We start from the raw sequence: 894990 nt of genomic DNA, 5'->3' as shown, positions 1-894990 counted from the left end.
CATCGCCGCGGTGCTTGCCGAGCTGCGCCCGGACGTTGCCTTCAACGCGCTGCACGGGCCGTTCGGCGAGGACGGCTGCATCCAGGGCGTGCTGGAGATCCTCGGCATTCCCTACACCCATTCGGGCGTCGCGGCCTCTGCTCTTGCCATGGACAAGCAGAAGGCCAAGGCGGTGATGAAGGCGGTCGGCATTCCGGTCGCAGAGCACAAGGTCGTCCACAGGATGGCGGCGGCTCGCGAACATGTGATGAGCCCGCCCTACGTCGCCAAACCGGTGCGAGAGGGCTCGTCCTACGGGGTCCTGATCGTCAAGGAAAACGCTCCGCATCCGCCGCAGGAACTGTTCCGCGACGACTGGCCCTATGGCGACATGGTGATGATCGAGCGGTACGTGCCGGGGCGCGAGCTGACCTGCGCGGTCATGGGAAATGTGGCGCTGGGGGTCACCGAAGTGATGCCGCTGGGACACGGTTTCTACGATTTTGACGCGAAATATGCGCCCGGCGGATCACAACACATCCTGCCGGCCGAAATTTCACCATTTGTTTACCAAGAAGTACAGAAACTTAGCCTACGGGCGCATCAGGCACTCGGTTGCAAGGGCGTGACGCGGGCTGACTTCCGCTTCGACGAACAGCCCGGCGGCGGCGGCGAACTGATCTGTCTTGAAGTGAACACTCAGCCCGGAATGACGGAAACCTCGCTCGTGCCCGAGATCGCGGCACATGCGGGACACTCTTACGAAGAGCTGACCAGCTGGTTGGTGGAGGACGCAAGTTGCGGACGATGAAGGCAAAACGGGGTGAGGACATGGTCCTGCCGATCGAAGCGGCGCTGGCGCCGCGCGGTCGCGGCGTGCCCCGTTTGCACCGCCGCCCCCTGTGGCGCGCGGCCGGCATCCTGCAGGATCTTCCGGAGTGGACGGGCACGGCCGGCGCGCTGGTGTTCCTGTCCGCCACCATTTTCTATGCCTTGGCGGTGGGCGGATATGCCCGCACGGTGAGCGAATCACTTACCTCGGCGGCCGGATTCGAGATCGAGGCCGTTAAGCTGTCCGGCCAGCGCGAGACGACCGAGTTCGAGATCCTGGAAGCGCTGGAGATCGAGCAGGGCACCTCGCTCGCCCTGTTCGACGCCTCGGCGGCGCGCGAGCGGCTGGCCCGCATCCCGTGGATCGAGACCGTGTCGGTGCAGAAGCTGTATCCGGGCACGCTGCAGGTGCGCATCGACGAGCGCGAGGCCTTCGCGCTCTGGCAGCGCGGCAACAGCCTGTCCGTGATCGATGCCAAGGGGCAGGTGATCAGCGACGATGTCGACGGGCGCTACGCCAACCTGTTGATGCTGGTCGGTCACGGCGCGCAGTATCGCGGCGCCGAGATCCTGACGGCGCTGGAGAAGGTGCCGGAGCTGCGGGCGCGGGTGCGCGCTGCGCGCCTCGTCTCCGACCGACGCTGGGACCTGCTGCTGGAAAACGGTCTGACCGTGCGCCTGCCGGAAACGGATGTGGGCCGCGCGCTCTCCGATCTGGTCCGCATGGACGCAGACAACGGCCTGCTGACCCGCGACATCACCGTCGTCGACATCCGCCTGCCCGACCGGGTGGTCGTGCGGATGAGCGACGAGGCGATCGAGCGCCGCAACGCCGAAACCAAGTCGCGGGGCGCCAAGCGCTCGGGAGGCAATGCATGAGCCGCCGGTCCGCCCCGATCTATCTGCCGCGCATGCGGCCGCTGCCCGGTCGCCGGGCCGTCGTCGTCTCGGTGCTCGACATCGGCTCGACCAAGGTCTGCTGCCTGATCGCCAAGCTGAGCCCGCGCAACGACGATTGCGTGCTGCCCGGCCGCACCCACTCCATCGAGGTGCTGGGCTACGGCTACCAGCGCTCGCGCGGCCTCAAGTCCGGCGTCGTCGTCGACATGGACGCGGCCGAGCAGGCGATCCGCCTGGCGGTGGACGCGGCCGAGCGCATGGCCGGGCTGACGGTGGAATCGCTGATCACCAACGTGACCTGCGGCCGGCTGAACTCCGAGATCATCACGGCCAGCGTCGGACTTGCGTCCGATTCCGTCTCCGAGTCCGACATCCAGCGCGTGCTGTCCGCCGGCAGCGCCCACACGGTCGCCGACGGGCGCGCGGTCATGCACGCGCTGCCCATCGCCTACACGCTGGACGGCAATCGCGGCATGCGTGACCCGCGCGGCATGATCGGCCGCCGTCTGGGCGTCGACATGCAGGTGGTGACGGCCGAGGTGGCGCCGGTGCGCAATCTCGAGCTCTGCATCAATCGCGGTCACCTGACCGTCGAGACCATGGTCGCAACGCCCTATGCCAGCGGCCTGTCCACCCTGGTGGAGGACGAGGCGGAGCTGGGCGTCGCCTGCGTCGACATGGGCGGCGGCACCACGACGCTGTCGGTCTTCGTCGAGGGCCAGATGGTGCATACGGATGCCATTGCCGTCGGCGGCCATCACGTGACGATGGATATCGCCAGGGCGCTGTCGACGCGCCTGGCCGATGCCGAGCGGATCAAGACGCTGCAGGGCTCGGCCCTGCCGAGCCAGGCGGACGACCGGGACCTGATCTCCATTCCCCCGGTCGATGCCGACAGCGACCTGCCGCACCAGATCCCGCGCTCGATGCTGACGCGCGTGATCGTGCCGCGGGTCGAGGAAATCATGGAACTGGTGCGCGACAGGCTCACCGCCTCCGGCTTTGCCGGGCGGGTGGGCAAGCGCATCGTGCTCACCGGCGGAGCCAGCCAGCTCACCGGCTTGAGCGAGGTGGCGCGCCGGGTTCTCGGCCGCCAGGTCCGGCTCGGACGCCCGCTGGGCGTCGCCGGCCTGCCGGAAGCCGCCAAGGGACCGGCCTTCGCCGCCGCCGTCGGATTGCTGATCTATCCGCAGGTGGCGCAGGTCGAGCAGTTCGAGCCGCGCGGCGCGAACGCAAGATGGACATTCGGATCGAGTGCGCTGGCCAGGGTCGGCAACTGGATCCGGGATAGTTTCTGAGGCGGGAAACTGCCTCGGGAAGCGTCGGGTCGCACAACCCCCGGCGCATGACGAGGGAACTGAGGGTTTGAGTGAGAGCGCCGGCAACGGTCTCTCGAGGGTCGCGAGGAAGCCATGACCATCAACTTGAAAATGCCTGATCTTCAGGAACTGAAGCCCAGAATCACGGTGTTCGGCGTCGGTGGCGCCGGTGGTAATGCCGTGAACAACATGATCCAGGCCGGCCTCCAGGGTTGCGACTTCGTCGTGGCCAATACGGATGCCCAGGCGCTGGCCAGCAATCACGCCGAGCGCGTCGTCCAGATGGGCGTTGCCGTGACCGAGGGTCTTGGCGCCGGTTCGCAGCCCGACGTGGGCGCGGCGGCGGCCGAGGAAGTGATCGACGAGATCAACGACCACCTGTCCGGTTCGCACATGGTGTTCATCACCGCCGGCATGGGCGGCGGCACCGGCACGGGCGCTGCCCCGGTGATCGCGCGTGCGGCGCGCGAGATGGGTATACTGACCGTCGGTGTGGTCACCAAGCCGTTCCAGTTCGAGGGCGTGCGCCGCATGCGCATCGCCGAAGCTGGGATCACCGAGTTGCAGAAGGCGGTCGATACACTGATCGTCATCCCCAACCAGAACCTGTTCCGTATCGCCAATGCACAGACCACCTTCGCCGACGCCTTCGCGATGGCCGACCAGGTGCTCTACTCCGGCGTGGCCTGCATCACCGACCTGATGGTCAAGGAAGGCCTCATCAACCTCGACTTCGCCGATGTGCGCTCGATCATGCGCGGCATGGGCAAGGCGATGATGGGCACGGGCGAGGCGTCCGGCGAGAAGCGCGCGATGCAGGCGGCCGAGGCGGCGATCGCCAACCCGCTGCTCGACGAGACCTCGATGAAGGGCGCTCGCGGCCTGCTGATCTCGATCACCGGCGGCAACGACCTGACCCTGTTCGAGCTGGACGAGGCGGCCACCCGCATTCGCGAGGAGGTCGATGCCGACGCCAACATTATACTCGGCGCTACCTTCGACGAGAGCCTGGACGGCATCATCCGCGTGTCGGTCGTGGCGACCGGCATCGACAAGGAGCTGCGCGAGGAGGCCTCTCCGGCCGAGACCCGCATGGCCGAGCTGACCGAGCGTCTCAAGACGATCTCCGAGCCGGCGCCGGTGGCGCGTCCGCGTCCCGCCGCTGCCGCTCCGGTTTCGCGTCCGGCCGCTCCGGTGCGCCAGGCCACCGTCGAGAAGATCGAGCAGGAGCTCGAGATTCCCGAGCCGGTGCAGGCTTCTACCGATCCGGAGGTCGAGATCGCCCCTTTTTCTCCGGCGCCGGGCATGATCGGTGACAATAGCCCGCTGGCCGACCTGGACGAGGCGGACCTCGCCGAGCCGGTCGCCGACGCGCCGGTCGTAGAGCCGTATATCCCGCCGGTCGCCGAGACCGTCTCGCAGCCCGCGCGCATGCCCTCGATCGAGGACTTCCCGCCGGTGGCACAGCGCGAGATGCGGGCCCATGTCCACGCCCGTGCGGCGGAAGAGGAGCATCACCACGGCGAGGACCGCCGTCCGATGAGCCTGCTGCGTCGCCTGGCCAACGGTCTGAGCCGCCGCGAGGAAGAAGACGACATGCCGGCGATGCCGGCCGCGGAAATGGCTCCGGCCCCGCGTCCGCAGCAGCCCGCGCCGCGTCCGGCGCCCGCCGCCCAGCCGCGCGCTGCCGCCCCGCAGCAGCGTCCGGTGCAGCAGCAGGCCCAGCCGGCCATGCGTCCGGCTCCCGCCCCGGCCCGTCCGGCGGCACAGGGGGCTGCCGGCCAGCTCGACCTGACCGGTCGCCAGGCCCCGCAGGCCCGCAACCTGTCCGAGGAAGACCAGCTGGAAATCCCGGCCTTCCTGCGCCGTCAGGCGAACTGACGACAGGGTCCTCCGCGACACTCCCTCAACGGGCGATCCGGCTCCTCACCGGATCGCCCGCCCTCGAGGGAGCGGGCGGATTTTTCCATATTTTTCAAAGCTCTCATTTTCAGCCAAGCGTTACATATCGTAACAAAGCTTTATTTCTGATCCCTCCCTCCGAGCCTGTATGTTCACCCTGCGATTCAACGGGAGCGCGACTCGCGCGCATCTGCCCGTCAGCCTCAAGGCCTTTCGGTCTCGCCATCGCATCCGCTTTTCAGGGTCTCGCAGACAGGACGATCTGGTGATGAAACTCTCTTCCGACCGGCAGACGACTTTGGCCGGCGCCGTCTCCCTGCAGGGGATCGGCGTGCATTCCGGCAACCGGGCGGACGTGACGCTGCAGCCGGCCGATCCCGGCACGGGCATCGTCTTCACCAACCGCAATCCGCAGACCGGCTCCGAAGTCGAGTTTCCCGCGCATTGGCGCGCCGTCTCCGCCACCGCCCTTTGCACCGTCCTCGGCGATCCGAAGGCCGGCGGCGTCTCCACCGTCGAGCACCTGATGGCCGCGCTGCGGGGCCTCGGCGTCGACAATGCCATCGTCGAGATGGACGGCCCGGAAATGCCGATCATGGACGGCAGCTCGGACGCCTTCGTCGCCGCCATCGACTCCGTCGGCCTGCGCCGCCAGCAGGCCGTGCGCCGCTACATCCGCGTCAAGAAGGCCGTCCGCGTCGACCAGGGAAGCGCCTGGTGCGAGCTGCGCCCGCATGACGGCTGCCGCTTCGACGTGACCATCGACTTCGAGGCCGAGGCGATCGGCCGCCAGTCGATGGTGCTGGACCTGTCGCCGGAGACCTTCCGCAGCGAACTGTCGCGTGCGCGCACCTTCGGCTCCGTGCAGGACGTCAAGAAGCTGTGGTCGATGGGCTTTGCCCTCGGCTCGTCGCTGGAGAATTCCGTCGCGATCTCCGACGGCAAGGTGATGAACCCGGAAGGCACCCGCTGGCGCGACGAGTTCGTGCGTCACAAGATGCTGGATGCCGTGGGCGATCTGGCGCTGGCCGGCCTGCCGTTCCTGGGCCTCTACCGCTCCTACAAGGGCGGTCACCGCATGAACCACGCGATCCTGGTCGAGCTGTTCGAGAACGCCGGCAAGGATGCCTTCGAGATCGTCGAGGGCGCGTTCGAGCGTACCGCTCCGGCCTTGATGGACATGCCGATGCTGGCCGTGGCGCAGGGCGCATCCTGATCAGGGCGTGCCGCCGGTCGGGCCGGGGATGGCGGAAAACCGCCTCGTCGAAAACGACAGGCCACAAAAAAGCGACAAATGTCCCTCACATGGCGTGACGTGGCCGGGTGTTTTCCGTTAGAACACGCGCTGATCGGGATGATGGACGCCCTTGCGGTGCCGCTTCCGGTCGCTCCGGATTGTCCGGACGGAGCCGCACCGGCGCCGAGTTCGAGGAGTGAGTTGACGTGATGGTGGCAGTGTCCAGTTCCAAGGCGAGGGAAACCGTCACCGGCGGTCTGCGCAAGGCCCGGATCGCATCGGTCGCCCTGCTGGCGATTGCGCTTGCGGCCTGTTCCTCGACGAAGGACGACGAGGACTTCGCCACCAACGACACGCCGGCGGAAGTGCTGTTCAACGAAGGCCTGTCGCTGCGCAACGAGGGACGCCTGTCCGACGCCCGGCTGAAGTTCCAGGAAGTCGACAAGCTCCATCCGTATTCCGAGTATTCGCGCAAGTCGCTGATCAACCTTGCCTATCTGAACTACTCACTGGGCAAGTTCCCGGAGGCGATCACCGCCGCCAAGCGTTTCACGACGCTGTATCCGGGCAGCGAGGACAGCGCCTACGCGCTCTACATCATCGGCCAGTCCTACCATAAGCAGATCCCGGACGTGACGCGCGACCAGGAGATGACCCAGCGGGCGCTCGCCGCCTATGGCGAACTGCTCCAGCGCTTCCCCGATTCCGAATATGCGACCGACGCTGCGGCCAAGGTTCGCGCGGCGCAGGACCAGCTGGCCGGCAAGGAAATGGAAGTGGGCCGCTACTACCTGAAGCGGAACCACCAGATCGCGGCGATCAACCGCTTCAAGGTCGTCGTCACCAACTACCAGACCACCCGCCACATCGAGGAAGCGCTGTTCCGCCTGACCGAGAGCTATTACGCGCTCGGCGTGGTGAACGAGGCCCAGACGGCTGCCGCCGTGCTCGGCCACAACTTCCCGGACAGCCAGTGGTACAAGGATGCCTTCAGCCTGCTGAAGACCGGCGGTTACAGCCCGAGCGAGGATTCGGGCAGCTGGATCAGCCGCGCTTTCAACAGCGTTTCGCTTTAGCATCCTTACAGGCGGCAGCACGCCTGCCGCCTTGCCTGAGGCCGCCAGGGACATGGTCTCTTGCCGGCTTGCCCGTGACCGGCGCCAGTTTGGCGTTGCGGCGACCGGGTGCCACCAGCTACACCTGATGCGGTTTCCCGTGCGCTTCGTCGCACATGTCCAGCCCCGGCCCGGTCACCCGCTCGCATGCTCGCTGCGCTTGCCATTCGAGATATCGTCCTGATCGACCGGCTCGATCTCTCCTTCGGCGCCGGCATGTCCGTGCTGACCGGCGAGACGGGCGCGGGCAAATCCATCCTGCTCGATGCCTTGAGCCTTGCCCTTGGCGGGCGCGGCGATGCCGGGCTCGTGCGCCACGGTCAGGCGCAGGGGCAGGTGACGGCCGCCTTCGACGTGCCGATGGCCCATCCGGTCCGCGCCCTGCTGCGCGAGAACGACCTGGAGGCCGACGGCGACGTGATCCTGCGCCGCGTGCAGGCCGAGGACGGCCGCAGCCGCGCCTTCATCAACGATGCGCCGGTGAGCGTTTCCCTGCTGCGGCAGGCGGGCGGTCTGCTCGTCGAGATCCACGGACAGAACGAGGCGCGGGCCTATACCGATCCGGCCGAACACCGGCGGCTGCTCGATTCCTTCGGCGGCTGCGAGGCCGATTGCGCGGCGGTTGCCAGCGCCCATGCGGCGATGCGCAAGGCGGTGCGCGCGCTCGCCGAACAGGAAGAGCGGATCGAAGCGGCACGGCGCGAGGCCGATTACCTGCGCGCCTCCGCCGAGGAACTGGCGCAGCTTGCGCCCGTCGTCGGCGAGGAAACCGAGCTCGCCGATCGGCGCCAGTCGATGATGCAGGTGGAGAAGATCGCCGGGGATCTCGGCGAATCCTTCGACCTGCTCAACGGCACGGCATCCCCCATTACCGAGATCGCCTCGCTGTGGCGGCGGCTGGAGCGCAAGGCCGAACAGGCGCCCGGCCTGTTGTCCGGGCCCGTCGGCTTCCTCGCCGAGGCGCTGGACCGGCTGGAGGACGCACGCGCGGGCCTGGAAGCTGCGGTGCGCGAGACGGAGTTCGATCCGCGCGCACTGGAGGCGACCGAGGAGCGGCTGTTCGCCTTGCGCGGGGCAGCGCGCAAGTTCCAGGTACAGGTCGACGACCTGCCGGCCCTGCGCGAACGGTTCGAGGCCGATCTTGCCGCGCTGGACGCCGGCGAGGAGGCGCTTGCCGGCCTGGCGTCGGCGGCCGAGGCGGCACGCAGCGCCTATGACGCCAAGGCGGCCGCCCTGAGCAAGCGCCGGCAGGCGGCGGCCAAGGCGCTGGAAGAGGCGGTTTCCCGCGAGCTGCCGGACCTGAAGCTGGAGCGGGCGCGCTTCATCGTGAACCTGGAGAGCGACCCGCAGGCGCGGTCCCGCGAGGGCATCGACACGGTCGAATTCTGGGTGCAGACCAATCCGGGCACCAAGCCGGGTCCGATGATGAAGGTCGCTTCGGGCGGCGAGCTCTCGCGTTTCCTGCTGGCGCTGAAAGTGTCGCTGGCCGACAAGGGCTCGGCGCCGACGCTGGTCTTCGACGAGATCGACACGGGCGTCGGCGGTGCGGTGGCCGAGGCCATCGGCAGCCGGCTGGCGCGGCTTGCCGGCAAGGTGCAGGTGCTGACGGTTACTCACGCACCGCAGGTGGCGGCAAAGGCGGGCGGGCATTTCCTGATCATGAAGGAAGATGCCGGTGCGGATCGCGTCGCGACGCGGGTGAAGCGGATCGACGTCGACCACCGGCGCGAGGAGATCGCGCGGATGCTGGCCGGCGCCACGATCACCGACGAGGCCCGCGCGGCGGCCGACCGGCTGCTCTCCGACGCCCCGCGCGCGTGAGCAGCTGAACCAGGGCTGGAAAAGCGTCTCGCCGCCCTTTGCCTTGCCCGTCCGCAGCGCCATACTCCCTCGCCAGACGGGAGGCGAATGCCGTTCTCGCTCCGCGATATCCGATGCCAGAAGATGCGATCCCATGTCCGACACTGACCTTTCGTCCCGCGCCGTCGAAGACCTGACCCTGGAAGAGGCCGCGCTGGAACTGGAGCGGCTGGCCGAGGAGATCGCAGGCCACGACCGGCGCTATCACGGCGAGGACGCGCCGGTCATCTCCGATGCGGACTATGATGCGCTGAAGCGGCGCAACGATGCGATCGAGGCGCGGTTTCCCGATCTCGTGCGCTCCGACAGCCCGTCGTTGCGCGTCGGCAGTGCGCCGGCGGACGGCTTCGGCAAGGTCACCCATGCGATCCCGATGCTGTCGCTGGACAATGCGTTCGCCGACGAGGACGTGCGCGACTTCTTCGGCCGCATTCGCCGCTTCCTGAAGCTCGATCCGCTGATGGGAGCGATTGCGGTGACGGCGGAGCCGAAGATCGACGGGCTGTCGCTGTCGCTGCGCTACGAGAAGCGCCGGCTGGTGACGGCCGCGACGCGCGGCGACGGCACGGTCGGCGAGAACGTGACGCAGAACGCGCTGACCATCGAGGACATTCCCCAGCGCCTGCCGGACGGCGCGCCCGACATCGTCGAGGTGCGCGGCGAGGTCTACATGCGCCACGAGGACTTCCGTGCGCTAAACGCGCGGATGGAAACGCAGGGCGGCAAGGTCTTCGCCAATCCGCGCAACGCGGCGGCAGGCTCCCTGCGCCAGCTCAACCCGGAAGTGACGAAGTCGCGGCCGCTGCGCTTCTTCGCCTATGCCTGGGGCGAGATGAGCGAGGTGCCGCGCACCACCCAGTACGAGATGGTGCAGCTGCTCGGTGAGTGGGGCTTTTCGATCAACGCCCGCATGGTCCGCTGCGAGACCGTGGAAGAAATCCTCGCCGCCTATCACGGCATCGAGGAGGAGCGGGCGCTGCTCGGCTACGACATCGACGGCATGGTCTACAAGGTCGACCGCCTCGACCTGCAGTCCCGTCTCGGCTTCGTCTCGCGCGCGCCCCGCTGGGCCATCGCCCATAAGTTCCCGGCCGAGAAGGCCTTCACCGTGCTGCGCGACATCGAGATCCAGGTCGGGCGTACCGGCGCGCTGACCCCGGTCGCCAAGCTGGAGCCGGTGACGGTGGGCGGCGTCGTCGTGTCCAACGCGACGCTGCACAACGAGGACTACATCAAGGGCATCGGCCAGAACGGCGAGCCGATCCGCGGCGGCAAGGATATCCGGGTCGGCGACACGGTGCAGATCCAGCGTGCCGGCGATGTGATTCCGCAGATCGTCGATGTGGATCTCGACAAGCGCCCGAAGGATGCGAAGCCCTTTGCCTTCCCGACCACGTGCCCTGCCTGCGGCAGCCATGCGGTGCGCGACGTCAACGCATCGAGCGGACGCATCGACGCCGTGCGCCGCTGCACCGGCGGGCTGATCTGCCCAGCGCAGGCCAAGGAAAAGCTGAAGCATTTCGTCTCCCGCCATGCGCTCGACATCGAGGGGCTGGGCGACAAGCAGGTGGAATTCTTCTTCGACCTGCCGATGGAGGAGGGCGGCATCCGCCAGCCGGTCGATATCTTTACCCTGGCGGAGCGGGATGCGGCCTCGCCGCTGATCAAGCTGAGGAACCGCGACGGCTGGGGCGAGACCAGCGCGGCGAACCTCTTCGCCGCCATCGATGCGCGGCGCGAGATGCCGCTCAACCGGGTGATCTTCGCGCTCGGCATCCGCCATGTCGGCGAGGGCAACGCCAAGCTGCTCGCCCGCCACTATATCGACTGGGAGACCTTCCGCGCGGCGATGCAGGCGGCGGCCGATCCCCAGTCCGATGCCTTTGCCGAACTGATGGATATCGACGGCATCGGCGAGACGGTTGCCCGGGCGGTGGTCGAGTTCTTCGCCGAGGATCACAACCGCGACGCGCTGGATGCGCTGCTGGCGCAGATCCGGCCGCAGGCGATGGAGCGGGTGGAGGCGAGCGCAAGCCCCGTCGCCGGCAAGACGCTGGTCTTCACCGGCACGCTGGAGAAGATGAGCCGCGACGAGGCCAAGGCGCGAGCCGAGGCGATGGGGGCGAAAGTCTCAGGCTCGGTGTCGAAGAAGACGGACCTGGTGATCGCCGGTCCCGGGGCGGGGGCGAAGCTGAAGAAGGCGGAGGAACTGGGCATCGACGTCATCGACGAGGATGCCTGGATCGAGATGGCGGGCGGTTGAGCCTGTGCAAATCATCTTAAGTAGTGCACCTATGGGGTGCAGTACGTAACATTGAATTTGTTGAGCTTTTTTGATTTTCGTCGCAATGCTTCCGGTCTTGTAAGGGGAATTTCAACCGCAGGTATCGACCCTCTCTCATGTGAGCCGTTTCATTGGCGTCTGGAGAGAAGCTTATGTTTTCTGGATTTGTGAACCGTTCCATCGGTTTGCGACTTGTTCTGTTGGGTGCGATCCCGCTTTGCGGTTTGCTTGTCGTGAGCGCCATGGAGCTGGCGGTTCGGTTCGAGCAAGTCCAGGAAGGGCGCTTCGTCGGCGAGGTGCTGGATATCGCTCCGGTGATTTCCGAGGCTGTGCACCAGCTGCAGAAGGAGCGCGGCATGTCCTCCGGCTTCGTCGGGTCGAAAGGCGTGTCGTTCGCCGACGCGATCGGCGGCCAGCGGCGGGCAACCGACGAGGCGATTGCACGCTATTTTGCGCGTGTCGGCGAGACGACGGGACGGCTGGAGACGGACAGGTTCACCGCTCCGCGAGATGCGGCCGCGGCCGCGCTCCGCGACCTTTCGCGGATGCGTGCGGATATCGACGCGCTGCGACTGGGGAGTGCGGAGGTCGGCGCCTATTACACACCGGTCATCGGCGAGCTGCTCGACATGATCGGCGGCATGACGACGCTGATCAGCACCGGCGACACCCTGCGCCCGGTCCAAGCCTATACTGCGCTGCTGCAAGCCAAGGAGCGGGCAGGGCTGGAGCGGGCCACCGGCGCCGTCGGCTTCGGTTCGGGCAGCTTCGGCGAGGCCGTCTACCGCAATTTCATCCGCCTCGGCGCCATGCAGGAAGCCTCGCTCGAGACGTTCCGCCGCTATGCCTCGCCGCAGATGATTGCCGCCTATGACGCAGTCCTGTCGGAGGCTGCTGCGAAGGAGATCGACGCCCTGAGGCAGGTCGCCGTGTCGGCGCCGTTCGGCGGGGATGTGACAGCCGTCAGCGGTCCGCAATGGTTTGCGGTCAGCACGGCGCGCATCGACCAGCTGAAGCAGGTCGAAGACGAGATCTCCCGCCAGATCCTGGCCGTTGCCACGGAGGTGGCGGCGAAAAACCAGCGTGCCTTCTTCTGGGAACTCGGCTTGATGGTCGCGCTGATCATCGTGATGGCCGTAATCTTCGTCGGCGTCTACCGCTCCATCGCGCCGCCGCTGGCGCAGCTGGTCGGCGTCATGCGCAGGCTCGCGGCCAACGACACCAGCGTCGAGGTGACCAGCGTCGGCCGCGGCGACGAGATCGGCGCCATGGCCGGAGCGGTGGAGATCTTCCGCGAGAACGCCATCGAGCGCATCGAGCTCGAGCGGAACCTGCAGCAGGAGCGCCTGCGCGAGCGCGACCGGCAGTCGGCCATCGAGACGATGATCGCCGGCTTCCGCGGCAGCGTCTCCTCGACCCTGTCGACGGCAGGCGCCAAGGCCGGCGACATGCGCTCCTCGGCCGAGACGCTGGAGGAAGGTGCGAGCAGCGCCGCGACCGATGCATCCGCTGCAAGCCACGCCACGCAGACGGCGTCCGGCAATATCCAGGTGGTCGCCGCGGCGGCGGAAGAGCTGTCCGCCTCGATCAGCGAAATTGCCGATCAGACGGCCAAGGCGAGCGGCCTGATGGCCTCGGCCGCCGAGCGCGCCCAGCTGACCAATGCCGACGTTGCCTCCCTGTCGCAGGCGGCCGAGCAGATCGGCTCGGTGGTCAACCTGATCCGGGACATCGCCGAGCAAACCAATCTGCTGGCGCTGAATGCCACGATCGAGGCCGCGCGCGCCGGCGAGGCGGGCAAGGGCTTCGCCGTCGTCGCCAGCGAAGTGAAGAGCCTTGCCGGCCAGACCGCCAAGGCGACGGAGGATATCGCCGCCCAGGTGACGGGCATTCAGGCCTCGACCCGGGGCGCGGTGGGTTCCATCGGCGAGATCGCCAGCGTCATGACCAATATCCGCGAGCTGACCACCACCATCGCCGGTGCGGTGGAGCAACAGCGCGCGGCGACGCAGGAGATCGCCAACTCCGTCATCGCCGCCTCGGACGGCACCGACACGGTGGCGGACAACGTCACCTCGGTGACTTCCGCGATCGAGCGTACCGCCCATTTCGCCGGAAATGTCAGCGCGGTTTCGTCGAGCCTTGCGGATGTGACCCAGCAACTCGCCGGCGAGGTGGAGACGTTCCTGTCGGATATCTCGGTCGATCTCGCCGCACGGCGTGCGCAGGTACAGGCGCAAATGCGCGAGGCGGTCATCGTCACCGCCATGGGGCGCCGCTACCGGGCGCGGGTCGAGGGAGCGGACCTGCATGAAGCCGCCGTTTCCGCATCGGCCCGGCTGGAGCTCGGGCAGGCGGTCAAGCTGCAGCTTGCCGACGGGCAGGTGCTTGCGGCAGCCGTCTCTGCTGCCGGCAGCGGGCGCTACACCCTTCGCTTCGAGCAGGCGGCGCCGGCACTGGTGTCGCTCGTCGCGGCTTGAGCGTTTCACGAATAACAAAGGCGTCAAAAGCCAAGAGGGAGGGGCGCGAGCGATTGCGCCCCTCCATTTGACGGGACAAGCTGCTATATATGGTCCAAAGAGAGAACAGAATCGCAAGGGCGATATCCCGCGTGGTTCCAGATCCGTGACCCAGACCCGTCGAGACACTCTCCCGCATGGCCAATCATCCTGCCGATACCCGACAGTTCCACCAGGACCCGGAAAGGGGGCGGGCGGAGCATGAGGCGCGGGGCAGCGACCTGGAGCGGGCGAGCGGCGGTAGCGGCATTGCCGCGCGTGCCCGCGCGGCGCTGGGGCCGCGTCCGCCCGAACCCGGCTCTTATCTCGATGGCCTCAACCCGGAGCAGCGCGAGGCGGTCGAGACGCTGGACGGTCCGGTCCTGGTGCTGGCGGGTGCCGGCACCGGCAAGACCCGCGTCCTGACGACGCGCATCGGCCATATCCTGGCAACGCGCCGGGCCTTCCCGAGCCAGATCCTTGCGGTGACCTTCACCAACAAGGCCGCCCGCGAGATGAAGGAGCGGATCGAGCGGCTGATCGGCGAGAGCGCGGAAGGCATGCCGTGGCTCGGCACGTTCCACTCGATCTGCGTCAAGATCCTGCGCCGGCATGCCGAACTGATCGGCCTTCAGTCCGGCTTCTCGATCCTCGACACCGACGACCAGATCCGCCTTATCAAGCAGATCATCCAGGCCGAGGGGCTGGACGACAAGCGCTGGACGGCGCGCGCCTTCGCCAGCCAGCTGGATGGCTGGAAGAACCGCGGCCTGACGCCCGACCAGGTGCCGGAGGGCGAGGCGCGCTCCTTCGGCAACGGCAAGGGCCGTGCGCTCTACGAGCAGTACCAGGAGCGGTTGTCGATCCTCAATGCCGCCGATTTCGGCGACCTGCTGCTGCATGTGATCACGCTGTTCCGCAACAATCCGGACGTGCTGGCCGAGTACCAGAACCGCTTCCGCTTCATGCTGGTGGACGAGTATCAGGACACCAACATCGCGCAGTATCTGTTCCTGCGGCTGCTGGCGCAGGGCAACCGCAACATTTGCTGCGTCGGCGACGACGACCAGTCGATCTACGGCTGGCGCGGGGCCGAGGTCGACAACATTCTGCGCTTCGACCACGACTTTCCCGGCGCCAAGGTGATCCGGCTGGAGCGCAACTACCGCTCCACCAGCCATATCCTCGCCGCCGCCTCGCATCTGATCGCCCATAACGAGGGGCGCCTGGGCAAGACGCTGTTCACTGACGTCGTGGACCCGGAAGGCGAGGAAGTGCGCGTCAGCGTCGCCGCCGCCTGGGACTCCGAGGAAGAGGCCCGCGCCATCGGCGACGAGATCGAGGCGCTGCAGTCCAAGGGGCACAGCCTCGACAGCATGGCGATCCTGGTGCGCGCGTCCTTTCAGATGCGCGAGTTCGAGGACCGGTTCGTCACGCTCGGCGTCAACTACCGGGTGGTCGGCGGCCCGCGCTTCTACGAGCGCATGGAGATCCGCGATGCGATGGCCTATTTCCGCTGCGTGGTGCAGCCGGCCGACGACCTCGCCTTCGAGCGTATCGTCAACACGCCCAAGCGCGGCCTTGGCGAGGCCAGCCTGAAGCTGGTGCATGCCTATGCGCGGGCGAACCGCATCCCGCTGATGCAGGCGGCCTCCGACCTGTGCCAGACCGAGGAATTGAAGCCCAAGGCGCGCACGACGCTGCGCATGCTGCTGGCCGATTTCGACCGCTGGCGCGACCTGGTGCCGACCATGTCGCACACCGAACTGGCCGAGATCATCCTCGACGAGAGCGGCTATACGGAGATGTGGCGCAACGACCGCTCGGCGGAGGCGCCGGGTCGGCTCGACAACCTCAAGGAACTCGTCCGCTCGATGGACGAGTTCGAATCGCTCGCCGGCTTTCTGGAGCACGTCGCGCTGGTCATGGACCGGGACGCGGACGGCAACAACGAGGCGGTGTCGATCATGACGCTGCATTCGGCCAAGGGGCTGGAGTTCGACACGGTGTTCCTGCCCGGCTGGGAGGAAGGCCTCTTCCCGCATCAGCGCGCGCTCGACGAGAGCGGACGTGCGGGGCTGGAGGAAGAGCGGCGGCTTGCCTATGTCGGCATCACCCGGGCGCGGCGGCGGGCGAAGATCTGGTTCGCCTCCAACCGGCGCATCCACGGCATGTGGCAGAGCTCGATCCCCTCGCGCTTCCTCGACGAGTTGCCGGCCGACCATGTCGACGTGGTCGAGCAGTCCAGCAATTACGGCGGCTATGGCGGCGGGGGCTACGGCGCCAGCCGCTTCGACACGCGCGATCCCTTCAAGGCGAACTACTCGACCCCGGGCTGGCAGCGGGCGCAGCGCGCGCAGACGCAGGGCGGTGCTGGCGGCGGCGGGTTCGCCGGCCGGATGGGATCGGGCGGCGGCAGGCAGTCGGGTGGGCCGCGGATGATCGAGGGCGAACTGGTCGCCAAGTCGGTCTCCGACACGCCGTCGGCCTTCGACATGGGCGAGCGGGTGTTCCATCTGAAGTTCGGCTATGGCGAGATCGTCGGCATCGAAGGCAACAAGCTGACGGTGCAATTCGACAAGGCGGGGCGCAAGAAGGTGCTCGACAGCTTCGTCGAGCGGCACTGAACGGCGCGCGTTTCCCCATCCAGCGCGAATGCGATTGATGCCCCCTGCGTTCGGGCGCTATAGGGCGGGCGCTGTTTCCTGTCTCCGGAGAGATCATGTCCACCATTCGCGTCCGCATCACCGCCCCCGAAATCGAGGCGAAGCGCATCTACGAGCTTCTGGCGCGCGACTTCGAGGATGACGGCAATCCGGTGACCGTCTTCGAGGCGTCGGCGGACGGGCGTGAGTGGACCGCCGAGATCCTGCTGTTCGACATGGACGAGGCGGAGGCCGCCGAGCTGGTCAAGGATCGGCTGGGTGCGGATGCCTTTGCCGCGCCGGTGGAAGCGGTGGAGCTGGAAGACATCAACTGGGTGGAGAAGAGCCTGGAAGGCCTGTCGCCGGTGCAGGCGGGGCGTTTCTTCATCCATGGCTCGCATGACAGGGCAAAGCGCCCGCTCGCCGGCATTTCCATCGAGATCGAGGCGGCGCTCGCCTTCGGTACCGGTCATCACGGAACGACCGCGGGCTGCCTGATCGAGATCGACCGGCTGCTGACCCGTCGGTCCTACGAGCGGATGCTGGATCTGGGCACCGGTACCGGCGTCCTCGCCATCGCCATGGCGCGGCTGTCCCGCCAGCTGGTGCTGGCAACGGATATCGATCCGGTGGCGACCCTGACGGCGCGTGACAACGCGATCCACAACCTCGCGGGCAACCTGGTGCGCACGGCGACGGCAGCCGGCGTCGACAGCCGCATCTTTGCGGAAGCCGGCCCCTTCGATCTGGTGGTGGCGAATATCCTCGCCCGGCCGTTGATGCGCATGGCCGCCGGTCTGTCGGCGCGCATGACCAGCTCGGCGACTCTCGTCCTGTCGGGTCTGCGCGTGGAGGATGGCCCGCGTATCCTGTTCGCCTACGGCGCGCAGGGGTTCCACCTGGTGCGCCGGCAGAACCGCGACGGCTGGCTGACGCTGACGCTGGTGCGCGGTCGCCACGAGGGCTGAAGCCGCCGAAGAAGCCTGCCCAAAAAGGAACGGGCCCGGCGGAGGAACCGCCGAGCCCGTTTCTGTACAGTCAGTGACCGGCGTATCAGAACGCGGAGGTCAGCGAGCTGTTGCGCTCCAGATCGGCACGGTCGTAGCCGTAGGAGGCGAGCGTGGCGTCGTCGAGCGACAGAAGGTAGCCGTTCACATAGCGGCGAGCCTGACGCTCACGAGCGGTGATCATCGAGTCGAGCGCCTTGCGGAACACGCTCTTGGAAGAGCTGCGCGATACGCCCGAGATGGCGGTGGTGGTCGTGGTGGCAATGGCCATGGTCTTAATCTCCGGTTCGAGGTCTCTAGTTAGAGCTTCCTCCCTCAAACTCTCGAGACAGATTATGGGGAGTGCCGGGCTATGCGAAAAGAGCCATAAGTGCATGGCAGTGCTGCGATTGCTGCATGTGCGAATTCATAATTTTGCAACGCAACAAAGCAGATGCTGAAATCCCCGGCAAAAGCTTGCCTTGCGCATGTGCAAAAGCCGCCCGGGGGCGCATTCAACGCCCTTTCGCGCCGCCGGCTTTGGCGCTAGCGTCAGGGCATGTTCCAGTCTTTCGACAATGTCATCGACCCGTCCGTCGGTTCCGCGCGTTGCGCGGCGCTGCGGCGCGAGCTGGCCCGCAGGGGCCTCGACGGTTTCCTCATTCCGCGTGCCGACGCGCATCAGGGCGAATATGTGCCGCCCAGCGATGCGCGGCTGTCCTGGCTGACGGGATTTGCCGGATCGGCCGGGATGGCGGTCGTGCTGGCCGAAGAGGCGGCGATCTTCGTCGACGGGCGCTACACGATCCAGGTGCGCGAGCAGGTGGACACAGCCGTATTCCGGCCGATGCACCTGATCGAGACGCCGCCGTCCGAGTGGCTGGCGGGCAAGCTGCAGCCGGGCCAGAAGCTCGGCTACGACCCGATGCTGCATACGGTGAACGGGGCCAAGCGACTTGCCGAAGCCTGCGCCAGGGCAGGTGCGGAGCTGGTCGCGGTGGACGGCAATCCGCTCGATGCGGTGTGGGAGGATCGGCCTGAGCCGCCGCTCGGCCAGGTGCGCGTGCACGGGCAGGAGTTCGCCGGCGAGGCGGCGGAAGACAAGATCGCGCGCATGGCCGCAGACGTGCGCCGCGCCGGGGGCGATGCCTTCGTGCTGACGCAGCCCGATTCCATCGCCTGGCTGTTCAACATTCGCGGCAGCGACGTGTCGCACACGCCTCTGCCGCTGTCCTTCGCCGTTCTGCCGCGCGAGGGACGCCCGCAGATCTTCATCGACGGACGCAAGCTCACCAACGCCTCGCGCGACCATCTGGAGGCGCTGGCCGACATCGCCGAGCCGGACGGGCTGACGGGTGCGCTCAGTGCTCTCGGATCGTCTGGCGCCACCGTACTGGTCGATCCCGACTGGGCGGGCGATGCGCTGGCGAGCGCCGTCCTGTCCTCCGGCGGCAAGGTGAAGCATGGCGCGGATCCAGTGACCAAGGCCAAGGCGGTGAAGAACCCGGCGGAGATCGCCGGTGCGCGGGCCGCGCACCTGCGCGACGGTGCGGCCTTTGCCCGCTTCCTGTGCTGGCTGGATGGCGCGGCGGCTGCCGGAGGGCTCGATGAGATCGCCGTTGCCGAGCGGCTGGAGGCATTTCGCGCCGAGACCGGCAAGCTGAAAGAGATTTCCTTCGACAGCATCTCGGCGGCCGGTCCCAATGCCGCGATCTGCCATTACAGGGTCGACCGGGGCAGCAACCTGCCGATCCCGGCGAACAGCCTGTTCCTCATCGATTCCGGCGCCCAGTACGAGGACGGCACGACGGACATCACCCGCACCGTTGCCGTCGGCGAGGTGCCGCAGGACCAGAAGCGCCATTTCACGCTGGTGCTGAAAGGGCATATCGCCATTGCCACGGCGCGGTTCCCGGTGGGCACCAGCGGCGCGCAGATCGATGCGCTGGCCCGTATCGCCCTGTGGAAGGCCGGTCTCGACTTCGACCATGGCACGGGCCACGGCGTCGGTTCGTACCTGTCGGTGCACGAGGGACCGCAGCGCATTGCCAAGACAGGCCATGCGCCGCTGGAGCCGGGCATGATCGTTTCCAACGAGCCGGGCTATTATCGCGACGGCAGCCACGGGATCCGGATCGAGAACCTGGAGCTGGTGACGCCGCCGGCCGCCATCGAGGGCGGCGAGCGGGCGATGCTCGGCTTCGAGCCGCTGACGCTGGCCCCGATCGACCGGCGGGCCGTAGTGGCGCAGATGCTCAGCGCCGAGGAGCGGGCCTGGTTCGACGCCTATCACGCCCGCGTCCTGCGCGAGCTGGGACCGCTGGTCGACGAGACGACGCGGGCCTGGCTCGAGGCGGCGACGGCGCCGCTGTAAGGGGCGCTATAACGGGTAGGGGAGCGCCGCTAGCGGTGCTCCTCGACCTGGTTGTTGATCAGCTCGGCATTGAAGAACCGCAGCGCCCGCACATGGGTGGCGTGGCCGATGACCTTCGTGGGATTGGCCGCATCCACCACCGGCAGGCGGTTGGTGCCGCTCTCGTCGAAGACCTTCAGCGCGGCTTCGAGCGTGTCGTCCAGCTTCAGGCTGGCGCCGTCGGCCTCCGGATCGTGGGTTTGCGGTTCCGCGTCGTCCGGCAGCCGCTCGACGAAATCCGAGACATGGACGATGCGCACCAGCCATTTGTGCGCGCCCTCCTGCAGCATCACGCCGCGCATTTCCAGCTGCCAGTGGAAGTAGGAGCGTCCGTGCACCGCCTGTGTCAGGCCGGTGGCGATGGACACGGCGATCAGCAGCGCGATGGACAGCGCGTAGCCGCCGGTCAGCTCAAACACGATCATCGTGGTGGAGAACGGTGCACCGAGAACGGCCGCCGCCACCGCGCCCATGCCGAGGATCGCGTAGAGACCGTGCGAGGAGGCGAGTTCGGGGAAGGCGGCTGCTGCGATCAGGCCGAAGGCGCCGCCGGTCATCGCGCCCAGATAGAGGGCCGGCGAGAAGATGCCGCCGCCGAAGCGCGAGGCGAGGGTGATCGAGGTCGCAGCCGTCTTGGCGACCAGCAGCGCCAGCATGGTGAGGAGCGGCAGCTCCTGGCGCAGGGCAAGGTCGGTCGCCTCGTAGCCGACGCCGAGGACGCCGGGGAAGACGATGCCGATGGCCCCGACCGCCAGCCCGCCGATCACCGGGCGCAGCCAGAGCGGCATGGAGATGTTGCGGGCGACCCAGTCGGTGCCGATCAGCGCGAACTGGAAGATCACGGCCACGGCGGCACAGGTGAGGCCGAGCAGGGCGAAGGCCGGCATCTCGAGCATCGAGGTAATCTGATACTCGGGGATCGAGAAGGCGGCGATGTCGCCGAACCACAGGCGCGACATCAGCGTGCCGAGCACCGAGGCGATGACGATGGGCACGAAGGCGGTCATCGCGTAGTGGCCGAGAATGACCTCGTGGGCGAAGAGAACGCCGGCGATCGGCGCGTTGAACGAGGCGGACACCGCACTGGCGACGCCGCAGGCCAGCAGGATGCGCCGGGCGGCATCGGGCAGGCGGAACGTCTGGCAGAGCGCGGTGCCGATGGTCGCGCCCAGATGCACGACGGGTCCCTCGCGGCCCGCGCTGGCGCCGCAGCCGAGCGAGGCGGAGGTGAGGAAGGCGGAGGAAATACCGGACCAGAAGGGCAGGCCGCGGCCGCCCTGGACACGGGCCTCGATCACGTCCGGCACGCCGCCGGTGCGCTGCTTGGGCTGGATCGTCTGCAGGAAGATGCCGATGCACAGCCCCCCGAGCGTCGGTGCCAGCAGGATAACCCACCAGGGAACGGTCGCAGCGGCGGTGATAACCGTTTCCGCCGAGGTGCCGAGCCACAGCCACTGAAAGGCGCCGATGGCCATGCGGAACAGGATGGCGGCAATCGCGGTCAGGACGCCGATGACGATGGCGAGCACCCAGACCAGCGGCAGCCGTGTGGAACGGAACAGCCGGATGTTCGGCTTGATCCAGCCCGCCGTCAGCACGGGCAGGCGTTTCAATTGCGTCAGCAGACCGGTCATCGCTCGTCCAGCCGTCCGCCTGGCTCGCTGAGCCTCAAGCGTCTTTCGTCAGCGTCTTTCAAGGGAAATACGTCGCCCGGACCGCTCGGGCCGGCCGAGCACCGCATGGCTCTCCCTCATCTCCTCCAGCCGCTCCAGCACGTCCTGCGGCCATGGCACCACCTTGCGGGCGGCAAGGTCGACATGCAGGGAAACCTGCTCGGACGTGGCCGAGAGGAAACCGTCGTCCGCGTGGTGGAGCTCCTGGTAGAGATGCGCCCGTTTCGCGTCGAAATCAACGAGTTGCACGGTGGCGCGCACGCGATCTCCCCCGTTGAGTTCCCGCAGGTAGCAAAGGTGCGTCTCGGCGGTGAAGAAGGAGGCACCGCGCTCGCGGGCATAGTCGGGGCCAAGGCCCAGATGGATGAAGGCCTCGTCCAGCGCGGTGTCGAAGAGGACATTGTAATAGGCCATGTTGAGATGGCCGTTATAGTCCAGCCACTCGCTCCTGACCTCCTGGATCGATCCGGTGAAAGGGGCCGGCTGGCGGCTCGGCTGTGACATGGCGCTCCTTCCGTCCTCTCGGCTGGCCGGCCTGTTCCGGCTGCGGGTGAAACGGGCGGAAGTCTTTGGCCGGGATTGCCGTTTTTGCTAGTTTGCGCCAAACCTAGTGTGGTGAATTTGAAATGCGCCCTGTTCCCGGCAGCGACCGTAGAAGCGTATTTCAAATTCGAAAACCACACCAGAAACACAAACTTGCTAGTCTCGATTTCGAATCTGAAGTTCGTTGAGAGCGTGCTGCGACCTGTGACGAACCTCAGATCCGGGAGACTAGTCCGAGACCGGCAGAGAACGCAAATTCGCGCAAGGCGCCAGAAGGCGCCGAAGACGGCGGCCATCGATTGAGCGGGAGAGAAGAACAATGAGCCTTGCAAGCCTTCAGGCTGCCGTACAGCGCAACGAGGAAGGGATCGACCTTGCGCTGAAGATCCTGGCGCAGCGGTTCGGCGAGCGCTTTTCCACCTCGGCTGCGGTGCGCGAGCAGCACGGCCACACGACGACCTGGCTGCCGAATCAGGCGCCGGACGGCGTCGTTTTCGCCCGGTCGACGGAAGAGGTTGCCGATGTCGTGCAGGTCTGTGCCCAGCACAAGGTGCCGATCATTCCCTTCGGCACCGGCTCTTCGCTGGAGGGCCATGTCAACGCGCCGGCCGGTGGTATCTCCGTCGACGTGTCGCAGATGAACCGTGTATTGCAGGTCAACGCGGAGGATCTCGACTGCGTGGTCGAGGCCGGCGTGACGCGCACCCAGCTCAACGAGTATCTGCGCGACACGGGCCTGTTTTTCCCCATCGATCCGGGCGCGGATGCGAGCCTGGGCGGCATGGCGGCGACGCGCGCGTCCGGCACCAATGCGGTGCGCTACGGCACGATGAAGGACGTCGTGCTGGCGCTGACCGTGGTGACGGCGGACGGGCGCATCGTGCGCACCGGCGGGCGTGCCAAGAAGACGGCGGCCGGCTACGATCTCACCCGGCTGATGGTCGGTTCGGAAGGCACGCTCGGCATCATCACCGAGGTGACGCTGCGCCTCTACGGCATTCCCGAAGCGGTTTCGGGCGGCGTCTGCCCGTTCCCGGATCTGGAATCCGCCTGCAACGCGGTGATCACCACGATCCAGTCCGGCCTGCCGGTGGCGCGTATCGAGCTGCTCGACGCCAACCAAATCCGCGCGTGCAACGCCTATTCCAAGCTGGAGCTGCAGGAGACGCCGACCCTGTTCCTGGAGTTCCACGGGACGCAGGCGGGTGTGCGCGAGCAGAGCGAGATCTTCGGCGAGATCGCCCGCGACAGCGGCGGCGGCGAGTTCGTCTGGGCCACCAAGGCGGAAGATCGCACCCGGCTGTGGAAGGCGCGGCACGATGCCTATTGGGCCGCGCTCGGCCTGCGGCCCGGCTGCAAGGGCGTGTCGACCGATGTCTGCGTGCCGATCTCGCGGCTGGCGGAGTGCATCGACGAGACCTACAAGGATGTGGAGGCCAACGGCCTGCTCGCCCCGCTCGTCGGCCATGTCGGCGACGGCAATTTCCACGTCCTCGTGCTGGTAGATGTCGACAATCCGCAGGAGATCGCCAAGACTGAGGCCTTCATCGAACGGCTCAACTGGCGCGCCATCGAGATGGGCGGCACCTGCACCGGTGAGCACGGCGTCGGCCAGGGCAAAATGAAGTATCTTGCCCGCGAGCACGGCGCCGGCCTCGACATGATGGCAGCGATCAAGAAGGCTCTCGATCCGGACAACATCCTCAATCCGGGCAAGATCGTCCGGTTGGATTGAGAGCTGCAAGACTGCGCGCAAACGGGAGACCAGGGCGCTGAATTCGATCTACATCACGATCGGCGTAACCGTGATCGCGGTGCTGCTGGCAGCGCTCGTCGGGCCGTTCCTCATCGACTGGACGGCCTATCGCACCACGTTCGAGCGCTATGGCGAGCAGTTGCTGGGCCACCGGGTGGCGGTGATGGGCGAGGCGGAGATGCGCCTGCTGCCGACGCCGACCCTGACCTTTTCCGATGTGCGTGTCGGCGAGCCCGAGGACCCGCTGCTGGCGGTGCAGCGCTTCGAGATGCGCATCGAGCTGCCGCCGCTGCTCAAGGGCGAAGTGCGGATCATCGACCTGACGATGGATCGGCCGAACTTGCGCCTGTCCGTCGACGAGGAAGGGCGGCTCGACTGGTTCACCGCCCGGGCGCGCAACGGGCTGATCTCCGAGGTCGACCCGGACCTCGTCATGCTGGAGCAGGCGACGATCCGCGACGGCGAGCTGACGGTGATCGACGCGCGCAACGGCCGGAGCCACAAGATCGAGGACATCGATCTGCTGGTCACCGCCCGTTCGATGCTGGGGCCGTTCAAGCTCGACGGCATGGCGAGCTTCCAGGGTCAGCGGGCGACGGTGGTGCTGGCGACGGGCCGGCGCGATCCGGCCGGCGGCCTGCGCCTGCGCGCCGGGGTGACGCCGGTGTCCGTGCCGGTGGATCTGGTGATGGACGGACAGTTGAGCCTGTCCGACAGCCGTCCGGGCTATGAGGGGAGCTACACGCTCGCCTCCGTGACGCCGGAAGAGGAGGCGCGGCACGCCTGGCGCAGCGAGGGCAGTTTTGCACTCGACGTCGCGCAGCTCGACTTGAGCGGGGCCAGCTTCCGCTACGGTCCGGAGGACCGGCCGGTGACGCTGGAAGGTAGCGCGGACGTGACGCTGGCGGAGCCCTACCGCTTCGACGTCAAGGCGGCCGCGCGGCAGATCGATATCGACCGCATGGCGGGGCGCGGACCGGCCGAGCCGCAGGCGGCTGCCGAGACCGGCCTGGAACTGCTGGGGGCCTTGCGCGGGCTGCCGCATCCGCCCATCGACGGCAGCGTCGAGCTCACTATCCCCGCGCTCGTGTCCGGGGGCGGGTTGACGCAGGACGTGCTGCTGAAGGCCGACCGGCTGGCCAGCGGATGGCGGATATCCGAATTGTCCGGCCGGATGCCCGGGCGGGGAGAGTTCCTTGTTCGCGGCGACCTCGGCCTGCAGCCGGAGCCGACATTCCGCGGCAGCTTCGCGGCCTCGGTCGCCCAGCCGGTCGCTTTCGCCGACTGGTGGCGCAAGGACGGAGCCCGCGGCATTGCGGCAACGCCCTTCGCGGTGGAAAGCCGGATCGACGCGGCCGAGGGTCACGTGTCGCTTACCGACTTCGCGTTCGAGATTGGCGAGGATCGCGGCGAGGGGGCGATCTCGTGGACGGCGAAGGACGGGGAACGCCCGGTCTTCGAGGCCGACCTCGACGCCAAGCGCATCGACGGCAACCAGGTGGGACAGCTGGCCCGGCTGTTCCTGGGCAACGAGGCGGGACTTGCCGCCGGCATCGCCGGAACCGGGACGGAGTTGGCGCTGAACCTTTTCGCCGAGCAGGTGACCTTCGGCACGCTGTCGGCCTCCTCCACGCGGCTGCGCGCGTCGTACCGGGACGATACGCTGGTGATCGACGAGGCGCAGGTGGCCGATCTCTCCGGTGCGCGTCTCAGCGCCAAGGGGCGGGTCGAGAAGCTGTCGACGACGCCGTCCGGCGCGCTGGAGGTCGATGTCGACGCCGAGCGGCTCGACGGCGTGGCGGCGCTGGCGATGGCGCTGTCGCCGGAAAACCGCCTGGTGCGCGAGTTCGCGAGCCGGCCGGGCACCTTTGCCCCTGCCAAGCTGACACTGACGTTTCAGGGTGAGGCGAGCGGGGGCAACGACAGCGCGGCGACCGAGGCGAGCCTTGTCGCCCGCGGCACGGCCGGCGGCACCAATGTGGATATCAACCTCGGCCTCGACGGGCGGCTCGACCGCTGGCGGGCGGCGAGCGTCGACTTCGAGGCGAGCTTCAGCGCCCAGGAGGCAGCCGATCTGGTGACCCAGCTTGGCGTGACGATGCTGCCGGTCGGCAGCCTCGGCGAGGCGCGGGTGGAAATCGGCGCGGCGGGCACTCCGGAAGAGGGGCTCGAAGGACACGCCCGGCTCTATCTCGGCCAGTCGTCCCTGACGGGCGTCGGCCGGCTGACCCTGCCGGAAAGCGGCAACAGCAGTTACGCCGCCGATCTGGCCGCGCGTGCGCCCGATCTGCTGCCGTTGGCGCTGCTGACCGGCCGCCTGCCGTCGCTCGATGCGTCCGCGGGCGCCGTCGACCTGGCGGCGACGCTGGAGGGCGAGGGCGACCGCTTCACGCTCAGCCGCCTGTCCGGCACGTTTGCCGGGCTGCAGCTCGATGCGGACCTGCGCGTCGACCTGCGCCGGGCCATGGCGAGCCTCGATCCGCAGGTCAGAGGCACCATCTCCCTGTCGGAGCTCGATATTTCGGAGCTGAGCGACCTGCTGCTCGGCGCCGACCAGCTGTCCGCCTCGACCAGTGGCACCTGGTCCGAGGCGGCATTCGGCCCGCCGGTCGTCTCCGGTGTCGACCTGTCGCTGGATGTCAGTGCGCAGCGCATGGTTCTGGCGCCGCTGCCGCCGGCCGGCAACGTTACAGCGCGCGTCTCGCTGAAGGACGACACGCTGTCGCTGGATGTCAGCGAGGCCGGCTTTGCCGGCGGCAAGCTGACCGGGGCCTATACGCTGAAGCGGTCGGCCGGGCAGGCCGGCATGACCGCCTCGCTGCGGGCCGACGGAGCGCGGCTGGAAGAGCTCGTCTGGCGGCGGTCGGGCCGCCCGGTCGCCACCGGCGCGGCCAGCATCAACCTCGATGTCGAAGGCAGCGGCCGCTCGCTCTCCGGGATCATCTCCGGCCTTGCCGGCGGTGGGACGGTGCGCGTCGAAAACGGCGAGATCCGCGGTCTCAACCCCGACGCTTTCGCGCTGGTGATCCGCGCCGTCGATGCGGGGCTGGACCTCAACGACGAGGCGATCCGCAATGCCTTTTCCAGCCATCTGGATGCGGGCGTGCTGCCCTTTGCCGAGCTGGAGGCCAGCGCCTCGATTGCCGGCGGTGTGATGCGGATCAGCAATGCACGGGTCGACAATCGCGACGCGTCGATCTTCGGCAATGCGCAGGCGGACCTCAAGGCATTGACGTTGCAGAGCGATTTTTCGCTGCGGGTGGATCCGGGCGAGGAGGCGGTGACCGGAGCGGAGGCGCAGGTGGGCCTCGTCTTCGCCGGTCCGCTGGCCGAGCCGCAGCGGACCATCGACATCGCGCCCTTCACTGCCTTCCTGACCCTGCGCGCCTTCGAGCAGGAGGTGCAGCGGGTGGAGGACCTGCAAGCGGAAATCACCGAGCGCGACCGGTTGATGCGCGAAATGCGCCGCTCGCGCGAGGAGCAGCGTCGGCGCGAGCGGGACCAGCAGCAACTGGATGAAGATGCCGCGCGGAAGCTGGAAGACGAGCGCGCCGCCGCGGAGGCCCGCCGGGCGGAAGAAGCCCGCAAGGCCGACGAAGCTCGCAAGGCGGAAGAGGCCCGCAAGGCAGAAGAAGCCAGGAAGGCCGAGGAGGCGCGGCGTGCCGCCGAACGCCGGCGGGCGGAACAGCAGCGCGCCGAACAGCGCCGCCGTCAGCAGCAGGCAACGCCTGCGCCGCAGCCCGCTTCCCAGACACCGGCGGCAAGCTTCGGCGAGCGGATCCGGCGGGCGCTGGACGATCCGGCGACCACGGGCTCGTCGAATGGCGAGACCGGCGCAGGCCGGCCGATGCAGCTGCTGCCGCCGCTCGATCCGCCGGTCTTCGTCGGCCCGACGCCGGACCGTTGACCGTACTCAGCTATTTGAAATAAAAGCCTGAATCAGGCGGTGCGGGGCTTTTCCCGGCAATGGGCGAGGGCGGCAACGCGCAGGGCGGAGGACAGCGATGAGGGCAGATCGCCGCTGCCGTCGGCTTCCATCTCGCGGGCATCGTCGATGCGGGCAACGAGGGCCGGCAGGCTGACGTTTTCGGCCTCGGCCATTTCCTCCAGGACGTCCCAGAACTCCGGCTCCAGCGCCAGGCTGGTGCGGTGGCCGTGCAGGGTGAGGGAGCGCTTGGCCAGCATGGGGGATCAGTCGTCCTCGCCCGTGCTTCCGGCGGGGTTGGCGGAGGTGTCGCGCCGGTGTCCCTCGATGTGGACAAGTGCCTTTTCTGCCTCGGCGCGGTCGCGGGATTTCTCGGCCTTGCTGCGCCCGAAAAGGCTGCGATTCTGCGCTGCCTTCTCGTCTTTCTCGCGCCGCGCGCGCGCCTTGCGCGCCTGCCTCAGATTGACGATATCCCCGCTCATCATCCGTCCCCTTGCGGCCGATGCTGCTTGCGCGGTGCGGCCGTTTCTCAGGTCTTCTTGCGGAATGCGTCGAGCGAAACGACGTCGGCGCCGCCCGGCTCGCCGGGCTTGTCCTCGCCGGACTCGGGCTTTTCCGTTTGATCAGAATTTTGCGAATTTTTGTGCTGAACTTGCGAAATCTTGTCCGATTTTGCGTCGCTCGTCGTTTTGTCGACCGCCGCCAGGGCCGCCTCGGCGCGCTCCTGTTCGCGCGCTGCCTCGACCAGTTCCTCCGGAAGCTCCTCGGCGGTCTTGCCGGGCTCGAACTCCAGGGCGAACTGGACGGAGGGGTCGAAGAACCCCTTGATCGACGAGAACGGCACGAACAGCTTTTCGGGGATGCCGCCGAAGGACAGGCCGACCTCGAAGGCGTGCTCGCCGATGGTCAGGTCCCAGAACTGGTGCTGCAGGACGATCGTCATTTCCTTCGGATACCGCTCATGCAGGCGCGAGGAGATGCGCACGCCCGGCGCATTGGTATCGAAGGCGATATAGAAATGATGCTCGCCGGGCAGGCCGACGCGGGCGACCTCGGAGAGGATCTTGCGGACGGCACCGCGCAGGGCGTCCTGAATGACGATATCGTAGCGGATCAGGTCTTCGGCCATCGCACTTACTGAACGTGAGAATCGGGTCGCGCCCAACATGGCGTGCGACGGGGAGAATGAAAAGCGCCGATCGGCGCTCGCCACCGGCCTTTTGCCGCTTGCCCCGCTTTTTTTCGCGAGAACCGCCCGCTGGACGTCGCTTGCGCCGGCCTCGAGGCCCATGCCGCCTGTCCGTCGAACGGATCCGGGCGGGCCGAAGCTGGCGGAAATCGAGTGGAGGCTTCTGTTGCCAGGTGCCTCCGGACCCCGCCTGACGGGGCTAACCGCCAGGGCTTAAAGGACTACCGGCACCGCATTACGCGGCGACAGCGTTGTCCATAGCATAGTTGTCATTTGCAACTATTGAGACGGCCCGATAACGGCGGAACCATGCCGAGCAAAAGAACGACCTTTACACCCTCGTCGATCCTATTTCGCCCCCGCCGAAACCCGCCGACAGACCGTGTCGCGCGGCGGGCTTGGGTGGAGGCGCCGGGTACCGCCCCCGGGTCCGATAGGCTTATTTCGAAGTCCGTTTATCGCCATAGCCGGCTTGCACCGGCACACAGAATATAGGGGCAGGGAGGGCGGCTGAAAAGAGGCCTGCGCCAACTCGTTCGTGCCCTTGGAAAACCCTGTGGGAGGCAGGGGCTGCACGCGCCATCGCAGGCTTGTGAGACGACGTCATTGGCGGGAGAGCGGGTGCCTGCGCTAGAACCGGGTGAGGCGCCGGGACGGTGCGGAGCGGAGGACAGGCGGATGACACGGAAGCGGTCGGGCGGAGTTTCGCGCAGGCGCGTGGTGCTGGCGGCGGCTGCGGTGCTGCTTGCGGCAGGCACGGCCAGCGCCGGCTGGTTCGGGCTCGGCGGCAGCAGCGACACGGGGCAGGTGTTCACCGGCATCGTCGAGGGCGTCGCTGTCGGCGGCTACGATCCGGTCGCCTATTTCACGCAAGGGCGCCCGGTCGAGGGATCGGCGCAGATCACGGCCGAGTATCGCGGCGCCACATGGCGCTTTGCCAGCGAGGCGAACCGGGAGACGTTCGTGGCCGAGCCGGAGAAATACGCCCCCGCCTATGGCGGCTACTGCTCCTGGGCGGTGGCGCAGGGCAAGCTCGCCAAAGGCGATCCGAAGAACTGGGACATCGTCGACGGCCGGCTCTATCTCAACTACAGCGACGACATCCAGTCGCGCTGGCGCAAGGACATTCCCGGCTTCATCGGCAAGGCGCAGGCCAACTGGCCGGGGCTGGCGGCCGGAAACTAGCGGTTCGCGTCGGCCCGCCGGTGGATTGCAGGGACGGGGGCGCACCTTCGCTTGCCCTCGGCGCCGCGGCCGGGCAACCATGACGGTGCAGAGAATCGGACTGACAATCGGTAGGCGGACGGCAGCGTGCGGCAATATCACGAGCTGATGCAGCGCATCCTCGACGAGGGCGTGAAGAAGACCGACCGGACGGGCACGGGAACCATTTCCGTATTCGGCCACCAGATGCGCTTCGACCTTGCCGACGGCTTCCCGATGGTGACGACCAAGAAGCTGCACCTGAAGTCGATCATCCACGAGCTGCTGTGGTTCCTGGCCGGCGACACCAACATCCGCTACCTGAAGGAAAACGGGGTGCGGATCTGGGACGAGTGGGCCGACGAGAACGGCGATCTCGGCCCGGTCTACGGCTACCAATGGCGCTCGTGGCCGGCGCCGGACGGCGGGTCCATCGACCAGATCGCCAAGCTGCTGGAGCAGATCCGCAAGACGCCGGACAGCCGCCGGCTGATCGTCTCGGCGTGGAACCCGGCGCTTGTCGACGAGATGGCGCTGCCGCCGTGCCACGCCTTCTTCCAGTTCTATGTCGCCGACGGCCGGTTGTCCTGCCAGCTCTACCAGCGCTCGGCCGACGTGTTCCTCGGCGTGCCGTTCAACATCGCGTCCTACGCGCTGCTGACGATGATGGTGGCGAAGGTGACGGGATACGAACCGGGCGAGTTCATCCACACGTTCGGCGATGCGCATCTCTACCTGAACCACTTGGATCAGGCGCGCGAGCAGCTGTCGCGGGAACCGCGCGCGCTGCCGCAGATGAAGATCAACGAGGCGGTGACAGATCTCTTCGCCTTCCGCTTCGAGGATTTCGAGCTCACCGGCTACGATCCGCATCCGCATATCAAGGCGGCGGTCGCGGTCTGAGCGCAAAGCGCTGGCGGGCGGGCCGCGAGGCGGCCCGCACCATTTTCCAGGGTCAGGACTTCAGCCGGTAGCCGGTGCGGAAGATCCACCAGATCACCGCAAGGCAGAGCCCCAAGAACAGCAGCGTCATGGCGAGGCTGACGCCGACGTCGACGTCCGCCTGTCCGTAGAAGCTCCAGCGGAAGCCGCTGATCAGGTAGACTACCGGGTTGAACAGCGTCACCTTCTGCCAGAAGGGCGGCAGCATCGAGATCGAGTAGAAGCTGCCGCCGAGAAAGGCGAGCGGCGTGATGATCAGCATCGGCACGAATTGCAGCTTCTCGAAATTGTCGGCCCAGATGCCGATGATGAAGCCGAACAGGGCGAAGGTGACCGCCGTCAGCATCAGGAACAGCAGCATCCAGCCCGGATGCTGGATCTCGAGCGGCACGAAGAGCGCGGCCGTCGCGAGAATGATCAATCCGACGATGATCGCTTTCGTCGCCGCTGCCCCGACATAGGCGATGACGATCTCCAGATAGGACACGGGGGCGGAGAGCACCTCGTAGATCGTGCCGGTGAAGCGCGGGAAGTAGATGCCGAACGAGGCGTTCGACACGCTCTGGGTCAGCAGCGAAAGCATGATCAGGCCCGGCACGATGAAGGCGCCGTAGCTGATGCCGTCCACTTCCGAGATGCGCGAACCGATGGCCGCGCCGAAGACCACGAAGTAGAGCGAGGTGGAGATGACGGGGGAGACGATGCTCTGGAACAGGGTGCGGCCCGTGCGGGCCATCTCGAACCTGTAGATCGCCTTGATGGCATGGATGTTCATGACGGCGTCCTGACGAGGTTGACGAAGATCTCTTCCAGCGAACTCTGCCGGGTCTGCAGGTCGCGGAAGCGGATGCCGGCGGCGTTGAGGTCCTGCAGCAGGGCGGTGATGCCGGTGCGCTCGCCCTGGGTGTCGTAGGTGTAGACCAGCTCGCTGCCGTCGCTGGAAAGCTCCAGATTGTGGGCCGAAAGGCCGGCCGGAACAGCGGATAGCGGATCGGCCAGGTGCAGGGTGAGCTGCTTGCGCCCGAGCTTGCGCATCAGCTCCGCCTTGTCCTCGACCAGGATGATCTCGCCCTTGTTGATGACGCCGACCCGGTCGGCCATCTCCTCGGCTTCCTCGATGTAGTGGGTGGTGAGGATGATGGTGACGCCCGTGTCGCGCAACTCGCGGATCACCCGCCACATGTCGCGGCGCAGCTCCACGTCGACGCCGGCGGTCGGCTCGTCGAGGAACAGGACGCGCGGCTCGTGAGCGAGCGCCTTGGCGATGAGCACGCGGCGCTTCATGCCGCCGGACAGGGTGACGAGCTTGTTGTCCTTCTTGTCCCATAACGAGAGGTCGCGCAGGACCTTCTCGACGATGGCCGGGGCCTTGGGCTTGCCGAACAGGCCGCGGCTGAAGGAAACCGTCGCCCAGACCGTCTCGAAAGCGTCGGTGGTGAGCTCCTGCGGCACGAGGCCGATCAGGGAGCGGGCAGCGCGGTAGTCGCGGACGATGTCGTTGCCGTCGACCGTGACGCTGCCCGAGGAGGCGTTGACGATGCCGCAGACGATGCTGATGAGCGTCGTCTTGCCGGCGCCGTTGGGGCCGAGAAGGGCGAAGACCTCGCCTTTCTCGATGTCGAGGGACACGGATTTCAGCGCCTGAAAGCCGGTGTCATAGGTCTTCGACAGACCGGAAATGGAAAGGATGGGTGCCATGAAGGGGGCCGGATGAAAGAGGGAAACGAAGGAACGCGCATGCGAATGCGGGTTCGAAGGCGCGGCGCGGATGATGCCGCCCCGAACCGGGGTTGGTGGAGCATATAGGAACGAAGGTCCGCTTCAACCAACCCGTGCGAGGTGAAAAACGTTGCGGCAACGTCAAGCGGGGCTGACGGCCCCGATCGCCTCGCGGACCTTTTCCTGAAGCTGGCGCTGACGGTACCACGTGCCGAGGACGTTGTGCACGGTGCCGGGACAGGGGACGCGCGTGACGTCGAGATGCCGGGCGATGAGGTCGACCTGCTGCGTGTCGAGGTCGTACTCGTTGTCGTAGTAGATCACCAGCTTCTCGGGCTGCGGCCGAACCGGGATGCGATGGCGGGGGAAGGGACCCATCCGTATGGCGTCGTCCTCGCAGCGTGTCTCGAACGGCACCAGGCGGCGCTCCAGCGCGTATTGCGGACTGAAGGCCAGCGCGGCATCGAGACCGAGCAGATCGGCATAGTTGACCAGGCCGAAGGCGCCCATTGAGGCGGCGAAACCGATCGTGTGCTCGCCCCGGCTCCGCTCCCGAATGAACGCAAGCGCCTCCTCGATGCCCTCGGATTGGTACCAGTCGTTGCTCGCCGGCACGAGGTTGAGCGTGCGGTAGCCGAGCGGGGCGAGGATGTGATGGGCGAAGGGGCGGCGCGGGCCGTCTTCCGGCATCCGGTTGGCGAGCGTCACCATGACGACATCCTCGCGCGCCTCGGCGGGGACATGCTCGGTAACGGTATAGGCAGGCGAGGAAAAGATTTGTTTCATCAAAGGGTTGCGGGCTATTTCGATGGCGCGAGGCGGAGGCGGAAATACATCGTCCATGATCGCGGCCCGGGGGGTAGTCCGTCAACCTTGCGAGAAGATACAGGTCTTCTGCAACCGGCGGTCCGGTTCCGTGCGGCGCGTCGATGTCAGGAAAGGCAAGGAAGTGGTGGGTGCACGGGGATTCGAACCCAGGACCGGCTGATTAAGAGTCAGCTGCTCTACCAACTGAGCTATACACCCACTAGCCTTTTCGGCTGTTCGGGTCTGCCCGGCTTGCGAATTGGTCGCCCAACAGCTTGCTGCAACAGGATCCCGAAGCGGAAAGCGTCGAACGCCGACCGCTGTGAGACGGGTGTATACAGAGACCGACTGGCGGATGCAAGGGTCTTTTCGCCTGCCGGCAAAAAGCCGGCTCCGTGCAAGGATTTGTGCCGAAAACCGGGCGCTCTTGCCTGGGGATATCTTTTGCCGGGCGGGGCGGGCACGCGGTCCAGCGCCGCGAAGGATAACCTCTGCGGGGCAGCTCTCTTGCAACATTCGGCAAGTCCGCGGGGCGCTTTGCGAAATTTCCGGATAATGCGCTTGACCGGCGCAGGCGGCGCGTCTAGTTTGCGCGGCGTCGGATCGGGTAAGTCGCAACATGACCCTGTCATATGCTTCTGGCGACCGACAGCTTGCCGACGGCACCCCGCGAGGGGCCGGGAGCAGGCTCATTGGCAACACCGCCGAACAGGACGGATTTGACGTGACGAAGAGCATCGGGCTCATTCTTGTATGCGGGGCGCGCGCGGCCGGGACGAGGTAACACTCGGTTTCCCAGACAGCTCAGCGCGCGCGAGGCCTCCACCGGAGGCCTTTTTTATTGGCCGCATGCCAGAGGGCGCCCGGACCTGACTTGCGCGGGACGACGTGGCGGAAGACGAAACGGACGGTTCGCGGCGAGGACGCCGCGACGATCGAGGACAGGAACGATGAAGCGCGAGATGACCGGCGCCGAAATGGTGCTGCAGGCACTCAAGGACCAGGGGGTCAAGCATGTGTTCGGATATCCGGGCGGTGCCGTGCTTCCGATTTACGACGAGATCATCCAGCAGGACGAGGTCGAGCACGTCCTCGTGCGCCACGAACAGGGCGCTGGCCATGCGGCCGAGGGCTATGCCCGCTCGACCGGTAAGCCGGGCGTCGTGCTGGTCACCTCCGGTCCGGGCGCGACCAACATGGTCACCGCGCTGACCGACGCGCTGCTCGATTCCATCCCGCTCGTCTGCATCACCGGCCAGGTGCCGACGCACCTGATCGGCAGCGACGCCTTCCAGGAGTGCGACACGGTCGGCATCACCCGTCCCTGCACCAAGCACAACTGGCTGGTGAAGCGGATCGAGGACCTGCCGCGCATCCTGCACGAGGCCTTTTATGTCGCGACCTCCGGCCGTCCGGGCCCGGTCGTCGTCGACGTGCCGAAGGACATCCAGTTCGCGACCGGCATCTACGAGCCGCCGACCAACATCGCCCACAAGTCCTACCGGCCGAAGGTCAAGGGCGACATCGAGCCGATCCGCCATGCGGTCGAGCTGCTGTCGCGGGCGCGCAAGCCGATCTTCTATACCGGCGGCGGCGTCATCAATTCCGGCCCGGCCGCGACCCAGCTGCTGCGCGAGCTGGTGCAGCTGACCGGTGCGCCGATCACCTCGACGCTGATGGGCCTCGGCGCCTATCCGGCCTCCGGCGACAACTGGCTGGGCATGCTCGGCATGCACGGCACGTACGAAGCCAACATGGCGATGCACGATTGCGACGTGATGATCTGCATCGGCGCGCGCTTCGACGACCGCATCACCGGCCGGATCGACGCGTTTTCGCCGAACTCGTTCAAGGTGCATATCGACATCGACCCGTCCTCCATCAACAAGACGGTGAAGGTCGACATCCCGATCATCGGCGACGTCGCCCATGTGCTGGAGGACATGGTGCGCCTGTGGCGGACCGGCGGGCACAAGCTCGACGCGCCGGCGCTGAAGTCGTGGTGGGAGAAGATCGACCGCTGGCGCGGGCGCAACTCGCTCGCCTACCGCCCGTCGGAAGACATCATCATGCCGCAATACGCCATCCAGCGGCTGTACGAGGCCACCAAGGACCGCAAGACCTTCGTTTCCACGGAAGTCGGCCAGCACCAGATGTGGGCGGCGCAGTTCTTCGGCTTCGACGCACCCAACCGCTGGCTGACCTCGGGCGGCCTCGGCACGATGGGCTACGGTCTGCCGGCGGCGATCGGCGCACAGGTGGCGCACCCGGACGCGCTGTGCATCGACATCGCGGGCGATGCCTCGATCCTGATGAACATCCAGGAGATGTCGACGGCCGTGCAGTTCGGGCTGCCGGTCAAGGTCTTCATCCTCAACAACCAGTACATGGGCATGGTGCGCCAGTGGCAGCAACTGCTGCACGGCAACCGGCTGTCGCATTCCTACATGGACAGCCTGCCGGACTTCGTGAAGCTGGCGGAGGCCTTCGGCGGTCACGGCATCGTCTGCGACAAGCCGGCGGATCTCGATGACGCGATTCAGGAGATGATCGACACGCCGAAGCCGGTGATCTTCGACTGCCGCGTGGCGAACCTTGCCAACTGCTTCCCGATGATCCCCTCGGGCAAGGCGCATAACGAGATGCTGCTGCCGGACGAGGCCAACGACGAGGCGGTGGCCAATGCCATCGACGCGGCCGGCAAGGCGCTGGTCTGAGATCGCGGAGACGAACGAGATGAACGCACAGAACCTCAATGCGCCCTCCGCCTACTTCATGGCCGAGGTGGTCGAGCAGGTCGAGAGCCACACGCTCTCGGTGCTGGTCGACAACGAGCCGGGCGTGCTTGCCCGCGTCATTGGCCTGTTCTCGGGCCGGGGCTACAATATCGACAGCCTGACCGTCTCGGAGACCGAGCACGAGAAGCACCTGTCCCGGATCACCATCGTGACCACCGGCACGCCGATGGTCATCGAGCAGATCCATCACCAGCTCGAGCGGCTGGTGCCGGTGCACCGGGTGACCAACCTGACGGTCGACGCACGGCGGCGCAATTTCGAGAAGCCGCTGGAGCGGGAGCTGGCCCTGATCAAGGTGGCCGGCATCGGCGAGAAGCGGCTGGAAGCCCTGCGGCTGGCGGATGCGTTCCGCGCGACGGTGATAGATGCGACGGCGGAGCATTTCGTCTTCGAGATCACCGGGCGCACGAACAAGGTGGAGCAGTTCATCGCCATCCTGAAGCCGCTCGGCCTGGTGGAGGTGTCGCGCTCCGGCGTTGCGGCCTTGCAGCGCGGCCCCGAGGGCATCTGACATTTCACACAGGGCGGGGGCGACCCCGCCCTGTGTGGTCTCTTGCGCAGGCCTGCAGCACGAGACCTATGAAAGTCCGCGCAAGTATCTTGCAAGGACGCGGGCGATCGGGTACCACCTTGGTGCATTAACGCCTTTTTCGGGAAATCTTGCGCAAGCTTGGCGCGTTTCCCATGCCACCGGCCCGCAACGGACGGGCGAGACGCAAGGACTGGACGAACCGCATGATCGCCGCTGGCACATATGCCGCTTTTGCGATCGACGCGCGCACGACGCGCGGCGGAGCCCTGCGTCGCGGCGGCCTCCTTCTCCTTATCTGCCCCTGAGCACCGGCTGCCTCCCAGCGGAACGGAGGCGGGCGCTCAGGGGACGAAACCTTCACCGACCGATTGCATTTCGGCCCGCGCCCCATAGACACGCGAGCGGCGCAGGGCCAGACCCGAAGGGAAACGGATAATGTCTGCCCAGGACCAGATCTTCATTTTCGACACCACCTTGCGCGACGGCGAGCAGTCGCCCGGCGCCTCCATGACCCTGGAAGAGAAGCTGCAGGTGGCCGAGATTCTCGACGACATGGGCGTCGACATCATCGAGGCCGGCTTTCCGATCGCCTCCAACGGCGATTTCGAGGCGGTCTCCGAGATCGCCAAGCGCACCAAGCGTTCGGTGATCGCGGGCCTCGCCCGTGCCATCCATGCCGACATCGACCGGGCCGGCGAGGCGGTACGCCATGCCGAGCGCGGCCGCATCCACACCTTCGTCTCCACCTCGCCGATCCATCTGGAGCACCAGATGAAGAAGACCGAGGCGCAGGTGCTCGACATCATCACCGACACGGTCGGCCGGGCGCGCAACCTGATCGACGACGTGGAGTGGTCGGCGATGGACGCCACCCGCACGCCTATCGAGTATCTGTGCCGCTGCGTCGAGGCGGCGATCCGCGCCGGCGCCACCACGATCAACCTGCCGGACACAGTCGGCTATGCGACGCCGGACGAATACAAGTCGATGTTCGAGCAGATCCGCGCCCGGGTGCCGGACGCGGACAAGGCGATCTTCTCCGTGCATTGCCACAATGACCTGGGCCTCGCCGTCGCCAACTCGCTGGCCGGCGTCGCCGGCGGCGCGCGGCAGATCGAGTGCACGATCAACGGCCTCGGCGAGCGTGCCGGCAATGCGGCGCTGGAAGAGATCGTCATGGCGATCCGCACCCGCTCCGACGTGCTGCCCTACAGCTGCTCGGTCGAGCCGCGCTATCTGACCCGCGCCTCCAAGCTGGTCTCGGCGGTGTCCGGCTTCCCGGTCCAGTTCAACAAGGCCATCGTCGGCAAGAACGCCTTCGCGCATGAAAGCGGCATCCACCAGGACGGCATGCTGAAGAATGCCGAGACCTACGAGATCATGCGTCCCGAGGATGTGGGCGTGAAGGCCACCTCGCTGGTGATGGGCAAGCATTCGGGCCGCCATGCCTTCCGCCAGAAGCTGGAAGAGCTGGGCTACGAGATCGGCGACAATGCGTTCGAGGACGCCTTCCGCCGGTTCAAGGACCTCGCCGACCGCAAGAAGCACGTCTATGACGAGGACATCGAGGCCCTGGTCGAGAACGAGATCGCGACCCAGGGCGAGCAGATCAAGGTGATCGCGCTCACCGTCATCGCCGGCACCGGTTCGGCCGGCAAGGCGATCCTGACGCTCGACGTCGACGGTCGCCACGAGACCCGCGAGTGCACCGGCGACGGCCCGATCGACGCGACGTTCAACGCCATCAAGACCATCGTGCCGCACGATGCGCGCCTGTCGCTCTACCAGGTGCACGCGGTAACGGAAGGAACCGACGCGCAGGCGGAAGTGTCCGTCCGGCTCGAGTCGAACGGCCGCATGGCGACCGGCAAGGGCGCGGATACCGACACGCTGGTGGCCTCGGCCCGCGCCTATATCTCGGCGCTCAACCGGCTGATCGCCCGTCAGAGCAAGCCGGACCACCAGGAACTCAAGGCCGTCTGAGCCGCTGTCCGGCCTGACGGATCGACATGAGAAAAAGCCCCCGGCGGAGCGATCCGCCGGGGGCTTTCACGTCTGCGGCGGGCTGGCCGCTGATCCGACTGCGCCGCGCGTCAGGCGCTGGCGCGAGCGTAGCGGGCAAGGGCCGGCGAGAGCACCTGCAGGCAGTCGAAGGCGTTGCCGTCGATCACCGTGCGCTGGCGCTGCGAGAAGCCGATGCCTTCCACCATGCGGCGGGCTGGATCGTTGCCGGCGGCGACGAAGGCGATGAGATGGGTAAAGTAAGTGTTCTCGAAGAACCAGGTCACCAGCGCGCCGGCCAGCTCGGAGGCGTAGCCCTTGCCCCACAGATGCGGCTTCAGGCAGATGCTGAGGGCTACTTCCGAGGTTTCCGGATAGACGGAAAAGCCGGCACGACCGGCAAAGCCGCCGTCATGCAGCGTCGCTTTCCACTGGCTGAAGCCGCGGTGGTCCTGGCCCTCGATATAGTCGAGCAGGCGCTGCTCGGCGTCCTCGCGCGTGCGGATCGCCTCATGGGAGGCGAGGAAGCGGTTGACGCCCTCGTCGCAATGCAGGGCATAGAGATCGCCCGCATCAGCGTCGCTGAAGGTCGACAGACGCAGGCGCGGCGTCTTCAAAATCGCATTGTCCGCCATGGTCTCTCTCCTCGCGGGTCCGGCGCCGATGGGGGCGGCGCGGTGTCCGTAAAAGACGGTCTGGCGGGATCGGGACCTTGCGGCCCGTCCTCCGGAAGAATGGCTGTCGCGCGATCTTCGCCGCGTCGAGCCGGGGGCACATGATGGGATGTACCGGACAGTGCCTGAAGGGATTCGCGCCGGAGCGCCACAGGCCTGACTTCGTTTACGAGAAGTTTATGCGCAAATGATGGCGATTCAATCAAGAGATGTAGTTTACGCGCCTCCGCGCAAAACGCGTTGCCAGGCGGCGGTGTCGGCCGGGTCGAGGCGGGGCCAGTCGCCGAGCTGGCCGCGGAAGAACGTCTCCTGTCGCTTGGCGTAGCGGCGGGTTTCGGTCGTCGCCTTCTCGACGGCATGGTCCAGCCCGTCGAGATCGGCGGGAAGGGGGCCGAGCTCGCGCACGCCGATGGCCTTCATCGCCGGCAGGTCAGGATCCAGATTGCGGGCGAGCAGGCGGCGGGCTTCCTCCACCGCGCCGGCCTCCACCATCATGCGGAAGCGGCGGGCGATGCGCTCGTGCAGCCAGGGCCGCGGCGGGGCGAGCACCAGGCGCGCTGCCTCCGGCCCGACGAGAACCGGTCCCTGCTGCTGCTGCCAGTAGGAGAGGGAGCGGCCCGTTGCCTCCATCACCTCCAGCGCGCGCAGGATGCGCTGGGTGTCGCCGGGCTCGAGCCGTGCCGCCATCGGCGGATCGACTTCCGCCAGCCTGCGGTGAAGCGCAACGGAAGGGGTCTCCGCCGCCTCGGCACGCAGACGGGTGCGGATCTCCTCCGGGATCTCCGGGACAGCGGACAGTCCGCCGGACAGGGCGCGGAAATACAGGCCAGTGCCGCCGACGATGACGAGCGGCCGGCCGGCATCGCGCGCCTCGTCCAGGACCTTGCCGATATCCGACAGCCAGCGGGCGACGGACCAGGGTTCGGCCGCATCGACATGGCCGTAGAGGTGGTGCGGCGCCCGGGCGAGATCGTCCGGCGAGGGCCGGGCGGTCAGCACGTCGAGATCGGCATAGACCTGCATGCTGTCCGCATTGGCGATCCAGGCGCCATCGCGCTCCGCCAGCTCCAGGGCCAGCGCCGACTTGCCGCTCGCCGTGGGTCCGGCTATCAACGTGACCGGTTTCGCCACTTCTTCCTCATTCCCTTGCAAGGCGCTTCACGATGTCGCTTGTCGCAACCCTCGTCGCCAATCCCTCGCGCCCGGTCCTCGACGAGACTCTCGTCGCGCGGGCGCTCCATGTGTTGCCGGCAGGGTCCGCAGCCGACTGGCTGGCCGCCGGCATCGCCTGCGACCTCGCCTTCAGCGGAACGCCGGCCGAGGCGGCCGAGTTCGACGCGCGCCTGCGCGAGGTGGTCGCCGACGCCCCCGTCGACGTCCTTGTGCAGAAGCACGAGGGCAGACGCAAGCGCCTGCTGATCGCCGACATGGATTCCACCATGATCGGGCAGGAATGCATCGACGAACTCGCCGCCGCCGTCGGCAAGAAGGACGTGATCGCCGCGATCACCGAGCGGGCGATGCGCGGCGAGCTGGAGTTCGAGCCGGCCCTGCGCGAGCGCGCGGCGATGCTGGCCGGGCTGGAGGCCGGCGTCATCGGCGAGGTGCTGACCAAGCAGATCACCCTGACGCCGGGCGCGCGCGAACTGGTCGGCACGATGCGGGCGCATGGCGCCTATTGCGCGCTGGTCTCGGGCGGCTTCACGGCTTTCACCTCCGAAATCGCCGCGCAGCTCGGCTTCCACGAGAACAAGGCGAACACGCTGGGCATCGCCGACGGGCGGCTGACCGGCAAGGTCGACGAGCCGATCCTGGGGCGCGAGGCCAAGCGCCAGCGGCTGGAAGAGCTGATGGCGGAGAAGGGGCTCGACGCTTCCTCGGCGATTGCCGTCGGCGACGGCGCCAACGATCTGGCGATGATCGAGCGGGCGGGGCTCGGCGTTGCCTATCATGCAAAGCCGGCGGTGGCGGCGGCGGCCGATGCACGGGTCGATCATGGCGACCTGACCGCGCTGCTCTATTTCCAGGGCTACCGGGCGAGCGAGTTCGCCGCCGGCTGAACCGGCCCTTCCGAAAGGACACAAAAAGGCCGCGGGCGAACCCGCGGCCTTTCTTTTTTGGTTCGGGCAGGGCCCTTCTTTTATTTGAGAACGGCCCTTGCGCTCGTCTTACGGCTCGATGGTGAGCGGGATGAAGCGGACTTCTCCCTGAGCGTTCGAGATCAGGAACAGCGCCAGGCGGCGGCTTTCGCCTTTCAGCGTCTCGATGCGGGCGGTGATGTCGGCAGGCGAGGAGACAGCCTCCTGTGCCACCTCGACGATCACGTCGCCGGCCGCGATGCGCTTCTCGGCGGCACCCGAGCCGTCCTCGACGGCGGTGACCACCACGCCCTTGACGTCGGCGGCGATGGAGTACTGCGTGCGCAGCTCCTCGGTCAGCGCCGACAGGGTCATGCCGAGCACGGTCGGGGTCTCGTTGGCCGGAGCCTCGTCTGAGGGCGCAGTGCTGTCGGCGGCAGCGGAGGCGTCGGCCTCCTCGAGACGGCCGAGCGTAACCTGAAGCGTGACTTCCTCGCCCTTGCGCAGGACGACGACCGAGACTTCCTCGCCGACCGGCGTGTCGGCGACCATACGCGGCAGGTCGTGCATGGCCGGCACGCGGGAGCCGTTGAACTCCAGCACCACGTCGCCGGCCTCGAAGCCCGCGTCTTCCGCCGGACCACCCTCGGTGATGCCGGCGATCAGCGCGCCTTCGGCCTTGTCCATGCCGAGGCTCTCGGCGATCTCGTCGGTGACTTCCTGGATGCGCACGCCGAGCCAGCCGCGGCGGGTCTCGCCGAACTCGCGGAGCTGGGCGATGACCTTGGTCGCCGTCTCGGAGGGAATCGCGAAGCCGATGCCGATCGAGCCGCCCGAGGGCGAGATGATCGCGGTGTTGATGCCGATGACTTCGCCGTTGCGGTTGAACAGCGGACCGCCGGAATTGCCGCGATTGATGGAGGCGTCGGTCTGGATGTAGTTGTCGTAAGGACCGGAATTGATGTTCCGGTTGCGGGCCGAGACGATGCCGGTGGTGACCGTGCCGCCGAGGCCGAACGGGTTGCCGATGGCCATCACCCACTCGCCGACGCGCAGGCTCTCGGAATCGCCGAAGGAGACGGCCTTGAGCGGGGAGGCGGGCTTCACCTTGAGAACCGCGATGTCGGTCTTGCTGTCGCGGCCGATCACCTCGGCGGCGAGCTTGCTGCCGTCGTTGAAGTTGGCGGTGATCTCGTCGGCGCCCTCGATCACGTGGTTGTTCGTGATGATGATGCCTTCCTCGGCGTCGACGACGAAGCCGGAGCCGAGCGACTGCACCCGACGCGGCCGGTTGTTGTCGCGATTCTGACGGTTGAAGAACTCGTCGAAGAACTCCTGGAAGGGCGAGCCTTCCGGCACCTGCGGCAGCGGCACGGAGCGCTGCGCGGTGACGTTTTGCGCCGTGGAGATGTTCACGACCGCATCAAGCAGGGACTCTGCGAGATCGGGGATCGACTCCGGCGCCTGGGCCCGGGCCACGCTGAAATCGGCGACGGTGGCGGGCACGGCAAGGGAAAGGGCGAGGGCGGCGGCGGCGAGCCGGCGCCCGATGCGACGGGGGCCTGTCGTGCCGGACGGGCTGGCCTGACGCTGGTCGGTGTTCAACAGGGCCATAGGCCGTTGTCCTCCATCTGGGTTCGGGGTCCGTTGCCCCGCGGTATCTTGCGGCCGGACGGGGAAGCATACGCCCCGTCCGGCCCTTGCAAAACGTGAAAGCGATGCCGCGATGCCTATCCGCGGACGAGCCAGACCATGAAGACGCCGATTATGGCGGCAATCAGTCCACCGGTCCGCAGCACTCCCTCGGGGAGTTCGAGCATCTGACGGATCGCCTGTTTCATGGCTCCCGGGGCGAGCGCGTAGAGCGCCCCCTCGAGAGCCAGGACCAGTCCGAGTGCGACCCAGAGATCGCTCACTGGGCGAGCGGACCCCGGGCAACCGGTGCCTCGCCGCTGGCGGCGGGGGCCGGCTGGCGCTGGATGCCGCTCGGATCGCGGAAGTAGCGGAAGAACTGGGAGGTCGGCGACAGCACCATGGAGGTGTCGCCGGCCTTCAGGCCCTCCGCATAGGCCTGCATCGAGCGATAGAAGCTGAAGAACTCCGGATCGCGGTTGAAGGCATCGGCAAAGATCCGGTTCCGCTCCGCATCGCCGTCACCGCGGATCACCTCGGCGTCGCGATTGGCCTCGGCGACGATGACGGTGGAATCGCGGTCGGCACGCGAGCGGATGCGCTGCGCCTGCTCGGCACCCTGCGCGCGGATTTCGGTCGCCTCGCGCTGACGCTCCGTCTGCATGCGGCGGAAAACCGCGTCGGAGTTGGTCTGCGGCAGGTCGGCCCGGCGGATCTTCACATCCACCACCTCGATGCCGATGGGGGCGGCACGCAAGGCGACATCCTGGCGGATCTGGTCCATCAGGCCGGCACGGTCGTCACGCACCATCTGGACGAAGGTGGCGCGCGCGAGCACCGAACGAAGGCTCGACTGCAGGAAGGTGGACAGACGCTGGTTCGCCTCGTTGATGTTGTTCACCGTCTGGAAGAACAGCACCGGATCGGTGATGCGATAGCGGGCGAAGGCGTCGACGACGAGGCGCTTCTTGTCCGACAGGATCGGCTCGATCAGCGGCATGTTCAGGTCGAGCACGCGCTTGTCGAAATAGACCACGTTCTGGACGAAGGGCACCTTGAACTTGAGGCCCGGCTCCTGTTCCGCCCGCTTGATCTCGCCGAACTGCAGGACGAGAGCCTGCTGGGCCGGGTTGACGATATAGACGGACAGGTACAGCACGAGGGCTGCTGCTGCGACGACGATGCCGCCGATCCCGAAAAGACCGTTCTTCATCACTGGTTGCCTCCGCTGCGGGCGGCGCCCTGGTTTCGGTTGAGCTGGTCAAGCGGCAGGTAGGGCACCACGCCCGAGCCGCTGGCGCTCTCGTCGATGATGATCTTGGTGTTGCGGCCGAGAACCTGCTCGATCGTCTCCAGATAGAGGCGCTCGCGGGTCACGTCCGGAGCCTTCTGGTACTCGTCGAGGATCTTGACGAAGCGCTGTGCCTGACCGTTGGCCTCGGCGACCGTCTGGTCGCGATAGGCGTTGGCGGCCTCGAGCAGACGCGCTGCCTCGCCTCGGGCTTCCGGCACGACGCGGTTGGCATAGGCCTGCGCCTCGTTCTGGATGCGCTCCTGGTCGGCGCGGGCGGCCTGCACGTCGCGGAAGGCTTCGATGACCTGCTGCGGCGGGTCGACCTTCTGCATCTGCACTTCGGTGATCTCGACGCCGGCGCCGTAGCCGTCCAGCGCGGTCTGCATCAGCTCCTGCACAGCGACCTGGATCGGGGTACGGTTCTCACCGAGAATGGCGTCGATGTTGCTCTCGCCGACGACCTCGCGCATGGCGCTCTCGGCGACGGCCTTCACGGTGCCGTCCGGATCCTGGATGTTGAACAGGAAGTTGGACACGCCTTCCGGCGTGTTGCGGATGCGCCACTGCACCTTGAAGTCGACGTCGACGATGTTCTCGTCGCCGGTCAGCATCAGGCTTTCCTCGACCACGTCCTGGCTGTTCACGCGGGTGCCGCTGACGCTCTCGCGCAGGCCCACGGTGAGCTCGCGGATACGCAGGACTTCCGGCGTGTAGACGGTGCCGACGGGGTAGGGCCAGTTGTAGTTCAGACCCGGGGAGGTCTGTCCGGTGACCTCGCCGAAGACCAGCTCGACACCGACCTCGCCCTGCTCGACCCGGTAGAAGCCGGTCGCGAGCCAGATGCCGGCAGCAATGATCAGCGCCAGCAGGATACCCTTGAAGCCGAGATTGCCGCCACCGGGCAGCACGGTCTTCAGCGTGTTCTGGCTTCGTTTGAGCAGCTCTTCCAGATCCGGCGGGTTACCGCCCCCTCCGCCGCCACGCTGCGGGCCGCCCCCCCAAGGGCCGCCACCGCCGGAACCGCCCCAGGGGCCACCGCCCCCGCCGCCCTTCCAGCCGCCGCCACCGTTCTGGTTGCTCCAAGGCATCAAGACATCCTTCATTGAGGAAACGGCACGGCGCCGTTTCCGGTTGTTCGTCGACACGCCACGAGGGCCTTGTCGGGTTATAGGGAGATTGCCCCCGCCTTTCAACGAAAGCCGGTGCCTGCACCACCCTTTCGAAGTGGCGATGCGCCCCAGCGATGTCAATGCGCGGGCGGCGGAAAACCGCCGTTTTTCCGAGGCCGGTGACGAATTGGCGCACAGAGGGTTTACGACCGGGCGGCAATCGCCTGCGCGGCTGCCGCAAGACCGGTCTCGCGGGCCCCGTGGGCCGTGGAAAACGCGGTCTCCGAGACCGCCTCGCCGGCGATGAAAAGCCGCTCGCCGACCGGGCGGCGCAGCACGGCGCGGGCGCCCGCATGACCGGGCGTCGCACAGGAATAGGCGCCGAGCACATGCGGGTCGGAGCCCCAATGGGTCGCGGTCGCCGTGCGCACCCGCTTCGCGATGCCGCTGCCCAGCATGTCCTTCAGCGCCTCGAGCGCGAAGGCGGTCATCGCCGCCTCGCCTTCGCCCTCCAGCGCCTCCGCCGTTTCGCCGCAGAGCTGGCCGACGACCAGCGGCCAGCCGAGATGGTTGGCAACGAAGTTCACCGGCGGGCGGTCCGGCCGGTCGGGGTCGAGCGTGTCGACATAGACATTCTCGCCGAACTCGGCGAGCGGGGCGTCGAGCAGGAACGCGACCTTCTCGGCAAGGCCGGTCGGGCAGCCGGCGGCGGCCTCGCTCACGTCCGCCGGCAGGTCGGGCAGGAAGCGGATGGCACCGCTGGCGATCACGTTGGTGGAGACGGTGAGAATGACATGGCCGGCGCGCAAGGCGCCGCGGTTCGTCTCGATGCGGATCGGCGTGTCGCGCATTTCGATGCTGCGCACCTCGACGCCGAGATGCACGGGGACATGTGCCGAAGTGCGCGCGACCAGCGCGCCGTAGCCGTCGGAGACCGGCCAGTTCTCGTAGGTGTCGGAATAGGCGGCGAGATCGAGCGCCGAGATGCGCTCCGGCGGCAGGGCGGACAGCAACGTCAGCCAGTGGCGGGCAAGGCGCCACCAGGGGCCGGAGGTGTCGCAGCCGGCAATGGCCGGGCGGTCGGGCTCGCCGGGCGCCGCGGCGGCGGCCTCGAAGGCCGCCTCGACCGCGTTCCAGGCCTCGCGGGCGGTCTGCGCATCGGCCTTCGTGCTGCCGAGGAACAGGTCGGCGGATCGGCGGGTGGAGCGCACCATGTAGCGCATGCCGAGCCGGTCGGCCGCCTCGCGGAACGGGTTGCGCGAGGCGCTGTGAAGCCAGTGGCAGCCCCGGTCGAAAGGAATGCCGCCGAAGACATGACGGTCCGTCCAGGCGCGGCCGCCGACCCGCTCCTTGGCCTCCAGCACGGCAAAGCTCAGCCCGCTGGCGGCGAGGCGCTCGCCGGCGGCAAGTCCCGCCGCGCCGGCCCCGATAACGATGACGTCGTACTCACCCACAGCGCCGCTCCTCAGCCGGTCAGGCGCGCCGCATGCCAGGCGACATGGTCGGCGAGGAAGGTGGAGATGAAATAGTAGGAGTGGTCGTAGCCGCCCTGCATGCGCAGGGTCAGATCGACGCCGGACTTGCGGCAGGCGCGCTCGAAGTTCCAGGGCTTGAGCTGCTCGTCCAGGAAACCGTCGGCGGTGCCCTGGTCGATCAGGATGTCGCCGGACCAGCCGGTGTGCTCGACCAGATGGCAGGCGTCATGGGCGGCCCAGGCAGCGCGATCCGCGCCGAGATAGGCGGTGAAGGCCTTCTCGCCCCAGGGGCAGTCGAGCGGGTTTACGATCGGGGCGAAGGCCGAAACCGAGCGGAAGCGGTCGGGATGCTTCATGGCAAGGGTCAGGGCGCCGTGGCCGCCCATCGAGTGGCCGGTGACGCCGACGGCGCCTTCCCACACGGGCAGCTCGGCCGAGATGAGGTCGAAGAGCTCGCGCGCGACGTAGCTCTCCATCGCGAAGTGCGGCGCCCAGGGTGCCTCAGTCGCGTCGATGTAGAAGCCGGCGCCCTGACCCAGGTCGTAGGCGGCATCGTTGGCGACGCCCTCGCCGCGCGGGCTGGTGTCGGGGGCGATGAGAATCAGCCCGTACTCGGCGGCAAGGCGCTGGTAGCCGGCCTTGGCGGTAGCGTTCTCCCAGGTGCAGGTGAGGCCCGAAAGATAGAAGAGCGTGGGGCAGGCCTCGCCGCGCAGGGCCTCGGCCGGCAGGAAGGCGGCGAATTCCATCTCGGTGCCGGTGGCGGCGGAGGCATGGCGATAGACGCGCTGTTCGCCGCCGAAGGCGCGGGCGGAAGAGACGGTGTCGAGGGTCATGGGTGTCGGCTCTCGCGTGAGGGGGAGGGATCAGGTGTCGTGCGAGGCGGGATCGCGCAGCATGTCGACATGCGGGATCCCGTCTTCCAGATAGGTTTCGGACACGGGGCTGAAGCCGTGCCCCGCATAGAAGGCGGTGAGATGCGCTTGCGCCGACAGACCCTGCGGGTGGTTCGGCGCAATGCGCCGGGCCTCGGCAAGGGCTGCGCGCATCAGATAGTCGCCAAGGCCGGTACCGCGCCAGGCCGGTGCAACGACGATGCGGCCGATGCGCAGCGGTTCGCCCGAAGCTCGCGGCCGCAGCAGGCGCAGGCAGGCGGCAAGCTCCGCGTCGCCTTCACTGCTTTCGCTCGGCGCGCTCACCAGCAGGTGGCGGGCTTGCGGATCGCGGCCATCGATCTCCGGATAGGGGCAGGCCTGCTCGACGACGAAGATGTCGACCCGCAGGCGCAGCACATCATGAAGCTGGCGCGGGGTGAGTTCGTCCATCTCCGCCCAGAGCGCGGTGAGGGAAGCCCGGCCGGCAATCGCCGGAGGCGCGGGCATGTCGAGCGCGGGACTGCTGGTCATGGCTGCGCTCACGCGCCGGGGCCCTGTGCGCCCTTGCCGACGAGACGGCCGATCTGCTCCACCTGCGCCTCGAGCCGGTCGAGTGCCTCGCCGGTGCGCTCGTGCGTCTCGCGCAGGAGCTTCAGGCTTGAGGCGATCAGCGCCATTTCGCTGGCCAGCGGGGTTTCGGCCGGCGCGTCGCCAAGGCCGTAGAGCAGCCAGGTCGGGCTGACGCCGAGGAAGCCGGCCAGCATGGTCAGCCGGTTGGCGCGGGGCTCGGAGCGCCCGCTTTCCCAGGCGTTGACGGTGGCGGTCTTGACGCCGATGCGCCGGGCCAGCTGGGCGGAGGAGAAGTTCGCCGCCTCGCGTGCGCGGCGAATGCGCCCGCCGATGGTGTCGCCATCGCGCGGCTCGGCCCACATGCTCTCGGTCTCGCTCATCGGTCCCCCCGGGTTGTGTTGCCTTGTGCCGCGGATGCGGCCGCCCCGCAGGCGGGGCGTGGTGCGGGCCGGGAGGCAGTCCCCCGGCCCGCCTTGGTCAGAACGTTACGACGGAGCGGATCGACTTGCCTTCATGCATCAGGTCGAAGGCCTTGTTGATCTCGTCGAGCGGCATGGTGTGCGTGATCATGCTGTCGATCTCGATCTTGCCGTCCATGTACCAGTCGACGATCTTCGGCACGTCGGTCCGGCCGCGTGCGCCGCCGAAGGCCGAGCCGCGCCAGGAGCGGCCCGTGACCAGCTGGAACGGACGGGTGGAGATCTCTTGACCGGCGCCGGCGACGCCGATGATGACGGATTCGCCCCAGCCCTTGTGAGCGCATTCGAGCGCCTGGCGCATGGTGTCGGGACGGCCGATGCACTCGAAGGAATAATCCGCGCCGCCCTTGGTGAGGTCGACGAGATAGGGCACGAGATCGCCCTCGACTTCCCGCGGATTGACGAAATGGGTCATGCCATAGCGCTCGGCCATGGCCTTCTTGTCGGGGTTGATGTCGACGCCGACGATCATGTTGGCGCCGACGAGGCGGGCACCCTGGATGACGTTGAGGCCGATACCGCCGAGGCCGAAGACCACGACATTGGAGCCCGGCTCGACCTTGGCCGTGTTGATCACCGCGCCGATGCCGGTGGTGACGCCGCAGCCGATGTAGCAGATCTTGTCGAAAGGCGCGTCGGGACGGACCTTGGCGAGCGCGATCTCAGGCAGCACCGTGTAGTTGGCGAAGGTCGAGGTGCCCATGTAGTGGAAGATCTTCTCGCCGCCGATGGAGAAGCGCGAGGAACCGTCCGGCATCACGCCCGCACCCTGCGTGGAGCGGATCTTCTGGCAGAGATTGGTCTTCGGGTTGAGGCAGTATTCGCACTCGCGGCACTCGGGCGTGTAGAGCGGAATGACGTGGTCGCCCGGCTTCAGCGAGGTGACGCCCTTGCCGACCTCGACGACGACGCCCGCGCCCTCATGGCCGAGAATGGCCGGGAACAGGCCTTCGGGATCGTCGCCCGACAGGGTGAAGGCATCGGTGTGGCACACGCCGGTCGCCTTGATCTCGACCAGCACCTCGAAGGCGCGCGGGCCCTCGACCTGCACCGTTTCGATCGAGAGCGGCTGGCCGGCCTTGAAGGCGACTGCAGCACGTACGTCCATGGGAAAACCTCCGGCTAAAGGACGATTGGAGAGGGGGGAATCCGGTTTCGCCCCGCTTTGGAGAGCGATCCTAGGAAATTGGGCCGGCGGACGAAAGGCCCGAGGCGACAATCAGATGTCTCAGCGCGACGGCGCCTGTGTACATAGGTCCTGTGTACAGCGGCGATAGGTCAGGAAGGTGACGTCGGCCGTATCCTTCTCCCCGCGCGGCGGCGTCTCGCTGGCGACTTGCGTCCACAGCTGCGGGTCGATCTTCGGAAACAGCGTGTCGCCATCGGGCGTCGCATGCACGCGGGTGATCTCCAGCCGGTCGGCCATCGGCAGGGCGGCGGCGTAGATCGTGCCGCCGCCGATGACCATCACCGCATCGGTTCCCGCCTCGCCGGCAAGCGCGAAGGCCTCGTCGAGCGAGCCGGCGCGCACAGCGCCCTCATGCGTCCAGCCCGCATCGCGGGTGACGACGATGTTGCGGCGGCCGGGCAGCGGGCGGCCGATGGACTCGAAGGTCTTGCGGCCCATCACGACGGGGTGGCCGAGCGTCAGGCGCTTGAAGCGCTTCAGGTCGGTGGAGAGCTTCCAGGGCATGTCGCCATCCGAGCCGATGACGTCGTTCTCGCCGACGGCGGCGATCAGCACGATCTCGGGTCTTGCGGATGCGGTCATCTCTGGCTCCTGGCGGGTGGTCGTTGGCGCCTCTAGTAGCGCCGCCGGCCGCAAAAGAAAACGGCCCGCGGGTGCGGGCCGTCTCCGTTTCGCTCAGAACGCGCGGGAAAGCGCGTGCGGATCAGTTGCGCTCCTTGTCGACCAGGGCGCCCTTCTTGATCCACGGCATCATGCCGCGCAGCTTCTCGCCGACTTCCTCGATCTGGTGGGAATCGTTGAGGCGGCGGGTCGCCTTGAAGCGGGCCTGGCCGCCCTTGCATTCCTGCATCCACTCCGAGGTGAACTTGCCGGTCTGGATGTCGGTCAGGATGCGCTTCATCTCGGCCTTGGTCTCCGAGGTCACGACGCGCGGACCGGACATGTACTCACCCCACTCGGCGGTGTTCGAGATGGAGTAGTTCATGTTGGCGATGCCGCCCTCGTAGATGAGGTCGACGATGAGCTTCACCTCGTGGAGGCACTCGAAATAGGCCATCTCCGGAGCGTAGCCGGCCTCGACCAGCGTCTCGAAGCCGGCGCGGATCAGCTCGACCAGACCGCCGCACAGGACTGCCTGCTCGCCGAACAGGTCGGTTTCGCACTCTTCCTTGAAGGTGGTCTCGATGATGCCCGAACGGCCGCCGCCGACGCCGCAGGCATAGGCCAGGCCGAGGTCGAGGGCATTGCCCGAAGCGTCCTGGTGGACGGCGACCAGGCACGGCACGCCGCCGCCCTTCTCGAACTCGCCGCGGACGGTGTGGCCCGGGCCCTTCGGCGCGACCATGAGGACGTCGACGGTCGACTTGGCCTCGATCAGGCCGAAATGCACGTTCAGGCCGTGGGCGAAGGCGATCGCAGCGCCGTCACGGATGTTGGCGGCGATGTGGTCGCGGTAGATGTCGGCCTGCAGCTCGTCCGGGGTGGCCATCATCATCAGGTCGGCCCAGCCGGCCGCCTCGGCGACGCTCATGACCTTGAGACCGTCGGCCTCGACCTTTTTGGCGGTAGTGGAGCCGGGACGCAGGGCCACGACGATGTCCTTGACGCCGCTGTCCTTGAGGTTCAGCGCATGGGCGCGGCCCTGGCTGCCATAGCCGATGACGGCGACCTTCTTGGACTTGATGAGGTTGAGGTCGGCATCGCGATCATAATAAACGCGCATCTGGTTTCTCCCGTTTGGCGTTTGGATTGGACCGGGAAACGCTCCCGGCCGGGGTCAGCTCCGTCCCGCAGCTGCGCTGTTGCGCATGCGGGGCGGATGAAGGGTGATGAACTGGTCAACGGCGCGGCGCGCCTGACCGGCGAAATCGGCATCCTCGCCCACCGGCGGCTGGCCGAGCAGCCAGCGGCCATGAGCATCGCGGATGATGAGACCGTAAAGCGTGCGGTAGGCGTCCGTCGCATCGTCGAAGTCGACATGGCCCTGGTCGCGCCCGGCCTCCAGCAGGGTGCGCGCACGGGTGGCGATGCGCTCGCGGCCGCGCTCCAGCAGCAGGCGGCCGAGCGGGGCGCCGTGGCGACTGGCATGGGCGATGGCGATCCGGTTGAGCGCCAGCGAGGTGTCGCCGGCCAGCACCGTCAAGAGGTCCTCGGCAAAGGTCGCGAGGCGGCTGCGGAACTCGGCAAGATCGAGCGCGCCGGCGCTCTCGCTCGGCACGCGGACCTTGGCGGCCTGGTGGGCGACGATGGCGGCGAGCAACCCGTCGCGGTCGCCGAACCAGCGGTAGAGGCTTTCCTTGGAGCAATTCGCGGCCCGCGCAACGGCCGCCGTGGTCAGCGCCTTCTCGCCGCCGTCGACGACAAGCCGCAGCGCCGAGGCAAGGACCTCGTTCTGGCGCGGCGTGAAATCGCTGTCGGGGACGGGGGGCATGGCGGGCAAGGTCTGCGGATCTGAGCGAGGGGGCGGGCGCTGCCGTGAGGCAGGTTTCCGCTTGCGGTAATTTCAGTACCGTACGGTACGGTTCGGCCGGCACACTCGCGCGGATGCCGGCCCGCGTCAAGGGAAAAGGCAGGCTTTCGAACAGCGTCGGCAATGCCGCAGTGCGAAGCGCCAGCCGCGGGTCGCGGCCCGCGGCAGGGCCGTTGCAGAAAAGACACGCCGGGAGGACGATCCGTCGCAGGGGGCGCGTAGCCCTTGCCGACGCAGGGGAAACGGGCGCAGGCTGTCATTACTGACCAGGGTGTTCCGGGGTGCTTTGCGGAAAAACGGGTTCGGCGCAGCTGAGGTTTGCGCTAGGGTCCCGGCCTGCAGATTGACGGTCCCCGACATCCGGCACTGGATGACGCCCGGCGCCACGCCGGCCAGCGAGAGCGAGGACCCGCTGCATGATCTTCGGTGGAACTCCGATCTACGGGCCAAGCTCGCTTTGACTTACGCGACGATCTCCTCTTCCGTTTTCGCCCTGGCGCTTGCAGCCGTTCTGGCCTTGCCGGTGCCTGTTGCCGACGCCGCGGGCCCGCAGGCTCCGGCCCTCGGCGCCCGGAAGCTCCAACCCGCTCCGCGGATCAAGGCCCGGCTGCCGCTGGCGCGCCTGTTCACGCCGCTCCGGCTCGAAGGTTCCATCCTCAAGTGGGGCGAGCCGCGGGTGGGAACGCCCGCGCGCGTGACCTATGCCTTTGCCGAGGGGCCGGTCAGCCGCCCCGATGCGCGCAACTGCCGCGAGATGCAGGGCCTCGACCGGCTGGTGAAAGCCTCCGGCGAGACGGCGCAGGCGATCCGCGCGGAGGCGGCCGCCGCCTTCCGCATGTGGAGCGAGGTGAGCGGCCTGGTCTTCGAGGAGATCGCCGATACGGACGCCGCCAACATCCTGCTCGGCGCCCAGGCGATGCCGCGCGGCTATGCCTTCACCAATGTGGATTTCGCCCGCGAGGATGCGCCGGGCCTTATGGAGGCCGGCGGGTCCGACGGGCGCGGGCTGAACCTGCCCATCACCGCCAACGGAGAGGGCGCTCGGACCGCGCCGGTCGCCGCGCGCATTGCGCCGATCACCCGCTCGGCCATCTGCCTCAATCCGGGCCACGACTGGAAGATCGGCTTCGACGGCAACCTTGCGGCTTACGACCTGCGCTACACGTTCGCGCATGAGATCGGCCACGCCATCGGCCTCGACCATCACCTGAAGGGCCTGTCGATCATGCACTTCAAGTATAGTGAAATCTTCCAAGGTCTTCAGCCGGCGGATATTTCCGGTGTCCAGTGGCTTTACGGTCGTCCCCAGCGCTGAAACCTGCCATCCTCTTGCCGGGATCGTCGTGTAAGAGGCCGGCATTCAAAATTATTAAACGACTGTTTTTGAAAGATTTGGCGCTTTCTTGCAAAGCCCGAAAAAGATCAAGATCGATTCCTATCTCTGGTTGAGCGTCCCACCCCGCTGCCATTCCGGCGTTCAGGGCTGCGGACCCAACCAGGGAGACGATGATGATGAAGACGCTTCTTGCGACGACTGCAACGCTCGCAATCCTGTCGATGGGCCCGGTCTGGGCCCAGTCGGCGACGGAGCCGAGGGTCGACGAACCCCTCATCGAGGAAACGGCACCGGGCGCGGCCATGCCGGCCGACGAGGCGCCTGAGACCGGCTCCGCGCCGAGCGAGGCGCCGGCCGGGATGCCGCGGGCCGATGCCCCGATGGCCGGCGAGGCGACCGCCACCGCCAGCTTCATCGGCGAGCAGCAGGACGGCAACTGGCTGACCAGCAGCCTGATCGGTCTCGACGTCACCAATCCGGAAGGCGAGACGCTGGGCAAGGTGGCCGCGCTGGAGATCGCGCCCGACGGCCAGGTGGTCTCCGTGGTGATTGAGGCCGGCGGCTTCCTCGGCATGGGCGCGCGTCAGGTGGCCGTTCCCTACGAGGCCGTGCAGCATGTGACGGTGACGCCGGGCGAGCACCAGCTGATCCTGGCCGCCACGGCGGAGGATCTGGAGACGGCGCCGGACTTCGTCACGCGGGTGCAGAAGCGCCAGGAAGAGGATGCGGTGCGCGTCCAGCAGGAGATGGGAGCCGGCCAGCCGGCGGTGGTCGATCCCGCCAACCCGCCGGGCGCTGCGCAGTAAGTCTCGGCGACCTGCCGTGCGGCAACGGGCTGCGGTACGCTGCGGCCCGTTCGCCTGTTCGCCTTCCGTCCGGCCACCTGTAGTAGCGACCTAATACCCGTTGGCCTTGCGGGCTTGCTAGGGTTCGGGCGGCTCGAAAGACCGGCCGGAGCGGCGAGCGTTGCCGGCCGAACGGCAAGGGAGGACTGCAGCATGGCCGCGAAGAAGATCCTGATGATCACCGGCGATTTCACCGAGGACTACGAGACGATGGTGCCGTTCCAGACCCTGCTTGCGGTCGGGCACGAGGTGCATGCGGTGTGCCCCGGCAAGAAGGCGGGACAGACGGTCGCAACGTCCATCCACGACTTCGAGGGCGACCAGACCTACAGCGAGAAGCGCGGCCACAATTTCGCGCTCAATGCCACCTTCGCCGACATCGACCCTGCCGACTATGACGCGCTGGTGATCCCCGGCGGCCGGGCGCCGGAATATCTGCGGCTGGATGCGCAGGTGATCTCGGCGGTGCGGCACTTCTTCGAGGCGGGCAAGCCGGTCGCCGCGATCTGTCACGGGGCACAGCTGCTGGCGGCGGCCCGGGTGATCGAGGGGCGGACGGTCTCGGCCTATCCGGCCTGCCGCCCGGAGGTGGAGCTGGCCGGCGGCACCTACGCGGACATCGCCATCGACGGGGCGGTGACCGACGGCAAGCTGGTCACGGCGCCGGCATGGCCGGCCCATCCGGCGTGGCTGTCGCAGTTCATGAGCGTGCTGGCCGCCTGAGCGCCTGCGAACCGCCGACCGTCCGCGGGGCTTGCGGCCGCGCGCGGACGGTCGCAAGCTCCGCAGCACATGCCGCAGGGAGGATGCTCATGTGCAAGCTGTTCATCGAGGCCGACCCGGCCTTGTGGGAGAGCACCACCAGATCCTTGAGGATCGACAGGATGGTCACCAGCGTGCGGCTGGAGACCTTCTTCTGGACGGTGCTGGAAGAGATCGCGACCCGCGACGGGATGAACCTGGTGCAGTTGATCACCCGGCTGCATCACGAATCCATCGAGGCCGGCCACGACCTCGGCAACTTCGCCTCATTCCTGCGGGTCTGCTGCGGGCGCTACCTTGCGCTGCAGTTGAGCGGCGACATCCCGCGCGACCTGTCGACCCCGATCTCCACGCTCGACAGCCCGCGCATTCTCGACCGGGAACGGGAACGGGACCGCGAGCGGCTGCACTGAGCGTGCCGCAGCCGGCGGCGGGTTACAGGTAGAGTTCGCCCTTGGAGACGATCACCGCCTGGCCGCCGATGCGCACTGCCTTCAGCGCGCTGGCCGTCACGTCGATTTCCAGGTCGATCATCGAGGGGCGGCCCATGTCGAAGCCCTGCTCGATCCGCAGGTAGTGGGTTCCGTCCGTCAGCTTGTCGAAATGGCGAATGACGCCCGAGAAGGCGGCGGCGGCCGAGCCGGTGGCGGGGTCTTCGCCGATGCCCATATGGGGGGCGAACATGCGGGCCGCGAACGTGCTGTCCTGCGAATTGGTCTGGCGGCAATAGAGATAGGCGCCCATTTCCCCGCGGCGGCCGAAGGCTTCCTCCCAGTGGCGCTGGACCGGCGAGACGCGCGACAGCGCATCGAGGCTCGCAACCGGCACGAAGGCGAAGGGCACGCCTGCCTCGAAGGCGCAAGGGCGGTGGTTCTCGAAGCCGATCTCGTTCGGCTCCAGGCCGACGGCAGCGGCGATGATCTCGCGGTCGCCCAATGGGTCGCAGGGGCGGGGCAGGCGCGGAATGTCGAACTCGGCAAAACCGGCGGCACCGTTTTTCAGCACCACGCCGCAGCGCACGTTGCCGACCGTCTCCTCCAGCACGACCATGGCGTTGCGGTCGGCATCGGACTCCATGTCGCCGAAGCGCTCCTTGGCCAGCAGGATCGCCGTGCCGACGGTCGGGTGTCCGGCAAAGGGCAGCTCGCGCGCCGGGGTGAAGATGCGCAGCCGTGCCGAGTGGGCCGGATTTTCCGGTGGCAGGACGAAGACGGTTTCCGACAGGTTGAACTCGCGGGCGATGGCCTGCATGCGTGCGTCCGTCAGGCCTTCCGCATCCAGCACGACGGCCAGCGGATTGCCGGCAAGCGCCTGGTTGGTGAAGACGTCGAGGACGAAGAAACGTCGAGGCATCGTAAGGTTTCCCTGCTGGACGGTGGCGTCGTTTCGTCTTGCCGGACTTCGCGTTGCGCCGGATCGGCCGGCGACGGGGCAGACTGTGGCACGGTCGGGCGCCGCTTGCCAACCGGCCAGTGAAGCAGCGCTCGCTGCCAGGCTAACGCTTCGTTAACTGCTCGGGTTTCGACAAAACCGCCGCGCCCGCTTTAGCGTAAGCCCGGCATGACCAGCGAACTCACCAGTTTCCCTCACGGCGGCATTGCCGTGGTTGCCGGCGCGAGCGGGGGCATCGGCTCGGCCCTGGTGCGCCTGATCGAGGCAAGCGGACGCTTCGACGCGGTGGAAGGGCTGGCGCGCAGCCGCTCTCCCGCCTTCGATCTCGAAGACGAGGAGAGCATTGCCGCCGCGGCGGCGCGCATCGGCGCCATGGGGCCATTGCGGCTCTTCGTCGATGCCACCGGCCTTTTGAGCGACGCGCGGATGCAGCCGGAAAAGGCGCTGCGCCAGATCGACCCGGCGGCCATGGAGCGCTCCTTCCGCGTCAACGCCATCGGCCCGGCGCTGATGATCAAGCATTTCGCGCCGGTGTTTCCGCGCGAAGGCAAGAGCGTGTTCGCGACGCTGTCGGCCAAGGTCGGCAGCATCGGCGACAACCGGCTCGGCGGATGGATCAGCTACCGGGCATCGAAGGCGGCGCTCAACCAGATCGTCCGCACCGCGTCGATCGAGCTCGCCCGCCGGCAACCGGATCTGGTGCTGCTGGCACTGCATCCGGGTACGGTGGATACGGGTCTCTCGCGGCCCTTCGCCCGCACCGGCCTCACCGTTCGCACGCCCGACGCGGCCGCACACCTGCTGCTTGCGGTGATCGATGCCGCGGGACGCGAGGAGAGCGGCGCGTTCCTCTCCCATGACGGGGAAAGGCTGCCCTGGTAGGGCGAAGTCCGCATGTTGCCAGCGGGGAAGCGGCAAGTGTAGAAGGCTCGGCAGGCCGAGACCTTTGCCGACGAGCGCCCTGCCACAATGACCGACACCCGCATTTCCGCCTTCTATCACTTCGCGTCCCTGCCGGACTTCGAGGCGCTGCGCCAGCCGCTGCTGGAGACGGCCGAGGCGGCGGGCGTGCGCGGGTCGATCCTGCTGGCGAGCGAGGGCGTCAACGGCACCATCGCGGGAACCGAGGCGGGCATCGCGCAGGTGTTGGCTTGGCTGCGGTCCGATCCGCGCCTTTCGGACCTGCGCGAAAAGGCCTCCTGGGCCGAGCGCATTCCCTTCGCCCGGCTCAAGGTGCGGCTGAAGCGGGAGATCGTCAGCCTCGGCGTTGCGGGCATCGATCCGACGCGGCAGGTCGGCTCCTATGTGGCGCCGCAGGACTGGAACGCGCTGATCAGCGATCCGGACGTTCTCGTGATCGACACGCGCAACGACTACGAGGTCGCCTTCGGCACGTTCGAGGGGGCGAGTTCGCCCGATACCCGCTCGTTCCGGGCGTTCCCAGACTGGCTGCGCCAGCAGCGGGAGGAGGCGTCGGCTCCGCGCAAGGTGGCGATGTTCTGCACCGGCGGCATCCGCTGCGAAAAGGCGACGGCGCTGCTGCTCTCGGAAGGCTTCGAGGAGGTCTATCACCTCGACGGCGGCATCCTGAACTATCTGGAAAAGGTGCCGCAGGAGGAAAGCCTGTGGCGCGGCGACTGCTTCGTCTTCGACGAGCGGATCGCCGTCGACCACACGCTGCGCCCGACCTGGGGACGCAATGCGCCGGACGAGGCCTTGCCCGTGCTGCCGCGCGACATCGCGGACGCGGCTAAAGACTGAACCGCCATCCCGGCAGTCCGGTCGCGCCCGGCTTCAGGGTGAACAGGCGGCCGGAGTCCGGATATTCGGCCAGCAGCTCCGGCGCCGTATGCGGGCGCAGGCTCGTCACCACCAGCTCGTCCAGCGCAGGACCGCAGAAGCAGGGCATGGTCGGGCGCGGCACCGGCATCGGGATCGCCTCGATCAGCGCGCCGTCCGGGGCGAAGCAGTTGAGTACGCCGGCCGAAACGCCCGCCGACCAGTAGCGCCCCTGCGCATCCACTGTGCCGCCGTCGGGGCGCCCGGTTTCATTGGTCAACTGCGCGAACAGGCGCCGGCCGGAGATCGTGCCGGTCGCCGCGTCGAAATCCCAGGCCTCGATATGTCCGGGCCGGCTGTCGGCATGATAGAGCACCGTCCCGTCCGGCGACCAGGCGAGCCCGTTGGAGACGGTCACGCCCTCCACAAGGCGCGTCGTGGTGCCGTCGCGGGCGACCCGGTAGAGCGCGCCGATGGGCTGGCGGTCGGGACGGTCGTCCATGGTGCCGACATAGAAGGCGCCGTCCGGGCCGACCTTGCCGTCGTTGAGACGGGTGCGCGGATCGTTCGCCTCGATCTCGGCCAGCGGTTCGATGACCCCGTTCGACAGGGTGAAGAGCACGACCCGGTCGCGCAAGGCGACGACGAGCCGGTCCTCGTCCTGCGTCAGGCCCAGCGAGCCGACGACATTCGGCAGGGTCCAGTGCCGTTCCTTGCGGGTCTCCCAGTCGATCGCATGGATGCGCATGCCGAGGATGTCGCACCAATAGAGGCGGCCCGACCGCTCGTCCCAGGTCGGTCCTTCGGCGAGCTCGCAGCGGGTGTCGCTGAGACGGGAAATCGCGTGGGCCATGGGTTCTCCTCGGGATCCTGGAACGAGGATCCTGTTGTCGACCGACAGGCGCGCGCAATCAAGGCCTTGCCGACGGGATGGCGGGATCGGCGCAGGGTCAGGCCTGTGCCTTGTTGCCGCGCGGCATCGGGGTGCGGCGCGCCAGGACCGTCCGGAAGATGCCGGCGGCGAGGCGGGCGATGCTGTCCATGGAGTCCGGCTTGGTGAAGACCGCATCCGCCCCGGCCGCAAGGGCGCGCTCGGCGATCTCCTTGTCGTCGGCGGTCGAGAGGATGAGGATCGGCGTTCCATCGAGACAGCGGCGCGCCCGAAGCGAGGCCAGGACATCGAGCCCGGTCAGGCCCGGCATGTTCATGTCCAGCAGAATGGCATCCGGCAGCGGCGCGCCCGTCGCCAGCGCACGCTCGATCTGCGCCAGCGCGTCGGCCCCGTCGGCTGCGGCGATCAGCGACAGTTCCTCCGGGTTGGGCGAGGCGCGATGAAGCAGGTGTCCGAACATCCAAAGATCGTCGGGATCGTCGTCGACGATCATCAACGTCAAACCGGAGCCGCTTGCAGACGCCGGGAGTGCGTTCATAGCTGGACTGCCAAGGCGATAACTCGCGAGATTTTCGGAACTGTCGGTCAGTCTATCAGCAAAACCGACAGGGGGCCATAAAGTCGGCTGCCGACCTTTTGGGCAGGAGCGACAGGGGGCCTTCCGAAAATCTGCAGTTCGGGGCGGTTTCCGCTCAGCGGTCGTCGTCTTCCGGCAGCGGATAGGCGGTGCTGCGGGTGATGGTGCGGATCGCGAAGGACGAGCGCATGCGCGAGACGCCGGGCAGGCGGGCGAGATGGTCCCGGTGAATGCGTTCGAAATCCGTGGGATCGGCGGCGGTGATGCGCAGCAGGTAGTCGGCATCGCCCGCCATCAGGTGGCATTCCATGATCTCCGGCGACCGTGCGACCGCCTGCTCGAAACGCGTGAGAACGTCGTTCGACTGTGAGGTCAGCGAGATCTCGACAAAGATGTTCATGCGCCGGCCGATGCGGGCCTGATCCAGCAGGGCGACGTAGCGGTCGATGACGCCGCTTTCCTCCAGCATGCGCACCCGGCGCAGGCAGGCCGAGGCGGACAGGCCGACAGCCTCGGCAAGGTCGGCATTGGCGATGCGCCCGTCGACCTGCAGCAGGGCAAGGATGTGCCGGTCGATCCGGTCCAGTCTTGCGGTTTCATTCGAATATTGTTTCATGATTTGCCGATTTTGCGCCGTGATATTGCGCAGATTGTGAAGAGCGAGGCGACAAAGCAAGCAAATTCGACGCGGTTTGCCGTAGAGTTTCCGATCATGCCGGCCGCATGGCGGCCGAGTTCAGGAGGAGGTTCGAAATGCGCGTCGGTGTCCCGAAGGAAATCAAGAACCACGAGTATCGCGTTGGCCTGACCCCGGACAGTGTCCGGGAACTTGTGGCCAACGGCCATGACGTGCTGGTCGAGACCGGCGCCGGCCAGGGCATCGGTGCGGACGATGCCGTGTACGAGGCCGCCGGTGCCTCGATCGCCGCGACCCCGGCCGAGGTCTTCGAAGCCTCCACGATGATCGTCAAGGTCAAGGAGCCGCAGGCCTCCGAGCGGGCCATGCTGCGGCCCGACCACCTGCTCTTCACCTATCTCCACCTTGCCCCGGATGCGCCGCAGACGGCCGACCTCGTCAAATCCGGTGCGACCTGCATCGCCTACGAGACGGTCACCGATGCGCGCGGCGGGCTGCCGCTGCTCTCGCCGATGTCGCAGGTTGCCGGACGCCTGTCGGTGCAGGCGGGTGCGACCGCGCTGGAGCGTGCCCATGGCGGCGCCGGCGTCCTGCTCGGCGGCGTGCCGGGCGTTGCCCCTGCCAAGGTGGTGGTGATCGGCGGCGGCGTCGTCGGTGCCCACGCCATCACCATGGCGCTGGGCCTTGGCGCCGACGTCACGGTTCTCGACCGCTCCATCGACGTGCTGGGCGGCCTGTCGGCGCGCTTCGGCGCTGCTCTGCGCACGGTCTATTCGACCCGCTCGGCAGTGGAACAGTACGTGCTGGAGGCCGATCTGGTGATCGGCGCGGTGCTGGTTCCGGGCGCTGCGGCGCCCAAGCTGGTCACGGCCGACCATGTTCGCCGCATGCAGGCGGGCTCGGTGCTGGTGGACGTTGCCATCGACCAGGGCGGCTGTTTCGAGACCTCGCATGCGACGACCCATGCCGAGCCGACCTATGTGGTCGACGGCGTGGTGCATTATTGCGTCGCCAACATGCCGGGCGCGGTGCCGCGCACCTCGACCTATGCGCTGAACAACGCAACGCTCCCCTTCACCCTGGCGCTGGCCAACAACGGCTACCGCAAGGCGCTGGCGGACAATCCGCATCTGATGAACGGGCTGAACGTCCATGCCGGGCAGGTGACCTGCGAGGCGGTCGCGACCGCGCTCGGCTACGACTATGTCGCGCCGGCCAAGGCGCTGGGCAAGGCGACGGCCGCCGCCGCCTGATCTCGGCGCCGGGGTTTCCCGAGTTCAAACGAAAACAGCCGGCCAGGGTGACCTGGCCGGCTGTTGTGCCTGTGAAGGATGGCTTTCGCTTACCGGCAGGCGACCCGGTAGGCACGGCCGTAGCGGTCGTAGTCGACGCAGTTCTTCGGGGTGGTGGCCGCACCGACCACTGCACCGCCGGCTGCGCCGATCGCACCGCCGACGAGCGCGCCGCCGACATCGCCGGTCGTCGCAGCGCCGATGGCTGCGCCGGTGGCAGCACCGAGACCGCCGCCGACGAGAGCGCGGTCGGACTGGCTGTCGGACTGACAGGCGGCAAGAAGCAGGGCGGTCGCCGAAACGATCACGAGTTTATGCATGAAATTCGCCTCCGATTGGTTGGCCGGTCTGCACTTCTTTCGAAGTGCATGCGCCACCGCAACGGTTGGCCGGAGCGTCCGTTGCGGCGGTCAGGCATGTCCCTCTCGGGCAGGCGATTGTCGACCCTTACGGGCAGGCAACCCGATAACGGCGGCCGTAGCGGTCGCGTGCGATGCAGTTCTTCGGTGTCGTGGCCGAACCGACCATGGCACCACCCACACCGCCGATGACACCGCCAACCAGCGCGCCGCCGACATCACCCGTCGCCGCCGCACCGATCACTGCACCCGTTGCGGCGCCGAGGCCGCCGCCGACCAGCGCACGATCGCGCTGACTGTCGGACTGGCACGCCGCCAGCAGAAGCGCAGCTGCGCCCACAAGAACAATCCTGACCATCCTATAACTCCTCACGTGTCCACATGGTTCCGGCGAATGTCGCCTTCCGGTAGGCGCCGCGGAAGGGAGAAGGCGAACCGTCCCTCCGTTGCCTCCTATCTGAGCACCAAAACCTTGCGCAGTCTAGCGGCTGACTGAGCCGAAGCTGTGACGCAGATCATCGATCGGCGTTCTTGGCCAAGGGGCGGTTAACGACCCGATATCAACGGCTTCGCAGCCGGTCGAGCAGCCCGAGCGTGGAACTGTCGCGCCCCTCGGCCGGCTCGCGGCCGTCGAGCATGGGCAGCAGCTCGTTGGCCAGCACCTTGCCGAGCTCGACGCCCCACTGGTCGAAGGAATTGATGTTCCAGATCGCGCCTTCCACGAACACGCGGTGCTCGTAAAGGGCGATGAGGCGGCCGAGCGCGCGCGGCGTCAGCCGGTCGTGGACGATGGTCAGCGAGGGCCGGTTGCCGGGGAAAACCTTGTGCGGGGCGAGCCGCGCGATCTCGGCGGCCGACTTGCCTTCGCCGGCGAGCAGCGCTTTGGCCTCCTCGCGCGTGCGCCCGTTCATCAAAGCTTCCGACTGGGCGAGGCAGTTGGCGACCAGCAGCGCGTGATGATGGGCAAGCTCCGGCTCGTGCCCGTTTGCGGCGACGATGAACTCGCACGGGATCACGTCCGTGCCCTGGTGCAGCAGCTGGTAGAAGGCGTGCTGGCCGTTGGTGCCGGGCTCCCCCCAGACGAGCGGGCCGGTGGCGCAGTCGACCGGCTCGCCCGACAGCGTCACGCGCTTGCCGTTCGATTCCATGTCGAGCTGCTGGAGATATGCCGGCAGGCGCGCCAGGCGCTGGTCGTAGGGCAGGATGGCACGGGCGGGAAAGCCGCAGAAGTTGCGGTGCCAGATGCCGGCAAGCCCCAGCAGGACGGGAAGGTTCTCCGTCGCCTCGGCTTCCAGGAAATGCCGGTCGAGGGCGTGGGCGCCTTCGAGAAACTGCGCAAAGCCCTCCGGGCCGATGGCGATCATCACCGGCAGGCCGATGGCCGACCAGACCGAATAGCGCCCGCCGACCCAGTCCCAGAAGCCGAAGACGCGCGCCGGATCGATGCCGAAGGCGCCGACCTTGTCCAGCGCGGTGGAAACGGCGGCGAAATGCGCGCCGACGGCACTCTCTCCCAGCGCCTTGACGATCCACTGCCGCGCGGTGCGGGCATTGGTCATGGTCTCGATGGTGGTGAAGGTCTTGGAGGCGACGATGACCAGCGTCGCGCGCGGGTCGAGGCCTTTCAGCGTGTCGGCGATATGGGCGCCGTCGACATTGGAGACGTAATGCAGGCGCGGCCCGTCGGCGAAGGGGGAGAGGGCGGCGGTGACCATTGCGGGCCCGAGATCCGAGCCGCCGATGCCGATATTGATCACGTCCGTGAAGGGGCGCCCGGCGGCGGAGAGGATAGAGCCGTCGCGAATGCCGTTCGCGAAGGCGTCCATCTGCGCCAGCGTTTCGCGCACGCCCGGCATCACGTCGCGGCCGTCGACGAGGACGGGGGCCTCGCCCCGGTTGCGCAGGGCGACATGCAGGACCGCGCGAGCCTCGGTTTCGTTGATCGCCTCGCCGGCAAACATCGCCGCGCGGCGGTCTTCCATGCCGCGCTCGCGGGCGAAGGCGGCAAGGCCCGCGATCGTGTCGCGGTCCCAGTGCATCTTCGACAGGTCCAGCAGCATGTCCTCGAAACCGAAGGACAGCGCGTCGAAGCGGCCGGGATCTTCGGCGAAGAGGCGGCGAAGGCTGGTCGCACGGAACGCCTCCGCCTTCTGCTTCAGGTCTTGCGGGAACGCAGGGCCGTTCATGGCTGTACTCCTCGTCGTGGTAGGGGTGGTGCCGCCACGACCGGGCCGTGCGTCAGACGAACAGCACGGTACAGTACCAGCCGTAGGCGGCAAGAAGGGCCAGCCCCGCCCATTGCGGCACGCGGCGCAGGACCGTCAGCAGCACCGCGATGGCAAGGCTGACGACGACCATCACCGGGATGTCGAAGGCCGCCATCTGTGGTGCCACGGGAACCGGGGTAATGGCGGCGGTCAGGCCCAGAATACCGAGAATGTTGAAAATGTTCGACCCGACGACGTTGCCGACGGCGATTTCTGGCTGGCGCTTGAACGCGGCGACCACCGAGGTGGCGAGTTCCGGCAGGCTGGTGCCGACGGCAACGATGGTGAGGCCGATGACCGCATCCGAGATGCCCATGCCGCGGGCAAGGCTCGTCGCTCCGTCGACAAGGAAGTCCGCGCCGAAGACCAGCGCGGCAAGGCCGGCGGCAATGAAGCCGAGCATCTGCCAGAGTGCCATCGAGGACCCGCTGTCGGCATCCTCCGCGCCCTGCGCGCGGCCACGAATGGCGCCGTAGACCAGATAGGCGGCGAGCAGCGCCAGGAAGAGCAGCCCGTGCCAGCCGGCGACCCGCCCGCCCATGGCGACAAGCGCCAGCAGGCCGGCGCTGGCCAGCATCACGACCAGATCGCGGCCGATGCCTGGCAGGCGCGTGGGAAGCGGTGCGACCAGCAGGGCGAGCCCGAGGATCAGCAGGATGTTGGCGGTGTTCGAGCCGACGACATTGCCGACGGCGATGTCGGGCAGGCCGGCGAAGGCGGCGTTCAGCGAGACCAGCAGTTCCGGCATGGAGGTGCCGAAGCCGACGATGGTCAGGCCGATCAGCAGCGGGGGAACGCAGAGGCGGGCCGCCAGCGCAACCGCGCCGCGCACGAGAAGATCGCCGCCGAAGAACAGGAGAACGAGACCGAGGCCCACAAGGGCGATGTCGATGAGCATGGCAAGTCCGATCCGGGCACTCGCGAGGCGACATCGCCCGTCGAAGCCGTGGCAGGGAGCCGGTTTCAGCAACCGGGAGCGGGCAACCGGGCGTGCCGGCCGGATCGAGCGTCCGGGCGGCGTGCGGTCCTTGCGGGACCGCCGTCATCCGGTTCGGGTCGATCCTTGCGCGGATGGATCGGAAGACAGTGGAAGCAGGTCCAGCTCGCCGCGAATGGCGAGAACAGCCAGGCGCCAGGTGGCGAAGGCGGCGGCCGGCACGACCAGGGCGGACAGGACGATGGCGCTGACCGAGCCGAGCGACATGATGCCGATCAGGGCCCAGAGGAAGCCGAGGGTCATTGCCCAGATTTCGGCGGCAAAGAGCAGCGTTGCGGAGACGACGACGATGAAGAAGGTCAGGCCCGGACGGACTCTCGTCCGGGCTGCAACCGCCGGGGTGGCGGTATCCTGCGACTGTGACATGGATGGATGCCTCATGGGGTGCGGACGAGCGGGTCCGCAGCCAGAAGCAAATGGGAACGGGGAAAATCCCCTTCAAGAGCGGGGAGGAGCAGGCGGCAAGTTTATTTTGCGCCAAGGCCTGCTCCCTTCTTCGTTCGGTGCCGCGGTTCAGGCCGACAGGCGGGCGGCCTGGCGGGCACGCGCTTCGATGCCGTCCCAATCCTCGGCCGCGATCGCATCCGGCCCGGCGATCCAGGAGCCGCCGACGCACACGACATTGGGCAGACCGAGATAGGTCGGGGCGGTCTTCTCGGTGATGCCGCCGGTCGGGCAGAAGCGCGCGGCCGGCAGAGGGGAGGCAAGCGACTTCAGCAGGTTGGCGCCGCCGACAGCCTCGGCCGGGAACAGCTTCAGGCGGGAATAGCCGGCCTCCAGCAGCTTCATCACTTCCGAGGCGGTGGAGCTGCCCGGCAGCAGCGGCACGTCGTGGCCGGATGCGGCCGCCAGCAGCTTGTCGGTCGCGCCGGGCGAGACGACGAAGGTGGCGCCGGCCTCAACGGCCGCCTGGTACTGCGCGGCATCGAGCACGGTGCCGGTGCCGACGAAGGCGCCTTCCACCTCTTTTGCTACGGCGCGGATCGCCTCGAGCGCCTTCGGCGTGCGCAGGGTGATCTCGATCGCCGGCAATCCGCCGCGCACCAGCGCGCGGGCCATCGGCACCGCCTTGGCGGGGTCTTCGACGATCAGCACCGGAATGACCGGGGCCGCCTGCATGATCGTGTCGAGGCGTTTGGTGTTCTGGCTTGAGGCCATGAGGTCAGTCTCCGTGAATGGCATGCGTCAGGCGGCAAACCCGTGATTGCCGAATACGTGGGCGCCCTGGTCGGCCGGGCCGGCAAAGGCGCGGAAGGCGGCGAAGAGGTCGCGGCCGACGCCGTGCTGGTGGGCCGAAAGGTCGGCGGTCGCGGGCGTGCGCGCGGCGAACTCCGCCGCATCCACCAGCACCTCGAGCCGGCCGGCCGGCGCATCGACGCGCAGCAGATCGCCGTCGCGGATGCGGGCGATGGGGCCGCCGTCGACGGCTTCCGGCGTGACGTGGATCGCCGCCGGCACCTTGCCCGAAGCGCCCGACATGCGCCCGTCGGTGACCAGCGCGACCTTGATGCCGCGATCCTGCAGAACGCCGAGCGCCGGCGTCAGCTTGTGCAGTTCCGGCATGCCGCAGGCGCGCGGGCCCTGGAAGGGCAGGACGGCGATGAAGTCGGAGGTGAGCTCTCCCGCCTTGAAGGCGGCCTGCAACGCTTCCTGCGAGGCGAACACGCGGGCGGGGGCCTCGACCACCCGTCGCTCCGGCGCGACAGCGGAGACCTTGATCACCGCGCGGCCGAGATTGCCGTCCAGAACGGTGAGGCCGCCATTCTTCTGGAATGGGTCTGACGCCGTCGACAGGACTTTCGGATCGCCGCTTTCGCGGGTCGCCGGCACCCAGGCAACGCCGCCTTCCTCGGTCAGCCGCGCTTCGCTGGTATAGGCGTCGAGGCCGGTGCCGTTGACCGTGCGCACGTCGCGGTGCAGCAGGCCGGCCACCAGCAGCTCGCCGATCAGGTAGCCCATGCCGCCGGCCGCCTGGAAGTGGTTCACGTCCGCCATCCCGTTCGGATAGATGCGGGCGATCAGCGGGACGGCGTCGGACAGGTCCGAAATGTCGTCCCAGGTCAGGCGGATGCCGGCGGTGGCGGCGATGGCGACCAGGTGCAGGGTGTGGTTGGTAGAGCCACCGGTGGCGTGCAGGCCTACGACGCCGTTGACGATGGCGCGCTCGTCGATCATCTCGCCGACGGGCGTATAGGCATTGCCCAGCGCCGTCAGCGCCAGCGCGCGCTTGGTGGCCTCGCGGGTCAGCGCATCGCGCAGCGGCGTGTTGGGATGGACGAAGCTGGCGCCCGGCAGGTGCAGGCCCATGATCTCCATCAGCATCTGGTTGGAATTGGCGGTGCCGTAGAAGGTGCAGGTGCCCGGCGAGTGGTAGGACTTGCTCTCCGCCTCCAGCAGCTCGGCGCGGCCGATCTTGCCTTCCGCATAGAGCTGGCGGGTCTTGGCCTTCTCGTCGTTGGACATGCCGGTGGGCATCGGGCCGGCGGGCACGAACACCGCCGGCAGATGGCCGAAGGAAAGCGCCCCGATCATCAGGCCGGGAACGATCTTGTCGCAGATGCCGAGGAAGACGGCGGCGTCGAACATCTGGTGCGACAGGCCGATGGCCGTCGACATGGCGATCACGTCGCGGGAAAACAGCGACAGCTCCATGCCGGCCTGGCCTTGCGTGACGCCGTCGCACATCGCCGGAACGCCGGCCGCGACCTGGGCGACCGCACCGACCTCGCGCGCGGCATCGCGGATCAGCTCCGGGAAGCGCTCGTAGGGCTGATGCGCCGACAGCATGTCGTTATAGGCGGTGATGATGCCGAGGTTCGGCACCACGTCGCCGGCCAGCCGCGCCTTGTCGGTGACCCCGCAGGCGGCAAAGCCGTGGGCAAGGTTGCCGCAGGACAGCGTTGAGCGGCGCGGGCCGTTTTCGGCAGCGGCACGGATGCGGTCCAGATACTGGGTGCGGCTGTCACGGCTGCGCTCGACGATGCGCTCGGTCACGGCGGCGATGGTGGAATGAAGGCTCATGGCGGTTTCCGTCCTTTCGGTTGCGGTCTGTCCGGCGGGAGCGAGGCGGATGGCTCGCTTCGGACGACCGGCGATCCTGTTGGACCGGCAGGCGGATGCCTGTTCCGGCACGACGTTTAAATCGATTTAATTATCCATTCAACCGGGATACGCGCGGCATCCCGGCAAGTCCGCTGGTCTAGATCAGGTCCTCGAACCAGGTGCGGCCGTCCCGCTCGATCAGGGCGATGGCCGCCGATGGTCCCCATGTTCCGGACGTGTAGCCCTTGGGCGCTTCCTTCAAGGTCGACCAGGCCTGCAGGATCGGATCGACCCAGGCCCAGGCCGCCTCCACCTCGTCGCGGCGCATGAACAGGGTCTGGTTGCCGCGGATCACGTCCATGATCAGTCGCTCGTAGGCGTCCGGATTGCGCACGGCGAAGGCCTTGGCGAAGGACATGTCGAGCGGCACCTGCCGCAGGCGCATGCCGCCGGGGCCGGGGTCCTTGATCATCACCTGCATGCGCACGCCTTCGTCCGGCTGCAGTCGGATCACCAGTCGGTTCGGCGGGATCGCGCCGGCTTCCTCGCCGAAGATCGAGTGCGGGATCGGGCGGAACTGGACGACGATTTCCGACACGCGGGCGGCAAGGCGCTTGCCGGTGCGCAGGTAGAAGGGCACGTTCGCCCAGCGCCAGTTGGCGATCTCGGCCTTCACCGCGACGAAGGTCTCGGTCTGGGACGCGGGATCGTCGAGCTCTTCCAGATATCCCGGCACCGCGCCGCCGGCGGAGGCGCCGGCCCGGTACTGGCCGCGCACCGTGGTGCGGGCGGCGAGATCGGCATCCATCGGTCTCAGCGCCTTGAGCACCTTCAGCTTCTCGTCGCGCACCGAATCCGCGTCCATCGACTCGGGCGGCTCCATGGCGACCAGGCACAACAGCTGCAGGATGTGGTTCTGCACCATGTCGCGCATCGCCCCGGCGGTGTCGTAATAGCCGGCGCGGCCCTCGACGCCGAGCGCCTCGGCCACCGTGATCTGCACATGGTCGATATGGGCGGCGTTCCACAGCGGCTCGAACAGCGCATTGGCGAAGCGCAGGGCCATCAGGTTCTGCACCGTCTCCTTGCCGAGATAGTGGTCGATGCGGAAGATCTGGTCCTCGCGGAACACCGCGCCGATGGCGGCGTTCACCTTGCGCGCGGATTCGCCGTCCTTGCCGATGGGCTTCTCGATGACGACGCGGGCAAGCTCGGTGGTCAGGCCATGGGCGCCGATGCGCTCGCAGATCGGGCCGAAGAAGTCCGGCGACACCGCGAGGTAGAAGGCGCGCACCACGTCCTCGCGGCCCGCGAGGGCCGAGGCCAGCTCGCTCCAGCCCCGCTCTCCGGCCGCATCGACCGCGACATAGGACAGGCGGTCGATAAAGCGCGACAGCGCTTCGTCCTCGATGTCCGATACGTGCTCGCTGATCGCTTGGCGGGCGAAGTCGCGATAGTCGGCATCCGACATGTCGCGCCGCGAACAGGCGACAATCCGGGCGTCCGCCGGGATCTGCCCGTCGAGATCGCGGTGATAGAGGGCGGGCAGCAGCTTCCTGTGGGCCAGATCGCCGGTAGCTCCGAAGACGATCAGGTCGAACGGGGCGACTTCGATGACGCGCACGGCCATGGCGGTCCTTTCAATCTTGCGGTGTCGCCGTCAGGCGAGAAGTTCGGCGCGGCGGGGGAGGTCCGCTCCGCGCCGGGTGCAGGTGATGGCAGAGGCTTTGCCCGCATAATCGAGGAGATCGGCGAGCGTGTCTGCCCCGAGAGCGGAAATTGCGGTCCGTGTCCGCCCGCCGGTCTTGCCGAGCCGGGCCAGCAGCGCGGCCTGGAACGTGTCGCCGGCCCCGACCGTGTCGACGACGGCAACGGTGCGCCCGGGCACACTTGCGGTGGCCGTGGCGGTAAATGCGCTTGCGCCTTCGCGGCCGCGCGTCACCACGACGAGGGCGGGGCCTTTGGCCAGCCAGCCGCGCGCAAGGTCTGCCGGATCGGCGCCGGGAAACAGCGTTTCGGCATCCTCGGCGCTGATCTTGAGCACATCGACATGCGGGAGCAACTCGTCGAGCCGGCTGCGCCAGGCGGCAAGATCACCGACGACCGTCGGGCGGATGTTCGGATCGTAGGCGACGAGGCGTTTGCCATGCTCGCGGCGCACCAGCTGCAGCAGGGCGTCGCCGACCGGCGAAACGAGCGCGGAGAAGGAACCGAGATGGATCGTGTCGACGCTGTCGGGGAGGGCAGGGAGTTGGTCGGGCGAGACCAGCCGGTCGGCCGAGCCTTCCCCGTAGAACGAATAGGCCGGGCTTCCCGAGGCATCGAGGCCGACGACGCTGAGGGTGGTCAGCGCGTCGCTGTCGACGACGAGGCTCGTGTCGACGCCTTCCGTCTCCAGCGCGGCCTTGAGCCGGCGGCCGAAGAAATCGCGCGACAGGCCGCCGAAATAGGCGACCGGAACCTCGAGCCGGGCAAGGCCGACGGCGACGTTGAACGGCGAGCCGCCGATCCGGGCATCGAGGGTCAGCTTCCCGCCGTCGCCGTCCTCGGCAAAGAGGTCGAACAGCGCTTCGCCGCAGACGAGAATCATTGAACGGGGCTCCTTCGAGGCATCGGTATCGGCGGGTCTTGTCTCATCGTCAGGCCGCCGCAGCCTGCGGCGGTTCCATCGCGCCGGTCATGATGGCGACGGCGTCGGACATGGAAAATTCGTCCGGCCTTATGACACAGGCACGACGTCCGAGGCGATGGATATGGATGCGGTCGGCGACCTCGAACACATGCGGCATGTTGTGGGAGATCAGCACGATGGGCAGGCCGCGCGCCTTCACGTCGCGGATCAGGTCGAGGACCTTGCGGCTTTCCTTGACGCCGAGGGCGGCGGTCGGCTCGTCCATGATCACGACCTTGGAACCGAAGGCGGCAGCCCGCGCCACGGCAACGCCCTGGCGCTGGCCGCCGGACAGCGTCTCCACCGCCTGATTGATGTTCTGGATGGTCATCAGCCCGAGCTCGGAGAGCTTCTCGCGGGCGATCTTCTCCATCGCCTTGCGGTCGAGCTTGCGCAGGTACTTGCCCATCCAGCCGGGGCTGCGCAGTTCGCGGCCCATGAACAGATTGTCGGCGATGGAGAGCGCCGGCGACAGGGCAAGGTTCTGGTAGACGGTCTCGATGCCGGCCTCGCGCGCCCGCATCGGCGAGGAGAAGTTGACGGGCTTGCCCTCCAGCCGGATCTCGCCCTCATCCGGCACGACGGCGCCGGAGATCGCCTTGATGAGCGTCGACTTGCCCGCGCCGTTGTCGCCGATCACGGCGAGGATCTCGCCGGGATAGAGGTCGAAGTCGGCCCGGTCGAGGGCGACGACGCGGCCGTAGCGCTTGACGAGGCCGCGGGCGGTGAGGATCGGTTCGCGGGTCATGCTGCAACCTTTCTGATCCACTGGTCGATGGCGACGGCGCCGATGATCAGCATGCCGATGAGCAGGTAGGTCCATTGCGGATCGGTTCCGATGAGGCGCAGGCCGAGCGAGAACACGCCGACGATGAGCGCGCCGAACAGCATGCCGAGGATCGATCCGCGTCCGCCGAACAGCGAGATGCCGCCGATCACCACCGCTGTGATGGATTCGATGTTGGTGAACTGGCCGGTGGTCGGCGAGACCGAGCCGAGGCGGCCGATCATCGCCCAGCCGCCGATGGCGCAGATGAGGCCGGCCAGCGTGTAGACCGAGATGCGCATGCGCGAGACGCGCACGCCGGCAAGCTCCGCCGCGTCCGGATCGTCGCCGATGGCATAGACGTGGCGTCCCCAGGCGGTGTGGTTCAGCACGTAGTTCAGCACCAGCACCAGCAGGAACATGGCGATGACGCCATAGGTGAAGACCGCGCCGCCGATGTTGAACTTCTCTCCGAAGAACTGGAGGATCGGGGCCTGCGCCTCGATGTCCTGGCTGCGGATCGTCTCGTTGGCCGAGTAGAGGAAATTCGCCGCCAGCACGATCTGCCACATGCCGAGCGTGACGATGAAGGGCGGCAGCCGCATCCAGGCGACCAGCGCGCCGTTGATGAAGCCGCAGAAGGTGCCGCAGGCAAGGCCGCACAGCACCGCGATCTCGGGCGGCAGCCCGTAGCGGAAGGTGAACTGGCCCATCACCACCGAGGACAGGACCATGATCGCGCCGACCGACAGGTCGATGCCGGCGGTCAGGATCACCAGCGACTGGGCGCAGCCGACGATGCCGACGATGGCCACCTGCTGGAGAATGAGCGTCAGGGCGAAGGGCGAGAAGAATTTCGAGCCGAGCAGGATGCCGAACACCGCCAGCGACAGCACCAGGACGATCAGCGGCACGAATTCGGGCCGGGCGTGCAGGCGGTGCTGGATCCGGTCGATCAGCGGGCGCTCGGGGCGCTCGAAGGCGGCAACGTCCGTCGAACTGCCCGAAAGGCCCTTCTCGAAGTCGTTTCCTGCGGGTGTCTGTGCGTCGCTCATTGGGTCTCCTCCCCCGGAACGGTGCCTGGACCAAAGTGCCCGGACTTGCAGATGGCCCGCGCGGGAGGGGCGTTGCCGTCCCGCGCGGAGCCCGTGTCAGTACAGGGCGAGGGGCCTCAGCCCCAGCACTTGTCCATGCCTTCCTTGGTGTCGATGGAGGGGACGCCCTCCGCCGGCTTGTCGGTGACCAGCGCAACGCCGGTGTCGAAGAAGTTTTTGCCCGGCGTCGGCTCCGGCTTGGCGCCGGTGTCGGCGAAGGCCTTGATCGCCTCGATGCCGAGCGAGGCCATCAGCAGCGGATACTGCTGCGAGGTGGCGCCGATGACGCCCTCGGTGACGTTCTTGACGCCCGGGCAGCCGCCGTCGACGGACACGATCAGCACATCGTTCTCGCGGCCGACGGCCTTCAGGGCCTCATAGGCGCCGGCGGCGGCAGGTTCGTTGATCGTGTAGACCACGTTGACCATCGGATCCTTGGTCAGCAGGTTCTCCATGGCGGTGCGGCCGCCTTCCTCGTTGCCGGCGGTCACGTCGTTGCCGACGATACGCGGATCGTCCTCGTCGCCCCAGCGGTTCGGATCCTTCACGTCGATGCCGAAGCCGGTCAGGAAGCCCTGGTCGCGCAGCACGCCGACGGAGGGCTGGCTGACGGCAAGGTCGAGCATGGCGATCTTGGCATCGGCCGCCGCATCGCCGAGCGTGGCGCGGGCCCACTGGCCGATCAGCTCGCCGGCCTTGAAATTGTCGGTGGCGAAAGTCGCGTCGGCCGCGTCGATCGGCTCCAGCGGAGTGTCGAGCGCGATCACCAGGATGCCGGCGTCGCGGGCCTGCTTGACGCTGTCGACAATGGCCTTGGTATCGGAGGCGGTGATCAGGATGCCCTTGGCGCCGTCGGCGATGCAGGTCTCGATGGCCGCGACCTGGCTCTCGTGGTCGCCGTCGATCTTGCCGGCATATGATTTCAGCTCGATGCCGAGTTCCGCCGCCTTGGCGGTGGCGCCTTCCTTCATCTTGACGAAGAAGGGGTTGGTGTCGGTCTTGGTGACGAGGCAGGCGGAGATGTCGGCACCCAGCGCCGGAGTGGCCGCGGCCATGCCGAGCACGGTGCCAGCGAGCATCAGTTTCCTAAGCATTGTCAGTTCCTCCCAGTTGGCTTGCGATCGGATCGCAGGCCGTCCGGCTCGTCATGCCGGGCGGCCATCCTGTGCGGGCTCGACGTCCTTGCGCGCCTTGCGCGCGGCGGCATCGGCAGCACCTCGTTTGCCCTCGTTCGCGGTCGGGATCGCGGTGCGGGGCGAATAGTTGAAGAAGATCGGCAGATTGGCGGCGCCGGCGGCGCCCGCATCCTGGCCGAAGGAGCCGCGGCGGAGGCGCGGCGGCACGCGCGACTGCGGCGCGGCCAGTGCCAGCGCGCGGGTCAGCTCGTCGATCAGGCGCTGCGGCAGGCCGCCGTCGATGTCGAAGTCGATCACCACCAGCGGCACGTCGATCAGCGAGATCGCCGACCAGATCGCCGGCGTCAGCGCGGCGACGCAATCCGCCAGCCACTCCTCCACCGCCGGATGGCCGCTTTCCGCCGCGCGTTCCAGATCGTCGCGCGTCTCCGCCTCGATGCCGTGATGGGCAAGATGCCGCTTCAGCGCCGAGATCGAGGCGCGGGTCAGCAGGATGTCCATCTCGCCGCGCGGGGCGGGAGCCGAGGCGAGGCGGCTGCGCGGCACCGGGATCATGGCGACGTCGCCGGCATTGCCCTGCACGCCCTTCACGCAGTCGCCGCCATAGACCACGCCGCCGCCGATGGCCGGGCCGAGGAACAGGTAGAGAAAGTCGTCGGCATGGCGGCCGGCGCCGGAGAAGAGCTCGGCGATGGCGGCAGCGGTGCCGTCGTTTTCGGAAAAGACCGGGAAGTCGACCGCTTCTTCGAGCATCTGCTTGAAGTCGATGTCGTCCCACAGGTGGAAGTTCGCCTTGGGCAGGCCGAGCTCGTGCAGCCAGGAGCCGAGGTTGAACGGCATGGCGACGCCGACGCCGGCGATGCGTGCATGCTCCTGCGGCGAGATCAGCCGCAACAGCATGGCGATGTCGCGGGCGACGATGTCGACGACCCGCTCGGGCTCGGGCAGGAACCGGTCGTGCGACTGGCGGCCGATGATCCGGCCGGAGAAATCGGCGAGCACCGTCTCGATGGAGGTCCGGTCGATGCGCACCCCGAAGCCGTAGGCGCCCGTCGCCGACAGGCGCAGCATGGTCGCCGGCTGACCGCGCCCGCCGTCATGGCGCTTGCCCAGCGTCTCGATGAGGCCGCTGGCCGTCAGGTCCTGGATGATGCCGCCGATGGCCGCGTTGGTAAGCTGCGCCAGGCGCGCGAGATCCGCCTTGGAGGCTTCGCCGACGCGGCGCAACACCTGCAGCACGATGCGCTCGTTGTAGCGGCGCAACTGCACGGAATTCGACCCTTGTCCGACAAGCGGGCGCCTTGCCACCGGAAAATCCTCCCTCGCCGACCGCTCCCGCCTCTGTCGGGCGGTTGGATACGGTTTTATTTCTTTAAGTTGATTTATTAATTATCGGCGAGCGGCTCTTGTCAATCCGCTTTCGGTGCTGCAGCGCGGAATCCGCAACGTCCGGTGGTGATGGCGCGCCTTGCCGTGCTTGTGCCATGCTTGGGTGCGAGGCAGGATGCATGGATCGCACGCCAGGGAGCAGAACATGCCGAACACGATGGAAACACGGGCTTTTCTGGAGCGGGCGATTGCGGCCGGACGCGGCGAGATCCCCGCCGACCTGGTGCTGCGGAACGTGCGGGTGTTCTCCGTCATCGACGGCTCGCTGACCGACACGGATGTCGCCATTGTCGGCGACCGGATCGTGGGAACGCACGGACATTATCGCGGCGAACGGGAAATCGACGGCGGCGGACGCATCGTCGTTCCGGGCTTCATCGACACCCATCTGCATGTCGAATCCTCGCTGGTGACGCCGCTGGAGTTCGATCGCTGCGTGCTGCCGCACGGGGTGACGACGGCGATCTGCGACCCGCACGAGATCGCCAACGTGCTGGGTGTCCCCGGCATCCGCTACTTTCTCGATGCGTCCGAGCGCACGCTGATGGACCTGAGGGTCAACCTCTCGTCCTGCGTGCCGGCAACCGCGTTCGAGACCGCCGGCGCGCGGCTCGAGATCGAGGACATCGAGCCGCTGCGCTCGCATCCCAAGGTCATCGGCCTTGCCGAATTCATGAACTTTCCCGGCGTGCTGGCGCGCGACCCCGGTGCCATCGCCAAGCTGGCGGCGTTCCAGGACGGGCATATCGACGGGCACGCGCCGCTTCTGTCGGGGCTCGATCTCAACGGCTATCTCGCCGCGCACATCCGCACCGACCACGAGGCGACGACGGCAGAGGAGGCGCGCGAGAAGCTCGCCAAGGGCATGACCATCCTGATCCGGGAAGGCTCCGTATCGAAGGACCTGGAGGCGCTGGCCGAAGTGCTGACGCCGGACACCTCGTCCTTCGTGTGCCTGTGCACCGACGACCGCAATCCGCTGGATATCGCCGAGGAAGGGCATCTCGACAGCATGATCCGGCGGCTGATCGCCCGCGGCGCGCGGCCTTGCGACGCCTATCGCGCAGCCAGTTGGTCGGCGGCGGTCGCCTTCGGCCTGCGCGACCGGGGGCAGGTGGCGCCGGGCTGGCGCGCCGACATCGTGCTGCTCGACGATCTGGAAGAGTGCCGCGTGCACTCGGTCATTGCGGCAGGGCGCCCGGTGGACGAGGATGCTTTTGCCGCGCGTCAGCCGCTTCAGCCGGTGGGGCTCGACAGCGTGCGCCTGCAGCGCCCGGTCGCGGCAGAGGACTTCCGCATCGAGGCGACAGGCTCGAACGAGAGCGCCGTCATCGGCGTGGTTCCGGGCCGGATCATCACCGAGCACCTGTCGCGCAGCCTGCCGGAGGGGGAGGGCGGCCTGCAGGCCGATCCCGCTTCGGACGTTGCCAAGGTGGCGGTGGTCGAGCGGCACGGGCAGAACGGCAATATCGGCCGCGGGTTCGTCTCCGGCTTCGGATTGCAGGGCGGGGCGATTGCCTCCTCCGTGGGCCACGACAGCCACAATATCTGCGTGGTGGGCTGCGACGGCGCCTCGATGGCGACGGCGGTCAACCGGATCGCCGAGCTGCAGGGCGGGTTCGTGGTGGCGCGCGGCGATACGATCATGGCGGAACTGGCCCTTCCTGTCGCCGGATTGATGAGCCTTGCCTCGTTCGAGGAGGTGCGCCACGCGCTGGAGTCCCTGCGGATCGCCGCCCGGTCGCTGGGCTGCACCCTGCCCGAGCCGTTCCTGCAGGTCGCCTTCCTGCCGCTGCCGGTCATTCCGCACCTGAAGATCACGGATCGCGGGATGTTCGATGTCGACCGTTTCGCGCTGCTCGGCTGAGCTTTGCGCAGGCCGCGATGCGCATCGCGGCCGCTGCGTGGTAGACTGGCGCCGGGCCGAAGCGCCGCCGAGAAATTGCATTTTACGTTGACGTAAAGGGAAGGCTTGCCCATGTTGACGTGGCCGGCAAAATCGGCCGCGGGTCTGCAGGAGGGGCGGGCGCCGTGCAACAACAGGGCACGATCCACGTGCCGGGTCCGGGAGGAACCATCGTGAGCGAACCGCAGGTCTGGCTTGCCGCTTTTCGTCCGCAGCCGATGCACACCTATCTCGACACGGCAGCCAGGGACCATGGGCGTCGGCCGGCCATGGATTTCCTCGGCAAGGGCTGGACCTATGCGGAGATCGCGGCGCTCGCCGACCGGGCGGCCGCCGGTCTCCAGGCGATGGGCGTGGTCAAGGGCGACAAGGTGGGCCTGTGCCTGCCGAACACGCCCTACTACACGATCTTCTATTTCGCGGTGCTCAAGATCGGCGGCATCGTTGTGAACTTCAATCCGCTCTACGTAGAGCGGGAACTGTCGTTCCAGGCGCGGGACAGCGGCACCCGCATCATGGTGACGATGGATCTCAAGGTCATCTACGACAAGGTGGAGGCGGTGCGGCGCGAGGGCACGCTCGACCGCGTCATTGTCTGCGCGATGGCCGATATCCTGCCCCAGCCCAAGAAGCTGCTGTTCCAGCTGTTCAAGCGCGGCGACCGGGCGCGCGTGCCGCAGGATGCCGCGCATCCCCGCTTTTCGGAACTCATCGGCCACGGCGCCAGTCCGCGCGTCGCCGACATCCGGCCCGACACCGACATCGCCGTGCTGCAATATACCGGCGGCACGACCGGCGTCCCCAAGGGCGCGATGCTGACCCACACCAACCTTGCCGCCAATATCGAGCAGATGCGCTCGATCTTCTGCGAGGCGCAGGTCGGCGAGGAGAAGATGCTCTGCGTGCTGCCGTTCTTCCACGTCTTCGCGATGACGGTGGCGCAGAACCTCTCCGTGGTGCTGGCGGCCGAGATGGTGTTGATGCCGCGCTTCGAGCTGAAGATGCTGCTCGACACGATCCGGCGGAAGAAGATCACGCTGTTTCCCGGCGTGCCGACCATCTACACGGCGATCAACAATTCCGAGATGACCAAGGGCTACGACCTCACCACGATCCGGCTCTGCATCTCCGGCGGTGCGCCGCTTCCCGTGGAGGTGAAGACCCAGTTCGAGGGGCTGACCGGGTGCATCCTGGTCGAGGGCTACGGCTTGACCGAAGCCTCGCCCGTGGTGGCGGCGAACCCGCTCAACGAGAACCGGCGGTCCGGCTCCATCGGCCTTGCCATTCCCGGAACGACGCTTGAGTTCCGCAGTCTCGAAAATCCGTCCGAATGCGTCCCGGAGGGCGAGAAGGGCGAGCTGGTGGTGCGCGGGCCGCAGGTGATGGCCGGCTACTACAATCGCCCCGAGGACACGGCCCGGGCCATCGAGAACGGCGCCCTGCACACCGGCGATGTCGGTTACCGCGACCCGGACGGCTTCGTCTATCTGGTCGACCGCATCAAGGACCTGATCCTCTGCTCGGGCTACAATGTTTATCCGCGCATGATCGAGGAGGCGATCTACCAGCATCCGGCCGTCGAGGAGACGATCGTCATCGCCATTCCCGACAGCTATCGCGGCCAGGCGCCGAAGGCCTTCGTCAAGCTGAAGCCGGACGAGCATGTCTCCGCCGAGGAGCTACGGCTGTTCCTGAAAGGCCACTTGTCGCCAATCGAGCTGCCGCAGGAGATCGAGTTCCGCGACGCCCTGCCGAAGACGATGGTCGGCAAGCTGTCCAAGAAGGAGCTGGTGGAGGAGGAAAAGGCGAAGCGGGCCGCCGCCGCGGCAGAAGGCTGACGGCTTGCCGGTATTCGCAAGGTCTTGTGCCCCCGGCGCTTGATGCGCGCCGGCCGACTTGGCATTGTCGGTTTCGATCCTTTCAGACACGCGCAACAGGATACCCGGCAAGATGACGGCCGACCTGCCGACCTATCTCACGACCAAGGAAATGGCCGACCTGCTCCGGGTCAAGGAGCGCAAGATCTACGATCTGGCGGCGGCCGGCGAGATCCCGCACAGCCGGGCGACGGGCAAGCTGCTCTTCCCTCGCGAGGTGGTGCTCGCCTGGATCGAGAATGCCAGCGAGGCGCCGACCAGCGAGGGGACCCGGCCCGCCGTCATTCTGGGCAGCCACGATCCGCTGCTGGAATGGGCGCTGCGCGAAAGCGGCTCGGGCCTTGCCGCCTTCTTCGACGGCAGTCTCGACGGGCTCGACCGGTTCGAGCAGCTCGAGGGCGTGGCCGCCGGCCTGCACATGATCCAGGACGAGGGCTGGAACACCGAGCTCGTCTCGCGGCGGTTCCGCTTCCGCCCGGTGGTGCTGGCCGAATGGGCCTGGCGCGACCGCGGCATCATCGTCTCGCCGGGCAATCCGCTCGGCATCGGCTCCATCGCCGATCTTGCCGGCAAGCGCATGGTGTTGCGCCAGCCGCAGGCCGGTAGCCAGCACCTGATGGAGCGGCTGTTCGCGGAAGCCGGCATTCCCGTGCCGCAGGGCGCCCCCGTGGCGCGCGACGAGCGCGAGGCCGCGCTTGCCGTGCTCGACGGGCGGGCGGATGCGGCCTTCGGGCTGGCCGCCTCGGCGCGGCAGTTCAAGCTGGATTTCGTGCCCGTGTGCGAGGAGCGCTTCGACCTGCTGGTGTCCCGGCGCGACTGGTTCGAGGGCCCGTTCCAGGCGCTCATCGCCTTCACTCGCACGCCCGCCTTCGCCGACATGGCAAGGACGCTGGGCGGCTACCGGGTCGACGGCATCTGGACGCCGCGCTTCAACGGCGCGTGAGGCGTCCGACGCGCCGGCTCAGGGCGGATCGGCCCGCACGCCGGTGCGCGCCGTGACCTGCCGGCCGAGCCGGTTTTCCCGCCAGACCGTATAGAGCGCGCCGGCGACGATGAGCGCGGCGCCGGCATAGGTGACGGGCGCCGGCACTTCGCCGAACACCAGGAAGCCGATGATCGTCGCGTAGATCAGGCGGGCATAGTCGAGCGCGGCGAGCGCCGAGGCCTCGCCCGCGCGGAAGGCGCGGATGTTGCACATCTGCCCCGCCCAGGAGGCCATGCCCACCAGCAGCAGCAAGCCCAGTTCCTCCAGCGTCGGCGTCTGCCAGTTGTAGAAGGCGATGGGCAGCATGATCAGGCCGACGAAGAACGCCTGATAGGTGAGGATGGTAACCGGCCGTTCCACCTGCGACAGCTTGCGGATGATGATCATGACGATGCCGGCCGCTGCGGCGCCGAGGACCGCCATGCCGGCATAGATGCTGAAGCCGGTGTCGCCGCCCGGCTGCAGGATGATGACGACGCCTAGGAACCCGACTGCGGTCGCCGCCCAGCGGTGCGGGCCGACGACCTCGCCCAGGAACAGGATCGCGAAGATCGTCAGGAAGAAGGTCTTGGAAAAGGCGATGGCCGTCGCATCCGCCAGCGGCAGGTGGATGATCGCGGTGAAGCCGGCCAGCATCGCCACCGAGGCGCAGCCGACGCGGATGACGTGCAGGCCCGGGCGCTTGGTCTTCAGCGAGCCTGGCAGGCCGGAGATGATCACCGGCGCGACGATGATCGTCATGATGATCTGGCGGATCAGGATGATCTCGGCGACATGCAGCCGCTCGCCGAGGATCTTGATGAGCGTCACCATGGCGGTGAAGAAGATGCCGGCGACCAGCATCCACAGGATGCCTCTGATGTTTCCGGGAAGCAGCGACAGCCTGTCGCCGGTGTCGCGGTAGCGCTGGGCGAGGCTGCGCCTGTCCGCGGAATCGGGAGGGTCAGGGGGCGTCTGCTCGGGAGCTGGCGGCATCTGGTGGGATCCGTGGGCGGGAGGCGACGACGGCGGCCGCAGGAAGGCGAGGCGCCGAGCATAGTCCCATTGGCCGCAATCGCGAAAGGGCCCGGCCGGCGGTCTGCCTCCCCCCTTGGCGAAAGGGCGCTTTTGCCGCTAAGCTTTTGCCCATCCACACAGCGGCAGCTATCGTCGCGTCGCCCGACCCGCCATGATCGGCCTTGACCCTCCCGGCACTGCGCCACATGTCGCACGCAACGCTTTCCGCAATCACCGCAGCGATCTCCGGGCCGCGCCCGGCTGTTAGCAACGAGGCATTCGAATGAACGAGATGGTGCACGCCAAGTTCGGCATCGGCGCGCCGGTGCGCCGCAAGGAAGACGATGCACTGGTCACCGGTCGTGGCCATTACACCGACGACGTCCAGTCCGACGGCATGCTGCGGGCCTTTGTGGTGCGCTCCAGCGTGGCCCATGCCCGCATCACCCTCGGCGACCTGGAGCCGGCGCGCTCGGCTCCCGGCGTCGCCATGGTGATGACCGCGGCCGACATTCCCGATCTCGGCCTGATGCCGACAAAGGCGATCCTCACCCAGACCGACGGCACGCGCCACGCGGTGCCCCCGCGCCCGGTGCTGGCGACCGACACCGTGCGCCATGTCGGCGAGCCGATCGCACTCGTCGTCGCCGATACGCTGGCCAACGCCAAGTCGGCGGCGGAGCTGGTCGAGGTCGACTACGAGCCGCTCGACGCGGTGGTCGACACGGGCGATGCGTTGAAGCCCGACGCGCCGCTGGTGTGGCCGGAGACCGGCACCAATCTCGCCTTCACCTATGACGCGGGCGATGCGGCGGCGGCGAACCGGGCGTTCGAGAGCGCCCATCACGTCACCCGCATCGACATCGTCAACAACCGGCTGGTGTGCAACTACATGGAGCCGCGCGGCTGCGTCGGCGAATACGACGCGGAAACCGGCCGCTACACGCTGACCGCCGGCACCCAGGGCGGCCACAGCATGCAGGCGATCATCGCCGGCGACATTCTCGGCATTCCGCGCGACCGCCTGCGGGTGATCACACCGGATGTCGGCGGCGGCTTCGGCACCAAGAATTTCGTCTATCCGGAATATCCGGTCTGCCTGGTGGCGGCGGAGCGTCTCGGCCGTCCGGTGAAGTGGGTCTGCGAGCGCACCGAGCATTTCCTTGCCGATGCGCATGGCCGCGACAACCTGTCGATGGCGGAAGTGGCGCTCGATGCCGAAGGTCGCATCCTGGCGCTGCGCGTCGAGATCGTCGCGGCGATGGGCGCCTATCTGCACCAGTACGGCCCGATGATCCCGAATTTCGGCCTGTCGATGGCGACCGGCCTCTACCACGTGCCGGCGATGTACGGCGTGGTGAAGGGCGTCTATACCAACACGACGCCGACCGATGCCTATCGCGGCGCGGGCCGGCCCGAGGCCGCCTATCTGCTGGAGCGGCTGGTCGACCGGGCGGCGGCGGAGATGGACATGTCGCCGGCCGAGTTCCGCCGGCGCAACTTCATCCGTCCCGAGCAGCTTCCCTACACCACCCACACGGGGCGCATGTACGACACGGGCGACTTCTCCGCCCACATGGACAAGGCGATGGCGGCCATCGGCTGGGACGGGTTTGCCGAGCGGGCGGAGGCGTCCGCCGCACGCGGGCGCTATCGCGGCATCGGCATGGCGACCTATATCGAGGCCTGCGCCTTCGCCGGCTCGGAGGAGGCGACGGTGGAGCTGGGCGGCGACGGTTCGCTGACCCTGCTGATCGGCACGCAGACCAACGGCCAGGGCCACGCCACCGCCTACGGGCAGATCATCGCCGAGCAGTTCGGCGTCGATCTCGACCGCATCACCATGATCCAGGGCGACACCGACCGGGTGCGCAAGGGCGGCGGCACGGGCGGCTCGCGCTCGATCCCCATCGGCCTGCCGTCGGTGCTGGAGGCCTCGCGCAGCCTCGTCAAGAAGATCAAGGACCTTGCCGCCGACAAGCTGGAGGCGGGGCCGGAAGATCTGGAGCTCGTCGACGGCGAGGTGCGGGTGGTGGGCACCGACCGGTCGGTGACGCTGGCCGAGATCGCGGCCGCCGCACCCGAGCAGCTGTCGGCGCGCGAGGAGGTCAAGCAGGCCGAGGCGACCTATCCCAACGGCACGCATATCTGCGAGCTGGAGGTGGATCCTGAGACCGGCGACATCGAGCTGCTGGACTATGTGATCGTCGACGATTTCGGCGTCACGGTGAACCCGATCCTGCTCGCCGGCCAGGTGCATGGCGGCGTGGTGCAGGCCATCGGCCAGGCCCTGATGGAGCACACGGTCTACGACGAGGACGGGCAGCTGCTGACGGCGTCCTTCCTCGACTACCAGATGCCGCGCGCCGCCGACATTCCGGGCATCCGCTTCGAGACCAACAACATTCCCTCCACCACCAATGCGCTCGGCATCAAGGGCGCGGGCGAGGCCGGCACCATCGGTGCAGGTCCGGCGGTGATGAATGCGGTCGGCGATGCGCTGCGCCGGGGGGCGGGCGTCGCCCATATCGACATGCCGGCAACGCCGCTGCGCGTGTGGGAGGCGATCCGGGCCGCCAATAGCTGACGTTAGGTTATGTGTTTCGCGCAAGGGGGCCTTCGCATTTGCCATGGGCACCCTTGTGCGATTCATCCTATAAATAGAGGATGTTCCACTTCTCCGGGCTGTCAGACAGGCCGGTCTCACCGGCAGATCCCGATACGAAATGGCCTCCGAACGCGCCGACAAGACGACCGGGACCGCACCGGCCGCCGCCGATTTCAACGCCTATAACCCCAGGCTCGGCATTGCGCTGAAGGTGGTGTCGGCCCTCGTCTTCACCGGCATGATCGCCATGGTGAAGCTGCTCGACGGGGCCTATCCGGTCGGCGAGGTGATCTTCGCCCGCTCGTTCTTCGGCATGCTGCCGGTGCTGCTGGTGATCGCCTGGCAGGGCCAGTTGAGCGAGGCCTTTTCCACGAAGCGCCCCTGGGGCCATATCAGCCGCGCCATCGTCGGCGGGACGGCGATGTCCCTGTGGTTCGCCGCCATCGCCCGCCTGCCGCTGCCCGATGCGACGGCGATCAGCTTTTCCGCGCCGCTCGTCACGGTGGCGCTCGCCGCCATCATCCTGCGCGAAAAGGTGCGCGCCTATCGCTGGAGCGCCGTCGTCGTCGGCTTCCTCGGCATCCTCATCATCCTGTCGCCGCATCTGTCCGGCGTCGCGCCGACGGAAGAGGCCTCGCTCGGGGCCATGCTGGCCTTCGCCAGCGCGATCTTCATGGCGCTGGCGATGATCACCGTGCGGCGGCTCACCGGAACCGAGCGGACGTCCACCATCGTCGTGTGGTTTGCGGCGGTGACCTCGGTTTTCGCGCTGATGTCCGCGCCGTTCGGCTGGGTGATGCCGGACCTGAACGACGCCATCATCTTGGTCGCCATCGGCCTGTCCGGCGGCATCGGCCAGATCCTGCTGACCCAGAGCTATCGCTACGCCGACGCCTCCACCATCGCGCCGTTCGAATACACGACGATGCTGTGGACCGTGCTGGTCGGCTGGATCGTCTTTGCGGAAATCCCGACGCTGGAAGTGGTCGGCGGCGCGGCCATCGTCATCGGCGCGGGCGTCTTCGTCATCTTCCGCGAGCACCAGCTCGGCCTCGACAGGTCCCGCGAACGCAGCACGGTCACCCCGTCGAAGGCCTGAGCCGGGAAGGGCCGTTCGAGGCGCGTCAGAACGCCTTGAACGTGATCATCGTCTTGGTGTCGAGAATGCCGTCGAAGGGATGGACCTTCTCATTGACGAAATGGCCGATGTCGGTCTCGTCGTCGACATAGAACTTCACCAAGAGGTCGAAGTCGCCGGCGGTCGAATAGATCTCGGAGGCGATCTCCGCATCGGCGATGGCGTTGGCCACCTGGTAGGCCTTGCCGAGATGGCATTTGATCATCACGAAAAACGGAACCATGGACGTCTCCGGCTGGCTGGGCGGCGGGCGCCGCGACTCATCGCGACAGTGAAGCGGATGCGGAACAGCGGGGCAAGGGACAACGACGGCCGTTCACGGTGGGTCGCGCGATGTTGCGCAGGGTTGTGAAACTTTGATCTTGCGGGACTTGCGCAGTTGCCCCCCATGTCGGAGTCTGCCATGAAACACCGGTTCGCACCGCCCGTGCGAAGACGGCACGTTCAGGGGCACGGCACGTTCCGCAGACATGGTTCCAGACGCCGAATGAAACATCGCAAGACATCGTCATCCTCCTCCCGCCCGTCCGGCGTGACGCGGCGCGGTGCGCTCGGGTTGGCGGGACTGGGGCTCTCTAGCCTCGGGCTTGCCGGCGGGCTGGCGACGCCCGCGCTCGCCCAGACGACGATCGAATGGAAGATGGTGACCACCTGGCCGGCCGACCAGCCGGGACCGGGCGTGTCTGCCTCGCGGATCTGCGACGCGATCGCGCGCCTCAGCGGCGGGCGCATGCGCGTGCGCCTGTTTCCCGCCGGCGGTCTGGTGGCGGGCGGCGAGGTGTTCGACGCGGTGTCGGCCGGCACGGCGCAGATGGGCCATGCCTCTCCCGCCTTCTGGCAGGACCGGCTGCCGGCTGCCGTCTTCTTCTCCGCCGTGCCGTTCGGCCTTTTGCCTTACGAGCATGTGACCTGGCTGGAGCAGGGCGGCGGCATGGGCCTTTGGGAGCGGCTTTACGCGCCGTTCGGCATCAAGCCGCTGATGGGCGGCAACAGCGGGCCGCAGCTCGGCGGCTGGTTCATGCGCCCGGTCATGTCGCTGGAGGATCTGCGCGGTCTGCGCATCCGCATGACCGGCCTCGGCGGCGAGGTGATGCGGCGCCTGGGGGCGACGCCGGTCTCGTTGCCGCCTGCGGAAATCGTGCCGGCGCTGCAGAGCGGCCTTCTCGATGCGGCGGAATTCCTCGGGCCGGAAGCCGACCGGGCGATGGGCTTTCAGAACGTTTCGAAGCTTTGCTACACGCCGGGCTTCCACGAGCCGAACGGGGCGAGCGAGACCCTGATCAACCAGGTGGCCTATGACGGGCTGCCGGACGATCTGAAGGGGGTGATCGTCGCCGCCTGCCGCATGGAGACGCTGCATTCCATCGCCGAAAGCGCCTGGCGCAATTCCGAGGCCCTGCGGCAGCTGGTGGGCGAGGACGGGGTCGAACTGCGGCGCTTCCCGCAGCCGGTCATGCAGGCCCTGCAGACGACGTCGAAGGATGTCGTCGGCGCGCTGGCGAATACCGGCGACGTCGCCCGCGACATCCATGCCAGCTATATCCGCGCGCTGGAGCGGCTGACGCCCTGGAGCGAGGTCAGCGACCGGCAGATGCTCGACGGCCGCACGCCCTGATCTTGCGTTTGCGCGCCCGCGACGCGGGGGCTCCGGCGAAGGCCGGACTCAGCACGTCGCGGCAGGATGGGTGACCTCGGCCGGCAGGTCGCGGAAGCGTCCGTCCCGCAGCGCGGCCAGCGCGAAATCCACCATCGGTTCGAACATCAGGTCCTGATGGCCCTCCGGCAGGCAGCGGCAGGTCTGCGCCACCAGTGCCGGATGGAAGAACATCACCAGCGAGTGCTGGAACAGCAGCGCCGAGGTGTCGACGTCCTGGGGCGGGAACTCGCCCTTCTCGATGCCTTCCTGGATCAGGTGCGCGAAGCTCTCCCGCATCTCGGCCTTGTGGATCTCTATCTCGTCCCAGGCCTCGTCCATCGCCGCTTCCAGCAGGTCGTGGATCTTGCGGTTGTCCGTGTAGTGGTCGCGGACATGGTGGAAGTGCTGGCGGACCATCTTGCGCAGCTTCTCGCTGCTGTCGCCGCAGCATCCGTCGATATCCTGTTCCATGGCGGCGCGCAGGCCGCTGGTCACCAGCACGGTGACGGCCTTGGTCAGCTCGGCCTTGGAGGCGAAGAAGCGGTAGACGTTGGCGGGCGACATGCCGAGCTCGCGGGCGATGTCGGCCACGGTGGTCTTCTGGTAGCCGTAGAGATGGAACAGTTCGCTGGCCTTCTCGACGATACGCTTGCGCGTCTCGCGGGTCGCCGGACTGTTCGTCCCGTCCCGGGCGGCTGCCTCTTCCATATCCAGCAAGTCACTCATGATGCACTGATCCGGTCATTTCTGGTTCTTGAGCCTGCGGCCTGATTGCCCGCGCCCTGGAACTCGGCAGGGGGCAAATCTGCCCCCACAATGGGAGCCATGGCCGCCTGCGTCAACTCGTCCCTGCTGCGGACATCGCGCGGAAACCCCGTTTCGGGGCCCGCCTGCGAAACCGCCGCGAGGGCGTGCGGAACCGTCTGTTTCGGACTGGCCGGACAGCGTCGGCCGTCGCTTTGCCGTGCAGGTTCCGTCGCGTCCTGACGACTAATATATGTTCACTGACGTTTATTGACAATCGTCATATGTCATCCATATTGAGGGTCGCGCGGAGGTGTCCGCGTCCGTTCCATGGCCTTCCGGCATTCCTGCCGCCCGGCCGATACCGACGATACTGCGCCCGAAAGGCCTCACGTGATGAGCAGCTTCCCCGCATCTCTCGCCTCCGCATTTCCGGCGTTGCGTCTGTCGTCTGGTTCCTGGTTCGGTCTCGGCCGCCCTGCGGGGCGGGTCGGCGCGGTCCTGTTGACGGCCGTGTTGGTCGCCGCCTGCCAGCCGCAGGCCGCCGAAGAAGTGGATACCTCCGCGTCCCCCCGCGTCGTGTGGGTCGAGCCGGCGACCAAGGTCGACGGCTACGACGTCACTTTCTCCGGCACCGTGCGTGCCCGCAGCGATGCACCGTCCGCCTTCCGCGTCGGCGGCAAGATCTCCGAACGTCTCGTCGATGTCGGCGACAGGGTCTCCGCCGGGCAGCGCATCGCCAGCCTCGACGAGGAGGACCTGCGCGCCGGGCTTCGTGCCCGCGAGGCGGAAGAGCGTGCCGCACAGGCGCAGGCGCGCCGCACCGCCGAGGACCGCACGCGGATCGCCGCGCTCCAGTCCAAGGGTCATGTCTCGCAGTCGGCGCTCGACCAGGCCGTTGCCGCGGACGATGCCGCCGCTGCAGCGCTCAAGGCCGCGTCCGAGCAGCGCATTCTCGCCGAAAACCAGCTTGCCTACGCCACCTTGCGCGCGGATCGCGACGGGGTGGTGACCGCGGTGACCGCGGAGCCCGGCGAGGTCGTTGCCGCCGGACACGGCATCGTCCGCATCGCTGGAGACAGCGAGCGCGAGGTCGAGGTCGCCATTCCCGAGGCGCAGGTCGCAGGTCTCGAACAGGCCGGCGCCAGCGTGACGCTGTGGGCGAGCCCCGACCGGCGCTATCATGCGCGGCTGCGCGAACTCTCGCCGGTCGCGGATGCGGCCGCACGCACCTTCACCGCGCGCTTCGCCATCGACGATCCGACCGCCGACGCGCGGCTCGGCATGACCGCGACCGTGCATCTGCAGCAGGCCGCGCCCGAGGGCGAGGTCGCCGTGCCGCTGACCGCCGTCTGGTATTCGGGCGAAGCGGCCAATGTCTGGCGGGCGGAGCCGGGGGCGGAGCAGGTGACGGCGGTGCCGGTCACGGTCCGCCGCATCGAGGCCGAGCGCGCCGTGGTGACCGGTCTTGCGACCGGCGAGCACGTCGTCAGCCTCGGCGTGCACCGGATCGATCCGGGCCTGACGCTGAAGGCGGTGCTGCGCCAGTCGCGCGGCCCGGTGCAGGTGGGGGCGCTGCGATGAGCGGCTTCAACCTCTCCGCCTGGGCCATCCGTCACCAGACGCTGGTGCTCTTCTTCATCCTCGTCACCGCCCTTGCCGGCGTCTACGCCTATGGCAATCTCGGCCGCAACGAGGATCCGGCCTTCACGGTCAAGGTGATGGTGGTGACCGCCGTGTGGCCGGGCGCCAGCGCCGCCGAGATGCAGGAGCAGGTCGCCGACCGCGTCGAGACGCGGCTGCAGACGCTGCCCTGGCTGTCGCGGCTGGAGACCTATACCCGTCCCGGCTTCATGGCGACGCAGATCGTCCTCGACGATGCGACCCCGCCCTCCGAGGTGGCGGAGCTGTGGTATCAGGCGCGCAAGAAGGTGGGCGACATTTCCGGCGAGATGCCGCAGGGCGTTCGCGGTCCCTTCTTCAACGACGAATATGCCGACGTCTATGTGCAGGTCCATGCGCTGACCGCGCCGGGGGCGACGTGGAGCGAACTGTCGGATCTCGCCGAGATGGCGCGCCAGTCGTTCCTGGCGGTGCCGGGCGTCGAGAAGGTCCAGCTCTTCGGCGAGCAGGACCAGAAGATCCATGTCGACATCTCCTATGCGAAGCTCGCGACGCTCGGCATTCCCGCCAGCGCGATTTTCGATGCCCTTGCCGCCCAGAACGCCGTCGTGCCGTCGGGCTCGGTGGACACGCCGAGCGAGACCGTGCAGGTGCGCGTCAGCGGCAGCCTGACCGGCGTCGAGGCGGTGGCGGCGGTTCCGGTCGAGGCGGAGGGTCGGGTGTTCCGGCTCGGCGACATCGCAACGGTCAGTCGCGGCGTCGCCGATCCCCAGAGCTATGCCGCGCGCTACAACGGCGAGGACACGATCCTGCTCGGCGTTGCCATGTCGGAGGGCGGCAACGTGCTGGAGCTCGGCGAGCGCCTGCACGAGAAGGCGGCCGAGATCAAGGCGCGCCTGCCGGTCGGCGCGGAGCTGCACCAGGTCTCCAACCAGCCGGAAGTGGTGGAGGAGGCCGTCGGCGAGTTCCTGCTGAAGTTCGTCGTCGCCATCTCCATCGTGCTGCTGGTCTCCTTCCTGTCGCTGGGCTTTCGCACCGGCATCATCGTCGCGCTCTCCGTGCCGCTGACGCTCGGCGCCACCTTCGTGGTGATGATGCTGATGGGCATCGACCTGGAGCGCATCTCGCTCGGCGCGCTGATCCTGTCGCTCGGCCTCTTGGTCGACGATGCGATCATCGCCATCGAGATGATGGTGGTGAAGATCGAGCAGGGCTGGGACCGCTTCCGCGCGGCCACCTTCGCCTGGGAATCCACCGCCTTCCCGATGCTCACCGGCACGCTGGTGACGGCGGCGGGCTTCCTGCCCGTCGGCTTCGCCAAGTCGGCGGCCGGCGAATATGCGGGCGGCATCTTCTGGGTGGTGACGTCGGCGCTGCTGATCTCCTGGCTCGTCGCGGTGATCTTCACGCCCTATCTCGGGCTCAAGCTGCTGCCGCGCTCGCTGGAGCGCCATGCGGCCGAGCGCGGCGAGATAGACGAAGAGGCGATCTACCACACGCCCTCCTACAACCGCCTGCGCAAGATGGTCACTGCCGCCGTGCGCTTCCGCCTGCCGGTGGTGCTGGCGACCGTCGGCCTGCTGGTTCTGGCCGGCTACGGCATGGGCTTCGTCAAGCAGCAGTTCTTCCCCAGCTCCTCGCGGCCGGAAGTGCTGGTCGAGCTCAAGGGGCCGGAAGGCGCGTCCTTCGCGGCGACCGAGCGCGAGGCGAAGGCCATCGAGGACTGGCTCAAGACCAACGAGCATGTCGACTATTTCACCACCTATGTGGGGGCGGGCGCGCCGCGCTTCTTCCTCGCCTACAACCCGGCCCTGCCCAATCCGAGCTATGCGCTGATCCTGGTGCAGACCAAGGGCGGCCCTCATGCCGATGCGCTGGTCGGCCAGCTGCAGGCGCGCTTCGCCGAGGCGGAAGGGGCGGTGCGGGGCCGCGCCAACAAGCTCGAGCTCGGCCCGCCGGTCGGCTACCCGGTGCAGTTCCGCGTCGTCGGGCAGGACCTGGAAGAGGTGCGGGCGGCGGCGGCGAAGGTGCGCGATGCGATGCGCGCCAGCCCCGACACCCGCAACACCGAGCTGCAATGGGGTGAGAAGGTGAAGTCGGTGCGCCTCGAGGTCGACCAGGACCGGGCGCGCGCGCTGGGCCTCTCCACCACCGAGATCGGCCAGTCGCTGCAGACGCTGCTGTCCGGCTACGAGGTGACGTCGCTGCGCGAGGGCCGCCATTCGGTCGGCGTCGTCGTGCGCGCCGACGAGACGGAGCGCGCCGCGCTCGGCGATCTCGGCGACATGGTGCTGCAGGTGCGCGACGGACGGGCGATCCCGGTCTCGCAGGTGGCGCGCATCGTCTACACGGCCGAGGACCCGATCCTGTGGCGGCGCAATCGCGAGACCGTGCTGACCGTGCGGGCGGATGTCGCCCCCGGCCTGCAGGCGCCGGACGTCACCGCCTCGCTGCTGCCGAAGATGCGCGAGATCGAGGCGACGCTTCCGGCCGGCTACCGGATCGACACCGGCGGCGCGGCGGAGGAATCGGCCAAGGCCAACGTGGCGCTGGCGGCGGTGTTCCCCTTGATGTTCCTCGCCATGGCCGTGCTGATCATGCTGCAGATGCAGTCCTTCTCGAAGATGGCGCTGGTGTTCCTGACCTTCCCGCTCGGGTTGATCGGGGCGGTGGCCTCGCTGCTGATCGCCGATGCGGCCTTCGGCTTCGTCGCCATCCTCGGTGTGATCGCGCTGGGCGGCATGGTGATGCGCAACACGCTGATCCTGGCCGACCAGATCGACCACGACCTGCATGCCGGGGCGACCATGCGCCGGGCCATCGTGGAATCCACCGTCCGCCGTGCGCGGCCGGTGATCCTGACGGCGCTGGCCGCGGTTCTCGCCTTCATTCCCCTGACGATGAACATCTTCTGGGGGCCGATGGCGATCGCGATGATCGGCGGGCTCACGGTCGCGACCGTTCTGACCCTCGTCTTCCTGCCGGCGCTCTACGCCCTGTGGTTCCGCAAGCGTCTCGACAAGACCGACGCCGAGGTGATGGCCGCACGGCAGGCACGGCGCGAGGCGGCCGATCTTACGGCCGCCAACACCGATGTGGCAGAGCGTGCACCGGCCTCCGGGCCGGCTCTGCCTCAGGCGGCGGAGTGACATCCCCCCGTTTCTCCGCCGCCACTTTCGTTGCAGTTGGGCAACACGCTTTCCGAAAAGGGAAGGTGTTGCCCGGCTGCGGCAAATTGCACAAAAAATAAGCAAATGCACGTCCGCTATGCGCGGCTGTCGTGAAACTGTCACGCAGCGGCGGGTTTTGCGGGCCTTTGATCCCTTCCCCTGCGGAAGGGTGCCTTAGCGGAACCTGCAAAACCTGAATTCGCGCGCCGGTTACTCGGGCAAATCCGGCCTCTCATGGCGATTGCGGAGCAGTCGCGACTTTTTCATCCTCTGTGCAACAGGTCGGGCAATGGGGCTTTGCTTCGATCTGAAGTTCGGGGAGGAATGGTCGAGACATGGCATCCAAGAGCAAGCGCCTTCTACTGTCATTTACCGCAATATCGGTGGTGTTTTCTTCGTCCGCCGCCCTTGCCGGCGGCTTCGCCCTGCGTGAGCAGAGCGCCTACTATCAGGGCATGTCGTTTGCCGGCAACGGCACCACCGGCCCGTCGATCTCGTCGATGTTCTGGAACCCGGCGACCATCACCGGGGCCGGGGAGGGGTTCACCTTCGAGAGCCATCACACGCTGGTCGCTCCCACTGCCGAGATCACCGGCGCCTTCACCCCGTCGGCCATCGGCGGCGGCGTGCTCGGCCTGACGCCGAGCACCGCGCCGTCCGGCGACATCGGCAGCGAAGGCTATGTGCCGGCCTCCTACACGGCCTACAAGCTCACCGACCAGATCTTCCTGGGCCTGTCGATCAACGCGCCCTACGGCCTTGCGACCAAGCCGCACCAGAACTGGGCGGGCCAGTTCTATTCCAGAACGTCCAAGGTGATGTCGGTGAACGTGACGCCGACCGTCGGCTACAAGCTCAATGACATGCTGTCCTTCGCATTCGGCGTGCAGGTCCAGTATTTCAAGGTGACGCTCAAGTCGGCCCTGCCCAACGTTCCGGGCTACCCTTCCGCGATCCTTCAGGGCGACGACATCGGCTTCGGCGTCACCGCCGGCGTGACGTTCAAGCCGTTCGAGGGGACGGAACTGGGCCTTGGCTTCCGCTCGGGCGTCAGCCAGACGCTGGACGGCGACATCCAGACGCCGGCGGGCCTCACCGACATCAATGCCTCGCTGATCACGCCGGAGATGATCAACTTCTCGGCCAAGCAGCGGGTGACCGATGCGTTCCGGGTCTTCGGCACCGTGGAATGGGCGAACTGGAGCCGCCTCAAGTCGCCGCGCGTGACCTCGCAGGCGACCGGCGCCACCGTGCAGACGCTGCATTTCAACTATCGCGACAGCTGGTTCTTCGCCGTCGGCGGCGAGTACGACGTCAACGAGGACCTGACGATGCGCGCCGGCATCGGCTACGAGATCTCGCCGATCACCGACGAGATCCGCTCGACCCGCCTGCCGGACACCGACCGCCTGTGGCTGTCGGCCGGTGCCAGCTACAAGGTCACCGACGACCTGTCGTTCGACCTCGGCTACACCTACATCCACGCCACCGATGCCGACATCAACATCGGCCCGGGCCACCAGGACTACAATCCGAATGTCGGCAGCTATGTCGGCAAGGCGCAGGCGCATGTGAACATCATCTCGGCGTCCATGCGCTACCGCTGGGGCGGTCCGGCCGAGCGTCCGGAATACGACGTGGCGCGCGGCTACTGAGCCTCGCTGCTCTCAGCAGGAAAAAGCCGGCGGGAAGGCCTCCCGCCGGCTTTTGTCTTTCGGAAGAGGACGCGGTCGCTCAGAACGCCGCCGGATAGAGGCCGCCGTCGACGAGGACGTTCTGTCCTGTCACGTAGCCGGCCGCGCTCGAGCAGTAGAAGGCGCAGATCTTGCCGAACTCCTCCGCCGTGCCGAAACGGCCGGCGGGAATTTCCGCCTGCTGGGCCTTGCCGACCGCATCTACGCTCTGCCCGGTCATGCCGGCCGTGCGCTCCAGCCCGCCGCGCAGGCGGTCCGTGTCCATCTTGCCGGGCAGCAGGTTGTTGATGGTGACGTTGCGCCCCGCATAGGTCCGGCAGACGCCGGCGAGGAAGGCGGTGAGGCCGGCGCGTGCGCCGCTCGACAGGTCGAGCCCTTCCAGCGGCATGCGCACGGTGATCGAGGTGATGTTGATGATCCGGCCGAAGCCGCGCTCGGCCATGCCGTCCGCCACCCGCTGGATCATCTCGATCGGCGAGATCATGTTCTGGATCACCCCGTCGATCATCGCGTCGCGGTCGAGCTGGCGGTAGTCGCGGCGCGGCGGGCCGCCGTTGTTGTTGACCAGGATGTCGGGCTCCGGGCAGGCGGCCAGCAGCGCGTCCTGTCCCTCGCGGGTCGACACATTGGCGACGACCGTGGCGACGTTGACGCCGTAGCGGGCGCGAATCTCGCTCGCGGTCGTATCGAGGCGCAGCCGGTCCAGGCCGTTGATCACCAGGTCGCAGCCGGCTTCCGCCAGCGCTTCCGCGCATCCCCGTCCAAGGCCCCGGCTGGAGGCGCAGACGATGGCCTTCCGGCCGCTAAGTCCAAGATCCATCTCATGTCTCCCGATCTCGCCCGGCAGGGCAGGGGCGCCTTGCGGACGTCGTTGACGAAGTGATAGCGGAGCCGCATGCGCTCCGTCCAGCTGCAGACGTGCGGCGGCGTTTTCTTTCCGCCTTTCGGCCGGTCTCTTGTGTTTGTCATATTTCTGAGACCGGAATCGCGCATCTAGACGCTCAAAGACTTGTCAGGAGCGTGCCATGTCCTCCGAGCCAACCCAGAGACATTTCAGGGCGATCTTCCTGTCCGACATTCATCTTGGTACGCGTGGCTGCCAGGCGGACATGCTGCTCGATTTCCTCAAGTATCACGACGCCGAGACCATCTATCTGGTCGGCGACATCGTCGACGGGTGGCGGTTGCGCCGCATGTGGTACTGGCCGCAGTCCCACAACGACGTGGTGCAGAAGCTGATGCGCAAGGGCCGCAAGGGCGCCCGCATCGTCTATACGCCCGGCAACCACGACGAGTTCCTCCGCGATTTCCTCGGCACCCATTTCGGCGGCATCGAGGTGGTGGAAGAGACCATCCACGAGACCGCCGACGGGCGCCGCTATCTGGTCATCCACGGCGACCGCTTCGACGTGGTGGTGCGTCATGCCCGCTGGCTCGCCTTCCTCGGCGACTGGGCCTATGTGACCGCGCTCAACCTCAACACCGGTCTCAACATCATGCGCCGACGCCTCGGCCTGACCTACTGGTCGCTCTCCGCCTGGGCCAAGCTCAAGGTCAAGAACGCGGTGAACTTCATCGGCAAGTTCGAGGAGACGCTTGCGGGCGAGGCGGAACGGCAGGGCGTCGACGGGGTGATCTGCGGCCATATCCACCATGCCGCCGACCATACCGAATTCGGCACCCACTACATCAACACCGGCGACTGGGTGGAGAGCTGCACCGCCGTTGCCGAGCATCACGACGGCACGTTCGAGATCATCCGCTGGGCGGAGCGGGCCGAGCAGGTGCCGGCCCTTGCAACCGTCGAGCCGCGCCGGGCGCAGGCCGCCGCATGAAGTCGCTGCTCATCGTCACCGATGCCTGGCACCCCCAGATCAACGGTGTCGTGCGCTCCATCGAGCGCACCGTGGACGAGCTGCACCGCATGGGCGTGCCGGTCGAGGTGTTGTCGCCTGCCGACTTCTTCACCGTTCCCTGTCCGACCTACTCGGAAATCCGCCTGTCGCTGACGACGCCGTCCGCCCTGCGCCGGCGGATCCTTGCAGGCGGCTACGATCACCTGCACATCGCCACCGAGGGGCCGCTGGGCCTGATGGCCGCGCGCGTCGCCCGCCTGCTCGGCCTTGTCTACACGACGAGCTACCACACGCGGTTTCCCGAATACCTGTCGGCGCGGGTGCCGGTGCCTGTCTCCTGGTCCTATGCCTGGCTGCGCCGGTTCCACAATGCCGGCCAGGGCTGCATGGTGGCGACCTCGACGCTGGAGCAGGATCTTGCCGCGCGCGGCTTCGTCAATCTCATGCGCTGGTCGCGCGGTGTCGACCATGAGCTGTTCCGCCCGCGCGAGGGCAGCGTGCTGCCGGAAACGCTGGCCGGCCCGGTCTTCATGTATGTCGGCCGGGTTTCGGTCGAAAAGAACATCACCGCCTTTCTCGACCTCGATCTGCCCGGCACCAAGGTGGTGGTCGGCGACGGGCCGCAACTGGCGGAACTGCGCGCACGCTATCCGCAGGTCCTGTTCACCGGCTCGAAGACCGGCGAGGATCTCGCCCGGCATTATTCCTCCGCCGACATCGTGGTCTTTCCGAGCCGCACCGACACGTTCGGCAACGTCCTGCTGGAGGCGCTGGCGGCCGGCGTTCCGGTTGCCGCCTATCCGGTGATGGGCCCGCTCGACATCCTTCAGGGCACCGGGGCCGGCGTGCTCGACGAGGATCTCGGCAAGGCGGCGGTCGCGGCGCTGGACATTCCGCGCCAGCGCTGCCGCGAGCTGGCGCTGTCCTACAGCTGGGAAGCCAGCACCCGCCAGTTCCTCAACAACTGCCTTGCGGCGGCGGAGCGGGTGCAGGCGCGCGGCGCGGCCTGAGCGCTTTTCGCTGTCGGCCTGCTTCAACCGGGCCCTTCAATCAGGCATGGCGATCATGTAGGACTCGATGCTTCTGCAGGAGGCTCTCATGGACGCGATTCCCGTCACTCCCCCGGTATTCCAGGACATTCGCGACGCGCAGCGGCGCATTGCCGGAGAAGCAGCGGTGACGCCCCTGCTGCGCTCGGCGTTTCTCGACGAACTGACCGGCGGAACCGTATTGCTGAAGGCGGAGAACCTGCAGCGCACCGGCTCGTTCAAGTTCCGCGGCGCCTTCAACCGCCTGTCGCTGATCCCGGAGGGCGACCGCCATCGCGGCGTGGTCGCCTGCTCCTCCGGCAACCATGCGCAGGGCGTGGCGGAGGCCGCGCGGGTTCTCGGCATGCCGGCGACCATCGTCATGCCGCAGGACGCGCCGCAGGCGAAGCTCGACCGCACCCGCCGCTCCGGCGCGCGGGTCGTCACCTATCGCCGCGGCGTCGACGACCGCGACGTGCTCGCGCTGGAGATCGCCCGTGAGACCGGCGCGACCATGGTCCATCCCTACAATGATGCCGGCGTCATCGCCGGCCAGGGCACGATCGGCGCGGAAGTTGCCGAACAGGCGGCGGCGATGGGGCTGGTGCCGGATGCGATGCTCACCTGCGCCGGCGGCGGCGGCATGACCGGCGGCATCGCCCTTGCCCTCGAAACCCTGCTGCCCGACTGCGAGCTGCTGCCGGTGGAGCCGGAAGGCTTCGACGATCACGGCCGCTCGCTGGTCGGCGGCACGGTCGTCGCCAATCCGAGCGAGGCGGGCTCGGTCTGCGACGCGCTGCTTGCCCGTCAGCCGGGCGAGATCGGCTTCTCGATCACCAGCCGCCGGGCGCGCCGCGGCCTTGCGGTGAGCGATGCCGAGGCGCTGGCGGCGGTCGCCTTCGCCTTTCGCGAGCTGAAGCTGGTGGTGGAGCCGGGCGGGGCCGTGTGCCTTGCCGCGGTACTGTCGGGCCGGCTGCCGGTGAAGGGACGCGTGGTGGCGCTCACCCTGTCCGGCGGCAATATCGACGCCGACATGATGGCGAAGGCGCTGGCGGGCTAAGCAGCGAAAGCGGCGAGGGTCAGTTGAAGGCGCGCTTGCTGCCGGGATGGCGCATCGTCCGGTAGGTGAAGACGTCCTGCGCCACCGTCTTGTCGCCGATCCCCAGCCACTCGCAGCGCAGACGCAGGAACTGGCCGTAGGTCTTCGGGCCGATGCCGGTTTCCTTCATCAGCATCGCCACGGCGCCGCCCGCCTGCGAGGCGAAGGTGTCGCGCACCGCGGAGTCGCGCAGCGACAGGTGGCGCGACACCAGCCAGATGATGCCGTTCATGTCCTTGCGCTCGACCAGCGTCAGGAAAATGCTTTCGAAGCCCAGCTCGCCCGAGGCGATCTGGATGTGGATCTCGTGGCGCGACAGCTGCTCGCCGCCGACTTCCAGCCCCGCATCCCGCTCGTCGTCCACGGCCGTCTGCGCCAGCTTGTCGAGCGCGTCCTGGTTTTCCAGCGCGCGCTCCAGGTCCTCCGGCATCAGGGGGCAGTCCGTCTGCGAGATCATCTTCATGTCGCCGAGGAAGGCCTCGTCCTGCACGCAGCGCCGGGCGAGGGCACCGCGCAGCCGGTGGTCCGCCGCCGACAGGATCAGCACCGCGAGCAGGGCCCTGACGGCGAATTCGGCCCCCTGGTTCTGCAGCAGGGCGTTGACCACCGGAAAGGCGCCGCGTGCGATCAGTGTGTCGACGATCTCCTTGGGCACCTGAAGCCGGCGGGCGATGGCCAGGCGGTGCCGGTCGGTGCGGGTGCGCGAGACCTGCAACAGCTTCTCGTTGCTGACGACCGGCGAGTGCTCCAGCACCGGCTCGCTGATGTCGAAGGGCTCTTCGGTGAGGCGGTCGGCGAGCGGCTGGGTGATGCGCGCGGTCCGGGCGAGGCGCACGACGATGTCGAGGCGGACCGAATGGTCGAGCTGGTCGAACACGTCCAGCACGAGACCCGAGAACAGGTGGCGTTCGGCGTCGGTCGGCTCGCGCTCCAGCTTGTCGGCATACTGGGCGCTCAGCAGGCGCACGAGCTCGGATCGCGCCGAAGCCTCCTGCGTTCTCGCCAGTTCCTCCAGCCGGTCGCGGATCATGCCCCTCCATCCATTCCGACGTCTGTCTCCAAGTCGAAGCAATACCTGCAAACGCCCGTCCTGCCCAAGGGCAAAGATATCGGCAGGCTAGATAAAATTGACGAGGGCCGCTGCGGCCGGCAACCCGCGTTATCGGGTGGCAGCAAAAGGCATGCATGCGTCGGCGGGCCGGATGCCCGCTGGCGGATCAGCTGAACAGCGACTGCTTCTCGCCCGGCGACAGGCGGTCGAGCGGATCGTCGCCGTCGTTCGCCGGCTCGGCCCGCGGCTTCGGCGCGGGTTTCGTCTCGGCGCGCGGCACCACCTCGAACTCGGCTTCCCAGGCGGCGGTGTCCTCGTCGTCGACCATCACCACGTCGTCGAAGTCGTCTCCGGCCGGCAGGTCGGCCTTGTGCTCGCCGGGCTTCTCGAACACGTCCGCATCGGCGAAGTCGATGTCGTCGAACTCGAGCCCGGCCATTTCGCGGGCGCTCGCCTGCTCCAGGCCGGCATCCTCGCCGACATCGAAGATATCGGCGTCGGTGTCGGCATCCGTGTCGGCATCCGTGTAGGCCGATGCGAACAGGGCGTCGATCTCGTCGGCGGAGGCCGTCTCGCCGGAAAAGGCGCTGGCCTCGTCGTCGGCTGCATCCTGCGCGTCGACGACCGCGACATCGGCCGTGCCGACATCGAACATCTCGTCGACCGCGTCCTGCGACACGCCCTTGCCGTCGAGCTGCGGGCCGTTGAGCAGATGCGCGTCCGGCCGCTTGTCCTCGACGAAGGTGGTGTCCTCGGCGCGGTTGCCCTCCAGGCCCCAGATCGAGATCATCAGGTTGATCCGCGATTCCAGGTATTGCAGCACCTGGACGATCTTCTGGGTGCGCTGGCCGGTCAGGTCCTGGAACGAGCAGGCCATGAAGATCTCGGTCGCCCGCGCATCGATGTCGTCGCAGCTTTCCTGGTCCGCGCCGTTCTCGCGCAGCGTCCAGGCGGTTTCCTGGATGGCTTCGGCGGCGGCGAGGATTTCCTGCGTGGCGCTCTCGGTCTTGGTGACGATGGCGTCGAGCTCGTTCGAGGCCTCGATGAAGCGGTTGCCCTCTTCCTGCTCGTGCTTGATGTTGGCGATCTCGCGCTTGGTGCGTTCGATCGCCTCCTGCATGTCGGCAATGTCGAGGCGAATGCGGTCCATGCTGGGGACGGTGCGCTCGCGCACCATGACCTTTTCCAGCCGGGCGATGGCGTCCAGCACCATCTGCGTCTCCGGCTTTTGGTTCCGCCGCATGTATTCGTCGAGGAACCAGCGACCGCGATCCGTGTCCGTCAAGGCGTTCAGGAGCGCTTCGTAGTCGCTTTCCCGGATCGCGCTCGGCGTGCCCATATCAGCCATACTGTCGTTCCGCGTTCCTGATCCGTCTCGGTCCCGGGTCGTCCCGAAGCCGTCGGTCATGCTTAATCGCCAAATCCTTAAAATCGGTATAGAAGGCAGTTCCTCTCGGCTGGCGGATGTTTCCACATGCCTCTTCACGCAAGGGTTGCGGCGATTTTCGCAGCCTATTTCTTCGGCCTCGGCCTGTTCCTGCCCTTCTTTCCGCTGGTGCTGTCGAACGCGGGATTGAGCCCGGGGGAGATCGGCACGCTGCTCGCCATCCCGATGCTGGTGCGCCTTGCAGCCAACCCGCTGATCGGCGCGGCGGTCGACCGCTTCGGCACTCCCGGACGCGCCGTGGCGCTGCTCAGCATTCTCGCCGCCATTGCGTTTTCAGGCTTTTTCCTCGCCAAGAGCTTCTTCGCCAGCGCCGTGCTGCTGGTGTTTATTTCCATCGCCTGGTCGCCCCTGATGCCGCTCGGAGACGCGCTCGCCGCCCGCGTGGAGCGCGAGGGCAAGGGCGATTACGGGCGCATGCGCCTGTGGGGTTCGGTCTCCTTCATCGTGGCGAACGTGATCGGCGGCGCCCTGATCGGCGAGTGGACGACCGGGGTCGTCGTCGGCGGCATCGTCGCCGGTCTGGTTGCGGCCGGGGCGGCGGCGCTCAGCGTCAAGCTGCCCAGGATTCGGGTCGATGAAAACGAATCGGTCTCCATCACCTCTCCCGACGCCGCGCTGGCCGAGGTGATGGAGGAGGGCGCGCCGCCCCCCGTCCCGGCCCGTCGCAAGGGGCTGGCGGCCGTGCTGCGCGAGGGCGCCTTCGTGACGCCGGGCTTCCTGCTGGTGATCCTGGCGGCCGCCTGTGCCCAGGCCAGCCACGCGGCCTATTACGCCTTCAGCGCGCTGCACTGGTCGCAGACCGGCGTGTCCGGCGCCGCCGTCGGCATCTACTGGGGCCTCGGGGTGATCACCGAGATCGGCCTGTTCGCGGCCTCCGCCCGGGTGCGGGCGGTGCTGGGCGTCAACGGCCTGCTCGCCATCGGCATTGCCGGCGCCGTCCTGCGCTGGATCCTGTTCCCCTTCGTGGAAGAACCCGTCTCCATCGTCCTGGTGCAGCTGCTGCACGGCCTCAGCTTCGGCGCGACGCATCTCGGCGCCGTCGCCTTCGTCGCGCGCATGGCGCCGCCGCAATGGGCGGGCGCGGCCCAGGGCGTCAACTCGATGGTGATCGGCGCGGTGACCGCGCTCGCCTCCGCCGTCGCCGGCGTGCTCTACGCCTCCAGCCCGGTCTCGGCCTTCCTGGCGATGTCGCTGCTGTCCGGCATCGGCGGGCTGTGCCTGCTCGCCGGCCTCGTCGTCTCGAACCGGGCGAAGCGGGCCGGCTGAGGCGGCTGGAGCCTTGCTCTCAGCCCCAGAGCTCGGGGCGGGGCGGATGCATCAGGCTGCCGTCGAAGACGAGCCCCGGCTCGCGGTCCTTCGACAGCAGCAGCGGCGCGTCGAGGTCGACATAATCGGCGTCCTGCGCGATCAGCGCGCCCGGCGCCATCGCAAGCGAGGTGCCGAGCATGCAGCCGATCATCACCTTGAACCGCATCTCGCGCGCCTTGCGGGCGAGCAGCAGCGCCTCGGTCAGGCCGCCGGTCTTGTCGAGCTTGATGTTCACCGCATCGTAGAGCGGGGCAAGACGCTCCAGATCCGCCGAGGTGTGCAGGCTTTCGTCGGCACAGACCGGGATCGGGCGCGGCAGGCGGGCCAGCGCGCCGTCCGCATCGGAAGGAAGCGGCTGCTCGATCAGCTCCACTCCGGCGGCATGGCAGGCGGTCATGTTGCGCTCGAACAGCGCCTCGCTCCAGGCCTCGTTGGCATCGACGATCAGCCGGGCGTTCGGCGCGGCGGCGCGCACCGCGGCGATCCGCGCGTCGTCGCCCTCGCCGCCGAGCTTGATCTTCAGCAGCGGGCGGTCCTTCGCCTTCGCCGTGTCGGCGGCCATCTTTTCCGGCGTGCCGAGGCTGATGGTGAAGGCGGTGGTGACGGGGCCCATGTCGCTGATGCCGGCGAGCTGCGCCGCGCTGGTTCCCGCCCGCTTGGCGGCCAGGTCCCAGAACGCGCAGTCGATGGCGTTGCGTGCCGCGCCCGCCGGCATCGCCTGCTGCAGGCCGGCGTGGTCGAGCCCGCGGGCGATGTCGGGCGCCAGCCGCTCGATATCGGCCATCACACCCTCCACCGTCTCGCCGTAGCGGGCGTAAGGCACGCACTCGCCGCGGCCGCGATGCGGCCCTTCGCTCAGCGTCACCATCACCACATGGGCGTGGGTGCGGCTTCCCCGCGAGATGGTGAAGCCGCCCTCGATCGGCCAGCTGTCGGTGGCAACGCTCAGCTCGACGGTCATGGCTTGCCGAACTCGGCCGCGATCCGCTCGACGATGCCCTCGCAGCCGAAGCGGACGGGATCGGTCGCCGGCAGGCCGTATTCGGCCTCTGTGTCGGCCAGCAGCTTGCGCGCCTCCGCCTCGTCCAGCGCCACCGTGTTGATGCTGATGCCGACGCAGCGGATGTCCGGATTGGTCAGCTTGCCGAGTGCCACCGTCATGTCGATGACCTGCTGGATGGTCGGCAGCGGCGTCTTGACGCCGCGCATGTTGGTGCGGGTCGGCTCGTGGCAGACGACGAAGGCGTCCGGCTGGGAGCCGTGCAGCAGGCCGAGCGTCACGCCGGCGAAGGAGGGGTGGAACAGCGAGCCCTGGCCTTCCACCAGGTCCCAGTGGGTCTCGTCGGCGGCCGGCGAGATCCATTCTGCCGCACCGGAAATGAAGTCGGCGATCACCGCATCCAGCGCGACACCGCGGCCGGAAATGAACACGCCGGTCTGGCCGGTGGCGCGGAAGTCGGCATCGAAGCCCTTGTCCCGCATCGCCTGTTCCAGCGCCAGAGCGCAGTACTTCTTGCCGACCGAGCAGTCGGTTCCCACCGTCAGTAGCCGCTTGCCGCTGCGCTTGGTGCCCTTGCCGGTGTCGAAGCGCATGTCGGAGTGGCGTACGTCGAACAGCTTGCGGCCGTTGCGCTCGGCCGCCTCGCGGACGGCAGGAACCGCGCCGAGGCGCATGTGCAGCCCGCTCGCCACGTCCATGCCCGCGTCGAGTGCGGCCACGATGGAGGCGACCCAGTGGTCGGGCAGCACGCCGCCGGCATTCACCGCGCCGATCACCATGGTCCGCGCGCCGGCCTTGGCGGCGTCCTGCGGCGACATCTCGGGCAGTTTCGCGTCCGCCTTGCACCCGTCCAGCCGGTGCTGGCCGATGCACCAGTCGCGGCGCCAGTCGACGATGCCGAGGCCCGTCTTGGCGGCCAGCGCATCCGGCACGTCGCCGAGGAACAGCAGATAGGGGTGGGCGATTTCCATCATGGACTCCTGACGGTCGGAATTTCCGGTCTGGTCGGCCAAACGCCGGCAGGAGCACGCAAAAGCGGTGGCCGGCTGGACGCTTGCATTGGCGCCAAGGTATACGTGGAGCTTGGGAGGCTCGGCAAGGGGGCGGGGCCGCCCGACCGGCCTCCGCATGCCCCTCGCATGCAAGGGGAGGCAGGCAGCCTGGCTGCCGGACGCAGCACGAACGGGACGGGACCACGGCAGGCATGACGGTTGAGGCAGCTCAGGAGATACCGCGTATCTCGGCGCAGGAGAAGGACGGCGACCTGCTCCTCGTGCTTGCCGGGCCGTGGACGATCCAGCACAGCGAGATTCTCGAACAGGCGGTCGAAAGCCTCGGCGCGCCGTCGGCCCGGCGCATCCATGTCGATCTGTCGCAGGTCGGGCGGATGGATACCGCCGGGGCCTGGATGGTCCACCGCCTGCGCGGCGATCTGGAGTTTCACGGTGCGCGCGTCAGCCTGCACCGGGTGCGCTCGTCCTTCGATGCGCTGATTTCCGAGGTCGAGCAGCACCATCCGCCGCCGTGGAAGCCGCAGCGCAGCCGGTTTTCCCTGTTCGGGCTGTTCGAGCGGACCGGCCGCCAGGTCGTCGGCATCGGTCAGGACGTGCTGGCCGTGCTGCACATCGTCGGATCGCTGGTCGGCGTGCTGTCCAGCGTCTTCGTGCGACCGCGCTGCCTGCGGCTCGTCTCCATCGCCACCCAGTTCGACAGGGCCTGCATCGGCGCCGTGCCCATCGTCATGCTGATGAGCTTCCTGATCGGCGCGATCATCGCGCAGCAGGGCGGGTTCTATCTGCGGCAGTTCGGCGCCGATGTGTATGTGGTGGACCTGTCCGGCGTGCTGGTGCTGCGCGAGATCGGCGTCATCCTGACGGCGATCATGGTGGCGGGCCGGTCCGGCTCCGCGTTCACCGCCGAGATCGGCTCGATGAAGATGCGCGAGGAGATCGACGCGCTGCACGTCATCGGCCTGCGGGTCACGGAAGTGCTGATCCTGCCGCGGCTGTTCGCGCTGATTCTCGCCCTGCCGATCCTGACCTTCCTGTCCAACCTTGCGGCCCTGTTCGGCGCCGGGCTGATTTCCTGGCTCTATCTCGACATGGCGCCGCGGGTCTTCATCAATCTGATGCGGCAGTCGGTTACGGTCGACACGCTGATGGTGGGCATCGTCAAGGCGCCGTTCATGGCGCTGATCATCGGCCTTGTCGCCTGCGTGGAGGGCATGAAAGTCTCGGGGTCGGCCGAGTCGCTCGGCCATCACACGACCATGTCCGTGGTGAAGGCGATCTTCATGGTGATCGTCGTCGACGGCCTGTTCGCCATCTTCTTTTCATCGATCGGAATCTGAATGCCGTCCGAGACCGCCCTGTCGCCGCCGAGCGCGGACGAGACGAACGCGCCCGGCGACGAGGTGATCCTGCGCGCCCGCGGCGTGACGGTCGGCTTCGGCTCGACACTGATCCTCAAGGATCTCGATCTCGACGTGAAGGCGCGGGAGATCCTCGGCTTCGTCGGCGGGTCGGGCACCGGCAAGTCCGTCCTGATGCGCACCATTCTCGGCCTCACGCCGAAGCGGGCCGGCACCATCGAGGTCTTCGGCGTCGATCTCGACAAGGCCTCGCCGGACGAGCGCCAGGCGGTGGAGCAGCGCTGGGGCGTGCTGTTCCAGCAGGGCGCGCTGTTCTCCTCGCTCACCGTGCGGCAGAACATCCAGGTGCCGATGCGCGAGCACATGCGCATGTCGCAGCGGCTGATGGACGAGCTCGCGCTGCTCAAGCTCGAGATGGTCGGCCTGCCGCGCAATGCGGCCGAGAAGTTTCCCTCCGAGCTCTCCGGCGGCATGATCAAGCGCGCCAGCCTTGCGCGTTCGCTGGCGCTCGATCCCGACCTCGTCTTCCTCGACGAGCCGACATCCGGCCTCGATCCCATCGGCGCGGCGGCGTTCGACGATCTGGTGCGCAAGCTGCGCGATACGCTCGGCCTCACTGTGTACATGGTGACCCATGATCTCGACAGCCTGCATTCCATTTGCGACCGCGTCGCGGTATTAGGAGAAAAGAAAGTGTTGAAGGCGGGCACGGTCGCGGAACTCATGAAATTCGACAATGCCTGGGTGCAGTCCTATTTCAACGGCGAACGGGCGTTGCGGCGGGTATAGGCAGGAACAGGCGTAAGCATGGAAACCCGCGCGAATTATATTGCCATCGGTGCGTTCGTCTTCGCGACGCTCATCATCGGTTTCGTGTTCATCTACTGGCTCGGCAGCCGGGCGGAAGGCCCGCGCGCGCTGCCGGTGAAGGTCGTGTTCAACGGCGCCGTGACCGGCCTGTCCGTCGGCGGCGCGGTGAATTTCAACGGCATCAAGGTCGGCGATGTCGGCGAGCTGGGCTTCGATCCGAAGGACCCGCGCGTGGTGATCGCGACGATCCGCGTCAGCCCGACCACGCCCCTGCGCAAGGACGTGAAGGCGACGCTGGGCTTCCAGACCCTTTCGGGCATCGCCTATGTCGACCTCTCCGGCGGCACCACCAGCGCGCCGCTGCTGCTCGACCCCAATGCGGAAGAGCCGCCGGTGATCTATGCCGAGAAATCCGCCTTCGAGGACATCGTCGAGGGCGCGCGCGACATTCTCAGCCGCGCCGACACCACGCTCGCCTCCATCGAGCGCGTGGTGAACGACAACCGCGAAGAGGTGAACAAGATCATCGTCAATGCCCGCGTGTTCTCCGACGCGCTGGCCAACAATGCCGATGGCGTCGACACGTTCATGGCCAGCGTCGCCAGCACGGGCGAGGCGCTGCAGAGCCTGTCCGGCCGGCTCGAGGGGCTGGTCGACAGCGCGACCGCCGTGGTCGATGCTGTGCCGCCGAGCCGCGTGACCGAGATCGTCAACAACGCCGCCGAGGTCACCTCCAAAGCTGCCGAGGCCGCGGACGGGCTCACCGGTCTCGTTGCCAATGCGGAGAGCGCGGCGCAGGAGCTGCAGCAGTTCGCCTCCGGCCTGACCACCAGCCTTGCCAAGGTCGACGCGGTGATCGAGACCGTCCGTCCCGAGGCGATCACGCGGATCGTCGACGGCGCCTCCGCCTTCGCCTCCGTGCTGCAGGAGCGCTCCGCCGACATCGACCGGCTGGTCGTCTCCTCCACCCGCACGATGGAGAACCTGGAACAGGCCAGCACCTCGCTCGCCGAGGGCAGGGAGGACATTCGCCAGGTCCTGGCGGATGCGCGCACCATCGGCACGCAGCTCGTCGCCACCGTCGACCGGATCGACCAGGTCGTCGCCGCCGTCGATCCGGAACAGGTCAAGAGCCTGGTTGCCTCGGTCGAGCGCTTCTCCGGCGAGATCGCCGGCAAGACGAAGATCGTGACCGACGCCATCGAGAAGGCGGGCGAGGCGGTCGACAACGTCAACGAGTTCAGCCAGAGCCTGAAGGGCCGTGGGCCGCAGATCGACCAGATCGTGCGCGACGCGCAGGAACTCGCCTCCAAGCTCAATGCCACCGGCACCCGCGTCCAGAGCGTCGTCGACAAGGTCGACGCGATGGTGGAGGGCGACGGCGAGGGCCTGATCGCCGAGGCGACGCAGGCCGCCGCCTCGATCCGCAAGGTCGCCGACGTGCTGGCAGAGCGGGTCGGGCCGATCACCAACGGGCTGGAGCGCTTCACCGCGCGCGGCTCGACCGATTTCTCGAATGCCATGGCGCAGCTCAGCCGAACGCTGCTGGAGATCCAGCGCACAGTGTCCGATCTCAACCGCGATCCGCAGCGCGTGATCTTCGGCGGGCCGGACAAGCCGACCTTCGGAGGGGCACAGCGGCGATGATGCGAACAACGGGGTTGCGTATGCGTGGGACGGGTCGCCTCAAGGGAGCAGTCTCGGCCGCGGGGCTGTCGCTGGCGCTGCTGCTTGCCGGCTGCGGGTCGGCCAGCACGCCGGATGCCTATTACGGGCTGACGACGCCCGCGCTTGCGGAAAAGGCCGCGCCGGGCCGCAGCGGCAGCGTCCAGGTTCTGGTGCCGGCGCCGCGCGCGCTGCAGGCGCTGGACACCGCGTCCATCGCCGTGGTCGATGCAGGCCCCGTCTACACCTATTTCCCGAAGGCCGCCTGGACGGACACCCTGCCCAAGGTGGTGCAGGCGAAGATCGTCCAGTCGCTTGAAAACACCCGCGGACTGCGCGGCGTCGGCCTGCCGGGCGAGGGGCTCTTGATCGACTACCAGCTGCAGACGGATCTCAGGTCCTTCCAGCTGCAGATCGACGGCCAGGACCGGGCGGTGGTCGAGGTGATGGCGCGCCTCGTCAACGACCGCAACGGCCGCACCAAGGCGAGCCGCATCTTCCGGGCGGAAGCCCCGGCCCGCAGCACCAATGTGCGCGATGCGGTGGACGCGATGAACGCGGCCGCGGACAGCGTGCTGCGCGAGATCTCGACCTGGGTCCTGTCGAACGTCTGACCGGCTCAAGCCCACGCTCCGCCTGTCATCCCGGTTTCGGCGCAGCTGAAGACCGGGATCCAGTACACTCGGACGATTGAAATCGGGCCTCGGCACTGCCGCGAGCGCCCCTCGCCGAGAGGCATCCGCTTTCGCGCCACCATCCGCCCCGGCGGATACTGGATGCCTGCCTTCGCAGGCATGACAGCCGAGGGTTGGGATGAACGCCTCTCGTGTCTCACGCTTGCCGGGGCGCCAATGGTTCCCAAAGCGGCGGCGATAATACCCACACCTCTCCTTGCGTCATCCCGGGCAAGCGTGAGCTGCGACCCGGGACCGGAGAGCCGAGGGCGTATGAGGTGCGCAACGGGCAGAACCCGCAAACGCAGTGCCCCCCGGTCCCGGATCATCGGCCTCGTCCGGGAAGACGCAAGGAGAGGCAGGCCCGACAGACACCCACTCCCGTCATGCCGGACCGCGGGGCGCGCAAGCGCCATCGCGTGATCCGGCATCCAGATGTCAGTCGCGGGCGCCAGCCCACGCCTTCAATGCGTAGAAGAATAGAAAGTGCGCCTGCGGCGCGTCTGATCCGCTGGATTCCGGATCCGGCCATGCGGCTGCACCGCAGGCCCGTCCGGAATGACGGAGACCGTAACGACGGTCTCCCGCCTCCCACCCGCTGAGGGCGCCAATGGCTCCCGGCTCGGCGCTACGCTTGCCCCGGATGACCTCCGAGGGCGAGGAACGCCCGGTGTGACAGCCGAGAGGGAGAGGCGGCCGTGCATCCCCTCTGCCCCCCAAACGACAAACGCGGCCCCGAGGGACCGCGTTTGCTTTTGATGAAACCGTATCCGGGCAGGGGGGCGATGCCGCCCCGCCTAGATCAGTCGAGCCGGCCGCTGGCATGCGCCAGCATGGTGTAGACCTTGCCCGTATCGGACGTCAGATAGGTCTGGCTCATGATGTTGTCGCGGTCGTTGCGCGAGACCTGGGACAGCAGCTGCTCGAAATCGGCGAGGTAGCGGTCGACCGCCGAGCGGAACTCGCCATCGCGCGCATACTTCTGACGGATCTCGTCGAAGGTCTGCTGGCCCTGCAGGGTGTAGAGGCGGCGCGTGAACACGTGCCTCTCGCCCTGCTTGTAGCGGTCCCACAGGTCGATGAACGTCTCGTGGTCGATCGCGCGGGCAATGTCGATCGACAGCGAGTTCAGCGACTCGACCATCTGCAGCGGCGAACGGCCCTGCGGCTCGTCGCCGGCCGGCGCCTCGTCCTGCGAGGCACGGCGCAGCAGGTCGGAGACCCAGCCCTTGCCCTGGCCGCCGGCGCGCGGAGCTTCGGCCTGCGGGGCCGGCTTCGGCGCGTCGAAGTCGCTCAGGGTCTTGCGGCGCAGCTCGCCGCGGATCTCTCCGCCGCGTGCGGGAGCCGCAGGCTGCTGCTGGCGCGGAGCCGCCGGCTCGGGAGCCGGGGCCGGAGCCTGGCGGGCCGGAGCTGCCGCCGCCGCGACATTGGCGAGCGTTGCGGTCGCCGCACGCTCACCGGCGCGCGAGGTGTCCAGCACGTTCGACTGGCGGGCGACGATCTCCGACAGCTCGGTCAGCGCGCGAACCTGCTCGCTGACGATCTTGCGCAGGGCCGAGGCGGACTGCTCCGCCTCTTCCGGCAGGTCGAGAATGCCGCGCTTGAGTTCGGCGCGGGTCTTCTCCAGCTCGCGGTGCACGTCGCGGGCGACGTCGCGCATGCGGGTCGTCGCCTCGGTGAAGCGCTCGGAGGCTTCCGACAGCGTCTTCGACATTTCGGCGACGATGTCGTCCTGGGCGGCACGCACGGCCTCGCGGGCCTTCTGGCCTTCGAGACCTGCCGACAGGCGCATCGACTCGAACTGCTCGCTCACCGATGCGGTGGCTGCCTCGGCCGCGGCCGTCAGCATGCTGGTCACCTCGCGGCTCTTCTGGTCGGCGCCGGTCAGGGCCGATTCGAGCTGCTTGGAGAAGGTGCGCATCAGGCTGTCGACGGCCTCGGTCTTGGCAAGCAGCGTGTCCGCCACTTCCTCGATCGCGGTCTTGCGCTCGCCGACGCGGGCGTCGACTTCGCGGTTGGTCTCGTCGAGGTTCTTGGCAGCCTCGCTCAGCATGCGGCCATGGTCCTCCAGGCGGCTGGCCAGCGAGGAGATGTCCGTGAGGACCTCCTGCGAGACCTGCTTGAGGACCGAGGTCTGGTTTTCCAGCGAGCCGGCCGAGGCCGTGGTCTCGCTGAGCGCCCGGTCGATGGCCGTGCGGAACTCGCCGGCGCTGCGCGACAGGGAGGTCTCCACCTTACCGAGATTGTCGCCGGCATTGGCGACGACGTCGCTGAGCAGGCTGTTGGACTCGGTCAGGCGGTTCAGCAGGCTGCTGATGTCGCTCTCCAGCTGGGCCTTGGTGCTGTTGAGCACCTCCGCCGCCGAGCTGCTGCGCTCGTCCAGCGTGGCGACCAGCGCATCGCCGGCTTCCACCAGCTTGCGGGTGGCGTCCAGGCCGGTGCGGGCGAAGTTGTCGGTGACGTCGCGGCCCTTGACGGTGATCGCCTCCAGGATTGCGTCGTGGATCTCCGATACGCGCGAGGTGAGGGCGTTGGCCCGCTCCTCGATGGCGGTGACCATGGCGTTGCCGTCCGTGCCGAGCAGCTGCGACAGCGTGCCGGCGCGCTCGTCCAGCGCCTCGTTGAGGGCGTCGGCGCGGGCCACCAGGTCCTCGGCGACCGCATTGCCGCGCTCGGCCAGGAGGTCGGCCGCGGCGCGCACGGCGCCGGCCACCTGCGAGCGGACGCTGTCCGCCTCGCCGGACACGGTGTTGCGGATCTCCTCGACCGTGCGGGCCAGCACCATGCGGGCCTGCTCGCTCTCTGCCGACAGGGTGCCGGCGACATCGGCGACGGTGCGGGTCAGGTCCTCGCGGACCTTGTCGCTCTCGCTGCCGAGGGCGCCGCTCATCTCGCCGAGCGTGCCGACGAACAGGGTGCGGGCCTTCTCGCTTTCGGCCGCCAGCGAACGGGCGGCTTCGCCGACCGCCGACAGCAGCAGCTCGCGCAGGCGCTCGCTCTCGCTCGACAGGTTGCCGGTGGCGCCGGTGAGCGAGCTGACGATGGCTTCCGCCGCCTTCTCGCTCTCGCTCTGCAGGGCGCCGCGCGCCTCGCCGATCGAGCCGAGGACGATCTGGCGCAGACGTGCCCCTTCGCCTTCCAGCTTGGTGGTCGCCTCGTCCAGCGTCGTCTCGATGATCTCCTTGAGCTTGCTGCTTTCACCCGAAAGCGTGCCGCTCAGGCGATCCACCGTGCCGCCGGCTTCGATGACAACCTCGGACAGGGTCTCGCGGGCGCGCTCGGTCTCGCTGGTCAGCGTGCCGGTGATCGCGGCAAGGCGCTCGGCCAGCATCCGCTCCAGCTCGGCAGAGCGGCTGTCCAGGGTCTCGGCGACCTCGAACACCTTGGAGCCGAGCGACACGTTGATCTCCGCGATGCGGTCGGACAGCGTGTCGGTGAGCTCCTGGCTCTGGCGCGACAGCACGGCGCCGGCGTCGGTCAGGCGCTGGTCCAGCGACTTCGACATCTCGGTCTGGCCGTCGACGAAGGCGGCGGCGATCTCGCGGGTCCGGGCGATCAGCGTTTCGCTGATCTGGCGGGCACGCGCGTCCAGCGCCTGGTCGATGCGCTCGGTGCCGAGCGACATTGTGCTGGCCAGATGCTCGGCCTTGTCGGACATGGCGTTGGCCGCCTGCTCGACCTTGGAGCCGATGGAGCCCTCGAAGGTGACGAGGTGCTGCTCGATCGCCTCGCCGATCAGGCGCGAACGCTCCGACAGGCTGGTGCCGATTTCCTCGGCGCGGCTGCCCAGCGTCTCGCCGACCTGGTCGACCTTGTCGGACAGCTGCAGGGTGATCGCCTGCGAGCGGTCTTCCAGCAGGTCGGAGAGGGCGACGGTGCGCTCGTTGAGGGTCTTCTCGAACTGGCCGGTGCGGGCGTCCAGCGTGGTGGACAGGCGCTCGATGCCGCCCGACAGCGTCTCGTCGAAGCCGCTGATGCGGCTGTCGAGGGCTTCCGCCATCGACGAGGCACGCATGTCCAGCGTCGAGTTCAGGGTCTCGATGCCGCCGGTCAGGGTCTTGTCGAAGCCGCTGATGCGGGTGTCCAGCGCGTCCGCCATCGACGAGGCACGCAGGTCCAGCGTCGAGCTCAGGGTCTCGATGCCGCCGGTCAGGGTGCGGTCGAAGCCGCTGATGCGGGTGTCGAGCGCTTCGGCCATGGTCGAGGCGCGCAGGTCCAGCGTCGAGCTCAGGGTCTCGATGCCGCCGGACAGGGTCCGGTCGAAGCCGCTGATGCGGGTGTCGAGGGCTTCCGCCATGGTCGAGGCACGCAGGTCCAGCGTCGAGTTCAGCGACTCGATGCGGCCGTCGAGCGTTTCGCCCAGCTCGCTGGTGCGGCGCTCGAACGAGGACACCAGCTCGGTGCCGCGCTCGCCGATCAGGTATTCCATCTGCTCCAGATGACCGCTCAGGCCGCTCTGCAGGCTGGTGCCGCGCTCGTCCAGGGTCTGGCTGAGGCGGTCGCCGATGGAGGTCAGCTCGCCGGCGACGCGCTCGCCGCGCGATCCGATGAGATGCGCCAGCTCGGTGCCGGTCTCCGACAGGGTGCGGGCGAAGTCGCTGGTGTGCATCGACAGCGAGGTGCCGAGCGTTGCGGAGGCCTCGTCGAGCGCGGCGCGAAAGGCCCGCGTCTGCCCGTCGATGAGCTTCGCCATCTCCTGGCTGCGGGTCTCCAGGCGCTGGTCCAGGGCCTCGCCGTTGATGGAGATGGCCTCGTGGATCTTGTCGCCGACGGAGCCGAGGCGGTCGGCCAGCTCGGTGCCGCGCACGGTGATGGTCTCGGTCAGGCTGCCGGCCGTCTCGTCCAGCTTGGACGCGATCTCGCCGCCGCGCAGCGACAGGTCGACCACGATGGACTCGCCGGTGCCGCGCAGGATTTCCGCCACTTCGCTGGTGCGCGAGGACAGGGTCTCGACGATTTCGGCGCCCTTGACGGAGATCGTGTCGGTAACCTCCTGGCCGCGCAGCGAGATGCTCTCGACCACCCGGTCGCCGGTCTCGGCGAGCGAGGCGTCGAGGCCGGTGACGCGGCTGTCGAGGGTCGACAGCAGGTTCTCGGTGCGGGTGGTGATCGTGTCGATCAGCTTGCCGCTGGTCAGCGACAGGCTGGCGGTGATCTCCTCGCCGCGCTGGGTGATGGTCTCGCCGACGGTCTGGCCGGTGGAGGTGAGCGCATCGGTGATCTCGTGGCCGCGCACCGACAGGGTGTCGACGATGGACGCGCCGGTGCTCGCCAGCGTGTCGTTGATCTCCGTGCCGCGGCTCTCCAGCGTCTCGAACAGGTTGGCCGAGGTCTCCGCCAGGCGGTCGTTGATCTCGCCGCCGCGCAGCGACAGGGTCTCGACGAACTCGGTCGCGGTCGCCGCGAAGCGGTCGTTGATCTCGCTGCCGCGCGATTCCAGCGTTTCGGCGAATTCGCGGCCCGTGCGGCTCATGCTGTCGACCAGCGTCTCACCGGTGCCGGTGAGGCGGGCGACGTAGCTCTCGCCATGCGAGGCGAGGTTGTCGATCAGCTCGCCGCCGGCGGTGCTGAACGTGTCGGTGATCTCGCGCACGCGGCCGTCGACGGTCGCGTTGAACTCGCTGACGCGCGCCTCGATGGCGCCGGTCAGGCGGTCGGTGGCGGTGTCGGTGATCTCGCCGATCTTCTCGGAGGTGGCCTGCAGCTGTGCCGCCAGGCTCTCATGCGCGCCGGTGATGCTGTCGCGGACGCGGTCGGCGTTGGAAACCACCGCCTCGCGCTGGGTAACCAGCTCGTCGATCAGCGCGCGGATCTTCAGCTCATTGTCGTTATAGGAGCGCTCGAGCGAGGAGACCTCGTTGTGCACCAGCACTTCCAGCTCGCTGGCACGGGCGATGGCGCGCTCGATGCCGTCGCCCATGGCGGCGACTTCGCGGCGGATGGCCTGGCCGACGCTGAGGATCGATTCCTTGGCGACGTCCTCGGGCTCGGCGAGGCGCAGGGCGACCTCGGTCATGCCGCGGGCGACGATGCGCATTTCCTGCGCGCGGAAGATCATCAGGGCCATGGCCCAGAAGAACAGCACCGGCACCACGACGGCGACCGACAGCAGGATGAGCGAGGGCGAGGACGCGATGTCGCCGGCGCTCTGGACGCTGGACAGTTCGGTGCTGAAGATGGCGGAGGCCAGCCACCAGCCGACGGCCACCCAGACGACGCTGAGGGCGAGGGCGAACCAGAACGGGGCCGAGCTCGGCCGCCGCTGCAGGGCGTAGATGAGATTGCCGATGGTCCGGCGGTCGTCATTGGCCGCCGAGGTCGGGCGCCCGCCGCCGCGGCCGCGCTTGGACGACGCGCGCTGGCTGTCGCTGGACGCAGACGACGTCGCGGAGAGATCGCCGGTGCGCTCGCTCGTGCTGCGCTCGGAGCTTGCCGGTCCCGCGCTCGCGGTCTCGGACCCGCTGCCGCTGGCCTTGTCGCTTTCGTCCAGGTCGCCGAAATCGATCTTCAGCGCCTCCTCGACAGCCGACAGGGCAGCCTCGGCGGGATCCTTCGCCTTCGGGGGATTTGCCATATCTAACTCGCCTCGCGTCCGTACTCGTTACACATCGGGTGCCGCGGCGCAAAACACGTCGCCGCAAGACCTTGCACGGCTTCACGGATTCGGCGATGCGCCTGAATCGCTTCCGGGAGAGGAGTGCTCGTCGCGTCGCCGACCGGCCTCTGGTCGCTGGACGCGGCTCTCCCGAACTTGCCGCACACCTAAAGCTAATGACACAATCTGCCGAGGCGAACAACAATTTGCAGAGTCATGACAAGGAGATGAGGCTCATGGGCAGGGCTGCGGCAGGGCGGGGGCGCGGGTCCTCCACAGGCAGCGGCGGTGCACCCGGTGCGCCTTCGAAGGGAGCGCGCGCGCCCTCCGCCGTGCAGGCGGCATGGCTTGCCAGGGGGCTCGATCAGGCGGGCGGCAAGCTGCCGCTGTTCGATGCGGACGGACGCCGTGTCGCCGAAAAGACCATCCGCGCCTGCATTGCCGCAGGATGGGCAGAGCCTTGGTTTTCCAATCCGATCAAGCCTGACTGGCTCGTCTGCCGGCTGACGGAGGCGGGCCGCGCGGCCGCCCTGGCATCGGCGCAGGGGTGAGCGCGGCACCCCGGCGAGAGGCCGTGCGACCTTGTCCGGTCGCCGCGCATTTCGCCGGCGGGCAGGGGGCCGGCGGCATCCGTCCGGCGTCAGGTCGGGGCCGGAGTGTTTACGCGCGTTAACCAAGGATTCACTTTGTTGGCCGGGCCGGTGGAAATCGCCGGCATGCTTAACCCGGTTTTCGCGCATTTTAACGATTGTGGACGGCAGACCCATGCGCGAGCGCTTGCCAGCCTCGCCAGCGACGAGAGGTGCCGCCGTCATGCAGGCAACAGCGAGACATTCCGATGCCGGCCCCGCTCACGGAGAGCCTGCTTCCGCCCCCGACGCGCCGGTCGATCTGGCGCATCTGACGCGCCACACGCTCGGCAATCGCGACCTGGAGCGCGAGGTGCTGCGGCTCTTCGCCGTGCAGGCGCGGATGCTGGTGGCGCGCATGCAGGAGGCGGGGGACGAGGCGGTGCTGCGGCGCCTGCTGCACACGCTGCTGGGCTCGGCCAAGGGGATCGGCGCCTGGGGCGTTGCCGGGGCGGCCGAACGGCAGCAGGCGGCGCTCGACGAGGGCGCGCCGGCCGACCTTCCGGTGCTGGCGGGAACCGTCGAGGAGGCCGAGGCCTTCATCGAGGCGCTGCTGCGCGAGTGAGGGCCCGCGGCTTCGACCTGCGGCACGATGCTTGACGTTTCGGCGTGATTGGTTATGTCGAAGGCGAGTTCTTTCCGTGCCATTCCAGCGCCGAGACAAGCCGCCAATGCCCAAGATCACCTATATCGCCGCCGACGGTGCCGAAACTGTCGTGGATGCCCCCGTCGGTTCGACCGTGATGGAAAACGCCATCAAGAACATGGTGTCGGGGATCGAGGCGGAGTGCGGCGGCGCCTGCGCCTGCGCCACCTGCCACGTTTATGTCGACGAGGCCTGGACCGGCGTCACCGGCTCGCCCGAGCCGATGGAAGAGGACATGCTGGACTTCGCCTACGACGTCCAGCCGAGTTCGCGCCTGTCCTGCCAGATCAAGGTGACGGATGCGATGGACGGCCTCGTCGTCCGCATCCCCGAGCGCCAGGCCTGACGAAAGGGCCGGGTGCTTGCGCGCCCGGCCCGTTCTCCATCGCTTTTGCGCGCCTTGCGCGCCGCTCAGCCCTTCAGGGGCAGGCAGACGGCCGTCAGAAGATCCGCCTGCGGCGTTTCGCGCGGGTTGTTGAGATATTCCTCCATCGTCGGCCTGTCGTCCGGTTCCTCGCCGCTTTGCGGCAGCCAGGCCGAGAACAGCCGGTCCCAGGTCACGTGCAGGTCCGCATACGGGCCCTTGTGGATCGCGACCGCATGGCGTCCGGCCGGCATCTCCCGCAGCTCCAGGCCCGCGGGCAGCTCGCCCGTGAAACCATCCGGCAGGGTGATGGCGGCGAACGACCTCAGGTCCCGCGCGGGCACCGAGTTCGGGTCGTCGTAATACAGCCCGATCATCCGCATCGACGGGCCGAGCAGGCCTGCCCCGCCGGCAAAGGCGAAGGCCTTCTCGAAGGTGCTGCCGATCTCGATGAACGGCCCCTTGTGGGGGATGCCGGCAAGGCGCAGCGCATCCATGTCCTCGATCCGGACCTGAAGGTTTTCCATGATGATCTCGTCTCCCTGTTGCGTCTGGTAGCAGAGCACCGGGTCGCGGGGCAGGGCGCGGAAGGCCGCGGGCGGGATGCCGTAATGGGCGGCGAATGCCCGCGTGAAGGCCTCCGTGCTTGCGTAGCCGGCGCGCCGCGCGATGCGGGGCACGGGCAGCTCGCCTCCCACCAGCTCCGCCGCTGCCCGGTGCAGGCGATAGCGCCTGACCGTCTGGGCGATGGTCTCGCCCGTCTGGGTCCGGTAGATCCGGTGGAAATGGAAGGGAGAGAAGCAGGCGATCTCCGCCAGTCTCGCCACATCCAGCGGCGTATCGAGATGACGGGCGATGTGGTCGACCACGCGGGCGATGCGCTGGGCGTAGTCGAGGCCTGTCGAGGGGCGTTGCATGTCTGTCCGATCCCGTTTGGTGCAGGACGAGTGCTACAGGATGCCGCCTGACAGAAGTTGCGCATTTGCCGGCCGCCAGATCGCAGTCAGATCACCTTGGCGCAGCCGGCAGCGTCAGGCAAACCCGCTGCAGACCAAAACGGCCGGGCACCTGGCCCGGCCGCTCTGTCGTTTCTCGCCGGCACTGCAGCCGGGTGAGGCTCACTCCGCCGGGGCGGCGGCGGGCTTGCGCCAGAAGAACACCACCTCGTTGCCTTCGTCCGGCGCGTCCGGCACCAGCCGCGAAAGGACCAGGCTGACGCAGGCCATGGCCGCGCCGATCAGGAACACGGCGGCCGGCGAGACCAGCCAGATCAGGCCGAACAGCGCCGGGATGAACACCGCGGCGATGTGGTTGATGGTGAAGGCGACGCCGGCGGTCGGCGCGATGTCGGCCGGGTCGGCGATCTTCTGGAAATAGGTCTTCATCGCAATGGCGATCGCGAAGAAGGCGTGGTCGATCACGTAGAGCGCGCCGGCCAGATGCGCGTTGGTGACGAAGGCGTAGGTCGTGAACACCAGGATCAGGCCGATATACTCCACCGTCAGCGCCGTCTTCTCGCCGACCTTGCCGATCCAGGCGCCGATCTTCGGCGCCAGCAGCATGTTCACCGCGCCGTTGATCAGGAACAGCGCTGCCACCTCGTGGACGTCGTAGCCGAAGCGCTCGACCATCAGGAAGCCTGCGAAGACGGTGAAGATCTGCCGGCGGGCGCCGCCCATGAAGGTCAGCGCGTAGTAGAGCCAGTAGCGCTTGCGCAGCACCAGCTGCTTGCGCTGCGGCACGCCTTCGCGGAACTGCGGGAAGGCGAAGACCAGGAATGCCAGCACCACCAGCGTCAGCAGGCCGGCGAACAGGAACACCGTGGTGAAGCTGAGCTCGAAGGTCTTCCAGGCGACGAAGATCATGCCGTAGGCGACGAGCTGGGCAGCCGCGCCGATGGACAGGATCTTGCCCATGCCGGCCGCGGCTCGTTCCTTGGGCAGCCACTGCAGCGACAGCGACTGGTTCATCGTCTCATAGTAGTGGAAGCCGACCGACATCACGAGCGTCGTCAGGTAGAAGCCCCAGATCGTCGGGAAATAGCCGGTGACGGCGACGCCGATGCCCAGCAACCCGAGCGACAGATAGGCCAGCGTCTGCTCGCGCAGGAACAGCAGCAGGTAGATCGCGGTGAAGGCGAGCAGGCCCGGGATCTCGCGGATCGACTGCTGGATGCCGATCTCGCGCCCGGTGAAGCCGAGTTCATGAACCGCGAAATTGTTCATGAGGTTCCACCAGGCGGCGAAGGACAGCTGCATCGCCGCCGCCATGATCATCAGCAGGATCAGCGGCGACCGCCAGCCGGTGCCGGTCGGCGCGCCGCCGGCAGGCCGTGTTCCGGGGATGGCAGCGCCCGCTTCCGCGGCGGCGAAGGCCGGAACCGGGTCCGGCGTGGTGTTGGGGGCAGGCTCTCGCATCGCAGGCTTTCCGCAAATCACAGGAAGGACGCGCAGGTCCGGCCCGCCGGCAATGGCCCGGCTCGGTCCTGCAGAAAGAAGGTCGCTCGGCGACCGGTGTTGTCCTTCATTACAGCGGGAGGCGATTTGCGTGTTATCGCCATTTTGTCAATTTATGTTTGTCAATCGCCATGGCCCGCCGCGGACGATCCGCGGCGGGCGTTTCGTTGGAGCTTCAGGCCCGTGCGGGCGCGCGTCCGGTCTGCACGCCGGCCAGCACGGTCAGCGTGGCCAGGGCCAGCACCGAGCTGCTGGTCAGGAACACGCTGGTGACGCCGCTGAGGTCCAGCACCAGCCCGCCGACGGCCGCCCCGGCGGCAATCGCCAGGTTGATCGCCGCGACCAGCAGGCCGCCGGCGCTTTCCGGCTCGTCGGCGACCGCGCGCGACACCCAGGCCGACCAGGCGACCGGAACGGTGCCGAAGGCGAGGCCCCACAGGGTCACGATGGCCAGCGCGGAGGGAAAGTCGGCACCGAGATTGGTCATCAGGACGGCCAGCCCGGCGATCGCCAGCGGTGCCAGCGCCAGCGTCAGGCGCAGCGAGCGGGCCACCAGCATGCTGCCGAGGTAGTTTCCGGCGAAGTTGGCGACGCCGAAGGCCAGCAGGGTCGCCGAGATCGCGGTCACGCCGATGCCGGTCACCGTCTCCAGGAACGGCCGGATATAGGTGAACAGCGACATGTGGCCGGCAAAGACCAGCAGCACCGCCAGCATGGCGAGCGCGACGTGGCGGCGCGACATCAGCTCCACCAGGGTCGACAGCCGGGTGCGGCCGCGCGGCGGCAGGCTGGGCAGGGTCGCCACCTGCACCGCCAGCACCAGGACGGCCAGACCGGCAGCGCCGGCGAAGACGAAGCGCCAGCCCAGCAGGTCGCCGACATAGCTGCCGACCGGGGCGGCGAAGATGGTGGCGGCCGAGACGCCCGAGACCATGATCGACAGGGCCTTGGGCACGCTGGCCTCCGGCACCAGCCGCATCACGACGGCGGTGGAGAGCGACCAGAAGCCGCCGAGCGCCGCGCCCAGCAGCAGCCGGCCGGCCAGCAGCACCTCGACGCTGCCGGCAAACGCGACGATCAGGTTGGAGACGATCAGCAGCAGCGAGAAGCCGATCAGCACGTGCCGTCGGTCGATCCGGTGGGTGAAGGCGGCGACCGTCAGGCTGGCGACCACGCCCATCGCCGCCGTGGCGGTGACCGCCTGTCCGGCCAGGCCCTCGCTGATGCGCAGGTCGTCCGCCATCGGCGTCAGCAGGCTGGCGGGCAGGAATTCGGCGCCGACAAGGCTGAAGACACCGAGGCTCATGGCGAAGACGGCGGCCCAGGCGCCGGCCGTCGAAGTCGGCGGGGAGGCTGCCGGGGAGGCGGCAGCAGGAGTTCTGTCTGTCATGGGATTGGTCCACATTCGATAAGTGTTGATCCCAAGATGGATGGATTTTCCGGACGATCCATGACATGAATTCCGCCATGCTTGATCGATCGTCCGAAATTCGCCCGGTGGCGCCAGCAGACCCTGTCAGCGAGTTGCTGACCGGCATGCGCCTGCGCGGGGCCAGTTACAACAAGTTTCGGCTGTCGCCGCCGTTCGGCGTCGGCTTTCCGGGCGCGCGGGAGGCGCGGTTCCACTTCGTTGCCGGCGGCACGGCCTTCCTGAAGGCCGCGGACGGCGCGATGCTGCCGCTGTCCTGCGGCGATGCGGTGCTGCTGCCGCGCGGCGGCGAACATGCCATCGTCTCCGGGGGCGGGGCCTTGGTGCGGGCGTTCGAGACCTACGAATCGGTGCCGCTATGTCCTGACATGTGCTGCGTCGTCGAAACGCTGGAGCAGCAGTGCCGCTCCCGCGACGCGCTGATTTTCTCGGCGCGGATGGAGCTGGAGCTCGACACGCTGCATCCCCTGATCGAGCTGATGCCGGGTTTCCTGCTTGTCAGCGCGCCGGCCGGCGAGGAGCCGGAGGTGCGCCCGCTGCTCGACGCGATGGAGCGCGAGATGACGGCGAACCGCGCCGGTTCGGCAACGATCCTGGCGCGCCTGGCCGAGGCGGTGGCGGTGTCGGTGATCCGCACCTGGGTCGAGTGCGGCTGCGGCGATGCCACGGGCTGGGTCGCGGCCTTGCGCGACGAGCGTCTCGGCCGGGTGCTGGTGGCTCTGCACCAGAATCCGGCGCACGACTGGACGCTGGCGGAAATGGCGGCAGCCATGGGCAGCTCCCGCTCGGTCTTCGCCGAGCGGTTCGCCGCCGCCACCGGCACCACGCCCCTGCGCTACGTTGCCGCCTTGCGGATGCGCCTTGCGGCGCAGTGGCTGTCGCGCGACCGGATGGCGGTCGACGAGGTCGCCTATCGTCTCGGCTACCAGTCGCAGGCCGCGTTCAGCCGCGCCTACAAGCGGGTGACCGGCATGCCGCCGGGCCAGACCCGCAAAGCGCGCTGAGGCCCCGCCATGACCCTGCCGTCCGACTACCAGAATGCCGCCGCCGATTTCGACCGCCTGCTCGAGATCGCCCGCGACACTGCCGGGCTCTCGACCCGCAACCAGACCTACACGATGGTCCAGGGCGTGTTCCTGGTCTTTCGCCAGCGTCTGGAGCTTGCCGATGCGATCCGCTTCGCGCAGGTCCTGCCGGCGGTCGCGCGCGCCCTGTTCATCGCCGACTGGGATGTCGAGGCGCCGGTGCGCCCCTTCGCGGACCGCGAGACCATGACCCGCGAGGTGCAGGCCCTGCGCCGGCATCACAATTTCGCCCCCGACACCAGCATCGCCGATGTCGCGCGGGCCGTGCGCGCCTGCTGCGACGAGGCCGCGCTCGACCGGGTCCTCGCGACCTTGTCGCCGCAGGCGAGGGCGTTCTGGGCCGGGTGAGCGGCTGGGTTATGCCGGGATCCGGTCCTCGTGAGCCCAGACGCGAAACTCCTTCAGCAGGTGCGGGCCGAAGGAGTTGATCAGCGGAATGTCCGCGGCATCCCGGCCCCTTGCGACAACGACCCTGCCAATCCGCGGCGTGTTGTTGCGCGGGTCGAACGTGTGCCATTCCCCGTCCAGGAAGACCTCGATCCAGGCGCTGAAGTCCATGGGATCGACCACCGGCACGCCGATGTCGCCGAGATACCCGTTTACGTAGCGGGCGGGAATGTTCAGGCACCGGCAGAACGTCAGGGCGAGATGGGCAAAGTCGCGGCACACGCCGACGCGCTCGTTGTAGGCCTCGAAGGCCGTGCGCGTCGCCCTGGCCTGCATATAGTCGAGTGCAGGTGCTGGTGGACGAAGTCGCAGATTGCCTGCACCCGCTGCCATCCCGGCGGCAGCGACCCGAACAGGTCCCACGCCGTCTGGCTCAGATGGTCGGTTTCGCAGTAGCGACTGCCCATCAGGAAGACGAGGCAGCCGTCGGGCAGGGTCTCGACCGGCATTTCCCGCGCGCCGCGCCGGATCCAGTCCGTGCGGCCGCTGTCCGAAACCGTTGCATCGCTGCGGATGGTGAATTCTCCGGCAGGCGCCATCATCCTGCGGCAGCGATTGCCGAACAGGTCGCGATAGAGGAGGGTCGAAACGTCGGGGGAGGTGCTGAAGGTCTCCGGCATCCGGATGTCTGCCGCACGTGCGTCCTCGATCGACATCAGGCAGACCAGCGCGGTGGGTTGCTGGCATTCCAGCCTGATCTCATAGCCGCAGCGAATGAACATGTGTGGGACTGCTCCCTTCATCGAGGTTTGGCGAACGGATTTCGGCGTTTCAACGGGTCGCCGGACGACTCAGTGCCGCGGCCGGCCGGCGGTCCTGCGCCAGGCTGCCCGCAGGAAAGCCGAGAGACGGTTGTGCTGCGTCGCCTGCTGCGTCGCTTGCTGCTTCTCTCGATGCGCCCTGTGCTCTGCGTGGCGGCTGTTGAGGAGCCGCATGCCGCGCGTGGCATCCGTGCGGCTCAGACCTGTCATGCCCATGCCGTCAGAGAAGGCAGGGACGCCGGTATAGACGTGGTAGATCGTCCAGGTCCGGTCCTCTTCGATCCGCCGGCCGAAATAGTCGTCCAGCCGGACGTCCTCCCGGACGTCCCCCCGCACATCATTGGCGGCGGCGACGTCGTCGCCGAGACTGATGTCTATCGCGGCTGCGTCACGAAAGGGCTCATGCGTCACCGTGCTCATGGTTGTCGTTGTCCATCGTGTAGCGTCTTCGCGTGAAGAAGGCGAAATGGAAGGGTGTCCCGTCGGCATCGGTGATCGTGACGCCGTCGGGCCTTTGCGGCATGTCGAGGGTGTCGAGCAGGCGGGTGGCCTGCGCGACGGCATCGTCCTGATCGACGGCGTCGACCGTTTCGCAGCCGACGACGGCATGCGCCCCGTCCGCCTCGCGGACCCGAAAGAACCTGATCACGACTTTCATTCGCTTCCCCGCAGATGGGCTGTCTGATCGTCAGCTCTTGCCCTTCTGGCGCGAGGCAGCCTCCATGGCGGAGAGCTTGACCCGGTTGGCGAAGGGAACCTCGGGTTTTGCCTCCGCCTTCGCCTGCTTGGGCTTGCGGATCTCCCGGTTGCTACGCTTCTGTCCTTTGGCCATATCCAAATGTCCTTTCCATCAAGGTTGATTGTGCATTGGAGCCCGGTGCGTCGAGCGGCTCCAGTTCGTCCTGCATCGCCACCCGCTCGTGGTTCTCGTTGGCATTGCGGATGCGGTATTGGGGGGCGCCCGATTCCACGGGCATGACGCCGGTGATGCGGTAGATGTCGCCCTTGGCGGCCTGCCTGCCCCTTGTGCTCTTCAGCCGGACATCCTGGCCGATCGCCAGCAGGTGCAGCCGCGGCTCGGCGGTGGGCGCAGCGGGCCTGCGCCGGGAAACGCTTGTTGCGGTCATCTCTGATTTTCCTTTTCGGTCACGGCATCTTTCTCGGCCTGTTTGACCGGCAGCAGCGGCCGTATCGCTGTCCGCACTCGGATTGCCGGCAGGTCGATGGAGGTTCCGATCCTCGCCGAGCGATCCGGAAACCGTCCTCGGGTGCTTCTCCCTCCCGGATCGCCCGCCAGGCATCCGGGGCCCGGCTCGACGACGTCGGACACGAGACAGGATGATGTGAAACGGACGACGGATCGCGCGGTCGTGATGTCGACCTTCACAGGTCCGGATGGAGCCCCGGCGTCTTCCGGGTCGGGCCAGGCGATGCGGGAACGGTCGTCGTGATGTTTTCTGGTGGTGCCGCCGCGATCAGCCTCATGGCTATCGTTTCTTGCCGGGCTTCTTTCGAGTAGCAAAATTGATCATGATTTCGAATTGAGTTCGATCATGAAGCATTTGTACTGTAGCACGGTTTTCAGGTTTTTTATTTTATTATCTGAAATATTTTTGGCGGCTCTTTCGGGGTTTTATTTTTGCATGTCATGATCGATGGAAAGGAAAAGGGCGTGCCGCCGCATCTCGCGGGCGTGGGCGGTGGGCGTGAAAGGAGAGGCGCGGTGCATTGCCTGCATTGCGACCGGGCCTGTATGCTGGAGGCCGGTCTTCCGATATCGGTGATCCCGTGATCCATCCGCTGCGGCTCAACAAGTTTCCGGAGGAGCATCCGGACCCCATCATCTCCTTCGTGGGAACGGAGCCGCCCGGCGCCGTCACCAAGCCGCACATGCACGAGCGGGCGCAGCTGTTTCACATCCTGCGCGGGTCGGTCACCGTGGTGACGCAGGGCGGCAGCTTCGTCGTGCCGCCCGAGCGGGCGATCTTCATCCCGCCCGGCATCGTCCATCATTCCAACTATCACACGGAAACCGACGTCCGCTTCCTCTACATGCGGCCCGACGGGTTGCCGACCATGCCGGAAACGCCCTTCGTCGTGCATGTGACGCCGCTGCTGCGCGAGCTTATCCTCGCCTTCATGGGCTCGGCGCCGGACTACGATCCGGGCAGCCCGACCGGGCGGCTGGCCGCCGTCCTCGTCGACCAGATCGCCGCCTCGCGCGTCGCGCCCCTGCATCTGCCGATCCCGGAGGAGCCGCGTCTGCGCGAGGCGATCCGCCCGCTGATCGAGGACCCGGCCGCCGAGCTGTCGGCCGGCGACCTTGCGGCCCGGGCCAACCTGTCGCTGCGCTCCTTCGAGCGGCACTTCCCGGCGCAGACGGGTCTCTCCTTCCGGGCGTGGCGCCAGCAGGCCAAGCTGATGAAGGCGGTCGAGTGGCTGTCGCAGGGCCTGTCCGTCGGCGAGGTGTCCGACCGGCTCGGCTACGAGGGGCCGAGCGCCTTCGTCGCCTCGTTCAAGAAGTCCTTCGGCGTGACGCCGGGCCGTTATTTCGGCGACTGAGCGGCCGGCTTGAAGCTTGTCCCCGGGGCCTGCGGGCGAAATGCGCCGGTTTTCGCCGGTTTCTCGAAATTTGCGGCGAATTGAGACGGATTTCGATGTCGAATTCTCGAAATTCGCTGAAATTCCGTCGATTCCGCGCGAAATCGCTTTCCTGTGCTCCAGGGGACAGGCGGGGGACGGGGGCTGCTCCGGCCGGCGTGTCGTCAAGGATGGCGGCGGGGATAGTGCGGGGAGAGGGCTTCCGGCCGGGGATTACCCGTTCCGGGCGGTTTCAACGCGAAAACGGGGATAGGGCAGACGTCGCCCCCGGCGCGAAGCGGGGACAGGGCAACCGCGACTGGCGCGGTTGCCCCTCTTTCGTTCTTGCCTCGATCAGGCGGCGCGGACGGTCGCCAGGAACGTGTCGACCTCGCGCCGCAGCAGCTCGGCCTGGCCGGAGAGCTCGTTCGCCGAGGCCAGCAGCTGGCTGCTCGAGGCCCCGGTTTCCTGCGCCGAGGTGTTGACCATGACGATGGTCGAGCTCACCTCGGTCATGCCGACGGCGACCTGGGCGATGTTGCTGGCTATCTCCTGGGTGGCCGCATTCTGCTGGGTGACGGCGCCCGAGATCGCGGCCGAAACCTGGCTCATATCCCGCACGGTTCTGCCGATTTCCGTGATCGCCGAGACCGTGCTGCGGGTCGAGTTCTGGATGTCCTTGACCTGGCCGCCGATTTCCTCCGTCGCCCGGGCGGTCTGGTTGGCGAGCGACTTGACCTCCGCGGCCACCACGGCAAAGCCCTTGCCGGCCTCGCCGGCACGGGCCGCCTCGATGGTGGCGTTGAGCGCCAGCAGGTTGGTCTGCTCGGCGATGTCGGTGATCAGCGCGATGACCTCGCCGATCCGGTTGGCCGCCGTCGACAGTTCGCCGACCTTGACGTTGGTCGCATCGATGCTCTCGACCGCGGTCTGCGAGATCGACTGGGATTCCTCGACCTGCCGGCCGATCTCGAAGATCGAGCTGGTCAGTTCCTCGGCGGCGCTGGAGACCGCCTGCACGTTGCTGCTGGCTTCCTCGGCAGCCGACGCAACGACCTGCGAGCGCTGGGACGTGCCCGAGGCGCCTTCCGACAGGCTGTTGGCCGCGGCCAGCATTTCGGTCGCAGCCGATGCCACGGTCTCGACGATGCCGCCGACCGCGCTCTGGAAGTCGTCCGCCAGCTTCGCCCGCGCCGCGCGGGCTTCGGCCTCGATCCGGGCCTGGCTTTTCGCCTGCTCCGCCTCCAGCCGCTTCACCTCGAGCGCGTTGTCCTTGAACACCTGAACCGCCGCGGCCATCTCGCCGATCTCGTCCTTGCGGTGGGTGTCGGGCACGGCAACGGACAGGTCGCCCTCGGCGATCTCGCGCATCGCAACGTTCATGCGGCTGATCGGACGGGAGACCGTGCGGGCGAACAGGAAGCCGCCGACGCCCATTACCAGCACCACCGCTCCGCCGATCAGGGCGAAGCGCAGGGCCATGGCGTCGATCGGGGCCTGGACCTCGGCAAGGTCGATCTCGGACATGATCGCCCAGTTGGTGCCGTTGAAGCTCAGCGGCATGTAGGCGGCGATGACCTCGTGGCCCCGGTAGTCGGTCGACAGGGCGACGTCGCTTTCGCCGGAAAGGGCGGCGCGCACCGAGGGGGTGTCGGACTTGCGGGCGAGGATCGCGGACGGCTCGCCCTGCTTGCGGAAGCGGCTTTCCGAGCGCATCAGGAAATCCGAGCCGACGATGTAGGTCTCGCCGCTCTTGCCGAGGCCGGTCGCGTTGTTCATCACCGAATTGATGCGGTCGATCGGCATCTGGAAGACCAGCGCGCCCTTGAAGCTGCCACCGTCGGCCAGCAGCGGCGCGGCGATGAAGCCGGCCGGCGCGTCGGCCGAGGGCGCATAGGGCGCGAAGTCGACGAACTCCACCGCGCCGGCTGATGCCGCCGCGCGCAGGTTCCGGAAGACCTCGCCGAGCCCGGTTGCACGCCATTCGCCGTTCAGGACGTTGGTGCCGAAATCGGCTTCCTTGAAGACCGAGTAGACGACGTTGCCGTCGGCATCGATCAGGAACAGGTCGTAATAGCCGCGGGTCTGCTGGACCTGCCGGAACCAGGGATGCAGCGCCGCATGCGCGGCGGAATAGGCCGACCCGTCGTCGGCGGCGTCGAGCTTGTACTTCTCGCCCGCAGGATAGGCGTTGCCGTCGATATAGGCCTGGCGGAGGGCTGTGTTCTCGCCGCTTGCCGGCAGCGTTTCGCGGTAGGTGTCGCGCAGGCGGTCGATGGCCCCGCTCACCGTCGGATTGACGGAGAGGAGCAGCAGGTCCTCCTTGATGCTCCCAAGATAGCTGGACAGCTCGGACTTCCGCGAAGCGCCCGTTGCCCGCATCGATTCCAGCGAGGAGGCATAGAGCTCTGCTCGCGATGTTTCGTATCCGACAACGGCGGTGATCACCGTTGCCATCGCAACGGCAGCGGCCACCATCAAGGGAATCTTCTGGGAAATGCGGAGGGACTTCATGGGCAGCGCTGCCTACGTTGGGGAGGACCATCGTCAGATATGACGATTTTCCGTTGCGTAAGCCTTAACTGCCTCGTCAAAAGTTACGAGACTGTCGAAGTTTCGCGCCGTGCTACCGCGACAGCTCCTTCATCGCCGCCTCGAGCCCGTTCAGCGTCAGCGGATAGTGTCGGCCGTCCATCAGCTCCTTGATCATCTGGATCGAATGGGTGTAGCCCCAGTGGCGTTCGGCTACCGGGTTCAGCCAGACGCTGCGCGCGTAGTGGCTGGCCAGCCTGTCGATCCACACCGAGCCGGCCTCCTCGTTCCAGTGTTCCACCGAGCCGCCGGCATAGGCGATCTCATAGGGGCTCATCGAGGCGTCGCCGACGAAGATCAGCTTGTAGTCGGGGCCGTACTTGTGCAGCACGTCCCAGGTCGGGATGCGCTCGGAATGGCGGCGGGCGTTGTTTTTCCAGACGAATTCATACGGGCAATTGTGGAAGTAGAAATACTCCATCACCTTGAATTCGGAGCGCGCGGCGGAAAACAGCTCCTCGCAGACCCGCACGTGATCGTCCATCGAGCCGCCGATGTCGAAGAACAGCAGCACCTTCACGGCGTTGCGCCGCTCGGGGCGCATGCGGATGTCGAGCAGGCCGCGATGGGCGGTGGCGCGGATCGTGTCGTCGAGGTCGAGCTCGTCATGGGCGCCCTGGCGGGCGAAGCGGCGCAGGCGCTTGAGGGCGACCTTGATGTTGCGGGTGCCCAGCTCCACCGTGCCGTCGAGGTCGCGGAAAGCCCGCTTGTCCCAGACCTTCACGGCGCGGCGATGGCGGCTTTCGGCCTGGCCGATGCGCACGCCTTCGGGATTGTAGCCATAGGCGCCGAAGGGCGATGTGCCGGCCGTGCCGATCCACTTGCTGCCGCCCTGGTGCCGGTCTTTCTGCTCCTTCAGCCGCTCGCGCAGGGTCTCCATCAGCTTGTCGAAACCGCCGAGCGCCTCGATCTGGGCCTTCTCTTCCTCGGTGAGGTGCTTTTCGGCGAGCTTGCGCAGCCACTCCTCGGGCAGCTCGCGGGCCTGCGTGCCGTCGCCGCCGCCGAGCTCCAGGCCGTTGAAGGTCTGGCCGAACACCCGGTCGAACCGGTCGAGATTGGCCTCGTCCTTCACCAGGCAGGCGCGCGAGAGGTAATAGAAGTCCTCCACGCTCTTGTCGGCGAGGTCGGCCTTCAGCGCTTCCATCAAGGTCAGGTATTCCCGCAAGGAGACGGGCAGACCGGCGGCGCGCAGGTTGGTGAGGAAGGTCAGGAACATGGGCGAAGGTTAGGAAGAACGCGGGCGCTTGTCGAGCAGGTGTTTGCGACGGGAACGGGTCAGGAGCGCTCGTCTTGCGGGCGGCCTTCCGCCTTTTCCAGCAAGGCCTTGGCTTCGGGATCGGCCCGGAACAGCTCGCCCATCACGTCGGAGACGCCCGGCCCCCGCTTCCCGATGAAGGGCACCGGGCGGCAGACCTCGATGGCGGCAATGCCGACACGGGCGGTCAGCAGCCCGTTGACGACGCCTTCGCCGAGGCGGGCGGAGAGCCGCGCCGCGAGCCCGTGGCCGAGTAGCTGCGAGACGAGGCTGTCGCCGGCCGCCATGCCGCCGGTCATGGCGAGATGCGCGGCGACGTGGCGGGCGAGCCTGAAGAAGCCGATAAGGCCGGGCCGGCCGCCATAGAGGGTGGCGAGGCGACGCATGATCCGCAGGTTCTCGATCAGCACGACGGCAAGGTCGAGCGCGGCACGCGGCGAAACGGCGGTGACGACGGACACCCGCTTGACGCTGTCCTTGACGATGCGCACGGCGCGCGCGTCCAGCTCCTTCAGCAGGTCCCGCTCGGCCAGGACGATGAGGTCGCGGCCGTCGATGATCTCGCGCATGTGGCCGCTCAGGGCGTTGCGGCCGCGGGCGGTTTCCGGCCGTTCGCCGTAAAGGGCGACGAGTTCGCGGATACCGGCGCGCGCCTTGTCCTGGTCGTCGGTCTCGGCCGCCACGGCGAAGGTCTTGCGCAGGTCCTCGATATGGCGAAGGCGCAGGATCCCGAAGATCTCGCGGAAGATCAGCCCTAGCGCGCCGAGCGCTGCAAGGGTGGCAAGGCCGATGCCCAGCCAGCCGAGCCAGTCGTTGCGCGCGAAGAGGTCGCGGATCAGCGCGTCGATGGACAGCCCGATCGCCAGCGAGGCGAGGCCGCCGAGGCCTGCGGCGAACCAGCGGCCCCAGCGGATGCCGCGCTTGCGCTCGGGTGCGGGCAGTCCGGCGATCTCGCCCTCCCGGGTGGGGACGATCCGCGCCTCGCCTGACGGGGTCGGCTGCAGGTCTTCCTCGGCGCTCATGCGCACGCGGGCGTCGTCCAGGCGGAAGGCGGCCGGTTTGCGCTCGCGGCGCGACCTGTCGTCGCTTGAAGTCATGCCAGACGATCTCCGATCAGGAACTGCAACGCGCGGTCGAGGCGGATATGCGGCAGCGACAGCTTCACGCCTTCTGCCGTCACCTGCAGTTCGGGCGGGCGGAAGCGGACGAAACGGACGGAGGACGCAGGCGCATCGGCGGCGAACAGCACCTCAGGGTCGTCGGGCAGGTCGCCGGGGAACAGCGCGATCTCCGTGCGTCCGTCATAGGTCTCGCCGTTGACGCGCTCTCCGGTCAGCGGCGTGCCGAGGATCGCCGGCATCGTCTCGCCGTCGTGGGTGAGGCTCGCTTCGCGCGTTGCGCGGATGGCGGCGAGCGCCAGCACGTCGACCTCGGCCCCGCCGTATTCGGCGCGCTTGATCGCCCGTCCGACGAGCCGCTCGAGAATGGCTTCCAGCCGGTCGTGATCGGCGCGGTTGAGGTGATCGGCCTTGGTGGCGGCGAACAGGATGCGGTCGATGCGCCGAGCGAAGATCGAGAAGATCCGCGCGACCTTGCCCGGCCGGAAAGCCGAGAGGATTTCGGCAAGCGCAGCCTCCAGGTCGGCCAGCGCAGCCGGGCCGGCATTCAGCGCGTTGAGCGCGTCGACCAGCACGATCTGGCGGTCGAGCCGGGCGAAATGATCGCGGAAGAACGGGCGCACCACGTGCTTCTTGTAGGCCTCGTAACGGCGCTCCATCATCGCCGCTAGCGAGCCGGGCTTGAGCGTTCCGTCATGGCCCGTCAGATCGAGCGGGGCGAAGGTGAGGGCGGGCGAGCCCTCCAGGTCGCCCGGCATCAGGAAGCGGCCCGGCGGCAGCATGGAGAGCGCCCGCTCGTCCTCGCGGCAGGCGCGCAGGTAATCGGTATAGGCGGCAGCGAGCCGGCGGGCCTGCTGCTCGTCGGCTTCCGCGCCCGGATCGGTCTCGGCCAGGATCGCGAGATAGGCGGCTGCCACCTCTTCGCGTCCGGCCTCCCGGGCGCGCGTCAAGGCCTCGGCGGAGAAGGTGCGGAAGTCCTTCTCCAGCAAGGGCAGGTCGAGCAGCCATTCGCCGGGATAGTCGACGATATCGAGATGCAGCTTGCCGCGGCCGAGGGCCCGCGACAGGAAATGGGTGGATTCGAACTCGATGGTGAGCCGCAGTTCCGAGACCTGCCGGGTCGACTGCGGCCACACGCGCTCCTTCAGCAACGTGTCGACATGCGCCTCGACGTCGAAACGCGGCACGTTGTCGTCCGGCTGCGGCTCCAGATAGGCGCGGGCGATGCGCCCGCCCGCAGCCGCCTCGAACAGGGGCAGCCGGCCGCCATGGATCAGGTTGTGCACCAGCGCGGTGATGAACACCGTCTTGCCGGCGCGCGACAAGCCGGTGACGCCGAGCCGCAGCGTCGGCGTGCCGAGCGTCGATGCGGTCTCCGTGATGTTCTCGATGGAGTAGCGGACCTCGTCGGTCACGCGGGTCAGAAAGCTTCGCTGCGTCAAGATGGTTCTCCGCCGACCCATGTGGGGAAGCAGGGCGGGCGTTGCAAGCGGTCCGGCGGTTCAGCGGTCCTGCGCAGGCGTGCCGTCGTTGGCCGCCTCGGGCAGGGCCGACATGGAGGAAGTGGCCGCCAGATGCCGCGGCAGGCAATAGGCGACGACCCGCCCGGATCCTGGCGCGACCGCCGACCAGTCTGCTGCATCGAAGTCTATCACCGAGAGTGCGGCTGTCGGATACTTGGCGGCAATCGCTTCGCGCAGCGCCGGATTGCCGGTGCCGATCAGCGACAGGGCGGTGTCCTGCGTCGCCGGGTTGTGCCCGACCACCAGAAGGCTGCGCGCCGTGCCGCCATGGCTGCGGATGATGTCGAGATAGTCGAGATCGGACTCGTCGTAGAGCGCCCGCGTCAGACGGATGTCAGCCTCGCCCGAAAGGGCGGGCAGGAGTGCGGCGAGCGTCTCTCGCGTGCGCTGGGCGGTCGAGCAGAGAATGCGCGAGGGCTGCAGGCCGTGCCGGGCCATGTGGGAGCCGACCTCGGGGGCTGCCTGCCGGCCGCGTTCGTTGAGCGGGCGCTGGAAATCGGAAAGGCCGGGATGGCCCCAGTCGGATTTCGCATGTCTCAACAACAGCAGTCGCAGCATGGCAGGCGGTGCTCCCCGGCAGGTTCGATATCGGCAAGTCTAGCGGCAAGCCGCCTGTATTGCGCCGGGAAAATGCCGCTCGCACCGTTCGAGCGCGGCGCGCCTCAGCGCGAGGCCAGCAGGCCGGCGAAGGCGGTGACCAGCGGCCCGATGTCGCCGGCCTCCTCGGGCAGCGAATAGGCGATCCACAGCGTGTAGTCGGCATCGCCGTTGCGGAACCGCCAGAGCGTTTCGCAGCGCTCGCTGGTTCCGCGTTTGCCGGTCAGGAAGGAAATGCCGGACGCGGCGGCCCCGGATGTGGTGACGAGCTCGAAGCCTGCGGCCCGGAAGCGGTCGCGGAAGGCGCGCGCGGCCTGCGTCCCGGCGCCGGAGGGATGGCTGCGCAGGACAGCCGAAATGCCGTCCGCGTTCTGATAGACGCAGCCGGCCAGCCTGTCGGCCGAGCCGACGAGCACGCGCGTGCGGTTGAGCGTCGCCAGAGTGTCGGGGCACACGAGGCCGGTGAAATGCCGCATGCCGTTGACGACGTTGGTCCAGCCGGCATCGGTCCCCCGCTCCTGGGCGGCGGCGGAGGGCATCCAGCCGAAGGCGAGCGCCAGCGCGGCGAAGGCGACGGAGGCACTGCGCACCGTCTCCCCGGCCATGGCGTCAGCGTCCGTCGCGCCGGTTGAGGAAGGCGAGCTTCTCGAACAGCTGCACGTCCTGCTCGTTCTTGAGCAGGGCGCCGTGCAGCGGCGGGATCAGCTTGCGGCCGTCGCGCTCGCGCAGCGTCGCCGCATCCACGTCCTCGTTGAGCAGCAGCTTGATCCAGTCGAGCAGCTCCGAGGTCGAGGGCTTCTTCTTCAGGCCCGGCGTGTCGCGGATGTCGTAGAACATCTTGAGCGCCTCGCGCAGCAGCTCTTGCTTCAGGCCCGGGAAATGCACCTCGACGATCTCCGACATGGTCTCGGCATCGGGGAAGGTGATGTAGTGGAAGAAGCAGCGGCGCAGGAAGGCGTCGGGCAGCTCCTTCTCGTTGTTCGAGGTGATGATGACCACCGGACGCTGGCGCGCGGCGATGGTCTCGCCGGTCTCGTAGACGTGGAACTCCATCCGGTCGAGCTCGCGAAGCAGGTCGTTCGGGAACTCGATGTCGGCCTTGTCGATCTCGTCGATCAGCAGCACCGGGCGCTCATCCGCGGTGAAGGCCTCCCAGAGGCGGCCCTTGCGGATGTAGTTGGCGATGTCGTGGACGCGGTCGTCGCCGAGCTGGCTGTCGCGCAGGCGCGAGACGGCATCGTATTCGTACAGGCCCTGCTGCGCCTTGGTGGTCGACTTGATGTGCCACTCGATCAGGTTCGCCCCGAGGGCAGAGGCGATTTCCTGCGCCAGCACGGTCTTGCCCGTGCCCGGCTCGCCCTTCACCAGCAACGGTCGTTGCAGCGCGATCGCCGCATTGACCGCGATCCGCAGATCTTCGGTGGCGACATAGCCGGTCGTGCCTTCGAAGCGCATGGATTTCCTCGCCAGACTGATCTCGTTGCGCTGCACAGTATGGGGCGGTGCAAGGCTGCGCAAGACCTGCCCGGTCGGCACCGGCGCTCGGCATTTGTTGCCGGGGAGCAGGGACAAAGCTGCCGCCCTTGAGCTTCGATTCCAGAAGGCCCGCAAGCCGGAACGTTGCATTTCAAGCACTTGCGGGCGGCTTCGAAACTGGCACGGCACTTGCCAACCCACAGATCAAGATCGCGGTCCGTCTGGCGGGCCCGTCACGCCATCCGATCCGTTCTGGAGGTTCACATGGGTGTTTTTGGTGCATTGAACGCGGCCGTGTCCGGCCTTTCCGCGCAGGCCTACGCGCTGGAGAACATCTCGGGCAACATCGCCAACTCGGCAACCGTCGGCTATAAGCGGCTCGACACGTCGTTCTCCGACCTGGTGGGCGGCGGCAAGGGCGCGCAGCCCGGTCAGATCGCCGGCACGGTTTCGGCCAATTCGCGGGCGACCAACGGCATCCAGGGCGATCTGCAGCAGAGCCAGGTTGATACCTACATGGGTATCAACGGCAGCGGCTACTTCGTGGTGCAGGGCCGCGCGGGCGAGGTCGACGGGCGTTCGATCTTCACCGGCAACGACCTCTACACCCGCCGCGGCGATTTCGAGATCGACAAGGAAGGCCGCCTGGTCAACGGCGCCGGCTACTACCTGATGGGCCAGCCGATCGATCCCGTCACCAAGAACGTCTCCGGCTCGGTGCCGTCGATCATCACGATCGACAGCTCGGTGATCCCGGCGGTGCTGACGGACCGGATCAGCTATGAGGGCAACCTGCCGACGACGCCGCAGACCAGCGCCTATCTGGCCGGCGGCTCCGACATGCTGGACGCGTCCCTGACCAAGGCCTCGACCGGCGCGGCTCCCGATGCGGTTCCCGCGCCCCAGGTGGTCGGCGTCGACACCATCTCCGCCGATGACGAGGTCAACTTCCTCAACAGCTCCATCGCCGGCGAGGCGATCACGGTCTACAATTCGAGCGGCACGCCGGTGAACGTCCAGATGCGCTGGGCCAAGACCTTCGAGGACGACGGCAGCCAGGGCGACACCTGGTCGCTGTACTATCTCTCCGATTCCGACGCGACCGGCACCGATCCGAAGTGGACCAAGGTCTCCGACGCCCAGTTCGGCACCGACGGCCGCATGGCGGTCCCGGCGACGAGCAACATGACGATGACCGGCCTCAGCGTCGACGGACAGGCTGTCGGCGATGTGACGCTCGACTTCGGCACCAACGCGCTGACCCAGTTTGCCGACAGCAACGGTGCGGCTAAGATCTCCAAGCTGCGTCAGAACGGCTATCCGGCCGGCGACCTGACCGGCGTGACCGTTTCGGAGGCCGGCCGCCTGGTCGCGTCCTACTCCAACGGCCGGACCCGCGAGCTCTACGAGATCTCGCTCGTCTCCTTCTCGGGCGAAGCCTGGCTGGAGCGCGTCAACGGCGGCGCCTTCGAGGTGACCCCGGCCTCGGGCGAGCCGATCGCCGGCGCCAACGGCAGCATCGTCGGCAAGCGCCTCGAGGCGTCCAACACGGACATCGCCGACGAGTTCTCCAAGCTGATCGTGACCCAGCAGGCCTACTCGGCGAACACCCGTATCGTCAGCTCCAGCGATCAGATGCTGAAGGAAGCGATCAACATGATCCGCTGATGCGGATCAAGACCGATCGGTCGGCGCGGATCGCGCCGACCGGTTTTTCCGGACGCGAGGACTAGACGCCGGGTGAGACCATGGGACTGAGCAGCGCTCTAAACACCGCCTTGATCGGGCTTGGGTTCAACCAGCGCCAGCTCGATGTGACGGCGGGCAACATCGCCAATGCCGGCAATGTCGGCTACACGCGCAAGTCCATCAGTGCGTCCGCTGCCTATGATGGCAACGGGCGCATTACCGGTATCGATGTCGACAGCATGCGGCGTTATCTCGACGTCGCGGTGCAGGGGCAGTATCGCACCTCGCTGGCCGAGAACCAGTACGCGTCCGTCTCGCAGCAGTATCTGTCGCGGGTGGACACGATGTTCGGCACCATCGGCGATGCCGGGTCGCTGTCGAATTCCTACAATCAGTTCGTAGCCTCGATGTCGAACCTGGTTTCGGGGCCCGAAGACTATTCCAACCGGCTCGAAGTGCTGCGCATGGCGGAGCAGCTCGCCGGCAAGCTGAACGCGATGTCGAGCGACATCCAGTCGATGCGCCAGGAGGTCGAATACCAGATCTCCGACCAGGTCGACCGGGTCAACGAGTTGCTCGGCGACATCCAGAAGCTCGACCGCCAGATCGTGGCCTCGTCGCAGGACGGCACCTCTCCCGTCGGCCTGATGGACCAGCGCGACATGATGCTGGAAGAGCTGTCCGGCTATATCGACATCACCGTCAAGCCGACCGAGCAGGGCGGCGTGCGCATCCACATGGGCGGCGGCACGCTGCTCTACGATGTCGACGTGATGAAGCTGAAGTTCGACGCCCGCGGCAGCGTCAACGCCAACGCGCTCTACTCGCTCAACTCGAACGATCGGGGTGTCGGCACGCTGGTCCTGGAGAATTCGGAAGGCAGCCAGATCGACCTCCTGTCGACGCGCACGCTGCGCAGCGGCTCCATCGCCGGCCTCGTCAACATGCGCGACGAGGCCCTGGTGCACGCGCAAAGCCAGCTCGACGAGCTGGCGGCATCCGTGGCGCGGGCCTTCTCCACCCACGAGCAGCAGGGCACGCCCTACGAGACGGGCGGCGTGCAGACCGGCTACGAGGTGGACCTCGCCAACCTGCAGCCCGGCGACAATCTGAGCTTCGAATACAAGGACGTTGCGACCGGCCGCACCAAGTCGGTGACGATCTACCGAAGCGACGGCCCCGTGCCGCCGGCGCTCACCGGGACCAACGATTCCAACGATATCTTCCTGGCCGTCGATTTCTCCAGCGGCGACTACAACACCATTGCCGGCAACATCCAGACGGCGCTGGACGGAGATCCGCGCATCGGCGCCGGCGTCTTTTCGGCGTCCAACCCCGGCGGTTCGACGCTTCGCCTGGAGAGCACGGCGCCAGCCAGCCAGCGCATCGAAGGCCTCAGCGCCTTCGAGACGGCGAGCGGACCCTCGGCCTATGGCGACGCGTTCTCGCTCTTCGTGGACGATGCGGGCAAGCCGTTCACGGGCATCTCGGACGGCCGGCCCAATGTCGGCGGCTTCGCCTCGCGCATTCGCGTGTCGGCGGACCTGCTCAACGATCCCTCGCTGCTCGTCCAGTACGCCCCGGATGTCGCCAGCGGCGACACCACGCGGCCGCAGTCGATCCTCGACAAGCTGACGAGCACGTCGACGGCCTTTTCCCCCGGCACCAGGATCGGCGGCGCAAGCTCCGTCTTCAAGGGCTCGATCGCCGATTTCGTGACGGCCAGCGTGTCCCACCAGAGCGGCCGCGCCGCGCAGTCCAAGGCGGCTCTTGCCGGCCAGGAGGTGGTGACCGCCAATCTGAAAACCCGTCTCGACGACAGTTCGAAGGTCGATGTCGACCAGGAGCTGGCACAGCTCGTCACCCTGCAGAATGCCTATGCGGCGAACGCCCGGGTCATGCAGGTCGTGCGGGAACTCTATGACATCCTGATGCGGAGCTAGCGAGAGCGATGGCGATCAACCCTTACTCAAACAGCTTCAACATGCCGCGACAGGTCAGCTATCTGACCACGTTGCGCGCGCAGATGGACGACCTGCAGCGGCAGCTCGGCACCGGCCTGAAGTCGCAGACCTATGGCGGGCTCGGCTCGGAGCGGGTACTCGACCTGTCCCTGCGCCAGCAGCTCAGCTCCGTCGGCGTCTACAAGCAGACCGTGCAGATCGCCGGATTGCGGCTCGACACGCTCGACAAGACCAGCGGCCGGCTGGAGGCGATCCGCGTCGAGTCCAAGGCCTCGACGGACCGCAACAATTTCGAGCTGTTCAGCAATGGCCGGACGTCGTCGCAGACCTCGGCGGAGATCTCGCTGCGCGAATTCATGGCGCACCTGAACACCGATGTCGGCGGGCGCTACCTGTTCTCCGGCAAGACGGCGGACACGCTGCCGGTGCAGAGCCTCGACTACGCCCTTGCGGGCGACGGCAACTATGCCGGCCTCAAGACGGTGATCAGCGAGTACAACCAGGCGGATCTCGGCGCGCTCGGCAACGGGCGAACCACCACGGCGGTGGCCGGCACCACGGCGACGCTGTCCGAGGACGGCGCGCATCCGTTCGGCTTCAAGATCGACAACGTCTCCTCGGGCCTCAGCAACGTCACGGTGACCCAGACGGCAGGGCCCCCGGGGTCGCTCGACGTGGACTTTGCCGGCCAGCCCGAGCCGGGGCAGGGCATGCGCATCTTCATGAACCTGCCGGACGGTACGAGCACCGAGATCACCATCGGCGTCGAGGGCGGCCAGGACGATCCCGAGTTCACGTTCCAGCGCGGGGCAACGCCGGCCGACACGGCGGCGAACTTCAAGGCGGCCCTCGACAACGCACTGCAGACTGTGGCCAGCACGGAGCTGAAAGCCGCATCGACCATGCGGGCCTCGGAAACCTTCTTCGACACCGCTCCCAAGTCGCCGGCACCTCCTGGCTATCTGCCGCAGGCGCGGGTGGTGCCGAATGCCGGCGACTTCACCACCGCGACCTCGCTGCGCGACGGCACCGCAGACACGGTCTCCTGGTATGTCGGAGACAATTCCGATACGGATCCGCGCACCGACATGCGCGCGACCATCGACGAAAACCTCACGGTTGGTTACGGCGCACGCGCCAACGAGGAGGGATATCGCCAGGTGGTGCAGGCGCTTGCGGCCTTCGTGGCTACCGACTTCTCGGCCTCGCAGCCGGAGAACCAGCGGTTCTACCAGGCGATGGCGGACCGTTCGAACGCGGTGCTGACGCCGGATGGCGCAGAGGCGTCGGGGATCCGCCAGAACCACATGGAATTCGCGGCCGTGCAGCGAACCCTGGCCGATGCCAAGGAACGCCACCGGATCGAGGAAGGCGCCCTCAAGCTGATGGTCGAGGGGATCGAGGGCGTCAACGACGAAGAGGTCGCTGCCCAGCTTCTCACCCTGCGCACCAACCTCGAGGTCAGCTATCAGGCGACCAGCATGACGATGAAGCTGTCGCTGGCGAACTACCTCTAGGTCAGATCAGGCAGGCGCCGGGCTCGGACTGGCCCGGCAGCGTTCAGGTACTTGCATGAAGAAAAACCCGGCGAAGGTTTCGCCGGGTTTTTCTGTATCGGGAGAGCGTTTCCAGAGGGGCTGGCAGCCGTGGCAAGGGGCCATGCCGGAAACGCGAAACGCCGGCGCGAGGCCGGCGTTCGAAAGACTTGGAAGGCCGCCTTGACGGCGCGCCTTGCGTCAGGTGCCCCGCAGGCCCTGTGCGATGTTGCGGTTGATCTGGATCAGCGTGGTCAGCCGCTCGGGGCTCGGATTGGTCATCACGTCGAGCGTGTGCTTGAGGATGAACGCGCCGAGCGAGCCGAGGTTCTGCTTGATCTCCACCGGCATCGGGTTGTCGTTGCTCGTCACCGACGTCGCAAGGATCGTCCAGAGGCGACGATTGTAGGACAGGGCGTCGTCCAGCGTCACCAGACCGTCCTCGTTGCCCCAGTCGTCCTTGACGGCCTGCAGCCTAGCCGCCGCCTTGAGAAGCAGCGTGGCCTCCAGCTCGCGCGGGCTCACGGTCGATTGCGTCGTCTGCTGATATGCTGCGGTGGCCAGATTGTGCATGTGCGATCAGTTCCCGTTCGTACTCGACCAGTTCCTTTGCCCGTCGCAAGGCAGCGTAGAGAGAACCAGTTAAGATCTCATTGTTGACGGCATCGATCAGGCCAATGGTGCTCGGTGCTGCTTGAATGAAGTCGTTGATCAGATCGAAATAGACCTTCCTGTGCCGCTCGATATCCTGATTGAGATACATGAGCTGCACCGCAAGATAGATCCGTTTCGCGGGCGTATTCGCAGTCTCCGCGGTGTAGATGTCTTTCTCGCGCAGGATCGGTTCATTGCCCTCGATGAAGATATGCGTACGGTGGTCGCCGTTGGTGATCACGGTCGAGCCGACGATAAACCTTTCCTTGGGGCGTAGTTCGATCTTCAGTGCCATGGTCGAATACTCTCATAGCGCCGTGATTCAAGCAAGAATTTAAGCGCTTCCAGAATAAAAAAGGCGGCAGGAGACCCCGCCGCCTGGAAATATTTGCCTAGTATTTACCTTAGAACAGACGCAGCACCGCCTGATCGGCCTGCGAGGACAGCGACAGCGCCGTGGTGGACAGCTGCTGGCGGGTCTGCAGGGCGAGGAGGTTGGCGCCTTCCTCGTTGGTGTCGGCCAGCACCAGGTTGTCGGCGCCGGTCTGCAGCGTGTTGATCGACGACTTGGTGAAGTCCTTGCGGATCTGCACCGTCGACAGGCTGGAGCCGAACTTGGAGCCGGCCTCGCGCAGGGTGATCAGCGCCTTGGAGAGCTCGTCGAGCGCCTGGTTGGCCTCGGTATCGCTCAGGCTCGACACGTTGGTGATGCTGAGGCCCGAGGAGGTCAGGTCTTCGCCCTGAAGCTTCAGCTCCGACTTCGTCGCCGCATCGCGCTTCTCGTTGAAGGCGACGGTGAGCTTGGAAGAGGAGTTGTTGATCAGGTTGATGCCGTTGAACGAGGCGTCGGCAGCGAGCTTGTCGATCTGGCCCAGGATGTTGTTGAACTGCGACACCAGCTTCTGGCGGGTGGAAGAGTTCGCGGCCGGGTTGGCGCGTGCAGCGATGATCAGCGAGTCCATGTCGCCGGCCGAGGCACCGTTGGTGAACGAGACCGAGGTCTCGCCCGGGTCGGTGTAGTCGCCGTCGGCCGGGGTCGACAGGTCGATCGAGGTGTTGGTGCCGAAGCCGAGCGAGGCCGCCAGCGACGTCTGCTGGGTGGTGGCCGTGTTGCCGTCGCCGTCGTTGTCGTAGATGTTCAGGAAGAGATCTTCCGCGTCGGAGGCGGTGACCTTCAGCTTGCCGGCGTCGGTGACCTCGGCCGTGGCAACACCCGAGGCGTTGATGACGTCGAGCACGTCCTGAACGGTCGAGACCGGGCCGGTGCCGTCCGTCTTCTGCGTCGTGCCGATGGTGATCGAGATGCCGGCGATCGCGCCGTTGCCCGTGTTCGCGGTGGACAGCTCGATCGTGTCGCCGTTGGTGAAGCCGAGGTTGGACAGGGTCTGACGACGCGCCTGGTCCTGGATCGATTCGCCGGCGACAGGGGTCAGGCCGTTGGTCGAGATCGACGAGGAGCTCTCCACCACGGTGCCGGAGCCGGCGGAGCCGTCCTGCAGTGCCTGGCGGGCGGTCGACTGGGCGCTCTCCACCAGCTTGGTGATCGCGGTGATGCCGTTGTCGGCGGCTTCGATCGTCTTGATCGCGTTGCCGATACCATCGAGCAGGTTTGTCAGGTCCTTGGCGCGGGCCGACAGCGACTGCGAGGTGAAGAAATTGGTCGGATTGTCGAGGGCCGAGTTGACCTTCTTGCCGGTGGCGAGACGGTTCTGCGTGGAGGCCATCATGTCGGCGGTGTTCTGCAGCGTCAGCAGGTTCTGGCGCACACCGGCGGAGAGAGTGATGTCAGACATTCGGAAATCCTTTCGCACCGCCTGGCAGCCAGGCGCATCTCATCCTGAGAACGCATTAATATTTGGCGCGAAATTCCTAACGAGTGGTTAACCATGTCGCATATCGCGATGAAAATGTTAGGGATTCAAAAAGATAGTTCGAAAACGAAAAACGGCGGGCTTTCGCCCGCCGTTCTTTGATTCGCGGTGTTCCGGATCAGAACAGACGCAGCACCGCCTGATCGGCCTGCGAGGACAGCGACAGAGCCGTGGTGGACAGCTGCTGGCGGGTCTGCAGGGCGAGGAGGTTGGCGCCTTCCTCGTTGGTGTCGGCCAGCACCAGGTTGTCGGCACCGGTCTGCAGCGTGTTGACCGCAGCCTTGGTGTAGTCCTTGCGGATCTGCACCGTCGACAGGTTCGAACCGAACTTGGAGCCCGCCTCGCGCAGGGTGATCAGGGCCTCGGACAGTTCGTCGAGCGCATTGTTCGCCTCGGTGTCGTTCAGGCTCGACACGTTGGTGATGTTGAGGCCCGAGGAGGTCAGGTCTTCGCCCTGCAGCTTCAGCTCCGACTTCGTCGCCGCATCGCGCTTCTCGTTGAAGGCAACGGTCAGCTTGGAGGACGAGGAGTTGATCAGGTTGATGCCGTTGAACGAGGCGTCGGCAGCGAGCTTGTCGATCTGGCCCAGGATGTCGTTGAACTGCGACACCAGCTTCTGGCGGGTGGAGGAGTTCGAGGCCGGGTTGGCCTGGGTGGTGATCGTGAAGGTGTCGGCTGCACCGGCGGAGCCGCCGTTGGTGAAGGTGACGCCGGTCTCGCCTGCGTCGATGTAGTCACCATCGGCCGGGCTCGACAGGTCGATCGAGGTGTTGGTGCCGAAGCCGAGCGAGGCCGCCAGCGAGGTCTGCTGGGTGGTGGCCGTGTTGCCGTCGCCGTCGTTGTCGTTGATGTCGAGACGCACGGTCTCCGAGTCGGAGCCGGTGATCTTCAGCTTGCCGGCGTCGGTGACCTCGGCCGTGGCAACGCCGGAGGCGTTGATGACATCGAGCACGTCCTGGACCGTCGAGACCGGGCCGGTACCGTCCGTCTTCTGAGTCGTGCCGACGGCGATCTGGATCGAGGCGACGCCACCGGTGTCGGTGTTCGTCGTCTGCAGGGTGATCGTGTCGCCGTTGGTGAAGCCGAGGTTGGACAGGGTCTGGCGCTTGGCCTGGTCCTGGATCGATTCGCCGGAGACCGGCGACAGGCCGTTGGTCGAGATCGACGAGGAGCTCTCCACCACGGTGCCGGAGCCGGCCGAGCCGTCCTGTAGGGCCTGGCGGGCGGTCGACTGGGCACTCTCCACCAGCTTGGTGATGGCGGTGATGCCGTTGTCGGCGGCCTCGATCGTCTTGATCGCGTTGCCGATGCCGTCGAGCAGGTTGGTCAGGTCCTTGGCGCGGGCCGACAGCGACTGCGAGGTGAAGAAGTTGGTCGGGTTGTCGAGGGCCGAGTTGACCTTCTTGCCGGTGGCGAGACGGTTCTGCGTGGTGGCCATCATGTCGGCGGTGTTCTGCAGCGTCAGGAGGTTCTGACGCACACCGGCGGAGAGAGTGATATCGGACATTCGGAAATCCTTTCTGGCTGCCCAAAGCTGTGCATGGCCTCGTCCTGAGGCTCGCAGCCAGATTGGCGTCGAAAGGCTAAATTAGGGTTAACAGCTTCTTGCCTCCATTCTCAATTTGCTTGTGCTTCCAACAGGTTCGTTAACCATATCGAAACCGCCACGAAAAAGGGCGGCGAGTCGCGACCCGCCGCCCTGTTTGTCGAGTTGCCTTGCGGCTGGCGTCTTAGAGCAGACGCAGCACGGCCTGGTCGGCCTGCGAGGACAGCGACAGCGCGGTCGTGGACAGCGACTGGCGGGTCTGCAGGGCGAGGAGGTTCGCGCCTTCCTCGTTGGTGTCGGCCAGCACCAGGTTGTCGGCACCCGTCTGCAGGGTGTTGATCAGGTCCTTGGTGAAGTCCTTGCGGATCGTGACCGTGTTGAGGTTCGAACCGAAGGTCGAGGACGTCTCGCGCAGGGTCGACAGGGCGTCGCTCAGCTTGTCGAGGGTGGCGTTCGCCTCCGCATCGCTCAGGCTCGAGACGCTGCCCAGGCCCATGCCCGAGGAGGTCAGGTCCTTGCCGCTGATCGACAGCTCCGACTTGTTGGCCGCGTCACGCTTCTCGTTGAAGGCGACGGTCAGCTTCGAGGACGAAGAGTCGATCAGGTTCACACCGTTGTACGACGAGTCGGCCGCCAGCTTGTCGATCTGGCCCATGATCTCGTTGAACTGCGACACCAGCTTCTGGCGCGAGGACGAGTTCGAGGCCGGGTTCGCCGTCGTGGTGATCGAGAAGGTGTCGGCTGCACCAGCGGACGCGCCGTTGGTGAAGGTGACTTCCGTCTCGCCGGCGTCGTTGTAGTCGCCATCGGCCGGGCTCGAGAGATCGACCGAGGAGTTGCTGCCGAAGCCGAGCGAGGACGCCAGCGAGGTGGCCTGCGTGGTGGCGGTGTCGGCGTCGCCGTCGTTGTCGCCGATCTGCAGGTTCACCGTCTCGGTGTCGGAGCCGGAGATCTTCAGCTTGCCGGCGTCGGTGACCTCGGCAGTGGCAACGCCCGAAGCGTTGATGACGTCGACGGCGTCCTGCACCGTTGCAACCGCGCCCGTGCCGTCAGCCTTCTGGGTGGTGCCGACGGTGATCGCGATCTCGGAAACGGCACCGGTCGTGGTGTCGGTCGTCTGAACGGTGATCGTGTCGCCGTTGGTGAAGCCGAGGTTGGACAGGGTCTGGCGCTTGGCCTGGTCCTGGATCGTCTCGCCCGAGCTCGGCGTCAGGCCGTTGGTCGAGATCGACGAGGAGCTTTCCACCACGGTGCCGGAACCGGCGCCGCCGGCCTGCAGGGCCTGACGAGCGGTCGACTGGGCGCTCTCCACCAGCTTGGTGATGCCCTTGATACCGTTGTCGGCAGCTTCCAGGGTCTTCGTCGCGTTGGAAATGCCGTCGAGCAGGCTGGACAGCTCGTTGGCGCGCGAGTTCAGGTTCTGGGAGGTAAAGAAGTTGGTCGGGTTGTCGAGGGCCGAGTTGACCTTCTTGCCCGTGGCCAGACGGTTCTGCGTCTGGGACATCATGTCGGCAGTCTTCTGCAGCGACAGCAGGTTCTGGCGGACGCCAGCGGAGAGAGTGACGCTCATTGGGGTGTACCTTTCTGGTAACAGCTAACGCAACGCATCCTCGTTGCCTGCCCAACCTACGTCGCCGTTTCAGAATCATTCGTAAAAACAAGTGGTTAACCGGTGTTAAGGTAAACGACTGGTTACTGCCTGACGCAGGGTCTCGCATCTTGCGACAGGTCCTTAAAATTGCTCGCCGAATCACGCCGAAACGGGGATACTGATCGAGTGCTTCGAGGGCCGCCGCCGCTGAACCGGCGCCGGCCTGCCTCTCCCGCCGGTTAAGGGATTGCCGTGCGGCGAGGGACGGACAGCGAAACCCGCAAGCGCATCACGCCGCCACGGCCTGTGCAGCGTTTGCCGCGAGCCCGAAAAGATCGCGAGATGAACCTCTTTACATTCGACAGGTGCACGGTCGTCGCCGAGATCGGCATCAACCACAACGGCAGCATCGACCTGGCGCTCGAGATGGTGCGTGCGGCGCATCGTGTCGGCTGCGACGCGGTGAAGTTCCAGAAGCGCACCGTCGACGTCGTCTACACGGCCGAGGAACTGGCCAAGCCGCGCAAGTCGCCCCTCGGCGAGACCAATGGCGACCTGAAGCGCGGGCTGGAGTTCGGCCGCAAGGACTACGAGCGCATCGCGGCGCTCTGCGCCGAGCTCGGCATCACCTGGTACGCCTCGCCCTGGGACGAGGCATCGGTCGATTTCCTTGTCGCGCTGGACGTGCCCTATCTGAAGCTTGCCTCGGCCTCGGTGACCGACCGTGCGCTGCTGGTGCATGCGGCACGCACCGGCGTGCCGCTGCTGGTCTCTACGGGCATGTGCAATCTCAAGATGGTGGAAGCGGTGGTGGAAACCATCGAGGAGGCCGGCGGCGAGATCGCCTGCCTCTACCATTGTACCTCGACCTATCCGGCGCTGCCGGAGGAGATCAACCTCGCCGGCATCTCGACCCTGCGCGAGCGGTTCCCGCATCTCAAGATCGGCTATTCCGGTCATGAGGACGGCATCCTGCCGAGCATCCTGTCGATCGCGTTCGGAGCCGTCTCCGTCGAGCGGCATTTCACCCTCGACCGCACGATGTGGGGTTCCGACCAGTCGGCCTCCATCGATGTCGCGCAGGTCAAGGAAATGATCGCGGGCATCCGCCTTGCCGAGAAGGTGCGCGGCGATGGCGTCATCGACATCTATTCCCGCGAGCGTCCGGTGATGGAGAAGCTGCGCCGCAAGGACACGCTGGCCTCGCTGTGATGGCCGGATCGTGACCGCCGACCGCATGCGACCGCTCTCCGTCCTGCATCTGGCCTCGTTCGTGGGAAACCTCGGCGACAACGCCATGCATGACGGGGAGTATCGCACCAGGGCCGAGGACTTGCCCTGGGCGCTCGACCATCGCCCCTGCGAGGTGCGCGATTTCATCCACTGGCGACGCCGGGCCTTCGACGAGACATTCGTCGCGGAGGCGAACGAGGCCGACCTCGTCGTGGTCGGCGGGTTCAGCCTGTTCCAGCTCTGGCGAGAGAACACCTCCTCCGGCACCTATCTGGAGGCCGGTCCGGAGCTGTTTGCGGCGATCCGCCGGCCGGTCCTGTTCCACGGGCTGGGCGTCGATGCGACACGCGGCGTCAGCCCGGTGGCGGTGGCGCGGACCAGAGCCTTCCTCGACGAAGTGCTCGGCTTCGAGCATTGCCGCTTTTCGCTGCGCAATGACGGGTCCGCCGAGTTCATCCGCGATCATCTCGGGCCGGCTTATGCCGATGCCATGCAGGTGGTGCCGGATGGAGGTCTGTTCGCCGAGCCGGAGCCCTGGCCGCATGCCGGCCTGCCAGAGGGCAGCCGCTTCATCGCCGTGAACCCTGCCGGCGACATGCCGGACAAGCGCTATGCGAGCGCGGACGGCGAGGATCTGACGGAACGCTTCGCCGCAGCGATCGCATCGGGGATCGAGGACCTGCTGGCGGCCGACGAGACGCTCACTTGTGTGTTCGTTCCTCACATCTATAGCGACTTCGGGCCTATCGGTTCGGTTCTCGAGGCGCTCGACGACCGGCTGCGGCGCGAGCGCGTGATCGTTGCCGGACTGGCGCAAGGGGAGGGCGGCTGGTCCGCCAGCTTCGATCTCTATCGCCGGGCCTCTGCCGTCATCGCCATGCGCTATCACGCAGGGCTGGCCTCCATCGGCTTCGGCGCGCCGGTCTTCGGCATTTCCACGCATCACAAGATCGCCGGCCAGTTCGCCGCAATGGGTCTCGCCGACCGTTGCCATGCCTTCGACGGGCAAAGCGACCTGGCCGCGCTGTTTCAGGCGGTTGCGCGAGATCTGGCCCAGCCGACGGCAAGCATCGCGCGTTTGGCTGCTGCCAAGTCGCGCGAGCGGGAAGCCCTGAATAACTATCATCACGACCTTGCCGTCTGGCTGTCGTCGCGTGCGGAGGGCCTGGCGTGACCACGATCATCGACCGCTGCCTCGCGCTCTACGGATCGGACGACTATTTCGTGCCTTATCCGGCCCGTGTGGCGGGCGAAGAATACTGGGACGAAAAGCGCGATCCGGACGGGCGGCTGCGCGACATCGCCTCGGAGCGTGAGATGCGCAAGGCGGACCTGGCCTATATCGCTAGGGCCGTGAATGCGCGGGCTCCGGGCCGGGTGGTCGACATCGGCTGCGGTCTTGGCGAGTTGCTGGAGCAGATCGACCCGCGCCACGAGCGGATCGGGCTCGACCCGTCCGAGAAGGCGGTGGAGACGGCGGCTGAGCGCAGCGGCGCCGTGACGGTCCGCGGCGTGCTGGAACCCGGGCGCTTCGAGCCGGCCTCCTGCGACACCTTCGTCGCGCATCATGTGATCGAGCATGTCGACGATCCCGTGGCCCTCGTCCGGCTGGTCCATGAAGCGCTCCGTCCCGGCGGGCTTTTCGTGGTCGGAACGCCGAATTTCGCCAGTGCTGCAGCTCGCCTCTTCGGCGAGCGCTTCCGCTTGCTCCACGATCCGACGCATGTCAGCCTCTTTACCGATGACTCGCTGATGCGCCTGCTGAGGGACAGCGGCTTCCGGATCGCCTCGGTCGAGTACCCGTTCTTCGGGACGCGGTTTGCAACGCTCGAGGCCTGGGAGCGGATGCAGGCGCCGGACAGTGGCGTGTCGCCGGCTTTCTGGGGCTCCTTCGTGACGGTTTTTGCGGAAAAGAGATGATGACCTGTGATGCGATCGTGCTTGCACGCGGCGGTTCGAAGGGGATCCCGCGCAAGAACCTCGTGCCGGTATTCGGCAAGCCGCTGATCGCCTGGACCATCGAGGCGGCGCAGGCGGCCGGCTTCGTGCGCGACGTGATCGTTTCGACCGACAGCGAGGAAATCGCCGAGACTGCCCGTGCGTTCGGCGCCAGGGTGCCCGTGCTGCGGCCCGAGGAGTTTGCGACCGACACGTCGCCGGCCGAGGCCTCGCTGCATCATGCGATTGCCCATATGTGCCGGGACGAGAAGCCGCATTCGGTGCTGTTTCCGCAGGTGACCTCGCCGGTCAGGCGCAAGGACACGCTGGCCGATGCCTTCCGGCATTTCACGGACGGGGGCTACGACTCGCTGTTTTCGGCAAGGCTCATCCGCAACTACATCTGGCGCAACATGCCGGAACCGCAGCCGCTCTACGATCCGCACAACCGCTTGATGCGGCAGCAGATCCCGCCGCAAGACCGCTACTATCGCGAGACCGGCAACTTCTACCTGTTCCGCACGGAGAGCTTCGAGCAGACGGGCTGCCGCCTGACCGGGCGCATCGGGTTCTGGGAAACCAGCGACGAGGAAGTCGTCGAGATCGACGAGCCGCAGGACATTGCCGTCGCCGAGCTGATGCTGGAGCGGCTGGAGCGCAATCTCGCGGTGCACCCCATTCAGATGTGAGGGCTTGCGGCCTCGACTGCCGTCATCGGCCGGCAAGCCAGCTGCGAAGGCCTGCGACCAGCTGCGGCACCACATCGGAGGCCGGGCGCATGGGATCCAGCCGCAGATAGCGCGTCGCCGGGGCCCAGGGCGGGTTGTCCTGGCCGAGCAGGATCGTGCCGGTGACCGGGCCGAAACGCCATGTCGGCACGCCGAGCGCGCCGGACATGTCGGCGACGGAGGTGTTCGCCGAGATGACCAGATCCATGCAGGAGGTCAGAGCGGCAACGGTCTCCAGATCGTCGAAGAGATCGAGATCGTCCCAGCGATGCAGGGTGAACGCCGTTTGCTCCTGAAGGGCGGCGATCTCTGCACTGCGGTCGGTATAGTCGAGAAGGACGAAGTCGACGTCCTCGATGGCGAGCAGCGGCAGCAGGTCTTCCAATGCGAGATAGGAGCGGCCGCGCTGGCCCGCGCGGTTGCCGCTGGTCCAGGACAAGCCGACCTTCGGCCGCGATCCGCCGAGCGGTGCACGTGCCCGCAGGGCCGCGACCCGCGCTGGGTCGGCCGTCAGGGATGCTGTACTCTTCGGAAACGAGGCAATGTCCGGGCGCAGCAGGGCGGGCAGGCCGCCAAAGGCGCATTGAACGTCGAAGTCCTCGCCGCCCAACAGGGCGTTGAGACCCTCGTGACTGCGCTGGCGCACGGTCACTTGCGGAAAATTGCGCGCCAGCAGCGGGACGAGTTTGGGGTGGCACTCGACGATGAGCCGCTCCGCCTGTTCGGCCAGCTCCGCGAACATCGACGTGGACCGCAACACGTCGCCGATGCCCTGGTCGTCCCAGATCATCAGCGTCTTTCCGGCCAGAGGCTCTCCCTGCCATTTCGGGCGCGAGAAGCGGCGCTGGATCAGCCCCTTGAGATTTGCCTCGACGCGGCGCTCCGCCAGCTTCCAGCCGCGCGCTAGATCGCCATCGGCAAGACAGGCGAGGCCGAGCGTCATCGCGCTTTCGTGGCGGCCGGGTTCGATGGCAAGCGCCCGTTCCAGTTCCTCGACCGCCTCGGGGAAGCGGCCGAGGTGATAGAGCGCCTTGCCGCGCAGCAGGCGAGCGTCGCTGCCCTCGATGCGAAGGGCGAGCGCCCGGTCGGTCTCGGCCAGCGCGCCGGCATAGTCACCGACGCTCCAGAGCGCATTGGCAAGGCTCAGGCGGTAGGTCGCGTCGGTCTCAACATCGAAGGCCGCCGCGCTGCCGGTGAGCAGCTCCAGAGCTTCGCTGCCGCGGTCGAGCAGGTTCAGCGCGTCGGCAAGGCTGAGCAGTGCGATCCGGTGGCCGGGCGCCGCCGACACGGCGAACTGCAGCACCCTGACGGCTTCCTCGTGCTTGCCGGCAAGGATCAGCGTCTGGCCGAACTCGACAAGAATATCCAGATGATCGGGCAGGGCATCGGCTGCCGCGCGCAAGGCCGTGTCGTAGGCGGCCAGCGCCTCGGGCAGCCGGCCCGTCTGGCGAAGCAGCCTCGCCTTGCGATGAAGCAGCGCCGGGTCGACCGAGGCTTCCGCTGCCTGCGCGACGGCGGCGAGCTGTGCATCGGTGTCGCCGAGCGCGTCGAGCGCATCGGCGAGATTGATCCGGTAGCGGGGCTCGTCCGGCGAGAGGGAGATGGCGCGCTCGAACAGGGCGACAGCGCGCTTCGGATAGCCTTGCTCGAGAAAGCACAGGCCGAGCAGGCTCGTCGCTTCGGCGTTGCCGGGGTCCTGCTTGAGGAGCTTTTCGTAGATCGGGCGGGCGCGGGCAGGCTTTCCCTCGCGCTGCAGCAGCAGCGCCTTGCGCATCTGGTCCAGGGTCGTCTGGGGGGAGGGAGGCATGCGCGTGTCCGGCTCAAGGTGGGTGAGCGCGGACTATAGCCGATTCGAGATGTTGTGCGGGTTGCCGGCGGGGCGAGAGGGCGCCCCGCGCCGTGCTAGAGACTGCGGCTGAATGCGAGGCCGGTCATGTCTTTCTGGGTGGTCTCGGCAAACGCCCTGCGCAGCCGCAGGAGCGACTCCTCCGGGATCTGCTGCACCACTTCGCCCGTGGTCATGTCGACCGCCCTGAAGACGATGGAATCCGTGACCTTGTCGCGAAATTCCTCGCGCTTGATGTTGGCTTCCGCCTTGGCGAAGTTGTTTTCCGCTGCCGGGCGGCTCGCGGCCGTTTCGCTTGCCGGCTGAACCGACTTTTCCGGTGGCACATCGGTGCGGGCAGCCGGTGATGCGCTGGCCTCGGAGGGCTTCGGCGCTGCCGGTGTCGGCGTATAGGCCACAGTCCTGATAGGTGTCGCTTCCATTTGCTTACCCCTCCACCGGACAAACCCGTAAAGGCCGCGCGCCCGGCTTCAACGTTGGTCGTTGAGCATCTCGCCTTTCATTCGCTAACCTTTTTCAGGTCCTTCGATATGCAGGTCGTTCCATCCAATTCAGGAGGATCAACTTCCATATCATGGCAAGCATCTTATCGGAAAACTGTGAATCCCGCGTTAATGAATTCGTTAGATTTTCCGGCTGACGCGGTCTGATCCCGATTCGTTCTGTCAGGGTTAACGGCTGGGTGGACAGCCTCGGCCCGAAGCGGCAACGCCGCCCGCGCGAGAGCGCGGACGGCGTCGGGAATTCTTCGGTCTGACGCAGAGGAAGTGGCGGGGTCAGAGCGCCCGGTTCACCGCGATGCCGTCGGCAAGGGCCGGCGAGCGCGGCGCGCTGCCGCCGGGGCCATAGGTGGACGGGGCACGGGTGCTTGCCGCCCCTTGCGCCACCTTGCGCAGCAGATTGTCGGCAACCTCTCGCGCGGTCGCCAGCACCGCCAGGTTGATGCGCAGGACGGGCTGGAACTCCGCGTGGCGCCGCTTCAGCCGGTCGACGGCCTCGGGCGCCAGGTTGCCGAGCGAGGTCGTCTGGTCGCGCACGAAGGTCATGCCGCGCATGTAGATGCTCACCAGCTTCGCCTTCTCGGGCTGGAGGTCGCCGGCGGCGTCCAGCTTGCCGAGGCGGACGAGTTCCGTCTCGCGCTCGATGACGGCCAGCAGGTCACCCATCGCCGCCTCGAGGCGATTGCAGGTGGCCTCCGCCGCCTTGCGGTCGGCTATCGCACCGGAAAAGAACTCTGGGGCAATTTCTGCGAGCTGTTTGGTGTCGAGGCTCATTGTCCGGCCGTCTCCTGAAGGGAAAGAAGTTCTCGCTGGACCGCGTCGGCGATGCCGATGCCGCCGGCCTTGGCGATGGTGTTGGCGTATTGCTCGACCAGCATGCCGCTCCAGGCTTCGGAGCCGCTGTCGCTGCCCCAGGTGCCGCCTTCCTCGAGGCCCTCGAACATCGTCTGGAACATGGTGTTGAGGAACACGGCCTCGAACTGTTCCGCGTTTTCGCGGGTCATGGCGGCAGGATTTGCCGGGTTGGCGTTGGCGGCGTTGCCCTTGGCGGCGTAGCGGCCATGGGCGCTGGCGAGAACAGTGTCGATGCCGGGCATGCTCATCACATCAGCTCGATTTCTGCCTGGAGGGCTCCGGCGGCCTTGATCGCCTGCAGGATGGAGATCATGTCGCGCGGGCCGATGCCGAGGGCGTTGAGACCGTCGACCAGCTGCTGCAGCGTCACCGACTCCCGCACGACCGCCAGCTTGTTGTCGCTCGCATCGTCGACAAGGATGTCGGTGCGCGGCTCCAGCGCGGTCTGGCCGTTGGCGAAGGGCAGCGGCTGCACCACCGTCGGGCTCTCGGCGACGGTGACGGTCAGGTTGCCCTGTGCAATGGCGACGGTGGAAACCTTGACGTTCTGGCCCATGACGATGATGCCGGAATTCTCGTCGATGACGATGCGGGCGGGCAGGTCCGGCTCGATGATCAGCTGTTCGATGTCGGTGAGCAGGTCGACGATATTGCCGTTGAACTGGCGCGGCAGGTCGATGCGGACGGTCGCAGGATCCAGCGGTTCGGCTGTCGGCAGGCCGATCAGCTCGTTGACGGCCAGGGCCATGCGGCGCGCCGTGGTGAGATCCGGATTGCGCAGGGCGAGGCGCAGGCTGGTCATCGATGCCAGCTTGAAGTCGATCTCGCGCTCGACCAGCGCGCCGTTGGCGATGCGCCCGGACGTCGGGACACCGCGCACCACCGAGGCTGCATCGCCCTGGGCGGAGAAGCCGCCGATGGCAAGCGGGCCCTGTGCGATCGCGTAGACCTCGCCGTCGGCGCCGAGCAGCGGGGTGACCAGAAGCGTGCCGCCCTGCAGGCTGTTGGCATCGCCAAGGGCGCTGACGGAAACGTCGATCCGGGTGCCCTGGGTAGAAAATGCCGGGAGGTTGGCGGTGACCATGACGGCGGCCACGTTCTGGGTGTTGAGGTTGAAGCCGCGGGTGTTGACCCCGAGACGCTCCAGCATCGCTTCCAGGCTCTGGCGGGTGAAAGGTGCGTTGCGCAGGCTGTCGCCGGTCCCCTGCAGGCCGACGACGAGGCCGTAGCCGATAAGCTGGTTGTCGCGGATGCCTTCGAAGTCGGCAATGTCCTTGATCCGCGAGGCGGCGCTGGCGGGGCTCGCCAGCGTCACGACGAGCGCGAGCGTCCAGGCCAGGCAGAGAAGCTGCAGGAGGCCGGAGAGGCGTGAAAGGAGGCCGGTGAGGGTCATTCTTGCGTGTCTCGATCGCTCGGCGGATGACATGGGCTGCGTGCCCGCGTTTCCTTATGCGAGTGCCGTGCCAGAATGTCTGTCAGTGTGATAAATTTCTTATCTATCTGTTTTTAATTATAAAAATTGATTTTCCTTTCCTGTTTCGCGCCGGTTTGAGATGATCTCCGCCGGCTTGCCCGGCAGGATTTGCCGGGTCGTTAACGCTTCGTTTACCAACTCGGAAAATTGTGTAGCCTTGAGAGTTCCTCCAGCAGGACCCGGTTTTCGACCATGAGAATTTCAGGTTACGCGCCCCTGTCCGGGGTCGGCGGACGAAATCAGAAGAAGCGGACCGACGGTTCGGGCTCGAATTTCGACCTCGGCGGCACGGGGCGTTCGGAAAGTGCCTCTTCCACCGGGTCGGCGGGCGGTGTGTCCGGCCTCGACGCGCTGCTGGCGCTGCAGGAGGTCGACGACCCGTTGACCGGCCGGCGCAAGGCGAAGGCGCGGGGTCACGACCTGCTCGACACGCTCGAGGGGATGAAGGCCGATCTCCTGGCGGGTCGGATCTCGCCGGAGCGGCTCAACCGGCTTGCGATAATGCTCGAACGGCGGAGCGACAGCGGCGATCCGGCGCTGGAGAAGGTGATCGACGAGATCGAGCTTCGCGCTAAAGTGGAGCTGGCAAAGCTGGGACTGTACGGTAATTGAACGCCCGCTGATGCCGCGTGATCGGGCCGAACTTGTGCCGAAAACACGGGCAGTCCGTCTAAGTACATGAAAAACATCACAGAAATTTGGCGCACTTTTCCACGTCGGTGACGTTGTCCATCGCCCGCAGGATCGCTATATTCCGCGCGGCCTAACGGGAGCCGGAGTAGGACATGACGGTTGAGCTGGATGCCGAGTATCGTCCCAGCGAGGACGAGACTTTCATGAACGAGCGTCAGCGCGAGTATTTCCGGAACAAGCTTTTGCGGTGGAAGGAAGAGCTCCTAAAGGAAAGCCGCGAAACGCTGACAAACCTCCAGGAGGAAAGCCAGAACCACCCCGATATCGCCGACCGGGCGTCTTCCGAGACGGATCGCTCGATCGAGCTCAGGGCCCGCGACCGCCAGCGCAAGTTGATCGCAAAGATCGATGCGGCGCTGGAGCGTATCGCGGACGGATCTTACGGGTACTGCGTCGAAACGGGCGAGCCGATTTCCATCAAGCGGCTGGAAGCCCGTCCCATCGCAACCCTGTCGCTTGAAGCGCAGGAAGCCCATGAGCGCCGTGAAAAGGTTTATCGCGACGATTGATGCCAGCCCGGCCAGACCGGCTGCATTCGTCTGACCAACTTGCAAGGCCCGGCACAGTCCGGGCCTTTTCATTTTCCGCTTCAGGCTGCGGCTTTCGCACGGCGTTGCCGTCCCGATCTTCATGTCTCGTTAACACCTTGTCGTCGACCGCTTTAAGAGTTCGAAAAGCTGCGACGGATAAAGATGACGCATAGGAATTTTTGCGTCATTCAAGTGTGGCGGTTGGGGCATGATCGACGTCATCATTCTCGTGGACCAGGACAACGCCGAACCGGCGTTCGGCAGCGCCTTGGCGCTGGCCTACAAGGTCGCGCGTATTCCGCTTGCGGCGGCAAATGCATGCCGGCTTGCAGAGGCGCGCGTGGTCATCCTCCACAGCTCCCTCCGCCGGCAGAGCGAGGTCGCGCTGCTGGCGGCCGGCCTCGACGAGGATCGGCGCAAGCGGGATACGATCTATGTCGCCCCGGGCAGCGACCGGGCCGGGCTCGTCCAGGCCGAGGCACTGGGGATCGAATGCGTCATCCCGAATTTCCGCCCGCCCGCGGACATTCATTCCGCCGTGCAGTCGATCCTCAACCGCAATCTGTCGACCCATCTTGCCGGCCGTTCGCCGCGTGTCGCCAAAGCCGTCGAAAACGGCGATATCCTCTATCGCCAGCTCGGTGCGGCAATGCGTGCCGACCGGCCGCTGCCACCGGAAATCCTCGGGGCGACCGCCCGTGCGATCAGCGAGGCGACGCGACGGGAGGGGCTGGCCGGATGGCTGGATGCGGTCAAGCTGCACCACAGCGGTACCTGCCGTCACATGCTGAGCGTTGCCGGCAACGGCAGCGCGTTCGGACAGTTTCTGGGCCTGCACGACACCGATATCGCGATGATCACCGAGGCGTGCCTGCTGCACGACGTCGGCAAGCTGTTCATTCCGATCACCGTGCTGGAGAAGGATGGCCCGCTCAGTGCCGGGGAAAAACGGGTCATCAATACCCACCCGGCCCGCGGAGCCTTCGCGTTGCAGCGGGGCGGACGCAGCGCGGTCGAACTGATCCAGGCCGTGCGTGACCACCACGAGTATCTCGATGGCAGCGGCTATCCAAACGGGATCAGCGGCAGTTCCATCGGGCCGTTGACCCGCATCGTCACCCTTGCCGACATCTACAGCGCGCTGACCGAAGAGCGCTCGTACAAGGCGGCGATGCCGCCACGCCAGGCCATCGCCATCATGAGCGAAATGAAGGGCAAGCTGGACGATCGCCTGTTCGCGGCCTTCCGTTCGATGGTGCTCGAACCCGTCTTCGCGACCAATCGCGGCGGGCGCGAGGAGGCGCGGGGTGTTCGGGCGCCGTGCCTGAAGAGCGGTCGACATCCGCTCGACCGGCCCGGTCAGGAAAATGCAGCCTGAGACGACGGGAATTCTGTTGCCGGGGACGGCGCCTCCATCGATAGCCGGGCGAGAAGCAAATGCGGCGGGCACGGGTCCGCTGGGGAGCGGGGGGATCCCGTGCCCGCCTGCCGTCCGTGCTTGGGGAGCTTAGAGCGGCTTGGGGAGGGGAGGGGTTCGCGGCGCCTTCTTGGGGAGCCGGGCCGCGAACCGAAGGGCGACGTCAGAACGGCAGGACGATGTCGAGCACCTGGGCGCCATAGCGCGGCTGCTGCACGTCGGTGATTTGCCCGCGGCCGCCATAGCCGATGCGGGCCTCCGCGATCTTTTCGCTTTCGATCGTGTTGTTGGCGGCAATGTCCTCCGGGCGCACCACGCCGGCGACGATGAGTTCGCGAACCTCGAAATTGACCCGCACTTCCTGGCGTCCTTCGATCACCATGTTGCCGTTCGGCAGGGTCTGGGTGACGACGGCCGCAACGCGCGTCTGCAACTTTTCCTGTCGGTCCACCTTGCCGCTGCCCTGGAAGGTCGACGCGCCCTCGGCCGATGCCAGGTTGTCGGCGCTGGTGCCGCCCGGCAGCAGGAAGGTGTTGATCGCCGCGCCGACGGCGCCACCGGTGCCGGAGGACGACGTGCCGGTACGGCTGCGCTGGGTCTTGTTGTCGAACTCGGCCTTGTCGGAGATCGTCACCAGCACGGTGAGGATGTCGCCGACCCGGGCTGCACGCTGGTCCTTGAAGAAGGCGCGCGCGCCGGACCGCCACAGGGAGTTCGAGTTGTAGTGGTCGGACTGGGGCGTCGGCATCGGCATCTGCACCGGGCGGTAGCCGGCCGTCGTCGTCGGATCCTGGATCGCCGAGAGGGCAGGGGGCTGCCCGATCTGCGACAGCTTGTCGGCGGTGCCGCAGGCAGCGGTGGCAAGCGCCAGCGAGACGGCCAGTGCGGGCTTCATGAAGGTCATGCGAGGAGCCATCAGTTCGTCTCCTGGAGCTGTGCGAGGCGCTGCCGTGCGAAACCGACCTCGACCTGGTCGCGTGCGCGGACGATCCCCGAAACGGTACGGCGGGATTGAAGGTTGAGGACGTCGATGACGTCGCCGGCGGCGCCGTTCGACATGGCCTGGCCGACGGTGGTCAGCGTCATGCCGGCGGCCTGGTAGACGAGGGTGACCTTGGCGCCGCGGCGCACCAACACCGGCGGTTCGAAGTCGGCAGAACGCAGCGGTCGGCCGGCCTGGAGGGCCTGACGGGCCGACTGGCCGATCACCTGGGCAGGATCGGTGATCTGGCGGGCGGTCCGGCGATTGCCGGGAACGCGCTGGGGCTCGATGTCCGAGGCGGTGATGACGGTGCCGCGTTCGATCGGGCGCGCTGCCACGTAGACTTCGATCATCTCGCGGGCGACGCCGGTCAGGCGCAGCGTGGTGGTGCCCTCGACCGTGCGGATGCGCAGGGTCGTGGACAGGCGGCCCGAATAGCGATCCCAGGCGAGGTCCGCGACGCTGATCGGCTCGACCCGGCCGGCATCCGCCAGCAACGGGCCGCGGAAGCCGATCAGGGAGACGTCGAGCGTTTCGGCTTCCAGGTCCGGTTCGCGGTCCAGCAAAGCGTCGCGCACGGCCTGGGTCATTTCGTGCTCGCCGACGGTGATGGCGAGACGCTCGACCACGACCTGGCGCAGGCCGTCGGTGCCGGCTGCGGTGTAGCCGGCCTCGCGGGCGCGTTCGGCGACCATGTGAGCCGGCACGGTGCCGCGCGTGCCGGCATCGGGTGCACGGAAGAGCGGCGTTCCTGCATGGGCACCGGCATCGGGGTAGAAATCGCCGACGGTGACGATCGGGCCCGTCACGGCGACTTCCGACCGCAGCGTGCCGGCCAGCACCGGAAGGGCAGAGGCGGCGGCCAGCGCGGCGGCGAGGAGGAACTTGGCGAACATCGCGGATATCCTTCCGGTCAGCCGGCGCGTCAGCGCAGGTTCGAAGTGGTGGCGGACATTTCGTCTGCCGCCTTGATGATGCGGGAGTTCATCTCGTAGGCGCGCTGGGCGGCGATCAGATCGGAGATCTCGCTGACCGCTTCCACGTTCGCCATTTCGAGATGCTTCTGCATCAGGTCGCCGAAGGCGGCCTCGCCCGGATTGCCGACGATGGCCGCGCCGCTGGATTCCGTCTCCAGGAACAGGTTGTCGCCGATGGCTTCCAGACCCGACTTGTTGATGAAGCGGGCAATCTGGATCTGGCCGAGCACCTGTACGGCGTTGTTGGCGTCCAGAACCTGGACCTGGCCGTCGTTCGAGATGGTGATGTCGCGGGCGTCTTCGGGAATGACGATGCCCGGCAGAACGGAGTAGCCGTCGATGGTAACGAGCTGGCCGTTGGGGTCGCGCTCGAAGGAGCCGTCGCGGGTGTAGGCGGTGCTGCCGTCCGGCATCTGGATCTGGAAGAAGCCTTCGCCGCGGATCGCGACATCCAGTTCCTTGTTGGTCGGGGCCAGGTTGCCCTGGCTCATGATGCGGGCGGTCGAGGCGGTCTTGACGCCCGAGCCGATCTGCACGCCGGTCGGCACGATGGTGCCGGTGGCGGAGGAGTTCGTGCCCATGCGGCGCAGGTTCTGGTAGAGCAGGTCCTGGAAGTCGGCGCGCTGGCGCTTGTAGCCGGTGGTGCGCATGTTGGCGACGTTGTTCGAGATGACCTCGACGTTCAGCTCCTGGGCGCGCATGCCGGTCGCGGCGATATGAAGTGCCTTCATGACGGGTGTTCCTTCTTCCGCTTCGCTCAGGCCTGGACGGAGCCGAGGCGTTCGATTGCCTTGCGCAGCAATTCGTCGCCGTCAGACAGCATCTTGGACACGGTCGTGTAGTTGCGGGTGACTTCGATCATCCGGGTCATCTCGACGACGCCGGAGACGTTGGATTTCTCGATGGCGCCCTGCTGGACGCGCACGCTCTCGACAGGCAGCGGCGCCTGGCCGGAGAACAGGTTGTCTCCGACACGCTCCAGCGTCTGCGGATCGTCGAAGCGGACGACACGCAGGCGTCCCTTGACTCCGAGTTCGGTGGAGACGGTCCCGTCCTCGGCGATGGTCACGTCGCCATCGTCCGCGGTGAAGACGAGAGGTCCGCCCTCGCCCATGACGGAGCGTCCGTCGGCGGTGACCAGCTGTCCGGTCGCATCGAGGTGAAAGGCGCCGTTCCGGGTGTAGCGCTCTCCGGCAGGATCGCCGACGACGAAGAAGCCTTCCCCTTCGATGGCGACATCGAAGGTGTTCTGCGTCAGCGAGATCGCTCCGGCCTCGAAGTCCGAGGAAGCGGAGTAATCGAGGACATAGGAATACTTCTGGTCGGGGCGCTCGAAGGACGAGGCCTCGGCCACCGGCATCAGGTATTCCTCGAAGAGCAGACGCTGGGACTTGAAGCCCGTCGTGTTCATGTTGGCCAGGTTGTTGGCCACCACGCTCAACTGGTTGCGCAGGGCTGTCTGGCGCGACAGCCCGATGAGCAGTGAATTCTCCATAACGTACCGTTCCTGTGCTCCCCAGCGAACATCCACCCTCCCCAGAGCGGATGCTCGTTAACCCTGTTGCAGGGAGCGTGCCAGTTGCTGCCGCGTTGATTTGATTGATTTTTTTGTTTTGGGCGGCGTGCCGGGCGGCAGGTTTGTCCCCGTCGATGGTTACCGCCCGGCAAAAATTGCCGCATTTTGCGAGGCGTTAACGGTTCGGTAACCTCTCGTTAACCATTGTGGCTTTAGAAATTAATCATACGCGCGGGAGGGGCAGCGCAGAGAGGTTAACCCACCATGACGGCGGATGCGGATGCAGCCGAAGCCGGCGCCCCGGAAGAGGGAGCCGGCCGGTCGAAAAAGAAGCTGTTGATCTTCGGGGGCGCAGGTCTCGTCCTGCTGGCTGCCGTCGGGGGCGGTGCCTACTACTTCCTGATGGGCGGCGGCGAGTCGGTCGCGCCGGACGGAACGGCGCCCGATGCCGCAGTCGAGCAGCGTCCTGCGGTCTTCTTCGACCTGCCGGAGATGACGGTGAACCTCTCGAGCGAGGGGCGCGCGACCTATCTGCGCGTGCGCATCTCGCTGGAAGTGTCCGACCGCGAGATGGTGCAGAAGATCGAGCCTTACCTGCCGCGCATTCTCGATGCCTTCCAGGTCTATCTGCGCGAGCTTCGTCCGGCGGACCTTGAAGGGTCTTCCGGTTTGTTCCGACTCAAGGAAGAGTTGCTGCGACGCATCAACACGGCGGTTTATCCGGCCCGCGTCGAAGGCGTGCTCTTCAAGGAAATCCTGGTCCAGTAAGGTCACCAATGGCTGACGACGACGATCTCGGCAATCTCGACGAGGCATGGGGCGAAGCCCTGGCCGAGCAGATGGACGGCGACGGCGAGGACGAGGACCTGGCCGCGGCCTGGGGTGCTGCGCTCGAGGAACAGGGCGTCGCCGGCGGCGACGACATGGCCGCCCAATGGGCGGCGATGATCGACGACAGCGAGCCGGAGCTGGAAAGCGCCACGCGCGGTGCCGACCGTATTCTCAACCAGGAAGAGATCGACAACCTCCTCGGTTTCAACATCGAGGACACGATCGCCGCCGACCAGAGCGGCATCCGGGCGCTGATCAACTCGGCGATGGTCTCCTACGAGCGTCTGCCGATGCTCGAGATCGTCTTCGACCGCTTGGTCCGCCTGACCACCACGTCGCTGCGCAACTTCACCTCCGACAATGTCGAGGTGTCGCTCGACAGCATCTCTTCCGTGCGCTTCGGCGACTACCTGAACTCGATCCCGCTGCCGGCGATCCTGGGCGTGTTCAAGGCCGAGGAATGGGACGGCTTCGGCCTGTGCACGGTCGAATCGAGCCTGATCTATTCGATCATCGACGTGCTGCTCGGCGGTGGCCGCGGCATGTCCGCGGTGCGTGTCGAGGGACGTCCCTACACGACCATCGAGAGCAACCTCGTGCGGCGGATGATCGAGATCATCATGCACGACATGGAGCAGGCCTTCTCGCCGCTCTCGCCCGTCCATTTCAACCTGGAGCGCCTGGAGACCAATCCGCGCTTCGCCGCGATCTCGCGCCCGGCCAATGCGGCCATCCTCGTCGAACTGCGCATCGACATGGAGGACCGGGGCGGCAAGATCGAAATCATGATGCCCTATGCAACTCTGGAGCCGATCCGAGATCTGCTCCTGCAGATGTTCATGGGCGAGAAGTTCGGCCGCGATCCGATCTGGGAAGGCCACCTGGCCACCGAGATCTATGCGGCGGAAGTGGATGTCGATGCGGTTCTCTACGAGACGCACATTCCGCTCGGGCGGGTGCTCGATCTGAAGGTGGGCGAGACCCTGCTGTTCGACATTTCCCCGAGCGACCCGGTCGCGATCAAGTGCGGCGGCATTCCGCTGACCCAGGGGACGATGGGCAAGGACGAGGATTCCATCGCGATCCGCGTCGAGCGCGGGCTGCAGAAGCCCAAGATGACCTTGGCCGCCTTCGAGCGCGCCATGCAGAAGGAAATGGACCCAACATGAGCACGCTCCCTGTCGGACTGATGATCGAGAGCCTCGTCGCGCTGCTGCTGGTGGTGACGATCGGATATTGCATCGTGCTCAACAAGCGGCTGAAGCGTCTTCGTGCCGACGAGGAAGCGCTGCGCGCCACCATTTCCGAGCTGATCACCGCGTCGGAAATCGCCGAGCGCGCCATCCTCGGCCTCAAGGCGACTGCCGGCGAAGCCGACCGCACCCTGGGCCAGCGCCTCGTCGATGCCGAGCGCCTGTCGCAGGAACTGGCGGCCCACGTGTCGCGCGGCAACACCGTGCTCGAGCGCATCACCCAGATCACCGAGGCGGCCCGCACCGTGCAGCAGCAGGCTGCTGCTCCCGCTCCCGTCGCGGCGGCCCCGATTCCCGAGCCGGCACCGGCCCGTCCGGCGACCATGCGTGCCAGCGATATCCGCTCGGCCGCGATGGAAGCGACTGCTCGCCTCGAGCTGTTCCGCAAGCGTGCTGCGGAGCAGGCCGCGTGACAAACCTGCGCCTGATCCCCGTTCTCGTCCTGGCGGCCAGCGCGCTTCTCGCGCTGAAGCTGCTCGGGCTCGCAGTCGATGGCGGAACCTCCGTCACCGCCGGCGTGAGCGTGGCGATGGCGCAGCAGGCGGCCGATCCTGCGGCAGCTCCCGCGGATGCGGCTTCCACCGCGCAGGACCAGGCGCCGGCGACGGAGCCTGCCGCGTCCGGCGATACGGCGGCAGCCGATCCGGCAGCCGTGCCTCCGCTGCCCGCGGGGCTGGGTGGCGATGCGCCCGCCGCGCCGGGCGGTCTCGAACTCGGCGGGTCCATTGCCGAGCGCAAGGTTCTGGAATCGCTCAGCGACCGTCGGCGTGAACTCGACAATCGCGAGAAGCAGTTCGAACTGCGCCAGCAGTTGATGAAGGACACCGAGCAGCGGCTGCAGCAGAAGGTTGACGAGATCGCGGCCATCGAGGAGCGCATCCGCACGCTCAACCAGGAGCAGGAGAAGAAGCGCGAGGACGAGCTCAAGGACCTCGTGCTCATGTACGAATCGATGAAGGCCAAGGATGCCGCACGCATCTTCGACCGCCTCGATCTCGACATTCTCGTGCGCGTCGCAAAGCAGATGAAGCCGCGCAAGATGGCCGACATCATGGGGCGGATGACGCCGGAGGCGAGCGAGCGGCTGACGGTGGCGCTCGTGACCGGCCGCAAGCCGGACGTGGAGGCCGCTCCGGTCGTCGCTCCGGACCTGCCGAAGATCATGGGCAACTGATGAAGGCCCGGCCGGAAACGGCTCCGTGGTCGGAATGCCCGGGAATCCGGGGCATCCGTTAAACGCAGCGTTAAGCCGCGTCCGCTAGACTGGCTGTTCGGTCGAAAGGTTCAGGGGAGCCCTGTGAGGCAGGACGGCTCAAAAGGACGCAAGCTACGGATCGTCGTCGCGCACCTCGCGGCGGCGTTTTGTGCGTTTGTGGTCCTGCTTGCGGCAGCGCTGGCGCCCGTCTCCGGTCTGGTTTCTGCCGCCCGGGCAGAAACGCTCCAGGCGGATCTGCGCGCCTCGCAGCAGGATGGCTACGGCCGGCTGGTCCTGACGTTTCGCGACCGCACGCTCCTTCCGGAATATGATGCGCTCGCCTCCAACGGCGTGCTGCGGATCCGCTTCCGTGACGAGGTGGTGACCAATGTCGACAGCGTTCCCGTCGACATGCCGAATTTCATCTCCATCGCTCGCCGGGATCCTGACGGCTCGGCGCTGCGGTTCGCGCTGATGGGCGATTTTCGCGTCAACACGATGGAGGCGGGAGAGAAGCTGTTCATCGACCTGCTGCCGCCGAACTGGCAGGGGATGCCCCCCGGGCTGCCCGACGATGTGGTGCAGGAACTGGCACGGCGCGCCGAGGAGGCTATCCGCCGGGCGCGTGCGCTGGAGCAGGCGCGGCTGAAGGGGCAGGAAGAGCCGAAGGTCGAACTGTCCATCGGCACGCACCCGACCTTCACGCGACTTGCCTTCGAGTGGAACCTGAATTTCGATTCCGCCTTCGTTCGTGAAGGCGACATGATCAAGGTCACCTTCAACTACGACGTTCCGCTGGACCTGTCGGAGTTGCGCTCGCACCTGCCGCCTGGCGTGGTGGACGCCACGTCCTTCATCGACGAGGGACGGCTGAAGTTCCTGCTGCGGGTCCAGCCGGATGTCGATATCCGCGCGTTCCGCGAGGACAATTTCTACATTCTCGACGTGACCCCGCGCAGCATGGCGCAGGATCCCGTCAATGCGGCGATCGACGATGCGATCAAGGCGGGCGAGCATGTGCCGGGGAACGCCACCGCAGTCGTCTTCGCCGCCGGAACGGCCGAGACGCCGCAGGCCGCGGCCGATCAGGGCATGATCGACGGTCACGCCCCAGCAGGTACGCCTGAAGGCGTTGCCCCGTCGCCGAAGCCGGCCGACCCTCTTGCCTCGCTCGAAAGCGCAGCGCCGGCGCCGGCCGCCGCGCAGGAGGCGGCGCAAGAGGCAACACCGGCCTTGCCGCTTCCGCGGGCAAAGCCGGGCGCCGAGCAGGCGGATGCCGGTGTCGCGGCTGAACAGCCTGTAGCCGCCGCCGCGCCCGCTGCCCCCACGTCCGCTGCCTCCACGTCTCCGGCTCCCGCAGCCGCCGAACCGGTGCCGGGCCCCGAAGTTGCGCAGTCCGCGGCGCCGGCTGCCGAGACCGCTTCGCCGCAGCCTGCCGCCGCCGCCCCGGCGGTGGAAACCGTTGCCGCCTCCAATGTGCCGCCGCCCTCGGCGGACGACGTGCTGCCCTCGGAGATCGATCTGAGCGGTGTCGCGGGCCAGGAGATTTCCGGGTCTGCCGAAGTGGCGTCGTCTCCCGAGATGCCGCCCGCCGGCTATGACGACGAGGCGCGGCGCTTCGTGGTCGCCGAGGCCCGGCGCATCGGCGATACGGTGCGGGTCGTGTTTCCCTTCTCCGAATCTGTCGCCTCGGCGGTGTTCCGGCGCTATCGCAGCCTTTACCTCGTCTTCGATACGGCCGACCCGATCGACATTCGCGGCATGCGGTCGGTCCTTGCTGACCGGGTGGAAGCGGTGGAGGTGACCGCCAATGCCGACTGGCAGGTGATCCGCATCGACCTGATGCGCGATGCGCTGGCGTCTGTCGGCGTCGATGGCAGCGCCTGGGTGATGACCATCGGCGAGATGATCCTCGAACCCTCCCGCCCGCTCTCCCTGGAGCGGACGGTGCGGGGCGACGGCGGCACGATCATCACGATCCCCTTCCAAGCGCCGGCGGCCGTGCGCGAGGTGATTGACCCCTTCGCCGGCGATAAGGTGACGGTTGTCACCGGCCATGCGCCGGCGCGCGGCGTGCTGAAGCCCCAGAGCTTCGCCGAGTTCGACGCGCTGATGTCGGCGCATGGCGTGGCCGTGCTGAGCAAGGCGGACGATCTGGAGGTCAAACTGAACGGCGATGCCGTGATCCTGGAGCGGCCGCGCGGGCTGTCCGTCTCAAACGGCAATCTCACCAAGGGCTCGAAAGTGCTGCCGCCGGTGATCGATCCGGCGACGCCCGGACATGTCGATCTGGGCAACCTGATGAGCAGCAGCACCAAGGACTTCCTCGATAAGATCAAGAAGATGGAATACACGATCGCGAACACGCCGGAGGAAGAACGGCGTGTTCCGCGCATGGAGATGTCGCGTTTCTATCTTGCGCACGGCTTTGCTCACGAGGCGCTTGGACTGATGCAGCTGGCGGCGCGGGACGACCCCGCGCTGGTCCGCGATTCCAGCTACAACATGCTGATGGGAGCCGCGCAAACCCTGGCCGGCCGCCCCCGCGAGGCGCTGGACTATCTCGGCCGGCCGGAGTTACTCAACAACGCCGATGCCTCCGTCTGGCGCACCATCGCGGCGGCCGACCGGCGTGACTGGACCACGACGCGGGACAACCTGTCTCGCGGGCAGGCGGTGGTCGGCAACTACCCGGTGAGCGTTCAGATCGACTTTCACCTCGCCGCTGCCGAGGCGATGGTCGAGGTGAGCGACTACGGCAACGCGGCGGCCATTCTCTCGGAAATCGATCCCAGCCTCGCATCCGCGCATCAGGCGGCACGCTACGACATCATCCGCGGCCAGATCGCCGATGCGTCGGGCCGGTCTCGCGAGGCGCTGACGGCCTTCGACCTGGTGCAGCGTTCGCCGGACCGCGCGCTGGCTGCGGAAGCGGCATACCGGGCGCTGCGGGTCCGCCACCGCGACGGGGAGCTCTCCACCGCGGAGGCGATCGACCAGCTTGCGGGGCTTGCCGCCTCCTGGCGCGGCGATGAGACCGAGCTGAAAACCCTGCGTTTCCTGGCGCAGCTGGAAGTCCAGTCCGGGAACTATCGCAGCGCCTTCGAGGCGATGCAGTCGGCGCTGCAGGCGAATGCGGATGCCGAGACCACGCGACTGCTGCAGGACGAAATGGGCGCGGTGTTCGCCAATCTGTTCCTCAACGGCGAGGCGGACCGGATGGACCCGGTCAAGGCGCTGGCGCTGTTCTACGACTTCCGCGAGATGACGCCGGTGGGCCGGCGCGGCGACGAGATGGTCCGCCGTCTCGCTGGCCGGCTCATCGACATGGATCTTCTGGCCCAGGCTGCCGAGCTGCTGCGCCATCAGGTCGATCATCGCCTCAAGGGGGCCGCGCGTGCGCAGATCGCCGCCGATCTCGGCGTCGTCTACCTGATGGACCGCAAGCCGGAAGAGGCGCTGCGCGTTCTCAACCGCACCCGGCAGGCCAAGCTGCCGCGTGAGCTGGAGCGCCAGCGCAACATGGTGGAGGCGCGCGCCCTGACCGAAAGCGGCCGCCCGGATCTGGCGCTCGAGATCGTTCGCAACATGCGCGGCGAGGACGTCGACCGGTTGAAGGCGGATACGTTGTGGGCTGCTCAGAGCTGGCGCGAGGCGGGCGAGCTGCTGGAAGGGCTGGTCGGCGGCCGGTGGTCGGACCCGGTCGCGCTGGCGGACCAGGAGCGCACCGACATCCTGCGCGCGGCCATCGGCTATTCGCTGGCGAATGACGATTTCAGCCTGTCGCGCCTGAAGGCGAAGTTCATGAACAAGATGAGCGACAGCCCGGATGCCGCGGCCTTCGACATCGTCACCCGGCCTGTCGCCGATCGCGGGGTCGAGTTTATGTCCGTGCTCGACAATCTGCAGAGCGTCGACTCGCTCGATATCTTCCTTGCCGAATACCGCCGCAAGTATCTGCAGCCTTCGCCCGATACGGCGCCGGTCGCCCCGTCCGAGCTGCCGATGTCGCAAGGACCGGTCGCGGGGGATGCCCAGCAGACGGCGGCCCGCAGCGGCGACACGCCGCCCGCTCCGCAGGCGGCGGATCCGGTCGCAGCCGGGGGCGCGGGCTGAACGCGCCCAGAAACCTCTGCAGGCGGGCTTGCAACTAGGGCCGTTGCACCGGGCGCTATCCGCTCGAGAAGCTCTGGACCAGGCTTCCCGCGATCAGGTTCCATCCGTCGACCAGCACGAAAAAGATCAGCTTGAACGGCAGTGAAATCACCACTGGCGGCAGCATCATCATGCCCATCGACATCAGCACCGATGCGATGACGAGGTCGATGATCAGGAACGGCAGATAGAGCAGGAAGCCGATCTCGAAGGCGCGGCGCAGCTCGCTGATCATGAAGGCCGGCACCAGCACGCGCATGCTGATCTCTTCCGGCGTTTCCGGCGCTTCCTGTCCCGACAATTCGGTGAACAGCCCCAGATCCTTCTCGCGCACATTCGCCCGCATGAAGGCATGGAACGGGCGCGACCCGCGGTCGAATGCTTCCGTCAGTTCGATGTTGCCCTCGACCAGCGGCTGGACGCCTTCGTTGTAGGCGGCCTCGAAGGTGGGGGCCATGATGAAGAGCGTCAGGAACAGCGCGAGCGACGTCATCACCGCGTTGGGCGGCGCCGTCTGCAGGCCGATCGCCGAGCGCAGCAGCGACAGCACCACCACGATACGGGTGAAGCTCGTCACCATCACCAGGATGGAGGGCGCGAGGCTCAGAACAGTCAGCAGCGCGACGAGCTGAACCGCACGCTCGGTCAGGCCCGTGCCTTCACCGAAATCGATGGAAACGCCCTGAGCCTGCGCACCGGTGGCAAGGAAGGTCAGAAGGAGACAGCCAAGGGCCGCGACCGCCGTCTTGCGGAAGGGCAGGACGGCGTGCCGGGCCCCTGTCATGGACGCTGTTCCGTCATTTGCGCGGTCCGCCGATCTCGCTCAGCAGGCGCGCCATCTCTTCCTCGATGGCATCCATCGTTACCGGACCGTTGTCCTTCTTGGCGTCCTCGCCCTTGTCGGCGTCCGCTGCAGGCTCGTCATCCGCAGGCTTTTCCTCGGCCTTGGGCGCATCCTGCTCTGCCGGCGCGGGCGCCTCGGGCTTGGCTGGGGCTGCAGGTGCGGAAGCCGCAGGGGCCGGAGCATCCACCTTGGGCGCCTCGACCTTCGGGGCGGCCGGAGCCGGGGTCGCGGGAACGGGGGTGAAGTCCGCGCGCGGTTCGCTGCGCGCCGCCGGGGCGCTGCCGCGCGACTGGTCCAGCTCGGCGAGAAGGGCGTCTTCCAGCGAGGCCAGATCCGGCTCGATGCGGCTTGCCGCAGGAGCGGCCGGCGCAGGCGCGGCTGCCGGCATGTCGGGCTTGGCTTCCGCCTTCGGCTCGGGCTTGACCTCGGCCTTGGCGTCCGGCTTCACCTCGGGCTTGGGAGCGGAGGAAACGGCCGGTGCAGGTGCTGCAGGGGCCGGCGCGGAGGCCGCGCCCGCCGCTGCGCCTGCGGTCACGCCGGACAGATCGCCGCGCGCAGCCGGCTTGTCGCCGGCGGCAGGCTTGTCGGCCGTCTCGTTGAACTGCGGGAACGCCGTGCGGGCGTTGGCTGCCGGGCCGGAGGATGGCGGCGTCACATTCCGGCGGATCGGCGGCAACGGCTCGCGTCGCGGCTGCGCCGGGGCAGGCGGCACCGGAGCCGACGGAGCCGGGGCGGCCTGGGTGACGGCCGGCGCGACCTCGGGAGCCTTCGGCGGGGCCATCGATGCCTGGGCGGCGGGCGCTTGAGCAGCGGGTGCCTGCGGCGCTGTGGGGGCGGCCGACGAAGTGCCGAGAGGACGCAGCGGCGGACGGGGGGCGGGAGCCGCCGGAGCGTCCGGGCGAGAGGCGGGCGGCGCCATGCCGGAGGCCGCGCCTTGCGGCTCGCTGCGCGGTTCGTTTCGGGTGGGAGCGGCAGCGCGGGCAAGGCCTGCGACTGCGGCGCCGGCTGCTGCCACGGAGGCGCCGGCACGCTTCAAGGGAGAGGCGTCGCCGCCGTTGCTCTCGGCCATGCGGCGCGGGGCCGGAGCAGGGGCCTGCTGCTGGGGCTGAGGCGGACGGCGCGGGGCCGCGGGCTGCGGTGCCGGCTGCGAAACAGGCGCCGGCGTTGCCGCCGGGGCGGGCGCGATCGGGACCGGCTGCGGCTCGATCTCGGGCGGGTTGAACGAGGCGGACAGTTCGCTGCCCATGGCCGGCTGGCGCGGATAGGCCTGGGAGACCGGCACGCCGCGCACGATGTTCTGCTCGACGACGATGTCGCTCGGCCCGCCGACCAGGAGCAGATGCTCGACATTGTCGCGTCGGATCAGCACGAGCCGGCGCCGGGTGTCGAGCGAAGCGGCGTCCATCACCGCGATGCGCGGCTGGCGCGAACGGCTGCCGAGGCTGCGGCTTCCGGCGATGCGGCGCAGGATCCAGATGAAAACGGATATCAGCGCCAGGACAATCGCCACCGCGAGAAAGAAACCGATGCCGCGGGCCCAGCCCGGTTCCATCTGAAAGGTGTCAACCAGCCAACTTGTCATGCCTTTCTCGGCCTCTTCCTGTTCGAGGGTGCGCCCGCTGCCCGCCTGTCACGCGAGCCTTGCGGTCCGGTCTACCCGTCCGTCCGGCGTTGGAGTGTCCCGCGCCTTAACCCCGATCCATGGCATCGCGCAACCGGTCTTGCCCGGCGAACGCGCGCGAATCCTGCCTTACTTCATTCTGTTTAGCTGTTTTGCGCGATTCTCTCAAAGAGGGAAGGTTAACGCATCCCGGCAAAAAATGCCGATATCCGCCGCCAATATGCAAGCCGCCATCGGAACTTGCGCCGCGGATGCATGGGAAACCGGGGCATTCTCCTTTCGGAAACGTTAATCGTTAACTCCTCGTTAACCATCTACCCGGCAGGATCTGCCTAGTCGTTAACCCTCGTCGCAACGGGAAGACCGTCCCATGTCGATCTCGGACCTGCCGCTGTTCCAGGCGCTCAAGTCGAAGATGCAGTGGCATCAGAGCCGGCAGGGCGTCCTTGCCGAGAACGTCGCCAATTCCGATACGCCGGGCTTCCGCGGCAAGGATCTGGAGGACTTTTCCTTCGACAAGGCGCTGGCTGCCCGCACCGTGGGGCTCGCGACGGCACGCACCAGCAGCGCCCACATCGTCGGCTCGATGATGCGCGAGACCGGCGGCGTCGAGCGCGATGCGGCCAGCGGTTTCGAAATCACCCCGGACGGCAACACGGTGGTGCTCGAGGAACAGATGATGAAGGTGACGGCCAACCAGATGGACTACCAGACGGTTGCCTCGCTCTACCAGAAGGGGCTCGGCCTCATCCGAACCGCCCTGTCGCGCAACGGCTGAGCCGTCGCGCCGTGATCAGGCCCGTTGGGGCCGGGGAGTTTGACCGTGGATTTCGTCAAGTCGATCTTCATCGCTGCGTCGGGCCTGAAGGCCCAGAACGGCCGCATGCGGATCATCGCAGAGAATATCGCCAATGCGGACTCCACCGGGCGCACCCCGCAGGAGGATCCCTATCGGCGCAAGATCCCGACCTTCAGCGCCGAGCTCGACCGCAAGCTTCAGGCCGAGGTGGTGGAACTGGGGCCGGTCGAATACGACCGCTCGGAGTTCAAGACCCGCTATGAGCCCGGCCATCCTGCGGCCGACGAGCGCGGCTATGTGCGCACGCCGAACGTCGAGACCCTGGTCGAGATGGTCGACATGCGCGAGGCGCAGCGCTCCTACGAGGCCAACCTCAACCTGATCAGCGCGACCCGCCGGATGCTGCAGAAGACCATCGAGATCCTGCGCGCCTGACCCGCGTATCCTTTCTTTTCGGAGTAGAACGAGATGTCCACGCCGTCGATCGCCGCCAGCGCCTATCGCATGACGTCCGCGCTTGCGGGGGCGAATCAGGATACAAGTGTTAAGACTTCGTCGACGTCGACGCCGGACTTCGCCAACATGGTCAAGTCGGCCGTCGAGCAGGTGGTCGACCAGGGGCGCGGCGCCGACAAGCAGACGCTGGCGCTGACCGAAGGCAAGGCCAATGTCGTCGATGTCGTCACCGCGGTCGCCGAGACCGAGGTGGCTTTGGAAACGCTCGTTTCGGTGCGCGATCGCGTGATCTCCGCCTATCAGGAAATCATGCGCATGCCGATCTGAGCCTGAGCGGTTCCGCCGGTCGTTGCCGGCGGTGCGCCGGAGCGGAAGGAACAGCATGACCGGGCCGGAGGTCCTCGATATCGCCCGCCAGGGCATCTGGACCCTGATCATCGTGTCCGCCCCGCCGATGGTGGTCGGCCTGATGATCGGCGTGGTGATCGCCCTGTTCCAGGCGCTGACGCAGATCCAGGAGATGACCCTCGTCTTCGTTCCGAAGATCCTAGCCATCTTCGTGACGCTGCTGGTCGCCTTGCCATTCATGAGCCAGGCCCTGGAGGCCTATACGGCCCGTATCGCCGATCTCATCGTCACCGGCTCCGGATAGTCCGGCCATGAGCTTCGACATATCCCTTCTTCCCCAGGTGGCGCTGCTGTTCATGCTGCTGTTCGCCCGGCTCGGCACGATGCTGATGCTGATGCCGGCCCTGGGCGAGGGATCGATCCCGCCGAACATCCGCCTGGCGGTGGCGCTGTTGCTGACGCTTGTCTTCTATCCCGTTGCTGCGCCGCTTTATTCCGTCGATGCGACCATGCCGTTGCCGCGGATCGGCGTGCTGCTGGCATCCGAGTTCGCCATCGGCTTCTTCATCGGCCTTGGAGCGCGTCTCATCACCTATGTCCTGTCGATTGCCGGCATGATCATCGCCAACCAGTCGGGCCTCGCCTTCGCCATGGCGACGGATCCGACGATGGACGGTCAGCAGGGCGCGGTGATCGGCTCCTTCCTGAGCCTGCTCGGAATCACGCTGATCTTCGCCTTCGACCTGCATTATCTGGTGATCGCCGCGATGAACGACAGTTTCCAGCTCTTTCCTCCCGGAAACGGCATCCCCGTCGGCGACATGGCGGAGCTTGCCACGATGCTGACGGCCGAACTGTTTTCCATTGCGATCCGCATCGCCGCGCCGTTCATCGTGGTCGGCCTTGTCTTCTATTTCGGGCTCGGCCTGCTCAACAAGCTGATGCCGCAAATGCAGATCTTCTTCATCGCGATGCCGCTCAATATCGCCATCGGCGGGCTTATGCTCTTCTCCCTGCTGGTGACGATGATGATGTGGTATCTGTCGCATTTCGAGACGGCGCTCGGCCGGTTCATCGCAGGGTAGGACGATGGCCGAACAAGACGACGACGCCGAGAAAACAGAAGACCCCACGCAAAAGAAGCTGGACGATGCGCTCAAGAAGGGTGACGTCGCCAAGAGCCAGGAGGTTGCGACCTGGTTCACCATGCTCGGCACCGGGCTGGTGGTGGCGCTTCTGGCGCCCGGCGCGGCGGACAGCCTGCAGGCGGCGCTGCGCGGCTATCTTGCCCATTCGCATCAAATTCCGGTCGATGCCGGCGGTCTCGGCCAGCTGTGGCGCGACACGGGATTGCGGATCGGCGCCATTCTCGCGCTGCCGCTGCTCCTGCTGCTGGCGACCGCGATCATCGGCAACGTCATCCAGCACCAGCTGATCTGGTCGGCCGAGCGGATGAAGCCGAAACTGTCGAAGATCTCGCCGCTGGCGGGCTTCAAGCGGCTTTTTTCCTCCGAAAGCCTGGTGAACTTCGCGAAGGGTCTCATCAAGATCGTCGTCGTCAGCGGCCTGATGGTCGCGGTCCTCTGGCCCCAGCGCGACACGATCGACACCATGATCTTCCGCGAAACGGGTGTGCTTCTGAGCGAGGTGCAGACCCTGATCCTGCAGTTGATCGCGGCGATCCTCGCGGTCATGACGGTTGTTGCCGGCCTCGACTACATCTGGCAGCGCAAGAAGTGGTTCGACAAGCAGAAGATGAGCCAGCGCGAGATCAAGGAGGAGTACAAGCAGACCGAGGGCGACCCGCTGGTGAAGGGCAAGATCCGCCAGTTGCGCATGGAGCGGTCGCGCCGACGGATGATGGCGGCGGTGCCGGAGGCGACGGTTGTGGTCACCAACCCGACCCACTATGCGGTGGCGCTGAAATACGAACAGGGCATGCAGGCGCCGATCTGCGTTGCCAAGGGAACGGACGCGGTGGCGCTGAGGATCCGGGAGATCGCGCGCGACAACGAGGTGCCGGTGGTCGAGAACCCGCCGCTCGCCCGTGCGCTCTATGCCCTGATCGACATCGACCAGGAAGTGCCGGAAGAGCAGTATCGCGCGGTGGCAGAAGTGATCGGTTTCGTTTATCGAATGCGGGAACGCCGCTCCTGGCGCAGCTAGGAGTGGCGCCTGTCGCCGGACGCATGAGCGCCCGGCGGGTGCCGAAGGGGAGGCTGGCGCAATTGGCGCCACGGGGTATGTGAATGAGCAGAAGTGATCGGGGTCCGTCGTCTCCCGCGGTCGAGCGTCAGGAGCGTTCAGGCAGCATCCTGTTGCTGATCCTGCTTGCGCTCGGCCTTGTCGGCGCCGCTGCCGCCCTGTCGCTGATGGAGCGCGGGCAGGCCGAGCCTTTCGTGCTGGCGCTCCTCGGCGTCCTGGCCGTCATCGGCGTGTTCTCCCTGTTCGCCGGCGCCATCGGCCTGCTGCGCTTTTCCTCGCGTGCCCCGGCAAGCCCGGTCCCGGCCGCCTTTCTCAACACGCTGGAAGACGGCGTCCTTGTCGTCGAACGCGACGGACGCATCGTCTACGCGAACGATGCCTATGGACGGCTGATCGGCGCCGAGGGCCCGGCCGAGATGCGCGGCGTCGAGCGCGTCTTCTCCAGCGATCCGGCGGCGACCGACGCGATCTTCCATCTGACGCGGGCGGCGGAGGCCGAGCGCGCGGCAGAGGAGGAGATTCGCCTGCCGCATCCGCTGGGGCGCAACGACGGCGAGCCGTGCTGGTACCGGGTGCGCGTGCGCCCGCTGCCGCTGGTCACCGGCCAGGGCAGCGAGCGCGGCTGCACCGTGTGGCAGCTCTCCGATATCAGCGGCGACCGGACCGAGCAGGAAACCTCGTTCCAGGAGTTGCAGCGGGTCATCAATTTCCTCGATCACGCTCCCGCAGGCTTCTTCTCCTGCGATGCGGCAGGCCGCGTCGTCTATCTCAACGCGACCCTGGCCGACTGGCTCGGCTACGATCTCGTCAGCTTCGAGGCCGGCTCGCTCGGCCTCAGCGAATTCATGCGCGGCGATGGGGCGGAGCTCCTGCTGTCGGTCCAGGGCAAGGCCGGCGAGGTCAAGACCGAGACCTTCGATCTCGACCTGACCACGCGGGGCGGACGGTCGGTGCCGGTGCGCATCCTCCACCGGGTGCCTTTCGGCGCCGGCGGGCTGCCCGGCGAAAGCCGCACCCTGGTGCTCAACCGGTCGCGCGGCGAGGATGCGGCCGAGGCGCTGCGCTCGTCCGAGGTGCGTTTCGCGCGCTTCTTCAACAACACGCCGATCGCCATCGCCTCGATCGACCATGACGGCGGCATCAGCAAGACCAACGCGCCCTTCGTGCGCCTGTTCGGCACGTCCGATGCGACGCAGGGCGCACCGAAGCTGGTCGACCATGTGACTGCGCCCTCGCGCCCGGCGCTGATGGAGGCGCTGGCCGCCGCCGCCGAGGGGCGCAGCGAGATCCCGCCGGTCGATGTGCGCCTCGACGAGCGCGAGGATGGACGCTCCGCCACCGTCTACGTCTCGGCGGTGCGAGACGGCGAGGACGACTCGGACGCGGCCATCGTCTACGTGCTGGAAACGACGGCGCAGCGCGTGCTGGAGGCGCAGTTCGCGCAAGGCCAGAAGATGCAGGCGATCGGCCAGCTGGCCGGTGGCGTGGCTCACGACTTCAACAACGTGCTGACCGCCATCATCGGCTTCTCCGACCTGCTGCTGGCCAGCCACCGGCCGAGCGACCCGTCCTTCCAGGACATCATGAACATCAAGCAGAACGCCAACAGGGCAGCCGGCCTCGTGCGCCAGCTGCTCGCCTTCTCGCGGCGCCAGACGCTGCGGCCGAAGGAACTGGCGCTGAACGACGTTCTGGCGGACCTGTCGATCCTGCTGGACCGGCTGCTGGGCGAGAAGGTGGAGCTCAGCGTCGTACATGGCCGCGACCTGTGGCCGGTGATGGCCGATCTCAACCAGCTCGAGCAGGTGATCGTCAATCTTGCGGTCAACGCGCGCGATGCGATGCCCGAGGGCGGCCACCTGACCATCCGCACGCTCAACGTGCCGGAGGACCAGTCGCAGTCCTACGAGGGCACGCGCGGCATGCCGGTGGCCGAATATGTGCTTACCGAGGTCACCGACACCGGCACCGGCATGACGCCGGAGGTGATGGAGAAGATCTTCGAGCCGTTCTTCTCCACCAAGGAGGTCGGCAAGGGCACGGGCCTCGGGCTTTCGACGGTCTACGGCATCGTCAAGCAGACCGGCGGCTTCATCTTCTGCACCAGCGAGCTCGGCAAGGGCACCAGCTTCCGCATCTTCCTGCCGCGCCATGTGCGCAACGAGGCGGAGCAGGTGGAGGTGAAGCCGGTCGAGGCACCGCAGCTGACGGACCTCACCGGTTCGGCCACCATTCTGCTGGTCGAGGACGAGGAGGCGGTGCGCGCTTTTGCGGCGCGGGCTCTGACCTCGCGCGGCTATACCGTACACGAGGCCTCGAGCGGCGCCGAGGCGCTTGAGATCATGGAAGAGACCGACGGCGAGGTGGACCTGGTCGTCTCCGACGTGGTCATGCCGGAGATGGATGGACCGACCCTCTTGCGCGAATTGCGCAAGACCCAACCGGACCTGAAGATCATCTTCGTCTCGGGCTATGCGGAAGACGCCTTCGAGAAGAACCTGCCGGAGAACGAGAAGTTCTCGTTCCTGCCCAAGCCCTTCACGCTGAAGCAGCTGGCGACGATGGTGAAGGACGTTCTGGCAAGTTAGGCTTTTATGTATTCGTTCTCAATAATATCTCTCTTGTGCGCGGCGCATTAGGCGAAGCGACATGTAGGGAGTGTATTATGGACATATTATCGGGGTATGATGCAGTTTCTAAGATGAAGGCAAGCATTCTGAGTGCGGGGTGCGGCTCGCTCGAGGTCGGGTATGAGATATCGGACTTCGAACGTATTTGCCAATCCTTTCCCAAGGGAAGGCTTGGTGAGCACTTTAGCCGGAGGCTGAATACCCTTCCGCCGAATCGACTTATGTGGATTGTTGCCAAAGATCGCGCCGGGCGTCCTGTCGCAGCCGCCGCCGCGAGGTTCGATGACATAAAAGGCTGGGATCTGGAGCGTTTCATTGCCGAGTATTGGACACGTATCTATACTGATGAAAACGGGGATCCTATTGAAATTATACCGATGTCACTTGAGCACGCGCGCGGAATTTCTGGTCCCTGGGTGTACTTAGGTGAGGGGTTTGTGGCGGAGGATTTTCGCGGCAAAAAAATTTCTTCAAACCTTATTAGGATCCTGATTATTCTTGCTTTCAATGAATTTAGGCCGAATCTTCTCTATGGATGGATGCGGCCTCCTTTAATAAAAATTGGTGTAAATACCAATTGGGGATTTCATAATACTATATACCCAGGGCTTCTTTGGAAGAAGGCTCCGCATCAGCTTGATTTGCATGATCTTGCTTTTGTATCCTGTGATGCTCGGGGAGTGGGACGTCTTTCGCAGCGCTTTTCGGGGAGTTCTCTGGAATGAGTTGGGAGTAGATCAATATTATTGGAAGGCCGCCCTTCATTGTTGTTGGCAGTATAATCCTAAGGTAATTTATCTTTCCCGGGGCGAAGGATGATAGTGAATCTGTTTCTATAATCTCCGAAACAGCTATTCTATTGTGGGTGGAGGTGACATACCCGTGCCGCAGCGCTTGACGATAATCTAGCGGGAAGAGCGCTGCGGCCGACCCTGGTTCCAGTTGAGAGACAACTGACTGCGCCAACGTCTTTCTTCCTACAAAAAGTATTTCTGGGGTGCAGTCAAAATTTGAGTCTCCTCCCATGATGAGGATTTTTTCTATCAACTCGCGCGGAATTTCCGACAAACTTTGGATTTTCTTCCACATATTGCAGATTTCAATCCCATCATTATCGATGGGAAAATCTTCAATATTTTTGAATTCGACATTGGTTACTTTGGTTGCCATTATTTTTCTCTCAGTGATGCCGCCTTTTTTGCTGCATGGCCCACGTCAAGGCAGGTCTCATAAATTCAAATATCAGTTCCTTCTCATGTTTCGACAATTCATCAATGTTATCATTTCCAGTTAGTTGTATAGCGTGCAGCTTGAGTATATCCATTAGTCCCATTTTTTGAGACCATTCTATCATTTCCAGAAATCTTCTCTCTATGTCATCTACATATATTTTGAATTCTTTGTTTTTTTCCATGCTTAATAACCATTGTTTGTTGATCGAGGGGTGTGTTTAGCGTTGCCGCGATATCCTCAGTGCCGGTTGTTTTGCGGGCGGGACGGGAAGCCGTGCACCAGGCGCAGCAGGTCCGCCTGCCCGCCGGTCGCTGTCTTGGCGTAGACGCTCTTCAGCTGTGTACGGATCGTCTCTCGCGACAGGCCTGCCTCTTCGGCGATCTCCGTCACGCTCTTGCCCTCGACGATCCCCGAGACGGCCCGGCGCTCTCCCTTCGTAAGTGCGTAGGCGCCGGCGAACTGGTCGAGATCGACTGCGTTGCCCATCCCGCCCGGCGGCTGGATCAGGATCGCGACCGTCGGTCCCTCGAACAGCAGTGAGAGGCGATCCTTTTCCACGCTGATCAAGGTCAGCCGCATGCCGCCGCTGAACAGGCTTGCGGTCTTCGGACCCTCGTAGGAGCGTCTCAGCATCTGCTGCAGCACGCTCTGGGCGTCTTCCTCGCGCAGGCGCAGCTTGCCGAGCGGCGAGACCGTCATCGGGGCGCCGTTCTCGATCAACTGCTGGCCCGTGCGCGAGATCATGCGCACAACTCCGCTTTCCCCCAGTACCACCACGCCGACATCGAGCGAATCGAACAGCGAGACGCCGAGGTCGAAGCCGGACCAGCGCGACGGACTGTTGCGGTAGAAGCGGGCTGCTCGTTGCAGGTGCGGCGCGATGCGCGTCAGCTGCTCGGAAAAGCGCGCGTTCATCTCCGGATCCGGCCTGCTGGTAACCGTCGAGATGATCAGCGGGCACTCGCCGAACTTGTCGATGGTCACGCCGATGGAACGGGCGATGCGGTTGGGCGCGAGGAAGTCGTTGTAGAACTCCGTCTGGAGCATCTGCGTGTGGGATATGATTTCGTCGGAATGGATCCCGAGGCCGACCTTGCGCGCGGCGCAGTGGTCGAGCCAGGGATTGAGGTTCACGTAGTGCGCCGCATAGGCCGCAAGCTCGGGGCCCTCGAAGCGGGACGCCATGGCCAGATACTCGTCCGCCTGGCTCATGTTGTGGGAGAACATGACCGTCCTGCCGTCCGGCGCATTCGCCGAAAGCCGGTCTAGAAACGTCTGCCACGAGGTTTCGCCCAGGAGCGCGGCGTAGATCAGGTCGATGAACTCTGCATCGGCCTGCGGGTGATAGCTGCGACCCTCGTCCATCGCGTGCTCCTCGTGCCGGCCCGAAGCCGGGCCGCTTCACCCGCCAGGGTGATTGGAGAGAAGTATAGGCGGGTGCTACGAGAATCTCGACTGCAGATTTTGCAGTCGTTGCCCCCTGCAAGAACTGACGATGTTCACGAGTCTTGCAAGTATTGTCGGGAATCGGGAGTGATTGACATGAAGACGACCGGATTTGTGTTTGCAGCGGCGGTCCTTGCCGGCTGCATCTTCGCTTCGTCGGTGCATGCCGCCTGCACCGGATCCAACGGCCGGGGATGGGGGCGCGGCAACGGGGCCGGCAGCTTCCAGATGACGGCAGCCGACAAGTCGTGTCGGATCGGCTTTACCAATGTCATCAACGACCGGACGAAAACCAGCGTTCCGGCCAACAAGGTTTCGGTGACGCGTGCCCCGAAGAACGGCAAGGTCCAGGTCACCGGGAAGGGGCTCGTCTACACGCCGGCCAAGGGCTTCAAGGGGAGCGACTCGTTCTGCACGAAAAACACCACGCCCAAGGCGCCTGGTGTCGTGCTGTCGGGGTGCATCACCGTCGCCGTGCGCTGAAGCACGCATGCAACCGGGCGGCGCTTGCGTGCCGCCCGCTGGCCTACCAGCCCATCGCGGCGAAATAGCCTGCGTAAAACACCAGCCAAAATCCGGCGAGCATCCAGCGGCGCGTGCGCAGGGCAAGGTGCCCGAGCAGCCTGTTGAAGATCAGCCAGCTTGCAAGGGCAGCGAGCGCGAACCGCAGCAGCCGGGCCGGCAGGCTCACCAGCACAAGGGTCAAGAGCGGCACTCCTGCCAATGCTGCATCGACGACGAAGATCTTGTAGGGCGCGCCGCTCAGCGAGCCCATGACCATTCCCGAAAGCAGGCCCTGTTCCATCAGCCTCGCCGCGCGCGCGACCAGCTCCGGCGAAATGCCTGGCACATTCAGCAGCAGTGCCTGCGCCGCTTGCGGATCGGCGCTGGTGAAGGCATGGAGCAGCGCGCCGCCGGCCACCGCGCCGGCCACAGCCGCAAGGGCGGCGAGAAGCGCCCGCTTGAGCGAGACCTGCGCGATGAAGCTCAGCAGCACATCCGGCACGATGAAGAAGACCGTCGCCTCGGCAAGGCCCCACAGGGCGGCGCCCAGCGTGACCAGCCTGTTCCCCAAGCTATTCCCACGACGCAAAGGTCTTCTCCGTGGAGAGCGCGGCGAAGCGCGCGGTGAGCGTCTCCATGAAGGCCTCGCGGTCGCCCGGCCAGCGGATCGGCTCGCCGATGAAGATGTCGCAGAAGAACGGCACCAGCAGGAACGACCCCTTCGGCAGCGCCTTGCCGAGCCCGTGGGTGAACACCGGGACGACGGGGGCGTCCGGGTTCTTCTCGGCCAGATGGGCGATGCCCTTCTTCAGGGCGGTCATCTTTTCCGGTTCGCCGCGGCTGCCTTCGGGAAACAGGATCAGGATCTCGCCGGCGGCCAGCGCGGCGTGACACTCGGCCAGCGGATCGGCACCAGGGGCGTCGCCCTTGCGCTCGCCCGGTTTGCGGACGATGGGAATGATCCGCAGGATGTTGAGCGAGAACCACGCCATCGCCCTGTTGGCGAGGAAGTAGTCCGCCGCGGCGACCGGGCGCAGCAGGTGGAGCTTCGACAGGGGCAGCAGGCACATCAGCACCAGCGTGTCGAGATGGCTGTTGTGGTTGGCGACGATCACCGCCGGCCCGCGTTCGGGCAGCCATTCGCGCCGGCGCACGTTCAGTCCCAGCACGAACAGCACGACGATGCGCGCTGCCAGGAAGAACAGGATCTGCAGCCCCCGCGTCATGGCGTCCTCATGCGTGGAAGTAGCGCACGAAATGGAAGAACAGCGGCGCCGTGAAGGTCAGGCTGTCGATCCGGTCCATGATACCGCCATGGCCGGGGATCAGCGAGCCGGTGTCCTTGACGCCGAGATCGCGCTTCACGGCAGAAACCGTCACGTCGCCGATGAAGCCGGCCGCGGCGATCATCAGTCCGCTGGCCGCCGCCTGCTGCCAGTCGAACGGCGTGACCAGCGGGGCGACGAGGACCGCTGCCACCGTCGTCGTCAGCAGTCCGCCGAGGAAGCCTTCCCAGGTCTTCTTGGGGCTGACGACGGGGACGATGGGCTTGCTGCCGAAGAGCCGGCCCCAGGTGTACTGGGCGACATCGTTGAACTGGGTCAGGAACACCAGATAGAGCAGCAGGCCGGCACCCGCTTGCGGGTCCGCGTTGCCGACCAGCGGCAGCACCAGCAGAAAGGCCGCGTGGCTCAGCGAGAAGACGCAGAGCATCAGACCCCAGTTGAGCGTGCCGATCGCCTTCAGAAAGCCCTCCGTCTGCTGCGTCATCAGCATGGAGAACGGCAGGAACAGGAACATGTAGACCGGGATGAAGACCGCGAACATGCCGTACCAGCCGTCCGCGACCCAGTAATACTGGACCGGAATCGAGAGATAGGCCCAGAACAGCACCCGCCGGTCGGCCCGGCGGGTCGGGATCATCGACAGGTATTCCTTGAAGGCGAGGAAGCTCACCAGCGCGAACAGCACGATGGAAAGCGTCGGGCTCAGCAGGAAGGCGGCGGTGAACAGGGCGATCATGCCCCACCAGCTCACCGTGCGGCTGACCAGTTCGGAGTGGTCGCGGTCGGGCTGCAGGCGTTTCAGCGCGAAAACCACGGTGCTGGCGAGGATCAGGATCCCCCAGATGCCTGCGATGGCAATGTGCAGCGGCGTCATGTCGGCGAACAGGCTCATGGACGGCCCTCCCGGACCTCGGCCAGCGCCTTGCGGGCGCGGTTGAAGACGGTGAGGGCGGCGGGAAGCAGCGCGATGGCCAGCACCCAGTTGGCGAAGACGGGCGTGACGATGCCGAGCCCCAGCAACAGGCCGAGCGTGCCGAACAGCACCGCGCGGTCGCTCTTGCCCAAGGGGCCGTCATAGCGCCGCGAGGCGCCGATCTGGACGCCGACGACGCCCATCATCTCGCCGATCACGGCCAGCAGGCAGAGGCCGACGATGGCCATGGGCGAGAGACCGGGCACCAGCGCGAAGGGCAGGTAGAGCGCCAGGTCGCAGATGACGTCGCCGAGCTCGTTGAGCACCGCGCCGAGCGCCGACTGCTGGTCATGCTCGCGGGCCAGCATGCCGTCCATGGCGTTGAGGGCCATGCGCACGAACAGCACCAGCGGCAGCAGGGCGAGCGGCAGGCCGGCGGCCGGCCACACGGCAATCGCGAGCCCGGCGATCACCGACAGGGCAAGGGCTGCGAGCGTCACCTGATTGGCGGTGATGCCGGCGCGCGCCATGCGGCGAAGCACCGGGCGCAACAGGGTCTGGAAGCGGGATTTCAGATCGTAGACGGTGGCCATGGCGCTGCCGGTTGCGGGCGGGACAGTCGGGTCGATTCAACCCGACCGCGAGACAAGCGCGTTTTCGCCTCGCATGCAACGCCGGAGGGAAGCGAGCGGATCGCTTCCCTCGGCTTGACCGGCCTGCCGTCAGATGCAGCGGGCGCCGGATTCGGCCTTCGACTTCAGGCCGACCAGGCTGTCGCGCGGGTTGTATTGCGGCTGGGTCACGGCAAAGACCTGCTCCAGCGCCGTACCCGCATTGTTGACGACCGCGACGTCCTGCACCACCAACGTGTCGCAGCCGGTGCCCTGGAAACGGACGCGAATGCGGAACTTGCGCGGGCCGTTGTCGGAGGGACCGAACTCGCTGTCGAGAGCCGGGTTGTCGCCGGCGACCGTGCGCTCCAGAACCACCATGTTCGGCTGGTTCTGGGCGATGGGAGTGCCGCGCTCCGTCGCGTTGGCGACGATGGTCTGGCGCACCGTCTCGGTGTTGGCCCGTACGTTGATCGACTGCGCGCCGGTCGGCACGGTCAGCACCGCCTGCTGCGGTTCCACCGGGGCGGGCCCGCGCCGGCCGGACTGGCAGGCGGTCAGGGCCGTGGCGGCGACGAGGACGAGAGTCAGGCGGAGCAGCATTACGGCAATCCCCAAGAAGACTGTATGGGCCCGGACACGGGCAGGACATCCGGGCGGCATCTGGAAGGCGATGCTGCGCGGACCTTTCGCGCAAGCGCAAGCTTGCGACAACGAAGTTAACAAAGACTGCGGGCCGCGGCATCCCGGCTGACGGGCCGAGGCAGGATTCGCCTGCCCGAATTGATGCGGCGGTGGCTCAGAACGTGTCGCCGGTCTTGAAGCCGCCTCCGCCGAAGGAACCGCCGCTGCCGAACCCGCCACCGCCGAAACCGCCTCCCGAGCCTCCTCCGGATCCTCCCATGGAGCCGGGCAGGCCGATGCCGCCGGGAAAGCCGATGTCGCCGCCGTGGCGCTTGCGGCGCTTGCGCGACTTCTCCGCCTTGGCCCAGTAATCGGCGCCGGACAGCGCCCCTTTCGCCAGCTCGCCGAGCAGCACGCCGGTCAGGCTGTCATTGTCGAAGGTGGAATCCCAGGTGTCGTAGCGCTTCTGGCGGAATTGCCGCGTCACCTTAACCAGCTCGTCGCGCCGGCGGCCGAGTTCCCGCAGCGTGCGCTGGTCGGTTTCCGTCGCGCTGTTGAGGATTTCGATGCGGGCATCGAGGTCCTGCAGGCGGCGGACGATCCGCTCGTCCTCGGGCGAGGGCGTGGCAAGCGCTTCCTGCCACAAGGTGGTGAGTTCCTCGGAGCGCAGCGAACGCAGAAGTGCTTCCTCGGCGGTGCGGAACTCGGAATCCTCGCCGGAGAGGTACGGCTGCTCGCGCTTGCTCAGCTCCTCCAGCTCGGCCTCCAGCTTTTCCAGCGTCGCCGTGGTGTCCTCGATCTCGTGCTCGGCAGTCTCGATGATCGCGGCAAGATCTTCGCCGGCCACATCCGCGGCTGCCTGGCGCGACAGGACGCCCAGCTTTTCCAGCTCCGCCGCGGCTTCCGCCTCGCGGTCGGTGGCATAGGCGTCGAGCCGCTGCGGGATCTCCACCAGCATCGCGTAATTCGGGCGCGCATCGTCGTAGCGGATGAGCCGGGCGACCCAGCGGTCGAGCATGCGGATGATGCCGGTCGAGCGATAGGCGGAGGTGCCGAAGCCTCGCTTCCACAGATAGGAGAAAAGCGCGTCGTCCTCGTAGGCCTTGCTCTTGGCGGCGCGGTCGTCCTGCGCCTGGCGCGCCTTGGAGCGCGCGGCCTCTGCCGTGCGCTGCGCGGCGTCCGTGGCTTCGCGCTGGGCGGTATAGGCCGGGTCGCCGGCGAGCCTTTCGTCGACGGCCTCGAGAATGCCGTCCAGCCTGTCGCTCGCCGCATCGCGCTCGCGTGTCAGGCGTCGGCGCTGCTCGGTGAGCGCGGCAATGTCGCTCTTCAGCGCATCGTGCTGGGCGCGCAGGGCCGAGAGCGCCAGTTCGCGCTGCTCCAGCTGGCGGCGGGCCTCGGCCTCGTCCTTGTCGATGCGCTGGCCGAAGATCTTGTCGCCGCCTTCGCGCAGGCGGAAGCGGGCAAGCTCCCGGAAGGCCTCCAGTTCGGCCGCCCGCAGATCGTTGATCTCGCGCATGGCATCGTCGACACGCCGCCGCAGCAGGTCTTCTTCCTGCCGGACGTCACCGAGCGCCCTTTCGATCGAGCCGAGGGTCTGACGTCCGCTCACCATGCCCGCGTGTCCCTTGCCGTCTGGTGCGTGTCTGCCGGCTTCCCGCCGGTCCCTCCCTTACGTGTCGTGCGGCCCGAAGCCGTTCCGGCCAGAGCTACCATTGCGTGATCGCTCCCATCTCCACCCGGGCCTGCCATTCCGGCTGCAGCTTGCCGCGGGCCTTGCTGCCGAGCACCGGGTTGCTGACGATGCCGTCTTCTTCCTTGTCGCGGCGCACCGCGTCGAAGGTCGATTGCGGCACCCGCTGGCCCCAGATGGTCACCGTCTTGCGGGCGCCGTCCTCCTCGGAGGTCACTTCCTGCGGCACCACCTGTCCGTCCGGCGTCACCGCCTCGACCAGAAGGTAGTAGTTGCGCGCCGAGGTGTTGGCCTCGGGGATGCGGGTCACGCCGGTCGGCGTCCCCGGACGCGAGACGATGCGGATGTCGAAGACCTGCAGCAGGCGCGCCTCCAGCGCCTTGAGATCGGCGAGCGCCTTGCGCGCGGCTGCGGCATCGTTCGCGGCCAGCGCTGTCTGGCCGCTGGCGGCCAGCGTTGCCGCCTGCTGGCGCGCGGCGGTTTCCTCGCTCACCTCGCCGATCCGGCGCACGGTCGCGGCGATCTCCGTCGGCAGGGTCTGCGTCAGCTCGATGCGCAGCGCCTCGGCGGCCCGTTCGCGCGGGGCGGCCACCAGGAAGTGCCAGGCAAGAGCCGCGCCGACAGCCAGTACCAACAGGATCGCGATCGCCTTCGCCCAGCGCATGCGCGTGACGTAGATCAGCGCCAGCGTCCGCTGGAAGCCGGCGGCGGGCGGGCTGTAGACGAAGCGGTTCTGCTTCAGGTTCTCGACGCCCTCGCGCAGGATGCGGTCGGACACTTCGATGCCCTGGCTCGTGTAGATCTCCCGCAGGCGCTGGATCATCGCGGCGTCGCGGTCGTCGGAGCCGAGTTCCTTTAGCGCGATGCGTTCGTCATGGCGGAGCGTGTCCACCACGTCCATCGCCATCATCAGCTCATCGAGCGGTGCCCTGGTCGAGGCGGTGTCGGAGGCCATGCACTCGTTCCCCTGCGGCCCTGTACGGCAGGGCCGGCCCCGGATATCCGCGGCCGGCCGTGGTGGATGCGGTTCCCTGACGGGTGGCTCAGGCGCCGATCATGTTGCCCTGCGCGGCAAGCTTTGCAAGGCGGCGCTTGCCGTCCTCCACCGCGTCGCGGATCTCCTCGGAGTTCTTCGTCGACATGGTGCGCATCTCGTTGATGATCTCGCGCGAGTTGACCTGGAAGTTGATGACCGAATCCACCAGTTTCTTGACGGCCGCCGCCTGCACGGTCGGGCCGTAGCCGGCCTTCAGCGCGGCTTCCTGCACGGCGTCGCCGATCTCCGCCAGGGTCTCCAGCGACTTCGACACGCCGTCCTTCATGGCGTTGAGCGCCTCGGTCGACTCATGCAGGCCATGCAGGCCGGTGAAGGAGGCGTTCAGTGCGGTGAGCACGGAATCGTTGGTGGAGAAGAAGCTGACCGACTGCGCATAGACCCGCTCCTTGGCGTTGGTCGTCTGCATCAGCCGCGCCATGATCACTTCCGACGTGTTGTAGCCGATGGTCAGGTTGTCGGAGAGATCCTTGGCGATCTGGTAGCGCTTCTCCTCGTCCTGCATCGCGCGCATCTTTTCGTCGCGGGCGAATTCGAGGCGAGCCTTGGCCGCGGCGTCGCCGCCGTCATGCGCCTCGACTTCCTTGTTGGCGGCTTCCAGCGCGGCCTTGGAGGATTCCAGACGGGCCATCGCGGTGTTCAGCACCTCGAGCGCCAGAACCTCGGCCTGCTTCAGCGCGCCGCGGAAGTCGCGATAGGCCTCCAGGATGCGCTGCTCGCGCTCGATCTGGTCCTTGGTGTCGCGGGCGACGTCGAGATAGGTCTCGCGGATCTTGCCGAAGCGGTCCGAGATCGTGCCGCGGGTCATGTCGCGCCACTTGTTGGACATGTTCTCCATGAAGGAGATCTTGCCGTCGGCCAGCTGGTCGACCATGCCCTTGGCATCGTCGCGGATCGAGTTGAACGCCTCGGTGATCGCCTCGTAGCGCTCGCCGATGGACATGGCCTGGATCTCGTTGCGCACCACCTCGTTGAAGGTCTGGGCCTGGCCCAGCGTGCGGGTGATCACCGCGATCTTGTCCGGAGACAGGTCGGAGATCTTCTCCAGCAGCGCGTTGATCGGCGCCTCGGCGGTGCCGTTGGGCATCAGGCCCATGTCGCGCAGGGCGGCCACGGCCTTGTCGAGATACTGCATCGGAGAAAGTCCGGTCTGAGCTGCTGCTTCCGCCATCTTAGCCTCTGTCTTCCTGTCTCGCCCTCGTTGCCGCCTGCAGGGCGGGCCGGGCAGGGCCGTGTTGGACTCCGGCGACCGGCGCGGGCGGGAGGATCGTTCGGCGCCCCCCATTGCTGCCGGTCGCAGCGAGTTAAGCATATAAAATGCGGCAGTTACACGTCAGAGGAGAGACGGTCCGCCGCGGTCTTCTTCCGTTGCCCGGTCAGCGCAACCGCGATTGCCGCCGCCAGCCGCGCATTGTTGCGGACCAGCGCGATATTGGTGACGAGGCTGCGCCCCTTGGTCAGTTCGTAGATCATCGCCAGGATGAAGGGCGTCACCGCCTTGCCGCTGACGCTGCGCCTTGCCGCCTCCGCCAGCGCCTGCTCGATGGCGGAGGCGATCTGCGAGGGCGGGATTTGATCTGCTTCCGGCACCGGATTGGCGACAAGCACGCCACCATGGTCGCCGAAGCGGGCGCGCAGCTCCAGCAGCCCGGCGATCTCGTCCGCCGTGTCCATGCGGTAGGGGGCGGCAAGGCCGCTGTCGCGCGACCAGAACGCCGGGAAGGCGTCCTGCCCGTGGGCGATCACCGGCACGCCGCGCGTTTCCAGCACTTCCAGCGTCTTGGGCAGGTCGAGCAGCGCCTTGGCGCCGGCCGCCACCACGCAGACCGGCGTCCGTGCCAGTTCGTCGAGGTCGGCGGAGATGTCGAAGCTCGTCTCCGCGCCGCGATGCACGCCGCCGATGCCGCCGGTGGCGAAGACCGCAATGCCGGCCGCATGGGCGGCCATCATCGTCGCGGCGACGGTGGTGGAGCCGGGGCGGCCGGTCGCCAGCGCAATGGCGAGATCGGCGCGCGAGCATTTCATCACGCCTTCGGCCTGTGCCAGCCGCTCCAGCGTGCCGTCGGAAAGGCCGACATGCAGCTTGCCGTCGAGGGCGGCGATCGTTGCCGGAACAGCGCCGCCGGCGCGGATGTCCGCCTCGACCAGCCGGGCGGTCTCGACATTCTTCGGCCAGGGCATGCCATGGGTGATGATGGTCGATTCCAGCGCCACCACCGGGCGCCCCTCGGCCAGTGCCGCGGCGACCTCTTCGCCCAGCTGCAGAACCGGAGCCAGTCCGGTCATATCCTTGTCCAGCATGTCGAATTCGCTCCGTCCTGCCGTATCCTGCCGAGTGCGGACCGCCTTATAGGGCCGCCGGCCCGCTGCTGTCGAGGCGCCCGGTCACTCCGTTTGCGCATGGCCGGGTGGCGGCTGCCGCGCATCCTTCCTTCTTACTTCGTCGGCGCAATTGCCGGCCAGTCCAGCGCCTCGGCCACCGCGCCGGCGCATCCCAGCGTCAGTGCCGCTGCCCGCATGCCGGCCGCGACCGCCTGCGCAAGCGGCAAGCCGTGCTCCAGGCCCGCCAGCGTGCCGGCGATCAGCGCATCGCCCGCTCCGGTCACATCCACGATCCTCGGCGGGGGAGCAGTTGCACCGTCGCAGGTCGTCAGAGAAATCTCGTCGATGCCGGCGCGGGTCGCCAAAAGCACGGGGGCTGCACCCCGGGTCATCACAACGGCCTTTACCCCGGTCTCGACCAGCGCGTTTGCCGCCTCCGCACCGCCATCCTCCTGCTGCCCGCCGTCCGGTCTTTCGCCGCGCCCGAGCAGGGCTGCGGCCTCTGCCCGATTGCAGAACAGCAGGTCGAGCCGCGGCAGGATCGGGGCAAGCCGTGCAGCCTTGGCCCGCGAGACCGCGTCGGCCGCCAGCCTCCGCTCTCCCGCCGTCTCTGCCAATTCCACCAGCAGTGGCTTCGGCAGGTTGGCATCGAGAAACCAGCAGCCGGCCACCTCCTGCGCCTCGGTCAGCGGCAGCAGGGCGCCCGGTTCCAGCGTCTCGGTGATGCGGGCATCGACCACCGCCGCCGCCAGCGTGCCATCGGGATCGTGCAGGGCGAGATAGCGCCCGCTCGGCAGGTCGCTGCGGCGGATGGCTGCGGTGTCCACGCCTTCTGTCGTCAGCTGCACCAGCAGCCCGTCGGCCTCCGCCTCGCGCCCCAGCCGGCCGGCCAGCGCGATGCGGCAGTCGAGCCGCGCCAACGCACGCGCCACATTGGTCGCGACGCCGCCGGGCCGTACGGCAAGTGCTGCCGGCGTCGAGGTTTCGCGCAGGATCCGGCGGTCCGCATGGGCGATCGTGTCGAGATGGATGGCGCCGAAGGCGGCAATCGGCATGCGGGCGGGTCTCCGGCCTTTGTCCTTGCAACCACTTATACCGGCTCGCGCAATGCGAGGGGAGGGGCTTTGCCGGCGTGCCGCCACAGGCGACCGAGCATGTGTCTCCGGCGTGCGTTGATTTTTCCGACCAGCAAGGGTAGCCGGATAGCCCTCCGGCGCATTTCGAGCGCATGCCCCGTAGCCATGGCGGACCGATCCCTTGCAGCACCCGCGACTTGTCTTCATGCGCCATGGCGAAACCGAGTGGAACCTGGCCGGTCGTGCCCAGGGGCACCTGAACTCTCCGCTGACGCAGACGGGGCGGCGACAGGCGCAGCGGCTCGGCGAGATCCTGGCGCGGGAGCTGGGTTCGCCAGACGGCTTCGACCAGATGGCAAGCCCCATCGGCCGGGTGCAGGAGACGGTCGCCAACATCCGGCAGCATTTCGACCTCCGGCCGATCGCAACCGACCTGCTCAAGGAAATCGACCTGGGGGAGCTCAGCGGCCTCACCAAGCCCGAGATGATCGAGCGGTTTCCCGCGCATATGGCCGGCAAGCCGGACCACGACTGGTATTTCGGCGCGCCGGGCGGGGAGACCCTCGCCGACCTTCGCGAGCGGGCGAGCCGCTGGCTCGGCACGCTCTCGCGCCCGACCATCGCGGTGGCGCACGGCCAGATCGGCAAGGTCATCCGCGGCATCTGCCTCGGGCTCGACGATGCGCAGATCCTGCGTCTGAAAGAGCCGCAAGGTGTCGTGCACGTCATCGAGGACGGCGCGGAAGAGATCTGGACATAAACCGCCGCGTTGCTCCGCGGCCGGCTCCTCCCATTCTGCTGCTCCCTCTCGCCTCTCGCGTCGCGCTCGCGACCGATTCTCGCGCGTTCGACGCGGCCGGGGAAGAAGTTCCGTTCATGAACAATGGTGGAACATGGTCCGGATAGTCAAGCGTAATCAGTGGCTTGACGCTTCTTGCGCAATGAGAACAAAAATGGTACAAAAGCGCAGTTTGAATCGCCGGGCGCGGCGTGAAATAAGGATGGCAGCCTCATGGCACAGAATTCACTCCGCTTGGTCGAAGGCATTCAGATGGACAAGAACAAGGCGCTCGACGCCGCCCTTTCACAGATCGAACGCGCCTTCGGCAAGGGCTCCATCATGAAGATGGGCCAAGGCCAGGTGGTCGAGGTCCAGACCGTGTCGACCGGTTCGCTCGGTCTCGACATCGCGCTCGGTATCGGCGGCCTGCCGCGCGGTCGTATCGTCGAGATCTACGGACCGGAATCGTCGGGCAAGACGACACTCGCCCTGCACACGGTCGCCGAGGCCCAGAAGAAGGGCGGTATCTGCGCCTTCATCGATGCGGAGCACGCGCTCGACCCGATCTATGCCCGCAAGCTCGGCGTCAATATCGACGACCTGCTGATCTCCCAGCCCGATGCCGGCGAGCAGGCGCTGGAAATCGCCGACACGCTGGTGCGCTCCGGCGCCATCGACGTGCTGGTGGTCGACTCGGTCGCCGCGCTGACGCCGAAGGCCGAACTTGACGGCGAGATGGGCGACAGCCTGCCGGGCATGCAGGCGCGCTTGATGAGCCAGGCGCTGCGCAAGCTGACGGCCTCGATCTCGCGCTCCAAGTGCATGGTCATCTTCATCAACCAGATCCGCATGAAGATCGGCGTGATGTTCGGGTCGCCCGAGACGACGACCGGCGGCAACGCGCTGAAGTTCTACGCCTCCGTGCGCCTCGATATTCGCCGCATCGGTTCGATCAAGGATCGCGACGAGGTGGTCGGCAACCAGACCCGCGTCAAGGTGGTGAAGAACAAGCTCGCGCCTCCCTTCCGTCAGGTCGAGTTCGACATCATCTACGGCGAGGGCGTGTCGAAGATGGGCGAGCTCATCGACCTCGGCGTCAAGGGCGGCATCGTCGAGAAGTCTGGCGCCTGGTTCTCCTACAACAGCCAGCGCCTCGGTCAGGGTCGCGAGAACGCAAAGCAGTTCCTGCGCGACAACCCGGAGGCGGCCGACGAGATCGAACTGGCGATCCGCCAGAATGCCGGCCTGATCGCGGAGCGGATCACCGATCCCTTCTCGGAAACCGAGGACGACGGCTCCGCCGACGATTGAGACCAGCCGCAGCCGCCCTTCGGGGCGGCTGTTTGCTTTTGGGGACGGCATCCTTTCCAATTCTGCATCGAGGCCAGCCCTTGCGGCATGCGGGCGGGAGAGGCGCCGCGTCGTTTCGTGCCGCTTCTGCCCGTCCGACGGGCGCGCGAGCCGCCTGCCGGAGCGTTGAAACCACGCTGCAAAGCAATTGAGATCGGCCGTCTTCCAATCTGCCTGCGTATGCAGGGAGAAGACGCGGCTTCGGGCAAGGCGCGTGCTGGACTTGCTGCCGCCACAAAGCTAAAAGCGGGCACAAGAACGAAGACAGGCGCGCTCCCCCTTCCGGACCATTCGAAGACCGCGGGACAGGCGGGCAGGCGCGGCGCAACGGATGGGATCCTGATGAGCGGCGTAAACGAAATCCGGTCTGCCTTTCTCGAGTATTTCGGGCGCAACGGTCACGAGATCGTCGCATCGGGCCCGCTCGTGCCGCGCAACGATCCGACCCTGATGTTCACCAATGCCGGCATGGTGCCGTTCAAGAACGTGTTCACCGGCTTGGAGAAGCGCGACTACCAGCGCGCGACGACCGCACAGAAATGCGTGCGCGCCGGCGGCAAGCACAACGACCTCGACAATGTCGGCTACACCGCCCGCCACCACACCTTCTTCGAGATGCTGGGAAATTTCTCCTTCGGCGATTATTTCAAGGACCGGGCCATCGAGCTTGCCTGGAACCTGATCACCAAGGAATTCGCGCTGCCGAAGGACCGGCTGCTGGTGACGGTCTATGCCGAGGACGACGAGGCCTTCTCCTTGTGGAAGAAGATCGCCGGCCTGTCCGAGGACAAGATCATCCGCATCCCGACCTCGGACAATTTCTGGGCGATGGGCGACACCGGCCCCTGCGGCCCGTGCTCGGAGATCTTCTACGATCACGGCGACCACATCTGGGGCGGCCCTCCGGGCTCGCCGGAAGAGGACGGCGACCGGTTCATCGAGATCTGGAACCTCGTCTTCATGCAGTACGAACAGCTGCCGGGCGAGCGCATCAACCTGCCGCGGCCGTCCATCGATACCGGCATGGGCCTGGAGCGTGTCGCCGCCGTGCTGCAGGGCGTGCATGACAACTACGACATCGACCTGTTCCGCGCGCTGATCTCGGCGTCCGAAAATGCGGTCGGCGTCGAGGCGGAGGGCGCGCAGCGCGCCAGCCACCGGGTGATCGCCGATCACCTGCGTTCCGCCAGCTTCCTGATCGCCGACGGCGTTCTGCCCTCGAACGAGGGCCGCGGCTACGTCTTGCGCCGGATCATGCGCCGCGCCATGCGCCATGCGCATCTGCTGGGTGCCGAGGAGCCGCTGATGTGGCGTCTGGTGCCGACGCTTGTACGCGAGATGGGTCGGGCCTATCCGGAGCTGACCCGCGCCGAGGCCCTGATCACCGAGACGCTGAAGCTTGAGGAGCGGCGCTTCCGCAAGACGCTGGCGCGCGGCCTCACGCTCCTCGACGATGCCAGCGCCGGCCTTGGCGAGGGTGCCGAGTTCGACGGCGAGACGGCGTTCAAGCTTTACGACACCTACGGCTTCCCGCTTGACCTGACGCAGGACGCGCTCCGCGCGCGCGGCGTCAGCGTCGATCTCGAGGCTTTCAATACCGCGATGGAGCGCCAGCGTGCCGAGGCGCGCGCTGCCTGGTCCGGTTCGGGCGAAGCGGCCACCGACACCGTGTGGTTCACGCTGAAGGAGCGTTGCGGCGCGACCGATTTCCTCGGCTACGACACCGAGACGGCCGAGGGCGTCGTCACCGCGCTGGTGCGCGACGGCGGCGAGGCGATGGAGCTGAAGGAAGGCGAGACCGGCTTCGTCGTGCTCAACCAGACGCCGTTCTACGGCGAGTCGGGCGGCCAGGTCGGCGATACCGGCCGCATGCGCGGCGAGGGCGGCGTCGAGCTGGAAGTCACCGACACCCAGAAGAAGGCCGACGGCCTCTTCGTCCACGAGGTGCGGGTGCTGTCCGGCAAGGTGACCATCGGTCTGCCGCTGGAGCTCCTGGTCGATGCCACGCGCCGCGGTTCGATCCGCGCCAACCACTCCGCGACCCACCTGGTGCACGAGGCGCTGCGCGAGGTGCTCGGCACCCACGTTGCGCAGAAGGGCTCGCTGGTGAGCCCGGAGCGGCTGCGCTTCGACTTCTCCCATCCCAAGCCGATGTCGGGCGAGGAACTGGCCGAGGTCGAGGAGATCGCCAACCAGATCGTGCTGCAGAACGCTCCCGTCGAGACTCGTCTGATGGGCGTCGACGAGGCGATCGAGGAGGGCGCGATGGCACTCTTCGGCGAGAAATACGGCGACGAGGTTCGTGTGGTCTCGATGGGCCGGGCGCTGCGCGGCGCCAAGGCCGGCAAGACCTACTCCGCGGAACTGTGCGGCGGCACCCATGTGTCGCGCACCGGCGATATCGGCCTCGTCACGCTGGTGACGGAGGGCGCCGTTGCTTCCGGCGTGCGCCGGATCGAAGCGCTGACCGGCGCGGCTGCCCGCCGGCATCTGGCCGGGCAGGACGCGCGGGTGCGCGAGATCGCCTCGGTGCTGAAGTCGGGCCAGGCGGATGTCACCGAGCGTGTTGCCGCGCTGGTGGAGGAAAAGCGCCGGCTGGAGCGCGAGCTTGCCGACACGCGCAAGAAGCTCGCCATGGGCGGCGGCGGTGCGGGCGATGCGGACAAGGGCCTGCGCGAGATCGGCGGCATCAAGCTGATGGCGCGCATCGTCGAGGGGCTGAACCCCAAGGACCTCAAGGGTCTTGCCGACGAGGCCAAGGGCCAGATCGGCTCGGGCATCGTCGTGCTGGTCAACGCATCGGAAGACAACAAGGCAGCGATCGTCGTCGGTGTCACCGGCGACCTGACCGACCGGTTCAACGCGGTCGAGCTGGTGAAGGTCGGCTCCGAGGTTCTCGGCGGACGCGGCGGCGGCGGGCGTCCGGACATGGCGCAGGCCGGCGGCTCCGACGCCTCGCAGGCGGAAGCGGCTGTCGCCGCCATCGCCAAGGCGCTGGAGACTGCAGCGCCGGCCCAGGCCTGATGTGATGGCGACGGGTCGCGACCCTCTTTCCGGAGAGGCTGGCGACCCGCCGCGCGCAGAGCTGATGCGGCCGCATTCCGGTGCGGATGCTTCTCTGCCGGCCGGGGGGCTGAAGCGGTTCCGCTGGCGGCTCTATCGCTGGCTGGAGCTCGGCTCCGCCGGTGACCGCCAAGGGCGCTGGTTCGACCGGCTGCTGATCCTGCTGGTGCTGGCGGCGGTTGCGCTGGTGGCGCTGGAAACTGTTCCGTCCCTTGCGGCGGAGTGGGGCGACGGTTTCGCGATTGCCGAGCTGGTGATCGGTGCGACTTTCCTTGCCGAATATCTCGCCCGCCTGTGGGTGGCGGACCTGCATCCGCCCTACCGCAACCACACGCCGGCCATGGCGCGGCTGCGCTATGCGCTGCAGCCGGCGGCCATCGTCGACATGCTGGCGGTTCTGCCCTTCGTGATGGGGCTCCTGCTGGTTCCGGCCGACTTCAAGGTCATGGTGATCCTGCGGCTTGCCCGCTTCTTCAAGCTGGCGCGCTACTCGCCGGCGCTGCGGTCGCTCGCCAATGCGCTGCTGTCGGAGCGCCATGCCATCGGCGCCAGCCTGATCATCATCTTCGGCGTGGTGATGCTGGCGGCCACCGCCATGTACATGGTGGAGCGGCAGGTGCAGCCGCAGGCCTTCGGCACGATCCCCGATGCGGTCTGGTGGGCGATGACCACGGTGACGACGGTCGGCTACGGCGACGTTGTGCCGGTGACGCCGGCCGGCAAGATGCTGGGCGGGCTGGTCATGCTGCTCGGCTACGGCTTGCTGGCGCTGCCGGTCGGCATTGTCGCGACCGCCTTCGCGCGGGAGATCCACTCGCGCGACTTCGCGGTGACCTGGGGCATGGTCGCCCGGGTGCCGCTGTTCCAGGACTTGCGGGCGGCCGACATTGCCGAGATCGCCCGTCTTCTGCGCGGCCAATCGGTCACCGCCGGCCAGGTGATCAGCCGGCGCGGCGAACCGGCGACCAGCATGTTCTTCATCGCCTCGGGCCTCATCGAGATGACGATGGGCCAGACCCGGGCGCATCTGGAAGAGGGCGGCTTCTTCGGAGAGATGGCGGTGCTCGGGGATCGGCAGCGGTCGGCCACCGTGCGGGCGATGAGCGATGCCCAGCTGATGGTGCTGGAAGCGCAGGACCTGCACGCCTTGATGACGCGGAAGCCGGATCTCGCCCGCCGTATCCTCGACGAGGTCCGCAGGCGCCGGGACCTGCCCCGCGGCGACATCGTGGAAGAGGAGATCGCCGAGGCGGCCGAGGTGCATCCGGCAGGCGAGGCCGCGGACGACCTCGACGAGGCACGCGCGGGCGAGGGCGAGGGGGCGGCCGCCGCCGAGCCGGATACGCAGACGCTGCCCGACCTTTTCGCCGGTCTCCCCGAGGCGCCGGACCGGCAGGAGGGCGGCGATGCGCCCGCGGACGAGGGCCGGCCGGGCGATGGCGCACCGGGCAGCAGATCCGACAGGACGTGATCGGCGCGGGAGGGGCGGCGTCAGCCGAGCGGCAGCGGCCGGGTTCGCCGGGCGACACCGCTTTGCGGGTCCCGCCTGCGGCCGAGCGCTGCGGCAAGCAGGCGCTTTGCCCGGCGCGCGGCTTGCGCCATGGCCGGCCGGTCGCGCAGCCACAGGCGCAGGGCGATGCGGGCGCGGCAGAGCGCGAGATAGCCGGAGCCGCGCAGGGTCGCGGGGATACCGAGCGCCTTGATCACCCGATGGCGGCCGCCGAAGCGGTCCTTGTACCCATAGCTGCCGGCACCGAAGTCGTAGAGTGCGAAGCCGTTGCGCCGGCCCCATTCGATTTCCAGGATCGTGGCGATGAGCCCGGGCGAGTGCTTGCGATAGGGACCTTCGTCCAGCGAGCACAGGATGCCGGTGACGACGCCCTGGTGGCAGAGGCAATAGCTGGTCGCCAGCCAGGTGTCGCCGACCCTCAGGCCCAGCAGCAGGATTCGCCCGTCCTTGCATCCGTCCATCGCCAGACGGCGGTAATGGGCGAAAACGGCCGGGTCCTGGAAGAGGTCGGGGATGCCCTGTACCGACATGCGCTGCTGGCGCTGGCGTGCCATGACGTTAAGGATCTGGTCGATCTCGCAAGGCTTCCTGGCTTCGACAATCTCGAAACCGGGCAGCTTCCGCAGCTTTGCCAGCTGCTTTGCCATCTTCGGATAGACGGAATGGTTCCGCCGCGCGCGCTCCAGGCTGTCCGGGTCGAGGTCGATGCGCGAGGCGCCTTCGCCGGTGTCGATCAGCCGGTCCTCCGTCCACAGCGGGTTGGGTACGCCGCGATATTCGCGGATCACCTTGCACAGCAGCAGGGCGTCGTGCGGCGGCAGCGCGGCGTCGAAGGCCTGGCGGATGGCGAGGAAGCGCTGCGGATCGGCGCAGGCCTTCGCGTCGACCAGCGGAAAGTGATAGTCGACCATGCCGTAGTCGAGGAAACCGAGGCGCCGCACGCCCAATCGCGTTTCGGCGATCAGCGGCACGATCATCAAGGGCGCGCCGCTCTGTGCGTCGTCGATCGCGATGTAAAACGGCGTGCCGTGACGCTCCGGCGCCAGCCCGTCTTCCATCGAGCGTGCGAAATCGAGGCTGAGAAAGGCCGTCGCGCAGCCGCTTTCCTCCAGCCGCGTCCATCGTTCGACGAGACCGGGGTCGTGGATGCTGTCGAAGCGACGGGCCACCGGCCGGCCGGCATGCGCCATCGGGTCAGGCTCCCTTGGCGGACTGCAACAGGCGCCTGGCAAGGCCGGACTTGCGGCAGGCATAGGCGAAAGCCGCCTTGCCCCAGAAGCCGGCGCCGCCGATGGCGCGTGAGCGCGGCGTCACGCCGAGCCCGTGGCGCAGCACGCCATTGGCATAGTTGACCGCGAAGTGCCGGCGGGTTTTCGGCGTGTGGTACTCCACCGTCGCCGAAACGTTCAGGCTGTCGGCATTGACCACCCGGTGCGGCCAGTTGAGCGGCCAGAACAGGGCTGTGCCCGGGGTCAGGTCGATGACCGTCGCCGCAGCGTCGTAGCTGGGATCGTAGCTGATTTCCTCGGCGGTGACGGCGGTCACCACACGTTCCAGCTCTTCGGGTTTGAGATAGGGCTCGTGGCCCGGATAGAGCCAGATGCGCTTCTCGCCGCGGATGTGGATGAGACCCTGACCGGGCACGTCCGCGTGGTAGTAGACGCGGGCGCGGGGCGAGGAGATCAGGATGCCGATCTGGCGGCTGTAGCTGGCCGGGCCGGGGACCGCATCGTCGATCTGGTCCATGATGTCGTCGATCAGCTTCTGGTAGCGGGCGTCGCGCCCGCCGACATGGCCGATATTGACCCAGAGCGCGCCGCTGCGCACCGCGTTGAACAGGCCTTGCGGGTCATCGGGAGAGATGTCGCTCGCCCGCCAGCGACTCTTGTCCTCGACGCTGGTGTCCATCGTGGCGATCTCGCGCACGGCGTCCGGATTGTTGGCGACGAGCTCGGTCAGCGCCTCGTCCGAAAACAGCGGGTTGTCGGGCAGGTCGTGCGTGACGCGGACGATCTCCCTGTCCCAGATCTCAGCGATGTTTTCCGGCAATCCGAGTTTCGTCATTGCTCCCTCTCCAGCTCCGACTTTCGTACAAGATGCGTCACAGAGGTGAAGATGGGTTCAACCGGGCCGGTTTTCGCTCCGCAATCTGGTCAATTTGTCGTGTTGGTAAACGCGCGCTTGCCGCTTACGGCAACAACCCTTGCGGGATCTGGCGATAGAGCGGATTGCCGTCCCAGAAGGCGTCGGTCGGGCCGACGGCATAGTCGACGATGTTCCACCGGCCGTTTGCCTGCACCAGCAGGGCATAGGTGCGCAGCCCGTCCATGTATTCGGCATCTTCGCCGTAGATCGTGCGGGCGGGATCTATCTGCCCGCCGCCGGGGCGCTGCGGATCGAGGATCGCGAAGGCCCAATCGCCGGCAACCCGCAGGCGTACCACCACGAATTCCACCGGGGCGCCGACGCGCACCTCCACCAGGGGGCGGATCGCATCCATCAGCGCGGCGCGCTCGGGCGTGCCACGTGCCGGCTCGCGGGCGCCTTGAGCTGCGGCGGGAAGGACAAGCGCGAGAAGGGTGAGGACCGCTGCGGCGAGGCGGGCAAGGGCAGGAAGGCGGAACGGCATCGACGGGGCTCCGAAAGGAAAGGGTATCCCCATGTTAGCGGCTTGCAGGGGCCGCGTCGCGGCCCGCGTTCGGCGTGGCGGACCCGAAATGCAAAAAGGCGCCCGCGAGGGGCGCCTTTCGCAACGTTGTCGAAGATCGCCGTCAGGCAGCTCTTCATGGAGCTCTTCAGGCGGCCATCGCCTTCTTCAGGTTCTCGTCGATCTTGTCGAGGAAACCGTTGGTGGTCAGCCACTTCTGGTCCGGGCCGACGAGCAGCGCCAGGTCCTTGGTCATGTGACCGGACTCGACGGTGTCGATGCAGACCTTCTCGAGCGTCGCGGCGAAGTTCGCCAGCTCCTTGTTGTCGTCCAGCTTGGCCCGGTGGGCGAGGCCGCGGGTCCAGGCGAAGATCGAGGCGATCGGGTTGGTCGAGGTCTCCTCGCCGCGCTGGTGCTGGCGGTAGTGGCGGGTCACGGTGCCGTGGGCGGCTTCCGCCTCCACCGTCTGCCCGTCCGGGGTCATCAGCACGGAGGTCATCAGGCCGAGCGAGCCGAAGCCCTGCGCGACGATGTCCGACTGCACGTCGCCGTCGTAGTTCTTGCAGGCCCAGACATAGCCGCCGGACCACTTCAGCGCGGCCGCGACCATGTCGTCGATCAGGCGGTGCTCGTACCAGATCTTCTTGGCCTCGAACGCCGACTTAAACTCGGCGTCGTAGATCTCCTGGAAGAGGTCCTTGAAGCGCCCGTCATAGGCCTTGAGGATGGTGTTCTTGGTCGACAGGTAGCACGGCACGCCGCGCTGCAGGGCGTAGTTCATCGAGGCGCGGGCGAAGTCGCGGATCGAATCGTCGAGGTTGTACATCGCCATGGCGACGCCCGACGAAGGCGCGTCGAACACTTCGTGCTCGATGGTGGTGCCGTCCTCGCCGACGAACTTGACCGTCAGCTTGCCCTTGCCGGGGAACTTGAAGTCGGTGGCGCGGTACTGGTCGCCGAAGGCGTGACGGCCGACGATGATCGGCTGGGTCCAGCCCGGCACCAGGCGCGGGACGTTCTCCATGATGATCGGCTCGCGGAAGATCACGCCGCCGAGGATGTTGCGGATCGTGCCGTTCGGCGAGCGCCACATCTTCTTGAGGCCGAACTCCTCGACGCGGGCCTCGTCCGGGGTGATCGTCGCGCACTTCACGCCGACGCCGTACTTCTTGATGGCGTTGGCCGCATCGACGGTGATCTGGTCGTCCGTCTCGTCGCGCTTCTCGATCGAGAGGTCGTAGTACTTCAGGTCGATGTCGAGATAGGGATGGATCAGCTTGTCCTTGATGAACTGCCAGATGATCCTGGTCATCTCGTCGCCGTCGAGTTCGACGACCGGATTGACAACCTTAATCTTCGCCATGTGCAGATGACCTCGCGTCTTGGGTGGCTTGCGCGTGTGATGCGCCGATACGTCCGGCCCTGCCGGGCGCCTGCCGTTGCCGGTTGGCGCCGCCGGACGCAGAGGCCGCGCGGCCCCTATAGCAAAGGGCCGGCCAAACGGAAAGCCAGCCATTCGTCAATCATGCGTCCGGGGCCGGAAACCATAACGGCGGATGCAACTCGCGACCGCTTGCGAGAAGTGCCTATTCGTCGCATACCTCCTTGTCAAAGATTCGGAGGGTGACGGTGCAGGTGGACCGGATGCAGGGACCGAGGCGAGGCTGGTATGCTGCCGGCCGAAAGGGCCTGTGCCGTGTCGTCGCGGCGCTCGCGCTCCTCGTCGGCCTTGCCCTTTTGCCGGGCGGTGGCGCGCGGGCCGACGACAGGACCGTGCTGGTGGTCAGCGGCGCGATCGAGGGCGAGGCCCCGGTCAGCTTCACCCGGGCCGATCTCGTGGCGCTCGGCATGACGTCGATCACCACCGAGACGCCATGGATGGCGGACGAGGTCCTGTTCGAGGGGCCGCTGCTGCGCGACCTGCTGGAGCGGGTGGGCGCCAAGGGCGACCGGATCGAGGCGGTGGCTCTCAACAACTACCGGGTCGAGATTCCGATTTCCGATGCGGCCGGCTACGACGTGATTCTGGCCATGCGCGTCGGGGGCAAGGACATGAGCATTCGCGACCGCGGGCCGCTCTGGCTGATCTATCCCTGGTCGGGCCATAAGGAGTTGCGCCAGGAACTCTACTATTCCCGCGCGATCTGGCAGATCCGCGAAATCATAGTAGTGGATTCACGATCTCGATAGTTCTGGTTGAAATCGGCCTTTCCTCGCTTCTTTCCCGGCTGTAAGCTTCGCGACCGGGCCTGCGTTGCGCGCGGGCGGACGGAGACGGGAGCGAAACGGCGGCCATGGACCTCAGCACAAGATGGGTGCGGACGCTTTACGTGTTCCTGATGATCGGCGTCGCCATCATCAGCGCGTCGCTCTTCTTCGTCGTGTCCACTCTCAACCGCCAGAACAGCGAAGACCGCTCCGAATACCGCCAGAGCCTCATCTGGTACACGGCCCAGCTCGGGGTCGAGTATCAGGACCTGATGCATGCGCTCAACACGATGATCGTCCATGACGGGCGTCCGCAGGACAGCCAGGACGTGACGGCGCGCTTCGATATCCTGTGGAGCCGCGCCATGCGGCTGGACGAGGGCGAGGCGGGCCACGAACTGGTGCGGGTCAACGGCTCCGTGCCGCTGATGGGCGAACTGGAGGCGGTGCTGCGGGCGGCCGATCCCCTGATGCCGGCCATCGCCGGCGGCGATGTCCTGGCCGCGCGCAAGCTGCGCAGCGACTTCGTCGGCCTGCAGGCGACCATCGATTCCTTCCGCTCGGCGGTCTACCGGCTGCAGCTCGATGCGGCCTCGCGCCAGCGCGCGGCGCTGCAGCGCACGGTGAACCTGGTGCTGGCGCTGATCGTCGGCCTTCTGGTGGCGGGCGTTTCCATGGGCCTGTTGCTGCTGCGCGACCGCAGCCGGCTGATGCGCCTCCAGGCCCAGCTGGAGCGGCGGGTGGCGGAGCGCACCAGCGAGCTGGCAAAGGCCAACGCCGACCTGCTGGCGGCCAACGAGCGGCTGACCCAGTTCAACAATCTCGCCTCGCACGATCTCAAGGAGCCGGTGCGCAAGATCACCGTGTTCAGCGACCTGTTGCTGGAGGGCGTCGCCAACAAGGACCGCGAGACCATCGACTACGCGGCCAATGTGATGAAGGCCTCTGCCGGGCGGGCGAAGACGCTGATCTCCAACCTGCTGAACTATTCGGCCGCGTCCGACCGGGAGCTTTCGCGCGAGGCGGTGCCGCTGGCGCATCTGGTCGAGCGCGTGCGCGACAGCCTGTCGGAGCTGATCCGCGAGAATGGTGCCGAGGTGGTGCTGCGCGATGCCGACGCGGTTCTCTCCGGCGATGCGGTATTCCTGGAGCAGCTGTTCCAGAACCTGATCGGCAACGCCATCAAGTTCCGCCATCCCGACCGTGCGCCGGTCGTGGAGGTCACGGCCGAGCGGCTCGGCAACGGCGCGACCGCCGGCGTCGTCATCCGCGACAACGGCATCGGCTTCGACATGCAGCACAAGGCGCAGGTGTTCGAGCCCTTCCGCCGCCTGCATTCGCGCGACCGCTATGCCGGCACCGGCATGGGCCTTGCCATCTGTCAGGCGATTGCCCGCCGACACGGCTGGGACATCGATGCGGTGAGCGAGCCGGGCCGCGGCTCGGAGTTCCGCATCGACTTCATGCCCGGCGTGGCGCGCCTGCCGAACATGGTCGAGGCCGCCGAATAACCGCTATTGGCGGCTTGTCGGCGACCCCGGGAAATCTCATCCTGTCTCGTCAGTCTCGTTCTGTCCTCTCCCGTCTCAGGACGAGAGGCGCTTGCCGATGGTGCGTGCGGCGAGCGCAATCGCGATGAAGCTCCAGCCGTTGATCAGCACCGAGACGCCGGCGAGCAGGCCGAGCACCCATACGGCGGAGGAGGGGAATTCGAACCAGATGCACAGGCCGGCGAGCGCCGAGACGATGCCGGCGAACAGCACCCAGCCCCAGCCGTCATGCGGGCGGATCTTCATCGCCAGCAGGATCTGGGCGATGCCCTGCGCCAGCAGAATCGCGGCGACGACCAGCGTCAGCGCCGCCGCGCCCACCACCGGATTGAAATAGACGGCGATGCCGCCGGCCAGCGCGATGGCGCCGGTCGCGATGTTCCAGACGAAGCCGCCCCAGCCTGGAACGGAGAAGGCGTGCCAGATCTGCACCGCGCCGCCGATGGCGAAGACGATGGCGATGACCAGCGTCACGGCGATGGAACTGGCGAGCGGCAGCGCGATCATCAGCATGCCGCCGATGACCAGGACGATCCCGAGGGCGAGGAACCAGCCCCACTTCTGGCGGACGGCTTCGGTGACGGGGAGGGAGGGAACGTCGGTCATCGCGGGATCCTGTCGTCGGATGGCGTGGGAAGGGGCAAGGCGCGGGCCCTGCCGTCGGCGGAGCGCGGGAAATCCGGTTCGGGCGGGCGGGTGCCTGTCCGGTCGGCCCGGAGGGGATTTCAACTCCCGATATGTGAAGCTATCGCAACCGGCAGGGGGCTTCGACGGAATTTTTGCGCCTTCCGGTGCGCCCGGCCCGGCTGGCGCTGGAAAAGCCGGCCGATCTGGGATATCTCGCGCGCCATGACACGCAACGCCACCATCGACCCGGCGGCCAGGGTCCGCGACCTGCCCCCGCCCTGTATCATCCTGTGCGAGCCGCAACTCGGCGAGAACATCGGCACGGCGGCCCGCGCCATGGCCAATTTCGGCCTGCGCGACCTGCGCCTGGTCAATCCGCGCGACGGGTGGCCGAGCGAGAAGGCACGGGCGGCGGCGAGCCGCGCCGACCATGTGATCGAGGCTGTGCAGGTGTTCGACAGCGTCGAGGCGGCGATTGCCGATCTCGGCTTCGTCTTCGCCACCACCGCGCGCTCGCGCGAGATCGCCAAGCCCGTGCGCGGGCCCGACGAGGCGGCGGTGACGACGACCCGGCTCGGCGCCAGCGGCACCCGCACCGGCTATCTCTTCGGCCGCGAGCGCTGGGGCCTCAACAACGACGAGGTGGCGCTCGCCGACGAGATCGTCACCCTGCCGGTCGACCCGGACTTCGCCTCGCTCAACATCGCGCAGGCCGTGCTGGTCTGCGCCTACGAGTGGCGGCTGAAGGCGAATGACGGGGCGCTGCCCTTCCGGCTCGACGAGGAGCAGAACCCGCCGGCCAGCAAGGAAGACCTCGTGCGCCTGTTCGAGCACCTGGAAGGGGCGCTCGATGCGGTGAACTTCTTCCGTCCGGTGGAGAAGCGCCCGTCGACGGTCCGCAACCTGCGCAACATCCTTCAAAAAGCCTCACTCACCGATCAGGAAGTGAAGACCCTGCGCGGGGTGGTGGCGGCGCTCGAAGGCCGCTCGACCCGCCCGCGGGGCTGACTGGGCTGACGGAGCGGGCAAACTGGCCCGTCCGTCTCCCGATCCGGGGGAAGGCATGGCGGAACCGGCTCCGGTCCTCGTTTTCGACAGCGGCATCGGCGGCATCACGGTCGCCCGCGAGATCCGGCGGCTGATGCCGGGCCTGCCGCTGGTCTATGCGGCGGACGATGCCGGCTTTCCCTATGGCGCCTGGCAGGCGGAGGCGCTCACCCGCCACTGCACCGACGTGGTGGTGCGGCTTGCCGGCGAGCTGCGCCCCTCCGCCGTGGTCATCGCCTGCAACACCGCTTCGACGCTGGTCCTGCCGCCCCTGCGGGCTGCTCTCGACATTCCGGTTGTCGGCACCGTGCCGGCGATCAAGCCGGCGGCCGAGCGCACGCGCTCGGGTCTCGTCAGCGTGCTTGCAACGCCCGGCACCGTCACGCGCGACTACACGTTCGACTTGATCCGCCGATTCGCGCCGGAGGTCGCCATCACGCTGGTCGGCGCACGGCAGCTTGCCGGCCTTGCCGAGGAGGCCTTGCTGCACGGGCATCTCGATCCGGCGGTGCTGGCGGCCGAGATCGCCCCCTGTTTCGTGGAAAAGAACGGCCGGCGCACCGATGTCGTGGTGCTCGCCTGCACGCATTTCCCGCTGCTGGCACCGCGCATGGCGCAGATCGCGCCGTGGCCGGTGGACTGGCTCGATCCGGCGCCGGCCATCGCCCGGCGGCTGCGCGACGTGCTCCTCGCCAGCGGCACGGCGACCGGCGAGGGGAGTGCGGCCGCGCCGGCACGGGCGCTCGCCACCACGGGCCGCGACCTGTCCGCGGTGCTGGAGCTGCTTTCGGCGGAAACGCTGGCGATTTCCGGCGCAGAGGCGGCATCAAGCGTTTGACTCGATGCCGGCTTTGGAGTAGGCATCCTCTCGCTTTGCGGGCCCTGTCGGCCCGCTTTGCATTTCACGCTACCGTGGAACCTCGCGCCGGCGCTGTTGGCCGGGGGTCCTGTCGCCTGATCCTCCAGTTGTGGAGGATGAGGAGAGGAGGTCGCGTTTCCTTGCAAGACTGCAAACACAACGAGGGAACCGCGCATGTCGAAGCGCCATGGTGTAAAGTACAAGATTGACCGCCGGATGGGCGAGAACATCTGGGGTCGTCCGAAGTCTCCGGCCAACCGCCGCGAGTACGGCCCGGGCCAGCACGGCCAGCGCCGCAAGGGCAAGCTCTCCGACTTCGGCGTGCAGCTGCGCGCCAAGCAGAAGCTCAAGGGCTACTACGGCAACATCTCCGAGAAGCAGTTCCACAAGATCTACGTGGAAGCCTCGCGGATGAAGGGCGACACCTCGGAGAACCTGATCGGCCTGCTCGAGCGCCGTCTCGACGCGGTGATCTACCGCGCGAAGTTCGTCCCGACCGTCTTCGCCGCCCGCCAGTTCATCAACCACGGTCACGTCAAGGTCAACGGCCGCCGCGTCAACATCGCGAGCTACCGTTGCAACCCGGGCGACCTGATCGAGGTTCGCGAGAAGTCGCGTCAGCTCGTCACCGTGCTCGAGTCGGTCCAGCTGGCCGAGCGCGATGTGCCGGACTACGTCACCGCCGACCACAGCAAGATGACCGCGACCTTCTCGCGCGTCCCGACGCTGAGCGACGTGCCGTACCCGGTTCAGATGGAGCCGAACCTCATCGTCGAGTTCTACTCGCGTTGATTTTTTGACAAGGACCGCCAGGCCTTTCAGGGGCGCGCCGCCGGCGCGCCCCTTTTTCGTTGCCGCGCCGCGGCGTGTCCCGTCCGTCCTCTGCCCGCCCGGCCGCTTTCGGCTTTTCATATTCGCCCACTCGAATATGATGGCGGGAAAATGGGAGGACGCGCCGTGAGCTTTTCAAGACGTGCATTTCTGGGCGGCGGACTGGCCGCGCCCGCAACGCTTCGCACCGGACTGACGCTGACCGGCGCCGGGCTGGCCGTTCCAATGGCCGCCACACGCGCCCGGGCGGAGCCGAAGTCGCATTCCTTCCGGCTCGGCGACAGCGAGATCATCGTACTCAGCGACGGCGGGCTGTCGCTGCCGGCCTCCACGCTCGCCTCCAACGTCCCGGAGGCCGAGCGCGCCGCCTTCCTGCAGGCGAATGGCGATGATCCGAACACAAGGGCCAGCGCGCTCAACATCACGCTGATCCGCAAGGGCGATGCCCTGGTGTTGGTCGATACGGGTGCGGGCATGAACTTCTTCGAGACTGCGGGCCAGCTCGCGGACAGTTTCGATGAGGCGGGCATCGACCGCGAGGCGGTGACGCATGTGGTGCTGACCCATGCCCATCCCGATCACGTCTGGGGCATCATCGACGATTTCGACGAGACCGAGCGCTTCCCCAATGCCGCCTATCTGATCGGCGCGGCGGAATGGGACTTCTGGATGGATCCGGACTTCATTTCCGGCAATCCGGAGGTGCTGCACTCGTTCGCGCTCGGCGCGCAGCGCAATCTCGGCGCGGTGGCGGAGAAGACCGAGCGCGTCGGTGCGGACCATGCGGTCGTGCCGGGCGTGACGATGATCGCGACGCCGGGCCACACGCCCGGCCACATGTCCGTGCTGGTGGAGGACGGCGGCCAGCAGCTGCTGGTGCTGGGCGATGCCCTGACGCATCCGGCGGTGTCCTTCGCGCGGCCCGACTGGCAGCCGAGCACCGACCAGCAGCCGGAGATCGCGGTTGCGACGCGCAAGCAGCTGCTCGGCCGTGCCGCGACCGACGAGCTGTTGCTCATCGGCTATCACCTGCCGTGGCCGGGCGTCGGCCGGGCAGAGGCCAAGGACGGCGCCTGGCGCTACGTTCCAGCCTCCTGAGGCGGACGGCCGGAGCGGTGCACTGCTTCGGCCTGTGATCTTTCTGCCGCGGGCAGAAATAAAACCGGGCGATTGCTGCTGAAAACGGCGGCAATCGCACCGGCTCTCGCGCTTGTTGGTTTTTCCGATGCCCAGTGGGTGCTAAGGGCCGTGAACCGCCAGCGCGAATGTTCCTGGAACGCCCATGAAGATCAGCACCATCACCAATCTGGCCTATGCGGTGACGCTCCTGCTCACCGCCCTGTCCGGCATCGCCTTCATCGCCTCCGACCGCATGGCCGCGGCCGAGCGGCGCTCGGTAGAGGTGCATCTGGCGCTGACCGATCTCGGCGAGCAGCTGGAGATCGATGCCGAGCTGCGCACCGACGAGGCGCGGCTCTATGTGATGCGGGGCGATCCGGCGCATCTTGCGGTCTTCGAGCGGGTGAACGAGGAGGAGCACCGGCTGGAGGATCTGGCGCGCCGGGCGGGAGATCTCGGTGCGAGTGGCGAGGAGCTGGAGCTGCTGAAGCGGATCACCGGTACCATCGACCGGCTGGAAGGCGTCGAGACCGGCGCCGTCGAGGCTTACCGGGCAGGCAATGCGGAGACGGCCCGCGAGGTGCTGTTCGGCGACGAACATTACAGCCAGCATGTGCGGCTTGTCGGCGATGTCGAGCGGTTCCGCGCCATGGTCGACCGGCGGACCGGCCTGGAGCTGCAAAAGGCGCAGATCTGGGCCGACTGGCTGGGCCTGATCGCCCGCGTTCTCCTCGCGTCGACGGCCGTGGTGTTCCTCGCCGTGCTCTATTTCGTGCTGCGCCGCCGCGTCTCGGTGCCGCTCACCCAGATGACCGGCATCGTCAAGCGGCTGGCGACCCAGGATTTCGCCGTCGAGGTGCCGCATGACGGGCGCAGCGACGAGATCGGCGAGTTGACCTCGGCGATCCGCATCTTCCGGGAAAACGGACTGGAGCGCGAGCGGCTGGATGCCGAGCGCCGCCGCGACCTGAAGATGAAAGACCTGATCCTGCAGATGATGCACCGGATGCAGGCCTGCCAGAGGGTGCCGGAGATCGCCGAAGTGGTCGGGCGCTTCCTGCCGCAGATCTTTCCCGAACTCGGCGGCGCGCTGTTCGTGCGCAACGAGGCGAATACGCTGGTGACCCGCGTCGGCGCCTGGAAGCTGCCGGAGGACATGGTCGCGAGCTTCGACCCGGAAGAGTGCTGGGGCCTCAGGCGCGGCCAGCCGCACCACAGCACCAGCAAGCGGGACGACGTCGACTGTCAGCATCTGGCGGAAGCCTCGGACTCGGTTCTGTGCATTCCGCTCAGCGCCCATGGCGACACGCTCGGCCTGCTGTCCTTCGCGGACGTGTCGGGCAACCCCGCCTCGATCCGCGAGTACAAGGCCTATCTCGGCATGATCGGCGAGAATGTCGCGCTGGCGGTTGCCAACCTGCAGCTGCGTGAGCGGCTGACGCGGCTCGCCGTGCGCGATCCGCTGACCGGCCTGCTCAATCGCCGGTCCCTCGACGAGGCGCTGGCGACCTGGGCAGGCGACGACGCTGAGGGGGAGCCCGAGCCGGAGCTGACCTGCTTCGTCATCGACATCGACCACTTCAAGCGGTTCAACGACGAGTTCGGCCACGATGCGGGCGACACGGTGCTGCAGACCGTCGCCGGCATTCTCAGCGAGATCGTCGGCGAGCGCGGCGTCTGCTACCGCTTCGGCGGCGAGGAATTCGCGGTGCTGCTGCCGCAGGTCTCCCTGCAGGAGGGCCACCGCATCGCCGAACTCATCCGCACGCGCACGGCAACGTTGACGCTGTCCCATGCCGGGCGGATCCTCGGCACGGTCACCGTCTCCATCGGCATCGCCGACAATCGCGAGGGCCGGACCGTCCGGACCGTGCGCGGCCGGGCCGACGCTGCGCTGTTTGAGGCCAAGGCCTCGGGCCGCAACCGGACCGTCAGCGATGGCGAGATGCCGCGGCCGCACGGCGAGGCGTAAGGTCGAGCGGAAGGCGATACGCGGCTTTCCGCTTGGCGCGGAGGGCGCAAGGCGCTATTCCAGCGGGATCATCGACACCTTTGTGACAGCCAGCCGGGGCGCTCGCGAGCCATGAACGACCTTGCCGACATCGTGGAGAGCGACGTTCCCGCGCTCTATCGCAATGCGCCGTCCTCGGTCGGCTTCAAGAAGCTGCGCAAGCGGCTGCTGCGCGAGACGCGCGAGACCATCGCTCGCCACGCCATGGTGGAAGCGAGCGGCGAGCGGCCGCGCTGGCTCGTCTGCCTGTCGGGCGGCAAGGACAGCTATACGCTGCTGGCCGTCCTGCTGGAGCTGCAATGGCGCGGGCTGCTGCCGGTGGATCTGCTCGCCTGCAATCTCGACCAGGGGCAGCCGGGCTTCCCCTCGCACATCCTGCCCCGGTTCCTGAGCGACAACGGCATCCCGCACCGGATCGTGCGGCAGGACACCTATTCCATCGTCACCTCGAAGATCCCGGAAGGGCGCACCTATTGTTCGCTCTGCTCGCGGCTGCGCCGGGGCCTGCTCTACCGCACGGCGCGGGAGGAGGGGTGCCAGGCGGTGGTGCTGGGCCACCACCGCGAGGATGCGCTGGAAACCCTGTTCATGAACCTCTTCCATGGCGGGCGGCTGTCGTCCATGCCGGCGAAGCTGGTCAACGACGAGGGCGATCTGATGGTCCTGCGGCCGCTGATCGCCTGCGCCGAGGACGACATCGCGCGCTTTGCCCGGGCGATGGAGTTCCCGATCATCCCGTGCGACCTGTGCGGCAGCCAGGACGGGCTGCAGCGTGCCGAGGTCAAGCGCATGCTTCAGGGCTGGGAGCAGGAGAGCCCCGGCCGCCTTGCCACCATGGCCAAGGCGCTGACGCAGGTTCGTCCCTCGCATCTGCATGACATCCAGCTGTTTGATTTTGCCGGTATACGTCCGGGCGCCGCCGATGCGGCAGCGCCGGGCGGCGAGGCGGAGGAGCCCTGCGCTGCCGGCCTTGCCATGACGCGGACGCTGTTCGCCGCCGAATAACCGACCCTTCCAGACCGCTGCCTGCGCCGGGAGGACCGCCTCCCGGCCGCGGCATTCCTTTGCGTCCGCCGCGACGCCACACGACACGACCCGGAACCGACCATGACCAGCCTTCGCCCCTGCGGCATCGACTTCGGCACCTCCAACTCCACCGCCTCGCTGCTCCAGGGGGACGGCACGGCGCGGCTGCTGCCGCTGGAGGGGGACAGCGTCGTGCTGCCGAGCACGATCTTCTTCTCCTTCGAGGATGCGCATGTGCGCTTCGGGCGCGATGCGGTCGCCACCTATGTGGAAGGCATCGAGGGACGCCTGATGCGGGCGCTGAAGAGCGTTCTGGGCTCCAGCACCATGTCCGAGAAGACGACGATCCGGGCGCAGCGCTGGACCTTCGGCGAGATCATCGGCCTCTTTCTGTCGCAGGTGAAGCACCGGGCCGAGCAGGCCGCCGGCCATGCCTTCGAGGAGGTGGTGCTCGGCCGTCCCGTGCGCTTCGTCGACGAGAACGACGAGGCCGACAAGCGGGCCGAGGCGGAGCTCGAGGCCATCGCCCGCAAGGCCGGCTTTTCCTCCGTGGCCTTCCAGTTCGAGCCGATCGCCGCGGCGCTCGACTACGAGCGCGCAGTCACGCGCGAGGAACTGGCGGTGATCGTCGACCTTGGCGGCGGCACGTCGGATTTCGCGGTGGTGCGCGTGTCGCCGGAGCGGCGGACGAAGACCGACCGGCGCGAGGACATTCTCGCCAGCACCGGCATTCACATCGGCGGTACGGATTTCGACCGGCTGCTCAGCCTGTCCCGGGTGATGCCGGAACTCGGCTACCGTAGCCCCTCGCGCGACCCGCGCCGCGACCTGCCGAACTGGGCCTATTTCGAGCTCGCGACCTGGCACCGGATCAACTTCCTCTACGCCCCGCAGATCGACACGCGGCTGAAGGACCTGCGGCAGGACGCGGCCCGGCCGGAGCTGGTCGACCGGCTGATGTCGGTGGTGTCGGAGCGGCAGGGCCATGCGCTGGCCGGGGCGGTGGAGGCGGCGAAGATCGCGCTGTCGCACGAGGAGCTCTACCGCCTTGCGTTTCCGCTGCGCGGCGGTGCGCTTGAGGTCGACGTGTCGCGGGACGATCTGATCGAGGCGATCGGCCAGGCGGTCGCAGGCGTCGAAGGGGCGCTGTCGGGCTGCTTGGCACAGGCGGGCGTCGCGGCCGAGGACATCTCGTCGGTGTTCCTTACCGGCGGCTCGGCATCGGTGCCCTTCGTGCGGGAGCGTCTGACCGGCCTGCTGCCGGGTGCAAGGGTGGTGCAGGGCGACGTGTTCGGCAGCGTCGGGGCGGGACTCGCCCTCGACGCTGCGCGCAAGTACGGATCGGGCTGAGCTGCGGGGAAGCGGCTACGATCCGTTGCTGGCCATGGTCAGTCCGCGGTCATAACCGGCGGGCTGGTTGCGGACGAGAATGACGAGGGCGGCGGAGGCTTCCTGCGCGCCCTGCTGGGCGAGGCCGCCATGGGCGCGGCAGGTGTCGGCGTCGCTGAGGCCGCTGGCGGAGGGCGCGAAGACGGTGAGGTTCACGCAGGCGATGCGGCGAAGCCCTGCATCCGATTCCTGCGCTACGGTCGTAAGACCGAGGCCCAGGCTGAGGGCGATACCGGCAACGGCAAGCTTTGCGATCCGCATCTGTCGTTCCTTTCGGTGACGGGAACCCCTGTACAACCGAGGACTAGCACCCTTTCGCTGATCCTAGCCTGAAATGCGTGTTCATCCTGTATTCATCGTGAGTGATTCGGCAAAATTTGCCTAGTCGACAAATTTCGCAAAAAGAAAGGGCGGATCGACTTCGATCCGCCCTTTATTAACTATTTATTAACCTGTTTGATCAGGCCGACTGGCGCGTCGGGATGCCCTTCTCGGCAAAGTGCGACTGCAGTTCCTGGTTCTGGAACATCTCGCGCACGATGTCGCAGCCGCCGACGAACTCGCCCTTCACGTAGAGCTGGGGAATGGTCGGCCACTGGGAGAATTCCTTGATCCCCTGGCGCAGCTCGTCGTCCTCGAGCACGTTGATGCCCTTGTAGGGCACGCCGACGTAATCGAGGATCTGCACCACCTGACCGGAGAACCCGCACTGCGGGAAGGTCGGGGTGCCCTTCATGAACAGCACGACGTCGTTGGTGTCGACTTCGTTCTTGATCCACTGCTGAATGCTCATGTCACTGTCCTTTCGTTCTGCCGGGTCAAGGTCCGGCGACCGTGGATTGCCCGGTGCCCCGGCCGGGGGTCACTCGGGAGCGCTGGTCTGCAGGGCGAGCGCGTGCAGCTCCCCGCCCATGTTGCCCTTGAGCGCCTGGTAGACCATCTGGTGCTGCTGCACCCGCGTCTTGCCCTGGAATGCGGAGGAGATCACCACCGCGGCGTAATGGTCGCCGTCGCCGGCGAGATCGCGGATTTCAACCTGCGCATCGGGCAAGGCTTCCTTGATGAGAGCCTCGATCTCGCGCGCCTGCATTGCCATGCGTTCCGTCCTTCCCTCTCCGGGGCGGCCCGTGCCGGCGGCCTGCCCCGATGCCCTGAAATTCGTCAGGACGGGCGCTCAGGCGCCCGCCATGTAGTGCGGGAACCAAGTCTCGTGGGTCTCGCGCAGCTTTGCAACGGATATGGTGAGGATGTCCTCAACCGTCAAATCGCTGCCCTCGACCCGGCCGATCTCGACGATCTCCAGACCTTCATCCAGCGCGTCCTCCAGAACGGAAGCCGCTTCCTCGGCGCTGAAGGTCAGCACGTAGCGGCCCTGGTCCTCGCCGAACAGCGCGGCATGGGCCGGAGCGGGCACCTTCACCCGCGCGCCCTTGGCCCCCGCCATCGCCATCTCGGCCAGCGCCACGGCAAGGCCGCCGGAGGAGATGTCGTGGACGGCGGTGACGCGCCCCGAGCGGATCAGCTCGCGCACGAAGTCGCCGCGGCGACGCTCGGCGGCCAGGTCCACCGGGGGCGGCGCACCTTCCTCGCGGCCCTGGATGTCGCGCAGATAGGCGCTCTGGCCGAGATGCGTGCCATGGCCGCCGATCACCGCGATCACGTCGCCTTCGCTCGCGAAGGCTGCGGCCGCGCGGCGGGCAAGGTCGGGCAGCAGGCCGACGCCGCCGATCGCCGGGGTCGGCAGGATGCCCTCGCCGCTGGTCTCGTTGTAGAGCGAGACGTTGCCCGAGACGATGGGGAAGTCGAGTTCGCGGCAGGCTTCGCCGATGCCCTTGATGGCCCCGACGAGCTGACCCATGATCTCGGGCCGCTCCGGATTGCCGAAGTTCAGGTTGTCGGTCGCGGCCAGCGGCTCGGCGCCGACGGCCGTCAGGTTGCGCCAGCATTCGGCGATGGCCTGCTTGCCGCCCTCGAAGGGATCCGCCTCCACGTAGCGCGGCGTCACGTCGACGGTGAAGGCCAGCGCCTTGCCCTCGGTGCCGACGCGGATGATGCCGGCATCGCCCCCCGGAGAGGCGAGCGTGTTGCCCTGCACCAGCGTGTCGTACTGCTCGTAGACCCAGCGGCGCGAGCCGCCATTGGCATTGCCGATCAGCGTCAGCAAGGCAGCCGCATAGTCGTCCGGCTCGGCGACGGCGCCGGCGGCCAGCACCTCGCGCTTGGGGCTTTCCACCCACGGACGGTCGTATTCCGGCGCCTCGTCGCCCAGCTCCTTAATCGGCAGGTCGGCGACGGTCTCGCCCTGGTGGTTGACGATGAAGCGCAGCGTGTCGGTGGTGACGCCGACGATGGCGAAGTCCAGCCCCCACTTGCGGAAGATGGCCTTGGCCTCGTCTTCCTTCTCGGGCTTCAGCACCATGAGCATGCGCTCCTGGCTCTCCGACAGCATCATCTCGTAGGCGGTCATGCGCTCCTCGCGCACCGGCACCGCGTCGAGATCGAGCGTGATGCCGAGATTGCCCTTGGCGCCCATCTCCACGGCCGAGCAGGTCAGGCCGGCCGCGCCCATGTCCTGGATCGCGACGACCGCGCCGGTCGACATCAGTTCCAGGCAGGCTTCCAGCAGGCACTTCTCGGTGAAGGGATCGCCGACCTGCACGGTCGGGCGCTTCTCCTCGATGGTCTCGTCGAACTCGGCAGAGGCCATGGTGGCGCCGCCGACGCCGTCGCGGCCCGTCTTGGCGCCGAGATAGACGACCGGCAGGCCGACGCCCTCGGCCTTGGACAGGAAGATGCCGTCCGCACGGGCGATGCCGGCGGCGAAGGCGTTGACCAGGCAGTTGCCGTTGTAGCGCGCATGGAACTCAACCTCGCCGCCGACCGTTGGGACGCCGAAGGAGTTGCCGTAGCCGCCGACACCCGCGACGACACCGGAGACGAGGTGCTTTGTGCGGGCATGCTCGGGCGCGCCGAAGCGCAGCGCGTTCATCGCCGCCACGGGCCGTGCGCCCATGGTGAAGACGTCGCGCAGGATGCCGCCGACGCCGGTCGCTGCGCCCTGGTAGGGCTCGATATAGGAGGGGTGGTTATGGCTTTCCATCTTGAAGACCACGACCTCACCGTCGCCGATGTCGACCACGCCGGCATTCTCGCCCGGACCCTGGATGACGCGGGGTCCGGTGGTCGGCAGGGTCTTGAGCCACTTTTTCGACGACTTGTAGGAACAGTGCTCGTTCCACATGGCCGAGAAGATGCCGAGCTCGGTGAAGGTCGGCTCCCGCCCGATCAGCGCCAGAATGCGATCGTACTCGTCCGGCTTGAGGCCGTGGGCCTCGACGAGCTCGGGAGTGATGGCGATGTCGTTGGGGATCATGGGGGCCTGCAACCTCGAAAGCGGAAGATGCCGCCCGTTTAGCAAACCGGAGGGACAAAGGGAATTGTAGACATGCCCTTTGCGCGCTCCCATCTATCCACAAGGCCGCTTTATGCTCCCCATCGTCGGTCATCCGCTTCCTTCCGCCGCATCTCCCGCCTCGGCCACAACAGAACGGAACACCTGCATGCGTCGTCTTCTGCTGATCCTGAACGGCAAGTCTTCCCAGCGCGAGGATGTGCGCGAGGCCGTCGAGCGGCTGCGCGAAGAGGGACACGAGGTCCGGGTCAGGGTGACCTATGACGGGGACGATGCGACGGAATTCGCGCAGGAGGCCGTGCGGCGCGAGCCCGGCGAGCGGCCGCAGGTGATCGTCGCCGGCGGCGGCGACGGCACGGTCAACCAGGTGGTGGCGGCCGCCCTGGAGGCAGATCCCGCCACCGATTGCGCCTTCGGTGTGTTGCCGCTGGGCACGGCCAACGACTTCGCCACCGGCCTCGGCCTGCCGGTCGACGATCTGGTTGCCGCGCTGAAGCTGTGTGCGACCGGGACGCCGCGCCCCATCGATGTCGGCCGCATCAACGGGCGGGTCTTCGTCAACGTGGCGAGCGGCGGCTCGGTCACCCGCATCACCCGCGAGACCGACCCGCGCGCCAAGCGCCTGCTCGGCGGCGCTGCCTATCTCATCGCCGGCGCCAGCCGGCTCGGCGAGCTGTCGCCGATGCGTGCCGCCTTCACCGCCGACGGGTTCTCCTGGGAGGGCGATTTCATTGCCATGGCCATCGGCAACGGCCGGCTGGCCGGTGGCGGTGTGCCGCTTTGCGCCGATGCGCGCGTCGACGATGGCCGCCTCGACCTGACGCTGTTTCCCCAGCCCGAGGCGGAGCATCTGATGACGCTCCTGTCCGGCCTGCTGCGCGAGGCGGACAGTCAGTTCGACGGCTATGCCCGCAAGGCGAGCTTCACCCGGCTGACCATCGAGGCGGATGAAGAGATCGCGATCAATCTCGACGGCGAGCCGATGTCGGCCAATCGGCTCGACGTTTCCGTCGAGCCGGGAGCCCTGCGCTTCATCACCGGGCAGTAACGCCCGGCAGCAAAGCCTGGCAGTAGACTTGGCGTCAGACCGCGCCGGTGTATTCGCCGCGCGCCGGATAGTCGTTCTTGCGCACGAAATCGAGAGCGCCGACCATCTCCTGGAAATGCGGGCGCACGAAAGGCATCGTCTGCACCGAGGCGAAGTAGAGCGTGCCGTCGGTCCGCACCAGGAACACGCCCGGCTCGGAGAAGAGCTCCGGCTCCTCGATGCCGATGGAGGTCGTGCCGCGCCCGGCCGACGTGTAGAGCCCCCAGTCGCGGGCGACCTGCAGCGGCAGGCCGTAGCCGATGCGCAGGGCCTGCGCCCCGATCTTCTCCGCCATCGCTTCTGCCCGCTCCCTGTCGTCGGACGACAGGGCCAGCGTCGTCACGCCGCGCTCGGCAAAGGCCGGCGTCAGGCGCTCCAGCTCCTTCAGGTAGGTGGCGCAGATCGGGCAGTGCAGGCCGCGATAGAAGACGACGAGCGTGGCGAAGTCCGGGGTCTCGGCGGCCAGGTCGAAACGGCCGTGGGCGAGCGTCTCCAGCGCAAGCGCGGGAACCTTCTGGCGGGGAATCAGGGACATGGGCATCCTTTCGGAACTTTGCTTGGCGGGCGGTCGTCGCCGGCCATCCTTGTTGGCCTGTGCAAGATAATGTATGAAAGGAAAAGTTCAGTCCTCTTTTCATGATCGAGAGTTCAATGAACGATGCCAGCATGCCGCAAGGGCGCGTCGACCGGCTGTCGGCGCTGATCGACCGGTTCCGCATTTCCGCCTGCGTGCTGGGCACCGCCCTGCCGGCGGGCGAGCCGGCGCATCTGCTGCTGACGGGGGACGAGATCCTCGATGAGAACGAGCCGCTGGTGCTGCGGCGGCTGGTGTTCCGTGTCGACGGCACGCGCGAGGGCTGCCGGCTGCAGGGGCGCCTCGCGGTCGCCGCGCGGGTCGATCTCGGCGGACCGGGTTCGCCGCTTGCGACCGCGCTGCCGGAGGAGGTCTGCATCGATCTCGCCGAGGCCCCGGCACTGGCGGCGGTGGCCGCCGTGCTGCACGAGGAGGTGACCAGCCCGCGCTGCGGCGGCAAGGCCATCGTCGACCGTCTGTGCGAGATCGTCGTGATCCGCTTCCTGCGTCATGCCATCGAGACCGGGCAGGCACGGGACGGGCTGATCGCCGGGCTCGGCCATCCGCAGATCATGCTGGCGCTGGTCGCCATGCACGAGGCGCCGGAGCGGCGCTGGCGGCTGGAGGAGCTGGCGGGCATCTGCGGCATGTCGCGCACCGCCTTCGCCACCGGCTTCCGGCGAACCGTCGGCCAGACGCCGGGCGCCTATCTGCAGGCCTGGCGGCTGTGCCTTGCACGGCAGGAGATTGCGCGGGGAGGGGTGTTGAAGAGCGTTGCCGGCCGCGTCGGGTTTTCCAGCGCCTCGGCCTTCAGCCGGGCCTATTCGCGGCAGTTCGGCCAGCCGCCCAGCGATCACGCCCGGGCGGGCTTTTCCAGCGCGTAGACCGCGTCCGTCGCCTCTTCCAGGCGGGCGGCAATCGCCGCCTGGGCATCGAAAAGGCCGCGATTGTAGAAGGCGTTGCCGATCTCGGCGGCGATGAAGTCGAGGAAGGCCTCGGTCTCCAGCATGCCGGCCTCGGCGCCGAGTTCGTCGCGCAGGTAATCGCGCAGCCGGCGGGCGAGTTCCGCCTTTTCCTCGGCCTTGAAGGGAGACCCGGAGGCGGAACGGCTCATCGGTTGTCTCCCCTGTCTCGCCGCTTTCGCATCAGGCGGCGGCGAAGGCCCCGCAGATGCTCTCGAAGAAGGCGCGCCCGTCGGTGCTCGCCTGCTGCGCGTCGACGTAGTTTTCCGGGTGCGGCATCATGCCGAGCACGTTGCCGGCCTCGTTGGTGATGCCGGCGATGTCGTTGATCGAGCCGTTCGGGTTGGTGCCGCTCGCGTAGCGGAAGGCGACGCGATCCTCGCCCTCCAGCCGCGCCATGGTCTCGGCATCCGCGAAATAGTTGCCGTCGTGATGGGCGACGGGGCAGCGCCAGGTCTCACCCTTGCGCATGCCGGCGGTGAAGCGGTTGGCCGTGGAGGCGGTTTCCAGCTGCACTTCGCGGCAGACGAAGGTCAGGCCCGCATTGCGCATCAGGGCGCCGGGCAGCAGGCCCGCCTCGGTCAGCATCTGGAAGCCGTTGCACACGCCGAGCACCATGCCGCCGCGGGCGGCGAAGGCGCGGATCGCATCCATCACCGGCGCGCGGGCCGCGATGGCGCCGGAGCGCAGGTAGTCGCCGTAGGAAAAGCCGCCCGGCAGCACGACCAGATCGACGTCCGGCAGGCTGGTATCGGCATGCCACACGGCTTCGGGCTTGCGGCCGGAGACCAGCTCCAGCGCATGCATCATGTCGCGCTCGCGATTCGAGCCGGGGAAGGTGACGACGGCGGACTTCATGGCGGGAGGGCTCCCTTTCGGATCACACCAGGATCGGTTCACACCAGGAACAGCGCGGCGGCGAGCGCCAGCGCGGCCGGCAGGGCGATGAAGACCGCTGCCTTGATCAACAGGAAACGCAGGACCCTGGCACTGTCTTCGTCCATGCCGGCCTCCCGCGTCTCGCTGCCCGCGTTGCGGGCGATCCCGTCAGAGGATCTCGATGTCGTAGTTCTCGATCACCGTGTTGGCGAGCAGCTTCTCGCACATGGCGGCGAGATCGGCGCGCGCGGCATCTGCGTCGCGGCCGCTGATCTCCAGATCGAAGACCTTGCCCTGGCGCACGCTGTCGACGCCGGCGAAGCCGAGCGCGGCAAGGCCACCCTCGATCGCCTTGCCCTGCGGGTCGAGGACGCCGGATTTCAGGGTAACGGTCACGCGTGCTTTCATCGGGGGATGTCTCCGCAAGTCGGCGCCGGCGCGCGTTGGCGTCCACCGGCTGGGCAGTTGGCCCGCTTCTAGCGCGCTGGCCGCCCGGAAGGAAGGGGCTTTCGTGCGCTTTCCAGCAGCGGAAGGCGTTTCGCGGCCGGCTTTTCCCGTTCAGGCTCCCGCTCAGGGACAGCTTCGCCGATCTGCTATCGGGTGTCGCCGCGCTCTCTCCCCGCCTACCAAGCCTGCCATTGCAACGGCGATGGAGGGTTTCATGCCGATACTGGAAGACAAGGTCGCAATCATCACCGGAGCGAGCTCCGGGTTGGGAGCTGCGACAGCGCGGCTCTTCGCTGCGGAAGGCTGTGCCGTCGTTCTCGGCGCGCGGCGCCGGGGCGAGCTGGAGGAGGTTGCCGGGGAGATCGAGCGGGCAGGCGGCCGGGCGGCCGTGCTTGCCGGCGACGTGCAGGAGGAGGACTACGCGAGGGCGCTGGTCGATCTGGCGAAGGACCGCTTCGGCGGGCTCGACATCGCCTTCAACAATGCGGGCATGATCGGGCCGATGGGGCCGGCGCCGTCCCTGTCGCTTGCCGACTGGGACACGGTGCTCGCCACCAACCTGACCGGCGGGTTCCTCGGGGCGAAATACCAGATCCCGGCCATGGAGGAGCGCGGCGGCGGCTCGCTGATCTTCACCTCGACCATCGTCGGGCAGTCGGTCGGCCTGCCGGGCATGGCGGCCTATGGCGCCAGCAAGGCCGGGCTCGTCGGCTTGACGCGGGTGCTGGCGGCCGAGTTCGGCGCCAAGGGGATCCGGGTCAACGCGATCCTGCCCGGAGGCATCGACACGCCGATGGGGCGCGAGGCCGCATCGACGCCGGAGGCGCTCGCCTTCGTGGAGAGCCTGCATGCGCTCAAGCGCATCTCTTCGCCGCAGGAAGTCGCCGGGACCGCGCTTTATCTCGCCTCGCCGGCCTCCAGCTTCACCACCGGCACGGCGATGCTGGTCGACGGCGGCGTCTCGATCAACCGCACCTGACCTGATCCTCGCTGCAAGGCTTCCCTGAAAAGCCGAAAGCCCCGGCCGTTTCCGGTCGGGGCTTTCCGTGTCTTGTGCGTGCGAGGCGCGCGGCGATCTTACTTGACGAGCAGCTTACTTGACGAGCACCGGGCCCGTGCCGTTCGGCCGGTCATTGTCGTTGAGGATGCCGAGACGCCGGGCCACTTCCTGGTAGGCTTCCAGCATACCGCCGAGGTCGCGGCGGAAGCGGTCCTTGTCCATCTTCTCGTTGGACTGGATGTCCCACAGGCGGCAGCTGTCCGGCGAGATCTCGTCGGCGACGACGATGCGCATCATGTCGCCTTCCCACAGGCGGCCGCACTCGATCTTGAAGTCGACGAGACGGATGCCGACGCCCAGGAACAGGCCGGTCAGGAAGTCGTTGACGCGGATGGCCAGCGCCATGATGTCGTCCATCTCCTGGGGCGTGCACCATCCGAAGGCGGTGATGTGCTCCTCGGAGACCATCGGGTCGTCGAGCGCGTCGTTCTTGTAATAGAACTCGATGATCGACCGCGGCAGCTGCGTGCCTTCCTCGATGCCGAGGCGCTTGGACAGCGAGCCGGCGGCGACGTTGCGCACAACCACTTCCAGCGGGATGATCTCGACCTCGCGGATGAGCTGCTCGCGCATGTTCATCCGGCGAATGAAGTGGGTCGGGATACCGATCGCGTTGAGATGGTTGAAGATGTACTCGGAGATCCGGTTGTTCAGGACCCCCTTGCCATCGACAATCTCATGCTTCTTGGCGTTGAAGGCAGTTGCATCATCCTTGAAGTGCTGGATGAGCGTACCGGGTTCCGGGCCCTCATAGAGGATCTTGCCCTTGCCCTCGTAAATGCGCCGGCGGCGGTTCATAGGCACGTACCGTGTTTGAGAAAGAAAATCCATAACTGGCGGAGACGCTCCGGTTGACTGCGGTCCCGTGCCCTTTGTCGGACAGTGTCTCGTTCGGCCGTGGCCGGGGGCGGGACGGTCATCGGAAGGGCGCGAGAACGGCAGATGCGCTTTCGGCCCCCCGCTCGATGGCGCGGAACCTACACGATCGCCCCGTAAAGTACAATGAAGCCGCTGAAGAGATTTTGTCCGTCCCCGGCGACCCGGAAAGGGCGTGGCGGGGGAGGCGGAGGCCTGCTCGCGGGGCGATGTCGGGACGAGCAGGCGGCGTGCGACCGATACGCGTTGATTTGGTGGGTCGCGAAGGATATGCAAGGGCGCATCGGATCCCCATATGATGGCGGCACCGAACCCGATTTCAGCGCCTGCGGGCGCCACCGCTAGAAGGCAGGAGACTGACGCATGAGCACCTTCGACCGTCGCGAGGAGGCCTTTGAATCCAAGTTCGCCCACGACGAGGAGCTGCGCTTCAAGGCGGTGGCCCGCCGCAACAAGCTGCTCGGCCTGTGGGCGGCCGAGAAGCTTGGCCTCGGTGCCGACAAGGCACAGGACTACGCGAAGGAAGTGGTCCGCGCCGATTTCGAGGAGCCGGGCGACGAGGACGTGTTCCGCAAGATCCGCAAGGATTTCGACGATGCCGGCGTCGACCAGTCGGACCATCAGATCCGCCGGACCATGGACGAGCTGCTGCATCAGGCGGTCGAGCAGGTCCAGAACGAAGGCTGAGACGACACGAGGGGGCAGCGCCGAGGCGCTGCCCCTTTCGCGTTTCGCCGCATGACCGGAGCGGTCCGCGCCAGCTGCGGGCCGCCACACGCCGGACCCGGTTGCGGGTCCTTCCCACTCCGCCATTTCGGAAAATCCCGCCATGACCGCTTCCAAGCCCTCGCTTGCCGCCCGCCTTCGTGCCGACGAGACCGTGATCACCGCCTGGTCCACCCTGGCCGTGCCGGTTCTGGCGGAGCTGCTGGGCCGTTCGGGCTACGGCGCGGTGACGCTCGACATGCAGCACGGCGCCCATGACATCGCCTCGATCCGCGAGGGAATCGCCGCGGCCCGTCTCGGCGGTGCCCATGCGGTGGTGCGCCCGCCGGTCGACGATTTCGCCACCGTCAGCCGCGCCTTCGACCTCGGCGCCGAGGCGGTGATCATGCCGATGGTCAACACGGTGGAGGATGCGCTGGCGCTGGTCGGGGCGAGCAAGTTTCCGCCCGTCGGCGTGCGCAGCTGGGGCCCGCACCGCGCGGCCATGCTGCAGGGCGTGACGCCGGCCGAGTATCTCGCCTCCGCCAACAAGGAGACGGTGGCCTTCGCCATGATCGAGACGCCGGCCGCTCTGGATGCGCTGGACGAGATGCTGGCGGTGGAAGGCCTCGACGGCGTCTTCATCGGACCGGGCGACATGTCGCTGACCCTGTCGGAAGGGCGCGAGCTCGCCCCCAGCAGCGAGAAGGTGCAGACCATCGCCGCCGATGTGGCCAAGCGCGCCCGCGCCGCCGGCAAGGTCGCCGGCATCTTCTGCAACAACGCGGCGGACGCAAGGTCGGCGCGCGACATGGGCTTCCGCTTCATCTCCCACGGCATCGAGATGTCGATGCTGCTGGAGATCGCCAAGGCCCGGCTCGCCGAGCTCGACTGACGCTCTTCCGTTTCCGGTTCTCTTCGAAAGCGCCGCCCGGTCATCCGCCGGGCGGCGCTTTCATATGTGGCACCCCCAATGGGCAAATCCCTATGAGGTCGGGTGTCGCATTATGTTCGGGCTCTCGAACATTACGATGGCAGGCGGTGACGGGGCGGCGCCCTCGCGGGAACCGCGCGCCCCCGACCCTTGATCGGGAGTGCCTGTCATGTGGAAGCTTGCCGCCGTCCTCTTCATCGTCATCGGCCCGACCCTGGCCGGCGCCTTCGCGCTGGTGCCGATGACCTTCTACGGCATCAACGCCTTCGAGCCGTGGCTGCTGGCCGTGTTCGCCGGCGTCGGCCTGCTGCTGGCCGTGCCGGTGGCCTTGCTGGTCGCCCGGCGGCTCGTCGCGATGATGGGGCCGCGGCCGCGCGCCTTGTAAGGGCGCGCGGGAAAGGGCCGGGCGAGTGCGTCAGGCGCGGCCGATATAGCTCTTGAGGTCGTGCTGCAGGTTGTCGAGCGGCGGCTTGCCGTTCTTCAGCAACGGCTTTTTCGCCGGCGCGCAGCCGGGGAAATAGGGCTTGGCCACATCGCGCGGCAGCGGCTTCAGGACCTTCGCGGTCGCAAGGCCGAACACGTCGCCGCGCTTGGTGTCGAGCGTGAAGATGTTCTGGTTGTGGAAGCTGCCGCACTGGAAGCCGGCGGGCGCGTCCTTCATCGTCGGGTTGCGGGTGCCGGGACCGTAGTCGTAGCAGACCTGCAGCATGTCCTTGCTGTCGTCCAGCTTCCAGCGCCCCTCCAGGATGCGGGGGTTGCCCGGATACCAGAGCCAGGCGCGGCCGTCCGCCGAGGTGTAGGAGATCTGCGTGCCGTGCCCGGGCATGTAGGAGACGTCGGTGCGGTCGGTCATCATCTCTTGCGCATCGGCTTCCGTGTAGCGCGTCAGCCCGCGCAGTCGGTCCTTTTCCACGATGGCGCGTGCCGCCGGTGAGTCGTTCTCCGCGTTGCCGCAGGTGCTCTTCCGGTCGCGGGCCTGCATGAACAGCTCCCGCTCCTGCTGCAGCACTTCCTTGCTCGGGCCGCAGCCGGCGAGGACCATCGGAATCGAAAGCAGAAGTGCGGTGCGCAAGAAGGTCTTTTTGATTTTCATCGAAAGGTCTTTTCCAAGAAACGTGAGACTGCACGCGATCATCGGATGATGCCGCTGCTGTGTGGGAAGGCTTTGCGCCGGGACGAGCTTTGCTCGCGTCGAACTCGCCTCAAACTTGTATTTCCTGAAAATCTCCATATCAACGGCGGACGCGTCTGCCAAGCGAAGATCCGGAGAAACCCGGATGTCTTGCGGCAGGGATACTCAAAGATCTTTCAGGGCGTTGATATGTTCAGGCTTGTTGTTGTTTTTTCGCTTTGCCTCTTCGCAGCTTCCTGCACCAACGGGTAGTTCGGTTTCCGCTTTTTGCGGCACTAGAGGTTGGGCTCGGTACATTCTGAAGCCACATTCACGCACATTTCGGACATGTGCTGCTAATGTGAGATCATCCGTATATAGACAGACGATGTAGTTATAAGGTCAATTATAAATGGCGAGACATAAGCATTTCTACAGGGTAATTGATAAAGCGATCTGTGATGGCAAATTGGTGGAGCCGTTTGCCGCTGGAGATGTACAATCTGCCTGCCCAGAATACACGTTAACTCAGTGTCGTCACTATTTGTCTAGGCACTCTCAACGAGGGGCTGTCAGGAATTTTGAACTATTTCAAAGGGTTGGTAGAGGCAGATATGTACGACTTCCATTCTATGTAAAACGAGATGGTTATATTAATTTGCTTGAGCCGCTTTTTTTCCCGGAAGATCCGATAAGCAATGACATAATCCGGTACTTCGCATCTCTCCTACGTGTGATCGGTATGGAAGATAAGGGATGGGACCCCTATGCAGAGTCTCGTGCAATCCTCAATGATCTAAATGGGCTCTTCAAGCTAGAACTACCTAAAAGGTGGTTTCGCGAGCCTAACGAAACCCATTGGCGACTGGGCCTCCTACTTTACACGCATATCGTAGAGATGGACGCCCCCTATGAGGTGATTCTGAATTTACTCAGGTTTCAGGTCGGGGACGGATATAGCCCTAACCCATATTTTAAATATCTATCAGATAATGAAAAAAAGCATTTTAAAAGCCGTGGTATTTCTACTGGTAGGAAAATTGAGTTGATTAAATTTCTTTCGAATAAGGCTGATCTGAGTGTAGGAATGATATTTGATGATTTCTATAATAGCCGAATACGAAACGCGATAAGTCATTCGGATTACATTCTAACCGAAAAGGGGTTTCGGTGCCGGGGTGGAATCAGCGGAAATAGGGGGTTTGAAGTATCGTATAAGGAACTTGAGAATATCCTGCTATCCGCAAAAGCATTTATTGCTGCATTCTTCAGTGTCGAAAATACTGCTCGACGCTTCTGGGGTAATCAGGCCGGTCGGGCAATTCCATATGACAAATATTACAAAGGACTGATGGAGATACTAACTAACAATGATGGCCTAATGTGCGGGTTCAAGGTGCACTGGCCAAATGGGACTGATTCCACATATCGACGGACAGAAGACGGCATCGACATGGTGAATTGCATGCTAGCAACTCCGCAGAATACTTTAGAGTTTATGGTGGGATTATACGCCCGTGACCCCGGCACATTCAGTCCTCTTGTGGAAAAAAATGCGCAGCCTGTATACACAAATCGGGAACGAAGCACTTCGCCTCTTCATTGGCCTGGAGACGGTTGCGAGAATTAATAGCGGCTGGAATGTGTAATATCCGTGTTGGGCTATAAGCCGCCATTGATCGCATTGCCCCGGGTCACCCAGCCCAAATCAAACTCTTCCGTTTGGGTCAGTCCACTGGATGCGCCGGGATTGCCATTAACCTGGGTCCCCTCACAGGTCCTTCATCAGATAGGCGAAGGACATCAGGCCTTCCGGCCAGGGGCCGTGGCCGCTTTCCATGTTGATGTGGCCGGCATCGCCCGCATCCTGGAAATGCGCGCCCCAATCCTTCGCCATCTGCTCGGCCACCTCATAGGCGCAGTAAGGGTCGGTGCGGCTGGCCACCACCCGGGCGCGGAAGGGCAGGGGACCTTTCGGCACCTTGCTGAACTGGCCGGCGTCGAAGGCGGGCTTCGGCTCGGCACGGTTCAGGTCCGTGGGCGCCACCAGGAAGGCGGCCTTGATCTTGTCCGTGTCGAGCCCGTGGCCGTGCGCGGCGTGTACCGCGGTGATCGAGCCGAGCGAATGGCCGACCAGCACCACCGGGCGCTCCGCGGCCGCGACCGCCTCCTTCAAGGCGTCGATCCACTCCTTCAGCACGGGCTGGAACCAGTTGCGCTGGGCGATGATGCGCGCCGTCGGCATCTTCTCGCACCAGCGGTGCATCCAGTGGCCGGCCGGCGTGTCGCCGTAGCCGGGCAGCAGCAGGATATCGGTCTCGGCAATCTTCATGGCTGTGCTTGTCTGGCCTTGTGTTCACTGAGTGCGGTTTCCGCCCAGTTGGGCAGCGGGTGTTGGACGCCGAAGCTCGTCAGTCTGCCTTCGGCGCGTTTTATTGTGACGACCGCGTGCATGGTCGCGTGGGAGTTGTCGAACAGGACACTGTGGTCGGCGAGCTCCATCGCCTGCGGCAACAGGTCCAGGGTTCGCCGGTAGCGGTTCACGACCTTGTCGGTTTCGATGTCGTGCCCACCGTCCTTCACCCTCTTCGCCACGCGGGCGACATTCAGGTGCGGACTGTCCGTTGCCACGAAGAGCAGGCGGATGAAATATCCTGCAGTCTTGGCATCCCGCATGAAGTCGAGTTTGCTTTCGTGGGAGAAGACGGTTTCGAACGAAAAGTCGCGCCCGTCGGTCAGGCAGGCCCGGCGTTGACGTTCCGCTTCGTGAAAGGCCCACATCTCGCGCTCGCGGCGGCTGGAAAGTTCGGGAGCGAGGATGTGCCAACTGGCTTGGATGTCGTCGGCATTGATATAGTCTCCCAGATGGTATCCGTCGGCGACGAACTGGTTCCGGAGCGTTGTCTTGCCCGAGCCGTTGGGGCCAGCGAAGATGGTCAGAACCGGCGGCGCCGGATCAACCGACATTCGGAAGCTTCAACTTCTTCACGCGAGAGCTCTCGCCGCCCCGCTTCGCGGCGGAGGGGGGAGCGCTGGACGGGTCGATCTCGACGACACGTCCGTCGCGCAGCACCGGCAACGTGCCGCCGGTGTCGGCTGCGTGCCGGCGCACCGTTTCGCTCGCGCGGCGGGCTATGCCGTCGAGCGCGTCGAGGCTGAAAGGGTCCGGTGTTTTCGACATGTCGAAGATCAGTATGCCCTTGATCCGATAGAGGACAGGACGACGCCTGCCCTCGATCGGAATCTAGGCCGCATCGGGCGGGAAGGCAATACCGGCGCCAGTCCCCGCCCGCCGCGTGCAGCCGGCCGTCAGGCCTTGCCGAACACCCGGTCGAAGATCGTGCCGACGGCCTTGGTGTGGTAGCCGAGGTCGAAGCGCGAGCGGATCTCCTCCTCCGACAGGGCGGCGCGCACGTCGGCGTCGTTCAGCAGCTCCTCCAGGAAGTCGACATCGGCGCTGCCGTCCTTCTGGTAGCTGTCCCAGACCTTCATGGCGTTGCGCTGGACCAGGCGATAGGCGTCCTCGCGCGAGGTGCCGGCCTGGGTCAGCGCCAGCAGGATGCGCTGCGAGTGCACCAGGCCGCCGAGGCGGTTCATGTTGGCCAGCATGCGCTCGGGATAGACCATCAGCTTGTCGATGACGTTGGTCAGGCGCGCCAGCGCGAAGTCGAGCGTCACGGTGGCGTCCGGGCCGATCATCCGCTCGACCGAGGAGTGCGAGATATCGCGCTCGTGCCACAGGGCGACGTTCTCCATCGCCGGCATCGCGTAGGCGCGGACCATGCGGGCAAGACCGGTCAGGTTCTCGGTCAGCACCGGGTTGCGCTTGTGCGGCATGGCGCTGGAGCCCTTCTGGCCCGGCGAGAAGTACTCTTCCGCCTCCAGCACCTCGGTGCGCTGCAGGTGGCGGATTTCGGTCGCCACGCGCTCGATCGAGGAGGCGATGACGCCCAGCGTCGCGAAGAACATGGCATGCCGGTCGCGCGGGATCACCTGGGTGGAGACCGGCTCGACGGCAAGGCCCATCGCCTTGGCGACATGTTCCTCGATGCGCGGATCGATATTGGCGAAGGTGCCGACGGCGCCGGAAATGGCGCAGGTGGCGACCTCGGCGCGGGCGGCGATCAGGCGCGTGCGGCAGCGGTCGAACTCGGCATAGGCCTCGGCCATCTTCAGGCCGAAGGTCACCGGCTCGGCGTGGATGCCGTGCGAGCGGCCGATGCAGACCGTGTCCTTGTGCTCGAAGGCGCGGCGCTTGAGGGCGGCCAGCAGCGCGTCGATATCGGCCAGCAGCAGGTCGGCGGCGCGCACGAGCTGCACGTTGAGGCAGGTGTCCAGCACGTCGGACGAGGTCATGCCCTGGTGCACGAAGCGGGCGTCGGGTCCGACGATCTCGGCCAGGTGCGTCAGGAAGGCGATGACGTCGTGCTTGGTCTCGCGCTCGATCTCGTCGATGCGGGCGACGTCGAAGGTGGCGGCGCCGCCCTTCTCCCAGATCGTGCGGGCGGCTTCCTTGGGGATCACGCCGATCTCGGCGAGCGCGTCGCAGGCATGGGCCTCGATCTCGAACCAGATGCGGAACTTCGTCTCGGGAGACCAGATGGCGACCATTTCGGGCCGCGAATAGCGCGGGATCATGCGGGTGTCCTTCTCGGGCAGCGGCGGGGTGTGCCGGCTCCTTATCAGACGTGGCGCGGCGGCTCAATGCGCGCGAAGTACCACGAGAAGGCGAGCATCGGCAGGAAGACGAAAGGCAGCAGCGGGCGGGCGCCCATCACGGCGAAGATGTAGCTGGTCGAGGCGCCGGTGAAGGCGAACTGCCAGAACATCTCCATGGAGATCGTGCTGGTGTGCCATTCCGAATAATAGGAGCGCAGCTGCAGGAAGAAGAACACCGCGCAAAAGCCCGCGGTGCCGAGCGTCAGCGACAGGATCATGGCGGCAAAGCGCGCCGGCAGCCGCCCCTTGCGGCGGCGGAAGGTGAGCAGGCTCGCCAGCCCCCAGGCACAGAAGGCGCCGAGGAACGCGCTGACCGTGAACACGGTGACGACCCCGGCCGAGCGGCCCGTCAGGGCTTCGCCGCGCCAGAAGGTGAGCGCGGTCTCCGTCAGGCCGATGAAGGCGGCCCAGGCGATGGCGAAGACGAGCGGTCGCACGTGTCGGATCCATTCCATTCTCGCGCCGGGCGGCAGTGCCCGGCGCATTTCGCCGACTGTCGGCCGCGCCGGGCAGCCGGTCAAGCGGAAGGGAAGGCGGCTAATTCAGGCCGCGGCCGCGTCGGCGGCCTTGCGGATCGCCTCGATATTGGCGCGGTAGCCGGCAACGCCCTCGCCCTTGAACACGGCCGAGCCGGCGACCAGCACATTGGCGCCGGCTTTGGCGACCAGCGGCGCGGTTTGCGCAGTGACGCCGCCGTCGACCTCGATGTCGATCGGCCGGTCGCCGATCATCGCCTTGATGCGGGCGACCTTGTCGACCATCGCCGGGATGAAGGACTGGCCGCCGAAGCCCGGGTTGACGCTCATCACCAGTACCAGGTCGAGGCGGTCGAGCACGTATTCGATGACGCTTTCCGGCGTTGCCGGGTTCAGCGAGACGCCGGCCTTCTTGCCGAGCGCGCGGATCGCCTGCAGCGAGCGGTCGAGATGCGGTCCGGCCTCGGCATGCACGGTGATGATGTCGGAGCCGGCCTTGGCGAAGGCCTCCAGATAGGCATCGCACGGGGCGATCATCAGATGCGTGTCGAACACCTTGTCGGTGTGCCGGCGCATCGCCTTGATGACGTCCGGACCGAAGCTGATATTGGGCACGAAATGCCCGTCCATCACGTCGAGATGGATCCAGTCGGCGCCGGCCTCCACCACGTCGCGCACTTCCTGTCCGAAGGCGGAAAAGTCCGAGGCGAGCATGGACGGGGCAATGACGACGGGGCGGGTCATGGGCGGCGGCTCCGATGTGTGACCTTGGGGAGGCTGATCTGGCGCAAGCCGCTATCACAGGCACCCCGGTGCCACAAGCACCGCGTCCGCACCCGCGTGCGTCCTAAAGCCGCCCGGTGATCGCCAGATGCCGGCCGTCCGGCCCCTCGAAGCCGACCTGCTCCACCAGCACGATCACCGCGAAGGACGCCGGTCCCCCGTTCACCGGGTGATGCAGCACCAGCCGCTCGATCCGGTAGCCGAGCGCGCAGCCCCGGCTTTGCGGCAGGCGGGCATCGTCGTTGAGCACCCGCGTTTCGCCCTCGAGCGTCAGCGTCAGGCGGAAGCCCTTCATCCCGCCGAAGCCGTCCGGGCAGCGCGCCGGGCGCTCCACGGCGTGCTCGGTCAGGCGCAATTCCACCTGCGGGCCGAAGGCGGGCACGTCCGGGCGCATCGAGGCGATCATCAGGTGCGGATCGGCGCCGCGCTCGGTCGGCGGGTTGTGCGCCACCGTGTCGCCGCGGCCGGCAATCCCGGCCGAAACGATCAGGTCCCATGCCTCTTCGCGATTGGCCTCGCGGGTGCGCTCCAGTGCGGCCTGCGCCTGTGCGGGCGTTGCATCGCCCGTCTCGTCGAGCCGGCGGAACGGGCTGCTGCCGAGCCAGGCGTCCCGGTCGACGTCGAACACGTAAATGTTGGAATAGGGGAAGCCGGAGCCGTCCTGCGTGCCGTATTCCTCGAAGGCGAAGCGGTTGCCATCTGCCGAAAAGCCCATCACGTCGACCCGCGCATAGTCGCCGGCAAAGGCCGGCGTGGTGCCGAGCGAGACCAGCAGGGCGAAGGCGGTGGCCGCCAGCGGCGCGGCGGCAAGGGTGCGGGCTTTCGGCGTCAGGCGGCGCATGGGCCAGTCTCCCGGGTCGGGGTTGCGGTGCCCGCCAGACTAGCCGCCGGGCGCGGCGCTTCCGTGATCCCGGTCACGTTCCGCCTGATCGGCGGCGATGCGGTTGGCCAGCGGCTTGAGCAGCCAGGGCAGCAGGTAGATCGGCAGCTGGCCGAGCCCGAAATACAGCCAGGCGAGATCCGGCAGCGTTCCGCCCAGCGCGGCGACCAGGAGGCCCATGTTGCGGTTGCCGACCGCGTGGCCGATGACGAAGCCCTGGTCGCGGCGCACCCGCGAGAAGACCAGCAGCGTCACCCCCATCTGGGTCAGCGCCACGGCAAAGGTCAGCGCCGCCACCGCCAGGGTGAACAGGGGAGCTGCCATGAAGCGCTCGGCGACACCGTCCATCACCGCCACGGCGAAGATGAACAGGATCAGCACGTTCAGCCCGTCGATATGCTCCTTGGCGCCGACGACGCGGGCATTGCCGGCAAAGCGGCGAATCAGCAGCGCCATGCCGGCGGAGGCGGCGAGCAGCCCGGTCAGGCGCAGGCCGAGCGCGAAGGCGTCGATGGGCAGGCTCTCGCCGAGCAGCAGCCCGCCGATCAGCGGCGCGGTGATCGGCGTCAGCAGCATGCCGCAGCCCACCAGCGCCAGCGACAGCGCTCCGTCGAGGCCGATCAGCGCGATGAAGGCCGGCGCCGACATGATCGGCGGGGCGGCGGTGACGATGAAGGCGGCCAGCGCGATGTCGGGATGCAGGGCGGTCAGGCCGCTGACCTTGAGCAGGAGCCCGACAGCGATCGGCACGGCCAGCAGCATCCACACCAGCGACAGGGCCACCAGTTTCGGCCGGCGGACATGGGCGACCACGGCGACCGGATCGACCCGCAGGAAGGCCAGCACCAGCAGCACGAAGATCGCTTCCTCGACCAGCGGACGGAACAGCGCCGAGAGCGGCGGCAGCACCATGCCGAGCAGGGCGCTGATCGCGACGGCCCGGGTGCCCTGGCGTCCGAGCCAGGCAAGAAGGGAGAGCGGCAGGGCGAGTGCCGGCATGTCGGACACTTTCCGAAAAAAGGAGGCGTGTGGCGCCGCAACGGCGCCGGGCGGGAACAATTTCAGGACCTTGAGTATCGTGGAGAGCGTCTTCCACTTGCAAGGCGATTGTGAACGGTGTCGAAAAGCGTATGCGCAGCTTCGACGCGATCGTCCTTGGCGCCGGCATCACCGGAACGAGTGCCGCCCTGCACCTGCAGGGGCGGGGCCTGCGCGTGCTTCTCGTCGACCGGGATGCGCCGGGAGAGGACGCAACCCGGGGCAATGACGGGCTTTTGGGCCGCGACGGCTACTCGCCGGTGCCCGTGCCGTTGACCCTGCCGGGCATCGTCGGCAGCGCGCTGACCCGGCGCCGGGGCTTCGGCATCGATTCGCGCTCGCTGCCCGACCTGTCGCGTTTCTTCGCCGAATGCCGGCTTGCCGCCCAGCCGGCGGCGGTGGCGCGTGCCGCCCGCGCGCTCGCCCCGTTGCAGGCGGTGGCGGCGGCCGAGCATCTCGCCCTGGCGCGGGCGGCCAGCGCCCTGCGCTTCTTCCGCCGCACCGGCTGGATCAAGCTGCTGCGCTCGCCCCGCGCCTGCGAACTGGCCGAGATCGACCGGCATTTCGCCCGCATTCTCGGCGTGCCCTATTCGGATCTCGATGCGGTCGAGATCGTCCGCCTCGAGCCGCATCTGCGCTCGCTGGAGGAAGCGGCGATCTACTGGCCGGAGAGCCAGTCGGTCTCCTCGCCCGGCGGCGTTGCCAAGGCCTATGGCCGGCTCTTCCGCGAGCGGGGCGGGGAGGTGGAGATCGGCGATGCCGCGACGCTTCTCGACACGCGGCAGGGCTATGCGCTGCGTACCGTGCGCGGCGAGGTCGGCGCACCCATCGTCGTGCTGGCGCTGGGCGCGGGTGTGACGCCGGTGCTGGCGCGCTTCGGCCTGTCCATGCCGCTGGCCGCCTGCCGCACCTATCATCGCCACTTTCGCGCCGTGTCCGGCGTGTCGCTGACCCGCCCGGTCACGGATCAGGAGGGCGGCTTCACGCTGACGCCGATGGAGCGCGGGCTGCGGCTGGTCGGCGGCACGGAGCTGATGTCGACGGCCCGCGCGCTTGCCGGCGTTCCGGTGCGCGCCAATGCCCTGCACCGGGCCGCGTCCATCGCCAAGGGGCTGCTGCCGCTCGGCTCTGCGGTGGAGGACCTGCCGGTCGCGGGCGTGCGCGTCTTCGTGCCGGACCAACTGCCGATCGTCGGCGAAATGCCCGGCATGCCGGGCCTGTGGCTGTCGGTCGGCCACATGCGCGACGGCTTTTCCCTCGCCCCCGCGATGGCGCGGCTGCTGGCCGACCTCGTCACCGACATGCTGCCGCTGGCCGACCCGCAGCCCTATTCGCCCTCGCGCTTCCTGGTCGGCTAGGCGCCGTCGCGCGCGGCGAACTCCGCGATCAGCTGGGGAAACTCTTCCGGCGGCGGGAAACCTTCGAAGCTGCGCGCCACCGGCAGCTCGACCCAGGCGAGCTTTTCCGCCGTCATCGTTTCCATGAAGGGGCGCGACCAGCGCTCGTCGTCGAACATGGTCGGGCGGACGTTGACCACCGCCTCGAAGCCGGTGATGCGGGTGAACATCCATGTCTTGCAGAACGGGCAGAAATAATGGTCGAGCTGCGGCCCCTGGATGCCGCCCTTCACCGGCTCGCCGGCGGTGACGGAAAACGCCTCGGCCGGCACCATCGCGGTCAGCGAAAAGGCGCTGGAGCTCATCTTCTGGCAGCCCCGGCAATGGCAGGCGGCGGTCATCAGCGGATCGGCGGTGATCGCGATCGTGGTCGCCCCGCAGCGGCAGCTCCCCGTCAGCGGCCCGGCAGTGTGTCCCATCGTCTGTCCTTTCCCGAAGTGGTGTTTCCCGAATGCGCCGCACCCGATTGCGGCATCGCGAGCCTGCACCCGCGCGCCGCCACTCTGCCCTGTCCGCGTGCAGGGTCAAGCGGATGCGACCATTGGCTGAGGGGAGGCGCACGGCCTCCCATCCCCTCTGCCGTCACCCCGGCCGCAGGCGAAGCCGGAGTGCCGGGGCCTATTGGTTTCCAGAGCGGCAGTGAGGACACGCCCACGCGCGCCCACACACCGTGTGTCATCCCGGTTTCGGCGAAGCCGAAGACCGGGATCCAGTAACCCCGAGCGGTTCGGCTCAGACCTCGGCGTTGTCGCAAGCGCTCTTCGTCGAGGGGCCGCCGCTTTCGCAAACCCACACACCCCGGCGGATACTGGATGCCTGCCTTCGCAGGCATGACAGCGGTGGAGGTGGCGAAGCGCTCCCGCCTCACGCTTGCCGAGGGTGCCAATGGGTGCCGGGTCGCGGCTGCGCCTTGCACGGGATGACGGCCTGAGAGAGGGGCATGGCCTCCCATTCCCTCTGCCGTCACCCCGGCCGCAGGCGAAGCCGGAGAGCCGGGGCCTATTGATTTCCAGAGCGGCCGCGAGGATGCGCCCACGCGCGCCCACACACCGTGTGTCATCCCGGTTTCGGCGCAGCCGAAGACCGGGAACCAGTACCCCCGAGCGGTTCGGCTCAGACCTCGTCACTGCCGCGAACGCCCTTCGCCGAGAGGCATCCGCTTTCGCAACCCCACACGCCCCGGCGGATACTGGATGCCTGCCTTCGCAGGCATGACAGCGGTGGGGATTGCGGCGCTTCCCCCTCACGTCTCGCGAATCGGCAGCGCCACCGTGTGCTTCACCGTGCTGACGACGATGCGCGACTGCACGTCGGAGACCAGCGTGTTGTCGAGCAGCTTCAGCCGCAGGAAGTCGTCATAGGCCTTGATGTCGCTGGCGACGACCTTGATCAGGTAGTCGACCGCGCCGGTGATGCGCTCGCAGATCACCACCTCCGGCCAGCGCTGCAGCAGCTTGTCGAAGGTCTCCATGTTCTCGCGGCTGGGCACCGCCAGCTTGACGAAGGCATAGGCGACGAAGCCGAGCCCGACCGCTTCCCGGTCGACCACGGCGACGACCTGGCGGATCACGCCGGTCTCCTTGAGCTTCTTGATGCGGCGCCAGCACGGGGTCTGGCTCATGCCCGCCTCGCGGGCGATTTCGGCGATGGAGAGGGAGGCATCCCGCTGCATGATCTGCAGCACGCGGATATCGGACGGATCCAGAAGGTTTTTTTCGCTCATGAGCTGTCGAGGGGAAATTCCGTGCGGTTTTAGGGTCTCTTTCGGGCACGATAGCACAGAATTTCACTCATAGAAGGAGCATATTGGGTCCCAGCAGCTTGCGCGGGGTGCGGGCGCTTCACGCCCCCTCGCGCGCGACCCTCTTGGACGGATGAGGAGGCCGTCTCCATGAACGCCATCACGCGCTCTGTCTCCCTCGACGACAAATACGTCTCCAACGACGGCCGTGTCTACCTGACCGGCATTCAGGCTCTCGTGCGCCTCGCCCTCGACCGCAGCCGGCTCGACCGGGCGAGCGGGCTGAAGACCGGCGGCTTCATCTCCGGCTATCGCGGATCGCCGCTCGCCGGCTTCGACACCGAGCTGGTGCGTGCGAAGCGCCATCTCGCGCCGGCCGACATCGTGTTCAAGCCCGGCGTCAACGAGGAGCTCGGCGCCACCGCCGTCTGGGGCAGCCAGAAGGTCGCCCATCACGGCAAGGGCAGCGATTACGACGGCGTCTTCGGCATCTGGTACGGCAAGGCGCCCGGCGTCGACCGCGCCGGCGACGTGCTGCGCCAGGCCAATGCCAGCGGCACGGCGGCCAATGGCGGCGTGCTGGCGCTGGCGGGCGACGATCACCTCGCCAAGTCCTCGATCCTCCCGGCGCAGTCGGAGTTCTTCTTCCAGCATGTCGAGATGCCGGTGCTGAACCCGTCCGACATCCAGGAAGTGCTGGACTACGGGCTGCACGGGTTTGCCATGTCTCGCTTCAGCGGGCTGTGGAGCGGACTGATCTGCCTTGCCGACACGATGGACGCTTCGGCGACCATCTCCGTCGATCCGGCGCGCCTCGACTTCGTCTTCCCCGAGGACCGCGACCCGCGCCGGCACGACGATCTCAACCGCGTCCTGCTGCTCGGCAATCGCCTGGAGACCGAGCGGCTGCTGCGCGACGTGCGCATTCCCGCCGCGCGCGCCTATGTGCGGGCAAACGGGCTCGACCGGGTCGCCTTCGGCGCCAGCCGCCCGCGCATCGGCATCGTCGCCACCGGCAAGGCCTATCGCGACCTGCGCCAGGCGTTCGAGTTGATCGGCCTCACCGAGGAGCGCGCGCGCGACATCGGCCTTGCCATCTACAAGGTGGCGATGCCCTGGCCGCTGGAGCCCATCGGCCTGTCGAATTTCGGCCGCGGGCTGGAGCGGCTGCTCATCGTGGAGCACAAGCGCGCCTTCCTCGAGCCGCAGATCAAGGAAATCGCCTATGGCTGGCCGGACCATGCCCGTCCGGCGATCTGGGGCAAGATGACGCCGCAGGGCAATCCGTTCCTCTCCGACCTGCTGGAACTGGCCGTTGCCGAGATCATTCCGGCTCTGCTCGCCTTCCTGCCGGCCGATTTCGTCACCGCCGAGATGCGCGCCGTCGCCGAGCGGATGAACCGGCAGGTGATGTGGTCGCAGGGCCATGCGGAGCGCGCCGCCCGCGTGCCGTATTTCTGTTCCGGCTGCCCGCACTCGTCTTCCACCGTGGTGCCGGAGGGCGCCCGCGCCATGCCGGGCATCGGCTGTCATGCCATGACGGAGATCCCGGGCCGCACCACCGACGGCCAGATCGCCATGGGCGGCGAGGGCGTGTTGTGGGTCGGCCAGTCGGAGTTTGCCCGCGATAGCCACGTCTTCGCCAATGTCGGCGACGGCACCTATTTCCACTCGGGCATCCTGGCGATCCGTCAGGCCGTCGCCTCCAAGGTGCCGATCACCTACAAGATCCTCTACAACGACGCGGTGGCGATGACCGGCGGCCAGCCGGTCGACGGCACCCTGACCGTGCCGCAGCTCACCCGCCAGCTCGAGGCGGAAGGGGTCGAGCGCGTCGTCGTCGTCAGCGAGGAGCCGGACGCCTATGTCGGCCGCCGCGACCTTGCGCCGGGCACCGATGTCTTCCACCGCGACGAGCTGATGCGCGTGCAGGAGGAGCTGCAGCAGATCGTCGGCGTCACCGTGCTGATCTACGACCAGACCTGCGCCGCCGAAAAGCGCCGCCGCCGCAAGCGCGGCAACTTTGCCGATCCCGACATGCGCCTGTTCATCAACGAGCGTGTCTGCGAGGGCTGCGGCGACTGTTCGGTGCAGTCCAACTGCATCTCCATCGAGCCGCTGGCGACGCCCTTCGGCGAGAAGCGGCGGATCAACCAGTCGTCCTGCAACAAGGACTTTTCCTGCGCCAAGGGCTTCTGCCCCTCCTTCGTGGAGGTGGAGGGCGCCTCGCTGCGCCGGGCCGAGGCGAGCGGGCTCGACCTTGCCGCGCTCGTCGCCGAGCTGCCCGAGGCCGGGGTCGCCGGGCTGGAGACGACGCTCAACCTGCTGATCGCCGGCATCGGCGGCGCCGGCGTCACCACCACGGCGGCGGTGCTGGCCATGGCGGCCCATATCGACGGCAAGCAGGCCTCGACGCTGGACATGACCGGCCTTGCCCAGAAGGGCGGCCCGGTGACCTCGCATCTGCGCTTTTCCACCGCGGACCGGGCCATCGAGGGGCCGCGCATCCCGACCGCCAGCCTCGACGTGCTGCTCGCCTCCGACATGGTGGTGGCGACCAATGCCGAGCAGCTGGCGCTGATCGACCGGGAGCGCACGGCGGGCTTTGCCAATTCGCGCGTCGCGCCGACGGCCGAGTTCGTGATGAAGCAGACGCTCTCCTTCGACGAGGCGCGGATGCTGAAGACGCTGGACGAAGCCTGTCCGCTCTTCGCCGGCCACGACATCGCCCGCATCGCCGAGGCGCTGTTCGGCGATGCCATCTACGCCAACATGATGCTGGTCGGCATGGCGCATCAGGCCGGCCGTCTGCCGCTGACGACCACCGCGCTCGACACCGCGATCCGCCTCAACGGCGCGGCGGTCGAAAAGAACCTCTCCGCCTTCCATGCCGGCCGCGTCCTGTTCGCCGCGCCCGACAAGATCCTTGCCGGCCTGCCGGCGGCCAATGCCGTCGATCCGGCGGGCGAGATGGATCTCGACACGCGGATCGCGTTCCTCGCCCGTGAGCTTGCCGCCTATCAGGACGAGGGCTACGCCCAGCGCTTCCTCGATGCGGTCGCATCCGTGCGTGCCGCCGACGAGCGCGCCGGCAACGGCACCATGCGGCTGACGCGCACGCTCGCCGACGGCCTCTACCGGGCGATGGCCTACAAGGACGAGTACGAGGTCGCGCGGCTTTACTCGCAGCCCGACTTCCGCGCCCGGCTGGAGGCGCAGTTCGACAGCCCGCGCAAGCTCAAGGTTCTGCTGGCGCCGCCGCTGATCTCCCGCTCGCTCGACCCGCGCACGGGGCGTCCGCGCAAGATCGCCTTCGGCCCGTGGATCTTCACTGCCTTCCGCCTGCTGGCCAAGGCAAAGCGCCTGCGCGGCGGCGCCTTCGATCCGTTCGGCCGCACTGAAGAGCGGCGCATGGAGCGGGAGTTCGCACGCCTCTGCCTTGCCGATGCCGTGCGCATCGCCGGCCTTGTCGGCACGGCGAATTACGGCCTGCTCGTCGAACTCGCCCGCGTTGCCGATACGGTGCGCGGCTTCGGTCCGGTGAAGGAGGCGAACCACGCCAAGGCAATGGCCCGGCGGGAGGCGCTGCTGGCCCAGCTTGCGCCGGAAGGAGAGGGCTCGCCTGTGATGGAGGCGGCGGAGTAATCCGCCGCCGCGGGGCCGGTCCGGCTCTATCCGCCGAAGCGCTGGCCCCAGGTCGGCAGCGTGTCGCCGGGGGCGGGGCTGGCCGAATGGACGGCGCGGGCGATCGCCCGGCTCATCACGGCAGCAGCGACCGCGCCGATCTCCACCGTCTCGGCGAGGGGATCGCGCATCTCCTGCGCGGCCGTGGAGGCGGCGAAGATCAGGTCGCCGTCGAGCGGGGTATGCGCCGGCCACAGGGCGCGGGCGAACCCGTCATGGGTCGCCACCGCCAGCCGCTGCAGCTCGGCCTTGGTCAGCGCCAGATCCGTCGCGACGATGGCGATGGTGGTGTTGGCCCCCTCGCTGAGGCCGTCGAGCTTGGTGCGCGGGCGGTCGGGCAGGGCGGGCATCTTTGCCGGCCAGCCGAGGCCGCCGAACTCATCCCCTTTCTCGAAGGGCGCGGCCCAGAAATGCGGACCCTCGCCCAGCACCGCGCTGCCGAGCGCGTTGACCGCGACCAGCGCGCCGACGGTCGCCCCTGACGACAGCTGTGCCGAGGCCGAACCGAGGCCACCTTTCAGCGTTGCCGTCGTCGCGCCGGCTCCCGCACCATGGCTGCCGATCTCGAAATCGGGGGCGGCTGCGGCCAGCGCCTTGCGGCCGAGCGCGCCATAGGGGTTGGTGTCGCCCCAGTCCTTGTCGCCGCCGTTCAGAAGATCGAAGAGGATCGCTCCTGGCACGATGGGCACGCGCGCCGTGCCGACGGCAAAGCCGCGGCCTTGCGCGGCCAGCGCCATCTGCACGCCGGAGGCCGCATCGAGGCCGAAGGCCGAGCCGCCCGACAGCACCAGGGCATCGACGCTCTCCACCGTGAAGCGCGGATCGAGCAGGGCCGCCTCGCGGGTGCCCGGCGCCCCGCCATGGATCGCCACGGAGGCGCGCAGCGGTCGGTCCGCGGTCAGCACGGTGACGCCGGATTTGAGCTTCTCGCAGGAGGCATTGCCGACCGAGAGGCCCGGCACATCGGTGATCAGGTTGCGCAAGGCGGCCTCATCGGGTCGTTGCAGGAGGGGGCGTCAGATGCGGTGATAGGCGCGGTCGAGATAGATCAGCGCCGGGCCGCGCTCGCCCAGCTCGATGCCCAGGATCTCGCCGAAGATCACCGAATGGGTGCCGATCTCGGAAATGTCGGTGACCCGGCAGTCGAGGGCGACGCGCGCCCCGCGCAGGATCGGCGAGCCGGTCGCCAGCCGATGCCAGTCGGCCAGCGCGAAGCGGTCGTCGAAGGTGAGGTCGCCCTTGCCGGCGAAGGCATCGGAGAGGTCCTGCGCCTCGGCCGGCAGCGTGTTGATGGCGAACAGCCCGTTGGCCTTGATCGCGGCGTTGATGCGGGCCTGGCGGTTGACGCAGACCAGCACCGTCGGCGGGGCGTCGGAGACGGAGGCGACGGCCGAGACGGTGGTGCCGCCGCGCCCGGCGATGCCATCGGTCGTGGCGATGTGGACCGCCGTGCCCAGCCGGCTCATCGCCTCGCGGAAGGCGAAGCGGTCGACGGGCTGCGCGCCCTCGCCGCCGAGGCCTCCCGTCCTGAAGGCTGAGCTGTTCGTCATGTCGTCCCCTCCGGTCCCTTCGGCCACTTCACATGGCCCGACCGTGCCCGTCCCTGGTTCTTGCGCGTTGCCGCCCGTCCGTGCGGCGGATGCGGTGAAGCATCGATCCTAACCTAGGGCGGTTTCGAAGTGGTTTCACGGGGCCGCCGGCGCATTTGTGTCGGCGCGGCCGAGATCGGGCGCATCCGCGACCCCGCCCGCCATGCGTTCGGCGATCCATTCGATGAAGCGCTGGGCGGCCGGGCCGGGCGGCCGGGTGGCGGTCAGCCAGTAGCCGCGGTCGCGGCTGCCCAGCGTGTCGGTGAGCGGGATCAGGTCGCCGCGCTGCAGCTCCGCCTCGATCATCGTCTCCACGCACAGCGCCACCCCGTGGCCGGCGACCACGGCGCTGACCAGCAGGTTGAAGTCGCTGAACACCGGGCCCTGGCCGGCAAGGTCCTGCGGCAACCCGTTTTCGGCCAGCCAGTCGCGCCAGTCCTTGCGGGTCTCGTCGTGCAGCAGGCGCGCACCGGCGAGCTTTTGCGGCGTGTCGAACGGCCCGTTGGCGGCCAGATGCGCCGGACTGCAGACCGGCCGCGTGTGGCCGGACAGCAGCCGCAGGCGCACCGCATGGCGCTCGGCCAGCGGCGGGGTGTCGAACCAGTCGATGGAAATGTCGGTGTCCTGCGCCAGCCCATGCTGGGCGTAGAGCAGGCTGAGCCGCAGGTTCGGCGCCACTTCCGCGAAGTCGACGAGACGGGGAATGAGGTAGCGCGTGCCGAAGGAGGGGACGCAGGCGATGGACAGTTCCGGCCGGCGCACCGTCTCCAGCACGTCGTGGCACACGTCGCCGATCCGCTGCAGCGAGGTGCGCGTCACCTCGGCGATGCGCTCGGCCTCGGGCGTCAGCTCGACGCGGCGTCCGACGCGCCGCACCAGGGCGATGCCGAACCAGTCCTCCAGATTGCGCAGATGGTGGCTGACGGCGGCATGGGTGACGCCGAGTTCGTCGGCGGCAAGGCCGACGCGGCCGGTCTGGGCGAGGGCGGCCAAGGCCCTGAGCGCATTGAGAGGAGGCAGGTTGCCGGTGCTCATCGTTAGATTTTCTAACCAGCATGTCGGGAAGTTTCAATTGAAACTGGCGTTTCCTTGTGACTTTTTTCCCCAACGTCAACGGCGCGATCGGGAGGAGCCACGTCGCCGCTTCGATTCCCCGCCACAGGTCTGTCCGGAAATCGCCGGGTGCATTGCGCGCCCTGCGGGGCCGCCGGATGGCATCTGCGGCAAGGGGAGGGCCATCGGGGCGCAGTGGAGGAACAATCGCGTACCGTTTGCCGGCGAAGGGGAAAGATGTTCTTTTCTAAGTGCCGGTTTTCGAGGGGAATTGTGCCGCCCACAGGGGCTTGGTAAGTACATATGATCACGCGCCGCTGCCATGTCGGCGGTGCTGCGGACTGAGAACGGCGAAGCCGCCAGTCCTTCAGGGGGACCACAGGGCCTATGGACTACTTCATCCAACAGTTGATCAATGGCGTAACGCTCGGGTCGATTTACGGCCTGATCGCCATTGGCTACACGATGGTCTACGGGATCATCGGCATGATCAACTTCGCCCATGGAGATATCTTCATGGTCGGAGCCTTCATCGCGCTCATCGTGATCATCGCGCTGGGCATCACGGCGGCGACGCCGCTTCTGCTCCTCATCCTCGCGCTCGGCCTCGTGCTGGTCATCGCCATGGCGCTGACCGCGGTCTGGGGCTGGACGGTCGAGCGGATCGCCTACCGGCCGCTGCGCGGCTCGTTCCGCCTGGCGCCGCTGATCACCGCCATCGGCGCCTCGATCGCGCTGCAGAACTTCGTGCAGATCTCGCAGGGCGCGCGCACCAAGCCGCTGCAGCCGCTGCTCGGCGGCAACATCCAGCTTTGGGAAACGGTCGGTCCGGAGGGCAATTTCGTCGTCCAGATCAGCTACATGCAGATCCTGATCATCGTCGCGACGCTGCTGCTGATGGCCGGCTTCACCTTCCTCATCACCAAGACGCCGCTCGGCCGGGCGCAGCGCGCCTGCGAGCAGGACCGCAAGATGGCCGCGCTGCTCGGCATCAATGTCGACCGCACCATCTCGCTGACCTTCGTCATGGGTGCGGCGCTGGCTGCCGTCGCGGGCCTGATGTTCCTGCTCTATTACGGCGTCATCGACTTCTACATCGGCTTCCTGGCCGGCGTTAAGGCGTTCACCGCGGCCGTTCTCGGCGGCATCGGCTCGCTGCCCGGCGCCATGCTTGGCGGTCTGCTGATCGGCCTTATCGAGACGTTCTGGTCCGGCTACTTCTCCCTTGAATACAAGGACGTGGCCGCATTCTCGATCCTCGCCATCGTGCTGATCTTCATGCCCGAGGGTCTCCTGGGCAAACCCGAAGTCGAGAAGGTCTGAGACCATGGCCGCACAGAAACAGGATTTGCTCGCCGGCTCCGTGAAGGATGCCGCCGTGGGCGCGCTGGTCGCATTCGGCCTGTTCGCCATGCTCATCGGCATGAAGACCGACGTCAGCATCGGCGGTCTGTCGATCGAGTACCGCTGGAGCGCGGTCGCCATCGCGGTTGCCGTCGTCTTCGTCGGCCGCCTGGCGCTCAACCTCTTCGTCTGGAAGAGCGAAAAGCCGGTCACCGCCATGCTCGGCGGCCTGGTGCCCAGCCAGTCGTCGGCCTCGCGCTTCGGCCACCTCATCACCCCGGTGCTCTTCGTGCTCGCCGTGGTCCTGCCGTTCCTGCTGATGTACTTCCTCGGCTCGCGCGGTTCGCGCCAGTATCTCGATCTCGCGATCCTGGTGACAACCTACGTGATGCTCGGCTGGGGCCTCAACATCGTGGTCGGCCTCGCCGGCCTGCTGGACCTCGGCTATGTCGCCTTCTACGCGGTGGGTGCCTATTCCTACGCGCTGCTGGCCCAGTATTTCGGCTTCTCGTTCTGGCTCTGCCTGCCGCTGGCCGGCATCCTCGCCGCCTTCTGGGGCATCATCCTCGGCTTTCCGGTGCTGCGTCTGCGGGGCGACTATCTCGCCATCGTGACGCTGGCCTTCGGCGAGATCATCCGCGTGGTGCTGCTCAACTGGTACGAGTTCACCGGCGGCCCGAACGGCTTGTCCGGCATTCCGCGGCCGAGCTTCTTCGGCCTGGAGTTCGAGCGCGGGGAGGGCGGTTTCGCCGACTTCTTCGGGCTGGAGTTCAACTCCATCCACCGGATCATCTTCCTCTACTACCTGATCCTGGTGATGGCGCTGCTGACCAACTTCGTCACCATGCGGCTGCGCAAGCTGCCGGTCGGGCGGGCCTGGGAGGCCCTGCGCGAAGACGAGATCGCCTGCCGTTCGCTCGGCATCAACACCACCAACACCAAGCTGACCGCCTTCGCGCTCGGCGCCATGTTCGGCGGTTTCGCGGGCTCCTTCTTCGCCACGCGCCAGGGCTTCATCTCGCCGGAGAGCTTCACCTTCATCGAATCGGCGGTGATCCTGGCGATCGTCGTGCTCGGCGGCCTCGGCTCGCAGGTCGGCGTCGTCATCGCCGCGGTGGTGATGATCGGCGGCTTCGAGTTCTTCCGGCAGTTCGAGGAATACCGGATGCTCGTTTTCGGCCTGCTGATGGTCGTCATCATGGTCTGGAAGCCGCGCGGTCTGATCTCGACCCGTGCGCCCTCCATCGCGCTTGACCGAAAGAAGGCCAAGGGCATTTCCGCCGATCTGGTTCAGGAGGGCCACGGATGAGCCGCTGGAACGACGATCCCGTCCTTCGCATCGAGCATGTGACCATGCGCTTCGGCGGCCTGGTCGCGGTGAACGACCTGTCGTTCAATGTCGGTCGCGGCGACATCACCGCCCTGATCGGCCCGAACGGCGCCGGCAAGACCACGGTCTTCAACTGCGCCACCGGCTTCTACAAGCCGACCGAGGGCCGCATCACCATGAAGCGGCGCACCGGCGAGCACTACCTGCTGGAGCGCATGCCCGACTTCAAGATCTCGGCCGAGGCCGGGGTCGCGCGTACCTTCCAGAACATCCGCCTGTTCGGCGGCATGACCCTGCTGGAAAACCTGATGGTCGCGCAGCACAACCCGCTGATGGTGGCGTCCAACTACACCATCGGCGGCCTGCTCGGGCTCGGCGGCTTCCGCAAGGCGGAGGCCGGCGCGGTGGACCGGGCCAAGTACTGGCTCGAGCGCACCAACCTGATCGACCGGGCGGATGCGCCGGCGGCGGACCTGCCCTATGGCGACCAGCGGCGGCTCGAGATCGCCCGCGCCATGTGCACCATGCCGGAGCTCCTGTGCCTGGACGAGCCGGCGGCGGGCCTGAACCCGCGCGAGAGCGCGGAGCTCAACACGCTGCTCCACTACATCCGCGACGAGCACGACACTTCGGTGCTCTTGATCGAGCACGACATGTCGGTGGTCATGGAAATCTCCGACCACGTGGTGGTGCTGGATTACGGCGAGAAGATCTCCGATGGCACGCCGGACGAGGTGAAGAACGACCCGAAGGTCATCGCCGCCTATCTCGGCGTTGCCGATGACGAAGTCGATCAGGTGGAAGAAGAGGTGGGCCTGTGAGCGAGAAACAACCCCTCCTCCAGATTCGCGGCGTCGAGACCTATTACGGCAAGATCGTCGCGCTGCGCGGCGTCGACATGGACGTCCATGAAGGCGAGATCGTCACCCTGATCGGCGCCAATGGCGCCGGCAAGTCGACCCTGATGATGACGATCTGCGGCACGCCGCAGGCGCGCAACGGCACGGTCCACTACAAGGGCATCGACATCACCCGGATGCCGACGCACGAGATCATGCGGATGGACATCGCCCAGTCGCCGGAAGGTCGCCGCATCTTCCCGCGCATGTCGGTGATGGAAAACCTGCAGATGGGTGCGGCCGTCGTCGATCCGAAGCACTTTTCCGGCGATCTGGAAAAGGTCTTCACGCTGTTCCCCCGCCTCAAGGAGCGGCGGGAGCAGCGCGGCGGCACGCTGTCGGGCGGCGAGCAGCAGATGCTGGCGATCGCCCGCGCCCTGATGGGCCGGCCGCGGCTGCTGCTGCTGGACGAGCCGTCCCTCGGTCTGGCGCCGCTGATCGTCAAGCAGATCTTCGACGCCATCGCCGAGCTCAACCGCACCGAAGGCCTCACCGTCTTCCTCGTCGAGCAGAACGCCTATCACGCCCTCAAGCTGGCGCATCGCGGCTACGTGATGGTCAACGGCGTCATCACCATGTCGGGCACCGGCAAGGAGCTGCTGTCGCGCGAAGAGGTGAAGGCGGCCTATCTCGAGGGCGGCAGGCATTGATCCGGCGGCCGCCGGGCCTTGAGCTGCGGCGGCCGGAACCCGTGTTCTCATTTTCGCCGGCACCAGGCCCGACCGGGCCGGACGGCGGCACAACGGGAGGTCCTGATGGGATTCCTCTATGACACGACCCTCGCGGGCTTCATCATCCTGACGCTGGTGCTCGGCGGCGCCGCGGCCTGGTCCACGGGCCGGGCCTGCGCTCTGACCTGGCGTCCGCTTTTCGTGCTGGTCTGGTTCATCTTCCTGCTGTCGCTGGCGGTGCGCTTCCTCAGCTTCGCGCTCTATGGCGGCACGCTGCTGTCTATCCAGCACTGGCTGATCGCCTTCGCCTATCTGGTCGCGCTGGCGCTGGCCGGCTGGCGGGTGACGCGCACCAACCAGATGACCAGCCAGTACCGCTGGCTCTACGAGAAGACGAGCCCGTTCGGTTGGCGTCTGCGTCCGGGAGCGGACGACAGCATCGCCTGACATTACGCGCATTGCGGGAAGGTTCGCCGTCCCGCTACCTGATCCGAAACGCTCGACTTTGCCGAAAAAGGCGATAGTGTTTCGGTAGATGGCCGATCCGGAAGGGACGGTCCGCGGACAAAAAGTCCGCACAACCAGAGTGGTTCAGCTCCCGGCCCGGGGTGGGTCGGGAATGCATCTGGAGCAAGGGGAGACTACCTTATGAAGAAGCTTCTTATGGCGAGCGTCGCCACCGTCGTCGGCATGGGCCTGTCGACCGCGGCCATGGCCGACATCATCATCGCGACCGCGGGTCCGATGACCGGCCAGTACGCCTCGTTCGGCGCGCAGATGAAGGCCGGTGCCGAGCAGGCCGTCGAGGACATCAACGCCGCCGGCGGCATCAACGGCGAGAAGCTGGTGCTGCAGATCGGCGACGATGCCTGCGATCCCAAGCAGGCCGTGGCCGTTGCCAACCAGTTCGTCGGTTCGGGCGTCGTCTTCGTCGCCGGCCACTTCTGCTCGGGTTCCTCGATCCCGGCCAGCCAGGTCTACGCCGAAGAGGGCATCATCCAGATCTCTCCGGCCTCGACCAACCCGACCTTCACCGACGCGCGTCCGGGCCCGGGCATCTTCCGGACCTGCGGTCGTGACGACCAGCAGGGCCAGGTGGCCGGCGCCTTCCTTGCCGAGAAGTTCGGCGACAAGAACATCGCCATCATTCACGACAAGACCGCCTACGGCAAAGGTCTCGCCGACGAGACCAAGAAGTACATGAACGAGGCCGGCAAGCAGGAAGCCCTCTACGAGGCCTATACGGCCGGCGAGAAGGACTACACCGCGCTCGTCTCCAAGCTGAAGTCCGAGAACATCGACGTGCTGTATGTCGGCGGCTACCACACGGAAGCCGGCCTCATCAAGCGCCAGATGGCCGAGCAGGGCATGAGCACCATCCTCGTCTCGGGCGACGCGCTCGTCACCGACGAGTACTGGTCGATCACCGGCGACGTCGGTGCCGGCACGCTCATGACCTTCTCGCCGGATCCGCGCAAGAACGAGGTCGCCAAGCCGGTCGTCGCGGCGCTCGAGGCCGCCGGCCGTACCGCCGAGGGCTACTCGCTCTACACCTACGCCGCGATCCAGGCCTGGGCCGAGGCCGTCAAGGCCGCCGGTTCGACCGACTTCGACGCGGTCGTCGGCAAGCTGAACGAGATGGAGTTCTCCACCGTGCTCGGCAACCTGGCCTTCAACGACGTGGGCGACGTGACCCTGCCGGGCTACGTCTTCTACGAGTGGAAGGACGGCACCTACGACTACATGCAGTAAGCCTTTCGGCTGACTGGATTTCTGGCCCCGCCCGGTTCGTCCGGGCGGGGTTTTTCTTTGCCCGCGGCGGGCGCGTAAACCTTAATCCGTAACCATGCGAATCGATTCCGCGCGGCGATCCGCGCTTGTCGTTTCCCCGCGTCCGGCGATTGCGTAAACTTTCGGTAAACCAATACCGGAGCGTGCGATGGGCAGGGTCGTCTGGGGTATCGTTGCGATCTATCTGGCAATCGGCGTGGCGCTGTGGAGCCACCAGGCACTTGCCGCGCCGGAGCTCGTCGCCTTTTCCGACACGCGCATTGCACCGGGCACCATCGTCATCCGCAACAGCGAGAAGCGCCTCTATCTGGTGCAACGCGGCGGCACGGCCCTGCGCTACACGGTCGCCGTGGGCAAGCGCGGCAAGGCCTGGGCGGGCCGCACCTACATCACCGGCATGCATGTGCGCCCGGCCTGGTCGCCGCCGGCAGAGGTCAAGCGCGACCTGCCGCATCTGCCGCGGGTCATCGCGGGCGGGGCGCCGAACAATCCGATGGGGGTTGCGGCGATGACGCTCGCCGGCGGCGAATATGCCATTCACGGGACCAACCGGCCCGACTCCATCGGCCGGCCGGTGTCCTATGGCTGCATCCGCATGCACAATCGCGATATTGCCGACCTGTTCCGCCGGGTCGGCGTCAACACGCCGGTGATTGCCGTCAACTGATCGCCGTCAACTGATCGCCGTCGATTGAGGGGCTTTCCTGGCCGATCTGCGCGGGCGCGGCGGTTTCCGCCGGCCGGGCCAGCGTTGCGTCCTTGCGGCTGACATCGGCAAGACCGGCGCCCAGCACCATCAGCGTGGCCGTGCCCAGCACGAAGACGATCAGCGCGGGCAGGATCATGCGACCGCGGCGCGGCGTGGCAGGATCGTGAGGCTCGGTCAGTCGCATCATGGTCCGTTCGCCGCTCTTGCTCGCGGCTCCCTTGCTTTCGTCGGAGAAGAAATGGCGACAATCTTGGCGATTTCAAGTCGTCCGCCGATCTGCCTTTCCGACTACTGATCACATCCGTGTAACTCGCGCGCGAGTCTTCCGGTTCCCTTGCGACATCGAAAAACGACGACCGCCCCCCGCTCCCGCAACCCCGCTCTCGCAACGCCGCTCCCGCATCGCCGCGCTTGCCGGCGCCCGCGCACGCTTGCACTGTGGGAGCCCTGCAGGAAGACCCGGACGGAGAGGCACGCATGATCGGAGCCCTGACGCTGATACTGTGCTGCCAGCTGGCCGGCGAGCTCGTGGTCACCGCCAGCGGCCTGCCGGTGCCGGGCCCGGTGCTCGGCATGATCCTGCTGTTCCTGCTGCTGCTCGTTCGGGGCGGGGTGGGGGAGGATCTCGGCCGGGTGGGCGATGCGCTTCTCAAGAACCTCGCGCTGCTCTTCGTGCCGGCCGGCGTCGGCGTCGTCGTGCATCTCGGGTTGATCGGGCGCGAGGGGCTGGCGATCACCGCCGCGCTGATCGTCTCCACCCTGCTCACCGTGCTGGTCACCGGCCTCGTCATGAGCCGGCTGGCGCGGCAGGAGGCGGACGGCGAACCGGGTCCCGAGGGAGGCGCGCAATGAGCGAGCCGCTGTCGCAGATCTGGGTCTATCTGTCGGCGAGCCCGCTCGCCGCCCTGACGCTCACCCTTGCCGCCTATCAGCTCGGCTTCTTCCTCTACCGCCGGGCCGGCTTTCACCCCCTGGTCAATCCGGTGCTGGTCGCGGTGCTGCTGATCGGCGCCGTGCTGCTTGTCAGCGGCACCGCCTATCCGGTCTATTTCGACGGGGCGAAGTTCGTGCACTTCCTGCTAGGGCCGGCGACGGTGGCGCTCGCCATCCCGCTCTACCGCCAGTTCGCGCGGGTGCGCCGCTCGGCGCTGGCCATCGGCGTCAGCCTGCTGGCCGGCTCGCTCACCGCCGCGCTTTCCGCGCTCGCCGTCGCCTCGCTGCTCGGCGCCTCGCGCCAGACGCTGGCCTCGCTGGCGCCGAAATCCGCCACCGCGCCGGTCGCCATGGGCATTGCCGAGCCGCTCGGCGGGCTGCCCTCGCTCACCGCCGTGCTGGTCATCCTGACGGGGATCCTGGGCGCGGCGCTCGGGCCGCTGGTGCTGGATCTGGCGCGCATTCGCGACTGGCGGGCGCGCGGCTTTGCCATCGGTACTGCTGCCCACGGCATCGGCACCTCGCGCGCGCTTCTGGTCAACGAGACCGCCGGCGCCTTTTCCGGCCTTGCCATGGGGCTGAATGCGATTGCGACGGCGCTCCTGGTGCCGCTCGTCTGGCGCCTGATTTTCGGCTAGCCGTCAGCTCGCGGCGAGACGCGCCGCGTCCTGCGCCGCATGCGCTTCCGCCCGGCGCAGCCAGGCGCGCGGGTCGGTCAGCTGGCCGCTTCGGTCGCGCTCGCCGCTGAGCGCGGTGCAAAGGTCGGCGACCGCCTCCAGCGAGTGCACGGCGCGGAACTCGTCGACATGCGGCAGCATCGCCCGCACGCCTCTTGCCCGCGCCTCGAACCCTTCGAAGCGCAGCAAGGGGTTCAGCCAGATCAGCCGCCGGCACGAGCGGTGCAGCCGGTCGATCTCGCGCTCCAGATCCTCGTCCGTGTCGCGCTCCAGCCCGTCGGTGACCAGCAGCACGATGGGCCCGCCGGACAGCACCCGGCGCGACCATTGCCGGTTGAAGGCGGCAAGCGCCGTGGCAATGCGCGTGCCGCCGGACCAGTCCTCCACCCCTTGCGTGCAGGCGAGGAGCGCCTCGTCCGGGTCCTTCATCCGCAGCTGCCGTGTGACATTGGTCAGCCTTGTGCCGAACAGGAAGGTGTGGACGTTGCGCCGCTCCTCGGTCAGCGCATGCATGAAATGCAGCAGGATGCGGGTGTACTGGCTCATCGAGCCGGAAATGTCGCAGAGCGCGACGATGGGCGGGCGCTTGAGATCATGGCGCCGGTGGCGCAGCTCGATCATGTCGCCGCCGGTGCGCAGCGAGGCGCGCAAGGTGCGCCGCGGGTCGATGCGCCCGCGCGTCGCGCTGACCAGCCGGCGCAGGCGCACCTTCTCCATCGGCAGCACCATGCGCCGCAGCGCCGCCTTGGCCCGGCGGATCTCCTCCGCGTTCATCTGGGCGAAGTCCTTGCGCTGCAGCAGTTCGCGGCCCGACACGGTGAAGCGGGCGTCCACCACCACTTCCTCGCGCTCGTGCTGCTGCTGGCGTTCGCGCGTCGCCTGAAACGCTTGTGCGACGCGGGTCTGGCCGGCCTTGGGCTTGTCCGGCTCGCCGCGCGCGGGCGCCACCGGCGAAAGGATCGACAGCAGCTTCTCGATCAGCCCGCGCGAGCGCCAGTAGATGCGGAAGGCCTCGTCGAACACCGCGCGCTGCTCGCGCTTGCGCACGAAGACCGCATGCAGCGTCCAGTACAGGTCCTCGCGGCTGCGGATGCCGGCAACCTCGACCGCGCGCACCGCGTCGACCACGCTGGCCGGTCCGACCGGCAGCCCGGCACGGCGCAGGGTCCGCGCGAAATGCACGATGTTCTCGGCGATGCGTCCGCCGGCCTGGCCTTCCAGGGTCGCGCGCTCGTCCGTCATGGGGCTCAAGCCGACCCGCTTGCCGTGCGGTCGTGGTCGCGCTGGATCTCCTCGATGATCTTGCGGGCGCGCGAGCCGCGCACGCGCTCGATGTCGTCCTGGTATTTCAGCAGCACGCCCAGCGTGTCGGACACCATGTCCGGGTCCAGGGCGATCTGGTCCAGCTCGGTCAGCGCGGTCGCCCAGTCCAGCGTCTCGGCAACGCCCGGCTGCTTGAACAGGTCCTCGTCCGTGCGCAGCACCTGAACGAAGGCGACGAGCTCGCGCGACAGCCGGTCGCCGGCGCCCGGCACCTTGCGGCGGACGATCTCCAGCTCGCGCTCCGCGTCCGGATAGTCGACCCAGTGATACAGGCAGCGGCGCTTCAGGGCGTCGTGGATCTCGCGGGTGCGGTTGGTGGTGATGATGACGATGGGCGGCTCCTCGGCGCGGATCGTGCCGAGCTCGGGGATCGTCACCTGGTTGTCCGACAGCACTTCCAGCAGGAACGCCTCGAACGCCTCGTCGGCGCGGTCCAGCTCGTCGATCAGGAACACCGGCGGGCCGGAGAGCGAGGGCTCCAGCGCCTGCAGCACGGGGCGCTTGATCAGGAAGCGCTCGGCGAAGACCGACTTCGACAACTCGCCGTGGTCGGTGTCGCCGGCCGCTTCCGACACGCGGATCTCGACCATCTGCGCGGCGTAGTTCCACTCGTAGACGGCGGTGGAAACGTCCAGCCCCTCATAGCATTGCAGGCGGATCAGCTCGCGCCCCAGCGCCTGCGACAGCACCTTGGCGATCTCGGTCTTGCCGACGCCGGCCTCGCCTTCCAGGAACAGCGGCCGCTTCAGCTTCAGCGCCAGCAGCAGCACGGTGGCCAGCGAGCGGTCGCCCACATAGCCCTGGCCGTCCAGCAGGGCGCTCGTCGCGTCGATCGTGTCCGGGAGAGGCTGCGCGGTCATCTGGGCTCCTGTTGCTCGGCTCGCCCGCACGGCCGTCTCGCGGCGCGGGCTCTTTCCCTGCAACATAGTGCGGGCAGGCCGGGCTTGTCAGGTGTCCTAAGGGACAAGATCCCGGGCCGGGGCGCAAAGGGCGGGTTAACCCGTCATTAACCATGATTTCCGGACACTTGACCCTGGGTGAGGGACTTCGAAAGGTTCGGATCATGAGATCATCGGATTTTTCCCGCCAGCTTGAGGGCTACGGCCTGCTCACGGCCCATATCCTCTACCACATGCCCGACCATCCGCGGTTGCTGCAGACCTTCCTCTGGCAAACGCTGGATAAGGCGCCGACCTTCCCGGAGCTCGGCCGTTTCCTGCAGTTCTGGGAGCGCGACATCGAGGGCAAGCTGCATTCGGTGCGCATTTCCCATCGCGACCTGATCGGGCCGAGCGACTGGCGCATCCTCGACGCGGAGTTCCCGATCCACTGACGGATCGGTCCTGCCTGCGGTCCACTGCGCGGGGCGTGACGCATCGCCATGCCCCGCCGCACGGGCATCCTAGGCCGTGCGGCTACCTGCTGCGGCGATTGAAACCCAGGGCGAGCTCGAGAGAGAGCGCCCCGTGCATGCCAATGCCAAAGAAAAAATACAGAAAATTCAGCAACGGATAGTCGTCACTGTTAAAATGATGGAAGGCGTATATTGAAAATATTGCAAAATATATAGAGGAATAGAATTTGTAATTTATGTATTTTATTTCAATTTTGCACAGTCCAATCCATCTGAATGTCAGATATGAGGATGCAAAGATACTGATGGCTACAAATGGCGAGTATTTTCCCAAAGCAAAAATGAGATAGGACACCACGGCGAGGCACGCGACGATCAGCAGCGACTTGATGTTGCCCTTTGCCGTTTGGGACAGACGCCATTCCATGAAACCCCTCCATCCGTGGTTGCAAGGAGGGTAGGTACAAAACATGAGCAAAACAATCATGTTTTAGGGCGTGCAGTCCCGGTTCTCCAGAAACAGCGACGACCGAACTGTCGGCCGCGCCTCTCAGCGCGGCGGGGGCGGCGGCAGGCCGGCGCCGTCGCGCATGATCGCGCGTGCCTCGGGGGTGAAGTCGGAGCCGGCGCCCTCGTGCAGCACGAAACCCGGCAGCAGGCGCATCGGCGCGCGGCTTGCCCGCACGCTGCGCACCAGGATGCGCGTTGCCGCGGCTTCGGGGCGCGGGCGCAGCGGAATGACGTCGATGGCGCCGAAGCGGCCGGGCAGCAGCTGCAGGATCTCGCCCAGCCCGTCGGCGCGGAAGATCATGGTCAGCGTGCCGCCCTCGCGGACGATGTCGGTGGCAACCCGCACCCAGGGCTCCAGCCCGCGCGTGTCCAGCACATGCGCCCCGGCGCGCGGGGCGGCGGGCGAGGCGCGGAAGCGCCCGTCGGCATAGTAGGGCGGGTTGACGATGGCGTGGTCGGCAAGGCCGGGCGTCAGGCCGGCGGCGTGGCGTTCGCGCCCGCGGGCGGCGATGTCCGCCTCGACGATGGAGACGCGCGGGGCGAAACCGGCATTGTCGGGCAGGGCCAGCGCCCGCTCCGCCAGATCCAGCGCCGCCCGGTCGCGGTCGACCAGCAGCACCTCCACCTCCGGCAGGCGTGCGGCGAGGCAGAAGCCGGCGGTGCCGACGCCCGAGCCGAGGTCCACCACCCGCCCGCGCGTTCCGGCGGGCACGGCAGCGGCCAGATAGACCGCATCCAGCCCGGCGCGGTGGGCGCCGCGCGCCGGCTGCAGCACCTGCACCAGCCCGCCGAGAAAGGCGTCCTTGGTGATCTCCGCGCTTTCCTGCAAGGCCTGCTCGACAGGTCCCGCCTCGACCGGTTCCGCGGCTGCGGCCTCCATAGCCGCTTCCATATCTGTGGCTTTCATACCGGCCGCGTCCTGCACGTCGCCGCTCACGGCTGAGGGCTCCCGCCGGCCTTGTCGTGGCGGGCCAGCGTGTCGGCATCGAGCTCGTGGCCGAGCTCCATCTTGCGCATGAGGCGAATGGCCGCGCCGAGGTCGTCCTCGATCACCATCACCCGGCGCGGGATGATGCCGAGCGAGCCTTCCAGGATGCTCATGTTGCCGTCGAGCACCAGATGGCCGATACCCGCTTCGGTCAGAAGCGTTTCGACATAGGAAATCAGGACCATATCGTTGGTCTTGAGCAGAGGAACCATGTAGTCCTTGTCCATTCGGTCGTTCGGGTGGGGCACCTTACAAGACCAGGCCGGTCGAGGCGACATTCCCTGACGCGCCTGTGCGGCATCCGCGCGGTTTGGTCAACGGTGCGTCTCGCGAAAGACGGCTTGCCGTGGGCATGGGCGGGACCTATTGTCCGCCCGTCTCTTATTCGAAACGAGGTTGTTCAACGTGGGCGTGGTGGTTCCCTTGCGCGAAACCCGGTCAGAACCGGCCAGCATCCAGAACCTGGTCGACCTCACCGCCGGCGGCATGGAAGCCGTCAACCAGCTCATCCTGTCCAAGGCGGGATCGAATGTCGAGCTGATCCCGGAGATCGCCCGTCACCTGATCTCGTCGGGCGGCAAGCGGCTGCGGCCGATGCTGACGCTCGCGATGGCCGACATGTTCGGCTATTCGGGCGAGGGCCATGTCGGCCTCGCCGCCAGCGTCGAGTTCATGCACACGGCGACGCTCCTGCACGACGATGTCGTCGACGAGAGCGACATGCGGCGCGGCAAGCTGGCTGCGCGCAAGTTGTGGGGCAATCAGGCAAGCGTGCTGGTCGGCGACTACCTGCTCGGCCAGGCCTTCAAGATGATGGTCGATGTCGGCTCGCTCGAGGCGCTGCAGATCTTGGCCAGCGCCTCTGCCGTCATCGCCGAGGGCGAGGTCATGCAGCTCGGTGCGGCGCAGGACCTTGAGACCACCGAAGAGCGCTACATGCAGGTCATCGAGGCGAAGACGGCGGCCCTGTTCGCCGCTGCCGCCGAGGTCGGCCCGGTCATCGCCGAGGCCTCCGACGCCGACCGCGCCCATGCCCGCGCCTACGGCATGGCGCTCGGCCTTGCCTTCCAGCTCGTCGACGATGCGCTCGATTACGGTGGCTCGGCCGCCGATCTCGGCAAGGACACCGGCGACGACCTGCGCGAAGGCAAGATCACCCTGCCGGTTATCCTCGCCATCCGCCGGGGCAAGCCGGAGGACCGCGAGTTCTGGTCGCGCTGCCTGGAAGAGGGCGATGTGCGCGACGGCGATCTCGACCGTGCCATCGCGATCATGCAGGAGACGGGGGCGCTCACCGAGACCATCGAGCGGGCCCGTGCCTTCGGTGCCGAGGCGCTCGACGCGCTGCGGGGATTACCTGCCGGCGGGCAGCGCGAGGCGCTGGCCGAGGCGGTCGAATTCTGCATCGCCCGCGTCAGCTGAGCTTTTTGAGACGCGATTCTCGAATTTGAGCGATTTCGAGACGGTTTTTTGCAAAATCCGTCTCGAAATTTGCAAAGGCCCCGCTTCCCCTTGCGGGGCGGGTTATCCCCTCAGCCCATCCGCTCCGACGCGTAGCTGCCCGGGCTCGCCGGAAAGACGACCGTCTTGTTTCCGTTGAGGAAAACGCGGCGGTGGATATGCGCGTGGATGGCGCGGGCGAGCACCTGGCTCTCCACGTCGCGGCCCAGCGAGACGTAATCCTCGGGCGACTGCGCGTGGGTGACGCGCACCGTGTCCTGCTCGATGATCGGTCCTTCGTCGAGGTCGCTGGTAACGTAGTGCGACGTCGCGCCGATCAGCTTCACGCCGCGCGCGAAGGCCTGCTTGTACGGGTTGGCACCCTTGAAGCTGGGGAGGAAAGAGTGGTGGATGTTGATGATCCGCCCGGCCATTTCCTCGCACATGCGCGTCGACAGCACCTGCATGTAGCGGGCCAGAACCACCAGTTCCGCGCCGGTTTCCTCGACGATCGCCATCTGGCGCGCCTCGGCCTCCGCCTTGTTATCCTTCGTCACCTTTATGTAGTGGAAGGGGATATCGTGGTTCACCACCAGCTTCTGGTAGTCGAGATGGTTGGAAATCACGCCGACGATGTCGATCGGCAGCGCGCCGATCCGCCACCGGTACAAAATGTCGTTCAGGCAGTGCCCGAACCGGGAAACCATAATTAAAACCTTCATTTGCGCCTTTTCGTCGTGGAACGAAAAGTCCATTCCGAAGGTCTCGGCATGGGGCGCGAAGCCGCCCGACAGCTCGTCCAGGCTCGCGCCGGTCTCGCTGTTGAAGCTGACGCGCATGAAGAAATTCCCGGTCTCGCGGTCGTCGAACTGCGCGCTGTCGGTGATGTTGCAACCGTGCTCGGCCAGGTAGGTGGAGATGGCGGCGACGATGCCGCGGGTCGAGCGGCAGGTGACGGTCAGGGCGAAGGCGCTCATCGGCGATGATTCCCGGCTGAGAGGACAACAGGCCCACGCGATAGCGGAGTGTCGCGGGTTGTCCAAGTGTTGTCGCGTTCGCGCGCCGGGGACATCTCGAAAAACGGCGCGTTGGCGCCGATTTGCGACGGCAGGGCGTTGCTCACCCCGACTCAGGCAACCGAGGCGACGGGCGCCGCCTGGATCCACCACCCGGGATGGCGGTCGGCGAGCCGGCGGGCCTCCCGCTCGGCCTCGTCTATCCCCGCGAACAGCGCGAAGCATGTGGCGCCGGATCCGGACATGCGGGCAAGGCGCGCGCCGGGCGCGACGCGCAGCGCGGCAAGCACATCGGCGATCGGTGGTGCAAGCCTCAGCGCCGGCGCTTCCAGGTCGTTGCGGGTGCCCTCCAGCCAGCCGACGAGCGCGTCGAAGGAAGCGAGATCGCTGTCGGCGAGCGGGGAGAGCGGCGGGTTGTCCCGGCGCTCCAGTCGGGCGAAAACCTGAGGCGTTGCAACGGGTAAGCCTGGATTTGCCAAGAGGATCGCATGGCCCGGAAAGCGGGGAAGAGATGCGACCTCGGTGCCGGTGCCGGAGACCAGCGCCGGTGTCGAGGCAAGGCACATCGGCACATCGGCGCCGAGCGTTCCGGCGATCTCCGCCAGTCGCGCCATCTCGTCGTCGCCGGGCTCGCGGCCGGCCATCGCGGCGAAGCCGAGCCGCAGCGCTGCGGCCGCATCGGCCGAGCCGCCGCCGATGCCGGAGGCGACCGGAAGGCGCTTGTCGAGGGTCAGGGCGAGGGGCGGGAGGGCAGTGCCGAACGCGCCAGAGAGCGCATCGAGTGCACGCAGCACGAGATTGTCGCCCGCCGGCTTATCCCCGGCGGTATCGGCGGCGAGAGCGCCTGCGAAGGGACCGGTGAGCGTCAGCGCATGATCTGTCGCGGCGGTAGGCTCTGCCGACAGCACGTCGCCGAATTCGGCAAAGGCGACAAGGCTTTGCAGCAGGTGATAGCCGTCGGCGCGCCGGCCGGTCACATGCAGGGCGTAGTTGATCTTGGCGCGGGCGAGCAGCGGGGCGGGCAGGGCCCCGCCCGCGGATACCCCCGCTCCGGATCGGACGTCTTGCGGGCTTTGTCCCCGCGCGGCAGGGCGCACGGCGGCGTCAGCCGCCGTTCTGCTTCGGCTCGACCTGCGCTGCCGGCGGCTCGCCGGGTTCCGGCAGGCCCTTCTCGATCTTTTCCAGGATCTTCGGCAGCTCGTCCGGCTCCGGATCGAGATCGCGGGCGTGGTTCCACTGGAACCGTGCCTCCAGCCGGCGGCCGACCCGCCAATAGGCGTCGCCCAGATGGTCGTTGATGACCGAATCCTGCGGCCGCAGCTCGACGGCGCGCTCCAGTTCCTTCACCGCGTCCTCGTAACGCTGCAGCTTGTAGTAAGCCCAGCCGAGACTGTCGACGATGTAGCCGTCGCGGGGGCGCAGCTCCACCGCCTTGCGGATCATGTCCAGCGCCTCGGGCAGCTTAAGCCCTTGATCGACAAGCGAGTATCCAAGGTAGTTGAGCACCAGCGGCTGCTCGGGCGACAGCTTCAGCGACATGCGGAAGTCGGCCTCGGCCGGCCCCCAGCTCTTCAGCCGCTCGCGGCAGATGCCGCGATAGTAGAAGATCGTCCAGTGCTGGGCTTCCGGCTCGGCGATGGTGTCGATGCCCTTGGTGTAGGCCTCGTCGGCTTCCTTGAAAAGCTTGTGCGATCTCAGGACGTTACCCAGCGCGACCACGGCATCGAGATCGCTCGGGTCGCTCTCCACCAAGGCCGAAAGATGGGCGCGCGCCTCCTCCAGATTGTCGAGGGCGTTGTAGTTGATGCCGACCTGGATCTCGGCGTCGCGCTTCAGGGGCGACGCGTCCGGCACGCCCGAGAGAACCTGGATGGAGCGCTCGAAGCGGCCCATCCGGTCGAAGAGGCCAGCCAGCGCGACCGCTGCGACATCCGCCTCCTCATCGAGATGCAGCGCCAGCTGCAGGAAGGTCGCCGACAGCTCCTCGCCGCCGTCGCGGCCGATGGCGGCGCCCAGGCCGTAGAGCACCTCGGCGGCGCCCACCTTCGGGCTTGCGGCGATGCGCTCGATCTTCTCGCCGCTCTCGATCCGCTTGCGGGTCGCCACCAGAACGGGATGGTCGGGCAGCATCGCGTTGAATTCGTCCAGAACCTTGAGCGCGGCCGCCTTGTCGCCGTTGCGATAGAGCGACAGGGCGTAGGCGTTGACGACGCGCAGCGCGCCCCGGTCGGCGCTGTAGGCATCGCGGAAATTCGCTTCCGCATCCTTGGCGCGGCCCGCGAAATCCTGGATCAGGCCGGTGTGGTAGGCGACGAAGACGGTGTACCAGCTCGGCCCGTTGAGCCGCGAAATGCGCTCCAGTGCCTCGTCGGTCTTGCCGTCGCCGGCCAGCGCCCAGGCCGAAAGCAGCCCGGCAGCGAGCTCGGCGAGCGGTCCGCGGCCGCCGTCGGAGAGATACTCGCCGGCCTTGGCGTTGTTGCCGGCCCGCATCTCCTCGACCGCCAGCATCAACCCGGCGAGGAAGTGGTCGGCCTGCTCGCCCTTGAGCCGCTCGGCCAGTTCCAGCGCCTCGGCAAGGTCGCCGTTGGCCAGCTTCAGGACGAAGGTGCGGTCGAGCAGGAAGGGGTTGCCCGGATCCACCAGCAGCGCTTCGCCGAAGAAGGTGGCGGCGTTGTCGAGGTCGTTGCTCTGGCCCGCGAGCCGGCCGGAGAGATAGCTGCCGCTCAGGGTGATCGGCAGGCCTTCCGGCGTGCCCATGCTGAAGTCCGGAGCGGGCTCGGTTGCCTGGGGCTGCGTCTCGGCGAACGCCTGCGAGGCGGATGAAAGGGCCGCGAGCGAGGCCAGAAGGGCGACGCTGCAGGCAAGGCTGCCGCGGCGGGCGGTTCGGGTGAGGCGGCGTGTTGTCATCCGGATTGTCTCAATGCCCCTGCTTTTGGCGCGAATGCGGCGAGTCATCCGCCTGATTTTGCCTGCGAGGATGGCCGCAATATGTCTCTCCTGCAAGCAGGTGCGGCCGGCAGAGCCGGAAAGTCTTGCGTTCGTCTGCGCGCCAGTTTCGCATGCTTCGCCTCGATATGGGGCGCCGCGACGTGCCCGGCAATGCGGCACCTGCGAGAATCGTAAGGCGTCAAACGGCCCGCCGTCCGGATCCGGATCGCTTTGCCGGGTGCCCAAAAACGGCTCGAACCATAGCCTGGTGCAATAACCGGCGGACCGATTGCGCAAAAAACCTTTGTTTCGTGCACTGCATCATTTATGGGGGTGGGCATCCGGGGAGGGAGGCGCGCGCGACCTCGAGCGCAGGGTCCGGCGCCTCCGGGGCGCGCGATCGCAAGCCCCGAAGCGAGAGGATGCAGGCGGCATGACCAAATGGGTGTTCGGTTTCGGTGACGGCAAGGCCGAGGGCACTGCCGGAATGAGGAACCTGCTCGGCGGCAAGGGAGCCAACCTTGCCGAGATGAGCAATCTCGGGCTGCCGGTCCCGCCCGGCTTCACCATCACCACCGAGGTCTGCACCTGGTTCGACAGCCACGACAAGACCTATCCGGACGAGCTGCGCGCCCAGGTGGACGCGGCGCTCGACGAGGTCGGCCGGATCACCGGGCGGCGCTTCGGCGACACCAGCAATCCGCTGCTGGTTTCCGTGCGCTCCGGCGCCCGCGTGTCGATGCCGGGCATGATGGACACGGTCCTGAACCTCGGCCTCAACGACGAGACGGTGCCGGCCCTGGCCGCCGCTGCGGGCGACCCGCGCTTCGCCTATGACAGCTACCGCCGCTTCATCCAGATGTATTCCGACGTGGTGATGGGCCTCGATCATCACGCCTTCGAGGAGATCCTCGAGGAGTTCAAGAACGAGCACGGCCGCGACCTCGACACCGACCTGACCGCCGACGACTGGCAGCAGGTCATCGCCAGCTACAAGGCGCTGGTCGAGGACGAGCTCGGCACGCCGTTCCCGCAGGATCCGCACGAGCAGCTGTGGGGCGCCATCGGCGCTGTCTTCCTGTCCTGGGAGAGCGCGCGCGCCATCACCTATCGACGGCTGCACGACATTCCCAACGACTGGGGCACGGCGGTCAACGTGCAGGCGATGGTCTTCGGCAACATGGGCGAGGACTCCGCCACCGGCGTTGCCTTCACCCGCAACCCGTCCACCGGCGAAAAGGCGCTCTACGGCGAGTTCCTGATCAATGCCCAGGGCGAGGACGTGGTGGCCGGCATCCGCACGCCGCAGGACATCACCGAGGCCGCGCGCATCGCCGCCGGTTCCGACGCCCTGTCGCTGGAAAAGGCGATGCCAGAGGCGTTCGCCCAGTTCACCGAGATCTGCGACCGGCTGGAAGGCCACTATCGCGACATGCAGGATCTCGAGTTCACCATCGAGCGCGGGCGCCTGTGGATGCTGCAGACGCGCTCGGGCAAGCGCACGGCGCGCGCCGCGCTGAAGATCGCCGTGGAGATGGCCGACGAGGGTCTGATCTCCACCGAGGAAGCGGTGATGCGTGTCGACCCGGCCGCTCTCGACCAGCTTCTGCACCCGATGATCGACCCGGCGGCGGAGCGCGACGTGATCGCCACCGGCCTGCCGGCCTCGCCGGGGGCTGCGTCCGGAGCTATCGTCTTCTCCTCCGACGAGGCGGAAGAGGCGAAGGCCGCGGGCCGCAAGGTGATCCTGGTGCGCGTCGAGACGAGCCCTGAGGACATTCACGGCATGCATGCGGCCGAAGGCATCCTGACGACGCGCGGCGGCATGACCAGCCACGCGGCTGTGGTGGCGCGCGGCATGGGCAAGCCTTGCGTCTCCGGCGCCGGCGCGCTGCGGATCGACTATCGCACGGCGACGCTGACGGTCTCGGGCCGCAAGCTCGCCAAGGGCGACGTGATCACCATCGACGGCACCACCGGCCAGGTTCTGGTCGGCGAGGTGGCGATGCTGCAGCCGGAAATGTCCGGCGAGTTCGCCCGGCTGATGGAGTGGGCCGACGCTCACCGGCGGATGGCGGTTCGCACCAATGCCGAGACGCCGGCGGATGCACGCGCGGCGCGCGGCTTCGGCGCCGAAGGCATCGGCCTGTGCCGCACCGAGCACATGTTCTTCGAAGGCGAGCGCATCGTCGCGGTGCGCGAGATGATCCTGTCGGAGACCGAGCAGGGCCGCCGCGCGGCGCTGGACAAGCTGCTGCCGATGCAGCGCGGCGACTTCACCGAGCTGTTCGAGATCATGCAGGGCCTGCCCGTGACGATCCGCCTGCTCGACCCGCCGCTGCACGAGTTCCTACCGCATAGCGAGGAGGAGATCGCCGAGGTCGCGGCGGTGATGGGCGTCGACAGCGAGGTGCTGCGGCAGCGGGCGCACGATCTCAACGAGTTCAACCCGATGCTCGGCCATCGCGGCTGCCGTCTGCTGGTGACCTATCCGGAAATCGCCGAGATGCAGGCGCGCGCCATCTTCGAGGGCGCCGTTGCGGCCGGCAAGACGACCGGGTCGCCGGTGACGCCGGAGATCATGGTGCCGCTGGTCGGCGTCAAGGCGGAGCTGGACCTGGTGCGCGCGCGCATCGATGCGATGGCCAAGGCTGTCGCGCAGGAAACGGGCATCACCATCGACTATCAGGTCGGCACGATGATCGAGCTGCCGCGGGCCTGCCTGCGCGCCGGCGAGATCGCCGAGACGGCGGAGTTCTTCTCGTTCGGCACCAACGACCTGACCCAGACGACCTTCGGTATCTCGCGCGACGATGCGGCCTCGTTCCTCGGCCCCTACCAGCGGATGGGCGTGATCGAGCGCGATCCGTTCGTGTCGCTCGACCAGGAAGGCGTCGGCGAACTGATCCGCATCGGCGCCGAGCGCGGCCGTGCGGCCCGCGCGGGCCTCAAGCTCGGCATCTGCGGCGAGCATGGCGGCGACCCGGCCTCGATCACCTTCTGCGAGAGCGTCGGGCTCGAGTATGTGTCCTGCTCGCCGTTCCGCGTGCCGATCGCCCGTCTGGCGGCGGCGCAGGCGGCACTGAAGGCGAAGAAAGCGGCCTGAGGCCATGGCGGTCCGGCGGCCGGCGACCATCGCGGAGCTTGCCGCCGGCGGCAAGCCGGCGCTTGCCCGCACGCTGTCGGCCATCGAGACGGCCGCGGACGATCCTGCGTTCCTGCAGCTTCTGGATGAGGCGGCCGGGGCAGGGGGCGGCCGCGTGGTCGGGCTTACCGGCCCCCCGGGCGTCGGCAAGTCGACGCTGACCAACGCCCTGATCCGCGCCTATCGGGCACGAGGCGAGACAGTTGGCGTCATTGCCGTCGATCCGTCCTCGCAGATCACCGGCGGGGCGCTGCTCGGCGACCGCACGCGACTTTCCACCGATCCGGAAGATACGGGCGTCTTCGTGCGCTCGATGGCGGCGCGCGACCGGCTTGGCGGTCTCTCCGACCATGCCATCGCCGCCGTCGTCCTGATGCGCGCGGTGATGGACCGGGTGATCGTCGAATCCGTCGGCATCGGCCAGTCGGAAGCGGATGTCGCGCATGTCGCCGACACGCTGGCCCTGTGCATCCAGCCGGGCTCGGGCGACAGCCTGCAATTCATGAAAGCCGGCGTGATGGAGCTGCCCGACCTGGTGCTGGTCACCAAGGCGGACATGGGCGCGCTGGCGCGGCGTGCGGCCGCCGACGTGCAGGGCGCGCTGACGCTGGCCCGCCCGGCCGGAGCCGGCCTGCCGGAGGTGCTGACCGTCTCGGCAACGTCCGAGCAGGGGATCGCGGAAGCGGTGGCGGCCTGCGATGCCCACACGGCCAAGCTGGAGGCGAGCGGAGAGCTCTCCGAGCGCCGCAAGCGGCAGCAGCGGCACTGGGTGGTGGATGCGGTGACCCGGCGTTTCGGTACGGTGGGGCGCGGGGCCTGCGACATCGATGCGGCGCTTGCCGGGGCGGGCGGTCCGTTCACCGCGATCGCCAGGCTGGACGCGGAGCTTCGGACGCGGTTCAGGCCCTCCTGATCAGGCTCTGAGCGGCACGGCCTGCTGGTCCTCGCCGGACAGGCGGGCTTCGGCCTCCGCGATGGCGGACGGCGGGATCGGCCGCGACAGGTAGAAGCCCTGCAGGCGGTCGCAATTCGTCCGCTGCAGGATCACCGCCTGCTGGCGGGTCTCGATGCCTTCGGCGACCACCTTCATTCCCAGCGCCTCGCCGAGGTCGATGATCGTCGACAGGATCGCATGGGCGTGCGGGGCGATTTCCAGGTCCGCGATGAAGGACCGGTCGATCTTCAGCGTGTCGAAGGGGAAGCGGCGCAGGTAGCTGAGGCTCGAGTAGCCGACGCCGAAATCGTCGAGAGCGACGCGCACGCCCATTTCCTGCACCTGGGTGAGGATCTTGAGGATGTCGTTGTCGTTGTCGGCGAAGACGGACTCGGTCACCTCGATCTCCAGCCGCGACGGCTCGAAATTGCAGGCCTCCAGCGTGTCGCGCAGATCCTCGATGAAGCGCGGATGGCGGAACTGGGTCGGCGAGACATTGACCGCAAGGCCGAGATGCGGCCAGGCGGCGGCGTCCTGGCAGGCGCGGCGCAGCACATAGAGGCCGAGATCGTTGATGAGGCCGGTTTCTTCCGCAATCGGCACGAAGGTCGCCGGGCTGATCGCGCCCATTTCCGGATCGGTCCAGCGCAGCAGCGCTTCCACGGACAGGACCTTGGTGCCGTCGATGGTGGTTTGCGGCTGGTAGACGACGTCGAGCTTGCTGCGGGCGATGGCATCGCGCAGCGCATGAGCCAGGCTCTCGCGGGTGCGGACGTGTTCTTCCATGCAGGCTTCGAAGAAGGCCCAGCGGCCGCGGCCGCTTGCCTTGGCGGAGTAGAGGGCGATGTCGGCCTTGCGCAGCAGCTCGCCCATCGACAGGCTGTCGTCGGGCGCAATGGAGGCGCCGACGCTGAGGCTGACATGCAGATGATTGCCGCCGATATACATCGGCACGGCGAAACGGTCCTGCATGCGCTTGAGCACCTGCTCGATGCGCTCGCGGGATTCGCAGCCCGGGAGCAGCAGGGCGAACTCGTCGCCGCTGATGCGCGCGAGCGTCGCGTCTTCCGGCACCAGCACGCGCAGCCTGCGCGCCGCCTCGCGGATCACCTCGTCGCCGGCGGCGTGCCCCAGCGTGTCGTTGATGTCCTTGAAGTGGTCGAGGTCGATATAGATCACGCCGAGCAGGCCCTTGGCGGCCTGCCAACCGGCCAGCTCTTCGCGGAAGCTGCTGGCGAAGTAGTCGCGATTGGCAAGGCCGGTCAGGCTGTCATGCAGCGCGGCATGCTGGGCGCGGGCCTCGCTTTCGGCGAGCCGGCGGGTGTTCTGGCGGGTGTAGAACAGCACCAGTCCGGTGAGGCCGGCGATGGTCGCGGCCAGGAAGAACAGGATCGGCCCGACGCCCGACAGGATCGAGGAGCCCGGGTTCTCCGCCTGCCAGGCGAGATAGCCGATATGCTGGGCGCGCGGATTGCGCAGCTCCATGCTGGCGGGAGTTCCGGCCGGATCGTCGATCGAGCGCAGGCCGGTGATGCCCGAGCGTTCGGCCAGCGCCTGCAGACGGGCGGTATCCAGCTTCTTCAGGCTGACCACCACGGCCGGAGCCCGGCGCTTGGAGAGGAACTGCTTGAGCTCGGGGCTGATCGCCGTCGCCGCGACCATTGCCGGCTCGCCCTCGAAGGAGGTCATCCCGGTCTCGTGCAGCGAACGGGTGAAGCCGCTCGGCGGGCGCTCGATGTAGAAGAGGCCGGATGGCAGCCGGTCGAAGCTGTCGATGAAGCGGGCGCGTGCACGCGCCACCAGCGGCTTGACGTCGTCGAGCAGGGCCGCGGCCTGTTCCACCGGCATGCGCTTGCCCCGCACGGAATTGTAGACCGGGTTGCCGTCGACATCGATGATGACGGTCTGGTCGTGGCCGTAATTGGCGAAGAGCCAGAGGCCGACATTGCTGTCGAGCCAGTCGATGCTCAGGGTTTCTGGCCGGGCGTAGAAGAACGACTGGTCCCAGACCGCGACGCCTTCCTGCTCCTTGGCCAGCAGTTCCAGCTGGAGATTGGTGCTGCCTCTCAGCAGGGAGCGTTCGCTGTTGAGCGCGGCAATGTCGGCGGAGCGGGAGGTGTAGGCGATCAGCGCGACGGAGAACGCAATGGCAAGCAGCACCAGCCCCACAACGGGAAACAGGATGGCATTCGCCAGACGTGCGCCAGTGTCGGTTCGTGTCGCTACCATTGCGAGCCCCTCGATAACGAGGCTGAAAGTGCCACGGCGCCTGTTAACAAATGACCATCAATGCTTGGTTAATCCGCGTAAATACCTGTTTTAAAAATGTCATCATCTGCAATGGCTTAGCGCGATTTTCCGTTCGCGTCCGGCCGTGTCCGGTTCTCCCGGCAGCGCTGAGAGCAATGACGGACCTCCTCCCATGTCAGGCGCCACTTGCGCCGCCAGGCGAAGGGACGGCCGCAGGTCGCGCAGATCTTCTGCGGCAGGTCCTGACGCTTGCGCATCTTCATGGTTTGCGATCTTCGGCGGCGTCGAGGAACAGAGAGAGCTGGCCGGTGTCGGGGCGCGGGCGCCTGGTGCGCGAGGGAACGGAAAGGCCGCTGCGCCGGCTGCCGTGACGCTGCTGGATCCGGTCGGCGGCGTCGCGAAAGCCCGAGGCACCGCGCCGTCCCCAGACCGCTTCGCGGGCATGGCGCGCGGCGGCCAGATGATCGACGATGGGCGCGGGATAGCGGTTGCCGAGCACGCTTGCCGCACCCTCCCACTTCCACGGCTCCTGCAGGAACCGGTCCGGGACCGGCGTCAGTTCCGGCACCCAGGCCCGCGTGAAGCTGCCATCCGGATCCTGGTCGATGCCCTGCTTCACCGGATTGTAGATGCGCACGGTGTTGATGCCGGTGGTACCCGACTGCATCTGAACTTGCGGCCAGTGAATGCCCGGCTCGTAATCGGTGAACAGGCGGGCGAGATGCTCGCCCGGCCGGCGCCAGTCGAGCCACAGGTGGTAGCTTGCCACCGCCATCAGCATCGCGCGCATGCGGAAGTTCATCCAGCCGGTGGCGGTGAGCGCCCGCATGCAGGCATCGACGAAGGGCAGGCCGGTCTCCCCGCGCATCCAGGCGGCAAGGCGGGCCGGCTCGCTTTCCGCCGGCGGGCGCAGGCCGTCATAGGCGCGGTGCAGGTTGCGGAATTCCAGCGAGGGCGCATCCTCCAGCTTCTGCATGAAATGCGAACGCCAGTGCAGGCGGCCGTCGAAGGAGGAGAGCGACTGTCGCCAGCCGCGCGCGGATGCGGGGCCGTCCCTCAGGGCACGCTGGCGGGTGCGGCAGGCCTGCAGCGTCTCGCGCAGCGACAGGGTGCCCCAGGCCAGATGCGGCGAGAGGCGCGAGCACGCGTCGAAGGCAAGCACGGGGCTGGACATGGCCGACCGGTACGGCTCGCCCCGCCGATGGAGGAAGCTGTCGAGGCAGGCGAGGCCCGCCGGGCGGCCGCCGGCCTGGCGACCGGGGCAGGGATCTGCCGCAAGGCCAAGTTCGTCAGGCGCCGGGATGCGCCCGGTGTCGGCAAGGGAGAGCGGGGCGAGGACGGGAGCCGCGACCTGGGGCACGGCCATGTCGCGTTCCCAGCCTGCCGCCCAGCCGTCGCGGCTGCGCAGCCGGCGGGTCACGCCGTCCTGGCGCAGCTCGTGCCAGGGAATGCCCTGCGCCCGGCACCAGGCTCCGACCTTTCGGTCGCGGGCGAAGGTCCAGCCGTTGCCCGTCTCCTGATGCGACCACAGGGCGGCGATGCCCCGCGCTGCATGGATGCGGGCCAGCACCTCGACCACCCCGCCTCGGCGAAGGACCAGCGGCTGTCCGAGGCGGGCAAGGTCCACCTGAAGCGCGGTCAATGCCTCGGCAATGAAGGCCCAGTGGCGGGCGGACATGTCGGCCTGCTGCCAGAGCTCGGGCTCGATGACGTAAAGCGGCAGGACGGGTCCACGCTCCGCCGCCCGCGCCAGCGGCTCGTGGTCGTGGGTTCTGAGGTCGCGCTTGAACCACACGACCTGCAGGGCAGGGGCGGGAGGGGAGGTCACGGCGGCGTCTTCGGAGAGGGCGTCGGCGAGGTTCTTGTCAGCGGGTGATCAGGAGCCGCCGGCGGGCGATGCGTGGGTCGCAAGGCTGCGCTCGATGGCTGCGCGCAGGCGCGGGGAGTCCGGCTCCGTCATCGGCGTGTACCATTCCACCAGCCGGCCGTCGGGACCGATCAGGTACTTCTGGAAGTTCCAGCGCGGCGCGCCGAGCGGTCCGGCCTCGCGCGTCACCCACTTGTAGAACGGCGTTGCCGCCTCGCCGCGCACCGAGGTCTTGTTGGTCAGCGGAAAGTCGACGCGGTAGGCCGAGCGCGTGAAGTCTTCGATGTCGCCTTCCGTGCCCGGCTCCTGTCCGCCGAAATCGTTGGAGGGAACGCCGATCACCACCAGGCCGCGGTCGCGATAGGTCTCGTACAGCGCCTGCAGCGGCGCATATTGCTGGGTGAAGCTGCAGCGCGAGGCGGTGTTGACGACGAGGACGGTCTTGCCGCGATAGGCGGAGAGCGGCATTGCCGATCCGTCGATTGCCGTCAGCGCGAAGTCGTGGGCACTGCCCTCTCCCGCCATGGCGGGCAGGGCGACGGACGAGCTCAAGGCGAAGAATGCGCAAGTAAGGCTGGCAAGCAGACGGTTCATGGCCGGATCCTCCCGTTCGTCCCGTGTTACGCTGAAAAAAGGCCGGCGGATTGCCGTTGCGGTTCTTGCGGCTGCTGGCAAGTGGCGAGGCATGGTCCGGAGAACGACGGATTGCATGCGAGGGCCGGGGCCATACATGCTCCCGCGCGACCGACTGCCACCCAGAGACGAGCCGGGACCAAGCTTTCATGGACATTCGAGCGGGCGCCACCAGCCAGGACATGGTGGAGAACCGGACCTTCGACGAGATCGCGGCCGGCGACAGCGCGGTGTTGCGCCGTACGCTCGTGCAGCAGGATATCGATCTGCTGGCGGTTATCTCCGGCGGGAGCAGCGGCGGCGAGGGGGCGAGCGCCGGCCCGATCGTCGCGGGACTGGTGTCGCTGTTGGTGGCGACGGACCTGCCGGGGCCGGGCGGCGTGACGCTAGCGCAGGAGCTTGCCTTTCAGGGGCCGGTCGCGGCTGGCGATGCTCTGGTCCTGACGCTTGCCGTCACCGGGCGGGTAGCCGAGACGCGGGAACTGGTCCTGTCCTGCGACTGCCGCACGGAAGCGGGCCGGGCAGTGGCGTCCGGCACTCTGCGCGTACGTGCGCCCGATGAGAAGATCCGCCGGCCCAGGGTCGAGCTGCCCGACATCCGCATGAGCCGGCATGAGCGGTTCCGCGCGCTGATGGCGGAAGCTGCGTCCAGCGCACCGCCGGTCGCCGCCGTCGCCCATCCCTGCAGCGCGCCGGCCATTGCTGCCGCGGTGGAAGCGGCGGATGCCGGCATCGTCGTGCCGATCCTGATCGGCCCGCAGCGAAAGATCGAGCAGGCGGCGCGGGAAGCGGGCGTTGCCCTCGACCGGTTCCGGCTCATTGATGCACCGCACAGCCATGCGGCCGCCGAGGAGGCGGTGGCGCTGGTGCGGCGCGGCGAAGCCTCTATGCTGATGAAGGGGTCTTTGCATACGGACGAACTGCTGCACGCGGTTCTCGACCGATCCAAAGGGCTGCGAACCGAACGCCGCCTCTCGCATGTCTATCTGATGGATGTGCCCGGCCATCCCCGGCCGCTGCTGGTGACGGATGCTGCGGTCAACATCGCGCCGGATCTTGCGATCAAGCGGGACATCATCCAGAACGCCATCGATCTCGCCCATGCGATGGGGATCGCACTGCCGAAGGTGGCGATCCTGTCGGCGGTGGAGACGATCAACCCGAAGCTCGCCTCGACGCTGGACGCGGCGGCGCTCTGCAAGATGGCGGATCGCGGTCAGATCACCGGCGGGCTCGTCGACGGACCGCTCGCCTTCGACAATGCGGTGAGCGTGGAGGCCGCGCGCGAGAAGGGGATCGTCTCGCCGGTCGCGGGCGAGGCCGACATCCTGGTGGTGCCGGATCTGGAGGCCGGCAACATCCTCGCCAAGCAGCTGACATTCCTGGCCGGGGCAGATGCCGCAGGCGTGGTCTTGGGCGCTCGGGTGCCGATCATCCTGACCAGTCGGGCGGACGCCGAACGCACGCGCCTTGCCTCCTGCGCTGTCGCCGCGAAGCTCGCGCGCGTCCGTCTTGCTGCAGCCGGCGGGGAGACCGGAGCATGAGCGGGCAGGGCGACAGCGGCGCGATCCTGACGCTCAATGCCGGCTCGTCCAGCATCAAGCTGGCGATCTTCGACGTTGCGGCGGATGGAGCCCTGAAGTCCTGGCGTCGGGGCGAGCTGCGCGAGGACGGGGCCGGGCGGCGCTTCCGGCTGAAGGATGCGCGAGGCGGGCTCCTCGCCGACGAGGCCTGGGCGGAAACGCGGTTCGAGGCTTCGCTGGATCATCTGCTGGCGCGGATCGACGCAGAACTGGCCGGGCGGCACCTTGCGGGTATCGGCCACCGGGTGGTGCACGGCGGGGCGGGCCACCGGATGCCGGAGGAGGTGACGTCGGAGCTGCTGGAACTGCTCGGCGATCTGGCGGAGCTGGCGCCGCTGCATGTGCCGCATAATCTGGCGCCGATCCGGGAGATCGCCCGCACGCGGCCCGGCATCCGGCAGGTCGTGTGTTTCGACACGGCCTTTCACCGCACCATGCCGGCGGTTGCAACGCGCTTTGCGCTGCCGCGCGAATTCGAGCGGCGCGGCATCCGCCGCTATGGCTTCCACGGCCTGTCCTACGAATACGTCTCGCGGCGGTTGGCCATGCTGTCGCCGCGTGTCCATGGCGGGCGGGTGATCGCGGCGCATCTGGGCAATGGAGCCAGCATGTGCGCGCTCAAAGGCGGCGAAAGCCTCGACACGACCATGGGCTTCACGGCGCTGGACGGTCTGGTGATGGGAACGCGCTGCGGCGCGCTCGATCCGGGCGCGCTGCTGCACCTGATGCGCTGGGAAGGGCTCTCCATCGACGATACGGAGCGGCTGCTCTACACCCGCGCCGGTTTGCTGGGCCTGTCCGGCATTTCCAACGACATGCGGGTGCTGCTGGAAAGTACCGAGCCGGCGGCGGCGGAGGCGATCGACGTCTTCGTGCATCGGATCGTGCGCGAAGCGGGGGCGCTGGCCAGCGTGCTCGGCGGGCTCGACGGTTTCGTCTTCACCGCAGGCATCGGCGAGAACGCGCCGGAGATCCGCGAGCGGGTGTGCGAACGGCTGGGATGGCTGGGCGTGCGGCTCGACAGGGCCGCGAATGCGGACGGCGCGCCGGTCATCTCGACGCCGGACAGCGGCGTCGAGGTGCGGGTGATCGCCACCGACGAGGAGGCGATGATCGCGGAGCATGTCCGCGATCTTCCGATCGCTTGAGGAAAAGCGAAGCGTGTCCGGTCAGACGACGGCGAGAGAGGCGACCTTGAGGTCGTCGGAGACCTCTTCCGCCTCGCGCGCGACCTGCTCTGCCGTCTCGGCTGCGACTTCGGGAACCAGATTGACGGCCCGGAAGCTCTCGCGGGCGTAATCCTCCAGCGCATCGCTGCAGAAGTCGCTGCAGGCCGCAACGACCTCCGCCGGCTGGCGCGCCTGCATCAGCCGTTCGGCGAGACGCACGTCCTTCTCCACCCGCAGGCGCAGGAAGTCGACCATCTCGACCTGACGGTCGAGCGTCGCGCGCAGCGCTTCGGACTGCATGCGGCCGATCAGGACCATCGGATTGCAATAGGCCATCTCGAACGGGGTGAGGGAGGCGTTGACGCCGTCCCCGGAAACGGTCTTGCGGGTATCTGCCATGGTACGGTCCTCCCTGCGAGCCCCCTTGGGGGCTGGGTGCATTGCGGCCGTCCACGACCGCGAGAAGCATCCTAGCGCCGGCGTGTGGCAGAACGTTGATAAACGTCAATCAGGGCTGCGGCGGGGTGTCGCTGTCCGGGTCGCTCGTCGGGCTGTGCTTCAGAGCAGCTGCAGGCCGCGGAAGCTCGCATGACCGTCGCGCCCGACGATGATGTGGTCGTGCAGGACGATGCCGAGCGTGCCGGCAATGTCGGCGATCTGCTTGGTCATCTGGATGTCGGCGCGCGAGGGCGTCGGGTCGCCGGACGGGTGGTTGTGGACCAGGATCAGGGCGCTGGCGGAGAGCTCGAGCGCCCGCTTCATCACCTCGCGCGGATAGACCGGCGTGTGGTCGACCGTGCCGCGCTGCTGCACCTCGTCGGCGATCAGCGCGTTCTTCTTGTCGAGGAAGAGGATGCGGAACTCCTCGCGGTCGGAAAAGGCCATGGCGGTGCGCACATAGTCGATCACCTGCGACCAGGACGACAGCACGGTGCGCTCGCGAACCTGGCCGCGCAGGAACCGCTCGGCCACCGCATGGGCGAGCTTGAGCTCGTCGACCACCCGGTCGCCGACGCCGCGCACTTCCTTGAGGCGGGCCGGCGGGGCGGCCAGTACCTCGGCGAAGGAACCGAAGCGGTCGATCAGCGCCTTGGCGACGGGCTTTGTATCGGCGCGGCGGATCGGCGAGAACAGGAGCAATTCCAGAAGCTCGTAGTCCTGCAACGCCGCGTGGCCGCCTTCGCGGAAACGCTGGCGCAGCCGGTCGCGGTGCCCATGGAAATGCGGAGAGACGCCAGCGTCGGAGAAACCGTCGTCGGTGCCGCTCATGCCGCCCCCTCCCGTGGTGCCGTCGTCAGGCGCGACCGAAGGTCAGCGGATTGTCGAGGCCGGCGGGCGACAGGGTGAAGATCTCGCAACCCGTTGCGGTGATGCCGACCGAGTGTTCGAACTGGGCCGACAGCGAGCGATCGCGGGTGACGGCGGTCCAGCCGTCGCCGAGCACCTTCACGTGAGGCCGGCCGAGATTGACCATCGGCTCGATGGTGAAGATCATTCCCGGCTTCAGCTCGATGCCTTCGCCCGGGCGGCCGTAATGCAGGATGTTCGGCATGTCGTGGAACAGCCGACCGACGCCGTGGCCGCAGAAGTCGCGCACCACCGAGCAACGCTCGGCCTCGACGAAACTCTGGATCGCGTGGCCGATGTCGCCGGTGGTCTTGCCGGGGCGGGCCATCTCGATGCCGCGGAGCAGCGATTCGTAGGTGACTTCCACCAAACGCTCGGCTGCGCGCTTCAGCTTGCCGACCGCGTACATGCGGCTGGAATCGCCGTGCCAGCCGTCGAGAATGTAGGTGACGTCGATGTTGACGATGTCGCCTTCCTTGAGCGGCTTGTCGTTCGGGATGCCGTGGCAGACGACGTGGTTGATCGAGGTGCAGGTCGACTTGGTGTAGCCGCGATAGTTCAGCGTCGCCGGCAGGGCGCCGTTCTCCACGCCGAAGCGGTAGACGAAATCGTCGATTTCCTGGGTGGTGACGCCGGGCACGATCTTCTCGACCAGCGCGTCGAGGCAGCGCGCCGTCAGCTGTCCGGCCTTGTGCATGCCGGCGAAGTCCTCCGGGCCGTAGAGGCGGATCTGGCCGGTGTTCTTCAGGGGAGCCGTTGCGGCGTCGATATAGGTGACCATGCGAGGTGCTCGTCCGGGCTGTTCGTGTCGCGGGACTGCCGCCCCCCGGCCGCAGTGCCTGCGGTTGCCGCGCAATGCGGGAGGCATGCGGGGCGCAAGGGTCGGGCGGGACTGGCTCCGCCGGGATTTCCAATAGCCTTAAAACGCGCGGGCGCGGGGCGCAATCCGCTTTCGCCGCAAGGTTGAGCGGCGCCGGACGCAGGGCCGCCACGGCAAGGCCCGACCGGCAGCCAGGGGCGCCGGTCTGTCTGGTACGGACGGCGGGACTCGAACCCGCATAGCCGAGGCTGAGGGATTTTCTTACCAGCTACGGCTTTCGCCGCCGCCTTCCGGCGTTTGTGGTCTGGACTATACCTTCACCCTAGCAATCGCCTTAGGTGCTGCCCGTCTAGTCTCTACACCTTCCCGATCTCTCGGGCTTGGCTCGGGATCGCCATGCGACAGGGTTCCCCGAATTTGAGCAGTTCTACGTCCCGCGTTTCCGCCGGCGCACTCAAGTTTGCCCCAAGTCCCTTGTGTCTACCAATTCCACCACGTCCGCACAGGTCTCTCTGCTAGCAAAGCGGCTGCAAATCCTCAACCTGGAACTGCACGGCAGGCAGCGTCCGCGCGCTAAAGGGTTTCGACTTTTTTTGCCCCGGACGGAACATTTCGAGGCTGCATTCGTATTGCTTCGACGGCAACGACCAACACCCGGGGGCCTTCGGATGAACTACGACTACATATTGCCAGCCAGAGCCGACAGGGTGCAGCCCTTTCACACGGCGCTCGGCGCGTTTCCCATCGCCTGTTTCAGCCTCACGCTTCTGACCGATCTTGCCTATGTCGGTTCGCTCAACCTTCTCTGGCTGCATTTTTCGGAATGGCTGCTGCTGGCAGGCCTGGTCTTCGGCGTGCTCGCGGCCATTGTCCGGCTCGTCGACCTGATCTTCTGGCAACGCAGGCCGCCCTGGCTTGCCGTGGTCGGCGGGGTGATCGTCATGCTGCTCGCAACCCTCAACAGCTTCATCCATACAGCCGACGGCTGGACGGCGGTGATGCCGTACGGCCTGACGGTCTCCGTGATCACTGTCCTTGCGATGATCGCAACCGGTTGGTTCGCCAGCACGGAGGTTCGCCATGTCTAAAGTCGCGTTTCCGCTGATCGTTCTGGCAGGCAGCGCGATCGTCCTGTCGGCCTGCGGCAACGAGGAGTTCGACCTTTCCGAGCAGTACGGCCCCGACCCGGTTCTGCCGGAGGCCTCGACAGGTCTGCTTCCTGACCTCAAGGTCGCCGAGGTGATCGGATGGTCGGACGGAGAGACGCCGACCGTCCCGGACGGGCTCGTCGTCACCGCTTATGCGAAGGATCTTGCCAACCCGCGCACCGTCCACACGCTGCCCAATGGCGATGTGCTGGTGGTGCAGTCGAAGGCGCCGCCGGGCAAGCCGCTCAACCGCCCGAAGGACTTCATCCGCGGCTGGATCATGTCGATGGCTGCAGGTGGCGGCGGTGGTGGGGGCAAGGACACCAATCTCATCACCCTGCTGCGCGACACCGACCGCGACGGAACGGTGGACGAACGCAGCGACCTGTTGACGGACCTGACCTCGCCGTTCGGCGTCGCCTGGTACGACGGGACGCTCTATGTCGCCGCCGCCGACGCGATTCTCAGCTATCCCTACGAACTGGGCCAGACGGCCATCGATGCCGAGCCCACGGTCCTGACGCCGTTGCCCGGTGGGCCGATCAACCACCACTGGACGAAGGATCTGGCCGCCTCGCCCGACGGCCGCTTCCTCTACGCGTCCGTCGGGTCCAACTCCAATGCCGGCGAACGCGGCATCGAGGCGGAGAAGGGACGGGCGGCGATCTGGCAGGTGGACCGGATGACCGGTGCGTCCCGCGTGTTCGCATCGGGCCTGCGCAATCCCAACGGCCTCAACCTTCATCCCGAAACGGGAGAGCTGTGGACCGTCGTCAACGAGCGCGACGAGCTGGGCCCCAATCTCGTGCCGGACTACCTCACCTCGGTTCAGGAGAATGGTTTCTACGGCTGGCCCTGGAGCTATTACGGCCAGCACGTCGACGAGCGCGTGATGCCGCGGCGGCCCGATCTCGTCGAGACTGCGATAGCCCCGGACTACGCGCTGACCAGCCACGTGGCGGCGCTGGGCCTCGCCTTCACCAACGGATCGGCGATGCCCGAGCCTTTCGCCAACGGCGCCTTCGTCGGCAATCGCGGCAGCTGGAACCGCAGCGTCTTCAACGGCTACAAGGTGATCTACATCCCGTTCGAGAACGGCCGACCCGCCGGCATGCCGCAGGACGTCGTCACCGGCTTCCTGGAGAACGAGAAGGTTCACGGCCGCCCGGTCGGCCTCGCCATCGACGGCACGGGTGCGCTGCTGATCGCGGATGACACCGGCAACACCGTCTGGCGGGTGGCCGCTGCCGACGGGTCCGTGACGCCAGAGCCGATCCCGACGGACAGGATCGCCGAGACACAGCCGGAAACCCTCCCGGCGCAACCCGGGACGGCGGCACCCGCCGGGACCGCGAGCGGACAGGCTCCGGCCGAGCCGGCCTCCGACGCGCCAGCCACGGAACCGTCGCAGACCGATATCGCCCCGGCAGTCGGTCCGGAAGACGGGGCTGCTGCGGAAACGGGCAGCAGCCAGTAGGCATCAGGCGCGCGGCCGGCGAGGCACTGCCGGCCGCGCGCCACCGGAAAATGTGTTTGCGCTCCCTGCAGGCAACCATGTGCTACGTCCCGCGTTGGATACGAGGACACACATGGAGGTTCCCACATGGCGTTTTCACGCCGTCATCTGCTTCATCTCATGGCGGCGGTTCCTGCTGCAGTCGGAATTTCAAGCATTTCCAGAGCAGAGACGCCGGTCTCGCCGACGGCCGGCGATCCGGACCTTGGCGACTGGGAGGCGGTTCGCGATCTCTTTGCGCTGAGCCGGGACAAGGTCCACATGAGTGCGATGCTGCTGGCCTCGCATCCGCGCCCGGTGAGAGAGGCAATCGAGCGCCACCGGGCGGAGCTGGACCGCGATACGGTCGCCTATCTCGAAACCCATATGGACGACCTGACCGAGGCGAGCCGGGATGCGGCGGGGGCCTATCTCGGCATCCATCCCTCGCATGTCGCGTTCGCCGACAGCACGACGATGGCGGTGGGGCTGGCCTATGCCGGTCTGAAAATTCGCGCCGACCAGGAAATGCTCACCACCGACGAAGGCTATTTCGTCACCCATGAAACGCTGCGGCTCAAGGCGCTGGAATCAGGCGCCACGCTGCGCTCGATCCCGCTCTACGAGCACGCCTTCGACGCCACGGCCGATGCCATCACGGCAGCAGTGCTCGAGGCCGTCGGCCCGAAAACCCGTCTTGTCGCGCTGACTTGGGTCCATTCCAGCACGGGGCTGAAGATGCCCGTTCGCGCCATCGCCAGAGGGCTTCGCGATGTGAACGCGAGCCGCGATCCGCAGGACCATGTCCTTCTCGGCGTCGACGGCGTCCACGGGTTCGGGATCGAGGATGTCTCCTTCGACGAACTCGGCTGCGACATGTTCATGGCCGGATGCCACAAGTGGCTGTTCGGGCCGCGCGGCACCGGTATCGCGGTATTCAGCGGCAAGGCGCTCGATGCCGTGCAGCCGACGGTGCCGAGCTTCACCGATGACCCCACCTTCAGCGCGTGGGTGAGGAGACGCGATGCGCCGGGAGGCCGGAACAACGGGCGCCGGATGACGCCCGGCGGCTTCAAGGCATTCGAGCATCTTTGGGCCTTGAAGGAGGCCTTCGATCTGCACGCCGGTCTTGGCAAGGCTGCGGTCGCGGCGCGGACCCATGCGTTGGCGTCCCAACTCAAGCAGGGACTTGCCGCCATCGACGACGTCACGGTCAGAACCCCTATGGATCCGGAGCTCTCGGCGGGGATCGTCTCCTTCGACATCGACGGCCGTTCTGCCGGAGCCGCGGTATCGGCCCTCAGGGAGCGCGGGATCGTGGCATCGGTCGCACCTTATGCAAGGGCGCATATCCGCCTGACGCCCTCGATCCGGAACATGGAATCGGAGGTCGACGCGGCAATCGACGCCGTGAAAGCCCTGGCCTAGACGCCCGTTCGAGTCGAACCCCGGCCGAAGCCGACCAGAGAAAGGAGACTTTGCCATCCTCGTCAGCGCCTCCACGACCACTGTGCTTCTTGTCTTCATCGCGGCGGGCCTTGCGGTGTTCGTCAGCGGCACCCGTCTCACCAGGCTGGCCGATACGCTCGCCGATCGGACGGGACTGGGAGAAGCGATCGCCGGGGCGCTGCTGCTGGGGGCGACCACGTCGCTCAGCGGCACCATCGTGTCGATAACCTCGGCGCTGGAGGGGCAGGCCTCGCTTGCCTTCTCCAACAGCATCGGCGGTATCGCCGCTCAGACGGCCTTTCTCGCCCTTGCCGATCTGACATACAGGCGCGCCAATCTGGAACATGCCGGCGCCGAATTGGTGAACGTCTCTCAGGCGGTGGTGCTGTTCGGGTTGCTGATGCTGCCTCTTCTGGCAGTGACCCTGCCGGAGTTCACCCTCTGGTCGGTCCATCCGGTCTCGCTGGCGATCCCGGTGGTCTACGTTCTGTCTCTGGTCGCCAGCCGGACAATTCGCGCAGAGCCGATGTGGCGGCCGGTGCCGACCGCCGATACGCGGGAAGATAGGCCGGAGCAGGAAGGCGACAGCACGGGCGAGCGCTCGACCGCGGCGCTTTTCGCAAGCTTTGCCGGACTGATGGCGGTCATGGGCGTCGCCGGCTGGGCAATCGCCTCCAGCGCGTCGGTGCTGGTGGACCGGTTCGCCCTGTCGGCTTCGCTGGTCGGAGCGCTGGCGACCGCGACCGTCACGTCGATGCCGGAACTCGTGACCACTCTCGTTGCCGTCCGGCGCGGGGCGTTGCAGTTGGCCATCGGCGGGATCATCGGGGGAAACACCTTCGACACTCTGTTCCTGACTGCCGCAGATGTCTCCTATCGGGACGGCTCGCTCTATCACGCGGTCGGTCGGGCAGATCTCTTCTGGGTGGTGATCGCGGCCCTGATGACGGCGGTGCTGCTGGCGGGGCTCATTCTGCGCGAGCGGACCGGACCGATCCGCATCGGCACGGAAAGCGCGGCGATGCTCGCCATCTATGCGAGCGCGGTCGCGGTCCAGATCTTCGTCACGGGCGGGAGATAGCGTGCCGTTTGCTCGGCCATACGCTAGTCGCGCTCGGTTGCCGCGCGATTTGGCGCGTTGGAATGGGCCTCCGCCGTGGTGTTCCGCTTTGCAAGCTGCGCGGTTTCCGGCTCGCGACGACCGGGCAGAAAGCGTTCCAACACACGAACGCCGGTGATCAGCACCACACCCATGACAAGCGCGGTGATGAAGAGGGCGAACTGGCCTGCACCGGCAGCAATTCCCAGCGCCGCGGCGAGCCAGATATTCGCAGCCGATGTCAGGTTGTGGACATCGCCGCGGGCAAAGAAGATCGTCCCGGCCGCAATGAAGCCGATGGCCTGTGCCAATCCCTGGATGACGCGCAAGGGATCCATGCTCTGCGGGCCGGTGTCGACCTTCAACGCCTCGTAGAGCAGCAGCGCAGAGACCGTGATCGCCGCCGAGCTCAGCGACACGAGGCCGTGCGTGCGAATGCCGGCGGAGATGCCGCGCAGCTCGCGGTCCAGACCGAGCACGAGCCCGCCGACGACGGCGAGCGACAGTCTCAGGACGATATCCGTTTCACTCATCAGACCCCTCCATGCCGTTGCAAACGGTCCGGCGGACGGCATTGTTCCGTGTCGGCGGTCTGCAGCAGCAGGGCGGGCGGGCTGGCGAAGCCTTGACCGTGCCCCCTCAGGCTTGTACTTGGCTCGGCCGGGGAAAATGGTAGGTTGGCACCACATGCAGTCGATGCCGCAAGGCAGCAGGCGATGAGGTCCGAAATGTCCGCAAGATCCGCAGGAACCGTGCGCGCGGTCCGGCACGTTCCCGGTTAAGCTGCAGACGCGCTTTCTGTTACACCTGCACACTGACAGGTACGCTTCGGAAATGTCGGGCCCTTGGCTTCGGCCCTGCAGGTTTCGGCCTACCGCACGTACCCAGGATTGCCGCCACGCATCGCAAGACGGGACGACGATCGCAGATCCCGGACGACGCCAGACGACGAAAGACGCCATTCCGTGATTTCGCTTCGCCCCGTGCTCAACGTCCTCGGTTTTCTCTATGTGGGTCTGGCGACGGCCATGCTCATTCCGGCGATGGTGGATGTCGCCGCGCGCAATGCCGACTGGCAGGCCTTCGTCATGTCCGCGCTGATCACGGGCCTGATCGGCCTGCTGCTCTCCGTCGCCGTCGGCGGCGCGCTCACCGACGGGCTCGACATCCGCCAGACCTTCATCCTCACGACCTTGTCCTGGCTGACGCTGCCCGCTTTCGGCGCGCTGCCTTTCCTCTGGCTCGGCGTCGGCTACGCGGATGCGGTGTTCGAGGCGGTCTCCGGCTTCACCACGACCGGATCGACCGTGCTCTCGGGCCTCGACAGCCTGCCGCCCGGCTTGCTGGTCTGGCGCTCTCTGATGCAGTGGATGGGCGGCGTCGGCATCGTAGTCATGGCCATCGTGCTGCTGCCGTTCCTGCGGATCGGCGGCATGCAGCTGTTCCAGAGCGAGAGCTCGGACCGCAGCGAGAAGATCGTGGCGCGCTCGGTCGAGTTGATCCGCCTGTTCGGTATCACCTACCTGTTCCTGACCTTCGTCTGCGTGCTGGCCTTCCTGCTGACCGGCATGACGGTGTTCGACGCGATCAACCACGCCATGGCGACGATCTCCACCGGTGGCTACTCCACCCATGATGCGTCCTTCGCCTACTTCACCAATCCGGCTGCCGGCTGGGTCGCGGTGACCTTCATGCTGACCGGCGCGCTGCCCTTCGTCCTGATCATCCAGGCGCTGCGCGGCAGGCCGCTGGTGCTGTGGAACGATCCGCAGGTACGCGCGCTGCTCGGCCTGGTGGTGCTGACGTCGCTGGCGGTGACGGTCTATCTCGGCGCTGCGCTGGAGATGAACTTCTCCGAGGCACTGCTGGCCTCGACCTTCAACATCGTCTCGATCATCACGACGACCGGCTTTGCCATGGGCGACTACACCACCTGGGGCCCGCCGGTCGTTGGTCTTGCCCTGCTGCTGACCTTCGTCGGCGGCTGCACCGGATCCACGTCCGGCGGCATCAAGATCTTCCGCTTCCTGGTGTTCTTCGGCACCGTGCGGGCGCATGTGCGCCGGATGGTCCGGCCCAACCGGGTGATGTCGGAGCAATACGCCAACACCCGCCTGACGCCGGAGCTCTCCTTCTCGGTGCTGGCGTTTCTGGTCGTCTACATGGGCTCGGTCGGCACGATCACGCTGGCCCTGTCGGGCTTCGGCCTCGACATCGTCACGGCCTTGTCGGCGGCGGCGACTGCGATCTCGAATGTCGGCCCGGGCCTCGGCCCGATCATCGGGCCGTCCGGCAATTTCGCCCCGCTGCCCGACGGCGCCAAGTGGATCCTGTCCTTTGCCATGCTGATGGGCCGGCTCGAGCTGTTCACTGTGCTGGTGCTGCTCGATCCCGACTTCTGGTCGCGCTGAGCCCGTTCAAGTCCGGAGTTTTCCCGTGCGCTTTGCCTCTCCCCTCGTGCCTGGCCGCCTGGTCAAGCGCTACAAGCGGTTCCTTGCGGATGTCATTCTCGACAGCGGCGAGGAAGTGACGGCGCATTGCGCCAATCCCGGCTCGATGCTGGGATTACGCGAACCGGGGGCCCGAGTCTATCTGTCGGTCTCCGACAACCCGGCGCGCAAGCTGAAATACTCCTGGGAGATCGTCGAGGCGGACGGAGCTCTGGTCGGCATCAACACTGCGCATCCCAACGGTCTGGTGGAGGAGGCGCTGCGCGCCGGCCTGATCGAGGAGCTGGCCGGCTTCACCGGGCTGCGGCGGGAAGTGAAATACGGCCGCAACTCGCGCATCGACATCCTGCTCGAAGGCGCCGACGGCCGTCCGGTCTATGTCGAGGTCAAGAACGTCCACCTGATGCGGCAGGCCGGACTGGCCGAGTTTCCGGATTCGGTGACCGCGCGCGGCGCCAAGCATCTGGTCGAGATGGGCGACATGGTCGCCGACGGCGCGCGCGCGGCGATGGTCTACCTGGTGCAGCGACCGGACTGCGACCGGCTCTCCTTTGCTGGCGATCTGGATCCCGCTTATGCGGCGGCCTTTGCCGCGGCAAAGGCGCGCGGCGTGGAAGCCTATGCCATCGGTTGCCGGATCACGCCGGAGGAAATCGTCGCCGAGCAGCGGGTGACCCTGCTGCCATAACGAAAACGGGCCCGTCTCGGCGGGCCCGTCAGTATCCTCTTTGCTGCCAGTGGCGACAAGCGTTGCCGTCAGACGACGCCGCTATTGTCCTGCAGCACGACGATCGGGGTGTCGTTCGGCACCCGCGCGGCGAGGTCGATGACGTCCTGGTTCATCAGCCGCACGCAGCCCGAAGACACGGCCTTGCCGATGGTCCAATACTCCATCGTGCCGTGGATGCGGTAGATGGTGTCGCGGTTGCCCTCGAAGATGTAGAGCGCGCGGGCGCCAAGCGGGTTCTGCAGGCCCGGCTCCATGCCGTTGCGATAGGGCTCGAGCTCCGGCTGGCGGGCGATCATCTCGGCCGGCGGGGTCCAGCGCGGCCAGGCGCGCTTGTAGGCGATGCGGGCGCGCCCGCCCCAGTCGAAGCCGGCACGACCGATGCCGACGCCGTAGCGCAGCGCCTGCCCGTTTTCCATCACCAGGTAGAGGAACCGGTTGGGCGTGTCGACCACGAGCGTGCCGGCACGTTCCTGGGTGCGATAGGGCACCACCTGACGGAAGTAGATGGGATCGACGCGGCGCAGGTCCACTGCCGGGATCGGGAACTTCTCGTTCGGCATCGCCGCGTACATCTGCAGATAGTACGGGTCGATCACCCGGGCCGGCGCCGTAGCGGACGCCGCCTGGATACGAGGGTTATTGCCCGTGCTCTGGCAGCCGGCGAGAGCCATCGCGCCGAGACCGACAAGGGCGGTGCGGCGCGACATGAGGGTGTTGCCGGAAGCGGGAAGGGAACCGGCGCGCGGGAGAATCTCGTGTGTCATAACGAGGTTATAGGCTGAGAAATTGCGCCGAAATATGGGCAGGACAATAACTTTCCCGCGAGTGCGGGGCTGGCCTGCACTCGCCGGGGAGCTGTGTGACAAAGTTGACGCAGGGTTCTTCAGCCCTGGGTGCTGGTGGCGATCGGCGGCTGGAACTGCCAGCCCATGTCCCAGGGGAAGTAGATCCAGGTGTCCTGCGAGACCTCGGTGACGAAGGTGTCGACCAGCGGACGGCCCATCGGCTTGGCGTAGACGGTGGCGAAATGGGCCTCGGGCAGCATTTCGCGAACGACGCGGGCGGTCTTGCCGGTGTCGACCAGATCGTCGATGACCAGCACGCCCGACCCCTTGCCGCCGTTGAGATCCACGACCTTCCTGTCGATGGTCTTGAGGACCTGCAGCTCGCCCTGATTTTCGTAATCGTGATAGGAGGCGACGCACACCGTCTCGATCAGCCGGATGCCGAGTTCACGGGCGACGATGGCCGCCGGAACCAGTCCGCCGCGTGTGATGCACACGATGGCTTCCCACTTGCCCTGACCGGACAGGCGCCATGCGAGGGCGCGGCAATCGCGGTGGAACTGGTCCCAGGAGACGGGGAAGGCTTTGGGGGCTTGCGGGTTTTCCATGCGGGTCGAGTCCTGTCGTTCGGCAGATACTTGGAGGGTCAGCGTGAGGTGGCGGCAACGGCGGCGCGTACCGCGTCGGCCGCCTGCTGCAGCAACGCTTCATCGCGCGAGCGCACGACGATCTGGGTGGAGAAGCGCCCGTCGACGGAGCGCGGGTAGGAGCCGATCATGACGCCGGGATGGGCGTCCTGGATCTCGCGCAGGCTCGCCGCGATGCGGCTTTCCGGCAGGTCGGCATCGACGGCCTCGGACAGCATGCGCTGGCCGGTCTTCAGCGTCGGGGCGACGGCGTCGAGCATTGCCTGCATGATCGAGGGCACGCCGGCCATGACGTGGACGTTGCGGATGCGGAAGCCGGGCGCCTTGGAAACGGAATTCTCGATCAGGTCAGCGCCTTGCGGAATGCGTGCCATGCGCAGGCGGGCTTCGGTCAGCTGGCCTTCGGGATAGAAGTTGCTCAGGATCTCGACGGCGCGCGGGTCGTGGTCGATCGGCACGCCGAAGGCCTTGGCCATCGAATCGGCGGTGATGTCGTCATGGGTCGGGCCGATGCCGCCGGAGGTGAAGACGTAGGTGTAGCGGTCGCTGAGTTCGCGCACCGCCTCGACGATCCGCTCCTCGACATCCGGCACGACGCGCACCTCCGACAGGTCGATGCCGATGGCCGTGAGATACTCGGCGAGGTAGCCGATATTCTTGTCCTTGGTGCGCCCGGACAGGATTTCATCGCCGATGACGAGAAACGCCGCGGTCACGATGCCCTGGTTCTGGTCAGCCGACATGCCCACCCACTCCTGGATCCAATTTCTGCGCCTGGCCCGTGCGCCCGATGGCGCGCGTCAGCCCCGTACCGAGCGGGGTCAGGCGCCCGGAGGCCGCCATCCATATAGCCAATCGAGCCGCGCGAGAAGACGTTCCGACGGCAAGGATCGCATCACCATGTCGCGGGCCAGCGCCAGAGGGCCGCTCATGTGGTAGATGCGGTCGTTCGAGCGCGCGAGCCGCATCACCCGCTCCGCCCGGTCCTGCCGTTCGCTCTCGTAGGCGCGCAGGGCCCGCGGGATGTCGTCCGCGCCCTGGTCCAGATGGCGCGCCAGCGCTTCCGCATCCTCGATGGCCATGGCCGCGCCCTGGGCGGCGAACGGCAGCATCGCGTGCGCGGCATCGCCCAGCAGAGCGAAGCGGCCGTCGACCCAGCTGGTGCCCGGATCCATCGAGCACAGCGCCCATTTCAGCCAGGACGAGGGGAGGGAGAGCAACTCGCGGCAGGCGCCCGGCCAGTCGCGGAAGCGGTCGAGCAGGGCGCTGCGGTCGGCGGGGCCGGACCACACCTCCTCCTGCCAGTCCTCTTCGACGAGAGCGACGAGATTGAAGCGCTCGCCGCCGCTGACGGGGTAATGCACCACATGCGCACGGGGGCCGAGCCAGAGGCCGGTGACGTTGCGCCAGCGCTCGGGAACGTCGCTCGCGGGAATGACGGCGCGATAGGCGGTGCGCCCGGAGAAGGCGGCAGCGCGCAGGCCCATGACGCGGCGGCGCACGGTCGACCAGACGCCGTCGGCGCCGATCAGCGCCGCTCCCGTGTCGTGATCGAGCGGGATCTCCCCATCCGCCTCGCCGGCGGTCTGTTCGAGTTCCAGCTTGATGCGGTCCGAGTTCTGGGCGGCGCCGCGCAAGCGGGTGCCGAGGCGCAGGGTGATACCGGCGGACGCACGTGCAGCCTTCAGCAGAACCGCCTGAAGGTCGGCGCGGTGAATGACGAGATAGGGCGCGCCGTAGCGCTTCTCGGCAAGCGCACCGAGCGGGATCTCCGCGACCGGGGCATCGCCGCGCCAGGTCATGACCTCGATGGTGCGAGGGGCGACCACATGCGGCAGCAGCGCGTCCTCGAGGCCGAGATCACGCAGCACCTGCATCGTATTGGGAGGAAGCTGGAGGCCGGAGCCGACAGGATGCAGCTCTTCCGCCTGTTCGATCACCGTTACCGCACGCGAGCGCCGCGAGAGGGACAGGGCAGCCGTCAGGCCGCCGATGCCCGCCCCGGCGATGAAGATGCGGTTTCCGTCGGAGCGGGATTGCACCATGCGCTCGCCTTGCGCCGGACGCAGATCAGGCGGCTTCCGGGGTCCAGACGCAATCGGCCGGCTCGGCCTGATGGGCGCTCAGGCCCGGGTTGTAGCGGTACAGCGTCGAGCAGTAGGGGCAGATGATCTCGTTGTCGTCGCCCATGTCCAGGAAGACATGCGGGTGATCGAAGGGCGGGCGGGCGCCCACGCACTGGAACTCCTTCGCGCCGATCTCGATCGACTCCAGGCCGCGGTCGTTCTGGAAATGGGGAATTACAGCATGCGCCATCGCATCCATCCGTCGTTCAGCATGTCCTGCAGGATTTGCCGGACCATACGCAGGAAGGAACGGTTTGAACAGGGGGAAGTGCCGGTTTCGCCACAACTGCGGCGACCGGAAGCAGGGAGGAAAGACGAGGGACGGGCGCTGTGCCGGCAGCAGGCTTTTCATCAGCGGTCTTGCGCACTATCGTGGGACTCTGTGTTTTTACGTTTACGTCAAGGTAAAGGCTCCGATGCCCCATTTCGATTCCGCCGGTCTCCGCCTCGCCTATCTCGACGAAGGGCGGGGCGAGCCAATCCTGCTCATTCACGGCTTTGCCTCGAACAAGCATGTGAACTGGGTCTATCCCGGTTGGGTGAAGCTGCTGACGGAAGCGGGGCGCCGGGTGATCGCCATCGACAATCGCGGTCATGGCGAGAGCGACGGCAGCCACGATCCGGAAGATTACGGCGCCCCGACCATGGCGGAGGATGCAAGGCGGCTGCTGGATCATCTGGGAATCGAGCGCACGGATGTGATGGGCTATTCCATGGGCGCGCGGATCTCCGCTTTCCTGACGCTCAACCATCCGCAGCGCGTGCGCAGCGCCGTTTTCGGCGGACTAGGCTATGGCATGATCACCGGTGTCGGCGATCCGGAGCCGATCGCGGCGGGTCTCGAGGCCGAGAAACTGTCCGACGTGACCGACCGCGGAGCGCGCGCCTTCCGCGCCTTTGCCGAGCAGACCAATTCCGACCGGTTCGCCCTTGCTGCCTGCATGCGCTCCTCGCGGCAGAAGATCGGCGAGGACGAGGTCTCCCGCATCACCCAGCCGGTTCTGGTGGCAGTGGGGACCAAGGACGAGATCGCCGGTTCGCCGGAAAAGCTGGCCCGGCTGATGCCGCGGGCCAAAGTGCTGGAGATCCCCGGCCGCGACCACATGATCGCGGTGGGCGACAAGGTCTACAAGGCGGGCGTGATCGACTTTCTGGCGAGCCTGGCACGGGAGGGTGTTGCATGAGCCGCGAAACCGTCACGCTGACCGGCGCGGAAGACAATCGCCTCGTTGCCGATGTTCATGGCGCCGGCGGGCAGCCGGTGCTTCTGCTCCATGGCGGCGGCCAGACGCGCCACGCCTGGGAGGGGACCGGGGAGCGGCTGGCCGCGCGCGGATTGTCCGCGTGGTGCCTGGACCAGCGCGGCCACGGCGATAGCGACTGGGTCGACAGCGGCGCCTACCAGTTCCGCGATTTCGGCCGCGATGTGGTGGCGGTCTCGGATCAGATCGCGGAACGATCCGGTGCCCGGCCCATCGGCATCGGCGCCTCGCTCGGCGGCATGGCCAGCCTGCTGGCCGAGGGGAAGTTCCGGCCCGGCACGCTGTCGGCGCTGGTTTTGGTCGACGTGACGCCGCGGATGGATCCGGCGGGCGTGCACAAGGTGATCTCCTTCATGGCCGACCGGGCGGAGGCGGGCTTCGGCACGGTGGAAGAGGCGGCCGATGCCATCGCCCGCTACCTGCCGCATCGCAAGCGGCCGGAGCGGCTCGACGGGCTCGCCAAGAACCTGCGCCTGCACGACGACGGGCGCTATCGCTGGCACTGGGACCCGCGGTTTCTGGGAGACCGGCGCGGCCGTCCGGTGGACCCGGAAGAGGGGATCGAGGAAAGCGTCGAGGACGAGCTCGTGCGGGCTGCGCGGGCGCTGACCGTCCCGGTTCTGCTGGTGCGCGGCGCGCGCTCAGAGCTGGTCACCGAGACCCAGGTCGACGAGTTTCTGACCATGGTTCCGCACGCCGAGTACGCGGATGTCGCCGGGGCCGGCCACATGGTCGCGGGCGACCGCAACGACGCCTTTGCGGGGGCTGTGGTGACCTTCCTCGACCGGCTGCGGGCCGCCTAGCGGTTCGCCGGCGCGGCGTTTTCAAGCTCTTGCCCAGCATGCCGAACCGGAGCGCCGGATGCCTGAAGGCGTCCGGTGCGCTTTGCTGCGTGCGACTGTCAGCGCGTCCGTATTGCGGCCCCAGCAGTGCGTGTCTTCACAAACCGATTCAAGCTGGAGTCAGAGTCTCGCTTCTCGGGGTTTTCGCGCGATAGCAACGACTTGCATGGTTAATCGTATGTTAATGTGAAGCTTCGGCGCATGCAAAACGTTAACTTGAAGTTTTTTCCTCAAGCGCCTGATGCTGCGGCATTTTTTGATCAGACTTAAAGTGGTCTGCCAGCTCTCGCCTGAGGATCCGATTCAAGGTCTTCGCAGACAGAATCAAGCTGGATCGGGCGACAGGGAATCATTCCGGATTCCGCTGGTCAAGTGCCCGGTCGCAAAGCCTGTGCGTGCCCCGGGGCTTTATCGACGCTGCAAGGAGTCGGTTAACAAAATGACTCCGCGTCATCGGGCGAGGCGGTCGCGACGAAGAAAACGCGACCGGCCCGGTCGGTATCGCGCGTCATGGTTAACTGCCGGTGAATTCCGGAGCCCGCTTCTCCATGAACGCGGTTCTCCCTTCCACGAAATCGCGGCTGTCGAAGCAGGCACCGGCCAGCGCCTGACAGGCGGCGAGTTCTTCGCCGGTGAGCCGTGCGGTCAGGGCGTCGATGCCGGCACGGGCGGCGCGAAGGGTAAGGGGCGCACCGCTGGCGATCTCTCCGGCAAGGCGCCGGGCCTCTGCCTCCAGCGTGCCGGGGGTGGCGACGACATCGAGGAAGCCGAAACGTTCGGCCTCCTGCACGCCGATGCGCCGCGCGGTGAAGAAGAGGAGCTTGGCGCGCGAGGGGCCGAGCAGCCGCACAACGTCGGCGATCGCGGTCGGCGGATAGCCGACGCCGAGACGGGCGGCGGGAATGCCGAAGCTGGCGCCGTCCTCGGCGATGCGCAGGTCGCAGGCAGCCGCAAGCCCGAAGCCGCCGCCGAGACAGAAGCCGCGGATCATCGCCAGCGTCGGCAGGGGAGCGTTGCGCAGCGCGTCGAAGGCGGCGGCGTTCGATGCTTCATACGCGCGGGCGGAGGCGGCATCCTTGCGCAGGGTGGCGAACTCGGAAATGTCGGCGCCGGCGATGAACGTCTCTTCGCCCGCCCCGCGCAACACGATGACGCGCACGCGCGGGTCGGCGGCGAGCTTGTCCACGGCCCTGGGGATGGCCTGCCACATGTCCAGCGTGATCGCGTTCTTGCGGGCCGGGTTGTCGACCTCGATCCAGCCGATGCGATCTTCGATGGCGGTGGCGATACGGGCTGTGCGGGTGTCGGCGGCGCTGTCGGTCATGTGGGGTCCGGGCTGTCGAAAGGGCGGGTCTCGCCCCGTTTATCGCAAGGTGCGCCGACCCAGTCCATTCGAGGGGAGCGCAAGACCTGCCTTCGAGACGGCGATGCGTACTGCAAGCTACGTGAAATGACCGTTACGGTAGGCTTGACCTATGGCCTTGCCCGCATAGATCGCGGTAGGATGGCACCAACACTCTGTGCTTGGAGGGAGCGCGATCCGCCTGCCGGACGTGGCTCCATAAGGAGGCGGACATGCCGCAAACCAATCCCCTTGCCGAGGCGCCGGCCCTGCCGCGCCATGACCCCGTCTGGAGCCAGTTGCGCGAAGAGGCCGAAGCGATGGTTCGCTGCGAGCCGGCGCTGGCCTCTTTCGCCTACGAGACCGTGCTCAATCACGACCGGCTGGAAGAAGCCGTCGTCCACCGGCTTGCGGACCGGCTCGGTCATGTGGTGGTCTCGCCCTCGCTGATCCGCCAGACCTACCTTGAGGCGCTGCAGGACTCGCGCGCGCTGGCCGAGGCTTTCCGTGTCGACCTGGTCGCGGTCTACGACCGCGATCCTGCCTGCACCCGGCTGCTCGAGCCGCTGCTCTATTTCAAGGGCTTCCACGCCCTGCAGACGCATCGTCTGGCCAACTGGCTGTGGAAGCGCGGACGCAAGGACTTTGCGCTCTACCTGCAGAGCCGCTGCTCGGAAGCCTTCCAGGTGGACATCCATCCGGCTGTGCCGGTCGGCGTTGGCGTCTTCGTCGACCATGCCACCGGCATCGTCGTCGGCGCCACGGCGCAGATCGGCGACAACGTCTCGATCCTGCAGAACGTGACGCTGGGCGGCACGGGCAAGGAGGAGGGCGACCGCCATCCGAAGATCCGCAACGGCGTGCTGCTCGGCGCCGGTGCCAAGGTGCTGGGCAATATCGAGATCGGCCATTGCTCGAAGGTGGCATCCGGCTCGGTGGTGCTGATGGACGTGCCGCCGAACTCGACCGTCGCCGGCGTGCCGGCGCGGGTGGTGGGGGCGGCCGGTTGCGCGGAGCCGTCGCGGACCATGGACCAGCTTCTGTCGCCGGATGGCGAGAAGGGCTGAGGCTCCTTCGCAGGACCTTCGCCACCTCGCCGTATCCGTGCGGCGTATCCCGATTGCAGGGCGCGCCGTCCCTCGCTTGGGGGAAAGGCGCGCTTTTTTCTTGGTTCGTGCGGCCGAATGTGTAGGTTCGGGCTCATTCCGGCATGGCCGGCAACCCGTTTGGGCGCGGATGCGACATCCGCCGCCCCAGAAAGGAGCCTTTCGTGAAGCCAGACGAGATCCGCAAGCTCGAGGCCTACCTCCAGAAGAAGTTCGAGCTTCCGAAGCTTGTCGTCCGTGCGCGCCCGAAGAAGGACGATTCCGCCGAGGTCTATATCGGCGAGGAGTTCATCGGCGTGATCTATCGGGACGACGATGACGACGACGACCTGAGCTGGAACTTCCAGATGGCGATCCTGTCGTACGATCTCGACGAGGCCTGAGCCGGACGGCATTCGCAGCGATGAGCTCCGGCATCCGGCCGGGGCTTGAAGAAAAACGGGCGCACCGCTTGGCGGGCGCCCGTTTTTCGTATCGGCATGCGGGATCGGTTCAGGAGGCGGGCTTGGGCGACAGGCCCGCGACCAGCGAGGCGATGCTGTCATCCAGCTTCTGCCAATGCTCTAGCTGGACCTGACGGAAGCGGTAGGTGGCGAACAGGCCGTCGCCGAGACGGATGCTGCGCTCGCAGGTGGCGGCCAGTGCCTTGTCCCGCGGGGTGAAGCAGCGGGCCGCGAAGAGGCGCCCCTCCTCGGAACGGTGGGCGACGAAGTCCGTGCCGCTGGCGGGATCGCCGGGCAGGGGCAGCAGGGCAAGGCCCGCAGGACCGGGCAGGGGATCGCCAGAGGCAAGCGACAGCCAGACCTGCGTGAGGCGCTCGCTCGTATCCATGATGTCGGCGGTGAGCGTCGGCTCCAGCGCAACCAGAATGACGGCGGATGTGTCGCTCGGATCGGCGAAGGCGCGGGCGTTGAGCTCGCTGTAGCCGTCCATGGAGGGCCACAGAACCGCAAGGCTCAGCCTGTCCACCGGTCCGCCGGCAACCCGCTCCTCGACCCGCCGCATCATGTTGGCGGGCACCTTGAGCTCCATGGCGCCGAGAGTGACGGGCACGCGCTCGCGGCTGTCGCTCCAGCCCGTGGGGCCGCGGGTGTAGGTCAGCCAGCTGCCGACCGTGTGGGCGACGAGCGCGGTGCCGGCCAGCGCCAGCGCAAAAACCATCGATGTGAAGTGCCGGGCTTCGATGCCCGTTCCGCCGGGAAGGGTGAGCGGCATCATCCGCACGCTCCCGCCGACGTCCGCAAGCGCGCGCCGGAGCGGGGCAGGGCGCCCATGGGGGTGTCCCGATGCGGGACAAGTGTCCCGATCTGCTGCGGGACACGGGACGCTCCGTTGGCCATCTTTGTGGTTACCAGTCCGTTAATGGGTTCGCCTAAACGGCATGCTATTTGCTGGAAGGAAACCCGAGTTACCGGTTAAGGTCCCAGAAAATTGGTTAACGGGGGGTTAACGACATCATGAGTGAACTGGCACTGGCGGTCTATCTCGGCTGCGCGGGCTTCGTCATTTCGGGAATTGTCGGCAGTTTCTATCAGCTTGTGACGGGAGAGCCCCTGCGGTTTGCCATTTCGGTGGAGACCTGGATCAAGGGTCTCCTGTCCTTCGTGCTGTGCGTCTTCGCGGGTCCCTTCATCATCATGCGTAACGCGATTCGCGGTCGCCGGATCGAACAGCGCCCTCTCGGCTGGCTGGTGGCCTCGTCCACCATCGCGGGAATGTGGAGTGTTTGCTCCGGCATCATGGTCGTGCATGCTGCACTGACGATCCTTCTGTAAGGCGCGGTGCCCCTCCGGGGCCGCGGCTTGCCTCTTCACCTGTCCTCCCGTCCCGCGCGACGCCCAGCCCTGCCGGAGTTTCCCATGCCGCTTTACCGTCTCGACGATTACAGCCCCGTCACGCCCGAGCCCGGCACCTATTGGGTGGCTCCCGACGCGGCATTGATCGGACGGATCGTGCTGAAGCCGGAGTCCAGCGTCTGGTTCGCGGCGGTGCTGCGCGGCGACAACGAGACGATCACCGTCGGTGAGCGCTCAAACGTGCAGGACGGCTGCGTGCTGCACACGGATATGGGTTTTCCGCTCGATATCGGCCGGGGCTGCACGATCGGACACAAGGCGATCCTGCATGGCTGCACCATCGGCGACAACACGCTGGTCGGCATGGGCGCGACCGTGCTGAACGGAGCTCGTATCGGCCGTAACTGCATCATCGGCGCCAACGCGCTGATCGCCGAAGGCAAGGAAATTCCGGATAATTCGCTGGTTGTCGGCATGCCGGGACGCGTGGTGCGCCAGCTCGATGAGGCCGCCGAGGCGCGGATCGCCGCGTCCGCAGAAGGCTATGTCGGCAAGTGGCGGCGCTACATTGCCGGTCTGTCGCCGGTCGCCGAGGGCTGAACAAAGAAAAGGCCGGTCTCCGCATTGGCGGAGACCGGCCGGCAACCCGACCTCGGGGTATGGGGGAGGGGACGGGCCCGGTTGCCATCAGTGACGGCGCAATCCTTCGTGTGTTGCCAATCCGCACGGGCGGCAGGCTCCCGGTCCTGCCAGCCGGGCGTCAGTTGCCGATGCTGGCCAGCGTGCTGGTGCGCAGATCGGAGATCGCGGCCCACTTTGCCGGGTGCGACGTGGACTGCCGCTTCACGAACCGGTAGGGGGCCGAATACCAGGGCAGTACGGCCTCGATCTGATTGTCGAGAATGACGTCGCCCTGATCGGTGCGGACCGTGAGAACCGCGTGGCCCGCGTTGTTGGTGTCCTTGACGACGGTGATCAGCAGGGCGCTGGCGGGCCAGCCGCGATTGAGCAGCACGCGCTTCTTTTCCAGCACGTATTCCTCGCAGTCGCCGGCGCCGTCCACCGGATAGGTCCAGTATTCCTCGACGCCGAAAAGCTCGATGTCGGTCACCGGACGGATGCGGGCATTCACCTCCGTGTTGACGGCGATGAGCTCGTTCCAGCGTTCGCGGTCGAGTTTCACGACCACGGCACCCTTGCCATCCGGCTCGCACTCCGCAGGGTTTTCCTGACAGAAGCCGACATGGCCGACAGGTGCCTTCGCGGTTGCGCCGGTTTCCATGAACCGGCCCGCCTGGGCATTCGCCTCGCTCATGCCTGCGGCGATCATTGCCAGTGCGACGAGAGTATACTTCAATGATTTTGCGTTCATTGTCATGTCTTCGCCCTCCCCAAGGCTGACTAGACAATGACACACGCATTTTTATTTGCGTCTAAGGTCTGGATCGGAAGTTTATTTGAAATATAAGAGATTTATACGATAATTTATACTTGTTTTGATTAAAATTGTAGGGATTTGAGGGGGCAGGCCACCGGCTTGCCGGCGGGCGAAAAACGCCTTTCCCCGCAAACCCATAGGCGATTGCGGAGGGGGGGACGAGGCGTGGAGCGAGGGGATAATGACGCGCAAAAACGCAGTCAGGCCCGCGCGGAGACGAGGTCCGGGCGAGCCTGTGGGGCGTTGGTCAGATCGTCAGGATCAGGAAATGTGCTTTTCGAGCAGGTCGCGGTTCTGGATGTTCGCGAACTCGACGGCGATGCCGTCCTCGGTATGACGCACCACGCGGGCGCGCATCTTGCCGATACCGATGGCCATGCCGATTTCCGGCTTCACCTCGGTCTTGAGCGAGGCGCCCGACAGCGACACGTCGATGATCCGCGACTTGTAGCTGCGCCCGTCCGGCAGGACGATCTGGGTGATCGGGTTCTTCGGCGTGAAACGCTCGTGCCGGCGGTCTTCCGGCAGGTTGAGCACGTCGCGATTGGCGAGCCAGGTCAAGACGTTGGCCAGCTTGTCGCGCTTGCGCAGCGGGGCGTTGATCCGCATCGCGAAACCGCCTTCGATCTCGCGCACGACCTCGCCCTCGATACGGCCGATATGGTCGACATAGGCGATGATGCGCTCGCCGACGCGTGCGGGAACCGGTGCGATCATGGCTGCGCCGCCGGGCGACATGTCAACGATCTGGCAGGGATACTCGCGACGATCCTCGAGCATGAAGCGGCCGAGAATATTGACGGGCACACGGGAATGGCGTCGGCGGTCGACATTCTTCGCTGCGGCAGCTGTCGTATACGTGAGTGCCGTGGCGTGCGCCATGCGTCGTCGACCTTCCCTGGAGCGCGCGACATGGATGCCGCACGAACTCTGCCGGTCGAAGATATGGTGTGGCAGTTAACAGTTGGTAAGCAACCGCCTGCGCAAGGCTGCGGATGTCAATACTTGCGGGGTGGGCAGCCGGGCGGCTGGATCAGCTCTTGCCGCCCTCGATGACCATCAGGTGCTGGACCCGCCGGGCATCGGCCAGAACCGGCATCGGCGGGGCGCTCTGCAGCACCGAAGGCTGCCGACCGAACCGCGGCACCGTGCTGACGGAGCCGCGCGGCTGCGGACGCAGGAAGGCGGGGCGTTCGTCCGGCCAGATCAGCCGTACGCTCTTGACCGTCTGCGACAGGATCGGATGCATGCCGGCCCAGTAGGGCTGTTCCAATGCGACACAGGCACCGAGCACGCGGCTGCAGCCTTCGCCGGGGATGTGCAGCGGCAGCAGCAGCATCTCCATGTCCACCGTCTGCTTGCGCTCCGTGTATCCGGTAATGCCGATCACCGCGGCGGCCGCATCCTCGGTCACCGCAGCCAGCAGCGTGGACAGGGCCTCGCGGTCCTCCTCGGACCAACCGCGCAGGATGTTGCGGTTTTTCAGCTCGCGGCAATGCAGCGCGCAGAGCCGGGTGCCGGCCAGGCGGTAGCGATAGGTGTCCCGGTCGACGAGTTCCAGGATGAAGGTATCGCCGAGCACGGCCCGGATCCGGCCCGGCTCGATCTCGCCGCGGTCGGGCGCCGGCCGCTCGCCGCGCAGACCGTCCCAGTATTCGTAGAGCTGCTGCGTGACCGGATGTTTCATGTCGACCAACCTTGCCCCCGGCTTCCGCTCGCTCCGGCAGATCCGCAGCGAGCCTCTGTCCTGTTTTTGCGCAAGGCCGACCATTGGACCCGGCAACTGTGCCGGAACGCGAGGCGCCTTGCGCATGATTGTCGGCAAATGCGGAAAACTGTCCGGTTTCGGGACGGATTTCCCACCTGTGCCGCGTCTTGCCGCTTACGAAGCAGGGCGCATGCCAAGGAGTTGAGCGGTTCGCTTTACTCCTTGTTAAGGTTAACGAAGAGTGGCGGTTGCCGCACCGTCTGTTTGATGCGCAGGATCGAGCAGTTGGTGAACACGACCTTACCTGCACTGCACGACGACTGACCTCGATTTTCGGAAACTCGGCCGGGGCGCCGATTTCTGTCACTTCCTGACCGCCCGGATCGCGTGGAAGCGCGGCGGGCGGTTTTCTTTGACCTTCTGCCCTGCGTGGCCCAAGGCAGGTGGCTTGACGGATCGGGCGCGGAGGCCGATCTGGTGACCGACAATCACCGCCAGGCACGAGACAATGCACGAACCCAGACCTTTGGACATCCACGATCAGGGCCCGCCGCCGCCGGAACCGGTCTTCAACCTGCCGAAAGTGGTGACGTGGCTGTCGCTGGTGCTGATCGGTGTGCACCTGGTCGACACGTATCTGCTGTCGCGTGACCTTCGCTACGAACTCTTGCTGACGTTCTCGTTCCTGCCGGCGCGCTACCTGCCGGACGCCGTCGCGCTCTACCAGTTGCCGGGCGGCGAGGCGGCGAAAGCCTGGACCTTCCTCACCTACGCCTTCCTGCATGGGGGGTGGGGGCATCTGTTCGTCAACGTGATGTGGATGGCGGTCTTCGGGTCCGCGGTCGCCCGGCGGTTCGGCACGGCAAGGTTTCTGTTGCTCTCGGCCGTATGTGCGGTGGCCGGCGCTGCCTTGCATCTTTCCCTGCACTTCGGCGAGGCGGTGCCGATGATCGGTGCCTCGGCCGCCATTTCCGGCCAGATGGCCGCAGCGACCCGGTTCGTCTTCGACATGGGCGGGCCGCTCGGTGCCATGCGCCGGACGGACGAATTCGCCTATCGGATTCCCGCATCCAGCATGGCCGCGACATTGTCGAACCCGAGGGCGCTGATGTTCCTGCTGGTCTGGTTCGGCATCAATTTCGTGTTCGGCATCATTCCGCTGCCGGGTGCCGGGGAAGGAAGCAGTGTCGCCTGGGAGGCCCATATCGGCGGCTTCGTGGCCGGCTTCCTGTTGTTTTCCCTTTTCGATCCGGTGCCGCGCCGCAGATAGGACACCTCTCCCCGCAGTGTTGCCGATTGCGCGGTGACAGGGATTTGTCATGATGGAAGCGGAATCGGGAGCCGGCAGGCTTCCGCCCGCAGCCAGGACAAGCCACCGGGAGGGTCGGACATGACGGTCGCATCAATTCTCAACGAGAAGGGGCGGGACGTGGTGACGGAGCGCGCCGAAACCACGATGCGCGAGATCTGCGCCATTCTGGGAGCGAAGCGCATCGGTGCCATCGTCATCACCGATGGCAAGGGCGCCATCCGCGGCATCATCTCCGAGCGCGATGTCGTCCGGGCGATCTCGCAGGACGGCACGGATGCGCTCGACAAGCCGGCGTCGGCCTACATGACCGCCAAGGTCGTGACCTGCAAGGCGACCGAGACGGTGAATACGGTGATGGCCCGCATGACCGGCGGCCGCTTCCGCCACGTGCCGGTGGTCAAGGACGGCAAGCTGGACGGACTGATCTCCATCGGCGACGTGGTCAAGCATCGCATCGCGCAGATCGAGCGCGAGGCGGAGGACATGCGCAACTATATCGCGATGACCTGACATCTCATGGTGCGGCGTGCCGGGCTGCCGGCTCGCCGCAGCTTACCGTGCGGACCCACAGGGATGCCCGCGGGGCGGATCAAGGCGGCAGAATGCAGGAAAACCGCTATCATCACCTCGGCTGGCATCACGGGATCGAACTGTTCGAGGCCGCCTTCAGCACCCAGACCTTCGCACGCCATGCCCATTCAGGCTTTGCCATCGGCGCCATAGCGGAAGGGGCGGGCGGGTATGTCTGCCGGGGGGAGAGCATGATCCTGCCCGCCGGCACGCTGTCTCTCATGAACCCGGAAGAGCCGCATACGGGCCATGCAGCGGCCGGGCGCGTGCGCTACAACATGCTCTACGCAGGCGAAGAGGCGGTTCGAGAGATTCTCGATCTGTCGCATCTGCGCGGCTTCGGCGAGATCGCGCCGCCGGACCGGGGACAGGTTCTGACGCGAGCGCTGGGCGCTCTCGCCGCGCGGCTGAACGCACCCAAGGGACCCGACTGGCAGCTCGCGATAGAAGAGGCCGTTCAACAGGCGCTCTCCTGCGCCTTCTCCCGGCATGGGCGTGCCGAACTGCGGCCCGCCGGGCGGGAAGGCGTCGCCATCCGCAGGCTCCAGGAGCGCATTGCCGCAGGCGTGGAGGCGGGAGAAAGCCTGTCGCTGGCGGACCTGTCGGCGGAAGTTGGCCTGACGCCGTCCTATCTGGTGCGCAGCGTCGCCAAGGCGACCGGCATGACCCCTCATGCGCATGTTCTCCAGCGCCGTGTCGATCTTACCCGCCGTCTGGTGCTGGAGGGAATGCGCGCGGCGGAAGCGGCGGTTGCCGCAGGCTTTTGCGATCAGGGCCATATGATCCGGCAGTTCCGGCGGCACTATGGGGTCACGCCCGGTGCCCTGGTCCGTCACTGACAGGTCAATTTCGTCCAATCCCGATGAGATCCGGCGTGGCAAGGGCATCCCCTGACAGCAGGGGAATGCCATGTCGATCAAGCCTGTGATCATTCTGTCCGACAGCCTGCCGGTGGGGCTGAAGGCCAATTTCGCCGCCGTGCTGGGGATGAGCCTCGGCCGGTTCGAGCCTGCCCTCGTGGGTGCCGACACACCGACCAGCGATGGTGTCGTCCTCGCCGGGATCACGACAGTGGCGCTGCCGGTGCTCGGTGCTCCGCAAGAGGACTTGCCCGTCCTCTTCGCGGCAGCGGAGATCCTGCCGCTTCGTCTTGCCTATATGCAGGCGGCCTTCGAGGCGCGAAACTACGAGGACTATTCGCAGCGCATCGCCGCCGTGCCGCTTGCCGGCCATACGCCGCAGGCGATCCTGCTGGCCGGCCCACGCAAGGCGGTCGACCGGATCTGCGGCAGGCTGCCGCTCTTGCGATAATGGCGGAGTGCGAAATAGGCGGCGGCGCTCAGCCGCCGTAGACGTCCTTGGGATCGTAGACCCGCTCGCCGCCGGCCTGCTCCAGTCCGACCACGCCGTTTTCGCCCGCAACGATGCGGCGATAAAAGCAGGAGCGATAGCCGACATGGCAGGTGGCGCCATTGCCTGCGACACGCACCTTCATGACCAGGGCGTCTTGGTCGCAGTCGGTGAGGAGTTCGACGACCTGCTGCACCTGTCCGGAGGTGCCGCCCTTCTTCCAGTATTCCTGGCGGGACCGGCTCCAGTACCAAGCTTCGCCCGTCTCGATGGTCCGGGCGAGCGCCTCGGCATTCATGTAGCCGACCATCAGCACGGTGCCATCGTCTGCATCAGTCACGACGCAGGCGATGAGCCCGTCGGCATCGAATTTCGGCTGGAAAACGTTGCCGTTTTCCAGCTCGTTCTTGTCGCCGCGCCCGGCGAAGCGAATGTCGGTCATGTCTCTTCCGTCGACGCCGGGCGGCGTCCTGTCCCTGCGAGCTGTATCAGTCGCGACGGCCGCCGCGGACCAGGCTCATGAAGCGCACCTGCTCGCTCGGGTCGTCCCGGAACACGCCGGTGAACTGGGTCGTGATGGTCGAGACGCCCTGCTTCTGCACGCCGCGCATGGTCATGCACTGGTGCTCGGCCTCGATCATCACGGCAATGCCGCGCGGGGCAAGGTGCGTGTCGATCGCATCGACGACCTGAGCCGTCAGGTTCTCCTGCGTCTGCAGGCGCTTGGCGAAGATGTCGATCACGCGCGCGATCTTCGACAGGCCGACCACGCCTTCCGACGGATAGTAGGCGACATGCGCCTCGCCGACGAAGGGCAGCATGTGATGCTCGCAATGCGAGAAGAACGGAATGCCGCGCACGAGGACGATGTCGTCATAGCCGCCGACATCCTCGAAGGTGCGCTTCAGGTGCTCCGCCGGGTCCTGGAAGTAGCCGGAGAAGATTTCCTCATACGCCTTCGCGACGCGCTTGGGCGTGTCGAGCAGGCCCTCGCGCTCGGGATCGTCTCCGGTCCAGGCGAGCAGCGTGCGCACAGCCGCTTCGACTTCCTCGCGCGACGGGCGCGGGCGGTTAGCCGCCGCAGTATCATCGCGGGTCGTGACCGGCTTCAAGATGGCATCCATTGCGGGATCTCCCGATTGTACTGTATTCCGCATCCCTTACGCCGCCCCCGTGATTTCGGACCACTGGAGTTTCTCGAAGTGCTGGCCCCGGGCGGCGGAGGGGTCGCATGCCATGTTGTTTGAATTACGGCAATTCCGCGCGACCTGTCCGGCCCGGTCGCGACCTGAGACCTGTGTGTCCATTTCTTTCCCGCGTTCCACCCTATATAAGAAATGCCAAATGGCTGTGAAGCCGGTTGCTCCGGCGTCACGCTGTCTTGATGAGGCGCCCATGCTCGACGACATCTACAATTCGAAGATCCTCGAACTCGCCGGCAACATCCCCTGCCTTGGCCGTCTCGACGCACCCGATGCCTCCGCGAAGGCGTATTCAAAGTTGTGCGGCTCGACGGTGGTTGTCGACCTGAAAATGCAAGAAGGAGTTGTGACCGATTTCGCGCAGGACGTCAAAGCCTGCGCGCTCGGACAAGCTTCGGCGTCCATCGTGGCGCGGCATATCAAGGGTGCGACGCTGAGCGAGCTGCGCGAAGCGCGCGACGCGGTGCTGGCGATGCTGAAGGAAAACGGCCCTCCGCCGAGCGGGCGATTTGCCGAGGCTGCCGTGTTGCAGCCGGTGCGCGAGTTCAAGGCGCGCCATGCCTCCACCATGCTGGCCTTCCAGGCGGTGGTGGATGCTGCCGAGCAGATCGAGGCGCGGCGGGCGGCCTGACATCACCCGCCATGTGCTCCGATCATCCCACCGGCAAGCGTCCGACAACCGCATCCCCGGGGGTGCCGGCCCGCATCGGCTTGCTGCTGATCCGTGTCTATCAGCTGACGTTGTCGGCCTTCATCGGCCGCTCGTGCCGCTATGCGCCGAGTTGTTCCGGTTATACGGCCGATGCGATCGCGCGCTACGGGTTGTGGGCGGGAAGCTGGGTCGGCCTTGCGCGCCTGCAGCGCTGCCGTCCGGGTGGCGGCAGCGGGTTCGACCCGATCCCCGACCAGTTGCCGGAGAGCGCCCGATGGTATCTGCCGTGGCGCTACGGGCGCTGGACGGCGGACCATATCGACCCGGCGACGCGGCTCGATTGAGACCATCTGCGGACGTCATGCGAATTCCGTCGAAGCCATGCGAAAGCCGTTGAAGACGCAAGGCGAATTTGGAGATAGAGACCTTTCAGGTCATCATCGGGAAAGCGCCACGAACGAACAGGCGGCAACCGGTGAGCGATCCAGCAGAATTCCCCGGAGATTCGGACTTGAACACTCTCGAGACAGGGCCGGCCCCGGCACCTGAAGCCGGCCGCGACAGCGCGCCGGAAACGGACCCCGAACCTCGACCCGGCGGCGACAGACCAACCCTGCGCGCCGCCAGACCGGAAGACCTTGCCGCGCTCGTCGAGGTCGAGGAAGCCTGTTTCGCGCAGGACAGGATCTCGCGCCGCTCCTTCCGCCGCTTCCTGGAAAGCTCCGGTGCCTCCTTCGTCATCGCCGAGAGGGCGGGGAAGATCATCGGCTATGCCCTGCTGCTGTTCCGCTCGGGGACCGCGCTTGCACGACTCTATTCCTTTGCCCTGAGAGAGGAGATGCGCGGCTTCGGATACGGCCGGGCGCTGCTGGCTGCGGCCGAGGCCGACGCCTTCGCCCGTGATCGCATCGTGCTGCGCCTGGAAGTGCGGGAGGACAACGCCACCGCGCGCGGGCTCTACACCAAGGCCGGGTACCGGGTGCACGGACGGGTTGCCGACTATTACGAGGACGGCACTGCCGCTCTTCGGATGGAGAAGCTGTTGCACGACGAGGGTGCAGCGCCGTCTGCCGTGCCCTACCACGCTCAAACGAGCGAGTTCACCTGCGGCCCCGCCTGCCTGATGATGGCGCTCAAGCATTTCGATCCGGCAACAGAGCTCGGCGAGAAGCTGGAACTGCGGCTCTGGCGGGAATCGACGACCATCTATCTTGCCTCCGGACATGGCGGCTGCGGGCCGTTCGGCCTTGCGGTCGCGGCGGCGAATCGTGGCCTCTCGGCCGAGGTGCGCCTGTCTCCGCCGGGTCATCTCTTCATCTCCTCCGTACGCGACCCCGACAAGCAGCGGGTGATGCAGACGGTGCAGGACGACTATCGCGCAGAGGCGCGGCGGCTCGGCATCCCCGCGATGGAGGAGCAATTGCCGGCGCGGGCGCTGGCGGAGGAGGTGCGTGCGGGCGCGCTCGCCATCGTGCTGATCTCCGAATACCGCATGCTCGGCCGGCGCGGGCCCCATTGGGTGCTGGTACAGGGCGAGGATGCCCGCCATCTCTTCATTCATGACCCCTGGCTCGGCTACGAAGGCTACGAGACGCCGCAGGACGCCTCGAACCTGCCCGTACCCGATGCCGAATTCGACCGTATGGCCCGTTGGGGCAAGCCGCCGGTGCGCGCGCAGATCATTTTGAGAAAGGGCTGAGATCGATGGCTACATGGGTCGTTCTCGTCGACAATCCGAAGGACTTTTCCAACGCCGACACGCCGCACAAGGTGATGAGCGTGCGCGACTACATGCTGCGCCCCAAGCTCTTTACCGGCACCAACCCGAACATCATCAACCTGTCGCGGTCCTTCGCGTATCAGGGGGCGGGCTACTATGCTTCGCTGCTGGCGGAAGCCCGGCAGCACCGGGTGCTGCCCAATGTCGAGACGATGATCGAGCTGTCGCGCAAGGGACTCTACCGGCACGCTCTGCCCGAGCTCGAGGACAGTCTCAACCGCTGCCTGGCGAAGACCGAAGACGTCGGCGACAAGCTGCTGGTCTGCCTCGGCCAGACCGAGATCGCCGCGCTGGAGCCATTTGCGCGTCTGCTGTTCGATTGGTACCGGGCGCCGATCCTGGAGGTGAGCCTTGGCAAGGACAGCTGGCGGGCGATCACCCGCATTCGCGTCGTGCCGATCTCCGATCTCGATCCGACCTCGCGCAGCTTCCTGAGCGCCAGTCTGGAAAGCTACACGCATCGCGCCTGGCGGGCGCCCAAGCAGCGCCTGCCGATGAAATACTCGCTCGCCGTGCTCGCCAACGCCAAGGAGGAGCTGCCGCCCTCGAGCCAGGCCTCTCTTCGCCACCTGGCCAAGGTGGCCGCGCGCCAGGGTGTCGAGATCGTGCCGATCGGCAAGGGCGATCTCGACCGGCTGGCGCAGTACGATGCGCTGTTCATCCGCGAGACGACGAATATCGACAATCACACCTACCGCTTCGCCCGGCGCGCGGTGCAGGAGCGGATGCCGGTGATCGACGATCCGGTGTCGATGATCCGCTGCACCAACAAGGTCTATCTCGCCGAGCTGATGGAGACGCACGGCATCCCGATTCCGAAGACGGCGATCCTGTCGAGCGTCAAGGAAGCGGCGGGACTGGAGGCGCGGCTCGGTTCGCCGGTGGTGCTGAAGATCCCGGACGGCTCGTTCAGCCGTGGCGTGTTCCGCGTCGCGGGCGAAACGGCCATCGCCGACAAGGTGAAGGAGTTGCTTGAAGACAGCGACATCATCATCGCGCAGGAATATTGCCCGACCGAGTTCGACTGGCGCATCGGCGTGCTCGACGGCGAGCCTCTGTTCGCCGTGCAGTACCTGATGGCCAAGAAGCACTGGCAGATCGTCAAGCATGAGGACGGCAAGCAGGCGAAGGAGGGAAGCTTCCGCTCCATCTCGCTCGCCGAAACACCGCCAGCCGTGGTAGAAACGGCCGTGCGTGCAGCGCGCCTGATCGGCGACGGTCTCTACGGTGTCGACCTCAAGTCCTTCGGCGATCGGGTCGTCGTCATCGAGGTCAACGACAATCCCAACCTCGATCATGGGGTCGAGGACTCGATGGAAAAGGACGCGGTCTGGGAGCGGCTCGTGCGCTGGTTCGTTCGCCGGATCGAGGCTCGGTAACGGCTTTTCGGCGAATGCTATGCGCCGCGACGGTCGCGCCTGGAGGGGGTGTCTCCACTCCTTCCCCGTGGGGGGAGGGCTTTTGGCGATTTCATCGTCCGTAGGGTAAGTATTGCTCCTTAAAGTAATTTTCTTCCAGATGCGCACCGATAAATCGGTTGGGCGGAACGGCTGTTTTTTTGGTGGCTGCCTTTGATGTCCTTAGCGTCATGGTTGTATTTATTGGCATAAAATCACCTAGAGGTAATTTTACTGCAATTGATGATAGAATTGATTCAATCTTGGATTTCGGATTGTGTCTATTTCCGATGCGCTTAATTCAAGCTTCCTTAATTTTTTATAGGTAGTTCTTGCAAGTAAATCGCTTTTGGAGGCGTGACGGAAATGAGTTTGCGGGCAGTCCTGATTTCGTTCACTGTGGCACTTATGACAGCAGTGGCGTCTCTTGTGTGGGTTGGTCTCTCGGGTTTGACTTCAGTGAACGGCAGCGCCGAGGAAATGTCAAAGAATTGGCTGCCGAGCGTGAGTGTGGTGAATGCCATAAACACTTCCACGTCCGACTTCCGGATCTATCAGGCCGAGCACATCATCTCGGTGGATGAGGCATCGATGCGGGCCGCGGAAAAGATGTTGGCAAATATCACGGCCTCCATCGCGGCTAGTTCCGGGAAGTACGAGAAGCTCATCTCTTCGCCCCAGGAGCAGGCCATTTATGATGGGTTCAAGGTGAAGTGGCAGAACTATCTGAAGCGCAGCGAAGACGTGATCGATTTGTCGCGGCAGAACAAGAATGCCGAGGCCACGGTCATCTTTCGCGACGAAATTCGCTCTCTGTTCGATGATCTGTCCACGGATCTCGCAGATCTGATCAAGATCAATGAAGATGGATCCGGTGCTTCCGCTGTGGAGGCAGACAGGGTCTATTCGAATATCTTCCTGGTCTTCACGATTGCGGCGGTGATCGCAGGCGTGATCGGCATCGCTTACATCTACTACATCATCACCAACGTAACCCGGAACATCATCGGCATCTCCGGCGCCATGAGCCAGATTGCCGGCGGCGACTTCGGCGCGCACATTCCCTGTGCCGGTCGCAAGAACGAACTGGGTGCGATGGCGAACACGCTGCAGACCTTCCGCGACAGTCTTCGGGAAAACGAGAGGCTGCGTGCGGAGCAGGTCGAAATCGAGGCGCGCAACGCCGAGCAGGCCCTGAGCCAGCGCCGCGCCCTGGCCGACCAGTTCGAGGCTTCGATGGGTCAGCTGGTCCAGTCGCTGGTCCGTGCCTCCGGCGAAGTTGCCGGTGCGGCCGAGGGCCTCTCCGCGAACGCCGAGGAGACCTCGCGTCAGGCCCAGGCGGTATCGGGCGCTGCCGAGGAAGCCTCCACCAACGTTCAGACGGTTGCCGTCGGAGCTGAGGAACTGTCGGCATCCATTAGCGAGATCACCTCGCAGGTGGAGCGTTCGGTGACGATCTCGAAAGATGCCGCTACCACTGCCGAGCGCACGAGCCGCAACGTCAACTCCCTCTCGGAGGCTGCCCAGAAGATCGGCGAAGTGGTCGAGTTGATCACGACGATTGCCGAGCAGACCAACCTCCTGGCGCTGAATGCGACCATCGAGGCCGCGCGGGCCGGCGAGGCGGGCAAGGGCTTTGCCGTGGTCGCGGCAGAGGTCAAGGGGCTGGCGAGCCAGACGGCCAAGGCGACCGAGGAAATCTCCGGCAAGATCACGGAGATCCAGGCGGCCACCCGTACGACCGTCGACTCGATCTCGCAGATCGTCAACACGATCAGCACGATCCAGGATGCGGCACAGGCCATCTCGATCGCGGTGGAGCAGCAAGGCGCGGCGACCAGCGAGATTGCAGCGAACATCAATCGTGCATCGTCCGGTGCCAACGAGGTGACGCAGAACATCGCCGGCGTGGGAACGGCGGCCGAAATGACCGGCGCCGCCTCAACCCAGCTGATGAGCCTCTCCGGCGCCCTTTCGGGTCAGTCGCGGACGCTGGAGCAGGAGGTGAGCCAGTTCCTCCGCACCCTCAGGGCCGCCTGAGGCGTCACTCTTCCGTCAGCCATTCATGTGAGAGCGGGCTGGACCACAGGGTCCGGCCCGCTGCTTTTTGCGCGAGGGAGATTTCGGTCGCGGCGGTTCGTCCGGCTGGTCTCTGCCTGGCCCCTGATAACCGGACTTGGCCTTTGCCCGGGTTGTAACGGTTGCCGCCCTTGCCCAAATCCTCTATTCAACCGCGGTTCAAAAACACAACGCTTACCTGCTCTGTTTGCAGGAGTGAGCCGGAGACAGACATGATCCATCTGACCTTCCCCGACAATTCGGTTCGTGATTTCGCGCCCGGTGTGACCGGCGCCGAGATTGCCGCCGGCATTTCCAAATCGCTTGCCAAGAAGGCGGTTGCCATCACGCTCGACGGAGAGCTGGCCGACCTGTCGCTGCCGATCGAGCGCGACGCCAAGCTGGAGATCGTCACCCGTGACGACCCGCGGGCGCTGGAGCTGATCCGCCACGACGCCGCCCATGTGATGGCTGAAGCGGTGCAGGAGCTGTGGCCGGGGACGCAGGTGACCATCGGTCCGGTCATCGAGAACGGCTTCTATTACGACTTCAAGCGCGACGAGCCCTTCACCCCCGACGACCTGCCGGTCATCGAGAAGAAGATGCGCGAGATCATCCAGCGGGGCGATGCGTTCACCCGCGAGGTGTGGTCGCGCGACGAGGCGAAGCGCCATTTCCTCGACAAGGGCGAGACCTACAAGGTCGAGCTGGTGGACGCGATCCCGGCCGACCAGGACGTGAAGATCTATCGCCAGGGCGCATGGCTCGACCTGTGCCGCGGGCCGCACATGGCTTCTACCCGCCAGGTGGGCGACGCCTTCAAGCTGATGAAGGTGGCCGGCGCCTATTGGCGCGGCGACAGCAACAACGAGATGCTGACCCGCATCTACGGCACCGCATGGGCGAACGAGGCCGAGCTCAAGGCCTATCTCCACATGCTGGAAGAGGCAGAGAAGCGCGACCACCGCAAGCTCGGCCGGGAGATGGACCTGTTCCATTTCCAGGAAGAGGGGCCGGGCGTCGTGTTCTGGCACGCCAAGGGCTGGAGCCTGTTCCAGAGCCTGGTCGGCTACATGCGCCGGCGCCTCGACGAGGACTATGACGAGGTCAACGCCCCGCAGATCCTCGACACCTCGCTGTGGGAGACCTCCGGTCACTGGGGTTGGTACAAGGAGAACATGTTCTCCGTGCAGTGCGCCGATCCGGAGGCCGAGGACACCCGTCTGTTTGCCCTGAAGCCGATGAACTGCCCGGGTCACGTGCAGATCTTCAAGCATGGGCTGAAGAGCTATCGCGACCTGCCCTTGCGGCTGGCGGAGTTTGGCGCGGTGCACCGCTACGAGCCTTCGGGCGCCATGCACGGCCTGATGCGCGTGCGCGGCTTCACCCAGGACGACGCCCACATCTTCTGCACCGAGGAGCAGATGGCGGCGGAGTGCCTGAAGATCAACGACCTGATCCTCTCGGTCTACGAGGACTTCGGCTTCAACGAGATCGTCGTGAAGCTGTCGACCCGGCCGGAGAAGCGCGTCGGATCCGACGAGCTCTGGGATCATGCCGAAGCGGTGATGGAAAAGGTCCTGAAGCAGATCGCCGACCAGTCGGGCGGGCGCATCAAGACCGACATCCTGCCGGGCGAGGGCGCGTTCTACGGTCCGAAGTTCGAATACACGCTGAAGGATGCTATCGGGCGCGAATGGCAGTGCGGCACCACCCAGGTGGACTTCAATCTGCCGGAGCGCTTCGGCGCCTTCTATGTCGACAAGGACGGCGAGAAGAAGACCCCGGTGATGATCCACCGCGCCATCTGCGGCTCGATGGAGCGCTTCCTCGGCATCCTGATCGAGAACTTCGCGGGCCATTTCCCGCTGTGGCTGGCGCCGCAGCAGGTGGTCGTGACCACCATCACCTCCGATGCGGACGAGTACGCGACCGAGGTGCAGGCGGCGATGCGGAAGGCGGGCCTGCGGGCCGAGCTCGACCTGCGCAACGAGAAGATCAACTACAAGGTCCGCGAGCACTCGCTGGCCAAGGTTCCGGTCATCGTCGTGTGCGGCAAGCGCGAGGCGGAAGAGCGGACCGTCAACATCCGCCGGCTGGGCTCGCAGCAGCAGTCCGTCACCGGTCTCGACGACGCGATTGCCGCGCTTGTCGAGGAGGCTGTCGCGCCGGACCTGCGGCGGGACTGAAACGGCCGCAAGCGATGCTGAAATCGAGCCGGCCAGGGATCTCCTGGTCGGCTCTTTTCGTAGGGCACGTGTCGGACTGTCGCGATCCTGTCATGCATGACAGTCTAGATCGGGGTTTCTTCCGCGCAGGCGAATTCAGGGGCCGGTGGTGAGGGAAACGGAACTCAGCTACGCCAACGAGGCGCATTCCTGGACCAAGCGCACCTTGATCCGCTGGATCGAGACGCTGTCGGGACGCAATTACCTGCTCGGATACTATCGCTATTGGCGCGATGCCATCGCCGCGACGTCGGCCACCAAGTGGAGCGATCTTCTCGCGTTGATCGGGGTCGACGTGGTGGTGGAAGAGGGCAGCTGGCCGCCGGAAAACCTTCCCGAGGGGCCGCTGGTGATGATCGCCAACCACCCGTATGGGCTCGGCGACGGGCTGGCGATCCTGTCGCTGGCCGAACGGTTGGGGCGTCCCTACCGCATCCTCATCAACAACGAGCTGCTGAAGGCTCCGGAGATCCGCCCCTACGCGCTGCCCGTCGACTTCGAGGAGACGGCGGAGGCCCTGCGGACCAACATGCGCACCCGCCAGGAGGCGCTGCGCCTGCTCGCCGAAGGCGTGACGATCATCGTGTTTCCGGGGGGAGGGGTGGCCACCGCCGACCGGCCCTTCGGCCGGGCCCGCGAGCTGCCGTGGAAGACGTTTACGGCCAAGATGATCCGCGCGGCCCGCGCGACGGTCATCCCGCTTTATTTCGACGGCCAGAACTCGCCGCTCTTTCACATGGTCTCGCGCGTATCGCTGACGCTGCGCCTGTCGATGTATATTCGCGAGTTCCGCAGGATCATGGGGTGCGATCTGCCCGTGCGGGTCGGCGCGCCGATCTCCTATGAGGAGCTTGCAGCCTTCGGAGACCAGAAGGCGATGACCGAGCACCTGTTGGCGCGGGTGGTGGCGATGGCGCCACTGGTTCCGCGGCGGCGGAAGAGGGCGGACCGGCGTCGGCTACGGCGGATTTCCGCCTGAGGCTGGCCGCAAGCCGCTACTGCTTGAGAAGCGAACTCGTCAGGACCTCGACCTCGCCATGGGCGGCGGTCTTCACCTCGAAGTCGCGCGAGTAGAGCTTGTCCTCGTTGCGCGCGATCACTTGGTATTCGCCCGAGGCCAGGACAAAGGCCGGGAAGGCGCCCGTACCCTCCACCACCGTATCGCCGCCGGGCGTCAGCACCGACCAGTTGGTGTTGGCGATGGCCTCGCCGCCGGGCTGGTTGACCAGCTTCAGCGTCACGCGGGCGGCGTTGTGATAGACGGTCGCCTCGGTCAGCTTGCCCGGCTCGACGCGGATGTCGGCACGCACGGTGGCGTTGACGGCGCCGTAGCGGCTGACGATGTGGTAGGTGTCGGCGTTCAGCCGCACGATATCGCCCGGCTTGACGTTGCTCGCCACGATCTTGCGTTCGCCGCGGCTGTTGAACTCGCGTTCGTAGATGTCGAAGACCAGCCGGCCGGCGCGGATCGGCTGATTGCCGGAGAATTGCGCATCGAGCTTGATGCCGCCGGCATTCAGCACGACGGTCTGGCTGGTGAGGCCGTTGCGCACGGAGATGCGGCTGGTGCGGCCGGCATAGCCGTAGGCGGTGTGGACGAAATAGTCGCCCGGCGCCAGGCGGAAGTCGGCATCGCCGCCGGTTGCCGTCGCCACCAGTTCGAGCCGGCCTGTGTCGTCCAGCGTCGGCCGGTAGACGCGCCAGGTGACGCCCTGTGTCAGGGCGGGGCCGTCTTCCGACAGGCGCGCGACCATGTAGACCGGCGATTCCGTGCCCTGGTCAGGCATGCCGGTATCCGGTGTGATGGCGGGGGCGTAGGGCACAACCGGGGTGGACGAGCCGGGCACCGCGTTGCCGCCGAACAGGTCGCCGAGCGGCGGTGCTGCCGGCTCTTCCGGAGCTGCCTCGACCGGCGCTGCATCCGCCGGCGCCGCGTTCAGCTCGTCGGGCTTGGCCGGAGGCGTCACGACGTCCTGTGCCTGAAGCGGGGAGATCGCCAGACCGACGGCGCACAGCGCGATTGCGAAAGCCTTGAACACCTGCATTTGCCGGCTGCCTGCCCCTGTCTCGAAACGAAAGCGCGCGGAAGAAATTCCGCCCCTGGGTTCCACTCCAAAACTGGGGCAATTTCAAGTCATCTGTCGCCTGCAGCCCCGGCAAGATTGACAGGCGCGAAAACCCGTCTAGGTCATGAAGGCGACAGCGCGTTCTGCGCCCCTTCCATCTCGTGCCGACCCGTTCGCGGCCGGCGCCGACAAAAAGGCAGAAAATGACGACGGAGCAATCCGAAACACTGCGCCTGATGCTTACGCGGCGCTCGCATCCGGCCATGACCATGGTCGAGCCTGCACCGGAAGGCGAAGCCCTGCGCACCATCCTGCAGGCGGCCTCCCGCGTGCCGGACCACGGCAAGCTGGTCCCCTGGCGTTTCATCCTCATCCGCGGCGAGGCCCGCGAGGCGCTGGGCAGGAAGCTGGTGCTGCTGGCCGAAGCGCGCGAGGGCGAGCTTTCCCAGGAGCGGCGCGATCAGGAACTGACGCGCTTCACCCGGGCACCGCTGGTGGTCGCCGTGGTCAGCCGCGCTGCCGTGCATCCCAAGATCCCGGTCTGGGAACAGCAGCTGTGTGTCGGCGCGGTCTGCATGAACCTGGTGATGGCGGCCAATGCCAGCGGCTTCGCGGCCCAGTGGCTCACCGAATGGATGGCCTTCGACGACGACGTTTCGTCTCTGCTGGGTCTTGCCGAAGCGGAACGCATCGCCGGCTTCATTCATCTGGGCACGCCGTCGCAGCAGCCGACCGAGCGGCCACGGCCCGACCTCGACGACCTGATCAGCGAATGGAGCGCCGCATGAGCATGTACAGCTACGAGGTCGCCAAGGGGCACGGCCTGCCGCACAACCCGTTCAAGGCCGTGGTGGCACCGCGGCCCATCGGCTGGATTTCCAGCCGGGCAGCGAACGGGTCGTTGAACCTTGCTCCCTACAGCTTTTTCAACGCGGTCTGCGACACGCCGCCGATCGTGGTCTTCTCCTCGTCCGGCTACAAGGACTCGGTCGCGAATATCGACGAGACCGGCGATTTCGTCTTCAACCTTGCAACCGAGGATCTGAAGGACGCGATGAACACGTCCTCGGCGCCGTTCGAAAAGGGCGTGTCGGAGTTCGAAAAGGCCGGTCTGACGCCGCAGGATTCCCTGCTCGTCGGCGCGCCGCGCGTTGCCGAGGCGAAGGCCGCACTCGAATGCAGGCACCTGCAGACGATCCGCCTGACGGCCCATGACGGCACGCCGACCAACAACTGGATGGTGCTCGGCGAGGTCGTCGCGGTGCATCTCGACGAGGCCATGCTGGTCGACGGTCTGTTCGACGTGACGAAGGCGCGGCCGCTCTCGCGGCTCGGCTACATGGACTATGCGGTGGTGGACAGCGTCTTCCAGATGCGCCGGCCGAAGGCCTGACCATCCGCTCGCCGCAAGGCTTTGCTGACAGGGCCGGAGGGCGCGTGCTCTCCGGCCCTTTTGCCGTCAGGCGATGACCGCAAGGCCGGCGCGCGCCAGGATCTTTTCGGCCCGGCGCAGATGCGGCCGGTCGAGCATTTCACCGTCGAGGCCGACAACACCGGGATTGCCGGCCGCCGCAAAGGCTTCAAAGACGCGGCGGGCCTTGGCGATCTCTTCGGGTGAGGGGGTGAACACCTCGTTGATCACCGGCACCTGGGCAGGATGGATCGCCATCTTTCCGGTGAAGCCGTCGTTCAGCGCTTCCAGCGCCTCGGCACGCAAGCCGTCCATGTCCCGGAAGTTGGTGAAGACGGTGTCGATGGGGGCTGCTTCGGCCGCGACTGCGCCGAAGAGGCAGAGGTTGCGCGCCAGCCAGAACGGGCCCGAATAGCGCCCGTCCGCAGTTCGGTTGCCGAGCGCCCCGAGATCGGCCGAGAGGTCTTCCGCACCCCAGGTAAGGCCGGCAAGGCGCGGGCTCGATCCGGCATAGGTGCCGAGATTGAAGACGGACGCAGCAGTCTCGGTGGCGACGACGATCACGCGGGTGGCGCCGTCGGCAAGGCCCTGCTCGGCTTCATGCACCGCAAGCTTGGCCGCAAGGTGCTGCACGTCGCGGCCTGAGATCGACTTGGGCAGCATGATGCCGTCGGGCGCCGCCCGCATCACGGCGGCAAGATCGGCGTCCGTCTCGCCGGTGTCGAGCGCGTTGACGCGGACATAGAGGCGCGGGCGGGTCTCCTGCTCGCGGTTCGCCGCGAGAAAGGCGGTGGCGATCTCGCGCGCCTTCGGCTTGGCCTCAAGGGCGACGGAATCCTCCAGGTCGATCAGGAGCACGTCGGCGTCGCTCGTCAGCGACTTCTCCAGCTTGCGCTCGCTGTCGCCGGGAACGAAGAGAAGCGAGCGCATGCTCAGCCCTTCTTCTTCATGAAGGCCTGGCGACGGCAGCTGGCGACGAGGATGTCGTTCTGATTGAAGGCCTTGTGCTCGAACTCGACGATGCCGGCGTCGGGCCGCGACTTCGACTCGCGCTTGGCGACCACTTCGGTCGTGCAGTGCACGCTGTCGCCCTGGAACAAGGGGTGCGGGAAGCGGACATCGGTCATGCCGAGGTTGCCGATGGTGGTGCCCACGGTCGTGTCGTTGACCGAGATGCCGATCATCAGACCGAGCGTGAAGATGCTGTTCACCAGCGGCTGACCCCATTCGGTCTGCGTCTCGCAGAAGTGCCGGTCGATATGCAGGGGCTGCGGGTTCAGCGTCATGTTGGAGAACAGCATGTTGTCCATCTCGGTGACCGTGCGGGTCAGCGAATGAGTGAAGACGTGGCCGATCTCGAACTCCTCGTAATACAGTCCCGGCATGCGTTCCTCCCTGTCGTTTCAACCGGCCTGCAGACCGGCCGATCCACTTTTTCCACGAATCGAGTCTTTCGATTAAAGACATAAAGTGCAATTCGCAACGGACCTTAGCGGGCGTTAACCACTCGTTAACCAAATGGCCGTGACTCTTAACCAAATCCTAAGACATGCGTTACGCAGGAGAGCGGAGCATGAAAGTCGGCGAACCGATCTCGATCGCATCCAGGATCGAGCAGGCGTTCCAGTCGGCCAGCACGACGACCGGCACCTCCTTCGAGTACCTGGTGAAGACGGCGAAGCGGGAATCCAACTTCGTCGAGACCGCCCGCGCGCGCACCTCGAGTGCGACCGGTCTCTTCCAGTTCATCGAAAGTACCTGGCTGGAAACGGTCAAGGACGCGGGGGCGCGCCACGGTCTCGGGCAGTATGCCGACCAGATCGAACGTACAGCCAGCGGCAAGTACCGGGTGGCCGATCCGGCCATGCGCGAGAAGATCCTCAATCTGCGCAACGATGCCAGCATCGCCTCGATGATGGCGGGCGAGCTGACGCAGAAGAACGCCTCGTATCTGACCGAGAAGCTCGGCAGGCCGCCGAGCGAGGGCGAGCTCTATATCGCGCATTTCCTGGGAGCGGGCGGTGCCCACAAGCTAATCTCGCTGGCGCAAAATCAGCCCGACCTTGCCGCGGATCAGGTCTTCTCCCGCCAGGCGAAGGCGAACAAGCCGATCTTCTACGACCGGGGCGGCGCGCGCAGCGTTTCCGAGGTCTATGCCAATCTGGTCGCCAAGCATTCCGGGCCGATGCCGACGCTGCCGGGCGGCGGTACGATGATGGCCGCGCGTCCGGAGACGAAGCCGGCCACCGGTACCGAACTCGCCTATAACTCCGGCGACACCCAACGGGCGAGCGACGCGCCGACCAGCCGGGTGCTGACCGCATGGTCGGCCACCGACAATATCTCCTCGCCGTTCCATGCGCTGTTCCGCAATGGCATGGAGGCGCGGCGAGTGTCGTTCGATTCGCGCTTCACCTCGGCCTTTGCGGCACAGGAGGCCGGACAGGCGGAGGCGCTGGAGCGGGCGGCGGCACGGCTGGAGGCGGCATCGAGCAGCGATGCCTATGCCGAGCGACGATCTCGCATCCTCATCGAGGCCGGCGGCGGTCAGCGGACCGCGAGCCTCGTTCGCAGCCAGCCGATGGACCTGACGGGCTTCCTCAACTACCAGCCGACCTTCGCCCAGAGGGAATTGTTGCCGCCGGTGTGAGCCGCGGCACCGGCACGGATGGACAGGGACGCGCGGACCAGGCGGTTCGCGCGTTTTTCGTTCGGCCGTTCATGGTGAACGAAGGCTTTATGGTGAACGAAGCTTTAAGCGTTTCTGCCCCACACTGGTGACCTGCGCTGCGTTACGCAGCGCGACCCAGGGGACTACGCATCATGATCGTGCATCAGTTTTTGCGTTGGATGGCAGATGCGCCGGTGGCCCGGCGAGCGGAGGCGACGAGCGCGCTCGCCAAGGCCTATCTTTATTCCGAAATGTCCGCCGACGACCGCGATGCGGCGGAAGCTGCGATGATCATCCTTCTCGACGATCCGGCCGTGCAGGTGCGCCGCGCACTGGCCGAAGCACTGTCGCGCAGCGACAAGGCTCCGCGCGAAGTGGTCCTGGCGCTGGTCAACGACCTGCCGGATGTGGCGCTGCCCGTTCTGGAGTGGTCGCCCGTGCTGCTGGATGCGGAGCTTGTCGACGCGATAGGCGGGTTCGCCGATCCGTTGCCCGCCGCGGTGGCGCGCCGGTTCCATCTGTCGGCGCAGGTGGCGGCGGCGGTTGCCGAAGTCGGCTCGCTTCAGGCGTGCTGCGCGCTGGCCGAAAACGACACGGCCGAGATCCCGCGGTTCAGCCTGGTGAGGCTGGTGGAGCGGCACGGCAAGGAGGCCGCCTTGCGCGAGGCGCTGATGGCACGGCCCGGTATTCCCATCGAGATCCGCCAGATGCTGCTGAAGCAGGTCGGCGACCTGCTGAGCGACCATCCGCTGGTGCGCCGCGGCCTGAAGGAGGAGCGTGCCCGCTCCGTGGTGGCGGAGGCACGAGAACGGGCGACGGTGAGCCTTGCCAGCCGGGCGGGGCCGCAGGAAACGGACGCGCTGGTCGGGCATCTCCTGGAATCGGGACAACTGACCGCAGGCCTCCTGCTGCGGGCCCTGTGCACCGGCAACATCCGCCTGTTCAATGCGGCGCTGGCGCGTTTGTCCGGCATGGGCAGCGAGCGCGTGCGCGGCGTGCTGGAGACGGGCAGGGGGCTTGCCGTACGGGCGCTGCTGGCACGCGCCGGCCTGCCGCCGCGAACGCATACCTTGATCCAGGTCGCTGTCGGCGTTTGGCGCGATCTCGCCCGGGAAATCTCTCCCGACCTCGTCATTCCGTCGAACCCGGCGGTCGCCAGGCTGCTGATCTCCGAGGTGCTGGAGCGCTATCAGTCGCAGGACGGCGTCGAGGCGGATGATCTGGTGGTCATGCTGCGCCGGTTCTCGGCCGAGATCGCACGCGAAGCCGCACGCGCCTATGTCGACCGGACGCTGGCGGCGGCCTGACCCGGAAAAACGCGGGAAGCAAAGGCGAGGGGGTCACTCCTCCTCGCCGTCTCCATGGCGGGAAATATAGTCGTTGGTGACGTCGGTCAGCTTGTCGACCAGCGCCTTGGCCGTGGCGTTTTCTTCCTGCTGACCGGTCTCGGCGACCATGGCGCGGATCGCCTCGACATGCTGGGCGATCAATGTGAGCGGAAGCTTCTCCGCCGGGACATGATCCATCAGATGGCACAGACTGCCGGCGACGGAACCGACCAGCGGATAGCCGAAGGTGCTGGCCTGGCCCTTGATATCATGCGCCGCACGGAACAGCGTTTCGCGTCGCTCGGTATCGCCGATGCCTTGATCCTGAATGTCCGTCCAGGCCTGGGACAGCGTTTGCGCCTCGCTGGCCATCCAGTCGTCGAAATCATGAGACAGGCGCTCGAGCGCGGCTTCGGCCGACTTGATGGGGTCGAACCGGGCAGCCTCGCGCTCGCTCAGGACCCGGACTTTCGCGCGAAGGTCGCGGGGCGGCTTGACCAGTTCGTAGCCGGCATTCTGCTTGGTCGGGTCGCTGCTCATCTGTTCTTTCGCTCCCGCTGCGCATCGTCCCCGGCCATTTGGCTGCCAGGTGTCGCGCTGCTCAGGTTGCCACAGGAATACGGTCTCATCCCGTCGCCGATTCCCCGCTTGCCCGTGAAGGCTGACTTTGCGGGAGTTCCGATTGACCGTCCAGAGTATATCCGTCGTCGACCGGCTGTCCCCGTCGCTCATCTCCGGAGAAGTTGGGATTCTGGAACCGGCGCCGATCCGGCCCGAAGAAGCCTTTGGTGCGGACGAAGTCCCGCTGATTGAGGATGCAGTTGGCGATGCGAAGGTAAAGGGCACGCGCGGAGATCGGTTTGCACATCACTTCCGTGACGCCGCTGTCCCGCGCCTGCATCACACGGCGCTTCTGGGTATGTGCGGTCACGGCGATGATCGGCACGAAGCAGGCCGGAGCGTGCGAGGTGCGGATGCGGCGTGTCAGTTCGTTGCCGTTCACCAGCGGCATCAGCCAGTCGAGGATGATCAGGTCGGGGTCGTTCCGGGAGATTTCCTCGAGGGCATCGGCCCCGTCCTCCGCCTCGTAGATGGACTTGACGCCGAAGCCTGCCACCATCGTCCGCAGGATCCTGCGCATGTTGGCGTTGTCGTCGACGATCAGGATCCGAATGCCGGTGAGGTCGAGGTGGGGCAGCTGCATTTCTTGTCTATCCTGCGCACTCTCTTGTCAAAAGAGCCTAGCGGAAAGATCGCTGCCAGAGCTTAATTATTTGCGAAATAAGGCAAGCTACTTACGCTGTCAGTAGCGGAACATCTCGGAGAGAATGCGCTCGTCCCAGTTGTGGTCCGCATCGAACAGCGCGAGACTGGACGAGTTCTTTTCTTCGCGCACGCGCACCTCGATGACATTGCGGATCTCGGTATAATCCGCTGCGGCACTCACCGGACGCTTGTCCGCCTCCAGCACGCTGATGCGAACATTGACGTAATTCGGCAGCAGGGCGCCGCGCCAGCGCCGGGGGCGGAAGGCGCTGATGGGCGTCAGCGCCAGAAGCTGCGCATCGATGGGCAGGATCGGGCCGTGGGCCGACAGGTTGTAGGCGGTGCTGCCGGCGGGCGTTGCAACCAGGACGCCGTCGCAGGCGAGCTCCTCCATCCGGACGCGGTCGTCGACCGAGATGCGCAGCTTGGCCGCCTGGTGCGTCTGGCGCAGCAGCGAGACCTCGTTGATGGCCAGCGCCGAGTGGATGTGTCCGAACGTGTCGGTCGCCTCCATCACCAGCGGGTGAATGCGGCTGACCACGGAGCGGGCGATCCGATCCGGCAGGTCGTCCTCGCCATATTCGTTCATGAGGAAGCCGACCGAGCCGCGGTTGAGGCCATAGATCGGCTTGCCGGTGTTCATGAACCGGTGCAGCGTCTGGAGCATGAGGCCATCGCCGCCAAGGGCGACGATCACATCGGCCTGCTTGGGGTCGTTGGCGCCGTAGCGGCTTTCCAGCTGGACGCGGGCGCGCTCCGCCTCGTCCGTCTCGCTTGAGACGAAGGCCAGTTTCTCGATAGTCTGCGGCAGGCGGTCCATGAATCTGACGTAGCACGGGCCGCGAAATTTGGGGACCCGTCTTTTGATGCAGGGCGAGATGGATATCCGTTTGATCTACGCGACTTTTCCAGACACCGAAAGCGCACGCGCGGCAGCCGCCCGCCTGGTCGGCGACGGGCTTGCGGCCTGCGTCAACATGTGGCCGGGCATGACCTCGATCTATCAGTGGGACGGGGCGCTGGAGGAAAGTCAGGAAGTCGTGTTCCTGGCCAAGACCACCCGATCACGGGCGCGGGAGGCGATCGAGGCGGTCGTCCACGAGCACCCCTATGACGAGCCGGCGGTGATGCTGCTGCCCGTGGAAGGGGGCAGCGCCTCGTTCCTCGACTGGATCCGCCGGCAGACCGGCAGCGAAGCCTTCGAGGGAAGCTGATCCCCGCAAGGTGCGGGGATCAGTTGCCGGCCGCCGGGATCGGGGCGATGGCCTTGAGATAGGCGGCGACGGCCGCGCGGTCTTCTGCCGGCACCTTGGCCCAGTTCGACTGGACCGAGGCCATGCTGCCGCCGACGCTGTCGAAGTCCGGCGTGAAGCCGCTTTCCAGATAGTAGGCAATGTCCGTCGCCGACCAGGAACCGATTCCCTGAGACGACGGCGTGATGTTCGGGATGCTGCCCTCGCCGTCGGGATTGGGGCCGCCCGCCAGCCACTGTGACGTATCGAGGCCTCCGAGGACGTTGCGCGGTGTGTGGCATTCCGCGCAGTGACCGGCACCGGTCACCAGATAGGCGCCGCGTTCGGCTTCTGCGCCGGCATTTGCGGCAAGAGCGGGCGCGCTGGTGTCCAGGAACAAGAGCTTCCACATGCCGAGCGCGCTGCGCCAGGAGAAGGGGAAGGCCAGTTCGTGGTCGGCCACCTGATTGTCCGAGGCAGGAAGCGTGTCGAGATAGGCCTTCATGTCGATCAGGTCCTCCGCCTTCATGTTGCGGTAGGAGCCATAGGGGAAGGCCGGATAGTAGTGCAGGCCCTGCGGCGAGGTGCCGTGGATCATCGCGTTGAGGAAGTCGTTGACCGACCAGCCGCCGATGCCGGCTTCGGACGGGGAAATGTTGGGCACGCGGAAAAGGCCGAACGGGGTGTTCAATTCAACGCCGCCGGCCAGCACCAGCTTGTCGTCCCCGGTGGCGCCGGGCGCAGCATGGCACGATGCGCAGCCGCCGGCCCAGAACATCCGCTCGCCATTGGCAAGGTCCGCCTGGTGCGCCGGGATCGACGCCGGATCCACCCGTTCGGGCCGCGTGAAATAGAGCCCCACGGCGATCAGCAGCAGGAACACGCCGACGAGACGGCGAAAGGTGCGGCGGGTCATGTGCTACTCCGGGACGCGTCGTGCGAAATGCCGAACGACTGATAACCGCCCGGCGCACCGGCGAAGGGGCCGGCGCGCCGGGCGGCGTGCTCAAGGTCCGTGTTAGATCAGTTCTTCTTGACGCGGTAGGTCTCGTGGCAGGCGCGGCAGTTCTGCGCGACCGAACCGAAGGAGGCCTTCAGCGCGTCGAGGCTCTCGCCGGCCGCCGGGATTGCGGCCATGGCGGCAGTCTGCATATCGAGGGCGACCTTCTCGAAGCCCGCCCGGTCTTCCCAGATCTTCGGGCCGGCTTCGCTGGTCGGCGAATCGGCGCCTTCGGGGAACTGGGCTACGAAGCCGGACGGAGTGGTGAAGAGAACGCGCATCGCCATACCGGCCAGCTGCGGATCGTAGGGGATTTCGCCCTTCACCATCTTGCCGAGCGTTCCCGTGGCCGCTCCGACGGATTTCATCATGTTCTGGCGAACCTCGATGGGGTCGGCATTGGCGAGCGATGTGGTGGCCGCGAAGGCTGCGAGCACGGCGGCCGTGCGCAGGCAGGACTTGAGCATATGTGTGTCTCCCTCAGGTGCGGCACGACACGCCGCCCGAGGCGAGTGTCGACGCATTTCCCCTTGCTTCTCAAGATGCCGAATTTCACGAAGACGTGAGAGCGGGAGGCGTGTCTCGCCGGCCTGCTAGCGGCTCGCCAGATCGCGAAGGTGCCCAGCGGCCCGGTCGGGGCCGATGGAGGCTGCGCGGATCAGCATGTCGAAATGGCGGGTGAGCGCGCGGATATGCTCGACCGAATTCACCACGAGATAGAACGAGCCCAGGAAAAGCGCCGCCCGCTGCGGGCCGAAGACGGTGTAGGGCGGCGAGAAGCGGACACGGCTGTCGTACAGGAACAGGCGGAACGTGGGATAGAGCTCTTCCACCAGCCGGGCCATGTGATCGAGCTGTTCGCGGCGGGCGCCTTCGCTGAGGCCCGTCCAGATCCCGGTCCCGGCTGCCAGCTGCTCCAGCGTCTGCAGCGGCATGCAGACCTCCATGTCCGTTTCCGGACGGCGGGTATAGGCGAGCAGGCGCCGGCCCTGGTCCGCCTTGGCGGCGGCCTTGACGGTTTCGGGCGCGCCGAACTCGTAGGTCAGCACCGCCTCGGTGCGCAGCAGATCCGGGATCGTGCCAGGCACATAGCGAATCTTGTAGCCGACCGCCTGCTGGTGCCAGCTCGCCAGCAGGGTGTCGCCGCGGCCGTTCTCCGTCTGCTCGATCTCGATCGCCGGCGCGATCGCGGCTGCATCGGCCGCACTCTGGGTCAGCCCGAGCAGCCAGTCGGTGGTGACACCCTCCGAGCGGGCAATGTCGCAAAGCGCCTCGGCCCGTGGCATCCGCGTCGACGCAGCGTCGAAGAAGTGGCTGAGCGCCGACCGGTCGAGGCCGACGCGGGCCGCAAACCGGCTCGGCGGCTCGCCGCGCCGCGCCATCAGGATGCCCAGCCGCTCGCGAAAGAGTGCTGCGAGCTCTCGTTTGTCGGTGCCGGACATCTGCGCCGCATCCATTGTTGAAGAAGCCGGTTTTGTGAAATCACATTTTTAATGTGATTTCACATCGATTTCACATCTCTTCAATAAAATCACATTTGTCTTTGGATATCGACACATTGTTTCGCCTGCAGGTTTCGGCACTCTCGATGCCATGCCTCATCACGCCGAACCTCTTCTCTCCGCCGAACTCCCTTTCGATAGCCAGACGTCGCAGGAGGCGTGTGGAGCCGGCTCGATTGCCGCCGTCGAGCCGAGACTGCTCTCGCGTGCGGCATTCGAGTGGCCGACTGTGCTGCTGTTGCTCGGGGTCTATCTGGTCTTCGCCGCGCTGGTGACGGTGGCATCCGCCGCCCAGGGGAGCGGCTGGTCGCTGGTGTTCTGGCTCTGCCTGGTGCCGGTGATCACGCTGCACTCCTCGCTGCAGCACGAGTTACTGCACGGCCACCCCTTCCGCACTCCGCGGGCGAACGCGCTGCTGGCCGGACTGCCGCTCGGGCTTTTCGTTCCCTATTGGCGGTTTCGTAGCCTGCACATCGCCCATCACGACGATCCGCGCCTGACTGACCCTTACGAGGATCCGGAGAGCTGGTACCTGCATCCGCGCGACTGGCACGCGGCGGGGCGCGCCCGACGCGCCCTTCTGGCGTTCAACAACACGCTGTTCGGGCGGATGCTTGTGGGGCCGGCCATCGGCATGGCAGGCTTTTTCGCCGCGGAATGGCGGCTTGCATGGAGCGGGCGGGGAGATGTCCTGCGCGCCTGGGGCGAGCATCTGATGCTCGTCGGGGTGTTGCTGGCGCTGCTGAGGCTCTTGCCGGGCTTCTCGCTGCCGGCTTATCTCGCGGTCTGCTACGGTGCGTGGTCGCTGCTGGGCGTGCGCACGTTTCTGGAGCATCGGGCGGAAGAGGCGGTCGGCCACCGGACGGTGATCATCGAGGATCGCGGACCGCTCGCCTTCCTGTTCCTCTTCAATTCGCTGCACGCGGTGCATCACCGCTTCCCGGCCGTTCCCTGGTATCGGCTGCCGGGGCTTTATCGCCGCCACCGCGACATGTTCCGGGCGGAAAACGGCGGCTACATCTATCGCTCGTATCTGGAAATCGCGCGCCGCCACGCCTTCCGCGCCAAGGAGCCGGTTGAACATCCGGTCCTGGCGCGGCGGCTGAAGCGAGATGGATTTCAGGAAATCGAATAAGGGTTGGCCGGCTCAGACCGAGAACTCGGAAATGCCGCCATGGGCGGCGGACCACTTCAGCGGCTCGTTGAGGAACGATTCGACCGAAGCCAGCGTCTTCTCGTCGAAATGGTTCTCGTCGCGGGCGACCGCCAGCACATCGCGCCAGGTGGCGAGGTAGTGCAGCGTCAGGCCGTTGCGGGCCATCGCCTCGTAGGTCTGCGGGAAGATGTCGTAGAAGAACAGCACGATGGCGTGGTCGACCTGGGCGCCGGCCTTGCGCAGCGCCTCGGCGAAGCGGACCTTGCTGCCACCGTCGGTGGTCAGGTCCTCGACCAAGAGCACCCGGTCGCCTTCGTGCAGCACGCCCTCGATCTGCGCATCGCGGCCAAAGCCCTTCGGCTTCTTGCGGACATACTGCATGGGCAGGCCGAGCCGCTCGGCGATCCAGGCGGAGAAGGGGATGCCGGCCGTCTCGCCGCCAGCGACCGCGTCGAGCGATTCGAAGCCGACATTGCGCAGGATCGTGGCGGTGGCGAAGTCCATCAGCGTGGCGCGCAGGCGCGGGAAGGAAATCAGCTTGCGGCAGTCGATATAGACCGGGCTGGCAAGGCCGGAGGTCAGCTTGTACGGCTCATCGGCGCGGAAATGGACCGCCTTGACCTCGAGCAGCATCCTGGCCGTCTGGCGTGACACGAAGGCGGGATCCGGGAAACCGATCGGGTTCATGAGCTGTCCTCTCGCTGCTGTATGCGCCGTGTTGCGCGCCTTCGGCCCGGCTGTTGTGCAGCCGGGCGAAACCGTTCGACCCGCGATGCGGACCGTGCCGTGTTCGGACTGGAAAACATCGGGGAAATGGTGGTGCCGGCAACAGGATTCGAACCCGTGACCCCCTGATTACAAATCAGTCACCATTCCAATGATTTCAGTCTCTTAGCATTTTCCATTTCGCGAATTCTTGTGAAAGTCTCATGTCGCTGCGCGGAAAGCGCCATGGTTCCTTTCGTGCCTGCGGCGCGCGTGGCATAGTGCCCGGATCGACGGCTTGTCAAGGTTTGCAGCAGTGATTTCACGAAGCGTCTTTGCCCTCACACTTCTCGCCATCGTTCTCGCTGCCGGCTGGTGGATGCGGTTCGACATGCGCGCCGTCGGCGGCGCGGGTGGCGTCTACATTCTCGATCGCTGGACGGGCGAGGTGCGGCACTGCCTCAACGAGCTGTGCGATCTGACGGTTGATACGAAGGCTACGCCGGGTTCATCTCGCAATGTTTTCGACAGATTTGATAATTCGGGGGGATGAATACCAGCGGCCGAGGTGGATCGTTTTATGTGATACGTCCTTTGTTACCGGAGAGGATTGTGTGTCCGATCGTGAATGGTTAAACGCCTTTGCATCAGGTGCCATCTTTGGTGGCTTTCTGTTGATACTGTTCTATCACCTCTATCCCTACGAGTTGTGGAGCCCAACTCAGGTCGAAAGAGCCTGCGCCGCACAACAGAAACTAGATCCCTTCTTGCAGTTCCTGGATCCCGAGGATCCAAAGTCCTCATCATCGGGCGACGCGGAAAATGGGCCCGAGAAAGGGCCGCCCACATCTCGAGATTATTGCGACCTGGCCGCCCAAGAAGCGTCAGCGCGCGCGGCGGCGGGGGCCGAACGGTCATCGTGGATCGCAACCACGCTTACGTTCTTGGGTGTGGTGCTACTTTGGATGACGCTACAGGCAACTCGGCAAACGCTTTCGGAGGCGAGAGCCGCAACCGCTGCAGCTGATGCGAGTACGCGAGCGGCAGAAGAGACAGTAAAAATAACGCGTGCCCAAGCGGTCGCTCACATTTCAACTGGTCGGCTGGTTATCCAGGTGGATCATGTTATTGATGATTACGTTCATCTAAATTTTGTTGTTGTGGTGATCAACACGGGGACTACGCCGGCATTTTCAATCCATGTGAGTCTGCGTATTGTTGTGCTTTTGGACGGAGAAGTTGCAATTGATCGTCTTTTTAAAACAAATGCTGAGGACGGTAACGTCGACCTCGGCGCGGGCATTACTCACGAGGCGGCGGTGCGGGTTGATGATCTTTTGCCGCGTGACTGGTTGAGATATTTTCGAGAAGAAAAGTTGAAATTTGCGATAGTTGTTGATGGTGGTTTTGTCGATTTGTTTGGCGAAGACAGAATAATAAGTTCATTCTACCGTAGCGATGTCATTCATTATCGAGAGATAGGGCCTAATAATCACCACTTATCTATCAAGATGGCTAAAACCGACTGGAGTAAAGCAGAGCAATTTTTGCGAATTTAATCGGTGTGTTTCTTGCGTGCTCTGAGCGTCTACGCTCAGAAGTGGGATGCACTATAGTAGTACAGTCAAAGCGGTTGGATCGACTGACTGCTCGCTCACCCTTCCGCTCCCATGTACCAATCTTCCAGCTTGCCGATGGCGCGTTTCGCCAGGTCCGGGTGCAGCCCGAAATAGTGCTGCAGGATCTGGTCGATGGTTTTCAAGGAGTGGCCGGTGATGGAGGCGATCTCCATCTTGTCCGCCCCGGCGCGGGCAAGCCATGTCACCGCCGTGTCGCGCAGGTCCTGGTCGCGCAGGTCGAGCAGCGAGGGCATGGGCGGCAGTACCTCGACCGCACCACGGGCCGGCAGGCGCGCCAGCGCCAGCGTGCCGATATGGCGCGGGGCGGGGCGCCCGGCGGGCACCACAGTCGCCAGCACCGGCGGGCCGCCGTCTTCGGCCGGCACGCGCCACAGGCCCCAGGCGGCGGCATTGGCCACCTCGCGGTAGACGTGCTGGTAGTGCTTGCTCTTGAACGGGCGGCCGGCCTTCTCGTCCAGGTTCACATGCGGCCAGACGACGACGGGCTTGCCCGCGCTGCGCAGGGCGTCCTCGCGCAGCTGGCGGCGGCGGGCGGTGGCGGCGAGGCGCTTTTCCAGCAGGCGCGCCACGGGGATTTCCAGCGGCTGGCCGCCCTTCTTCGCCTGACGAAAGGCAAGCGTCAGGTCGCGCAGCTGCGCATGGGTGAGCGACAGGCGGTCTGCCTGGCGCTGGCCCGTCCACACGCCCTGCAGCACCATGTCGCCGACTTCGGGCCGGCCGACGAGATCGGCCGCGGCGACCAGGTGGCGGACCTCCTCTACCGATCCGTAGCGCACGCGGGGCGGCAGGACCGGCAGCCGCTCCTCCAGAAATCGCATCGGATTGGCTTTCAGGAAGCGCAGCTTCACCTCGTTGGCGAAGGCCTGGGACAGCATGGCGCGCACGGCGCGGGCCTGCGCCAGCCCGTGGCAGACTTCGGCCCGGTCGAGCAGCAGGGCGATGGTTTCCGGTTGCCAGGCCTCGGCCGGGCGCGCCCAGAAGCCGCCGTCGTCCAGCCGGCGCACGAGACTGGCGGCATCGCGGTAGTATTGCGCGGTCTTGGGCGCCAGCGCCGGGCGCACCTTGCGGCCCTCGACGATGTCCTTGCCCAGCATGCGCGGGTTCTTGTCGGTGAAGTCGGTGACGATGTGGGCGAGCGTGCGGCCGCTGCGGCCCGTGGCCGGCCTGCGAGGGGCGGCAGGCAAAGTGCCCCGTGCCGGGCCAGCGGGCGCCGCTGGCGCACGTTCGGCCTCGACCGCGTGCGATGAGGCCTGCAGGGCGGCGCGCTTCTCCTGCGACCATTCCTGCGCCTGCTCGTAGGTGAACCAGCTGCCCGAAGGGTGTTTCAGGTCCTGGCCCTTCTCGCCGCGCGCGCGGGCGGTGGCGGAGGGCACGTAGCGCGGCCGGCCGTCGCGCCAGGCGACGAGGGGAATGCGCGGGCCTTTCGACTTCTTCATGGTGTCACCCGCATGTGTGCGGCGGCAATGCGCTCACAGGTTTCAGCGTCCTCCAAGTCGGCCAAGGGACGTTCGAGATCCTCGTCATCGAGATCGAAGACGCTGAACTTTCCGACCGCATGGCACAGAACCGTGAACGGCGCCTCGGTGTCGTCGTGCTCCATGCACCAATCGCCGTTGCGGCGTTGCCTGATCTTCATGGTGTGTTCCTCGTCTTGTGATCCGCTGGCTACTCTGCCGCGTCGTCGGGCTTGAACCGATCGGAAAGCTCTCGCGAGGACAGCAGAAAGGCCGGCATGTCGAACGCGGCCAAGGCCCGTTGCGCCACCTGCCAGCCGTCGTCGTCGTCGGGCCATGGTCCCTTGCGAACCGTGATGATCACCTCAAGATGGCACATCGCGACCAGGCGGACGACATACTCGCCGTCTTCCTGCTGCTCCATGTCGATGAAGCAAAGCAGCTGGGTTCCGTCGATCACTTCCAGGCGGGCGAATTCGGCCATGTGGCATCCTTTCAAGAGAAAGTGGGCGGCGGCTACGAGAGACACAGGCCGCCGCCCGAGGTGCGGTCCGCCAGGGAGGGCGCGAACCGGGGAGGGGTTCAATCGGCCGCTGCCGGCCGGCAATCGTCGAGGAGGGGCGTCTCGTCCTCGAGATCGCCGGTCCAGGTTTCGCCGGGCACCGGAGAGCCGGTGACGATGTAGCGGCAATCGTCGGTGACGATCCCGAGCCGGCCGGCCGACGAGACGGCGGCGACGGTGGCGGGCGCGCCGTCGACGGCGATGCGCTGGCCGAGCTGCGGCGTGTCGGCAGCGGCGGGGTGCAGCGTGGCGAAGACGAGAACGGCGGCGATGGCGGCGGTAGCGATCACAGCCCCGCCTCCTTAAGTTTGGCGAGGGCGGCGCGCGAGGCGATGACGTGAGCCTCCTCCTCGGGGTCCCAGAACCCCCAATCGCCGCTTTTCACGCCCTCCACGTAATCCTCCAGAAAACCCTGCAGGGCATCCTGCACCTGGCGCGCCAGATCGGCGCGGACGTAGGCGTGTTCATGCTCGAAGGCGGGAGCGGTGCGCTTGTAGTCGCCGTCGGTGACGTAGATCACCGGCGGCATGTCCGGGGCCGTGTTCTCGATCATCTCTCTTGCTCCTTGCGGCGCGCCTCGATGGCGCGGATTTGGTCTTCTTCCTCGTCGATCCGGGCCAGCGCCCGCGAGATGTGGCGCAGGGCGGCGAGGCCGGCGACGACGAGAACCGCGGCGCCGGCCGCGACGATCCATGCGGCGATCTCGATCAGGTCGAGGAGGTATGGCGTCATGGCGTGGGCGCTCACGGCAGCCGGCGGCGGTTGCGCTCGCGCTCGAGGGCCCGCGCGAGATACTGGTCCGCCATCCGGTTCAGTCGGCACGCCGCCCACAGGCAGACGACGCCGAGCCCGATTGTCAGCAGGAGGAGGCCGGCGACGACGACGCGCGCCGCCGACCAGGGGCCGAAGATCTCCATCATCGTGCACCCTCCTTGAGCCGCAGGGTGGCGGCCGCCAGCAGCGCCGTCAGGTCATCGATGTGCGACCTGGCCTCGCGCAGCTCACGCTCGGCGGTTTCGATCAGCACGGCGGCGGAGGTCTTGTCGGCCAGGTAGCCCGCCAGCCGGTCTGGCGGGCATTGGCGCTCGCGGATGAAGGCAAGGGTCTGCGTTGCGCTCCTGTCGTAGCCACAGGCCAGACAGACCTGATCCTCATGGATCCAGCTTTGCCCGGCGGTGCAGCCGCAGTCCGGGCAGCCTTCCGGATGCTCAACCATGGGGCCGCTCCTTCGTCTCGCCGCACAGGGAGGCGCCGAGCAGCACGCCGCGCGGCGTCAGCTTGAGCCGGGCCGGCGCGCCGCCCTCCTCGAAGGCGAGGCCGCGGCCGACGAGCTCGTCCGCCACCTTGAACGGGGTGTTCTCCCGGTCGCCCCGGAAGCGCCAGCCACGCGGTTGCTTGAAGGCAACCCCCGCCTTGCGCAGGCGGCGCAGCATGGCCGCCTCGCGCTTGCCGAGCCTGGGCATCTGCTCGGCCGCCTCGCGCGGATTCATGCCCGGCCTCCCTCGACGGGGGGGATCTCCACCTTGGCCGAGACGGTGATGTCGCCGGCCAGGATGCGCTGCATCTGCCAGGCCAGCAGGGAGCTGAAGCCCGGCCCGAACAACTGTCCGCAGGTGGTCACCTGGGCGCAGATGACGATGGCGGCAGAGCGGGCGATCTGGTCTTCCGGCTGTCCCTCGTTGAACAGGCGCAGCATCTCGGCATGGCCGTCCACATGGGCCAGGTGCAGCCGGCGCTGGATCTCGACAAAGCGCTTGCTGTCCTCGTCCGGGGCGCCGGCCATGGCCTGCGCCGAGGCTTTGTCGATCCCGGCGCGCGAGCGGCGGATCATGTCCTCGATGTCGAAATGCACATGGGCGGTCATGCGGACTTCCTCCCGTAGTCGGACAGCAGCTGGCTGGCTTCGGGGTTGAGGGTGTCGAGGGAGAGCGGGCCGGCATCGACCGTGTGCAGCGGGTGCAGGTCGGCCGGCATGTAGGTGCCGCCATTGGTGGCGATCCACCGGCGCACCGCCGGCAGCGACCAGGCGTTGCAGCCCGGCAGGCGCGGCGGGAAGCCGTGCTCGGCCGTCAGGCGCGCCCGCTTCTCGCGGAACGTGCCCTCGGCGATGCCGAGCAGCGCCGCCACCTCGGCCGCCGTGGCGGTGAGCTTGGGCGACGACGGGCGGGGCGGGACGCCCTGCGCCTTTCGGGCGGTTTCGGGTGTGGTTCGGGGTCGTTCCATGTCGGTTCCCTCGCTGTGAACACGAGGGAGGATGTGAACAAATTCACATGTCGTCAACAAAATTCACGTGAAAAGTCGTGAAAAGGATATGGCGAAAAATCACGATAAGTGAAAAATCGGTGGAGAATTCTGGACTTAGGCGGCCCGGCGCGGACGGAAAGACGCGACGATCACGCCGCGAATTATCACCTTTTCATCGTCCACCAGGAGCGGGCGGCGGGCCGCCGGATCGGACGAAGCGGCGATGAGGAAGGGGTGTTCGTAGATCCGCATGATGGTTTCCGCCTTGCCCTGGCGGTCATAGACCTGGGCGCAGACGGCATCACCCGAGCGGGGCTGCATGTTCAGGTCAACCATCAATATGTCGCCGGGCAGATAGCCCTCATGCTCCAGCGCGCGCGACCGCATCACCCACGGATCGAGCCCGTTGCGGCCCGCCTTCATTGCGGAAACCGCAACGTCAACCACTGCGGTGGCGTCCGTCTCGTCGAAGGGCTCGGCCTCAATGTCAGTGAGGCCGGCCGGGCGGACCGGCGGGTGTGTGAGGTACGGGCGAAAGCCGCTGGCGTCGGCGATCTTCTCGATCGAGTTGGTCTGGAGCTGAGCCTTGTTCAGCGGGTCGGCCAGGAATTTGGACAGCGTCGAGGGATCGACGCCGGCCTCTTTCGCAAGCCGCGACCTGTTCCAGCCCTTGTGTTCGAGGATCGCCTCGATCCAGGCCAACTGTTTTCGCCGAGTGTTTTCCACAAGGGCGAGCATGCCTCAGCGGTACTCCAATACAAATCCGGTGAATGTCCCCTTGACTGAGTGAAGCAAATCACATTTTTTCACATATGCAAAGGAGGACATGCTGTGACGAGCTGGCATGACATCGAACGCCGACGCCTTGCCGCCGGCATTTCCCGCGCCGAGCTGAGCCGGCGCGCAGGCCTTTCCGAAAGCACGATCACCAAGGGGCTGAAGCGGAAGATCAGCCCTCGTAACACCGTCCGCACGGTCTGTGAACAGGTGCTGGACGAGGCGGAGCGCGAGAACGCGGAGCGGGCCGGAGCGGAGCCATGACCCGCAAGACGCGCGAGCCCGTCGGCTGCACCCAGATCGCCACGCTGCCCCTGCACGGGCAGGCGAGCCGGCAGCGCCACATCGCCGAAACCGACGCGAACGAGATCGTCGTGCTGGAAACCGGCGCCGGGCGCGATGCCCCGGACGTGCGGGCCGGGCCCTTCACCCTGCCGCAGGCGCTGGAGCTGGCCGAGCAGGTGCTCGCCGGCAGCCCGCGGCACATCACCCATGCGCACACGCCGATGATCCTCGGCGCGGCGCTGATCGCGGTGGAGGCGGCCGTGCGCGGCCTGCACCCGCCGGCCAAGAAGCCCGGCGACTGACACGCGGGGCGCACGCGCCCCGTCCCGTTTCGCTTTCCGCCGGTGTGTCTCGTGTCCGGCGCCCGACTTCTCACCTCACGAGGCGACCCATGCCAGACCTGCGACAGCGCGGCCCGTACCGGCCCGACCAGCAACAGGCCATCGCCCGCCTGGAGCGGCGGCGGCTGCGGATGGGCGTCTCCCTCGAAGATCTTGCCGCCCGCTCGGGCGTGCGCCTGCGCCGCCTGTGCCGGATCCGCTCGGAAGGGCGGGCCTTCGCACGGGACATCAAGGCGCTGCGCTTTGCCCTTCGCGCCATCGAGCGCGAGCGCGCGGCCGAACAGGAGGCGCTGGGATCATGATTGATACAACTCTTCGCAACACGGTGCGGCATGACCCGCCGAACAGTTACGGCAACTGCCATTCGGTGTGCTTCGCCGCGATCATGGGGCTTGCTGTTGACGACGTGCCTCACTTCTTCGCCAAGGGCGATGCACGGGCTCCGGGCGAAGTCGAAGACAGCATCCAGTCGTTTCTCGATACGCGCGGGTGGCGGCAGTCCTCCTTTCGTTTCCCTGTTGCCGATTGGCGAGACGTAGCGACGACGCTCAAGTTTCTGTCGCCCGGCGTTCCGGCGATCCTCGGCGGCAAGTCCAGTCGCGGTTGCGGCCACTCCGTCGTGATCCTTGACGGCGAGATCATTCTCGACCCGACCGGCAGCGGGATCGTCGCTCCGTTCGACGAAGACGAGTCCTATTGGGTCACAATCCTGATGCCGTGCCCGCCTCACTGGCATAGTGCCGCCGTCCCTGCCGCTCGCTCGGCGCGGAAGGAGTGAGCGATGGCCGAGCGCACCTTCGCCCGCTTCGACCCGGCCGAGCAGGCCAGGAACCTGCGCCTTCACCTTTCCCTCTGCCCGGAAGGGCAGTCCCTCACGCTCGACATGTCGAAGGCCTACTGCCAAGGCCTGATCGACGTGCTGGAGCGGGACAGGAAGGCGGCGGACACGATGGCCGCCGCCGCCGCTGTCTACCGGGCAGCACAGGCCATGGCGCCGCTGCGCAAGGCGCAGGAGCGGGAGCGGTTCGCCATCGCGACGTTCGGCGCGTGGGTCGGCATCCTCTACATGCAGGCGCTGCAAAGCCTCGCTCAGCTCGTGCTCTGGTGGCTGTCATGACCCCGCTGACGCCGCTGGAGCGGGGCGCGAAGCTGGCGCTCACCGGCATTCGCGCCCTCGTCGAGGTGTCCGAGGTGCCGCGCGCGCTGCGCCATGCCGGGGCGATCCACCTCCTTGTCAATTCGGCCGGCGTGCCGGGGGCCTCGGCCGCCCGGGTGCTCGGCGTGTCCAAGCAGTACGTGTCCAAGGCCGTCGCCCAGGTGGAGGCGCGCCGGGTGATGGAGCCCGCGATCGAGGCGGCCTTCGACGCGATCGAGCTGCAGCTGTTTCCGGAGGAGTGAGCATGGGTGAAAACTCAAAAATCGAGTGGTGCGACCACACGTTCAATCCGTGGATTGGATGTACGAAGGTCAGCGCGGCCTGCGACAACTGCTATGCCGAAGCCTGGGAGGCACGGTTCGGCAACTCGTGGGGACCGCATGTTCGGCGCCGTACCAGTCCGGCAAACTGGCGCAAGCCAATCGCCTGGGACAGGACCGCGGCCGCTGAAGGCAAGCGGGCGAGGGTGTTCTGCGCCTCGCTCGCTGATGTGTTCGACAACGACCGTTCCATCACGAGCGGCTGGCGTGGCGATCTGTGGCACCTGATCCACCGCACGCCAAACCTCGACTGGTTGCTGCTGACCAAGCGCCCGCAAAACATCTCGCGCTTCTTGCGACCCGAAGACTACGGCAACCTGCCGTCATGGGGCGATGGATGGCCGAACGTCTGGCTCGGAACGACCGCCGAAAACCAGATCGAAGCGGATCGCCGCATTCCGCACCTTCTGGCGACGCCGGCCCACGTACACTTCCTCAGCGTCGAGCCGCTGCTGGGGCCGGTAGATCTGACGCGGGTCGGCAATCTCGAAAGCTGCCGCAGCGCATTGCCATCAGTGGTTGAGGCCGAAGTTCGGCACATGGCACCACACGTCATCAACGGGTTTCAGATCGACGCACTGGGCAAACCGTATCAGTCGACCGCGTATTACCAGACGCCGGATCACATGGGCGGTTTTTCCATCGGCACACGACGTTGGGCCCGCCTCGACTGGGTGATCGTCGGGGGCGAGTCCGGCCCCGGCGCCCGGCCAATGCATCCGAATTGGGCGCGCGCTTTACGCGACCAATGTGTGGCGGCGGGCGTAGCGTTCCACTTCAAGCAGTGGGGTGAGTGGGTCAGCGTTTCCGAGGTTGAGGGAGCCGGCGAGCATCACTCTTTTGACGACGGAGCAACGGTGCGCCGCACCGGTAAGGTGCGCGCCGGTCGACGCCTTGACGGCGTCGAGCGCAACGGCCTTCCCAAGGACTGAAGCGATGACCGTCCCCGCCCGCTACCCGGTCACGCAACATGCGGTGCTGCGCTATCTCGCGCGGGTGATGCATGTCGACCTGCGCCCGTTCCAGCGGCTGGCCGGCGGCGGCGAGGGGCGCACGGCGCCGCCCGCGCAGGTGCTCGCCGCCTTTCAGGTGGAAACCGGCATCGACATCGAGGACCTGCGGCGGAAGATCCTGCCGCCGGAGCTGCTGTTCGCCCTGCGCCAGGGCGCGGCGCGGATCCGCTGCAAGGGGCATGTGTGCCTGTGCACCAATGGCACGGTCATCACCGTGCTGGCCAAGGAGAAGCACCGCGGGCCGCTGTACTCCGCCGCGGAGATGCGGCGAGGGAAAAACCGGCACCGGAGGCGGCGCGCATGACGTCCCGCTTTGCCATCGCCAAGCAGGTGGCCCTGGACCACCTGGAGACGTTGATCCCCGAGCTGTTCGGCTCGGGCGCGGCCGCACGCCACAAGCGCGGCGGGCTGTGGAACGTCGTCTGGCCGTGGCGGGCGCGGGCCAAGGCCTCGCAGACCGTCATCTGGCTGAGCGGCGCGCGGCGCGGCGGCTGGACGGACTTCGTTTCCGGCGACAAGGGCGATGTGATCGACCTGGTGGCGGCGGTGCATAGCGGCGCCGTCACCGCGCAAAGCCGGGTGGATGCCGTCGCCTGGATCGAGGATCGGTTCGGTCTGTCGCGGCTCGATGATGCGACGCGCGAGCGGATGGCCGCCGAGGCGCAGGCGCGGCGGGTGGCGGTGGAGGCGGCGGAGGAACAGCGGCGCGAGGCGATGCGCGCGCGGGCGCGGAAGATGTTCTTCTCCTGCCAGGACTGGCGGGGAACGCTGGTCGAGACCTACCTGCGCGAGGCGCGCGGCATCGAGCTGCGCGACGTGCCGAATGTCGGCAATGCGCTGCGGTTCCATCCCTCTTGCGAATACTGGCTGGGTGCGCCGCGCGATGCGGACGGCAAGCGCTGCGGCGAGGCGCCCCGCTTTCCCGCGATGATCGGCGCCATGGTCGACCGGGCGGGGCGCATCGGCGCCTGCCATTACACCTTTCTCGCCCCGGACGGCCGCGACAAGGCGCAGTCGGTGCCCTTCGGTGACGATGTGGCAAAGGCGAAGATGATGTTCCCCGAAACGCAGGGCCTGCGCATCCGCCTCACGCTGGGGCCGAGCGGCCTCGGCATGGAACAGGCGGCCGAGGCGGGTGTGAGCGGCATCGAGGGCATCACCGAAGGCATCGAGGACGGGCTGTCGGCCGCCTGGGCGGACGGCGAGCTGCGCATGTCGGCGGCCGGCAGCCTGTCCGGCTACCTGTCGCTCTACGACCACGCGGCGGCCAGCGGCTACCTGCTGTTTCGGGACAACGATTGGGACAACCCCCAGGCGGCGGCGACCTTCGACAAGGCGCTGGCGCGGATGCGCCGGTTCGACAAGCCGGTGGAGCCGGTGGCCATGCCGGCCAGCTGGGGCAAGGACGTCAACGACGTGCTGAGGAGCGAGTAATGAACATCACCGAGATCGACGTGGACAGCTATGCCACCCGTGTCGCCTTCGTGGCCGCAAGCGAACTTTATGCGCTGTTGAGCGAAGGGGAGGGCAGCGACTTCATGCCCGCCTGCGCCGACGAGGTCGCGCTGCAGCAGCTGGTGGAGAACACCGGCGCCTTCATCATCGCCCATGGGGTGGAGAAGGGCGAGACCGTGTGGCTGTGGCTGCAGCAGGACCGGCGGGCCACGCGGACGCCCTGGGCCGCGGTGCCGGAGGAGCAGCGCTTCGCGCTCGACCTGTTCGCCATCACCCTGCGCGACCTGCGCCAGCGGCTCGCCATCCGCCAGATCGAGGCGGAGCAACGCGCCAGCCTGCCGCCGCCCAATCCGGCGCCGGCGATCGAGGACACGATCTTCGAGCCGGTCGGGTCGCTGGGCGAGATGGAGCCCTGGGCCGCCGAGGCGGCGGCCAGCATGGCACGGTTCGACCGGGAGCAGGCGGCCGAGCGGGAGCTGCAGCGCAAGGCCGAGATCGCCGCGCAAGAGGCGGCCGAGGCCGCCGAGCGGGAAGCGGCAAAGCCTGCGCGCGCGGCGAAGCTCAGCGCCGGCAAGGCCGCGCCGAAGCCCCAGCCTAAGGACCAGCCGAAGGACCTGCCCAAGGTGCCGAACCGGCAGAAGCCGCGCGGCAAAGCGCCCGCATCCGGCTGAGTGCCGGCGAAATTGACATGTCAAAAGTCAACCTGACGGCGGCCCGGGGCGATGAGCGAAAAAGAATACGGAAGTTATCCACAGGAAAGAAAAAAGGGCTCGCCGGAATGGGTTGCCGCCGCGGCTGCGCGTGCGGAGGCGCGCGCGAAGGGAGGCGAGGCAACGGAAAGCGAGGCGCAGGACGAGGCGGCGCCCAGGGCCGCCGGCGGCAAGCGCAAGGTGGCGGCCGTCACGGGCGCGGCGCGCGAGAAGCTGGAAGTGCAGGCCGAGCGCAAGGGCACCCGCTCCAGCATGGCGCGGGCCGGGATCGAGCCCGGCCAGTGGCGCAAGGCGGGCGAGCTGGACGAGACCGGCCACATTCCCGCCGGCGCGCCGGTGCGTCCGCTCGGCTATGACGGCGAGCAGTTCTTCTTCGTCGACACGCGCGGTCAGGTGTTCAACACCGGCGGCAAGGCCATGGGCGTGGAGCGGCTGCAGATCCTGTTCGCCGGTGCCGAGGACTTCCTGTGCTGGGCCTGGCCGTCCTACGACAAGAAAGGCGCCATCGCCGGGTTCAAGAGCGAGGAGGTGCGCCGCGATCTCTTCGCCGCCTGCCGCGAGCGCGGGCCGTGGTCCATGTCCGATCTGGTGCGCGGCCGCGGCGCCTGGCGCACCGACGACGGCCGGCTGCTGCTGCATTGCGGCGAGTATCTGTGGCTCGACGGCAAACTGCGCGACACGGGCGAGGTGGGGCAGCACTTCTATGTGCGCCGGCCGGCCGGCATCGTGCCATGGCCGCACCAGGTGGAGGACGACAACCCGGCGCCGGAGCTGTTCCGCGCGCTGCGCAGCTGGAATTTCGAGCGCGGCGACGTCGACTGCATGATCCAGCTGGGCTGGTACGGGGTCGCCATGATGGGCGCCGCGCTGGACTGGCGCCCGTCCACCTTCACCGTGGGCGATGCCGGCGCCGGCAAGAGCGAGCTGATGAAGCTGCACAAGATCGTGCTCGGCCGGTCGATGGTTTCCACCACCAATGCCAGTGAGGCCGGCCTCTACCAGCTGGTCGGCCACGACAGCGTGCCGATCGGCATCGACGAGCTGGAAGGCGACGACGGCATCGAGCAAAGCCAGAAGATCATCAAGATGGCCCGCGATGCGGCCAGCGGCAGCGTGCGTATCCGCGGCGGCGCCGATCACAAGGGCGTCGAGTTCCAGGCGCGGTCCAGCTTTGCCTTCTCCGCGATCAATCCGCCGCCGATCCCGCCGGCCTCGATGTCGAGGCTTGCCGTGCTGCAGCTCGGCCCGCTGAAAAGCCGCGACGGCAAGGTGCCGCAGCTCAAGGACCCGGAAAGCGTTGGCCCGCGCCTGTTGCGCCGGGTGGTGGACGGGTGGAGCCGGCTGCCCGAGATCTATGAGCAGTATCGCGCCGTGCTGCGCGAGGCGGGGCACGACAATCGCGGGCAATCGACCTTCGGCACGTTCTTGGCCTGCGGACACCTGCTGCTCGGCGACGAGGGTATGGATGCGCTCGGCCTGCCGTTCGAGACGCTGGACTGGTGGGGCGAGCAGCTCGCCGCCGATGCGGTGCCGGAGCTGGGCGACAAGCGGCCGGCCTGGCTGGACTGCCTGCACCACATCCTCACGACGCCGATCGACAACTACAACCACGGTGTGAAGTCGACCCCGGCGCAGGTGCTGGAGAAGCTGGACCTCACCTTGATGGAGGAGGCCGAGGCCCGCTCTATCCTCGCCGCTGCGGATCTCGGTCTGCTGCCCAAGGGTACGCTCGGCCAATCCTTCGCGCTGGCGATCCCGAACCAGTCCAAGGTCCTCGGCCGGATGCTGCAGGACACGCCGTACGGCCATCGCGGCGGCAGCGGCAGCTGGTCCTGGGCGCTGCGGCGCGGGCCGGAGCCGGTGGTGGTCAAGGGCATCGTCACGGGCAGTCGGCCGGACGGCGCGGTCAAGCTCGACAATCGCTACTCGGTCGCCGGCCAGCAGCGCCGCTGCATGTTTGTTTCCTTGAGCGATTACAGGAATTTCGAGCGGCATAGCCGCGCCTGAGCTGCAGTGCGCCGGGCGGGCGATCGCGCGCGCCCGGCGGGTTCTTTGACATGGTGGAACGGATCAGGAGACGGGCTCCAAGCCGGCCAGCAGGGCGGCCAGGGCGAGGCGCAGCTCGCCGGTCTCGGGGATCGGCTCGGCGCCGCGCTCCCACTTCGAAATCGTCTGCGGGTGCCGACCGAGAACGGCGGCAAGCCCGGCCTGATTGAGGCCGAGCTTGCTGCGGATCTCGCGGAGATCGGTGGGGGTCACTGATCAGACCTGCGGGTTGCGTGTAGCGAAGGTGAACTCCTCGCCGTACAGCTCGGCATGGGCGCGGCAATAGGCTTCGAAGAAGGCCTGATCGCTGTCGAAGCCCTGAGAGTGCAGAGCCTCGCGGATGTCGTCGTCCATGAGGTTGGCGACCGCATCCATGTCGAATTCTGCGCCGTGCTGGTTGGTGATCTTGGTCATAGGTGCGTCTCCTGTTGGGGCATCGCCCGCTGCTGATAGCGCTATTAATAAGCGTCCCGCTTAGTCATGTCAACACAAAATAAGCGAGACGCTTATTTTTATGGTCGGCGATCTCGAATTTTTGCGCCCAATCCCGCACCCCGACCCGTTGCGGATCAGGGACAGGACCGGTTGACCGGTCTGGCGGGCTCCTATCGTCGGGTCATGGCCGATGGCGGGCAGGCGAGACTGTCTGGAGCGTCTAGCGGCTGTCTAGGGGAGGGCAGGCTACAAGCCCTTGATACGACAGACAAAAATCAATCGATAGACGAGTTAGACAGTTCAGACAGCGTGGGGATACGCACATACGCGCGCACGCGCGCCCGTGTAAGGGGATATGTGTCTAAACTGTCTAATGTGTCTAAATTGTATTTAGTGAATTGAATTGATTGATGAATTTCCTAGACAGTCACCTAGACAGCACCTAGACAGCTGCGCCCGCCGGTCCCGATTAAAATAATCCGGAGCCGGGTGGAATGGCGGAAAACGGCAACTTCGAAGACGACGACGAGGGGGGTGACTGGTTCGCCGATGCCGGCGCGGCCCTGGCCGCGCAGCGGCCCGACCAGGCCGAGCGGGCCGAGGCGAAGCGGCCGCGCGGCCGGCCGAAGGGCTCGCTGAACCGCAAGACGCGGGACTTCGAGGCGTTCTACCGGGCGCAGGGCTTCACGGACCCGCTGACGGCAATGGCCCGGTTCCTCACGGTCGACCCGGTGGCGCTCCAGGCGTGGTTCGTCCAGCACGAGCAGGTCCGGACAGGGCGCGGGAAGGACAAGCGGCCGCACTGCCCGACGCTGTGGGACATCGTGCGCGAGCAGCACACGGTGGCGAGCCAGCTGGCGCCCTACCTGCACGGCAAGAAGCCGGTCCAGCTGGAGGTGATCGACGAGCGGCTGCCCATGCTGGTGGTCAACCTGGGCACCAACCAGCTCGACGCGGGCCGCGCGATCGCCGGCCAGCGGGCGCTGTCGGTGGGCGCGCCCGAGGGCGAAAAAGCCAGCGAAATCAACGACAGCGACGACGGGTAGGCGTGAGACATGGCGCGAGAAAGTCTCACGGCACGGCAGCGCGTTGATATCGCGGGCGAATTCGGCGCGGCTCCCCCGATCCAAAATCAGGGTGGCAGAACGTCCGATCCGGAGGGGGACAGGCCATTTCCGGCACCCTCGGCGAGCATGGTCGACGGGCACCAGGCGGCGCGCCGGGCAGGGGGGGCAGGATGGCCGGCGGGCGGCCCGGGGGTCCCCGGAAGGGGGGGGAGGGTACCCCCCCAGGGGCTTCGCCACGCATGCCGATGGCGATTTTCGGAAACCGGGTCCGGATTTTCCACCCGCCGGACTTCCTTGCGAGGCCCGGGGTCGGGGTGCGGGCGGCACCGCGCGGCCTTTCTCGCGGGCTCAAGGGTCGGGGAAGCCGGCGAGGTGGCGGCATGAGTGAGCATGTCAGCGATCTTGTCGGCGCCAAGGAGTTCCGGCGCGTCGGTGAGGAGGAAATCCGCCGGCTGGCGCTCAAATACGACCTGACGGGCGATTTCGACCCGTTCGGATACGTGCCGCCCGGCCCGGTGGCGCAGCTGTTCATCCTCGATGAGACGCCCACGGTCATCATCATGGGGCCGCTGGGCGGCGGCAAAACCACCGCCTGCGCGTTCAAGCGGATCTACGCGGCCACGCTGGCGCCGATCGCACGCCACCCTGAGGACGGCCGCCCGACGCGCATGTGCCGCTGGCTGGTGCTGCGCGACACGTTCCGCTCGGCCGAAAAGACGGTGCTGGAGAGCTGGAAACAGTGGTTCCCGAAGGGGTTCCCCGGCTCCAGCTGGGCCGGCGGCAATGACAGGCCCGTAACGCACACGCTCCGCTTCATCGGGCGGGACGGGGTGCGCATCGAGGCGATCACCGAATTCGCCGGCTTGAACGACAGCGACATCGAAACGCTGATGAAGGGCCGCGAATATTCGGGCGTGTGGCTCAACGAGCTGGACACGCACGCGGAAGGCGCCCTCGACGACGCGGAACAGCGCGTCGGCCGCTATCCAAAAAAGGACCTGCTGCTCGATCCGGACGCCCGGCGGCTGAAATTCGTCATCGGCGACATGAACGCGCCGACGCTCGACAACTGGACCTACAAGGTTCTCGTCGCAAAGCGCGGCCCGGACCGGGCCTTTCACCAACAGCCGTCCGGCCGGTCGCCGGATGCCGAAAACCGCTTCAGCCTGGAGCCGGATTATTACGACCGGATCGTGCGGAACCAGGACGAGGCCTTCGTTCGGCGCATGGTCGACAACGAATTCGGCTACTCGCGGGCCGGCAAGCCGGTTTTCGAGACCTTCAACCGCCGGGTTCACGTCTCCTCGCACGAGATCGGCTTCAATTCGTCGAACGATCTGCTGGTCGGGATCGATATCTCCATGAACACGCTCAACCCGGCCGCCGTTTTCGGCCAGGTGCAGGCGCCGGGGCGCATCGCGGCAATCGACGAGCTGTATCTGGGGCACGGCGTCGGCGCCGCGCGCTTCGGCGAGGCCTTGAACCAGCGCCTGCAGGATCGCTATGCCGGCGCCCGCAATGTCCGGCTGTATGTGGACCCGGCGGCGGAATACGGGGCGGACCGCGAGGGCGGCCAACTGGCCGCCATGGAGACGATCGCGCTGATCTGCGGCCTGCCGACGCTCATTCCCGGCAACGGCTCGAACGAGCTCGGCCTTCGGCTCGACGCGGTTAAGGCCGAGCTGCGCGGTTATCTCGAAGCGGGCACCACGCTGCTCATTTGCCAGCAGCGATGCCCGCTGCTGGTCGAAGGCATGGAGGGCAAGTACCGCTACAAGCGACGGAACGAGCGCGCTTCGACCGAATACGAGGAGGTGCCCGAAAAAACGCATCCCTGGGCGGACATCGTCGACGCGCTGCAATACCTGATCCTCGGCGTGCGCGGGCGGACGGCGGCGATGCGCGCGGCGGCGGGCCTGCCGGGCAAGGGGCAGGGCAGCGGACCATGGGGGAAGGGCCGCCGAACGGGTGGCGCCGGCCGTGGCGGCTTCGACGTGCACACGGTCGGCCGATGACGCGGCTCGACATCAAGGCGCCGGCCGATCTCCTCGATCTTGCCGACCTCGGCGGCGCCATGACGCGCGTTCAATGGGGTGTCCTGCGGCACATGTGGGCGAGCGGCCCGACCTGGGCGCTGTCCGCCGACGGCCGGCGCCTCGCCGTCTGCGGGCTCTATCCGGTCGAGGATGCAGGCTACGAGGCCTGGTTCAACTTCTCCGCCGATGCGCGCCCGCACCTCCTCTCCATCGCCCGTGCGGTGCGGTTGACGCTTTCTGCCGCTCATTACGGTGAAATCGTCGCCTGCTGCCGGTCCAAGGCCGGGGTGCGTTTCGCGCGCGCCGCAGGCTTTTCGTTCCATGCGCCCGTCGCGGCGCGTCCTGAATGGGAGTGGTGGCGATGGAAGCCCTAGGCCTTGGAGGCAACCGCGGCGAAAAGCTTGCCGCGCAGCAGGCGGAAGCAAACCAGCGGCGCTCGCTGGCCCAGCTCGCCGCGCAGCAGGCGGAAGCCGATCAGGGCAGCTCTACGCCCGGCGGCCGGCGCCGCCAGGGAGGGCAGTTGCTGACCTTCTTGTCGGGTTCCGGCCAGGACACGCTGGGCTGACATGGAAACATCCGCCGATATCGGCCTGACACCTCGCCTCAAGGCCCGGCGCAACGATGCGCGGCGCGAGAAGGACGCGATCCAGCACCTTCTCGACGAGGCCTACCAGTACGCCATCCCCTTCCGCAAAACGACGCGCAAGACCGGGCAGGGGGAAAAGCGCGTCGACCAGGTGTTCGATCACACGGCCATCGACAGCGCGTTCCGCTTCGCCGGCAAGGTGCAACAGGATCTCTGGCCGACGGGGCAGGAGAATTTCGCGCTGGAGCCGGGCCCGATCATCCGGGACAAGGGCGAGCGCGACCAAATGGCCACCGAACTGGCCGATATCTCGGGTGTGCTGCAAGCCTTCTTCGACGATGGCGATTGGGACATGGCCTTTCACGAGATGGCCCTCGACCTTTCGGCCGGCACCGGGGCGATGCTGCTCAATCCGGCGCCGGCCGACGAACCCGAACGTCTCTGGGACCCGATCTCGGTGCCCATCGAGGAGCTGTTGATCGAGAACGGGCCGGCGAACCGGATCTCGGCAGTCTTCTGGGACCGCAAGATGAGCGTCCGGGTCCTGCGCGAGACCTGGCCGGAAGCGAAATTCGGCGCCGATCTCGAAAAGCTGCTGAAGGACAAGCCGGAGCACAAGATCGAGGTCCACACGGACACGATCTGGGAGGGCGGCAACCGGCGCCGCTGGCGGATGATCGTCTGGTGCGACAAGCAGGAGGGGGCGCTTTTCGAAAGCGAAAGCCGCACCTGCCCCTGGCTGATCCCGCGCTATTTCCGCGTGCCCGGCGAGACCTATGGCCGGGGTCCGGTCATGCTGGCCATGCCGACAATCAAAACTCTGAACACGGCGGCGCGGCTGCAGCTGCAGGCGGCGGCCATCGCCATGCTCGGCATCTACACCGCCGTCGACGATGGCGTGTTCAACCCCGATCTCGCGCCGAACGAGCCGGGCGTGTTCTGGAAGGTGGCGCGCAATGGCGGGCCGCTCGGCCCTTCGGTTTCCCGGTTCCCCGATCCGCGGCTCGATCTCAGCAATCTGGTGCTGAACGAGATGCGCATGGGTGTGAAGGCCACGATGATGGACCAGTCCCTGCCGCCCGACGGCGCCGCAGTGCGCTCGGCAACGGAGATCCTGGAGCGCGTCAAGCGGCTGGCCGCCGATCACCTCGGCGCCTATGGCCGCCTCGTCAAGGAGGTGGTCATACCGGCCGTCAAGCGCGCGCTGGAGATCGCCTACAACAAGGGCCTGATCGCGTCGGAAATTCCCATCGACCAGCTGCTTGTGCGGGTGCGCGTGAAATCGCCGCTCGCCATCGCCCGCGAGGCGCAGCGGGTCGAAAAGATCGTCCAGTGGCTGCAAATGGTGGTGGCGATGGCGGGTGCGGCCGGTGCGCCGCAGATGGCCCGCTACGTGGCCAAGGTCGAGGATGCGCTGGCCGCCATCGGCCGGGATCTCGGCGTTCCGCAAGAGTTCATCGTGACCACCAAGGAGCGCGAGCAGCTGAAGGAGGAGGATCAGGCCAAGGCCCTAGCGGCCGCCGGGGCCGCCGCACTGACAGGAGCGCCTGCATGAACCCGATGAACTTTCAAGACGTGGTTTCCGGGGCGCGGAACGGCGGCTGGGACTGGTTCCAGCAGCTGGACGAGAAGGTCGCTGCCGCGCTCAAGCTGGAGCAGGAGAAGGCGCAGGAAGACGCGGAGGCCATCGCCCGCGCCTGGGCCGATTTCGCCAGGACGCCCGGCGGTCTCAAGGCGCTGGAAGCGCTGTTCGACACGACGCTGCGGCGCACCGTGTTTTTCTCGAGCCTTGGCCTGGATATCCAGTCCATGGCCGTTTTCGGCGCTTTTCGCGAAGGGCAAAACAGCGTCGCCCATGAAATCGCCCGGCAGATCGCGAAAGGCCAGGGCGAACCCACAAAACCGAGAGACGTGACATGACCTTCTTCGACTTGCAGCGGTTTTCGCCCTGCCGGGCGCCGGATGGCGCCGGCGGGACTGGTGGTGGCGGTGGTGGCGGTCTGGCCGGCGCGGCCGGAGCGGGGGCAGGCGGCCAGCCGGGGGGCGGCGCGGGTGATCCGCCGCCGGGCGCCGGTGCCTGGACGCCTCCGGAGGGGCTGCCGGCCGAGTTCGTCGGCTCCACCCCGGATGAGACGATCGCCAAGATGCTGCCGGCTTATACGGATGTCAGCCGGCGCGCCGAGGGCCTGCGCGAAAAGCTGGCGACCGCGCCGAAGGCGCCGGACACGGTCGACGGCTACACGTTCCAGCCGGACGAGAAGCTGGCGCCGTATTTCCGCGACCTGGAGAACAATCCGGTCTGGAGCAACGCACGGCAGGCGGCAAAAGAGGCCGGACTGTCGAACGAGCAGCTGCAGAAGTTCGTTTCCGGCGTCTATGGGCCGCTGGTGGACGGCGGGCTGCTCGGCGCTCCCTACGATCCTGCCGCCGAGATCAAGTCTTTCTCCACGGCCGGCGGCTTCGATGCCAAGGGCGCGCAGAATGCGCTGGTGGAAGCGGAGGGCTTCGCCAAGGGCCTGGCCAAGCAGCTGAAGGGCGTGCCCGAGGCCATGAAAACCGATGTCGAGGCGCTGCTCCTGACGCTGACCGACACGGCGGCCGGCAACTTCCTGCTGCGCGGCCTGTCGGGCCGCCTGGCAGAAAACGGCATCCGCATCGCCGGCGAAAGCGTCACCCAGGGCGAGCTTACCGACGAGGACGTGAAGAAGCTGCACTCCGATCCGCGGATCGATCCGCGCAACCGGAACCATGCGGACCCGAACAAGCGCTTCGACGAGGATCTGCGGCGGCGCTACGACGAGGCGACGAACCGCCCGAAGCGGTAAGCATCTCGCCCGCGAGACCCCAAGAGACCCCGGCCACCCGCCGGGGTTTTTTGTTGCCCGGTTTACCCAAGCGGCACGGCGCGAGGATGACCTTGCGCACCGAGCGGACCTGCGGCGCGCGCGGCCTCTCCGCCCTGGCAGCGGACCCGCGCGCGGCCTGCGGCCTCTCCGGCCCCGGTGTTTCCCCTTTCGTCAACATCGAGGTTGTCATGACCGCACAGGCACCCGAGTGGTTCCGGACGCAGTATCCGAACCGCGCCATGCACATCTACCAGGATAGCGGCAACCGCCTGCGTCCGACCGTCTCCCAGCCCGTTCGCTTCGAAGGCTCCGAGAAGGCGATCTTCTACCTGGCCGGCAAGTCGAAGGCGATCCGCAAAGACCGCGGCCAGCGCAACGTTCCCGGCAACTCGCAGCGCAAGAAGTTCGAGGTGACGCTGGCCGAGTGGACGGCGTTCGACACGGTCAAGGAGTGGGATCTCGACCGAATGTCGATCGACGAGCGGGAAGTCGTCTACGAGGGCGGCGCGATGGCGCTCGGCCGGGCGACCGATGAGGAGATCTACAAGACGATGGCCGCCGGCGTCACCTCGGTGACCGGGCTCGACTTCTCCTCGGGTGCCTTCAATGCCGCGAACGCCATGACGCTCTGCAAGGCGCTGCAGCAGGACAAGGTGCCGTGGGACGGCAACGTCTATTGCGGCCTTCCGGCGCTGCAGTGGAACCAGCTCCTCGCCAACAAGGTGGTGAACAACGCCGAGCATGTCGGCCCGGGCGACCTGCCGTTCGTGAAGGCCACCAGCACCCGGTTCTGGAACGGCGTCAACTGGTTCCTGTGGGAGCCGGAAGACGATCTCGACGTCTATCCGGTGCCGGAAGCGAACAAGCAGGACTTGTTCATCTGGCACAAGTCTGCCGTCGGTTGGGCCGCCCACACCGACCTCACCATGCGCGAGGCATGGGACAACTACGAGGACGAGTGGACGATCAACATGAAGGCGAAGGGCGCCGCCACCCTCCTGCAGGAGGGCAAGGGCGTGAAGCGGTTCCGCACCGCCAGCGACGGCGCCATCACCATCGTCTGACGACACCGACGCCGGCGGCTCGGCCGCCGGCTTCCCTCCCGCCACGAGCCAAGGAGCTCCTTCAATGGCACTCAGCAAGTCCGGCTTCCGGACCATGGACCACATCGGCACCACCGATGCTTCGCTGCCCGGCTCGACCCGCGCCGTGCATGCCTACGTCACCGACGACACGGCAGCGCAGGTCGAGACCTCCAACTACTTCCTGTCGCTCTACGAGCGGCTGAAGGTCGGCGACGTGCTCATCGCCACGATGGCCAAGGCGACCACGCCGACGGTGCGCATGTATGTCTTCAACGCCGTCTCCTCGTCGAGCGTGACGATCTCGCGCGACACCAACGCGGTGACCGGCGACCAGACGGCCGTGGCCGCGTTGACGGAAAACGCCGGCGCCATCGGCGGCACCAATGACGGCGACCTGCCGGACCTGTCGTCGGCCGATGCGGCCACCAACGCGGCAGCGATCCGCGAGGTGGCGGCCAAGGTCAACGCGATCCGCGCGGCGCTCGTCGCTTCCGGCCTGCTCGCCGCCTCCTAAGGCGCTGGCCGAAAGGGGCCGCGGCGGTTTTCGGTCCGCCGCGGCGTCCACCGACGGGGAGTTGTCATGGCGCTGCTTACGCATCTCGACATCGTCAATTCGGCGTGCGCCCTGATCGGCGCCGAGCCGCTGCAGGATCTCGATGCCGACGTGATCGGCGGGCAGTCCGCCTCGCTGCTCTACGAGGCGGTGGTGGATTTCAATCTGGGGCTGGAGCCCTTTTCCTTCGCGCACGAGCTGCGCCAGTTGTCGGCCGTCGACGGCCCGGCGCCGGCATCCGGCTTTGCCACCGTGTTCAACGTGCCGGGACCGCTGCTCAGCCCGCCGCTGTGGCTCACCGACGATCCGACCGACCCGGACCGCCGGTTCTGGCGCTTTGCCCAGATCAACGGTCAGGTCCATTCCGATGCTCCGGCGCTGTGGGCGTTTTGCCAGTTCCGGCCCGAGCCGCACCGATGGACCGCGACGTTTCGCGCGGCGACCATCACGTCCGTGGCGGCGTCGTTCGCCCTGTCCGTCGCCAGCGACCGGAACCTGCACGACACGTTGCACATGCGGGCCTACGGCACGCCGAGCGAGATGAAGCGCGGCGGCGAGATGCGCGCCGCGATCACCACGAATGCGCTGTCGACGCCGCCGCGCCGTCCCGGCTGGGACGACAACCCGCTTGCCCGCGCCTGGAGAAGTTGATCCATGGTCGCCCGTCCTGGCCGCCTGCAAAGCGCCTTCACCGCCGGCGAGCTCGACAAGCTCCTGCACGAGCGGACGAACCTCAAGTATTTCACCACCGGCGCCGACCACATGGAAAATGTGGTCTCGATCCCGCAGGGCGGGTTTCGCTGGCGCGGCGGTCTGCGCGATGTCGGCGGTGTGGCGGCCGACGCGGCGCGGTTGTTCCCGTTCATGGCATCGGACGGCAGCGTCTACGACATCGTGCTGCGCCCGGGCGAGGCCGCGGCCTGGTCGGCAACCGCTAAGCTGGCGGATTTCACGATCAGCGGCCTGACGGCCGGCATGCTGCCGGCGGTGACGGACGCGCAGCGGCTCGACACCATGCTGCTGTTTCACCCGGACCTGCAGTCCAAGCGCATCAAGCATGCCGGCCCGACGAGCTGGAGCGTCGACAACCTGCCCTATGTCGGCGTGCCGTCCTACGACTATGGCGGCCCGATCGGGGGCGGCGACTACACGAACGGCGTGCCGGCGGTCTGGCGGCTGGAGTTCGTCGGCCTGACGCCGGGCACCTCCATCTTCAACCTGACCGTCAGTCAGCAGGAAACCGCCTCGATCACATACGACAACGACATGACGGCGCTGGCCGGGTTGATCGCGGCCGCCATCGAGGACCTGCCCAATGTCTCGGCCGGCATCACCGTCACCTCGGCCAGCGGCGGCGCGACGGGCACCAAGATCGACGTGGAGTTCACCGGCGCGGGCAACGAGGGCGACGGCTGGGCCCTGTCCGGTGCGGTGATCAACAAGGCGGATGCCGCCATCCTTGCCAGCAAGACGACAGTCGGCGTGTCGCCGGGAGAAGACGTGATCTCCGCCGATCGCGGCTGGCCGCGCTGCGGCACGTTCTACAATCAGCGCCTGATCGTCGGCGGGTTCAAGGGCCTGCCGAATGCCTGGATGTTCTCGCGCCAGGCGGATTACTTCTCGTTCGACGTGCGGTTCGTCGGCGCGGCCGGCCCCGCGCTGGTGCCGATGGACACCGACGGCGGCGAGGCCATCGAGCGGATTACCGACAGCCGCAACCTGACCATCTTCACCAACAAGGCGGAATACTGGATCGCCGAGCGGGCGCTGTCCCAATCGGAGCCGCCGAACCATGTGGCTTTCGGCGAGCGCGGCGTGCGGCCGGGCGCGCCGGTGGTGAAGAACGAGGGCGCGCTCAACTACGTCTCCGCCACCGGAAGCGTGATCGGCGAGGCCCGCTTTACCGATGTGGAAGGCAACTTCGTGTCGCGCGACGTGAGCCTGCTGGCGCCGCACCTGGTCGACAACGTGCGCGACATGGCGGTGCGGCGGGCGGTGCAATCGACGTCCGGCAACATCCAGTCGATGGTGCAGGACGACGGGCGCGCCCGGGTGGCCACCGTCCTGCGCGAACAGGACATCATGGCTTTCGGCCGGCTGACCTCGGGCGCGGCGGAGTTCATCGCGACCGCTGTCAACGGCCGCAACGAGCTGATGTACCTCACCGACCGCCCGGACGGGCGCCGGCTGGAGCGGCTGGAAGACGATCTCCTGCTCGACGAGGCGACGGCCTTTGCGCTGGAGCCGGCCTCGGCCACGGTCACGGGCCTGTCGCGGTTCAACGGCCGGGAAACATGGATCGTCGCCGACGGTCATGTGCTCGGTCCCTTCACGCCGGTCTCGGGCACCGTAACGCTGCCGTTCGAGGTCTCCGGCGGCTATGCCGGAACCTGGACCGCGCCACTGGTGCGCACGCTGCCGCCGCCGCGCGACGTCGGCCCGAACGTGGTGCTCAAGCGCCGCGCGCGCCTGCACTCGGCGCATATTTCCATCGTCGACAGCACGAGCCTTGCCGTGGCCGCAAACGACGGCCCGTTGCGCGAGGTGTCGCTGCGACGGTTCGGCCTCGCGGCCGACGTTCCGGAGCTGGAGCAGGGCATCACCGACACGATCACCGTGCGCGGTCTCACCGGCTTTTCCATGGAACCGAAGCTGACGATCTCGCAGCTGCGACCGGGCCGCCTGACCGTCCGGTCGGTGACGCTGGAATACGCGCTGTAGGCTGACCCTATCAGGGAGAGACGTCATGGAACTGGCTGTGGCCGCAATCGCACAGGTGGGAAGCGCGCTCGGGCTGGGCGCCAGCGGCACCGCCGCGGCGACGGCTGGTGCGGCGACGGGCGCGGCGAGCGGGTTCGGCTCCACCGCCCTTTCGGTGTTGCAGGGCGTCGGCACGGCGGCCGGCATTCTCGGCCAGCTGGGCGGGGCGGCCGCCGCCGCGCGGGCATCGGAAAGCGCGGCGCTGCAGGCCGACCTGCAGGCGGGGCAGGAGAAGGTGCAGGGCGCCCAGGCGGAAACCCGCATGAAGCAGGAGCTGCTGCGCATCCTCGGCGAAAACCAGGTGGCGACGGCGGCGGCCGGCATCGACATCACGGCCGGCATAGGCCAGCAGGCGAACCAGACGGCCAAGCGGCGCGCGGCCAGCGAGCTGTCGATCAGCCGCGAAAACTCCGACATGCAGTCCGCTTTGTACCGCCTGCGCGCCAACGGGTTGCGCACCCGGGCGCGGGGCGAGCGGTTCGGCGGCCTCGTCGGCGCGTTCGGCACCGGGGCTCAGTTCGGCATCGACCTGGCGGCGAGGGGGTAATATGGCGAACCGCAGTCCCCGCGATCCGGGCCGCTATGGCGAGTTCAACGGCCGTGCGCAGATCGGCGGCGTGCCTGATTTTGCCGTCGACACCGGCAGCGGCGCGAGGGCGCTGGCCAGCGTGGCAGGCTCGCTGTCCTCGCGGCTGAAGACGCTGGCCGACCAGGCGAAAGCCCGCGAGCAGGCTGCGGAAGGACTTTCGTACGCCGACCGTACGGCCGCTGGCTATCTGCAGGCCCGCGCGGCGGAAACCATTTCCGAGGAGCGGCGGGGGCCGCCGAGCCGTGCCCAGGTCAACGCGCCGGCCGCGATCCGCGACACGATCGTCGCGGCAGCGCAGAAATACGGCGTCGACCCGGCGGCGATGCTGAAGATCGCCGAGATCGAGAGCTCGTTCCAGCCGGGCGCGAAGAACCCGCGCAGCTCGGCCGGCGGCCTGTTCCAGTTCGTCGACGGCACGGCGGCGCAATACGGACTGGCCGACCGATACGACCCGGCGCAGGCCTCGGACGCGGCGGCCCGCCTTGCGCGCGACAACGCGGCGCATCTGCGCAAGGAGCTGGGGCGCGAGCCGAGCGCGGCCGAGCTGTATCTTGCCCACCAGCAGGGGGCGGGCGGTGCGGCGAAGCTGCTGGCCAACCCGAATGCGCGGGCGGTGGATGTGCTCGGCCGGGACAAGGTGATGCTGAACGGCGGAACCGAAACGATGCTCGCGCGGGACTTCGCCGGCAAGTGGCTGTCCCGCGCCAATGGCGGCGGGGCGGTGACGGCGCGCTCCACCCTGCCGCAGCTGTCCGACCAGCCGCTGCAGCTGCGCCGCGACGGCACCATTGCCGGCGAGGCTTTCGACGCAGCCGCCCGTCGCGCCTACGCCTGGCGGGTCGAGGAGGGGCTCTCCACCGATCTCGCCAATGCGTTCCAGGAGACCGGTGAGAACCCTGCCGCGTTCGCGCAACGCCTCGGCGAGATCCGCGACCACTATCTCAAGGATGCTTCGTTCGCCGATCCGGAGTTGCGGGAGGCGTTCGAGCGCTCCTTTGCCGGGCGCTCGCGCGCCTATGCGATGAACGTCGCCGCCAAGCACGAACAGCGGCTCAAGGCGGAGGAGCAGGCGGCGGTTTCCGACGGTCTGGCCGCCCGGGGGCTGGACCTGGAGCGGCAGGCCTACGCGCTCGGCGCCAATCCGGAAGGCGACAGCATCCTTGCCGACCAGCTGGAGCGGTCTTCGCGCGCTGTCGACGCGGCGGTGGAGGCGGGGACGCTGACGCCCGCCCAAGGGGCCGAGCGCAAGGCGAAGATGGCGCGGGTGGCCGCGTCCGCGCGTGTACAGGGCGTGTTCGACAATCTGGCGACCCCGGGCGAGAAGGAGCAGTTCGCCCTGTCGCTGCTGGAAGACTGGCAGACCGGCGAGGGGCCGCTCGCGAAGCTGCCCTTCGCCACGGTGAAGTCGCTGTCGCAGACGCTGTATCGGGACGCTCGCGCCGAGGCCAATGCGAAGGACGGGGCGGCGCGCATCGAAAAGGCGCGCATCCGGCGCTTGCTGGCGGACGACGTGTCGTCGATCGAGGCGACGGGCAAGCCTGTGGACTTCGCCGCCGCCGGCACCGATCCCGATACGATCGCGGCGGCGCTGACGCCCGAGGAGCACGCGGCGTGGACCGCCAAGCGCGAGCTGGCCGGGCGGGTGTTCGATGCAGTCTCCGGCATTGAGGGACTGCCGGCCGAGGACATCGAACGGCGCCTTGCGGCGTTGGAGCCGGCACCCGGCGCGCCCGGTTTCGTCGATGCGGAGGCGGTACAAGCTGCCGCCGAGAAGCGGGCTCGCGAGGTCCTGAAGCTGCGCGAGCGCGACCCGGCGCTTGCCGTGGAGCAGGCGTTTCCGGCGGTTGCGCGACTGTCGGCCGAGGCCACCCCCGACAACCCGGAAAGCCTGCTGGCCGTGGTGGATGCGCGGCTGGCTGCGCAAGAGGCGCTGCAGATGCCGGAACTCGCAAGGCAGCCGCTGACGCTGGCGGAGGCCGGCAATCTGGCAACGGCCGTGATCCGCGCGGGCGATCCGAAGGCACAGGCAACGGCAATGCAGGATCTCGTCGGCCAGGTGCAGGGCGTCTATGGCCGGCACGCCGACGCCGTGCTGCGCCAGGTGCTGGAGGTGCAAGGCCTCGACAAGCGCATGGCCACCTATGGCGCCAGCCTGTTTTCGCGGATGAGCCGCGGCGAGGCTCCTCGGCCGGCGGATCAGAGGCAAGGCGCGGTGCTGTCTGAAACCGCGGCCGCCGAGCGCGCCGGCACCGGCAAGGCCGAGGCGTTGGCGCTGCCGCCGCAGAAGGCTGTGCAGCTTCTGCTGAACCAGCCGGAGCTTGCCGAACAGTTCGACCGCAAATACGGCACCGGCGCCGCCGAGCGTGTCCTCAGCCAGCGCCGCGAGGACCCGTATCGGCGCCGCGTCGAGGGTGGTGTGGAATTCGTCGACGACACAGGCGAGGGCTTCATCCCCGATGAGTAACATTTTCGAGCAGTTCGACGGCGAGGAAGACGATTTCCTGCGGGAGGCGCCGCCTCCCGGCCTTGCCGAGCGGTTCCGGGTGAACTTCGAGGCGGGCTACCGTCTCAACACGGTGGCCGGCGCCGTGCGCGATGCCAGTTCCGACGCCCGCGCCTCCGATCGTCGCCGCTTCGACGAGCAGCTTTCCGCGTTCCCCGAATGGTCAGGGTTTATGGAAGGCGCGGCGGCGCTCGGCGGACAGGTGGCAGGCACCGCGGCCAGCGTCGAGAACTTCATGCCGATAGGTCTCGGTGCGCGCGTCGTCGCCACCGGCAAGACCGGTCTCACGGGACTGTGGGCGCGGATCTTCGCCGGTGCCGTCGACGGTGCCGCCGTCAACGCGGTGACGGACACGGCCATCCAGGGGATCGAGCAGGGCGCCGGCTTCCGCGACGAGTTCGACCCCGTCCAGCTGCTGGCCGGAACGGCGCTCGGCGGTGTGATCGGCGGCGCTGGCGGTGCGGTGGCGCGCGGCATCGAGGTGACACGCGACCGCCGGGCCGCGCGTGCGGCTGCGGATGCGGAGGCGGCCAACGCGTTCGACCAGTTCGACGGGCCGGCGGCAAGCGCGGAGCGACCGTCGGCCGAGGCGCCCGGCGAACAGACCCCCGATGCCCGGCCGACCGCTACCGATGCGCCCGATGCGCCGCCGGCCGCTCCCGATGCGCCGCCGGCTGCCCCTGATGCGCCTCCATCTGCTCCCGATCTGCCGCCAGCGCGGCCAGACGCGGCGCCGGCAGCCGGCATCGACGAGATTGCGGCAGGCTACAACTACGATCTCAACGCCATGCCGGACGATGTGGCGCGGCAGGTGCTCGAAACCGGGTCCGTCGAGACCCGGGCGCGGTCGCTGATCGCGCAGGACATCGAGCGGGCTTCCCGCGAGATCGAGCAGCTGAAGTCGCTCAAGAAGACGACCACCAAGGCGCCGGACGGTTCGTTCGTGCTTGACGACGTTTTGCCCGACGGAACCTTCGCCGGGCGCGTGGACCCCGCCACCGAGGCGAAGCGCGGCTATTCCGTCAGGGAACGGAACGCCCGGGTCGCGGAGCTGTCCGCCAGCATCGAGGACCTGCGCGCGCAGTTCACAGGCGCCCGGCCGATTGCCGAGGATCGCCTTACCTTCCTTGCAGACCTCGACAGCGTGCGCCGCCCGCTCGGTGAGACCCTGTCCGAACAGGCGGCCATGGCCCGGCTGGGCGAGGAGCCCGCACCGTCGACCGGCCGTCGACAGGCGCTCAGCGAGGGGCGCACGGGCAAGGCGAGTGACACGCCTCAGGCTCGCACGGCCGGGCAGGAATTCCTCGGCGTGGAGCCGACGCGGGCCTCCTTGCTGGTTCGCAAGGGCAACCGCAAACGCGCGGAAGGCGGCACCGGCCCCGGTGCCGACCCGTCGGCCGGGCCGGTGGCGCGGGTGCGCGAGACGGCCGAGGAACTGGCACGGCAGCTGGGCGTCGGAGCGACGCGGCAGGGGCGCATGTCGAACGCGAAGGCGCTCGGTCTGTTCTACACCCGCTCCGGCGCGGTGCGGGTGCGCTCGCTCGACGATTTCGACACGCTGACGCACGAGTACGGGCACCATGTCGACGCCAAGATCCCGCTCGTCAAACAATGGATCAAGAAGAACTCGGCGGCGCTGCGCCTGCTCGACTACGACCAGAAGCTCAAGCGCGACTACGAAGGCTTTGCCGAGTTCTTCCGCCTGTGGATCACCAACCGCGCGTACGCCATGGAGAATTTTGCGGGGCTCGGGCCGGAATTCGAAAAGCTGCTGAGCGCCGAGCCGAAGATCAAGGCGGCCATCGACGCGGCGACGGAGGCTTACGACGCCTTCATCCGCGCGCCCTCCACCGTGGCGGTGTCCTCGACCATCGTTTCCGCCCGCCAGAAAGGCCGGCTGGACGAGGCGCGCAAGGCGCTGCGGGAACAGGGCGTCGGGGGCACGATCTCCGATGTGCTCGGCCGGCTCTACTCGTTCTTCCTCGACGAGCTGAACCCGCTGTCGCGGGCGGTGTCCTATCTGACGGACCTGCACAAGGCGAACACGGGGAAGGATCTGATCATCAACGTGGGGAGCGATGCCTACAAGCTCGCCCGCATGAGCCGCGGCGCGTTCTCCGCCGGTCATATGGACATCATGTACGGGGTTGCCCCGTATCGCGGGCTCAACCCGGAAACCCCGTCGTTGCGCGATGCCATCGTCGAGGCGACGGGAAAGCCCAATGCGCTTTCCGGCTGGGACGATGACAAGGTGCTGGAGTTCGGCTCCTACCTCTGGTCGCGGCGCGCGCTCGGCGAGTGGAAGCGCTTTCTGGAGGGCAAGATCCCGCGGGCGCCGGACAAGCTGACGCTCGGCGATCACCAGACCAACGTGGCGGAACTCGCCGCGGCCAACCCCACCTTCGCGAGCGCGGCCGAAAAGGTCTACCAGTGGAACCTGGCGCTCTGGAAAAAGAAGCTGGACGCTGGGCTGATCACGACACGGGTCTACGAGGAAGGCCTGCAGATCGCCGATTACGTGCCGGGCCTGCGCGACTTCACCAGTGCGACGGACGAAAAGATGCCGGCCGGCAAGCCGCGCCGCACCAAAGATCTCAAGTTCGGCGTGGCCCGGCGGTTCCAGGGCTCCAAGCGCGACGTGATCAACCCGTTGGAGAGCCTGGCGGCCGACGCCTACGAGACCGCGATGACGATCGCCCGGAACGACGTCGTCAAGGCGCTGGACCGGCTGGCGAAGACGGCAGGTCTGGGCGGCTCGCGCATTGCCGAGGAAATCCCCGTAACCCAGCTCACCGCCACGATGGTGGACCCGATCGAGGCGGTGGAAAGTGCCGCCCGCAATGCCGGTCTGTCAGGCCCCGACATCGTCACGCTGCGGGACGCCATCGAGGGCGCGATCGGCGACGAGAAGGCAGCGATCTTCCGGCCGGCGATGATCAGCGAGAAGGGCGAGCCCATCGTGTTCTTTCGCGACGGCGGGGACCTGCGGGCGCTGCGGCTCGCCGACGGCGCGTTCGGGCGCGACATGTACCGGGCGCTCACCTCCATGTCGCAGCAGGAGCGCAATTTCTGGGTGGAACTGGTGGCGATGCCGGCGCGCGTTCTGCGCCTCGGCATCACCACCAGCTTCGATTTCATCGGGGCGAACTTCATCCGCGACCAGACGATGGCCTGGATCTACTACGGCAGGCCGCTCCGCCGCGTCGGCGCTTCGCTTCGCGGTGCCACCGACGACATCATGGGCTCGCAGGTGGCCAAGCGCTATGCCCGCGTCGGCGGCATCACGGGCGGACAGGAGACGGCCAGCTTGTCGCGCGTGCGAGCGCAGCGGGATATTTCCCGCCTTGCCCGCAAGGGCTGGGTCGCGCAGCGGCTGACATCGTTTCGCGGTGTGCTGGAGACCGTCGAGATTGCCGAGACGGCATCGCGCCTCGGACTGTTTCGAACGTTCCACGAGGAGGCGAGGGCGCGAGGCCTGTCCGACATGGAAGCTGCCCTCGAAGCGAGCTGGCGGGCGCGGGACTACATGGATTTCGACCGGCGCGGCTCCGGCATGGCAGCGCTGGCGCGGGTAATCCCGTTCCTGAATGCCGCCCTGCAGGGCACCGACAAGACGGCCCGCCACATGATCGCGCCGCTGGCGCGCAGGGCGCTCGGCCATGCCAAGCGCGCCGGCGACGACGCGGCGATGGGCGAGGCGGTGAAGTCGTGGGCGCGTGTCGCTGCTGCCGCCACGGCGACGATCTCGCTCTATGCCCTCATGCGGAACCATGAGGATCACGACGAGATCTCCGACTACACGAAGTCGACGCACTGGACGATCAAGGCCGGCGAGAAGTGGCTGGCGATCCCGAAGCCCTTCGAGTTCGGCGTGGTGTTCAACCTGGCGGAGGCGGCCTTCGACGCCATGGTGGAGAAGGACCCGACGGCGCTTGGCCGCTGGCTCGACAACCTGCATTTCTCGCTGGCGCCGCCGTCGCTGCTGGAGGGCAACCCCGGCATCAAGAGCTATTTCGAGCTGCGGACGAACACCAACCTGTTCACGGGCGCCGACATCGTGCCCGAGCATCTGCGCGGCATGGAACCCTTCCTGCAATACACGGCGCGGAACTCGGCGCTGTCGCGGCAGCTGGGCAAGGCCTTCGACATGTCGCCGGCCGTCATCGACCATCTGATCATGAACCACCTGGCCAGCTGGGGACGGTCGGCGCTGGCACTGTACGACATGGCGCAGCCCGACGCGCCGGCCACGGGCTGGGATGATGCGCCGATCCTGCGCCGCTTCATCAAGGATGCGAGCAAGGGGGCTCAGTCGACAACGCAGTTCTGGGAGTTGATGGGGTCGCGCACAGGCGTGCTGGAGGGCAAGGCGCAGAGCTATCGCCAGCTGGGCGCGGCCGAGCGGGCCGATTACTACGCCCGGCAGAACGAGCAGGCCAAGGTCTACATCGCCCTGTCCACCCACAAGGCCGACGTGAAGCGGCTGCATCCGCTGGTGCGTGCCCGCAACGCGGTGCAGGCCATCGGCACGATGCGCCGGGAGATGGCGGCCGGAAAGCTGCTCGATGCCGACGGCAACCCCTTGCAGGTCTCCGCAGCCGGTCGAACCGCGGCCGACGACGTGCTTGGCACCCTGGCCATGGCCATTGCCCGCAACGCCCTGGTGACCGTCGGCGAACCGGGCTGGGCGCAACGCCGGCCGATCGACGAGCAGGGCTTCTATCGCGAGCTCGAGACCATCGACCCCGCGCTGTTGACGACGCTCAGTTCGCTCTTTGCCGACAAGAAGGTGTGGAGGGCGGAGGCGGTCGGGCGCTCCTGGCCGGAACTTCGCCAGCGCCTGCTGCAGGACGGCACGCAAGCCGATCTCATCGACCTGGTGATCGACGTGGAAAGCGAAGGCCTGGAGCTGGACGGTGTGAAGCGGCCGAAGCCGCCGCGTCCGGAAGTGCCGCCCGCCGGTTGACCGGACCGCCGGGCGGCGAAGCTCGGGTTACCTGCCAAGGGGTGCCCGATGAGCCAAGCCTTTCCGATCCCGGTCGACACGCGCGAGCGCAACTACACGGCGACAGCCGGCCAGACGGTCTTTGCGGCCGATTTCCCGTTTCAGCAGACCGCCGACGTCAAGGTCTACCATCGGCTTGCCGCCGGCGGGCCTTACGAGCTGCTGGAGGAGGCGGCCGACTACACCCTGACCGGGGCCGGCAATCCGTTGGGCGGTGCCGTGACGCTGACGACCGGCGCGGCGGTGGGCGACAAGATCCGCATTCGCGGCGAGGCGGTGCTCGCCCGCACCTCGTCGGTGGTGCAGGCCGGTGTGTTCAAGAGCAGCACGCTGGACGACGAGCTGGACCGCAACCGGATCATCCAGCAGGAGCAGGAGCGCGACAGCGACGACGCACAGGCCAAGCTGCTGCGGGCGATGCTGACGCCCGAGGGCGAGACCATCGGCGAGCTGCCAGCGCTGGCGGATCGCAAGGCGAAGTTGATGGCCTTCGACGCCGACGGCAACCCGACCGTTGCCCAGGCTATCGACACGACGCCCGAATATCCGGCGCTGGAAAAGCGGTTCAACACGGTCGACGAGCTGCGGTTCATCAAGCGCGGCACGCTGGGCGACGGCGAGACGATCAGCGTTTCCCAGAAGGACAATCCGAAGCGCGGCGGCCGCTTTATGTGGATCGCGGATCTCATCCTGCCGCATGACGGCGGCGTCGTCATTCGCCACTCCGATGGACTGCCCGGCGGCGTCGTGCGGCTCTACACGGGCTTTCTCTGGGTGGAATTTTGGGATGCGATCGCGAGCGACGGAACCGACGTCGAAGCGGCCATCGCCAATGCAAGCCGCAATCACGCGGCGATCCAGGCCGCGCTGAACTACTGCAAGACCTTCCCGAACGGCAACATCGCCGGCATGAGCGCCGGCGGGCACTACTATGTCGACGACGAGCTGGACACCTACACCGGCAACCCGAGCAAGCGTGTCGGGTTGTTCGGCATGGGGCCGTTCCCGACGAGCATCTTCGCCTATTTCCGCGGGGCCGGTAAGGCGCTGTTCAAGGGTTCCGGCCCGAACGGCGAGCGGACCGGCGGGCCCTGGCTGGAAAACCTGATGATCCGGCTCAACGTGGACCTGCCCGGCCGTGCGCCGCGCGCCATCGAATGCCGGATGGCCGACTACGGCTATCTCAACCGGTTGCAGATCATCGGCGACTACACGAACGGCCTGTGGGAGTACACCGGCGCCTGGAACTCCACCTTCAGCAACCTCGAAATGTGGGGCGGCGGGACGTTCATCGGTCGCAAGAAGGTGCCTGCGGGCGTGACCTTCTCCGGGCTGAAGGACGGCAACACGATCACCGCGTCGGACGACTGTTTCGATGTGGAGGACGAGGGCAAAATCATCACCCTGGTAGAGACCACCGCCCTTGCCGGCCGCTATCTCATCCAGACGCGGAACAGTCCGACGGAAGTGACCGTCAGCGAGCCGCTGCCCGAGACCTATGATGGCGCCTACGGATGGCTCGACGGCGTCCGGGGCTCGATCGACATCGGCACCAGCACGACGACGCTGATCCTGGAAGATGCGGTGCTGACCGAAGACCTGGAAGGCATGACGGTGTTCGTGCCGACGGCCAGGACCGGCGCCGGCGGCACGACGCGGCCGCTAATCGCGAAGATCTCCGAAGTGCTCAACGACACGACCTGCACGCTGTCCGCGCCTGCCAACAGGAGCGTGACCAACGAGACGGTCTATTTCGGGCCGGGCTGGGCGATTTACGACGACCTGAACGGGAACGGCGACGTCAACGACGTGCTCCTCCACAACGTCTGCCTGCAAGGCCATGCCGGGTGCGGCGGCCTGTTCCAGGGCGTGCACCTGGTCACCTCGGGGCCGCTCAAGAACCACGGCCGCGCCATGTTCCCGAAGGGGCCGAGCCCCCGTCCGTACAACGACGAAGTGGCGCAAGTCAGCCTGTATCTCAATCTCATCGGCGGGCAGATCGTCCAGGCGGGGTTCGAAAGCCAGGCTGCCGGGGAAAGCAAGATCCTCTGCGAGGGTCTGATTTCCGGTCTCCAGGTGCTCGGCTATCGCGGAGCCCTGATCGAGAACCAGAAGATCTTCCATGCGTTCAACTGCAACGCCTGGGCGGTGCCCGACTTCGGCAACGGATACATGACGTCCACTGTCGAGCAGTCTGACAAGACCTTCCCCGTGTTCACCCATGACGGGAGCCTCCGCAAGATCCGGTTTTCGGGCGGACCGCCGGCCTACTACACCCGGCGATCGACGGCGGCTTATGGCCAGGGCGGCGTGACCGGTATCGCCTTTTCCAGCAGCGACGAGCGAAAGGTGCAGGAGAAGGACACGGTTATCCGGATCCCGCTGCCACCCGGCTTTACCCACAACGGCAACAAGCAGAAGGGCGGCAAGCTGAGCCTGTCCTCGTGCCAGAACATCGACGCCGCCTGCACGGTTCATTTCAACCAGAATGTCAACACCGGCACGGGCGCACTGAAGATCGAAAGCCAGGTGGCCAGCCTGTTCATCATCGGTACCGGCGTGCTCGATCCGGGAACCGCGACCGACAACAAGGTGACCCTCTCGCTCAACGGTGCAGACCCGTACATTCAGGTCTGCAACCGCGTGGGGACGATCATCTGGGACTACCTCATTGAGGGCGGTTGACCGATGCGCCTGCTTCCCCACTGGCGAAAGATCCTGCGGCATGCCTGGAGCGTGCGGCTGATCGTGATCGCCCTCGTCCTCACTGTGCTGGAGGTGGCGCTGCCCTGGATGGGCGGCGTGCTGCCGCCGGGGCTGCTCGGCATCCTGGCCGGCCTCGCCTCGGCCGGCGCGTTCATTGCCCGCTTGCTCGTTCAGAAGGAGCTATCCGATGAAGACGCGGTTTAAGGTTGCCGGGGTGCTCACCGCGCTCGGCCTGACGGCCGTCGGCGTCGTCGGGCCGTTCGAAGGGCTTCGCCTCACCGCCTATCGAGACATCGTCGGCGTGCCGACGGTTTGCTACGGCGAGACGCGCGGCGTGCGAATGGGCGACCTGTACACCGCCGAGGAATGTGCGGAGATGCTGGGCGACGGCATCGTCGAATTCGAGCAGGAGATCCGCAAGTGCCTCAAGGCACCGGACACGATCCCCGACGGGCCGTACATCGCTTTCAACAGCCTCGCCTACAACATCGGCGCCAAGGCCTTTTGCGGGTCGACGCTGGTTCGCCTCGCGAATGCGGGCGACCTGGAAGCCGCCTGCCGGCAGCTGCCGCGCTGGAACCGCGCCGGCGGCCGCGTGGTCAAGGGTCTGGTCAATCGCCGCGCCGAGGAAATGCGGATCTGCCTCGATGGTCTCGACGGCCCGGTGAGCCTGCCGGGCGTTGCCGCGCCGCGGCCGAAGCCTGCTGCCCCGGCTGTCGATGCCGAGCCGGCACCTGTCGCAAGCGAGGCCTGGCCGTACTGGCTCGGCTCGCTGCTGGTGCTGCTGGCGATGGCCGGCCTCGGCTTCGGGGTGTGGCGCCTGGTGCGAAGGAGGTAGCGGCGATGCTGGCAAAACTCGCTGGGAGCCTGCTGGGCTCGCCGTACGTGGTCGCGGCGCTCGCTGCCCTGCTCGGGGTCGGCGCGCTGCTGTGGACCCTGCGGGACGTCCGGCAAGGGGGCTACGAGGAGCGGGTGGCGGAGGAACTGCGGGAAGAACTCTCCGCGCTGCGGGAAAGGAACAGGGACGATGCGCGCATTCGCAAGCTTTCGGATTATGAGCTGTGCCGCGATTACGTGCGCGGCGGTGGCGAGCTGCCAGACGGCGGCGCCTGTGAGCAGCTGCGGGGGCTTCACGGCCAATGACCTGTCGCCGGCCGGCTTCGTCGCGCTGATCCGCGCCGACCGGCCGGGCGCCGAGCGCGTGCGGAACAACGACGCCAACTATCGCCGGAGGTGCGCGACGTGACGACAGGCGATGTGTCTTGGCTTGCGGGTGCGGTCATCGCCCTCGTCACGATGATCGGCGGCATCATCGCCCGCGACCGGCAGCTGGCCCGGATGATCCAGGACGGTGACGAGAAGCTGCACGACCGAATCAATCGCGTCCGGGAAGACATGGTTCACCGCTCGGATCTCGACGGCCACATTCAGCGGCTGGACAAGTCCGTGGGCGAGCTGCGGAGCGATGTGAAGGAGCAGGGAAAGGAGACGACGCGGCGCCTCGACACGCTGGTCACCCTGCTTTCGAAGCCCCCGCAATGAGGGCTCGATGCGAACAGCGGCGGAACATAAGTCTCACGTGAGACCTAGTGTAGGTCTCAAAAGGTCTCATGTTCCGCTTGCGTTCTCCCTCGCGTTTCCTTGCAAGGGATTGCCGTTCAAAGGGGAAATGGTGGTGCCGGCAACAGGATTCGAACCCGTGACCCCCTGATTACAAATCAGGTGCTCTACCAGCTGAGCTATACCGGCATCGGAGCGGCCTTTAGCACACCTTTCGCAGGCGCGCATCCGTTTCGAAGGGTGCTTTCCTCAAAAACGAACGTGCCGGGCACGCTGCGGCTCTGCCTGTTCACAAGCTCTCGAGAAACGCGATCAGCGCCTCGATCTCCGCCTGCTCCAGATCGAGGCGCTTGAGCAGCGGCGAGGTGCGCGCTGCGTGAGGCCAGAGCGGGTCGGCTGCTTCCGCCTCGTTGCGCGGCCGGATGCGGCCACCGCCCTGAATATAGAAGGCGATGACGTTGGCGAGGCGGGGCATGATCCCGTTGTGCATGTAGGGTGCTGTCAGCCGCACATGGCGCAAGGGCGGCGTGCGGAACAGGCCGATGTCCTGCGGATCGCCGGTCTCCTCATAGCGGCCGAGATCCTGCAGCCGGCGACGAAAGAAGGTGAGCCCCAGATTGTGCATCTTCTGGTCGGTCAGCAGCGGGCCGAAATGGCAATTGGCGCAGCCCGCCTTGCCGCGGAAGAGGTTGAGGCCCCAAATCTCCTCGTCGGAGAAGCGGACAGGCAGTCCTGCGGCGAAGCGGTCGAATCGCGTTCCGCGTTCCAGCGTGCGCTGGAAGGCGGCCAAGGCGTCGGCAACCTGCGAAAACGTGATGGTCGTTTCGCCGTAGACCTGTCCGAAGGCGCGGACATAGTCCGGCCTTGCGCGCAGGCGCTCCACCACGTCCTCGAGACTGTCATTGGCCATCTCGACGGGGCTCAGCAGGGGGCCGGCGGCCTGCTGCTCGAGCGTTGTCGCCCGTCCGTCCCAGAAGAATGCATCGCGATAGGCGACCCCGAAGAGCGAAGGGGCATTGCGCCGCCCCTCCTGTCGTCCGTGCCCGACCGACACCCTTAGCCCGTCGCCCCAGCCGAGCTGCCGGTTGTGGCAGGATTGGCAGGAGAAGTGCCCGGATGCCGAGAGCAGCGGATCCTCGAACAGTCTGAGCCCGAGGCGTGCCTTCGCCAGCTCGGTGCCTTGCGGGTTCGGTCGCCGCTCGAGCGGCCCGAGCTCGACGAAGGCGACCTCCGGTTCGACGAGCGCACGTGGCCATTCCGATGGCGGACGCGCATAGGCCCGGCGCAAGGCCTCGAAGTCTCCTTCATCCGGCCGGGAAGGAAAGGTCGAGGCGAGCCGGTCGTCGCCGGCTCTCTGCCAGCGCTCCTGTATCAGCAGCGCCGGCATGAGCAGGACAACGGCAAGGCACAGGCCCCACAGACCCATGAAGAAACGGAAGAAGGGCATGGCTCTTCTTCAGAACGTGGTGGTGAGGCCGAGCCAGAAGCTCCGCCCCTTGATGAAGGGGTTGCTGTTGTTGGCCGACGCGTTGCCGATTTCGTTGAAGAGATTGTTGGCGACCAGGGTCAGGCTGACGCTTCTGTGCCCGTCGCGCAGAAGGACAAGGTTGGAGTGCAGGTCGACGGTGAGTGTCCCGTCGAAATCCTTGTCCTCCCAGACGTCGTGGCGAACGCCCTCGAACACCTGCGTGCGTCCCGTGTCTTCGACGCCGGTGAAGGGGAAGTTGTAGTTGGCGGCGAAGCCCAGGTTGAACCGGCCCTCGTACCAGCTCGTCATCATCGCGAGCTGGGCGCGCATGGGGATGTCCATGTTTCCGGTCACCACGGAGAAGCCCGCGACCGAATAGGACTGACCATTGTAGAGGATCCGGTCGAGGAGGTCGTCTTCGTCATAGAAGTAGCTGTCGGGCGACAGCTCCTGGGCGGACCAGGTGAAGGAGGCAGTCAGCGTCAGGTGATCGAGGAAGCGGAACCGCTCCACGTTCCAGGTCTTGGCATATTCTGCGGTGGCGGATTCGTAGGCCCCGGTGCCGGAATTGGTCAGTTCCCTGACATTGCCGCCGAGATCCGCCGCAGCATACTGGTCCTTCATCGCGCGGTTCACATAGCGAAGGCGGAACGCACCGTCGGTGAGCGGGTCGATGACCTTGAGGCCGGCCACCCATTCGTCCGTGAAGGGGGGTTCGCAGGTCCGACGCCCTGTTGCCATAGACTCCGGTGGGCGTGCGCATCGTCCAGTCGTCGGTGACATTGCCGCTGCCGTCATGGCTGCGCACGTAGCTCTGCCCGCGGGGCTGATTGTCGCGGATGGCATAGGCAAGGCTTGCGCCGTTGTAATAGCGGTTGAAACCGGCGGAGAGCTCGATCCGCTCGGTGGGCGTGAGCGTCGCTGCGATGCGCGGCGCGATATTGACGTTCTTCTGGTAGTCGTCGACCTGGAGCCGCACGCCCGGCCGTACCGTCAGCCAGCCGAAGGTCTGCTCGAGTTGCAGCCAGGCATCCGCCGAGTTGAGGGTTGTCGTGTTGTCGAACGCCGCCCAGATCGATTTGAAAATCGCATACTGATCGGGGCCGCAGGCCTCGCTGCCCAGGCAATTGAACTGGCTGAGCCCGAGGGAGCGGGCATCCCAGAGCGTGTTGACCCTGGTGTAGTAGGTAAAGTCGCTTTCCCGCGTGCGGCGCGCGTTCGTGTGGGTCAGGTCGAAGCCGGCCTCGAACGTCCCGGCCCAGATGGACCCCGTAACGTTCTGGCCGAAGAGATATTGCGTCTGTTCCTGGACCTTGTTCGCGCCATATCCGCCTTCGTAGCAGATGACATTCGTTGTCGTCGTCGGGTCGAGCCGGCACCAGGAAAGGATATCCGGATCGCTCGACGTCCATTGGCTGGCGGTTCTGGTGCCTTGCCTGATCTGGTAAACGCGGGCGGTGTCGCTGTTCGTCTGGTTACGCGTCGAGGAGTGGGAGACGACGGCCTTGGTGTCGAGCGTCAGGCCGAGAATCCGGCCGAGCGGCGTTTCGACAGTGTCGAACGTGTAGGAATGCTCGAGCTTGCCGGCATAGGTCCGGGTGGAGACGTCGACACGCATGTCGCGCCAGTTCGGGCTTTCGTACCCTTGCGTATAGTCGGTGACCATTCCCTCCAGTGAGAACAGTCCGTAGTCCGTTTTGGCGTCGAACTGGAGCCTGAAGAAATTATTCAGGGAATCTTCCCGGATGTCTCCGGAGTAATAGATGTAGTCTTTTTGCTTCTTGGTGGTTGCATCGGTCCTGCTGTACTGCGCAATCATCGAGAAAATTTCGTTGATTGGCCCGCTCAGCGAAAGCGATGACTTGATCTTGGTGAACTCCGGTGGTTTGCGCTCGAGCGGGTTGGTGCCGTCGGTCGTCGCGATGTTGTAGCTGACGAACTTGTCGCTTTCGACCTTAACGCTTGCCGTGCCTGTCCAGCGTTCCGTGTTGGGCTTTTTCAATTCGTAGGAAACGACGCCGCCCTGGAAGTTGCCATAGCGCGCTGAGGCATTGCTGTCGACGACGGTCACGCTGTCCACAAAATCGGACGGCACGAAGATCGTCTGGGGATGCAGGCCGTAGAAGCGGTCGGCATTGGGCGTATTGGTGTCGCTGGCCAGCTCCGAGTTGCCATAGCGCTCGACCGAGCCGGTGACCGTGTTGGTCGGGATGCCGTTGACAATGAAGTTGTTTTCGTAGGTGCGCCCGCCCGAGATGGAGAGGAGCTCGGGCCGAGTGTCGAGAATCTTCTGGCCGTCGATGCCCGCGTCCGTGTCGGTTTCGTTCTGGTATTGCACGTTCGGCAGGCCGCGCAGGGCGGAGTTGGCATCGCCGCTGCCATCGGTGCGTACGGTGAATCCTTCCTGGTCGAGCGTTGTCGTGCCGACATCCGCGCGACTGCGCGGGCTCAGCAGCTCGTAGAAGGGGACGATGATCCGGCTGAGAGGCGTGGCTTTCTCCGGCTCGCCGTCCTTCTCCTTATTGTCGGCGGGAGTGCCGGTCGCGCGGGGATCGGAGGTTTCCTGTGCCTGGTCGTCGGCCAATACGGCGGGGGAGACGGCGGGTGCCTGCGACTGGGCAAAGGATGCTGCCGGCAGGACAAGCACGATCGTTGCGACACCGCTGATCGCGGCGCGCTTCCTGGCATTTTGCACGATGGGGCCCTCAATTATTGTCTTGAGTGGAAGTGAAGAGAGGGTGGCTCGCGCAAAAGCTGGCTTGGGCGATCAAGCGCCCAAGGTCGGCAATATTTAACTTGAGTTATTGAGTCAAGAATTAAGCGGCTGGCTATCAAAGGGTATTTCGGGAGAGGGGCGCGCCTTCAGTCTCAAGGAGATGCAAGGATGGGGCTCAGAGCCCCATCTTCACGCGCGTGACATAGAGCGACAGAACCGCCGCGTTCGAGACGTTGAGCGAGGCGATGGCGCCGGGCATGTCGAGCCGGGCGAGCGTGTTGCATGCCTCGCGCACGCCCTGGCGCACGCCTTTTCCTTCGGAGCCGAGCACCAGCAGCACCTTGCCGCCCATCTCGGTTTCCTCCAGACGCGCGGTCCCCTCGCTGTCGAGGGCGATGGCCTGGAACCCGGCTTCGCGCATTTCCGTGACGAAGCGCGCCATGTTCTTCACGCGCACGTGCCGGACCATGTCGAGCGCGCCGGAGGCCGACTTCGCCAGGACGGAGCCTTCTTCCGGGGCGTGCCGCTCGGTCGTGACCACCGCATCGGCGGCAAGCGCCACGGCGGAGCGCAGGATGGCGCCGACATTATGCGGGTCGGTGACCTGGTCGAGAGCCAGCACCAGCCGCGCCTTGGCGAGATCGCGCGGGCCGAAGGCGGGCAGGGGATCCGCTTCCAGCACGGCGCCCTGATGCACCGCGTCGCGCCCCACGAGATGGTCGAGCTGCCGCGGGTTCACTGTTTCCACAGGAACGTCGAAGGTGATTCCGCGCTCGCTCAGCCGGCGCTGGGCATTCTCAGTCGCCAGCAGCCGGTGGCGGCGGCGGTCTGAGTTGCGGAAGGCCGCCTCGATCGTATGCAGGCCATAAAGAAGCACCGGGCCTTCGGCGGCATCTCCATCGCGCGAGGGGCGGGGGCGGGCCTTGGCGAAGGGGCGGCGCCCCTCTCCATCATGGGCGGCGCCCTGCGAGGCCGGCTTGCCGCTGCCTTTTCTGTAGCCACCCTTGGCTCCCCGGTTCTTGGCATCCTTGTAGTCCCTGCCGCCGCCGGAAGCGCCGTGCTGGGGTTTGCCGCGGGGGCGGGCGGGCGTGTGAGCGCCGGTATCCTCGGAGCTCGCGGGAGTGCCGGACGGGCCGGCCGGTGTGTCGGGTCGTGTCATGAGCGAGCGATTATCCGCAAGGTGATCCACCGGCAAGGAGAAACCGCTGCCGGACAGGCGGTCGTTTTTGTGTCCAAAGGCTGTAAATGGGTGTTGACACCCCCATGCCGGTTCTACATAACACGCGCCACGGGAGCGGCCTCGCGATTGTTTTGCGAGGCGTTTTCGTGAAGCCATCCAAGACGCTTCGGCGACAGGGCGGTGAAACGGAGGAGTGCCCGAGTGGTTAAAGGGGACGGACTGTAAATCCGTTGGCTTGGCCTACGTTGGTTCGAATCCAACCTCCTCCACCATCCCCCCTTGCGGCAGGCGGCGGGTGTAGCTCAATGGTAGAGCAGCAGCCTTCCAAGCTGATGACGAGGGTTCGATTCCCTTCACCCGCTCCACTTTCGAGTGACTCTGCTGCTCCTGACCAGGCTTTACGACAAACGCGCATGCCCTGCTTAGCATCCACCGCCCTGGGGCGGTCGGGTCTTGATCGAAATGATGGACTTAACCGCAAGTTAACAGAGAGCGACGCCGATGGCGAAAGCAAAGTTTGAGCGGACGAAGCCGCACGTGAACATTGGCACGATCGGCCACGTCGACCATGGCAAGACGACGCTGACGGCGGCGATCACGAAGTTTTTCGGTGAGTTCAAGGCGTACGACCAGATCGACGCCGCTCCCGAGGAGCGGGCTCGCGGCATCACGATCTCGACGGCACACGTCGAGTACGAGACCGAGAACCGCCACTACGCCCACGTGGACTGCCCGGGCCACGCCGACTACGTGAAGAACATGATCACGGGTGCGGCGCAGATGGACGGCGCGATCCTGGTGTGCTCGGCGGCCGACGGCCCGATGCCGCAGACCCGCGAGCACATCCTTCTGGCCCGTCAGGTCGGTGTGCCGGCTCTGGTGGTGTTCCTGAACAAGGTCGACCAGGTCGACGACGCCGAGCTGCTCGAGCTGGTCGAGATGGAAGTGCGCGAGCTGCTTTCGTCCTACGAGTTCCCGGGCGACGACATTCCGATCGTTGCGGGTTCGGCTCTTGCCGCCCTCGAGGGTCGTGACGATGCGATCGGCGAGACGAAGATCCGCGAGCTGATGGCTTCGGTCGACGACTACATCCCGACGCCGGAGCGTCCGGTCGACATGCCGTTCCTGATGCCGATCGAGGACGTGTTCTCGATCTCGGGTCGTGGCACGGTGGTGACCGGCCGCGTCGAGCGCGGCATCGTGAAGGTCGGCGAGGAAGTCGAGATCGTCGGCATCCGCGACACCAAGAAGACGACGGTGACCGGCGTCGAGATGTTCCGCAAGCTTCTGGACCAGGGCCAGGCCGGCGACAACATCGGCGCTCTGATCCGCGGCGTCGGCCGTGAGGACGTGGAGCGTGGCCAGGTGCTGTGCAAGCCGGGTTCGGTGACGCCGCACACGAAGTTCAAGGCCGAGGCCTACATCCTGACGAAGGAAGAGGGTGGTCGCCACACTCCGTTCTTCACCAACTACCGCCCGCAGTTCTACTTCCGCACGACGGACGTGACGGGCGTGGTGACGCTGCCGGAAGGCACGGAGATGGTGATGCCGGGCGACAACGTGTCGGTCGAGGTCGAGCTGATCGTGCCGATCGCGATGGAAGAGGGTCTGCGCTTCGCTATCCGCGAGGGCGGCCGTACCGTCGGCGCCGGCGTCGTCGCCTCCATCATCAAGTAACCAACAAGGCGGAACGGATAACCGTTCCGCCTCGGGTTCAAGGGCGTCGCCTCCGGGCGGCGCCCTTTTTCGTTTTGCGCTCGCGGCTTGCCGCCTTTGGGCCAGGCGAAAAAGCGCAAGGATGTGAATAATTTGCCGGAATGTGCATTTCACGCTTGAAGCGGCGGGGAAAGTTATCTAAGTCAGATCGCGAAAGGTCTAGGGGTGTAGCTCAGTTGGTAGAGCATCGGTCTCCAAAACCGAGGGCCGGGGGTTCGAGTCCCTCCGCCCCTGCCACCTTTGCTCTTGATCGACGGGCCGTTAGGCCTTAATTAGAGCTTTCGACCAAGGCGCGTGGATGATTCCGCGCGCCTGTGTGTCGTGAAAAGACCGGCAGTTGAATGGCGAAATCGAATCCTTTCACGTTCATCGACGAAGTTCGCAAGGAAACGTCGAAGGTGACGTGGCCTACGCGCAGGGAAACCGCTGTGACCACCGTCATGGTGTTCATCATGGTGTTCCTCGCCGCCATCTTCTTTTTGCTCGCCGACTGGCTGATGGGTCAGGGTATCGGCTTGCTCCTGGGTCTCGGCAACTGAGCGGAGTCCGGTACACAATCGGCTTGAGGGATTATGGCCAAGCGTTGGTATATCGTCCACGCCTACTCGAATTTCGAGAAGAAGGTGGCGGACGCGATTCGGGAAAAAGCGCAGCAGCAGGGACTTGAGGATCTCTTCGAAGAGATTCTCGTTCCGACGGAGAAGGTCGTGGAAGTGCGGCGTGGCCGCAAGGTCGACGCCGAGCGCAAGTTCTTCCCGGGCTACGTTCTGGTCAAGATGGAGATGACCAACGAGGCGTTCCACCTGATCAAGAACACGCCGAAGGTCACCGGGTTCCTGGGTGCTGACCAGAAGCCGATTCCGATCTCGGATTCCGAGGCGATGCGGATCCTGCACCAGGTGCAGGAGGGCGTGGAGCGCCCGAAGCCGTCCATCAGCTTCGAGATCGGCGAGCAGGTTCGCGTCTCCGACGGTCCGTTCGCCTCTTTCTCCGGTCTCGTCGAGGAAGTGGACGACGAGCGGGCCCGCCTCAAGGTCGCCGTGTCGATCTTCGGTCGTGCGACCCCGGTGGAGCTGGAATACGGTCAGGTCGAGAAGCTCTGAGTTTCTTTTACGGTCCGGGGTTGTCGTTCGGCATCCCGGGCCGTTTGCCGCGTTCGCCGATACCTTTGGCGGGCGGGCAGGGCCGGCGATCCGTCGCCGGCATCCGCCGAAAGGCGGGAAGACGGGGATTTTCCCCGCTCCCTGGTGGGAGGTCTGACGTGCTCCATTCGCCGGAGGCGTTGCGGCTGTACCACCTGATCTGAAGACGTCGGTTATCCGGCAGCGCCAGTTGGAGATACGAATGGCGAAGAAAATCGAAGGTTACATCAAGCTGCAGGTGCCGGCCGGCTCCGCGACCCCGTCGCCGCCGATCGGTCCTGCGCTTGGTCAGCGCGGCCTCAACATCATGGAGTTCTGCAAGGCATTCAACGCGCAGACCCAGGATATCGAGAAGGGCACTCCGTGCCCGACCGTGATCACCTATTACTCCGACCGCTCCTTCACCTTCATGGTGAAGACGGCTCCGGTCTCCTTCTTCCTGAAGAAGGCTTCGGGCCTGAAGTCGGGTTCGAAGACCCCGGGCAAGGGCGGCTTCGCCGGCAAGGTCACCCGTGACCAGGTTCGCGAGATCGCGGAAGCGAAGATGAAGGACCTGAACGCGAACGACATCGAGGCGGCCATGCTGATGGTCGAAGGCTCGGCGCGGTCCATGGGTCTCGAGGTCACGGAGTAAGACGATGGCGAAGGTTGGAAAGCGCATCAAGTCTGCCCGCGAGGGCATCGACCGCAACAAGCTCTATGGCCTCGACGAGGCGCTGGCCCTGGTCAAGGAGCGGGCCACCGCGAAGTTCGACGAGTCCGTCGAGATCGCCATCAACCTCGGTGTCGACCCGCGTCACGCCGACCAGATGGTTCGCGGCGTCTGCGTGCTGCCGAACGGCACCGGCAAGTCGGTTCGCGTTGCGGTCTTCGCTCGCGGCGACAAGGCCGATGAGGCCAAGGCTGCAGGTGCGGACATCGTCGGCGCCGAGGAGCTGGTGAACGAGGTTCAGAGCGGCAAGATCGACTTTGATCGCTGCATCGCCACGCCGGACATGATGCCGCTCGTCGGCCGTCTCGGCAAGGTGCTCGGCCCGCGCGGCCTGATGCCGAACCCGAAGGTCGGTACCGTGACCCCGGACGTTGCCTCGGCCGTGCGCGATGCCAAGGGCGGCGCCGTGCAGTTCCGCGTCGAGAAGGCCGGTATCATTCACGCCGGCGTCGGCAAGACCTCGTTCGAGGCCGACAAGCTGAGCGAGAACATCAAGGCGATCGTCGATGCCGTGGTCAAGGCCAAGCCGACGGGCGCCAAGGGTACCTACCTGAAGCGCGTCGCCGTCAGCTCGACCATGGGTCCGGGCCTGAAGGTCGACCCGTCGACGGTCACGGCCTGATTTGATCAGGCTGGCGGCGCGTTGATCGCGCCGCCGAACACGAATTCCGTCCGGCGGCAACGTCGGACGGATCACCTGCCGGAAACGGCAGGTGTCCTGTCCGAGACTGCAGGTGTGGATCCGGCTTCTGTCGGATCGCTTAAGCCCAACGGGCCTGCATAGACGGGTGCGAACCGAATTCGCGGCTCAGGCCGTACCGGTTCGAACCGTTTGTCCTTGCCGCGCTGTCATGGCTCGCGAGGGGGCAGGATCCTCGGTGTTGTCCACCGGTGGTTCCGCAAGGCACCGCCGGAGGGCGGCAGAGACAAACCGGCGGCGCAAGCCGCCAAATGGAGTAGGCAAGTGGAAAGAGCGGAGAAGCGAGAGTTCGTCGCGTCGTTCAACGAGGTGTTGAATAACACCGGCGTTGTCGTCGTTGCGCACTACGCCGGCCTTTCGGTTGCGGAAATGACGGCCTTCCGGTCGCAGGTCCGTGCCGCTGGAGGCTCGGTCAAGGTCGCCAAGAACCGTCTTGTGAAGCTTGCCCTTCAAGGCACCGAGCTCGAGCACATCGCTGGTCTGTTTACCGGCCCGACCGTCATCGCCTATTCGGACGATCCGGTTGCCGCCGCCAAGGCCACGGTTGCTTTCGCCAAGACCTCGAACAACCTGGTTGTTCTCGGTGGCGCGCTCGGCACGACCAACCTGAATGCGGACGGGGTCAAGGCGCTTGCCGAGATGCCGTCGCTCGACGAGCTGCGCGCGAAGCTGGTGGGCATGATCCAGACCCCCGCTTCCCGTATCGCCCAGGTTGTCAACGCTCCGGCCGGGCAGCTCGCCCGCGTCTTCGGCGCGTATGCCAAGAAGGACGAAGCCGCATAAGGCGGACCACATACACACTGTCGAGACCGATCACGGTTCGAACCATAGGGACTTACGAAAATGGCTGATCTCGAAAAGATCGTTGAGGAACTGTCCGCGCTCACCGTCATGGAGGCTGCGGAGCTTTCGAAGATGCTCGAGGAGAAGTGGGGCGTGTCCGCCGCTGCTCCGGTCGCCGTCGCTGCTGCTGCCGGTGGCGCTGCTGCCGCTCCGGCCGAGGAAGAGAAGACCGAGTTCGACGTCGTCCTGGCCGATGCCGGCGACAAGAAGATCAACGTCATCAAGGAAGTGCGTGCGATCACCGGTCTGGGCCTGAAGGAGGCCAAGGACCTGGTCGAGGGCGCTCCGAAGACCGTCAAGGAAGCCGTTGCCAAGGCCGAAGCCGAAGAGCTGAAGAAGAAGCTCGAAGAGGCCGGCGCCAAGGTCGAGCTGAAGTAATCAGGCTTTTGCCTGGACACTCCCGGCGCGTTTTCGCGCCGGGAGTTCAAGTCTGTCGAACCCCGGCGGGAAATCCTGACCGGGGTATCAGTCCCTAAGAAGGGGCGGCTGTCCGAAGGGCCGTATGCGTGGGGGCCACGCTGACGGTTGAGCCGGAACCGGCTTTTCGGAGAGCCGTACCAGATCGAAACGAGGAGCGACAATGGCGCACACGTTCAACGGTCGCAAGCGGGTCCGTAAGATCTACGGATCGATCCGCGAAGTCGCCGCGATGCCCAATCTCATCGAGGTCCAGAAGGCGTCCTACGACCAGTTCCTTCAGGTCGACAAGCCCGAGGCCGGGCGGGGCGACGAGGGACTGGAGGCGGTCTTCCGCTCCGTCTTTCCGATCTCGGATTTCGCAGGCACCGCCCTGCTGGAATTCGTGTCCTACGAGTTCGAGGCACCGAAGTATGACGTCGAGGAGTGCCGTCAGCGCGGCATGACCTTCGCCGCCCCGCTGAAGGTGACCCTGCGCCTGATCGTGTTCGATGTCGACGAGGACACCGGCGCGAAGTCCGTCAAGGACATCAAGGAGCAGGACGTCTACATGGGCGACATGCCCTTCATGACGGACAACGGCACCTTCGTCGTCAACGGCACCGAGCGCGTCATCGTTTCGCAGATGCACCGCAGCCCGGGCGTGTTCTTCGACCACGACAAGGGCAAGACCCACTCTTCGGGCAAGCTGCTGTTCGCCGCTCGCATCATCCCCTATCGCGGGTCGTGGCTCGACATCGAGTTCGACGCGAAGGACATCGTGCATGCGCGCATCGACCGTCGCCGCAAGATCCCGGTCACCTCGCTGCTGAAGGCCCTCGGCCTCGACGGCGAGCAGATCCTCAACACGTTCTACAAGCGGATCGAGTACACCCGCGACGAGCCGGGCTCCTGGCGCGTGGCGTTCGACGGCGACCGCCTGAAGGGCACCAAGGCCTCCTTCAACCTGATCGACGCCGACAGCGGCGAGATCGTGGTCGAGGCCGGCCGCAAGATCACCGCCCGCACCGTGCGCCAGCTGGCCGACAAGGGCGTCAAGGCCCTCAAGGTGATGGACGAGGACCTGTACGGCCAGTACCTGGCCGAGGACATGGTCGACCCGGCGACGGGCGAGATCTACGCCGAGGCCGGCGACGAGCTCAACGAGAAGATCCTCGGCGAGCTGGTCGATCGCGGCTACGACGAAGTCGCCGTGCTCGACATCGACCACGTCACCACTGGTGCCTACATCCGCAACACGCTCTCGGTCGACAAGAACGAGACGCGCGAGGATGCGCTGTTCGACATCTACCGCGTCATGCGCCCGGGCGAGCCGCCCACCGTCGAGACCGCCGAGGCGATGTTCGCTTCGCTGTTCTTCGATTCCGAGCGCTACGACCTGTCGGCCGTCGGCCGCGTTAAGATGAACATGCGCCTCGACCTGCAGTGCGAGGACACCGTCCGCACGCTGCGCAAGGAGGACATCCTTGCGGTGATCCGCGAGCTGCTCGAGCTGCGCGACGGTCGCGGCGAGATCGACGACATCGACAACCTCGGCAACCGCCGTGTGCGTTCGGTCGGCGAGCTCATGGAGAACCAGTACCGCGTCGGTCTGCTACGCATGGAGCGCGCCATCAAGGAGCGCATGTCGTCGGTCGAGATCGACACGGTCATGCCGCAGGACCTGATCAACGCCAAGCCGGCGGCTGCCGCCGTGCGCGAGTTCTTCGGTTCCTCGCAGCTGTCGCAGTTCATGGACCAGACCAACCCGCTGTCCGAGGTCACGCACAAGCGTCGCCTCTCGGCGCTTGGCCCTGGCGGCCTGACGCGCGAGCGTGCCGGCTTCGAGGTGCGCGACGTGCACCCGACGCATTACGGCCGTATCTGCCCGATCGAGACGCCGGAAGGCCCGAACATCGGTCTGATCAACTCGCTCGCGACCTTCGCCCGCATCAACAAGTACGGCTTCATCGAGAGCCCGTACCGCAAGGTGAAGGACGGTCAGGTCACGGCCGAGACCGTCTACCTCTCGGCCATGGAAGAGGCGAAATACCACATCGCCCAGGCCAATGCCGAGATCGACGAGAACGGCCGGTTCGTCTCCGACCTGATCACCTGCCGTCATGCTGGCGAGAACATGCTTCTGCCGCCGGAGCGCGTCGAGTTCATGGACGTGTCGCCGAAGCAGCTGGTGTCGGTTGCCGCCTCGCTCATTCCCTTCCTGGAGAATGACGACGCCAACCGCGCGCTGATGGGCTCGAACATGATGCGTCAGGCCGTGCCGCTGGTGCGTGCCGAGGCTCCGTTCGTCGGCACCGGCATGGAGCCGGTGGTGGCGCGCGACTCGGGTGCGGCGATCGCCGCGCGCCGCTCGGGCGTCGTCGACCAGGTGGATGCGACCCGTATCGTCATCCGGGCGACCGAGGACCTCGATCCGTCGAAGTCCGGCGTCGACATCTACCAGCTGATGAAGTTCCAGCGCTCCAACCAGAACACCTGCATCAACCAGCGTCCGCTGGTGCGTGTGGGCGACGTGATCGGCAAGGGCGACATCATCGCCGACGGCCCGTCCACGGATCTGGGCGACCTGGCTCTCGGCCGGAACGTGCGCGTCGCGTTCATGCCGTGGAACGGCTACAACTTCGAGGACTCGATCCTGCTCTCCGAGCGGATCGTGCGCGACGACGTGTTCACCTCCATCCACATCGAGGAATTCGAGGTGATGGCGCGTGACACGAAGCTCGGGCCGGAGGAAATCACCCGCGACATTCCCAACGTCTCGGAAGAGGCGCTGAAGAATCTCGATGAGGCCGGCATCGTCTATATCGGCGCCGAGCTGAAGCCGGGCGACATCCTGGTCGGCAAGATCACGCCGAAGGGCGAGAGCCCGATGACGCCGGAAGAGAAGCTTCTGCGCGCCATCTTCGGCGAGAAGGCCTCCGACGTGCGCGACACGTCGCTGCGTCTGCCGCCGGGCGTGACCGGTACCGTCGTCGAAGTGCGCGTCTTCAACCGCCATGGCGTGGAGAAGGACGAGCGCGCGATGGCGATCGAGCGCGAGGAAATCGAGCGTCTGGCCAAGGACCGCGACGACGAGCAGGCGATCCTGGACCGCAACGTCTATGGCCGCCTGGCCGAGATGCTGCTGGGCAAGACCGCCGTTGCCGGCCCGAAGCACTTCAAGAAGAACGCCGAAGTGACCGGCGACGTCCTCAACGAGTTCCCGCGCTCGCAGTGGTGGCAGATCGCCGTCGAGGACGAGAAGCTGATGAGCGAGGTCGAGGCACTTCGCGGTCAGTACGACGAGAGCCGCAAGCGCCTCGAGCAGCGCTTCATCGACAAGGTGGAGAAGCTGCAGCGCGGTGACGAGCTGCCGCCGGGCGTCATGAAGATGGTCAAGGTCTTCGTCGCTGTGAAGCGCAAGATCCAGCCGGGCGACAAGATGGCCGGCCGTCACGGCAACAAGGGCGTGGTGTCCAAGATCAACCCGATCGAGGATATGCCGTTCCTGGCCAATGGCGACCATGTCGATATCGTGCTGAACCCGCTCGGCGTGCCGAGCCGCATGAACGTCGGACAGATCCTCGAGACGCATCTGGGCTGGGCCTGCGCAGGCATGGGCCGGAAGATCGGCGAGCTGTACGAGGAGTACAAGCGGTCGGGCAAGATCGAGGCGCTCAAGGGCGAGATCGTCGAAGTGTTCGGCGACAACCTCAAGGGCGAGCCGGTCAAGGACTACGATGACGACTCCGTCATCCGCCTGGCCGAGCAGCTCAAGACCGGCGTTCCGATCGCGACCCCGGTGTTCGATGGTGCCCGCGAGCCGGACATCGTCAGCATGCTGGAGCAGGCGGGCTACAACGGATCCGGCCAGTCGACCCTCTATGATGGTCGTACCGGCGAGGAGTTCGACCGTCAGGTGACCGTGGGCTACATCTACATGTTGAAGCTCCACCACCTGGTCGACGACAAGATCCACGCCCGTTCGATCGGCCCGTACTCGCTCGTGACCCAGCAGCCGCTGGGTGGCAAGGCGCAGTTCGGCGGCCAGCGCTTCGGCGAGATGGAGGTGTGGGCACTGGAAGCGTACGGTGCCGCCTACACCCTGCAGGAGATGCTGACGGTCAAGTCGGACGACGTGGCCGGCCGCACCAAGGTCTACGAGGCGATCGTGCGCGGCGACGACACGTTCGAGGCGGGCATTCCCGAGAGCTTCAACGTTCTCGTGAAGGAAATGCGCTCGCTCGGACTGAATGTCGAGCTGAAGGACGACAAGGTACAGCTGCCCACTGATCCGGGCGTTCCGGCGGTCGACGCGGCGGAGTAATCCCCGCCTGATGCCGACCACCGCACACACACGATGCCGCATTGCCGGGGCGGGAGGCAGGGTATGGACCCTGCTTCCCTTCCGCGCATTCGAGGAGAGAGCCCATGAATCATGAGGTCATGAACCTGTTCAACCAGCAGGCTCCCGCCCAGACCTTCGACCACATCAAGATCTCGATCGCTAGCCCCGAGAAGATCATGTCGTGGTCGTACGGCGAAATCAAAAAGCCGGAGACGATCAACTATCGCACGTTCAAGCCGGAGCGGGATGGCCTGTTCTGCGCGCGCGTGTTCGGTCCGATCAAGGACTACGAGTGCCTTTGCGGCAAGTACAAGCGGATGAAGTACAAGGGCGTCATCTGCGAGAAGTGCAACGTCGAGGTCACCCTGTCCCGCGTTCGCCGCGAGCGCATGGGTCATATCGAGCTTGCAGCTCCGGTCGCGCATATCTGGTTCCTGAAGTCGCTGCCTTCGCGCATCGGTCTTCTGCTGGACATGACGCTGAAGGATCTCGAGCGCGTCCTGTACTTCGAGTACTACGTGGTGCTTGAGCCGGGCCTGACGCCGCTGAAGCAGAACCAGCTTCTGTCGGAAGAGGACTTCCTGCGCGCCCAGGACGAGTATGGCGAGGACGCCTTCACGGCGATGATCGGCGCGGAAGCCATCCGCGAGATGCTGATGTCGCTCGACCTTGAGAAAGAGCGCGACCAGATCCGCAAGGAGATCGCCGAGGCGACGACCGAGCTGAAGCCGAAGAAGCTGGCCAAGCGTCTCAAGGTGGTCGAGGCCTTCATCGATTCCGGCAACCGCCCGGAGTGGATGATCCTCACCGTGGTCCCGGTCATTCCGCCGGACCTGCGTCCGCTGGTGCCGCTGGACGGCGGCCGCTTCGCGACCTCGGACCTGAACGACCTGTATCGCCGCGTCATCAACCGCAACAATCGTCTGCGGCGCCTGATGGAACTGCGCGCGCCGGACATCATCATCCGTAACGAGAAGCGCATGCTTCAGGAGTCGGTTGATGCGCTGTTCGACAACGGCCGTCGCGGCCGCGTCATCACGGGTGCCAACAAGCGCCCGCTGAAGTCGCTGTCCGACATGCTGAAGGGCAAGCAGGGCCGCTTCCGTCAGAACCTCCTCGGCAAGCGTGTCGACTATTCCGGCCGTTCGGTGATCACCGTGGGTCCGGAGCTGAAGCTGCATCAGTGCGGCCTGCCGAAGAAGATGGCGCTGGAGCTGTTCAAGCCGTTCATCTACTCCCGCCTCGACGCCAAGGGCTTCTCCTCCACGGTGAAGCAGGCGAAGAAGCTGGTGGAGAAGGAGCGTCCGGAAGTCTGGGATATCCTCGACGAGGTCATCCGCGAGCATCCGGTGCTGCTGAACCGCGCGCCGACGCTGCACCGTCTCGGCATTCAGGCGTTCGAGCCGACGCTCATCGAAGGCAAGGCGATCCAGCTGCATCCGCTCGTCTGCGCGGCGTTCAACGCCGACTTCGACGGTGACCAGATGGCCGTCCACGTGCCGCTCTCGCTGGAAGCCCAGCTGGAAGCGCGCACGCTGATGATGTCGACCAATAACATCCTGCATCCGGCCAACGGTTCGCCGATCATCGTGCCGTCGCAGGACATCGTCCTCGGCCTCTACTACCTGTCGCTGATTGCCGACGGGGAGCCGGGCGAGGGCATGGTGTTCGGCAATATCGGCGAGCTGCATCACGCGCTCGAGACCAAGTCCGTGACCCTGCACGCCAAGATCCGCGGCCGTGTCCGCGCGATCGACGCCGAGGGCAACACGTCCAGCCGGATCGTCGAGACGACGCCGGGCCGCATGCTGATCGGCGAGCTCCTGCCGCTGCATCACGAAGTGCCGTACGACGTCTGCAACAAGCTGATGACCAAGAAGGACATCAGCCGCATGATCGACGCGGTGTATCGTGCCTGCGGCCAGAAGGAGACCGTGATCTTCTGCGACCGCATCATGGGTCTGGGCTTCAGCCATGCCTGCCGTGCCGGCATCTCGTTCGGCAAGGACGACATGGTGATTCCGGAGACGAAGGCCGGCCTGGTCGATGAGACCGCGACCCTCGTGAAGGAATACGAGCAGCAGTACAACGACGGCCTGATCACCCAGGGCGAGAAGTACAACAAGGTCGTCGACGCCTGGGCCAAGTGCACCGACCGCGTCGCCGATGAGATGATGAAGCGCATTCAGGCGGTCCAGCGCGACGAGGAGACCGGGCGTCAGAAGCAGATCAACTCGATCTACATGATGTCCCACTCCGGTGCCCGTGGCAGCCCCGCGCAGATGAAGCAGCTTGCCGGCATGCGCGGCCTCATGGCCAAGCCGTCGGGCGAGATCATCGAGACGCCGATCATCTCGAACTTCAAGGAAGGCCTGTCGGTGCTGGAGTACTTCAACTCCACGCACGGTGCCCGTAAGGGTCTGGCCGACACCGCGCTGAAGACGGCGAACTCGGGTTACCTGACCCGTCGTCTCGTCGACGTGGCGCAGGACTCGATCATCCTGGAGACGGATTGCGGTTCGGAGAACGGCATCACCATCCAGGCGATCGTCGATGCCGGCCAGGTCATCGCCTCGCTCGGACATCGCGTGCTGGGCCGTACGGCGGCCGAGGACGTGCTGAACCATGCGACCGGCGAGGTCATCGTCCCGCGCGGCACCTTGATCGAAGAGAAGGACGTGGAGCTCATCGAAGCCGCCAACGTCCAGATGATCAAGATCCGCTCGGTGCTGACCTGCGAGACCAAGCGCGGCGTGTGCGCGACCTGCTACGGTCGTGACCTTGCCCGCGGTACGCCGGTGAACATGGGCGAGGCGGTCGGCGTCATTGCGGCGCAGTCGATCGGCGAGCCGGGCACCCAGCTGACCATGCGTACCTTCCACATCGGCGGTACGGCACAGGTGGTGGACCAGTCCTTCATCGAGTCCAACTTCGAGGGCACGGTGCGGATCCGCAACCGCAATGCGGTTCGCGACTCCGACGGGAACCTGGTCGCGATGGCCCGCAACATGGCCGTCGTCATCATCGACGCGGACGACAACGAGCGCGCGGTGCATCGCATCGCCTACGGCTCGAAGCTCCATGTCGACGAGGGCGACACCGTCAAGCGCGGCCAGCGTATCGCCGAGTGGGATCCCTACACCCGTCCGATCCTCTCCGAGGTGGATGGCGTGGTGGACTCCGAGGACCTCGTCGAGGGTGTCTCGGTGCAGGAGACCACCGACGAGGCGACCGGCATCACCAAGCGCGTGGTCATGGACTGGCGGACGTCGCAGCGCGGCAACGACCTGAAGCCGGCGATCGTGATCAAGGACTCCACCGGATCGATCAAGAAGCTGCCGCGTGGCGGCGACGCCCGGTCCCTGCTTTCCGTCGATGCGATCCTGTCGGTGCAGATCGGCGCCGAGGTTCAGGCGGGCGACGTGCTTGCACGTATTCCGCTGGAAAGCGCCCGTACCAAGGACATCACCGGTGGTCTGCCGCGTGTGGCCGAGCTGTTCGAGGCACGTCGTCCCAAGGATCACGCGATCATCGCGGAGATCGACGGTACGATCCGCTTCGGGCGCGACTACAAGAACAAGCGGCGCATCATCATCGAGCCGCATGACGAGAGCCTGGAGCCGGTCGAGTACCTCATTCCGAAGGGCAAGCACTTCCATCTGCAGGAAGGCGACACCATCGAGAAGGGCGAGTACATCCTCGACGGCAACCCGGCACCGCACGACATCCTGGCCATTCGTGGCGTGGAGGCGCTGGCCGCCTACCTCGTCAACGAGATCCAGGAGGTCTACCGGCTGCAGGGCGTGGTGATCAACGACAAGCACATCGAGGTGATCGTTCGCCAGATGCTGCAGAAGATCGAGATCAACGATCCGGGCGATACGGAACTGCTGTCCGGCGAGCATGTCGACCGCCTCGATCTCGACGAGATCAACGAGCGGGCCATCGACGATGCGCGCAAGCCGGCCTCCGGCGTGCCGGTTCTGCTCGGCATCACCAAGGCGAGCCTGCAGACCCGGTCGTTCATCTCGGCCGCGTCGTTCCAGGAGACCACCCGCGTCCTCACCGAGGCGGCGGTCAACGGAAAGCAGGACGAGCTGGAGGGTCTGAAGGAGAACGTCATCGTCGGCCGTCTGATCCCGGCCGGCACCGGCGGCATGATGACCCGCATCCGCCAGATCGCGCAGCATCGCGACGATCTGATCCTGGAAGCCCGCAAGGCGTCTTCCACGGTCGACCAGGCGGATGGCATGCTGGAAGACCTGACGGGCGCGGGCGAATAAGCTCCGTTCTCAGGAACCGAATGAAGGGAAGGGCCGCCATCGTGCGGCCCTTTTCCTTTGGCGAGTGATCGATACGCGCCGGCGCTGCCGGCGGCCAGATGTGAGGAGAGGCGAGATGGCGTCCCAGTATCGCGACCAGGCGGATGCTCCGACCGTCTACATCATTTTGGGTCATGCAAGGGAAGGGGACATCGGTACGCCCGAGGCGGCGATCCCGGTCAACATCCTGCTGCGTGCCGCGGACGAGGACAGTGCCGTCCGTCTGGCGCTCGAGGCGCTGAAGGGGCAGGGGTTCGCAGAAGCCTCGCTCGACCAGATCGGCGTCATCCTGGAAGAGCCGGACGATCCGACCTTCGAGCAGGCCTATGAGGATGCGCTTGCCGGGGAGGTCGCGGTCATCGCCTACCGGGCCTGATGCCCCGACAGGGAATCGGTTTGCGCAGCTCGCGCCGGCCTTCGGCGAATCCGGACAGAGAATCTCTTCGACTGCGGCGGATCCGGGTTGATAAAGCGTAAACGAAAGAGCCGCTTGGCAGGGGGAGGAGGCGGAGCAGCGTTCGCCATCCGCCCGGTCGCAAGAGTGGCGCCGCGAGGGTGAGTACTAATATTCCGCCCGTTGCTCGAATTCGTTTCACTCATTGCGCAAACGGTGGCTTTGGAGGCGTAAATTGCGCCCGGCCGCCGCGCGGGCCGCTCCTGGCAAATTGTTCCACGCCGGACTTGACGCAGGGCCGGCCTGTCTGTAGGTTCCGCGCATCCCGAGAGCAGGCGGTAAGCGGCTTTTCGTTCGATGCGCCAAGCGTTGGACACAGGTTGGCTTAAACGCTGCTGGGATTACGAGGCGAAAAAATATCGTATGCATGACCGCTTCCGGGTGGTCCTCTCGATTGGCGGCGCCTTTCCCGTTATCCGCGGGAACAGGCGCGATTCCGCATGTCCTGCGGGATCTGTGTGGTCGGAACCTTTGTTCTGGCTGTGCGATCGCCCCGCCTTTCCGTCCGTTCAAGCGGGCGGGTGAGATATTCGCGTTGCGCCTGAGGCGGAACGTAACGGAGTTGGGGCCGATAACGGTTCCTGCAAGCGCAAAAAGGCCAGCCCCGGGCTGGTACTTTGGAAAGTCAAGGTCTGAGGATCTGCCATGTCACGCCGTCACAAGGCTGAAAAGCGCGAAATCATTCCCGATCCGAAGTTCGGGGACAACGTCGTCACCAAGTTCATGAACTCGATCATGTACCATGGTAAGAAGTCGGCCGCCGAGCGGATCGTCTACGGCGCGTTCGAGATCATCGAGGGCAAGGTTCGTCAGAACCCGGTCGAGGTGTTCCACGCCGCTCTCGACAACGTCATGCCGCAGGTCGAGGTTCGCTCGCGCCGCGTCGGTGGTGCGACCTACCAGGTTCCGGTCGAGGTCCGTGCGGACCGTCGCCAGGCTCTGGCCATCCGCTGGCTGATCACGGCTGCCCGCAATCGCAACGAGACGACGATGGTTGATCGTCTGTCCGGCGAGCTGCTGGATGCCGCCAACAACCGCGGTTCCGCCGTCAAGAAGCGCGAAGACACGCACCGGATGGCGGAAGCCAACCGCGCGTTCTCGCACTATCGCTGGTAATCCGGACCGGAGAGGCTGACATCATGTCGCGCACTCACAAGATCGAAGACTACCGCAATTTCGGCATCATGGCCCACATCGATGCGGGCAAGACCACGACGACCGAGCGGATTCTCTTCTACACCGGCAAGAGCCACAAGATCGGCGAAGTCCATGACGGCGCCGCCACGATGGACTGGATGGAGCAGGAGCAGGAGCGTGGCATCACGATCACGTCCGCTGCCACCACTGCGTTCTGGAACAACAAGCGCCTGAACATCATCGACACGCCGGGTCACGTCGACTTCACCATTGAGGTGGAGCGGTCCCTGCGCGTGCTCGACGGCGCGGTTGCCCTTCTCGATGCCAACGCCGGTGTCGAGCCGCAGACCGAGACCGTCTGGCGTCAGGCCGACAAGTATCATGTCCCGCGCATGATCTTCGTCAACAAGATGGACAAGCTCGGCGCGGACTTCTACCGCTGCGTCGACATGATCAAGTCGCGTCTCGGTGCCAAGCCGCTCGTCATGCAGCTCCCGGTGGGTGCTGAGAGCGAGTTCGCCGGCGTCGTCGACCTGATCAAGATGAAGGCCCTGATCTGGCGCGACGAGTCCCTCGGCGCTGCCTGGGACGAGGTCGAGATCCCGGCTGACCTGGCCGACAAGGCCCAGGAATACCGCGACCTGATGATCGAGACCGCTGTCGAGGCCGACGAGGCCGCGATGGAGGCCTATCTCGAGGGTGAGGAGCCGACGGTCGAGGGCCTGAAGGCGCTCATCCGCAAGGGCACCATCAACAGCGAGTTCGTTCCGGTGTTCTGCGGTTCGGCGTTCAAGAACAAGGGCGTGCAGCCCCTGCTGGACGGCGTCGTCGACTACCTGCCGAGCCCGATCGAGGTTCCGGCGATCAAGGGTATCGACCCGAAGACCGAGACCGAGACCCTCCGCAAGTCGGGCGACGAAGAGCCGCTCTCCATGCTGGCCTTCAAGATCGCCAACGACCCGTTCGTCGGTTCGCTGACCTTCTGCCGCATCTACTCCGGCGTCCTGAACAAGGGCGTGTCTCTCCAGAACACCGTGAAGGAGAAGAAGGAGCGCGTCGGCCGCATGATGCAGATGCACGCGAATTCGCGTGAGGACATCGACGTGGCTTACGCTGGCGACATCGTTGCCATCGCCGGCCTGAAGGACACGACCACTGGCGATACGCTGTGCGACCCGCTGAAGCCGGTCATCCTGGAGCGCATGGAGTTCCCGGATCCGGTCATCGAGATCGCCGTCGAGCCGAAGACCAAGGGCGACCAGGAGAAGATGGGCCTGGCCCTGAACCGCCTGGCTGCCGAGGATCCGTCCTTCCGCGTCAAGACCGACGAAGAGTCCGGCCAGACGATCATCGCCGGCATGGGCGAGCTTCATCTCGACATCATCGTCGACCGCATGAAGCGCGAGTTCAAGGTCGAGGCGAACATCGGTGCGCCGCAGGTTGCCTACCGCGAGACGATCACCCGTCAGGCGGAAGTCGACTACACCCACAAGAAGCAGACCGGCGGTACGGGCCAGTTCGCCCGCATCAAGCTGGTGATCGAGCCGAACGACCCGGGTGCCGGTTACGCGTTCCAGAGCACGATCGTGGGTGGTTCGGTCCCGAAGGAGTACATCCCGGGCGTCACCAAGGGTATCGAGAGCGTCATGTCCTCGGGCCCGCTGGCCGGCTTCCCGATGGTCGACATCAAGGCCACCCTCATCGATGGTGCCTACCACGACGTCGACTCCTCGGTGCTGGCGTTCGAGATCGCGGCCCGTGCCGGTTTCCGTGAGGCCATTCAGAAGGCCGCGCCGAAGCTGCTCGAGCCGATCATGAAGGTCGAGGTGGTTACGCCTGAAGACTACATGGGCGACGTCATCGGCGATCTGAACTCCCGTCGTGGCCAGATCACCGGCACCGAGAATCGCGGTGTCGTCACCGCGGTGAACGCCATGGTGCCGCTGGCCAACATGTTCGGTTACGTCAACAACCTGCGCTCGATGTCGCAGGGACGTGCCCAGTACTCGATGGTGTTCGACCACTACGAGCAGGTTCCGCAGGCTGTCGCGCAGGAAGTTCAGGCCAAGTACGCCTGATTGCCGTCAACGCCACATCAACTGAATAAACAAGGTACGGAGAAATCCGATGGCGAAAGCAAAGTTTGAGCGGACGAAGCCGCACGTGAACATTGGCACGATCGGCCACGTCGACCATGGCAAGACGACGCTGACGGCGGCGATCACGAAGTTTTTCGGTGAGTTCAAGGCGTACGACCAGATCGACGCTGCTCCCGAGGAGCGGGCTCGCGGCATCACGATCTCGACGGCACACGTCGAGTACGAGACCGAGAACCGCCACTACGCCCACGTGGACTGCCCGGGCCACGCCGACTACGTGAAGAACATGATCACGGGTGCGGCGCAGATGGACGGCGCGATCCTGGTGTGCTCGGCGGCCGACGGCCCGATGCCGCAGACCCGCGAGCACATCCTTCTGGCCCGTCAGGTCGGCGTGCCGGCTCTGGTGGTGTTCCTGAACAAGGTCGACCAGGTCGACGACGCCGAGCTGCTCGAGCTGGTCGAGATGGAAGTGCGCGAGCTGCTTTCGTCCTACGAGTTCCCGGGCGACGACATTCCGATCGTTGCGGGTTCGGCTCTTGCCGCTCTCGAGGGTCGTGACGATGCGATCGGCGAGACGAAGATCCGCGAGCTGATGGCTTCGGTCGACGACTACATCCCGACGCCGGAGCGTCCGGTCGACATGCCGTTCCTGATGCCGATCGAGGACGTGTTCTCGATCTCGGGTCGTGGCACGGTGGTGACCGGCCGCGTCGAGCGCGGCATCGTGAAGGTCGGCGAGGAAGTCGAGATCGTCGGCATCCGCGACACCAAGAAGACGACGGTGACCGGCGTCGAGATGTTCCGCAAGCTTCTGGACCAGGGCCAGGCCGGCGACAACATCGGCGCTCTGATCCGCGGCGTCGGCCGTGAGGACGTGGAGCGTGGCCAGGTGCTGTGCAAGCCGGGTTCGGTGACGCCGCACACGAAGTTCAAGGCCGAGGCCTACATCCTGACGAAGGAAGAGGGTGGCCGCCACACTCCGTTCTTCACCAACTACCGCCCGCAGTTCTACTTCCGCACGACGGACGTGACGGGCGTGGTGACGCTGCCGGAAGGCACGGAGATGGTGATGCCGGGCGACAACGTGTCGGTCGAGGTCGAGCTGATCGTGCCGATCGCGATGGAAGAGGGTCTGCGCTTCGCTATCCGCGAGGGCGGCCGTACCGTCGGCGCCGGCGTCGTCGCCTCCATCATCAAGTAACCAACAAGGCGGAACGGATAACCGTTCCGCCGTCCCGCTCGGGGATTGAGAGATGAACGGTCAGAACATTCGGATCCGTCTCAAGGCGTTTGACCATCGGGTTCTCGATGCGTCGACCCGTGAGATCGTCAACACGGCGAAACGGACCGGTGCACAAGTGCGCGGCCCGGTGCCGCTGCCCACGCGGATCGAGAAGTACACCGTGCTTCGTGGTCCGCATATCGACAAGAAAAGCCGTGATCAGTTCGAGATGCGCACTCACAAGCGCCTCCTCGACATCGTTGATCCGACGCCGCAGACCGTGGACGCGCTCATGAAGCTCGACCTCGCGGCCGGTGTCGACGTCGAGATCAAGCTGTAAGGCGCTCACAAGGGGACACGCCGATGCGTTCTGGAGTGATCGCACAGAAGGTGGGTATGACGCGCATCTATAACGATGCGGGTGAGCATGTGCCGGTGACGGTGCTGAAGCTCGAAAACTGTCAGGTTGTTGCCCACCGGACGGAAGAAAAGAATGGCTATGTCGCGCTGCAGGTCGGCGCCGGTCTGGCCAAGGTGAAGAATACGTCGAAGGCCATGCGCGGACATTTCGCCGTTGCCAGCGTCGAGCCGAAGCGCAAGCTTGCCGAGTTCCGCGTCTCCTCGGAGAACGTGATCGAGGTGGGTGCGGAGATCACGGCCGACCACTTCGTCGAGGGCCAGTTCGTGGACGTCACGGGCACCTCGATCGGTAAGGGCTTCGCCGGTGCCATGAAGCGTCACAACTTCGGTGGCCTGCGCGCCTCGCACGGTGTGTCGATTTCGCACCGTTCGCATGGTTCGATCGGTCAGTGCCAGGATCCGGGCAAGGTCTTCAAGGGTAAGAAGATGGCCGGTCACATGGGCGCCGAGCAGGTGACCACGCAGAACCTGAAGATCGTCCGCACCGATCCGGAGCGCGGCCTGATCATGATCCAGGGCGCTGTCCCGGGTTCGAAGGGTGGCTGGATCGTGGTTCGCGATGCCGTCAAGAAGGCCCTGCCGGATGGCGTGCCGATGCCGGGTGCGTTCCGCGCTTCCGCGGCTGAGGCTGCGGTCGAGAAGGAGAGCGAGTGATGGAACTTGAGGTGAAGACCCTGGACGGGGCCGCCGCCGGTTCGATCACGGTGTCGGACGAGATCTTCGGTCTCGATCCGCGCACCGACCTGATCCACCGCGTCGTGCGTTGGCAGCTCGCCAAGCGCCAGGCCGGTACCCACAAGGCGCAGCAGCGCTCGGAAGTCTCTGGCTCGACGAAGAAGTTCGTCCGCCAGAAGGGCTCGGGCGGTGCACGTCACGGCAACAAGAAGGCCCCGCAGTTCCGCGGCGGTGGTAAGGCTCATGGCCCGGTCGTGCGCAGCCACGCTCACGACCTGCCGAAGAAGGTTCGCGCCCTCGGCCTGCGTCATGCCCTGTCTGCGAAGTTCAAGGCCGACGGCCTGATCATCGTCGACGTGGCGAGCGCCGAGGAAGCCAAGACCAAGGCTCTGGCCGCGCGTCTGGCGAACCTGGGCCTGAGCAACGCGCTCGTCGTGGACGGCAGCGAGATCGATGCGAACTTCCGCCTCGCCTCGCGCAACATCCCGGCGATCGACCTGCTGCCCGTCGAAGGCCTGAATGTCTATGACATCCTGCGTCGTGAGAAGCTGGTGCTGACCAAGTCGGCGGTGACGGCTCTCGAGGAGCGGTTCAAATGACCAACCTGAAGCACTACGACACGGTCGTTTCCCCGGTGATTACCGAGAAGGCGACCTTCGCTTCGGAGCAGAACAAGGTCGTGTTCAACGTCTCCCCGACGGCGACCAAGCCCGAGATCAAGGCGGCAGTCGAGGCGCTGTTCGGCGTCAAGGTCACGGCAGTGAACACCCTGGTCCGCAAGGGCAAGGCGAAGCGCTTCCGCGGTCGTCTCGGCCAGCAGTCCGACGTCAAGAAGGCGGTCGTGACGCTTGCCGATGGCCAGTCCATCGACGTCACCACCGGACTCTGAGGGCGGAGAAGGAAAGATGGCACTCAAGACCTTTAATCCGACGTCGCCCGGCCGTCGCCAGCTGGTGATGGTCGACCGCTCGACCCTCTACAAGGGCAAGCCGGTCAAGACGCTGACGGAAGGCCTGTCGAAGACGGGCGGCCGCAACAACATGGGCCGCACGACGTCGCCGAACCGCGGTGGCGGCCACAAGCGCCGTTATCGTCTGATCGACTTCAAGCGGACCAAGGCCGACATTTTCGCGACCGTCGAGCGGATCGAGTACGATCCGAACCGGACCGCCTTCATCGCTCTCATCAAGTATGAGGACGGTGAGCTCGCTTACATCCTGGCGCCGCAGCGCCTGGCCGTTGGCGACAAGGTCGTGTCGGGCAAGCTCGTCGACGTGAAGCCGGGCAACGCGATGCCGTTGGCATCGATCCCGGTCGGCACGATCGTGCACAATGTCGAGCTGAAGCCGGGCAAGGGCGGCCAGGTGGCCCGTTCCGCCGGTGCGTATGCCCAGATCGTCGGCCGTGACCAGGGTTACACCACGGTCCGCCTGCAGTCTGGTGAGCAGCGCCGCATTCTCGGCACCTGCATGGCCTCGATCGGCGCCGTGTCCAACCAGGACCATGGCAACATCAACCTCGGCAAGGCCGGCCGCTCGCGCTGGATGGGTCGTCGCCCGCACGTTCGCGGTGTCGCGATGAACCCGGTCGACCACCCGCATGGTGGTGGCGAGGGCCGCACCTCTGGTGGCCGTCATCCGGTCACCCCGTGGGGCAAGCCGACCAAGGGCAAGCGCACGCGTCGCAACAAGGCCACGGACAAGTTCATCGTCCGCAGCCGCCACGCGCGCAAGAAGTAAGAGGGGCCTGGAATGGCACGTTCTGTTTGGAAAGGCCCGTTCGTCGACGGCTTTCTGCTGAAGAAGGCAGAGAAGGTCCGCGCCTCGGGTCGCAACGAAGTCATCAAGATGTGGAGCCGGCGCTCGACCATCCTGCCGCAGTTCGTCGGTCTTACCTTCGGCGTCTACAATGGTCAGAAGCACGTTCCGGTTCTGGTGTCCGAGGACATGATCGGTCACAAGTTCGGCGAGTTCTCGCCGACCCGGACCTATTACGGCCACGGCGCTGACAAGAAGGCGAAGAGGAAGTAACGATGGGCAAGCCGAAGGGCGGGCGCGCGCTCGCCGATAACGAGGCGAAGGCGGTCGCCCGGATGCTGCGGGTCTCGCCGCGCAAGCTCAACCTCGTCGCGGCTACGATCCGCGGCCAAAAGGTCGAGAAGGCTCTCGCCGACCTCACCTTCTCGCGCAAGCGGATCTCCGACGACGTCAAGAAGACGCTGATGTCGGCGATCGCCAATGCCGAGAACAACCACGATCTCGACGTCGACAGCCTTGTCGTCGCCGAGGCGCATGTCGGCAAGGCTTTCGTGATCAAGCGGTTCCAGGCGCGTGCTCGTGGCCGTGTCGGTCGGATCGAGAAGCCGTTTTCGAACCTGACCATCGTCGTCCGCGAAGTCGAGGAGACTGCCTGATGGGACAGAAAGTTAATCCGATCGGCCTGCGGCTTGGCATCAATCGCACCTGGGATTCGCGCTGGTACGCGGACAAGGGCGAGTACGGCAAGCTGCTGCACGAGGATTTCCGCATCCGCGAGTACATCCTCAAGGCCCTCAAGCAGGCGGCCGTGTCCAAGGTCGTCGTCGAGCGCCCGCACCGCAAGTGCCGCGTCACGGTCCATTCCGGCCGTCCCGGCGTGATCATCGGCAAGAAGGGCGCCGACATCGAGAAGCTCCGCAAGGCGCTTTCCGACATGACCTCTTCGGACGTGCACATCAACATCGTTGAAGTGCGCAAGCCCGAGGTCGACGCCCAGCTGGTGGCCGACTCGATCGCACAGCAGCTCGAGCGCCGCGTGGCGTTCCGCCGCGCCATGAAGCGTGCCGTTCAGTCGGCGATGCGCATGGGCGCCCAGGGCATCCGCATCAACTGCGGTGGCCGTCTGGGTGGCGCGGAAATCGCACGTACCGAATGGTACCGCGAAGGCCGCGTGCCGCTGCACACGCTGCGCGCCGACATCGACTACGGCGTGTCCACGGCGCACACCGCCTACGGCACCTGCGGCGTCAAGGTCTGGATCTTCAAGGGCGAAATCCTTGAGCACGATCCGATGGCCTCCGAGCGACGCGCTGTCGAGGGCGACGGAACGAACCAGGGCGGCGGACGCCGCGAGCGCGAGCGTGGCCGCGCCGCCTAACGGCGCCGGTCGGGTCTTGGACAGAAGCAAAGAGCGAGAGAAGAGATGCTGCAACCGAAGCGAACGAAGTTCCGCAAGCAGCACAAGGGCCGGATCCACGGCACCGCCAAGGGCGGTACGGATCTCAACTTCGGCGCCTTCGGCCTGAAGGCCGTCGAGCCGGAGCGGGTGACCGCGCGCCAGATCGAGGCGGCCCGTCGTGCCATGACCCGTCACATGAAGCGTGCGGGTCGTGTTTGGATCAGGATTTTCCCGGACGTGCCGGTTTCGTCGAAGCCGACCGAAGTCCGTATGGGTAAGGGTAAGGGTTCGCCGGACTATTGGGCCTGCAAGGTCAAGCCCGGCCGGATCATGTTCGAAATCGACGGCGTGCCGGAAGATACGGCACGTGAGGCGATGCGCCTTGCGGCAGCCAAGCTGCCGATCAAGTGCCGCTTCGTCCAGCGTATCGCCGACTGAGGCGCGACCAGGAGACTAGTGCCATGAAGGCGACAGACGTTCGGGCAAAGACCATGGACGAGCTGGGAACGGAGCTCGAGAGCCTGAAGAAGGAGCAGTTCAATCTGCGCTTCCAGCGGGCTACCGGCCAGCTTGAGAACACGGCGCGGGTCCGCCAGGTGCGCCGCGACATCGCCCGCATCCAGACGATCATGCGCGAGAAGCGCGTGGCGACAAGCGCGTAAGGAGATCGAAATGCCGAAACGCGTTCTGCAGGGTGTCGTTGTCAGCGACGCCAACGAAAAGACGGTGACGGTTCGCGTGGAGCGCCGCTTTACGCACCCGCTCTACAAGAAGACCGTTCGTCGCTCGAAGAAGTATCGGGCGCATGACGAGACCAACGCGCACAAGGTCGGGGACACCGTCCTCATCCAGGAATGCGCGCCGATCTCGAAGACCAAAACCTGGACCGTTGTCGAAGGTTCGACTGCGGACTGACGTGACTTCCGGCGTCCGGTGTCGGACGCGGTGAAAGAAGAATAAGGCGGCCAGTCATGATTCAGATGCAAACAAACCTCGACGTGGCGGACAATTCCGGCGCCCGTCGTGTCATGTGCATCAAGGTGCTCGGCGGCTCGAAGCGGAAATATGCCAGCGTCGGCGACATCATCGTCGTCAGCGTGAAGGAGGCCAATCCGCGCGGCCGCGTCAAGAAGGGCGACGTGATGAAAGCGGTCGTTGTGCGCACGGCGAAGGATATCCGCCGGCCCGACGGCTCCGTGATCCGGTTCGACCGCAATGCGGCCGTGCTGGTCAACAACAACAAGGAACCGATCGGGACCCGTATCTTCGGCCCGGTTCCGCGTGAACTGCGTGCGAAGAACCACATGAAGGTGATCTCGCTCGCACCGGAGGTTTTGTAATGGCCGCCAAGATCAAGAAGGGCGACACCGTCGTCGTGCTTACCGGTCGTGACAAGGGCAAGACCGGTGAAATCGTCCGCATGCTGCCGGACGAGAACAAGGCTGTGGTGCGTGGCGTGAATGTGGTTCGTCGCCACCAGCGCCAGACCGCCCAGTCGGAAGGTGGCATCGTTTCGAAGGAGCTGCCGGTTCACGTGTCGAACCTGGCGCTTGCCGACCCCAAGGATGGCAAGCCGACGCGCGTCGGGTTCCAGATCAAGGAAGACGGCACCAAGGTGCGCGTGGCCAAGCGTTCGGGGGATCTGATCGATGGCTGAGACCAAGACCGCTCCGCGGCTGAAGACGGAATATCTGGAAAAGATCCGTCCGGCGCTGCAGGAGAAGTTCAACTACAAGAACCCGATGCAGATCCCGTCGCTCGAGAAGATCGTTCTCAACATGGGCGTCGGCGAAGCAGTCGCGGACAGCAAGAAGGCGAAGATCGCCGCCGACGACCTGGCCATGATCGCCGGTCAGAAGCCGGTGATCACCCGTGCCCGCACGTCCATCGCCACCTTCAAGGTGCGCGAAGGCATGCCGCTCGGCGCCAAGGTCACGCTGCGTGGCGAGCGCATGTACGAGTTCCTGGACCGCCTGATCACCATCGCGCTGCCGCGCGTTCGTGACTTCCGCGGCCTGAACGCGAAGAGCTTCGACGGACGTGGCAACTACGCCATGGGCATCAAGGAGCACATCGTGTTCCCGGAGATCAATTACGACAAGGTCGACCAGATCTGGGGCCTTGACGTGATCGTGTGCACGTCCGCGGACAATGATGACGAGGCGCGCGAGCTTCTGCGCGCGTTCAACTTCCCGTTCCGTAAGTAAACGGGAAAGAACGAGGACAGACGATGGCGAAGAAGAGCGCGATCGAGAAGAACAAGCGGCGCGAGCGGCTCGTTAAGAAGTACGCCGAGAAGCGTGCGGAACTGAAGGCTGCGGCGAAGGACGAAGGTCTCTCGCTCGAGGAGCGTTACGCAGCGCGCCTCAAGCTTGCCAAGCTGCCGCGCAACTCTGCGGAGATTCGCGTGCGCAACCGGTGCGAAGTCACCGGCCGTCCGCGCGGCTACTACCGCAAGCTGAAGATGTCGCGCGTTGCGCTTCGCGAGCTGGGCTCCAAGGGTTTGGTCCCGGGCCTCGTGAAGTCGAGCTGGTAAGGAGACGGTCCGATGGCGATTTCTGATCCCTTGGGCGATATGCTCACCCGGATTCGCAATGCCCAGATGCGGCGCAAGAGCAAGGTTTCCACGCCTGCGTCGAAACTGCGTGAACATGTGCTCGACGTTTTGGTCGCGGAGGGGTATATCCGCGGCTATTCGATGGTCGAGTACGAGGGCGGCAAGTCGGAGCTCGAGATCGAGCTGAAGTATTTCGACGGCGAGCCGGTGATCCGCTCCATTGAGCGTGTCTCGAAGCCGGGTCGGCGGGTGTATTCTTCGGTGAAGAATATCCCGCGCGTCGCGAATGGCCTGGGTGTCTCGATTCTGTCCACGCCGCGTGGCGTGATGGCGGATCACGATGCCCGTGAGCAGAACGTGGGTGGCGAGGTTCTCTGCCGCATCTTCTGATGCGGCAGCCCCGCCAGGCAATTGAACTGGACAGGTTGGTCATATGTCTCGAATTGGCAAGAAGCCAGTCCCCGTGCCGAGCGGGGTAACGGCAACGATCAACGGTCAGATGGTTGAGGTCAAGGGCCCGAAGGGACAGATGTCCTTCGAGCTCAACAACCTCGTTCTGGCCGAAATGAACGACGATGGGATTTCGATCACGATGCGCGAGGACAGCAAGCCTGCCCGCGCCATGTGGGGCATGTCCCGCACGATGGTCGAGAACCTGGTGACGGGCGTCAGCAAGGGCTTCGAGAAGAAGCTCGAGATCACCGGCGTCGGTTACCGCGCACAGGTGCAGGGCAAGAACCTGCAGCTTGCGCTCGGTTTCTCCCATGACGTGGTCTATCCGATGCCCGAGGGTATCGAGGCCGCTTGCCCGAAGCCGACGGAGATCGTCATCACCGGCATCGACAAGCAGCGCGTTGGCCAGGTTGCTGCGGAAATCCGCAAGTACCGGCCGCCGGAGCCCTACAAGGGCAAGGGCATCCGCTATGCGGGCGAGTTCATCGTCCGTAAGGAAGGCAAGAAGAAGTAACGGACCGGATCATGGCGAAGACAAACAATGGCTTCGAACGCCGCCGCGACCGCGTCCGTCGTTCGATCAAGAAGGTTCTGAACGGCCGTCCGCGTCTGTCGGTGCACCGTTCGTCCAAGCAGATCTATGCTCAGATCATCGACGATGCGCAGGGCTGCACCCTGGCGTCCGCCTCGACGATCGAGAAGGATCTTCGTGGCACGCTGAAGACCGGCGGCAACATCTCGGCTGCGGCCGAGGTCGGCAAGCTCATCGCAGAGCGCGCCAAGGCTGCCGGTGTCACCAAGGTCGTGTTCGACCGTGGCGGCTACATGTACCACGGGCGCGTGAAGGCTCTGGCCGACGCCGCGCGCGAGGGCGGACTGGAATTCTGATCGTCGTCAAGACGCTCACAGACAAACGGAAGCGAATATTATGGCGAGACAGGATACACGGGAGCGCGGTGGCGATCGCGCCGAGCGTGACAGCGAGTTTGTCGACAAGCTCGTCCACATCAACCGCGTCGCCAAGGTCGTGAAGGGCGGACGCCGCTTCGGATTTGCCGCACTCGTCGTGGTCGGCGACCAGAAGGGCCGCGTCGGCTTCGGTCACGGCAAGGCGCGTGAAGTGCCGGAAGCGATCCGCAAGGCCACCGAGGCTGCCAAGCGCTCGATGATCCGCGTCGCTCTGCGCGAGGGTCGGACCCTGCATCACGACGTCAACGGCCGCCACGGCGCCGGCAAGGTCGTGCTGCGTGCGGCTCCGGCCGGTACCGGCATCATCGCCGGCGGCCCGATGCGCGCCGTGTTCGAGACGCTCGGCGTCCAGGACGTGGTGGCGAAGTCGCTCGGTTCGGCGAACCCCTACAACATGGTGCGCGCCACCTTCGAGGCCCTCAAGCAGGAAGACAGCCCCCGTTCGGTTGCTGCCCGCCGCGGCCTCAAGGTTTCGCAGATCCAGTCGCGTCGCCGCGACATCGACGACAGCGTTCCGGCCGCCGAGGCTTGAACCCGGCTGTTGCCGACCCCAGCTTGAGAAAGGCTTGGTTCCATGGCGAACGAAAAGACCGTCACGGTCGAGCAGGTGGGTAGCCCGATTCGGCGCCCGAAGGATCAGCGGGCTACGCTCGTCGGTCTCGGTCTGAACAAGATGCACCGCCGCTCGACGCTGAAGGATACCCCGGAAGTGCGTGGCATGATCCGGAAGGTTCAGCACCTCGTTCGCGTCGTCGAAGACGCGTAAGGTGCGGGGAGACAGACGATGAAACTCAACGAACTCCGGGACAATCCGGGTGCCACCAAGGAGCGCATGCGCGTCGGCCGTGGCATTGGTTCGGGCAAGGGTAAGACCGGTGGCCGTGGTGTCAAGGGTCAGAAGTCCCGCTCGGGCGTTGCAATCAAGGGCTTCGAGGGCGGCCAGATGCCGCTGCATCGTCGCCTGCCGAAGCGTGGCTTCACCAACATCTTCGCAAAGTCGTTCAACGCGGTCTCGCTCGGCCGTGTCCAGACCGCGATCGATGCCGGCAAGCTCGACGCTTCCCAGACGGTGACCGCCGAGGCCCTCAAGGCCGCTGGCGTCATCCGCCGCGTCAAGGACGGCGTCCGCCTGCTCTCCGATGGTGAGCTGAAGGCGGGTGTGACCTTCGAGGTCGCCGGTGCCTCCAAGAACGCGCTTGCCGCGGTCGAGAAGGCCGGTGGCAAGGTCACGATTATCGGAGCCCAGGCTGAATAAGCCTGGGTTTTCCCACGTCAGATTGCTCGAGAATTGACCGGAGCCCGGAATGGCATCTGCTGCCGAACAGCTAGCGGCTAATCTGAACTTTTCAGCTTTCGCCAAAGCCGAGGAATTGAAGAAGCGTATCTGGTTCACACTGGGTGCGCTTCTTGTGTATCGGTTCGGCACTTACGTGCCGCTGCCCGGGATCAATCCGGATGCCTTCGCGCAGGCCTTCGGCCAGGCGCAGCAGGGCATCGTCGGGCTGTTCAACATGTTTTCCGGCGGTGCCGTGGAGCGCATGGCGATCCTGGCGCTGGGAATCATGCCCTACATTTCCGCCTCGATCATCATCCAGCTGCTCACCTCGGTCGTTCCCTCGCTGGAACAGCTGAAGAAGGAAGGCGAGCAGGGCCGCAAGGTCATCAACCAGTACACCCGCTACGGCACGGTGGTTCTGGCGACCTTCCAGGCCTACGGCATTGCCATCGGCCTCGAGAGCGCCGCCAATGTGGTGGTCGATCCGGGCTGGTTCTTCCGCATTTCCGCGGTGATCACGCTGGTCGGCGGCACCATGTTCCTGATGTGGCTGGGCGAGCAGATCACCGCCCGCGGCATCGGCAACGGCATCTCGCTGATCATCTTCGCCGGCATCGTCGCGGGCCTGCCGTCGGCGATCGCCTCGACGCTCGAGCTCGGCCGCCAGGGCGCCCTGGCCACCCCGATCATCATCGGCATCATCCTGCTGTCGATCGTCGTGATCGCGCTGATCGTGTTCATGGAGCGCGCGCAGCGACGGCTCCTGATCAAGTATCCCAAGCGCACGGTCGGCAACCAGATGGTCGAGGGCAACACTTCGTTCCTGCCGCTGAAGCTCAACACCGCCGGCGTCATTCCGCCGATCTTCGCCTCCTCGCTGCTGCTGGTTCCGGCGACCCTGTCGGGGCTCGGCTCGACCGGTGACGAGGCGAGCTGGCTGACGACGGTGACGGCGCTGCTCGGCCATGGCCAGCCGCTCTACATGCTGCTCTATGCGGCGCTCATCGTGTTCTTCTGCTTCTTCTACACTGCCATCGTGTTCAATCCGTCGGACACGGCCGACAACCTGAAGAAGCATGGCGGCTTCATCCCCGGCTTCCGTCCGGGCGAGCGGACCGCCCAGTACATCGATTATGTGCTGACCCGCATCACGGTGGTCGGTGCCATCTACATCGTCCTGGTCTGTCTATTACCCGAATTCCTCATTTCCGCGACCGGCGTTCCGTTCTACTTCGGAGGCACCTCGCTGCTGATCATCGTCAGCGTGACCATGGATACGGTTTCCCAGATCCAGGGCCATCTGCTCGCGCATCAGTACGAAGGCCTTGTCAAGAAGGCGAAACTCAGGGGGAAGCGCAGATGAGGTTGATTTTTCTCGGACCGCCGGGCGCCGGCAAGGGAACGCAGGCCGCTCGGCTGGTCGAGAAGCACGGAATTCCGCAGCTCTCCACCGGTGACATGCTGCGCGCCGCCGTTGCGGCCGGCACGCCGGTCGGCCTGAAGGCCAAGGCGGTGATGGACGCGGGCGGTCTGGTGTCGGACGACATCGTCATCGGCATCGTCGCCGACCGGATCGAGGAAGCGGACGCGCAGAAGGGTTTCATCCTCGACGGCTTTCCGCGCACGGTCGCCCAGGCCGAAGCGCTCGACCACATGCTGGCGAGCAAGGGCATGCAGCTCGACATGGTGCTGGAGCTCGAGGTCGACCAGTCGATCCTCGTCGACCGCATCATCAAGCGCGCCGCCGATGCCAAGGCCGCCGGACAGCCGGTCCGCAAGGACGACGATCCGGAGGTCTTCAAGCAGCGCCTCGAGGCCTATAACCGCGACACCGCGGTCGTGGCTCCCTACTACCGCAACCGCGGACAGCTGGTCGGGATCGACGGCATGAAGCCGATCGACAACGTCTCGGCACAGATCGATTCCGCGCTTGACGCGGTGGCAGCTGCGGGCTAAGGCTCGCGGCTCCAGCAAAACGCCTGCATCCGGGCCGCGTGAAGCGCGCGGCGCGGGTGCGTTTGCGCTTTCCTCCGCAAGGGCCGGGCTCCACCGGACGCGGGGACAACCTGGCACGTTCCTCATCCCGAGGTCGCGCCCTTCACATGGAGACGGCAATGGCCCGTATCGCAGGTGTAAATATCCCGACCAACAAGCGCGTCGTCATCGCGCTTCAGTACATTCACGGCATTGGCGCGAAGTTCGCGGCGGAGATCATCGAGAAGGTGAACATCGCTCCTGAGCGCCGCGTCAACGAGCTGTCCGACGCCGAAGTGCTCGCGATCCGCGAGACCATCGACCGCGACTACATCGTCGAGGGCGACCTGCGTCGTGAGACGGCCATGAACATCAAGCGTCTGATGGACCTTGGCTGCTACCGCGGCCTGCGTCATCGTCGCGGTCTTCCGGTGCGCGGCCAGCGTACCCATACGAACGCCCGCACCCGCAAGGGTCCGGCGAAGCCGATTGCCGGCAAGAAGAAGTAATCTCACTGGCAATCAGGCCCGGTGGAGCCGCCGAGTTACGGCGGTGACGAGATCGACCAAAGGACAAAGACATGGCTAAAGACACCACGCGCGTCCGCCGCCGCGAGCGAAAGAATATTTCCTCCGGCGTGGCGCATGTGAACTCCACGTTCAACAACACGATGATCACCATCACCGACGCACAGGGCAACGCGATCTCCTGGTCGTCCGCCGGTGCGATGGGCTTCAAGGGCTCGCGCAAGTCGACCCCGTATGCGGCTCAGGTCGCGGCCGAGGACGCTGCCCGCAAGGCGGCCGAGCACGGCATGCGCACCCTCGAGGTCGAGGTTCGCGGTCCCGGTTCGGGCCGTGAGTCCGCTCTGCGCGCCCTGCAGGCTGCCGGCTTCATGGTGACCTCGATCCGCGACGTGACGCCGATCCCGCACAACGGGTGCCGTCCGCGCAAGCGCCGCCGCGTCTGACGCTCAGCCGCACATCGTTCATTCCCATGGCACAGCATGGCCGGCCCTCGAGGTCGGCGGGACAGCCGGAGGATAAGAATTGAGCATTCACAAAAACTGGCAGGAACTGATCAAGCCGAACAAGCTCGAGGTGAAGCCCGGCCACGACCCGCGTGTCGTCGGTACGGTCGTCGCCGAGCCGCTTGAGCGTGGCTTCGGTCTGACGCTGGGCAATGCCCTGCGCCGCGTTCTTCTGTCCTCGCTCCAGGGCGCGGCAGTGACGGCGGTGCAGATCGACGGCGTTCTGCACGAGTTCTCGTCCATTCCGGGCGTGCGGGAAGATGTCACCGACATCGTCCTGAACATCAAGGAAATCGCGCTGCGCATGCAGGGCGAGGGCCCCAAGCGCATGGTCGTGCGCAAGCAGGGTCCGGGCGTGGTGACGGCTGGCGACATCCAGACGGTCGGCGACATCGAGGTTCTCAACCCCGATCTCGTTCTCTGCACCCTCGACGAGGGCGCGGAGATCCGCATGGAGTTCACGGTCAACACCGGCAAGGGCTACGTGCCGGCGGAGCGCAACCGTCCGGAAGATGCTCCGATCGGGCTCATCCCGGTCGACAGCCTCTACTCCCCGGTCAAGAAGGTCTCCTACAAGGTCGAGAACACCCGTGAGGGCCAGGTTCTCGACTACGACAAGCTGACCCTGAACGTGGAGACCGACGGTTCGGTTTCCCCGGAAGATTCCGTCGCTTTCGCGGCGCGGATCCTGCAGGACCAGCTTTCGATCTTCGTCAACTTCGAAGAGCCGCGTCGCGAAGTGAAGGAGGACACTGTCCCCGAGCTCGCGTTCAACCCGGCGCTTCTTAAGAAGGTCGACGAGCTGGAGCTGTCGGTGCGTTCGGCCAACTGTCTGAAGAACGACAATATCGTGTATATTGGCGATCTCATTCAGAAGACCGAGGCGGAGATGCTGCGCACCCCGAACTTCGGCCGCAAGTCGCTCAACGAGATCAAGGAAGTTCTCGCCCAGATGGGTCTCCATCTCGGCATGGAAGTGGCCAACTGGCCGCCGGAGAACATCGACGAGCTCGCCAAGCGCTACGAGGATCATCAGTACTGATCGCGCGAAAGCGCGGTCTTCCAAGGGACAGGCGGCGGCACGCAAGAGACGTGACCGCCAGAGAAAAAGGAGAGAGCCATGCGCCACGGCAATCGCGGCCGCAAGCTCAACCGGACATCCAGCCATCGCAAGGCGATGTTTGCCAACATGTCCGCTTCGCTGATTGAGCATGAGCAGATCGTGACGACCCTCCCGAAGGCCAAGGAACTGCGGCCGATCGTGGAAAAGCTCGTCACCCTCGGCAAGCGTGGTGACCTGCATGCCCGCCGTCAGGCGATCGCGCAGATCCGCGACGTTGCCCTCGTTCGCAAGCTGTTCGACACGCTTGCCGAGCGCTACAAGGGCCGCAACGGCGGCTACACCCGCGTCCTCAAGGCCGGGTTCCGCTACGGCGACAACGCCCCGATGGCCGTGATCGAGTTCGTCGATCGCGACGTCGACGCCAAGGGCGCGGTCGACCGGGCGCGCAACGAGGCCGCCGAAGGCGCCGAAGCTGCGGCTTGATCTTGCGGGCGAACCTCGCGTTCGCATTCGCACACGGAAAGGCGGCCTTCGGGTCGCCTTTTTTGTTAGGTTTGGCTCGACTGTCCAAAGGCGGGGCATGAGTCGTTCCGGCCATGCCCGGCGCCGCCAATCGGTGAGGTTTCCAGGGATGTCCGTCTACACCCTCGCAGGCCGCGCTTCGCTCGCGCTTGCCACCGCCCTTTTCGTCGCGCTCGCCGGCGTTTCCACCGCCGGCGCCCAGGAGCGGACAGCGCCGCGCGATGCGGCCGAACTGCGCCTGTCCTTCGCGCCGGTCGTGCAGCAGGCCGCGCCCGCGGTCGTCAACGTCTATGCCAGCCGCACGGTGCAGAGCCGTCCGGTCTCGCCGTTCTTCGACGATCCGTTCTTCCGTCGCTTCTTCGGCGGGCCGGGGCAGGACATGGGGCGCCCGCGCGAGCGCGTGCAGTCCTCGCTCGGCTCCGGCGTCATCGTCTCGGCCGACGGCATCATCGTCACCAACAACCACGTGATCGCCGAGGCGGACGCGGTGCGGGTGGCGTTGGCCGACCGGCGCGAGTTCGACGCCGAGATCGTGCTGAAGGACGAGCGCACGGATCTGGCCATCCTGCGGGTCCGGGGCGCGTCGGAAACCTTCCCGCATATCCAGTTCGCCGATTCCGACACGCTCGCCGTCGGCGACATCGTGCTGGCCATCGGCAATCCCTTCGGCGTCGGCCAGACGGTGACGCAGGGCATCATCTCGGCGCTGGCCCGCACCCGGGTCGGCGTCTCCGACTACCAGTTCTTCATCCAGACGGATGCGGCGATCAATCCGGGCAATTCCGGCGGCGCGCTGGTCGACATGGAAGGCCGGCTGGTCGGCATCAACACGGCGATCTTCTCCCGCTCCGGCGGGTCGAACGGCATCGGCTTCGCCATTCCCTCCAACATGGTGCATTTCGTCGTCGATGCGGCGGAGAATGACGGCCGCGTGCGCCGGCCCTGGCTCGGTGCCAGCCTGCAGACCGTCAGCGCCGAGATCGCCGAGGCGCTCGGCCTCGACCGTCCGAGCGGCGTTCTCGTGACCGTGGTCGGCGCCGGCAGTCCGGCGGACCGGGCCGGGCTGAAGGTCGGCGACCTGATCACCCATGTGGGCGATACGGAAGTCACCGATCCGGACAGCTTCGGCTACCGCTTCGCCACCCGCACGGTCGGCTCCACCACCACGTTGACGGTGCTGCGCCCGCGCGGCGAGGTGAAGCTGGAGGTGGCGCTGGAGGCGGCTCCCGAGACGACCCCGCGCGATGCGCGCGAGATTTCCGACTATTCGCCCTTCGCCGGCACGACGGTGATGAACCTGTCGCCGGCCGTTGCCGAGGAGCTGCGGCTCGACGGCTTCGATACCGGCGTCGTCATCGCCAAGATCGAGCCTGGCTCGCCGGCGGCACGCGTCGGCCTGCAGGTCGGCGACGTGATCCAGACCATCAACGGGCGCGAGGTCGATTCCAGCCGCACCCTGCAGCGAATCGCCGGCAGCGATCCCGGCGTCTGGCGGTTGGAGATCCGGCGCGGCGGCCGGGTCCTGCGGATCGCGCTGCGGGGCTGAGGCGGAAGGCGAGGGCAGGGCACTTCGATGAGCGATCTCTTCCAGTCCGCAGGGCTCGGGGCGCAGACCCGGCGGCCACTTGCCGACCGGCTGCGGCCGATGCAGCTCTCCGACGTGGTCGGGCAGGATCACCTGCTCGGCCCCGACGGCGTGTTGACCCGCATGCTGGAGACCGGCTCGCTCGGCTCGCTGGTGTTCTGGGGACCGCCCGGCACCGGCAAGACCACGGTGGCGCGGCTGCTGGCGGATGCGACGGACCTGCGCTTCGAACAGATCTCGGCGATCTTCAGCGGCGTTGCCGAGCTGAAGAAGGTGTTCGAGACCGCGCGCGCCTCGCGCCTTACCGGCAAGGCGACGCTGCTTTTCGTCGACGAGATCCACCGCTTCAATCGGGCCCAGCAGGACAGCTTCTTGCCGGTCATGGAGGACGGCACGGTGACGCTGGTCGGCGCCACCACCGAGAACCCGAGTTTCGAGCTCAACGCCGCGCTGCTGTCGCGGGCGCATGTGCTGACCTTCCGCACGCTCGACAGCGAGGCGCTGGAGCGGCTGCTTGCCCGTGCCGAGGCGGAGGAGGGAAAGCCTCTGCCGCTCGACGAGGGCGCGCGCGCTGCGCTCCTGCGCATGGCCGACGGCGACGGGCGTGCCGCCTTGACGCTGGCAGAGGATGTCTGGCGCGCCGCGCGCGGAGGGGAGACCTTTGATGCGGAGCGGCTGCAGGAGCTGGTGCAGCGCCGGGCCCCGGTCTACGACAAGTCGCGCGACGGCCACTACAATCTCATCTCGGCGCTGCACAAGTCGGTGCGCGGGTCGGATCCGGATGCGGCGCTCTACTGGTTCTGCCGCATGCTGGACGGCGGCGAGGATCCATTGTTCCTCGCCCGGCGGCTGATCCGCATGGCGGTCGAAGATATCGGCCTTGCCGATCCCAATGCGCTGGTTCAGGCCAATGCGGCGCGCGATGCCTATCAGATGCTCGGCTCGCCGGAAGGCGAACTGGCGCTGGCGCAGTCGGTGGTCTATCTGGCGACCGCGCCGAAGTCGAACGGCGCCTATGTCGCCTACAAGGCGGCGATGCGCGCGGCCAAGCAGCACGGCTCGCTGGCCCCGCCCAAGCATATCCTCAACGCCCCGACCAAGCTGATGAAGTCGGAAGGCTATGGCGACGGCTATGCCTACGACCACGACCAGCCGGACGCCTTCTCGGGGCAGGACTATTTCCCCGAAGCGATGGGCCGCCAGCGCTTCTACGACCCGCCCGAGCGGGGCTTCGAGCGCGAGCTGCGCAAGCGCCTCGACTACTGGGACAAGCTGCGGCGGGAGCGCGGCGGGCGCTCCTGACAGCTTGCCCATTGCGCTTTGCCGCGAACAGGCGGACCATGGCAGCGGCGTCCTGTTCCGGTAGGATCCATGAAACAGATCGAGTTGCGTCTGGCGCTGGTGCTCTACGGAGGGGTTTCCCTTGCCGTCTACATGCACGGCATTACGCGGGAATTCCTGAACCTGGTGCGGGCATCGCGGCGGCTTGAGGCGCATGGCGCCGGCGCCGGAGCAGCCGCGCGGGACGAGACCAGCACCGAGGTCTACCAGCGGTTCCTGTCGCTGTTCGCGCCGACGCTGGACCTGCGGGTCGTCGTCGACGTGATCGCGGGCGCCTCCGCCGGCGGCGTCAACGGCGTGATGCTGGCGCGGGCGCTGGCGCACAATCTCTCACTCGACGGCCATCGCGACCTCTGGTTGGAAAATGCCGACGTCACCCGGCTCTCCAACGAGCCCGTCGGCCTCAGCCGCTATCTCAAGGGCTCCATCGCCCCGGTGCTCGACCGGCTGGTCGGCATCGCCCTCAAGTCGGAGCTCGGCGATCCGGAGACGCGGACCAAGCTGCGCCAGTTCATGCAGGCGCGGTGGTTCACCCCGCCGTTCTCGGGTGAGCGCTATGTCGGCTGGATGCTGGATGCGGCCAAGGGGATGCGCGCGGACGCCTCGCACAGCGCCACGCCCTCGCTCATCCCGCAGGGACAGTCGCTGGACCTCTTCGTCACGGTGACGGACTTCCATGGCGCAAGGCGCCGCTTTGCCATCGACGATCCGGTGGAGGTGGAGGAGACCGAGCACCGGCTGATCCTGCGCTACTCCGCCAGCAGCCGGGGCAATGGCGAGATCGTCTCCGATTTCACCGACGCCCGCATCCCCGACCTGATCTTTTCGGCGCGCGCGACCTCCGCCTTTCCCGGTGCCTTTCCGCCGATGACCGTGGGCGAGATGGACCGGGTGCTGAAGGATCGCGGCGAGACCTGGCCGCTGCGCGGCATCTTCCTGCACCGCGCCTTTGGGCGCAGCGAGACGCCGCCCGAGAGCCGCATCCTGGTCGACGGCAGCGTCGTCATGAACAAGCCGTTCCAGCCTGTGATCGAGGCGATTGCCGGGCGCCCTGCGGCGCGCGAGGTCGTGCGGCGCATCGTCTATGTCGACCCTATGGCCAACGTCCTCGGCCGCAAGAACGAGGCACTCGCGGCGGATCCCGACAGCGGGCAGGCGGCGGCCGAGGATCTGGTCCATCCCGACGGCACGCTGCCCGGCTTCTTCCGGGTCATCCTCGCATCGCTCGCCCATATCCCGCGCAACGAGCCCATCGGCGACGCGCTGGAGCAGGTGGAGGACTACAATCGCGACGTCCGGCAGGTGGCGGAGGTGATCGCCGCGGCCGAACCGGTCGTGGAGAGGGAGGTGGGGTCGATCCTGCGCGCCGATCTCGACCGGCCGATGACGGTTCCCGAGCTCACCCGCTGCCGGATGCTGGCCAACCAGCGCGCCCATGCCTCGGCGGGGTATGCCTATCACGGCTACCAGCGGCTGAAGCTGTCCGGCGTGGTGACGCGGGTGTCGGAGCTTCTGGCGCAGCTCGCAACGGCGAGGGCGGGCACGGTGGGCGGGACGGTGACCAGCCCGCGCGACTGCGAGGTGCGGATCGAGACCTGGCTTGCCCATCATCATGCCGAGGCCGCCTCCGGCCATGGCGGGGTCGAGGGGCCGACGCCGCAGCCGATCATCCGTTTCCTGCGCGGGCTCGATGTCGACTACCGCATCCGCCGGCTGCGCTTCGTCATTCGCCGGTTGAACCGGCTCTACCGTGCAGCCGGCGCGGAGATGGAGCTGCGCCCGGCGGAAATGGACGAGCTGAAGAGCACGCTCTACGAGCAGGTCGATCATCTCGGCCAGCGCTGGTCGGTGAGCTTCTACGGGGCGGAGACGGCCGATGCGGCAGCACGGCTTGCCGTCTGCGCCCCGGACGATGTCGCCACCATCGGCGAGGTGCTGGACCAGCTTGCCATCCGCATGGGCCTCGCCGATCTCGACCAGCTGTGCGACGACGCGTTCTCGGTGATGGCCTACAGCTACCTGCCGCAGCCGCTGCGCCTGCCGCTCGTCGCCGCCTATATCGGCTTCGCCTTCTACGATCTCGTCACACTGCCGGTGCTGCGTCGGCTGGCGAGCTCTGAATACAACGAGATCCTGATCGACCGCATCAGCCCGTCCGACCCGCATGCGCTGCGGCCCGAGGGCGTCAAGCTGAAGGGCAACAATCTCAACGCCTTCGGCGCGTTCTTCAACCGCCGCTGGCGGGAGCACGACTATCTGTGGGGGCGGCTGTCTGCGGCCGACCGGCTGATGACGATGGCCACCCGCGCCGCCGCGCCGATCGTCGCCGTCGATCCGCAGGCGCTGGCCGCGGTCCGGCGCGAGGTGTTCCTGGCGATCCTGCGCGAGGAGGATGGCCGCCTGGTCGCGGACCGCCGGCTGGTGCCGGACCTGCTCGACGAGGTCGAGCGCATGCTCGCCGCCGGGGCGGGGGAGGCGGCGCCGGCGAGCAAGGAGGAGGTCAGCTCGCTGTCCGCGTCCGCGTGATCTCGACGCTGACCCGGCCGGCGGCGATGGGCAGCGGCGCGCCCGGCTTGTGCACGCGCACGGTGACTTCGCGAATCCGCCCCTCGGCCTCCAGCACCGCATCGGCAATGGCACCGGCCAGCCGCTCGATCAGGTTGAACCGCGATCCGGTCACCACCTTCTCGATGGTTCTGGTCAGCGTCGCGTAGCACACCGTCTCCTCGTAGCGGTCGCTGCGCGAGGGGGCGGTGAGGTCGAGCCGGCAGGTCAGGTCGACGATGAAACGCTGGCCGAGCCGCGCCTCCTCATCGTGCAGGCCGTGAAAGGCGTAGAAGGCAAGGTCCTGCAGGTGGATGGCGTCCATGAAGGGGCTCGCTGGTCTTTGGCGGCCCGTCGGGCGCGCCGGAGTTCGATGCCGCCATGGGTAGGCCAGCCGGGCGGCAATCGCAATCGTCCAAACCGGCATGGCCGGGGTGCTGTTCCGGAGTGCCTCGCAGCAAGGGCGGTTCGCCCGCGCGCGGATCAGGGTGCGGGAACGGCGACGGTCGGCCCGAATCGTTCCTCGAAACAGCGCTTCAGCACCAGGTCGACATCCTCCAGTGTCACCGGCAGGCCGAGATCGACGAGGCTGGTCACCCCGTGTTCGGTCACGCCGCAGGGCACGATGCCGGAGAAGTGCTCGAGATTCGGATCGACGTTCAGCGACAGGCCGTGAAAGCTCACCCACTTGCGCATGCGGATGCCGATGGCGGCGATCTTGTCTTCCCGGGTCGCGCCCTTTTCCGGGCGGCGCACCCATACGCCGACGCGGTCCTCGCGCCGCTCGCCGCGCACATGGTGCTCCCACAAGGTGCCGATCACCCAGTCCTCCATCGCGGCGACGAAGGCGCGCACGTCGGGCCGGCGGCGCTTGAGGTCGAGCATCACATAGGCGACCCGTTGTCCGGGGCCGTGATAGGTGAACTGGCCGCCGCGCCCGGTCTTGTGCACGGGGAAGCGGTCGGGGGCGATCAGGTCCTGGTCCTTGGCGCTGGTGCCGGCCGTGTAGAGCGCCGGGTGCTCCAGCAGCCAGACCCGCTCGGCCATGGTGCCTTCGGCAATGCCGGTGACGCGCCGCTCCATCTCTTCCAGCGCGACGTCGTAGGCAACCGGCCCGTCGCTGACGGCCCACTCCACGGGGGGAGAGCCGGCGCTGGGGAAGAAGGAGCCGGCCAGTTCCGCACGCTCTGTCATTTTGCAAGTCCGTTAGGAGTTTGTTAACCAGACGCCCGCCAAGGTCGGCGGACGGGGCGGCATCGGCCCGGCCCGTATAGAATGAAGCCGACGGCATTGCCAAGCGACATCGGTCCGGTGGTCATATGGGTACTTTCGATAATATTTCCATCGAGATCTCGGTCGTGCTCGGCAAGGCCGAAATGCCGATTCACCAGTTGCTGCGCATGGGCCGCGGCGCGGTGATCGAGCTGATGTCGCGCGAGGAGGACGACGTCCAGATCCTCGCCAACAACATTCCCATCGCCCGCGGGCAGGTCGTGCTGCAGGGCGAACGGGTCGGCGTTTCCGTCACCGAAGTGCTGATGCGCCCGCCCGAGGCACGCCCGGCGCGGATGAGCGGGGCGCTGTGATTGCGCCCTCGCGGCTAAAAGTATCTTTCCCCTTGTGAATATCCTGTCGCAAAGCGCTTGCGCGGGAAAAACCTATTTGCTAGACGAGGGCTCCGCTGAGCCGATGGCGCGCAGCGGAAACGACAAGCGGTCGTGGCGGAATTGGTAGACGCGCAGCGTTGAGGTCGCTGTGGGGTAAAACCCGTGGAAGTTCGAGTCTTCTCGACCGCACCAAAAAAGAACCCGGCAGTTTTGCCGGGTTTTTTTGTGCCTCGCGCAAGTCGACAAAAAATCCCGAAGAGCGTGGATCCTGCCCGATTTTCGCCGTGAGCAACTGCGAAATCATCAGGCGCGGCACGGCATTGTCGCGTTTCCCATGTTAGGACTGGTTTTCGACGTTTTCCCGCAGGGAAGGCGAGGAGTTTCATTGTGTCGCGGGGCGGGCAACCTTGCGGCAGGCGAGAGGGGGGCACGTGCGTGACCGAGGCCGACCACAACGAAATTCCCGAGATCGTCGAAATTCCGGCCGTGCGCGATGAAGACGGACGCATCAGCGCCGACTTTCTTGCGCTCATCGAGGCGGGAATCGCCGCGGAAGATGCGCCTGCCCTGATCGGTCTTGCCGGCGATCTGCACGAGGCGGACGTCGCCGATCTCATCGAGGCGCTGCCCGAGGACGAGCGGGTGCCGCTGGTGCGGCTGCTGGGCGACGAGTTCGACTACGCCACCTTGACCGAGCTGGACGAGGCGGTCCGGCTCTCCATTCTCGAGAACCTGCCCTCCGACACGCTGGCCGAGGGCATCGGCGAGCTCGACTCGGACGATGCGGTCTACATTCTGGAAGACCTGGACGCGGCCGACCAGGCGGCGATTCTCGACCAGCTTCCCTATTCCGACCGCATCCAGCTGCAGCGCTCCCTCGACTATCCGGAGGATTCGGCCGGCCGTCTGATGCAGACGGACTTCATTGCCGTTCCGCCGTTCTGGAGCGTCGGCCAGACCATCGACCACATGCGCGAGACGGAGGACCTGCCGGACACGTTCCACGAGATCTTCGTGGTCGATCCCGGCTTCCGGCTGATCGGTTCGGTGCCGCTGGACAAGATCCTGCGCACCAAGCGGACCACCAAGATCTCCGAAATCATGACGGAGGACCCGCAGACCTTCAAGGCGACCGACGACCGGGAGGACGTGGCCCGCGCCTTCGAGCGCTACAACCTGGTTTCCGCCGCCGCCGTCGACGATGCCGGCCGGCTGGTCGGCATGCTGATGATCGACGACATCGTCGACGTCATCCAGGAAGAGGCGGAGGAGGACCTTCGCGGTCTTGCGGGCCTCGGCGACGAGGAGATCTCCGACACCGTGCTGGTGACGGCGCGCTCGCGCCTGACCTGGCTGCTGGTCAACCTGTGCACCGCCGGCCTTGCGGCGACCGTCATTTCCCTGTTCGAGGCGCCGATTGCCGCGATGGTGGCGTTGGCGGTGCTGATGCCGATCGTCGCCTCGATGGGCGGCAACGCGGCGACCCAGACCATGACGGTGGCCGTGCGCGCGCTGGCGACCCGCGAGCTGACGGCGCGCAACATGCTGCGCGTCCTGCGACGCGAGGTGCTGGTGGCGTTCCTCAACGGCATGACGCTTGCCGTCCTGCTGGGCACCGGCGCCACCTTGTGGTCCGGCCTGCCGGGCCTCGGCATGGTCATCGCCATGGCCATCATCATCAACCTGTTCTTCGCCGGCGTTGCGGGACTGCTGATCCCGGTGGCGCTGGAAAAAGCGGGCGTCGACCCGGCCATTGCCTCCAGCGTCTTCGTCACCACGGTCACCGACGTCATCGGCTTCTTCGCCTTCCTCGGCATCGCGGCGCTCTGGTTCGGTCTGCCGCTTTGAGGCAATGTGCGGCGGCATAGGACTGAAAGGATTCGTCATGCCGACACCGCCGCCGCTTCAGGGCATCCTGGAAACCGCCGTCTATGTCGATGACCTCGAAAAGGCGCACGCCTTCTACGCGGGCGTCATCGGGCTGAAGCGCATGGTGGGAGGCGATCGCCTTTGTGCCTACGACGCGGGCCCCGGCGAGACGCTGCTGGTCTTCGCGCGCGGGCAGACCATCGAGGATGTCGAGACCGACGGCGGCGTCATTCCCGGCCATCACAGCGACGGGCCGGCCCATTTCGCCTTCCGCATCGCAGCCGACCAGCTGGATCCGTGGCGTGAGCATCTTGTCGCAAGCGGCGTGACCCTTCGCAGCGAGGTGGTCTGGCCGGCGGGCGGCACCAGCCTTTATGTCGACGATCCGGACGGCAACGTGGTGGAGTTCGCGGCCCCGCCGCTCTGGGCGAATTTCATGGGGTAGAGCCCGTTTGGCCGATGCTACGGCACCGTGCGGCGATCGTTTCGACGCCGGATCGCCGCCCCAATCGAGAAGCAGAATTGACTGCGAATTGGTCGAAAGGGCTCTAGAATGAATCACCTCTTTCTGGTGGCACTGGGCGGCGGGCTGGGAGCAGCCGGCCGCCATCTCGTCAATCTCGCTGCGCTCAGGACCTTCGGCCCCGGCTTTCCCGCCGGCACGCTGACGGTCAACGTGCTCGGCTCTCTGGCGATGGGGCTGCTGGTGGGGTGGCTTGCCTCCCGGCCGGAAGGGGTGGGCTCCGGCCTGCGCCTGTTCCTGGCGACCGGCTTTCTCGGCGGCTTCACGACATTCTCCGCCTTCTCGCTCGACGCGGTCACCTTGTGGGAGCGCGGCGAGGCGACGACGGCGCTCGCCTACGCCGCCGTCTCGGTCATTGTGTCGATCCTCGCCCTGCTCGCGGGGCTGATGGTGATGCGCACGCTGACCGCCGGCTGATCCTGCCGCTCTTCGCGCGTCCCGCCTCAGGCCTTTTCGGGAATGCGGGCAATCACCTTGATCTCGAAGTCGAAGCCGGCGAGCCAGGTGACGCCGACCGCCGTCCAGTTCGGATAGGGCGCCTTCGGGAAGATCTCGTTCTTCACCTCCATGATCGTCGCGAACTGGGCCTCCGGGTCCGTGTGGAACGTGGTCACGTCCACCAGATCGGCGAAGCTGCAGCCGGCGGCGGCAAGCGTCGCCTCCAGATTGGCGAAGGCGCGGCGCACCTGCACGGCGAAGTCGGGCTCGGGCGAGCCGTCCTCGCGGCTGCCCACCTGTCCGGAAACGAAGAGCAGGTCGCCGGAGCGGATGGCGGCGGAATAGCTGTGCTCTTCGTAAAGCGCATGGCGGTTTGCGGGAAAGACGGGGGCAGGGGTAGTCATGATGGCAGCCTTTGTTGCTGGTGTGCCGGCCGCCCGTTGCGGGCTGACCGGAGCGCGAAAATTTGATATACGCTTCGTATGTATAATTTCACATACGGATCGTATGTCAAATGGCATGCGCTCCGTATCTGGATGGAGTGCGGGTGATGGCGCCAAGACGGCGTGCCGAGACGATGGAGGAAAACCGCGCGAAGCTGATCGCGGCGGGGCGGAAGGCCTTTGCCGAGAAGGGGTTCGCTGCGGCCTCGATGGATGAGCTGACGGCGGAGGCCGGCCTGACGCGCGGCGCGCTCTACCACAATTTCGGTGACAAGAAGGGGCTTCTTGCCGCCGTCGTCGCCCAGGTCGACGGCGAGATGGCCGCCCGGGCCAAGGCGGTCGGGGCGGGGCTCGGCGACGCGTGGCAGGGGCTGCTTGCGGAAGGAGCCGCCTATATCGAGATGGCGCTGGATCCGGAGGTCCAGCGCATCGTGCTGCTCGACGGGCCGGCGTTTCTCGGCGACCCCTCGCAATGGCCGAGCCAGAATGCCTGTCTCCAGGGCACCCGCCAGACGGTCGCCGGGCTCGTCGAGGCCGGCATCATGAAGCCGGTCGACGTGGATGCCGCTGCGCGGCTGCTCAGCGGCGCCGCGCTCACCGCCGCGCTCTGGGTCGCGGCAAGCGAGGATCCGCGCTCGGCCCTGCCGCGGGCGGTCGAGGCGTTCCAGGCGATGTCGGAAGGGCTGCTCCAGGCCAGGAGCGAGCGGTGAGCGTCGTGGGCGCCATGCTTTGCTTGCCCTCGGGCGGCGTCGGGATTAGGTAGGGCGCTTGAAAAAGGGGCGGGGCCACTGCTGCGGATGGCGCGCGGGCCCTTTCCTGCAACGGGAAGCATCATGTCCGGTATCGAACAGAAGACCGTCACCTCCGACGAGGCCGGCATGCGGCTCGACCGCTGGTTCAAGACCCACTATCCGGGCCTCGGCCACGGCCACCTGCAGAAGCTGCTGCGCACGGGGCAGGTGCGGGTCGACGGCAAGCGCGCGGAGACCTCCACCCGCGTCGGCACCGGCCAGATGGTCCGCATCCCGCCGCTCACCGTCGATGCCCATGTGACGGCGAAGGACAGCGCCAACGCCAAGCCGAAGCCGCGCAAGCTGGTGGCCGGCGACCGCGAGGCTGTCGAGGCGATGGTCCTCTACGAGGACCGCGAGGTCATGGTGCTGAACAAGCCGGCCGGGTTGGCCGTGCAGGGCGGCTCCGGCCTGACGCGCCATCTCGACGGCATGCTCGAGGCCTTCCGCGACGCAAAGGGCGAAAAGCCGCGTCTCGTCCACCGGCTCGACCGCGAGACCTCCGGCATCCTGCTGCTGGCCAAGACGCGCAAGGCCGCGTCCGAAATGGCCAAGTCTTTCCGCGCCCGCCAGACCCGCAAGATCTACTGGGCGCTCGTTGCCGGCGTGCCGAAGCCGCGCCAGGGGCGCGTCTCCACCTATCTGGCGCGCGACGAGGGCGAGGAGCGCATGCGCGTCGCCCGCCACGGCGAGGACGATGCGCAGCATTCCGTCTCGCTCTATTCGGTGGTGGAAAATGCCGGGCCGAAGGTGTCCTGGGTCTCGCTGCGGCCGATCACCGGCCGCACGCACCAGCTGCGCGCCCACACCGCCCATATCCATCACCCGATCCTCGGCGACCCGAAATACTTCAACATCGAGAACTGGGAATTTCCCGGCGGCATCCAGAACAAGCTGCATCTGCATGCCCGCCGCATCGTCATTCCGCACCCCTCGGGCCGCGGCACCATCGATGTCTCGGCGCCGCTGCCGCCGCACATGCAGCAGAGCTGGAACCTGCTCGGCTTCGATGCCTCGCAATACGATCCCGAGACCAACGACCCGGAGGAGTAGGCCCTGTATCTGGTGATCTTCGATTGTGACGGCACGCTGGTCGACAGCCAGGAAACCATCCTGCACGGCCTCGCCGTCGGGTTCGAGACCGTCGGTCTCGCCCCGCCCTCGCGCGAGGCGGGGCTTTCCATCGTCGGCCTGTCGCTGGAGGTCGCCTTCGCGCGGCTGGCCGCGCCCGAGCACCATCATCTGGTGCCGGCGATGGCGGAGGCCTATCGCCAGTCCAAGGTGTCCCGTCGGCTGGCCGGGCTCGACCACGACCCGCTCTATCCCGGCGCGCGCGAGACGCTCGACGTGCTGTCGGCCCGCGACGACGTGTTGCTCGGCATCGCCACCGGCAAGGCCATGCGCGGCGTCCGCCACATGCAGGAGAGCCACGGGCTGGACGGGCGCTTCGTCACCATCCAGACCGCCGACAAGGCGCCGTCCAAGCCGCATCCGGGCATGATCCTGCAGGCGATGGCCGAGACCGGGGCGGAGCCCTCGCGCACCGTGATGATCGGCGACACGGATTTCGACATGGAGATGGCCCGCGCGGCCGGTGTTGCCGGGCTCGGCGTCAGCTGGGGCTATCATCCGCGGACGCGGCTGGAGGCCGCCGGCGCGGTCCGCATTCTCGACCGGTTCGACGAGCTGGTGCCGGCGCTGGGCGTCCTGCTCGGCTGGAGCGACATGGAACAAAGGGAGCTTGCGTGATGCGCGACCTGTTGAGCGATATCGAGGACGGCGGCACCACCGATCCGGTCGAGCGCGCCAGGACCCTGTCCCGCCGCGAACTGCCCAAGCGCTTCTACAAGGAGGTCGGCATCGCGCGGCAGGAGGACGGACTGCATGCCGTCCAGCTCGACGGCCGGTCGGTCAAGACGACGGGGCGCAACCTCCTTGCGCTTGCCGAGGAACAGATCGCGGCCCGCATCGCCGACGAATGGGCCGCGCAGGGCAAAGAAATCGACCCGGCCACCATGCCGTTGACCCGCATTGCCAACACCGCCATCGACGCGGTGCCGGCGCGGGCCGGGGAGGTGGCGGACGACGTCACCGCCTATGCCGGCAACGATCTGCTGTTCTATCGGGCGGACAGTCCGCAGGAACTGGTCGAGCGGCAGAACGTCACCTGGGGCCCGGTGCTGTCCTGGGCGGAAGGGCGGTTCGGCGGGCGGTTCGTGCTGGCCGAGGGCATCATGCCGGTGCGCCAGGACGCGGCGCTGCTGGCGCGCATCCGCGAGGTGCTGTCGCCGATTGCGCCCTTGCCGCTGGCGGCCCTGCACGTCGCGACGACCTTGAGCGGCTCGGCCCTGCTGGCGCTGGCGCTGATGGAGGGCGAACTCTCGGCCGATGCGGCCTGGGCGGCGGCCTTCGTCGACGAGGACTGGAACATCGAGCAATGGGGCCAGGATCCGGAAGCGGCCGCCTTGCGCGCCGTGCGCCGCCGCGATTTCGATGCGGCAGCGCTGATCCTGAACGTCTGCGCGGGCCGCAGCATCGACTGAGCGCCCGCCTGCAACCGCAGGCCATGAACAGGCCCGCCGGAGCGATCCGGCGGGCCTGTTCAGCATTCGGGGCTGTGCCGTGCGGCAGTGCGGCTCAGGTCAGCTGGGTGGTGATGGTCCACACCGTGCTGGCCGAGCCGTCGCTGGTCCCGGTCGTCGCCACTGCGGTCGCGACATAGTTCGCGGCCGTCACCTGGTCCTGCGAGGAGGCCGTGCAGGGGCAGGAGCCGCGGTTGTTGGCGGCGGTGAAGCCGTAGGCCAGCTTCAGCGAATAGCTCCCATTGGCGGTGGTGATCGTCACATAGCCCGAGCAGTTCCCGTCCGTGCCGCCGCTGGAATAGGCGTTGCCGCTGGCGCTGCTCTGGTCGGCGATCGTGGTGCCCTTGTCGAGATCGTGCAGGTTGCCGACAGTGCCGTCGGAGGCGGTGACCGTGAAGTCGGTGCCGGAGTTATTGACGATCTTGACGAGGCTGGCGTCGCAACAGCTCATGTTCGAAGTCCTTGCTTGATAGGGGGATTTGACCGCGGGGGCAGTAAACCGGCAGGCAGCCGGTTCAGCCCATCGTGACGGGGATCTGGCGCGCCACCAGGTCCGTCGGCTGCTCCGGATTGATCAGGTCGGAGACATTGTAGCTCTTGACGATGATCGGGTTCAGGCCGCTGACGATCGAGGCAAGCGGCTGGTAGCTCGGCGAGAAGATCGTGATCACGTCCGTCATCTGCCAGCGCAGCACCGCCACGTCGTCGTCGCCGGAATTGGTTACCGTGTCCGACATGTAGGAGGTGGTCTGCTCGTTGACCGTGACCTGCTGGAAGGTGGTCGATTCCGCGTTGAGGCTCGCCGAGATGCCCGCCGAGATCGGTCCCCAGCCCGCATGGGCGTCGACGCCGATGCTCGCGCCCACCGTGTCCTGCGTCGAGGAGGTGGTCTGGCGGCCCGAGACGATGGTGTAGCTGACGGTCCGGCTCTCGCCGACGGCCAGGCTGTAGCTGTCGCCCTGCAGGTTCCAGAACTGCTCGCGGGTGATGTAGTTGGTGGTCGACCCGTCCGGCGAGATGGTCGAGATTGCCACCATCACCAGCGGCGAGTTGACCGGCACCAGCACATCGGTGGTCGGCACGGGGATCGAGCCGATGTCGTTCGGCGTGGTCAGGACCGAGTTGTCGACGGTGTAGCTGCTCTCGCTGGTGTTCAGCGCATAGGCGCTGATGAAGCTGCCGCTGATCGCCGAGGCGATCACCAGATAGTCGCCGTCCGTTCCGGTCACCGGGCCGTTGGAGCCCGGCTCGACATGGCCGAGAAGCTGCCGTGTTCCGGCGTTGGTTGCATTGTAGACCGCGATCCTCACCGGCAGGTTGTTGTGCACCTGAATGGTCACGGCGGTCGTGGTTTCGGTCGCATAGAGCTGACCCATCAAGGCCTTAGCGTAAAGTTCTTTCATGTGAATATACACCCTCTGGCAGAAAGATGCGGCAACGCTATCAAGGGTGGTGGTGTTGTTCAATACTGAAAATTGTATAAATGATCATTGCTATCTTTGGGGGTGTCTGCCTACGATAGCGCATCTTGCGACCGCTGCTTCCGCACGGTTCGCGCAACTGTTTTCCATTGCCTATTACGGAGTGAGCGCGGGATGCCGACACGCGGCGTGGATTTTCTTACTGTCGGGTTCTGGAACATCGAGAAGAAGAACCAGGTCCGCCCGAACGACAACGTGCCCTATCGCTACGAGATGAGCACCTCCGTGGAGTTCGTGGTGCAGACGCTGGTGCATTGGTACCAGACGCATCATGTCGACCTGATCGTCCTGGCCGAGGTCACCGACAGCCGCGGCATGGGCAACACCTTCGTCAACTATCTCGCCACGCGCCTGAGTTCCATCGGCTTTCCGAAGCCGGCCTTTCGGGGCGATTTCCGCTGGTCGCCGACGAGGGCGGGCACGAAGAGCGTCTGCAATTTCGGCTTCCTCTGGAACGAGAGGCTGCCGGCGCTACAGGGTCTGGGCGGGAGGGTGGACTGGTATTGGGAGCCCGATCACGTCCGTCCGACCTTGATCCTGCCCACCGGTATTGCAACGATCGGCGCCATCCACGCCAAGGCAGTCATTCGCGAGCAGGCGATGAAGGAGATCTACGAAGCGGCGCTGCATATCGACCAAAGCAACCGCCCGGCGCTGCTGATCGGCGACATGAACGTTCCGTTCGACAGCGTTCCCTGGGATACGAAACTCTACATGCAGCAGGCCGGTTGGGGGCAGGTTCCGCCAAGGGTCGCGCCGACCCATGTGACTCGCGGTTTCGACGAGTTCGGCAATTTCGAGGGCCAGCGCCAGGCCGTGCTCGACTATGCCTGGCGGAATGGCGGCCTTGCCCAATGCATCGCGGAGAACCCACATCCCGGCTATAATCTGTGGGAGTACATCGATCACGCGCCGATCATGTATCATCTCGCTTCGACAGCGGAGGAGCTGCCGATCATCGTCGATGTGGCAAGCCCGTCCGCGTCACTCTCCGCCGGCCAGGGACCCCGCCGCGCGCCCGTCCCGGCCTGAGGGCGCCGCCGGCTAGGTCTTCGTCTTGTCATCCCTCGCCAGCAGGCCCTCCAGCACCATGTCGACATGGGCGTCGAGGAAACGCCGGGTCTCGATGGGCTCGAACCGGTCGAAGGTCATCTTCCAGACGATGGTCATCACCGCCGGCGCGACGACGACGATCGGCAGGTCGGTCAGCGCGCTGCGGCGGAACTCGCCGCGTTCGACGCCCCGGCGCACCAGGGCGGCGATTACCTCCTGACCGCGGCTGATGACGCGCTGGTGGTACAGCTCGGCAATCGCCGGGAAGCGCCCGCCTTCCGTGATGATGATGCGCATCATCACGTGCAGCCCGTCCTCGAACAGCGCCTTGTAGATGCGGGGCAGGGCCGTGCGCACCAGCTCTTCCGACGAGCCGGGATAGGCCGCGACCAGTCCCGCCACATCGTCGAAGAACGGCGTGATGCGCGAGGCGAGCGCCGCCTCGAACAGCTCCTCCTTGCTGGAGAAATAGCGGTAGATCGTGCCTTTCACGACGCCCGCCCGCTTGGCGACATCCTCCAGCCGCGTCGCCGCGAAGCCGTTTTCGGCAAACTCCTGAAGTCCCGCATCGATGATCTCGCCGGGCCGTGCCTCCTTGCGCCGACGCCGGGGCTTCGGTGTTTCCGCAGCGGACTTGCGTTCCGTCATCGTCCTTGCACTTCCTGTTGCGCACTGTTAATGACTTTTCGGTCATTAACAGGATCGTGTCATGTCATCAACCTTCAACCCGGCAGCTCTCGGCAGAGCCGAGCCCTCGCACGCCGCCTCGCCCGGCGAGCCGTCCGCCCTGCCGTTGCCGGTGGTGCGGCGCGAGTCGCCGCGTGCCGCCTCGGGCCGCCCGCGACTATGGCCGATCCTCTCCCGCCTGCGTAGCCTTGCGCTCGGTCTCGTGCTTGTCGGCGGCGGTCTTGCCGCCGGGGCCGTCCTTCAGGCACGAGGGATCCTGCCGTTCCCGTCAGGCGAGACGGTTGCCCCGGCGGCGCCGCTGCCTGCCGCAAGCGGCGAGGAGGCCGCCGCCGTCTTCGGTCTCGGCCGCCTGCTTCCCGACGGGTTCGTTGTCACCGTCGCTCCGCCCTTCGGGGCGGGGGATGCCCGCGTGGCGCGGCTGCTTGTTGCGGAAGGCGAGCGCGTCGAGCAGGGCCAGCCGCTTGCCGAGCTCGACAACCGCCCCCAGCTTTTGGCAGCGCTTGCCTCGGCTGAGGCCGCCGTGCACCTGCGCGAGGCGGAGCTGGCGAGGCAGCGTGTGTCCGTCGCCGCCAGCCGGACGGAGACGCGGGCCGCCCTCGAGCGGGCAGAGGTGGCCGCTGCCACCGCCCGGCGGGAGCTGGAGCGCTCGCAGGAGCTGCTCGCCCGCGGCCATGTCACGCGCGCCACCCATGACGATGCGGGCGCCCGCTCGCAGGCGGCGGATCGCGAGGTGGAAAGCGCGCGGGCGACCCTTGGCCGCTACACCGCCGATGCGCCCGATGCCCAGGCGGACATTGCGGTCGCGCTGCGCAATCTGGACGCCGCGCGCGCCTCTCTTGGCCTCGCGCAGGCCGATCTCGCGCGCTCCATGGTGCCGGCGCCCGCCGGCGGCGTCGTTCTCGACATCCATGTGCGCCCGGGCGAGCGTCCCGGCGAGCGCGGCATTCTCGACATGGGCGACATCGACAAGATGATGGCCGAGATCGAGATCTACCAGTCGCGCATCGGCGCGGTGGAGACCGGCGATGCCGTCGAGATCACCGGCGAGGCGTTCTCCGGCACCATCGCCGGCACGGTACAGCAGATCGGCTGGGACGTCGGGCGGCAGACGGCGACCGGCGCGGATCCGGCCGCGCGCACCGATGCGCGCGTGATCAAGGTCTATGTGGCCATCGATCCGGCCGACATTGCGCGCGTGCGCCGCTTCACCAACCTGCAGGTCACCGCCCGCATCGAGACGGGAGAGGGCACGTGACCGGCCCGCTTACCCCCATGCTCACCGCGCTGCTCGGCCGGTTGCCCATCGGCTGGCTGCAGCTCGTGCACAACAAGGGGCGCCTGGCCGCCGCGCTGTCGGGCGTTGCCTTCGCCAATGTGCTGATCTTCATGCAGCTCGGCTTTCTCGGGGCGCTGGTTGAGAGCATCCGTCTGCCCTACACGGTGCTGAACGGCGACGTCCTCATCTCCGCATCCGACGCCAACACCCTGTTCGACGGCAGCCCGCTGCCGCGCAACCGGCTCTATCAGGCGCTGGGCGTGGAGGGCGTCGCCTCCGCCACCGGCTTCTATTACGGGCGCATCGACTGGAAGCAGCCGGACGGCACCATCCGCATCATGGACCTGTTCGGCATCGACCCGACCAGCGCGCCCTTCAGCGATCCTCTGCTCGCCCGCCAGGCCGAGAGCCTGATGCTGCCCGACACCGCCTTGATGGACAGCAAGACCCGCAACGTGCCGGGCGACCTGTTCGCCGGCATCGAGGCCGGCACGCCCTATCGCTTCGAGACGCGAGGCCGGGAGATCACGGTGACGGGTACGTTCGAGATCGGCGGCGGCTTTTCCGCCGACGGCTATCTCGTCGTCTCCGACCAGACCTTCCTGCGCCTGTTTCCCGCCCGCCTGCCGGGCGCGCCGAACTACGTGCTGGTGCGGCTTGCGCCGGGTGCCGACCCGGCAGCCGTGCTTGCGGACCTGCGCGCGGCGCTGCCGGCCTCCGACAGCGCGGTGTGGACGCTGGACGAGGCTGCCGCCCGCGACCAGCGCTTCCAGACGACGCAAAAGCCCGTCGGCATCGTCTTCGGCTTCGGCGTGGTGATCGGCGTCCTTGTCGGCGTCATCATCGTCTACCAGGTGCTGTCCACCGACGTTGCCGACCACATTCGCGAATACGCGACCTTCAAGGCGATGGGCTATCCGCAGCGCTTCTTCCTCGGCATCGTCTTCGAGGAAGCGTTCATCCTCGCCCTGTTCGGCTTCGTGCCGGGGGTGCTCGTTGCGCTCGGCCTCTATGCGGCGGTCGCCGCCGGCACCGGCCTGCCGATCTTCATGCCCGCCGGCCGGCCGGTCCTGGTCTTTCTCGGCACGCTCGCCATGTGCGCGCTCTCGGGCGCCATCGCCACGCGGCGGCTGGCGCGGGCCAATCCGGCGGAGCTGTTCTGATCATGGGCAGCGATATGGCGTCCGGGTCCGTGGCCATTGCCGTGCGCGGTCTCGATCACTGGTTCGGGACGGGCGAGGCGCGCAAGCAGGTGCTGTTCGACATCGACCTGGAGATCCGGCACGGCGAGCTGGTGGTGCTGATGGGCGCGTCGGGCTCCGGCAAGACCACGCTGCTCACCCTGATCGGCTGCCTGCGCCGGGTCGAGGCCGGGTCGGTGGTGCTGCTCGGGCGCGAGCTCAACGGCGCCAGCGAGGATGATCTCGTCGCATGCCGGCGGGACCTCGGCTTCATCTTCCAGGCGCACAACCTGCATGAAAGCCTGACGGCGCTGCAGAACGTGCGCATGGGGCTCGCGGTGCACGGGGACCGGGTTGCCGGCGACTGGCGCGAGGCCTCGCGCCATGTGCTCGGTCTTGTCGGCCTGTCGGAGCGGGTGGACTACCTGCCGGGCAACCTGTCGGGCGGGCAGAAGCAGCGCGTTGCCGTGGCCCGTGCGCTGGTCGGCAATCCGCCGGTGGTGCTGGCCGACGAGCCGACCGCCGCGCTCGACCGCGATAGCGGGCTTGCCGTCGTCGAGATGCTGCGCCGGCTCGGCCGCGAGCGCGGCACCACCACCCTCATGGTCACCCACGATAACCGCATCCTCGACCTTGCCGACCGCATCGTGCGGATGGAGGACGGCCGCATCGTCGAGGGGTGAGCGGCGTGAGGCAGAGGGAAGGGCGTCAGATCTCGAAGTCGGGAATCTCGGCCACCGCGTCGCGCAGCTTTTCCGACCACATGCGCGACAGGTCCGCGAAATAGGGATCGTCCTCGCGGATGCGGGTCTGGCGATGGGCGGAGAAGCTGTCGGTGTTGTAGAGCAGCATGTCGATGGGCATGCCGACAGACAGGTTCGAGCGCAGCGTCGAGTTGAACGACAGCAGCACGAGCTTGGCGGCCTGGCCGAGGCGCATGTCCGCCTGCGTTACCCGGTCGAGGATCGGCTTGCCGTACTTGTGCTCGCCGATCTGCAGGAAGGGCGTGTCGGCGGAGGCCTCGATGAAGTTGCCGGCGGAATAGATCTGGAAGAGGCGCGGCGCCTCGCCCTTGATCTGGCCGCCCAGCAGGAAGGTGACGCTGAAGCTCTCCGAATTGGCGGCCAGCGCCTCGCCGTCGATGGCGCGCACGTCGCGCACGGCGCTGCCCACCAGCCGCGCCGCCTGGAACATGGTGTCCACCGAATGCAGCGTCGGCCGGCCCGGATCCTCGCTCTTCAGCCGCTCGCTGAGCAGGCTCACCACCGACTGGGTAACGGCCAGGTTGCCGGCCGCCATCATGCAGATCACCCGGTCGCCGGGCTTTTCCCACACATGCAGCTTCTTGAAGGTGGCGACATTGTCGAGCCCGGCATTGGTGCGCGTGTCAGCGGCCATCACGATGCCGCGATCGAGCTTCAGACCGACACAATAGGTCATGATCAGGCAGTCTCCGAAAACGGGAAGGGCGCGCGCCCGGCCGGATCGCGCGCGGCGGCGATTCGCGCGTTGCGCCGGCTCCGGCAGATTTGACAGGTTCGCTGCCGTTCCGGCAACGGTCCTATTGCTGAGATTGCTGCGATTCCTGCGAAACCGCCACTTCCACATCCATGTTCTCGCCGGACCCGCCCATGCGGATTCCGCGGATCGGCGCGGCGGAGCGCGAGTCGAGCCCGCAGGTGAGGCGGATGTAGCGGTCCGTCGGGCACATGCCGTTGGAAATGTCGAAGCCGACCCAGCCGAGCTGCGGCAGCAGAACCTCGGCCCAGGCGTGATGCGCCTCCGAATCCTGTCCGCCCTCCAGCAGCATGTAGCCCGAGACATAGCGCGCCGGCACGCCGATGGTGCGGGCCGCGGCGATGAAGATATGCGCGTGGTCCTGGCACACACCCTCGCCGGCGTTCAGCGCCTCGGCGGCGGTGGTGTGCACCTCGGTGACGCCGGTGCGATAGGCGACCTTGTCCCGGATCGCGTGCATCAGGTCGTGAAAGCCGGCGACCGCGTCCGGCCCGTCGCGCTCGGCGATGGCGCCCAGCCGGCGGATCGCCGGGTTGGCGCGGGTCAGCGAGGTGAAGCGGCAGAACACGTTGTCGGGGGCGGGGCTGCGCGGGTGGCCGACGACGCCGGCGCGGTCCTGCGTTTCCACCAGCCCCTCGACCGCGATGGTCAGCTCGCTCATCGCCTCGCGGTGGCTGACGATGGCGACCGGATTGCCGAAGGCGTCGATGTAGCGGGCAGAGCGCTCGTAGCCCGGCACGTCGATGGTCCAGGAGATCACCTTCTGTCCGGCCAGGCTCGGCGGCGTCAGGCGCAGCTGCTGGACCATATGGGCGAGCGGGTGCTCGTACCGATAGCGGGTCACATGTCTGACGTTGAGGCGCATGGCTCTCGGGCTTCCTCGTGTTCGGTCGGCTTCGCGTCTTGTCGCCGCCGGCTTCCGATCGTTCGGTTCGCGTTTCCTGTCAGGCGAAGTGGTAGTCCGCGGCGAGCTGCGCGCCTAGTCCGTTGTTTCTCGCGATCATGTTGCCGAGGAACTCGTGCAGTCCCCCTTGGAAGATCTGCCGCATGGTTCCCTGGTCCAGCAGCTCGTGGGTGCGCTGGGCCATGTCGTAGCTCATCGGCCGCTCGCCGTAGCGCAGGGTGAGCCCCTCCATGCTCTCGGTGATCCAGTCGTAGCAATAGGCCAGCGAGCGGGGCATCTCCTTTCGCAGGATCAGGAACTCGGCGATGTTGAACGGGCGGATCTGCGCATCGCGATAGGCATGGCGATAGCTGCGATGGGCAGAGACCGACCGCAGGATCGTCGACCATTGGTACCGGTCGAGCTCGCCGCCGACCACTTCGTTGTCCGGCAGCAGGATCCAGTATTTCACGTCGAGGATGCGCGAGGTGTTGTCGGCCCGCTCGATGAAGCAGCCGAACTGCGAGAAGTGGTAGCCCTCGTCGCGCATCAAGGTGCCGAGCATGGCGCCGCGGAACAGCATGGAGCGCTGCTTGATCCAGGTCAGGAAGCCCGGCAGCTTGTCGTCGGTCATGTGCTGCGGGCGCACTTCCATGAAGTCGATATAGGTCGTGTTCAGGCTCTCCCACATCTCGCCGGTGATGGCGGTGCGCACCGAGCGGGCGTTGTTGCGGGCCGCCTCGATGCAGGAGCGCACGGAGGAGGGGTTTTCCGGGTCGAACAGCATGTGCGAGACGACGGAGCGCTTTGTCAGTTCCTCGTGCTTCTTGAAGAAGCCCTGGTCGCAGCCGGCGCTGACCAGGGTCGAACGCCAGTCGTCGGCGGCGTCCTGGCCCAGACGCGGCGTCATGGCAATGCGGTATCCCACCTCCAGCAGGCGGGCCATGTTCTCCGCCCGCTCGTTGTAGCGCGAGGTCCAGAACAGGGATGCGGCGGTACGGCCGAGCATGTTTCGTCAGTCCTCCAGAACCCAGGTGTCCTTGGTGCCGCCGCCCTGGCTGGAATTCACCACCAGGGAGCCCTTCTTCAGCGCCACGCGGGTCAGTCCGCCGGGCGTGATGCGCACCTTGTCTCCGACCAGCACATAGGGCCTGAGGTCGACATGGCGGGGAGCCAGCCCCGATTGCACATGGGTCGGGCAGGCCGACAGCGCCAGCGTCGGCTGGGCGATGTAGTTGGCGGGATTGGCCTTCAGCCGCTTGGAGAATTCGGCGATCTCGCGCTTGGAGGCGGTCGGGCCGATCAGCATGCCGTAGCCGCCCGAGCCGTGCACCTCCTTCACCACCAGCTCCGGCAGACGGTCCAGCACATAGGCCAGGTCGTCGGGCTTGGCGCAGTTCCAGGTCGGCACGTTCTTCAGGATCGGCTTCTGGCCGGTGTAGAACTCGATGATGTCCGGCACATAGGCATAGATCGCCTTGTCGTCCGCAATGCCCGTGCCCGGCGCGTTGCAGATCGTCACGTTGCCCGCCCGGTAGGCGTCGAACAGGCCCGGTACGCCGAGCATGCTGTCGGGGCGGAAGGTCAGCGGATCGAGGAAGGCATCGTCGATGCGCCGGTAGATCACGTCGACCCGCTGCGGCGACTGGGTGGTGCGCATCCACACCTTGCCGTCCTCCACATAGAGGTCGCGCGCCTCGCACAGCTCCACGCCCATCGAGTCGGCGAGGAAGGCATGCTCGAAATAGGCGGAGTTGTAGATGCCCGGCGTCAGGATGCAGACGGTCGGATCGCCGTCGCAGTTCTCCGGCGCGACGCTTTCCAGCGTCTCGCGCAGCATGTCCGGATAGTGCTCGATCGGCGCCACCCGGTTCTGCTGGAACAGCTCGGGGAACATCCGCATCATCGTCTCGCGGTTCTCCAGCATGTAGGAGACGCCGGACGGGGTGCGGGTGTTGTCCTCCAGCACGTAGAAATCGTCCTCGCCAACACGAACGAGGTCGGTGCCTATAATATGGGCATAGACCCGGCGCGCCGGGGTGAAGCCGATCATCTCCGGCAGGAACGCCTCGTTCTGCAGGATCAGCTCCGCCGGCACCCGGCCGGCCCGCACGATCTCCTGGCGGTGGTAGATGTCATAGAGGAAGGCGTTGAGCGCGCGCACCCGCTGGTCGATGCCCGCCGACAGGCGTCGCCACTCGGAGGCCGAGAGCACGCGCGGGACGATGTCGAAGGGGATCAGCCGCTCGGTGGCCTCGGACGTGCCATAGACGGCGAAGGTGATGCCGAGGCGGCGGAAGATCGTCTCCGCCTCGCGCGACTTCTTGCGCATGTCCGCCGGGGACAGGGTGTCGAACCATTCGGCGAGCCGCCTGTAGGGCGCGCGGGGCTTGCCGTCGGCGGTCAGCATCTCGTTGAAAATGGTGCTCTCCCCCATGCGTGTCTCTAACCCCTCGTGCGAAACGTCGTCTTGTTCTTTTCGTCAGGTCGTCAACTCGTCGTCTTGAGGCGAAGCGCCGTGGCGCCTTGCCCGTGGCCCATGTTCGCAAACGGGGCAGGCGCCTTCCAAGTCCGAAAATGCGCCAGCAAAGACCCCCATCTGCATTCCCGGCAGGCAGTCCGACCGGGAGAAGACCCTGCGGCAACAAGCTTAACGCGCCAGAGGCTTACGTCAAATCGAGAGGTTTCGGACATGCGAAAACGGCGCATTCCTGCGGGGAACGCGCCGCTGTGCCGGGCTTCGAAGGCCGGTCTGTTCAGACCAGTTCGCCGAACTCCATGCTTTCCGGCTCGATCAGGGCGAGAAACGCCTCGCACTCCGCGTTGCCCTGCCAGGCGTTGCAGATGGCGATGGCCCGTGTCCGGCTGTCGGCAAAGGCGATATCCAGGAAGGTGCCGCTTTCGAGCCGGACCAGCCGCTGGCCCAGCCAGCCGGGCTGGCGCGAGAGGTGGTGCTCCACCATCCGGGCATGGGCCGCGCGCATGTCCTCCTCCGCAACGCCGGGTTTCAGGCGGAAGCGGCCGACCTCGATCCCGTCCCCGGCGAGGAGTCCGACCGGCGCCGGCTGGCTTGCCGCGTAGTGGCCCATGCTGGCAACGCCGCTGATCGTGGCGCGGAAGCCGGCAAACTCTTCTCCCTCGCCGACCGCGCGCGCGGCCGACAGCGCCGCGTCCGTGGTCTTCCAGGCGACGAGGTCGACGCGCCGGGCCGCATCGCCCGTGTCCGTCAGCTGCGTCCAGGCCAGAAACCCGGGAAACGAGCGGACCCTGCCGAGTGCGAGCTTGCGCTCATGATCGGCGCGGGCGGGGTCGCTCACCTGATAGGCGACGACTTCGAGGCAATGGTCTTGCATGCGGTGCTCCTGTTCTGCGTGATGCTGAGCGGGAGATACGCCACGGCTGCTGACACCTTCTGTCAGGGGCACGCGCTAGGTCGTGGACTCATAATTCTGTCGAGAAACGGTATGCCCGAACCCGATCGGATACAAGGAGCAAGGCCGCAGGAAACCATTAGGTTTTCAAGGGCTTGCGACGCTGTTGCCGGCGGGTTCCGGCATACCCGAAGGGCGTCGTTCGAGCATCTCACTGCGGCGTCGGATCGCTCGGCCGGGGGGGCTGCCCCGGCCATCGCGCTCCTCCTGGCATATCATTGCCCGAACGGACGCCGTTTCCGGCACAATTATGAGTCCACGACCTAGGGATGGCGCCATGAAGGTGTTTCGTCTGTTCTCCCTGCTCGACCGCTTGCGCAGCGCCGGCGGCCCGGTGTCCGCCGAGGAACTGGCCCGCGCGCTTGAGGTGTCGCCGCGCACGATCTACCGCGACATGGCCACGCTTCAGGCGATGGGGGCGCCGGTGCGCGGCGAAGCGGGCATCGGCTACCAGATGGAGCGCGGCTACTTCCTGCCGCCGCTCAGCTTCGACGAGGAGGAGATGGAGGCGATTGCGCTCGGCATGCGGCTGGTCAGGGCGCGGGGCGATGCGCCCCTGCGCGAGGCCGCCTTGCGGGTTTCCGGCAAGATCGGCGCGGCCTCGGGCGATGCGGGCGGGGAGGCGGCCCTGCGCCTGCCGCTGCGCGCGGTGACGCGCGAGCGCCCGCAGACGGAGACCGCCAATCGCTGGCTGCCGGGGTTGCGCCGTGCCATCCGCCGGCAGCGGATGCTTCGGATCGATTATGTGGATCTCGGCGGCCGGGAGAGCCGCAGGCGGGTGCGCCCGCTCGGCCTCACGGTGTTCGACGAGGTCTGGCTGCTGACCGGCTGGTGTGAGGAGCGCGGCGACTTCCGCAATTTCCGCCTCGACCGGATCACGGCCGTGGCGGAGACGGGCGAGCGGGCTCGAAGCGAGCGCGGGCGGCGGTTCGAGGACTATCTCGCGAGCCTGTGATCAGCGCCAGCCGCCGCGCCGCTCCCAGGGCGAGAACAGCGGCGTCTCGCAGATATAGCCGACGATGCAGCGGCCGGTGTCGCGGGTGCGCACCTGCGCCGGGCGCACGGTTTCCCAGTGGTCGCACCAGCGCGGGCCGGCGACGAAGCGCTCGTACGTATACTGGCCGGTGGTCATCACCACCGCGCCGCGCCGGGCGACCAGGTTCTGCGCCTGGTTGCAGCTCATGCGCCTCAGGTCCGGGCGCTGGGCGGCTGCCGGCTGCGGGGCGAGGGTCATCAGGATGAGCGCGGAAAGGGTTGCCGCGGCCAGGCCGGTTCCTGCTTTGGTCAAACGGTCGATGCGCATGCCGGGTCTCCCCTGGTTGATGCGCCCGGCTGTCGCGTGCGGCCGGGTCGCTCTCATCATAGAGACTTGCCTGCCATCGCGGCAAAGCGATGGCAGGCCGATGGCGTGCTGCACCGGACCTTCGGCCGTGGCGCAGGCCTATTCCTTGTCCCAGTCGGGCGCCCAGTCCGGGTCGATGCCGCGCCCCTTCGCGCTGCCGAGCGCGGAGATCGCCGCCATCTCGGCCTCGTCCAGCTCGAAGTCGAAGACGGCGGCGTTTTCCGCCAGCCGCGCCGGCGTGCCGGTCTTGGGGATGGCGATGGTGTTCTCCTGCTGCAGCAGCCAGCGCAGCGTCACCTGCACCTCGCTCTTGCCGTGGCGCTTGCCGATGTCGCGGATCGTCTCGTTGCCGATGACGCGTCCCTTGGCGATGGGCGAATAGGCGATCAGCGCCATGCCGGCGGCTTCCAGCGCCGCGCGCACCCGCTTCTGCGACAGGAACGGATGGTACTCCACCTGGTTGGCGACCAGCTGTCCCTTGGCGAGGTCCTGCGCTTCGCGCACCATGGCGGCGGTGAAGTTGGAAACGCCGATGGCGCGCGTCCAGCCGCGCTGGCGCAGCTCCAGCAGCGCCTCGATCTGCTCGTTCAGCGGCACCCGCGGGTTGGGCCAGTGGATCAGGAACAGGTCGACATGGTCGAGCCCCAGCCGGTCGAGGCTGTCCTCGCAGGAGCGGATCAGCTTTTCCGGGTCCAGGTTGTCGTGCCAGACCTTGGTCGTCACGTGATAGCTGTCGCGGGCGCGGCCCGAGGCGCGCAGGCCCGCGCCCACCGCCTTCTCGTTGGCATACATCGCCGCCGTGTCCACATGGTCCCAGCCGCTTTCCAGCGCGGCGCGGACGATGTCGCGGCACGGCTCGTCCTTCAGCGGCCAGGTCCCGAGCCCGAGCACGGGAATGTCGATGCCGCCGACGGTCAGATGGTTCATGGCACTGCTCCTGTCCGGATGTCGCGAAAGGCGGGGAGGGACCCCGCAAACGAAAACGGCCCGGCGGACACCCGCCCCTCCTGCAGGGGAGGGGGAGCATCGGCCGGGCCGGTGGCTTGGACCGGCGCCGCCTCTCGCGAAGGAGGGCGCCGGCCGGTATCAGTCGAGGTCGCTGACCGAGGCCGCGATCTTGCCGACCAGGCCGTAGTTGACGGCTTCGTCCGGACCCATCCAGTAGTCGCGGTCGGTGTCCTTCTCGATCCGCTCCATCGGCTGGCCGGTGGCCGCCGCGAAGAGCTTGTTCAGGCGGTCGCGCATCTTGAGGATCTCGCGCGCCTGGATCTCGATGTCGGAAGCCTGGCCGCCGGCGCCGCCGGACGGTTGATGCAGCAGGAAGCGGGTGTTCGGCGTGCAGTACCGGCGCTCCTTGGGCACCGAGATGTAGATCAGCGCGCCGGCGCTCGCCACCCAGCCCATGCCGAGGATGCGGACTTCCGGGCCGATGAACTTGATGGTGTCGTGGATCATGTCGCCGGATTCGACGTGGCCGCCGGGCGAGGACACGATCACGGTGATCGGGTCGTTGGAGACCTGCGCCATCGCCATCAGGCGGGCGCAGACGTCGCGCGCCAGTTCCTGGTTGATCGGGCCGGTGATCAGCACCGTGCGGGCGTCGAACAGATGCTTGTCGACCTGGATCGAAGGCGGCGTCTTGGTCTTCTCGTCGTCGTCCTCGTCGTCGAGGCGGCTCGGCACATCGTTCGGCTTGATGGTCATGTGCAAGATCAGCTCCTTCATGAAGACGGAATCGGGCCCCGCCGGGCCCGGTCTCGTTCCCCATACTTAGGCGATGCGTGCCCTCGCGGCAAAGGGGTTCTCGCAATTTGCCCCGTGCTGCGTCGAACTGGGTGAATGGCGTGTGGAGAGGCAAACGCGCGGCGGCGGGCGCACGGCTCCTGCCAAGGCGCCCTCTGGCGCTTTCCAGAGCGGCGGCGCATGGGCTAGATTGCGAGTCGGGTGCTGCCCGCGCCTCCCCCCTCCGCCACGGGAAAGCATGTGCCATGCCGGGCCTTTCGCATCACCGGACCACCCGTTCGGGCGCCGCATGAGGAGGGATTGCGCTCATCGCCCGCAGACGGAGACATCCGGCATGCAGCTTTCCGCACCCCTTTACCGCCTCAAGCGCGAGGCGCGCCTTCTGTCCCGCGAGGCGGGAATTCCCCTTGCCGCCGCGCTCGACCGCATCGCTGCCCGCGAGGGCCATGCCCGCTGGAGCCTGCTGGCGCAGCGCGCCGCCGAGCGTTCGCCCGCCGCGCTGATCCATCCCCGCCTTCGCCCCGGCGAGATGATCCTCGTCGCCGCCCGTCCCGGCCAGGGCAAGACGCTGCTGGCGCTCGAACTCGGCGTCGAGGCGATGAAGGCCGGCAACCGCGCCGCCGTCTTCACGCTGGAATATGTAGAGCGCGAGGTGGAGGCGCGGCTCGAGCGCCTCGGCGCGCGGGGGGCGCTCAGGGACCTCCTTGCGCTCGACTGCTCCGACGAGATCTGCTCGGCCCGCATCATGCAGCGACTGCAGGGTTGCGCGCCCGGCACGCTCGCGGTGATCGACTACCTGCAGATCCTCGACCAGCGGCGCGATACGCCGGACCTTCAGACGCAGGTCGCCGAGCTTGCAGCCTTCTCCCGGCGGTCCGGCGCGGTGCTCGTCTTCGTCTCGCAGGTCGACCGCACCTTCGATCCGGCGCTGAAACCCTTGCCGGACCTTGCCGACCTGCGCCTGCCCAATCCGCTCGACCTTTCCCTGTTCGACCGGGCGGTGTTTCTGCAGGCGGGACGGCTGCGAGTTGTGCAATGCGGGGGTGAGGGCAAGTGATTCTCAAATCTCTTGACACTCGGGAGCGCGTGTCTTTTGGTTAACGTGTTCGTAATTTTTAACTAATGGATGGTCAAATGAGAAAAATTGCTTTTGTCTTCTTTCTCTTGCTCATTCCTGCCTCTGCGTTGGCGGGGAACACCGTCCTGAAGAAGGACGGGAAATCCTACACTCTGAACTGCTCGAATGCGGGCTGCTTCATCAGCGAACGAGTTTCCTTCTTCAAGTCGGGACCTCAAAAGCGACTTGGAGCCGGCGGGTCCGCGAATTTCGAGAAGTGGGTGAAGAAGCTGAAAAGCGACGGCTACAAATAGCCCCGATCATGCGGGAGGGGGACGGGCGAGCAGCTTGCTGGTGCCCCCTTCCGCAGTCTGCGCGGGCAGGCCCTGTTCCTGCAGGCGGGTCGGCTGCGGCGTGTTGAGCGAAACTAACGCTCGGCCCTGAGGTCGAAGTGGAGATGGTCGTCGTGGCGGGCGGCACGGCAGCCCTGGAAGCGGATCTTGGGATCGGCGAGGGCGAAGCGCTCGACCAGATGCGGCTCCAGAAAGATCCTGCCGACCCGCTCGTCCGCGACAAGCTGCCCGACGAGGAAGCGCAGCCGCTCCGGCTCGGGTGTGAGATCCGGCCAGAGCGGTTGCAGCGCGGCGAAGTCCCAGCGCAGCGACAGCAAGGCGCCGGGGCACTGCGTCGGGCCGTCCTCGAAAGCGAAATAGCCGATGGGCGAGCGGGTCCGTCCGGGCAGGTAGCCGGACGCATCGCGGTAGTAGAAGGCAAGATCGACCTTCTCGCCGTCGTCATGCGACAGGTGGGGCAGCAGCGGAAAGCCGTTCAGGAACGGGAAGTTCGCATCCAGGACGAGGGTCTGCGTGCCGGGAAACGCCTTGTCGACCGCCTCTGCGGTGTCGGCGAGCACGGTCTTCATCGCCGGCGTCACGTAGTTGCGGTTGAGGGCGCAATAGACCCAGGAGCCGACCTGAAGCGGCCCGTCAGCCAGACAACTCAGCGGAACGCGGCCCATGAGCGGGGCCGCCCACAGCGCCCCGACGCTCAGCCCGGCATAGGCGAGGGCGAAGACCGCCAGCCGCCGGCGGAAGGGCAGGGCGATCAGCCATGCCAGTCCGCCGATCTGGGTCAGCAGCGTCAGAAACAGCACCCAGATCGTTTGGCCCGCAATCCTCAGCATTCGCCACTCCCCGCTGCGGCGACGGCGCCCGTCACATCACCGGCAGGATGCGCGGCGAGGTCGACTGGCCGGTCCGCGCAGAGGCGGTTTCGAAGGCGAGGATCGCGCCGGCGAGATCTTCCAGCGCCGCGCCGACCGACTTGAACAGGGTGATGTCCTCGGCCTCGCGCGGGAACGGCAGGGTCCTGCGGGCAAGGTCGAACAGATCGGCCTCGATGCCGTCCGGCTCAAGCGCGCCGGAGGCCAGCGCCTGGACGATGTCGCCGCCTTCCTTCATCGCGCCGTCGCGGGTGTCGACGAAGACGCGGGCGCGCGATACGGCCTCGTCGTCGCTCTCGCGCATGGTCGGCTTGAACGCGCCGACAAGATCGAGATGGCTGCCCGGCTGCAGCCAGGCGCCCTGCACCAGCGGCGCTTCGGAGAGGGTGGCGCAGCTGACGATGTCGGCATCGCGCACGGCCGCCTCAAGATCGTCCGCCGGCTGGGCGAGGATCTCGAGCTCCTCGCCGATCTCCTCGGCGACCGCCCGGGCCTTGTCCGCATCGCGGCCCCAGACGGAGACGCGCGACAGCGGCCGCACCGCCGCATGGGCGGCGGCGAGGTTGCGCGACAGGCGGCCGGTGCCGACCACGACCAGATGGCGGGCGTCCTGGCGCGCCAGATAGTCGGCGGCGAGGGCGGAGGCCGCCGCCGTGCGCCGCGCGGTCAGTTCGCCGCCGTCGATCATCGCCACCATCTCGCCGGTGCGGGCATCGTTGAGCAGGTAGCTCGCCATCACCGCCGGCAGGCCGCGCGCGCCATTGCCCGGCACCACCGTCGCCAGCTTGGTGCCGAGATAGCGTCCCGGCACCCAGGCCGGCATCAACAGCAGCGTGCCGTCGGCCTCGCCCGGTATCCGGAACTCGTGATGGTGCCGCACCGGGCTCTCGCAGCCCTCGCGGAACATCGTCCGCAGCGCCTCGATCAGCGGCCGCCATTCGAGCGCGTCGCGGGTGGCATCCTGGTCGAGTTGCAGCATGGGAGCCTCCATGAAGGAGCGGGAAGGGAGCGGACGGACCATCCGCCGGACAGGGTGCCGAGTATCGAGTGCCGAGTGTGCACGTCAAACCCGGCAGGGCCAAGGCGGCAGTGCCGCCGCGCGTGGGGCCCGAGGGCCGGAAGGAAACGCCCGGCTCTGCGGAGAGGTTCCCCGCAGGACGTCCGGAACGCCTCGCGGACGGCTTTCGGAATAGCTTTTCAGCAATAGGCGCCGCCCCGATGCGGGAACCGGGGCGGCCGTGTCGTATCCGCCCCGATGGGGCGAGAGAAAGCCGATCAGAACGGGATTTCGTCGTCCATGTCCGGGCCGCCGCCGAAGCCGCCGCCAGAACCGCCGGACCCGCCGCCCGAGCCGCCGCCGTAGCCGCCACCGCCACCGGAGCCGCCGCCATAGCCGCCGCCGCCAGATCCGCCGCCATAGCCGCCACCGCCGCCGGAGCCGCCGTCATAGCCACCGCCGCCGCCTTCGACAAAGCGGCCGCCGCCGCCACCGCCGCCACCGCCTTCGCCGCGGCCGTCGAGCATGGTCAGCGTCGAGTTGAAGCCCTGCAGCACCACTTCCGTGGAATAGCGCTCCTGGCCGGACTGGTCCTGCCACTTGCGGGTCTGCAGCTGGCCCTCGACATAGATCTTGGAACCCTTGCGCAGGTAGTTCTCGGCGACCTTGGCCAGACCCTCGTTGAAGATCACCACGCGGTGCCACTCGGTGCGCTCCTTGCGCTCGCCAGAGCTGCGGTCGCGCCAGGTTTCCGAGGTGGCGACGCGCAGGTTGACCACCGGGCGGCCGTCCTGCATCCGGCGGACCTCAGGATCGGCTCCCAGATTGCCCACCAGGATCACCTTGTTGACGCTTCCCGACATTGTCGTCTCCTTGCCTGCCGGTCGTTGCCGGCCTGTCGCCGGGCCGGCCGCTGCCGGCCGGTCCCGCTGGTTCGATGTTGCCCGCCGGCGCTGCGGCTGGCCCTGTTGAGTGCATGCGGCGCGCCGGCGGCACGCCGTGGCGCGCCCCGGGGCCCGAGATCATCCCGTGGACCTTAGCCCCGGGCGGGAGGCCGGCGAAAGGCCCGCGACCGGCGAACTGCAGCCTCGGCCCGCTTTTTGAGCGCACGCAGCCCGCTTTTCCACAATCGCTTGCCGCAGGCGCATACGGCCCTCGCCGCAGGCGCACACGGCGACCCGGCCCCGGATCACGTCGCCCCTTGCCCCGCGGCCTCGCGCGCCCCACATGCCGGCGATCTTGCGCGACAGTATATGTTCCTGATATGTTCACGCAATCGGATTCGGGACTGCCTGCGTAGAAACAACCGGAAAACGACCTGCACTCCGGTGCCGGGTGCGGCGCTGCTTGAGCTCTTGCAGCCGCTCGGGCGGAATCGCCTTCCGCGGAATCCGTCGCCGGAATCCCGGAATCGACGGAGGCCGGCGCATGTCGTAGAAGGGCGGGGCGTCTTGCCCGCTCCGGACCCATGCCACGCCCGGACGTTCCGGGCAGTTTGCGTTCCCGGGCCGCCGGGGCGCCTGTCATTCCCGGCCCGGCCGGGCCGTTTCACGTAAGCTGCCGCGCCCCCGCGCCCTCCCGCGCCGGGTCCGGCAGCCCTCCAGATGCCGCAAGGCCGTCATCCAGGGACCGCACGCATGTCCAAGCCGCGTTCGACCTCCACGCCGCCCGCTTCCGCCGCCGACCGGCGCGTGATCAGCGTTCGCGGCGCGCGCGAGCACAATCTGAAGAATGTCGATCTCGACCTGCCGCGCGACGCGCTGATCGTGATGACCGGCCTGTCCGGTTCCGGCAAGTCGTCGCTCGCCTTCGACACGATCTATGCCGAGGGCCAGCGCCGCTATGTGGAGAGCCTGTCGGCTTATGCCCGCCAGTTCCTGGAGATGATGCAGAAGCCGGACGTCGACCAGATCGACGGCCTGTCCCCGGCCATCTCCATCGAGCAGAAGACAACGTCGCGCAATCCGCGCTCCACCGTCGGAACGGTGACGGAGATCTACGACTACCTGCGCCTTCTGTTCGCGCGCATCGGCGTTCCCTATTCGCCGGCCACCGGCCTGCCGATCGAGAGCCAGACGGTCAGCCAGATGGTCGACCGGGTGCTGGCGCTGGAGGAGGGCACCCGGCTCTACCTGCTGGCGCCGATCGTGCGCGGCCGCAAGGGCGAGTACCGCAAGGAACTCGCCGAGCTGATGAAGAAGGGCTTCCAGCGCGTCAAGATCGACGGCACCTTCCACGAGATCGCCGAGGCGCCCGCCCTCGACAAGAAGCTGAAGCACGACATCGACGTAGTCGTCGACCGCATCGTCGTGCGCCCGGACATTGCCGGCCGGCTGGCGGATTCGCTGGAGACGGCCCTTTCGCTGGCCGACGGCATCGCCATCGCCGAATTCGCCGACAAGGCGCTGCCCGCGCCCGCCGACGGCGCCGTGCTGCAGAACCGCAACGAGACCCACGAGCGCATGGTGTTCTCGGAAAAGTTCGCCTGCCCGGTCTCCGGCTTCACGATCTCCGAGATCGAACCGCGGCTGTTCTCGTTCAACAACCCGTTCGGCGCCTGCCCGACCTGCGACGGGCTCGGCACCACGCTCGCCTTCGAGCCGGATCTGGTGGTCCCCGACCACACGCTCACCCTGCGCGAGGGCGCGGTGCTGCCCTGGGCCAAGACCGGCTCGACCTCGCCCTATTACGCCCAGACGCTGGACGCGATCTGCCGCCATTTCGGCGCCTCGATGGCCACCCCCTGGGCGGACCTGCCGGAGGCGGTGCGCGAGACGATCCTCAACGGTTCGGGCAAGGAGAAGATCGAGTTCGTCTATGACGACGGCGTGCGCAGCTACCGCACCGCCAAGACCTTCGAGGGCGTCGTCGGCAATATCGAGCGGCGCTGGCGCGAGACCGACAGCGAGTGGGTGCGCGAGGAACTGTCGCGCTACCAGTCCGACCGCCCGTGCCCGGCCTGCAACGGTTACCGGCTGAAGCCCGAGGCGCTGTCGGTGAAGATCGCCACGCGCCATATCGGCGAGATCTCGCAGCTCTCGATCCGCGATGCCGCCGCCTGGTTCGCCGATCTGCCGGACCAGCTTACCGACAAGCAGTCGGAGATCGCCCTGCGCATCCTCAAGGAGATCCGCGAGCGGCTGAAGTTCCTCAACGATGTCGGCCTCGACTATCTGGCGCTGTCGCGCAACTCCGGCACCCTGTCGGGCGGCGAGAGCCAGCGCATCCGGCTCGCCTCGCAGATCGGCTCGGGGCTCACCGGCGTGCTCTACGTGCTCGACGAGCCGTCCATCGGCCTGCACCAGCGCGACAATGCCCGCCTGCTCGACACGCTCAAGCACCTGCGCGACCTCGGCAACACGGTCATCGTGGTCGAGCACGACGAGGACGCGGTGCTGACCGCCGACCATGTGGTCGATATCGGCCCGGGCGCCGGCATCCACGGCGGCGAGGTGGTGGCCGAAGGCACGCCGGCGGAGATCCTGGCCAACCCGAAGTCGCTGACCGGCCAGTACCTGTCCGGCGCCATGGCGATCCCGATGCCGGCCGAGCGCCGCAAGCCGAAGAAGCATCGCCGCATCCATGTGGCCGGCGCGCGCGGCAACAACCTGAAGAACGTCTCGGCGGACATTCCGCTCGGCACCTTCACCTGCATCACCGGCGTCTCCGGCGGCGGCAAGTCGACCTTCCTGATCGACACGCTCTACAAGGCGGCGGCGCGGCGGCTGAACGGCGCGCGCGAGACCCCGGCGCCGCACGACCATATCGACGGGCTGGAACAGCTCGACAAGGTGATCGACATCGACCAGTCGCCGATCGGCCGCACGCCGCGCTCGAACCCGGCGACCTATACCGGTGCCTTCACGCCGATCCGCGAGTGGTTCGCCGGCCTGCCCGAGGCCAAGACGCGCGGCTACCAGCCGGGGCGCTTCTCGTTCAACGTCAAGGGCGGGCGCTGCGAGGCGTGCCAGGGCGACGGCGTCATCAAGATCGAGATGCACTTCCTGCCCGACGTCTACGTCACCTGCGATGTCTGCAAGGGCAAGCGCTACAACCGCGAGACCCTCGAGGTCGAGTTCAAGGGCAAGTCGATCGCCGACGTGCTCGACATGACGGTGGAGGAGGGTGCGCGCTTCTTCTCTGCGGTGCCGGCGGTGCGCGACAAGCTGGAGACGCTGACGCGCGTCGGCCTCGGCTACATCAAGGTCGGCCAGCAGGCGACGACGCTGTCCGGCGGCGAGGCGCAGCGCGTCAAGCTGGCCAAGGAGCTGTCGAAGCGCGCCACCGGCCGCACGCTCTACATCCTCGACGAGCCGACGACCGGCCTGCATTTCCACGACGTCGCCAAGCTGCTGGAAGTGCTGCACGAACTGGTCGAGCAGGGCAACACAGTGCTGGTGATCGAACACAATCTGGAGGTCATCAAGACCGCCGACTGGGTGATCGATCTCGGCCCCGAAGGCGGCGATGGCGGCGGCACCATCGTCGCGGCCGGCACGCCGGAGGACATCGTCGAGGCGGAGGCGAGCCACACCGGCCGCTTCCTGCGCGAGGTGCTGGAGCGCCGCCCGGCCCGCGGCATGAACGCGGCCGAGTAGCCACCGGCCGTCCGGAATGACGTGAGGGTGGCCGCATCTGCCGCCCCATCCACAGAATGTCATCCCGGTTTCGGCGCAGCCGAAGACCGGGATCCAGTAACCCCGGATCGTGCGGCCGGAGCTTCGACGTTGCCTCGCGCGTCTCTTGCCGAGGCTGTGGGGATGCTTTCGCAAACCTGCCTGTCCCGGCGGATACTGGATGCCTGCCTTCTCAGGCATGACAGCCGAGAGCAGGGCGAGCGAAAGCGACCGCCTCACGCCGGTAGCGAGGAGACCGAAACCTCTCCTTCGTCCTCCCGGACGGCGCGTAGCGCCGAGCCGGGACCGGAGAGCCGAGGGCGTTTGAGGGGCGCTCCGGAACCATGCCACGATCGCCCCGACTCGCCGGTCCCGGATGATCGGCCTTCGTCCGGGAAGACGCGAGGCAGAGGCATCAGCAGCAACGCGCCGGTCATGCCCCACGCACCCGTCTCCCCCCTTGAGGGGGAGATGTCGGCACAGCCGACAGAGGGGGGTGAACTGCGCCGGCCTGCATTTCGTTTCACCGGCTCCGCGCTCCTCCCTCTCTCCTTCGTCCTCCCGGCTCTCCGGCTTCGCCTTGTCCGGGAAGACGCCCGCACAGGTTGGCGCAAGTCCCGGCCGGCAGGAGATAACGTCCTCCGTAAGGGCAGTGGCCGGCGGGGATAACTCCATCGGACAGGTAGTGAGCGGGGCTGCGTGTTCCCGGATCCCTGCGGATCAATCTATTTTCTCGATTATAATCACGAAAACAATCAGTTTGTGCGAATGAAGCTTCGCTGCCATCCTGCTCGGGAATTGCAGGAGGCAAGGTATGAGTTTCGCCGGATTCTCGAATATTGAGACGAAATTTGCGAAATCCGTCGCAAATTTCGGTCCCGTTTTGCCCGGCGTCCTGCTGTGCGTTGTCCTCGCGCTCGCCGGCAAGGGCCTGCGGCTTGTTCCCGGTCTCGACCTGCTGGGGCCGATGGCGCTGGCCATGGCGCTCGGGATGGGGATCCGCGCGGCGATGCCGCTGCCGGAGGCCGTCATGCCGGGCGTGCGCCTGTCCGCCGTGACGCTGCTGCGCGCTGCCGTGGTGCTGCTCGGCCTGCAGCTGACGCTGGCCGACCTCCTGTCGCTCGGGCTCGGCGGGCTGGCTGTCACCACGACCGCGCTCTTCGCCACCTTCGCGCTCACCCTGTGGGCCGGCCGGCTGCTCGGCGTTGCGCCGGACCTTGCCCGGCTGATCGCCGCCGGCACCTCGATCTGCGGCGCCTCCGCCGTCGCCGCCACCCGCTCGGCGACTGGGGCCGGGGCGGGCGATACGGCCTATGCGGTCGCCTGCGTTACCCTCTTCGGCACGCTCGCCATGGTCCTGATGCCCTTGGTGCCGCCGCTCGCCGGACTGGATGCCGCCGGTTACGGCCTCTTCGTTGGCGCCTCGGTGCATGAGGTGGCGCAGGTGGCGGGCGCCGGCTTCCGGCATTCGGCGGAGGCCGGCGAGGCGGCGATGGTCGCCAAGCTGTCGCGTGTCCTGCTGCTTGCGCCGATGGTCCTTGTTCTTGCCGCCTGGTGCCGGCGCGGCCGGACCGGCGACACCACGGGCGAGGGCGCTGCTGCCCGTCTTCCTGTGCCGTGGTTCGTCTTCGGGTTCCTGGCCATGGTGCTGGTCGCGAGCAGCGTGGAGCTGCCCGATCCGGTCCGCACCGGGGCGGGCGAGGCGACCACCTTCCTGATGACCATGGCGCTCGCCGGCCTCGGTCTTTCCACGGATCTCCGCGAGATCCGCGCGCGCGGCGCCCGCCCCTTGCTGCTTGCCGCCATTGCTGCCCTGTTCATCGCCGCGCTCTCCCTGCTAATGGTGACCGTCTGGATGTGACCATTTCGGGCAGGGCGCGATGACGCTGGAACAGTTGCGGATTTTCGTGGCGGTCGCCGAGCGCGAGCACGTCACCCGCGCGGCCGAAGCGCTCAATCTCACCCAGTCGACGATCAGCGCGGCCATCGCCGCGCTCGAGGCGCGCCACGACGTGCGCCTGTTCGATCGGGTCGGCCGCAACATCCGCCTGACCGAGGCGGGCCGCGTGTTCCTCGCTGAGGCGCGCGCCGTGCTCGCCCGGGCGGAGGCCGCCGGCGAGGTGCTGGCGGATCTTGCGGGCCTCAGGCGCGGCAGCGTGCGCATCGCCGCCAGCCAGACCGTCGGAAACTACTGGCTGCCGGCCCGGCTCAAGGCGTTCCGCGAGGCGCATCCGCATCTCGGCGTCTCGCTCGCCATCGGCAACAGCGAGCAGGTCGCCGCCTGGACACGTGAGGGCGAAGCCGATCTCGGCATGGTCGAGGGACCGGTGGCCGATCCCGATCTGTCGCCGGTGGAGGTGGGCCACGACCGCATGGTCCTGGTGTTGCCGCGCGACCATCCCGTCGCCCGGCGCGGGATCCTCAATGCCGATGCCTTGACGGCGCTGACCTTCGTTGCCCGCGAGGCCGGCTCCGGCACGGGCCTGATGCTGGAGCGGCTGGCGAAAAGCTTCGGCCTTGTGCCCGCCGACCTGCGGATTTCGATGGAGCTGCCCTCCAACGAGGCGCTGCGCAGCGCCGTCGAGGCGGGGGCGGGCGCGGCCGTCCTGTCCTCGCTGGTGGCGGAAGGGGCGGTGCGTTCGGGGCAGCTTTCGGCGCTGGAGCTCAGCCTGCCGCCGCGCCCCTTCTTCGTGCTGCGCCACCGCGCCCGGCACCTTTCCCCTGCCGCCCGCGCCTTCCTTCAAGCGCTGGAAGTGCCTGCCGACGCGACGTGAGGGCACGCCTTTCCCGGCGCCCCTTTCCCGGAATTGTTCATGCGTGCCAGTATCATGGCCGAATCTTGCCCAAGGAGCTTCGCCATGCCCATCACCTGCGACTGCCTGATCATCGGCGGCGGCATTGCCGGCATCGGTCTCGCCGCGCATCTGGGCGCGGAGCGCTCCACCGTGGTTCTGGAGATGGAAGACGCGCCCGGCCGCCATGCCACGGGCCGCTCGGCGGCGATCTTCATCCGCAACTACGGCAATGCCACCTTGCGCGCCCTGAACGGCGCCTCGGTGGAGGTGCTGTCCGGCGGCGGCGACTTTGCCGAGGCCGGGTTCCTCAGCCCGCGCGGCGAGCTTGTCGTCGCCAAGGCGGACGAGATGGAGCGGTTCGCCGCCTATATGCAGGGCGCCGACGGTCTTGAGGAGATCCCCGTCATGGAGGCGCGGCGGCTCTTCCCGATCCTCTCGGATGACCATGTGGCCGCCGCCCATGAGGCGGGTGCGGCCGATATTGATGTCGACCGGCTGCTGCAGGCCTATCTGCGCGCTGCGCGCCATGCCGGCAGCCGGCTCGTCACTTCCGCGCGCGTCGCGGCGATTTCCCGCAAGGGGGATATCTGGCAGGTCGAGGCGGGCGGCGAGACCTATGAAGCGCCGGTGCTGGTCAACGCCGCCGGGGCCTGGGCCGACACCATCGCCGGCCTTGCCGGCCTGCCGCCGCTCGGCATCCAGCCCTACCGCCGCTCGGCGGCGATCCTGCCCGCCCCGGAGGGCATGGATGTCTCCTCCTGGCCGGCGGTGGTCAGCGCTTCCGAACGCTGGTACGCCAAGCCGGAGGCCGGCAAGCTGCTGGTCTCGCCGGCCGACGAGGATCCGCTGGAGCCGCAGGATGCCTGGCCGGACGACATGGTGCTGGCCGAAGGGCTCGACCGCTTCGAGAAGGCGACGACCGTCTCGGTGACGCGCGTCGAGCGCAGCTGGGCGGGCCTCAGATCCTTCGCGCCCGACCGCACGCCGGTCGCCGGCTTTTCGGACCAGGCGGATGGCTTCCTCTGGCTCGCGGGGCAGGGCGGCTACGGTATCCAGACCTCGCCGGCCCTGTCGCGGCTGGCGGCGGACCTCATCCTTGGCCGCACGCCCGCGCTTGCCCCGGCGGTCGTTGCCGCGCTCGATCCCGGCCGCTTCAGCTCCTGAGGCTAGTCACCCGAATCTGAAGTTCGTCAGATTTCACGTCAGGCTCTGAACGAACTTCAGATTCATAAAGGGTGACTAGCAAATATATGTTTCTAGTGTGGTTTCGAATTTGAAATACGCTCCTGGGGTGCTGCCAAGGGAGGCGTATTTCAAATTACCACACTAGCCGCCGAGCGGCCGGCAACACGGCCGAAGGCCACGGCGGTCAGCAACCCATTGCCGGACAGATACCCGGAAATATCCGGGCCCGACACGCCGCAGGCGGCCCCGCCGGCGGCAAAGAGGTTGGGGAAGGTCGAGCCGTCCTCGGCCAGCACCCTTGCGCTCTCGTCGATGCCGAGCCCGCCCTGCGTGTGGAACAGCGCGCCGGTCACCTTGACCGCGTAGAACGGCGCCTGCAGCGCCGGCCGGCCGGTGAAGTCGCGGCCGAACGGGTCGGTCTTGCGGCCTGCTGCAAACTCCGCGACCGTCTCCAGCGTCTCGCGCAGCGCGCTCTCGGCAAGGCCGGTAGCAGCGGCAAGGGTAGGGATGTCCTGCGCCTCGCGGATCGCGCCGGCCGCCATCGCGTCGCGATAGTCCGGAAAGCCCTGCGCGAAGGCGTGGAGCCGCGCGTCGAGGACGTTCCAGGCGATGCCGCCGGGCTGAGCCAGCACGTTGACGGCCTGCTCGGAATAGCCGCCATGCTCGTTGGAAAAGCGCCGCCCCTCCGCGTTGACCTGGATCGCGCCTTCCATCATCAGCGCCCAGGAGATCAGCACCCCGTGCGGATGGGCCAGCGAGCCATGGCCCTGGCAGCCGCTCAACTGCCAGCGCGCCGCGCCCATCGCCTCGCCCCAGAGGACCGCATCGCCCGTGTTGCCCGCGTGGCCATAGTAGAGCGCACCGGCCATGCCGGGAATGTGCCGTGCGACCAGCTCCGGGTTGCCGCCATAGCCGTTGCAGGCCAGCACCAGCGCCTTGCAGGCGATGGTCTCGCGCGTGCCGCCCGGCCGGGTCAGCGTCACCGCGCGCAACGTCCCGGCCTCGTCCAGATGCAGCACCTGGGCATGCGCCTCGGTGACCAGCGGAATGCCGGCCGCCTCGACGGCGGCGATCAGGCGGGCGAGCAGCGCCTCGCCGGTGCGCTCGGGCACCGCATGCATGCGGTGGCGACTGTGGCCGGGATAGAGGAAGTCGGTCAGCACCTGCCATTCCAGCCCGTGCGCGTCGGCGAGCCAATCGAGCGCCGGCCCGATCTCGCGGGCGGCAAGGGCCACCAGCGCCTCGTTGGCTGTCCCCTTGGCCTTGGCCTGGATGTCGGCGGCAAAGCGCCCGGCGTCGTCGTCGGATATTCCCGCCGCGTGCTGCGCGGCCGTCGCCGGCGCCGGAATGAAGCCGGAAGACATCGACGTGGAGCCGGAGGGCGAGGCGTCGCGCTCCACCACCACCACCTCGGCGCCGGCATCGTGTGCGGCCAGCGCCGCGGTGAGGCCGCAGGCGCCCGCACCGATCACCAGCACGTCGGTCTCGATGTCGGGCGCGGCCGGGATCTCCCGCGAGATCGCAGGTGCGGCGGCCATTGTCGCGCCGCTCATCTCACGCGGCCTCGACCAGCGCCAGCGCCTCGGCGCAGGTCAGCGCCCGCGCGACCGTGCCGAGATCGCCGATGGCCCGCTGATGCGTTTCGGGCGAGAAGGCGGCGCAGCCGTCGCTCAGCACCATCGTACGGAAATCGCGCACATGCGCATCGCGGGCGGTCGAGGCGACGCCGCCATTGGTGACGATGCCGCAGACCATCAGCGTGTCGATGCCGGCCTTGCGCAGCACCCATTCCATCCGGGTCATGTAGAAGGCCGAATAGGCGACCTTTTCCACGGTGAGATCGGCCGGCTGCAGCTCGTCGACGAGCTGATGTCCCCAGGCGCCGGGGCAGAAATCCCCCTTGCGCAGGAAGGGGCGCAGCGCCTTCAGATGCGGCGAGATGAAGGGCTCGCCGCCCTTGCCCGGCACCAGGGTGAACTGGGTCGAGATCACCCAGCCGCCCTTGCGCCGCAGGCTGTCGGCCAGCGGCAGGACGCGCTCGGGAAGCGCGGCGATGTCCGCGCTGGTCTGGCCGCCGCGCGCATAGGCGCCGTCCGCGTGCAGGAAGTCGTTCTGCAGATCGACGATCAGCAGGCCCGTGCGGGCGATGTCGAGAGGGGCATCGTGCATGGTTCAGCCCGCCCGCGAGATCACGAGATTGCCGAAGCCGTCGACCTCGGCGACGAGGCCCGGATCGACGAAGATCGTCGTGTCCGCCTGCTCCAGCAGGGCAGGGCCGGCGACCCTTGCACCGACGGCCAGCGACAGGCGCTCGTAGATCCCGGCCTCGTGCCAGGCGCCTTCCGCATAGACCCGCCGCGTGCCGGTGCGGCATTCGGCGGCCGGCTTGCCGCCGTGGGGGGCGAACAGGGCCATGTCGAGCTGCGGCCGGCGGCCGATCACCGCGATCCGGTAGTTCATCACCCGCATCGGGATGCCGTCGAGCAATCGGCCAAAGGCACTGCGATAGGCGGTCTCGAAGGCCTCGCGGATCGCGTCGGCGGTCAGGTCCTCCTCCCCGATCTCCAGCGGCACGCCGACCGTGTGGGTCTGGCCGAGATAGAGCATGTCCAGCTCGACCAGCCGGTCGATGGCGGAGAAGCCGACGCCGGCGCTGCCGAGCACGGCGCGTGTCTCCTCGGCATCGCGCAGGATGGCGCGGCCGAGCTCTGCGGCGTCGAGCTCGGAGAGCAGCCGGTTCACCGTCTGCACCCGGTCGTGCCGCATGTCGGCGACGACGCAGCCGAGCGCCGAGGTGACACCGGGGAAGCGCGGCACCAATGCCGAGGCAAGGCCGACTTCCTTGATCAGGGCGCCGGTATGCAGCGCGCCGCCGCCGCCGAAGGGCATGGCGGCGAATTTCGCCGGGTCGTGGCCCTTCTCGATGGAGACGAGGCGGATGGCGCCGGCCATCTTGGCGTTGGCGAGCTTGAGGATCGCCTCGGCGGCCGCCTCGACGGAAAGGCCGAGCGGCGTTGCGATATGGCTGTCGATGGCGGAGCGGGCGGCCTCGATGTCGAGCCGGTCGAGCTTGCCGCCGATGGGGCGGTCCGGGTTGATGCGCCCGAGCACCACATTGGCGTCGGTGACGGTGGGCCGGGTGTTGCCGAGGCCGTAAGCCACGGGACCGGGGTCGGAGCCGGCGGATTCCGGGCCGACCTGCAGCAGCCCGCCCTTGTCGACGGCGGCGATGGAGCCGCCGCCCGCGCCGATGGTGGTGATCTCGATCATCGGCGTGCGCACGACCATGCCGAAGTCGATGGCGGTCTGGGCGGCCAGCGCCGCTTCGCCGCCGGCAACCAGCGACACGTCGAAGGAGGTGCCGCCCATGTCGCAGGTGATGATGTTGTCGAAGCCGGCGGCGCTGGCGATGCGCGTGGCCGCGATCACGCCAGCTGCCGGGCCGGACAGGGCGGTGCGCACCGGGTAGCGCTTGGCGGTGTCGATGGACATGACGCCGCCGTTCGACTGGACGATCAGGATATCCCCGGTGAAGCCCTCGGCCTTCAGCCCGGTTTCCAGCCGGTCGAGATAGGACGAGACGACGGGCTGCAGATAGGCGTTGAGGGTCGCCGTCGACAGGCGTTCGAACTCGCGGATTTCGGGCAGGATCTCGGTCGCTGCGGTGACATAGGGGTTCGGCCAGACCGAGCGCACCGCCTCGACGGCGCGGCGCTCGTTGTCGTTGTTGGCATAGCCGTTGATGAAGAAGACGCAGACCGCATCGCAGCCGGCCTCCGCCAGCGCCTTCGCCTGCGCTGCGACTTCCCGTTCGTCGACGGCGCGCAGCACCGAGCCGTCGGCGAGCACGCGCTCAGTGACCTCGACCCGGTCGGTGCGCGCGACGACGGGGGTGAAGGCGCCCTTCAGGCCCCAGGTCGTCGGCCGGTCGCGGCGGCGCATTTCCAGCACGTCGCGGAAGCCTTCCGTGGTGATGATGCCGGTGCGCGCGCCCTTGCGCTCCAGCAGCGCGTTGGTGCCGACCGTGGTGCCGTGCACGACGGTGCGGATCTCGCCGAAGTCGGCAACGCGCGAGGCGATGCCCTCGATGAAGCCCTTCGACTGGTCGCCGCGGGTAGAGGGGACCTTCGCGGTGGTGATGCGCCCGTTCGCCTCGTCGAGGATGAAGACGTCGGTAAAGGTGCCGCCGACATCGACGCCGATGACAAATGCAGATCCGCTCATTCGGCGGCCTCCCGGGAACGAAGGGACTGGGTGCGGGCGGCGTCGATGCTGCCGTCCGCGTTCAGCGCGACGCGGTAATCCGCCTGCGCGCTGTCGCGGGTCACATAGCCTTGCGCCACATCGCGTGCGACGGCCTGCGGGTCGCGGGCGCCTGGCGCGCCGTAGCCGCCGCCGCCGGGCGTTTCCAGCCGCAGCCGCTGGCCGTGGGCGATGCGGATGCCGACCATCTTGGAGGCCATCGGCGGTTCGTGCCATCCGCCGGCCTGCTCGAAGGAGAAGCGGTTGAGGGCGGCCGCGCCGCCGCCGACGACGCCGGGAGGGGCATGGCGCCCGCGTTCGCCGAACAGGAAGACGTCGGCGTTTTCCTCCAGGAGCTCGATCTCGTAGATCGCGCCGAGGCCGCCGCGCGTCTCGCCGGGACCGGCCGAGTCCGGCCTGAGCGCCCACTGGGTGAAGCGCACCGGATAGGCCGCCTCCAGGATCTCCAGCGGCGGGATCGTCGCGGTGGAGATCGGCGCGTTGCCGTGGTTGAGGCCATCGCCGCCGGCATGGGCGCCGTGGCCGCCGCCGAAGAAGGAGAACATCACCCAGCGGCGGCCGTCCTTGCGGTGGCCGGCCAGCGACAGGGCGTTGATCGTGCCGTAGGCGCAGGCCATGGCCGGCTCCGGCGCGATCTTCGCCACCGCCTGGAACACCACGTCGATCAGCCGCAGGATGGTCTCGGTGTAGCCGCCAACGGGCTTGGGCGCGCGCACCGCCAGCAGCGAGCCTTCGTCGATGCGGAACTCAACCGGCTCCAGCACGCCGGCATTGGCCGGTACCTCGCCGAAGATGTGCTTCAGGGCCACATAGCAGGCGGCAATGGCGGTGGAGCGCGAGATGTTGACGGGGCCGGCGCAAGCGGGCGAGGAGCGCGAGAAGTCCATCACCATGCGGTCGCCGTCGATGGTCAGGTCGAGGGCGATCTTCAGCGGCGTGTCGACGATGCCGTCATTGTCCAGCCAGTCCTCGGCCGAGACGGTGCCCTGCGGCAGCTCGGCGATCTGGGCGCGCATCATCCTTGCGGCGCGCGCCTTCAGCTCGACGAGGCAGGTGGCGACGATGGCATCGCCATAGTCGTCGAGCAGCGCGTGCATGCGCTTTTCGCCGAGCTCCAGCGCGTTGATCTGGCCGTTGAGGTCGCCGTAGAGCGACAGCGGCAGGCGCGAGTTGGCGGACAGGATGTCCACCACGTCCTGGCGGAACTCGCCGCGGTCGTAGAGCTTCACCGGCGGGATCAGCATGCCTTCCTGGAAGCATTCGGTCGCGGCCGGGTTGTAGTTGCCCGGCACATTGCCGCCGACATCGTGCCAGTGGCCGACCGAGGCGAGGAAGCAGAACAGCTTGCCGTTCCGGAACACCGGCTTGACCAGCCGGAAGTCGGACAGGTGCGTTCCGCCGTCGTAAGGGTCGTTGAAGATCCACACGTCGCCCTCGTGGACGCCGCCGGACTTCGCCGCCTTGTCGATCACCGCCTTCACGGCAAAAGCCATGACGCCGACGAAGATCGGCAGGCCCGACTTGCCCTGCACCAGGGTTTCGCCGGTCGCGGCATCGTAGATGCCGTGCGAGGCGTCGTGCGCCTCGGCGATGATCGGGTTGAAGGCGGAGCGGAACAGCGTCGCGTCCATCTCGTCGGCGATCTGTTCCAGGCGACCCTTGAGGATCGCCAGCGTGACGGTATCGATCGCCATCAGGCGGCTCCCGTGTCGTAGCGCTCGCCGGTCTTCAGCATCTCGGGCGTGCCGATGACGCCGTTGAGGCCGGCGAAGTCGAACATGCGGTTGCGGAACGCCTCGTTGGAGCCGTTCGCGACCAGGTTCCCGTAATAGTCGCGCGCGGTGGCGGCCAGCGCGCGGACGATCCCGCCGGGGAAGATGCAGAAGCTGAAGCCCAGCTCCTCCAGCCCGGCGGCGTTGACGATGGGGGTCTTGCCGCCCTCCACCATGTTGGCCATCAGCGGCACCCGTCCGCCGAAGCGGGCGTGGATGGCGCGGATCTCTTCCAGCGAGCGCGGTGCCTCGACGAAGAGCATGTCGGCGCCGGCCTCTAGATAGGCCTCGGCGCGGTCGAGCGCGGCCTCGAAGCCTTCCACCGCGATGGCGTCGGTGCGGGCGATGATCAGCGTGCCGTCGCTGGCGCGGGCGTCGCAGGCGGCGCGGATCTTGCCGGCCATCTCGCCGGCCGGGATCAGCGACTTGCCGTTCAGGTGGCCGCAGCGCTTCGGGCTCGTCTGGTCCTCCAGCTGCAGGGCGTTGGCGCCCATACGCTCGAAGACGCGCACCGTGCGCTGGACGTTCAGCGCATTGCCGAAGCCGGTGTCCGCATCGACGACGATGGGAAGCGCCACCCGGTCGCGGATCACGGCGATGGTGTCGGCGACCTCGCTCATCGAGACGAGGCCGATATCCGGCCGCCCCAAGCGGGTATAGGCGATGGACGCGCCCGACAGATACACGGTCTCTGCGCCGCTCTGCTCGGCGATCAGGGCCGTGAGCGCGTCGTAGACGCCGGGCGCAAGCAGGATGCGCGGTCCGGCGAGCCGCTGCTTCAGGTCGGGCAGCGGCGGGGTTGCGGGCGTTTCCAGGCTCATCGGCCTTGCTCCTTCTGGCGCTCTTGCGCAAAGCGCTTCTTCAGATGCGGCACCAGCCCGCCATCGGCGAGCAGGGCCTTGAGATTGTCGGGCAGCGGATCGAGGGGGAGGGCGGGTTTTTCGCCCGCGCGCTCGATCCGGCCGTTGTCGAGATCGAGCGTGACGCGCTCGCCATCGGTGAGGTCGGCAAGGCTCGGTGCGGTGAGCACCGGCAGGCCGAGATTGATCGCGTTGCGGTAGAAGATGCCGGCGAAGGACAGGGCGACGACGCCGGCAACGCCGAGATGCTTCAGCGCCTCGGCAGCCTGCTCGCGCGAGGAGCCCATGCCGAAGTTCCTGCCCGCCGCCACCACGTCGCCGGGGGCGACGCTTGCGGCGAAGTCCGGCCGCACGCCTTCCAGGCAATGGGCGGCAAGCGCCGCGATCCCGCCCTTCATGTACTGGCCCGGCGCCAGCTGGTCGGTGTCGATGTCGTCGCCGAACAGGAAGACGCGCCCGCTCATGCCGTGCCTCCTGCGCGCTCGGTCAGCATCGGGCGCGGATCGGTGATCCGGCCCGTCACGGCGGAGGCCGCCACGGTCAGCGGCGAGCCAAGCCACACCTTGGAGCTTGCCGCGCCCATGCGGCCCTTGAAGTTGCGGGCCGTCGAGGAGATGCAGGTGACGTCCTCGCCGAGCCGCGCGGTGCCGTAGCCCGCGCAGATGCCGCAGGCGTTGGGCAGCAGCTTCGCGCCGGCTTCCTCCAGCACGGCCATGATGCCGTCGCGGGCGGCGCGGTCCTGGTCGCGGCGCGAGGCCGGGGCGACCAGCAGCTCGACACCGGAGGCGACGCGCCGGCCCTTCAGGATGCGCGCGGCATTGGCAAGATCCTGGTACTTGGCGCCGGTACAGGCGCCGAGATACGCCACGTCCACCGGCGTTGCCGGGGCATCGCCGACCGGGCCGCTGTTGGCCGGCGAATGCGGGGCGGCGACCTGCGGGGCGAGATCGCCCGCCTCGAAAAAGTGATGCTCCATCAGCGGTGCGCCGGGGTCGGTGCGCAGGCCCTGCCAGTCGCCCCAGCCGGCCGGGTCGCTGCCGGCGTCGCGCAGGAAGGCGGCGGTCACCTCGTCCGGGGCGATCAGCCCGGCCTGTCCGCCCAGCTCCGCCGCCATGTTGGAGAGCGTCATGCGCTCCTGCATCGAGAGCGCGGCGATGGCCTCGCCGGTATATTCCACTGCCTGATACTTGCCGCCGTCCATGCCGAGCCGGCCGCACAGGGCCAGCATGATGTCCTTGGCGGTGACCCCGTCGGAAAGCTGTCCGCGCCATTCGATCAGGATGGTCTCCGGCACCTTCAGCCAGATCTCGCCGGTGGCGAGCACGCCGGCCATCTCGGTCGCGCCGACGCCGAACATGTAGGCGCCGAAGGCACCGCCGGTGGGCGAATGGCTGTCGCCGCCGACGACCAGCATGCCGGGTGCCAGGTGCCCGCGCTCGGGCAGCACCACATGGCAGATGCCTTCGCCGTCATGGAAGGCGACCTTGCGCTGCGCCGCCCATTGCCGGGTCAGCTCCAGGATCCGCGCGCCCTCGTCGGTATCTCCCGGCACGAAATGGTCGGAGATCAGCACGACCTTGTTCGCGTCGAACAGGCCGACGCCGAGGTCCTGCAGGATCGGCTCGACCCGGCGCGGGCCGCCGCTGTCGTGGATCATGGCGAGGTCGACGCGGGCGGTGACGATCTCGCCGGGCGCGACGCTGGCCCTGCCGGCCGCGCGGGCGACGATCTTCTGGGCGAGGGTGGTGGGGGAGGCGGTCATCAGGCAAGCCCCAGATAGGAGCGCTTCAGCTCGGGATCGTCCATCAGCTGCGCAGTCGGGCCGGACAGGCGGATCTCGCCGTTCTCCATGACGAAGGCGCGCTCGGCGATCTCCATCGACTGCAGAACGTTCTGCTCGACGAGGAGGATCGGCAGGCCGCTCTCGTTCAGCTTGCCGATCAGCGCGAACATTTCCTCCACCAAGAGCGGCGACAGGCCGATGGAGGGCTCATCAAGGATCAGGAGGTCCGGCTCGGCCATCATGCCGCGGCCGATGGCCAGCATCTGCTGCTCGCCGCCGGACAGGGTGCCGGCCTTCTGGGCGGAGCGCTCGCGCAGGCGCGGGAAGGTCTCCATCACCCGCTCCAGGTTGCGCGCCCGGTTCGCCTTGCCCCGGCGATAGGCGCCGAGCTCCAGGTTCTCGCGAACGGCGAGGTTCGGGAAGATGTGGCGCCCTTCCGGCACATGGATCAGGCCGCGGTCGACGATGGCCTGCGGCGACAGGCCGGTGATCGGCTCGCTTTTGAAGCGGACCTCGCCGCCCCAGGCCGGCAGCAGGCCGGACAGGACCGAGGAGGTCGTGGTCTTGCCGACGCCGTTGGAGCCGAGCAGGGCGACGATCTCGCCCTGGCCGATGTCCAGCGAAACACCGCGCAGCACCTCGACCGCGCCATAGCCGGCGCGCAGGTTGACGATCTCAAGCACCGGCGCCTCCCGCGGTCATGCGCTGCTGCGCGATACGCTCGGCCATGCCCTTGCCGAGATAGGCCTCGATGACGAGCGGGTCGCCCACCACCTCGGCCGGCGGGCCTTGCGCGATCAGTTCGCCCTGATTCAGCACCCAGGTGTGCTCCGACAGGCTCATCACCGCCTGCATGACATGCTCGATCAGGAGGATGGTGACGCCCTCGTCGCGGATGGCGCGGATCACCGGGATCACGTCGCGGATCTCGGACGGGTTGAGCCCGGCCAGCACCTCGTCGAAGAGGATCAGCTTGGGATCGGTGGCAAGCGCGCGCGCGACCTCCAGCCGCTTGCGCCCGGCAACGGTCAGCGCCGCCGCATCCATGTCCAGCCGGTCGCCGAGGCCGACCTTGCGGGCAACCTCCTCGGCCTTGGCGAGCGCCGCATCGCGCGAGCGGATATGCAGGTGCGCCCCGACGGCGATGTTCTCGCGCACGCTCTGTCCGGCGAAGGGCTGGACGATCTGGAACGTGCGGATCATGCCGCGCATGGCGATGTCCTGCGGCGCCATGCCGGTGATGTCCTCGCCGAGGAACGAGACCTTGCCGGCATCGGGCTTGTGAAAGCCGGTGATCAGCGCGAAGAGCGTCGTCTTGCCGGCGCCGTTCGGGCCGATCAGCGAGGTGATCCGGCCCCTGGGCACGGACATCGAGATGTCCCTGGAGGCCTGCAACCCGCCGAAGCTCTTCGACACGCCCTCGACGCGGAGCATGGTATCCGACTGTGCCGTCTCAGACATTCGTCGTCTCCCGCGAGTTGCGGCGTGCCGACAGGCGGCGCACCAGACCGGCGAGGCCGCGCGGGGCGAACAGCACCATCAGGATCAGGATCGTGCCGTAGAGCACCAGGCTGATGCCCGGCAGGTCGCCGATCAGCGCGCGCGAGGCTTCCGAGACGCCGTGCAGGGCGACAGCCCCGAGCAGCGGGCCGAACAGGGTGCCCATGCCGCCGACGATGGGCACCAAGAGGCTCTCCACCGAGATGGCGGGCCCATAGGCGATGGCCGGGTCGAGATAGAGGAAATACTGGGCGTAGAAGACGCCGGCGAGGCCGGAGAACAGGCCCGACAGCATGATCGCCCGCATCTTCACCGCGAAGGGATCGACGCCGAGGGCGCGCGCGGCGTCCTCGTTGTCGCGCACCGCCATCAGCCGCGCGCCGAAGCGGGAATGGCCGATCCACCACACGGTGAGGAAGGCGGCGAGCGCGATGGCCCAGACCAGCCAGTAATAGCCGGCCTTGGAGGCGAACTGCAGGTTGGCGGCGCTCTGGTCGAGCGGGATCAGGATGCCGACGCCGGCGCCGGTGAAGGGCACGGTGTTGGCGAGGATCCGCAGCACCTCGGCGAAGGCCAGCGTCACCAGTGCGAAATAGGACCCGCGCAGGCCGTAACGGAACGTGGTGAAGCCGATGAAGGCGGCGACCGCCACGGCCATCAGGCCTCCGGCGATCAGGCCGATCCACGGATTGACGCCGAGCTGCACCTGCAGCACCGCGACCGTGTAGGCGCCGGTGCCGAAGAAGGCGGCATGGCCGAAAGAGAACTGGCCGCCATAGCCGCCGAGGATGTTCCACGCCTGGCCGAGCAGGGCGGCGTAGAGGGTCATCAGGATGGTGTTCTGCCAGGCCTCCGAGGGGACCACGAAGGGCACGAAGAACAGGGCGGCGAAGACGAGACCGAGAAGGGCGAGCTGGCGCATGGGTCAGACCTTGTGTCCGAGCAGGCCGGTCGGCCGGAAGACGAGGACCAGGATGAAGATCAGGAAGATGCCGATCTGGCCGAGGCTCTCGCCGAGGAAGAGACCGCCGAGCGCTTCGACGACGCCGATGATCAGCCCGCCGACCAGCGCCCCGACGAAGGAGCCCATGCCGCCGAGCACGACGATGGTGAAGGCGATCAGCACGAAGCCGTGGCCGACCTGCGGCGTGACGTAGTAGCTCGGCAGCAGCAGGCAGGCGGCAACGCCGAGGCACGCGATGCCGAGGCCGAAGCTCATGGCGAAGACGTGGTCGACATCGATGCCGACGAGCTTGGCGCCCTTGCGCTCCTTGGCGAGCGCGCGGATCGCGCGTCCGAGGTCCGTGCGCGACATCAGCAGCCACAAGAGCGCGGCGGTCACCAGCGCCCCGGCGAAGGCGATCACCTTGGGCAGCGGCAGGAAGGCGCCGAGGATCTCGACAACCTCGAAGGAATAGGGCGTGTCGACGCTGCGTGTGTCGGAGCGGAAGACGAACAGCGCCAGGTTTTCGATGACGATCGACAGGCCGAGCGTGACGAGCAGGATGTTCTCGTCGCGGCCGTGGCTGGCGCGGCCGATGATGCCGCGCTGCAGGGCATAGCCGAGCGCGAACATGGCCGGCGGCACGATCAGCAGCGACACGTAGGGATCGATGCCGAAGCTGCTGTGCAGGAAATAGACGGCGTAGAGGCCGACCATCAGCAGCGCCCCGTGGGCGAAGTTGATGATGTGCAGCACGCCGTAGATGAGCGTCAGCCCGAGCGCGACCAGCGCGTAGAGCGCGCCCGTCGTCAGCCCGTTGAGCACGGAAGGAACGATGATCGCCAGGTCCGGCATGGTCACCCGATCGCTGTGCAGGAGGGGGCCGGGCGGGAGTGTCCCCGCCCGGCAGTCATCGTCGATGGGGCGACGATTACGACTTCATCGGGAACACGGTCTGCGCCGAGGCGAACTCTTCGGGGAAGATCACCTCAATGACGCCGTTCTGGACCTGGGTGTTGACCGGCTGGGCGCCCTCGTTCTGTCCGTCGACCATCATGGTCGGGCCGTAGGGCATGTAGGACATGTCCAGCGTCGAAGCCGCAAGGGCCGCGTTCACGGCCTCCTTGTCGGTGGTGCCGGCCCGCTCCAGCGCGTCGGCATAGGCAAGCACGGCGTTGTAGGCCAGGAACACCTCGTAGGTGTAGATCAGGCCCTTGGCCTCGGCGGCGGCCTTGCGCTGCTGGGCGACGTCCGACTTCGGGTTGAACCAGTGGTTGCAGTCCATGATCAGGTCCGCAGCCTCCGGGAACTCGTTGACGAACTGGTAGCTGGAGGCGGCGCCGCCGAGCACCGAATAGATGCCCATCGCCTCGACGCGCTGCTGGCGCATGGTGCGGGCGAGCAGCACATACTCGTTGTAGTAGTTCGCCGGGATGATCAGGTCGGGCTTCTTCGACTTGATCTGCAGCACGATGTTGGTGAAGTCGCGGGTCGGGTTGGCGTGCTTGATGACGTCGACGACCTCGATGCCCTTCTCCGGCAGGCGCTTCTGCAGCAGCTCGGCGGTGCCGGTGCCGAACAGCGACTCCTCGTGGATGATCATCGCGGTCTTGGCCGGCGAGCCGGCGGCCTTGTTGATCGTGTCGAGATTGTCGACCGCGAACTGGGCGATCTTGCCGTAGCCGGGGCTGAAGCGGAACGTGTTCTTCAGGCCGCGCTGGACGATCTGGTCCGAGACGCCGACGTCGACGATATGCGGCGTGTTGGTCTTGGCCGCTTCCTGCGAGGTCGCCAGCGAGATCGCCGAGGAATAGCCGGCGACGATGCCGTCGGCGCCCGCCTCGACCATCTTGGTCACTTCCGCCGCGCCGATCTCGGGCTTGCCCTGGCTGTCGGCCAGCATCGCCTCGATCTGGGCGCCGCCCAGCGACTTGATGCCGCCGGCGGCGTTGATGTCGGCGATCGCCATCTGCGCGCCCTCGCGGCACTGGGTGCCGGAGAAGGCGATGAAGCCGGAAACCGGATGGATCAGGCCCAGCTTCACTGCTGCCGGCTGCGCCCGCAGGATCGCCGGGAAGCCGGTGATGCCGAGGCCGACGGCAGCCGCGCCCGTGGCAAGGAACTCGCGGCGGCGCAGGCCACCGGTCTTCTTCGTATCAGTCATTCGCAAACCTCCCACTACAGGCCGCCTCATGCGGCCGGATGGTGACCCCGGAACCCCACTTTTGGTTATCCGCCGCCGGCCGGGACCGGCGAGGAGCTTGTCGTTGTCCAGCGCGGGCCGCTTTCGGCGCGCACCCGGCGCATGGACATTTCGAAACGGTAGAGATCCGGCCTGTAGAGGACGCGGATGTATTCGACCGGCCGTTCCATCCGGTCGCGCACCACGCGGCGCACCTCGATGAGGGGCGAGCCGGCGGGAATGGACAGGACCTCGGCGACCTCGGTGTCGGCGACGGTCGCGGAGATGGTCTGCCGGGCGGAGGCGACATCGACGCCGGCACGCTCCAGCAGGTTGAGCAGCGGCTGCGAGTTCAGCTCGTCGCGCTCGTACTGGCGGCCGATATCGGCGGGCACATAGGTGACGAGATAGGACATCGGCTCGCCCTCGAGCCGGCGCACGCGCACCGCGCGCTGCACCTCGGTTCCCGGCTCGATCTCGAGCGCGGCGGCGATTTCCTCGCTCGCGGGCGGATAGGCGAAGGACAGCACCTGCGCGGTGGTCGACTGGCCCATCAGCGAGATGTTTTCCAGCCAGCCCTCGATGGAGGAGGTGACGGCGGGGGCGGGCGGCCGGTTGACCACCCGGGTGCCGCGACCGCGCTCGCGGATGACGAGGCCGGCATCGGCCAGCTCGTTCAGCGCGCGCTTGGCGGTGATGCGCGAGACGCCGAACTCGGTCGTCAGGTCCTGCTCGCTCGGCACCCGCTCGCCGGCGGCGAGATCCCCGCCATAGATGCGGTTGCGCAGGATCAGGAAGAGCTGGTGGTAGAGCGGCACCGGGCCGTTCGGGTCGAGCGCGCTGGCGGCGGGGGCGGGCGCTGCGGCGCTGCCTGCATCCGATCCGTTCCGGGACTTCGTCGCTGCCACGTTCGGGCCCGCCCTGCGCTCTGGAGCGGCCGTCTTCAGCGGCCGTTCTTTCCGGTTGATGTGTGATAATGGTATGTCATTATATCAATATGTCAACTGGGTGCGGTCTCGCGAAATATCCTTGTTTTCGGCAAGGTTCGCGGACGGCAGAGCGCAGGCCCACGGGCCGGCTCAGGGACGGGAGGAGAGGCGGATGCCGGTGGTGCGCGTGACCTTGATCGAAGGCTATCCTGCCGAGACGCGGCGGCTTCTGGGCGAGCGGCTGACCGCCGCCGTGCGCGGCACGATGGCCGCGCCGCTGGAGGGAATCACCGTCGCGATCGAGGAGGTGCGGCCCGACAACTACATGCGCGGCGGCACGTCCCGCGTGCCCGGCGCCCCGTCTCCCGACCCGCAGGCGCTGGTGCGCGGCTTCCTGGAGGCGATGGAGGCGCGCGATCTCGCCCGCGCTTCGGAATATCTCGCCGAAGGGTTCGTCATGACCTTCCCCGGCGGGGTCAGCTTTTCCCGGCCCGAGGAACTCGCCGCCTGGGCGAAAGGGCGCTACCGCTTCGTGCGCAAGACCTATGAGGGCTTCGACACGGCGCTGGGCGTCGACGGCGCCACGGTGTTCTGCTTCGGCACCCTGTCGGGTGAATGGCCGGACGGCACCGCCTTTTCCGGCGTGCGCTTCATCGACCGGTTCGAGGTCGAGGCCGGCAAGCTGACGCGGCAGATGGTGTGGAACGATCTCGCCGAAACGATGCGCGGCTGATCTTTCCTCTTTGCCTCACAGCCCCTGCAGCAGGTCCTGCAGCATGTGAGTGATCAGGTCGATCCGGCCGAGCGCCTCGCGCAGCTCGTCCTGGTCGCGGTGGTTCAGCGCATCGAGCCGCACCCGGTTGGTCGGCGGCACGCCGGCCTCTAGGTCGGCGATCTGCTGGCTGAGGATCAGCCGCATCAGAAAGCCGTGGATGTCGGCGAGTAGATCCGCGTCCGCCTGCGAGCGGCCGGCCTTTTCCGCCGCCTGCCGCAGGCGCTGGGGCGTCGACAGCGAGGCGACGCCGTGGCGCAGCGCGATCGCCCGCGCGCCCGAGACGATGGGCAGCAGCCCGCCCGCCTTCAGGTCGACGCGGCCCGTGTCGTCCTTTTTGATCCGCCCGAACAGGCCGAGCGGCGGCGCGTGGCTGCCGGCCGCCGCGCCCAGCGCACGCAGCATGGAGAGCGAGCCGCGGGCGATCTCGCCGGCGTCCCGCCGCAGCTGTCCCGCAAGCCGGCTGCCGCCGCTGCCCGACACATGCGCAGGGGTGAAATCGTAGAAGATGTCGACGCTGAGCAGCGCCTGCGGCGAGGGGTGGCCGGCCCAGTCGCGCGCCTGATCCAGCCATTCGCCGAGCCGCCGCCGCCAGGGCCGGTTCTTCGCCATCACCCCGCCCTTGCAATAGGGGATGCCGGCGCGGTCGAGGATCTCGTTGATGCGCGCGGCAAAGCGGGTGAACCAGTCGTCGGGGTCGTCGAGATCGCCGGCATAATCGTCAGCGATCACCAGCGCATTGTCCTGATCGGGGGCGAGCAGGCTTTCCCCGCGCCCGCCCGAGCCTAGCACCAGCAGCGCATAGTCGGCCGGGGCCGTGCCACGGCCGGCGGCCACCAGCTCCGCCTCGGCCAGCTCCGCCGCGCGCCCCGTCATCGCTCGCGCTTCAGCCGCAATGATCGCCGCCACCTGCCGTGCGTCCTGGCCGTCGGCCAGCAGCCCGGCGGCGAGCGAGGGCAGGGCGGCCTGCACCCTTGCCAGATCGCGCGGGCGGGCGGCGGTGGCGATCTCGTCGCCGACGGTCAGCGTCGCCAGCGCCCGCTTGCGCAGCAGCGTGCGCAGGGTGAAGACGCCGGCCAGCCGCCCGGCGCCGTCGGTGACGCCGATATAGCGCAGGTTCCGCCGGGCCATCAGGCCGAGCGCGCGATAGAGGAACGTGTCGTCGGGCGCGCTGATCACCGGCGCGCTCATCACCTTGCCGACCGGCAAGATGCTGGCACCGGCGCCTTCCCGGGCCAGCGCGTGCAGCACGTCGCGTTCGGTGACGATGCCGGGCTCGCCGTCCTCGTGCGCGGGCTCGACGATCAGGCAGCCGATGCCGCGGTCGGCCATCAGCTGCGCCGCCGCGTGCAGGCTCGCCTCCGGCGAAATGCAGATCGGCGGGCTGTTCATCACGTCGCCGAGCCGGTGGCGGTAGAGGAAACTGTCGATGGCGCGCTGGCTGCCGGAGCGCATCACCGCGCGGGAGAAGTCCGGCCGCTCGGAGGGGCGCTCGAACCAGCCGGCCTCCTCCTGGCGGGCGATCAGGCCGGCGGGCTTGCGTGACAGGTTCTCCGCCTCGGCGAGGGTGCGTATGTCCTTGGCCAGCAGTTGCGGGATCAGCGCGGAATAGACCCGCGCCGTGGTCACCGCGTCGCCGAAGGCGGTGTGCCGGCCTTCCACCGGAATGCCGTAGCCCAGCGCCAGATTGTCGAGCGAGGTGTCGATCATCGCGCGGTTGAGGCCGGCGACCAGCAGCGCCACGTCGAGCGAGCGCGGCTCGCGCCAGGCAATGCCGTGGCGGTCGGCCTCGTGGCGCAGCACGGCGAGATCGAAATGGATCGAATGGCCGACGACGACGGCGTCGCCGATGAATTCCATCAGCTTCGGGCCGATGTCCGCGAAATCCGGCTGGCCCTTCACGTCCTCGTCGCCGAGCCCGTGGATGCGGCGGGCGACCTCGGGAATCGCCAGGCCGGGATCGACCAGCTGGCGGAAGCTGAGTTCGGGATGGACCTCCACCCCTTCCATGCGCACCGCGCCAATCTGCACGATGCGGTCCTTGCGGATGTCGAGCCCGGTGGTCTCGGTGTCGAGCACGACCACGTCGAGCGCGATCAGGGGCGTCGCGCCGGCGCGGTGTCCGTTGCCTTCGCGCGACGCCGGGCTCACGACACGGCCACCATCCTGTCGGAGAGCTGGCGGGCGAAGGCGACGAGGTCGATGCGCTTGCGCAGCGTCGACTGGTAGTCGATGAAGCGGAAGGCGACGTTGTTGACGACCATCATCTTGTCGGCCTCGCGCACGGCGCTGTCGATGGGGGCGTGGTCGAGCAGGCGCAGCGCGGTGGCGATGGAGATCGCGTCCGGCTTCAGCGGCGGCTTGTCCATGTAAACCTCCAGCCGGCGGTCGAACTCCTCGATCACGTCGTCCCAGCCGTTCTCCTTGCGGTGCTCGGGCAGTTCCTCTGCGGCAAGGACCGTGCGGTAGAGCTCGGCAAGGCCGGCGGCGCGCGCCTTCGGATCGGCGGGAAGATGCGGGCGCACCTCCGCCTCGATCATCAGGATCAGGTCCTGCGCCGCGACCGCGAAGCCCTCCCATTTGCAGATCTTCAGGGCGAAGCCGAATCCCTCGTCCTGGAACAGGCGGGGCCCGGCCATCAGCGAGCGGGCGCGCAGGTAGGAGTAGCTTGCTCCCTGCGCCAGAAAAGCGGCGCCGGCGCGGATCGCCTCGACCGCGGAGGCCCAGTCGGAGCTTTGCCGTCGGGGCAGGATGGATCCAATCAAATCAAGCACTTGGTGCCTCTCCCTGTGAGCGGCCGGTTGGTCCCGGCTTTCGTGATTAGTCTTTCGGATAACTTTCCTTTTCTACATTGGAGAGAATAACCTGACGGCGCAAGTGCCCCTGCATTGCAATATATCGCATGTTGCTAGTGCGAAAAGGTCGGGGAGGACCCTATTAGACTTTGTGATTATTGCAGGCGGGGAAGACCGGGCTGGTCGAGGTCGATCAGCCGACGGTGCTCTCACTGGGAGGATTTGTCGTGACCGATAAGCTGCCACCGGAAGTGGCGGAGGCGCACTGGACCAAGACGCGGAACCTGATGTGGACCACGCTTGGCATCTGGGCCGTCTTCAGCTTCCTGATCCACATGTTCGTGACGTCGCTGAACAACGTCGTCATCCTCGGGTTCCCGCTCGGCTTCTACATGGCTGCGCAGGGCTCGCTCATCGTCTTCGTCGTGCTGATTTTCTGGTTCTCTAGCCGCCAGAATTCCATCGACGAGGAATTCGGCGTCGCCGAAGACTGAGGGGGGGCTGCACCATGTCTTTGAGCATGAAAGGTGATTTCACCGACAACCTCGGCAAGATCTACACGATCTATGTCGGCGGCTTCGCGTTCTTCGTCGTCCTGATGGCCATTTTCGAGGCGATCGGCATCCCCGACCGCTTCATCATGTGGAGCTACATGGCGGCGACCATCGGCATCTATGCCTTCATCGGCATCATGTCGCGAACGGCGCAGGTCTCGGAATACTACGTCGCCGGCCGGTCCGTTCCGGCCATCTACAACGGCATGGCGACCGGCGCGGACTGGATGTCCGGTGCGTCCTTCGTCGGCATGGCCGGCACGCTCTTCGTGCTGGGCTACGACGGCCTTGCGTACGTGCTCGGCTGGACCGGCGGCTACGTGCTGGTGGCCGTGCTGCTTGCGCCCTACCTGCGCAAGTTCGGCGCCTACACGGTTCCGGACTTCCTGGGCACCCGCTACGGCGGCAACGCGGCGCGCCTCGTCGGCATCGTCGTGCTGTTCTGCTGCTCGTTCACGTACATCACCGCACAGGTCTACGCCTCCGGCATCATTGCCTCGCAGTTCCTCGGCATCGACTTCGGTATCGCGGTCTTTGCAGGTCTTGCCGGCATTCTCGTCTGCTCGATGCTGGGCGGCATGAAGGCGGTGACCTGGACGCAGGTGGCGCAGTACATCGTGCTGATCGTCGCCTACCTGCTGCCGGCGATCTGGATGTCCACCGTGCAGTTCGGCATTCCGGTGCCGCAGCTCACCTATGGCGGTGCGCTGACGCAGATCGCGGAATACGAGCAGCTGCTCGAGGTTGCCAAGCCTCACGTGGCTCCCTTCACCAACCTGTCCCCGCTGGACTATTTCAGCCTGATCTTCTGCCTGATGGTGGGCACGGCCTCGCTGCCGCACATCCTGATGCGCTTCTTCACGACCCCGACGGTTCGTGAGGCGCGCAAGTCGGTGGGCTGGTCGCTGCTCTTCATCTTCCTGCTGTACTTCACGGCACCGGCCTATGCGGCCTTCTCGAAGTTCAACCTGATGGGTCTCTTCGTGGGTGCCGGCGCGGAGGCGAACTACCAGCTCGCCTTCACCGCGATCCCGCAGTGGATGATCCAGTGGGGCTCGATTGCCGGTCACCAGTTGGTGACGATCTGCGGCGTGAAGGCGGAAACCGTCGCGGCGATCCAGGCGGCCTGCGAGGCCAAGGGCTTCACCACGGGCTTCCCGTACTCCGAGCTGAAGCTCAACAACGACATGATCGTGCTGTCGACGCCGTCGATTGCCGGCATGCCGATCTGGGTCGTGGGTCTCGTCGGTGCGGGCGGTTTCGCCGCTGCGCTCTCGACTGCCGACGGTCTGCTGCTGGCCATCGCCAACGCCCTGTCGCACGACGTCTACTACAAGATGATCGATCCCAAGGCCGATGCGAAGCGCCGTCTGATGATCTCCAAGATCCTGCTGATCGTGGTTGCCCTGGCGGCTGCGTTCCTGGCTCGCACCAAGCCCTCGGACATCCTGTCCATGGTGGCCTGGGCCTTCTCCATCGCCGCAGCCGGGCTCTTCGCCCCGCTGGTGCTCGGCGTGTGGTGGAAGCGCGCGACCAATCTCGGCGGCATCCTGGGCATGGCCGCCGGCTTCGGCGTCACCATGTACTACCTGATCGGCAACGTGTACGGCTTCGACTTCGTGAAGGGCACGGGCGACGAGATCTCCTGGTTTGGCGTCAAGGCCATCTCGGCGGGCATCTTCGGCGTTCCGGTGGCCTTCCTCGTCACCTATGTGGTGTCGCTGGTCACGCCGGAGCCCAGTCAGGAAATGCAGGACTTCGTCGATCGTCTGCGCCTGCCCAAGGGCGGCACGATGATGGTTCAAGGCCACTGACAAAGCGGCTATAAACGAGGCGCAGGGCCCACGGGCCCTGCGCTTTTTTATCCTCGAAGGGACGGACATTCATGCCAGCTTCCGCGTTCGGCGGCGTTCTTCTGCTCATCGCCACCTACCTGCTCGCCGTCGTCACCTTCCTGATTGCCGGCGCACCGGCCAACGTGGCGGTCTTCTTGGGCGGCACCTACGCGCTGACCGCGCTCGCCGCCTTCCTGTTCTCGCGCGGTGTGCTGGAGTTCTTCGTCGGTTCGGACCGCGATCTCACCTTCTTCGTGGTGCTGCGCAAGCTGACCGACCCGCTGCTGGCGCTTACCGCGCCGATCACGCCGGGCTTTCTGCTGCCCTTCGCCGCGTGTCTCTACTCGGCCTTCCTGTTCTTCCTGCTGAAGCTGTTCCTGTTCGGCGACGCCTTCCTGAACGTGCCGCCGCTGTTCATCCTGATCTACCTGGTGGTGATGTCGGCGGTCGCCTGAGCCTTGCCGTCCGGCAGGCCTGCCGCCGCCTGGGGATCCGGCGTTCGGCAGTCCTGTTCGAACGGAATGTCGAAGGCATCGACGAAGCGGCTGATCGCGGCGCGGATCGCCGGCTCCTGGTCGTCGGGGCAGGGCACCTGATAGACGTAGCGGCGGATGCCGATATAGATGATCCCGCCGTGCAGGTTCCAGATGTCCTCCATCTCCGGCTTTTTCGGGCCGGGGGCGGCGTGGCGGAACTCCTCCATCAGCGGGCGCAGCAGCAGCCCGCTGACATGTTCCAGGTAGCGCCGGTTCAGCTCCTCGCCGGCAAGGCCGGAGAACATGAAGATGCGCATCCACTCGTAGCTGAAGATCGCCTGCGTGTATTCGCGGTAGAAGGTCAGCGCCCGGTCGTGGATCGAGCGGCTGCGGTCGGCGATCAGCGCCGGCCAGTCCGGCGAGATCCGGTCGAGATAGACCGCCCGGTAGACCGCCTCCAGCAGGTCGGTCTTGGTGCTGAAATAGTTGAAGATCAGCGACTGCGTGACGCCGAGCCGCTTCGAGAGCGCGCGCGTGTTTCCCTCCAGGCCGACTTCCGAAAAATAGGCCGTGGCGCCGGCCACGATCATCGCCCGTCGCTCTTCGGGGGACAGGCGCTTGCGGTCGCCTGCGGAAGGGGAAGCCTTGGTCATCGTGCTGCGCTCATCGGGGCAGAATTTCTGGAAAGCCCTCTTGTTCCGGGCTGACACCGCTCCGTCAAGTTTTCTCTTGCAATTTTCCTGAGCGCAATAGATCATTTGATCAATAAGAGTGTGCCGCCGAGCCGGGACACGCCTTTCCGGGGGGAAAGGTTCGGCTCGCATGGCGGCGCGGGGGAGGAAATCGAGATGAAAGCCGCAGCGGCCGGATACATCCGGGCGAACGATCTTGTGCACGCCATTTCCCTGCTGGAGCAGTCGCGGGGCGAGGCGCGCATCCTTGCCGGCGGGCAGAGCCTTGTTGCATCGCTCAACCTGCGACTGGCCGGAGAAACCGCCCTTATCGACATCAACGGCGTTGCCGAGCTGTCGGGCATCGAGCTCGTCGGCGAGCGGCTGCGCATCGGCGCGTTGACCCGCCACCGGGAGCTCGCCACCTCCGACCTCGTCGCCCGCCATGTGCCGGCGATTGCGCAGGCCGCGCCCCTGATCGCCCATGCGGCGATCCGCAACCGCGGCACCATCGGCGGCTCGCTCGCCTATGCCGATCCTGCAGCCGAGCTGCCTGCCTGCATGCTGGCGCTGGATGCGGAGATCGTGCTGCGCGGCCCTGCCGGCGAGCGGCGCGTGCGGGCCGGTGACTTCTTCATCGACCTGTTCACCACCGATCTTGCCGAGGACGAGATGATCGTCGCCGTTGAGGTGCCGGTCGTGGTGGCCGGCGAGCGCCAGACCACGATGGAGCTGGCGCGCCGGTCGGGCGACTACGCGCTGGCCGGCATCGTGCTGGTCGACCGCCCGTCCGGTGTCCGCGCGGCCTTCTTCGGCGTCGGGCCGACGCCGGTCCTGGCCACCGGCGCGATGGCCGCCATCGACGGCGGCGCGTCTGCGGACGAGGCGGCCGAGCTGCTTGCCGAAGACCTCCAGCCGCTCGACGACGTCCATGCCCCGGCGGCCGTCCGTCTCCATCTGGCGCGGGTGCTGCTGCGCCGTGCCCTTGCCGCGACACGTTCCTGAAGGTCCGACATGTCCGATACAGCGCAGAGCTTTCCCACCCGCGTCGACATCTCGCTCACCGTCAACGGCGAGCCGGTCGATGCCCGTGTCGACGTCTCCCGCCATCTCGTTGACTTCCTCCGCCTCGATCTCGGCCTGACCGGCGCCCATGCGGGCTGCGAGCACGGCGTGTGCGGCGCCTGCACGCTGCAGGTCAACGGCGAGATCGTGCGCGGCTGCCTCATGCTGGCCGCCCAGCTCGACGGTGCCGAAGTGTGGACCGTCGAGGGCCTGACCGAGACCGGCGCGCTTGCCGACCTGCAGGCGGCCTTCGTCGAGCGCAACGCCCTGCAGTGCGGCTTCTGCACGCCGGGCATGCTGTTTGCCGCCGCCGACATCCTGGGGCAGGGCGGGCAGCCGAGCCGCGAGGAGATCCGCGAGCACATTTCCGGCAATTACTGCCGCTGCACCGGCTACGAGGCGGTGGTCGATGCCATCGAGACCGTCGCGGGTGCCCGCACGCGGGCTGAGGAGGTCTCGGCATGACCATCAATTTCGGCAATCCCGACCGCCCCAACAGCTATATCGGCCGCACGGTTCCCCGCCCCAATGCCCGCCGCCTGGTGGAAGGGCGCGGGCGCTATGTCGACGACATCGTGCTGCCGCGCATGCTGCATGTTGCCTTCGTCCGCAGCCCGCACGCCCATGCGCGCATCCTCTCGGTGGACACGCAGGCGGCCGCCGCCGTACGCGGTGTGCGCCGCATCTTCACCGGCACCGAGCTTGCCGAGCATTGCACGCCCTGGGTGGCGGTGCTCGCCCATCTCAAGGGGCTGAAGTCGGCGCCCCAGCATGCGCTCGCCATCGACCGGGTCACCTGGACCGGCGAGGCGGTCGTCGCCGTCGTCGCCGACAGCCGCGCGGCGGCCGAGGACGGGGCGGCGCTGGTGGAGGTGGAGTACGATCCGCTGCCCGTCGTCACCGACATCCGCACCGCGCTCGATGCGGAAACGCCGCTCATTCATCCCGAGCTCGGCGACAACCTCACCTTCCGCCGCCTGCACGAGCAGGGCGAGGTCGACAAGGTCTTCGCCGAGGCGCACACGGTGGTCGAGGCCAGCTTCAAGACCGGCCGCCACACCGGCGTCTGCCTCGAGCCGCGCTCGATCCTTGCCGACTACAATCCGGCCGAAGGCCAGATGACCGTCCACCATTCCACCCAGGCGCCGCACATGATGCAGAGCATCATCGCCCGCCATCTCGACCTGCCCGAGGGCAAGGTCCGGGTGATCTGCGGCGATGTCGGCGGCTCCTACGGCATCAAGGTCCATGTCTATCCGGACGAGATGGCGACGGCGGCGATCGCCAAGGCGATGGGCCGGCCGGTCAAGTTCATCGCCGACCGGATCGAGAGCTTCGCCACCGACATCCATGCCCGCGACCACGAGATCGACGCGCGCATCGCCGTCGACGGCGAGGGGAAGATCCTTGCCATCGACGTCGACGACTGGACCGGCATCGGCCCCTATTCGGTCTATCCGCGCACCTCTGCCATCGAGGGCAACCAGGTGGTCAACCTGTGCGGCGGCCCCTACGACTTCGCCGCCTACCGGGCCCGCACCACCGTCGTGCTGCAGAACAAGACGCCGACCTGCCAGTATCGCGCCGTCGGCCATCCCATCGCCGCGGCGATCACCGAAGGCCTCGTCGACTTCGCGGCCGAGGCGCTGGGCATGGATCCGGTCGAGATCCGCCGCCGCAACCTGATCGCGGACGACGCCTATCCCTACACCTCGCCGGCCAACATGCGCTTCGAGGGCCTGTCGCATCACGCCTCGCTCGCCAAGCTGCTGGAGCTGATGGATTACGACGGCCTGCGGGCGGAGCAGGCGGAACTGCGCGAGAAAGGCATTTATCGCGGCATCGGCATCGCCAGCTTCATCGAGCTGACCAATCCGAGCCCGTTCATGTACGGCATCGGCGGTGCCCGCATCTCGGCGCAGGACGGCTGCACCGTGCGCATGGACCCGGACGGCAGCGTCGTCGCCATGTCCGGCGTCACCGAGCAGGGCCAGGGCACAGAGGCGATGCTGGCGCAGGTGGTCGCCGAGGCGGTCGGCGTGCCGGTCGAGCGGGTCAAGGTGATCACCGGCGACACCCAGACGACGCCCTATGGCGGCGGCACCTGGGCCTCGCGCGGCGCCGGCATCGGCGGCGAGGCGGCGCTTCAGGCCGGCCTTGCGCTGAAGGAGAGCATCCTCACCGTTGCCGCCTCCATGCTGCAGGCCTCGGCCGACGGGCTCGACATCGTCGACGGTGCGGTGACCGACAAGGCCACGGGCGAGGCGCGCATGCCGCTGGAGGAGCTCGGCCGCATCGTCTATTTCCGCGGCGACACGCTGCCCAAGGGCCTGCCGCGCGAGCTGGTGCAGACCCGCCACTTCATCACCTCGGACTATCCCTTCGCCTTCACCAACGGCGTACAGGCGAGCTATCTCGAGGTCGACACCGAGACGGGCTTCGTCAAGCTCTTGAAGCACTGGTGCGTCGAGGATTGCGGCCGGGTGATCAACCCGCGGCTGGTCGACGAGCAGATCCGCGGCGGCATCGTCCAGGGCATCGGCGGGGCGCTCTACGAGGAGTGCCACTACGACGAGGACGGCCAGCTGCTCAACGCCAACATGGCGGACTATCTCGTGCCGATGGCGGCGGAGATGCCGGACATGGTCATCGGCCATGTGGAGACGCCGACGAAGGAGTCCGTGCTCGGCGCCAAGGGCGCGGGCGAGGCCGGCACCGCCGGCGCGCCGGCGGCCGTGATGAACGCCATCAACGACGCATTGCGCCCGTTGGGGGGGCGGGTGACCGAAATGCCCTTCACGCCGGCCAGGATCCTGGCTGCGCTGGGGGTCGTGTAACGCGCCCTCAAGGGTGCCGGGCTCCGTCCGCTGACGGGGCCGAACTGGGGAGGAAGACCATGAAGTTCAAGCATCTCATCGTGGCTGCCGCGCTCGCGGGAACGGTCTTCGCCGTTCCGGCCAGCGCCCAGCAGACCATCACCGTCAACATCGGCTCCAGCCATCCGGAAGCGAATATCTGGGCCTGGGCGATGAAGAACGGCTTCCAGCCGGAGGTCGACCGCCTGCTCGCCGAAAAGGGCGAGTACAAGGTCAACTGGGTCGAGTCCTACGGCGGCACGCTCTACAAGTTCACCGACACCCGCGAGGCGGTGCGCGACGGCATCGTCGATGTCGGTATGGTCGGCACGGTCTGGGAAGGTGCCACCATGCCGCTCCAGAACGTCACCTACTTCACGCCCTTCGCCACCGGCGACCATGAGCTCCTGATCGAGATCTTCGACAAGCTCACCGACGAGCTGCCGGAGCTGCGCGACAGCTGGGCCGAGCAGAACATGGTGCACCTGTCGTCGCTGATCACCGACAGCTACGACATCTATGCCACGTTCGAGGTCAACAGCCTCGCCGACCTGCAGAACCGCAAGCTGAATGCGCCGGGCACCTCGGCCAACTGGCTGCGCGACACCGGCGCCACGCCCGTCGACGGCGCGCTGACCACCTACTACACCAACATCCAGACCGGCGTGACCGAGGGCACGCTGTCGTTTGCCTCGGGCATCCTGCCGACCCGCGTCTACGAGGTCGCGCCGAAGCTCACCCGCGTCGGCATCGGCTCGATGTATTTCGGCGGCATCGCCGTCAACAAGAGCTTCTTCGACGGTCTGCCGGAGGACGTGCAGGCGGCGTTCCGCGCCGCCGGCAAGGAGACCTCCAAGCGTCACGGCGCCTATGTCACGGAGAAGGCGACCACCGCCATCACCGAGATGCAGGCGGCTGGCCTGGAGATCCGCGAGCTTCCCGAGGAGGAGAAGCGCAAGTGGGTGAACAACCTGCCGAACATCGTCGAGCCCTGGCTTGCGACCGGCGGCGAGCCCGCCAAGACCGTGCTGAAGGCCTATTTCGCGGCCCTGCGCGAGCGCGGTGTCGAGCCGCTGCGCGCATGGGACGAAGGTCTGTAATATCGTTGGTGCTGCGATGATCGTCCCGCCCGGCCTCCTGCCGGGCGGGACTTGCTTGCCGGCCGGGGGGAGGCAAGCTGCGCATCACGCGAAAAGCCAGCGGGGGAGACGATGGCTGAGGAAATCGACCTGGAGGCCGGCGAGGCGAGCGCGCCGCCGGTACGCGCCGGGGTGCCGGGCGCGGCTGCGCTGGCCCTTGCCTCCAATGCGCTGGCTGCCATCGGCACCGTGTGGATCTTCGCGATGATGCTGGCCATCGTCGCCGATGTCGTCGGCCGCAACCTGCTCAATGCCCCGATCACCGGCGTCGCCGAGGTTTGCGCCCGCTCGGTCGTCGCCATCGTCTTCCTGCAGGTCTCTTCCGCCATTCTCAGCGGCCGCATGACCCGGGCCGACTTCTTCGTGCGCGGGCTGGAGCGCGCGACGCCGCGGCTGATGGCGCTGGTCGACGCGCTGTTCTCCCTGGTCGGCGCCGCCGTCTTCCTGGCAATCCTCTATTCCGCCTGGCCGGACACGGTCGGCGCGTGGCGCGGCAGCGAGTATTTCGGCGTCCAGGGCGTCTTCACCATTCCCACCCTGCCGTTCCGCGCCATCATCGTCGTCGGCTCGGGTTTTGCCGTCGCCGCCTATCTCGCGGTCGCCGCCTCGCATCTCGCCGCCTACCGGAAGGCCCGCCCATGACCGCCCTGACCATCGGCGTCCTGCTGATCGCCGCGCTCATCTTCCTGGTGCTGCTGGGCATGCAGATCGCGGTGGCGCTGTTCGCCGTCGCCTTCGCCGGCGTGTGGATCATCCGCGACAATTTCGAGCTCGCCATGCGGCTCCTGTCGCTCACCGCCTATAACGGCATCGCCGATTATCTCTTCGCCACCATCCCGCTCTTCGTGCTGATGGGGCTTCTGGTCAGCGTCTCCAATGTCGGGCGCGACACGTTCGAGGTGGCCGAAAGCCTGCTGCGGCGCATCGCCGGCGGGCTGGGCGTCGCCACCGTTGCCGCCAACACGGTCTTTGCCGCCGTCACCGGCGTCTCCATCGCCTCGGCCGCCGTCTTCACCCGCGTCGCGGTGCCGGAGATGCGCCGTCACGGCTACCGGGCGGGCTTTTCCGCCGGCACCGTCGCCGGCAGCTCCGTCCTCGGCATGCTGATCCCGCCGAGCCTCTTGCTGATCATCTACGGCGTGCTCGCCGAGGTCTCCATCGGCCGCATGTTCGTTGCCGGCGTCATTCCGGGCGTGATGCTCGCCCTCGGCTTCGTCGCGGTGATCATGCTGCTCGCCCGCTTCCGTCCCGCCTTCGTCTTCACCGATCCCTCCGCCGCCGCGCGCACCGCCACCCGCGAGCGCGAGATGGGCGGGCGCGAGATCGCGGTCAAGCTGCTGCCGATCCTGATGCTCGTCGTCCTGGTGCTCGGCGGTCTCTACAGCGGCTTCTTCACCCCGACCGAGGCCGGCGGCGTCGGCGCCTTCGGCGCGCTGGTCATCGCGCTTGCCCGCCGCAAGCTCGACCGCCACCGCATCTGGGAAGTGCTGAAACAGACCGGCACGGTGTCCGTCGGCATCCTGATCCTGCTCATCGCGGCAGGCTTCTACAGCCGCATGCTGTCGGTTGCCGGCATTCCCAACGCCATCGGCGACGTGGTGCGGATGAGCGGCTTCGGCCCTTACGGCTTCCTCGTGCTCTATGTCGTGTTGCTGCTGCTGCTCGGCATGATCCTCGACAGCAGCTCGATCCTGCTGATCATGGTGCCCATCGCCGCGCCCATCGCCCAGTCGATGGGCTTCGATCTCATCCATTTCGGCATCGTCACCGTCATCGCGGTGGAGATCGGGCTGTTGACGCCGCCCTTCGGCATCTCCGTCTTCACGGTGCACAACACGCTGGCCGACCCGAGCGTCGGCGTGGAGCAGATCTTCCTCGGCACCGTGCCGTTCATGTTGGTCATGCTCGGCTCGCTCGCGCTGATCGCGCTGTTTCCCTTCCTGACGCTCGCCCTCGTGTGAGGGCGATAACAGTTATCACCGGGGCGGAATTGACCCGTTCCGGTGGGCGTGCGAGCCAGAAGGGGAGATATGCGAGCCGGGGTTTCGCCGGCCTTCAGGAGGGAACGACATGCTGGATCTCAAGGGACGGGTTTCGATCTACCAGCCGGAGCAGGAAGGCCTGATCTTTCCGTACGAGCCCTCGTTCGAGAGCGTCGAGGAAGAGCGCCGCCACCGCAAGGAGCGCCTGGTCGGCGCCTGCCGCGCCTTCGCCCAGCAGGGCTTCGACTACGGCTTCGCCGGCCACCTGACGGTGCGCGATCCGGAGCGTCCGGAGCTCTACTGGACCAACCCGATGGCGATCCACTTCGACAAGGTGAAGATGTCGAACCTGATCCTCGTCGACCATGCAGGCAACGTCATCGAGGGCACCCATGCGGTGAACCGCGCCGGCTTCGTCCTGCATGCCAATGTGCACGAGGCGCATCCCGACATCATCGCCATGTGCCATGCGCACACGGTCTACGGCACCGCCTATGCCGCGCTCGGCCGGCCCATCGAGCCGATCACCCAGGATGCCTGCGCCTTCTTCGAGGACCATGTCATCATCGGCGACGAGGCCGGTGCGGTCGCGGTCGAGAACCATGCCGGGTCCAACGTCGCGACCGCCTTCAAGGGCGTCAAGGCGGCGATCCACCAGAACCATGGCCTGCTGACGGCGAGCCGCCACAGCATCGAGGCGGCGGCCTTCTGGTTCATCGCGCTGGAGCGCTGCTGCCAGCAGCAGCTGGCGATTGCCGCCGCCGGCATCCCGCCGATCTACATCCGCGAGGATCGCGCCCGCTACAGCCGCGAGCATGTCGGCAGCGAATATATCGGCTGGCTGCATTTCCAGACCATCTGGGACCAGCTGGTCCAGGATTGCCCCGACATGTTTGACTAAGACATGTTCGACTGACGGGTATCTGCCCTGTTTTGCCCCGCTTCCAGCGGCCGGTGCGTCCCGTGCGCCCGGCCGTCTTTTTTTGTCTCCCGGCTGACGCCGCCCGCCCGCCTTGCTAGTGTGTCCCGCTGCCTGAGGGGGGCGGCGAGGGGGACATGGACGGGGCATGAAGGACAATCGTTTGCTGGAAATGCGGGTGTTCCGCGCGGTCGTCGAGGCGGGGGGCTTCCGCCATGCCGCCGACATGCTGCGCGTCAGCCAACCCTTCGTCAGCCAGAGCGTTTCGGGGCTGGAAAAGCGGCTCGGCGTCAAGCTGCTGCACCGCTCGACCAGGGGCCACCGGCTCACCGACGAGGGGCAGACCTATTTCGAGGCCTGCGTGCGCGCCATCGACACGGTGGAGGCGGCGGAAGGGGAGGTCTCCTCCGCCACGCGGGCGGCCGCCGGCGAGCTGCGCGTCAGCGCGCCCATCGCCTTCGGCACCGATCAGATCGTGCCGCGTATTCCCGACTTCCTGAAGCGGCATCCGGGCCTGACCCTCGCCCTGTCGCTGACCGACCGCTTCGCCAATCTCATCGAGGAGAATATCGACGTCGCCGTCCGCATGGGGCGGCTGGAGGATTCCTCGCTGATGAGCCGCAAGCTCTGCGACCTGCAGCGGGTCGTCGTCGCCGCGCCCGCCTATCTCGCCGCGCACGGGCCTATCGCGCATCCGCGCGACCTGGCCGGGGCCAACTGCCTGATGTGGGAGGGGCGGCGCGGCCATCTCAACCGCTGGCCGTTCCTCGTCGATGGCGCGGTGGAGACCGTGGCGGTGGAGGGCGATTTCCGCAGCGCCAACGGCTTGTCGCTGGTGCAGATCTGTCTCGCCGGCCACGGCGTCATGCGCATGGCCGAACATCTGGCCAATCCCGCCATCGCGCGGGGCGACCTGGTGCCCTTGCTGAGCGAGTATCAGGTGCGCGACGACACCGCCTTCCACGCGGTCTACCTGCCCGAGCGCCAGCTGCTGCCGCGCGCGCGCCTCTTCATCGACTATCTGGTCGAGACCTTCCGCGTGCCGCCCTGGTCGGCGGCCTGATCCCGTACCATATTCTACAGGATGGCCGCGTTCTTGCGGTTGTTCCCGGCGCGGGCGTAAGATGGTCGCGCGGATACGGCATCCGCCAGCCGACGAGGTGCAACGATGGATCACGATCCCAAGGTCGAGGAGCGCCCGGGCAAGGCCCGCAAAGGCGACGACCGTGCTGCGCCGAAGTTCGGCACGGAAGAGGCGGCACGCCGCCGGCAGGCCGGGCAGCGACCGCGCTCCGTCGGCGATATCGTCGATGACGCTTTCGTCCAGCACGCCGAGACCCTGAAGAGGCTCGGCGAATAGCATGGCGGAGCCGTTCTGGCTCACGGTCGCGGACATCGACCTGATCGTTCGCAAGGTCGGGATCAATTATCCCGGCCATTTCATCGAGGGCTATCCGCAGAAGCGCAACGACCTCGAGGCGGCCGTGCATCGCCCTTGGCACATGCATGTATGGCGGCGAGCAGGACCTGACGGTTCTCGCCGCAGAGTACATCTATGCCATAGGCAAGGCGCATGCCTTTTCGGACGGGAACAAGCGGGTCGCCTTTCTGGCTGCCAAGGCGTTTCTGGAACTCAACTATCTTCGCCTGACCGAGCCGGAGGAGGGCTTCTTTGCCCAGCCGATCAAGGACCTGATGGCGAACGAGATCGACACCGCCCGGCTCGCGGCGCTGCTGGCCGCGAATGTTGCGTGGATCGACGACGACGAACACTAAGCCCCGCCCGGTTTACCGCGCCCTCCGCGCGGTGCTACAGGGGGCGCCTTGCGGCATTCTAGCGATGGACGGTGTGCGATGAGCGACAAGGATATCTATTCCGGCCTGACCCAGCTCGGCAGCGCGACGCAGATCCCGGCAAGCCCGAAGGATGCCGTGCTGGAGCGGGTGCCCAATCCGCAGCCGGACGTGCGCTATGCCGTGCGCTTCACCGCGCCGGAATTCACCTCGCTCTGCCCGATGACCGGCCAGCCCGATTTCGCGCATCTGGTCATCGACTACCTGCCGTCCGGCTGGCTGGTGGAGAGCAAGTCGCTGAAGCTCTACCTCACCTCGTTCCGCAACCACGGCGCCTTCCACGAGGACTGCACGGTCAGCATCGGCCGGCGGCTCGTCGACCTGCTGGCGCCGGACTGGCTGCGCATCGGCGGCTACTGGTATCCGCGGGGCGGCATTCCCATCGACGTCTTCTACCAGACCGGCCCGGCGCCGGCCGACGTGTGGATCCCCGACCAGGGCGTGCCGCCCTATCGCGGCCGGGGCTGAGCGGACTAGGCCGTCTCCTCCGCCAGCGCCAGCGCGCCGTAATCGGTGACCGTCGTCAGCCGGCTGGCCAGCACCACGGCGAAGGAGAGGGCGAAGAGGGCCGCGACCACGACGAGCCCGGCTTGCGGGGCGAAGGCTGTGCCGATGGCGCCGCCCGCCAGCGCGCCCAGCGGCCGCGTACCGTAGATCGCCGTCTGGATCACCGCGTTGACCCGCCCCAGCATCTGCGCCGGCGTCACCAGCTGGCGCACCGTGTTCTGTGTCACCAGCCACATCGACGGGCCGAAGCCGAGCACGAAGAAAGCGGTGAGCAGCAAGGGGCCGGGATCGCCTTGCGGCAGCACCAGAAGCATCAAGGCGGCGATGGCCGAGCTGCCGGGGCCGAACATCAGCACGACGCGCGGGGCGATGCGGTTTGCAAGGCGTCCGGCCACGAAGATGCCGGCGACCGAGGCGAGGCCGAAGGCGGCCATCGCACCGGCAAAGAGCGTCGCCTCGCCACCGTGTGCTTGGGTGATCACCGGGACGGCCAGCACCACCAGCATCGAGAACGCAAAGTTCCAGAACACGGCGCAGAAGGTGATCGGCAGCAGCATCGGGTGGCGCAGCACGAAGCCGGCGCCTTTCGCCAGCCGGACCGCCAGCGCCTCGCGTTGCACGGGGCGCAAGGGAAAGACCGGCAGGCGCACCGTCAGCACCAGCGCCGACAGCGCGCAGGCCGCCGCTGCCCAGAACACGGCGGCAGCGCCCGCCCGGTCGAGCGCGAGCCCGAGGGCGAGCGGCACGGCCAGCGAGGCGACCGAGCGGGGCAGGGAGATCGCTGCGTTGGCGCTGGTGAGCTCGCCCTGCGTCACGATCCGCGGCAGGATCGACAGGCTCGCCAGTCCGTAGAGCACGATGCCGAGGCCGGCGAGCGCGATCGCCCCGGCAAAGGGCAGGATCTCTCCGGCAGCGATGGCAAGGGCCGCCGCCGCAAAGCCTATGAGCGACAGCACCGCCGAGGCGAGCACCGCGCTGCGCGGCTGGATGCGGTCGACCAGAACGCCGAAGGGGAGGCTGCCCACCAGATGCGCCATCGACTGGCAGGCGACCAGCAGCCCGATTGTGCTGGCGCCGGCACCGAAGGCGGTCGCGGCGACGATGGGCACGGCGACCAGCGCGATCTGGTCGGCGATGTTCATTCCGTAGGACGAGGCGACAAGTCGGTCGAGGGCGCGCATGGAAGGCTCCGTTGGCGGTGTTGCGCGCGACCTTAACGAGGGGCGCCCGGCGGGCTCGACCCGATTTGCGAGTGGCGGGGGCCTGTTCGCGGCCAGCTAACGGGTTGATCCCGCCTGCTGCGGATGCGAAGAGGAAAACCCGTCCTCCTGGGGCCGTCCGCCGTGACCTATCTGCTGCTCAAGTATCTCCACGTCCTCGGCGCCATCGTCATTCTCGGCACGGGCACCGGCATCGCCTTCTTCATGCTGATGGCGCATCGCTCCCGCAGCGCTGCCTTTATCGCCGAGACCTCGGCGGTGGTCGTGCTGGCCGACAAGCTCTTCACCGCCACCGCCGTCACGGTGCAGCCGGTCACCGGCTACCTCTTGATGCGCGAGAGCGGATACGCCTTCACCGACGGCTGGATCGCTCTGTCGCTGGGGCTCTACCTCGTCGCCGGCGTCTTCTGGCTGCCGGTGGTGTGGATCCAGGCGCGCATGCGCGATCTTGCGCGCGGTGCCGCCACTGAGGGCGCGCCGCTTCCCGCCGCCTATCACCGCCTGTTTCGCATCTGGTTCGTCTTCGGCTTTCCCGGCTTCGGCTCGGTCGCGGCGATCCTCTGGCTGATGATCGCAAAACCGGAGATCTGACTGATGGCCGCCGACGCTCCCACCATCGCCGTTCTCGGCGCCTCCGGCCTGATCGGCCATGCCGTCGCGCTGGATCTCATGGACCGGGGCTTTCCCGTTGCCGCGTTCGCCCGCCGCTTCACCGGCGCGCAGAAGGCAGCGCTCGGCGCTGCCGCCGTCGAGGCGCCGCTGGTCGATCTGGACGCGCACGGCCTCGCCGCCCTGCTGGCCGGGCGCAATGTCGATATCCTCGTCAACTGCATCGGCGTCCTGCAGGACATGCCGGGCAAGGGCACGGCAAGCGACGCGCATGGCGGCTTCGTCTCGCGCCTGCTCGCCGCGATGGGGCAAGGGCGCGCGCGGCCGCAGCTGCTGGTGCAGCTGTCGATCCCCGGCACGCCCGAGAGCGACCGCACCGCCTTTTCCGCCACCAAGCGCGAGGCCGAACGGTTGATTGCCGACAGCGCCATTCCCTTCGCGATCCTGCGGCCCGGTTTCGTCGTCGCGCCGGTCGCCTATGGCGGCAGCGCGCTGATCCGCGGCCTCGCCGCCTTGCCGGTCCGCTTGCCGCAGCAGGAAGCCTCGCGCCCCTTCGCCGCGACGGATGTCGCCGACATTTCCCGCAGTATCGTCTTTCTGGCGGAAGCCTGGGGGGAGGGGCGGCGCGACTGGCGCGAGACCTGGGAGATCATGGAGCGCCGCCCGCACACCGTCGGCGAGGTGGTGGAGGCATTCCGCGCCCGCATCGGCGGCTCGGCGCCGCGCTGGCGGCTGCCGGGTGCGCTTCTGTCTCTGGGGGCACGGGCGGGGGATCTTGCCGCGCGTCTCGGCTGGGCACCGCCCGTTCGCAGCACGGCGCTGGCCGAGATGCGGCGCGGCGTTGCCGGCGATCCCGCCCCCTGGTCGGCGGCGACAAGCCTCGAGCCCCGGTCGCTGGAGGCGGCGCTCGCGCGTTATCCCGCCGGCGTACAGGAGCTCTGGTTCGCCCGCCTCTACATGCTGAAGCCGGCGATCCTCGGCATTCTCGTCGTCTTCTGGTTCGTCTCGGGGCTGATCGCGCTCACGGTGGCCTTCGATGCGGCGGTGGCGATCCTGACGGCGCATGCCTTCCCGCCGCTGCTGGCGAAACTGATCACCGTGGTCACCAGCCTTGCCGACATGAGCATCGGTGCGGCCATCGCGGCCCGGCGCAGCTGCCGGGCCGGGCTTCTTGCCGGCATCGCCCTGTCGCTCTTCTATATGGCGGGCGCGGCGGTGCTCACGCCGGAGATGTGGATCGAGCCGCTCGGCGCGCTGGTGAAGACCGGTCCCGCCATCGTGCTGATGCTCGTCGCGTTGGCGATCCTCGACGACCGCTAGCGTCCACCGGCCGCCGGCGCGGGGAGAGCGCTACCGCCGTGTCCAGCGCCAGGCGTGGTAGGCCGCCATCGCGAACGCGGAAATCGCGAGAGCAAGCCAGACGGGTCCGCCCTGTTCCAGATAGACGACGCCGGTTTCCGGGTCGTAGCACCGGCCCAGTTCGTTGAAGCAGTCGCGCCATTTGAAGTGGTGCGAATAGTAGAGCTGCGCGCAGAAGCCGGAGACGGCGAGACACACCAGCGATAGCATTGCGCGCAGCAAGGGCGGTCTCCCCGGATTCCGATCCGCCCATCGTTTCGGGGGCGGGCGCCGATTGCAAGTCTCTGGCGCCTCTTCGAGCGGCTTCCGCTTTCGTCTTCCCGGCCGCAGGCGCTGCCGGAGAGCCGGACCCATTGGTGCCCTCGGCAAGTATGAGGCGGGAGGCGGTTACCACACCTTCGGCTGTCATACCTGCGAAGGCAGGTATCCAGTATCCGCCGGGGCGGATGGCGGCGCGAAGGCGGCTAACCCAAATCGTGCGGGCCCATCGCCGATCCTGCTGCAACGTCACGGCTCGATCCGCGCGACCCGGGCTTACTGGATCCCGGTCTTCGGCTTCGCCGAAACCGGGATGACACAGGGGAGGAACACGCACACTCTCGCCCCCGCTCTGGAAGCCAATGGCCCCCGGATCTCGCGATGCTCGTCCGGGGTGACGGCGGAGGGGAGGAGAGGCCGTGCAACCTTCTCAGGACGTCATCCCGGTCAAGCGCAGCGCAGAACCGGGAACCATTGGCACCCTCAGCAGGGGTGAGGTGGACGTGGAGACGACACTCCCGTCATTCCGGACGGACTGCGGCGCAGCCGCATGGACAGATCCGGAATCCAGCGCATCAGCCGCACCGAAGGTGCGCAGCATTGATTTTGCCAAGCATGGAAAGCGCGGGCTGACGCCCGCGGCTGATATCTGGATGCCGGATCACGCGAGGACGCTGCCGCGTCTCGCGGTCCGGCATGACGGGAGTGTGCGGCAAATGATGCGCCTGGCCTCCCTGTCGTCATTCCGGGCAAGGCGCAGCCGACGATCCGGGACCGGGGAGCCACGGCGCCTGCCACTCTCACCCCGGGACTTACCCGCAACCCTATCCCCGAATCCCCATCCCCCCCACCCCCCATCCCCCAACCCCCAACCCCTCCACCCCCAAAATCCCCTTTGACTCCGATCTCGCTTCAAAATATGAAACTGATGTCATTTTTATTTATGAGGTCGCCGCCATGCTGCGTGCCGTGCCCCGGAAGGGGGAGGATCAGGTGCTGTTCTATCCGCAGGCTCTGACCGCGCGGGCCGCCGGGCGGCCCAAGGGCGAGCGCACGCGCGCCCAGATCCAGGCGGCTGCCTGTGCCGTGCTCGACCGGCAGGGGCCGCAGGAGTTCACCGTCTCCGCCGTGTGCGAGCAGGCGGGGATCTCGAACGGCACCTTCTACATCTACTTCGCCGACCGCACCGTGCTGCTCGACGAGCTGCTGGTCGGCTTCGTCGGCTTCCTGCAGGCGGCGATGCGGGTGGCCGGCTCCGCCCAGCCGGAAGACCCAGTGCGCGCGGCGACCAGCGCCTATGTCGAGCTGTTCCGCCGCAATCCCGGCCTGATGCGCTGTCTCGTCCATCATCTCGACACGCTGCCGCAGGCGCGCGAGGCCTTTCACCGCCTGAACCGGGACTGGCTGGAAACCGTGGTCGCGGCGGTCGAGCGCCGGCTCATGCGCCTCGGGCGCGGCGAGACGGTGGACCGCGAGGAGCTGCTGCGCCGCGCCTACGCGCTGGGCGGCATGGTCGACCAATACCTCTCCGCCCTGATCCTGTCGCAGGACCCGGCGCTGATCGCGATCTCGAGCAGCGACGAGGCCGTCATCGACACGTTGACCCTCATCTGGAAGCGGGGAATGAGCCTATGAGCACGGTGGCGCGCGCCGATTTCGTCTCCGCCGAGGACCTGCGGCCGCATGTCGAGGCCGCCTGGGAGAGCCAGCGGGCGCATGTGATGGCGAACTCTCCCTTCTACCGCGACCTGTGGCAGGGCGAGACGCCGCCGCTGGCGCTTGCCGACCTTTCCCGCCTGCCGCTCTCCGACAAGTCGCAGCTGCGCTTGTCGCAGGCCGCGCACCCGCCCTTCGGCGATTATCTCGCCGCCCCGCGGGACACGGTCGGCCGGATGCACCGCACCTCCGGCACCACCGGGCAGGCGATGAACCTTGCCCTGTCGGCCCGCGACACCCGCGTCACGCAGGAGATCGGCGGCCGCTGCCAGAGCGCGGCGGGGCTCGGCCCCGGCCACACGGTGGTGCACTGCCTCAATTACCAGATGTGGATGGGCGGGCTGACCGATCACCTGACGCTGGAGGAGACCGGAGCGACCGTCGTGCCCTTCGGCGTCGGCTCGACGGAGCTGCTGGTGCGCACGATCCTGGAGGTCGGGGTGACCGCGATTTCCTGCACGCCGTCCTATCCGGCGGTGCTGGAACGGGTGATCGCGCAGAAGTTCCCCGGCCTTGCCCCGCGCGACCTCGGCCTGAAGCTCGGCCTTTTCGGCGGCGAGCCCGGCGTCGACGATCCCGCTTTCCGCGCCCGCATGACCGCGACCTGGGGCCTGCAGCCGCGCAACTCCAACTATGGCGTCTCCGACGTCTTCTGCAATTTCGCCTCCGAATGCGAGCACGACACGCATCTGCATTTCATGGCAGCGGACGTGCTCCATGCCGAGCTGATCGACCCGGACAGCGGCGCGCCGAAGGCCCTGGCGGCCGGCGAGAGCGGCGAGCTGGTGCTCACCCATCTGGTGCGCGACTGCCAGCCGCTGGTGCGCTTCCGCACCGGCGACATCATCCGCGTCGGCAGCACTTCGCCCTGTTCCTGCGGCCGTACGGGCTTCCGGTTTTCCGTCGTCGGCCGCTCCGACGACATGGTGGTGGTGCGCGGGCTCAACATGTTCCCGACCATGGTCGCGGCGGTGCTCAACTCCTTTGCCGAGCTGTCGGGCGAGTACCGCATCCGCCTCGTGTCGCCGCCGCCCTATGACACGCTGCCGGTCGAGGCGGAGCTGGCGCAGGGTGCGGCGGACACAGTGGAGCTTGCCGCCCGGGTGGCGGCCGAAATCAAGGCGCGGCTCGGCGCCAGTGCCAGTGTCACGCTGCTGCCTGCCGGCAGCCTGCCGCGCACCGAAGGCAAGACGCGGCGCGTCATAAGGGGGGACCAATGACCGATTTCGCTTACGAGACCGTGCTCAGCACGTTGGCTGAGGGCGGGGTGCGCACCATCGCCCTCAACCGGCCGGAAAGCCTCAACGCCATGAACCGGCAGCTGATCGACGATGTCGCGCGCGCCTTCGACGATGCCAATCGCGACCCGCAAACCCGCGCGATCCTCTTCACCGGCGCCGGCAAGGCCTTCTGTGCCGGCGACGACCGGCGCGAGCATATCCACCCGGAGACGGAGGAGGCCGCGCGCGATCTCGTCCTCGCCATCCAGCGGGCGACCCATGCCATCTCCTTCGGTCCGAAGCCCGTGGTCGGGGCGATCCACGGCTGGGCCGTCGGCGGCGGTTTCGAATGGGCGATCAATTGCGACTTTCCGATCTGGGGCGAGGGGACGAAGGCCTTCTTCCCGGAAGTCTCCCTGAACGTCTTCGTCACCGGCGCGGTGACGGCGCTGCTGCCGGCGCTGGTCGGCCTCATGAAGGCGCGCGAGATGCTGTTCTTCGGCGAGCGCTACACGGCGGCCGAGCTGGGCGCCATGGGCCTTGCCCACAAGGTCGTGTCGGACGAGGCGGTGATGGCGGAAGCGGAGGCGCTGGCCCGGCGCCTTGCCGAGCTGCCGCCGCTCGCCGTGCGCGCGATGAAGCGGGTGCTCAACGCGGTTGCCGCCGGCGATCTCCACCGCGCGCTCGATCTGGAAACCGAGGCGACCGTTGCCGGCTTTCTCGACCCGGAGACCACCCGCCGGATCTCCGCCTTTTGAGCGGGACCCGGCGGCCTGTTGTGAGTGATCTGTCTTGAGATGCGTTTGCGGTCAGAGGCTTCTGATCGCACCGCCGTCGACGCGCACGCGGCTTCCCGTCACATAGGACGCGCGCTCGGACGCCAGGAACACCACCATGTCGGCGAATTCCTGCGGCCGGCCGTAGCGCCCCGCCGGGATCGAGGCGGCGGACGCCTTGGCGATTTCCTCGACGCTCTTGCCGGTGCGCTTGGCGGCGGCGGCGTCCAGCTCGTCGACGCGGGCGGTGTGGATGCGCCCCGGCACCACCATGTTGACGGTGACGCCGTCGCTCGCGACCTCGCTCGCCAGCGTCTTCGACCAGGCCAGCACCGCCGCGCGGATGCCGTTCGACATGGCAAGGTTGGGGATCGGCTGCTCGACGCCGGACGAGCCGATGGTGATCACCCGGCCGAAGCCGCGCTCGCGCATCGCGGGCACCAGCTTCGAGGTGATGTGGAAGAGGCTCGCGGCCATCGCCGAGAAATTGGCGGTCCAGGCGGCATGGTCTGCATCGAGCGCCGTGCCCGGGGGCGGGCCGCCGGCATTGTTGATCAGGATGTCGACCCCGCCATCGGCCAGGATCGCCTCCAGCGTGCCGTCGATAGAGGCGATGTCGGCAAGGTCGATCCGCAGCGGAGTGATGTCGCAGTCCGGCATCGCGGCGGCCCACTCGGCAATCGCCGGTTCGTTGCGGGCGGCGGCGATGACGCGGACGCCCTCGCGCGCCAGCGTTTCGGCGATGGCCCGGCCGAGGCCGCGGCTGGCTCCAAGGACGAGGGCGCGCTTGCCCTTCAGGCCGAGATCCATCAGTTGAGCTCCTTCAGGCGTTTTTCGAGACGGGCCATCAGGCGGTCGACCTCGGCCCGCGACAGCGGATCGAGAGCGGCGCCCGGCTTGCGCAGGGTCGGGTTGGCGAGCACGCCGCGCCGGTAGAGGACGTATTTGCGGATGGCGAGGCCGAGGCCCGGCTGCTGTTCGAAGCGGGCGAGCGGCAGATAGGCGTCGAACAGGTCGCGGGCCCGCTCCATGTCGCCCCTGGCGTGGTTCGCCACGACGCCGGTCATCATCTCCGGATAGGCGAAGCCGGTCATCGCGCCGTCGGCGCCGCGCTCCATCTCCTCGGGCAGGAAGACGCCGCCATTGCCGCACAGGATCGCCACCCGGCGGGCGGTCGCCCCCTCCTTGCGCAGCGCCGTGATCTTGGCAAGGCCGGGCCAGTCCTCGTGCTTCAGGCACACGCAGGTGGGGATATCCCTGATGATGCGGGCGATCACCGGCACGGACATCTGCACGCCGGTGGTCAGCGGGAAGTCCTGCAGCACGAAGGGGACATCCCCGATCATCTCGGCCGCCTGCTCGTAATAGCCGGCGATCTGGTCGTCGGTGCGAAGACTGCCCGGCGGGGCGATCATCACGCCGGCGGCGCCGTCGTCCATCACGCGCCCCGTCAGTGCCTGCATCTGGGCGAAGCCCGGCGACGACACGCCGACGACGATCGGCACGCGCCCGTCGACGCGCTTCAGAACCCGGTTGACGATGGTCGCGGACTCGTCGGTCGTCAGCTTGGGCGCCTCGCCCATCACGCCCAGGAGGGTGAGCCCGGTGGCACCCGCCTCCAGGTAGAAGTCGACCATCCGGTCGCAGCCGTCGAGGTCGAGCGCGCCGGTCTCGGTGAAGGGGGTGACGGCGATCAGGTAGACGCCGCGGGCACTTTCGTCCAGTCGGGCCATGATGTCCTTCCGCATGAGGTGAATTGAGACGGGATTCTCGAATTTCCGCGATTTCGAGACGGAATTTCGCAAAATTCCGCGCAAAATTTGCAAGGCCCTGCCAAGCCCCGAAAGGAGGCCGCGGGCCGTGGACAGGTGGGCGGGCCGGCGGGGAGTTCCGTGTCCGGCCGGCCTCGGGGAAGGGGATGGTAGGCTGCGGGCGGCAGGAGTCAATTGCGGGCAAGCCTCTGCCGCCAAACAAAAAAGGCGCGGCGGAAGAACCGCCGCGCCTTTCGGGTTTCTTGCGCCGGCGAGCCGGGAAAGCCCCGGTCGCCGGCGTGGACAACCTTGCGGTCAGCGCAGGTCGAAGCGGTCCGCGTTCATCACCTTGTTCCAGGCGGCGACGAAGTCGCGGGCGAACTTCTCCTTGGCATCGTGCTGGCCGTAGACCTCGGACAGGGCGCGCAGCTGCGAGTTCGAGCCGAACACCAGGTCGACGCGGGTGCCGGTCCACTTCGGGGTGCCGGTGGCCCGGTCGGAGCCCTCGAACACGTCCTGCTTATCCGACACCGGCTTCCACTTTGTCCCCATGTCGAGCAGGTTCACAAAGAAGTCGTTGGTGAGGGTGCCCGGACGGTCGGTGAAGACGCCGTGGGTCGAACCGCCGTGGTTGATGCCCAGCACGCGCAGGCCGCCGATGAGCACGGTCATCTCCGGCGCGGTCAGGGTCAGCAGCTCGGCACGGTCGAGCAGCGCCTCTTCCGGCGACAGGACCGAACGGCCCGAGAAGTAGTTGCGGAAGCCGTCGGCGGCAGGCTCCAGCACGTCGAAGGACTCGACGTCGGTCTGCTCGGCGGTGGCGTCGGTGCGGCCCGGCGCGAACGGCACGGTCACATCGAGGCCGGCCTCCTTGGCGGCCTTCTCGACGCCGGCAGCACCTGCCAGCACGATCAGGTCGGCGAGGGACACCTTCTTGCCGCTCGACTGGGCCGCGTTGAAGGTCGAGCGGATGTCCTCGAGCTTCGCCAGCACCTTGGAGAGCTGGTCCGGCTGGTTGACTTCCCAGTCCTTCTGCGGGGCGAGGCGGATACGTGCGCCGTTGGCGCCGCCGCGCTTGTCGGAGCCGCGGAAGGTCGAGGCCGAGGCCCAGGCGGTCGAGATCAGTTCGGACACGCTGAGGCCGGAGGTCAAGACCTTGGCCTTGAGCTCGGCAACGTCCGCATCGTTCACCAGCGGATGGTCGACGGCCGGAACCGGATCCTGCCACAGCAGCTCCTCTGCCGGAACCTCCGGGCCGAGGTAGCGCGACTTCGGGCCCATGTCGCGGTGGGTCAGCTTGAACCAGGCGCGGGCGAAGGCGTCGGCGAACTCGGCCGGATTCTCCAGGTAGCGACGGGCGATCGGCTCGTAGATCGGGTCGAAACGCAGGGCGAGGTCGGCCGTCGTCATCATCGGGCGATGCTTCTTCGACGGGTCGTGGGCGTCGACTATCATGTCTTCTTCGTCGACGTCCTTGGCCAGCCACATCTTGGCGCCGGCCGGGCTCTTGACCAGTTCCCACTCGTATTTGAACAGGACCTTCAGGTAGCCCATGTCCCAGGTCGTCGGGTTCGGCTTCCACGCGCCTTCGATGCCGCTGGAGATGGTGTCGCCGGCCAGGCCCGAGGCAAAGCGGCTGGTCCAGCCGAGGCCCATGTCCTCAAGGCTTCCGCCCTCCGGCTCGGAGCTGAGCAGCGCGGCATCGCCCGCACCGTGGCACTTGCCGAAGGTATGGCCGCCGGCCACCAGCGCGACGGTTTCCTCGTCGTTCATGGCCATGCGGGCGAAGGTCACGCGAATGTCGCGGCCCGAGGCGACCGGATCCGGGTTGCCGTCCGGGCCTTCCGGGTTGACGTAGATGAGGCCCATCTGCACGGCTGCGAGCGGGTTTTCCAGCTCGCGGTCGCCGGAATAGCGGCTGTTCGGCTTGTCGCTGGTGGCCAGCCACTCGGCCTCGGCGCCCCAGTAGACGAACTCTTCCGGCTCCCAGGTGTCGGCGCGGCCGCCAGCGAAACCGAAGGTCTTGAAGCCCATGCTCTCCAGGGCGACGTTGCCCGCGAGAATCATCAGGTCGGCCCAGGACAGCTTGTCGCCGTACTTCTGCTTGACCGGCCACAGCAGGCGGCGGGCCTTGTCGAGGTTGACGTTGTCCGGCCAGCTGTTCAGCGGGGCGAAGCGCTGCTGGCCGTTGCCGCCGCCGCCGCGACCGTCGAACGTGCGGTAGGTGCCGGCGCTATGCCAGGCCATGCGGATGAAGAGCGGGCCGTAGTGACCCCAGTCGGCCGGCCACCAGGGCTGGCTGTCGGTCATCAGCGCGGTCAGGTCGGCCTTGACGGCCGCCAGGTCGAGCTTCTTGAACTCTTCGGCATAGTTGAAGCCGGTGCCCATCGGATTGGACAGCGAAGAGTTCTGGTGCAGGGCGCGCAGGTTGAGCTGGTTGGGCCACCAGTTCTGCCGGGTGCGGGCCGTGTTGTGAACGACCGGGCATTTGCCGGCGGTGTCGATATCGGGTCTGTCCATGTCTCTCACTCGTCAGGTTGTAAATGACTGCCTGAGAAGGAGAAAATCATGGCGTGCAGCGCGGTGACCCGCCCTGCGACCCGCATGGCGACCGTATCGCGCTGCCATGCACTCTCCCTCTCGAGGTCGTCCCGAAGCACTGTATGCCGGGAGGGGCGATGATCCTTCCGGGCCGGTACGCGCCATGTCGCGCAGTCCGAATCCCTTGCGCCAGCGGGGCGCCAAGGTCGTCGCTTCTCATCCTCGCAGGCGCCACTATGCCCCAGTCTCTTCATTAATTTAAGTTGTATTTTTTGATCATCACGATAGTTTTTTATTATGAGAAACCTGACGCTCAAGCAGCTGCGCTATTTTCGCGCCTTGGCCGAGCACGGCCATTTCGGCCGGGCGGCGGAAGCTTGTGCGATTTCCCAGCCCGCACTCTCCGTGCAGATCCGCGATCTGGAGGAGTCGCTCGGCACCGAGCTGTTCGAGCGCACCGCGCGCCAGGTTCGGCTGACGGCGTTCGGCGAGGAATTCGCCAGCCGTGTCAGCGACATCTTGCAGGCGGTGGATGAGCTCGGCGACCTTGCCCGTGCCTCCCGCGACCGGCTGGCCGGGCGGCTGCGCATCGGCATCATCCCGACGATCGCGCCCTATCTCCTGCCGGCGGTGATCGCCCGTCTGACCCGTGCCAACGAGGGGCTCGACATCCATGTGCGCGAGACCGTCACGTCGCGGCTGGTACAGGAACTCGCCGAAGGCCGCCTCGACACGGCCATCGTCGCCCTGCCGGTCTCCGAGCCGGCGCTCAGCGAGGTGGCGCTGTTTACCGAGACCTTCGTGCTGGTCCGCCCGACGGAGGACGAGGGCAAGCCGGTGCCGAACCGCGAGGCCCTGCGCGAGATGCGTCTGTTGCTGCTGGAAGAGGGGCACTGCTTTCGCGAGCAGGCGCTGTCCTTCTGCAACATGGGGCCGGCGCAGCCGCGCGAGCTGATGGACGGCAGTTCGCTGTCGACGCTGGTGCAGATGGTGAGCGCGGGCATCGGCGTGACCCTGATCCCGGAAATGGCGCTGCCGGTGGAGACCCGCTCCGCCTCGGTTTCGGTCTCGCGCTTCGACGACCCGCAGCCCTCGCGCACCATCGGCATGATCTGGCGCAAGGCCAGCCCGCTTGCCCGCCAGTTGCAGCAGATCGCCGATGCGGTGCGCCAGACCTCGCAGGAAATGCGGGCCCGGCCGCTGCCGGACCCGCCCGGGGCGTCCGCCGATATGCCCGTCAGCGGATGAACTTGTCCACGGCCTGGTTGAACGTGTCCGGGTCGATCTCGGCGAGCCCGTGGCTGCCGCCCTCGATCACCAGCAGCTCGCCCTGCGGCAGCAGCTTCACGGCCTTTTCCGCCGAGGCGGCAATCGGCACGATCTGGTCGTCGGATCCGTGGATGACCAGCGTCGGCACGTCGATCTTCTTCAGGTCCTCGCTATAGTCGACTTCCGAAAACTCGCGGATACAGTCGTAGTGTCCCTTGATGCTGCCGGCCATGCCTTGGAGCCAGAATTTCTCCTGCATTCCCGGCACTTTCGGCGCGCCGTCACGATTGAGACCGTAGAAGGGCGTCGTCAGATCGAGAAAGAACTGCGCGCGGTTCTTTGCGGTACCTTCGCGGATGCTGTCGAATACCTCCATCGGCGTGCCTTCCGGGTTGCTGTCCGACCTCAGCATCACCGGCGGAACCGCACCGACCAGCACGACGCGGGCGACCCGACCCGTTCCGTGGCGGCCGATGTAGCGGGAGACCTCGCCGCCGCCGGTGGAATGGCCGATCAGAATCGCGTCCTTGAGGTCGAGATGCTCGATCAGCTCGGCCAGATCGTCGGCATAGCGGTCCATGTTATTCCCGTCCCACGGCTGCGAGGAACGGCCGTGGCCGCGGCGGTCATGGGCGATCACGCGGTAGCCGTTCATGCCGAAGAACAGCATCTGCGCATCCCAGGCATCGCCCGACAGCGGCCAGCCATGGGAGAACAGGATCGGCTGGCCCGAGCCCCAGTCCTTGTAGAAGATCTCGGTGCCGTCGCTGGTGGTCAAGGTGCTCATTTTCTTGCCTCTTCAGGTGTGGGAGGATCGAGGGTCAGGTAGTGGCGGACCTGCGGCGGGCCGTCTCCCGTGTGGAAGCGCTGGACCTCCTGTTGCAGGTCGGCGTCGTGGCCGGCGACACGGCGATGCTGGCGCAGGTGCTCGGCCCAGGACGAGACGAGGAACCATTCCAGCAGCACGCCCGGCTCGGCGATATCCTCGGTGATGCCCCAGGCGAAGGCACCGTCGCGGCGGCGCGAGCCGGAGAGCCGGTGGATCGCCTCCAGGAAGGCGGGGCGGCTCTCGGTCGGGACGCGGTAGGCGATGGTGATCAGCACCGGACCACGGTCTGCCTCGAGATTTTCGGCAAGGTCGCCGGCAACCAGGGGCTCCGGCCAGTGGTTCGACGGGGTGAGGTCGGCTTCGCCGCGCGGCAGGCGGATCCGGTGGAAGATTACCCCTGCAAGGGCGAGCGCGACAGCCGCCGCAACAAGCGCCGCGGCAATGCCGAAGAGCTGTGCGACGCCGCCCCAGGCGAGGCTGCCGAGCGTCATTGCACCATTGAAAACAGTGAGATAGACGGCAAGTGCCCGCCCGCGCACCCAGTCCGGCAGGACGGACTGGGCCGTGCCGTTCAGCGTCGTCAGGGCGGTGACCCAGGCAGCGCCGAGCATTGCGAGGAGGGCAAGCGCGGCCTCTTGCGGCGGGCCGAGGGCGAGCGCCAGCATGACGGCCCCGGCGATGAGCGAGGCGGCCAGCAGCAACCCGTCGGCATCCAGCCGGGCGCGCAGGCGCGGCAGCAGCACCGCGCCGCCGATGGCGCCGAGCCCGACGGCGCCGAGCAACAGGCCGTAGAGGCCGGACCCTCCGCCCAGCAGCTCGCGGGTGACCAGCGGCAGCAGGGCCCAGACGGCGCTGGCGCACAGGAAAAACACGGCGGCGCGCAGCAGCACCACATGCAGCTCGCGGCTCTGGCGCGCGTAGCGCAGGCCGGCGCGGAAGGCGCCGCCGAAATGCTCGGCCAGCGGGTCGCTGCCCTTCGCCTTTCGCGGCCACCAGGCGAGCGCTGCAACGACCAGCACGTAGCTCAGCACGTCGACACCATAGGTGATGGTGGTGCCGGCAGCGGTGAGCAGCAGGCCGCCGGCGGCGGGACCGATGGCGCGGGCGATGTTGATGCCGAGCGAGTTGAGCGCGACGGCGACCTTCATCTGCGGGCGTTCGACGAGCTCGGGCACGATCGCCTGCCAGGTCGGCGCCATCAGCGCCGCGCCGGTGCCGCCGAGAAAGGTGAGGGCGACGAGCGCGGTCAGCGACATGGCGCCGAAGGCCGACAGCAGCATCAGGGAGAGGCTGACGAGACCGAGAAAGACCTGCACGACGATCAGGAAACGGCGGCGGTCGAGAATGTCGGACAGCACGCCGGCAGGAATGGCGAGCAGGAAAACCGGCAGCGTGGCGGCGGCCTGCACGGTGGCGATGGCTGCCGGAGAGGCGCTGAGGTCGGTGGCGATCCAGCCGCTGGCGGTGTCGCGGATGAAGCTGCCGACATTGCCGACGACCGTCGCGACCCACAGGACCAGGAAGACGCGCCCGGCCAGCGGCGCGAAGGCGCCGGGGGCGGCGGCGGGCGTGGGCGTGGAGGGCTTGCTCATCCGCATCACATCCAGCAGGCGCAGCCGAGCGCGCCGAAGAAACCCTTGAGGTTGCCGACGGGCAGCGCGGCGCCCCAGGCGCGGGCGTGGTCATGGCCGTGGACATGACAGGCGCTGGCGCAGCCGCAACCGGCCGCAGCCGTGCGAGCAAGACCCGCGTTCGGCTTGTCCGCCGCCCAGGCCGCGAAGCCGCCGTAGCGCCGCACGGGCGACCAGTCGGGCATGGCAGGCGGCAGCGGGTTGTCGTCGAGGGCGGCGAAGTCGCCGGAGCCCCAGACGACGCGGCCGCCGACCATCGTCAGGTCGGAGACGAGATGCGACAGGTCGGCCTCGGGAACCGAGAAATAGTCGCGATCCGGCACCATGAGGTCGGCGAGATAGCCCGGCGCGATGCGGCCGCGCCGGCCCTCGTCGTTGCTGAACCAGGCGACCTTCTCGCTCCACATGCGCAGCGCGGTCTCGCGGTCGAGGCAGTTGGCCGCCGGCGTCACACGCAGGCCGCCGACCGTGCGGCCGGTGACCATCCAGGCGATGGAGACCCAGGGGTTGTAAGAGGCGACGCGGGTCGCATCCGAGCCGGCGGAGACGTTGACGCCCTTCTCCAGCATGCGGGCGATGGGCGGGGTGGCGGCGGCAGCCGCCGCGCCGTAGCGCTCGACGAAATACTCGCCCTGATAGGCCATGCGGTGCTGGGTGGCGATGCCGCCGCCGAGCGCGGCGACCCGGTCGATGGAGCGCTCCGAGATCGTCTCCGCGTGGTCGAACATCCAGTTGAGGCCGGCGAGCGGGATGTCGCGGTCGACTTTCTCGAAGACGTCGAGGGCGCGCGAGATCGTCTCGTCATAGGTGGCGTGCAGCCGCCAAGGCCAGCGGTTCTCGGCGAGGATGCGCACGACCTCCTCCAGCTCGTCCTCCATGCTGTCGGCGAGGTCCGGACGGGGCTGGCGGAAGTCCTCGAAATCGGCGGCGGAGAAGACCAGCATCTCGCCGGCGCCGTTGTGGCGGAAATAGTCGTCGCCCTGGCGGTACTTCACCGAGCGGGTCCAGGCGAGGAAGTCCTCCTTCTCCTCGCCGGCCTTCTGGGTGAAGAGGTTGTAGGCAAGGCGCACGGTCATTTGTCCGGCCTCGGCCAGGGTGCGGATGATCTCGTAATCCTCGGGATAGTTCTGGAAGCCGCCGCCTGCATCGATCACGCCGGTGATGCCGAGCCGGTTGAGCTCGCGCATGAAATGGCGGGTGGAGTTGAGCTGGTATTCGGGCGGCAGCTTCGGCCCCTTCGCCAGGGTCGAATAGAGGATACCGGCATTGGGCTTGGCCAGCAGTAGGCCGGTCGGGTTGCCCTTCGCATCGCGCTGGATCTCGCCGCCCGGCGGATTGGGCGTGTCGCGGTCGTAGCCGACGGCACGCAAGGCCGCCCCGTTCAGCAGGGCCCGGTCGTAGAGATGCAGCAGGAAGACCGGGGTGTCGGGCGCAGCGGCATTGATCTCGTCCAGCGTCGGCAGGCGCTTTTCCGCGAACTGGTGCTCGGTGAAGCCGCCCACGACCCTGACCCATTGCGGCGGCGGCGTGATGGCGACCTGGGCCCGCAGCATGGCCATGGCGTCGGCAAGCGAGGTCACCCCGTCCCAGCGCAGCTCCATGTTGTAGTTCAGGCCGCCGCGGACGACGTGGGTGTGGTTGTCGATGAGCCCCGGCAGGACCCGCCGGCGCTGCAGGTCGATGCGGCGGGTCTGCGGGCCGGCGAGCGCGAGGATCGCGGCATCCTCGCCGACGGCGGTGAACGCACCGTCGCGAATCGCCACGGCGGACACTTCCGGCCGGGTGCGGTCGAGCGTGGTGACGCGGCCGTTGTAGAGGACGAGATCGGGGGTCATGGCATGGCCTTGCGTGAGGTCGTGTCGAGGCGGGATCAGCCGGCAGCGTCGCCGCGGTCCGGCGGGGCGGCGGCGGCGGCCTGCCGAGGATCGGTGCCGCTCGGCAGCTCGCCGCAGATGTGCGGAAGGCGATGCTCGGCGATCCAGCCTAGCGTCACGGGCGCACCGCGCAGGGCGTGGCGGACCATCGGCACCACCTGCTCGCCGAGCAGGATGCCGAGAAGGCCGACCAGCGCAACGATGGGCGGCGCGGGCGAGCGGACGTTGAGCAGGCTGTAGACGATGCCGACGAGGATCCCGGCTCCGAGCGAGAGAAGGTACATCTTCATGGTCGGGCGCTCCGGCAAAGGGGACGGCGCAGGCGGCGGGCGGGGCGGGACCGCGCGGACGCGGCCCCGCCGGGCTTGCCCGTCAGTGCCCTTCGGAGGCGCCGAACATCGACTTGGCGTAGATGATGCCGAGGCCGTAGGCGCCACCGAACTTCTTCGCGATGCCGGTGGTCATGTCGTAGGTTTCGGTGCGGGCCCAGTCGCGCTGCAGCTCGAGAATGTACTGCAGCGAGGTCATCGGGCGTGCGCCGGCCTGCACCATGCGCTGCATCGCGCGCTCATGCGCTTCGTCGGAGATGTCGCCGCAGGCATCGGCGATGACATAGACCTCGAAGCCCTGCGACAGGGCCGAGAGCGCCGGTCCGACGATGCACACGCTCGTCCACAACCCGCTCAGCACGATGCGCGACTTGCCGATGCGGTTGATCTCGTCGATGACGGCGGCATCCTCCCAGGTGTTCATGGAGGTGCGGTCGAGCAGTGCCTGGCCCGGGAAGGCGTCGGTGATTTCCTCGAACATCGGACCGGAGAACGACTTCTCGGCGACGGTGGTGAGGATGGTCGAGACCTTGAAGCCGGCGGCTGCATTGGCGACGAGGGCCGCGTTGTTGCGCAAAAGCGTGGCGTCGATCGACTTGGTCGCGAAGGACATCTGCGACTGGAAGTCGATCATCACAAGCGTGTGGTCGGTGGGGGAAAGCAGCAGGTCGCCGGGGGTCGGCGTGGCGGTCGGGGCCATTGTCGTCGTCCTCGTACAAGGAGTGTTTGGGATGGCCCGAGGGTAGTGCCCGCTCTTCTCCGCTGTCTTGAACGCCAGTCGCCTGCTGCTTGAAGGATTGTCCGGAAGTCTACCTATGCGGTTGCCGCGCCGCCATATTCGGTTCGCCAGCGGCCCGGCGACATGCCGAACCGGCGGTTGAAGCTGCGGGTGAAATGGCTCTGGTCGGAAAAGCCGCAGCGTCCGGCGATCTCGGCCAGTGTCAGCTCCGGACGGCGCAGCAGCGAGCGTGCCTGCTCTACCCTCATGCGCATCAGCCATTCGTGCGGCGTGCAGCCCAGTTCCTGACGGAAAACCTGATAGAAGTGCGAGCGGGAGACGTTGCAGCGCCGCGCGATGTCGTCGAGCGAGACATTGCCGTCGAGCGAGTCGCGCAGGATCTCCAGCGCCTGCCGGATCAGCGGAGAGGGCGTGCGCTCGCGCCTGCACGCCGGGATGCGGATCGCCGCATAGCGGTGCCGCAGATAGGTGACGAGTGCCTCGGCGACCTGATCGATGAAGAGCTGGTCGGGGGGCTGCTGGCCGGAGAGCATCGGCTGGATCGCCGACAGGAGGTGGGTGACGGTCGGGTCGGTCACGCCGGTCTCGAAGTCGATGCGGCGCGGCATCACCCGCGGCCCCGTATCGTCCTGAGGCAGGAAGCGGTTCCACGGGATCTCGACCAGCAGGAAGTCGAACTGTCCGCCGAGCTCTGCCCGGTAGGCGATCTCGAAGTCGCGCAGGTAGAGGCTGTTGCGCTGGAAGTGATGGCGATGCGCGGCCTTGCCGATGCGGATATCACGCCAGTGGCTCTCGCCCAGCGACATGCCGAGAACGAGCCCTTGTCCGCTCGGCGGCGTCTCGACCTTGACCGGGCTTTCGCTCGCCGATGTCTTGCGCAGGAAGGTGATGTCGGCCAAGGCGACCTCCTCGTCGCGGGCCAGATCGGTCGCACGGCAGCCAAGACGATCGCGGGACGATGCGACAACTGTCATCACGGCACCTCCTCCTGTATGGCCGACGAGGAATTCCGGTTTTTCGCCAATCTTGACGAGTATTTTCCGCAGCCGTGCGACAGGCAACGGAATTTTGCACTGCACACACGCTCTTCGATGAAGAGCAAAGCCGATCCGGACCGGTTGCAGCCCGGATCGGCAGTTCGTGCAGGCGGCTTACGCCGCACCGCCGCGGGCACTCATGTCGAAGAGCAGCGCGCGGCCGTCGGTCTGCCAGAGGAGATCGCCGATCTCCTCTTCGCCGACCTGCAGCCCGTCTCCGGCAACAAGCCGCTCGCCCTCGACCGTGGCGATGCCTTCCACCATGTGGAGGAAGAGCCTGCGCCCGCCGGCAACGGGAAGCGCGGTGGCATCGCCCGCCAGCGGTGTCGCAATCGACACGCTTGTGTCGGACAGGAGCTTGAGCGGGGCCTCTCCCTCCTTGCCGCTGGCAAGAAGGGTCCAGTCCCGCGTCGCCTCCGCCGCCGGCAGGTCGACCTGCTGGTAGGTCGGTGCACCGCCCGTCGTGTCTGGGATCAGCCAGATCTGCAGCACATGGGCCTGCTCGCTGTCGGAGGCGTTCATCTCCGCATGGCGGATGCCGCTGCCCGCCGACATGAGCTGGAGTTCGCCGGCAGCGATCTCCGCCTCGTTGCCGAGCGTGTCGGTGTGGCGCAGCCGGCCCGACAGGACCAGGGTGAGGATGTCCATGTCGGAATGGCCGTGCTCGGAAAAGCCGGCGCCGGGAACGACGCGGTCCTCGTTGAGCACCCGCAGGGCGGCGTAGCCCATGCGGGTGGGGTCGCGGAAGCCGCCGAAGGAGAAGGTGTGCCAGGCGTCGAGCCAGCCGCTCTGCGTGCGGCCCCGGCTCATGTTCTCGTGGATCAGGACCATCGTACCGTCTCCTTGGCTGATGGACTGGCGGCTACTTCAGGAAGCTGACCAGCGCGTCGATTTCGTTCTGTCGGAGCTCGTGCCCGCCCTCGTGGACGGCGAGCGTCACGTCTGCGCCCTGTGCCTTGAACCAGTCGATCAGCGCGCTGGTCGCGGCCGGAGGGCAGATCGGATCCCGCTGTCCGGCGGAAATCAGCACCTTGCGGCCGGCAAGACCAGGCTGGGGGGCCGGTTCGAACGGGATCAGCGGATGCAGCAGGGCGACCCGGTCGAACAGGTCCGGTCGCAGGAAGGCGACCGAGGCCAGGATGTTGGCGCCGTTGGAGTAGCCGAAGCCGTAGACCGGGCGGCCCGGATGGGCCTTGCGGTGGGCCTCGACGAAGGCGGCCATCGCCTGCGTGCGCCGGGCGAGGTCGTCCATGTCGTAGACGCCTTCGCCGGTGCGGCGGAAGAAGCGCAGTGCTCCGTGCTCCGATACGTCGCCGCGCGGGGCAACGAGACCGGCGCCGGGCAGGGCTTCCTCCACGAAGCGGGCGAACTGATGCTCGTCGCCGCCGGTGCCGTGGAAGGCGAAGACCAGCGGCGCGCCGGGAGCCGGCTCCGTGGTCAGGGCGTGATAGGTATCCGTGGTCATGACGCAAATCCCAGATGGACCGAGGGAGGAGCCTCCCGCACGGCCCTTGGGAGCCGTGCGAAGGCATGGAGTGTCAGTCCCGGATCGGGGTGAGGATGTCCTCGATCTGCGAGCGGAACTGCTCGTAGCGGGTCGGCAGCTTCAGCGCCTCGCCGAGATGAGCAGTGTCCTCGTCCCGGTCGAAGCCGGGTTCGTTGGTCGCCACCTCGAAGAGGATGCCGCCGGGGGTGCGGAAGTAGATCGCCCAGAAATAGTCTCGGTCGATCACCGGCGTGACCTGGTATCCCGTGTCGAGCAGCGCCTGGCGCACCTCCAGCTGAGCCGCCCGGTTCTCCACTGCGAAGGCGATGTGGTGGACCGAGCCGGCACCTTGTCGGGCATGGCCGGCGGAGGGCACTTCCTCGATGTCGATGACATCGGCTCCGTTGCCGCCCTCGATGGCGAAGCGGGTCCAGTTTCCGCTCCGCTCCACCTCGTGGTAGTTCATGAAGCGGAGCAGTTCACCCGTGCCGCCGGCATCCTGCAGGCGGAAGGCTGCGCCCCGGAAGCCCTGGATCGCTTCGGCCGTACCGACGCCGCCGGCACTCCAGCCGAGGCGTTCGTCGTCCGTCGTCTCCACCAGCGAGAAGCCGTCGCCGTCTGGTCCCTTGAGCCGCAGGCGCTTTTCGCCGAAAGCCTCGTACTCTTCCAGACCGCCGACGCCGAGGCCGGACAGGCGCTCCTTCCAGTAGGGCAGGGAGCCTGCCGGAACCGCGAAGTAGGTGTCGCCCACCTCGCCGGCGCCGGGACGGCCCTGCACGATATGCGGGAAGGGGAAGTAGGTCATGACCGAGCCCGGCGTGCCGCTCTTGTCGCCATAGTAGAGGTGGTAGACCTCCGGATCGTCGAAATTGACGGTCTTCTTGACGCGCCGCATGCCGAGCGTGCGGGTGAAGAAGTCGTTGTTTTCCTGGGCATCGCCCGCCATCGAGGTGACGTGATGCAGGCCCTTGATCTGCGTGAGCATGGCGCTTGTCCCTTCTGTCGAAACGTCGCGGCGTGTGCCGTTGACGTGAAGATGGGGCAGGCAGGGCCTTTTGAGAATGGAATTAATTTCGCTGAGATTATTGCGCTTTGTGTAATAATCACCGGCATGATCGATCTCGACCACATCCGCATCTTCCTGGCGGTCGCCGAGCACAGGAGTTTCGTGGCCGCCGCCCGGCAGCTGTCGATGACGGCGCCGACCGTTACGCGCGCGGTGAGCGCGCTGGAGCAGCAGCTCGGCGTGCAGCTGCTGCTGCGCACCACGCGGCAGGTGTCGCTGACCTCGGCGGGCGCGGTTTATGCCGCGCGCATTGCGCCGCTGCTGGAGGAGTTCCGCCGCACCACCGAGGACCTGCAGGAGCAGCATGGCGACGTGGCCGGCACGATCCGCATCAACGCGCCGATGTCGCTCGGCCAGCAGGTGCTTCCCGACGTGGCGGCGGGGTTCCGCAGCCAGTATCCGCAAGCCTCGCTGTCGATCAGCCTCACCGACCGCTTCATCGACATCGTGTCCGACGACTTCGACCTTGCGATCCGCATTTCCGAGGCGCCGCGCGACAAGTCGACGATCTGGCGCAAGATGTGCCTGGTGCGCCGGGTGATGGTGGCATCGCCGGCCTATCTGGCCTTGCGCGGCGTGCCGGAGACAGCCGACGACCTTTCGGACCACTCCTGCCTTGCCTATGACGAGCGCTCGCAGGCCGAGACCTGGGAGCTGCGCCGCGAAGGGCGCACGCGCCGGGTGCGGGCCGGCGGCACGATTGCCGGCAACAACGGCGACCTGCTGGCGCGCCTTGCCGAAAACGGCGAGGGCATCGCCTTGCTGCCGCTGTTCATCGTCGAGGAGGGGCTGGCGCAGGGCCGGCTCGCGCAGGTGTTGCCGGACTGGCAGGCGCCGGACATCTGGCTGACGCTCTACTATCCGCCCTACGAGCGCCTGCCAATGCGGGTCGCGAAATTCTCGGACTTCTTCGAGGCCTATGTGACCAAGACGCGGCCGCTGTAAACGGCTGCCAGGCTGCGCACGTGCAGTTGATGCGGGCAATGGCGCGGCCTCTTGCAACACCGCGGAATGGCGGCCATTTTCCGCCGACTTGATCTGTCCAGGAATCGTATCCGCCATGCGCCGCGCCGGCACGCCCGACATCGCTTTTGCCAGATTGACCGAGGTTTCCCGCGAGGAGATCCTGGCGCATATGCAGGATCCGCGTGTCGGTGAGCACATGCCACTCATGACCGAGCCCTGGGACGCGCGGACCGTCGACGGTTTCATCGAGGCGAAGGAGGCGTGCTGGCAGCGCGACGGGCTCGGTCACTGGGCGATCCTGTGCGACGGGCGTTATGTCGGCTGGGGCGGGTTCCAGAAGGAAGGCGAGGACTGGGATTTCGGCCTGGTGCTGCGGCCGGATGCCTTCGGGCTCGGTTTGGGCATCGCGTTGAAGGCGCTCGACTTCGCCAGGGCGGATCCGCGCATTTCTCATGTCACCTTTCTGCTGGCGCCCTCGCGGCGCAGCCTGTCGGCGCTGGATCGGCTCGGCGCGCGGTTTCTCGGGGAGGTGGAGTATGACGGGACGCGCTTCCGCAAATATCGGCTGGATATGCCTGACGCGGCCTAGGGCTGTTCACGCTGCGGCATTTGTCGTGGACAACTCCTGATAAATATATCGACTCCTTCCTCTTTCGCGTGTTTCAGTCCCTCCGTATTTTGGGGGTAGTGATGAAGTCGATTGTTTTTTGTATTGCCTGCGCCGTTTTGGTTTCGGGCTGCGCTTCGGTCGTTCGCGGCACCAGCGAGGACGTCGTCATCAACGTGGAACCGGCCGATGCCGAGGTCACCACGACGCTTGGCCATTCCTGCAAGCAGTCGCCGTGCACGATCGAGGTGAGCCGCAAGAAGACCTTCATGGTGCGTGCGGAGAAGGAGGGCTACAAGCCCGGTCAGGTCTTCGTCGACACCAAGGTGAGCGGCGGTGGGGCGGCCGGACTTGCTGGCAATATCCTGCTGGGCGGCGTGGTCGGTGTCGGCGTGGACGCGATTTCCGGCGCGACGCTCGATCACACCCCGAACCCGGTCTACATCACGCTGGTTCCGGTCGATTCCGAAAGCGAAAGCACCAACATCACCAAGCCCGAACCGCCGGTGACGAAGCCCAAGGCCGTTCCCGTTTCGTAAGGGGTGAATGAAACACCTGGATCTGATTTTGGCAAACTTTGCCAAACATCGTATGATGTCGGCACTGGAGGTCGATATGGCAACGATGAATGTTTCCCTCCCCGAGCAGATGAAAGCGTGGGTCGAAGACCGGGCCCGAAGCGGCCGGTATGCAAATGCCAGCGACTACGTGCGCGACCTCATCCGCAGGGATCAGGAGCGCAATGACAAGATTGCCGCCATGCAACAGCTCGTCGACGAGGGATTGGCGAGCGGTGTGAGCGATCTGAACATGGACGCCGTTCTCGAAGCCGCGCGTGCGCGGGCGACCAAGGACGCAGGAAGGTCGTGACGACCTAGCGGCTGCCCGGCAGGGCTGCTGAGGACATCATTCAGATTTACCTGGAAGGTGCGCGCGTCTTCGGCGAGGCGGATGCCGAAGCCCATCATCGCGATCTGGCCGCCGTTCTGCAGCTTCTTTCGAAAAGACGAAGATGGCGCGCGAGCGCGGAGAGATCTCCCCGCCCGTGCGCATTCATCCGTTCAAGGCGCATCTCGTCGTCTATGTCATGGAGGAAGACGGCGGGATACTGGTCGTGCGCATCCGCCATGGCCACGAGGACTGGTCGCGCGAAGACTAGACCACAGGCAGGTAGCCTTCGCGCCCTGCCTCAGGCGTAAGGGTCCGAGGCAAGGGCCGCACAGGCGGCGCGGTATTCGGCGCGCAGGCGCTCGCACAGTTCTCCGGCGGGCGGCAGGTCGGTGATGGTTCCCGTTCCCTGGCCGGCGGACCAGATGTTCTTCCAGACCTTCGCCTCGCTGCCCATGTCGAGCGAGCCCGCATGCTGCAGGTTGTCCGGGTCCAGGCCGGCGCGCTCGATGCTCGGCCGCAGGAAGTTGGCGTTCACGCCGCTGATCGCCGGGGTGTAGAGGATGTCGGCGGCGGTCGCGTCCAGGATCATCTGCTTGTAATCGTCGACGATCATCGCTTCTGCCGTGGCGAGGAAGCGGGTGCCGAGATAGGCAAGATCCGCGCCCATGGCGCGGGCGGCGGCGATCTGCGCGCCGGTGTTGATGGCGCCGGCGAGGATGATGGCGCCCTCGTAGAAGGTGCGGATTTCCGAGACCAGCGCGAAGGGGCTCATGGTGCCGGCATGACCGCCCGCTCCCGCGCAGACCGCGATGATGCCGTCGACGCCGGCCTCGGCCGCCTTGCGGGCATGGCGCGGATTGATGACGTCATGGAAGACGAGGCCGCCATAGGAGTGGACGGCGGAAACGACGTCGGGGTTGGCGCCGAGCGAGGTGATGACCAGCGGCACCTTGCGCTCGACGGTCAGTGCGAGATCCGCCTCCAGCCGCTTGTTGCTGCGGTGGACGATCAGGTTGACGCCATAGGGCGCGGCATCGGCATGGCCGGACAGGCGGTCTTCGATCTCGCTCAGCCACTCGCCGTAGCCTTCGGTCGTGCGCTGGTTGAGCGCCGGGAAGGTGCCGATCACGCCGGCGCGGCAGGTGGCGACGACAAGGTCGGGCCCGGAGGCCAGGAACATCGGCGAGGCGATCGCCGGAACCTTGAGGCGGCCTTCGAATGCGTTCGGCATGGTCATGCGGGATCCCTCCGGTATCTGCCGGGCGTTCCGGTCACTCGCCGCGAAACTGCGGCTGGCGCTTTTCGAGGAAGGCCGAGACGCCCTCGCGGAAGTCGCGGGTCCCGGTCATGCGGATGAAGGAGGCGCGCTCCGCCTCCAGATGGGCGGCGAAGGGACGGTCCAGCGCACCATCGACGAGGGCGCGGACCGCACCTTGCGCCTGTGTCGGGCCGCTGGCAACGCGCGTTGCCAGGGCGAGGGTCTCGGCGTCGAGCTCCTCGGCCGGAACCACCTTGTTGACGATGCCCGCCGCCTGGGCCTCCTCGGCGTTGAGGGCTTCGCCGAGCAGCAGCAGTTCCATCGCCTTGGCCCGGCCGACCTTGCGCGGCAGCGCCCAGGTGCCGCCGCAGTCGGGCGAGGCGCCGATGCGATCATAGGCGACGACGAAGCGCGCACCGGCCTCGGCGACCACGAGATCGGCGCAAAGGACCAAGCTGAAGCCCGCACCGGCCGCAACGCCGCGCACGGCGGCAATCACCGGGGCGGGGGACTCGCGCAGGGCCGTCAGGGCCGGATGCAGGGCATCGAGCAGGTCGTTGACGACCTCGGCGGCGCGCTCCGGATCCTTGCCGAAAGCGGCGACATCGCCGCCGGCGACGAAGGCACGGCCGGTGCCCGACAGGACGATGCAGCGAACGCCCTTGGTCGTGGTGACCTTGCGCACCGCCTGCAGGAAGGCACGCGCCGTCGGCACGTCCAGCGCGTTCAGCACCTTGGGCCGGTTGATGGTGATGGAGGCGATGCCGGTTGAGGCATCGATCTCGGCAAGTACCGGGTCGTCGCTCATGCGGCGGCCTCCTTGATCGAGTGGAACCGGCCGCCGTCCCGGGCTATGGCAGCAAGGCCGACCGGGACCTCAAGCTTGTCGGCACGGCAGGCCGCGACGAATTCCGCTGCGCCTTGCGTGTCGATCAGGCTCAGTGGCCCTCCGGTCCACACGGGAAAGCCTGCCGCGTCGATGGCGTGGACATCTGCCTCGCTTGCCGAGGCAACGTCGCCGCGGTCGAGGGTTGCGGCGGCGGCAAGGGCCATGGCGCGCAGCAGCCGCAGCCCGGCGGGGCGAAGGGCCGCGCGCTCGCGTGCGTCGTCGGTGGACGGCAGAGCCGCATCCACAGGAAGGGCGGGCAGGGCAGAGAGGCCGACAACCTCGGCGGCATTGCGGATGAAGGCGGGACTCATGCCCTCAGCCTGCATCCGAAGCGCCTCGGCGTCGAGGGCGTTTCGACAGGCGGTTGCAAGAGCGCCGTCCTTGTCAGCGCGCGCCCGTCCCTCGCGGGCCAGTGCCTGGCGGGCGAAGAACTGGGTGCGGATCATCGCCTGTGCGACATCGCCGTGAACGAGATGGCCGAAATACTGGCGCTCCACCTTGAGTGCCTTGTCGATGGGCAGTCGCAGACCCTCGTAGACGCAGGAGAGGATCGCCTCCAGCGCCGGATAGTTGCGATGGCCGCTTGCGCGAACCTTCGCATTGGCGAAGAGGAAGACGTTCGATGCGGCCTCGGACGTCACGGGCGGACCCGGTGGGGCGAAGCCCTTCGCGTCCCACGGGGCGGCTGCCGGAACCCGGCCTTCGGTGAGCGCGCGCCGTGCCGCGGCGATGAGGTCGTCCGGTTCGGCCAGCTCGTCGAGAATGCCGAGCGACAGGGCCTCGTCGGCGGACAGGCGGCGACCTTCCAGCAGCAGGGGCAGGGCCGGCTCGATGCCGATGACGCGGGGCAGGCGCTGGGTGCCGCCGGCGCCCGGCAGGATGCCGAGCGTCACCTCGGGCAGGCCGAAGACGGCCTTGGGATTGCGCGCGGCGATCCGGTAATGGCAGGCGAGCATCAGCTCCAGCCCGCCGCCGAGCGCGGTGCCGCTGGCTGCAGCAACCACCGGCTTGCCGCAGGTCTCCAGCGCGCGGAAGGCGTCGGTCATGGCGCGGATGCGCTCGGATGCGGTGGCCGGCGAGGTGCCCGGACCGGTCATGCCGTTCATGATCGCAAGGTCCGCGCCGGCGATGAAGCTGTCCTTGCCGGACGCGACAATGATGCCGGTAACCTGCGGATCGGCGGCGAGCCGCGCTATCTCCTCGCGCAGGGCCTCGGTGAACGCCCAGTCGATGACATTCATCGAGCGGCCCGGCATGTCGATGGTGAGAAGGGCGATGCCGCCGTTGTCGATCTCGCTTGTCAGCATGGGGCGTCTCCTCAGATCCGCTCGATGATGGTGGCCACGCCCATGCCGGCGCCGACGCACAGGGTGACGAGGGCGGTCTGGCGATCCGTCCGCTCCAGTTCGTCCAGCGCGGTGCCGAGGATCATCGCACCGGTCGCCCCCAGCGGATGGCCCATGGCGATGGCGCCGCCGTTGACGTTGACCGTTTCCGGGTCGAGGTCGAGCGCCTCGATGAAGCGCATGGCGACGGCCGCGAAGGCCTCGTTGATCTCGAAAAGGTCGATGTCGGCGGCGGTCATGCCGGCCCGCTTCAGCGCCTTTTCCGCCGCGAAGGAGGGGGCGGTGAGCATGATGGTCGGCTCCGAGCCGATTTCGGCGAAGGCGCGAATGCGGGCACGAGGAACCAGGCCGGCGCGCGCTCCCGCCTCGCGCGTGCCGAGCAGCACGGCCGAGGCGCCGTCGACGATGCCGGACGAATTGCCGGCATGGTGCACGTGGCGGATTTCGGCAAAGCCGGGATAGCGCTCCAGCGCCACCGCGTCGAAGCCGGCCTTTTCGCCGAGCCCGGCGAAGGAGGGCTTGAGCCGCCCAAGGTCCTCAATGGTGGAATTGCCGCGAATGGTCTCGTCGCGGGCGAGCAGCACCTCGCCGACCCGGTCGTGCACCGGAACGATGCTGCGGGCGAAGCGGTCTTCTGACCAGGCCCGTGCGGCGCGGCGGTGGCTTTCCACCGCATAGGCGTCGAGCTGTTCGCGCGAGTAGCCCCATTTGGTGGCGATGAGATCGGCGGAAACGCCCTGCGGCACGAAGGAGGTGGCGGCCGCGACCTGCGGATCGGCGCCCCAGGCACCGCCGTCGGAGAGGATCGGGATGCGCGACATGGATTCGACGCCCCCGGCGACCATCATGTCGGCCTGGCCGGCCATCACCTTGGCGGCGGCCATGTTGCAGGCCTCGAGCCCCGAGGCGCAGAAGCGGTTGATCTGGACGCCCGCGGTCTCCTCCGCATAGCCGGCGGCGATGGCGGCGACGCGCGGCAGGCACTGGCCCTGTTCGCCGACGGGCATGACGATGCCCATCACCACGTCGTCGACGAGAGCCGTGTCCAGCGCGTTGCGCTCGCGCACCGCTTCCAGCACGGTGGTGGCGAGGCGGATCGGCGTCACCTCGTGCAGGGCGCCGTCCGGCTTTCCCCTGCCGCGCGGCGTGCGCAGGTGGTCGTAGATCAGGGCGTCGGGCATGTCGGGGTGTCGGGCTCCGTTGGATCCGGGGCGGGGAGGCGTCAGCCGGTCGGATAGAGGCTGGCGATCTCTCCCGCATACTTGGTCTGGATGCTGGAGCGACGCACCTTCATGGTCGCGGTGACCTCGTCGTCGTCGTGGTCCAGTTCCTTGGTCAGCAGGTGGAAGCGGCGGATGTGGGAGACCTGGGCCAGCTGGTCGTTGGCGGCGCGGATCTCCGTGTCGACCAACTCGCGCACCGCCGGGTTCTCGGCAAGGCTGCGGAAGTTGGTGTAGGACAGGCCCTTCTCCTCCGCCCATTTGGCGACGGTCTCGAAATCGATCTGGATGAGCGCCGCCACGTATTTGCGGGCCTCGCCGATGACGATGCATTCCTTGATGTAGGGGCTGCCCTTGACCGTGTTCTCGATCTCCGAGGGGCTGAGGTTCTTGCCACCGGCGGTGATCATGATGTCCTTGAGGCGGTCGACGATGCGGAACTCGCCGTTCTCCACCTCGACCACGTCGCCGGTGTGGAGCCAACCGTCGCGCAGCGAGTCCTCGGTGGCGGCCGGGTTCTTGTAGTAGCCGACGAAGACCGTATCGCCCTTGAGCAGCAGTTCGCCGTGCTCGCCGACGCGGGCCTCGACGCCCTTGGCGGCCGGCCCGACGGACCCGGGCACGAGGTGGTCCAGCGTCTGGCCGAGCGCAACGCCGCTCGATTCCGTCATGCCGTAGACCTCGACCAGCGGCACGCCGATGGTGCGGAAGAAGCGGACGATGCGCGGCGAGATGGGCGCTGCGCCCGTCATGGCGATATGGGTCCGGCGCAGGCCGATATAGTTCTGCAGGGCGCGGAACACGAAGAGGTAGCAGAGCGCGAAGGTGATCCGCTCGCGCAGGCTGCGCTCGGCTCGGGACTTTTCGGCGAAGGGCTCGCAGGCGCGATAGGCCCATTCGTAGAGCGCCCGGCGGTAGCCGCCCGCCTCCAGCATGCGGATATGGATCGAGGAATGCAGCTTCTCCCAGATCCGCGGCACGCCGAGGAAGGAGGAGGGTGCGACCTCGCGCAGGTCCTCCTGGACGGTGCGCAGGGACTCGCCGAAGCAGATCCGTGAGCCGAGGTAGATCGGCGCCATCACCGTGACCATCTGCTCGGCGACGTGGCAGAGCGGCAGGTAGGAGAGGTGCACGGTCTGCGCGTCGAGATCGATGCGGTCGGCAATCGCGATCGCCTGGGCTCGCAGGTTGCGATAGGACAGCATCGCGCCCTTCGGCTTTCCGGTCGAACCCGAGGTGTAGATCATCAGGGCGATGTCATCGAGGCCGCGATCGGCGGAGGCGCTGCGTTCGGAACCGGGCGCCTTGGTGCGGCGCGCGTGCCCCATCGCCTCCATGGCGGCGAACGAGATGACGAAGTCCTGCGAGTAGCCGCGCAGGCCCTTGGTCTCGATGACGACGACGCGGCGCAGCTTCGGTAGCTGGTCGCGCACCTCGATCACCTTGTCGAGCTGCTCCTGGTCCTCGCAGACGATGATCTCGCTGTCGGAATGCTCCAGCACATAGCCGACCTCGTTGGCCGGGCTGGTCGGATAGACGCCGATGGCGACGCCGCCGATGAGGTTGACGCCGAGCTGCGCCAGCACCCATTCCACCCGGTTCTCGGACAGGATGGCGACATGGCCGCCTTCGCCGAGCCCAAGCGCCAGCAGGCCCTCGCCGACATCGCAGGCACGTTCGTGATACTGGCGCCAGGTGAGGGGATTCCAGATGCCGAAGTCCTTCTGCAGGACGGCCACCCGGTCGGGCATCGCCTCGGCATGGGCGCGCAGCATCTGCGGCAGGGTGAGTTGGGGAAAGTCGGCCATGTCGTCTCGCCTCAGGACAGCCAGCGCTTGCGGCGCTTGTAGTGCTTGATGTCGCGATAGCTCTTGGTGCCTTCGCTGCCGCTGGCACCGAGGTAGAACTCGCGCACGTCGTCGTCCTTCACCAGCCGCTCGGTCGGTCCGTCGAGCACGATCTTGCCGGTCTCCATGATGTAGCCGTAATGGGCGACGGCGAAGGCCACGGCGGCGTTCTGCTCGACCAGCAGCATCGAGACGCCGAGATCGCGGTTGATCGAGGCGATGATGGTGAAGATCTCCTCGACGAGAACGGGCGACAGCCCGAGCGACGGCTCGTCCAGCAGGATCAGCGAGGGCTGGGCGATGAGCGCCCGCCCGATCGCCAGCATCTGCTGCTCGCCGCCCGACAGATAGCCGGCGCGCCCGTTGCGCCGCTCGTAAAGGCGCGGGAAATACTGGTAGACGAGGTCGAAGGGCGTCGGCTTGAGCCCGCGCCCGGACAGGGCGAAGGTCGCCGCGGTCAGGTTTTCCTCGACCGTCAGGTCCTCGAAGATGCGGCGCCCCTCCATCACGTGGAAGAGGCCGCGCCGCACCAATGCGTGGGGCGTCAGGCGAGAGATGTCGTCGCCGTCGAAGCGGATAGCTCCGGCCGTGACGGCACCGTTCTCCAGCGCCAGAAGGTTCGACACCGCCTTCAGCGTCGTCGATTTTCCCGCGCCGTTGGAGCCGAGCAGGGTGACGATCTTGCCCCGCCCGACACTCAGTGACAGGCCGCGGAGCACCTGCACGGTCTTGTTGTAGACGACCTCGATATTGTTGATGTCGAGGAGGATGTCCGCGGCCATCTCACTTACTCCTGAACGCTGATCCAGTCGGACGCCGGCTTCATCTGCTGGGCGCTGGCGTCGTAGCGGTAGATGCGGCCGACCGGGATCGAGTTGCCCGGGATCGAGATCGGTACGCCGATGATGCCGCCGGTGTCGAAGTTCTCGATGGAGTTGAGCGCGGCCTTCAGGTTGGCGCCGTTGAGCTCCTTGCCGGCCTCGAGCGTACGCTTGGCCGCCTCGGTGAACAGCATGGCGGTCAGGAAGCCCTGCATGTACGGGGTCGACTGGTACTCCGGGCGCATCTCGCGGATGCGGTCCATCATCGGCGCGTTGTCGGCCTCGTCGTAGTAGTAGCGATAGGGCATGACGCCCATGAAGCCGTCGGCAGCCTCGCCGACCTTGGCCCAGATGCTGGAGTCCATCGACCAGAACGTGCCCATGAACTTGGTTTCCAGGCCGAGCTGCTTGGCCTGGCTCATGAATTCCGGCAGCGGCGCCAGAACGTAGCCGTGGAAGATGGTGTAGTCCGGACGGGCGCGGCGCAGTTTCAGCACCTCGGTAGAGACGTCGACGGCGGTCGGCGGAGTGATGATCTCCTCGACCACCTCAAGGCCCAGCTCGCCGGCGCGCGCCTTGGTGGCGGCGATCGGGTCGCGGCCGAACTCGGTGTCGGAGTTGACCAGAACGATGCGGGCGCCCGGCTTCTCCTTGGCGATGTATTCCAGCAGGATGCCGGTCATTTCCGAATAGTCGGGACCGGCCATGAACTGGTGCGGGAAGGTCTTGGGATCGTTCAGCTCGGTGGCGAAGGACGCGCCGGCCATGATCATCGAGCCGCGGCGGTCGATCTCGCCGTTGATGGTCTTCGCGAAGCCGGTCGAGTCGCCGTAGTAGAGGTGGATCTCGTCCTGGCTGGTCAGCTTGTTGAACACGGCGACGGAGGCGTCGACCTTGTAGCCGGTGTCCTCGTAGGCGAGGCGCAGCTTGCGGCCCTGGATGCCGCCGGCCTCGTTGACGATCTTGATGTAGTCCTGCATGCCGGCCTCGATGCCGACGCCCGCGAAGGCGAAGACACCGGTAAGCGGGATCGAGCCGCCGATGACGATGTCGTCGGCCGCAACGGCCGGAAGCGCGGTGGCTATGGCTGCCGATGCCGACAGGGCAAGCAGCGTTCTCCTGGTAAAGCTAAGCATTGTTTCCTCCGGTTTTATCGCGTGACTTTTGGTCATTCACTTCTTGAAGGGCCAGAGATGGAAGTAACGCCGAGATCTCTGGACGATTTCGGCAAGTCCCTTCGGCTCGAAAATGAGAAAGCCGACGATGAGGAGGCCGAAAACGACGGTGCGAACCGGCGAGAGCATCGCCGCCGCATTGGGAAGGACGGGGGTGAGCCAGTCGATGCCGAAGCGCAGCAGCTCCGGCACGAGGGTCATGAAGACGGCGCCGAGAATGCCGCCGAGGATCGTGCCCATGCCGCCGACGATGATCGCGGCGAGGAAGAAGATCGAATAGACGAAGGGGAAGCTCTCCGGCGTCACCACACGGAAGAAATAGGCCCACATGCCACCGGCAACGCCCGCGTAGAAGGACGAGATCGCAAAGCTCGTCAGCTTGTAGCGCAGCAGCGAGATGCCCAGCACCTCGGCCGAGATGTCGCGGTCGCGGATGGCGATGAAAGCGCGCCCGACCCGGGTGCGGAAGAGATTGGCCGCGCCCAGAACCATCAGCGCGGTGATCGGCACGAAGACGAAATAGAGCTGCTGGTATTCCGTCAGCGGCGTGCCGAAGAAGCTGGCCGGCGTCAGCGTCAGGCCGCTGTTGCCGTTGGTCACGCTCTGCCAGTTGACGAAGATGAAATGCAGGATGAACGAGGCGGCGATGGTGGCGATGGCCAGATAGAGCCCCTTGACCCGAAGGCTGGGGATGCCGACCAGGATGCCGACTGCCGCCGCGACCAGACCGCCGACGACGAGGTTCAGCAGGAAGGGCGTGCCGAGGTTCAGCTGCATCCAGCCGACCGTGTAGGCGCCGACCGCCATGAAGGCCGCCTGGCCGAGGCTGACGAGGCCGGTATAGCCGGTCAGGATGTTGAGGCCGGTGGCGCTCGCCACGTTGATGGCAACGAGGCAGGCTAGATAGAGCCAGTAGTTGTCCAGCACGAAGGGCGCGATGCAAAGGCTCAGGGCGAACAGGGCCATCCACACGCGCTGCGGCCGAGTGGTCAGCAGCGCCTCGTCGGCCTGATAGCTGTGCTTGGCGGTTCCGATCTGCATGTCAGAGACGCTCGATTTCTGTCGTGCCGAACAAGCCGTAGGGACGGATCATCAAGGCGACGAGGAGGAGGCCGAAGGTGGTGACGAGCTTGTATTCGCCGCCGAGATAGGTCCCGGCCCAGGCCTCGATGAGGCCGATGACGAGACCGCCGACAAGGGCTCCGGCGACGGAGTCGAGGCCGCCGACGATGACCACGACCAGCGCGGAGAGGCCGAAGACGCCCATCGAGGGAGAAATGCCGCCGATGGAGCCGAGCAGCACGCCGGCGCCGGCCGCCGTGCCGCAGCCGATCACCCAGGCGAGCGAGAAGACGCCCGGAACATTGATGCCGCAGGAATAGGCCGCGGCCTGGTCGGTTGCGGTTGCCCGCAGCGCGACGCCGCCGCGCCAGAAGCGGAAGAGCGCGAGGAAGACCGCGATCACTACGGCGGCGACCGCGAAGGCGATGGCGATCTTGCGCGAGACATAGGCCTCGCCGATGAAGATCGGCGCATTGCCCATGAAGGCGGGCAGGGCGCGCGGATCGGTACCCCAGACGAGTTCGACAAGGCCGACGAGGATCGAGCCGAGGCCGATCGTCACCATGAAGACGGCGATCGGGCTCTCGCCGAGCATCGGGCGGATCAGCCCGCGCTCGACCACCGCGCCGACGAGACCGCCGCCGGCGATGGCGAGCGGGATCGCCGCCCAGGCCGGAAGGCCGAGACCGGCGGCGAAGGCGAAGAACAGGTAGCCGCCGAGCATCAGCAGTTCGCCGACGGCAAGGTTGATCACCCGCGTCGCCTTGTAGATCAGCACGAAGGCAAGCGCTGTCAGCGACAAGAGGGCGCCGGAGCCGAGGCCGGCCAGCGTCACCTCGGTGAAGAAGAGAAGGTCGCTCATGCCACGTCCTCGCGCGTTTCGCGCTCTGCAGCGGCAGTGCCGCCAGCTGCGCCGGCCTCGCCCTTGAGGCGGGCCATCAGTGCGGCGGGATCGCCGCTGCCGAGATAGGCCTCGGTCACATGCGGGTCCGCCTGCACCTCGTGCGGCAGGCCGCTGGCGATGACCTCGCCGAAATTCAGCACGACCACATGGTCGGAGATGTCCATGACCATGCCCATGTCGTGCTCGACCATCAGGATCGTGGTGCCCCATTCCTCCTTCACGTCGAGGATGAAGCGGGCCATGTCCTCGGTCTCTTCGCGGTTCATGCCGGCGACCGGCTCGTCGAGCAGCAGGATGCGCGGGCGCATGGCCAACGCGCGGGCCAGCTCGACCCGCTTCTGCAGGCCGTAGGACAACGAGGCGACCGGCATGTTGCGGATGTGGTCGATCTCGAGGAAGTCGATGATGCGGCGCTCGATCTCGGCGCGCAGTTCCATCTCCTCGCGCTGGGCTGAGCCCCAGTAGGCGAGGGCCTGCAGCAGGCCGGTCTTCATGTGGGCATGGCGGCCGAGCTTGATGTTGTCGAGCACGGTCATGCCGCGGAAGAGCGCGATGTTCTGGAAGGTGCGGGCAAAGCCGAGGGCGGCGCGCTCCGGCGGATGCATGCGCGTCACGTCGCGCCCGTCGAAGCGCACGCTCCCCTGCTGCGGCTTGTAGAAGCCCGAGATGCAATTGAACATGGAGGTCTTGCCCGCGCCGTTCGGGCCGATCAGCGCCGTGATCGAGCCGGGCTCGGCCGAGAAGGACACGCCGCGCAGCGCCTTCAGACCGCCGAAAGACAGCGATAGCCCGTCGACCTCCAGGCGGGCGGCGCCGGTCTCGCCGGGCGCGGTCATCGGCGGCCCTTTCGGGGGCACGCGAGGGCACCCTGGCGGCGCACGGGCGCGATGGTGCCGGCCGCCAGCGGCCGGTCATGCAGAACCTGCGACATGTTCCTCCCAGTCCTTTGTCTTGTCCGGTCGCGACCCGCGGCTCCCTCCAGAGCCGGAAAATTCAGGTCACGACGCGTATTGCCTTACCCCCGACAGACGCTCGAAGATGCTCTCCACCGGCTCGTCGATGTCGCGGCCGGCGCGCTCGAAACCGCGCTTCCAGTCGACCACATGCCGCCGCATCCACAGGCGCGCTTCCTCCTTGTCGCGCGCGGCGACGGCATCGATCAGCCGCCGGTGGGCAGCGACCATGCGGCCGGCGCCTTGCGGCACCCTGCGGCAGATCAGCTCCGAGGTGGGAAAGAACAGCAGTGCGGCCGGCTCGCGAGCCAGTTCCAGCACCCGGTTGCGCGAGGCCTTGGCCAGCAGCGCATGAAACTCCGTGTCGAGACCGGCAAGGCGCACCGGATCGTCCAGCGCCGCCTCTGCCATCGCCTGGTTGGCCTCCAGCGCGGCAAGGTCCTCTTGCGTTGCCTCGTCGACGGCGCTTTCGATCACCCCGAGCTCGAGGATCACGGCCGCCTCGAACAGCTCGCGAAAGGTCACCTGATGCAGGACCAGGGCGCGGCTCATGCGGTCGGACAGCTTGCGGTAGTGGGGGAGGCAGACATAGAGCTTGCGGCCGGCTTCGCGCTGGACGAGCCCTGCCTGCTCCAGCAGGCGAATGCCCTCGCGCACCGTCGAGCGGTTGACGCCGAACTGGCGGACCAGTTCTGCCTCCGTGCCGATCTCGTCGCCCGGGCGCAGGCGCCCGGCCATGATCTCGCGCTCGATCGCCTCCGCGACCATCTGGTAGGCGGACGGCACCTTGATCTTTTCGAAGCGACCCGGCTCCGCCACCGACATTGCTGAACGTCTCCTCCCGGACGGCTGCGGCACGCATCTTGGCGGCGCGCCTTGTCAGTTCGTCCCTTTGTCGGACAAAGGTTGGCACAAGCAGGATTTGACCGTCAAGCGGATATTTCTCGCCTCTCCTGCCTCCGAATTTTCAACGATAAAGCGTGTTGATGCGTCTGTTTTGAGCTTTGCCGGTTTGTCGGACAAACGTAGTCTGACCGCGTCGCGCGGCCATGGTCCGACCGCGTCGCACGCTCGAAGGCAGGGGGAATCCGAAGGAGACGCAGCGTCGGCTGCGATCAGCGCTCCCAGGCCTCACTGGCATCCTGGACGGGCGAACCGGCGTCCGGCTCCTGCGGTGCAGGCGGGTCCTCGTCGATGCGGAGGAGCCGGGAGCGCGGCTCGGCAGGGGCGTCTAGAACGCCGGAGCTGGAAGCGGAATCGAGAATGATCGGCGCAGGATCCTGCGGCAGGCAGGGGAGAGGCCGAAACGGGCTGAGACTGGCTCCGGGAAGGGGCCGCACCTCGATCCGCGACCCGCTGGCTACGTTCAGCCTGACCTCATGCCGGATCCGAGGCCGCTCGCCATTGAAACTGAGCGTGAGCGAGTTGCCGCGCACATGGGCCGAGAAGAGGCCACCGGCGATATAGGTTTGGAAATACTGGTAAAACCCGGAACCGTCCGGCTGCTGGCTCAGCTGTAGCCGCCGCTGATGGTCCTCGCTGGCATCCTGATAGGTGACGGTGATTTCGTCGCCGGCTGCACGGCCGCGGTTGTCGATGCCTTCGGCGAAGTAGACGGGCTTCGGCGTGGACCCGAGTTTCTGGCCATAGGCGGTCTCTCCCGAGATGCCTCGACCGACCTCACCGTAAGGAGAGGATCGGTCTCCGCCCGCCAAGGCCTCTTGCGCCCGCGCGGCTGCGGTCGCGGAGCGCTGGACGAGCCGTTCGAAGAGCGGCTGGAAGGTGTAGTGCAGGGCGATCAGGCTCTGGTCGCCGATGACCCCGTCGATTGTTCCCTGGTACAGCCCCTTGCCGCGCAGCGCCGACTGCAGGACACGCCAAGAGGCCGGCTCTCCCGTCGGCGGAAAGGGCAGGTCGATTTCCAGCGGCGGCAGGTCGTCGGTCGGGAAATGCTTGTCCTGAAAGACATCGCTGTAGCCGAGCCGGCTGGCAACCATGCGATATCGCGACATGTCGTGGGCGAGGTTCCTGGCATGCGAGATGGCGCACACCAGTTCGTCGACGCGGCTTTCGTCGCGTTTGGCACCGCCGACCAGCGCCGCGACCACCGCATCGACTTTGCCGTCAACGGTCGGCAAGGGGCCGTCCTCGTCCGCTTCGGCAGCCACCAGATGGCGGACAATGTCCGCGTGGCCGCCGAGGGCTGCGATCATCAGCGGCGTCCAGCCGTTGGCGGCCCGGGCGGAAACATTGGCGCCATGGTCGAGCGCGAAACGGACACTGTCGAGATCGCCGAATTCCGCTGCCTTGAGCAGGATCGTGTCGGCGGCCTCCGGCGACAGCAGCAGGGAGGGCGGGGGAGGCTCGGGGCCGAAATCCTCCAGTCCGGCGACCTCGGCAAGGACCCTCACGGAGTAGCCGTCCTCGGTGATCCCTTCGAGACTGGCGCCGAGTTCCCGGAGCTTCAGCGCATTGTCGGTGCGGGCTTGCTGCAGGGCCCGCATGACCGGCGTGTAGCCTTCGGCGTCCTTCAGGTTCAGATCGACACCCTGCGCCGCGAGAAACGCGAGCGTGTCCGGCGAGCCGCGCATGGCGGCGATGGTCGCGAGATTGGTGCCCGCATGCTCCACCGCGGCGAGATTCAACCCGGCCTCGGCGAGCTGTTTCAGCGTATCGAGGTCGTCGGCACGGGCGGCGGCCATTACCGCCGCATCGCTTCTGGAGATGCTGTCCTCAGCCATAGCCGTCGGCATTGCCGTGTGCGGGAGGGTCATCAACAGCACGGACAGGGACAGCGTCCGCAAGGCACTGGTCATCCTTCGCATGCCGTTCCCCTGTTCATTGTCTCAGAACACGCCGCATGTCCGGCTTCCGCAATTGTTCCTGCTGCCGTTGGAGCCGGAGTTCTGCCTGCTTGGCCTGCTCCGGCTCGTCGGGGTATCGCGCCCCTGCAGGCAGTTGGTCCAGCTGAGATGCGGATTGGCCTGGCAGTACTCGTAGCGGGAGCCGCCGGGATGCCCGCTGCTGCCGCCGCCCGAAGCCGTGCCGGGCCGCGTTCCGCCCGCGCCATTGCCGCGTTGGCGCCCGGCCTCCTGTTCTGCGGCCCTCCGGCGTGCGTCCTCCTGCCGGCGGCGCTCGTCCAGCACCTGGAACGCGGCATTCGCCATCGAGCGCTGCTGCGGCAGAAGCGCCTCCGCTTCCCGCGACACCCTTGCCCGCTCGGCGTTGCTCCAGTCCGTTTCCGCCCGTTCCACTTCGCTGGCGATCCAGCGGGTCACGGCATCGACGCTGTCGACGGGGAGGGTGCCATTGGCCTGCGCCTCGACGATCTGCGTCATCAGCACCGAGTAGGCGCTGTCCATCGACGGTGCGCCGGCGGCCGATTGCAGGTCCTGCATTGCCTCGATCCGCTGCAACTGGGCATTGCGGCTGTGGAGCGCGCGGTCCAATTGCGAGGCGGAGCGGCGGGGATTGGCGGCGCTGTAGCCTTGCGTGTTCGGCGGGCCGTGAATCTGGAAGCTCGAGGTCGCTCCCTCCAGATAGGCGAGGGCTGCGGCCTGGATGTCCTGCATCCGCACGGTGCCGTGCTTGACGAAGGCGCGTGAAAGCTGCTCGGCCCCACCAGGGCCGGGAAGTCCGCGAGCCGCGCGCAGCCGGTCTGATATCTCCAGCGGGAGAGCTTGCGCGTCGTGCAGCACCGCGAAGGGTTCCTGCTTGTGCCCGGCTCCTTGGCGGGCCTGCTCCAGGAACCGGCGGCTGTCCTCGCGCGCCTGTTCCTCGGCCTCACGGCGGCGCTTTTCCGCAGCCTCCCGGATCGTCCAGTTTTCGAGGGTCTGGCGGCACTGCGCCTCGATGCGGGCCATCTCGTCCTGCAAGGCGCAGGTCTGCCGGTAGATCGGCAGGCAGGCGTTCGGGCCGTAGTGGCCGCAGGCGCTCGTCCAGCCCGGCTGGCTGTGCGATTGCTCGCATTGGCCGGCGCGGGCGTCGATCGCATCCAGTCTTGCCTTGAAGGGATAGGCGGGAGTGTAGAGGTTGCAGTCGGAGCTTTTGCGCGGCGACAGATAGTCCGCCGATGCGGGAGCTGCCGCACATGCCAGCAGGGTGCCAACGAGAATGCCCAGGACTTCGCGTTTCACCGGCACATCCTCCGACGCGGACAATGTCACGTAGAACAACAGCCACGCCTGCAGCCTAGCCGGGCAGGGGGCGTGCCTCAAGCGTCAACGCGCAATGGAGCATAGCTGCGAGAGCAGGCGAAGGATGCCGGGGAGATGCTGTCGTGAAATCTGGGAGGAGTTGGCTGGGGAACCTGGATTCGAACCAGGACTAACGGAGTCAGAGTCCGCGGGTCTACCGTTAACCTATTCCCCAATGCCGTTGGATGCCGCGTCCGGAGCTGGCCGGAAATCTGGGATCTTCGGATCGGTCCAACCTATCGGTCGGTCGCTCCTTCAAATCCCGTCGGAAGAGTTTTCGACAAAACCCGTCCGACGCCCACCGCGAAGCGGCAGCGCATCCATGGGCCGCTTTTTATGAATCCGGGCCTGCGCTGTCAAGCATGGATGCCGGCTCAGCGAAAATTTGATCGCCTCCGCCTGTGTATATCTAGCCCTCTGGTCCCCATATCCCGAGGAACTGCGCCATCGGCGCGTCCTCGCCCTCTTCGGAGAGGGCGAGGGGCTCGCAAGTTGCGGGCTGCGCATATGGTGGTAAACTCTACCTAACGACAATGCGTTTCCGGATGGCGGCCGCGAGCCGGCTGCCGCAAGGAAAGCAGAGGCGCCCGAGGGCGCCGGCAAGGACAGACTGTGAGCGATTCGGGACAGATGAGGCCGGGCGACGACCGGCTGCATCCCGGCTCGACACCGGGACACGACGACGCGACAGGCGCCGGCACAGAGCCCGCCAAGCGCAAGCGGTCCCGGAAGAGACGCAGGCCGAAGAATGCCGGGAGCATTCAGGCCGGGGTCTCCGGACAGGGCGCACCACGCGCCGTCGGAGATCGGGATGCGGAACGACATGCAGCCGACGCGCCCGTCAAGGGCGGCGCGGACAGCAAGACTGCGTCCGCCGGCAGCCGCAAGCGCGGCCGCAAGCGTCACCGCCCCAACCGGGCCGAGCGCCGGGCAGGCGCCGGCCGTATCGACAGCCATTCACCAACCGAAGCGCCGCAGCCGAAAGGCGGGCCTCAGCCCGTTGCTGCTGAAGCCGGGCACGCAGCGCGAGCGCAGGCGGCCACGGCAAGCGACAGCCGCACGCGCAATGGCGCCGGCAGCGGGACGACCGCAAGCCCCGTCGCGGCGCGACCGCAAGGCGAGGGGCGCGAGCGCTTCGAGCCGCGGGAAGCGGCAGTGGGCGGGCATGGTCCCCATTGTGCGTCCGGCCTGCCGCGCCACGTCTCACGCGACGCACCGACCGTCGCCGACGAAGCGCAGGGGCGCCTCTATGCGGCGCTCGATCTCGGTACCAACAATTGCCGTCTCCTGGTCGCGCGCCCCGAACAGCGCGGCTTTCGGGTCGTCGATGCCTATTCGCGCATCGTCAGGCTGGGCGAGGGGCTTGGCCACACCAACCGCCTCGGCGAGGCGGCGATGGACCGGGCGCTGGAGGCGCTGGCGTGCTGCCGCGACAAGCTGGAGGACCGGGGCGTCGAGCGGTTCCGCCTGATCGCGACCGAGGCGTGCCGTGCGGCGGAAAACGGTCCGCAATTCATCGAGCGGGTGCGCCAGGAGACCGGGCTGGCACTGGAAATCGCCTCGCGGGAAACCGAGGCGCGGCTGGCAGTTGCGGGCTGTGCCTCGCTCGTGTGTCCGGATGCCAACGGCGTCGTTCTGTTTGATATCGGCGGCGGCTCCTCCGAGATCGTCTGGCTGGACCTGCGCAACCGCTGCGGCGCGCGCGGCGTGGCGCTCACCCGTTTCATCCGCGCGTGGATCTCGCTGCCGGTCGGTGTCGTCAACCTGGCGGAGCGTCACGGCGGGCGCCATGTCACCGCCGACACGTTCGAGGCGATGGTCAACGATGCGCGGTCGCATCTTGAGGCCTTCACGCTGGGGCGGGAGCTGAGCGCCGCCATCTGCGACGGCAAGGTGCACATGCTCGGCACGTCCGGCACCGTCACGACGCTGGCCGGCGTGCATTTCGGCCTGAAGCGCTATGACCGGCGCCGTGTCGACGGGGCGTGGATGGACAACGAAGACGTCACCGCAATGATTGAGCGGCTGCGCGCGATGCCCTATGAGGAGCGCGTCGACAACCCGTGCATCGGTGCAGATCGTGCCGATCTGGTGCTGGCGGGCTGCGCGATCTTGGAGGCGATCCGGCGGCGCTGGCCCTGTCAGCGGCTGCGTGTCGCCGACCGGGGGCTGCGCGAGGGCATCCTGATGGAGCTGATGGCCGCCGACAATGTCTGGCGCCGCAAGCCGCCGCACCGACAGCGCCCGCGCGGGCGCACGAGATAGGACGAGACGATGACCACTTCGGGCCGCGGACGCGGCGACCGCGGCATGTTCGAGCGGGTGAAGACCGCGCGCAAGCGCTCCAATTCTTCCACCCGTTGGCTTCAGCGCCAGCTCAACGACCCTTATGTCCGCCGGTCGAAGATCGACGGCTATCGCTCGCGTGCGGCCTACAAGCTGCTGGAGATCGACGAGAAGCACAAGCTGCTGAAGCCGGGGCAGAGGATTGTCGACCTGGGCGCAGCGCCCGGCGGCTGGTGCCAGGTGGCAGCAGTCAAGACCGGCTCGACCGACGCCGACCCGCTGATCGTCGGCATCGACTATCTGGAGGTGGAGCCGCTGCCCGGCGTCGTGCTGCTGCTGAAGGATTTTCTCGACGACGATGCACCGGAGGCCCTGTTGCAGGCGCTGGGCGGCCATGCGCCGGATCTCGTGATCTCGGACATGGCGGCGCCCACCACCGGCCACCGTCAGACCGATCACCTGCGCACGACTCACCTGTTCGAGGTGGCGGCTCTCTTCGCCCGCGAGAATCTGGCGCCGGGCGGCGCCTTCCTGTCGAAGGTATTTCGCGGCGGGACGGAGAATGACCAGCTGTCGGAGCTGAAGCGCGACTACCAGACGGTGCATCACATCAAGCCGCCGGCAAGCCGCAAGGAAAGCCCGGAACTCTATGTGCTTGCGAAGGGTTTTCGCGGCCGCAAGGACTGAGCGGACGGCATAGCCCGCATCCGCGTGCCGAAGAAAAGATCGTGGAGGGCTAGCTCCTTCCGCGATCCCGCTTCCCTTCCCGTCGCACGCGTGTTAATGACCCGCGCCAACTTCTCCCATCTGCGATCGCTCTTCCGGACGCCTCCCGACCGGACGAGGTTCGTTTTTCCTGAAAGGGGAACTGGCCGATGCCCTCATTCTACCAATCCATCCATGGTACGGAGGCTCTGACCTTCGACGACGTCCTGCTGATGCCGGGCCATTCCGAGGTCCTGCCGGCGGAAACGGATCTGCGCACCCGCGTGACGCGCGAGCTCGAGCTGAACCTGCCGATCCTGTCGAGCGCCATGGACACCGTTACGGAAGGGCGCCTCGCTATCGCGATGGCCCAGGCCGGCGGCATCGGCGTCATTCACCGCAACCTGACCATCGACCAGCAGGCCGAGCAGGTCCGCCAGGTGAAGAAGTTCGAATCCGGCATGGTCGTGAACCCGCTGGTGATCGGCCCGGACGCGACGCTGCAGGAAGCGCTGGACCTGATGCAGCGCTTCGGCATCTCCGGTGTGCCGGTGGTCGAGAATGGCGGCGCCGGCGGCCAGCATGTCGGCCGTCTCGTCGGCATCCTGACCAACCGCGACGTACGGTTCGCCTCCGATCCGGCACAGCGCGTTGCCGAGCTGATGACCCGCGAGGGGCTGGTGACGGTGCAAGACACGGTCAGCCAGGCGGAGGCCAAGCGCCTGCTGCACGCTCACCGCATCGAGAAGCTGCTGGTCGTCGATGATCGCCAGAACTGCGTCGGCCTGATCACCGTCAAGGATATGGAGAAGGCGCAGCTCAATCCGAACGCCTCGAAGGACGAGCAGGGCCGCCTGCGCGTCGCGGCTGCGACGAGCGTCGGGCCGGAGGGCTTCGAGCGGGCCGAGCGGCTGATGGATGCCGGCGTCGACCTTCTGGTCGTCGACACCGCCCACGGCCATTCCGAGCGCGTGCTGGAGATGGTGCGCCGGGTCAAGGCGCAGTCGAACGCAGTGCAGGTTCTGGCCGGCAATGTCGCCACGGGCGACGGTACGCGGGCACTGATCGACGCGGGCGCGGATGCGGTCAAGGTCGGCATCGGCCCGGGCTCCATCTGCACCACCCGTATCGTTGCCGGCGTCGGCGTTCCGCAGCTGACGGCGATCATGGAAGCCTGCGCTGCGGCGGAGAAGGACGGCGTGCCCGTCGTCGCCGACGGTGGCATCAAGTTCTCCGGCGATCTGGCCAAGGCGCTGGCCGCCGGCGCTTCCGCCGCCATGGTCGGCTCGCTGCTGGCCGGCACGGACGAGAGCCCCGGCGAGGTCTATCTGCACCAGGGCCGTTCCTACAAGGCCTATCGCGGCATGGGTTCGGTGGGCGCGATGGCCCGTGGCTCCGCCGACCGCTACTTCCAGGCCGAGGTGCGCGATGCCCTGAAGCTGGTGCCGGAAGGCATCGAGGGTCAGGTGCCGTATAAGGGGCCGCTGGCCAGCGTCCTGCATCAGCTCGGCGGTGGCCTGCGTGCCGCCATGGGCTATGTCGGTGCGCGCAGCATTCCCGATCTTCAGGAGAAGGCGCGGTTTGTGCGGATCTCCGGCGCGGGTCTTCGCGAAAGCCACGCCCACGACGTGACCATCACCCGCGAGAGCCCCAACTATCCCGGCGGCGTCTGATCGCTGTACGGTCGATAGTGGATGTCGAAATGAAGCGGGCGGGAGATCATCTCCCGCCCGCTGGCGTTCATGCGTTCCGTTATCACAGGACCGGTCAGCTGGCGGCAGCTTCCGCGGGCGCGGTGCGGCGCCGGCCGCCGCGGCGGGGCGCGCGAGGCTCTTGCGACATCTCCAGAAGGCGATGGGCGCAGGCGACGAGGAGCTCGGGAGATTCCCCGACCATATCCTGCGCCGCATACGCGAAATACGCCTTCCAGGCGCGTACTTCCTTCTCCGGATCGGTTGTGGGGCTTGCTGATGGCTGGTTGATGTCTTTGCGCATGGCATCCTCCTCCGTTAAGCAAGATTTGGCGCTCGCAGACGTTATGGAAGCGTTATTTCTATTCTACCGTTCAACACGTAAAAGTTGATTTAAAGTTGTGATCTGTAAATAATTACAAGTCATTCCTACTTCAGGTTGATTGGAAATACAATCCATGGCTGAAATCGCCTCGGCGGTGAACGAGACCCGCGCAACACTGAAAGGCCGGCAGACATTGGCAATCCGCGGTGGATCGGCTAAAGCAGCCGAAAGAGCGCAGTGCCGGCCGACGGGGCGGTGACGGGCTTGCCGGCAGGATCTTGCGCGTCGCGCCACAGGGCAGCGGCTGCGCTGCGCGGCCAGTTCCGCGACAGGTCGGCGCGCATGGACGGATTTCGAGGGCACTGAAGATGAAGGACGGAGGCCGCCTTGCGGCGGCAATCGAGATTCTCGGCGATGTCGAGCAGGCGCGCCGCCCGGTGCAGGACGCGCTGCGTGACTGGGGCCGGCAGCATCGTTTTGCCGGGTCGGGCGACCGGCTGGTTATCGCCAACCTCGTGTTCGACGCGCTGCGACGACGGTTGTCGCTGGCCGCGATCATGCAGGACGAGAGCCCGCGCGCGTTGGTGTTCGCCACCTATGCGCGGATCTGGGGTTTCGGGCTCGAGGGCCTTTCAGCAGTGCTCGACGGCGACCGGTTCGCTCCCGAGCCGGTGAGCGAGGAGGAAGCCGCCCGGCTCGTCGCCGACGCGCCTTCGGACGTGGCCCCGCATGTGGCGGCGGATATCCCCGAATGGCTCTGGCCGCAGTTCTTCGAGGCGTTCGGCGATGCCGCGGTCGAGGAGGGCAGGGCGCTCGCCGCCCGTGCTCCCATCGATCTGCGCGTCAACCTGCTGAAGGGCGACCGAGAGCGTATGCTGCGCAAGCTCTCGCATCTTTCCCTGCACGAGACGACGATCTCGCCGGTCGGGCTGCGGATCGAGCCGCCGCTCGGCAAGGAGCGGGCACCGCATGTCCAGGCGGAGGAAGGCTTCCGCAAGGGCTGGTTCGAGCTGCAGGACGAGGCGAGCCAGGTGGCCGCGCTCGTTGCCGCTTCGGTCGAGCCGGCGCAGGTGCTGGACTATTGCGCCGGTGGCGGCGGCAAGACGCTGGCGCTGGCCGGGGCCATGGGCAATCGCGGGCAGATCTACGCCCATGATGCCAGCAAGCTGCGCCTTGCGCCGATCTTCGAGCGGCTGCAGCGGGCCGGTGCGCGCAATGTCCAGGTCCGGGACCCGGAAGCGACCTCTCTTGCCGATCTGGAAGGACGGATGGATCTCGTCTTCGTCGACGTGCCGTGCTCGGGCACGGGCGTCTGGCGCCGGCGACCCGATTCCAAGTGGCGCATCACGCCCAACGCGCTCGCTGCACGCGTGCGCGAGCAGCGCGAGGTGCTGGCTGCCGCAAGCCGGTATGTACGTCCCGGCGGTCATCTTCTCTACGCGACCTGTTCGCTGCTGCCTTGCGAGAACGGCGAGCAGGTGCGGGCATTCCTGGGTGAGGCCGGCGAGTTCGAGGCGGTTTCGCTGGAGCCGCGCTGGAGCGAGCTGTTCGGCGAGGCCGCGCCGCGTCCTCGCTTCGAGGAGCCGGGCTTTGCAACGCTGAGCCCCGCACGCACCGCGACGGACGGCTTCTTTATCGCCCTGCTGCGGCGGCGCGAAGAGGGCTGAGCCGCGAAAATCGGCGATATGTGACGCGAGAGGCTGCCTGCGGGCAGCCTCTTTCGTTTCGGGCGGACGATGCTTGGTGGCAGATGCCGGGCCCGACGGTGCTATCCGTCAGATACCGGACCCGACGGCGTGAGCCGTCAGATACCGGGAAAGAGCGGCAGGTTCTCCGGATCGCGGCGAGCCTCGCCCTGCTCGTCGGTCTCGCCGTCTTCACCCGCCTCCGCGACAGGCTCTTGGAGCGTCTCTTCTTGCGCGGGCTGTTCCTCGGCGCGCTGCTGGCGCTCGGCGAGCAGCCGTTCGGCACGTTCTGCGGCCTCCTGGGCCCGCTCCACCGCTTGGCTTTCAAGCTGCGGCACCAGCACGTCGAGATCGCGCCAGACCCCCTGGGGCACACGGTCGCGCTGGCCGGCGGCCATCAGCACGCTTCGGGCCTGTAGGCCGGCGCCGGCGGCGGCGAGGGCGGTGCCGAGCGCGTTGCCGGCGGCGCGGTTGTCGGCATCCAGTTCCCAGGCGGCGCGAGCGTTCGACAGGGCGCCGGCGATGTCGCCGGCCTTGCGGCAGGCATGGCTGAGCTGGATCGGGTGCTCCGGGTTGTCGGGCTCCAATTCCTGCGCGTCGGCAAAGGCCTCGATCGCCTCGCTCCAGCGTTCGCCGGCAAGATGGATGGAGCCGAGCAGGGCCATGATCTCGGCGTCGGCGGCGCCGCGGACGACGGCATGGGTGGCCGCGTCCAGCGCCTCCTCGTGCCGGGCCTGGCGGAACAGGGTCCGGGCCAGCCCCTTCAGGGCCGGGACGTAGGTGTCGTCGAGGCGCAGGGCATGGCGATACTGGGCGATGGCGGCCGCGACATTGCCGAGCGGGGCCTGGGCATCGGCATCCAGCGTCAGCGCCGCGGCGCTCTCCGGCATCGCCTTGAGCAGGCGGCGGGCATGGGGAGCGGCCTCGGCATGGCGTCCGGAGCGGATCAGGATCGTCGACAGGCCGTAAAGTGCGTTGCGGTTGTCGCGGTCGAAGTCGAGCACCGCGAGGAACGCCTCGCGCGCCTGATCGTAGCGCCCGAGCAGCAGCAGGGCATTGCCCAGATTGGCGCGGGCAGGGCCATGCTCGGGGCGGGTGAACACCACCTGGCGCAGCAAGGTCACCGCCTCTTCGAGGTCGCCCTTGCGCATCATCGCCGTGCCGGCGCGGTAGCGGGCCTCGAAATCCTCCGGATCGCGGGTCATCAGCGCACGGTAGATGTCGAGGGCGCCGTTGAAGTCGCCGGCGGATTCGCGCGCGGCGGCCGCGATGAGAGCATCTGAGGCTTCGGGCGGCGAAAGGAATGAGGCCATGGATCGGGTGGGCTCCTGAGCCGCGCTAGTGCCATTGCGGTCCGACAGCGGCGATTCGGCCGCGCGGTCTTCAAGGCAGGTCATTGCGGGAGCGTAGGGTGCTTCGTCCAGATGGTCAAAGTTCCTGCGCCCGTTCCCGCAGTTATCCGCAGCCGTCCGGCAAGATTGCGGCATTGCGACAAATGCAGGGCTGAGGGCACAAGATTCCTGTTCAAAACCCGCCACGCTTTGGCTATTAGCTGCCCATGACCGACCAGCTCCTCATCATCGATTTCGGCTCGCAGGTAACCCAGCTCATCGCGCGGCGTCTGCGCGAGCTGAACGTCTACTGCGAGATCCATCCCTTCCAGAACGTCACCGACGATTTTCTGGCCGAGTTCCGGCCGAAGGCGGTGATCTTCTCCGGCGGCCCGGATTCGGTGACCCGCCAGGGATCGCCGCGCCCGCCGGCCTCCGTCTACGAGCTCGGCGTGCCGATCCTCGGCATCTGCTACGGGCAGCAGGTGATGATGCAGGACCTCGGCGGCCAGGTGGAGGGCGGCAAGATCTCCGGCGGCGGCGGCACGGCGGAGTTCGGCCGGGCCTATGTCACGCCGACCGAGCAGCGGCTGCCCTTCCTCGACGGCTGGTTCGACGGCGGGCGCGAGCAGGTCTGGATGAGCCACGGCGACCATGTCAGCCGGCTTGCTCCGGGCTTCGAGGTGTTCGGCACTTCGCCCAATGCGCCCTTCGCCATCACCGCCGATCCGCAGCGCCAGTTCTTTGCCGTGCAGTTCCACCCGGAAGTGCACCACACGCCGAACGGCAAGCGGCTCTACGAGAACTTCGTCAAGCTGGCCGGCTTTACCGGCGACTGGACGATGGGCGCCTATCGCGAGGAGGCGATCCGCAAGATCCGCGAGCAGGTGGGCGACAAGAAGGTCATCTGCGGCCTGTCCGGCGGCGTCGACAGCTCGGTGGCGGCGGTGCTGATCCACGAGGCGATCGGCGATCAGCTCACCTGCGTCTTCGTCGATCACGGCCTGCTACGCCTCGGCGAGGCGGAAGAGGTCGTGACCATGTTCCGCGACCACTACAACATCCGCCTGATCCATGCCGACGAACAGGAGCTGTTCCTGTCGGCGCTGGAGGGCGTCAGCGATCCGGAAGTGAAGCGCAAGACCATCGGCAAGCTGTTCATCGACGTGTTCCAGAAGCATGCGAACAGCATCGAAGGCGCCGAGTTCCTGGCGCAGGGAACGCTGTATCCGGACGTGATCGAGAGCGTGTCGTTCTCGGGCGGTCCGTCGGTGACGATCAAGAGCCACCACAATGTCGGCGGCCTGCCGGAGAAGATGGGGCTGAAGCTGGTCGAGCCCCTGCGCGAATTGTTCAAGGACGAGGTGAGGGCGCTCGGGCGCGAACTCGGCCTTCCGGACAGCTTCATCGGCCGTCATCCGTTCCCCGGACCCGGCCTTGCGATCCGCTGCCCGGGCGAGATCACGCGGGCGAAGCTCGACATCCTGCGCAAGGCGGATGCGGTCTATATCGACCAGATCCGCCGCCACGGGCTCTACGACGAGATCTGGCAGGCCTTTGTGGCAATCCTGCCGGTGCGCACCGTCGGCGTGATGGGCGACGGGCGGACCTACGACTATGCCTGCGCCCTGCGCGCGGTGACCTCTGTCGACGGCATGACGGCCGACTACTATCCCTTCACCCACGAGTTCCTCGGCGAGACCGCGACGCGGATCATCAACGAGGTCGAGGGCATCAACCGGGTGACCTACGACATCACCTCCAAGCCCCCCGGAACCATCGAGTGGGAGTGATTCAGGCGCCGCCGGATTTTTGCGGCGGTTCGATCGGCGGCGCTGAGGCATCTTGAACTCAGCCCGCAATCCCCTGCTCGTCCGCAGACACGATCTTCGCGTTGCAGACAAGCGGGGGTTCTTCGTTTCGGTCGCCTGTGGTTTCGGTCGCCTGTGTCTGTCGGCGCAAATGCTGCGCTCCACCAAACCTGCACAGGCTCTCCATCTTCCCTCGATCTCAAGCTGGCAGATAGCTTCCGAAAAGGAGGCACGAGATGATTGCCAGAAATTTCCTCGTCGTCTGCATGCTCGTTGCGGTTTTCGTCGTCCTGTTCTCCAGCCACGTCAACAACCAGCACAGATACGGCGTCGTCACGCGCCTGGACGAAAGCTACCGCCCGCTCTGACGCCGGTCGTTACCGCAAGGTTCGACGGCACCTCCCGCGCTACCGTCCCTGCGGTGCGACCGGGCTCTTGAACTCCATCTCGAAGAGCGCGCCGCCGCCTGGTGCGGTGCGGTATCGAAGACTTCCGCCATGGGCGTCCATGATCGCGCGCACGACGGAGAGGCCCAGTCCGTTCCCACCCGTTTCCTTCGCGCGGTCGGGGTCGCCGCGGACGAAAGGTTCGAACACCTGGGCGGCAAGGTCCGGGTGGATGCCCGGCCCCTGATCCGAGATTGCCACCACCGCGGTGCCGTCGCGGCGCTTGAGACTGATGGTGATCGTACCGCGGAGGGCGTGGCGTCGCGCATTCGAGATCAGGGCGAGGACCGCCTGGCGAACGCGTGTCGCATCTGCGTCGACGATGATGTCGTCAAGATCGAGCGCCAACCGGAACCCGCCGGAATTCAGGTCGGGTGCCATGAGCTCGGCGATTTCCTCGAGCTCCCTGGCGAGGCGGGTCGGCACGATGCGCAGGTCGAGATGGCCACTGTCGGCGAGGGTTACCGTCCGAAGATCCTCGACCAGCCGGCTCAGGCCGTCGACCTGATGGATCAGCCGGCGAAGCGTGAGCTCGTCCGGCTCGAACACGCCGTCGATGATCCCCTGGAGACGCCCCTTGAGGATGGTCAGCGGCGTGCGCAGTTCGTGCGCGATCGTCGCGTTCCACAGCGCCATGTCGGCGGCCATGTCCTGCAGCCGTTGCGCCATCGTGTTGAAGTCGGCGACCAGCGACGCGGTTTCCCCCAGGGCCTTTTCGCTTGTCGCGGCCCGGGCGGACAAATCGCCGGCGGCGATCTGGCGAGCGCTGCGCGCCAGCGACTCCAGCGGATCGAGGATGCGGCGCGCGAGCCGCAGCGCCACGAAGGCGGCAATCGGCAGGGTGACGAGGACCAGCGCAGCGAAGATCGCGAGATCCAGGGATGTCAGCCATTCGTCCGTTTCCGGCGACGGGTAGACGGCGACGATAACCGAGTAGATGAGATAGGTGCCGAAGAACACCAGGATGCCGGCGAGGACGGTGATCGCCGACATGGCGACAAGGATCTGGCGGCTCAGTCCGGTGGGTGCGTCCATCGTCACGCCGACAATCTGTAGCCGATGCCGCGAACGCCGGGCAGGAGCCCGTGTGCACCCGCCTGTTCGAGCTTCTTGCGCAGCTTGCTGAGATGGCTGTCCACCGTTCGGTCCAGAGCGTCGGACCCGGGCAGGCACGCATCCACCAGCTCGCCGCGCGTGAACACCTTGCCGGGATTGCGCGCCATATGGGCGAGGATGCGGAACTCGGTCAGGGTGAGCGCCAGCGGCTTCGCCTCGCTGCCCTCGCCGAAGCTCGCCTGATAGCCGTCGAGATCGATGGAGAGATCGCCCACACGCAAGACACCGCCCGCCGTCGCCAGCCCCGAGCGTCGCAGCACAGCCTTGGCGCGTGCCACCACTTCGATGGGGTTGAACGGCTTGACGACGTAGTCGTCGGCGCCGATGCGCAGGCCCTGAAGGCGGTCGATGTCCTTGTCGAGCGCGGTGATCATGATGGCAGGGGTAGTGCCGCGCCGGCGCAGTTCCGCCAGGACTTCCCAGCCGTCGAGGCGCGGCATGCTCACATCCAGCAGCACGAGATCCGGCTTCAAGGCGAGATGAAGATCGAGGGCGGTGCGGCCGTCGCGGGCAAGCACGGTTCTGAACCCCTCCCGCTGCAGATAGGCATCCAGGATGGAGGCGATCTCGTCGTCGTCTTCGGCAATCAGGACAAGTGCGGCCATGGCGTTCTCCTGCTCAAGGGATGCCATTTGCCTTGTCGGCCGTCGAGTGTTCCGGCCCCGCGTCCATCAAGTCTCCACAAAACCTCCACACTGCGCAAACGCTGTAGGGCGATATGGGCCTCGTCGCTTCGAGCGATCGGTTGTCTCCCAGGATGTCTTGATGATGCGTGCCCGCAGCCACTTCACCTTCGCGGTTCTCGGCGCAGCCCTGCTGGCCCTTGCCGCGTGTTCCGACGATGCGCCGGAGGCTGGGCAGGGTGCTGCAAGTGCGCGGGAACAGGCCGACGCGGAGGCCGCACGCGTGGCGACCTTGACCGTCCGGCCGCGCCGCATCGTCGTCTATGACGAACTGCCCGGGCGCGTCTCTGCACTGCGAACCGCCGAGATACGGCCGCAGGTCAGCGGGATCGTTCGCAAGGTGCTCTTCAAGGAAGGGTCCGAGGTCTCGGCCGACCAGCCCTTGTTCGAGATCGACCCGGCACCGTTCGCCGCCGACGTCGAGGCCGCGTCGGCGGTGCTGGCGCGCGCGGAAGCGGACGAGCTCAATGCCTCTCTCAAGCATGACCGGATCAAGGCGCTGGCCGAAAGCCGGACCGCGACCGCGGCCGCTCTGGGGGATGCCAAGGCGGCGCTGGCGCATGCACGGGCGAGTGTCGCGGAGGCGCGGGCGAACCTCACCCGCCGCGAGCTGGAGCTCGCCCACGCCACCGTTACCAGCCCGATCGCCGGCCGCATCGGCCAGGCGCTCATCACCGAGGGCGGGCTCGCCACGGCGGGCGCCACCGGTCCCATGGCCGTCGTGCAGCAACTGGACCGGCTCTTCCTGGATGTCCGCCAGCCGTCGATGCGCCGTGAGGTGCTCGAGGAAGCGCTTGCGAACGGACAGGGAAACGAGGCCGACGGCGTGCCGGTCGACATTCTCACCATCACCGGCAAGCCCTACGAATATCAGGGCACCATCCGGTTCTCCGACAGCACCGTCGATCCGGGAACTGGCAGCATCACGATCCGCGTCGAGGTGCCCAATCCCTATGATCAGCTGCTGCCCGGCATGTACCTTCGCGCGAAGGTTCCCCGGTCCATCCATCCCAACGCGCTGACAGTGCCGCAGGAGGCGGTCGTGCGCGACGGCTCCGGCCGGCCGCAACTGACGGTCGTCGGGGCCGACAGCACGGCATCGCGCCGTCCTGTCGAGCTGGGGCCGCTGGTCGACCGGCAATATGTGATCCTGTCCGGCATCACGGCCGGCGAGGAGGTCGTGGTCCGGGGCCAGGACCGCGCGACCGAGGGAACGAAGCTCCAGACGGTGGCGTATCAGCCTGCCGTTCGAACGGACGCACAGTAGAGCACGCCGTCATGCCCCATTTCTTCATCGACCGACCCGTCTTCGCCTGGGTCATCGCCATCTTCATCACGATTGCCGGCATCGTCGCGATCCCGCAGCTGCCGGTCTCGCGCTTTCCCGTGATCGCGCCGCCGAGCGTCAGCATCAATGCCAGCTATGTCGGCGCGAGCGCGCAGACCGTCACCGACAGCGTCACCGCCCCGATCGAGCGGGAGCTGTCCGCCGTCAAGGATGTGCTCTATTTCGAATCCTCGGCGGATGCCTCGGGGAACGCCAGCATCACCGTTACCTTCAAGCCGGGGACCGATCCCGAGCTCGCCCAGGTCGATGTGCAGAACCGGCTGAAGTCGGTCGAGCCCCGTCTGCCCGAGCAGGTCCGTCGCGGCGGACTGTCCGTTGAGGCTGCCTCTTCCGGCTTTCTCATGATCGTCTCTCTGCGGTCGGACGACGGCGCGGTCGATCCCCTGGCACTCGATGATTATCTCGTCCGCAGCCTTGCGCCGGAGCTGAAGCGCGTGCCGGGTGTCGGCCGCGTACAGTCGTTCGGCTCGGAGGCGGCGATGCGTGTGTGGGTGGATCCCGCGCTGCTCACGTCCTACTCGCTGTCGATGGCCGAGATCATCCAGGCGATCCAGACGCAGAACACCCAGGTCGCTCCGGGCCGGCTTGCAGAAGAGCCGACGCTTCCCGGGCAGATGATCAGCGTGCCGCTCAGCGTCAGCGGACAGCTCGAGACGCCCGAGCAATTCGCCGAGGTGGTGCTGCGGTCGAACCCCGACGGGTCGAAGCTGACGCTCGGCGACGTTGCCCGCATCGAGGTCGGTGCCCAGTCCTCCGGTTTCTCGATCTTCGACGGCGGCAAGCAGGCGACGGCGGCGGCGATCCAGCTCGCCCCCGGCGCCAACGCGATCAGCACGTCCGAGACCGTGCGTGCGCGGCTGGCCGAGCTGGCACCCTCGATGCCGTCCGGCGTCGCCTATGCGGTCTCCTACGACACTGCGCCCTTCGTGAAGGTCTCGATCACCAAGGTGGTCCAGACCCTGGCGGAGGCGATGGCGCTGGTGTTCCTGATCATGCTGCTCTTTCTCCAGAAGGTGCGCTACACGCTGATCCCGGCAATCGTCGCGCCGATCGCGCTGCTCGGCACCTTCGCGGTGATGTGGGCCATCGGCTATTCGATCAATGCGCTGACGATGTTCGGCATGGTTCTGGCCATCGGCATCATCGTCGACGATGCGATCGTGGTGGTGGAGAATGTCGAGCGGCTGATGGCGAGCGAAGGCCTTTCGCCACGGGACGCCACGCGCTGCGCCATGCGCGAGATCACCGGCGCGGTCATCGGCATCACGCTGGTGCTGACCGCGGTGTTTCTGCCGATGGGGCTGGCGACGGGCTCGGTGGGCGCGATCTACCGCCAGTTCACGGTCTCCCTGGCGGTCTCGATCCTCTTCTCCGCCTTCCTCGCTCTCAGCCTGACGCCAGCGCTCTGTGCGACGATCCTCAAGCCGATCGCGCCCCATCACGAGCGCAAGGGATTTTTCGGGTGGTTCAACCGTGGTTTCGACCGGCTGACGGGCCGCTACACTGCCTGGGTCGGAGCCCTGGTGAAGCGCGGCGTGCGTGTGATGCTGGTCTATGGCGGGATCGTGGGCGCGCTGGCCTTCGGCTACAGTTCGCTGCCGACTGCCTTCGTCCCCGAGGAAGACCAGGGCACGTTCATGACGTCCTTCACGCTCCCGGCCGATGCGACGGCCGAACGGACCAGGGCGATCGTCGAAGCCTTCGACCGCCATGCGGCGACGCGCCCCGATATCGAGAACAACCTGTCCGTCATGGGCTTCAGCTTTTCCGGATCGGGAGCGAATGCGGCCATGTCGTTCACCACTTTGCGCGACTGGAGCGAACGCAAGAGCAGTACCGATGTGGAAGTGGCGGCCGCCAGCGCGGCGATGCAGGACACGAGCGAAGGCGAGATCCTCGTCATGAAGCCGCCCACCATCGAGGAACTCGGCACGACGTCCGGCTTCGCGATGCGCCTCGTCGACCGCCGCAGCACCGGTGCGAAGGCGCTGCAGGAAGCTGCCGACGAGCTCGTCAGACTGGCGGCGGACAGCAAGCTGCTGCAGAACGTCCGTGTCGACGGACTGCCGAGCGGCCCGAGCGTCCGTCTCAACATCGACCGTGCGAAGGCCGGGGCGCTCGGCGTCAACTTCTCGATGATCAGCGATACGCTCTCCGCGGCGATGGGCTCGACCTACATCAACGATTTCCCGCGTGTAGGACGCCTGCAGCAGGTCATCATCCAGGCCGAGGCCAAGGATCGGATGCAGGTCGAGGATGTGCTCAAGCTGCATGTGCGCAACGACAGGGGCGGCATGGTTCCGCTCGCTGAAGTGGTCACGCCCGAATGGTCGGTCAGCCCGCTCCAGCTGAACCGTCACAACGGCTACCCGTCGCTGAGCATTTCCGGCGATGCGGCCTCCGGCGTATCGAGCGGCGCCGCGATGACCGAGATCGAGCGCCTGGCCTCGAAACTCAAGGGTGGGTATGGCGTCGAATGGACGGGACAGTCGTATCAGGAGCGCCAGGCCGGTACGCAGGCGCCCATCCTGGTCGCCTTTTCCTTCCTCGTTGTGTTCCTGGTGCTGGCAGCGCTCTACGAGAGCTGGACCATTCCGCTGGCGGTGATGCTGGTCGTGCCGCTGGGCATCCTCGGCGCGGTCGTCGCGGTGCACCTGCGCGGCATGGAGAACGACGTGTTTTTCAAGGTCGGCCTCATCACGCTGATCGGCCTGTCGGCCAAGAATGCGGTGCTGATCGTGGAGTTCGCGCGCAAGCTGCACACGGAGGGGCGGAGCCTTACGGAGGCGGCCATGGAGGCATCGCGTCTGCGCCTTCGGCCGATCGTGATGACGTCGCTGGCCTTCACGCTCGGCATTGTGCCCCTCGTCATCGCCAAGGGCCCGAGCTTCGAGATGCAGAACGCCCTGGGGACCGGACTGTTCGGCGGCATGATCTCGGCGACTGTCCTTGCGGTGCTCTTCGTGCCCGTCTTCTTCCCGCTCGTCATGCGGCTCGCCGCGCGAAAGACGAAGCACGGCCCCGCCGAAGCCGTCACGACCTGACCGACCGCCGACCGTATCCCATCATGGACTTCGGAGAATTCTGATGAAATCCGCAACCGCAACCTCCCGTGTGACCCTCGACGTCGCGCACGATGACGACCTGCCGCGCTTCCGCAAGGATCTTCAGGAGGCCTTCGCCGTCGCCGTGGTGGAAACTTTCGGGTCGGTCGACGACGGCCCGATCCCGTCCGACGACGACGTGACCGCTTCCTTCACGGCTCCGAACGCTGTCGTCTACCGGATTCTCGAAGACGGCCGATGGGTCGGCGGCGCCGTGGTCTCCATCGATCCGGAGACGCAGCGCAACTCCCTCGACTTCTTCTTCGTGCGCAAGGACGAATTGGGCCGCGGCATCGGCCGCAAGGCCTGGGCCGCCATCGAGGCGGCCTATCCGGATACGAAGGTCTGGACGACGCACACGCCGTATTTCGAGAAGCGGAACATTCATTTCTACGTCAATGTCTGCGGCTTCCATATCGTCGAATACCATCACGCCGGTCATCCGGATCCGCACCGTCCGGACGAGCCCGACCTGCCGGGCGACGACGGCATGTTCCGGTTCGAGAAGCGGATGCGGGACGTGGCTGCGTAGAACGCATCTGCTGCCAGCGGCGGGAACCGGACCCGTTCCTGCGGGTTAGCCTGCCATCACGGCCGGTCGTTCGGCCGGTTCGGGCAGGGCAGGAGCCGAGCGCTGGTGCAGGTCGGTGGCAAAAACGACGGCGGGATCGTCCAGCTCGGCCGGGATGTCGGCCGGGCCGGAGGCGGCGCGCTGATCTTCTCGTTGCCGATGCTGATGACGATGGAGATGTGGGAGCTCGGCCTCTATCTCGACCGGATGCGGCTGCTCGTCCTGGTGCTGGTGGCGCTGCCCATGCTGGTGCTGTTGTCCCGCCGGATCGGCATCGAAAGCACGCGCAACTGGCGCGACGATGTGCTCGACGCCGCTCTCGCGCTGGGCATCTCTGCGGTGGTCTGCCTGGTCGTGCTGGCGTTGTTCGGCCTGATCGGGCCGCAGGAACCGGTCGACGTGATGATCGGCAAGATCGCCATCCAGATGGTTCCGGCCTCCATTGGGGCGCTGCTTGCCCGCAGCCAGTTCGCCGGCAGCTCCGGCGAGGACGACGAGTCCCCGAAGGAGGCGCGCGAGACCTATGGCGGCGAGCTGTTCCTGATGGGCATCGGTGCGCTGTTCCTCGGTCTCAACGTCGCGCCGACCGAGGAAATGGTGCTGATCTCCTATCAGATGAGCGAATGGCACGCGCTGGCGCTGCTCGTCCTGTCGATCGGGCTGATGCACGCCTTCGTCTTTGCGGTGGGCTTTGCCGGCGGGTCGCCAACCTCGCCGGAGGAGCCTTGGTGGAGCCCCTTTCTGCGCCTGACCCTCCCCGGCTACGTGATCGCGATGGTCATGAGCCTGCTGCTTCTGTGGGTCTTCGCGCGCCTCGACGGCCAGGAGATCGACAGCATCGTCATGACCGCGGTGGTGCTGGCGTTTCCGTCGGCCCTCGGGGCGGCCGCGGCGCGACTGGTCTTGTGAGGAGAACGGGCGATGAGCGGCGACGGCAACAGCAGCAGGGCAGGGGACAGGCCGGCGGTCGAGTGGATCGTGGGGGGCGTCTCTGCGGTTCTGGTCGCCTGCATCGCGGCCTTTCTCGCCTATCAGGCTGCCTTCGGCGACAGCGTGCCGCCGCGGCTGAGCGTATCGGTCGACCGCTTCGAGCAGGTGAGCAACGGCACCCTTGTCGAGGTGGTGGTGCGCAACGACGGCGACCGGACGGCGGCGGGGGTCGTCGCCCAGGTCGCGATGGCGGACGGGCAGGGGCAGACGATCCGCAAGACGATCCGGTTCGACTACGTGCCCGGACATGCCACCCGCCGCGGGGCTTTCCTGCTGGATGATCCGCAGCTTTCCCGCGCCGAGGTGCGGCCGAGCATCGACGGCTTCACCGAGCCTTGAGACCTCCGCCGGCTTGCCGGATGGAACAGTGCGCAATTTCCGGCAGTTGGGCGGGGGAGGCCGGTTTGCGCGCCGGCTCGGCCCGATCGGAAGGAGCGAGCGACATGGCAACCCTCATCGACCCGGAAAAGCTGCCCTGGAAACGTTGGCGCGGGCTGGAAACGGCCCGCTTCAAGCTGATCTTCTCCGGCGACCGCACCCCGACCGGGGAGCTGACCTTCGGCCTTGCGGAACTCGAACCGGGCGAGGAGCTCTCGCGTCACCGGCATGAGGAGGCGGAGGTCTACGTGATCTTGTCGGGTGAGGGGATCTGCGAGGTGGGGTCGGAGCGGCACCATCTGCGGCCGGGACTCGCGCTCCACATTCCCGCTGCCACGCCCCACCGAACCCTCGCCGAGGGCGAGGAGCCGCTGCGATGGCTGTTCGCCTTCGCCGCCGACAGTTTCGGCGAGGTCCGCTACACGCAGGACGAGGCGGAGGCGTCGTCCGGCAATAGAAGCGACAGCGAGGCCGCCCCGCGCCAGCTCGGCAACGATCCCGAGCTCGGCAATCCGGATGCCACGCCGGGGACGGGCATGCTGCCTGATCTTGGAAGCAACGATCCCAACACGCAGCCGAGCGGATAGCCGCCGATCCGTTGTCGCGACCGTGTGCGCCTGTCGTTACGGCGCGTAGAGCTGTGCGAAGGCGTTGCGCACGTTCTCGGTGATGGATTCCAGGCGCCGCTCGATATGGGCGGCCATTTCGGCCCGTGCGGCGTCCGCATCGCCGCGCTTGACGGCCTCGAGGATCCGCTGGTGCGGGTCCGTGGTCACGCTGTCCGGCCCGTCGCGCTCGCACAGGGTCTTGAGGTCGATCAGGCGGACGTAGTGAATGCGCCCGTTCATGTTCTCCAGCATCCGCACCATTTCGGCATTGCCGGCAAGGGCCGTCAGCCGCGTATGGAACTCCTCGTCCAGGCGGACGAGGTCCACGGGCGAGGTGCCGGGCTGGTAGTCGACGCGGGACTCGTTGAGGAAGGTCTCGAGCGCGGCAACGTCCTCGGGCTTGGCGCGCAGGGCCGCGAGCTTGGCGGCCTCGCACTCGATGGCGGCGCGGGCCTCGTAGAGGTCCATGATCTCGGCCGGCGTCAGCGAGCGGCAGAAGAAGCCCTGGCCGCTGCGGAAGGTCAGGAACCCTTCGGCGACCAGCCGGTTGAGCGCCTCGCGCAGGGGCGTGCGGCTGGTATCGAGCTTCTTGGCCAGCTCGCTCTCGTTCAGGCGCGAATCCGGCTTGAACCGGTAATTCGCCGCCATTTCCTTGAGCTCGCGGTAGGTCCGCTCAACACTGCCTTCGGTTCTCGTCATTTTTTCAATGGGTTCCACTTCCGGCTCCGTCCCTGCGACGCACTCTAGCCATCGGTCCCGAAAAAACAATTGAATTGTGTTTTGTTCTGTGTATCGTCCTGTATACAGAATGGAATGCAAGATCGCGCATGGCGATGGGAGAGGCTTTCGTGACACAGACGATGAATGGCGCTCAGGTCATCCTGAAGATGCTGGAGCTGCATGGCGTCCGGCATGTCTTCGGCCTTCCGGGGGAAACGACCATCGGTTGGTACAAGGAATGGCAGGAGCACTCGAACATCGAATACGTGCTCACCCGCGACGAGCGGACCGCCTCCTTCGCCGCGGAGGCCTATGCCAAGATCACCGGCCGTCCTTGCGTGCTCGAGGCCCCGAGCCCGGGCGTCACCCATTGCACGCCGGGCATCACCGAGGCCTATCTCAGCTCGGTTCCGGTGATCTATTTCAGCTCCGACATCCCCATCAACCAGGACAAGAAGCACGGCCTGACCGGCGTCGACCAGACGGCGCTCTATGCCGCCATCTGCAAGGAATCCTTCGTCCTCACCAAGGTCGCCGAGATCCCGTTCCTGCTGCGCCGCGCGTTCCGCGTCGCCACCTCCGGCCGCCCGGCGCCGGTGCATATCCGCGTGCCGATCAACGTCTTCCATGAGGAGGCGGAGATCACCGACCTTTATGCCGAGCCGGAATACCAGTTTTTCCCCGCCCACCGTCCGGTCGCCGATCACAGCCGGATCCGTGCCGCAATCGATGTGCTGCTGGCCGCAAAGAAGCCGGTGATCGTCTGCGGACAGGGCGCCCTCATCTCCAAGGCAACGCAGGCCGTGCTGGACCTGGCCGAGTTGCTGCAAATCCCCGTCGGAACCACAACGCCCGCCAAGGGCGTGATCCCCGAGACCCACCCGCTGTCGCTGCGGGTGATCGGTGCGCGCGGCGGCATGGAGTATTCCAACTCCTATGTCCGCGAGGCCGACACGGTCTTCTTCATCGGCTCGAACACCGATTCCAGCGGCACCGACCACTGGAAGCTCTACGGCGACCCGAAGACCAAGACCTTCCTGCATCTCGATATCGCCGAGGCGCATGTGGGCAACAACTTCCCGCTGAAGGTCGGCATGGTGGGCGACGCGCGCGCCACGCTCGAATACATGGTCGAGCTGATCCGCGCCGAGCATCCGGGCATCACGCGCGACAAGATCGACCTGACGGACATCAAGCGCACGGCGCTCGATGCGGTGTTCAACTCCAACATGCCGATGCCGGAAGGCACCGTCTCGCCGGTCAAGCTGACGCAGGTGCTGGACCGCATCCTGCCGCCCGATGCCATCGTCACCGCCGAACCGGGCGTGAGCGCCATCTATCCCTCGGCGCTGATGTCGGTGCGCGAGGCAGGCCGCCGCTACATCACCAACTACTCGATGGGCTCGCTCGGCTATTCGGTCCCGGCCGGCATCGGCGCGGCCTTCGCGTCCGACGGGCCGGTGATCTCCTTCACCGGCGACGGCTCGCTCGCCTTCGTGCTCGGCGACTTCGAGACCATCCGCCGCAGCGGCAAGAACATCACCGTCATCCTGACCCGCAACGACACCTACGGCTGGATCCGCGGCGAGGCGATCCTGCTCGACAATGTCGATGCGCCCTGGACCACGGACTTCGGTGCCGTCGACTACGTCAAGGTCGCGGAAGGCTTCGGCTTCAAGGCGGCGCGCATCACCTCGGCCGACCAGATCGAGGAAGTGCTCAGCGAGGCGATCGCCAATCCGGGCGCCAACTTCATCGAAATGATGGTGCCCTCGCAGGACAAGATCGTCCCCTTCGTTCCGGCCTGGGTCCGCACGGCCAAGGAGCGGAAGCTGCCGTATTTCGCCTGAACCAAGGGCGGGCAGGGCCCGTCATCCACCGTTTCACCGGGCTTTCAATCAACATCAGCAAACCAGAGGGAATGAGCTCATGAAATTCGCCAACCTGTCCAAGGCCCTGATCGTGGCTGCGGCGATGTCGCTGCCGTTCGTGCCGGCGGCAAGCGCCCAGGACTATCCCGCCAAGGACATCATCCACATCATGCCGTGGAGCGCCGGCGGCGGTACCGATACCGTCATGCGGACCTTCATGAGCTTTGCGGAGAAGTCGCTCGGCGTCGGCATCAACACGCAGAACGTCACCGGTGCGCAGAGCGGCGTCGGCACCCTGCGCCTGATGAAGTCGCGTCCGGACGGCTACACCATCGGCTCGCTGACTTGGGACAGCGTGATCACCGTTCCGTATTACGACCTGGTGCCGGGCTTCGACACCAAGCAGCTCGCCTATCTCGGTTCGGTCACCGTGCATCCGACGGCGATCGTCGTGCGGGCGGACTCGCCCTGGCAGACGCTGGAGCAGTTCGTCGAGGCCGCCAAGGCCGCGCCGGGCACGCTGAAGATCTCCAACGTCGGCACCGGCGGCGTCTGGCACCTGCCGGCGCTCGACTTCGCCAGCCAGGCCGGCATCGAGGTGCAGCACATCCCGTATCCGGGCGGTTCGGCCGCTCAGCGCGAGGCGCTGCTCTCGGGCGAGACCGAGGCTGCCTCCATCAGCATCTCCGCCGCCTATGCGGCCATCGACAGCGGCCAGGCCCGCGTGCTCGGCGTGATGGCCGACAAGCGCGACCCGAACTTCCCCGACGTCCCGACCTTCAAGGAAGCCGGCTACGACGTCGTGTGGGGAGGTTTCCGTCTGGTCGGCACCCAGGCCGAGGTGGACCCGGCGATCCGCAAGACGCTCGAGGAAGGCTTCGCCGCCGTCTTCGAGATGCCGGAATTCCAGGCAACCGCCAAGGAGACCGGCATGGGCGCCGTGTGGATGAATGCGGACGAGACCGCTGCCTATGTCGAGCAGTCGCAGAAGAAGGCCTTCGCGCTGATCGACCAGCTGATCGCCGACGGTCTGCTGCAGAAGTAAGGCTCATGCGGGCGGGGCCGGGTGCCCCGCCCGATTTGCGTTCCTGATCCGCCTGGGGACTGCGCCGTGCCGGTGCAGGAGGGTATGCCAATGACGCGACGTGTCACGGGGCAGGTGCTGTTCGCATTTGTCCTGCTCGGATTGAACACGGTCTATGCCAGCCAGGTGCTGGAAATGCCGTTTCCCTTTGCGACGGGCGAGCCGGGCCCGGCCTTCATGCCGATGCTGCTGTGCGGTCTCGTCTATCTCGGGGTGCTCAAGATCCTGATCAACGAGTTCCGCAGCCCCGAGCCGGCACCGGAGGTCGAAAGCGCCCTCAGCGCAATCCCGCGGCTCGGCATCGTCGGCCCGCTGGCGGCCATCGCCCTGATCGGCCTGTTCGTGATCGTCTTCTTCTACGCCGGCTACATCGTCGCCGCCGCGTTCTACACCTTCGCGATCTCCCTGTTCTTCAACTACGAGCAAAGCGGAAGCTGGGGCCGGTCGGTGATCTTTGCCGTCCTGACCTCCGCCGCGATCACGGTGTTCGGCTGGCTGTTCTTCGTGAAGCTGTTCGGGCTCTACCTGCCGATGTGGGAGTTGTGAGATGTTTGGACAGCTTGCCGACGGTTTCCTCGCGCTCACCGACCCCGTAACCTTCCTGTATCTCGTCGGCGGTTTTCTGCTCGGCATCGTCTTCGGCGCCATTCCGGGCCTCACCGCCACGCTCGCCATCGCCCTGCTGCTGCCCTTCACCTTCGGGATGAAGGTCGCCGATGCGTTGGTGATGGTCGCGGGCATCTACATGGCCGGCATCTATGCGGGCTCGATCACCGGCATCACGCTGAACATCCCGGGCGCCCCATCCGGGGCGATCACCACGATCGAGGGCAACGCCCTGATGAAGCGCGGCGAGGGCGTCCAGGCGCTCGGCGTCAGCGCGCTGTCCTCCGCCATCGGCGGGCTGATCGGCACCGTGGTGCTGATCTCGCTGGCCCAGCCGGTCAGCAGTCTGGCGCTCCTGTTCCAGACCCCGGACAAGTTCTCGCTGGTGCTTCTGGCCATCGTCACGGTGACCATCGTCTCGCAAGGCTCGCTGCTGAAGGCGGCGGTCGCCATGGCCATCGGCCTGATGATCTCGACCGTCGGCATGGACCCGATGGCGCCGGTCGGCCGCTTCGACTTCGACAGCTATCACCTGATCGAGGGTGTCGGCCTGCTGCCGGCGGTGATCGGCCTCTTCGCCATCTGCGAGATGATCGCCCAGTCCGGCATTCCGGCGAAGCTGGTGCAGGGCGTTGCGGCGGGCCAGGTGGCGCGGCCGCGCCGCCGCGACTTCATCCCCCGCCGGGAGCAGCTGCGCCAGATCGGCATCTGGAACTCGGTGAAAAGCTCCGTCATCGGCGTGGTGATCGGCATGCTGCCGGGCGGCGGCGCGTCGATGGCCTCCTTCATCGCCTATGCCGATGCCAAGCGCGGGTCCAAACATCCCGAACAGTACGGCAAGGGTTCCTACGAGGGGCTTGCGGCCTCGGAGAGCGCCAACAACGCCATGTGCGGCGGCGCGGTCATCCCGCTGCTGACCATGGGCATTCCGGGCGATGCGGTAACCGCGATCATCTTCGGCGTGCTGCTGATCCACGGCCTGGTGCCGGGACCGGCGCTGCTGGGCGCGAACTTCCCGCTGATCGCGCCGATGTTCGCCGCGCTCTTCGTCGCCTCGATCTTCGTGTTCCTGTCGGTGCTGGCCTTCGGCCCGGTCTACCTGCGCCTGTCGCAGATCAACCGCGGCTTCCTCTATGCCTTCATCGGCCTGATCTCGATGGTCGGCGTCTACGCCTCGTCCTTCTCGATCTTCCAGATGTGGATGGCGCTGGCCATCGGCGTGCTCGCCTATTTCCTGCGCCGCTTCGGCTATCCGGTCGTTCCCGCGCTGATGGGTGTGATCCTCGGGCCTTATTTCGAGGAGTTCCTGCGCCGGTCGCTGATCGTCTCGGAGGGCGATCCGACGATCTTCCTGCGCAGCCCGGCGAGCGTCGTCCTGCTGGTGATGACGGCGGCCTTCGTCTGGTTCCTGCGGATCCGGCCGGCGCGCCTTGCCGCTGCCGCCGCCAAAAAGGGAGAGGGGGCCTAGCCGCCCGCTGTCCCGGCCGTGGCTCCCCCTGGCCATGGCTTCCCCCGGCCGTGATGGCCCCATGTGCCGGGGGACATTTTTCCGCTCCCATCCGCGATCGACATGCAGACTGCGCCCTGCGAGGCGCGGCGGAACAATTGCACAGGTCTTCGGTTCGTCCGTCAGACGGGCCGTGTGAGGCGCGCCCGCGAACGGGAGCCAGACAGCGATGACCGGGCAGTTCGACGATCACCAGACCGCCGCCAATGTGCGGGGCGACATCCAGAAGGGACGGACCGGCGACAAGGTGCCCGGCTTCGATCCCGCGGCAGCGCCGATGGAGACCGACGCCGAGGCTGCGGGGACGCAGCCGCCGCCGCCGAGCGGCGATGCCAGGCAAACGGCGGAGGCGGCAAGCACCGATACCACACCGCCTTACGCCTATGCCTCGTCCAACGCCTCGGCGATGCGCCCCTTCGACCGGCAGAAGCCGAAGTCGTCGGTTCGGATGGTCACGGTCGCGATGATCGCAGCGGCCGTGGTGGCACTGCTGGTGGTCGCCGCCATCATCTGGTGAGCCGGGCCGCTGGGGTCCGGTCAGTCCGACGATTTCACCGGATCGAAGGCGAGCGTGGAAACGAGCTTCTGCGGGGCGTCCATCTCGCGCGCGACCAGTCCGCCGGCGGCAAGGCCCGTGCCCATCGCCGCCAGTGCGGCTGCCACCGAGCGCGCCTGCAGCACTAGCTCCCAGCCCGGCCGCAGGCGTTTGGGCATGACGGCATAGTCGACCACCGCAGCCAGCAACGTCGTTCCGAATGCGCGCGCGATCAGGCTGCGGCGCGGGGTGCTCGCCGGGCGCGGGGCGGCCAGCGCGAAGATTGCGCCCCAGAAGAAGGCGGAGCCGACATTGATGCCAAGGCCAGCCCCGGTATGGGCAAGGTCGATCTCGTCCCGCGTCGCCTCCTTCGGACCCCAAAGCACATGGCTCGTCGCGTTGACGGGCCGGGCAGCGCCCTTGCCCTCGATCCGCGACAGCACGGTGATCGCGGTCATGGCGGCAAGCGCCGCTCCGGTGCCGGAAAATAGCGCCGTTCTCAGATAGGCCATTCGTCTCTCCTCAGGATCGCTCGCCGCCGCTGCTGTCGCGGGCCGGCACGACACCAACGCGCCAGCGCCGCGATTGATCCCTGACATGCGCTGCGCGTGGCCGGTTTGTTTCGCGGGATCGTGGATCAAAGCCTGGGAAAGGTCGTTAGAGGCCGGACGATGCGACACCGACCGGAAGGTATGAGCGATGTGGTCCTGGCTCAGCGAAAACCACGGCGCGGTCAGCGCCCTTGCCAGTTGCATGATGCTGGTGGTCTGGCTGCTCTATTTCCAGCTGCTCTATCTGGGGTTTCGCAACACCCAGCGCGCCAGCATCCTCATCTCCATCGCGGGCGGCCCGCAACTGGCGGCGGAGTGCATTCTCGCCAATCTCAGCCGCGAACCGGTCTATGTGGAGGCGGTGGCGATCTCGGTCGTCGGGGAGGACGGGACGAACGTGCGTTCGCTGAGCGACCTGCAGATGGATGCGACGCGCTCGGATGTTCGCAGCGGCGCCATGCAGGGGCCGCTGGGGAGCAGCGAGATGATCCTGCTCGGCACCTTCCGCGATCTGCTCCTGCGCGCCGAATGCGAGCAGAGCGGCGACATCCGTTTCACGCTGACCGCGATTGCGACCTATTCGGGCGGCGACCGTCTTGTCGGGGCAGAGCGCGAGTTTCTGCTGCGCGGCGACCGCCTGAGATCCACCTCGCTGGAGGCGCGGCAGCTGCGGTCGTGGCGCGACCGCAAGCGCCTGCGGCAGCTGCTGCGCCGTTCCGCGGTGATCGACCGGGCCAGCGCCCATTGACGCTGCCGTGCCCGGCGTGTCCCGGCTGGGCTACCAGTCCCGCCTTGCGGCGAGCTCGGCCAGGTGGCCGGCCAGATCCGCGGCGAAGTCCTGCACCAGCATGGAGAGCGGACGGTTGGCCGGCGTCATCAGCGACAGGTCGAGATGCAGTTCCGGCTCGAACGGGCGGAAGGCGATGCGGCTCGACTTTCCGAACGTTTCCTCGTGGCTGATCGCGGTGAAGCTGTCGCAGATGGTGCAGCACAGGCCTTCGGAGACGAGTTGCAGCGCCGGCAGGAAGGTGCGCAGCTCGAAGCGGCGGTTGAGCCTTGCGCCCGCATCGCGAAAGGCGCGGCGGGTCTGCACCGCGGTGATGTGCTCGTCGTACAGCATGGCGAGCGGCCGGCCGTCGAGGTCGGCCGGAGTAATCACGGTGCGGCCTGTGAGCGGATCGTCCGCCGGCATTGCGCAAAGGCCGGGAAAGGCGAAGTCCTGCGCGCGGATCGTGCGGCGCGGTTCGGACGTCTCGGCAAGGCCGATATCGTATTGCTGCGAGGCGATCCAGTCGGTGATGACCACCGAGGATTGCATCATCAGCGAGACCTCGACCTGCGGCCGGTCGCGCAGGAAGCCGGCCACCACCTTGGGCATGAAGAAGCCGGAGGCCGCCGGATTGCAGGCGATCCGGACCTTGCCTTTCTCCAGATTGCCGATTTCCTGCAGCGTGCGCGCGGAGTGCGACAGCCGCTCCAGCACGAATTCCGCTTCCTCCAGAAAGTAGTGGGCTTCCGGGCGCGGGACCAGGCGCCCGCGCTCGCGCTCGAACAGGGGGAAGCCGATTTCCCGCTCCAGTCCGGAGATCATCGCGCTTACCGCCGGCTGGGTCCGGCCGAGCGAGCGACCCGCCTCGGACACCGAGCCCGTGCGCATCACCTCCACGAATGTCTGCAACTGTCGGAACGACAGGTTCATGCCCAACCCATAGATCAACTTTATCGATATAGCAGTAATTCTAATTTGATTTTATGCCATAGCAAATCCGACAATGGCAACTGCAATGGAGGTTGCTGTGGGGTTCGCGAGAGCCCCATGAGAGGGAGGGATGTTTTGGACCGGTTCGCAAAATACCTGCTGACCACGCTGATATGCATCGTGGCGCTCGGTCAGTTTGCTCAGGCGCTCACGCGTTACGTCTTCCAGGTTCCGGTGATGGGGCTCGAGGAGACGATGATGTATCCGACGCTCTGGCTCTACATTCTCGGCGCGGTCAACGCCTCGCGGGAGAACAGCCATATCCGGGCCAACGTTCTCGAGATCTTTCTCAAGACGAAGCGCCAGCACGCGATCCTTGCCATCATCGGCGAAATCCTCAGCCTGATCATCGGCTGCTGGCTGCTTTACTGGGCCTGGGACTTCACCCGCTACGCCTGGCGCGTGTGGAAGGAGAGCCCGACCCTCTACATCCCCACCTTCTATTCGGACGTCGCGCTGGTCATCGGCCTGGCGCTGATGATGCTCTACACGGTGATCCACATGGTCGGCCATGTCCGCGCCCTGGCAGGGGAGGCGGCACGATGATCGAGATCGCCCTGATCGCCATTGCGGCTCTCGTCGTCACGCTGTCCTTCGGCGTTCCGCTGCCCTGGTGCTTCGGCGCCGCGCTGATGGTGATGTACTATCTCGGCGACGTCACCATGAAGGGCATGGTGCTGTGGGGCTTCCAGCAGCTGGGAAATCCGGTGCTGCTCGCCATTCCGCTCTTCGTGCTTGCCGGCGCGGTGATGTCGGAAAGCGGTATCGCCGCCTCGTTGCTGCGCTTCGTCAACGCCTTCGTCGGCCATGTGCGCGGCGGCCTCGGCATCGTCGCGGCGGTGAGCTGCGCCGTGATCGGCGCGATCTCCGGCTCAGGCCTCACCGGCATCTCGGCCATCGGCCCGCTCCTGATCCCGGAGATGGAAAAGCGCGGCTACCCGCGCGAATACGCAACGGCGCTGATCGCCAATTCCTCGATCCTCGGCCTGTTGATCCCGCCATCCCTCAGCATGATCCTGTTCGGCTGGGTGACCGAGACCTCGATCCTCGCCTGCTTTCTGGCGACGCTCGGGCCTGGCCTTCTGATCATGTTCAACTTCTCGGTCGTGAACCTGTGGATGTCGCGCAAGTTCAACCTGGTGCTGGACGAGAAGCCGGCGCTCGGGGAGCTTGCCGGCGAGGTGGCGCGGCGCGGCGTTCATGCCTTCCCGGCGATGCTGATGCCGGTGATCATTCTCGGCGGCATCTATGGCGGCATCGTCACGCCGACGGAGGCGGCGGCGCTGGCGGTGATCTACGCCGTGCCGGTCGGCTTCCTCGTCTACAAGGGCCTGAAGCTGGAGAACTTCCTGTTCGCCGGCAAGGAAGCGGCCACCGCCGTCGGCGCGATCATGCTGATGATCCTGTTCTCGATGATCGTCGGCCAGATGTTCGTCTACGAGGGCATTCCGCAGCAGCTCGTCCAGGCGATCTTCGGCATCACCGAGAACAAGATCCTGCTGCTGATCATGATCAACCTGCTGCTCTTCCTGATCGGCATGGTGGTCAACGACACGACGGCGATCCTGCTCGTCGCGCCGCTGCTGATGCCGTTGATGCAGGCGATGGACGTCTCGCCGGTGCAGTTCGCCGCGATCATGGGCGTGAACACGGCCATGGGCGGTGTCACGCCGCCCTATGCCTCGATCCTCTATCTCGGTGCGCGCATCGGCAAGGTGAAGGTCACCAAGGTGATCCCGCCGGCGATGATGCTGATCGTCACCGGATACCTGCCGGTCGTCTTCCTCGTGTCGTTCTGGCCGGACCTGTCGCTCTACCTGCCGAGGCTCTTCGGCTACTGACCCCCGACAACAACAAGAAAACTCCAGACCCTTTAGAAACCCAAAGAGGAGGTACCATGAAACACGTCCTGCATATCACCGCCGCCGCCGTATTGCTGGCCACCGCCGGCCTTGCCCAGGCCGCCGACCTGAAGCTGAGCCATGTCCGCCCACAGGGCACGACCATCGACACCGAGCTGAAGGTCTTTGCCGACGCGATCCGCGAGGCGAGCGCCGGCGAGGTCAACATCCAGATCTTCGCCGCCTCGGCACTCGGCGACTACACCACCGTGCAGGAGCGGGTGTCGGTCGGGGCCATCGACATGTCGGTCCAGCCGGCGGCGACCGCGGCCGACCGCCGGATGCAGATCGCTTCCCTGCCGTTCCTCGCCTCCAACTGGGAGGAAGCGCGCAAGGTCTACGGACGGGGCGGGGCGATGTACGCCACCATGGCCGAACTCTTCGCCGAGCAGGAGATCACCATGCTCGCGGCCTATCCGGTCTATTTCGGCGGCATCGCGCTCAACCGCGACGCGGTCACCCCCGGCACGACCGAGCCCAAGGGCATCAAGGTGCGCGTTCCGGGCATCAAGAGCTTCCAGCTCACCGGCGAGGCGCTCGGTTACATTCCCTCGCCGATCCCGTTCTCGGAAGCTTTCACGGCGATCCAGACCGGCGTGGTCGACGGGGTGATCGGGTCGGGCGCGGAGGGCTACTACTCTTCGTTCCGCGATGTGACCAAGACCTACATCCCTGCCAATACCCATTTCGAGGTCTGGTTCATGATCATCTCGACCGAGGTGTTCGAGGGCCTGAACCCCGACGTCCAGGCGGCCATGCAGCGTGTCGCGACCGAGTTCGAGACCCTGCGTTGGACCGTTGCCGAGCAGGACCAGGCGAAGAACGAGAAGCGGCTGGCCGACGAGCTCGGCACCACGGTCGTCACGCTCTCCGACGAGCAGTTGTCGGCGATGGCCGAGACGGTGCGCGAGGCGGTGTGGCCCGAGGTGCTGAAGGACATCGGCGAGGACTGGGCGCGTTCCGTTCTCGACAGCGCCCGCAACTGACCCTGCCTCTTGCCTGCCGGGCGGCGCCGCGCTGCCCGGCATTCTTTTCAACCTGATCGGACATCGTCATGGATTCTGACTACGCCATCATCGGTGGGGGCGTCGTGGGCCTTTCCGTTGCCTGGGGCCTGCTGGGGCGCGGGCGCTCGGTCACCGTGATCGACGGCGACGACGGCAGCTTTCGCGCCAGCCGCGGCAATTTCGGCCTCGTCTGGGTGCAGTCGAAGGGCATGAACCAGCCGCGCTATGCCAGCTGGTCGCAGGGCTCGGCCGCCGCCTGGCGTGGCTTTGCCGACGAGCTGCGCGAGGGCACGGGCGAAGATCCCGCGCTTCAGCAGAATGGCGGTTACGACTTTCATTTCTCCGAGGAGACGCTGGCCGAGACCGTCGCGCGCTACGAGGTGCTGAAGGCGAAGCTCGGCGGCAATTATCCTTACGAGGTGCTTGGCCACAACGAGCTGCGGATGGAGGAGCCGGCAATCGGGCCGAAGGTCGTCGGCGCGATCCTGCATCAACAGGACGGCCACGCCAACCCGCTCAAGCTGCTTCGCGCGCTGGCCGCCGATGTCCGGCGCCGGGGCGGGCGGGTGCTCAACGGCAAGACCGTCCGGTCCGTCACCCGCAACGACGTGTTCCGCATCGAATGCACCGACGGCACCATCGTGGAGGCGGCGCGCACGGTGCTTTCCGCCGGCCTCGGCTCGGCGGTGCTGGGGCCGAAGATGGGCTTTCGCGCGCCGATCCGCCCGCAGCGCGGCCAGGTGCTGATCACCGAGAAACTGCCGAAGGTCTTCAAGCGCCCGTCGTTGATCACCCGTCAGGTCGACGAGGGCGGCGTTCAGATCGGCGCGACCAACGAAGAGGTCGGCCACAACGACACCGTGACGGTGGAGGGCATGGCGGGCCTCGCCGCGCAGGCCATCGCCGCCTATCCGATGTTGGCCAAGGCCCAGCTCGTGCGCTCCTGGGGTGCGCTGCGGGTGCTGTCGCCCGACGGGCTGCCGATCTACCAGCAAAGCCGGGAGATGCCCGGCGCCTATCTCGTGACCTGTCACAGCGGGGTGACGCTTGCCGCCGCCCATGCGCGCTTCCTGCCCGACTGGCTGGAAGGCACGGCGCAGGCCCCCGACCTGGAGGTGTTCAGTGAAGACCGCTTCGACCTTTCGTGATCTCGACCCGGAGGGCCCGCGTGTGCGCGTCCGCTTTTCCGGCCGCGATCTGATGCTGCGCGAGGGCGGCAATCTGGCGGCCGAGCTGCTGGCCGCCGGCGTCACCCCGTTTCGCCGCACGCCCGTTTCCGGCGCGCCGCGCGCCCCGTTCTGCATGATGGGCGCCTGCTTCGACTGCCTGGTGGAGATCGACGGCGTCACCCGCCAGGCCTGCCTGTGCGAGGTCGGCGCCGGCATGGAGATCGCGATGCCGGCCGCGGGGAGGGACGGCGATGCGTGAGGCCGATCTCGTCATCCTCGGCGCCGGGCCTGCGGGCATGGCCGCGGCGCGGACGGCGGCGGAGGCCGGCCTTTCGGTCGTGCTGCTCGACGAACAGCCGCGCGCCGGCGGCCAGATCTACCGCGATGTGGAGCGGGCCGGAGAACGCCGCGCCGAGATCCTCGGCGCCGACTATCTCAAGGGCGCGGAGCTTGTCAGCGATCTGCCGCACCCGAACATCCGCCATCTGGCCGGCGCCAACGCCTGGCAGGTGGAGGAGGGGCGCCGCGTTGCCTTCACGCTCGACGGCGAGGCCGAGCTGATCGAGGGGCGCCGGCTGCTGATCGCGACTGGCGCGCTGGAGCGGCCGATGCCGATCCCGGGCTGGACACTCCCTGGTGTCATGACTGCCGGCGCCGCGCAGATCCTGCTCAAGCAGTCGGGCATCGTCTGTGAGGGGGCGGTGCTCGCTGGGTCCGGTCCGCTGCTGTATCTGGTGGCGGCGCAGATGTGCCGGGCCGGCACGCCGCCGCTCGCCCTGGTCGAGACGCAGACCTTTTCCGACCGGCTGGCCGCGCTGCGCCACGTCGGCGGTGCACTGCGCGGCTGGCAGGCGCTTGCCAAGGGGCTCGGCCTGCTCGCCGAGCTGCGCCGGGCCGGCGTGCGCCGTTACACCAGTGCCAGCGAGCTTGCCGTCGAAGGGGGCTCGCAGGCACAGGCGCTCAGCTTTGCCGCCGGCGGACGCACCCATCGCATCGACTGCTCGACCGTGCTGCTGCATCACGGCGTCGTGCCCAACACCCAGGCTGCCCGCTCCATCGGCGTGCCGCACCGCTGGGACGAGGCTCAGCGGGCTTTCCTGCCCGAGCGCGACCCCTGGGGCCGTGCGGCGGGACTGGAGACCGTCTTCATCGCGGGCGATGGCAGCGGCATCGGCGGAGCCGGGGCGGCGGCGCTTGCCGGCCGGCTGGCCGCGCTGGCCATTGCCTGCGACCTCGGCCGGTTGAGCGCTGGCGAGCGGGATCGCGCCGCGCGGCCCTTGCAGGCGGCGCTTGCACGCGAGCTGGCGGTGCGTCCGTTCCTCGATCGGGCCTATCCGCCCTTTGCCGGTGCACTGCTTCCGGGGGATGACACGCTCGTCTGCCGCTGCGAGGAGGTGACGGCGGGCGACATCAGGCGCTATGCCTCCATCGGCTGTCTCGGCCCCAACCAGACCAAGGCCTTCGGCCGGGTCGGCATGGGACCGTGCCAGGGGCGCTATTGCGGGTTGACCGTGACGGAGCTGCTGGCCGACGCAAACGGCCGCAGCCAGGACGAGACCGGCTATTACCGCATCCGGCCGCCGTTGAAGCCGGTGACATTGGGCGAACTGGCGGCACTGGCCGCCTCGCAAAGCAAGGAGACTGTGGAATGATCGAACGCATCGATGTGGCGACGCGCATGAGCAAGATCGTCAAGCATAACGGCGTCGTCTATCTGTGCGGCCAGGTCGGCGAGGGCGAGACCGTCGCGGACCAGACCCGCGAGTGCCTTGCCCGGGTCGAGGCGCTGCTCGATCGCGCCGGCTCCTCGCGCGAGAAGATGCTGCAGGCCATCGTCTGGCTGGCGGACATGAACGACTTCGCCGAGATGAACTCGGTCTGGGATGCCTGGGTGCCGGCCGGCTGCGCGCCCGCCCGTGCCTGCGGCGAGGCCAAGCTCGCCCGCGCCGACCTCAAGGTCGAGATCATCGTCACCGCTGCCTGCGACTGACGGGTTCTGCGGCGGCGGGGCATTTCCGTCGCCGCAGCCTCTCCATCCTGCCTGTCCAGCGTCAATCGACGTCCTGCCCGACCGGACCCGGCGGGATTGCCAGCACGTCCATCGTGGCATTGCGCAGGACTTCCTCCGCCACGCTTCCCAGGATGAATTTCGCCAGGCTGCCGCGCCCGCGCGTGCCGACGACGACCAGTCCGGCCGCTTCCTTGCGTGCCTCGCTCAGGATCTCCTCCGCCGCTCCCGTCGCATCATGGCGTACCACATACTCCGTCGGCGTGATGCCGAGGTCGCCGAAGAACGCCGTGAGCCTTCCCCTGGCCTCGGCTCGTTCGCGTTCCAGGCAGCTGCGCTCCCCCTCGCTCCGGTCCGGCAAACCGTCCATGGCAATGTCGAGCTCGGGGACATCGAAGACGGCGAGCGCCGCAAGTCTTGCGTGTCCGCCGAGACCGAGGGATCGGTAGATCTCCAGTGCCTTGCGCGACGCGTCGGACAGGTCGGTGGCAAGGAGGATGCCGCGATAGGGGCCGACCGGGGGCGCGTTGGCCATCAGCACCGGGCAGGCGACGGACCTGATCGCACGTTCGGCCGTGGTGCCGACGAAGGCATCGCGCAGCACCTGCCGGCGATGCGGGCCGAGGACCAACAGATCCGGCGCGTCCTCCTCGCTGGCCTGCACGATGCCGGAAAAAGGCGAGGCCAGGACCACGCGCGTCTCGCAGGCTACCGAATCCAGCCGGAGCAGCGTCTCGGACTGTTCGGCAAGCAGCCGCAGCGCGGCCTCGCGTTCGGCCTCGACGATCCGCATCGCCCGGTCGTCGTCGACCACGTGGACCAGCAACAGCTGTGCGTCCGTCTGCCTTGCCAGCAAGGTGGCGCGCCTGAGGGCCCGGTCGGACCGCTCGGAAAAGTCGGTGGCCACCATGATCGTCTTCATCGCGTCTGCTCCGCCGTGCTCATGCCGGAAATGGCATGAGTTCAGGAGAACACGGGAAAGACCTGCGGTCGTTGATGACGATCAGATGCGGGGGCGCAAAATTGCTATCCCTCGATCCGCGAGAGGCCGCACCACTGCGCGATGATGCCGGCAACCGCGCCAACGAAGCGCACGTGATCCTCAGTGTCGACCCATTCGTCGACGCCGTCGTTCTGGCTGAGATCGCCGCAGAGCGGGCCGATGCCGATGGTCGGGATGCCCTTCTGGATCATCGGGTTGCGGATGTCGCTGCCCGTGTGCATCGGGTTCACATGCGCTTCCAGCCCGCAGACGCCGCGGATCGCCTCATGGGCGGCGCGCAGCAGCGGATGGTCGCCCGGCACTTCCGCGCCCGTCGTACCGCTGTCCCAGACGATGCGCGGCGGGTTTTCCGAAAGCCATGGATCGCTTGCGGCAGCCTCGGCCACCGCCGCCTCGATCTGTGCGCAGACGTCGGAAAGCTTCTCCGGCGGCGGGAAGGCGAGCGCCGCGCCGAGCGTGCAGCTGGTCGCAAGACGGGCGAGCCGCTTCGGATCGCCGGCCGAGATATGGGACATCATGATGTTGGTCGAGCGGCCGACCTCGCCATGCAGCGCGGGGTGGTGCACCGCTTCGCCGCGCCGGGCGTCGAGCCGCTTCAAGGCGTCCCAGATGACGAAGGCCTTGTCGATGGCGTTGACGCCCAGATGCCCGAAGGCGGTCTGCAGCGGCTCGGTGGTCGGCGGCTGCCGTCCCTCGACGATCACCCGGAACTCGACCTGACCGGAGGCCAGCGCCTTGATCTCCCGCAGCCCGACGCCGGACTCGGCCGGGTGCAGGTAGAGCGCCGCGTCCGCCGTCATTCCCTCCTGCATCAGCCGCGACACGCCGCGGGCATGGCGCTTGCTCGGCGTGCTGGCGATGAGCACGTCGCCCTCGGGGCGCAGGCCGAGCGAGGCGAGCAACTCCAGCGCCTGCAATCCGGCGGCAACGCCGGAGAGATCGTCGGCAACGCCCCAGCCGTAGAGCCGGCCGTCCTCGACCTCGCCGGCGAACGGGTCGTGCCGCCAGCGGTCGGTGCCCGTGACCGGCTCGCCGTCGGGGTGGGCGAAGAGGATCAGGCTGCGCCCGTTTCCGGCACCCTTGCAGCGCGCGATGACGCTGGTGCGCGCCTGCGGATCGATGGCGGCCTCGCCGGCGAACTCCTCGATCATGCGCACATCCGCGGGATTGTAGGAGCTGGCCTCGACGGTGCAGCCGAGCGTCTCGGCGGTCTCGGCGAACAGGCTCTGCACCGCCGCTTCGCCATCCTTGCCGGCGCGCACATAGGTCCGCAGCCCGTCGAGAATGCGTGCGTGCTCGCGCGCCGAGGCTTCGGCGATGTCCTGCAGGATCGATGTCACGGTGGTCTCCCTGTGGGTCTTTTTGTCCGCGATCACGTCGCGATGGCCGCCGAGCGGCGCTGCAAGAGGCGCATGACGCTGAATGTCGTGTAGTCGAGCGGGTCGTGATGGACGGGGGCATCGCGCCCGTCGACGCGAAGATGCACGGGGCCGGAGGCGGAGTGGGCCTCTACCTCGAACCAGGCCTGGGTGACCGTCGGGTCCGCGACCAGCGTCACCTCGGTTTCGTCGAGGCCGAGGCCGGCCAGCGCGACGCCGATGGTGACATTGAGGTGGCCGGGAAAATGCGCGGCGATCTCGCGGGCGCTCGCTTCCAGGAACACCGTCGGCTCGTGGAGCCCCTTGAGATTGATGAAGCGGTCGGCGCCCATCGTCTGCCAGCGCTCCAGCGGATAGCCGATGCGCATGGCGACGCGGGCAAGGCCGTTTTCGCGGGCGGCGGTCAGGAAGCCGATGGAGCCGAGCGCCCCCGCCGGCACCTCGATGCGTCCCGGGCCACTGGCGGCGGCTTGCTTCAGAAGGGTTTCCGCATCGCGGTCGGCGAAGGCGCCGAGCGACAGCGGCAGGATATCGCAGCCGTTGGCAAGCAGTGCGGGGGCCGCCTCGAGCAGCGTTGCAGCCGAGGCGCATTCCACCGCAACGGTGGGGCTGGCTTTCAGGAAACTGTCGAGATCGGTGCAGATCGCGGCGTCGGGGGCGAGGGTGGCTGCGTCCGCCACCTGGCGCTCGCGCACCAGAAGTGCGGCAAGCTGCGGCCCGTCGTCCGCATCGCGGAAGCGGGCGGCAAGTCGTCTGCCGATGGGGCCGAAGCCGATGACCCCGAGCCTGTCCCGGGGGCGGGTGCTCATGGCGATATCCAGATGACAAGATGTGAGTGCGGCGGCGGCGATGGGGCGCCGTCCGCCGCAGGACCTGCCTGGTGCAGGGGCACCTGGCAGGTCCGGGAGAGCAGGGCCGGGCGGCTGGGCCCGGCCGTCAGACCTGATCTCAGGCCGGTCCGGGGCCGCTGATCGCGAACTTCTCTTCCTCGATGGTCAGCACGCCGTAGCGGGTGAACAGCTCGTCGTAGAAGCCGCTGGCGCGCAGGTCGTTCAGCACGCCGACGACCGCTTCCGCCAGCGTCTTGTCGGCGAAGGCGAAGGTCGCGGTCTGCGGGAACAGGCCGGCGATGGCGCGGGTGAAGTCGTCGCGGTCCTCGAGGAACTTCGCGGTCGCGTCGATCGAGGTCGCGGCGTCGACCTGTCCGGCGCGCAGGGCCTGGAAGGCTTCCGAGAAGTTGTTGAACACGCGGACGGTGATGCCCTCGAGGCCGGCATTCTTCAGCATCGTGTCGACTTCGCGGGTGCGGCGCTCCTCGATGCCGCCGAGCTCGACGCCGACGGACAGGCCGGCCAGCTCTTCCCACTTGGTGATGTTCTTCGGGTTGCCCTTGGGCACCAGGAAGCTCACGGCGGCGCGCTCGTAGGGCACCATGTACATCAGCTTCGAGCGCTCTTCTGTCCAGAAGATGCCGGTGTTGATCATGTCCCAGCGGCCGGCGGCCAGGCCCGGCACCATCGCCGCGAACTCGACCTTGATGTATTCCGGCGTCAGGCCGAGCTTGGAGGCGATTTCCTTGCCGAGCTCGATGCGCATGCCCTGCACTTCGCCCTTGTCGTCGACGAACTGGAGCGGGGGCAGCGTCGGGTTGGTGCTCATCACCAGCGTGCCCGGCTTGATGATGTGCGGCGGGGCGAGGGCCGGCTGCGCAAAGGCCGCGCGGCCGCCAAGGGCAAGGCCGGCGCCAGTGGCCGCGGCGCCCAGAAGCACGCTGCGACGCGAAATTCCGGCGCTCAGGATGTGATCGAATCCATTGTTTTTCATGAGGTTATCTTCCGCTCTGGTTGGTTTGATGAGGCCTGTTTTTATATTGTATTAGGACGGTATACCATTTATATGCGGACTGCAAGCGGTCAAAATCAAGCGAAATCGGGGAGGTCTGCATGGCGCGTGCGGGGACGGTTCAGACGGTGTGCGGACCGGTCGCGCCGGAGGCGCTCGGCTACACGTTGATGCACGAGCACCTGCTGTGCGACCTGACCCTGCCGGCGCGGCGAAACGCCGGCCTGCCGGAAGTGGAGATCACGCTGGAAAACGTCTTCGACGTCACCTACCGGCCGAACGACTATCACGGCAATCACCGGCTCCAGGACCTTGCCGTCGCGACCTCCGAGACTCGCCGGTTCGCGCAGGCGGGCGGCGGCACCATCGTCGAGATGACCACCGGCGGGCTTTGCCCGGATCCGGAAGGGCTTGCGGCGATCTCGGCCGAGACCGGCGTGCATGTGGTGCTCGGCGCCGGCTTCTACACCGAGGGCTATCAGGACGAGGCGACGCTGGCGCTGCCTCTGGAGGCGCTGGCCGATATCGTCACGGCGCAGGTTCAGGAGGGCGCCTGGGGCACGGATATCCGCTGCGGCATCATCGGCGAGATCGGCTGCTCCTGGCCGCTGATGCCGTTCGAGCGGCGCTCGCTTGCCGCCGGCGCCATCGCCCAGCAGCGCACCGGCGCGGCGATCACCGTCCATCCCGGCCGCCATCCCGACGCTCCGCACGAAATCCTCGACGTACTTCAGGCCGCAGGGGCCGACCTTTCCCGCGTCATCATCGACCACATGGACCGCACCTATGACAGCGTGGACGCTGTCGTCGCGCTGGCGCGGCGCGGCTGCGTCGTCGAATACGACTTCTTCGGCATCGAGCAGTCGCAATACTGGATGGCGGTCGCCGACCTGCCGACCGACTACATGCGCATCCATGCGGTGCGACGGCTGTTCGAGGTGGGGCTGGGCGGCAATGTCGTCCTGTCGCACGACATCTGCACCCGTTCGCGCCTGCAGTGCCATGGCGGCCACGGCTATGCGCACATGCTGCGCAACGTCATTCCCCTGATGCGCGACCGGGGCTTTGCGCAATCCGAGATCGACCTGCTGCTGAAGGAGACGCCGGCGCGGTTGCTGACGCTGGTGTGAGGGCCCGCTCAATCCGCCATGTTGAGGTGCTTGCGGGCGAAGTCGATCAGGCTGACGATGTGGTTGGCCACCGTCCGGCGCACGTCGTCGGCATCCTGCCGCTGCAGCGCGTCGATGATCATCAGGTGCTCGGTCGAATCCGGCGTCAGGCGGTCCTTCAGCCGGCCGATCTCGAACAGCCTTGTCGTGGCGCGCAGGTTGCGCAGCACCTGCGCCATCACGTCGTTGCCGCAATGGTCGATGATCAGCCCGTGCAGGTGGTCGTCGGAGAACCAGTGCGCATCCGTGTGGTAGCTGGTCGTACCCATCAGGTCGTCGATCTCGCGGCGCACCTCGATCAGCTTGCGGCTGGGGATGCTTCCCATCGCCTGCACCGCCGCCTCCGGCTCTATCAGCAGGCGCAGCTTGAGGCTCTGGATGTACTCGCCGATATCGACATGGCGCACCACGTAGTTGCGCCCGTCGCCCTTGTGGACGAGGCCTTCGCCCTCCAGCCGCTGCAGGGCTTCGCGCAAGGGCGTGCGCGAGACGCCCAGCGTTTCGGCGAGCCGCGCCTCGACGATGACATGGCCGCCACCGAGCTTGCGGTGGCGAATCATGTCCGACACGGCGGTGTAGGCCAGCGCCGCGAGACTGTGGCTTCCGCGGGCGGACGCGCCGCCGCCGTTTTCCTCGGTAACGCTCACTTGGCTTGCCCCTCCCAAGGCGTGGTATTGCGCGGGCTCGACCTCATGCGAAATGCTTTCCTTGCCAAGAGGCATGCGTCATAGCAGTCATGATCGTCAAACAGTGAAGTGGAGACGGCAGATGGCCGACCAGGAATCCGGCACGGAGACAAGTCTCGCGGACGAGACCTATCGGGCCCTGCTGGAAGAGATCCTGTCGGCGCAGCTTGCCGGGGGCGTGGTCATTCAGGAGCGGCGCCTTGCCGCCCGCCTCGGCGTCTCGCGCTCGCCGATGCGCGATGCGCTCGGCCGGCTCGAAGGGCAGGGGCTTCTGGTGCGCAACGGCAAGAGCATGCTCACCGTGCGCGTCATCACCCTGAAGGATTATCTCAACAGCCTGACCATGCGCCTGCTTGTCGAGCCGACGGCGGCCGCGCTCGCCTGTCCGGAGATGACTGAGAGCAAGCTCGCGGAGCTTGCCGCCATGCTGCGCTCCATCGAGGACGACCCCGATCCCGACCCGGCGATGATCTGGCGCTTCGACGATGCGCTGCACCAGGGGCTGGGCGAGGCGAGCGGCAATCCGTTCATGGCCGAGACCATCGTCCAGATGCGCCGCTACACGACGATCTTCGAACGGCAGCGGCGGCTGGCGCAGCGCAAGCCCGGTCTCGAGGACCACCGCGAGATTCTTGCAGCGCTTGCCGCACGCGATGCCGAGGCCGCGCGCCAGAGCATGACCCGCCACCTGGAAAAGGTGCGCCAACGGGTTCTTTCCACCTACTGAGATCGCCGCCGGGCGGGACGAGACGGGCGTCATCTGTGTCTTTCGAAGCGGCCGGAGCACGGCCTTGCGAGGGAGGCGTGCCCAGGTCCGACAAAGGGACTTGCGCAGGCCTTGCTGCTGTGTATTAAATCGGTATACCAAATGAATGCGGGAAAAGCAAACCAACCCGTGGCCCCATCTCACCCCGCTGTCCCTTCCCCGGAAGGGCGCGATCCTGTCGCTGGCGCTTGCATGTCGTTCGACCCGTTCCGTCCCCGAAAGCCTGCAGCCGGTTTCCGGTCTGCTCCCCTCGGGGAGGCGGTGCCGGCCGCCTCCTGCCGCACCCGATAGAAAGGCCCGCCATGTCAGTCTGGAACTGGTCAGGTTTCTTCAACTATCTCACCAACGCCTACATCCTCGAAGGCGTGTTCACGACGATCTGGCTGACCTGCGTCTCGCTTTTGTGCGGCCTGTTCCTCGGCTTCCTCATCGCCTTGATGCGGCGGTCGAAACTGCAGGTCGTGCGCGGCATCGCCTGGTTCTACATCTGGCTGTTCCGCGGCACGCCGCTCCTGGTGCAGCTCATCGTCATCTACACCGCGCTGCCGCAGCTCGGTATTCGCTTCTCGGTGGTGGAGGCCGCCCTGATCGGCCTCGCGCTCAACGAGGCGGCCTATCTCGCCGAGATCATCCGCGCGGGCATTGAGGCCGTGCCGGAAGGCCAGTCCCGGGCCGCCCGGGCGCTGGGCATGACCGAGCGCCAGATCATGCGCTACATCATCATGCCGCAGGCCTTCAAGGTCATCATCCCGCCGCTCGGCAACTCGGTGAACGGCCTGCTCAAGACCACCTCCGTCACCTCGGTCATTTCCATGGAAGAGCTGCTGCGCCGCACGCAGGTGCTCATCCAGGAGAAGTTCATGGTGCTGGAGCTCTTCGCGGTCGCGGCCCTCTACTACCTCATCCTGACAACGCTCTGGGACTTCGTCCAGCGACGCATCGAACGCCGATTCGGCCAGTCGACCGCCGCCGTGGGTCTCACGGAAAAGCGCTGAATCTCCATAAGGGTACCTTCAAGATGTCTACGAAATTTCGCGGTGTCTTCACCGTGATGATCACGCCGGTCGACGGCAATGGAACGCCCGACCTTTCAGCACTCGCGGCCTTCACCGACTGGCAGATCCGCGAGGGCGTGCATGGTCTCATCCCGCTCGGTTCCACCGGCGAGTTCCTGTCGCTGTCCGAGGAGGACAAGGACGCGGTGGCGCGCACGGTGATCGACACCGCCGCCGGCCGTGTGCCGGTGCTGATCGGCACCGGCGCGGAGGACACGCGCGAATGCGTCCGGCTCGCCCGCAAAGCTGAGCAGATGGGCGCCGACGGCGTGATGATCATCCCGCCGTTCTACTCCACCCCCACCGACGACGAGCTGGTCGAGCATTACCGCGCCATCGCCGCGGCGATCTCGATCCCGATCATGGTCTACAACAACCCGGCGACGTCAAATGTCGACATGAAGCCGGAGCTGCTGGCCCGCATCGCCGAGATCGACGGCTGCGACTACGTCAAGGAATCCACCCTCGAGGTGACGCGCATCCGCGATATCGTTCGCCTCGCCGGCGACCGCATGGTGCCGTTCGGCGGCATCCTCGGCTTCGAATCCTTCGTGATGGGCGCGCAGGGCTGGGTGGCGGTCGCCTCCAACGTCGCGCCGGGGCCGATGTCGCGCATCTTCACGCTCGCGGCCGACGACAAGGATTACGATGCGGCCCGCGCGCTCTATCTGGAGTGGTTGCCGATCATCCAGGCGGTCGGCGGCCAGGCCTATGTTGCCGGCACGAAGTCGCTGCTCTCGCATATGGGCTTTGCGACCGGGGCGCCGCTGCCGCCGCGCCTGCCGCTGCCGCCGGCGCAGGATGCGCAGATGAAGGCGCTGGTCGAGCAGTTCGGCCTGCGCTTCGAGAACTGACCGGAGGCAGACGCCCATGTCCGCTGCGGCCCCGCACAACGCCAGGCCGGCCCCAGACCTCGTGACCGTCCATCTGGACGGCGAGGCGCACCGTGTCGATCCGGGCACGTCCGTCGCCGCAGCCCTTGCGGCCGGCGGGCGCTCCGCCTTCTCGCGCGATGCGGCGGGCCGTCCGCGCGGACTGTTCTGCGGCATGGGCGTGTGCCACGATTGCCTCGTCACCATCGACGGGCGCACCAGCCAGCGCGCCTGCATGACCAAGGTGCAGGACGGCATGCGGGTCGAGCGGCAGGCCGCGCGTCCCGACATTCTCTCGTCTTCCCTTGCCGATCTTGCATCCGTCCCGGCGGAGCTTCCCGCGCGCACCGTCGATGTCCTCGTCGTCGGTGCGGGGCCGGGCGGACTTTCCGCCGCCATCGCCGCGGCCCGTGCGGGCGCCAGCGTTACCCTTGTCGACGAGCGGCCCGCCGCCGGCGGCCAGTTCTACAAGCAGCCGGCAACCGGGGAAGCGCGGGCAGCGCTCGCCCGCGACCGGCAGGCGCAGGACGGTGCCGGCCTTGTCTCCGAGGCCCGCGCCTGCGGCGTGGAGCTTCTCTCCGGCGTCACCGTCTGGGGCGCCGAGCGCCAGGCGGACGGAGCTTCCGTGCTCGGTTGCCTCGGCCCCGACGGCGCCTTCTACATGCGCCCGCGCATGCTGGTCGTCGCCACCGGCGCGTTCGAGCGGCCGGCCGCGCTTCCCGGCTGGACCCTGCCGGGCGTCATGACCACGGGCGCGGCGCAGACGCTCCTGCGCAGCTATGCCAGCCTTCCCGGACGCCGGTTCGCCATCACCGGCAACGGCCCGCTCAACATCCAGGTGGCCGGCGAGATCCTGCGCCATGGCGGCAAGGTCGTGTGCCTGGCCGACCGGGCCCGCGCGCCCTGGTCGAGCCCGCGCGATGCCATCGCCATCCTGCAGGCCGATCCGGCGCTTGCGCTGAAAGGCATGGGCGAGATCGCCGCCCTGCAGCGCGCCGGTGTTTCCATCCGCTGGCAGACCCGCGCCGTCGAGGTGCTGGGCGAGACCTCTGCGCGGGCCGTGCGCCTCGAAGGTCCGTCCGGCGAAGAGGTGCTCGAGGTCGATACGGTGCTGGTCGGCGGCGACTTCGCTCCGTCCAACGAGCTGTCGCGCCTGCTGGGCCTTGCCCATGTGGTTGCCGGCGACAGCACGCTGGTCGCGCATTGCGACGAAAGTGGTGAGAGTTCCGATCCGCACGTCCATATCGTCGGCGAGGCCGCGCGCTTCGGCGGCGCCCATGTCGCCATGGCGGCCGGGCGTCTGGCCGGCCTCGCCATTGCGCGCAAGCTCGGGTTTGCCGCCGAGACCGATCCGGCCGCGCAGCGCCGGCTTGCCCGCGCCCGCCGGTTTCAGGCGGCGCTGTGGCAGCTGTTCCGCCCGGCGCAGGACGCGCAGGCCGACGCCCGCGCCACGCTGTCCTGTCGCTGCGAGAGCGTCGGCTTGAGCGTGCTGCGCGAGACGGCCGCCGGCGGCCCGCCGGACATTGCCACCTTGAAGCGCCTGACGCGCGCCGGCATGGGCCGCTGCCAGGGCCGTTATTGCGGGCGCACACTGACCGCGATTGCCGGTCGCCCGGCCAATGAGACCAATGGTCTGCTCGCCCCGCAGATGCCGCTGCGCCCGGTGCCGCTGGCAGCGCTCGCCGTCGAAAAGCCCGAATGGGGCGGCCACAAGCGGGCCTTGCTGCCCGAACGTCCGCCGCTGGAGGCTCCGGAGCCTCTGCCGATCCGTGAGGTCGCGACGCTCGTCATCGGCGCCGGCATCGCCGGCCTCTCGACCGCGCTCTTCCTCGCCGAGGCGGGGGAGGACGTCGCGGTGGTCGAGCGCGGCTTCCCCGGCGGGCTCGCCTCGGGCGGCAATGCCGGCAGCCTGCATGCCCAGCTGCTGTCCTTCGACCATGGCGCCAAGGCGGAGGGCGACGGCGGTGCTGCCGCCCGCACCCTGCCGCTGCAGCTTGCATCCATCGACCTCTGGCGTGAGCTGGAAGTGCGGCTCGGCCGCGACTTCGAGATGAAGATCACCGGCGGGCTGATGGTCGCCGAAACCGAGGCGCATCTGCGCTTCCTGGAAGAAAAGACCCGCGTCGAGCGCAGCCACGGCATCGACTGCCAGGTGATCGGCCGCGAGGATCTCGCCCGGCTCGAGCCGGGCCTGTCGCCGGCGATGATCGGCGCCGCCTATTGCCCGCAGGAGGGCAAGATCAATCCGCTGGTCGCCACCCGCCATGTGCTGGACGGCGCAGTCGCGGCCGGCGCCCGGGTGTTCGACCGCACCGAGGTTCTGGCGATCCACCGCGAGGGCGCGGGCTTCGTCGTGGAGACCTCGCGGGGATCCTTGCGCGCCGGGCGGCTCGTCAATGCCGCAGGTGCCTTCGCCGCGCGGATCGGCGCCATGCTCGGGCTCGACGTTCCCGTCTTCGGCGCGCCGCTGCAGATGGTGGTAACCGAGGCCGCCGCGCCTGCCGTCTCCCATCTCGTCGCCCATGCCGACCGGCACCTGACCTTGAAGCAGGCGGCCAACGGCAACTTCCTGATCGGCGGCGGCTGGACCGCCGGGCTCGATCCCGTGCACAGCCATCCGCGCCCGCTGTTCTCAAGCCTGGAGGGCAATCTCTGGGTCGCCCAGCACGTGGTGCCGGGCCTGCGCAAGCTGCATGTGATCCGCAGCTGGGCGGCGATGAACATCAACATCGACGGCGCGCCGATCCTGGGGCAGCACCCGGCGATGCCCGGCTTCTTCAACGCGGTGACGTCCAACGGCTACACGCTCGGCCCCATCGTCGGGCAGCTGACGGCGGCGCTGGTGCGCGGCCGCGACCCCGGCCGCGATCTTTCGGCCTTTTCCATTTCCCGGTTCCAAGGAGGGTGACCATGATCGAGATCACCGGAGTGACGAAGTACTACGGCAAGTTCCCCGTCCTGAAGAACTGCTCGACCAGCGTTGCCAAGGGCGAGGTCGTCGTCGTCTGTGGCCCGTCCGGTTCGGGCAAGTCCACCCTCATCAAATGCGTCAACGCGCTGGAGCCGATCCAGGAAGGCTCGATCCGCGTCGACGGGGTCGAGGTCAACGACCCGCAGACCAACCTTCCCGAGCTGCGCTCGCTGGTCGGCATGGTGTTCCAGAATTTCGAGCTGTTCCCGCATCTCACCATCGAGAACAACATCATGCTGGCCCAGCGCATCGTGCTGAACCGCAACCAGCAGATCGCCCGCACCCGGACGATGGAGCTTCTGGAGCGTGTCGGCATGAGCGGGCACGCGCACAAGTATCCGGGCCAGCTGTCCGGCGGCCAGCAGCAGCGCGTGGCGATCGCCCGGGCGCTCGCCATGAACCCCAAGGCGATGCTGTTCGACGAGCCGACCTCCGCGCTCGACCCGGAGATGATCTCCGAGGTGCTGGACGTGATGACCTCCCTGGCGAGCGAGGGCATGACGATGATGGTCGTCACCCACGAGATGGGCTTCGCCCGCCGCGTCGCCACCCGCATGGTGTTCATCGACCAGGGCGAGATCGTCGAGGACCGCCCGACCGAGGAGTTCTTCACCGCCCGCCACAACCCGCGCACCGAGGCCTTCCTCGGCAAGATCCTGCATCACTGAGGGGGCGGACATGTACCGTTTCGACCTGATCGTGCGCGGCGGCACCATCGCCACCGCCTCGGACGTGTTCCGTGCCGATATCGGCATTCGCAACGGGCGCATCGCCCAGATCGGCGAGGCGCTGACCGGCGATTGCGAGGTGATCGACGCGAGCGGCAAATATGTGCTGCCCGGCGGCATCGACAGCCATGTCCACGTCTCGCAGCCCTCGGGCGAGGGCATCGTCATGGCCGACGACTTCGAGAGCGGCACGCTCTCGGCCCTGTTCGGCGGCAACACCACCATCATGCCCTTCTGCCTGCAGGAGAAGGGGCGGCCGATGCGCGAGGCGCTGACCGCCTATCACAAGCTGGCCGAGGGCAACTGCTACACCGATGTCAGCTTTCATCTGATCGTCTCGGACCCGACGGACAGTCTGCTTGGCCAGGAGCTGCCGGCGCTCGCCGCCGACGGCTATTCCTCGTTCAAGGTCTTCATGACCTACGAGGACCTGCGGCTCAGCGATGCGGAGATCCTCAAGACGCTGGACGTTGCCCGTTCGACGGGCGCCACCGTCATGGTCCATTGCGAGAACGAGGACGCGATCCGCTTCCTCATCGCCCGGCACGAGGCGGCCGGCGACGTCGCCCCGCGCGCCCATGCCTCCACCCGTCCCGTGGCGGTGGAGCGCGAGGCGACGCACCGGGCGCTGTCGCTCGCCGAGATCGTCGACGTGCCCATCGTCATCGTCCATGTCTCCAACGGCGAGGCGATGGAGGAGATCGCGCGGGCCCGCGCGCGCGGGCTCAAGGTGGTCGGCGAGACCTGCCCGCAATACCTGGTGCTGACGGCCGAGGATCTCGACGGCATGGACTGGGAGGGGGCAAAGTTCGTCTGCTCGCCGCCGCCGCGCGACAAGGCGGCCCAGGCCGAATGCTGGCGCGGCATCGAGACGGGCGTCTTCGACCTGTTCTCGTCCGACCATTGCCCGTTCCGCTACGACGACGAGCGCGGCAAGCGCAATCCGAAGGGCCTCACCAGCTTCCGGCACATCCCCAACGGCATTCCCGGCGTCGAGACGCGGCTGCCGATCCTCTTTTCAGAAGGCGTGATGAAGGGGCGGATCGACCTGCCGCGCTTCGTCTCGCTGGCCGCGACCGCGCATGCGCGCACCTACGGCCTCTATCCGGAAAAGGGCACCATCGCCATCGGCTCCGATGCCGACCTTGCCATCTGGGACCCGGCGGAAAAGCGCACCATCCGCCACGCGGACCTGCATGACGGGGCCGACTACTCGCCCTACGAGGGGCTGGAGGTCACCGGCTGGCCGACCACGGTCATCCTCGGCGGCCGGGTGATGGTCCGCGACAACACGCTCGTCGGCGCCAAGGGCGACGGCACCTATCGTTCGGCCCGCACCCGCGGCGCCGCTCCGCTTTGACGTCCAAAGGAGGAAACACTATGAAGATCAAGATCACCGCCGGCCCCTTCACCTTCGATGCGGTGCTGGAGACGGAAAAGGCGCCGGAGACCTGCAAGGCGTTCCTGGCGCGCATGCCCTTTGCCGGGCAGATCGTGCATGTGCGCTGGTCGGGCGAGGGCGTGTGGATCCCGCTCGGCGACTTCTCCTTCGGCGTCGGCTACGAGAACCACACCAGCCATCCGGCGCCGGGCCACATCCTGCTCTATCCCGGCGGCATCAGCGAGACGGAGATCCTGCTCGCCTATGGCGGCGTCGACTTCTCCTCGAAGATGGGCCAGCTCGCCGGCAACCACTTCATCACGCTGACCTCCAACCTCGACAAGCTGCCGGAGCTCGGCCGCAAGGTCCTGTGGGAAGGCGCGCAGGACATCCGCTTCGAGGCGGCCTGACCCTTCAGGCTCAGTCCAGCACGGCGAACTGGTCGAGGATCCAGAAGACCTCCGCGGCCAGCGCCACCACCATGAAGGCGATGTGGAAGCGCGGCGCGCGTATCCACATCGCAGCAATCGACAGGGTGGCAAGCACCGTCTGCCGCAGCGGGTAGAACGCCCCGAACGAGCGGAAGTGCTCCGCCCCCTTCATCGCCGTATCCAGCATGTCGATGCAGAACAGCGTCGCCAGCAGCCCGTAGAACCACTTCTGGCGGGTGTGGAAATAGTCCCGGTAGCTCGCATTCTCGCCGACCTTGTCCGGGAACAGGATGGCGCAGGTGAAGAAGAAGCACGAGGCGTAGGCCACCACCAGGAAGTAGAGGCCGAACGTCCAGCGCTCGATCCGGGCAAGGCCGATCTCGAACCACCAGAAATGCATCACCGCCAGCAGCAGGAACAGCGCCCAGCCGATATGGACGCTGTAGAGATGCTCGCGGCGCGGGGTCTGCACCATGTTGGCGAGCCCGTTCAGCAGCCGCGCGACGCACAGGCCGGTGATGATGCCGATGAACACCCGCACATGCAGGAAGGCGCCGGCATTGGGGACGATCGTCTCCATCGTGTCGCGGTCTCCAGTCTCGCTTGTGTCACGGCGCCAGCCGGATCGCCGTGGTCTCCTTGCCGGTGCGGATCACGAACATCGTGTAGAAGCGCGCCACATTGGTCTCGTTGCGGAACAGACGTTCGCACAGCCCGTCGAATTCCTCCATGCCCGACAGCCGCAGCATCAGGACCACGTCCGTCTCGCCGCTGACGCTGTAGGCCTGCACCACCGCCGGCTCGTTCTCCACCAGCGCCAGGAAACGGCGGGTCTGCTGCTCGCCGTGGCGCTCCAGCTCCACCGTCACCACAGCCTTCAGGCCCTTGCCGGCGCGTGTCGGGTTGAGAATGGCGACCGTGCGGTCGATGACGCCGGCCGCCTTCAGCCTGCGGATGCGGCGCAGGCAGCTCGACGGCGACAGGCCGACCTCCTCGGCAAGGTCGGCATTGGTGCGCGCGGCGTCCGCCTGCAGCAGGTTCAGCAGCTTCCTGTCGATGCGATCCATGGCGCCTCCAGCGTTCGGATCACTATGCAATAAAATTGCACGAAGCTGCAAAGTTTGACCAAAAATGCCGCGCGGCTGCGGTATCGGTAGCGCACGAAAATGTCGGAGTGACTCGAATGTCTGTGCGTGCGCAGCTGATCCAGCGGACCCGCGATACCTTTGGAATCTATTGGGAACTGGTGCGTATCATCGTGCCGGTTATGGTGATCGTGGAGATCCTGGCGCGTCTTGGCGCCATCCGCGCCATGTCGCCGTATTTCGAGCCGGTGATGCAGCTCTACGGCCTGCCGCCGGAGATCGCGCTCGCCTGGCTCACCGGCCTGCTGATCGGCCTGTGGGGCGCCATCGTCATCGTCTTCGCCCTGGTGCCGGTGTCCGAGCTCACCGTGGCCGACATCACCGTCTTCTCGACCCTGCTGCTTTTCGCGCATGCGCTGCCCATCGAGCAGCGCATCATCCAGCGTGCCGGGCCGGGCTTCTGGATCACCACGGTGCTGCGCGTTGTCGGCGGTCTCGCCTGCGCGGCGCTTCTCCACCAGCTTTACGAGGCCACCGGCTGGCTCTCCACGCCGCTGTCGCCGGTGTGGATGCCGATGGAGGAAACCTCGACCTGGACCGGCTTCGCCGTCGGCCTCGGCAAGACGCTTCTGATGATGCTGGTGATCCTGTTCGGCCTGTGCTGGCTGATGGACATCCTCAAGGTCACCGGCATCATGGACCGGCTGATCCGCGCGCTGGTGCCGCTGTTCCGCCTGGCGGGCATTGCTCCGCCTGCCGTACCGTTCGCGTCCGTCGGCCTGCTGCTCGGCATTTCCTATGGCGGCGGCTTGCTGATCCGCGAGGCGCGGGAATCGCGCGTCGACCCGCGCCAGGTGTTCCTCGCCAGCGCCTTCATGGGCTTTGCCCACAGCCTGATCGAAGACACGCTGATCGTCGTCGCGGTGGGCGCGGACTTCACCAGCGTCTTCTTCGGCCGCCTGCTCTTCGCCGTCGTTGCGACCGCTCTGCTGGCCAAGATCGTCTCGCTGATCCCGGACTGGATCCTGTTCGCCGAACCGGCGCAGGCCCGCGCCGCGCGCGAAGCCGGGGCGGATGCCGCCTGAGCCTTGCCGCCTGACGTTTTACGCTTGAGGCTCGCGGCAGCCGGTGCCGCCGCGAGCCGTTTCCGATCTGCGTTCAGCGCGCCGACAGGCGCGTGCCGAGCGGGCGGATCACCAGCAGGTCGACGGCCAGCATCGCGATCAGCGACAGGCCGACCAGCGGGAAAATGATGCCGCCGATGGCGAGGATAGCCAGCAGCCCGCGGAACACCCGTCTGTCCGCCGGCATCGGCGGCACGCCGAGGCTGCCTTTCGGCCGCCGCTTCCACCACATCACGCCGGCTGAGACCGCCAGCATCACGATGGCCAGGCACACGACGACCAGCAGGAGCTGGTTCGCCAGGCCGAATTGCTGACCCATATGCGTGTTGATGCCGAATTCCAGCCATCGGCCGAGCGGGCCGTAATCGGCATAGCTCATGTCGACCAGCGGCTTGCCGCTGTACTGGTCGAGATGCACCACGCGCTGCTGCGCCAGGTCGTCCGGATAGACCGAGGCCGAGTAGACGCCGGTCGGCGAGGAGGGCAGGCCGATCGTGTAGCCCCGGTGCAGGCCCAGCCCGTCGATGATCTCGACCGCGCGGTCGAGGCCCATGTCGCGTGCCTGCGGCGCCGCATCAGTCGACTGCGGGATCCGTGCCTGCTCCAGCGACCATGTGGTTGGCGCGATTTCGGCCAGCTTGACGTCCGACATCGGCACGTCGACGCGCACGCCGGCTGGATAGCCGAAGTTGTTGCCGTTGGCCCATTCGTTGACCTTGGCGCCCCAGTTGCCGGACCACGGCATGCCGGTGATCGCCAGGAACACGATGAAGAAGCCGACGAAGATGCCGGTCACCGCGTGGGTGTCGCGCCAGAACATCCGGTTCTTCGGCGTGCCGCGCACGCTGGTGACGCCGCCGCGCCCGCGTCTGCGCGGCCACCACAGGTAGATGCCGGTGCCGACCAGCAGGATCGACCAGCCGCCGACGATCTCGATCACGCTGCGCACGGTGGGTCCGAAATAGCGCAGGCTGTGCAGGTAGCGCACGGTCCACATCACCGTGCCGCGGTCGGGCAGGGCGCCCAGCACCGTGGCGTCGTACGGGTCGACATAGACGGCGAGCCGCTGGCCCGTGTCGGCACTGACGGTGATCTCGGCAGAGTCGCTGTCTCCTGCCGGCGAGATGTACTTCACCGCCCGGCGGGGATAGGCGTCGAGCGCCGCCGCGACGATGGCGGACGGCGTTGCCTTGGCGACGGTCTCGCGGATTTCCACCCGCTTCAGGTCCGCGTGCAGGATCGCGTCCAGTTCCTCGCGGAAGAGATAGAGCGCGCCGGTGACGGCGAGCGTGATCATGAAGGGCAGGACCAGAAGGCCCGCATAGAAGTGCCAGCGCCAGACGGCGCGGTAGAGATCGGAGCTGGAAGCGGGGGAGGCGAGCGCCCCCGTTCCGGCGTCCTGCGCGGTGGTATCGGTCATCGATGGATCTCCGGGCACAGCAGCCCCTGCGCCGCGCGCAATGCTGCGGCGGCGGGACGGCCTCGGTGCCGTTTGTCGGGACGATCCGGTGGCGCCGGCCCGAAAGCCTCGCCCGGCGCCGTGCCGGGATCAGTGGGTGCTGTGGTCGGTCTTCTTGCCCTCGCCGTGACCATGGCTGCCATGGTCCTGCGCCTTGCCGCCGGCGCCCATCTTGTCGGCCGCCAGTTCGACCTGGATGTCGCCGCCCTTCTCGAAGGTGAGGGTCAGCGGCACCTTGTCGCCTTCGGCGATGGGCTGCTTGAGCCCGATCAGCATGATGTGGATGCCGCCGGGCGCGAGCTCCACCTTGGCGCCGGCCGCCACCTCGAGGCCATCGGCAAGCGGGCGCATCTTCATGACGCCGCCGGCCATTTCCATCGTGTGGATCTCGACCCTTTCGGCAATCGGCGAAGAGCCGCCGACCAGACGGTCGGCCGCGCCGCCCTCGTTGGTGAAGCTCATGAAGGCGCCGGCCACCTTGGCGGCGGGCGGCGTCGCGCGGGTCCAGGGATGACCGATCTGGATCTCGCCGACCCGGTAGCTGTGGGCCTGGGCACCGACGAAGGCGACGAGCGTCAGGGCTGCCGCGAAGACGAACTGAAGAATACGCATGGGATAGGCTCCATAAGTCGCAATTATGCTGACCGGCGGCCTTCGGGCGCGGCCGGTCCTTGGGTATTGGCTTGCGTCAGATGGAGATATGCGGCGGTGCGCGGGCCGGTGGCGGCGGACCTTCCGCGCGCGCAAGCGCGGTCGGTGCCGGGGCGGGCACCCAGGCGTCGGTCTCGGCCGCCTCGGGCGCGGGCAGGACGATCGCGGCAGGGGCTGCCAGCGTGCCGCCGACGCAGGCGAGCTTGCACAGCGTCGAGCAGCAGTCGCGGGCCAGGTCCTTGAGAGGATGGTTGTCGTCCGGTTCGGCGATTGCCGTCGGCGAGCACAGCACATAGGCCGGGCTGGTGCCGTCGGCGGCCATCACCGTGCGCGCATTGGCGGCGATGACGCCCTGCAGCAGCATGGCAAGGACGATCGTCGCGGCCATCGACCACGTCAGCAACCGGTCCTTCAGGAGTTCCCTCATGCTGTGCATGACACGTCTCTAGCTGCGCTGCGTGCATCTGTCACGAGGGGAAATCGTCGCGGGGAAGATGGCTCCCGCGCACCAGCGCTTCTATAGTCGCAGGGTGACCGCCGGCGCAGGGTCGGCATTCGCGAAAGGCGAGGAAAGGCGGGCGGGTGGACGGCAGCGAGGGCATCAAGGGGGCTACCGGCATCGGCGCCGTGGTCGGCGCTGCGGTGCGCCGCGAGCGCCAACGAGCGGGCCTGTCGGCAAGCGAGCTTGCGCGCGCCGCGGGCCTTGCCAAGTCGACCCTGTCGCAGCTGGAATCGGGGAACGGCAATCCCGCCATCGAGACGCTTTGGACACTTGCCAATGCGCTGGGCGTCAGCGTTGCCGCGTTGCTGGAGGCGCCGCGCGGTGAGGTCGAGGTGATCCGCGCCGGCGAGGGACCGTCGACCCGCTCGGACCATGCCGACTATCTTGCCCGTCTGCTGTCTGCGGCCGGACCCGGTGCGCGGCGCGATCTCTACGTGATCGAGGCCGAGCCCGGCACGCCGCATCTTTCCGCAGCGCATGGGCCTGGCACGCGCGAGCATGTGGTGGTGATGCGCGGCCGCGCCCGTCTCGGCCAGCAGGGGCGCGAGGTGGAGCTAGCCGCCGGCGACTATGCCGCCTATCCGGCGGATGTCGCCCACGCGTTCGAGGCCCTGGAGCCGGACACCCGCGCCGTGCTGATCATCGAGCACGGCTGAGACCGCTTACGCTTCTACCGCGTGCCGCAGGGCGGCGAGCGCCAGCAGCCGCGTCGAATCGAGCGTCGGCAGCGGCGAGTTGCCGTCGTTCATCAGCAGCGGGATTTCCGTGCAGCCGAGCACCACGGCGTCGCACCCGTCCTCGCGCGCCATGCGACCGATGACGTGCTGGAAAAAGGCCTCCGCCGAGGTCTCCAGCTTCCCGCGCACCAGTTCGTCCATGATGATGCGGCCGATCTCGGTCCGCTCCGCCTTCGTCGGCAGCACGGTCTCGATGCCCTGCTTGCCGAGCGCCTGCGGATAGACGTCGCTTTCGGTCAGCCACACCGTGCCGGTCAGCGCCAGCCGCCGGAAGCCGCGGCGCGCCGCCTCCTCGGCCACCACCTCGGCGATATGCAGGAACGGCAGGGGCATGCGGTCCGCCACATGCGGCAGGCCTTGGTGGATGGTGTTGTCCGGGCAGATCAGCATGTCCGCGCCGCAGGCTTGCAGCCGCCTGGCACTGTCCAGCATCAGCTCGCCGACAAGATCGGCGCGCCCGGCCTCTAGATGGCGGACGTAGTCGGCAAGCGGCTGCATGTGCAGGCTGACCGGCGGATTTCCGTGGGCCCCGAGCAGGGGCTCGGCTTGCGCGCAAAGGGTGCGGTAGCACTCCGCCGCCCCTTCCGCCGAACAGGCGATGATGCCGACATGCCGTACCATTTCCGCGCTCCATCCATCATTTCGTACGACTGTTCATTATATCGAACGATTGTGCCGGTCAACCGGACGGGCGGAGAGGCGCTCACATCTTCCGGGCAACGGCGCGGAACACCAGCTCCCACAGGCAGGTGGCACCGTTCGCCTGCCGCTCCTGTCGCAGCCGCTCGTCCAGCGTGTCCGGATCGGCGCTGGCCATGTCGGTGATGCCGAAGCGCTCCAGCCGGGGCATCACCGCCCGCACGATCATGCCGACGGGATAGCTGCTGTCGGGCGTCAGGAGGTTCGCCTCCGCCCGTACGCTCTCGACGGCAAGGCCCGCCGCGCTCATCACCTCGTGCAGCGTCAGCCCCATGTCGAGCCGCGCGCCTTCCCGGCTCAGCATCTTTGCCAGCCAGTCGCGCACCTCGTCATGCAGGGGCAGGGGATGGCGCCCGGGCACCAGCTGTGAGGCGTCGTGCTCGTGAAAGGCGACGACCCCGCCGGGCCTGAGTGCGCGGGCAAGCGCTTCGACCGCCGCGACCGGGTCCGCCTGGTACATCAGCACCCTGCGGCCGACGATGGCGTCGATCGTTCCGTGACCGGGAAGCTCCGCATCGAAGCCGCCCTCGATGACGCTCACATTGGCAAGGCCTTCGTCCGCCGCCATGCGCCGGGTCATGTCCAGCATGGCGGGATCGCGGTCGACGGCCAGCACCCGGCCCCCAGGGCCGACCCGGCGGGCGATCATCCGCGTCACCGCGCCGGGCCCGCAGCCGATATCCACCACCGTCCAGCCGGGGGCGATTCCCGCCTCGTCCAGCAGACGTTCGGTCATCAGGTCGACGGGGTTCGTGCTCATGCGGACGCGTCCTTGTCTGCGGTTCGGCGGGCATCCTCTGCGGCAGCCGCGATATCCGCAAGGCCCACCTCGGCCAGCGGCTGGTGCAGGCGCAGCCGGCGCGTGGGCGCGCCGGCCTCGTGGATGCCGATCACCGTTTCCACGTCCGGGCAGCCATCCTCGCCGCAGGCAAGCTCGCTGATGGAAATCACCGCGTCCTCGCCCGGCGCCAGCACCTTGCGCACCGCCTCCTTGATGCGCTGGCGCTGGGCGTGCCGTTCCGCCTCCGTCTCGGCGCCGGTTGCGGCGGTATCGGCGGGGGAGGGGCGTCGGCCTCGCGGGGCGAACGGATTGACGAAGAGGCGCATGCGGCGGGATCCTGATTTGTTATGTAATAACGTTTCAAGATTGGCGAATGCGGATGCGCGCGTCAAGCCGCTTGCGTGAGGTGGCGCCTCAATGTATCGATATATCCAGAAGGAGAGATAGATGGATAAAACATCCGCACTCGCCGCCCTGGCCGCTCTCGGGCAGGAGACCCGGCTCGACATCTTCCGCCTGCTGGTGCAGGCCGGGCCGGACGGCATTGCCGCCGGCGATGTCTCGGCTCGCCTCGGCGCGGTCCAGAACACCGTCTCCGCCCATCTCAAGACGCTGACCCAGGCCGGCCTCATCCGTGCCGAACGGGACGGGCGCAGCGTGCGCTACACCGCCGACATGACGGGCTTCCGCGATCTGCTGGCCTTCCTGATGGAGGACTGCTGCAACGGCGCGCCCGAGCTCTGCCGCCCGGTGATCGACGCGGTGACCTGCAAGTGCTGACCCTCGGCAGACATGAAATGGAGAAGCGGATGAGCGTGCACGGCATCGGGGCGGCGGGCTGACCCATGGGGTTCGATCTCCAGCGCCGGCTTGCGGCGGAGGCACTCGGCACCGGCATTCTGGTCGCGACGGTCGTCGGCTCGGGCATCATGGCCGACCGGCTGACGAGCGATGCCGCGCTTGCCCTGCTGGCCAACACGCTGCCGACCGGCGCGATCCTCGTGGTCCTGATCACCTGTCTCGGACCTGTGTCCGGCGCGCATTTCAATCCCGCTGTCACGATGGTCTTCGCGCTGCGGCGGGCGCTTTGTCCGCGAGAGGCGGGCGCCTACATGCTTGCCCAGGTGTTCGGCGGGCTGCTCGGCACGCTCGTCGCCCACGCGATGTTCGAGCTGCCGCTGCTGCAGGTTTCGGCGACCCTCCGCACCGGGCCGGCCCAGTGGCTCGCCGAGGGCGTCGCCACCTTCGGCCTGCTGCTGACGATCCTCGCCGGCCTGCGCTTCCGGGGCGAGGCCGTGCCCTGGCTCGTCGGCCTCTACATCACCGCGGCCTATTGGTTCACCGCCTCCACCTCCTTCGCCAATCCGGCGGTGGCGGTGGCGCGCAGCATCACCGACACGTTCGCCGGCATCCGCCCGGCGGACCTTCCGGCCTTCATCCTTGCCGAATGCCTCGGCGCGGCTCTTGCCTTCGCGCTGCTGCGGTGGCTTCTTGTGGAGCGGGAGACGGCAGGCGCTGCCCGCGCGGCCTGAGGCCGCCCCCGGCGCCCCGCCGCTCCCGCCACCTGCCTGCCGCCCGCATGGTCTTCGGGCCGGCCATCCGAAAGGTCATTGACGATGTCGCAGCGCCCCCTTGGCGTTGATGCGCAAGCAGCCGGAACCGGCTGGTTCATCACGGCGCTCGGCATCGCGCAGATCTGTTCCTGGGGCACGCTGTTCTACGGCTTCCCGCTGATCGCCGAGGCGATGCGCGGCGACCTCGGCTGGTCCAAGCCGGTTCTCTACGGGGCCGCGACGCTCGGAGTGGTGCTCGCCAGCATGGCCGCCTATCCGGTCGGTGCCGCCATCGACCGGGGGAACGGGCGCTACCTCATGGCGGGCGCCTCCGTGCTCGCCGGCCTGCTGCTTCTCGCCTGGTCGCAGGTGGAAGAGATTACAACCTTCTATGTGGTGCTTGCCGGGCTCGGCATGCTGCAGGCGGCAACGCTCTACGAGCCGGCCTTCGCCGTCATCGCCCGCCGCGTCGGCCCCTTGAAGGCGCGCAGCGGCATCACCGCGCTCACCCTGTGGGGCGGGTTCGCCAGCACCGTCTTCATTCCGATCATCCAGCTCCTGATCGAGACGCAGGGCTGGCGCGGCGCGCTGGTGGTCATGGCCGGCGTCAACGGCCTTTTGTGCGCCTTGCTCTATTTCCTGGCGATCAATCCGGCGCGCGATGCGCCCGCTCCGGTCCATGAGGACGGCAGCGCGCCGCTGTCGGGGCGCCGGGCAGTGGCGGCGGCGATGCGCCGGCCGTCCTATTGGGGCCTGATGCTGGCTTGGGTCTCCTATGCGGCGGCGTTTTCCTCGCTGACCTATCATCTCTATCCGCTGCTGCTGGAGCGTGGGCTGGATGCGGCCGGCGTGGTCGCGGTGATGGCGGTGATCGGCCCGGCCCAGGTCGCCGGGCGCATCGCCATCCGCATGCTGGCGCCGGCCGCGCCCGTGCGGGTTATCGGCTCGGCCATCGTCATCGTCTTTCCGCTCGCCGCTGCCGCGCTCGCCTTCGCTCCGCCCTCGGTGCTGGTGATCGGCGCCGTCGCCGCCGTCTATGGCGCCGCCAACGGCATGATCACCATCGTGCGCGGCCTCGCCGTGCCGGAGATGGTCAGCCGCGAGGCCTATGGCGCGGTCAGCGGCTCGCTCACCGGGCCGATGAACTTCATGCAGGCGCTCGCCCCGCTGGCTGCCGCGCTGCTGTGGCAGGCGTCCGGCGGCTACGGCGCGGTGCTGGCGGCGATCTTTGTCGGCGCGTTGTCGCTGTGCCTCGGCTTCTGGTTCGCGGCGCTGAAGGCCCCGCGCTGAGGCTTGTCACGCCTCGCTCTGCAGGTCCTCGGCCAGATGGTCGATCAGCGCGCGCACCTTCGGCAGCAGGTAGCGGCGCGAGGGATAGACCGCATAGACCTGCGTGTCCGGCGAGGCCCAGTCGTCCAGCACCGTCTCCAGTCGCCGGGAGGCGATCTCCTCGCGCACGTAAGGGGCGGGGATCAGCGACAGGCCGTAGCCGTCCAGCAGCGCCTCGCGCACGGCAAGGCTGGTCGACACCCGGTAGCGGCTTGCGACCGGCATCGTCACGCGCTCGCCCGCGCGCTCCAGCACCCATTCGCCCGCGTTGCCGGACAGCGAGAACTGCACGATCCGGTGGCTTGCCAGCTCCTCCGGGTGGCGCGGCCGGCCGGCCTTGTCGAAATAGCCCGGCGCCCCGCAGATCACATGTCGCATCGCCATCAGACGCCGGGCGACGAGACTGGAATCCTCCAGCTTCGGCGTGCCGCGAATGGCGATGTCGAAGCCGTCCTTGACGAGATCCACCCGCCGGTCGTCGAGGTGCAGGTCGATCTCCACCTCCGGATAGGCCTGCATGAAGGCGGTGATCGAGCGCGACAGGCGGGTCACCGTCAGGCTGATCGGCGCCGCGACCCGCAACAGCCCGCTCGGCCGGTGGCGCAGCGGCTGCATCGACCCGTCCGCCTCGGCGAGATCGTCGAGAATGCGGGCCACCTGCTCGTAGTAGAGCCGGCCCGGCTCGGTCAGGCTCATCCGCCGGGTCGTGCGGTTGAGCAGGCGCACGCCGAGATGGGCTTCCAGCTCGCCGACATTCTTGCTGATCGCCGCCGGCGACAGCGACAGGCTGCGCGCGGCGCCGGCAAAGGAGCCGTCGTCCACCACCCGGCGGAAGACGCGAAGCGCGGTGAGCTGTTCCATGATTATGCACTCTCCGTTTCGAGTGAGCGGATGAATAGCCGTATTATCGCGTAGGGGGAACGGGAATATCTCTTTGGGCAAGGAGGGAGCACGGGCTCCCGGCACCGTTCACGGAGAAACCTGCATCATGACCGTTATCGACATCGCCACGCTTCTGGAAGGCCGCGTCTCGGCCAATCTGTTCGATCCCGCCGCCCACCTCGCTGTCGCCGAGGTCGAGGAGCTCGTCCATCTCGCGACGCGCGCGCCCAGCGCCTACAACCTGCAGAACTGGCGCTTCGTCGCGGTTACCTCGCCCGAGGCCAAGGCGCGGTTGCGCGAGGCGGCCTATGGCCAGGCCAAGGTGTCGGAGGCTGCGGTCACCTTCATCATCGTCGGCAGCCATCCGGATGCAGAGGGGCTCGGCGAGCGGCTGCGCCCGTCCGTCGAGGCCGGGTTCATGCCGGCCGGCATGGTCGCCGACTGGACCCGCGCTGTTGCCGATGCCTATGGCGCCGATCCGGTTTCGGCGCGCGACGAGGCGGTGCGCTCGGCGACGCTGGCCGCCTCCTTCATGATGGTGGCCGCCGCTGCCCGCGGGCTCGCCAGCGGGGCGATGGTCGGCTTCGATCCGGCCCGCGTTGGTGCCGAGTTCGGCCTCACTGAGGGCGAAGTGCCGGTGATGCTGCTCGCCGTCGGCCGCGCCGCGCCCGGCAACTGGCCGCAAAAGCCGCGCCGTCCGCTCCGCGAGGTGCTGTCGCACGCCTGAGCTTGCCGGACGGGCGAGGGGGCTTGTCTGCCCCTCTCGCGCCCGCCAAGATCGCCGGGCGGCGTCCCTGCCGTCCGGCCCGTTCCCGCCCTTCCTCAAACGAGGCCCGTCATGTTCCGCGCTTCCGATCTTCTGACCACCGCGCTCGCGCCGGTGGTCTGGGGCAGCACCTACATTGTCACGACCGAGCTGCTGCCTCCCGGCCACCCGGTTTTCGTGTCCGCCGCCCGCGTCCTGCCTGCCGGTCTGCTCCTGCTGCTGCTGGTGCGCCAGTTGCCGCGCGGCGAGTGGATCTGGCGGTCCTTCGTGCTGGGCGCGTTGAACTTCGCCATCTTCATGGTGCTGCTGTTCATCGCCGCCTACCGGCTGCCCGGCGGCATCGCCGCGACGGTCGGTGCGGTCCAGCCGCTCATCGTCATCTTCGTGGCCGCCGTCGTTCTCGGCAGCGCGATCCGCCCACTTGCGGTTCTCGCCGCCCTTGCCGGTCTGTGCGGCGTCGCCTTGCTGGTGCTGCGCAACGAGGCGGCGCTCGATGCGGTGGGTATCGCGGCGGCGCTGGGCGGGGCCGTCTCCATGGCGCTGGGCACGGTGCTGACCCGCCGCTGGCAGCCGCCGGTCTCGCCGCTCGTCTTCGCGGCCTGGCAGCTGCTCGCCGGCGGGGTGCTCTTGGTGGCGATGGCTGCCGTGCTGGAGCCGCTGCCGCCCGCGCCGAGCGCGCGCAACATGGTCGGCTTCCTTTACATGAGCCTCTCCAGCGCGCTGACCTATGTGCTGTGGTTCCGCGGCATCTCGCGGCTGGAGCCCTCGGCTGTCGCCTCGCTCGGCTTCCTCAGCCCCACCACGGCGGTGCTGCTGGGCTGGGGACTGCTCGGCCAGGCGCTCGCCCCGGCGCAGATCGCCGGTGTCGCGCTGGTGCTGGCAGGCGTCTGGGCCGCGCAGGTCGCGGTGCGGCGCAGGGCCGTGCCGGCTGCGCCTCAGCCCTGAGGCAAAACGTGTTGGGATTAGCTTGCGGGACGGTGGCTCAGCCCGCCGTCTCGCCGTCCTCGATCTCGAACTGGATGCCGAGTTCCGTTGCTGTGCGCCAGCGCACGATTGCGGCGACGGCAATGTCCTCGTTGACGATGCGCAGCTCGAAGCGGTCGGGGATCTCGGCGGTGCTCGGCAGTTTCAGCAGGGCGCCGTCTTCGGACAGGTTGCGGACGCGGCATTCGTGGATTTTCGCCCCGCCGTCCACGACGATCCGGCCGCTTTTGAGCGTCCGGTGGCGCGGACTGCTCCGCCTGTCGCGAATCGTCATCTCATCCCGCCTCCAAGAATCGCGCGAACTATGGCCCCTCTTGCAGTGATTCTCCAAGCTGGTTGCGGCTGCAATAGGCCCACAATCGGGTTTTTTGCGGATTGACCGCGGCAAGGGAATGGCGGGGGAGGCGCGTCGTTTTTCTGCAACAGTCCGCCGGGCTTGCCGGGCCGGGCCGCATCGGCGGGCCGTATCGCTTGACCCTGGGCGCGCGGCAGGTCAACGCTTGCCGCTCAAAGAGGGAGATTTCATCGCCATGACCCTGCTCGTCCTGGGGCTCGTCGTGTTTATCGGCGTGCACACCGTCCCGATGATGACCGGCCTGCGCGACAGCCTGCGTGCGCGGCTGGGCGCCGGCGGCTATCGCATCCTGTTCACCGTCGTCTCGCTCGCCGGCTTCGCGCTGCTGGTCTACGGCTATGGCGCGGCACGGGCCGAAGGCCCGCCGATCCTCTACGATCCGCCGGTCTGGATGCGCCACGTCACCATGCTGTTGATGCTGCCGGTCTTCGTGCTGCTGGTCGCCTCCGGCGCGCCGACCGGGCGCATCAAGAAGGCGGTCGAGCACCCGATGGTGCTGGCGGTGAAGATCTGGGCCTTCGCGCATCTTCTGGCCAATGGCGACCTCGCGTCGGTGCTGCTCTTCGCGGCCTTCCTCGCCTGGGGCGTCGTCGACCGCATCTCGCTGAAGCGGCGCCCTGCGACGCTGGGCGGAGCTGCGGCCGCCGGAGCGCCTTCCGCCGCGGGCGATATCGTCTCGCTGGCCGTGGGTCTGGGGCTCTATCTCGCCTTCGTCTTCTACCTGCACGAGCTGCTGATCGGCGTGCCCGTGGTGTGAGGCGAAACCGGCGCGCGCCTGCCTCACTTGCGCCACGAAGACGCGCAAGGGGAGAGGCGCGCGTTCATTTCGGTGCCTGCCGCTTTTCCGGAGCGGTCACTGCCGTTTGCCAGTGAAAGGTCAAATGGATATGGTGGCGCCGCGCCGCACCGGCAGACCGGGCGGCGCATTTCTCAAGTATCGGGAATTCGCAGCGTATGTCCGACATTTTTCGCGAGGTCGACGAGGAGATCAGGCACGAGCGCTACAAGCGCCTGTGGAACCGTTTCGGGACCTACCTGATCGCCGTTGCTGTCCTCATCGTTGCCGGCACGGCCGGCTGGCGCGGCTGGCTCTACTGGCAGGAGAGCGCGGGCCGCGAGGCCGGTGATGTCTACGTGGCTGCGGCCCGGCTTGCCGATCAGGGCAATTTCGCAGAGGCCGAGGCGCGGCTTGCCGAACTGGCGAACGGTCCGGGCGGCTATCCGCAGCTCGCGGGCATGCGCGCTGCCGCGCTGAAGGCGCAGGCGGACGACAAGGCCGGCGCCATCGCCGCCTTCGATGCGATCGCCGCCGACACCGGCGCCGCGCCGCTGCTTCGCGACATTGCCCGTCTGCGCGCCGGCTACCTGGCGCTCGACCTTGAAGACTACCAGGGCGCCTCGCAGCGCCTCGAGGCACTGTCGGGCGACGACAATGCCTGGCGCTTCCTGGCCCGCGAGGCGCTTGCGCTCTCCGCCTGGAAGCAGAACGACCCCGCCGCCGCCCGTCGCTGGCTCGGCGGCATTCTCGACCAGGAGGGAGTGCCCGGTGACGTCGCCTCGCGCGCCCGCACCCTGCTGGAGCTGATCGACGCTGCCGAAGGCAAGCCGGCCGGGGAGGGCTCCTGATGAGCATGCGCCCGAATAGTCACGTTCTTCACCGCAACGGCTCTCGCGCCTTCCTGCGCGCCGCGACCCTGTCGCTGGCGGCGCTGGCCCTGGCCGGCTGCTCGTCGCTGTCCGATCTCAACCCCTTCTCCAAGGAGACGGTGCTGCCGGGCGAGCGCGAGGCGCTGTTCGACAACGCCGTTCCCGGCGCCGAGGGCGGCAACCGTTCCGCCAGCATCGGCTCGGCCAGCTCCGTCGAATGGCGGCAGGGCGGCGGCGATGCCGGCAACAATTCCGGCAATGTCTCGGCCTCGATCTCCGGCGGCCGCGCCTGGCGCGCATCCGTCGGCGGCAGCGGCGGCGGCATGTTCTCCGGCGCCGTGCGCATTGCCGCTCGTCCCGTTTCCGACAATGGCCGCATCTTCGTCTACAACCAGAACGGCGATGTGACCGCACTGTCGACCAATGGCGGCCGCCTGTGGCGCCGCTCGCTGCGGCCCGAGGGCGAGAGCGGCGTGGCATCCGGCGGCGGCGTTGCCGTCGATGGCGGCCGCGTCTTCGTCGCCACCGGCTACAGCCAGCTCGTGGCGCTGGACGCCTCGTCCGGCGCGGTGCTGTGGACCAAGAGCATCAACGCTCCGGCCCGTCAGGCCCCGGCCGCGGCTGGTGGCACGGTCGTCGCCGTCACCCAGACCGGCGAGGTCCATGCGGCCGCGCAGGACGACGGCGCCGAGCGCTGGTCCTATGCCGGTATCGCCGAAAGCAGCGGCTTGCTCGCCTTCGCCAATCCGGCGATTTCCGGCGGCACCGTCATCGTTCCCTTCACCTCCGGCGAGGTGATGGCGCTCGACATGAAGAGCGGCGAGCCGAAATGGGTCGAGGGCGTGACCCGCTCCTACCGCACCCGCGCGGTCTCCGGCTTCACCGACGTGTCGGCCAGCCCGGTCGTGAATGGCGACATGGTCTTCGCCTCGGGCGTGTCCGGCCGTCTCGTCGCCTCGCGGCTGCGCAACGGCGAGCGCGTGTGGGAGCAGGATGTCGGCTCGCTGCACACGCCCATCGTGTCGGGCAGCAGCGTGTTCCTGATCGATATCGAGGACCGCATGGTCGCGCTCGACCGGTCCAACGGCCAGCCGCTGTGGCGCACCGTGTTGCCGAATGTCGAGGGCAAGAAGAAGAGCCGCATCAACTGGGCCGGCCCGGTGCTCGCCAATGGCGTGCTCGTCGCCGTCTCCAGCGATGGCCGCCTCGTGCGGGTGGATGCCGCCTCGGGCCGCGTGCTCGGCGTGTCGCAGACCTCGGAAGACATCTACGTGACGCCGATCATCGCCGGGGGGCGGATGGTGACCATCACCTCCAAGGGCGACGTCGTCGCGTTCAACTGACGGAGCGCGGGCGCGCGTCGCCCGGCCAGCTCCCGGCCTTTCCGCATCCCGCGTCCGTGACGGCGCGGGATGCTTCATTTGATCCAGGCCCGCGGCGGGTGTATTCCGCCCGGGCTTTCGCCATTTCCGGGGTTACAGGACAGTGCCTGCCAAGATCGCCATCATCGGACGCCCGAACGTCGGCAAGTCCACCCTTTTCAACCGTCTCGTCGGCAAGCGGCTGGCGCTGGTCGACGACACGCCGGGCGTGACCCGCGACCGCCGTCCGGGCGACGCGCGCCTCGGCGACCTGCGCTTCACCATCCTGGACACCGCCGGTCTCGAGGAGGCGGACGCCGCCAGCCTCGAGGGCCGCATGCGTGCCCAGACCGACGAGGCCATCGCCGATGCCGACGCGGTGCTCTTCGTCATCGATGCGCGCGCCGGCCTCACGCCGAACGACAGCCATTTCGCCAACATGCTGCGCCGGACCGAAAAGCCGGTCATCCTGATCGCCAACAAGGCGGAAGGGCGCTCGGGCGAGAGCGGGCTCTACGAGGCCTACAGCCTCGGCTTCGGCGAGCCGATCGCCATGTCCGCCGAGCACGGCGAGGGTCTTGCCGATCTCTACCAGGCGCTGCGGCCGGTGGTCGACGCGGTGGAGGAGCAGGAGGAAGCGGCCCTTGCCGCCGAGGCGCGGGCCGCGGAAGCGGCGCTGCCGCCGGGCGAGATCGCCGAGACCGACGTGGAGCTCGCCACCGACGAGGACGGCGAGGTCGTCGAGGAAGAGGACAAGGGCCCGGCCGCCGGCAGCGCCCAGCGTCCCTTGCGCGTGGCCGTCGTCGGCCGCCCCAATGCGGGCAAGTCGACGCTGATCAACCGGTTCCTCGGCGAAGAGCGCCTGCTCACCGGCCCGGAAGCCGGCATCACGCGCGATTCGATCTCCGTCGACTGGGTCTGGCGCGACCGGCACGTGAAGATGTTCGACACCGCCGGCATCCGCCGCAAGGCGCGGGTGCAGGAGAAGCTGGAAAAGCTCTCCGTCGCCGATGCGCTGCGCGCCATCAAGTTCGCCGAGGTGGTCATCGTCACGCTGGACGCGACGATTCCCTTCGAGAAGCAGGACCTGCAGATCATCGACCTCGTCGCCCGCGAGGGCCGCGCCGTGGTGATCGCCATCAACAAGTGGGACCTGATCGAGGACCACGCCGAGGCGATGCAGCGCATCTCCGATGCGACCGAGCGCTACCTCAACCAGATCCGCGGCGTGCGCATCGTCACGCTGTCGGGCCTGCACGGGCGCGGCCTCGACAAGCTGATGGACGCGGCGTTCCAGTCCTACGATATGTGGAACCGCCGCGTGTCGACCTCGCGGCTCAACCGCTGGCTCGACGGCGTTCTCGTCCACCATCCGCCCCCGGCGGTGGCCGGTCGGCGCATCAAGCTGCGCTACGTCACCCAGGTGAAGGCGCGCCCCCCGCATTTCGTCGTGTTCTGCTCGCGTCCCGAGGTTCTGCCGGAAAGCTACACGCGCTATCTGGTCAACGGCTTGCGCGAGACGTTCAACATGCCGGGCACGCCGATCCGCCTCAGCTACCGCAAGGGCGAGAACCCCTATGCGGCGAAGGCAAAAAGGCGCAAGATCCAGTAGGCTGCGGCCTGTGTTCTGGCCTGTCCCTGATGGGCCGATCAGGAGCTTGTGAAGGGAAGGCGTCTTTCAGCCTCTTCCCTTCCGCGTGCTTGCGTACCACATGACTCCACGCGCGCGGGGCGGGCCTGCGCGCAGCCAGTTCGCTCGTGCCCTGTGCGGCGCGGGACCGCCGCCGGTATTGCGGATGCCGGTCGGACCAATGCCAGAGGGGCGCCGCGCATGACAATCAGTGCAAGTCTGGTCGCCGCAGAGGTCATGGAGTGGCTCCATGGCGATGCGGTGCAGGTGGAGGAAGTCTCGACCCTCATCGAGACGCTGGCAATGCGCCTCAACGAGGCCGGCATCCAGATCGACCGGATCGCCACCGGCATTTCCGTGCTGCATCCCAACGTGCGCACCGAAGGCATCACCTGGACGGCGGAAAAGGGCATCGAGCTGCGCCGGTACATGGAGACGGCGGAAAGCATCAAGGCCTACGACAACAGCCCGTTCAAGGTGGTGTTCTCCGAGCGGCGCAGCGTGCGCATCCGCCTGCGCGCCGGCGGCGAGCTGCCGGCCTACGGCATCGTGCCGGAGCTGCTGGAAGCCGGTCTCACCGATTACATCGCGCTGCCGCTGCCGTTTTCCGACGGCACGGTGAAGGGCGTCACCTTCGCCACCGGGCGCAGCGGCGGCTTCTCCGGCTCGGAGATCTCGCTTCTGGAGACCATCGCCCGGCCGCTGGCGCTTCTGTGCGAGCTCTACACCCTCAAGCGTATGAGCCACACGCTGCTCGACACCTATGTCGGCCGGCGCGCCGGCGCGCGCGTGCTGGCGGGCACGGTGCAGCGCGGCGACGGCGAGACGATCTCCGCCGTGGTCGGCTTCTTCGACCTGCGCGGCTTCACCGAGCTGTCCAACGCCATTCCCGGCGACAAGCTGATCAAGCTGCTCAACGCCTATTTCGACGTGGTCAACCGAGCGGTGGAGGCGCATGACGGCGAGGTGCTGAAGTTCATCGGCGACGAGGTCATGGCCGTCTTCCCCTATGTCTGCGAGGCCAGCGCCCGCCATGCGGCGCGCCAGGCGCTGCTGGCGGCGCGTGAGGCCAGCGCTTCACTCGCCGAGATGAACCGCGACTGCTGCGCCGAAAAGCCGCCGATGCGCGTCGGCATCGCGCTGCATGCGGGCGACGTGTTCTTCGGCAATGTCGGGGCCGAGGCGCGGCTCGACTTCACGGTCGTCGGGCCAGTGGTCAACCTGGCCTCGCGCATCGCAGGGCTGACCCGCGAGCTGGAGCAGGACATTCTCGTCTCGGAGGCCATCGCCGACATCATGGGTTGCCATGCCGGCGCGCTCGGCAGCTATCGGGTGAAGGGGTTCGAGGAGCCGGTGTCGGTGTTCATGCCGCCGGCCGGCTCGATCGGCGCCGACGGCAGCTGGTGCAATGCGGCGGCCAGCGCCCTTGCTCTCGAGGCGAACTGACGGCGCGCCAGCACGCAGACCACGAAGAACGTGGTGGCCATGAAGACGCGCGGGTCGACGAACCAGCCGAGATAGCCGACCGAGAAGAAGAACGCACGCTGGCCGCGATTGAAATGCGTGCCGGCGAGCACCATGATCCCGGCCGACTTCTCGGCGAAGACGCGGCGGTGCTCCTCCGGCGCGTTCTCTTCCGGCATCGCGCCCATCAGGATGGTGGCGTAGTTGAACAGCCGATAGGCCCAGCCGAACTTGAAGAACGCATAGGCGTAGATCAGCGTCAGGCCGATCACCTTCAGCTCCCACAGCGCCGGGTTGCCGCCGCCCTTGAGGCCGAGGTCGCTCATCATCTTGAGGATCGAGTCCGTCGAGGTCAGCAGCGCGAAGCAGCCGCCGATGGCGAGCAGCGAGGTGGAGGCGAAGAAGCCGGTGCCCTGCTGCAGGCCGGCGGCGATGCCGACATCCATGATCCGCACCGGCCGGCGGCTCATCATCTCCATCCAGCCGCGGCGATGCATGTTCATGTGGTAGGAGAGGGTGCGTCTTTTCAGCGGCGTCAACTCGACCAGCACGTTGAATCCCAGCCACGCGGCGATGAACCAGGCCAGCGCCGTCAGGTCCGTTCCGGCCAGGTCGATCATGTTCGCGGTCCTCGCTCTGCCATTGCGTTTCGGCCGAAGTCTGACCTCGTATGCGATGAGGATCAACTGCCTGCGTGCGGGAACGTGTCGATGCATTTTCCGTCGTTATTTGCCCTTTTTTCCGCAGAAATGCGATGGGGGGAATTTCCGGAGTTTTATTCCTAAGTCTCCTTTAGTTATTTTACTTACAAGTCGCGGGTTTTGGATAAAGTTTTACGCATTGTAGTGCCATGGTATTATTATTGCAGCTTGATTTATTTAATCGGATTAGCACTTTTTCAATCTGGGTTACGCTACGTTCTCCTCGGTCGAGTTGTCGGGAGAGTGACTCCATGTTCTACAGCGGGAAGACGGCGTTCATCGAGGCGATCGGCAGGTCGCAGGCGCTGATCGAGTTCAAGCCGGACGGTACGATTATCGATGCGAACGAGAATTTCCTGAAGGCGGTCGGCTATACGCTGGAGGACATTCGCGGCAAGCATCATCGCATGTTCGTGCGGCCGAGCGAACGCGACAGCGCCGAGTACAGCGTGTTCTGGACGCAGCTCGCGCGCGGCGAGAAGTACGTTGGCGAGTTTCGCCGCGTCGGCAAGGACGGCCGGGACATCTGGCTGATGGGGACCTACACACCGGTCTTCGACCGGGCGGGGCGCACCGTGCGGGTGGTCAAGATCGCCAACGACATCAGCAGAGCCAAGCGGCACAGTCTCGAGACGGCCGGCGAGATCGAGGCGATTCGTCGCTCGCAAGCGGTGATCAGCTTTGCCATGGACGGCACGATCCTGGACGCCAACGACAACTTTCTGAAGGCCATCGGTTATCGGCTCGACGAGATCGTCGGCAAGAACCACCGCATGTTCGTCAGCGACGACTACGCGCGCAGCCCCGAATACCGTGGGTTTTGGGACGAGTTGCGCGCGGGCCGGTTCCAGGCGGACGAATTCCTTCGCTTCGGCAAGGGCGGCAAGGAAGTCTGGATCCAGGCGACCTACAATCCCATCCTCGACGAAGACGGCAAGCCCGTGAAGGTGGTCAAGTTTGCCACCGACCGCACGGAACAGGTCCAGTTGCGCAGGCGCCGGGAAGCGGTGCAGAAGCAGATCGACGGCGATCTGGATTCCGTGGTCGCTGCGATCACGCAGGCGAGTGCGCAGGCGGCCGATGCGTCCGCCTCGTCCTTGCAGGCCTCCGGCAATGTCCAGGCGGTCGCCTCGGCAACGGAAGAGCTTGTCGCCTCCATCGGGGAGATCAATCGTCAGGTCGACCAGGCCATGCGGGTGGCTGCGCGTGCTGTTGACGAAGCGCGCAACTCTTCGGCCGTCATGACCGGGCTTGCGGCGAACGCACAGAAGATCGGCGAGGTGCTGGAGCTGATCGACACCATTGCCGGACAGACCAACCTCCTGGCGCTCAACGCCACGATCGAGGCGGCGCGTGCCGGCGAGGCCGGAAAGGGCTTTGCCGTGGTGGCGAGCGAGGTCAAGAACCTTGCGGCACAGACGTCTAAGGCGACCGAGGACATCAATGCGCGCATTGCCTCGGTGCAGGAGTCCTCGTCCCAGGCAGAAGGCTCCATTCACGCGATCATGTCGATCATCCAGGAGATCAGCGACATTTCGGCGAGCGTTGCAGCGGCCATCGAGGAGCAGTCCGTCGTGACCCGCGATATTTCCGGCAACATGCAGCAGGCCCATGCCGGCGTCGCCGCCATCAGCAGCAACATGCAGTCGCTTTCGTCCGAGACGGTGCGGGTCGAGCAGGCGACGGTGAAGGTGCGCGAGGCTTCCCGCTCCATCGCGTAAGGCGCTGACCGCATGCGCCAGCCCCCTCGTCGTCGTGGCAAGCCGCGCGGACCTGTATTACCATCCGCGCGGATACATCGACGGATTGGCGATGTCGCGGGAGCTGAGGGGATGGACATGACGGGCTGGGTGAGGGGGCTGCGCGCAGCGGTCCTGTGCGCGGGCATTGCGGCGGCCGCGGCGCCGGCAGGCGCCCAGTCGATCGGCGGGACCTACGACGTCGCCGGAACCAATCTCGACGGGTCCGCCTATCGCGGCACCGCCGTCGTCACGCAGACCAGCTCGACGACCTGCCGGATCAAGTGGACCACCGGCGATACGGTGTCGCAGGGCATCTGCATGCGCAACGGGTCCGCCTTCTCGGCCGGCTACTCGCTCGGCTCCGCCATCGGCCTCGTCATCTACAGCATCGAGCCCGACGGCTCGCTGAAAGGTCTGTGGACGGTTGCGGACTCCGAAGGGGTCGGCACCGAGATCCTGACACCCCGCCGCTGACCTTCTTCGCATCTGCGAGATGATGATCGCCGGACCGGCAAGGACGGCCGGGGTTCCCGGCTGACAGCCGGATATCCCCGTTGCCTGCGTGTCCGGTCGCCTGTTTGTCTGCGCCGGCGCTTATCCCCGTTTTCGGCGGAGAGGCCGGGTTGCGATTTCGAGACGGGAGTCTCGAAAATTCTCGAATTTCGATACGGATTTCGAGAGCTCGTCGCAAAATTTCGAGACGCTTTCGCGCAAAAATCGCAAGAGGATTGGCGAGGGTCATCGAACCGTCATGCGTGACGTGCAGGTCAGCTCGCACATTTTTTGCGCTTGCGAAATAATTGCCAAATCGTTAAATCCCGCCTCGGACCGAACGCGGCGCTGGGGGCAAAACACGCGCCGCCACACTCGGGCAACAAGGAACTTCATGGACGAACAGGTTCAGAAATCCTGTTGGGGTGTAACGGCTTGGGTCGTTCTCCTGGCGGGTGGCGCGCTTGCGCTGATGTATGTGTTCGGCGGGGATGTCACCCCCGCGACCGTGGCCATCGCGAACTAGGCGGTGCCGCGCCCGCGACAGCGGAGGCGCAAGGGCGGTCAACATATCGAACTGCAGGAATTGCCGAGGGCGCGGAGAAATCCGCGCCCTTTTCGCGTTCTGCGCCCGTGCTCGGCGGCGTTTCCGGCGGGGACAGGGCTTGCCCTGCGCCGACGGCTCGGCAAACATGGCGGCCCGCCCGGGAGCCGGGCGGCGCGTGCCGGAGTGCAGGGAGAGAGCGATGGCGGGACAGATCACCAAGGGATACAAGGCCTTGCTCGAGGAAGCGAATGCCGCCATCGAGACGCTGGAGGTCGGCGAGGCCGTCGCGCTGCATGGCGATCCCGGGGTCGTCTTCGTGGATATCCGGGACATCCGGGAGTTGGAGCGCGAGGGCCGTGTCCCCGGTGCCGTGCATGCGCCGCGCGGCATGCTGGAGTTCTGGGTCGACCCGGAAAGCCCCTATTTCAAGCCGGTCTTCGGCGAGGACAAGCGCTTCGTCTTCTTCTGCGCCGCCGGCTGGCGGTCGGCGCTGGCGACCCATGCCGTGCAGCAGATGGGCCTCGCGCCGGTGGCGCATGTCGCCGGGGGCTTCGGGGCCTGGCGCGAGGCCGGCGGACCGGTCGACTTGCCGGGCAGCTCCCCGAAAAAGTCTTGAATGTCAGTCGGGTAGCGTTTCGACGCCGAGAGGCGCCTGGCGGGCATGGCTGCTGCGCGGGCGTGCTCGCGGGTCGACCGTCTGGAACATCATCTGCCGCAGGACGCCGATGCCGGCGGGTGCACTCGACAGCAACCCGCCATAGCTTTCCGGCCCGGCCTCGAAGAGGATAAGCATCACCGGTCCGATTTCCGGCCAGCTGACATCTGCGCCCCAGGTGGGCACATCCGCGGCGCTCTTGCGGCCGGAGAGGGCGATGGCGTCTTCGCGCGACAGCGACATCCCCTCGCTATGGGGCCAGGTGATCCGCGCCAGCCCGTCGGGAATTCTCCATAGTTTCAACGGAGTACCGATGTTCAGCAGCAGCTCTTCGCCGCCCTCGCGGCGTTCGATATACACGATGCGCTGGTCGAGCTCTCCCGGCTGGACCTCCAGATGCGCCTCGGTTCCGCTGACGATCGCCGTGTTGGCCAACCGGTAGGCCTGGCCGTCCGCCCTTGCGGGGATAGCCGTCCCGGCCATGACGGACAGGAGAGCCAGGCTCGCGGCGAGCGCCAGTCTGGAGGCTTGCAACGGGAACGGGATCATCGGACCTTGCGGGAGCGGGGATTGAGGGGATCATTCTATCCCTGCCACATTTACGAAGGGTTGCGTGATACCGGCGTTATTGCCGCCTGCAGGGGAGAATGCGCATGAGACTGGTGATCGGCAACAAGACCTATTCCTCCTGGTCGCTTCGCGCCTGGGCTGCCGCGCGGCTCTCGGGTCTCGACTTCGAGGAGGTGCTGGTGCCGCTCGATACGCCGGAATTCGCCAGTCGCGTCAGGGAGGTGTCTCCGGCGGCGCGGGTGCCGGTGCTGGTCGACGGCGATCTGGCGGTATGGGATTCCCTCGCCATCATCGAGTATCTTGCCGAGCTTGCCCCCGCGGGGCGGATGTGGCCGCAGGACCGGGCCGCGCGGGCCCGTGCGCGCTCGATCTGCGCGGAGTTCCACTCCGGCTTTCCCGACCTTCGCGGGCATTACCCGATGAACCTGCGACGCACGCCCTCGCCGCATCCGCGCCTGCCGGATGCAACGAAGGACATCGCGCGGGTGTGCGAGATCTGGCGCGAGTGCCGCGCCGCCCATGCGGGTGAGGGGAATTTCCTGTTCGGCGCCTTTTCCGCCGCTGACTGTTTCTTCGCGCCCGTCGTCACCCGCTTCCTGACCTACCTTCTGCCGATGGGCGAGGTCGAGCGCGCCTATGCGGAGGCGGTCATGGCGCATCCCATCCTGGTGGAGTGGCGCGAGGGCGCGGCGACCGAAACATGGGTCGTCGATGCGGACGAGGTCGATTGAAATAGAAGCAAGTTTCTGAATTATTGATAGAATATGGATGGTATTGACTAAAACGTAAGCGTCATTCACTGTCCGTCGCAGCATGAAACCGAAAAGCTCGGGAGGGGCGCCCGTCGCCTCATCCCGACAGCAACCGGGGGGACGACCAGGTGGCGATCCTGCGCAGCAATTCCACGACCCACGGGCCGGAGGTGGAGGCCAACCGCGCCGCCTGGGCCGGACTTCGCGCCGACCTTCTCGACAAGCGCCGCACCGCCGCGCTCGGCGGACCCGAGCGGGCGCGCCAGCGGCACCTGTCGCGCGGGAAGCTACTCCCGCGCGAGCGCGTCGCCCGTTTGCTCGATCCCGGCAGCCCGTTCCTGGAAATCGGCGCGCTTGCGGCCCATGGTCTCTATGACGACGCCATCCACGGCGCCGGACTTATCACCGGCATCGGCCGGGTGTCGGGCCGCGATTGCATGATCGTGTGCAACGACGCCACCATTAAGGGCGGCACCTACTATCCGATGACCGTGCGCAAGCATCTGCGGGCGCAGGAAATCGCCATGGAGAACCGGCTGCCCTGCATCTACCTGGTCGATTCCGGCGGCGCCAACCTGCCGAACCAGACCGAGGTCTTCCCGGACCGCGATCATTTCGGCCGGATCTTCTTCAACCAGGCCAACATGTCTTCCATGGGCATCCCGCAGATCGCGGTGGTGATGGGCTCGTGCACTGCGGGCGGTGCCTATGTGCCTGCAATGTCCGACGAAACCATCATCGTACGGCAGCAGGGGACGATTTTCCTGGCCGGTCCGCCGCTGGTCAAGGCGGCGACGGGCGAGGAGGTTTCGGCCGAGGATCTGGGCGGTGCCGAGGTCCATACCCGCGTTTCCGGCGTCGCCGATCACTATGCGGTCGACGACGACCAGGCGCTGGCGCAGGCCCGCCGCATCGTCGCCAATCTCAACAGCACCAAGGCGCCGGACCTGGCGCTCGCTCCGGTGCGCGCGCCGGCGGTCGATCCGCGCGATCTCGATGCGGTCGTGCCGGTCGACCTCAAGAAGCAATACGACATCCGCGAGGTCATCGCCCGCATCGTCGACGGCTCGGAGCTCGACGAGTTCAAGGCGAATTACGGCACCACGCTGGTGACCGGCTTTGCCCGCATCCACGGTATCCCCGTCGGCATCATCGCCAACAACGGCATCCTGTTCTCGGAATCGGCCGTGAAGGGCGCGCATTTCGTCGAGCTGTGCTGCCAGCGCCGCATTCCGCTGCTGTTCCTGCAGAATATTACAGGCTTCATGGTGGGGCGTGAATATGAAGCGGGCGGGATTGCCAAGGACGGGGCGAAACTGGTCACGGCTGTCGCCTGCGCCAAGGTGCCCAAGGTCACTGTAATCGTTGGCGGTTCCTATGGCGCGGGCAACTACGGCATGTGCGGGCGCGCCTATGCGCCGCGCTACCTGTTCATGTGGCCGAACGCGAGGATATCCGTGATGGGCGGCGAGCAGGCGGCCAGCGTTCTGGCCACCGTCCGGCGCGACAACATCGAGGCCGACGGCGGCAGCTGGAGCACGGAGGAAGAGGCGGCCTTCAAGGCGCCGATCCGCGAGAAATACGAGGCGGAAGGCCATCCCTACTATGCCACGGCGCGCATGTGGGACGACGGCATCATCCTGCCGGAGGAGACCCGCACCGTGCTGGGCCTCGCCTTCTCGTCGACGCTCAACGCGCCGGTGCCGGAGACCCGCTTCGGCGTCTTCCGCATGTAATCCCCGTCGCGGGGCGCATATGCCGCCCTGCTCGCCTTGCCCATTTCAACGAGGACCCACCCCATGCTGGACTCGGTGCTGATTGCCAATCGCGGGGAAATCGCCTGCCGCATCATCAAGACCGCGCGCCGTCTCGGCCTGCGCACCATCGCCGTCTATTCCGAGGCCGACCGCGACGCGCTGCATGTGCGCATGGCGGACGAGGCGGTCGCCATCGGCCCCTCGCCGAGCTCGGAGAGCTATCTGGTGGGCGAGCGCATCCTGGAGGCGGCCAGGGCGACAGGCGCGGCCTCGATCCATCCCGGCTACGGCTTCCTGTCGGAAAACGCTGCCTTTGCAGAGGCTTGCGCGGCGGCAGGCATCGTCTTCGTCGGGCCTTCGGCGTCCGCGATCCGCGCGATGGGCCTCAAGGACGGGGCCAAGGCCCTGATGGAAAAGGCCGGGGTGCCGGTGGTGCCGGGCTATCACGGCGAGCGGCAGGAAGCGGAATTCCTGAAGCAAAAGGCCTATGAGATCGGCTATCCGGTTCTGATCAAGGCGGTGGCCGGCGGCGGCGGCAAGGGCATGCGCCGCGTGGACAAGGCGATCGAGTTCGAGGCCGCGCTCGCCTCCGCGCAGCGCGAGGCGAAGTCCGCCTTCGGCGATGCCCGTGTGCTGATCGAGAAATTTGTCCTCAACCCGCGCCATATCGAGATCCAGGTCTTTGGCGACGGCAAGGGCAATGCCGTGCACCTGTTCGAGCGCGACTGCTCGGCGCAGCGCCGTCACCAGAAGGTGCTGGAGGAGGCGCCGGCTCCCGGCATGACCGAAGAGACGCGCGCCGCCATGGGCGCGGCCGCGGTCGCGGCGGCCAAGGCCGTCAACTATGCGGGCGCGGGAACCATCGAGTTCATCGCCGACGGCTCGGGGACCCTGCGTCCGGACGGGTTCTGGTTCATGGAGATGAACACCCGCCTCCAGGTCGAGCACCCGGTTACGGAGATGATTACCGGCCAGGATCTGGTCGAGTGGCAGTTCCGCGTCGCCTCGGGAGAGGGGATGCCGCTGTCGCAGGACGAGATCGCCATCAGCGGCCACGCGGTCGAGGTCCGGCTCTACGCGGAGGACCCGGACACGGGATTTCTGCCCTCCACCGGCCGGCTCGACCTGCTGGAATTGCCGGAAAGCGAAGGCGTTCGCATCGATACCGGCGTCGAGACGGGCGCGGAAATCTCGGCCTTCTACGACCCGATGATCGCCAAGCTGATCGCCTACGGCCCCGACCGGCAGACGGCGCTGGACCGGCTTGCCGCGCAGTTCGACCGCTCGCTGATCGCCGGCCCAAAGAACAATCTCGCCTTCCTGGCCGCGCTGGTCGCCCATGAGGACGTGCGCCGCGGCGGCTTCGATACCGGGCTGATCGACCGTGACCTTGCCCGGCTGACCGCCGGCGAGGTCGGCGAGGAGACCATCGCCGCGGCCGTCGCCGCCCTGGTACTGCCGGAAGCCGCCGCCGAGACCTCCGGCTGGCAGGATCCCTTCGCGGCGACGAATGCGTTCGAGCTCACCGGCCGCCGGCAGACCGGGGTGCGGGTCGAGGTGGACGGCGAGCCGCGCGAGGTCGCCATCGAGTGGCAGGGCGGCACCGCCTCGGTCGCCGGGGGCGCTGCGTCCGGCGCGGGCCGTGTGGTGCGCAGCGACCGCGGCACCTACGCGGTGGAGGCGGGACGTGCCGTGCGCGTGACCCTCGTCGATCATCTCGCCCGTGTCGCCGAGGACGCGGACGGCGCATCCGCCGTCAAGGCGCCGATGCATGGCAAGGTGATTGCCGTCGATGTGGCGCCCGGCGACCGGGTGGAAAAGGGCGCGCGGCTGGCCGTGGTCGAGGCGATGAAGATGGAGCATGCCATCACCGCGCCGCGCGACGGCACTGTCGAGACGGTCTTCGTCACGGAAGGCGCGCAGGTTGACCAGGGCGCGCCGGTGGTGGCGCTGGCGGACGAGGACTAGGCCGATTTCGCCGTATTTCTCCGGAATACCCAGCGTCAGGTGACGGCCGTCACAGAGTTCGCCCGCAGGAAGGCGCATGGATCCCGCCGCGGCCCGTGAGGTCGCATTTACGGAGGGAGCCATGCGGTTCTTTGGATTTGCAAATGGTATTCTGATTGCCGCTCTGGCGGTCGCGTCCGCTCAGGCCCAGGCCGCCGGGCCGGACGACCAGACGGAGCGTGGCCGTTATCTGACGGAAATGATGGGCTGCAACGACTGCCACACGCCGGGATACTTTCTCGGCAAGCCGGACATGGCGCACCGCCTGTCCGGCTCGGAAGTGGCGTTCGAAATTCCGGGCATGGGAGCCTTTGCCGGGCCCAACCTGACGCCGGACAAGGCGACCGGCCTCGGCGCCTGGTCGGATGCCGAGATCGATACGGTGATGCGCACCGGCGTGCGGCCGGACGGGCGCACCCTGGCGCCCAGCATGCCGTGGCGCTCTTTCGCCTCGATGAGCGAGGAGGACATGGCGGCGATCATCGCCTATCTGCGTTCGCTTCCTGCGACGGAGCGCAAGGTGCCGGGTCCCTTCGGTCCGGGCGAGACGTCGAACACGTTCGTGATGCGGCTCGTGCCGCCCGGCGCGGTCGTCGCCGGCGCGCCGTAAGGAACGGCGGGTACCACGGCCAGGTCGCGCGGGGTTCTCGTGCGACCTTTCTCCCGTCTCGCCTGTGCATAGCGGGCAGGGCGGAGGACTTGCGGGTTTGCCGGCGCGCGTGGAGCCCTATAACAGGGGATCATGCCGCTTCATCTTCTCAAGCTCTGCGTCGGCGTCGACGCCATCGAGGATCTTCAGGCCTGGATCGATTTCCGCCTGGAGGAGAAGCGTGCGAGCGGCGAGCCGGCCGAGCAGTATCACACCACCAGGATGATCCCGACCCGGCGCGACGAGCTGCTCGACGGCGGTTCGCTCTATTGGGTGATCAAGGGCTCGATCCAGGCGCGCCAGCACCTCGTCGACATTCGCCCCTTCACCGATGCGGCAGGCGTCAAGCGCTGCCAGCTGGTGCTGGAGCCGGTGCTGCACCCGACGCGGCCGCAGCCGCGCCGCCCGTTCCAGGGCTGGCGCTATCTCAAGCCGGACGACGCACCGGCAGATCTCCGCAAGATGGCCGGCGGCGGCGACATTCCCGAGGCGATGCGCCGGGAACTCGCCGAACTCTGCCTGATCTGATCCGCGCCTTGCGTGGGGCCGGGCTGTCGTTCAGGCCCAGCCGGAGGCCGGGCGGGTGACGGCCATGTTGTCGATCAGCCGGGTCTTGCCGAGCTTTGCCGCAACCAGCAGGCGGGCGTCGAGGCTGCCGGGACCTACCGGCGCCAGCGTTGAGGCATCGCACAGCTCCAGATAGTCGACCGCAAAGCCGCCTTGCGTAAGCTGCGCGGTGCCGTCCGCCAGGACCGCTGCCACCGGCTCGCCGGCCTCGATGCGCGCGATCGCCTGCCTCAGGACCTGCGGCACCAGTGCCGCGGTGCGACGGGCGTCGGCATCGAGATAGCGGTTGCGCGAGGACATGGCGAGCCCGTCCGCCTCGCGCACGGTCGGGGCGCCGACGATAGTGGTGGGGATGCCGAGATCGGCAACGAAGCGGCGCACCACCGCGAGCTGCTGGTAGTCCTTCTCGCCGAACATCGCGATGTCGGGCAGGGCGGCGAGCAGCAGCTTGGCGACGACGATGGCCATGCCGTTGAAGAAGTGGGGACGGGTGAGGCTCTCCAGCCCGGCGGACGGCCCGCCGACGGTCATGCCGGTGGCGAAGCCTTGCGGGTACATCTCGGCGACGGAGGGCAGGAACACGCCCTCCACCGACAGCTCTTCCAACATGCGGATGTCGGCTTCGTTGTCGCGGGGATAGGCATCGAAATCCTCCGTCGGGGCGAACTGCGCGGGATTGACGAAGATCGAGACGATGATGTGCTCGGCTTGCTCGCGCGCGGCGCGCACCAGCGACAGATGGCCCTCGTGCAGGGCGCCCATGGTCGGCACCAGCGCGATGCGGTGTCCGGCGGCGCGTGCGGCGGCGATGCTCGCGCGCAGGTCTGCAACGGTCTCGTGAACCCTCGGCCTGGTCATGTCTTGCGGTAGCCTCCCGTCTGCGACACCGTTCCCGTCGGTGCCGGGTACGGTGTTTACCGCCTTTTGCGGTCGCAGTTTGGATTTTTCCGCAATGGGCGCCATATCAGTTTCGACTGACTGCAAAGCAGATAACACGGCGAGGAGGGACGGTGGACGACGACCGCAGGATGGAGACGACGCGCAGCCGCGCCCCCACAGGGACGAGCGCGGGCACGGCGCCGGCGACCTCGGCCAGGAGCGAGATCTCCGCCTTTCTCGGCGCGGCGCAGGCGACGCGGAATCTCGCGACAGCCGGGCGGCTGGTCTTCGCGCTCGACGCGACCATGAGCCGCCAGCCGACCTGGGACCGGGCCTGCACGATCCAGGGGGAGATGTTCACTGCAGCCGGCAATGTCGGCCGGCTTGCCATGCAGCTCGTCTATTTCCGCGGCTTCGGCGAGTGCGCCGCGTCGAAGTGGGTGGACGACGGCGAAGCGCTGGCCCGGCTGATGACCCGCATCGACTGCCGCGGCGGCCAGACCCAGATCCGCAAGGTGCTGCGCCATGCCATCGACGAGACCCGCCGGCGCAAGGTGCAGGCGCTGGTCTATATCGGCGACTGCGTGGAGGAGGATGTCGACGCGCTCTGCGCCAGGGCAGGGGAGCTCGGCCTGCTCGGCGTGCCGGCCTTCATCTTCCAGGAAGGGGCGGATGCCCATGCCGAGACCGCCTTTCGCGAGATCGCCCGGTTGACGCGGGGCGCCTATTTCCGTCTCGACGGGTCGTCGGCGCGCGAGCTCGCCGATCTGCTGAAGGCGGCGGCGGTCTATGCCGCGGCCGGGCGCGAGGGGCTGGAGCGGCTGACGCGCAGCGGTGACGGCGGGGCGAAGCGGCTGCTTCAGCATCTCGGCTGACGCCGTATCCGGTTGCAACCGGGTGCGGCGCACCGGCGTTCGTTCAAGACGCAGCACAAGCCTTATGCTGCCGGCACGTTAGAGATTCCGAAAGACGGGGACAGGCATGGGATTTTTCCTGCTCGGCATAGGGCTTCTGGCCCTGCTGCTGACGTTGGCGCATTACACGACACGGGCGAACCCGTCGGACCTGGCGCGCCAGACGAAGACGGCGGGCGGCGTTGTCCTTCTCGCCGTGGCGGCGGCGATGCTGTTCTTCCGGCGCATCGATCTGGCGATGCTGGCCGGCGGCTTCGGGCTGACGCTGCTGGGCCTGCGGCGCGCCCGCGGGTTCCGGCCGGCGGGCGAGGGCCAGAACGGCGAAAGCGGAGCGACCTCGACGGTGCGCTCCGCTTTCCTGGAGATGCGTCTCGACCACGACAGCGGTGCCATGGCGGGCGAGGTTCTGGTCGGCAGCTTCGAGGGGAGACCCCTCGACAGCCTGTCACGCGAAGAGCTGGCGGCCCTTTACCGCGAGCTGTCCGGAGATCCGGACAGCCGCGCGTTATTTGAGGCTTATCTCGACCGCCGGGAGCCCGGCTGGCGTGTAGACTTCGAGGCGGATGCCGCAGCGGGGCATGGAAGCCCGCCGGGCACGGGCGCCATGACCGAGCAGGAGGCCTACGAGATTCTGGGGCTTTCTCCCGGCGCCGGCGAGGCGGAAATCCGGGCGGCGCATCGCCGTCTTATGAAACGCGTCCATCCCGACCAGGGGGGGAGCGGATTTCTCGCCGCCAAACTCAACGAGGCGAAGGACCTGCTTCTCGATCGTCATTGAACTCACCAGTACGCGTGACAAGTTGATCTGGGTGATGGGCTGACGTCCTACTGATACACGGCGTAGCAGTTGAACCTCTTCTGCTTCAGGTCGCGGCAGGCGTTCCACGCCGCGGTCTTGGTCTCGAACCCGACGAAGCGGGCGCGGTACAGGGTGGCACCGCCGGAATCGACCGGCTCGGTGTAGGGGTCGTAGCCGCGCAGCTTGGAGCCGAGTGCGCCCTGCGCCTTCTTCAGCATGCTGACGGCCGCGTGTTCGCTTTCGGCAGCGGCGATCTGCACCTGCCAGCCCGGCATCGGGTCGGCGGCGTTGTTGGCTGCGACCGTGACCGAGGCGTTGGCCGGTGCATCCGGCAGGTCGGGGGTCGCCGGCTCCGGATCGGGCAGGGCGGCGGCCACCACCTCGTCGCCGAGCGCGGCAACGCGGATGGTCTGGGTGCGCACCGAGCGAACGCCCGGCGAGCGCGGGGGCGCGACGGGCTGCGGGGCGAGGTCGGCAGCGGCGACCTGCAGTGCCTTGCGGCGCAGGATGGCCTTCAGGTCGGGCTTCTGCGGCACCGGTGCGATGGAGCCGGTGACGATGTCGGAGGCGCTCTCGGTGCCGCGGGCGGCGGCCACGGCCACCGGTGCGGCCGGCGCGGCCACCGGAATGGCGGTGGTCGGCTGGGCGAGGGCTGCGACGCGCATCAGCTGTTCCTGCGGCTTCAGGCCGGGGACGGGGACGTTGCGCAGTTCGGCATAGGCCAGCGGCTTCGGCGTGACCTTCGGCGTGCTCGCCGGGGTCTCTGCGCGGGCCACCAGCATCGGCGCGGTGCGATTGCCGCGGGTCGCCTTCGGCAGGTACTGCGAGATCAGCTTCTTCATCTGGGCATTGCGCGAGGCGCCGGTGCGCCCGCCCATCACCACGGCGACGATGTGACGGCCGCCGGTGTTGACGCTCGTGACCAGGTTGAAGCCGGAGGCGCGGATGTAGCCGGTCTTGATGCCGTCGACACCCTTCACCCGGCCGAGCAGGCGGTTGTGGTTGCCGTAGCGACGGCCCTTGTAGGTGTAAACGCGGGTGTTGAAGTACTTGTAATACTTCGGGAAACGCTCCTGGATCGCGCGGCCGAGCAGGGCCATATCGCGCGCCGTCGTCTTCTGCCGGTTGTCCGGCAGGCCCGACGGGTTGTGGAACGTGGTGCGCTTCATGCCGATCTGGCGGGCGGTGCGGGTCATGCGCTGCGCGAAGGCCGGCACGGAACCGCCGACATTCTCGGCGACCACGACGGCGACGTCGTTCGCCGACTTGGTGACCAGCGCCATGATGGCGTCCTTGACCGCGATCGTGCTGCCCGGCTTCAGGCCGAGCTTGGACGGCGGACGGCTCGCCGCGTGCTTCGACACCTTCAGCGGCGTCTGCAGCGACATGCGACCGGCCTCAAGCTCCTCGAACAGGACGTAGAGCGTCATGATCTTGGTCAGCGAAGCCGGATAGCGGGCCGTGTCGGCCTTGTAGCTGTACAGGGTCCGCCCCGACTTCACGTCGACGACGATCCCCGAATATTTCGAATTGGCGAAGGCGGGAGCGGAAAGCATCGCGGTGAGGGCCAAAGCCATTGCGGCCAGAAGCGCTCCCCGGGTCCCCATTGCAAAGGCGCGTCCGACGCGCCGCACACCTTTACTCAGCACAATTACACCCCACTCGGGTCCAGGTGTTTCGTTTGCGGTGCGATCCGGATCCCCGCCAGCCCCGGCCGGATGCCCCGCGTCTTGCCTCATCATGCCCGAAATACGGTTACGAATGTCCAAACGAGACCGTGACGCGAAACCGGATTTCGAGATTTTTGGCCGACTTGTCGTCGGCTCCGATGCTGCCGAGACTCGCAAAAGGCAGTTAATGCGCCGTTACCGGAGGCGCCTGCGGATGGGCGAAACCGTGCCCAATACGCGGCCCGTGTGCAAGTGCGGTGGAAAAGGCCAGGAATACCCGTGACTTGGCCGGGGCAGGGGGCAAAACCCACAGGCAAAACCGAGGAAAACCTTCCTGCGCCGGCTATGTTGCAGTGCGAAAGAACTCTTGACAAAATTTGTGCAATGCATATATCTGAGGCTGTTATCGCAAGGCTCGACGCTGAGGCGTGCCAGGGGAAGGTCCTTCAGGATTTTTCGCGGGCGTCCGGACATTCGGGCACATCGCGTGCCGGAACCGGCAAGGCCGGACCGGACCGGAACACCGGGGCAATTCACAAGGCCGCAAGGTCTGTACGACAAACGCTCAGAGGTCACCAATGATCAACAATTTCGACGACATGCAGAAGCTCGGCAAGGACAACATGGACGTCATGATGCAGAGCTTCGGCGCCATGACCAAGGGCTTCCAGGCGATCGCCTCGGAAGTTGCCGACTACCAGAAGAAGTCCTTCGAGACCGGCACCGCCGCCGTCGAGAAGCTGGTGTCCGCGAAGTCGCTCGACAAGGCCTTCGAGGCCCAGAGCGAGTACGTGAAGACCGCCTACGAGGGCTTCGTCGGCGAGGTCACCAAGATCGGCGAGATGTACAGCGACCTGGCCAAGGACGCGTACAAGCCGTACGAGAGCGCCTTCTCCAAGGCTGCCAAGTAAGCTTTACGTCTCCCAAGACGACCCGGCGGTTCGCCGCCGCACTTTTGACCCGCAGGCAAAACCTGCGGGTCTTTTTCGTTTTTGCGCACCGTCCCGCGCCAACCGCACAAGCGCGCCGTTTTGCGCAGCGCCTCATCTTCTGCCCGCCGACAATTCCGCATGACCCTTTCGCGAATGCGCAAGCGTGCCATTGAGCTTGGCGCAGGATGCCATACATTAACGAAGCGCGCGGGCACGATTGCCCATGCGGCTGCCGCAAGGGGCCGGCTAACTGGGGCAAGACCGTTCGCGTCGCGGTCGCGGCACGGATTTCCCGAAACGGGATGCAGGACGCTGCCTATTCCGGCTTGCCGCAACGGCGGACAGGACACACGCTCCGACTCCGCCCATGCTGGCAAGACCGGCGACCGGAAGCCAGTGTCCGGCCGGCGACAACGCCGGTCTTTCGCCAGGTTTCCGGGGCGGGCTGAGCCCGCGGGCCCGCCGCGGCAGGGTTTGGAAGCGAGAAAGGCGCATTGCGTGACCGCAAGAACAACACGGGGTTCCGGGCCGCTCATGGACGGGAACCCGTTGCCGGACAAGGCGCCGGAGAGGACGATGGAGAAGCAATGACCAACGGACCTCAGCGCGGCAACGGTGACGACACGGGCAGCGAGCTCGTCACCAAGACGCGGACCGTCGCCAAACGGCCCAACCTGTATCGCGTTCTGTTGCTGAACGACGACTACACGCCGATGGAATTCGTCGTGCACGTGGTGGAGCGGTTCTTCCAGAAGAACCGCGAGGAAGCCACGCGCATCATGTTGCACGTCCATCACCACGGCGTCGGGGAATGCGGTGTTTTCACCTACGAGGTGGCAGAGACCAAGGTCACTCAGGTCATGGACTTTGCCCGCAAACACCAGCATCCTCTGCAGTGCGTGATGGAAAAGAAATAGGGGTCGCCCGTGCCGTCATTCTCCCGAAGCCTCGAAAAGGCCCTGCACCAGGCGCTCTCGTTCGCGAACGAGCGACAGCAGGAATACGCGACCTTGGAGCACCTGCTCCTCGCGCTGATCGATGATCAGGACGCGGCCGCCGTCATGCGCGCCTGCAATGTCGATCTCGACGTGCTCAAGCGCAATCTCGTGGAATATATCGACACCGAACTCGAGAACCTCGTCATCGACGGCGATGACGATTCAAAGCCGACGGCCGGATTCCAGCGCGTCATCCAGCGCGCCGTGATCCATGTCCAGTCGTCGGGCCGGGAAGAGGTGACGGGCGCCAACGTGCTCGTCGCGATCTTCGCCGAGCGGGAAAGCCACGCGGCCTACTTCCTGCAGGAACAGGACATGACCCGCTACGACGCGGTCAACTACATCTCCCATGGCATTGCCAAGCGCGCCGGCATGTCCGAAGCACGTCCCGTTCGCGGCGCCGACGAGGAAGCTGCGACGGAGGAGGGCGTGGAAAAGCCTAAGCAGAAGACGGATGCGCTTGAGGCCTACTGCGTGAACCTCAACGAGAAGGCCAAGTCCGGCCGCATCGATCCGTTGATCGGCCGCGATGCCGAAATCTCGCGCACCATCCAGATCCTGTGCCGCCGCTCGAAGAACAACCCGCTCTTCGTCGGCGACCCGGGCGTCGGCAAGACCGCCATCGCGGAAGGCCTTGCCAAGCGCATCGTCGACGGCGACGTGCCGGACGTCCTGATGGACGCCACGATCTTCTCGCTCGACATGGGCGCGCTGCTCGCCGGCACCCGCTATCGCGGCGACTTCGAGGAGCGTCTCAAGCAGGTGGTCAAGGAGATCGAGGAATATCCAGGCGCCGTGATGTTCATCGACGAGATCCACACGGTGATCGGCGCCGGCGCCACGTCGGGCGGGGCGATGGATGCATCGAATCTGCTCAAGCCGGCGCTTGCCTCCGGGTCGATCCGCTGCGTCGGTTCGACCACCTACAAGGAGTATCGCCAGTTCTTCGAGAAGGACCGCGCCCTGCTGCGCCGGTTCCAGAAGATCGACGTCAACGAGCCGACCATCTCGGACACGGTGGAGATCCTCAAGGGCCTGAAGCCCTATTTCGAGACCTTCCACAAGGTCCGCTACACCAACGAGGCGATCAAGACGGCGGTCGAGCTGTCGGCCCGCTATATCAACGACCGCAAGCTGCCGGACAAGGCCATCGACGTGATCGACGAGTCTGGCGCCTCGCAGAAGCTCGTTCCCGAGGCGCGTCGTCGCAAGACCATCGGCGTCAAGGAGATCGAGACCACGGTCGCCTCGATGGCGCGCATCCCGCCGAAGTCGGTTTCCAAGTCCGACGAGGAGGTGCTGTCGAACCTGAACGCCACGCTGAAGCGCATGGTCTACGGCCAGAACGAGGCCATCGAGACGCTGGCGAGCGCCATCAAGCTCGCCCGTGCGGGCCTGCGCGAGCCGGACAAGCCGATCGGCAACTACCTGTTCTCCGGCCCGACCGGCGTCGGCAAGACCGAGGTTGCCCGTCAGCTCGCTTCTTCGCTTGGCGTCGAGCTGCTGCGCTTCGACATGTCCGAGTACATGGAGCGGCACACGGTCTCGCGGCTGATCGGTGCGCCTCCGGGCTATGTCGGCTTCGACCAGGGCGGTCTGCTGACCGACGGCGTCGACCAGCATCCGCATTGCGTGCTGCTGCTCGACGAGATCGAGAAGGCGCATCCGGACCTGTTCAACATCCTGCTGCAGGTGATGGACCACGGCCGGCTGACCGATCACAACGGCAAGCAGGTCGACTTCCGCAACGTCATCCTGATCATGACGACCAATGCGGGCGCGTCCGACATGGCCAAGCCGCCGATCGGCTTCAACCGGGTCAAGCGCGAAGGCGAGGACCAGGAGGCGATCAACCGCCTGTTCACGCCGGAGTTCCGCAACCGTCTCGACGCGGTCATCGCCTTCGGCAGCCTGCCGACCGAGGTCGTGCACCGTATCGTCGAGAAGTTCGTCATGCAGCTCGAGGCCCAGCTGGCCGACCGCGGCGTGACCTTCGAGCTGACCGAGAACGCCATCGCCTGGCTGGCCGACAAGGGTTACGACGAGCGCATGGGCGCCCGCCCGCTCGCCCGCGTGATCCAGGAGCACATCAAGCGGCCGCTGGCCGACGAGGTGCTGTTCGGCAAGCTCAAGAAGGGCGGCACGGTCAAGGTCTCGGTGTCGGAAGATGCCGCCGGCCTGCTGCTGGAAACGGTCGAGGATACGCCGGTCAAGCCAAAGGCGGAAAAGCCCAAGGCTGCGCGTCCGAAGCGTCGCCGCAAGCCCGCCGCCAAGAAGGCCGAGGCCGCCGCGCCGCCGAAGAAGGGTGGTTCGGCCAAGAAGAGCCTCGTTCCGAAGGTGCCGCTGGCCGACTGACGGATCGCACGATCATCGCCGCTCGTTCGAGCGGCCTCGCGGAACGGCGCCCCTGCGGCGCCGTTTTGCATTTCGGCGGCAACCTGCTAGGTAGGGATACTCTCCTTGCCGCTCCCCTCCCGGAGCCGGCGCCAAGTCTTGCGGTCTCGTTTCATGCCGACGCCCCCGTCCGCATCGCCAGAACCTTTGCCGGAGCACCAGCCGGACGGCAGCACGCAGCTGCCGTCGCGCGTGTGGGTGCTGCGCGGGGTCCGGGCGGCAGTTTCCATCCCTGCGCTCATCCTTGCCGCGGCGTTCGTCGGTTATGCCGGCCTTGCCCGCGAGAGCGGCTTCACGCTCGGCGAGACGCTGGCCATGGTCGGCTTCGTCTGGGCGCTGCCGAGCGTCGTCGTGCTCACCGGCGCGATCACCGCCGGCATGGGCCTTGTGCCGGCCGCCATCGCCGTTGCGCTCGCTTCCGTTCGCCTGATGCCGATGACCATGGCGCTGATGCCGGTGCTGCGGGTGGAGGGCAAGACGCGGCGCTGGCAGCTGCTGGCCGCCTCGCATTTCGTCGCCGTCACCGCCTGGGTCTGGGCGATGCGCTATCTGGAGGAGCACCCGCGCGAGGCGCGGCTGCCGTTCTTCCTCGGCTTCGGCGCCAGCCTGACCATTTTCGTCTTCTGCATGACGGGCGCTGCCTATGTGCTGATCGACGACATGCCGCTGCTGCCCTCGGCCGCGCTGTTCATGCTGACGCCGGTCTACTTCCTGTGCTCCCTGTGGGGTGCGGCACGCATTTCCGCCGACAAGGCGGCGATGGCCATCGGCCTCGTTCTGGGCCCGCTGTTCCATCTCTACATGCCGGGGCTCGACCTGCTCTGGACCGGTCTGGTCGGCGGCACGCTCGCCTATGTCGGCACGCGGATCGCGCGGAGGGGGCTGCGATGAGTGCTGCCGATGCCTGGTGGTGGCCCTATGTGATGATCGTGGTGGCCGGCTGGCTCGCCACGGACATCTGGCGCTGGCTCGGCGTCTTCGCCAGCGGCAAGCTGCGCGAAGACAGCGAGGTGATGATCTTCGTGCGTTCCATCGCGACGGCCCTGGTCGCCGGCGTGATCGCCAAGCTGATCCTGTTTCCCGCCGGCGCCCTGCAGAGCGCGCCGGTGATGCTGCGCATCGTCGCGGCGGCCTGCGGTTTTGCCGCCTTCTTCGCTTCGCGGCAGAAGGTGGTGATCGGCGTCGCTGTCGGCGAGGTCGTACTGATCGGCGGCTGGCTGCTTCTCGGTCTTGGCTGAGGACAACGCGCCTGACAGGATGGGCTGCTGACACGAGGCTGTCAGCAGGGGGCTGCTAATCCACACCAGCGACGGCGCGATGGCGCGCCGCCGGTCCGGCCCCAAGGAGAGATCCCATGTCCGACACAGGTTCCGCCGACAAGCTCACCCTCCACTACGCGCCCCGCAGCCGCGCCAGCACCACCCGCGTGCTGCTCGACGAGCTCGGCGCGCCTTACGATCTTCATGTGCTGAACATGCGCGGCGGCGAGCTCAAGTCGCCCGACTACCTGGCGATCAATCCGCTCGGCAAGGTGCCGGCGCTGACCCATGGCGACACGGTGGTGACCGAGTCCGTCGCAATTGCGCTGTATGCCGGCGACCTCTTCCCGCAGGCCGGGCTGACGCCGGCCATCGGCGATCCGCGCCGCGGCGCCTATCTGCGCTGGATGGTGTTCTATGCGGCCTGCTTCGAGCCGGCGCTGATGGACAAGGTTCTCGGCCACGATCCCGGCCCGCAGTCGTCCTATGGCACCTACGACAAGGTGATGGAGACCCTCGCCGAGCAGCTCGGCAAGGCGCCGTATCTTCTCGGCGACGAGATCACCCTCGCCGACATTCACTGGGGCGCTGCGCTGCGCTGGACGCTGATGTTCAAGCTGGTGCCGGACCTGCCGGTCTTCACCGAGTATGCCGAGCGCATCACGTCCCGGCCGAGCTTCCAGCACGTCTTCCAGGACGAGGGCCGGCTCGACGCCGAGCATGAGGCCGCCGCTGCGAAGGCGAGCGGCGGCAACTAGGCGCGGCCTGCCCGATCAGGCGAGGGCGGCGCGGATCTTGTCCGCATTGGCCGCCAGCACCGCCTGGTCGGCCATCTCGCCCGTGTGCGGGCGCAGCGAGACACCGGCAAAGCGCGGGATGACATGGACATGGGTGTGGAACACCACCTGTCCGCCCGCGCTTTCCGAAAACTGCTGGATGGTGGTGCCGTCGGCGTCGAAGGCGCGCACCACCGCATGCGCCATCGTCTGCACGGTCTTCATCACCGCGTTAAGGTCGTCTTCGGCAATGTCGAGGATATTGCGGGACGGGGTCTTCGGAATCACCAGCACATGGCCGTCGCCGCGCGGCATGATGTCCATGATGACGAGGGTCTTGTCGTCCTCGTACACCTTCTGGGCGGGCAGCTCGCCGCGCAGGATCTTGGCGAAGACATTCTGGTCGTCATAGGCGGCAGCTTCGATCGGCATGGCTTTCTCCGGTAAGGGCCGAACAGGCGAACTTGGGTGTTCCTTGGCAGCATAGCCGCCGTCGGGGTTCAAGTTCAGAATCAGATTCAAGCTGAGAAATCGATTCAACGGCGGCTTGGGGCGGCTGCAAAGCCGTTCGGGCGGTCTTCGCATATCGATTCAATGACGGCGAAAAGGCGAGTCGATAGAATCAGATGGAGCGAGGTCTTCAGGCTTTCCTGAAAGGCGAATGCTCGTCGCGGATATAGGCGCCTTCCTGCTCCACCGCCCGGCGCTCGCGCTCCAGATAGTCGGCGACCGCGTCGCGCAATCCGGGATGCGCGATGTAATGGGCGGAGCGCGTCAGGCTCGGCAGATAGCCGCGCGCGAGCTTGTGCGCGCCTTGCGCGCCGGCTTCCACGCGGGGCAGGCCTTGCTCGATGGCATGGTCGATGGCCTGGTAGTAGCAGACCTCGAAATGCAGGAACGGGTGCTCCTCGATGCAGCCCCAGTTGCGCCCGAACAGCGCATGCGAGCCGACGAGGTTCAGCGCGCCGGCGATGTAGCGCCCCTCGCGCCTGGCCATCACCAGCAGCACCCGCTCGCCCAGCCGCTCGCCGAGCAGCGAGAAGAAGCGGCGGTTGAGATAGGGGCGGCCCCACTTGCGTGCGCCCGTGTCCTCGTAGAAGTCGTGGAAGGCGTCCCAATGCGCTTCCGTGAGGTCCTTGCCCGTCAGCCGCTCGATCTCGATGCCGGCCGCCACCGCCTCACGCCGCTCCTTGCGGATCTGCTTGCGCTTGCGCGAGGCGAGATCGCCGAGAAAGCCCTCGAAGTCGGAATAGTTCCGGTTCTCCCAGTGGAACTGCTGGTCGGTGCGCAGCAGGTAGCCGTGCTCGCCCGCCGCGTCCCATTCTTCCTCCTCCATGAAGGTGATGTGTGCGGAGGAGGCCTCGCGCAGCGCGCAAAGGTCCTGCAACCCCTGCGCCAGCGCGGCGATGGCGGCCTGTCGGTCGATGTCCGGTCCGGTCAGGAAGCGCCGGCCGGTCGCCGGGGTGAAAGGCACCGAGCACTGGAGCTTGGGATAGTAGCTGCCGCCGGCGCGCTCATAGGCATCGGCCCAGGCATGGTCGAAGACGTATTCGCCCATCGAGTGGGACTTCAGATAGCAGGGCAGGGCCGCGACGGCGCGCCCGTCCGGATCTTCCAGGATCAGGTGCTGGGGCAGCCAGCCGGCGCGGCGTCCGACGCAGCCGGCCTCTTCCAGGATCGACAGGAAGTCGTGCGATATGAAGGGGTTGAAGGTGGTCTGCGGAGAAACCGATTCAGCGTCCGCAGATTTTGATTCAAGCGGGGCGGGCGACAGCTTGCCGCCCGGATCCAGCCGCCAGCCGGGATTGGCCAGCGCGTCCCACTCCTGGCGCGGGATGTCGGAGAGCCCGCCGATCGCCTTCAGGCGGAACGCGCGGGTGTCTTCGTCGCTTGCGGTCACTCGGGCAGGCCTTCAACGCTTGCGGCCCGCGCGGGAGGGAGCGCTGCCGGCCGGGTGGGGAACTCGTCCCTCACATCTAGTGCGCTGCACGCTTCCTGCAAAGGCGGCTCGCTAGGAGGAAGGTTTAGCGTCCGGGTCGAAGCCTTCGAAGACGATCTGGTCGGCGAAGGCGCGGGCGCGGGCAAGATCCTCCGGCGTGCGGACCGTCCAGGCGATCAGCGGCAGGCCGAAGGCCTTGCGCAGGATGGTCGGAGCCAGCGCGGGCAGGTCCTTCACCCAGTAGGAGACGAAGCTCGGCCGGGTGCGGACGCTGTGCAGCATGTGGCGCAGGGCGAAGCGCTCGACGCGGCTGGCGCGGCCCCATTCCTTCAGGTCGCGGGCACCGTCGCCGAGCGCGCCGCGCGGAATGTCGGGGGCGGCCTCGCGCATCAGGGCCAGCATTTCCGGGTCGAAGGACTTCACTGCGACCGGGCCCGAATAGCGGGCAAGGCTCGCGGCGATGGAGGCGATGAAGGCGCGCTCCGGCGTGCGGCCGAAGCGGGACTTGATCTCGATGCAAAGGCCGGCCTTGCCGCCCACCTGGTCGAGCAGGTCGTCCAGCGTCCACAGCCGGTCGTCGGTGCCGCGCAAGGCGATGCCGGTCAGTTCGGCGGCGCTGCGCTGGCGCACGGGACCACTTTCGAAGGTCAGCCGGTCGAGCGTGTCGTCATGAAAGACGATGGGCACGTCGTCGGCGCTCTGCTGCAGGTCGACCTCGATGGCAAAGCCCTTGTCGACGGCTGCCTGAACGGCGCTCTGGCTGTTCTCGAGGCAGCCGCGCGACTTGTCGTGATAGCCGCGATGGGCGATGGGACGGCTGGTCAGCCAGGAAATGTCACGCATCGTGGTGTCCGCCGTCCCTTTGCCGTCTTACTCGACCTCGAAGACCGCCTCGACCTCGACGGCCACGCCGAAGGGCAGGCCGGCAACGCCGACAGCCGAACGGGCATGGCGGCCACGGTCGCCGAGCGCCTCGACGAGGAAGTCGGAAGCGCCGTTCATCACCTTCGGCTGGTCGCCGAAGTCGGGAGCGGAGTTGACGAAGCCGACGATCTTGACGAGGCGCACGACCTTGTCGAGGTCGCCGAGCGCGGCCTTGGCCTGGGCCAGAAGGTTGATCGCGCAAAGGCGGGCGGCGGCCTGGCCGTCCTCGATCGAGGTGCCGGCGCCGAGCTTGCCCTGGAACTGGATGCCGTCCGGCCCCATCGGGATCTGGCCGGAGATGAACAGCTGGTTGCCCGTGCGCACGAAGGGCACATAGTTGGCCGCCGGCGCTGCCGCCTGCGGAAGGGTGATGCCCAGTTCGGCGATACGTGCCTCGATCTGACCCGGCATTGCGGTCCTCCTTTGGATTGTCGGCCGCGACATTGGCCCAAATCCGGGGAGGCATCAAGCCGCCTGCCGGGCGCGCGCGGGAGAAACGGGTGGATGATCGCAGGGCCGTCCGCCGGCCCATGGCGAATGGGTCTGGTCCGCGCGCGCCGGATGGGCAAGAGTAGGGCCTCGGATTGCTCCAAGGAGACAGACTACATGTATCACTCCCACTGGACGCGCCCGCTCGCCACGACCGGGCTCGGCGTCCTGCTGGCGATTGCCGGCGCACCCGAGGCGGCCCTTGCCGGCATTCAGCTGCAGCCGCACCGCGCCGTCTACGACCTCGGACTGACCGACAGCGCGGAGGCCGCAGGCATGACGGCCGTCCGCGGGCGCATGGTCTACGAGTTCACGGGCAATGCCTGCGAGGGCTACAGCGTCGCGTTCCGCTTCGTCACCCAGGTTGCGGACGAAAGCGGCAACACCCGCGTCACCGACCTGCAGACCAGTTCCTTCGAGGAGCCGGCGGGCAAGAGCTTCCAGTTCGTCTCCAAGACCTTCATCAACCAGCAGCTCGGTGAAGAGACGCAAGGCCGGGCCGAGCGGACGGATGGCGGCATCGATATCGACGTGAAGAAGCCGAAGGAGAACCAGGTCGCGCTGAAGCGCAAGGTCCTGTTCCCGACGGAGCACCTGATCACGTTGCTTGGCCGGGCGCAGGAAGGGGAGACGATCTTCGTCGCCGACCTCTTCGACGGCTCGGAAACCGGCGAGAAGGTCTACGAGACCACGGCGGTGATCGGTCCTCGCCGCGAGGGCGCCGGCGATGTCGGGCGCGATGCGGAGGCCGCCGTCGGCAAGATCGGCGCGAGCGCCCACTGGCCGGTGACGATTTCCTATTTCGACGAGACCAAGGGCGACGGCGGCGAGCGCACGCCGATCTACCAGCTCAGCTTCCTGCTCTACGACAACGGCGTCAGCCGCCGGCTGGTGCTGGACTACGGCGACTTCGAGCTGCGCGGAAACCTCGTCGAGATGACGAAGATGACGGCGAGCGAGTGCAAGCAATAGGTTTTCAGGCAAGACGGGTGCGGGCAGGTGGGCCCGTCCGCACCCTCAGATCAGTGGTCGATCAACGGTGGATCAACGGATCGGCGGGGCGAACTGGATGCCGCCCTGCGACCATAGCGCATTGACGCCGCGCGGCAGCTGCATCGGGCTGCCGGTGCCCAGGTTCCGGTCGAAGGACTCGCCGTAATTGCCGACATGGCGGACGATCCGGGCGACCCAGTCGTTGGTCAGGCCGAGCGTCTTGCCGAACTCGCCGTCGAGGCCGAGCAGGCGGCGGATCTCCGGGTTGTCGCTGTTGGCGGCAAGCTCGTCGACATTGGCCTTGGTGACACCGAGCTCCTCGGCATTGACCATCGCGAAGACCGTCCAGCGGACGATGTCGAACCACTCGTCGTCGCCCTGGCGGACATAGGGGCCGAGCGGCTCCTTCGAGATGACACCGGGCAGCAGCATGTGCGCGTCCGGCTCGGCCATCTTCAGGCGGTAGGAGACGAGCTGCGACATGTCGGTCGTCAGCGCGTCGCAGCGCTTGCTCTCATAGGCCTTCACCGTGTCGTCGATGCTCTGGAAGGTGACGAGCTGGTAGTCCATGTTGTTGACGCGGAAATAGTCGGCCAGGTTCAGCTCGTTGGTGGTGCCCTGCACGGTGCAGATCGAGGCGCCGTTCAGCTCGCGGATCGATTCCACGCCGAGGTCGCGGCGCACCTGGAAGCCCTGGCCGTCGTAGTAGTTGACGGCGGTGAAGTCGAGGCCGATGCCGGCATCGCGGCCGAGCGTCCAGGTCGTGGTGCGCGGCAGCACGTCGATCTCGCCGGTCTGCAGCGCGACGAGGCGGTCCTTGCTCGACAGCGGCACGAAATCCGCCTTCTGCGGGTCGTCGAAGATCGCTGCCGCCAGCGCGCGGCAGACGTCGACGTCGAGGCCCGTCCACTCGCCCTTGTCGTCGGCCATGCTGAAGCCGGCGATGCCGGTGCTGGTTCCGCAGACCAGACGCCCGCGCTCCTTGACGATGTCGAGCGTGCCCTTCGCCAGTGCGGGGGTTCCGAGCAGCAGCGTTCCCGCCACTGCGGCCAAAGCCAGCCTGATGCCTGTTGATGCCATTCCATGTTCTCCGGTTGGGTCGTCTTCTTCAGTTCACGTGCTTCAGTTCATGGGGGCGGGTCGGCCCGCGCCCCTTCCGCTGGCGGCGCGCTACAGGTCCATGACCTCGTAGCGGCCATGCGCCGTTGGCCTCGGTGTCGGGTCGTCGCTGATGGGGATGATTTCCGCCGGCTCGGCATGGGGGGCGGCGTCGCCCTCGCGCCAGATCCAGTAGTGGTTCTCGGGCAGTCCGTTGACCGCGACGACCTTGTGACCTCCCTGCGCGTCGATGGCGTGGATGGTGACGCGCCCGACCAGCCCGCCGACCAGCCGGCGCATGTCCTCCACCGCTTCGTAGACGGCGTCGGCGACGCTCATTCCCATCTTCATGTAGAGGACGACGGCCCGCGACGTTCCGGCCCGGATGCTCATCTCGCCGACGCCGGTACAGGCGCAGGCGCCGTAGCGGCTGTCGGCGTAGGAGCCGGCGCCGATGATCGGGCTGTCGCCCAGGCGCCCGGGATATTTCCAGCCCCAGCCTGAGGTGCTGGTCGCCGCCGCGATGTTGCGGTTGCTGTCCTGGCCCAGAAACACCGTCGTGTCGCGGCCGAGCTCCGGGTCGATCGCCTGCTTGCACAGCTCGCGCATGGGGACGTTCGGCCAGTTTCTGCGGTCGGCCTCGTCGACCTCGGTGGCGAACCAGCGGTTCCAGGCGTTTTCCGCGTGCGGCATCAGGAGTTCGCCGGCCTCCGCGCCGATCTCGCGGGCAAAGCGCATCGCGCCTTCGCCGACCAGGAACTCGTGCGGCAGCTGTTCCATCACCTGCCGGGCGATGCTGACCGGATGCAGGAAGCCGGTGATGGCCCCCACCGCGCCGGTGCGGAACGTCGTTCCGTCCATGACCGAGGCGTCCAGCTCGACGGTGCCGAGCAGGTTCGGCCAGCCGCCGCGTCCGACGGTGCGCACGCTCTCGTCCGCCTCGACCAGGCGCAGGCCCACCTCCAGCGCGTCGAGGGCGGCGCGCCCGTCCGCCAGCATCTGCGCCGTTGCCGGAATACCGCAGCCGCCTTCGTTGTTGGAGACGACGATCATGCCGGTCGGGCCTGTGTATGGGAGCTTGTCGTTCTCATATTGAATCCAATTTCTAGAGGCGGATTGTGGCATATTTCCGCAGTTTTTTGCGGAATTCACCGCTATCATCTAAATTCTCCGATGCCAATATGGCATATTCTCAGAATAATTGGATTCAATTTTTTCGAGGGCGAAACGCTGCTATCATCGCGGCGGGCGACGGGCTATGCCTTGCCCGATCGACACCGCAACAGAGGCGCGTTCTGCCGATGACATCGACTGCAGCATCAGGGACCGTAACGGGGGGCGCATCGGGCGAAGCCCCGGCCGGGCGCCGCAAGACGACGAGCGCCCATGTGGTCGACCGGCTGCGCGAGCGCATCCTGAGCGGTGCCCTGCCGGAGGGGGCGCAGCTGCGGCAGGAGAAGCTGGCGAGCGAGCTCGGTGTCAGCCGCGTGCCGGTGCGCGAGGCGCTGCACCAGCTGGAGGCCGAGGGGCTGGTGACGCTGGTCACCCACAAGGGCGCGGTGGTCTCGGGGCTTTCGGTCGACGACCTGGAAGAAACCTACGAGATCCGCGCCCAGCTCGAAGGCTGGCTGCTGGAGCAGGCGATGCCGATCCTCAGCGAGAAGGACTATGCGCGCGCCGAAGCACTGGTGGCGGAGATGGAGAGCGATCCGCGCGACGAGACCTGGTCTGATCTCAACTGGCGCTTTCACGCGGCGCTCTATGCGCCGGCGAACCGGCCGCGCACGCTGGAGCTGGTGCACAAGCTCTATCGCAACGCCTACCGGCACTTCCCCTTGCCGATCCGTCTGACCGGCGGGCGCGAGCGGATGAGCCGCGAGCACCGGATGCTGGTCGAGCTGTGCCGCAAGGGCGACGTCGCCGCCGCCCGCGAGCATCTGACGACGCATATCCTGCTCGGCGCGCGGACGCTGATTTCCCGGCTGAAGGCGCTGCGCCAGAAGGAAGCTGCGGACGAGGAGGCCCGGTAAGGCCTTTTGCCGCTAGCGGTCGCGCTGCCGGCGCGGGTCGCCGGCCTTGGTGAGGCCGAGCTCCACCGCCTGTTTTCCGAATTTCGACCGCAGCGCGTCGACGGCGCGCTCGGCCCGGGCGCGCTGGCCGGCGACCGGATCCACCAGATCGTCCGGGTCGGCGCGGGTGCCGTCCGTCAGTTCCGACACGCCGATGCCGATCAGGCGGAAGCGCTTTCCTTCCGCGGCGGCCTTCAGCAGGTCCTCGCCGGTCCGGAAGATCCGGTCGGCAAGCTGGGTCGGGTCGGCAAGGCTGCGCGAGCGGGTGATGATGCGGAAGTCCGGCGTCTTCAGCTTCAGCGTCACCGTGCGCCCGGCAAGATCCGCCGCCTTCAGCCGCGTCGAGACCTCTTCCGCAAGGCGCCGCAGGATGGCGCGCAGCCGCCCAAGATCGGAAATGTCGGTGTCGAAGGTCGTCTCGCTCGACACGCTCTTGGTCTCGCGATGCGCCGAGACGGGGCGGTCGTCGCGGCCATGGGCAAGGCTGGCGAGCCGCAGCCCCATCGCGCCGTAGCGGCGAGCGAGGTCGACCGCCTCCATCTTCTGCAGCTGGCCGATGGTGGTCAGCCCGTCTGCGGCGAGCTTTTGCTGGAACACCTTGCCGACGCCCCAGATCAGCCCGATCTTCTGCTCGGCGAGGAAGCTCACCGCCTCGGCCGCGCCGATCACCGAGAAGCCGCGCGGCTTGTCGAGATCGGAGGCGATCTTGGCCAGGAACTTGTTGGGCGCAAGGCCGACGGACACGGTGACGCCGACCTCTTCCTCGATGGAGCGGGCGAAGCGGGCGAGCGATTCCGCCGGGGTCGCGTGGTGCAGCCGTTCCGTCCCGGTCAGGTCGAGAAACGCCTCGTCGATGGACAGCGGCTCGACCAGGGGCGTCAGTGCCCGCATGCGCTCGCGGATGTCGCGGCCGACGCGCACGTATTTCGCCATGTCGGGCTTGATCACCACCGCGTCGGGGCACAGCTCGCGCGCCTTGAACATCGGCATGGCCGAGCGCACGCCGCTGATCCGGGCGATGTAGCAGCAGGTCGAGACGACGCCGCGCGTGCCGCCGCCGATGATCAGCGGCCGGTCGGTCAGCGACGGGTTGTCGCGCTTTTCCACCGAGGCGTAGAACGCGTCGCAGTCGATATGGGCGATGGAGAGGCTGTCGAGTTCGGGGTGGGAGAGCACCCGCGGGCTGCCGCAGGCGCGGCAGCGCAGGGAGGTGCCGCGCATCGCCGCCGGCGCCCGGCTCAGGCAGTCGCGGCACAGGACGGTGCCGGCACGGCGGGCCGCCTCGGCGCCGCCGCCCGCTATACGTCCCCCAACAGGCACTGCGCCCGACATGTCCCGCGGCTCCGGTCGTTCGGCGGCGGGGTAGGCTCTCAGCCGCCGATCACCTGCCGAATATAGGTGGTCGCCGTTCGCCAGTCATGGGTCTTGAGGCCGGTTCCCTCGATATCCTCCGCTCCGGCGAAGAAGCGCTGGTCGGCGATGAAATGCACCAGCGTGCTGCCTGCGTGGCTGTCGCGTACCGAGCGGATGTTCGAGGGGCTGTCGTCGATGAAGACGACCGGCGCGCTGCGTCCGGCGGCAAGGGCTGCCACGGCCCCGCCCTTGGGGCCGGAATTGGTGACCAGCGGATAGGCCATGCCATGGCTGGTGAGCGTGCGGATGCGCCCCTCGCGATTCCAGGCACCCGGCAGGTTGGTGAGGAACACCACGTCGGCGGCCCCGGCAAGGTTTGCCAGCGCGTCGGCGGCACCCGGCACCGGCTTCTGCAGCTCGACCCATTCGTCGAAGAAGGCCTGGATCAGCGCCCGCACCACGGTCGCCTCCAGCAGCGTGCCGGCCGCATCTGCGATGTTGCCGGTCAGCTTGTATTCGTGGCTGAGGAAGCGGTGGCCGGAGCGGCCCATATGCTCTTCCAGATGGGCGAGGAACAGCAGCACCACTTCGTCCACGTCGCAGATGACGAGCGGGCGCCCGGGCTGCGCGGGGTGCATTTCGTGCAGCTGGCGGATCTGCTCCAGCGTTGCCGGCAGCACCGGCGTCGGCGCGCTCATTCGCCGTTCTCCGCGAAGGCGCCGTCGCCATGGGCGGTGTCGAGCGCATGGCGGGCGGTGGCGATGGTGGTCGGGCGCAGGCCGCGCGCCTCGCAGAACGCCAGCAGTAGCGCCTCGTGGCCCATGTAGAACTCCAGCACGCCGATCAGGAAGCCGGGCTCGCTCGCCGCGTCCCTGAGGTCCGCCGGACCGATGCCGGCCAGCGCCAGAAAGCGGCCGAGATGTTCCATGTCGGAGGCGAGGTATCCGAGTGCGTCGGTGGCGATCGCCTCCGCCTCGTCGGACCCCAACCGGGATGAATGCCGCGCGATCATTCGCGTTTGCCTTTCCGAAACGAATTCCCTCTACGATATATGGTACCTATCGTGGGTAAGGGGCCGACGCCAGTCACGCTCTCGCCAAGCCGGCGCTGCAAGCTGCCGGACGTGAGCCGCGGGAAGGCCGGGCGCGGGGACGAAGGCGAATACTATGGCTAAAACCGTGCTGATTGTTGAGGATAACGAACTCAACATGAAGCTGTTTCATGATCTTCTTGAGGCCCATGGCTACCAGACGCTGCAGACCCGCACGGGGATGGAAGCGCTGGAGCTGGCGCGCGAGCATCGTCCGCAGCTGATTCTCATGGATATCCAGCTGCCGGAGGTCTCCGGGCTCGAAGTCACGAAATGGATCAAGGAAGACGACGACCTCAAAACCATCCCGGTGATCGCCGTCACGGCCTTCGCGATGAAGGGCGATGAGGAGCGAATCCGCCAGGGCGGCTGCGAGGCCTATATCTCGAAGCCGATCTCGGTCGCGAAGTTCCTGGAAACCGTGCGTTCCTATCTGGGCGACTGACCAACGGAAGAGGGCCAACAGGCGGGGGCATGAGCGGGCGCATTCTCGTTGTCGACGACGTCAAGGCGAATGTGAGGCTCCTGGAAGCGCGGCTGGGGGCCGAATATTTCGAGGTTCGTTCCGCCGTCAGCGGTGCGCAGGCGCTCGAGATTCTTGCCGACTGGCCCTGCGACATCGTCCTGCTCGATGTGATGATGCCCGGTCTCGACGGGTTCGAGGTTTGCCGGCGAATCAAGACCGACCCGCGCCTTGCCCATATTCCCGTCGTCCTGATCACCGCGCTCGACCGCTCCGAGGATCGCATCCGCGGATTGCGGGCCGGCGCCGACGAATTCCTCAGCAAGCCGGTCAACGACGTCGCGCTGGTGGCGCGGGTGCGCAACCTGATCGGCCTCAAGCGCCTGACCGACGAGCTGCGCCTGCGCGCCCAGACCGGCTCGCAATTCGGCCTCTCCAGCGATTTCGATCCGGCGGGGGAAGCGCCCGCCAGTCTTCTCGTGGTCGACGACCGCCCGGGCTCGGCCGAGCGGCTCGCCGCGGCGCTCTCGCGCGATTACGACGTTGCGGTGGAGCCCTCGGCCGCACAGGCGCTGCTGTCGGCCTCCAACGGGGCCTACGACACGATCCTGATCAACCTGCGCCTTGCCGGCTACGACGCCCTGCGGCTCGTCTCGCAGCTGCGCTCGCTCGATCGCACGCGGCTGGTGCCCATCGTCCTGATCGCCGATGCCGACGACACCGCGCGGGTGACGCGGGCACTCGATCTCGGCGTCAACGACCATCTGGTCCGCCCCGTCGACAAGACCGAGCTGGCGATCCGCGTGCGCACGCAGGTCAGCCGCAAGCGGGCCATCGACCGCCTGGCCGCCGATGTGGAGCAGACCCTGGCGATGGCGGTCACCGATCCGCTGTCGGGCCTGCGCAACCGGCGCTATCTGGAGACCCATCTGGCGAGCGAGCTGCAACAGGCGGCGGATGCCGGCCTGCCGCTGGCCCTGATGCTCGTCGATATCGATCATTTCAAGCGGATCAACGACCTGCACGGGCACGATGCCGGCGACGGGGTGATCCGCGACGTGGCGCGGCGCCTGCGCTCGCACACCCGCAGCCTCGATCTCGCCTGCCGCTTCGGCGGCGAGGAATTCGTCATGCTGATGCCGGAGACCGATCTGGAGCGGGCGGCCGGCATCGCCGAGCGCCTGCGCAAGGTGATCGAGGCGGAGCCCTTCCGCCTGCCGTCGGCCGACGAGATGCTGGTCACCGTCAGCATCGGCGTCGCCGCCTACCAGGGACGCGGCGACAGCGGCACGGCCATGCTGAAGCGCGCCGACCAGGCGCTCTACCGGGCCAAGGCCGAGGGGCGTAACCGCATCGCGCTGGACGCCGGCGCGTCGCAGGCCGGGGAGGGGGCTGCCATACCCCTTCCCGGCAACGCGTCCGGCATTGCGGCGCGTCGCCGCTAGCCCCGCTTTTCCGTCTTCCGACAGCCCGGACCTACTGCTGATACCCCGGAATGGTGCGGCGGGCTTCCTCGTCCACCTGCGCCAGCGTCAGCTCGTAGTCGCGCCGGCGGTCGTTCAGCTCGAAGCGGGCATCCTGCATCTCGAAGCGCGCATCCTGCACCCTCTGGCGCAGGTCGTTCTGCCGGTCGCGGCAGGCCACGCGCTCGTCGCCCTTCTTCTCGCGGCAGTCGATCCGGTCCAGTTCCGAGCGCAGGCGGTCGATCTCGCGCTGGCGGTCGTCGACGCGCCGCTCCAGCTGGGTGACCTTGTCGCGCGTGGTCCAGATCCGCTTGCCGAGCCGGTGCGCGCGCTCGGCCTCGCCGGCAAGGTTCGGCGGGCAGATCGGCGACAGGCTGGTGTTCTGGCGGCCGAGGTTGAAGCCGTTGAGCGGGGTGCAATAGAGCTGCACGCCCTGGTCCCAGCCGCTCATATAGGCCTGCGGGTCGGGGGTGATGCCGTGCCGGCCGCAATCCTTGATGACGTCGTCGAAACGGGAGGAGGGATAGCCCTGCGCGGCATGGGCGCGGCCGATCTCGCTCCAGTCGCCGGCGACGCATTGTTCCTTGGAGACCGTCTCGCAGCCCGCGAGCAGGCCGGCGGCAAGGACGAGAAGGAAAGCGGTGAGGCACTGTCTCATGAGGCACGTCCGTCTGGCTGAAACGAGGCCGAACGGAAGGCTCATTCCTGCCGCCCCCCAACGGCGCCTTTTCCTTAGCGGCGGCGCGGGGCTTGCGCAACCGGATGCGATGCCCACCCAAACGGGTGCGATCGGGCCTTTCCGGGCGTCCGTGGTGATGCCGCAAGCAGCCGAATCGATCACGGCAACGTTAACTTGCGCAACATTGTTTCGAGCGGGGGCTGTTAACCGAACTTATTTACATAAAAAGAAAAGAAACTTTTAACGATCCCGGCGAGTGTGTTGATTCGGCGGGCCTTTCAGGTACTCTCGCTTCAATCGACGGCGGCTGATCTTCGGGTTGCCGCCCCGTTATCTTGCCGGTTTCGCCGTCACGGCGTTCAGCCGAGCAGGATGACCCACGGAAAGTTCAGGTCCGCCGCATCTCCTGACACCGTGGGCCCGATCGGCGTCCCCCGGGTTTGGAGTGGCCTCCTCGTGTCCCGGCAGGGACGCCGATCGCCAAGTTCCCTCACATCTCCTGCCGTTTCCGGCATTCCGGCAGAATCACCATTTCTGCTGTCTCACCGGGCCCGAAACGCAAAAAAGGCCCCCGAAGGGGCCTTTGCCGGCAAAGCCGTCGCGCGGTGGCGCAAGATCTTACTTGATCTTGGCTTCGCGGAACTCGACGTGCTTCTTCGCGACCGGGTCGTACTTCCGCTGGACCATCTTCTCGGTCATGGTGCGGGAGTTCTTCTTGGTCACGTAAAAGAAGCCGGTGTCAGCCGTCGACAGCAGCTTGATCTTGATGGTGGTCGCCTTGGCCATCGTTCTTGTCCTTGCACTTGTGTCCGGCCATACGTCGGAGCCTCCGTCTGTTCGGAGAAGACGCTCCACCGGTTAGTCTTGGAAAACTGTGCGCGCAACATACGTTCCGCGCGCCCAAAGTCAAGCGGGAAGGCGCAAGCCGTCCCAGGTATCGTGCACTGCCGCGCGCCTCAGATCTCTTCGCGGACGAAGCCCTTGCCGCGCCAGTAGTAGAACGGCACCGGATGCGCCGGATCGAGCTCGGGATCGTCGGCAAGCCGCGCCTGCAGCTCCTCGATGATCGTCAGCGTGATCGTCGGCAGTTCCAGCGACTTGGCCTCCTCCAGCGTCAGCCAGTGCACGTCCTCCAGCTCTCCCGAAGGACCGGTGCCCGAGGGCAGGCGGTCGGCCACGGCGTCTGCGAAAACGGCGAGAAACCGAGTGTCGAAGCGGCGCGGCCGGCGGGGAGGGGTGATCGCGCGGGCGATCAGGCGGATCGGCGTCAGGTCCGGCAACAGGCGCCGGTCGGAGAACGCGGCCATGTCGCCGCTGCCCTGCCAGGCAAGATCGCTCGGCGAGCCGACCAGCACGCCGGCCTCCTCGTAGGTCTCGCGCACGGCGGCGACGGTGAAGGCGCGCGCGCGCGCATCCGTCTTCGGCCCCTTCATCGCGTGGACCAGCTTGCCGGCAACGCCGGGGTGATAGTCGCCGGCGACCGGCACGCGGCTGTCGGCCGGGTCGACCCGGCCGCCGGGAAAGACGAACATGCCGGGCATGAACCGGTGTCGCATGTGGCGGCGGCCCATCAGCACCCGGTGATTCCCGTCTTCCCTGCGGTCGAGCACGAGCAGCGTTGCCGCATCCTTCGGCCGCAGGTTGGGGTTGTTCATCTGCCGCTCGGTTTCCGACAACCGGCGCACCAGGAACTCGTTCATGTGCGGGAGCCGTCCCCACCGAAGTCGTAGGCCGGCTCGTCGTCGCCGATGGCGTTCGGGTCGAAGCCGTGCATGTAGTTGGCCCATTGCAGGCCGATCAAGGCGCCCTTGATCGGCGGCAGGCAGGCCAGCGTCATGATCACGATCAGCGGCAGCCACAGCACCGTGTGCAACCACATCGGCGGCACCATCATCATCTCGACCGCCAGCGCGATCGGCAGCACAACGTGGCCGACCAGGAAGATGGTGAAATAGGGCGGGGCGTCGTCGGCGCGGTGGTGGTGCAGCTCCTCGCCGCACGAGGCGCAGACCGGCTCCACCTTCAGGTACTTGCCGTAAAGGCGGCCGGAACCGCAGGCCGGGCAGCGTCCCTTTGCACCGAACATCATGGCGCGGCTGACATCGCGCTTGGGCTTGGCGTTCGGAGCGCTCGTGGTGATGGCGCCCGACAGCTCGGGCGAGCCTGCATAGGTGACTGTCATTTCCGCCGTCCTTTCGATGGCCGCCCCTTCGACGGATGTCCCGGCTTGGCCGAGCGGCCCGCGCCGCCGCCTTTATGCTTGCGGTTGCGCTCAAGGGTGCGTTCGCGCGCACTCCTTCTCTTGTGATAGTGACCTTCGCTCAAAAGTTCAAACCGCAGCGCCCCCGCGTAAGGGGCCGCTTCGACCAGTCGAACCTCCACCCGATCCCCAAGAGAGAAGGTTTCTCCTGTGGTTCGGCCGCTCATCGAATGCGACGATTCGTCGTAATGATAATAATCGTCGCCGATGGTCGAGGCGGGCACGAAGCCGTCCGCGCCGGTGTCGTCGAGGCGGACGAACAGGCCGGACTTGACCACGCCGGAGATCCGCCCGGCGAAGCGGGTGCCCACCTGGTCGGCCAGCCACAGGGCGATCAGCCGGTCGATGGTGTCGCGTTCGGCCAGCATCGCCCGGCGCTCGGCGGCGGAGACGTCCGCGCCGATCATCTCCAGCTTGCCCTCCATCCCGTCCGGCAGCCCGTCGTCGCCCAGCTTCAGCGCCCGGATCAGGCCGCGATGGACGATCAGGTCCGCATAGCGGCGGATCGGCGAGGTGAAATGGGCGTAGCGGCGCAGGTTGAGGCCGAAATGGCCGATGTTCTGCGGCGAGTATTCCGCCTGCGCCTGGCTGCGCAGGATCACCTGGTTGACCAGTTCGGCCTCGGGCGTTCCCTCGACCTTCTTCAGGATGCCGTTGAACGCTGCCGGGCGGATGCCGCCGCCGGAGGCGAGGCGGATGCCGAGCGTTCCCAGGAACTCCTTCAGCGCTTCCAGCTTCTCCGGGCTCGAGGCGTCGTGGACGCGGTAGAGCAGCGGCACGCCGTGCTTCTCCAGCGTCTCGGCCGCCGCCACGTTGGCCTGGATCATGAACTCCTCGATCAGCTTGTGCGCGTCGAGGCGGTTGGGTACGTAGACGCCGTCCACCGTGCCGTCCGGCTTCAGGCGGATCTTGCGCTCAGGCAGGTCGAGATCCAGCGGCTCGCGCGCCTCGCGGCCGCGCTTCAGGCACGCATAGGCGGCCCAGAGCGGCTTCAGGATCTCCTCCAGCACCGCATCGGCGACGATGCCCGGCTCACCGTCGATGGCGGCCTGTGCCTTGTCGTAGGAGATCTTCAGCGCCGAGCGCATCATCACCCGGTGGAAGCTGTGGCCGAGCTTGCGCCCGTCCTTGTCGAAGACCATGCGCACGGCCATGGCCGGGCGGTCCTCGCCTTCCTTCAGCGAGCACAGCCCGTTGGACAGCGCCTCGGGCAGCATCGGGATCACCCGGTCGGGGAAGTAGACCGAGTTGCCGCGCAGATGCGCCTCGCGGTCCAGCGGTTCGCCCGGGCGCACGTAATAGGCGACATCGGCGATGGCGACGGTGGCGACATAGCCGCCCGCATTGGCCGGATCCTCGTCGGCGACCGCATGCACGGCGTCGTCGTGGTCCTTGGCGTCGGCCGGGTCGATGGTGATCAGCGGCAGCTTGCGCCAGTCCTCGCGGCCCGACATCGTCGCCGGCTTGGCGTTCTCCGCCGCCTCGATCACCCGGTCGGGGAAGTCGTGCGGAATGCCGTGGGTGTGCAGGGCGATCTCGGAGACCGCCATTTCCGAATGCATGGCGCCGATGCGGCGGACGATGCGCCCGCGCGGCAGCCCGTAGCGGCCGACCTTGGTGACCTGCGCGCCGACGAGGTCGCCGTCCTCCGCGCCCTTGAGATCGCTCGTGTCGATCTCGAGTTCCTTCTGCTTGCGGTCGATCGGCTCCAGGAAGGTGCGCCCGCGCGCCTGGCGCAGGATGCCGAGCACGCCCGAGGCCTGACGGTCCAGCAGCTTGATCATGCGGCCCGCGCGGGTCGCCTCGTCGCCGGCCGGATCGCCGGTCAGGCGGACCAGCAGCCGGTCGCCGAGGCCGGGCGCGCGCATGTCGGACTTGCGCGGGTCGGGCAGAACCAGGATGCGCGGGGCGCTGCCGTGCTCTTCGTCGTCCCAGCTGGCCGGCTCGGCCAGCAGCTCGCCGTCGCTGTCGCGGCCGGTGACCAGCACCACCAGCACCGGCGGCAGATCGCCGGGGCGCGAGAGGCGCTTCTGCCGCTTTTCCAGCAGGCCGTCGTCGGCCATCTCGCGCAGCAGGCGCTTCAGGTAGATGCGAGCACCGCCCGTGATGCCGAAATGCCGCGCGATCTCGCGCTTGCCGGCCATGCCGGGATTGTCGGCGAGAAAGGCCATGATCTCGTCGCGGCCCGGCAGCTCCGCCGCGCCCTTGGTCTTCTCGCCCTTTTTCGCCGTGCGCGGACGTTTCGGCCCCTTGGTGGTCAAGCGGCGCCATCCGCGGCGGCGTCCGCCTTCTTGGCCTTCGTCGCCGTTTTCTTCGCGGCAGGCTTCTTGGCGGCCGGCTTCTTCGCAGCCGTCTTCTTGGCGGCGGGCTCCTTGGCGGCGGCCTTCTTCGCCGGAGCCTTCTTGGGCGCAGCCTTCTTCGCGCCCTTGCCCGACGCGCCGGCCTTGGCGTTGACGATCTCGATCGCCTCTTCCAGCGTCACCGCCATCGGGTCCTTGCCCTTGGGCAGGGTGGCGTTGACCTTCGCCCACTTCACGTAAGGCCCGTAGCGCCCGTCCTGCACGGTGATCGGCCCGCCGTCCGGATGCTCGCCGAGCTCCTTCAGCGGGGCGGCCCCGGCGCGTCCGCGCGAGGACTTCGCCCGCTTCTGGGCCAGCGCGTCGACCGCGCGGTTGATGCCGACGGAGAACACCTCGTCGGCGCTTTCCAGATTGGCATAGGTGCCGTCATGCAGCACGAACGGGCCGTAGCGGCCGATGCCGGCGGAGATCATCTTGCCGTCTTCGGGATGCGGGCCGACCTCGCGCGGCAGCGACAGGAGCTGCAGCGCCTTGTCGAGATCCATGTCGGCGACCTGCCAGCCGCGCGGCAGCGAGGCGCGCTTGGGCTTGGCTTCCTCGCCGAGCTGGACATAGGGGCCGAAGCGGCCCGAGCGCAGCGTCACGTCGAGACCGGTCTCCGGGTCCTGGCCGAGCAGCTTCGGACCGTCGGCGATTTCCGCATCGCCGTCCTCGCCGCCGCCCGCCGAGAGCTGGCGCGTGTAGCCGCAATGGGGCGGGTTCTCGTTGGGAACCTTCCCCTCCAGCTTGTCCTTGTCGTAGTTCGAGCAGCCGACGAAGGCACCGAAGCGGCTGACCTTCAGCGACAGGCGGCCGGCGCCGCAGACCGGGCACTTGCGCGGATCCTCGCCATTGCCCGTGTCGGGGAAGACGTGGGCGGCCAGCATCTCGTTCAGCGCTTCCAGAACCTCCGATACGCGCAGGTCCTTGGTGTCGTGCACCGAGCCGGAGAAATCCTTCCAGAAATCGCGCAAAACGTCCTTCCACGACAGTTCGCCGGCCGAGATGCGGTCGAGCTTTTCCTCCAGCGCCGCCGTGAAGTCGTACTCCACGTAGCGGTTGAAGAAGCTTTCCAGGAACGCGGTGACGAGCCGGCCCTTGTCTTCCGGGACGAGGCGCTTGCCGTCGAGCTTCACATAGTCGCGGTCGCGCAGGGTCTGCAGCGTCGAGGCATAGGTCGAGGGACGGCCGATGCCGAGCTCTTCCATCTTCTTGACGAGCGTCGCCTCGGTGAAGCGGGCAGGGGGCTCGGTGAAGTGCTGTGCGGTCTCGATGGACTGGCGCTCCACCTTCTCGCCCTCGGTCATTGCCGGCAGGCGGCGGGCGTCCTCGTCCTCCTCGTCGTCGCGGCCCTCCTGGTAGAGGGCGAGGAAGCCGTCGAAGCGCACGACCGAACCGGTGGCGCGCAGGGTGGCCGGGCCGCCGGTGCCGCTGGCGTCGATATCGACCGTGGTGCGCTCCAGCACCGCGGATTCCATCTGCGAGGCGATGGTACGCTTCCACACCAGCTCGTAGAGCCGGGCGGCATCGGGGTCGAGATAGCGGGCGACGTCCCGCGGGCGGCGGGTCAGGTCGGTCGGGCGGATCGCCTCGTGCGCCTCCTGGGCGTTCTTCGCCTTGGAGGAGTAGTGGCGCGGCTTTTCCGGCACGTAGTTGTCGCCGTAGTCCTTGCCGATCACCTTGCGGGCGGAGGCGATGGCCTCGCCGGCGATCTGGACGCCGTCGGTACGCATGTAGGTGATGAGACCGACGGTCTCGCCGCCGATATCGGCGCCTTCATACAGCTTCTGGGCGATCTGCATGGTGCGGGCGGCGGCGAAGCCGTATTTGCGCGAGGCTTCCTGCTGCAGCGTCGAGGTGGTGAAGGGTGCGGCCGGGTGACGGCGCTGCGGCTTCGATTCCACGCTCGCGACCTTCAGCGAGGCAGCGCGCAGGAAGGAGGCGATCTTGTTCGCCTGCTCCTCGTTGGCGATGTCGAGGCGGCCGAGCTTCTTGCCCTCGAAGGCGGCGATGCGCGCCTGGAAGGTCGCGCCGCCCGCCGTCGTCAGGTTGGCCAGCACCGACCAGTATTCCTGGCGCACGAAGCGCTCGATCTCCGCCTCGCGGTCGCAGACGAGACGCAGGGCGACCGACTGCACGCGGCCGGCCGAGCGAGCGCCCGGCAGCTTGCGCCACAGCACCGGCGACAGGGTGAAGCCGACGAGGTAGTCCAGCGCGCGGCGGGCCAGATAGGCATCGACCAGCGGCTCGTCGAGCTCGCGCGGGTTGGCCATCGCGTCGAGCACGGACTTCTTGGTGATGGCGTTGAAGACGACGCGCTGGACCGGCTTGTCCTTCAGCGCCTTCTTTTGCCGCAGCACCTCGAGCACATGCCAGGAAATCGCCTCGCCTTCGCGGTCGGGGTCAGTCGCGAGGATCAGGCGGTCGGCATCCTTGACGGCGCGGACGATGTCGTTGAGGCGCTTCTGGGACTTCGCATCGACATCCCAGGTCATCGCGAAATCTTCGTCGGGCAGCACGGAACCGTCCTTGGGGGGCAGGTCGCGGACATGGCCGTAGGAGGCGAGGACCTGATAGTCCGGGCCAAGATACTTGTTGATGGTCTTGGCCTTGGCCGGCGATTCCACAATGACGATATTCATGAGACCCCAAACAGGAAAACGGGTGCGCCGACCCGTTCGGACGGCGCCTTGCAGCGGATACTGTCTGCGCGACTGACGCGGGACGATCCCCCAAATGCATGGCCGCTGTCAAATGACCTTTCCGGCAGGGCGGGTCAAGGGTCGCCGCGGAAATCGCCGCGCGATTGCTGCGAAGGGATGAGACGGGAAGGGGTCTTGCGCCGGTCTTTCCGGCAGTCGGCGCACCATGCTGCGCGCCCTGAGCCAGGCGGCAAGGCGGGCCGGAAAGGCCCGCCTTGCCCGATGGTTACGCCACGTTGCGGCGGCGGCCGGCGATCAGGTCGAGCACCGAACGGGCGGCGTCGAGCACGTTGGAGCCGGGTCCGAAGATCGCCGAGACGCCCGCATCCTTGAGGAACTGGTAGTCCTGACGCGGGATCACGCCGCCCACCACGACGATGACGTCGGAGGCGCCGCGCGCCTTCAGCGCTTCGACCAGCTGCGGGGCCAGCGTTTTGTGGCCGGCGGCGAGAGAAGACATGCCCACCACATGCACCTTGTTCTTCACCGCAAGGTCGGCCGCTTCTTCCGGCGTCTGGAACAGCGGGCCGGCGATCACGTCGAAGCCGATGTCGCCGAAGGCCGAGGCGATCACCTTGGCGCCGCGGTCGTGGCCGTCCTGTCCGAGCTTGGCGACGAGCACGCGCGGCGTCTCGCCGAGCGAGGAGGCGAAGTCGGAGAGCCGCTGCACCAGCGTCTCGTATTCCGGCTCGCCCTCATAGGCCGGGCCGTAGACCTGGCGCACCACCTTGGGCACTGCCTCGTGGTCGCCGAACGCTTCGCGCAGCGCATCGGAAATCTCGCCGAGCGTGGCGCGGGCGCGGGCCGCTTCCACGGCCGCTTCCAGGATGTTGCCCTGGCCCGTGCGGGCGACCTCGCGCAGCGCGTCGAGGGTCTCCTGCGCGCGCTGGGGATCGCGCTGGCGCCGCGTGCGCTCGATGCGGGCGATCTGGGACTCCCGCACCGCCTTGTTGTCGATGTCGAGGATCTCGATGTCGTCCTCGTTCTCCAGGCGGAACTTGTTGACGCCGACGATCACCTCGTCGCCGCGGTCGACGGCGGCCTGGCGACGGGTCGCGGCCTCCTCGATCATCCGCTTGGGCAGGCCCTTGTCGACGGCCGCTGTCATGCCGCCCTCGGCCTCGATGCGCTCGATGATCTCCCAGGCGCGGGTGGCCAGCTCGTTGGTCAGGCTCTCCACGTAGTAGGAGCCGGCGAGCGGGTCGACGACCTTGGTGACGCCCGTCTCGTGCTGCAGGATCAGCTGGGTGTTGCGGGCGATGCGGGCGGAAAACTCCGTCGGCAGGGCGATGGCCTCGTCGAAGGAGTTGGTGTGCAGCGACTGGGTGCCGCCGAGCGCCGCCGACATCGCCTCGAAGGCGGTGCGCACGATGTTGTTGTACGGGTCCTGCTCCTGCAGCGACACGCCGGAGGTCTGGCAGTGGGTGCGCAGCATCAGGGAGGAGGCCTTCTTCGGCTGGAACTCCGTCATGATGCGCGACCACAGCAGGCGCGCGGCGCGCAGCTTCGCCGCCTCCATGAAGAAGTTCATGCCGATGGCGAAGAAGAACGACAGGCGCCCGGCGAAGGCGTCGACGTCGAGCCCCTTCTTCAGCGCGGCACGCACATATTCGCGCCCGTCCGCCAGCGTGAAGGCCAGCTCCTGCACCAGCGTCGCCCCGGCTTCCTGCATGTGGTAGCCGGAAATCGAGATGGAGTTGAACTTCGGCATCTCCTTCGCCGTGTACTCGATGATGTCGGCGATGATCCGCATCGAGGGCTCGGGCGGGTAGATGTAGGTGTTGCGGACCATGAACTCCTTGAGGATGTCGTTCTGGATGGTCCCCGAGAGCTTCGCCCGCGGCACGCCCTGTTCCTCGCCCGCGACGATGAAATTGGCGAGGATCGGGATCACCGCGCCGTTCATGGTCATGGAGACGGAGATCTGCTCCAGCGGGATGCCGTCGAACAGGATCTTCATGTCCTCGACGCTGTCGATGGCGACGCCCGCCTTGCCGACATCGCCGACGACGCGCGGATGATCGCTGTCATAGCCGCGATGGGTGGCAAGGTCGAAGGCGACCGAAACGCCCTGCTGCCCGGCGGCCAGCGCCTTGCGGTAGAAGGCGTTGGATTCCTCCGCCGTGGAGAAGCCCGCATACTGCCGGATCGTCCAGGGACGGCCGGCATACATCGTCGCGCGGGGCCCGCGCAGGAAGGGCTCGAAGCCGGGCAGGGTGCCCAGGTGCCCGATCCCTTCCAGGTCTTCCTCGGTGTAGAGCGGCTTGACCGGGATGCCTTCCGGCGTCTGCCAGACGAGGTCCTGCGGATCGCTGCCCTTGAGCTCCTTCGAGGCCAGGTCCATCCAGTCGCGAACGGTCTTCTTCTCGGTCATGACCCGCTCCTATTCGAATTCCATGATGATCTCGTCGACGGCGAGGCTGTCGCCCGGCTTGGCGGCGATGGTCTTGACCACGCCCTTGCGCTCGGCCTTCAGCACGTTCTCCATCTTCATCGCTTCCACCGTGGCGAGCGTCTGGCCCGCCTCGACGGTCTGGCCCTGCTCCACCGCGATGGACACCACCAGGCCCGGCATCGGGCACAGCAGCATCTTCGAGGTGTCGGCCGGGATCTTCTCCGGCATCAGCCGCGCGGCCATTGCCTGGCGCGGGGTGAGGCAGGACAGCACCACCTCGGCGCCGCGCTGGCGCAGGCGCACGCCCTGCAGCGTCGGGTCGACCTTCACCGCCAACGACCGGCCGTCGACACTGGCCTCGATCAGGGGCGTGCCCGGCTTCCAGTCGCCGAGCGCGACCTTGCGCGGGGCGGACAGCGCCGTGCCGTCCTCGCCCTCGCGCGGCGCGACCGTGTAGCTGCCGTCGCCGTTTTCGGTGATCGCGACCGGAAACTCCTCGCGCTCCACCACGATGGTCCAGTTCGGCCCGACCACGCGGCGGTGGTTGTCCATGGCGCCGCTGATCTGCGTTGCCCGTGTCTCCGACACATGGTTGCAGGCCGCGGCGATCGCGACAAGGTCTTCAAGCGCGCCGGCCTCCGGCGTCACGCCGGCAAAGCCTTCCGGATATTCCTCGGCGATGAAGGCGGTGGTGATGGCGCCGCTGCGGAAGCGCGGGTGGTCCATCACGGCGGAGAGGAAGGGCAGGTTGTGGCCGATGCCTTCCACCTCGAACCGGTCGAGCGCGTCGCCCATGGCGTCGATGGCCTCGATGCGCTTCGGCGCCCAGGTGCACAGCTTGGCGATCATCGGGTCGTAGAACATCGAGATCTCGCCGCCCTCGAAGACGCCGGTATCGTTGCGCACGACGGTGCCGTCCTCGCGGGTGCCTTCCTGCGGCGGGCGGTAGCGGGTCAGCCGGCCGATGGAGGGCAGGAAGTTGCGATAGGGATCCTCGGCATAGAGCCGGCTTTCCATCGCCCAGCCGTTCAGCTTCACGTCGTCCTGCGTGATCGAAAGCTTTTCGCCGGCGGCGACGCGGATCATCTGCTCGACGAGGTCGATGCCGGTGATCAGCTCGGTCACCGGATGCTCCACCTGCAGGCGGGTGTTCATCTCCAGGAAGTAGAAGTTGCGGTCGCCGTCGACGATGAACTCGACCGTGCCGGCCGAGGCGTAGTTCACGGCCTTCGCCAGCGCCACCGCCTGTTCGCCCATGGCCTTGCGGGTCGCCTCGTCGAGGAAGGGGGAAGGCGCCTCCTCGATGACCTTCTGGTTGCGGCGCTGGATCGAGCATTCGCGCTCGCCCAAATAGATCGTGTTGCCGTGGCTGTCGGCCAGCACCTGGATCTCGATATGGCGCGGCTGGGTGACGAATTTCTCGATGAAGATGCGGTCGTCGCCGAAGGAATTGGCCGCCTCGTTCTTCGACGACTGGAAGCCCTCGCGCGCCTCCGCGTCGTTCCAGGCGATGCGCATGCCCTTGCCGCCGCCGCCGGCGGAGGCCTTGATCATCACCGGATAGCCGATCTCGCCGGAGATCTTCACCGCCTCGTCCGCGTCCGCGATCAGGCCCATGTAGCCCGGCACGGTGGAAACGCCGGCTTCCGCCGCCAGCTTCTTGGATGTGATCTTGTCGCCCATCGCCTCGATGGCCGAGGCCGGCGGGCCGATGAAGGCAACGCCCTCCTTGGCCAGCCGCTCGGCGAATTCGGCGCGCTCCGACAGGAAGCCGTAGCCCGGATGCACCGCATCGGCGCCGGACGCGCGGATCGCGTCCATGATCTTGTCGATGACGATGTAGGACTGGTTCGCCGGCGGCGGGCCGATATGGATCGCCTCGTCGGCCATCTTCACATGCAGCGCGTCGCGGTCGGCGTCGGAATAGACGGCGACGGTCTGGATGCCCATCTTGCGCGCGGTCTTGATGACCCGGCAGGCGATCTCGCCGCGATTGGCGATCAGGATTTTCTTGATCATTGTTCTGTCGGTCCCGTTCGTGGGTCTGCGCGCATCACAGCGGAATGTTGTCGTGCTTCTTCCAGGGGTTGGAGAGCTGCTTGTTGCGCAGCGTCGCCAGCGCCCGTGCGACCCGCCGGCGGGTCGAGTGCGGCATGATCACGTCGTCGATGAAGCCCTTCTCCGCCGCCACGAACGGGTTGGCGAAGCGATCCTCGTATTCCTTGGTGCGCGCGGCGATCTTCTCCGGGTCGCCCAGTTCGGAGCGGTAGAGGATCTCGGTTGCGCCCTTGGCGCCCATCACTGCGATCTCGGCCGTCGGCCAGGCGTAGTTGATGTCGCCGCGGATATGCTTGGACGACATCACGTCATAGGCGCCGCCATAGGCCTTGCGGGTGATGACGGTGACCTTCGGGACCGTCGCCTCGCCATAGGCGAAGAGCAGCTTGGCGCCGTGCTTGATGACGCCGCCATATTCCTGGCTGGTGCCGGGCAGGAAGCCGGGTACGTCGACCAGCGTCAGGATCGGGATGTTGAAGCAGTCGCAGAAGCGCACGAAGCGCGCGGCCTTGCGCGAGGAGTTGATGTCGAGCACGCCGGCCAGCACCATCGGCTGGTTGGCGACGACGCCGACCGTCTGCCCCTCGATGCGGATGAAGCCGGTGACGATGTTGCCGGCATAGTTCTCCTGGAGCTCGAAGAAGTCGCCCTCGTCGGCGATCTTCACGATCAGCTCCTTCATGTCGTAGGGCTTGTTCGGGTTGTCCGGGATCAGCGTGTCGAGCGAATTGTCGATGCGCGCCGGGTCGTCGAAGAACGGACGCACCGGCGGCTTCTCGCGGTTGCTGGAGGGCAGGAAGTCGATGAAGCGGCGCAGGGCGATCAGCGCCTCCACGTCGTTGTCGAAGGCGCCGTCCGCGACCGAGGACTTGCTGGTGTGGGTCTTGGCGCCTCCCAGCTCCTCGGCCGTCACCACCTCGTTGGTCACCGTCTTCACCACATCCGGGCCGGTGACGAACATGTAGGACGTGTCGCGGACCATGAAGATGAAGTCGGTCATTGCCGGCGAGTAGACCGCGCCGCCCGCGCAAGGGCCCATGATCATGGAGATCTGCGGCACCACGCCCGAGGCCATGATGTTGCGCTGGAAGACGTCGGCATAGCCGGCGAGCGAAGCGACGCCTTCCTGGATGCGGGCGCCGCCGCTGTCGTTGAGCCCGATCACGGGGGCGCCGTTCTTCATCGCCATGTCCATGATCTTGCAGATCTTCTGGGCATGGGTCTCGGACAGCGAGCCGCCGAACACGGTGAAGTCCTGCGAGAACACGTAGACCATGCGCCCGTTCACCGTGCCCCAGCCGGTGATGACGCCGTCGCCCGGCATCGAGGTGTCCTGCATGCCGAAATCCACGCAGCGGTGGGTGACGAACATGTCGTATTCCTCGAACGAGCCTTCATCGAGGAAGATCTCGACGCGTTCGCGCGCCGTCAGCTTGCCCTTGGCATGCTGCGCCTCGATGCGGCGCGTGCCGCCCGCAAGACGGGCGGCGGCGCGGCGGTTTTCCAGTTCCTGCAAAATTTCCTGCATGGCCGGCCTTTCGGGCTCTGGTGGCGCTGCGCTCTGGTATGCGGGCAGCGCCTGACGATCAGCGTTTGCGGGCGATCAGCGGGTGCGGGCACGCACCAGCGCGACGGCGATGGCGGCGGCGAGCACCGACTTCACGATACCGCCGATAACGAAGGGATAAAGCCCCAGTGCGAGGATCGGCTTGTCGAAGCCGATGACCGCGCCGAGCCACAGCAGGCCGGGGACGAAGACGACGGCCTGCGCGACGAGCGAGGCCGGGATCGCCTGCCACAGGCTGCGGGTCCAGCCGCGCTCGGCGAAGACGCCGGCAAGCCAGGCCGAGGCGAGGAAGCCGAGGAGGAAGCCGCCGGTCGGGCCCATCATGTAGGCAAGGCCGATGCCCTTGGCGGGCGTGTCGGCGAAGACCGGCAGGCCGGCCGCGCCCTGCAGCAGGTAGGCGGCGACGGCCGCCGCGGCGAGGCGCGGGCCGAGCGTGAAGCCCAGCACCAGGAGCGCCATCGTCTGCATGGTCATCGGCACCGGGTAGAACGGCACGCTGACCTTGGCCGAGGCCGTCAGCAGCAGCGAGCCGGCCAGCGCGATGGCAAGCGAGCGGGCGAGGCTGCGGGGCGTGGTGGTGGCGGCGAAGTTGCCGGACATGGCGTTTCCTCCTGGATGCCGCGGGCGGGCCGTGCCGGTCTGCCGCGGGCCTTCGTGTCTTCGGCCGCATGACGTTTCGGGCATGCGGCGCATTGCCTTTTCGCTACTCCTTTTCGCCCGGCAGCGGGAGAGTTGAAAAAGCCGCAAAGCGAATTTAATCTGTTTGCAAACTTCAGTTTGCGAATTTGCAAACATCTCCAGCGGGACCCCCGCCATGAAGGGCGTGCCATGAAAAAGCTGTTCCTCGGCCGCCAGATCCGCAGCCTGCGCGAGAAGGCCCAGTTGACGCAACGGGATTTCGCCGAACGGCTCGGCCTGTCGACCAGCTATGTCAACCAGCTGGAGAACAACCAGCGCCCGGTCTCCGCGCCGGTCCTGCTCACCCTGTCGGAGCGGTTCGGCCTCGACCTTGCCTCGCTCTCGGTCGACGACGACGACCGGCTGATCGCCGCCCTGCAGGAGGTCTTCGCCGATCCGGTGCTGGCGGGCGCGGCGCCCGGCCTGCAGGATTTCAAGATGGTGAGCCAGAACGCGCCGGACTTCGCCCATGCGCTGGTGCGCCTGCACCAGGCCTATCGCCAGATGGGCGAGCAGCTGGCCCAGTTCGACGACCGGCTGGCCCGCGACGAGGGGCTGGCGCGCCCGACCCCTTACGAGGAAGTGCGCGACTTCTTCCATTTCGAGAACAACTACATCCACGAGCTGGACCTTGCCGCCGAGGAACTGGCGACGCGCCTGTCGCCCTCGGGGCGGATCTTTGCCCGCGACCTTGCGCAATATCTGGAGGAGCGACACGGCATCGCCGTCGAGCGTCGGCGCGCCGGCACGGGCGGCGGTTCGGGGGAGGGCGCCATCCGCCGCTTCGACCGGGAGCAGCGCCGGCTCTATCTCAACGAGGCGCTGCCCGAATCCACCATCGTCTTCCAGCTCGCCCACCAGATCGCGCTGCTGGAGGCCGGCGACATCGTCGAGGCGGTGGTGGCGCGGGCGCGGTTCCAGACCTCGGATGCGGCGCAGGTCGCGCGCATCGGCCTTGCCAATGCCTATGCCGGCGGCCTGGTGCTGCCCTATCGTGCCTTCCTGTCGGCCGCGCAGGAGACCCGCCACGATCTCGACCTCATCGCCGACCGGTTCGGCGCCAGCCTGGAGCAGGTGGCGCATCGCCTCTCCACCATGCAGCGGCCGCGGCTGAAGGGCATTCCCTTCTTCTTTGCCCGGGTCGATAGGGCCGGCAACATCACCAAGCGCCATTCGGCGACCAAACTGCAGTTCGCCCGCTTCGGCGCCGCCTGTCCCTTGTGGAACGTCCATCGCGCCTTCGAGAGCCACGGGGCGATCATCCGTCAGCTCGCCGAGACGCCGGACGGCTCGCGCTACATCTCGCTCGCCGCCCATGTCGTGAAGAAGTCCGGCGGCTACAGCGGCCCGGTGCTGCACTATGCCATCGCGCTGGGCGCGGAGATCGCCCATGCGCGCGACATCGTCTATTGCGACGATCTCGACCTCACCCGCGAGGCGGCGTTCGAGCCCATCGGCGTCTCCTGCCGCATCTGCGAGCGGCTCACCTGTCCGCAGCGCTCCGTGCCGCCGCTCAACCGGGCGATCTCCATCGACAGCGACGACCGCCGGCTGGTGCCCTACGCGATCCGCTGACGCCTTGCCTCGGCGCGGCATGCGGATTTCGTTTCATGCTGAAATTATTTCAGCATAAATCCTTGTATTAAATGACAGAAATATATCCTGTTGACTGGAACGTAAACGTCATGCAGGGTTTTCTGCGGAGGAGGCCATGCAGCCCTATTACACCATCACCCAGCTGACGCAGGAATTCGGCGTGACGACACGCACCTTGCGCTTCTACGAGGCGGAGGGCTTCCTCAAGCCGACGCGGCGCGGGCGCCAGAGGCTCTACAAGCCCGGCGACCGGACGCGGCTGAAGCTGATCCTGCGCGGCAAGCGGCTCGGCTTCACCCTCGCGGAGATCCGCGACATCATCACGATGTACGACAAGTCGCCGGGCGAGGCGGGCCAGCTCCAGCTGCTGCTCCAGCGCATCGAGGGGCGGCGGTCGGAGCTGATGGCCAAGCGTCACGACATCGACCTGACGCTGGCAGAGCTCGACGAGGTGGAGCGCGGCGCCCGCGCCAGGCTCGGCGAGCTCGGGCCGATGAGCGACCTGTTTTCCGCCGCCGCTGCGGCGACCAAGGCCGCAAAGACATGACACGAGCCCGCGCCTGCTTCTCGTGCAGGACGCGGGCCATCGACGGGAGGATGGGATGACGCAATCAGCAGAGAAGGTGCGGCGGTTCGAGCCGCGCGACCCCGACTGGCAGGACCGGGTCGCGGCGAGCTTTGCGCGCCAGGCCTTCATGACCGAAACGCTGGGCGCCACCATCGACCGGCTGGCGCCGGGCGAGGTCGACCTTGCCGTGGCCTTTGCGGGCGGTCTTGTGCAGCAGCACGGCTATTTCCATGCCGGCGTCACCACCACGCTGGCCGATACGGCCGCCGGCTACGCGGCCCTCTCGCTCTATCCGAAGGGCTTCGGCGTTCTGACGACCGAGTTCAAGATGAACCTCTTGAACCCCGGCCGGGGCGCGCGTCTCGTTGCCCGCGGGCGGGTCATCAAGCCGGGTCGCACGCTCACCGTCACCGCGTCCGACGTCTACGGCCAGACGCCGGGCGAGGAGGACATCCACATCGCCACCGGGCTTTTCACCATGATCGCGCTGGAGGGGCTGAATGACTGACGCTGGAGCCGGGCAGACCGTCATCCGCCGGCTGGAGCCGTCCGACCGCGCGGCTTGGGACGGGCTCTGGGCGGCCTATCTCGCCTTCTACAAGCAGGAGCTGCCCGCCGGCGTCACCGATGCCGTCTTCGCGCGGATTTCCGGCGACGGCGCCCATGACGGGCTGGTCGCCGAGCGCGGCGGGCGCCTTGTCGGCTTCGTGCACTATGTGGTGCACGAGACCACCTGGTCCGTCGAGCCGACCTGCTACCTCGAAGACCTTTATGTCGACGAGACCCTGCGCGGCGGCGGCGTCGGGCGCGCGTTGATCGAGGGCGTCTATGCGGCGGCCCGCCGGCGTGGCTGCCGCTCCGTCTACTGGCAGACCCATGACGACAATGCCCGCGCCCGCCGGCTCTATGACCAGGTCGCGGTGCTGAGCCCCTTCGTGCGCTACGACCACGTGTTTTCGCAGGACTGAGGCGCCGCGCGCCGCCTGCCAAATTCCGGAGACAGACCCATGATCCGCAACGACTTCCCCGGCTTCAACTTCAACCTCGGCGACACCGCCGACATGCTGCGCGACAGCGTCCGCTCCTTCTCGCAGGACACCATCGCCCCGCTCGCCGACCGCATCGATCGCGAGGACTGGTTCCCGCGCGAGGAGCTGTGGCCGGCCATGGGCGAACTCGGCCTGCACGGCATCACGGTGGAGGAGGAGTGGGGCGGCTCGGGTCTCGGCTATCTCGAGCATTGCATCGCCATGGAAGAGGTCAGCCGCGCCTCCGCCTCCATCGGCCTGTCCTACGGCGCCCATTCCAATCTCTGCGTCAACCAGCTGCGCCGCTGGGGCACGGATGCACAGAAGCAGCGCTATCTGGCCAAGCTGATCACCGGCGAGCATCTCGGCGCGCTGGCAATGTCGGAGCCGGGCGCCGGTTCCGACGTCGTGTCGATGAAGCTGCGCGCCGACAAGCGCGGCGACCGCTACATCCTCAACGGCACCAAGATGTGGATCACCAACGGTCCGGATGCCGACACGATGATCGTCTATGCCAAGACCGATCCGTCCGCCGGCCCCAAGGGCATTACCGCCTTCCTCATCGAGAAGAACTTCAAGGGCTTCTCCGTCGCCCAGAAGCTCGACAAGCTCGGCATGCGCGGCTCGCTCACCGGCGAGCTGGTGTTCGAGGATTGCGAGGTGCCGGAGGAGAACGTGCTCGGCGAGGTCGGCAAGGGCGTCAACGTGCTGATGTCCGGCCTCGACTACGAGCGCGCGGTGCTGGCGGCCGGCTGTATCGGCATCATGCAGGCGGCGATGGACGTGGTCATTCCCTACATCCACGAGCGCAAGCAGTTCGACCAGCCGATTGGCACCTTCCAGCTCGTCCAGGGCAAGATCGCCGACATGTATGTCTCGATGAACGCCACCCGCGCCTATGTCTATGCGGTGGCCCAGTCCTGCGACCGGGGCGAGACCACGCGCGAGGACGCTGCCGGCGCCATCCTCTACGCGGCGGAGAACGCGACGAAGATCGCCCTCGACGCGATCCAGCTGCTCGGCGGCAACGGCTATATCAACGAATACCCGACCGGCCGGCTGCTGCGCGATGCCAAGCTCTACGAGATCGGCGCCGGCACCTCGGAGATCCGCCGCATGCTGATCGGCCGCGAGATCTTCAACAAGACCGCGTAAGGGCAGGGCGATGCTGCCGCGTCTGGTTGAATGGGCGCGGCAGCTGAAGCGGGACATCGCCGTGCTGGCCATCGCCTTGCGCGATCCGCAGGCGCCGCTGGTCGCCCGGCTTCTCGCCGCCATCGTCGTCGCCTACGCCCTGTCGCCGGTCGACCTCATCCCCGACTTCATTCCGGTTCTCGGACTGCTCGACGATCTGATCCTCGTTCCCGTCGGCCTCTGGCTGGTGCTGCGGCTGATGCCGGACGAGGTGCTCGCCCGCGCCCGCGATCAGGTTGACGATGCCCGGCCGCGCAAGCGCAACTGGATTGCCGGCGCGGTGATCGTCTGTCTGTGGCTCGCCCTGGCGATTTGGGCGGGCCGCCATCTCCTGCTGCTGTTGCGGAGCTAAGGGTCGTCCTGCAGCTGCTGCGGGGCTGGGGAGAGGCCTACAGGTGTTGCGGGGCTGGGCGGCTGCAGCTGCTGCGGGGCTGGGGGAGTCCTGCAGCTGTTGCGGAGCTAGGGGAGTCCTGCAGGTGTTGCGGGGCGGAGGAGAGGGCGCCTCCCTTTCGCCGGGGAGCGAGGCTCTCGCGAAGGCGCTCAGGAACATCCCAACTCCCGCCGTGCGACGAGGCTCATCCTGTCATCCCGGTTTCGGCGGAGCCGAAGACCGGGATCCAGTAACCCCGAACGGTTCGGCTCAAGCCCCGTCGTCGCGGCGCGCGCCCCGCGCCGAAGCCGGGCAGCCGCCCTCGCGCCACCATCCGCCCCGGCGGATACTGGATACCTGCTTGTCGCAGGTATGACAGCCGAGAGTGTGGCTGCGACATGCTCTTCCCCCACGCACCGTCCTCTCGGTTCGTCATCCCGGGCAAGCGAAGCGCGACCCGGGACCGGAGAGCCGAGTGCCTCGCGAAGGCACTCCGGAACACCCCCGCACTCACCACCCATTCCCGCCGAGGGCGCCATTCGTCCTCGCCCGGCGATTGTGCTCTTCGAAGAGGCCACGCAGCGACTCGCCCTGCGGTTGTCGTCAGTCTCGATTGCGCGCGAAGCGGCGTGAAGCCCCTTCTGCAACCTGCCCGGAAACGGGTGCATCGCGGCAATCCTGGCCGCCATTCGGCCGCGATCCGTGGAAAGCCTGCCTGCCAGGTCCGTAAAACTGCGCAAGTTGCGGGCATGTCACGCGAATATCGTGCCGCATCCTTGCCAGCCGTCGTTTTTGACGTGTACTATGATTGTATAAAATCAATGGTTGTATAAACCTTCCGCGATGCCTCGTCAGGCCAACAACCGGGTCACACAATGCCGATAGATCCACAGAATGACCGCTCTGAGGCTGCTCGCTACTGCGCCCAGATCTGCCGCGAGCTGAGGGACCTTGCGTCCAATAACGATATGGAATTCCTTGCATATTTGCTTGAAATGGCGCGGGTCGAGGCCTTCGATCGGCACGCGGAGATGGAGCGCTCGGGAACGGAGAAAGCCGGCAGGCGGTGAGCCGTATCAGAGGTTGTGTTCCAGTTTATATATCTATCGTACAACCCGCGCGCCCTTTCTGGTTGAAATTCTGGTTGTGCTTTGCGGAGGTGCAATCCAAACTCGTTTTGGCTCTTGCGGAATGAATGCCGAAGCTGCGGGGCGAAACGCAGACGCCGGCAATCGGACCGCTGAGGGCGGGGGGAGCATGCGCGGCGCATGGCGGCGGCGTTGCTCTCCCCCGGGGCCGGGTTTCGTGGCCAGTTTTCGCGGGCCTTTCCTCGGGACACTCCCTCGCGCCGGCATTCGCCGGGTGTCCGTCCGCCGCTGCCCGCGTCCTGGTCAGCGCCCGTCGATCAGGCTGATGCGTTGGCCGCGATGGCGCTCCAGCCGTCCGGCAAGCTCCAGTTCCAGCAGGATCACGTGGACGATGCGCGCCGGAAGGCCGGTGTAACGGATCAGCTCGTCGACCTCGACCGGCGCTGCTCCCAGCGCGGACAGCACGCGGCCGCGCTCGCTGTCGTCCACCTCGGGCGGCCGGACGGGACCGCCGCCTGCGCCCGGCTCCTCGATGTCGAGACCCGGCGCCTCTTCGGCGATGCGCCGTGGCCCCAGGCTTTCCAGCACGTCGGCGCCGCTCGTCACCAGCGTTGCACCGTCGCGTATCAGCCGGTTGCCGCCTTCCGAGCGCGGATCGAGCGGCGAGCCGGGCACCACGAAGACCTCGCGGTTCTGCTCGGCGGCAAAGCGCGCGGTGTGCAGCGAGCCGGAGCCGCGCGCCGCCTCGATCAGCACCGTTGCCAGCGACATGCCGGAGATCAGCCGGTTGCGGCGGGGGAAGTCGCGGGCCCGCGGCTTCCAGCCGAAGGGCATCTCGCTGACGATGGCGCCGCCCCGGGCGGCGATCTCGTGATAGAGCTCGCGGTTTTCCGGCGGGTAGATGATGTCGACGCCGCCGGCCAGCACCGCGGCGGTTCCCTCCGCCAGGGCGGCCCGGTGCGCCGCTGCATCGATGCCGCGCGCCAGCCCCGAGACCACGGTGTAGCCGCGCGCCGACAGGTCGCCGGCGATCTCGGTCGCGATCTTCTGTCCGGCGAGCGAGGCATTGCGCGCGCCGACCATGGCGATGGCGGCGCTGTCGGCCAGCCGGTCGTCGGAGCCGAGCACGGAGATCAGCGGCGGCGCGCCGTCGACATGGCGCAGCAGGGGCGGGTAGCCGTATTCGCCGAGCGCCCGCAGGTGTCCGCCGATCCGCGCCAGCGCCTCGATCTCGCGCTCCGCGTCGGCCTGCGAGGCGATGCGAATGGTGCGCTTGCCGCCGCGGCGGGAGAGTTCGGGCAGGGCGGCGAGCGCCGCCTCGGCCGAGCCGGTGTGGTTGATCAGTTCGCGGAAGGTGACCGGGCCGACATTCTCGGAGCGGATCAGGCGCAGCCAGGCCAGGCGCTGGCGGTCGGAGAGGGCGCGACCGCGCCCGGTCGCGCCTGAACTCATCCCTTCTGGCCGATCCGGCCTTCGGTGCCCTTGAGCAGGCGGCCGATATTCTCGTGATGCTTGGCCCACAGGATGACCGAAAGCAGCGCCATCAGCTCGGCGACCTGCGCCCGGTCGAAGACGAACCACAGCAGCACCGGGGTGGCAAGGCTCGCCACCAGGGCAGAGGCGGAGGAGTAGCGCGTCACGAAGGCGACCGCGACCCAGATCGCGGCGAAGGCGAGCGCCGCCGGCCAGTAGAGGCCAAGCAGGATGCCGAGATAGGTGGCAACGCCCTTGCCGCCGCGAAAGCGCAGCCAGACCGGAAAGATATGGCCGATGAAGGCGCCGAAGGCGGCGATCACCGCCGGGTCCGGTCCGCCGTAGCGGCTGGCCACCAGCACGGCCACCGTGCCCTTCAGCATGTCGCCGAGGAGGGTGAGGGCGGCCAAGTGCTTCTTGCCGGTGCGCAGCACGTTGGTGGTGCCGATATTGCCGGAGCCGATCTTGCGGATGTCGCCCTGGCCCGCCAGCCGCGTGATGATCAGCCCGAACGGAATCGAGCCCAGCAGATAGCCGAAAACGAGCGCAGTCAGGTAGTAGGGCCAGGCAAGGGCCCAGCTGATCGGATCGGGCAACGTGCAGCCTCCGGTTGCGGCGACGATGTAACTCTAGAACATCGGATCGAAAAGGGAAATCCGGTTTTCCGCAGCGTTTCTCGCGGGTCTCAGGGCGTCACGATCCGTCCGGCGACGATGGTGTGCAGCACCTCGCCGGAGAAGCGCGCGTCCTCGAACGGGGTGTTCTTGGAGCGCGACTTCAGCCGCGTCTTGTCCAGCACCCAGGGCCGGTCGGGATCGAACACCACCACGTCGGCCGGGGCGCCTGCCGCAAGGCGCCCGGCATCGAGGCCCAGCCGGCGGGCCGGGTTGCAGGTCATCGCCGCGAGCAGGGTGGCAAGGCCGATCTCGCCGGAATGGACGAGGCGCAGGCCGGCGGCCAGCAGCGTTTCCAGGCCGATGGCGCCGTCGGCGGCCTCGGCGAAGGGATGGCGCTTGGTCTCCACGTCCTGCGGGTCGTGGCCCGAGACGATCACGTCGATGGTGCCGTCGGCGAGCGCTGCGATCATCGCCTGGCGTTCGTCTTCCGAGCGCAGCGGCGGCGACATCTTGAAGAAGGTCCGGTAGGGGCCGATGTCGTTCTCGTTCAGCGTCAGGTGGTTGACGGTGATGCCGCAGGTGACGTCGAGCCCGTCCGCCTTGGCCCGGGCGACCGCCTTGGTGCTCTCGGCACAGGAGATCGACTGCGCATGGTAGCGCCCGCGCGTCAGCGCGGCGAGCCGCAGGTCGCGCTCGACCATGATGATCTCGGCCTCGCGGGGGCTTGCCGGCAGGCCCTTCCAGCTCGCCGACAGGCTCTCGTTGATGACGCCGGAGCCCGACAGCGCCGGATCCTCGGTGTGGTGCACGACGAGCGCGCCGAAGTCGCGGGCATAGGTCATCAGCCGGCGCATGATGCCGGCATGGGTGACCGAGCGGTGGCCGTTGGAGAAGGCGACGGCGCCGGCTTCCTGCAGCAGGCCGATCTCGCTCATTTCCTCGCCAGCCAGGTGCTTGGTCAGCGCGGCGAAGGGATGGACATTGACGCAGGCCGTGTCGCGGGCGCGGCGCAGCACGAAGTCGACAAGCGCCGGGTCGTCGATCACCGGGTCCGTGTCGGGGGAGGTGACGATGGTGGTGACGCCGCCGGCCGCTGCCGCCTGGCTGGCGCTGGCCAGCGTCTCGCGGTGCTCGGCGCCGGGCTCGCCCACTGTGACGCCCATGTCGACGAGGCCGGGGGCGACCACCGCGCCGGCAACGTCGATCACCTCAGTTCCCTCGGGTGCGCCCTGGTTCTGCGCCGCCGGTCCTGCGGCGGTGATGCGTCCGTTCTCGATCAGCACGCTGCCGGGCGCGTCGAGGCCGCTTGCCGGGTCGATCACCCGGGCATTCGTGAGGAGGATCGGGCTCTGCGGGTTTGCCATGGCCGGGCTCCTCACTTGTTCGGCAGATGGGCGGCGAGCGCCTCGAGGACGGCCATGCGCACGGCAACGCCCATCTCGACCTGCTCGCGGATCAGGCTTTGCGGCCCGTCGGCGATTTCCGGATCGATCTCCACGCCCCGGTTCATCGGGCCGGGATGCATCACCAGCGCGTCCTCTGCGGCCTCCGCCAGCTTGTCGCGGTCGAGGCCGTAATAGCGGAAATACTCGCGCACGGAGGGGATGAAGGCGCCCTGCATGCGCTCGCGCTGCAGGCGCAGCATCATCACGATGTCGGCGCCGGCCAGCCCCTTGCGCATGTCCTGGAACACTTCGACGCCCATCTGGGCGATGCCGTTCGGCAGCAGCGTCGAGGGGGCGACGATGCGCACCCGCGCGCCGAGCGCGTTGAGCAGGATGATGTTGGAGCGGGCGACGCGCGAATGCAGGATGTCGCCGCAGATCGCCACCGTCAGCCCGGCGATGCTGCCCTTGTGGCGGCGGATGGTCAGCGCGTCCAGCAGCGCCTGGGTCGGGTGCTCGTGCGCGCCGTCGCCGGCATTGACCACCGAGCAGCCGACCTTCTGCGCCAGCAGGTGCACCGCGCCGGCGGCGTGGTGGCGCACGACGATGATGTCGGGATGCATGGCGTTCAGCGTTGCCGCCGTGTCGATCAGCGTCTCGCCCTTCTTCACCGAGGACGAGGCGACCGACATGTTCATGACGTCGGCCCCGAGCCGTTTGCCGGCGATCTCGAACGAGGACTGGGTCCGCGTCGAGGCCTCGAAGAACAGGTTGATCTGGGTCCGGCCGCGCAGAACGGCCTTTTTCTTCTCGACCTGCCGGCTGATTTCGACGGCGGCTTCCGCCTGGTCGAGCAGCGCGACGATCTCGTTGGGCTGCAGGCCCTCGATGCCGAGGAGGTGACGGTGCGGATAAAGCTCCGCGAGGGGGGGATGATGAGCGCTCATTAAAGCCAACCCTATAGGTGCTTCCTTGGCCCGGCTCAAGCGCGGCGAGGGGTTCTCCACCGGCGGTGGCCATCGAGCCGAATTCAGGTGCATGAGCACGGCGAGCGCAGAAAGCCGCGCCAGATGGCCGTGAGAGCGTGTTTGCCTAGTCGCCCGAATCTGAAGTTCGTCGACGTCCGCGGCATGCTCTGAACGAACTTCAGATTCAAAGGGGTGACTAGCAAGTTTATGTTTCTAGTGTGGTTTTCGAATTTGAAATACGCTCTGAGTGTGCTGCAAGAACAAGGCGTATTTCAAATTCACCACACTAGTGAGCGAGCAGCAGGGCCAGCGGCATGGTGACAGCCGCCAGCACAGTCTGCATGGTCAGGATCTCGGCCATCAGCGGCGCATCGCCCCCCATCTGGCGGGCAAGCAGGTAGGAGTTGCCGGCGGACGGCACGGACATGGCGATGATCACCGCCGAAAGCGCCGGCCCGTCCAGCCCGAGCAGCAGGGCGAAGAGGAAGCCGAAGACCGGCATCACCGCCAGCTTCAGCACGGTTGCGGTGGCGAGCGCCGGGCCGGGGCGGCGCAGGGCGGCAAGGTTCAGCCCGGCGCCGACGCAGACGATGCCGATGGGCAGCGCCGCATTGCCGAGGATCTGCAGCGTCGAATCGGCGAAGCGCGGCAGCGGCACGCCGATGACGTTGAGCACCAGCCCGAGGGCGGTCGACCAGATCAGCGGGTTTTTCGCCAGATCCAGCGCGATGCGGCCGGCACCCGGCTGCGTGCCGCTGGCGAAGCGTGCCAGCACCAGCACGTTGATGATGTTGAGCAGCGGGATCATCGCCACCACCGCCACCGCCAGCAGCGCGACGCCCTCGCGGCCCAGCAGCTCGTCGGCGATGGCCAGGGCGACGAAGGTGTTCCAGCGGGTCGCGCCCTGAAAGATTGAGCTGAAGCGCGGCCCGTCGACGCCGAATCGCGTCTTCAGAAGCGGCTGCAGCGCCAGCGCCAGCGCCGACATGGCGAAGATCGACAGGACCAGCGCCGCGCTCATGCCCAGGGCCGGGATCGCCATGAAGTCGGTCTGCACGACCGTGCGGATGATCAGCGCCGGGAACAGCAGGAAATAGGCGATCTTCTCGATGCCGCGCCACTGGTCGCCGGTGATCAGGCCCATGCGTGCGACGATGTTGCCGGCGGCGATCACCAGCAGCACCGGAATCAGCGCGTTGAAGACGCCGTTCATGGCTGCCCGTCGTCGCGGTCGTCGTAGGGCCTCTCGTTCTGCTGGTCGAGGCTGCCATAGGTGAGGCGGTCGAGCAGGCCCTGCAGGATGTAGGAGGCGGCCATCTTGTCGACCAGCTCGGCCCGGCGGGCGCGGGAGCGGTCGGCGTCGATCAGCGTGCGGGTGACGGCGGCCGTCGACAGGCGCTCGTCCCAGGCGGTCATCGGCATGTCGGTCAGCGCCGCGAGATTGCGGGCAAAGGCGCGGGTCGCCTGCACGCGCGGGCCTTCGGTTCCGTCCATGTTCAGCGGCAGGCCGAGCACCAGTCCGCGAACCTCGTGCTTGGCGCAGATGGCGAGCAGCGCGGCCGCATCGACGCCGAATTTCTTGCGGCGGATCGTCTCCAGCGGCGAGGCGATGCCGCGGCCGAGATCGGACAGCGCAAGCCCGATGGTCTTGGTGCCCAGATCGAGACCGATCAGGCGTCCGATACGGGGAAGGCGCGCTGCAAAGTCTTCCAGCGCAAGGAGAGGGTCGCTCGACATCCTGCGGCTTTAGCACGGCGCGCGAGGGGCGAACAGCTCCGGGATTGCCGTTTGCCGTCAGGTGGCTAGATTTCAGCGGGACAGTTGACACACCGTTTCCGCTTCAAGGAAGGCAGCCATCATGAAGCTCACCTATCTCGGCCACGCCGCGTTCCGCGTCGAAATTCCCGGCGCGACCATCCTCATCGACCCGTTCCTGAGCGGCAATCCGTCCTTCCCGTCCGACATGAGCGTCGAGAAGGCCAGCGAGGGCGTCACGCACATCCTGCTCACCCACGGCCATGACGACCATACCGGCGACACCATCGCCATCGCCAAGGCGACCGGCGCCCAGGTCACGGCGAATTTCGAGGTCTCCATGTGGGTCCAGTCGCAGGGCCATGAGAACATCAACCCGATGGGTTGCGGCGGCACGGTCGATGTCGGCCCGTTCGCGGTCTCGCTCACCCAGGCGCACCACACCTCGTCCTCGCTCGCCGGCGGCTGGCCGCCGGTCTATATGGGCCAGCCGAACGGCCTGATCGTGCGGGCCAAGGACCAGCCGACGCTCTACCACATGGGCGACACCGACATTTTCGGCGACATGGCGCTGGTCAACGAGCTCTACGCGCCGAAGGTCGGTATCGTGCCCATCGGCGACCGCTTCACCATGGGTGCGCGCACGGCCGCGCTCGCCTGCCGCCGCTTCTTCGACTTCGACACGGTCATCCCCTGCCACTTCGGCACGTTCCCGATTCTCGACCAGTCGGCGGATGCCTTCGTCCGGGAAATGGGCGACCAGGGCTCGCGCGTGAAGGTCACCGCCCCCGGCGCCTCGCTGGAGGTCTGAGGGGGGGGGAGGCTTTCGCCTCCTGCCTCGCCAACGGCGCCTCTGGTTCCCGGCTCTCCGGCTTCGCCTGCGGCGGGGATGACCTTCGAGAGGGCACGCTGGTCGCGCCTCAAGCACCCGTCTCCCCCCCTTGAGGGGGAGATGTCGGCACAGCCGACAGAGGGGGGTAAGCAGCACCCGCGCTTGAGCGCAGCCCTCTCCCTTCGTCATCCCGGACGGCGCGCAAGCGCCGAGCCGGGACCGGCGAGCCGAGTGCCTGTCGACAGCCTCCCGGCGGACACCGTAAACGCCGTGCCTCTCCGGTTCCGGGTCGCGCTTCGCTTGCCCGGAATGACGCGTGGGGAGGTTGGAGCGATGACCCGTTGACGCGCCCCCCAACCACAGGATGTCATCCCGGTTTCGGCGCAGCCGAAGACCGGGAACCAGTAACCCCGGGTCGTGCGGCCGGAACTCCGGCATTGCCTCTCGCGAGCCATGCCGAGGCTGCGGGGCGGCTTACACGCCACCATCCGCCCCGGCGGATACTGGATGCCTGCCTTCGCAGGCATGACAGCCGAGAGGGTGGCGAACGGCTCTCTCCTTCGCATCTGCTGCCCGCCAACCTCTCGTGCGTCATCCCGGACGGTGCGTCAGCGCCGAGCCGGGACCGGCGAGCCGAGGCCTGTCGGTTAGCTCTCCGTCGTAATTCGCGCGGGCCTAATTCGCGCGGGTTTTCTGGATTTCGCAATCGGATGGCGGGGACGGTCCCCAGAACCCGTAGTCGAGCCAGCAAGACATGACGATGTCCGGGCGGTTCTCGATTTCCAGCTTCATGAAGATGTCGTGGTGAACGAGCTTGCAGGTTCCGGATGCGGTCCTGTCGGCGCGATCCGGCATCGCGTTGACCATCTCGCCGCAGCGGGCTTCGGCAATCTCCACACTGGCCCGGTAGAGCTTCTTCTGAAAAACGGAAAACCCTGAAATAAGGCCCAGGGTCAGCAGGGCTATGACGATGTTCTTGAGCAACGGCCTCTCCGTGCCTGAAAAATACTGACGGCTCGCAATATGCTCTCGATGATCTCGATCATCATTGTGATCGCAGTACGGCAGAGGCGTTCCCGGCGGATACCGCAAACGCCGCGCCTCTTCGGTTCCGGCTCGCGCTTCGCTTGGCCGAAATGACGCATGGGGAGGTTGGAGCGAAAGACACCTGCCGAGGTTGCCAATGGGGCCCGGCTCTCCGGCTGCGCCTGCGGCGGGGATGACCTCCGAGAGGGGGCGCCGGTCGCGCCTTATGCACCTGTCTCCCCCTTGAGGGGGAGATGTCGGCGAAGCCGACAGAGGGGGGTAGGCAGCGCCCGCGATAGAGCCAAGCGCCGCTTCCACACACTTCCGTCATGCCGGACCGCGGGGCGCGCCAGCGCCATCGCGAGATCCGGTATCCAGACATCAGCCGCGGGCGTGAGCCCGCGTCCTGAAGAGGCGTTCTGACGACTGGACAGATGGAGAATGTTCTCGTAATGTTCTCATCGATCCAGAACAGGTGCCGCCATGACGATTGCCCTTCAGCTTCGCTCCCGCCTTCGCGTTTCGCCGTTTCGCAGCCGGCTCGACGACTATCTGGTATCGCTGGCGCGCGGCGATCTTCTCGGCGCGGCGCGGGCGCATTTCGCCCCTGATATTCGCCTGTTCGACAATGGCGCGGCGGCGGCCGAGGGGCTGGAGGCCGTCCTGCGCAAGCTGCAGCCGGTCGCCCGCCGCTTCACCATGCTGCGCGGCACGGTCGACGGGCTCGTCTGCGACCGGGCGGGCGAGACGGCGGAGTTCTCCTGCCGCTTCGACGGGGTCGAGGTCGACGGCCGCTTCTTCCGCGAGACGGTGTCCTTCCGCCAGCGCTGGCATCTCGGCCGTATCATTGAGGAGGAGCAGTGGCGCGGCGCGGCGGCCTTCGCCCACACCTCCACCTATGCCTCATCCGGCGCGCATGTGGCTGCTGCGCAGGGCGCCGCCGCCTGATCGTGCTGCCCTTGCGCGTATTGAAGCGCAGGTGAGGGCGGACCGCGCGGGCTTCGGCTTGCGGGGCGAAGGATGCGGATGATATAGCCCGGTCAAGCGGGTGCGGCCCGCCGGCCGTTCGGGCCGGCCGGGCTTGCCGGCGTTGCGGCGTGTCCTTTCCATCTCCTTTTCATCCGGAGGAAGGGGCGTTCGCGAGGCCCGCACCTTTCACGGCCTGATCTTGTTGGAGAATTCGCATGTCCGTCGATGTCGATACGGTGAAGCGCGTCGCCCATCTGGCGCGCGTCAAGGTCACGGACGATGAGGCCAGCCGGATGACCGGCGAGCTGAACACGATCCTGGCCTTCGTCGAGCAGCTCGACGAGGTGAACGTGGACGGCGTCGAGCCGCTGACCTCCGTCGTCCATCAGGAAATGAAGAAGCGCGCCGACGTCGTCAGCGATGGCGGCTATCCGGAAAAGGTTGTGGCCAACGCCCCGGCCTCCGACGACAATTTCTTCATGGTCCCCAAGGTGGTGGAATAAGCCTGTCTGAGCGGGCGGGCTTCGAGAGCTCGCCCGACGACGACATGCGGACGCTGCCCCGTCGCACTTGACGCGGGCCGCGCGGAGCGCGAGACAGGCGCTGACAAAACAGGCGCGAACGATCAGGCGCGCGAGGGACGGCCGGGCGCCGTCCGACCCAGACCACCAGCGAGATCCAGTCCGAGCGAGACCCCGATGACCGAGCTGACCAAACTGACCCTGACGGAGGCCCGCGCGCGGCTCGCCGCCCGCGAGATCACCGCGAGCGAGCTGACGACGGCCTATCTTTTGGCCATCGAGGCGGCCAATCCGGCGATCAACGCCTATGTCGCGGTCACCGCCGACCGGGCGCTCGAAATGGCCAAGCGCTCCGACGAGCGGCTGGCACGCGGCGAGGGCGGGGCGCTGGAGGGCATCCCGCTCGGCGTCAAGGACCTGTTCGCCACCGAGGGCGTCCACACCCAGGCCTGCAGCCACATTCTCGACGGGTTCAAGCCGCCGTACGAATCGACCGTGACGGCGAACCTTTGGGCCGACGGCGCGGTGATGCTGGGCAAGCTCAACATGGACGAGTTCGCCATGGGCTCGTCCAACGAGACCTCCCATTACGGCAACGTGGTCAATCCCTGGCGCCGCGAGGGCTCCACCGAGGCGCTGGTTCCCGGCGGTTCGTCGGGCGGCTCGGCCGCTGCGGTCGCGGCCTTCATGTGCGCCGGCGCCACGGCGACCGACACCGGCGGCTCGATCCGCCAGCCCGCCGCGCTCACCGGCACGGTCGGCATGAAGCCGACCTATGGCCGCTGCTCGCGCTGGGGCGTCGTCGCCTATGCTTCCTCGCTCGACCAGGCCGGCCCGATCACCCGCACCCTGCGCGACAACGCCATCATGATGCGCTCGATGGCGTCGGTCGACGCCAAGGACACGACCTCGGTCGACCTGCCGGTGCCGGATTACGAGGCGGCCATCGGCCGTTCGGTCAAGGGCCTGCGGATCGGCATTCCGGCCGAGTACCGGGTCGACGGCCTGCCGGCGGAGATCGACGCGCTCTGGCAGCAGGGCATCGACTGGCTGAAGGCGGCGGGCGCGGAGATTGTCGAGATCAGCCTGCCGCACACCAAGTATGCGCTGCCGGCCTATTACATCGTCGCTCCGGCCGAGGCGTCCTCGAACCTCGCCCGCTACGACGGCGTGCGCTACGGCTTGCGCGTGCCGGGCGAGGATATCGCCGACATGTACGAGAACACCCGGGCCGCCGGCTTCGGCTCCGAGGTGAAGCGCCGCATCCTGATCGGCACCTATGTGCTGTCGGCCGGCTATTACGACGCCTACTACCTGCGGGCCCAGAAGGTCCGCACTTTGATCAAGCGCGATTTTGACGAGGCGTTCAATGCGGGCGTCGACGCCATCCTGACACCGGCAACGCCGGACGCGGCCTTCGCGCCGGGCGCCTTCAGCGGCGATCCGGTGCAGATGTACCTCAACGACGTCTTCACCGTGACCGTGAATATGGCCGGCCTGCCGGGTCTGGCTGTCCCCGCCGGGCTGAACAGCGCCGGTCTGCCGCTCGGCCTGCAGCTGATCGGTCGTCCCTTCGGCGAGGAGACGCTCTACACCCTCGGCAATGTCATCGAGGAGGCTGCCGGCCGCTTCGAGCCGGGCAAGTGGTGGTAAGACTGTTTCGAGAGGGTTTGCGCAAATTTTCGCGATTTTGACGCGGGATTTTGCAAAATCCGTCTCAATTTTTGCAAGCAAGGCGCCCGGCGGTAACCCGTTCGGGCGCCTTGCTTTTTTGTGCTCGGTCCATGCGATTTCGCGACAAGCGCGTCACAGCTTGTAGGCGGTGCGGAAGCCGCCCCAGTGGCGGCCGGCCACGGTGATGGGCGCGTCGATCTCGCGCATCCAGATGATCGTGCCGTTGCCCATGTCGCGGGGATAGGTCTGCACCAGGAAGGGGCGGGTGTTGCGCGCCGCGCTCAGTCCCGCGCGGTCGTCGAAGATCCGCCGGTTGCGGCAATTGGCGGCGTTCCACGCCGGATCGTCGGGGCGCTGCGGCTGGGAATAGACCGCATTGTGCACCGGCAGATAGGCGTTGCGGTCGACGGCGACGCAGAAGACGAGGCCGGTGCCCTTGGCACGGGTCAGGATATCCTCCTGGATCGGCGGCAGGATGCGCTCCAGCACGGTAAGGGCGCGGTTCGAGACCTGGCGGGGATTGGTGCCGGAAATCGGCTGGTAATCCGTGTCGAACAGCGCCTCCAGCGTCAGCTTGCCGGAGGATATGGCCGCCTCCATCGCCTCGATGACGCGGTGCGCGCCGTCCTGCGCGCGCTCGATGGAGGGGGCGAGTTCTCCCCGCACGCGCGCAAGCAGATCGGCAAGGCGCGCGGTGAAAGTCTCGTCCGGCGTGTCGAAGGCGCAGTGCATGCCGAGATCCGAGGCGGCGACAACCTGCAGGTCGGTGCGGCCGAGGCCGGACAGCTCGACCGTGGCGGGCCCGCTCGTTGCGCGCGCCTCGCCCTCCTGCGGGACAAGCAGCGCGCCGCCCGTGGACAGATCCAGCGTCTTGATGCGGATGCTGCGGCCGGCCTGGGTGAGGGTGCCGGTCAGTTCCGCCGGCAGCCGGTCGTCGCGGCGGCGGTCGCCGATCGCCGTCTGGCGGATCATCATCGTGAACCGGCCGCTCAGACTATTCCCCAGGGCCAGCATGGAGCGGGAGGCTTCGCCGGCGGCCTCGCCGGCGCGCTCGGCGCTGTCGGTGGCCTGTGCGATGGTCGAGACCTTCTCGGTCACGGCCCGCACGAAATCGGCGGTTTCCCGCGCCGTTTCGCCGACCGAGCGCGAGGTTTCCATCTGCTGGCCGACGGCCTCGGCGACGGCGGCGAAACTCGGCAGGATCTCGCCGATGACGCCGATGATGCGGTCGACCGCACGGATACTCCCCTCCGCCGAGGTCTGCAGGCGAGCGATGTTGGCGACGATCTCGTCGGTGGCGTTCTGCGTCTCCACCGACAGCGCCTTCACCTCGTTGGCAACGACGGCAAATCCCCGCCCGGCCTCGCCGGCGCGGGCCGCCTCGATGGTGGCATTGAGGGCGAGCAAGTTGGTCTGCTTGGCGACGTCGGAGATCAGGCGGACCACGTTGGCGATGTCGTCGATGGCGCTTTTCAGCTCCTGGATACCGGTGTTCGCCGTGTCCGCGACTTCGCGCGCTTCCTCGGCCAGACGCGAGGAATTCCGCACCTGTCCGTCGATTTCGTTGCTCGCCGCGACCAGTTGCTCGACCGAGGCGGAGAGCTGCTGCGCGGTTTCGTCGGCGTGGCGCGTCTCGCTGTGCAGAGCCTGGGAGTGGCCGCGGATATCCGACAGCAGCAGCAACTGCTCGCCGACGCGGGCGCGCAGGTTTTCCGCGCTCGTGCCGATGCTGCTGGCGGCGGTGCGCAGGTCCGACTCGATGAGATCGAGCGTCAGGGCGGTCTGCTGGTCGCGGGCGAGCGACAGAGAGGCGCCGGAAGATCTGTCCCCGTCGGCCGGTGCCTCGGGCTTGTCCTGTCCTGAAGTGGTCTCAGTCTTTAAAATATCGGATATTTCAATGGTTTTCCGACGCGAGGCCGCAAACAGGCGCATGACAAGATCTCCGATACGTTCCCGCCCTCGATGCGTTATCCGCAAAATTGTTGTGCGGAAGACTGACACGTTTGCTTGAACTGTTGGTTAACGCTGCGGGAAGTGGTGTGCATTTCGCCATGCCCTTAAAACGTGTTGCCGCCGCAGGCCCCGCGTCCGCCTTCGGGTGCCGCTGGTTCTTTGCCTTGCGCGGATCCCATGCTAAACCCGCCCCACACCGGCGGACGGCCGCACTGAGGATAGGGGCGGGCCGGATGCGACAGCCGCATCTGCGGCGCGAGGGCGACGAACGGGACGCAATGAGCGAAGAGCTGAAGCGAAAGGCCGCCGAGGCGGCGCTGGAAGAAGTGACGTCGGGCATGCGGCTCGGCATCGGCACCGGGTCGACGGCGGAACAGTTTGTCCGCGCGCTGGCGGAGAAGGTCCGCGAGGGTTTCTCGGTGATCGGCGTGCCGACGTCGGAGCGCACCGCGGCGCTGTGCACCGAGCTCGGCGTGCCGCTGACCACGCTGGAAGCCTGCCCGGAACTGGATCTCACCATCGACGGGGCGGACGAGCTGGACCCGCAGCTTCGCCTGATCAAGGGCGGCGGCGGTGCCTTGCTGCGCGAGAAGATCGTCGCCACCGCGTCGCTGCGCATGATCGTCATCGCCGATGCCAGCAAGAAGGTGGCGCGGCTCGGCGCCTTCCCGCTGCCGGTCGAGGTCGTGCCCTTCGGTCTCGGCGCCACGCGCAATGCCATTGCCCGTGCTCTCGCCGATCTGGGTTACGATGCGCCGATCCTGCTGCGCGGCGGCGATACGCCCTTTGTCACCGACGGCGGTCACCATATTCTCGACATCGATTTGCGCGAGATCACCGATGCGGATGCCCTGTCGCGGGCGCTGCTCGATATCCCGGGGGTGGTGGACCACGGACTCTTTCTCGGCATCGCAGATGTCGCCTATCTGGCCGGGGCGAATGGCGTCGAACGCCTTGTCCCCGCAGCCGGCGAGGAAAACTGACCTTCAAGGAACAGCCCGGCCGAAGCGGCCGGGAGCCCGATCACTTGCTCATGGAGTACCCGATGTTTCTTTTCAGCCGGAAGTCCGCGATGGCCGCAGCCACGGCGGCGGCGATGGTTCTCTCGTTCGCCCAGGCGGCAACCGCCCAGGAAACCTTCTCCGACGAACAGATCGCTGCAGCGCGCGAGGCCGTTCAGTCGTCGCAGGCGATCCGCGCGTTCGATGACGTGCTGCCGCTGATGGCCGAGCGTACCCGCGGCCTGTTCATCCAGAACGATCCGGCCAACACGGCGATGATCGACGAGGTTGTCACCGATGTGGCGCTGAAGCTCGCCGACCGTCGTCCGGAGCTGAACCGCGTCGTCTACGAGGTGTGGGCCCGCCGTTTCACCGTCGAGGAGCTGAAGCAGCTTGCGGACTTCTACAAGACCCCGCTCGGCCAGAAGTACTCCCGCGTCGAGCCGGAGCTGCGCGCGCTGTCGATCGGCGCTGCCAAGCAGTGGGGCGATGCGATCTCGACCGAGATGGTGACCCTGGTGCGCGAGGAACTGACCAAGCGCCAGGACGCCCAGCAGACCCAGCCGACGGAAGCTCCGGCTCAGTAAGCCTGAGCCGGCGACAGCCCGGCCGGACCTCTTCCGGCCGGGGCCATGCCGTCCGAGGCAGGGCGCGGGTCATCAGGGACGACGGGTCCGGCCGTCCGGTCGCGGCTCCTCCAAAACGCTAAGGGCCGAAAGGGCGCCAGGCATGAGCGATTTCGACTTCGACCTGTTCGTCATCGGCGGCGGCTCGGGCGGCGTGCGTGCTGCCCGCATCGCGGCCACCCATGGCGCGCGCGTCGGCATTGCCGAGGAATACCGCTACGGCGGCACCTGCGTTATCCGCGGCTGCGTGCCCAAGAAGCTGATGGTCTACGCCTCGCGCTTCTCGGAGGAATTCGAGGATGCGGCCGGCTTCGGCTGGCAGGTCGGCGAGAGCAGCTTCGACTGGGAGCGGCTGATCGATGCCAAGGACCGGGAGATCGCCCGGCTCGAGGGGATATATCGCCGCAACCTGGAGCGCTCGGGCGTCGAACTGTTCGACACGCGGGCCGTGCTGGAAGATGCCCACACGGTGCATCTCCTGACCGACGGTCGCCGGATCCGCGCCGAGCGGATCCTGATCGCGGTCGGTGCGACGCCGAATGTCGACGCCACCCTGCCGGGTGGCGAGCATGTCATCACCTCCAACGAAGTCTTCCATCTGGCCGACCTGCCCAAGCGGGTGATCGTGGCCGGCGGCGGGTATATCGCGGTCGAGTTCGCGGGGATTTTCGCCGGGCTCGGTGCGGAGACGACGCTGATCTATCGCGGCGAGGAGGTTCTTCGCGGTTTCGACGACGATCTGCGCCAGGTCCTGCACGAGGAAATGGAGAAGAAGGGCATCCGCGTCCTGTGCGGCGATGTCTTCTCCTCTATCGAGAAGACCGAGGACGGGCTGATCGGCCATACCCGCAAGGGCGAGGCGCTGCACGCGGACAAGATCATGTTCGCGATCGGCCGGCGGCCGAACACGGCCGGCCTCGGTCTCGAGGCGGCGGGGGTAGAGCTGGCCTCGTCCGGCGCGATCATCGTCGACGAGGCCTCGCAGACCAACGTGCCCTCGATCTACGCGGTGGGAGATGTCACCGACCGGGTGAACCTGACGCCGGTTGCGATCCGCGAGGGCCATGCCTTCGCCGACAGCGTCTATGGCGGCAAGCAGTGGTCGGCCGATCACTCGATGATCCCGACGGCCGTGTTCTCCCAGCCGGAGATCGGCACGGTCGGCCTGACCCAAGCCGAGGCGCTGGAGAAATACGGCGCCGTCGACGTCTACAAGGCGCATTTCCGCCCGATGAAGCACACCCTGTCGGGCCGCGACGAGAAGATGCTGATGAAGGTGCTGGTCGAGCCCGAGAGCGACAAGGTGCTCGGCGTGCATATCCTCGGCCACGACGCAGGCGAACTGGTGCAGGTGCTGGGCATCGCGCTGCGGATGGGCGCCACCAAGGCCGACTTCGATGCGACGATGGCGGTGCATCCGACGGCGGCCGAGGAATTGGTGACGATGCGCGAGCCGACCGAGCGTCTGCGCGCCTGACCGGCTCCTATCGAGCTTTCGAAATGAAAACGGGGAGGCGATTGCCTCCCCGTTTTTGTTGGTGTTTTCGCGTTTTCGGCAATCCGTGTAGCGCCGTCAGTTGGCGGCGCGGCGCCAGCCGAGCGCCAGCAGGCCGGCCCCGATCATCAAGGTGCCGCCGGTGCGATTGATCCAGCGCCGCACGGAGGGGCGGCGGATGCGCGAGCGCACCATCGAGGCCATCAGCCCGTAGGCCCCGGCATTGAGCGCGGCGAGGATAACGAAGGTCGTCTCCAGGATCATTGCCTGCTGCAGGAGCGGGCGCGCCGGATCGATGAACATCGGCAGGAAGGCGATGAAGAAGACGATGCTCTTGGGGTTGAGCGCCGTCACCGCATAGGCGTGCAGGCCAATCCGCAGCATCGGCGCGCGCGCCGGGACAGACGCAGTGGCGGCACTGCCATCCGCCATTTCCTGCGGGGCCTCGTCGGCGACCGGTGCGCGCCAGACCTTGATGCCCAGCCAGATCAGATACATGGCGCCGATCCACTTCAGCACCGTGAACAGGGTCGCGGAGGTCGCGAGCAGCGCGCCGAGACCGAGCAGCGATGCGGTCATGGCGGTGAGATCGCCGAGCGCGACGCCGATGACGGTCGCGGAGGCGACGGTCCGGCCGTGGGCCAGCGCATAGGAGACGACCAGCAGGATCGTCGGGCCGGGGATAGCCAGCATCACAAAGGACGCGGCGGAAAAGGCGAGCCAGGTTTCGAAAGACATGGAAAACACTCCGGCAGGAAGGCTTCAAACCTGCCCAGCAATCCACAACCGCCGGCGTTTGGAAAGGGGGAAAACCCCGTATCGGAACTGCCGCAGCGGCACTGTGCGGTGCGGCGGCGGCAGTCCTCTTTCAGCGGTTGTCGAGTTGCGAGCGAACCCTCAAGAGCCCGAGCCGCGTGATGCGGTAGGGGCCGGAATCGGCGGAGGCGATCAGCCTGCGCCGCTTCAGCTTGCGGAAGAGTTCGAGCGTCAGTGCCGTATTGTGCCAGCCTTCGCGCGTGACGATGGCGAGGTCTTCCACGCGGCCGCGCTCGTCCTTCTCGACGAGCACATGACCGCCTTGAGCGAGCAGGTGGAGGACCCGCTGCTCGGCCTTGGAGATGTCCATTTCGGTGATAATTCCGGAGATGCAGTTCCAGCGCGCACGTCACCGCCGCCCGCAACGCAAGCGGTCGTGCGTGGGTTTGTTGCCCGGTCTGTTCTCGATGGACCGGGCTTTACCGGGTCTCGAGCTGGCTGCGCATAAACTCTCCGAAGTTGACGGGGACAAGATAGGCACCGGCCGCCATCCCTACAAGACGGTTCGGGCGCTCGCTCGCGCGGCACCCCGCCGGCGTTGCACAAATGCCGCGGCTCCCGCCCGCGCGATTGCGGTTCCCTTTTTCGGCGGGCGATCCTACAACAGCGGCATGACACCGTCCGAATCCCTGCCGCTGCTTTTCGGCCTTGCGGGCCTTCTCAATCCCTTCGCGCTGCTGATCGGCGCCGCGCTCGGCTGGTATGCCGATGCGCGCGCCAAGCTGGTGATCGCGGGCTTTGCCGCCGCGGCCCTGAGCGTCCTGATCGACGTCTCGCTGGCGGCGAGCGGTGTGCCGGCCATCGGCGGCTACGAGGGCGGCCCGCTGGCCGTCATGCCGTTCCGCTTCCTCGGGGCGCTGATCGTCGCCGCGCTGGTCCACGCGATCCGCAAGCGCTCGCGCCGCAACCGCCGCTAGGCCGCGGCCATGTCCCCCACCGTCCTGTCTTATGTCGCGCTCGCCGTGGCGATCGTGCTGGAGGTGATCGGCACGACGGCGCTGCAGCAGTCGCAGCAGTTCACCCGCGCGCTGCCCACCGCCGTGATGGCGGTCTGCTATCTCGCCGCCTTCTACTTCCTGTCGGTGGCGCTGCGCACGTTCCCGGTCGGCGTTGCCTATGCCATGTGGAGCGGGCTCGGCATCGTGCTGATCTCGGCGGTCGGCTATTTCGTCTTCCGCCAGACGCTGGACCTTGCCGCGATCATCGGCCTGGGGCTGATCATCGCCGGCGTCCTCGTCGTCAACGTTTTCTCAGGCGCCGTCCGGCACTAAGTCTTCACACCTTAGGCTTTTGCCTGGCCTGTCCAGGCGGCGAAGAGATCGCCGTTGGGACAGAAATCGGGGGCGTGCGCCGCGCCGTCCTCATGCGCATCCAGCCAGGTGCCGCACTCCTCGGGCCGCTCGCAGCCGAGGCAGCGCGAGGCGGCCTTGCGCATGGCGGTTTCCAGCATCATGCCGCTCGGCATCGCGTCGTCCGCACCGACCGTGCGCATCATCCGCCCCATCAGTCCGGCGCGTTCGTCGAGGCGCTTCATCAGTCCCATGGCCATCGTCCTTGCTGTCGCGGTGCCGGCATGGCGCCCGCCTGTTGGTGAAGACTATGATGGTTGCGTCTGAAACCATTTGACGGAGATCAAACGCCGGAGACGGAACGCGCGGCAGGATCGGGGAAATTGCCGGAGAATCTGCTAGGCTCGGCTGCTGCCGGCGGTTGGCGGCACGGCGAGGCCCCGCGCATGATCTCTCGTGTGAATTCCCCGTCCCAGGGCAACCAGACCGGCGTCGTTGCCGTGCGGCCGGTCAGCCGCGTGCCGATGCTCAATGTCGGCGATGCCATTGCCGTGCGCGTGGCGAAGCATCTGACGGACAATGTCATGCGTCTCGTCGGCGGCGGAGCAGGCGGGGCCGGGTTCCAGCTCGATGTCGAGGGGCAGGAGATGCTGCCGCTGGGCAGCCGCGCGACGCTCAGCGTCGAGCGCGGCCCCGACGGCCCGCGCTATCAGGTCAGCGCCGCGCCGCAGAACGCCGCCCAAACGCCAGGGCAGGGCGCCCCTGCCTCGGCCGTCGGCGAGACGGCCGCGCTGGCGCGCATCGCCTCGCTCGCCACCTCCCTTGCCGCCCGCCAGGACGGGCTGTCGCCGCTCTATGCCGGCCTTGCCGCGACGCTGGCCGCAGCTCCTGCCGGCGCAGCGGGCACCATGCTGCCGCCGGCGGTGACGAGCGCGCTGGCGGGCCTCCTCGGCTTCCGGCTCGATCCGACGGCAAGCCGGGAAGGGCGGCTGGACGGTCCCGCGCTCAAGGCCGCGCTGGAGGGTCTGACCGGACGCGGCGCGGCGGGCGCAGCGGGGACAAGCCTCGACGATGCCTTGAGCGAGCTCTTGAGCGTGCTGAAGGGCGCGGCCGGAGGGCGCGAGGCGCCGGCCCGGCAGGCGACCCCGCCGCCGCTGCCGGGGATCTCCCGTCATCCGCGCGGGGAAAAGCCGGCCCGCGCCAGCAGCGAGCTGGTCTCCGCGCTTCTGGCGCGAGACGCAGAAGAGGCCGCCGCCATCCTTGCCGCCAAGACCGATGCGGCGCTGGCGCGGCTGCGGCTCGCCTCGCTGGCCTCGCGCGGGTTGCTGGCCGACGGCGAAGGGGCCAGCGACGCGGCCCTGTTCGACCGGACAATCGACCTGCCGCTGGTGGTTGGCGGGCAGACCGCAGTGATTTCGCTGCAGATCGGCCGCGACGACACGCCCGGCCACGAGGGGGAGGGCGCCCATCCCGCCTGGCGGCTGCGCTTTGCGCTCGACACGGAGGCGACCGGCGCGGTGGAAGCGCTGGTCGGGCTCGACGGTCCCCGCCTGTTCGCCAGCCTGTGGGCCGTGCGCCCGGACATCGCCGCAGACCTTCGCGAGCGGCTGCCGCGCCTTGCCGCAACGCTTGCCGAACAGGGGCTGGAGGTGGTCGACCTCAAGGTGACCGGCGGGCTGCCGGACGATCCGCCGGCGCCCTCGGGCCAGTTCGTGGACGTGGTCTCGTGAGCGCGGACGAAGACCCGCGCCGCCGGCTGGCGGTGGCGCTTCACTACGACCATGCCGGCGCGCCGCGCGTCACCGCCAAGGGGCGGGGCGTTTTGGCCGCCCGCATCCTGGAGCTTGCGGCCGAACACGGCGTGCCGGTCGAAGAGGACGCGGCCCTTGCCGAGGCCCTGTCGCAGATCGAACTCGACCGGGAAATCCCGATAGAGCTTTACGAGGCGGTCGCCGCCGTGCTGCGCTTCATCCTGATGGCCCGGCCCCGCTGAAGGGCCGCTGAAGGGAAGGCGAGCCGACGGCAGACGGACGGTGTGTCGCGGTCCGTGCCGGCGATTTGACTTGCCAAACGCGGGCCGAAATGGGAGGTCCTCCCGTCGGCTGGCCGCTCTCGCATCCTTGCGCGAACGGACGGCCTTGCAGGCGGGTGGTTGTTACCTCATCTCCTCCATCGGGGGGCTCGCTCCCGGATTGGATAGCCATTGCAGAACACCGACTGCCGCCCGGCGGAAAAGCCGCGCTCCTGGAACGCCTCGCTCGCCAAGTATCGCCAGCCGAACACGGCGCGCAGCGTCTTCGAGATCATCGCCAGCCTCTTGCCCTTCGCGGCCCTGTGGGCGGCGGCGGCGCTGCTGGTGAATCACGGCCAGTGGTGGGGCCTCGTCCTGACCGTGCCGGCCGCCGGCCTGCTCGTGCGCCTGTTCATGCTGCAGCACGATTGCGGGCACGGATCGCTGTTCTCGCGGCGCGGGCTCAACGACTGGACGGGCCGCGCGCTCGGCGTCCTGACCTTCACGCCCTACGATTACTGGCGGCGGAGCCATGCGATCCACCACGCCTCGACCGGCAATCTCGACCAGCGCGGCATCGGCGACATCGACACGCTGACGGTCAGGGAGTACCAGGCGCTGCCCTGGACCGGGCGGCTGCGCTACCGCCTCTACCGGCATCCGCTGGTGATGTTCGGGTTGGGGCCCGCATGGCTGTTCGTGTGCCAGTACCGCCTGCCGGTCGGCATGATGCGCGGCGGGTTGGAACCCTGGGTCTCGACCCTTGCCACAAACCTGTGCATCGCCGCCATGGCCGCATTGCTGATCTGGGCGGCCGGGCTCGAAACCTTCCTGATGGTGCAGGGGCTGATCATCCTGATGGCGGCGACCGCCGGCGTCTGGCTGTTCTACGTCCAGCACCAGTTCGAGGAAACCCACTGGTCGGGCAGCGGCGAGTGGAACTTCCAGACCGCAGCGCTGGAAGGCAGCTCGCATTACGACCTGCCGCCGATCCTGCAGTGGTTCACCGGCAATATCGGCATCCACCACGTGCATCACCTGTCCAGCAAGATCCCGTTCTATCGCCTCAGCGAGGTGATGCGCGACTTCCCCGAACTGCGCGACATGAACCGCATCACCCTGCGCCAGAGCTTCGGCTGCGTGAAGCTCGTCCTGTGGGACGAGGACACCCGCCGGCTGGTTACATTCCGCCAGGCCCGCACGGCCAGCGCTGCGGCCTGAGGGGGCGGAGCTTCAATCCGCTCCCGCCGACGTTCTACGTTTCATTCTGAGGGCGCAGGGCACGCTTAGCGGAGTGGCGGATGGCCGCCGACTTGCGCTAGTCTTGGGCGAAGACTGGGAGGTAGGCAGGAATAGCAGCTATTGTCGTGTCAACCTTTGTTTTGGAACATCGGACGAAAGGTGCTCGTAGCAGTGCCGCGGAAAATCGAGCGACTGCCTCGGCAAAAAAATGTTGGTGTTTCCAGAGCAATTCATCTCGGTGTTTTTAGGCGGTGAGTTTTTTGGGAGGAGTAAATGCATATAGTTTCAGTGATCAATTACAAGGGCGGTGTAGGCAAAACCTCTCTGACGGCCAATCTTGGAGCGGAGCTCGCGTGGCGAGGTAAGCGTGTTCTCTTGATGGATCTTGATGCGCAGGCTAGTTTAACCTTCTCGTTTATTAAGCCAGACGAATGGAGGTCAAAATATGAAGCAAGTGGCACTATCAAGGCGTGGTTTGACAATCATGATACAGGAAAATCCATTTCTTTAAAGGACTTGATTGCGTCCCCTGAGCGAATAAGGGCTCGCCTCCCAAGCAAAGGCAGGCTCGATATGATATTTAGCCATCTTGGTCTTATTAACGTGGATCTTGAGTTGGCGACAAAGTTGGGTGGGGCGAATCTTTCTCAGGCAAAGAAAAATTTCATAAGTATTCATCGAAGGCTGGCTGATGGTTTGGCGGTTTTTGAAGAGTCTGACGCGTATGATGTTATTCTAATCGATTGTCCTCCTAATTTTAACATAGTTACGAAAACGGCAATTGTAGCTAGCGATTACATTTTGGTCCCTACACGTCCTGACGAGCTTTCTACGCTTGGTATTGACTATCTTATGAGGAGTATCAATGGGTTGATAAAAGATTATAATGATTATGTTTCTGTTGACGATGTCGGAGCTGAAAGCTGTATCGAGCCTGCTATTGTTGGTGTTGTTTTTACAATGATTCAGGAATACGGACAGGAGCCTATATCTGCGCAAAGAAATTATATATCCCGTGTCAAGAGGGATTCCGGATTGCCGGTTTTCTCTTCATATATAAAAAGGAATGATTCTCTTTTTGCGGGATCTCCTGAATATGGGGTTCCGGTGGTGTTGACGTCGCACAATAACTATAGTCATCAGAGTGTGGTGGATGGTCTCGAGGCCGTCGCATCTGAGTTCACGAACATGATCGGAATCTGACTATGGCTGCCCGCGAGATCGCTCAGCTGCTTCGTTCCATTGCCGACTTAATCGAGAATGATGATCCTGAGCAGGCTAATCTGCTTCGTCAGGTTTTTGAAAGTTCGAGTAAAAACTATCGTCAAAGTAAATCGTCTCGAGTTAAATATTCACCTCGATTAGATTTTTCTGAAATATCCTCTCGGTTAGCGAGAGCAAATTCGCGTCAAGAAGGGCGTGAAATTTTGAAAGAAATGAAATTAACTAAGGTTGATCTTTCCCGATTGGGACGCGAGTTCAATATTCATATAACTAAAAGTGATGGTTCTGAAGTAGTAGAGGATAAGATAATAGAAGCTTTGATTGGTGGGCGTCTGAACTCGAAGGCTATAAGAGGAGAGGAATAGAAATTTAAGCGCCTTTTTTTCGGTTTTTTACTAATCCCTTGACGATTTATGACGTGTCCGTAGCTTGTGTTTGAATTGTGAATGGTTGGTTTTCAGCCGTGCTGGATTGAGATACCCCTTCCACCTCCCCCCTTGCGGGGAGGGCAAAGACCCACTACCCACACACTCGAGCGTTCCGGCGCGCGTTTCGGCGCGGGCGGGACGCGTTCAGGACAAGCCCGCCCCAGGCTGTGGTTTTCGCGCGTGCGCGCGGGGGCTCGAGGGGGCGGGCGACAGGCACGACACAACGGGCAGGACTTCCACGGCATGAGCATCGTCGACACCCGCACCCCCGATCCCAAGAAGTTCATCAAGGGCGCCACGGGCGACTGGGAAATCGTGATCGGCATGGAGGTGCATGCCCAGGTCACCTCGAATGCCAAGCTGTTTTCCGGCGCCTCGACCGAGTTCGGCAAGGACCCCAACGCCAATGTGAGCCTCGTCGATGCGGCGATGCCGGGCATGCTGCCGGTGATCAACGAGGAATGCGTCAAGCAGGCCATCCGCACGGGCCTTGGCCTCAAGGCGCAAATCAACCTCAAGTCCGTGTTCGACCGCAAGAACTACTTCTATCCGGACCTGCCGCAGGGCTACCAGATCTCCCAGTTCAAGCAGCCGATCGTCGGCGAGGGTGAGATCCTGCTCGACATGCCGGGCGGCGAGCAGGTGACGGTGGGTGTCGAGCGGCTGCATCTGGAGCAGGACGCCGGCAAGTCGCTGCACGACCAGCACCCGACCATGTCCTTCGTCGATCTCAACCGCTCGGGCGTCGCCTTGATGGAGATCGTCTCCAAGCCGGACCTGCGCTGCGCCGACGAGGCGAAAGCCTATCTGACCAAGCTGCGCACCATCCTGCGGTATCTGGGCACCTGCGACGGCAACATGGACCAGGGCTCGATGCGCGCCGACGTCAACGTCTCGGTGCGTGCGCCGGGCGGAGCCTTCGGCACGCGCTGCGAGATCAAGAACGTCAACTCCATCCGCTTCGTCGGCCAGGCCATCGAGTATGAGGCCCGCCGCCAGATCGGCATCCTGGAGGACGGCGGCAGCATCGACCAGGAGACGCGCCTGTTCGATCCGGTCAAGGGCGAGACCCGCTCCATGCGCTCCAAGGAGGAGGCGCACGACTACCGCTATTTCCCCGATCCGGACCTGCTGCCGCTGGAGTTCGACCAGGCCTATGTCGACGCGCTCGCCGTCGACCTGCCGGAGCTGCCGGACGACAAGAAGGCGCGCTTCATCGCCGATTACGGGCTCACCGCCTATGACGCCGACATTCTGGTCGCGGAAAAGGCCTCGGCCGACTTCTTCGAGGAGGTCGCCAAGGGGCGCGATGCCAAGCTGTCGGCCAACTGGGTGATCAACGAGCTGTTCGGCCGGATCAACAAGGAAGGGCTGGAGCTGAGCGAAAGCCCGGTGTCGGCCGGTCAGCTCGGCGGCATCGTCGATCTGGTGGTCGACGGCACGATTTCCGGCAAGATCGCCAAGGACCTGTTCGAGATCGTCTGGAGCGAGGGCGGCGAACCAGCGGAGATCGTCGAGGCGCGCGGCATGCGCCAGGTGACGGATCTCGGCGCCATCGAGGCCGAGGTCGACAAGATCATCGCCGCCAACCCGGACAAGGTCGAGCAGGCGCGCGCCAAGCCCGGCCTTCTCGGCTGGTTCGTCGGCCAGGTGATGAAGGCGACCGGCGGCAAGGCCAACCCGCAGGCGGTCAACGATCTGCTCAAGGCGAAGATCGGCATCGAGTAAGGCGGGGCGGGGCGACTTCGCTCCGCAGCGCCCGGTCCCGGCCTGTCCTTTCGTCACCCCGGACGAGCATCGCGAGATCCGGGGCCGGCGAGCCCTGAGCGTTTGCGGCTTCGCTCCGCAGCGCGCCTCTGACGCCCTCGGCTCTCCGGTCCCGGCTCGGCGCTGGCGCGCCGTCCGGGAAGACGCGGAGGGGCTGCAGCCGGCATGACGCCCGCGCGCACCGCCCCTGTCATCATCCCGTAACGAGAACGGCTTACCCGGCTCACTTCAAGGCAACTTGAGGAGAGTCGGAGGTGGCCATGCTGTCGGGTCAGGCGTCGAACACGAAGTCGGTCAATGCGGGGCGGGGCGCTCTGCTCGGCCGGGCGGTGCATCGCAACAAGGCCTTGTCGGGCGAGGGCGCGCTGGAGCGGCTCTTCACCCTGGCCTTCCAGGGGCTGGTCTATCCGCAGATCTGGGAAGACCCCGAGATCGACATGGACGCGCTGGAGATCGGCCGCGACCACAAGGTGGTGACCATCGCCTCGGGCGGCTGCAACGTCCTCTCCTACCTGACGGCCGATCCGGCCAGCATCACCGCCGTCGACCTCAACCGCGCGCATGTGGCGCTGACCCGGCTGAAGCTCGCCGCCGTCAAGCACCTGCCGGGGCATGACGACTTCTACCGCTTCTTCGGCAAGGCGGACGAGAAGGGCAATGTCGAGGCCTACAACCGCTTCCTGCGCGAGCGGCTCGACCCGGAAACCCGCGAGTACTGGGAAAAGCGCGGCCTGACCGGGCGCAAGCGCATCACCCTGTTCGCCCGCGACCTCTACCACCACGGGCTGCTCGGCTATTTCATCGGCGCCGGCCATTTCGTCGCCCGCGCCTATGGCATCGATCCCAAGGACATGCTGCGCGCCCGCTCGCTGGAGGAGCAGCGCACCTACTTCGACAAGGCGCTGGCGCCGTTGTTCGACAAGCGGATGGTCCGCTGGGCGACGTCGAAGCGCGTGTCGCTCTACGGGCTCGGCATTCCGCCGGCACAGTACGAGGCGCTGGCCGGCAGCGGCTCCGGCGGCATGGCGGCGGTGCTGCGCGAGCGGCTGGAGCGGCTGGCCTGCGACTTCCCGCTTTCGGAAAACTACTTCGCCTGGCAGGCCTTCGGCCGCGGCTACGCGAACGACGAGGCCGGCCCGCTGCCGCCCTATCTGCGGCGGGACCACTTCGAGGCGATCCGCGCCCGCGCCGACCGGGTGCGCGTGGTCAACCGCTCCTTCACCGACTATCTGGCCGCGCAGGAGGGGGGCAGCGTCGACCGCTACGTCCTGCTCGATGCGCAGGACTGGATGACCGACGCCGCGCTCAACGCCCTTTGGTCGGAGATCACCCGCACGGCCCGTCCGGGCGCGCGCGTCGTCTTCCGCACGGCGGCCGAGCCCAGCCTGCTGCCGGGCCGCGTCGCGCCGGAGATCCTGGGCCAGTGGCGCTACGATGCGGAGCGCTCGCGCAAGCTCGGCTACATGGACCGCTCGTCGATCTATGGCGGCTTCCATCTCTATATCCGCGGCGCGGCATGACCGTGCGGGGCGAGCCGGAGACGGGGGCAGGGGCGTCCAACGGCGCGGAGTTGATGGACGGCATCTACCGCTGGCAGCGGCATGTCTATGACGCGACGCGCAAATACTACCTGCTTGGCCGCGACCGGCTGATCGACGACCTCGCCCCGCCGCCGGGCGGCACCGTGCTCGAACTCGGCTGCGGCACGGCGCGCAATCTGGTGCTGGCCGCCCGCCGGCACCCGCAGGCGCGGTTCTTCGGCATCGACATCTCGCAGCAGATGCTGGAGAGCGCGCGCGGCTCGATCCGCCGCGCGGGGCTTGATGACCGGATCAGCGTCGCGCAAGGCGATGCGACGGCGTTCGACACGGCGGCGCTGTTCGGCGTCGAGCGCTTCGATCGGGTGTTCTTCTCCTACAGCCTGTCGATGATCCCGCCCTGGCGCGAGGCGCTGGCTGCCGGCGCCGGCGCGCTGGCCCCCGGCGGCCGGCTGCATCTCGTCGACTTCGGCATGATGGAGGTCTGGCCGGGCTTGGTGCGCGCGCCGTTCCGCGCCTGGCTGTCCGCGTTCCACGTCACGCCGCGGGCGGATCTGGAGCAGGCGCTTGCCGCCTGCGCGGCCGCTGAGGGCGCGCAGGCAACGTTCCGCCGGCTCCACGGCGGCTACGCGGTGATGGGGCGGCTGGAGGCCTGACGTCCCGATTGCGGGTGTTTTCTGCGCGCGCGTATCGCATGGCGCGGAACATCCGGCGCCCTGCTGCGTTTCTTGACCGGTGCAGCGGCCATGTTAGGTTGCGGTTGCGGCGCGCAGGCACGCCTTCGCGCGCAAGAAGGGGCGGACGTTTTCATGCCGGACGACGGCAACAGCACAGACGCGGACGACCGACTTCCCCGGGAGCCGTTGGCGACATGCGCCCGGCGGCTCCGCGATCCCTTCTCCCGCTCTCATTCCGCAGACCGACAGCCCGCATGCCGCACGATCCGGCATGGCGGGCCTTGCGGGCGTCTGCGCCGTCGCCACTAGGAAAGGTTCGACATGGAATTCCTGGCAGATCCGAATATCTGGATCGGGCTTGTCACCCTGGTGCTGCTCGAGGTGGTGCTCGGTATCGACAACCTCGTGTTCATCGCCATCCTGGCCGACAAGCTGCCGGCGAACCAGCGCAACAAGGCGCGCCTGATCGGCCTGTCGCTGGCGCTGTTCATGCGCATCGCGCTGCTGTTCTCGATTTCCTGGATCGTGACGCTGACCAACCCGCTGTTCTCGCTGGGCGGCTTCTCCTTCTCCGGGCGCGACCTGATCCTGATCATCGGCGGCGTGTTCCTGCTGTTCAAGGGCACGATGGAACTGCACGAGCGGCTGGAGGGCGCGCATGGCCACAAGAGCGGCAAGGTCGTCCATGCGGTGTTCTGGCAGGTGATCGTCCAGATCGTCGTCCTCGATGCGGTGTTCTCGCTCGACAGCGTCATCACCGCCGTCGGCATGGTCAACAATCTGGCGGTGATGATCACGGCCGTGTGTATCGCCATGGCGGTGATGATGATCGCCTCCAAGCCGCTGATGGCCTTCGTCTCCAAGCATCCGACGGTGGTGATCCTGTGCCTCGGGTTCCTGCTGATGATCGGCTTCAGCCTGGTGGTGGAAGGCTTCGGCCAGCACATCCCGAAGGGCTACCTCTATGCGGCCATCGGCTTCTCGGTGCTGATCGAGGCGTTCAACCAGATCGGCCGGCGCAACCGCGAGCAGCTCGTCGTCGCCGGAAACCTGCGCGAGCGCACGTCCGAGGCGGTGCTGCGCATGCTCGGCGGCAAGGTCGGCGAGCAGCCGCTGGGCGAGACGGTCGACGTGATCGCCGAGCAGGCGGCCTTGGGCGAATTGTTCAAGCCCGAGGAACAGGACATGATCCGCGGCGTGCTGGGCCTCGGCCAGCGCCCGGTCAGCTCGATCATGACGCCGTCCAACGAGCTGGAATGGCTGGATCTCGACAAGCCGGACGAGGAGCTGCGCGCGGCGATCCGCCGGCTCACCCACGGCCGGGTGGTGCTGGCGCGCGGCAGCGTCGACGAGTTCGTCGGCGTGGCGCTGACCAAGGACCTGCTCAACGCGGTGATCGGCGGAGAGGCGGTCGACTGGGCGCGGCTGATGCGCCAGCCGGGTGTGGTGCACGAGATGACCGACGTGCTGACCGTGATGGAGCTGCTGCGCCGCTCGCCGGTGCAGATGGCCATGGTGATCGACGAATACGGCTCGCTGGAAGGCATCGCGACGCCGACCGACGTGCTGGAGGCGATCGCCGGCGAGTTCCCGGACATGGACGAGGAGGCGGCCGCGCTGCAGAAGCAGGAGGACGGCTCCTGGACCGTGGACGCCTTCATCGATATCCGCCAGCTCAGCGCCGCCATCGGCCACGATCTCGTCGACGAGGCCAACCGCTACTCGACGCTGGCCGGCTACATCATGTCCCAGCTGGGCCACCTGCCGAAGGTCGGCGACGTGCTGGAGACCGGGGGTCTGCGCTTCGAGGTGCTGTCGCTGGAAAAGCGGGCCATCGGCAAGGTGCGGATTGCGCCGGTGGAGCCGACGGCGGTTGCCCATGAGTGAGGGCGGCATGAGTGAGGGCGGGATGTTCGAGGCGGAGCTGCAGGGGCTCGACATCGCGCCTGCGACCGAGGACGACGTTGCCGCCTGCGCCGCCTTGATGAGCGCCAATGCGGCCGGTGCGCGCGTCGGGCAGGAGGCGGGCGACCTTGCGCCCTATCTCGCCGCCTTCCGCCGCATGGTGGCGGGCGGCGCGACCGTGCTGCACGTGGCGCGCCTGCCGGGCATGGAGGCCGGGTCCATCGCCGGCATGTTCGAGCTGACGATCATCGACGGGCTCTCCTTCGGCGGGCGCCCGCGCGCCCAGGTGGAGAGCGTGCATGTGGACCCGGAGCTGCGCGGATGCGGCATCGGCCGGGCGATGATGCGCTTTGCCGAGGCACGGGCGCGCGAAAGCGGCTGCGTCCTGCTGCAGCTCACCTCCAATCGCGAGCGCCAGGGCGCGCACGACTTCTACCAGACGCTCGGCTACCAGCCCTCGCATGTCGGCTACAAGCTGATGCTGTGAGCGTGCGCGGCGTACGCCTCGTGTGATCGAGCGTTCACGAGGCGGCGCCTGCCGCACGGCGCCGGGCTTGCGGTGGTTGTAAGGGCGCTTTCACGCCTTAAGTTCTAACCCGACCGGCCGCGGGCGGCATGCGGGCGACAGCCCGGAAAGCTCCGGCCCTTTCGAGAAACATGGAGCATGACAGGCATGTCCGCGACCCAGACCAAGCCCATCGAACTGCATTACTGGCCGACCCCGAACGGCTGGAAAGTCTCGATCCTGCTGGAAGAGCTCGGCGTTCCCTACAACCTCAACCTCGTCAACATCGGCGCGGGCGACCAGTTCAAGCCCGAGTTCCTGAAGATCTCGCCGAACAACCGCATGCCGGCCATCGTCGATCCGGAAGGGCCGGGTGGCGAGCCGATCTCGGTCTTCGAATCCGGCGCGATCCTGCAGTATCTCGGGCGCAAGTTCGGCCAGTTCTACCCGACCGACGAGCGCAAGCGGGTGAAGGTCGACAAGTGGCTGATGTGGCAGATGGGCGGCTTCGGCCCGATGCTCGGCCAGAACCACCATTTCCGCGTCTATGCGCCGGAGAAGATCCCCTACGCCATGGACCGCTATCTCAACGAGACGCACCGGCTTTACGGCGTGCTCGACAAGCAGCTCGCCGGGCGCGATTTCGTCGCCGACGAGTATTCCATCGCCGACATGGCGATCGTCGGCTGGGCGACCGGCTGGGAGCGGCAGGGCATGGATCTGGGCAAGGACTTCCCGAACGTGCAGCGCTGGCTGGAGGCGCTGAAGGCGCGCCCGGCGGTGGAGCGCGGGCTGGCCGTCGGCCGGGAGATGCGCGAGCAGCTCAACCTTGCGAGCGACAAGGGCGCCCAGTCGGTGCTGTTCGGCCAGCGCGCGCGCTGACCTTTCGCGAATTACAGGGGCGCCGGGGGATCAGTTCGCCCGGCGCCACACTTCCGTTTCGCACAGCTGCACGACCATCCGCACGCAGCCGCGAATGGACAGGCGGTCGTCGCCCTGCAGCGTCGCCGTCGCCTTGGCTGTCACGCCCCGCCGCGGGTCGTAGACCCGGGCGTTCCAGCTGCCGGCCTCGCTGCCCGGCGCGATATCCCAGATCACCGGTACGTTGAGAAGCTTGCGGCTCCGCTTGGCGGCGTCGCGGTTCTTCACGTCCGTTGCGCTTTGCCGCGTGGTGCCCGGCGGCGGCGGGAAGTCGATCAGCAGCCCGCAAGGCGCGGCGCCGCAGGGGCCGACGCGCACCGTGCCGGCGGCCGGCGTCTGCCATGTGCCGAAGATCTCGTCCGAGGCGAGGGCCGGCGGGGCGAGGGCGAGCAGGGCGAGCCCGCTCAGCGCGGGCAGGGAGAGAAGGCGGGGACGCGTCATCGGTTTCCTTTCGGGGGGGCGTGCGAAGACCTGTCGTCATCGCAAGCTGCCGGAAAACTGGGGCGCCAGGGTGGCCACTGCTGGCCCTCTTCGTGTCGGTCTTTGGGAAAGCGTGTGCCGGCGCTTGGCGCGCTTTTCCGGGCATCCTTGCAAAGGGTCTGAAGACGCCAGTTCGTCACAAGGTGAATCAAGCGTTTCCCGCGCGAATCCATGTTGAGTCAAGTTGCTTTGATTCCGCTGCCGTTTCCGCGCTGAAATGCTGAATCCTTCGTGAAGTTTACCAAGCGTTTTCGACTCGTTTTCTTCCTGTTAAGCGAGAATTTTAAGCCCGCGTTGAAGGGCCGCGACCACACTCGGACATGAAGATTGCGGGGAAAAGATCAAGCATCCCGCGGCCTTCGCCCCGCAACCGACCGGCAGGACGCCGGTCGCAAGACGACCGACAAGGAGTGTGAGACATGGCTCGCTTGGAACTCGCTTCCCCTGACCTCGCCATCATGGGCGGCCAGCCCGCCGGCCCGGATATCCTGCTGCAGATGGGACTGGACTGCGCCTGCGGCCGCCACGGTGCCGCCGACCTCGTGGCCGCGCACAAGTGGTTCAACATCGCCGCCGTCAAGGGCAGCCAGGACGCGGTGCGCTACCGCAAGGAAATCTCCGCCGAGATGACCCGCTCGGAAATCGCCGACGCCCAGCGTGCGGCCCGCGAGTGGCTGTCCCTGCATTGATCCGCGGTGGAGCCGGTCCCTGCGCAAGGGACATTTCCACCAAGGACGTCAACCTGGCTGCGGCGCGCTGAAGCGCTTCCCATAGAGCGCCTGCAACGGTGCGCCTGCGCCGCAGCCCGTTTCCCTTACCGCCTTCCTGCCCGTTGCCCTGTCAGGGCAACCATCCGCGATCCGCATCTTGCCGCCGCTGCAAGCGCGCGTGCCGATCCGCTCTCCCGGCGCTAGGGCGTCTCGTCCGCCTGCGGGCCTGCGTCGCCGTCCGGGTTGTCTTCCCGCGCTTTTCTCGAGGTCTCGCATCTGCCGCGATACGGCTTCTGTGCGCCTTCGGCCAGTCCCTGCATCTGTTCGCTGTCCGGCGTCCTTGCCAGTTCCATCGCTGCGATCTCGCGGATCGCCGCCAGACGGCTTCCCAGCACCACCAGTTCCGGATGCGGCGCCAGCCGGGCGATGGCCGCATCCAGCCGCTCGATGATCCGTCGTCGGGTCTCGTCCCGCCGGCTTTTCCTGTCCATGCCGTTCCTTTCTCCTCGTCCCGGAACGGCCTGCCTTCCGAACCGCCTGGCGTCTCCGTCTGTCTCTCGTGATCCTCAAGTCTTGCAGGCTTTGCCCGGCTCACCATCATGGGATTCCCGGATTGACGGGCCGGGCGTCTCAGTCGATCAGGCCGAGCCGAAAGGCGATGGCGATGAGATGCACCTTGTTGGCGGCGTTGAGCTTCCTGCGCGCGGCGATGAGGTGGCTTTCGACGGTCCTCGGCGCGATGCCCAGGATGGCGGCGCTCTCCCACTCGGTCTTTCCCTCCGCTGCCCAGGCGACGCAGTCGCGCTCGCGAACGGTGAGGGGCGAGGCGGGACGCCAAGCGTCTCCCTGCAGCAGGGTCGCGGCCCGATCCGCCGCGCTTGCCGCCAGGAGCGCGAGTGTCGGGCGGTCGGAAGGGTCCAGCTCGATGCGTTCTCCGCTGAGAGAGATGCTGCCGCGCTGGCCGCCAGGGCCGGAGAAGGGCAGGGCGAAGCCGGCCGACAACCCGTGCTCGCGCGCCTCCTCCATCATCAGCCGGGCAAGGGGTGCCCTTTCCGCCGGCGCGCGCGCCTCGCGCCAGTCGAACATCGCATCTGCCGAGACGACCCGCGAGATCACCGGGTCGATCTCGACATAGCGGCGGGCGACATAGCGCTCCAGCCAGCTTGTCGGCCAGTTGCCGAAGAAGATGGACTTGCGCGCCTGTGCCGGCGGAGTGGCCCGGGCCGGCACGAGCCCGCACATCACCTGATCGATGCCGTAGCCCCCGCTCGCTTGGACCAGCCGGCTGCGCACGTCTTCCGCCGTCGCGGCGTGGCGGATCCGGTCGAGATGGGCAAGCAGGTCCGCCGTGTGCAAGGGGGCCTCAGTCGATGATCCCGAGGCGCAGCGCCTTGGCGATGAGATGTACCTTGTTGGCGGCGTTGAGCTTCCTGCGCGCGGCGATGAGGTGGCTTTCGACGGTCTTCGGCGCGATGCCGAGAATGGCGGCGCTTTCCCACTCGGTCTTTCCCTCCGCCGCCCAGGCGACGCAGTCGCGCTCGCGATTGGTGAGGGCCACGCGGTGGCGCCATGCCCGGTAGAGCTCTCGTGCGAGCGGATCGCTGCGTGTTTCGGCGATCGCCTCGAAGGGAACAGCCTCAAGTGTGGTCGTCATGAAACCCGGTTGGTTGAATGAATGGTCCGGTCGAAATCGTCTTGGTCTGGAAATACCCGCCTGAAAACTGCGGCGCGTGCCGACAGCCGCCGGGCAAAAGCCCTGTTGTCGCCAGCCGTTACAGTTCAGTGCGCCAGCGACGGCGACGGAAATATGTTTTTCGTCTCGACAAGGTCGGGAAAGGCGGGGAGCGCCCGCGCCGCGCCGGTTTGCGGCGCATTTCCGCGCCTTGCCTGTGGAAATTCGCCCGGCAAGACCGGCGAAAGCCGCCATTTTCCGCGTCCGGGGAGCGGGGGCGGACAAAACCGCAACTTCCCGTCTTGCCAAACGCACGCAAATCCTTGAAAAGGGCGGCACGGAGAGGTGGCCGAGTGGTCGAAGGCGCTCCCCTGCTAAGGGAGTATACCGGAGACGGTATCGAGGGTTCGAATCCCTTCCTCTCCGCCAGTCCCCGCCGATTGCCGCATACAATAGCCTATGTGCCGCCGATCAGCGCATGTCCGTCGTGTGAGATAGCAAGGCGTCGAGTCTACGCTACAGCCCGCTACGACTTGAAGTTCAGCGACGGCAGCTTCCGACGTTTACCCTAGATCGTAAGTATGTCAGCCTGGAGCTCGAAGCCGCCGTTCGAGGAATCTCACGCAGCATTAATGTTCAATGCTACCTAGCGGCTCCGTAGCTATCATCACAAATGCCTTGGTCGCCGGGGTTGGCTCGCGGACCGCCAGAGATAGTTCGAAAGCGGCTTCCGGCGCGGCTATTGCGCGATATGCAATGCGATCCGGCCGAAAGTCCGCCATGCTCTCGGGGACGATGGACACGCCTGCGCCCACCGCGACAAGCGACAGGACAGCATGCATACCATGCGCCTCCTGCATGATCCTCGGCGCAAAACCGGCGTCTGCGCACAAGCGGATCACTTGAAGATGAAAGCCACGCCCCTCGATCATCGGCCATAGAATGAATGCCTCATCCGCAAGGTCCGCAAGCGTCAGCCTGTCTTGCCTCGACAGGGGATGGTCAATCGGCAGGGCCATGCAAAGCCGGTCGTGATCGAAGCCGTGCAGATCGATGCCCTCCGCATCGGCCAGCGGGGGAATGATGATCGCGGCATCCAGCGTACCGTTCAGAAGACCGACGATCTGGGTTGCCGTGGTCGCCTCTCGCAACTCCAGGCGCACATCGGGCCGCGCCTGACGAAACGCTCTTACCGTATCGGGCAATCGTCCATAGAGCGCGCTGCCGACATAGCCCAGCCGGACAAGGCCGGTGAGGCCGGCTGCGGTCTCCTGCGCCATGCGGATCGCGTAATGCGCCTGACGAAGCGTCTCACGCGCTTCACGGAGAAAGGCATGACCTGCGGCGGTCAGGCCCAGAATCCGGTTGCCGCCACGCTCGATCAGACCGACGCCCAGATCCTCTTCCAACCGTTTGATCGCAACCGTCAACGGTGGCTGGGACATTCCGAGGCGGTGAGCCGCCCGATGAAAATGCCGCTCCTCCGCGACGGCGACGAACTGCTCCATCTTGCGCAGGTCGATCATACCGCGGCCCGACGCAAGCGGTGCTCGTGATATATCATACATATCGTAATCCAGCCTGGTCAATATTGGACGTATCGTAGCGCTTTGGCCATCCTCCGCGCAATGAAGGAGGCCATGATGAGCCAAATGGATTTTCGCGGACGCACTGTCCTCATAACCGGAGCGGGCCGGGGCTTGGGCCTCGCCTATGCGAGAGTGATCGGAAAGCTCGGCGCGACTGTTCTGCTGCACGATGTCGGCGCGGATACGGATGGAACCGGCACCGAGCCGGCGATTGCGGAAAACGCCGCCGCAAGCCTTTCCCTTGAAGGGATCACCGCGCACCCCTTCCACACCCCCATAAACACGCGCGATGATTGCCATACGCTGGTGCGCAATTGCCTGACGGTAAGCGGACGCCTTGATGCGGTGGTCCATAATGCCGGCTGGGTGGGCTACGAGCGGATCGAGGATATTCAGGATGCCTCCTTCGACCACATGATGACGGTCACGGCGAAGGCGCCGTTATGGATCGCTCAAGCCGCATGGCCCGGCATGCGTGAGGCTGGCTACGGCCGGATCGTGCTGACGACCTCCTGCCGCGCTCTTTATCCGCAATATGTCCAGAAGGGTCTTGCTTCCTACGCCGCCGCCAAGATGGCCGCCGTGGGCATCATGAACGTGCTGGCGGACGAAGGGGCTGCGCATGGCATTATCGTCAATGCGGTTTCTCCGGTTGCGAAGACCCGGATGTGGGGCGTGGAGGGCGAACCGGACGAACTGAAGCCCGAAGCCGTCGCGCCGGGTGTAGCCTTCCTTGCCTCCGCCGCATGTTCAGAAGGAGGCTGGATACTGCGGGCCGCGAACGGGCAGTTCCATGCGACTCGCCGGGTTGAGGCCGAGGGGGTGGGTTATCCGCGCGATCTGCGCGCGGTCTATGCCGGCACTCCAGCCGAGGTGGCTACGGCATGGAACCAGATTGCTGTCCTCGCGCAGGAGCCGCGATCATGACCGCCGCCCTCGATTTCAAGATTGCAGTCAGAACGAACGCGATCATTGGGGAAAGTCCCATCTGGAGCGCGCGGCGCAACCGCCTGCTGTGGGTCGACATAATGGGCAGGCAGGTCCACAGCTACGACCCGGCAACCGGGCATGATGACGCCATCGACGTTCCGGGCAATGTCGGCCTGCTGGCAGAGAGCGCCACGGGCCAGATCGTTCTGGGCCTCGACTGCGAGCTGGCAAGCCTTGGAGCGGATGGCCGCATCGAACGCTTCGCACGCGCTCCAAATGCCGATCAGGCATTCCGGTTCAACGACGGGAAATATGATCGCCAGGGTCGCCTGTGGACCGGGCTAATGAACAAGGAAGGACAGAAGGGTGTCGGCATCCTTTACCGGTTCGATCCGGATGGAACGTGGCATATAGCCGATACCGGCTTCGATCTGCCCAATGGCCTGGAATGGAGCCGGGATGGCCAAACACTCTATTACACGGACTCGCACAGGGGGGAGATCTACGCCTACGACTTCGACCCGGCCACATGCGAAATCAGCAACCGCCGCCTGTTCCTCGGCATGGACCCCAAGGAGGGAAAGCCCGATGGCTTGACGATGGACAGTACCGGCCACCTTCTCAGTGTTCTGTTCGACGGATCGGCCATCGCCCGCATTGCTCCTGACGGCTCTCTTGAGCGTCTGATCCCTCTTCCTGTGCCGCGCCCGACGAGTTGCTCTTTTGGTGGAGATGGCCGGACTTTGTTCGTCACCACGGCCCGGATCGGTCTGACAGACGAACGCATTGCCCGCGCTCCGGCCTCTGGGGCGCTTCTGGAAGTCGATTATGAGAAGGCGGTATGATGAAGGACGACCATCTGTCTCGCCACGATGAAAGTAGCGAAACCCGATGCAAATGTCAGCTTGGCCACGACAGTTGCCGAAAAGCCTTCAACAGCAGAATGGCTGGTTCCGACCGCAGAATGGACGCAAGCCCATTCCTCAGTTTTGGAGGGCTATAGCGTAGACGTAATTCTCCGTTTCTTCGTTTTCGGCCCGCCATTCCCCGATTGCCCTCGACAAATCGTTATCGCCGCCGATCACCGCGCTCCAGCTGCGCAGTGCTGTAAGCCGCCGTTTCTCCGCTCCCGATATGCCCTCAAAACCCACGATGGCAGCAATCGCCCCCGTGTCGGTCGTCAGTGAAGCCGGTAAGTCTCCACGGGGGAGGACGTTGAATCCCCTATCGTTTCAATCCAGGCGCCGTGCGGGTCGGTCCATGCCGCAGGTTGGTTGTTTACCGACAGCAGGAACGCCCCTTGCGATGGAGCGTCTGCGGCGGCGAAGCCAAAATGCGGCATGACGCCGGGTGCCTCGTTGCAGATCCAGACGTCCGACAGTGCGGAAGCCCGGTTGGCAAATCTCATGCGGTCGTCGTTGCTTGGGACGTAGGCGAGGACGGCAGTGTGAAAGACGACGAGCGTGGCGTCTTGCGGAGCTTGACGGCACAGGGCTTCGAACTCCGGTCCGAGGAGATCACCCTTTACGATCGTCGGTCTCTCCGCCGCTACGATATCGAGTGCCAAACGAAGCCGGTTGCGGCGCTCTTCCTGTTCGGGCCAGATAAGCGTCTCGAGCCATGCGGCCTCGTCCTTGTCGCCAGCGTTCAGAGGGTTCAGATCGAGCCCCGCCCGCCAAACGATCTGCGGAAGCGTGTCGGGGAGCTGGACCGTTGCGGCAGCCGTGCAGGGAAACACGGGATGAGGTTTGGCCTCTGCTGACGGCCCGAGGCGTCGCGAGGGATACTCGTATCCGTATCGATCCGGGAAGAGGCAAAGCCCCGCGGACGCTCCGACCTCCAGAAGCGCCAGAGGCTGAGGCAGGCTGGCCAAAACCGGCAGGAGCACAGCGCACCGTCCCGGTTCGTTCGTCTGCGTCGAGCGCTCCAGCATGATGGAGCGAACCGCATCGAAGCGATCCACCAGAACTTGCCTGAACTCGCTGTAGTTCGCCGGGACGCCGAAGAGGTGTCGGTAGGCGGCGAGAAGCAGGTTGGGCTGCTGCTTCGGTTGAGGAAGGGTTGCAATCAGGCTGAGAACGTCCGCGTCGTTCGACAGGCTCATGGTGAGGTGCTCGTAGAGCGGAGACCGTCCGCTCGCCTCGCGGACTGCAAAACGACGGTAGCGGGAGGACAACGCACCCGGATCCGCGTCGATGGTCATGCAGAACTCCTCCGTGCTGCTGGCTGCCAAGGACGGACAGCCGTCCAGCACCTTATCCACGCTTCGAGCCCTTGTTCAAAACCGAGGAAACGAAAGCGCCCTTGGCGGTTCTGTAGTCGTCCATAGGCCGGCCATCATAGGATCGCTTGAGCGCGTTGTAGCGGGTGACCAGGTCGGGGTCGCTCCGGAGCGCCGATGCGAAAAGATGGAAGACGTCCAGGTGGCCGCCTTTGGTCGTCAGCTGCACACCCATTTCCGGTGCGGTCCCATGATGTTCAAACGCGGAGAAGGTCGCGGTTCGCACGGATCCGCTGTTCCGGTCGAACATCTCCGCCAAAATCTTGTCGGCCTTCTCGAAGTCTGGCTGCTCGCAGCGCACCACCAGGTCCAGGTCGCCTTTGGTCAGACAGCCATCGATGGCGGTGGCGCCCACATGGAGGACTTCGCAGCCGGCTGGCAATGCCCGCTCCAACTCAGCTCGCACTCGCTCGAAGAGGCGCGTCGCACGAGCCCGAGCATCCTGTTGGTCTTCAGCCAGAGCAAAGGTCTCCATCGTATCTCGGCACCAGCACGTTCAGGAAGCCGTGCCCCTGGCGCGTATGTTGTCGAGAGGCACCCATCCCGATGCACCATCGGAGACGCGGGTCGCCCACAGCCAGCCGTTCAGTTGGCGCTCGCCATACAGCACCTCGCCTTCCACGACATTCAGCTCCCGGTTCGTGAAGTCCTCCAGCATGGTACCGAACCCGTCAGCATGACGGTCGATGATCTGCTCCGGCACGAAACCGGCTTCCTGCCCCGGCACCGAGCACAGATACCAGTCGGGCCACCCTTCGGGGCCGTCGTACAGTTCTCCAACCGCAACCCGGTCCCCCTTCTTCACGGCCATCGGTTCGGGGAACTCGCTGACATGGGGCAGGGTGACGACGTAATCGTGATCGGACTTCATGGATGTTTCTCTGCGTGGGAAATGCCCCGCTTGAGGAGATGGCGGGGCTGTTCGGACAGGTGGATGGCTTCGCGCTGTGCTGCCGGTCGATCCGTCATTTGTGTCGTGATGCAGACATGATCAAGTGTCCCGACATCGAAGGATCATTGTGGAGGGCTCCGCTTCTGCGAGCACGTGTCGGCCGACCATTTTCGAAACTGGCTCCAGGCCTTCGTTCTGTCGCCCTTCGCTGTCCGTCGTTCGCGGCGGTCCCGCTAGGGCTTTCGCGCTTTCACAAGCGAGCGCAGGGCGAGCAGCAGGAACACGGCCGCGACGATGCCCCAGAGCTGTCCGCCGCCGGTGAGGTTGCTGCCGTCCCCGGTCCGGCAGCTGGAGGCCGAGGCCTCGATACAGTCCCGCCAGCGCCAGAAGCGCTCATAGTAGAGATAGGCGAAGGCCGCGCTGGCCAGAAACAGGCAAACGGTTTTCATGCTGCGATATTGCCCGGCTGGGTGGCGGAGTAAACCGCCCGCGGGCGCGCGCGTCTCCGCCACCGATTACGCCCGTGCCTAGCGCTGGGCGGTTTCGACCAGCTGCGCAAGATGCCCGGAAAAGTCGGTTGCCTCGCCGCCGGCGTTGATCGTCTCGAAATAGTCGTGCCAGCCCGATTGCGCGATGCCGTCGACCAGCGCGCCGAGCGCCGCGTCGTCCGGGCAGCGCCACACCGCAAAGAAGGTGTGCGGCGCGGCGTGCGCCTTGGTCCTGTCGACCTTGCCGAGGGCAAGCGCTTCGACGCCGAGCGCCGACAAGGCCGGCATGGCCGCGCCGATGGCGGCGAAGAACTGCTGGCGTTCGGTCTCGGTCAGGGCCAGCCAGGCGGGCTTCGGCGTGTAGAGTTCGGCAAGATAGTGGGTCACGATGGGTTGCGTCCGTTTCTGTGTCAAAGGGCAGGGGTGATCGAGCGGAGGGCGCGCTTGCAGATGCGCGCCGTCTCTGGTGTGGGGCTTTCGGCGGACCAGCGGGCGCACAGGGCCTTGACCCAGTCGGGCCGGTCCTTGCCGGCATCGTTCAGCCAGTTGCCGACCGAGTTCTGCACATAGGCGGCAGGGTCCGCGCGGAGCGGCTCGAGAACCGGAAGCGCAAGCTCGGGCTCTGCCCGGAGCGCGCCGATATGGGCGCACCACACGCCGCGCGGCCGGATCGCTTCCGAGGCGAAACGGCGGAGACGCTCGGAAGGGGCCGTGGTCCATCCGCCGAGCAGCGCGATGGCGCCGGCAAGTTCAGTGGCCAGATGCGGACGCACCGCCATCCACGACCATTCCCGCACGCCGAAATGCGGGTCGTCCGCATAGGGGCGGATGGCCGCGAGCCTTTCGGCAAGCGGCATCTCGGCCGCGCCGATCATGAAGCAGGCCCAGCCGCGCGCGGTGTCCGACCGATGGTGTGCAAGCCGGTCGAGCGCGGCAGCGCCGAGCTCGGCCCCGATCACGCGCGCCGCGAGCGACATGCGCTTCGAGATGCCCGTCGCGGCGCCGCGCTCCATGTCATCGAGCGCAACCGCTCCGATCTCCGGCAGGACATGGCGCATCAGGACAGCGAAGTCGACCGCCAGGCATTCGGTCAGCGTTGCGGCTTCGATCTCGCCGGTATTGAGGCGGGCGAGGCGATCCGGATCGATGTCCTTGATGCCGCGCCCGGTAGCCTTTGCCGCGCTCATGTGCGGGCGTCCTTGCCCGGGCCAGCCTTGCATGCGTTGGCTTCCAGGTTTCGCCAGATGCGTTGCAGCAGCGCGTTCAGCACCTTGCGGTCGTCGTCGGTGAAGCCGTGGAACAGCGATGCGACCCAGTCGGCATGTTCGGTGAACAGGTCGCGGGCGGTCTCGCGGCCGAGCTGCGTCAGCGAGACGGCGATCTTGCGCCGGTCGTCGAGGCCGCTGCGCCGGGCGATGAACCCGTCGCGTTCCAGCCCGTCGAGAAGCCCGGTGATCGTCGCCCGCGTCACGCCCGCGCGCTCGGCCAGTTCATGCGGCGACAGCCCGTCGGGCTTGTCGTGCAGGAGGAACAGCAGCACGAACTTCCCTTCGGACAGGCGGTGTCGCGCGAGGCGGACGGCGCAATCGCGGTCGATGGCACCGGTCAGCGCCAACAGTTCGAAACACGCACGGATGTTGTCCGTGGGCGCGACGGCCCGGCGCTCTGCTTCCTCCAGCAGCGCCAGGTGTTTTTGTTCCAGCATCCTTGTCATGTGGCGGCTGATAATATGGCGCCTAATCAATGTCAAGCAGCATGGAGGGAGAGCGTTCGCCGGTCCTGGTGACTGTCGCGGCGCGCCGGCCCGGAAGGTCTCGGCAGGCCCGGCTCAGTCGTGCCTGCGCAGAAAGTCCAACAAGGCGCGGTGTGTTTTATCCATACGTCTTGTTGGGCCCATGAGACGGTTGTTTAAGGCCCGAAAAAACGCCACGCGTTTGTCCTTTCGATCTTTTCCAATAATTTGATATTGTCTGTGTAGTCGATAAAAATACTCTCTTCTTCATTAAACGAATTCTCAGCTTGCAAGATGTACGCAGTGAATCGAATATACTCTTCGCCTCGATCACATCTTATGCCTTGCCGAATTGTTTCATATGATATTTCTTGTTTGAATTTGCGCAAAACTCGGCATGGATATTTTAAAGATTTAATGAATACATCAATTGTCTCTTTATTTGCATTTTTGTCAAAGAATATCTCGAGGCAATTTTGTTCAATTTTCAGAATTTCATTTAGATACCCGCAGTATTTTCCTTTTTTTCTGGGAAGGCGCCACCATCGGCAATGGCTTTGGAGCCACGGTTTTGCGCCGATCTTAAAATCATTAGGGTTTTTGCATGCTGGTATTTTCAGTCTCGCTAGTTCAAGTTCTGCTAGAAGTATCAAGTTTCCTTGAGGCATAGACTGAATCCAAAGCTTGTTGAATGAAATAATAGAAAATAGTATCAAAACTAATAATGCTGCCGCAGATGCGGCGGCGATTTTAGCTATTCTTTTGAGGGTGGTTTCTTTAAAATTCAAAAGATGCCCCATTCATCGGCGCGAAGTAATTTGAAAAACTTGCTTTAGTCGAACGAATTTCTCGTGACGGGATCAAGGTTTATATTGCTAAAACCATACCCAGTGGATAGACAAGCCGCGCTGCCGTCCTTTCTGGTCATTGTCGTTGGTTCTCGGATTTGAGATTCTCAGCGACACCATCAAACCCGCTCTAACGTAGCATGGCCACCCCCTCTCAGGCGGGGCATTGTCAGGCGATTCCGTCTCGGGACATTATTACTCCCCCGCCGCCGTTGGCGGCAGCGGGGGTGTCGTCCTGTCAGGCCGGGCGGTGGAGGGCGCAGAGCTTGTTGCCGTCCGGGTCGCGCACATAGCCGAGGTAGAGCGTCCCCATCGGGCCGGTGCGCGGGCCGGGCGCGCCTTCGACCGAGGTGCCGCCATGGGCCACGGCGACGTCGTGGAATTCCTGCACCTGTTCCGGCGAGTTGCACTTGAAGCCGATGGTGCCGCCATTGGCGGGCACCGCCTCCTGGCCGTCGAGCGGCTCGGTGACGGCGAAGGTGCTGCCGTCGTGGCGGTAGAACAGGCGGGTCTGGCCCGAGGCGTTCTGGTTGCGCGCCGGTTCGCCGGCGCCCAGCAGCCCCAGCACCGCGTCGTAGAAGCGCTTGGCGCGCTCGATGTCGTTGGTTCCCACCATCACATGGCTGAGCATGTCTTCCTCCCTCACTGGTTCACTTGCGAAAAACCGGCCGGGCCATTGTCGGTCCGGCCGGCATGCGGGCGCGCCGTCCTTACAGGACGACCAGCAGCGTCCCGATGATAACGCCGGTGATGACCAGGTGGATCAGGCAGAAGCCCATGATGTCCTTGGCCTTCAGCCCGGCAATGCCGAGCATGGGCAGCGCCCAGAACGGCTGCAGCAGGTTGGTCCAGGCATCGCCCCAGGCGACCGCCATCGCAACGCGGGCGATATCTGCGCCGAGCGCCTCGGCCGCCGGCAGCATGACCGGCGCCTGCACCGCCCACTGGCCGCCGCCCGAGGGCACGAACAGGTTGACGATGCCGGCGCTGATGAAGGTCCAGAAGGGCAGGGTGGCGGCGGAGGAGATCGAGACGAACCACTCCGACATGCTCTGCGCCAGGCCGGACTGGGTCATGATCGCCATGATACCCGCATAGAACGGGAACTGGATGACGATGCCGGCGCCGCCCTTCACCGCTTCCTGCAGCGCGTCGAGCAGGTTGCGGGCGGTGCCGTGCAGCACGATGCCCAGCATCAGGAACAGGAAGTTGACGATGTTGAGGTTGAGCCCGGCGCCGCGCACGAAGAAGTAGTGCGCCAGGAAGACGAGGCCGGCAAGGCCGACCACCCACATCAGCAGCCGGCTGTTTTCCAGGTGCTCGGCCGGGCGGATCGGCACGAAGGCCTCGCGCTCGTCGTTGCCCAGCTGCTCGGCGGTCACGTAGACGCTCTCGTCCTCGCGCGGCACCATCAGCCAGTTCACCAGCGGAATGACCACGAAGAGAATGGCGACGATGATCAGGTTGAAGCTGGCGAAGATCGTCTCGCCGGTGCCGATGACGCCGATCTGCGCCTCGGTGAAGTGGCCGGGCGTGGCGATGGTCAGCGGGATCGAGCCGGCCAGGCCGCCGTGCCAGATCACGAAGCCGGAATAGGCGGCGGCGATGAGCAGGCGGTAGTCGACGCGGATCTGGCGGGCAAGCTCGCGGGCGAACAGCGCGCCGACGACGAGGCCGAAGCCCCAGTTGACCCAGGAGGCGATCAGCGACACCACCGAAACCAGCACGATGGCGGAGCCCGGCGAGCCGGCAAGGCCGGCCAGCAGCGCCAGGAACTTCTTCACCGGCGGCGAGGAGGCGAGGATGTAGCCGGTCACCAGGATCAGCAGCATCTGCATGGAGAAGGCGAGAAGCCCCCAGAACCCGTCGCCCCACATCTGCACCACGGCAATCGGGCCGGCGCCCTCGAACAGCATGGCGGCAGCGGCCGCGACGATGGTCAGCAGCAGCACGAAGATGAACGGGTCGGGCAGATAGCGATCCATCAGCACGACGGCGGGACGTGAAAGTGCACGCAACATGACAGCCTCCCTTTTCTTCCGGCTTCCGCAGGGCCGATTCCCGCCCCTGCAACCGTAAGGCGATGGGGCGCGAGAACGCAGGGGGTGTCAAGTCTCGGGAAGGTCGATTGCAGGTTGTCGTAAGGGAAGATTCGCCTGTGCGAACAAGGGGGCCGGCGAGGGTCTCCCCCGCCGGCCGATTGGCTTTGCCTTTCCTCGTATGCGTGCTTAGGGCAGGCGCTGGTCGTAGTCCGTCCGCAGCGCGGTGAACGCGTCCCAGAAGGGGGCGGGCTTGCTGCCCTCCACCAGGGAAACCAGCACGCCGAGATGGGCGTGCCAGCCGGCGCTGACGCCGAGCAGCGAGGCCCGGTCCGGCAGGCGGGCATGGACGATGGTGAGCAGCGTGCCTTCGCCGCGCGGGGCGAGGGTGAAGGTCACGTCGCTGGCCTTGCCCCAGGTGATGGACAGGCTGCGCGGCGGGTCGACGGCGATCACCCGGCAGGTCATGCGGTTCTCGTCGCCGATATCGCCGGGCCGCGTACCGGGCGGGTCGGTCAGCTCGTCGTTGCGCCAGACCAGCTCGCATTCGGCGCCGGGCACCAGGGTCATCTCGCCGGCGGCCAGCCACTTCCTGCGCAGCTCGCCATCGGTGAGCCAGGCCCAGACCCGCTCGGGCGGGGCGGGCAGCACGCGGCGGATCTCCAGCGTGTCCGGGGCGATCAGCGTGCCGTGGGCACCGGGTTTTTCCATGATGGTCATGTCTTGTCTCCTTCCTTGGGGGTTTTCTTCCTGTTGGCGTTTTCCTCGCGCAGCAGGGCGTCGAGCACATCGAGACGATCGGTCCAGAAGCGCTCGTAGAAGCCGAGCCAGTCGTGGGCGCTGGCCAGCGGCCCCGGTTCCAGTCGGCAGGTATGGGTGCGCCAGCGCACCTCGCGTCGGATCAGGCCGGCCTTTTCCAGCACCTTGACGTGCTTGGAGGCCGCCGCCAGCGACATGTCGAAGGGCTCGGCGAGCTGGCTGACGCTGCGCGCGCCCTCGGAAAGGGCGAGGAGCATCTGCCGGCGGGTGGCATCGCCGAGGGCTTGGAAGATGGCGTCGAGCCGCTGTGTTTCTTGTTCAACCATGAGGTTGAATAAACGCTGCCCGGACGAATGAGTCAACCGAAAAGTTGAATGATATCTCGAAGACCTGCAAACCGGCTGCGACGCCGGCGCCCTTGCCTTGGCCGGCCAAGGTCTGCGATACCTGTCGCTTGCAAGGGGATCCGCCTTTTCGCGGATTGACAGCCTGTGACTGGTGAGCGGAACCTGCGATGAAACTGGCCTACACGACTTCGCCCGGACGCGGCGACATGGACCTCGTGCTCGCCCGGGTCGCCGAGCGGCTGGAAGGGCAGGGCCTGCGGGTTCTCGGCGTCGTGCAGATCAATTCCGCCTGCGCCGACGACCGTCCCTGCGACATGGACGTCAAGGTGCTGCCCGACGGCCCGTTGATCCGCATCTCGCAGACGCTGGGAACCCAGTCGCGCGGCTGCCGGCTCGACCCGCAGGGGCTTGAGCAGGCGGTGGGCGAGACCGCCGCGCGGCTCGCCTCCGGCGGCGATGTGCTGATGGTCAACAAGTTCGGCAAGCAGGAAGCCGAGGGCAGGGGCTTTCGCGACGTGATCGCCGAGGCGCTGGCCGCCGACATGGCGGTGATCGTCGGCGTCAACGGCCTCAACCTGCCGAAGTTCCTGGAGTTCTGCGGCGACATGGCGACCCGGCTGCCGGCCGAGGTCGATGCGATCGCCGGCTGGGCGGATGCCGCGCTCGCACCCGTCCCCGAGGACGCGTAAGGCTCAGCCGGTCAGCGGGACGCTCTCCAGCACCGTGGCCGGGTGAAACCGCACCACATCCAGCGACGACAGGCTGAGGCGCAGCGGCCATTCGGTCCCGGCAAGCGCGCCCAAGGCCGCGCCGACATCCTCGACAGCCTCGCACAGCGTCACATGCGGCACGAAGGCCTCGGCCCGCGTATGCGGGGTCAGGTGGGCGCCGAGGCCCTCTGCCTCGGCCCGCGCGCACAGGGCGGCCTGCAGGTCGAGCAGCGTCCGCGTCGGCTTCGGCGCGGCGAAGAGCACCGCCGGGTGCCCGGGAAACACCGCAAGGCTCGCCAGCGTCAGGCGCAGCGGCGGGGTCTGCCCGCCCAACTCGCGGGCCGCCGCGCAGGCGAACTCCTCGACACGGCCTTCCGTCTCGTCCTCGTTCAGCACGGCCAGCGTCACATGCGGGCGATAGGCGAAGTTGCGGGCGGTGCTCTCCAGCCCGGCCTCGGCGAGCCGCGTCCACATTTCGCGGACCGCGCCCGCACCTTCCTCGTCGACGGTCAGCGTGATGGCGACGGGCATCGCCTCACGCCTCCGCGTCCAGATGCAGCGCCGCTTCGCCGATGCAGACCGGCGCGCCGTCGCCATTGGCGATGGTCAGGCGCAGCAGCAACTCGCTGCCGCCGTCCTCCAGCGGCCGGACGCGGACGACGCGCCCGCCGATGGCGATGCCGTCGCCCACCGCCAGCGGCTTGACGAAGCGGGTGGAGAGGCGCGCGAGGCGGGCCTGCGGCAGCCAGCTGCGGATCGCGCCCTCCAGCCGGCCCATGATCAGCATGCCGTGGACGATGGTGCCGGGCAGGCCGGCTGCCCGTGCGGCCTGCTCGTCCAGGTGGATCGGGTTGTGGTCGCCGGAGGCCTCCGCATAGGCGGCAACGTCCTGCGCCGAGAGGATCGCGAGCGGCGTGTCGGCGAAGCGATGGCCGACGGCGAGCGAGCTCATGGCGTCTCCTGCCGGTTCTCGAACAGCACGATCTCGGCGCGGAACTCCTGCAGCGGCGTCTCGCATGCCTCGCCCCGCAGGTGCTGCACCCGTCCGCGCAGGGTGATGCGGTCGGGCCGTCCCTCATGCGGCTTCCAGTCGACGAGGACGGTGTAGTGCCGGTCCGCCTCCAGCGTGCCGTGATAGACGAAGTCCTGTGCCTGGTGCACCAGCACGGCGGCGCGCTCAGTGGCGAGCCCCGCCACCGTCGCCATCACGTCGGGATGGGAGAAGACGGTGAAGGCATAGGTCGCCGGCACCGGGTCGGCAGAGGCGGCGAGGGCGGCGGCGAAGGCTGCCACCTGCGCGCGCGACGTCGACAGGTCGAGTGTGGCGATGCGGGTCCACTCAGCCTCGGCCATCGGCCCGGACCTTCCGAATGGCGATGGTGGCGTTGATCCCGCCGAAGGCGAAGGAATTGCTGAGCGCCGCGTCGATCCGCGTCGGCCGGGCGGTGTTGGGCACCGGGTCGGCCAGGCATTTCGGGTCGGCCTCCAGCCAGTTGATCGTCGGCGGGGCGATGTCGTCGAGCAGCGCCCGCACGGTGATCGCCAGCTCGATGGCTCCCGCCGCGCCCAGGGCATGGCCGTGGATCGGCTTGGTGGAGGACACCGCCAGCGTCTCGACGCCGGCCCCGAAGACGCGGCGCAGCGCCTCGCTCTCGGCGATGTCGTTCAGCACCGTGCCGGTGCCGTGGGCGTTGACATAGCCGATCTCTTCCGGCGCAAGGCCGGCATCGGCCAGCGCGGCGGCCATGGCGGCGGCCGGCCCCTCGACGGTCGGGCGCAGCAGGTCGCCCGCATCGCTGGTGGTGCCGTAGCCGGCCACTTCGGCCAGCGGCGTCGCCCCGCGCGCCAGCGCGTGGTCCAGCTCCTCGATCACCAGCACGGCCGCGCCTTCGCCCAGCACCATGCCGTTGCGCTTGTCGGAAAACGGCCGGCAGGCCTGCGGCGCCATCACCCGCAAGGCCTCCCAGGCACGGAAGCTCGCCGGCGTCAGCAGCGCCTCGCTGCCGCCGACCAGCATCATGTCGGCCATGCCGGCGCGGATCATCTGCAGGCCGTAGCCGACCGACTGGGTGCCGGAGGCGCAGGCGCTGGAAATGGCGAGCGAGGGCCCGCGCGCGCCGTAGCGCATGCTGACCTGCGAGGCGGCCGCGTTCGGCATCACCTTGGCGATGGCCAGCAGGTCGGGCCGTGCGTCGTGCATGTAGAAATTGTAGTGGCCGTCGTCGGAGGTCCAGGCCCCGCCGATGCCCGAGCCGATGATCGCCCCGCAGCGGGCCCCGAGCGGGGCCTGCGTGTCGAGGCCGGCATGCCGCATCGCTTCCTCTGCGGCGACCAGCGCCAGCTGGGCGAAGCGGTCGGTGGTCTTCAGCTCCTGCTCGCTCAGATGGGCGGCCGGATCGAAGCCGGAAATATGGGCAGAGCGCGAGACCCGCTGGCGCGGATAGCGCGGAAAGCGCAGCTCGGAGACGCCGCTGCGTCCCTCGCGCGCGGCCTCCCACAGCGCCTCCACGCCGGCCCCCGCCGCCGTGATCGCGCCCATGCCGGTGATGACGACGCGCCGGGTTGCGCTGGTCACGCGGCGCCTTCTTTCATCCGTGCTGCCAGCACCTTGACGAAGTCGCCCAACGTGCGGGCCTCCGCCAGGTCGCCGTCGACGGGAATGTAGACGCCGAATTCTTCCTCGATCGCCATCAGGATCACCACCATGTCGGCCGACTGGATGCCGAGATCCTCGAATGTGGCATCGGCAACAAGCTGTTCACGCTCGACCATTCCTTCCCTGGCGACCAGCTCGAGCAGTCGCTCCAGCGTTGCGGCATCCAACCCCTCTGCCGTCAGTTCCATATCAGCCCCATACCCGTTGTTTTCGGTGTGTTTTTGGCAGCCATAAGGGTTAAGCCGGTTCAGCGTCGGCATCAAGTCGGACGAGGATTGGAATAAATACGGAGATGCTACCGTTTGCCCCGCAGGTGCTCGTGCGGCTTGCGGCGCGCGGACGCGTCCACTATTCACGTTCTGCGCCATCGGCGACGGCAGCGGCCGTGGCGTCTGGCGGCGGGAAACGGTCGAGGCGGCAGGCGCGCATGACACAGTCTTTGCACACGGATACGCGCCAGGGCGCAGGCGGCACCGCGCGGGGCGGCGACGACAGGGCACCGCTTTTCGCCCGTCTTGCCGGGCTGGTGGCCAGCCTGCCGGTGGTGCTGATCCCCGGATCCGCGATCTACATGATGGTCTGGGCCCGCTGGACCTTCTACGAGCGCCATCCCGACTATATCCAGCAGAGCGCGCCGACCGTCAGCCGGGCGATCACCGACCCCTATATCGGCGATCCCTTCGCGGCGGCGATCGTCGCCGTTGCCGTGGTCATCGCGCTGGCGGCGGTTCCCATCGCCTATGCCTATTACGGGGCGATCTCGGCGCGGGCCGGGCACATGCTGAAGGTCGCTGCAAGCCTGCGGCGGATGATGGCGCTGTTCCTGGTCATGCAGGCGCTCGGCACCACGGGCATGGTCATCTGCACCCAGATCACCTTCCGCCACGACCACGACCTGCACATGCTCGGCAGCTACCTGTTCTTCGTGTTCCAGGCGCTGGCGATCCTGATGAGCGGCATCATCACCACGCGGCTGATGCGCCTGCCGGACACGGGCCGGCCGAGCTACCTGCGCCTTCGCTCCCGCTACACGCGCTTTCGCCGTGCCGCGGCCTTTTTCACCGCCGGCCTTGCCGGGCTCTATGTGGTGCTGTTCCTGGTCAAGGGGATGAACCTGCCGGTCACCGAATACACGATCTACTACATCTACACGGTGCAGGAGATCGTCACGATCTCGGCCTACATCACCCAGGTGATGCTCTACGCGCCGGAGATCTACCGGATCGTGCGGACGTTCGTCGCCTCGGGCACCTGGCGCCTGGAGGGCGCTGCCGCGGCCGCCTGAGGTCCTGCCTCAGCCGGCCGTCCGCTCGGCCTCCACGACCAGCGCCCTGGTGCGCTCTTCCACCTGCTGTTCCAGCCGTTCCATGAACGGACCGGAGGCGAGCCCCGGCGGGATCGCCGGCAGGAACTCGATGGTGATGCGGCCGGGAAATTTCCACGCGCTGTTGCGCGGCCAGAACACGCCGGAATTCAGCGCCGCCGGCACGCAGGGCACCTGCAGCGCCCGGTAGAGCGCGGCGACGCCCGGGCGATAGGTCGGGGCCGACAGCGGCGCGCTGCGCGTGCCTTCGGGAAAGATCACCACCTGCCGGCCTTCGGCGATCCGCTGCTTCGCCTGGCGGATCAGGTTCATCAGCGCGCTGGCGCCGGCGGAGCGGTCGATGGCGATGTGGCCGAGCCGGGCCATGCCCCAGCCGGCGACCGGAATCAGCTTCAGCTCCCGCTTCATCACGAAGGCCGGGTCCTTCAGGATCACCTGCAGCGCCAGCGTCTCGAAGGCCGACTGGTGCTTTGCGGCGATCAGGCACGGCCCGTCCGGCAGGTTCTCGCGCCCGCGCACCTCGTAGGCAAGGCCCACGGTCAGCCGCAGCAGGCCCAGCCAGCCATGCACCACGATGCGCGCGGCCATCCGCGTCACCGCGCGCGGCAGCACCATGAAGAGGCAGACAGGCAGCAGCAGCACCAGGCTGGCGATCACCAACCCCTGGAACACGAGCGAGCGCAGCACCACGAGCGCGCCCGCGCGCGGCGGCGTCCAGGCGCTTGCAGTCGGCATCGGCTCCCCGCTTGCGGCCATGGGATCAGCTCCGGTCCAGCGGCGCGCCGATGGTCAGGCGAAGCTGCGCCACGCCCTCGATCTCGCCCTCCAGCCGGTCGCCCGGCTTCAGCGCGGCGACGCCGGCCGGCGTTCCGGTGAAGATCAGGTCGCCCGGCATCAGCTCCACCGAGGCGCTGCAGATCGCGACGATGTCGTCGACCGGCCAGATCTGGTCGGCAAGGTCGCCCTGCTGGCGCAGCTCGCCGTTCACCGACAGCGAGATGCGCCCCCTGGTCGGGTGGCCGATGCGGCTGGCCGGCACCAGCGGCGAGCAGGGGGCGGAGCGGTCGAAGGCCTTGCCCCAGTCCCAGGGCCGGCCGAGGTCCTTGGCCTGCTGCTGCAGGTCGCGGCGGGTCAGGTCGATGCCGATGCCGTAGCCCCAGATGTGCATCTGCGCGTCTTCCGGCGCGATGTCGCGTCCGCCGCGGCCGATGGCGACGACCAGCTCCACCTCGTGATGCAGGTCCTGCGTCAGCGGCGGATAGGGGATGGTGCCGCCCGCATCGCACACCGCATCCGCTGGCTTGGTGAAGAAGAACGGCGGCTCCCGGTCGGGATCCTTGCCCATCTCGCGGGCGTGGGCGGCGTAGTTGCGCCCGACGCAGAACACGCGCCGGATGGGGAAGCGCGCCTCGGTTCCCGCCACGGCGATATCGGCGGCGGCAGGCGGCGCAATCACGTAGTCGGTCACGGGGAAGTCTCCCTGGTGGATGTCTCGGGAAAGCCGGGGGCCATTGTTTACGCCCTTGTTTCCGGGCGGTCCAGAGCCTGCCGAGGCGGCCGAAGCGCTTGCGCATGCCTCGTCCGGCGGCCACGATGATGGCGATTGTCTTTGATTTTTTGCAATGCAACAATGGCGAAACGGAACCTGCGGGAGCAGTCTATGACGGGGCGTATCATTTCGGTCGCGCAGCAAAAGGGCGGCTCGGGCAAGACGACGCTGGCGGCGCATCTGGCGGTGGCGCTGGCCGCGCGCGGCGCCTTTCCGGTCGCCGTGGTCGACATCGACCCGCAAGGCTCGCTCGGCACCTGGTACGAGGCCCGCGAGGAGGCGCTCGGCGACGGGGCGACCGGCCTCAGCTTCCGCACCTCCAGCGGCTGGGGCGCCCGCCGCGAGGCCCGCTCGCTCGCCCGCGACCATGGCCTCGTCATCCTCGACACGCCGCCGAAGACCGATTCCGACGTGCGCCCGGCCATCGAGGCCGCCGATCTCGTGATCATTCCGGTGCAGCCGACGCCGGTCGACCTGTGGGCCACCGGCCAGACGGTCGACATCGCCCGGCGCGAGGGCACGGACACGCTGGTGGTTCTGAACCGCGTGCCGCCGCGCGCCGCGCTGACCTCCGAGGTGATGGGCCTGATCGGCGAGAATGGCTTCAACGTCGCTGATGCCCGGCTCGGCAACCGCACGGCCTTCGCCGCCTCGATGGGCGAGGGGCTGACGATCCTGGAGACGGATGCGCGCGGCAAGGGCGCGGACGAGACGCGCCTGCTTGCCGAAGAGGTCGCGCGTCTGCTCGGCCTCGAGGCCTGAGCGGCGTCAGTCTGCTCTCGAACGAAGCGATCTGCACGCCGTCATTCAGCTCTTCTGAAGCACATGATAGGTGAAGACGGTCAGGGCTGCGGCGGCGATGGCCAGCATTTCCAATGCGTAAGACTGCGCGCGGCCATGAAATCTGCCATAGGCATAGGGCAGATATGCCATTGTCACCAGAAAGCCGGGACAGAAAGCTGTCGTCAGCAGGACGATCATTGCTTTCAAGGTGCCGCTGAAGGCCGCGAAGTCTCCGTCCGGGGAGAAGGCGAGATCCGCGGTGACCTTCAGGAAAACGGCGAGGATGACAAGGGTCGAGATCAGGGAAAGACTCCAGATCAGCCTGCTGAAGCTCACCAAGATTCAGTCCCCGTCCGTGACGTCCTGCGCGCCGTCGATGAGCGCCAGCGCTTCCGCGCCCGTGACCCGGTCGGACAGGGCCAGGAAGTCGCCATAGTGGTTGAGCGCGGCGCCCAGCTGCTTGTCGTAGAGCGCCTTCGGCACTTCTTCCGCACCGAACTGGGCCAGATGCTCGGTGACGAATTGCGCATCGAGCAGGTGGTAGCCGCCGCCGATCAGCCGCGCCACCAGATGGCTTAGCGCCACCTTCGAGGCATCTCGCTCGCGCGCGAACATGCTCTCGCCGAAGAAGGCCCCGCCCAGCGACACGCCGTAGAGCCCGCCGACCAGCTCGCCTCCGCGCCAGGTCTCCACCGTGTGGCAGTAGCCCATCTCGTAGAGCGCGCCGTAGAGGCGGCGGATCTCGCGGTTGATCCAGGTCTTGCGGCGGCCGTTCGCCGGCGCGGCGCAGCCGTCGATCACGCCCTGGAAGTCGTGGTCGACGCGGATCTCGAACACGTCCTGGCGGATGGTGCGGCGCAGGCGGCGGGGGATGTGGAAGCTCTCGAGCGGCAGGACGCCGCGATGCTCCGGCTCGATCCAGAAGAGGTTGGGATCCTCGGCCGATTCGGCCATGGGAAAGATGCCGCAGGCATAGGCCTTGAGCAGCACCTGCGGCGTGATGACCAGCGGATCGTGCGTGTTCCCGGCCATGGCTGCCTTTCCTGCCGGTTGCCCCGTTCGGGTGCCGGCAAACGTTGGGGGACGGCGCCGGCTGGCGGCGCCGTCCGTCCCGTCAGTCGCCCGACTTGGCGGCGAGATACTTCTCGAGCCAGTGGATGTCGTACATGCCGTTGGCGATGTCCTGGTTGTCCACCAGGTCGCGGAACAGCGGGATGGTCGACTCGATGCCGTCGACGACGAACTCGTCGAGGCAGCGCCGCAGCCGCATCATGCACTCCACCCGGTTGCGGCCGTGCACGATCAGCTTGCCGATCAGGCTGTCGTAGTGCGGCGGGATCCGGTAGCCCTGATAGACGCCGGAATCGACGCGCACGCCCAGGCCCCCGGGCGGGTGGTAGTAGGTGATCTGGCCGGGAGAGGGCGCGAAGGTGCGCGGGTTCTCGGCGTTGATGCGGCATTCGATGGCATGGCCCTCGAACAGCACGTCCTCCTGGCGGAGCGTCAGCTCGGCGCCCGAGGCGATGCGGATCTGCTCGTTGACCAGGTCGATGCCGGTGATCATCTCCGTCACCGGATGCTCCACCTGCAGGCGGGTGTTCATCTCGATGAAGTAGAACTTGCCGTCCTCGTAGAGGAACTCGATCGTGCCGACGCCGCGGTACTTCAGCTTGCGCATGGCATTGGCGACGATCTCGCCGATCTCCTTGCGCTGCGCCGCGTTGAGCGCGGGGGAGGGAGCCTCCTCCAGGACTTTCTGGTGGCGGCGCTGCAGCGAGCAGTCGCGTTCGCCCAGATGGATCGCGTTGCCCCGGCCGTCGCCCAGCACCTGGATCTCGATGTGGCGCGGCTTGCCGAGATACTTCTCCATGTAGAGCGCATCGTCGCCGAAGGCGGCCTTGGCTTCCGAGCGGGCCGTCGACAGCGCGGTGTCGAGGTCCTTTTCGGTCAGCGCCACCTTCATGCCGCGTCCGCCGCCGCCGGCAGCGGCCTTGACCAGCACCGGGTAGCCGATCTCGCGGGCGATCGCGTGGGCGTCGTCCGTCGGCTTCACCGCGCCGTCGGAGCCCGGCACCACCGGGATGCCCAGCTCCATCGCCGTCTGCTTGGCGGCGATCTTGTCGCCCATGATGCGGATGTGCTCGGCCGTCGGGCCGATGAAGGCGATGTCGTGCGCCTCGAGAATCTCGGCGAAGCGGGAGTTTTCCGACAGGAAGCCGTAGCCCGGATGCACCGCATCGGCGCCGGTGATCTCGCATGCGGCCAGCAGCTGCGGAATGTTGAGGTAGCTGTCGCGCGCGGCAGGCGGGCCGATGCAGACGCTCTCGTCGGCAAGGCGCACATGCATGGCATCGGCATCGGCGGTCGAGTGCACGGCCACCGTCTGGATGCCAAGCTCCTTGCACGCGCGCAGCACCCGCAGCGCGATCTCGCCGCGATTGGCGATCAGGATCTTGGAGAACATGGGCTCGGTCCCCGTCACTCGATGACGACGAGGGGCTCGCCGTACTCCACGGGCTGGCCGTCTTCGACGAAGATCGCCGTCACCCGTCCGGCGCGCGGCGCCGGGATCTGGTTCATGGTCTTCATCGCCTCGACGATGAGCAGCGTGTCGCCGGCAGCGACCGTGTCGCCGATCTCGACGAAGGTGCGTGCGCCCGGCTCCGGCGAGCGGTAGGCGGTGCCGACCATCGGCGAGGTCACAGCGCCCGGATGGTTCGCAGCCTCGGCGGGAGCGGCCGGCGCGGGCGCGGCGGCGGCCATCGGGGCTGCGGCGCGGCCGATGGAGACCGGGGCCTCGACGGTGACCTGGCGGGCGACGCGGACGCGGAAGTCGTCACGCTCGAGCTCGATCTCGGTCAGGTTGGTCTCGTCGAGCAGGGCGGCGAGCTGGCGAATCAGGTCCTGGTCGAGCTGGTTTTTCTTTTCCGACATGGGCTTGTCTTGATCTTTTCGTGGTTGTCAGGGCGTCATGCGCCCGCAGGTCATGGCCTGATGACGGTCGACAGCGCTTCCAGCGCCAGCCGGTAGCCCGTCGGGCCGAAACCGCAGATCACGCCGAGCGCGACCGGCGAAACGTATGAGCGGTGGCGGAACGCCTCGCGGGCATGGACGTTCGACAGATGGACCTCGACGGTCGGGATCTGTGCCGCCCGGATCGCGTCGTGAAGCGCCACCGAGGTGTGGGTGTAGGCCGCCGGGTTGATCACCAGGCCCTGGGCGACGTCGCCCGCCTCCTGGATCCAGTCGACCAGCACGCCCTCGTGGTTGGACTGGCGGAACTCGATGTCGAGATCGAGGTCTTCGCCGACATCGCGGCACAGCCGCTCGATATCGGCCAGCGTCGCCGTTCCGTAGGTGGAAGGCTCCCGGGTTCCGAGCCGGTTCAGGTTCGGTCCGTTGAGGACGTAGATCGAGGCGGACATGCAATCCTCTTCAAGGGTCCCGCGGCGAACCTGTCGCTGTCGACAGTCCGGGCCGCAAGCCCGACAAGGGGCGACGCGCCGCACCCTGGCGCCGCGTCACGACATCCCGCCTCTTATAGGCACTCGCGCGGATGAGGAAAAGACCTGATCTTGCCGGCTTCCTCAACCCGCGCGCCTTCACCCCGCCAGGTCAGCAGCTCGCCTGGCCGCAATTGCGCATGGCCGAGATCTTGCCCTTGAGCTGGTCGTAGCCGACCGCGCCCATCAGCACCTCGTCGCCGATCACATAGGTCGGCGTGCCGTTGAGGCCGAGCCGGTTGGCGAGCATGTAGACCTCCTCGATGGTGGTGTTCACCTCGCTCTTGCCCAGCGTCTCCTCGACCTTGGCCGTGTCGATGCCGGCGCTCTTGGCCGCGGCCAGCGCCGCCGCCTTGTTGGCCTGGCCGCGCAGGCCCATCAGCTCGCGGTGGAAGTCGTGATACTTCTCCGGCGCCACCATGTTGACCGCGACGGCGACCTGCGCCGCCTCGACCGAGCCCTGGCCCAGCACCGGGAATTCCTTCAGGACGACGCGCAGCTTGTCGTCTTCCTCCAGCAGGCGCTCCATGTCGGCCATGGCCCGCTTGCAGTAGCCGCAATTGTAGTCGAAGAACTCGACCAGCGTGACGTCGCCCTCACGGTTGCCCAGCTCCACCTGGCGGGTGGAATCGAACAGGATGTCGGCAACGCTCGACAGCGCGTCGGTGCGGGCCTTGCTGGCGGCGGCGACTTCGCGGCGCTCCAGCTCTTCCAGCGCCTCGCGGATCACTTCCGGGTTCTGGATCAGGTAGTCGCGCACGATGGTCTCGACGTCGCCGCGCTTCAGCGGCGCGTCCTGGGCGAGCGCCATCGGCGACAGGAGGAGCGCCAGCGTCGCGGCGGCGGCCAGTACGAGTTTCTTCATTCGGATCTCCAGCGGCCGGACCCTGCCGGCATCGGTGCCTTGCATCCTTGCGGCGCGGTCACGACCGTCCGGGGAGCTTCGGGGGTTTATAGGACACGATATCATCGGCTTGCAGCCATGCGGGCGTGCCCCGCTTCAAATTTTTTTGTGCGCGGGCGGCATAGCGCTTGGCGGCCTCGAAATCCCCGCGCGCCATCAGCCCGCGCGCGGTCGCCACGTCCGCCTCCGCCGTCTTGCCCTGGCGCCCGAGCGCGATGGCCAGCTGCGAATGGCCGATGGGCGAATTCTCGTCCACCTGCAGCCCGGCCTTGAGGATCCTCTCCGCCTCCGGCAGCAGCGCGTTGTCGTTCGCCGCCACCAGCGCGAAGCCCAGCCAGATCTGGAACTGCGCCTCGCGCGGGCGCAGGCTCAGGGCCTGGCGGAACGGCGCGATGGCCGCTTTCGGATTGCCCGATTCCAGCAGCGCCTGGCCCTTCAGCTCATGGAAATACGGATTGTCCGGCTGCCGGCGGATCAGCTTGTCGATGGCCTCGACCGCTTCCCTGCGGCTGCGGGTGCGCATGGTCACCACCGCGCGCGCATATTCGGCCGGCAGCGAGCTGTCGGAGCGCGGGTAGTCGCGCGCCACCGTGTTCGGATGGGCGGTGAAGGCGATCAGCTTGGCGCGCACCATGTCGTGGCGGGCCTGCAGCTGCGGGTCTTCCGGCGCGTCCCAGTACGGGCTCTGGCGGGCCACCGTCTCCAGCTGGGTCAGCCGTTCGCGCGGCATCGGGTGGCTCTGCGCGTAAGGGTCCGTGTACTGCGCCGAAAACAGCGTCTGGTCGGCGAAGCGCGCGAAGGTCTTCAGCATGCCGCGCGCCGACTGGCGGGTCTTCTGCAGGAAGGTGAGGGCGGCGCGGTCGGCAATCGATTCCTCGCCGCGCCGGTAGGCCAGCAGCGACCGCTGGGCAAGGCCCGCACCTGCGGTCAGCGCGCCGGCGCCGCCTTGCGAGATGCCGCTGGAGCCGGAGCTCGACCCGGCGGCGATGGCGCCGGCGCCCAGCACCGCGCCGATCACGGCGATGATCTGCGCATTGGCCAGCGCCTGGCGCAGCCGCACCAGGTGGTTGCCGGTGATGTGGCCGGTCTCGTGCGCCAGCACGCCGATCACCTCGCCGGGCGTTTCCGCATCGGTGATGACGCCGATATTGATGAAGATGCGGCGGGCGTCGGCGACGAAGGCGTTGAAGTCGTTGCGGTTGACCAGCACGATGTCGACCTGCTGGCGGGCGATGCCGGCCGCGTCGAAGATCGGCCCGGCATAGTCGCGCATCAAGGCTTCCGCTTCCGCATCGCGCACCAGCGGGATGCCGCCCTGCGCCTGCGCGGCCGTGCCCATGGGAGTGAGCGCCAGCACGCCGGCCATGGCCAGCGCCGCGCCCGCGCGCAGCAGCTTGCGCGCCGGGCTGGCGTGCATCGCGGGCGATCCCGGACGGTTGCGGTCGGTCGAGCGGAAGGACCCCATCTTCTGCCTCTTGCCTGTTCTGCTGGCCTGTTCAGTATCTCGCCTGCCGCGCCGCGCCTGCCGACGGGCAAAATCCGCAACCGCGGTCCATCCCGAGCCTCGACAGCGGCGCGTGCGAAGGGTAGGGAGCCCGTGAGGGGCGGTCAACCGCTCCCCTGAGCCTCCTGCCTTTCGTCTAGACGCGGCAAATGCGGCGCGAGATGGGCAGGCGGCGCCGCGTGCCGCAGATTGCCGCCCAGGCCGAACACAGGACGTTTTTCATGTCGCATCCCTCCCGCCGGTCCGAAGTCGAACCCTTCCTTGCGATGGACGTGCTCTCACGCGCCAACACGCTGGAGGCGGAGGGGCGGCGCATCCTGCACATGGAGGTCGGCCAGCCCGGCGCCTCGGCGCCCGCGCCCGTGCTTGCGGCGGCCCGTGCGGCGCTGGAGGGCGGGCGCATCGGCTATACCGAGGCGCGCGGCATCGCCGGCCTGCGCCAGGCGATTGCCGGCTACTATCGCGACACCCACGGGCTCGACGTGCCGCTGTCGCGGATCGTCGCCACCACCGGCTCGTCGGCGGGCTTCAACCTCGCCTTTCTTGCCGCCTTCGATGTCGGCGACCGGGTGGCGATCACCGCGCCGGGCTATCCCGCCTATCGCAATATCCTCAAGGCGCTGGGTCTCGTCCCGGTCGAGATCGAGGTCGGCGCCGACACCCGCTGGGCCCTGACGCCGGAGCTGCTCGAGGCCGCACACCGCGAGGCGCCGCTCAAGGGCGTGCTGGTGGCCTCGCCCGCCAATCCCACCGGCACGATGATGACGCCGCAGGCGCTGAAGGCCTTGAGCGATGCCTGCGAAGCGCTCGATATCCGCTTCATCTCCGACGAGATCTATCACGGCCTCGTCTTCGACGGCGAGCAGGAGACGGCGCTCTCCTTCACCGACAAGGCCATCGTCATCAACAGCTTCTCCAAATACTACTGCATGACCGGCTGGCGCATCGGCTGGATGGTGCTGCCGGAGGACCTGGTGCGCCCGGTCGAGCGCATCGCCCAGAGCCTCTACATCTCGCCGCCGGAACTGTCGCAGCGGGCGGCAGCCGCCGCTTTCGGCGCGCGCGACGAGCTGGAGGCGGTGAAGGCCGGCTATGCCCGCAACCGCGCGCTGCTGCTGGAGCGCATGCCGCAGCTCGGCTTCACCGAGCTGCTTCCCGTCGACGGCGCCTTCTATCTCTATGCCGGCATCCGTCCCTTCGCCAACGACAGCCTCGCCTTCGCCTCGCGCCTTCTGGAGGAAGCCGGCATCGCGGCGACGCCCGGCCCGGACTTCGATCCGGTCAACGGCCGCTCCTACATGCGCTTTTCCTTCGCCGGCGATCACGCGGTCATCGCCGAGGCGGTCGAACGGCTCGCCGACTGGCTGCCAAAGGCGGGGTGAGGGGTAGGCTGCCCTTCGAGTATTGGGAAACGCCTTACCGCTCACCTGCTGTTCCCACCCGTCGCCCCCGCACGCTCCCGTCATACCGGACCGCGGGACGCGGTAGCGTCATCGCGCGATCCGGCATCCAGACATCAGCCGCGGGCGCCAGCCCGCGTTTTCCATTTCGTCAAAAGCCGAATGCAGCGCGCCTTCGGCGCGGCTGATCCGCTAGACGGCGCTCGCTCCCACGCACCGTCCTCTCGGTTCGTCACCCCGGCCAAGCGCAGCGCGCGCCGGGGCCCATTGGTTGCCAGAGCGGCGGCGAGGACGTGCCCACGCAAACCCACGCTCCGCCTGTCGTCCCGGTTTCGGCGCAGCCGAAGACCGGGATCCAGTAACCACGAACGGCCGCGATTGGAACCTCTGCGGTTTTGCCGGAAGGCGAAAAAGCTCCTACCGTAGCGCCACCATCCGCCCCGGCGGATACTGGACGCCTGCCTGCGCAGGCGTGACAGCCGAGGGGGAAGGGCGGAAGCTGTGGCAACACGCTCCCCTCCCGCGCTCTTCCCCCACGCTCTGCTCCCTCCTTTCGTCCCCCTGGACGGCGTTCTTCCCGCACGCACCGCCCTCTCGGTTCGTCATCCCGGGCAAGCGCAGCGCGACCCGGGACCGGAGAGCCGAGGGCTTATGAGGCGCGCTCCCGAACGCCCCACACCCGCCGTGCCTCTCCGGTCCCGGATCTTCGGCCTTCGGCCTCGTCCGGGAAGACGCGAGGAGAGGTCTGAGCGCAGGAACTGCGCCGCCGCCATGCCTCTCCGGTCCCGGATCTTCGGCCTTCGGCCTCGTCCGGGAAGACGCAAGGAGAGGCCCAAGCGCAGGTGCCGCCCTCGCACCCCCTCCGCCCGCCAAAACTGTCCAGATCTGTCGCGGCGCCCGGCCTTGCGACAGACCGTTACAGCTTGCCCGTTGCCGGTGTTCCGCGCCTCTGGCACGCCTTGGCGCAGAGGAGGCAGACCAGTTCGGAGAGCATCATGCTTCGCGTCCTGAAAACCCACGGAACCACTTTCACCATCGTTCTTTTCGCCGTCTCCGCCGTGTCCGGCGTCGCCCTGTTCTTCCATTGGGGCTCCGCCGCCTTCCATGGCATGCACGAATGGCTGTCGATGCTGCTGCTCGCGCCCGTCGTCCTACATCTGTGGCGCAACTGGCCCGGCTTTTCCGGCTATCTGAAGCGCCGCCAGCTTCTCGTCCCCGCCGTCATCGGCCTCGCTGCCTCGCTGGCCTTCGCCGTGCCGGCGCTGACCGCCACCAGCGGCGGCAATCCGATGCGCGCCGCCCTGTCGGCAATCGAGAACGGCACCGTCGCCGAGGTCGCGCCGCTCTTCGAGCTGACGCCGCAGGCATTGGCGCAGCGTCTTGCGACCAAGGGCTACCATCTGGCGCCGGACGGCGACCTCGCCTCCGTCTCGCTGGCCGAGATCGCCAGCGCCTCCGGCAAGCCCGCCGGTCCCGGCCTCATCGCCGATGTGGCCTTCGCGGAAGATGCTAAGCCCTGACAGGGGGCGCGGGGACAAGTTTTGCAGGGCCCGGGAATAACTCGCCGGGGGAGAGAAGGGGCGGGGGCGGTTATCCCCGCTGGCGAGCGCTCCGGCCCGCTTGCCGATTTTGCGACCGCGTCTCGATTTTCGCCGATTTCGAGACGGGATTTTGCAAAATCCGTCTCGAAATTTCTCGAAATTCCGCAAAAACGAAAACGGCGCCCGGATATCCCCGGGCGCCGTTGTCAGTGCATCAAAGCAAGATCAGAAGAAACCGCGGCGCTGCCACCAGCCGGACCGCTTCGGGCCGTCCGGGTCGGTTTCCTCGGTGCTGCCGTCCCTGGAGACGGTCTCGCGCACCACCACCGGCTCGCTCGGTGCCGCCGGTTCGGCAGGCGCCTCGGGCTCGGCAGGTTCGGAAACCTCCTCCGCGGCAACCTCGACCGGAGCCTCTTCGGAAGCGGTTTCGCTCGTCTCTTCAGCAGCTTCCGCGACCTCGGCAGCCGGCTCGGCCACCACGTCCGCAGGCGTCTCGGTCCCGGCAGCCGGCGCGTCGTCGGCCGTGGTCCCGGCGTCGGAGGCTTCAGAGACTTCAGTGGCCTCAGAGGCTTCCGGCTCTGCGGGCGCCTCGGCCGGCGTCTCGATTGCGACCTCGGCCGGAGCCTCGTCCGCGCTCGCCGCCTGCTCGGCGACCGCCTCGGGGGCGTCGCCCTCGCTCACGTTGTCCCCGGTCGCATCGCCGGCACCGTCGTTGTCGTCGGAGCCCTGCGCGACCGCGTCGCCGTTCTCGCCGTTTTCGCCGGCTTCACCGTTCTCGCCATCGCGGCGGCTGCGGCGACCGCCCCGGCGGCCGCGGCGGCGCTTGCGGCGCGAGCGCTCGTCGTCGTCGCCGTCTTCCTGGCGCTCTGCGGCGCTGGCTTCGCCTTCGTTGTCGCTATCGCCGTCGTCGTCGCCGTCATCGGCATCGGCCTGGCGGGCCTGCTGCTGGTCGTCGTCGGAGCCCGACCGCCGGCGGCGGCGGCGACGACGGCGCTTGCGGCCGCCATTCTCGTCGTCGCTCTCGTCGCGGTCGCGGGCGGAGGAGGTGCCGCGCGGCGTCTCCTCTTCGTCCTCTTCGATCTCGACCTCGTCGATCTCTTCGGCCTCTTCCACCGACATCGGCATGACGGTGGAGGGCTGGATCATCCGCGGCGCCGCGTCCGGGCGCGCCTCGACCGGCTCGCCGCGCTCCAGCACGTAGTGCTGGCCGCTGTCCATGTGGCCGGCCTGGACCGTCACCTCGAGGCCGAAGCGGGCCTCCAGGTCGGCCAGGTGGCCGCGCTTCTGGTTGAGGATGTAGAGCGCCGCCTCGGTCGTCGTGCGGACGATCAGATTGTGCGTCGCGCCCTTCAGCAGGTGGTCCTCAAGCGAGCGCAGCACATGCAGCGCCACCGATTCCACCGAGCGGATCATGCCCGTGCCGTGGCAGTGCGGGCAGGGGGTCATGGAGCTTTCCAGAACGCCGGTGCGGATGCGCTGGCGCGACATTTCCAGAAGGCCGAAATGCGAGATGCGGCCGACCTGGATACGCGCCCGGTCGTTCTTCAGGCAGTCCTTCAGCTTGCGCTCGACGGCCCGATTGTTCTTGTTCTCCTCCATGTCGATGAAGTCGATCACGATCAGGCCGGCAAGGTCGCGCAGCCTCAGCTGGCGCGCCACTTCCTCCGCCGCTTCCAGGTTCGTCTGGACGGCGGTGTCCTCGATATTGTGCTCGCGCGTCGACTTGCCGGAGTTGACGTCGATGGCGACCAGCGCCTCGGTCTGGTTGATGACGATGTAGCCGCCCGACTTCAGCGTCACCTGCGGCGAGAACATCGCATCGAGCTGGCTCTCGACCATGAAGCGCGAGAAGACCGGCGTCGCGTCCTTGTAGGGCTGGACGTTCTTGGCATGGCTCGGCATGAGCATGCGCATGAAGTCCTTGGCCTCGCGATAGCCTTCGTCGCCGGCCACCAGGACCTGGTCGATGTCCTTGTTGTAGAGGTCGCGGATCGAGCGCTTGATCAGCGACCCCTCCTCATAGACGAGGTAGGGCGCCGACGATTGCAGCGTCAGGTCGCGCACATTCTCCCAAAGCCGCATCAGGTATTCGAAATCGCGCTTGATCTCGGCCTTGGTGCGGCTGGCGCCGGCGGTGCGCAGGATCACGCCCATGCCCTGCGGCACTTCCAGCTCGGAGGCGATCTTCTTCAGGCGCTTGCGGTCGGTCGGGGTGGTGATTTTGCGCGAGATGCCGCCGCCGCGGGCGGTGTTCGGCATCAGCACCGAGTAGCGGCCGGCCAGCGACAGGTAGGTGGTCAGAGCAGCGCCCTTGTTGCCGCGCTCTTCCTTGACGACCTGCACCAGCAGCACCTGCCGGCGCTTGATCACTTCCTGGATCTTGTACTGCTTGCGGTGTTTGCGGGCGCGCTGGGGGAGCTCCTCCAGCGCGTCTTCCGCGCCGACCGACTCGACGTCGTCTTCGCCGTTCTCGGTCTCCTCGGAGGCGACGACTTCGCCGTTCTCCTGCTCGGCGGGCTTGGCGGCCTTGGCCTTGCGGCGCGAGGGACGCTCGTCCTCGTCGGCGCGGGCGGCCTCGGCTTCCTCCTCCTCGATGAGCGCCTGACGGTCGGCCATCGGGATCTGGTAGTAGTCGGGATGGATCTCGCCGAAGGCCAGGAAGCCATGACGGTTGCCGCCGTAATCGACGAAGGCGGCCTGCAGCGACGGCTCGACGCGCGTTACCTTGGCCAGATAGATGTTGCCGCGAAGCTGCTTGCGGTTCGCGGCCTCGAAATCAAATTCCTCGACCCTGTTTCCGCGCACCACGACGACCCGGGTCTCCTCCGGGTGCGCGGCATCGATAAGCATCTTGTTTGCCATTGATGGGTGTCTCCACGACCGTCGCGCCCGGGCGGCTTGTCACGCTCGTCCGGATCCGCGCGAGGGCGGTCGTTCTGTTCTGTGGTGTGATGAAAGACGAAGGGGTGCTGCACCGCGCGGCGATCCGTCCGGACCCGGCGACGCCGGTGACGGCGGCCTCGTGTCCGTTGTGGATCGTCTTCGCGCATTGGTTCATTGCAGCGCCCAGTAAGCCATGTTGCGGCGGCCACCGCCTTGCGGCGGGCCGGATGTATCAGTCCTGTCGGCTGCCTTGCCGGGCGCTCATGCGGCCTCGGTGGCAAGCCGAGACGGGGCTCCGGCCAGCCTTGCCGCCATCGTGCACCGGATGCGCTGAACGCAGCCGGACGCTTCATGCGCCTCGATCCGTCGCGAGCTTCCCGCGGCGCCGCAGGGGAGCGGGCCGGAGGGCGCTACGGAGCGCCGGTCGGGACGCAAGCGTCCGGGATGCGGGGCGTCGTCGATGCGGGGCGTGCCATTGCTGGCTCGGGGCATCGGTGACGCGCGGCACCATCGACCGGGTCCCGGTGTTCGGCCTTCGCCACGCAGACCGGGAACGCACGAATTCGATGGCCACCCTGCCGGGCGCCGCTGCCAAGTGATCGTTCGCTGTCTACGAAAGCACAGTTGGCTTGACCGGACGCCGCCAGATGGCACCAGAACGAGAGGGGTTGAATCAGATTCAAGTCCCGGACCCGTCGCATTTCTTTTACGGTCGCGAAAGGCATATGGCAAGTACGCTTGCAGTCCGCGACCGACCTTTGCGTGCATCCGGCAGTCTGCGCCTCGCATTTGCGGACGCTGCGTCGTATCGTCAATGAAAGGTTAACTTGCGACGCGCTACATCTTGCTGCAGTAAACCGGCGGGGCGGGCAGAGACCGGCAAGAGGCATATCCAGTGACGATCTTCGCACGCATGACATGGCTGCTGGCGCTTGCTGCCGGCCTGGCGCTGCCGGCGGGACCTGTCGCGGCCGAGACGGCCGCCGCGCCGCAGGCGACAAAAGCCGGCGGGCCGGCGGTCGCGCGCGAAGCTCGTGTCGCCGGCGATGCGACGCGCACCCGCTTCATCATGGACCTGTCCGCGCCGGTCGAGTTCGCCGTCTCCACGCTCTCCGATCCCTACCGCGTCGTCATCGACCTGCCGCAGGTGAGCTTCGATCTGCCGCCTACGGCCGGGCAGGACGGGCGCGGCCTGATCACTGCGTGGCGCTTCGGCATGTTCGCCGCCGGCAAGTCCCGCATCGTGCTCGATGCCTCCGGGCCGGTCTCGGTCGACAAGTCTTTCGTGCTGCCGCCGGTCTCCGACCAGCCGGCGCGTCTGGTGCTCGATCTCGTCGGCACCACCCGCGAAACCTTTCTGGCGAGCGCGCAGGCGCCGGCGCCGCTCGTCTCGCGAAAGGGCGACAAGCTGACGGCCGTGCGCCGCCGCGACAAGCCGCTGATCGTGCTCGACCCCGGTCATGGCGGCATCGACACCGGCGCGCGCGGCACGTCCGGAACGCTGGAAAAGGCGGTGGTGCTCGATTTCGCCCGGCTGCTGCGCGACAAGCTGGTGGCGAGCGGGCGCTACGAGGTGCACATGACGCGGGATGAAGACATCTTCATTCCCTTGCGAGAGCGCGTCCACATCGCCCGCGAGATGGAGGCGGACCTGCTGCTGTCCGTCCATGCCGACTCGGTGCGAATCGGCCGCGACCAGGTGCGCGGCGCCGGCGTCTACACGCTGTCCGAGAACGCCAGCGACGAAATTGCCGCAGCCCTTGCCGAGCGCGAGAACCGGTCGGACGTGATCGCCGGCATCGACCTGGCCAACGAGCCCGGCGACGTCACCGACATCCTGATCGACCTGGCGCGGCAAGAAACCAAGAAATTCTCGTTCCTGTTCGCGCACACGCTGGTGAACGAGCTGCGCGGCACGGCGCAGCTGGTGAAAAACCCGCACAGATCCGCGGGGTTTCGCGTGCTGACGGCGCATGACGTGCCTTCCGCGCTGGTCGAGCTCGGCTATCTTTCGAACCGTCTCGACGAGAAACTGATGACCACCGACGAGTGGCGCGGGCGCATGTCGCAGGCTCTGGTTTCGGCCATCGACGGCTATTTCGGACGGCGCTTCGGCGACGGTGCGATGCAGATGTCGCGCAGCACGGCGGGCCATGCGGCGGCCGAGCCGAAGGAGCAGGTCGAGTAGAGAGGCGGGTCCGCCTCAGCATCGCCATATTGGTCGATGATGGAGGTGGTGTTGCGGGGCGTGATCCCGAGCGGGTTGCTGCAATGCGGAACCAAGGGACGTCACGGTCCGAATCCGCTATTGCGAGGGGACGTGAACAGGGGCATGACCGCGAGGCCGCCTTCGCGCCAGGCCCGACGGCTGGTCCGCACGACACCCTGCTTTCGAATGCGTGTCGAGGCGATGAGCCTCGATGTGAGCTGCGACGCAAGATCGACATTACCGGGATAGACGAGCCGGATATATGAAGTTCCTGATCAAACTCTTCGGCTACCTGTTCGGCATCGGTGCCGTGCTGGGACTGCTCGTGGCCGCGGGCGTCTGGCTGTTCCTCCAGGACATGTCCGAGGACCTGCCGGATTACACCGCGCTCAAGAACTACGAGCCGCCGGTGATGACCCGCGTCCATGCGGCCGACGGCCAGCTGATGGCCGAATACGCCAAGGAGCGGCGCCTGTTCCTGCCGATCCAGGCGATCCCGGATCTGCTGAAGCAGGCCTACATTTCGGCCGAGGACAAGAACTTCTATTCGCATCTGGGCATCGATCCGGAGGGCATCGCCCGCGCCGCGGTCGCCTATGTGCGCAATTACGGTTCCGGCCGTCGCCCGCAGGGCGCCTCGACGATCACCCAGCAGGTGGCGAAGAACTTCCTGCTGACCAACGAGGTGTCGATGGAGCGCAAGGTCAAGGAGGCGATCCTGGCCCTGCGCATCGAGCAGGCCTACACCAAGGACGAGATCCTCGAGCTCTATCTCAACGAGATCTATCTCGGCGTCGGTGCCTATGGCGTGGCCGCGGCCTCGCTGCTGTATTTCGACAAGTCGGTGCACGAGCTGTCGCTGGAAGAGGTGGCCTACCTCGCCGCGCTGCCCAAGGGCCCGAACAACTACCATCCGTTCCGCGAGCGCGAGGCGGCCATCGAGCGCCGCAACTGGGTCATCGATCGCATGGTCGAGAACGGCTATGTCGACAGCCTGGCCGGCGAGGAAGCCAAGGCCAAGCCGCTGGCGGTGAAGCTGCGCTCGCGCGGCACCCACCTGGTCGCCTCAGAATATTTCTCCGAGGAAGTCCGCCGCGAGATCGCCGCGATGTACGGCGAGAAGCGCCTGTACGAAGGCGGCCTGTCGGTGCGCTCGACGCTCGACCCCAAGCTGCAGGCGATGGCGCGCAAGGCGCTGATGGACGGCCTGATCGCCTTCGACCAGCGCCGCGGCGGCTGGCGCGGACCGGTGCAGAAGATCGAGCCGGGCGCTGCCGACTGGGGCGTCGAACTCGCCAAGATCGAGGGCATGTCCGACGTGCCGGAATGGCGTCTGGCCGTGGTGCTGTCGGTTTCGGCCGAGGCGGCCGAGGTCGGCCTGCAGCCGACCCGCGAGACCAACGGCCAGCTGTCGACCGAGCGCGAGCGGGTCACCCTGCCGCTCGCCGGCATGAAGTGGGCCCGCATCAGCGGCCGTTCGCCGACCAATGCCGGCGACGTGCTGTCGCCGGGCGATGTGGTCTATGTCGAGAAGGGCGAGGGCGAGGGGTACGAGCTGCGCCAGTTCCCGAGCGTTTCCGGCGCGCTGGTCGCGATGGATCCGTTTACCGGTCGCGTGCTGGCAATGGTCGGCGGCTTCTCCTTCTCTCAGAGCGAGTTCAACCGCGCGACGCAGGCCTATCGCCAGCCGGGCTCGGCGTTCAAGCCGTTCCTCTATGCGGCGGCGCTCGACAACGGCTACACGCCCTCCAGCGTGATCATGGACGCGCCGTTCGAGATCGCCCAGGGTCCGGGCCTGCCGATGTGGCGGCCGCAGAACTATGGCGGCAAGTACTACGGTCCCTCGACCCTGCGCGTCGGCATCGAGCTGTCGCGGAACGTGATGACCGTGCGTCTTGCCCAAGACATGGGCATGCCGCTGGTCGCCGAATACGCCAAGCGCTTCGGCATCTACGATGCGATGACGCCGGTCCTGTCCATGTCGCTGGGCGCGGGCGAGACCACGGTCATGCGCATGGTCACCGCTTACGCGATGATCGCCAATGGCGGGCGCCAGGTGCACCCGACGCTGATCGACCGCATCCAGGACCGCTACGGCAAGACCGTCTACCGGCACGAGGAGCGGATCTGCGAGACCTGCGCCACCGATCACTGGGCCAACCAGCCGGAGCCGGAGCTGGTCGACAATCGCGAGCAGGTCCTCGATCCGATGACCGCCTATCAGATCACCTCGATGATGGAAGGCGTCGTCCAGCGCGGCACCGCCACCAGCGTCAAGGTTCTCGGCCGTCCTGTCGCCGGCAAGACCGGCACGACCAACGACGAGAAGGACGCCTGGTTCGTCGGCTTCACGCCGGACCTCACGGTGGGCGTGTTCGTTGGCTACGACACGCCGAAGCCGATGGGACGCGGTGCGACGGGCGGCCAGGTGGCGGCGCCGATCTTCATCGATTTCATGCAGGCTGCGCTGAAAGATGCGCCGCCGGTCGAGTTCCGCGTGCCCAAGGGCCTGCAGCTGATCCCGATCAACCGCCAGACGGGCCTGCGCGCGGGCGCCGGCACGCCGGGCACGATCCTGGAAGGCTTCAAGCCGGGCACCGCTCCGCCGGACGAGTATTCGATCATCGGCTTCCAGGACGAGATCGGCATTCCGCGCACGGTCTCGCCGGAGGCGGGCCAGGCCGTGATGAGCGGCACCGGCGGCCTGTACTGACCTGACGACGTCCGCTTCGGCACGGCCGATAGCGCGGACCTGAAAACTTCGGCGCCGCGGCAGGGGAGACCCGGCCGCGGCGTTTGCGATCGGCGGCCCGATCAACTATGGTCCGCGACCGAAACGGAAGCGCCGTCAGTCCTGTGGCGAGACGGCTTCCATCTTTTCGAACTGCAACCCCCAACTGGCGAGAAAGGACAGCGATGCGCGCTGAAACCGAGGCCGTGGTCGACGAAATCAAGCAGGCCATAAGCCTGCTGAGGAGGCATCTTTGACTGGGACAACGCGATTGTCCGTCTGGATGAACTGAACGCCGCTTCCGAGGACCCGACCCTTTGGGACGATCCGACGAAGGCGCAGAAACTGATGCGCGAACGCCAGCAGCTCGACGACGGGCTGACGGGCGTGCGCAAGCTGGAAGCCGACCTTGCCGACAATCTCGAGCTGATCGAGCTCGGCGAGATGGAAGGCGACAAGGACGTGGTGGGCGAGGCCGAGCAGGCGCTGAAGGCGCTGCGCACGGAGGTCAACAAGCGCCAGATCGCCTCGCTCTTGTCGGGCGAGGCCGACGGCAACGACTGCTACGTCGAGATCAATTCCGGCGCCGGCGGCACCGAGAGCCAGGACTGGGCAAGCATGCTGCTGCGCATGTACACCCGCTGGGCGGAGCAGCACGGCAACAAGGTCGAGACGCTCGAGCTCCACGATGGCGAGGAAGCCGGCATCAAGTCGGTGACGCTCAAGATCAAGGGCGAGAACGCCTATGGCTGGCTGAAGACGGAATCGGGCGTGCACCGGCTGGTGCGCATCTCGCCCTACGACAGCCAGGCGCGCCGGCACACCAGCTTCGCCTCCGTGTGGGTCTATCCGGTCATCGACGACTCGATCGAGATCGAGGTGAACGAGAGCGACTGCCGCATCGACACCTACCGTGCCTCGGGCGCGGGCGGCCAGCACGTCAACACGACCGACTCGGCGGTGCGCATCACCCACCAGCCGACCGGCATCGTGGTGCAGTGCCAGTCGGAGCGCTCGCAGCACAAGAACCGGGCGACCGCCTGGTCGATGCTGAAGGCGCGGCTTTACGAGCTGGAACTGCAGAAGCGCGAGGAGAAGGCGAATGCCGAGGCCGCATCGAAGACCTCGATCGGCTGGGGCCACCAGATCCGCTCCTACGTGCTGCAGCCCTACCAGCTGGTGAAGGACCTGCGCACGGGCGTCGAGAGCACCAACCCGACCGGTGTCCTGGGCGGCGATCTCGACGAGTTCATGGAAGCCACGCTGGCGCAGCGCGCCTTCGGCGGCGGTCCGAACGCGGTCGAGGACGTCGACTGACGCCTTGCTCGCCGATCGATCTTCCTGCTGAAACGAAAACGGCGCCCTTCGGGGCGCCGTTTGTCGTTTGGGAAGCGTCGTTGTCGTCTCAGTCGTCCAGCAGCGTTGCGATCTTCTCTCCCGCGCGCAGGAAGCGGATCGGGTTGAGCGGCCGGTCGTTGACGCGGACCTCGTAATGCAGGTGAGGGCCGGTGGAGCGCCCCGTCGAACCGACAGCGCCGAGGGGATCGCCGGTGGACACCGTGTCGCCTTCGCTCACCGACACGCGGCTCATGTGCGCAAAGCGCGTGACGACGCCGCTCGGATGGCGGATCTCGACCGACCTGCCGTAGCCGCCGTTGCGCCCGGCGAAGATCACCTTGCCGGGAGCCGGTGCGCGGATGGTCACGCCGGTCGTTGCGCGAAAATCGAGGCCCGTATGCATGGCCATGCGGCCGAGGAACGGGTCGACGCGCGGGCCGAAGGAGGAGGAGAGCTCGGCGCCGGGGACCGGCGAGGCGAGGGGGATGCCGCGGGCGGCGTCCTTGACCTGGGAGAGGGCGAGCAGGGCCTTTTCGGCGCGCTCGATACGGCTGTCGAAGTCGGATCCGGCGAGCGGGACGAAGGGGCCGCCCTGGCCGGAGACAAGGTCCGCCTTGACGCCGGCGAGTTGCAGGCCGAGCTCGTCCGCGGTGTCGGCGATGGTTGCAGCGTCCCGCTCGGCCGTGACGGCGATGACGTCGAGCGCGGCATGCGCCTCGCCGTCCATGCGGTCCAGCGCGGCGTTGACGTTGTCGATCAGCTCCACCCGCTGGTCGGGCGCGGGCGGGTTTGCCGGCGCCTGCGGCTGGGAGGCGGCGGCCTCCGGCGCAAGGTCGCGCAGCGGCTTGCCGGGAGCGGCAGCGCCCTGGCGGGCGGCGGCTTCGGCAGCGGCGTTGTAGTCGGCCTTGGTGCCGCGCAGGCTGAGAACAGGTGAAATCTCGATGGGCTCGGGCGTGCCGCCGATGCCGGTCGGTGCGTCGAGCGAGCCGAGCGCAACGGCGGGAGCTGCGGGCTTGGCCGGGGGAACCGGTCCGCCGACCGCGACGCGGATGCCGTTCTCTGCGGCTTTGGCCAGGATGCCGGAGACGCGAGCCTGGCGGGTATCGAGGTCGCGCTGGCGCTCGACGACGTCGGCGAGCTGCTCCTCGATGCTGCGGCGCTCGAGCACGCGGCGGCTGGTGAGCTGGTCGATGCGCGAGCGCAGCGAAGCGATGCGGTCCTCGTAGGACAGCTGCATCTGCGCCTGGCGCTCGGCCGAAGACTGGATGATGTCGTCGCGCAGCACGAGATAGGCGGTGGCGCCGACATAACCGACCATGAGCATGGTGCCGACCGCAGTCGCCAGGCCTGCCACGAGCGGGGAGATGGTGAAGCTGCGGACATTGTCGCCGCGGGCGATGATCACCCGGTGCGGCTCTTTCCGCTTGCCGAAATCCCTGCGGCCGTTTCCTGCGTGTCCTGTCATTCGTCTGTGGACCCGTTCCCGCCGGTGCCAGACACATACGCGGCACCTTCTTCGGATCCGATCATGCTCCGTTAAGGTTAACAAAAGCTAAGGAACTGTCCGAAATCGAGAATCCGCTCAGCCGATGAGGCGGGCGAGGGGGCGGTAAAAACCCGGAGTGAGTCCGGCTTCGGAGCGGGCCCGGTCGTTGAACGGCGGTTTCAGTCCGCCCTTGAAGTGGCGCCGCACGAGATCCTGGAACCGGCGCTCGGGATCGCAGCGCTCCTTGTCGCAAAGGTAGCGGAACCACTTGGCGCCGAAGGCGACGTGGCGTTTTTCGTCGCGGTAGATGATCTCCAGGATCGCCGCCGTCTCCGGGTCGCCGCGCTCGCGCGCCTTCTCGATCATCGGCGGGGTGATGTCGAGGCCGCGCGCCTCCAGCACCAGCGGGATGACGGCAAGCCGCCCGGCGAGGTCGTCGCCGGTGCTTTCGGCCGCCTCCCACAGCCCGTGATGGGCGGGAAGGGCGCCGTAATGCGAATCGAGATCCTCCAGCCGCCGGCGCAGCAGCGAGAAATGCTTGGCTTCCTCCAGCCCGACCCGCACCCAGTCGTCGAAGAAGGAGCGGGGCAGCTGGCGGTCGGCGAAGCGGCCGACCATGTCCCAGGTCAGGTCGACGGCGTTCAGCTCGATATGGGCGATGGAATGCAGCAGGGCGATGCGGCCCGAGGTGCCGCCGACGGCGCGCTTGGGCATGTCGCGCGGCGGCAGCAGGATGGGCGTGTCCGGCCGGCCCGGCTGGTCGGGCATCCGCTCGCTGCCGGTCCGCAGGCGCAGCGACAGCGAGCGGCCGAACCAGGCGCGGGCGGTGGCATGGGCAACATGCGTCTTCTCGTCGAGCGAACGCGAGGCGACGACGCGGCGGGCGCCGCAGGCGAGAGAGGCGGGGGTGTAGTCGGCGGTTTCCGCCTTTCCCGGCGAAACGCGGGTCTGGAAGGTGCGGGGCTGGGAGGTATGGGTTTCGGACCCGAGGGGCCGGGATGCGTTGTCGTGGGAACCCTGCATGTCACCTCCACTGGCGCCGTGAGCGGCGCCGGGCGAACCCGGCGCCTGCAGCGCTGACCCGGCTTACTTGCCGGCGGCGCGGACGGCCTCCAGCACGGCTTCCGCATGGCCGGGAACCTTAACCTTGCGCCACGTCTCGGCGATCTTGCCGGCCTCGTCAATGAGGAAGGTCGAGCGCTCCACGCCCATGTAGGTCTTGCCGTACATCGACTTCTCGACCCACACGCCCCAGGCGGTCGCCACCGCCGAATCCGGGTCGGCCGCGAGGATCACCGACAGGTCGTGCTTGGCCTTGAACTTGTCGTGCTTGGCGGCCGTGTCCGGCGAGACGCCGACGATGACGGCCCCGGCCGCCTCGAACTCCGAAGCCAGCCCGGTGAAGGCGATCGCCTCCTTGGTGCAGCCCGGCGTATCGTCCTTCGGGTAGAAGTAGAGCACCACCTTGCGCCCGCGCAGATCGGAGAGACGAAGCGTGCCGCCGCCGTCCCGCTCGAGCTCGAAATCCGGGGCGGTGCTTCCGGCTGTGATTTCCGACATTCTGCCTTCCTTTGGTCATGTGGAGAGTAAAAGGTGCGGTCTTCCGTGACTGTAGCCGATACGCATCGCATGCGGGCGCGGATCCCCCTTGCGCCATACAATGATCGTCGCGAATCGCGGATGATCAGATTGCCATGCCCAAAGGACCGGGACACTGCTGAAACGCCTCATACATCGTGACAGGCCGCTGCGAGACGTGCTGCGTCGCAAGCCCCGGTGGCGGCTGCGGACCTATGTGCTGGCAGCTTTCGGCATCGTGCTGCTGGCGGCTCTCGGCGGACTGGTCGTCACCTTCGGCAGCGGACCTGTATCCTTACCCTATCTCGCCCGGATGATCGCCGAGCGTGCCTCGATGCCCGGCACCAAGCTGCAGGTCGGGGCGGTGACGGTGGACCTGTCCGAAGGCCTGCCGCCCAGGGTGGAGCTGCACGATCTTTCGGTCGAGGTGGATGCCGACAGCGACCTGTCGCTGCATGTGCCGCGCGTCTCGGCGCCGCTCGATGCGGCTGCGCTGCTGACCGGCGACCTGCACCCGGCCGAGATCCGCCTGGAGCATGCCAGACTGCGGATCGCCCGCGCGGCGCGCTCGGCCTCGTCCAGCGAAATTCCCGACATGGCCGTGGTCGCCGAAGCGGCCGACCGCACCGCGCGGCTTGCCGTGACGCAACTGGCGCAGCGCGGCATCGGTCGCATCGAGCTGGTTTCCGCGGAGATCGTGCTGGAAGGCGAGAAGACCTACCGGATGAGCGGCATCGACGCCGAGCTGACGCGGGCCGCCGACGGCACGCTGCAGGTCGACGCGGAGATTGCCGGCCGGCTCGGCCAGTGGAAGGCCAAGGCGAGCCGTTCCACCGATGCGGAGACCGGCGAAAGCCTGATGCGGGTCGACGTCTACGATGTCTCGCTCGGCGAGTTCGTGCCCATCGATGCTTCGGTGGGAGCGGGCAAGGGCCTCGGCGTTCCCGTGCGCGGACGCCTCGACGTGACGGTGGATGCGGCGGGCGATTTCGGCACGACGCGCGCCGGCGTCATCGTTTCTCCCGGCTGGATCAACAGCGGCCGCACCGTGATCGGCTTCGACACGATCGACGTCCAGCTCTACTGGGAGGCGGGAACGCCCGGCTTCCGCATCGTTCCGTCCAGCTACCAGCGGGGCAACACCTTCCTGCCGTTCGAGGGCGTGGTCGAGCCGCCGCGCGAGTGGCAGGACGCCTGGTCCTTCCGCGTGCTGTCGCGCGGGGCCCGCATCGGCCCGTCCGACGTTCCCGGCCCGCCCTTTGCCATGGAGACGTTCCTGGCCGAGGGGCGCGTGGACCTGGACGCCCAGGAGGTTCATTTCGACAAGCTGACATTGCGCTCCGGAACTGCCGACATGGACGGCGTCGGTTCGGTTCGGATCGGCGAGGACGGGCCTTACATGGCATTGGCCGTGGAGAGCGGACCGATGTCGGTCGCCACCTTGAAGCGGCTGTGGCCGATCACGATGATCCCGCCGGCGAGAGCCTGGGTGATCGAGCATGTGGTCGACGGGCGGATCGAGGGAGGACGCGCGACCGTGTCGCTGCGCCCGCCGGCGTTCGACGTTGAGGACGATGCTCCGGGCTGGTCGGGCGACGACGTGCAGGTCGACATCGCGTTCTCCGACCTCAGCCTGAGCACGGTCGGCACCGTGCCGGTGGCGCAGGGCCTGTCGGGCCGCATTCAGGTGGCAGACGAGGTGCTGACGATCACATCGCCCTCCGGCGTCATGGTGGCGCGGCCAGGCGAGCAGATCGCCATCAGCGACACGGTGTTCCAGGTCCCCGACATTCGCGAGAGCGGCGACAAGACCGGCGTCCTGAAGCTGACGGCGAATGGTCCGGCAAAGTCGCTGGCGACGCTGCTGGACGCGGAACCCTTCACGGTGCTGACGCGCAACGACCTGGCGCCTGACGATGTGGCCGGGTCCGGCGAAATGACGCTCAACGCCACCTTCGCGCTGGTCAAGGACGTGCGGGTCGACGATGTCGACTGGGATCTTGCCGGGTCGCTCAAGGGCTTTTCCAACTCGAAGGAGATCCGCGGCCACAAGCTGAGCGGCGCCGACCTGACCTTCGCCGTGGACGAGGGCAGCCTGTCGCTGAAGGGACGCGGTCGTCTGGACGGGCTGCCGGCCAATCTCGATCTCGTCGTGCCGTTCGACAATGCCAACGGCGAGGCGGTGGTGGCCCGACAGGGCGTGGTGATCGAGGTAACGGCTGAACAGCTTGCCGCCCGCGGCATCGACATCCGCAGCTTCGTCAATGGTCCGCTGAAACTGTCGACCGAGGAGACCGACGTCGGTCAGTCCTACGAGGTCGACCTGACGCGCGCGAGCATCGAGCTGGCGGACGTGGGCTGGAGCAAGAGCCCCGGCGTTGCGGCGCGCGCCTCGTTCCGCATGAGCGAGAGCGATGGCCGTCGCGAGATCCGCGGGTTCCGGCTGACCTCGGAGGGTGTCGAGATCGAGGGCGGCATCACGCTGACCTCGGCCGGCGATCTGGAGCGGGCGGAGTTTTCGCGCTTCGCCTTGCGGGCGAGCGACGATGCCAGCCTGCGGTTGTCCAAACGCGGTCGCCAGATCACCGTGGACCTGCAGGCGACGCGGCTCGATGCCCGCGGTCTGATCGCCAGCATGAGCGCGAGCAGCAAGGGCGGTGCGGCCGACAAGACGGCGCTGAAGGTCAACGCGGAGGTCGGTCAGCTGATCGGCTTCAATGGCGTGAGCTTGTCCGGCGTGTCGCTGTCCATGTCCAAGTCGGGCGGCGAATTGCGCGCCCTCGACCTGTCGGGCTCTTCGGGCGGCAAGTCGATCTTCCAGGCGAAGCTGACCGGGGAGGGCGCCGGGCGCGAATTGGCCGGCACGTTCCAGGATACCGGCGCCATCCTGCGCTTTGCCAATCTCTACGACCGCATGCGCGGCGGCGTCGGCATCCTGTCGATCGCCATGCCGTCGGCGACGGAGTGGATCGGCCGGTTCAAGATCAAGCGGCTGGCGATCACCGAGGATCCGGCGATCCGCGAGCTGGCCCGCAGCCCCGGCGTGCTGGAAACGCGCGATCCGCGGCGCCAGCAGCTGCTGGCCGCGGCCGAGCGCGGCGGCGAGGCGACGTTCAGCGCGCTGGATCTGGAGTTCCGCCGCAACGGCGATCTGCTGACGATCACCGACGGCACGCTGGCCGGACCGACCATCGGCGGTACGGTGTCGGGGAACGTCGATCTGGCGGCGCGCTCGCTCGACATGACCGGAACGTTCGTGCCGGTCTTTGCGCTCAACAACCTCTTCGCCAAGATCCCGATCCTGGGCTTTGCGCTCGGCGGCGGTTCCGACGAAGGACTGATCGGCGTGACCTACCGGCTGACCGGCTCGCTGGCCGAGCCCGTGCTGACGGTCAACCCGGCCTCGGCCATGGCGCCGGGCATCTTCCGCAAGATCTTCGAGTACCGCTGAGGGGCTGTTGCACCTCTTGAAAAACGAAACCCCGGGCGCGAGCGCCCGGGGTTCTTCAGTCGTGGTCGTGGCTGGCGGAAAGGCTCAGACGGCCTTCAGCAGCACATGCTTCTTCTTGCCGAGCGAGAGCTTGATGACGCCCTCGTCCACGAGATCGGATGTCCCGAGCACGCGCTTCTCGTCCTGAGCCACCACGTCGTTGACGCGAAGGCCGCCGCCCTTGACCTGGCGCCGCGCTTCGCCGTTGGAGGCGCACAGGCCGGCGCTGACGAACGCAGCCAGCAGGCCGAGGCCGGCATCCAGCTCGCCGCGAGAAATCTCCACCGTCGGCAGGCCCTCGGCCAGCGCGCCTTCCTCGAAGGCACGGCGTGCGGTCTCGGCCGCTTCCTCGGCAGCCTGGCGGCCGTGAAGGATGGCGGTCACCTCGGTGGCGAGCACCTTCTTCGCCTCGTTGATCTCCGACCCGCCAAGGGCGGCAAGGCGGGCGATCTCGTCCAGCGGCAGCAGCGTGAACAGCTTCAGGAAGCGCTCGACGTCGCCGTCCTCGGTGTTGCGCCAGTACTGCCAGAAGTCATAGACCGACAGCAGATCGGCATCGAGCCAGACGGCGCCCGAGGCCGTCTTGCCCATCTTCGCGCCCGACGAGGTGGTCAGCAGCGGCGAGGTCAGCGCATAGAGCTGCTGGGTGCCCATGCGGTGGCCAAGGTCGATGCCGTTGACGATGTTGCCCCACTGATCGGAGCCGCCCATCTGCAGCCGGCAGTCGTAGCGCCGGGCCAGCTCGACGAAGTCGTAGGCCTGCAGGATCATGTAGTTGAACTCGAGGAAGGACAGCGACTGCTCGCGGTCGAGACGCGTCTTGACGCTGTCGAAGGACAGCATCCGGTTGACCGAGAAATGGCGGCCGACGTCGCGCAGGAACTCGAGGTAGTTGAGCGGGCGCAGCCACTCCGCGTTGTTGATCATCAACCCGCCGCCGAGCGGGCCCTTGTCGTAGTCGATGTAGTTGGCGAAGGCGCGCTTGATCGAGGCGATGTTGTCCTCGATCATTTCGACCGTCATCAGCTTGCGGGCCTCCTCCTTGAAGGAAGGGTCGCCGACCATGCCGGTGCCGCCGCCCATCAGCGAGATCGGCCGGTGGCCGGTCGCCTGGAACCAGTGCAGCATCATGATCTGCATCAGATGGCCGACATGCAGACTGGATGCCGTCGGATCATAGCCGATATAGGCGGTGACCGTCTGAGTCCGCAGGAGATCGTCGAGCCCGGTCTCATCCGACATCTGGTGGATGAAGCCACGCTCGCTAAGGGTCCTCAGGAAATCCGACTTGAATCCGGTCATCTTGCCAATCTGCATCTTGTGGTGACGTGAAACGCCCCGGAAGGGCCCGCATTTCTTAGCCGAACTCGGTGTCGAGATCACGGAGAAATCAGGTCGCTGGCGGCTGCCATGCAAAAAGCGCAAGCAGCGGCGCGGTGCGCGCCTGCGCACAAAAAAACGGCCGGACAAGCCGGCCGCCTTGAAGTTTTGCGGGTCGAGGCCGGGCGAGGGTTGGGTCGCGCCGACATCGGTACTCTGGTAGCAGGCGCGGATGACGCGGCAGTGACAGGGGAGGCTGCCCGGCGTGCAGTGCAGCCGCTAGTCCTTGATCGCGGCAACGAGCAGCATCATCGGGCGCTCCAGCTCTTCGGCCAGCCCGGGGGTCTGCGCGATCTGTTCCCGCGTCGGCGCGAACTCGTCGATGCGCCGCAGCCGGAAGCCGGCCTCGATCAGCGTGTTCACGGTCGTCGCAATGGTGCGGTGGTATTTCAGGACGCCGCTGGCGAACCAGTCGGTGCGCCGCTCCCCTTCGACGGAATAGCCGTTCACCGGCCACGTCTTGCGGCCGTCCTGATCCTGCATCCAGCCGGGACGGGCCGCGGCCATGAAGATGGGATGCTCGATGGTGAAGACGAGCTCGCCGCCCGGCACCAGCGCATCGCCGATCGTCCGCGCGAGGCGCGCGAAGTCCTGGACATAGTGGAACGTCAGTGCGCTGTAGACGAGGTCGAAGGCCGCGCGCGGCAGCTCCAGCGTCTCCAGATCGGCGATGCAGTAGGAGATCGCCTCGTCATGCGTATCGGCGATCGCGCGGTCGATCATGTTGCGGGAGAGGTCGAGCCCCAGAACCGAAGCCGCACCGTTTTCGCGCATCCAGCGCGAGGCCCAGCCGAAGCCGCAGCCGAGATCGACCACCCGGCGTCCCGCAAGGTCGGGCAGCATGGTCTTGATCGCCGGCCATTCGGGTGCGCCAGCGAGGCCGTGAACCTGGCGCGGCAGCTGGCTGTAGCCGGCGAAGAAATCGGGATCGTCGTAGATGTTCTGGGCCATGCTTGTCGCCTTGGGCAGGGGGAGAGCCAGTATTCGGCGGGTCGCCCGCCCCGGCAATGGCCGCGGCCGGCAGCCTTGCCAAACAAAAAGGCCCCGCAAGAGCGGGGCCTTTTCAATTCGGTGCTTTTCGGAAAGCGGCTCAGAGAGCCTCTTCCTCGTCAGCCTCGGCGTCGGCCTCAGCGGCCTCTTCGCCCTCGGCATCCTCGTCCTCGTCCTCTTCGAACTCGAACGTGTCCTGCTCGCGGCCGGTGAGGTCCTCACCACGCGCCTGGCGCTCGGCCTCATCGGCGGAACGTGCGACGTTGAGCGTGACCGACACCTCGACTTCCGGGTGAAGGACGACGGCAACCTCGTGCAGGCCGATGGTCTTGATCGGACGGTCGAGGCGAACCTGCGAACGAGCCGAGGAGAAACCGCCTTCGGTCATCACGTCGGCGATGTCGCGGGTCGACACGGAGCCGTAGAGCTGGCCGGTCTCGCCAGCCTGGCGGATGACGGTGAAGGTCTGGCCGTCGAGCGTCTTGGCGACCGACTCGGCCTCCGACTTGCGCTCGAGGTTGCGAGCTTCAAGCTGCGCGCGCTCGCTTTCGAAGCGCTGCAGGTTGGCCTTGGTGGCACGCAGCGCCTTGCCCTGCGGCAGCAGGTAGTTGCGCGCGAAACCGTCGCGCACGCGCACCACTTCGCCCATCTGGCCGAGCTTGGCAACGCGCTCAAGAAGAATGATCTGCATTGTCGTAATCCTTTTCGTCTGTCCCGCGCCTTGCGCGGTTAGGGACGGCCGGCGAGCCGGCCAGTCCCAGCCGATTGGAAAGTCGCGATCTTACTTGATCACGAAGGGCAGCAGGCCGAGGAAGCGGGCGCGCTTGATGGCACGCGCGAGCTCGCGCTGCTTCTTGGCGGACACCGCGGTGATGCGGCTCGGCACGATCTTGCCGCGCTCGGAGATGTAGCGCTGCAGGAGGCGGATGTCCTTGTAGTCGATCTTCGGCGCGTTGGCGCCGGAGAACGGGCAGGTCTTGCGACGGCGGAAGAAGGGGCGGCGCGTCGGCAGCTGTGCGATATCGACCATTGCGTTAGCTCCTTATTCTTCGTCGAAGCGGCGTCCGCCGCGGTCGCCACGATCACCGCGATCGCCACGGTCTCCACGATCGCCGCGGTCACGGCCGCCGCGATCACCACGGTCGCCGCGGTCACCGCGATCGCCACGTCCACCACGACGGTCGTCGCGGTCACGCTTCTGCATCATCGCGGACTGCTCTTCCTCGTGCTCCTCGACGCGCAGCGTCATGAAGCGCAGGATGTCCTCGTTGATGCGCATCTGGCGCTCCATCTCGGCCACGGCGGCCGGGGAGGCGTCCAGGTTCATCAGCGTGTAATGAGCCTTGCGGTTCTTGTTGATGCGGTAGGCCAGCGTGCGCAAACCCCAGCTCTCGACCTTGCCGACGTTGCCGCCGTTGGAAGAGATCAGGGCCTTGTACTGCTCGACCATCTGCTCGACCTGCTGGGCCGAGACGTCCTGGCGTGCCAGGAACACATGCTCGTAAAGCGGCATGAGGGTGCCTTTCTTTCCGTTTCAGTTCCCGGAACCCGGCGCTAAGCCTCTTCGAGCCTTCAAGAAAGGCAGATCGAAGCAACTTCGAAGGCGGAGACACGGGAAGACGGACGACACTTTGCCGATCCTACCCGCCTGTCGCTGTCTCTCTCCTATATGAAGAGAAGCCTGCATTCGGCGGACCTTCCGTTCAGCCCCCGGCCAGAGTTCCGAACGAAGCGTGGCTTATACACCAGTTGCGCGGCTTCGCAAGGCGGAGCGAAGGGATTGCGCGTGTTTTTTCCATGCTCCACCTTGACAGTGTGTGCCTGGGACGTCTCTTTGCGGCACATTTCGTGACAAGACGGACGGGCAAAAGCGAATCCGGCCGCGCAAGGGATGTTGGAGCCAGCGCCAATGAGTATCGCATTCACGTTTCCGGGACAGGGCAGCCAGGCTGTCGGCATGGGCAAGGACCTGGCCGACGCGTTTCCCGAGGCCCGGGCGGTGTTCGATGAAGTGGACGAGGCGCTCGGGCAGAAGCTCAGCGACATCATGTGGGCGGGCACGCCGGAGGAGCTGACGCTGACGGCGAATGCCCAGCCGGCCCTGATGGCGGTGAGCCTGGCGGCCATGCGCGCTGCTGAGGCACGGGGCCTGAACCTTGCTTCCAGCGTTGCCTATGTGGCCGGCCATTCGCTCGGCGAGTATTCGGCGCTGGCGGCTGCCGGTACGCTGACGATCGGCGATGCGGCGCGTCTGCTGCGGATTCGCGGCACGGCGATGCAGCAGGCAGTGCCGGTGGGCGAGGGCGCGATGGCCGCTCTGCTCGGGCTCGACTTCGCCGAGGCCGCCGCGGTGGCGCAGGAAGCCGCCCAGGGCGAGGTCTGCCAGGCCGCTAACGACAATGCGCCGGGCCAGGTGGTGGTCTCCGGTCACAAGGGCGCCGTCGAGCGGGCTATCGAGATCGCCAAGGGCCGGGGTGCCCGCCGCGCGGTCCTGTTGCCGGTGAGTGCGCCGTTCCACTGCGCGCTGATGGCGCCGGCCGCCGATGCCATGGCTGCCGCGTTCGAAAGCGTGACCTTCAACGCGCCGGCCGTTCCGCTGGTTGCCAACGTGCTCGCAGGCCCGACCAGCGATCCGGACGAGATTCGCCGCCGGCTGGTGGAGCAGGTGACTGGCACCGTGCGCTGGCGCGAATCCATCGAGAGGATGGCCTCGGCCGGTGTCGACACCGCCTACGAGATCGGCACCGGCAAGGTGCTGACCGGCATGGTCAAGCGCATCGCCAAGGACATGACCGGCATCGCGGTCAACTCGCCCGACGATATCGCGGCCCTGCTGGAGCGGCTGGCCTGAACGCACGCCACGCAGTGCAAGACAAGGAACAAAGACCCATGTTCGACCTGACTTCCAAGACCGCGCTCGTGACGGGCGCAACCGGCGGCATCGGCGAAGCGATCGCTCGGGCCCTGCATGCCCGCGGCGCCACCGTCGCGCTGTCCGGCACCCGCGCCGAAAAGCTGGAGGCGCTGGCCGCCGATCTCGGCGAGCGCGTGCACGTGCTGCCCGCCAACCTGTCGGACCGGGCTGCGGTCGATGCGCTGGTGCCGGCCGCGGAAGCGGCGATGGGTCAGCTCGACATCCTGGTCAACAATGCCGGCATCACCCGCGACAACCTCTTCATGCGCATGAAGGACGAGGAGTGGGACGACGTCATCGAGGTCAACCTGACCGCCGGCTTCCGCCTGTGCCGCGCGGCCGTGAAGGGCATGATGCGCCGCCGCTATGGCCGCATCATCAACATCGCCTCGGTGGTCGGCGTGACCGGCAATCCGGGCCAGGGCAACTACGCTGCGGCCAAGGCCGGCCTCATCGGCATGGCCAAGTCGCTTGCGCGCGAGGTCGCGTCGCGCAACATTACGGTGAACACGATCGCGCCCGGCTTCATCGAGACCCCGATGACCGACGCGCTCAACGACAAGCAGAAGGAATCGATCCTCACCACCGTGCCGGCGGGTCGCCTTGGAAAGGCGGACGAGATCGCTGCGGCGGCGCTCTACCTCGCCAGCGAGGAAGCCGCCTACGTGACCGGCGAGACCCTGCACGTCAATGGCGGTATGGCCATGATTTGACTTGGCAAACCCGGCCGCTCACAGCCCCGTGGAACAGGCGTTCCGCAGGGCGGTGCGGCGGCTGGTCAAGCCCTATAAAGTGTGTTAGGAACCCGCCGGCCAGCGAACCCGTTCACGAATGATCGGCGCTCGGGCGCGGCCAGTCCGGCCGGCCAAGGTCGCCGGGTTCGGACATGGTGCGGGCTGGAACCCATTCGCCTCGTTCCGGTACGGAGCTCCGGAGATCGGGTACGAGGTGCGGCGCTGAGCGCTGAACTAGCGAAAACCGTTGGAAGCAACTGAGGAATTCTGAAATGAGCGACATCGCGGATCGGGTAAAGAAGATCGTTATCGAGCACCTCGGCGTCGATGCCGACAAGGTCACCATGGAGGCGAGCTTCATCGACGATCTGGGCGCCGACAGCCTCGACACCGTCGAGCTGGTCATGGCTTTCGAGGAAGAGTTCGGCGTGGAAATCCCGGATGATGCCGCCGAGACGATCCTGACCGTCGGCGACGCCGTGAAGTTCCTGGAAAAGAACGCCGGCTGATTCAGTTTTCCGCATCGGGCGGGCTTCGTGTCCGCCCGACGCGCCAGATACAGGTTCATGATGAGGCGAGTAGTCGTTACCGGCCTTGGCATGGTCACGCCCCTGGCGTGCGGTGTCGAGGAGAGCTGGTCCAGAATTCTCGAGGGCAAGAGCGGGGCGTCCCGCATCAGCCGTTTTGAGGTCGATGATCTCGCCTGCCAGATCGCCTGCCAGATTCCCCGCGGAGACGGGTCGGACGGAACGTTCAATCCGGACGACTGGATGGATCCGAAGGAACAGCGCAAGGTCGACGAGTTCATCATCTTCGGCATGGCTGCCGCCGAGCAGGCGATCCGTGACAGCGGCTGGTCCGCAAAGTCCACGGAAGACCAGAATCGCGCAGGCGTCCTGATCGGCTCCGGTATCGGTGGCCTGCAGGGCATAGAGGCCACGGCTCATGTGATGCGCGAAAAGGGCCCCCGGCGCATCTCCCCCTTCTTCATTCCCGGCCGACTGATCAACCTGGCTAGCGGCTACGTGTCGATCCGTCATGGCCTCAAGGGGCCGAACCACGCGGTCGTCACCGCCTGCTCGACCGGCGCCCACGCCATCGGCGATGCTGCGCGCCTGATCGCGCTCGACGATGCCGACATCATGGTGGCGGGCGGTGCCGAATCGCCGGTCTGCCGTCTGTCGCTCGCAGGCTTTGCCGCAGCGCGTGCCCTGTCGACCGGCTTCAATGACCGTCCGGAAGCTGCCTCGCGTCCCTACGACACGGACCGCGACGGCTTCGTCATGGGCGAGGGCGCCGGCGTCGTCGTGCTCGAGGAATACGAGCATGCCAAGGCGCGCGGCGCGAGGATCTACGGCGAAGTCGTCGGATACGGCCTGTCGGGCGATGCCTATCACATCACCGCTCCGGCGGCCGATGGCGACGGCGCCTATCGCTGCATGCAGGCCGCGCTGAAGCGCGCCGGCCTTGCTCCCGCGGACATCGACTACATCAATGCCCACGGCACCTCGACGCCGCTCGGCGACGAGATCGAGCTCGGCGCCATCCAGCGCCTGGCCGGCGACAGCGCCTCGCGGCTGACCATGTCCTCGACCAAGTCGTCGACCGGTCACCTTCTGGGTGCTGCCGGCGCCATCGAGGCGATCTTCTCGCTGCTGGCGATCCGCGACGGTATCGTTCCGCCGACGATCAATCTCGACAATCCGTCCGTCGAGACCGAGATCGACCTGGTCCCGAAGGTCGCAAAGCGCATGAACGTGGATACGGCGCTGTCGAACTCCTTCGGTTTCGGCGGCACCAATGCCTCGCTCGTTTTCCGCAAGGTCGCGGCCTGACAGGGCTTCCTGCGCCGGGCGTGAGGGCGTTTTCCCCTTGCGACCGGCGAAGCCGATCCCCAGTTGCGCCGGGCGGAGCGATCCTTCCCGGTTTGGCCATAATTTCGGGCCAAGTGGCATGTCCATTGCCTCGATCAAAAGGACCGGACAGGACAGATGACCGAGACGCCAGGCCGAGAGACCGATAACGCTTCCTCCGAGAGTGCTCCCAAGGACGAGGGTGCGCCGTTTCGCCCGCATCCCAAGAGCCCGCGCGAGGCGATCCAGCCGGAGCAGGCTCCGCCGCCGCCGCTGCGCTCGCGCCACGTCCGCAATCCCCTCGTCATCGTCGTCAATGCGCTGCTGTCGCTGGCCGTTCTGGTGGTGATCGGCACCGGCGCGATGCTCTACTGGGGCAAGGCCGAGTTCGATGCGCCAGGTCCGCTCGCCGCGGAAAAGACGGTGGTCATCCCCTCTGGCAGCGGGCTCCGGATGATCGCCGACACGCTCGAGAACCAGGGTGTTATCGAGGATTCCAACGTCTTCTGGGCAGGTGTTCAGGCCTACAAGAATGCGGGTCGGCTGAAGGCCGGCGAATATGCGTTCGCGCCGGGCGTCTCGATGCGCCAGGTGATGGACGACCTCGTCAGCGGCAAGGCGGTCTATCACACGGTAACCGTGCCGGAAGGCTGGACCAGCGCGCAGATCGTCGCCCGGGTTCGCGAACATCCGGTCCTGACGGGTACGCTGGACGAGATCCCGCCCGAGGGCTCGCTGCTGCCCGAGACCTACACGTTCACGCGCGGCACGACGCGGGCTCAGATCATCCAGCAGATGAAGGACGCGCAGACCAAGGCGCTGGCCGACATCTGGAACCGGCGCACCGAAGGCCTCCCGGTCGAAACGCCCGAGGAGCTGGTGGTACTTGCCTCCATCGTCGAGAAGGAGACGGCGCGCGCCGACGAACGTCCCCGCGTTGCGGGCGTCTTCGTCAATCGTCTGCGCCAGGGCATGCGTCTGCAGTCGGATCCGACCATTCTCTACGGCCTTTATGGCGGCGAAGCATGGCTGCAGGATCGCTCGGCGATCACGCGCTCGCAGCTCGATGCCCGCAACCCGTACAACACCTATCAGATCGATCGCCTGCCGCCGGGCCCAATCGGCAATCCGGGGCGTGCGGCGATGGAGTCGGTCGCCAATCCTTCGCGCACCAAGGACTTGTATTTCGTCGCAGACGGAACGGGTGGCCACGTCTTCGCCGAGACCTACGAGCAGCATCAGCGCAACGTGGCGCGCTGGCGCCAGGTGGAGCGGGAGCGCCGCGAACGCGAGGCGCAGGGTACCCAGGGCGGAGCCGCAAGCGGGGGCAGTGGCGGCTGAGCCGCATACCCTGATTGTCGCGTGATTCCAGTCTTGTGGGGGCAGTTTCCAAGATGACACTTTCGCTTTGCAGCATGACCGGCTTCGGTCGCTCCGACGGCGCCAGCGGCGCTGCGCGGTGGACCTGGGAATTGCGCTCGGTCAACGGCAAGGGGCTGGACCTGCGCATGCGCCTGCCGGGCGGCTTGGAAGCGCTGGAAAGCTATTGCCGCGAGGCGGCGGGACGTCATCTCACCCGCGGCAACGTGACCATCGGCCTGAGCTACCAGCGCAGCCAGGGCGAGGCGGTTCCGCAGATCAACGAGGCTGCGCTGAGTGCGTTGCTGGCGGCGCTGGAGACCGTGCGCCAGAGGCTGCCGGATGCGGCGCCCGTGGCGCTCGACGGCATCCTGTCGCAGCGCGGCGTCATCGAGTGGAAGGAGCCGGAGGAGGATCCGGCGGAGCGCGAAGCGCTTCTCGAAGCGCTGAAGGCGTCGCTCGAGAGTGCTCTCGAAGAGCTTGCTCGCATGCGTCGCAACGAGGGGGCTGCCATCGCCACCGTGCTGCGCGGCCAGCTTGCGACGATTGCCGAGTTGACCCGCCAGGCGGAAGCCGCACCGTGCCGGGCTCCGGAAGCGATCCGGGCACGGCTGGCAGCACAGGTCGAGGCGCTTGTCGGCAGCAATACCGCGCTCGATCCTTCGCGGCTGCACCAGGAGGCGGCACTGCTCGCCACCAAGGCGGATATCCGCGAGGAGCTGGACCGGCTGGTCGCCCATGTGCAGGCCGCGACCGATCTGCTCGATGCAGGCGGTCCCGTCGGCCGGCGGCTCGATTTCCTCGCGCAGGAGTTCAACCGCGAGGCCAACACGCTCTGTTCCAAGTCGAACGGCACGGAGCTGACCGCCATCGGCCTAGAGCTGAAGACGGTCATCGACCAGATGCGCGAGCAGATCCAGAACCTTGAATAACAGCACCAACGGGGCAGGGGCATGACGACAACGGCCGGCGGAACGGTTGTGACATCGAGTGAGGCGGCTGCGCGTCGGCGCGGGCTGATGCTGGTCTTGTCTTCGCCGTCGGGTGCGGGCAAGTCGACCATCGCTCGTCAGCTTCTCGACCGGGAGAAGGACAGCCTCGAGCTCTCCGTGTCCGTCACCACGCGGCCACGCCGGTCGAGCGAGATCGACGGCGTACACTACCACTTCATCTCGCGCGAGCGTTTCGAGCAGATGCGCGACCGCGGCGAGCTGCTGGAATGGGCCGAGGTGCACGGCAACTATTACGGCACGCCGCGCGATCCGGTGGAGGAAGCGCTGGCCGGAGGGCGCGACGTCCTCTTCGACATCGACATCCAGGGCACATTCCAGCTCTACGAGAAGATGCGGCCCGACGTGGTGTCGCTGTTCATCCTGCCGCCATCCATCGCCGAGATGAAGTCGCGCCTCCACCGCCGGGCTGAGGATGCGGACGATGTCATCAAGCGGCGCCTGCAGACCGCGGTCGGCGAGATGAAGCACTGGCAGGACTACGATTACGTGATCGTCAATGACGACCTGCAGACCGCGTTCGGCGGGGCGCTGTCGATCCTGCGCGCCGAGCGGCTGCGCCGCGAGCGCAGCCCGGCCATCGGTCCCTTCATCGAGGGTATGCTCGAGGATCTGAAGCGGGAGACCGGCGAGGCCTGAGCCGCGCTGCCGTAAAGCACCTTGAAGAAGCACAAAAGGCGCCCGTCGAGGCGCCTTTTTCATGTCTTGCAGACTGCATTGAGGCGTTTCAGCCGGCCGCGAAGGCGTTCGCCAGCTTGACGAAGTCGGCGATCTCCAGCTGCTCGGCTCGCATGGTGGGCTCGATGCCGGCAGCGGCGATGCGCGCTTCGGCATCGGCGGCGAGCGGCTTGAGGCTGGCGCGCAGCATCTTGCGGCGCTGGCCGAAGGCGGCGGCGGTGAGCCGCTCCAGCGCCTTCAGGTCGCAATCGAGCGGCGCCTTGCGCGGTGTCAGGTGGACGATGGCCGAGGTGACCTTCGGCGGGGGCGTGAAGGCCTTGGGGCCGACCTCGAAGGCAAGCGTTGCGTGGCAGCGCCAGCCGGCCAGCACGCCGAGGCGGCCGTAGGCTTTGCTGCCGGGTGCGGCGACGATGCGTTCGGCCACTTCCTTCTGGAACATCAGCGTCAGCGACTGCCAGACCGGGGGCCAGTTCGCGCTGGTGATCCAGTCGACGAGCAGCTGGGTCCCGACATTGTAAGGGAGGTTTGCGACGATCTTCAGCGGCCCGCCGTCGGCGATGCGCTCAAGGTCGATGGTCAGCGCGTCGGCCTCCAGCACCTCCAGCCGCCCGGGATAGCGGGCGGAAATCTCTGCAAGGGCCGGCAGGCAGCGCGGGTCCTTCTCGACGGCGACGACGCGCCCAGCGCCTGCGACCAGCAACGCGCGGGTCAGGCCGCCGGGGCCGGGGCCGACTTCCAGCACCGTGCAGTCGCTGAGGTCCCCGGCGGTGCGGGCGACCTTGAGCGTCAGGTTGAGGTCGAGCAGGAAGTTCTGCCCCAGCGACTTGCGGGCCTGCAGCTCATGAGTGCGGATGACATCCCGCAATGGCGGCAGGTCGTCGATCTGGCTCATTCGATGAGGCCCGGATCCGCCAGAACGGCGGCCAGCCTGACGGCGGCAGCAAAGCTGTCCGGGCGGGCGCTGCCGGTGCCGGCGATGCCAAGGGCCGTGCCGTGGTCCGGAGAGGTGCGCACAAAGGGCAGGCCGAGCGTCGCGTTGACCGCATCGTGGAAGGCCAGCGTCTTGGCCGGGATCAGCGCCTGATCATGATACATGGCCAGCGCACAGTCGTAGCCGGCACGGGCTTCGGCGTGGAACATCGTGTCGGCGGGCAGGGGCCCCTGCACATCGATGCCCATGGAGCGCAACTCGGCCACGGCCGGGGCGACGATCTCGTCGTCCTCGAAGCCGAGCGCGCCGCCTTCGCCCGCATGCGGGTTCAGGCCGGCAATGGCGATGCGCGGGGCCTTGATGCGGAAGCGGCGCACCAGATCCTGGTGAACCACCCGGCCAACATTCACGATGAGGCTGGTGGTCAGCATCTTCGGCACGTTGTGCAGCGGGATATGCACCGTGACCGGCACGACCAACAGCTCGGGGCCGGCGAGCAGCATCACCGGGGTTGCGTCCATCGCACCCGCACGCTGCGCCAGTTCGCCGAGATACTCGGTGTGCCCTGGATGGGTGAAGCCGGCGTCGTAGAGCGCCTTCTTCTGGATCGGATTGGTCACGACGCCGGCGGCGATACCCGCCTGGGTGTCCGCGACGGCGCGGTCGATCGAGGCGATGACGGCAGCAGCGGTTCCGGGGTCGGCGATGCCGGGACGGTCCGGCACGCTCATGCCGAGCGGAACGACGGGCAGGTGCTCGCTCCAGGCTTCCAGCGCTTCGCCCGGGGCAACTTCGGCAATCGGCACATCGAGCCCGAGCAGGGCGGCGCGCGAGGCGAGGAACGCGGGATCGGCCAGGACATAGAAGGGGGGAAGCTCGCGCTTCACCCGCTCGTTCCAGGCAAGAAGGGCGACATCGGGACCGATGCCGCCGGGGTCACCCATGGTGACGGCGAGGGGCTTGATACTGGCGCGCATGCGGTCCGGTCGGCTCAGCGGTAGTCGATGATGGCGCGGCTGCGCAGTTCGCGCATGTAGCGGCGGCTCATCTGCTCGCCTTCCTTGTTGCGCAGCTCGTCCTCGACCTCCATCCGCGCCGCGGCGTTGCTGGCGATCTCGCGCTTGTCGCAGACGGCATAGACCTCCAGGCCCTTGGAGGTGTCCTGGGCGGTCGTCACCTTGCCGACGGCAGTCTTGTCGAGAGCTTCCTTGAGCGGGGCGGGAACCTCCGTCTCGAGACGGGTGACCATCGGCATCACCACCACTTCGCGGAACTCGCTGGCGAGCGTCTGGGCCTCGTTGCAGGACGAGAAGCGCGAGCGGAAGGTATCGACATCGCGGCGGCGCTGATTCTTGCCGCTGGTGCCGGTCTTGGCCGGCACGACGAAGATGATCGGCTGGATCCGGTATTCCATGCTGGTGTCGCTGCTCTTGTCCTCCTGCTTGCGCAGGGCGGCGATCACGTCGGATTCGGAGATCCGCACTTCGGACTGGAAGCGGGCGCGCAGCAGCTGGCCCCAGGCGATTTCGGCCTGGATGCGCTGGCGCATGGTATCGGCCTTCACGCCCGATTGGTTGAGCGCCTGGGTGAGGCGCGCCGGCGTGAGCTTCACGCGGCTGGCGAGCTGGCCATAGGCCTCGTCGACATCGGCCTTGGTGACGCGTATGCCGGCCCGTTCGGCCTCCTGCATCTTCAGGACTTCGTCGATGAGCTCTTCGGTCGCCTGCTTGGCGCCGCCACGGCTGCCGGTGAGGCGCAGAAGGCTGGCTCTCTGATTGATGTCATAGGTCGTGATCGGCTTGTTGTTCACGATCACCTTGATGGCGGTCTGCGCGGCGAGCGGTCCGCCGGAAACGGTGGCGGCGACCAGAACCGCCAGGCCCGCGAGCATCCAGCGCTTTGCAGTCATTCATTCCCCCTGTCGTCGCGTCCATTGCTGGCGCGTCCAGTGTCGTCGCTTCTCGTTTCGCCGAGCCCCGCATGGCGATGTCGGGGGTCGAGGCAACATGTGCGAAGGCGCGTGCACCTGCCTTCAGACATCCTGATCAGCGATGCTATCGTGCAAATTGCTGTGACACCAGAAAACGGCCAAAATCCGTCGAAAGCGGCGGTCTCGCTTCACGCGCCCGCGAGACAGCGAGGGAGAGGGGCCTGTCCCCGCGCGCCATCGCTCCGCGTTGCAGGTCACCCGCCGTCATCCGGTCCCTAGTTGTTTCCGTTGGTCGAGAACTGCGTGTCGCCGAGCGTGCGCAGGCCGAACCGGAAGAAGAACAGCCGGTCGGTCGTCTGGCCATTGTTGCGGCTGCGGTCCTCCGAATAGGCGAAGGAGACCGAGAAGCCCTCGTCGTCATAGCCGACGCCGAAGCTGTCGCGCACCATGTTGCGGCGCTCCAGGTCGAAGCGCACGGAGCCGAAGAGCCGCCAGTTTTCCTGGAGCCGCAGGCTGGCCGAGCCGATGACCTCCTCGCGCGGGGTGGCGATGCCGAGGTTCGGCTGCGGCGACAGATAGGCATAGGCAAGGTTGCCGGTGACCGGCCCGTAAATGCCCGTCGCTTCCACCTGCGCGCGGCGAACGGAGAAGTTCTTGTGATCGAAGCGCGCCTGCGCGCCCATCCGGAAGCCTTGCCGGCTGTCGAAATAGAGGCTGCCGACATAGTCGCTGTAATTGGTGGCAAGCCCCGAACTGGTGGTGGCGCCGAGAATGTCGGCCTGCTTGAACGAGTTGGTGCCGCCGAGATGGAAGGAGCGGCCGAACAGGGCGCTGACATGGTAGCCCTGATCGAAGTTCAGGCTGTATTTCAGGCCGACATTGGTTCGGGTACCGCCTTCGCTGCGGTCGAAGCCGGAGAACTTGTCGTATTCGAACAGCGTCGTGGAATCGAAGACGATGCTCTGCGCATCCTCGTTCGGAAGCTCGCCGATGCGCGTCTCGTTCGGTCGGACGATGACCTGGGCCACCGGCTCGATGATCTGGTTGCCGCCCTGGAACGTGCCGATGAACGGGAAACGATAGTCGAGGCCGACGGCCGGCATGATACGCCCGACGAAGCTCTCGTCGGTCATCGAGGCGACGTTCCTGTCCTGCGAGGCCAGGAAGTAGAGGTCGCCCTTCACGTAGGCGAAGGGCGTGAACACCTGGCCGAAGGAGTCGATCAGCGTGGAGCGCCATTCGGCCTCCAGGCTGGCGCGGGTGAACGTGCCCTCGACGCCGCGGAAGCGGGTGACGCCGCCGATCTCGATGGCGTCGGTCTGGTCGCGGGTCAGGCTGGTCAGGTTGCCCGTGAGGGCCAGTTCGCCACCCGCGATCGGATTCTCGAAGATGTAGTTCCAGTCGAGCACCGGATGGACGAAGGGCTGCTTGTCCTGCAGGCGGCTGCCGACGGGAATGAAGCCCGGTGCATCGAGCGCGGGAAGGGCGGCATAGTCCTCCTGCGAGATGCGGAAGGCATAGGCGCGCAGGTCGAAGCGATTCCGCTCGCTCTGTCCGGTCAGGTAGATCTTCGACACGTCGCTGGCATTGCCGAGCGGTGCGAACTTGTAGTCGCGCAGGAACGAACGGTCAGTGCGCCAGGACAGGTCCCAGCCCCATTTCCAGCGCTGATTGATGTGGAACTCGCCCTCCGAGGCGATCACGCCGCGGAAGTCGCGGTTGCCGCTCGACGTGGTGTACTCGTCCGGGCGCGCCTGGAAGATGCCGGCAGCGTGGATCGAATACGCGCCGTCCATCAGCCGCTGGCGCCAGTCGAACTGGCCGAGCACGCCCTGCTTGCTGAGCGGCGTGGCCGAGATCAGCAGGTCGCGCGACGGATCGATGGCGAAATAATAGGGGATGCGCATGCCTGCACCCACCCGGTCGCCATAGACGAAATTGGGAATCAGCAGGCCCGACTTCCGCTTGACGCTCGGATCCGGCATCGACAGATAGGGCAGGTAGACGAGCGAACGACCGAAGAACTCGAACGAGGCCTTCTCGAACTCGATCGTCTGTTCCTGCTGGTCGTGGACGATCGTCTGGGCGCGGATGCGCCAGAGAGGCGGCTTGCTCGGCGGGTTCTTGTCGCTGGTGTAGACCGTGTACAGGCCGTTGTCGAAGGTCGTGCGGTTGCCGTTCTCGCGGCGCGCACCGTCCGCGATGAAGCGGGTGCGCTGCGGCGTGTCGAGCTGCAGGGAGTTGGCGAAGCCGTCGCGCAGGTCGTCCGACAGTTCCATGGAACCGGCACGAATGACGTTTCCGGTCGGCTCTGTCAGGCGAACATTGCCGTTGGCGCGCAGGCGGTTGTTGCGACGGTCGAAATCGACCCGATCCGCCTCCACCGTGTTGCCGCCATAATAGATCTGCACATTGCCGACAGCAGAGATGATGTCCCGGTCGAAATCGTAGCGAAGCTCTGTCGCTTCGAGCAGGAGCGGCTCGGTCGGATCGACCTGCGCGCCCAGAGAATCGAAAGCCCCGTCCTGGGCAAGGGCCATATGGGGAGCAAGCGCTCCGCCGGAGAAGAGCGCGAGCGCAGCACCGGACAACAGCGTGCCGGCAAGCAGCGAGGCACGAATCGCGCGCGCACGCGGGGACGCACCCACCCGATCAGCGCGGGACGGGCGGTTCTGCCGATCGGCCATGCCTGACGAAACGGCCGAACCCATCAGCCGTCCTCCAGGTGCAGGAGGATCGTGATCCCCATCAAGACTCCAAACACTCCAGGTGCCCACGCGGCGATGAACGGCGGCACGATTCCCGCACCGCCCAGGTCCTTGCCGAGCTCCGACAGAACGTAAAGCACGAACCCGGCGAGGATTCCACCCAGAATCAGGCGGCCGATACCCCCCATCCTCGAAACCCTCAGGGAAACGCAGGCGGCAATCAGCACCATTGCGGCCAAAAGCGCGGGTCTTGCCAGAAGTGTCTGATATTGAAGCGAATAACGATATGCAGGCAAACCGGCTCTCTGTGACAATTCGATCACACGCGGCAGGTCCCAGAATCCGATGGATTCGGGCGCCGCGATGCTCTCGCGCACCTCTGTCGGGGTGAGGTAGGTGGAGACGGTGTAGCTCTCATAGGTCTGCGGATCGCCGTCGGTCGAGTAGACCGTGGCATCGGACAGGCGCCAGATCTTTTCGCCCAGGGTCGCCTCGCTCGCCTCGATCCGTTCCACGAAGCTGCCCTGCCGGTCGAAGGTGAACAGGGTGACCCCGAGCAGCCGCTCTCCCGAGTTGAGGATCTGCTTGGCGTGCAGCACCGATTCCCCGTCCTTGCCGTCCTGGCGCAGCCAGATGTCGCCGGTGGTCTGCAGCAGGAAGTTCTGCTCACGGCCGAAGAGGCCGGAGGCGAGTTCGTCCGACTGGGTGCGGAGCGCGACGGCCAGCGGATTGTAGAGGAGCACCGCGCCGATGCCGATGCCGATGCCGACGATGAGGGCCGGGGCGGTGAACTGCCAGACCGAGACGCCGGCCGCGCGTGCGACGACCAGTTCCAGCTTGCGGCTGAGGCCGAGGAAGGCGGCAATCGCGCCGAACAGGACGGCGAAGGGGAGGACCTGTTCCATCAGCTGCGGCACGCGCAGGAGCGATATCGCGCCGATGCGCGCAAGGCTGGCCCCGTCCTGATCGCTGGCGCGGCGCAGCAGCTCGAGCGCGTCGAAGATGAAGATCAGAACGGCGGCGAGCAGAAACAGGCCGAGAATCGAGGCGATGAAACGCAGCGCGAAATAGACGGCGAGCGTATGGCCGGAGCGGAGCGAGGCGAGCATCAGGCGGTCCCGCCCTGCTGGTGGCCCTGGAGACGGGCGACGATGGCCTCGATCCGGTCGCCGATGCGTTCGCCAAGCGCACCAAGGGCGTTCATCCAGCGCGGCTTGCGGCCCATGGCGATGATCCAGCCGACCAGCACGATGGCGAGCAGCGGCAGCAGATAGAGAGCAAAGCGCGCCACGGGCAGGCCGGGCACCAGCGTCAGGATGCCGAAGCCGGCGGTGCGCAGCAGAATCGCAAGCACCAGCGCTGTCAGGGTCGCCGCGTGGCGGTTCTGCCGGGTGGTCTTCGGCTCGCCCGCAAACAGGAAGACGATGAGCGCGAAGGCTATCGGGTAGAGCGGCTGGCTCAACCGGTCGTGCAGCTCCGCGGTCAGGCGGTTGCGGTTCTCGGACGCATAGGTGTCGTTTGGATCCGGGGCGAGCAGGTCGAGCGTCGAACGTTCGCTGGCCTTGTAGGTGGCGACGGTATCGGTCGGCACCATGCTCGACAGGTCGAAGGCATAGGACTGGAAGCGGACGATGGAGATGCTTCCCGTGGCGCGGGTGCGGCGCTGGATGGTGCCGTCCTGCATCACCAGTAGGGTGCGGTCGGCAGCCTCTACGATCTGGCCGCGCGCGGCCTCGTAGGTGAAGACGATGTCGTCGGCGCGCTCGTCGTGCATCAGCAGGCCTTCGAGCTGGCCGTCGCCGCCGCGGTTACGGATATGGAAGGTCAGCCCGTCCTCGATGCCAATGAAGCGGCCGGGCCGGACGATGTTGGCAACCAGATCGACGCGCACCTGGGTGATCTCGTCGCGCAGCGCGGCAAGACCGGCGGGCGCGAAAAGCAGCGACAGCGAGGCGCAGAACAGGCTGATCACAACGGCGAATACGAGAATCGGCCGCAGCAGCACCGAGCGCGAGGCGCCGGAGGCGTTGATGACGATGAGTTCGCTGTCGTTGGACAGGGTGTTGAGCACCACCAGCATGGCGATGAGTAGTGCGAAGGGCGCGATGGCGAGTGCAAGGAACGGCATGGCCAGCATCGTCATGCCGATGAACTGGACGATGGTCTGGCCCTTCGCCGTGACCAGGTCGAGCTGACGCAAGGCCTGCGTCGCCCAGACGACGCCGGCCAGTGCCGTCAGCGTCACCAGGAAGACGGCGGCAAGGCGCCGGAAAACATACCGTTCGAAGGTCGTCATCAGATCCGTGTTCGGTAAGCCCACCGGGCTTGCGCCAGAAAGTCTTCGGCTGCCGGCGAGGGCTGCCAGCGAGCCTTTGGGAGCGGGGAGGCAGGTCCGGTCCGCATCATCGTGGGCCGGCCGGGCGCCGGTCCGCATCCGATTAGGCGGCATTTTAGGTAAATACTCCGAGAAGAAAAAGGGTTAACCGGGGATTAACTGGCGTGTCAGTGCGGCAAGGGCGCTTGCCGAGCGGGAAAACACGCACCATTCTAGATGGATCAGGATATTTCGGGCGTTGAGCCCTACTGGCTGGCATGGCGCGCAGCGAACCTGCGGCGGATGCGAGCCGGGCAAACCGCCCCGAATCTCCTCCATTCCTGCCAGACATGAGGTTCTCCCTTGCTCCCCAAGATCTCCTTTTCCAAATCTGCCGCTCCGCAAAAGGGCGTGGCCGTCATTCTCGCCGACGACAAGCTGGCAACCGGCGCCACCGCGGCCGGACTTGGGGAGGGGGCGCAGGACCTGATCCGGCGTGCGGCTGAGACCGCCGGCTTTTCCGGCAAGTCGAAGACCGTGCTCGATCTTCTCGCGCCGGCCGGTCTCGGCGTCGACCGCCTGCTCGTCGTCGGTCTCGGCAAGGCCGGCGGCATTGCCGCGCTCGATGACAACGAGTGGGCCGCGCTCGGCGGCACCGTCATGGGCAAGCTCGGCAAGGCCAAGGCCGCCGAGGTGCTGCTGGAGACGCCGGCAGGGGCCGTCGAGGCCGGCCATGCCGCGGCCTTCGCCATGGGCATTAAGCTGCGCGCCTATGTCTTCGACCGCTACAAGAGCAAGAAGGGCGACGACGAGGAGACCGGCGGTTCGGTCAAGGTGTCGCTGCTGGTGGACGATGCCAAGGCGGCGAAGAAGGCCTGGGCCGATGCCGATGCGGTGAGCGATGGCACGCTGCTCGCGCGCGACCTCGTCAACGAGCCGGCCAACGTGCTGACCACCGTCGAATTCGCGAACCGCGCCAGCGAGCTTTCCAAGCTCGGCGTCGAGATCGAGATCCTCGACGAGAAGGCGATGAAGAAGCTCAAGATGAATGCGCTGCTCGGCGTGGCGCAGGGCTCGGAGAGCCCGCCGCGCATGGTGATCATGCGCTGGAACGGCGGCAAGAAGGATGCGGCCCCGCTTGCCTTCATCGGCAAGGGCGTCGTCTTCGACACCGGTGGCATCTCCATCAAGCCGGCTGCCTCCATGGAGGACATGAAGGGCGACATGGGCGGTGCGGCGGCCGTGACCGGCCTGATGCATGCGCTGGCGGCCCGCAAGGCCAAGGTCAACGCCATCGGCGTGATCGGCCTGGTCGAGAACATGCCGGACGGCAAGGCGCAGCGGCCGGGTGACATCGTCACGGCAATGTCGGGCGCGACCATCGAGATCATCAACACCGATGCGGAAGGCCGCCTCGTACTGGCCGATGCGCTCTGGTACACGCAGGAACGCTTCAAGCCGGCCTTCATGATCAACCTGGCGACGCTGACAGGTGCGATCATCATCGCGCTCGGTAGCACCCATGCCGGCATCTTCTCCAACAACGACGAGCTTGCCGCACGCCTTGCCGAGGCGGGCCTTGCGACGGACGAGAAGGTGTGGCGCCTGCCGCTGTCGAAGGACTACGACAAGCTGATCGATACGCCGAATGCGGACATGAAGAACACCGGCGGCCGCTCTGCCGGCTCGATCACCGCCGCGCAGTTCCTGCAGCGCTTCGTCAACGACGTGCCGTGGGTGCATATCGACGTTGCCGGCACGGCGATGGGAAGCCCGAAGACGGACGTCAGCAAGGGGTGGGCCTCGGGCTTCGGCGTTCGCCTGCTCGACCGCCTCGTGCGCGATCACTACGAAGGTTGAGGCATTCCGGCCGAGGCTGCGGAGAGATCCGCAGCCTCGCCATCATGCCCAAGGCCTGCGAACAACAAAAAACCCGCCTTTCGGCGGGTTATTTCGTTCCGTCCTTCGGCGATGCCGGGCTCGGCGCCGCGGGGGCGGAGTGATGTCAGCAGGTCTTATAGGATTCGCAGGCGCCGCCGGCCGGCTCCACGACCACGGTTCCCATTGCCGTGGTCACGCCGGCGAGACCGAGCACGAGACCGAAAAACAAAGCAATCCGCACAGCCATCGAATGTCTCCCGTTGCCCCGGCGCGGTGACGGCTCTACCGTCCCGGCATTCGCTTTCGTCAGGCTCAAGCTATCCAGTTCCTGCGAAGGCCGTTGTGACGGCAACCACAGGAAAGACGAAGGATCAGCGCGTGGCGCAAAGCGTTTGCCGAATCGGCCGGGTCCAGCCCGGTCGTCACTCTGCCGGGCCGAAGTTGGGAAACCGTTAATCGTGAATCATTGGCAAATCAAAGCCCGTTTCTCACCTCACGGCACTTCGCGTCGGGCCTGTTGCAGGACTGCCGCACCGCACAAGGGGAGGGAGGCATGAGCGAGGTTCTGTTCTACCACCTGACGCGAAAGCCCCTCGAAGAGGCGCTGCCCGGCCTGCTGGAAACCTGCGTTGGTCGGGGGTGGCGCTGCGTCGTGCAGGCAGGGTCGCGCGAGCGGTGCGAGGCGCTGGACTCGTGGCTGTGGACCTATCGCGACGATGCGTTTCTTCCGCATGGCACGGCTGCCGACGGGCATGTCGAGGCGCAGCCGGTCTACCTGACCGACGGCGAGGAAAATCCCAACGGCGCGGTGGTGCGCTTCCTGGTCGACCGGGCGAGCCCGCCGGACCTCACTCCCTATCAGCGCGGGGTCTTCCTGTTCGACGGGCAGGACCCGGAAGCGGTCGCCGATGCCCGCCGGCACTGGAAGGCGATGAAGGAGGCGGGGCACGACATCACCTACTGGCAGCAGAACGAGGCCGGGCGCTGGGAGAAGAAGGCATGAACGGCGCTGACGCGGACAAGCGGGACTTCATGGTCCGGCGGGATGCCGCACGCGAACGGCTCGACGGGCTTTTCGGCGCCAAGGGCGGCAAGCGGGAGGACCGCTCGGCGTGGTTCGACGCAGTCTACGAGACGGCCGGCGGCGACGCGGCTGCCGTGCCCTGGGCGGACCTTGCTCCGAAGACGGAGCTGGTCGACTGGCTGGAGGCGCATCCGGGTGAGGGCATGCGCGCCGTCGACGTCGGGTGCGGTCTTGGAGACAATGCCGAGGCGCTGGCCGCGGCCGGCTATCGCACCACCGGCTTCGATCTGTCACCGAAAGCGGTTGACTGGGCGCGGCAGCGCTTTCCCGAAAGCGCTGTCGAGTACCGCGCTGCCGATCTCTTCGACGTGCCGGTCGATTGGCTCGGCGGTTTCGATCTCGTGCACGAGTGCTACACGCTGCAGGCACTCTCGGGCGATCTGCGCGAGCGGGCCTTTGCCGCCGTCGCCTCTCTGGTGGCGCCGGGCGGAAAGCTCCTGGTGCTGACGCGTACCGCACCGGAGGAAAGCGTGCCGGATGGGCCGCCCTGGCCGTTGAAGCCATCCGAGCTCGACCGTTTCTCGTCGCTCGGACTGGAGCGCATCGACCGCCACCCTTACCAGATCCGGAAGGGTGAGCGTGTGATCGCCCATGTCCGCGATCTCTGGCGCCGAACGGGGTGAAGCAATCCCGGCTACATGACGCGCGGGCGGTTCCGCGAGACACCCAGGATCTGGATCATATTATCGGTCGCAAGCTGCTTGGCGGACGCGTCGAAGGTCCAGAATTCCGCGGCTACCCTGCACTGGGAGAGGGTGGACGGGGTCTCGTCCGGGATAGCGGCCTGCTTGTCTGCTTGGACGTCCAGACTTGCTAAAGCTTCCGGTGAGCCGGCAATGGCCTCCTGTCCCATTTGCGTCTTTCCTGCCACAACCAGCAACGCGCTTGGAAGATCGTGGCATTTCACGAAAGCCGTTGCGCCCGGTTGCCGCGCATCGTCCGCGGCGGCGATCTTGAAGCCACCTAGATCGGGACTGTAAACCCAGTGTCGCGCCTGAACGCTGGGCTGTGAAATCCCGGGTACAGATGCACAGACTTCGGTGGTTGGCAGAATGCTGCTGGCCGGGATGATCTCCGCATTTTCCGCTCCACAAGGCCGGAACGAGACGTCCGAGGTGCCTTGGATGGGTGTTACCTCTCCAAGCGGATTGTCACCGTCCGTTCGCACTCCGTGTCCGATGGGCATGGCGGTGGCGAATACGATCGCGTCGTCGGCTGTTGCCGACTTCACCACAATGCCTTTCAGTTCCTGCCATGAGAATTGGATCGCCTGGCCTGTCTCCTGGGCATTGGCGATGGACGCGACGGTCAAGACGGCAAAACTGGCTGCGATTGTAGCGGCGTTCATGGCTAACCTCCGGACTTGCGATGGCAGAAGGGCATGTCGCGCCACGCGCCATCCGTACAGGGGCTGAGGCGCCTTATGGGCAGATAACGATCCGAGGCCACGGCATGTGACAGCAGAAAGCCCTCTTTCGCGATCACGCAAAGGGCGAACGATCGCTCCGGCGTTGCAAGGACGTGTTTGATTGTAGCCTGGTCCAGACATCGGGTCAGGCGCAGTCGCTGCTGGACGCTCAGCCGGCTCTCGTGCAACGCCAATGAACTACGAGGAATGACGATCGCGTTGGCCTCGTGCCACACGAGTTGGGCGGCCGTTCTTGCCGTTTCTTCGGCGCTTGTCTTGATCGCGATGAACACGGACAGGCTGGCGATCAGTATTGCTCCGGCGACCAGGAAGTGCATCGGGAAGCTGCTGGAAACAAGCTGTCTCTGCCTGACCTGCCACAGGACGATGGCACCGCCGAAAAGTACCAGCAGGATAAGCGCCAGCCACCAGAGAAAACCCGCATGCGTGAACACGGTGTAGGAGTGGGCGACTATCGTTGCGAGTGGTGCATTGACCTCATGAATGGAGATCGAAAAGGCGCTCAGATAGGCATCAAGGTAGGCGATTCCGGCAAAATATCCGAGCGCCAGCGGTACCGCGACAAGGCAGGCGTCGAGTAGCGAGCGGGCGAGGTCTCGATCTTTGGGCGAGCCGGGCGTGACGTCCCGCTCGCTGGGAGAGCCCGAAAGCCAAAGCAGATTATTGGTTGTGCCAAACTCGAACGATGGCCTTTCCCGGTCCCCCATGAGCTATCCGCCCGCTTTTCTCGACCGGTTCAACGGTAGATACATCCAAGGATTGTGTCCAGAGAGGGTTTTTGCCAAACGTTGAGCTGCGCATGCTGATGTTTGTCATGGCATTCATTTCATCCTTTTGGGATGCACGCGGGCAGGCGCTTTTCCGACAGGACCGGGGATCAAGTGGTTGAGTGTATGAATTAAGTTAAACAAAAGCGGGTACGCAGTCGAACCAGGCGGTTCGGCCGAGCGTTCGGCTAGCGCGTCATGGGGGGCGTGGAACGGTTTCGAGACGGTGTAGAGTACGCGAGGTGGATTGAGCGTAATGGGACAGGACAAGGCTCGAGGCGGCGCATTGCTGCAATCGGACATCCGTCCACTCGTAACCCGCGGCCAGATCTGGTCGATTTCGGCAGCAACCGGCCTCTTTCTTGCCGTTGCCCTGGGACTGGTGCTCATCGTCTCGCATGTCGTCGTGTCCATGCGCCATACGGCGAACGACATCGACGACCAGCGTGCGATCTCAGCCGCTGCGGCCGCCGTTGCAGCGCTCGAGCGCGGACTGTCGATCGTGGTGCGCGACAACTCCCTTTGGGACGAGGGGTATGAGGCGGTCCGGTCCGGGGACGGTGCCGAGTGGATCCGCGAGACCTGGGGCGACGCCACGGTAAACTACCCGCTCTACGACGGATTGGTCGTTTTCCGACCCGACCTGACGGTGATTGCCGCTTACGACAAGGGCGAGCCCTTTACGCCGTCGGGTGAGATCGGCGAACTTATTGCCGGGCAGGCGAAGCGCGCGCAGGCGTCTCACATGCCGGTCACCGCTTTCATGTCGATGGGCGGGGAAATCGTCTCGACCGCAGCGATGACCATTCAGCCCTTCGCGGGACCTGTTCCCGACGCCCCTGTGCTGTTCCTGTTCAAGAGCATCGACGATGAGATCATCGCGAGCATGGCCAGCGACTACCAGATCTCCGGGCTGGCACTGGCTCCCACGCGAGCAGAGGACCAGCTCAACCTGGCGCTGGACGATCCCAACGGGAAGCCGCTCGGCTACCTCACCTGGCCGAGCCGGAAGCCAGGAGACCTGGCGTTCGAAAGCCACCGCTCGCTGCTGGTGATGGCCGGCGCGACGCTTGTCGTGTTCCTGCTGATGGTGCTCGCGGCCGGCTTCGTCGAATCGCTGCGCTTGCGCCGTATCGCGGCTGCCGCCGAATACGAGGCCAAGCGCGACACTCTCACGGGCACGCTCAACCGCAGCGGATTTCTCGAAGTTCTCGACCGGCTGGCGGCGGAGGCTTCCTCCTCACGCCCGGTCACGTTGCATATGCTGGATCTCGATGGCTTCAAGCAGGTCAACGACACCTGGGGCCATGCGGTCGGCGATCTGCTGATCGTCGCGGTTGCGGTCCGCCTGGCCGGTTTCGGCGATCACTTCGTTGCGGTCGGCAGGCTTGGCGGCGACGAGTTCGCCCTGGCGCAGGTGCATGACGCGCCGCCGGAGGTGTTGGCACAGCAGGTCATCGACGCCTTCTCCAAGTCGTTCATGGTCGGACGCCACGACCTCCACGTGACGACAAGCATCGGCTATGCGTCGACGCGCGAGCCGATCGATCCGGCGGAACTGATGCGCCGCGCCGATGTTGCGATGTACCGGGCCAAGGCGGAAGGCAAGTTCCGCGCGCTGGAATATCATTCGAAGATGGAAGAGAGCTGCAAGGATCAGGAAGCCTGACGGCCTCCCGCCGTGCCTGCGGCCTGGCTAGACCAGCCGGGAAAGCAGGGCCTGCAGCTCGCCGAGATGCGCCACCTGATGGAACCGGTCGCGGCCGGCCGGGATGTCGGCATGTTCCAGCGCCCAGGTGATCTCGTAGGGCACATGGACGCCGTGGCTGCCGGCATCGAGCGCCGGCACCACGTCCGACTTCAGAGAATTGCCGACCATCATGGCCCGCCCCGGGCCATCGCCATGGCGGGCGAACAGGGTGCGATAGGTCTCTGCCGTCTTTTCCGGCACGATCTCGACCGCATCGAAATGATCACCGAGACCGGATTCGGCCACCTTGCGTTCCTGGTCGAAGAGATCGCCCTTGGTGATCAGCACCAGGCGGAAGCTGCCTTTCAGGGCCTGCAGGGTCTCCTCCACATGGGGCAAAGGCTCCACGGGATGGGAGAGCATGGTGCGGCCGGCCTCCAGGATCTCGCCGATCACCGAGGCCGGGGCCTTGCCTTCCGTCACCTCGATGGCCGTCTCGATCATGGACAGGGTGAACCCCTTCACCCCATAGCCGTAAAGGCGCAGGTTGCGGCGTTCCGCGGCCAGCAGCCGTTCGGTGAGATTGTCCTTGTCGCTATAGTCGGCGAGCAGATCTGTGAAACGCTCTTCCGTCAGACGGAAGTTGCGCTCGTTGTGCCAGAGCGTGTCGTCGGCATCGAAGCCGATAGTCGTCAGCGTCGCCATTGTGTCTCCTCGCGCGCGGTTCAGCCGCCTTCCAGCTCGGTCGAGAGCTCCAGCCACTGCTCCTCGGTGCGCACCAGCTTCTTCTCCAGATAGGCGCGTTCCTTGGCAAATTTCGTCGCCCGCTCCGCGTCCTTGCGGAAGAAGTCGGGATCCGAGAGCGCTTCGTCGAGCTTGCCGATCTTCTCCTGCAGGCGCGCCATTTCCTTCTCCGCTGCCTGGATTTCCTTGCGCAGCGGCGCCTGCCGGGCGCGTCGGTCGGCGGCCTCGCGGCGCTTTTCCTGGGCGGTGCGATCATCTTCCGGCTCGGCCGCCGCGGCGCTCTTCGCCGCCTCGCGTGCGTTGCCGCGGTCGGGCTTGTCCTTCTGCAGGATCAGCCGGCGATAATCCTCCATGTCGCCGTCGAAGCTGCGAACGCCGCCATCGGCGACGAGCCATAGCCGGTCGGCGCAGGCCTCCACCAGATGTCGGTCGTGCGAGATTAGGATCACAGCGCCGTCGAACTCGTTGACCGCATGGATCAACGCCTCGCGGCTCTCGATGTCGAGATGGTTGGTCGGCTCGTCGAGGATCAACAGGTGCGGGCCTTCGAAGGTGGCAAGGCCGAGCAGCAGGCGGGCTTTCTCGCCGCCCGACAGGTCGCGCGCCGGGGTCTCCATACGGCTTGTCGGCAGGCCGAAGCGGGCGACACGCGCGCGCACCTTGGCCTCCGGTGCATCGGGCATCAAGCGGCGCACATGCGCGACGGGGCTTTCCGCCGGCATCAGCTCGTCGAGCTGATGCTGGGCGAAGAAGGCGACCTTCAGCTTGGCGGCCTTGGTGATCTCGCCCGACTGGCGTTCCAGCCGCCCGGCGATCAGCTTGGCGAAGGTCGACTTGCCGTTGCCGTTGGAGCCGAGCAGGGCGATGCGGTCGTCGTTGTCGATGTTGAGCGACAGGCGCGACAGGATGGTGGTGTCGCCATAGCCGACGGCGACGTTTTCCAGCCGGATGATCGGCGGGGCGAGCCGGCCTTCCGGGTCGGGGAAGGAGATCGGCAGCGCGTCGGTTTCCACCACCGCGGCGATGGGCTCCATCTTTTCCAGCATCTTCAGCCGCGACTGTGCCTGGCGTGCCTTCGTCGCCTTGGCGCGGAAGCGGTCGACGAAAGCCTGCATGTGCTTGCGCTGGGCTTCCTGCTTCTCGCGGTTCTTTTCCTGCAGCAGCAGCGACTCGCGCCGCTGGCGGTCGAAGCTGTCGTAGCCGCCGCGATAGAAGGTCAGCTTGAGCTGATCGAGATGGACGATGGAATCGACCGCCTTGTTGAGAAGGTCGCGGTCGTGGCTGATCAGCAGGACCTGATGCGGATAGCGGGAGATGTAGCTCTCCAGCCAGAGCGTGCCTTCCAGGTCGAGATAGTTGGTCGGCTCGTCGAGCAGCAGCAGGTCCGGCTCGGAGAACAGCACGGCCGCCAGCGCGACGCGCATGCGCCAGCCGCCGGAAAAGGACGAGCAGGGGCGAGCCTGCGCCTCGGCATCGAAGCCGAGGCCGGCAAGGATGCGGGCCGCACGAGCTTCCGCGGTGTGCGCGTCGATATCGGCAAGCCGGGTGTGGATCTCGGCGATGCGCAGCGGGTCCGTCGCCGTCTCCGCCTCCTCCAGCAGGCGGGCGCGCTCGGTATCGGCGGCCAGCACCACCTCCACCAGCGTCTGTTCCGTGCCCGGCGCCTCCTGCGCCACCTGGCCGATGCGCAGGCCCTTCGGCACGCGGATCTCGCCGCTTTCGGGCGCGCTGTCGCCGGTGATCAGGCGGAAGAGAGTGGACTTGCCGGCGCCGTTGCGGCCGACGAAACCGGTCTTGGCGCCCGAAGGCAGCATGACGCTCGCCCGCTCGAGAAGCGTCCGTCCGGCAATCCTGTAGGTGAGGTCGGTGATCTGCAGCATGGGCGGATCAATGGCCGGAAACGCCGGGCGGCGCAAGAGGGAGGAAAGCTGCCAAGGCGCTCCGGCGAAAGGCCGATTGCGGGCCGGTGCCGGCACAGCCTAGGATGGCGAGCGACCTGTTCCAGAAGAGGGGAAACAGTCATGTGCGTTCCAGGATGCCAGGAAGTCGTTGCCCGCCGGCTGAGCCGCCGCGGATTGCTCAAGGGGCTCGTCGGCACGACGGCGGGAGCTGCCGCCTTCGCCGCCTTTCCGCCGCCGCGCGCGGCCCATGCGGCGGATGTCTCGTTCACCCGCGCCGTCGATCTGACCCACGCGCTGGGCGAGGATTTCCCGACGTTCTTCGGCAAGCCGCAGCTGCGGATGGAGCGGACCGCGGAGTTCTCCAAGGACGGCTTCAACATGTACCAGTGGCATCTCGACGAGCACACAGGCACGCATCTGGATGCACCTCTGCATTTCTCGGCAGACGGGGTAGGGGCCGACGAAATCCCCATGGACCAGCTGATCGTCCCGCTGGTGGTCGTCGACATCCGCGAGAAGGCGCAGGCCGATCCCGATCACCAGCTTTCGGTCGACGATATCAAGGCCTTCGAGGCGGCGCATGGCGATGTGCCGGCAGGTGGCTGCGTCGCGATGAATTCCGGCTGGGCGCAGCATGTGGCGAGCGAGCGCTATCGCAATGCCGATGCCGAAGGCGCGATGCACTTCCCTGGTTTCTCCAAGGAAGCCTGCCTCTACCTGATGGAGAAGGGCGTGGTCGGCATCGCCGTCGACACTCTGTCGCTCGACCACGGCGCCTCCAAGACCTTCGACACGCACTACACGTGGTTGCCGTCCGGTCGCTGGGGGCTGGAATGCCTTGCCGGCCTCGATGAGGTGCCGGCAACCGGAGCGACGCTGGTCGTCGGTGCGCCGAAGATCAAGGGCGCGACGGGTGGCCCGAGCCGGGTCTTCGCACTGGTCTGATCGGCCTTCAAACTGCCTGATAAACGCAAAAGCCCCCGGCGGATGACGCCGGGGGTTTTCTGTTCTTGCGGAAGATCGCTTGGCCGGAGCCTTGCGGATCAGACCGAGTAGTACATGTCGTACTCGACCGGATGCGGGGTCATCTCGTACCGCATGTTCTCTTCCATCTTCAGCTCGATGTAGGCGTCGATCTGGTCGTCGTCCATGACGCCACCGGCCTTCAGGAACTCGCGGTCGGCGTCGAGCGACTCCAGAGCCTCGCGGAGCGAACCGCAGACGGTCGGGATTTCCTTCAGCTCCTCCGGCGGCAGGTCGTAGAGGTTCTTGTCCATCGCGTCGCCCGGGTGGATCTTGTTCTTGATGCCGTCCAGGCCGGCCATCAGCATCGATGCGAAAGCGAGATACGGGTTGGCTGCCGGATCCGGGAAGCGGACCTCGATGCGCTTCGCCTTCGGGGAAGAGGTGAAGGGGATGCGGCAGGAGGCCGAGCGGTTGCGCGACGAGTAGGCCAGCAGCACCGGAGCCTCGTAGCCCGGGACCAGGCGCTTGTAGGAGTTGGTCGACGGGTTGGTGAAGGCGTTCAGGGCCTTGGCGTGCTTCAGGATGCCGCCAATGTAGTACAGGCAGCTCTCCGACAGGTCCGCATACTGGTTGCCGGCGAAGACGGGCTTGCCGTCCTTCCAGATCGACTGGTGCACGTGCATGCCGGTGCCGTTGTCGCCGAAGACCGGCTTCGGCATGAAGGTCGCGGTCTTGCCATAGGCATGGGCGACCTGGTGCACGACGTACTTGTAGATCTGCATCTTGTCGGCGTTGCGGGTCAGCGTGTCGAACTTGATGCCGAGCTCATGCTGGGCAGCCGCCACCTCGTGGTGGTGCTTCTCGACGGTGACGCCCATCTCGGTCAGGACCGTCAGCATCTCGGAGCGGATGTCCTGGCAGCTGTCGATCGGCGGGACCGGGAAGTAGCCGCCCTTGGTGCGCGGACGGTGGCCGAGGTTGCCGGTCTCGTACTCGGAGCCCATGTTCGACGGCAGTTCCATGCTGTCGATCTTGAAGCCGGTGTTGTACGGATCGGCCGAGAAACGCACGTCATCGAAGATGAAGAATTCGGCTTCCGGACCGACATACACGGTGTCACCGATGCCGAGCGAGCTGACATAGGCCTCGGCCTTCTTGGCCGTGGTGCGCGGGTCGCGGTTGTAAGCCTCGCCGGAGACCGGGTCGATGATGTCGCAGATGATCGAGATCGTCGACTGAGCGAAGAACGGATCGACGTGGACGGTGTCCGGGTCGAGCACGAGCGTCATGTCGGACTCGTTGATCGCCTTCCAGCCGGCGATGGAGGAGCCGTCGAAGGCGACGCCTTCAGCGAACATGTCCTCATCGACCAGGCCTGCGTCCATGGTCACGTGCTGCAGCTTGCCGCGCGGATCGGAGAACCGCAGGTCGACGAACTTGATGTCCTTGTCCTTGATCTGCTTGAGAATGTCGCTGGCGCTCGTCATTTAAGATGTTCCCTGTTTTCCTTGGGGTCGGTCCCGTTAGGGTTCTTGCAGTGGGCAGCCTTGCAGTCCGCTTCGGGACCTGCCGGGCTGCCCGGAAGTTTCGGCCGATATCCGGCCAGAGCCTCAGATCGCGTCGGTGCCGGTCTCGCCGGTCCGGATGCGAACGGCCTCCTCGATGGTGGAGACGAAGATCTTGCCGTCGCCGATGCGCCCGGTCTGGGCGGCATTGCGGATCGCCTCGACGGCCTTGTCGACGAGGTCGTCGGTCAGCACGATCTCGACCTTCACCTTGGGAAGGAAGTCGACCACGTATTCGGCGCCGCGATAGAGCTCGGTATGGCCCTTCTGGCGGCCGAAGCCCTTGGCCTCGGTCACGGTGATGCCCTGAAGGCCGACCTCCTGGAGGGCCTCCTTGACCTCATCGAGCTTGAACGGCTTGATAATTGCCTCGATTTTTTTCATCGCCTCCGCCACTTCGCGTCATTCGGTTTCGAAATGCCGGCCGTTCCGGGCCTGTGCCATCTCCTGACTAGCATGCCCCGTGCCAAGTTTGCTTGCCGAAAAAAGAGCCTGCAAATCGGGCAATTCTTGCAGGGTTTTCCGGGCTGCCCAGCGTCCGGCGTCGAGGAGGTGATTAAATACTGTGCGGAGTGAACAATAAATAGGCGAATCTGATGCCATCAAATCCATCCTGGCTGGGTGGGAGGGGGACGTGCGAGTGCCTCGATCTTGGGCTTTTCGCCCAAACAGCGGGCAGGTGCGCGGGCGGCGAACGGAAACCGGCTTGCGTGCCCGCATCAATCCGCCAAACTCGAATCCGGCGCGCGGGCGCTCGGCGAAAAGCGCGACGCTCGATTTCGGGATGAGACACGACAGGGAGATACGGATGCGGATCGAGGCGCTCGACCACCTGGTTCTGACGGTCGCGGACATCGACGAGACTGTCGGTTTCTATTGCGGCGTGCTGGGCATGGAGGAGGTGGTGTTCGGCGGCGGCCGGCGGGCGCTGCATTTCGGTGCGCAGAAGATCAACCTGCACAAGGCGGGCGCCGAGTTCTCTCCGGCCGCGCGCGAGCCGACGGCCGGATCGGGCGACCTGTGCTTTCTGGTGGCCTCGCTCGAGGCTGCGATCGCGCGGCTGAAAGAGGCCGGCGTGACGATCGAGGAGGGGCCGGTCTCGCGTACCGGTGCCCAGTCTCCGCTGCGCTCCGTCTATATCCGCGATCCCGACGGCAACCTGATCGAGTTGTCCGAACCGCAGGCTGTGGTGATCGCTGGAGGCGGTGCTTGATCGAACTTCTCACTCCGGCCGAAATGGGACGGGCGGATGCGCTGGCGATTGCCGGTGGTGTGCCCGGCATCGACCTGATGCGGCGCGCGGGGCTGGCGGTGGCCGATGCCTGCAGCCGCATGGCCGGGCATTCGGGGCAGGTGCTCGTGCTGGCCGGTCCCGGCAACAATGGAGGCGACGGATTCGTCGCCGCCAAGGTCCTGCGCCAGCGGGGGTATCGAGTCGAGGTGCTGCTGCTCGGCGAGCCCGACCGGCTGTCGGGCGATGCGGCGCTCGCCTTTTCCGAAATGACGGCGGCGGGCCTTCGCGCCGGCGCGCTCTCGCAGGACACGCTGGATCGTGTGCCGGGGCAGGCGTCGGTTGTGATCGACGCGCTGTTCGGGGCAGGGCTCGCGCGCCCCATCGAGGGCGTTGCGGGCGAGGCCATGGACCGGGTCAACGGCTCGGGCGTGCCGGTGCTGGCGGTCGACTTGCCGTCGGGCGTGAACGGGGCGAGCGGCGAGGCGATGGGGCCGGCGATCCGCGCCAGTCGGACGGTGACATTCTTCCGTCTGAAGCCAGGTCATTTGCTGCTTCCAGGCCGCCTGCTCGCGGGACGAGTCGAGGTTGCCGATATCGGCGTTCCGGCGTCTGTCCTTGGCGAGGTCCACGGCCGCGAAGACGGGAAGACCTGGCGCAACGATCCGGCCCTGTGGGGCGCAGCGTTCCGCCCGCCGCGGCTCGACGGGCACAAATATGCGCGCGGCCATGCGGTGGTGGTGTCGGGACCGGCCCTGTCCACCGGCGCGGCGCGGCTGGCTGCTGGTGCCGCGCTTCGGGCCGGGGCCGGGCTCGTGACCGTGGCGACGCCGCCCTCCGCCGCGCTGGTGAATGCCAGCCATCTGACCGCGGTAATGGTGCGGTCTTTCCGCGGGGGCGAGGGGCTTGCCGAGATGCTGGCCGACCGGCGGCTGAACGCCGTGGCTCTCGGGCCGGGTGCCGGTGTCGGGGACGAGACGCGGGCGCTCACACTGACCTGCCTTTCCGGCGAGCGGGCGGTGCTGCTGGACGCCGATGCGATCACGTCATTCTCCGGGCGGGCCGATGAGCTGGCCGGTGCCATCTCGGGCCGGTCGGGGGCAAGGGCCGGAGATGTCGTGCTGACGCCCCATGACGGGGAGTTTACTCGTCTCTTCGGCGAGAGCACCGTTGGGGCTTCGCGGCTGGCGCGGGCGAGGGCGGGGGCACAGGCAAGTGGCGCCGTCGTCGTCTTGAAAGGGGCGGATACGGTGGTTGCCGCGCCCGACGGTCGTGCGGCGATCAACGACAATGCGCCGGCCTGGCTTGCCACGGCGGGGTCCGGCGATGTGCTGTCGGGCATCGTCACCGGCCTGCTGGCGCAGGGGCTGGGCGGGTTCGACGCGGCCTGTGCGGGCGTGTGGCTGCATGGCCGCGCGGGTGCGCTGGCGGGGCCGGCCCTGACGGCGGAGGATCTTGAGCCGGCTCTGCGGCAGGCTCTTGCCGAGTTCTTTTCCCGGGTAGGCTGAGCGGGGCGGGGCGAGGGCTCCAGATTGCGCTGCACAGCCTGTCGAGAAGCCCCGTTTTTTCTTTGACCCTGCCGGGCGGGGTGCTATAGAGGCCGCGCCTTGACTTCGGGCGCTTGAAGGCACGTCGCGGGCGTGGTGGAACTGGTAGACACGCCAGATTTAGGTTCTGGTGGCGCAAGCCGTGGGGGTTCAAGTCCCTCCGCCCGCACCACGTCAGGCCTTGGGCGATGCGCTCCCGTTTTGGCAGCGAATCCGGTCAGGAAAGCCCAATCGGGCCATACAATCACAAGAGCAGTCGGAAAGACGTTCTCGATCTAGGACGAAGCACACGACCATGCAGGTAACCGAAACGCTGGCCGAGGGGCTGAAACGCGAACTGAAAGTCGTCATTCCGGCGTCTGAGCTTGCTAGCCGCCTCGATACGTACCTTGACGACCTCAAGGACAAGGTGAAGATCAAGGGCTTCCGGCCCGGCAAGGTGCCGGCCGCGCACCTGAAGCGCCTCTACGGGCGCCAGGCGACCGCCGAGATCCTCAACGAGCTTCTGAACGAGACCACCCGCAAGGCGGTCGAGGAGCGTAACGAGAAGCCGGCGCTGCAGCCCGAGATCGATCTGCCGGACGGCGATGCCGAGGCGATCCTGTCGGGGTCTGCCGACATCTCGTTCAAGATGAGCTACGACATCCTGCCGGAGTTCGAGCTGATCGACTTCAAGACGGTCGAGATCGAGCGTCCGGTCGTCGAGATCTCCGATGCCGAGATCGATGAGCAGATCGCTCAGATCGCCGACAACAACAAGCCGTTCGAGACCAAGGACGGAGCTGCCGAGGATGGCGATCGCGTCCTCATGAGCTATCTCGGCAAGCTGGACGGCACGCCGTTCGACGGCGGCGCCGACGAGAACGGCCAGCTGGTGCTCGGCTCCAAGCAGTTCATTCCGGGCTTCGAGGAGCAGCTCGTCGGTCTGAAGGCCGGCGACGAGAAGGTCATCGAGGTGTCCTTCCCCGAGGACTATCCGGCCAAGCACCTGGCCGGCAAGGCCGTCACCTTCGACATCGTCGTCAAGGAAGTGCAGGCTCCGGGCGAGGTGAAGATCGATGACGACTTCGCCAAGGGCCTGGGCCTTGAGGGTCTCGACAAGCTGAAGGAGATCATCCGCGGCCAGATCGAGAGCCAGTACGGCGCGATGACCCGTCAGAAGGTGAAGCGTCAGCTTCTCGACAAGCTGGACGAGGTCTACACGTTCGACCTGCCCGAGCGTCTGGTGCAGTCCGAGTTCGACGGCGTGTGGCGTCAGGTCGAGCAGGACATGCAGCGCTCCGGCAAGTCCTTCGAGGACGAAGAGACGACCGAGGAAGAGGCTCGCGGCGAGTATCGCAAGATCGCCGAGCGCCGGGTCCGTCTCGGCCTGGTGCTCTCCGAGGTCGGCGAGCAGAACCAGGTCAAGGTGACCGACGAAGAGGTGCAGCGCGCTCTCTACGACAAGGTTCGCCAGTTCCCGGGCCAGGAGAAGCAGGTCTTCGACTTCTACCGCAGCAACCCGACGGCGCTCGCCAGCCTGCAGGCGCCGATCTACGAGGAGAAGGTCGTCGACTACATCCTCGAGCTCGCCAAGGTCACCGACAAGACGGTCACCAAGGACGAGCTGATGGCGGAAGACGAGGACGAGGGCTGATCCTCGTTCCCCGCATGACGGTTTGACGGACCGGCCCCGGATGACCTCCGGGGCCGGATTCGCGAGGAAGACAGCCTTGATCCTTGCGTTTTTAACCCTTGTTCCCGACCCGTCAGCACCTATCTTCCGATCAGAGGCGACATCCCTTATGAATGGGTGTCGCTTTTTTCGACTCAAGACCGAGACCGAGACCGTTCCCGGCCGCTCAAGAGCGGCGAACCGATTTGAAGAGGTGGCTGCGCGCGAGCGGTGCAGCCCGGGAACGTTCCTCCAAAGCATGGACGAGGCATGAAGGATCCAGTCGATTTCGCCGTGAACTCACTCGTGCCGATGGTCGTCGAGCAGACGAACCGGGGCGAGCGCGCGTTCGATATCTATTCGCGGCTTCTCAAGGAGCGCATCATTTTCCTCACCGGCCCGATCGAGGATCATCTGGCGACGCTCGTCTGTGCGCAGCTGCTCTATCTCGAGGCCGAGAATCCCACCAAGGAGATCGCGATCTACATCAACTCGCCCGGCGGTTACGTGACCTCGGGCCTGGCGATCTACGACACGATCCAGTTCATTCGCCCGGAAGTCTCCACGCTGTGCATCGGCCAGGCCGCCTCGATGGGGTCGCTGCTGCTCGCGGCCGGCGCCAAGGGCAGCCGCTTCTCGCTGCCGAACTCGCGGGTGATGGTGCATCAGCCGTCCGGCGGCTTCCGCGGCACGGCTGCGGATATCATGCTGCACGCGCAGGAGATCCTGAGCCTCAAGAAGCGGCTCAACGAGATCTACGTGAAGCATACGGGCCAGTCGCTGGACGCGGTCGAAGAGGCTCTGGAGCGCGACAAGTTCCTGACGCCGGAGATGGCCAAGGAGTTCGGCCTGATCGACGGCGTGATCACCAGCCGCGCCGGTCTTGCCGGCGGCGACGACAAGTCTAAGTGACGTAACGGTGCCAGGGTCGGACCCGCCTTCGGGTGGCGTGCGGCGTCCCGTTCGGTCCGAGAAGACCGGCGCCATGGCTTCGCCTTAAACGTATATTGATTTTTGAGGTGGAAGCATGATGACATTTACGGGACGAGTGCGGGCGGGTCTCTAGTCCGGTTCCGGAAAAGAGAAGAACGATCTCGTTCTTCTCGCCAGATACAGCGGAAGGACAAGTCCTTCCGAAGCACGCGGGGTTTACCTGATGACTAAGGCCAGCGGCGGCGACTCGAAAAACACGCTCTACTGCTCTTTCTGCGGGAAGAGTCAGCACGAAGTGCGCAAGTTGATCGCCGGCCCGACCGTATTTATCTGCGACGAATGCGTCGAGCTGTGCATGGACATCATCCGCGAGGAGAACAAGTCTTCGCTGGTCAAGTCCCGTGACGGCATTCCGACGCCGCAGGAGATTCGCGGGGTCCTCGACGATTACGTGATCGGCCAGGGTCCGGCGAAGAAGGTACTGTCGGTCGCGGTGCACAACCACTACAAGCGCCTGAACCACGCGTCGAAGAACAACGACGTGGAACTGGCCAAGTCGAACATCCTGCTCGTCGGTCCGACAGGCTGCGGCAAGACGCTGCTGGCCCAGACGCTGGCGCGCATTCTCGACGTGCCGTTCACCATGGCGGATGCTACCACGCTCACCGAGGCCGGCTATGTCGGCGAGGACGTGGAAAACATCATCCTGAAGCTGCTGCAGTCGGCCGACTACAATGTCGAGCGGGCGCAGCGCGGCATCGTCTATATCGACGAGGTCGACAAGATCAGCCGCAAGGCCGACAACCCCTCGATCACCCGCGACGTGTCGGGCGAGGGCGTGCAGCAGGCCCTGCTGAAGATCATGGAAGGCACTGTGGCTTCCGTGCCGCCCCAGGGCGGCCGCAAGCACCCGCAGCAGGAATTCCTGCAGGTGGACACGACCAACATCCTGTTCATCTGCGGCGGTGCCTTTGCGGGCCTGGAGAAGATCATCTCCGAGCGCGGCCGCAAGACCTCGATCGGCTTCAAGGCCAATGTCGAGGCTCCGGAAGACCGGCGCACCGGCGAGCTGTTCCAGGAGCTGGAGCCCGAGGATCTGCTGAAGTTCGGCCTGATCCCGGAGTTCGTCGGCCGTCTGCCGGTGATCGCGACGCTGGGCGACCTCGACGAGGAAGCGCTGGTCCAGATCCTGACCGAGCCGAAGAACGCCCTGGTCAAGCAGTACCAGCGCCTGTTCGAGATGGAGAACGTCGAGCTGACGTTCCACGACGAGGCGATGAAGGCTGTGGCCCGCAAGGCGATCGAGCGCAAGACCGGCGCCCGTGGCCTGCGCTCCATCCTGGAGTCGATCCTGCTCGACACCATGTACGAGCTGCCGGGCCTGAAGGGCGTCAAGGAAGTCGTGATCTCGGCCGAGGTCGTCACCGGCGAGGCGCGTCCGCTTTACATCTACGAGGATCGCGCGGAGAATTCGGCCACCTCTGCCTGATGCTGGTTTTCTCCCCGCTACCGATCTTGAAAGGCCCCGGTCCGGCAACGGTCCGGGGCCTTTGCCGTCGAAGGACCCGGTCGTGCCGGTTTCGGAGGTTTCCCTAGGGGCAGAAATTTGCCGGATTTCCCCGGTTTTCTGGCTTTCGACCGGCGGGGAAGCGCAGATTTTCGGCGAATCAAGCCGGTTTGGGCTTAGACTCGGGATCAACGCGGGGCGCCCGCGCGGTCAGCGTGCCTTGACACGTTGCGGGGGGCTCGCCACCTATTGGCATAACAGGCAAGCGGGGCGACCGCCGCCGTGCCCGGCAAACGGGGCGAGGGTGGTCGGCCGGTCTGGACGCCAGCTCCTCATCGGCCACCGGCCGGGCAGGGGGCGAGATGATCCTGGCACCGCTTCCGTAATGCGCCCGTCGTGTCTGCCACTCTCCGGGGCGGCGGGTTCGCAAGGAAAGGAAGATCCATGACTGATTTCGATGCGCGGACCGAGGGCGAAAGCACCCTCCATGCCGTCCTCCCCTTGCGCGATATCGTCGTGTTCCCGCACATGATCGTGCCGCTGTTCGTGGGCCGTGAGAAGTCCATCCGCGCCCTTGAGGAGGTGATGAGCGCCGACAAGCAGATCCTGCTTGCGACGCAGATCAATGCCTCCGACGACGAGCCGTCGCCCTCCGACATCTACGAGGTCGGCACGCTCGCCACCGTGCTGCAGCTGCTGAAGCTGCCGGACAACACGGTGAAGGTGCTGGTCGAGGGCGTCTCGCGCGCCCGCATCTCGTCCTTCACCGACCGCAGCGATCTGTTCGAGGCGCATGCCACCGAGCTGCCCGACACCGACACCGACACGGTCGAGGTGGAGGCACTGTCGCGCTCGGTCGTTGCCGAGTTCGACAATTACGTGAAGCTCAACAAGAAGGTCTCGCCCGAGGTACTCGGCGCGATCGGCCAGATCGACGACAATTCCAAGCTCGCCGACACCATCGCCTCGCATCTGGCGGTGAAGATCCCGGAGAAGCAGGAGATCCTCGCGATCACCTCCGTCGCCGGCCGTCTGGAGCGTGTGCTCGGCCTGATGGAGAGCGAGATCTCCGTCCTGCAGGTGGAAAAGCGCATCCGCTCGCGCGTCAAGCGCCAGATGGAGAAGACCCAGCGCGAGTACTATCTGAACGAGCAGATGAAGGCGATCCAGAAGGAGCTCGGCGATGGCGAGGAAGGCCGCGACGAGGTGGCCGAGCTGGAAGAGCGCATCGCCAAGACCAAGCTGTCGAAGGAAGCGCGCGAGAAGGCCAATGCGGAGCTGCGCAAGCTCAAGCAGATGAGCCCGATGTCGGCGGAAGCCACTGTCGTGCGCAACTACCTCGACTGGCTGCTGGGCATTCCGTGGGGCAAGAAGGGCAAGGTCAAGCACGACCTGAAGCACGCCCAGGAGGTGCTGGATGCGGACCACTATGGCCTGGAGAAGGTCAAGGACCGCATCGTCGAGTATCTCGCCGTGCAGAAGCGCGCCAACAAGCTGAAGGGCCCGATCCTGTGCCTTGTCGGCCCTCCGGGCGTCGGCAAGACCTCGCTCGGCAAGTCCATCGCCAAGTCGACGGGCCGCGAGTTCGTACGCATGTCGCTCGGCGGCGTGCGTGACGAGGCGGAAATCCGCGGCCACCGTCGCACCTATATCGGCTCGATGCCCGGCAAGGTCATCCAGTCGATGAAGAAGGCGAAGAAGGCCAACCCGCTCTTCCTGCTCGACGAGATCGACAAGATGGGCATGGACTTCCGCGGCGATCCGTCCTCGGCCCTGCTGGAGGTGCTGGATCCGGAGCAGAACTCGTCCTTCATGGATCACTACCTGGAGATCGAATACGACCTCTCGGACGTGATGTTCGTGACCACGGCCAACACCCTCAATATCCCGGCGCCGCTGATGGACCGGATGGAGATCATCCGCATCGCCGGCTACACCGAGGACGAGAAGGTGGAGATCGCCCGTCGTCACCTGCTGCCCAAGGCCGAGAAGGACCACGGGCTGCGCAAGGGCGAGTTCGAGGTGTCGGACGAGGCTCTCCGCAAGGTGATCCGGCGTTACACCCGCGAGGCGGGCGTGCGTAACCTGGAGCGCGAGCTGGCGACCCTTGCCCGTAAGGCGGTCAAGGAGATCCTGATGTCCGACAAGCCGGCCATCAAGGTCGACGAAGCGGTCGTCGAGGAGTTCCTGGGCGTGCCCCGCTATCGCTACGGCGAGGCGGAGCTCGAGGACCAGGTCGGTGTCGTCACTGGTCTTGCCTGGACCGAGGTGGGGGGCGAGCTGCTCACCATCGAGGGTGTCATGATGCCCGGCAAGGGCAAGATGACCGTCACGGGCAACCTGCGCGACGTGATGAAGGAGTCCATCTCCGCGGCTGCGTCCTATGTCCGCTCGCGGGCCGTGGACTTCGGCATCGAGCCGCCGCTGTTCGACAAGCGCGACATCCACGTGCACGTGCCGGAAGGCGCGACGCCGAAGGATGGCCCGTCGGCCGGCATCGCCATGGCCACCGCCGTCATCTCCGTGATGACGGGCATTCCGGTGCGCCGTCATGTGGCGATGACGGGCGAGATCACCCTGCGCGGGCGGATCCTGCCGATCGGCGGTCTGAAGGAGAAGCTCCTGGCGGCGCTGCGGGGCGGCATCACCACGGTGATGATCCCCGAGGACAACGCCAAGGACCTTGCGGACATCCCCGACAACGTCAAGAACGGGCTGGAAATCATCCCGGTCTCGCGGATGGAAGAGGTGCTGAAAACCGCGCTGGTTCGCACGCCGGAGCCCATCGAATGGGACGAGGCGGCGGCCGATGCGGCAGCCAAGTCGGTGGTGCAGGAGGATGACGCGGCGAAGCTCGTCGCCCACTGATCCACTGCTTATTCACAGGAAAAGGGGCGCCTGCGTCAGCGGGCGCCCCTTCGACATGTAAAAAGCCGAAAAAATCGCGGATTTCTGCGCTTTTCAGCTTGCCACGGGCGGGATTTCGCAAGACTGTCCCTCCCCGAAGCCTGTCACGAATCGTCGGGCTTGCTGTTTCCAGGAAAGGGACTGCCATGAACAAAAACGACCTGATCGCCGCTGTCGCAGAGAAGACGGGCCTCACCAAGGCGCAGGCCGGCGAAGCTGTCGATGCAGCGCTCGACGCGATCACCGGCACGCTGAAGAGCGGCGGCGAAGTCCGTATCATCGGCTTCGGCAACTTCTCCGTCTCCGAGCGCGCCGCCTCCGAGGGCCGCAACCCGCGCACCGGCGAGACGATCCAGATCCCGGCGTCGAAGACCCCGAAGTTCAAGGCCGGCAAGGGCCTCAAGGACGCCGTCAACGCCTGATTGGCGCGACCGTTCGAACCCTTCCGCTGACGGCCCCTGCGGGATGCCCGCCGGGGCCGTTTTGCGTCTTGCCGTGCAGTTGGGGCGTCTGTACGCCCTTGCGCTCCACGGGCCCTCTGAAGGGCCTGTGCGCATGACGTCTCGTCGGCGATCTCGCTGGTTGAATTCGCCGGCGGCTCGGCTTAAAAGGCACCAGCTTGCGGCGTGCCCGCATGGCTCCTTCCGCGAAAGCCCTGGATCGTTCGGGGCCGCGCCGGACGGGCGGTTAGCTCAGTTGGTAGAGCGCCTCGTTTACACCGAGGATGTCGGGAGTTCGAGTCTCTCACCGCCCACCACCTTATCTCGATCCGACTGTTCTTCTGTTCGGCCCCGCGTTTTCGACGTCGGCGAGGGCGGATTATCGCTGTTCCGCCCCTGTTCGCCGGCGCTTGGCGGATACCGCAACCGGCAACTGCTTGACTTCACCGCTGGTCTTGACCGAACCTTCCGTGCCGCTTCGCCGGTAACCGCTCCGCACCGTTTGATCCTGGCGAATGCTCTCGCCCCCGGGCTTGCGCCGTCGCCGGCTTGTTTCCCGAGGCCATGTCTCGGGATCACCGCTCTTCGCGTTTCGGCGAACGGCGTTTCGAAATGTGGAGGGGTTGCCGGAAATGGACGACGACAGGAAGCCGCAATCGGTTGAGGAATTCAGCCGGATCCTCAGCGATCTGGAATTTGCGATCGTCAATCTCTCCTTCGGCTTTCACAAGTGGGTCGAAATCTGCATGTCGGCGAGCGGGACGCGCGGTCTCAGCCCGATGGACATCCTTGTCCTGCACGGCATCAACCTGCGTGCGCGGGGGCGCCGGCTGGCCGAAATCTGCATGGTGCTGAACATCGACGACGCCCACCTGGTCTCCTACTCGCTCAAGAAGCTGCTGGCGGCGGACCTTGCCCGCGTTCACCGTCGGGGCAGGGAGAGTCACTACGAGACCACGGAGCTGGGCGATCAGACCTGCGACGAATATCGCCGCGTGCGCGACGAGTTCTTGGTGCCGAACATCCAGTGGTTCCTCGAGGGGCGATCCTCGACGGAGATGCAGCAGGTCACGCTGTTCCTGAAGACGATGACGGCGATGTACGACCAGTCCGGACGCTCGGCCACCGCCGCGGCGCCGAGCGTGCTTCCGCCTCCGGTGCGCACCAAGCGCTGAACGCCGCCCGGCCACGGGTTTCTCTCCATTTCGCACGACTTTCGCCGGCATCCGAGGGCCGTTCCGGGCTTTCGGAGCGTGCAATCTGATGCATGAAAGCCCGAGATTTGTAGCGAAATGCCCTCGTTTCGCCGGCAATTTACAGCTTTGACACTCTTCGTTGCCGGTGGTCTCCTTCTGGGAAGGATGCGGTTTTCAAGAAATAAAAATCAGTAATTCCCGGGAAATTTCGGGAACATCAGAGGGGAACTGTGCGATGAAAGCGAATACCTCGAGATTCATGAAATCTCTCGGTCTCGGAGTTGCTGTGGCTATGCTGGCTTCTTCGGCATCCGCGCAAGAGTTCGAGTGGAGGTACTTCACCTATTTTCCGGCGAACGACAAGCCGACCCAGTTGACCCGGGCTTTCGCGGAAGACATCGAGGCGGCAACGGGCGGCCGACTGAAGATCACGATCTTCACCGCAGGCGAATTGCCGTACAAGGCGGCAGACGTGGTGCGCAGCGTCGCGACCAACCAGGTGCAGATGGGCGATGTGGCGGTGGGCTTCGCCTCCGGCGACGTGCCCGAGTTGAACGTCCTGTCCATGCCGTTCCTGTGCACCTCGTTCGAGGAGTTCCAGGCGGCGGCCAGCGAGATCGCTCCGACGGTCGGCAAGGTGATGCAGGAGAAGTTCGACATCGTCGCCGGCGTCCAGTGGACCATGCCGCCGCAGAACCTGTGGCTCAACCGCGAGATCGGCTCGCTGGACGAGATTTCCGGCCTCAAGGTGCGCACCTGGAATCCGGAGCAGGTCGAAATGATCAAGCTGCTTGGCGGCAGTCCGGTTTCCATCACCTCTGCGGAGGTGATCCCCGCTCTGGAGCGCCGGACTATCGACGGCGCCATCACCTCCGCCCTTTCGGCGAACGATTGGCGTGCCTATGACATCGTCAAGACCGGTTACATGGTCAACATGACGATGGGCCATCAGATGATGCTGGTGAACGGCGAGGAGTTCGGCAAGCTGCCGGAGGACATCCAGGCCACCCTGCGCGAGAAGTTTGCGGAGTGGGGGCCGAAATACAACGCGATGTCGCAGGAGAACGAGGACATCGCGCGCAAGAACCTGAGCGAGAACGGCGTCAAGCTGATCACGCCCAGCAAGGACGACATGGACAAGGCAGGGAGCACCTTGCAGCCGCTGTGGCAGCAATGGGCCGAGCAGAACGGCGAGACCGGCCGGGTTTTGCTGGATGCGGCGATGAAGGCCTGCGGCCCGGCGTAACGTCGGCAGTCCGCTCCGGCGGGTCGAGTTCTCCCTTCGACCCGCCGGCTCCCGTTTCTCTCGACAGGGCCGGTCGTCTTCCATGCTGCACCCCATCGACAAAGCGATTGACGGGCTCTCCCGTGCAATGATGCTTGCCGCCTGCCTGCTGGTGGTGGCGCTGATCCTCCTCATCAATGTCGAGGTGGTCTCGCGCTATTTCTTCAACACCTCGACACTGGTGGCCGACGAATACGGCGGCTATGCGCTGGTCTGGATCTGCCTGCTCGGCTTCGGCCAGGCGCTTCGATCCGGACAGTTCATCTCCGTGGATGCGTTTTCACGGCGGTTCTCTCCCCTGGGGCAGCGCTTGGCGGCCATCCTGGGGGCGCTGGTCGGGCTGGCAGCCTCGCTGCTGCTGACCTACGCGACGTATCGGCTTGTGGCGATGAACCATCGCTTCGGCACGGTCTCGATACAGCCCTCGGCCACGCCCTTGTGGATCCCGCAGGCGGTCCTTCCGTTCGGCTTCGGGCTGCTCTGCCTCGTCTATCTGCAGTTGCTGGCGCACGCGATCGTCGGCCTGCGCCGCGGCGAAGGGGGCGAGCCATGAGCTGGGACGTCGCTTTCGCCATCTACGGCGCACTGCTGTTCGCGCTGCTCTTCTTCGGCGTCGCCATCGGCTCGGTGATGGGCTTTGTCGGGATCGTCGGCGTGACGCTGATCGGCGGCAGCCGGTTCTGGCCGACGCTTGGCGACATCGTCTGGAACACGCTGGATTCCTTCACGCTCGCAGCGGTTCCGCTCTTTGTCTTCATGGGAGAGATCATTGCCCGCTCCGGCGTTTCGGCGCGGCTCTACTCCGGCCTGACGACGCTGATCGGCCGGGTTCGCGGCGGTCTCGCTCAGTCGAACATCGCCGGTTGCGCGATTTTCGCGGCGATCTCCGGATCGTCGACTGCCACTGCCATGACCATCGGCGTAATTGCGCTGCCGGAAATGCGCAAGCGCGGTTACAGCGATACGCTCAATCTCGGCAGCCTCACCGGAGGCGGATGCCTCGGCATCCTGATCCCGCCCAGCATCCCGCTGGTGATCTACGCCTCCTCGGTCCAGGCGCCGCTGATCGATCTGTTCATGGCAGGCGTCGTGCCGGGTCTGCTGCTCGCAGCCCTGTTCATGGCCTATATCTGGGTCCGTGCCTGGCTCAATCCGGAGCTTGCTCCCAGCCCGGACAGCGCACCGCGGAGCGGGCGGGACATCGCCCGTGCGCTCGGTGACTGCGGCCCGGTCATCCTCCTGGTGCTTGCGGTGATCGGCGGGATGTATTTCGGCATCGTCACGCCGACGGAGGCGGGCGGCCTTGGAGCTCTTCTGGCCGTGCTTCTGTCGCTTCAGAGCCGGACCCTCAGCATCGCGGTGCTCAGCGATGCGCTGAAAAGCACCGTGATGACGACGACGGTGGTGCTCTTCATCATGATGAACTCGCAGGTGCTCAGCTATGCGCTGACCTTGTCGGGGGTCGGCAGGGCGCTCGCCGAAGGCATCGCCATGCTGGACCTGTCGCCCTTCGTCTTCTTTCTCTGCCTGATGGCGCTGTTCACGGTGCTGGGCATGTTCATCGACGGCATTTCGATGATGTTGCTGACCGTGCCGGTCCTGCTGCCGGCGATCCTTGGGGCCGGTTTCGATCTGGTGTGGTTCGGCATCGCCATGGTGCTGTTCATGGAGCTCGGGCAGTTGACGCCGCCGATGGGGCTCAACCTGTTCGCCATCCAGTCGATAGCGGGCAAGGTCTCGCTGGAGAAGATCGCCTACTCCTCGCTGCCCTATGCGCTGATCATCGTGGCGTTCTGCCTGCTGATCTACGCCTTGCCGGAGATCGTGCTCTGGCTGCCCCACACGGCGGGCTGATACGCAACAAAGGCTACCGACATGACGTATCTGGACTTCAGGAGTGACTTCCTGTCGCGCCCGTGCGCGCGCATGGCCAAGACGATGATCGAGGCGGCACTGTCTCCCGCCGGCTTCGGCCTGCGAGAGGATCCCTGGCAGCAGCGGCTGGAGGCCCGCGCAGCGGAGCTTCTGGGCCAGGAGGATGCGCTCCTGCTGCCGACCTGCACCATGGCCAATCTCGTGGCGACGCTCGCCTGGACCCGGCCCGGGGATACGGTGCTCGGCGATGCGACCAATCATCTGGCGATATCGGAAGCCGGCGGCTACGCGGCTGTCGCGGGCGTCGAATATCGCGGACTTTCCGGCGCGTTCGGCGTGTCGCCGATCGGCGACTGGCAGGCGGCCAGTGCTCCGCCGGCCGATGCGCAGCGTGCGGCGGTCCGCCTTTTCGTGCTGGAGACGAGCCACAATCGCGGCGGCGGCAACGCCATCGGCGGCGACCATGTCGATGCGGTCGCCGAGGTCGCGCGGACTGCCGGTGCAGCGCTGCATCTCGACGGCTCGCGCCTCTTCAATGCGGCCGTCGCTCTGGGAGAAACGCCGGCCGGCATAGCAGGCGGCGCGTCTTCCGTCGCCGTCAGTCTCAACAAGGGGCTGGGCGCGCCGTCCGGTGCTGTGCTTGCCGGCCCGCGAGGTTTCATCGAGGACGCGCTCAGAATTCGCCAGCGGCTCGGCGGCGGCATGCGGCCGGTTTCCCTGATCGCCTCCGCCGGCTTGGCCGCCCTGGACGACTGGCCGCGGCTGGGTGCCGACCATGAGACGGCGGCACGGCTGCGCGAGGGATGCCGGGGGCTCCCCGGCCTTGCCCCGGTCGATCCGCCTGTTCCCACCAACATCGTCCTGCTGCGCCTTGCCCCCCGCTTCGGCGGTCCGGAGGCGTTCTGCCGGAACCTCTCGCGGGACGGCGTGCTGGCCATCCCCTTCGGGGCGGACCTCGTCCGCTTCGTCACCTATCGCGACATCACCCCTTCGGCGGTCGACCGCGCGCTGCAGACGCTGGCTCGCCTCGCCACCACGCATGAAAGGCAACACGACGAATGACATACCGTATCGGAGTAGATATCGGCGGGACGTTCACCGACCTGGCACTCTTCGATGATGCAGCCGGCACCGCCATCACCCACAAGCTGCTGACGTCGCCTGACGAGCCGTCCCGCTCGGTTCTGGCGGGCGTCGTCGCCATCGCGCAGAGCGCCGGCGTGCAGATGGGGGAGGTCTCTGCCATTGCGCACGGGACCACGCTGGTCACCAATGCGGTGATCGAGCGCCGGGGCGTTCCGACCGCACTCGTCACGACCGAAGGGTTTTCGGACGTGCTCGATATCGCGCTCGAGCGTCGCTACGACCTGTTCGACATGCGTATAGCCTTTCCCCGGCCGATGGTTCCTCGCGACCAGCGACTGGAGGTGTGCGAGCGCGTCCGCGACGACGGCACCGTCGTCACGGTTCCCGAACGGGAAGCTTTGGAGGCAGGGCTTGCGGAACTGATCGCGACCCGTGGCATTCAGGCGGTGGCGGTGTGTTTCCTGAACTCCTACGCCAATCCCGCCAACGAGCGCCTGGTCGCAGGCTGGATCCGGGAGCGCTTCCCGGATCTCTATGTCAGCCTGTCCTCGACCGTCTTTCCCTATCCCAGGGAATACGAGCGCTGGACCACAACCTGCATGAACGCTTACGTCCAGCCGATCGTCGACCGTTACCTCGCCAGGCTCGAGGACGGGCTCGGGGAGCTCGGCTTTACCGGCAAGTTCCTGGTGATGAGCTCGAGCGGCGGCACGCTGGCGAGCTCCATTGCCCGCGAGTTTCCGATCCGCCTGCTGGAATCCGGACCGGCCGCCGGTGCGCTGATGTCGGCTCATGTCGGCAAGGTTCTGGACGAGCGGAACATCCTGGCATTCGACATGGGCGGAACCACTGCCAAGGGCTGCATCATCCGCGGCGGCACGCCGATCAAGCGCTACGAGATGGAGGTGGCGCGCGTTCACGAGTTCAAGGGAGGTAGCGGCCTGCCGGCCAAGATCCCCGTGATCGACATGATCGAGATCGGCTCCGGCGGCGGCAGCCTTGCCGGCACCGACGAGCGCGGCACTCTGGCGATGGGGCCGCGTAGCGCGGGCGCCGACCCGGGGCCGGCCTGCTACGGCCGGGGAGGGCAGCGGGCGACCCTGTCGGATGCCAATCTTCTGCTGGGCTATCTCGGCGCCGGCTCCTTCCTCGGCGGCAAGATGGCGCTCGACGAGGATGCGGCAGGCCGGGCGATATCCTCGCAGGTGGCAGACCCTCTCGGCGTCGATCTCGTGGAGGCCGCCTGGGGCATGCACGAGGTGATCAACGAGGATGTCGCGCGGGCCTTTCGCGTCCATGCCTCCGAGCGGGGTATCGACTACCGCCGGTCGAGCATGGTGGTCTTCGGCGGGTCGGGGCCGCTGCACGGTGTGCGCGTCGCCCGCAAGTTGAAGATCCCGAAGGTGATCTGCCCGGCCGGTGCCGGCGTCATGTCCGCCTTCGGCCTGCTGAGCAGCCCGCCGGCCTTCGAGGTCGTGCGCTCTCGGCAGATCGCCATCGACCGGCTGGCGCCGTCCGATCTTGCGGAAATCTGCGCGGAACTGGAGGCCGAGGCTTCGGGCGTGCTGGTCGCCGGCGGTGTTGCTCGCGATGCTATCCGCATCCGTCGGCGTCTCGATATGCGCTACAGCGGTCAGGGCTACGAGGTCGAGGTGAGCCTGCCCGACGAGGATCCGCAGAGCCTTCGCGATGCGCTGCCTCAGCTGTTCGACGAGGCCTATGCGGCGATCTTCGGCATGACCCTGCCGGGGCGGCCGATCGAGATCCTCAACTGGAAGATCGAGGCCTACGGTCCCCTCGCGGCGACGCATGAGACCTACAGGGTCCTGCAGGAGCCGGAAGGCACGAGCGTGCTGAAGCGCAATCGCAAGGCCTATTTCCCGGAAGCGGGCGGCTTCGTCGATTGTCCGGTCTACGACCGCTATGCGCTGGCGAGCGGCGACAGCGTCGTCGGCCCGGCGCTCATCGAGGAGCGGGAATCAACCTGCGTGCTCGGCCCCGGCGACCTGCTGACCGTCGACCCCTTCATGAACCTCGTAATCGAAATCAGGTAAGCCATGAGCAAGATTGATCCCATCGCCGTCGGTATCTACTGGGACAGGCTGATCTCCATCACCGACGAGATCGTCAACACCCTCGTGCGGACGTCCTTCTCGACCAATGTGCGCGAGAGCTACGACTTGTCCTGCCTGCTGTTCGACGGACGCGGGCGCATGCTGGCCCAGGGCAGCTACAGCGTGCCGTCCTTCACCGGCACGGCTCCGGCCACGCTGCAGCACATGCTGAAGCGGTTTCCGCCCGAGACGCTGTCGCCCGGCGACGTCGTCATCACCAACGATCCCTGGCTCGGCACCGGGCACATGTTCGACATCAACGTCATGCAGCCGATTTTCCGCAACGGCCGGATCGTCGGCTACTGCATGAGCATCAGCCATCTGCCGGATATCGGCGGGCGCGGGTTCTCGGCCGTCGCGCGCGAGGTCTACGAGGAAGGCCTGCGCCTGCCGGTGCTGAAGCTGATCGAGAAGGGGCAGGTGTCGGAGCTGATCCTCGAGCTGTTCCGCTGCAACGTGCGGGCCCCGGAAGAAACCATCGGCGACCTGATGGCCAATGCCTCGGCCACGTCCGTCGGCGGGCGGATGCTGCTGGAGTTCATGGACGAATACGGCATCGACGACATTTCCGAGATCGCCGATGTGATCATCTCGCAGTCGGAAACCGCGATCCGGGACGAGCTGCGCAAGATTCCCGACGGATGCTACGAGAATGCGATCCTGGTCGAGGGTGTGGAAGGGACCGTCCGGCTCGCCTGCGCGGTGCATATCGCCGATGGGCGCGCGCGGATCGACTTTTCCGGCTCCTGCGATGCGGTGCCTTCGGCGATCAACGTGCCGGTCTGCTACACCCACGCCATGGCCTGCTACGCCATCAAATGCCTGACCACGCCGGGTATTCCCAACAATCTGGGCTCGGTGACGCCGGTCGAGGTGACGGCGCGCGAGGGCTCGATCCTGAACCCCGTTCACCCCAGTCCGACGGGCGGGCGTCACGTCATCGGCCACTACGTCGCACCGCTGGTCTTCGGGGCGCTGGCCGGCGTCATGCCGGACAGGGTGCAGGCGGATTCCGGCATGCTCAACCTGATCAACGTGCAGGGGCGCAACCGCGAGGGGCGGGAAGTGTCCAGCATCTTCTTCGCCTGCGGCGGGTTCGGCGCGCTGAAGGGCATCGACGGGGCGCCGACGACGCCGTCTCCCTCCAACATGACCTCGATCCCCATCGAGGTCTGGGAGCGGCTGACCAGCATGACGGTCCTCGCCAAGCGGCTGCTGCCGGACAGCGGCGGGCCGGGTGAGTTCCGCGGCGGGCTCGGACAGGAGATCGTACTGCGCAACGACTCTCCGCATCCGCTGACCGTGTCGTGCCTGTCGGGGCGGACCGAGTTTCCGCCGCTCGGCATGCTGGGCGGCGAGCCGGGCAAGCTGCGGGAAATCTCCATCAACGGCGAGGTCGTGCACCCCAAGGGGCGTTACGTGCTGGCGCAGGGCGATACGATGACGATCCACGAGGCGGGCGGCGGCGGGTTCGGTGATCCGAAGCAGCGGAGCCGGGAGGCCGTTCTGGCGGATGTCCGCAACGGCTTCGTCTCGTCGCAGGCGGCCCGCGAGATCTACGGCGTGGCGCCGGCCGCGTGACCCCTGTCGGCTCCGCATGTTTCCGCCAGGGACGTGCGGAGCCGTAATTCAGGCAGCAATCCGGCGCATGCCGACGAGGCGGCGGCTCTCGAAGGCGATGTCGCTCTGCTCGCGGATGATCTCGGCGATCTTCTCATGTGCCGGGGTGCGGTGCACCGCATCGGGGAAGCACAGGGACACCGTGCGCGAGACCGGCGCGCCCTCGATCGCGCAGGCGGTCAGGCGGCCGCTCTCCACTTCCTCCGAGATCGCGGACCAGGGCAGCAGCGTGTAGGCGAAGCGGTCCTGTACCGCCTTTTTCAGCGTGACGATGGAGTCGATCTCGGCAATCGGCACCACGCCCATGCGGTTGGCGGCAAGGGCGGCGTCCAGCGACCGGCGGGAGCTGTTGGCCTTGCTCGGTAGCAGCAGGGGAACGTCGGCCAGCATGCGCAGCGGCACCGGGCCGGTCTGTTGCGTGTCGGGCGGACAGACCAGCAGCAGTTCCTCTTCCCAGAGCGGCTCTATCGACAAGCCGCTCATCTGGCTGTTGAAGAAAAGCACGGCCACGTCCAGCCGCCCGGACTGGGTCATCTCGGTGAGCATGCTGCTGTATCCCTCGATCACATGCAGCCGGATCTGCGGGTAGCGGGCCAGCACGCGTTGCATAAGGGGAACCGATATGATCGTTGCCGTGCTGGTGGGAAGGCCGATCGAAACCGAGCCGGAAAGCTGGTCGTCGGCTTCCAGCAGGCTCGCCCGGGTCTGTTCGAGCTGGCGCAGGAAGATGCGCGCACGCTGGTAAAGCTGCCAGCCGGCGGCCGTCGGCGTCGTTCCCCGGCGCGAGCGGTACATCAGCTGAACCTTCAGCTCCCCTTCCAGAATCGCCAATTGCTGGCTCAGCGCCGGCTGGGCGAGCCCGAGGTCCTGCGCCGCCCGTGAGATGCTGCCGCAGTCGACGATGCGCAGGAAGTACTCCAGCCGCTTGGTCTCCATCCCGGTTTTCCGCCGTTTTCATATCAGACACATGATTTCCTTATATCAGTATCCAGGCAAAGTGTTGTCCAGCGCTTTCCCGGCGGTGGTACTCGTCGTTTCACGGAGAAACGGCGCGTAACCACAGCGCCGGCAGAGGGAGGACGCGATGCAAGCCAGTCCACGGCGCACCTACATGCTGATGCCAGGGCATGAGGAGAAGAAGGCGCGCAAGGCGTCCGGCCTCGATGTCGACGTCGTCCTCCTGGACATGGAAGACGGGGTCCCGCCCACCCACAAGCAGGCGGCTCGCGATGGCATCGTCGTCTCTCTGGCAGGCATCGACTTTGGCCCGCGCGAGGTGATGGCCCGCATCAACGGCGTCGACACGGACCTGTGGCAGGACGACATCGCCGCGCTCGCCGGCACGTCCGTGCGCGGCATCTTCATTCCCAAGGTCGAGAGCGCAGCTCAGGTGGCGGCCGTCGCCGACGCGTTGGAGCGGGCCGGTCTGTCGGGCATCGCGGTCGTGGCGACCATCGAGACGGCACGCGGCCTCATCCATGTCGAGGAGATCGCCGCGGCTGGCGGCGGGCTTACCGGCCTCTTCTTCGGATCGGGCGACTACAGCCTGTCCACCGGCATCGAGATCTCCCGCGAGACGCTGCTCTACCCGCGGTCGCGCATCGCCGTGGCGGCTGCCGCCAACGGCCTCCAGCCCATTGATGCGGCCTTCTTCCGGGACGTGAAGGACGGCGAGGCGGCCCGGCGGGATGCGCAGGACGCCCGTGTCGTCGGCTTCACCTCCAAGGTCGCCTTTCATCCCAACCAGCTCGCGCCGATCACAGAGGCATTGATGCCTTCGCCGGAGGAAGTGGCCCGGGCTCGCAAGATCCTCGATGCCTACCGTTCCTCGCTCGGGAGCGAGCGCGGCGTCTTCCTCGTCGATGGCGAGTTCGTCGCCGTCGATATCGCGCTGATGGCCGAGCGCACGCTCGAGCGTGCCGGCGCCCGCTAGACCCCACGGACAATGACGCATGCAGGACAGTGAAATGAAGACATCTCCCTGGCGCGATCCGGCGCTCGGCTCCGGCGATACGGCGGCCCTGACGGGGTTGAAGGTTCTCGACATCGCGACGATGGGCGCGGCGCCTTTGGCCGCCACCTTCCTTGCCGATTTCGGCGCCGAGGTGATCAAGGTCGAGCATCCGGAAAACGGCGACCACATCCGGGCCTTCGGGCGGCGCAAGAACGGCAAGTCGATCTACTGGAAGACGATCAGCCGCAACAAGCGCGCCGTCACGCTCAACCTCAAGCATCCGGACGGACAGGAGGTCCTCAAGCAGCTGGTCGCCGAAGCCGACGTGGTGATCGAGAATTTCCGCCCCGGTACGCTGGAGAAGTGGGGCATCGGCTATGACGTGCTGGCGCAGATCAATCCCGGCATCGTCATGCTGCGCACCACCGGTTTCGGCCAGACCGGTCCGTATTCGGGCTTTGCCGGGTTCGGCACGCTGGCCGAGGCGATGAGCGGCTTCGCCTCGATCACCGGCACCCCGGATACGCCGCCCTTGCTGCCGCAGTTCGCCCTGGCGGACGGCGTGTGCGGTGCCTTCGGCGCCTTCGGTGTCATGGTGGCCTTGCGGGCGCGCGATGCCGATCCGCAGCGGCGCGGACAGGTGGTCGATGCCAGCATCTGCGAGGCGATGTCGCGTCTCCTCGAGAGTGTCTTCCTCGACTACGACCAGTTCGGCGATGTGCGCCAGCGCCATGGCAACCGCCTGCCGGATGCCGCTCCGCGCGGTGCCTACGAGACCGCGGACCCGGGCAAGTATGTGGCCCTGTCCGGCAGCGCCCAGCCGATCGCCCTGCGTCTGCTGCGTGCGCTCGGCCGGCCGGAACTGTGCGAGGATCCGCGTTTTTCCACCAACGAGGGCCGTGTTGCCAATGCCGAGGAACTGGACGAGATCATCTCCAGCTGGATGAAGCGGCACACCCGCGAGGACGCGCTGCGCATCCTGCGCGAGTACGAGGTCGCCGCCGGCCCGGTCTACGATGTTGGCGATGTCTTTGCCGATCCGCATTTCCGCGAGCGCGATCTCCTGACCGAGATGCCGGATCCCGATTTCGGCACCGTGCGGGTGCACAACGTGATGCCGCGGCTCAGCCGGACCAACGGCAAGGTGCAGTTCACCGGGCGGGACGCGGGCGCGGACAATGAGGCGGTGTTCGGCGCGCTCGGCCTGGACGGGGAGGCGATAGCGCGCCTGCGGAAATCGGGAGCCGCATGATGCAAAGGCTGGGAGGAGTCCTTCGCATCGTCGAGCGCCTGTGCGTCGTCCTGATGCTCGGCATCGTCGTCCTGACGGCGGTGCAGGTCATGCTGCGCAAGCTGGCGAGCCCGCTCGTCTGGTCGAATGACATGACCGCGCTCATGCTGGTCTGGGTGTCGCTTCTGGGTGCAGTCCTGGTCCAGGCGGAGCGCGATCACGTGCGCGTTGATTTCGTCACGGCGCTTTTCGGGACGGGGGTGAAGAAGGTGCTGTCCATCGGCTGGAAGCTGGCGGTGATCGTCATGCTCATCACCATGGTGGTCGTGTCGCCGTCGATCCTGCGCGCATCGCTGACCACCTATCCCTCGACCCTGCCGATCTCGATGGTCTGGTATCGCGGCGCCATCCTGGCGATGGCGGTGCTCGGGTCTCTCGTTCTTCTCTGCCAGATGATCGAAGAGCTGCATGGGGCCTCCGACGACAAGGCGGAGGAGGGCGAGGCATGACGCTGCTGCTGATCCTCATTGCCCTTCTGTGCCTCGGCGTTCCGGTGGCATGGGCACTGGGCCTTGCCTCGTTCCTCTACATGGCGTGGAACGGCATTCCCTTCACCTCGCTGGTGACGCAGACCAGTTCCTCGCTCACCAACTCGATCCTGATTGCGGTGCCGCTCTACATCCTTGCCGGCGAGATCATGAACAACGGCGGCGTGACCCGGCGGATCATCGCCTTTTGCAGCGCCATCGTCGGCCGCATCCGCGGCAGCCTCGCGCAGGTGAACATCCTGGCCAGCATCGTCTTTTCCGGCATGTCCGGCTCGGCCTATGCGGATGCGGCAGGTCTCGGCACCGTGCTCATCAAGGCGATGCGGGAGCAGGGCTACAAGCCGGAATACGCGGCTGCGGTCACCGCCGCATCCTCGACCATCGGCCCGATCATCCCGCCCAGCATCGCCATGATCGTCTACGGCTCGCTCACCGGAACCTCGATCGGCGGCCTGTTCCTCGGCGGCGTCGTGCCCGGCCTGCTGATGGGCGGGGCGATGATGGCGCTTGCCGCCTGGCTCGCCTATCGCCACAAGCATCCGCGCCAGGAGGCGATGTCCTGGGGGGAGCGGGGGCGTGCGATCCTCGATGCGGTGCCGTCGCTGCTGATGCCGCTCATCGTCATCGGCGGCATCCTGTCGGGCGTCTTCACCCCCACGGAGGCTGCGGCCGTTGCCGTGATCTATGCCTCGATCCTTGCGGTGATCTATCACGGCGGCTTCGATGGCGGGCAGTTCCTGTCGGCCATCAAGGCGACGATCCGGCGCAGCGCCGGCGTGATGCTGGTGATCTCCTTCGCGGCAATCTTCGGCTGGCTGGCGATCCGCGAGCGCATCCCGTTCCAGATCGCGGCGATGATCATGGAGATCTCGGACGACCCGCTGGTCTTCCTGCTCCTGGTCAACCTGCTCCTGCTGGTGCTCGGCATGTTCCTGGAGACCATCGCCGTGCTGCTGCTGGTCGTGCCGATCCTGTTCCCGATGCTGGGCACCTTCGGCATCTCGCCGGTGCATTTCGGGGTGGTGGTCTGCCTCAACCTGATGATCGGCCTGGTCACTCCGCCGCTCGGCATCTGCCTTTACATCGTCAGCAATATCGCCCGCGTGCCGCTGATGGCGGCGGTCGTCGCCGTGCTGCCGTTCATGGTGCCGCTGATTGCGGTGCTGCTTCTGGTGACCGTCTTCCCGGCGGTCGTCACCTTCCTGCCGACGCTGGTCGGCTTCCGATAACAACAACAAGACCAAAAACATCCCCAAGGAGGAAATGAAAATGCTCGATCACTTGCGCAAACTGATGATGGCCGGCGCCGTCTGCCTCGTCGCCGGATCTGCCACCGCTTCGGCCGAGGAGATCATGTTCGGCTATCTGGAACAGCCGGGCAGCCCGATGGACATCGCGGCCAACGAGTTCGCCAAGCAGCTGTCGAAAAAGACCGGCGGCGAGCTGACCGCGGTGCTCTATCCGGCGCGCCAGATCGGCGATGCTCAGCAGCTGGTCGAGCAGACCTCGACGGGGCAGATCCAGATGTATGCGGCCGGTTACACCGGTCACAAGCAGTTCGACTATACCGCGCTGCCCTATCTCTTCGACGACTGGGATCACTTCCGCGCGGCGCTGTTCAGCGAGATCGGCCAGCCCTGGATCGACGCCTTCGTCACCGAGAAGAACATGCGCCTCGTCGGCATCGTCGAGCGCGGCCCGCGGCACCTGTCGACCTCCGAAGTCGTGGTGAAGACCCCGGCGGACGTCAAAGGCCTGCACATTCGCGCGCCGCAGATCGATATCTTCGTCGAGACCTGGCGGGCGCTCGGCGCCAATCCGGAGCCGATCCCGTTCGGCGAGCTCTACATGGCGCTGCGCACCGGCGTGGTGAATGCGCAGGAGAACCCCATCGAGACCTTCGCGACCAACAACTTCCAGGAAGTGCAGAAGAACCTGATCCTGACCGGCCACACGCTGCTGCCGAACTTCGTCGCGATCAACGAGGACTTCTACAAGGGCCTCAGCGAGGAGCACCGCAAGGCGTTCCACGAGGCGCTCGATGCTGGCGTGCAGGCCGGTGCCGATGCGCTGGACAACGAGGAGCAGGCGATGCTCGACAAGATGAAGGCCGAAGGGCTCAACGTCGTGGAGCCGGACATCGCCGCCTTCCGCGAGGCGACCAAGGGCGTTGCCGCGTCGGTCAATGTCGATGCCGTGTGGGGCGAGGGCGCCTACGACAAGATCCGGGCCATGTCGAAGTAAGCATGGTGCGCAATGCCGGCAGGCCCGAACTCTGGCCTGCCGGTGCTTTCCCGCAAACTTCCGGCTTGTTCGGACCGCGCGTGGAGCCGTCGCTCCACGCGCGTTTTTTCATGAAATCTGCGCGATCATTCGCTCCAGCCGCTCCATGGCGAGGACGCCGGCCTCGATGCCCGGCGCGTTGGTCGGCTCGCCGCGCAGGGCCCGCGCCGTGTCGGCCAGCAGGGCGGCATAGCCCTTGTGGTCTTCGTTGGCTGCAGCGGTGAAATTCGGCGTCCAGGAGAGCGTGTCGCAGGCCGGATCGAGGGTCGCGGCGGGATCGTCCGCCTTGAACGGCGGATCGCGGTAGAGCCGCACATTGATGATGTTGTCGATCTCCAGCCGCGCATGGTCGCCCATGATGCGGATTTCTTCCATGGGCGTGCCGCGCGACTGCACCGTGCCCATCACCACATTGCCGATCGTGCCGCCCCTGGTGGTGAAGTTGACATGCAGCAGCAGCTTGCCCGGAGCGGGGCTGACTGATCGCACCAGCATGTCGCCGAAGTCCTCGCCGGCGAACCAGGGGATGAGGTCCATGTAGTGGACGCAGTGATGCAGGAAGAAGCCGGTATAGTCCGGCTCGCCGACGAAATAGGTCGGTGCGGTCATGTAGCTGCCGGTGATGCCCAGCACCTTGCCGAAGCTGTCTCCGTCCAGCACGTTGCGCGCGATCCTGTTGCCGGTCGAGTAGCGCTTCATGAAGCCGACGATCACCGGCTTGCCGGCCCGTTGCGAGGCTGCGGCGACATCGCGCGCGCCCGCCGCATCGGCTGCGGGCGGCTTTTCCATGAAGACCGACAGGCCTTTCTCCAGCGCCGCGATGGAGGCGAGCCGGTGCAGCTCCGGCCCGACCGCCATGCCGATGGCGTCCAGCCCCGGCTGGGCGATCAGGTCGCGATAGTCGCTGTGCAGGGAGGCGACGCCGTAATTCGCCGCCGTTTCCCCGAGCGCGGCCGCATCGCGGTCGCACAGGGCTGCGATGCGAAAGCCGTTGCGCCCCAACTGCGGCAGCAGCATCTGCCGCGCGTGGCGGCCGCAGCCGATCCAGCCGATATTGATCATTGGTCGACCTCCGCCAGCGCCAGCGCGTTGCGGATGACGCCAAGGCCCGCCATCAGCTTCTCGCTCTCGTCCTCGCGCGGCGCGCGCCAATGGGCGATGGGCAGCGCCACCCGGTCGTCGGCCCGGCGGAAGGGCTCCAGCGAGATCGGCCCCTTGTAGCCGACCTGATGCAGCGCCCGCATCACCGCCGGCCAGTCGATATGGCCGGTGCCCGGGTGGCCCCGATGGTTCTCGTTGGCCTGGAAATGGACGATGCGGTTGCCGGCGGCGCGGATCGCGTCGGGGATCGAGCGGTCCTCCATGTTCATGTGGAACGTGTCGAGCATCAGGCCGAGGCCTGCGTCCCCGACCGCATCGACCACCTCGATCGCCTGCCGTGTCGTCGAGATCACGTCGGTTTCGAACCGGTTCAGCGCTTCCAGCGCCAGCACCTTGCCGGCGGAGCGGGCAACGGCCGCCGCCTGCTTCAGTCCCTCGACGGTGCGCTCGGCGCGGGCTGCAATGTCGGTATCGCTGCGCGGCACGGGCGGGCGGCCGGCAAAGACCATCGGCTCGCCGTAGAGCGGACCGCCGATCATCCGGGCGCCGAGGCCCTCTGCGACATCGATGCAGCATTTGAGGTAGTCGAGCCCGCCCTTGCGGTTGGCAGGGTCGTCCGAGGCGATGGAGCGGGTCGGCGAGACGCGCGCTGCCAGCACCAGGAAGATGCCGGCGTCCTCGGCGGCGCGCCGCGTTTCGGCAAGGTCGAGCCCGTCCTCGGGCTCGGGCACCAGCAGCTCGACGAAGTCGAAGCCGAGTTTCGCCGCCCTTGCGAAGTGATGCAGGTCGGCGCCCGTGAAGGGGCGGACGAACTGCATGGAGATGATGCCAATCGGGTTCTTCAAGGGGAGGGTCCTTTCGAGTCTCAGCCCTTCACCGCGCCCTGGGTGAGGCCGGAGATGAGGCGTTTCTGGACGAGCAGGAAGAGAACGGTCGCGGGCATGGCGCCGATGATGCCGCCGGCGGTGAGCAGGCCCCACTGGACCTCGTATTCGCCGATCAGGGTCTGCACCGCGACGGTGATGGTGCGCACGTTGCGGCCGCCGAGCGTGAGCGCGTAGAGGTACTCGTTCCAGGCGGTGATGAAGATGTAGATGCCGGTCGCGACGATGCCCGGCGCGCAGAGCGGCAGGATCACCCGGCGCAGGGCGCCGAGCCGCGAGCAGCCGTCGGTCATCGCCGCCTCGTCGAGCGAGCGCGGAATGCCGTTCATGTAGCTGACCATCATCCAGACCGAGAACGGGATGGCGATGGTCGAGTTGGCGATGATCAGCGCCGCATGGGTATCGAGCAGGCCGAGCACGCGCATCAGCACGAAGAGCGGCAGGATCAGCAGCACGAGCGGGAACATGTTGATGAGCAGGAACTGCATCATCAGCAGGCGCTTGGCCCGGAACTCGAAGCGCGAGAACGAGTAGGCGGCGGTTATCGACAGGGATAGCCCTACGACCACCGTGCCGCCCGCCACGATCAGGCTGTCGAGCAGGTTGCGGCCGAAGCCGACGGTGCGGAACAGGCGGGCATAGTTTTCGAACGTGGCGCCGAGGATCGACGGACCTTCCGTGAAAAGCCTGGCTTCCGGCGTCACCGAGGTCAGGAACATCCAGGCATAAGGTCCGAGCGTGAAGACCAGGATCGCCAGCATCGGCAGGTCGACGGTCAGGATCCGCCGCCACAGGGGGAGCTTGCGCAGTCTCATCGGCTCACCGCCTTTCCGGTGCGGCGCAGGTAGACGAGCACGACCACCATCAGCAGCAGGGTGAACAGGACGGCCAGCGCGGAGCCGTAGCCGAAGTCGAGATTGGTGCGGGACTTGACGAAGGCATAGAGCGGCAGGGTGTAGGTGCTGTAGCCCGGCCCGCCGCCGGTCATGACGAAGATGACGTCGAAGGAATTGGCGACCCAGATCATCCGCAGCAGGATTGCCGTCACCAGGACGCCGGAGATCCCGGGCAGGGTGATGTGCCAGAACTGGCGCCAGGTGCTGGCCCCGTCGATGGCGGCGGCCTCGTAATAGCTGCGCGGGATCGACTGCAGGCCGGCGAGGATCATGACCGCGAAGAACGGGAAACCCTGCCAGGTCAGCGTCAGGATGATGGCACCGAGCGCGGTGTCGGGCCGGGCGAGCCAGGGCACGGCCTGCTCGATGAGGCCGAGGCGCAGCAGGAAGTCGTTCATCAAGCCGTAGTTGCTGTCGTAGATCCACACCCACATCAGGGCGATGACAACCGACGGCAGGGCCCAGGGGATGATGATCAGCGCGCGGGCGAGCGGGCGCCAGGGAAAGTCCTGGTTCAGCAGCAGGGCGGTGGCGAGGCCGAGCAGGACCTGGGCCGGGATCGTGATGCCGATCCAGATCGCGGTGTGCTGCAGGGATATCCAGAACACCTCGTCGGCCAGGGCCTTGCGGAAATTGTCGAGCCCGATGAACTCGAAATGGTTCGGGCGGAACAGCACGTAGTCGTGCAGGCTCATCCAGGCGGTCTGCACCATCGGGAAGAAGACGATGGCCAGCGTCACCAGCACCGCCGGGGACAACATGGCGTAAGGGAGCACGCGCCGGCCGAGCGGGCGCCCGGTCGGCCCGGCATCGGGAACGGATGTATCGGTCATGGTCTGGCCGTCGGCTGGATCAGCGGGCGTGGCCGAACATGGCCGAAAGCCTCGAAACTGATCGGTTCCAGAATGCCGGAGCCGCGTGCCCGCACCCGTTCGGGTGCCGGCGGCTCCAGGAAGGCGACGGGCAAGGCGGCTCGCGCCCCGCCCGCCGCGTTCAGGGGATAACCGCCTTTACTGGGCGTAGAGCTCGGCGATCTTCTCGTTCATTTCCTGCGCCGTGATCTCGCCGGTCAGCGCGCGCTGCATGTTGACCGGCCAGACGGTGTTCACGAAGTCGGAGGTCTGCGAGACGTTCGGCAGAAGGTGGGCATAGGGAAGGGAGTCCACCGTCGCCTTCACGAAGCGCTGCGGGTGCAGCGACCAGCTCTCGGCATCCGACTTGACCACCGGCAGCTGGCCGGTCGCCTCGTTGAACTTGGCGTTGTTGACCGGCGAGGAGAGGAAGGAGATCCACTTCCAGGCCGCGTCCTTGTCGGAGGCCGAAGAGAGGACCGCGGTGCTCTCGTCGCCGAAGGAGGTCCAGCGACCACCGCCGCATTCGGGCACCGGCGCGGCTGCGACCTTGTCGCCCAGAACCTCGACGATGCCGTTGGCCGAGCCGATGTGGTGGATGGTCATCGCCGTCTTGCCGGCCTTGAAGGCACCGAGGATTTCCTGGAAACCGTCATTGGGCGCGGAGGGCGGGAAGACCCCGTCCTGGCGGAACAGGTCGACGACAAACTGGGTGCCGGCAATCCCCGCCTCCGAGGTCAGGCCGTCTTCGAGGCTGACGCCTTCGCGGGAGAGGGTAAGGCTGGCCCAGTGGTCGTGGCCGCCCTTGCCGCCCCGGAACCCGAAGCCGTAGACATCCGGAGAGCCGTCGCCGTTGGTGTCCCGGGTCAAGGCCTTGGCGACATCGCGGAATTCGTCGCAGGTCGCCGGTACCTTGAGGCCGAGCTCGTCCAGCATGTCCTGGCGATAGTAGAGGTAGAGCACAACGTACTGGACGGGGAGATAATAGGTCTCGCCGTCGGCCGCCTTGGTGAGGTTCAGCAGGTTGTCCTCAAGGCCGGCCTTGCCGTCCCAGGCGTCGATGCGCGCGCCGATGGGCTCCAGCGCACCCATCTCGACGAGGCGCGGCTGCGCGAACATCTTGACCATCGCCGCGTCGGGGGCGTTGCCGCCGATGATCGCGGTGTAGAGATTGTCGTAGTAGCTGTTCCAGGGAATGTTCTCGGCTTCGATCTTGATGCCCGGATTCTGCTTTTCGAACTCCGCGACGAGCTCGCTCATCGGGTTGTCGGCATTGTCGAAGTGATACCAGAAGCGCACGGTGCTGTCGGCGTGGGCAAGGCTAGCCATCAGCGTCAGAGCGCTGACGGCGACAGTGATTTTCTTGAGCATTTTCATTGGTTTGTTTCCTCCCTGGAGTTTCGGGCCGCTCCTCAGCCGGCCCGTTTCCTGAAGACGGCGCCGGCCCTTTGGAAGGCGTCGCGCGCCTCCGGCAGGGCCAGCCCCATCTGCATGAAGCCGTGGACGACGCCCTCGAACAGGTCGAAGGGGTCGTTTCGGCCGAGCGCGCGAAGGCGCGCGGCCAGTCGTTCGGTGTCGCTGCACAGGGGGTCGAGCCCGGCGGCGTTGAGATAGAGCGGGGGCAGGGCGGCGAGCGCCGCATCGCTGGCCGCCAGCGGGGATACGGCCGGCCGGTCGCGCAGTTCGCGGGCCGCGTACCAGTTCCAGTAGCGCTGCATCTTCGCCCGGGTGAGGCCCGGTCCGTCCGCGTATAACTCGTAGGACGGGCTCGAGAAGTCGGCGCCGTAGACCCCGTAGAAGAGCAGCGCCTGGGCGGGCAGGGTGCCGCCTTCCTCGATCAGCCGCAGCATCGCCGCCAGCGCCAGGTTGGCGCCCGCGCTGTCGCCGGCGATCGACCAGCGAAGATCCGTGTCGCGCGCGGCCCAGGCCGACAGCACGTCTTCCAGCCCGTGGGGATAGGGATGCTCCGGGGCGAGGCGGTACTCGACGGTGAGCACGCGCGCGCCGGTCGCATTGGCGATGCGCCGGGCAGCGCCTTCATGGGTTGCGGCGGAGCAGAAGGCCCAGCCCCCGCCATGGACATGCAGGATCGCGTCGCGCCCGGTATCGCCCTCCGGCACGACGAGACGCGCCGGCAGCCCGGCATGCATCAGGGTGCGGCTTTCGGCGACCGGGGGCAGGTCCTCGTTCCAGCGGATATTGGTGAGCGCGGCGAGCGCGCGGCCGGCCTGCGGCTCCAGGGTCGTGGGATCGGCAAGGCCGCGGTCTTTCTGCGCGAGGCGGTCGAGCACGGCGCGCATGGCGGGGCTGGGCTGGCGGCGCGGGGTCATGCTCCGGCGTCCTCGGTCAGGTCCGGGCCGAAATCGACGATGGTGGAAATGTGGTGGCCGAGCACGGTGCGCAGGCGCTCCAGATCGCCGTCCTTGAGCGCGTCGATGATGGGGACATGCCGCTCGGCCGTTTCTTCCAGCGCGCGGTTCGGCTGGGAGTTCATGATCTTGTAGCGGTGATTGTGGATCAGGCAGCGGGTCAGGATCGGCACCACCAGCGGCAGGTCGGCGGCCGCGAACAAGGTGGTGTGGAAGGCGCGGTCATGCACCGAGAGCCGATACTCGTCGCCGTCGCGGGCGGCGTTGCGCATGGCGTTCAGCTCGTCGTGGAGCTGGCCGACGAGGCCGCGGCCGGAATTGCGCAGCACCTCTTCCAGATAGGTGCACTCCACCTCGCGGCGGATGTTGATAAGCGCGCGGGCATCGGCGGCGCGGCAGGGGGCGACCAGCGTGCCGCGATGGGGCAGGCGCTTGACCAGCCCTTCCTCGGACAGTTGCATCAAGGCTTCGCGCACCGTGCTCTGGCTGCACTGGAAGCGCTGGGCCAGTTCCATCTCGGTCAGGGAGGAGTCCGGCGGCAGCTCGCCGAGCACGACTTCCTTCTGCAAGGCGACGAAGACGGCATGGCTGCGCCGGCTCGACTGACGGGGGACAAGATCCATCACGGATGCGGTCGAGAAGCTCTCAACGGCCATCAGACAGCGGCTCCCTGCTTGCCGCCGGACGTGTGCCGGCGACCCTTTCTCGCATCGCCCGTCGGGGTCGCCGCCCGGGGTTGCGCTCCATTATCGATATCGATAACATTCAAATTATCGATAATGCAAGCCCCGCAAAAACGGGCGGTCAAGGGAGAGGGCCATGGCGGATATCCGGCTGGAGGGGATCGTCAAGGACTACGGCTCGGTGCGGGCGATCCATGGGGTCAGCCTGGACATCAGGGACGGGGAATTCGTCGCCTTCGTCGGGCCGTCCGGCTGCGGCAAGTCGACGATGCTGCGGATGATCGCCGGGCTGGAAGAGATCTCCGGCGGGGTCCTGAAGATCGGCGAGCGGGTCGTCAACGACGTGGAGCCGCGCGACCGGGACGTCGCCATGGTGTTCCAGGACTACGCGCTATACCCGCATATGAGCGTGGCCGAGAATATCGGATTCGGTTTGAAAATGAGGGGCTTGAAGGCTTCCGAGATCGAGCCGAAGGTGCGCGAGGCAGCACGTATCCTCCAGATCGAGGCCTATCTCGACCGCAAGCCGGGGCAGCTGTCGGGCGGCCAGCGCCAGCGCGTCGCCATGGGCCGGGCCATCGTGAGGAAGCCGGCGGTGTTCCTGTTCGACGAGCCGCTGTCGAACCTCGATGCCAAGCTCCGCGTCGAAATGCGTACGCAAATCAAACGCTTGCACGCGATGCTGAAGACGACGACGGTCTATGTCACCCACGACCAGACCGAAGCGATGACGCTGGCCGACCGGGTGGTGGTGCTGCGCGGGGGTAAGATCGTCCAGCAGGGCCATCCGATCGAACTCTACAGCCGCCCGAACTGCCGGTTCGTCGGCGAGTTCATCGGCTCGCCGCAAATGAACGTGTTCAGCGGAAATGTCGACAGATCAGGCACTTCGCCGGTGCTGCGGGTGGGCGATGCGGCCCTGCGGCTGGGCGAGGTGGCGGCTGCCGACGGGGCGCGGCTGGATGTGGGCATCCGCCCGGAGCATCTCGCCTTCGCCGGGGACACGGGGGGCGCCATCGCCCCGGTGGTCGAGGTGTTCGAGCCGCTCGGCTCGGACACGATGGCGATCTGCCGGCTCGGAGGGCAGGAGCTGACGGCGCGGCTGGCGCCGACCGTGGCGCTGCGCCCGAACGAGAGGATAAGCCTCGATTACAAGCTCGAGGACCTGCACTATTTCGACGGCGAAAATGGCGCGCGGATCGAGGCGCGCTGAGCATTTTCTGTTGTCATGACAAGGGCTTGCGGGCGTTTTCGAAATTGAGACGGATTTTGCAAAATTCCGTCTCGAAATCGCGTTTTTTTGGAGTCGGGCGTCGCAAGATACCCAAAATCACGAAAAGGCCGGCCGCGGGCGTCTCCGGGCCGGCCTTTTTGCCACTTATCCCCGCGCTCTACTGCGAGGCGCTGTCGACCTGCATCGCCGCCGACCAGTCGGCGAGGAAGGCCTCCTTCTTCAGCCGGTCGAGATAGGTGAGCAGGCCGGTGCCGAGACGGATGGGCAGCAGCGAGCGCCCTTCGGTGCCCGGAACGCCGCTGTGGCCGGAGGCGACGGTCGCCTCGGGCAGGAGCGGAATCATCTCCGGCGAGGTGGCGATGGCGGCCTGGCCCTGCGGGGACAACAGGAAATTGACGAAGGACACGGCGGCCCGCTTGTTCGGCGCGTTTTCGGGGATAAAGGCCGTGCGGCTCATCACCAGCGTGTAGTCGTCGAGCAGGTAGTAGCCGATGCGCTCGTCCTTGCGTGCGACACCGAGCGTGTAGGAGCCGATCATGTTGTAGCCGTAGACCAGCTCGCCGCTGGCGACGCGGTCGAGCACGTCGCGCGTGCAGCAGAAGGTGCGGGCGCGGGCGCGGCCGAAGGATTCGGCGACGCGCGAGAACTGGTAGCCGCGCTGGGCGTCCTGGGTGGCGAAGAGGTAGCCGACGCCGGACAGGTGGATGTCGTAGGTGCCGACGCGGCCGCGAAAGAAATCGGGGTCGTCGCGGATCATGCCGGCGAGCTCGGAGCGGGTGTGGGGCAGGGGCCGGTCGGCGAAGGCCTTCTTGTTGTAGACCATGACCACCGGTTCCCAGGTGAAGCCGTAGAGCTCGCCGCGCCACTGGGCCCATTCGGGCAGCACCCCGACATTGGGCGGCTGGAACGCGTAGGCATCGCCGCTGTTGACCAGCTTGGCCTGCAGGTCCATCGCCGAGCTGATCACCACGTCGACCGCATGGCTCTCGGACGCGATCGCCTCGTAGAGCTCGGACGTGTTGTATTCGACGTAGTTGATCCTGACGGACGGATGGTTCGCCTCGAAGCGGGCGATCAGCTCCGTCACCGCCGAGGTGTCGGTGGCGCTGTAGATGGTCAGCACGGTCTGGGCACGGGCCTTGCCGGTGCCGGCGAGCGCCAGCGTCAGGACCAGTGCCAGTGCCAGTGCCAGTGTCATGACCAGTGCCAGAGCCGTTGCTGCGGCTGCGCGTGCAAAGGCATGGGGCGCAAGCGTCATGCCCGTCTTCCTCCCGTTTCCGTCCCCAAGGTGCCGGCGCTGGTTCGCTCGCGCCGGTCGCCTGTCTCACATCATGCCGGCCCGTCGACCGGCAGGTCCAGCTCGACGCGCAAGCCGCCGAGCCGGCTGTCGCACAGGGCGAGCCGGCCGCCATGGCTGCGCGCCACCGCATTGACGATGCTGAGTCCGATGCCGGATCCCCCGCCGGCCCGGTTCAGCGAATAGAAGCGCTCCAGCACCTTCTCGCGCTCGGCCGCCGGAATGCCGGGGCCGCTGTCGTCGAGCGAGATGCACAGGGCCTCGCGCTCGTCGATCCGCGTGCGCGACAGGCCGATGTCGATGCGAATGTCCTTCGGACCGTGCCGCGCGGCATTGTCGAGCAGGTTGCGCAGGGCCTCGCGCAGTGCCACCGGATCGGCGACGAGCAGGGCGGATCCGGCCGGCAGGTCGTCGTGCAGCACGGCGATGTCGATGCCTTCTGTCTCCGGATGGCGCAGGAACTCCTCGACCGAGGCGCGGATCAGCGGCATCAGGTCGATCTTCTCGACCGGCTCGTCGATGCCGCGATGGGTGACCATGGCATGCGACAGGAGCTGGTTGGTGAGGCGGATGGTGCGCGTCGCCTGCTCGGAGGCGCGCTCCAGCCGCTGGCGCATGCGCTCGGGCTCGTCCTGCTCGGCGGCGAGCTGCAGCTGCCCCTGCAGGGCGGCGAGCGAGGTGCGCATCTGGTGCGCGACATCGGCGATGAAGGACTGGGCGTGCTCCTTGCTGGTGACGAGCCGGCCCATGAAATCGTTGATGGCGCCGATCAGCCCTTCCACCTCGCGCGGCGGCTTGGCATCCAGCGGCGTCATGTCAGAGGGTTCGCGGCCGCGGATGTCGGCCTCGATCCCGGCGAGCGGAGCCATCGCCCGGTTGATGCCGAGCCGCATGAAGACGAGGCCGAGCACGGCAATGGCGACAAGGCCGGCCAGCCCCTTGGAGAAGAGGTCCATCTGCATGGCGTCGCGCGCGAGCCGCGTGTGGCCGAGCTGGAGCATGATCCAGTCCGGGCCGGTCGGCTCGATGATCAGCTTGCCCTGCAGGACGAAGCGCGAGCCCTCGCGGCTGAAGGGGGCATCGAAGAAGCGCGGCTGGTCGCCGGCGCGCACGCCGCCCGGCGGCAGCGGCAGGTCGGGATCGCCGGTCAGCGTGCTGCCGCCGAGGCGGAAGATCCGGTAGAAGACGCGGTCCTCCTTGGCGAGGCCGACGATCTCCAGCGCCGAGGAGGGGATGTCGACGATCAGCCCGTCGGGCGTCGGCGAGATGCGCTCCAGGATGGCGATGGCGGAGCCGGCCAGCAGCAGGTCGTAGGTCTGGTTGGCGGCGTTGCGCGCATAGGTCCACAGGCCGATGGACAGCACGACGAGGATCGCCAGGAAGCCGGCGACCATGCCGACAGTGAGCCGCCGGCGCAGCGAGTAAGGCACGGTGCGTGCCTCGATCAGGGGCGGCGGCAGCGTCATTCGTCGCGGACGCTCGCGATATAGCCGAGGCCCCGGATGGTGCGGATGGAGAAGGCCGCGCCCTCCAGCTTGCGCCGCAGCCGGGTCATGGTCTGCTCGACGGCGTTCAGCGTCGGCACTTCCTCGAAGGTGTAGAGCTTGTCGGCGACCTCCTCCTTGGATAGGACGCGGCCGATATTGCCGATCATCACCTCCAGCAGCTGCACCTCGCGGTGGCGCAGGTCGACATCCTGGCCGTCGACGGTGGCGCGCTTGGCGGCGCGGTCGAAGGTGAAGTTGCCGGCGATGAACAGGTTGCTGGATTCGCCGGCGCGGCGGCGGGCCAGCGCCCGGCAGCGGGCGGCCAGCTCCCGCAGGTCGAACGGCTTGACGATGTAGTCGTCGGCACCCGCATCCAGCCCCACGACGCGGTCGTCGACCTCGGAGCGGGCGGTGAGCAGCATGACGGGCGTGTGGTTGCCGCTGAGGCGGAGCTGGCGGAGGATCTCGAAGCCGTTGCGGCCGGGCAGGTTCACGTCCAGCAGGATGAGGTCGAACGTCTTGTAGCGCAGCAGCTCGCTCGCCTGCTCGCCATCCGCCTCCCGGTCGATGGCATGACCTTCCCCCCGGAAGCGATCGATGATCGCCTCGGCAAGTTCGTCATTGTCCTCCACAAGAACGATCCGCATCCCACTTGATTAGTCCAAGCAACGGGCGGCGGGAAGAAAAACCGCTGCCGCAGGGTTCCCTGTCAGCGTCGCGTCAGCGACGGGTCAAGCTCCGGTCAGTCACGCGGCCTAGTGTCGTGCGATCCATGGACGGCGCCGCCGCTGCGGCCAGATCCGTGCGACAACCGGGAGGACTACATGAAACTCTTCAAGACCGCGGCCGCGGCGATCATCGTCGCCGGCCTCGCCACCCCTGCATTCGCCGCCGAGATCACCAAGCCCGAGTGCATTGCGCCGGCGCAGCCGGGCGGCGGCTTCGACCTGACCTGCCGCGTCGCACAGACCGGCCTGCAGGGCCAGTTCGACACCCCGATGCAGGTCAGCTTCATGCCGGGCGGCATCGGCGCGGTGGCCATCAACCTGTTCAACACCACTCGCACCGACGACCCGAACGCCATCGTCGCGTTCTCCTCCGGCTCGCTGCTCAACATCGCCACCGGCAAGTACGGCCAGTGGACCGAGAACGACGTGCGCTTCCTCGCCACCGCCGGCGCCGACTTCGGTGCGGTCGTGGTGCGCGCCGACAGCCCGTACGAGAAGCTGTCCGACCTGATGGACGCGGTGAAGGCCGACGTCTCGTCCGTGGTCTTCGGCGCCGGCGGCTCGGTCGGTTCGCAGGACTGGATGAAGGGCGCGCTGCTGCTGCGGGCCATCGAGCAGGATCCGAAGAAGATGCGCTACGTCGCCTTCGACGGCGGCGGCGAGTCCATCGCGGCGCTGCTCGGCGGCAGCATCCAGGTCTACATGGGCGACGTCGGCGAGATGGTCTCCCATATCGGCACCGGCAAGCTGCGCATTCTGGGCGTGATGTCCGACGAGCGCCTCGACGCGCCCTTCGCTGACATCCCGACCGTGAAGGAGCAGGGCTACGACGCGGAGTGGACCATCCTGCGCGGCTTCTACATGGGCAAGAACGTCTCCGACGACGCCTACAATGCGTGGGTCGAGAAGTTCAAGGCCGCCTATGCCAGCGAGGAGTTCGCCAAGCTGCAGAAGGAAAAAGGCCTGCTGCCGCTGAACCTCGCCGGCGCGGAGCTGGACGAGTCGATCAAGCAGCGCATCGCCAACATGCGCGAGATCGCCCGCGAAGCCGGCCTGATCCAGTAACGCGACAAGGCCGCAAGGCCAGGCAACCCGGAAGCAGGGGCCGACGGCACGAGCGTGCCGCCGGCCCCATGCAGACCGGGAAGGGAGGACGTCATGGCAGACCGCGTCTTTGCGGGCGCGATCCTCGTGATCGCGCTGCTCTATACCTACATCGCCTTCACAGTCATCAAGGCGCCGTTCCAGTACGACCCGCTGGGTCCGGAAAGCTGGCCCAAGCTGCTCGGCATCGTCGCCAGCCTTTGCGCGATCTACCTGATCGTGCGGCCGGATGTCGAAAGGCTCAAGGCGGATCTCGGCACGCTGGGCCGTCTCGCGGTGGTCGTCGTCATGCTGCTGGCCTATGGACGCCTGTTCGAGCCGCTCGGCTTCCTGGTGTCGACCTGGGTCTTCTGCACCGCATTCGGCATCATGCTCGGCGCGACCCCGCTCAAGGCGTTCGCCTTCGGCGCGGTGACCGGGACGGTCGGCTATTTCGCCTGCACCCGCCTGCTCGAGCTGAACCTGCCCGCCGGCCTGCTCAACCACATTCTGTGAGGCTCCCATGGACGCTGTCATCACAGGGCTGTCTGCGGGCTTTGCCGTAGCCTTCCAGCCCTTCAATCTCTCGCTCGTGCTCATCGGCTGTTTCGCCGGCACGCTGATCGGCGCGCTGCCGGGTATCGGCCCGATCAACGGCGTCGCCATCCTGCTGCCCATCGCCTACGGGCTCGGCCTGCCGCCGGAATCCGCGCTGATCCTGCTCGCCGGCATCTATTACGGCGCCGAATATGGCGGGCGCATTTCCTCGATCCTGCTCAACGTGCCCGGTGACGCCGGCGCGGTAATGACGACGCTGGACGGCAACCCGCTGGCCAAGCGCGGCGAGGCGGGACGGGCGCTGTCGCTGTCGGCTGTCGCCTCGTTCTTCGGCGGCACCTTCGCGGTGGTGCTGATGTCGCTGAGCGGCCCGGCGCTGGCCTCCTATGCGGTGACCTTCTCTCCATCGGACTATGTGGCGCTGATGGTCTTCGCCTTCGCGAGCCTTGCCTCGCTGGTCGGCAGCAACTCCGTCAAGACGCTGCTCGCCGCCGTGATGGGCCTGATGCTCGCCTCGATCGGCATCGACGCCAACACGGGCGTTGCCCGCTACACGTTCGGCATTCCCGACATTCTCGCCGGCATCGACTTCCTGGTCGTCGTCATCGGCCTGTTCGGCATGGCCGAGCTGATCCACCTCGTCGAGCAGCAGGTGACCGGCAAGCTGAAGCCGCTGGCGCTGGACAAGAGCTTCGTGTCGATGAAGGACCTTGCCTTCACCAAGTGGACGATCCTGCGCGGCTCGGTGATCGGCTTCTTCATCGGCATCCTGCCGGGTACCGGCGCCTCGGTCGCCTCCGCCGTCGCCTACGGCACGGAAAAGCGCGTGGCGCCGAATTCGGAGAACTTCGGCAAGGGCGACATCCGCGGCCTTGCGGCGCCGGAATCGGCCAATAACGCGGCCGCGGGCGGCGCCATGGTGCCGATGCTGACCCTCGGCATCCCGGGCTCCGGCACGACGGCGATCCTGCTGGGCGCGCTGCTGCTGTTCAACGTCACGCCGGGTCCGCTGATGTTCGAGCAGCGGCCGGAGATCGCCTGGGGCCTGATCGCGTCGATGTATATCGGCAACGTCGCGCTGCTGGTCATCAACCTGCCGCTGGTCGGGCTGTTCGCCCGCCTGCTGACCATCCCGCAGCAATACCTGACGCCGCTGATCGCGGTGCTGGCCTTCATCGGCGTCTACTCGGTCGTCAGCAACCCGCACGATCTCTACATGATCACGCTGCTCGGCGTGTTCGGCTGGATCCTGCGCAAGCTCGACTTCTCGCTGGCGCCGGTGATCCTCGGCTTCGTGCTGGGCGGGCTGTTCGAAGACAACCTGCGCCGCGCCCTGTCGATCTCGGGTGGCGACTGGTCGATCCTCGTCCACTCCGGCAATGCCATCATGCTCTATGTGCTGGCCGTCGTCGTGGTGGTCGTGCCGATCTGGCTCGGCCGTCGCAAGAAGAAGGCCGCGGAGGCATGACGCGCGCGCGGTGGCGCAGCCTTGCCGTTGCCCTTTCGGCCGGGCTTGCCGGCGCGGGAGCGGCGACGCTGGCAGGGCTGCCCGCCGCCGCGCTGATCGGCAGCACCGTCGCGGTGACGCTCGCCGCGATGCTGGGCCTTGCGCCCGCGGTGCCGGGCCTGTTGCGAAACTGCGCCTTCCTGGTGATCGGCGTGACCCTGGGTGCCGGGGTCACGCCGCATTTTCTCTCCGACATCGCCAAGTGGCCGGTGAGCCTTGCCATGCTGGCGGCGACCATCGCCGCGGTGATGGTGGTGTCGGGCACGATCCTGCAGCGCGGCTACGGGCTGGACCCTGCGACCGCGCGGCTGGCGACGTCCCCCGGCGCGCTGAGCTACTGCCTGTCGCTGGCCGCCTCCGGCGTCGGCGACCTGCGCGCCGTCATGGTGCTGCAGAGCCTGCGACTGCTCGTGATCACGGTGCTGCTGCCGCCGGTGATCGCGCTGATCGACAGCGCGCCGAGCGGAGCGGTGCTGACCACGATGGGCGAGATCGGCTACGGCGCGGCGGTGGTGATCCTGATCGCCGGGTTCGCGGCCGGCCTGGCCGGCGACCGGCTCGGCGTGCCGGCGGCCTATCTGCTGGCCGGCCTGATCCTGAGCGCCGCGACCCATGCGGCGGGTCTCGTCGAGGGGCGGTTGCCGCTGCCGCTGACCTTCCTGGGGTTCACGGTGACGGGCGCGGTGATCGGCGCAAGGTTCAGCGGGCTGTCGGGCAAGGAGTTGCGGCTGCTCGGCGTTGCCGGCCTTGCCGCGGCGAGCGGTGCGCTGGCGATCTCCGCGGCGGCGAGCTGGCTCACCGCCGCGATGACCGGACTGCCGTTCGGGCAGGTGTGGGTGGCCTTCGCGCCGGGCGGCGTGGAGGCGATGTCGTCGATGGCGCTGGCGCTCGGCTACGACCCGGTCTACGTCGCGACCCACCACGTCTTCCGCATCCTGGCGCTGTTTGCCGCGATGCCGTTCCTCGTCGGCCGCCGCAAGGGCGGGTAGGGGCGGGCGGTTACCCGGCCGCCCCGAAGGTCTCGCGGTCGCTGGAGATGCTCTCCAGGAACTCCCGGTCGAGGCGCACGCCGATGCCGGGGCCTTCCGGCACGGGCATCATGCCGCCCTCGGTTTCCAGCCATTCCACCGTCAGGTCCTTGCGGAAATAGCGCCGCGCGCTCGACGTGTCGCCGGGCTTGCGGAAGTTCGGCAGGGTCGACATGTGGATGTTGTGGGCGCGGCCGATGCCGGACTCCAGCATGCCGCCGCACCACACCGGAACGCTCCAGGCCTGCGCAATGTCATGGATACGCCGGGCCTCCAGATGGCCGCCGACGCGCCCGACCTTGATGTTGACGACGCGGGCGGCATCGCTCGCCAGCGCCTTGCGGGCGTCGGCGGCCGAGCGGATGCTCTCGTCGAGGCAGACGGCCGTTGCGATGCGCGACTGCAGCACGGCGTGGTCGTGGATGTCGTCATAGGCGAGCGGCTGCTCGATATACTCGAGGTCGTAGGCGTCGAGCGCCTTGAGGACCCTGAGATCCGCGAGCGAGTAGGCGGTGTTGGCGTCGACGCTCATCCGCGCGTCCGGCAGGGCCGCGCGGACACGGGCGACGAGCTCGACGTCATGGCCCGGCTCGATCTTCAGCTTGATGCGCTTGTAGCCTTCCGCATGGTGACGCTTCGCCGCCTCGACGGTCGCCTCGATGTCCTGCAGGCCGAGCGAGACGCCGACGGCGACCTTGTCGCCGGTGCCGCCGAGCAGGGTCTTCAGCGGCAGGCCGAGCGCCTTGGCCCACAGGTCCCAGAAGGCCATCTCGACGGTGGCCTTGGCCATCCAGTGGCCGCGCCAGGGGGCGAGCACCTTTTCCAGCTCCTGCGGGTTCTCGAAGTTCTTTCCGACGACGTTGGGCAGGATCGCCTCGCGCAGGAAGTAGGTGGCGGCGGAGATGGTGTCGTCGAGATAGTCCGGCAGCGGATCCATCACGCCTTCCGCATAGCCTTCCAGCGCGCCGGACTTCAGCACCAGCAGCGGGAACACCTTCTCGTGCATGGTGCCGGTGGAGGTGGTGAAGGGCGAGATCAGCGGCAGGCGGACGATGTGCAGTTCGGCGCTGTCGATGGTGAGGGGCAGCTGCCGGGTGGCGATGGGGCGCGTCATTTCATTGACCTTTTGGGTAGTGGGAAGCCGGCCGGACAACGGGGCCGGCTTCGGGAAAGGCAGAAGATTTCAGGCCTCGGAGCTTGCGGCGGGAACGGTGAGCGCGGAGGCGAGCAGGCGGCGGGTATAGTCGTGCTGCGGGGCTGCGAAGAGCGCCTCGGCATCCGCCACCTCGACGAGGCGGCCGGACTGCATGACCGCGACCCGGTCGGCGATGTACTCAACCACCGCAAGGTCGTGGCTGATGAAGAGATAGGTCAGGCCGAACTCGGCCCGCAGCTCCATCAGGAGGTTCAGCACCTCCGCCTGCACCGAGACGTCGAGCGCGGAGGTCGGCTCGTCGCAGACGACGATCTCGGGCCGCGAGATCAGCGCCCGGGCGATGGCAACGCGCTGGCGCTGACCGCCGGACATCTGGCTCGGATAGGCCTCCAGCATGCGCTCGGGCATGCGCAGGATGTCGAGGAGCTCGCGCACCCGGCGCAGCCGCTCGGACGCCGCGACCCCGCCGGCGATGACCAGAGGCGCCTCGATGATCTGGCGCACAGTCTTGCGCGGATTGAGCGAGGAATAGGGATCCTGGAACACCGGCTGGACGCGGGCGGCGAAGGCGCGGCGGCGGATGGAGGCGACCGGCGCGCCGTCGAGGAACACCTCGCCGGAGGTGGGGGCCTCGAGCCCGAGCAGGATGCGCGACAGGGTGCTCTTGCCCGAGCCGGATTCGCCGACCAGCGCCAGAACCTCGCCGCGCCGCAGCTGCAGGCTGACGCCGTCGAGCGCATGCAGGTCGCGCGGCTTTCCGAACATGCCGCCGCTGAGCTGATAGGTGTGGCGGACGTCGCGCAGTTCCATGACGATGTCGCTCATGACTTTCTCGCTCATGAGGAGGCCTCCGTCGCGTCTTCGCTCCAGCGGATGGCGCCGAGCGTGTCGCGGCCCCAACGCATGCCCCGGCGGGGCACGGAGGAAAGCAGCGCCCTGGTGTAGGGGTGTTTCGGGTGGCCGAGCAGTTCGCCGACCGGGCCGCCGTCGACGGTGCGCCCGCCATACATGACCTGCACGCGCCCGGCGATGCGGGCGACGACGCCGATGTCGTGGCTGATGAAGATCATCGCGAGGCCGCGCTCCTGCTGCAGGGAGGCGAGCAGGTCGAGGATCTGCGCCTGGACGGTGACGTCGAGCGCGGTGGTCGGCTCGTCGGCGATGATCAGCTGGGGATCGCACAGCAGCGCCATGGCGATCATCACGCGCTGGCGCAGGCCGCCGGAGAGCTGGTGCGGGTAGACGCCGAGCCGCTCGCGCGGATGCGGGATGCCGACCCGGTCGAGCAGGTCGATGGCGGCCTCCAGCGCCTCGCGCTTGCTGCCGCGGCGGTGGCGCATCCAGGTCTCGCTCATCTGGCGGCCGATGGTCAGCACCGGGTTCAGCGCGGTCATCGGCTCCTGGAAGATCATCGCCATACGGTCGCCGCGGATGTCGGCCATCTGCCGCTCGCTCATGGCGGCAAGGTCGGTGTCGCCGAGGCGCATCTCGTCGGCGGTGACGGAGATGCGACCGGGCAGCAGGCGCATGATCGCCATGGAGGTGACCGACTTGCCGCAGCCGCTCTCGCCGACGATGCCGAGCGTCTCGCCGGCGCCGACCTCGATGTCGACGCCGCGCACCGCATGCAGCGGCTCGCCGTGCGTGGGGATGGTGACCTTCAGGTTGCGGACGGAGAGGACGCTCATGACCGGCCCTCCGGGGTCAGCACGTCGCGAAGGCCGTCGCCGATCAGGTTGATGCCGAGCACCAGGATGGCGATGGCGGCACCGGGCAGGGCGATCAGGCGGGCGTCGAAGAAGACGAGGCCCTTGCCTTCCGAGACCATCAGGCCCCAGGACGGGGTCGGCGGCTGAACGCCGAGGCCGAGGAAGGACAGCGCCGATTCCAGCAGGATGGCGTGGGCGACCTCCAGCGAGCCGATGACGACGAGCGGGCCGATGAGGTTCGGCAGCAGCTCGACGATCAGGATGCGCGGGGTGGAGGCGCCCATGGCGCGGGCGGCGGTGACGAATTCCTGGTTGCGCAGCTGCTGGGTGGCGGAGCGCACGACGACGGCGAAGCGGTCCCAGAGCAAAAGGCTCAGCACCGTGACGACGATCCACAGGTCGCCGCCGAACAGGGAGACGACGGCCAGCGACACCAGCACCACCGGCAGCGCCAGGCGTACCGAGACGATGAAGGTGACGACGCTGTCGACGCGGCCGCCGAAATAGCCGGCGAGCAGGCCGAGCGTGGTGCCGATCAGGCCCGAGCCGATGGCGGCGGAGATGCCGATCAGCAGCGAGATGCGGGCGCCGAACAGGATGCGCGAGAGATAGTCGCGCCCCAGGGCGTCGGTGCCGAAGATGTGCTCCCAGGTGCCCTTTTCCGACCAGACCGGCGGCAGCAGCCGCTTCGACAGGTCCTGGGCATACGGATCGTGCGGGGCGATCAGCGGCGCGAAGAGGGCGATCAGCACGACCGCCAGCACGATGGCGCCGCCGATCACGAGGCCGCGGTGTTCCCTCGCACGCTTGAGCAGGATGCGACGCGGCGAGGGATGGGGCAGGCGGGCCGGAGCCGCCGGGATCGAGGATGTGTTTGTGCTCATGGGATCAGCTCACGCGGATGCGGGGATCGAGCCAGGCATTGATCACATCCGCGAGGAAGGTCAGCCAGACGTAGATCATGGCGTAGACGAGAATGATCGCCTGAATGGTGGGGAAGTCGTTGCGGGCGATGCTCTCCCAGGCCAGCAGGCCGATGCCGCGGATGCCGAAGACGCTTTCCACGACGACCGAGCCGCCGAGGATGAAGCCGAACTCGACCGCCGCGACGCTGATCACCGGCAGGATGGCGTTGCGGATCGCGTGGCCGAAGATCACCTGGCGGGGCAGCAGGCCCTTGGCGCGGGCGGTGCGCACATAGTCGGACGACAGGGCGTCGATCATGCCGGCGCGGCACAGGCGCAGCATGGAGGGTGCGGCGTAGTAGCCGAGCACCAGGGCGGGGAGCACGAAATGGGCCAGCGTCTGGGAACCGGAGACCGGCAGGACCCGAAGCTTGACCGCGAAGAGCCAGATCAGCATCAGGCCGAGCCAGAAGCTGGGCGTCGCCTGGCCGATGGTGCCGAAGGTGAGCGCGGCGCGATCGGGCAGGCGGTTCTGGCGGATGGCGGCGATGATGCCGAGCGGGATCGCCAGCAGGATGGCGACGCCGATGGCCAGCACGCCGAGCGTGGCGGTGGCCGGAAAGCGCTCGGCCAGAAGGTCGACCACCGGCTTGCTGAAATAGATGCTGTCGCCGAAATTGCCCTGCACGGCGCGGCCGATCCACTCGGCATATTGCACCGGGACCGGGCGGTCGAAGCCGTAGCGGGCGCGGATGATGGCGATGTCGTCTTCCGTCGCGCCTTCACCGGCGATGGCGATGGCGGGATCGCCGGACACGAACATCAGGCCGAAGCTGATGCCGGAGACGACGAGGGCAACGAGCGCTGCGATCGCCAGACGTTTGAGGGTGAAGCGGATCATGCCGGGCCTTTGACTGGTCTGGACCTTCGACGAGAGGCTTTCGAGCGGGGCCGGTAAGGACGGCGGCCGTGCCGCAGGGTATCGAGAGCGCGTGCGAAGGCATGTCCGGCGGCGTTCGGGAGCAGCCGGGCTGGCGGTCAGGATACGGGTCAGGATACTCTGGCAGGCAGAAAAGCGAAGCGAACCGGTGCCGCATCCGGGCGCGGCACCGGTCCTAGCCGTTACTTCCAGCTGGTAGCGTAGAAGCGGGGCATCTCGTCAGCCGACGGGGTGAAGTCGAGCTGGGCGTTGTAGCTGTAGTTCTTGGTGTAGCTGAACAACGGCAGCCAGTAGGCCTCGTCGGCGATCAGCTGCAGGGCCTCGGCATAGCTGGCGAGGCGCACGTCGCGGTCGCTGGACAGGTCGGCGCGGCGGATGGCCTCCTGCAGGGCCGGGTCCTTGGCCGGATCGTCCGGGCCGCCGCCGAAGAAGTAGCTGGTGATCGCCGACACGTCCGGGATCGAGGACGAGCCCCAGGTCATGTTGGCGGCCGGCGCCTTGCCTTCGCGGATCAGGTCGCGGGCGGCGGAGTACTGCAGCCAGCGCAGGTTGGCCTTGATGCCGACCTTGGCGAGATCGCCCATGATCGCCTCGGTGACTTCGCGGTCGCGATAGCCGTAGAGGTCGAAGGAGAAGCCGTCGGCCTTGCCGGCCTCGGCGAGCAGGGCCTTGGCCTTCTCCGGGTCGTAGTCATAGGCCGTGACGTCGCTGGTGCAGCCGAACTGGCTCGGATGGCAGGCGGCGTTCACCACCTCGCTGTTCTCGCCCATCAGATACTTGGCGATGCGGGCGCGGTCGATGGCATGGCCGACGGCCTTGCGGATCTTGGCGTCGGTGAAGACGTCGGTGCCGCTGGTGCCCTTCAGGTCGAAGGTCAGGTAGCTGATGCGCATGGTCGGCGCGTTGACCGAGGTCAGGTGCGGCGCCTGGGCGAGGTTCTCGGCCTGGTCGTTGCTGATGCCCCAGACCCAGTCGATGCCGCCGGTCATCAGCTCGGCGATCTGCGTCGCCGCATCGGTGATGGTGCGGTAGGTCAGCTTGGTGATCTGCGGCTTGCCCTTGGGGCCGTCGAAATAGGCCTCGTTCGCCTCCATGACGACCGTGTCGCCATTGCCGAAGCTGGTGACCTTGTAGGGACCGGTGCCGACCGGGGGCACGGAGGCAAAGCGCTTGGTGCCGTCGCTGCCGGTCTCGGCCTTGTCGAAATGGCCCTCGGGCACGATCGGCAGGACCAGCGCCAGATAGGACAGCGCGGCCGGGAAGGGCTCGTTCAGCTCGATGCGCACGGTGCGCTCGCCGACGGCCTCGGCCGACTTGATCCACTTGATGTCGCCGTAGTTGAGAACGCCGTTCTTCTCGTCGATGACGAAGTTCAGCGTGTAGACCACGTCCTCGGTGCCGAAGCTGCTGCCGTCGTGGAAGGTGACGCCCTCGCGCAGGTCGAACTCCAGCGTCTGCGGGTCGATCTGGCGCCACTCGCTGGCCAGAAGCGGCTTGAACTCCTGCGCTTCCTGATCCCAGAAGACCAGACCGTCATAAACGTGCTGGGCAACGACGATCGCCTCGCGGGAGGTGTCGAAATAGGTGTCGGCGGCGGTCAGCTCCTTCTGGGCGGACCAGACCAGGCTGTTGTCGTCCGGACCGGCAAGCGCGGTGCCGAACGGTGCGGACAGCACCAGGGCAGCGGCGAGCGCAGTGCTCATCTTGAGAGACTTCAGGGACATGCTTTGGGACAGGCTACGGGACATGGGGACCTCCTGGGCGCTGGATCGCCCTTTGATCGATACCGGTCGCGATAGGTGCCGGTTGTCATCGATATTTTGTGCTTGTTATCGAATAGTGATTATCGACATTGATATTTAAATGTGACAACTTATTGCTTGTCAAGCGGCGCCCGGTCGTGCGGCTTAGGGAAAAAGCGTCCCGAACAGCTGCAACGGGCGCGGGGAACAGACCAAGGCATTCATGGCGCTCCGGTTTTTGCCGGCGAAACGGGCGGTGGATTTTTCCGCTGCCGAGGGTCGCGGGAAAGCGGACGGCGCCTGCGGGAGATGGTTGCAAGATGAGCGAACAGACCAGGCCGCCGGTGCTGGCGAGCACGCTGGAGCGGGGCATGCGGGTGCTGGCACTGTTCCGCGATCACCATGTGGCGCTGAGCCTGACCGAGATCGCCGAATCCGCCGGGCTGGAGAAGAGCGCGGCGCAGCGGCTGACCTATACGCTGCATGCGCTCGGCTATCTCGACCGCGACGACAAGACCCGCCGCTATCGCCCGGGCTTGAGGATGCTGGATCTGGCCTATGCGTTCCTGATCCACGACCGGCTGCTGGAGCGCGCCCTGCCGCGGATGATCGAGGTCAGCCGGACGCTGCGCACCACCGTCAATCTCGGCGTACTGGACGGGCACGAGGTCGTCTACAAGGCGCGGATCCCGCATACGAGCCTTGCCTACGACACCACGCTGATCGGCGTGCGCCAGCCGGCGGCGGTGACGGCGGTGGGGCAGGTGATCGCCGCCTTCTCGCCGCCGGAGGTGCTGGAGCGGATGATGGAGCCGGGCCTGCCGGAGCCGGTGACGCCCTTCACCTGCCAGGATCCTGCGCTCGTGCGGGAGCGCGTGGCGCAGGCGCAGCGCGACGGCTATGTCATCACCAACCAGCAGATCATGCTGCAGGAAATCGTCATCGCCGCGCCGGTGATCGGCGCCAACCGCCAGGCGGTCGCGGCCATAAGCATGCCGGTCTACATCCCCGAATGGAGCGAGGAGCGGGTGAAGCGCGAGCTGGTGCCGGCGATTACCGATGCGTCGCGGACGATTTCGTCTGTCGTCGCTCTCGCGTAAGGGTAGGAAACTCTACTCCCGCGGCCGACAGAGCAACCCGCGTCCTCTTGGACGCGGAAAGTTGCTCTGCGAGCTGAGAGCGATCAGCTTCTGGACGTCCGAAACGCGGACGTCCGCTGATCTGCCGCGGTTTTCTGCGCTTCCGGTGCTCACGTACCCGAATGTACGCTGCGCTCCGGTTCTCGCAAACCACGCCATTCGGCTCGCAGGAGCGAGTTTGAATCGGTGGCCGTGGCTAGCCGAAAAAGCCGAGCGTGACGGCGGCCAGCACCGCATAGCGGCCGGTCTTGGCGATGGCCACCAGCACCAGCACGGTGAGGAAGCGCTCGCGCATCACGCCGGCGGCAAGCGTCAGCGGATCGCCGATGATCGGCATCCAGGACAGCAGCAGCGACCACTTCCCCCAGCGGGAGTACCAGTCCTGCGCGCGGGTAAGGGCGGCCTCTCCGACCGGGAACCAGCGGCGGTGGCGGAAGCGCTCGATGCCGCGCCCCAGTGCCCAGTTGATGAGCCCGCCGAGCGTGTTGCCGAGGCTGGCGACGAACAGCAGCAGCAGCACGGGCCGGCCGCTGAGCAGCAGGCCGACGAGCACCGCCTCCGACTGCATCGGCAGCAGCGTCGCCGCGCCGAGGGCGGAGAGGAACAGCCCGCCATAGACCCCGATCTCTACCATCCTGTGGCTCCGATCAGCATGCCGCCGAGCCCGCCGACGAGGACCGCCACCCAGGGCGGCGCCTTCCACGCGGTCAGCAGCACGAGACAGGCGAGCGCCAAAGTGAACTGCGCCGGCGTCGTGACCGCGCTGGTGAAGACCGGATCGTAGAGCGCGGCACCCAGGATGCCGACGACGGCGGCATTGGCCCCGGCCATCGCGGCGCGCGCGCCGGTGCGGGCGCGGAACGCGTGCCAGAACGGCAGCACGCCGACGAGCAGCAGCAGGCCCGGCAGGAAGATCGCGACAAGCGCCAGCGTGGCCCCGAATACAGCGCCCTGCGGCAGGGCGATCACCGCGCCGAGATAGGCGGCGAAGGTGAAGAGCGGACCGGGCACGGCCTGCGCCGCGCCGTAGCCGGCAAGGAAGCTCTGCGCGTCGACCCAGCCGCTGCGCACGACCTCGGCCTCCAGCAGCGGCAACACCACATGGCCGCCGCCGAAGACCAGCGCGCCGGCGCGGTAGAAGGCATCGAGCACGGCAAGCGCCTGCGAGGGCGCGACAAGCTGGGCAAGCGGCAAGCCGACCAGCAGCAGGACGAACAGCGCCAGGCAGACAAGGCCCGCGAGGCGGGAAACGGGCGCGCGGGAGGCGGGGGCAGGCGTGCCGCCAGTTGCGGCGCCGGCCGCGGGAAGCCTCAAGGTGAGACCGGCCAGCGCGGCGAGCGCGATGGCGGCGACCTGGGCCAGCGGCCCGGCAACGAGCAGGACGATGGCGGCGGCGGCGAGCGCCAGTGTCGCCCGCTCCCGGTCGGGGCACAGGGCCCGGGCCATGCCGAGCACCGCATGGGCGATGATGGCAACGGCCACGAGCTTCAGCCCCGCGACGAGGCCCTGGCCGAGGGGGTCGGCGAACAGCGGCGCACTGAGCGCGAAGGCGGCGAGCAGCAAGGCGGAGGGAAGCGTGAAGGCGGTCCAGGCGGCAAGGGCGCCGAGCGGGCCGGCGCGCACCAGCCCGAGCGCGAAGCCGACCTGGCTGGAGGCGGGGCCGGGCAGGAACTGGCACAGGGCGACGAGATCGGCATAGGCGGCCTCGTCCAGCCACTTGCGGCGCAACACCAGTTCCTCGCGGAAATAGCCGAGATGGGCGATGGGGCCGCCGAAGGAGGTGAGGCCGAGCTTGAGAAAGGCGCGGAAGACCTCGCCAGCGGTGCCGTGCGACTGCGGCGCAGGGGGCGTCGTCTGTTTTCGCGGGACGGAGGTGCTCCTCGTCACGTCGTCCTCTCCTGCCTCGTGGTCGCGAACGGCGCCGTATAGCCGCGCGATGTTGCGGGCGCGTGACGGCGCGGATGCCGCCGCCTTGCCAAGGCATGGGGTCGCCGCAGGCGGCGATTACGTACAGCAACGATGTCGGGGAGATAACAGCGACGGAGTGGCACGCCCAACGGGACTCGAACCCGTGTTTCCGCCGTGAAAGGGCGGCGTCCTAGACCGCTAGACGATGGGCGCCCGGTCCGTCGATGTGCGCGGGTTATAAGCAGCTTTCTCGCGCCGGGCAAGGGGGTAGGTGACGCGTCGTCCACAGGCTCGTGAAGATGCGGCTGAGCCCGGGAAAAGGGAGGGGCGCCGGGCGCCCCTCCGCAAGCCGGTGTTACCAGCTGCCGGTGTTGCCCATGGAGGCCCAGGGCTCCTGCGGCGCCTGCGCCTCGCCCTTCTGCAGCAGCTCGATGGAGATGTTGTCCGGCGAGCGGACGAAGGCCATGCGGCCGTCGCGCGGCGGGCGGTTGATGGTGACGCCGGCGGCCTGGAGCTTGGCGCAGGTCTCGTAGATGTCGTCGACCTCATAGGCGAGGTGGCCGAAATTGCGGCCGCCCTGATAGTCTTCCGGGTCCCAGTTGTAGGTGAGCTCAAGCGCCGGCGCCTGGCCGTTCCTGACGGCCTCGACGTCCTCGGACGCGGCGAGGAAGATCAGCGTGAAGCGGCCGGCCTCGCTCTCGTGGCGGCGCACTTCCTGCATGCCCATCTTGTTGCAGTAGAAATCGAGCGACTCGTCGATGTCGCGGACGCGGACCATGGTGTGCAGGTAGCGCATGTATGCCTCTTGGTGCTGTGCGGTTTCGTGCTGTGCGGTGCTTTGCGGCGGCTGGCCCCCAGCGGGTGCAGCGGCCGGAACGGCCCGCGAAAAAAAAGAACGACGCGCGCGGCGCCGGGTTCCGCGCAAGAGAATATGGCCTTGCGCGGCGACTTCAATGGAGGGGTGCGATCTTTCCCGTGCGGCCGCCTCCGCTTGGGCTTGCGAATCACGCTGAGCCGGAGAAACTGTTGCACAAGGGTAACCATGGCACTTTTGTCGCAAAATGGACTGGTTCCAGTGCCGTGGGATGCTATCCTTGATCAGCGGAATCGGTGGTTTTCCGGTTGTGCACTCACGGATCCAGCTTACGGCGTATCAGAGGCGGGACTATGAAGGACTTGGGGGCAAAGCCGGTTGTGGCCTCGCGTGACACGGGATCGGAGGATTCCGGGGTCGACCTGACGGTCGTCGCGGGCTCGATCAAATGGTTCGACGTGGCCAAGGGCTACGGCTTCATCGTGCCCGACGACGGGCAGCCCGACATTCTCCTGCATGTGACCTGCTTGCGACGCGACGGGTTCCGCACCGCCTACGAGGGCGCACGGATCGTCTGCGAAGTGACGCCGGGCGCCAGGGGGCTGCAGGCCTTCCGCGTGCTGTCGATGGACGAATCCACCGCCGTGCACCCCTCGCAGCTGCCGCCCTCGCGCACCCACGTGCAGGTGACGCCGGAAGGCGGCTACGAGCCGGCGGTCGTGAAATGGTTCAACCGGGTCAAGGGCTTCGGCTTCCTGACCCAGGGCGAGGGCACGGAAGACATCTTCGTGCACATGGAGACGCTGCGGCGCTTCGGCATCACCGAACTGCGCCCCGGCCAGACCGTGATGGTGCGCTTCGGCCAGGGCCCCAAGGGGCGGATGGCGGCCGAGATCCGGCCCGACGGCGAAGGCGTCCATATTCCTTCTTCTCATTGAGGCAGACGGGGCAAGGCGCGGGGGGCGAACCCTTGCGGCCATGCCCGTGCCCGCGCGGCCATCGTGCCGCCACGTTCGAGACGCCAGGTTTGCCGGTGAGGTGATCGGCAAGCCGTCTTGCCCCGGCAGGGCCGACCGGGCACAGCCCGGAAGACGACGGTGATGCCGGTGCTTGCCCGCATTCGTCTTTCCGATATCTTCTCTCCGACGTCGCCGCGCAGGACCGTTCGATGACCACCATGATGCTTTCCTCAGGTCCTGCCCGCCGCTCCGGCCCGCTCTACGCGCTGGCCGTCTTTTCCGTGCTGTGCCTGTCGCTGCTGGCGGCCCTGCTGCTGGCCTTTCCGGCGGCGGCGCAGGAACAGGGCGCGCCGCAGACCGGCCTCAGGAGCGAGGCCTTGAGCATCGCCACCGCCGACGGCAAGGTCCACGATTTCACGGTGGAGATCGCCGATACGGCGGAAACCCGGGCACGCGGGCTGATGTTCTACGAGAGCCTGGCCGCAGATGCCGGCATGCTGTTCGACTATCACGCGGACCGGGAAGTGGTGTTCTGGATGAAGAACACGCTGGTCTCGCTCGACATGATCTTCATCGCGCGCGACGGGCGCATCGCCAGCATCGCCGAAAACACCGTGCCGCTGTCCGAGGCGCTGGTGCCGTCCAACGCCGTGGTGCGCTTCGTGCTGGAAGTGCCGGCCGGGACCAGCGCGCGGCTCGGCATCGCGCCGGGCGACCGGGTCGACAGCCCGACGATCCGCGCCGCCGCACCCTGAGCGGCGCCTGCCGGCTGTCAAGTCCGGCGTTTTTCCGTCATCTGCCCGTTATTGCAGCGTGATTTCGGCCTCTCCGGCCCGGTGCGGGGGCCGCTTTCCTCGTTTTTTCCGCTTATGGTGCGAATCACCTTGATCGAATCAACCTATGATTCGTTCCGGCATGGCCCCGCCGCGCGGGCGCTCGTGCCAGTGCGCAACGGGCGCGGCGTCGAGGGCAGGGGAATGGCTGGGAGCTGTGTGTCGGCCGCTGTCGGGGAGTGCGAAGTCGACCTGGATCAGGCCGGCTTCTTCCGCAATGTGATCGGGGCGCTGGCCGGCACCATGGAAGAGGTGATTGGCCGCGAGGATGCCTCGGCCTTCGTCAGCGTCGTCGGCACGCGGATCGGCGACGACCTGTCCCGCCAGTACCGGACGGCGCTCGGCGGCACGGCGAGCGACCTGGAGGCGGTGGCGGCGGTGCTGGTCGACCTGAAGACGCGGATTGGTGCCAGCTTCGAGATCGCCAGCCTCAGCGAGGACGAGATCGTGCTGGTGAACGGCGACTGCCCCTTTGCCGAGAAGGTCCTGGGCAGGCCGTCGCTCTGCATGATGACCGCGACGGTGTTCGGGCGGATCGTCTCGCAGGCCAAGGGCTACGCGCGGGTGCGCGTGGAGGAAGCGATCGCCACCGGCCATGGCGGCTGCCGGGTCCGGGTGGCCCTGAAACGAGGGGAGGGCGGCGATGACGGTCATGAGTTCTTTGCCTGACACCACTCTTCTGATGGAGGGCATCCGGGTCGCGCTGGACAACATGCCGCGCGCGACGCTGGTCATCGACGAGACCGGCCGGGTGCGGCTGGCTAACCGGCAGGCGCTGCGCCAGTTCGACCGGGTGGAGACGGACGGCGTGCGCGCGTTGAGCAATCTGCCGCGCGAAGAGGTGATGGACCGAATAGGCCGCGCCTTCCGCTCGACCACGCCGGCCTTTATCGGCCTGCAGGGCGCGGACGGGAGCAGTCTGACGTTTTCCGGATGGCGGCTCGGTGTGCCGGGGCCGCGCGGGGAAGCGCTGGCGATGCTGCAATACGACCAAGCCAAGTCGCTGGCCGCGCGGTTCCTCGCCGTCTCGCAGGAGGTCGCCGACCACCGCGAGCGGCTGGCGGACAGCCTGCAGCAGCAGCGCCGGCTGCACGAGGAGGCGCAGCGGTTGCGTCAGCTCTCCGCCACCGACCGGATGACCGGGCTGCTCAACCCGGTGGAGTTCCGTCTGCAGGCGGGGCGGATGATCGCGGAGATCGGCGCGGGGATCTCCTGCGTCAGCTTCGCCTATCTCGATCTCGACAATTTCAAGCAGGTCAACGACCGCTTCGGCCACCTGGCCGGCGACATGGTGATCCGTGCCATCGCCCATATCCTGAAGCGGGCGGTGCGGGCCGGCGATATCGTCGGGCGGATGGGCGGCGACGAGTTCATGATCGGCTTCGCCGACGCGCAGGCCGCCGACATTTCCGACCGGATGAGCGAGATTGCCGACCGGATCCGCCAACCGATGCACTGGAACCCGCCGGACGGGGACCACAGCTGCCTCCTGGCGACCTCCGCCTCGATCGGCGTGTTCACCGTGCAGGAAACGGACATGTCGTTCGAAAGCGTGCTGCGAAATGCGGAAGCCGGCATGTACGGCATGAAGCGGCAGAGCCGACGCGCCTGAGGCAAGGTCGGTCCCAAGGGGGGCGGTTCCTAGCGATTTCCGGTTCGTAAATTGAGTCCGGAATGCCTCGCAAGAGGCTGATTTCCAAGCTTTAAGCGGACATTCGAAAGAGAAGAATGGTCGGGGCAGCAGGATTCGAACCTGCGACCCTCTGCTCCCAAAGCAGATGCGCTACCAGGCTGCGCTATACCCCGACTTGGAGAATTTCTGCGGTGTATCGGGCTTGCCGTGGGGCGTCAAGGCAGAAGCGCCGATGCGTGTCCCTTGCCGCCCCGGTTGCAGCCGCGGCGGGAAAAGGCAGGCGGGCAGGCATTTTGCCGAGTTGACTTCACGCGCCGAACCAATGAATAACCGACGGGACGCGAGGATGGACACGCGCGGCGCAGCAAGGTGGCGGCGCGGCGGTCGCCCATCGCTCGCAACGAGACGCAAGGCAACCGCAAGAGGGGCACTGCACGATGGTCGCACGCATCTATTCCCCGGCGAAGACGGCAACGCAGTCGGGACGCGGCAAGGCCCATGACTGGGTGCTGGAGTTCGAGCCGGAGCAGGCGCGCACGATCGAGCCGCTGATGGGCTACACGTCCTCCACCGACATGAAGCAGCAGCTGCGCCTGCGCTTCGAGACGCAGGAAGAGGCGGAAGCCTACGCGCGCAAGAACGGCATCGCCTACCGGGTGGAACAGCCGCGCTCGCGCCGCGTGCCGAAGATCGCCTACTCGGACAATTTCCGCTACGATCGCTTCATGCCCTGGACGCATTGATCCGCGATCCTCGCGCCGCGCGCGTCGGAACGGCCCCGTAGCTCAGTGGATAGAGCACCGGCCTTCTAAGCCGATGGTCGCAGGTTCGAATCCTGCCGGGGTCGCCATTTTCTGACGTCGCGCTGCCGCCCTCGCACGACCGGCGGCCATCATTTCCCTGACGACAATTTTGTTCTGCGCAACGCTTCCGCGGGCTGCTCCTCCTTGCGTCCTCCCGGACGGCGCGTCAGCGCCGAGCCGGGATCGGCGAGCCGAGGGCGTATGGGGAGCGATCCCGGAAGAGGCCGCGACCACTGTGCCTCTCCGGTCCCGGATCGTCGGCCTTCGGCCTCGTCCGGGAAGACGCAAGGAGGGGGCCGCCCGCGCTCAAAACTCCAGCAGGGCGTTGTCGATCACTTCCCGGATGACGAAGAAGGTGCGGGTCTGGCGCGTGCCGGGCAGGGCGAGCAGCTTGTCGCCGTGCAGGCGGTTGAAGTCGGCCATGTCGCGCACGCGAATCTTCAGCATGTAGTCGAAATCGCCGGCGACCAGATGGCAGTCGAGCACGAAGGCGAGCTTGCGCGCCGCCTCCTCGAACTCGCGGAAGCTCTCCGGTGTCGAGCGGTCCAGCACCACGCCGACCATGACCAGCGAGCCGCGCCCGACCTTGTCCGGCGCCACCATCGCCCGCACGCCGCTGATATAGCCCTCCGAAAAAAGCCGCTGGGTGCGCCGATGACAGGTGGCCGGCGAGGTGTTGGTGCGCTGCGCCAGTTCCGCGTTGGTCAGCCGGCCATCCTCCTGCAACAGCTTGAGGATCTTCAGGTCGATGCGATCGAGGCGATCCTCTCTGGAAGCTTCTTTCATTTCAGATCCCATTTTCGGAAGGAAGGATAGCTTACTGAGGCTTCCGTAAGGGTGAAAAGGAAAATCAGACGTGAAATTAGAGAGCACATTTCATTCGTCGATTGCTAGCTTTTTCGCCGGTTCCACAAGGCCCCAAGAGGCGCTTACCGGCGAGGACAGGCATGCTTGAGAAATTCGAACGCTATCCGCTGACCTTCGGTCCCACCCCCATCGAGAAGCTGGAGCGGCTGAGCCAGCATCTGGGCGGCAAGGTCGAGCTCCACGCCAAGCGCGAGGACTGCAACTCCGGTCTAGCCTTCGGCGGCAACAAGCTGCGCAAGCTGGAATACATCGTGCCGGACGCCATCGCCTCCGGCGCCGACACGCTCGTTTCCATCGGCGGCGTGCAGTCCAACCACACGCGCATGATCGCGGCCGTCGCGGCGAAGATCGGCTTCAAGTGCCGCCTGGTGCAGGAAAGCTGGGTGCCGCACGAGGATGCGGTCTACGACCGGGTCGGCAACATCATGCTGAGCCGCATCATGGGCGCCGACGTGCGCCTGGTCGACGAAGGCTTCGACATCGGCATCCGCCGCAGCTGGGAAGACGCGATCGCCGAGGTCGAGGCCTCCGGCGGCAAGCCCTATCCGATTCCGGCCGGCGCCTCGGTGCACAAGTATGGCGGCCTCGGCTATGTCGGCTTTGCCGAGGAAGTGCGGGCGCAGGAAGAGGCGCTCGGCTACAAGTTCGACTACATCGTCGTGTGCACGGTGACCGGCTCCACCCATGCCGGCATGCTGGTGGGCTTTGCCAAGGACGGGCGCGCCCGCAACGTCATCGGCATCGACGCTTCGGCAACGCCGGAGCAGACCCGCGACCAGGTGTTCGAGATCGCCACGCGCACGGCCGAGCTGGTCGAGCTCGGCAAGCCGCTCGTCAAGGACGACGTGGTGCTGGTGGAAGACTATGCCTATCCGGTCTACGGCGTGCCGTCGGACGAGACCAAGGAGGCGATCCGCCTGTGCGCGCGCCTGGAAGGCATGATCACCGACCCGGTCTACGAGGGCAAGTCGATGCAGGGCATGATCGACCTGGTCAAGAAGGGCTACTTCCCGGAAGGCTCCAAGGTGCTCTACGCGCATCTGGGCGGTGCGCCGGCGCTCAACGGCTACGGCTACACCTTCCGCAACGGCTGACCGGCGCAAGCCGCCGGCAAGGCGTGTGCTTCGACAGTATTGGGAAGGGGCGCGAGGGCAACCTCGCGCCCTTTTCCTTTCCGGATGTCGTTGCGACTCGATAGTTTCTTGCGCGATCATCGGCGGAAATACTTTAGAGAAAGGATCAAGGTATTGTCCGCCAAGGTAAATTCAAGTTAACCGTACTTTCACTTATTTCGCTTTATGGTTGTGAAGCGCCGAGTGCAAACGTCGGCCGGACTTGGGGAGGGATTCAGGTATTTCACGACCGCCCTTAGGGGTGGAAGGAGGTTTCATGTTTTTCTCAGGTCGCCGCCGGCAGTCAGATTGCGACGCCATTGCCAGCGCACTGGACAGGTCGCAGGCCCGGATCGAGTTTTCGCCGGACGGAACCGTGCTCGATGCCAACCGAAACTTCCTGGCCGCCCTCGGCTACAGCCTGGAGGAAATCCGCGGCCGCCACCACGCGATGTTCGTGGGCAAGGCGACGGCCAACAGCGCCGACTACAAGGCGTTCTGGGAGCGACTGCGACGCGGCGAGTTCCAGGCCGGCCAGTTCAAGCGCTACGCCAAGGACGGCAGCGAAGTCTGGATCGAGGCATCCTACAACCCGGTGCTCGACGGCAAGGGCCGGGTCTACAAGATCGTCAAGTTCGCCTCCGACGTGACGGCCCGCACCCGCGAGCACGCGGAGATGAAGGGCCAGGTCGAGGCGATCAGCAAGGTCAGCGCCGTCATCGCCTTCGATCTCGAGGGCAACATCCTGGACGCGAACGAGAATTTCTTGTCGACGGTGGGGTATCGCCTCGACGAGATCCGCGGCAAGCATCACCGCATGTTCGTCGATGCGGCCTATGCGAGAAGCCCCGAATACAGCGATTTCTGGGCGCGGCTGCGGCGCGGCGAATTCCAGGCCGGCCAGTTCCGCCGCTTCGGCAAGGGCGGCAAGGAAGTGTGGATCGAGGCCTCGTACAATCCGATCCTGACGCCGGACGGGGTGCCCTACAAGGTGGTGAAGTTCGCCACCGACATCTCCGCGCAGATGCAGCTTCTGGCCAACCTGCGCAAGATGATCGACGAGAACTTCTCGGAGGTGGAGAGCGCGCTGTCGAAGTCCGACCAGCGGGCCGAAACGGTGGCGGGGGCGGTCGGCAAGACATCCGAAAACGTCCAGATGCTGGCCTCCAGCGCCGAGGAGCTGGCCTCGTCCATCGCCGAGATCTCGCAGAACATGTCGCGCTCGCGCGTTGCCACCGAAAGCGCGGCCTCCCATGCGAGGGAAGCGGAAGCGGCGACGGGCAAGCTGGTGGGCGCAGCGACCGCGATGGGCGGGATCGTCAGCCTGATCCAGGACATTGCCGGCCAGATCAACCTGCTGGCGCTGAACGCGACCATCGAATCGGCCCGGGCGGGCGAGGCGGGGCGGGGCTTTGCCGTGGTGGCCAGCGAGGTGAAGAACCTTGCCGGCGAGGCGGCCAAGGCGACGGACCAGATCACCCGCGAGATCGACGGGGTCCAGGCGATCACCGACGATGTCGCCAGCATGCTGGAAAACATCCGCAGCGCCGTCGACACGCTGTTCGCGCAAGTGGCGGCGGCAGCCTCCGCGGTGGAGGAGCAGAGCGTGGTAACCAGCGGCATGTCGCAGAGCATGCATGAGGTGGCCGGGGCGGTCGGCGACATTTCCAGCTCGATCACCGATATCGGCGCGGCGGTGACCCAGATCGACAGCGCGTTCAAGCGCACGCGCGAGGCGGCGACGGTTCTCGCCCGCTAACCGCGCAGGGTGTCAGAAGAGCAACGCAAGGGCCGGTGCGGTGCGCCGGTCCGTTGGGCGACTCCCGCCGCAGGTCCGCCTCGGTCTCACTCGTGTTCGGCGGCGTTCAGGTAGCTGACCAGATCCGTCTCGCTGGTGGTCGGCCTTCCGAACAGATAGCCCTGCGCCAGGTCGCAGCCATGCCGGCGCAGGAAGGCGAGCTGCTCGTGCGTCTCGATGCCTTCGGCGACCACATCCATGCCGAGCGCCTTGGCAAGGCCGATCACAGCGCGCACGATGACGGCATCTTCGGCATCGGTCTCGACATCGCGCATGAAGGACTGGTCGATCTTCAGCCGGTCGACCTGGATGCGCTTGAGATGGGCGAGCGAAGCGTAGCCGGTGCCGAAATCGTCGAGCGCGATGCGGATGCCGAGCTTGCGCAACTCGCGCAAGGTCAGCGCGATCCGTTCGGCGGAGCGGCCGAAGATCACCGTCTCCGTCACCTCGATCTCCAGCCGTTCGGGCGGTAGGCCGTGTTCGGCAAGCATGGCGGCGACGGTTGCGGCGAAATCCGGCTCGCGCAGCTGGGCGGCCGAGACATTCACCGAAATCGTGCCGGGATCGATGCCGGTGGCGGCGAGCCGCACGGCAAGACGCAGGGCCCTGGCCATCAGCACCTTGCCGAGCGGCACGCCAAGGCCCGTCTCCTCGGCAAGGGGAATGAACTCGGCCGGCGAGATCGGCTGGCCGTCGAGCGTCCAGCGAGCCAGCGCCTCGAAGCCCCGGTGATTGCTGCTGCCAGCCGCGACGATGGGCTGGAAGGCGATGGACAGCGCGTCGGCGGCGATGGCGGTGCGCAGCGCCTCGGCGAGCCTGTGGCGGCGCTCGCGCGTCTCGCGCAGGGCGGGCGAGAAGAAGACGTGGGTCTGGCGGCCGGCGGCCTTTGCCTCGAACAGGGCGATGTCGGCATGCTTGAGCAGCGTGTTCGGCGTCTGCCCGTCGCGGGGGAAGAGGACAATGCCCATCGAGACGCTGCTCGAAAGGGCATGCCCCTCCATATGCACCTCGTCCCCCAGGCGTGCGGCGATGCGGCCGACGGTGGCCAGGATCGCCTCCTCGTCGGCGACCTGCGGCAGCACGGCGACGAACTCGTCGCCGCCGATCCGCGCGACGATGTCCTGGTGGCAGAGGCTTTCGGTCAGCCGCTCGGCGGTGGCGCGCAGGAAAATGTCGCCGGCATCGTGGCCGAGCGTGTCGTTGATGTCCTTGAAGTGGTCGAGGTCGAGCAGGATCAGCGCGCCGCGGCCGCCATCCGCAAGGCGCTGGCGCAGGGCCTCGTCGAGGCGGCGGCGCAGCAGGGAGCGGTTGGCAAGGCCGGTGAGCTCGTCCCGCTCGGCGAGGCGGCGGATCTCCTCGTCCTTCTTGCGCTGCGTGGTGACGTCGATGATGACGCTGTGCCAGACGGTGTCGCCGTTTTCCTCGCGCCGGGGCAGGCCGCGCCCCTCCAGCCACTTGAACTGGCCCGACGGGGTGGTCAGACGCCACATGTAGTGCCAGGGCTGCAGGGTGCGGGCCGACTCGTCGATCGACTCCAGCATCGGCGGCACGTCCTCGGGATGGATCATCTGCCAGATGGGGGTCGGGTCGTTCTGGATCTCCTCCGCCGGCAGCTCCCAGATGGCGATGCTGCCCGGCGTCATGTCGAAGATCTGATGGGTGCCGTCGACACGCAGCCGGTAGCGGAAGACCGCGCCGGGAATGTTTTCCGCCAGGGCGCGGAACCGCGCCTCGCTGGCCTGCAGGTCGGCATAGGCCTGGATCTGGGCGGTGATGTCGGTGACGGTGATGTTCCACGCATCGCCCGGCAGGTCCGGACGCGGCAGGCCGCGGGCGACCGCCCATTTTTCCCGGCCGTTGACGGATCCGCGGATGCGGAAGGTGGCGGTCCATTCGTGATTGCCGCGCTCGGCCGCGCGCAGCCGGTCGTTGAGATGGGATACGTCGTCCGGGTGGATGCGGGTCCACAGCTGGCGAAGATTGTCGCCGATCTGGGCGCGGGACAGGCCCCAGACGGCCTGGCAGCTCTCGCTGATATAATCGATCCGGTAGCGGCCATCGGAGGAGCCGCGCGACACGCGCATGACGGCAAAGGGCAGGGGATTGGCGAGGATCAGACGCGCCGCAGGGGTGTCGAGCGCCCGCGCTCGCGCCGCGTTGCGCCTGTCCAGTTCCGGTTTCGCCGATGTGGTCGCCACAGGTCTTTTCCGGCTGCTGATGGCACGTGCCGGAAATGCCGGCCTGATGCCGGGCTTCCCGTCGCCCGTTGGGGGCGCCGGTCGCCCTGTTCGCGTAATACGAGTGTAAGTCCGACAGACGGCTTATGAAAATTGAAAAAACGACGTTCGTCTACCTGGACGCGACTCTTTGGTATACGTGAAAGCCCAGACTGAACGTTTTGCGTGAAAATGCAAGCGGGGCAACCGGGTGACACCGGCCCGGTTGCCCCGCCGTCGGCTCAGAAGCTGACGCCCTCGTCGGCGAAGAAGGGGAACGGCCCGGGGAAGCGCTCGACATAGGCGAGGTGGCTGACCACGTCGCTTTCCGGCGCGTAGTGGTGCAGGAAGAACGCCGGCGGCTCCATGATGAAATGGCCGTGGCCGCGGTCGACGAAGTCGAGATGCACCTGGTGGGCCGTGCTCGGGCACAGGGTCATGACCGTATGGCCGACCGAGGCGATGATGGCCCGGTGGACATGGCCGCACATGACCCGGCGCACATGCGAATGGCGCGAGACGACGGCGGAAAAGGCCGTGGAATCGGCAAGGCCGATCGTGTCCATGTGCGCAATGCCGGTGAGTGCGGGGGGATGGTGCAGGGCGATGAGCGTCGGCCGGGTGCTGGCGGCGAGCGTCGCGTCCAGCCAGGCAAGCTGGGCCTCGCCGAGATTGCCGTGCGGGGCGCCGGGGACGGAGCTGTCGAGCGCGATCAGCCGCACGTCGCCGATGTCGACGGCATAGTGCATCTTGCCGTTCTCGCCCTCGTTGATCGGGCCGACGCCGATCAGCGTCTCGCGCATCATCGTCGCCGAATCGTGATTGCCCGGAAGCACATAGACCGGGGCCTTGATCAAAGAGACGAGGCGCTGCACGCCGCCGTATTCGCGCGGGTCCGGCGTGTCGGCCAGATCGCCGGTGATGATCACCGCATCGGGCTGCGGGTCGAGCGCGTTCACGGCCTCGACGGCGCGGCGGGCGAGCATGTTGGTCTCGCTGACGCGGTAGCAGGCCAGCCCGCTGGGGCGCACATGCAGGTCTGTGATCTGGGCGATCAGTGTCATCAAGGTCTCCCTGAAAGGTCGGCTGCGGCAAGCGCATCCGTTTGATTTAGCGGATGTCCCGGCTTCGCGCGAGGGGAAGGAGAGCTGCGGCTGCGGCCTCCGGTTTCCCTTTGTGCCGCGCTCCTGTAGGAAAAGCCGGCACAGGCAAGGCGAGCGCAATAGCAGGCGAGCGTGACATGACGGATACACAGGCGCGGCAATCCACAGACGGTTTCGAGGTCCGGTTTTCCGGGCCCGGCGCGCGCTGGCTGCGATTGCTGGGACATCGGGGACTGGCGCCGCTGGCGCTGCTGCTGCTCGCCCTCGTGCTGTTCCTGCCGGGGCTGTCGGTGGCGCCGCCGCTCGGCAGCGGCGAGGCGCAGGTGGTCGAGACCGCGCGGCACATGCTGGATACGGGAGATATCGTCGACACGCGGCTGCGGGACGGCAGCGAGCGGATCGTGCCGCCGGGCCTGCCGCTGCTGCAGGTCCTGAGCGCTGCGGCAAGCGGGCAGGGGGCGGATGCCCCGCTGTGGGTCTTCCGCCTGCCGTCGCTGGCCGGCGCGGTGCTGGCGGTGCTGCTGAGCTACTGGTGCGGGCGGGCCTTCGTCGCGCCGCCGCCGGCCCTGCTTGCCGGGGCGCTGACCGCAGCGGCCTTGCCTTTGGGGGCGGCCGCACGGCTCGGCGAGCCGGACGGGCTGCTGCTGGCGGCGATCCTTGCCATGCAGGGCGCGCTCGCGCGGATATGGCTGTCGCGGCTCGCGGAGACCCGGTCCGGACCGCTGGCGCGGAAAGGCCTGCCGGCGGTGTTCTGGGCCGGGCTTGGCGTTTCGGTGCTGGTCGCCGGCTCGAGCGGGCCGGTCGTTGCCGGGTTGAGCGTGCTGGCGCTGTCCATCGCCGCGCGGGATGTGCGCTGGCTGGCCCGCTTGCTGCCGCTGCCGGGCCTTGCGATCCTGGCGGCGATCGTGCTGCCCTGGTTTGTCGCCAGCGCGCTGCGCGGCGAGGGCGGCATCTTCTCGGGCGGCAGCCTGACGCTCTTTGCCGGCATCCTCAGCGCTGCGGGCATCGGGTCGCCGCTCGGCACGCCCGGCATCGGCGCTCCGCCGTTCGCCCATCTGCTGCTGTTGCTGGCGACGTTCTGGCCGCTGCCGGCCTTCGTCCTGCTGGGCCTGCCGATGCTGCTGCGCAGCACCCGCAGGCCGCAGGTGGTGTTCTTCCTGTGCTGCCTGGTGCCGGTCTGGCTGCTGATCGAGCTGCTGCCGGCCAAGGTGCCGCAGCAGGCGCTGCTGCTGGTGCCGGCGCTGGCCGGGCTTGCCGCGCTGCTGCTGTCGCGCGGCGAGGAGGGCGCCGCGCCGCACCGGGCGGGGCGGATCCTGCGCTATGCGGCGGCCGGGCTTTTCGCGGTGCCGCTGGTCGCGCTGGTGGCGGCGAACCTGATCGCCGGACCGCTGACCGGCGCCTGGCCGTCGCCGCCGGGCGCGGTGATTGCGCTGCTGGCCCTGGTGCCGGGAGTTTCGGCGGTGCGGCGGCTGGCGCGGGGCGAGCCCGCGGCAGCGCTGATGCCGGCGCTGGGGGCGGGGATCCTGCTCGCGGCAGCCCTTTGGGTCTTCACTCTGCCATCGGTTGGGCCATCGATGGGGCCGTCGGTCGTGCCGTCGCTGACGCCCGCTCCGGCTCCGGCGGCCGTTGCTACCGAGCCCCCGGCGACGGCCCCTGCGGAGGCAGACCCTGGGGAGGCAGACCCCGCGGCATCCGGCACAGCGCAGTAACGACGCTGCGCCGGGCGCGTTTTTTCCTCAGGCCTTCAGCGCGGCGAAACCGGCTTCCAGATCGGCGCGGATGTCGGCCGTGTCCTCCAGTCCGATATGCAGGCGCACGCTGGGGCCGCCGGTCGGCATCGGCGTTGCCGTGCGCGCGCCCTTGAGCCGGACGGGGATGGCGAGGCTTTCGAAGCCGCCCCAGGAATAGCCGAGGCCGAACAGCTCCAGCGCATCGAGGAAGGCGTAGCTCTGCGTCTCGCTGATGCCGTCGACGAAGTCGAAGGCGAAGAGGCCGGAGGCGCCGGTGAAGTCGCGCTTCCAGATGGCGTGGCCCGGATCGCTCTCCAGACCCGGATGGCGCACGCGGGCGACCTCGGGCCGCTCCTCCAGCCAGCGGGCGATCTCCAGGCCGTTCTGCATGTGGCGGCGCAGGCGCACGTCCAGCGTGCGCAGGCCGCGCAAGGCCAGATAGACGTCGTCCGGGCCCACATGCATGCCGAGCGCGCCGTGGGTCTCCTTCAGGCCCGGCCAGGCCCGCTCGCTGGCGGCCACCGTGCCGAGCATCGCGTCGGAATGGCCCACCAGATACTTGGTACCGGCCTGCACCGACAGGTCGACGCCGTGGCCGATGGCATCGAAGAAGCAGGGCGTCGCCCAGGTGTTGTCCATGACCACCAGCGCGTCATGCGCATGGGCGATCCGGGCGATGGCCGGGATGTCCTGCATCTCGAAGGTGAGGGAGCCCGGCGCCTCGGTCATCACGGCGCGGGTGTTGGGTCGGAACAGCGCCTCGATTCCCTCGCCGATGGCCGGATCATAATAGTCGACGGCAACGCCGAGCCGCTTCAGCGTGGTCTCGGCGAAATTGCGGGTCGGGCCATAGGCGCTGTCGGTGATCAGCACGTGATCGCCGGAGGACAGGCACGACAGCAGCGCGACGGAGACGGCGTTGAGGCCCGAGGCGGCAAGGCGCACGCCGGCCGCGCCCTCCAGTTCGGCCAACGCTTCTTCCAGCGCATCCGTCGTCGGATTGCCGCGCCGGGCATAGTGATAGGTCTGGCCGCCGGAGAGCATGGTCGCGCAGTCCGGAAACAGCACCGTGGAGGCGTGAACGACGGGAGGATTGACGAATCCGTGGAAGTCCTCGGGCTTGCGCCCGGCATGGGAGAGCGTGGTTGCAAGACCCCTGGCACGGTTCGACTGGGAGGCGGACATACAGGACCTTTCGCGGTGTGTTGACTGGATTTTCAAGTCGCGAAAAATTTTTCGCAAATCGTACCTTACGGTGCGTCGGGTACTTGACCCTTAGCGATAAATGCCATCGAATGCACCCATGAGATGACGGTGGCATAGCCGACGACCAGAAAACAAGAACGGTCGCGGACATGCCGGGAGGGGGTATCCTGTGCCGAACACTGCTTTTCGCAGACGCATCATGGCCGCATCCTGATTCCCACGCGCGTGATCTCGAAAAAACCCAGAATAGACAGGGCAAAAGAGAAGGCTGCATATCCATGACGCATAAACTGATTCCGATCGTGCTCGGCGCGGCGCTCGGCCTGACGGCCACCGCCGCTTCCGCCGCGACGCTCGACGACGTCAAGGCGAAGGGCTTCCTGCAGTGCGGCTCCAACACCGGCCTGGCCGGTTTCGCCGCTCCGGACGACAAGGGCGAATGGACGGGTATCGACGTCTCCATGTGCCGGGCCATTGCCGCGGCCATCTTCGACGACGCCAACGCGGTCAAGTTCACCCCGCTGACCGCCAAGGAGCGCTTCACCGCGCTGCAGACCGGCGAAGTCGACGTGCTGGTGCGCAACACCACCTGGACGATGAGCCGCGACACGACGCTCGGCCTGAACTTCACCGGCGTCAACTACTATGACGGCCAGGGCTTCATGGTCCGCAAGTCGCTCGGCGTCTCCTCGGCTCTCGAGCTGTCCGGCGCGTCCGTCTGCGTGCAGACCGGCACCACGACCGAGCTGAACCTGACCGACTACTTCAAGGCCAACGGCATGGAGTACAACCCGGTCGTGTTCGAGAAGCTCGAGGAGGTGAACGCCGCCTACGACGCCAACCGTTGCGACGTCTACACGACCGACGCCTCGGGCCTGTACTCGATCCGCCTGCAGCTGACCAACCCGGCCGATCACATCGTGCTGCCGGAGATCATCTCCAAGGAGCCGCTCGGCCCCGCAGTGCGCCAGGGCGACGACCAGTGGTTCAACCTGGTCAAGTGGGTCCATTTCGCCATGCTCAACGCTGAAGAACTGGGCGTGACCTCGGCCAATGTCGAGGAGATGAAGAGCTCCGACAACCCGAACATCCGTCGTCTGCTCGGCGTCGAGGGCACGTTCGGCGAGTCCATCGGCCTCAGCAACGACTGGGCTGCCCGCATCATCAAGCATGTCGGCAACTACGGCGAAGTCTTCGACAAGACGGTCGGTCCGGACACCCCGCTGGGCATCGCCCGCGGCGTGAACGCGCTGTGGTCGAAGGGTGGCCTGCAGTACGCCCCGCCGATCCGCTAAGACGGCATCCATCGGGCCCGGCGCGACACTCGCGCCGGGCCTTTTCGAACTGACGCTGACATGACGAACGGCCGAGTCCGGAATACCGGACCGGACGGGCCCCAAACGGGCCAGTCACTTACGGGTTACGCTGAACTCAGCGGATATCGGGAACGCTGAACAACAGCGAACCGGCGAGGGGAACCTGTCTGACATGACACCTGCAAGCTCTGCCGAGCGCGAGCAAGCAGGCGGCGGATCCGGCGCATCCTGGTTCTACAATCCGCGCGTGCGCGGCATTGTCTTCCAGGTGCTGGTCGTCGCCTTCCTTCTGGGGATGCTTGCCTTCTTCGCGTACAACGCGAAGATCAACCTGGAACGGGCGGGAATCGCCTCCGGCCTCGGATTCCTGTCCGAGCGCTCCGGCTTCGATGTCTCCCAATCCCTTATTCCCTACACCAACGACAGCAGCTATTTCCGCGCCTTCCTGCTCGGACTGCTCAACACCCTGCTGGTGGCGGCCATCGGCATCGTCATCGCGACCGTGCTCGGCTTCATCGTCGGCATCTCGCGGCTGTCGAAGAACTTCCTGATCCGCCAGCTCGCCACCTGGTACGTGGAGCTGCTGCGCAACATCCCGCTGCTGCTGCAGCTGCTGTTCTGGTACAAGGCGGTGCTGTCCGTCCTGCCGTCGCCGCGCCAGTCGCTGGAGCCGGTGTCGGGCGTCTACCTCAACAATCGCGGCCTGATCCTTCCCGAGGTGATCGGCCAGCCGGGCTCCTCGGCGATCCTGTGGGCACTGCTTGCGGCGGTCGCGGCGTCGATCGGCATTTCCCGCTGGGCCCGCAAGCGCCAGCAGGAGACGGGGCGCCAGTTCCCCAGCGTTCTCGTCGGTCTCGGCCTGATCGTCGGCCTGCCGCTGCTGGTCTTCCTCGTCACCGGCATGCCGGTCGAGCTGGCCTATGCGGAGCTTGCCGGCTTCAACTTCCGCGGCGGCGTCGTCGTCATACCGGAGTTCATGGCGCTGCTGCTGGGCCTCTCGCTCTACACGGCGGCCTTCATCGCCGAGATCGTGCGCGCGGGCATCCTTGCCGTCTCGCACGGCCAGACGGAGGCGGCTTACTCGCTGGGCCTGAGGCCGCGGCGGACGCTGCAGCTGGTGATCATCCCGCAGGCGATGCGGGTCATCATCCCGCCGCTGACCAGCCAGTATCTCAACCTGACCAAGAACTCCTCGCTGGCGGTGGCCATCGGCTATCCGGACCTCGTCGCGGTGTTCGCCGGCACGGTGCTGAACCAGACCGGCCAGGCGGTGGAGGTGATCATCATCACCATGCTGGTCTACCTGACCCTGTCGCTGCTCACCTCGGGCTTCATGAACTGGTACAATTCGCGCATGGCGCTGGTGGAGAGGTAGGGCCATGACAGCTTCGAAACTCGCCTATGTGCGAACGGATGAGGCGCCGCGCATGCCGCCGCCCGTCTCCGAGACCGGTGCCATCGGCTGGGTCCGCCAGAACCTGTTCGACAGCGTCGGCAATGCCATCATGACGGTGGTCGGCATCGCCCTGCTGGCCCTGATCCTGCCGCCGGCGATCAACTGGCTGTTCATCGACGCGGTGTGGACCGGCACGAGCCGCGATGCCTGCATCGTGGAAGGAGCGGGGGCCTGCTGGGCCTTCGTCTATGCCAAGTTCGGCCAGTTCATGTATGGCCGCTATCCCGACCCCGAGCGCTGGCGCGTGGACCTGACCGGGCTGCTGCTGATCGCCGGCCTGGTGCCGGCGGCGATCCCGCGGGTGCCGTTCAAGCGCGAGACGGTGCTCTACCTGCTCGTCGTCTTCCCGATCGCCGGTTTCATCCTGCTGACCGGCGGCGATGTCGACCTGTCGGGGAGTTTCTGGACCGGGCTTGCGATCCTGGCCGTGCTCTCGCTCGCCATCACGGCGCTGATCTGCCGCAATGCGGGGATCGCGCCGGCCTCGCCGCTCAAGATCGTCGCGGCGATGTACCTGGCGCTGGCCGCGATCTTCGCGGTCGTCTCCTTCGACTTCGGCCTGAGGCCGGTGGAGACGCAGCTGTGGGGCGGCCTGCTGGTGACGCTGGTGGTCGCCATCGTCGGCATCGTCGCCTCATTCCCGCTCGGCATCCTGCTGGCGCTGGGACGGCGGTCGAAGCTGCCGGCGGTCAAGCTGGTCTCGGTGATCTTCATCGAGTTCTGGCGCGGCGTGCCGCTGATCACCGTGCTGTTCATGTCCTCGGTGATGCTGCCGCTGTTCCTTCCCGACGGCGTCAACTTCGACAAGCTGTTGCGGGCGCTGATCGGCGTCGCCCTGTTCGCCTCCGCCTACATGGCCGAGGTGGTGCGCGGCGGGTTGCAGGCGATCCCCAAGGGCCAGTACGAGGCGGCCGACGCCATGGGCCTGTCGTTCTGGCAGGGCATCGGCCTGATCATCATGCCGCAGGCGCTGAAGCTGGTCATTCCGGGCATCGTCAACACCTTCATCGGCCTGTTCAAGGACACGAGCCTGGTGCTGATCATCGGCCTGTTCGACCTGCTCGGCATCGTCTCGCTGAACTTCTCCGACGCGAACTGGGCTTCGCCCAACACGCCGGCGACGGGCTTCGTCTTTGCCGCCTTCGTCTTCTGGATCTTCTGTTTCGGCATGTCGCGCTACTCCATCTACATGGAGCGCCGCCTGCACCGGGGGCACGCGCGGTGACGCGGACCTCACGAAGCCGACACAACGTTTGGAGCTGAGCCATGACTGAAAACGCTGTCAATGCCGCGGACATCACCCCCAACCGCAGCCGGATGACGGTGTCGGAGACCGACGTCGCCATCGAGATCACCAACATGAACAAGTGGTACGGCGACTTCCACGTGCTGCGCGACATCAACCTGAAGGTGATGCGCGGCGAGCGGATCGTCATCTGCGGCCCGTCGGGCTCCGGCAAGTCGACCATGATCCGCTGCATCAACCGCCTAGAGGAGCACCAGAAAGGCTCCATCGTGGTGGACGGGATCGAGCTGACCGACGATCTGAAGAAGATCGACGAGATCCGCCGCGAGGTCGGAATGTGCTTCCAGCATTTCAACCTCTTCCCGCATCTGACGATCCTGGAGAACTGCACGCTGGCGCCGATCTGGGTGCGCAAGATGCCCAAGGCCAAGGCCGAGGAAATCGCCATGCACTACCTGGAGCGGGTCAAGATCCCCGAGCAGGCCAACAAGTATCCCGGCCAGCTGTCGGGCGGCCAGCAGCAGCGCGTGGCCATCGCCCGCTCGCTGTGCATGAGCCCGAAGATCATGCTGTTCGACGAGCCGACCTCGGCGCTCGATCCGGAGATGATCAAGGAAGTGCTCGACGTGATGGTGAGCCTGGCGGAAGAGGGCATGACCATGCTCTGCGTCACCCACGAGATGGGCTTCGCGCGCCAGGTCGCCAACCGCGTCATCTTCATGGATGCCGGCCAGATCGTCGAGCAGAACGAGCCGGAAGCCTTCTTCACCAATCCGCAGCACGAGCGGACCAAGCTGTTCCTCAGCCAGATCCTGCACTGAGGCCGGGCGGGCCGCGCTGTCGGGGGGGCACCGCGGACCGCTCGCTCGCCCGTGCATACGGGGGCATCGAGGAACGGAGGGGCGCGGGCCGCAAGGCTCGCGCCTTTCGGCTTTTGGGGGCCGGGCCGGGCGTCCCTTGACGCGGCGGTTCAGCCGGGCGAAGGGCGCCGGCGAAAGGCGGGGGCGGGACAGAAAGACCGGAAAACGAAGAGAGGGGCGTTAGGTCGTGGACTCATAATTGTGCCGGAAACGGCGCCGGTTCGGGCAATGATATGCCAGGAGGAGCGCGATGGCCGGGGCAGGTCCCCCGGCCGAGCGATCCGACGCCGCAGATCGAAGCTCGAACGGCGCCCTTCGGGTATGCCGGAACCCGCCGGCAACAGCGTCGCAAGCCCTTGAAAACCTAATGGTTTCCTGCGGCCTTGCTCCTTGTATCCGATCGGGTTCGTGCATACCGTTTCTCGACAGAATTATGAGTCCACGACCTAAGTCCGCGGCTGCAGCGGCCAGCAGGCGGGCGCCTCGCTGGTGTGGCCGGTGCCGTTGAGGCGCTCGGCAAAGACCAGTGCCTCGTCCAGCGGCATCGCCGGGGCGTGCAGCCAGCCCTGGATCAGGTCGACGCCGCAGGAGGCGACAAGATCCGCCTGGGCGCGCGTCTCCACGCCCTCGGCAACGACCCGGTAGCCGAGCTCGTGGCACAGGCCCGTCAGCTTGCGATAGACGATGCGACCGCGCTGGTCGGCGGCGCTCAGCAGCAGCGAGCGGTCGAACTTGACGATGCTGACCGGGAGGTCGGCGAGAAGGTTGAAGTTGGAGTGGCCGGCGCCGAAATCGTCGATGGCGACGCTGAGGTCGGCTTCCGCCAGGCGGCGCAGGTTGTCGGCAATGGCGGGATCGGAGCGCAGGCCGCGCTCGATGATCTCGAAGCTGACCGGCATCTCCGCGAAAGCCTGCACCAGCCAGTCGACGGTGGTGCGGTCGGCGATCGTGTCGGGATGCAGGTTGATGGAGACGATGAGGTCGCGCCCGGCGTCCTGGACCTGCGCCAGATCCTGCAGCACCTGCCGGCAGACCCAGCGGTCGATCAGATGGGCGAAGCCGGCGTTTTCCAGCGTTTCCAGGAAATAGGGGCCGACGAAGCCGCGCCCTTCCACCCAGACCCGCAGCAGGGCCTCGAAGCCGATGCATTCACCGGTGCGGGCGTCGATCTCCGGCTGGTAGTGCATGGCGAGCCGGTTCTCGCGGAGGAACTCGACGGCATCGCGCGCCGCCTCGCTGTTGCGCAGCAGCGTCTTGTGCTGGTCGAAAACGGTCCGGCCATGCTGGCGGCGCATGTGATCGTCGAAATCGGCACCGTCGTTGAGCAGCGAGGGGCCGAGCTTGTTCTCCCGCAACCGTCCGTATCTGACGACGAAGGGTGCGTAGAGCAGGATGCTGACCCCGAGCAGTGCCGCCTGCAGGAGAACCGCCCAGGCCTCGCCCGTCTGCAGGTAGACGTTGAGGAACATCGGCGTCACCCAGGGCACCTCGCCGGGAAAGACCGACAGTCCGATATGGGAGACGGCCAGCAGGGCGAGCATCTGGCACACGACTGGAACCGCGACGAACGGCGCCAGAAGCCGGAGATTGAGGACGATGGGAAGGCCGAAGACCAGGATCTCGGAAATGTTGAACGCGGTGAAGGGCAGGGCGACCAGCGCGATGGAACGCATGTGCGGGTTGCGCGAGAACAGCAGGATCGCCAGTGCCAGACCGAGCGTTGCTCCCGACCCGCCGAGATTGACGAACGAGGTCATGAACATGTCGCGCGTCATGCCGCCGGCGATCTCGATCATGCCGAAGTCGGGCGGAACCGCGAGATAGGCGAGGTTGGTGCCGTGCAGGCCGAAGAACCAGATGATCTGCGACCCGGCCAGAAACAGCGCCAGCGCCACGTTCGAGCCGAGCCCGAGGAAGGCTGGAGCAAGCGCGGCATAGATCGCGTTTGCCGCGTCGTGCAGCAGGCTGAGCGTGGCAACTGTCAGCATGAAGCTGACCAGGGCCGGCAGCGCCATGTTCAGCGCGTTTTCCAGATTGTAGCTGAGCGCGCCGTGATGAAGGCGCGGGAAGGGCAGCCGGTTGCAGGCACGCAGCAGCATCAAGGCCAGCAGAGGGGCGATCACGGCATTGATGGAGGCGAGTGAGACCGCCTCGGCATCGTCGATCGCCATGGTGCCGTAGGTGTCGAAGAAGAACACGGCGAGCGCCAGCGCGGCGCCGGTCACCCGGTCGACACGAAAGAGGACCGAGAGCTGGAAGGAGACCGAGATCGCCAGCATCACCGGCATGGCGACGTCGAGTAGGCGGCCGATATCCTCCAGGGTCTGAGCCGGGAGGAACGGAAGCGAGATGCCGCTGTAGAGAAGCGCGAAGTCGATGAGACGGATGGCGGAAATCAGAACGATGAACGGAACGAGCGCGATAAACGCTTCCTGTAAGGAAAACCGGATGTTCTCGGCGAAACCGACAAACGATTTCATGATCAGGCGCTCGTCCCCCGCGACGAATCTCACATGCGATCCGTAAACCCGGGAAAGACCCTAATCGTTGAAACGTTAATGTGTCCTGCACAACTGAGAGAAATACGGAGTTCTCCACTGGCTGGAAGGTTTCCGTAGCCGGGGAAAGGGCAGGGCACGTGGCTGTTCTGCCGGAGGAGTGCATGAGGAAGAGGCGGCCGGCGCCCGCGGCGCCGTGCCGGGACCTGCCCTAGCGGGAATTCGCGAGCTGCGCCGGGGCGACGATGCGGGCGGCCTGCTTGCGCCCGCCTTGCGCCCAGAAATAGGACTGGCGCTCCTCGGTCGGGGTGCAGCTGTAGCGCTCGCGGTAGCACTTGGTGAAATGCGAGGTCGAGGCGAAGCCGCAGGCGATGGCGACGTCGAGCACCGGACGGTTGGTCCGGCGCAGCAGGTCGCGCGCGGTCTCCAGCCGCAGCTTGAGATAGTACTGGCCCGGCGTGCAGTCGAAGTGACGACGGAACAGCCGCTCCAGCTGGCGCGGGCTGAGGTTCACGGTCATCGCCAGCTGCTGGCAGGACAGGGGATCCTCGATATGCAGGTCCATGATGCGGATGGCATCGAGGATCTTGACGTTGGAGATGCCGGTGCGGCTCTCCAGGTCGTGGCGCTGCGCGCTCTCGCCGGAGCGCATGTTCTGGTAGAGCGCGACCTCCGCCACCTCATGGGCGAGATAGGCGCCGTGCTGGATGGCGATGACCCGCAGCATCATGTCGAGGGCGGCCATGCCGCCGGCGCAGGTGATGCAGTTGCGGTCGATGGCGAAGAGGTCGCCGGAGACCTCGATCTCGGGAAACTCCTCGCGGAAGGAGCGCAGGTTCTCCCAGTGGATGGTGCAGCGGCGCCCGTCGAGCAGGTGGTAGCGCGCCAGCACGTAGGAGCCGGTGCAGACCGCGCCATAGGTGCGCCCGCGCGCGTTCAGCTTGCGCAGCTTGGTGCCGAGCTCCTTGGGCAGGGGCACGCGCTCCACGTCGACGCCGGAGCAGATCAGGGTGATGTCGGCATCTTCCAGGTCGTTGATCGAGCCCTGGACGGAGACGTGGCAGCCGTTGCTGGCCTGGACCGGATTGCCGTCCACCGAATAGGTCTTCCAGGAATAGAACTCCTGGCCGAGCACCCGGTTGGCGATGCGGATCGGCTCGATGGTCGAGGTGAAGGCGATCAGCGAGAACTGATCGAGAAGGATGAGGGCCACCGTCTGCTGTTCGGTGGATGCGGCCTGGTCTGCCATGCGCTGTGCCCGAGCTGTCAGGGGTTGGCCCCTAGTTCTGTGGAAGGTTTTTGCTTTTAATTTCGGTCAGTCTGAGATCGGGCAATATTCTTGTCAAATAAAAACGGCGGCGAATACATGTATGGCGAAAATGTGCCGAACAGCATGAAATAAAGCCGGGCGGCGTCAACAAAACGTCATGGCGAAGCGCAGGCGCGACATCACTTCCACCGCAAAATCCACAGGGGACCAAATTCCGCCTTGCGCAAGCCGGCCGGCTCCTTTAGATACCCCTCACCAGCCGACAGGCCATGGGCGATTAGCTCAGCGGGAGAGCGTTCCGTTCACACCGGAAAGGTCACTGGTTCAATCCCAGTATCGCCCACCATTCCTTCCCGCACGATCCCGGACAGAGAGACGAGAGCGGCCGCAGCCGGCCCCAGGCGCGCCAGGCATGCGCCAGATGCTCTTGCACAGCCCTCGTATTCCTGACAGGTCCTGCGCGGACATCCGCGATCTTACCCTGCGTTAAGTGTGCAGCGTTCGCATCCGGTTTACCAGTTGCGTGTTTTTCGCGAACATCCCTGCCATTCTGCCGTTCTGTAAAGCCTCCCTAAAACCCGGCGCGCCATAGTAGCGGGAAAGAGGAACAGCTTCCGGATGCACGGACAGATCGCCAGGACCAACACCATGTTGCGCGAAGCGATGCAGCACGCCAGCCGCCCGATGGAGCGACGGGACCTCGGCGCCGTGGCCGCGATGTTCGCCAGCGCGTTTCGCGGCGGGCGCATCGCGCCGGGGCTCGAGGCCTATCTGGAGCGCTTCTGCTTCGGCCACCCGCAAACGAGCCCCGAGGTGGGCAGCCGGGTCTACGAGAGCGAGACGGGCGAGCTCAGCGCCGCGATTCTCTGCGTGCCGCTGCGCTTTCGCGTCGAGGGGCAGCCGGTGACGGCGCGGCTCCTGTGCAACTTCATGGCCGTCGGCGAGACGGGCGCGCGGGGCGCAGCCTGCCTGTCGCGATATTTCCGGGCCAAGCGTCACGATTTCCTGTTTTCCGATACCGCCTCCGATGCCAGCGCCACGCACTGGAAGACCGGCGGCGGGCGCATCATGCCGATCCAGAGCCTGGAATGGTGCCGGGTCTTCCGGCCGGTGTCGGCCGGCGCAAGAAGCCTGCATCGCATCCTGAGGGGCGAGGCCGGGGCGCTGGTGCTGGCGCCGCTCTCCCTGCTGGACAAGGCTGCGCGGCGGCGGCGGCCGCTGCTGGTGGCGCATATGCCGGACGGCGTGTCGGTGCAGGAGGTGGGGGCAACGCAGTTTCTGGTGGAGGCGCGACCGATGCTCGGCCGCTTCAGCGTCCATCCGGACTGGGACCCGTCCGAGTTCGCCTGGCTGTCGCAGATGGTCGAGGCGAACCCGGCGCTCGGGCCCTTGCGCTTTTCGCTGATCCGCGACGCCACCGGAGCGTCCATCGGCACGGCGGCCTATTGCGGCACGGGGCAGGGGCGGGCAAGCGTGCTCAACCTCGTCTGCCTGGAAGGGCGCGAGCGCGAGAGCGTTGCGGGGCTGCTCGCCGATTTCGACCGGCAGGGATATTGCGAGGCACGCGGGGCGACCCAGCCGTTCCTGATGCGGGCGCTGCAGGCGCACAGGCACATGAGCTTCCGTCACCGCGGCTTCTTCTGCATCGCCGGGCGGATGCCGGCCCTGCACCGGGCGCTGGATCAGGACCTCGTCTATGCCGAGGGCCTGTCGTCCGAGACCTGGTCGCGGCTGCTGACCGACTTCTGATCCGCCGAGGCTGAGCCTCGCGGTAAGGGCTTGCGGCGATCAGCGCAGACCGGGAAGGCCGGCAAGGGCCGGATGCAGCTCCTCGAAATGATCGATCACAGCGTCGGGCGAGAGCTCGCGCACCGGCACGGCCGTATAGCCGAAGGTGACGGCGACGACCGGAATGCCGGCGGCGCGGGCCGCATCGATGTCGGTCTTGCTGTCGCCGATCATCACAGAGCCGGCAAGGCGCGCACCGGCGCGCTCGACCGCGCCCAGGACGGGGGCGGCGTCCGGCTTGGGCCTTGCGAACGTGTCGCCGCCGACGAGAGAATCGAACAGATCCAGCATCTTGAGGTGGTCGAGAAGCTGGCGCGCGATCGGCTCGGACTTGTTGGTGCACACGGCCAGCCGCCAGCCGTCCTTGCGCGCCGTCTCCAGCGCCTCGTGGATGCCCGGGAACGGGCGGCTGAGCCCGGCGATGTCGGCGGTGTAGAAGGCGATGAAGCGCAGGTAGAGCCGCTCGATCTCGGCCGGGTCCGGATCGGGAATGCCGTTTGCCCACAGCGCCTTGGCGATCATCGGCCGCGCGCCGACGCCGAACAGGTGGCCGAGCGTCTCGATCTCCACTGCGGAAAGCCCTTCCTCGCGCATCACGGAATTGAGCGCGGCGGCAAGGTCGTGGCGGGTGTCGACCAGGGTGCCGTCGAGATCGAAGACCAGGGCGGGGGCAGGCGTGGACATGGGCGCTTTCCTGTGTGGCGGCGGGTCGACCAGGCTTATAGCCGGGCGGCGCGCCCGCGGGGAAGGAGATACGAAAACGCCGGCCACGAGGGCCGGCGTTTCAAGAGGCTAACGCGCGTTGCGCGGTCAGGCGATCTCTTTGCTGACGCCGAGGCGCTTGTCGAGATAGCTGCCGCACTCGGTCATCAGCTCGTCCATGTGGTTCTCGAAGAAGTGGTTGGCGCCCGGAACGACCTTGTGGTCGATCACGATGCCCTTCTGCGTCTTGAGCTTGTCGACCAGCGTCTGCACGTCCTTGGACGGCACCACCTTGTCGGCATCGCCATGGACGATGAGGCCGGAAGAGGGGCAGGGGGCAAGGAACGAGAAGTCGTAGAGGTTGGCCGGCGGGGCGGCGGAGATGAAGCCTTCCACTTCGGGGCGGCGCATCAGGAGCTGCATGCCGATCCAGGCGCCGAACGAGAAGCCGGCGATCCAGCAGGAGCGCGCGTCCGGGTGTACGGTCTGGACCCAGTCGAGCGCGGCTGCGGCATCCGACAGCTCGCCCTGGCCGTGGTCGAACGAGCCCTGGCTGCGGCCGACGCCGCGGAAATTGAACCGCAGCACGGCGAAGCCGCGCTTCGCGAACATGTAATACAGCTGATAGACGACCTGGTTGTTCATCGTCCCGCCGAACTGCGGATGCAGATGGAGGATCAGGGCGATGGGCGCCGTCCGCGATTTAGCCGGCTGAAAGCGGCCTTCGATCCGGCCGGCCGGACCGTTGAAAATCACTTCAGGCATGGACCACCTCGTTCATGGGGTATTCGTTCCTTAACTGCGGTTGCCGCGTACCGGGGTCGCGAAAGGTTGCGAAACTCAGGACTATTGCTTAGTCCGGCTTGACTCGGATGGCCCTGGTTCCTACAACTTCTTTAGAATCGTTCGAAAGTTTGCGGCGGACGCCGCATCTCGACCGGTTCACGTCGGCGGCACGGTCGACCAGTCGTGTCGATCTGTCCGTCCGGCCAGCGTGGTATATAGGGATGTCTTAAACCGATCTCCACGCGGAATTGCAAGAATTGCATCGCGCAAGAGAGCGGTCAGGAGCGGTTTTGTCGGTCGGAAGCGGCCGATGGGACGCCTCCGGCGGAGACATATGACGGTCATGACGTCACGGACGGACATCTATCTCGACCACAATGCCGGTGCGCCCTTGCGTCCGCAGGTGGCCGAACTCGTCTGTTCCGTGCTGATGCGCACGGGAAATGCCTCGTCCGTGCACGGGCCCGGTCGCCGGGCACGCGGCGCGGTGGAGACGGCGCGGACCCAGGTCGCGCGGCTGTGCGGAGTTCCGGGGGCGCAGGTGAGCTTCACCTGCGGCGCCACCGAGGCGAACGTGACGGCGCTGTCGCCGGTCTGGAAGGACGGGCGCGGCGAGCGGCGGTTCACCCGGTTGCTGGTGGCGGCGAGCGAGCATCCCTCGGTCGCGGCCGGCGGGCGCTTCCCGGCCGAGGCGCGCGAGAGCGTTCCGGTCGATGGCAAGGGCCTGGTCGATGCCGCATCGCTGGCCGCGCGGGTCGCGGAGCTGACGGCGGCGGGCGAGAGCGTTCTGGTGGCGGTGATGGCCGCCAACAACGAGACCGGCGTGCTGCAGCCGCTGGCGGAAATTTCGGCGGCGCTCAAGGAGAGCGGCGCGGTGTTGCATGTGGACGGCGTGCAGGCGGCAGGCCGCATCGCCATCGACATGGAGGCCTGGGGCGCCGACAGCCTGGCGCTTTCGGCCCACAAGATCGGCGGCCCGCAGGGCGCGGGCGCGCTCGTGGTGCGCAGGGCAGGGTTGCACCCGGCCCCCTTGCTCACCGGCGGCGGACAGGAAAACTGGCGCCGCGCGGGCACGGAGAATGTCGCGGCCATCGCCGGGTTCGGCCTCGCCGCGGAGCTGGCTGCCGCGGAAGTGGCTGGTTGGGATGAAATTGCGGCCCTTCGGGATGGCATGGAGCGCGAGCTTTGCCATATATGGGCCGATACGGTTGTTTTCGGCGCCGGCGCGCCGCGGCTCGCCAACACCAGCTGCTTCGCGGTGCCGGGTGTGGCCGCCGAAACCGCGCTGATCGCCCTCGACCTGGAGGGCATCGCGGTGTCGTCCGGCTCGGCCTGCTCGAGCGGCAAGGTCGGCGTCTCGCCGGTGCTGTCGGCGATGGGCGCGAACAAGGATCTGGCGCGGGGCGCCATCAGGATCAGCCTCGGGCGGCAGACGACGCCGGAGGAGATCGAACGGTTTCTTGCCGCATGGCGGCGGATATCGGGACGGATCAGGCAGGCAGGCGCGGGACGCGCCGCCTGACGGGCTCCGGACCATCACGACCCGGACGCGGCGAGGCTGCGTCCATCAAGACCCGGGGGCGGCCGGCGGCCGCGCCCATCACATAGTGCGACAACCCGCGGTCCTTGACACCGCAGTGGATGGAGACACGCATGCCTGCAGTTCAGGAAACGATCGACCGCGTCCGGTCGATCGATGTGGATCAGTACAAGTACGGTTTCATCACCGACATCGAGTCCGACAAGGCTCCCAAGGGTCTCAACGAAGACATCATCCGCTTCATCTCGGCCAAGAAGGGCGAGCCGGAATGGATGCTGGAATGGCGGCTGGAGGCGTATCGCCGCTGGCTGACGATGACCGAGCCGACCTGGGCCCGCGTCGAGTACCCGAAGATCGACTTCAACGACATCTACTACTACTCCGCGCCGAAGTCCGCGCCGGGGCCGAAGAGCCTCGACGAGGTCGACCCGGAGCTGCTGGCGACCTACGAGAAGCTGGGCATTCCCCTGCGCGAGCAGGAGATCCTGGCCGGCGTCGAGCCGAAGAACCGCGTCGCGGTGGATGCGGTGTTCGACAGCGTGTCGGTGGTCACCACCTTCAAGGAAGAGCTGAAGAAGGCCGGCGTCATCTTCTGCTCGATCTCCGAAGCGCTGCGGGAACACCCGGAGCTGGTGCGCAAGTATCTCGGCTCCGTGGTGCCGGTCACCGACAACTATTATGCGACGCTGAACTCGGCGGTCTTCACCGACGGATCGTTCGTCTATGTGCCGGAGGGCGTGCGCTGCCCGATGGAGCTGTCGACCTATTTCCGCATCAACGAGAAGAACACCGGCCAGTTCGAGCGTACGCTGATCATCGCCGAGAAGGGCGCCTACGTCTCCTATCTGGAGGGCTGCACGGCGCCGCAGCGCGACGAGAACCAGCTGCATGCGGCCGTGGTCGAGCTCGTTGCGCTGGATGATGCCGAGATCAAGTACTCCACCGTCCAGAACTGGTTCCCGGGCGACAAGGAAGGCAAGGGCGGCATCTACAACTTCGTCACCAAGCGTGGCGACTGCCGCGGCAAGAACTCCAAGATCTCCTGGACCCAGGTCGAGACCGGTTCGGCGATCACTTGGAAGTACCCGTCCTGCATCCTGCGCGGCGACAATTCGCGCGGCGAGTTCTACTCGATCGCGGTGTCGAACGGCTACCAGCAGATCGACAGCGGCACCAAGATGATCCACCTCGGCAAGAACACGTCGAGCCGCATCATCTCCAAGGGCATTTCGGCCGGCAAGTCGCAGAACACCTATCGCGGTCTCGTTTCGGCGCATCGCAAGGCGTCGAACGCGCGCAACTTCACGCAGTGCGACAGCCTGCTGATCGGCCAGGATTGCGGGGCCCACACGGTGCCCTACATCGAGTCGAAGAACGCGACGGCCGTGTTCGAGCACGAGGCGACCACCTCGAAGATCTCCGACGACCAGATGTTCTACTGCCAGCAGCGGGGCCTGTCGGACGAGGAAGCGGTGGCGCTGATCGTCAACGGCTTCGTCAAGGACGTGATCCAGCAGCTGCCGATGGAGTTCGCCGTCGAGGCGCAGAAGCTGATCTCCATTTCGCTCGAAGGCTCGGTCGGCTGACGCCGGCCGAAAGCCTCGCATACCGAACATCCAGAATACCGACGGACATCATCATGCTTGAGATCAAGAACCTGCACGCCCGCATCGCCGAAGACGGCACCGAGATCCTGCGCGGCATCGACCTCGTCGTGAAGCCGGGCGAAGTGCACGCCATCATGGGCCCGAACGGCTCCGGCAAGTCGACGCTTTCCTACATCCTCGCCGGCAAGGACGACTACGAAGTCACCGAGGGCGACATCGTCTACAACGGCCAGAGCCTGCTGGAGCTGGCCCCGGACGAGCGCGCCGCCGCCGGCGTCTTCCTCGCCTTCCAGTACCCGATCGAAATCCCGGGCGTGGCGACCATGACCTTCCTGAAGACGGCGCTCAACGCGCAGCGCAAGGCGCGCGGCGAGGAGGAGCTGTCCACGCCGGAATTCATGAAGCGGGTCAAGGACAAGGCCGGCGAACTTCAGATCACGATGGACATGCTGAAGCGGCCGCTCAACGTCGGCTTCTCCGGCGGTGAGAAGAAGCGCGCCGAGATCCTGCAGATGGCGCTGCTGCAGCCGACGCTCTGCGTGCTCGACGAGACCGATAGCGGCCTCGACATCGACGCGCTGAAGGTGGTGTCGGACGGCGTCAACCGCCTGCGCGGCCCGGACCGCTCCTTCGTGGTGATCACCCACTACCAGCGCCTGCTCGACCACATCGTGCCGGACGTGGTGCATGTCCTGTCGAAGGGACGCATCGTCAAGACCGGCGGCCCGGATCTGGCGCTGGAGCTGGAGAAGAACGGTTACGCCGACTTCATCGACGCGGCCGCGTGACAGGTCAGGAACACGACATGACCATCGAACCACGCACCCTGGACACCAGGGCCGAAACCGACCTCGCCGAGGCCTATTACCGCGATCGCGACGCCCTGCCGGGCGATGCGGCGGTGGCCGAGATCCGCAAGTCGGCCTTCGATGCCTTCCGCAAGAGCGGGCTGCCGCATCGCCGCGTCGAGGAGTGGAAATACTCTGACCTGCGCGCAAGGCTGAAGAGCGTTCCGGCCTTTGCCGCACGCAGCAGCGACGACGATGCCAAGGCGGCTGTCGCCGCGCTGGACAACGTCTACGGCTCGGCGGAGCGCTATCGTCTTCTCATCGTCGACGGCCACTTCCACGCGGGTCTTTCCGACGTTGCCGCGCTGGCCGAGGCCGGCGTGAGCGTGCGTCCGCTCGCCGAGGCACTGGCTGAAGAGGGCGAAAGCCTGATGCAGCTGCCGGAGATCGCCACGGGCGATGCGGCGACAGGCCTCAACGCCATCTTCTGCGCCGACGGCCTCGTGCTGTCGCTGCCCGAAGGCGCTTCGCTGGACAAGCCGGTCGAGATCGTCCACGCGCTGTCGGCCAATGCCGCCAGCACCAGCGAGCGGGTGATCGTGGCGGCCGCCAAGGGCGCCAAGGCAACCGTTCTGGAGACGTTTGTCGGCGGAGCCGAGGGAAGCTTCTCCAACACGCTGACCGACATCCGCGCCGCCGATGCCGCGGAGGTGACCGTCGCCCGCCTGCAGGCGGAGGCCGCCGGCACCACCCATATCGGCACGGCCGTCGTGACGCTCGGGGCCGAGACCCAGGTCAAGCTGATCGGCGCGGGCATCGGGTCGGGCTTTGCCCGGCACCAGTCCTTTGTCGCCTTCACGGGCGAGGGATCGCGCGCGGACCTGCTCGGCATCACCATGGTGCGGGCCGGCCAGCATGTCGATCAGACGCTGGTGGTGGACCACGCGGTGCCGCATTGCGACAGCCGCGAGCTGTTCAAGACGGTGGTCGGCGAAGGCGCCAAGGGCATCTTCCAGGGCAAGATCATCGTCCGCCCGCATGCGCAGAAGACCGACGGCCAGATGATGACCCAGTCGCTGCTCTTGTCGGACGACGCGGAAATGTCGCTGAAGCCGGAGCTGGAGATCTTCGCCGACGACGTGCAGTGCGCCCATGGCGCCACGAGCGGCCAGATCGACGAGGACCTGCTGTTCTACCTGCGCTCGCGCGGTATCCCGGAGGCCGATGCCCGCACGCTGCTGGTTCTTGCCTTCCTGTCGGAAGCGGTCGAGGAGATCGGCGAGGAAATCATCGTCGAGGCCTTCGAAGAGCGCATCCGCGCCTGGCTGGACGCCGGAGCGTAAAAGCCCCGGCATCAAAGGCTGTGGGGGCGTAACGCCCCGCCGCCACGCTTCCGGGGCTCAAGGCCCCGGCAGCACCGTACAGGCCGGGGCAGTCGCCCCGGCGAAGCGGGAGTACGCAGATGACGTCGATGACCGATCCCGGTGCCGTTGCAAGCGCCCCCTATGACGTGGCGGCAGTGCGCCGCGACTTCCCGATCCTGTCGCGCGAGGTCTACGGCAAGCCGCTCGTCTATCTCGACAACGGCGCCTCGGCCCAGAAGCCGCAGGCGGTGATCGACGCGGTGACCAAGGCCTATTCGCACGAATACGCCAACGTCCATCGCGGGCTGCACTACCTGTCGAACACAGCGACCGAGAATTTCGAGGCCGCGCGCGAGACCGTGCGCCGCTTCCTCAACGCCCCGTCGCAGGACGAGGTGATCTTCACCCGCTCCACCACCGAGGCGATCAACCTGGTCGCCCAGACCTTCGGCGCGGAACGGATCGGCGAGGGCGACGAGATCGTCCTGTCGATCATGGAGCACCACTCCAACATCGTGCCCTGGCACTTCCTGCGCGAACGGCAGGGCGCGGTGCTGAAATGGGTCTATGTGCGCGAGGACGGGTCCTTCGACATCGACGCGTTCGAGGCGACCCTGTCGGCCAAGACGAAGCTGGTGGCGATCACCCAGATGTCGAACGTGCTGGGCACCGTGGTGCCGATCCGCGAGATCTGCCGGATCGCCCATACGCGCGGCATTCCGGTGCTGGTCGACGGCAGCCAGTCGGCGGTGCACATGCCGGTCGACGTGCAGGATCTGGGCTGCGACTTCTTCGTCTTCACCGGTCACAAGGTGTATGGGCCGACCGGCATCGGCGTGTTGTGGGGCAAGATGGAGCACCTGGAGCGGATGCGTCCGTTCAATGGCGGCGGCGAGATGATCCTCGACGTCACCGAGGACATGGTGAGCTACAACAGCCCGCCGCACCGCTTCGAGGCCGGTACGCCGCCGATCGTCCAGGCCATCGGCCTTGCGGCCGCGCTCGACTATATGGACGCGATCGGCCGCGATCGGATCGCCGCGCACGAGGCGGCCCTTCGCGACTACGCGCATCAGCGGCTGAAGCAGATCAACTCGATCCGCATCTTCGGCGAGGCACCGGACAAGGGCGCCATCGTCGCCTTCGAGATGAAGGGGGTGCATGCGCACGACGTGTCGATGATCATCGACCGCGAGGGCGTTGCCGTACGGGCCGGGACCCATTGCGCGCAGCCGCTGCTGGCACGATATGGTGTGACCTCGACATGCCGGGCGAGCTTCGGCCTCTACAACACGTTCGACGAGGTCGACAGGCTGGTCGAGGCGCTGCAGAAGGCCCACGACTTTTTCGCATGAGGGCGAGATGAGCGAAGACCAACTGACGCAGGACGAGGAAGCCCAGGCCGAGATTTCGGCGACCGGCTCCGCATTTTCCGAAGATGAGCTGAAGCGCCTGACGGACGATATCGTCGGCGCGCTGAAGACCGTCTACGACCCGGAAATTCCTTGCGATATCTATGAGCTGGGCCTGATCTACAAGGTCGATATCGAGGACGACCGCTCGGTCGCCATCGACATGACGCTGACAGCGCCGGGCTGCCCGGTCGCCGGCGAGATGCCGGGCTGGGTGGAAAACGCCGTCAGTGCGGTCGCCGGGGTCGGCGACGTCAACGTGCAGATGGTGTTCGACCCGCCGTGGACGCCCGACCGCATGTCGGAAGAGGCCAAGGTGGCGCTCAACTGGTATTGAGTGCCGCTCGGCCCTATATTCAAGGGTAACGCGGGTGCATCTTGCACCTGCCAACCGCTAGAATCGGGGAAACGGATATGGGTTCCAGATTCCAGGTCCTGAAGCTGACGGACGCCGCCGCCGAGCGCGTGCGCGAGATCGTCGGCAATTCGGCCAAGCCCGTTCTCGGCCTGCGCGTCGGGATCAAGAAGGGCGGCTGCGCCGGCATGGAATACGACATGAGCCTCGTCGAGGAGGCGAAGCCGGGCGATGACGTGATCGACGACAAGGGCGTCAAGATCTTCATCGAGCCCTCGGCAGCGCTCTTCCTGCTGGGCACGGAGATGGATCACGAAGTGACGAAGTTCCGCTCCGGCTTCGTGTTCCGCAATCCCAACGAGGTCTCGGCCTGCGGTTGCGGCGAGTCCGTTTCGCTGAAAGAGGCGGACGCGGAGGCTTTCGCGGCGCAGGGCTGAACGGCCGGTCAAAGCTTTGGACACATAAAACCCCGCCGGACGCGACCGTCCGGCGGGGTTTTTAAGTCAGCTCGCCTCAAGCGTCCCGCAGGGCCTTCAGCAGGGTCTCGATCTCCACTTCTGTGTTGTAGGCGTGAAGCGAGGCGCGCAGGACCGCGTCGAGGCCGCGGCGCGGCAGGTCGATCCGCGAGGAGGAGGCGGACGAGACCGAGGTGTTGATGCCGGTCGCCGTCAGCCGCGCCTTGGTCTCGGACGGTGCTTCGCCGTCCACGGTGAGCGTGACGATGCCGCATTTGCGGATGCCGCGATCGTGCACCGCGACGCCCGGGAGCTTGCCGAGTTCGCTGCGCAACAGGGCGGCAAGCGCCGAGATGCGATCCTCCAGCCGCTGCGACCCGGTCTCCAGCGCATAGCGCACGGCAACGCCTAGGCCGATCTGGCCGGCGAAATACCGCTCCCAGTTCTCGAAACGTCGTGCGCCCTCGACCAGGCGATAGCTGTCGGCATCGATCCACTCTGTGGATTCCAGGTCGATGAAGGCAGGCTCCAGCTGGTCGAGCACAGCGTCCGAAACATAGAGGAAACCGGTGCCGCGCGGCCCGCGCAGATACTTGCGCCCCGTGCCGGAAAGCATGTGGCAGCCGATCCGGGTGACATCGAGGGCGAGCTGGCCGGCGGACTGGCAGGCATCCAGCAGGTAGAGCAGCCCGTGGCGGCGCGCGATGGCGCCGACTTCCTCGGCCGGATTGACGAGGCCGCCGAAGGTCGGAACGTGGGTGAGGGCGATAAGCCGGGTCTTCGGGGTGATCGCCGCCTCGAGCGCCTTCAGGTCGATCTGGCCGGTCTCGTCGTCGTCGATCAGATCGATCTCGATGCCGGCGCGGGCCTTCATCTGCAGCAGCGCGACATAGTTGGAGACGTATTCGGCGCGGCCGGTGATCACCCGGTCGCCCGGGCGGAACGGGATCGAGTAGAACGCCATGTCCCAGGCGCGCGTGGCGTTCTCCACATAGGCGATCTCGTGCGGGGCGGCGCCCAAGAGCGCGGCAACCGCGGGGTAGAAATCGGCGACCGCATGGGCGGCCCGGTCGGCGGCCTCGTAGCCGCCGATATCGGCCTCAAGATCGAGATGCGCCTTCACGGCGGCCAGAACCGGCGCAGGCGGCAGGCTGGCGCCGGCATTGTTGAAATGGACGAGGCGGGCGGCGGCCGGCGTATCGGTACGCAGGCGGGCGGTGTCGGCATCGGTCCAGCCGAAAGATTGCGCGCGTTGGATGGTGGTCATGGGCGGAGCGATCCTCTAGGCAGGAAGATGATCAGGAATGACGGGCAGGAGCGATGGCGGGCGGACGGCGCGAAGGCTCCCGACCGCGAATGGAAGGGGATGGAAGCGCAGGGCATGACTATCACGTATTTCGGTTACGGATCGCTCGTCAACACGCGCACTCTGGGGCCGCAGGCGGTCGCCGAGGCGGGCACCCTGTCGGGCTGGCGGCGCGAATGGCGTGCCTGGTGGCGGCCGGCGGGGGCAGAGAACCTGCCGAAGGTCTGCACGCTGACGGTGCGACGGGCGGCGGATACGGCGATCCGCGGAGTGATGGTGAGCGAGCCGGCCGAACGGCTTGCCGAGCTCGACGCGCGCGAGCGGCGCTATCGCCGGATCGACGGCATCGGCCCGTCCTTCCGCCGCGACGACGACGGGGCGGCCGGGGCTGCAAGCGCCTTTCTCTATGAGGCGGACAGTGAAATCCGCCGGCCGGGCGACGACGAGCACCCGATCCTGCAGAGCTATGTAGACTGTGTGCTGGCCGGCTTTCACGCCTTCTGGGGCGAGGAGGGCGTGCGCCACTTCATCGAGACGACGGATGGCTGGGACGCCCCGATGCTGGCCGACCGGAGTGCGCCGCGCTATCCGCGGGCGCAGGTGCTGGATGCCGACCTGCTGGCGTTGTTCGACGATCAGCTGGCCGGCACGGGGCTTCGCCACATCGAGGCGTGAGGCACGCGCCGGAGCGGAGGATGCCGCTCCGGCGCGCCGCGTCACTTCAGTTCGGTCACGGTGATCTTGCCGTTGACTCGTCCGGCGACGAACTCGATCTCCTTGCCTTCCTGCAAATGCTCCCACATCGCCTCTTCGGCGACGCGGAAGACCATGGTCATGGCCGGCATGTCGAGGGATGTCAGTTCCTCATGGACGATGGTGACCTTCTTGGCGCGAAGGTCGACCTTCTTGACCACGCCCTTGGTGAACTCTGCCGCGAGCGCGGTAGACGCTCCGGAGACGAGGAGCAGGGCTACGACGAAGGCTGTTGCGAGTTTCATCTTGTCGTCCTTTTCGTTGGGGAGGGGCTGCTCACTTGTGTGCGACGTCGATGTCGCCATGCATGCCGGACTCGTAGTGACCGGGGATCAGGCAGGCGAACTCGAAGCTGCCGGTATTGCTGAAGGTCCACACGACCTCGCCCTCGGCGCCCGGCTCGAGCCGGACGGAGTTGGGATCGTCGTGCTCCATGTCCGGGAACTGGGCCATCACCTTCTTGTGCTCCTGGTTGCGGACCGGCGTGTCGATGACGAACTCGTGCTCGATCTCTCCGACGTTGCGAACGAGAAAGCGGATGGTCTCGCCCTGGCGCACCTGAAGGGCCGCCGGATCAATCGCCATGCCGTCTTCGGTCTCCTTCAGTTCGACACGTACGGTGCGCGTCGCCTGTGATGCCTCGCCGGGGGTGCCGGCGGCCATCTTGTCCCCGTGGCCTCCGGCATGAGTGCCGGCGGCGATCGCGTCGCCCTGACCGAGCGCGAGGGCGCAGAGGGCCACGGCGAGCATCTTCATGGTCTTTGTCTGCATGTTCTGTCCTTTCCGTTTCGGGGTATGGAGCGGCCTCAGCCGCCATGCTGCCGGTGTGAGGCACGCTGTGCGGGTGCGCTGGCCGGAGCATCGGTGAGCGTGGTGGAAGGGCTGTCGGCACGGGTGACGTCCGGCAGTTCGCCGGCCCACTCCCAAGCCTGTGTTCCGGGCGGGTTCTCGTACCAGCCGGGATCGGCGTAATCGCCCGGCTGAATGCCGTCGCGGACCTTCACCACGGAGAACATCCCGCCCATTTCCAGCGGGCCATGGGGCCCCCAGCCGGCCATCATCGGAACCGTGTTGTCGGGCAGGGGCATTTCCATCTCGCCCATTTCGGCCATGCCGTTGGAGCCCATCGGCATGTATTCGGGCTGTAGCTTGCGGATCTTCGCGGTGACCGAGCGCTTGTCGGCGCCGATGAAGGTCGGCACGTCGTGGCCCATGGCGTTCATCGTGTGATGCGACTTGTGGCAGTGGATCGCCCAGTCGCCCGGGTGGACCGCGTCGAACTCGTAGGCACGCATGGCGCCGACGGGAATATCGATGGACACTTCCGGCCAGCGCGCCTCAGGGCGCACCCAGCCACCATCCGTACAGGTGACCTCGAAGTCGTAGCCGTGCATGTGGATGGGGTGGTTGGTCATGGTCAGGTTACCGACGCGCACCCGCACCCGGTCTCCCAGTCCGACGACGAGCGGATCGATGTCGGGAAAGATCCGGCTGTTCCAGGTCCACAGGTTGAAGTCGGTCATCGTCATGATCTTCGGCACGTAGGAGCCGGGATCGATGTCGAAGGCGTTGAGCATGATCAGGAAATCACGGTCGACACGCATGAAGGCCGGGTCCTTCGGATGCACGATGAAGAACCCCATCATGCCCATGGCCATCTGCACCATCTCGTCGGCGTGCGGGTGGTACATGAACGTCCCGCTCTTCACGAGGTCGAACTCGTAGACGAAGGTCTTGCCCGGCGGGATGCCCGGATGCGACAGGCCGCCGACGCCGTCCATGCCGGAAGGCAGGATCATGCCGTGCCAGTGCACGGAGGTGTGCTCGGGCAGGCGGTTGGTGACGAAGATGCGCACCCTGTCGCCCTCGACCGCTTCGATGGTCGGGCCGATGGACTGGCCGTTATAGCCCCACAGGAAGGCGGTCATGCCGTCGGCAAGCTCCCGCTCCACCGGCTCGGCGACGAGGTGGAACTCCTTGACGCCGTTGTTCATGCGGTGGGGCAGGGTCCAGCCGTTCAGGGTAACGACGGGGTTGTAGTCCGGGCCCGAGGTGGGGGTGAGCGGGGCCTGGGTTGCGGGCGTGTCCATCGTCGCCGCCTCAGGCAGTCCGCGATTGCTGGTCTGGGACCAGGCGGTGGAGGACACGAGGGCCGCGCCCGCAGCGCCGGCGCCCAGGATCTGACGTCTGTTCAGCATTGCAGTCTCCTTCGCCATCAATGTCCGCCGCCGCCGGCATCGGCGACCGCGGCTTCGCTGCCACCGCCTGCGGCCGGGGCTTCACCGCCGCCATGGATCGCGGCGGCCAGGCCCGCTTCCGCGAGCCAGAAGTCCCGCTTGGCGCGTGAGGCCATCAGGACGGTGCCGATCCGCGCCCTGGTATCGGCCAGCAGCTCGAACGTGTTGGTGATCATGCCGTTGTAGGTGAGGAGGGATTCCTCCTCGATCTGGTTGCGCAGGGGCAGGACCGAGTTGCGGTAGTGGCGGGCGATCTCGTGCGAGGCGCGGTAGGCCAGATAGGCGGAGCGCGCCTGCGAGCGAATGTTGACCGCACGTTCCGCCAGGCGATTGGCGGCACGCATGTAGGTGAACTCCGCCTTCTTCATGCGGGCCGCGCCGCTGTCGAAGATCGGGATCGCGAAATCCAGCTCCACCTGGGCCGTGCCGGTGAGCCGGGTCTTGCCGTCCTCCTTCTCGCGCTCGCTTTCGAAGCCGGCGACGAGGCCGAGATCGGTGACGTAGCGGGTCGCCTCGGTCAGTCCGAGCTCGCGGGCCGTAGCCTCCAGCTCTATCTTCGCGATCTGCAGGTCGACCCGGCGCTGCAGCGCCTCCCGCTCGACATGCTCCTTGTTCATCAGGCGGCCGGGAAGCGGGGGAAGCGCGTCGGGCACGAAGAACGCGGTGTCCGCGCCCCATAGCCCCATCGCGCGGGCGAGCTTTTCCTTGGCGAGCCGCGCGGCAAGCCGGGCCTCCGCGATCTGGCCGACCAGTTCCGCGTTGAACGCGTGTTCGCGCGCCTGCGCAGCCTTGGGCATGGCGCCGGTCTCGCCGAGCTTTTCGGCAAGCTCGGAGGCCGCATCGGCGGCTTGACGGGCTTGGTTGAGGAGGGCGACCGTCTCGAAGGCGGCGACCGTCTCGATCCATGCGCTGCGCGTCTCGTTGGCAACGCGCAGGGTTTCCTCCGCCGCCCGCATCTGCGCCTGGCGGAAGCGGGTCTCGGCGATCTCGCTGCGCCGCTTGTGCGTCAGGAGGGCCAGGATGTTGTTGGCGACCATCCCCTCGATGGTCTTGAAGGCGACCAGGCCGGGTTGGCCGATGCCGAGCAGGCCGACCGAAATGTTCGGGTTCGGCAGCAGGGTCTGCTGCCAGGCATCGGCGGCGCTGATGCCGAGATCCGAATAGGCCGCCTGCAGGCCGCGATTGTTGATCAAGGCCACCTGAACGGCGGTTTCGGCGCTGATGGTCTTCTTGTGGACCATGGAACGCACGCGCTCGGAGGCCGCGCGGGCCTGCTCGGGGGTCTGGACCCATGTGGGGGTGTTGCCGCCGAGCGCTGGTGCCACCTGGCCGGCGACGGTGACGAAGCCGGCATCGCCGGGCCCGTAGGCATCCGTAGCAGCCGTGGCGATGCAGCCGCCGAGCAGCAGGGGCGCCGTCAACACGGCGAGGGAACGAAGGGAGGGCCTCATGACGCACCTCCGCCCGGTGCCTGGCGGTCGTTCAGGTCCCGCCAGTTGCCCGGCTCCACGGGAATGCGGTGCTCGTAGGGAGCGACGACGCTGGCCGGTCGCAAAGGCACGGTGGCGGCGTGCGGGTCTTCCGGCAGCGGTCCGTAACCGGACACGGTTGCCGGGACGGTGGCACAGGCGGCCACCGCCAGCGGCGCGAGGGCCGCAAGCAGTCTGGATATCATGACAAGTCCTCGAGAATGACAGGATGCGGCCGCGCGGGTTCACCGCGCGGCAACGGCCTTTTCAGGCCGGCCTGTCAGGCTCGAGGAGGGCGGTCGGTCGGGTGGGGCGGTTGCGGCTCGAGGCGAACCGCATGGTCGCTCTCCGGCTTTGCAGCGGGAAGATGCGCGAAACCGGGGGCGCAATCTTCGGCCAGTCCGGGAAAACAGAAGGAGAGACAACAGTCGACCGTGGAGCCCGTCTGGTGGTGGGAGCCTTCGGGCGTCTGTCCGTGCGAGGCGTGCGGCGCCATGTCGTGAGATCTTGCGCTGCCGTGACCGGCTGCATGCGCGTCGTCGGCTGCGTGTGCGGCAACCATCGGCGACGGGGCGTGAATGTGGGCTTGCTGGCGAGCGGCCGGGACCGCTGCGGCAAAGGCGTCGCTCAGATTGCCGGCGGTGGCACCTGCAAGCGCAATCATCGCCACGAGAACGAGGCGGCACAGAGTTGCAGCAAAGAGGCGGGCACGACTCTCCATGACGCCGGATAATGAGTCAGACGGCAGCCACGTGCAAGAGGCACGAGCACTGTCGGCCGCTGCTCTCGGGAATGTGATCGGCAGCATTGCGGACCTTCGGAGCGCTTGCAGTGCCACTCTGCTGGCTCATCCGTTGCGACGTTATCTGTGGCCTCGCCACGCTGCCGCGTGTATAACGCCCGGCACCCGTCGCCCACGCAACATATGATCGGGCGAGCGGGGACAGACGAAACACGCAACCGGAGCGGATGCCTGCAGGCACAAGATCTTGCCGAAGGTCGTTTATACGGAGTTGGAACAATGGCGCAGAACTGGACACCGGATAGCTGGCGGTCGATGCCGATCGTGCAGGTGCCCGAGTATCGCGACGCGGACGCGCTCGCGGAAGTGGAGCGCCGCCTGTCCGACTTTCCGCCGCTCGTTTTTGCAGGTGAGGCGAGGAAGCTGAAGGCCCAGCTCGCCGAAGTGGCCGAAGGTCGCGGATTCCTGCTGCAGGGCGGCGATTGTGCGGAGAGCTTTGCGGAGCACCACGCGGACCACATCCGCGACTTCTTCCGCGTCTTCCTGCAGATGGCCGTCGTGCTCACCTATGCCTCGGCGCAGCCGGTGGTGAAGGTCGGCCGCATCGCCGGCCAGTTCGCCAAGCCGCGCTCCTCGCCGATGGAGAAGCAGGGCGACGTGGAGCTGCCGAGCTACCGCGGCGATATCGTCAACGACATCGCCTTCACGCCGGAATCCCGTGAGCCGGATCCGCAGCGCCAGGTCATGGCCTACCGCCAGTCGGCCGCGACGCTGAACCTGCTGCGCGCCTTCGCGCAGGGCGGTTTCGCCAATCTCGACCACGTGCATCGCTGGATGCTGTCCTTCGTCAAGGATAGCCCGCAGAGCCATCGCTACCAGGTGCTCGCCGACCGGATCTCGGAGAGCCTGGAGTTCATGCGCGCCTGCGGCATCGACCCGGACAGCGCGCCGCAGCTGCGCTCGACCGATTTCTTCACCAGCCACGAAGCCCTTCTGCTGGGCTACGAGCAGGCGATGACCCGCGTCGACAGCACCTCCGGCGACTGGTACGCGACCTCCGGCCACATGCTGTGGATCGGCGACCGCACCCGCCAGCCGGACCATGCGCATGTCGAGTTCTTCCGCGGCATCAAGAACCCGATCGGCCTGAAATGCGGCCCGAGCCTGAAGGCCGACGAGCTGCTGCAGCTGATTGACACGCTGAACCCGGCCAACGAGGCCGGCCGCTTGACGCTGATCTGCCGCTTCGGCGCGGACAAGGTGTTCGAGCACCTGCCGCAGCTGGTGCGCGCCGTGGAGCGCGAGGGCCGGAAGGTGGTGTGGTCGTGCGATCCCATGCATGGCAACACGATCACCGCCGGTGGTTACAAGACGCGTCCGTTCGACCGCATCATGCGGGAGGTCGAGGCCTTCTTCGCGGTGCACCGGGCGGAAGGCAGCTACGCGGGCGGCATCCATGTGGAGATGACCGGCAAGAACGTCACCGAGTGCACGGGCGGTGCCCGGGCGCTGACGGCCGAGGATCTCGCCGACCGCTACCACACCTATTGCGACCCGCGGCTCAATGCCGAGCAGGCGATCGAGCTCGCCTTCATGGTGGCCGAGAACGTCCGCAAGGAGCGCGACCAGCGGGGCAGCCCGGAGCGCGAGGCGGCCATCGCCTGAGCCGCCGCGCTTTGACGCAAGCACTTCAGCGCCGCCGGCCTTGCCGGCGGCGTTTTTCGTTTTTTCGCGCTGCAGTCCGGCAGCGGTAGCTTTCCCGAAAGGTGTCGCGCGGTATGTGTCGCGCGCGCCGGGCGCAGGTCGACCGGCAGTCAACCGGCAACCAAGCGGTCCGGTCGAAATTGACGTAAGGAAATCTTTCCGTCTTTCGCATATTTGTAAGTATGAGCCAATCGGGAGGGGACCGAACGGCATGGTACTCGATCTTTCAGCAGTGTCGGTGCTGGTCATCGACGACAACTCTCATATGCGAAGTCTTTTCAGGGCGATCCTGGGCGGCTTCGGCATCCGGCGGATCTCGGACGCATCGGACGGTGCCGACGGGCTGGCGGCCACGCTCGAGCGAAAGCCCGACGTCGTCATCTGCGACTGGGTGATGTCGCCGCTCAACGGCGCCGAATTCCTGTCGATCCTGCGCGGCGACACCGATGCGGGCGTCGCCACCACGCCGGTGATCATGGTGAGCGCGGATGCGCGCAAGCCGGTGGTGCTCAAGGCGGTGGAGCTCGGCATTCACGAATTCCTGGCAAAGCCGGTCTCGCCGGCGATGCTCTACCAGCGCCTGCAACGGGTCCTGACGGAGCACAGGCCGTTCGTGCGGGCGGTGGACCGGCTGCGGCCGGCGCCGAGGGGCAGCTTCGAGCCGTCGGCAATGCCGGCGCCGGAAGTGGCGGCCGCAGCGCTCAAGCAGCAAGGCGCGGCCGGCGGGCAGGGCACCGTGTACCTCTAACCTTTCGACCCGGCATCCCACCGGGCGGCAACGTGTGCTCCGCGGCACGCCCATGCGTTCTCGCCGATTGCGCAAGCGCAAGGGCCGGGCTACACCCATTTTCATGAGCGCGACACCGACCGAATCCTCCGTGAAAACCGGCTCTTCCGGCCCCGCCGACAGGCTGCGGCTGGCGGTGGCCCAGATGAACCCGACCGTCGGCGATGTGGAGGGAAACCTCGCGCTGGCGCGCCGCGCCCGTGCGCAGGCCGCGGCCGCCGGGGCAGACCTCGTGCTGTTGTCGGAGCTGTTCCTGTCCGGCTATCCGCCGGAGGATCTGGTGCTGAAGCCGGCCTTCGTCACGGCGTGCCGCGCTGCGCTGGACGAACTGGTGGCGGACACCGCCGACGGCGGGCCGGGCGTGGTGATCGGTCTGCCCTGGCGCGACGGCGACAAGCTGCACAATGCGGTGGCGCTGGTCGACGGCGGACGCATCGAGGGCGTGCGGTTCAAATACGATCTGCCCAACTACGGCGAGTTCGACGAAAAGCGCGTGTTCCAGGCAGGTCCCTTGCCGGGGCCGGTCGGCTTTCGCGGCATCCGCCTCGGCCTGCCGGTCTGCGAGGATGCGTGGACCGAGGAAGTCTGCGAGTGCCTGGAGGAGACCGGCGCGGAGCTGCTGCTGGTGCCGAACGGCTCTCCCTTCTATGCCGGCAAGCCGGAGGTGCGTCTGCAGGTGATGGTGCAGCGCGTGGTCGAGACGGGCCTGCCGCTGGTCTATTGCAACCAGCTCGGCGGCCAGGACGAACTGGTGTTCGACGGCGCGTCCTTCGCGCTGCAGGCCGACCGGCGCCTTGCGTTCCAGATGGGCGAGTTCGTCGAGGAGATCGCGATCACCGACTGGCGCCGCGATGCGGACGATGGCTGGGTCTGCGAGAGCGGGCCGAAGGCCGATCTGCCGGATATCGATGCTGCGCGCTGGCAGGCCTGCGTCCTCGGCTTCCGGGACTATGTGAACAAGAACCGCTTTCCGGGCGTGGTGCTGGGCATGTCCGGCGGCATCGACAGCGCGGTGGTGGCGGCGATGGCGGTGGATGCGCTGGGGGGCGACAAGGTCCACTGCGTGATGCTGCCCTATCGCTACACCTCGACGGAGAGCCTCGTGGATGCCGAAGCCTGCGCCAAGGCGCTCGGCGTGCGCTACGACACGGTGGCGATCGCCCCGGCGGTGGAGGGCTTTTCGGAGGGGCTTTCGGGCCTGTTCGCCGGCACCGACAGCGGCGTGACGGAAGAGAACCTGCAGTCGCGCGCGCGCGGCACGATCCTGATGGCGATCTCCAACAAGTTCGGCTCGATGGTCGCGACCACGGGCAACAAGTCGGAAATGTCGGTCGGCTATGCGACGCTCTACGGCGACATGAACGGCGGCTTCAACCCGATCAAGGATCTCTACAAGACGCAGGTCTATCGGCTCGCCGCCTGGCGCAACGCCAACCGTCCGGGTGGCCTGCTCGGTCCCGAGGGCGAGGTGATCCCGGTCAACATCATCGACAAGGTGCCGACCGCGGAGCTGCGCGAGAACCAAACGGACCAGGATTCGCTGCCGCCCTATGACGTGCTCGACGACATTCTCGAATGTCTGGTGGAGAACGAGATGTCGGTGGGCGATATCGAGGCGCGCGGCCATGACCGCGAGCTGATCCACCGCATCGAGCACCTGCTCTACATCGCCGAATACAAGCGCCGGCAGTCGGCGCCGGGCGTCAAGATCACCCGCAAGAATTTCGGCCGCGACCGCCGCTACCCGATCACCAACCGCTTCCGCGACCGCAGCTAGGCCGCGTCTTTCAGTGGTAGCCAAGCCCGGCCGGGCTGCTGCGGCTCCCGCCACACGAGCCCTCGCGCGAGGGATCATGCGTCTCGACAGGCTTCGCCTTATCGCCATCCTGGCCGCCGGCCAGATCGTCGGTTGGGGGACGACCTTCGACATGCCCGGCGTGCTGGGTCGACAGATCGCCGCCGAGCTCGGCATGTCGAATGCGCTCGCCTTCGGCGGGTTGACGGCGATGATGCTGCTGGGTGGGTTCGCCGGCCCCTGGACCGGGCGGCTGATCGAGCGGCATGGCGCTGCACGGGTGCTCGCAGCGGGAGCTGCGACCATGTCGGCGGGGCTTCTCGCTATGAGCCTGGCGCAGGGTGTCGTGCTCTACTACGCCGCCTGGCTGGTGATGGGGATCGGCGGCGCGCTCGGCCTGACCGTGCCGTGCAATGCGGCGGTGGTCGAGCGGGAAGGGGCGGGCGCCCGGCGCTCCATCGGCATCCTGATGATCTTCACCGGCCTGTCGGCTGCCGTCGCCTGGCCGTTGTGGTCCCTGCTGGAAGGGGCGATCGGCTGGCGCATGGCGATGCTGGCGGCGGCCGCAACCCAACTCGTGCTTTGCCCGCTCTATCTCTTCGCCCTGCCGACGCCGCGCGACGAGGACGGAGGCGCCGCGCGCGCCGCGGCCGCCGCTGTCGAGCCCTTGCGGCTGACGCAGGCGCAGGCGCGCCTTGCCTTCCTGCTGATTGCGCTGGTCTCCATCGTCTTCAGTCTGGTCACCACGGGGCTGGCGCCGTCGCTGATCGCCCTGCTGCAGATGTCGGGTGCCTCGCCGGCTCTGGCGCTGGAACTCGGCGCGCTGCGCTCGGTGCTGGGTATCACGGCGCGGCTCGCGGATATCCTGGCGGGGCGGTTCGCAACGCCGTTGACCTCGGGGCTCATCGCCGCCGCGCTGCTGGTGGGCTCGCCCCTGCTGCTGCTCCTCGCCGACGGAAAGGCTTCGCTGCTTTATCTCTTCATCGCGTTCTACGGCTTCGGGTCGGGCATTTCGGCGCTGACCCGGGCGCTGCTGCCGCTCAGCTTCTTTTCGGCAAGCCGCTATGCGCGCGCGGCGGCCAACCTGTCGCTGCCGAGCAATATCGCAATGGCGGCAGGCCCGCTGCTGGTGACGATGGTGCTGGACAGCGCCGGTGTCGCGGGCGTCGTCGTCTATGCCTCGGGGCTGGCGATGCTGGCGCTGGCGGCGCTCGTGTGCCTTGCCGTTCTGGCGTGGAGGCGTCCGGCCGAGCCCGCCCGCGTGTGACCAGGCAGGCCTTGTCGAAAAGGACTATCCCTTTCGCCGGACAAGAAGTTTCTCTATCCTGACGGCTCTTTCCTGGTCCTGCGACCGGTGCCGCCGGCCTGCGCTCCATCCGATCGACTTGTGCGGTTCGCCGCGCTCCGTTCCGCGTCCGGCTCCGGCTTGCCGCGGGCGGGCCTCGCGAACCTGCGGACTTTCCACCTTTGCCGCGGATAGCTGCCATGTCCTTCTTCACCTTCCTGTGCGACAACCTCCGCTGGCTCGGCGCCGGACTGCTGCTGACCTTCTTTTCCAGCTTCGGGCAGACCTATTTCATCTCGCTTGTGGCGGGAGACCTGAGGGCCGAGTTCGGGCTGAGCCACGGCGCGTTCGGCGGGCTCTACATGGCCGCCACCCTGTGCTCCGCGCTGTCGCTGACCTTCGTCGGCAAGGTGGTCGACACGTTTCCGCTGGCGCTGGTTGCCGGCGGCGTGGTGGCGGGGCTCGCGCTGTTTACCGCCGGCATGGCCAGCGTCTCCTCGGTCGCGATGCTGTTCGTCGTGCTCTACGGCTTGCGGCTGTTCGGCCAGGGCATGATGACCCATGTGGCGATGACCGCTATGGGCCGCTGGTACGACGCGCAGCGCGGGCGCGCGGTCTCCATCGCCTCGCTCGGCATCCAGTGCGGTGAGGCCAGCCTGCCGCTGGTCTTCGTGACGCTGGCCGGCCTGCTGGGCTGGCGCGGCACGTGGTGGCTCGGCGTTGCCGTGCTGGTGCTGGTGGCGCTGCCGGCGCTGCTTCTGCTGCTGAAGGTCGAGCGGGTGCCGCGCGGCACCATCCACACGGACGAGCGCCCGGTGGCGCAGCGGCAATGGACCCGCGCCGAGGTGCTGCGCGATCCGGCCTACTGGATCATTTCGGCCGGCACGCTGGCGCCGCCCTTCATCGGGACGACGATCTTCTTCCATCAGGTCTATCTGGTGGAGCTGCGCGGCTGGTCGATGGAACTGTTCGCCTCGGCCTTCATGGCCATGTCGGCGATGACGATCAGCTGCGCGCTGCTGGCCGGTTATCTGGTGGACAAGGTGACGGCGCTGCGGCTGCTGCCGACCTTCCTGCTGCCGCTGGGGCTTGCCTGTGTGCTGCTGGGCTCCGTCACGCATCCCTTCGCGGCCTTCGGCTTCATGGCGCTGCTCGGCATCAGCTACGGGTTCAGCTCGACCCTGTTCGGCGCCCTGTGGCCGGAGATCTACGGCGCGCAGCATCTCGGCTCGATCCGCTCCGTGACGGTGGCGATGATGGTCTTCGCCTCCGCGCTGGGGCCGGGCCTCACCGGCTATCTGATCGACGCCGGCGTGCCGTATTCGCTGCAGGTCTATGCCATGGCGCTCTACTGCCTGCTGGCGGCACTGGCGCTGACGCTGGTGTCGCGCCATGTGCGCCAGCGACAGGCGGAGGGCAGCGTTGCGAGGGACCCGGCTTCCGGCTAAGAGGTGGCCATGACCGTCACCGTTCGCTTCGCCCCGTCGCCCACGGGCTTCCTGCATATCGGCAATGCCCGTCCGGCGCTGATCAACTGGCTCTTCGCGCTGCGCCGCGAGGGGCGCTTCATCCTGCGCTACGACGATACCGACAAGGAGCGCTCGACCGACGAGTTCGCCTCTGCAATCGCGGAGGATCTCGGCTGGCTCGGCATCGCCCCGCATGAGAGCTTCCGCCAGTCGGACCGGCTGCCGCTCTACGATGCGGCGGCCGAAAAGCTCAAGGCGGCCGGGCTGCTCTATCCCTGCTACGAGACGTCGGACGAGCTGGAGCGGCGGCGCGCCAGGGCGCGCGCGCTCGGACGCCCGCCGGTCTACGACCGGGCCGCGCTGAAGCTTAGTGACGAGGAGCGGGCGCGGCTGGAGGCCGAGGGGCGGCGGCCGCACTGGCGCTTCCTGCTGCCGAACCATGACGGCGATCCTTTCGTCACGCGGCGCGTGGAGCGCAGCTGGGACGACCTGTGCCGCGGGGCGCAGAGCATCGACCTTGCCTCGTTGTCGGATCCGGTGCTGGTGCGCGAGGACGGCAGCTATCTCTACACGCTGCCTTCCATCGTCGACGATATCGCCGCCGGGGTGACCCATGTCATCCGCGGCGAGGACCATGTGGCCAATACCGGCGTGCAGATCGCTATCTTCGAGGCGCTGGATGCGGTCCCGCCGGTCTTCGGGCACCACAATCTGCTGACGACGGTGTCCGGCGAGGGCCTGTCGAAGCGCAAGGGCGCGCTGTCGCTGCGTTCGCTGCGCGAGGACGGGTTCGAGCCGATGGCGGTTGCCTCGCTCGCGGTTCTCACCGGCACCAGCCACGCGGTGGAGCCGGCGGAGAGCCTGCAACAGTTGGCCGAGGGTTTCGATCTCGCCGACGTGTCGCGCTCGTCGGCGAAGTTCGATCCGCAGGAGCTGCGGCCGCTGAACGCGAAGCTGGTGCACAGCCTGCCATATGCGGACGTTGCCGAGCGTCTGTCGGGCCTTGGCATCGCCGAGACGCATCCGGGAGGCGAGGCCTTCTGGCTGGCGGTGCGGGAGAACTGCGAGACGGTGGCGGACGCCGCGCGCTGGTGGCGGGCGGTGACTTCACCGCAGCCGCTGCGGGTTGCCGAGGATGACGCGGCGTTCCTGCGTGAGGCGGCGGAGCTGCTTCCGCCCGAGCCCTACGACGAGACGACCTGGGGTGCCTGGACAGGCGCGCTGAAGGAACGGACCGGCCGCAAGGGGCGGGCGCTGTTCCTGCCGCTGCGCAAGGCGCTGACTGGCGAAGAGCACGGGCCGGACATGAAGGCGTTGCTGCCGCTTATTGGGCAACGAAATAGCGCGGCCCGACTATCCTGACATTGCGTTCCGCCCGCGGCTCCGTGGAGCCTTCCCCGCTGGTCGCGGCAAGCGGCGTATCAGTCGTGGCGGGGGCTTCCGCCTTCTGGCGCTGGGGCGAGCCGAGCACCGGCAGAGACGGTCCCTGGCGCACGGGCGAATAGCCGAGCTCCATGTTGGTGCGCGTGTCCGGGTCCTGCAATTGCAGGGTCTCGATGGCGTCCTGCGCATCGTCGGCGCCCACGCCGTCGGGAGCAACGCCGCTGCGCAGTTCCTGTGCCACGCCAGTCTCCATACCCACATCGCGCAGGTAGCCGGCGGCCTCGTCGTCACCGCTGCGGATCAGGCTCGCCATGGTCCGGCGGTCGGCGCTCGGCTGGCAGCCGCATCCTTCCACATAGGCAACACGGAACCGGTTGGCGTTCGGGAGGTCGCCATAGGGCATGCCTGTGACAGAGACGAGGTTTTCGACCGTCTCGCCCGGATTGCGATGGACGAAGAGCTCGGCCTCCGCGCCGGGGCACATGGAACGGCACACGGCGGCGTCGCGGCCGAAGCCTTCCTCACCCGTCGCGAAGCTGACAGGGAAGAAGAAGCCGTCGCACATGCGCACGCACATGGTCCGGTAGGTCGGGCCGGACGGACGGCGCGCGATGGCGGCGCCGTCGCCGGAGCTGAAGCGCACGGTCGAGCGGGCACGGGGCTCGGTCCGCTCCGGCTCCACGGCGACCTGATGCGTCACCGCGTCGTTGCCGCGTCCGATGCCGAACAGGGACAGGAAGCCGCCGCCGGAGGGCGGGGCAGAACGGATGCCGGAGTTCACGGGCGCGCGCGCCTCGCGAGGGGCATCGCAGTTCTGACGGGCGATCGCCTTGCGCAGGGCCGCCTCGCGGCCATTGCTGCGGCTTCCGGCATGGCGGGACCGCTGGCGGTCGATCTTGGCCAGATTGGCGCGCATGCTCTCGATCTTCGGGCCCAGCCCCTTGCAGGACGGGGCGCCGGCGCCTCCGGAACAGCCGAGATGGCGGAAATCGCGTTCGGCAAGGCCCAGCGCACGGGACTGGGCGCGGTGCGCCTCGTCCCACTTGGCATATTCGGGCGAGCGCGAGCCGCCGGCCGAGATCTGCTGCAGTTCGGCGCGCAGGGCAGAGCAGCTGGCTGCAACGGCCGGGCCGCCGACGGCAAGGATCAGGCCCGCAGCCGCGAGGCCGCGCAGCAGTCCTTTTCCGATACCGTACACCAGTGACATCGATGCGATCCGCTTGCGCAAAAGAGGATGGTCCTGACCGCGGTCAGGCCTCAACGGGGCCGACTATGGCGTCAGGTCGCGGCGCGGCACAAGGAAATGCTAGATTTTTAGTAAACTCGCACCTAACCCTCGGCGGGCGCATCCGGCCCGTCGAGCTCCGCGCTCAATTCCATCGCGCGCCGGGCCAATTGCTCCAACACCCGGTCGAACACTTCCCGGTCGACGGGGGCTATGGGCGCGATCAGAGCCTCGATGAAGCGGTGTGCCTCCGGGACAAGCTTGCGATAGGCGCCCATACCCTTTTCGGTGAGCTGGAGAAAGCTCTCGCGCATGTCGCGGGTGTTCGCGGTCCGCTGGAGGAAATCGCGATGTTCAAGGCTGGCCACGGCGCGCGAGACCTTCGTCTTGTGCATGTGGCTGTGCTCGCCGATGTCCTTGGCGGTCATCGTGCCGAACTGGCCGAGGGTTGCCATGATCCGCCACTCCGGCACGCTGATCGCATAGCGACGCCGGTAGATGCCGGCCAGCGACTGGCTGACGGTTTCGGCAAGCACATTGAGCCGATAAGGGAGAAACCCCTCCAGCTCGAGAGGCCCGTGATCGTTGCTCATGAAATGCTCGCTTTTGGCTGTCGCCGGGCGACAGAGATGCCCGGACGGCAGCGGCAATAATCGCATGTATCGTTTCAATTCTAACCATTGCCGCGAGCCCGGCAAGGTGCGACATCGAGTTCCGACGGATTGCCTTGCAGCGAAAGGCTCGGCGTGCCAGTCAGGCGGGGGGCAACGCGACCAGTTTCACAACAGGATGACCGGCAGGATGGCGAAGACGGCAGGACGGACGCAAACCGCTCAGGTATCCGACAAGACGGCCGGTGCGACGCCGAAACCGCAAAGCCCGGCACTGGTATGGACCGTGCTCAACCATGTGCTGCTGCTGCCGCTGGCCGGTGCGTTCCTGCCGATGGGACTGTTTCACGCCGGGGTACAGGACGCCCAGGGCATGCTTGCCGCCGGCGTCCTGGCCGTGCTCGTCGTCGCGACCCATGGCCTGTGCTGGCGGATGGCGGCGAAGGCCGGCGAGCGCTGGATTGCCGGCGCCAATCTCTTGCTCGGCCTGCTGAGCCTCGGCGCACTGGCGCTCTCGTCGACGCCGTCCCCGCTTGTCGCGGCCGTTCATCTGGGCAAGCTGTTCATCTGAGGCTGCGGGCGTCGCGCTTGCGCGGCTTCGGACCGCGACCCATATGCGGATCGAACAGACCGGGAGACCGAGACGATGAAATCCTTTCTGCGTGCCGCCGTTCTTGCCTTCGCCAGCATGGCGGCGCTGGCGCAGCCGGCCCTGTCGGCCGACGAGCCCGACCTGATCTTCAAGAAGTCGACGGTCTGGAAGTTCCTGACGCCGGACCACAAGCTGGCGACCTATGCGGTCGACGACCCGCTGGTCGAGGGCGTGGCCTGTCACTTCACGGTGCCGGAAAAGGGGGGCGTGTCGGGCTGGCTCGGCGTTGCCGAGGAAGTGTCCGACATCTCGCTCGCCTGCCGCCAGGTGGGGCCGGTGACCTTCAAGGAGAAGTTCGAGCAGGGCGAGGAGATGTTCCGCCAGCGCCGCTCCTTCCTGTTCAAGAAGATGCGGATCGTCCGAGGCTGCGACGCCAAGCGCAACGTGCTGGTCTATCTCGTCTATTCCGACAAGATCATCGAAGGCAGCCCGAAGAACTCGACCTCGACCGTGCCGATCATGCCCTGGGGCGAGGCGGATGCGCCGCGCTGTGCGGACTGGCTGGACGACTGATCGTCCCGGCCTTTTGGACATGCGAAACGCGCGCGGCCCCGTTCGGTGCCGCGCCGCCTCTCAATCGACGCTGCTTGTTTCCAGTTTCTTGCCGCTGCTTCCGCGTGCCATCGCCTCCGGCGGGCAGAAGTGCTTCTGCAGCAGCGCCAGTACGTCCTGGGCGATCTCGCTATCCAGGCTGTAATAGATCGTCGTTCCCTCGCGCCGGGTCCGCACGAGTCCTTGCGCCCTGAGCAGGGCGAGCTGCTGCGAGACGGTCGGCATGCGCATGCCGGTGAGATCGGCAAGCTGTCCGACATTGGTTTCGCCGTTGGCCATGTGGCACAACAGCATGAGGCGCGGCGCGGAGGCGAGCATCTTGAGAAAGCTCGCCGCGTCCTCGGCCTTCCCCTGAAGCGCATCAATCATTTCTGTCCTTCCCGAATGCCGTGGGCGCATGGCGAGATCCCGATTTCCCGCCTGCACAACACACCGGCCTCGAGCCGCAACGGAGCGACGCTCTCCTGTGGGAGAGCGCTGACCGTCTGCAATTCGAAGTCGCGGCATTAGAGTGGAACAATTCTTTCCGCGCAAGATATCAGCGATTGCTAAAAGTCGAACTCTGAGCCGGAGAGTTAACATTGCAGCCGATTTCGCCGCTTCTGCACACCGAATGGGCATTGAAGGCGAGGGTTTCGTGGCTGCGCGCGCCGAAGTCCGTGGCAAAAACGAATCCCGCAACGGGAGCCAGCATCAGCGCGCCGAACAGGGATGCGGCAACGAGCTGGCGGATGAGGGCGCCACGGGCGCGGGGAGAGCGGGTCGAGAAGGTCGTCTGCATGGCACGGGCTCCGATACGCTGGGCCTTGAACTGTGCCGATCATGCAATGTCGCGCGTGAACCCGTGCTGAGACGCGCCTTTATGTGCCGTTCAGAATGGTAAAGGCGCCGCCCTTGCGAGGCGGCGCCCTTAATGTTTGTGCGGGCGAGGGGCCCTCAGAGATTGGCGGGCCGCAGCCGGGCGATCGCCTTGGCCAGCACCTTGTCTCGATCGTAGATGTCGCGGCGGAAATGCACCGAGCCGTCCTTGTTCACCCAGGCGGTCAGATAGGTGAGGTGAACCGGCATCGGCTTCGACAGCTTGATCACCCGCCGCTCTCCGCTGTTGCGAACCGCCTCCAGCTTGTCCTTCGTCCACCCGTCGGAGCCGAGCAGCGCCTGGCCGAGGTCGAACGGATCCTCGGCGCGGATGCAGCCGTGGCTGAACGAGCGCTGGGCCCGGTCGAACAGCGACTTCGACGGCGTGTCGTGGATGTAGATGTTGAACTTGTTCGGGAACATGAATTTGATGCGGCCGAGCGCGTTGCCCTCGCCCGGATCCTGGCGCAGCGTGAAGGGGAAGGTGGAGCGGCTGTAGGAGCCCCAGGCGACCGACCACGGGTCGATCTCGCGATTGCCGGAGAAGACGCGGATGTTCTTCGCCAGCAGCGAACCGGGATCGCGCTGGAGCATCGGCAGATACTCGGTCGTGGCGATGGAGTAGGGCACCGTCCAGTAGGGGTTCACCTCCGCATAGGTCATCTCGTCGGAGAAGACCGGAGTGGCGTGATACGGCTTGCCGACCACCACGCGGGTCGTGTGGACGGTCTTGTCGTCCTCCACCACCTTCAGGTTCTGGTCCGCCAGGTTGACGAAGACGTAGCGCGGGCCGAGATCGTCCGGCATCCAGCGCCGGCGCTCCATGTTCAGCTCCATCTGATCGATGCGCGTGGAGATCGGCACGTTGATCTCGGCAAGAGTGTTCTTGCCGATGACGCCGTCTACCTCCAGGCCGTGCCGCTCCTGGAACAGCTTCACCGCCTCGACCAGCGCGCCGTCGTAGACGTCGCCCGAATGGCTGCCGGGGGTGAAGAGGTCCTGCTGGGCCAGACGTGTACGCAGCACTTCCGCCCGGGTGTCGGTCATGCCCGGCTTCAGCGTCTCGCCCTCGGGAACAACGGTGAAGCCGCCGGCGGCCTCCTTGGCGCGGTAGTCGGCAAGTGCCGTCTTCAGCCGCGCATAGTTGGGCGTGTTGGGCGACAGGCCGTCGATGGCGGAGGCGAAGTCCTCGGAGGTGTCGACGAACTCCAGCAGGACGGCCGGGTCCGGCGCCTTGGGGAAGAGGTTCAGCGAGCGGTTGACCTCGTTGGGCTTCACCCGGCCCGCCGTGAGATGGTTGGCATAGGTGACGAAGGTGTTGGAGATCGCGACTTCCAGCTGCGCGAGGCCGTCGGTATCCGTGGCGGCACTCGCCAGCTGGCGCAGCCGGTCGGGGGCATAGTCGGCAGGATCGAGCGCGTGGTCGCCGGCCTTCTCGAACGCCGAGATCAGCAACTCGCCATGGGGATTGAGCCCCTGGTCGCTGACCCAGAGCGGCTGGTACACCCGGTTTTCGTAATAGCCCTGGATGCCGAGCTCCAGCTCTTCCTCGTCGCCCGCATTGGCGGAGGCGTTCAGCATCACGGTCGTGTTCACCGACAGCTCGCGGGCAATCGCCATGGCGAGCGGATCGGTCGGCAGATGCGCTTCTCCCACCTGCACGCTGTCCATCGGAGCGCTTTCGACCGGCATCGCCGATTGCGCGAACGCAGGCACGGCCGTACCCGACAGCAGAACGGCAAGGGCGAGGGCCGGGACCACACCGGCGATGCGCGCGACCGCAGCCGGCCGACGGTCCGGCTTACAGTCCGGCTTACAGGCGAAAGGGCTCATGATTTTCTCCCACAAATGACCTCCATCATACGGTGGAGCCTAAGCCCTAATATGACGGAGTCTCCTCAAGGCCAGTGTGATGCAGGACACGCGGCGAACGCCAGCGAAAAGCCGCTGCGACGCGCGGCAAACCGCCTTTTGCCGCTTGACCAAGCCAGGCAAACGGGTCAGAACACTTGCCATGTGCACGGCCCATCGGAAGACCATTTCGATTCTCATTATTTGCAGCTAGCGACAAAGCTGGCTGTGGCCGTTCCCCTCATGCGTGAAGCTCTCCGGCAAGGGAGATGAGACGGACGCCCCGGCCAGCCGGCCAGGAGACGACCGATCATGCTTTCCGCTCATCGATTGAAACTGACCAACACGCTGACCCGGGCGAAGGAAGACTTCGAGCCTGAGGATGCCGGGAACGTGCGCATGTATGTGTGCGGGCCGACGGTCTACGACTATGCCCATATCGGCAACGCCCGGCCGGTCGTCGTGTTCGACGTGCTGTTCCGCCTGCTGCGCCATCTCTACGGTCAGGATCACGTCACCTATGTTCGGAACATCACCGACGTGGACGACAAGATCAACGCGCGTGCCCTGCGCGACTATCCCGACCTCCCGCTCAACGATGCGATCGCGAAGGTAACGGGCAAGACGGCGGATCAGTTCCATGCGGACGTGAAGGCGCTGGGCTGCCTGTCGCCGACGCATGAGCCGCGCGCCACCGCCCATATCGGCGGAATGATCGAGATGATCGGCACGCTGATCGCCAAGGGCCATGCCTACGAGGCGGAAGGCGAGGTGTTGTTCGATACCGGCTCGATGCCGGCCTATGGCGAACTCTCCAAGCGCAATCTGGAAGACCAGAAGGCCGGCGCGCGGATCGCGGTCGACGCCCACAAGAAGAACCCCGGCGACTTCGTGCTATGGAAGCTCTCGTCCGCCGAGGAGCCGGGCTGGGACAGCCCGTGGGGGCGCGGGCGCCCGGGCTGGCATATCGAGTGCTCGGTGATGAGTGCTCATCACCTGGGAGCCGTCTTCGACATTCACGGCGGCGGGCTCGACCTGATCTTCCCGCATCACGAGAACGAGATCGCCCAGTCCTGCTGCGCCCATGGCACCAAGCTGATGGCGCGCTACTGGTTGCACAACGGCTTCCTGCAGGTGGAAGGCGAGAAGATGTCGAAGTCGCTCGGCAACTTCATCACCCTGCATGACCTGCTGGAGACCGAGAAGGTGGGCGGTCGTCGCTGGCCGGGCATGGCCATCCGGCTCGTCCTCCTGATGACGCAGTATCGCCAGCCGCTCGACTTCACCGAGAAGGCGCTGGAAGAGGCCGAAGGGCTGCTGCAGCGCTGGGACGATCTGATCAACCGTGCGGGCGTGCATCCGTCGGCGGATGCGCAGCCGCCGGAAGCGCTGGTGGAAGCGCTGTGCGACGACCTCAACACGCCGCGGGCCATTGCCGCGCTGCACGGGCTTGCCCGCGAGGCTCGCGGCGGAGATGCGGCCGCAGCGCAGGTGCTCGCCGATGCGCTGGGCTTCCTCGGCTTCGACCTTGCCGAGATCCGCGCGGCCGTCGAGGCGGTCCAGGAAGCGGCTGCCGATCCCGAATTGATGGCGAAGGTGGACGCGCGCATCGCCGAGCGCCTTGCCTTCATCGAAGCGAAGGACTGGGGAAAGGCCGACCGCATCCGCGCGGAACTGGCGGACGCCGGCGTCGTGCTGAAGGACGGCAAGGACCCAGCAACCGGCAAGCGCGTGACGACCTGGGAGCTGGCGCAGTGATCATGACGGCTCGTTCGGTGCTCCCCGGCAGCGCCTCGCGCCATTCTCCCCCCTTGAGGGGGAGATGCCGGCAAAGCCGGCAGAGGGGGGGTAGGGGGTTCTACGATTGCACGCACGGGTTTTGAGGGAAGTTCTGTCACCCCCCTCTGTCTCCTGCGGAGACATCTCCCCCTCAAGGGGGGAGAGTGGGACTCGCGGCGACGTCCCGGCGAGATAACCCGGGGTGTTGTTTTGCGGCAGCATGAGGGACGGTCCTGAAAGATGCCGCATCACGAGGTCGCCAAAGCACTGCGCGGTAACGCCAAGTCACTTCGCCGGGACATGACCGAGGCGGAGAGAAAGCTCTGGCGCGCATTGCGGGGACATCGCCTCGAGGGAATTTCCTTTCGTCGCCAGATGCCAATCGCTGGCTATATCGTCGATTTCGCGGCCCCGGCTCACCGCCTTGTCGTCGAACTGGATGGTTCCCAGCATGGGGAGGCTCGTGAAGCACGTGCCGACCGGTTGCGAGACGAAACGCTTGCCGGGCTGGGATGGAAGGTTCTGCGGTTCTGGAATCCAGATGTCATGACGGAGCTCGATGGGGTTTGCATGAAGATCCTGGAAGTATGCGCGGAGGAGAAAGCAAATGACTGATCCGATAGTTCATACCGGCGGATGCCAGTGCGGGGCGATCCGCTTCCGTGTCGAGGGGGCGCTGGGCAATGCCTCGATCTGCCATTGCCGCATGTGCCAGAAGGCCTTCGGCGGGTTCTATGCGCCGTTGGTGGCGGTCGAGCGCCCGCAACTCACCTGGACGCGTGGGGAGCCGGCGCGCTTCCGCTCCTCCAACCACGTGACCCGCGGCTTCTGTCCGTCCTGCGGGACGCCGCTCACCTATGAGGAGCCGGGCGACAAGCTGGCGCTGGCGATCGGTGCCTTCGACCATCCGGAAGAGATTGCCCCGACGATCCAGTTCGGCGTGGAGGCGAAGCTGCCCTATGTCGACACCGTCTCGGCGCTGCCCGAACGCGACACGCTGGACGACCTCGAGGCGGCCTCGTTCCTCGCCTCCATCCGCTCCAACCAGCATCCCGACCAGGAAACGGAGAGCTGGCCGCCCGACGAGTGGCCACAGGATGCCTGGACGAACACTCCCTCTCACCTGCCAGCCAGGAAGACCTGACCGGCACAGCCGGATCCCATCCACGAACGACCGGCCGCAAAGGCCGGCGACCCCAAGGACCAGACCATGACACGCGAACGCCTCTACCTGTTCGACACGACGCTGCGCGATGGAGCGCAGACGGCCGGCATCGACTTCTCGGTGGAGGAGAAGATCGTGATTGCGGAGCTGCTGGACCGCTTGGGCGTCGACTATGTGGAGGGCGGCTATCCCGGCGCCAATCCGACGGACACGGCCTTCTTCGAGGCGAAGCGCACGACGGCGGCGACCTTCACCGCCTTCGGCATGACCAAGCGGGCCGGGCGCTCGGCGGCGAACGACCCCGGCCTGCAGATGGTTCTCGGCTCGGCGGCGGAGGCCGTGTGCCTTGTCGCCAAGAGCTGGGACTATCATGTCCGCGTGGCGCTGGGCTGCACCAACGAGGAGAACCTTGAGTCGATCCGCGACAGCGTCGAGGCGGTAGTGGAGAGCGGCCGCGAAGCGATGATCGACTGCGAGCATTTCTTCGACGGCTACAAGGCGAACCCGGACTATGCCCTGACCTGTGCGAAAACCGCTTATGAGGCCGGCGCGCGCTGGGTGGTGCTGTGCGACACCAATGGCGGTACGTTGCCCTCCGAGGTCATGGAGATCGTCGGGAAGGTCACCGCGCATGTGCCCGGCGCGCATCTGGGCATTCACGCCCATGACGACACGGGGCACGCGGTCGCCAACTCGCTGGCGGCCGTTGCGGCCGGCGTGCGCCAGATCCAGGGCACGCTCAACGGCATCGGCGAGCGCTGCGGCAACGCCAACCTGATCACGCTCGTCCCGACCCTGATGCTCAAGTCGCCCTACAAGGACCGCTTCGAGCTGGGCGTGAGTGCCGAGGCGCTGGCCGATATCACGCCGATCTCGCGCGCCTTTGACGAGATCATCAACCGCTCGCCGGACCGGCACGCGCCCTATGTCGGCGAGAACGCCTTTGCCACCAAGGCCGGCATCCATGCCTCGGCGATCCTGAAGGAGCCGGAGACCTACGAGCATGTGCCGCCGGAGACTGTCGGCAACCGGCGCCGGGTTCTGGTGTCCGACCAGGCCGGCAAGTCGAACCTGATCGGCGAGCTGGCGCGGCTCGGCATCGCCGTCGACAAGGCCGACCCGCGGCTCGACACACTGCTGGCGGACGTCAAGGAGCGCGAGGCGCAGGGCTATGCCTATGAGGCGGCGGATGCCTCGTTCGAGCTGCTGGCGCGCCGCAGGCTCGGCGAGGTGCCGCGCTATTTCGACGTGCATTCGTTCCGAGTGATGGTCGAGCGCCGCTTCAACGCCATCGGCGAGCTGGTCACCGTGTCCGAGGCGGTGGTGAAGATCGACATCGACGGCGAGACGCACATGTCGGTGGGAGAGGGCAACGGCCCGGTCAACGCGCTGGACACGGCCCTGCGCAAGGACCTGGGGCGCTTCCAGTCGGTCATCGACGAGATGGAACTGACCGACTTCAAGGTGCGTATCCTCAACGGGGGCACGGATGCCGTCACGCGCGTGCTGATCGAGAGCTACAACAAGAGGACGCACAAACGCTGGTTCACGATCGGCGTTTCGGGCAATATCGTCGATGCGTCGTTTCAGGCGCTCATCGATTCCCACACCTATACGCTGCTGAAGGCCGGGCTCTGACGGGCAGCCTCGCAGCCCAGCGGACCACGCGATCATGACCTCCCAACCGACAGCCGCGGCGGCCGATGCCGAGCGGCGCCTCGGACTTGCCTTCGCCCTCTCGGCTTTCCTGCTGTGGGGCTTCCTTCCGGCCTATTACAAGTGGACCGCGGCGATCCCGGCGGATCTGGTGGTCGCCCACCGGATCCTCTGGTCGGTGATGTTCCTGGCGATCTTCCTGGGGCTGCGCGGCAAGCTGGGCGAGGTGGGGGCGATCCTGCGTGATCCGGCGACGCTGTCCAAGCTGGCGCTGTCGGCGACGGTGATCTCAATCAACTGGCTGGTGTTCATCTGGGCGGTGGAGCGCGGCCGTATCCTGGAGGTCAGCTTCGGCTATTTCGCCAATCCGCTGGTTTCGGTCGCCATCGGGCTTGTCGTGCTCAAGGAGACGCTGAGCCGCTGGCAGACGGTGGCCATCGTGCTGGCGAGCATCGCCGTTGCGGTCCAGGCGATCGCGCTCGGCGGGTTCCCCTGGGTTTCCATGGCGCTGGCCTTCTCCTTCGGCACCTACGGTTACTTGCGCAAGACGGTGGCAGTGGGGGCCTCGCCCGGCCTGATGGTCGAGGCGATCGTGCTGGCACCCTTTGCCCTGGCCTATCTCGTCTATGCCGGTGTTTCCGGCGGGAGCGAGGCAATGGCGGACGTGTGGCCCATCGACCGGCCGGGCCTGTTCTTGCTGCTGCTGGGCACCGGCGTGGTGACGGCCGTGCCTCTGGCGCTGTTCGCGGCCGGCGCAAGGCGGCTGTCTCTGACCGCAGTAGGGCTGATGCAGTATATCGCGCCGAGCATCCAGTTCCTGCTGGCGCTCTATGTGTATGGCGAGGAGGTGGAGCCGGTGCGGCTGGCGACCTTCGGCCTGATCTGGATCTCGCTGGCAATCTTCACCACCGATACGCTGATCCGGCACGAGCGCTCGCGCGGCTGAAGAAAAGCCGTGCCGTCGCTTGCCCGGCGGCACGGGGAGGGATAGAAGGCATTCATCGGTAAATTACGATGAATGGGCATCCCATGCAGAGCCGAACCGCCACGCGGCTTTCTCACGAAGCGGCGCACCCGCCGTCCGCCGCCCTCGAGGGCGAGCGGCTGGCCCGCATCTTCAAGGCCCTGTCGCATCCGGTGCGGGTGGAGATCGTCTCCTCGCTTGCCGCATGTTCGGGCGCTGTCTGCGGCGATATCGTGCGCGGCCTTCCGCTCGCCCAATCCACCGTCTCGCAGCATCTCGCCATCCTGCGCGAGGCCGGCCTGATCGAGGCGGAGGAGAGCGGCCGCTGCTGCCACTATCGCCTCACTGCCGGTGCACGGGTGCTGGTCGAAGGCGCCGTGTGCGAACTCTTCGCCGCGCATTGCCGCGGCGAGGCAGTGCGGACGGACGAGGGCACTGCACGCATGGACGCCTGTCGAAAGGACACGGAATGACAAGCCGCCGCTCAGGCGTTCCCGGCCCCGCGCCCCGCATCTCGGCGGACGAGGTCTCGACCTTCCGCACCCTCGGCCAGTTGTGGCCGTATATCTGGCCGTCCGACCGTCCCGACCTCAAGGCCCGTGTCGGCCTTGCCGTTATGGCGCTGGTGGTGGCGAAGATCGTCACGGTGCTCTCGCCCTATTTCTTCAAGTGGGCGACGGATGCGCTGACCCTGCAGCAGGGCGATGCGTCGGCTGCCGGCGGCACGCTCGGCCTCGACGTGCTGCCCGCGTGGCTGGTGGCGCCGGTGATGCTGGTCATTGCCTACAATGTCGCGCGGGTGCTGTTCGTCGGCTTCAACCAGCTGCGCGATGCGCTGTTCGCCCGCGTCGGCCAGCATGCGGTGCGCCAGCTGGCGTTCCTGACCTTCCGCCACCTGCATGCGTTGTCGCTGCGCTTCCATCTGGCCCGGCGCACGGGCGGCCTGTCGCGGGTGATCGAGCGCGGCGTGAAGGGCATCGAGAACATCGTCCGCTTCACGATCCTCAACGGCATTCCGACCGTGATGGAATTCGGCGTGATGGCGGCGGTGATCTGGTACCAGTTCGGCTGGATCTACGTTGCCGTCGTCGCGGTGATGATCGTTGCCTACACCTGGTTCACGGTGCAGACCTCGAACTGGCGCATCACCATCCGCCGCGAGATGAACGACAATGACACCGAGGCGAATTCCAAGGCCATCGACAGCCTGCTGAACTTCGAGACGGTGAAGTATTTCGGCAACGAGCAGATGGAGGCGGAGCGCTTCGACCGCTCGATGGCCGGCTACGAGCGCGCTGCCACCCGCACCTGGACGTCGCTGGCCTGGCTCAACTTCGGCCAGGCGGTGATCCTTGGCGTCGCCACGGCGATCTGCATGGTGATGTCGGCCCGGGCCGTGATGGCCGGCACCCAGACCCTCGGCGACTTCGTGATGATCAACGCGCTGCTGCTGCAGCTGTCGATCCCGCTGAACTTCATCGGCTTCCTCTACCGGGAAATCCGGCAGGGGCTCACCGATCTGGAGGCGATGTTCCAGCTGCTCGGCCAGCCGGCCGAGATCACCGACCGGCCGGGCGCTGCGCCGCTCGCCGTGCAAGGCGGCACCGTGCGCTTCGAGGACGTCACCTTCCACTACGATGCCGACCGGCCGATCCTGCGCGGTATCGCCTTCGAGGTTCCGGCCGGGCGCACGGTCGCCATCGTCGGACCGTCGGGGGCGGGCAAGTCGACCATCTCACGGCTGCTGTTTCGCTTCTACGACGTCACCGGCGGGCGCATCACCATCGACGGGCAGGACGTGCGCGACGTGACGCAGGAGAGCCTGCGCCGGGCGACCGGCATGGTTCCGCAGGACACGGTGCTGTTCAACGACACGGTCGCCTACAACATCCGCTACGGCCGCCCGGAGGCGAGCGAGGCGGAGGTGCACGAAGCGGCGCGCATGGCCCAGATCGCCGACTTCATCGAGGCGTTGCCGGAGGGCTATCGCACCGAAGTGGGCGAGCGCGGGCTGAAGCTGTCGGGCGGCGAGAAGCAGCGTGTGGCGATTGCCCGCACTATCCTCAAGGCGCCGCCGATCCTGATCCTGGACGAGGCGACCTCGGCGCTGGATACCCACACGGAACGGGAAATCCAGGCGGCGCTCGACCAGGTCTCGCGCAACCGCACGACGCTGGTCATCGCCCACCGCCTGTCGACCGTGGTCAATGCCGACGAGATCCTGGTGCTGGAGAAGGGCCGGATCGTCGAGCGTGGCCGGCATCAGGACCTCCTGGCCAGGGACGGGCTCTATGCCTCCATGTGGGCGCGCCAGCAGGAGGCGAGCGAGGCGGAGGAACGGCTGCGCGCCGCCACTGCCGATGGTGAAGGCTTCGTCGTGCGCGGGCCGCGTGCGGGCGAGGAGACGCCTGCCGAATAGGGGGACGAAAGACCTCTTGCCGGGCGCAAGATGCCGGCATGGATTGATTTTGCGACCCGCTCCGGTGCAAAAGGGGCGGGTTCGCCTTGTCTGCGGAACCTCTCGTTCCGCGACCGGCCGCCATAAACGGAACCGTCCATGTCGCTGACCGATACGATCACCAAGACCTTCGTCCCCATCCATCGCGAGGGCTGGCCCTTTGTTGCCGCCGCCGGTGCGGCGACGCTGATCATCGGGTGGTTCGTCACCCCGCTGTTCTGGATCGGCCTGATCCTGACGGCCTGGGTCGCCTATTTCTTCCGCGATCCGCAGCGCGTCACGCCGATAGACGACGATCTCGTCATCTCGCCCGCCGACGGGACGGTCTGCCAGGTGGGGCAGGCGGTGCCGCCGCCGGAGCTCGACCTCGGCAGCGCGCCGATGATGCGCGTCTGCATCTTCATGAATGTCTTCAACTGCCACGTGAACCGCGCTCCCTATGGGGGGCGCATCACCCGCGTCGCCTATCGCGCCGGCAGCTTCCTCAACGCCGAATCCGACAAGGCGAGCGAGGAGAATGAGCGCAACGGCCTCGTCATCGAGAGCGGCGAGACCCGCATCGGCGTGGTGCAGATCGCAGGCCTCGTCGCGCGGCGCATCGTCTGCTTCGTGCGCGAAGGCGAGAACATCGGTGCGGGCGAGCGGTTCGGCCTGATTCGCTTCGGCTCGCGGCTCGACGTCTACCTGCCCGAAGAGGCGAGCGTGAAGGTCGCCGTCGGCCAGACGATGGTCGGCGGCGAGACCGTGGTGGCGGAACTCACCGGCGAGACGCGCGGCAGCGTGCTCACGCGCGTCAGCTGATCGAGGTACGGATGACCGGACCCTTCGCCCCCTACGACCCAGGCCCGACGCGCCGCCGGCGCGGCCGCGCCCCGCGTTTTCGCCGGGTGCCGCTGCGCTTGATCCTGCCGAACCTGGTGACGCTGCTGGCGCTGTGCTCCGGTCTCACCGCCATCCGCATGGCGCTGGAATCGCGCTGGGACTATGCCATCGGCGCCATCGTCATCGCGGCGGTGCTGGACGCGCTGGACGGGCGGGTGGCGCGCCTGCTCAAGGGCACGTCGAAATTCGGAGCCGAGCTCGATTCCCTCGCCGATTTCGTCAATTTCGGCGTTGCGCCGGCGCTTATCCTCTATTCCTGGCTGCTGCAGGAAGTGCGCTCGATCGGCTGGATCGCGGCGCTGATCTTCGCGATCTCGGCGGCGCTCCGGCTTGCCCGCTTCAACGTGTCGATAGACGACCCGAACAAGCCGGCCTGGGCGGTCAACTTCTTTACCGGAGTGCCGGCACCGGCGGGTGCCCTGAGCGTGCTCTTCCCGGTCTATCTAGAGTTCGTCGGTATCCTGCCGCACTGGCCGGAGCTGGCGCCGGCGGTCGCGCTCTATGTGGTTGCCATCGCGTTGCTGATGGTCAGCCGCCTGCCGACCTTCTCGGGCAAGAAGCTCGGCACGCGCGTGCGCCGCGACCTCGTGCTGCCGCTCTTCGTGGCGGCTGTGTTCCTGGTGGCGTTGCTGGCGAGCTATCCGTTCGAGATGCTGGCCCTCGGCGCGGCTGCCTATCTGGTGTCGATTCCCTTCGCCTGGCATTGGTACGAGCGGTATCGCAAGGCCGATCCGGAGACCGACGAGCCGGACGAGACGGCTCTGGGTGCCGAGGACGAGGACACCGACCTCGACCACCTGAGCGAGGACGACAAGCACGACGCCCCGTAAACCGCGGTGTCTTCGGCTTTCCGGCAAGGCGTATCGCCTCACGAAAAAGCCCTGCGTCATGGACGCAGGGCTTTTTGTTTGGCCGTCGCTCGAAGTGGGCGGAAGCTTACGAAGACACCTGCACGAAGTCGCGCAGCTCCTTCGACGGGAAGTCGAACAGCTTGCCGTTGGCGGTGTTGTCCGGCGCCACGAAGTCGAGCAGGGACGCTGCCACCTCGGACGGATGCGGCAGGGTCTGCGGATCCTCGCCCGGCATCGCCTCGGCCCGCATCGCGGTGCGGGTGGCGCCGGGGTTGACCAGCATGCCGGTGATCCGCGTCTGCGCCGTCTCGGCGACGTAGGTGCGCACCAGGGCTTCCAGTGCGGCCTTCGAGACCGAATAGGGGCCCCAGAACGCCTTGCACTTGTGGGCGGCGCCGGAAGACAGGAACAGCACGCGGCCGGCATCCGACTGGCGCAGCAAGGGATCGAGCGAGCGGATCAGTCGCCAGTTGGCGGTGACGTTGATCGCCATCACCTTGTCCCAGATGCGCGGGGCGACATGCCCGAGCGGTGACAGGCCGCCGAGAATGCCTGCATTGCCGATAAGGACGTCGAGCTTGCCCCACCGCTCGTGGATGGCCGCACCCAGCCGGTCGAGGGCGTCGTAGTCCGTCAGGTCGACCGGAACCAGCGTCGCCTGTCCGCCTTCCGAGCGGATCTCGTCGTCGAGTTCCTCCAGGCCGCCGACCGTGCGGGCGAGCGCAATGACATGCGCTCCCTCGGCCGCCAGCGCCTTGGCAGTGAAATAGCCGATGCCGCGGGAGGCGCCGGTGACGACGGCAACCCGTCCCTCGAAGCGTTTCGTCATGTCCTGTCCGTTATCCTACTTCGACCAGACGGGGCATGTGGGTGACGTCCCCGTCTTCAGCCATGTCGGTGAGCGGCGTCGGATAGTCGCCGGTGAAGCAATGGTCGGTGAACTGCGGGGCGTCGTTGTTGCGCCCCTCGTAGCCGATGGCCTTGTAGATGCCGTCGACCGAGAGGAAGGCGAGCGTGTCCGCACCGATATAATTGCGCATTTCCTCCAGGCTGTACTTGGCAGCCAGCAGCTTCTCGCGCACCGGGGTGTCGATGCCGTAATAGTCGGAGAAGCGGATCGGCGGGGAGGCGAGGCGGAAGTGCACCTCGCGAGCGCCTGCATCGCGGATCATCTGCACGATCTTCAGCGACGTGGTGCCGCGCACCAGGCTGTCGTCGACCAGCACCACGCGCTTGCCCTCGATCTGGGCACGGTTGGCGGAGTGCTTCAGCTTGACGCCGAGGGTGCGGATCTGCTGGGTCGGCTCGATGAAGGTCCGGCCGACATAGTGGTTGCGGATGATGCCGAGCTCGAAGGGAATGCCGGAGGCATCGGCGAAGCCGAGCGCTGCCGGGACGCCGGAATCGGGCACCGGAACGATCACATCCGCCTCGACCGGGGTCTCCATCGCGAGCTGGCGGCCGAACTCCTTGCGCACGTCGTAGACGCTGCGGCCGCCGAGGATCGAATCCGGGCGGGAGAAGTAGATGTATTCGAAGATGCAGGGGCGGGCAGGGCGACGGCCGAAGGGGAAGTAGCTCTCGATGCCGCCGGGGGTGCAGACGACAACCTCGCCGTTCTCCACTTCGCGGATGAACTTGGCGCCGATGATGTCGAGCGCGCAGGTCTCGGAAGCGAAGATCGGCGCGCCGTTGAGGTCGCCGAGGACGAGCGGGCGGATGCCGAAGGGATCGCGCGCGCCGATCAGCTTCTTGCGGGTCAGGGCGACCAGCGAATAGGCGCCCTCCATCTGGGTGATGGCGTCGATGAAGCGGTCGACGATCTTGTCCTTGCGCGAGCGGGCGACGAGCTGGAGCACGACTTCGGAATCCGAGGTCGACTGGCAGATGGCGCCTTCCTTGATGAGCTTGCGGCGCAGCGTCATCGCGTTGGTGAAGTGGCCGTTGTGACAGACGGCGATGCCGCCGCCGTCGAGCTCGGCGAAAAGCGGCTGGACGTTGCGCAGGATGGTCTCGCCGGAGGTCGAGTAGCGCACATGGCCGATGGCGTAGGGCCCGCTCAGCCGGCGGATCGTCTCGGCGTCCGAAAAGTGGTCGCCGACCAGGCCGAGGTGACGCTCGGAGCGGAACTGGTTGCCGTCGAACGTGACAATGCCGGCAGCCTCCTGGCCGCGGTGCTGCAGGGCATGCAGGCCGAGCGCGGTAATGGCGGCGGCGTCGTCATGGCCGAGAATGCCGAACACGCCGCATTCCTCGTGGAGGCGGTCGCCTTCGATTTCCTCGCGCCAGAAATCCCTGGCGGCTGCGTCGCGGTCGGAACCGTGGCTGTCTGCGTGATGGGCGGTGTGATTATCGGCGTAGGCCATGGCCTTGGCTCCTGGTTGCCCGGGGGCGGCGGAGGCGTCCGCCGGACGGGCCTTCAAAACGCACCAGGGACGGCACCGCGGGGCGGTCCGTCCATGGCAACGACACTTTCAGTCACATGATGCGGTCCGTTCCAGCGGACGTGCCTTAGTTGGTGGACGACCCCGAGGTCGTCAACTGCTCGATCCCGCGACGCTCGCTGTCGGTGTAGCCCTGCTCCTCGCCGGCCGGGGCCGATGTGGCTGGCGTCTCGGTGGTGCCGGCAGGGGCACCATCGGAGCGATTGCGGATGCGATTGAGGATGGTGTTTTCCGGGCTTTCGGGAAGGGCGTTCACCAGCCGGGTGCCGATCGTGTCGAGCACGGGCTTGGACTTGGCCGTGGCGATCCAGGCAGGCTGGTCCTGCGGCACGAACCAGTTGAAGAACATCATCGCGACGACGACGAGGAGCAGGCCGCGCAGGGCGCCGAACACGAAGCCGAGCGTGCGGTCGAGCGCGCCGATGCGGCTGTCCAGCACGAAGTCGGAAATGCGCATCGTGATGTAGCTGACGATGATCAGCGTCACCAGGAAGACAGAGGCCGCGGCAACGCCGAGAGCGACATTGTCGTTGTTGATGTACTGGCGAACGAAGGGGACGACGTGGCCATGCAGATAGAAAGCTGCAACGGCGGCGGCGATCCAGGAGGCGATGGACAGGACCTCGCGGACGAAGCCGCGGATCATGGCCAGGACGGCCGACAGGAGCATGATGACGAGAAGGATTCCGTCGAGAAGCGTGATCGGCATCGCTCGGCCTGGTCCCTGATCGCGTCGCGAGACGCCCTGTCGACCCAGTTCTCCGCGTGGGTCGGGCGCGGTGTTCACTGCCTTGCCGGCGCATGCAACGTCGGGACGCTGCGGGCCGCAAAATCCGTCCGAGCCTCACTCCCGCTCGGTGCCGCCTGCGGAGCGTGCCGCCACCTGGGCGACCAGATCCGCCAGCTCGGTCAGCCCCGTCACTTGCCCACCATCGGTGGCGCCGTCTCCGGCGTTCGATTCCGGCACGAAGGCCGAGGTGAAACCGAGCTTGCGGGCTTCCTTGAGACGGCTTTGGGCCTGAGAGACCGCGCGGACCGCCCCCGAGAGGCTGACCTCGCCGAAATAGACGCAATCGGCGGGAAGGGCAACCCCGCTGAGGGAGGAGATCAAGGCCGCGGCAACGGCAAGGTCCGCGGCCGTCTCGTTGACCCTCAAGCCGCCGGCGACATTGAGGTAGACGTCGTTCTGCGCAAAGCGCACGCCGCAGCGTGCTTCCAGCACCGCAAGGATCATCGAAAGGCGGGCGCTGTCCCAGCCGATCACCGCCCGCCGCGGGGTGCCGAGGGGCGAGGGGGCGACCAGCGCCTGGATCTCGATCAGCAGCGGGCGGGTGCCCTCCAGCCCCGCGAAGACCGCCGATCCCGGCGTGCGGCCGGAGCGTTCGCCGAGGAAGAGCGCCGACGGGTTGGCCACTTCGGCCAGGCCCTTGTCGGTCATCTCGAAGACGCCGATCTCGTCGGTGGCGCCGAAGCGGTTCTTGACCGAGCGCAGGATGCGGTACTGGTGCGCGCCATCGCCCTCGAAATAGAGGACGGCATCGACCATGTGCTCGACGACGCGAGGGCCGGCGATCTGGCCGTCCTTGGTGACGTGACCGACGAGAATCACCGTGGCGCCGCTCGACTTGGCGTAGCGCACCAGAGCCTGCGCGGAGGCGCGGACCTGGGTGACGGTGCCGGGCGTGGACTCGACCATCTCCGACCACAGGGTCTGGATCGAATCGATGATGACGATGGCCGGCGGCGGGCCGTCGGTCAGCGTGGCGAGAATGTCCTCGACGCTGGTTTCCGCCGCAAGGCCGACGGGCGCGTCGGACAGCCCGAGCCGCATGGCGCGCAGGCGCACCTGATCGATGGCCTCCTCGCCGGAAATGTAGATCGCGCGGTGGCCGAGCCGGGCGATGCGGGCGGCCGCCTGAATCAGCAGCGTCGACTTGCCGATGCCGGGGTCGCCGCCGACGAGCAGGGCCGAGCCGCGCACGAAGCCGCCGCCGGTGACGCGGTCGAGCTCGCCGACCCGCGTCTCGATGCGCGGCGGGGTGTCGCTTTCGCCGGCAAGGCCGACCAGGGGCACCACGCGCCCGCGCTTGCGGCTTGCCGCTGTCGGCGAGCCGCCGACGCCGCCGCCGCTGCGTTCCTCGACCAGGGTGTTCCACTCGCCGCAGCTGTCGCAGCGGCCGGCCCATTTGGACGCGACGGCGCCGCAGGCCTGGCAGACATAAGCTGTGCCGCGCTTGGCCATCAGGATCGCTCCCCGTGCTGTGAGGGCGCGCCTACATAACGGCGGGCGAAGCGGTGGCCGAGAGACGTCAGCAACTCGTAGCCGATGGTACCGGCACGGCTCGCAGTCTCGTCGACGGACACGTTGCGGCCGAACAGCTCCACGAAGGCGCCGCGCACGGCAATGTCTTCCGGCACGTTGCTGACGTCGATGGCGCTCATGTCCATGGAAACTCGGCCGAGCGCCGGCAGACGGTGGCCGGCGAGCCAGGCTTCCGCACCGGCTTTGCCGTCGGTGGAGCCGGCCGCGCGCAGGAACCCGTCGGCATAGCCGGCCGCGACCATGGCGACGCGCATGTCGCGCGGTGCGGTGAAGGTCGCGCCATAGCCGATGGGCGCGCCCTTGGGCAGCGTATGAACCTGGAGGATCCGCACCTCGAGCGTGACGACGGGATCGAGCCGGCTTTCCTCCAGAGCGGAGGCCTGGCCGCCATAAAGGGCGATTCCCGGGCGCGCGAGCTCGAAATGGAAGTCGGGACCGAGAAAGATGCCGGCCGAGTTGGCGAGCGAGCGCGGCACGCCGGGGAAGAGGCCGGCAAGCGCCCGGAAGCGCGCCAGCTGGGCCTGATTCATCCGGTCGCCCGGCGTATCGGCGCAGGCCAGATGCGACATGATCAGCGACAGCTCGAGGGGAGTGTCCTGCGCCAGCGAAGCCGCTTCCTCCGCCGTCAGGCCGAGCCGGCTGATGCCGGTGTCGACATGAAGCGCTGCGGGGAGCGGTGCGCCGGCATTACGCCAGTCGGCGACCTCATCCGGCGAGCCGAGGCAGGGGCGCAGTCCGTTGGCGGCGTAAAAGCCGGCTGCCCCCAGATAGAGCCCGTTGAGAATGTAGACCGTGGCCTCGGGCAGGTGGTGACGCACGGTCGCCCCTTCCTGCGGCGTTGCGACGAAATAGGTGCGGCAGCCGGCGTTCCACAGCGCCTCGAGGCAGGGTGCGTCGCCGAGGCCGTAGCAGTCGGCTTTCACGGCCGCGCCGCAGGCGGCGCCGTTCGCCAGCATGCCGGCGAGACGCTGCCAGTTCGCGGCGAGTGCGGCAAGGTCGACGGTGATGCGGCCATTGTCGATTGCAGGCGTGGCGCTGGCGCCGGAGTGGGTATCGATCACATCCCTGGTCCAGGCTCTGGCCGCATCAATGCGGCTCGGGGAATCGGTCCGGGTCGGCGAGGTCGGAGAAGCGGGTGAACTCGCCCTGGAAGTGCAGGTTCACGGTACCGGTGGGGCCGTGACGCTGCTTGGCGATGATCACTTCGGCCCGGTTGCGCACCCTGTCAAGCTTCTCCTCCCACTTGACGTACTCCTCGGTGCCTTCCTCGGGCATGGTCTTGCCGAGATAATACTCCTCGCGGAACACGAACATCACCACGTCGGCGTCCTGCTCGATCGAACCGGATTCGCGAAGGTCCGAGAGGATGGGACGCTTGTCGTCGCGCGATTCCACCTGACGCGACAGCTGGGAAAGCGCGATGATCGGGACGTTCAGCTCCTTGGCCAGCGCCTTCAGGCCGGTGGTGATCTCGGTGATCTCCTGCACGCGGTTGCCGCTGTTCTTCTGCGAGCCGGTGAGCAGCTGGATGTAGTCGACGATCAGCAGGTCGAGGCCGCGCTGGCGCTTGAGCCGGCGGGCACGGGCGACCAGCTGGGCGATGGAGATACCGCCGGTCTGGTCCACATGCAGGGGAACGAGCTGCATGGTCTGGGCGGCGGCGGCGAGCTTCTCGAAGTCGTGCTCGGAAATGTCGCCGCGGCGGATCTTCGAGGACGAGATTTCCGTCTGCTCGGAAATGATACGCGTTGCCAGCTGCTCGGCCGACATTTCCAGCGAGAAGAAGCCGACGACGCCGCCATTGACGGTCTTCATCGTGCCGTCGGGCTGCTCCTCGGCCATATAGGCCTCGGCGACATTGTAGGCGATGTTGGTGGCGAGCGAGGTCTTGCCCATGGCGGGACGGCCGGCAAGCACGATGAGATCCGACGGCTGCAGGCCGCCCATCAGGCCGTCGAGATCGCGCAACCCGCTGGCGATGCCCGACAGCGCGCCCTCGCGCTGATAGGCGGCGGCGGCCATCTCGATGGTCGCGGTCAGCGCGTCGCCGAAGGAAACGAATCCGGTGTCGGTGCGGCCCTTTTCCGCCAGCTCGAACAGGCGGCGCTCGGCATCGTCGATCTGCGCGGTCGGCGGCATGTCGATCGGCGCGTCGAAGGCGATGTTGACCATGTCCTCGCCGATGCGGATCAGGGTCCGGCGGATCGCGAGGTCGTAGATCGCGCGGCCGTAATCCTCGGCGTTGATGACCGAGGCCGCGTCCGCAGCCAGTCGCAGGATGTACTGCGCGGCCGACATGTCGGCGATGCGCGCATCCTGTGGAAAGAAGGTCTTCAACGTGATCGGGGAGGCGACCTTGCCGGCGCGGATCAGCTGGCCGGCCTTCTCGTAGATCTCCCGATGCGGAGCAATGAAGAAGTGCTCGGGCTCCAGGAAGTCCGACACACGGTAATAGGTCTCGTTGTTGACGATGATCGCGCCCAGCAGCTGGCGCTCGGCCTCCGCATTGTGCGGGGCAACGCGCATCGCCGCGGCGGTGGTGTCGTTCGCCGGTACAGGACCCTTCATTCTCACTTCCCCTCGTGTGCCCTTGTTCCTACCGGAGGGAGGGGGAGGGAGGAAGGGGAATCCGGACGGGGTGAATTTCATGTGAAAGGAGCGGGGAAAACCTGGGCACCCGGTTGACGGCGGGGGCGATCTTCGTTCCGCCGGCAAAGGGCCGCTCGGCCGCCGCATCTCGCTCGGGCGCGCGGCCGAACTCGCGCATGACGCGAAGGTGACCGGGTTGCCCACATGCCCTAGGGGAACGGTGTGGACTGGCAATTTCCCGCTTGTATTCCGGCTCTTGCGTCTGTCATTGAAGTGTCGCTTAATGTTCATGTGAGCGACATCTGGCGTTCATATGAAACAAATACGAAATGCGGAGATTTTCGTTCAGCGCGTCTTCCAAAACGGGAGCCGCGTTGCCCAGAACCGCATGTCGGGCCGCGTGCCCGAGCTTTGGGAGAGCAAAACATGGCTTATCGCAAGACGCTGGCCGGTCTGGTCGCCGCAACGATGCTTGCCGGCAGCACCACCGTGTCCTTCGCCGCCACCGAAATCCAGTGGTGGCACGCCTTCACCGGCCGCCTGGGCGATCTGCTGAACGAGCAGGTCGAGAAGTTCAACGCCTCGCAGAGCGACTACGTCGTCGTCGCTTCGCACAAGGGCAACTATTCCGAGGCGCTGAACGCCGGAATCGCGGCCTTCCGTGCCGGCGAGCAGCCGCACATCCTGCAGGTGTTCGAGGTCGGCACCGCCACGATGATGGGCGCCAAGGGCGCCATCAAGCCGGTCTACGAGCTGATGGCCGAGACGGGCAAGGAGTTCGACCAGAGCGCCTACCTGGCCGCCGTTGCCGGCTACTACACCACCACCGACGGCCAGATGCTGTCGCTGCCCTACAATTCCTCGACCCCGGTTCTTTATGTGAATCGCGATGCGCTCGAGGCGGCCGGCATCGACCCGAACACCGACCTGACGACCTGGGAGAAGGTGGGCGAGGTTCTGGACAAGCTGAAAGCGTCCGGTTCGACCTGCCCGCTGACCACTGCCTGGCAGAGCTGGGTGCACCTTGAGACCCTGTCCGCCTATCACGACGTTCCCTTCGCCACGAAGGAGAACGGGTTCGGCGGCGTCGACACCGAGCTGACCTTCAACGGACCGGTTCAGGTCGCGCATATCGAGGCGATGGGCCAGTGGGCCAAGGACGGCAAGTTCATCTATGCCGGCCGCCGCAACGAGAGCGGTGCCCAGTTCCGCGCCGGCGAGTGCGCCCTGTTCACCGAGTCCTCGGCCGGTTACGCCGGCGTGAAGTCCGAGGCCAAGTTCGCCTTCGACATCCGCCCGCTGCCCTACTGGGATGCAGTCGAGGCCGCTCCGGTCAACACCATCATCGGCGGCGCCTCGCTGTGGGTGATGTCCGGTCATGAGCCGGAGGAATATGCCGGCGTCGCGGAATTCCTGAACTTCCTGTCGTCCGCCGACATCCAGGCCAAGTGGCACCAGGACACCGGCTACCTGCCGATCACCATGGCCGCCTACGAGCAGACCAAGGCCTCCGGCTTCTACGACGCCAACCCGGGCACGGACATTGCCGTCATCCAGATGACCGGCAAGGCGCCGACCGCCAACTCGAAGGGCGTGCGTCTGGGCAACTTCGACCAGATCCGCGGCATCATCGACGAGGAGCTGGAAGCGGTGTGGGCCGGCGACAAGTCGGCCAAGGAGGCGCTGGACAACGCGGTGGAGCGCGGCAACCAGCTGCTGCGCCGCTTCGAGCAGGCCAACCGCTGATCCCCTGAAACGGTCGCGGGTGCGGGAGCTTTCCCGCGCCCGCCGCTCATTTGAGAAACGGGAAACGGTCCGGCAGCCTGCCGGGCCGTTTTCGCCCGTCGGGTAACCTCGGCGGACAAAGCAGCCGGAACCGCGCGCCATGCACAAACGCGTCGTCTTCAACAGCCGGGTCTTGCCGTATCTGCTGCTCGCGCCGCAGATCCTGGTGACGCTCGTCTTCTTCTTCTGGCCGGCAGGGCAGGCGATCTACCAGTCCGCCTATATCCCCGATCCGTTCGGCCTTTCCTCGCAGTTCGTCGGCTTCGGCAACTTCGAGTTCCTGCTCAGCGATCGCTACTATCTCGCCTCGTTCAAGACGACGGTGATCTTCTCGACCCTGGTGACGCTGGTCTCCATGGGCGCGGCGCTGTGGCTGGCCGTCATGGCGGACCGGGTGATCAAGGGGTCCAGCGCCTACAAGACATTGCTGGTGTGGCCCTATGCGGTGGCCCCGGCTGTCGCCGGCGTGCTGTGGCTGTTCATGTTCAATCCCAATGTCGGCCTGGTCTCCTGGTACTTGAAGGCGATGGGCTACAACTGGAACCACGTGCTGGATGGCGAGGAAGCGATGGGCCTCGTCGTCGTCGCCTCCGCCTGGCGCCAGATCAGCTACAATTTCCTGTTCTTCCTGGCCGGTCTGCAGGCGATCCCGAAAAGCGTGATCGAGGCGGCCGCCATCGACGGGGCGAGCTTCGCCCGCCGGTTCTGGACCATCGTCTTTCCGCTGCTGTCGCCGACGACGTTCTTCCTGCTGGTGGTGAACATCGTCTACGCGTTCTTCGAGACGTTCGGCGTGATCCACACGATCACCGGCGGCGGCCCGCAGCAGGCGACGACGATCCTCGTCTACAAGGTGTTCTCCGACGGGTTCGTCGGCCAGGACCTCGGCTCCTCGGCCGCCCAGTCGGTAATCCTGCTCTTCGTGGTCGGTCTGCTGACGGTCGTTCAGTTCCGCTATATCGAACGCAAGGTGCACTACTGATGAGCGGCATGGTCGAAAAACGCGGGCTCGGCATTTGGCTGACCCATATCGGGCTGATCGTCGGCATCGCGATCATCTGCTTCCCGATCTACATGGCCTTCGTCGCCTCGACGGTGACGCAGCCGGAGATCGCCCGCCCGCCGATGCCGCTCATCCCCGGGCCGCACCTGATCGAGAACTACACGGCGGCGCTGACGCGGGGCGTCAACTCGCCGGTCCTCCTGATGCTGTTCAACTCCAGCGTCATGGCGCTCGGCATCACCATCGGCAAGATCGCTATCTCGATCATCTCCGCCTATGCGATCGTCTACTTCCGCTTCCCGTTTCGCATGGCGTTCTTCTGGATGATCTTCCTGACCCTGATGCTCCCCGTCGAGGTGCGCATCGTGCCGACCTACGAGGTCGTCGCCGGGTTCGGGATGCTCAACTCCTATACGGGCCTGATCCTGCCGCTGGTCGCCTCGGCGACCGCGACTTTCCTGTTCCGCCAGTTCTTTCTGACGGTTCCGGACGAGCTGATCGAGGCGGCGCGGGTCGACGGGGCAGGGCCCGTCCGCTTCTTCCTCGACATTCTGCTGCCGATGTCGCGGACGAACATCGCCGCGCTGTTCGTGATCCTCTTCATCTACGGCTGGAACCAGTACCTCTGGCCGCTGCTGATCACCACCAAGCCGGAAATGAACACCATCGTGATGGGCATCAAGCAGATGTTCCCGTCCGGCGACGACATCGCCGACTGGCCGGTGATCATGGCCACCACGCTGCTGGCGATGCTGCCGCCCGTCGCCGTCGTCATCTTCATGCAGGGGCTCTTCGTGAAGGGTCTCGTGGAAAGCGAGAAATAGGTTCCATGGCGAAGATCGCTTTTTCGAACGTCCGCAAGTCCTACGGCACCACCGAGGTCATCCACGGGGTCGACGCGGAGATCGCCGACGGCGAGTTGATCGTGATCGTCGGGCCGTCGGGCTGCGGCAAGTCCACCCTGCTGCGCATGGTGGCGGGGCTGGAGACCGTTACCTCCGGCGAGATCCGCATCGGCGACCGGGTGGTCAACGATCTGGAGCCGCGCGAGCGCGACATCGCCATGGTGTTCCAGAACTACGCGCTCTATCCGCACATGTCGGTCTTCGACAACATGGCCTACGGTCTGAAGATCGCCGGTGTTGCGAAGTCGGAGATTGCCGAGCGCGTCGCGCAGGCCGCGAAGATGCTGGAGCTCGAGCCCTATCTCGATCGCAAGCCGCGCCAGCTCTCCGGCGGCCAGCGCCAGCGTGTCGCCATGGGACGTGCCATCGTGCGCAAGCCCTCGGTCTTCCTGTTCGACGAGCCGCTGTCCAATCTCGACGCCAAGCTGCGCGTGCAGATGCGCGTGGAGATCAAGACGCTGCAACGCCGCCTCGGCGTCACGTCGCTCTATGTGACCCACGATCAGGTGGAGGCCATGACCATGGCCGACCGCATCATCGTGATGAACGGAGGCAATGCCGAGCAGGTCGGGACGCCGCTGTCGGTCTACCACAAGCCGGCAACCGTCTTCGTCGGCGGCTTCATCGGTTCGCCGCCGATGAACTTCCTGCAGGCGGCGCGGCTCCAGGCCAGCGGCTTGCTGCGCAAGGTGGCGGAAGCCGGCGGGGCGGCCGGCGCGCTGGACACGGTCGGCGTGCGGCCCGAGCACCTTTCCTTCTGCGCGGAAGGCGCGGCGGTGTTGTCGGGCAAGCTGATGATCGCCGAGGCTTTGGGCGCGGAAACGCTGGCGCATGTGGAGCTCGACGACGGCGAGCGCATGATCGTGCGGGTCGAGGGCGGACGCGAGGTGCCGGCAGCCGGTGCGCGCGTGCATCTGTCCTGCGCGTCCGAGCACCTGCACTATTTCGGTGCGGACGGAAAGCGGCTGCCCGACTGATCCCGGAAACAAGCCGGCCGGCGCTCGATGGCGCCGGCCGGCAATCTTTCGTCGTTCTCAGTCCAGCGTTTCGATCAGCCGGACCATGAGTTGCATCCGCTCGCCCAACGAGGGGATGAAGATGTGCTCGTTGAGGGTGTGCACGTCGTCGCCGTCCGGGCCGAGACCGTCGAGGGTCGGAACCTTGTCGGCGATGAAGTTGCCGTCAGATCCGCCGCCCGTCGTCTCGCCGATCAGCTCGAAGCCGATCTCGTCGGCAAGCCGTGCCGCGTGGTCGAAGAGCGCCTTGCTCGCCGCCGACTGCTCGAAGGGCGGGCGGTTCATGCCGCCGGTGATCGTCAGCTTCGTGTCCGGGGTCTTCGGCGTGAGGCCGGTGATGCGGGCGACCATCTCCTCGGCCGCGGCGAGCGTCGGAACGCGTAAGTCGATCTCGGCGCTCGCGAATTGCGGCACGACATTGGTGCCTGTGCCGCCACGAATCTCGCCGACATTGACGGTAATCTCGCGGTCGTAATCCGTCATGGCTTCCAGCACGATGATCTGGTGGGCCAGCTCGCTGACCGCGCTGCGGCCCTGCCAGTGGCGGGCGCCGGCATGGGCGGGACGTCCCTCGACCTTCAGCGTGAAGCGGCCCACGCCCTTACGGGCGGTGACCACATGGCCGCCGTTGCGGGCCGGCTCCGTGACGAGGGCATATTTGGCCGCGCCGCCGACACGCTCGATCAGCGCCTGCGAGGTCGGGCTGCCGACTTCCTCGTCCGAGGTGAAGAGGATGCTGACGGCAAGGGCAGGGGGCGTGCCGCCAGCCTCGATATCGGCGGCGACCTTTCGCATCGCGGCCAGTCCGTTATAGGCGCCGCCCTTCATGTCGCAGATGCCGGGGCCATAGCAGCGGTCGCCTTCCACGCGGATCGGAAGATCCTCGTCGATGGTTCCGCGCGGATGCACCGTGTCCAGATGCGACAGGAAGAGAATGCCCGGCTTGGAGTGATCGCCCCAAGGCGAGCGGACGAGCAGGTGGTCGCCATGGCCGTCGCGGCCGGGAAAGCGCTCGGTTGTCGCGCCGAAGGCTTCAGCCTGGGATGCGACCAGATCCATCAGCCGGTTGAGCCCTTCGACATCCGGTGTGTGCGTTTCGATGCGTACCCAATCGAGCAGACCGGCGAGCAAATCCTCCGACGACGGCTTCATGTCTATCCCCATGTTCGTGAAAGAAATTCTGGCGAGAAAAGGATGATAGCCCGGCCTCTCGGGCTTCGCGAGGGGCAATCGGGCGAGCACTCCTTGCAGAGAGCGGATGCCGTCGCGTCGCAGACGTTGCAGGGGGCGCAAAAAAAAAGCGCCGACCCCAAGGCCGGCGCTCTGGTTTTTCGTCGGTTGCCGGATTGCCCGGCCGCCAGGAGCAGCTCAGGCGGCGCGGACGCCGGCGAGGAAGGTCTCGACTTCCTGCTTCAGCGCGGCTGCATCCCGGTTGACCGCGGCGGCAGCCGAGGCCACGTCGCCGGCGGCGCTGCGGGTGTCGCTCGCGGCATGCGAGACGCCGAGGATGTTCTCGGTGACGTCCTGGGTGCCGCGCGAGGCCTCTTCGACGTTGCGGGCGATCTCGCCCGTCGCCGCGCCCTGTTCCTCGACCGCAGCGGCAATGGCCGCAGCTATGGCGTTCATCTCCTCGACGGTACGGCCGATCGACTGGACGGCGCCGACGGCGGTGCGGGTCTCGGTCTGGATCGCTGCGATCTGTGCGGTGATCTCCTCGGTCGCGTTGGAGGTCTGGGAGGCGAGCTCCTTGACCTCGGCGGCGACCACCGCGAAGCCGCGACCGGCTTCGCCGGCACGGGCGGCCTCGATGGTCGCGTTCAGCGCCAGCAGGTTGGTCTGCTCGGCGATGGCGGCGATCATGCTCACCACCTGGCCGATCTTCTCGGCAGCGTTGGCAAGGCCCTGGATCTGGCTGTCGGTACGCTGAGCCTCGCCGACGGCCTGGGAGGCGATCTGCGACGACTTGGAGACCTGCGAGCTGATCTCGGAAATCGAGGAGGACAGCTCCTCGGTCGCCGAGGCAACGGTCTGGACGTTGGCGGCTGCCTGCTGGGCGGCGGTGGCGACCGTCGTGGAGCGGGCGTTGGTGCTCTCGGCGATGTCGGCCATGGAGCGCGCGTTGTTCTCCATGGCGCCGGCCGACGAGGTGACCGCCGACAGAAGCGCGGTGGCGCTTTCGTCGAAGCGGCGGGTCATCTCCTCGATGCGCTGTGCACGCTGTTCGCGGACACGCTGCTCCTGGATCTGCGAGGCCGACAGGTCCTGCGCCCGCAGCATGCCATCGCGGAAGACCTCGGTGGCATCCGCCATCTGGCCGATCTCGTCCTTGCGGCCCGCGCCTGGCACGGAAACCGACAGGTCGCCGTCGGCGAGGTGGCGCATTGCATCGGTGATCGCAGCGATCGGCCGGCTGATGCTGTTGGCCAGCAGGAAGGCGGCGACGCCGATCATGGCGGTGAGCGGCAGGATCCACAGCGCGCTGGTCAGCAGCTCGCCAAAGAAGGCCTCGGTCACGTCATCGACATAGAGCGATGCGGAGACGGCCCAGTTCCACGGCGCGAAGCCGTCGGAGTAGGCGACCTTGGGGGACGGCTCCTGTTCGCCGAGACGCGGGAAGTCGTAGTCGGTGAAGCCGCCGCCGGCACGTGCGGACTCGACCTGGCCCACCACATACTCAGTGCCTTGAGCATCCTTCGACGCCCACAGGTTCTGGCCGACGATCTTCGGGTTCGGGTGGGTGACGACGACGCCCTGGCTCGCAGGATTGGAGTCGATCACCACGAAGTAGTCGGACCCGTTGAAGCGCATGGCGGTCAGCAGGCTCTTGGCGACGCGCTGAGCCTCCTCGACCGACATCCGTCCCGCCTGCGCCTCCTGCGCGATGGCCTCGATCATCGTGGTGGCGGTCTCGACCTGGGTGCGAACCAGTTCGCGCCGGTCATGCATCATCGAGCCGTAGAGCGAGTAGATCTGAACCGCCGCCACGAGCAGCAGCGCAGCCAGTGTGCCGCCGACTAGCGTCAGCATTTTCTGTTTGATGGACATCGGGAGGGGCGACCTTGTGAGACTGAAGATGCCGCAGTAGGTAGGGGAACTACTGAACCGTCAGTAAATAAGCCGGACAAACGGTCCGCTTTTTCTCTTTGCCGTTACGGCAATATTCCAGTGAATCAATCTCAGGTTTAATTTTCTTTCTCTATGTGGATTGGGGTTGTGTGTGAGGCGCCTCAATTCGAATCGACGGCCCCCGCTTGGCCGCGCGCTGAGCCGGCGATAGGGTTCGCTCCGACATCGCGACTGCGATCCGAGAAAAGCGGGAGGGACCCCCTTGAGCATCGTTCTTTACGAGTTGTGCGGCGCCGACGCCGCGCGCCCCTTCAGCCCCTTTGCCTGGCGCATCCGGATGGCGCTGAAGCACAAGGGGCTCGATTTCGAATGCCGGCCGAAGCCGTTCAGCGAAATCCCGGCCATCGCGCCCGATGCCGGCAAGACCGTGCCGATCCTTGTCGATGGCGACCGCACGATCTGCGACAGCTGGGCGATCGCCACCTATCTGGAGGACACCTATCCGGACCGGCCCAGCCTGTTCGGGGGCGCGGGCGGACGCGCTGCCGCAAAGCTCATCGAGAGCTGGGTGAATGCCTCGGTTAGCTCGCTGATCGCGCAACTGATCATCAAAGACATCTGGGATGTGCTTGGTCCTGAGGACCAGGTTTACTTCCGCGAGACGCGCGAGGCGCGCTTCGGCAGGAGCCTGGAAGAGGTGCAGTCTGGGCGGGAGGACCGACTGGCGGAGATGGGGGCCGCGCTGTTGCCGCTGCACCTGATGCTGAAGAACCAGCCGTTCATCGGCGGCGAGGCGCCGCTTCACACCGACTACATGCTGTTCGGCACCTTGCAATGGGCACGGATCACCAGTCCGTTCCAGTTCATCGATCCCAGCTCGCCCGTCGGACAATGGCGGGAGCGCTGCCTCGATCTGTTCGACGGCTTCGGCCGTAGCGTTCCGGCAGCCTGAAGCTTTCCCGAAAAACAGCGGAATCCGGCGCCCCTTGCGCCTTGCGGGGGCGCCCGTCCCCGGCTATACGCATGGCGCGTCCGTTCACGGACGCAACGAGATCAAGGATTGTCCGGCCTCGGAAGGCACGGACAGGCGGGGCCCGCGAGGGCGCGAGGCCCTGCCGGACAACAACGGGAAAACGATAATGGCGATCGAGCGCACCTTTTCGATGATCAAGCCGGACGCGACGCGTCGCAACCTGACCGGCGCGATCACCAAGATGCTTGAGGATGCCGGCCTGCGCGTCGTCGCTTCCAAGCGCGTGTGGATGTCGCGTCGCGAGGCCGAGGGCTTTTACGCGGTGCACAAGGACCGTCCGTTCTTCGGCGAGCTGGTCGAGTTCATGTGCTCGGCCCCGACCATCGTGCAGGTTCTGGAAGGCGAGAACGCCATTGCCAAGAACCGCGAAGTGATGGGCGCCACCAACCCGGCGAACGCCGACGAGGGCACCATCCGCAAGACCTTCGCCCTGAACATCGGCGAGAACTCGGTGCATGGCTCCGACGGCGCGGACACCGCCGCCCAGGAGATCGCCTACTGGTTCTCCGAGACCGAAATCGTCGGCTAAGGCTGCAAGTCGCCTCGCGACAGCGCACCGCACGAGATCTGGAAGGGCCGGCCGCTGCGCCGGCCCTTTCCTTTTGTACGGCCACTGGTCCTTGACACGACGGCTTGGCGCGAGTGAGCCTTGCCGCCGTTTTCCTTGCCTGCGAGAGACGCATGAACGCCCCCGTTGCAAAAGACCCCGTCCTGAAGGCGACCGCCTGTCCGCACGACTGTCCCTCCACCTGCGCGCTGGAGGTCGAACTGTTCGCCGACGGGCGCATCGGACGGATCAAGGGCGCGCGGGCGAATGCCTATACGGCCGGCGTCATCTGCGCCAAGGTCGCGCGCTACTCCGACCGGCTCTATCATCCGGATCGCCTGATGCAGCCGCTGAAGCGGGTCGGCGCGAAGGGGGAAGGGCGCTTCGAGCCCATCTCCTGGGACGAGGCGCTGGATCTGGTCGCGTCCGCCTTCCTGAAGGCCGAAGCCGAGCACGGAGCCCAGGCCGTGTGGCCCTATCACTATGCCGGCACGATGGGCCTGGTGCAGCGCGACTCGATCCACCGCCTGCGCCACGCCAAGGGCTATTCGCGCCAGTTCGACACGATCTGCACCAATCCGGCCTGGACCGGCTATATCGCCGGCACCGGCTTGCTCGCCGGGCCCGACCCGCGGGAGATCGCGGTTTCCGACATGGTGGTGATCTGGGGGACCAACGCGGTCTCGACCCAGGTCAACGTGATGACCCACGCGATCACCGCCCGCAAGACGCGCGGGGCGAAGATCGTCGCCATCGACGTCTATCCGACCCAGACCGTGAAACAGGCCGACCTCGGCCTCGTGCTGAAGCCCGGCACGGATGCGGCGCTCGCCTGTGCGGTGATGCATGTGCTGTTCCGCGACGGGCATGCCGACCGCGACTACCTTGCCCGCTACACCGACTGTCCGGACGAACTGGAGGCGCATGTGGCGCAGCGCCCGCCGGAATGGGCGGCGGCGATCACCGGACTGTCGGTGGACGAGATCGAGCTTTTCGCCCGCATGGTCGGCGAGACGAAGCGCACCTTCTTCCGCCTCGGCTACGGGTTCACCCGCCAGCGCAATGGCGCCGTATCGATGCATGCGGCGTCCTGCATCGCGGCCGTGACCGGTGCGTGGCAGTACGAGGGCGGCGGTGCATTCCACAACAACGGCGCGATTTACACGCTCGACAAGTCGATGATCGAGGGACACTCGTTGATCGATCCGGCGGTGCGCCAGCTCGACCAGAGCCAGATCGGCCGGGTTCTGACCGGCGATGCCGAGGCCCTGCGCCACGGTCCGCCGGTGACCGCGATGCTGATCCAGAACACCAACCCGGTGTCGGTAGCGCCAGAGCAGGAGCTGGTGAAGCAGGGCTTCGCCCGCGAGGATCTGTTCGTCTGCGTGCACGAGCAGTTCATGACCGAGACGGCGAAGATGGCCGACGTGGTGCTGCCGGCGACGCAGTTTCTCGAACATGACGACGTCTACAAGGGTGGTGGGCACCAGTACATTCTGCTCGGCCCGAAGCTTGCCGAGGCGCCGGGCGAAACCCGCGAGAACCTTTACGTGCTCAACGAGATCGCCCGCCGGGTCGGTGCTGCCGAGCATCCGGGCTTTGGCATGAGTGCGCGCGAGCATATCGACTGGATGCTGAAGGCCTCCGGCTTTGGCTCGCTGGAGGAGATCGAGCGGGACCGCTGGGTCGATTGCCAGCCTGACTTCCGCAAGGCGCATTACCTCGACGGGTTCAATTGGCCGGACGGCAAGTTCCGCTTCAAGCCCGAATGGACGGCAGTACCGGCACCGAACGATGGTCCGATGGGCCCCTTCGCCGACATGCCGACCTTGCCTGACCACTGGGCGGTGAACGAGGCGGCGAGCGAGGAACACCCGTTCCGTCTCGCGACCTCGCCGGCACGCTCCTTCCTCAACTCGACCTTCAACGAGACCGCGTCCTCCCGCGACAAGGAAGGGCGGCCCGACCTGATGATCGGGCCGAAGGATGCCGAACGGCTCGGGATTGCCGACGGCGACCGCATCCGCATCGGCAACCGGCGCGGGGCAGTGATCCTGCATGCGCGCCTGACCGAGGGGCTGAAGCCTGGTGTCGTGGTGGCGGAGGGAATCTGGCCGAACGATGCCTATCCGGACGGGCGGGGCATCAACACGCTGACCGGTGCGGATGCCGTTGCGCCCTATGGCGGGGCGGCGTTCCACGACACGGCCGTGTGGGTGCGCAAGGACTGACCTTACGCACCAGCGGCACCGGATAAGCAGGCAGGCGGCGTCAGGCGGCCTGTTCTCCGCGCAAGGTGGCGGGAATGCGTGCCGCCGGGCCGAACACCGTGCGCTCGAACCGCAACACGTAATCCGCCAGCGTCGGGATCGCCGTCGCATGGCGCATCAGCGTTGTGTCGATGTCGCTGGCGAGGATGTTGAGCACGACACCGACAACGCTGGCATCGACCGTGGTCGGGCGGTCGCCCATCAGGAAAGCCTTGTCGTCCAGAAAGGTCGCGATGGCGTCGAGAGACATGCAGCCGAAACGGTAGATGTCTTCCGGAGTATGACGGCCAAGGCCCTGCGCCTGCAGTGTCCGGCTGACGCTCTCCCGGCGGGCGTTCAGGACGTTCCGCCGCATATCCTCGGGAACTCCGGCAAGGGCGGTGGACAGGATCATCTGTTCGCCAGCAGGGTCGACCCAGCGAGCATGAACCATCGACCAGCGCAGATGCTCCTCGGTCATACGGCGGAACGCCTCGGCCATGGCCAGTTCGACGCCGGTCAGCGTCTCGTCGACGGCAAGGCCGTGATGGCGCTCGAGGTGGCGCTGGATCAGCGAGCTGTCGGGAATGACGAGGTCGCCGTCCTTCAGGACCGGCACCTTGCCATGGGGCAGGGCGGCGAGATCGGTGGTCGGCTCCATGCGAAAGTCGCAGCCGGCCAGGGCGAGCAGCGCCTCCGCCTTGTAGCAGAAGGGCGAAAGGCTGCGAATGTCGCGGGCCGGCGGGAAATTGATGAGAACAAGCATGGCGGCATCTCCTGGGATTGCGTCTGGCCCGTGACTTGTAGACCGCCCCTCCTGACAGCATACTGTCAGCATCGGATGGCAATGTGTCTGCGAAAGGGAAAGTGATGCGTCGTGCCGACAGGTTGCTGCAGGTTCTCCAGATCCTGCGGCGCTATCGCAGACCCGTCAGCGGCGCGGCCATTGCGGCCGAGCTCGAAGTGTCGCTGCGTACGCTCTACCGCGACATCGCGGCGCTGCAGGCCTCCGGCGTTCCGGTGGCCGGCGAGGCGGGCGTCGGCTATGTGCTGGAGGAAGGCTACGACCTGCCGCCGCTGATGTTCACGGCGGAGGAACTGGAGATCGTCATGCTGGGCCTGCGCATGGTGGAGGGGCGCGGCGATGCGGCAATCCGCCGGACAGCGCGCGATGCGGTTGCCAAGATCGCCACCGTCCTGCCCGAAGGGCTGCGCGACGGATTCCTGGATGCGCCGCTCTATGCCCCGCCGCCCTGCGAGCTGCCGGGCGACCGGATCGAACTGGTGCGGCTGCGGGAGGCCCTTCGGCTGGAGCGGAAGGTGGAGATCCTCTACCAGGTGCCGGACCGTGCGCCCGAGCGCCGGGTGGTCTGGCCTATCGTGCTGGCCTTTTTCGAGCACGCCCGGGTGCTGGCTGCCTGGTGCGAGTTGCGGCAGAACTATCGCAACTTCCGCGCGGACCGGATGCTCGAGATGACGGTGCTGGACGCGCGCCCGCCGCGCAGCCGCAAGCGGCTCTATGCGGAGTGGCGGCGCCATCGGCTCGAGGAAAACAGGACCAGAGAAGCGTCAGCGGAGAACGTGGACGTCGGGGAGTGCAGGGCGGCTGGCTGAGCCGGCCTGATATCAGCCCTTCGGAGCGATGAGCGGTGGCTGGGCCGCGTCTGCTCCAGACGTCAGGCGCACCCGCATGCCGTCGATCTCGAAGGCACCGGCCGCGACCAGCGCAAGCGCCTGCGGATAGATGCGGTGCTCGATTTCGAGCACGCGCGCGCCGAGCGTCGCCGGCGTGTCGTCGTCGAGCACGGCCACGGCGCCTTGCGCGATGATGGGGCCTGCATCCATCTCCGCGCGAACGAAATGCACCGTCGCGCCATGCAGGCGGCAGCCTTCCGCCAGCGCCCGGGCATGGGTGTCGAGGCCCTTGAAGGCCGGCAGCAGCGCCGGATGGATGTTGAGCAGCCGGTCGTGCCAACGCTCCACGAACCAGGGCGTCAGGATGCGCATGAAACCGGCGAGACAGATCAGCTCCACATTGCGGGCACGCAGCTCCGCGTCGAGCTTTTCCTCGAAAGCCTGCCGCCCGCCCTGGCCGCGGTGGTTGACCGCGACGGCCTCGATGCCGGCTGCGCGTGCCTTGTCGAGGGCAGGTGCGTCCGGCACGTTGGCGATCACCGCTACGATTTCCGCCGGGAAGGCCGGATCGGCCGCTGCCGACAGCAGTGCGGTCATGTTCGATCCGCGCCCCGAGACGAGGATCGCCGTGCGCTTGCGGCCGGAAGCGGAAGGGGCAGAGGTCAAAGCGCCAGGGCTCCGTCGAACACCACGGCCTCGTCGCCCGTGCGCGGACCAAGCGTGCCGATGCGGCTCACCGTTTCGCCCTCGGCGGTCAGGATCGCAATCGCTTCGTCGGCCGTCTCGGCCGACACTGCGACGACCATACCGACGCCGCAGTTGAAGGTGCGCAGCATCTCCGACTGGGCAACGCCGCCGGCCTTGGCCAGCCAGCCGAAGACCGGCGGGACGGAGATGGCGGTGAGGTCGATGCGGGCTCCCAGATGGTCGGGCAGCACGCGAGGCAGGTTCTCCGGCAGGCCGCCGCCGGTGATGTGTGCCAGCGCCTTGATGCCGGCGCCGGCCTTCAGCGCGGCCAGCAGCGGCTTCACGTAGATGCGGGTCGGCGTCATCAGGGCTTCGCCAAGCGTCATGCCGGGCGCGAACGGCGCATCGGCGCTCCAGTCGAGGCCGGAATGCTCGACGATCTTGCGCACCAGGGAGAAGCCGTTGGAATGCACGCCGGAGGATGCCAGCGCCAGCAGCACATCGCCTTCGGCGATATCGCCCCGCGGCAGAAGGGTGCCGCGCTCGGCCGCGCCGACGGCGAAGCCGGCTAGATCGTAGTCGCCCCTGCCGTACATGCCCGGCATTTCGGCGGTCTCGCCGCCGATCAGCGCGCAACCGGAAATGCGGCAGCCCTCGGCAATGCCCTTCACCACGTCGGTGGCGACGTCGACGTCCAGCGCGCCGCAGGCATAGTAGTCGAGAAAGAGAAGCGGCTCGGCGCCCTGCACGACGAGGTCGTTGACGCACATGGCCACGAGATCGATGCCGACGGTCGCGTGCGCGCCGCTGTCGATGGCGATCTTGAGCTTGGTGCCGACGCCGTCATTGGCGGCGACCAGGATGGGGTCGGTGAAGCCGGCCGCCTTCAGGTCGAACAGTCCGCCGAACCCGCCGATCTCGCTGTCGGCGCCGGGGCGGGCCGTCGCTTTCACGAAGGGCTTGATCCGCCGCACGAGGGCGTTGCCCGCGTCGATGTCGACGCCCGCGTCGGCATAGCTCAGGCCGTTCTTGGGGGAGGGGGTCGCCTCGCTCATGCTGGTCGTGTCTCCGAAAGCCGTACAGGGCGCGCATACAAACACAGAAGCGCCGGAATGCAAGCGAAACCGGGCCCTGTTTGCACAGGCGAGGGCGGCAAACGCCGACTTGTCCGCCGGCGAAGCAGTCGAGCTCCTGTCGGCCTGTGGTGAAGAAGGAAAATGGCGGATCCCGGCGGGTCGCCTCCTTGACGCTCCCCGGCGCGGCTGCCTATCTGCTGGGAACGGGCAAATGGCCGACACCGGGCAAGGGACGCGATTTCGTGACGCTCAAGCGACAGATCAATTTCTGGCTGATCTCCTTCGCGCTGTTTGCGCTGTTCGTCTATCTGTTCAGCCCGATCCTGCTGCCCTTCGTCGCCGGCATGGCGCTGGCCTATCTGCTCGATCCCGTCGCCGACCGGCTGGAAGCCCTCGGTTTGCCGAGGCTCGGTGCGACGATCGTCATCCTCGTCCTTTTCGTTCTCGCATTCGTTCTGATCCTGCTGCTGCTGCTGCCGATCCTCGGCAACCAGCTCGCCGCCTTCCTCGAAGCCTTTCCGAACCTCATCAGCTCCCTGCAGGAGCTCATTACGTCCGGGTTCGGCAGCCGCTTGTTCGAGATGCTGGGCATTGGCGGGAATGAGCTGAAGGCCAATGTCGGCAGTCTGCTCGGCGAGGGCGCCGGCTGGATCGGCGGGTTGCTGAAGTCGGTCTGGAACGGCGGGCAGGCGCTGCTGTCGGTGATCTCGCTGTTCGTGGTGACGCCGGTGGTCGCCTTCTATCTTCTGCTCGACTGGGACCGGATGGTCGCGAAGATCGACGGATGGTTGCCGCGCCAGCATCGCGACACGGTGCGGCAACTGGCACATGAAATGGATCTCGCGGTCGCCGGTTTCGTGCGCGGCCAGGTCAGCGTGTGCTTTCTGCTCGGCGCGTTCTACGCCATCGGCCTTGCCGCGGTCGGGCTGAATTTCGGCCTGCTGATCGGTATCGGTGCAGGCCTCGTCAGCTTCATTCCCTATGTCGGCGCGACGCTCGGCCTCGTGGTCTCGCTCGGCGTCGCCCTGGTCCAGTTCTGGCCCGACTGGCCGATGGTCGCGGCGGTGCTGGCGATCTTCGCGGTCGGCCAGTTCCTGGAAGGCAACGTGCTGCAGCCCAAGCTGGTGGGAAACAATGTCGGCCTGCATCCGGTCTGGCTGATGTTTGCCCTGTTCGCCTTCGGCTATCTGTTCGGCTTCGTCGGCATGCTGATCGCCGTACCGGCGGCGGCGATGATCGGCGTGCTGATCCGGTTCGTGTTGAGCCAGTACATGGCAAGCGCGCTCTACACGGGCGAGGGGGCCGTGATGACCAGCGGCGTGCCGGGAGACGCGGTCGGTGTGCTGCCCGAGAAGAAGGTGGAGAGCCGCGATGGCTGACACCTTGCGCGGGGGCGGCGAACAGCTTCCGCTGATCCTGCCGCATGACGCGGCCTATGGGCGGGACGACTTCCTGATCGGTTCGTCCAACCAGGCGGCCTTCGCGCTGATCGATGCCTGGCCGAACTGGCCGAGCGCGGCCGCGCTGCTCGCCGGACCTGTCGGGTCAGGCAAGACGCATCTCGCTCATGTCTGGCAGGCGGCGAGCGGTGCCGTGATCCTGCGGGCGTCCGAGTTGCGCCGGGAGCAGGTCGAGGAGCTTGCCCGATCCGGCGCGGTTGCGCTGGAGGATGCTCACGCGGGCTTCGACGAGACGGCGCTGTTCCATCTGTTCAATGCAGTTCGTGAGGCAGGCGGCAGCCTGCTTGTGACGTCGCGCAGCTGGCCCCAGTCCTGGGGACTGCGCCTGCCGGACCTTGCCTCGCGGCTGCGCGCGGCGACGCCGGTGGAGATCCTGGAGCCGGACGACGACCTGCTGCGGCGGGTGCTGGTCAAGCTTTTCGCGGATCGGCAGATCGATATCGATCCTGCCGTGGTAGAATTTCTCGCCGTGCGGATGGAGCGCTCGGTGGCGGCGGCGCAGGCGCTGGTCGACCGGCTGGACAGGGCTTCGCTGTCGGCGGGGCGCCGGATCACACGACCGCTCGCCGCGTCGGTGTTGGCGGAACAGGACCCGGCCGCCTGATACGTTTTGCCGGGACAGGCAATTTGCCGGGTGATGTAAATCCGTCAAATCAATCCGGTATGGTCGCGCGCGACAGTGACCACGGATGACCGGCGCGGCCCGGTCCGCAGGAGGCAGACATGAACGAGATCAGCGTGAACCCGAAGGATGCGGAAGCTGCCCCCTCGCCAGCCCGTCCGGCCCAGCCCGTGTCGGACGCCGCCGAGGCGCTGGCCGATCATCCGAGCCGGTTCATCAATCGCGAGGTCTCCTGGCTGCAGTTCAATCGCCGGGTGCTGGAGGAGGCGGAGAACACCTCCCATCCGCTGCTCGAACGCCTGCGCTTCCTGTCGATCTCGGCCAACAATCTCGACGAGTTCTTCATGGTGCGCGTCGCCGGCCTGCGCGCCCAGCAGCGCGAAGGCGTGTCGACCCGCTCCATCGACGGCCTGACCCCGGCCGAGCAGCTCGAGCGGATTTCCGCCGCGGTGCTGTCGCTGCAGCACGAGCAGCAGAGCGTGTGGCGCGAGATGCGCAAGCTGATGGCCGCCGACCGCATCGCCATCGTCGACGGGCCTGACCTCAGCCAGCAGGATCTGCAGTGGCTGGAAGACTATTTCCTCGCGCATATCTTCCCGGTGCTGACCCCGCTGGCCATCGATCCGGCGCACCCGTTCCCGTTCATCGCCAATCTGGGATTCTCGCTGGTGCTGGAGCTGGCGCCGGAAAAGGGCGGCCGCGGCATGACCGCGCTGCTGCGCATTCCCGCCCAGCTGGATCGCTTCGTGCGCCTGCCGGCCAGCGAGGCCGAGGAGGGCGAGCGCTACATCACCATCGAAAATGCGCTCGGCCTGTTCATCACCCGGCTGTTCCCCGGTTACGAGATCCGCGGCAAGGGCGCGTTCCGGGTGATCCGCGATTCCGATCTGGAAATCGAGGAGGAGGCGGAAGACCTCGTGCGCCTGTTCGAGAGCGCGCTGAAGCGTCGCCGCCGCGGGTCCGTCATCCGGTTGGAGATCGAGGAGACGACGCCGCAGTCGCTGCGCGATTTCGTCGCCGAGGCGCTTGGTGCCACCGGCGATGAGGTGTTCCTGGTCGACGGCCTGCTGGCGCTGAACAACCTGTCGCAGCTCGTCTCCATCGACCGCGACGATCTGAAGTTCGAGCCCTTCGCCCCGCGCTTCCCCGAGCGCATCCGCGAGCATGGCGGCGATTGCTTCGCGGCGATCCAGCAGAAGGACATCATCGTCCACCACCCGTACGAGTCCTTCGACGTGGTGGTGCAGTTCCTGCGCCAGGCGGCCCAGGACCCGGATGTGGTCGCGATCAAGCAGACGCTCTACCGCACCTCCAGCAACTCGCCGATCGTCAAGGCGCTGGTCGAGGCGGCGGAGGCCGGCAAGTCGGTGACGGCGCTGGTCGAGCTGAAGGCGCGCTTCGACGAGGAAGCCAATATCCGCTGGGCGCGCGATCTGGAGCGCGCGGGTGTGCAGGTGGTCTTCGGCTTCCTTGAGCTGAAGACCCACGCCAAGCTGTCGATGGTCGTCCGCCGCGAGCATGGCGAGCTGCGCACCTATTGCCACCTCGGCACCGGCAACTACCACCCGATCACGGCGCGCATCTACACCGACCTGTCCTATTTCACGGCCGATCCGCGCATCGGCCGGGAGGTCGCCAAGATCTTCAACTTCATCACCGGCTATGCCGAGCCGGTCGAGCTGGAGCACATGATGGTGTCGCCGGTGACGCTGCGCGCCGGCATCCTCCGGCTGATCGCGGCGGAAGCCGAACATGCGCAGGCCGGTCGCCCGGCGCAGATCTGGATGAAGATGAACTCGCTGGTCGATCCCGGCATCATCGACGCTCTGTACAAGGCGAGCCAGGCCGGTGTGCAGATCGACCTGGTGATCCGCGGCATCTGCTGCCTGCGCCCGGGCATTCCGGGCCTTTCGGAAAACATCCGCGCCAAGTCCATCGTCGGCCGCTTCCTGGAGCACAGCCGGATCTTCTGCTTCGGCAACGGTCACGGGCTTCCCTCGCCGGATGCGGTCGTCTATATCGGCTCCGCGGATCTGATGCCGCGCAACATCGACCGGCGGGTGGAGACGCTGACGCCGCTCATCACTCCGACGGTGCACGAACAGGTGCTCGATCAGATCATGGTCGCCAATCTGAAGGACAACCAGCAGAGCTGGCGACTGCTCCCCGATGGCGGTCACGAGCGCGTGCGCCTCGGCCGTGGCGAGAAGCCCTTCAACGCGCATCAGTATTTCATGACAAATCCGTCGCTCTCCGGCCGCGGCAAGTCGCTGCGCAGCCATAGCCCGAAACCGTTTGCGGAGCCGAGGAAGCGTGGCTGACAGCCCAAAGCATGAACTGGTCCGCGGCCGTCTCAACGGCAGCGGACCGATTGCCGTGATCGATATCGGATCGAACTCGATCCGCCTCGTCGTCTACGAAAGACACGCACGCACCCCGACGGTGCTGTTCAACGAAAAGGTGCTGGCCGGCCTCGGGCGCGGCGTCGGCGCAACGGGCCGCCTGTCGGACGAGGCGACGGACCAGGCGCGTCGGGCGTTGGTGCGGTTCCGCCGCCTGTGCGACCAGATCGGCGTTGCCGACCTGCACATCCTTGCCACCGCCGCGACCCGCGATGCCGCCAATGGCGAGGAGTTCCTGACGTCGGTCGAAGCGATTTGCCGCACGCCGGTGCGGCTGTTGTCGGGCCGCGACGAGGCGCGTCTTGCCGCGAACGGCGTCGTTTCCGGCATCTGGCGGCCGGACGGCATCGTCGGCGACCTCGGCGGCGGCAGTCTCGAGCTCGTCGAGATCAAGCACGACGAGATCGGCCGCGGCCAGACCCTGCCGCTCGGCGGCATCCGCCTGCAGGAAGATGCGGATGGGAAGATCGCCAAGGCGCAGAAGATCGCGGAACAGGCGCTCGGCGATGTCGAGTGGCTGCCCATCGGCGCCGGCAAGCCCTTCTACGCAGTCGGCGGCACCTGGCGTTCGCTGGCGCGCCTGCACCTGCACCAGGATGGCTATCCGCTGCATGTGATGCACGACTATGCCATCCCCGCAGAAGAGGCGATCGAGTTCTGCCAGCTGGTCGCCCGGCGCGATCCGGAAAGCCTCGACATGATCGAGGTCGTTTCGCGCGCCCGCCGCCCGCTGCTGCCGTTCGGTGCGGCGGTCATGGAGAAGGTGTTGCGGCGCTCCAAGGCATCCAAGGTGGTGATGTCCGCGCTCGGCCTTCGCGAGGGGCTGCTGTTCGACCTGCTTCCGGACGACCTGCGCCGGCAGGACCCCTTGGTGGAGGCTGCGCGGGAACTGTCGCAACTGCGCTCTCGCTCGCCCGCCTATGGCGAGGAACTGGTCGAGTGGACCGACCGCCTGTTCCCGGCCGTCGGCATCGACGAGACCGAGTACGAGGTGCGGCTGCGGGCGGCCGGCTGCCTGCTGTCGGATATCGGCTGGCGCGCGCATCCCGATTATCGCGGCGAGCAGAGCCTCAACATCATTTCCAATGCCGGCTTCGTCGGCATCGACCACGCGGGCCGCGCCTATCTGGCCCTTTCGGTCTTCTACCGCCATCAGGGGCTGGTGGAAGACGCGCTGGGACCGCGTATTCGCGAGCTCGCCCACACACGCCTGAAGGACCGCGCCCGCATTCTCGGCGGCGCGCTGCGGGTGGCATCGGTGCTCAGCGCGTCCGTTGCCGGCATCCTGCCGCAGGTGCCGGTTTCCGTGGACAATGGCGAGGTGGTGCTGACGCTGCGCGGCGAGTTGGTCGCGCTGGAAGGGGAGCGGCTGAACAAGCGGCTCACCCAGTTCGCCCGCCTGCTGGGGCTGAAGGCACGGGTCGTGGTCGAAGCCTGACTGCATCGGTCGCGCGAGCGCAGGGTGACAGACGCCACAAAAGCAAACGGGCAGGGATGACCTGCCCGTTTGCTTTTGTGTTTGTGCCTAGAGCGTGCCGTGTCCGGCTTACTCGGCTGCGTCCGCTTCGCTCTTCTGCCGACTGCGGCGGCGCTTGGAAGGCTCGGCCTTGGGAGCCAGGACCGGCTCGTCCTGCTCCACGGCGACGATCCGCTTGCCGTTGAAGGCGAGGGCGATCTCGCCGCGCTTCAGCTTCAGCGCGGATTCGCCGAACAGCTCCATCCGCCAGCCCTTCAGCGCATCGACATCGGCATCGTCGCTGGCGGCGATCTTTTCCAGATCCTCCATCGTGGCGATGACCTTGGCGGCAACGCCGTTGGCTTCGCTGACCAGCTTGAGCAGGACCTTCAGGAGATCGACGGCAGCCGCTGATCCGTCGGGCGCGGCGCGGCCCTTGGGCACCGCCGGCAGCTGGTCCTTGGGGATCGCCATCGCCCGCTTGACCGCGCCGAGGATCTCCTCCGCGGTCCGCGAGCGCTCAAAGCCGCGCGGAATGGTGCGCAGGGCGGCGAGAGCCTGGGTGTTGGTCGGCTGCTGGGCGGCGATCTCGTAGATCGCATCATCCTTGAGGATGCGGTTGCGCGGCACGTCGCGCTCGTGCGCCTCGCGCTCGCGCCAGGCGGCGACCTCCTGCAGCACCGCGAACTCGATCGGCTTGCGCACCCGCAGCTTCAGCCGCTTCCACGCGTTTTCCGGATCGGTGCGATAGGTGTTCTCGGAGGTGAGGATCTCCATTTCGTCGCCGACCCAATGGCTGCGACCCTGTTCGGCGAGGTTCGCCTTCAGGAAGTGGTAGACCTCGCGCAGATGCGTCACGTCGGCCAGTGCGTAGTCGAGCTGCTTGTCGCTGAGCGGCCGGCGCGACCAGTCTGTAAAGCGCGACGACTTGTCGATCCGGACCGCGGTGATGCGGTGGACCAGCTGGTCGTAGGAAATCGAATCGCCGAAGCCGCAGACCATTGCCGCGACCTGGGTGTCGAACACCGGGTGCGGGATGAACCCGCCGAGGTGGTAGACGATCTCGATGTCCTGCCTTGCGGCATGGAACACCTTCACGACGCTTTCGTCGCGCATCAGTTCGAAAAATGGCGCGAGGTCGAGCCCATCCGCCAGCGCGTCCACGATGACGGCGTCCTCGACGCTCGCCATCTGGATGACGCAGAGCTTGGGCCAGAAGGTCGTTTCGCGCAGGAACTCGGTGTCGACAGCGACGAAATCGTGTTGCGCGAGACGCCGACACACATCGGCCAGTTCTTTGGTGCTTGAAATGATATGCATAGTAATCGCGAGATATAGCGGATGCTTGCCCGCTTGTCGCCACGAAACCGCCTTGTTGTGGCCTGTCCGTTCGATCGGCCGGCAGGGGGCGCAAGCCGGCCCGCCGCCTTGACTTTGTCGTCGTCCCATGGCTTGTGCACGGGCGCGCCATCGCGCCGGCCGGCAGCTGCTTCGCCTTGTCAGCCGCCACTTTTTTCAAACTTCGGGCCATCGAGGACCACATGCATCGCTATCGCAGTCACACGTGCGGGGAACTGCGCGAAACCCATGTCGGCGCCACCGCGCGCCTGTCGGGCTGGGTGCACCGCGTGCGCGATCACGGCGGCCTGCTCTTCATCGACCTGCGCGACCACTACGGCATGACGCAGTGCGTGATCGACCCCGATTCGCCCGCGTTCAAGCTTGCCGAGACGGTGCGCGCCGAATGGTGCCTGCGCATCGACGGCGACGTGAAGATGCGGACGCCGGAGACGGTCAACGAGACGCTGCCGACCGGCGCGATCGAGATCTTCATCCGCGATATCGAAGTGCTGGGCGCGGCGCGCGAGCTGCCGCTGCCGGTCTTCAACGAGCCGGACTATCCCGAAGACATCCGCCTGACCTACCGTTTCCTCGACCTGCGCCGCGAGACGCTGCACGAGAACATCATGACGCGCACGCGCATCATCGGTTCGATGCGCCAGCGCATGGGGGCGGCGGGCTTCACCGAATTCCAGACGCCGATCCTGACGGCGTCCTCGCCGGAAGGCGCGCGCGATTTTCTGGTGCCCTCGCGGCTGCATCCGGGCAAGTTCTACGCGCTGCCGCAGGCGCCGCAGCAGTTCAAGCAGCTGCTGATGGTCTCCGGCTTCGACCGCTACTTCCAGATCGCGCCGTGCTTCCGCGACGAGGACCCGCGCGCCGACCGCCTGCCGGGCGAGTTCTACCAGCTCGATCTGGAGATGAGCTTCGTCGAGCAGGAGGACGTGTTCTCCACGATGGAGCCGATCATGCGCGGCATCTTCGAGGAGTTCGCGAAGGGCAAGCCGGTCACCGGCACCTTCCCGCGCATTCCCTATGCGGATGCCATCGCCAAATACGGTTCGGACAAGCCGGACCTGCGCAACCCGATCGAGATGCAGGACGTCGGCGCCCATTTCGCCGGCTCCGGCTTCAAGATCTTCGCGCGCCTGCTTGAGGACGCGAAGAACGCCGTGTGGGCCATTCCGGCTCCGACCGGCGGCAGCCGTGCCTTCTGCGACCGGATGAACTCCTGGGCGCAGGGCGAGGGTCAGCCGGGCCTCGGCTACATCTTCTGGCGCGAGGAGGGCGGGGTCCTCGAGGGCGCCGGCCCGCTGGCCAAGAACATCGGCGAGGAGCGCACCGAGGCGATCCGCACCCAGCTCGGACTGAAGGCGGGCGATGCGGCATTCTTCGTCGCTGGCGATCCGAAGAAGTTCTCGGACTTCGCCGGCAAGGCACGCACTCGCGTCGGCGAGGAGCTCGATCTGATCGACCGCGACCGTTTCGCGCTCGCCTGGATCGTCGACTTCCCGTTCTTCGAGTGGGACGAGGAAGAGAAGAAGGTCGAGTTCGCGCACAACCCGTTCTCCATGCCGCAGGGCGGCCTGGACGCGCTGGAGACCATGGATCCGCTCGATATCAAGGCGTTTCAGTACGACCTCGTCTGCAACGGCTACGAGATCGCCTCCGGCTCGATCCGTAACCAGTCGCCCGAGCTGATGGTCAAGGCGTTCGAGAAGGTCGGCCTGTCGAAGAGCGACGTCGAGGAGCGCTTCGGCGGCCTCTACCGTGCCTTCCAGTACGGCGCGCCGCCGCATGGCGGCATGGCCGCCGGCGTCGACCGCATCGTCATGCTGCTGGTCGGGGCGAAGAACGTGCGCGACGTCAGCCTGTTCCCGATGAACCAGCAGGCGCAGGACCTGCTGATGGGTGCACCGTCCGACGTGTATCCCAAGCAGTTGCGCGAACTTCATATCCGGCTCAATCTGCCCGAGAAGGGCTGACGGTCTCCGTCAGCCGCCCCGGGGCAGGGCGGATGCCGGCGGCACGGGTCGCCGGCGAGCTGCAAGGACAAGGCCGACGCATTGAAACGCATCTGGTCCCGCCTGTTCGCCGATCCGGAAGGCACGCCCTACCTGGTCCGGCGGCTGGTCCTGGAGAACGCCCGGGACTACGTGTGGCGCTACATTCTGGCCTTCGTCTTCATGGGACTGGTCGCTGCCAGCACGGCAGCCAGCGCCTGGATCATGAAGGACGTCATCAACGAGGTCTTCCTGGAGCGCGATGCGACCATGGTGATGGTCATCGCGGGCTTCGTGATGTTCATCTTCGCGGTGAAGGGGCTGGCCACCTACGGCCAGCTTGTCGTTCTCGGCGAGATCGGCAATGCCATCGTCGCCAAGACGCAGTCGCGCCTGTTCGAGGCGATCACCCGCCAGGACGTCGCCTTCTTCGAAACCGCCGGCATCGGCGATCTCGGCACGCGCCTGTCGCATAACGCGACGGCCGCGCGGGTTGCCCTGGATCTCATCGTCACGGCGCTCGGACGCGATCTCCTGACCGTGATCGCGCTGGTCGCGGTGATGATCGCGCAGGACCCTCTGATGAGCCTGATCGCGCTGGTGATCATGCCGCCGGCGATCATCATCATCGCCGGCCTCGTTCGGCGGGTGCGCCGGGTGGCGAAGTCGCAGTTCGTTTCGCTCACCCGCATTCTCTCCATCGCGCAGGAGACCATTGCCGGCATTCGCGTGGTCAAGGCCTTCGCGGTGGAAGAGCGACTGCGCAGCGACATGGACGCGGCCGTCGAGGACGTGCGCCTGCGCGCCAACAAGATGACGCGCCTGTCAGCGCGGACATCGCCGGTGATGGAGACGCTTGGCGGCGTCGCCATTGCGCTGGTGATCCTCTACGGCGGTTTCAGCGTCATCGAGCGCGGCAGCGATCCGGGTGCCTTCTTCGCTTTCATCACGGCGCTGCTGCTGGCCTACGATCCGGCCCGCCGCCTTGCACGTCTGCACGTCAACCTGTCGGCGCACATGGTCGGGGTACGGCTGATGTATGAGGTGCTGGACCGCGCCTCGGCAGAAGCTGCGGACGAGGACGCGCGGTTGCCGGGCGCAGCGTTCCAGCCCGGAGACGTGCGCTTCGAGAACGTTGCCTTCCAGTACCGGGAAGCGCCGGCTCTGGCCGGGCTCGATCTCACGGCGCGTGCCGGCGAGGTGACCGCTCTGGTCGGCCCGTCGGGAGCGGGCAAGTCCACCGTGTTTTCGCTGCTCGAGCGCTTCTACGAGCCCGTCTCGGGTCGCATCACGGTCGGCGGGCGCGACATTCGCGATACGACCATTCCCGACATGCGCGCGGCCATCGCGCTCGTCTCGCAGGACACGTTCCTGTTCGACATGTCCGTGCGCGACAACATTGCCATGGGACGACCGGCCGCAAGCGAGGACGAGATCGTCCAGGCGGCCCGCGAGGCGAATGCGCACGATTTCATCATGGAACTCGACGAGGGCTACGACACGCGGGTCGGCGAGGGCGGCGGGCGGTTGTCCGGCGGCCAGCGCCAGCGGGTCGCCATCGCCCGTGCAATTCTGCGGGATGCCCCGATCCTGTTGCTCGACGAGGCGACCTCTGCGCTCGATTCCGAGAGCGAGGCCAAGATCCAGGAAGCCCTGTCGCGGTTGATGCAGGGCCGTACCACGCTTGTCATCGCCCATCGCCTGTCGACCGTGCGCGAGGCCGACCAGATCGTCGTGATGGATCGCGGGCGCGCCATCGAGAGCGGCACCCATCGGGAGCTCTTTGCCCGTGGCGGGCTCTACAAGCGGCTTTGCGACCTGCAGTTCTCCGAGGGCGGGTCGAACGACTGATCCTTCGCCCTGGAAGCCTAAGCTTCCCGGTGCTCGGCGGAGGCCTTCTCCGGACATGAAAAACCCCGCCGCAGGGCTCTGCGGCGGGGTTTCTTTTTGGCGGTCAGGTCGTTCGTTCAGCGGCCGGAATTCGCCGTGACTGCCGCGTTGAGGAGCTGCGGCAGGGTGTCCGGCGCGGTGGCCAGAACGCCCATGATCTGCATCGCGGGGACCGGGGTCTCCGGCTCGATGGTGATCACCAGCTCGTCCGGCGAGACGAGGAAGCTCTTCAGGGCGCCATGCAGGCTCTGGCCGAACGGCGTGTCCTTGAGCGGGCCGAGCTCATTCACCGCTTGGTCGGCGAGGCCGAGCGCCAGGGTTTCCGGCGACAGGCCGGCCGGCTTCGCCTGCTGGGCGATGAAGGCGGAGATCAGGCGGGCGTCGCGCACCGTCAGGCTGGCCTTGTTCACCGTGGCGGTGGCAATCACCATCTGGGCCTGCTCGGGGCTCTCGAACACGACACGCGGCACGCCGCCGATCTCCATCTTCAGGTCCATCGTGCCGCCGCCCTCGATGGTGAAGGCGAGGGGATCGATGTTCAGGGTCTGGGTATCGGCGTTCCAGCTGATCCGCGATTCATCCGAATAGCTGACGACCTCGAGACCCAGTTCCTCGAACAGCGCACGCGCCTCGTCTTCCTCGATCAGCGAGACCGGGAAGGAGGCGTTCTTCGTCATGGCCTCGATCCTGGTCGGGATCGGGTTGATGAAGTCGCTCATGGAAAGCCGGTAGCTTTCGATGGAGACGGGAGCGGCCAGTTCGTCCGAGGCGATCTTGATGTCCTGCATCTCGAGCAGGCCGAGCGTCGGGACGATCGAGAGGATCTCGGGCAGCGTCGGCTCGCGGTTGCTCGAGGCGACGAAGAAGTCGAGGTAGCGCGACAGCGGTGCCAGTCTCAGCTCGCTCATGCGGAAGAGCTTCGCGTCGACGGCTGCATTGTTCTCCTCGGCCTTAAACGACAGATCCGACATGGAGAAGTCGCCGAAGCCGCGGTAGGAAGCATCCTTCGCCTGGATGGTGCCGATGGCGCCGTTGACGACGGGCGAGGAAACGGCGAGGGCGGACAGGTCGAAGCTGTCGAGCGAGGCTGCTCCCAGGGCATCGGCGGCCTGGCCACCCAGGGCAGCCAGGGATGCGTCGTCCTGCGGCAGCGTGCCGAGAACAGCCTGATCGCCGATGGTTGCAATATCGACGGCCGGAGCATTCGGGTCGACGCGCAGGCCCGTCATCGACAGGTTGCCGATGGCGGCCGAGCCTTCCGCGAACGAGAAGTTCATCCCCTCGACTGACGCGCTGGCGATAACCTCGTCGCCGGTCAAGCGGTCGGCCGGCAGCGCGCCGAACAGCCGCAGAAGCGGCTTCATGTCGGTGCCGGTGACGACCTGCAGGCCGGTTTCCTCGCGCATCGCGATGGTGTCGGCAGTGACGCCGGGTTCCGTCTTGACGGTCGTCTCGGACACCGTCTTCTCGATGCGTTGCTCCTCGATCCGACCGTTGGCGAGACCGGTGATGGTCATGCCCTCGTAGGATTGGGTACCTGACGTGCCGTCAGGCATTTTCGAGGTCGATTCCATCCGCCGGATCGACATGCTGCCGAGCCTGGTGTCCAGACCTGCGACGATGGCGGGAAGGAAGCGCGACACCGGCCGCTGCGGATCTTCCTGCGCCACGAACGGCACCTGCAGGTAGTCCTCGGCAACGAGGTCGTACTGGATGACGGAAATGTCGAACGCGTTGCGGGTGCCGTCTTCGGTCACGCCGCCGGAAAACGCGAATTCGTGCGCTCCGGGCTGCTCATAGCGGTCGAGATGGTAGCCCTTGTCGGTCTTGGTGACACCGATCAGCCGGGTTTCGGGGCTGTTGATGCGGATGTCGAGATCGATATTGGCGCCGCCGACGGTAAAGGCGAGATCCCAACCGAACTTGGCATCGCGCACGATGGCGTCGCCGGTTCCAGTCTCGGTGACGCTGCCGTATTCGGCAATGGTTGCGCCGTGATCCTTCGCCCACTGGAGGAAGGCATCGGCGGCATCCAGGGCCGGGTTGGCGGTGGCGGGGGAGGCTAGGGCCAGGGTGACGAGGAGGGCGCCGGCCGTCGGGGTGTGTCGCAAGCTTCTGGGCATCGTCCGTTGTCCGTGATCTGGTGGCAAAGCCGCTTCGAAAAGCGGGCGTTCATGCCGAAACCGGCGCAGACGTGCTGCGCCGGCTCGGCGGTTCGTCGATGTCGTGGGCGGTGCCCCCCGGGCCGCCCGACGTCGAGATCAGTCCTGATTGGCCGCGACGGTCACGCCGAGGATGGTCGGCAAGGTCTGCGGTGCCATCATCGCGGTTCCCAGCAACTGGGCGAAGGGAACCGGCGCCGCCGGCGCTGCGGTCGCGGAGATCGACTGCGGGTCGTTCAGGAAGGCGGTGGCCGCTCCGGAAACGCTCTTCTGGAAATCGGGATTGCCGATTGCCGACAGCAGCATGGGCAGGGCGGCGCTCAGCTGGCCGACGAACTGCTCGCGGGTCGCGCCGGACTCCTTCGCCTGTGCGTCGAGCAGGCGGTCGACGAGCGATTCGTTATCGAGGCGCAGGCTCAGGCTCACCACCTGCAGGCCCTGCATGATGCCCATGGCCTCTTCCGGCTTGCCCTGTGCGGCCTCCAGCTTGGCGAAGACTTCGCGGGTCAGGCCGTTGAGCTTCAGCGAGGCGTTCAGCGTTGCAGCCTCGGTGCCGGAGATCGTCAGGTCGGAAATGTCGAGCGCACCGGTGTTCGGATCCCAGTCCGCCTCCAGCGACAGGCCGAGCACGACCTTGTCGTAGCCGAGATCGGTCAGGGTCTTGCGCTCTTCCGCATCGAGGCTCTCGGCCGAGATCTCGACACCCTCGACGGTGAGGGAGCCGGCGGTCGGCAGTTCGCCGTCCATCTCGTCGATCACGGCGACGACGCTGGAGACCGGAATCTTGCCTTCCTTGCCGCTGTCGATGAGGATGCCGGTGATCTCGGCGCGCGAGTAGGACGGGGCGACCGCATCCGCACTGGCCTTGGCCTTCACCGTGGCGGCGGACGGCAGCACCGGATCGTCGATATCGATGGCGGCGACCGTGACGTTGACGTCCTTGCCGTCTTCCTGGCTCTGGATGGCGACGCCGTTCATCGACATGGCGCTGGCGGTCAGACCGCCGCCGGAGGCGATTTCGCCTTCCTCGAACGACATCGTGGCAATGGTCATTTCGGTCTTGCTGCCATTGTCGTTGATGGCGGCGCGCAGGCCGGTGATCGTCACCGTGTCGCCGTCCTCTTCGACGCCGTCGTAGCCGGTCACGGTCGCTTTGCCGGCCTCGAAAATCTCGAAGAACGTGTCCGCGATCTCGTTGCCGGACGCATCGAAGGCGAGCGCGGGCGTGGCAATGAGAAGCGGGCAGGCGAGCGCGATGGCGCGTGCGCGGCGAAGGGCAAGATAAGTCATTCAGACGTCTCCGACTGTTGTTTGGGGTCCGCTCCCTGCCTGCGGACCGCTACGATGCGCCAAATGCGGCGCGAGAACAAGTTGCTCGCTCAGATTGTCCAGCGTGAACTTTCACCCGGACGAGGGCTGTTATGCCCGCTGTTTCTCCGTCCATTCGCTCATGGCGGCTTCTACATCGGCAACGCTCGGAAGGCTTTCCTCGTTGCCCAGGTGCTGGATCGCGTGGGACGACGCGGCGCGGGCGAAGCGGAAATGCTGCTCCCACGCGGCGGTGCTGTCCCGCATCCAGGAATAGACATAGGCGCCGTGGAACACGTCGCCGGCGCCGTTGGTGTCGACGATGCGCGCCTTCGGCACGTCCAGCGCCGGGAGCCGGCGCGTCGGGCCGCGGTCTTCGTACCAGAACATGCCATCCTCGCCGACGGTGACGCCGGCAACCGGACAACCGCGTTCGCGCAGATAGTCGAGCGTCTCCTCGACACCGAGGCCGAGCTGCTCGCAGAATCGCGCCGAAACCACGGCGACGTCGATATGGCGCAGCAGCTCGTCGGTGTTCTCGCGCACCGCACCGCCGTCCAGCGAAGTGAGGATGCCGGCCGCCCGCGCCGCCTTGGCATAGTGGAGCGCGGCGTCCGGCATGTGGCCGTCGAGATGCAGCGCGCGGCAGCCGGCAAGGTTCAGCTCGGGGAAGGGGTGCAGGAAGTCGTTGTCGCGGCAGCGGACGATGGCACGCTTGCCGTCCTTCGGCATGATGAAGGAGAGGGAGGATTCCCGCACTTTCCGCCCGTGGATCGAGATGCCGTACTTGGCGGCCATGTCCAGGAACATGCGGGCGAGCCAGTCGTCGGCCTGCGAGCACAGGATGTCCGGAGCGATGCCGAGCCGCGCGCAGGCGAAGCCGGCGGTCACGGCATTGCCGCCGAAGCTCACCGCATAGTCGCGGGCGATGGTCTTTTCGTCGCCGGTCGGCAGCGCGTCGGTGAGAAAGGTGATGTCGATATAGGCCTGACCGATGAATAGGGCCTGCATGCTTCGGCGCGCTCCTTGCTGGCGGGTTTATCTCTCGTTCTCAAGTGGCCGCCGCTGCGGAATTTTTTGCGTTTGCAGCGGAGGCCTTCAGGGCTCATTTACGAAAGGAATCGATACTGGGCCGGCTGTTCAATGCCGGATCGTAGCGTGCCGCATCGTTATACCCGTTTCCTGAAGACACTGGTGATTGCCCTCGGTCTGGCGATCGCCCCCCTCATTGCGGCCAATTACATCCTTGCCAACTACGCCGTAACACAGGCCCGGACCGAGATGAAGGCGATAGCCGAGCGCTATGTCCTGCGGGCCGAGAAGGCGATAGGCGATGCGGTTTCCGTGCTGCAGACCTTGCACCAGCAAGGGCATGTGACCTGTTCGGCGGACGACCGCCGGGCGTTTCATGCCGGCCTGATCGAGGCTCCGTTCGTGCAGATGATCGGGGTGGTCAATTCCGGCGGTGTGATGATCTGCAATGTTCCCGACCAGCCGCAACAGGGGCGGCAGGTGCTGCCGGTGCTGCAGGCGGATTCGCCGCTGGTGGGCATCGGCATGCGCGACCGCGTCTATGAAGGTACGCGCGTCGCTCTGGTGAGCTGGCGCATCGGCACCGGCAACCGCCTGCTGGCCGAGATCTCTCCGGTCGCCATCGCCATCGACCCGGGCCCGGAATACCTGCGCGCCCATCGGCATGTGGAACTGCGGCTGGGCGACGGCGTCACCTGGTTGCGGTCGGGCGAATACAGCAACATCAATTCCCGCGAAGGCGAGAGCGAGCTGGTTGTCGAGGTGGCCTCGGAGAAGTACCCGATGCTGGCAACCGTCTCTGCGCCGGCATCCGCCGCGGCCAATCTGGTGCGCGACCTCAAGGTCGTCGCCGCGATTGCCAGCGTCGGCTTCGCGATCCTCTTCGTTGCCGTCAGCGTCTGGTTCTCCTGGCGCCCGGAAAGCGAGGCGGAGGACGAGTTCGTCCAGGCGATCCGTCGCGGCGAGTTCATCCCGTATTACCAGCCCGTCATGGACATCGAGACCGGCCGCCTGCGCGGCTGCGAAGTCCTGATGCGCTGGCAGCGCCCGGACGGCACCGTGATCTCGCCGGGCGCATTCATGACCTTCGCCGAGACCTCCGGCCACATTTTCGAAATGACCCGGCAGGTGATGCGCAAGACGCGCGACGAGGTCGGCGAGCTGTATTTCCAGAACCCGGAATTCAAGCTGTCGATCAACCTGTTCGCCGGCCATTTCGAAGACCGGCAGGTCATCGAGGACATTACCGAGATCTATGGCGGGTCGAAGATCGCCTTCCAGCAGATCGTCATGGAAGTGACCGAACGCCAGCCGCTTTCGAACATGGACACGGCGCGCAAGATCATCGCGGAAATGCAGGCGATCGGCGTGCGCGTGGCGCTGGACGACGTGGGCACCGGCCATGGCGGCTTCGCCTATCTGCAGAAGCTCGGCATCGACATCATCAAGATCGACAAGATGTTCATCGACAGCCTGGGCACCGACGACAACTCCACCACCATCGTCGACACGATGGTCGAGCTCGCCGACAATCTGGGCATGGGTATCATCGCCGAAGGTGTCGAGACGATGGAGCAGATCGAGCGGCTGCGCGAGCTGGGCGTCTCCGCTGCGCAGGGCTACATCTTCGCGCCGCCGCTGCCGGCCAAGCTGTTCATCGAACTGGCGCAGGCGCTGTCCGGCGGCCGCACCACGGCCCTGCCGGAAGGCATGGGCAAGGCTCTCGTCGCCTGAGGGGCGGATGCGCGCGGCGCGCATGCGCCGGGACCTTTTGCGGATGACCGCGATCCGATAAGGTGCGCGCCGATCAGCCTTCTCACCTGGAGCCGGACCCTTGCACGCTCTGACCACGGCGACTGCGACCGCCGCGCCTCGCTGGCGCCGCGCCGTTCTCGCCCTTGCCGTTTCCCTGGCCCTTGCAGGTTGCCAGACCGCAGCTTCGACCTCGCAGCAAGCCGCTCGCCCGCAGGCCGCCGCGGTTCAGGTTGCCGCGCTGCCCGCCTTGCCGACACCGGCCGCAGCCGTTCCCGGCTCGGAACTGGCTCTTGCTCCGGAGGGCAGCGCCCTTCGCCGGGCGCATGCCGCCATCGTCGTCGATGCGGCGACCGGCGCCGTGCTGCATGAGGAGGACGCAGACTCGCTGCGGTATCCGGCGTCTCTTACCAAGATGATGACGCTCTACCTGCTGTTCGACGCCCTGTCCGAGGGACGGGTGCGCACCGATACGCCGCTGGTGATCTCCGCCAAGGCGGCCAGCCAGCCGCCGGCCCGCATCGGGCTCAAGGCTGGCGGCAACCTGACCGTCTCGCAGGCGATCCAGGCGCTGGCCGTGAAGTCGGCCAACGACGTCGCCATTGCGGTTGCCGAGAATCTCGGCGGGTCCGAGGCGGCGTTCGCGGCGCAGATGACGGCCAAGGCGCGCAGCCTGGGCATGCGTCACACCCGCTTCGTCAACGCCTCGGGCCTGCCCGACCCGCGTCAGGTCACGACCGCGCGCGACATGGCGATCCTGTCGCGGGCTCTGAAGAGCCGGCATGCCTCGCGCGCCAGCGCCTTCACCGCGCGCAGCTTTACCTATGAGGGGCGCAGCTTCCAGGCGACCAACAATCTGCTTGGCCGCGTGGCGGGCGTCGACGGCATCAAGACCGGCTATATCCGCGATTCCGGCTACAATCTTGCCGCCTCTGCCCATCGCGGCGGCCGCAGCGTCATTGCCGTCGTGTTCGGTGGCGAGAGCGAAGGCGCCCGCGACCGGCAGGTTACCGAATTGATCGAACAGTACCTTTGAGGCAGTTCTCCGAAGCGCCTGGCAGCTAGGCCGAAAGCCCTGCGACCACGCGGGCGGAGAGACGGTCTCCATGCGGGTCCCGTGTGCCGGGGCTCGTGCTGCTTTCCTCGTCGCTCTCCGGCGGTGTCGACGGCGTGGCTGCCGGCGGTGCGGCGACGGGCGGGCGCTCGAGCAGCGGGTCGCCGTCCTTGTGGATGGCGGTCTCCAGCACGCCGGTGGCTGCGTCGATCAGCAAAAAGACTTCGTCCTTGCCCTTGCGCGCGACGATTTCGACCTGGCCACCCTTGTTCATGTAGCGCAGCGTGACGTAGCCGTACTCCATGAGGGTGTTGGCGATCTCGTTGATGTTCGCGCCCAACCGGTCACCCGGCGTCAGGTGATCGGCTGCCGCCGGCGACGCCGCGGCCAGCAGCGCGAGAAGGGCAAGATGGCCTGCCGCCTTCCTCAGGCGCGCCGGAAGCCCGGCCCTGCCTTCGTCCGTTCCGTCCATGGTCTCGCTCCCCGGAACGGTCCGGACCACTTCCTCCCGGCCGGACCAATCGGCGACGAGCCTAGCACGGAAACGGCCGATTGTGACGCCCCGTTCATACGGCCTTTCGAGAAAGTTACCGGCGATCAGTAACTTGCGTCAGGTATCCTGACAGATGTCGCAGGTCGGCCTGATCTCCGCTCTCGGTGCCGGTGAGCTCGGGCGGCATGCGCCAGCCGGGTTCGACATTCTCCATGTTCGGCAGCTGGTGGGCGATGCCCTTGTGGCAGTCGATGCAGGTGGCTTCGCCGCTGACGAGATAGCGCTGGTGGATCGCCGCCGCACGGTCGGTCTGCCGGGTGAAGTCCATGGCGACGGAGGAGTGGCAGTTGCGGCACTCCAGGCTGTCGTTGGCCTTCAGTCGCGCCCATTCGTGCTTGGCCAGTTCCAGCCGATGGTCGAGGAACTTGCGCCGCGTGTCGATGGTGCCGAAGAGGTGGCCCCAGACCTCCTTGGAGGCCTGCATCTTGCGGGCGATCTTGTCCGTCCAGTTGTGCGGCACATGGCAGTCTGGGCAGGAGGCGCGCACGCCCGAGCGGTTGGAAAAGTGCACCGTCTGCGTCAGCTCCTCATAGACGTTGTCCTTCATCTCGTGGCAGCTGGTGCAGAAGGCCTCCGTGTTGGTCACTTCCAGCGCGGTGTTGAACGCGCCCCAGAAGATGACGCCGCCGACGAAACCGCCGAGGGTCAGGAAACCGAGGCCGAAATGCACGCTCGGTCTGGCGAAGACGGTCCAGGCCTGGCGGGCGAGGGATTTCACACGGCTCCACATGGCCTAGTCGCTCCCGGCCGGCCGCGCGCCGAGCTCGCTCATGTCGCGAAACGTGTTGGTGACCAGCGGATCCGCGTCCGACTGCGGCACATGGCACATGGTGCAGAAGTAGCGGCGGGGCGACACATCGGCGAGCATCTGGCCTTCGCGGTCCATGTAGTGGGTGACGCTGATCATCGGCGCGCCGGAGCCTTGCGTGTATTCCCGCTTGTGACAGGAGAGGCATCGGTTGGTGTTGACCGAGAGCTGGTAGCCCTCGATCGAGTGCGGGATGACCGGCGGCTGCTCGGGATAGGCGCGCATCTTGCGGACATCGTCCATCACCCATTTGGCGACAGGGGGAGCTGCGGCGTTTTCCATCGGCTGGGGCGTGCCGCGCAGGCGCGGGGCATCCTGCGAGAAAGCCGGCAGCGCAAGGCCGACGGCGAAGACGATAAGGCCGGCAAGCAGTGCGGGCGCGGCTACGCGGTGGAGACCTTGACTGCGCATTTCTTGAAATCCGTCTGCTTGGAGATGGGATCGGTGGCGTCGAGCGTGACCTTGTTGATCAGCTGGCTGGCGTCGAACC

Annotated in this window: 857 protein-coding genes, 14 tRNA genes, 1 other RNA gene and 2 pseudogenes (2 of these 874 running past the window's edge); 464 read left to right on the top strand and 410 right to left on the bottom strand. The window is 66.9% G+C overall.

Going from position 1 to position 894990, the window contains the following annotated elements; genetic code table 11:
- From BBX35_RS06365 to BBX35_RS06315, 11 genes are all read left to right on the top strand, one after another.
- Nucleotides 1-790: the 3' portion of a D-alanine--D-alanine ligase gene (locus tag BBX35_RS06365; protein WP_067217300.1), read on the top strand. It extends 140 nt beyond the left edge of the window; 790 of the gene's 930 nt are visible here — the last part of the coding sequence; its start codon lies off the left edge, out of view; the stop codon is at nt 788-790.
- A 20-nt stretch (nt 791-810) separates the two neighbouring features.
- Entirely contained in the window at nt 811-1689 is an 879-nt protein-coding gene (locus BBX35_RS06360) for a cell division protein FtsQ/DivIB (RefSeq protein ID WP_083206043.1), read from the top strand.
- 32 nt (nt 1690-1721) lie between these two features.
- Nucleotides 1722-3008 carry a cell division protein FtsA gene (gene ftsA, locus BBX35_RS06355; RefSeq protein ID WP_208979793.1) on the top strand — a complete coding sequence of 429 codons (1287 nt, stop codon included), beginning with the start codon at nt 1722-1724 and terminating at the stop codon, nt 3006-3008.
- 114 nt (nt 3009-3122) lie between these two features.
- On the top strand, nt 3123-4910 hold the full coding sequence (gene ftsZ, locus BBX35_RS06350) for a cell division protein FtsZ (RefSeq protein ID WP_067217296.1): 1788 nt from the start codon (nt 3123-3125) through the stop codon (nt 4908-4910).
- Between the two features lie 289 nt (nt 4911-5199).
- Complete coding sequence (lpxC, locus tag BBX35_RS06345; RefSeq protein WP_067217293.1) at nt 5200-6147, top strand: UDP-3-O-acyl-N-acetylglucosamine deacetylase; 948 nt, start codon at nt 5200-5202, stop codon at nt 6145-6147.
- A gap of 230 nt (nt 6148-6377) precedes the next feature.
- Complete coding sequence (locus BBX35_RS06340) at nt 6378-7244, top strand: outer membrane protein assembly factor BamD (protein WP_067217290.1); 867 nt, start codon at nt 6378-6380, stop codon at nt 7242-7244.
- Between the two features lie 186 nt (nt 7245-7430).
- Nucleotides 7431-9104, top strand: coding sequence for a DNA repair protein RecN (recN, locus tag BBX35_RS06335; RefSeq protein WP_067217287.1), 1674 nt, complete (start codon nt 7431-7433; stop codon nt 9102-9104).
- Nucleotides 9105-9237: 133 nt separating this feature from the next.
- Entirely contained in the window at nt 9238-11406 is a 2169-nt protein-coding gene (ligA, locus tag BBX35_RS06330; RefSeq protein ID WP_067217284.1) for an NAD-dependent DNA ligase LigA, read from the top strand.
- A gap of 263 nt (nt 11407-11669) precedes the next feature.
- Complete coding sequence (locus tag BBX35_RS06325) at nt 11670-13907, top strand: methyl-accepting chemotaxis protein (RefSeq protein WP_067217282.1); 2238 nt, start codon at nt 11670-11672, stop codon at nt 13905-13907.
- A gap of 176 nt (nt 13908-14083) precedes the next feature.
- Nucleotides 14084-16552, top strand: a complete 2469-nt coding sequence (locus BBX35_RS06320; protein WP_067217279.1) for an ATP-dependent helicase — start codon at nt 14084-14086, stop codon at nt 16550-16552.
- A 95-nt stretch (nt 16553-16647) separates the two neighbouring features.
- Nucleotides 16648-17538, top strand: a complete 891-nt coding sequence (locus BBX35_RS06315) for a 50S ribosomal protein L11 methyltransferase (protein WP_067217277.1) — start codon at nt 16648-16650, stop codon at nt 17536-17538.
- A gap of 85 nt (nt 17539-17623) precedes the next feature.
- Here BBX35_RS06315 and BBX35_RS06310 read toward each other — a convergent pair whose 3' ends face one another.
- Nucleotides 17624-17848, bottom strand: coding sequence for a hypothetical protein (locus tag BBX35_RS06310; protein ID WP_067217275.1), 225 nt, complete (start codon nt 17846-17848; stop codon nt 17624-17626).
- Between the two features lie 267 nt (nt 17849-18115).
- Here BBX35_RS06310 and BBX35_RS06305 point away from each other — a divergent pair, with 267 nt between their 5' ends.
- Nucleotides 18116-19930: an aminopeptidase P family protein gene (locus BBX35_RS06305; RefSeq protein WP_067217272.1), complete on the top strand. Its 1815-nt coding sequence runs from the start codon at nt 18116-18118 to the stop codon at nt 19928-19930.
- Nucleotides 19931-19959: 29 nt separating this feature from the next.
- Here BBX35_RS06305 and BBX35_RS06300 read toward each other — a convergent pair whose 3' ends face one another.
- Nucleotides 19960-21603, bottom strand: a complete 1644-nt coding sequence (locus tag BBX35_RS06300; RefSeq protein WP_067217271.1) for a chloride channel protein — start codon at nt 21601-21603, stop codon at nt 19960-19962.
- A gap of 48 nt (nt 21604-21651) precedes the next feature.
- Nucleotides 21652-22146, bottom strand: a complete 495-nt coding sequence (locus BBX35_RS06295; protein WP_067217269.1) for a thioesterase family protein — start codon at nt 22144-22146, stop codon at nt 21652-21654.
- A gap of 358 nt (nt 22147-22504) precedes the next feature.
- Between BBX35_RS06295 and BBX35_RS06290 the strand changes: the two genes are divergently transcribed.
- Entirely contained in the window at nt 22505-23920 is a 1416-nt protein-coding gene (locus tag BBX35_RS06290) for an FAD-binding oxidoreductase (RefSeq protein WP_067217268.1), read from the top strand.
- Nucleotides 23874-27848 carry an AsmA family protein gene (locus BBX35_RS06285; RefSeq protein ID WP_341871211.1) on the top strand — a complete coding sequence of 1325 codons (3975 nt, stop codon included), beginning with the start codon at nt 23874-23876 and terminating at the stop codon, nt 27846-27848. Before BBX35_RS06290 ends, BBX35_RS06285 begins: the two co-directional genes overlap by 47 nt.
- A gap of 32 nt (nt 27849-27880) precedes the next feature.
- On the opposite strand, the gene BBX35_RS06280 is transcribed toward BBX35_RS06285, so the two are convergent.
- From BBX35_RS06280 to ssrA, 4 genes are all read right to left on the bottom strand, one after another.
- Nucleotides 27881-28126 carry a ribbon-helix-helix domain-containing protein gene (locus BBX35_RS06280; RefSeq protein ID WP_067217265.1) on the bottom strand — a complete coding sequence of 82 codons (246 nt, stop codon included), beginning with the start codon at nt 28124-28126 and terminating at the stop codon, nt 27881-27883.
- Nucleotides 28127-28132: 6 nt separating this feature from the next.
- The gene (locus BBX35_RS06275; protein WP_410176266.1) at nt 28133-28348 is read right to left on the bottom strand and encodes a DUF4169 family protein; all 216 of its coding nucleotides are present in this window, start codon (nt 28346-28348) and stop codon (nt 28133-28135) included.
- Nucleotides 28349-28395: 47 nt separating this feature from the next.
- On the bottom strand, nt 28396-28995 hold the full coding sequence (locus tag BBX35_RS06270) for an SspB family protein (RefSeq protein ID WP_067217262.1): 600 nt from the start codon (nt 28993-28995) through the stop codon (nt 28396-28398).
- 212 nt (nt 28996-29207) lie between these two features.
- Nucleotides 29208-29576, bottom strand: a transfer-messenger RNA (tmRNA) gene (gene ssrA, locus BBX35_RS06265).
- Nucleotides 29577-29733: 157 nt separating this feature from the next.
- Here ssrA and BBX35_RS06260 point away from each other — a divergent pair.
- Both BBX35_RS06260 and BBX35_RS06255 read left to right on the top strand, forming a co-directional pair.
- Nucleotides 29734-30240, top strand: a complete 507-nt coding sequence (locus tag BBX35_RS06260) for a YHS domain-containing (seleno)protein (RefSeq protein WP_067217260.1) — start codon at nt 29734-29736, stop codon at nt 30238-30240.
- Between the two features lie 126 nt (nt 30241-30366).
- Nucleotides 30367-31161: a thymidylate synthase gene (locus BBX35_RS06255; protein WP_067217259.1), complete on the top strand. Its 795-nt coding sequence runs from the start codon at nt 30367-30369 to the stop codon at nt 31159-31161.
- A gap of 52 nt (nt 31162-31213) precedes the next feature.
- Here BBX35_RS06255 and BBX35_RS06250 read toward each other — a convergent pair whose 3' ends face one another.
- The 4 genes from BBX35_RS06250 to BBX35_RS06235 form a co-directional block, all read right to left on the bottom strand.
- A complete protein-coding gene (locus BBX35_RS06250; RefSeq protein WP_067217257.1) occupies nt 31214-31975 on the bottom strand; it encodes an ABC transporter permease in 762 nt (253 codons plus the stop codon).
- A complete protein-coding gene (locus BBX35_RS06245; RefSeq protein ID WP_067217254.1) occupies nt 31972-32898 on the bottom strand; it encodes an ABC transporter ATP-binding protein in 927 nt (308 codons plus the stop codon). Before BBX35_RS06245 ends, BBX35_RS06250 begins: the two co-directional genes overlap by 4 nt.
- 162 nt (nt 32899-33060) lie before the next feature.
- Complete coding sequence (locus BBX35_RS06240) at nt 33061-33705, bottom strand: hypothetical protein (RefSeq protein ID WP_141687822.1); 645 nt, start codon at nt 33703-33705, stop codon at nt 33061-33063.
- A gap of 164 nt (nt 33706-33869) precedes the next feature.
- Nucleotides 33870-33945 (bottom strand) — tRNA-Lys (locus tag BBX35_RS06235).
- Nucleotides 33946-34676: 731 nt separating this feature from the next.
- On the opposite strand from BBX35_RS06235, the gene BBX35_RS06230 reads away from it, so the two are divergent.
- The 3 genes from BBX35_RS06230 (at nt 34677) to BBX35_RS06220 (ending at nt 39039) form a co-directional block, all read left to right on the top strand.
- Nucleotides 34677-36443 carry an acetolactate synthase 3 large subunit gene (locus BBX35_RS06230; protein WP_067217249.1) on the top strand — a complete coding sequence of 589 codons (1767 nt, stop codon included), beginning with the start codon at nt 34677-34679 and terminating at the stop codon, nt 36441-36443.
- 19 nt (nt 36444-36462) lie between these two features.
- Nucleotides 36463-37035: an acetolactate synthase small subunit gene (ilvN, locus tag BBX35_RS06225; RefSeq protein WP_067218294.1), complete on the top strand. Its 573-nt coding sequence runs from the start codon at nt 36463-36465 to the stop codon at nt 37033-37035.
- 456 nt (nt 37036-37491) lie between these two features.
- Nucleotides 37492-39039 (top strand): 2-isopropylmalate synthase, encoded by a 1548-nt coding sequence (locus tag BBX35_RS06220; RefSeq protein ID WP_067217246.1) that lies wholly within the window; start codon nt 37492-37494, stop codon nt 39037-39039.
- A 110-nt stretch (nt 39040-39149) separates the two neighbouring features.
- Here BBX35_RS06220 and BBX35_RS06215 read toward each other — a convergent pair whose 3' ends face one another.
- Nucleotides 39150-39692 (bottom strand): GNAT family N-acetyltransferase, encoded by a 543-nt coding sequence (locus tag BBX35_RS06215; RefSeq protein WP_067217244.1) that lies wholly within the window; start codon nt 39690-39692, stop codon nt 39150-39152.
- Nucleotides 39693-39947: 255 nt separating this feature from the next.
- Nucleotides 39948-40862 carry a tRNA (adenosine(37)-N6)-dimethylallyltransferase MiaA gene (gene miaA / locus BBX35_RS06210; RefSeq protein WP_083206041.1) on the bottom strand — a complete coding sequence of 305 codons (915 nt, stop codon included), beginning with the start codon at nt 40860-40862 and terminating at the stop codon, nt 39948-39950.
- Nucleotides 40863-40894: 32 nt separating this feature from the next.
- Here miaA and serB point away from each other — a divergent pair, with 32 nt between their 5' ends.
- Entirely contained in the window at nt 40895-41791 is an 897-nt protein-coding gene (gene serB, locus BBX35_RS06205; RefSeq protein WP_067217239.1) for a phosphoserine phosphatase SerB, read from the top strand.
- Nucleotides 41792-41899: 108 nt separating this feature from the next.
- Here the strand turns inward: serB and BBX35_RS06200 are convergent, their stop codons facing one another.
- The 12 genes from BBX35_RS06200 to BBX35_RS06145 all read right to left on the bottom strand — a co-directional run bounded on the left by BBX35_RS06200 (nt 41900) and on the right by BBX35_RS06145 (nt 52860).
- Nucleotides 41900-43423 (bottom strand): DegQ family serine endoprotease, encoded by a 1524-nt coding sequence (locus tag BBX35_RS06200; protein WP_083206040.1) that lies wholly within the window; start codon nt 43421-43423, stop codon nt 41900-41902.
- Nucleotides 43424-43539: 116 nt separating this feature from the next.
- Nucleotides 43540-43725, bottom strand: a complete 186-nt coding sequence (locus BBX35_RS06195) for a DUF2065 domain-containing protein (protein ID WP_067217237.1) — start codon at nt 43723-43725, stop codon at nt 43540-43542.
- Nucleotides 43722-44654, bottom strand: coding sequence for a protease modulator HflC (hflC, locus tag BBX35_RS06190; RefSeq protein ID WP_067217235.1), 933 nt, complete (start codon nt 44652-44654; stop codon nt 43722-43724). Before hflC ends, BBX35_RS06195 begins: the two co-directional genes overlap by 4 nt.
- Nucleotides 44654-45823: an FtsH protease activity modulator HflK gene (hflK, locus tag BBX35_RS06185; protein WP_067218289.1), complete on the bottom strand. Its 1170-nt coding sequence runs from the start codon at nt 45821-45823 to the stop codon at nt 44654-44656. Before hflK ends, hflC begins: the two co-directional genes overlap by 1 nt.
- Nucleotides 45824-46047: 224 nt before the next feature.
- Nucleotides 46048-47298 carry a flavin monoamine oxidase family protein gene (locus BBX35_RS06180; RefSeq protein WP_067217232.1) on the bottom strand — a complete coding sequence of 417 codons (1251 nt, stop codon included), beginning with the start codon at nt 47296-47298 and terminating at the stop codon, nt 46048-46050.
- Nucleotides 47299-47309: 11 nt separating this feature from the next.
- Complete coding sequence (gene fghA, locus BBX35_RS06175) at nt 47310-48152, bottom strand: S-formylglutathione hydrolase (protein ID WP_067217230.1); 843 nt, start codon at nt 48150-48152, stop codon at nt 47310-47312.
- A 30-nt stretch (nt 48153-48182) separates the two neighbouring features.
- On the bottom strand, nt 48183-48722 hold the full coding sequence (locus BBX35_RS06170; RefSeq protein ID WP_244271562.1) for a GNAT family N-acetyltransferase: 540 nt from the start codon (nt 48720-48722) through the stop codon (nt 48183-48185).
- A gap of 8 nt (nt 48723-48730) precedes the next feature.
- On the bottom strand, nt 48731-49141 hold the full coding sequence (locus BBX35_RS06165; protein ID WP_067217227.1) for a helix-turn-helix domain-containing protein: 411 nt from the start codon (nt 49139-49141) through the stop codon (nt 48731-48733).
- A 97-nt stretch (nt 49142-49238) separates the two neighbouring features.
- Nucleotides 49239-50348, bottom strand: coding sequence for an S-(hydroxymethyl)glutathione dehydrogenase/class III alcohol dehydrogenase (locus tag BBX35_RS06160; RefSeq protein WP_067217225.1), 1110 nt, complete (start codon nt 50346-50348; stop codon nt 49239-49241).
- Between the two features lie 120 nt (nt 50349-50468).
- The gene (locus BBX35_RS06155) at nt 50469-51011 is read right to left on the bottom strand and encodes a dihydrofolate reductase (protein ID WP_067217223.1); all 543 of its coding nucleotides are present in this window, start codon (nt 51009-51011) and stop codon (nt 50469-50471) included.
- A gap of 121 nt (nt 51012-51132) precedes the next feature.
- Nucleotides 51133-52152: a ketol-acid reductoisomerase gene (gene ilvC / locus BBX35_RS06150; protein ID WP_067217220.1), complete on the bottom strand. Its 1020-nt coding sequence runs from the start codon at nt 52150-52152 to the stop codon at nt 51133-51135.
- Nucleotides 52153-52206: 54 nt separating this feature from the next.
- Nucleotides 52207-52860, bottom strand: coding sequence for a TetR/AcrR family transcriptional regulator (locus BBX35_RS06145; protein ID WP_067217217.1), 654 nt, complete (start codon nt 52858-52860; stop codon nt 52207-52209).
- A 382-nt stretch (nt 52861-53242) separates the two neighbouring features.
- On the opposite strand from BBX35_RS06145, the gene BBX35_RS06140 reads away from it, so the two are divergent.
- From BBX35_RS06140 to BBX35_RS06125, 4 genes are all read left to right on the top strand, one after another.
- Entirely contained in the window at nt 53243-54214 is a 972-nt protein-coding gene (locus tag BBX35_RS06140; RefSeq protein ID WP_141687821.1) for a matrixin family metalloprotease, read from the top strand.
- Between the two features lie 197 nt (nt 54215-54411).
- On the top strand, nt 54412-55041 hold the full coding sequence (locus BBX35_RS06135) for a PRC-barrel domain-containing protein (protein ID WP_141687820.1): 630 nt from the start codon (nt 54412-54414) through the stop codon (nt 55039-55041).
- Between the two features lie 192 nt (nt 55042-55233).
- The gene (locus BBX35_RS06130) at nt 55234-55803 is read left to right on the top strand and encodes a DJ-1/PfpI family protein (protein WP_067217209.1); all 570 of its coding nucleotides are present in this window, start codon (nt 55234-55236) and stop codon (nt 55801-55803) included.
- Nucleotides 55804-55892: 89 nt separating this feature from the next.
- Nucleotides 55893-56255: a ribbon-helix-helix domain-containing protein gene (locus BBX35_RS06125; RefSeq protein ID WP_067217206.1), complete on the top strand. Its 363-nt coding sequence runs from the start codon at nt 55893-55895 to the stop codon at nt 56253-56255.
- A 22-nt stretch (nt 56256-56277) separates the two neighbouring features.
- On the opposite strand, the gene BBX35_RS06120 is transcribed toward BBX35_RS06125, so the two are convergent.
- On the bottom strand, nt 56278-57195 hold the full coding sequence (locus BBX35_RS06120; RefSeq protein ID WP_067217204.1) for a PhzF family phenazine biosynthesis protein: 918 nt from the start codon (nt 57193-57195) through the stop codon (nt 56278-56280).
- A gap of 207 nt (nt 57196-57402) precedes the next feature.
- Between BBX35_RS06120 and BBX35_RS06115 the strand changes: the two genes are divergently transcribed.
- Together BBX35_RS06115 and trhO are read left to right on the top strand one after the other, a co-directional pair.
- A complete protein-coding gene (locus tag BBX35_RS06115; RefSeq protein ID WP_067217202.1) occupies nt 57403-58116 on the top strand; it encodes an SDR family NAD(P)-dependent oxidoreductase in 714 nt (237 codons plus the stop codon).
- 87 nt (nt 58117-58203) lie between these two features.
- Nucleotides 58204-58995 (top strand): oxygen-dependent tRNA uridine(34) hydroxylase TrhO, encoded by a 792-nt coding sequence (gene trhO / locus BBX35_RS06110; RefSeq protein WP_067217199.1) that lies wholly within the window; start codon nt 58204-58206, stop codon nt 58993-58995.
- Here trhO and BBX35_RS06105 read toward each other — a convergent pair.
- The 3 genes from BBX35_RS06105 to BBX35_RS06095 form a co-directional block, all read right to left on the bottom strand.
- Nucleotides 58985-59866 (bottom strand): SMP-30/gluconolactonase/LRE family protein, encoded by an 882-nt coding sequence (locus BBX35_RS06105; protein ID WP_067217197.1) that lies wholly within the window; start codon nt 59864-59866, stop codon nt 58985-58987. The two genes, trhO and BBX35_RS06105, sit on opposite strands and share 11 nt — an antisense overlap.
- Before the next feature lie 97 nt (nt 59867-59963).
- Nucleotides 59964-60443, bottom strand: coding sequence for a response regulator (locus tag BBX35_RS06100; protein ID WP_083206039.1), 480 nt, complete (start codon nt 60441-60443; stop codon nt 59964-59966).
- 154 nt (nt 60444-60597) lie between these two features.
- A complete protein-coding gene (locus BBX35_RS06095) occupies nt 60598-61098 on the bottom strand; it encodes an Lrp/AsnC family transcriptional regulator (protein ID WP_067217190.1) in 501 nt (166 codons plus the stop codon).
- Between the two features lie 137 nt (nt 61099-61235).
- Here BBX35_RS06095 and ald point away from each other — a divergent pair, with 137 nt between their 5' ends.
- A complete protein-coding gene (gene ald, locus BBX35_RS06090) occupies nt 61236-62372 on the top strand; it encodes an alanine dehydrogenase (RefSeq protein ID WP_067217187.1) in 1137 nt (378 codons plus the stop codon).
- 89 nt (nt 62373-62461) lie between these two features.
- On the opposite strand, the gene BBX35_RS06085 is transcribed toward ald, so the two are convergent.
- The 13 genes from BBX35_RS06085 to BBX35_RS06025 form a co-directional block, all read right to left on the bottom strand.
- Nucleotides 62462-62731: a glycine zipper domain-containing protein gene (locus BBX35_RS06085; protein ID WP_067217184.1), complete on the bottom strand. Its 270-nt coding sequence runs from the start codon at nt 62729-62731 to the stop codon at nt 62462-62464.
- Between the two features lie 127 nt (nt 62732-62858).
- Nucleotides 62859-63128, bottom strand: coding sequence for a glycine zipper domain-containing protein (locus BBX35_RS06080; RefSeq protein WP_067217178.1), 270 nt, complete (start codon nt 63126-63128; stop codon nt 62859-62861).
- Nucleotides 63129-63330: 202 nt separating this feature from the next.
- Entirely contained in the window at nt 63331-64956 is a 1626-nt protein-coding gene (gene pgi / locus BBX35_RS06075) for a glucose-6-phosphate isomerase (RefSeq protein ID WP_067217175.1), read from the bottom strand.
- Between the two features lie 52 nt (nt 64957-65008).
- Entirely contained in the window at nt 65009-65935 is a 927-nt protein-coding gene (locus BBX35_RS06070; RefSeq protein ID WP_067217172.1) for a calcium/sodium antiporter, read from the bottom strand.
- Between the two features lie 144 nt (nt 65936-66079).
- Nucleotides 66080-66400, bottom strand: coding sequence for a hypothetical protein (locus BBX35_RS06065; protein WP_067217170.1), 321 nt, complete (start codon nt 66398-66400; stop codon nt 66080-66082).
- 147 nt (nt 66401-66547) lie between these two features.
- Nucleotides 66548-67192 (bottom strand): bifunctional 4-hydroxy-2-oxoglutarate aldolase/2-dehydro-3-deoxy-phosphogluconate aldolase, encoded by a 645-nt coding sequence (eda, locus tag BBX35_RS06060; protein ID WP_067217167.1) that lies wholly within the window; start codon nt 67190-67192, stop codon nt 66548-66550.
- A 27-nt stretch (nt 67193-67219) separates the two neighbouring features.
- Nucleotides 67220-69055, bottom strand: a complete 1836-nt coding sequence (gene edd / locus BBX35_RS06055; protein ID WP_067217164.1) for a phosphogluconate dehydratase — start codon at nt 69053-69055, stop codon at nt 67220-67222.
- Nucleotides 69056-69233: 178 nt separating this feature from the next.
- Nucleotides 69234-70706: a glucose-6-phosphate dehydrogenase gene (gene zwf, locus BBX35_RS06050; RefSeq protein WP_067217161.1), complete on the bottom strand. Its 1473-nt coding sequence runs from the start codon at nt 70704-70706 to the stop codon at nt 69234-69236.
- Nucleotides 70707-70736: 30 nt separating this feature from the next.
- The gene (locus tag BBX35_RS06045; protein WP_067217158.1) at nt 70737-71666 is read right to left on the bottom strand and encodes a carbohydrate kinase family protein; all 930 of its coding nucleotides are present in this window, start codon (nt 71664-71666) and stop codon (nt 70737-70739) included.
- 49 nt (nt 71667-71715) lie between these two features.
- Nucleotides 71716-72495 carry an ATP-binding cassette domain-containing protein gene (locus tag BBX35_RS06040; RefSeq protein ID WP_067217156.1) on the bottom strand — a complete coding sequence of 260 codons (780 nt, stop codon included), beginning with the start codon at nt 72493-72495 and terminating at the stop codon, nt 71716-71718.
- Entirely contained in the window at nt 72492-73568 is a 1077-nt protein-coding gene (locus BBX35_RS06035; protein ID WP_067217153.1) for an ABC transporter permease, read from the bottom strand. The genes BBX35_RS06040 and BBX35_RS06035 overlap by 4 nt, the downstream gene beginning before the upstream one ends.
- Before the next feature lie 116 nt (nt 73569-73684).
- The gene (locus BBX35_RS06030) at nt 73685-74701 is read right to left on the bottom strand and encodes a sugar ABC transporter substrate-binding protein (RefSeq protein ID WP_067217151.1); all 1017 of its coding nucleotides are present in this window, start codon (nt 74699-74701) and stop codon (nt 73685-73687) included.
- A gap of 51 nt (nt 74702-74752) precedes the next feature.
- Entirely contained in the window at nt 74753-76051 is a 1299-nt protein-coding gene (locus BBX35_RS06025; protein ID WP_067217148.1) for an ROK family transcriptional regulator, read from the bottom strand.
- A 226-nt stretch (nt 76052-76277) separates the two neighbouring features.
- On the opposite strand from BBX35_RS06025, the gene ade reads away from it, so the two are divergent.
- The 3 genes from ade (at nt 76278) to BBX35_RS06010 (ending at nt 80858) form a co-directional block, all read left to right on the top strand.
- Nucleotides 76278-77999 carry an adenine deaminase gene (gene ade / locus BBX35_RS06020; RefSeq protein WP_067217146.1) on the top strand — a complete coding sequence of 574 codons (1722 nt, stop codon included), beginning with the start codon at nt 76278-76280 and terminating at the stop codon, nt 77997-77999.
- A 257-nt stretch (nt 78000-78256) separates the two neighbouring features.
- On the top strand, nt 78257-79876 hold the full coding sequence (locus tag BBX35_RS06015; RefSeq protein WP_067218283.1) for a long-chain-fatty-acid--CoA ligase: 1620 nt from the start codon (nt 78257-78259) through the stop codon (nt 79874-79876).
- Nucleotides 79877-79988: 112 nt separating this feature from the next.
- Nucleotides 79989-80858: a helix-turn-helix transcriptional regulator gene (locus BBX35_RS06010; RefSeq protein ID WP_067217143.1), complete on the top strand. Its 870-nt coding sequence runs from the start codon at nt 79989-79991 to the stop codon at nt 80856-80858.
- A gap of 18 nt (nt 80859-80876) precedes the next feature.
- Here BBX35_RS06010 and BBX35_RS06005 read toward each other — a convergent pair whose 3' ends face one another.
- On the bottom strand, nt 80877-81875 hold the full coding sequence (locus BBX35_RS06005) for a DMT family transporter (RefSeq protein ID WP_067217141.1): 999 nt from the start codon (nt 81873-81875) through the stop codon (nt 80877-80879).
- 304 nt (nt 81876-82179) lie between these two features.
- On the opposite strand from BBX35_RS06005, the gene BBX35_RS06000 reads away from it, so the two are divergent.
- Together BBX35_RS06000 and BBX35_RS05995 are read left to right on the top strand one after the other, a co-directional pair.
- Nucleotides 82180-84483, top strand: coding sequence for a xanthine dehydrogenase family protein molybdopterin-binding subunit (locus tag BBX35_RS06000; protein WP_067217138.1), 2304 nt, complete (start codon nt 82180-82182; stop codon nt 84481-84483).
- A gap of 139 nt (nt 84484-84622) precedes the next feature.
- Nucleotides 84623-85603, top strand: a complete 981-nt coding sequence (locus BBX35_RS05995; RefSeq protein ID WP_067217137.1) for a DMT family transporter — start codon at nt 84623-84625, stop codon at nt 85601-85603.
- A 25-nt stretch (nt 85604-85628) separates the two neighbouring features.
- On the opposite strand, the gene BBX35_RS05990 is transcribed toward BBX35_RS05995, so the two are convergent.
- The gene (locus BBX35_RS05990) at nt 85629-85865 is read right to left on the bottom strand and encodes an Lrp/AsnC ligand binding domain-containing protein (RefSeq protein WP_067217134.1); all 237 of its coding nucleotides are present in this window, start codon (nt 85863-85865) and stop codon (nt 85629-85631) included.
- Between the two features lie 264 nt (nt 85866-86129).
- On the opposite strand from BBX35_RS05990, the gene BBX35_RS05985 reads away from it, so the two are divergent.
- Entirely contained in the window at nt 86130-87257 is a 1128-nt protein-coding gene (locus BBX35_RS05985) for a TRAP transporter substrate-binding protein (protein WP_067217132.1), read from the top strand.
- Between the two features lie 48 nt (nt 87258-87305).
- On the opposite strand, the gene BBX35_RS05980 is transcribed toward BBX35_RS05985, so the two are convergent.
- Nucleotides 87306-88004: a TetR/AcrR family transcriptional regulator gene (locus BBX35_RS05980; protein WP_083202126.1), complete on the bottom strand. Its 699-nt coding sequence runs from the start codon at nt 88002-88004 to the stop codon at nt 87306-87308.
- A gap of 414 nt (nt 88005-88418) precedes the next feature.
- Here BBX35_RS05980 and BBX35_RS05975 point away from each other — a divergent pair, with 414 nt between their 5' ends.
- The 3 genes from BBX35_RS05975 to BBX35_RS05965 all read left to right on the top strand — a co-directional run bounded on the left by BBX35_RS05975 (nt 88419) and on the right by BBX35_RS05965 (nt 94470).
- Nucleotides 88419-89606 (top strand): efflux RND transporter periplasmic adaptor subunit, encoded by a 1188-nt coding sequence (locus tag BBX35_RS05975; RefSeq protein WP_171901388.1) that lies wholly within the window; start codon nt 88419-88421, stop codon nt 89604-89606.
- Entirely contained in the window at nt 89603-92794 is a 3192-nt protein-coding gene (locus BBX35_RS05970) for an efflux RND transporter permease subunit (protein ID WP_067217126.1), read from the top strand. The genes BBX35_RS05975 and BBX35_RS05970 overlap by 4 nt, the downstream gene beginning before the upstream one ends.
- Nucleotides 92795-93150: 356 nt before the next feature.
- Entirely contained in the window at nt 93151-94470 is a 1320-nt protein-coding gene (locus tag BBX35_RS05965) for an OmpP1/FadL family transporter (protein WP_067217124.1), read from the top strand.
- A 79-nt stretch (nt 94471-94549) separates the two neighbouring features.
- Here the strand turns inward: BBX35_RS05965 and BBX35_RS05960 are convergent, their stop codons facing one another.
- Nucleotides 94550-95329: an SDR family oxidoreductase gene (locus BBX35_RS05960; protein ID WP_067217121.1), complete on the bottom strand. Its 780-nt coding sequence runs from the start codon at nt 95327-95329 to the stop codon at nt 94550-94552.
- A gap of 205 nt (nt 95330-95534) precedes the next feature.
- Between BBX35_RS05960 and BBX35_RS05955 the strand changes: the two genes are divergently transcribed.
- The 3 genes from BBX35_RS05955 (at nt 95535) to BBX35_RS05945 (ending at nt 98453) form a co-directional block, all read left to right on the top strand.
- Nucleotides 95535-96344, top strand: a complete 810-nt coding sequence (locus tag BBX35_RS05955; protein WP_067217118.1) for a UDP-2,3-diacylglucosamine diphosphatase — start codon at nt 95535-95537, stop codon at nt 96342-96344.
- Complete coding sequence (locus tag BBX35_RS05950; protein WP_067217116.1) at nt 96341-97375, top strand: glycosyltransferase family 4 protein; 1035 nt, start codon at nt 96341-96343, stop codon at nt 97373-97375. The genes BBX35_RS05955 and BBX35_RS05950 overlap by 4 nt, the downstream gene beginning before the upstream one ends.
- A gap of 88 nt (nt 97376-97463) precedes the next feature.
- Entirely contained in the window at nt 97464-98453 is a 990-nt protein-coding gene (locus tag BBX35_RS05945) for a threonine ammonia-lyase (RefSeq protein WP_067217113.1), read from the top strand.
- Nucleotides 98454-98472: 19 nt separating this feature from the next.
- Here the strand turns inward: BBX35_RS05945 and BBX35_RS05940 are convergent, their stop codons facing one another.
- Entirely contained in the window at nt 98473-99522 is a 1050-nt protein-coding gene (locus tag BBX35_RS05940) for a DUF2336 domain-containing protein (protein WP_067217111.1), read from the bottom strand.
- 187 nt (nt 99523-99709) lie between these two features.
- Entirely contained in the window at nt 99710-100891 is a 1182-nt protein-coding gene (locus BBX35_RS05935) for a protein phosphatase CheZ (protein ID WP_067217109.1), read from the bottom strand.
- Between the two features lie 126 nt (nt 100892-101017).
- On the opposite strand from BBX35_RS05935, the gene BBX35_RS05930 reads away from it, so the two are divergent.
- Nucleotides 101018-102256 (top strand): MFS transporter, encoded by a 1239-nt coding sequence (locus tag BBX35_RS05930; RefSeq protein WP_067217106.1) that lies wholly within the window; start codon nt 101018-101020, stop codon nt 102254-102256.
- 19 nt (nt 102257-102275) lie between these two features.
- On the opposite strand, the gene dgcA is transcribed toward BBX35_RS05930, so the two are convergent.
- Both dgcA and dgcN read right to left on the bottom strand, forming a co-directional pair.
- Nucleotides 102276-103259, bottom strand: a complete 984-nt coding sequence (dgcA, locus tag BBX35_RS05925) for an N-acetyl-D-Glu racemase DgcA (RefSeq protein WP_067217103.1) — start codon at nt 103257-103259, stop codon at nt 102276-102278.
- On the bottom strand, nt 103256-104269 hold the full coding sequence (gene dgcN, locus BBX35_RS05920; protein WP_067217100.1) for an N-acetyltransferase DgcN: 1014 nt from the start codon (nt 104267-104269) through the stop codon (nt 103256-103258). Before dgcN ends, dgcA begins: the two co-directional genes overlap by 4 nt.
- Nucleotides 104270-104502: 233 nt before the next feature.
- Between dgcN and BBX35_RS05915 the strand changes: the two genes are divergently transcribed.
- The 4 genes from BBX35_RS05915 to BBX35_RS05900 are packed head-to-tail and all read left to right on the top strand — an operon-like array spanning nt 104503 to nt 108758.
- On the top strand, nt 104503-105648 hold the full coding sequence (locus BBX35_RS05915; protein ID WP_067217098.1) for an ABC transporter permease: 1146 nt from the start codon (nt 104503-104505) through the stop codon (nt 105646-105648).
- Nucleotides 105649-106458: an ABC transporter ATP-binding protein gene (locus tag BBX35_RS05910; RefSeq protein WP_067217095.1), complete on the top strand. Its 810-nt coding sequence runs from the start codon at nt 105649-105651 to the stop codon at nt 106456-106458.
- An 18-nt stretch (nt 106459-106476) separates the two neighbouring features.
- Entirely contained in the window at nt 106477-108126 is a 1650-nt protein-coding gene (locus BBX35_RS05905; protein ID WP_067217092.1) for an MlaD family protein, read from the top strand.
- A gap of 20 nt (nt 108127-108146) precedes the next feature.
- The gene (locus tag BBX35_RS05900) at nt 108147-108758 is read left to right on the top strand and encodes an ABC-type transport auxiliary lipoprotein family protein (RefSeq protein ID WP_088946040.1); all 612 of its coding nucleotides are present in this window, start codon (nt 108147-108149) and stop codon (nt 108756-108758) included.
- A gap of 862 nt (nt 108759-109620) precedes the next feature.
- Here the strand turns inward: BBX35_RS05900 and BBX35_RS05895 are convergent.
- Nucleotides 109621-115392: an apolipoprotein A-IV repeat region-like domain-containing protein gene (locus BBX35_RS05895; RefSeq protein WP_067217089.1), complete on the bottom strand. Its 5772-nt coding sequence runs from the start codon at nt 115390-115392 to the stop codon at nt 109621-109623.
- Between the two features lie 257 nt (nt 115393-115649).
- Between BBX35_RS05895 and BBX35_RS05890 the strand changes: the two genes are divergently transcribed.
- The 3 genes from BBX35_RS05890 (at nt 115650) to BBX35_RS05880 (ending at nt 117034) form a co-directional block, all read left to right on the top strand.
- The gene (locus BBX35_RS05890; protein ID WP_208979768.1) at nt 115650-115964 is read left to right on the top strand and encodes a hypothetical protein; all 315 of its coding nucleotides are present in this window, start codon (nt 115650-115652) and stop codon (nt 115962-115964) included.
- Between the two features lie 262 nt (nt 115965-116226).
- Entirely contained in the window at nt 116227-116607 is a 381-nt protein-coding gene (locus BBX35_RS05885; protein ID WP_083206037.1) for a hypothetical protein, read from the top strand.
- A gap of 106 nt (nt 116608-116713) precedes the next feature.
- Nucleotides 116714-117034 carry a 2Fe-2S iron-sulfur cluster-binding protein gene (locus tag BBX35_RS05880; RefSeq protein WP_067217083.1) on the top strand — a complete coding sequence of 107 codons (321 nt, stop codon included), beginning with the start codon at nt 116714-116716 and terminating at the stop codon, nt 117032-117034.
- Between the two features lie 65 nt (nt 117035-117099).
- On the opposite strand, the gene BBX35_RS05875 is transcribed toward BBX35_RS05880, so the two are convergent.
- From BBX35_RS05875 to BBX35_RS05865, 3 genes are all read right to left on the bottom strand, one after another.
- Nucleotides 117100-117969 carry an AraC family transcriptional regulator gene (locus BBX35_RS05875; protein WP_067217080.1) on the bottom strand — a complete coding sequence of 290 codons (870 nt, stop codon included), beginning with the start codon at nt 117967-117969 and terminating at the stop codon, nt 117100-117102.
- Between the two features lie 201 nt (nt 117970-118170).
- The gene (locus tag BBX35_RS05870) at nt 118171-119469 is read right to left on the bottom strand and encodes an MFS transporter (RefSeq protein WP_208979767.1); all 1299 of its coding nucleotides are present in this window, start codon (nt 119467-119469) and stop codon (nt 118171-118173) included.
- A gap of 214 nt (nt 119470-119683) precedes the next feature.
- Entirely contained in the window at nt 119684-120898 is a 1215-nt protein-coding gene (locus tag BBX35_RS05865) for an MFS transporter (RefSeq protein ID WP_067218270.1), read from the bottom strand.
- Between the two features lie 77 nt (nt 120899-120975).
- On the opposite strand from BBX35_RS05865, the gene BBX35_RS05860 reads away from it, so the two are divergent.
- Nucleotides 120976-121941: an AraC family transcriptional regulator gene (locus BBX35_RS05860; protein ID WP_141687819.1), complete on the top strand. Its 966-nt coding sequence runs from the start codon at nt 120976-120978 to the stop codon at nt 121939-121941.
- Nucleotides 121942-121950: 9 nt separating this feature from the next.
- A complete protein-coding gene (locus BBX35_RS05855; protein WP_067217077.1) occupies nt 121951-122370 on the top strand; it encodes a DUF2267 domain-containing protein in 420 nt (139 codons plus the stop codon).
- 9 nt (nt 122371-122379) lie between these two features.
- Here the strand turns inward: BBX35_RS05855 and BBX35_RS05850 are convergent.
- The 5 genes and pseudogenes from BBX35_RS05850 to BBX35_RS05835 form a co-directional block, all read right to left on the bottom strand.
- Nucleotides 122380-123191 (bottom strand): annotated as a pseudogene (locus tag BBX35_RS05850) (transglutaminase-like domain-containing protein).
- A gap of 69 nt (nt 123192-123260) precedes the next feature.
- Complete coding sequence (locus BBX35_RS05845; protein ID WP_067217074.1) at nt 123261-123650, bottom strand: hypothetical protein; 390 nt, start codon at nt 123648-123650, stop codon at nt 123261-123263.
- Nucleotides 123631-123888, bottom strand: a complete 258-nt coding sequence (locus BBX35_RS05840) for a hypothetical protein (RefSeq protein WP_067217072.1) — start codon at nt 123886-123888, stop codon at nt 123631-123633. Before BBX35_RS05840 ends, BBX35_RS05845 begins: the two co-directional genes overlap by 20 nt.
- Before the next feature lie 30 nt (nt 123889-123918).
- A complete protein-coding gene (locus BBX35_RS23580; RefSeq protein ID WP_171901387.1) occupies nt 123919-124062 on the bottom strand; it encodes a hypothetical protein in 144 nt (47 codons plus the stop codon).
- Entirely contained in the window at nt 124040-124357 is a 318-nt protein-coding gene (locus BBX35_RS05835; protein ID WP_067217071.1) for a hypothetical protein, read from the bottom strand. The genes BBX35_RS23580 and BBX35_RS05835 overlap by 23 nt, the downstream gene beginning before the upstream one ends.
- A 661-nt stretch (nt 124358-125018) precedes the next feature.
- Between BBX35_RS05835 and BBX35_RS05830 the strand changes: the two genes are divergently transcribed.
- Nucleotides 125019-125792 (top strand): AraC family transcriptional regulator, encoded by a 774-nt coding sequence (locus BBX35_RS05830; protein WP_088946039.1) that lies wholly within the window; start codon nt 125019-125021, stop codon nt 125790-125792.
- 372 nt (nt 125793-126164) lie between these two features.
- On the opposite strand, the gene BBX35_RS05825 is transcribed toward BBX35_RS05830, so the two are convergent.
- The 7 genes from BBX35_RS05825 to BBX35_RS05795 all read right to left on the bottom strand — a co-directional run bounded on the left by BBX35_RS05825 (nt 126165) and on the right by BBX35_RS05795 (nt 134350).
- The gene (locus BBX35_RS05825) at nt 126165-128324 is read right to left on the bottom strand and encodes a methyl-accepting chemotaxis protein (protein ID WP_067217069.1); all 2160 of its coding nucleotides are present in this window, start codon (nt 128322-128324) and stop codon (nt 126165-126167) included.
- 112 nt (nt 128325-128436) lie between these two features.
- Nucleotides 128437-129618: a vWA domain-containing protein gene (locus BBX35_RS05820; RefSeq protein ID WP_067217067.1), complete on the bottom strand. Its 1182-nt coding sequence runs from the start codon at nt 129616-129618 to the stop codon at nt 128437-128439.
- A gap of 59 nt (nt 129619-129677) precedes the next feature.
- A complete protein-coding gene (locus BBX35_RS05815) occupies nt 129678-130754 on the bottom strand; it encodes a YcjF family protein (RefSeq protein ID WP_067217065.1) in 1077 nt (358 codons plus the stop codon).
- Nucleotides 130751-132217, bottom strand: coding sequence for a YcjX family GTP-binding protein (locus BBX35_RS05810; protein ID WP_425274563.1), 1467 nt, complete (start codon nt 132215-132217; stop codon nt 130751-130753). Before BBX35_RS05810 ends, BBX35_RS05815 begins: the two co-directional genes overlap by 4 nt.
- A gap of 60 nt (nt 132218-132277) precedes the next feature.
- Nucleotides 132278-132856, bottom strand: coding sequence for a SixA phosphatase family protein (locus BBX35_RS05805; RefSeq protein ID WP_067217061.1), 579 nt, complete (start codon nt 132854-132856; stop codon nt 132278-132280).
- A 104-nt stretch (nt 132857-132960) separates the two neighbouring features.
- Nucleotides 132961-133500 carry a hypothetical protein gene (locus BBX35_RS05800; RefSeq protein WP_067217060.1) on the bottom strand — a complete coding sequence of 180 codons (540 nt, stop codon included), beginning with the start codon at nt 133498-133500 and terminating at the stop codon, nt 132961-132963.
- Nucleotides 133501-133504: 4 nt separating this feature from the next.
- Nucleotides 133505-134350, bottom strand: a complete 846-nt coding sequence (locus BBX35_RS05795; protein WP_067217057.1) for an AAA family ATPase — start codon at nt 134348-134350, stop codon at nt 133505-133507.
- A 285-nt stretch (nt 134351-134635) separates the two neighbouring features.
- Here BBX35_RS05795 and BBX35_RS05790 point away from each other — a divergent pair, with 285 nt between their 5' ends.
- The 3 genes from BBX35_RS05790 (at nt 134636) to BBX35_RS05780 (ending at nt 139541) form a co-directional block, all read left to right on the top strand.
- On the top strand, nt 134636-136039 hold the full coding sequence (locus tag BBX35_RS05790; protein ID WP_067217055.1) for a flagellar hook protein FlgE: 1404 nt from the start codon (nt 134636-134638) through the stop codon (nt 136037-136039).
- An 80-nt stretch (nt 136040-136119) separates the two neighbouring features.
- Nucleotides 136120-138003 carry a flagellar hook-associated protein FlgK gene (gene flgK, locus BBX35_RS05785; RefSeq protein ID WP_067217052.1) on the top strand — a complete coding sequence of 628 codons (1884 nt, stop codon included), beginning with the start codon at nt 136120-136122 and terminating at the stop codon, nt 138001-138003.
- Between the two features lie 8 nt (nt 138004-138011).
- A complete protein-coding gene (locus tag BBX35_RS05780; protein WP_083206036.1) occupies nt 138012-139541 on the top strand; it encodes a hypothetical protein in 1530 nt (509 codons plus the stop codon).
- Nucleotides 139542-139760: 219 nt separating this feature from the next.
- Here BBX35_RS05780 and flaF read toward each other — a convergent pair whose 3' ends face one another.
- The 5 genes from flaF to BBX35_RS05755 form a co-directional block, all read right to left on the bottom strand.
- A complete protein-coding gene (flaF, locus tag BBX35_RS05775) occupies nt 139761-140084 on the bottom strand; it encodes a flagellar biosynthesis regulator FlaF (protein ID WP_244271561.1) in 324 nt (107 codons plus the stop codon).
- A complete protein-coding gene (flbT, locus tag BBX35_RS05770) occupies nt 140035-140508 on the bottom strand; it encodes a flagellar biosynthesis repressor FlbT (RefSeq protein WP_067217049.1) in 474 nt (157 codons plus the stop codon). Before flbT ends, flaF begins: the two co-directional genes overlap by 50 nt.
- Nucleotides 140509-140617: 109 nt before the next feature.
- Nucleotides 140618-142006: a flagellin N-terminal helical domain-containing protein gene (locus BBX35_RS05765; RefSeq protein WP_067217046.1), complete on the bottom strand. Its 1389-nt coding sequence runs from the start codon at nt 142004-142006 to the stop codon at nt 140618-140620.
- Nucleotides 142007-142202: 196 nt separating this feature from the next.
- Complete coding sequence (locus BBX35_RS05760; RefSeq protein ID WP_067217045.1) at nt 142203-143591, bottom strand: flagellin N-terminal helical domain-containing protein; 1389 nt, start codon at nt 143589-143591, stop codon at nt 142203-142205.
- Between the two features lie 223 nt (nt 143592-143814).
- On the bottom strand, nt 143815-145200 hold the full coding sequence (locus tag BBX35_RS05755) for a flagellin N-terminal helical domain-containing protein (protein ID WP_067217042.1): 1386 nt from the start codon (nt 145198-145200) through the stop codon (nt 143815-143817).
- A gap of 363 nt (nt 145201-145563) precedes the next feature.
- Between BBX35_RS05755 and BBX35_RS05750 the strand changes: the two genes are divergently transcribed.
- From BBX35_RS05750 to BBX35_RS05735, 4 genes are read left to right on the top strand one after another with little or no spacing between them, the layout of a single operon-like run.
- Nucleotides 145564-146433 (top strand): N-acetylneuraminate synthase family protein, encoded by an 870-nt coding sequence (locus tag BBX35_RS05750; protein ID WP_067217039.1) that lies wholly within the window; start codon nt 145564-145566, stop codon nt 146431-146433.
- A 10-nt stretch (nt 146434-146443) separates the two neighbouring features.
- Nucleotides 146444-147628 (top strand): polysaccharide pyruvyl transferase family protein, encoded by a 1185-nt coding sequence (locus BBX35_RS05745; protein ID WP_067217033.1) that lies wholly within the window; start codon nt 146444-146446, stop codon nt 147626-147628.
- Nucleotides 147625-148374 (top strand): class I SAM-dependent methyltransferase, encoded by a 750-nt coding sequence (locus BBX35_RS05740; protein WP_067217031.1) that lies wholly within the window; start codon nt 147625-147627, stop codon nt 148372-148374. The genes BBX35_RS05745 and BBX35_RS05740 overlap by 4 nt, the downstream gene beginning before the upstream one ends.
- Nucleotides 148371-149081, top strand: a complete 711-nt coding sequence (locus tag BBX35_RS05735) for an acylneuraminate cytidylyltransferase family protein (RefSeq protein ID WP_083206035.1) — start codon at nt 148371-148373, stop codon at nt 149079-149081. The genes BBX35_RS05740 and BBX35_RS05735 overlap by 4 nt, the downstream gene beginning before the upstream one ends.
- A 22-nt stretch (nt 149082-149103) precedes the next feature.
- Here BBX35_RS05735 and BBX35_RS05730 read toward each other — a convergent pair whose 3' ends face one another.
- The 5 genes from BBX35_RS05730 to BBX35_RS05710 all read right to left on the bottom strand — a co-directional run bounded on the left by BBX35_RS05730 (nt 149104) and on the right by BBX35_RS05710 (nt 153714).
- Entirely contained in the window at nt 149104-150927 is a 1824-nt protein-coding gene (locus BBX35_RS05730; RefSeq protein ID WP_067217027.1) for a tetratricopeptide repeat protein, read from the bottom strand.
- Nucleotides 150928-151022: 95 nt separating this feature from the next.
- On the bottom strand, nt 151023-151388 hold the full coding sequence (locus BBX35_RS05725) for a flagellar protein FlaG (RefSeq protein WP_141687818.1): 366 nt from the start codon (nt 151386-151388) through the stop codon (nt 151023-151025).
- A gap of 354 nt (nt 151389-151742) precedes the next feature.
- A complete protein-coding gene (locus tag BBX35_RS05720; protein WP_208979766.1) occupies nt 151743-152240 on the bottom strand; it encodes a hypothetical protein in 498 nt (165 codons plus the stop codon).
- A complete protein-coding gene (locus tag BBX35_RS05715) occupies nt 152237-152569 on the bottom strand; it encodes a rod-binding protein (RefSeq protein ID WP_208979765.1) in 333 nt (110 codons plus the stop codon). The genes BBX35_RS05720 and BBX35_RS05715 overlap by 4 nt, the downstream gene beginning before the upstream one ends.
- On the bottom strand, nt 152569-153714 hold the full coding sequence (locus tag BBX35_RS05710; RefSeq protein WP_083206034.1) for a flagellar basal body P-ring protein FlgI: 1146 nt from the start codon (nt 153712-153714) through the stop codon (nt 152569-152571). Before BBX35_RS05710 ends, BBX35_RS05715 begins: the two co-directional genes overlap by 1 nt.
- 273 nt (nt 153715-153987) lie before the next feature.
- Between BBX35_RS05710 and BBX35_RS05705 the strand changes: the two genes are divergently transcribed.
- From BBX35_RS05705 to BBX35_RS05695, 3 genes are all read left to right on the top strand, one after another.
- Nucleotides 153988-154407 carry a flagellar assembly protein FliX gene (locus BBX35_RS05705; RefSeq protein WP_067217024.1) on the top strand — a complete coding sequence of 140 codons (420 nt, stop codon included), beginning with the start codon at nt 153988-153990 and terminating at the stop codon, nt 154405-154407.
- A 173-nt stretch (nt 154408-154580) separates the two neighbouring features.
- Nucleotides 154581-154997, top strand: a complete 417-nt coding sequence (dksA, locus tag BBX35_RS05700; protein WP_067217022.1) for an RNA polymerase-binding protein DksA — start codon at nt 154581-154583, stop codon at nt 154995-154997.
- Between the two features lie 229 nt (nt 154998-155226).
- Nucleotides 155227-156396: an HD-GYP domain-containing protein gene (locus BBX35_RS05695; protein ID WP_067217020.1), complete on the top strand. Its 1170-nt coding sequence runs from the start codon at nt 155227-155229 to the stop codon at nt 156394-156396.
- A gap of 202 nt (nt 156397-156598) precedes the next feature.
- On the opposite strand, the gene flgH is transcribed toward BBX35_RS05695, so the two are convergent.
- From flgH to flgF, 4 genes are read right to left on the bottom strand one after another with little or no spacing between them, the layout of a single operon-like run.
- Complete coding sequence (gene flgH / locus BBX35_RS05690; protein WP_067217019.1) at nt 156599-157351, bottom strand: flagellar basal body L-ring protein FlgH; 753 nt, start codon at nt 157349-157351, stop codon at nt 156599-156601.
- Nucleotides 157351-158313 carry a flagellar basal body P-ring formation chaperone FlgA gene (gene flgA, locus BBX35_RS05685; protein WP_067217017.1) on the bottom strand — a complete coding sequence of 321 codons (963 nt, stop codon included), beginning with the start codon at nt 158311-158313 and terminating at the stop codon, nt 157351-157353. The genes flgH and flgA overlap by 1 nt, the downstream gene beginning before the upstream one ends.
- Before the next feature lie 29 nt (nt 158314-158342).
- A complete protein-coding gene (gene flgG / locus BBX35_RS05680) occupies nt 158343-159125 on the bottom strand; it encodes a flagellar basal-body rod protein FlgG (RefSeq protein WP_067217016.1) in 783 nt (260 codons plus the stop codon).
- Between the two features lie 26 nt (nt 159126-159151).
- On the bottom strand, nt 159152-159889 hold the full coding sequence (flgF, locus tag BBX35_RS05675) for a flagellar basal-body rod protein FlgF (protein ID WP_067217015.1): 738 nt from the start codon (nt 159887-159889) through the stop codon (nt 159152-159154).
- Nucleotides 159890-160174: 285 nt separating this feature from the next.
- On the opposite strand from flgF, the gene BBX35_RS05670 reads away from it, so the two are divergent.
- From BBX35_RS05670 to BBX35_RS05650, 5 genes are all read left to right on the top strand, one after another.
- On the top strand, nt 160175-160678 hold the full coding sequence (locus BBX35_RS05670) for a flagellar basal body-associated FliL family protein (protein WP_067217014.1): 504 nt from the start codon (nt 160175-160177) through the stop codon (nt 160676-160678).
- Between the two features lie 8 nt (nt 160679-160686).
- On the top strand, nt 160687-161910 hold the full coding sequence (fliM, locus tag BBX35_RS05665) for a flagellar motor switch protein FliM (RefSeq protein WP_067217011.1): 1224 nt from the start codon (nt 160687-160689) through the stop codon (nt 161908-161910).
- Nucleotides 161907-162407 carry a DUF6468 domain-containing protein gene (locus BBX35_RS05660; RefSeq protein WP_067217009.1) on the top strand — a complete coding sequence of 167 codons (501 nt, stop codon included), beginning with the start codon at nt 161907-161909 and terminating at the stop codon, nt 162405-162407. Before fliM ends, BBX35_RS05660 begins: the two co-directional genes overlap by 4 nt.
- Nucleotides 162404-163168: a MotE family protein gene (locus tag BBX35_RS05655; RefSeq protein ID WP_088946038.1), complete on the top strand. Its 765-nt coding sequence runs from the start codon at nt 162404-162406 to the stop codon at nt 163166-163168. The genes BBX35_RS05660 and BBX35_RS05655 overlap by 4 nt, the downstream gene beginning before the upstream one ends.
- 198 nt (nt 163169-163366) lie before the next feature.
- Entirely contained in the window at nt 163367-167305 is a 3939-nt protein-coding gene (locus BBX35_RS05650; RefSeq protein WP_067217003.1) for a tetratricopeptide repeat protein, read from the top strand.
- A 55-nt stretch (nt 167306-167360) separates the two neighbouring features.
- Here the strand turns inward: BBX35_RS05650 and fliP are convergent, their stop codons facing one another.
- Together fliP and BBX35_RS05640 are read right to left on the bottom strand one after the other, a co-directional pair.
- A complete protein-coding gene (fliP, locus tag BBX35_RS05645) occupies nt 167361-168128 on the bottom strand; it encodes a flagellar type III secretion system pore protein FliP (RefSeq protein WP_083206033.1) in 768 nt (255 codons plus the stop codon).
- Between the two features lie 13 nt (nt 168129-168141).
- Complete coding sequence (locus tag BBX35_RS05640; protein ID WP_067217000.1) at nt 168142-169770, bottom strand: FliO/MopB family protein; 1629 nt, start codon at nt 169768-169770, stop codon at nt 168142-168144.
- 409 nt (nt 169771-170179) lie between these two features.
- Here BBX35_RS05640 and flgB point away from each other — a divergent pair, with 409 nt between their 5' ends.
- The 8 genes from flgB to BBX35_RS23575 all read left to right on the top strand — a co-directional run bounded on the left by flgB (nt 170180) and on the right by BBX35_RS23575 (nt 176972).
- The gene (flgB, locus tag BBX35_RS05635; RefSeq protein ID WP_067216997.1) at nt 170180-170587 is read left to right on the top strand and encodes a flagellar basal body rod protein FlgB; all 408 of its coding nucleotides are present in this window, start codon (nt 170180-170182) and stop codon (nt 170585-170587) included.
- A 45-nt stretch (nt 170588-170632) separates the two neighbouring features.
- Nucleotides 170633-171043 carry a flagellar basal body rod protein FlgC gene (gene flgC, locus BBX35_RS05630; protein ID WP_067216995.1) on the top strand — a complete coding sequence of 137 codons (411 nt, stop codon included), beginning with the start codon at nt 170633-170635 and terminating at the stop codon, nt 171041-171043.
- A 33-nt stretch (nt 171044-171076) separates the two neighbouring features.
- A complete protein-coding gene (gene fliE, locus BBX35_RS05625) occupies nt 171077-171391 on the top strand; it encodes a flagellar hook-basal body complex protein FliE (protein ID WP_067216993.1) in 315 nt (104 codons plus the stop codon).
- A 55-nt stretch (nt 171392-171446) separates the two neighbouring features.
- Nucleotides 171447-171716 carry a flagellar biosynthesis protein FliQ gene (gene fliQ / locus BBX35_RS05620; protein WP_067216990.1) on the top strand — a complete coding sequence of 90 codons (270 nt, stop codon included), beginning with the start codon at nt 171447-171449 and terminating at the stop codon, nt 171714-171716.
- Nucleotides 171717-171723: 7 nt separating this feature from the next.
- Nucleotides 171724-172497: a flagellar biosynthetic protein FliR gene (gene fliR, locus BBX35_RS05615; RefSeq protein WP_067216987.1), complete on the top strand. Its 774-nt coding sequence runs from the start codon at nt 171724-171726 to the stop codon at nt 172495-172497.
- Between the two features lie 4 nt (nt 172498-172501).
- The gene (flhB, locus tag BBX35_RS05610; RefSeq protein WP_067216985.1) at nt 172502-173578 is read left to right on the top strand and encodes a flagellar biosynthesis protein FlhB; all 1077 of its coding nucleotides are present in this window, start codon (nt 172502-172504) and stop codon (nt 173576-173578) included.
- Between the two features lie 83 nt (nt 173579-173661).
- Nucleotides 173662-176205 (top strand): cell cycle histidine kinase CckA, encoded by a 2544-nt coding sequence (gene cckA, locus BBX35_RS05605; RefSeq protein WP_067216983.1) that lies wholly within the window; start codon nt 173662-173664, stop codon nt 176203-176205.
- 113 nt (nt 176206-176318) lie between these two features.
- Nucleotides 176319-176972, top strand: a complete 654-nt coding sequence (locus BBX35_RS23575) for a hypothetical protein (RefSeq protein WP_171901386.1) — start codon at nt 176319-176321, stop codon at nt 176970-176972.
- 745 nt (nt 176973-177717) lie between these two features.
- Here the strand turns inward: BBX35_RS23575 and BBX35_RS05600 are convergent.
- Entirely contained in the window at nt 177718-178845 is a 1128-nt protein-coding gene (locus BBX35_RS05600; RefSeq protein WP_067216981.1) for a helix-turn-helix transcriptional regulator, read from the bottom strand.
- A gap of 177 nt (nt 178846-179022) precedes the next feature.
- Between BBX35_RS05600 and BBX35_RS05595 the strand changes: the two genes are divergently transcribed.
- Complete coding sequence (locus tag BBX35_RS05595; RefSeq protein WP_067216979.1) at nt 179023-179409, top strand: Ig-like domain-containing protein; 387 nt, start codon at nt 179023-179025, stop codon at nt 179407-179409.
- Between the two features lie 43 nt (nt 179410-179452).
- Here BBX35_RS05595 and BBX35_RS05590 read toward each other — a convergent pair whose 3' ends face one another.
- The 10 genes from BBX35_RS05590 to BBX35_RS05545 form a co-directional block, all read right to left on the bottom strand.
- Nucleotides 179453-180001 (bottom strand): hypothetical protein, encoded by a 549-nt coding sequence (locus BBX35_RS05590; protein WP_067216977.1) that lies wholly within the window; start codon nt 179999-180001, stop codon nt 179453-179455.
- A 1-nt stretch (nt 180002) separates the two neighbouring features.
- Entirely contained in the window at nt 180003-180656 is a 654-nt protein-coding gene (locus BBX35_RS05585; protein WP_067216974.1) for a lysophospholipid acyltransferase family protein, read from the bottom strand.
- 7 nt (nt 180657-180663) lie between these two features.
- On the bottom strand, nt 180664-181608 hold the full coding sequence (locus BBX35_RS05580; RefSeq protein ID WP_208979764.1) for a phosphatidate cytidylyltransferase: 945 nt from the start codon (nt 181606-181608) through the stop codon (nt 180664-180666).
- Nucleotides 181605-182222 carry a CDP-alcohol phosphatidyltransferase family protein gene (locus tag BBX35_RS05575; protein WP_067216971.1) on the bottom strand — a complete coding sequence of 206 codons (618 nt, stop codon included), beginning with the start codon at nt 182220-182222 and terminating at the stop codon, nt 181605-181607. Before BBX35_RS05575 ends, BBX35_RS05580 begins: the two co-directional genes overlap by 4 nt.
- A gap of 129 nt (nt 182223-182351) precedes the next feature.
- Entirely contained in the window at nt 182352-182843 is a 492-nt protein-coding gene (locus BBX35_RS05570) for a hypothetical protein (protein ID WP_208979763.1), read from the bottom strand.
- Between the two features lie 196 nt (nt 182844-183039).
- The gene (locus BBX35_RS05565) at nt 183040-184476 is read right to left on the bottom strand and encodes a coiled-coil domain-containing protein (RefSeq protein ID WP_067216969.1); all 1437 of its coding nucleotides are present in this window, start codon (nt 184474-184476) and stop codon (nt 183040-183042) included.
- A gap of 94 nt (nt 184477-184570) precedes the next feature.
- A complete protein-coding gene (locus BBX35_RS05560; protein ID WP_067216964.1) occupies nt 184571-185509 on the bottom strand; it encodes a DUF6384 family protein in 939 nt (312 codons plus the stop codon).
- An 88-nt stretch (nt 185510-185597) separates the two neighbouring features.
- Nucleotides 185598-186779: a cell surface protein gene (locus BBX35_RS05555; RefSeq protein ID WP_067216961.1), complete on the bottom strand. Its 1182-nt coding sequence runs from the start codon at nt 186777-186779 to the stop codon at nt 185598-185600.
- Between the two features lie 155 nt (nt 186780-186934).
- A complete protein-coding gene (locus BBX35_RS05550; RefSeq protein WP_244271560.1) occupies nt 186935-187909 on the bottom strand; it encodes a pseudouridine-5'-phosphate glycosidase in 975 nt (324 codons plus the stop codon).
- Nucleotides 187910-188043: 134 nt separating this feature from the next.
- Entirely contained in the window at nt 188044-188985 is a 942-nt protein-coding gene (locus BBX35_RS05545) for a PfkB family carbohydrate kinase (protein ID WP_067216959.1), read from the bottom strand.
- Nucleotides 188986-189187: 202 nt separating this feature from the next.
- On the opposite strand from BBX35_RS05545, the gene BBX35_RS05540 reads away from it, so the two are divergent.
- From BBX35_RS05540 to BBX35_RS05525, 4 genes are all read left to right on the top strand, one after another.
- Nucleotides 189188-189766, top strand: a complete 579-nt coding sequence (locus tag BBX35_RS05540; RefSeq protein WP_141687816.1) for a histidine phosphatase family protein — start codon at nt 189188-189190, stop codon at nt 189764-189766.
- A 252-nt stretch (nt 189767-190018) separates the two neighbouring features.
- Nucleotides 190019-191098, top strand: coding sequence for a recombinase RecA (gene recA / locus BBX35_RS05535; RefSeq protein ID WP_067216952.1), 1080 nt, complete (start codon nt 190019-190021; stop codon nt 191096-191098).
- A gap of 381 nt (nt 191099-191479) precedes the next feature.
- Nucleotides 191480-194161 (top strand): alanine--tRNA ligase, encoded by a 2682-nt coding sequence (alaS, locus tag BBX35_RS05530; RefSeq protein WP_067216950.1) that lies wholly within the window; start codon nt 191480-191482, stop codon nt 194159-194161.
- 64 nt (nt 194162-194225) lie between these two features.
- Nucleotides 194226-195671: a cyclic nucleotide-gated ion channel gene (locus BBX35_RS05525; protein WP_171901385.1), complete on the top strand. Its 1446-nt coding sequence runs from the start codon at nt 194226-194228 to the stop codon at nt 195669-195671.
- Between the two features lie 20 nt (nt 195672-195691).
- Here BBX35_RS05525 and BBX35_RS05520 read toward each other — a convergent pair whose 3' ends face one another.
- The 4 genes from BBX35_RS05520 to BBX35_RS05505 all read right to left on the bottom strand — a co-directional run bounded on the left by BBX35_RS05520 (nt 195692) and on the right by BBX35_RS05505 (nt 199720).
- On the bottom strand, nt 195692-196900 hold the full coding sequence (locus BBX35_RS05520) for a GNAT family N-acetyltransferase (RefSeq protein ID WP_067216945.1): 1209 nt from the start codon (nt 196898-196900) through the stop codon (nt 195692-195694).
- Between the two features lie 4 nt (nt 196901-196904).
- Entirely contained in the window at nt 196905-197774 is an 870-nt protein-coding gene (locus tag BBX35_RS05515; RefSeq protein WP_067216942.1) for a cupin-like domain-containing protein, read from the bottom strand.
- Nucleotides 197775-197898: 124 nt separating this feature from the next.
- Nucleotides 197899-198339, bottom strand: coding sequence for a hypothetical protein (locus tag BBX35_RS05510; protein ID WP_067216940.1), 441 nt, complete (start codon nt 198337-198339; stop codon nt 197899-197901).
- A 166-nt stretch (nt 198340-198505) separates the two neighbouring features.
- Complete coding sequence (locus BBX35_RS05505; RefSeq protein WP_067216938.1) at nt 198506-199720, bottom strand: NADP-dependent isocitrate dehydrogenase; 1215 nt, start codon at nt 199718-199720, stop codon at nt 198506-198508.
- A 260-nt stretch (nt 199721-199980) separates the two neighbouring features.
- Here BBX35_RS05505 and BBX35_RS05500 point away from each other — a divergent pair, with 260 nt between their 5' ends.
- Entirely contained in the window at nt 199981-200547 is a 567-nt protein-coding gene (locus tag BBX35_RS05500; protein ID WP_083206032.1) for a putative pterin-binding protein, read from the top strand.
- A 104-nt stretch (nt 200548-200651) separates the two neighbouring features.
- Nucleotides 200652-202076: a sensor histidine kinase gene (locus BBX35_RS05495; RefSeq protein WP_067216934.1), complete on the top strand. Its 1425-nt coding sequence runs from the start codon at nt 200652-200654 to the stop codon at nt 202074-202076.
- A 75-nt stretch (nt 202077-202151) separates the two neighbouring features.
- Here BBX35_RS05495 and BBX35_RS05490 read toward each other — a convergent pair whose 3' ends face one another.
- Nucleotides 202152-202721 (bottom strand): HdeD family acid-resistance protein, encoded by a 570-nt coding sequence (locus tag BBX35_RS05490; protein ID WP_067216932.1) that lies wholly within the window; start codon nt 202719-202721, stop codon nt 202152-202154.
- A 243-nt stretch (nt 202722-202964) separates the two neighbouring features.
- Here BBX35_RS05490 and BBX35_RS05485 point away from each other — a divergent pair, with 243 nt between their 5' ends.
- From BBX35_RS05485 to BBX35_RS05455, 7 genes are all read left to right on the top strand, one after another.
- On the top strand, nt 202965-203750 hold the full coding sequence (locus tag BBX35_RS05485; protein ID WP_067216926.1) for an RNA methyltransferase: 786 nt from the start codon (nt 202965-202967) through the stop codon (nt 203748-203750).
- 55 nt (nt 203751-203805) lie between these two features.
- A complete protein-coding gene (gene murI, locus BBX35_RS05480) occupies nt 203806-204627 on the top strand; it encodes a glutamate racemase (RefSeq protein ID WP_067216923.1) in 822 nt (273 codons plus the stop codon).
- A 195-nt stretch (nt 204628-204822) separates the two neighbouring features.
- On the top strand, nt 204823-205440 hold the full coding sequence (rpsD, locus tag BBX35_RS05475; protein ID WP_067216920.1) for a 30S ribosomal protein S4: 618 nt from the start codon (nt 204823-204825) through the stop codon (nt 205438-205440).
- 165 nt (nt 205441-205605) lie between these two features.
- Entirely contained in the window at nt 205606-206577 is a 972-nt protein-coding gene (locus tag BBX35_RS05470; RefSeq protein WP_171901384.1) for an MBL fold metallo-hydrolase, read from the top strand.
- Between the two features lie 184 nt (nt 206578-206761).
- Nucleotides 206762-208570: a diguanylate cyclase gene (locus BBX35_RS05465; protein WP_067216916.1), complete on the top strand. Its 1809-nt coding sequence runs from the start codon at nt 206762-206764 to the stop codon at nt 208568-208570.
- Nucleotides 208571-208681: 111 nt separating this feature from the next.
- Complete coding sequence (ttcA, locus tag BBX35_RS05460) at nt 208682-209614, top strand: tRNA 2-thiocytidine(32) synthetase TtcA (RefSeq protein ID WP_067216915.1); 933 nt, start codon at nt 208682-208684, stop codon at nt 209612-209614.
- A 102-nt stretch (nt 209615-209716) separates the two neighbouring features.
- Entirely contained in the window at nt 209717-210985 is a 1269-nt protein-coding gene (locus BBX35_RS05455) for an Hsp70 family protein (RefSeq protein WP_067216913.1), read from the top strand.
- Between the two features lie 15 nt (nt 210986-211000).
- Here BBX35_RS05455 and BBX35_RS05450 read toward each other — a convergent pair whose 3' ends face one another.
- From BBX35_RS05450 to purL, 4 genes are all read right to left on the bottom strand, one after another.
- Nucleotides 211001-211285 carry a hypothetical protein gene (locus BBX35_RS05450; RefSeq protein ID WP_067216911.1) on the bottom strand — a complete coding sequence of 95 codons (285 nt, stop codon included), beginning with the start codon at nt 211283-211285 and terminating at the stop codon, nt 211001-211003.
- A 199-nt stretch (nt 211286-211484) separates the two neighbouring features.
- Complete coding sequence (grxD, locus tag BBX35_RS05445; RefSeq protein WP_067216908.1) at nt 211485-211817, bottom strand: Grx4 family monothiol glutaredoxin; 333 nt, start codon at nt 211815-211817, stop codon at nt 211485-211487.
- 69 nt (nt 211818-211886) lie between these two features.
- On the bottom strand, nt 211887-212120 hold the full coding sequence (locus tag BBX35_RS05440; protein WP_067216905.1) for a BolA family protein: 234 nt from the start codon (nt 212118-212120) through the stop codon (nt 211887-211889).
- Nucleotides 212121-212198: 78 nt separating this feature from the next.
- Nucleotides 212199-214397: a phosphoribosylformylglycinamidine synthase subunit PurL gene (gene purL, locus BBX35_RS05435; RefSeq protein ID WP_067216902.1), complete on the bottom strand. Its 2199-nt coding sequence runs from the start codon at nt 214395-214397 to the stop codon at nt 212199-212201.
- 187 nt (nt 214398-214584) lie between these two features.
- On the opposite strand from purL, the gene yegS reads away from it, so the two are divergent.
- The gene (yegS, locus tag BBX35_RS05430; RefSeq protein ID WP_067216899.1) at nt 214585-215484 is read left to right on the top strand and encodes a lipid kinase YegS; all 900 of its coding nucleotides are present in this window, start codon (nt 214585-214587) and stop codon (nt 215482-215484) included.
- A gap of 34 nt (nt 215485-215518) precedes the next feature.
- On the opposite strand, the gene BBX35_RS05425 is transcribed toward yegS, so the two are convergent.
- On the bottom strand, nt 215519-216058 hold the full coding sequence (locus BBX35_RS05425) for a peroxiredoxin-like family protein (protein WP_067216896.1): 540 nt from the start codon (nt 216056-216058) through the stop codon (nt 215519-215521).
- Nucleotides 216059-216174: 116 nt separating this feature from the next.
- On the opposite strand from BBX35_RS05425, the gene BBX35_RS05420 reads away from it, so the two are divergent.
- Nucleotides 216175-216981: a helix-turn-helix transcriptional regulator gene (locus BBX35_RS05420; RefSeq protein ID WP_067216893.1), complete on the top strand. Its 807-nt coding sequence runs from the start codon at nt 216175-216177 to the stop codon at nt 216979-216981.
- Here BBX35_RS05420 and BBX35_RS05415 read toward each other — a convergent pair.
- Genes BBX35_RS05415 through purS form a run of 4 tightly spaced genes read right to left on the bottom strand, consistent with a single transcriptional unit; the run spans nt 216951 to nt 218346 of the window.
- On the bottom strand, nt 216951-217211 hold the full coding sequence (locus tag BBX35_RS05415; protein ID WP_067216890.1) for a DUF2164 domain-containing protein: 261 nt from the start codon (nt 217209-217211) through the stop codon (nt 216951-216953). The two genes, BBX35_RS05420 and BBX35_RS05415, sit on opposite strands and share 31 nt — an antisense overlap.
- Before the next feature lie 31 nt (nt 217212-217242).
- Complete coding sequence (gene purQ, locus BBX35_RS05410; RefSeq protein WP_067216888.1) at nt 217243-217917, bottom strand: phosphoribosylformylglycinamidine synthase subunit PurQ; 675 nt, start codon at nt 217915-217917, stop codon at nt 217243-217245.
- Between the two features lie 38 nt (nt 217918-217955).
- The gene (locus BBX35_RS23850; protein WP_199680979.1) at nt 217956-218063 is read right to left on the bottom strand and encodes a phosphoribosylformylglycinamidine synthase-associated small membrane protein; all 108 of its coding nucleotides are present in this window, start codon (nt 218061-218063) and stop codon (nt 217956-217958) included.
- A 43-nt stretch (nt 218064-218106) separates the two neighbouring features.
- Entirely contained in the window at nt 218107-218346 is a 240-nt protein-coding gene (gene purS, locus BBX35_RS05405) for a phosphoribosylformylglycinamidine synthase subunit PurS (protein WP_067216885.1), read from the bottom strand.
- A 253-nt stretch (nt 218347-218599) separates the two neighbouring features.
- Between purS and BBX35_RS05400 the strand changes: the two genes are divergently transcribed.
- Nucleotides 218600-219364, top strand: coding sequence for an SDR family oxidoreductase (locus tag BBX35_RS05400; RefSeq protein WP_067218240.1), 765 nt, complete (start codon nt 218600-218602; stop codon nt 219362-219364).
- A 114-nt stretch (nt 219365-219478) separates the two neighbouring features.
- Here the strand turns inward: BBX35_RS05400 and purC are convergent, their stop codons facing one another.
- On the bottom strand, nt 219479-220276 hold the full coding sequence (gene purC / locus BBX35_RS05395; protein WP_067216881.1) for a phosphoribosylaminoimidazolesuccinocarboxamide synthase: 798 nt from the start codon (nt 220274-220276) through the stop codon (nt 219479-219481).
- Between the two features lie 408 nt (nt 220277-220684).
- On the opposite strand from purC, the gene BBX35_RS05390 reads away from it, so the two are divergent.
- The 3 genes from BBX35_RS05390 to BBX35_RS05380 all read left to right on the top strand — a co-directional run bounded on the left by BBX35_RS05390 (nt 220685) and on the right by BBX35_RS05380 (nt 222345).
- The gene (locus tag BBX35_RS05390) at nt 220685-221008 is read left to right on the top strand and encodes a DUF1476 domain-containing protein (protein ID WP_067216879.1); all 324 of its coding nucleotides are present in this window, start codon (nt 220685-220687) and stop codon (nt 221006-221008) included.
- 142 nt (nt 221009-221150) lie between these two features.
- Nucleotides 221151-221921 carry an HpcH/HpaI aldolase family protein gene (locus BBX35_RS05385; RefSeq protein WP_067216877.1) on the top strand — a complete coding sequence of 257 codons (771 nt, stop codon included), beginning with the start codon at nt 221151-221153 and terminating at the stop codon, nt 221919-221921.
- A 208-nt stretch (nt 221922-222129) separates the two neighbouring features.
- Entirely contained in the window at nt 222130-222345 is a 216-nt protein-coding gene (locus BBX35_RS05380) for a hypothetical protein (RefSeq protein WP_067216874.1), read from the top strand.
- 30 nt (nt 222346-222375) lie between these two features.
- On the opposite strand, the gene BBX35_RS05375 is transcribed toward BBX35_RS05380, so the two are convergent.
- On the bottom strand, nt 222376-223053 hold the full coding sequence (locus tag BBX35_RS05375) for a hypothetical protein (RefSeq protein WP_067216872.1): 678 nt from the start codon (nt 223051-223053) through the stop codon (nt 222376-222378).
- A gap of 430 nt (nt 223054-223483) precedes the next feature.
- Between BBX35_RS05375 and BBX35_RS23320 the strand changes: the two genes are divergently transcribed.
- The gene (locus BBX35_RS23320) at nt 223484-224701 is read left to right on the top strand and encodes a hypothetical protein (protein WP_141687814.1); all 1218 of its coding nucleotides are present in this window, start codon (nt 223484-223486) and stop codon (nt 224699-224701) included.
- Between the two features lie 141 nt (nt 224702-224842).
- Here the strand turns inward: BBX35_RS23320 and BBX35_RS05370 are convergent, their stop codons facing one another.
- The 8 genes from BBX35_RS05370 to BBX35_RS05335 form a co-directional block, all read right to left on the bottom strand.
- A complete protein-coding gene (locus BBX35_RS05370; RefSeq protein ID WP_067216870.1) occupies nt 224843-225403 on the bottom strand; it encodes an RBBP9/YdeN family alpha/beta hydrolase in 561 nt (186 codons plus the stop codon).
- Nucleotides 225400-226038 carry an ATPase gene (locus BBX35_RS05365; RefSeq protein WP_067216865.1) on the bottom strand — a complete coding sequence of 213 codons (639 nt, stop codon included), beginning with the start codon at nt 226036-226038 and terminating at the stop codon, nt 225400-225402. Before BBX35_RS05365 ends, BBX35_RS05370 begins: the two co-directional genes overlap by 4 nt.
- Complete coding sequence (locus BBX35_RS05360; protein ID WP_067216863.1) at nt 226028-226252, bottom strand: hypothetical protein; 225 nt, start codon at nt 226250-226252, stop codon at nt 226028-226030. Before BBX35_RS05360 ends, BBX35_RS05365 begins: the two co-directional genes overlap by 11 nt.
- A 128-nt stretch (nt 226253-226380) precedes the next feature.
- Nucleotides 226381-227709, bottom strand: coding sequence for an adenylosuccinate lyase (gene purB, locus BBX35_RS05355; protein WP_067216860.1), 1329 nt, complete (start codon nt 227707-227709; stop codon nt 226381-226383).
- A gap of 44 nt (nt 227710-227753) precedes the next feature.
- Nucleotides 227754-228227, bottom strand: coding sequence for a hypothetical protein (locus BBX35_RS05350; protein WP_097173512.1), 474 nt, complete (start codon nt 228225-228227; stop codon nt 227754-227756).
- A gap of 105 nt (nt 228228-228332) precedes the next feature.
- Entirely contained in the window at nt 228333-229010 is a 678-nt protein-coding gene (gene rpe, locus BBX35_RS05345; RefSeq protein ID WP_067216856.1) for a ribulose-phosphate 3-epimerase, read from the bottom strand.
- Nucleotides 229011-229113: 103 nt separating this feature from the next.
- The gene (locus tag BBX35_RS05340; protein WP_067216853.1) at nt 229114-229890 is read right to left on the bottom strand and encodes a DUF2259 domain-containing protein; all 777 of its coding nucleotides are present in this window, start codon (nt 229888-229890) and stop codon (nt 229114-229116) included.
- A gap of 39 nt (nt 229891-229929) precedes the next feature.
- Complete coding sequence (locus BBX35_RS05335) at nt 229930-230928, bottom strand: sodium:proton symporter (protein ID WP_067216850.1); 999 nt, start codon at nt 230926-230928, stop codon at nt 229930-229932.
- 131 nt (nt 230929-231059) lie between these two features.
- Here BBX35_RS05335 and BBX35_RS05330 point away from each other — a divergent pair, with 131 nt between their 5' ends.
- Entirely contained in the window at nt 231060-232325 is a 1266-nt protein-coding gene (locus BBX35_RS05330) for an NAD(P)/FAD-dependent oxidoreductase (protein WP_067216847.1), read from the top strand.
- Here the strand turns inward: BBX35_RS05330 and BBX35_RS05325 are convergent.
- On the bottom strand, nt 232322-232783 hold the full coding sequence (locus BBX35_RS05325; RefSeq protein WP_067216844.1) for a GFA family protein: 462 nt from the start codon (nt 232781-232783) through the stop codon (nt 232322-232324). The genes BBX35_RS05330 and BBX35_RS05325 overlap by 4 nt on opposite strands.
- An 824-nt stretch (nt 232784-233607) precedes the next feature.
- Entirely contained in the window at nt 233608-234087 is a 480-nt protein-coding gene (locus BBX35_RS05320) for an Lrp/AsnC family transcriptional regulator (protein ID WP_067216841.1), read from the bottom strand.
- 168 nt (nt 234088-234255) lie between these two features.
- Here BBX35_RS05320 and BBX35_RS05315 point away from each other — a divergent pair, with 168 nt between their 5' ends.
- Nucleotides 234256-237750 carry an indolepyruvate ferredoxin oxidoreductase family protein gene (locus BBX35_RS05315; RefSeq protein ID WP_067216838.1) on the top strand — a complete coding sequence of 1165 codons (3495 nt, stop codon included), beginning with the start codon at nt 234256-234258 and terminating at the stop codon, nt 237748-237750.
- Nucleotides 237751-237776: 26 nt separating this feature from the next.
- Here BBX35_RS05315 and BBX35_RS05310 read toward each other — a convergent pair whose 3' ends face one another.
- The 3 genes from BBX35_RS05310 to BBX35_RS05300 form a co-directional block, all read right to left on the bottom strand.
- Nucleotides 237777-238772: a P1 family peptidase gene (locus BBX35_RS05310; protein WP_083206031.1), complete on the bottom strand. Its 996-nt coding sequence runs from the start codon at nt 238770-238772 to the stop codon at nt 237777-237779.
- A 33-nt stretch (nt 238773-238805) separates the two neighbouring features.
- A complete protein-coding gene (locus tag BBX35_RS05305; protein ID WP_208979762.1) occupies nt 238806-239339 on the bottom strand; it encodes a flavin reductase in 534 nt (177 codons plus the stop codon).
- Between the two features lie 135 nt (nt 239340-239474).
- Nucleotides 239475-240413, bottom strand: coding sequence for a LysR substrate-binding domain-containing protein (locus BBX35_RS05300; RefSeq protein ID WP_067216833.1), 939 nt, complete (start codon nt 240411-240413; stop codon nt 239475-239477).
- Nucleotides 240414-240818: 405 nt separating this feature from the next.
- Here BBX35_RS05300 and BBX35_RS05295 point away from each other — a divergent pair, with 405 nt between their 5' ends.
- The 7 genes from BBX35_RS05295 to BBX35_RS05265 all read left to right on the top strand — a co-directional run bounded on the left by BBX35_RS05295 (nt 240819) and on the right by BBX35_RS05265 (nt 247133).
- Complete coding sequence (locus BBX35_RS05295; protein WP_067216832.1) at nt 240819-241754, top strand: ABC transporter permease subunit; 936 nt, start codon at nt 240819-240821, stop codon at nt 241752-241754.
- A 4-nt stretch (nt 241755-241758) separates the two neighbouring features.
- Nucleotides 241759-243084, top strand: coding sequence for a high-affinity branched-chain amino acid ABC transporter permease LivM (livM, locus tag BBX35_RS05290; RefSeq protein WP_067216829.1), 1326 nt, complete (start codon nt 241759-241761; stop codon nt 243082-243084).
- A complete protein-coding gene (locus BBX35_RS05285; RefSeq protein WP_067216826.1) occupies nt 243081-243926 on the top strand; it encodes an ABC transporter ATP-binding protein in 846 nt (281 codons plus the stop codon). The genes livM and BBX35_RS05285 overlap by 4 nt, the downstream gene beginning before the upstream one ends.
- Nucleotides 243923-244654, top strand: a complete 732-nt coding sequence (locus tag BBX35_RS05280) for an ABC transporter ATP-binding protein (protein WP_067216823.1) — start codon at nt 243923-243925, stop codon at nt 244652-244654. The genes BBX35_RS05285 and BBX35_RS05280 overlap by 4 nt, the downstream gene beginning before the upstream one ends.
- A gap of 105 nt (nt 244655-244759) precedes the next feature.
- Nucleotides 244760-245122 (top strand): DUF6867 family protein, encoded by a 363-nt coding sequence (locus tag BBX35_RS05275; RefSeq protein WP_083206030.1) that lies wholly within the window; start codon nt 244760-244762, stop codon nt 245120-245122.
- A gap of 201 nt (nt 245123-245323) precedes the next feature.
- Nucleotides 245324-246427: a branched-chain amino acid ABC transporter substrate-binding protein gene (locus tag BBX35_RS05270; RefSeq protein ID WP_067216820.1), complete on the top strand. Its 1104-nt coding sequence runs from the start codon at nt 245324-245326 to the stop codon at nt 246425-246427.
- Between the two features lie 187 nt (nt 246428-246614).
- Nucleotides 246615-247133 carry a L,D-transpeptidase gene (locus BBX35_RS05265; protein ID WP_067216817.1) on the top strand — a complete coding sequence of 173 codons (519 nt, stop codon included), beginning with the start codon at nt 246615-246617 and terminating at the stop codon, nt 247131-247133.
- On the opposite strand, the gene BBX35_RS05260 is transcribed toward BBX35_RS05265, so the two are convergent.
- The gene (locus BBX35_RS05260) at nt 247126-247362 is read right to left on the bottom strand and encodes a hypothetical protein (protein ID WP_067216816.1); all 237 of its coding nucleotides are present in this window, start codon (nt 247360-247362) and stop codon (nt 247126-247128) included. The genes BBX35_RS05265 and BBX35_RS05260 overlap by 8 nt on opposite strands.
- Nucleotides 247363-247652: 290 nt before the next feature.
- On the opposite strand from BBX35_RS05260, the gene BBX35_RS05255 reads away from it, so the two are divergent.
- Together BBX35_RS05255 and BBX35_RS05250 are read left to right on the top strand one after the other, a co-directional pair.
- Nucleotides 247653-248027 carry a CidA/LrgA family protein gene (locus BBX35_RS05255; RefSeq protein WP_067216814.1) on the top strand — a complete coding sequence of 125 codons (375 nt, stop codon included), beginning with the start codon at nt 247653-247655 and terminating at the stop codon, nt 248025-248027.
- The gene (locus BBX35_RS05250) at nt 248024-248746 is read left to right on the top strand and encodes an LrgB family protein (protein WP_067216807.1); all 723 of its coding nucleotides are present in this window, start codon (nt 248024-248026) and stop codon (nt 248744-248746) included. Before BBX35_RS05255 ends, BBX35_RS05250 begins: the two co-directional genes overlap by 4 nt.
- Before the next feature lie 3 nt (nt 248747-248749).
- On the opposite strand, the gene BBX35_RS05245 is transcribed toward BBX35_RS05250, so the two are convergent.
- Together BBX35_RS05245 and BBX35_RS05240 are read right to left on the bottom strand one after the other, a co-directional pair.
- Complete coding sequence (locus tag BBX35_RS05245; protein ID WP_067216804.1) at nt 248750-250027, bottom strand: vWA domain-containing protein; 1278 nt, start codon at nt 250025-250027, stop codon at nt 248750-248752.
- Nucleotides 250028-250032: 5 nt separating this feature from the next.
- Nucleotides 250033-250968, bottom strand: coding sequence for an AAA family ATPase (locus tag BBX35_RS05240; RefSeq protein WP_067216801.1), 936 nt, complete (start codon nt 250966-250968; stop codon nt 250033-250035).
- Between the two features lie 203 nt (nt 250969-251171).
- Between BBX35_RS05240 and BBX35_RS05235 the strand changes: the two genes are divergently transcribed.
- Nucleotides 251172-251441: an usg protein gene (locus BBX35_RS05235; RefSeq protein ID WP_067216798.1), complete on the top strand. Its 270-nt coding sequence runs from the start codon at nt 251172-251174 to the stop codon at nt 251439-251441.
- An 82-nt stretch (nt 251442-251523) separates the two neighbouring features.
- Here the strand turns inward: BBX35_RS05235 and BBX35_RS05230 are convergent, their stop codons facing one another.
- The 3 genes from BBX35_RS05230 to BBX35_RS05220 form a co-directional block, all read right to left on the bottom strand.
- On the bottom strand, nt 251524-251889 hold the full coding sequence (locus tag BBX35_RS05230; protein WP_067216795.1) for a hypothetical protein: 366 nt from the start codon (nt 251887-251889) through the stop codon (nt 251524-251526).
- 123 nt (nt 251890-252012) lie between these two features.
- A complete protein-coding gene (locus BBX35_RS05225) occupies nt 252013-252879 on the bottom strand; it encodes a tRNA1(Val) (adenine(37)-N6)-methyltransferase (RefSeq protein ID WP_083206029.1) in 867 nt (288 codons plus the stop codon).
- A 26-nt stretch (nt 252880-252905) separates the two neighbouring features.
- Nucleotides 252906-253187: a putative signal transducing protein gene (locus BBX35_RS05220; RefSeq protein WP_425274561.1), complete on the bottom strand. Its 282-nt coding sequence runs from the start codon at nt 253185-253187 to the stop codon at nt 252906-252908.
- Nucleotides 253188-253365: 178 nt separating this feature from the next.
- On the opposite strand from BBX35_RS05220, the gene BBX35_RS05215 reads away from it, so the two are divergent.
- The gene (locus BBX35_RS05215; protein WP_067218228.1) at nt 253366-254382 is read left to right on the top strand and encodes a polyprenyl synthetase family protein; all 1017 of its coding nucleotides are present in this window, start codon (nt 253366-253368) and stop codon (nt 254380-254382) included.
- Nucleotides 254383-254492: 110 nt separating this feature from the next.
- Here the strand turns inward: BBX35_RS05215 and purU are convergent, their stop codons facing one another.
- The 3 genes from purU to BBX35_RS05200 all read right to left on the bottom strand — a co-directional run bounded on the left by purU (nt 254493) and on the right by BBX35_RS05200 (nt 258323).
- A complete protein-coding gene (purU, locus tag BBX35_RS05210) occupies nt 254493-255377 on the bottom strand; it encodes a formyltetrahydrofolate deformylase (RefSeq protein ID WP_067216792.1) in 885 nt (294 codons plus the stop codon).
- A 152-nt stretch (nt 255378-255529) separates the two neighbouring features.
- A complete protein-coding gene (locus BBX35_RS05205; RefSeq protein ID WP_244271559.1) occupies nt 255530-256513 on the bottom strand; it encodes a 4-(cytidine 5'-diphospho)-2-C-methyl-D-erythritol kinase in 984 nt (327 codons plus the stop codon).
- 7 nt (nt 256514-256520) lie between these two features.
- The gene (locus BBX35_RS05200) at nt 256521-258323 is read right to left on the bottom strand and encodes a tetratricopeptide repeat protein (protein ID WP_067216791.1); all 1803 of its coding nucleotides are present in this window, start codon (nt 258321-258323) and stop codon (nt 256521-256523) included.
- Between the two features lie 454 nt (nt 258324-258777).
- On the opposite strand from BBX35_RS05200, the gene ppdK reads away from it, so the two are divergent.
- Nucleotides 258778-261450: a pyruvate, phosphate dikinase gene (gene ppdK, locus BBX35_RS05195; RefSeq protein WP_067216789.1), complete on the top strand. Its 2673-nt coding sequence runs from the start codon at nt 258778-258780 to the stop codon at nt 261448-261450.
- Nucleotides 261451-261454: 4 nt separating this feature from the next.
- Nucleotides 261455-262402, top strand: coding sequence for an ArgK/MeaB family GTPase (locus BBX35_RS05190; protein WP_067216787.1), 948 nt, complete (start codon nt 261455-261457; stop codon nt 262400-262402).
- Here BBX35_RS05190 and BBX35_RS05185 read toward each other — a convergent pair whose 3' ends face one another.
- The 4 genes from BBX35_RS05185 to BBX35_RS05170 form a co-directional block, all read right to left on the bottom strand.
- On the bottom strand, nt 262403-264652 hold the full coding sequence (locus tag BBX35_RS05185) for a bifunctional diguanylate cyclase/phosphodiesterase (RefSeq protein ID WP_083206028.1): 2250 nt from the start codon (nt 264650-264652) through the stop codon (nt 262403-262405).
- Nucleotides 264653-264768: 116 nt separating this feature from the next.
- Nucleotides 264769-264930 (bottom strand): DUF2256 domain-containing protein, encoded by a 162-nt coding sequence (locus tag BBX35_RS05180; protein ID WP_067218222.1) that lies wholly within the window; start codon nt 264928-264930, stop codon nt 264769-264771.
- 2 nt (nt 264931-264932) lie between these two features.
- Nucleotides 264933-266501: an FAD-binding domain-containing protein gene (locus BBX35_RS05175; RefSeq protein ID WP_208979761.1), complete on the bottom strand. Its 1569-nt coding sequence runs from the start codon at nt 266499-266501 to the stop codon at nt 264933-264935.
- Between the two features lie 48 nt (nt 266502-266549).
- Complete coding sequence (locus tag BBX35_RS05170) at nt 266550-267134, bottom strand: glutathione peroxidase (RefSeq protein ID WP_067216776.1); 585 nt, start codon at nt 267132-267134, stop codon at nt 266550-266552.
- A gap of 188 nt (nt 267135-267322) precedes the next feature.
- Here BBX35_RS05170 and BBX35_RS05165 point away from each other — a divergent pair, with 188 nt between their 5' ends.
- Together BBX35_RS05165 and BBX35_RS05160 are read left to right on the top strand one after the other, a co-directional pair.
- Nucleotides 267323-268717, top strand: coding sequence for a bifunctional enoyl-CoA hydratase/phosphate acetyltransferase (locus tag BBX35_RS05165; RefSeq protein WP_067216773.1), 1395 nt, complete (start codon nt 267323-267325; stop codon nt 268715-268717).
- On the top strand, nt 268714-269904 hold the full coding sequence (locus tag BBX35_RS05160) for an acetate/propionate family kinase (protein WP_067216770.1): 1191 nt from the start codon (nt 268714-268716) through the stop codon (nt 269902-269904). Before BBX35_RS05165 ends, BBX35_RS05160 begins: the two co-directional genes overlap by 4 nt.
- Before the next feature lie 21 nt (nt 269905-269925).
- On the opposite strand, the gene BBX35_RS05155 is transcribed toward BBX35_RS05160, so the two are convergent.
- From BBX35_RS05155 to map, 3 genes are all read right to left on the bottom strand, one after another.
- The gene (locus BBX35_RS05155) at nt 269926-270324 is read right to left on the bottom strand and encodes a hypothetical protein (protein WP_067216769.1); all 399 of its coding nucleotides are present in this window, start codon (nt 270322-270324) and stop codon (nt 269926-269928) included.
- Nucleotides 270325-270483: 159 nt separating this feature from the next.
- Nucleotides 270484-271194 (bottom strand): RadC family protein, encoded by a 711-nt coding sequence (gene radC, locus BBX35_RS05150; RefSeq protein ID WP_067216766.1) that lies wholly within the window; start codon nt 271192-271194, stop codon nt 270484-270486.
- Between the two features lie 25 nt (nt 271195-271219).
- Nucleotides 271220-272053, bottom strand: coding sequence for a type I methionyl aminopeptidase (map, locus tag BBX35_RS05145; RefSeq protein ID WP_067216764.1), 834 nt, complete (start codon nt 272051-272053; stop codon nt 271220-271222).
- Between the two features lie 707 nt (nt 272054-272760).
- Between map and BBX35_RS05140 the strand changes: the two genes are divergently transcribed.
- From BBX35_RS05140 to BBX35_RS05125, 4 genes are all read left to right on the top strand, one after another.
- On the top strand, nt 272761-273180 hold the full coding sequence (locus BBX35_RS05140) for a DUF2231 domain-containing protein (protein WP_067216763.1): 420 nt from the start codon (nt 272761-272763) through the stop codon (nt 273178-273180).
- Nucleotides 273173-274717, top strand: coding sequence for a PQQ-dependent sugar dehydrogenase (locus BBX35_RS05135; protein ID WP_067216761.1), 1545 nt, complete (start codon nt 273173-273175; stop codon nt 274715-274717). The genes BBX35_RS05140 and BBX35_RS05135 overlap by 8 nt, the downstream gene beginning before the upstream one ends.
- A 126-nt stretch (nt 274718-274843) precedes the next feature.
- Complete coding sequence (locus BBX35_RS05130; RefSeq protein ID WP_067216760.1) at nt 274844-276163, top strand: aminotransferase class V-fold PLP-dependent enzyme; 1320 nt, start codon at nt 274844-274846, stop codon at nt 276161-276163.
- Nucleotides 276164-276245: 82 nt separating this feature from the next.
- Complete coding sequence (locus tag BBX35_RS05125; protein ID WP_244271558.1) at nt 276246-277265, top strand: sodium:calcium antiporter; 1020 nt, start codon at nt 276246-276248, stop codon at nt 277263-277265.
- A gap of 23 nt (nt 277266-277288) precedes the next feature.
- On the opposite strand, the gene BBX35_RS05120 is transcribed toward BBX35_RS05125, so the two are convergent.
- Complete coding sequence (locus BBX35_RS05120; RefSeq protein ID WP_067216755.1) at nt 277289-277816, bottom strand: MgtC/SapB family protein; 528 nt, start codon at nt 277814-277816, stop codon at nt 277289-277291.
- A gap of 432 nt (nt 277817-278248) precedes the next feature.
- On the opposite strand from BBX35_RS05120, the gene BBX35_RS05115 reads away from it, so the two are divergent.
- A complete protein-coding gene (locus BBX35_RS05115; RefSeq protein ID WP_228186278.1) occupies nt 278249-279694 on the top strand; it encodes a TrkH family potassium uptake protein in 1446 nt (481 codons plus the stop codon).
- A gap of 25 nt (nt 279695-279719) precedes the next feature.
- On the top strand, nt 279720-280421 hold the full coding sequence (gene sfsA, locus BBX35_RS05110) for a DNA/RNA nuclease SfsA (protein ID WP_067216752.1): 702 nt from the start codon (nt 279720-279722) through the stop codon (nt 280419-280421).
- A gap of 68 nt (nt 280422-280489) precedes the next feature.
- Here the strand turns inward: sfsA and BBX35_RS05105 are convergent, their stop codons facing one another.
- From BBX35_RS05105 to BBX35_RS05085, 5 genes are all read right to left on the bottom strand, one after another.
- Nucleotides 280490-281170 carry a L,D-transpeptidase gene (locus BBX35_RS05105; protein ID WP_083202116.1) on the bottom strand — a complete coding sequence of 227 codons (681 nt, stop codon included), beginning with the start codon at nt 281168-281170 and terminating at the stop codon, nt 280490-280492.
- 176 nt (nt 281171-281346) lie between these two features.
- On the bottom strand, nt 281347-281856 hold the full coding sequence (gpt, locus tag BBX35_RS05100) for a xanthine phosphoribosyltransferase (protein WP_067216749.1): 510 nt from the start codon (nt 281854-281856) through the stop codon (nt 281347-281349).
- 38 nt (nt 281857-281894) lie between these two features.
- Nucleotides 281895-282638, bottom strand: a complete 744-nt coding sequence (locus BBX35_RS05095) for a competence/damage-inducible protein A (RefSeq protein ID WP_067216747.1) — start codon at nt 282636-282638, stop codon at nt 281895-281897.
- 78 nt (nt 282639-282716) lie between these two features.
- Nucleotides 282717-283940, bottom strand: a complete 1224-nt coding sequence (locus BBX35_RS05090; protein ID WP_067216744.1) for an FAD-dependent monooxygenase — start codon at nt 283938-283940, stop codon at nt 282717-282719.
- Between the two features lie 25 nt (nt 283941-283965).
- Entirely contained in the window at nt 283966-284211 is a 246-nt protein-coding gene (locus tag BBX35_RS05085; protein WP_067218214.1) for a zinc-finger domain-containing protein, read from the bottom strand.
- A 226-nt stretch (nt 284212-284437) separates the two neighbouring features.
- Between BBX35_RS05085 and BBX35_RS05080 the strand changes: the two genes are divergently transcribed.
- Both BBX35_RS05080 and BBX35_RS05075 read left to right on the top strand, forming a co-directional pair.
- Nucleotides 284438-285205: an alpha/beta fold hydrolase gene (locus tag BBX35_RS05080; RefSeq protein WP_067216741.1), complete on the top strand. Its 768-nt coding sequence runs from the start codon at nt 284438-284440 to the stop codon at nt 285203-285205.
- Complete coding sequence (locus tag BBX35_RS05075) at nt 285202-286086, top strand: alpha/beta fold hydrolase (RefSeq protein ID WP_067216738.1); 885 nt, start codon at nt 285202-285204, stop codon at nt 286084-286086. The genes BBX35_RS05080 and BBX35_RS05075 overlap by 4 nt, the downstream gene beginning before the upstream one ends.
- A gap of 553 nt (nt 286087-286639) precedes the next feature.
- Here BBX35_RS05075 and BBX35_RS05070 read toward each other — a convergent pair.
- Nucleotides 286640-287449, bottom strand: coding sequence for an enoyl-CoA hydratase (locus tag BBX35_RS05070; RefSeq protein ID WP_067216737.1), 810 nt, complete (start codon nt 287447-287449; stop codon nt 286640-286642).
- A gap of 251 nt (nt 287450-287700) precedes the next feature.
- On the opposite strand from BBX35_RS05070, the gene cysE reads away from it, so the two are divergent.
- Complete coding sequence (gene cysE, locus BBX35_RS05065) at nt 287701-288534, top strand: serine O-acetyltransferase (protein WP_067216734.1); 834 nt, start codon at nt 287701-287703, stop codon at nt 288532-288534.
- 203 nt (nt 288535-288737) lie between these two features.
- A complete protein-coding gene (locus BBX35_RS05060; RefSeq protein ID WP_067216731.1) occupies nt 288738-288956 on the top strand; it encodes a DUF3126 family protein in 219 nt (72 codons plus the stop codon).
- 109 nt (nt 288957-289065) lie between these two features.
- On the opposite strand, the gene BBX35_RS05055 is transcribed toward BBX35_RS05060, so the two are convergent.
- Nucleotides 289066-289791 (bottom strand): hypothetical protein, encoded by a 726-nt coding sequence (locus tag BBX35_RS05055; protein ID WP_067216730.1) that lies wholly within the window; start codon nt 289789-289791, stop codon nt 289066-289068.
- Nucleotides 289792-290030: 239 nt separating this feature from the next.
- Here BBX35_RS05055 and BBX35_RS05050 point away from each other — a divergent pair, with 239 nt between their 5' ends.
- Together BBX35_RS05050 and BBX35_RS05045 are read left to right on the top strand one after the other, a co-directional pair.
- Nucleotides 290031-290348 carry a DUF6949 family protein gene (locus BBX35_RS05050; protein WP_067216727.1) on the top strand — a complete coding sequence of 106 codons (318 nt, stop codon included), beginning with the start codon at nt 290031-290033 and terminating at the stop codon, nt 290346-290348.
- Nucleotides 290349-290432: 84 nt separating this feature from the next.
- The gene (locus BBX35_RS05045) at nt 290433-290969 is read left to right on the top strand and encodes a gamma carbonic anhydrase family protein (protein ID WP_067216726.1); all 537 of its coding nucleotides are present in this window, start codon (nt 290433-290435) and stop codon (nt 290967-290969) included.
- A 160-nt stretch (nt 290970-291129) separates the two neighbouring features.
- On the opposite strand, the gene BBX35_RS05040 is transcribed toward BBX35_RS05045, so the two are convergent.
- The 3 genes from BBX35_RS05040 to BBX35_RS05030 all read right to left on the bottom strand — a co-directional run bounded on the left by BBX35_RS05040 (nt 291130) and on the right by BBX35_RS05030 (nt 293494).
- A complete protein-coding gene (locus BBX35_RS05040; protein ID WP_088946037.1) occupies nt 291130-291747 on the bottom strand; it encodes a transglutaminase-like cysteine peptidase in 618 nt (205 codons plus the stop codon).
- A gap of 321 nt (nt 291748-292068) precedes the next feature.
- The gene (locus tag BBX35_RS05035) at nt 292069-292689 is read right to left on the bottom strand and encodes a PilZ domain-containing protein (protein ID WP_067216721.1); all 621 of its coding nucleotides are present in this window, start codon (nt 292687-292689) and stop codon (nt 292069-292071) included.
- Nucleotides 292690-292840: 151 nt separating this feature from the next.
- Nucleotides 292841-293494, bottom strand: coding sequence for a PAS domain-containing protein (locus tag BBX35_RS05030; protein WP_067216719.1), 654 nt, complete (start codon nt 293492-293494; stop codon nt 292841-292843).
- 529 nt (nt 293495-294023) lie between these two features.
- Between BBX35_RS05030 and BBX35_RS05025 the strand changes: the two genes are divergently transcribed.
- The 4 genes from BBX35_RS05025 (at nt 294024) to BBX35_RS05010 (ending at nt 296708) form a co-directional block, all read left to right on the top strand.
- Nucleotides 294024-294785, top strand: coding sequence for a rhomboid family intramembrane serine protease (locus BBX35_RS05025; protein ID WP_067216716.1), 762 nt, complete (start codon nt 294024-294026; stop codon nt 294783-294785).
- A gap of 120 nt (nt 294786-294905) precedes the next feature.
- Entirely contained in the window at nt 294906-295337 is a 432-nt protein-coding gene (locus BBX35_RS05020; RefSeq protein ID WP_067216713.1) for a CBS domain-containing protein, read from the top strand.
- A gap of 92 nt (nt 295338-295429) precedes the next feature.
- A complete protein-coding gene (locus tag BBX35_RS05015) occupies nt 295430-296236 on the top strand; it encodes an AraC family transcriptional regulator (RefSeq protein WP_067216710.1) in 807 nt (268 codons plus the stop codon).
- A gap of 70 nt (nt 296237-296306) precedes the next feature.
- Nucleotides 296307-296708 (top strand): DUF2000 domain-containing protein, encoded by a 402-nt coding sequence (locus tag BBX35_RS05010; protein WP_083206027.1) that lies wholly within the window; start codon nt 296307-296309, stop codon nt 296706-296708.
- A 28-nt stretch (nt 296709-296736) separates the two neighbouring features.
- Here the strand turns inward: BBX35_RS05010 and hisI are convergent, their stop codons facing one another.
- Nucleotides 296737-297189 carry a phosphoribosyl-AMP cyclohydrolase gene (hisI, locus tag BBX35_RS05005; protein ID WP_067216708.1) on the bottom strand — a complete coding sequence of 151 codons (453 nt, stop codon included), beginning with the start codon at nt 297187-297189 and terminating at the stop codon, nt 296737-296739.
- A 46-nt stretch (nt 297190-297235) separates the two neighbouring features.
- Complete coding sequence (folE, locus tag BBX35_RS05000; protein WP_067216706.1) at nt 297236-297871, bottom strand: GTP cyclohydrolase I FolE; 636 nt, start codon at nt 297869-297871, stop codon at nt 297236-297238.
- A 271-nt stretch (nt 297872-298142) separates the two neighbouring features.
- Here folE and BBX35_RS04995 point away from each other — a divergent pair, with 271 nt between their 5' ends.
- The 7 genes from BBX35_RS04995 to BBX35_RS04965 all read left to right on the top strand — a co-directional run bounded on the left by BBX35_RS04995 (nt 298143) and on the right by BBX35_RS04965 (nt 307043).
- Nucleotides 298143-298580 (top strand): iron-sulfur cluster assembly scaffold protein, encoded by a 438-nt coding sequence (locus BBX35_RS04995; RefSeq protein WP_067216703.1) that lies wholly within the window; start codon nt 298143-298145, stop codon nt 298578-298580.
- Nucleotides 298581-298591: 11 nt separating this feature from the next.
- Nucleotides 298592-298945, top strand: coding sequence for a membrane protein insertion efficiency factor YidD (gene yidD / locus BBX35_RS04990; RefSeq protein WP_067216700.1), 354 nt, complete (start codon nt 298592-298594; stop codon nt 298943-298945).
- A 167-nt stretch (nt 298946-299112) separates the two neighbouring features.
- Nucleotides 299113-300300 (top strand): GNAT family N-acetyltransferase/peptidase C39 family protein, encoded by a 1188-nt coding sequence (locus BBX35_RS04985; RefSeq protein WP_083206026.1) that lies wholly within the window; start codon nt 299113-299115, stop codon nt 300298-300300.
- A gap of 5 nt (nt 300301-300305) precedes the next feature.
- Complete coding sequence (locus BBX35_RS04980) at nt 300306-301760, top strand: RimK family protein (RefSeq protein ID WP_067216698.1); 1455 nt, start codon at nt 300306-300308, stop codon at nt 301758-301760.
- A gap of 384 nt (nt 301761-302144) precedes the next feature.
- Nucleotides 302145-303818: a methyl-accepting chemotaxis protein gene (locus BBX35_RS04975; protein WP_067216697.1), complete on the top strand. Its 1674-nt coding sequence runs from the start codon at nt 302145-302147 to the stop codon at nt 303816-303818.
- 251 nt (nt 303819-304069) lie between these two features.
- Nucleotides 304070-306025 (top strand): threonine--tRNA ligase, encoded by a 1956-nt coding sequence (gene thrS, locus BBX35_RS04970; protein WP_067216695.1) that lies wholly within the window; start codon nt 304070-304072, stop codon nt 306023-306025.
- A gap of 148 nt (nt 306026-306173) precedes the next feature.
- On the top strand, nt 306174-307043 hold the full coding sequence (locus BBX35_RS04965) for a lysophospholipid acyltransferase family protein (RefSeq protein WP_067218207.1): 870 nt from the start codon (nt 306174-306176) through the stop codon (nt 307041-307043).
- Nucleotides 307044-307059: 16 nt separating this feature from the next.
- On the opposite strand, the gene BBX35_RS04960 is transcribed toward BBX35_RS04965, so the two are convergent.
- Nucleotides 307060-308109: a hypothetical protein gene (locus BBX35_RS04960; RefSeq protein WP_067216693.1), complete on the bottom strand. Its 1050-nt coding sequence runs from the start codon at nt 308107-308109 to the stop codon at nt 307060-307062.
- 224 nt (nt 308110-308333) lie between these two features.
- Between BBX35_RS04960 and BBX35_RS04955 the strand changes: the two genes are divergently transcribed.
- Together BBX35_RS04955 and BBX35_RS04950 are read left to right on the top strand one after the other, a co-directional pair.
- Complete coding sequence (locus tag BBX35_RS04955) at nt 308334-308918, top strand: nitroreductase family protein (RefSeq protein ID WP_067216691.1); 585 nt, start codon at nt 308334-308336, stop codon at nt 308916-308918.
- Between the two features lie 2 nt (nt 308919-308920).
- A complete protein-coding gene (locus BBX35_RS04950; RefSeq protein WP_067218204.1) occupies nt 308921-309523 on the top strand; it encodes a flavin reductase family protein in 603 nt (200 codons plus the stop codon).
- Between the two features lie 66 nt (nt 309524-309589).
- On the opposite strand, the gene BBX35_RS04945 is transcribed toward BBX35_RS04950, so the two are convergent.
- Together BBX35_RS04945 and BBX35_RS04940 are read right to left on the bottom strand one after the other, a co-directional pair.
- The gene (locus BBX35_RS04945; RefSeq protein WP_067216689.1) at nt 309590-310471 is read right to left on the bottom strand and encodes an HpcH/HpaI aldolase/citrate lyase family protein; all 882 of its coding nucleotides are present in this window, start codon (nt 310469-310471) and stop codon (nt 309590-309592) included.
- Nucleotides 310472-310473: 2 nt separating this feature from the next.
- Nucleotides 310474-310926: a MaoC family dehydratase gene (locus tag BBX35_RS04940; protein ID WP_067216687.1), complete on the bottom strand. Its 453-nt coding sequence runs from the start codon at nt 310924-310926 to the stop codon at nt 310474-310476.
- A gap of 188 nt (nt 310927-311114) precedes the next feature.
- Here BBX35_RS04940 and BBX35_RS04935 point away from each other — a divergent pair, with 188 nt between their 5' ends.
- Both BBX35_RS04935 and BBX35_RS04930 read left to right on the top strand, forming a co-directional pair.
- Nucleotides 311115-312191 carry a hypothetical protein gene (locus tag BBX35_RS04935; protein ID WP_067216684.1) on the top strand — a complete coding sequence of 359 codons (1077 nt, stop codon included), beginning with the start codon at nt 311115-311117 and terminating at the stop codon, nt 312189-312191.
- 173 nt (nt 312192-312364) lie between these two features.
- The gene (locus BBX35_RS04930) at nt 312365-313519 is read left to right on the top strand and encodes a DUF2336 domain-containing protein (protein WP_067216682.1); all 1155 of its coding nucleotides are present in this window, start codon (nt 312365-312367) and stop codon (nt 313517-313519) included.
- Nucleotides 313520-313552: 33 nt separating this feature from the next.
- Here the strand turns inward: BBX35_RS04930 and BBX35_RS04925 are convergent, their stop codons facing one another.
- The 3 genes from BBX35_RS04925 to BBX35_RS04915 form a co-directional block, all read right to left on the bottom strand.
- Nucleotides 313553-314080, bottom strand: coding sequence for an Hpt domain-containing protein (locus tag BBX35_RS04925; protein WP_067216680.1), 528 nt, complete (start codon nt 314078-314080; stop codon nt 313553-313555).
- Nucleotides 314081-314165: 85 nt separating this feature from the next.
- Nucleotides 314166-314744 carry a response regulator gene (locus BBX35_RS04920; protein WP_067216677.1) on the bottom strand — a complete coding sequence of 193 codons (579 nt, stop codon included), beginning with the start codon at nt 314742-314744 and terminating at the stop codon, nt 314166-314168.
- Nucleotides 314745-314843: 99 nt separating this feature from the next.
- Nucleotides 314844-315626 (bottom strand): NAD kinase, encoded by a 783-nt coding sequence (locus tag BBX35_RS04915; RefSeq protein ID WP_067216675.1) that lies wholly within the window; start codon nt 315624-315626, stop codon nt 314844-314846.
- A 58-nt stretch (nt 315627-315684) separates the two neighbouring features.
- Between BBX35_RS04915 and cutA the strand changes: the two genes are divergently transcribed.
- Entirely contained in the window at nt 315685-316020 is a 336-nt protein-coding gene (gene cutA / locus BBX35_RS04910) for a divalent-cation tolerance protein CutA (protein ID WP_244271557.1), read from the top strand.
- A gap of 19 nt (nt 316021-316039) precedes the next feature.
- Here the strand turns inward: cutA and BBX35_RS04905 are convergent, their stop codons facing one another.
- The 3 genes from BBX35_RS04905 to BBX35_RS04895 form a co-directional block, all read right to left on the bottom strand.
- Entirely contained in the window at nt 316040-316954 is a 915-nt protein-coding gene (locus BBX35_RS04905) for a c-type cytochrome (protein ID WP_067216670.1), read from the bottom strand.
- A 107-nt stretch (nt 316955-317061) separates the two neighbouring features.
- The gene (locus tag BBX35_RS04900; protein ID WP_067216668.1) at nt 317062-317505 is read right to left on the bottom strand and encodes a c-type cytochrome; all 444 of its coding nucleotides are present in this window, start codon (nt 317503-317505) and stop codon (nt 317062-317064) included.
- A 126-nt stretch (nt 317506-317631) separates the two neighbouring features.
- Complete coding sequence (locus BBX35_RS04895) at nt 317632-318480, bottom strand: transcriptional regulator (RefSeq protein ID WP_067218203.1); 849 nt, start codon at nt 318478-318480, stop codon at nt 317632-317634.
- Between the two features lie 289 nt (nt 318481-318769).
- Here BBX35_RS04895 and BBX35_RS04890 point away from each other — a divergent pair, with 289 nt between their 5' ends.
- Entirely contained in the window at nt 318770-319675 is a 906-nt protein-coding gene (locus tag BBX35_RS04890; protein ID WP_208979758.1) for a fatty acid desaturase, read from the top strand.
- Between the two features lie 12 nt (nt 319676-319687).
- Here the strand turns inward: BBX35_RS04890 and BBX35_RS04885 are convergent, their stop codons facing one another.
- Nucleotides 319688-320383 (bottom strand): orotate phosphoribosyltransferase, encoded by a 696-nt coding sequence (locus BBX35_RS04885; RefSeq protein WP_067216666.1) that lies wholly within the window; start codon nt 320381-320383, stop codon nt 319688-319690.
- 334 nt (nt 320384-320717) lie between these two features.
- Here BBX35_RS04885 and BBX35_RS23315 point away from each other — a divergent pair, with 334 nt between their 5' ends.
- Entirely contained in the window at nt 320718-320954 is a 237-nt protein-coding gene (locus BBX35_RS23315) for a hypothetical protein (protein WP_171901382.1), read from the top strand.
- 61 nt (nt 320955-321015) lie between these two features.
- Nucleotides 321016-321960, top strand: a complete 945-nt coding sequence (locus BBX35_RS23310; RefSeq protein WP_141687812.1) for a hypothetical protein — start codon at nt 321016-321018, stop codon at nt 321958-321960.
- A 95-nt stretch (nt 321961-322055) separates the two neighbouring features.
- Here BBX35_RS23310 and BBX35_RS04880 read toward each other — a convergent pair whose 3' ends face one another.
- The 12 genes from BBX35_RS04880 to BBX35_RS04830 all read right to left on the bottom strand — a co-directional run bounded on the left by BBX35_RS04880 (nt 322056) and on the right by BBX35_RS04830 (nt 327039).
- Nucleotides 322056-323477 (bottom strand): hypothetical protein, encoded by a 1422-nt coding sequence (locus BBX35_RS04880; RefSeq protein WP_067216664.1) that lies wholly within the window; start codon nt 323475-323477, stop codon nt 322056-322058.
- Nucleotides 323474-323677: a hypothetical protein gene (locus tag BBX35_RS04875; protein ID WP_067216661.1), complete on the bottom strand. Its 204-nt coding sequence runs from the start codon at nt 323675-323677 to the stop codon at nt 323474-323476. The genes BBX35_RS04880 and BBX35_RS04875 overlap by 4 nt, the downstream gene beginning before the upstream one ends.
- Before the next feature lie 29 nt (nt 323678-323706).
- A complete protein-coding gene (locus BBX35_RS04870) occupies nt 323707-323979 on the bottom strand; it encodes a hypothetical protein (RefSeq protein WP_067216658.1) in 273 nt (90 codons plus the stop codon).
- Nucleotides 323980-324077: 98 nt separating this feature from the next.
- Nucleotides 324078-324347: a hypothetical protein gene (locus tag BBX35_RS04865; RefSeq protein ID WP_067216655.1), complete on the bottom strand. Its 270-nt coding sequence runs from the start codon at nt 324345-324347 to the stop codon at nt 324078-324080.
- Nucleotides 324344-324610, bottom strand: a complete 267-nt coding sequence (locus BBX35_RS04860; RefSeq protein ID WP_067216652.1) for a hypothetical protein — start codon at nt 324608-324610, stop codon at nt 324344-324346. The genes BBX35_RS04865 and BBX35_RS04860 overlap by 4 nt, the downstream gene beginning before the upstream one ends.
- Nucleotides 324607-324789, bottom strand: a complete 183-nt coding sequence (locus tag BBX35_RS04855; protein ID WP_067216649.1) for a hypothetical protein — start codon at nt 324787-324789, stop codon at nt 324607-324609. The genes BBX35_RS04860 and BBX35_RS04855 overlap by 4 nt, the downstream gene beginning before the upstream one ends.
- 11 nt (nt 324790-324800) lie before the next feature.
- Nucleotides 324801-324977: a hypothetical protein gene (locus tag BBX35_RS23570; protein WP_171901381.1), complete on the bottom strand. Its 177-nt coding sequence runs from the start codon at nt 324975-324977 to the stop codon at nt 324801-324803.
- The gene (locus tag BBX35_RS04850; RefSeq protein WP_067216647.1) at nt 324974-325273 is read right to left on the bottom strand and encodes a hypothetical protein; all 300 of its coding nucleotides are present in this window, start codon (nt 325271-325273) and stop codon (nt 324974-324976) included. The genes BBX35_RS23570 and BBX35_RS04850 overlap by 4 nt, the downstream gene beginning before the upstream one ends.
- Nucleotides 325266-325547, bottom strand: coding sequence for a hypothetical protein (locus BBX35_RS04845; RefSeq protein ID WP_067216644.1), 282 nt, complete (start codon nt 325545-325547; stop codon nt 325266-325268). Before BBX35_RS04845 ends, BBX35_RS04850 begins: the two co-directional genes overlap by 8 nt.
- Complete coding sequence (locus tag BBX35_RS04840) at nt 325544-325921, bottom strand: hypothetical protein (RefSeq protein WP_067216641.1); 378 nt, start codon at nt 325919-325921, stop codon at nt 325544-325546. Before BBX35_RS04840 ends, BBX35_RS04845 begins: the two co-directional genes overlap by 4 nt.
- Nucleotides 325918-326280, bottom strand: a complete 363-nt coding sequence (locus tag BBX35_RS04835) for a helix-turn-helix transcriptional regulator (protein ID WP_067216639.1) — start codon at nt 326278-326280, stop codon at nt 325918-325920. Before BBX35_RS04835 ends, BBX35_RS04840 begins: the two co-directional genes overlap by 4 nt.
- A gap of 135 nt (nt 326281-326415) precedes the next feature.
- Nucleotides 326416-327039 (bottom strand): helix-turn-helix domain-containing protein, encoded by a 624-nt coding sequence (locus BBX35_RS04830; RefSeq protein ID WP_067216637.1) that lies wholly within the window; start codon nt 327037-327039, stop codon nt 326416-326418.
- Between the two features lie 93 nt (nt 327040-327132).
- Between BBX35_RS04830 and BBX35_RS04825 the strand changes: the two genes are divergently transcribed.
- The 11 genes from BBX35_RS04825 (at nt 327133) to BBX35_RS04775 (ending at nt 334365) form a co-directional block, all read left to right on the top strand.
- On the top strand, nt 327133-327342 hold the full coding sequence (locus BBX35_RS04825; RefSeq protein WP_067216634.1) for a helix-turn-helix domain-containing protein: 210 nt from the start codon (nt 327133-327135) through the stop codon (nt 327340-327342).
- Nucleotides 327339-327665, top strand: coding sequence for a hypothetical protein (locus BBX35_RS04820; protein WP_067216631.1), 327 nt, complete (start codon nt 327339-327341; stop codon nt 327663-327665). The genes BBX35_RS04825 and BBX35_RS04820 overlap by 4 nt, the downstream gene beginning before the upstream one ends.
- Nucleotides 327666-327754: 89 nt before the next feature.
- Nucleotides 327755-328006, top strand: a complete 252-nt coding sequence (locus BBX35_RS04815; RefSeq protein WP_067216628.1) for a hypothetical protein — start codon at nt 327755-327757, stop codon at nt 328004-328006.
- Nucleotides 328003-328482 carry a hypothetical protein gene (locus BBX35_RS04810; protein ID WP_067216625.1) on the top strand — a complete coding sequence of 160 codons (480 nt, stop codon included), beginning with the start codon at nt 328003-328005 and terminating at the stop codon, nt 328480-328482. Before BBX35_RS04815 ends, BBX35_RS04810 begins: the two co-directional genes overlap by 4 nt.
- Before the next feature lie 3 nt (nt 328483-328485).
- Nucleotides 328486-328821, top strand: coding sequence for a hypothetical protein (locus BBX35_RS04805; RefSeq protein WP_067216622.1), 336 nt, complete (start codon nt 328486-328488; stop codon nt 328819-328821).
- On the top strand, nt 328818-329102 hold the full coding sequence (locus BBX35_RS04800) for a hypothetical protein (RefSeq protein WP_067216620.1): 285 nt from the start codon (nt 328818-328820) through the stop codon (nt 329100-329102). Before BBX35_RS04805 ends, BBX35_RS04800 begins: the two co-directional genes overlap by 4 nt.
- Before the next feature lie 2 nt (nt 329103-329104).
- Nucleotides 329105-330112, top strand: coding sequence for a phage Gp37/Gp68 family protein (locus tag BBX35_RS04795; RefSeq protein WP_067216617.1), 1008 nt, complete (start codon nt 329105-329107; stop codon nt 330110-330112).
- A gap of 4 nt (nt 330113-330116) precedes the next feature.
- The gene (locus tag BBX35_RS04790; RefSeq protein ID WP_067216615.1) at nt 330117-330497 is read left to right on the top strand and encodes a hypothetical protein; all 381 of its coding nucleotides are present in this window, start codon (nt 330117-330119) and stop codon (nt 330495-330497) included.
- Nucleotides 330494-331627 (top strand): DUF7146 domain-containing protein, encoded by a 1134-nt coding sequence (locus tag BBX35_RS04785; protein ID WP_067216613.1) that lies wholly within the window; start codon nt 330494-330496, stop codon nt 331625-331627. Before BBX35_RS04790 ends, BBX35_RS04785 begins: the two co-directional genes overlap by 4 nt.
- Nucleotides 331627-332319: a hypothetical protein gene (locus BBX35_RS04780; RefSeq protein WP_067216610.1), complete on the top strand. Its 693-nt coding sequence runs from the start codon at nt 331627-331629 to the stop codon at nt 332317-332319. The genes BBX35_RS04785 and BBX35_RS04780 overlap by 1 nt, the downstream gene beginning before the upstream one ends.
- A gap of 51 nt (nt 332320-332370) precedes the next feature.
- Nucleotides 332371-334365 carry a hypothetical protein gene (locus tag BBX35_RS04775; RefSeq protein ID WP_067216608.1) on the top strand — a complete coding sequence of 665 codons (1995 nt, stop codon included), beginning with the start codon at nt 332371-332373 and terminating at the stop codon, nt 334363-334365.
- 63 nt (nt 334366-334428) lie between these two features.
- Here the strand turns inward: BBX35_RS04775 and BBX35_RS04770 are convergent, their stop codons facing one another.
- Together BBX35_RS04770 and BBX35_RS04765 are read right to left on the bottom strand one after the other, a co-directional pair.
- Nucleotides 334429-334617 carry a helix-turn-helix domain-containing protein gene (locus BBX35_RS04770; protein WP_067216606.1) on the bottom strand — a complete coding sequence of 63 codons (189 nt, stop codon included), beginning with the start codon at nt 334615-334617 and terminating at the stop codon, nt 334429-334431.
- Nucleotides 334618-334620: 3 nt separating this feature from the next.
- Nucleotides 334621-334818: a hypothetical protein gene (locus tag BBX35_RS04765; RefSeq protein ID WP_067216603.1), complete on the bottom strand. Its 198-nt coding sequence runs from the start codon at nt 334816-334818 to the stop codon at nt 334621-334623.
- Between the two features lie 515 nt (nt 334819-335333).
- On the opposite strand from BBX35_RS04765, the gene BBX35_RS04760 reads away from it, so the two are divergent.
- The 19 genes from BBX35_RS04760 to BBX35_RS04670 all read left to right on the top strand — a co-directional run bounded on the left by BBX35_RS04760 (nt 335334) and on the right by BBX35_RS04670 (nt 358117).
- Complete coding sequence (locus tag BBX35_RS04760; RefSeq protein ID WP_067216601.1) at nt 335334-335885, top strand: hypothetical protein; 552 nt, start codon at nt 335334-335336, stop codon at nt 335883-335885.
- A gap of 191 nt (nt 335886-336076) precedes the next feature.
- Complete coding sequence (locus BBX35_RS04755; protein ID WP_141687811.1) at nt 336077-337921, top strand: hypothetical protein; 1845 nt, start codon at nt 336077-336079, stop codon at nt 337919-337921.
- Nucleotides 337918-338316: a hypothetical protein gene (locus BBX35_RS04750; protein ID WP_067216596.1), complete on the top strand. Its 399-nt coding sequence runs from the start codon at nt 337918-337920 to the stop codon at nt 338314-338316. The genes BBX35_RS04755 and BBX35_RS04750 overlap by 4 nt, the downstream gene beginning before the upstream one ends.
- On the top strand, nt 338304-338507 hold the full coding sequence (locus BBX35_RS04745; protein ID WP_067216594.1) for a hypothetical protein: 204 nt from the start codon (nt 338304-338306) through the stop codon (nt 338505-338507). The genes BBX35_RS04750 and BBX35_RS04745 overlap by 13 nt, the downstream gene beginning before the upstream one ends.
- Nucleotide 338508: 1 nt before the next feature.
- A complete protein-coding gene (locus BBX35_RS04740) occupies nt 338509-340083 on the top strand; it encodes a portal protein (protein ID WP_067216592.1) in 1575 nt (524 codons plus the stop codon).
- Complete coding sequence (locus BBX35_RS23565; RefSeq protein WP_067216590.1) at nt 340080-340448, top strand: hypothetical protein; 369 nt, start codon at nt 340080-340082, stop codon at nt 340446-340448. The genes BBX35_RS04740 and BBX35_RS23565 overlap by 4 nt, the downstream gene beginning before the upstream one ends.
- Nucleotides 340445-341353, top strand: coding sequence for a hypothetical protein (locus tag BBX35_RS23300; RefSeq protein ID WP_067216588.1), 909 nt, complete (start codon nt 340445-340447; stop codon nt 341351-341353). The genes BBX35_RS23565 and BBX35_RS23300 overlap by 4 nt, the downstream gene beginning before the upstream one ends.
- 86 nt (nt 341354-341439) lie before the next feature.
- Nucleotides 341440-342438, top strand: coding sequence for a phage capsid protein (locus BBX35_RS04725; RefSeq protein ID WP_067216586.1), 999 nt, complete (start codon nt 341440-341442; stop codon nt 342436-342438).
- A 64-nt stretch (nt 342439-342502) separates the two neighbouring features.
- On the top strand, nt 342503-342973 hold the full coding sequence (locus tag BBX35_RS04720; protein WP_067216584.1) for a hypothetical protein: 471 nt from the start codon (nt 342503-342505) through the stop codon (nt 342971-342973).
- A 66-nt stretch (nt 342974-343039) separates the two neighbouring features.
- A complete protein-coding gene (locus BBX35_RS04715; RefSeq protein WP_067216581.1) occupies nt 343040-343663 on the top strand; it encodes a hypothetical protein in 624 nt (207 codons plus the stop codon).
- 3 nt (nt 343664-343666) lie between these two features.
- Nucleotides 343667-345733, top strand: coding sequence for a phage tail protein (locus BBX35_RS04710; protein ID WP_067216579.1), 2067 nt, complete (start codon nt 343667-343669; stop codon nt 345731-345733).
- A gap of 25 nt (nt 345734-345758) precedes the next feature.
- The gene (locus BBX35_RS04705; protein WP_067216577.1) at nt 345759-346319 is read left to right on the top strand and encodes a hypothetical protein; all 561 of its coding nucleotides are present in this window, start codon (nt 345759-345761) and stop codon (nt 346317-346319) included.
- Nucleotide 346320: 1 nt separating this feature from the next.
- On the top strand, nt 346321-348825 hold the full coding sequence (locus BBX35_RS23180; protein ID WP_067216575.1) for a transglycosylase SLT domain-containing protein: 2505 nt from the start codon (nt 346321-346323) through the stop codon (nt 348823-348825).
- Nucleotides 348818-353830, top strand: coding sequence for an LPD38 domain-containing protein (locus BBX35_RS23560; protein ID WP_067216572.1), 5013 nt, complete (start codon nt 348818-348820; stop codon nt 353828-353830). Before BBX35_RS23180 ends, BBX35_RS23560 begins: the two co-directional genes overlap by 8 nt.
- Nucleotides 353831-353878: 48 nt before the next feature.
- Entirely contained in the window at nt 353879-356554 is a 2676-nt protein-coding gene (locus BBX35_RS04690; protein WP_067216569.1) for a hypothetical protein, read from the top strand.
- Nucleotides 356555-356557: 3 nt separating this feature from the next.
- Entirely contained in the window at nt 356558-356779 is a 222-nt protein-coding gene (locus BBX35_RS04685; RefSeq protein ID WP_067216566.1) for a DUF7940 domain-containing protein, read from the top strand.
- Complete coding sequence (locus BBX35_RS04680) at nt 356763-357413, top strand: lysozyme (RefSeq protein ID WP_067216563.1); 651 nt, start codon at nt 356763-356765, stop codon at nt 357411-357413. The genes BBX35_RS04685 and BBX35_RS04680 overlap by 17 nt, the downstream gene beginning before the upstream one ends.
- Nucleotides 357414-357418: 5 nt before the next feature.
- Nucleotides 357419-357718, top strand: coding sequence for a hypothetical protein (locus BBX35_RS04675; RefSeq protein ID WP_067216560.1), 300 nt, complete (start codon nt 357419-357421; stop codon nt 357716-357718).
- 99 nt (nt 357719-357817) lie between these two features.
- Nucleotides 357818-358117 carry a hypothetical protein gene (locus BBX35_RS04670; protein ID WP_141687809.1) on the top strand — a complete coding sequence of 100 codons (300 nt, stop codon included), beginning with the start codon at nt 357818-357820 and terminating at the stop codon, nt 358115-358117.
- Nucleotides 358118-358248: 131 nt separating this feature from the next.
- Here the strand turns inward: BBX35_RS04670 and BBX35_RS04665 are convergent.
- From BBX35_RS04665 to BBX35_RS04645, 5 genes are all read right to left on the bottom strand, one after another.
- A tRNA-Thr gene (locus BBX35_RS04665) sits at nt 358249-358324 on the bottom strand.
- Nucleotides 358325-358424: 100 nt separating this feature from the next.
- Entirely contained in the window at nt 358425-359582 is a 1158-nt protein-coding gene (locus BBX35_RS04660) for a cytochrome-c peroxidase (RefSeq protein WP_083206023.1), read from the bottom strand.
- A gap of 9 nt (nt 359583-359591) precedes the next feature.
- Nucleotides 359592-360116, bottom strand: a complete 525-nt coding sequence (locus BBX35_RS04655; protein ID WP_067216556.1) for a hypothetical protein — start codon at nt 360114-360116, stop codon at nt 359592-359594.
- The gene (locus tag BBX35_RS04650) at nt 360025-362298 is read right to left on the bottom strand and encodes a TonB-dependent receptor (RefSeq protein ID WP_067216553.1); all 2274 of its coding nucleotides are present in this window, start codon (nt 362296-362298) and stop codon (nt 360025-360027) included. The genes BBX35_RS04655 and BBX35_RS04650 overlap by 92 nt, the downstream gene beginning before the upstream one ends.
- Nucleotides 362299-362494: 196 nt before the next feature.
- Nucleotides 362495-363478, bottom strand: coding sequence for a TrmH family RNA methyltransferase (locus tag BBX35_RS04645; protein WP_083206021.1), 984 nt, complete (start codon nt 363476-363478; stop codon nt 362495-362497).
- 208 nt (nt 363479-363686) lie between these two features.
- On the opposite strand from BBX35_RS04645, the gene BBX35_RS04640 reads away from it, so the two are divergent.
- The 46 genes from BBX35_RS04640 (at nt 363687) to BBX35_RS04415 (ending at nt 402140) form a co-directional block, all read left to right on the top strand.
- Nucleotides 363687-363771: transfer RNA gene (locus BBX35_RS04640), tRNA-Tyr, on the top strand.
- Between the two features lie 19 nt (nt 363772-363790).
- Nucleotides 363791-363864 (top strand) — tRNA-Gly (locus BBX35_RS04635).
- A 136-nt stretch (nt 363865-364000) separates the two neighbouring features.
- On the top strand, nt 364001-365176 hold the full coding sequence (gene tuf / locus BBX35_RS04630; RefSeq protein ID WP_067216525.1) for an elongation factor Tu: 1176 nt from the start codon (nt 364001-364003) through the stop codon (nt 365174-365176).
- A gap of 200 nt (nt 365177-365376) precedes the next feature.
- Nucleotides 365377-365452 (top strand) — tRNA-Trp (locus BBX35_RS04625).
- Between the two features lie 104 nt (nt 365453-365556).
- A complete protein-coding gene (gene secE / locus BBX35_RS04620) occupies nt 365557-365754 on the top strand; it encodes a preprotein translocase subunit SecE (RefSeq protein WP_067216551.1) in 198 nt (65 codons plus the stop codon).
- Between the two features lie 33 nt (nt 365755-365787).
- Complete coding sequence (nusG, locus tag BBX35_RS04615; protein ID WP_067216548.1) at nt 365788-366318, top strand: transcription termination/antitermination protein NusG; 531 nt, start codon at nt 365788-365790, stop codon at nt 366316-366318.
- A gap of 241 nt (nt 366319-366559) precedes the next feature.
- Entirely contained in the window at nt 366560-366991 is a 432-nt protein-coding gene (gene rplK, locus BBX35_RS04610) for a 50S ribosomal protein L11 (protein ID WP_067216546.1), read from the top strand.
- Between the two features lie 4 nt (nt 366992-366995).
- Nucleotides 366996-367691 carry a 50S ribosomal protein L1 gene (rplA, locus tag BBX35_RS04605; RefSeq protein ID WP_067216544.1) on the top strand — a complete coding sequence of 232 codons (696 nt, stop codon included), beginning with the start codon at nt 366996-366998 and terminating at the stop codon, nt 367689-367691.
- A 342-nt stretch (nt 367692-368033) separates the two neighbouring features.
- Nucleotides 368034-368552, top strand: a complete 519-nt coding sequence (rplJ, locus tag BBX35_RS04600) for a 50S ribosomal protein L10 (protein ID WP_067216541.1) — start codon at nt 368034-368036, stop codon at nt 368550-368552.
- Nucleotides 368553-368612: 60 nt separating this feature from the next.
- Nucleotides 368613-368990, top strand: coding sequence for a 50S ribosomal protein L7/L12 (gene rplL / locus BBX35_RS04595; protein WP_067216539.1), 378 nt, complete (start codon nt 368613-368615; stop codon nt 368988-368990).
- Between the two features lie 202 nt (nt 368991-369192).
- Nucleotides 369193-373335 (top strand): DNA-directed RNA polymerase subunit beta, encoded by a 4143-nt coding sequence (gene rpoB, locus BBX35_RS04590; RefSeq protein WP_067216537.1) that lies wholly within the window; start codon nt 369193-369195, stop codon nt 373333-373335.
- Nucleotides 373336-373439: 104 nt separating this feature from the next.
- On the top strand, nt 373440-377639 hold the full coding sequence (gene rpoC, locus BBX35_RS04585; protein WP_067216535.1) for a DNA-directed RNA polymerase subunit beta': 4200 nt from the start codon (nt 373440-373442) through the stop codon (nt 377637-377639).
- 115 nt (nt 377640-377754) lie between these two features.
- Complete coding sequence (locus BBX35_RS04580) at nt 377755-378054, top strand: regulator (protein WP_067216532.1); 300 nt, start codon at nt 377755-377757, stop codon at nt 378052-378054.
- Nucleotides 378055-378777: 723 nt separating this feature from the next.
- Nucleotides 378778-379248 (top strand): 30S ribosomal protein S7, encoded by a 471-nt coding sequence (gene rpsG / locus BBX35_RS04575; protein ID WP_067216531.1) that lies wholly within the window; start codon nt 378778-378780, stop codon nt 379246-379248.
- A gap of 23 nt (nt 379249-379271) precedes the next feature.
- Nucleotides 379272-381347, top strand: a complete 2076-nt coding sequence (gene fusA, locus BBX35_RS04570; RefSeq protein ID WP_067216528.1) for an elongation factor G — start codon at nt 379272-379274, stop codon at nt 381345-381347.
- A 49-nt stretch (nt 381348-381396) separates the two neighbouring features.
- Nucleotides 381397-382572, top strand: a complete 1176-nt coding sequence (gene tuf / locus BBX35_RS04565) for an elongation factor Tu (RefSeq protein ID WP_067216525.1) — start codon at nt 381397-381399, stop codon at nt 382570-382572.
- Nucleotides 382573-382624: 52 nt separating this feature from the next.
- Complete coding sequence (gene rpsJ / locus BBX35_RS04560) at nt 382625-382933, top strand: 30S ribosomal protein S10 (RefSeq protein WP_067216522.1); 309 nt, start codon at nt 382625-382627, stop codon at nt 382931-382933.
- Between the two features lie 23 nt (nt 382934-382956).
- Nucleotides 382957-383667 carry a 50S ribosomal protein L3 gene (gene rplC, locus BBX35_RS04555; protein ID WP_067216520.1) on the top strand — a complete coding sequence of 237 codons (711 nt, stop codon included), beginning with the start codon at nt 382957-382959 and terminating at the stop codon, nt 383665-383667.
- Nucleotides 383667-384287: a 50S ribosomal protein L4 gene (gene rplD / locus BBX35_RS04550; RefSeq protein ID WP_067216517.1), complete on the top strand. Its 621-nt coding sequence runs from the start codon at nt 383667-383669 to the stop codon at nt 384285-384287. The genes rplC and rplD overlap by 1 nt, the downstream gene beginning before the upstream one ends.
- The gene (locus tag BBX35_RS04545; protein ID WP_067216514.1) at nt 384284-384577 is read left to right on the top strand and encodes a 50S ribosomal protein L23; all 294 of its coding nucleotides are present in this window, start codon (nt 384284-384286) and stop codon (nt 384575-384577) included. Before rplD ends, BBX35_RS04545 begins: the two co-directional genes overlap by 4 nt.
- 16 nt (nt 384578-384593) lie before the next feature.
- Nucleotides 384594-385427 (top strand): 50S ribosomal protein L2, encoded by an 834-nt coding sequence (gene rplB / locus BBX35_RS04540; RefSeq protein ID WP_067216512.1) that lies wholly within the window; start codon nt 384594-384596, stop codon nt 385425-385427.
- Nucleotides 385428-385439: 12 nt separating this feature from the next.
- Nucleotides 385440-385718 carry a 30S ribosomal protein S19 gene (gene rpsS, locus BBX35_RS04535; RefSeq protein WP_067216510.1) on the top strand — a complete coding sequence of 93 codons (279 nt, stop codon included), beginning with the start codon at nt 385440-385442 and terminating at the stop codon, nt 385716-385718.
- Nucleotides 385719-385720: 2 nt separating this feature from the next.
- Complete coding sequence (gene rplV / locus BBX35_RS04530; RefSeq protein ID WP_067216508.1) at nt 385721-386101, top strand: 50S ribosomal protein L22; 381 nt, start codon at nt 385721-385723, stop codon at nt 386099-386101.
- Nucleotides 386101-386823: a 30S ribosomal protein S3 gene (gene rpsC / locus BBX35_RS04525; protein WP_067216505.1), complete on the top strand. Its 723-nt coding sequence runs from the start codon at nt 386101-386103 to the stop codon at nt 386821-386823. The genes rplV and rpsC overlap by 1 nt, the downstream gene beginning before the upstream one ends.
- Before the next feature lie 45 nt (nt 386824-386868).
- Nucleotides 386869-387282 carry a 50S ribosomal protein L16 gene (rplP, locus tag BBX35_RS04520; protein WP_067216503.1) on the top strand — a complete coding sequence of 138 codons (414 nt, stop codon included), beginning with the start codon at nt 386869-386871 and terminating at the stop codon, nt 387280-387282.
- Between the two features lie 23 nt (nt 387283-387305).
- Entirely contained in the window at nt 387306-387506 is a 201-nt protein-coding gene (gene rpmC, locus BBX35_RS04515; RefSeq protein ID WP_067216501.1) for a 50S ribosomal protein L29, read from the top strand.
- 10 nt (nt 387507-387516) lie between these two features.
- The gene (rpsQ, locus tag BBX35_RS04510) at nt 387517-387759 is read left to right on the top strand and encodes a 30S ribosomal protein S17 (RefSeq protein ID WP_067216498.1); all 243 of its coding nucleotides are present in this window, start codon (nt 387517-387519) and stop codon (nt 387757-387759) included.
- A 56-nt stretch (nt 387760-387815) separates the two neighbouring features.
- Nucleotides 387816-388184: a 50S ribosomal protein L14 gene (gene rplN / locus BBX35_RS04505; RefSeq protein ID WP_067216497.1), complete on the top strand. Its 369-nt coding sequence runs from the start codon at nt 387816-387818 to the stop codon at nt 388182-388184.
- Nucleotides 388184-388501 (top strand): 50S ribosomal protein L24, encoded by a 318-nt coding sequence (rplX, locus tag BBX35_RS04500; RefSeq protein WP_067216494.1) that lies wholly within the window; start codon nt 388184-388186, stop codon nt 388499-388501. The genes rplN and rplX overlap by 1 nt, the downstream gene beginning before the upstream one ends.
- Nucleotides 388494-389051 carry a 50S ribosomal protein L5 gene (rplE, locus tag BBX35_RS04495; protein WP_067216492.1) on the top strand — a complete coding sequence of 186 codons (558 nt, stop codon included), beginning with the start codon at nt 388494-388496 and terminating at the stop codon, nt 389049-389051. The genes rplX and rplE overlap by 8 nt, the downstream gene beginning before the upstream one ends.
- 23 nt (nt 389052-389074) lie before the next feature.
- The gene (gene rpsN, locus BBX35_RS04490) at nt 389075-389380 is read left to right on the top strand and encodes a 30S ribosomal protein S14 (RefSeq protein WP_067216490.1); all 306 of its coding nucleotides are present in this window, start codon (nt 389075-389077) and stop codon (nt 389378-389380) included.
- A 12-nt stretch (nt 389381-389392) separates the two neighbouring features.
- Nucleotides 389393-389791, top strand: a complete 399-nt coding sequence (gene rpsH, locus BBX35_RS04485; RefSeq protein WP_067216487.1) for a 30S ribosomal protein S8 — start codon at nt 389393-389395, stop codon at nt 389789-389791.
- A 43-nt stretch (nt 389792-389834) separates the two neighbouring features.
- On the top strand, nt 389835-390368 hold the full coding sequence (rplF, locus tag BBX35_RS04480) for a 50S ribosomal protein L6 (RefSeq protein ID WP_067216485.1): 534 nt from the start codon (nt 389835-389837) through the stop codon (nt 390366-390368).
- 11 nt (nt 390369-390379) lie between these two features.
- Nucleotides 390380-390742, top strand: coding sequence for a 50S ribosomal protein L18 (gene rplR / locus BBX35_RS04475; RefSeq protein ID WP_067216483.1), 363 nt, complete (start codon nt 390380-390382; stop codon nt 390740-390742).
- A gap of 40 nt (nt 390743-390782) precedes the next feature.
- The gene (gene rpsE, locus BBX35_RS04470; RefSeq protein ID WP_067216481.1) at nt 390783-391355 is read left to right on the top strand and encodes a 30S ribosomal protein S5; all 573 of its coding nucleotides are present in this window, start codon (nt 390783-390785) and stop codon (nt 391353-391355) included.
- A 42-nt stretch (nt 391356-391397) separates the two neighbouring features.
- Nucleotides 391398-391589, top strand: a complete 192-nt coding sequence (gene rpmD, locus BBX35_RS04465) for a 50S ribosomal protein L30 (RefSeq protein ID WP_067216479.1) — start codon at nt 391398-391400, stop codon at nt 391587-391589.
- An 18-nt stretch (nt 391590-391607) separates the two neighbouring features.
- A complete protein-coding gene (gene rplO, locus BBX35_RS04460) occupies nt 391608-392078 on the top strand; it encodes a 50S ribosomal protein L15 (RefSeq protein WP_067216477.1) in 471 nt (156 codons plus the stop codon).
- Nucleotides 392079-392127: 49 nt separating this feature from the next.
- Nucleotides 392128-393462 (top strand): preprotein translocase subunit SecY, encoded by a 1335-nt coding sequence (secY, locus tag BBX35_RS04455; RefSeq protein ID WP_067216475.1) that lies wholly within the window; start codon nt 392128-392130, stop codon nt 393460-393462.
- Nucleotides 393459-394055 (top strand): adenylate kinase, encoded by a 597-nt coding sequence (locus BBX35_RS04450; RefSeq protein ID WP_067216472.1) that lies wholly within the window; start codon nt 393459-393461, stop codon nt 394053-394055. The genes secY and BBX35_RS04450 overlap by 4 nt, the downstream gene beginning before the upstream one ends.
- 158 nt (nt 394056-394213) lie before the next feature.
- Nucleotides 394214-394582: a 30S ribosomal protein S13 gene (gene rpsM, locus BBX35_RS04445; protein ID WP_067216470.1), complete on the top strand. Its 369-nt coding sequence runs from the start codon at nt 394214-394216 to the stop codon at nt 394580-394582.
- Between the two features lie 71 nt (nt 394583-394653).
- On the top strand, nt 394654-395043 hold the full coding sequence (rpsK, locus tag BBX35_RS04440; RefSeq protein ID WP_067216467.1) for a 30S ribosomal protein S11: 390 nt from the start codon (nt 394654-394656) through the stop codon (nt 395041-395043).
- Between the two features lie 79 nt (nt 395044-395122).
- Nucleotides 395123-396145 carry a DNA-directed RNA polymerase subunit alpha gene (locus BBX35_RS04435; protein ID WP_067216465.1) on the top strand — a complete coding sequence of 341 codons (1023 nt, stop codon included), beginning with the start codon at nt 395123-395125 and terminating at the stop codon, nt 396143-396145.
- Between the two features lie 78 nt (nt 396146-396223).
- Complete coding sequence (rplQ, locus tag BBX35_RS04430) at nt 396224-396649, top strand: 50S ribosomal protein L17 (RefSeq protein ID WP_067216462.1); 426 nt, start codon at nt 396224-396226, stop codon at nt 396647-396649.
- Nucleotides 396650-396797: 148 nt separating this feature from the next.
- Entirely contained in the window at nt 396798-398234 is a 1437-nt protein-coding gene (locus BBX35_RS04425) for a DegQ family serine endoprotease (protein ID WP_067216459.1), read from the top strand.
- Between the two features lie 27 nt (nt 398235-398261).
- The gene (locus BBX35_RS04420) at nt 398262-399575 is read left to right on the top strand and encodes a replication-associated recombination protein A (RefSeq protein WP_067216458.1); all 1314 of its coding nucleotides are present in this window, start codon (nt 398262-398264) and stop codon (nt 399573-399575) included.
- A gap of 69 nt (nt 399576-399644) precedes the next feature.
- On the top strand, nt 399645-402140 hold the full coding sequence (locus BBX35_RS04415; protein ID WP_067216455.1) for a patatin-like protein: 2496 nt from the start codon (nt 399645-399647) through the stop codon (nt 402138-402140).
- Here the strand turns inward: BBX35_RS04415 and folB are convergent.
- Together folB and lipB are read right to left on the bottom strand one after the other, a co-directional pair.
- Nucleotides 402115-402483 carry a dihydroneopterin aldolase gene (gene folB / locus BBX35_RS04410; protein WP_067216453.1) on the bottom strand — a complete coding sequence of 123 codons (369 nt, stop codon included), beginning with the start codon at nt 402481-402483 and terminating at the stop codon, nt 402115-402117. The two genes, BBX35_RS04415 and folB, sit on opposite strands and share 26 nt — an antisense overlap.
- A 158-nt stretch (nt 402484-402641) precedes the next feature.
- On the bottom strand, nt 402642-403352 hold the full coding sequence (lipB, locus tag BBX35_RS04405) for a lipoyl(octanoyl) transferase LipB (protein ID WP_067216451.1): 711 nt from the start codon (nt 403350-403352) through the stop codon (nt 402642-402644).
- A 125-nt stretch (nt 403353-403477) separates the two neighbouring features.
- On the opposite strand from lipB, the gene BBX35_RS04400 reads away from it, so the two are divergent.
- The 5 genes from BBX35_RS04400 (at nt 403478) to crcB (ending at nt 406574) form a co-directional block, all read left to right on the top strand.
- Nucleotides 403478-403744: a FliM/FliN family flagellar motor switch protein gene (locus BBX35_RS04400; protein WP_067216448.1), complete on the top strand. Its 267-nt coding sequence runs from the start codon at nt 403478-403480 to the stop codon at nt 403742-403744.
- A gap of 126 nt (nt 403745-403870) precedes the next feature.
- Nucleotides 403871-403957: transfer RNA gene (locus BBX35_RS04395), tRNA-Leu, on the top strand.
- A gap of 243 nt (nt 403958-404200) precedes the next feature.
- Entirely contained in the window at nt 404201-405613 is a 1413-nt protein-coding gene (mgtE, locus tag BBX35_RS04390) for a magnesium transporter (RefSeq protein ID WP_067216446.1), read from the top strand.
- A gap of 37 nt (nt 405614-405650) precedes the next feature.
- A complete protein-coding gene (locus BBX35_RS04385) occupies nt 405651-406079 on the top strand; it encodes a VOC family protein (protein ID WP_067216444.1) in 429 nt (142 codons plus the stop codon).
- 108 nt (nt 406080-406187) lie between these two features.
- Nucleotides 406188-406574: a fluoride efflux transporter CrcB gene (crcB, locus tag BBX35_RS04380; RefSeq protein WP_067216441.1), complete on the top strand. Its 387-nt coding sequence runs from the start codon at nt 406188-406190 to the stop codon at nt 406572-406574.
- Nucleotides 406575-406600: 26 nt separating this feature from the next.
- Here crcB and BBX35_RS04375 read toward each other — a convergent pair whose 3' ends face one another.
- On the bottom strand, nt 406601-406999 hold the full coding sequence (locus BBX35_RS04375; protein WP_067216439.1) for a RidA family protein: 399 nt from the start codon (nt 406997-406999) through the stop codon (nt 406601-406603).
- Nucleotides 407000-407145: 146 nt separating this feature from the next.
- Between BBX35_RS04375 and BBX35_RS04370 the strand changes: the two genes are divergently transcribed.
- The 4 genes from BBX35_RS04370 to BBX35_RS04355 all read left to right on the top strand — a co-directional run bounded on the left by BBX35_RS04370 (nt 407146) and on the right by BBX35_RS04355 (nt 410372).
- Complete coding sequence (locus tag BBX35_RS04370; protein ID WP_067216437.1) at nt 407146-407748, top strand: TetR/AcrR family transcriptional regulator; 603 nt, start codon at nt 407146-407148, stop codon at nt 407746-407748.
- A gap of 123 nt (nt 407749-407871) precedes the next feature.
- Nucleotides 407872-408882 (top strand): RluA family pseudouridine synthase, encoded by a 1011-nt coding sequence (locus tag BBX35_RS04365; RefSeq protein WP_083206020.1) that lies wholly within the window; start codon nt 407872-407874, stop codon nt 408880-408882.
- A 3-nt stretch (nt 408883-408885) separates the two neighbouring features.
- The gene (locus tag BBX35_RS04360) at nt 408886-409578 is read left to right on the top strand and encodes an HAD-IA family hydrolase (protein ID WP_067216431.1); all 693 of its coding nucleotides are present in this window, start codon (nt 408886-408888) and stop codon (nt 409576-409578) included.
- Nucleotides 409578-410372 carry an ATP12 family chaperone protein gene (locus BBX35_RS04355; RefSeq protein ID WP_067216428.1) on the top strand — a complete coding sequence of 265 codons (795 nt, stop codon included), beginning with the start codon at nt 409578-409580 and terminating at the stop codon, nt 410370-410372. Before BBX35_RS04360 ends, BBX35_RS04355 begins: the two co-directional genes overlap by 1 nt.
- A 94-nt stretch (nt 410373-410466) precedes the next feature.
- Here the strand turns inward: BBX35_RS04355 and BBX35_RS04350 are convergent, their stop codons facing one another.
- Together BBX35_RS04350 and BBX35_RS04345 are read right to left on the bottom strand one after the other, a co-directional pair.
- Nucleotides 410467-410862 (bottom strand): hypothetical protein, encoded by a 396-nt coding sequence (locus tag BBX35_RS04350; protein ID WP_067216425.1) that lies wholly within the window; start codon nt 410860-410862, stop codon nt 410467-410469.
- 64 nt (nt 410863-410926) lie between these two features.
- Nucleotides 410927-411814 carry a hypothetical protein gene (locus tag BBX35_RS04345; RefSeq protein WP_139111089.1) on the bottom strand — a complete coding sequence of 296 codons (888 nt, stop codon included), beginning with the start codon at nt 411812-411814 and terminating at the stop codon, nt 410927-410929.
- Between the two features lie 192 nt (nt 411815-412006).
- Between BBX35_RS04345 and BBX35_RS04340 the strand changes: the two genes are divergently transcribed.
- Entirely contained in the window at nt 412007-412924 is a 918-nt protein-coding gene (locus BBX35_RS04340; RefSeq protein ID WP_067216420.1) for an endonuclease/exonuclease/phosphatase family protein, read from the top strand.
- A 12-nt stretch (nt 412925-412936) separates the two neighbouring features.
- Here BBX35_RS04340 and BBX35_RS04335 read toward each other — a convergent pair whose 3' ends face one another.
- Nucleotides 412937-413593 (bottom strand): TetR/AcrR family transcriptional regulator, encoded by a 657-nt coding sequence (locus tag BBX35_RS04335; RefSeq protein ID WP_067216417.1) that lies wholly within the window; start codon nt 413591-413593, stop codon nt 412937-412939.
- A 61-nt stretch (nt 413594-413654) separates the two neighbouring features.
- On the opposite strand from BBX35_RS04335, the gene BBX35_RS04330 reads away from it, so the two are divergent.
- The 3 genes from BBX35_RS04330 to BBX35_RS04320 are packed head-to-tail and all read left to right on the top strand — an operon-like array spanning nt 413655 to nt 416772.
- On the top strand, nt 413655-414887 hold the full coding sequence (locus tag BBX35_RS04330; protein WP_067216415.1) for an HlyD family efflux transporter periplasmic adaptor subunit: 1233 nt from the start codon (nt 413655-413657) through the stop codon (nt 414885-414887).
- Nucleotides 414884-416071 carry an ABC transporter permease DevC gene (devC, locus tag BBX35_RS04325; protein WP_208979757.1) on the top strand — a complete coding sequence of 396 codons (1188 nt, stop codon included), beginning with the start codon at nt 414884-414886 and terminating at the stop codon, nt 416069-416071. The genes BBX35_RS04330 and devC overlap by 4 nt, the downstream gene beginning before the upstream one ends.
- 2 nt (nt 416072-416073) lie before the next feature.
- Complete coding sequence (locus BBX35_RS04320) at nt 416074-416772, top strand: ATP-binding cassette domain-containing protein (protein ID WP_067216411.1); 699 nt, start codon at nt 416074-416076, stop codon at nt 416770-416772.
- Between the two features lie 25 nt (nt 416773-416797).
- Here the strand turns inward: BBX35_RS04320 and BBX35_RS04315 are convergent, their stop codons facing one another.
- From BBX35_RS04315 to BBX35_RS04295, 5 genes are all read right to left on the bottom strand, one after another.
- Nucleotides 416798-417529 carry a proteasome-type protease gene (locus BBX35_RS04315; protein ID WP_067216409.1) on the bottom strand — a complete coding sequence of 244 codons (732 nt, stop codon included), beginning with the start codon at nt 417527-417529 and terminating at the stop codon, nt 416798-416800.
- A gap of 121 nt (nt 417530-417650) precedes the next feature.
- Nucleotides 417651-418472, bottom strand: a complete 822-nt coding sequence (locus BBX35_RS04310) for a transglutaminase family protein (RefSeq protein WP_067216407.1) — start codon at nt 418470-418472, stop codon at nt 417651-417653.
- Nucleotides 418473-418551: 79 nt separating this feature from the next.
- Nucleotides 418552-419499 carry an alpha-E domain-containing protein gene (locus BBX35_RS04305; RefSeq protein ID WP_067216405.1) on the bottom strand — a complete coding sequence of 316 codons (948 nt, stop codon included), beginning with the start codon at nt 419497-419499 and terminating at the stop codon, nt 418552-418554.
- Between the two features lie 6 nt (nt 419500-419505).
- Nucleotides 419506-420927, bottom strand: a complete 1422-nt coding sequence (locus tag BBX35_RS04300) for a circularly permuted type 2 ATP-grasp protein (RefSeq protein ID WP_067216402.1) — start codon at nt 420925-420927, stop codon at nt 419506-419508.
- Between the two features lie 319 nt (nt 420928-421246).
- A complete protein-coding gene (locus BBX35_RS04295) occupies nt 421247-421843 on the bottom strand; it encodes a hypothetical protein (protein ID WP_067216401.1) in 597 nt (198 codons plus the stop codon).
- A 355-nt stretch (nt 421844-422198) separates the two neighbouring features.
- Between BBX35_RS04295 and BBX35_RS04290 the strand changes: the two genes are divergently transcribed.
- Nucleotides 422199-422876, top strand: a complete 678-nt coding sequence (locus tag BBX35_RS04290) for a helix-turn-helix transcriptional regulator (protein WP_067216398.1) — start codon at nt 422199-422201, stop codon at nt 422874-422876.
- Here the strand turns inward: BBX35_RS04290 and BBX35_RS04285 are convergent, their stop codons facing one another.
- The 3 genes from BBX35_RS04285 to BBX35_RS04275 form a co-directional block, all read right to left on the bottom strand.
- Nucleotides 422877-423224 (bottom strand): hypothetical protein, encoded by a 348-nt coding sequence (locus BBX35_RS04285; protein ID WP_083206019.1) that lies wholly within the window; start codon nt 423222-423224, stop codon nt 422877-422879.
- 138 nt (nt 423225-423362) lie between these two features.
- Nucleotides 423363-424190: an aldo/keto reductase gene (locus BBX35_RS04280; RefSeq protein WP_067216397.1), complete on the bottom strand. Its 828-nt coding sequence runs from the start codon at nt 424188-424190 to the stop codon at nt 423363-423365.
- A 159-nt stretch (nt 424191-424349) separates the two neighbouring features.
- Entirely contained in the window at nt 424350-424967 is a 618-nt protein-coding gene (locus BBX35_RS04275) for an ATP-dependent Clp protease proteolytic subunit (RefSeq protein ID WP_067218193.1), read from the bottom strand.
- 373 nt (nt 424968-425340) lie between these two features.
- On the opposite strand from BBX35_RS04275, the gene BBX35_RS04270 reads away from it, so the two are divergent.
- Entirely contained in the window at nt 425341-426063 is a 723-nt protein-coding gene (locus tag BBX35_RS04270; protein WP_067216394.1) for a DNA helicase, read from the top strand.
- Nucleotides 426064-426140: 77 nt separating this feature from the next.
- On the top strand, nt 426141-426377 hold the full coding sequence (locus tag BBX35_RS04265) for a hypothetical protein (RefSeq protein WP_067216392.1): 237 nt from the start codon (nt 426141-426143) through the stop codon (nt 426375-426377).
- Between the two features lie 113 nt (nt 426378-426490).
- Here BBX35_RS04265 and BBX35_RS04260 read toward each other — a convergent pair whose 3' ends face one another.
- The 3 genes from BBX35_RS04260 to BBX35_RS04250 form a co-directional block, all read right to left on the bottom strand.
- A complete protein-coding gene (locus BBX35_RS04260) occupies nt 426491-427246 on the bottom strand; it encodes a hypothetical protein (RefSeq protein ID WP_067216390.1) in 756 nt (251 codons plus the stop codon).
- Nucleotides 427247-427277: 31 nt separating this feature from the next.
- Nucleotides 427278-428264 carry a bifunctional Delta(1)-pyrroline-2-carboxylate/Delta(1)-piperideine-2-carboxylate reductase gene (lhpI, locus tag BBX35_RS04255; protein ID WP_067218191.1) on the bottom strand — a complete coding sequence of 329 codons (987 nt, stop codon included), beginning with the start codon at nt 428262-428264 and terminating at the stop codon, nt 427278-427280.
- 296 nt (nt 428265-428560) lie between these two features.
- Complete coding sequence (locus BBX35_RS04250) at nt 428561-429145, bottom strand: single-stranded DNA-binding protein (RefSeq protein ID WP_067216387.1); 585 nt, start codon at nt 429143-429145, stop codon at nt 428561-428563.
- A gap of 774 nt (nt 429146-429919) precedes the next feature.
- Here BBX35_RS04250 and uvrA point away from each other — a divergent pair.
- The 4 genes from uvrA (at nt 429920) to BBX35_RS04230 (ending at nt 436857) form a co-directional block, all read left to right on the top strand.
- Nucleotides 429920-432880, top strand: a complete 2961-nt coding sequence (gene uvrA, locus BBX35_RS04245; RefSeq protein WP_067216384.1) for an excinuclease ABC subunit UvrA — start codon at nt 429920-429922, stop codon at nt 432878-432880.
- Between the two features lie 832 nt (nt 432881-433712).
- The gene (locus tag BBX35_RS04240) at nt 433713-434759 is read left to right on the top strand and encodes a YeiH family protein (protein ID WP_083206018.1); all 1047 of its coding nucleotides are present in this window, start codon (nt 433713-433715) and stop codon (nt 434757-434759) included.
- Between the two features lie 19 nt (nt 434760-434778).
- Nucleotides 434779-435672, top strand: a complete 894-nt coding sequence (locus BBX35_RS04235) for a LysR substrate-binding domain-containing protein (protein ID WP_067216381.1) — start codon at nt 434779-434781, stop codon at nt 435670-435672.
- Between the two features lie 84 nt (nt 435673-435756).
- Nucleotides 435757-436857, top strand: coding sequence for an NAD(P)/FAD-dependent oxidoreductase (locus BBX35_RS04230; protein ID WP_067216378.1), 1101 nt, complete (start codon nt 435757-435759; stop codon nt 436855-436857).
- Nucleotides 436858-437006: 149 nt separating this feature from the next.
- Here the strand turns inward: BBX35_RS04230 and BBX35_RS04225 are convergent, their stop codons facing one another.
- The 13 genes from BBX35_RS04225 to BBX35_RS04165 all read right to left on the bottom strand — a co-directional run bounded on the left by BBX35_RS04225 (nt 437007) and on the right by BBX35_RS04165 (nt 451089).
- Nucleotides 437007-438431 carry an FAD-dependent oxidoreductase gene (locus BBX35_RS04225; RefSeq protein WP_244271556.1) on the bottom strand — a complete coding sequence of 475 codons (1425 nt, stop codon included), beginning with the start codon at nt 438429-438431 and terminating at the stop codon, nt 437007-437009.
- A gap of 1 nt (nt 438432) precedes the next feature.
- Nucleotides 438433-439047, bottom strand: a complete 615-nt coding sequence (locus tag BBX35_RS04220; RefSeq protein ID WP_067216375.1) for a cysteine hydrolase family protein — start codon at nt 439045-439047, stop codon at nt 438433-438435.
- 3 nt (nt 439048-439050) lie between these two features.
- A complete protein-coding gene (locus tag BBX35_RS04215) occupies nt 439051-441102 on the bottom strand; it encodes a hydantoinase/oxoprolinase family protein (RefSeq protein WP_067216372.1) in 2052 nt (683 codons plus the stop codon).
- Complete coding sequence (locus BBX35_RS04210) at nt 441099-442838, bottom strand: hydantoinase B/oxoprolinase family protein (protein WP_088946060.1); 1740 nt, start codon at nt 442836-442838, stop codon at nt 441099-441101. Before BBX35_RS04210 ends, BBX35_RS04215 begins: the two co-directional genes overlap by 4 nt.
- Nucleotides 442835-443734: an isocitrate lyase/PEP mutase family protein gene (locus tag BBX35_RS04205; protein WP_067216368.1), complete on the bottom strand. Its 900-nt coding sequence runs from the start codon at nt 443732-443734 to the stop codon at nt 442835-442837. Before BBX35_RS04205 ends, BBX35_RS04210 begins: the two co-directional genes overlap by 4 nt.
- Nucleotides 443731-444237 (bottom strand): LeuD/DmdB family oxidoreductase small subunit, encoded by a 507-nt coding sequence (locus tag BBX35_RS04200; RefSeq protein WP_067216365.1) that lies wholly within the window; start codon nt 444235-444237, stop codon nt 443731-443733. Before BBX35_RS04200 ends, BBX35_RS04205 begins: the two co-directional genes overlap by 4 nt.
- On the bottom strand, nt 444234-445535 hold the full coding sequence (locus tag BBX35_RS04195; RefSeq protein WP_067216363.1) for a 3-isopropylmalate dehydratase large subunit: 1302 nt from the start codon (nt 445533-445535) through the stop codon (nt 444234-444236). Before BBX35_RS04195 ends, BBX35_RS04200 begins: the two co-directional genes overlap by 4 nt.
- A complete protein-coding gene (locus tag BBX35_RS04190; protein ID WP_067216360.1) occupies nt 445535-446239 on the bottom strand; it encodes an ABC transporter ATP-binding protein in 705 nt (234 codons plus the stop codon). The genes BBX35_RS04195 and BBX35_RS04190 overlap by 1 nt, the downstream gene beginning before the upstream one ends.
- The gene (locus tag BBX35_RS04185; protein WP_067216358.1) at nt 446232-447017 is read right to left on the bottom strand and encodes an ABC transporter ATP-binding protein; all 786 of its coding nucleotides are present in this window, start codon (nt 447015-447017) and stop codon (nt 446232-446234) included. Before BBX35_RS04185 ends, BBX35_RS04190 begins: the two co-directional genes overlap by 8 nt.
- Complete coding sequence (locus tag BBX35_RS04180; RefSeq protein WP_067216356.1) at nt 447010-447978, bottom strand: branched-chain amino acid ABC transporter permease; 969 nt, start codon at nt 447976-447978, stop codon at nt 447010-447012. The genes BBX35_RS04185 and BBX35_RS04180 overlap by 8 nt, the downstream gene beginning before the upstream one ends.
- Before the next feature lie 3 nt (nt 447979-447981).
- On the bottom strand, nt 447982-448854 hold the full coding sequence (locus tag BBX35_RS04175) for a branched-chain amino acid ABC transporter permease (protein WP_067216353.1): 873 nt from the start codon (nt 448852-448854) through the stop codon (nt 447982-447984).
- Between the two features lie 76 nt (nt 448855-448930).
- The gene (locus BBX35_RS04170) at nt 448931-450163 is read right to left on the bottom strand and encodes an ABC transporter substrate-binding protein (protein WP_067216351.1); all 1233 of its coding nucleotides are present in this window, start codon (nt 450161-450163) and stop codon (nt 448931-448933) included.
- A gap of 65 nt (nt 450164-450228) precedes the next feature.
- Entirely contained in the window at nt 450229-451089 is an 861-nt protein-coding gene (locus tag BBX35_RS04165) for a GntR family transcriptional regulator (RefSeq protein WP_083206017.1), read from the bottom strand.
- 193 nt (nt 451090-451282) lie between these two features.
- Between BBX35_RS04165 and BBX35_RS04160 the strand changes: the two genes are divergently transcribed.
- Nucleotides 451283-451843, top strand: coding sequence for a tautomerase family protein (locus tag BBX35_RS04160; RefSeq protein ID WP_067216349.1), 561 nt, complete (start codon nt 451283-451285; stop codon nt 451841-451843).
- Between the two features lie 15 nt (nt 451844-451858).
- Here the strand turns inward: BBX35_RS04160 and BBX35_RS04155 are convergent, their stop codons facing one another.
- Together BBX35_RS04155 and BBX35_RS04150 are read right to left on the bottom strand one after the other, a co-directional pair.
- A complete protein-coding gene (locus BBX35_RS04155; RefSeq protein ID WP_067216346.1) occupies nt 451859-454033 on the bottom strand; it encodes a DUF294 nucleotidyltransferase-like domain-containing protein in 2175 nt (724 codons plus the stop codon).
- On the bottom strand, nt 454030-454656 hold the full coding sequence (locus tag BBX35_RS04150) for an esterase (protein WP_067216343.1): 627 nt from the start codon (nt 454654-454656) through the stop codon (nt 454030-454032). The genes BBX35_RS04155 and BBX35_RS04150 overlap by 4 nt, the downstream gene beginning before the upstream one ends.
- A gap of 248 nt (nt 454657-454904) precedes the next feature.
- Here BBX35_RS04150 and BBX35_RS04145 point away from each other — a divergent pair, with 248 nt between their 5' ends.
- The 3 genes from BBX35_RS04145 (at nt 454905) to BBX35_RS04135 (ending at nt 457521) form a co-directional block, all read left to right on the top strand.
- The gene (locus tag BBX35_RS04145) at nt 454905-455171 is read left to right on the top strand and encodes a DUF4212 domain-containing protein (RefSeq protein WP_083206108.1); all 267 of its coding nucleotides are present in this window, start codon (nt 454905-454907) and stop codon (nt 455169-455171) included.
- A gap of 26 nt (nt 455172-455197) precedes the next feature.
- Nucleotides 455198-457045, top strand: a complete 1848-nt coding sequence (locus BBX35_RS04140; RefSeq protein WP_083206016.1) for a sodium:solute symporter family protein — start codon at nt 455198-455200, stop codon at nt 457043-457045.
- Between the two features lie 71 nt (nt 457046-457116).
- Nucleotides 457117-457521: a hypothetical protein gene (locus BBX35_RS04135; RefSeq protein WP_067216337.1), complete on the top strand. Its 405-nt coding sequence runs from the start codon at nt 457117-457119 to the stop codon at nt 457519-457521.
- Here the strand turns inward: BBX35_RS04135 and BBX35_RS04130 are convergent.
- Nucleotides 457491-458195 (bottom strand): TetR/AcrR family transcriptional regulator, encoded by a 705-nt coding sequence (locus tag BBX35_RS04130; RefSeq protein ID WP_083206015.1) that lies wholly within the window; start codon nt 458193-458195, stop codon nt 457491-457493. The two genes, BBX35_RS04135 and BBX35_RS04130, sit on opposite strands and share 31 nt — an antisense overlap.
- Before the next feature lie 195 nt (nt 458196-458390).
- Between BBX35_RS04130 and BBX35_RS04125 the strand changes: the two genes are divergently transcribed.
- The 11 genes from BBX35_RS04125 (at nt 458391) to queF (ending at nt 468495) form a co-directional block, all read left to right on the top strand.
- Nucleotides 458391-459218 (top strand): FAD binding domain-containing protein, encoded by an 828-nt coding sequence (locus BBX35_RS04125; RefSeq protein ID WP_067216334.1) that lies wholly within the window; start codon nt 458391-458393, stop codon nt 459216-459218.
- Between the two features lie 9 nt (nt 459219-459227).
- Nucleotides 459228-459743, top strand: coding sequence for a (2Fe-2S)-binding protein (locus BBX35_RS04120; protein ID WP_067216332.1), 516 nt, complete (start codon nt 459228-459230; stop codon nt 459741-459743).
- Nucleotides 459740-462115, top strand: coding sequence for a xanthine dehydrogenase family protein molybdopterin-binding subunit (locus BBX35_RS04115; protein ID WP_067216330.1), 2376 nt, complete (start codon nt 459740-459742; stop codon nt 462113-462115). The genes BBX35_RS04120 and BBX35_RS04115 overlap by 4 nt, the downstream gene beginning before the upstream one ends.
- Nucleotides 462116-462174: 59 nt before the next feature.
- Nucleotides 462175-463233, top strand: a complete 1059-nt coding sequence (locus tag BBX35_RS04110) for a C4-dicarboxylate TRAP transporter substrate-binding protein (RefSeq protein WP_067216328.1) — start codon at nt 462175-462177, stop codon at nt 463231-463233.
- A 111-nt stretch (nt 463234-463344) separates the two neighbouring features.
- Nucleotides 463345-463914, top strand: coding sequence for a TRAP transporter small permease subunit (locus BBX35_RS04105; RefSeq protein WP_067216325.1), 570 nt, complete (start codon nt 463345-463347; stop codon nt 463912-463914).
- Entirely contained in the window at nt 463911-465233 is a 1323-nt protein-coding gene (locus BBX35_RS04100) for a TRAP transporter large permease (protein WP_067216322.1), read from the top strand. Before BBX35_RS04105 ends, BBX35_RS04100 begins: the two co-directional genes overlap by 4 nt.
- A 109-nt stretch (nt 465234-465342) precedes the next feature.
- Complete coding sequence (locus tag BBX35_RS04095; protein ID WP_067216321.1) at nt 465343-466155, top strand: class II aldolase/adducin family protein; 813 nt, start codon at nt 465343-465345, stop codon at nt 466153-466155.
- A gap of 166 nt (nt 466156-466321) precedes the next feature.
- A complete protein-coding gene (locus BBX35_RS04090) occupies nt 466322-467236 on the top strand; it encodes a LysR family transcriptional regulator (RefSeq protein ID WP_067216317.1) in 915 nt (304 codons plus the stop codon).
- A gap of 105 nt (nt 467237-467341) precedes the next feature.
- Entirely contained in the window at nt 467342-467533 is a 192-nt protein-coding gene (locus BBX35_RS04085) for a hypothetical protein (RefSeq protein ID WP_067216315.1), read from the top strand.
- 146 nt (nt 467534-467679) lie between these two features.
- A complete protein-coding gene (locus BBX35_RS04080) occupies nt 467680-467949 on the top strand; it encodes a Fic family protein (protein ID WP_067216312.1) in 270 nt (89 codons plus the stop codon).
- Nucleotides 467950-468027: 78 nt separating this feature from the next.
- Nucleotides 468028-468495: a preQ(1) synthase gene (queF, locus tag BBX35_RS04075; RefSeq protein ID WP_067216310.1), complete on the top strand. Its 468-nt coding sequence runs from the start codon at nt 468028-468030 to the stop codon at nt 468493-468495.
- Nucleotides 468496-468500: 5 nt separating this feature from the next.
- On the opposite strand, the gene BBX35_RS04070 is transcribed toward queF, so the two are convergent.
- Nucleotides 468501-469715 (bottom strand): MFS transporter, encoded by a 1215-nt coding sequence (locus BBX35_RS04070; RefSeq protein ID WP_067216308.1) that lies wholly within the window; start codon nt 469713-469715, stop codon nt 468501-468503.
- Between the two features lie 162 nt (nt 469716-469877).
- Here BBX35_RS04070 and BBX35_RS04065 point away from each other — a divergent pair, with 162 nt between their 5' ends.
- Complete coding sequence (locus BBX35_RS04065; RefSeq protein WP_067216305.1) at nt 469878-470345, top strand: DUF2269 family protein; 468 nt, start codon at nt 469878-469880, stop codon at nt 470343-470345.
- A gap of 3 nt (nt 470346-470348) precedes the next feature.
- A complete protein-coding gene (locus tag BBX35_RS04060; RefSeq protein ID WP_067216301.1) occupies nt 470349-471683 on the top strand; it encodes an SDR family oxidoreductase in 1335 nt (444 codons plus the stop codon).
- A gap of 30 nt (nt 471684-471713) precedes the next feature.
- Here the strand turns inward: BBX35_RS04060 and BBX35_RS04055 are convergent, their stop codons facing one another.
- Nucleotides 471714-471944 (bottom strand): hypothetical protein, encoded by a 231-nt coding sequence (locus BBX35_RS04055; protein ID WP_141687807.1) that lies wholly within the window; start codon nt 471942-471944, stop codon nt 471714-471716.
- 1029 nt (nt 471945-472973) lie between these two features.
- Between BBX35_RS04055 and BBX35_RS04050 the strand changes: the two genes are divergently transcribed.
- The 3 genes from BBX35_RS04050 to BBX35_RS04040 are packed head-to-tail and all read left to right on the top strand — an operon-like array spanning nt 472974 to nt 475674.
- Nucleotides 472974-473615 (top strand): TetR/AcrR family transcriptional regulator, encoded by a 642-nt coding sequence (locus tag BBX35_RS04050; protein WP_208979756.1) that lies wholly within the window; start codon nt 472974-472976, stop codon nt 473613-473615.
- A complete protein-coding gene (locus BBX35_RS04045) occupies nt 473612-474916 on the top strand; it encodes a phenylacetate--CoA ligase family protein (protein WP_067216293.1) in 1305 nt (434 codons plus the stop codon). The genes BBX35_RS04050 and BBX35_RS04045 overlap by 4 nt, the downstream gene beginning before the upstream one ends.
- Nucleotides 474913-475674 carry an enoyl-CoA hydratase/isomerase family protein gene (locus tag BBX35_RS04040; RefSeq protein WP_067216290.1) on the top strand — a complete coding sequence of 254 codons (762 nt, stop codon included), beginning with the start codon at nt 474913-474915 and terminating at the stop codon, nt 475672-475674. The genes BBX35_RS04045 and BBX35_RS04040 overlap by 4 nt, the downstream gene beginning before the upstream one ends.
- A gap of 51 nt (nt 475675-475725) precedes the next feature.
- On the opposite strand, the gene BBX35_RS04035 is transcribed toward BBX35_RS04040, so the two are convergent.
- The 3 genes from BBX35_RS04035 to katG form a co-directional block, all read right to left on the bottom strand.
- Nucleotides 475726-476502 carry an SDR family oxidoreductase gene (locus tag BBX35_RS04035; protein ID WP_067216287.1) on the bottom strand — a complete coding sequence of 259 codons (777 nt, stop codon included), beginning with the start codon at nt 476500-476502 and terminating at the stop codon, nt 475726-475728.
- Nucleotides 476502-477425, bottom strand: a complete 924-nt coding sequence (locus BBX35_RS04030) for a dihydrodipicolinate synthase family protein (protein WP_067218179.1) — start codon at nt 477423-477425, stop codon at nt 476502-476504. The genes BBX35_RS04035 and BBX35_RS04030 overlap by 1 nt, the downstream gene beginning before the upstream one ends.
- 333 nt (nt 477426-477758) lie before the next feature.
- On the bottom strand, nt 477759-479963 hold the full coding sequence (gene katG, locus BBX35_RS04025) for a catalase/peroxidase HPI (protein ID WP_067216285.1): 2205 nt from the start codon (nt 479961-479963) through the stop codon (nt 477759-477761).
- A gap of 318 nt (nt 479964-480281) precedes the next feature.
- Here katG and BBX35_RS04020 point away from each other — a divergent pair, with 318 nt between their 5' ends.
- Complete coding sequence (locus tag BBX35_RS04020; RefSeq protein WP_067216282.1) at nt 480282-481232, top strand: LysR substrate-binding domain-containing protein; 951 nt, start codon at nt 480282-480284, stop codon at nt 481230-481232.
- Here the strand turns inward: BBX35_RS04020 and BBX35_RS04015 are convergent.
- The 9 genes from BBX35_RS04015 to BBX35_RS03975 all read right to left on the bottom strand — a co-directional run bounded on the left by BBX35_RS04015 (nt 481222) and on the right by BBX35_RS03975 (nt 490163).
- Nucleotides 481222-482040 (bottom strand): alpha/beta fold hydrolase, encoded by an 819-nt coding sequence (locus BBX35_RS04015; protein ID WP_067216279.1) that lies wholly within the window; start codon nt 482038-482040, stop codon nt 481222-481224. The genes BBX35_RS04020 and BBX35_RS04015 overlap by 11 nt on opposite strands.
- Nucleotides 482037-483674: an MFS transporter gene (locus BBX35_RS04010; RefSeq protein WP_067216276.1), complete on the bottom strand. Its 1638-nt coding sequence runs from the start codon at nt 483672-483674 to the stop codon at nt 482037-482039. Before BBX35_RS04010 ends, BBX35_RS04015 begins: the two co-directional genes overlap by 4 nt.
- 5 nt (nt 483675-483679) lie before the next feature.
- Nucleotides 483680-485548, bottom strand: a complete 1869-nt coding sequence (locus tag BBX35_RS04005) for an amidohydrolase (RefSeq protein ID WP_067216273.1) — start codon at nt 485546-485548, stop codon at nt 483680-483682.
- A gap of 35 nt (nt 485549-485583) precedes the next feature.
- Nucleotides 485584-485877, bottom strand: a complete 294-nt coding sequence (locus tag BBX35_RS04000; protein ID WP_067216271.1) for a DUF1427 family protein — start codon at nt 485875-485877, stop codon at nt 485584-485586.
- An 82-nt stretch (nt 485878-485959) separates the two neighbouring features.
- The gene (locus BBX35_RS03995; protein WP_067216269.1) at nt 485960-486616 is read right to left on the bottom strand and encodes a hydrolase; all 657 of its coding nucleotides are present in this window, start codon (nt 486614-486616) and stop codon (nt 485960-485962) included.
- A 113-nt stretch (nt 486617-486729) separates the two neighbouring features.
- Nucleotides 486730-487629: a helix-turn-helix domain-containing protein gene (locus tag BBX35_RS03990; protein WP_067216266.1), complete on the bottom strand. Its 900-nt coding sequence runs from the start codon at nt 487627-487629 to the stop codon at nt 486730-486732.
- A 177-nt stretch (nt 487630-487806) separates the two neighbouring features.
- Complete coding sequence (locus BBX35_RS03985; protein ID WP_067216264.1) at nt 487807-488523, bottom strand: pirin family protein; 717 nt, start codon at nt 488521-488523, stop codon at nt 487807-487809.
- Nucleotides 488524-488554: 31 nt separating this feature from the next.
- Nucleotides 488555-489157 carry an alpha/beta hydrolase gene (locus BBX35_RS03980; protein ID WP_067216261.1) on the bottom strand — a complete coding sequence of 201 codons (603 nt, stop codon included), beginning with the start codon at nt 489155-489157 and terminating at the stop codon, nt 488555-488557.
- A gap of 73 nt (nt 489158-489230) precedes the next feature.
- The gene (locus BBX35_RS03975; RefSeq protein ID WP_067216259.1) at nt 489231-490163 is read right to left on the bottom strand and encodes a VOC family protein; all 933 of its coding nucleotides are present in this window, start codon (nt 490161-490163) and stop codon (nt 489231-489233) included.
- A gap of 126 nt (nt 490164-490289) precedes the next feature.
- Between BBX35_RS03975 and BBX35_RS03970 the strand changes: the two genes are divergently transcribed.
- The 5 genes from BBX35_RS03970 (at nt 490290) to BBX35_RS24035 (ending at nt 492976) form a co-directional block, all read left to right on the top strand.
- A complete protein-coding gene (locus BBX35_RS03970; protein WP_067216256.1) occupies nt 490290-491189 on the top strand; it encodes a LysR family transcriptional regulator in 900 nt (299 codons plus the stop codon).
- A gap of 115 nt (nt 491190-491304) precedes the next feature.
- Nucleotides 491305-491799: a GNAT family N-acetyltransferase gene (locus tag BBX35_RS03965; protein ID WP_067216255.1), complete on the top strand. Its 495-nt coding sequence runs from the start codon at nt 491305-491307 to the stop codon at nt 491797-491799.
- Between the two features lie 101 nt (nt 491800-491900).
- On the top strand, nt 491901-492356 hold the full coding sequence (locus BBX35_RS03960; RefSeq protein WP_067216252.1) for a translation initiation factor 2: 456 nt from the start codon (nt 491901-491903) through the stop codon (nt 492354-492356).
- A 76-nt stretch (nt 492357-492432) separates the two neighbouring features.
- Complete coding sequence (locus BBX35_RS03955; protein WP_067218176.1) at nt 492433-492687, top strand: type II toxin-antitoxin system ParD family antitoxin; 255 nt, start codon at nt 492433-492435, stop codon at nt 492685-492687.
- Nucleotides 492688-492829: 142 nt separating this feature from the next.
- Entirely contained in the window at nt 492830-492976 is a 147-nt protein-coding gene (locus BBX35_RS24035) for a type II toxin-antitoxin system RelE/ParE family toxin (RefSeq protein ID WP_341871205.1), read from the top strand.
- 30 nt (nt 492977-493006) lie between these two features.
- Here the strand turns inward: BBX35_RS24035 and BBX35_RS03945 are convergent, their stop codons facing one another.
- The 14 genes from BBX35_RS03945 to BBX35_RS03880 all read right to left on the bottom strand — a co-directional run bounded on the left by BBX35_RS03945 (nt 493007) and on the right by BBX35_RS03880 (nt 508554).
- On the bottom strand, nt 493007-493945 hold the full coding sequence (locus tag BBX35_RS03945; protein WP_067216250.1) for an NAD(P)H-dependent flavin oxidoreductase: 939 nt from the start codon (nt 493943-493945) through the stop codon (nt 493007-493009).
- 34 nt (nt 493946-493979) lie between these two features.
- Nucleotides 493980-494774 (bottom strand): enoyl-CoA hydratase/isomerase family protein, encoded by a 795-nt coding sequence (locus tag BBX35_RS03940; protein WP_067216248.1) that lies wholly within the window; start codon nt 494772-494774, stop codon nt 493980-493982.
- Nucleotides 494771-496162 (bottom strand): enoyl-CoA hydratase-related protein, encoded by a 1392-nt coding sequence (locus BBX35_RS23760; RefSeq protein WP_067216246.1) that lies wholly within the window; start codon nt 496160-496162, stop codon nt 494771-494773. The genes BBX35_RS03940 and BBX35_RS23760 overlap by 4 nt, the downstream gene beginning before the upstream one ends.
- Before the next feature lie 11 nt (nt 496163-496173).
- Complete coding sequence (locus BBX35_RS03930; RefSeq protein WP_067216244.1) at nt 496174-497382, bottom strand: acetyl-CoA C-acetyltransferase; 1209 nt, start codon at nt 497380-497382, stop codon at nt 496174-496176.
- A 41-nt stretch (nt 497383-497423) separates the two neighbouring features.
- On the bottom strand, nt 497424-499229 hold the full coding sequence (locus tag BBX35_RS03925) for an AMP-dependent synthetase/ligase (RefSeq protein ID WP_067216242.1): 1806 nt from the start codon (nt 499227-499229) through the stop codon (nt 497424-497426).
- An 11-nt stretch (nt 499230-499240) separates the two neighbouring features.
- The gene (locus tag BBX35_RS03920) at nt 499241-500050 is read right to left on the bottom strand and encodes an ABC transporter ATP-binding protein (RefSeq protein ID WP_067216239.1); all 810 of its coding nucleotides are present in this window, start codon (nt 500048-500050) and stop codon (nt 499241-499243) included.
- Between the two features lie 5 nt (nt 500051-500055).
- Nucleotides 500056-501225: an ABC transporter substrate-binding protein gene (locus BBX35_RS03915; RefSeq protein WP_067216237.1), complete on the bottom strand. Its 1170-nt coding sequence runs from the start codon at nt 501223-501225 to the stop codon at nt 500056-500058.
- A 36-nt stretch (nt 501226-501261) separates the two neighbouring features.
- Complete coding sequence (locus BBX35_RS03910) at nt 501262-502305, bottom strand: branched-chain amino acid ABC transporter permease (RefSeq protein WP_067216234.1); 1044 nt, start codon at nt 502303-502305, stop codon at nt 501262-501264.
- Nucleotide 502306: 1 nt separating this feature from the next.
- Entirely contained in the window at nt 502307-503188 is an 882-nt protein-coding gene (locus BBX35_RS03905) for a branched-chain amino acid ABC transporter permease (RefSeq protein WP_067216231.1), read from the bottom strand.
- Nucleotides 503185-504066, bottom strand: a complete 882-nt coding sequence (locus BBX35_RS03900; RefSeq protein ID WP_067216229.1) for an ABC transporter ATP-binding protein — start codon at nt 504064-504066, stop codon at nt 503185-503187. Before BBX35_RS03900 ends, BBX35_RS03905 begins: the two co-directional genes overlap by 4 nt.
- A gap of 162 nt (nt 504067-504228) precedes the next feature.
- A complete protein-coding gene (locus BBX35_RS03895; protein WP_067216226.1) occupies nt 504229-505008 on the bottom strand; it encodes a FadR/GntR family transcriptional regulator in 780 nt (259 codons plus the stop codon).
- 290 nt (nt 505009-505298) lie between these two features.
- Nucleotides 505299-506999 carry an ankyrin repeat domain-containing protein gene (locus tag BBX35_RS03890; protein ID WP_208979755.1) on the bottom strand — a complete coding sequence of 567 codons (1701 nt, stop codon included), beginning with the start codon at nt 506997-506999 and terminating at the stop codon, nt 505299-505301.
- A 30-nt stretch (nt 507000-507029) separates the two neighbouring features.
- Nucleotides 507030-508319 carry a hypothetical protein gene (locus BBX35_RS03885; protein WP_067216221.1) on the bottom strand — a complete coding sequence of 430 codons (1290 nt, stop codon included), beginning with the start codon at nt 508317-508319 and terminating at the stop codon, nt 507030-507032.
- A gap of 161 nt (nt 508320-508480) precedes the next feature.
- A tRNA-Gln gene (locus BBX35_RS03880) sits at nt 508481-508554 on the bottom strand.
- A 584-nt stretch (nt 508555-509138) separates the two neighbouring features.
- Here BBX35_RS03880 and BBX35_RS23755 point away from each other — a divergent pair.
- The 3 genes from BBX35_RS23755 to guaB all read left to right on the top strand — a co-directional run bounded on the left by BBX35_RS23755 (nt 509139) and on the right by guaB (nt 513043).
- Nucleotides 509139-510644, top strand: coding sequence for a Ppx/GppA phosphatase family protein (locus BBX35_RS23755; protein WP_088946057.1), 1506 nt, complete (start codon nt 509139-509141; stop codon nt 510642-510644).
- Between the two features lie 9 nt (nt 510645-510653).
- The gene (locus tag BBX35_RS03870; RefSeq protein ID WP_067216220.1) at nt 510654-511352 is read left to right on the top strand and encodes an RlmE family RNA methyltransferase; all 699 of its coding nucleotides are present in this window, start codon (nt 510654-510656) and stop codon (nt 511350-511352) included.
- Nucleotides 511353-511540: 188 nt separating this feature from the next.
- Nucleotides 511541-513043, top strand: coding sequence for an IMP dehydrogenase (guaB, locus tag BBX35_RS03865; protein WP_067216217.1), 1503 nt, complete (start codon nt 511541-511543; stop codon nt 513041-513043).
- Between the two features lie 94 nt (nt 513044-513137).
- Here guaB and BBX35_RS03860 read toward each other — a convergent pair whose 3' ends face one another.
- Nucleotides 513138-513365, bottom strand: coding sequence for a hypothetical protein (locus BBX35_RS03860; protein ID WP_067216215.1), 228 nt, complete (start codon nt 513363-513365; stop codon nt 513138-513140).
- Nucleotides 513366-513754: 389 nt separating this feature from the next.
- Here BBX35_RS03860 and BBX35_RS03855 point away from each other — a divergent pair, with 389 nt between their 5' ends.
- Entirely contained in the window at nt 513755-515053 is a 1299-nt protein-coding gene (locus tag BBX35_RS03855) for an RsmB/NOP family class I SAM-dependent RNA methyltransferase (protein ID WP_067216213.1), read from the top strand.
- A gap of 137 nt (nt 515054-515190) precedes the next feature.
- On the opposite strand, the gene BBX35_RS03850 is transcribed toward BBX35_RS03855, so the two are convergent.
- Nucleotides 515191-516384 carry a tetratricopeptide repeat protein gene (locus BBX35_RS03850; protein ID WP_067216211.1) on the bottom strand — a complete coding sequence of 398 codons (1194 nt, stop codon included), beginning with the start codon at nt 516382-516384 and terminating at the stop codon, nt 515191-515193.
- A gap of 245 nt (nt 516385-516629) precedes the next feature.
- Between BBX35_RS03850 and guaA the strand changes: the two genes are divergently transcribed.
- Both guaA and BBX35_RS23980 read left to right on the top strand, forming a co-directional pair.
- Entirely contained in the window at nt 516630-518195 is a 1566-nt protein-coding gene (gene guaA / locus BBX35_RS03845) for a glutamine-hydrolyzing GMP synthase (RefSeq protein ID WP_067216209.1), read from the top strand.
- A gap of 254 nt (nt 518196-518449) precedes the next feature.
- Entirely contained in the window at nt 518450-518581 is a 132-nt protein-coding gene (locus tag BBX35_RS23980; RefSeq protein ID WP_279626337.1) for a hypothetical protein, read from the top strand.
- Nucleotides 518582-518620: 39 nt separating this feature from the next.
- On the opposite strand, the gene BBX35_RS03840 is transcribed toward BBX35_RS23980, so the two are convergent.
- Nucleotides 518621-519652 carry an ATP-binding protein gene (locus BBX35_RS03840; RefSeq protein WP_244271555.1) on the bottom strand — a complete coding sequence of 344 codons (1032 nt, stop codon included), beginning with the start codon at nt 519650-519652 and terminating at the stop codon, nt 518621-518623.
- A 44-nt stretch (nt 519653-519696) separates the two neighbouring features.
- Nucleotides 519697-520380 (bottom strand): response regulator, encoded by a 684-nt coding sequence (locus BBX35_RS03835; RefSeq protein WP_067216203.1) that lies wholly within the window; start codon nt 520378-520380, stop codon nt 519697-519699.
- A gap of 160 nt (nt 520381-520540) precedes the next feature.
- On the opposite strand from BBX35_RS03835, the gene BBX35_RS03830 reads away from it, so the two are divergent.
- The 6 genes from BBX35_RS03830 to BBX35_RS03805 all read left to right on the top strand — a co-directional run bounded on the left by BBX35_RS03830 (nt 520541) and on the right by BBX35_RS03805 (nt 527436).
- Nucleotides 520541-521725, top strand: a complete 1185-nt coding sequence (locus BBX35_RS03830; RefSeq protein ID WP_083206012.1) for an efflux RND transporter periplasmic adaptor subunit — start codon at nt 520541-520543, stop codon at nt 521723-521725.
- Between the two features lie 11 nt (nt 521726-521736).
- Nucleotides 521737-524850 (top strand): multidrug efflux RND transporter permease subunit, encoded by a 3114-nt coding sequence (locus BBX35_RS03825; protein ID WP_067216200.1) that lies wholly within the window; start codon nt 521737-521739, stop codon nt 524848-524850.
- Between the two features lie 43 nt (nt 524851-524893).
- Nucleotides 524894-525442 carry a GNAT family N-acetyltransferase gene (locus BBX35_RS03820; RefSeq protein ID WP_067216198.1) on the top strand — a complete coding sequence of 183 codons (549 nt, stop codon included), beginning with the start codon at nt 524894-524896 and terminating at the stop codon, nt 525440-525442.
- 105 nt (nt 525443-525547) lie between these two features.
- The gene (locus BBX35_RS03815; protein ID WP_244271554.1) at nt 525548-526390 is read left to right on the top strand and encodes a TIGR02587 family membrane protein; all 843 of its coding nucleotides are present in this window, start codon (nt 525548-525550) and stop codon (nt 526388-526390) included.
- A gap of 12 nt (nt 526391-526402) precedes the next feature.
- Nucleotides 526403-526810 carry a hypothetical protein gene (locus tag BBX35_RS03810; RefSeq protein ID WP_067216194.1) on the top strand — a complete coding sequence of 136 codons (408 nt, stop codon included), beginning with the start codon at nt 526403-526405 and terminating at the stop codon, nt 526808-526810.
- Nucleotides 526811-526914: 104 nt separating this feature from the next.
- Nucleotides 526915-527436 carry a cupin domain-containing protein gene (locus BBX35_RS03805; protein ID WP_067216191.1) on the top strand — a complete coding sequence of 174 codons (522 nt, stop codon included), beginning with the start codon at nt 526915-526917 and terminating at the stop codon, nt 527434-527436.
- Between the two features lie 36 nt (nt 527437-527472).
- Here the strand turns inward: BBX35_RS03805 and BBX35_RS03800 are convergent, their stop codons facing one another.
- Entirely contained in the window at nt 527473-528156 is a 684-nt protein-coding gene (locus tag BBX35_RS03800) for a GntR family transcriptional regulator (RefSeq protein WP_067216190.1), read from the bottom strand.
- Nucleotides 528157-528305: 149 nt separating this feature from the next.
- Between BBX35_RS03800 and BBX35_RS03795 the strand changes: the two genes are divergently transcribed.
- From BBX35_RS03795 to BBX35_RS03775, 5 genes are all read left to right on the top strand, one after another.
- Nucleotides 528306-530027, top strand: a complete 1722-nt coding sequence (locus tag BBX35_RS03795; RefSeq protein WP_171901379.1) for a thiamine pyrophosphate-binding protein — start codon at nt 528306-528308, stop codon at nt 530025-530027.
- 79 nt (nt 530028-530106) lie between these two features.
- Nucleotides 530107-531093, top strand: coding sequence for a Bug family tripartite tricarboxylate transporter substrate binding protein (locus tag BBX35_RS03790; RefSeq protein WP_067216187.1), 987 nt, complete (start codon nt 530107-530109; stop codon nt 531091-531093).
- Between the two features lie 90 nt (nt 531094-531183).
- On the top strand, nt 531184-531678 hold the full coding sequence (locus tag BBX35_RS03785; RefSeq protein ID WP_067216184.1) for a tripartite tricarboxylate transporter TctB family protein: 495 nt from the start codon (nt 531184-531186) through the stop codon (nt 531676-531678).
- A gap of 1 nt (nt 531679) precedes the next feature.
- Nucleotides 531680-533206: a tripartite tricarboxylate transporter permease gene (locus BBX35_RS03780; protein WP_067216183.1), complete on the top strand. Its 1527-nt coding sequence runs from the start codon at nt 531680-531682 to the stop codon at nt 533204-533206.
- A gap of 208 nt (nt 533207-533414) precedes the next feature.
- On the top strand, nt 533415-533762 hold the full coding sequence (locus tag BBX35_RS03775; RefSeq protein ID WP_067216180.1) for a hypothetical protein: 348 nt from the start codon (nt 533415-533417) through the stop codon (nt 533760-533762).
- A gap of 20 nt (nt 533763-533782) precedes the next feature.
- Here BBX35_RS03775 and BBX35_RS03770 read toward each other — a convergent pair whose 3' ends face one another.
- On the bottom strand, nt 533783-534292 hold the full coding sequence (locus BBX35_RS03770) for a hypothetical protein (RefSeq protein WP_067216178.1): 510 nt from the start codon (nt 534290-534292) through the stop codon (nt 533783-533785).
- Nucleotides 534293-534479: 187 nt separating this feature from the next.
- Between BBX35_RS03770 and BBX35_RS03765 the strand changes: the two genes are divergently transcribed.
- Nucleotides 534480-535079, top strand: a complete 600-nt coding sequence (locus BBX35_RS03765; protein ID WP_067216176.1) for a hypothetical protein — start codon at nt 534480-534482, stop codon at nt 535077-535079.
- Nucleotides 535080-535109: 30 nt separating this feature from the next.
- Here the strand turns inward: BBX35_RS03765 and BBX35_RS03760 are convergent, their stop codons facing one another.
- Nucleotides 535110-536030: a LysR substrate-binding domain-containing protein gene (locus BBX35_RS03760; RefSeq protein ID WP_067216174.1), complete on the bottom strand. Its 921-nt coding sequence runs from the start codon at nt 536028-536030 to the stop codon at nt 535110-535112.
- A 135-nt stretch (nt 536031-536165) separates the two neighbouring features.
- Between BBX35_RS03760 and BBX35_RS03755 the strand changes: the two genes are divergently transcribed.
- From BBX35_RS03755 to BBX35_RS03725, 7 genes are all read left to right on the top strand, one after another.
- Nucleotides 536166-536636 (top strand): TRAP transporter small permease, encoded by a 471-nt coding sequence (locus BBX35_RS03755; protein ID WP_067216172.1) that lies wholly within the window; start codon nt 536166-536168, stop codon nt 536634-536636.
- Nucleotides 536633-537931, top strand: coding sequence for a TRAP transporter large permease (locus BBX35_RS03750; protein ID WP_067216169.1), 1299 nt, complete (start codon nt 536633-536635; stop codon nt 537929-537931). Before BBX35_RS03755 ends, BBX35_RS03750 begins: the two co-directional genes overlap by 4 nt.
- A gap of 56 nt (nt 537932-537987) precedes the next feature.
- Entirely contained in the window at nt 537988-538977 is a 990-nt protein-coding gene (dctP, locus tag BBX35_RS03745) for a TRAP transporter substrate-binding protein DctP (RefSeq protein WP_067216167.1), read from the top strand.
- A 68-nt stretch (nt 538978-539045) separates the two neighbouring features.
- On the top strand, nt 539046-540146 hold the full coding sequence (locus BBX35_RS03740; protein WP_067216164.1) for an NAD(P)/FAD-dependent oxidoreductase: 1101 nt from the start codon (nt 539046-539048) through the stop codon (nt 540144-540146).
- Nucleotides 540121-540426, top strand: coding sequence for a (2Fe-2S)-binding protein (locus BBX35_RS03735; protein ID WP_067216163.1), 306 nt, complete (start codon nt 540121-540123; stop codon nt 540424-540426). Before BBX35_RS03740 ends, BBX35_RS03735 begins: the two co-directional genes overlap by 26 nt.
- Nucleotides 540419-541819 (top strand): FAD/NAD(P)-dependent oxidoreductase, encoded by a 1401-nt coding sequence (locus tag BBX35_RS03730; RefSeq protein ID WP_067216160.1) that lies wholly within the window; start codon nt 540419-540421, stop codon nt 541817-541819. The genes BBX35_RS03735 and BBX35_RS03730 overlap by 8 nt, the downstream gene beginning before the upstream one ends.
- Nucleotides 541816-542157, top strand: coding sequence for a RidA family protein (locus tag BBX35_RS03725; protein ID WP_067216159.1), 342 nt, complete (start codon nt 541816-541818; stop codon nt 542155-542157). Before BBX35_RS03730 ends, BBX35_RS03725 begins: the two co-directional genes overlap by 4 nt.
- A gap of 61 nt (nt 542158-542218) precedes the next feature.
- On the opposite strand, the gene BBX35_RS03720 is transcribed toward BBX35_RS03725, so the two are convergent.
- The 4 genes from BBX35_RS03720 to BBX35_RS03705 form a co-directional block, all read right to left on the bottom strand.
- Nucleotides 542219-543097 (bottom strand): universal stress protein, encoded by an 879-nt coding sequence (locus tag BBX35_RS03720; RefSeq protein ID WP_067216156.1) that lies wholly within the window; start codon nt 543095-543097, stop codon nt 542219-542221.
- A gap of 104 nt (nt 543098-543201) precedes the next feature.
- Nucleotides 543202-544518, bottom strand: a complete 1317-nt coding sequence (locus BBX35_RS03715) for a M20/M25/M40 family metallo-hydrolase (RefSeq protein WP_141687806.1) — start codon at nt 544516-544518, stop codon at nt 543202-543204.
- 32 nt (nt 544519-544550) lie between these two features.
- Nucleotides 544551-545366, bottom strand: a complete 816-nt coding sequence (locus BBX35_RS03710; protein WP_067216151.1) for an aspartate dehydrogenase domain-containing protein — start codon at nt 545364-545366, stop codon at nt 544551-544553.
- 139 nt (nt 545367-545505) lie between these two features.
- Nucleotides 545506-546381 carry an ABC transporter substrate-binding protein gene (locus BBX35_RS03705; RefSeq protein WP_083206007.1) on the bottom strand — a complete coding sequence of 292 codons (876 nt, stop codon included), beginning with the start codon at nt 546379-546381 and terminating at the stop codon, nt 545506-545508.
- 119 nt (nt 546382-546500) lie between these two features.
- Here BBX35_RS03705 and BBX35_RS03700 point away from each other — a divergent pair, with 119 nt between their 5' ends.
- The gene (locus BBX35_RS03700) at nt 546501-547529 is read left to right on the top strand and encodes a phosphotriesterase family protein (protein ID WP_067216147.1); all 1029 of its coding nucleotides are present in this window, start codon (nt 546501-546503) and stop codon (nt 547527-547529) included.
- An 8-nt stretch (nt 547530-547537) separates the two neighbouring features.
- On the opposite strand, the gene BBX35_RS03695 is transcribed toward BBX35_RS03700, so the two are convergent.
- Complete coding sequence (locus BBX35_RS03695) at nt 547538-548215, bottom strand: GntR family transcriptional regulator (protein WP_067218164.1); 678 nt, start codon at nt 548213-548215, stop codon at nt 547538-547540.
- 121 nt (nt 548216-548336) lie between these two features.
- On the opposite strand from BBX35_RS03695, the gene BBX35_RS03690 reads away from it, so the two are divergent.
- The 7 genes from BBX35_RS03690 (at nt 548337) to BBX35_RS03660 (ending at nt 556437) form a co-directional block, all read left to right on the top strand.
- On the top strand, nt 548337-548981 hold the full coding sequence (locus BBX35_RS03690) for a GntR family transcriptional regulator (RefSeq protein ID WP_067216144.1): 645 nt from the start codon (nt 548337-548339) through the stop codon (nt 548979-548981).
- A gap of 341 nt (nt 548982-549322) precedes the next feature.
- Nucleotides 549323-550015 carry an amino acid ABC transporter permease gene (locus BBX35_RS03685; RefSeq protein ID WP_067216143.1) on the top strand — a complete coding sequence of 231 codons (693 nt, stop codon included), beginning with the start codon at nt 549323-549325 and terminating at the stop codon, nt 550013-550015.
- A 23-nt stretch (nt 550016-550038) separates the two neighbouring features.
- Complete coding sequence (locus BBX35_RS03680) at nt 550039-550929, top strand: dihydrodipicolinate synthase family protein (protein WP_067216140.1); 891 nt, start codon at nt 550039-550041, stop codon at nt 550927-550929.
- Between the two features lie 16 nt (nt 550930-550945).
- Nucleotides 550946-553855, top strand: coding sequence for an FAD-dependent oxidoreductase (locus tag BBX35_RS03675; protein WP_067216137.1), 2910 nt, complete (start codon nt 550946-550948; stop codon nt 553853-553855).
- Nucleotides 553856-553857: 2 nt separating this feature from the next.
- Nucleotides 553858-554586 carry an amino acid ABC transporter ATP-binding protein gene (locus BBX35_RS03670; RefSeq protein ID WP_067216135.1) on the top strand — a complete coding sequence of 243 codons (729 nt, stop codon included), beginning with the start codon at nt 553858-553860 and terminating at the stop codon, nt 554584-554586.
- Nucleotides 554587-554596: 10 nt separating this feature from the next.
- Nucleotides 554597-556006, top strand: a complete 1410-nt coding sequence (gene hydA / locus BBX35_RS03665) for a dihydropyrimidinase (protein WP_067216132.1) — start codon at nt 554597-554599, stop codon at nt 556004-556006.
- A gap of 20 nt (nt 556007-556026) precedes the next feature.
- The gene (locus BBX35_RS03660; RefSeq protein ID WP_067216130.1) at nt 556027-556437 is read left to right on the top strand and encodes a DUF3830 family protein; all 411 of its coding nucleotides are present in this window, start codon (nt 556027-556029) and stop codon (nt 556435-556437) included.
- 10 nt (nt 556438-556447) lie between these two features.
- Here BBX35_RS03660 and BBX35_RS03655 read toward each other — a convergent pair whose 3' ends face one another.
- Together BBX35_RS03655 and BBX35_RS03650 are read right to left on the bottom strand one after the other, a co-directional pair.
- Complete coding sequence (locus BBX35_RS03655) at nt 556448-557038, bottom strand: hypothetical protein (protein ID WP_067216127.1); 591 nt, start codon at nt 557036-557038, stop codon at nt 556448-556450.
- Between the two features lie 28 nt (nt 557039-557066).
- The gene (locus tag BBX35_RS03650; RefSeq protein WP_067216124.1) at nt 557067-557525 is read right to left on the bottom strand and encodes an Lrp/AsnC family transcriptional regulator; all 459 of its coding nucleotides are present in this window, start codon (nt 557523-557525) and stop codon (nt 557067-557069) included.
- A 116-nt stretch (nt 557526-557641) separates the two neighbouring features.
- On the opposite strand from BBX35_RS03650, the gene BBX35_RS03645 reads away from it, so the two are divergent.
- Nucleotides 557642-558628, top strand: coding sequence for a nucleoside recognition domain-containing protein (locus BBX35_RS03645; RefSeq protein WP_067216122.1), 987 nt, complete (start codon nt 557642-557644; stop codon nt 558626-558628).
- Between the two features lie 73 nt (nt 558629-558701).
- Here the strand turns inward: BBX35_RS03645 and BBX35_RS03640 are convergent, their stop codons facing one another.
- The 3 genes from BBX35_RS03640 to BBX35_RS03630 form a co-directional block, all read right to left on the bottom strand.
- Complete coding sequence (locus BBX35_RS03640; protein WP_067216119.1) at nt 558702-560087, bottom strand: PepSY-associated TM helix domain-containing protein; 1386 nt, start codon at nt 560085-560087, stop codon at nt 558702-558704.
- A 129-nt stretch (nt 560088-560216) separates the two neighbouring features.
- A complete protein-coding gene (locus tag BBX35_RS03635) occupies nt 560217-560738 on the bottom strand; it encodes a copper chaperone PCu(A)C (protein ID WP_067216117.1) in 522 nt (173 codons plus the stop codon).
- 76 nt (nt 560739-560814) lie between these two features.
- Nucleotides 560815-561213: a hypothetical protein gene (locus tag BBX35_RS03630; protein ID WP_141687805.1), complete on the bottom strand. Its 399-nt coding sequence runs from the start codon at nt 561211-561213 to the stop codon at nt 560815-560817.
- Nucleotides 561214-561359: 146 nt separating this feature from the next.
- Between BBX35_RS03630 and BBX35_RS03625 the strand changes: the two genes are divergently transcribed.
- Entirely contained in the window at nt 561360-561935 is a 576-nt protein-coding gene (locus BBX35_RS03625; RefSeq protein ID WP_208979754.1) for a helix-turn-helix domain-containing protein, read from the top strand.
- Between the two features lie 6 nt (nt 561936-561941).
- On the opposite strand, the gene BBX35_RS03620 is transcribed toward BBX35_RS03625, so the two are convergent.
- The 3 genes from BBX35_RS03620 to BBX35_RS03610 all read right to left on the bottom strand — a co-directional run bounded on the left by BBX35_RS03620 (nt 561942) and on the right by BBX35_RS03610 (nt 563822).
- Nucleotides 561942-562637, bottom strand: coding sequence for an aspartate/glutamate racemase family protein (locus BBX35_RS03620; RefSeq protein ID WP_067216111.1), 696 nt, complete (start codon nt 562635-562637; stop codon nt 561942-561944).
- Nucleotides 562638-562719: 82 nt separating this feature from the next.
- A complete protein-coding gene (locus tag BBX35_RS03615) occupies nt 562720-563475 on the bottom strand; it encodes a class I SAM-dependent methyltransferase (protein WP_067216108.1) in 756 nt (251 codons plus the stop codon).
- On the bottom strand, nt 563472-563822 hold the full coding sequence (locus BBX35_RS03610) for a hypothetical protein (protein ID WP_083206005.1): 351 nt from the start codon (nt 563820-563822) through the stop codon (nt 563472-563474). Before BBX35_RS03610 ends, BBX35_RS03615 begins: the two co-directional genes overlap by 4 nt.
- Before the next feature lie 121 nt (nt 563823-563943).
- Here BBX35_RS03610 and BBX35_RS03605 point away from each other — a divergent pair, with 121 nt between their 5' ends.
- The 3 genes from BBX35_RS03605 to BBX35_RS03595 all read left to right on the top strand — a co-directional run bounded on the left by BBX35_RS03605 (nt 563944) and on the right by BBX35_RS03595 (nt 566339).
- Complete coding sequence (locus BBX35_RS03605) at nt 563944-564276, top strand: ArsR/SmtB family transcription factor (protein ID WP_067216106.1); 333 nt, start codon at nt 563944-563946, stop codon at nt 564274-564276.
- A 65-nt stretch (nt 564277-564341) separates the two neighbouring features.
- Complete coding sequence (locus tag BBX35_RS03600; protein WP_067216105.1) at nt 564342-565028, top strand: aquaporin; 687 nt, start codon at nt 564342-564344, stop codon at nt 565026-565028.
- An 84-nt stretch (nt 565029-565112) separates the two neighbouring features.
- On the top strand, nt 565113-566339 hold the full coding sequence (locus tag BBX35_RS03595) for an MFS transporter (RefSeq protein ID WP_067216103.1): 1227 nt from the start codon (nt 565113-565115) through the stop codon (nt 566337-566339).
- Nucleotides 566340-566345: 6 nt separating this feature from the next.
- Here BBX35_RS03595 and BBX35_RS03590 read toward each other — a convergent pair whose 3' ends face one another.
- The gene (locus BBX35_RS03590) at nt 566346-567239 is read right to left on the bottom strand and encodes a LysR family transcriptional regulator (protein ID WP_067216101.1); all 894 of its coding nucleotides are present in this window, start codon (nt 567237-567239) and stop codon (nt 566346-566348) included.
- A 127-nt stretch (nt 567240-567366) separates the two neighbouring features.
- Here BBX35_RS03590 and BBX35_RS03585 point away from each other — a divergent pair, with 127 nt between their 5' ends.
- Nucleotides 567367-567987, top strand: a complete 621-nt coding sequence (locus BBX35_RS03585) for a nitroreductase family protein (RefSeq protein WP_067216100.1) — start codon at nt 567367-567369, stop codon at nt 567985-567987.
- Between the two features lie 111 nt (nt 567988-568098).
- Nucleotides 568099-568971: an EamA family transporter gene (locus tag BBX35_RS03580; RefSeq protein WP_067216097.1), complete on the top strand. Its 873-nt coding sequence runs from the start codon at nt 568099-568101 to the stop codon at nt 568969-568971.
- 37 nt (nt 568972-569008) lie between these two features.
- Here BBX35_RS03580 and BBX35_RS03575 read toward each other — a convergent pair whose 3' ends face one another.
- Nucleotides 569009-569284, bottom strand: a complete 276-nt coding sequence (locus tag BBX35_RS03575; protein WP_067216094.1) for a PilZ domain-containing protein — start codon at nt 569282-569284, stop codon at nt 569009-569011.
- 256 nt (nt 569285-569540) lie between these two features.
- Between BBX35_RS03575 and BBX35_RS03570 the strand changes: the two genes are divergently transcribed.
- The 5 genes and pseudogenes from BBX35_RS03570 to BBX35_RS24030 all read left to right on the top strand — a co-directional run.
- Nucleotides 569541-570122, top strand: a complete 582-nt coding sequence (locus tag BBX35_RS03570; protein WP_067216092.1) for an NnrU family protein — start codon at nt 569541-569543, stop codon at nt 570120-570122.
- Between the two features lie 197 nt (nt 570123-570319).
- Nucleotides 570320-570991: a tetratricopeptide repeat protein gene (locus BBX35_RS03565; RefSeq protein ID WP_067216090.1), complete on the top strand. Its 672-nt coding sequence runs from the start codon at nt 570320-570322 to the stop codon at nt 570989-570991.
- Nucleotides 570991-572355, top strand: coding sequence for an outer membrane protein assembly factor BamB family protein (locus tag BBX35_RS03560; RefSeq protein ID WP_341871203.1), 1365 nt, complete (start codon nt 570991-570993; stop codon nt 572353-572355). The genes BBX35_RS03565 and BBX35_RS03560 overlap by 1 nt, the downstream gene beginning before the upstream one ends.
- A 142-nt stretch (nt 572356-572497) precedes the next feature.
- Nucleotides 572498-573985 (top strand): ribosome biogenesis GTPase Der, encoded by a 1488-nt coding sequence (der, locus tag BBX35_RS03555; RefSeq protein ID WP_067216087.1) that lies wholly within the window; start codon nt 572498-572500, stop codon nt 573983-573985.
- A 219-nt stretch (nt 573986-574204) separates the two neighbouring features.
- Nucleotides 574205-575284: pseudogene (locus BBX35_RS24030) on the top strand (adenylate/guanylate cyclase domain-containing protein); the annotation flags it as partial.
- Nucleotides 575285-575328: 44 nt separating this feature from the next.
- Here the strand turns inward: BBX35_RS24030 and BBX35_RS22690 are convergent.
- Nucleotides 575329-576087 carry a DUF599 domain-containing protein gene (locus BBX35_RS22690; protein WP_083206004.1) on the bottom strand — a complete coding sequence of 253 codons (759 nt, stop codon included), beginning with the start codon at nt 576085-576087 and terminating at the stop codon, nt 575329-575331.
- A gap of 332 nt (nt 576088-576419) precedes the next feature.
- Here BBX35_RS22690 and BBX35_RS03545 point away from each other — a divergent pair, with 332 nt between their 5' ends.
- From BBX35_RS03545 to BBX35_RS03535, 4 genes are all read left to right on the top strand, one after another.
- Nucleotides 576420-577889 carry a methyl-accepting chemotaxis protein gene (locus tag BBX35_RS03545; protein WP_067216082.1) on the top strand — a complete coding sequence of 490 codons (1470 nt, stop codon included), beginning with the start codon at nt 576420-576422 and terminating at the stop codon, nt 577887-577889.
- Nucleotides 577890-578000: 111 nt separating this feature from the next.
- Nucleotides 578001-578384, top strand: a complete 384-nt coding sequence (locus tag BBX35_RS03540; protein WP_425274551.1) for a hypothetical protein — start codon at nt 578001-578003, stop codon at nt 578382-578384.
- Nucleotides 578385-578796: 412 nt separating this feature from the next.
- The gene (locus BBX35_RS23975) at nt 578797-578928 is read left to right on the top strand and encodes a hypothetical protein (protein WP_279626336.1); all 132 of its coding nucleotides are present in this window, start codon (nt 578797-578799) and stop codon (nt 578926-578928) included.
- Between the two features lie 220 nt (nt 578929-579148).
- A complete protein-coding gene (locus BBX35_RS03535) occupies nt 579149-579565 on the top strand; it encodes a rhodanese-like domain-containing protein (protein ID WP_067216080.1) in 417 nt (138 codons plus the stop codon).
- 3 nt (nt 579566-579568) lie between these two features.
- Here BBX35_RS03535 and BBX35_RS03530 read toward each other — a convergent pair whose 3' ends face one another.
- Complete coding sequence (locus BBX35_RS03530; RefSeq protein ID WP_067216077.1) at nt 579569-580153, bottom strand: hypothetical protein; 585 nt, start codon at nt 580151-580153, stop codon at nt 579569-579571.
- 104 nt (nt 580154-580257) lie between these two features.
- Between BBX35_RS03530 and BBX35_RS03525 the strand changes: the two genes are divergently transcribed.
- From BBX35_RS03525 to BBX35_RS03505, 5 genes are all read left to right on the top strand, one after another.
- Nucleotides 580258-580905 carry a glutathione S-transferase family protein gene (locus BBX35_RS03525; RefSeq protein WP_067216075.1) on the top strand — a complete coding sequence of 216 codons (648 nt, stop codon included), beginning with the start codon at nt 580258-580260 and terminating at the stop codon, nt 580903-580905.
- A gap of 149 nt (nt 580906-581054) precedes the next feature.
- Complete coding sequence (locus tag BBX35_RS03520) at nt 581055-582662, top strand: carboxyl transferase domain-containing protein (protein ID WP_067216071.1); 1608 nt, start codon at nt 581055-581057, stop codon at nt 582660-582662.
- A gap of 63 nt (nt 582663-582725) precedes the next feature.
- The gene (locus BBX35_RS03515) at nt 582726-584651 is read left to right on the top strand and encodes an acetyl/propionyl/methylcrotonyl-CoA carboxylase subunit alpha (RefSeq protein WP_067216069.1); all 1926 of its coding nucleotides are present in this window, start codon (nt 582726-582728) and stop codon (nt 584649-584651) included.
- Nucleotides 584652-584772: 121 nt separating this feature from the next.
- Complete coding sequence (locus tag BBX35_RS03510; RefSeq protein WP_067216067.1) at nt 584773-585300, top strand: c-type cytochrome; 528 nt, start codon at nt 584773-584775, stop codon at nt 585298-585300.
- Between the two features lie 132 nt (nt 585301-585432).
- Nucleotides 585433-585867 carry a DUF1489 family protein gene (locus BBX35_RS03505; RefSeq protein ID WP_067216064.1) on the top strand — a complete coding sequence of 145 codons (435 nt, stop codon included), beginning with the start codon at nt 585433-585435 and terminating at the stop codon, nt 585865-585867.
- Between the two features lie 30 nt (nt 585868-585897).
- Here the strand turns inward: BBX35_RS03505 and panC are convergent, their stop codons facing one another.
- Nucleotides 585898-586764 carry a pantoate--beta-alanine ligase gene (gene panC / locus BBX35_RS03500; protein WP_067216061.1) on the bottom strand — a complete coding sequence of 289 codons (867 nt, stop codon included), beginning with the start codon at nt 586762-586764 and terminating at the stop codon, nt 585898-585900.
- Between the two features lie 170 nt (nt 586765-586934).
- Between panC and BBX35_RS03495 the strand changes: the two genes are divergently transcribed.
- Both BBX35_RS03495 and BBX35_RS03490 read left to right on the top strand, forming a co-directional pair.
- Nucleotides 586935-587660 carry a vWA domain-containing protein gene (locus BBX35_RS03495; RefSeq protein ID WP_067216059.1) on the top strand — a complete coding sequence of 242 codons (726 nt, stop codon included), beginning with the start codon at nt 586935-586937 and terminating at the stop codon, nt 587658-587660.
- A 106-nt stretch (nt 587661-587766) separates the two neighbouring features.
- Nucleotides 587767-588477 (top strand): DnaJ domain-containing protein, encoded by a 711-nt coding sequence (locus tag BBX35_RS03490; protein WP_067216056.1) that lies wholly within the window; start codon nt 587767-587769, stop codon nt 588475-588477.
- 47 nt (nt 588478-588524) lie between these two features.
- Here BBX35_RS03490 and BBX35_RS03485 read toward each other — a convergent pair whose 3' ends face one another.
- Nucleotides 588525-590075: a serine hydrolase gene (locus BBX35_RS03485; RefSeq protein ID WP_208979753.1), complete on the bottom strand. Its 1551-nt coding sequence runs from the start codon at nt 590073-590075 to the stop codon at nt 588525-588527.
- A gap of 674 nt (nt 590076-590749) precedes the next feature.
- On the opposite strand from BBX35_RS03485, the gene BBX35_RS03480 reads away from it, so the two are divergent.
- The 6 genes from BBX35_RS03480 to BBX35_RS03455 all read left to right on the top strand — a co-directional run bounded on the left by BBX35_RS03480 (nt 590750) and on the right by BBX35_RS03455 (nt 596509).
- Entirely contained in the window at nt 590750-591079 is a 330-nt protein-coding gene (locus BBX35_RS03480) for a phasin family protein (RefSeq protein WP_171900691.1), read from the top strand.
- Between the two features lie 608 nt (nt 591080-591687).
- On the top strand, nt 591688-592017 hold the full coding sequence (clpS, locus tag BBX35_RS03475) for an ATP-dependent Clp protease adapter ClpS (RefSeq protein ID WP_067216049.1): 330 nt from the start codon (nt 591688-591690) through the stop codon (nt 592015-592017).
- Between the two features lie 9 nt (nt 592018-592026).
- Nucleotides 592027-594453 (top strand): ATP-dependent Clp protease ATP-binding subunit ClpA, encoded by a 2427-nt coding sequence (gene clpA / locus BBX35_RS03470; protein ID WP_067216046.1) that lies wholly within the window; start codon nt 592027-592029, stop codon nt 594451-594453.
- A 153-nt stretch (nt 594454-594606) separates the two neighbouring features.
- Nucleotides 594607-595383, top strand: a complete 777-nt coding sequence (locus tag BBX35_RS03465) for an AzlC family ABC transporter permease (RefSeq protein ID WP_083206002.1) — start codon at nt 594607-594609, stop codon at nt 595381-595383.
- Nucleotides 595380-595730, top strand: coding sequence for an AzlD domain-containing protein (locus BBX35_RS03460; protein WP_067216042.1), 351 nt, complete (start codon nt 595380-595382; stop codon nt 595728-595730). Before BBX35_RS03465 ends, BBX35_RS03460 begins: the two co-directional genes overlap by 4 nt.
- Before the next feature lie 116 nt (nt 595731-595846).
- Nucleotides 595847-596509, top strand: coding sequence for a glutathione S-transferase family protein (locus BBX35_RS03455; protein WP_067216040.1), 663 nt, complete (start codon nt 595847-595849; stop codon nt 596507-596509).
- A 15-nt stretch (nt 596510-596524) separates the two neighbouring features.
- On the opposite strand, the gene BBX35_RS03450 is transcribed toward BBX35_RS03455, so the two are convergent.
- From BBX35_RS03450 to BBX35_RS03435, 4 genes are all read right to left on the bottom strand, one after another.
- A complete protein-coding gene (locus tag BBX35_RS03450) occupies nt 596525-596953 on the bottom strand; it encodes an HIT family protein (protein ID WP_067218153.1) in 429 nt (142 codons plus the stop codon).
- Between the two features lie 214 nt (nt 596954-597167).
- Nucleotides 597168-598427, bottom strand: a complete 1260-nt coding sequence (locus BBX35_RS03445; RefSeq protein WP_067216037.1) for a GNAT family N-acetyltransferase — start codon at nt 598425-598427, stop codon at nt 597168-597170.
- 111 nt (nt 598428-598538) lie between these two features.
- Nucleotides 598539-599309, bottom strand: a complete 771-nt coding sequence (locus BBX35_RS03440; protein WP_067216035.1) for a glycerophosphodiester phosphodiesterase family protein — start codon at nt 599307-599309, stop codon at nt 598539-598541.
- A 27-nt stretch (nt 599310-599336) separates the two neighbouring features.
- Complete coding sequence (locus BBX35_RS03435; protein ID WP_067216033.1) at nt 599337-599801, bottom strand: RidA family protein; 465 nt, start codon at nt 599799-599801, stop codon at nt 599337-599339.
- A 195-nt stretch (nt 599802-599996) separates the two neighbouring features.
- On the opposite strand from BBX35_RS03435, the gene BBX35_RS03430 reads away from it, so the two are divergent.
- Nucleotides 599997-600851: a cell envelope integrity EipB family protein gene (locus BBX35_RS03430; protein ID WP_067216031.1), complete on the top strand. Its 855-nt coding sequence runs from the start codon at nt 599997-599999 to the stop codon at nt 600849-600851.
- Between the two features lie 72 nt (nt 600852-600923).
- Here BBX35_RS03430 and BBX35_RS03425 read toward each other — a convergent pair whose 3' ends face one another.
- Both BBX35_RS03425 and BBX35_RS03420 read right to left on the bottom strand, forming a co-directional pair.
- Nucleotides 600924-601952, bottom strand: a complete 1029-nt coding sequence (locus BBX35_RS03425; protein ID WP_067216028.1) for an amino acid ABC transporter substrate-binding protein — start codon at nt 601950-601952, stop codon at nt 600924-600926.
- A gap of 90 nt (nt 601953-602042) precedes the next feature.
- Nucleotides 602043-603023: a glycosylasparaginase gene (locus BBX35_RS03420; protein WP_067216025.1), complete on the bottom strand. Its 981-nt coding sequence runs from the start codon at nt 603021-603023 to the stop codon at nt 602043-602045.
- A gap of 248 nt (nt 603024-603271) precedes the next feature.
- Here BBX35_RS03420 and BBX35_RS03415 point away from each other — a divergent pair, with 248 nt between their 5' ends.
- Nucleotides 603272-604000 (top strand): GntR family transcriptional regulator, encoded by a 729-nt coding sequence (locus tag BBX35_RS03415; RefSeq protein WP_083206001.1) that lies wholly within the window; start codon nt 603272-603274, stop codon nt 603998-604000.
- Nucleotides 604001-604012: 12 nt separating this feature from the next.
- On the opposite strand, the gene BBX35_RS03410 is transcribed toward BBX35_RS03415, so the two are convergent.
- Genes BBX35_RS03410 through BBX35_RS03400 form a run of 3 tightly spaced genes read right to left on the bottom strand, consistent with a single transcriptional unit; the run spans nt 604013 to nt 606404 of the window.
- Complete coding sequence (locus tag BBX35_RS03410; protein WP_083206000.1) at nt 604013-605371, bottom strand: DNA polymerase IV; 1359 nt, start codon at nt 605369-605371, stop codon at nt 604013-604015.
- Nucleotides 605372-605409: 38 nt separating this feature from the next.
- Nucleotides 605410-606090 carry a hypothetical protein gene (locus BBX35_RS03405; protein WP_088946033.1) on the bottom strand — a complete coding sequence of 227 codons (681 nt, stop codon included), beginning with the start codon at nt 606088-606090 and terminating at the stop codon, nt 605410-605412.
- Nucleotides 606087-606404 carry a DUF3572 domain-containing protein gene (locus tag BBX35_RS03400; RefSeq protein ID WP_067216020.1) on the bottom strand — a complete coding sequence of 106 codons (318 nt, stop codon included), beginning with the start codon at nt 606402-606404 and terminating at the stop codon, nt 606087-606089. The genes BBX35_RS03405 and BBX35_RS03400 overlap by 4 nt, the downstream gene beginning before the upstream one ends.
- Nucleotides 606405-606558: 154 nt before the next feature.
- Here BBX35_RS03400 and BBX35_RS03395 point away from each other — a divergent pair, with 154 nt between their 5' ends.
- Nucleotides 606559-606927 (top strand): response regulator, encoded by a 369-nt coding sequence (locus BBX35_RS03395; protein ID WP_067216017.1) that lies wholly within the window; start codon nt 606559-606561, stop codon nt 606925-606927.
- Between the two features lie 29 nt (nt 606928-606956).
- Nucleotides 606957-608390 (top strand): PleD family two-component system response regulator, encoded by a 1434-nt coding sequence (locus tag BBX35_RS03390; protein WP_067216016.1) that lies wholly within the window; start codon nt 606957-606959, stop codon nt 608388-608390.
- Nucleotides 608391-608421: 31 nt separating this feature from the next.
- Here the strand turns inward: BBX35_RS03390 and BBX35_RS03385 are convergent, their stop codons facing one another.
- The 10 genes from BBX35_RS03385 to BBX35_RS03340 all read right to left on the bottom strand — a co-directional run bounded on the left by BBX35_RS03385 (nt 608422) and on the right by BBX35_RS03340 (nt 623008).
- Complete coding sequence (locus tag BBX35_RS03385) at nt 608422-609066, bottom strand: DUF2799 domain-containing protein (protein WP_067216013.1); 645 nt, start codon at nt 609064-609066, stop codon at nt 608422-608424.
- Between the two features lie 639 nt (nt 609067-609705).
- Nucleotides 609706-609873 (bottom strand): 50S ribosomal protein L33, encoded by a 168-nt coding sequence (gene rpmG, locus BBX35_RS03380; protein WP_067216011.1) that lies wholly within the window; start codon nt 609871-609873, stop codon nt 609706-609708.
- A gap of 170 nt (nt 609874-610043) precedes the next feature.
- Entirely contained in the window at nt 610044-610787 is a 744-nt protein-coding gene (locus BBX35_RS03375) for an NUDIX hydrolase (RefSeq protein WP_067216009.1), read from the bottom strand.
- The gene (locus BBX35_RS03370) at nt 610784-611269 is read right to left on the bottom strand and encodes a DUF983 domain-containing protein (RefSeq protein WP_067216007.1); all 486 of its coding nucleotides are present in this window, start codon (nt 611267-611269) and stop codon (nt 610784-610786) included. Before BBX35_RS03370 ends, BBX35_RS03375 begins: the two co-directional genes overlap by 4 nt.
- Nucleotides 611266-613518: a ribonuclease R gene (gene rnr / locus BBX35_RS03365; RefSeq protein WP_067218146.1), complete on the bottom strand. Its 2253-nt coding sequence runs from the start codon at nt 613516-613518 to the stop codon at nt 611266-611268. Before rnr ends, BBX35_RS03370 begins: the two co-directional genes overlap by 4 nt.
- Nucleotides 613519-613604: 86 nt before the next feature.
- Nucleotides 613605-616328, bottom strand: coding sequence for a type I DNA topoisomerase (gene topA, locus BBX35_RS03360; RefSeq protein WP_067216004.1), 2724 nt, complete (start codon nt 616326-616328; stop codon nt 613605-613607).
- 286 nt (nt 616329-616614) lie between these two features.
- Nucleotides 616615-618762, bottom strand: coding sequence for a methylmalonyl-CoA mutase (gene scpA / locus BBX35_RS03355; RefSeq protein ID WP_067216001.1), 2148 nt, complete (start codon nt 618760-618762; stop codon nt 616615-616617).
- Nucleotides 618763-618771: 9 nt separating this feature from the next.
- On the bottom strand, nt 618772-620802 hold the full coding sequence (locus BBX35_RS03350) for an acetyl-CoA carboxylase biotin carboxylase subunit (RefSeq protein WP_067215998.1): 2031 nt from the start codon (nt 620800-620802) through the stop codon (nt 618772-618774).
- A 34-nt stretch (nt 620803-620836) separates the two neighbouring features.
- On the bottom strand, nt 620837-622369 hold the full coding sequence (locus BBX35_RS03345; RefSeq protein ID WP_067215996.1) for an acyl-CoA carboxylase subunit beta: 1533 nt from the start codon (nt 622367-622369) through the stop codon (nt 620837-620839).
- Between the two features lie 75 nt (nt 622370-622444).
- Entirely contained in the window at nt 622445-623008 is a 564-nt protein-coding gene (locus BBX35_RS03340) for a biotin transporter BioY (protein WP_067215994.1), read from the bottom strand.
- 228 nt (nt 623009-623236) lie between these two features.
- Here BBX35_RS03340 and BBX35_RS03335 point away from each other — a divergent pair, with 228 nt between their 5' ends.
- The 6 genes from BBX35_RS03335 to BBX35_RS03310 all read left to right on the top strand — a co-directional run bounded on the left by BBX35_RS03335 (nt 623237) and on the right by BBX35_RS03310 (nt 627824).
- A complete protein-coding gene (locus tag BBX35_RS03335) occupies nt 623237-624661 on the top strand; it encodes a helix-turn-helix domain-containing protein (protein ID WP_067215991.1) in 1425 nt (474 codons plus the stop codon).
- A 136-nt stretch (nt 624662-624797) separates the two neighbouring features.
- Entirely contained in the window at nt 624798-625229 is a 432-nt protein-coding gene (locus BBX35_RS03330; protein ID WP_067215989.1) for a MerR family transcriptional regulator, read from the top strand.
- A gap of 55 nt (nt 625230-625284) precedes the next feature.
- On the top strand, nt 625285-625758 hold the full coding sequence (locus BBX35_RS03325) for a PaaI family thioesterase (RefSeq protein ID WP_067215986.1): 474 nt from the start codon (nt 625285-625287) through the stop codon (nt 625756-625758).
- Nucleotides 625751-626218, top strand: coding sequence for a GNAT family N-acetyltransferase (locus BBX35_RS03320; RefSeq protein ID WP_067215983.1), 468 nt, complete (start codon nt 625751-625753; stop codon nt 626216-626218). Before BBX35_RS03325 ends, BBX35_RS03320 begins: the two co-directional genes overlap by 8 nt.
- A gap of 39 nt (nt 626219-626257) precedes the next feature.
- Nucleotides 626258-627433 carry an isovaleryl-CoA dehydrogenase gene (locus BBX35_RS03315; protein WP_067215982.1) on the top strand — a complete coding sequence of 392 codons (1176 nt, stop codon included), beginning with the start codon at nt 626258-626260 and terminating at the stop codon, nt 627431-627433.
- 10 nt (nt 627434-627443) lie between these two features.
- Nucleotides 627444-627824, top strand: coding sequence for a YkvA family protein (locus tag BBX35_RS03310; RefSeq protein WP_067215979.1), 381 nt, complete (start codon nt 627444-627446; stop codon nt 627822-627824).
- 1409 nt (nt 627825-629233) lie between these two features.
- Here the strand turns inward: BBX35_RS03310 and dprA are convergent.
- The 6 genes from dprA to ruvX form a co-directional block, all read right to left on the bottom strand.
- Nucleotides 629234-630382 carry a DNA-processing protein DprA gene (dprA, locus tag BBX35_RS03300; RefSeq protein ID WP_067215974.1) on the bottom strand — a complete coding sequence of 383 codons (1149 nt, stop codon included), beginning with the start codon at nt 630380-630382 and terminating at the stop codon, nt 629234-629236.
- Nucleotides 630379-630999 carry a glycerol-3-phosphate 1-O-acyltransferase PlsY gene (plsY, locus tag BBX35_RS03295; protein WP_067215971.1) on the bottom strand — a complete coding sequence of 207 codons (621 nt, stop codon included), beginning with the start codon at nt 630997-630999 and terminating at the stop codon, nt 630379-630381. Before plsY ends, dprA begins: the two co-directional genes overlap by 4 nt.
- Nucleotides 631000-631088: 89 nt before the next feature.
- Nucleotides 631089-632384 carry a dihydroorotase gene (locus tag BBX35_RS03290; RefSeq protein ID WP_067215969.1) on the bottom strand — a complete coding sequence of 432 codons (1296 nt, stop codon included), beginning with the start codon at nt 632382-632384 and terminating at the stop codon, nt 631089-631091.
- Nucleotides 632385-632395: 11 nt separating this feature from the next.
- On the bottom strand, nt 632396-633352 hold the full coding sequence (locus tag BBX35_RS03285; RefSeq protein WP_067215967.1) for an aspartate carbamoyltransferase catalytic subunit: 957 nt from the start codon (nt 633350-633352) through the stop codon (nt 632396-632398).
- Nucleotides 633353-633659: 307 nt separating this feature from the next.
- Entirely contained in the window at nt 633660-634586 is a 927-nt protein-coding gene (locus BBX35_RS03280; RefSeq protein WP_067215964.1) for an AEC family transporter, read from the bottom strand.
- A complete protein-coding gene (ruvX, locus tag BBX35_RS03275; protein ID WP_067215962.1) occupies nt 634583-635110 on the bottom strand; it encodes a Holliday junction resolvase RuvX in 528 nt (175 codons plus the stop codon). The genes BBX35_RS03280 and ruvX overlap by 4 nt, the downstream gene beginning before the upstream one ends.
- A 121-nt stretch (nt 635111-635231) precedes the next feature.
- Between ruvX and BBX35_RS03270 the strand changes: the two genes are divergently transcribed.
- Nucleotides 635232-635939, top strand: a complete 708-nt coding sequence (locus tag BBX35_RS03270) for a metal-dependent hydrolase (RefSeq protein ID WP_067215960.1) — start codon at nt 635232-635234, stop codon at nt 635937-635939.
- Between the two features lie 696 nt (nt 635940-636635).
- On the opposite strand, the gene BBX35_RS03265 is transcribed toward BBX35_RS03270, so the two are convergent.
- Nucleotides 636636-636944, bottom strand: a complete 309-nt coding sequence (locus BBX35_RS03265) for a hypothetical protein (RefSeq protein ID WP_067215958.1) — start codon at nt 636942-636944, stop codon at nt 636636-636638.
- 525 nt (nt 636945-637469) lie between these two features.
- Here BBX35_RS03265 and BBX35_RS03260 point away from each other — a divergent pair.
- The 3 genes from BBX35_RS03260 (at nt 637470) to gatA (ending at nt 640129) form a co-directional block, all read left to right on the top strand.
- Complete coding sequence (locus BBX35_RS03260; protein WP_067215955.1) at nt 637470-637934, top strand: hypothetical protein; 465 nt, start codon at nt 637470-637472, stop codon at nt 637932-637934.
- Between the two features lie 236 nt (nt 637935-638170).
- Nucleotides 638171-638458, top strand: a complete 288-nt coding sequence (gatC, locus tag BBX35_RS03255) for an Asp-tRNA(Asn)/Glu-tRNA(Gln) amidotransferase subunit GatC (RefSeq protein WP_067215953.1) — start codon at nt 638171-638173, stop codon at nt 638456-638458.
- 195 nt (nt 638459-638653) lie between these two features.
- Nucleotides 638654-640129, top strand: a complete 1476-nt coding sequence (gene gatA, locus BBX35_RS03250) for an Asp-tRNA(Asn)/Glu-tRNA(Gln) amidotransferase subunit GatA (protein ID WP_067215950.1) — start codon at nt 638654-638656, stop codon at nt 640127-640129.
- A 153-nt stretch (nt 640130-640282) separates the two neighbouring features.
- Here gatA and BBX35_RS03245 read toward each other — a convergent pair whose 3' ends face one another.
- On the bottom strand, nt 640283-642082 hold the full coding sequence (locus BBX35_RS03245; RefSeq protein WP_083205999.1) for a methyl-accepting chemotaxis protein: 1800 nt from the start codon (nt 642080-642082) through the stop codon (nt 640283-640285).
- Nucleotides 642083-642381: 299 nt separating this feature from the next.
- Between BBX35_RS03245 and rpiA the strand changes: the two genes are divergently transcribed.
- The 3 genes from rpiA (at nt 642382) to gor (ending at nt 645207) form a co-directional block, all read left to right on the top strand.
- Nucleotides 642382-643086, top strand: coding sequence for a ribose-5-phosphate isomerase RpiA (rpiA, locus tag BBX35_RS03240; protein WP_067218142.1), 705 nt, complete (start codon nt 642382-642384; stop codon nt 643084-643086).
- A gap of 89 nt (nt 643087-643175) precedes the next feature.
- Nucleotides 643176-643691, top strand: a complete 516-nt coding sequence (locus BBX35_RS03235; RefSeq protein ID WP_067218139.1) for a DUF2059 domain-containing protein — start codon at nt 643176-643178, stop codon at nt 643689-643691.
- A gap of 142 nt (nt 643692-643833) precedes the next feature.
- Nucleotides 643834-645207, top strand: a complete 1374-nt coding sequence (gor, locus tag BBX35_RS03230; RefSeq protein ID WP_067215947.1) for a glutathione-disulfide reductase — start codon at nt 643834-643836, stop codon at nt 645205-645207.
- 96 nt (nt 645208-645303) lie between these two features.
- Here gor and BBX35_RS03225 read toward each other — a convergent pair whose 3' ends face one another.
- Entirely contained in the window at nt 645304-645963 is a 660-nt protein-coding gene (locus BBX35_RS03225) for a LysE family translocator (RefSeq protein WP_067215944.1), read from the bottom strand.
- A gap of 130 nt (nt 645964-646093) precedes the next feature.
- Nucleotides 646094-646351, bottom strand: coding sequence for a YjhX family toxin (locus tag BBX35_RS03220; protein WP_067215942.1), 258 nt, complete (start codon nt 646349-646351; stop codon nt 646094-646096).
- 301 nt (nt 646352-646652) lie between these two features.
- Here BBX35_RS03220 and BBX35_RS03215 point away from each other — a divergent pair, with 301 nt between their 5' ends.
- A complete protein-coding gene (locus tag BBX35_RS03215; RefSeq protein ID WP_067215939.1) occupies nt 646653-646958 on the top strand; it encodes a hypothetical protein in 306 nt (101 codons plus the stop codon).
- A 9-nt stretch (nt 646959-646967) separates the two neighbouring features.
- The gene (locus BBX35_RS03210) at nt 646968-647312 is read left to right on the top strand and encodes a DMT family transporter (protein ID WP_067215937.1); all 345 of its coding nucleotides are present in this window, start codon (nt 646968-646970) and stop codon (nt 647310-647312) included.
- Nucleotides 647313-647323: 11 nt separating this feature from the next.
- Here the strand turns inward: BBX35_RS03210 and BBX35_RS03205 are convergent, their stop codons facing one another.
- Nucleotides 647324-647584 (bottom strand): DUF6455 family protein, encoded by a 261-nt coding sequence (locus tag BBX35_RS03205; RefSeq protein WP_083205997.1) that lies wholly within the window; start codon nt 647582-647584, stop codon nt 647324-647326.
- 192 nt (nt 647585-647776) lie between these two features.
- On the opposite strand from BBX35_RS03205, the gene fliK reads away from it, so the two are divergent.
- From fliK to BBX35_RS03160, 11 genes are all read left to right on the top strand, one after another.
- Nucleotides 647777-649060 (top strand): flagellar hook-length control protein FliK, encoded by a 1284-nt coding sequence (gene fliK / locus BBX35_RS03200; protein WP_141687804.1) that lies wholly within the window; start codon nt 647777-647779, stop codon nt 649058-649060.
- A complete protein-coding gene (locus BBX35_RS03195) occupies nt 649057-649323 on the top strand; it encodes an EscU/YscU/HrcU family type III secretion system export apparatus switch protein (RefSeq protein ID WP_067215933.1) in 267 nt (88 codons plus the stop codon). Before fliK ends, BBX35_RS03195 begins: the two co-directional genes overlap by 4 nt.
- Nucleotides 649324-649533: 210 nt before the next feature.
- Nucleotides 649534-650562 carry a fatty acid desaturase gene (locus BBX35_RS03190; RefSeq protein ID WP_067215930.1) on the top strand — a complete coding sequence of 343 codons (1029 nt, stop codon included), beginning with the start codon at nt 649534-649536 and terminating at the stop codon, nt 650560-650562.
- 294 nt (nt 650563-650856) lie between these two features.
- A complete protein-coding gene (locus tag BBX35_RS22685; RefSeq protein ID WP_083205996.1) occupies nt 650857-651786 on the top strand; it encodes a ParA family protein in 930 nt (309 codons plus the stop codon).
- Between the two features lie 2 nt (nt 651787-651788).
- Nucleotides 651789-652172, top strand: coding sequence for a hypothetical protein (locus BBX35_RS23290; RefSeq protein ID WP_141687803.1), 384 nt, complete (start codon nt 651789-651791; stop codon nt 652170-652172).
- A 306-nt stretch (nt 652173-652478) separates the two neighbouring features.
- Nucleotides 652479-653963 carry an Asp-tRNA(Asn)/Glu-tRNA(Gln) amidotransferase subunit GatB gene (gene gatB, locus BBX35_RS03185; protein ID WP_067215928.1) on the top strand — a complete coding sequence of 495 codons (1485 nt, stop codon included), beginning with the start codon at nt 652479-652481 and terminating at the stop codon, nt 653961-653963.
- A gap of 299 nt (nt 653964-654262) precedes the next feature.
- Nucleotides 654263-655522 (top strand): BtaA family protein, encoded by a 1260-nt coding sequence (locus BBX35_RS03180; RefSeq protein ID WP_067215925.1) that lies wholly within the window; start codon nt 654263-654265, stop codon nt 655520-655522.
- The gene (locus BBX35_RS03175; protein WP_067215922.1) at nt 655519-656196 is read left to right on the top strand and encodes an SAM-dependent methyltransferase; all 678 of its coding nucleotides are present in this window, start codon (nt 655519-655521) and stop codon (nt 656194-656196) included. Before BBX35_RS03180 ends, BBX35_RS03175 begins: the two co-directional genes overlap by 4 nt.
- 342 nt (nt 656197-656538) lie before the next feature.
- Nucleotides 656539-658104, top strand: coding sequence for a TerC family protein (locus BBX35_RS03170; protein ID WP_067215920.1), 1566 nt, complete (start codon nt 656539-656541; stop codon nt 658102-658104).
- 7 nt (nt 658105-658111) lie between these two features.
- Nucleotides 658112-658609 (top strand): GNAT family N-acetyltransferase, encoded by a 498-nt coding sequence (locus BBX35_RS03165; protein WP_208979750.1) that lies wholly within the window; start codon nt 658112-658114, stop codon nt 658607-658609.
- 186 nt (nt 658610-658795) lie between these two features.
- Nucleotides 658796-659509: a glutathione S-transferase N-terminal domain-containing protein gene (locus BBX35_RS03160; protein WP_067218133.1), complete on the top strand. Its 714-nt coding sequence runs from the start codon at nt 658796-658798 to the stop codon at nt 659507-659509.
- Nucleotides 659510-659539: 30 nt separating this feature from the next.
- Here the strand turns inward: BBX35_RS03160 and BBX35_RS03155 are convergent, their stop codons facing one another.
- Nucleotides 659540-659989 (bottom strand): DUF2147 domain-containing protein, encoded by a 450-nt coding sequence (locus BBX35_RS03155; protein WP_067215915.1) that lies wholly within the window; start codon nt 659987-659989, stop codon nt 659540-659542.
- A 458-nt stretch (nt 659990-660447) separates the two neighbouring features.
- Here BBX35_RS03155 and BBX35_RS03150 point away from each other — a divergent pair, with 458 nt between their 5' ends.
- Nucleotides 660448-660717 (top strand): hypothetical protein, encoded by a 270-nt coding sequence (locus BBX35_RS03150; RefSeq protein WP_067215912.1) that lies wholly within the window; start codon nt 660448-660450, stop codon nt 660715-660717.
- A 221-nt stretch (nt 660718-660938) separates the two neighbouring features.
- On the opposite strand, the gene BBX35_RS03145 is transcribed toward BBX35_RS03150, so the two are convergent.
- From BBX35_RS03145 to BBX35_RS22680, 3 genes are all read right to left on the bottom strand, one after another.
- On the bottom strand, nt 660939-661229 hold the full coding sequence (locus BBX35_RS03145) for a hypothetical protein (RefSeq protein ID WP_067215910.1): 291 nt from the start codon (nt 661227-661229) through the stop codon (nt 660939-660941).
- Nucleotides 661230-661368: 139 nt separating this feature from the next.
- A complete protein-coding gene (locus tag BBX35_RS03140) occupies nt 661369-662094 on the bottom strand; it encodes a LuxR family transcriptional regulator (protein WP_067215907.1) in 726 nt (241 codons plus the stop codon).
- A gap of 7 nt (nt 662095-662101) precedes the next feature.
- A complete protein-coding gene (locus BBX35_RS22680; RefSeq protein WP_083205994.1) occupies nt 662102-662665 on the bottom strand; it encodes a response regulator transcription factor in 564 nt (187 codons plus the stop codon).
- Between the two features lie 84 nt (nt 662666-662749).
- Between BBX35_RS22680 and BBX35_RS03130 the strand changes: the two genes are divergently transcribed.
- Nucleotides 662750-662839, top strand: a tRNA-Ser gene (locus BBX35_RS03130).
- A 200-nt stretch (nt 662840-663039) separates the two neighbouring features.
- Here BBX35_RS03130 and BBX35_RS03125 read toward each other — a convergent pair.
- Entirely contained in the window at nt 663040-663936 is an 897-nt protein-coding gene (locus BBX35_RS03125) for a LysR family transcriptional regulator (protein WP_067215902.1), read from the bottom strand.
- Between the two features lie 117 nt (nt 663937-664053).
- Here BBX35_RS03125 and BBX35_RS03120 point away from each other — a divergent pair, with 117 nt between their 5' ends.
- The gene (locus tag BBX35_RS03120) at nt 664054-664926 is read left to right on the top strand and encodes an SDR family NAD(P)-dependent oxidoreductase (protein ID WP_208979749.1); all 873 of its coding nucleotides are present in this window, start codon (nt 664054-664056) and stop codon (nt 664924-664926) included.
- Entirely contained in the window at nt 664923-665774 is an 852-nt protein-coding gene (locus tag BBX35_RS03115) for an SMP-30/gluconolactonase/LRE family protein (protein ID WP_067215899.1), read from the top strand. Before BBX35_RS03120 ends, BBX35_RS03115 begins: the two co-directional genes overlap by 4 nt.
- 335 nt (nt 665775-666109) lie before the next feature.
- Here the strand turns inward: BBX35_RS03115 and BBX35_RS03110 are convergent, their stop codons facing one another.
- The 12 genes from BBX35_RS03110 to BBX35_RS03060 form a co-directional block, all read right to left on the bottom strand.
- Nucleotides 666110-667132, bottom strand: coding sequence for a DUF2332 domain-containing protein (locus BBX35_RS03110; protein ID WP_067215897.1), 1023 nt, complete (start codon nt 667130-667132; stop codon nt 666110-666112).
- Nucleotides 667133-667184: 52 nt separating this feature from the next.
- Complete coding sequence (locus BBX35_RS03105; protein ID WP_067215895.1) at nt 667185-667685, bottom strand: GrpB family protein; 501 nt, start codon at nt 667683-667685, stop codon at nt 667185-667187.
- 21 nt (nt 667686-667706) lie between these two features.
- The gene (locus BBX35_RS03100) at nt 667707-668081 is read right to left on the bottom strand and encodes an SH3 domain-containing protein (protein WP_067215893.1); all 375 of its coding nucleotides are present in this window, start codon (nt 668079-668081) and stop codon (nt 667707-667709) included.
- A gap of 254 nt (nt 668082-668335) precedes the next feature.
- On the bottom strand, nt 668336-668551 hold the full coding sequence (locus BBX35_RS03095) for a hypothetical protein (RefSeq protein WP_067215890.1): 216 nt from the start codon (nt 668549-668551) through the stop codon (nt 668336-668338).
- A gap of 78 nt (nt 668552-668629) precedes the next feature.
- Entirely contained in the window at nt 668630-668977 is a 348-nt protein-coding gene (locus BBX35_RS03090; protein WP_067215888.1) for a DUF6616 family protein, read from the bottom strand.
- Between the two features lie 23 nt (nt 668978-669000).
- Nucleotides 669001-669777 carry a DNA alkylation repair protein gene (locus tag BBX35_RS03085; protein WP_067215880.1) on the bottom strand — a complete coding sequence of 259 codons (777 nt, stop codon included), beginning with the start codon at nt 669775-669777 and terminating at the stop codon, nt 669001-669003.
- A complete protein-coding gene (locus tag BBX35_RS03080; RefSeq protein WP_067215877.1) occupies nt 669774-670304 on the bottom strand; it encodes a MarR family winged helix-turn-helix transcriptional regulator in 531 nt (176 codons plus the stop codon). Before BBX35_RS03080 ends, BBX35_RS03085 begins: the two co-directional genes overlap by 4 nt.
- Nucleotides 670305-670498: 194 nt before the next feature.
- Complete coding sequence (locus tag BBX35_RS23285) at nt 670499-671122, bottom strand: hypothetical protein (protein WP_141687802.1); 624 nt, start codon at nt 671120-671122, stop codon at nt 670499-670501.
- Nucleotides 671123-671408: 286 nt separating this feature from the next.
- On the bottom strand, nt 671409-671801 hold the full coding sequence (locus tag BBX35_RS03075; protein ID WP_067215874.1) for a VOC family protein: 393 nt from the start codon (nt 671799-671801) through the stop codon (nt 671409-671411).
- Nucleotides 671802-671880: 79 nt separating this feature from the next.
- Complete coding sequence (locus BBX35_RS03070) at nt 671881-673191, bottom strand: short-chain fatty acid transporter (protein ID WP_067215872.1); 1311 nt, start codon at nt 673189-673191, stop codon at nt 671881-671883.
- A 207-nt stretch (nt 673192-673398) separates the two neighbouring features.
- On the bottom strand, nt 673399-673929 hold the full coding sequence (locus BBX35_RS03065) for an SRPBCC family protein (RefSeq protein ID WP_067215869.1): 531 nt from the start codon (nt 673927-673929) through the stop codon (nt 673399-673401).
- Entirely contained in the window at nt 673926-674294 is a 369-nt protein-coding gene (locus BBX35_RS03060; protein ID WP_067215867.1) for an ArsR/SmtB family transcription factor, read from the bottom strand. The genes BBX35_RS03065 and BBX35_RS03060 overlap by 4 nt, the downstream gene beginning before the upstream one ends.
- 188 nt (nt 674295-674482) lie before the next feature.
- Here BBX35_RS03060 and BBX35_RS03055 point away from each other — a divergent pair, with 188 nt between their 5' ends.
- Nucleotides 674483-675004 (top strand): DUF2478 domain-containing protein, encoded by a 522-nt coding sequence (locus BBX35_RS03055; protein WP_067215865.1) that lies wholly within the window; start codon nt 674483-674485, stop codon nt 675002-675004.
- Between the two features lie 3 nt (nt 675005-675007).
- Here the strand turns inward: BBX35_RS03055 and BBX35_RS03050 are convergent, their stop codons facing one another.
- Genes BBX35_RS03050 through BBX35_RS23170 form a run of 5 tightly spaced genes read right to left on the bottom strand, consistent with a single transcriptional unit; the run spans nt 675008 to nt 677869 of the window.
- Nucleotides 675008-675556 carry a 2'-5' RNA ligase family protein gene (locus BBX35_RS03050; protein WP_067215862.1) on the bottom strand — a complete coding sequence of 183 codons (549 nt, stop codon included), beginning with the start codon at nt 675554-675556 and terminating at the stop codon, nt 675008-675010.
- Between the two features lie 4 nt (nt 675557-675560).
- Nucleotides 675561-675977, bottom strand: a complete 417-nt coding sequence (locus BBX35_RS03045) for a MaoC family dehydratase (RefSeq protein ID WP_067215859.1) — start codon at nt 675975-675977, stop codon at nt 675561-675563.
- The gene (locus BBX35_RS03040; RefSeq protein ID WP_067215856.1) at nt 675974-676378 is read right to left on the bottom strand and encodes a hypothetical protein; all 405 of its coding nucleotides are present in this window, start codon (nt 676376-676378) and stop codon (nt 675974-675976) included. The genes BBX35_RS03045 and BBX35_RS03040 overlap by 4 nt, the downstream gene beginning before the upstream one ends.
- Complete coding sequence (locus tag BBX35_RS03035; RefSeq protein WP_279626335.1) at nt 676365-677600, bottom strand: beta-ketoacyl-[acyl-carrier-protein] synthase family protein; 1236 nt, start codon at nt 677598-677600, stop codon at nt 676365-676367. Before BBX35_RS03035 ends, BBX35_RS03040 begins: the two co-directional genes overlap by 14 nt.
- A complete protein-coding gene (locus BBX35_RS23170; RefSeq protein ID WP_067215854.1) occupies nt 677597-677869 on the bottom strand; it encodes a phosphopantetheine-binding protein in 273 nt (90 codons plus the stop codon). Before BBX35_RS23170 ends, BBX35_RS03035 begins: the two co-directional genes overlap by 4 nt.
- 239 nt (nt 677870-678108) lie before the next feature.
- Here BBX35_RS23170 and BBX35_RS03025 point away from each other — a divergent pair, with 239 nt between their 5' ends.
- Nucleotides 678109-678966, top strand: coding sequence for a Frag1/DRAM/Sfk1 family protein (locus BBX35_RS03025; protein ID WP_171901377.1), 858 nt, complete (start codon nt 678109-678111; stop codon nt 678964-678966).
- Nucleotides 678967-678975: 9 nt separating this feature from the next.
- On the opposite strand, the gene BBX35_RS03020 is transcribed toward BBX35_RS03025, so the two are convergent.
- Both BBX35_RS03020 and BBX35_RS03015 read right to left on the bottom strand, forming a co-directional pair.
- On the bottom strand, nt 678976-679761 hold the full coding sequence (locus BBX35_RS03020) for a lysophospholipid acyltransferase family protein (protein WP_244271552.1): 786 nt from the start codon (nt 679759-679761) through the stop codon (nt 678976-678978).
- Between the two features lie 4 nt (nt 679762-679765).
- Complete coding sequence (locus tag BBX35_RS03015; RefSeq protein ID WP_067215849.1) at nt 679766-680473, bottom strand: fumarylacetoacetate hydrolase family protein; 708 nt, start codon at nt 680471-680473, stop codon at nt 679766-679768.
- Nucleotides 680474-680665: 192 nt separating this feature from the next.
- On the opposite strand from BBX35_RS03015, the gene parA reads away from it, so the two are divergent.
- Nucleotides 680666-681316, top strand: coding sequence for a ParA family partition ATPase (gene parA / locus BBX35_RS03010; protein WP_067215847.1), 651 nt, complete (start codon nt 680666-680668; stop codon nt 681314-681316).
- Nucleotides 681317-681361: 45 nt separating this feature from the next.
- Here parA and BBX35_RS03005 read toward each other — a convergent pair whose 3' ends face one another.
- The 7 genes from BBX35_RS03005 to BBX35_RS02975 form a co-directional block, all read right to left on the bottom strand.
- Nucleotides 681362-681676, bottom strand: a complete 315-nt coding sequence (locus BBX35_RS03005) for a hypothetical protein (protein WP_067215844.1) — start codon at nt 681674-681676, stop codon at nt 681362-681364.
- A gap of 3 nt (nt 681677-681679) precedes the next feature.
- Nucleotides 681680-682369 carry a leucyl/phenylalanyl-tRNA--protein transferase gene (aat, locus tag BBX35_RS03000; protein WP_067215843.1) on the bottom strand — a complete coding sequence of 230 codons (690 nt, stop codon included), beginning with the start codon at nt 682367-682369 and terminating at the stop codon, nt 681680-681682.
- 82 nt (nt 682370-682451) lie between these two features.
- Nucleotides 682452-683801: an acetyl-CoA carboxylase biotin carboxylase subunit gene (gene accC / locus BBX35_RS02995; protein ID WP_067215840.1), complete on the bottom strand. Its 1350-nt coding sequence runs from the start codon at nt 683799-683801 to the stop codon at nt 682452-682454.
- Between the two features lie 14 nt (nt 683802-683815).
- The gene (gene accB, locus BBX35_RS02990) at nt 683816-684271 is read right to left on the bottom strand and encodes an acetyl-CoA carboxylase biotin carboxyl carrier protein (RefSeq protein WP_067215838.1); all 456 of its coding nucleotides are present in this window, start codon (nt 684269-684271) and stop codon (nt 683816-683818) included.
- 50 nt (nt 684272-684321) lie between these two features.
- Entirely contained in the window at nt 684322-684762 is a 441-nt protein-coding gene (gene aroQ, locus BBX35_RS02985) for a type II 3-dehydroquinate dehydratase (protein ID WP_067215835.1), read from the bottom strand.
- 190 nt (nt 684763-684952) lie between these two features.
- A complete protein-coding gene (locus tag BBX35_RS02980; RefSeq protein ID WP_067218124.1) occupies nt 684953-685705 on the bottom strand; it encodes a DsbA family protein in 753 nt (250 codons plus the stop codon).
- A gap of 58 nt (nt 685706-685763) precedes the next feature.
- Complete coding sequence (locus BBX35_RS02975) at nt 685764-687209, bottom strand: M48 family metalloprotease (protein WP_244271551.1); 1446 nt, start codon at nt 687207-687209, stop codon at nt 685764-685766.
- 260 nt (nt 687210-687469) lie between these two features.
- Here BBX35_RS02975 and BBX35_RS02970 point away from each other — a divergent pair, with 260 nt between their 5' ends.
- Complete coding sequence (locus BBX35_RS02970) at nt 687470-688630, top strand: pyridoxal phosphate-dependent aminotransferase (protein ID WP_067218118.1); 1161 nt, start codon at nt 687470-687472, stop codon at nt 688628-688630.
- 1013 nt (nt 688631-689643) lie between these two features.
- Entirely contained in the window at nt 689644-690168 is a 525-nt protein-coding gene (locus tag BBX35_RS02965; RefSeq protein WP_067215826.1) for a DUF4405 domain-containing protein, read from the top strand.
- 246 nt (nt 690169-690414) lie between these two features.
- On the opposite strand, the gene BBX35_RS02960 is transcribed toward BBX35_RS02965, so the two are convergent.
- Entirely contained in the window at nt 690415-693051 is a 2637-nt protein-coding gene (locus tag BBX35_RS02960) for an Rne/Rng family ribonuclease (protein ID WP_067215823.1), read from the bottom strand.
- 916 nt (nt 693052-693967) lie between these two features.
- Here BBX35_RS02960 and BBX35_RS02955 point away from each other — a divergent pair.
- The 3 genes from BBX35_RS02955 (at nt 693968) to prfB (ending at nt 699329) form a co-directional block, all read left to right on the top strand.
- Complete coding sequence (locus BBX35_RS02955; protein ID WP_228189192.1) at nt 693968-695260, top strand: N-acetylmuramoyl-L-alanine amidase; 1293 nt, start codon at nt 693968-693970, stop codon at nt 695258-695260.
- 292 nt (nt 695261-695552) lie between these two features.
- Complete coding sequence (locus BBX35_RS02950) at nt 695553-697994, top strand: penicillin-binding protein 1A (protein ID WP_208979788.1); 2442 nt, start codon at nt 695553-695555, stop codon at nt 697992-697994.
- A gap of 203 nt (nt 697995-698197) precedes the next feature.
- A protein-coding gene (gene prfB, locus BBX35_RS02945; protein WP_097176321.1) for a peptide chain release factor 2 occupies nt 698198-699329 on the top strand; the annotation gives its coding sequence in 2 pieces (ribosomal slippage) (nt 698198-698266 and nt 698268-699329; 1131 coding nt in all).
- 88 nt (nt 699330-699417) lie between these two features.
- Here the strand turns inward: prfB and BBX35_RS02940 are convergent.
- The 3 genes from BBX35_RS02940 to BBX35_RS02930 all read right to left on the bottom strand — a co-directional run bounded on the left by BBX35_RS02940 (nt 699418) and on the right by BBX35_RS02930 (nt 702396).
- Nucleotides 699418-700815 carry a peptidoglycan DD-metalloendopeptidase family protein gene (locus BBX35_RS02940; protein WP_067215814.1) on the bottom strand — a complete coding sequence of 466 codons (1398 nt, stop codon included), beginning with the start codon at nt 700813-700815 and terminating at the stop codon, nt 699418-699420.
- A gap of 117 nt (nt 700816-700932) precedes the next feature.
- Nucleotides 700933-701859, bottom strand: coding sequence for a ferritin-like domain-containing protein (locus tag BBX35_RS02935; RefSeq protein ID WP_083205990.1), 927 nt, complete (start codon nt 701857-701859; stop codon nt 700933-700935).
- A 63-nt stretch (nt 701860-701922) separates the two neighbouring features.
- Nucleotides 701923-702396 (bottom strand): peroxiredoxin, encoded by a 474-nt coding sequence (locus BBX35_RS02930; protein ID WP_067215812.1) that lies wholly within the window; start codon nt 702394-702396, stop codon nt 701923-701925.
- Between the two features lie 196 nt (nt 702397-702592).
- Here BBX35_RS02930 and BBX35_RS02925 point away from each other — a divergent pair, with 196 nt between their 5' ends.
- Nucleotides 702593-705865 carry an AsmA-like C-terminal domain-containing protein gene (locus BBX35_RS02925; RefSeq protein WP_067215810.1) on the top strand — a complete coding sequence of 1091 codons (3273 nt, stop codon included), beginning with the start codon at nt 702593-702595 and terminating at the stop codon, nt 705863-705865.
- Between the two features lie 84 nt (nt 705866-705949).
- Here the strand turns inward: BBX35_RS02925 and tyrS are convergent, their stop codons facing one another.
- From tyrS to rpsF, 5 genes are all read right to left on the bottom strand, one after another.
- A complete protein-coding gene (gene tyrS, locus BBX35_RS02920) occupies nt 705950-707206 on the bottom strand; it encodes a tyrosine--tRNA ligase (protein ID WP_067215807.1) in 1257 nt (418 codons plus the stop codon).
- A gap of 297 nt (nt 707207-707503) precedes the next feature.
- Nucleotides 707504-708235 carry a class I SAM-dependent methyltransferase gene (locus tag BBX35_RS02915; RefSeq protein ID WP_067215805.1) on the bottom strand — a complete coding sequence of 244 codons (732 nt, stop codon included), beginning with the start codon at nt 708233-708235 and terminating at the stop codon, nt 707504-707506.
- A gap of 139 nt (nt 708236-708374) precedes the next feature.
- The gene (gene rplI / locus BBX35_RS02910; protein WP_067215803.1) at nt 708375-708965 is read right to left on the bottom strand and encodes a 50S ribosomal protein L9; all 591 of its coding nucleotides are present in this window, start codon (nt 708963-708965) and stop codon (nt 708375-708377) included.
- A 90-nt stretch (nt 708966-709055) separates the two neighbouring features.
- Nucleotides 709056-709304: a 30S ribosomal protein S18 gene (gene rpsR, locus BBX35_RS02905; RefSeq protein ID WP_029057383.1), complete on the bottom strand. Its 249-nt coding sequence runs from the start codon at nt 709302-709304 to the stop codon at nt 709056-709058.
- A gap of 12 nt (nt 709305-709316) precedes the next feature.
- A complete protein-coding gene (gene rpsF / locus BBX35_RS02900) occupies nt 709317-709787 on the bottom strand; it encodes a 30S ribosomal protein S6 (protein ID WP_067215800.1) in 471 nt (156 codons plus the stop codon).
- Nucleotides 709788-710183: 396 nt separating this feature from the next.
- Between rpsF and fabD the strand changes: the two genes are divergently transcribed.
- The 7 genes from fabD (at nt 710184) to gmk (ending at nt 716783) form a co-directional block, all read left to right on the top strand.
- Nucleotides 710184-711125, top strand: coding sequence for an ACP S-malonyltransferase (gene fabD, locus BBX35_RS02895; RefSeq protein ID WP_067215798.1), 942 nt, complete (start codon nt 710184-710186; stop codon nt 711123-711125).
- Between the two features lie 38 nt (nt 711126-711163).
- Nucleotides 711164-711901, top strand: coding sequence for a 3-oxoacyl-[acyl-carrier-protein] reductase (gene fabG / locus BBX35_RS02890; protein WP_067215795.1), 738 nt, complete (start codon nt 711164-711166; stop codon nt 711899-711901).
- Nucleotides 711902-712194: 293 nt separating this feature from the next.
- Nucleotides 712195-712431 carry an acyl carrier protein gene (locus tag BBX35_RS02885; protein WP_067215792.1) on the top strand — a complete coding sequence of 79 codons (237 nt, stop codon included), beginning with the start codon at nt 712195-712197 and terminating at the stop codon, nt 712429-712431.
- A 60-nt stretch (nt 712432-712491) separates the two neighbouring features.
- Nucleotides 712492-713757 carry a beta-ketoacyl-ACP synthase II gene (fabF, locus tag BBX35_RS02880; protein WP_067218114.1) on the top strand — a complete coding sequence of 422 codons (1266 nt, stop codon included), beginning with the start codon at nt 712492-712494 and terminating at the stop codon, nt 713755-713757.
- Nucleotides 713758-713913: 156 nt separating this feature from the next.
- Nucleotides 713914-715116, top strand: coding sequence for an endolytic transglycosylase MltG (mltG, locus tag BBX35_RS02875; protein WP_083205989.1), 1203 nt, complete (start codon nt 713914-713916; stop codon nt 715114-715116).
- Between the two features lie 53 nt (nt 715117-715169).
- Entirely contained in the window at nt 715170-716066 is an 897-nt protein-coding gene (locus BBX35_RS02870; protein ID WP_208979747.1) for a YicC/YloC family endoribonuclease, read from the top strand.
- A 21-nt stretch (nt 716067-716087) separates the two neighbouring features.
- Nucleotides 716088-716783, top strand: a complete 696-nt coding sequence (gene gmk, locus BBX35_RS02865) for a guanylate kinase (RefSeq protein WP_067215788.1) — start codon at nt 716088-716090, stop codon at nt 716781-716783.
- An 88-nt stretch (nt 716784-716871) separates the two neighbouring features.
- Here gmk and rsmA read toward each other — a convergent pair whose 3' ends face one another.
- From rsmA to lptF, 6 genes are all read right to left on the bottom strand, one after another.
- A complete protein-coding gene (rsmA, locus tag BBX35_RS02860) occupies nt 716872-717714 on the bottom strand; it encodes a 16S rRNA (adenine(1518)-N(6)/adenine(1519)-N(6))-dimethyltransferase RsmA (RefSeq protein ID WP_067215785.1) in 843 nt (280 codons plus the stop codon).
- Entirely contained in the window at nt 717711-718730 is a 1020-nt protein-coding gene (pdxA, locus tag BBX35_RS02855) for a 4-hydroxythreonine-4-phosphate dehydrogenase PdxA (RefSeq protein ID WP_067215783.1), read from the bottom strand. Before pdxA ends, rsmA begins: the two co-directional genes overlap by 4 nt.
- A gap of 14 nt (nt 718731-718744) precedes the next feature.
- Entirely contained in the window at nt 718745-719662 is a 918-nt protein-coding gene (locus BBX35_RS02850) for a SurA N-terminal domain-containing protein (RefSeq protein WP_208979745.1), read from the bottom strand.
- A gap of 296 nt (nt 719663-719958) precedes the next feature.
- Nucleotides 719959-722394, bottom strand: coding sequence for an LPS-assembly protein LptD (locus tag BBX35_RS02845; protein ID WP_208979744.1), 2436 nt, complete (start codon nt 722392-722394; stop codon nt 719959-719961).
- Nucleotides 722394-723500, bottom strand: coding sequence for an LPS export ABC transporter permease LptG (gene lptG / locus BBX35_RS02840; RefSeq protein ID WP_067215781.1), 1107 nt, complete (start codon nt 723498-723500; stop codon nt 722394-722396). Before lptG ends, BBX35_RS02845 begins: the two co-directional genes overlap by 1 nt.
- Nucleotides 723500-724687, bottom strand: a complete 1188-nt coding sequence (gene lptF, locus BBX35_RS02835; RefSeq protein ID WP_067215778.1) for an LPS export ABC transporter permease LptF — start codon at nt 724685-724687, stop codon at nt 723500-723502. Before lptF ends, lptG begins: the two co-directional genes overlap by 1 nt.
- A gap of 381 nt (nt 724688-725068) precedes the next feature.
- Between lptF and BBX35_RS02830 the strand changes: the two genes are divergently transcribed.
- On the top strand, nt 725069-726565 hold the full coding sequence (locus BBX35_RS02830; RefSeq protein WP_067215776.1) for a leucyl aminopeptidase: 1497 nt from the start codon (nt 725069-725071) through the stop codon (nt 726563-726565).
- A gap of 145 nt (nt 726566-726710) precedes the next feature.
- Here the strand turns inward: BBX35_RS02830 and BBX35_RS23970 are convergent, their stop codons facing one another.
- A complete protein-coding gene (locus tag BBX35_RS23970; protein WP_279626334.1) occupies nt 726711-726833 on the bottom strand; it encodes a hypothetical protein in 123 nt (40 codons plus the stop codon).
- Between the two features lie 306 nt (nt 726834-727139).
- On the opposite strand from BBX35_RS23970, the gene BBX35_RS02825 reads away from it, so the two are divergent.
- The gene (locus BBX35_RS02825) at nt 727140-727589 is read left to right on the top strand and encodes a DNA polymerase III subunit chi (RefSeq protein ID WP_067215774.1); all 450 of its coding nucleotides are present in this window, start codon (nt 727140-727142) and stop codon (nt 727587-727589) included.
- Entirely contained in the window at nt 727586-728293 is a 708-nt protein-coding gene (locus tag BBX35_RS02820) for a class I SAM-dependent methyltransferase (protein WP_083205988.1), read from the top strand. The genes BBX35_RS02825 and BBX35_RS02820 overlap by 4 nt, the downstream gene beginning before the upstream one ends.
- Nucleotides 728294-728304: 11 nt before the next feature.
- Here BBX35_RS02820 and BBX35_RS02815 read toward each other — a convergent pair whose 3' ends face one another.
- Nucleotides 728305-729018, bottom strand: a complete 714-nt coding sequence (locus BBX35_RS02815) for a hypothetical protein (protein WP_067215771.1) — start codon at nt 729016-729018, stop codon at nt 728305-728307.
- A gap of 2 nt (nt 729019-729020) precedes the next feature.
- Entirely contained in the window at nt 729021-729806 is a 786-nt protein-coding gene (locus BBX35_RS02810) for a hypothetical protein (RefSeq protein ID WP_067215768.1), read from the bottom strand.
- Nucleotides 729807-730122: 316 nt separating this feature from the next.
- On the opposite strand from BBX35_RS02810, the gene BBX35_RS02805 reads away from it, so the two are divergent.
- Nucleotides 730123-731535 (top strand): diguanylate cyclase domain-containing protein, encoded by a 1413-nt coding sequence (locus BBX35_RS02805; protein WP_083205987.1) that lies wholly within the window; start codon nt 730123-730125, stop codon nt 731533-731535.
- 27 nt (nt 731536-731562) lie between these two features.
- On the opposite strand, the gene BBX35_RS02800 is transcribed toward BBX35_RS02805, so the two are convergent.
- Both BBX35_RS02800 and BBX35_RS02795 read right to left on the bottom strand, forming a co-directional pair.
- Nucleotides 731563-732261, bottom strand: coding sequence for an HAD family hydrolase (locus BBX35_RS02800; RefSeq protein WP_067215764.1), 699 nt, complete (start codon nt 732259-732261; stop codon nt 731563-731565).
- A gap of 20 nt (nt 732262-732281) precedes the next feature.
- The gene (locus BBX35_RS02795; RefSeq protein ID WP_067218100.1) at nt 732282-734180 is read right to left on the bottom strand and encodes an ABC-F family ATP-binding cassette domain-containing protein; all 1899 of its coding nucleotides are present in this window, start codon (nt 734178-734180) and stop codon (nt 732282-732284) included.
- Nucleotides 734181-734321: 141 nt separating this feature from the next.
- Here BBX35_RS02795 and BBX35_RS02790 point away from each other — a divergent pair, with 141 nt between their 5' ends.
- Nucleotides 734322-735146, top strand: a complete 825-nt coding sequence (locus BBX35_RS02790) for a cyclase family protein (RefSeq protein WP_067215761.1) — start codon at nt 734322-734324, stop codon at nt 735144-735146.
- 98 nt (nt 735147-735244) lie between these two features.
- Here the strand turns inward: BBX35_RS02790 and glnA are convergent, their stop codons facing one another.
- A complete protein-coding gene (gene glnA, locus BBX35_RS02785) occupies nt 735245-736654 on the bottom strand; it encodes a type I glutamate--ammonia ligase (protein WP_067215759.1) in 1410 nt (469 codons plus the stop codon).
- 123 nt (nt 736655-736777) lie between these two features.
- Entirely contained in the window at nt 736778-737116 is a 339-nt protein-coding gene (locus tag BBX35_RS02780; protein WP_067218098.1) for a P-II family nitrogen regulator, read from the bottom strand.
- Between the two features lie 424 nt (nt 737117-737540).
- Here BBX35_RS02780 and BBX35_RS02775 point away from each other — a divergent pair, with 424 nt between their 5' ends.
- The 16 genes from BBX35_RS02775 to BBX35_RS02700 all read left to right on the top strand — a co-directional run bounded on the left by BBX35_RS02775 (nt 737541) and on the right by BBX35_RS02700 (nt 756088).
- Nucleotides 737541-737945, top strand: coding sequence for a VOC family protein (locus tag BBX35_RS02775; RefSeq protein ID WP_067215757.1), 405 nt, complete (start codon nt 737541-737543; stop codon nt 737943-737945).
- Complete coding sequence (locus tag BBX35_RS02770; protein ID WP_067218096.1) at nt 737945-739471, top strand: NAD(P)H-hydrate dehydratase; 1527 nt, start codon at nt 737945-737947, stop codon at nt 739469-739471. Before BBX35_RS02775 ends, BBX35_RS02770 begins: the two co-directional genes overlap by 1 nt.
- A 126-nt stretch (nt 739472-739597) precedes the next feature.
- Nucleotides 739598-739682 (top strand) — tRNA-Leu (locus BBX35_RS02765).
- A 123-nt stretch (nt 739683-739805) separates the two neighbouring features.
- Entirely contained in the window at nt 739806-741146 is a 1341-nt protein-coding gene (gene tig / locus BBX35_RS02760) for a trigger factor (RefSeq protein WP_067215755.1), read from the top strand.
- 288 nt (nt 741147-741434) lie between these two features.
- On the top strand, nt 741435-742076 hold the full coding sequence (locus tag BBX35_RS02755; protein WP_067215753.1) for an ATP-dependent Clp protease proteolytic subunit: 642 nt from the start codon (nt 741435-741437) through the stop codon (nt 742074-742076).
- A gap of 244 nt (nt 742077-742320) precedes the next feature.
- The gene (gene clpX / locus BBX35_RS02750; protein ID WP_067215750.1) at nt 742321-743586 is read left to right on the top strand and encodes an ATP-dependent Clp protease ATP-binding subunit ClpX; all 1266 of its coding nucleotides are present in this window, start codon (nt 742321-742323) and stop codon (nt 743584-743586) included.
- A 462-nt stretch (nt 743587-744048) separates the two neighbouring features.
- Nucleotides 744049-746472 carry an endopeptidase La gene (lon, locus tag BBX35_RS02745; RefSeq protein ID WP_067215748.1) on the top strand — a complete coding sequence of 808 codons (2424 nt, stop codon included), beginning with the start codon at nt 744049-744051 and terminating at the stop codon, nt 746470-746472.
- A gap of 185 nt (nt 746473-746657) precedes the next feature.
- Entirely contained in the window at nt 746658-746933 is a 276-nt protein-coding gene (locus BBX35_RS02740) for an HU family DNA-binding protein (RefSeq protein ID WP_067215746.1), read from the top strand.
- A 259-nt stretch (nt 746934-747192) separates the two neighbouring features.
- A tRNA-Val gene (locus BBX35_RS02735) sits at nt 747193-747268 on the top strand.
- Between the two features lie 315 nt (nt 747269-747583).
- A complete protein-coding gene (locus tag BBX35_RS02730) occupies nt 747584-748126 on the top strand; it encodes a winged helix DNA-binding protein (protein ID WP_067215743.1) in 543 nt (180 codons plus the stop codon).
- A gap of 313 nt (nt 748127-748439) precedes the next feature.
- Complete coding sequence (locus tag BBX35_RS02725; RefSeq protein WP_067215740.1) at nt 748440-749393, top strand: TRAP transporter substrate-binding protein; 954 nt, start codon at nt 748440-748442, stop codon at nt 749391-749393.
- Nucleotides 749394-749475: 82 nt separating this feature from the next.
- Nucleotides 749476-749985 (top strand): TRAP transporter small permease subunit, encoded by a 510-nt coding sequence (locus tag BBX35_RS02720; protein WP_067215738.1) that lies wholly within the window; start codon nt 749476-749478, stop codon nt 749983-749985.
- Complete coding sequence (locus tag BBX35_RS02715) at nt 749982-751286, top strand: TRAP transporter large permease (protein WP_083205984.1); 1305 nt, start codon at nt 749982-749984, stop codon at nt 751284-751286. Before BBX35_RS02720 ends, BBX35_RS02715 begins: the two co-directional genes overlap by 4 nt.
- A gap of 21 nt (nt 751287-751307) precedes the next feature.
- Nucleotides 751308-752369: a threonine aldolase family protein gene (locus tag BBX35_RS02710; RefSeq protein ID WP_067215736.1), complete on the top strand. Its 1062-nt coding sequence runs from the start codon at nt 751308-751310 to the stop codon at nt 752367-752369.
- Nucleotides 752366-754447 (top strand): hydantoinase/oxoprolinase family protein, encoded by a 2082-nt coding sequence (locus tag BBX35_RS02705; protein WP_067215734.1) that lies wholly within the window; start codon nt 752366-752368, stop codon nt 754445-754447. The genes BBX35_RS02710 and BBX35_RS02705 overlap by 4 nt, the downstream gene beginning before the upstream one ends.
- Nucleotides 754448-754450: 3 nt before the next feature.
- A complete protein-coding gene (locus tag BBX35_RS02700) occupies nt 754451-756088 on the top strand; it encodes a hydantoinase B/oxoprolinase family protein (protein WP_067215731.1) in 1638 nt (545 codons plus the stop codon).
- A 48-nt stretch (nt 756089-756136) separates the two neighbouring features.
- Here the strand turns inward: BBX35_RS02700 and BBX35_RS02695 are convergent, their stop codons facing one another.
- Nucleotides 756137-757063, bottom strand: a complete 927-nt coding sequence (locus BBX35_RS02695) for a LysR substrate-binding domain-containing protein (RefSeq protein WP_067215728.1) — start codon at nt 757061-757063, stop codon at nt 756137-756139.
- 148 nt (nt 757064-757211) lie between these two features.
- Here BBX35_RS02695 and BBX35_RS02690 point away from each other — a divergent pair, with 148 nt between their 5' ends.
- From BBX35_RS02690 to BBX35_RS02670, 5 genes are read left to right on the top strand one after another with little or no spacing between them, the layout of a single operon-like run.
- The gene (locus BBX35_RS02690) at nt 757212-758060 is read left to right on the top strand and encodes an HpcH/HpaI aldolase/citrate lyase family protein (protein WP_083205983.1); all 849 of its coding nucleotides are present in this window, start codon (nt 757212-757214) and stop codon (nt 758058-758060) included.
- 34 nt (nt 758061-758094) lie between these two features.
- Entirely contained in the window at nt 758095-759333 is a 1239-nt protein-coding gene (locus tag BBX35_RS02685; RefSeq protein ID WP_067215723.1) for a CaiB/BaiF CoA transferase family protein, read from the top strand.
- Nucleotides 759333-759821, top strand: a complete 489-nt coding sequence (locus tag BBX35_RS02680; RefSeq protein WP_067215720.1) for a TRAP transporter small permease — start codon at nt 759333-759335, stop codon at nt 759819-759821. Before BBX35_RS02685 ends, BBX35_RS02680 begins: the two co-directional genes overlap by 1 nt.
- Nucleotides 759818-761089, top strand: coding sequence for a TRAP transporter large permease (locus BBX35_RS02675; RefSeq protein ID WP_067215718.1), 1272 nt, complete (start codon nt 759818-759820; stop codon nt 761087-761089). Before BBX35_RS02680 ends, BBX35_RS02675 begins: the two co-directional genes overlap by 4 nt.
- Nucleotides 761090-761129: 40 nt before the next feature.
- The gene (locus tag BBX35_RS02670) at nt 761130-762104 is read left to right on the top strand and encodes a TRAP transporter substrate-binding protein (RefSeq protein WP_067215715.1); all 975 of its coding nucleotides are present in this window, start codon (nt 761130-761132) and stop codon (nt 762102-762104) included.
- Nucleotides 762105-762212: 108 nt separating this feature from the next.
- Here the strand turns inward: BBX35_RS02670 and BBX35_RS02665 are convergent, their stop codons facing one another.
- From BBX35_RS02665 to BBX35_RS02635, 7 genes are all read right to left on the bottom strand, one after another.
- Nucleotides 762213-763205, bottom strand: coding sequence for a Gfo/Idh/MocA family protein (locus BBX35_RS02665; RefSeq protein WP_067215713.1), 993 nt, complete (start codon nt 763203-763205; stop codon nt 762213-762215).
- Nucleotides 763202-764089 (bottom strand): sugar phosphate isomerase/epimerase family protein, encoded by an 888-nt coding sequence (locus BBX35_RS02660; protein ID WP_067215710.1) that lies wholly within the window; start codon nt 764087-764089, stop codon nt 763202-763204. The genes BBX35_RS02665 and BBX35_RS02660 overlap by 4 nt, the downstream gene beginning before the upstream one ends.
- Before the next feature lie 20 nt (nt 764090-764109).
- Entirely contained in the window at nt 764110-764943 is an 834-nt protein-coding gene (locus BBX35_RS02655; RefSeq protein ID WP_067215707.1) for a carbohydrate ABC transporter permease, read from the bottom strand.
- Complete coding sequence (locus BBX35_RS02650) at nt 764940-765857, bottom strand: carbohydrate ABC transporter permease (protein WP_067215705.1); 918 nt, start codon at nt 765855-765857, stop codon at nt 764940-764942. The genes BBX35_RS02655 and BBX35_RS02650 overlap by 4 nt, the downstream gene beginning before the upstream one ends.
- Nucleotides 765858-766034: 177 nt before the next feature.
- On the bottom strand, nt 766035-767252 hold the full coding sequence (locus BBX35_RS02645) for an ABC transporter substrate-binding protein (RefSeq protein WP_067215703.1): 1218 nt from the start codon (nt 767250-767252) through the stop codon (nt 766035-766037).
- Nucleotides 767253-767287: 35 nt separating this feature from the next.
- Nucleotides 767288-768205 carry an alpha/beta hydrolase gene (locus tag BBX35_RS02640; RefSeq protein WP_067215700.1) on the bottom strand — a complete coding sequence of 306 codons (918 nt, stop codon included), beginning with the start codon at nt 768203-768205 and terminating at the stop codon, nt 767288-767290.
- Nucleotides 768202-768900, bottom strand: coding sequence for a GntR family transcriptional regulator (locus BBX35_RS02635; protein WP_067215698.1), 699 nt, complete (start codon nt 768898-768900; stop codon nt 768202-768204). Before BBX35_RS02635 ends, BBX35_RS02640 begins: the two co-directional genes overlap by 4 nt.
- Nucleotides 768901-769063: 163 nt before the next feature.
- Here BBX35_RS02635 and BBX35_RS02630 point away from each other — a divergent pair, with 163 nt between their 5' ends.
- Nucleotides 769064-770140: an ABC transporter ATP-binding protein gene (locus BBX35_RS02630; protein ID WP_067215695.1), complete on the top strand. Its 1077-nt coding sequence runs from the start codon at nt 769064-769066 to the stop codon at nt 770138-770140.
- 178 nt (nt 770141-770318) lie between these two features.
- On the opposite strand, the gene BBX35_RS02625 is transcribed toward BBX35_RS02630, so the two are convergent.
- The 3 genes from BBX35_RS02625 to BBX35_RS02615 form a co-directional block, all read right to left on the bottom strand.
- Nucleotides 770319-771419 (bottom strand): ABC transporter substrate-binding protein, encoded by a 1101-nt coding sequence (locus BBX35_RS02625; protein ID WP_067215692.1) that lies wholly within the window; start codon nt 771417-771419, stop codon nt 770319-770321.
- A 71-nt stretch (nt 771420-771490) separates the two neighbouring features.
- Nucleotides 771491-772924 (bottom strand): sensor histidine kinase N-terminal domain-containing protein, encoded by a 1434-nt coding sequence (locus BBX35_RS02620; RefSeq protein WP_083205980.1) that lies wholly within the window; start codon nt 772922-772924, stop codon nt 771491-771493.
- The gene (locus BBX35_RS02615; RefSeq protein WP_067215689.1) at nt 772921-773592 is read right to left on the bottom strand and encodes a response regulator transcription factor; all 672 of its coding nucleotides are present in this window, start codon (nt 773590-773592) and stop codon (nt 772921-772923) included. Before BBX35_RS02615 ends, BBX35_RS02620 begins: the two co-directional genes overlap by 4 nt.
- A gap of 177 nt (nt 773593-773769) precedes the next feature.
- Here BBX35_RS02615 and BBX35_RS02610 point away from each other — a divergent pair, with 177 nt between their 5' ends.
- The 4 genes from BBX35_RS02610 to BBX35_RS02595 all read left to right on the top strand — a co-directional run bounded on the left by BBX35_RS02610 (nt 773770) and on the right by BBX35_RS02595 (nt 777810).
- Entirely contained in the window at nt 773770-774738 is a 969-nt protein-coding gene (locus tag BBX35_RS02610; RefSeq protein ID WP_067215687.1) for a Bug family tripartite tricarboxylate transporter substrate binding protein, read from the top strand.
- Between the two features lie 93 nt (nt 774739-774831).
- Nucleotides 774832-775272: a tripartite tricarboxylate transporter TctB family protein gene (locus BBX35_RS02605; protein WP_067215684.1), complete on the top strand. Its 441-nt coding sequence runs from the start codon at nt 774832-774834 to the stop codon at nt 775270-775272.
- A 7-nt stretch (nt 775273-775279) separates the two neighbouring features.
- The gene (locus BBX35_RS02600; RefSeq protein ID WP_067215682.1) at nt 775280-776782 is read left to right on the top strand and encodes a tripartite tricarboxylate transporter permease; all 1503 of its coding nucleotides are present in this window, start codon (nt 775280-775282) and stop codon (nt 776780-776782) included.
- Complete coding sequence (locus BBX35_RS02595; protein WP_067215679.1) at nt 776779-777810, top strand: AbrB family transcriptional regulator; 1032 nt, start codon at nt 776779-776781, stop codon at nt 777808-777810. The genes BBX35_RS02600 and BBX35_RS02595 overlap by 4 nt, the downstream gene beginning before the upstream one ends.
- Before the next feature lie 10 nt (nt 777811-777820).
- Here the strand turns inward: BBX35_RS02595 and menC are convergent, their stop codons facing one another.
- From menC to BBX35_RS02565, 6 genes are all read right to left on the bottom strand, one after another.
- Entirely contained in the window at nt 777821-778963 is a 1143-nt protein-coding gene (menC, locus tag BBX35_RS02590; RefSeq protein WP_067215676.1) for an o-succinylbenzoate synthase, read from the bottom strand.
- 69 nt (nt 778964-779032) lie between these two features.
- Nucleotides 779033-779845, bottom strand: a complete 813-nt coding sequence (locus BBX35_RS02585; RefSeq protein ID WP_067215673.1) for an ATP-binding cassette domain-containing protein — start codon at nt 779843-779845, stop codon at nt 779033-779035.
- Entirely contained in the window at nt 779842-780693 is an 852-nt protein-coding gene (locus BBX35_RS02580) for an ABC transporter ATP-binding protein (RefSeq protein ID WP_067215670.1), read from the bottom strand. Before BBX35_RS02580 ends, BBX35_RS02585 begins: the two co-directional genes overlap by 4 nt.
- Nucleotides 780690-781598 carry an ABC transporter permease gene (locus BBX35_RS02575; RefSeq protein ID WP_067215668.1) on the bottom strand — a complete coding sequence of 303 codons (909 nt, stop codon included), beginning with the start codon at nt 781596-781598 and terminating at the stop codon, nt 780690-780692. Before BBX35_RS02575 ends, BBX35_RS02580 begins: the two co-directional genes overlap by 4 nt.
- 4 nt (nt 781599-781602) lie before the next feature.
- A complete protein-coding gene (locus BBX35_RS02570; RefSeq protein ID WP_067215665.1) occupies nt 781603-782520 on the bottom strand; it encodes an ABC transporter permease in 918 nt (305 codons plus the stop codon).
- A gap of 221 nt (nt 782521-782741) precedes the next feature.
- Nucleotides 782742-784262 carry an ABC transporter substrate-binding protein gene (locus BBX35_RS02565; RefSeq protein ID WP_171901376.1) on the bottom strand — a complete coding sequence of 507 codons (1521 nt, stop codon included), beginning with the start codon at nt 784260-784262 and terminating at the stop codon, nt 782742-782744.
- 359 nt (nt 784263-784621) lie between these two features.
- On the opposite strand from BBX35_RS02565, the gene BBX35_RS02560 reads away from it, so the two are divergent.
- Nucleotides 784622-785401, top strand: coding sequence for an IclR family transcriptional regulator (locus tag BBX35_RS02560; RefSeq protein ID WP_067215660.1), 780 nt, complete (start codon nt 784622-784624; stop codon nt 785399-785401).
- 235 nt (nt 785402-785636) lie between these two features.
- On the opposite strand, the gene BBX35_RS02555 is transcribed toward BBX35_RS02560, so the two are convergent.
- From BBX35_RS02555 to gloA, 4 genes are all read right to left on the bottom strand, one after another.
- Nucleotides 785637-786074 (bottom strand): YqaA family protein, encoded by a 438-nt coding sequence (locus BBX35_RS02555; protein WP_067215658.1) that lies wholly within the window; start codon nt 786072-786074, stop codon nt 785637-785639.
- Nucleotides 786068-787327, bottom strand: a complete 1260-nt coding sequence (chrA, locus tag BBX35_RS02550) for a chromate efflux transporter (protein ID WP_067215655.1) — start codon at nt 787325-787327, stop codon at nt 786068-786070. The genes BBX35_RS02555 and chrA overlap by 7 nt, the downstream gene beginning before the upstream one ends.
- 158 nt (nt 787328-787485) lie before the next feature.
- A tRNA-Glu gene (locus BBX35_RS02545) sits at nt 787486-787561 on the bottom strand.
- A gap of 142 nt (nt 787562-787703) precedes the next feature.
- Nucleotides 787704-788144: a lactoylglutathione lyase gene (gene gloA, locus BBX35_RS02540; protein WP_067215652.1), complete on the bottom strand. Its 441-nt coding sequence runs from the start codon at nt 788142-788144 to the stop codon at nt 787704-787706.
- Nucleotides 788145-788515: 371 nt separating this feature from the next.
- On the opposite strand from gloA, the gene BBX35_RS02535 reads away from it, so the two are divergent.
- The 4 genes from BBX35_RS02535 to BBX35_RS02520 all read left to right on the top strand — a co-directional run bounded on the left by BBX35_RS02535 (nt 788516) and on the right by BBX35_RS02520 (nt 791566).
- A complete protein-coding gene (locus tag BBX35_RS02535) occupies nt 788516-789100 on the top strand; it encodes a cold-shock protein (RefSeq protein WP_067215650.1) in 585 nt (194 codons plus the stop codon).
- Between the two features lie 230 nt (nt 789101-789330).
- Nucleotides 789331-789876: a DUF192 domain-containing protein gene (locus BBX35_RS02530; RefSeq protein ID WP_244271550.1), complete on the top strand. Its 546-nt coding sequence runs from the start codon at nt 789331-789333 to the stop codon at nt 789874-789876.
- Between the two features lie 222 nt (nt 789877-790098).
- Entirely contained in the window at nt 790099-790623 is a 525-nt protein-coding gene (locus tag BBX35_RS02525; protein WP_067215648.1) for a methanogen output domain 1-containing protein, read from the top strand.
- Nucleotides 790607-791566: a GGDEF domain-containing protein gene (locus BBX35_RS02520; protein ID WP_171901375.1), complete on the top strand. Its 960-nt coding sequence runs from the start codon at nt 790607-790609 to the stop codon at nt 791564-791566. Before BBX35_RS02525 ends, BBX35_RS02520 begins: the two co-directional genes overlap by 17 nt.
- A 117-nt stretch (nt 791567-791683) precedes the next feature.
- Here the strand turns inward: BBX35_RS02520 and BBX35_RS02515 are convergent.
- Nucleotides 791684-791760: transfer RNA gene (locus BBX35_RS02515), tRNA-Pro, on the bottom strand.
- Between the two features lie 264 nt (nt 791761-792024).
- Between BBX35_RS02515 and BBX35_RS02510 the strand changes: the two genes are divergently transcribed.
- Nucleotides 792025-792330, top strand: coding sequence for an ETC complex I subunit (locus BBX35_RS02510; RefSeq protein ID WP_067215644.1), 306 nt, complete (start codon nt 792025-792027; stop codon nt 792328-792330).
- A gap of 31 nt (nt 792331-792361) precedes the next feature.
- Nucleotides 792362-792437 (top strand) — tRNA-Arg (locus tag BBX35_RS02505).
- A gap of 259 nt (nt 792438-792696) precedes the next feature.
- Here BBX35_RS02505 and BBX35_RS02500 read toward each other — a convergent pair.
- Entirely contained in the window at nt 792697-793176 is a 480-nt protein-coding gene (locus tag BBX35_RS02500; RefSeq protein WP_067215641.1) for an Lrp/AsnC family transcriptional regulator, read from the bottom strand.
- A 161-nt stretch (nt 793177-793337) separates the two neighbouring features.
- Between BBX35_RS02500 and BBX35_RS02495 the strand changes: the two genes are divergently transcribed.
- Together BBX35_RS02495 and BBX35_RS02490 are read left to right on the top strand one after the other, a co-directional pair.
- A complete protein-coding gene (locus tag BBX35_RS02495; RefSeq protein WP_067215639.1) occupies nt 793338-794351 on the top strand; it encodes a 1-aminocyclopropane-1-carboxylate deaminase in 1014 nt (337 codons plus the stop codon).
- Nucleotides 794352-794646: 295 nt separating this feature from the next.
- Nucleotides 794647-796128: a methyl-accepting chemotaxis protein gene (locus BBX35_RS02490; RefSeq protein ID WP_067215636.1), complete on the top strand. Its 1482-nt coding sequence runs from the start codon at nt 794647-794649 to the stop codon at nt 796126-796128.
- Between the two features lie 86 nt (nt 796129-796214).
- On the opposite strand, the gene BBX35_RS02485 is transcribed toward BBX35_RS02490, so the two are convergent.
- Complete coding sequence (locus BBX35_RS02485; RefSeq protein ID WP_067215634.1) at nt 796215-798365, bottom strand: putative bifunctional diguanylate cyclase/phosphodiesterase; 2151 nt, start codon at nt 798363-798365, stop codon at nt 796215-796217.
- 260 nt (nt 798366-798625) lie between these two features.
- Nucleotides 798626-799447: a phosphodiesterase gene (locus tag BBX35_RS02480; protein ID WP_067215632.1), complete on the bottom strand. Its 822-nt coding sequence runs from the start codon at nt 799445-799447 to the stop codon at nt 798626-798628.
- A gap of 176 nt (nt 799448-799623) precedes the next feature.
- Here BBX35_RS02480 and BBX35_RS02475 point away from each other — a divergent pair, with 176 nt between their 5' ends.
- Nucleotides 799624-801195 (top strand): ArnT family glycosyltransferase, encoded by a 1572-nt coding sequence (locus tag BBX35_RS02475; RefSeq protein ID WP_067215629.1) that lies wholly within the window; start codon nt 799624-799626, stop codon nt 801193-801195.
- A 27-nt stretch (nt 801196-801222) separates the two neighbouring features.
- On the opposite strand, the gene metC is transcribed toward BBX35_RS02475, so the two are convergent.
- Nucleotides 801223-802401, bottom strand: coding sequence for a cystathionine beta-lyase (metC, locus tag BBX35_RS02470; protein WP_067215626.1), 1179 nt, complete (start codon nt 802399-802401; stop codon nt 801223-801225).
- 299 nt (nt 802402-802700) lie between these two features.
- On the opposite strand from metC, the gene BBX35_RS02465 reads away from it, so the two are divergent.
- From BBX35_RS02465 to BBX35_RS02450, 4 genes are all read left to right on the top strand, one after another.
- A complete protein-coding gene (locus BBX35_RS02465) occupies nt 802701-803717 on the top strand; it encodes an amino acid ABC transporter substrate-binding protein (protein ID WP_067215621.1) in 1017 nt (338 codons plus the stop codon).
- A gap of 193 nt (nt 803718-803910) precedes the next feature.
- Nucleotides 803911-805113 carry an amino acid ABC transporter permease gene (locus BBX35_RS02460; protein WP_067215618.1) on the top strand — a complete coding sequence of 401 codons (1203 nt, stop codon included), beginning with the start codon at nt 803911-803913 and terminating at the stop codon, nt 805111-805113.
- Between the two features lie 4 nt (nt 805114-805117).
- Nucleotides 805118-806419, top strand: a complete 1302-nt coding sequence (locus tag BBX35_RS02455) for an amino acid ABC transporter permease (RefSeq protein WP_067215616.1) — start codon at nt 805118-805120, stop codon at nt 806417-806419.
- 41 nt (nt 806420-806460) lie between these two features.
- The gene (locus BBX35_RS02450; protein WP_067215613.1) at nt 806461-807261 is read left to right on the top strand and encodes an amino acid ABC transporter ATP-binding protein; all 801 of its coding nucleotides are present in this window, start codon (nt 806461-806463) and stop codon (nt 807259-807261) included.
- Nucleotides 807262-807746: 485 nt separating this feature from the next.
- Here BBX35_RS02450 and BBX35_RS02445 read toward each other — a convergent pair whose 3' ends face one another.
- Nucleotides 807747-809780, bottom strand: a complete 2034-nt coding sequence (locus BBX35_RS02445; protein ID WP_141687801.1) for an EAL domain-containing protein — start codon at nt 809778-809780, stop codon at nt 807747-807749.
- A 229-nt stretch (nt 809781-810009) separates the two neighbouring features.
- Nucleotides 810010-811047, bottom strand: a complete 1038-nt coding sequence (locus tag BBX35_RS02440; RefSeq protein WP_067215607.1) for a GlxA family transcriptional regulator — start codon at nt 811045-811047, stop codon at nt 810010-810012.
- A gap of 292 nt (nt 811048-811339) precedes the next feature.
- On the opposite strand from BBX35_RS02440, the gene BBX35_RS02435 reads away from it, so the two are divergent.
- Nucleotides 811340-811414, top strand: a tRNA-Val gene (locus BBX35_RS02435).
- Nucleotides 811415-811686: 272 nt separating this feature from the next.
- On the top strand, nt 811687-812817 hold the full coding sequence (locus BBX35_RS02430; RefSeq protein ID WP_083205977.1) for a hypothetical protein: 1131 nt from the start codon (nt 811687-811689) through the stop codon (nt 812815-812817).
- 39 nt (nt 812818-812856) lie between these two features.
- Here BBX35_RS02430 and BBX35_RS02425 read toward each other — a convergent pair whose 3' ends face one another.
- Both BBX35_RS02425 and BBX35_RS02420 read right to left on the bottom strand, forming a co-directional pair.
- Nucleotides 812857-813540, bottom strand: coding sequence for an HAD family hydrolase (locus BBX35_RS02425; RefSeq protein ID WP_067215605.1), 684 nt, complete (start codon nt 813538-813540; stop codon nt 812857-812859).
- Nucleotides 813541-813666: 126 nt separating this feature from the next.
- Nucleotides 813667-814323 carry an alpha/beta hydrolase gene (locus tag BBX35_RS02420; RefSeq protein ID WP_067215602.1) on the bottom strand — a complete coding sequence of 219 codons (657 nt, stop codon included), beginning with the start codon at nt 814321-814323 and terminating at the stop codon, nt 813667-813669.
- Nucleotides 814324-814654: 331 nt separating this feature from the next.
- On the opposite strand from BBX35_RS02420, the gene BBX35_RS02415 reads away from it, so the two are divergent.
- From BBX35_RS02415 to sufA, 7 genes are all read left to right on the top strand, one after another.
- Nucleotides 814655-815866: a cysteine desulfurase family protein gene (locus BBX35_RS02415; RefSeq protein ID WP_425274548.1), complete on the top strand. Its 1212-nt coding sequence runs from the start codon at nt 814655-814657 to the stop codon at nt 815864-815866.
- Nucleotides 815867-815997: 131 nt separating this feature from the next.
- Entirely contained in the window at nt 815998-817470 is a 1473-nt protein-coding gene (gene sufB, locus BBX35_RS02410; RefSeq protein ID WP_067215599.1) for a Fe-S cluster assembly protein SufB, read from the top strand.
- Between the two features lie 53 nt (nt 817471-817523).
- Complete coding sequence (sufC, locus tag BBX35_RS02405) at nt 817524-818279, top strand: Fe-S cluster assembly ATPase SufC (RefSeq protein WP_067215596.1); 756 nt, start codon at nt 817524-817526, stop codon at nt 818277-818279.
- A 17-nt stretch (nt 818280-818296) separates the two neighbouring features.
- Nucleotides 818297-819622 (top strand): Fe-S cluster assembly protein SufD, encoded by a 1326-nt coding sequence (gene sufD / locus BBX35_RS02400; RefSeq protein WP_067215593.1) that lies wholly within the window; start codon nt 818297-818299, stop codon nt 819620-819622.
- Nucleotides 819623-819750: 128 nt separating this feature from the next.
- The gene (locus BBX35_RS02395; protein WP_067218082.1) at nt 819751-820998 is read left to right on the top strand and encodes a cysteine desulfurase; all 1248 of its coding nucleotides are present in this window, start codon (nt 819751-819753) and stop codon (nt 820996-820998) included.
- 7 nt (nt 820999-821005) lie between these two features.
- Nucleotides 821006-821392, top strand: a complete 387-nt coding sequence (locus tag BBX35_RS02390; RefSeq protein WP_067215591.1) for an SUF system Fe-S cluster assembly protein — start codon at nt 821006-821008, stop codon at nt 821390-821392.
- Nucleotides 821393-821469: 77 nt separating this feature from the next.
- On the top strand, nt 821470-821847 hold the full coding sequence (gene sufA, locus BBX35_RS02385) for a Fe-S cluster assembly scaffold SufA (protein ID WP_067215589.1): 378 nt from the start codon (nt 821470-821472) through the stop codon (nt 821845-821847).
- 76 nt (nt 821848-821923) lie between these two features.
- On the opposite strand, the gene BBX35_RS02380 is transcribed toward sufA, so the two are convergent.
- A complete protein-coding gene (locus tag BBX35_RS02380) occupies nt 821924-823132 on the bottom strand; it encodes an aminotransferase class V-fold PLP-dependent enzyme (RefSeq protein WP_067215586.1) in 1209 nt (402 codons plus the stop codon).
- Nucleotides 823133-823246: 114 nt separating this feature from the next.
- Between BBX35_RS02380 and BBX35_RS02375 the strand changes: the two genes are divergently transcribed.
- Nucleotides 823247-823846 (top strand): hypothetical protein, encoded by a 600-nt coding sequence (locus BBX35_RS02375; protein WP_067218080.1) that lies wholly within the window; start codon nt 823247-823249, stop codon nt 823844-823846.
- A 41-nt stretch (nt 823847-823887) separates the two neighbouring features.
- On the opposite strand, the gene BBX35_RS02370 is transcribed toward BBX35_RS02375, so the two are convergent.
- The 5 genes from BBX35_RS02370 to BBX35_RS02350 are packed head-to-tail and all read right to left on the bottom strand — an operon-like array spanning nt 823888 to nt 827836.
- Entirely contained in the window at nt 823888-824169 is a 282-nt protein-coding gene (locus tag BBX35_RS02370; protein ID WP_067215583.1) for a copper-binding protein, read from the bottom strand.
- 31 nt (nt 824170-824200) lie between these two features.
- Complete coding sequence (locus BBX35_RS02365) at nt 824201-824680, bottom strand: cupredoxin domain-containing protein (RefSeq protein WP_067218079.1); 480 nt, start codon at nt 824678-824680, stop codon at nt 824201-824203.
- Between the two features lie 50 nt (nt 824681-824730).
- Entirely contained in the window at nt 824731-826122 is a 1392-nt protein-coding gene (locus tag BBX35_RS02360) for a multicopper oxidase family protein (RefSeq protein WP_067215581.1), read from the bottom strand.
- A 17-nt stretch (nt 826123-826139) separates the two neighbouring features.
- Entirely contained in the window at nt 826140-827612 is a 1473-nt protein-coding gene (locus BBX35_RS02355; RefSeq protein WP_067215579.1) for a TolC family protein, read from the bottom strand.
- A complete protein-coding gene (locus BBX35_RS02350) occupies nt 827609-827836 on the bottom strand; it encodes a hypothetical protein (protein WP_067215577.1) in 228 nt (75 codons plus the stop codon). The genes BBX35_RS02355 and BBX35_RS02350 overlap by 4 nt, the downstream gene beginning before the upstream one ends.
- Nucleotides 827837-828651: 815 nt before the next feature.
- Here BBX35_RS02350 and BBX35_RS02345 point away from each other — a divergent pair.
- From BBX35_RS02345 to gltX, 6 genes are all read left to right on the top strand, one after another.
- On the top strand, nt 828652-830037 hold the full coding sequence (locus BBX35_RS02345) for a class II 3-deoxy-7-phosphoheptulonate synthase (protein ID WP_067215575.1): 1386 nt from the start codon (nt 828652-828654) through the stop codon (nt 830035-830037).
- Between the two features lie 250 nt (nt 830038-830287).
- Nucleotides 830288-830824 carry a response regulator gene (locus tag BBX35_RS23545; RefSeq protein WP_067215572.1) on the top strand — a complete coding sequence of 179 codons (537 nt, stop codon included), beginning with the start codon at nt 830288-830290 and terminating at the stop codon, nt 830822-830824.
- A gap of 103 nt (nt 830825-830927) precedes the next feature.
- Nucleotides 830928-832640, top strand: a complete 1713-nt coding sequence (locus tag BBX35_RS02335; RefSeq protein WP_083205974.1) for an NAD+ synthase — start codon at nt 830928-830930, stop codon at nt 832638-832640.
- Nucleotides 832641-832716: 76 nt separating this feature from the next.
- A complete protein-coding gene (locus tag BBX35_RS02330) occupies nt 832717-833925 on the top strand; it encodes an MFS transporter (RefSeq protein WP_067215570.1) in 1209 nt (402 codons plus the stop codon).
- 218 nt (nt 833926-834143) lie between these two features.
- The gene (locus BBX35_RS02325) at nt 834144-835391 is read left to right on the top strand and encodes an MFS transporter (RefSeq protein ID WP_067215567.1); all 1248 of its coding nucleotides are present in this window, start codon (nt 834144-834146) and stop codon (nt 835389-835391) included.
- 9 nt (nt 835392-835400) lie between these two features.
- Nucleotides 835401-836774: a glutamate--tRNA ligase gene (gene gltX / locus BBX35_RS02320; protein WP_067215565.1), complete on the top strand. Its 1374-nt coding sequence runs from the start codon at nt 835401-835403 to the stop codon at nt 836772-836774.
- On the opposite strand, the gene BBX35_RS02315 is transcribed toward gltX, so the two are convergent.
- Complete coding sequence (locus tag BBX35_RS02315; RefSeq protein WP_141687800.1) at nt 836737-838002, bottom strand: DUF2865 domain-containing protein; 1266 nt, start codon at nt 838000-838002, stop codon at nt 836737-836739. The two genes, gltX and BBX35_RS02315, sit on opposite strands and share 38 nt — an antisense overlap.
- 122 nt (nt 838003-838124) lie before the next feature.
- Nucleotides 838125-838613, bottom strand: a complete 489-nt coding sequence (locus BBX35_RS02310; protein ID WP_067215560.1) for a MarR family winged helix-turn-helix transcriptional regulator — start codon at nt 838611-838613, stop codon at nt 838125-838127.
- Between the two features lie 208 nt (nt 838614-838821).
- On the opposite strand from BBX35_RS02310, the gene BBX35_RS02305 reads away from it, so the two are divergent.
- Together BBX35_RS02305 and BBX35_RS02300 are read left to right on the top strand one after the other, a co-directional pair.
- Complete coding sequence (locus BBX35_RS02305) at nt 838822-839202, top strand: hypothetical protein (protein WP_067215557.1); 381 nt, start codon at nt 838822-838824, stop codon at nt 839200-839202.
- Between the two features lie 117 nt (nt 839203-839319).
- The gene (locus BBX35_RS02300) at nt 839320-839796 is read left to right on the top strand and encodes a CreA family protein (protein WP_088946051.1); all 477 of its coding nucleotides are present in this window, start codon (nt 839320-839322) and stop codon (nt 839794-839796) included.
- A 60-nt stretch (nt 839797-839856) separates the two neighbouring features.
- On the opposite strand, the gene BBX35_RS02295 is transcribed toward BBX35_RS02300, so the two are convergent.
- From BBX35_RS02295 to BBX35_RS02285, 3 genes are all read right to left on the bottom strand, one after another.
- Entirely contained in the window at nt 839857-840204 is a 348-nt protein-coding gene (locus tag BBX35_RS02295) for an ArsR/SmtB family transcription factor (RefSeq protein ID WP_067215554.1), read from the bottom strand.
- 169 nt (nt 840205-840373) lie between these two features.
- On the bottom strand, nt 840374-840616 hold the full coding sequence (locus BBX35_RS02290; protein ID WP_067215551.1) for a hypothetical protein: 243 nt from the start codon (nt 840614-840616) through the stop codon (nt 840374-840376).
- Between the two features lie 155 nt (nt 840617-840771).
- On the bottom strand, nt 840772-842526 hold the full coding sequence (locus BBX35_RS02285) for a L,D-transpeptidase family protein (RefSeq protein ID WP_083205973.1): 1755 nt from the start codon (nt 842524-842526) through the stop codon (nt 840772-840774).
- 330 nt (nt 842527-842856) lie between these two features.
- Here BBX35_RS02285 and cysS point away from each other — a divergent pair, with 330 nt between their 5' ends.
- From cysS to pssA, 9 genes are all read left to right on the top strand, one after another.
- Entirely contained in the window at nt 842857-844302 is a 1446-nt protein-coding gene (gene cysS / locus BBX35_RS02280) for a cysteine--tRNA ligase (protein WP_067215548.1), read from the top strand.
- 261 nt (nt 844303-844563) lie between these two features.
- Nucleotides 844564-844938: an endonuclease domain-containing protein gene (locus tag BBX35_RS02275; RefSeq protein ID WP_067215546.1), complete on the top strand. Its 375-nt coding sequence runs from the start codon at nt 844564-844566 to the stop codon at nt 844936-844938.
- Nucleotides 844931-845467, top strand: coding sequence for a GFA family protein (locus BBX35_RS02270; RefSeq protein WP_067215543.1), 537 nt, complete (start codon nt 844931-844933; stop codon nt 845465-845467). Before BBX35_RS02275 ends, BBX35_RS02270 begins: the two co-directional genes overlap by 8 nt.
- A 66-nt stretch (nt 845468-845533) precedes the next feature.
- Nucleotides 845534-847126: a citramalate synthase gene (gene cimA, locus BBX35_RS02265; protein WP_067215541.1), complete on the top strand. Its 1593-nt coding sequence runs from the start codon at nt 845534-845536 to the stop codon at nt 847124-847126.
- A 34-nt stretch (nt 847127-847160) separates the two neighbouring features.
- Complete coding sequence (rarD, locus tag BBX35_RS02260) at nt 847161-848090, top strand: EamA family transporter RarD (RefSeq protein ID WP_067215538.1); 930 nt, start codon at nt 847161-847163, stop codon at nt 848088-848090.
- Between the two features lie 83 nt (nt 848091-848173).
- Nucleotides 848174-848581 carry an ArsR/SmtB family transcription factor gene (locus BBX35_RS02255; RefSeq protein ID WP_083206099.1) on the top strand — a complete coding sequence of 136 codons (408 nt, stop codon included), beginning with the start codon at nt 848174-848176 and terminating at the stop codon, nt 848579-848581.
- Nucleotides 848578-850527: an ABCB family ABC transporter ATP-binding protein/permease gene (locus BBX35_RS02250; RefSeq protein ID WP_067215533.1), complete on the top strand. Its 1950-nt coding sequence runs from the start codon at nt 848578-848580 to the stop codon at nt 850525-850527. Before BBX35_RS02255 ends, BBX35_RS02250 begins: the two co-directional genes overlap by 4 nt.
- Nucleotides 850528-850665: 138 nt before the next feature.
- Entirely contained in the window at nt 850666-851367 is a 702-nt protein-coding gene (locus BBX35_RS02245; protein ID WP_067215530.1) for a phosphatidylserine decarboxylase, read from the top strand.
- An 11-nt stretch (nt 851368-851378) separates the two neighbouring features.
- A complete protein-coding gene (gene pssA, locus BBX35_RS02240) occupies nt 851379-852278 on the top strand; it encodes a CDP-diacylglycerol--serine O-phosphatidyltransferase (RefSeq protein ID WP_067215527.1) in 900 nt (299 codons plus the stop codon).
- Between the two features lie 106 nt (nt 852279-852384).
- On the opposite strand, the gene BBX35_RS02235 is transcribed toward pssA, so the two are convergent.
- From BBX35_RS02235 to BBX35_RS02210, 6 genes are all read right to left on the bottom strand, one after another.
- On the bottom strand, nt 852385-853128 hold the full coding sequence (locus tag BBX35_RS02235) for an SDR family NAD(P)-dependent oxidoreductase (RefSeq protein ID WP_067215525.1): 744 nt from the start codon (nt 853126-853128) through the stop codon (nt 852385-852387).
- Between the two features lie 10 nt (nt 853129-853138).
- Nucleotides 853139-854665 (bottom strand): amidophosphoribosyltransferase, encoded by a 1527-nt coding sequence (gene purF, locus BBX35_RS02230; RefSeq protein WP_083205972.1) that lies wholly within the window; start codon nt 854663-854665, stop codon nt 853139-853141.
- A 145-nt stretch (nt 854666-854810) separates the two neighbouring features.
- Nucleotides 854811-855452, bottom strand: coding sequence for a CvpA family protein (locus tag BBX35_RS02225; RefSeq protein ID WP_067215522.1), 642 nt, complete (start codon nt 855450-855452; stop codon nt 854811-854813).
- A 135-nt stretch (nt 855453-855587) separates the two neighbouring features.
- A complete protein-coding gene (gene radA, locus BBX35_RS02220) occupies nt 855588-856985 on the bottom strand; it encodes a DNA repair protein RadA (protein ID WP_067215520.1) in 1398 nt (465 codons plus the stop codon).
- Nucleotides 856985-858127, bottom strand: coding sequence for an alanine racemase (gene alr / locus BBX35_RS02215; protein WP_208979741.1), 1143 nt, complete (start codon nt 858125-858127; stop codon nt 856985-856987). Before alr ends, radA begins: the two co-directional genes overlap by 1 nt.
- Nucleotides 858128-858152: 25 nt before the next feature.
- Nucleotides 858153-859634: a replicative DNA helicase gene (locus BBX35_RS02210; RefSeq protein WP_067215517.1), complete on the bottom strand. Its 1482-nt coding sequence runs from the start codon at nt 859632-859634 to the stop codon at nt 858153-858155.
- Nucleotides 859635-860081: 447 nt separating this feature from the next.
- Here BBX35_RS02210 and ugpB point away from each other — a divergent pair, with 447 nt between their 5' ends.
- The 4 genes from ugpB (at nt 860082) to BBX35_RS02190 (ending at nt 864325) form a co-directional block, all read left to right on the top strand.
- Nucleotides 860082-861401: a sn-glycerol-3-phosphate ABC transporter substrate-binding protein UgpB gene (ugpB, locus tag BBX35_RS02205; RefSeq protein ID WP_067215514.1), complete on the top strand. Its 1320-nt coding sequence runs from the start codon at nt 860082-860084 to the stop codon at nt 861399-861401.
- 139 nt (nt 861402-861540) lie between these two features.
- Nucleotides 861541-862422 (top strand): sn-glycerol-3-phosphate ABC transporter permease UgpA, encoded by an 882-nt coding sequence (gene ugpA, locus BBX35_RS02200; RefSeq protein WP_067215512.1) that lies wholly within the window; start codon nt 861541-861543, stop codon nt 862420-862422.
- A gap of 8 nt (nt 862423-862430) precedes the next feature.
- Nucleotides 862431-863267 carry a sn-glycerol-3-phosphate ABC transporter permease UgpE gene (ugpE, locus tag BBX35_RS02195; RefSeq protein ID WP_067218063.1) on the top strand — a complete coding sequence of 279 codons (837 nt, stop codon included), beginning with the start codon at nt 862431-862433 and terminating at the stop codon, nt 863265-863267.
- A gap of 5 nt (nt 863268-863272) precedes the next feature.
- Nucleotides 863273-864325: a sn-glycerol-3-phosphate import ATP-binding protein UgpC gene (locus BBX35_RS02190; RefSeq protein WP_067215509.1), complete on the top strand. Its 1053-nt coding sequence runs from the start codon at nt 863273-863275 to the stop codon at nt 864323-864325.
- A 57-nt stretch (nt 864326-864382) separates the two neighbouring features.
- Here the strand turns inward: BBX35_RS02190 and BBX35_RS02185 are convergent, their stop codons facing one another.
- Nucleotides 864383-865516, bottom strand: coding sequence for a M20 family metallopeptidase (locus tag BBX35_RS02185; RefSeq protein ID WP_244271549.1), 1134 nt, complete (start codon nt 865514-865516; stop codon nt 864383-864385).
- 216 nt (nt 865517-865732) lie between these two features.
- Nucleotides 865733-867409: a methyl-accepting chemotaxis protein gene (locus tag BBX35_RS02180; protein WP_067215505.1), complete on the bottom strand. Its 1677-nt coding sequence runs from the start codon at nt 867407-867409 to the stop codon at nt 865733-865735.
- Between the two features lie 283 nt (nt 867410-867692).
- Here BBX35_RS02180 and BBX35_RS02175 point away from each other — a divergent pair, with 283 nt between their 5' ends.
- The 3 genes from BBX35_RS02175 to BBX35_RS02165 all read left to right on the top strand — a co-directional run bounded on the left by BBX35_RS02175 (nt 867693) and on the right by BBX35_RS02165 (nt 871241).
- Nucleotides 867693-868382, top strand: a complete 690-nt coding sequence (locus BBX35_RS02175; RefSeq protein WP_067215502.1) for a glutathione S-transferase family protein — start codon at nt 867693-867695, stop codon at nt 868380-868382.
- A gap of 187 nt (nt 868383-868569) precedes the next feature.
- Nucleotides 868570-868992 (top strand): nucleoside-diphosphate kinase, encoded by a 423-nt coding sequence (gene ndk / locus BBX35_RS02170; RefSeq protein ID WP_067215500.1) that lies wholly within the window; start codon nt 868570-868572, stop codon nt 868990-868992.
- Between the two features lie 152 nt (nt 868993-869144).
- The gene (locus BBX35_RS02165; protein WP_067215498.1) at nt 869145-871241 is read left to right on the top strand and encodes a molybdopterin-containing oxidoreductase family protein; all 2097 of its coding nucleotides are present in this window, start codon (nt 869145-869147) and stop codon (nt 871239-871241) included.
- A 40-nt stretch (nt 871242-871281) separates the two neighbouring features.
- Here the strand turns inward: BBX35_RS02165 and BBX35_RS02160 are convergent, their stop codons facing one another.
- Nucleotides 871282-872025, bottom strand: a complete 744-nt coding sequence (locus tag BBX35_RS02160) for a glutathione S-transferase family protein (protein ID WP_067215495.1) — start codon at nt 872023-872025, stop codon at nt 871282-871284.
- 104 nt (nt 872026-872129) lie between these two features.
- Between BBX35_RS02160 and BBX35_RS02155 the strand changes: the two genes are divergently transcribed.
- Nucleotides 872130-872873 carry a helix-turn-helix transcriptional regulator gene (locus BBX35_RS02155; RefSeq protein ID WP_067215492.1) on the top strand — a complete coding sequence of 248 codons (744 nt, stop codon included), beginning with the start codon at nt 872130-872132 and terminating at the stop codon, nt 872871-872873.
- A gap of 12 nt (nt 872874-872885) precedes the next feature.
- Here the strand turns inward: BBX35_RS02155 and purN are convergent, their stop codons facing one another.
- Together purN and purM are read right to left on the bottom strand one after the other, a co-directional pair.
- On the bottom strand, nt 872886-873560 hold the full coding sequence (gene purN, locus BBX35_RS02150) for a phosphoribosylglycinamide formyltransferase (RefSeq protein ID WP_279626330.1): 675 nt from the start codon (nt 873558-873560) through the stop codon (nt 872886-872888).
- Nucleotides 873557-874636 (bottom strand): phosphoribosylformylglycinamidine cyclo-ligase, encoded by a 1080-nt coding sequence (gene purM / locus BBX35_RS02145; RefSeq protein ID WP_067215490.1) that lies wholly within the window; start codon nt 874634-874636, stop codon nt 873557-873559. Before purM ends, purN begins: the two co-directional genes overlap by 4 nt.
- A 263-nt stretch (nt 874637-874899) precedes the next feature.
- Here purM and BBX35_RS02140 point away from each other — a divergent pair, with 263 nt between their 5' ends.
- From BBX35_RS02140 to ppx, 4 genes are all read left to right on the top strand, one after another.
- Nucleotides 874900-876036, top strand: a complete 1137-nt coding sequence (locus tag BBX35_RS02140) for an AI-2E family transporter (protein WP_067218060.1) — start codon at nt 874900-874902, stop codon at nt 876034-876036.
- Nucleotides 876029-876721: an HdaA/DnaA family protein gene (locus BBX35_RS02135; RefSeq protein WP_067215487.1), complete on the top strand. Its 693-nt coding sequence runs from the start codon at nt 876029-876031 to the stop codon at nt 876719-876721. Before BBX35_RS02140 ends, BBX35_RS02135 begins: the two co-directional genes overlap by 8 nt.
- Before the next feature lie 119 nt (nt 876722-876840).
- Nucleotides 876841-879060, top strand: coding sequence for an RNA degradosome polyphosphate kinase (locus BBX35_RS02130; protein WP_067215484.1), 2220 nt, complete (start codon nt 876841-876843; stop codon nt 879058-879060).
- Entirely contained in the window at nt 879053-880579 is a 1527-nt protein-coding gene (gene ppx, locus BBX35_RS02125; protein ID WP_067215482.1) for an exopolyphosphatase, read from the top strand. Before BBX35_RS02130 ends, ppx begins: the two co-directional genes overlap by 8 nt.
- 108 nt (nt 880580-880687) lie before the next feature.
- Here ppx and rnd read toward each other — a convergent pair whose 3' ends face one another.
- Entirely contained in the window at nt 880688-881917 is a 1230-nt protein-coding gene (gene rnd / locus BBX35_RS02120) for a ribonuclease D (RefSeq protein ID WP_067215479.1), read from the bottom strand.
- 221 nt (nt 881918-882138) lie between these two features.
- On the opposite strand from rnd, the gene aspS reads away from it, so the two are divergent.
- A complete protein-coding gene (gene aspS / locus BBX35_RS02115; RefSeq protein ID WP_067215477.1) occupies nt 882139-883923 on the top strand; it encodes an aspartate--tRNA ligase in 1785 nt (594 codons plus the stop codon).
- Between the two features lie 81 nt (nt 883924-884004).
- On the top strand, nt 884005-885792 hold the full coding sequence (locus BBX35_RS02110; protein WP_083205970.1) for an ABC transporter ATP-binding protein: 1788 nt from the start codon (nt 884005-884007) through the stop codon (nt 885790-885792).
- Between the two features lie 116 nt (nt 885793-885908).
- Here BBX35_RS02110 and BBX35_RS02105 read toward each other — a convergent pair whose 3' ends face one another.
- The 3 genes from BBX35_RS02105 to BBX35_RS02095 form a co-directional block, all read right to left on the bottom strand.
- Entirely contained in the window at nt 885909-887954 is a 2046-nt protein-coding gene (locus tag BBX35_RS02105; protein WP_141687799.1) for a hypothetical protein, read from the bottom strand.
- A 138-nt stretch (nt 887955-888092) separates the two neighbouring features.
- A complete protein-coding gene (locus tag BBX35_RS02100) occupies nt 888093-889283 on the bottom strand; it encodes a hypothetical protein (RefSeq protein ID WP_067215471.1) in 1191 nt (396 codons plus the stop codon).
- 129 nt (nt 889284-889412) lie between these two features.
- Nucleotides 889413-890312, bottom strand: coding sequence for a sugar kinase (locus tag BBX35_RS02095; RefSeq protein ID WP_067215469.1), 900 nt, complete (start codon nt 890310-890312; stop codon nt 889413-889415).
- Between the two features lie 147 nt (nt 890313-890459).
- Here BBX35_RS02095 and BBX35_RS02090 point away from each other — a divergent pair, with 147 nt between their 5' ends.
- Entirely contained in the window at nt 890460-892067 is a 1608-nt protein-coding gene (locus BBX35_RS02090; protein ID WP_208979740.1) for an EAL domain-containing protein, read from the top strand.
- A gap of 100 nt (nt 892068-892167) precedes the next feature.
- Complete coding sequence (locus tag BBX35_RS02085; RefSeq protein WP_341871202.1) at nt 892168-893121, top strand: D-alanyl-D-alanine carboxypeptidase family protein; 954 nt, start codon at nt 892168-892170, stop codon at nt 893119-893121.
- Between the two features lie 25 nt (nt 893122-893146).
- On the opposite strand, the gene BBX35_RS02080 is transcribed toward BBX35_RS02085, so the two are convergent.
- The 4 genes from BBX35_RS02080 to napA form a co-directional block, all read right to left on the bottom strand.
- Nucleotides 893147-893611, bottom strand: coding sequence for a hypothetical protein (locus BBX35_RS02080; protein ID WP_067215454.1), 465 nt, complete (start codon nt 893609-893611; stop codon nt 893147-893149).
- Between the two features lie 115 nt (nt 893612-893726).
- Nucleotides 893727-894422 (bottom strand): cytochrome c3 family protein, encoded by a 696-nt coding sequence (locus BBX35_RS02075; RefSeq protein WP_067215452.1) that lies wholly within the window; start codon nt 894420-894422, stop codon nt 893727-893729.
- 3 nt (nt 894423-894425) lie between these two features.
- Nucleotides 894426-894911, bottom strand: a complete 486-nt coding sequence (locus tag BBX35_RS02070) for a nitrate reductase cytochrome c-type subunit (RefSeq protein ID WP_067215449.1) — start codon at nt 894909-894911, stop codon at nt 894426-894428.
- Nucleotides 894884-894990: the 3' portion of a periplasmic nitrate reductase subunit alpha gene (gene napA, locus BBX35_RS02065; RefSeq protein ID WP_067215446.1), read on the bottom strand. It continues 2395 nt past the right edge of the window; the window shows 107 of its 2502 coding nt (coding positions 2396-2502); its start codon lies off the right edge, out of view — the gene reads right to left on this strand; the stop codon is at nt 894884-894886. Before napA ends, BBX35_RS02070 begins: the two co-directional genes overlap by 28 nt.

Origin of the sequence: Stappia indica, from assembly GCF_001696535.1 — a bacterium.
GTDB classification, from domain to species: Bacteria; Pseudomonadota; Alphaproteobacteria; order Rhizobiales; family Stappiaceae; genus Stappia; species Stappia indica.
The sequence above is the reverse complement of the archived record's forward strand: the minus strand, read 5'-3'. Positions and strand labels throughout refer to the sequence as shown.

Excerpts from the sequence above, each read along its gene's own strand:
- BBX35_RS05425 (WP_067216896.1), bottom strand. The coding sequence starts at position 216,058 with ATGTCCCTGATTCCCCGCCAGAAGGTTCCCGCGCTTGCGCTGGAGACG.
- scpA (WP_067216001.1), bottom strand. The coding sequence starts at position 618,762 with ATGACCGAGAAGAAGACCGTTCGCGACTGGATGGACCTGGCCTCGAAG.
- BBX35_RS05330 (WP_067216847.1), top strand. The coding sequence starts at position 231,060 with ATGCGCAGCTTCGACGCGATCGTCCTTGGCGCCGGCATCACCGGAACG.
- BBX35_RS03925 (WP_067216242.1), bottom strand. The coding sequence starts at position 499,229 with ATGGCCGACTTTCCCCAACTCACCCTGCCGCAGATGCTGCGCGCCCAT.
- BBX35_RS23970 (WP_279626334.1), bottom strand. The coding sequence starts at position 726,833 with ATGGCTGTGCGGATTGCTTTGTTTTTCGGTCTCGTGCTCGGTCTCGCC.
- BBX35_RS05020 (WP_067216713.1), top strand. The coding sequence starts at position 294,906 with ATGACGGTCGCATCAATTCTCAACGAGAAGGGGCGGGACGTGGTGACG.
- BBX35_RS03990 (WP_067216266.1), bottom strand. The coding sequence starts at position 487,629 with ATGACAGTTGTCGCATCGTCCCGCGATCGTCTTGGCTGCCGTGCGACC.
- rpmG (WP_067216011.1), bottom strand. The coding sequence starts at position 609,873 with ATGGCCAAGGCGACCACCATCAAGATCAAGCTGCTGTCGACGGCTGAC.
- BBX35_RS02815 (WP_067215771.1), bottom strand. The coding sequence starts at position 729,018 with ATGAACGCCGCTACAATCGCAGCCAGTTTTGCCGTCTTGACCGTCGCG.
- BBX35_RS06045 (WP_067217158.1), bottom strand. The coding sequence starts at position 71,666 with ATGATTCTCGTCTGCGGCGAAGCGCTGTTCGACCTCTTTGCCGAGGAC.
- BBX35_RS23760 (WP_067216246.1), bottom strand. The coding sequence starts at position 496,162 with ATGCTGACAAGCGAGATCGACAACGGCGGCATCGCCCTTCTCACCATC.
- BBX35_RS02510 (WP_067215644.1), top strand. The coding sequence starts at position 792,025 with ATGGTCGCACGCATCTATTCCCCGGCGAAGACGGCAACGCAGTCGGGA.
- BBX35_RS02555 (WP_067215658.1), bottom strand. The coding sequence starts at position 786,074 with ATGGTAGAGATCGGGGTCTATGGCGGGCTGTTCCTCTCCGCCCTCGGC.
- BBX35_RS05380 (WP_067216874.1), top strand. The coding sequence starts at position 222,130 with ATGTGGAAGCTTGCCGCCGTCCTCTTCATCGTCATCGGCCCGACCCTG.
- tyrS (WP_067215807.1), bottom strand. The coding sequence starts at position 707,206 with ATGACCGGATTCAAGTCGGATTTCCTGAGGACCCTTAGCGAGCGTGGC.
- BBX35_RS23560 (WP_067216572.1), top strand. The coding sequence starts at position 348,818 with ATGAGTAACATTTTCGAGCAGTTCGACGGCGAGGAAGACGATTTCCTG.
- BBX35_RS04830 (WP_067216637.1), bottom strand. The coding sequence starts at position 327,039 with ATGCTCGCCCTTGTGGAAAACACTCGGCGAAAACAGTTGGCCTGGATC.
- BBX35_RS03485 (WP_208979753.1), bottom strand. The coding sequence starts at position 590,075 with ATGGCTTTGGCCCTCACCGCGATGCTTTCCGCTCCCGCCTTCGCCAAT.
- BBX35_RS02665 (WP_067215713.1), bottom strand. The coding sequence starts at position 763,205 with ATGATCAATATCGGCTGGATCGGCTGCGGCCGCCACGCGCGGCAGATG.
- rplD (WP_067216517.1), top strand. The coding sequence starts at position 383,667 with ATGGAACTTGAGGTGAAGACCCTGGACGGGGCCGCCGCCGGTTCGATC.
- BBX35_RS04135 (WP_067216337.1), top strand. The coding sequence starts at position 457,117 with ATGCCAGCTTCCGCGTTCGGCGGCGTTCTTCTGCTCATCGCCACCTAC.
- BBX35_RS02980 (WP_067218124.1), bottom strand. The coding sequence starts at position 685,705 with ATGAAGAAACTCGTACTGGCCGCCGCCGCGACGCTGGCGCTCCTCCTG.
- folE (WP_067216706.1), bottom strand. The coding sequence starts at position 297,871 with ATGGATGCCATCTTGAAGCCGGTCACGACCCGCGATGATACTGCGGCG.
- BBX35_RS23975 (WP_279626336.1), top strand. The coding sequence starts at position 578,797 with ATGGACGAACAGGTTCAGAAATCCTGTTGGGGTGTAACGGCTTGGGTC.
- clpS (WP_067216049.1), top strand. The coding sequence starts at position 591,688 with ATGACCAACGGACCTCAGCGCGGCAACGGTGACGACACGGGCAGCGAG.
- BBX35_RS04060 (WP_067216301.1), top strand. The coding sequence starts at position 470,349 with ATGGCCGCCGACGCTCCCACCATCGCCGTTCTCGGCGCCTCCGGCCTG.
- BBX35_RS03075 (WP_067215874.1), bottom strand. The coding sequence starts at position 671,801 with ATGCTCAGCCATGTGATGGTGGGAACCAACGACATCGAGCGCGCCAAG.
- BBX35_RS05765 (WP_067217046.1), bottom strand. The coding sequence starts at position 142,006 with ATGTCTGACATCACTCTCTCCGCCGGTGTGCGCCAGAACCTGCTGACG.
- BBX35_RS02795 (WP_067218100.1), bottom strand. The coding sequence starts at position 734,180 with ATGCTGCAGATCACCGACCTCACCTACAGGATTGCCGGACGGACGCTT.
- BBX35_RS02885 (WP_067215792.1), top strand. The coding sequence starts at position 712,195 with ATGAGCGACATCGCGGATCGGGTAAAGAAGATCGTTATCGAGCACCTC.
- BBX35_RS06080 (WP_067217178.1), bottom strand. The coding sequence starts at position 63,128 with ATGGTCAGGATTGTTCTTGTGGGCGCAGCTGCGCTTCTGCTGGCGGCG.
- BBX35_RS04045 (WP_067216293.1), top strand. The coding sequence starts at position 473,612 with ATGAGCACGGTGGCGCGCGCCGATTTCGTCTCCGCCGAGGACCTGCGG.
- BBX35_RS05420 (WP_067216893.1), top strand. The coding sequence starts at position 216,175 with ATGAACGATGCCAGCATGCCGCAAGGGCGCGTCGACCGGCTGTCGGCG.
- BBX35_RS04020 (WP_067216282.1), top strand. The coding sequence starts at position 480,282 with ATGAGAAACCTGACGCTCAAGCAGCTGCGCTATTTTCGCGCCTTGGCC.
- BBX35_RS02825 (WP_067215774.1), top strand. The coding sequence starts at position 727,140 with ATGAGCGAGGTTCTGTTCTACCACCTGACGCGAAAGCCCCTCGAAGAG.
- BBX35_RS02375 (WP_067218080.1), top strand. The coding sequence starts at position 823,247 with ATGACTATCACGTATTTCGGTTACGGATCGCTCGTCAACACGCGCACT.
- BBX35_RS03535 (WP_067216080.1), top strand. The coding sequence starts at position 579,149 with ATGGCGGGACAGATCACCAAGGGATACAAGGCCTTGCTCGAGGAAGCG.
- BBX35_RS24035 (WP_341871205.1), top strand. The coding sequence starts at position 492,830 with ATGGCGCGCGAGCGCGGAGAGATCTCCCCGCCCGTGCGCATTCATCCG.
- BBX35_RS02475 (WP_067215629.1), top strand. The coding sequence starts at position 799,624 with ATGACGGATACACAGGCGCGGCAATCCACAGACGGTTTCGAGGTCCGG.
- BBX35_RS04400 (WP_067216448.1), top strand. The coding sequence starts at position 403,478 with ATGGGTACTTTCGATAATATTTCCATCGAGATCTCGGTCGTGCTCGGC.
- BBX35_RS02730 (WP_067215743.1), top strand. The coding sequence starts at position 747,584 with ATGGACGACGACAGGAAGCCGCAATCGGTTGAGGAATTCAGCCGGATC.
- BBX35_RS05390 (WP_067216879.1), top strand. The coding sequence starts at position 220,685 with ATGAGCACCTTCGACCGTCGCGAGGAGGCCTTTGAATCCAAGTTCGCC.
- BBX35_RS05450 (WP_067216911.1), bottom strand. The coding sequence starts at position 211,285 with ATGCGGATCGCAAAGCTTGCCGTTGCCGGTATCGCCCTCAGCCTGGGC.
- rplO (WP_067216477.1), top strand. The coding sequence starts at position 391,608 with ATGAAACTCAACGAACTCCGGGACAATCCGGGTGCCACCAAGGAGCGC.
- BBX35_RS05200 (WP_067216791.1), bottom strand. The coding sequence starts at position 258,323 with ATGACAACACGCCGCCTCACCCGAACCGCCCGCCGCGGCAGCCTTGCC.
- BBX35_RS04320 (WP_067216411.1), top strand. The coding sequence starts at position 416,074 with ATGGGCAGCGATATGGCGTCCGGGTCCGTGGCCATTGCCGTGCGCGGT.
- BBX35_RS02290 (WP_067215551.1), bottom strand. The coding sequence starts at position 840,616 with ATGCAGACGACCTTCTCGACCCGCTCTCCCCGCGCCCGTGGCGCCCTC.
- BBX35_RS05035 (WP_067216721.1), bottom strand. The coding sequence starts at position 292,689 with ATGGCGCACGCCACGGCACTCACGTATACGACAGCTGCCGCAGCGAAG.
- BBX35_RS04305 (WP_067216405.1), bottom strand. The coding sequence starts at position 419,499 with ATGCTCGGCCGTACCGCCGCATCCCTGTTCTGGACCTCGCGCTACAAC.
- BBX35_RS03410 (WP_083206000.1), bottom strand. The coding sequence starts at position 605,371 with ATGTCGGGCGCAGTGCCTGTTGGGGGACGTATAGCGGGCGGCGGCGCC.
- BBX35_RS03890 (WP_208979755.1), bottom strand. The coding sequence starts at position 506,999 with ATGACCAGTGCCTTGCGGACGCTGTCCCTGTCCGTGCTGTTGATGACC.
- BBX35_RS03225 (WP_067215944.1), bottom strand. The coding sequence starts at position 645,963 with ATGTCTTTCGAAACCTGGCTCGCCTTTTCCGCCGCGTCCTTTGTGATG.
- BBX35_RS05155 (WP_067216769.1), bottom strand. The coding sequence starts at position 270,324 with ATGGCAGATACCCGCAAGACCGTTTCCGGGGACGGCGTCAACGCCTCC.
- BBX35_RS05240 (WP_067216801.1), bottom strand. The coding sequence starts at position 250,968 with ATGACCGCGCAGCCTCTCCCGGACACGATCGACGCGACGAGCGCCCTG.
- BBX35_RS05085 (WP_067218214.1), bottom strand. The coding sequence starts at position 284,211 with ATGGCGCATGCTGTAATTCCCCATTTCCAGAACGACCGCGGCCTGGAG.
- fabD (WP_067215798.1), top strand. The coding sequence starts at position 710,184 with ATGAGTATCGCATTCACGTTTCCGGGACAGGGCAGCCAGGCTGTCGGC.
- BBX35_RS03020 (WP_244271552.1), bottom strand. The coding sequence starts at position 679,761 with ATGGCCGCAAGCGGGGAGCCGATGCCGACTGCAAGCGCCTGGACGCCG.
- BBX35_RS03160 (WP_067218133.1), top strand. The coding sequence starts at position 658,796 with ATGTCCGCGACCCAGACCAAGCCCATCGAACTGCATTACTGGCCGACC.
- BBX35_RS02755 (WP_067215753.1), top strand. The coding sequence starts at position 741,435 with ATGAAGGATCCAGTCGATTTCGCCGTGAACTCACTCGTGCCGATGGTC.
- BBX35_RS22680 (WP_083205994.1), bottom strand. The coding sequence starts at position 662,665 with ATGGCGGCTTTCGCCGGTCTTGCCGGGCGAATTTCCACAGGCAAGGCG.
- BBX35_RS03645 (WP_067216122.1), top strand. The coding sequence starts at position 557,642 with ATGTCTGTGCGTGCGCAGCTGATCCAGCGGACCCGCGATACCTTTGGA.
- BBX35_RS05950 (WP_067217116.1), top strand. The coding sequence starts at position 96,341 with ATGAAGTCGCTGCTCATCGTCACCGATGCCTGGCACCCCCAGATCAAC.
- rpsC (WP_067216505.1), top strand. The coding sequence starts at position 386,101 with ATGGGACAGAAAGTTAATCCGATCGGCCTGCGGCTTGGCATCAATCGC.
- BBX35_RS03740 (WP_067216164.1), top strand. The coding sequence starts at position 539,046 with ATGGATTCTGACTACGCCATCATCGGTGGGGGCGTCGTGGGCCTTTCC.
- BBX35_RS03105 (WP_067215895.1), bottom strand. The coding sequence starts at position 667,685 with ATGGAGACCTTTGCTCTGGCTGAAGACCAACAGGATGCTCGGGCTCGT.
- BBX35_RS04085 (WP_067216315.1), top strand. The coding sequence starts at position 467,342 with ATGGATCACGATCCCAAGGTCGAGGAGCGCCCGGGCAAGGCCCGCAAA.
- BBX35_RS02330 (WP_067215570.1), top strand. The coding sequence starts at position 832,717 with ATGCGTCTCGACAGGCTTCGCCTTATCGCCATCCTGGCCGCCGGCCAG.
- rplQ (WP_067216462.1), top strand. The coding sequence starts at position 396,224 with ATGCGCCACGGCAATCGCGGCCGCAAGCTCAACCGGACATCCAGCCAT.
- gatA (WP_067215950.1), top strand. The coding sequence starts at position 638,654 with ATGACCGAGCTGACCAAACTGACCCTGACGGAGGCCCGCGCGCGGCTC.
- BBX35_RS23180 (WP_067216575.1), top strand. The coding sequence starts at position 346,321 with ATGGCGAACCGCAGTCCCCGCGATCCGGGCCGCTATGGCGAGTTCAAC.
- crcB (WP_067216441.1), top strand. The coding sequence starts at position 406,188 with ATGAATCACCTCTTTCTGGTGGCACTGGGCGGCGGGCTGGGAGCAGCC.
- BBX35_RS03420 (WP_067216025.1), bottom strand. The coding sequence starts at position 603,023 with ATGATCGTCGTCTCCAACAACGAAGGCGGCTGCGGTATTCCGGCAACG.
- parA (WP_067215847.1), top strand. The coding sequence starts at position 680,666 with ATGACGGGGCGTATCATTTCGGTCGCGCAGCAAAAGGGCGGCTCGGGC.
- gpt (WP_067216749.1), bottom strand. The coding sequence starts at position 281,856 with ATGGAAAACCCGCAAGCCCCCAAAGCCTTCCCCGTCTCCTGGGACCAG.
- BBX35_RS05965 (WP_067217124.1), top strand. The coding sequence starts at position 93,151 with ATGGCATCCAAGAGCAAGCGCCTTCTACTGTCATTTACCGCAATATCG.
- gltX (WP_067215565.1), top strand. The coding sequence starts at position 835,401 with ATGACCGTCACCGTTCGCTTCGCCCCGTCGCCCACGGGCTTCCTGCAT.
- BBX35_RS06085 (WP_067217184.1), bottom strand. The coding sequence starts at position 62,731 with ATGCATAAACTCGTGATCGTTTCGGCGACCGCCCTGCTTCTTGCCGCC.
- BBX35_RS05910 (WP_067217095.1), top strand. The coding sequence starts at position 105,649 with ATGCCGTCCGAGACCGCCCTGTCGCCGCCGAGCGCGGACGAGACGAAC.
- BBX35_RS05955 (WP_067217118.1), top strand. The coding sequence starts at position 95,535 with ATGTCCTCCGAGCCAACCCAGAGACATTTCAGGGCGATCTTCCTGTCC.
- zwf (WP_067217161.1), bottom strand. The coding sequence starts at position 70,706 with ATGGCCGTGCGCGTCATCGAAGTCGCCCCGTTCGACCTGATCGTCTTC.
- rpsQ (WP_067216498.1), top strand. The coding sequence starts at position 387,517 with ATGCCGAAACGCGTTCTGCAGGGTGTCGTTGTCAGCGACGCCAACGAA.
- BBX35_RS04875 (WP_067216661.1), bottom strand. The coding sequence starts at position 323,677 with ATGAAGATCAGGCAACGCCGCAACGGCGATTGGTGCATGGAGCACGAC.
- BBX35_RS05255 (WP_067216814.1), top strand. The coding sequence starts at position 247,653 with ATGATCGGAGCCCTGACGCTGATACTGTGCTGCCAGCTGGCCGGCGAG.
- BBX35_RS04215 (WP_067216372.1), bottom strand. The coding sequence starts at position 441,102 with ATGAGCGGATCTGCATTTGTCATCGGCGTCGATGTCGGCGGCACCTTT.
- purQ (WP_067216888.1), bottom strand. The coding sequence starts at position 217,917 with ATGAAGTCCGCCGTCGTCACCTTCCCCGGCTCGAATCGCGAGCGCGAC.
- fusA (WP_067216528.1), top strand. The coding sequence starts at position 379,272 with ATGTCGCGCACTCACAAGATCGAAGACTACCGCAATTTCGGCATCATG.
- BBX35_RS03670 (WP_067216135.1), top strand. The coding sequence starts at position 553,858 with ATGATCGAGATCACCGGAGTGACGAAGTACTACGGCAAGTTCCCCGTC.
- BBX35_RS02645 (WP_067215703.1), bottom strand. The coding sequence starts at position 767,252 with ATGAAAATGCTCAAGAAAATCACTGTCGCCGTCAGCGCTCTGACGCTG.
- BBX35_RS02350 (WP_067215577.1), bottom strand. The coding sequence starts at position 827,836 with ATGATATCCAGACTGCTTGCGGCCCTCGCGCCGCTGGCGGTGGCCGCC.
- BBX35_RS04725 (WP_067216586.1), top strand. The coding sequence starts at position 341,440 with ATGACCTTGCGCACCGAGCGGACCTGCGGCGCGCGCGGCCTCTCCGCC.
- BBX35_RS04090 (WP_067216317.1), top strand. The coding sequence starts at position 466,322 with ATGAAGGACAATCGTTTGCTGGAAATGCGGGTGTTCCGCGCGGTCGTC.
- BBX35_RS04170 (WP_067216351.1), bottom strand. The coding sequence starts at position 450,163 with ATGACTGATACGAAGAAGACCGGTGGCCTGCGCCGCCGCGAGTTCCTT.
- trhO (WP_067217199.1), top strand. The coding sequence starts at position 58,204 with ATGACCGACACCCGCATTTCCGCCTTCTATCACTTCGCGTCCCTGCCG.
- BBX35_RS04715 (WP_067216581.1), top strand. The coding sequence starts at position 343,040 with ATGGCGCTGCTTACGCATCTCGACATCGTCAATTCGGCGTGCGCCCTG.
- BBX35_RS05860 (WP_141687819.1), top strand. The coding sequence starts at position 120,976 with ATGCTTGATCGATCGTCCGAAATTCGCCCGGTGGCGCCAGCAGACCCT.
- BBX35_RS06035 (WP_067217153.1), bottom strand. The coding sequence starts at position 73,568 with ATGAGCGACGCACAGACACCCGCAGGAAACGACTTCGAGAAGGGCCTT.
- hflC (WP_067217235.1), bottom strand. The coding sequence starts at position 44,654 with ATGAAGAACGGTCTTTTCGGGATCGGCGGCATCGTCGTCGCAGCAGCA.
- BBX35_RS04885 (WP_067216666.1), bottom strand. The coding sequence starts at position 320,383 with ATGAACCCGATCGGTTTCCCGGATCCCGCCTTCGTGTCACGCCAGACG.
- fliQ (WP_067216990.1), top strand. The coding sequence starts at position 171,447 with ATGACCGGGCCGGAGGTCCTCGATATCGCCCGCCAGGGCATCTGGACC.
- BBX35_RS02870 (WP_208979747.1), top strand. The coding sequence starts at position 715,170 with ATGACACTTTCGCTTTGCAGCATGACCGGCTTCGGTCGCTCCGACGGC.
- nusG (WP_067216548.1), top strand. The coding sequence starts at position 365,788 with ATGGCCAAGCGTTGGTATATCGTCCACGCCTACTCGAATTTCGAGAAG.
- BBX35_RS05015 (WP_067216710.1), top strand. The coding sequence starts at position 295,430 with ATGCAGGAAAACCGCTATCATCACCTCGGCTGGCATCACGGGATCGAA.
- BBX35_RS03260 (WP_067215955.1), top strand. The coding sequence starts at position 637,470 with ATGACGATTGCCCTTCAGCTTCGCTCCCGCCTTCGCGTTTCGCCGTTT.
- map (WP_067216764.1), bottom strand. The coding sequence starts at position 272,053 with ATGGTCACCTATATCGACGCCGCAACGGCTCCCCTGAAGAACACCGGC.
- BBX35_RS04225 (WP_244271556.1), bottom strand. The coding sequence starts at position 438,431 with ATGAGCGGCGCGACAATGGCCGCCGCACCTGCGATCTCGCGGGAGATC.
- BBX35_RS03945 (WP_067216250.1), bottom strand. The coding sequence starts at position 493,945 with ATGACCATGCCGAACGCATTCGAAGGCCGCCTCAAGGTTCCGGCGATC.
- BBX35_RS05705 (WP_067217024.1), top strand. The coding sequence starts at position 153,988 with ATGAGAATTTCAGGTTACGCGCCCCTGTCCGGGGTCGGCGGACGAAAT.
- cysE (WP_067216734.1), top strand. The coding sequence starts at position 287,701 with ATGCCGCAAACCAATCCCCTTGCCGAGGCGCCGGCCCTGCCGCGCCAT.
- BBX35_RS02585 (WP_067215673.1), bottom strand. The coding sequence starts at position 779,845 with ATGAGCGAGAAAGTCATGAGCGACATCGTCATGGAACTGCGCGACGTC.
- BBX35_RS02295 (WP_067215554.1), bottom strand. The coding sequence starts at position 840,204 with ATGATTGATGCGCTTCAGGGGAAGGCCGAGGACGCGGCGAGCTTTCTC.
- BBX35_RS04375 (WP_067216439.1), bottom strand. The coding sequence starts at position 406,999 with ATGACTACCCCTGCCCCCGTCTTTCCCGCAAACCGCCATGCGCTTTAC.
- BBX35_RS04645 (WP_083206021.1), bottom strand. The coding sequence starts at position 363,478 with ATGACACGACCCGACACACCGGCCGGCCCGTCCGGCACTCCCGCGAGC.
- sufB (WP_067215599.1), top strand. The coding sequence starts at position 815,998 with ATGCCTGCAGTTCAGGAAACGATCGACCGCGTCCGGTCGATCGATGTG.
- BBX35_RS06170 (WP_244271562.1), bottom strand. The coding sequence starts at position 48,722 with ATGACCAGCAGTCCCGCGCTCGACATGCCCGCGCCTCCGGCGATTGCC.
- BBX35_RS02180 (WP_067215505.1), bottom strand. The coding sequence starts at position 867,409 with ATGTCCATCAAACAGAAAATGCTGACGCTAGTCGGCGGCACACTGGCT.
- BBX35_RS05560 (WP_067216964.1), bottom strand. The coding sequence starts at position 185,509 with ATGGCCTCCGACACCGCCTCGACCAGGGCACCGCTCGATGAGCTGATG.
- BBX35_RS03315 (WP_067215982.1), top strand. The coding sequence starts at position 626,258 with ATGATCCGCAACGACTTCCCCGGCTTCAACTTCAACCTCGGCGACACC.
- BBX35_RS05385 (WP_067216877.1), top strand. The coding sequence starts at position 221,151 with ATGACCGCTTCCAAGCCCTCGCTTGCCGCCCGCCTTCGTGCCGACGAG.
- BBX35_RS02255 (WP_083206099.1), top strand. The coding sequence starts at position 848,174 with ATGCAGAGCCGAACCGCCACGCGGCTTTCTCACGAAGCGGCGCACCCG.
- BBX35_RS05670 (WP_067217014.1), top strand. The coding sequence starts at position 160,175 with ATGACGGCGGATGCGGATGCAGCCGAAGCCGGCGCCCCGGAAGAGGGA.
- rpsK (WP_067216467.1), top strand. The coding sequence starts at position 394,654 with ATGGCTAAAGACACCACGCGCGTCCGCCGCCGCGAGCGAAAGAATATT.
- BBX35_RS05905 (WP_067217092.1), top strand. The coding sequence starts at position 106,477 with ATGGAAACCCGCGCGAATTATATTGCCATCGGTGCGTTCGTCTTCGCG.
- ugpE (WP_067218063.1), top strand. The coding sequence starts at position 862,431 with ATGGTCGAAAAACGCGGGCTCGGCATTTGGCTGACCCATATCGGGCTG.
- BBX35_RS03215 (WP_067215939.1), top strand. The coding sequence starts at position 646,653 with ATGACACCGTCCGAATCCCTGCCGCTGCTTTTCGGCCTTGCGGGCCTT.
- BBX35_RS03525 (WP_067216075.1), top strand. The coding sequence starts at position 580,258 with ATGAGACTGGTGATCGGCAACAAGACCTATTCCTCCTGGTCGCTTCGC.
- rpsG (WP_067216531.1), top strand. The coding sequence starts at position 378,778 with ATGTCACGCCGTCACAAGGCTGAAAAGCGCGAAATCATTCCCGATCCG.
- BBX35_RS02155 (WP_067215492.1), top strand. The coding sequence starts at position 872,130 with ATGCGTCGTGCCGACAGGTTGCTGCAGGTTCTCCAGATCCTGCGGCGC.
- BBX35_RS05510 (WP_067216940.1), bottom strand. The coding sequence starts at position 198,339 with ATGCCGTTCCGCCTTCCTGCCCTTGCCCGCCTCGCCGCAGCGGTCCTC.
- BBX35_RS03335 (WP_067215991.1), top strand. The coding sequence starts at position 623,237 with ATGAAAAAGCTGTTCCTCGGCCGCCAGATCCGCAGCCTGCGCGAGAAG.
- rplV (WP_067216508.1), top strand. The coding sequence starts at position 385,721 with ATGGGCAAGCCGAAGGGCGGGCGCGCGCTCGCCGATAACGAGGCGAAG.
- BBX35_RS02080 (WP_067215454.1), bottom strand. The coding sequence starts at position 893,611 with ATGGACGGAACGGACGAAGGCAGGGCCGGGCTTCCGGCGCGCCTGAGG.
- BBX35_RS03320 (WP_067215983.1), top strand. The coding sequence starts at position 625,751 with ATGACTGACGCTGGAGCCGGGCAGACCGTCATCCGCCGGCTGGAGCCG.
- BBX35_RS03895 (WP_067216226.1), bottom strand. The coding sequence starts at position 505,008 with ATGTCGGTGGCGGAGCCGGGTCGCTTCGAAAAGATCAAGGTGCCGTCC.
- BBX35_RS03825 (WP_067216200.1), top strand. The coding sequence starts at position 521,737 with ATGCCCCATTTCTTCATCGACCGACCCGTCTTCGCCTGGGTCATCGCC.
- BBX35_RS04710 (WP_067216579.1), top strand. The coding sequence starts at position 343,667 with ATGGTCGCCCGTCCTGGCCGCCTGCAAAGCGCCTTCACCGCCGGCGAG.
- BBX35_RS02395 (WP_067218082.1), top strand. The coding sequence starts at position 819,751 with ATGACCGATCCCGGTGCCGTTGCAAGCGCCCCCTATGACGTGGCGGCA.
- BBX35_RS02685 (WP_067215723.1), top strand. The coding sequence starts at position 758,095 with ATGAAGACATCTCCCTGGCGCGATCCGGCGCTCGGCTCCGGCGATACG.
- BBX35_RS05840 (WP_067217072.1), bottom strand. The coding sequence starts at position 123,888 with ATGAAAGTCGTGATCAGGTTCTTTCGGGTCCGCGAGGCGGACGGGGCG.
- BBX35_RS03640 (WP_067216119.1), bottom strand. The coding sequence starts at position 560,087 with ATGACCGATACCACCGCGCAGGACGCCGGAACGGGGGCGCTCGCCTCC.
- BBX35_RS06145 (WP_067217217.1), bottom strand. The coding sequence starts at position 52,860 with ATGCCCCCCGTCCCCGACAGCGATTTCACGCCGCGCCAGAACGAGGTC.
- BBX35_RS03840 (WP_244271555.1), bottom strand. The coding sequence starts at position 519,652 with ATGTCGGCGATCACCGTCCTCGCCGGCATCCTGGTGTTCTTCGGCACC.
- BBX35_RS02705 (WP_067215734.1), top strand. The coding sequence starts at position 752,366 with ATGACATACCGTATCGGAGTAGATATCGGCGGGACGTTCACCGACCTG.
- BBX35_RS05865 (WP_067218270.1), bottom strand. The coding sequence starts at position 120,898 with ATGACAGACAGAACTCCTGCTGCCGCCTCCCCGGCAGCCTCCCCGCCG.
- BBX35_RS04300 (WP_067216402.1), bottom strand. The coding sequence starts at position 420,927 with ATGGGGGAGAGCACCATTTTCAACGAGATGCTGACCGCCGACGGCAAG.
- BBX35_RS04795 (WP_067216617.1), top strand. The coding sequence starts at position 329,105 with ATGGGTGAAAACTCAAAAATCGAGTGGTGCGACCACACGTTCAATCCG.
- BBX35_RS03370 (WP_067216007.1), bottom strand. The coding sequence starts at position 611,269 with ATGACAGTCACCTATGCAGGCTCGCCCGAGCTGTCGGGCGCCATCACC.
- BBX35_RS02965 (WP_067215826.1), top strand. The coding sequence starts at position 689,644 with ATGCTTCGCGTCCTGAAAACCCACGGAACCACTTTCACCATCGTTCTT.
- BBX35_RS04840 (WP_067216641.1), bottom strand. The coding sequence starts at position 325,921 with ATGACCGCCCATGTGCATTTCGACATCGAGGACATGATCCGCCGCTCG.
- purS (WP_067216885.1), bottom strand. The coding sequence starts at position 218,346 with ATGAAAGCACGCGTGACCGTTACCCTGAAATCCGGCGTCCTCGACCCG.
- BBX35_RS03900 (WP_067216229.1), bottom strand. The coding sequence starts at position 504,066 with ATGACCGCGCCCGGCGAGACCGGCGCCGCCCGCCTGGAGGTCGACGGG.
- BBX35_RS04855 (WP_067216649.1), bottom strand. The coding sequence starts at position 324,789 with ATGACGCCATACCTCCTCGACCTGATCGAGATCGCCGCATGGATCGTC.
- pssA (WP_067215527.1), top strand. The coding sequence starts at position 851,379 with ATGACCGGACCCTTCGCCCCCTACGACCCAGGCCCGACGCGCCGCCGG.
- BBX35_RS23980 (WP_279626337.1), top strand. The coding sequence starts at position 518,450 with ATGATTGCCAGAAATTTCCTCGTCGTCTGCATGCTCGTTGCGGTTTTC.
- BBX35_RS05300 (WP_067216833.1), bottom strand. The coding sequence starts at position 240,413 with ATGAGCACCGGCAACCTGCCTCCTCTCAATGCGCTCAGGGCCTTGGCC.
- BBX35_RS05225 (WP_083206029.1), bottom strand. The coding sequence starts at position 252,879 with ATGAAAGCCACAGATATGGAAGCGGCTATGGAGGCCGCAGCCGCGGAA.
- BBX35_RS02460 (WP_067215618.1), top strand. The coding sequence starts at position 803,911 with ATGACACCTGCAAGCTCTGCCGAGCGCGAGCAAGCAGGCGGCGGATCC.
- BBX35_RS05710 (WP_083206034.1), bottom strand. The coding sequence starts at position 153,714 with ATGACCCTCACCGGCCTCCTTTCACGCCTCTCCGGCCTCCTGCAGCTT.
- BBX35_RS03605 (WP_067216106.1), top strand. The coding sequence starts at position 563,944 with ATGGATAAAACATCCGCACTCGCCGCCCTGGCCGCTCTCGGGCAGGAG.
- BBX35_RS05985 (WP_067217132.1), top strand. The coding sequence starts at position 86,130 with ATGAAACATCGCAAGACATCGTCATCCTCCTCCCGCCCGTCCGGCGTG.
- rplC (WP_067216520.1), top strand. The coding sequence starts at position 382,957 with ATGCGTTCTGGAGTGATCGCACAGAAGGTGGGTATGACGCGCATCTAT.
- BBX35_RS03100 (WP_067215893.1), bottom strand. The coding sequence starts at position 668,081 with ATGAAGTCCGATCACGATTACGTCGTCACCCTGCCCCATGTCAGCGAG.
- BBX35_RS04295 (WP_067216401.1), bottom strand. The coding sequence starts at position 421,843 with ATGCAAGACCATTGCCTCGAAGTCGTCGCCTATCAGGTGAGCGACCCC.
- flgF (WP_067217015.1), bottom strand. The coding sequence starts at position 159,889 with ATGGAGAATTCACTGCTCATCGGGCTGTCGCGCCAGACAGCCCTGCGC.
- BBX35_RS02650 (WP_067215705.1), bottom strand. The coding sequence starts at position 765,857 with ATGACCGATACATCCGTTCCCGATGCCGGGCCGACCGGGCGCCCGCTC.
- BBX35_RS02345 (WP_067215575.1), top strand. The coding sequence starts at position 828,652 with ATGGCGCAGAACTGGACACCGGATAGCTGGCGGTCGATGCCGATCGTG.
- BBX35_RS02605 (WP_067215684.1), top strand. The coding sequence starts at position 774,832 with ATGGCAGACCGCGTCTTTGCGGGCGCGATCCTCGTGATCGCGCTGCTC.
- BBX35_RS03110 (WP_067215897.1), bottom strand. The coding sequence starts at position 667,132 with ATGACCATCGACGCGGATCCGGGTGCGTTGTCCTCCCGCTACCGTCGT.
- BBX35_RS03055 (WP_067215865.1), top strand. The coding sequence starts at position 674,483 with ATGAAACTGGCCTACACGACTTCGCCCGGACGCGGCGACATGGACCTC.
- BBX35_RS04365 (WP_083206020.1), top strand. The coding sequence starts at position 407,872 with ATGTCCGGTATCGAACAGAAGACCGTCACCTCCGACGAGGCCGGCATG.
- BBX35_RS23170 (WP_067215854.1), bottom strand. The coding sequence starts at position 677,869 with ATGGAACTGACGGCAGAGGGGTTGGATGCCGCAACGCTGGAGCGACTG.
- edd (WP_067217164.1), bottom strand. The coding sequence starts at position 69,055 with ATGAGCCTTCATTCCACCATCGCCGCCGTGACCGAGCGCATCGTCGAG.
- rnd (WP_067215479.1), bottom strand. The coding sequence starts at position 881,917 with ATGCATATCATTTCAAGCACCAAAGAACTGGCCGATGTGTGTCGGCGT.
- BBX35_RS05515 (WP_067216942.1), bottom strand. The coding sequence starts at position 197,774 with ATGACGAAACTCGGATTGCCGGAAAACATCGCTGAGATCTGGGACAGG.
- hisI (WP_067216708.1), bottom strand. The coding sequence starts at position 297,189 with ATGACCGACATTCGCTTCGCCGGGCGCGGCGACAAGAACGAGCTGGAA.
- BBX35_RS05780 (WP_083206036.1), top strand. The coding sequence starts at position 138,012 with ATGGCGATCAACCCTTACTCAAACAGCTTCAACATGCCGCGACAGGTC.
- BBX35_RS23850 (WP_199680979.1), bottom strand. The coding sequence starts at position 218,063 with ATGGACGAAGACAGTGCCAGGGTCCTGCGTTTCCTGTTGATCAAGGCA.
- lpxC (WP_067217293.1), top strand. The coding sequence starts at position 5,200 with ATGAAACTCTCTTCCGACCGGCAGACGACTTTGGCCGGCGCCGTCTCC.
- BBX35_RS03170 (WP_067215920.1), top strand. The coding sequence starts at position 656,539 with ATGGAATTCCTGGCAGATCCGAATATCTGGATCGGGCTTGTCACCCTG.
- BBX35_RS04420 (WP_067216458.1), top strand. The coding sequence starts at position 398,262 with ATGAGCGATCTCTTCCAGTCCGCAGGGCTCGGGGCGCAGACCCGGCGG.
- BBX35_RS04995 (WP_067216703.1), top strand. The coding sequence starts at position 298,143 with ATGCTCGACGACATCTACAATTCGAAGATCCTCGAACTCGCCGGCAAC.
- BBX35_RS04330 (WP_067216415.1), top strand. The coding sequence starts at position 413,655 with ATGTCATCAACCTTCAACCCGGCAGCTCTCGGCAGAGCCGAGCCCTCG.
- BBX35_RS04030 (WP_067218179.1), bottom strand. The coding sequence starts at position 477,425 with ATGGCCCGACTGGACGAAAGTGCCCGCGGCGTCTACCTGATCGCCGTC.
- BBX35_RS04740 (WP_067216592.1), top strand. The coding sequence starts at position 338,509 with ATGGAAACATCCGCCGATATCGGCCTGACACCTCGCCTCAAGGCCCGG.
- BBX35_RS04115 (WP_067216330.1), top strand. The coding sequence starts at position 459,740 with ATGACCATCAATTTCGGCAATCCCGACCGCCCCAACAGCTATATCGGC.
- BBX35_RS06215 (WP_067217244.1), bottom strand. The coding sequence starts at position 39,692 with ATGGCGGACAATGCGATTTTGAAGACGCCGCGCCTGCGTCTGTCGACC.
- aat (WP_067215843.1), bottom strand. The coding sequence starts at position 682,369 with ATGGCCGGGAACACGCACGATCCGCTGGTCATCACGCCGCAGGTGCTG.
- BBX35_RS02210 (WP_067215517.1), bottom strand. The coding sequence starts at position 859,634 with ATGAAGGGTCCTGTACCGGCGAACGACACCACCGCCGCGGCGATGCGC.
- BBX35_RS06100 (WP_083206039.1), bottom strand. The coding sequence starts at position 60,443 with ATGAACGCACTCCCGGCGTCTGCAAGCGGCTCCGGTTTGACGTTGATG.
- BBX35_RS04690 (WP_067216569.1), top strand. The coding sequence starts at position 353,879 with ATGAGCCAAGCCTTTCCGATCCCGGTCGACACGCGCGAGCGCAACTAC.
- BBX35_RS04070 (WP_067216308.1), bottom strand. The coding sequence starts at position 469,715 with ATGCGCGCCCTCGACCGACTTGTCGCCTCGTCCTACGGAATGAACATC.
- BBX35_RS06155 (WP_067217223.1), bottom strand. The coding sequence starts at position 51,011 with ATGACCGCATCCGCAAGACCCGAGATCGTGCTGATCGCCGCCGTCGGC.
- BBX35_RS03510 (WP_067216067.1), top strand. The coding sequence starts at position 584,773 with ATGCGGTTCTTTGGATTTGCAAATGGTATTCTGATTGCCGCTCTGGCG.
- BBX35_RS04130 (WP_083206015.1), bottom strand. The coding sequence starts at position 458,195 with ATGACCAAGGCTTCCCCTTCCGCAGGCGACCGCAAGCGCCTGTCCCCC.
- BBX35_RS03210 (WP_067215937.1), top strand. The coding sequence starts at position 646,968 with ATGTCCCCCACCGTCCTGTCTTATGTCGCGCTCGCCGTGGCGATCGTG.
- BBX35_RS02725 (WP_067215740.1), top strand. The coding sequence starts at position 748,440 with ATGCTGGCTTCTTCGGCATCCGCGCAAGAGTTCGAGTGGAGGTACTTC.
- BBX35_RS05030 (WP_067216719.1), bottom strand. The coding sequence starts at position 293,494 with ATGAAACATCCGGTCACGCAGCAGCTCTACGAATACTGGGACGGTCTG.
- BBX35_RS04785 (WP_067216613.1), top strand. The coding sequence starts at position 330,494 with ATGACGTCCCGCTTTGCCATCGCCAAGCAGGTGGCCCTGGACCACCTG.
- secY (WP_067216475.1), top strand. The coding sequence starts at position 392,128 with ATGGCATCTGCTGCCGAACAGCTAGCGGCTAATCTGAACTTTTCAGCT.
- BBX35_RS05325 (WP_067216844.1), bottom strand. The coding sequence starts at position 232,783 with ATGGGACACACTGCCGGGCCGCTGACGGGGAGCTGCCGCTGCGGGGCG.
- BBX35_RS04755 (WP_141687811.1), top strand. The coding sequence starts at position 336,077 with ATGGCCGGCGGGCGGCCCGGGGGTCCCCGGAAGGGGGGGGAGGGTACC.
- BBX35_RS05880 (WP_067217083.1), top strand. The coding sequence starts at position 116,714 with ATGCCCAAGATCACCTATATCGCCGCCGACGGTGCCGAAACTGTCGTG.
- BBX35_RS03145 (WP_067215910.1), bottom strand. The coding sequence starts at position 661,229 with ATGGACAGGAAAAGCCGGCGGGACGAGACCCGACGACGGATCATCGAG.
- BBX35_RS02135 (WP_067215487.1), top strand. The coding sequence starts at position 876,029 with ATGGCTGACACCTTGCGCGGGGGCGGCGAACAGCTTCCGCTGATCCTG.
- BBX35_RS05490 (WP_067216932.1), bottom strand. The coding sequence starts at position 202,721 with ATGACCGACGTTCCCTCCCTCCCCGTCACCGAAGCCGTCCGCCAGAAG.
- BBX35_RS02100 (WP_067215471.1), bottom strand. The coding sequence starts at position 889,283 with ATGACTTATCTTGCCCTTCGCCGCGCACGCGCCATCGCGCTCGCCTGC.
- BBX35_RS02275 (WP_067215546.1), top strand. The coding sequence starts at position 844,564 with ATGCCGCATCACGAGGTCGCCAAAGCACTGCGCGGTAACGCCAAGTCA.
- flgG (WP_067217016.1), bottom strand. The coding sequence starts at position 159,125 with ATGAAGGCACTTCATATCGCCGCGACCGGCATGCGCGCCCAGGAGCTG.
- purC (WP_067216881.1), bottom strand. The coding sequence starts at position 220,276 with ATGGATTTTCTTTCTCAAACACGGTACGTGCCTATGAACCGCCGCCGG.
- BBX35_RS05570 (WP_208979763.1), bottom strand. The coding sequence starts at position 182,843 with ATGCTGCTCCGCCTGACTCTCGTCCTCGTCGCCGCCACGGCCCTGACC.
- BBX35_RS04900 (WP_067216668.1), bottom strand. The coding sequence starts at position 317,505 with ATGCTCAAGTCCTGCCTGCGCACGGCCGCCGTGCTCGCAGCCTTCGCG.
- BBX35_RS05305 (WP_208979762.1), bottom strand. The coding sequence starts at position 239,339 with ATGACGAACAGCTCAGCCTTCAGGACGGGAGGCCTCGGCGGCGAGGGC.
- BBX35_RS05695 (WP_067217020.1), top strand. The coding sequence starts at position 155,227 with ATGATCGACGTCATCATTCTCGTGGACCAGGACAACGCCGAACCGGCG.
- BBX35_RS03650 (WP_067216124.1), bottom strand. The coding sequence starts at position 557,525 with ATGGATCGCATCGACAGGAAGCTGCTGAACCTGCTGCAGGCGGACGCC.
- BBX35_RS03515 (WP_067216069.1), top strand. The coding sequence starts at position 582,726 with ATGCTGGACTCGGTGCTGATTGCCAATCGCGGGGAAATCGCCTGCCGC.
- BBX35_RS04120 (WP_067216332.1), top strand. The coding sequence starts at position 459,228 with ATGTCCGATACAGCGCAGAGCTTTCCCACCCGCGTCGACATCTCGCTC.
- BBX35_RS02710 (WP_067215736.1), top strand. The coding sequence starts at position 751,308 with ATGACGTATCTGGACTTCAGGAGTGACTTCCTGTCGCGCCCGTGCGCG.
- BBX35_RS03050 (WP_067215862.1), bottom strand. The coding sequence starts at position 675,556 with ATGCCCGTCGCCATCACGCTGACCGTCGACGAGGAAGGTGCGGGCGCG.
- BBX35_RS02715 (WP_083205984.1), top strand. The coding sequence starts at position 749,982 with ATGAGCTGGGACGTCGCTTTCGCCATCTACGGCGCACTGCTGTTCGCG.
- BBX35_RS02130 (WP_067215484.1), top strand. The coding sequence starts at position 876,841 with ATGAACGAGATCAGCGTGAACCCGAAGGATGCGGAAGCTGCCCCCTCG.
- BBX35_RS04280 (WP_067216397.1), bottom strand. The coding sequence starts at position 424,190 with ATGAACCATCTGACCGTCGGCGGCATCGACATTCCCGTGCTCGGGCTC.
- BBX35_RS05565 (WP_067216969.1), bottom strand. The coding sequence starts at position 184,476 with ATGGTGAGCGGACGTCAGACCCTCGGCTCGATCGAAAGGGCGCTCGGT.
- lptF (WP_067215778.1), bottom strand. The coding sequence starts at position 724,687 with ATGACGACCTTCGAACGGTATGTTTTCCGGCGCCTTGCCGCCGTCTTC.
- BBX35_RS03705 (WP_083206007.1), bottom strand. The coding sequence starts at position 546,381 with ATGAAAAACAATGGATTCGATCACATCCTGAGCGCCGGAATTTCGCGT.
- BBX35_RS04140 (WP_083206016.1), top strand. The coding sequence starts at position 455,198 with ATGAAAGGTGATTTCACCGACAACCTCGGCAAGATCTACACGATCTAT.
- fliM (WP_067217011.1), top strand. The coding sequence starts at position 160,687 with ATGGCTGACGACGACGATCTCGGCAATCTCGACGAGGCATGGGGCGAA.
- BBX35_RS04980 (WP_067216698.1), top strand. The coding sequence starts at position 300,306 with ATGGCTACATGGGTCGTTCTCGTCGACAATCCGAAGGACTTTTCCAAC.
- rplF (WP_067216485.1), top strand. The coding sequence starts at position 389,835 with ATGTCTCGAATTGGCAAGAAGCCAGTCCCCGTGCCGAGCGGGGTAACG.
- BBX35_RS05090 (WP_067216744.1), bottom strand. The coding sequence starts at position 283,940 with ATGGTGCAATCCCGCTCCGACGGAAACCGCATCTTCATCGCCGGGGCG.
- BBX35_RS02430 (WP_083205977.1), top strand. The coding sequence starts at position 811,687 with ATGCACGGACAGATCGCCAGGACCAACACCATGTTGCGCGAAGCGATG.
- BBX35_RS02620 (WP_083205980.1), bottom strand. The coding sequence starts at position 772,924 with ATGACGCTGCCGCCGCCCCTGATCGAGGCACGCACCGTGCCTTACTCG.
- flgK (WP_067217052.1), top strand. The coding sequence starts at position 136,120 with ATGGGACTGAGCAGCGCTCTAAACACCGCCTTGATCGGGCTTGGGTTC.
- purF (WP_083205972.1), bottom strand. The coding sequence starts at position 854,665 with ATGGCCTACGCCGATAATCACACCGCCCATCACGCAGACAGCCACGGT.
- BBX35_RS03685 (WP_067216143.1), top strand. The coding sequence starts at position 549,323 with ATGTCAGTCTGGAACTGGTCAGGTTTCTTCAACTATCTCACCAACGCC.
- gatC (WP_067215953.1), top strand. The coding sequence starts at position 638,171 with ATGTCCGTCGATGTCGATACGGTGAAGCGCGTCGCCCATCTGGCGCGC.
- yegS (WP_067216899.1), top strand. The coding sequence starts at position 214,585 with ATGCGTCGTCTTCTGCTGATCCTGAACGGCAAGTCTTCCCAGCGCGAG.
- BBX35_RS04925 (WP_067216680.1), bottom strand. The coding sequence starts at position 314,080 with ATGAGCAGCGACCCGACCAAGCAGAATGCCGGCTACGAACTGGTCAAG.
- ftsA (WP_208979793.1), top strand. The coding sequence starts at position 1,722 with ATGCGGCCGCTGCCCGGTCGCCGGGCCGTCGTCGTCTCGGTGCTCGAC.
- BBX35_RS03345 (WP_067215996.1), bottom strand. The coding sequence starts at position 622,369 with ATGCAGGAAATTTTGCAGGAACTGGAAAACCGCCGCGCCGCCGCCCGT.
- BBX35_RS05050 (WP_067216727.1), top strand. The coding sequence starts at position 290,031 with ATGAGTGAACTGGCACTGGCGGTCTATCTCGGCTGCGCGGGCTTCGTC.
- BBX35_RS02805 (WP_083205987.1), top strand. The coding sequence starts at position 730,123 with ATGGGACAGGACAAGGCTCGAGGCGGCGCATTGCTGCAATCGGACATC.
- BBX35_RS05075 (WP_067216738.1), top strand. The coding sequence starts at position 285,202 with ATGAGCCGCGAAACCGTCACGCTGACCGGCGCGGAAGACAATCGCCTC.
- purM (WP_067215490.1), bottom strand. The coding sequence starts at position 874,636 with ATGAGCGAGGCGACCCCCTCCCCCAAGAACGGCCTGAGCTATGCCGAC.
- ilvC (WP_067217220.1), bottom strand. The coding sequence starts at position 52,152 with ATGCGCGTTTATTATGATCGCGATGCCGACCTCAACCTCATCAAGTCC.
- BBX35_RS02365 (WP_067218079.1), bottom strand. The coding sequence starts at position 824,680 with ATGAAGATGCTCGCCGTGGCCCTCTGCGCCCTCGCGCTCGGTCAGGGC.
- BBX35_RS03985 (WP_067216264.1), bottom strand. The coding sequence starts at position 488,523 with ATGGTCCTGATCCACGAGAACATGAGCCGGGGCCGCACGCAGAGCGGC.
- BBX35_RS04880 (WP_067216664.1), bottom strand. The coding sequence starts at position 323,477 with ATGAAGAAGTCGAAAGGCCCGCGCATTCCCCTCGTCGCCTGGCGCGAC.
- BBX35_RS04385 (WP_067216444.1), top strand. The coding sequence starts at position 405,651 with ATGCCGACACCGCCGCCGCTTCAGGGCATCCTGGAAACCGCCGTCTAT.
- rpsS (WP_067216510.1), top strand. The coding sequence starts at position 385,440 with ATGGCACGTTCTGTTTGGAAAGGCCCGTTCGTCGACGGCTTTCTGCTG.
- BBX35_RS04915 (WP_067216675.1), bottom strand. The coding sequence starts at position 315,626 with ATGGACCGCCTGCCGCAGACTATCGAGAAACTGGCCTTCGTCTCAAGC.
- BBX35_RS03570 (WP_067216092.1), top strand. The coding sequence starts at position 569,541 with ATGACCCTGCTCGTCCTGGGGCTCGTCGTGTTTATCGGCGTGCACACC.
- BBX35_RS05725 (WP_141687818.1), bottom strand. The coding sequence starts at position 151,388 with ATGGAAGCGACACCTATCAGGACTGTGGCCTATACGCCGACACCGGCA.
- BBX35_RS03045 (WP_067215859.1), bottom strand. The coding sequence starts at position 675,977 with ATGAGCTCGCTCGCCGTCGGCCATCGCTTCGCCGACACGCCGCTCGCG.
- BBX35_RS03415 (WP_083206001.1), top strand. The coding sequence starts at position 603,272 with ATGACATCGACTGCAGCATCAGGGACCGTAACGGGGGGCGCATCGGGC.
- BBX35_RS03350 (WP_067215998.1), bottom strand. The coding sequence starts at position 620,802 with ATGATCAAGAAAATCCTGATCGCCAATCGCGGCGAGATCGCCTGCCGG.
- BBX35_RS06010 (WP_067217143.1), top strand. The coding sequence starts at position 79,989 with ATGACGGCCGACCTGCCGACCTATCTCACGACCAAGGAAATGGCCGAC.
- BBX35_RS05935 (WP_067217109.1), bottom strand. The coding sequence starts at position 100,891 with ATGGCTGATATGGGCACGCCGAGCGCGATCCGGGAAAGCGACTACGAA.
- BBX35_RS03530 (WP_067216077.1), bottom strand. The coding sequence starts at position 580,153 with ATGATCCCGTTCCCGTTGCAAGCCTCCAGACTGGCGCTCGCCGCGAGC.
- BBX35_RS04010 (WP_067216276.1), bottom strand. The coding sequence starts at position 483,674 with ATGAGCAAGCCCTCCACGCCCACGCCCGCCGCCGCCCCCGGCGCCTTC.
- BBX35_RS04790 (WP_067216615.1), top strand. The coding sequence starts at position 330,117 with ATGACCGTCCCCGCCCGCTACCCGGTCACGCAACATGCGGTGCTGCGC.
- aspS (WP_067215477.1), top strand. The coding sequence starts at position 882,139 with ATGCATCGCTATCGCAGTCACACGTGCGGGGAACTGCGCGAAACCCAT.
- BBX35_RS04810 (WP_067216625.1), top strand. The coding sequence starts at position 328,003 with ATGATTGATACAACTCTTCGCAACACGGTGCGGCATGACCCGCCGAAC.
- BBX35_RS04580 (WP_067216532.1), top strand. The coding sequence starts at position 377,755 with ATGGCGTCCCAGTATCGCGACCAGGCGGATGCTCCGACCGTCTACATC.
- BBX35_RS04685 (WP_067216566.1), top strand. The coding sequence starts at position 356,558 with ATGCGCCTGCTTCCCCACTGGCGAAAGATCCTGCGGCATGCCTGGAGC.
- BBX35_RS02520 (WP_171901375.1), top strand. The coding sequence starts at position 790,607 with ATGAGTTCTTTGCCTGACACCACTCTTCTGATGGAGGGCATCCGGGTC.
- flhB (WP_067216985.1), top strand. The coding sequence starts at position 172,502 with ATGGCCGAACAAGACGACGACGCCGAGAAAACAGAAGACCCCACGCAA.
- BBX35_RS05525 (WP_171901385.1), top strand. The coding sequence starts at position 194,226 with ATGCGGCCGCATTCCGGTGCGGATGCTTCTCTGCCGGCCGGGGGGCTG.
- BBX35_RS04200 (WP_067216365.1), bottom strand. The coding sequence starts at position 444,237 with ATGAGCGGGCGCGTCTTCCTGTTCGGCGACGACATCGACACCGACCAG.
- thrS (WP_067216695.1), top strand. The coding sequence starts at position 304,070 with ATGATCCATCTGACCTTCCCCGACAATTCGGTTCGTGATTTCGCGCCC.
- BBX35_RS03680 (WP_067216140.1), top strand. The coding sequence starts at position 550,039 with ATGTCTACGAAATTTCGCGGTGTCTTCACCGTGATGATCACGCCGGTC.
- BBX35_RS03770 (WP_067216178.1), bottom strand. The coding sequence starts at position 534,292 with ATGGCCTATCTGAGAACGGCGCTATTTTCCGGCACCGGAGCGGCGCTT.
- BBX35_RS04220 (WP_067216375.1), bottom strand. The coding sequence starts at position 439,047 with ATGCACGATGCCCCTCTCGACATCGCCCGCACGGGCCTGCTGATCGTC.
- BBX35_RS02335 (WP_083205974.1), top strand. The coding sequence starts at position 830,928 with ATGAGCGCGACACCGACCGAATCCTCCGTGAAAACCGGCTCTTCCGGC.
- BBX35_RS04160 (WP_067216349.1), top strand. The coding sequence starts at position 451,283 with ATGCCGGTGGTGCGCGTGACCTTGATCGAAGGCTATCCTGCCGAGACG.
- BBX35_RS02070 (WP_067215449.1), bottom strand. The coding sequence starts at position 894,911 with ATGCGCAGTCAAGGTCTCCACCGCGTAGCCGCGCCCGCACTGCTTGCC.
- BBX35_RS04035 (WP_067216287.1), bottom strand. The coding sequence starts at position 476,502 with ATGGATCTCGGCCTGAAGGGCAAGCGCGCCCTCGTCCTTGGAGCCAGC.
- BBX35_RS02300 (WP_088946051.1), top strand. The coding sequence starts at position 839,320 with ATGGCGGCGCTGGCGCAGCCGGCCCTGTCGGCCGACGAGCCCGACCTG.
- BBX35_RS06315 (WP_067217277.1), top strand. The coding sequence starts at position 16,648 with ATGTCCACCATTCGCGTCCGCATCACCGCCCCCGAAATCGAGGCGAAG.
- rpsH (WP_067216487.1), top strand. The coding sequence starts at position 389,393 with ATGGCGATTTCTGATCCCTTGGGCGATATGCTCACCCGGATTCGCAAT.
- BBX35_RS03820 (WP_067216198.1), top strand. The coding sequence starts at position 524,894 with ATGAAATCCGCAACCGCAACCTCCCGTGTGACCCTCGACGTCGCGCAC.
- BBX35_RS02580 (WP_067215670.1), bottom strand. The coding sequence starts at position 780,693 with ATGAGCGTCCTCTCCGTCCGCAACCTGAAGGTCACCATCCCCACGCAC.
- recA (WP_067216952.1), top strand. The coding sequence starts at position 190,019 with ATGGCACAGAATTCACTCCGCTTGGTCGAAGGCATTCAGATGGACAAG.
- BBX35_RS03565 (WP_067216090.1), top strand. The coding sequence starts at position 570,320 with ATGTCCGACATTTTTCGCGAGGTCGACGAGGAGATCAGGCACGAGCGC.
- BBX35_RS04955 (WP_067216691.1), top strand. The coding sequence starts at position 308,334 with ATGACGACGGAGCAATCCGAAACACTGCGCCTGATGCTTACGCGGCGC.
- BBX35_RS03390 (WP_067216016.1), top strand. The coding sequence starts at position 606,957 with ATGAGCGGGCGCATTCTCGTTGTCGACGACGTCAAGGCGAATGTGAGG.
- BBX35_RS02250 (WP_067215533.1), top strand. The coding sequence starts at position 848,578 with ATGACAAGCCGCCGCTCAGGCGTTCCCGGCCCCGCGCCCCGCATCTCG.
- BBX35_RS05165 (WP_067216773.1), top strand. The coding sequence starts at position 267,323 with ATGGACATTCGAGCGGGCGCCACCAGCCAGGACATGGTGGAGAACCGG.
- folB (WP_067216453.1), bottom strand. The coding sequence starts at position 402,483 with ATGGACGCCATCCACCTGCAGGACCTTGCCTTCTACGCCTTTCACGGC.
- serB (WP_067217239.1), top strand. The coding sequence starts at position 40,895 with ATGTCGCTTGTCGCAACCCTCGTCGCCAATCCCTCGCGCCCGGTCCTC.
- BBX35_RS02525 (WP_067215648.1), top strand. The coding sequence starts at position 790,099 with ATGGCTGGGAGCTGTGTGTCGGCCGCTGTCGGGGAGTGCGAAGTCGAC.
- BBX35_RS02625 (WP_067215692.1), bottom strand. The coding sequence starts at position 771,419 with ATGACGCTTGCGCCCCATGCCTTTGCACGCGCAGCCGCAGCAACGGCT.
- glnA (WP_067215759.1), bottom strand. The coding sequence starts at position 736,654 with ATGACGAGCGCCAGCGACATTCTCAAGCAGATCAAGGACAAGGACATC.
- BBX35_RS05855 (WP_067217077.1), top strand. The coding sequence starts at position 121,951 with ATGACCCTGCCGTCCGACTACCAGAATGCCGCCGCCGATTTCGACCGC.
- BBX35_RS05260 (WP_067216816.1), bottom strand. The coding sequence starts at position 247,362 with ATGATGCGACTGACCGAGCCTCACGATCCTGCCACGCCGCGCCGCGGT.
- BBX35_RS02075 (WP_067215452.1), bottom strand. The coding sequence starts at position 894,422 with ATGTGGAGCCGTGTGAAATCCCTCGCCCGCCAGGCCTGGACCGTCTTC.
- BBX35_RS05495 (WP_067216934.1), top strand. The coding sequence starts at position 200,652 with ATGGACCTCAGCACAAGATGGGTGCGGACGCTTTACGTGTTCCTGATG.
- dgcA (WP_067217103.1), bottom strand. The coding sequence starts at position 103,259 with ATGACCGTCGAGCTGAGCGTTGCCACCGACAGCTGGCCGATCGAGGGC.
- BBX35_RS04945 (WP_067216689.1), bottom strand. The coding sequence starts at position 310,471 with ATGCGCTCGCTTCTCTTCGTTCCCGGCGACAGCGAGCGCAAGCTGGAG.
- BBX35_RS04335 (WP_067216417.1), bottom strand. The coding sequence starts at position 413,593 with ATGACGGAACGCAAGTCCGCTGCGGAAACACCGAAGCCCCGGCGTCGG.
- BBX35_RS02610 (WP_067215687.1), top strand. The coding sequence starts at position 773,770 with ATGAAACTCTTCAAGACCGCGGCCGCGGCGATCATCGTCGCCGGCCTC.
- BBX35_RS02970 (WP_067218118.1), top strand. The coding sequence starts at position 687,470 with ATGTCGCATCCCTCCCGCCGGTCCGAAGTCGAACCCTTCCTTGCGATG.
- BBX35_RS05790 (WP_067217055.1), top strand. The coding sequence starts at position 134,636 with ATGGGTGTTTTTGGTGCATTGAACGCGGCCGTGTCCGGCCTTTCCGCG.
- BBX35_RS05520 (WP_067216945.1), bottom strand. The coding sequence starts at position 196,900 with ATGGCGCATGCCGGCCGGCCGGTGGCCCGTCGCTTCGACAGCATCCAC.
- BBX35_RS03330 (WP_067215989.1), top strand. The coding sequence starts at position 624,798 with ATGCAGCCCTATTACACCATCACCCAGCTGACGCAGGAATTCGGCGTG.
- BBX35_RS03585 (WP_067216100.1), top strand. The coding sequence starts at position 567,367 with ATGACCGTTATCGACATCGCCACGCTTCTGGAAGGCCGCGTCTCGGCC.
- BBX35_RS02780 (WP_067218098.1), bottom strand. The coding sequence starts at position 737,116 with ATGAAAAAAATCGAGGCAATTATCAAGCCGTTCAAGCTCGATGAGGTC.
- BBX35_RS05915 (WP_067217098.1), top strand. The coding sequence starts at position 104,503 with ATGACGGTTGAGGCAGCTCAGGAGATACCGCGTATCTCGGCGCAGGAG.
- BBX35_RS02790 (WP_067215761.1), top strand. The coding sequence starts at position 734,322 with ATGTGCGTTCCAGGATGCCAGGAAGTCGTTGCCCGCCGGCTGAGCCGC.
- BBX35_RS03435 (WP_067216033.1), bottom strand. The coding sequence starts at position 599,801 with ATGCCGGGTCAGATCGAGGCACGTATCGCCGAACTGGGCATCACCCTT.
- purB (WP_067216860.1), bottom strand. The coding sequence starts at position 227,709 with ATGATCCCGCGCTATTCGCGGCCCGAAATGGTCGCCATCTGGTCTCCC.
- rsmA (WP_067215785.1), bottom strand. The coding sequence starts at position 717,714 with ATGAGCCAGATCGACGACCTGCCGCCATTGCGGGATGTCATCCGCACT.
- BBX35_RS03600 (WP_067216105.1), top strand. The coding sequence starts at position 564,342 with ATGGGGTTCGATCTCCAGCGCCGGCTTGCGGCGGAGGCACTCGGCACC.
- BBX35_RS06105 (WP_067217197.1), bottom strand. The coding sequence starts at position 59,866 with ATGGCCCACGCGATTTCCCGTCTCAGCGACACCCGCTGCGAGCTCGCC.
- BBX35_RS04080 (WP_067216312.1), top strand. The coding sequence starts at position 467,680 with ATGTATGGCGGCGAGCAGGACCTGACGGTTCTCGCCGCAGAGTACATC.
- BBX35_RS02720 (WP_067215738.1), top strand. The coding sequence starts at position 749,476 with ATGCTGCACCCCATCGACAAAGCGATTGACGGGCTCTCCCGTGCAATG.
- BBX35_RS03430 (WP_067216031.1), top strand. The coding sequence starts at position 599,997 with ATGTATCACTCCCACTGGACGCGCCCGCTCGCCACGACCGGGCTCGGC.
- BBX35_RS03285 (WP_067215967.1), bottom strand. The coding sequence starts at position 633,352 with ATGAGCGCTCATCATCCCCCCCTCGCGGAGCTTTATCCGCACCGTCAC.
- BBX35_RS05755 (WP_067217042.1), bottom strand. The coding sequence starts at position 145,200 with ATGAGCGTCACTCTCTCCGCTGGCGTCCGCCAGAACCTGCTGTCGCTG.
- BBX35_RS06305 (WP_067217272.1), top strand. The coding sequence starts at position 18,116 with ATGTTCCAGTCTTTCGACAATGTCATCGACCCGTCCGTCGGTTCCGCG.
- BBX35_RS02455 (WP_067215616.1), top strand. The coding sequence starts at position 805,118 with ATGACAGCTTCGAAACTCGCCTATGTGCGAACGGATGAGGCGCCGCGC.
- BBX35_RS02565 (WP_171901376.1), bottom strand. The coding sequence starts at position 784,262 with ATGAGCACTGCGCTCGCCGCTGCCCTGGTGCTGTCCGCACCGTTCGGC.
- BBX35_RS04180 (WP_067216356.1), bottom strand. The coding sequence starts at position 447,978 with ATGCGCCAGCTCGCCCTTCTCGGTCTCGTCTTCGCCGCCCTGTTCTTC.
- BBX35_RS05900 (WP_088946040.1), top strand. The coding sequence starts at position 108,147 with ATGCGTGGGACGGGTCGCCTCAAGGGAGCAGTCTCGGCCGCGGGGCTG.
- BBX35_RS03150 (WP_067215912.1), top strand. The coding sequence starts at position 660,448 with ATGGCTCGCTTGGAACTCGCTTCCCCTGACCTCGCCATCATGGGCGGC.
- guaB (WP_067216217.1), top strand. The coding sequence starts at position 511,541 with ATGCCCTCATTCTACCAATCCATCCATGGTACGGAGGCTCTGACCTTC.
- BBX35_RS02535 (WP_067215650.1), top strand. The coding sequence starts at position 788,516 with ATGAAGGACTTGGGGGCAAAGCCGGTTGTGGCCTCGCGTGACACGGGA.
- BBX35_RS06200 (WP_083206040.1), bottom strand. The coding sequence starts at position 43,423 with ATGGCCCTGTTGAACACCGACCAGCGTCAGGCCAGCCCGTCCGGCACG.
- BBX35_RS03065 (WP_067215869.1), bottom strand. The coding sequence starts at position 673,929 with ATGACCATCATGGAAAAACCCGGTGCCCACGGCACGCTGATCGCCCCG.
- BBX35_RS03180 (WP_067215925.1), top strand. The coding sequence starts at position 654,263 with ATGCTGTCGGGTCAGGCGTCGAACACGAAGTCGGTCAATGCGGGGCGG.
- BBX35_RS02445 (WP_141687801.1), bottom strand. The coding sequence starts at position 809,780 with ATGAAATCGTTTGTCGGTTTCGCCGAGAACATCCGGTTTTCCTTACAG.
- BBX35_RS04000 (WP_067216271.1), bottom strand. The coding sequence starts at position 485,877 with ATGAAGATGTACCTTCTCTCGCTCGGAGCCGGGATCCTCGTCGGCATC.
- pgi (WP_067217175.1), bottom strand. The coding sequence starts at position 64,956 with ATGAACGGCCCTGCGTTCCCGCAAGACCTGAAGCAGAAGGCGGAGGCG.
- BBX35_RS06130 (WP_067217209.1), top strand. The coding sequence starts at position 55,234 with ATGGCCGCGAAGAAGATCCTGATGATCACCGGCGATTTCACCGAGGAC.
- rarD (WP_067215538.1), top strand. The coding sequence starts at position 847,161 with ATGACCTCCCAACCGACAGCCGCGGCGGCCGATGCCGAGCGGCGCCTC.
- BBX35_RS04040 (WP_067216290.1), top strand. The coding sequence starts at position 474,913 with ATGACCGATTTCGCTTACGAGACCGTGCTCAGCACGTTGGCTGAGGGC.
- purL (WP_067216902.1), bottom strand. The coding sequence starts at position 214,397 with ATGATCCCCAACGACATCGCCATCACTCCCGAGCTCGTCGAGGCCCAC.
- accC (WP_067215840.1), bottom strand. The coding sequence starts at position 683,801 with ATGTTCTCCAAGATCCTGATCGCCAATCGCGGCGAGATCGCGCTGCGG.
- flgB (WP_067216997.1), top strand. The coding sequence starts at position 170,180 with ATGTCGATCTCGGACCTGCCGCTGTTCCAGGCGCTCAAGTCGAAGATG.
- sufC (WP_067215596.1), top strand. The coding sequence starts at position 817,524 with ATGCTTGAGATCAAGAACCTGCACGCCCGCATCGCCGAAGACGGCACC.
- BBX35_RS03630 (WP_141687805.1), bottom strand. The coding sequence starts at position 561,213 with ATGCACAGCATGAGGGAACTCCTGAAGGACCGGTTGCTGACGTGGTCG.
- BBX35_RS06250 (WP_067217257.1), bottom strand. The coding sequence starts at position 31,975 with ATGAACATCCATGCCATCAAGGCGATCTACAGGTTCGAGATGGCCCGC.
- BBX35_RS06040 (WP_067217156.1), bottom strand. The coding sequence starts at position 72,495 with ATGACCCGCGAACCGATCCTCACCGCCCGCGGCCTCGTCAAGCGCTAC.
- BBX35_RS03245 (WP_083205999.1), bottom strand. The coding sequence starts at position 642,082 with ATGCGCCTGTTTGCGGCCTCGCGTCGGAAAACCATTGAAATATCCGAT.
- BBX35_RS03760 (WP_067216174.1), bottom strand. The coding sequence starts at position 536,030 with ATGAACCTGTCGTTCCGACAGTTGCAGACATTCGTGGAGGTGATGCGC.
- BBX35_RS06245 (WP_067217254.1), bottom strand. The coding sequence starts at position 32,898 with ATGGCACCCATCCTTTCCATTTCCGGTCTGTCGAAGACCTATGACACC.
- fliR (WP_067216987.1), top strand. The coding sequence starts at position 171,724 with ATGAGCTTCGACATATCCCTTCTTCCCCAGGTGGCGCTGCTGTTCATG.
- BBX35_RS04205 (WP_067216368.1), bottom strand. The coding sequence starts at position 443,734 with ATGAGCCTGGAAACGCCCGCAACCCCGCCGCTGCCCGACCTGAAGCAG.
- BBX35_RS06030 (WP_067217151.1), bottom strand. The coding sequence starts at position 74,701 with ATGCTTAGGAAACTGATGCTCGCTGGCACCGTGCTCGGCATGGCCGCG.
- BBX35_RS02480 (WP_067215632.1), bottom strand. The coding sequence starts at position 799,447 with ATGACACTGATCGCCCAGATCACAGACCTGCATGTGCGCCCCAGCGGG.
- BBX35_RS03085 (WP_067215880.1), bottom strand. The coding sequence starts at position 669,777 with ATGAGCGCGGCAAAGGCTACCGGGCGCGGCATCAAGGACATCGATCCG.
- BBX35_RS03220 (WP_067215942.1), bottom strand. The coding sequence starts at position 646,351 with ATGGACATCTCCAAGGCCGAGCAGCGGGTCCTCCACCTGCTCGCTCAA.
- BBX35_RS04895 (WP_067218203.1), bottom strand. The coding sequence starts at position 318,480 with ATGTCCGGCACCGACAAACGAGAGCTCGCAGCACTCTTTCGCGAGCGG.
- BBX35_RS06320 (WP_067217279.1), top strand. The coding sequence starts at position 14,084 with ATGGCCAATCATCCTGCCGATACCCGACAGTTCCACCAGGACCCGGAA.
- BBX35_RS05130 (WP_067216760.1), top strand. The coding sequence starts at position 274,844 with ATGGCGTTTTCACGCCGTCATCTGCTTCATCTCATGGCGGCGGTTCCT.
- gor (WP_067215947.1), top strand. The coding sequence starts at position 643,834 with ATGAGCGATTTCGACTTCGACCTGTTCGTCATCGGCGGCGGCTCGGGC.
- accB (WP_067215838.1), bottom strand. The coding sequence starts at position 684,271 with ATGTCGGAAAAGAAAAACCAGCTCGACCAGGACCTGATTCGCCAGCTC.
- BBX35_RS04350 (WP_067216425.1), bottom strand. The coding sequence starts at position 410,862 with ATGAGCTGTTGCGACGCCAGCCTCGTCAAGATCGTCAATAACTCCGGC.
- BBX35_RS05295 (WP_067216832.1), top strand. The coding sequence starts at position 240,819 with ATGGACTACTTCATCCAACAGTTGATCAATGGCGTAACGCTCGGGTCG.
- rpsF (WP_067215800.1), bottom strand. The coding sequence starts at position 709,787 with ATGCCGCTTTACGAGCATGTGTTCCTGGCACGCCAGGACGTCTCGGCC.
- BBX35_RS04675 (WP_067216560.1), top strand. The coding sequence starts at position 357,419 with ATGCTGGCAAAACTCGCTGGGAGCCTGCTGGGCTCGCCGTACGTGGTC.
- BBX35_RS04775 (WP_067216608.1), top strand. The coding sequence starts at position 332,371 with ATGAGCGAAAAAGAATACGGAAGTTATCCACAGGAAAGAAAAAAGGGC.
- BBX35_RS05845 (WP_067217074.1), bottom strand. The coding sequence starts at position 123,650 with ATGAGCACGGTGACGCATGAGCCCTTTCGTGACGCAGCCGCGATAGAC.
- tuf (WP_067216525.1), top strand. The coding sequence starts at position 381,397 with ATGGCGAAAGCAAAGTTTGAGCGGACGAAGCCGCACGTGAACATTGGC.
- rnr (WP_067218146.1), bottom strand. The coding sequence starts at position 613,518 with ATGGCCTTTCTCGCCGACAATCCCGGCATGGCCGGCAAGCGCGAGATC.
- rpsD (WP_067216920.1), top strand. The coding sequence starts at position 204,823 with ATGTCGAAGCGCCATGGTGTAAAGTACAAGATTGACCGCCGGATGGGC.
- BBX35_RS03060 (WP_067215867.1), bottom strand. The coding sequence starts at position 674,294 with ATGGTTGAACAAGAAACACAGCGGCTCGACGCCATCTTCCAAGCCCTC.
- ade (WP_067217146.1), top strand. The coding sequence starts at position 76,278 with ATGCCGAACACGATGGAAACACGGGCTTTTCTGGAGCGGGCGATTGCG.
- cutA (WP_244271557.1), top strand. The coding sequence starts at position 315,685 with ATGGATATCCGTTTGATCTACGCGACTTTTCCAGACACCGAAAGCGCA.
- BBX35_RS03205 (WP_083205997.1), bottom strand. The coding sequence starts at position 647,584 with ATGGGACTGATGAAGCGCCTCGACGAACGCGCCGGACTGATGGGGCGG.
- BBX35_RS04660 (WP_083206023.1), bottom strand. The coding sequence starts at position 359,582 with ATGCCCTTCTTCCGTTTCTTCATGGGTCTGTGGGGCCTGTGCCTTGCC.
- BBX35_RS05040 (WP_088946037.1), bottom strand. The coding sequence starts at position 291,747 with ATGACAATGAACGCAAAATCATTGAAGTATACTCTCGTCGCACTGGCA.
- fghA (WP_067217230.1), bottom strand. The coding sequence starts at position 48,152 with ATGACCCTCGACACCGTCTCTTCCGCCCGCGCCTTCGGCGGCGAACAG.
- BBX35_RS03835 (WP_067216203.1), bottom strand. The coding sequence starts at position 520,380 with ATGGCCGCACTTGTCCTGATTGCCGAAGACGACGACGAGATCGCCTCC.
- BBX35_RS03965 (WP_067216255.1), top strand. The coding sequence starts at position 491,305 with ATGCGCCGCGCCGGCACGCCCGACATCGCTTTTGCCAGATTGACCGAG.
- fabG (WP_067215795.1), top strand. The coding sequence starts at position 711,164 with ATGTTCGACCTGACTTCCAAGACCGCGCTCGTGACGGGCGCAACCGGC.
- BBX35_RS05760 (WP_067217045.1), bottom strand. The coding sequence starts at position 143,591 with ATGTCCGATATCACTCTCTCCGCCGGTGTGCGTCAGAACCTCCTGACG.
- BBX35_RS03175 (WP_067215922.1), top strand. The coding sequence starts at position 655,519 with ATGACCGTGCGGGGCGAGCCGGAGACGGGGGCAGGGGCGTCCAACGGC.
- BBX35_RS04750 (WP_067216596.1), top strand. The coding sequence starts at position 337,918 with ATGACGCGGCTCGACATCAAGGCGCCGGCCGATCTCCTCGATCTTGCC.
- recN (WP_067217287.1), top strand. The coding sequence starts at position 7,431 with ATGCTCGCTGCGCTTGCCATTCGAGATATCGTCCTGATCGACCGGCTC.
- cckA (WP_067216983.1), top strand. The coding sequence starts at position 173,662 with ATGAGCAGAAGTGATCGGGGTCCGTCGTCTCCCGCGGTCGAGCGTCAG.
- BBX35_RS02270 (WP_067215543.1), top strand. The coding sequence starts at position 844,931 with ATGACTGATCCGATAGTTCATACCGGCGGATGCCAGTGCGGGGCGATC.
- BBX35_RS04935 (WP_067216684.1), top strand. The coding sequence starts at position 311,115 with ATGAAAGTCGGCGAACCGATCTCGATCGCATCCAGGATCGAGCAGGCG.
- BBX35_RS06260 (WP_067217260.1), top strand. The coding sequence starts at position 29,734 with ATGACACGGAAGCGGTCGGGCGGAGTTTCGCGCAGGCGCGTGGTGCTG.
- BBX35_RS04940 (WP_067216687.1), bottom strand. The coding sequence starts at position 310,926 with ATGCCGGGACTGTATTACGAGGAGTTCGAGATCGGCCACGTCTTCACT.
- cysS (WP_067215548.1), top strand. The coding sequence starts at position 842,857 with ATGCTTTCCGCTCATCGATTGAAACTGACCAACACGCTGACCCGGGCG.
- BBX35_RS05160 (WP_067216770.1), top strand. The coding sequence starts at position 268,714 with ATGAGCGGGCAGGGCGACAGCGGCGCGATCCTGACGCTCAATGCCGGC.
- BBX35_RS06275 (WP_410176266.1), bottom strand. The coding sequence starts at position 28,348 with ATGAGCGGGGATATCGTCAATCTGAGGCAGGCGCGCAAGGCGCGCGCG.
- BBX35_RS06340 (WP_067217290.1), top strand. The coding sequence starts at position 6,378 with ATGGTGGCAGTGTCCAGTTCCAAGGCGAGGGAAACCGTCACCGGCGGT.
- BBX35_RS02440 (WP_067215607.1), bottom strand. The coding sequence starts at position 811,047 with ATGGCAGACCAGGCCGCATCCACCGAACAGCAGACGGTGGCCCTCATC.
- BBX35_RS02160 (WP_067215495.1), bottom strand. The coding sequence starts at position 872,025 with ATGCTTGTTCTCATCAATTTCCCGCCGGCCCGCGACATTCGCAGCCTT.
- BBX35_RS05440 (WP_067216905.1), bottom strand. The coding sequence starts at position 212,120 with ATGGCAATGCAGGCGCGCGAGATCGAGGCTCTCATCAAGGAAGCCTTG.
- BBX35_RS03425 (WP_067216028.1), bottom strand. The coding sequence starts at position 601,952 with ATGGCATCAACAGGCATCAGGCTGGCTTTGGCCGCAGTGGCGGGAACG.
- BBX35_RS03800 (WP_067216190.1), bottom strand. The coding sequence starts at position 528,156 with ATGACGAGAACCGAAGGCAGTGTTGAGCGGACCTACCGCGAGCTCAAG.
- BBX35_RS02640 (WP_067215700.1), bottom strand. The coding sequence starts at position 768,205 with ATGACCCCGCGCCGCCAGCCCAGCCCCGCCATGCGCGCCGTGCTCGAC.
- BBX35_RS06120 (WP_067217204.1), bottom strand. The coding sequence starts at position 57,195 with ATGCCTCGACGTTTCTTCGTCCTCGACGTCTTCACCAACCAGGCGCTT.
- BBX35_RS03775 (WP_067216180.1), top strand. The coding sequence starts at position 533,415 with ATGACCGGGCAGTTCGACGATCACCAGACCGCCGCCAATGTGCGGGGC.
- BBX35_RS05230 (WP_067216795.1), bottom strand. The coding sequence starts at position 251,889 with ATGGAATGGCGTCTGTCCCAAACGGCAAAGGGCAACATCAAGTCGCTG.
- lptG (WP_067215781.1), bottom strand. The coding sequence starts at position 723,500 with ATGCTCGCCTCGCTCCGCTCCGGCCATACGCTCGCCGTCTATTTCGCG.
- BBX35_RS03155 (WP_067215915.1), bottom strand. The coding sequence starts at position 659,989 with ATGACGCGTCCCCGCCTTCTCTCCCTGCCCGCGCTGAGCGGGCTCGCC.
- BBX35_RS05365 (WP_067216865.1), bottom strand. The coding sequence starts at position 226,038 with ATGTCGGTTGATCCGGCGCCGCCGGTTCTGACCATCTTCGCTGGCCCC.
- BBX35_RS04960 (WP_067216693.1), bottom strand. The coding sequence starts at position 308,109 with ATGCAGGTGTTCAAGGCTTTCGCAATCGCGCTGTGCGCCGTCGGTCTG.
- BBX35_RS04800 (WP_067216620.1), top strand. The coding sequence starts at position 328,818 with ATGACCCCGCTGACGCCGCTGGAGCGGGGCGCGAAGCTGGCGCTCACC.
- BBX35_RS02415 (WP_425274548.1), top strand. The coding sequence starts at position 814,655 with ATGGGACGCCTCCGGCGGAGACATATGACGGTCATGACGTCACGGACG.
- sufA (WP_067215589.1), top strand. The coding sequence starts at position 821,470 with ATGGGTTCCAGATTCCAGGTCCTGAAGCTGACGGACGCCGCCGCCGAG.
- BBX35_RS03375 (WP_067216009.1), bottom strand. The coding sequence starts at position 610,787 with ATGAACGAGTTCCTGGTGCGCCGGTTGTCGGAAACCGAGCGGCAGATG.
- BBX35_RS03750 (WP_067216169.1), top strand. The coding sequence starts at position 536,633 with ATGATCGAGATCGCCCTGATCGCCATTGCGGCTCTCGTCGTCACGCTG.
- rplR (WP_067216483.1), top strand. The coding sequence starts at position 390,380 with ATGGCGAAGACAAACAATGGCTTCGAACGCCGCCGCGACCGCGTCCGT.
- BBX35_RS05340 (WP_067216853.1), bottom strand. The coding sequence starts at position 229,890 with ATGCGCCGCCTGACGCCGAAAGCCCGCACCCTTGCCGCCGCGCCGCTG.
- BBX35_RS04705 (WP_067216577.1), top strand. The coding sequence starts at position 345,759 with ATGGAACTGGCTGTGGCCGCAATCGCACAGGTGGGAAGCGCGCTCGGG.
- ilvN (WP_067218294.1), top strand. The coding sequence starts at position 36,463 with ATGAACGCACAGAACCTCAATGCGCCCTCCGCCTACTTCATGGCCGAG.
- murI (WP_067216923.1), top strand. The coding sequence starts at position 203,806 with ATGGCGGAACCGGCTCCGGTCCTCGTTTTCGACAGCGGCATCGGCGGC.
- grxD (WP_067216908.1), bottom strand. The coding sequence starts at position 211,817 with ATGAGCATTCAGCAGTGGATCAAGAACGAAGTCGACACCAACGACGTC.
- BBX35_RS03025 (WP_171901377.1), top strand. The coding sequence starts at position 678,109 with ATGACACAGTCTTTGCACACGGATACGCGCCAGGGCGCAGGCGGCACC.
- BBX35_RS02635 (WP_067215698.1), bottom strand. The coding sequence starts at position 768,900 with ATGGCCGTTGAGAGCTTCTCGACCGCATCCGTGATGGATCTTGTCCCC.
- gloA (WP_067215652.1), bottom strand. The coding sequence starts at position 788,144 with ATGCGCTACCTGCACACCATGGTCCGCGTCCGCGACATCGACGAGTCG.
- aroQ (WP_067215835.1), bottom strand. The coding sequence starts at position 684,762 with ATGTCCGCCTCGATCTACGTCCTCAACGGACCGAACCTGAACCGGCTC.
- BBX35_RS03905 (WP_067216231.1), bottom strand. The coding sequence starts at position 503,188 with ATGAGCGACCTTCTCTTCTTCACCGAGGTGACGCTGGCCGGCCTCGGC.
- BBX35_RS06325 (WP_067217282.1), top strand. The coding sequence starts at position 11,670 with ATGGAGCTGGCGGTTCGGTTCGAGCAAGTCCAGGAAGGGCGCTTCGTC.
- BBX35_RS02630 (WP_067215695.1), top strand. The coding sequence starts at position 769,064 with ATGGCGGATATCCGGCTGGAGGGGATCGTCAAGGACTACGGCTCGGTG.
- BBX35_RS04975 (WP_067216697.1), top strand. The coding sequence starts at position 302,145 with ATGAGTTTGCGGGCAGTCCTGATTTCGTTCACTGTGGCACTTATGACA.
- BBX35_RS05095 (WP_067216747.1), bottom strand. The coding sequence starts at position 282,638 with ATGTCGGCTGACCAGAACCAGGGCATCGTGACCGCGGCGTTTCTCGTC.
- BBX35_RS04230 (WP_067216378.1), top strand. The coding sequence starts at position 435,757 with ATGCCCATCACCTGCGACTGCCTGATCATCGGCGGCGGCATTGCCGGC.
- BBX35_RS23300 (WP_067216588.1), top strand. The coding sequence starts at position 340,445 with ATGACCTTCTTCGACTTGCAGCGGTTTTCGCCCTGCCGGGCGCCGGAT.
- BBX35_RS04905 (WP_067216670.1), bottom strand. The coding sequence starts at position 316,954 with ATGACCCGCCGCACCTTTCGCCGTCTCGTCGGCGTGTTCCTGCTGCTG.
- ndk (WP_067215500.1), top strand. The coding sequence starts at position 868,570 with ATGGCGATCGAGCGCACCTTTTCGATGATCAAGCCGGACGCGACGCGT.
- BBX35_RS02930 (WP_067215812.1), bottom strand. The coding sequence starts at position 702,396 with ATGTCGGAAATCACAGCCGGAAGCACCGCCCCGGATTTCGAGCTCGAG.
- livM (WP_067216829.1), top strand. The coding sequence starts at position 241,759 with ATGGCCGCACAGAAACAGGATTTGCTCGCCGGCTCCGTGAAGGATGCC.
- BBX35_RS02810 (WP_067215768.1), bottom strand. The coding sequence starts at position 729,806 with ATGGGGGACCGGGAAAGGCCATCGTTCGAGTTTGGCACAACCAATAAT.
- BBX35_RS03785 (WP_067216184.1), top strand. The coding sequence starts at position 531,184 with ATGACGCGACGTGTCACGGGGCAGGTGCTGTTCGCATTTGTCCTGCTC.
- BBX35_RS05025 (WP_067216716.1), top strand. The coding sequence starts at position 294,024 with ATGCACGAACCCAGACCTTTGGACATCCACGATCAGGGCCCGCCGCCG.
- BBX35_RS06270 (WP_067217262.1), bottom strand. The coding sequence starts at position 28,995 with ATGGCCGAAGACCTGATCCGCTACGATATCGTCATTCAGGACGCCCTG.
- topA (WP_067216004.1), bottom strand. The coding sequence starts at position 616,328 with ATGAATATCGTCATTGTGGAATCGCCGGCCAAGGCCAAGACCATCAAC.
- BBX35_RS02225 (WP_067215522.1), bottom strand. The coding sequence starts at position 855,452 with ATGCCGATCACGCTTCTCGACGGAATCCTTCTCGTCATCATGCTCCTG.
- BBX35_RS03850 (WP_067216211.1), bottom strand. The coding sequence starts at position 516,384 with ATGGCCTCATTCCTTTCGCCGCCCGAAGCCTCAGATGCTCTCATCGCG.
- rplA (WP_067216544.1), top strand. The coding sequence starts at position 366,996 with ATGGCGAAGGTTGGAAAGCGCATCAAGTCTGCCCGCGAGGGCATCGAC.
- BBX35_RS03855 (WP_067216213.1), top strand. The coding sequence starts at position 513,755 with ATGAAGGACGGAGGCCGCCTTGCGGCGGCAATCGAGATTCTCGGCGAT.
- BBX35_RS03790 (WP_067216187.1), top strand. The coding sequence starts at position 530,107 with ATGAAATTCGCCAACCTGTCCAAGGCCCTGATCGTGGCTGCGGCGATG.
- BBX35_RS02165 (WP_067215498.1), top strand. The coding sequence starts at position 869,145 with ATGAACGCCCCCGTTGCAAAAGACCCCGTCCTGAAGGCGACCGCCTGT.
- BBX35_RS02325 (WP_067215567.1), top strand. The coding sequence starts at position 834,144 with ATGTCCTTCTTCACCTTCCTGTGCGACAACCTCCGCTGGCTCGGCGCC.
- BBX35_RS03280 (WP_067215964.1), bottom strand. The coding sequence starts at position 634,586 with ATGAACGGCGTCTTCAACGCGCTGATTCCGGTGCTGCTGGTGATCGCC.
- BBX35_RS05815 (WP_067217065.1), bottom strand. The coding sequence starts at position 130,754 with ATGACTTCAAGCGACGACAGGTCGCGCCGCGAGCGCAAACCGGCCGCC.
- BBX35_RS04760 (WP_067216601.1), top strand. The coding sequence starts at position 335,334 with ATGGCGGAAAACGGCAACTTCGAAGACGACGACGAGGGGGGTGACTGG.
- BBX35_RS05885 (WP_083206037.1), top strand. The coding sequence starts at position 116,227 with ATGCAGGCAACAGCGAGACATTCCGATGCCGGCCCCGCTCACGGAGAG.
- BBX35_RS04235 (WP_067216381.1), top strand. The coding sequence starts at position 434,779 with ATGACGCTGGAACAGTTGCGGATTTTCGTGGCGGTCGCCGAGCGCGAG.
- rplN (WP_067216497.1), top strand. The coding sequence starts at position 387,816 with ATGATTCAGATGCAAACAAACCTCGACGTGGCGGACAATTCCGGCGCC.
- BBX35_RS02695 (WP_067215728.1), bottom strand. The coding sequence starts at position 757,063 with ATGGAGACCAAGCGGCTGGAGTACTTCCTGCGCATCGTCGACTGCGGC.
- BBX35_RS06070 (WP_067217172.1), bottom strand. The coding sequence starts at position 65,935 with ATGCTCATCGACATCGCCCTTGTGGGCCTCGGTCTCGTTCTCCTGTTC.
- BBX35_RS05990 (WP_067217134.1), bottom strand. The coding sequence starts at position 85,865 with ATGGTTCCGTTTTTCGTGATGATCAAATGCCATCTCGGCAAGGCCTAC.
- BBX35_RS03805 (WP_067216191.1), top strand. The coding sequence starts at position 526,915 with ATGGCAACCCTCATCGACCCGGAAAAGCTGCCCTGGAAACGTTGGCGC.
- BBX35_RS05140 (WP_067216763.1), top strand. The coding sequence starts at position 272,761 with ATGAACTACGACTACATATTGCCAGCCAGAGCCGACAGGGTGCAGCCC.
- BBX35_RS06295 (WP_067217269.1), bottom strand. The coding sequence starts at position 22,146 with ATGTCACAGCCGAGCCGCCAGCCGGCCCCTTTCACCGGATCGATCCAG.
- BBX35_RS02915 (WP_067215805.1), bottom strand. The coding sequence starts at position 708,235 with ATGGCCCAGAACATCTACGACGATCCCGATTTCTTCGCCGGCTACAGC.
- BBX35_RS04930 (WP_067216682.1), top strand. The coding sequence starts at position 312,365 with ATGATCGTGCATCAGTTTTTGCGTTGGATGGCAGATGCGCCGGTGGCC.
- BBX35_RS02680 (WP_067215720.1), top strand. The coding sequence starts at position 759,333 with ATGCAAAGGCTGGGAGGAGTCCTTCGCATCGTCGAGCGCCTGTGCGTC.
- BBX35_RS05220 (WP_425274561.1), bottom strand. The coding sequence starts at position 253,187 with ATGGACAAGGACTACATGGTTCCTCTGCTCAAGACCAACGATATGGTC.
- BBX35_RS02570 (WP_067215665.1), bottom strand. The coding sequence starts at position 782,520 with ATGATCCGCTTCACCCTCAAACGTCTGGCGATCGCAGCGCTCGTTGCC.
- queF (WP_067216310.1), top strand. The coding sequence starts at position 468,028 with ATGAGCGACAAGGATATCTATTCCGGCCTGACCCAGCTCGGCAGCGCG.
- BBX35_RS04270 (WP_067216394.1), top strand. The coding sequence starts at position 425,341 with ATGCAGCTTTCCGCACCCCTTTACCGCCTCAAGCGCGAGGCGCGCCTT.
- BBX35_RS04780 (WP_067216610.1), top strand. The coding sequence starts at position 331,627 with ATGAACATCACCGAGATCGACGTGGACAGCTATGCCACCCGTGTCGCC.
- BBX35_RS04315 (WP_067216409.1), bottom strand. The coding sequence starts at position 417,529 with ATGACCTATTGTGTCGGTCTGAAGCTCGATCGCGGCATCGTGATGGCC.
- eda (WP_067217167.1), bottom strand. The coding sequence starts at position 67,192 with ATGGCCTCAAGCCAGAACACCAAACGCCTCGACACGATCATGCAGGCG.
- radC (WP_067216766.1), bottom strand. The coding sequence starts at position 271,194 with ATGAGCGGCACCGACGACGGTTTCTCCGACGCTGGCGTCTCTCCGCAT.
- rplB (WP_067216512.1), top strand. The coding sequence starts at position 384,594 with ATGGCACTCAAGACCTTTAATCCGACGTCGCCCGGCCGTCGCCAGCTG.
- BBX35_RS03235 (WP_067218139.1), top strand. The coding sequence starts at position 643,176 with ATGGCCGCAGCCACGGCGGCGGCGATGGTTCTCTCGTTCGCCCAGGCG.
- BBX35_RS02495 (WP_067215639.1), top strand. The coding sequence starts at position 793,338 with ATGCTTGAGAAATTCGAACGCTATCCGCTGACCTTCGGTCCCACCCCC.
- rplK (WP_067216546.1), top strand. The coding sequence starts at position 366,560 with ATGGCGAAGAAAATCGAAGGTTACATCAAGCTGCAGGTGCCGGCCGGC.
- BBX35_RS05890 (WP_208979768.1), top strand. The coding sequence starts at position 115,650 with ATGGGCAGGGCTGCGGCAGGGCGGGGGCGCGGGTCCTCCACAGGCAGC.
- clpX (WP_067215750.1), top strand. The coding sequence starts at position 742,321 with ATGACTAAGGCCAGCGGCGGCGACTCGAAAAACACGCTCTACTGCTCT.
- BBX35_RS03730 (WP_067216160.1), top strand. The coding sequence starts at position 540,419 with ATGCGTGAGGCCGATCTCGTCATCCTCGGCGCCGGGCCTGCGGGCATG.
- BBX35_RS05550 (WP_244271560.1), bottom strand. The coding sequence starts at position 187,909 with ATGCTGGACAAGGATATGACCGGACTGGCTCCGGTTCTGCAGCTGGGC.
- BBX35_RS03615 (WP_067216108.1), bottom strand. The coding sequence starts at position 563,475 with ATGAGCACGAACCCCGTCGACCTGATGACCGAACGTCTGCTGGACGAG.
- BBX35_RS06360 (WP_083206043.1), top strand. The coding sequence starts at position 811 with ATGGTCCTGCCGATCGAAGCGGCGCTGGCGCCGCGCGGTCGCGGCGTG.
- BBX35_RS03310 (WP_067215979.1), top strand. The coding sequence starts at position 627,444 with ATGCTGCCGCGTCTGGTTGAATGGGCGCGGCAGCTGAAGCGGGACATC.
- BBX35_RS04095 (WP_067216321.1), top strand. The coding sequence starts at position 465,343 with ATGCTGGATCTCAAGGGACGGGTTTCGATCTACCAGCCGGAGCAGGAA.
- BBX35_RS04285 (WP_083206019.1), bottom strand. The coding sequence starts at position 423,224 with ATGCGCATCGACCGTTTGACCAAAGCAGGAACCGGCCTGGCCGCGGCA.
- BBX35_RS03465 (WP_083206002.1), top strand. The coding sequence starts at position 594,607 with ATGCCGACGCCCCCGTCCGCATCGCCAGAACCTTTGCCGGAGCACCAG.
- BBX35_RS03495 (WP_067216059.1), top strand. The coding sequence starts at position 586,935 with ATGGAGACGACGCGCAGCCGCGCCCCCACAGGGACGAGCGCGGGCACG.
- BBX35_RS05170 (WP_067216776.1), bottom strand. The coding sequence starts at position 267,134 with ATGAACCGTCTGCTTGCCAGCCTTACTTGCGCATTCTTCGCCTTGAGC.
- BBX35_RS02975 (WP_244271551.1), bottom strand. The coding sequence starts at position 687,209 with ATGGGGTCCTTCCGCTCGACCGACCGCAACCGTCCGGGATCGCCCGCG.
- BBX35_RS02960 (WP_067215823.1), bottom strand. The coding sequence starts at position 693,051 with ATGGCAAACAAGATGCTTATCGATGCCGCGCACCCGGAGGAGACCCGG.
- BBX35_RS06095 (WP_067217190.1), bottom strand. The coding sequence starts at position 61,098 with ATGAAACAATATTCGAATGAAACCGCAAGACTGGACCGGATCGACCGG.
- BBX35_RS05180 (WP_067218222.1), bottom strand. The coding sequence starts at position 264,930 with ATGCGCAAGCGTCAGGACCTGCCGCAGAAGATCTGCGCGACCTGCGGC.
- BBX35_RS03125 (WP_067215902.1), bottom strand. The coding sequence starts at position 663,936 with ATGATCGACCTGCGCAAGATGGAGCAGTTCGTCGCCGTCGCGGAGGAG.
- purU (WP_067216792.1), bottom strand. The coding sequence starts at position 255,377 with ATGAGCGCCTTCGCCCTGACCGTCACCTGCCGCTCGACCCGCGGCATC.
- mltG (WP_083205989.1), top strand. The coding sequence starts at position 713,914 with ATGACCGAGACGCCAGGCCGAGAGACCGATAACGCTTCCTCCGAGAGT.
- BBX35_RS02425 (WP_067215605.1), bottom strand. The coding sequence starts at position 813,540 with ATGTCCACGCCTGCCCCCGCCCTGGTCTTCGATCTCGACGGCACCCTG.
- BBX35_RS05250 (WP_067216807.1), top strand. The coding sequence starts at position 248,024 with ATGAGCGAGCCGCTGTCGCAGATCTGGGTCTATCTGTCGGCGAGCCCG.
- BBX35_RS03395 (WP_067216017.1), top strand. The coding sequence starts at position 606,559 with ATGGCTAAAACCGTGCTGATTGTTGAGGATAACGAACTCAACATGAAG.
- BBX35_RS04370 (WP_067216437.1), top strand. The coding sequence starts at position 407,146 with ATGGCGCCAAGACGGCGTGCCGAGACGATGGAGGAAAACCGCGCGAAG.
- BBX35_RS03635 (WP_067216117.1), bottom strand. The coding sequence starts at position 560,738 with ATGCGTATTCTTCAGTTCGTCTTCGCGGCAGCCCTGACGCTCGTCGCC.
- BBX35_RS02310 (WP_067215560.1), bottom strand. The coding sequence starts at position 838,613 with ATGAGCAACGATCACGGGCCTCTCGAGCTGGAGGGGTTTCTCCCTTAT.
- sufD (WP_067215593.1), top strand. The coding sequence starts at position 818,297 with ATGACCATCGAACCACGCACCCTGGACACCAGGGCCGAAACCGACCTC.
- BBX35_RS05360 (WP_067216863.1), bottom strand. The coding sequence starts at position 226,252 with ATGTCGAAAACACCGGACCCTTTCAGCCTCGACGCGCTCGACGGCATA.
- BBX35_RS02500 (WP_067215641.1), bottom strand. The coding sequence starts at position 793,176 with ATGAAAGAAGCTTCCAGAGAGGATCGCCTCGATCGCATCGACCTGAAG.
- BBX35_RS05945 (WP_067217113.1), top strand. The coding sequence starts at position 97,464 with ATGGACGCGATTCCCGTCACTCCCCCGGTATTCCAGGACATTCGCGAC.
- BBX35_RS23320 (WP_141687814.1), top strand. The coding sequence starts at position 223,484 with ATGGCGAGACATAAGCATTTCTACAGGGTAATTGATAAAGCGATCTGT.
- BBX35_RS05235 (WP_067216798.1), top strand. The coding sequence starts at position 251,172 with ATGAGATCATCGGATTTTTCCCGCCAGCTTGAGGGCTACGGCCTGCTC.
- BBX35_RS02285 (WP_083205973.1), bottom strand. The coding sequence starts at position 842,526 with ATGAGCCCTTTCGCCTGTAAGCCGGACTGTAAGCCGGACCGTCGGCCG.
- BBX35_RS04340 (WP_067216420.1), top strand. The coding sequence starts at position 412,007 with ATGCCGACACGCGGCGTGGATTTTCTTACTGTCGGGTTCTGGAACATC.
- BBX35_RS03560 (WP_341871203.1), top strand. The coding sequence starts at position 570,991 with ATGAGCATGCGCCCGAATAGTCACGTTCTTCACCGCAACGGCTCTCGC.
- BBX35_RS06310 (WP_067217275.1), bottom strand. The coding sequence starts at position 17,848 with ATGGCCATTGCCACCACGACCACCACCGCCATCTCGGGCGTATCGCGC.
- radA (WP_067215520.1), bottom strand. The coding sequence starts at position 856,985 with ATGGCCAAGCGCGGCACAGCTTATGTCTGCCAGGCCTGCGGCGCCGTC.
- BBX35_RS04950 (WP_067218204.1), top strand. The coding sequence starts at position 308,921 with ATGTACAGCTACGAGGTCGCCAAGGGGCACGGCCTGCCGCACAACCCG.
- BBX35_RS03930 (WP_067216244.1), bottom strand. The coding sequence starts at position 497,382 with ATGCCCGACGCCCTGATCTACGACCACCTGCGCACGCCGCGCGGCAGG.
- BBX35_RS02935 (WP_083205990.1), bottom strand. The coding sequence starts at position 701,859 with ATGCAGGGTTCCCACGACAACGCATCCCGGCCCCTCGGGTCCGAAACC.
- BBX35_RS06000 (WP_067217138.1), top strand. The coding sequence starts at position 82,180 with ATGAACGAGATGGTGCACGCCAAGTTCGGCATCGGCGCGCCGGTGCGC.
- BBX35_RS05415 (WP_067216890.1), bottom strand. The coding sequence starts at position 217,211 with ATGAGCCGTTCCGCCTCCGGGTCTCCCTTCAAGGCCGAGGAAAAGGCG.
- BBX35_RS02850 (WP_208979745.1), bottom strand. The coding sequence starts at position 719,662 with ATGACTGCAAAGCGCTGGATGCTCGCGGGCCTGGCGGTTCTGGTCGCC.
- BBX35_RS06115 (WP_067217202.1), top strand. The coding sequence starts at position 57,403 with ATGACCAGCGAACTCACCAGTTTCCCTCACGGCGGCATTGCCGTGGTT.
- BBX35_RS03780 (WP_067216183.1), top strand. The coding sequence starts at position 531,680 with ATGTTTGGACAGCTTGCCGACGGTTTCCTCGCGCTCACCGACCCCGTA.
- BBX35_RS02740 (WP_067215746.1), top strand. The coding sequence starts at position 746,658 with ATGAACAAAAACGACCTGATCGCCGCTGTCGCAGAGAAGACGGGCCTC.
- BBX35_RS23290 (WP_141687803.1), top strand. The coding sequence starts at position 651,789 with ATGGCTGCCCGCGAGATCGCTCAGCTGCTTCGTTCCATTGCCGACTTA.
- BBX35_RS03690 (WP_067216144.1), top strand. The coding sequence starts at position 548,337 with ATGGCCGACCAGGAATCCGGCACGGAGACAAGTCTCGCGGACGAGACC.
- rplI (WP_067215803.1), bottom strand. The coding sequence starts at position 708,965 with ATGCAGATCATTCTTCTTGAGCGCGTTGCCAAGCTCGGCCAGATGGGC.
- fliP (WP_083206033.1), bottom strand. The coding sequence starts at position 168,128 with ATGACAGGGGCCCGGCACGCCGTCCTGCCCTTCCGCAAGACGGCGGTC.
- BBX35_RS03505 (WP_067216064.1), top strand. The coding sequence starts at position 585,433 with ATGCCGCTTCATCTTCTCAAGCTCTGCGTCGGCGTCGACGCCATCGAG.
- BBX35_RS05315 (WP_067216838.1), top strand. The coding sequence starts at position 234,256 with ATGAACGCCATCACGCGCTCTGTCTCCCTCGACGACAAATACGTCTCC.
- dksA (WP_067217022.1), top strand. The coding sequence starts at position 154,581 with ATGACGGTTGAGCTGGATGCCGAGTATCGTCCCAGCGAGGACGAGACT.
- BBX35_RS05120 (WP_067216755.1), bottom strand. The coding sequence starts at position 277,816 with ATGAGTGAAACGGATATCGTCCTGAGACTGTCGCTCGCCGTCGTCGGC.
- BBX35_RS05835 (WP_067217071.1), bottom strand. The coding sequence starts at position 124,357 with ATGACCGCAACAAGCGTTTCCCGGCGCAGGCCCGCTGCGCCCACCGCC.
- BBX35_RS05735 (WP_083206035.1), top strand. The coding sequence starts at position 148,371 with ATGATGACCTGTGATGCGATCGTGCTTGCACGCGGCGGTTCGAAGGGG.
- ugpB (WP_067215514.1), top strand. The coding sequence starts at position 860,082 with ATGGCTTATCGCAAGACGCTGGCCGGTCTGGTCGCCGCAACGATGCTT.
- rplP (WP_067216503.1), top strand. The coding sequence starts at position 386,869 with ATGCTGCAACCGAAGCGAACGAAGTTCCGCAAGCAGCACAAGGGCCGG.
- BBX35_RS05715 (WP_208979765.1), bottom strand. The coding sequence starts at position 152,569 with ATGAGCATGCCCGGCATCGACACTGTTCTCGCCAGCGCCCATGGCCGC.
- BBX35_RS05055 (WP_067216730.1), bottom strand. The coding sequence starts at position 289,791 with ATGATGCCGCTCACCCTTCCCGGCGGAACGGGCATCGAAGCCCGGCAC.
- BBX35_RS04110 (WP_067216328.1), top strand. The coding sequence starts at position 462,175 with ATGAAGTTCAAGCATCTCATCGTGGCTGCCGCGCTCGCGGGAACGGTC.
- BBX35_RS04260 (WP_067216390.1), bottom strand. The coding sequence starts at position 427,246 with ATGCTGAGGATTGCGGGCCAAACGATCTGGGTGCTGTTTCTGACGCTG.
- BBX35_RS22690 (WP_083206004.1), bottom strand. The coding sequence starts at position 576,087 with ATGATCGACCTGGCCGGAACGGACCTGACGGCGCTGGCCTGGTTCATC.
- BBX35_RS05370 (WP_067216870.1), bottom strand. The coding sequence starts at position 225,403 with ATGAAGATTGCCGAGACCGATATCCTGCTGCTGCCCGGCTACGGCGAC.
- BBX35_RS04310 (WP_067216407.1), bottom strand. The coding sequence starts at position 418,472 with ATGCGCCTCAACGTCAGACATGTGACCCGCTATCGGTACGAGCACCCG.
- BBX35_RS02380 (WP_067215586.1), bottom strand. The coding sequence starts at position 823,132 with ATGACCACCATCCAACGCGCGCAATCTTTCGGCTGGACCGATGCCGAC.
- secE (WP_067216551.1), top strand. The coding sequence starts at position 365,557 with ATGGCGAAATCGAATCCTTTCACGTTCATCGACGAAGTTCGCAAGGAA.
- rpiA (WP_067218142.1), top strand. The coding sequence starts at position 642,382 with ATGAGCGAAGAGCTGAAGCGAAAGGCCGCCGAGGCGGCGCTGGAAGAA.
- BBX35_RS05825 (WP_067217069.1), bottom strand. The coding sequence starts at position 128,324 with ATGAAGTCCCTCCGCATTTCCCAGAAGATTCCCTTGATGGTGGCCGCT.
- BBX35_RS05105 (WP_083202116.1), bottom strand. The coding sequence starts at position 281,170 with ATGTCGCGCCGCACCGCCCTTGTCGGTCTCGGCGCGATGGCTCTCGCC.
- BBX35_RS04450 (WP_067216472.1), top strand. The coding sequence starts at position 393,459 with ATGAGGTTGATTTTTCTCGGACCGCCGGGCGCCGGCAAGGGAACGCAG.
- ald (WP_067217187.1), top strand. The coding sequence starts at position 61,236 with ATGCGCGTCGGTGTCCCGAAGGAAATCAAGAACCACGAGTATCGCGTT.
- BBX35_RS02690 (WP_083205983.1), top strand. The coding sequence starts at position 757,212 with ATGCAAGCCAGTCCACGGCGCACCTACATGCTGATGCCAGGGCATGAG.
- BBX35_RS03590 (WP_067216101.1), bottom strand. The coding sequence starts at position 567,239 with ATGGAACAGCTCACCGCGCTTCGCGTCTTCCGCCGGGTGGTGGACGAC.
- BBX35_RS06065 (WP_067217170.1), bottom strand. The coding sequence starts at position 66,400 with ATGTCACAGTCGCAGGATACCGCCACCCCGGCGGTTGCAGCCCGGACG.
- BBX35_RS05875 (WP_067217080.1), bottom strand. The coding sequence starts at position 117,969 with ATGCAACGCCCCTCGACAGGCCTCGACTACGCCCAGCGCATCGCCCGC.
- BBX35_RS04105 (WP_067216325.1), top strand. The coding sequence starts at position 463,345 with ATGGCTGAGGAAATCGACCTGGAGGCCGGCGAGGCGAGCGCGCCGCCG.
- BBX35_RS04870 (WP_067216658.1), bottom strand. The coding sequence starts at position 323,979 with ATGGCCGAATTCGCCCGCCTGGAAGTGATCGACGGAACCCAGCTGCTT.
- BBX35_RS05070 (WP_067216737.1), bottom strand. The coding sequence starts at position 287,449 with ATGACCGACAGCGCCGCCGACACCCGCACAGCCCGTATCGCCACCGCC.
- BBX35_RS02575 (WP_067215668.1), bottom strand. The coding sequence starts at position 781,598 with ATGAGCACAAACACATCCTCGATCCCGGCGGCTCCGGCCCGCCTGCCC.
- BBX35_RS06280 (WP_067217265.1), bottom strand. The coding sequence starts at position 28,126 with ATGCTGGCCAAGCGCTCCCTCACCCTGCACGGCCACCGCACCAGCCTG.
- cimA (WP_067215541.1), top strand. The coding sequence starts at position 845,534 with ATGACACGCGAACGCCTCTACCTGTTCGACACGACGCTGCGCGATGGA.
- BBX35_RS05010 (WP_083206027.1), top strand. The coding sequence starts at position 296,307 with ATGTCGATCAAGCCTGTGATCATTCTGTCCGACAGCCTGCCGGTGGGG.
- BBX35_RS03655 (WP_067216127.1), bottom strand. The coding sequence starts at position 557,038 with ATGGAGACGATCGTCCCCAATGCCGGCGCCTTCCTGCATGTGCGGGTG.
- rpsN (WP_067216490.1), top strand. The coding sequence starts at position 389,075 with ATGGCGAAGAAGAGCGCGATCGAGAAGAACAAGCGGCGCGAGCGGCTC.
- pdxA (WP_067215783.1), bottom strand. The coding sequence starts at position 718,730 with ATGCGCGCCAGTATCAAGCCCCTCGCCGTCACCATGGGTGACCCCGGC.
- BBX35_RS05595 (WP_067216979.1), top strand. The coding sequence starts at position 179,023 with ATGAAGACGACCGGATTTGTGTTTGCAGCGGCGGTCCTTGCCGGCTGC.
- BBX35_RS05750 (WP_067217039.1), top strand. The coding sequence starts at position 145,564 with ATGAACCTCTTTACATTCGACAGGTGCACGGTCGTCGCCGAGATCGGC.
- BBX35_RS02450 (WP_067215613.1), top strand. The coding sequence starts at position 806,461 with ATGACTGAAAACGCTGTCAATGCCGCGGACATCACCCCCAACCGCAGC.
- ugpA (WP_067215512.1), top strand. The coding sequence starts at position 861,541 with ATGCACAAACGCGTCGTCTTCAACAGCCGGGTCTTGCCGTATCTGCTG.
- BBX35_RS05320 (WP_067216841.1), bottom strand. The coding sequence starts at position 234,087 with ATGAGCGAAAAAAACCTTCTGGATCCGTCCGATATCCGCGTGCTGCAG.
- BBX35_RS04275 (WP_067218193.1), bottom strand. The coding sequence starts at position 424,967 with ATGACCATCAAGCCGAACGATGTGCCGAGCCGCCTCGACGACGAGGAC.
- BBX35_RS04850 (WP_067216647.1), bottom strand. The coding sequence starts at position 325,273 with ATGGTTGAGCATCCGGAAGGCTGCCCGGACTGCGGCTGCACCGCCGGG.
- BBX35_RS05505 (WP_067216938.1), bottom strand. The coding sequence starts at position 199,720 with ATGGCGAAGATTAAGGTTGTCAATCCGGTCGTCGAACTCGACGGCGAC.
- BBX35_RS03400 (WP_067216020.1), bottom strand. The coding sequence starts at position 606,404 with ATGATCGCGCGGCATTCATCCCGGTTGGGGTCCGACGAGGCGGAGGCG.
- gmk (WP_067215788.1), top strand. The coding sequence starts at position 716,088 with ATGACGACAACGGCCGGCGGAACGGTTGTGACATCGAGTGAGGCGGCT.
- BBX35_RS02670 (WP_067215715.1), top strand. The coding sequence starts at position 761,130 with ATGCTCGATCACTTGCGCAAACTGATGATGGCCGGCGCCGTCTGCCTC.
- BBX35_RS05245 (WP_067216804.1), bottom strand. The coding sequence starts at position 250,027 with ATGACGGACGAGCGCGCGACCCTGGAAGGCCAGGCCGGCGGACGCATC.
- BBX35_RS05580 (WP_208979764.1), bottom strand. The coding sequence starts at position 181,608 with ATGAGCCTGTTCGCCGACATGACGCCGCTGCACATTGCCATCGCAGGC.
- BBX35_RS05455 (WP_067216913.1), top strand. The coding sequence starts at position 209,717 with ATGACCAGCCTTCGCCCCTGCGGCATCGACTTCGGCACCTCCAACTCC.
- BBX35_RS03115 (WP_067215899.1), top strand. The coding sequence starts at position 664,923 with ATGACCGCCGCCCTCGATTTCAAGATTGCAGTCAGAACGAACGCGATC.
- BBX35_RS04125 (WP_067216334.1), top strand. The coding sequence starts at position 458,391 with ATGAAAGCCGCAGCGGCCGGATACATCCGGGCGAACGATCTTGTGCAC.
- BBX35_RS23575 (WP_171901386.1), top strand. The coding sequence starts at position 176,319 with ATGAAGGCAAGCATTCTGAGTGCGGGGTGCGGCTCGCTCGAGGTCGGG.
- BBX35_RS03675 (WP_067216137.1), top strand. The coding sequence starts at position 550,946 with ATGTCCGCTGCGGCCCCGCACAACGCCAGGCCGGCCCCAGACCTCGTG.
- BBX35_RS03810 (WP_067216194.1), top strand. The coding sequence starts at position 526,403 with ATGAGCGGCGACGGCAACAGCAGCAGGGCAGGGGACAGGCCGGCGGTC.
- hflK (WP_067218289.1), bottom strand. The coding sequence starts at position 45,823 with ATGCCTTGGAGCAACCAGAACGGTGGCGGCGGCTGGAAGGGCGGCGGG.
- BBX35_RS23545 (WP_067215572.1), top strand. The coding sequence starts at position 830,288 with ATGGTACTCGATCTTTCAGCAGTGTCGGTGCTGGTCATCGACGACAAC.
- dctP (WP_067216167.1), top strand. The coding sequence starts at position 537,988 with ATGAAACACGTCCTGCATATCACCGCCGCCGCCGTATTGCTGGCCACC.
- BBX35_RS06165 (WP_067217227.1), bottom strand. The coding sequence starts at position 49,141 with ATGAGCGAGACCGAGAGCATGTGGGCCGAGCCGCGCGATGGCGACACC.
- BBX35_RS05975 (WP_171901388.1), top strand. The coding sequence starts at position 88,419 with ATGAGCAGCTTCCCCGCATCTCTCGCCTCCGCATTTCCGGCGTTGCGT.
- BBX35_RS03095 (WP_067215890.1), bottom strand. The coding sequence starts at position 668,551 with ATGAAAACCGTTTGCCTGTTTCTGGCCAGCGCGGCCTTCGCCTATCTC.
- BBX35_RS03385 (WP_067216013.1), bottom strand. The coding sequence starts at position 609,066 with ATGAGACAGTGCCTCACCGCTTTCCTTCTCGTCCTTGCCGCCGGCCTG.
- BBX35_RS05275 (WP_083206030.1), top strand. The coding sequence starts at position 244,760 with ATGGGATTCCTCTATGACACGACCCTCGCGGGCTTCATCATCCTGACG.
- BBX35_RS03540 (WP_425274551.1), top strand. The coding sequence starts at position 578,001 with ATGGACATGACGGGCTGGGTGAGGGGGCTGCGCGCAGCGGTCCTGTGC.
- BBX35_RS05135 (WP_067216761.1), top strand. The coding sequence starts at position 273,173 with ATGTCTAAAGTCGCGTTTCCGCTGATCGTTCTGGCAGGCAGCGCGATC.
- rpsM (WP_067216470.1), top strand. The coding sequence starts at position 394,214 with ATGGCCCGTATCGCAGGTGTAAATATCCCGACCAACAAGCGCGTCGTC.
- BBX35_RS05660 (WP_067217009.1), top strand. The coding sequence starts at position 161,907 with ATGAGCACGCTCCCTGTCGGACTGATGATCGAGAGCCTCGTCGCGCTG.
- rpsR (WP_029057383.1), bottom strand. The coding sequence starts at position 709,304 with ATGGTCGATATCGCACAGCTGCCGACGCGCCGCCCCTTCTTCCGCCGT.
- BBX35_RS05585 (WP_067216974.1), bottom strand. The coding sequence starts at position 180,656 with ATGACGCGGGGGCTGCAGATCCTGTTCTTCCTGGCAGCGCGCATCGTC.
- BBX35_RS02600 (WP_067215682.1), top strand. The coding sequence starts at position 775,280 with ATGGACGCTGTCATCACAGGGCTGTCTGCGGGCTTTGCCGTAGCCTTC.
- BBX35_RS05465 (WP_067216916.1), top strand. The coding sequence starts at position 206,762 with ATGAAGATCAGCACCATCACCAATCTGGCCTATGCGGTGACGCTCCTG.
- BBX35_RS03830 (WP_083206012.1), top strand. The coding sequence starts at position 520,541 with ATGATGCGTGCCCGCAGCCACTTCACCTTCGCGGTTCTCGGCGCAGCC.
- lhpI (WP_067218191.1), bottom strand. The coding sequence starts at position 428,264 with ATGCTGCAACTCGACCAGGATGCCACCCGCGACGCGCTCGAATGGCGG.
- katG (WP_067216285.1), bottom strand. The coding sequence starts at position 479,963 with ATGGACAGACCCGATATCGACACCGCCGGCAAATGCCCGGTCGTTCAC.
- BBX35_RS05265 (WP_067216817.1), top strand. The coding sequence starts at position 246,615 with ATGGGCAGGGTCGTCTGGGGTATCGTTGCGATCTATCTGGCAATCGGC.
- dgcN (WP_067217100.1), bottom strand. The coding sequence starts at position 104,269 with ATGGAAATCGCCCACCCCTATCTGCTGTTCCTCGGCGACGTGCCGGAT.
- BBX35_RS03460 (WP_067216042.1), top strand. The coding sequence starts at position 595,380 with ATGAGTGCTGCCGATGCCTGGTGGTGGCCCTATGTGATGATCGTGGTG.
- BBX35_RS04195 (WP_067216363.1), bottom strand. The coding sequence starts at position 445,535 with ATGACCGCCTCCCCCACCACCCTCGCCCAGAAGATCGTCGCCCGCGCG.
- BBX35_RS04265 (WP_067216392.1), top strand. The coding sequence starts at position 426,141 with ATGAGAAAAATTGCTTTTGTCTTCTTTCTCTTGCTCATTCCTGCCTCT.
- BBX35_RS03720 (WP_067216156.1), bottom strand. The coding sequence starts at position 543,097 with ATGAAGACGATCATGGTGGCCACCGACTTTTCCGAGCGGTCCGACCGG.
- BBX35_RS06160 (WP_067217225.1), bottom strand. The coding sequence starts at position 50,348 with ATGGACGTACGTGCTGCAGTCGCCTTCAAGGCCGGCCAGCCGCTCTCG.
- alaS (WP_067216950.1), top strand. The coding sequence starts at position 191,480 with ATGAGCGGCGTAAACGAAATCCGGTCTGCCTTTCTCGAGTATTTCGGG.
- BBX35_RS05970 (WP_067217126.1), top strand. The coding sequence starts at position 89,603 with ATGAGCGGCTTCAACCTCTCCGCCTGGGCCATCCGTCACCAGACGCTG.
- rpsJ (WP_067216522.1), top strand. The coding sequence starts at position 382,625 with ATGAACGGTCAGAACATTCGGATCCGTCTCAAGGCGTTTGACCATCGG.
- BBX35_RS03700 (WP_067216147.1), top strand. The coding sequence starts at position 546,501 with ATGGCGCGTGCGGGGACGGTTCAGACGGTGTGCGGACCGGTCGCGCCG.
- BBX35_RS05870 (WP_208979767.1), bottom strand. The coding sequence starts at position 119,469 with ATGCGAGAGCCTGCCCCCAACACCACGCCGGACCCGGTTCCGGCCTTC.
- BBX35_RS04765 (WP_067216603.1), bottom strand. The coding sequence starts at position 334,818 with ATGACCAAGATCACCAACCAGCACGGCGCAGAATTCGACATGGATGCG.
- BBX35_RS03980 (WP_067216261.1), bottom strand. The coding sequence starts at position 489,157 with ATGACCACGGATACCTATCACGCCCTGACCACGGAGCCGGCTCCCGGC.
- BBX35_RS23580 (WP_171901387.1), bottom strand. The coding sequence starts at position 124,062 with ATGGCCAAAGGACAGAAGCGTAGCAACCGGGAGATCCGCAAGCCCAAG.
- BBX35_RS03725 (WP_067216159.1), top strand. The coding sequence starts at position 541,816 with ATGATCGAACGCATCGATGTGGCGACGCGCATGAGCAAGATCGTCAAG.
- BBX35_RS03440 (WP_067216035.1), bottom strand. The coding sequence starts at position 599,309 with ATGCGTGACATTTCCTGGCTGACCAGCCGTCCCATCGCCCATCGCGGC.
- BBX35_RS03620 (WP_067216111.1), bottom strand. The coding sequence starts at position 562,637 with ATGGTACGGCATGTCGGCATCATCGCCTGTTCGGCGGAAGGGGCGGCG.
- BBX35_RS03960 (WP_067216252.1), top strand. The coding sequence starts at position 491,901 with ATGAAGTCGATTGTTTTTTGTATTGCCTGCGCCGTTTTGGTTTCGGGC.
- BBX35_RS05720 (WP_208979766.1), bottom strand. The coding sequence starts at position 152,240 with ATGAGCCTCGACACCAAACAGCTCGCAGAAATTGCCCCAGAGTTCTTT.
- BBX35_RS05940 (WP_067217111.1), bottom strand. The coding sequence starts at position 99,522 with ATGATCCGCGACCGGCTGGAGGAACTGGCGAGAACGCAGGAGGCTTCG.
- BBX35_RS03405 (WP_088946033.1), bottom strand. The coding sequence starts at position 606,090 with ATGAGCGCGCCGACGCCGGTGCTGCCGGCAACGCTGGAGCAGATCCGC.
- BBX35_RS03040 (WP_067215856.1), bottom strand. The coding sequence starts at position 676,378 with ATGGCCGAGGCTGAGTGGACCCGCATCGCCACACTCGACCTGTCGACG.
- BBX35_RS04545 (WP_067216514.1), top strand. The coding sequence starts at position 384,284 with ATGACCAACCTGAAGCACTACGACACGGTCGTTTCCCCGGTGATTACC.
- BBX35_RS04290 (WP_067216398.1), top strand. The coding sequence starts at position 422,199 with ATGAAGGTGTTTCGTCTGTTCTCCCTGCTCGACCGCTTGCGCAGCGCC.
- BBX35_RS06240 (WP_141687822.1), bottom strand. The coding sequence starts at position 33,705 with ATGAAACAAATCTTTTCCTCGCCTGCCTATACCGTTACCGAGCATGTC.
- gatB (WP_067215928.1), top strand. The coding sequence starts at position 652,479 with ATGAGCATCGTCGACACCCGCACCCCCGATCCCAAGAAGTTCATCAAG.
- BBX35_RS02185 (WP_244271549.1), bottom strand. The coding sequence starts at position 865,516 with ATGAAGCCGTCGTCGGAGGATTTGCTCGCCGGTCTGCTCGATTGGGTA.
- BBX35_RS05400 (WP_067218240.1), top strand. The coding sequence starts at position 218,600 with ATGCCGATACTGGAAGACAAGGTCGCAATCATCACCGGAGCGAGCTCC.
- BBX35_RS03915 (WP_067216237.1), bottom strand. The coding sequence starts at position 501,225 with ATGCTTAGCTTTACCAGGAGAACGCTGCTTGCCCTGTCGGCATCGGCA.
- guaA (WP_067216209.1), top strand. The coding sequence starts at position 516,630 with ATGACCGACCAGCTCCTCATCATCGATTTCGGCTCGCAGGTAACCCAG.
- BBX35_RS02655 (WP_067215707.1), bottom strand. The coding sequence starts at position 764,943 with ATGAGACTGCGCAAGCTCCCCCTGTGGCGGCGGATCCTGACCGTCGAC.
- metC (WP_067215626.1), bottom strand. The coding sequence starts at position 802,401 with ATGTCCGCCTCCCAGTCGAACCGTGCCAGGGGTCTTGCAACCACGCTC.
- BBX35_RS02245 (WP_067215530.1), top strand. The coding sequence starts at position 850,666 with ATGTCGCTGACCGATACGATCACCAAGACCTTCGTCCCCATCCATCGC.
- rpsE (WP_067216481.1), top strand. The coding sequence starts at position 390,783 with ATGGCGAGACAGGATACACGGGAGCGCGGTGGCGATCGCGCCGAGCGT.
- BBX35_RS03870 (WP_067216220.1), top strand. The coding sequence starts at position 510,654 with ATGACCACTTCGGGCCGCGGACGCGGCGACCGCGGCATGTTCGAGCGG.
- BBX35_RS04100 (WP_067216322.1), top strand. The coding sequence starts at position 463,911 with ATGACCGCCCTGACCATCGGCGTCCTGCTGATCGCCGCGCTCATCTTC.
- BBX35_RS02390 (WP_067215591.1), top strand. The coding sequence starts at position 821,006 with ATGAGCGAAGACCAACTGACGCAGGACGAGGAAGCCCAGGCCGAGATT.
- BBX35_RS03995 (WP_067216269.1), bottom strand. The coding sequence starts at position 486,616 with ATGGCCCCGACCGCCACGCCGACCCCCGGCGACCTGCTGCTTTCCCCC.
- dprA (WP_067215974.1), bottom strand. The coding sequence starts at position 630,382 with ATGAGTTCAGGCGCGACCGGGCGCGGTCGCGCCCTCTCCGACCGCCAG.
- BBX35_RS03080 (WP_067215877.1), bottom strand. The coding sequence starts at position 670,304 with ATGACAAGGATGCTGGAACAAAAACACCTGGCGCTGCTGGAGGAAGCA.
- ttcA (WP_067216915.1), top strand. The coding sequence starts at position 208,682 with ATGAACGACCTTGCCGACATCGTGGAGAGCGACGTTCCCGCGCTCTAT.
- BBX35_RS03545 (WP_067216082.1), top strand. The coding sequence starts at position 576,420 with ATGTTCTACAGCGGGAAGACGGCGTTCATCGAGGCGATCGGCAGGTCG.
- BBX35_RS04835 (WP_067216639.1), bottom strand. The coding sequence starts at position 326,280 with ATGGAACGACCCCGAACCACACCCGAAACCGCCCGAAAGGCGCAGGGC.
- BBX35_RS03290 (WP_067215969.1), bottom strand. The coding sequence starts at position 632,384 with ATGGCAAACCCGCAGAGCCCGATCCTCCTCACGAATGCCCGGGTGATC.
- BBX35_RS03575 (WP_067216094.1), bottom strand. The coding sequence starts at position 569,284 with ATGACGATTCGCGACAGGCGGAGCAGTCCGCGCCACCGGACGCTCAAA.
- BBX35_RS05555 (WP_067216961.1), bottom strand. The coding sequence starts at position 186,779 with ATGGCGGAAGCAGCAGCTCAGACCGGACTTTCTCCGATGCAGTATCTC.
- rpmC (WP_067216501.1), top strand. The coding sequence starts at position 387,306 with ATGAAGGCGACAGACGTTCGGGCAAAGACCATGGACGAGCTGGGAACG.
- flgA (WP_067217017.1), bottom strand. The coding sequence starts at position 158,313 with ATGTTCGCCAAGTTCCTCCTCGCCGCCGCGCTGGCCGCCGCCTCTGCC.
- BBX35_RS02315 (WP_141687800.1), bottom strand. The coding sequence starts at position 838,002 with ATGTCACTGGTGTACGGTATCGGAAAAGGACTGCTGCGCGGCCTCGCG.
- BBX35_RS04680 (WP_067216563.1), top strand. The coding sequence starts at position 356,763 with ATGAAGACGCGGTTTAAGGTTGCCGGGGTGCTCACCGCGCTCGGCCTG.
- BBX35_RS04745 (WP_067216594.1), top strand. The coding sequence starts at position 338,304 with ATGGAAGCCCTAGGCCTTGGAGGCAACCGCGGCGAAAAGCTTGCCGCG.
- BBX35_RS05995 (WP_067217137.1), top strand. The coding sequence starts at position 84,623 with ATGGCCTCCGAACGCGCCGACAAGACGACCGGGACCGCACCGGCCGCC.
- BBX35_RS23565 (WP_067216590.1), top strand. The coding sequence starts at position 340,080 with ATGAACCCGATGAACTTTCAAGACGTGGTTTCCGGGGCGCGGAACGGC.
- BBX35_RS02530 (WP_244271550.1), top strand. The coding sequence starts at position 789,331 with ATGACCACCATGATGCTTTCCTCAGGTCCTGCCCGCCGCTCCGGCCCG.
- BBX35_RS02360 (WP_067215581.1), bottom strand. The coding sequence starts at position 826,122 with ATGCTGAACAGACGTCAGATCCTGGGCGCCGGCGCTGCGGGCGCGGCC.
- BBX35_RS03120 (WP_208979749.1), top strand. The coding sequence starts at position 664,054 with ATGAGCCAAATGGATTTTCGCGGACGCACTGTCCTCATAACCGGAGCG.
- BBX35_RS03490 (WP_067216056.1), top strand. The coding sequence starts at position 587,767 with ATGGGATTTTTCCTGCTCGGCATAGGGCTTCTGGCCCTGCTGCTGACG.
- BBX35_RS04815 (WP_067216628.1), top strand. The coding sequence starts at position 327,755 with ATGCCAGACCTGCGACAGCGCGGCCCGTACCGGCCCGACCAGCAACAG.
- BBX35_RS03940 (WP_067216248.1), bottom strand. The coding sequence starts at position 494,774 with ATGAGCGACGACCCGGTACTTGCCGAGATCGATGCCTCAACCGGCATC.
- fabF (WP_067218114.1), top strand. The coding sequence starts at position 712,492 with ATGAGGCGAGTAGTCGTTACCGGCCTTGGCATGGTCACGCCCCTGGCG.
- fliE (WP_067216993.1), top strand. The coding sequence starts at position 171,077 with ATGTCCACGCCGTCGATCGCCGCCAGCGCCTATCGCATGACGTCCGCG.
- BBX35_RS06290 (WP_067217268.1), top strand. The coding sequence starts at position 22,505 with ATGAGCCTTGCAAGCCTTCAGGCTGCCGTACAGCGCAACGAGGAAGGG.
- BBX35_RS05640 (WP_067217000.1), bottom strand. The coding sequence starts at position 169,770 with ATGACAAGTTGGCTGGTTGACACCTTTCAGATGGAACCGGGCTGGGCC.
- BBX35_RS05045 (WP_067216726.1), top strand. The coding sequence starts at position 290,433 with ATGCCGCTTTACCGTCTCGACGATTACAGCCCCGTCACGCCCGAGCCC.
- uvrA (WP_067216384.1), top strand. The coding sequence starts at position 429,920 with ATGTCCAAGCCGCGTTCGACCTCCACGCCGCCCGCTTCCGCCGCCGAC.
- ruvX (WP_067215962.1), bottom strand. The coding sequence starts at position 635,110 with ATGTCGAGCGACCCTCTCCTTGCGCTGGAAGACTTTGCAGCGCGCCTT.
- BBX35_RS22685 (WP_083205996.1), top strand. The coding sequence starts at position 650,857 with ATGCATATAGTTTCAGTGATCAATTACAAGGGCGGTGTAGGCAAAACC.
- BBX35_RS06125 (WP_067217206.1), top strand. The coding sequence starts at position 55,893 with ATGTGCAAGCTGTTCATCGAGGCCGACCCGGCCTTGTGGGAGAGCACC.
- rplL (WP_067216539.1), top strand. The coding sequence starts at position 368,613 with ATGGCTGATCTCGAAAAGATCGTTGAGGAACTGTCCGCGCTCACCGTC.
- BBX35_RS03165 (WP_208979750.1), top strand. The coding sequence starts at position 658,112 with ATGAGTGAGGGCGGGATGTTCGAGGCGGAGCTGCAGGGGCTCGACATC.
- BBX35_RS04175 (WP_067216353.1), bottom strand. The coding sequence starts at position 448,854 with ATGCCGGACCTGGCGATCATCGTTCCTTCCGTGCTCAACGGGCTGACG.
- yidD (WP_067216700.1), top strand. The coding sequence starts at position 298,592 with ATGTGCTCCGATCATCCCACCGGCAAGCGTCCGACAACCGCATCCCCG.
- BBX35_RS02615 (WP_067215689.1), bottom strand. The coding sequence starts at position 773,592 with ATGCGGATCGTTCTTGTGGAGGACAATGACGAACTTGCCGAGGCGATC.
- BBX35_RS02595 (WP_067215679.1), top strand. The coding sequence starts at position 776,779 with ATGACGCGCGCGCGGTGGCGCAGCCTTGCCGTTGCCCTTTCGGCCGGG.
- ppdK (WP_067216789.1), top strand. The coding sequence starts at position 258,778 with ATGACCAAATGGGTGTTCGGTTTCGGTGACGGCAAGGCCGAGGGCACT.
- BBX35_RS02465 (WP_067215621.1), top strand. The coding sequence starts at position 802,701 with ATGACGCATAAACTGATTCCGATCGTGCTCGGCGCGGCGCTCGGCCTG.
- rplE (WP_067216492.1), top strand. The coding sequence starts at position 388,494 with ATGGCTGAGACCAAGACCGCTCCGCGGCTGAAGACGGAATATCTGGAA.
- BBX35_RS02820 (WP_083205988.1), top strand. The coding sequence starts at position 727,586 with ATGAACGGCGCTGACGCGGACAAGCGGGACTTCATGGTCCGGCGGGAT.
- BBX35_RS04345 (WP_139111089.1), bottom strand. The coding sequence starts at position 411,814 with ATGAAAGAACTTTACGCTAAGGCCTTGATGGGTCAGCTCTATGCGACC.
- BBX35_RS05285 (WP_067216826.1), top strand. The coding sequence starts at position 243,081 with ATGAGCCGCTGGAACGACGATCCCGTCCTTCGCATCGAGCATGTGACC.
- flgH (WP_067217019.1), bottom strand. The coding sequence starts at position 157,351 with ATGGCTCCTCGCATGACCTTCATGAAGCCCGCACTGGCCGTCTCGCTG.
- BBX35_RS04860 (WP_067216652.1), bottom strand. The coding sequence starts at position 324,610 with ATGATCGAGAACACGGCCCCGGACATGCCGCCGGTGATCTACGTCACC.
- BBX35_RS23570 (WP_171901381.1), bottom strand. The coding sequence starts at position 324,977 with ATGATGGAGATCTTCGGCCCCTGGTCGGCGGCGCGCGTCGTCGTCGCC.
- BBX35_RS23285 (WP_141687802.1), bottom strand. The coding sequence starts at position 671,122 with ATGGGGCATCTTTTGAATTTTAAAGAAACCACCCTCAAAAGAATAGCT.
- rplX (WP_067216494.1), top strand. The coding sequence starts at position 388,184 with ATGGCCGCCAAGATCAAGAAGGGCGACACCGTCGTCGTGCTTACCGGT.
- BBX35_RS02800 (WP_067215764.1), bottom strand. The coding sequence starts at position 732,261 with ATGGCGACGCTGACGACTATCGGCTTCGATGCCGACGACACGCTCTGG.
- BBX35_RS05795 (WP_067217057.1), bottom strand. The coding sequence starts at position 134,350 with ATGCGCTTCGAAGGCACGACCGGCTATGTCGCCACCGAAGATCTGCGG.
- BBX35_RS02775 (WP_067215757.1), top strand. The coding sequence starts at position 737,541 with ATGCGGATCGAGGCGCTCGACCACCTGGTTCTGACGGTCGCGGACATC.
- BBX35_RS05575 (WP_067216971.1), bottom strand. The coding sequence starts at position 182,222 with ATGGCCACCGTCTACGATCTGAAATCCCGCTTCCAGACCCTGTTGCGC.
- BBX35_RS03340 (WP_067215994.1), bottom strand. The coding sequence starts at position 623,008 with ATGTCCGGCAACTTCGCCGCCACCACCACGCCCCGCAGCCTCGCCCGC.
- BBX35_RS05805 (WP_067217061.1), bottom strand. The coding sequence starts at position 132,856 with ATGCTGCGACTGCTGTTGTTGAGACATGCGAAATCCGACTGGGGCCAT.
- BBX35_RS02675 (WP_067215718.1), top strand. The coding sequence starts at position 759,818 with ATGACGCTGCTGCTGATCCTCATTGCCCTTCTGTGCCTCGGCGTTCCG.
- BBX35_RS05185 (WP_083206028.1), bottom strand. The coding sequence starts at position 264,652 with ATGGTAGCGACACGAACCGACACTGGCGCACGTCTGGCGAATGCCATC.
- BBX35_RS03970 (WP_067216256.1), top strand. The coding sequence starts at position 490,290 with ATGATCGATCTCGACCACATCCGCATCTTCCTGGCGGTCGCCGAGCAC.
- BBX35_RS05335 (WP_067216850.1), bottom strand. The coding sequence starts at position 230,928 with ATGCCGGCACTCGCCCTGCCGCTCTCCCTTCTTGCCTGGCTCGGACGC.
- hydA (WP_067216132.1), top strand. The coding sequence starts at position 554,597 with ATGTACCGTTTCGACCTGATCGTGCGCGGCGGCACCATCGCCACCGCC.
- BBX35_RS03975 (WP_067216259.1), bottom strand. The coding sequence starts at position 490,163 with ATGCTCACGCAGATCAAGGGCCTGCATCACGTCACCTCGATGGCGGGC.
- BBX35_RS05080 (WP_067216741.1), top strand. The coding sequence starts at position 284,438 with ATGCCCCATTTCGATTCCGCCGGTCTCCGCCTCGCCTATCTCGACGAA.
- BBX35_RS06135 (WP_141687820.1), top strand. The coding sequence starts at position 54,412 with ATGAAGACGCTTCTTGCGACGACTGCAACGCTCGCAATCCTGTCGATG.
- BBX35_RS03610 (WP_083206005.1), bottom strand. The coding sequence starts at position 563,822 with ATGCGCCTCTTCGTCAATCCGTTCGCCCCGCGAGGCCGACGCCCCTCC.
- BBX35_RS06300 (WP_067217271.1), bottom strand. The coding sequence starts at position 21,603 with ATGACCGGTCTGCTGACGCAATTGAAACGCCTGCCCGTGCTGACGGCG.
- ligA (WP_067217284.1), top strand. The coding sequence starts at position 9,238 with ATGTCCGACACTGACCTTTCGTCCCGCGCCGTCGAAGACCTGACCCTG.
- BBX35_RS04005 (WP_067216273.1), bottom strand. The coding sequence starts at position 485,548 with ATGACCCCCGATCTCGTCCTCTACAACGGCCGCGTCACCACGCTCGAC.
- BBX35_RS05545 (WP_067216959.1), bottom strand. The coding sequence starts at position 188,985 with ATGCCGATTGCCGCCTTCGGCGCCATCCATCTCGACACGATCGCCCAT.
- BBX35_RS02560 (WP_067215660.1), top strand. The coding sequence starts at position 784,622 with ATGAGCGAACAGACCAGGCCGCCGGTGCTGGCGAGCACGCTGGAGCGG.
- BBX35_RS02940 (WP_067215814.1), bottom strand. The coding sequence starts at position 700,815 with ATGACAGGACACGCAGGAAACGGCCGCAGGGATTTCGGCAAGCGGAAA.
- fliK (WP_141687804.1), top strand. The coding sequence starts at position 647,777 with ATGATCTCTCGTGTGAATTCCCCGTCCCAGGGCAACCAGACCGGCGTC.
- panC (WP_067216061.1), bottom strand. The coding sequence starts at position 586,764 with ATGACCAGGCCGAGGGTTCACGAGACCGTTGCAGACCTGCGCGCGAGC.
- tig (WP_067215755.1), top strand. The coding sequence starts at position 739,806 with ATGCAGGTAACCGAAACGCTGGCCGAGGGGCTGAAACGCGAACTGAAA.
- BBX35_RS05270 (WP_067216820.1), top strand. The coding sequence starts at position 245,324 with ATGAAGAAGCTTCTTATGGCGAGCGTCGCCACCGTCGTCGGCATGGGC.
- tuf (WP_067216525.1), top strand. The coding sequence starts at position 364,001 with ATGGCGAAAGCAAAGTTTGAGCGGACGAAGCCGCACGTGAACATTGGC.
- BBX35_RS03270 (WP_067215960.1), top strand. The coding sequence starts at position 635,232 with ATGAAGCTCACCTATCTCGGCCACGCCGCGTTCCGCGTCGAAATTCCC.
- BBX35_RS03070 (WP_067215872.1), bottom strand. The coding sequence starts at position 673,191 with ATGTTGCGTGCACTTTCACGTCCCGCCGTCGTGCTGATGGATCGCTAT.
- BBX35_RS04015 (WP_067216279.1), bottom strand. The coding sequence starts at position 482,040 with ATGAGCACCTTGACCACCAGCGACGGCACCGAGATCTTCTACAAGGAC.
- BBX35_RS05375 (WP_067216872.1), bottom strand. The coding sequence starts at position 223,053 with ATGAAAATCAAAAAGACCTTCTTGCGCACCGCACTTCTGCTTTCGATT.
- lipB (WP_067216451.1), bottom strand. The coding sequence starts at position 403,352 with ATGACAGAGCGTGCGGAACTGGCCGGCTCCTTCTTCCCCAGCGCCGGC.
- BBX35_RS02095 (WP_067215469.1), bottom strand. The coding sequence starts at position 890,312 with ATGCAGGCCCTATTCATCGGTCAGGCCTATATCGACATCACCTTTCTC.
- BBX35_RS05820 (WP_067217067.1), bottom strand. The coding sequence starts at position 129,618 with ATGTTCCTGACCTTCCTCACCAACCTGCGCGCCGCCGGTCTGCCCGTC.
- BBX35_RS02305 (WP_067215557.1), top strand. The coding sequence starts at position 838,822 with ATGGCGAAGACGGCAGGACGGACGCAAACCGCTCAGGTATCCGACAAG.
- BBX35_RS04805 (WP_067216622.1), top strand. The coding sequence starts at position 328,486 with ATGGCCGAGCGCACCTTCGCCCGCTTCGACCCGGCCGAGCAGGCCAGG.
- BBX35_RS03710 (WP_067216151.1), bottom strand. The coding sequence starts at position 545,366 with ATGAGCACCCGCCCCCGGGACAGGCTCGGGGTCATCGGCTTCGGCCCC.
- BBX35_RS03660 (WP_067216130.1), top strand. The coding sequence starts at position 556,027 with ATGAAGATCAAGATCACCGCCGGCCCCTTCACCTTCGATGCGGTGCTG.
- BBX35_RS04415 (WP_067216455.1), top strand. The coding sequence starts at position 399,645 with ATGAAACAGATCGAGTTGCGTCTGGCGCTGGTGCTCTACGGAGGGGTT.
- BBX35_RS03765 (WP_067216176.1), top strand. The coding sequence starts at position 534,480 with ATGTGGTCCTGGCTCAGCGAAAACCACGGCGCGGTCAGCGCCCTTGCC.
- BBX35_RS06005 (WP_067217141.1), bottom strand. The coding sequence starts at position 81,875 with ATGCCGCCAGCTCCCGAGCAGACGCCCCCTGACCCTCCCGATTCCGCG.
- rpoB (WP_067216537.1), top strand. The coding sequence starts at position 369,193 with ATGGCGCACACGTTCAACGGTCGCAAGCGGGTCCGTAAGATCTACGGA.
- BBX35_RS03955 (WP_067218176.1), top strand. The coding sequence starts at position 492,433 with ATGGCAACGATGAATGTTTCCCTCCCCGAGCAGATGAAAGCGTGGGTC.
- BBX35_RS05960 (WP_067217121.1), bottom strand. The coding sequence starts at position 95,329 with ATGGATCTTGGACTTAGCGGCCGGAAGGCCATCGTCTGCGCCTCCAGC.
- BBX35_RS04185 (WP_067216358.1), bottom strand. The coding sequence starts at position 447,017 with ATGTCTGAGACGGCACAGTCGGATACCATGCTCCGCGTCGAGGGCGTG.
- BBX35_RS03580 (WP_067216097.1), top strand. The coding sequence starts at position 568,099 with ATGTTCCGCGCTTCCGATCTTCTGACCACCGCGCTCGCGCCGGTGGTC.
- BBX35_RS04720 (WP_067216584.1), top strand. The coding sequence starts at position 342,503 with ATGGCACTCAGCAAGTCCGGCTTCCGGACCATGGACCACATCGGCACC.
- lon (WP_067215748.1), top strand. The coding sequence starts at position 744,049 with ATGACTGATTTCGATGCGCGGACCGAGGGCGAAAGCACCCTCCATGCC.
- BBX35_RS02700 (WP_067215731.1), top strand. The coding sequence starts at position 754,451 with ATGAGCAAGATTGATCCCATCGCCGTCGGTATCTACTGGGACAGGCTG.
- BBX35_RS03595 (WP_067216103.1), top strand. The coding sequence starts at position 565,113 with ATGTCGCAGCGCCCCCTTGGCGTTGATGCGCAAGCAGCCGGAACCGGC.
- BBX35_RS02190 (WP_067215509.1), top strand. The coding sequence starts at position 863,273 with ATGGCGAAGATCGCTTTTTCGAACGTCCGCAAGTCCTACGGCACCACC.
- BBX35_RS04845 (WP_067216644.1), bottom strand. The coding sequence starts at position 325,547 with ATGAATCCGCGCGAGGCGGCCGAGCAGATGCCCAGGCTCGGCAAGCGC.
- rpe (WP_067216856.1), bottom strand. The coding sequence starts at position 229,010 with ATGACCCGCCCCGTCGTCATTGCCCCGTCCATGCTCGCCTCGGACTTT.
- BBX35_RS05895 (WP_067217089.1), bottom strand. The coding sequence starts at position 115,392 with ATGGCAAATCCCCCGAAGGCGAAGGATCCCGCCGAGGCTGCCCTGTCG.
- BBX35_RS06230 (WP_067217249.1), top strand. The coding sequence starts at position 34,677 with ATGAAGCGCGAGATGACCGGCGCCGAAATGGTGCTGCAGGCACTCAAG.
- BBX35_RS02845 (WP_208979744.1), bottom strand. The coding sequence starts at position 722,394 with ATGGGTTCGGCCGTTTCGTCAGGCATGGCCGATCGGCAGAACCGCCCG.
- BBX35_RS03910 (WP_067216234.1), bottom strand. The coding sequence starts at position 502,305 with ATGCAGATCGGAACCGCCAAGCACAGCTATCAGGCCGACGAGGCGCTG.
- BBX35_RS05600 (WP_067216981.1), bottom strand. The coding sequence starts at position 178,845 with ATGGACGAGGGTCGCAGCTATCACCCGCAGGCCGATGCAGAGTTCATC.
- rpoC (WP_067216535.1), top strand. The coding sequence starts at position 373,440 with ATGAATCATGAGGTCATGAACCTGTTCAACCAGCAGGCTCCCGCCCAG.
- BBX35_RS02420 (WP_067215602.1), bottom strand. The coding sequence starts at position 814,323 with ATGCCTGAAGTGATTTTCAACGGTCCGGCCGGCCGGATCGAAGGCCGC.
- BBX35_RS05730 (WP_067217027.1), bottom strand. The coding sequence starts at position 150,927 with ATGCCTCCCTCCCCCCAGACGACCCTGGACCAGATGCGCAAGGCGCTG.
- BBX35_RS05800 (WP_067217060.1), bottom strand. The coding sequence starts at position 133,500 with ATGGCCGGGGAGACGGTGCGCAGTGCCTCCGTCGCCTTCGCCGCGCTG.
- BBX35_RS04920 (WP_067216677.1), bottom strand. The coding sequence starts at position 314,744 with ATGCAGCTGCCCCACCTCGACCTCACCGGCATTCGGATCCTGATCGTC.
- BBX35_RS02490 (WP_067215636.1), top strand. The coding sequence starts at position 794,647 with ATGTTTTTCTCAGGTCGCCGCCGGCAGTCAGATTGCGACGCCATTGCC.
- BBX35_RS03920 (WP_067216239.1), bottom strand. The coding sequence starts at position 500,050 with ATGGCCGCGGACATCCTCCTCGACATCAACAATATCGAGGTCGTCTAC.
- BBX35_RS04250 (WP_067216387.1), bottom strand. The coding sequence starts at position 429,145 with ATGTCGGGAAGCGTCAACAAGGTGATCCTGGTGGGCAATCTGGGAGCC.
- BBX35_RS05190 (WP_067216787.1), top strand. The coding sequence starts at position 261,455 with ATGGCGGTCCGGCGGCCGGCGACCATCGCGGAGCTTGCCGCCGGCGGC.
- BBX35_RS02235 (WP_067215525.1), bottom strand. The coding sequence starts at position 853,128 with ATGACGAAACGCTTCGAGGGACGGGTTGCCGTCGTCACCGGCGCCTCC.
- BBX35_RS03455 (WP_067216040.1), top strand. The coding sequence starts at position 595,847 with ATGTCCGACACAGGTTCCGCCGACAAGCTCACCCTCCACTACGCGCCC.
- BBX35_RS06220 (WP_067217246.1), top strand. The coding sequence starts at position 37,492 with ATGTCTGCCCAGGACCAGATCTTCATTTTCGACACCACCTTGCGCGAC.
- BBX35_RS05980 (WP_083202126.1), bottom strand. The coding sequence starts at position 88,004 with ATGAGTGACTTGCTGGATATGGAAGAGGCAGCCGCCCGGGACGGGACG.
- flbT (WP_067217049.1), bottom strand. The coding sequence starts at position 140,508 with ATGGCACTGAAGATCGAACTACGCCCCAAGGAAAGGTTTATCGTCGGC.
- BBX35_RS04425 (WP_067216459.1), top strand. The coding sequence starts at position 396,798 with ATGTCCGTCTACACCCTCGCAGGCCGCGCTTCGCTCGCGCTTGCCACC.
- rpmD (WP_067216479.1), top strand. The coding sequence starts at position 391,398 with ATGGCGAACGAAAAGACCGTCACGGTCGAGCAGGTGGGTAGCCCGATT.
- menC (WP_067215676.1), bottom strand. The coding sequence starts at position 778,963 with ATGACGCGCCCCATCGCCACCCGGCAGCTGCCCCTCACCATCGACAGC.
- BBX35_RS04355 (WP_067216428.1), top strand. The coding sequence starts at position 409,578 with ATGCGCGACCTGTTGAGCGATATCGAGGACGGCGGCACCACCGATCCG.
- BBX35_RS02370 (WP_067215583.1), bottom strand. The coding sequence starts at position 824,169 with ATGAAACTCGCAACAGCCTTCGTCGTAGCCCTGCTCCTCGTCTCCGGA.
- BBX35_RS04240 (WP_083206018.1), top strand. The coding sequence starts at position 433,713 with ATGAGTTTCGCCGGATTCTCGAATATTGAGACGAAATTTGCGAAATCC.
- BBX35_RS02355 (WP_067215579.1), bottom strand. The coding sequence starts at position 827,612 with ATGAGGCCCTCCCTTCGTTCCCTCGCCGTGTTGACGGCGCCCCTGCTG.
- ftsZ (WP_067217296.1), top strand. The coding sequence starts at position 3,123 with ATGACCATCAACTTGAAAATGCCTGATCTTCAGGAACTGAAGCCCAGA.
- BBX35_RS05930 (WP_067217106.1), top strand. The coding sequence starts at position 101,018 with ATGCCTCTTCACGCAAGGGTTGCGGCGATTTTCGCAGCCTATTTCTTC.
- BBX35_RS05485 (WP_067216926.1), top strand. The coding sequence starts at position 202,965 with ATGACACGCAACGCCACCATCGACCCGGCGGCCAGGGTCCGCGACCTG.
- BBX35_RS06015 (WP_067218283.1), top strand. The coding sequence starts at position 78,257 with ATGCACACCTATCTCGACACGGCAGCCAGGGACCATGGGCGTCGGCCG.
- BBX35_RS03325 (WP_067215986.1), top strand. The coding sequence starts at position 625,285 with ATGACGCAATCAGCAGAGAAGGTGCGGCGGTTCGAGCCGCGCGACCCC.
- BBX35_RS02105 (WP_141687799.1), bottom strand. The coding sequence starts at position 887,954 with ATGCCCAGAAGCTTGCGACACACCCCGACGGCCGGCGCCCTCCTCGTC.
- BBX35_RS04820 (WP_067216631.1), top strand. The coding sequence starts at position 327,339 with ATGACCCGCAAGACGCGCGAGCCCGTCGGCTGCACCCAGATCGCCACG.
- BBX35_RS03860 (WP_067216215.1), bottom strand. The coding sequence starts at position 513,365 with ATGCGCAAAGACATCAACCAGCCATCAGCAAGCCCCACAACCGATCCG.